The organism is Geodermatophilus sp. DSM 44513 (assembly GCF_032460525.1).
In the GTDB taxonomy this organism is placed as follows: domain Bacteria; phylum Actinomycetota; class Actinomycetes; order Mycobacteriales; family Geodermatophilaceae; genus Geodermatophilus.
This window is the reverse complement of record NZ_CP135963.1, coordinates 1,827,957-2,748,494: the sequence shown is the minus strand read 5'-3', so window position 1 is coordinate 2,748,494 and position 920,538 is coordinate 1,827,957. Positions and strand designations below refer to the sequence as shown.

866 protein-coding genes, 7 tRNA genes, 3 rRNA genes, 9 pseudogenes and 5 riboswitches (2 of these 890 running past the window's edge) are annotated in these 920,538 nt (G+C 75.8%); of the genes and pseudogenes, 416 read left to right on the top strand and 469 right to left on the bottom strand.

The features are described 5' to 3' along the window. Positions 1–348 carry the 5' portion of a TetR/AcrR family transcriptional regulator gene (locus RTG05_RS13260; protein WP_166529043.1) on the bottom strand. It extends 207 nt beyond the left edge of the window, so the window shows 348 of its 555 coding nt (coding positions 1–348); its start codon is at positions 346–348; its stop codon lies off the left edge, out of view. Between the two features lie 88 nt (positions 349–436). On the opposite strand from RTG05_RS13260, the gene RTG05_RS13255 reads away from it, so the two are divergent. Further along, on the top strand, positions 437–1,387 hold the full coding sequence (locus tag RTG05_RS13255; RefSeq protein ID WP_315911863.1) for an NADP-dependent oxidoreductase: 951 nt from the start codon (positions 437–439) through the stop codon (positions 1,385–1,387). A 9-nt stretch (positions 1,388–1,396) separates the two neighbouring features. Here the strand turns inward: RTG05_RS13255 and RTG05_RS13250 are convergent, their stop codons facing one another. After that, a complete protein-coding gene (locus RTG05_RS13250; RefSeq protein WP_315911862.1) occupies positions 1,397–3,232 on the bottom strand; it encodes a glycoside hydrolase family 15 protein in 1,836 nt (611 codons plus the stop codon). A 232-nt stretch (positions 3,233–3,464) separates the two neighbouring features. After that, complete coding sequence (locus RTG05_RS13245; RefSeq protein ID WP_166529041.1) at positions 3,465–3,725, bottom strand: hypothetical protein; 261 nt, start codon at positions 3,723–3,725, stop codon at positions 3,465–3,467. Positions 3,726–4,095: 370 nt separating this feature from the next. Here RTG05_RS13245 and serA point away from each other — a divergent pair, with 370 nt between their 5' ends. Further along, positions 4,096–5,292: a phosphoglycerate dehydrogenase gene (serA, locus tag RTG05_RS13240; RefSeq protein WP_166529040.1), complete on the top strand. Its 1,197-nt coding sequence runs from the start codon at positions 4,096–4,098 to the stop codon at positions 5,290–5,292. A 232-nt stretch (positions 5,293–5,524) separates the two neighbouring features. Here serA and RTG05_RS13235 read toward each other — a convergent pair whose 3' ends face one another. The 4 genes from RTG05_RS13235 to RTG05_RS13220 all read right to left on the bottom strand — a co-directional run bounded on the left by RTG05_RS13235 (position 5,525) and on the right by RTG05_RS13220 (position 9,928). Further along, positions 5,525–6,061 (bottom strand): ATP-binding protein, encoded by a 537-nt coding sequence (locus tag RTG05_RS13235; protein ID WP_166529039.1) that lies wholly within the window; start codon positions 6,059–6,061, stop codon positions 5,525–5,527. Between the two features lie 52 nt (positions 6,062–6,113). After that, positions 6,114–7,181 (bottom strand): DNA polymerase domain-containing protein, encoded by a 1,068-nt coding sequence (locus RTG05_RS13230; RefSeq protein ID WP_166529038.1) that lies wholly within the window; start codon positions 7,179–7,181, stop codon positions 6,114–6,116. 48 nt (positions 7,182–7,229) lie between these two features. Then, a complete protein-coding gene (locus tag RTG05_RS13225) occupies positions 7,230–8,792 on the bottom strand; it encodes an alpha/beta hydrolase (RefSeq protein WP_166529037.1) in 1,563 nt (520 codons plus the stop codon). Positions 8,793–8,857: 65 nt separating this feature from the next. Further along, positions 8,858–9,928 (bottom strand): ATP-dependent DNA ligase, encoded by a 1,071-nt coding sequence (locus tag RTG05_RS13220; protein WP_166529036.1) that lies wholly within the window; start codon positions 9,926–9,928, stop codon positions 8,858–8,860. Between the two features lie 87 nt (positions 9,929–10,015). Here RTG05_RS13220 and RTG05_RS13215 point away from each other — a divergent pair, with 87 nt between their 5' ends. Then, positions 10,016–10,249: a type II toxin-antitoxin system Phd/YefM family antitoxin gene (locus tag RTG05_RS13215; protein ID WP_166529035.1), complete on the top strand. Its 234-nt coding sequence runs from the start codon at positions 10,016–10,018 to the stop codon at positions 10,247–10,249. Beyond that, positions 10,246–10,632, top strand: a complete 387-nt coding sequence (locus RTG05_RS13210; RefSeq protein WP_166529034.1) for a type II toxin-antitoxin system VapC family toxin — start codon at positions 10,246–10,248, stop codon at positions 10,630–10,632. The genes RTG05_RS13215 and RTG05_RS13210 overlap by 4 nt, the downstream gene beginning before the upstream one ends. Here the strand turns inward: RTG05_RS13210 and RTG05_RS13205 are convergent. Genes RTG05_RS13205 through treZ form a run of 3 tightly spaced genes read right to left on the bottom strand, consistent with a single transcriptional unit; the run spans position 10,602 to position 14,064 of the window. Further along, complete coding sequence (locus RTG05_RS13205; protein WP_208104936.1) at positions 10,602–11,531, bottom strand: GrpB family protein; 930 nt, start codon at positions 11,529–11,531, stop codon at positions 10,602–10,604. The two genes, RTG05_RS13210 and RTG05_RS13205, sit on opposite strands and share 31 nt — an antisense overlap. A 41-nt stretch (positions 11,532–11,572) precedes the next feature. Then, positions 11,573–12,307 (bottom strand): dihydrofolate reductase family protein, encoded by a 735-nt coding sequence (locus RTG05_RS13200; protein WP_166529033.1) that lies wholly within the window; start codon positions 12,305–12,307, stop codon positions 11,573–11,575. A 2-nt stretch (positions 12,308–12,309) separates the two neighbouring features. After that, entirely contained in the window at positions 12,310–14,064 is a 1,755-nt protein-coding gene (gene treZ, locus RTG05_RS13195; RefSeq protein WP_166529032.1) for a malto-oligosyltrehalose trehalohydrolase, read from the bottom strand. A gap of 173 nt (positions 14,065–14,237) precedes the next feature. Between treZ and RTG05_RS13190 the strand changes: the two genes are divergently transcribed. From RTG05_RS13190 to RTG05_RS13180, 3 genes are read left to right on the top strand one after another with little or no spacing between them, the layout of a single operon-like run. After that, complete coding sequence (locus tag RTG05_RS13190) at positions 14,238–15,272, top strand: efflux RND transporter periplasmic adaptor subunit (RefSeq protein ID WP_166529031.1); 1,035 nt, start codon at positions 14,238–14,240, stop codon at positions 15,270–15,272. Then, positions 15,269–15,988 carry an ABC transporter ATP-binding protein gene (locus RTG05_RS13185; protein WP_166529030.1) on the top strand — a complete coding sequence of 240 codons (720 nt, stop codon included), beginning with the start codon at positions 15,269–15,271 and terminating at the stop codon, positions 15,986–15,988. The genes RTG05_RS13190 and RTG05_RS13185 overlap by 4 nt, the downstream gene beginning before the upstream one ends. Continuing rightward, a complete protein-coding gene (locus RTG05_RS13180; RefSeq protein WP_166529029.1) occupies positions 15,985–17,217 on the top strand; it encodes an ABC transporter permease in 1,233 nt (410 codons plus the stop codon). The genes RTG05_RS13185 and RTG05_RS13180 overlap by 4 nt, the downstream gene beginning before the upstream one ends. A gap of 146 nt (positions 17,218–17,363) precedes the next feature. Here the strand turns inward: RTG05_RS13180 and RTG05_RS13175 are convergent, their stop codons facing one another. From RTG05_RS13175 to glgX, 3 genes are all read right to left on the bottom strand, one after another. Next, positions 17,364–17,924, bottom strand: coding sequence for a transglycosylase family protein (locus tag RTG05_RS13175; protein WP_315911861.1), 561 nt, complete (start codon positions 17,922–17,924; stop codon positions 17,364–17,366). 26 nt (positions 17,925–17,950) lie between these two features. Further along, a riboswitch (cyclic di-AMP (ydaO/yuaA leader) is annotated at positions 17,951–18,116 on the bottom strand. Positions 18,117–18,678: 562 nt separating this feature from the next. Next, entirely contained in the window at positions 18,679–21,021 is a 2,343-nt protein-coding gene (treY, locus tag RTG05_RS13170) for a malto-oligosyltrehalose synthase (RefSeq protein WP_166529027.1), read from the bottom strand. 11 nt (positions 21,022–21,032) lie between these two features. After that, on the bottom strand, positions 21,033–23,147 hold the full coding sequence (gene glgX / locus RTG05_RS13165; protein WP_166529026.1) for a glycogen debranching protein GlgX: 2,115 nt from the start codon (positions 23,145–23,147) through the stop codon (positions 21,033–21,035). A gap of 467 nt (positions 23,148–23,614) precedes the next feature. Between glgX and uvrB the strand changes: the two genes are divergently transcribed. From uvrB to RTG05_RS13105, 12 genes are all read left to right on the top strand, one after another. Further along, a complete protein-coding gene (uvrB, locus tag RTG05_RS13160) occupies positions 23,615–25,735 on the top strand; it encodes an excinuclease ABC subunit UvrB (RefSeq protein WP_166529025.1) in 2,121 nt (706 codons plus the stop codon). Positions 25,736–26,128: 393 nt separating this feature from the next. Continuing rightward, positions 26,129–26,998 (top strand): TerC family protein, encoded by an 870-nt coding sequence (locus tag RTG05_RS13155; protein ID WP_315911860.1) that lies wholly within the window; start codon positions 26,129–26,131, stop codon positions 26,996–26,998. Continuing rightward, entirely contained in the window at positions 26,995–27,327 is a 333-nt protein-coding gene (locus RTG05_RS13150) for a hypothetical protein (RefSeq protein WP_315911859.1), read from the top strand. The genes RTG05_RS13155 and RTG05_RS13150 overlap by 4 nt, the downstream gene beginning before the upstream one ends. Before the next feature lie 335 nt (positions 27,328–27,662). Further along, positions 27,663–28,772: a TerC family protein gene (locus RTG05_RS13145; RefSeq protein WP_166529024.1), complete on the top strand. Its 1,110-nt coding sequence runs from the start codon at positions 27,663–27,665 to the stop codon at positions 28,770–28,772. 75 nt (positions 28,773–28,847) lie between these two features. Further along, positions 28,848–30,785, top strand: coding sequence for a S9 family peptidase (locus RTG05_RS13140; RefSeq protein ID WP_166529023.1), 1,938 nt, complete (start codon positions 28,848–28,850; stop codon positions 30,783–30,785). Positions 30,786–30,935: 150 nt separating this feature from the next. After that, entirely contained in the window at positions 30,936–31,505 is a 570-nt protein-coding gene (locus RTG05_RS13135; RefSeq protein WP_166529022.1) for a hypothetical protein, read from the top strand. A gap of 46 nt (positions 31,506–31,551) precedes the next feature. Then, positions 31,552–32,802, top strand: a complete 1,251-nt coding sequence (locus tag RTG05_RS13130; RefSeq protein WP_166529021.1) for an alpha-hydroxy acid oxidase — start codon at positions 31,552–31,554, stop codon at positions 32,800–32,802. A gap of 9 nt (positions 32,803–32,811) precedes the next feature. Then, entirely contained in the window at positions 32,812–33,825 is a 1,014-nt protein-coding gene (locus tag RTG05_RS13125; protein WP_166529020.1) for an acetamidase/formamidase family protein, read from the top strand. Between the two features lie 16 nt (positions 33,826–33,841). After that, the gene (locus RTG05_RS13120) at positions 33,842–34,603 is read left to right on the top strand and encodes an SDR family NAD(P)-dependent oxidoreductase (protein WP_166529019.1); all 762 of its coding nucleotides are present in this window, start codon (positions 33,842–33,844) and stop codon (positions 34,601–34,603) included. An 11-nt stretch (positions 34,604–34,614) separates the two neighbouring features. Further along, the gene (locus tag RTG05_RS13115; protein ID WP_166529018.1) at positions 34,615–34,893 is read left to right on the top strand and encodes a hypothetical protein; all 279 of its coding nucleotides are present in this window, start codon (positions 34,615–34,617) and stop codon (positions 34,891–34,893) included. Positions 34,894–34,959: 66 nt separating this feature from the next. Then, the gene (locus RTG05_RS13110; protein WP_166529017.1) at positions 34,960–35,901 is read left to right on the top strand and encodes an NAD(P)H-binding protein; all 942 of its coding nucleotides are present in this window, start codon (positions 34,960–34,962) and stop codon (positions 35,899–35,901) included. Continuing rightward, positions 35,898–36,659 carry a CPBP family intramembrane glutamic endopeptidase gene (locus tag RTG05_RS13105; RefSeq protein ID WP_166529016.1) on the top strand — a complete coding sequence of 254 codons (762 nt, stop codon included), beginning with the start codon at positions 35,898–35,900 and terminating at the stop codon, positions 36,657–36,659. Before RTG05_RS13110 ends, RTG05_RS13105 begins: the two co-directional genes overlap by 4 nt. A 36-nt stretch (positions 36,660–36,695) precedes the next feature. On the opposite strand, the gene RTG05_RS13100 is transcribed toward RTG05_RS13105, so the two are convergent. Beyond that, positions 36,696–37,352 carry an MBL fold metallo-hydrolase gene (locus tag RTG05_RS13100; RefSeq protein ID WP_166529015.1) on the bottom strand — a complete coding sequence of 219 codons (657 nt, stop codon included), beginning with the start codon at positions 37,350–37,352 and terminating at the stop codon, positions 36,696–36,698. Positions 37,353–37,401: 49 nt separating this feature from the next. On the opposite strand from RTG05_RS13100, the gene RTG05_RS13095 reads away from it, so the two are divergent. The 14 genes from RTG05_RS13095 (at position 37,402) to RTG05_RS13030 (ending at position 54,695) form a co-directional block, all read left to right on the top strand. Then, positions 37,402–38,862, top strand: coding sequence for an amidase (locus tag RTG05_RS13095; protein WP_166529014.1), 1,461 nt, complete (start codon positions 37,402–37,404; stop codon positions 38,860–38,862). A gap of 136 nt (positions 38,863–38,998) precedes the next feature. Continuing rightward, the gene (uvrA, locus tag RTG05_RS13090) at positions 38,999–41,890 is read left to right on the top strand and encodes an excinuclease ABC subunit UvrA (protein ID WP_166529013.1); all 2,892 of its coding nucleotides are present in this window, start codon (positions 38,999–39,001) and stop codon (positions 41,888–41,890) included. Between the two features lie 148 nt (positions 41,891–42,038). Beyond that, entirely contained in the window at positions 42,039–42,329 is a 291-nt protein-coding gene (locus tag RTG05_RS13085; RefSeq protein ID WP_166529012.1) for a hypothetical protein, read from the top strand. 47 nt (positions 42,330–42,376) lie between these two features. Continuing rightward, complete coding sequence (locus tag RTG05_RS13080) at positions 42,377–43,609, top strand: saccharopine dehydrogenase family protein (protein WP_166529011.1); 1,233 nt, start codon at positions 42,377–42,379, stop codon at positions 43,607–43,609. Between the two features lie 63 nt (positions 43,610–43,672). Beyond that, a complete protein-coding gene (uvrC, locus tag RTG05_RS13075) occupies positions 43,673–45,727 on the top strand; it encodes an excinuclease ABC subunit UvrC (RefSeq protein ID WP_166529010.1) in 2,055 nt (684 codons plus the stop codon). Between the two features lie 52 nt (positions 45,728–45,779). Further along, positions 45,780–46,745, top strand: coding sequence for an RNase adapter RapZ (gene rapZ, locus RTG05_RS13070; protein WP_315911858.1), 966 nt, complete (start codon positions 45,780–45,782; stop codon positions 46,743–46,745). After that, positions 46,745–47,827, top strand: coding sequence for a gluconeogenesis factor YvcK family protein (yvcK, locus tag RTG05_RS13065; RefSeq protein WP_166529009.1), 1,083 nt, complete (start codon positions 46,745–46,747; stop codon positions 47,825–47,827). The genes rapZ and yvcK overlap by 1 nt, the downstream gene beginning before the upstream one ends. A gap of 27 nt (positions 47,828–47,854) precedes the next feature. Next, positions 47,855–48,832, top strand: a complete 978-nt coding sequence (whiA, locus tag RTG05_RS13060) for a DNA-binding protein WhiA (protein WP_166529008.1) — start codon at positions 47,855–47,857, stop codon at positions 48,830–48,832. 235 nt (positions 48,833–49,067) lie between these two features. After that, positions 49,068–50,075 (top strand): type I glyceraldehyde-3-phosphate dehydrogenase, encoded by a 1,008-nt coding sequence (gene gap, locus RTG05_RS13055; RefSeq protein WP_166529007.1) that lies wholly within the window; start codon positions 49,068–49,070, stop codon positions 50,073–50,075. A gap of 7 nt (positions 50,076–50,082) precedes the next feature. Continuing rightward, on the top strand, positions 50,083–51,300 hold the full coding sequence (locus RTG05_RS13050; RefSeq protein WP_166529006.1) for a phosphoglycerate kinase: 1,218 nt from the start codon (positions 50,083–50,085) through the stop codon (positions 51,298–51,300). Between the two features lies 1 nt (position 51,301). Beyond that, positions 51,302–52,129, top strand: coding sequence for a triose-phosphate isomerase (gene tpiA / locus RTG05_RS13045; RefSeq protein WP_166529005.1), 828 nt, complete (start codon positions 51,302–51,304; stop codon positions 52,127–52,129). 30 nt (positions 52,130–52,159) lie between these two features. After that, positions 52,160–53,935, top strand: coding sequence for an ABC transporter substrate-binding protein (locus RTG05_RS13040; protein WP_166529004.1), 1,776 nt, complete (start codon positions 52,160–52,162; stop codon positions 53,933–53,935). Positions 53,936–54,003: 68 nt separating this feature from the next. Continuing rightward, positions 54,004–54,237 carry a preprotein translocase subunit SecG gene (secG, locus tag RTG05_RS13035; RefSeq protein WP_166529003.1) on the top strand — a complete coding sequence of 78 codons (234 nt, stop codon included), beginning with the start codon at positions 54,004–54,006 and terminating at the stop codon, positions 54,235–54,237. Between the two features lie 116 nt (positions 54,238–54,353). After that, positions 54,354–54,695 carry an RNA polymerase-binding protein RbpA gene (locus tag RTG05_RS13030; protein ID WP_166529002.1) on the top strand — a complete coding sequence of 114 codons (342 nt, stop codon included), beginning with the start codon at positions 54,354–54,356 and terminating at the stop codon, positions 54,693–54,695. A gap of 28 nt (positions 54,696–54,723) precedes the next feature. Here RTG05_RS13030 and pgl read toward each other — a convergent pair whose 3' ends face one another. The 5 genes from pgl to tkt form a co-directional block, all read right to left on the bottom strand. Then, positions 54,724–55,545: a 6-phosphogluconolactonase gene (gene pgl / locus RTG05_RS13025; protein WP_315911857.1), complete on the bottom strand. Its 822-nt coding sequence runs from the start codon at positions 55,543–55,545 to the stop codon at positions 54,724–54,726. Further along, complete coding sequence (locus RTG05_RS13020; protein WP_166529001.1) at positions 55,542–56,639, bottom strand: glucose-6-phosphate dehydrogenase assembly protein OpcA; 1,098 nt, start codon at positions 56,637–56,639, stop codon at positions 55,542–55,544. Before RTG05_RS13020 ends, pgl begins: the two co-directional genes overlap by 4 nt. A gap of 49 nt (positions 56,640–56,688) precedes the next feature. Beyond that, a complete protein-coding gene (gene zwf, locus RTG05_RS13015) occupies positions 56,689–58,206 on the bottom strand; it encodes a glucose-6-phosphate dehydrogenase (RefSeq protein WP_166529000.1) in 1,518 nt (505 codons plus the stop codon). Positions 58,207–58,294: 88 nt separating this feature from the next. Further along, positions 58,295–59,401 (bottom strand): transaldolase, encoded by a 1,107-nt coding sequence (tal, locus tag RTG05_RS13010; protein ID WP_166528999.1) that lies wholly within the window; start codon positions 59,399–59,401, stop codon positions 58,295–58,297. A gap of 87 nt (positions 59,402–59,488) precedes the next feature. Beyond that, positions 59,489–61,702: a transketolase gene (gene tkt, locus RTG05_RS13005; protein WP_166528998.1), complete on the bottom strand. Its 2,214-nt coding sequence runs from the start codon at positions 61,700–61,702 to the stop codon at positions 59,489–59,491. 365 nt (positions 61,703–62,067) lie between these two features. Between tkt and RTG05_RS13000 the strand changes: the two genes are divergently transcribed. Further along, a complete protein-coding gene (locus tag RTG05_RS13000; RefSeq protein ID WP_208104935.1) occupies positions 62,068–62,982 on the top strand; it encodes a heme o synthase in 915 nt (304 codons plus the stop codon). Between the two features lie 390 nt (positions 62,983–63,372). Here the strand turns inward: RTG05_RS13000 and RTG05_RS12995 are convergent, their stop codons facing one another. Then, a complete protein-coding gene (locus RTG05_RS12995) occupies positions 63,373–64,302 on the bottom strand; it encodes a COX15/CtaA family protein (protein ID WP_166528996.1) in 930 nt (309 codons plus the stop codon). 208 nt (positions 64,303–64,510) lie between these two features. On the opposite strand from RTG05_RS12995, the gene RTG05_RS12990 reads away from it, so the two are divergent. From RTG05_RS12990 to RTG05_RS12955, 8 genes are read left to right on the top strand one after another with little or no spacing between them, the layout of a single operon-like run. Beyond that, complete coding sequence (locus tag RTG05_RS12990; RefSeq protein WP_315911856.1) at positions 64,511–65,359, top strand: helix-turn-helix transcriptional regulator; 849 nt, start codon at positions 64,511–64,513, stop codon at positions 65,357–65,359. Continuing rightward, on the top strand, positions 65,356–66,798 hold the full coding sequence (gene sufB, locus RTG05_RS12985) for a Fe-S cluster assembly protein SufB (RefSeq protein ID WP_166528995.1): 1,443 nt from the start codon (positions 65,356–65,358) through the stop codon (positions 66,796–66,798). Before RTG05_RS12990 ends, sufB begins: the two co-directional genes overlap by 4 nt. Beyond that, entirely contained in the window at positions 66,798–68,108 is a 1,311-nt protein-coding gene (gene sufD, locus RTG05_RS12980; RefSeq protein WP_166528994.1) for a Fe-S cluster assembly protein SufD, read from the top strand. Before sufB ends, sufD begins: the two co-directional genes overlap by 1 nt. Positions 68,109–68,111: 3 nt before the next feature. Next, complete coding sequence (locus RTG05_RS12975; protein WP_166528993.1) at positions 68,112–68,465, top strand: non-heme iron oxygenase ferredoxin subunit; 354 nt, start codon at positions 68,112–68,114, stop codon at positions 68,463–68,465. A gap of 24 nt (positions 68,466–68,489) precedes the next feature. Beyond that, entirely contained in the window at positions 68,490–69,263 is a 774-nt protein-coding gene (gene sufC, locus RTG05_RS12970) for a Fe-S cluster assembly ATPase SufC (RefSeq protein ID WP_166528992.1), read from the top strand. Further along, entirely contained in the window at positions 69,260–70,573 is a 1,314-nt protein-coding gene (locus RTG05_RS12965; RefSeq protein ID WP_166528991.1) for a cysteine desulfurase, read from the top strand. The genes sufC and RTG05_RS12965 overlap by 4 nt, the downstream gene beginning before the upstream one ends. 10 nt (positions 70,574–70,583) lie before the next feature. Beyond that, positions 70,584–71,081 (top strand): Fe-S cluster assembly sulfur transfer protein SufU, encoded by a 498-nt coding sequence (gene sufU / locus RTG05_RS12960; RefSeq protein ID WP_166528990.1) that lies wholly within the window; start codon positions 70,584–70,586, stop codon positions 71,079–71,081. Beyond that, positions 71,078–71,479: a metal-sulfur cluster assembly factor gene (locus RTG05_RS12955; RefSeq protein WP_166528989.1), complete on the top strand. Its 402-nt coding sequence runs from the start codon at positions 71,078–71,080 to the stop codon at positions 71,477–71,479. The genes sufU and RTG05_RS12955 overlap by 4 nt, the downstream gene beginning before the upstream one ends. Before the next feature lie 149 nt (positions 71,480–71,628). Here RTG05_RS12955 and RTG05_RS12950 read toward each other — a convergent pair whose 3' ends face one another. Continuing rightward, positions 71,629–73,407, bottom strand: coding sequence for an SCO7613 C-terminal domain-containing membrane protein (locus RTG05_RS12950; RefSeq protein WP_166528988.1), 1,779 nt, complete (start codon positions 73,405–73,407; stop codon positions 71,629–71,631). A gap of 84 nt (positions 73,408–73,491) precedes the next feature. Beyond that, the gene (locus tag RTG05_RS12945) at positions 73,492–75,654 is read right to left on the bottom strand and encodes a DUF2157 domain-containing protein (RefSeq protein ID WP_166528987.1); all 2,163 of its coding nucleotides are present in this window, start codon (positions 75,652–75,654) and stop codon (positions 73,492–73,494) included. Positions 75,655–75,781: 127 nt separating this feature from the next. Here RTG05_RS12945 and RTG05_RS12940 point away from each other — a divergent pair, with 127 nt between their 5' ends. The 6 genes from RTG05_RS12940 to RTG05_RS12915 all read left to right on the top strand — a co-directional run bounded on the left by RTG05_RS12940 (position 75,782) and on the right by RTG05_RS12915 (position 81,590). Continuing rightward, complete coding sequence (locus RTG05_RS12940; RefSeq protein ID WP_166528986.1) at positions 75,782–77,383, top strand: ABC-F family ATP-binding cassette domain-containing protein; 1,602 nt, start codon at positions 75,782–75,784, stop codon at positions 77,381–77,383. Positions 77,384–77,426: 43 nt separating this feature from the next. Then, a complete protein-coding gene (locus RTG05_RS12935) occupies positions 77,427–77,843 on the top strand; it encodes an MmcQ/YjbR family DNA-binding protein (RefSeq protein ID WP_166528985.1) in 417 nt (138 codons plus the stop codon). A 182-nt stretch (positions 77,844–78,025) separates the two neighbouring features. Further along, the gene (locus RTG05_RS12930; protein ID WP_012948197.1) at positions 78,026–78,253 is read left to right on the top strand and encodes a helix-turn-helix domain-containing protein; all 228 of its coding nucleotides are present in this window, start codon (positions 78,026–78,028) and stop codon (positions 78,251–78,253) included. A 74-nt stretch (positions 78,254–78,327) separates the two neighbouring features. Continuing rightward, the gene (locus RTG05_RS12925) at positions 78,328–79,077 is read left to right on the top strand and encodes an enoyl-CoA hydratase/isomerase family protein (RefSeq protein WP_166528984.1); all 750 of its coding nucleotides are present in this window, start codon (positions 78,328–78,330) and stop codon (positions 79,075–79,077) included. Between the two features lie 115 nt (positions 79,078–79,192). After that, a complete protein-coding gene (locus RTG05_RS12920; protein WP_315911855.1) occupies positions 79,193–81,085 on the top strand; it encodes an ABC transporter ATP-binding protein in 1,893 nt (630 codons plus the stop codon). Between the two features lie 43 nt (positions 81,086–81,128). After that, entirely contained in the window at positions 81,129–81,590 is a 462-nt protein-coding gene (locus tag RTG05_RS12915; RefSeq protein WP_166528982.1) for an SgcJ/EcaC family oxidoreductase, read from the top strand. Between the two features lie 88 nt (positions 81,591–81,678). Here the strand turns inward: RTG05_RS12915 and RTG05_RS12910 are convergent, their stop codons facing one another. From RTG05_RS12910 to RTG05_RS12895, 4 genes are all read right to left on the bottom strand, one after another. Next, positions 81,679–81,993, bottom strand: a complete 315-nt coding sequence (locus tag RTG05_RS12910) for a DMT family transporter (RefSeq protein WP_166528981.1) — start codon at positions 81,991–81,993, stop codon at positions 81,679–81,681. A gap of 12 nt (positions 81,994–82,005) precedes the next feature. Next, positions 82,006–82,071, bottom strand: a riboswitch (guanidine-III (ykkC-III) riboswitch). 29 nt (positions 82,072–82,100) lie between these two features. Further along, positions 82,101–82,829 (bottom strand): sirohydrochlorin chelatase, encoded by a 729-nt coding sequence (locus RTG05_RS12905; protein ID WP_315911854.1) that lies wholly within the window; start codon positions 82,827–82,829, stop codon positions 82,101–82,103. After that, positions 82,826–83,587, bottom strand: a complete 762-nt coding sequence (locus RTG05_RS12900) for an SDR family oxidoreductase (protein ID WP_166528980.1) — start codon at positions 83,585–83,587, stop codon at positions 82,826–82,828. Before RTG05_RS12900 ends, RTG05_RS12905 begins: the two co-directional genes overlap by 4 nt. 3 nt (positions 83,588–83,590) lie before the next feature. Further along, on the bottom strand, positions 83,591–86,446 hold the full coding sequence (locus RTG05_RS12895) for an aconitate hydratase (protein WP_166528979.1): 2,856 nt from the start codon (positions 86,444–86,446) through the stop codon (positions 83,591–83,593). Positions 86,447–86,625: 179 nt separating this feature from the next. On the opposite strand from RTG05_RS12895, the gene RTG05_RS12890 reads away from it, so the two are divergent. The 8 genes and pseudogenes from RTG05_RS12890 to RTG05_RS12855 all read left to right on the top strand — a co-directional run bounded on the left by RTG05_RS12890 (position 86,626) and on the right by RTG05_RS12855 (position 94,734). Beyond that, positions 86,626–87,360 (top strand): SIR2 family NAD-dependent protein deacylase, encoded by a 735-nt coding sequence (locus RTG05_RS12890; protein WP_166528978.1) that lies wholly within the window; start codon positions 86,626–86,628, stop codon positions 87,358–87,360. Continuing rightward, positions 87,357–87,668 carry a hypothetical protein gene (locus RTG05_RS12885; protein WP_166528977.1) on the top strand — a complete coding sequence of 104 codons (312 nt, stop codon included), beginning with the start codon at positions 87,357–87,359 and terminating at the stop codon, positions 87,666–87,668. Before RTG05_RS12890 ends, RTG05_RS12885 begins: the two co-directional genes overlap by 4 nt. Further along, positions 87,665–88,087 (top strand): DUF1772 domain-containing protein, encoded by a 423-nt coding sequence (locus tag RTG05_RS12880; RefSeq protein ID WP_166528976.1) that lies wholly within the window; start codon positions 87,665–87,667, stop codon positions 88,085–88,087. The genes RTG05_RS12885 and RTG05_RS12880 overlap by 4 nt, the downstream gene beginning before the upstream one ends. Positions 88,088–88,183: 96 nt before the next feature. Beyond that, complete coding sequence (locus RTG05_RS12875; protein ID WP_166528975.1) at positions 88,184–89,716, top strand: long-chain-fatty-acid--CoA ligase; 1,533 nt, start codon at positions 88,184–88,186, stop codon at positions 89,714–89,716. A 170-nt stretch (positions 89,717–89,886) separates the two neighbouring features. Then, positions 89,887–91,164, top strand: coding sequence for a C40 family peptidase (locus tag RTG05_RS12870; RefSeq protein ID WP_166528974.1), 1,278 nt, complete (start codon positions 89,887–89,889; stop codon positions 91,162–91,164). 290 nt (positions 91,165–91,454) lie between these two features. Then, positions 91,455–92,459, top strand: a pseudogene (locus RTG05_RS12865) (AAA family ATPase); the annotation flags it as partial. Positions 92,460–92,773: 314 nt separating this feature from the next. After that, positions 92,774–93,781, top strand: a complete 1,008-nt coding sequence (locus RTG05_RS12860) for a DUF58 domain-containing protein (RefSeq protein ID WP_166528972.1) — start codon at positions 92,774–92,776, stop codon at positions 93,779–93,781. Further along, positions 93,778–94,734 (top strand): VWA domain-containing protein, encoded by a 957-nt coding sequence (locus tag RTG05_RS12855; RefSeq protein ID WP_166528971.1) that lies wholly within the window; start codon positions 93,778–93,780, stop codon positions 94,732–94,734. The genes RTG05_RS12860 and RTG05_RS12855 overlap by 4 nt, the downstream gene beginning before the upstream one ends. Positions 94,735–94,777: 43 nt before the next feature. Here RTG05_RS12855 and RTG05_RS12850 read toward each other — a convergent pair whose 3' ends face one another. Then, entirely contained in the window at positions 94,778–95,749 is a 972-nt protein-coding gene (locus RTG05_RS12850) for a quinone oxidoreductase family protein (protein WP_166528970.1), read from the bottom strand. Between the two features lie 10 nt (positions 95,750–95,759). After that, entirely contained in the window at positions 95,760–96,383 is a 624-nt protein-coding gene (locus tag RTG05_RS12845) for a CGNR zinc finger domain-containing protein (RefSeq protein ID WP_208104934.1), read from the bottom strand. 190 nt (positions 96,384–96,573) lie between these two features. Here RTG05_RS12845 and RTG05_RS12840 point away from each other — a divergent pair, with 190 nt between their 5' ends. Continuing rightward, the gene (locus RTG05_RS12840) at positions 96,574–97,545 is read left to right on the top strand and encodes an EamA family transporter (RefSeq protein WP_166528969.1); all 972 of its coding nucleotides are present in this window, start codon (positions 96,574–96,576) and stop codon (positions 97,543–97,545) included. On the opposite strand, the gene RTG05_RS12835 is transcribed toward RTG05_RS12840, so the two are convergent. From RTG05_RS12835 to RTG05_RS12820, 4 genes are all read right to left on the bottom strand, one after another. Beyond that, positions 97,546–98,229, bottom strand: a complete 684-nt coding sequence (locus RTG05_RS12835) for an NRDE family protein (protein ID WP_166528968.1) — start codon at positions 98,227–98,229, stop codon at positions 97,546–97,548. Positions 98,230–98,260: 31 nt separating this feature from the next. Next, complete coding sequence (locus RTG05_RS12830) at positions 98,261–98,926, bottom strand: GNAT family N-acetyltransferase (RefSeq protein ID WP_166528967.1); 666 nt, start codon at positions 98,924–98,926, stop codon at positions 98,261–98,263. A 283-nt stretch (positions 98,927–99,209) separates the two neighbouring features. Beyond that, the gene (locus RTG05_RS12825) at positions 99,210–100,592 is read right to left on the bottom strand and encodes an FGGY-family carbohydrate kinase (protein ID WP_166528966.1); all 1,383 of its coding nucleotides are present in this window, start codon (positions 100,590–100,592) and stop codon (positions 99,210–99,212) included. Beyond that, positions 100,589–101,560: a 1-phosphofructokinase family hexose kinase gene (locus RTG05_RS12820; protein ID WP_166528965.1), complete on the bottom strand. Its 972-nt coding sequence runs from the start codon at positions 101,558–101,560 to the stop codon at positions 100,589–100,591. Before RTG05_RS12820 ends, RTG05_RS12825 begins: the two co-directional genes overlap by 4 nt. 203 nt (positions 101,561–101,763) lie before the next feature. On the opposite strand from RTG05_RS12820, the gene RTG05_RS12815 reads away from it, so the two are divergent. Continuing rightward, complete coding sequence (locus tag RTG05_RS12815) at positions 101,764–102,597, top strand: class II fructose-bisphosphate aldolase (protein WP_166528964.1); 834 nt, start codon at positions 101,764–101,766, stop codon at positions 102,595–102,597. Between the two features lie 4 nt (positions 102,598–102,601). On the opposite strand, the gene RTG05_RS12810 is transcribed toward RTG05_RS12815, so the two are convergent. Then, complete coding sequence (locus RTG05_RS12810; protein WP_166528963.1) at positions 102,602–103,855, bottom strand: AGE family epimerase/isomerase; 1,254 nt, start codon at positions 103,853–103,855, stop codon at positions 102,602–102,604. A 246-nt stretch (positions 103,856–104,101) separates the two neighbouring features. Here RTG05_RS12810 and RTG05_RS12805 point away from each other — a divergent pair, with 246 nt between their 5' ends. From RTG05_RS12805 to RTG05_RS12770, 8 genes are all read left to right on the top strand, one after another. Continuing rightward, entirely contained in the window at positions 104,102–105,226 is a 1,125-nt protein-coding gene (locus RTG05_RS12805) for a LacI family DNA-binding transcriptional regulator (protein ID WP_166528962.1), read from the top strand. Then, positions 105,223–105,981: an ATP-binding cassette domain-containing protein gene (locus RTG05_RS12800; RefSeq protein ID WP_166528961.1), complete on the top strand. Its 759-nt coding sequence runs from the start codon at positions 105,223–105,225 to the stop codon at positions 105,979–105,981. The genes RTG05_RS12805 and RTG05_RS12800 overlap by 4 nt, the downstream gene beginning before the upstream one ends. After that, a complete protein-coding gene (locus RTG05_RS12795) occupies positions 105,978–107,078 on the top strand; it encodes an ABC transporter permease (protein WP_166528960.1) in 1,101 nt (366 codons plus the stop codon). Before RTG05_RS12800 ends, RTG05_RS12795 begins: the two co-directional genes overlap by 4 nt. Next, positions 107,075–108,064 carry an ABC transporter substrate-binding protein gene (locus RTG05_RS12790; protein WP_166528959.1) on the top strand — a complete coding sequence of 330 codons (990 nt, stop codon included), beginning with the start codon at positions 107,075–107,077 and terminating at the stop codon, positions 108,062–108,064. The genes RTG05_RS12795 and RTG05_RS12790 overlap by 4 nt, the downstream gene beginning before the upstream one ends. A 361-nt stretch (positions 108,065–108,425) precedes the next feature. Beyond that, positions 108,426–109,154, top strand: coding sequence for an SDR family oxidoreductase (locus tag RTG05_RS12785; protein ID WP_166528958.1), 729 nt, complete (start codon positions 108,426–108,428; stop codon positions 109,152–109,154). Between the two features lie 376 nt (positions 109,155–109,530). Further along, positions 109,531–111,015 (top strand): mannitol dehydrogenase family protein, encoded by a 1,485-nt coding sequence (locus RTG05_RS12780; RefSeq protein ID WP_166528957.1) that lies wholly within the window; start codon positions 109,531–109,533, stop codon positions 111,013–111,015. 411 nt (positions 111,016–111,426) lie between these two features. Next, on the top strand, positions 111,427–111,945 hold the full coding sequence (locus RTG05_RS12775) for a hemerythrin domain-containing protein (protein WP_166528956.1): 519 nt from the start codon (positions 111,427–111,429) through the stop codon (positions 111,943–111,945). A 181-nt stretch (positions 111,946–112,126) separates the two neighbouring features. Then, the gene (locus RTG05_RS12770; protein ID WP_166528955.1) at positions 112,127–112,432 is read left to right on the top strand and encodes a muconolactone Delta-isomerase family protein; all 306 of its coding nucleotides are present in this window, start codon (positions 112,127–112,129) and stop codon (positions 112,430–112,432) included. Between the two features lie 70 nt (positions 112,433–112,502). Here the strand turns inward: RTG05_RS12770 and RTG05_RS12765 are convergent, their stop codons facing one another. Beyond that, positions 112,503–113,057, bottom strand: a complete 555-nt coding sequence (locus RTG05_RS12765; RefSeq protein WP_166528954.1) for a hypothetical protein — start codon at positions 113,055–113,057, stop codon at positions 112,503–112,505. A 76-nt stretch (positions 113,058–113,133) separates the two neighbouring features. On the opposite strand from RTG05_RS12765, the gene RTG05_RS12760 reads away from it, so the two are divergent. After that, entirely contained in the window at positions 113,134–113,490 is a 357-nt protein-coding gene (locus RTG05_RS12760) for an ester cyclase (protein ID WP_166528953.1), read from the top strand. 12 nt (positions 113,491–113,502) lie between these two features. Here the strand turns inward: RTG05_RS12760 and RTG05_RS12755 are convergent, their stop codons facing one another. The 4 genes from RTG05_RS12755 to RTG05_RS12740 form a co-directional block, all read right to left on the bottom strand. Continuing rightward, entirely contained in the window at positions 113,503–114,168 is a 666-nt protein-coding gene (locus tag RTG05_RS12755) for an SDR family NAD(P)-dependent oxidoreductase (RefSeq protein WP_166528952.1), read from the bottom strand. 54 nt (positions 114,169–114,222) lie between these two features. Beyond that, complete coding sequence (locus RTG05_RS12750) at positions 114,223–114,867, bottom strand: NADPH-dependent F420 reductase (protein ID WP_166528951.1); 645 nt, start codon at positions 114,865–114,867, stop codon at positions 114,223–114,225. Positions 114,868–114,917: 50 nt separating this feature from the next. Further along, entirely contained in the window at positions 114,918–115,964 is a 1,047-nt protein-coding gene (locus RTG05_RS12745; RefSeq protein ID WP_315911853.1) for a DUF2332 domain-containing protein, read from the bottom strand. A gap of 77 nt (positions 115,965–116,041) precedes the next feature. Beyond that, the gene (locus tag RTG05_RS12740) at positions 116,042–117,448 is read right to left on the bottom strand and encodes an MFS transporter (protein ID WP_166528949.1); all 1,407 of its coding nucleotides are present in this window, start codon (positions 117,446–117,448) and stop codon (positions 116,042–116,044) included. A 254-nt stretch (positions 117,449–117,702) separates the two neighbouring features. Between RTG05_RS12740 and RTG05_RS12735 the strand changes: the two genes are divergently transcribed. Next, entirely contained in the window at positions 117,703–118,275 is a 573-nt protein-coding gene (locus tag RTG05_RS12735) for a P-loop nucleotide/nucleoside kinase family protein (protein WP_166528948.1), read from the top strand. A 154-nt stretch (positions 118,276–118,429) separates the two neighbouring features. Here RTG05_RS12735 and RTG05_RS12730 read toward each other — a convergent pair whose 3' ends face one another. Both RTG05_RS12730 and RTG05_RS12725 read right to left on the bottom strand, forming a co-directional pair. Then, complete coding sequence (locus RTG05_RS12730; protein ID WP_315911852.1) at positions 118,430–118,942, bottom strand: GNAT family N-acetyltransferase; 513 nt, start codon at positions 118,940–118,942, stop codon at positions 118,430–118,432. A gap of 182 nt (positions 118,943–119,124) precedes the next feature. Continuing rightward, positions 119,125–119,328: a zinc-ribbon domain-containing protein gene (locus RTG05_RS12725; protein ID WP_166528947.1), complete on the bottom strand. Its 204-nt coding sequence runs from the start codon at positions 119,326–119,328 to the stop codon at positions 119,125–119,127. 59 nt (positions 119,329–119,387) lie between these two features. Here RTG05_RS12725 and RTG05_RS12720 point away from each other — a divergent pair, with 59 nt between their 5' ends. Both RTG05_RS12720 and RTG05_RS12715 read left to right on the top strand, forming a co-directional pair. Continuing rightward, positions 119,388–120,629, top strand: coding sequence for a 3-deoxy-7-phosphoheptulonate synthase (locus tag RTG05_RS12720; protein WP_166528946.1), 1,242 nt, complete (start codon positions 119,388–119,390; stop codon positions 120,627–120,629). Beyond that, positions 120,626–121,648 (top strand): zinc-binding dehydrogenase, encoded by a 1,023-nt coding sequence (locus tag RTG05_RS12715; RefSeq protein WP_315911851.1) that lies wholly within the window; start codon positions 120,626–120,628, stop codon positions 121,646–121,648. Before RTG05_RS12720 ends, RTG05_RS12715 begins: the two co-directional genes overlap by 4 nt. A 50-nt stretch (positions 121,649–121,698) precedes the next feature. Here RTG05_RS12715 and RTG05_RS12710 read toward each other — a convergent pair whose 3' ends face one another. Next, complete coding sequence (locus RTG05_RS12710) at positions 121,699–123,372, bottom strand: glycoside hydrolase family 13 protein (RefSeq protein ID WP_166528945.1); 1,674 nt, start codon at positions 123,370–123,372, stop codon at positions 121,699–121,701. 273 nt (positions 123,373–123,645) lie between these two features. Here RTG05_RS12710 and RTG05_RS12705 point away from each other — a divergent pair, with 273 nt between their 5' ends. From RTG05_RS12705 to RTG05_RS12685, 5 genes are all read left to right on the top strand, one after another. Beyond that, positions 123,646–124,602, top strand: a complete 957-nt coding sequence (locus RTG05_RS12705) for an alcohol dehydrogenase catalytic domain-containing protein (protein ID WP_208104932.1) — start codon at positions 123,646–123,648, stop codon at positions 124,600–124,602. A gap of 118 nt (positions 124,603–124,720) precedes the next feature. Beyond that, a complete protein-coding gene (gene fabG, locus RTG05_RS12700; protein ID WP_166528944.1) occupies positions 124,721–125,437 on the top strand; it encodes a 3-oxoacyl-ACP reductase FabG in 717 nt (238 codons plus the stop codon). After that, positions 125,437–126,207 carry an enoyl-ACP reductase FabI gene (gene fabI, locus RTG05_RS12695; protein ID WP_315911850.1) on the top strand — a complete coding sequence of 257 codons (771 nt, stop codon included), beginning with the start codon at positions 125,437–125,439 and terminating at the stop codon, positions 126,205–126,207. The genes fabG (RTG05_RS12700) and fabI overlap by 1 nt, the downstream gene beginning before the upstream one ends. Before the next feature lie 51 nt (positions 126,208–126,258). After that, positions 126,259–127,401, top strand: a complete 1,143-nt coding sequence (locus RTG05_RS12690) for a ferrochelatase (protein WP_166528943.1) — start codon at positions 126,259–126,261, stop codon at positions 127,399–127,401. Between the two features lie 80 nt (positions 127,402–127,481). Beyond that, positions 127,482–127,919: a GNAT family N-acetyltransferase gene (locus RTG05_RS12685; protein ID WP_208104931.1), complete on the top strand. Its 438-nt coding sequence runs from the start codon at positions 127,482–127,484 to the stop codon at positions 127,917–127,919. Between the two features lie 32 nt (positions 127,920–127,951). On the opposite strand, the gene RTG05_RS12680 is transcribed toward RTG05_RS12685, so the two are convergent. Continuing rightward, positions 127,952–128,734, bottom strand: a complete 783-nt coding sequence (locus RTG05_RS12680; RefSeq protein WP_166528941.1) for an alpha/beta fold hydrolase — start codon at positions 128,732–128,734, stop codon at positions 127,952–127,954. 14 nt (positions 128,735–128,748) lie between these two features. Then, positions 128,749–129,486, bottom strand: coding sequence for an Rv1486c family protein (locus RTG05_RS12675; RefSeq protein ID WP_166528940.1), 738 nt, complete (start codon positions 129,484–129,486; stop codon positions 128,749–128,751). Between the two features lie 72 nt (positions 129,487–129,558). Between RTG05_RS12675 and RTG05_RS12670 the strand changes: the two genes are divergently transcribed. Both RTG05_RS12670 and RTG05_RS12665 read left to right on the top strand, forming a co-directional pair. After that, positions 129,559–130,002, top strand: a complete 444-nt coding sequence (locus RTG05_RS12670) for an NfeD family protein (RefSeq protein WP_166528939.1) — start codon at positions 129,559–129,561, stop codon at positions 130,000–130,002. A 96-nt stretch (positions 130,003–130,098) separates the two neighbouring features. Continuing rightward, positions 130,099–131,307: an SPFH domain-containing protein gene (locus tag RTG05_RS12665; protein ID WP_166528938.1), complete on the top strand. Its 1,209-nt coding sequence runs from the start codon at positions 130,099–130,101 to the stop codon at positions 131,305–131,307. 179 nt (positions 131,308–131,486) lie between these two features. Here RTG05_RS12665 and RTG05_RS12660 read toward each other — a convergent pair whose 3' ends face one another. Together RTG05_RS12660 and RTG05_RS12655 are read right to left on the bottom strand one after the other, a co-directional pair. After that, positions 131,487–132,581: an RNA polymerase sigma factor SigF gene (locus tag RTG05_RS12660; protein ID WP_208104930.1), complete on the bottom strand. Its 1,095-nt coding sequence runs from the start codon at positions 132,579–132,581 to the stop codon at positions 131,487–131,489. Continuing rightward, a complete protein-coding gene (locus RTG05_RS12655) occupies positions 132,578–133,075 on the bottom strand; it encodes an ATP-binding protein (RefSeq protein ID WP_166528937.1) in 498 nt (165 codons plus the stop codon). Before RTG05_RS12655 ends, RTG05_RS12660 begins: the two co-directional genes overlap by 4 nt. A 278-nt stretch (positions 133,076–133,353) precedes the next feature. Here RTG05_RS12655 and RTG05_RS12650 point away from each other — a divergent pair, with 278 nt between their 5' ends. Together RTG05_RS12650 and RTG05_RS12645 are read left to right on the top strand one after the other, a co-directional pair. Next, positions 133,354–135,168, top strand: coding sequence for a SpoIIE family protein phosphatase (locus RTG05_RS12650; protein WP_315911849.1), 1,815 nt, complete (start codon positions 133,354–133,356; stop codon positions 135,166–135,168). A gap of 59 nt (positions 135,169–135,227) precedes the next feature. Beyond that, positions 135,228–136,247 carry a DNA topoisomerase IB gene (locus tag RTG05_RS12645; RefSeq protein ID WP_315911848.1) on the top strand — a complete coding sequence of 340 codons (1,020 nt, stop codon included), beginning with the start codon at positions 135,228–135,230 and terminating at the stop codon, positions 136,245–136,247. 102 nt (positions 136,248–136,349) lie between these two features. Here the strand turns inward: RTG05_RS12645 and RTG05_RS12640 are convergent, their stop codons facing one another. Beyond that, the gene (locus RTG05_RS12640) at positions 136,350–136,748 is read right to left on the bottom strand and encodes an STAS domain-containing protein (protein WP_166528934.1); all 399 of its coding nucleotides are present in this window, start codon (positions 136,746–136,748) and stop codon (positions 136,350–136,352) included. 307 nt (positions 136,749–137,055) lie between these two features. Continuing rightward, complete coding sequence (locus RTG05_RS12635; RefSeq protein WP_166528933.1) at positions 137,056–137,475, bottom strand: hypothetical protein; 420 nt, start codon at positions 137,473–137,475, stop codon at positions 137,056–137,058. Positions 137,476–137,644: 169 nt separating this feature from the next. On the opposite strand from RTG05_RS12635, the gene RTG05_RS12630 reads away from it, so the two are divergent. The 7 genes from RTG05_RS12630 to RTG05_RS12600 all read left to right on the top strand — a co-directional run bounded on the left by RTG05_RS12630 (position 137,645) and on the right by RTG05_RS12600 (position 144,633). After that, positions 137,645–138,208: a DUF1360 domain-containing protein gene (locus tag RTG05_RS12630; protein ID WP_166528932.1), complete on the top strand. Its 564-nt coding sequence runs from the start codon at positions 137,645–137,647 to the stop codon at positions 138,206–138,208. A gap of 129 nt (positions 138,209–138,337) precedes the next feature. Then, the gene (locus RTG05_RS12625; RefSeq protein ID WP_315911847.1) at positions 138,338–139,384 is read left to right on the top strand and encodes a non-homologous end joining protein Ku; all 1,047 of its coding nucleotides are present in this window, start codon (positions 138,338–138,340) and stop codon (positions 139,382–139,384) included. Positions 139,385–139,448: 64 nt separating this feature from the next. Further along, positions 139,449–140,387, top strand: a complete 939-nt coding sequence (gene ligD, locus RTG05_RS12620; RefSeq protein WP_208105060.1) for a non-homologous end-joining DNA ligase — start codon at positions 139,449–139,451, stop codon at positions 140,385–140,387. Positions 140,388–140,412: 25 nt separating this feature from the next. After that, complete coding sequence (ligD, locus tag RTG05_RS12615; RefSeq protein WP_166528930.1) at positions 140,413–141,333, top strand: non-homologous end-joining DNA ligase; 921 nt, start codon at positions 140,413–140,415, stop codon at positions 141,331–141,333. 110 nt (positions 141,334–141,443) lie between these two features. After that, entirely contained in the window at positions 141,444–142,343 is a 900-nt protein-coding gene (gene purU / locus RTG05_RS12610) for a formyltetrahydrofolate deformylase (protein ID WP_315911846.1), read from the top strand. A gap of 155 nt (positions 142,344–142,498) precedes the next feature. Next, positions 142,499–142,972: a Fur family transcriptional regulator gene (locus tag RTG05_RS12605; protein ID WP_166528929.1), complete on the top strand. Its 474-nt coding sequence runs from the start codon at positions 142,499–142,501 to the stop codon at positions 142,970–142,972. Continuing rightward, the gene (locus RTG05_RS12600; protein ID WP_166528928.1) at positions 142,969–144,633 is read left to right on the top strand and encodes a catalase; all 1,665 of its coding nucleotides are present in this window, start codon (positions 142,969–142,971) and stop codon (positions 144,631–144,633) included. The genes RTG05_RS12605 and RTG05_RS12600 overlap by 4 nt, the downstream gene beginning before the upstream one ends. Before the next feature lie 101 nt (positions 144,634–144,734). Here the strand turns inward: RTG05_RS12600 and RTG05_RS12595 are convergent, their stop codons facing one another. Further along, entirely contained in the window at positions 144,735–145,772 is a 1,038-nt protein-coding gene (locus tag RTG05_RS12595) for an alpha/beta fold hydrolase (protein ID WP_166528927.1), read from the bottom strand. Positions 145,773–145,843: 71 nt separating this feature from the next. Next, a complete protein-coding gene (locus tag RTG05_RS12590) occupies positions 145,844–146,254 on the bottom strand; it encodes a MarR family winged helix-turn-helix transcriptional regulator (RefSeq protein ID WP_166528926.1) in 411 nt (136 codons plus the stop codon). A 137-nt stretch (positions 146,255–146,391) separates the two neighbouring features. On the opposite strand from RTG05_RS12590, the gene RTG05_RS12585 reads away from it, so the two are divergent. From RTG05_RS12585 to RTG05_RS12570, 4 genes are all read left to right on the top strand, one after another. Continuing rightward, positions 146,392–147,447 (top strand): substrate-binding domain-containing protein, encoded by a 1,056-nt coding sequence (locus RTG05_RS12585; RefSeq protein WP_166528925.1) that lies wholly within the window; start codon positions 146,392–146,394, stop codon positions 147,445–147,447. Positions 147,448–147,526: 79 nt separating this feature from the next. Further along, positions 147,527–147,856, top strand: a complete 330-nt coding sequence (locus tag RTG05_RS12580) for an FmdB family zinc ribbon protein (RefSeq protein WP_166528924.1) — start codon at positions 147,527–147,529, stop codon at positions 147,854–147,856. 45 nt (positions 147,857–147,901) lie between these two features. Beyond that, positions 147,902–149,149, top strand: coding sequence for a formamidase (gene fmdA / locus RTG05_RS12575; protein ID WP_166528923.1), 1,248 nt, complete (start codon positions 147,902–147,904; stop codon positions 149,147–149,149). Positions 149,150–149,248: 99 nt separating this feature from the next. Continuing rightward, a complete protein-coding gene (locus RTG05_RS12570; RefSeq protein ID WP_166528922.1) occupies positions 149,249–150,547 on the top strand; it encodes an MFS transporter in 1,299 nt (432 codons plus the stop codon). 140 nt (positions 150,548–150,687) lie between these two features. On the opposite strand, the gene RTG05_RS12565 is transcribed toward RTG05_RS12570, so the two are convergent. Continuing rightward, positions 150,688–151,626, bottom strand: coding sequence for a proteasome assembly chaperone family protein (locus RTG05_RS12565; RefSeq protein ID WP_166528921.1), 939 nt, complete (start codon positions 151,624–151,626; stop codon positions 150,688–150,690). A 69-nt stretch (positions 151,627–151,695) separates the two neighbouring features. Continuing rightward, the gene (locus tag RTG05_RS12560; RefSeq protein ID WP_315911845.1) at positions 151,696–153,057 is read right to left on the bottom strand and encodes an AI-2E family transporter; all 1,362 of its coding nucleotides are present in this window, start codon (positions 153,055–153,057) and stop codon (positions 151,696–151,698) included. 77 nt (positions 153,058–153,134) lie between these two features. On the opposite strand from RTG05_RS12560, the gene RTG05_RS12555 reads away from it, so the two are divergent. The 9 genes from RTG05_RS12555 (at position 153,135) to RTG05_RS12515 (ending at position 159,390) form a co-directional block, all read left to right on the top strand. After that, positions 153,135–153,602 carry a PPOX class F420-dependent oxidoreductase gene (locus tag RTG05_RS12555; RefSeq protein WP_166528920.1) on the top strand — a complete coding sequence of 156 codons (468 nt, stop codon included), beginning with the start codon at positions 153,135–153,137 and terminating at the stop codon, positions 153,600–153,602. A gap of 38 nt (positions 153,603–153,640) precedes the next feature. Further along, the gene (locus RTG05_RS12550; protein ID WP_166528919.1) at positions 153,641–154,210 is read left to right on the top strand and encodes a hypothetical protein; all 570 of its coding nucleotides are present in this window, start codon (positions 153,641–153,643) and stop codon (positions 154,208–154,210) included. A 106-nt stretch (positions 154,211–154,316) separates the two neighbouring features. Further along, positions 154,317–154,859, top strand: a complete 543-nt coding sequence (locus tag RTG05_RS12545) for a hypothetical protein (RefSeq protein ID WP_166528918.1) — start codon at positions 154,317–154,319, stop codon at positions 154,857–154,859. Positions 154,860–154,908: 49 nt separating this feature from the next. Further along, the gene (locus RTG05_RS12540) at positions 154,909–155,322 is read left to right on the top strand and encodes an ankyrin repeat domain-containing protein (RefSeq protein WP_315911844.1); all 414 of its coding nucleotides are present in this window, start codon (positions 154,909–154,911) and stop codon (positions 155,320–155,322) included. A 177-nt stretch (positions 155,323–155,499) separates the two neighbouring features. After that, positions 155,500–156,768, top strand: coding sequence for an AI-2E family transporter (locus RTG05_RS12535; protein ID WP_315911843.1), 1,269 nt, complete (start codon positions 155,500–155,502; stop codon positions 156,766–156,768). Between the two features lie 87 nt (positions 156,769–156,855). Then, positions 156,856–157,119: a DUF8836 family protein gene (locus tag RTG05_RS12530; protein ID WP_166528916.1), complete on the top strand. Its 264-nt coding sequence runs from the start codon at positions 156,856–156,858 to the stop codon at positions 157,117–157,119. 197 nt (positions 157,120–157,316) lie between these two features. Then, on the top strand, positions 157,317–157,736 hold the full coding sequence (locus RTG05_RS12525; RefSeq protein WP_166528915.1) for a DUF350 domain-containing protein: 420 nt from the start codon (positions 157,317–157,319) through the stop codon (positions 157,734–157,736). A gap of 99 nt (positions 157,737–157,835) precedes the next feature. Beyond that, complete coding sequence (gene fabG / locus RTG05_RS12520; protein ID WP_166528914.1) at positions 157,836–158,606, top strand: 3-oxoacyl-ACP reductase FabG; 771 nt, start codon at positions 157,836–157,838, stop codon at positions 158,604–158,606. A 115-nt stretch (positions 158,607–158,721) separates the two neighbouring features. Continuing rightward, on the top strand, positions 158,722–159,390 hold the full coding sequence (locus RTG05_RS12515; RefSeq protein WP_315911842.1) for an SGNH/GDSL hydrolase family protein: 669 nt from the start codon (positions 158,722–158,724) through the stop codon (positions 159,388–159,390). Positions 159,391–159,469: 79 nt separating this feature from the next. Here RTG05_RS12515 and RTG05_RS12510 read toward each other — a convergent pair whose 3' ends face one another. Beyond that, the gene (locus tag RTG05_RS12510; RefSeq protein ID WP_166528913.1) at positions 159,470–161,293 is read right to left on the bottom strand and encodes a flavin-containing monooxygenase; all 1,824 of its coding nucleotides are present in this window, start codon (positions 161,291–161,293) and stop codon (positions 159,470–159,472) included. A gap of 130 nt (positions 161,294–161,423) precedes the next feature. On the opposite strand from RTG05_RS12510, the gene RTG05_RS12505 reads away from it, so the two are divergent. After that, complete coding sequence (locus RTG05_RS12505) at positions 161,424–162,692, top strand: GAF domain-containing protein (RefSeq protein ID WP_166528912.1); 1,269 nt, start codon at positions 161,424–161,426, stop codon at positions 162,690–162,692. 72 nt (positions 162,693–162,764) lie between these two features. On the opposite strand, the gene RTG05_RS12500 is transcribed toward RTG05_RS12505, so the two are convergent. Beyond that, entirely contained in the window at positions 162,765–164,060 is a 1,296-nt protein-coding gene (locus RTG05_RS12500; RefSeq protein WP_166528911.1) for a hydroxyacid-oxoacid transhydrogenase, read from the bottom strand. A 105-nt stretch (positions 164,061–164,165) separates the two neighbouring features. After that, on the bottom strand, positions 164,166–164,567 hold the full coding sequence (locus tag RTG05_RS12495; protein WP_166528910.1) for a cupin domain-containing protein: 402 nt from the start codon (positions 164,565–164,567) through the stop codon (positions 164,166–164,168). Between the two features lie 218 nt (positions 164,568–164,785). On the opposite strand from RTG05_RS12495, the gene RTG05_RS12490 reads away from it, so the two are divergent. The 4 genes from RTG05_RS12490 to RTG05_RS12475 all read left to right on the top strand — a co-directional run bounded on the left by RTG05_RS12490 (position 164,786) and on the right by RTG05_RS12475 (position 170,651). Beyond that, positions 164,786–166,117, top strand: coding sequence for an MFS transporter (locus RTG05_RS12490; RefSeq protein WP_166528909.1), 1,332 nt, complete (start codon positions 164,786–164,788; stop codon positions 166,115–166,117). Between the two features lie 81 nt (positions 166,118–166,198). After that, positions 166,199–167,749, top strand: coding sequence for a gluconokinase (locus tag RTG05_RS12485; protein WP_166528908.1), 1,551 nt, complete (start codon positions 166,199–166,201; stop codon positions 167,747–167,749). Positions 167,750–167,772: 23 nt separating this feature from the next. Beyond that, positions 167,773–169,230 carry a GntP family permease gene (locus RTG05_RS12480; RefSeq protein WP_166528907.1) on the top strand — a complete coding sequence of 486 codons (1,458 nt, stop codon included), beginning with the start codon at positions 167,773–167,775 and terminating at the stop codon, positions 169,228–169,230. Positions 169,231–169,399: 169 nt separating this feature from the next. Next, positions 169,400–169,559, top strand: a riboswitch (cyclic di-AMP (ydaO/yuaA leader). A gap of 216 nt (positions 169,560–169,775) precedes the next feature. After that, positions 169,776–170,651, top strand: coding sequence for an aggregation-promoting factor C-terminal-like domain-containing protein (locus tag RTG05_RS12475; protein WP_166528906.1), 876 nt, complete (start codon positions 169,776–169,778; stop codon positions 170,649–170,651). Positions 170,652–170,669: 18 nt separating this feature from the next. Here RTG05_RS12475 and RTG05_RS12470 read toward each other — a convergent pair whose 3' ends face one another. Beyond that, entirely contained in the window at positions 170,670–171,002 is a 333-nt protein-coding gene (locus tag RTG05_RS12470) for a YnfA family protein (protein ID WP_166528905.1), read from the bottom strand. 59 nt (positions 171,003–171,061) lie between these two features. Between RTG05_RS12470 and RTG05_RS12465 the strand changes: the two genes are divergently transcribed. Beyond that, entirely contained in the window at positions 171,062–171,706 is a 645-nt protein-coding gene (locus RTG05_RS12465; RefSeq protein WP_166528904.1) for a class I SAM-dependent methyltransferase, read from the top strand. On the opposite strand, the gene RTG05_RS12460 is transcribed toward RTG05_RS12465, so the two are convergent. Beyond that, entirely contained in the window at positions 171,643–172,068 is a 426-nt protein-coding gene (locus tag RTG05_RS12460; protein ID WP_166528903.1) for a DUF2784 domain-containing protein, read from the bottom strand. The two genes, RTG05_RS12465 and RTG05_RS12460, sit on opposite strands and share 64 nt — an antisense overlap. Before the next feature lie 93 nt (positions 172,069–172,161). On the opposite strand from RTG05_RS12460, the gene RTG05_RS12455 reads away from it, so the two are divergent. Next, a complete protein-coding gene (locus RTG05_RS12455) occupies positions 172,162–172,596 on the top strand; it encodes a hypothetical protein (RefSeq protein WP_166528902.1) in 435 nt (144 codons plus the stop codon). A 20-nt stretch (positions 172,597–172,616) separates the two neighbouring features. On the opposite strand, the gene RTG05_RS12450 is transcribed toward RTG05_RS12455, so the two are convergent. Beyond that, positions 172,617–173,000: a VOC family protein gene (locus tag RTG05_RS12450; protein ID WP_166528901.1), complete on the bottom strand. Its 384-nt coding sequence runs from the start codon at positions 172,998–173,000 to the stop codon at positions 172,617–172,619. A gap of 18 nt (positions 173,001–173,018) precedes the next feature. Here RTG05_RS12450 and RTG05_RS12445 point away from each other — a divergent pair, with 18 nt between their 5' ends. Together RTG05_RS12445 and RTG05_RS12440 are read left to right on the top strand one after the other, a co-directional pair. After that, positions 173,019–173,768: a pentapeptide repeat-containing protein gene (locus RTG05_RS12445; RefSeq protein ID WP_315911841.1), complete on the top strand. Its 750-nt coding sequence runs from the start codon at positions 173,019–173,021 to the stop codon at positions 173,766–173,768. Beyond that, on the top strand, positions 173,765–174,304 hold the full coding sequence (locus RTG05_RS12440) for a GXWXG domain-containing protein (protein ID WP_166528900.1): 540 nt from the start codon (positions 173,765–173,767) through the stop codon (positions 174,302–174,304). The genes RTG05_RS12445 and RTG05_RS12440 overlap by 4 nt, the downstream gene beginning before the upstream one ends. Here RTG05_RS12440 and RTG05_RS12435 read toward each other — a convergent pair. Genes RTG05_RS12435 through RTG05_RS12425 form a run of 3 tightly spaced genes read right to left on the bottom strand, consistent with a single transcriptional unit; the run spans position 174,301 to position 177,792 of the window. Then, on the bottom strand, positions 174,301–174,732 hold the full coding sequence (locus RTG05_RS12435) for a hypothetical protein (protein WP_166528899.1): 432 nt from the start codon (positions 174,730–174,732) through the stop codon (positions 174,301–174,303). The genes RTG05_RS12440 and RTG05_RS12435 overlap by 4 nt on opposite strands. 39 nt (positions 174,733–174,771) lie before the next feature. Continuing rightward, positions 174,772–176,178 (bottom strand): Re/Si-specific NAD(P)(+) transhydrogenase subunit beta, encoded by a 1,407-nt coding sequence (gene pntB, locus RTG05_RS12430; protein WP_166528898.1) that lies wholly within the window; start codon positions 176,176–176,178, stop codon positions 174,772–174,774. A 3-nt stretch (positions 176,179–176,181) separates the two neighbouring features. Then, positions 176,182–177,792 carry a Re/Si-specific NAD(P)(+) transhydrogenase subunit alpha gene (locus RTG05_RS12425; RefSeq protein ID WP_166528897.1) on the bottom strand — a complete coding sequence of 537 codons (1,611 nt, stop codon included), beginning with the start codon at positions 177,790–177,792 and terminating at the stop codon, positions 176,182–176,184. Between the two features lie 275 nt (positions 177,793–178,067). Here RTG05_RS12425 and RTG05_RS12420 point away from each other — a divergent pair, with 275 nt between their 5' ends. Together RTG05_RS12420 and RTG05_RS12415 are read left to right on the top strand one after the other, a co-directional pair. Further along, entirely contained in the window at positions 178,068–180,131 is a 2,064-nt protein-coding gene (locus RTG05_RS12420; RefSeq protein ID WP_166528896.1) for a putative bifunctional diguanylate cyclase/phosphodiesterase, read from the top strand. A 29-nt stretch (positions 180,132–180,160) separates the two neighbouring features. Further along, on the top strand, positions 180,161–180,979 hold the full coding sequence (locus tag RTG05_RS12415) for an HDOD domain-containing protein (RefSeq protein WP_315911840.1): 819 nt from the start codon (positions 180,161–180,163) through the stop codon (positions 180,977–180,979). 97 nt (positions 180,980–181,076) lie between these two features. Here the strand turns inward: RTG05_RS12415 and RTG05_RS12410 are convergent, their stop codons facing one another. Both RTG05_RS12410 and RTG05_RS12405 read right to left on the bottom strand, forming a co-directional pair. Next, entirely contained in the window at positions 181,077–182,228 is a 1,152-nt protein-coding gene (locus RTG05_RS12410) for an acyl-CoA dehydrogenase family protein (RefSeq protein WP_166528894.1), read from the bottom strand. Positions 182,229–182,235: 7 nt separating this feature from the next. Further along, on the bottom strand, positions 182,236–183,411 hold the full coding sequence (locus tag RTG05_RS12405) for an acyl-CoA dehydrogenase family protein (RefSeq protein ID WP_166528893.1): 1,176 nt from the start codon (positions 183,409–183,411) through the stop codon (positions 182,236–182,238). Between the two features lie 146 nt (positions 183,412–183,557). On the opposite strand from RTG05_RS12405, the gene RTG05_RS12400 reads away from it, so the two are divergent. The 3 genes from RTG05_RS12400 (at position 183,558) to RTG05_RS12390 (ending at position 185,163) form a co-directional block, all read left to right on the top strand. Beyond that, on the top strand, positions 183,558–183,944 hold the full coding sequence (locus tag RTG05_RS12400; protein ID WP_166528892.1) for a TFIIB-type zinc ribbon-containing protein: 387 nt from the start codon (positions 183,558–183,560) through the stop codon (positions 183,942–183,944). Between the two features lie 26 nt (positions 183,945–183,970). Next, the gene (locus RTG05_RS12395) at positions 183,971–184,789 is read left to right on the top strand and encodes a hypothetical protein (RefSeq protein WP_166528891.1); all 819 of its coding nucleotides are present in this window, start codon (positions 183,971–183,973) and stop codon (positions 184,787–184,789) included. Between the two features lie 74 nt (positions 184,790–184,863). Then, on the top strand, positions 184,864–185,163 hold the full coding sequence (locus tag RTG05_RS12390; protein WP_166528890.1) for a hypothetical protein: 300 nt from the start codon (positions 184,864–184,866) through the stop codon (positions 185,161–185,163). Between the two features lie 72 nt (positions 185,164–185,235). Here the strand turns inward: RTG05_RS12390 and RTG05_RS12385 are convergent, their stop codons facing one another. Both RTG05_RS12385 and RTG05_RS12380 read right to left on the bottom strand, forming a co-directional pair. Continuing rightward, the gene (locus RTG05_RS12385; RefSeq protein ID WP_166528889.1) at positions 185,236–186,405 is read right to left on the bottom strand and encodes a 4-hydroxybenzoate 3-monooxygenase; all 1,170 of its coding nucleotides are present in this window, start codon (positions 186,403–186,405) and stop codon (positions 185,236–185,238) included. Between the two features lie 51 nt (positions 186,406–186,456). Then, positions 186,457–187,233 carry an IclR family transcriptional regulator gene (locus RTG05_RS12380; protein WP_166528888.1) on the bottom strand — a complete coding sequence of 259 codons (777 nt, stop codon included), beginning with the start codon at positions 187,231–187,233 and terminating at the stop codon, positions 186,457–186,459. Positions 187,234–187,306: 73 nt separating this feature from the next. Here RTG05_RS12380 and pcaH point away from each other — a divergent pair, with 73 nt between their 5' ends. From pcaH to pcaC, 5 genes are all read left to right on the top strand, one after another. Next, on the top strand, positions 187,307–188,053 hold the full coding sequence (pcaH, locus tag RTG05_RS12375; RefSeq protein WP_166528887.1) for a protocatechuate 3,4-dioxygenase subunit beta: 747 nt from the start codon (positions 187,307–187,309) through the stop codon (positions 188,051–188,053). Between the two features lie 80 nt (positions 188,054–188,133). Further along, a complete protein-coding gene (gene pcaG, locus RTG05_RS12370; RefSeq protein ID WP_166528886.1) occupies positions 188,134–188,796 on the top strand; it encodes a protocatechuate 3,4-dioxygenase subunit alpha in 663 nt (220 codons plus the stop codon). Further along, positions 188,793–190,118 (top strand): lyase family protein, encoded by a 1,326-nt coding sequence (locus RTG05_RS12365; RefSeq protein WP_166528885.1) that lies wholly within the window; start codon positions 188,793–188,795, stop codon positions 190,116–190,118. Before pcaG ends, RTG05_RS12365 begins: the two co-directional genes overlap by 4 nt. Beyond that, complete coding sequence (pcaD, locus tag RTG05_RS12360) at positions 190,115–190,894, top strand: 3-oxoadipate enol-lactonase (RefSeq protein WP_166528884.1); 780 nt, start codon at positions 190,115–190,117, stop codon at positions 190,892–190,894. Before RTG05_RS12365 ends, pcaD begins: the two co-directional genes overlap by 4 nt. Next, positions 190,894–191,280 carry a 4-carboxymuconolactone decarboxylase gene (gene pcaC / locus RTG05_RS12355; RefSeq protein ID WP_166528883.1) on the top strand — a complete coding sequence of 129 codons (387 nt, stop codon included), beginning with the start codon at positions 190,894–190,896 and terminating at the stop codon, positions 191,278–191,280. The genes pcaD and pcaC overlap by 1 nt, the downstream gene beginning before the upstream one ends. 69 nt (positions 191,281–191,349) lie before the next feature. Here the strand turns inward: pcaC and pgi are convergent, their stop codons facing one another. Beyond that, the gene (gene pgi, locus RTG05_RS12350) at positions 191,350–192,996 is read right to left on the bottom strand and encodes a glucose-6-phosphate isomerase (RefSeq protein WP_166528882.1); all 1,647 of its coding nucleotides are present in this window, start codon (positions 192,994–192,996) and stop codon (positions 191,350–191,352) included. A gap of 68 nt (positions 192,997–193,064) precedes the next feature. Here pgi and RTG05_RS12345 point away from each other — a divergent pair, with 68 nt between their 5' ends. After that, complete coding sequence (locus RTG05_RS12345) at positions 193,065–194,525, top strand: benzaldehyde dehydrogenase (RefSeq protein WP_166528881.1); 1,461 nt, start codon at positions 193,065–193,067, stop codon at positions 194,523–194,525. Positions 194,526–194,576: 51 nt separating this feature from the next. On the opposite strand, the gene RTG05_RS12340 is transcribed toward RTG05_RS12345, so the two are convergent. From RTG05_RS12340 to RTG05_RS12320, 5 genes are read right to left on the bottom strand one after another with little or no spacing between them, the layout of a single operon-like run. Continuing rightward, positions 194,577–195,797, bottom strand: coding sequence for an MFS transporter (locus tag RTG05_RS12340; RefSeq protein WP_166528880.1), 1,221 nt, complete (start codon positions 195,795–195,797; stop codon positions 194,577–194,579). Then, positions 195,794–196,630 carry a 5-oxoprolinase subunit C family protein gene (locus RTG05_RS12335; protein WP_166528879.1) on the bottom strand — a complete coding sequence of 279 codons (837 nt, stop codon included), beginning with the start codon at positions 196,628–196,630 and terminating at the stop codon, positions 195,794–195,796. The genes RTG05_RS12340 and RTG05_RS12335 overlap by 4 nt, the downstream gene beginning before the upstream one ends. Continuing rightward, positions 196,630–197,241, bottom strand: coding sequence for a 5-oxoprolinase subunit B family protein (locus tag RTG05_RS12330; protein ID WP_166528878.1), 612 nt, complete (start codon positions 197,239–197,241; stop codon positions 196,630–196,632). Before RTG05_RS12330 ends, RTG05_RS12335 begins: the two co-directional genes overlap by 1 nt. After that, entirely contained in the window at positions 197,241–198,014 is a 774-nt protein-coding gene (locus RTG05_RS12325) for a LamB/YcsF family protein (RefSeq protein ID WP_166528877.1), read from the bottom strand. The genes RTG05_RS12330 and RTG05_RS12325 overlap by 1 nt, the downstream gene beginning before the upstream one ends. A 14-nt stretch (positions 198,015–198,028) precedes the next feature. Next, positions 198,029–199,288, bottom strand: a complete 1,260-nt coding sequence (locus RTG05_RS12320) for an NRAMP family divalent metal transporter (RefSeq protein WP_315911839.1) — start codon at positions 199,286–199,288, stop codon at positions 198,029–198,031. A gap of 155 nt (positions 199,289–199,443) precedes the next feature. On the opposite strand from RTG05_RS12320, the gene RTG05_RS12315 reads away from it, so the two are divergent. Both RTG05_RS12315 and RTG05_RS12310 read left to right on the top strand, forming a co-directional pair. Further along, entirely contained in the window at positions 199,444–200,220 is a 777-nt protein-coding gene (locus tag RTG05_RS12315) for a GntR family transcriptional regulator (protein ID WP_166528875.1), read from the top strand. Next, positions 200,217–201,008: a putative hydro-lyase gene (locus tag RTG05_RS12310; protein WP_166528874.1), complete on the top strand. Its 792-nt coding sequence runs from the start codon at positions 200,217–200,219 to the stop codon at positions 201,006–201,008. Before RTG05_RS12315 ends, RTG05_RS12310 begins: the two co-directional genes overlap by 4 nt. Positions 201,009–201,098: 90 nt before the next feature. On the opposite strand, the gene argG is transcribed toward RTG05_RS12310, so the two are convergent. The 3 genes from argG to RTG05_RS12295 are packed head-to-tail and all read right to left on the bottom strand — an operon-like array spanning position 201,099 to position 204,071. Next, a complete protein-coding gene (argG, locus tag RTG05_RS12305; RefSeq protein WP_166528873.1) occupies positions 201,099–202,547 on the bottom strand; it encodes an argininosuccinate synthase in 1,449 nt (482 codons plus the stop codon). Positions 202,548–202,596: 49 nt separating this feature from the next. Next, positions 202,597–203,127, bottom strand: a complete 531-nt coding sequence (locus tag RTG05_RS12300; RefSeq protein ID WP_166528872.1) for a dihydrofolate reductase family protein — start codon at positions 203,125–203,127, stop codon at positions 202,597–202,599. Beyond that, entirely contained in the window at positions 203,124–204,071 is a 948-nt protein-coding gene (locus RTG05_RS12295; RefSeq protein ID WP_166528871.1) for a helix-turn-helix domain-containing protein, read from the bottom strand. Before RTG05_RS12295 ends, RTG05_RS12300 begins: the two co-directional genes overlap by 4 nt. 121 nt (positions 204,072–204,192) lie before the next feature. Between RTG05_RS12295 and RTG05_RS12290 the strand changes: the two genes are divergently transcribed. The 5 genes from RTG05_RS12290 to RTG05_RS12270 are packed head-to-tail and all read left to right on the top strand — an operon-like array spanning position 204,193 to position 209,592. Next, complete coding sequence (locus RTG05_RS12290) at positions 204,193–206,637, top strand: molybdopterin oxidoreductase family protein (RefSeq protein ID WP_166528870.1); 2,445 nt, start codon at positions 204,193–204,195, stop codon at positions 206,635–206,637. After that, complete coding sequence (locus tag RTG05_RS12285) at positions 206,634–207,140, top strand: hypothetical protein (protein WP_166528869.1); 507 nt, start codon at positions 206,634–206,636, stop codon at positions 207,138–207,140. Before RTG05_RS12290 ends, RTG05_RS12285 begins: the two co-directional genes overlap by 4 nt. Beyond that, a complete protein-coding gene (locus RTG05_RS12280) occupies positions 207,137–207,811 on the top strand; it encodes a GPR1/FUN34/YaaH family transporter (RefSeq protein ID WP_166528868.1) in 675 nt (224 codons plus the stop codon). Before RTG05_RS12285 ends, RTG05_RS12280 begins: the two co-directional genes overlap by 4 nt. A 24-nt stretch (positions 207,812–207,835) precedes the next feature. Further along, positions 207,836–209,047: a cation:proton antiporter domain-containing protein gene (locus RTG05_RS12275; RefSeq protein ID WP_166528867.1), complete on the top strand. Its 1,212-nt coding sequence runs from the start codon at positions 207,836–207,838 to the stop codon at positions 209,045–209,047. A 2-nt stretch (positions 209,048–209,049) separates the two neighbouring features. Next, positions 209,050–209,592 (top strand): DUF421 domain-containing protein, encoded by a 543-nt coding sequence (locus RTG05_RS12270; protein ID WP_166528866.1) that lies wholly within the window; start codon positions 209,050–209,052, stop codon positions 209,590–209,592. Between the two features lie 12 nt (positions 209,593–209,604). Here RTG05_RS12270 and RTG05_RS12265 read toward each other — a convergent pair whose 3' ends face one another. Genes RTG05_RS12265 through RTG05_RS12230 form a run of 8 tightly spaced genes read right to left on the bottom strand, consistent with a single transcriptional unit; the run spans position 209,605 to position 217,858 of the window. Then, a complete protein-coding gene (locus RTG05_RS12265; protein ID WP_166529707.1) occupies positions 209,605–211,005 on the bottom strand; it encodes an NADH-quinone oxidoreductase subunit N in 1,401 nt (466 codons plus the stop codon). Between the two features lie 2 nt (positions 211,006–211,007). Next, on the bottom strand, positions 211,008–212,492 hold the full coding sequence (locus RTG05_RS12260; RefSeq protein WP_166528865.1) for a complex I subunit 4 family protein: 1,485 nt from the start codon (positions 212,490–212,492) through the stop codon (positions 211,008–211,010). Between the two features lie 2 nt (positions 212,493–212,494). After that, positions 212,495–214,528: a proton-conducting transporter transmembrane domain-containing protein gene (locus RTG05_RS12255; RefSeq protein WP_166528864.1), complete on the bottom strand. Its 2,034-nt coding sequence runs from the start codon at positions 214,526–214,528 to the stop codon at positions 212,495–212,497. Beyond that, positions 214,525–214,827 carry an NADH-quinone oxidoreductase subunit NuoK gene (gene nuoK, locus RTG05_RS12250; RefSeq protein WP_166528863.1) on the bottom strand — a complete coding sequence of 101 codons (303 nt, stop codon included), beginning with the start codon at positions 214,825–214,827 and terminating at the stop codon, positions 214,525–214,527. The genes RTG05_RS12255 and nuoK overlap by 4 nt, the downstream gene beginning before the upstream one ends. Next, on the bottom strand, positions 214,824–215,411 hold the full coding sequence (locus RTG05_RS12245) for an NADH-quinone oxidoreductase subunit J family protein (protein ID WP_166528862.1): 588 nt from the start codon (positions 215,409–215,411) through the stop codon (positions 214,824–214,826). The genes nuoK and RTG05_RS12245 overlap by 4 nt, the downstream gene beginning before the upstream one ends. A gap of 1 nt (position 215,412) precedes the next feature. Beyond that, positions 215,413–216,354 carry a complex I subunit 1 family protein gene (locus RTG05_RS12240; protein WP_166528861.1) on the bottom strand — a complete coding sequence of 314 codons (942 nt, stop codon included), beginning with the start codon at positions 216,352–216,354 and terminating at the stop codon, positions 215,413–215,415. After that, on the bottom strand, positions 216,351–217,523 hold the full coding sequence (locus RTG05_RS12235) for a hypothetical protein (protein WP_166528860.1): 1,173 nt from the start codon (positions 217,521–217,523) through the stop codon (positions 216,351–216,353). The genes RTG05_RS12240 and RTG05_RS12235 overlap by 4 nt, the downstream gene beginning before the upstream one ends. Further along, on the bottom strand, positions 217,514–217,858 hold the full coding sequence (locus RTG05_RS12230) for an NADH-quinone oxidoreductase subunit A (protein WP_315911838.1): 345 nt from the start codon (positions 217,856–217,858) through the stop codon (positions 217,514–217,516). Before RTG05_RS12230 ends, RTG05_RS12235 begins: the two co-directional genes overlap by 10 nt. A 628-nt stretch (positions 217,859–218,486) precedes the next feature. Here RTG05_RS12230 and mbhE point away from each other — a divergent pair. The 9 genes and pseudogenes from mbhE (at position 218,487) to RTG05_RS12185 (ending at position 225,728) form a co-directional block, all read left to right on the top strand. Further along, the gene (gene mbhE, locus RTG05_RS12225; RefSeq protein ID WP_315911837.1) at positions 218,487–220,844 is read left to right on the top strand and encodes a hydrogen gas-evolving membrane-bound hydrogenase subunit E; all 2,358 of its coding nucleotides are present in this window, start codon (positions 218,487–218,489) and stop codon (positions 220,842–220,844) included. After that, positions 220,841–221,365 (top strand): MnhB domain-containing protein, encoded by a 525-nt coding sequence (locus tag RTG05_RS12220; RefSeq protein ID WP_166528858.1) that lies wholly within the window; start codon positions 220,841–220,843, stop codon positions 221,363–221,365. Before mbhE ends, RTG05_RS12220 begins: the two co-directional genes overlap by 4 nt. Beyond that, positions 221,362–221,751, top strand: a complete 390-nt coding sequence (locus tag RTG05_RS12215; RefSeq protein WP_166528857.1) for an NADH-quinone oxidoreductase subunit K — start codon at positions 221,362–221,364, stop codon at positions 221,749–221,751. Before RTG05_RS12220 ends, RTG05_RS12215 begins: the two co-directional genes overlap by 4 nt. Further along, positions 221,748–223,283, top strand: coding sequence for a Na+/H+ antiporter subunit D (locus RTG05_RS12210; protein WP_166528856.1), 1,536 nt, complete (start codon positions 221,748–221,750; stop codon positions 223,281–223,283). The genes RTG05_RS12215 and RTG05_RS12210 overlap by 4 nt, the downstream gene beginning before the upstream one ends. Next, the gene (locus RTG05_RS12205; RefSeq protein WP_166528855.1) at positions 223,280–223,801 is read left to right on the top strand and encodes a Na+/H+ antiporter subunit E; all 522 of its coding nucleotides are present in this window, start codon (positions 223,280–223,282) and stop codon (positions 223,799–223,801) included. The genes RTG05_RS12210 and RTG05_RS12205 overlap by 4 nt, the downstream gene beginning before the upstream one ends. After that, a complete protein-coding gene (locus tag RTG05_RS12200) occupies positions 223,798–224,058 on the top strand; it encodes an MrpF/PhaF family protein (RefSeq protein WP_166528854.1) in 261 nt (86 codons plus the stop codon). The genes RTG05_RS12205 and RTG05_RS12200 overlap by 4 nt, the downstream gene beginning before the upstream one ends. Beyond that, the gene (mnhG, locus tag RTG05_RS12195) at positions 224,055–224,396 is read left to right on the top strand and encodes a monovalent cation/H(+) antiporter subunit G (RefSeq protein ID WP_166528853.1); all 342 of its coding nucleotides are present in this window, start codon (positions 224,055–224,057) and stop codon (positions 224,394–224,396) included. Before RTG05_RS12200 ends, mnhG begins: the two co-directional genes overlap by 4 nt. Positions 224,397–224,507: 111 nt before the next feature. Continuing rightward, positions 224,508–224,759 (top strand): annotated as a pseudogene (locus RTG05_RS12190) (molybdopterin cofactor-binding domain-containing protein); the annotation flags it as partial. A 3-nt stretch (positions 224,760–224,762) separates the two neighbouring features. Next, positions 224,763–225,728, top strand: a complete 966-nt coding sequence (locus RTG05_RS12185) for a molybdopterin cofactor-binding domain-containing protein (protein ID WP_315912578.1) — start codon at positions 224,763–224,765, stop codon at positions 225,726–225,728. A 13-nt stretch (positions 225,729–225,741) separates the two neighbouring features. Here the strand turns inward: RTG05_RS12185 and RTG05_RS12180 are convergent, their stop codons facing one another. Then, positions 225,742–226,590 (bottom strand): maleate cis-trans isomerase family protein, encoded by an 849-nt coding sequence (locus RTG05_RS12180; RefSeq protein ID WP_166528852.1) that lies wholly within the window; start codon positions 226,588–226,590, stop codon positions 225,742–225,744. 171 nt (positions 226,591–226,761) lie between these two features. Between RTG05_RS12180 and RTG05_RS12175 the strand changes: the two genes are divergently transcribed. Continuing rightward, positions 226,762–228,378, top strand: coding sequence for a phosphodiester glycosidase family protein (locus tag RTG05_RS12175; protein ID WP_208104928.1), 1,617 nt, complete (start codon positions 226,762–226,764; stop codon positions 228,376–228,378). A gap of 64 nt (positions 228,379–228,442) precedes the next feature. On the opposite strand, the gene RTG05_RS12170 is transcribed toward RTG05_RS12175, so the two are convergent. From RTG05_RS12170 to RTG05_RS12155, 4 genes are all read right to left on the bottom strand, one after another. After that, positions 228,443–228,856, bottom strand: coding sequence for a TIGR03618 family F420-dependent PPOX class oxidoreductase (locus tag RTG05_RS12170; RefSeq protein ID WP_166528851.1), 414 nt, complete (start codon positions 228,854–228,856; stop codon positions 228,443–228,445). Positions 228,857–228,971: 115 nt separating this feature from the next. Then, complete coding sequence (locus tag RTG05_RS12165) at positions 228,972–229,322, bottom strand: hypothetical protein (RefSeq protein WP_166528850.1); 351 nt, start codon at positions 229,320–229,322, stop codon at positions 228,972–228,974. Between the two features lie 59 nt (positions 229,323–229,381). Then, a complete protein-coding gene (locus RTG05_RS12160; RefSeq protein ID WP_166528849.1) occupies positions 229,382–230,890 on the bottom strand; it encodes an HNH endonuclease signature motif containing protein in 1,509 nt (502 codons plus the stop codon). A 107-nt stretch (positions 230,891–230,997) separates the two neighbouring features. Further along, positions 230,998–231,654, bottom strand: coding sequence for a LysR family substrate-binding domain-containing protein (locus RTG05_RS12155; protein WP_208104927.1), 657 nt, complete (start codon positions 231,652–231,654; stop codon positions 230,998–231,000). Between the two features lie 47 nt (positions 231,655–231,701). Between RTG05_RS12155 and RTG05_RS12150 the strand changes: the two genes are divergently transcribed. Continuing rightward, entirely contained in the window at positions 231,702–232,148 is a 447-nt protein-coding gene (locus RTG05_RS12150; protein ID WP_166528847.1) for a nuclear transport factor 2 family protein, read from the top strand. After that, entirely contained in the window at positions 232,145–233,092 is a 948-nt protein-coding gene (locus RTG05_RS12145; protein WP_166528846.1) for an alpha/beta hydrolase, read from the top strand. Before RTG05_RS12150 ends, RTG05_RS12145 begins: the two co-directional genes overlap by 4 nt. Positions 233,093–233,111: 19 nt before the next feature. Here RTG05_RS12145 and RTG05_RS12140 read toward each other — a convergent pair whose 3' ends face one another. From RTG05_RS12140 to RTG05_RS12125, 4 genes are all read right to left on the bottom strand, one after another. Further along, positions 233,112–233,777, bottom strand: coding sequence for a class I SAM-dependent methyltransferase (locus RTG05_RS12140; protein WP_166528845.1), 666 nt, complete (start codon positions 233,775–233,777; stop codon positions 233,112–233,114). Positions 233,778–233,779: 2 nt separating this feature from the next. After that, positions 233,780–234,451 carry a haloacid dehalogenase type II gene (locus RTG05_RS12135; RefSeq protein ID WP_208104926.1) on the bottom strand — a complete coding sequence of 224 codons (672 nt, stop codon included), beginning with the start codon at positions 234,449–234,451 and terminating at the stop codon, positions 233,780–233,782. 29 nt (positions 234,452–234,480) lie between these two features. Next, positions 234,481–235,140: a phosphoribosyltransferase gene (locus tag RTG05_RS12130; protein ID WP_166528843.1), complete on the bottom strand. Its 660-nt coding sequence runs from the start codon at positions 235,138–235,140 to the stop codon at positions 234,481–234,483. 77 nt (positions 235,141–235,217) lie between these two features. Then, positions 235,218–236,429, bottom strand: coding sequence for a zinc-dependent alcohol dehydrogenase (locus RTG05_RS12125; RefSeq protein ID WP_166528842.1), 1,212 nt, complete (start codon positions 236,427–236,429; stop codon positions 235,218–235,220). 117 nt (positions 236,430–236,546) lie between these two features. On the opposite strand from RTG05_RS12125, the gene RTG05_RS12120 reads away from it, so the two are divergent. The 4 genes from RTG05_RS12120 (at position 236,547) to RTG05_RS12105 (ending at position 239,380) form a co-directional block, all read left to right on the top strand. After that, entirely contained in the window at positions 236,547–237,653 is a 1,107-nt protein-coding gene (locus tag RTG05_RS12120; RefSeq protein WP_166528841.1) for a zinc-dependent alcohol dehydrogenase, read from the top strand. Between the two features lie 74 nt (positions 237,654–237,727). Beyond that, complete coding sequence (locus tag RTG05_RS12115) at positions 237,728–238,159, top strand: hypothetical protein (protein ID WP_166528840.1); 432 nt, start codon at positions 237,728–237,730, stop codon at positions 238,157–238,159. A gap of 93 nt (positions 238,160–238,252) precedes the next feature. Beyond that, a complete protein-coding gene (locus RTG05_RS12110) occupies positions 238,253–238,783 on the top strand; it encodes a vitamin K epoxide reductase family protein (RefSeq protein WP_166528839.1) in 531 nt (176 codons plus the stop codon). A 75-nt stretch (positions 238,784–238,858) separates the two neighbouring features. After that, entirely contained in the window at positions 238,859–239,380 is a 522-nt protein-coding gene (locus tag RTG05_RS12105; RefSeq protein WP_166528838.1) for a DinB family protein, read from the top strand. Positions 239,381–239,385: 5 nt separating this feature from the next. Here the strand turns inward: RTG05_RS12105 and RTG05_RS12100 are convergent, their stop codons facing one another. Further along, positions 239,386–241,185 carry a glycosyltransferase gene (locus tag RTG05_RS12100; protein WP_166528837.1) on the bottom strand — a complete coding sequence of 600 codons (1,800 nt, stop codon included), beginning with the start codon at positions 241,183–241,185 and terminating at the stop codon, positions 239,386–239,388. Beyond that, entirely contained in the window at positions 241,182–242,381 is a 1,200-nt protein-coding gene (locus tag RTG05_RS12095) for a glycosyltransferase (RefSeq protein WP_166528836.1), read from the bottom strand. Before RTG05_RS12095 ends, RTG05_RS12100 begins: the two co-directional genes overlap by 4 nt. Before the next feature lie 90 nt (positions 242,382–242,471). On the opposite strand from RTG05_RS12095, the gene RTG05_RS12090 reads away from it, so the two are divergent. The 5 genes from RTG05_RS12090 to RTG05_RS12070 all read left to right on the top strand — a co-directional run bounded on the left by RTG05_RS12090 (position 242,472) and on the right by RTG05_RS12070 (position 247,428). Then, a complete protein-coding gene (locus RTG05_RS12090; RefSeq protein ID WP_315911836.1) occupies positions 242,472–243,527 on the top strand; it encodes a glycosyltransferase family 9 protein in 1,056 nt (351 codons plus the stop codon). A gap of 5 nt (positions 243,528–243,532) precedes the next feature. Continuing rightward, positions 243,533–244,633, top strand: a complete 1,101-nt coding sequence (locus RTG05_RS12085) for a glycosyltransferase family 4 protein (protein ID WP_315911835.1) — start codon at positions 243,533–243,535, stop codon at positions 244,631–244,633. 15 nt (positions 244,634–244,648) lie between these two features. Next, positions 244,649–246,070, top strand: coding sequence for an NADP-dependent succinic semialdehyde dehydrogenase (locus RTG05_RS12080; protein WP_166528833.1), 1,422 nt, complete (start codon positions 244,649–244,651; stop codon positions 246,068–246,070). Continuing rightward, positions 246,067–246,999: an NADP-dependent oxidoreductase gene (locus tag RTG05_RS12075; protein WP_208104925.1), complete on the top strand. Its 933-nt coding sequence runs from the start codon at positions 246,067–246,069 to the stop codon at positions 246,997–246,999. The genes RTG05_RS12080 and RTG05_RS12075 overlap by 4 nt, the downstream gene beginning before the upstream one ends. A gap of 162 nt (positions 247,000–247,161) precedes the next feature. Then, positions 247,162–247,428: a hypothetical protein gene (locus tag RTG05_RS12070; RefSeq protein ID WP_166528832.1), complete on the top strand. Its 267-nt coding sequence runs from the start codon at positions 247,162–247,164 to the stop codon at positions 247,426–247,428. An 886-nt stretch (positions 247,429–248,314) separates the two neighbouring features. Here RTG05_RS12070 and RTG05_RS12065 read toward each other — a convergent pair. The 3 genes from RTG05_RS12065 to pdxY all read right to left on the bottom strand — a co-directional run bounded on the left by RTG05_RS12065 (position 248,315) and on the right by pdxY (position 251,310). After that, on the bottom strand, positions 248,315–248,680 hold the full coding sequence (locus tag RTG05_RS12065) for a hypothetical protein (RefSeq protein WP_166528831.1): 366 nt from the start codon (positions 248,678–248,680) through the stop codon (positions 248,315–248,317). A 176-nt stretch (positions 248,681–248,856) separates the two neighbouring features. Next, positions 248,857–250,314, bottom strand: coding sequence for an amino acid permease (locus tag RTG05_RS12060; protein ID WP_166528830.1), 1,458 nt, complete (start codon positions 250,312–250,314; stop codon positions 248,857–248,859). A gap of 144 nt (positions 250,315–250,458) precedes the next feature. Then, entirely contained in the window at positions 250,459–251,310 is an 852-nt protein-coding gene (pdxY, locus tag RTG05_RS12055; protein WP_166528829.1) for a pyridoxal kinase PdxY, read from the bottom strand. 38 nt (positions 251,311–251,348) lie between these two features. On the opposite strand from pdxY, the gene RTG05_RS12050 reads away from it, so the two are divergent. Beyond that, positions 251,349–252,536, top strand: a complete 1,188-nt coding sequence (locus RTG05_RS12050; protein ID WP_166528828.1) for a cysteine--tRNA ligase — start codon at positions 251,349–251,351, stop codon at positions 252,534–252,536. Between the two features lie 403 nt (positions 252,537–252,939). On the opposite strand, the gene RTG05_RS12045 is transcribed toward RTG05_RS12050, so the two are convergent. Next, positions 252,940–253,542: a TVP38/TMEM64 family protein gene (locus tag RTG05_RS12045; RefSeq protein WP_166528827.1), complete on the bottom strand. Its 603-nt coding sequence runs from the start codon at positions 253,540–253,542 to the stop codon at positions 252,940–252,942. Between the two features lie 188 nt (positions 253,543–253,730). Here RTG05_RS12045 and RTG05_RS12040 point away from each other — a divergent pair, with 188 nt between their 5' ends. The 5 genes from RTG05_RS12040 (at position 253,731) to RTG05_RS12020 (ending at position 260,093) form a co-directional block, all read left to right on the top strand. After that, positions 253,731–254,273, top strand: coding sequence for a GNAT family N-acetyltransferase (locus RTG05_RS12040; RefSeq protein WP_315911833.1), 543 nt, complete (start codon positions 253,731–253,733; stop codon positions 254,271–254,273). Positions 254,274–254,400: 127 nt separating this feature from the next. Continuing rightward, the gene (gene icmF, locus RTG05_RS12035; protein ID WP_166528826.1) at positions 254,401–257,634 is read left to right on the top strand and encodes a fused isobutyryl-CoA mutase/GTPase IcmF; all 3,234 of its coding nucleotides are present in this window, start codon (positions 254,401–254,403) and stop codon (positions 257,632–257,634) included. Beyond that, complete coding sequence (locus tag RTG05_RS12030) at positions 257,634–258,434, top strand: helical backbone metal receptor (RefSeq protein ID WP_166528825.1); 801 nt, start codon at positions 257,634–257,636, stop codon at positions 258,432–258,434. Before icmF ends, RTG05_RS12030 begins: the two co-directional genes overlap by 1 nt. A gap of 122 nt (positions 258,435–258,556) precedes the next feature. Continuing rightward, positions 258,557–259,681 (top strand): NDMA-dependent alcohol dehydrogenase, encoded by a 1,125-nt coding sequence (locus tag RTG05_RS12025; RefSeq protein WP_166528824.1) that lies wholly within the window; start codon positions 258,557–258,559, stop codon positions 259,679–259,681. Positions 259,682–259,724: 43 nt separating this feature from the next. Beyond that, a complete protein-coding gene (locus RTG05_RS12020; protein WP_315911832.1) occupies positions 259,725–260,093 on the top strand; it encodes a hypothetical protein in 369 nt (122 codons plus the stop codon). Between the two features lie 18 nt (positions 260,094–260,111). Here RTG05_RS12020 and RTG05_RS12015 read toward each other — a convergent pair whose 3' ends face one another. After that, positions 260,112–260,567 (bottom strand): MaoC family dehydratase, encoded by a 456-nt coding sequence (locus tag RTG05_RS12015; RefSeq protein WP_166528823.1) that lies wholly within the window; start codon positions 260,565–260,567, stop codon positions 260,112–260,114. A gap of 131 nt (positions 260,568–260,698) precedes the next feature. Here RTG05_RS12015 and RTG05_RS12010 point away from each other — a divergent pair, with 131 nt between their 5' ends. The 10 genes from RTG05_RS12010 (at position 260,699) to RTG05_RS11965 (ending at position 271,008) form a co-directional block, all read left to right on the top strand. Next, entirely contained in the window at positions 260,699–261,853 is a 1,155-nt protein-coding gene (locus RTG05_RS12010) for a CaiB/BaiF CoA transferase family protein (RefSeq protein ID WP_315911831.1), read from the top strand. Positions 261,854–261,862: 9 nt separating this feature from the next. Beyond that, positions 261,863–262,624 (top strand): crotonase/enoyl-CoA hydratase family protein, encoded by a 762-nt coding sequence (locus RTG05_RS12005; RefSeq protein ID WP_315911830.1) that lies wholly within the window; start codon positions 261,863–261,865, stop codon positions 262,622–262,624. A gap of 76 nt (positions 262,625–262,700) precedes the next feature. Next, positions 262,701–263,300 carry a YceI family protein gene (locus RTG05_RS12000; protein ID WP_166528822.1) on the top strand — a complete coding sequence of 200 codons (600 nt, stop codon included), beginning with the start codon at positions 262,701–262,703 and terminating at the stop codon, positions 263,298–263,300. Positions 263,301–263,492: 192 nt separating this feature from the next. Then, positions 263,493–265,145 carry a SpoIIE family protein phosphatase gene (locus RTG05_RS11995; protein ID WP_315911829.1) on the top strand — a complete coding sequence of 551 codons (1,653 nt, stop codon included), beginning with the start codon at positions 263,493–263,495 and terminating at the stop codon, positions 265,143–265,145. Positions 265,146–265,184: 39 nt separating this feature from the next. Continuing rightward, a complete protein-coding gene (locus tag RTG05_RS11990; RefSeq protein ID WP_315911828.1) occupies positions 265,185–265,976 on the top strand; it encodes a cyclase family protein in 792 nt (263 codons plus the stop codon). Next, positions 265,973–267,637: a thiamine pyrophosphate-binding protein gene (locus tag RTG05_RS11985; RefSeq protein WP_166528821.1), complete on the top strand. Its 1,665-nt coding sequence runs from the start codon at positions 265,973–265,975 to the stop codon at positions 267,635–267,637. The genes RTG05_RS11990 and RTG05_RS11985 overlap by 4 nt, the downstream gene beginning before the upstream one ends. A 167-nt stretch (positions 267,638–267,804) precedes the next feature. Further along, the gene (locus RTG05_RS11980) at positions 267,805–269,091 is read left to right on the top strand and encodes a S8 family serine peptidase (protein ID WP_166528820.1); all 1,287 of its coding nucleotides are present in this window, start codon (positions 267,805–267,807) and stop codon (positions 269,089–269,091) included. A 110-nt stretch (positions 269,092–269,201) separates the two neighbouring features. Continuing rightward, positions 269,202–269,435 carry a hypothetical protein gene (locus tag RTG05_RS11975; protein ID WP_166528819.1) on the top strand — a complete coding sequence of 78 codons (234 nt, stop codon included), beginning with the start codon at positions 269,202–269,204 and terminating at the stop codon, positions 269,433–269,435. A gap of 26 nt (positions 269,436–269,461) precedes the next feature. After that, positions 269,462–270,259: an NAD(P)-dependent oxidoreductase gene (locus RTG05_RS11970; RefSeq protein WP_166528818.1), complete on the top strand. Its 798-nt coding sequence runs from the start codon at positions 269,462–269,464 to the stop codon at positions 270,257–270,259. Between the two features lie 41 nt (positions 270,260–270,300). Beyond that, positions 270,301–271,008 (top strand): dienelactone hydrolase family protein, encoded by a 708-nt coding sequence (locus tag RTG05_RS11965; protein ID WP_166528817.1) that lies wholly within the window; start codon positions 270,301–270,303, stop codon positions 271,006–271,008. A 41-nt stretch (positions 271,009–271,049) separates the two neighbouring features. On the opposite strand, the gene RTG05_RS11960 is transcribed toward RTG05_RS11965, so the two are convergent. After that, a complete protein-coding gene (locus RTG05_RS11960) occupies positions 271,050–272,912 on the bottom strand; it encodes a sugar phosphate isomerase/epimerase and 4-hydroxyphenylpyruvate domain-containing protein (RefSeq protein ID WP_166528816.1) in 1,863 nt (620 codons plus the stop codon). Further along, positions 272,902–273,780 carry a shikimate dehydrogenase gene (locus RTG05_RS11955; protein WP_166528815.1) on the bottom strand — a complete coding sequence of 293 codons (879 nt, stop codon included), beginning with the start codon at positions 273,778–273,780 and terminating at the stop codon, positions 272,902–272,904. Before RTG05_RS11955 ends, RTG05_RS11960 begins: the two co-directional genes overlap by 11 nt. 215 nt (positions 273,781–273,995) lie before the next feature. Here RTG05_RS11955 and RTG05_RS11950 point away from each other — a divergent pair, with 215 nt between their 5' ends. Both RTG05_RS11950 and RTG05_RS11945 read left to right on the top strand, forming a co-directional pair. Further along, entirely contained in the window at positions 273,996–275,387 is a 1,392-nt protein-coding gene (locus tag RTG05_RS11950) for an MFS transporter (RefSeq protein WP_166528814.1), read from the top strand. 84 nt (positions 275,388–275,471) lie between these two features. After that, positions 275,472–276,161, top strand: a complete 690-nt coding sequence (locus RTG05_RS11945) for a TetR/AcrR family transcriptional regulator (protein WP_315911827.1) — start codon at positions 275,472–275,474, stop codon at positions 276,159–276,161. A gap of 174 nt (positions 276,162–276,335) precedes the next feature. Here the strand turns inward: RTG05_RS11945 and RTG05_RS11940 are convergent, their stop codons facing one another. Then, positions 276,336–276,683, bottom strand: coding sequence for a UBP-type zinc finger domain-containing protein (locus RTG05_RS11940; protein ID WP_315911826.1), 348 nt, complete (start codon positions 276,681–276,683; stop codon positions 276,336–276,338). A 108-nt stretch (positions 276,684–276,791) separates the two neighbouring features. Here RTG05_RS11940 and RTG05_RS11935 point away from each other — a divergent pair, with 108 nt between their 5' ends. The 4 genes from RTG05_RS11935 to RTG05_RS11920 all read left to right on the top strand — a co-directional run bounded on the left by RTG05_RS11935 (position 276,792) and on the right by RTG05_RS11920 (position 282,277). Beyond that, entirely contained in the window at positions 276,792–277,160 is a 369-nt protein-coding gene (locus RTG05_RS11935; protein ID WP_166528813.1) for a thioredoxin family protein, read from the top strand. A 118-nt stretch (positions 277,161–277,278) separates the two neighbouring features. Further along, a complete protein-coding gene (locus RTG05_RS11930) occupies positions 277,279–278,937 on the top strand; it encodes an FAD-dependent oxidoreductase (RefSeq protein ID WP_166528812.1) in 1,659 nt (552 codons plus the stop codon). Then, positions 278,934–280,367 carry an ATP-binding protein gene (locus RTG05_RS11925; RefSeq protein WP_166528811.1) on the top strand — a complete coding sequence of 478 codons (1,434 nt, stop codon included), beginning with the start codon at positions 278,934–278,936 and terminating at the stop codon, positions 280,365–280,367. The genes RTG05_RS11930 and RTG05_RS11925 overlap by 4 nt, the downstream gene beginning before the upstream one ends. Positions 280,368–280,783: 416 nt before the next feature. Next, entirely contained in the window at positions 280,784–282,277 is a 1,494-nt protein-coding gene (locus tag RTG05_RS11920; RefSeq protein WP_166528810.1) for an MFS transporter, read from the top strand. Between the two features lie 69 nt (positions 282,278–282,346). Here RTG05_RS11920 and RTG05_RS11915 read toward each other — a convergent pair whose 3' ends face one another. Beyond that, positions 282,347–283,783 carry a cation:dicarboxylate symporter family transporter gene (locus RTG05_RS11915; protein WP_166528809.1) on the bottom strand — a complete coding sequence of 479 codons (1,437 nt, stop codon included), beginning with the start codon at positions 283,781–283,783 and terminating at the stop codon, positions 282,347–282,349. 130 nt (positions 283,784–283,913) lie between these two features. Here RTG05_RS11915 and RTG05_RS11910 point away from each other — a divergent pair, with 130 nt between their 5' ends. Continuing rightward, complete coding sequence (locus RTG05_RS11910) at positions 283,914–285,536, top strand: sensor histidine kinase (protein WP_166528808.1); 1,623 nt, start codon at positions 283,914–283,916, stop codon at positions 285,534–285,536. Continuing rightward, positions 285,533–286,204 carry a response regulator gene (locus tag RTG05_RS11905; RefSeq protein WP_166528807.1) on the top strand — a complete coding sequence of 224 codons (672 nt, stop codon included), beginning with the start codon at positions 285,533–285,535 and terminating at the stop codon, positions 286,202–286,204. Before RTG05_RS11910 ends, RTG05_RS11905 begins: the two co-directional genes overlap by 4 nt. Before the next feature lie 18 nt (positions 286,205–286,222). Here the strand turns inward: RTG05_RS11905 and RTG05_RS11900 are convergent, their stop codons facing one another. The 4 genes from RTG05_RS11900 to RTG05_RS11885 all read right to left on the bottom strand — a co-directional run bounded on the left by RTG05_RS11900 (position 286,223) and on the right by RTG05_RS11885 (position 288,910). Then, positions 286,223–286,831: a hypothetical protein gene (locus tag RTG05_RS11900; protein ID WP_166528806.1), complete on the bottom strand. Its 609-nt coding sequence runs from the start codon at positions 286,829–286,831 to the stop codon at positions 286,223–286,225. 213 nt (positions 286,832–287,044) lie between these two features. Continuing rightward, positions 287,045–287,476, bottom strand: a complete 432-nt coding sequence (locus tag RTG05_RS11895) for a VanZ family protein (protein WP_166528805.1) — start codon at positions 287,474–287,476, stop codon at positions 287,045–287,047. Between the two features lie 147 nt (positions 287,477–287,623). Beyond that, the gene (locus RTG05_RS11890; protein WP_166528804.1) at positions 287,624–288,487 is read right to left on the bottom strand and encodes an alpha/beta fold hydrolase; all 864 of its coding nucleotides are present in this window, start codon (positions 288,485–288,487) and stop codon (positions 287,624–287,626) included. A gap of 15 nt (positions 288,488–288,502) precedes the next feature. After that, the gene (locus RTG05_RS11885) at positions 288,503–288,910 is read right to left on the bottom strand and encodes a hypothetical protein (protein WP_166528803.1); all 408 of its coding nucleotides are present in this window, start codon (positions 288,908–288,910) and stop codon (positions 288,503–288,505) included. Between the two features lie 138 nt (positions 288,911–289,048). Between RTG05_RS11885 and RTG05_RS11880 the strand changes: the two genes are divergently transcribed. Together RTG05_RS11880 and RTG05_RS11875 are read left to right on the top strand one after the other, a co-directional pair. Then, positions 289,049–290,014, top strand: coding sequence for a LysR family transcriptional regulator (locus tag RTG05_RS11880; RefSeq protein ID WP_166528802.1), 966 nt, complete (start codon positions 289,049–289,051; stop codon positions 290,012–290,014). A gap of 103 nt (positions 290,015–290,117) precedes the next feature. After that, on the top strand, positions 290,118–291,209 hold the full coding sequence (locus tag RTG05_RS11875) for a DUF3616 domain-containing protein (RefSeq protein ID WP_166528801.1): 1,092 nt from the start codon (positions 290,118–290,120) through the stop codon (positions 291,207–291,209). Positions 291,210–291,212: 3 nt separating this feature from the next. On the opposite strand, the gene RTG05_RS11870 is transcribed toward RTG05_RS11875, so the two are convergent. After that, complete coding sequence (locus tag RTG05_RS11870; RefSeq protein WP_315911825.1) at positions 291,213–292,820, bottom strand: hypothetical protein; 1,608 nt, start codon at positions 292,818–292,820, stop codon at positions 291,213–291,215. Between the two features lie 54 nt (positions 292,821–292,874). On the opposite strand from RTG05_RS11870, the gene mug reads away from it, so the two are divergent. After that, positions 292,875–293,384, top strand: a complete 510-nt coding sequence (gene mug / locus RTG05_RS11865) for a G/U mismatch-specific DNA glycosylase (RefSeq protein WP_166529698.1) — start codon at positions 292,875–292,877, stop codon at positions 293,382–293,384. Positions 293,385–293,391: 7 nt separating this feature from the next. Here mug and RTG05_RS11860 read toward each other — a convergent pair whose 3' ends face one another. The 3 genes from RTG05_RS11860 to RTG05_RS11850 all read right to left on the bottom strand — a co-directional run bounded on the left by RTG05_RS11860 (position 293,392) and on the right by RTG05_RS11850 (position 294,615). Next, entirely contained in the window at positions 293,392–293,712 is a 321-nt protein-coding gene (locus RTG05_RS11860) for an AzlD domain-containing protein (protein ID WP_166528799.1), read from the bottom strand. Beyond that, positions 293,709–294,377, bottom strand: coding sequence for an AzlC family ABC transporter permease (locus RTG05_RS11855; protein ID WP_315911824.1), 669 nt, complete (start codon positions 294,375–294,377; stop codon positions 293,709–293,711). Before RTG05_RS11855 ends, RTG05_RS11860 begins: the two co-directional genes overlap by 4 nt. A 94-nt stretch (positions 294,378–294,471) precedes the next feature. After that, the gene (locus tag RTG05_RS11850; protein ID WP_166528798.1) at positions 294,472–294,615 is read right to left on the bottom strand and encodes a hypothetical protein; all 144 of its coding nucleotides are present in this window, start codon (positions 294,613–294,615) and stop codon (positions 294,472–294,474) included. Positions 294,616–294,692: 77 nt separating this feature from the next. Here RTG05_RS11850 and RTG05_RS11845 point away from each other — a divergent pair, with 77 nt between their 5' ends. Beyond that, positions 294,693–296,069: an FAD-dependent oxidoreductase gene (locus tag RTG05_RS11845; RefSeq protein WP_166528797.1), complete on the top strand. Its 1,377-nt coding sequence runs from the start codon at positions 294,693–294,695 to the stop codon at positions 296,067–296,069. Positions 296,070–296,239: 170 nt separating this feature from the next. On the opposite strand, the gene RTG05_RS11840 is transcribed toward RTG05_RS11845, so the two are convergent. From RTG05_RS11840 to RTG05_RS11830, 3 genes and pseudogenes are all read right to left on the bottom strand, one after another. Beyond that, complete coding sequence (locus RTG05_RS11840; RefSeq protein WP_208105051.1) at positions 296,240–296,431, bottom strand: cold-shock protein; 192 nt, start codon at positions 296,429–296,431, stop codon at positions 296,240–296,242. Between the two features lie 198 nt (positions 296,432–296,629). Beyond that, a pseudogene (locus tag RTG05_RS11835) lies at positions 296,630–296,812 on the bottom strand (cold-shock protein); the annotation flags it as partial. A gap of 144 nt (positions 296,813–296,956) precedes the next feature. Further along, positions 296,957–297,157 (bottom strand): annotated as a pseudogene (locus RTG05_RS11830) (cold-shock protein); the annotation flags it as partial. Between the two features lie 245 nt (positions 297,158–297,402). On the opposite strand from RTG05_RS11830, the gene RTG05_RS11825 reads away from it, so the two are divergent. After that, the gene (locus RTG05_RS11825) at positions 297,403–297,990 is read left to right on the top strand and encodes a hypothetical protein (protein ID WP_166528795.1); all 588 of its coding nucleotides are present in this window, start codon (positions 297,403–297,405) and stop codon (positions 297,988–297,990) included. Between the two features lie 55 nt (positions 297,991–298,045). Here the strand turns inward: RTG05_RS11825 and RTG05_RS11820 are convergent, their stop codons facing one another. Further along, the gene (locus RTG05_RS11820) at positions 298,046–298,315 is read right to left on the bottom strand and encodes a YciI-like protein (protein WP_166528794.1); all 270 of its coding nucleotides are present in this window, start codon (positions 298,313–298,315) and stop codon (positions 298,046–298,048) included. 25 nt (positions 298,316–298,340) lie between these two features. Then, positions 298,341–298,826, bottom strand: coding sequence for a heme-degrading domain-containing protein (locus RTG05_RS11815; RefSeq protein WP_166528793.1), 486 nt, complete (start codon positions 298,824–298,826; stop codon positions 298,341–298,343). A gap of 64 nt (positions 298,827–298,890) precedes the next feature. Here RTG05_RS11815 and RTG05_RS11810 point away from each other — a divergent pair, with 64 nt between their 5' ends. The 6 genes from RTG05_RS11810 to RTG05_RS11785 all read left to right on the top strand — a co-directional run bounded on the left by RTG05_RS11810 (position 298,891) and on the right by RTG05_RS11785 (position 303,544). Beyond that, positions 298,891–299,883, top strand: a complete 993-nt coding sequence (locus tag RTG05_RS11810) for a YihY/virulence factor BrkB family protein (RefSeq protein WP_166528792.1) — start codon at positions 298,891–298,893, stop codon at positions 299,881–299,883. Positions 299,884–299,982: 99 nt separating this feature from the next. Beyond that, complete coding sequence (locus RTG05_RS11805) at positions 299,983–300,960, top strand: ATP-binding cassette domain-containing protein (RefSeq protein WP_166528791.1); 978 nt, start codon at positions 299,983–299,985, stop codon at positions 300,958–300,960. Then, on the top strand, positions 300,957–301,790 hold the full coding sequence (locus RTG05_RS11800; RefSeq protein WP_166528790.1) for an ABC transporter permease: 834 nt from the start codon (positions 300,957–300,959) through the stop codon (positions 301,788–301,790). Before RTG05_RS11805 ends, RTG05_RS11800 begins: the two co-directional genes overlap by 4 nt. 84 nt (positions 301,791–301,874) lie before the next feature. Further along, complete coding sequence (locus RTG05_RS11795) at positions 301,875–302,042, top strand: hypothetical protein (protein WP_315911823.1); 168 nt, start codon at positions 301,875–301,877, stop codon at positions 302,040–302,042. Positions 302,043–302,086: 44 nt separating this feature from the next. Next, entirely contained in the window at positions 302,087–302,977 is an 891-nt protein-coding gene (locus tag RTG05_RS11790; RefSeq protein WP_166528789.1) for an alpha/beta fold hydrolase, read from the top strand. Between the two features lie 159 nt (positions 302,978–303,136). Beyond that, positions 303,137–303,544 carry a GNAT family N-acetyltransferase gene (locus RTG05_RS11785; RefSeq protein ID WP_208104922.1) on the top strand — a complete coding sequence of 136 codons (408 nt, stop codon included), beginning with the start codon at positions 303,137–303,139 and terminating at the stop codon, positions 303,542–303,544. A 7-nt stretch (positions 303,545–303,551) separates the two neighbouring features. Here the strand turns inward: RTG05_RS11785 and RTG05_RS11780 are convergent, their stop codons facing one another. Further along, positions 303,552–303,725, bottom strand: coding sequence for a DUF6186 family protein (locus tag RTG05_RS11780; protein WP_315911822.1), 174 nt, complete (start codon positions 303,723–303,725; stop codon positions 303,552–303,554). An 11-nt stretch (positions 303,726–303,736) separates the two neighbouring features. After that, a complete protein-coding gene (locus RTG05_RS11775) occupies positions 303,737–304,126 on the bottom strand; it encodes a hypothetical protein (RefSeq protein WP_166528788.1) in 390 nt (129 codons plus the stop codon). A gap of 2 nt (positions 304,127–304,128) precedes the next feature. Here RTG05_RS11775 and RTG05_RS11770 point away from each other — a divergent pair, with 2 nt between their 5' ends. Further along, entirely contained in the window at positions 304,129–304,839 is a 711-nt protein-coding gene (locus tag RTG05_RS11770; RefSeq protein ID WP_315911821.1) for a CPBP family glutamic-type intramembrane protease, read from the top strand. Between the two features lie 78 nt (positions 304,840–304,917). Next, complete coding sequence (locus RTG05_RS11765) at positions 304,918–306,780, top strand: DUF7846 domain-containing protein (protein ID WP_166528787.1); 1,863 nt, start codon at positions 304,918–304,920, stop codon at positions 306,778–306,780. Positions 306,781–307,156: 376 nt separating this feature from the next. Here RTG05_RS11765 and RTG05_RS11760 read toward each other — a convergent pair whose 3' ends face one another. From RTG05_RS11760 to RTG05_RS11750, 3 genes are read right to left on the bottom strand one after another with little or no spacing between them, the layout of a single operon-like run. Beyond that, a complete protein-coding gene (locus tag RTG05_RS11760) occupies positions 307,157–307,672 on the bottom strand; it encodes a hypothetical protein (RefSeq protein WP_166528786.1) in 516 nt (171 codons plus the stop codon). A gap of 4 nt (positions 307,673–307,676) precedes the next feature. Then, entirely contained in the window at positions 307,677–308,558 is an 882-nt protein-coding gene (locus RTG05_RS11755) for a polysaccharide deacetylase family protein (protein ID WP_166528785.1), read from the bottom strand. Beyond that, complete coding sequence (locus tag RTG05_RS11750; RefSeq protein ID WP_315911820.1) at positions 308,555–309,538, bottom strand: asparaginase; 984 nt, start codon at positions 309,536–309,538, stop codon at positions 308,555–308,557. The genes RTG05_RS11755 and RTG05_RS11750 overlap by 4 nt, the downstream gene beginning before the upstream one ends. Positions 309,539–309,685: 147 nt before the next feature. Here RTG05_RS11750 and RTG05_RS11745 point away from each other — a divergent pair, with 147 nt between their 5' ends. Then, a complete protein-coding gene (locus tag RTG05_RS11745) occupies positions 309,686–311,251 on the top strand; it encodes an acyl--CoA ligase family protein (RefSeq protein ID WP_166528784.1) in 1,566 nt (521 codons plus the stop codon). Positions 311,252–311,264: 13 nt separating this feature from the next. Here RTG05_RS11745 and RTG05_RS11740 read toward each other — a convergent pair whose 3' ends face one another. The 6 genes from RTG05_RS11740 to RTG05_RS11720 form a co-directional block, all read right to left on the bottom strand. After that, positions 311,265–311,858 carry a nitrile hydratase subunit alpha gene (locus RTG05_RS11740; RefSeq protein WP_166528783.1) on the bottom strand — a complete coding sequence of 198 codons (594 nt, stop codon included), beginning with the start codon at positions 311,856–311,858 and terminating at the stop codon, positions 311,265–311,267. Next, the gene (locus RTG05_RS22380) at positions 311,855–312,160 is read right to left on the bottom strand and encodes an SH3-like domain-containing protein (RefSeq protein ID WP_166525609.1); all 306 of its coding nucleotides are present in this window, start codon (positions 312,158–312,160) and stop codon (positions 311,855–311,857) included. Before RTG05_RS22380 ends, RTG05_RS11740 begins: the two co-directional genes overlap by 4 nt. Next, a complete protein-coding gene (locus RTG05_RS22375) occupies positions 312,153–312,455 on the bottom strand; it encodes an SH3-like domain-containing protein (protein WP_166528782.1) in 303 nt (100 codons plus the stop codon). Before RTG05_RS22375 ends, RTG05_RS22380 begins: the two co-directional genes overlap by 8 nt. 45 nt (positions 312,456–312,500) lie before the next feature. Then, positions 312,501–314,078, bottom strand: coding sequence for a DUF6297 family protein (locus RTG05_RS11730; RefSeq protein WP_315911819.1), 1,578 nt, complete (start codon positions 314,076–314,078; stop codon positions 312,501–312,503). An 18-nt stretch (positions 314,079–314,096) separates the two neighbouring features. Beyond that, a complete protein-coding gene (locus RTG05_RS11725; RefSeq protein WP_166528780.1) occupies positions 314,097–314,795 on the bottom strand; it encodes an ABC transporter ATP-binding protein in 699 nt (232 codons plus the stop codon). A gap of 85 nt (positions 314,796–314,880) precedes the next feature. Beyond that, positions 314,881–317,463, bottom strand: a complete 2,583-nt coding sequence (locus tag RTG05_RS11720; RefSeq protein ID WP_315911818.1) for a DHA2 family efflux MFS transporter permease subunit — start codon at positions 317,461–317,463, stop codon at positions 314,881–314,883. A gap of 188 nt (positions 317,464–317,651) precedes the next feature. On the opposite strand from RTG05_RS11720, the gene RTG05_RS11715 reads away from it, so the two are divergent. Then, complete coding sequence (locus RTG05_RS11715; RefSeq protein WP_166528779.1) at positions 317,652–318,680, top strand: LLM class flavin-dependent oxidoreductase; 1,029 nt, start codon at positions 317,652–317,654, stop codon at positions 318,678–318,680. 46 nt (positions 318,681–318,726) lie between these two features. On the opposite strand, the gene RTG05_RS11710 is transcribed toward RTG05_RS11715, so the two are convergent. Continuing rightward, the gene (locus RTG05_RS11710; protein WP_166528778.1) at positions 318,727–319,353 is read right to left on the bottom strand and encodes a maltokinase N-terminal cap-like domain-containing protein; all 627 of its coding nucleotides are present in this window, start codon (positions 319,351–319,353) and stop codon (positions 318,727–318,729) included. Between the two features lie 128 nt (positions 319,354–319,481). Here RTG05_RS11710 and RTG05_RS11705 point away from each other — a divergent pair, with 128 nt between their 5' ends. Then, positions 319,482–319,757: a putative quinol monooxygenase gene (locus RTG05_RS11705; protein WP_166528777.1), complete on the top strand. Its 276-nt coding sequence runs from the start codon at positions 319,482–319,484 to the stop codon at positions 319,755–319,757. Next, positions 319,757–320,176 (top strand): cupin domain-containing protein, encoded by a 420-nt coding sequence (locus tag RTG05_RS11700; protein WP_166528776.1) that lies wholly within the window; start codon positions 319,757–319,759, stop codon positions 320,174–320,176. Before RTG05_RS11705 ends, RTG05_RS11700 begins: the two co-directional genes overlap by 1 nt. Here the strand turns inward: RTG05_RS11700 and RTG05_RS11695 are convergent. The 3 genes from RTG05_RS11695 to RTG05_RS11685 are packed head-to-tail and all read right to left on the bottom strand — an operon-like array spanning position 320,173 to position 324,655. Then, entirely contained in the window at positions 320,173–321,735 is a 1,563-nt protein-coding gene (locus tag RTG05_RS11695) for an AbgT family transporter (RefSeq protein WP_166528775.1), read from the bottom strand. The two genes, RTG05_RS11700 and RTG05_RS11695, sit on opposite strands and share 4 nt — an antisense overlap. After that, the gene (locus RTG05_RS11690) at positions 321,732–323,078 is read right to left on the bottom strand and encodes a M20 family metallopeptidase (protein ID WP_166528774.1); all 1,347 of its coding nucleotides are present in this window, start codon (positions 323,076–323,078) and stop codon (positions 321,732–321,734) included. The genes RTG05_RS11695 and RTG05_RS11690 overlap by 4 nt, the downstream gene beginning before the upstream one ends. Before the next feature lie 44 nt (positions 323,079–323,122). Then, positions 323,123–324,655, bottom strand: coding sequence for an ATP-dependent DNA ligase (locus RTG05_RS11685; RefSeq protein WP_315911817.1), 1,533 nt, complete (start codon positions 324,653–324,655; stop codon positions 323,123–323,125). A 234-nt stretch (positions 324,656–324,889) separates the two neighbouring features. Between RTG05_RS11685 and betT the strand changes: the two genes are divergently transcribed. Then, positions 324,890–326,971: a choline BCCT transporter BetT gene (gene betT / locus RTG05_RS11680; RefSeq protein WP_166528773.1), complete on the top strand. Its 2,082-nt coding sequence runs from the start codon at positions 324,890–324,892 to the stop codon at positions 326,969–326,971. Positions 326,972–327,088: 117 nt separating this feature from the next. Here betT and dhaM read toward each other — a convergent pair whose 3' ends face one another. The 3 genes from dhaM to dhaK are packed head-to-tail and all read right to left on the bottom strand — an operon-like array spanning position 327,089 to position 329,134. Next, the gene (gene dhaM / locus RTG05_RS11675; RefSeq protein WP_166528772.1) at positions 327,089–327,499 is read right to left on the bottom strand and encodes a dihydroxyacetone kinase phosphoryl donor subunit DhaM; all 411 of its coding nucleotides are present in this window, start codon (positions 327,497–327,499) and stop codon (positions 327,089–327,091) included. A gap of 4 nt (positions 327,500–327,503) precedes the next feature. Further along, positions 327,504–328,130, bottom strand: a complete 627-nt coding sequence (gene dhaL / locus RTG05_RS11670; RefSeq protein WP_315911816.1) for a dihydroxyacetone kinase subunit DhaL — start codon at positions 328,128–328,130, stop codon at positions 327,504–327,506. Positions 328,131–328,132: 2 nt separating this feature from the next. After that, positions 328,133–329,134, bottom strand: coding sequence for a dihydroxyacetone kinase subunit DhaK (dhaK, locus tag RTG05_RS11665; protein WP_166528771.1), 1,002 nt, complete (start codon positions 329,132–329,134; stop codon positions 328,133–328,135). A gap of 286 nt (positions 329,135–329,420) precedes the next feature. On the opposite strand from dhaK, the gene RTG05_RS11660 reads away from it, so the two are divergent. After that, complete coding sequence (locus RTG05_RS11660) at positions 329,421–331,661, top strand: HNH endonuclease signature motif containing protein (RefSeq protein ID WP_166528770.1); 2,241 nt, start codon at positions 329,421–329,423, stop codon at positions 331,659–331,661. Between the two features lie 57 nt (positions 331,662–331,718). Here RTG05_RS11660 and RTG05_RS11655 read toward each other — a convergent pair whose 3' ends face one another. The 9 genes from RTG05_RS11655 to RTG05_RS11615 form a co-directional block, all read right to left on the bottom strand. Further along, positions 331,719–332,327 (bottom strand): copper chaperone PCu(A)C domain-containing protein, encoded by a 609-nt coding sequence (locus tag RTG05_RS11655; protein ID WP_166528769.1) that lies wholly within the window; start codon positions 332,325–332,327, stop codon positions 331,719–331,721. A 44-nt stretch (positions 332,328–332,371) separates the two neighbouring features. Then, positions 332,372–332,866: a hypothetical protein gene (locus tag RTG05_RS11650; protein WP_166528768.1), complete on the bottom strand. Its 495-nt coding sequence runs from the start codon at positions 332,864–332,866 to the stop codon at positions 332,372–332,374. 184 nt (positions 332,867–333,050) lie between these two features. After that, complete coding sequence (locus RTG05_RS11645; RefSeq protein ID WP_166528767.1) at positions 333,051–333,644, bottom strand: metallophosphoesterase; 594 nt, start codon at positions 333,642–333,644, stop codon at positions 333,051–333,053. A 271-nt stretch (positions 333,645–333,915) separates the two neighbouring features. Continuing rightward, a complete protein-coding gene (locus RTG05_RS11640) occupies positions 333,916–334,908 on the bottom strand; it encodes an alpha/beta fold hydrolase (protein ID WP_315911815.1) in 993 nt (330 codons plus the stop codon). Further along, on the bottom strand, positions 334,905–336,380 hold the full coding sequence (locus RTG05_RS11635; protein WP_166528765.1) for a phosphatase PAP2 family protein: 1,476 nt from the start codon (positions 336,378–336,380) through the stop codon (positions 334,905–334,907). Before RTG05_RS11635 ends, RTG05_RS11640 begins: the two co-directional genes overlap by 4 nt. Positions 336,381–336,400: 20 nt before the next feature. Continuing rightward, on the bottom strand, positions 336,401–337,099 hold the full coding sequence (locus RTG05_RS11630; RefSeq protein ID WP_166528764.1) for a GerMN domain-containing protein: 699 nt from the start codon (positions 337,097–337,099) through the stop codon (positions 336,401–336,403). Then, positions 337,096–338,559, bottom strand: coding sequence for a sensor histidine kinase (locus RTG05_RS11625; protein ID WP_166528763.1), 1,464 nt, complete (start codon positions 338,557–338,559; stop codon positions 337,096–337,098). Before RTG05_RS11625 ends, RTG05_RS11630 begins: the two co-directional genes overlap by 4 nt. After that, complete coding sequence (locus RTG05_RS11620) at positions 338,556–339,233, bottom strand: response regulator (protein WP_166528762.1); 678 nt, start codon at positions 339,231–339,233, stop codon at positions 338,556–338,558. The genes RTG05_RS11625 and RTG05_RS11620 overlap by 4 nt, the downstream gene beginning before the upstream one ends. 12 nt (positions 339,234–339,245) lie before the next feature. Beyond that, positions 339,246–340,025 carry a sporulation protein gene (locus RTG05_RS11615; RefSeq protein WP_166528761.1) on the bottom strand — a complete coding sequence of 260 codons (780 nt, stop codon included), beginning with the start codon at positions 340,023–340,025 and terminating at the stop codon, positions 339,246–339,248. 148 nt (positions 340,026–340,173) lie between these two features. Here RTG05_RS11615 and RTG05_RS11610 point away from each other — a divergent pair, with 148 nt between their 5' ends. Next, the gene (locus RTG05_RS11610; RefSeq protein WP_166528760.1) at positions 340,174–341,364 is read left to right on the top strand and encodes a site-2 protease family protein; all 1,191 of its coding nucleotides are present in this window, start codon (positions 340,174–340,176) and stop codon (positions 341,362–341,364) included. Here RTG05_RS11610 and RTG05_RS11605 read toward each other — a convergent pair. Then, positions 341,304–342,212, bottom strand: coding sequence for an SDR family NAD(P)-dependent oxidoreductase (locus RTG05_RS11605; protein ID WP_166528759.1), 909 nt, complete (start codon positions 342,210–342,212; stop codon positions 341,304–341,306). The genes RTG05_RS11610 and RTG05_RS11605 overlap by 61 nt on opposite strands. Further along, positions 342,209–343,705 (bottom strand): flavin-containing monooxygenase, encoded by a 1,497-nt coding sequence (locus RTG05_RS11600; protein WP_166528758.1) that lies wholly within the window; start codon positions 343,703–343,705, stop codon positions 342,209–342,211. Before RTG05_RS11600 ends, RTG05_RS11605 begins: the two co-directional genes overlap by 4 nt. 104 nt (positions 343,706–343,809) lie before the next feature. Here RTG05_RS11600 and RTG05_RS11595 point away from each other — a divergent pair, with 104 nt between their 5' ends. After that, positions 343,810–345,018: a PucR family transcriptional regulator gene (locus RTG05_RS11595; protein ID WP_315911814.1), complete on the top strand. Its 1,209-nt coding sequence runs from the start codon at positions 343,810–343,812 to the stop codon at positions 345,016–345,018. A gap of 76 nt (positions 345,019–345,094) precedes the next feature. Here the strand turns inward: RTG05_RS11595 and RTG05_RS11590 are convergent, their stop codons facing one another. The 3 genes from RTG05_RS11590 to RTG05_RS11580 form a co-directional block, all read right to left on the bottom strand. Further along, complete coding sequence (locus RTG05_RS11590) at positions 345,095–345,547, bottom strand: hypothetical protein (RefSeq protein ID WP_166528756.1); 453 nt, start codon at positions 345,545–345,547, stop codon at positions 345,095–345,097. 78 nt (positions 345,548–345,625) lie between these two features. Next, positions 345,626–346,363 (bottom strand): LmeA family phospholipid-binding protein, encoded by a 738-nt coding sequence (locus RTG05_RS11585; RefSeq protein ID WP_166528755.1) that lies wholly within the window; start codon positions 346,361–346,363, stop codon positions 345,626–345,628. Further along, positions 346,360–348,684, bottom strand: coding sequence for an MMPL family transporter (locus RTG05_RS11580; protein WP_315911813.1), 2,325 nt, complete (start codon positions 348,682–348,684; stop codon positions 346,360–346,362). The genes RTG05_RS11585 and RTG05_RS11580 overlap by 4 nt, the downstream gene beginning before the upstream one ends. Before the next feature lie 91 nt (positions 348,685–348,775). Between RTG05_RS11580 and RTG05_RS11575 the strand changes: the two genes are divergently transcribed. Beyond that, positions 348,776–349,255, top strand: a complete 480-nt coding sequence (locus tag RTG05_RS11575; RefSeq protein ID WP_166528754.1) for a hypothetical protein — start codon at positions 348,776–348,778, stop codon at positions 349,253–349,255. A gap of 64 nt (positions 349,256–349,319) precedes the next feature. Here RTG05_RS11575 and RTG05_RS11570 read toward each other — a convergent pair whose 3' ends face one another. The 3 genes from RTG05_RS11570 to RTG05_RS11560 form a co-directional block, all read right to left on the bottom strand. Beyond that, positions 349,320–350,288, bottom strand: a complete 969-nt coding sequence (locus tag RTG05_RS11570) for an NADPH:quinone oxidoreductase family protein (protein ID WP_166528753.1) — start codon at positions 350,286–350,288, stop codon at positions 349,320–349,322. Positions 350,289–350,392: 104 nt separating this feature from the next. After that, a complete protein-coding gene (locus tag RTG05_RS11565) occupies positions 350,393–351,370 on the bottom strand; it encodes a ribokinase (RefSeq protein ID WP_166528752.1) in 978 nt (325 codons plus the stop codon). A gap of 22 nt (positions 351,371–351,392) precedes the next feature. Continuing rightward, a complete protein-coding gene (locus tag RTG05_RS11560) occupies positions 351,393–351,941 on the bottom strand; it encodes a DNA-directed RNA polymerase subunit alpha C-terminal domain-containing protein (RefSeq protein ID WP_166528751.1) in 549 nt (182 codons plus the stop codon). Positions 351,942–352,056: 115 nt separating this feature from the next. Here RTG05_RS11560 and RTG05_RS11555 point away from each other — a divergent pair, with 115 nt between their 5' ends. Together RTG05_RS11555 and RTG05_RS11550 are read left to right on the top strand one after the other, a co-directional pair. Beyond that, a complete protein-coding gene (locus tag RTG05_RS11555) occupies positions 352,057–352,905 on the top strand; it encodes an alpha/beta hydrolase (RefSeq protein WP_166528750.1) in 849 nt (282 codons plus the stop codon). Between the two features lie 363 nt (positions 352,906–353,268). Beyond that, the gene (locus RTG05_RS11550; RefSeq protein ID WP_315911812.1) at positions 353,269–354,585 is read left to right on the top strand and encodes a LysM peptidoglycan-binding domain-containing protein; all 1,317 of its coding nucleotides are present in this window, start codon (positions 353,269–353,271) and stop codon (positions 354,583–354,585) included. Positions 354,586–354,606: 21 nt separating this feature from the next. Here the strand turns inward: RTG05_RS11550 and RTG05_RS11545 are convergent, their stop codons facing one another. Beyond that, positions 354,607–354,759, bottom strand: a complete 153-nt coding sequence (locus RTG05_RS11545) for a hypothetical protein (RefSeq protein ID WP_166528749.1) — start codon at positions 354,757–354,759, stop codon at positions 354,607–354,609. A 296-nt stretch (positions 354,760–355,055) separates the two neighbouring features. Continuing rightward, a riboswitch (cyclic di-AMP (ydaO/yuaA leader) is annotated at positions 355,056–355,206 on the top strand. A 283-nt stretch (positions 355,207–355,489) separates the two neighbouring features. Between RTG05_RS11545 and RTG05_RS11540 the strand changes: the two genes are divergently transcribed. Genes RTG05_RS11540 through RTG05_RS11525 form a run of 4 tightly spaced genes read left to right on the top strand, consistent with a single transcriptional unit; the run spans position 355,490 to position 358,024 of the window. Beyond that, the gene (locus RTG05_RS11540) at positions 355,490–356,392 is read left to right on the top strand and encodes a VldE C-terminal domain-containing protein (protein ID WP_315911811.1); all 903 of its coding nucleotides are present in this window, start codon (positions 355,490–355,492) and stop codon (positions 356,390–356,392) included. Between the two features lie 58 nt (positions 356,393–356,450). Continuing rightward, positions 356,451–357,077: a class I SAM-dependent methyltransferase gene (locus RTG05_RS11535; RefSeq protein ID WP_166528748.1), complete on the top strand. Its 627-nt coding sequence runs from the start codon at positions 356,451–356,453 to the stop codon at positions 357,075–357,077. Next, complete coding sequence (locus tag RTG05_RS11530) at positions 357,074–357,640, top strand: hypothetical protein (RefSeq protein WP_166528747.1); 567 nt, start codon at positions 357,074–357,076, stop codon at positions 357,638–357,640. The genes RTG05_RS11535 and RTG05_RS11530 overlap by 4 nt, the downstream gene beginning before the upstream one ends. Positions 357,641–357,646: 6 nt before the next feature. Further along, positions 357,647–358,024, top strand: coding sequence for a hypothetical protein (locus tag RTG05_RS11525; protein WP_166528746.1), 378 nt, complete (start codon positions 357,647–357,649; stop codon positions 358,022–358,024). A 12-nt stretch (positions 358,025–358,036) separates the two neighbouring features. Here RTG05_RS11525 and RTG05_RS11520 read toward each other — a convergent pair whose 3' ends face one another. Continuing rightward, the gene (locus RTG05_RS11520) at positions 358,037–359,641 is read right to left on the bottom strand and encodes an acyl-CoA synthetase (RefSeq protein WP_315911810.1); all 1,605 of its coding nucleotides are present in this window, start codon (positions 359,639–359,641) and stop codon (positions 358,037–358,039) included. Between the two features lie 75 nt (positions 359,642–359,716). After that, positions 359,717–360,637, bottom strand: coding sequence for an alpha/beta fold hydrolase (locus tag RTG05_RS11515; protein WP_166528745.1), 921 nt, complete (start codon positions 360,635–360,637; stop codon positions 359,717–359,719). A gap of 157 nt (positions 360,638–360,794) precedes the next feature. Here RTG05_RS11515 and RTG05_RS11510 point away from each other — a divergent pair, with 157 nt between their 5' ends. Both RTG05_RS11510 and RTG05_RS11505 read left to right on the top strand, forming a co-directional pair. Then, the gene (locus RTG05_RS11510; protein ID WP_166528744.1) at positions 360,795–362,498 is read left to right on the top strand and encodes an AMP-binding protein; all 1,704 of its coding nucleotides are present in this window, start codon (positions 360,795–360,797) and stop codon (positions 362,496–362,498) included. 17 nt (positions 362,499–362,515) lie between these two features. Beyond that, complete coding sequence (locus RTG05_RS11505; protein ID WP_166528743.1) at positions 362,516–363,655, top strand: acyl-CoA dehydrogenase family protein; 1,140 nt, start codon at positions 362,516–362,518, stop codon at positions 363,653–363,655. On the opposite strand, the gene RTG05_RS11500 is transcribed toward RTG05_RS11505, so the two are convergent. After that, positions 363,633–365,324, bottom strand: coding sequence for a CocE/NonD family hydrolase (locus tag RTG05_RS11500; protein ID WP_208104918.1), 1,692 nt, complete (start codon positions 365,322–365,324; stop codon positions 363,633–363,635). The genes RTG05_RS11505 and RTG05_RS11500 overlap by 23 nt on opposite strands. A 228-nt stretch (positions 365,325–365,552) precedes the next feature. Between RTG05_RS11500 and RTG05_RS11495 the strand changes: the two genes are divergently transcribed. From RTG05_RS11495 to phaZ, 3 genes are read left to right on the top strand one after another with little or no spacing between them, the layout of a single operon-like run. Further along, a complete protein-coding gene (locus tag RTG05_RS11495) occupies positions 365,553–367,247 on the top strand; it encodes a PHA/PHB synthase family protein (protein WP_166528742.1) in 1,695 nt (564 codons plus the stop codon). Positions 367,248–367,275: 28 nt separating this feature from the next. Then, positions 367,276–368,538 (top strand): acyl-CoA dehydrogenase family protein, encoded by a 1,263-nt coding sequence (locus tag RTG05_RS11490; RefSeq protein ID WP_315911809.1) that lies wholly within the window; start codon positions 367,276–367,278, stop codon positions 368,536–368,538. Then, entirely contained in the window at positions 368,535–369,371 is an 837-nt protein-coding gene (phaZ, locus tag RTG05_RS11485; RefSeq protein WP_166528741.1) for a poly(3-hydroxyalkanoate) depolymerase, read from the top strand. The genes RTG05_RS11490 and phaZ overlap by 4 nt, the downstream gene beginning before the upstream one ends. On the opposite strand, the gene RTG05_RS11480 is transcribed toward phaZ, so the two are convergent. The 4 genes from RTG05_RS11480 to RTG05_RS11465 are packed head-to-tail and all read right to left on the bottom strand — an operon-like array spanning position 369,361 to position 372,912. After that, positions 369,361–369,750 (bottom strand): universal stress protein, encoded by a 390-nt coding sequence (locus RTG05_RS11480; RefSeq protein ID WP_166528740.1) that lies wholly within the window; start codon positions 369,748–369,750, stop codon positions 369,361–369,363. The two genes, phaZ and RTG05_RS11480, sit on opposite strands and share 11 nt — an antisense overlap. Continuing rightward, complete coding sequence (locus tag RTG05_RS11475) at positions 369,747–371,276, bottom strand: tripartite tricarboxylate transporter permease (protein WP_166528739.1); 1,530 nt, start codon at positions 371,274–371,276, stop codon at positions 369,747–369,749. Before RTG05_RS11475 ends, RTG05_RS11480 begins: the two co-directional genes overlap by 4 nt. A gap of 20 nt (positions 371,277–371,296) precedes the next feature. Next, the gene (locus RTG05_RS11470; protein WP_315911808.1) at positions 371,297–371,905 is read right to left on the bottom strand and encodes a tripartite tricarboxylate transporter TctB family protein; all 609 of its coding nucleotides are present in this window, start codon (positions 371,903–371,905) and stop codon (positions 371,297–371,299) included. After that, complete coding sequence (locus tag RTG05_RS11465; RefSeq protein WP_166528737.1) at positions 371,902–372,912, bottom strand: tripartite tricarboxylate transporter substrate binding protein; 1,011 nt, start codon at positions 372,910–372,912, stop codon at positions 371,902–371,904. Before RTG05_RS11465 ends, RTG05_RS11470 begins: the two co-directional genes overlap by 4 nt. A gap of 142 nt (positions 372,913–373,054) precedes the next feature. On the opposite strand from RTG05_RS11465, the gene RTG05_RS11460 reads away from it, so the two are divergent. The 5 genes from RTG05_RS11460 to RTG05_RS11440 all read left to right on the top strand — a co-directional run bounded on the left by RTG05_RS11460 (position 373,055) and on the right by RTG05_RS11440 (position 379,111). After that, positions 373,055–373,948, top strand: coding sequence for a LysR substrate-binding domain-containing protein (locus RTG05_RS11460; protein ID WP_166528736.1), 894 nt, complete (start codon positions 373,055–373,057; stop codon positions 373,946–373,948). Positions 373,949–374,079: 131 nt separating this feature from the next. Further along, positions 374,080–374,994, top strand: a complete 915-nt coding sequence (gene kdgD / locus RTG05_RS11455; RefSeq protein ID WP_166528735.1) for a 5-dehydro-4-deoxyglucarate dehydratase — start codon at positions 374,080–374,082, stop codon at positions 374,992–374,994. A 29-nt stretch (positions 374,995–375,023) separates the two neighbouring features. Continuing rightward, positions 375,024–376,352: an enolase C-terminal domain-like protein gene (locus tag RTG05_RS11450; RefSeq protein ID WP_166528734.1), complete on the top strand. Its 1,329-nt coding sequence runs from the start codon at positions 375,024–375,026 to the stop codon at positions 376,350–376,352. Positions 376,353–376,374: 22 nt separating this feature from the next. Further along, on the top strand, positions 376,375–377,541 hold the full coding sequence (locus RTG05_RS11445; protein ID WP_166528733.1) for an L-talarate/galactarate dehydratase: 1,167 nt from the start codon (positions 376,375–376,377) through the stop codon (positions 377,539–377,541). Positions 377,542–377,599: 58 nt separating this feature from the next. Beyond that, complete coding sequence (locus RTG05_RS11440; protein ID WP_166528732.1) at positions 377,600–379,111, top strand: aldehyde dehydrogenase (NADP(+)); 1,512 nt, start codon at positions 377,600–377,602, stop codon at positions 379,109–379,111. A 288-nt stretch (positions 379,112–379,399) separates the two neighbouring features. On the opposite strand, the gene RTG05_RS11435 is transcribed toward RTG05_RS11440, so the two are convergent. Both RTG05_RS11435 and RTG05_RS11430 read right to left on the bottom strand, forming a co-directional pair. Next, complete coding sequence (locus RTG05_RS11435) at positions 379,400–379,969, bottom strand: GrpB family protein (RefSeq protein WP_315911807.1); 570 nt, start codon at positions 379,967–379,969, stop codon at positions 379,400–379,402. A 747-nt stretch (positions 379,970–380,716) separates the two neighbouring features. Then, positions 380,717–380,968, bottom strand: a complete 252-nt coding sequence (locus tag RTG05_RS11430; protein ID WP_208105048.1) for a WhiB family transcriptional regulator — start codon at positions 380,966–380,968, stop codon at positions 380,717–380,719. A 578-nt stretch (positions 380,969–381,546) separates the two neighbouring features. Between RTG05_RS11430 and RTG05_RS11425 the strand changes: the two genes are divergently transcribed. The 4 genes from RTG05_RS11425 to RTG05_RS11410 all read left to right on the top strand — a co-directional run bounded on the left by RTG05_RS11425 (position 381,547) and on the right by RTG05_RS11410 (position 390,825). Next, positions 381,547–382,362, top strand: a complete 816-nt coding sequence (locus RTG05_RS11425; protein ID WP_166528731.1) for a 3-oxoacyl-ACP reductase family protein — start codon at positions 381,547–381,549, stop codon at positions 382,360–382,362. Positions 382,363–382,406: 44 nt separating this feature from the next. Then, positions 382,407–387,968 (top strand): ATP-binding protein, encoded by a 5,562-nt coding sequence (locus RTG05_RS11420; RefSeq protein WP_315911806.1) that lies wholly within the window; start codon positions 382,407–382,409, stop codon positions 387,966–387,968. After that, positions 387,965–389,923, top strand: a complete 1,959-nt coding sequence (locus RTG05_RS11415) for a 3-oxoacyl-ACP synthase III family protein (RefSeq protein ID WP_208104917.1) — start codon at positions 387,965–387,967, stop codon at positions 389,921–389,923. The genes RTG05_RS11420 and RTG05_RS11415 overlap by 4 nt, the downstream gene beginning before the upstream one ends. Before the next feature lie 68 nt (positions 389,924–389,991). Then, positions 389,992–390,825 carry an alpha/beta fold hydrolase gene (locus tag RTG05_RS11410; protein WP_315911805.1) on the top strand — a complete coding sequence of 278 codons (834 nt, stop codon included), beginning with the start codon at positions 389,992–389,994 and terminating at the stop codon, positions 390,823–390,825. Between the two features lie 11 nt (positions 390,826–390,836). Here RTG05_RS11410 and RTG05_RS11405 read toward each other — a convergent pair whose 3' ends face one another. The 14 genes from RTG05_RS11405 to RTG05_RS11340 all read right to left on the bottom strand — a co-directional run bounded on the left by RTG05_RS11405 (position 390,837) and on the right by RTG05_RS11340 (position 406,188). Next, a complete protein-coding gene (locus tag RTG05_RS11405) occupies positions 390,837–392,183 on the bottom strand; it encodes a glutamine synthetase family protein (RefSeq protein ID WP_166528730.1) in 1,347 nt (448 codons plus the stop codon). Continuing rightward, positions 392,180–393,967: an IucA/IucC family protein gene (locus tag RTG05_RS11400; protein WP_166528729.1), complete on the bottom strand. Its 1,788-nt coding sequence runs from the start codon at positions 393,965–393,967 to the stop codon at positions 392,180–392,182. The genes RTG05_RS11405 and RTG05_RS11400 overlap by 4 nt, the downstream gene beginning before the upstream one ends. Beyond that, entirely contained in the window at positions 393,951–395,150 is a 1,200-nt protein-coding gene (locus tag RTG05_RS11395) for an MFS transporter (RefSeq protein ID WP_166528728.1), read from the bottom strand. The genes RTG05_RS11400 and RTG05_RS11395 overlap by 17 nt, the downstream gene beginning before the upstream one ends. Continuing rightward, on the bottom strand, positions 395,147–396,442 hold the full coding sequence (locus tag RTG05_RS11390) for a lysine N(6)-hydroxylase/L-ornithine N(5)-oxygenase family protein (RefSeq protein WP_166528727.1): 1,296 nt from the start codon (positions 396,440–396,442) through the stop codon (positions 395,147–395,149). The genes RTG05_RS11395 and RTG05_RS11390 overlap by 4 nt, the downstream gene beginning before the upstream one ends. Further along, on the bottom strand, positions 396,439–398,142 hold the full coding sequence (locus tag RTG05_RS11385; RefSeq protein ID WP_208104916.1) for an IucA/IucC family protein: 1,704 nt from the start codon (positions 398,140–398,142) through the stop codon (positions 396,439–396,441). Before RTG05_RS11385 ends, RTG05_RS11390 begins: the two co-directional genes overlap by 4 nt. After that, on the bottom strand, positions 398,139–399,545 hold the full coding sequence (locus RTG05_RS11380; protein WP_166528726.1) for a pyridoxal phosphate-dependent decarboxylase family protein: 1,407 nt from the start codon (positions 399,543–399,545) through the stop codon (positions 398,139–398,141). Before RTG05_RS11380 ends, RTG05_RS11385 begins: the two co-directional genes overlap by 4 nt. After that, the gene (locus RTG05_RS11375) at positions 399,542–400,942 is read right to left on the bottom strand and encodes a diaminobutyrate--2-oxoglutarate transaminase family protein (protein WP_315911804.1); all 1,401 of its coding nucleotides are present in this window, start codon (positions 400,940–400,942) and stop codon (positions 399,542–399,544) included. Before RTG05_RS11375 ends, RTG05_RS11380 begins: the two co-directional genes overlap by 4 nt. Further along, positions 400,939–402,252, bottom strand: a complete 1,314-nt coding sequence (locus RTG05_RS11370; protein ID WP_166528725.1) for an alanine racemase — start codon at positions 402,250–402,252, stop codon at positions 400,939–400,941. Before RTG05_RS11370 ends, RTG05_RS11375 begins: the two co-directional genes overlap by 4 nt. Before the next feature lie 108 nt (positions 402,253–402,360). Further along, entirely contained in the window at positions 402,361–403,314 is a 954-nt protein-coding gene (locus RTG05_RS11365) for an ABC transporter substrate-binding protein (protein ID WP_315911803.1), read from the bottom strand. 357 nt (positions 403,315–403,671) lie between these two features. Continuing rightward, positions 403,672–404,850, bottom strand: coding sequence for an MFS transporter (locus tag RTG05_RS11360; protein ID WP_166528724.1), 1,179 nt, complete (start codon positions 404,848–404,850; stop codon positions 403,672–403,674). Between the two features lie 44 nt (positions 404,851–404,894). Further along, the gene (locus RTG05_RS11355) at positions 404,895–405,131 is read right to left on the bottom strand and encodes a hypothetical protein (protein ID WP_166528723.1); all 237 of its coding nucleotides are present in this window, start codon (positions 405,129–405,131) and stop codon (positions 404,895–404,897) included. Between the two features lie 25 nt (positions 405,132–405,156). After that, positions 405,157–405,492 carry a hypothetical protein gene (locus RTG05_RS11350; protein WP_315911802.1) on the bottom strand — a complete coding sequence of 112 codons (336 nt, stop codon included), beginning with the start codon at positions 405,490–405,492 and terminating at the stop codon, positions 405,157–405,159. A gap of 240 nt (positions 405,493–405,732) precedes the next feature. Further along, entirely contained in the window at positions 405,733–405,987 is a 255-nt protein-coding gene (locus RTG05_RS11345; protein ID WP_166529684.1) for an OsmC family protein, read from the bottom strand. Further along, positions 405,988–406,188 carry a hypothetical protein gene (locus RTG05_RS11340; RefSeq protein ID WP_166528720.1) on the bottom strand — a complete coding sequence of 67 codons (201 nt, stop codon included), beginning with the start codon at positions 406,186–406,188 and terminating at the stop codon, positions 405,988–405,990. A gap of 102 nt (positions 406,189–406,290) precedes the next feature. Here RTG05_RS11340 and RTG05_RS11335 point away from each other — a divergent pair, with 102 nt between their 5' ends. From RTG05_RS11335 to RTG05_RS11320, 4 genes and pseudogenes are all read left to right on the top strand, one after another. Further along, a complete protein-coding gene (locus RTG05_RS11335) occupies positions 406,291–407,685 on the top strand; it encodes a thioredoxin family protein (protein ID WP_315911801.1) in 1,395 nt (464 codons plus the stop codon). Beyond that, positions 407,682–408,242: pseudogene (locus RTG05_RS11330) on the top strand (UGSC family (seleno)protein). The gene RTG05_RS11335 and the pseudogene RTG05_RS11330 overlap by 4 nt, the downstream one beginning before the upstream one ends. Continuing rightward, positions 408,239–409,429 carry an FAD-dependent oxidoreductase gene (locus tag RTG05_RS11325; RefSeq protein WP_166528717.1) on the top strand — a complete coding sequence of 397 codons (1,191 nt, stop codon included), beginning with the start codon at positions 408,239–408,241 and terminating at the stop codon, positions 409,427–409,429. Before RTG05_RS11330 ends, RTG05_RS11325 begins: the two are co-directional and overlap by 4 nt. A gap of 256 nt (positions 409,430–409,685) precedes the next feature. Beyond that, entirely contained in the window at positions 409,686–410,423 is a 738-nt protein-coding gene (locus RTG05_RS11320) for an HpcH/HpaI aldolase family protein (protein ID WP_166528716.1), read from the top strand. A gap of 7 nt (positions 410,424–410,430) precedes the next feature. Here the strand turns inward: RTG05_RS11320 and RTG05_RS11315 are convergent, their stop codons facing one another. Continuing rightward, positions 410,431–411,840, bottom strand: a complete 1,410-nt coding sequence (locus tag RTG05_RS11315; protein ID WP_166528715.1) for a cytochrome P450 — start codon at positions 411,838–411,840, stop codon at positions 410,431–410,433. Positions 411,841–412,327: 487 nt separating this feature from the next. Between RTG05_RS11315 and RTG05_RS11310 the strand changes: the two genes are divergently transcribed. Beyond that, positions 412,328–414,337, top strand: coding sequence for a DEAD/DEAH box helicase (locus RTG05_RS11310; protein ID WP_315911800.1), 2,010 nt, complete (start codon positions 412,328–412,330; stop codon positions 414,335–414,337). A gap of 28 nt (positions 414,338–414,365) precedes the next feature. Here RTG05_RS11310 and RTG05_RS11305 read toward each other — a convergent pair whose 3' ends face one another. The 4 genes from RTG05_RS11305 to RTG05_RS11290 form a co-directional block, all read right to left on the bottom strand. Next, positions 414,366–415,142, bottom strand: coding sequence for an SDR family NAD(P)-dependent oxidoreductase (locus tag RTG05_RS11305; RefSeq protein ID WP_166528714.1), 777 nt, complete (start codon positions 415,140–415,142; stop codon positions 414,366–414,368). 19 nt (positions 415,143–415,161) lie between these two features. Next, positions 415,162–415,806, bottom strand: a complete 645-nt coding sequence (locus RTG05_RS11300; protein WP_166528713.1) for a LysE family translocator — start codon at positions 415,804–415,806, stop codon at positions 415,162–415,164. Positions 415,807–415,916: 110 nt separating this feature from the next. Further along, a complete protein-coding gene (locus RTG05_RS11295; RefSeq protein WP_166528712.1) occupies positions 415,917–416,816 on the bottom strand; it encodes a DMT family transporter in 900 nt (299 codons plus the stop codon). A gap of 53 nt (positions 416,817–416,869) precedes the next feature. Beyond that, complete coding sequence (locus RTG05_RS11290) at positions 416,870–417,505, bottom strand: hypothetical protein (RefSeq protein WP_166528711.1); 636 nt, start codon at positions 417,503–417,505, stop codon at positions 416,870–416,872. A 220-nt stretch (positions 417,506–417,725) separates the two neighbouring features. Between RTG05_RS11290 and RTG05_RS11285 the strand changes: the two genes are divergently transcribed. Then, positions 417,726–418,085, top strand: coding sequence for an agenet domain-containing protein (locus RTG05_RS11285; RefSeq protein ID WP_166528710.1), 360 nt, complete (start codon positions 417,726–417,728; stop codon positions 418,083–418,085). 43 nt (positions 418,086–418,128) lie between these two features. On the opposite strand, the gene RTG05_RS11280 is transcribed toward RTG05_RS11285, so the two are convergent. Together RTG05_RS11280 and RTG05_RS11275 are read right to left on the bottom strand one after the other, a co-directional pair. Next, positions 418,129–419,487 carry a circularly permuted type 2 ATP-grasp protein gene (locus tag RTG05_RS11280; RefSeq protein ID WP_166528709.1) on the bottom strand — a complete coding sequence of 453 codons (1,359 nt, stop codon included), beginning with the start codon at positions 419,485–419,487 and terminating at the stop codon, positions 418,129–418,131. Further along, positions 419,484–420,368, bottom strand: coding sequence for an ATP-grasp domain-containing protein (locus RTG05_RS11275; protein ID WP_166528708.1), 885 nt, complete (start codon positions 420,366–420,368; stop codon positions 419,484–419,486). The genes RTG05_RS11280 and RTG05_RS11275 overlap by 4 nt, the downstream gene beginning before the upstream one ends. A gap of 109 nt (positions 420,369–420,477) precedes the next feature. Between RTG05_RS11275 and RTG05_RS22370 the strand changes: the two are divergent. Then, positions 420,478–421,494 (top strand): annotated as a pseudogene (locus RTG05_RS22370) (hypothetical protein); the annotation flags it as partial. 977 nt (positions 421,495–422,471) lie between these two features. Here the strand turns inward: RTG05_RS22370 and RTG05_RS11270 are convergent. Continuing rightward, a complete protein-coding gene (locus RTG05_RS11270; RefSeq protein WP_315911799.1) occupies positions 422,472–423,941 on the bottom strand; it encodes an MFS transporter in 1,470 nt (489 codons plus the stop codon). Between the two features lie 99 nt (positions 423,942–424,040). Here RTG05_RS11270 and RTG05_RS11265 point away from each other — a divergent pair, with 99 nt between their 5' ends. Next, the gene (locus RTG05_RS11265; protein ID WP_315911798.1) at positions 424,041–424,910 is read left to right on the top strand and encodes a patatin-like phospholipase family protein; all 870 of its coding nucleotides are present in this window, start codon (positions 424,041–424,043) and stop codon (positions 424,908–424,910) included. Between the two features lies 1 nt (position 424,911). Then, on the top strand, positions 424,912–425,970 hold the full coding sequence (locus tag RTG05_RS11260) for a lysophospholipid acyltransferase family protein (protein WP_166528704.1): 1,059 nt from the start codon (positions 424,912–424,914) through the stop codon (positions 425,968–425,970). Between the two features lie 58 nt (positions 425,971–426,028). On the opposite strand, the gene RTG05_RS11255 is transcribed toward RTG05_RS11260, so the two are convergent. Both RTG05_RS11255 and RTG05_RS11250 read right to left on the bottom strand, forming a co-directional pair. Continuing rightward, a complete protein-coding gene (locus tag RTG05_RS11255) occupies positions 426,029–426,508 on the bottom strand; it encodes a universal stress protein (protein WP_166528703.1) in 480 nt (159 codons plus the stop codon). 1 nt (position 426,509) lies between these two features. Beyond that, entirely contained in the window at positions 426,510–427,934 is a 1,425-nt protein-coding gene (locus RTG05_RS11250; RefSeq protein WP_166528702.1) for an APC family permease, read from the bottom strand. 164 nt (positions 427,935–428,098) lie between these two features. On the opposite strand from RTG05_RS11250, the gene RTG05_RS11245 reads away from it, so the two are divergent. Beyond that, on the top strand, positions 428,099–428,419 hold the full coding sequence (locus RTG05_RS11245) for a helix-turn-helix transcriptional regulator (RefSeq protein ID WP_166528701.1): 321 nt from the start codon (positions 428,099–428,101) through the stop codon (positions 428,417–428,419). Between the two features lie 27 nt (positions 428,420–428,446). Here the strand turns inward: RTG05_RS11245 and RTG05_RS11240 are convergent, their stop codons facing one another. The 7 genes from RTG05_RS11240 to RTG05_RS11210 all read right to left on the bottom strand — a co-directional run bounded on the left by RTG05_RS11240 (position 428,447) and on the right by RTG05_RS11210 (position 437,629). Beyond that, positions 428,447–429,073, bottom strand: coding sequence for a copper chaperone PCu(A)C domain-containing protein (locus tag RTG05_RS11240; RefSeq protein WP_166528700.1), 627 nt, complete (start codon positions 429,071–429,073; stop codon positions 428,447–428,449). Positions 429,074–429,131: 58 nt separating this feature from the next. Continuing rightward, positions 429,132–431,795, bottom strand: a complete 2,664-nt coding sequence (locus RTG05_RS11235; RefSeq protein WP_315912577.1) for a cation-translocating P-type ATPase — start codon at positions 431,793–431,795, stop codon at positions 429,132–429,134. Positions 431,796–432,205: 410 nt separating this feature from the next. Next, the gene (locus tag RTG05_RS11230; RefSeq protein WP_166528699.1) at positions 432,206–433,546 is read right to left on the bottom strand and encodes an acyltransferase family protein; all 1,341 of its coding nucleotides are present in this window, start codon (positions 433,544–433,546) and stop codon (positions 432,206–432,208) included. 40 nt (positions 433,547–433,586) lie between these two features. Beyond that, complete coding sequence (locus tag RTG05_RS11225; protein ID WP_166528698.1) at positions 433,587–434,471, bottom strand: bile acid:sodium symporter; 885 nt, start codon at positions 434,469–434,471, stop codon at positions 433,587–433,589. Positions 434,472–434,476: 5 nt separating this feature from the next. Beyond that, complete coding sequence (locus RTG05_RS11220) at positions 434,477–436,174, bottom strand: long-chain-fatty-acid--CoA ligase (RefSeq protein ID WP_315912554.1); 1,698 nt, start codon at positions 436,172–436,174, stop codon at positions 434,477–434,479. Between the two features lie 97 nt (positions 436,175–436,271). Then, on the bottom strand, positions 436,272–436,403 hold the full coding sequence (locus RTG05_RS11215; RefSeq protein WP_315912553.1) for a hypothetical protein: 132 nt from the start codon (positions 436,401–436,403) through the stop codon (positions 436,272–436,274). Continuing rightward, positions 436,400–437,629 (bottom strand): MFS transporter, encoded by a 1,230-nt coding sequence (locus RTG05_RS11210; RefSeq protein ID WP_166528697.1) that lies wholly within the window; start codon positions 437,627–437,629, stop codon positions 436,400–436,402. Before RTG05_RS11210 ends, RTG05_RS11215 begins: the two co-directional genes overlap by 4 nt. A 59-nt stretch (positions 437,630–437,688) precedes the next feature. Between RTG05_RS11210 and RTG05_RS11205 the strand changes: the two genes are divergently transcribed. Continuing rightward, a complete protein-coding gene (locus tag RTG05_RS11205; RefSeq protein WP_208104910.1) occupies positions 437,689–438,291 on the top strand; it encodes a TetR/AcrR family transcriptional regulator in 603 nt (200 codons plus the stop codon). A gap of 25 nt (positions 438,292–438,316) precedes the next feature. On the opposite strand, the gene heR is transcribed toward RTG05_RS11205, so the two are convergent. From heR to RTG05_RS11150, 11 genes are all read right to left on the bottom strand, one after another. Next, a complete protein-coding gene (gene heR / locus RTG05_RS11200) occupies positions 438,317–439,108 on the bottom strand; it encodes a heliorhodopsin HeR (RefSeq protein WP_166528695.1) in 792 nt (263 codons plus the stop codon). Further along, the gene (locus tag RTG05_RS11195; protein ID WP_166528694.1) at positions 439,105–440,532 is read right to left on the bottom strand and encodes a V-type ATP synthase subunit B; all 1,428 of its coding nucleotides are present in this window, start codon (positions 440,530–440,532) and stop codon (positions 439,105–439,107) included. Before RTG05_RS11195 ends, heR begins: the two co-directional genes overlap by 4 nt. After that, positions 440,529–442,340 carry a V-type ATP synthase subunit A gene (locus RTG05_RS11190; RefSeq protein ID WP_166528693.1) on the bottom strand — a complete coding sequence of 604 codons (1,812 nt, stop codon included), beginning with the start codon at positions 442,338–442,340 and terminating at the stop codon, positions 440,529–440,531. Before RTG05_RS11190 ends, RTG05_RS11195 begins: the two co-directional genes overlap by 4 nt. 1 nt (position 442,341) lies before the next feature. Then, positions 442,342–442,728: a V-type ATP synthase subunit F gene (locus RTG05_RS11185; RefSeq protein ID WP_166528692.1), complete on the bottom strand. Its 387-nt coding sequence runs from the start codon at positions 442,726–442,728 to the stop codon at positions 442,342–442,344. Continuing rightward, positions 442,725–443,768: a V-type ATPase subunit gene (locus RTG05_RS11180; RefSeq protein WP_166528691.1), complete on the bottom strand. Its 1,044-nt coding sequence runs from the start codon at positions 443,766–443,768 to the stop codon at positions 442,725–442,727. The genes RTG05_RS11185 and RTG05_RS11180 overlap by 4 nt, the downstream gene beginning before the upstream one ends. Next, the gene (locus RTG05_RS11175) at positions 443,765–444,382 is read right to left on the bottom strand and encodes a V-type ATP synthase subunit E family protein (RefSeq protein ID WP_166528690.1); all 618 of its coding nucleotides are present in this window, start codon (positions 444,380–444,382) and stop codon (positions 443,765–443,767) included. The genes RTG05_RS11180 and RTG05_RS11175 overlap by 4 nt, the downstream gene beginning before the upstream one ends. Before the next feature lies 1 nt (position 444,383). Further along, positions 444,384–444,605, bottom strand: a complete 222-nt coding sequence (locus RTG05_RS11170; protein WP_166528689.1) for an ATP synthase subunit C-like protein — start codon at positions 444,603–444,605, stop codon at positions 444,384–444,386. A gap of 31 nt (positions 444,606–444,636) precedes the next feature. Next, the gene (locus RTG05_RS11165) at positions 444,637–446,691 is read right to left on the bottom strand and encodes a V-type ATP synthase subunit I (protein WP_315912551.1); all 2,055 of its coding nucleotides are present in this window, start codon (positions 446,689–446,691) and stop codon (positions 444,637–444,639) included. A gap of 2 nt (positions 446,692–446,693) precedes the next feature. Beyond that, positions 446,694–447,041: a hypothetical protein gene (locus tag RTG05_RS11160; RefSeq protein WP_315912550.1), complete on the bottom strand. Its 348-nt coding sequence runs from the start codon at positions 447,039–447,041 to the stop codon at positions 446,694–446,696. Beyond that, a complete protein-coding gene (locus RTG05_RS11155) occupies positions 447,038–447,721 on the bottom strand; it encodes a V-type ATP synthase subunit D (protein ID WP_166528687.1) in 684 nt (227 codons plus the stop codon). The genes RTG05_RS11160 and RTG05_RS11155 overlap by 4 nt, the downstream gene beginning before the upstream one ends. An 84-nt stretch (positions 447,722–447,805) precedes the next feature. Continuing rightward, the gene (locus RTG05_RS11150; protein ID WP_166528686.1) at positions 447,806–448,180 is read right to left on the bottom strand and encodes a MarR family winged helix-turn-helix transcriptional regulator; all 375 of its coding nucleotides are present in this window, start codon (positions 448,178–448,180) and stop codon (positions 447,806–447,808) included. A gap of 371 nt (positions 448,181–448,551) precedes the next feature. Between RTG05_RS11150 and RTG05_RS11145 the strand changes: the two genes are divergently transcribed. The 4 genes from RTG05_RS11145 to RTG05_RS11130 all read left to right on the top strand — a co-directional run bounded on the left by RTG05_RS11145 (position 448,552) and on the right by RTG05_RS11130 (position 452,102). Then, positions 448,552–449,286 carry a GreA/GreB family elongation factor gene (locus RTG05_RS11145; protein ID WP_166528685.1) on the top strand — a complete coding sequence of 245 codons (735 nt, stop codon included), beginning with the start codon at positions 448,552–448,554 and terminating at the stop codon, positions 449,284–449,286. 90 nt (positions 449,287–449,376) lie between these two features. Next, positions 449,377–450,285 (top strand): NAD-dependent epimerase/dehydratase family protein, encoded by a 909-nt coding sequence (locus RTG05_RS11140; protein WP_166528684.1) that lies wholly within the window; start codon positions 449,377–449,379, stop codon positions 450,283–450,285. A gap of 138 nt (positions 450,286–450,423) precedes the next feature. Continuing rightward, on the top strand, positions 450,424–450,939 hold the full coding sequence (locus tag RTG05_RS11135; protein WP_166528683.1) for a MarR family winged helix-turn-helix transcriptional regulator: 516 nt from the start codon (positions 450,424–450,426) through the stop codon (positions 450,937–450,939). Further along, a complete protein-coding gene (locus tag RTG05_RS11130) occupies positions 450,936–452,102 on the top strand; it encodes an MFS transporter (RefSeq protein WP_166528682.1) in 1,167 nt (388 codons plus the stop codon). The genes RTG05_RS11135 and RTG05_RS11130 overlap by 4 nt, the downstream gene beginning before the upstream one ends. Positions 452,103–452,277: 175 nt before the next feature. Here RTG05_RS11130 and RTG05_RS11125 read toward each other — a convergent pair whose 3' ends face one another. Beyond that, on the bottom strand, positions 452,278–453,123 hold the full coding sequence (locus RTG05_RS11125) for an NAD-dependent epimerase/dehydratase family protein (RefSeq protein WP_166528681.1): 846 nt from the start codon (positions 453,121–453,123) through the stop codon (positions 452,278–452,280). 256 nt (positions 453,124–453,379) lie between these two features. After that, positions 453,380–454,444: an alkene reductase gene (locus RTG05_RS11120; RefSeq protein ID WP_166528680.1), complete on the bottom strand. Its 1,065-nt coding sequence runs from the start codon at positions 454,442–454,444 to the stop codon at positions 453,380–453,382. 466 nt (positions 454,445–454,910) lie between these two features. Here RTG05_RS11120 and RTG05_RS11115 point away from each other — a divergent pair, with 466 nt between their 5' ends. Genes RTG05_RS11115 through RTG05_RS11090 form a run of 6 tightly spaced genes read left to right on the top strand, consistent with a single transcriptional unit; the run spans position 454,911 to position 462,738 of the window. Next, positions 454,911–456,263 carry a purine-cytosine permease family protein gene (locus tag RTG05_RS11115; protein WP_166528679.1) on the top strand — a complete coding sequence of 451 codons (1,353 nt, stop codon included), beginning with the start codon at positions 454,911–454,913 and terminating at the stop codon, positions 456,261–456,263. Between the two features lie 31 nt (positions 456,264–456,294). Next, positions 456,295–457,845, top strand: coding sequence for a hydantoinase/oxoprolinase N-terminal domain-containing protein (locus RTG05_RS11110; RefSeq protein WP_166528678.1), 1,551 nt, complete (start codon positions 456,295–456,297; stop codon positions 457,843–457,845). Positions 457,846–457,847: 2 nt separating this feature from the next. Continuing rightward, the gene (locus RTG05_RS11105; RefSeq protein ID WP_208104908.1) at positions 457,848–458,930 is read left to right on the top strand and encodes an S-methyl thiohydantoin desulfurase family protein; all 1,083 of its coding nucleotides are present in this window, start codon (positions 457,848–457,850) and stop codon (positions 458,928–458,930) included. Further along, positions 458,927–460,051, top strand: a complete 1,125-nt coding sequence (locus tag RTG05_RS11100; protein WP_166528677.1) for an S-methyl thiohydantoin desulfurase family protein — start codon at positions 458,927–458,929, stop codon at positions 460,049–460,051. Before RTG05_RS11105 ends, RTG05_RS11100 begins: the two co-directional genes overlap by 4 nt. A 33-nt stretch (positions 460,052–460,084) precedes the next feature. After that, a complete protein-coding gene (locus RTG05_RS11095; protein ID WP_166528676.1) occupies positions 460,085–461,161 on the top strand; it encodes a DUF917 domain-containing protein in 1,077 nt (358 codons plus the stop codon). Further along, entirely contained in the window at positions 461,158–462,738 is a 1,581-nt protein-coding gene (locus RTG05_RS11090) for a PucR family transcriptional regulator (protein WP_208104907.1), read from the top strand. The genes RTG05_RS11095 and RTG05_RS11090 overlap by 4 nt, the downstream gene beginning before the upstream one ends. Before the next feature lie 107 nt (positions 462,739–462,845). On the opposite strand, the gene RTG05_RS11085 is transcribed toward RTG05_RS11090, so the two are convergent. Together RTG05_RS11085 and RTG05_RS11080 are read right to left on the bottom strand one after the other, a co-directional pair. Further along, positions 462,846–462,930, bottom strand: a tRNA-Leu gene (locus RTG05_RS11085). Positions 462,931–462,981: 51 nt separating this feature from the next. Continuing rightward, complete coding sequence (locus tag RTG05_RS11080; protein ID WP_166528675.1) at positions 462,982–463,998, bottom strand: GGDEF domain-containing protein; 1,017 nt, start codon at positions 463,996–463,998, stop codon at positions 462,982–462,984. A gap of 124 nt (positions 463,999–464,122) precedes the next feature. On the opposite strand from RTG05_RS11080, the gene RTG05_RS11075 reads away from it, so the two are divergent. Next, positions 464,123–465,442, top strand: a complete 1,320-nt coding sequence (locus RTG05_RS11075; RefSeq protein ID WP_166528674.1) for a M20/M25/M40 family metallo-hydrolase — start codon at positions 464,123–464,125, stop codon at positions 465,440–465,442. 38 nt (positions 465,443–465,480) lie between these two features. Beyond that, positions 465,481–466,284: an SDR family oxidoreductase gene (locus tag RTG05_RS11070; protein WP_166528673.1), complete on the top strand. Its 804-nt coding sequence runs from the start codon at positions 465,481–465,483 to the stop codon at positions 466,282–466,284. 3 nt (positions 466,285–466,287) lie between these two features. On the opposite strand, the gene RTG05_RS11065 is transcribed toward RTG05_RS11070, so the two are convergent. Together RTG05_RS11065 and RTG05_RS11060 are read right to left on the bottom strand one after the other, a co-directional pair. Then, on the bottom strand, positions 466,288–466,857 hold the full coding sequence (locus RTG05_RS11065) for a class I SAM-dependent methyltransferase (protein ID WP_166528672.1): 570 nt from the start codon (positions 466,855–466,857) through the stop codon (positions 466,288–466,290). 82 nt (positions 466,858–466,939) lie between these two features. After that, positions 466,940–467,146 (bottom strand): DUF5703 family protein, encoded by a 207-nt coding sequence (locus RTG05_RS11060; protein WP_166528671.1) that lies wholly within the window; start codon positions 467,144–467,146, stop codon positions 466,940–466,942. A 144-nt stretch (positions 467,147–467,290) separates the two neighbouring features. Between RTG05_RS11060 and RTG05_RS11055 the strand changes: the two genes are divergently transcribed. Together RTG05_RS11055 and RTG05_RS11050 are read left to right on the top strand one after the other, a co-directional pair. Then, the gene (locus RTG05_RS11055) at positions 467,291–467,557 is read left to right on the top strand and encodes an Rv3202a family protein (RefSeq protein ID WP_166528670.1); all 267 of its coding nucleotides are present in this window, start codon (positions 467,291–467,293) and stop codon (positions 467,555–467,557) included. 89 nt (positions 467,558–467,646) lie between these two features. After that, positions 467,647–468,396 carry a DUF2470 domain-containing protein gene (locus tag RTG05_RS11050; protein WP_166528669.1) on the top strand — a complete coding sequence of 250 codons (750 nt, stop codon included), beginning with the start codon at positions 467,647–467,649 and terminating at the stop codon, positions 468,394–468,396. Between the two features lie 33 nt (positions 468,397–468,429). Here RTG05_RS11050 and RTG05_RS11045 read toward each other — a convergent pair whose 3' ends face one another. Next, complete coding sequence (locus tag RTG05_RS11045; protein WP_166528668.1) at positions 468,430–470,367, bottom strand: AAA family ATPase; 1,938 nt, start codon at positions 470,365–470,367, stop codon at positions 468,430–468,432. Further along, on the bottom strand, positions 470,364–471,344 hold the full coding sequence (locus tag RTG05_RS11040; protein ID WP_166528667.1) for an aldo/keto reductase: 981 nt from the start codon (positions 471,342–471,344) through the stop codon (positions 470,364–470,366). The genes RTG05_RS11045 and RTG05_RS11040 overlap by 4 nt, the downstream gene beginning before the upstream one ends. Positions 471,345–471,513: 169 nt before the next feature. Here RTG05_RS11040 and RTG05_RS11035 point away from each other — a divergent pair, with 169 nt between their 5' ends. From RTG05_RS11035 to RTG05_RS11005, 7 genes are all read left to right on the top strand, one after another. Continuing rightward, entirely contained in the window at positions 471,514–472,347 is an 834-nt protein-coding gene (locus tag RTG05_RS11035) for an undecaprenyl-diphosphate phosphatase (RefSeq protein ID WP_166528666.1), read from the top strand. A 283-nt stretch (positions 472,348–472,630) separates the two neighbouring features. Continuing rightward, the gene (locus tag RTG05_RS11030) at positions 472,631–473,332 is read left to right on the top strand and encodes a histidine phosphatase family protein (RefSeq protein ID WP_166528665.1); all 702 of its coding nucleotides are present in this window, start codon (positions 472,631–472,633) and stop codon (positions 473,330–473,332) included. A 49-nt stretch (positions 473,333–473,381) separates the two neighbouring features. Further along, complete coding sequence (locus RTG05_RS11025; protein WP_166528664.1) at positions 473,382–473,933, top strand: DUF3090 family protein; 552 nt, start codon at positions 473,382–473,384, stop codon at positions 473,931–473,933. Between the two features lie 29 nt (positions 473,934–473,962). Beyond that, the gene (locus RTG05_RS11020) at positions 473,963–474,697 is read left to right on the top strand and encodes an SCO1664 family protein (RefSeq protein ID WP_208104906.1); all 735 of its coding nucleotides are present in this window, start codon (positions 473,963–473,965) and stop codon (positions 474,695–474,697) included. A 49-nt stretch (positions 474,698–474,746) separates the two neighbouring features. Then, positions 474,747–475,133 carry a VOC family protein gene (locus RTG05_RS11015; RefSeq protein ID WP_166528662.1) on the top strand — a complete coding sequence of 129 codons (387 nt, stop codon included), beginning with the start codon at positions 474,747–474,749 and terminating at the stop codon, positions 475,131–475,133. Positions 475,134–475,331: 198 nt separating this feature from the next. Next, positions 475,332–476,618: a cysteine--1-D-myo-inosityl 2-amino-2-deoxy-alpha-D-glucopyranoside ligase gene (gene mshC / locus RTG05_RS11010; protein WP_166528661.1), complete on the top strand. Its 1,287-nt coding sequence runs from the start codon at positions 475,332–475,334 to the stop codon at positions 476,616–476,618. Next, positions 476,618–477,652 (top strand): HD domain-containing protein, encoded by a 1,035-nt coding sequence (locus RTG05_RS11005; protein ID WP_166528660.1) that lies wholly within the window; start codon positions 476,618–476,620, stop codon positions 477,650–477,652. Before mshC ends, RTG05_RS11005 begins: the two co-directional genes overlap by 1 nt. Positions 477,653–477,854: 202 nt before the next feature. Here RTG05_RS11005 and RTG05_RS11000 read toward each other — a convergent pair whose 3' ends face one another. After that, positions 477,855–478,715 carry a PAC2 family protein gene (locus RTG05_RS11000; RefSeq protein WP_166528659.1) on the bottom strand — a complete coding sequence of 287 codons (861 nt, stop codon included), beginning with the start codon at positions 478,713–478,715 and terminating at the stop codon, positions 477,855–477,857. Between the two features lie 115 nt (positions 478,716–478,830). On the opposite strand from RTG05_RS11000, the gene metH reads away from it, so the two are divergent. The 3 genes from metH (at position 478,831) to RTG05_RS10985 (ending at position 484,584) form a co-directional block, all read left to right on the top strand. Beyond that, positions 478,831–482,640: a methionine synthase gene (metH, locus tag RTG05_RS10995; RefSeq protein ID WP_166528658.1), complete on the top strand. Its 3,810-nt coding sequence runs from the start codon at positions 478,831–478,833 to the stop codon at positions 482,638–482,640. Positions 482,641–482,830: 190 nt separating this feature from the next. Next, a complete protein-coding gene (locus RTG05_RS10990) occupies positions 482,831–483,811 on the top strand; it encodes a patatin-like phospholipase family protein (RefSeq protein WP_166528657.1) in 981 nt (326 codons plus the stop codon). Between the two features lie 53 nt (positions 483,812–483,864). Then, positions 483,865–484,584 (top strand): HAD family hydrolase, encoded by a 720-nt coding sequence (locus RTG05_RS10985; RefSeq protein ID WP_315912548.1) that lies wholly within the window; start codon positions 483,865–483,867, stop codon positions 484,582–484,584. A gap of 74 nt (positions 484,585–484,658) precedes the next feature. On the opposite strand, the gene RTG05_RS10980 is transcribed toward RTG05_RS10985, so the two are convergent. After that, complete coding sequence (locus tag RTG05_RS10980) at positions 484,659–485,663, bottom strand: RecB family exonuclease (protein ID WP_166528655.1); 1,005 nt, start codon at positions 485,661–485,663, stop codon at positions 484,659–484,661. A gap of 81 nt (positions 485,664–485,744) precedes the next feature. Here RTG05_RS10980 and RTG05_RS10975 point away from each other — a divergent pair, with 81 nt between their 5' ends. The 7 genes from RTG05_RS10975 (at position 485,745) to prcA (ending at position 493,012) form a co-directional block, all read left to right on the top strand. Next, a complete protein-coding gene (locus tag RTG05_RS10975; protein ID WP_315912547.1) occupies positions 485,745–486,629 on the top strand; it encodes a tRNA (adenine-N1)-methyltransferase in 885 nt (294 codons plus the stop codon). A 148-nt stretch (positions 486,630–486,777) separates the two neighbouring features. After that, complete coding sequence (gene arc / locus RTG05_RS10970) at positions 486,778–488,559, top strand: proteasome ATPase (RefSeq protein ID WP_166528654.1); 1,782 nt, start codon at positions 486,778–486,780, stop codon at positions 488,557–488,559. A 192-nt stretch (positions 488,560–488,751) separates the two neighbouring features. Next, complete coding sequence (gene dop, locus RTG05_RS10965) at positions 488,752–490,257, top strand: depupylase/deamidase Dop (RefSeq protein ID WP_166528653.1); 1,506 nt, start codon at positions 488,752–488,754, stop codon at positions 490,255–490,257. A gap of 83 nt (positions 490,258–490,340) precedes the next feature. Further along, positions 490,341–490,550, top strand: coding sequence for a ubiquitin-like protein Pup (locus tag RTG05_RS10960; protein WP_166528652.1), 210 nt, complete (start codon positions 490,341–490,343; stop codon positions 490,548–490,550). 425 nt (positions 490,551–490,975) lie between these two features. Next, positions 490,976–491,251 (top strand): endonuclease VII domain-containing protein, encoded by a 276-nt coding sequence (locus RTG05_RS22365; protein WP_396349631.1) that lies wholly within the window; start codon positions 490,976–490,978, stop codon positions 491,249–491,251. Between the two features lie 88 nt (positions 491,252–491,339). Next, entirely contained in the window at positions 491,340–492,182 is an 843-nt protein-coding gene (prcB, locus tag RTG05_RS10950; protein WP_166528650.1) for a proteasome subunit beta, read from the top strand. Between the two features lie 5 nt (positions 492,183–492,187). Then, the gene (gene prcA / locus RTG05_RS10945) at positions 492,188–493,012 is read left to right on the top strand and encodes a proteasome subunit alpha (protein WP_166528649.1); all 825 of its coding nucleotides are present in this window, start codon (positions 492,188–492,190) and stop codon (positions 493,010–493,012) included. Between the two features lie 46 nt (positions 493,013–493,058). Here the strand turns inward: prcA and RTG05_RS10940 are convergent, their stop codons facing one another. Then, the gene (locus RTG05_RS10940) at positions 493,059–494,300 is read right to left on the bottom strand and encodes an FAD-binding domain-containing protein (protein ID WP_166528648.1); all 1,242 of its coding nucleotides are present in this window, start codon (positions 494,298–494,300) and stop codon (positions 493,059–493,061) included. Positions 494,301–494,407: 107 nt separating this feature from the next. Here RTG05_RS10940 and pafA point away from each other — a divergent pair, with 107 nt between their 5' ends. Beyond that, the gene (gene pafA / locus RTG05_RS10935; RefSeq protein ID WP_166528647.1) at positions 494,408–495,766 is read left to right on the top strand and encodes a Pup--protein ligase; all 1,359 of its coding nucleotides are present in this window, start codon (positions 494,408–494,410) and stop codon (positions 495,764–495,766) included. A 161-nt stretch (positions 495,767–495,927) separates the two neighbouring features. On the opposite strand, the gene RTG05_RS10930 is transcribed toward pafA, so the two are convergent. After that, positions 495,928–497,028 carry a DUF3866 family protein gene (locus RTG05_RS10930; RefSeq protein WP_166528646.1) on the bottom strand — a complete coding sequence of 367 codons (1,101 nt, stop codon included), beginning with the start codon at positions 497,026–497,028 and terminating at the stop codon, positions 495,928–495,930. A 73-nt stretch (positions 497,029–497,101) separates the two neighbouring features. On the opposite strand from RTG05_RS10930, the gene RTG05_RS10925 reads away from it, so the two are divergent. From RTG05_RS10925 to RTG05_RS10895, 7 genes are all read left to right on the top strand, one after another. Beyond that, positions 497,102–498,100: a helix-turn-helix transcriptional regulator gene (locus RTG05_RS10925; RefSeq protein WP_166528645.1), complete on the top strand. Its 999-nt coding sequence runs from the start codon at positions 497,102–497,104 to the stop codon at positions 498,098–498,100. Then, a complete protein-coding gene (locus tag RTG05_RS10920) occupies positions 498,097–499,086 on the top strand; it encodes a helix-turn-helix transcriptional regulator (protein WP_208104905.1) in 990 nt (329 codons plus the stop codon). The genes RTG05_RS10925 and RTG05_RS10920 overlap by 4 nt, the downstream gene beginning before the upstream one ends. Positions 499,087–499,096: 10 nt before the next feature. Next, complete coding sequence (locus RTG05_RS10915; protein WP_166528644.1) at positions 499,097–499,291, top strand: hypothetical protein; 195 nt, start codon at positions 499,097–499,099, stop codon at positions 499,289–499,291. Positions 499,292–499,367: 76 nt separating this feature from the next. Further along, a complete protein-coding gene (tatA, locus tag RTG05_RS10910) occupies positions 499,368–499,694 on the top strand; it encodes a Sec-independent protein translocase subunit TatA (RefSeq protein ID WP_166528643.1) in 327 nt (108 codons plus the stop codon). 19 nt (positions 499,695–499,713) lie between these two features. Beyond that, on the top strand, positions 499,714–500,679 hold the full coding sequence (gene tatC, locus RTG05_RS10905; RefSeq protein WP_315912546.1) for a twin-arginine translocase subunit TatC: 966 nt from the start codon (positions 499,714–499,716) through the stop codon (positions 500,677–500,679). Between the two features lie 236 nt (positions 500,680–500,915). Beyond that, the gene (locus tag RTG05_RS10900; protein ID WP_166528642.1) at positions 500,916–503,777 is read left to right on the top strand and encodes a DEAD/DEAH box helicase; all 2,862 of its coding nucleotides are present in this window, start codon (positions 500,916–500,918) and stop codon (positions 503,775–503,777) included. A gap of 370 nt (positions 503,778–504,147) precedes the next feature. Then, positions 504,148–504,408 (top strand): DUF4333 domain-containing protein, encoded by a 261-nt coding sequence (locus RTG05_RS10895; protein ID WP_315912545.1) that lies wholly within the window; start codon positions 504,148–504,150, stop codon positions 504,406–504,408. Positions 504,409–504,469: 61 nt separating this feature from the next. On the opposite strand, the gene RTG05_RS10890 is transcribed toward RTG05_RS10895, so the two are convergent. Next, positions 504,470–505,387, bottom strand: a complete 918-nt coding sequence (locus RTG05_RS10890; protein WP_166529677.1) for a 5'-3' exonuclease — start codon at positions 505,385–505,387, stop codon at positions 504,470–504,472. Between the two features lie 68 nt (positions 505,388–505,455). Here RTG05_RS10890 and RTG05_RS10885 point away from each other — a divergent pair, with 68 nt between their 5' ends. Genes RTG05_RS10885 through RTG05_RS10875 form a run of 3 tightly spaced genes read left to right on the top strand, consistent with a single transcriptional unit; the run spans position 505,456 to position 508,222 of the window. Next, a complete protein-coding gene (locus tag RTG05_RS10885; protein ID WP_315912544.1) occupies positions 505,456–506,613 on the top strand; it encodes a M24 family metallopeptidase in 1,158 nt (385 codons plus the stop codon). Continuing rightward, positions 506,588–507,067, top strand: a complete 480-nt coding sequence (locus tag RTG05_RS10880) for an Lrp/AsnC family transcriptional regulator (protein ID WP_166528640.1) — start codon at positions 506,588–506,590, stop codon at positions 507,065–507,067. The genes RTG05_RS10885 and RTG05_RS10880 overlap by 26 nt, the downstream gene beginning before the upstream one ends. 33 nt (positions 507,068–507,100) lie before the next feature. Further along, positions 507,101–508,222: an Rv2578c family radical SAM protein gene (locus RTG05_RS10875; protein ID WP_315912543.1), complete on the top strand. Its 1,122-nt coding sequence runs from the start codon at positions 507,101–507,103 to the stop codon at positions 508,220–508,222. A 90-nt stretch (positions 508,223–508,312) separates the two neighbouring features. Here RTG05_RS10875 and RTG05_RS10870 read toward each other — a convergent pair whose 3' ends face one another. Continuing rightward, positions 508,313–509,170 carry a hypothetical protein gene (locus RTG05_RS10870; protein ID WP_166528639.1) on the bottom strand — a complete coding sequence of 286 codons (858 nt, stop codon included), beginning with the start codon at positions 509,168–509,170 and terminating at the stop codon, positions 508,313–508,315. 145 nt (positions 509,171–509,315) lie between these two features. On the opposite strand from RTG05_RS10870, the gene RTG05_RS10865 reads away from it, so the two are divergent. Continuing rightward, positions 509,316–510,461 carry a glutamate--cysteine ligase gene (locus RTG05_RS10865; RefSeq protein WP_315912542.1) on the top strand — a complete coding sequence of 382 codons (1,146 nt, stop codon included), beginning with the start codon at positions 509,316–509,318 and terminating at the stop codon, positions 510,459–510,461. 35 nt (positions 510,462–510,496) lie between these two features. After that, positions 510,497–511,357 carry a lysophospholipid acyltransferase family protein gene (locus RTG05_RS10860; protein WP_166528638.1) on the top strand — a complete coding sequence of 287 codons (861 nt, stop codon included), beginning with the start codon at positions 510,497–510,499 and terminating at the stop codon, positions 511,355–511,357. Here the strand turns inward: RTG05_RS10860 and RTG05_RS10855 are convergent. Next, on the bottom strand, positions 511,354–511,884 hold the full coding sequence (locus tag RTG05_RS10855; protein ID WP_166528637.1) for a GNAT family N-acetyltransferase: 531 nt from the start codon (positions 511,882–511,884) through the stop codon (positions 511,354–511,356). The two genes, RTG05_RS10860 and RTG05_RS10855, sit on opposite strands and share 4 nt — an antisense overlap. Before the next feature lie 128 nt (positions 511,885–512,012). Here RTG05_RS10855 and RTG05_RS10850 point away from each other — a divergent pair, with 128 nt between their 5' ends. From RTG05_RS10850 to RTG05_RS10835, 4 genes are all read left to right on the top strand, one after another. Continuing rightward, positions 512,013–513,533, top strand: a complete 1,521-nt coding sequence (locus tag RTG05_RS10850; protein ID WP_166528636.1) for an amidohydrolase — start codon at positions 512,013–512,015, stop codon at positions 513,531–513,533. A gap of 163 nt (positions 513,534–513,696) precedes the next feature. Beyond that, a complete protein-coding gene (gene lnt / locus RTG05_RS10845; RefSeq protein WP_315912541.1) occupies positions 513,697–515,295 on the top strand; it encodes an apolipoprotein N-acyltransferase in 1,599 nt (532 codons plus the stop codon). Continuing rightward, positions 515,292–516,083 (top strand): polyprenol monophosphomannose synthase, encoded by a 792-nt coding sequence (locus tag RTG05_RS10840; RefSeq protein WP_166528634.1) that lies wholly within the window; start codon positions 515,292–515,294, stop codon positions 516,081–516,083. The genes lnt and RTG05_RS10840 overlap by 4 nt, the downstream gene beginning before the upstream one ends. A 44-nt stretch (positions 516,084–516,127) precedes the next feature. Further along, a complete protein-coding gene (locus tag RTG05_RS10835) occupies positions 516,128–516,658 on the top strand; it encodes an FxsA family protein (protein WP_166528633.1) in 531 nt (176 codons plus the stop codon). A 71-nt stretch (positions 516,659–516,729) separates the two neighbouring features. On the opposite strand, the gene RTG05_RS10830 is transcribed toward RTG05_RS10835, so the two are convergent. From RTG05_RS10830 to RTG05_RS10815, 4 genes are all read right to left on the bottom strand, one after another. Continuing rightward, entirely contained in the window at positions 516,730–517,074 is a 345-nt protein-coding gene (locus RTG05_RS10830; protein WP_012948772.1) for an RNA polymerase-binding protein RbpA, read from the bottom strand. Between the two features lie 205 nt (positions 517,075–517,279). Next, positions 517,280–517,999, bottom strand: a complete 720-nt coding sequence (locus tag RTG05_RS10825) for a thymidine kinase (protein ID WP_166528632.1) — start codon at positions 517,997–517,999, stop codon at positions 517,280–517,282. Then, positions 517,996–519,348, bottom strand: coding sequence for an MFS transporter (locus RTG05_RS10820; protein ID WP_166528631.1), 1,353 nt, complete (start codon positions 519,346–519,348; stop codon positions 517,996–517,998). The genes RTG05_RS10825 and RTG05_RS10820 overlap by 4 nt, the downstream gene beginning before the upstream one ends. Positions 519,349–519,417: 69 nt before the next feature. Further along, positions 519,418–520,203 (bottom strand): glycerophosphodiester phosphodiesterase family protein, encoded by a 786-nt coding sequence (locus tag RTG05_RS10815; protein WP_166528630.1) that lies wholly within the window; start codon positions 520,201–520,203, stop codon positions 519,418–519,420. A gap of 135 nt (positions 520,204–520,338) precedes the next feature. On the opposite strand from RTG05_RS10815, the gene RTG05_RS10810 reads away from it, so the two are divergent. Continuing rightward, positions 520,339–520,746, top strand: a complete 408-nt coding sequence (locus RTG05_RS10810) for a hypothetical protein (protein WP_315912540.1) — start codon at positions 520,339–520,341, stop codon at positions 520,744–520,746. 40 nt (positions 520,747–520,786) lie between these two features. Here RTG05_RS10810 and RTG05_RS10805 read toward each other — a convergent pair whose 3' ends face one another. The 3 genes from RTG05_RS10805 to RTG05_RS10795 all read right to left on the bottom strand — a co-directional run bounded on the left by RTG05_RS10805 (position 520,787) and on the right by RTG05_RS10795 (position 523,137). Then, a complete protein-coding gene (locus tag RTG05_RS10805) occupies positions 520,787–521,029 on the bottom strand; it encodes a hypothetical protein (protein WP_166528629.1) in 243 nt (80 codons plus the stop codon). A 690-nt stretch (positions 521,030–521,719) separates the two neighbouring features. Further along, positions 521,720–521,965: a type II toxin-antitoxin system Phd/YefM family antitoxin gene (locus RTG05_RS10800; protein WP_166528628.1), complete on the bottom strand. Its 246-nt coding sequence runs from the start codon at positions 521,963–521,965 to the stop codon at positions 521,720–521,722. Positions 521,966–522,501: 536 nt separating this feature from the next. After that, positions 522,502–523,137, bottom strand: a complete 636-nt coding sequence (locus RTG05_RS10795; protein WP_166528627.1) for a LysE family translocator — start codon at positions 523,135–523,137, stop codon at positions 522,502–522,504. Between the two features lie 572 nt (positions 523,138–523,709). On the opposite strand from RTG05_RS10795, the gene RTG05_RS10790 reads away from it, so the two are divergent. Further along, positions 523,710–524,414 carry a M50 family metallopeptidase gene (locus tag RTG05_RS10790; protein ID WP_166528626.1) on the top strand — a complete coding sequence of 235 codons (705 nt, stop codon included), beginning with the start codon at positions 523,710–523,712 and terminating at the stop codon, positions 524,412–524,414. A 7-nt stretch (positions 524,415–524,421) separates the two neighbouring features. Here RTG05_RS10790 and RTG05_RS10785 read toward each other — a convergent pair whose 3' ends face one another. Together RTG05_RS10785 and RTG05_RS10780 are read right to left on the bottom strand one after the other, a co-directional pair. Next, positions 524,422–526,782, bottom strand: a complete 2,361-nt coding sequence (locus tag RTG05_RS10785) for a glycoside hydrolase family 65 protein (RefSeq protein WP_166528625.1) — start codon at positions 526,780–526,782, stop codon at positions 524,422–524,424. Beyond that, positions 526,779–527,510, bottom strand: coding sequence for a beta-phosphoglucomutase family hydrolase (locus tag RTG05_RS10780; protein WP_166528624.1), 732 nt, complete (start codon positions 527,508–527,510; stop codon positions 526,779–526,781). Before RTG05_RS10780 ends, RTG05_RS10785 begins: the two co-directional genes overlap by 4 nt. Before the next feature lie 233 nt (positions 527,511–527,743). On the opposite strand from RTG05_RS10780, the gene RTG05_RS10775 reads away from it, so the two are divergent. Together RTG05_RS10775 and RTG05_RS10770 are read left to right on the top strand one after the other, a co-directional pair. Further along, positions 527,744–528,280, top strand: coding sequence for a YbhB/YbcL family Raf kinase inhibitor-like protein (locus RTG05_RS10775; protein ID WP_166528623.1), 537 nt, complete (start codon positions 527,744–527,746; stop codon positions 528,278–528,280). A 111-nt stretch (positions 528,281–528,391) separates the two neighbouring features. Continuing rightward, on the top strand, positions 528,392–529,291 hold the full coding sequence (locus RTG05_RS10770) for a serine hydrolase family protein (RefSeq protein WP_166528622.1): 900 nt from the start codon (positions 528,392–528,394) through the stop codon (positions 529,289–529,291). Between the two features lie 7 nt (positions 529,292–529,298). Here the strand turns inward: RTG05_RS10770 and RTG05_RS10765 are convergent, their stop codons facing one another. Further along, positions 529,299–530,117, bottom strand: a complete 819-nt coding sequence (locus RTG05_RS10765) for a GNAT family N-acetyltransferase (protein WP_166528621.1) — start codon at positions 530,115–530,117, stop codon at positions 529,299–529,301. A gap of 122 nt (positions 530,118–530,239) precedes the next feature. Here RTG05_RS10765 and coaA point away from each other — a divergent pair, with 122 nt between their 5' ends. Beyond that, positions 530,240–531,202 carry a type I pantothenate kinase gene (gene coaA, locus RTG05_RS10760; protein ID WP_166528620.1) on the top strand — a complete coding sequence of 321 codons (963 nt, stop codon included), beginning with the start codon at positions 530,240–530,242 and terminating at the stop codon, positions 531,200–531,202. Between the two features lie 150 nt (positions 531,203–531,352). Here the strand turns inward: coaA and gcvP are convergent, their stop codons facing one another. The 12 genes from gcvP to RTG05_RS10700 form a co-directional block, all read right to left on the bottom strand. Beyond that, positions 531,353–534,349, bottom strand: coding sequence for an aminomethyl-transferring glycine dehydrogenase (gene gcvP, locus RTG05_RS10755; protein ID WP_166528619.1), 2,997 nt, complete (start codon positions 534,347–534,349; stop codon positions 531,353–531,355). 218 nt (positions 534,350–534,567) lie between these two features. After that, the gene (locus RTG05_RS10750) at positions 534,568–535,089 is read right to left on the bottom strand and encodes a MerR family transcriptional regulator (RefSeq protein WP_315912576.1); all 522 of its coding nucleotides are present in this window, start codon (positions 535,087–535,089) and stop codon (positions 534,568–534,570) included. Between the two features lie 362 nt (positions 535,090–535,451). Further along, positions 535,452–535,943: a bifunctional nuclease family protein gene (locus RTG05_RS10745; protein WP_166528617.1), complete on the bottom strand. Its 492-nt coding sequence runs from the start codon at positions 535,941–535,943 to the stop codon at positions 535,452–535,454. Positions 535,944–536,062: 119 nt separating this feature from the next. After that, positions 536,063–536,785, bottom strand: a complete 723-nt coding sequence (locus tag RTG05_RS10740) for a transcriptional regulator FtsR (RefSeq protein ID WP_166528616.1) — start codon at positions 536,783–536,785, stop codon at positions 536,063–536,065. Between the two features lie 49 nt (positions 536,786–536,834). Continuing rightward, positions 536,835–537,347, bottom strand: a complete 513-nt coding sequence (locus RTG05_RS10735; RefSeq protein ID WP_089304313.1) for an oxoglutarate dehydrogenase inhibitor Odhl — start codon at positions 537,345–537,347, stop codon at positions 536,835–536,837. A gap of 275 nt (positions 537,348–537,622) precedes the next feature. Beyond that, a complete protein-coding gene (gene gcvH / locus RTG05_RS10730) occupies positions 537,623–538,036 on the bottom strand; it encodes a glycine cleavage system protein GcvH (RefSeq protein WP_166528615.1) in 414 nt (137 codons plus the stop codon). 45 nt (positions 538,037–538,081) lie between these two features. Then, positions 538,082–538,942, bottom strand: a complete 861-nt coding sequence (locus tag RTG05_RS10725; protein WP_315912539.1) for a DUF881 domain-containing protein — start codon at positions 538,940–538,942, stop codon at positions 538,082–538,084. Next, complete coding sequence (locus RTG05_RS10720) at positions 538,939–539,271, bottom strand: small basic family protein (RefSeq protein ID WP_166528614.1); 333 nt, start codon at positions 539,269–539,271, stop codon at positions 538,939–538,941. The genes RTG05_RS10725 and RTG05_RS10720 overlap by 4 nt, the downstream gene beginning before the upstream one ends. Positions 539,272–539,274: 3 nt before the next feature. Continuing rightward, on the bottom strand, positions 539,275–540,237 hold the full coding sequence (locus tag RTG05_RS10715; protein WP_315912538.1) for a DUF881 domain-containing protein: 963 nt from the start codon (positions 540,235–540,237) through the stop codon (positions 539,275–539,277). Next, complete coding sequence (locus RTG05_RS10710; RefSeq protein WP_166528612.1) at positions 540,234–540,893, bottom strand: cardiolipin synthase ClsA; 660 nt, start codon at positions 540,891–540,893, stop codon at positions 540,234–540,236. The genes RTG05_RS10715 and RTG05_RS10710 overlap by 4 nt, the downstream gene beginning before the upstream one ends. 146 nt (positions 540,894–541,039) lie before the next feature. Continuing rightward, positions 541,040–543,115, bottom strand: a complete 2,076-nt coding sequence (locus RTG05_RS10705; RefSeq protein ID WP_166528611.1) for an elongation factor G-like protein EF-G2 — start codon at positions 543,113–543,115, stop codon at positions 541,040–541,042. A 5-nt stretch (positions 543,116–543,120) separates the two neighbouring features. Then, positions 543,121–543,318 (bottom strand): DUF1918 domain-containing protein, encoded by a 198-nt coding sequence (locus tag RTG05_RS10700; protein ID WP_166528610.1) that lies wholly within the window; start codon positions 543,316–543,318, stop codon positions 543,121–543,123. Positions 543,319–543,420: 102 nt separating this feature from the next. Here RTG05_RS10700 and RTG05_RS10695 point away from each other — a divergent pair, with 102 nt between their 5' ends. Both RTG05_RS10695 and RTG05_RS10690 read left to right on the top strand, forming a co-directional pair. Then, on the top strand, positions 543,421–543,624 hold the full coding sequence (locus RTG05_RS10695; RefSeq protein WP_166528609.1) for a hypothetical protein: 204 nt from the start codon (positions 543,421–543,423) through the stop codon (positions 543,622–543,624). Positions 543,625–543,809: 185 nt separating this feature from the next. Then, entirely contained in the window at positions 543,810–544,511 is a 702-nt protein-coding gene (locus RTG05_RS10690; protein ID WP_166528608.1) for an SDR family NAD(P)-dependent oxidoreductase, read from the top strand. Positions 544,512–544,551: 40 nt separating this feature from the next. On the opposite strand, the gene RTG05_RS10685 is transcribed toward RTG05_RS10690, so the two are convergent. Then, the gene (locus RTG05_RS10685; RefSeq protein WP_315912537.1) at positions 544,552–545,289 is read right to left on the bottom strand and encodes a class F sortase; all 738 of its coding nucleotides are present in this window, start codon (positions 545,287–545,289) and stop codon (positions 544,552–544,554) included. A gap of 121 nt (positions 545,290–545,410) precedes the next feature. Next, positions 545,411–546,178, bottom strand: a complete 768-nt coding sequence (locus tag RTG05_RS10680; RefSeq protein WP_166528607.1) for a GVDTG sorting domain-containing protein — start codon at positions 546,176–546,178, stop codon at positions 545,411–545,413. A gap of 348 nt (positions 546,179–546,526) precedes the next feature. Between RTG05_RS10680 and RTG05_RS10675 the strand changes: the two genes are divergently transcribed. From RTG05_RS10675 to RTG05_RS10635, 9 genes are all read left to right on the top strand, one after another. Further along, on the top strand, positions 546,527–547,117 hold the full coding sequence (locus RTG05_RS10675; RefSeq protein WP_166528606.1) for a copper resistance CopC family protein: 591 nt from the start codon (positions 546,527–546,529) through the stop codon (positions 547,115–547,117). Continuing rightward, positions 547,114–548,502, top strand: a complete 1,389-nt coding sequence (locus tag RTG05_RS10670) for a CopD family protein (RefSeq protein WP_315912536.1) — start codon at positions 547,114–547,116, stop codon at positions 548,500–548,502. The genes RTG05_RS10675 and RTG05_RS10670 overlap by 4 nt, the downstream gene beginning before the upstream one ends. A gap of 285 nt (positions 548,503–548,787) precedes the next feature. Continuing rightward, complete coding sequence (locus RTG05_RS10665) at positions 548,788–549,813, top strand: 3-oxoacyl-ACP synthase III (protein ID WP_166528604.1); 1,026 nt, start codon at positions 548,788–548,790, stop codon at positions 549,811–549,813. After that, the gene (locus RTG05_RS10660) at positions 549,810–552,389 is read left to right on the top strand and encodes an alpha/beta fold hydrolase (protein ID WP_315912535.1); all 2,580 of its coding nucleotides are present in this window, start codon (positions 549,810–549,812) and stop codon (positions 552,387–552,389) included. The genes RTG05_RS10665 and RTG05_RS10660 overlap by 4 nt, the downstream gene beginning before the upstream one ends. Beyond that, positions 552,386–553,369 (top strand): NAD-dependent epimerase/dehydratase family protein, encoded by a 984-nt coding sequence (locus RTG05_RS10655; protein ID WP_315912534.1) that lies wholly within the window; start codon positions 552,386–552,388, stop codon positions 553,367–553,369. Before RTG05_RS10660 ends, RTG05_RS10655 begins: the two co-directional genes overlap by 4 nt. A 134-nt stretch (positions 553,370–553,503) precedes the next feature. After that, entirely contained in the window at positions 553,504–554,094 is a 591-nt protein-coding gene (locus tag RTG05_RS10650) for an Rv1733c family protein (protein WP_166528603.1), read from the top strand. A 133-nt stretch (positions 554,095–554,227) separates the two neighbouring features. Continuing rightward, positions 554,228–554,992: an MBL fold metallo-hydrolase gene (locus RTG05_RS10645; RefSeq protein ID WP_166528602.1), complete on the top strand. Its 765-nt coding sequence runs from the start codon at positions 554,228–554,230 to the stop codon at positions 554,990–554,992. Between the two features lie 65 nt (positions 554,993–555,057). After that, positions 555,058–556,509: an amino acid permease gene (locus RTG05_RS10640; RefSeq protein ID WP_166528601.1), complete on the top strand. Its 1,452-nt coding sequence runs from the start codon at positions 555,058–555,060 to the stop codon at positions 556,507–556,509. A 94-nt stretch (positions 556,510–556,603) separates the two neighbouring features. After that, positions 556,604–556,987, top strand: a complete 384-nt coding sequence (locus RTG05_RS10635; protein WP_166528600.1) for a PGPGW domain-containing protein — start codon at positions 556,604–556,606, stop codon at positions 556,985–556,987. A 9-nt stretch (positions 556,988–556,996) separates the two neighbouring features. Here the strand turns inward: RTG05_RS10635 and RTG05_RS10630 are convergent, their stop codons facing one another. Further along, positions 556,997–557,437, bottom strand: a complete 441-nt coding sequence (locus RTG05_RS10630; protein ID WP_315912533.1) for a hypothetical protein — start codon at positions 557,435–557,437, stop codon at positions 556,997–556,999. 111 nt (positions 557,438–557,548) lie between these two features. On the opposite strand from RTG05_RS10630, the gene RTG05_RS10625 reads away from it, so the two are divergent. Together RTG05_RS10625 and RTG05_RS10620 are read left to right on the top strand one after the other, a co-directional pair. Continuing rightward, a complete protein-coding gene (locus RTG05_RS10625; RefSeq protein ID WP_315912532.1) occupies positions 557,549–559,078 on the top strand; it encodes a CoA-acylating methylmalonate-semialdehyde dehydrogenase in 1,530 nt (509 codons plus the stop codon). A 114-nt stretch (positions 559,079–559,192) separates the two neighbouring features. Beyond that, positions 559,193–559,366: a hypothetical protein gene (locus tag RTG05_RS10620; protein WP_166528598.1), complete on the top strand. Its 174-nt coding sequence runs from the start codon at positions 559,193–559,195 to the stop codon at positions 559,364–559,366. A gap of 45 nt (positions 559,367–559,411) precedes the next feature. On the opposite strand, the gene RTG05_RS10615 is transcribed toward RTG05_RS10620, so the two are convergent. The 6 genes and pseudogenes from RTG05_RS10615 to RTG05_RS10590 form a co-directional block, all read right to left on the bottom strand. Next, entirely contained in the window at positions 559,412–560,734 is a 1,323-nt protein-coding gene (locus RTG05_RS10615; RefSeq protein WP_166528597.1) for an ATP-dependent 6-phosphofructokinase, read from the bottom strand. A 64-nt stretch (positions 560,735–560,798) separates the two neighbouring features. After that, positions 560,799–561,965, bottom strand: a complete 1,167-nt coding sequence (locus RTG05_RS10610; RefSeq protein WP_166528596.1) for an FAD-dependent oxidoreductase — start codon at positions 561,963–561,965, stop codon at positions 560,799–560,801. Continuing rightward, positions 561,962–562,207, bottom strand: a complete 246-nt coding sequence (locus RTG05_RS10605) for a helix-turn-helix domain-containing protein (RefSeq protein WP_166528595.1) — start codon at positions 562,205–562,207, stop codon at positions 561,962–561,964. Before RTG05_RS10605 ends, RTG05_RS10610 begins: the two co-directional genes overlap by 4 nt. After that, positions 562,207–562,701, bottom strand: a complete 495-nt coding sequence (locus RTG05_RS10600) for a DUF2975 domain-containing protein (RefSeq protein WP_166528594.1) — start codon at positions 562,699–562,701, stop codon at positions 562,207–562,209. Before RTG05_RS10600 ends, RTG05_RS10605 begins: the two co-directional genes overlap by 1 nt. A gap of 89 nt (positions 562,702–562,790) precedes the next feature. Continuing rightward, positions 562,791–564,220 (bottom strand): annotated as a pseudogene (locus RTG05_RS10595) (aldehyde dehydrogenase family protein). Positions 564,221–564,288: 68 nt separating this feature from the next. Next, entirely contained in the window at positions 564,289–565,032 is a 744-nt protein-coding gene (locus RTG05_RS10590) for a TVP38/TMEM64 family protein (protein WP_315912531.1), read from the bottom strand. Between the two features lie 104 nt (positions 565,033–565,136). Between RTG05_RS10590 and RTG05_RS10585 the strand changes: the two genes are divergently transcribed. The 7 genes from RTG05_RS10585 to RTG05_RS10555 all read left to right on the top strand — a co-directional run bounded on the left by RTG05_RS10585 (position 565,137) and on the right by RTG05_RS10555 (position 570,416). After that, complete coding sequence (locus RTG05_RS10585) at positions 565,137–565,649, top strand: serine hydrolase (RefSeq protein WP_166528593.1); 513 nt, start codon at positions 565,137–565,139, stop codon at positions 565,647–565,649. A 120-nt stretch (positions 565,650–565,769) separates the two neighbouring features. After that, entirely contained in the window at positions 565,770–565,958 is a 189-nt protein-coding gene (locus RTG05_RS10580) for a hypothetical protein (RefSeq protein WP_166528592.1), read from the top strand. 259 nt (positions 565,959–566,217) lie between these two features. Beyond that, positions 566,218–567,258 carry an NAD(P)-dependent alcohol dehydrogenase gene (locus RTG05_RS10575; RefSeq protein ID WP_166528591.1) on the top strand — a complete coding sequence of 347 codons (1,041 nt, stop codon included), beginning with the start codon at positions 566,218–566,220 and terminating at the stop codon, positions 567,256–567,258. Between the two features lie 157 nt (positions 567,259–567,415). Continuing rightward, positions 567,416–569,653, top strand: coding sequence for a malate synthase G (locus tag RTG05_RS10570; protein WP_208104904.1), 2,238 nt, complete (start codon positions 567,416–567,418; stop codon positions 569,651–569,653). Between the two features lie 114 nt (positions 569,654–569,767). Next, entirely contained in the window at positions 569,768–570,151 is a 384-nt protein-coding gene (locus tag RTG05_RS10565) for a hypothetical protein (protein ID WP_166528590.1), read from the top strand. Beyond that, positions 570,148–570,294, top strand: a complete 147-nt coding sequence (locus RTG05_RS10560) for a hypothetical protein (protein WP_166528589.1) — start codon at positions 570,148–570,150, stop codon at positions 570,292–570,294. Before RTG05_RS10565 ends, RTG05_RS10560 begins: the two co-directional genes overlap by 4 nt. Beyond that, positions 570,273–570,416, top strand: a complete 144-nt coding sequence (locus RTG05_RS10555; protein ID WP_166528588.1) for a winged helix-turn-helix domain-containing protein — start codon at positions 570,273–570,275, stop codon at positions 570,414–570,416. The genes RTG05_RS10560 and RTG05_RS10555 overlap by 22 nt, the downstream gene beginning before the upstream one ends. A 128-nt stretch (positions 570,417–570,544) precedes the next feature. Here RTG05_RS10555 and RTG05_RS10550 read toward each other — a convergent pair whose 3' ends face one another. The 4 genes from RTG05_RS10550 to RTG05_RS10535 all read right to left on the bottom strand — a co-directional run bounded on the left by RTG05_RS10550 (position 570,545) and on the right by RTG05_RS10535 (position 574,716). Further along, positions 570,545–572,920 (bottom strand): heavy metal translocating P-type ATPase, encoded by a 2,376-nt coding sequence (locus RTG05_RS10550; protein WP_315912530.1) that lies wholly within the window; start codon positions 572,918–572,920, stop codon positions 570,545–570,547. Positions 572,921–572,962: 42 nt separating this feature from the next. Next, the gene (locus RTG05_RS10545) at positions 572,963–573,985 is read right to left on the bottom strand and encodes a DUF8832 domain-containing protein (protein WP_166528587.1); all 1,023 of its coding nucleotides are present in this window, start codon (positions 573,983–573,985) and stop codon (positions 572,963–572,965) included. 91 nt (positions 573,986–574,076) lie between these two features. Next, on the bottom strand, positions 574,077–574,286 hold the full coding sequence (locus RTG05_RS10540) for a heavy-metal-associated domain-containing protein (RefSeq protein ID WP_166528586.1): 210 nt from the start codon (positions 574,284–574,286) through the stop codon (positions 574,077–574,079). Between the two features lie 124 nt (positions 574,287–574,410). Beyond that, positions 574,411–574,716: a metal-sensitive transcriptional regulator gene (locus RTG05_RS10535; RefSeq protein WP_166528585.1), complete on the bottom strand. Its 306-nt coding sequence runs from the start codon at positions 574,714–574,716 to the stop codon at positions 574,411–574,413. A 966-nt stretch (positions 574,717–575,682) separates the two neighbouring features. Between RTG05_RS10535 and RTG05_RS10530 the strand changes: the two genes are divergently transcribed. Together RTG05_RS10530 and RTG05_RS10525 are read left to right on the top strand one after the other, a co-directional pair. Continuing rightward, the gene (locus RTG05_RS10530) at positions 575,683–576,810 is read left to right on the top strand and encodes a PLP-dependent cysteine synthase family protein (protein WP_315912528.1); all 1,128 of its coding nucleotides are present in this window, start codon (positions 575,683–575,685) and stop codon (positions 576,808–576,810) included. After that, positions 576,807–578,087, top strand: coding sequence for an MFS transporter (locus RTG05_RS10525; protein ID WP_315912527.1), 1,281 nt, complete (start codon positions 576,807–576,809; stop codon positions 578,085–578,087). The genes RTG05_RS10530 and RTG05_RS10525 overlap by 4 nt, the downstream gene beginning before the upstream one ends. Positions 578,088–578,136: 49 nt before the next feature. Here RTG05_RS10525 and RTG05_RS10520 read toward each other — a convergent pair whose 3' ends face one another. Both RTG05_RS10520 and RTG05_RS10515 read right to left on the bottom strand, forming a co-directional pair. After that, complete coding sequence (locus tag RTG05_RS10520) at positions 578,137–578,817, bottom strand: class F sortase (RefSeq protein ID WP_166528583.1); 681 nt, start codon at positions 578,815–578,817, stop codon at positions 578,137–578,139. Between the two features lie 17 nt (positions 578,818–578,834). Then, positions 578,835–579,629: a DUF305 domain-containing protein gene (locus tag RTG05_RS10515; protein ID WP_166528582.1), complete on the bottom strand. Its 795-nt coding sequence runs from the start codon at positions 579,627–579,629 to the stop codon at positions 578,835–578,837. 250 nt (positions 579,630–579,879) lie between these two features. Between RTG05_RS10515 and RTG05_RS10510 the strand changes: the two genes are divergently transcribed. Then, positions 579,880–580,608 carry an enoyl-CoA hydratase/isomerase family protein gene (locus tag RTG05_RS10510; RefSeq protein WP_166528581.1) on the top strand — a complete coding sequence of 243 codons (729 nt, stop codon included), beginning with the start codon at positions 579,880–579,882 and terminating at the stop codon, positions 580,606–580,608. A 219-nt stretch (positions 580,609–580,827) separates the two neighbouring features. Continuing rightward, positions 580,828–581,994, top strand: coding sequence for a mandelate racemase/muconate lactonizing enzyme family protein (locus RTG05_RS10505; RefSeq protein WP_166528580.1), 1,167 nt, complete (start codon positions 580,828–580,830; stop codon positions 581,992–581,994). A gap of 57 nt (positions 581,995–582,051) precedes the next feature. Here RTG05_RS10505 and RTG05_RS10500 read toward each other — a convergent pair whose 3' ends face one another. Continuing rightward, on the bottom strand, positions 582,052–583,308 hold the full coding sequence (locus RTG05_RS10500) for a serine hydrolase domain-containing protein (RefSeq protein ID WP_166528579.1): 1,257 nt from the start codon (positions 583,306–583,308) through the stop codon (positions 582,052–582,054). A gap of 229 nt (positions 583,309–583,537) precedes the next feature. Between RTG05_RS10500 and RTG05_RS10495 the strand changes: the two genes are divergently transcribed. Continuing rightward, complete coding sequence (locus RTG05_RS10495; protein WP_315912526.1) at positions 583,538–584,527, top strand: anti-sigma factor RsbA family regulatory protein; 990 nt, start codon at positions 583,538–583,540, stop codon at positions 584,525–584,527. Between the two features lie 9 nt (positions 584,528–584,536). On the opposite strand, the gene RTG05_RS10490 is transcribed toward RTG05_RS10495, so the two are convergent. The 3 genes from RTG05_RS10490 to RTG05_RS10480 form a co-directional block, all read right to left on the bottom strand. Further along, on the bottom strand, positions 584,537–586,669 hold the full coding sequence (locus RTG05_RS10490) for a SpoIIE family protein phosphatase (RefSeq protein ID WP_166528577.1): 2,133 nt from the start codon (positions 586,667–586,669) through the stop codon (positions 584,537–584,539). Between the two features lie 372 nt (positions 586,670–587,041). Beyond that, complete coding sequence (locus RTG05_RS10485; RefSeq protein WP_208104903.1) at positions 587,042–588,322, bottom strand: RNA polymerase sigma factor; 1,281 nt, start codon at positions 588,320–588,322, stop codon at positions 587,042–587,044. A 35-nt stretch (positions 588,323–588,357) separates the two neighbouring features. Then, positions 588,358–588,717 carry a YciI family protein gene (locus tag RTG05_RS10480; RefSeq protein ID WP_166528576.1) on the bottom strand — a complete coding sequence of 120 codons (360 nt, stop codon included), beginning with the start codon at positions 588,715–588,717 and terminating at the stop codon, positions 588,358–588,360. A gap of 1,205 nt (positions 588,718–589,922) precedes the next feature. On the opposite strand from RTG05_RS10480, the gene RTG05_RS10475 reads away from it, so the two are divergent. Next, positions 589,923–591,002, top strand: coding sequence for a S1C family serine protease (locus RTG05_RS10475; protein ID WP_315912525.1), 1,080 nt, complete (start codon positions 589,923–589,925; stop codon positions 591,000–591,002). Between the two features lie 248 nt (positions 591,003–591,250). Here the strand turns inward: RTG05_RS10475 and RTG05_RS10470 are convergent, their stop codons facing one another. Beyond that, complete coding sequence (locus RTG05_RS10470; RefSeq protein ID WP_208104902.1) at positions 591,251–591,916, bottom strand: permease; 666 nt, start codon at positions 591,914–591,916, stop codon at positions 591,251–591,253. 788 nt (positions 591,917–592,704) lie between these two features. On the opposite strand from RTG05_RS10470, the gene RTG05_RS10465 reads away from it, so the two are divergent. The 7 genes from RTG05_RS10465 (at position 592,705) to RTG05_RS10435 (ending at position 599,844) form a co-directional block, all read left to right on the top strand. Beyond that, positions 592,705–593,295, top strand: a complete 591-nt coding sequence (locus tag RTG05_RS10465; RefSeq protein WP_166528574.1) for a superoxide dismutase family protein — start codon at positions 592,705–592,707, stop codon at positions 593,293–593,295. A 98-nt stretch (positions 593,296–593,393) separates the two neighbouring features. Then, the gene (locus tag RTG05_RS10460) at positions 593,394–593,576 is read left to right on the top strand and encodes a hypothetical protein (RefSeq protein ID WP_166528573.1); all 183 of its coding nucleotides are present in this window, start codon (positions 593,394–593,396) and stop codon (positions 593,574–593,576) included. 261 nt (positions 593,577–593,837) lie between these two features. Further along, entirely contained in the window at positions 593,838–594,461 is a 624-nt protein-coding gene (locus RTG05_RS10455; RefSeq protein WP_166528572.1) for a copper chaperone PCu(A)C domain-containing protein, read from the top strand. A 626-nt stretch (positions 594,462–595,087) separates the two neighbouring features. Beyond that, positions 595,088–596,554, top strand: coding sequence for a sensor histidine kinase (locus RTG05_RS10450; protein ID WP_166528571.1), 1,467 nt, complete (start codon positions 595,088–595,090; stop codon positions 596,552–596,554). Between the two features lie 107 nt (positions 596,555–596,661). Then, positions 596,662–597,225 (top strand): GerMN domain-containing protein, encoded by a 564-nt coding sequence (locus RTG05_RS10445; protein ID WP_166528570.1) that lies wholly within the window; start codon positions 596,662–596,664, stop codon positions 597,223–597,225. Between the two features lie 404 nt (positions 597,226–597,629). Further along, positions 597,630–598,223, top strand: coding sequence for a GerMN domain-containing protein (locus RTG05_RS10440; protein WP_166528569.1), 594 nt, complete (start codon positions 597,630–597,632; stop codon positions 598,221–598,223). Positions 598,224–598,707: 484 nt separating this feature from the next. Next, positions 598,708–599,844, top strand: a complete 1,137-nt coding sequence (locus RTG05_RS10435) for an AI-2E family transporter (RefSeq protein WP_166528568.1) — start codon at positions 598,708–598,710, stop codon at positions 599,842–599,844. A 100-nt stretch (positions 599,845–599,944) separates the two neighbouring features. Here the strand turns inward: RTG05_RS10435 and RTG05_RS10430 are convergent, their stop codons facing one another. Beyond that, complete coding sequence (locus RTG05_RS10430) at positions 599,945–600,511, bottom strand: hypothetical protein (protein ID WP_166528567.1); 567 nt, start codon at positions 600,509–600,511, stop codon at positions 599,945–599,947. 658 nt (positions 600,512–601,169) lie between these two features. Here RTG05_RS10430 and RTG05_RS10425 point away from each other — a divergent pair. Further along, positions 601,170–601,685 carry a hypothetical protein gene (locus RTG05_RS10425; protein ID WP_166528566.1) on the top strand — a complete coding sequence of 172 codons (516 nt, stop codon included), beginning with the start codon at positions 601,170–601,172 and terminating at the stop codon, positions 601,683–601,685. Between the two features lie 244 nt (positions 601,686–601,929). Here RTG05_RS10425 and RTG05_RS10420 read toward each other — a convergent pair whose 3' ends face one another. Both RTG05_RS10420 and RTG05_RS10415 read right to left on the bottom strand, forming a co-directional pair. Next, positions 601,930–603,168: a sensor histidine kinase gene (locus RTG05_RS10420; protein ID WP_166528565.1), complete on the bottom strand. Its 1,239-nt coding sequence runs from the start codon at positions 603,166–603,168 to the stop codon at positions 601,930–601,932. 371 nt (positions 603,169–603,539) lie between these two features. Next, complete coding sequence (locus RTG05_RS10415; RefSeq protein ID WP_166528564.1) at positions 603,540–603,869, bottom strand: hypothetical protein; 330 nt, start codon at positions 603,867–603,869, stop codon at positions 603,540–603,542. A gap of 438 nt (positions 603,870–604,307) precedes the next feature. On the opposite strand from RTG05_RS10415, the gene RTG05_RS10410 reads away from it, so the two are divergent. The 8 genes from RTG05_RS10410 (at position 604,308) to RTG05_RS10375 (ending at position 611,158) form a co-directional block, all read left to right on the top strand. Next, entirely contained in the window at positions 604,308–606,392 is a 2,085-nt protein-coding gene (locus tag RTG05_RS10410) for a PEP/pyruvate-binding domain-containing protein (protein ID WP_166528563.1), read from the top strand. Further along, on the top strand, positions 606,389–606,934 hold the full coding sequence (locus tag RTG05_RS10405; RefSeq protein ID WP_166528562.1) for a hypothetical protein: 546 nt from the start codon (positions 606,389–606,391) through the stop codon (positions 606,932–606,934). Before RTG05_RS10410 ends, RTG05_RS10405 begins: the two co-directional genes overlap by 4 nt. Continuing rightward, on the top strand, positions 606,931–607,341 hold the full coding sequence (locus RTG05_RS10400) for a hypothetical protein (RefSeq protein WP_166528561.1): 411 nt from the start codon (positions 606,931–606,933) through the stop codon (positions 607,339–607,341). The genes RTG05_RS10405 and RTG05_RS10400 overlap by 4 nt, the downstream gene beginning before the upstream one ends. 81 nt (positions 607,342–607,422) lie before the next feature. Further along, on the top strand, positions 607,423–608,391 hold the full coding sequence (locus tag RTG05_RS10395) for a metallophosphoesterase family protein (protein ID WP_166528560.1): 969 nt from the start codon (positions 607,423–607,425) through the stop codon (positions 608,389–608,391). Then, positions 608,388–608,864 (top strand): hypothetical protein, encoded by a 477-nt coding sequence (locus RTG05_RS10390; protein ID WP_166528559.1) that lies wholly within the window; start codon positions 608,388–608,390, stop codon positions 608,862–608,864. Before RTG05_RS10395 ends, RTG05_RS10390 begins: the two co-directional genes overlap by 4 nt. A 385-nt stretch (positions 608,865–609,249) precedes the next feature. Beyond that, positions 609,250–609,927 carry a response regulator gene (locus RTG05_RS10385; protein ID WP_166528558.1) on the top strand — a complete coding sequence of 226 codons (678 nt, stop codon included), beginning with the start codon at positions 609,250–609,252 and terminating at the stop codon, positions 609,925–609,927. A gap of 104 nt (positions 609,928–610,031) precedes the next feature. Then, complete coding sequence (locus RTG05_RS10380; RefSeq protein ID WP_166528557.1) at positions 610,032–610,280, top strand: hypothetical protein; 249 nt, start codon at positions 610,032–610,034, stop codon at positions 610,278–610,280. Continuing rightward, entirely contained in the window at positions 610,277–611,158 is an 882-nt protein-coding gene (locus RTG05_RS10375) for a metallophosphoesterase (protein ID WP_166528556.1), read from the top strand. Before RTG05_RS10380 ends, RTG05_RS10375 begins: the two co-directional genes overlap by 4 nt. Here the strand turns inward: RTG05_RS10375 and RTG05_RS10370 are convergent, their stop codons facing one another. Beyond that, positions 611,159–612,124 carry a mechanosensitive ion channel family protein gene (locus RTG05_RS10370; RefSeq protein ID WP_166528555.1) on the bottom strand — a complete coding sequence of 322 codons (966 nt, stop codon included), beginning with the start codon at positions 612,122–612,124 and terminating at the stop codon, positions 611,159–611,161. 167 nt (positions 612,125–612,291) lie between these two features. Here RTG05_RS10370 and RTG05_RS10365 point away from each other — a divergent pair, with 167 nt between their 5' ends. From RTG05_RS10365 to RTG05_RS10350, 4 genes are all read left to right on the top strand, one after another. Beyond that, positions 612,292–612,804: a hypothetical protein gene (locus RTG05_RS10365; RefSeq protein ID WP_166528554.1), complete on the top strand. Its 513-nt coding sequence runs from the start codon at positions 612,292–612,294 to the stop codon at positions 612,802–612,804. Further along, positions 612,801–613,709 (top strand): alpha/beta fold hydrolase, encoded by a 909-nt coding sequence (locus tag RTG05_RS10360; protein ID WP_166528553.1) that lies wholly within the window; start codon positions 612,801–612,803, stop codon positions 613,707–613,709. The genes RTG05_RS10365 and RTG05_RS10360 overlap by 4 nt, the downstream gene beginning before the upstream one ends. Beyond that, positions 613,709–615,124 (top strand): metallophosphoesterase, encoded by a 1,416-nt coding sequence (locus tag RTG05_RS10355; protein WP_166528552.1) that lies wholly within the window; start codon positions 613,709–613,711, stop codon positions 615,122–615,124. Before RTG05_RS10360 ends, RTG05_RS10355 begins: the two co-directional genes overlap by 1 nt. A 574-nt stretch (positions 615,125–615,698) precedes the next feature. Then, on the top strand, positions 615,699–616,049 hold the full coding sequence (locus RTG05_RS10350) for a hypothetical protein (protein ID WP_166528551.1): 351 nt from the start codon (positions 615,699–615,701) through the stop codon (positions 616,047–616,049). 142 nt (positions 616,050–616,191) lie between these two features. Here the strand turns inward: RTG05_RS10350 and RTG05_RS10345 are convergent, their stop codons facing one another. The 8 genes and pseudogenes from RTG05_RS10345 to RTG05_RS10310 form a co-directional block, all read right to left on the bottom strand. After that, complete coding sequence (locus RTG05_RS10345; protein WP_208104901.1) at positions 616,192–617,805, bottom strand: molybdopterin-dependent oxidoreductase; 1,614 nt, start codon at positions 617,803–617,805, stop codon at positions 616,192–616,194. Between the two features lie 1,276 nt (positions 617,806–619,081). Then, entirely contained in the window at positions 619,082–619,267 is a 186-nt protein-coding gene (locus tag RTG05_RS10340; RefSeq protein ID WP_315912523.1) for a hypothetical protein, read from the bottom strand. Positions 619,268–619,306: 39 nt separating this feature from the next. Then, positions 619,307–619,414 (bottom strand): annotated as a pseudogene (locus RTG05_RS10335) (ATP-binding cassette domain-containing protein); the annotation flags it as partial. A gap of 342 nt (positions 619,415–619,756) precedes the next feature. Continuing rightward, positions 619,757–620,767 carry an ABC transporter substrate-binding protein gene (locus RTG05_RS10330; protein WP_315912575.1) on the bottom strand — a complete coding sequence of 337 codons (1,011 nt, stop codon included), beginning with the start codon at positions 620,765–620,767 and terminating at the stop codon, positions 619,757–619,759. After that, on the bottom strand, positions 620,767–621,309 hold the full coding sequence (locus RTG05_RS10325) for an ABC transporter substrate-binding protein (protein ID WP_166528549.1): 543 nt from the start codon (positions 621,307–621,309) through the stop codon (positions 620,767–620,769). Before RTG05_RS10325 ends, RTG05_RS10330 begins: the two co-directional genes overlap by 1 nt. A gap of 14 nt (positions 621,310–621,323) precedes the next feature. Then, positions 621,324–622,388: an ABC transporter substrate-binding protein gene (locus RTG05_RS10320; RefSeq protein ID WP_166528548.1), complete on the bottom strand. Its 1,065-nt coding sequence runs from the start codon at positions 622,386–622,388 to the stop codon at positions 621,324–621,326. Positions 622,389–622,422: 34 nt separating this feature from the next. After that, positions 622,423–623,463, bottom strand: coding sequence for an ABC transporter substrate-binding protein (locus tag RTG05_RS10315; RefSeq protein ID WP_166528547.1), 1,041 nt, complete (start codon positions 623,461–623,463; stop codon positions 622,423–622,425). A 123-nt stretch (positions 623,464–623,586) separates the two neighbouring features. After that, complete coding sequence (locus RTG05_RS10310) at positions 623,587–624,387, bottom strand: siderophore-interacting protein (RefSeq protein ID WP_166528546.1); 801 nt, start codon at positions 624,385–624,387, stop codon at positions 623,587–623,589. Between the two features lie 264 nt (positions 624,388–624,651). Here RTG05_RS10310 and RTG05_RS10305 point away from each other — a divergent pair, with 264 nt between their 5' ends. Together RTG05_RS10305 and RTG05_RS10300 are read left to right on the top strand one after the other, a co-directional pair. Continuing rightward, positions 624,652–626,316, top strand: a complete 1,665-nt coding sequence (locus RTG05_RS10305; protein ID WP_166528545.1) for an ABC transporter transmembrane domain-containing protein — start codon at positions 624,652–624,654, stop codon at positions 626,314–626,316. Continuing rightward, entirely contained in the window at positions 626,313–628,118 is a 1,806-nt protein-coding gene (locus RTG05_RS10300; protein ID WP_166528544.1) for an ABC transporter ATP-binding protein, read from the top strand. The genes RTG05_RS10305 and RTG05_RS10300 overlap by 4 nt, the downstream gene beginning before the upstream one ends. Positions 628,119–628,439: 321 nt before the next feature. On the opposite strand, the gene RTG05_RS10295 is transcribed toward RTG05_RS10300, so the two are convergent. The 5 genes from RTG05_RS10295 to RTG05_RS10275 all read right to left on the bottom strand — a co-directional run bounded on the left by RTG05_RS10295 (position 628,440) and on the right by RTG05_RS10275 (position 633,171). Continuing rightward, positions 628,440–629,123, bottom strand: coding sequence for a hypothetical protein (locus RTG05_RS10295; protein ID WP_166528543.1), 684 nt, complete (start codon positions 629,121–629,123; stop codon positions 628,440–628,442). A gap of 17 nt (positions 629,124–629,140) precedes the next feature. Then, positions 629,141–629,998, bottom strand: a complete 858-nt coding sequence (locus RTG05_RS10290) for an ABC transporter ATP-binding protein (RefSeq protein WP_166528542.1) — start codon at positions 629,996–629,998, stop codon at positions 629,141–629,143. Beyond that, positions 629,995–630,936 carry an ABC transporter substrate-binding protein gene (locus tag RTG05_RS10285; RefSeq protein ID WP_166528541.1) on the bottom strand — a complete coding sequence of 314 codons (942 nt, stop codon included), beginning with the start codon at positions 630,934–630,936 and terminating at the stop codon, positions 629,995–629,997. Before RTG05_RS10285 ends, RTG05_RS10290 begins: the two co-directional genes overlap by 4 nt. Before the next feature lie 68 nt (positions 630,937–631,004). Beyond that, positions 631,005–632,090: a FecCD family ABC transporter permease gene (locus RTG05_RS10280; protein ID WP_208104900.1), complete on the bottom strand. Its 1,086-nt coding sequence runs from the start codon at positions 632,088–632,090 to the stop codon at positions 631,005–631,007. 13 nt (positions 632,091–632,103) lie between these two features. Next, positions 632,104–633,171 (bottom strand): FecCD family ABC transporter permease, encoded by a 1,068-nt coding sequence (locus RTG05_RS10275; RefSeq protein WP_315912522.1) that lies wholly within the window; start codon positions 633,169–633,171, stop codon positions 632,104–632,106. 473 nt (positions 633,172–633,644) lie between these two features. Here RTG05_RS10275 and RTG05_RS10270 point away from each other — a divergent pair, with 473 nt between their 5' ends. The 3 genes from RTG05_RS10270 to RTG05_RS10260 all read left to right on the top strand — a co-directional run bounded on the left by RTG05_RS10270 (position 633,645) and on the right by RTG05_RS10260 (position 634,734). Continuing rightward, complete coding sequence (locus tag RTG05_RS10270) at positions 633,645–633,974, top strand: nucleoside phosphorylase-I family protein (protein ID WP_315912521.1); 330 nt, start codon at positions 633,645–633,647, stop codon at positions 633,972–633,974. Between the two features lie 124 nt (positions 633,975–634,098). Further along, positions 634,099–634,311: a phosphorylase family protein gene (locus RTG05_RS10265; protein ID WP_315912520.1), complete on the top strand. Its 213-nt coding sequence runs from the start codon at positions 634,099–634,101 to the stop codon at positions 634,309–634,311. A 207-nt stretch (positions 634,312–634,518) separates the two neighbouring features. Further along, positions 634,519–634,734, top strand: coding sequence for an oxidoreductase dimerization domain-containing protein (locus RTG05_RS10260; protein ID WP_315912519.1), 216 nt, complete (start codon positions 634,519–634,521; stop codon positions 634,732–634,734). 72 nt (positions 634,735–634,806) lie between these two features. Here the strand turns inward: RTG05_RS10260 and RTG05_RS10255 are convergent, their stop codons facing one another. Continuing rightward, positions 634,807–635,601: a DUF427 domain-containing protein gene (locus tag RTG05_RS10255; RefSeq protein WP_166528539.1), complete on the bottom strand. Its 795-nt coding sequence runs from the start codon at positions 635,599–635,601 to the stop codon at positions 634,807–634,809. A 238-nt stretch (positions 635,602–635,839) separates the two neighbouring features. On the opposite strand from RTG05_RS10255, the gene RTG05_RS10250 reads away from it, so the two are divergent. From RTG05_RS10250 to RTG05_RS10225, 6 genes are all read left to right on the top strand, one after another. Then, positions 635,840–636,094, top strand: coding sequence for a hypothetical protein (locus RTG05_RS10250; RefSeq protein WP_208104898.1), 255 nt, complete (start codon positions 635,840–635,842; stop codon positions 636,092–636,094). Positions 636,095–636,169: 75 nt separating this feature from the next. Further along, positions 636,170–636,282, top strand: a riboswitch (TPP riboswitch). Further along, positions 636,272–637,711 (top strand): sodium:solute symporter family transporter, encoded by a 1,440-nt coding sequence (locus tag RTG05_RS10245; RefSeq protein WP_208104897.1) that lies wholly within the window; start codon positions 636,272–636,274, stop codon positions 637,709–637,711. (Overlaps the previous riboswitch by 11 nt.) Further along, on the top strand, positions 637,708–638,883 hold the full coding sequence (locus tag RTG05_RS10240; RefSeq protein ID WP_208104896.1) for a LuxE/PaaK family acyltransferase: 1,176 nt from the start codon (positions 637,708–637,710) through the stop codon (positions 638,881–638,883). Before RTG05_RS10245 ends, RTG05_RS10240 begins: the two co-directional genes overlap by 4 nt. Further along, on the top strand, positions 638,880–640,412 hold the full coding sequence (locus RTG05_RS10235; RefSeq protein ID WP_166528537.1) for an acyl-CoA reductase: 1,533 nt from the start codon (positions 638,880–638,882) through the stop codon (positions 640,410–640,412). The genes RTG05_RS10240 and RTG05_RS10235 overlap by 4 nt, the downstream gene beginning before the upstream one ends. After that, positions 640,409–641,212 (top strand): SDR family oxidoreductase, encoded by an 804-nt coding sequence (locus RTG05_RS10230; protein WP_208104895.1) that lies wholly within the window; start codon positions 640,409–640,411, stop codon positions 641,210–641,212. The genes RTG05_RS10235 and RTG05_RS10230 overlap by 4 nt, the downstream gene beginning before the upstream one ends. A 120-nt stretch (positions 641,213–641,332) precedes the next feature. Further along, positions 641,333–641,632: a hypothetical protein gene (locus tag RTG05_RS10225; protein ID WP_166528536.1), complete on the top strand. Its 300-nt coding sequence runs from the start codon at positions 641,333–641,335 to the stop codon at positions 641,630–641,632. Between the two features lie 156 nt (positions 641,633–641,788). Here the strand turns inward: RTG05_RS10225 and RTG05_RS10220 are convergent, their stop codons facing one another. From RTG05_RS10220 to RTG05_RS10195, 6 genes are read right to left on the bottom strand one after another with little or no spacing between them, the layout of a single operon-like run. Further along, on the bottom strand, positions 641,789–642,493 hold the full coding sequence (locus tag RTG05_RS10220; RefSeq protein ID WP_166528535.1) for a class I SAM-dependent methyltransferase: 705 nt from the start codon (positions 642,491–642,493) through the stop codon (positions 641,789–641,791). After that, the gene (locus RTG05_RS10215; RefSeq protein ID WP_166528534.1) at positions 642,493–643,755 is read right to left on the bottom strand and encodes an MFS transporter; all 1,263 of its coding nucleotides are present in this window, start codon (positions 643,753–643,755) and stop codon (positions 642,493–642,495) included. Before RTG05_RS10215 ends, RTG05_RS10220 begins: the two co-directional genes overlap by 1 nt. Further along, complete coding sequence (locus RTG05_RS10210) at positions 643,752–644,999, bottom strand: ATP-grasp domain-containing protein (protein WP_208104893.1); 1,248 nt, start codon at positions 644,997–644,999, stop codon at positions 643,752–643,754. The genes RTG05_RS10215 and RTG05_RS10210 overlap by 4 nt, the downstream gene beginning before the upstream one ends. Then, positions 644,990–646,222 (bottom strand): aminotransferase class V-fold PLP-dependent enzyme, encoded by a 1,233-nt coding sequence (locus RTG05_RS10205; protein ID WP_166528533.1) that lies wholly within the window; start codon positions 646,220–646,222, stop codon positions 644,990–644,992. Before RTG05_RS10205 ends, RTG05_RS10210 begins: the two co-directional genes overlap by 10 nt. Then, complete coding sequence (locus RTG05_RS10200) at positions 646,222–647,547, bottom strand: pyridoxal-phosphate dependent enzyme (RefSeq protein WP_166528532.1); 1,326 nt, start codon at positions 647,545–647,547, stop codon at positions 646,222–646,224. Before RTG05_RS10200 ends, RTG05_RS10205 begins: the two co-directional genes overlap by 1 nt. Beyond that, positions 647,544–648,941, bottom strand: a complete 1,398-nt coding sequence (locus RTG05_RS10195; RefSeq protein ID WP_208104892.1) for an alanine racemase — start codon at positions 648,939–648,941, stop codon at positions 647,544–647,546. Before RTG05_RS10195 ends, RTG05_RS10200 begins: the two co-directional genes overlap by 4 nt. Before the next feature lie 324 nt (positions 648,942–649,265). On the opposite strand from RTG05_RS10195, the gene RTG05_RS10190 reads away from it, so the two are divergent. The 7 genes from RTG05_RS10190 to RTG05_RS10160 all read left to right on the top strand — a co-directional run bounded on the left by RTG05_RS10190 (position 649,266) and on the right by RTG05_RS10160 (position 656,188). Further along, a complete protein-coding gene (locus tag RTG05_RS10190) occupies positions 649,266–650,387 on the top strand; it encodes an ABC transporter substrate-binding protein (protein ID WP_166528530.1) in 1,122 nt (373 codons plus the stop codon). A gap of 35 nt (positions 650,388–650,422) precedes the next feature. Next, positions 650,423–651,463: a FecCD family ABC transporter permease gene (locus RTG05_RS10185; protein WP_208104891.1), complete on the top strand. Its 1,041-nt coding sequence runs from the start codon at positions 650,423–650,425 to the stop codon at positions 651,461–651,463. A gap of 2 nt (positions 651,464–651,465) precedes the next feature. Further along, positions 651,466–652,323: an ABC transporter ATP-binding protein gene (locus tag RTG05_RS10180; RefSeq protein WP_166528528.1), complete on the top strand. Its 858-nt coding sequence runs from the start codon at positions 651,466–651,468 to the stop codon at positions 652,321–652,323. A 494-nt stretch (positions 652,324–652,817) separates the two neighbouring features. Then, the gene (locus RTG05_RS10175; protein ID WP_315912518.1) at positions 652,818–652,958 is read left to right on the top strand and encodes a hypothetical protein; all 141 of its coding nucleotides are present in this window, start codon (positions 652,818–652,820) and stop codon (positions 652,956–652,958) included. 271 nt (positions 652,959–653,229) lie between these two features. Further along, positions 653,230–654,405 (top strand): tyrosine-type recombinase/integrase, encoded by a 1,176-nt coding sequence (locus RTG05_RS10170; RefSeq protein WP_166526591.1) that lies wholly within the window; start codon positions 653,230–653,232, stop codon positions 654,403–654,405. Continuing rightward, the gene (locus RTG05_RS10165; RefSeq protein ID WP_166526592.1) at positions 654,402–654,743 is read left to right on the top strand and encodes a helix-turn-helix domain-containing protein; all 342 of its coding nucleotides are present in this window, start codon (positions 654,402–654,404) and stop codon (positions 654,741–654,743) included. Before RTG05_RS10170 ends, RTG05_RS10165 begins: the two co-directional genes overlap by 4 nt. Continuing rightward, entirely contained in the window at positions 654,740–656,188 is a 1,449-nt protein-coding gene (locus tag RTG05_RS10160; RefSeq protein WP_166526593.1) for a hypothetical protein, read from the top strand. Before RTG05_RS10165 ends, RTG05_RS10160 begins: the two co-directional genes overlap by 4 nt. A gap of 1,239 nt (positions 656,189–657,427) precedes the next feature. On the opposite strand, the gene RTG05_RS22360 is transcribed toward RTG05_RS10160, so the two are convergent. Together RTG05_RS22360 and RTG05_RS10155 are read right to left on the bottom strand one after the other, a co-directional pair. After that, positions 657,428–657,814, bottom strand: coding sequence for a DUF5615 family PIN-like protein (locus RTG05_RS22360; protein WP_396349630.1), 387 nt, complete (start codon positions 657,812–657,814; stop codon positions 657,428–657,430). Beyond that, on the bottom strand, positions 657,783–658,019 hold the full coding sequence (locus RTG05_RS10155) for a DUF433 domain-containing protein (protein ID WP_166528525.1): 237 nt from the start codon (positions 658,017–658,019) through the stop codon (positions 657,783–657,785). The genes RTG05_RS22360 and RTG05_RS10155 overlap by 32 nt, the downstream gene beginning before the upstream one ends. A 372-nt stretch (positions 658,020–658,391) precedes the next feature. Between RTG05_RS10155 and RTG05_RS10150 the strand changes: the two genes are divergently transcribed. Both RTG05_RS10150 and RTG05_RS10145 read left to right on the top strand, forming a co-directional pair. Next, positions 658,392–658,703, top strand: coding sequence for a helix-turn-helix domain-containing protein (locus RTG05_RS10150; RefSeq protein WP_166528524.1), 312 nt, complete (start codon positions 658,392–658,394; stop codon positions 658,701–658,703). A 183-nt stretch (positions 658,704–658,886) separates the two neighbouring features. Continuing rightward, on the top strand, positions 658,887–659,954 hold the full coding sequence (locus RTG05_RS10145) for a tyrosine-type recombinase/integrase (RefSeq protein WP_208104890.1): 1,068 nt from the start codon (positions 658,887–658,889) through the stop codon (positions 659,952–659,954). A gap of 104 nt (positions 659,955–660,058) precedes the next feature. Here RTG05_RS10145 and RTG05_RS10140 read toward each other — a convergent pair. After that, positions 660,059–660,132: transfer RNA gene (locus RTG05_RS10140), tRNA-Pro, on the bottom strand. 76 nt (positions 660,133–660,208) lie between these two features. Beyond that, the gene (locus tag RTG05_RS10135; RefSeq protein WP_166528522.1) at positions 660,209–661,084 is read right to left on the bottom strand and encodes an alpha/beta fold hydrolase; all 876 of its coding nucleotides are present in this window, start codon (positions 661,082–661,084) and stop codon (positions 660,209–660,211) included. 80 nt (positions 661,085–661,164) lie between these two features. Between RTG05_RS10135 and RTG05_RS10130 the strand changes: the two are divergent. Further along, positions 661,165–662,139: pseudogene (locus tag RTG05_RS10130) on the top strand (dihydroxy-acid dehydratase); the annotation flags it as partial. A 71-nt stretch (positions 662,140–662,210) separates the two neighbouring features. Continuing rightward, complete coding sequence (locus RTG05_RS10125; RefSeq protein WP_315912574.1) at positions 662,211–662,852, top strand: IlvD/Edd family dehydratase; 642 nt, start codon at positions 662,211–662,213, stop codon at positions 662,850–662,852. Positions 662,853–662,871: 19 nt separating this feature from the next. On the opposite strand, the gene der is transcribed toward RTG05_RS10125, so the two are convergent. The 5 genes from der to xylA form a co-directional block, all read right to left on the bottom strand. Continuing rightward, positions 662,872–664,218, bottom strand: coding sequence for a ribosome biogenesis GTPase Der (der, locus tag RTG05_RS10120; protein WP_166528521.1), 1,347 nt, complete (start codon positions 664,216–664,218; stop codon positions 662,872–662,874). Continuing rightward, on the bottom strand, positions 664,215–664,946 hold the full coding sequence (cmk, locus tag RTG05_RS10115; protein ID WP_208104887.1) for a (d)CMP kinase: 732 nt from the start codon (positions 664,944–664,946) through the stop codon (positions 664,215–664,217). The genes der and cmk overlap by 4 nt, the downstream gene beginning before the upstream one ends. Before the next feature lie 74 nt (positions 664,947–665,020). Beyond that, positions 665,021–665,383 (bottom strand): chorismate mutase, encoded by a 363-nt coding sequence (aroH, locus tag RTG05_RS10110; RefSeq protein ID WP_166528520.1) that lies wholly within the window; start codon positions 665,381–665,383, stop codon positions 665,021–665,023. Positions 665,384–665,602: 219 nt separating this feature from the next. Further along, positions 665,603–667,003: a xylulokinase gene (xylB, locus tag RTG05_RS10105; protein ID WP_166529656.1), complete on the bottom strand. Its 1,401-nt coding sequence runs from the start codon at positions 667,001–667,003 to the stop codon at positions 665,603–665,605. Beyond that, complete coding sequence (gene xylA / locus RTG05_RS10100) at positions 667,003–668,187, bottom strand: xylose isomerase (protein WP_166528519.1); 1,185 nt, start codon at positions 668,185–668,187, stop codon at positions 667,003–667,005. Before xylA ends, xylB begins: the two co-directional genes overlap by 1 nt. 67 nt (positions 668,188–668,254) lie before the next feature. On the opposite strand from xylA, the gene RTG05_RS10095 reads away from it, so the two are divergent. Beyond that, on the top strand, positions 668,255–669,430 hold the full coding sequence (locus tag RTG05_RS10095; RefSeq protein WP_166528518.1) for an ROK family protein: 1,176 nt from the start codon (positions 668,255–668,257) through the stop codon (positions 669,428–669,430). On the opposite strand, the gene RTG05_RS10090 is transcribed toward RTG05_RS10095, so the two are convergent. Next, a complete protein-coding gene (locus tag RTG05_RS10090; RefSeq protein ID WP_166528517.1) occupies positions 669,427–670,233 on the bottom strand; it encodes a pseudouridine synthase in 807 nt (268 codons plus the stop codon). The genes RTG05_RS10095 and RTG05_RS10090 overlap by 4 nt on opposite strands. A gap of 132 nt (positions 670,234–670,365) precedes the next feature. Here RTG05_RS10090 and RTG05_RS10085 point away from each other — a divergent pair, with 132 nt between their 5' ends. Beyond that, positions 670,366–670,821, top strand: coding sequence for a hypothetical protein (locus RTG05_RS10085; RefSeq protein WP_166528516.1), 456 nt, complete (start codon positions 670,366–670,368; stop codon positions 670,819–670,821). A gap of 10 nt (positions 670,822–670,831) precedes the next feature. Here the strand turns inward: RTG05_RS10085 and scpB are convergent, their stop codons facing one another. The 7 genes from scpB to RTG05_RS10050 all read right to left on the bottom strand — a co-directional run bounded on the left by scpB (position 670,832) and on the right by RTG05_RS10050 (position 676,870). Beyond that, positions 670,832–671,668 carry an SMC-Scp complex subunit ScpB gene (gene scpB, locus RTG05_RS10080; protein WP_166528515.1) on the bottom strand — a complete coding sequence of 279 codons (837 nt, stop codon included), beginning with the start codon at positions 671,666–671,668 and terminating at the stop codon, positions 670,832–670,834. Then, the gene (locus RTG05_RS10075; RefSeq protein WP_166528514.1) at positions 671,665–672,465 is read right to left on the bottom strand and encodes a segregation and condensation protein A; all 801 of its coding nucleotides are present in this window, start codon (positions 672,463–672,465) and stop codon (positions 671,665–671,667) included. Before RTG05_RS10075 ends, scpB begins: the two co-directional genes overlap by 4 nt. A gap of 139 nt (positions 672,466–672,604) precedes the next feature. Further along, positions 672,605–673,090 (bottom strand): hypothetical protein, encoded by a 486-nt coding sequence (locus tag RTG05_RS10070; RefSeq protein WP_208104886.1) that lies wholly within the window; start codon positions 673,088–673,090, stop codon positions 672,605–672,607. After that, complete coding sequence (locus tag RTG05_RS10065) at positions 673,087–673,995, bottom strand: ParA family protein (protein WP_315912517.1); 909 nt, start codon at positions 673,993–673,995, stop codon at positions 673,087–673,089. The genes RTG05_RS10070 and RTG05_RS10065 overlap by 4 nt, the downstream gene beginning before the upstream one ends. A gap of 212 nt (positions 673,996–674,207) precedes the next feature. After that, entirely contained in the window at positions 674,208–675,146 is a 939-nt protein-coding gene (locus RTG05_RS10060; protein ID WP_208104885.1) for a site-specific tyrosine recombinase XerD, read from the bottom strand. A gap of 26 nt (positions 675,147–675,172) precedes the next feature. Next, entirely contained in the window at positions 675,173–676,288 is a 1,116-nt protein-coding gene (gene ald / locus RTG05_RS10055; RefSeq protein ID WP_166528513.1) for an alanine dehydrogenase, read from the bottom strand. A gap of 162 nt (positions 676,289–676,450) precedes the next feature. Beyond that, positions 676,451–676,870: a GlcG/HbpS family heme-binding protein gene (locus RTG05_RS10050; protein ID WP_166528512.1), complete on the bottom strand. Its 420-nt coding sequence runs from the start codon at positions 676,868–676,870 to the stop codon at positions 676,451–676,453. Between the two features lie 97 nt (positions 676,871–676,967). Between RTG05_RS10050 and RTG05_RS10045 the strand changes: the two genes are divergently transcribed. Both RTG05_RS10045 and RTG05_RS10040 read left to right on the top strand, forming a co-directional pair. Continuing rightward, positions 676,968–677,567, top strand: coding sequence for a hypothetical protein (locus tag RTG05_RS10045; protein WP_166528511.1), 600 nt, complete (start codon positions 676,968–676,970; stop codon positions 677,565–677,567). Positions 677,568–677,669: 102 nt separating this feature from the next. After that, positions 677,670–678,269 carry a hypothetical protein gene (locus RTG05_RS10040; RefSeq protein WP_166528510.1) on the top strand — a complete coding sequence of 200 codons (600 nt, stop codon included), beginning with the start codon at positions 677,670–677,672 and terminating at the stop codon, positions 678,267–678,269. A 39-nt stretch (positions 678,270–678,308) separates the two neighbouring features. On the opposite strand, the gene RTG05_RS10035 is transcribed toward RTG05_RS10040, so the two are convergent. The 8 genes from RTG05_RS10035 to steA are packed head-to-tail and all read right to left on the bottom strand — an operon-like array spanning position 678,309 to position 688,792. Continuing rightward, a complete protein-coding gene (locus RTG05_RS10035; RefSeq protein ID WP_166528509.1) occupies positions 678,309–678,908 on the bottom strand; it encodes an NUDIX domain-containing protein in 600 nt (199 codons plus the stop codon). Positions 678,909–678,910: 2 nt separating this feature from the next. Next, positions 678,911–680,602, bottom strand: coding sequence for a CTP synthase (locus RTG05_RS10030; RefSeq protein WP_166529653.1), 1,692 nt, complete (start codon positions 680,600–680,602; stop codon positions 678,911–678,913). Positions 680,603–680,624: 22 nt separating this feature from the next. After that, positions 680,625–682,973, bottom strand: a complete 2,349-nt coding sequence (locus RTG05_RS10025) for a hypothetical protein (RefSeq protein ID WP_315912515.1) — start codon at positions 682,971–682,973, stop codon at positions 680,625–680,627. Then, on the bottom strand, positions 682,970–684,097 hold the full coding sequence (locus tag RTG05_RS10020) for a glycosyltransferase family 4 protein (RefSeq protein ID WP_166528508.1): 1,128 nt from the start codon (positions 684,095–684,097) through the stop codon (positions 682,970–682,972). The genes RTG05_RS10025 and RTG05_RS10020 overlap by 4 nt, the downstream gene beginning before the upstream one ends. Further along, the gene (gene murJ / locus RTG05_RS10015) at positions 684,090–685,715 is read right to left on the bottom strand and encodes a murein biosynthesis integral membrane protein MurJ (RefSeq protein WP_166528507.1); all 1,626 of its coding nucleotides are present in this window, start codon (positions 685,713–685,715) and stop codon (positions 684,090–684,092) included. The genes RTG05_RS10020 and murJ overlap by 8 nt, the downstream gene beginning before the upstream one ends. Before the next feature lie 58 nt (positions 685,716–685,773). Then, positions 685,774–686,583 (bottom strand): hypothetical protein, encoded by an 810-nt coding sequence (locus tag RTG05_RS10010; protein ID WP_166528506.1) that lies wholly within the window; start codon positions 686,581–686,583, stop codon positions 685,774–685,776. A 35-nt stretch (positions 686,584–686,618) separates the two neighbouring features. Beyond that, a complete protein-coding gene (locus RTG05_RS10005) occupies positions 686,619–687,608 on the bottom strand; it encodes a copper transporter (protein WP_166528505.1) in 990 nt (329 codons plus the stop codon). Next, positions 687,605–688,792, bottom strand: coding sequence for a putative cytokinetic ring protein SteA (gene steA / locus RTG05_RS10000; RefSeq protein WP_166529652.1), 1,188 nt, complete (start codon positions 688,790–688,792; stop codon positions 687,605–687,607). The genes RTG05_RS10005 and steA overlap by 4 nt, the downstream gene beginning before the upstream one ends. 165 nt (positions 688,793–688,957) lie before the next feature. Between steA and RTG05_RS09995 the strand changes: the two genes are divergently transcribed. Next, complete coding sequence (locus RTG05_RS09995) at positions 688,958–689,887, top strand: TetR/AcrR family transcriptional regulator (protein ID WP_166528504.1); 930 nt, start codon at positions 688,958–688,960, stop codon at positions 689,885–689,887. 115 nt (positions 689,888–690,002) lie between these two features. Here RTG05_RS09995 and RTG05_RS09990 read toward each other — a convergent pair whose 3' ends face one another. From RTG05_RS09990 to RTG05_RS09970, 5 genes are all read right to left on the bottom strand, one after another. Next, positions 690,003–690,719, bottom strand: coding sequence for a class I SAM-dependent methyltransferase (locus tag RTG05_RS09990; protein ID WP_166528503.1), 717 nt, complete (start codon positions 690,717–690,719; stop codon positions 690,003–690,005). Between the two features lie 118 nt (positions 690,720–690,837). Then, on the bottom strand, positions 690,838–692,682 hold the full coding sequence (gene recN, locus RTG05_RS09985) for a DNA repair protein RecN (RefSeq protein WP_315912514.1): 1,845 nt from the start codon (positions 692,680–692,682) through the stop codon (positions 690,838–690,840). After that, positions 692,657–693,703, bottom strand: a complete 1,047-nt coding sequence (locus tag RTG05_RS09980; RefSeq protein ID WP_166528502.1) for an NAD kinase — start codon at positions 693,701–693,703, stop codon at positions 692,657–692,659. The genes recN and RTG05_RS09980 overlap by 26 nt, the downstream gene beginning before the upstream one ends. Positions 693,704–693,842: 139 nt before the next feature. Further along, entirely contained in the window at positions 693,843–694,640 is a 798-nt protein-coding gene (locus RTG05_RS09975) for a TlyA family RNA methyltransferase (protein ID WP_166528501.1), read from the bottom strand. Then, positions 694,640–694,846, bottom strand: a complete 207-nt coding sequence (locus RTG05_RS09970; protein ID WP_166528500.1) for a hypothetical protein — start codon at positions 694,844–694,846, stop codon at positions 694,640–694,642. Before RTG05_RS09970 ends, RTG05_RS09975 begins: the two co-directional genes overlap by 1 nt. A gap of 198 nt (positions 694,847–695,044) precedes the next feature. Here RTG05_RS09970 and RTG05_RS09965 point away from each other — a divergent pair, with 198 nt between their 5' ends. After that, on the top strand, positions 695,045–695,362 hold the full coding sequence (locus tag RTG05_RS09965; RefSeq protein ID WP_315912513.1) for an alkyl sulfatase C-terminal domain-containing protein: 318 nt from the start codon (positions 695,045–695,047) through the stop codon (positions 695,360–695,362). Positions 695,363–695,384: 22 nt separating this feature from the next. On the opposite strand, the gene RTG05_RS09960 is transcribed toward RTG05_RS09965, so the two are convergent. Continuing rightward, the gene (locus RTG05_RS09960) at positions 695,385–696,458 is read right to left on the bottom strand and encodes an HAD-IIA family hydrolase (protein WP_315912512.1); all 1,074 of its coding nucleotides are present in this window, start codon (positions 696,456–696,458) and stop codon (positions 695,385–695,387) included. Continuing rightward, complete coding sequence (locus RTG05_RS09955; RefSeq protein ID WP_208104884.1) at positions 696,455–696,850, bottom strand: tetratricopeptide repeat protein; 396 nt, start codon at positions 696,848–696,850, stop codon at positions 696,455–696,457. Before RTG05_RS09955 ends, RTG05_RS09960 begins: the two co-directional genes overlap by 4 nt. A gap of 99 nt (positions 696,851–696,949) precedes the next feature. Between RTG05_RS09955 and RTG05_RS09950 the strand changes: the two genes are divergently transcribed. After that, complete coding sequence (locus tag RTG05_RS09950) at positions 696,950–698,266, top strand: DUF1015 domain-containing protein (RefSeq protein ID WP_315912511.1); 1,317 nt, start codon at positions 696,950–696,952, stop codon at positions 698,264–698,266. Between the two features lie 8 nt (positions 698,267–698,274). On the opposite strand, the gene RTG05_RS09945 is transcribed toward RTG05_RS09950, so the two are convergent. The 15 genes from RTG05_RS09945 to RTG05_RS09875 all read right to left on the bottom strand — a co-directional run bounded on the left by RTG05_RS09945 (position 698,275) and on the right by RTG05_RS09875 (position 717,809). Then, on the bottom strand, positions 698,275–698,631 hold the full coding sequence (locus tag RTG05_RS09945; RefSeq protein ID WP_166528497.1) for a single-stranded DNA-binding protein: 357 nt from the start codon (positions 698,629–698,631) through the stop codon (positions 698,275–698,277). A 99-nt stretch (positions 698,632–698,730) separates the two neighbouring features. After that, the gene (locus RTG05_RS09940) at positions 698,731–699,630 is read right to left on the bottom strand and encodes a tetratricopeptide repeat protein (protein WP_166528496.1); all 900 of its coding nucleotides are present in this window, start codon (positions 699,628–699,630) and stop codon (positions 698,731–698,733) included. Positions 699,631–700,668: 1,038 nt separating this feature from the next. Then, a 5S ribosomal RNA gene (gene rrf / locus RTG05_RS09935) occupies positions 700,669–700,785 on the bottom strand. Positions 700,786–700,931: 146 nt separating this feature from the next. Then, positions 700,932–704,078, bottom strand: a 23S ribosomal RNA gene (locus RTG05_RS09930). 544 nt (positions 704,079–704,622) lie between these two features. Then, positions 704,623–706,143 (bottom strand): 16S ribosomal RNA (locus tag RTG05_RS09925). Together the 16S, 23S and 5S rRNA genes form the textbook arrangement of a ribosomal RNA operon. 469 nt (positions 706,144–706,612) lie before the next feature. Beyond that, a complete protein-coding gene (gene tyrS / locus RTG05_RS09920) occupies positions 706,613–707,896 on the bottom strand; it encodes a tyrosine--tRNA ligase (RefSeq protein ID WP_166528495.1) in 1,284 nt (427 codons plus the stop codon). Positions 707,897–707,960: 64 nt separating this feature from the next. Next, the gene (locus RTG05_RS09915) at positions 707,961–708,566 is read right to left on the bottom strand and encodes a DNA-3-methyladenine glycosylase (protein ID WP_315912573.1); all 606 of its coding nucleotides are present in this window, start codon (positions 708,564–708,566) and stop codon (positions 707,961–707,963) included. 35 nt (positions 708,567–708,601) lie between these two features. Beyond that, positions 708,602–710,080, bottom strand: a complete 1,479-nt coding sequence (gene argH, locus RTG05_RS09910) for an argininosuccinate lyase (protein WP_166528494.1) — start codon at positions 710,078–710,080, stop codon at positions 708,602–708,604. 7 nt (positions 710,081–710,087) lie between these two features. Continuing rightward, complete coding sequence (locus tag RTG05_RS09905; RefSeq protein ID WP_315912510.1) at positions 710,088–710,624, bottom strand: arginine repressor; 537 nt, start codon at positions 710,622–710,624, stop codon at positions 710,088–710,090. A gap of 43 nt (positions 710,625–710,667) precedes the next feature. Next, positions 710,668–711,612, bottom strand: coding sequence for an ornithine carbamoyltransferase (gene argF / locus RTG05_RS09900; protein WP_166528492.1), 945 nt, complete (start codon positions 711,610–711,612; stop codon positions 710,668–710,670). After that, the gene (locus RTG05_RS09895; protein WP_166528491.1) at positions 711,609–712,790 is read right to left on the bottom strand and encodes an acetylornithine transaminase; all 1,182 of its coding nucleotides are present in this window, start codon (positions 712,788–712,790) and stop codon (positions 711,609–711,611) included. Before RTG05_RS09895 ends, argF begins: the two co-directional genes overlap by 4 nt. Next, positions 712,787–713,803: an acetylglutamate kinase gene (argB, locus tag RTG05_RS09890; RefSeq protein WP_208104883.1), complete on the bottom strand. Its 1,017-nt coding sequence runs from the start codon at positions 713,801–713,803 to the stop codon at positions 712,787–712,789. Before argB ends, RTG05_RS09895 begins: the two co-directional genes overlap by 4 nt. After that, complete coding sequence (gene argJ / locus RTG05_RS09885) at positions 713,800–714,966, bottom strand: bifunctional glutamate N-acetyltransferase/amino-acid acetyltransferase ArgJ (RefSeq protein WP_166528490.1); 1,167 nt, start codon at positions 714,964–714,966, stop codon at positions 713,800–713,802. Before argJ ends, argB begins: the two co-directional genes overlap by 4 nt. A 55-nt stretch (positions 714,967–715,021) precedes the next feature. Next, complete coding sequence (argC, locus tag RTG05_RS09880; RefSeq protein ID WP_315912509.1) at positions 715,022–716,077, bottom strand: N-acetyl-gamma-glutamyl-phosphate reductase; 1,056 nt, start codon at positions 716,075–716,077, stop codon at positions 715,022–715,024. A gap of 64 nt (positions 716,078–716,141) precedes the next feature. Beyond that, positions 716,142–717,809: a SpoIIE family protein phosphatase gene (locus RTG05_RS09875; protein WP_166528488.1), complete on the bottom strand. Its 1,668-nt coding sequence runs from the start codon at positions 717,807–717,809 to the stop codon at positions 716,142–716,144. Between the two features lie 130 nt (positions 717,810–717,939). On the opposite strand from RTG05_RS09875, the gene RTG05_RS09870 reads away from it, so the two are divergent. Further along, positions 717,940–718,821 (top strand): diacylglycerol/lipid kinase family protein, encoded by an 882-nt coding sequence (locus RTG05_RS09870; protein WP_208105039.1) that lies wholly within the window; start codon positions 717,940–717,942, stop codon positions 718,819–718,821. A gap of 6 nt (positions 718,822–718,827) precedes the next feature. Here RTG05_RS09870 and RTG05_RS09865 read toward each other — a convergent pair whose 3' ends face one another. From RTG05_RS09865 to RTG05_RS09855, 3 genes are read right to left on the bottom strand one after another with little or no spacing between them, the layout of a single operon-like run. Next, positions 718,828–719,634 carry an SDR family NAD(P)-dependent oxidoreductase gene (locus tag RTG05_RS09865; protein WP_166528487.1) on the bottom strand — a complete coding sequence of 269 codons (807 nt, stop codon included), beginning with the start codon at positions 719,632–719,634 and terminating at the stop codon, positions 718,828–718,830. After that, complete coding sequence (gene pheT, locus RTG05_RS09860) at positions 719,627–722,098, bottom strand: phenylalanine--tRNA ligase subunit beta (RefSeq protein WP_166528486.1); 2,472 nt, start codon at positions 722,096–722,098, stop codon at positions 719,627–719,629. The genes RTG05_RS09865 and pheT overlap by 8 nt, the downstream gene beginning before the upstream one ends. Then, positions 722,099–723,166: a phenylalanine--tRNA ligase subunit alpha gene (locus tag RTG05_RS09855; protein WP_315912508.1), complete on the bottom strand. Its 1,068-nt coding sequence runs from the start codon at positions 723,164–723,166 to the stop codon at positions 722,099–722,101. It abuts the gene before it with no gap. Between the two features lie 127 nt (positions 723,167–723,293). Between RTG05_RS09855 and RTG05_RS09850 the strand changes: the two genes are divergently transcribed. Beyond that, the gene (locus tag RTG05_RS09850; protein ID WP_166528485.1) at positions 723,294–725,579 is read left to right on the top strand and encodes a diguanylate cyclase domain-containing protein; all 2,286 of its coding nucleotides are present in this window, start codon (positions 723,294–723,296) and stop codon (positions 725,577–725,579) included. 94 nt (positions 725,580–725,673) lie between these two features. On the opposite strand, the gene RTG05_RS09845 is transcribed toward RTG05_RS09850, so the two are convergent. From RTG05_RS09845 to RTG05_RS09825, 5 genes are all read right to left on the bottom strand, one after another. Further along, positions 725,674–726,468, bottom strand: a complete 795-nt coding sequence (locus tag RTG05_RS09845; protein WP_166528484.1) for a TrmH family RNA methyltransferase — start codon at positions 726,466–726,468, stop codon at positions 725,674–725,676. A 226-nt stretch (positions 726,469–726,694) separates the two neighbouring features. After that, positions 726,695–727,081: a 50S ribosomal protein L20 gene (gene rplT, locus RTG05_RS09840; RefSeq protein ID WP_166528483.1), complete on the bottom strand. Its 387-nt coding sequence runs from the start codon at positions 727,079–727,081 to the stop codon at positions 726,695–726,697. Between the two features lie 30 nt (positions 727,082–727,111). Further along, positions 727,112–727,306 carry a 50S ribosomal protein L35 gene (rpmI, locus tag RTG05_RS09835; protein WP_166528482.1) on the bottom strand — a complete coding sequence of 65 codons (195 nt, stop codon included), beginning with the start codon at positions 727,304–727,306 and terminating at the stop codon, positions 727,112–727,114. Positions 727,307–727,412: 106 nt separating this feature from the next. Then, positions 727,413–727,979, bottom strand: coding sequence for a translation initiation factor IF-3 (gene infC, locus RTG05_RS09830; protein WP_315912572.1), 567 nt, complete (start codon positions 727,977–727,979; stop codon positions 727,413–727,415). Positions 727,980–728,386: 407 nt separating this feature from the next. Further along, positions 728,387–728,881: a PH domain-containing protein gene (locus tag RTG05_RS09825; protein WP_166528481.1), complete on the bottom strand. Its 495-nt coding sequence runs from the start codon at positions 728,879–728,881 to the stop codon at positions 728,387–728,389. 85 nt (positions 728,882–728,966) lie between these two features. Here RTG05_RS09825 and RTG05_RS09820 point away from each other — a divergent pair, with 85 nt between their 5' ends. Together RTG05_RS09820 and RTG05_RS09815 are read left to right on the top strand one after the other, a co-directional pair. Continuing rightward, positions 728,967–730,079, top strand: a complete 1,113-nt coding sequence (locus RTG05_RS09820) for a uroporphyrinogen-III synthase (RefSeq protein WP_315912507.1) — start codon at positions 728,967–728,969, stop codon at positions 730,077–730,079. A 79-nt stretch (positions 730,080–730,158) separates the two neighbouring features. After that, positions 730,159–730,956, top strand: coding sequence for a hypothetical protein (locus tag RTG05_RS09815; RefSeq protein WP_166528479.1), 798 nt, complete (start codon positions 730,159–730,161; stop codon positions 730,954–730,956). Between the two features lie 41 nt (positions 730,957–730,997). On the opposite strand, the gene RTG05_RS09810 is transcribed toward RTG05_RS09815, so the two are convergent. Further along, complete coding sequence (locus RTG05_RS09810) at positions 730,998–731,675, bottom strand: class I SAM-dependent methyltransferase (RefSeq protein ID WP_315912506.1); 678 nt, start codon at positions 731,673–731,675, stop codon at positions 730,998–731,000. Between the two features lie 68 nt (positions 731,676–731,743). Here RTG05_RS09810 and RTG05_RS09805 point away from each other — a divergent pair, with 68 nt between their 5' ends. The 4 genes from RTG05_RS09805 to RTG05_RS09790 all read left to right on the top strand — a co-directional run bounded on the left by RTG05_RS09805 (position 731,744) and on the right by RTG05_RS09790 (position 733,682). Further along, a complete protein-coding gene (locus RTG05_RS09805; RefSeq protein ID WP_166528478.1) occupies positions 731,744–732,325 on the top strand; it encodes a helix-turn-helix domain-containing protein in 582 nt (193 codons plus the stop codon). 44 nt (positions 732,326–732,369) lie between these two features. Continuing rightward, entirely contained in the window at positions 732,370–732,702 is a 333-nt protein-coding gene (locus RTG05_RS09800) for a hypothetical protein (RefSeq protein ID WP_166528477.1), read from the top strand. A gap of 119 nt (positions 732,703–732,821) precedes the next feature. Beyond that, positions 732,822–733,460: a GNAT family N-acetyltransferase gene (locus RTG05_RS09795; RefSeq protein WP_315912505.1), complete on the top strand. Its 639-nt coding sequence runs from the start codon at positions 732,822–732,824 to the stop codon at positions 733,458–733,460. Between the two features lie 51 nt (positions 733,461–733,511). Further along, positions 733,512–733,682, top strand: coding sequence for a hypothetical protein (locus RTG05_RS09790; RefSeq protein ID WP_166528476.1), 171 nt, complete (start codon positions 733,512–733,514; stop codon positions 733,680–733,682). 43 nt (positions 733,683–733,725) lie between these two features. On the opposite strand, the gene arfB is transcribed toward RTG05_RS09790, so the two are convergent. Together arfB and yidD are read right to left on the bottom strand one after the other, a co-directional pair. After that, positions 733,726–734,166, bottom strand: a complete 441-nt coding sequence (arfB, locus tag RTG05_RS09785) for an alternative ribosome rescue aminoacyl-tRNA hydrolase ArfB (RefSeq protein WP_166528475.1) — start codon at positions 734,164–734,166, stop codon at positions 733,726–733,728. 23 nt (positions 734,167–734,189) lie between these two features. Beyond that, a complete protein-coding gene (gene yidD, locus RTG05_RS09780) occupies positions 734,190–734,684 on the bottom strand; it encodes a membrane protein insertion efficiency factor YidD (RefSeq protein WP_208104882.1) in 495 nt (164 codons plus the stop codon). 60 nt (positions 734,685–734,744) lie between these two features. Here yidD and mmuM point away from each other — a divergent pair, with 60 nt between their 5' ends. After that, positions 734,745–735,632: a homocysteine S-methyltransferase gene (mmuM, locus tag RTG05_RS09775; RefSeq protein ID WP_166528474.1), complete on the top strand. Its 888-nt coding sequence runs from the start codon at positions 734,745–734,747 to the stop codon at positions 735,630–735,632. A gap of 105 nt (positions 735,633–735,737) precedes the next feature. On the opposite strand, the gene RTG05_RS09770 is transcribed toward mmuM, so the two are convergent. Continuing rightward, positions 735,738–736,595: an SDR family oxidoreductase gene (locus RTG05_RS09770; protein WP_315912504.1), complete on the bottom strand. Its 858-nt coding sequence runs from the start codon at positions 736,593–736,595 to the stop codon at positions 735,738–735,740. A 137-nt stretch (positions 736,596–736,732) separates the two neighbouring features. Here RTG05_RS09770 and RTG05_RS09765 point away from each other — a divergent pair, with 137 nt between their 5' ends. The 6 genes from RTG05_RS09765 (at position 736,733) to RTG05_RS09740 (ending at position 743,339) form a co-directional block, all read left to right on the top strand. Next, positions 736,733–739,285 (top strand): DEAD/DEAH box helicase, encoded by a 2,553-nt coding sequence (locus RTG05_RS09765; protein WP_166528473.1) that lies wholly within the window; start codon positions 736,733–736,735, stop codon positions 739,283–739,285. A gap of 186 nt (positions 739,286–739,471) precedes the next feature. Then, the gene (locus RTG05_RS09760) at positions 739,472–740,167 is read left to right on the top strand and encodes a hypothetical protein (RefSeq protein ID WP_166528472.1); all 696 of its coding nucleotides are present in this window, start codon (positions 739,472–739,474) and stop codon (positions 740,165–740,167) included. A 91-nt stretch (positions 740,168–740,258) separates the two neighbouring features. Next, positions 740,259–740,927 (top strand): GGDEF domain-containing protein, encoded by a 669-nt coding sequence (locus tag RTG05_RS09755; protein ID WP_166528471.1) that lies wholly within the window; start codon positions 740,259–740,261, stop codon positions 740,925–740,927. 64 nt (positions 740,928–740,991) lie between these two features. Then, a complete protein-coding gene (locus tag RTG05_RS09750) occupies positions 740,992–741,771 on the top strand; it encodes a sulfite exporter TauE/SafE family protein (RefSeq protein ID WP_166528470.1) in 780 nt (259 codons plus the stop codon). Positions 741,772–741,828: 57 nt separating this feature from the next. After that, positions 741,829–742,575 (top strand): hypothetical protein, encoded by a 747-nt coding sequence (locus RTG05_RS09745; protein ID WP_166528469.1) that lies wholly within the window; start codon positions 741,829–741,831, stop codon positions 742,573–742,575. After that, positions 742,572–743,339, top strand: a complete 768-nt coding sequence (locus tag RTG05_RS09740) for a sulfite exporter TauE/SafE family protein (RefSeq protein ID WP_166528468.1) — start codon at positions 742,572–742,574, stop codon at positions 743,337–743,339. The genes RTG05_RS09745 and RTG05_RS09740 overlap by 4 nt, the downstream gene beginning before the upstream one ends. 29 nt (positions 743,340–743,368) lie before the next feature. Here RTG05_RS09740 and RTG05_RS09735 read toward each other — a convergent pair whose 3' ends face one another. From RTG05_RS09735 to RTG05_RS09720, 4 genes are all read right to left on the bottom strand, one after another. Further along, entirely contained in the window at positions 743,369–744,085 is a 717-nt protein-coding gene (locus RTG05_RS09735; protein ID WP_315912503.1) for a hypothetical protein, read from the bottom strand. A gap of 290 nt (positions 744,086–744,375) precedes the next feature. Continuing rightward, the gene (locus RTG05_RS09730) at positions 744,376–746,049 is read right to left on the bottom strand and encodes an alpha-amylase family protein (RefSeq protein WP_166528466.1); all 1,674 of its coding nucleotides are present in this window, start codon (positions 746,047–746,049) and stop codon (positions 744,376–744,378) included. Positions 746,050–746,058: 9 nt separating this feature from the next. Beyond that, complete coding sequence (locus RTG05_RS09725; protein ID WP_166528465.1) at positions 746,059–746,592, bottom strand: GNAT family N-acetyltransferase; 534 nt, start codon at positions 746,590–746,592, stop codon at positions 746,059–746,061. After that, positions 746,589–747,638 carry a TIGR03885 family FMN-dependent LLM class oxidoreductase gene (locus tag RTG05_RS09720; RefSeq protein ID WP_166528464.1) on the bottom strand — a complete coding sequence of 350 codons (1,050 nt, stop codon included), beginning with the start codon at positions 747,636–747,638 and terminating at the stop codon, positions 746,589–746,591. The genes RTG05_RS09725 and RTG05_RS09720 overlap by 4 nt, the downstream gene beginning before the upstream one ends. A 1,102-nt stretch (positions 747,639–748,740) precedes the next feature. On the opposite strand from RTG05_RS09720, the gene RTG05_RS09715 reads away from it, so the two are divergent. Together RTG05_RS09715 and RTG05_RS09710 are read left to right on the top strand one after the other, a co-directional pair. Next, the gene (locus tag RTG05_RS09715; protein WP_166528463.1) at positions 748,741–749,043 is read left to right on the top strand and encodes a hypothetical protein; all 303 of its coding nucleotides are present in this window, start codon (positions 748,741–748,743) and stop codon (positions 749,041–749,043) included. Positions 749,044–749,139: 96 nt separating this feature from the next. Then, positions 749,140–749,565, top strand: coding sequence for a hypothetical protein (locus RTG05_RS09710; RefSeq protein WP_166528462.1), 426 nt, complete (start codon positions 749,140–749,142; stop codon positions 749,563–749,565). A gap of 781 nt (positions 749,566–750,346) precedes the next feature. Here the strand turns inward: RTG05_RS09710 and RTG05_RS09705 are convergent. The 10 genes from RTG05_RS09705 to RTG05_RS09660 all read right to left on the bottom strand — a co-directional run bounded on the left by RTG05_RS09705 (position 750,347) and on the right by RTG05_RS09660 (position 762,529). After that, on the bottom strand, positions 750,347–750,892 hold the full coding sequence (locus tag RTG05_RS09705) for a DUF6221 family protein (protein WP_166528461.1): 546 nt from the start codon (positions 750,890–750,892) through the stop codon (positions 750,347–750,349). Between the two features lie 1,057 nt (positions 750,893–751,949). After that, positions 751,950–753,557 (bottom strand): HNH endonuclease signature motif containing protein, encoded by a 1,608-nt coding sequence (locus RTG05_RS09700; RefSeq protein WP_166528460.1) that lies wholly within the window; start codon positions 753,555–753,557, stop codon positions 751,950–751,952. A 191-nt stretch (positions 753,558–753,748) separates the two neighbouring features. Then, the gene (locus RTG05_RS09695) at positions 753,749–755,416 is read right to left on the bottom strand and encodes a putative bifunctional diguanylate cyclase/phosphodiesterase (RefSeq protein ID WP_166528459.1); all 1,668 of its coding nucleotides are present in this window, start codon (positions 755,414–755,416) and stop codon (positions 753,749–753,751) included. Positions 755,417–755,458: 42 nt separating this feature from the next. After that, the gene (locus RTG05_RS09690) at positions 755,459–756,448 is read right to left on the bottom strand and encodes a tripartite tricarboxylate transporter substrate binding protein (protein ID WP_166528458.1); all 990 of its coding nucleotides are present in this window, start codon (positions 756,446–756,448) and stop codon (positions 755,459–755,461) included. Between the two features lie 13 nt (positions 756,449–756,461). Next, positions 756,462–757,127, bottom strand: a complete 666-nt coding sequence (locus RTG05_RS09685; protein WP_166528457.1) for a 3-oxoacid CoA-transferase subunit B — start codon at positions 757,125–757,127, stop codon at positions 756,462–756,464. Then, positions 757,124–757,789, bottom strand: coding sequence for a 3-oxoacid CoA-transferase subunit A (locus RTG05_RS09680; protein WP_166528456.1), 666 nt, complete (start codon positions 757,787–757,789; stop codon positions 757,124–757,126). The genes RTG05_RS09685 and RTG05_RS09680 overlap by 4 nt, the downstream gene beginning before the upstream one ends. After that, complete coding sequence (locus RTG05_RS09675) at positions 757,786–759,489, bottom strand: thiamine pyrophosphate-binding protein (protein WP_166528455.1); 1,704 nt, start codon at positions 759,487–759,489, stop codon at positions 757,786–757,788. The genes RTG05_RS09680 and RTG05_RS09675 overlap by 4 nt, the downstream gene beginning before the upstream one ends. Further along, the gene (locus tag RTG05_RS09670) at positions 759,473–760,441 is read right to left on the bottom strand and encodes a tripartite tricarboxylate transporter substrate binding protein (protein WP_166528454.1); all 969 of its coding nucleotides are present in this window, start codon (positions 760,439–760,441) and stop codon (positions 759,473–759,475) included. Before RTG05_RS09670 ends, RTG05_RS09675 begins: the two co-directional genes overlap by 17 nt. Then, a complete protein-coding gene (locus RTG05_RS09665; RefSeq protein ID WP_166528453.1) occupies positions 760,438–762,027 on the bottom strand; it encodes a tripartite tricarboxylate transporter permease in 1,590 nt (529 codons plus the stop codon). The genes RTG05_RS09670 and RTG05_RS09665 overlap by 4 nt, the downstream gene beginning before the upstream one ends. A 1-nt stretch (position 762,028) precedes the next feature. Next, entirely contained in the window at positions 762,029–762,529 is a 501-nt protein-coding gene (locus tag RTG05_RS09660) for a tripartite tricarboxylate transporter TctB family protein (protein ID WP_166528452.1), read from the bottom strand. Between the two features lie 122 nt (positions 762,530–762,651). On the opposite strand from RTG05_RS09660, the gene RTG05_RS09655 reads away from it, so the two are divergent. Beyond that, positions 762,652–763,566 carry a LysR substrate-binding domain-containing protein gene (locus RTG05_RS09655; protein ID WP_166528451.1) on the top strand — a complete coding sequence of 305 codons (915 nt, stop codon included), beginning with the start codon at positions 762,652–762,654 and terminating at the stop codon, positions 763,564–763,566. Between the two features lie 6 nt (positions 763,567–763,572). Here RTG05_RS09655 and RTG05_RS09650 read toward each other — a convergent pair whose 3' ends face one another. Next, the gene (locus RTG05_RS09650; RefSeq protein ID WP_315912502.1) at positions 763,573–764,562 is read right to left on the bottom strand and encodes a tripartite tricarboxylate transporter substrate binding protein; all 990 of its coding nucleotides are present in this window, start codon (positions 764,560–764,562) and stop codon (positions 763,573–763,575) included. 195 nt (positions 764,563–764,757) lie between these two features. Here RTG05_RS09650 and malQ point away from each other — a divergent pair, with 195 nt between their 5' ends. Further along, positions 764,758–766,647, top strand: a complete 1,890-nt coding sequence (malQ, locus tag RTG05_RS09645; protein WP_166528450.1) for a 4-alpha-glucanotransferase — start codon at positions 764,758–764,760, stop codon at positions 766,645–766,647. A gap of 25 nt (positions 766,648–766,672) precedes the next feature. On the opposite strand, the gene RTG05_RS09640 is transcribed toward malQ, so the two are convergent. Then, positions 766,673–768,505 (bottom strand): ExeM/NucH family extracellular endonuclease, encoded by a 1,833-nt coding sequence (locus RTG05_RS09640; protein ID WP_315912501.1) that lies wholly within the window; start codon positions 768,503–768,505, stop codon positions 766,673–766,675. A 180-nt stretch (positions 768,506–768,685) separates the two neighbouring features. Between RTG05_RS09640 and RTG05_RS09635 the strand changes: the two genes are divergently transcribed. The 5 genes from RTG05_RS09635 to RTG05_RS09615 all read left to right on the top strand — a co-directional run bounded on the left by RTG05_RS09635 (position 768,686) and on the right by RTG05_RS09615 (position 771,438). Continuing rightward, on the top strand, positions 768,686–769,000 hold the full coding sequence (locus RTG05_RS09635) for a hypothetical protein (RefSeq protein ID WP_315912500.1): 315 nt from the start codon (positions 768,686–768,688) through the stop codon (positions 768,998–769,000). Between the two features lie 71 nt (positions 769,001–769,071). Beyond that, the gene (locus RTG05_RS09630) at positions 769,072–769,272 is read left to right on the top strand and encodes a hypothetical protein (RefSeq protein ID WP_166528448.1); all 201 of its coding nucleotides are present in this window, start codon (positions 769,072–769,074) and stop codon (positions 769,270–769,272) included. Between the two features lie 6 nt (positions 769,273–769,278). Then, a complete protein-coding gene (locus RTG05_RS09625; protein ID WP_166528447.1) occupies positions 769,279–769,719 on the top strand; it encodes a hypothetical protein in 441 nt (146 codons plus the stop codon). Then, positions 769,707–770,507, top strand: a complete 801-nt coding sequence (locus RTG05_RS09620) for a DUF998 domain-containing protein (RefSeq protein ID WP_166528446.1) — start codon at positions 769,707–769,709, stop codon at positions 770,505–770,507. Before RTG05_RS09625 ends, RTG05_RS09620 begins: the two co-directional genes overlap by 13 nt. A 55-nt stretch (positions 770,508–770,562) precedes the next feature. Further along, positions 770,563–771,438, top strand: coding sequence for a universal stress protein (locus RTG05_RS09615; RefSeq protein ID WP_166528445.1), 876 nt, complete (start codon positions 770,563–770,565; stop codon positions 771,436–771,438). Between the two features lie 69 nt (positions 771,439–771,507). Here RTG05_RS09615 and RTG05_RS09610 read toward each other — a convergent pair whose 3' ends face one another. Next, complete coding sequence (locus RTG05_RS09610; protein WP_166528444.1) at positions 771,508–772,398, bottom strand: DMT family transporter; 891 nt, start codon at positions 772,396–772,398, stop codon at positions 771,508–771,510. Positions 772,399–772,486: 88 nt separating this feature from the next. After that, positions 772,487–773,233 (bottom strand): SDR family oxidoreductase, encoded by a 747-nt coding sequence (locus RTG05_RS09605; RefSeq protein WP_166528443.1) that lies wholly within the window; start codon positions 773,231–773,233, stop codon positions 772,487–772,489. A gap of 47 nt (positions 773,234–773,280) precedes the next feature. Between RTG05_RS09605 and pip the strand changes: the two genes are divergently transcribed. Next, positions 773,281–774,225 carry a prolyl aminopeptidase gene (gene pip / locus RTG05_RS09600; RefSeq protein WP_315912499.1) on the top strand — a complete coding sequence of 315 codons (945 nt, stop codon included), beginning with the start codon at positions 773,281–773,283 and terminating at the stop codon, positions 774,223–774,225. Between the two features lie 51 nt (positions 774,226–774,276). Then, positions 774,277–775,896, top strand: a complete 1,620-nt coding sequence (locus tag RTG05_RS09595; protein WP_315912498.1) for a helix-turn-helix domain-containing protein — start codon at positions 774,277–774,279, stop codon at positions 775,894–775,896. Positions 775,897–775,956: 60 nt separating this feature from the next. Here RTG05_RS09595 and RTG05_RS09590 read toward each other — a convergent pair whose 3' ends face one another. The 3 genes from RTG05_RS09590 to RTG05_RS09580 all read right to left on the bottom strand — a co-directional run bounded on the left by RTG05_RS09590 (position 775,957) and on the right by RTG05_RS09580 (position 779,489). After that, complete coding sequence (locus RTG05_RS09590; protein ID WP_166528442.1) at positions 775,957–776,715, bottom strand: SDR family NAD(P)-dependent oxidoreductase; 759 nt, start codon at positions 776,713–776,715, stop codon at positions 775,957–775,959. Positions 776,716–776,795: 80 nt separating this feature from the next. After that, positions 776,796–777,539, bottom strand: coding sequence for a DUF5995 family protein (locus RTG05_RS09585; protein ID WP_166528441.1), 744 nt, complete (start codon positions 777,537–777,539; stop codon positions 776,796–776,798). 6 nt (positions 777,540–777,545) lie between these two features. After that, entirely contained in the window at positions 777,546–779,489 is a 1,944-nt protein-coding gene (locus RTG05_RS09580) for a helix-turn-helix domain-containing protein (protein ID WP_315912497.1), read from the bottom strand. 276 nt (positions 779,490–779,765) lie between these two features. Between RTG05_RS09580 and RTG05_RS09575 the strand changes: the two genes are divergently transcribed. Then, positions 779,766–780,773 carry an oxamate carbamoyltransferase subunit AllH family protein gene (locus RTG05_RS09575; RefSeq protein ID WP_315912496.1) on the top strand — a complete coding sequence of 336 codons (1,008 nt, stop codon included), beginning with the start codon at positions 779,766–779,768 and terminating at the stop codon, positions 780,771–780,773. 173 nt (positions 780,774–780,946) lie between these two features. Here the strand turns inward: RTG05_RS09575 and hisG are convergent, their stop codons facing one another. The 7 genes from hisG to rpe form a co-directional block, all read right to left on the bottom strand. Then, on the bottom strand, positions 780,947–781,813 hold the full coding sequence (gene hisG / locus RTG05_RS09570) for an ATP phosphoribosyltransferase (protein ID WP_166528440.1): 867 nt from the start codon (positions 781,811–781,813) through the stop codon (positions 780,947–780,949). A gap of 88 nt (positions 781,814–781,901) precedes the next feature. Beyond that, positions 781,902–782,165: a phosphoribosyl-ATP diphosphatase gene (locus tag RTG05_RS09565; protein ID WP_166528439.1), complete on the bottom strand. Its 264-nt coding sequence runs from the start codon at positions 782,163–782,165 to the stop codon at positions 781,902–781,904. Next, on the bottom strand, positions 782,162–782,686 hold the full coding sequence (ribH, locus tag RTG05_RS09560; protein WP_166528438.1) for a 6,7-dimethyl-8-ribityllumazine synthase: 525 nt from the start codon (positions 782,684–782,686) through the stop codon (positions 782,162–782,164). The genes RTG05_RS09565 and ribH overlap by 4 nt, the downstream gene beginning before the upstream one ends. After that, positions 782,683–783,987, bottom strand: coding sequence for a bifunctional 3,4-dihydroxy-2-butanone-4-phosphate synthase/GTP cyclohydrolase II (locus RTG05_RS09555; RefSeq protein ID WP_166528437.1), 1,305 nt, complete (start codon positions 783,985–783,987; stop codon positions 782,683–782,685). Before RTG05_RS09555 ends, ribH begins: the two co-directional genes overlap by 4 nt. Then, the gene (locus RTG05_RS09550; RefSeq protein ID WP_166528436.1) at positions 783,984–784,619 is read right to left on the bottom strand and encodes a riboflavin synthase; all 636 of its coding nucleotides are present in this window, start codon (positions 784,617–784,619) and stop codon (positions 783,984–783,986) included. The genes RTG05_RS09555 and RTG05_RS09550 overlap by 4 nt, the downstream gene beginning before the upstream one ends. Before the next feature lie 2 nt (positions 784,620–784,621). After that, positions 784,622–785,698: a bifunctional diaminohydroxyphosphoribosylaminopyrimidine deaminase/5-amino-6-(5-phosphoribosylamino)uracil reductase RibD gene (gene ribD / locus RTG05_RS09545; protein ID WP_315912495.1), complete on the bottom strand. Its 1,077-nt coding sequence runs from the start codon at positions 785,696–785,698 to the stop codon at positions 784,622–784,624. Beyond that, on the bottom strand, positions 785,695–786,369 hold the full coding sequence (rpe, locus tag RTG05_RS09540; RefSeq protein ID WP_208104881.1) for a ribulose-phosphate 3-epimerase: 675 nt from the start codon (positions 786,367–786,369) through the stop codon (positions 785,695–785,697). The genes ribD and rpe overlap by 4 nt, the downstream gene beginning before the upstream one ends. Before the next feature lie 89 nt (positions 786,370–786,458). Between rpe and RTG05_RS09535 the strand changes: the two genes are divergently transcribed. After that, positions 786,459–787,097 carry a GPP34 family phosphoprotein gene (locus RTG05_RS09535; protein ID WP_166528435.1) on the top strand — a complete coding sequence of 213 codons (639 nt, stop codon included), beginning with the start codon at positions 786,459–786,461 and terminating at the stop codon, positions 787,095–787,097. A 47-nt stretch (positions 787,098–787,144) separates the two neighbouring features. Here the strand turns inward: RTG05_RS09535 and RTG05_RS09530 are convergent, their stop codons facing one another. From RTG05_RS09530 to def, 3 genes are read right to left on the bottom strand one after another with little or no spacing between them, the layout of a single operon-like run. Then, positions 787,145–788,530: an RsmB/NOP family class I SAM-dependent RNA methyltransferase gene (locus RTG05_RS09530; RefSeq protein ID WP_208104880.1), complete on the bottom strand. Its 1,386-nt coding sequence runs from the start codon at positions 788,528–788,530 to the stop codon at positions 787,145–787,147. After that, entirely contained in the window at positions 788,527–789,510 is a 984-nt protein-coding gene (fmt, locus tag RTG05_RS09525; RefSeq protein ID WP_315912494.1) for a methionyl-tRNA formyltransferase, read from the bottom strand. The genes RTG05_RS09530 and fmt overlap by 4 nt, the downstream gene beginning before the upstream one ends. Further along, entirely contained in the window at positions 789,459–789,992 is a 534-nt protein-coding gene (gene def / locus RTG05_RS09520; RefSeq protein ID WP_166528434.1) for a peptide deformylase, read from the bottom strand. Before def ends, fmt begins: the two co-directional genes overlap by 52 nt. Before the next feature lie 75 nt (positions 789,993–790,067). Here def and RTG05_RS09515 point away from each other — a divergent pair, with 75 nt between their 5' ends. Next, positions 790,068–790,562 carry a hypothetical protein gene (locus RTG05_RS09515; protein ID WP_166528433.1) on the top strand — a complete coding sequence of 165 codons (495 nt, stop codon included), beginning with the start codon at positions 790,068–790,070 and terminating at the stop codon, positions 790,560–790,562. Positions 790,563–790,667: 105 nt separating this feature from the next. Here RTG05_RS09515 and RTG05_RS09510 read toward each other — a convergent pair whose 3' ends face one another. From RTG05_RS09510 to pyrR, 15 genes are all read right to left on the bottom strand, one after another. Then, complete coding sequence (locus RTG05_RS09510) at positions 790,668–791,384, bottom strand: hypothetical protein (protein WP_166528432.1); 717 nt, start codon at positions 791,382–791,384, stop codon at positions 790,668–790,670. Positions 791,385–791,546: 162 nt separating this feature from the next. Continuing rightward, the gene (locus RTG05_RS09505; RefSeq protein ID WP_166528431.1) at positions 791,547–793,502 is read right to left on the bottom strand and encodes a primosomal protein N'; all 1,956 of its coding nucleotides are present in this window, start codon (positions 793,500–793,502) and stop codon (positions 791,547–791,549) included. A 106-nt stretch (positions 793,503–793,608) separates the two neighbouring features. Then, complete coding sequence (gene metK / locus RTG05_RS09500; RefSeq protein WP_166528430.1) at positions 793,609–794,805, bottom strand: methionine adenosyltransferase; 1,197 nt, start codon at positions 794,803–794,805, stop codon at positions 793,609–793,611. A gap of 125 nt (positions 794,806–794,930) precedes the next feature. After that, on the bottom strand, positions 794,931–796,160 hold the full coding sequence (gene coaBC, locus RTG05_RS09495; protein ID WP_166528429.1) for a bifunctional phosphopantothenoylcysteine decarboxylase/phosphopantothenate--cysteine ligase CoaBC: 1,230 nt from the start codon (positions 796,158–796,160) through the stop codon (positions 794,931–794,933). Positions 796,161–796,253: 93 nt separating this feature from the next. Beyond that, positions 796,254–796,517: a DNA-directed RNA polymerase subunit omega gene (gene rpoZ / locus RTG05_RS09490; protein ID WP_012949163.1), complete on the bottom strand. Its 264-nt coding sequence runs from the start codon at positions 796,515–796,517 to the stop codon at positions 796,254–796,256. Positions 796,518–796,603: 86 nt separating this feature from the next. Then, positions 796,604–797,179 carry a guanylate kinase gene (gene gmk, locus RTG05_RS09485; protein ID WP_166528428.1) on the bottom strand — a complete coding sequence of 192 codons (576 nt, stop codon included), beginning with the start codon at positions 797,177–797,179 and terminating at the stop codon, positions 796,604–796,606. Between the two features lie 37 nt (positions 797,180–797,216). After that, entirely contained in the window at positions 797,217–797,567 is a 351-nt protein-coding gene (gene mihF, locus RTG05_RS09480) for an integration host factor, actinobacterial type (RefSeq protein WP_166528427.1), read from the bottom strand. Between the two features lie 333 nt (positions 797,568–797,900). After that, positions 797,901–798,176 (bottom strand): hypothetical protein, encoded by a 276-nt coding sequence (locus tag RTG05_RS09475; protein ID WP_166528426.1) that lies wholly within the window; start codon positions 798,174–798,176, stop codon positions 797,901–797,903. Then, positions 798,173–798,985 carry an orotidine-5'-phosphate decarboxylase gene (pyrF, locus tag RTG05_RS09470; RefSeq protein ID WP_166528425.1) on the bottom strand — a complete coding sequence of 271 codons (813 nt, stop codon included), beginning with the start codon at positions 798,983–798,985 and terminating at the stop codon, positions 798,173–798,175. The genes RTG05_RS09475 and pyrF overlap by 4 nt, the downstream gene beginning before the upstream one ends. Further along, positions 798,982–800,325: a beta/alpha barrel domain-containing protein gene (locus RTG05_RS09465; RefSeq protein WP_315912493.1), complete on the bottom strand. Its 1,344-nt coding sequence runs from the start codon at positions 800,323–800,325 to the stop codon at positions 798,982–798,984. The genes pyrF and RTG05_RS09465 overlap by 4 nt, the downstream gene beginning before the upstream one ends. Before the next feature lie 35 nt (positions 800,326–800,360). Next, the gene (carB, locus tag RTG05_RS09460) at positions 800,361–803,675 is read right to left on the bottom strand and encodes a carbamoyl-phosphate synthase large subunit (RefSeq protein WP_166528424.1); all 3,315 of its coding nucleotides are present in this window, start codon (positions 803,673–803,675) and stop codon (positions 800,361–800,363) included. Position 803,676: 1 nt separating this feature from the next. After that, a complete protein-coding gene (gene carA, locus RTG05_RS09455) occupies positions 803,677–804,840 on the bottom strand; it encodes a glutamine-hydrolyzing carbamoyl-phosphate synthase small subunit (protein ID WP_166528423.1) in 1,164 nt (387 codons plus the stop codon). After that, positions 804,837–806,123, bottom strand: a complete 1,287-nt coding sequence (locus RTG05_RS09450) for a dihydroorotase (protein WP_166528422.1) — start codon at positions 806,121–806,123, stop codon at positions 804,837–804,839. Before RTG05_RS09450 ends, carA begins: the two co-directional genes overlap by 4 nt. Next, the gene (locus RTG05_RS09445; RefSeq protein WP_166528421.1) at positions 806,120–807,040 is read right to left on the bottom strand and encodes an aspartate carbamoyltransferase catalytic subunit; all 921 of its coding nucleotides are present in this window, start codon (positions 807,038–807,040) and stop codon (positions 806,120–806,122) included. The genes RTG05_RS09450 and RTG05_RS09445 overlap by 4 nt, the downstream gene beginning before the upstream one ends. Next, positions 807,037–807,621: a bifunctional pyr operon transcriptional regulator/uracil phosphoribosyltransferase PyrR gene (gene pyrR / locus RTG05_RS09440; RefSeq protein WP_166528420.1), complete on the bottom strand. Its 585-nt coding sequence runs from the start codon at positions 807,619–807,621 to the stop codon at positions 807,037–807,039. Before pyrR ends, RTG05_RS09445 begins: the two co-directional genes overlap by 4 nt. Before the next feature lie 227 nt (positions 807,622–807,848). Here pyrR and RTG05_RS09435 point away from each other — a divergent pair, with 227 nt between their 5' ends. Further along, positions 807,849–808,403, top strand: a complete 555-nt coding sequence (locus tag RTG05_RS09435) for a transcriptional regulator BldD (RefSeq protein ID WP_166528419.1) — start codon at positions 807,849–807,851, stop codon at positions 808,401–808,403. Positions 808,404–808,560: 157 nt separating this feature from the next. Here the strand turns inward: RTG05_RS09435 and nusB are convergent, their stop codons facing one another. From nusB to RTG05_RS09360, 15 genes are all read right to left on the bottom strand, one after another. After that, positions 808,561–808,968: a transcription antitermination factor NusB gene (gene nusB, locus RTG05_RS09430; RefSeq protein ID WP_166528418.1), complete on the bottom strand. Its 408-nt coding sequence runs from the start codon at positions 808,966–808,968 to the stop codon at positions 808,561–808,563. A 17-nt stretch (positions 808,969–808,985) separates the two neighbouring features. Then, positions 808,986–809,546, bottom strand: a complete 561-nt coding sequence (gene efp / locus RTG05_RS09425) for an elongation factor P (RefSeq protein WP_166528417.1) — start codon at positions 809,544–809,546, stop codon at positions 808,986–808,988. Then, positions 809,547–810,647, bottom strand: coding sequence for a M24 family metallopeptidase (locus tag RTG05_RS09420; protein WP_166528416.1), 1,101 nt, complete (start codon positions 810,645–810,647; stop codon positions 809,547–809,549). A gap of 76 nt (positions 810,648–810,723) precedes the next feature. Next, complete coding sequence (gene aroQ, locus RTG05_RS09415) at positions 810,724–811,170, bottom strand: type II 3-dehydroquinate dehydratase (protein ID WP_166528415.1); 447 nt, start codon at positions 811,168–811,170, stop codon at positions 810,724–810,726. Positions 811,171–811,186: 16 nt separating this feature from the next. Continuing rightward, positions 811,187–812,248: a 3-dehydroquinate synthase gene (gene aroB / locus RTG05_RS09410; protein WP_315912491.1), complete on the bottom strand. Its 1,062-nt coding sequence runs from the start codon at positions 812,246–812,248 to the stop codon at positions 811,187–811,189. A gap of 5 nt (positions 812,249–812,253) precedes the next feature. Then, positions 812,254–812,796, bottom strand: coding sequence for a shikimate kinase (locus tag RTG05_RS09405; RefSeq protein WP_315912489.1), 543 nt, complete (start codon positions 812,794–812,796; stop codon positions 812,254–812,256). Then, the gene (gene aroC, locus RTG05_RS09400) at positions 812,793–813,971 is read right to left on the bottom strand and encodes a chorismate synthase (RefSeq protein ID WP_166528413.1); all 1,179 of its coding nucleotides are present in this window, start codon (positions 813,969–813,971) and stop codon (positions 812,793–812,795) included. Before aroC ends, RTG05_RS09405 begins: the two co-directional genes overlap by 4 nt. Positions 813,972–814,118: 147 nt before the next feature. Continuing rightward, a complete protein-coding gene (locus RTG05_RS09395) occupies positions 814,119–814,787 on the bottom strand; it encodes a prepilin peptidase (protein WP_166528412.1) in 669 nt (222 codons plus the stop codon). Between the two features lie 5 nt (positions 814,788–814,792). Next, positions 814,793–815,611, bottom strand: a complete 819-nt coding sequence (locus tag RTG05_RS09390; RefSeq protein WP_315912488.1) for a shikimate dehydrogenase — start codon at positions 815,609–815,611, stop codon at positions 814,793–814,795. Between the two features lie 22 nt (positions 815,612–815,633). Next, complete coding sequence (gene mltG / locus RTG05_RS09385; RefSeq protein ID WP_315912487.1) at positions 815,634–817,289, bottom strand: endolytic transglycosylase MltG; 1,656 nt, start codon at positions 817,287–817,289, stop codon at positions 815,634–815,636. Positions 817,290–817,356: 67 nt separating this feature from the next. Next, the gene (gene ruvX / locus RTG05_RS09380; protein WP_315912485.1) at positions 817,357–817,908 is read right to left on the bottom strand and encodes a Holliday junction resolvase RuvX; all 552 of its coding nucleotides are present in this window, start codon (positions 817,906–817,908) and stop codon (positions 817,357–817,359) included. Between the two features lie 137 nt (positions 817,909–818,045). Next, the gene (gene alaS, locus RTG05_RS09375) at positions 818,046–820,730 is read right to left on the bottom strand and encodes an alanine--tRNA ligase (protein WP_315912484.1); all 2,685 of its coding nucleotides are present in this window, start codon (positions 820,728–820,730) and stop codon (positions 818,046–818,048) included. A gap of 60 nt (positions 820,731–820,790) precedes the next feature. Further along, a complete protein-coding gene (locus RTG05_RS09370) occupies positions 820,791–821,072 on the bottom strand; it encodes a hypothetical protein (protein ID WP_166528411.1) in 282 nt (93 codons plus the stop codon). Next, positions 821,072–821,497, bottom strand: a complete 426-nt coding sequence (locus RTG05_RS09365) for a DUF948 domain-containing protein (protein WP_166528410.1) — start codon at positions 821,495–821,497, stop codon at positions 821,072–821,074. The genes RTG05_RS09370 and RTG05_RS09365 overlap by 1 nt, the downstream gene beginning before the upstream one ends. Before the next feature lie 170 nt (positions 821,498–821,667). Further along, positions 821,668–822,999, bottom strand: coding sequence for a replication-associated recombination protein A (locus RTG05_RS09360; protein WP_208104878.1), 1,332 nt, complete (start codon positions 822,997–822,999; stop codon positions 821,668–821,670). A gap of 158 nt (positions 823,000–823,157) precedes the next feature. On the opposite strand from RTG05_RS09360, the gene RTG05_RS09355 reads away from it, so the two are divergent. Genes RTG05_RS09355 through RTG05_RS09340 form a run of 4 tightly spaced genes read left to right on the top strand, consistent with a single transcriptional unit; the run spans position 823,158 to position 826,758 of the window. Then, positions 823,158–823,700 (top strand): hemophore-related protein, encoded by a 543-nt coding sequence (locus RTG05_RS09355; protein WP_166528409.1) that lies wholly within the window; start codon positions 823,158–823,160, stop codon positions 823,698–823,700. A gap of 43 nt (positions 823,701–823,743) precedes the next feature. After that, the gene (locus RTG05_RS09350; RefSeq protein ID WP_208104877.1) at positions 823,744–824,448 is read left to right on the top strand and encodes a response regulator transcription factor; all 705 of its coding nucleotides are present in this window, start codon (positions 823,744–823,746) and stop codon (positions 824,446–824,448) included. A 49-nt stretch (positions 824,449–824,497) separates the two neighbouring features. Further along, positions 824,498–825,925 (top strand): sensor histidine kinase, encoded by a 1,428-nt coding sequence (locus RTG05_RS09345; protein ID WP_315912483.1) that lies wholly within the window; start codon positions 824,498–824,500, stop codon positions 825,923–825,925. Then, positions 825,898–826,758: an aldo/keto reductase gene (locus tag RTG05_RS09340; protein WP_166528407.1), complete on the top strand. Its 861-nt coding sequence runs from the start codon at positions 825,898–825,900 to the stop codon at positions 826,756–826,758. Before RTG05_RS09345 ends, RTG05_RS09340 begins: the two co-directional genes overlap by 28 nt. A 95-nt stretch (positions 826,759–826,853) precedes the next feature. On the opposite strand, the gene RTG05_RS09335 is transcribed toward RTG05_RS09340, so the two are convergent. Continuing rightward, positions 826,854–827,936 carry an IS30 family transposase gene (locus RTG05_RS09335; RefSeq protein WP_396349644.1) on the bottom strand — a complete coding sequence of 361 codons (1,083 nt, stop codon included), beginning with the start codon at positions 827,934–827,936 and terminating at the stop codon, positions 826,854–826,856. A gap of 178 nt (positions 827,937–828,114) precedes the next feature. On the opposite strand from RTG05_RS09335, the gene RTG05_RS09330 reads away from it, so the two are divergent. Then, positions 828,115–828,987 (top strand): DUF559 domain-containing protein, encoded by an 873-nt coding sequence (locus RTG05_RS09330; protein ID WP_315912481.1) that lies wholly within the window; start codon positions 828,115–828,117, stop codon positions 828,985–828,987. A gap of 194 nt (positions 828,988–829,181) precedes the next feature. Continuing rightward, positions 829,182–830,504 (top strand): O-antigen ligase family protein, encoded by a 1,323-nt coding sequence (locus tag RTG05_RS09325; RefSeq protein ID WP_315912480.1) that lies wholly within the window; start codon positions 829,182–829,184, stop codon positions 830,502–830,504. 45 nt (positions 830,505–830,549) lie between these two features. Here the strand turns inward: RTG05_RS09325 and aspS are convergent, their stop codons facing one another. The 4 genes from aspS to RTG05_RS09305 all read right to left on the bottom strand — a co-directional run bounded on the left by aspS (position 830,550) and on the right by RTG05_RS09305 (position 835,394). Next, a complete protein-coding gene (aspS, locus tag RTG05_RS09320; RefSeq protein WP_166528404.1) occupies positions 830,550–832,325 on the bottom strand; it encodes an aspartate--tRNA ligase in 1,776 nt (591 codons plus the stop codon). Between the two features lie 51 nt (positions 832,326–832,376). After that, positions 832,377–833,363, bottom strand: coding sequence for an aldo/keto reductase (locus tag RTG05_RS09315; RefSeq protein WP_315912478.1), 987 nt, complete (start codon positions 833,361–833,363; stop codon positions 832,377–832,379). An 85-nt stretch (positions 833,364–833,448) separates the two neighbouring features. Beyond that, on the bottom strand, positions 833,449–834,711 hold the full coding sequence (hisS, locus tag RTG05_RS09310; protein WP_166528403.1) for a histidine--tRNA ligase: 1,263 nt from the start codon (positions 834,709–834,711) through the stop codon (positions 833,449–833,451). Then, positions 834,708–835,394 carry an MBL fold metallo-hydrolase gene (locus tag RTG05_RS09305; protein ID WP_166528402.1) on the bottom strand — a complete coding sequence of 229 codons (687 nt, stop codon included), beginning with the start codon at positions 835,392–835,394 and terminating at the stop codon, positions 834,708–834,710. Before RTG05_RS09305 ends, hisS begins: the two co-directional genes overlap by 4 nt. Positions 835,395–835,537: 143 nt before the next feature. On the opposite strand from RTG05_RS09305, the gene RTG05_RS09300 reads away from it, so the two are divergent. Genes RTG05_RS09300 through RTG05_RS09290 form a run of 3 tightly spaced genes read left to right on the top strand, consistent with a single transcriptional unit; the run spans position 835,538 to position 837,701 of the window. After that, on the top strand, positions 835,538–836,374 hold the full coding sequence (locus RTG05_RS09300; RefSeq protein WP_166528401.1) for a peptidylprolyl isomerase: 837 nt from the start codon (positions 835,538–835,540) through the stop codon (positions 836,372–836,374). Further along, positions 836,371–837,048 carry a peptidylprolyl isomerase gene (locus RTG05_RS09295; RefSeq protein ID WP_166528400.1) on the top strand — a complete coding sequence of 226 codons (678 nt, stop codon included), beginning with the start codon at positions 836,371–836,373 and terminating at the stop codon, positions 837,046–837,048. The genes RTG05_RS09300 and RTG05_RS09295 overlap by 4 nt, the downstream gene beginning before the upstream one ends. After that, entirely contained in the window at positions 837,048–837,701 is a 654-nt protein-coding gene (locus tag RTG05_RS09290) for a methyltransferase domain-containing protein (protein ID WP_166528399.1), read from the top strand. The genes RTG05_RS09295 and RTG05_RS09290 overlap by 1 nt, the downstream gene beginning before the upstream one ends. On the opposite strand, the gene RTG05_RS09285 is transcribed toward RTG05_RS09290, so the two are convergent. The 9 genes from RTG05_RS09285 to ruvC all read right to left on the bottom strand — a co-directional run bounded on the left by RTG05_RS09285 (position 837,673) and on the right by ruvC (position 848,020). Beyond that, positions 837,673–838,701 (bottom strand): acyl-CoA dehydrogenase family protein, encoded by a 1,029-nt coding sequence (locus RTG05_RS09285; RefSeq protein WP_166528398.1) that lies wholly within the window; start codon positions 838,699–838,701, stop codon positions 837,673–837,675. The genes RTG05_RS09290 and RTG05_RS09285 overlap by 29 nt on opposite strands. A 184-nt stretch (positions 838,702–838,885) precedes the next feature. Beyond that, the gene (locus tag RTG05_RS09280) at positions 838,886–841,375 is read right to left on the bottom strand and encodes a RelA/SpoT family protein (protein WP_166528397.1); all 2,490 of its coding nucleotides are present in this window, start codon (positions 841,373–841,375) and stop codon (positions 838,886–838,888) included. A gap of 89 nt (positions 841,376–841,464) precedes the next feature. After that, positions 841,465–842,058, bottom strand: coding sequence for an adenine phosphoribosyltransferase (locus RTG05_RS09275; protein WP_166528396.1), 594 nt, complete (start codon positions 842,056–842,058; stop codon positions 841,465–841,467). Continuing rightward, positions 842,055–843,479 carry a protein translocase subunit SecF gene (secF, locus tag RTG05_RS09270; RefSeq protein ID WP_315912476.1) on the bottom strand — a complete coding sequence of 475 codons (1,425 nt, stop codon included), beginning with the start codon at positions 843,477–843,479 and terminating at the stop codon, positions 842,055–842,057. The genes RTG05_RS09275 and secF overlap by 4 nt, the downstream gene beginning before the upstream one ends. Then, entirely contained in the window at positions 843,476–845,155 is a 1,680-nt protein-coding gene (secD, locus tag RTG05_RS09265; protein ID WP_166528395.1) for a protein translocase subunit SecD, read from the bottom strand. The genes secF and secD overlap by 4 nt, the downstream gene beginning before the upstream one ends. A 14-nt stretch (positions 845,156–845,169) precedes the next feature. Then, a complete protein-coding gene (gene yajC, locus RTG05_RS09260) occupies positions 845,170–845,514 on the bottom strand; it encodes a preprotein translocase subunit YajC (RefSeq protein ID WP_166528394.1) in 345 nt (114 codons plus the stop codon). Between the two features lie 153 nt (positions 845,515–845,667). Continuing rightward, complete coding sequence (gene ruvB / locus RTG05_RS09255; RefSeq protein WP_396349643.1) at positions 845,668–846,798, bottom strand: Holliday junction branch migration DNA helicase RuvB; 1,131 nt, start codon at positions 846,796–846,798, stop codon at positions 845,668–845,670. A gap of 20 nt (positions 846,799–846,818) precedes the next feature. Then, on the bottom strand, positions 846,819–847,457 hold the full coding sequence (ruvA, locus tag RTG05_RS09250) for a Holliday junction branch migration protein RuvA (RefSeq protein WP_166528392.1): 639 nt from the start codon (positions 847,455–847,457) through the stop codon (positions 846,819–846,821). Continuing rightward, positions 847,454–848,020 carry a crossover junction endodeoxyribonuclease RuvC gene (gene ruvC / locus RTG05_RS09245; RefSeq protein ID WP_166528391.1) on the bottom strand — a complete coding sequence of 189 codons (567 nt, stop codon included), beginning with the start codon at positions 848,018–848,020 and terminating at the stop codon, positions 847,454–847,456. The genes ruvA and ruvC overlap by 4 nt, the downstream gene beginning before the upstream one ends. A gap of 251 nt (positions 848,021–848,271) precedes the next feature. On the opposite strand from ruvC, the gene RTG05_RS09240 reads away from it, so the two are divergent. Next, positions 848,272–849,264 (top strand): IS481 family transposase, encoded by a 993-nt coding sequence (locus RTG05_RS09240; RefSeq protein ID WP_166529209.1) that lies wholly within the window; start codon positions 848,272–848,274, stop codon positions 849,262–849,264. Here RTG05_RS09240 and RTG05_RS09235 read toward each other — a convergent pair. The 12 genes from RTG05_RS09235 to RTG05_RS09180 form a co-directional block, all read right to left on the bottom strand. Next, positions 849,261–850,013: a YebC/PmpR family DNA-binding transcriptional regulator gene (locus RTG05_RS09235; RefSeq protein WP_166528390.1), complete on the bottom strand. Its 753-nt coding sequence runs from the start codon at positions 850,011–850,013 to the stop codon at positions 849,261–849,263. The genes RTG05_RS09240 and RTG05_RS09235 overlap by 4 nt on opposite strands. Next, complete coding sequence (pdxT, locus tag RTG05_RS09230) at positions 850,010–850,678, bottom strand: pyridoxal 5'-phosphate synthase glutaminase subunit PdxT (RefSeq protein WP_166528389.1); 669 nt, start codon at positions 850,676–850,678, stop codon at positions 850,010–850,012. The genes RTG05_RS09235 and pdxT overlap by 4 nt, the downstream gene beginning before the upstream one ends. 25 nt (positions 850,679–850,703) lie before the next feature. Beyond that, on the bottom strand, positions 850,704–851,816 hold the full coding sequence (locus RTG05_RS09225) for a heparan-alpha-glucosaminide N-acetyltransferase domain-containing protein (protein ID WP_166528388.1): 1,113 nt from the start codon (positions 851,814–851,816) through the stop codon (positions 850,704–850,706). After that, a complete protein-coding gene (pdxS, locus tag RTG05_RS09220) occupies positions 851,813–852,730 on the bottom strand; it encodes a pyridoxal 5'-phosphate synthase lyase subunit PdxS (RefSeq protein ID WP_166528387.1) in 918 nt (305 codons plus the stop codon). Before pdxS ends, RTG05_RS09225 begins: the two co-directional genes overlap by 4 nt. A gap of 60 nt (positions 852,731–852,790) precedes the next feature. Then, a complete protein-coding gene (locus RTG05_RS09215; protein WP_166528386.1) occupies positions 852,791–853,342 on the bottom strand; it encodes a LemA family protein in 552 nt (183 codons plus the stop codon). Between the two features lie 11 nt (positions 853,343–853,353). After that, complete coding sequence (locus RTG05_RS09210) at positions 853,354–854,574, bottom strand: glycosyltransferase family 4 protein (protein ID WP_166528385.1); 1,221 nt, start codon at positions 854,572–854,574, stop codon at positions 853,354–853,356. Next, a complete protein-coding gene (locus tag RTG05_RS09205) occupies positions 854,574–855,545 on the bottom strand; it encodes a phosphatidylinositol mannoside acyltransferase (RefSeq protein WP_166528384.1) in 972 nt (323 codons plus the stop codon). Before RTG05_RS09205 ends, RTG05_RS09210 begins: the two co-directional genes overlap by 1 nt. 52 nt (positions 855,546–855,597) lie before the next feature. Further along, the gene (gene pgsA / locus RTG05_RS09200) at positions 855,598–856,251 is read right to left on the bottom strand and encodes a phosphatidylinositol phosphate synthase (RefSeq protein ID WP_166528383.1); all 654 of its coding nucleotides are present in this window, start codon (positions 856,249–856,251) and stop codon (positions 855,598–855,600) included. A gap of 1 nt (position 856,252) precedes the next feature. Next, entirely contained in the window at positions 856,253–856,831 is a 579-nt protein-coding gene (locus tag RTG05_RS09195) for an HIT family protein (RefSeq protein WP_315912473.1), read from the bottom strand. Then, positions 856,828–858,894: a threonine--tRNA ligase gene (gene thrS, locus RTG05_RS09190; protein WP_166528382.1), complete on the bottom strand. Its 2,067-nt coding sequence runs from the start codon at positions 858,892–858,894 to the stop codon at positions 856,828–856,830. Before thrS ends, RTG05_RS09195 begins: the two co-directional genes overlap by 4 nt. A gap of 79 nt (positions 858,895–858,973) precedes the next feature. Continuing rightward, complete coding sequence (locus RTG05_RS09185; protein WP_166528381.1) at positions 858,974–859,537, bottom strand: MOSC N-terminal beta barrel domain-containing protein; 564 nt, start codon at positions 859,535–859,537, stop codon at positions 858,974–858,976. Then, positions 859,534–859,974: an HNH endonuclease gene (locus tag RTG05_RS09180; RefSeq protein ID WP_315912472.1), complete on the bottom strand. Its 441-nt coding sequence runs from the start codon at positions 859,972–859,974 to the stop codon at positions 859,534–859,536. Before RTG05_RS09180 ends, RTG05_RS09185 begins: the two co-directional genes overlap by 4 nt. 155 nt (positions 859,975–860,129) lie before the next feature. Between RTG05_RS09180 and RTG05_RS09175 the strand changes: the two genes are divergently transcribed. Next, complete coding sequence (locus RTG05_RS09175; RefSeq protein ID WP_166528379.1) at positions 860,130–860,687, top strand: dihydrofolate reductase family protein; 558 nt, start codon at positions 860,130–860,132, stop codon at positions 860,685–860,687. A gap of 58 nt (positions 860,688–860,745) precedes the next feature. Here RTG05_RS09175 and RTG05_RS09170 read toward each other — a convergent pair. The 4 genes from RTG05_RS09170 to RTG05_RS09155 all read right to left on the bottom strand — a co-directional run bounded on the left by RTG05_RS09170 (position 860,746) and on the right by RTG05_RS09155 (position 862,865). After that, positions 860,746–860,817, bottom strand: a tRNA-Val gene (locus tag RTG05_RS09170). 25 nt (positions 860,818–860,842) lie between these two features. Continuing rightward, positions 860,843–861,313 carry a TIGR02611 family protein gene (locus tag RTG05_RS09165; protein ID WP_208104876.1) on the bottom strand — a complete coding sequence of 157 codons (471 nt, stop codon included), beginning with the start codon at positions 861,311–861,313 and terminating at the stop codon, positions 860,843–860,845. A gap of 14 nt (positions 861,314–861,327) precedes the next feature. Beyond that, positions 861,328–862,218: an anti-sigma factor gene (locus RTG05_RS09160; RefSeq protein WP_166528378.1), complete on the bottom strand. Its 891-nt coding sequence runs from the start codon at positions 862,216–862,218 to the stop codon at positions 861,328–861,330. Continuing rightward, complete coding sequence (locus RTG05_RS09155; RefSeq protein ID WP_166529623.1) at positions 862,215–862,865, bottom strand: sigma-70 family RNA polymerase sigma factor; 651 nt, start codon at positions 862,863–862,865, stop codon at positions 862,215–862,217. Before RTG05_RS09155 ends, RTG05_RS09160 begins: the two co-directional genes overlap by 4 nt. Positions 862,866–863,006: 141 nt before the next feature. On the opposite strand from RTG05_RS09155, the gene RTG05_RS09150 reads away from it, so the two are divergent. The 4 genes from RTG05_RS09150 (at position 863,007) to RTG05_RS09135 (ending at position 863,817) form a co-directional block, all read left to right on the top strand. Continuing rightward, the gene (locus tag RTG05_RS09150) at positions 863,007–863,450 is read left to right on the top strand and encodes an SsgA family sporulation/cell division regulator (protein WP_166528377.1); all 444 of its coding nucleotides are present in this window, start codon (positions 863,007–863,009) and stop codon (positions 863,448–863,450) included. 66 nt (positions 863,451–863,516) lie between these two features. Beyond that, positions 863,517–863,588: transfer RNA gene (locus RTG05_RS09145), tRNA-Gly, on the top strand. A gap of 40 nt (positions 863,589–863,628) precedes the next feature. Continuing rightward, a tRNA-Cys gene (locus RTG05_RS09140) sits at positions 863,629–863,699 on the top strand. Between the two features lie 46 nt (positions 863,700–863,745). Beyond that, positions 863,746–863,817, top strand: a tRNA-Val gene (locus RTG05_RS09135). A 61-nt stretch (positions 863,818–863,878) separates the two neighbouring features. On the opposite strand, the gene RTG05_RS09130 is transcribed toward RTG05_RS09135, so the two are convergent. Both RTG05_RS09130 and coaE read right to left on the bottom strand, forming a co-directional pair. Then, the gene (locus tag RTG05_RS09130) at positions 863,879–864,136 is read right to left on the bottom strand and encodes a hypothetical protein (RefSeq protein ID WP_166528376.1); all 258 of its coding nucleotides are present in this window, start codon (positions 864,134–864,136) and stop codon (positions 863,879–863,881) included. Between the two features lie 15 nt (positions 864,137–864,151). Beyond that, positions 864,152–864,748, bottom strand: a complete 597-nt coding sequence (gene coaE, locus RTG05_RS09125) for a dephospho-CoA kinase (RefSeq protein ID WP_166528375.1) — start codon at positions 864,746–864,748, stop codon at positions 864,152–864,154. A gap of 144 nt (positions 864,749–864,892) precedes the next feature. Between coaE and RTG05_RS09120 the strand changes: the two genes are divergently transcribed. Beyond that, positions 864,893–865,165, top strand: a complete 273-nt coding sequence (locus tag RTG05_RS09120; RefSeq protein WP_166528374.1) for a hypothetical protein — start codon at positions 864,893–864,895, stop codon at positions 865,163–865,165. Positions 865,166–865,299: 134 nt separating this feature from the next. Here the strand turns inward: RTG05_RS09120 and rpsA are convergent, their stop codons facing one another. Beyond that, a complete protein-coding gene (rpsA, locus tag RTG05_RS09115) occupies positions 865,300–866,766 on the bottom strand; it encodes a 30S ribosomal protein S1 (RefSeq protein WP_166528373.1) in 1,467 nt (488 codons plus the stop codon). 213 nt (positions 866,767–866,979) lie between these two features. On the opposite strand from rpsA, the gene RTG05_RS09110 reads away from it, so the two are divergent. Continuing rightward, positions 866,980–867,822, top strand: a complete 843-nt coding sequence (locus RTG05_RS09110; protein ID WP_166528372.1) for a class I SAM-dependent methyltransferase — start codon at positions 866,980–866,982, stop codon at positions 867,820–867,822. Between the two features lie 66 nt (positions 867,823–867,888). Here the strand turns inward: RTG05_RS09110 and RTG05_RS09105 are convergent, their stop codons facing one another. Both RTG05_RS09105 and polA read right to left on the bottom strand, forming a co-directional pair. Beyond that, entirely contained in the window at positions 867,889–868,422 is a 534-nt protein-coding gene (locus tag RTG05_RS09105) for a GNAT family N-acetyltransferase (RefSeq protein ID WP_166528371.1), read from the bottom strand. Between the two features lie 55 nt (positions 868,423–868,477). After that, positions 868,478–871,219, bottom strand: a complete 2,742-nt coding sequence (polA, locus tag RTG05_RS09100; RefSeq protein ID WP_166528370.1) for a DNA polymerase I — start codon at positions 871,217–871,219, stop codon at positions 868,478–868,480. Positions 871,220–871,301: 82 nt separating this feature from the next. Between polA and RTG05_RS09095 the strand changes: the two genes are divergently transcribed. Further along, positions 871,302–871,706, top strand: coding sequence for a PaaI family thioesterase (locus RTG05_RS09095; protein ID WP_166528369.1), 405 nt, complete (start codon positions 871,302–871,304; stop codon positions 871,704–871,706). Here the strand turns inward: RTG05_RS09095 and RTG05_RS09090 are convergent. Beyond that, positions 871,703–872,347 carry a GNAT family N-acetyltransferase gene (locus RTG05_RS09090; protein ID WP_315912468.1) on the bottom strand — a complete coding sequence of 215 codons (645 nt, stop codon included), beginning with the start codon at positions 872,345–872,347 and terminating at the stop codon, positions 871,703–871,705. The genes RTG05_RS09095 and RTG05_RS09090 overlap by 4 nt on opposite strands. 269 nt (positions 872,348–872,616) lie before the next feature. Here RTG05_RS09090 and RTG05_RS09085 point away from each other — a divergent pair, with 269 nt between their 5' ends. Genes RTG05_RS09085 through RTG05_RS09070 form a run of 4 tightly spaced genes read left to right on the top strand, consistent with a single transcriptional unit; the run spans position 872,617 to position 876,753 of the window. Continuing rightward, a complete protein-coding gene (locus RTG05_RS09085) occupies positions 872,617–873,888 on the top strand; it encodes a branched-chain amino acid ABC transporter permease (protein ID WP_208104875.1) in 1,272 nt (423 codons plus the stop codon). 3 nt (positions 873,889–873,891) lie between these two features. Further along, positions 873,892–874,890 carry a branched-chain amino acid ABC transporter permease gene (locus RTG05_RS09080; protein ID WP_166528367.1) on the top strand — a complete coding sequence of 333 codons (999 nt, stop codon included), beginning with the start codon at positions 873,892–873,894 and terminating at the stop codon, positions 874,888–874,890. Then, entirely contained in the window at positions 874,880–875,905 is a 1,026-nt protein-coding gene (locus RTG05_RS09075) for an ABC transporter ATP-binding protein (RefSeq protein ID WP_166528366.1), read from the top strand. The genes RTG05_RS09080 and RTG05_RS09075 overlap by 11 nt, the downstream gene beginning before the upstream one ends. After that, positions 875,902–876,753 (top strand): ABC transporter ATP-binding protein, encoded by an 852-nt coding sequence (locus RTG05_RS09070; RefSeq protein WP_208104874.1) that lies wholly within the window; start codon positions 875,902–875,904, stop codon positions 876,751–876,753. Before RTG05_RS09075 ends, RTG05_RS09070 begins: the two co-directional genes overlap by 4 nt. Positions 876,754–877,020: 267 nt before the next feature. On the opposite strand, the gene RTG05_RS09065 is transcribed toward RTG05_RS09070, so the two are convergent. Both RTG05_RS09065 and RTG05_RS09060 read right to left on the bottom strand, forming a co-directional pair. Next, complete coding sequence (locus RTG05_RS09065) at positions 877,021–878,364, bottom strand: ABC transporter substrate-binding protein (protein ID WP_166528365.1); 1,344 nt, start codon at positions 878,362–878,364, stop codon at positions 877,021–877,023. 162 nt (positions 878,365–878,526) lie between these two features. Further along, complete coding sequence (locus RTG05_RS09060; protein WP_166528364.1) at positions 878,527–879,129, bottom strand: ANTAR domain-containing response regulator; 603 nt, start codon at positions 879,127–879,129, stop codon at positions 878,527–878,529. Positions 879,130–879,213: 84 nt separating this feature from the next. Between RTG05_RS09060 and RTG05_RS09055 the strand changes: the two genes are divergently transcribed. From RTG05_RS09055 to RTG05_RS09045, 3 genes are all read left to right on the top strand, one after another. Further along, positions 879,214–879,287: transfer RNA gene (locus RTG05_RS09055), tRNA-Leu, on the top strand. Positions 879,288–879,312: 25 nt separating this feature from the next. Further along, positions 879,313–879,735 (top strand): VOC family protein, encoded by a 423-nt coding sequence (locus tag RTG05_RS09050; RefSeq protein ID WP_166528363.1) that lies wholly within the window; start codon positions 879,313–879,315, stop codon positions 879,733–879,735. A gap of 48 nt (positions 879,736–879,783) precedes the next feature. Then, positions 879,784–881,511 carry a pyridoxal-dependent decarboxylase gene (locus RTG05_RS09045; protein WP_315912466.1) on the top strand — a complete coding sequence of 576 codons (1,728 nt, stop codon included), beginning with the start codon at positions 879,784–879,786 and terminating at the stop codon, positions 881,509–881,511. A gap of 1 nt (position 881,512) precedes the next feature. On the opposite strand, the gene RTG05_RS09040 is transcribed toward RTG05_RS09045, so the two are convergent. From RTG05_RS09040 to RTG05_RS08965, 16 genes are all read right to left on the bottom strand, one after another. Continuing rightward, positions 881,513–882,391: an acyl-CoA thioesterase gene (locus RTG05_RS09040; RefSeq protein WP_315912465.1), complete on the bottom strand. Its 879-nt coding sequence runs from the start codon at positions 882,389–882,391 to the stop codon at positions 881,513–881,515. Continuing rightward, a complete protein-coding gene (gene pyk / locus RTG05_RS09035; protein WP_166528362.1) occupies positions 882,388–883,803 on the bottom strand; it encodes a pyruvate kinase in 1,416 nt (471 codons plus the stop codon). The genes RTG05_RS09040 and pyk overlap by 4 nt, the downstream gene beginning before the upstream one ends. An 89-nt stretch (positions 883,804–883,892) precedes the next feature. Beyond that, entirely contained in the window at positions 883,893–885,383 is a 1,491-nt protein-coding gene (locus tag RTG05_RS09030; protein WP_166528361.1) for a glutamate synthase subunit beta, read from the bottom strand. Then, positions 885,376–890,064: a glutamate synthase large subunit gene (gltB, locus tag RTG05_RS09025; protein WP_315912464.1), complete on the bottom strand. Its 4,689-nt coding sequence runs from the start codon at positions 890,062–890,064 to the stop codon at positions 885,376–885,378. Before gltB ends, RTG05_RS09030 begins: the two co-directional genes overlap by 8 nt. Before the next feature lie 319 nt (positions 890,065–890,383). After that, a complete protein-coding gene (lgt, locus tag RTG05_RS09020; protein WP_315912463.1) occupies positions 890,384–891,370 on the bottom strand; it encodes a prolipoprotein diacylglyceryl transferase in 987 nt (328 codons plus the stop codon). Next, positions 891,367–892,167 carry a tryptophan synthase subunit alpha gene (gene trpA / locus RTG05_RS09015; protein WP_166528359.1) on the bottom strand — a complete coding sequence of 267 codons (801 nt, stop codon included), beginning with the start codon at positions 892,165–892,167 and terminating at the stop codon, positions 891,367–891,369. Before trpA ends, lgt begins: the two co-directional genes overlap by 4 nt. Next, positions 892,164–893,555: a tryptophan synthase subunit beta gene (gene trpB / locus RTG05_RS09010; protein ID WP_166528358.1), complete on the bottom strand. Its 1,392-nt coding sequence runs from the start codon at positions 893,553–893,555 to the stop codon at positions 892,164–892,166. Before trpB ends, trpA begins: the two co-directional genes overlap by 4 nt. Positions 893,556–893,735: 180 nt before the next feature. Further along, positions 893,736–894,545 carry an indole-3-glycerol phosphate synthase TrpC gene (gene trpC / locus RTG05_RS09005; RefSeq protein ID WP_208104873.1) on the bottom strand — a complete coding sequence of 270 codons (810 nt, stop codon included), beginning with the start codon at positions 894,543–894,545 and terminating at the stop codon, positions 893,736–893,738. A gap of 176 nt (positions 894,546–894,721) precedes the next feature. Then, positions 894,722–895,333, bottom strand: coding sequence for a Trp biosynthesis-associated membrane protein (locus RTG05_RS09000; protein WP_166528356.1), 612 nt, complete (start codon positions 895,331–895,333; stop codon positions 894,722–894,724). Next, positions 895,330–896,820: an anthranilate synthase component I gene (locus RTG05_RS08995; protein WP_166528355.1), complete on the bottom strand. Its 1,491-nt coding sequence runs from the start codon at positions 896,818–896,820 to the stop codon at positions 895,330–895,332. Before RTG05_RS08995 ends, RTG05_RS09000 begins: the two co-directional genes overlap by 4 nt. Continuing rightward, positions 896,807–897,181 (bottom strand): phosphoribosyl-AMP cyclohydrolase, encoded by a 375-nt coding sequence (gene hisI, locus RTG05_RS08990; protein ID WP_166528354.1) that lies wholly within the window; start codon positions 897,179–897,181, stop codon positions 896,807–896,809. Before hisI ends, RTG05_RS08995 begins: the two co-directional genes overlap by 14 nt. 35 nt (positions 897,182–897,216) lie before the next feature. Then, positions 897,217–897,855 carry a hypothetical protein gene (locus RTG05_RS08985; RefSeq protein WP_166528353.1) on the bottom strand — a complete coding sequence of 213 codons (639 nt, stop codon included), beginning with the start codon at positions 897,853–897,855 and terminating at the stop codon, positions 897,217–897,219. 79 nt (positions 897,856–897,934) lie between these two features. After that, the gene (locus tag RTG05_RS08980; protein WP_166528352.1) at positions 897,935–899,587 is read right to left on the bottom strand and encodes an FAD-binding dehydrogenase; all 1,653 of its coding nucleotides are present in this window, start codon (positions 899,585–899,587) and stop codon (positions 897,935–897,937) included. A 76-nt stretch (positions 899,588–899,663) separates the two neighbouring features. Continuing rightward, entirely contained in the window at positions 899,664–900,107 is a 444-nt protein-coding gene (locus RTG05_RS08975) for a hypothetical protein (RefSeq protein ID WP_166528351.1), read from the bottom strand. Positions 900,108–900,248: 141 nt separating this feature from the next. After that, positions 900,249–902,078, bottom strand: a complete 1,830-nt coding sequence (locus tag RTG05_RS08970) for an ABC transporter ATP-binding protein (protein ID WP_208104872.1) — start codon at positions 902,076–902,078, stop codon at positions 900,249–900,251. Continuing rightward, a complete protein-coding gene (locus tag RTG05_RS08965; protein ID WP_315912459.1) occupies positions 902,075–903,850 on the bottom strand; it encodes an ABC transporter ATP-binding protein in 1,776 nt (591 codons plus the stop codon). The genes RTG05_RS08970 and RTG05_RS08965 overlap by 4 nt, the downstream gene beginning before the upstream one ends. A gap of 102 nt (positions 903,851–903,952) precedes the next feature. On the opposite strand from RTG05_RS08965, the gene RTG05_RS08960 reads away from it, so the two are divergent. After that, positions 903,953–904,576 (top strand): TIGR03085 family metal-binding protein, encoded by a 624-nt coding sequence (locus RTG05_RS08960; RefSeq protein WP_166528350.1) that lies wholly within the window; start codon positions 903,953–903,955, stop codon positions 904,574–904,576. A 31-nt stretch (positions 904,577–904,607) separates the two neighbouring features. Here RTG05_RS08960 and hisF read toward each other — a convergent pair whose 3' ends face one another. The 4 genes from hisF to RTG05_RS08940 are packed head-to-tail and all read right to left on the bottom strand — an operon-like array spanning position 904,608 to position 907,399. Further along, entirely contained in the window at positions 904,608–905,402 is a 795-nt protein-coding gene (gene hisF / locus RTG05_RS08955; protein WP_166528349.1) for an imidazole glycerol phosphate synthase subunit HisF, read from the bottom strand. After that, positions 905,399–905,791: a RidA family protein gene (locus RTG05_RS08950; RefSeq protein ID WP_166528348.1), complete on the bottom strand. Its 393-nt coding sequence runs from the start codon at positions 905,789–905,791 to the stop codon at positions 905,399–905,401. Before RTG05_RS08950 ends, hisF begins: the two co-directional genes overlap by 4 nt. After that, positions 905,788–906,522, bottom strand: a complete 735-nt coding sequence (priA, locus tag RTG05_RS08945) for a bifunctional 1-(5-phosphoribosyl)-5-((5-phosphoribosylamino)methylideneamino)imidazole-4-carboxamide isomerase/phosphoribosylanthranilate isomerase PriA (RefSeq protein ID WP_166528347.1) — start codon at positions 906,520–906,522, stop codon at positions 905,788–905,790. The genes RTG05_RS08950 and priA overlap by 4 nt, the downstream gene beginning before the upstream one ends. Positions 906,523–906,532: 10 nt before the next feature. Continuing rightward, positions 906,533–907,399, bottom strand: a complete 867-nt coding sequence (locus RTG05_RS08940) for a helix-turn-helix domain-containing protein (RefSeq protein WP_166528346.1) — start codon at positions 907,397–907,399, stop codon at positions 906,533–906,535. 38 nt (positions 907,400–907,437) lie between these two features. On the opposite strand from RTG05_RS08940, the gene RTG05_RS08935 reads away from it, so the two are divergent. The 5 genes from RTG05_RS08935 to RTG05_RS08915 all read left to right on the top strand — a co-directional run bounded on the left by RTG05_RS08935 (position 907,438) and on the right by RTG05_RS08915 (position 911,263). Next, positions 907,438–907,986, top strand: a complete 549-nt coding sequence (locus RTG05_RS08935; protein ID WP_166528345.1) for a TIGR03086 family metal-binding protein — start codon at positions 907,438–907,440, stop codon at positions 907,984–907,986. A gap of 115 nt (positions 907,987–908,101) precedes the next feature. Then, positions 908,102–908,713 carry a nitroreductase family protein gene (locus RTG05_RS08930; RefSeq protein WP_166528344.1) on the top strand — a complete coding sequence of 204 codons (612 nt, stop codon included), beginning with the start codon at positions 908,102–908,104 and terminating at the stop codon, positions 908,711–908,713. Next, positions 908,710–909,441 (top strand): sulfite exporter TauE/SafE family protein, encoded by a 732-nt coding sequence (locus RTG05_RS08925; RefSeq protein WP_166528343.1) that lies wholly within the window; start codon positions 908,710–908,712, stop codon positions 909,439–909,441. Before RTG05_RS08930 ends, RTG05_RS08925 begins: the two co-directional genes overlap by 4 nt. Before the next feature lie 9 nt (positions 909,442–909,450). Beyond that, positions 909,451–910,206 (top strand): SDR family NAD(P)-dependent oxidoreductase, encoded by a 756-nt coding sequence (locus RTG05_RS08920; RefSeq protein ID WP_315912458.1) that lies wholly within the window; start codon positions 909,451–909,453, stop codon positions 910,204–910,206. 16 nt (positions 910,207–910,222) lie between these two features. Next, a complete protein-coding gene (locus RTG05_RS08915) occupies positions 910,223–911,263 on the top strand; it encodes a molybdopterin-dependent oxidoreductase (RefSeq protein ID WP_315912457.1) in 1,041 nt (346 codons plus the stop codon). 8 nt (positions 911,264–911,271) lie between these two features. On the opposite strand, the gene RTG05_RS08910 is transcribed toward RTG05_RS08915, so the two are convergent. Continuing rightward, positions 911,272–911,709: a hypothetical protein gene (locus RTG05_RS08910; protein WP_166528341.1), complete on the bottom strand. Its 438-nt coding sequence runs from the start codon at positions 911,707–911,709 to the stop codon at positions 911,272–911,274. Positions 911,710–911,735: 26 nt separating this feature from the next. Beyond that, positions 911,736–912,374, bottom strand: coding sequence for an imidazole glycerol phosphate synthase subunit HisH (hisH, locus tag RTG05_RS08905; protein ID WP_166528340.1), 639 nt, complete (start codon positions 912,372–912,374; stop codon positions 911,736–911,738). A gap of 75 nt (positions 912,375–912,449) precedes the next feature. Between hisH and RTG05_RS08900 the strand changes: the two genes are divergently transcribed. Further along, entirely contained in the window at positions 912,450–912,683 is a 234-nt protein-coding gene (locus tag RTG05_RS08900) for a hypothetical protein (protein WP_166528339.1), read from the top strand. 246 nt (positions 912,684–912,929) lie between these two features. Beyond that, on the top strand, positions 912,930–914,186 hold the full coding sequence (locus RTG05_RS08895; RefSeq protein WP_166528338.1) for an HNH endonuclease signature motif containing protein: 1,257 nt from the start codon (positions 912,930–912,932) through the stop codon (positions 914,184–914,186). A 98-nt stretch (positions 914,187–914,284) separates the two neighbouring features. Here the strand turns inward: RTG05_RS08895 and RTG05_RS08890 are convergent, their stop codons facing one another. The 5 genes from RTG05_RS08890 to hisD form a co-directional block, all read right to left on the bottom strand. Further along, positions 914,285–914,875, bottom strand: coding sequence for a nucleotidyltransferase family protein (locus tag RTG05_RS08890; RefSeq protein WP_166528337.1), 591 nt, complete (start codon positions 914,873–914,875; stop codon positions 914,285–914,287). Beyond that, positions 914,872–915,048 carry a hypothetical protein gene (locus tag RTG05_RS08885; RefSeq protein WP_166528336.1) on the bottom strand — a complete coding sequence of 59 codons (177 nt, stop codon included), beginning with the start codon at positions 915,046–915,048 and terminating at the stop codon, positions 914,872–914,874. Before RTG05_RS08885 ends, RTG05_RS08890 begins: the two co-directional genes overlap by 4 nt. Positions 915,049–915,123: 75 nt before the next feature. Next, on the bottom strand, positions 915,124–915,720 hold the full coding sequence (hisB, locus tag RTG05_RS08880; protein ID WP_166528335.1) for an imidazoleglycerol-phosphate dehydratase HisB: 597 nt from the start codon (positions 915,718–915,720) through the stop codon (positions 915,124–915,126). Then, a complete protein-coding gene (locus tag RTG05_RS08875) occupies positions 915,717–916,850 on the bottom strand; it encodes a histidinol-phosphate transaminase (protein ID WP_166528334.1) in 1,134 nt (377 codons plus the stop codon). Before RTG05_RS08875 ends, hisB begins: the two co-directional genes overlap by 4 nt. After that, complete coding sequence (gene hisD, locus RTG05_RS08870; protein WP_166528333.1) at positions 916,847–918,151, bottom strand: histidinol dehydrogenase; 1,305 nt, start codon at positions 918,149–918,151, stop codon at positions 916,847–916,849. Before hisD ends, RTG05_RS08875 begins: the two co-directional genes overlap by 4 nt. 109 nt (positions 918,152–918,260) lie before the next feature. On the opposite strand from hisD, the gene RTG05_RS08865 reads away from it, so the two are divergent. Continuing rightward, positions 918,261–919,073: an LON peptidase substrate-binding domain-containing protein gene (locus RTG05_RS08865; RefSeq protein ID WP_166528332.1), complete on the top strand. Its 813-nt coding sequence runs from the start codon at positions 918,261–918,263 to the stop codon at positions 919,071–919,073. On the opposite strand, the gene RTG05_RS08860 is transcribed toward RTG05_RS08865, so the two are convergent. Continuing rightward, a complete protein-coding gene (locus tag RTG05_RS08860; protein WP_166528331.1) occupies positions 919,066–919,728 on the bottom strand; it encodes a DUF2567 domain-containing protein in 663 nt (220 codons plus the stop codon). The genes RTG05_RS08865 and RTG05_RS08860 overlap by 8 nt on opposite strands. A gap of 88 nt (positions 919,729–919,816) precedes the next feature. Next, positions 919,817–920,538 carry the 3' portion of a DNA polymerase III subunit alpha gene (dnaE, locus tag RTG05_RS08855; RefSeq protein ID WP_315912456.1) on the bottom strand. 2,851 nt of this gene lie beyond the right edge of the window, so the window shows 722 of its 3,573 coding nt (coding positions 2,852–3,573); its start codon lies beyond the right edge, outside the window — the gene reads right to left on this strand; its stop codon occupies positions 919,817–919,819.

Sequence of the window (920,538 nt, the reverse complement as noted above, 5' to 3'; positions counted from 1 at the left end):
CGCCGCGCCGGCGTCGGGGCCGGCCGGGGCGCTGCGCACCACGTGCGCCAGCGCGGCGTCGGCGACCTGCACCCGGGCGAACTCGCGGACGGTGGCCCGCAGCGCCCACGCGGGGTCCTCGTCGCCGGCGGTCGCGGCCAGCCGGTCGGCGGTGTCGGCCAGCCGGTCGGCGACCAGCGCGGCCAGCAGCGCGGCCCGGTCGGGGAAGTGGCGGTACAGCGTGCCGATGCCCACGCCGGCGCGCGCCGCGACGGCCTCCAGGCCCACGCCCGGGCCCGACCGGGCGACCAGGTCGCGGGCGGCCTCGAGCAGCCGCCGACGGTTGCGCAGGGCGTCGCTGCGGGGCACCGCGGTTCCCTCCTTGACGAAACGGAGGCACCCTCCGATCATCGGTCGTGTCCGGAGGGTACCTCCGGTAGGACTCGGGGAGGAGACGATGGAAGAGGTCGTGCGCGCGGTCGGGTTCCGCCGGTTCGGCGGTCCGGAGGTCATCGAGGAGCTCGAGCTGCCGGTCCGGCGGCCGGGACCCGGCGAGGTGCGGGTGACGGTGCGGGCCGCCGGGCTCAACCCGACCGACCTGAAGGTGCCCGGCGGAGCCCTGGACGGGGTGGTGCCGCACCGGTTCCCGGTGGTGCTCGGCTGGGACCTCGCCGGCGTGGTCGACGCGACCGGGGAGGGCACCGGGTGGGCGCCGGGGGAGGAGGTGGTCGGCTTCGTGCGGTCCACGCCGATCGCCACCGGGGCGCTGGCGGAGTCCGCCGTCGTCCCGGCGGGGGTGCTCGCCCGCGCGCCGGCCGGGGTCGAGCCGGTCCGGGCGGCGGCGCTGCCCCTGGCCGGGCTCATGGCCGACCAGCTGGTGGAGGCGCTGGGCGGACGGGCCGGCGGGGCGGTGCTCGTGCTCGGCGCCGGTGGCGGGGTGGGTGTGTTCGTCACCCAGCTGCTGACGCGCCGGGGGGCCACGGTGGTCGGGGTGGACGCCGCCGACCGGCACGCGCGGCTGCGCGAGCACGGCGCCGCGGTCGCCCTCGACCGGGACCGCCCCCTGGCCGGGGAGCTGGCCGGGGTGCTCCCCGCGGGGCGGGTGGACGCGGTGGTCGACCTGGTCGGCGGCCCGGCGCTGGCCGCGGCGGGCGCGGTGCTGGCGCCGGGCGGCGCGGTGGTGTCCAGCGTGCAGCCCCCGCAGGCGGTGCTGGGGCCCGGGGCCGGCGGCTCGTTCGTCGTGGTCGAGCCCGACGGGCGGCGGCTGGACCGCCTGGCCCGCGACGTCGAGGCCGGCCGGCTGCGGATCCCGCCGGTGGACGTCGTCCCCTTCGCCGACGCGGTGCCGGCGGTGCGCGGCCTGGGCCGCCCGGGCCACGGGTGGAAGACGGTGGTGGCGGTCCGCTGAGCGCGCCGGTCAGTCCGGCCGCCGACCGCGCTGCGCCTGGTCGATGGCCCACGCCGCGTTCACCAGGCCGATGTGGCTGAACGCCTGCGGCAGGTTGCCCAGCAGCTCCCCGGTGCCCGGGTCGACCTCCTCGGCGAGCAGCCCGAGGTCGCTGGCGAAGGCCGCCGCCCGCTCGAACACCGCCCGGGCGCGGTCCACCTGCCCGGTCAGCGCGAGCGCCTGGGCCAGCCAGAAGGTGCACAGCAGGAAGGTGCCCTCGTCCCCGGGCAGGCCGTCGACGCCGTCCCCGGTGCGGTAGCGGTAGACCAGCCCGCGGTCGTCGGTCAGCCGCTCGGCGACGGCGTCGATCGTGGCCAGCACCCGCGGGTCGTCGGCGGGCAGGAACCCCACGATGGGCAGCACCAGCACCGAGGCGTCCAGCGCGGTGGACCCGAAGGACTGGGTGAACGCGCCGGCCCGCTCGTCCCACCCCTGCTCCAGGACGGCGTCGGAAATCTCCCCGCGTGCCTTCACCCAGTCCTCGACCCGGTCCTCCCAGCCCAACCGGGGGGCCAGCGTGATCGCCCGGTCCAGCGCGACCCAGCACATGACCTTGGAGTAGACGAAGTGCCGCGGCTGCCCGCGCACCTCCCAGATGCCCTGGTCGGGGTCCCGCCAGCGGGCGGCGGCGGTGTCGGCGCAGGCGGCGAGGAAGCCGCGGGTCTCCTCGTCGAGGTCGGGCAGCTGGTCGGCCAGCCGGGCGGCGGCGCCCAGCAGCTCCCCGTAGACGTCGACCTGCCGCTGGTCCCAGGCGCCGTTGCCCACCCGCACCGGCCGGCTGTCGCGCCACCCCCGCAGGTGGCCCAGGGCGCGCTCGGACAGGTCGTGCTCCCCGCCGACGCCGAACACGATCTGCAGGGAGGTGGCCGGGCCGATGCCCCCGGCCCCCGCGGTCGTCATGAAGGAGAAGAAGTCCGCCGCCTCGTCCGGGCAGGCGGCGACCCACAGCGCCTCCATCGTGAAGCTCGCGTCCCGCACCCAGGTGTAGCGGTAGTCCCAGTTCCGCTCGCCCCTGACGGCCTCCGGCAGCGAGGTGGTGCCCGCGGCGACGATCGCCCCGCTGGGCTGGTAGGACAGCCCCTGCAGCACCCGGCCGCTGAGCTGCACCAGGTCCGCCCACGGCCCGGTGTAGGTCTGGTGCAGGTCCGACCAGGACTCCCACGCCGCCAGGGTGCGGTCGAGCAGTCCGGCCAGCCGCGGCTGGGTCCACACGTGCGCCGGGACGGCGCTGCCCAGCGTGCTGCGCTGCAGCCCGAGGTGGACGACGTCCCCCGCCCGCAGGCGCAGCCGGGCCCGGGCCCGCCCGTCGGCCAGCACGACCTGGCCGGGCAGCGTGAGGACCAGCCAGTCCGCCCCGCCCCGCGCGGCGACCCCGCCCTCCACGCGGGACAGCAGCGGCACGACCAGCCCGTACTCCGGCCGCGGCCGGTAGTCGACCAGCACGTCGACCTCCCCGGAGGTGCAGGCCAGCCGGCGCACCAGGACGTGGGGGACGTCGACGCCCAGCCGGTGCCCCTGGTCGTCCGGGCCCAGGCCCAGCGCGTCGGTGAGCACCACCTCGCCGTCCGCCGTCCGGAAGGTCGTCTCCAGGGCGAGCGAGCGCCCGGCGTAGCGGCGGGTCGACGTCCACGGCGCCTCCGGCGCCACCGACCAGTGGCCGGCGTCGTCGTCCAGGAGCGCGGCGAACACCGCCGGCCCGTCGAAGCGCGGGAAGCACAGCCAGACGACGGACCCGGCGCGGTCGACCAGCGCGCAGGAGTGCCGGTCGGAGAGGAAGGCGTGGTCGGCGATCGCGGTGGAGCTCACGGGTCCTCCCGGGGGTCGGCGGTCCTGCTGCAGTACCACCGGGGGACCCGCCGTTACGCGGGGCGCCCGGTCAGTCGAGCTCGGCTGACCGTGTCGCCGGCGAGCCCGAGCAGCGGCGCGCCGGCCACGTGCGCCCACCACGCGATCGCCCGCGGCCGCGCCGAGCGGGCGGCGCTCCGTCAGCGTCGTCGCGGGCGGTCGCGCCCCGTCGTCCGACGGGGGCCGCCGCCCGTCACACCCGCGTCGCGGGTCCCGGTGTCCCGGGCGACACGAGGGGGACGTCGGCCGGCGGCGGCGTGTCCGCGTCGGCACCGTCCCGGGGGACCGGGAGGGTGGGGGTGCGGGTGACGGCGGCCGGTGACGGACCGGCGTACCGCGCGGCCCACCCGCCGGCGATGCCGCGGGGCGCCCAGCGGTGTGTCCCGGGGTGCACCCGCAGTGCGACGGCGACGGCCCACAGGCCCAGGGCCAACCAGATGGGGAACTCGGACACGCGGACCACTCCCTCGTCCACCGGCCGCCGGGACCGGCGGCCGATCGGTGACCACGACACTGCTCTGCAAATCAGGAAACGCACTTCCTGCGCTCGGTGTTCCCGATCCGCGGCCGACCGGGGTCACGGCGCGACCGGGTGGCCGGTGGGCCGGCGAGGTGCGGGCTGGTGCCGGGCAGCTGGTCGGACCCCGCCGGTACACCGTCCTGGCGGGCATGCCAGCGTGGACGCCGACGTGACGCCGGAGTGACCCCGTCGGGGGACGGGTCGTCCCGACACGGCCCTCCACCCGGGGTCGCCGGCGCCACCCACGTCGTCCGGGCCGACGCCGGCCCGGCCGGCCACCGTGACCCGAAGGGACCCGTCCGACATGCCCCGAGCCCTGCTGCTGGAGAACGTCGACCCGGTGGCGGTGCAGCTGCTGTCCGCGGCCGGCTACGAGGTCGAGTCGGTGCGGGGTGCACTCGACGAGGACGACCTGGACGCCGCGCTGGACGGCGTCCGGGTGCTGGGCATCCGGTCGAAGACGCAGGTGAGCGCCGCGGTCCTGCAGCGGCACCCGGCGCTGGCGGCGGTGGGCGCCTTCTGCATCGGCACCAACCAGGTCGACCTCGCCGGGGCGGCCGCGGCCGGGGTGGCGGTGTTCAACGCGCCGTACTCCAACACCCGCAGCGTGGTCGAGCTGGCGATCGCGGAGATCATCAGCCTGGCCCGGCGGCTGATGGACCGGGACCGCGCGCTGCACGCCGGGGTGTGGGACAAGTCGGCGACCGGGAGCCACGAGATCCGGGGGCGGACGCTGGGCATCGTCGGCTACGGCAACATCGGCAGCCAGCTGTCGGTGCTGGCCGAGGCCCTGGGCATGCGGGTGCTGTTCCACGACCTGGAGGACAAGCTCGCCCTGGGCAACGCCCAGGCCTGCGGCAGCCTGGAGGAGCTGCTGGAGCGCGCGGAGACCGTGACGCTGCACGTCGACGGGCGCGCCGGCAACGCCGGGCTGTTCGGCGCCGAGCAGTTCGCCCGGATGCGCCCGCGCAGCCTGTTCCTCAACCTCTCCCGCGGGTTCGTCGTCGACCACGAGGCGCTGCGCGAGCACGTCCTGAGCGGCCACATCGCCGGCGCGGCGGTCGACGTGTTCCCCGACGAGCCCCGCGAGCAGGGCGACGAGTTCTCCTCCGTGCTGCGCGGACTGCCCAACGTCATCCTCACCCCGCACATCGGCGGGTCGACCCAGGAGGCGCAGTACGACATCGGCCGCTTCGTCGCCGGCAAGCTCGTCGACTACACCCGCACCGGGACGACCACGCTGAGCGTGAACCTGCCCGCGGTGGCCCTGCACGGCTCCTCGGCGGCGCGGTTCGCGCTGCTGCACCGCAACGTGCCCGGCGTGCTGGCCCGGGCCGATGCGCTGGTCGGCGAGCACGGGCTCAACGTGGACGGCCAGGTGCTGGCCACCCGCGGCGAGCTCGGCTACGTCGTCACCGACGTCAACGCCCCCCTGCCGCCGGCCCTGCTGGTCGCGCTCGAGGCGCTGCCCGAGACCGTCCGCCTGACGACCTTCCCCTGACGTCTCCGAGGACGCCCGTCGTCCTGGGGGCGCGGTGGAGTCCCCGTCACCCATCGTCTGACCGCGGTACCCGACACCGGGGTGACGTGTGCCGGAGATGCCCCCCGGGGGGCGCCACGTCCCGCTGCGGATCCTCCGATGGGACGGGTTGACCTTCGGCCGGAGCGTGGTGGTGTGTCCGACGAGGGCCGGGTCGTCGTCACCAGCGAGGTCACCCCCTGAGGTCCTGGCGTCAGGAGACCGATGGCGGCCAGCGGTGCCTGCGCCAGGCGGTCCAGTCCGCGAACCCTGCCGGCGGGTCGTCGATCGGTTCACTGCCGTCGAGTTCCCCGGGCGTCGGGACGCTGAAGGCGGCGGCCCACGTCCCGAGTTCCTCGTCGGAGACGTGCCACGTGGAGTGCGGCTCCTCGGCCTGGCGCTGGTCGAGTCGTCTCCGCTGTTCGGCCGGCTCGAGTGCGAGGTAGCGCATCTCGACCGCCACACCGAGGTCGGCGGCCGCTCGCCGCAGGGCGGAGCGCTCGTCCCTGCTCCACAGGCCGAAGTCGACGACGACGTCGATGCCCAGTTCGAGGGCGCGCAGCCCGATGTCGATGAGCCGCCCCTCGATCACGTCGGAGGCCGACGACGGGTTCGCGAGCCCGTAGAGGGCCTTCACCCACTCGTCCTTCGTGAGACGGAGGGCCTGCTCCTCGACCTCCACACGCCGTGCCTCTGTGGTCTTCCCCGTGCCGGGCAGGCCCACGGTCAGGAACAGCGTCGGTCGCGTCATCAGCCCTCCAGGTCCGAGCGGCCAGCCGGGGGACGCCGGCAGGTCGAGCTGGTCAGGCGCCCTCGCCGGCTGGACGGCGGGCGCGGCTGGGCTGGACGCGCATCGGCTCGCCCGGCATCTTCGGGTAGTCCGGCGGGTAGGGCAGGTCGCCCAGGCCGGCGTCCCGGGTCTGGCGCTCGGCCAGCTCCAGCAGCGGCTCGATGCCGAACGCGTGGTCGGACAGGCCCGCGTGCTTGTCGCCGACCTCGCGGAACCGCGCCGGCATGGTGAGCACGTCGAAGTCCGTCGGGTGCACGTCGGGCAGCTCGTCCCAGTCGACCGGCGCGGACACCGGCGCGTGCGGCCGGGGCCGGATGGAGTACGCGGAGGCGATGGTGCGGTCCCGGGCCATCTGGTTGTAGTCGATGAAGATCTTCTCGCCGCGTTCCTCCTTCCACCACGACATGGTCACCCGGTCGGGGATCCGCCGTTCCAGCTCCCGGCCGAAGGCGATCACCGCGCGACGCACCTCGGGGAAGGTCCAGCGCGGCTGGATGGGCACGTAGACGTGCACCCCGCGTCCGCCGGAGGTCTTCGGCCAGCCCCGCATGCCGAACTCGGCGAGCAGCTCGCGCACGTGCGGCGCGACCCACACGGCGTCGGAGAAGTCGGTGCCCGGCTGCGGGTCGAGGTCGATGCGGATCTGGTCGGGCTGCTCGACGTCGGCCTTGGACACCGGCCACGGGTGGAAGGTCAGCGTGCCCAGGTTCGCGCACCAGGCGACGACGGCGACGGAGTCCGGCGCGATCTCGTCGGCCGTCCGCCCGCTGGGGAAGGTGATGTGCGCCGTCGGCACCCAGTCGGGCGCGTTCTTGGGCACCCGCTTCTGGTAGAAGGCGTCGCCGGTGTTGTCCAACCGGGTCGACAGCCGCGCGCCCTCGAACACCCCGCCCGGCCAGCGCTCCAGCGTCGTGGGCCGGTCGCGCAGCGCGTGCAGGATCCCGCCGCCGACGGCGATGAAGTACTCGACGACGTCGATCTTGCGGATCCCGCGTTCGGCGAAGTACGGCTTCTCCGGGCTGGAGACGCGCACCTCGTGCCCGTCGACCTGCAGCAGGACGGCGTCCTTGGCCGCCGCCATCACCGGCTGGACCCCGCGGGAGTGATCACCCGGCGCACCCTAGGGCGGTCAGGCCGGGCACGTCAGCCCGTCCTGCGGCACGGCCAACTCGATCAGGTAGGTGTTGACCGCCGCGGTGACGCACTCGGTCTTCGGGTAGGCGGTGTGCCCCCGGCCCTCCCAGGTCAGCAGGACGCCGGAGGTGAGGTCCTCGGCCATGTCCACCGCACCGGACAGTGGGGTCACCGGGTCGCCGGCGTTGCCGATGACGAGCACCGGCGCCGAGCCCTCGGCGTCCCGCTCCGGGACCGGGGTCCGCTCGGCCTCCCACACCGTGCAGGTGTGCAGCCCCACGGCCGAGCCGGCACCGAACAGCGGGTAGCGCTGCCCCCACTCGGCGGCCAGGGTGCGGACCTCCTCCTCCGGCACCGCCGTCGCCGGGTCGGTGTCCGCGCAGGTGATGGCCAGGTTGGCGTCGACCAGGTTGGTGTAGGAGCCGTCCGGGAGCCGGCCGGACAGGGGGTCGGCCAGCGCGAACAGGCCCTGGGAGTCGCCGTCGCGGGCGGCGGTGAGGGCCTGGGTGAGCTGGGGCCAGGTGCTGGTGTCGTACTGCGCGGCCAGGACGGCGTACAGCACCACGCCCGGGGTGGCCTGGCGGGTCTCGCCGGGCAGCGCGCTGGGGATCGGGGCGGTCGCGGCCCGGGCCAGCAGCTCCTCGAGGGCGCGGCGCGGCTCGGGGCCGAGCGGGCACCCCGAGACCAGGGCGACGCAGTCGGCCGCGTAGGCGTCGAAGCTGGCCTCCAGCGCGGCGGCCTGCGCCTCGGCCTCGCCGCGCGGGTCGTCGTCGGGGTCGACGGCGGCGTCGAGCACCAGGGCCCGCACCCGGTCGGGGAACAGCTCGGCGTAGGTGGAGCCCAGCGTGGTGCCGTAGGAGTAGCCGAGGTAGGTCAGCTGCTCGTCACCCAGTGACTGGCGCAGCAGGTCCATGTCGCGGGCGGTGTCCACGGTGCTGAAGGTGCCCAGCGCCTCGCCGTACTCCTCGGCGCAGCCCGCGGCGACCTCCCGGGTCAGCGCGAACGCCTCGTCCACCTGCTCGGGGGTGGTCGGCCGCGGCTCGGCGGCGATGACGCGGTCCTTGAGCTCGGCCGGGACGCACTCGACCGGCGTCGAGGCGCCCACGCCGCGCGGGTCGAAGCCGACCACGTCGAAGCGGCGCAGCACGTCCTCGGGCAGCGAGAGCGCCAGCCCGACACCGGCGTCGGCGCCGGAGCCGCCCGGCCCGCCGGGGTTGACCAGCAGCGAGCCGACGCGGTCGGTCTGCCCGGCCAGCCGCGCCCGCACCAGGAACAGCGGCAGCGTCTCGCCCTGCGGCTCGTCGTAGCTGATCGGCACCTCGGTGCGGCCGCACTCGAAGGCCAGGTCCCGCTCGCTGCCCGGGGCACCGGCCACGAACTGGGAGATCTCCGCGTCGCAGTCGCGCCAGGCGATCTCCGCGGCCACCGGCTCGGCCGGTGCCGAGGAGGCCGGGGCGGACGACGCGGCCGTCGTGTCCTCCGTCGCGGGGGAGGTGCAGCCGGCGACGGCGACGAGCAGGCCGGAGGCGGCGGCGAGCAGACCGCGGGACAGGCGCATGGGTCACGAGGGTATGAGTCGCACCGGGGCGGTGCAGGCACTCACCCGGTCAGGTGACGGAGCCCTCAACCGGCGAGGACCTCCGCCAGGTCGTAGCGCACCGGCACCTCCAGCTGGTCGTAGGTGCAGCTGCGCGCCTCCCGGTCCGGGCGCCAGCGCAGGAAGTGGCCGGTGTGCCGCAGCCGCCGTCCCTCCAGCTGGTCGTACTTCACCTCGACCACCAGCTCCGGGCGCAGCGGCACCCAGGACAGGTCCTTCTTGGCGTTCCAGCGGCTCTGCGCGCCCGGCATCCGGTGCTCCCCGTCGGCCTGCAGCTCCGCGTTGGCCCACTCCCGCCAGGGGTGGGTCTCCAGCGCCTCGGCGCGGTAGGGCGCCAGCTCCTCGACCAGCTCGGCGCGGCGGGCCATCGGGAAGGACGCCGCGACGCCGATGTGCTGCAGGTCCCCGGAGTCGTCGTACAGCCCCAGCAGCAGCGAGCCGACCACCGGCCCGCTCTTGTGCCAGCGGAAGCCGGCGACCACGCAGTCCGCCGTCCGCACGTGCTTGACCTTGGTCATCAGCCGCTGATCGGGGCCGTAGGGCAGGTCGGCGGCCTTGGCCACGATGCCGTCCAGCCCGGCGCCCTCGAACTGCTCGAACCAGCGCCGCGCGGTGTCCGGGTCCCGGGTGATCGCGGTGAGGTGCACCGAGTCCGTGCCGGTCACGACCTGCTCCAGCCGGGCCCGCCGCTGCGCGAACGGCGTCTCCAGCAGCGACTCGTCGCCGAGGGCCAGCAGGTCGAAGGCGACGAAGGACGCCGGCGTCTGCTCGGCGAGCAGGTCGATCCGCGACTTCGCGGGGTGGATGCGCTGCAGCAGCGACTCGAAGTGCAGCCGGTCGTCCCGGGGGACGACGATCTCGCCGTCGACCACGCACCGCTCGGGCAGCGCGGCCTTGACCGCCTCGACCACCTCGGGGAAGTAGCGGGTGAGCGGGCGCTCGTTGCGGCTGCCCAGCTCCACCTCGTCGCCGTCCCGGAAGACGACGCAGCGGAAGCCGTCCCACTTCGGCTCGTAGTAGGTGCCCTCGGCGACCGGCACCGTGGTCACGGCCTTGGCCAGCATCGGCTTCACCGGCGGCAGCAGCGGCAGGTCCATGCGCGCAGTGAAGCAGCCGCGGACGACGACCGGGGCGCACCGGCCACGACCGTCCCCAGGTCGAGGTCCTTGAGTAGACTAAGTCACATGACCAGGTCCGTCGGTGTGCACGAGGCGAAGACGCACCTGTCCCGGCTGCTCGAGCAGGTGGCGGCAGGGGAGGAGGTCGAGATCACCAACCGCGGGAAGGTGGTCGCCCGGCTGGTGGGTCCGGCGCGACGGGTGCCCCACTTCGACTTCGACCGCGGCAACGTGTGGATCGCCGACGACTTCGACGACCTGCCCGAGGACCTGCAGCGGGCGTTCGAGGGCGAGGAGTGAAGGTCCTCCTCGACACCCACGTCGTCGTCTGGGCCAGCCACCAGTCGGCCCGGCTGGGTACGGCCAGGCAACTGGTCCTCGATGCCGACCAGCGGTTGCTCTCCGCGGTGTGCGTCTGGGAGCTGGCGATCGAGCAGGGCCTCGGCAAGCTGCGGCTCAGGTCGGACGTCCGCACCTGGAGCCGGCGGGTGACCAGCGAGCTCGCACTCGACCTCCTGCCGGTCAGCGCGGAGCACGCTGCGGCGGTGGAGCACCTGCCCGACGTCCACCGCGACCCGTTCGACCGGCTCCTCGTCGCGCAGGCCGTGGCCGAGGGAGCCGTGCTGCTCACCGCGGACCGCCGGCTGCTCGGCTACGGCGACGCCGTCCGGCTGGTGGGCTGACCCGCGCCCCGATCGAGCGGCCAGGGGTCGTCGGCGCCGCCGGCCCAGGTGTCGGTGTGCGGGTGGACGCCGGCCAGCCAGGCCCCCTTGTCACGGGTGTAGTCGTCGTAGTCGCGGGCGTCGGCGTGCGCGGCCGCTGCCCGGCGCTTGACCTGCTCGTAGTCCCGCCGCAGCTGAGGGTCGGCGCGCAGCCGGTCGCGGAAGCGGACCACGCGGCGGCCGAACGGCGAGCCGGTCAGCCGCACGTGCAGGATCGCCGGGCGCACCGGGTCCGGCGCGACGAGCAGCCGCTTGGCGAACACCTCGGCCGATGCCGTGTCGTGGCCGGCGGGCAGGTCGCGGTGGACGCCCGGCGAGTCGGGCCGGGCCCCCGAGGCCGGCACCCAGCCCAGCGGGGCGAGCGCCGCGGCGAGCCAGGCGACGTCGGGCAGCCGGTCGACGGTCAGCTGCAGGTCCAGGAAGGGCTTGGCGGCCAGGCCGGGCACCGCGGTCGACCCGACGTGGTCGACCCGCCGCAGGCCCAGCCGGTCGGCCGGGTCCGCGGCGGCCAGCGCCGCGCACAGGGCACCGCCGCGCCGGTCGGCGACCGCGACCCAGCCGGGGTCGTGGGGGAGCAGCCGGGGCGGGGTGGGCACGTCCGGGCTGGTCGACACCAGGGACTGCGCCCACGGGGCCAGCCGGGTCCGGTACAGCTCGGTTGCCGCGGCGGCCGCGCCGGCCGGGTCCGGGGCGACGAGGACGGCGTCGGCCGGCACCTCCGGCCCACCGACCCGGACGACGCCCACGGTGAGTGCCACCGGCCCGGTGGCGGCGGGCCGGACGTCGACCCCGTGCCCCCGCAACGCGTCGGTCACCGCGTCGGCGTGGTCCCCGACCCCGACCACCCCGACCCGCAGCACCGGCCCAGCCTGGCACGAGCCGGCCGCCGCGCCGGGTCCGGCTACCGGTCGACCGCGTACCGGGTGAACAGCACGCCGTCCTCCTCCAGCAGCTGGACCAGACGGGGGCGCACGACGTCGGCGAGCGCCCCGGCGAGCAGCCGGTCGGGACTGCCGACGAGGGCGGGGGCCAGCGTGAGGTCCAGCTCGTCGACCACCCCGGCCGCCAGTGCCGCGGACAGCAGCGCCGGTCCGCCCTCGCACAGCACCTGTTCCAGCCCGCGCTCGGCCAGGGCGTCCAGCGCGGCGGGCAGGTCCACGTCGTCGTCCCCGCAGACGAGCACGCCCACCCCGGCGGCCGCCAGCGCCGCCCGCCGGTCGGGGTCGGCGGCCGCGCAGGTGACCAGCAGCGTCGAGGGGACGGCGAGCCGCCCGTCCGGAGCCAGCGACGCCCGGCGGGACACCACCGCGACCGGGGCTGACGCCGGCCGGTCCAGCACCGTCCGCAGCCCGGCGACCGACGGGTCGGCGTCCACCGGCCGGTAGCCCTCCGCGGCCGCGGTGCCGTGCCCGACCAGCACCACGTCGGCCAGCGCCCGCAGCGTGCGGAACACCCGCCGGTCACCCGGCGAGCCCAGGCCGCCGCTGCGCCCGCCGACGGTGACCGACCCGTCGAGGGCGGTGACGAAGTCGACCCGCAGCGACCGCCCGGGCGGCAGCCGGTAGGCCTCGACCAGACCGGTGTCGTCCAGGTCGGCGGTGCCCTCCCCGCCCACCCCGGGCAGCAGCCGCCGCACGGTCAGGACACGGTCAGCACGGCCGCGCTCTCCGCGGGCAGGGTCACCGTGGCGCCCTCGACGGACGGGACCTCCCCGGTGGCGAACAGGACCTCGCCGGCCGGGCGGTCCAGGTCGATCTCGTGCGGCCGGTCGGACAGGTTCGCCACCACCCGCAGGGCGCCGCGGTGCACCACCAGCCAGCGGTCGGCGTCGTCCCAGGCCACCTGCACCGCGGCCAGGTCGGGGTCGACCAGGTCGGGGTGCGCCCGGCGCAGCGCGAGCAGGGCCCGGTGGACGCCGAGCAGCCCCGCGTGCGGCTCCTTGCCCAGCTCCGCCCAGTCCAGCTTCGAGCGCCGGAAGGTCTCCGGGTCCTGCGGGTCGGGCACCTCGTCGGCGTCCCACCCGTGCTCGGCGAACTCGCCCTTGCGGCCCTCGGCGGTGGCCCTCCCGATCTCCGGGTCGGTGTGGCTGGTGAAGAACTGCCACGGCGTCGCGGCGCCCCACTCCTCGCCCATGAACAGCATCGGGGTGAACGGGCTGGTCAGCACCAGCGTCGCGCCGACTGCGAGCAGGCCGGGGGACAGCGACGCGGAGATGCGGTCACCGATCGCCCGGTTGCCGATCTGGTCGTGGTCCTGCAGGTAGCCGACGAACTTCCAGCCGGGCAGCAGCGCGGTGTCCACCGGCCGGCCGTGGTGCCGGCGGCGGAAGCTGGACCACGCGCCGTCGTGGAAGAAGGCGCCGGTCAGCGTCTTGGCCACCGCGCCGATCCCGGCCTCGGCGAAGTCGCGGTAGTAGCCCTGCCCCTCACCGGTCAGCGTGGCGTGCAGCGCGTGGTGGAAGTCGTCGCTCCACTGGGCGTGGATGCCGGTGCCGTGCGCCACCCGCGGGGTGACCATGCGCGGGTCGTTGAGGTCGCTCTCCGCGATCAGCGTCAGCGGCCGGCCGACGGCGACTGACAGCCGGTCGACCTCCTGGGCCATCTCCTCCAGCACGTGGGTGGCCCGCTCGTCGACCAGCGCGTGCACGGCGTCCAGCCGCAGCCCGTCGACGTGCATGTCGCGCAGCCACATCAGCGCGTTGTCGATGACGTAGCGGCGCACCTCGTCGGAGTCCGGGCCGGACAGGTTCACCGAGCTGCCCCAGGTGTTCGCGCCACCCTCGGCGAAGACCGGCATGAACAGCGGCAGGTAGTTCCCCGACGGGCCCAGGTGGTTGTAGACGACGTCCTGGATGACGCCCAGGCCACGCTGGTGGCAGGCGTCGACGAAGCGCTGGTAGGCCGCCGGGCCGCCGTAGGTCTCCTGCACCGTGTACCAGAGGACGCCGTCGTAGCCCCAGTTGTGCGTGCCGTCGAAGCCGTTGACCGGCAACAGCTCGACGAAGTCCACGCCGAGCTCGACCAGGTGGTCCAGCTTCTCGACCGCCGCGTCCAGCGTCCCCTCGGAGGTGAACGTGCCGACGTGCAGCTCGTAGACCACCCCGCCGGCCAGCGGGCGGCCGGTCCAGGCGCGGTCGCCCCACGCGTAGGACGCCGGGTCGTGGCGGCGGGAGGGCCCGTGCACGCCCTCCGGCTGGCGGCGCGACCGCGGGTCGGGGTACGGCTTGTCGTCGTCCCCGAGCAGGAAGGCGTAGTCGGCCTCGGGGCCGGCCTCGACCTCGGCGCGCCACCAGCCGCCGTCGTCCCGGCGCATGTCGTGCACCGAGCCGTCGACCTGCAGCCGGACCCGTTCCGGGATGGGCGCCCAGACGGCGAACTCGACGGCAGCGGACATGCAGGGGCCTCCAGGGATCCGACGGGGTGTCCCGGGGGAGATGCCCGCGCCGGAGGCCGCCAACCGCGCGTGTCCGGCGTGCCGCGCGCCACTCGGTATCCGGTGCGACGCGGTGCCGTTACCGTGCGCTGCGATCGGGGCGCCGGGGGTGCCCCACCACCCCGGGGAGCGCCATGGGCACCGTCCGCACCGTCGTCCTGCCGGTGCTCCGGCTGCTGGTGTGGGCCGTGATCGCCGCCGCCCTGGTGGTGCTGGCCTTCCGCGGGGGCGGTGGGGAGACCGCGTCGGTGTCCGGTGCCGCACCCCCGGTCGACCTCTCCTCCCCGGTCGTCCCCGTCGCGCGCGGGACGGTCGCCAACACCGTCACCGTGCAGGGCACGGTGGTCGCCGACGCCGCGGTGCCGGTCCGGGCGACGAAGGCCGGCACGGTCCGCCGGGTGCTGGCCGAGCCCGGCGACGTGGTGGCCGAGGGCGACGCGGTGCTCGAGGTCCGCTGGGAGGAGGAGCGCGCGCCGGTCACCGGCACCGACGCCGAGGGCAACCCGACGAGCACGCCGCGGGAGCCGCTGGTGCGGACGGCGACCGTCCCCGCGCCCGCGGCCGGCACCGTCGGCGCCGTCGACGTGCTGGTCGACCAGCTCGTCGCGGTCGGCGACCGGGTGGCGACGGTCTCCCCGGGGACGCTGTCGGTCACCGCGACGCTCACCCAGGACGACCAGTTCCGGCTGCTCGCCCCGCCGTCCACCGCGGAGGTCGAGGTGAAAGGCGGGCCGGCGCCCTTCCCGTGCACCGGGCTGACGCTGGGCGCGCCGGTCGCCGCGCCGGACCCGGCCGACGACCCGGCCGCCGCCGTCGCCGACCCGGCCGCTCCGGGCACGGGGCAGGCCGGCACCACCGCCCGCTGCCGCGTGCCGGCCGGCACCACCGTCTTCGCCGGCATGGCCGCCACGGTGGTCGTCGACGCCGGCCTCGCCGAGGACGTGCTGGTCGTCCCGGTGACCGCGGTGCAGGGCTCGGTGCAGCAGGGCAACGTGTGGGTGGTCGGCCCCGACGGCGCGCAGCAGGAGCGGGCGGTCGTCCTGGGGCTCACCGACGGCGAGCAGGTGGAGGTCCGCGAGGGTCTGGCCGAGGGCGACGAGGTGCTGCTGTTCGTGCCGGTGCCGGACGACACCGTCGAGCAGCCCGGGATGGCCGGGCCCTACGGATGAGCGCGCTGCTGTCGCTGCGCGGGATCAGCCGCGAGGTCGGACTGCCCGACGGCGGGGTGCTGCCGATCCTGACCGGGGTGGACCTGGAGGTGGCCGCCGGCGAGCACGTCGCGATCGTGGGCCGCTCCGGGTCGGGCAAGTCGACCCTGCTCAACCTCCTCGGCCTGCTGGACACCCCGACCGGCGGGGAGTACCTGCTCGACGGGGAGCCGACCGACCGGTTGCGCGCCCGCCGCCGGGCCCGGCTGCGCGGTGAGGTGTTCGGCTTCGTCTTCCAGCAGTTCAACCTGCTGCCGCGGCGCACCGCCGAGGAGAACGTCGCCGCCCCGCTGCTCTACGCCCGCGGCCGCGACGTCCTGCACCGGCGCCGCACGGCGCGGGCGGTGCTGGACCGGGTGGGGCTGGGCGCCCGCACCGACATGGTCCCCGAGCGGCTGTCCGGCGGCGAGCAGCAGCGGGTGGCCATCGCCCGGGCGCTGGTGCGCTCGCCGCGGGTGGTGCTGGCCGACGAGCCGACCGGTGCCCTCGACGTGGAGACCGGCGCCCAGGTGATGGCGCTGCTGGCCGAGTCCGCCGCGGCGGGCGGCGCCGCGCTGGTCACGATCACCCACGACCTGAACGTCGCCCGGCTGGCCGACCGTCGCTACCGGCTGGACGCCGGGCGGCTGACCCCGCTGGCCGAGGCGACCGCGCCGGCCGGGGAGGTCGTCGCGTGACCCCGCTGCTGGCCACGCTCGCCGAGGCGTGGAGCGAGGTGCGGGTGCACAAGGCCCGTGTGGTGCTCTCCCTGGTCGGCGTCTTCCTCGCCGTCTTCGCCATGACCACGGTGACCGCGCTGGGCCTCATCGTCGCCCAGGTGCAGCAGGAGCAGGGCGAGCGCTACGGCGGCCGGTCGGCGACGATCGCCGTCACCGCCTACGACCCGCAGACCGGGATGCCGCCGGACGCCGCCGAGTGGGACACCGCCGTCGCCGACCTCACCGAGCGCTACGGGATCACCGGGACGGCGAGCGTCGCCTACGAGGAGACCCGCTTCCGGCTGCCCGGGGGCACGCAGGCCGTGCAGACCCAGCGCGTCTCGCCGTCCTACGGTCCGCTGCACCGCATCGAGCCGGTCGAGGGCCGCTGGCTGCGCGAGGGCGACCGGCAGAGCCTGGCGCCGGCCGTCGTCGTCAACGAGGCGTTCCTGGCCGCGCTCGGCGTCCCGGACCTGTCCACCCGCCCGACCGTCGTCATCGGCGGGTCCCGCCCGGTGACGGCGGCGATCGTCGGCGTGGTCCGCGAGGGGTACGGCGAGGAGCTCCTGGCCTACCGGGTGGACCGCTCCGCCGGCCCGTGGGACGCGCCGGCCCGGGGTGCTGCCGACCCGACCGACCCGTCGGCCGCCTACTACGGGCCGGCGACGCTGGAGCTGTGGGTGCCGCCCGAGCAGGCCGACGAGGTGATGTCGGTGGTGTCCAACGACCTCGGCCTGGCGCTGGGCGTCCAGGTGGACGCCTACCGGCAGGACTCCGAGGGGCTGGAGGAGACCCTGGCCCTGCTGCGGCTGGCCATCCGCGGCGCGGGCACCGTGGTGCTCGTCCTCGGCGGGCTCGGCGTGCTCAACATCGGGCTGGTGACCGTGCGCCAGCGGATCCGGGAGATCGGCGTGCGGCGCAGCTTCGGTGCCACCTCGTCGCGGATCTTCTCCGCGATCATGCTGGAGAGCGTCTGCGCCACGTTCCTGGCCGGGCTCGCGGCGGTGGCGCTGTCGGTCGTGCTGGTCCGCAGCCTGCCGCTGGAGTCGCTGCTCAACGGCGGGATCCCGCTGGCCGACACCCCCGGCTTCCCGGTCGCCGCTGCGGTGGAGGGGCTGGTAGCGGCCACCACGGTCGGCGCGCTGGCCGGCCTGCTGCCCGCGGTGATCGCCGTCCGCGCCAAGGTCATCGACGCCATCCGCTTCTGACAGGACCCCGTCCTCCCCGCCCTTCGCAGGCTCAGGGCGGGCCCCTGGACGGGGCCGTTCCAGCACCTCGCCTTATCACGGCGCCGTGACCGCCGGATGGGCTCCGGAGCCGGTCACGGCGCCGTGATCGGCGCCTCAGGGGCAGGTCACGGCAGCTGCAGGACCTGACCCACCTGGATCACGTGCGGGCTGGCGAGCTGGTCGTCGTTGGCCGCGTACAGGGCCTGCCAGCCGCCGGCCACACCCTGCTGCCCGGCGATCCGGCCGAGCGTGTCACCGGAGACGACGGTGTACGTCGCGCCGCCGGTGGCCGGGGCTGCCGGCGCGGGAGCCGGGGCGGCCGCGGGCGCCGCACCCGCCTCGGGCACCGAGGGGTTCAGCGCCTTGCCGCAGTTCGGCCAGGCGCCGGGGCCCTGGACGTCGAGCGTGCGCTCGGCGACGGCGATCTGCTGGTCCTTGGTCGCCAGGTGGGCGTTCGAGGCGTAGTCGTGCCCACCGAAGGCGGCCCACGTGCTGGCGCTGAACTGCAGCCCGCCGTAGTAGCCGTTGCCGGTGTTGATGGCCCAGTTGCCGCTGGACTCGCACTGGGCGACGGCGTCCCAGTCGTTCGCGGCGGCGGCCGAGGCCGGGCCGGTGAGGACGCCGACGGTGACGGCCGCCGCCCCGGTGAGGACGACGGCGCCGCGGCGCAGGGCGCGTGCGGGCACGCGGGAAGAGGACGTGCGCATGGGGGACTCCCGATCCGCCGCCTGCGAGGTGAGCTGTCGGGTTCGGAGCGATCGGTGCCCCGGCCGTGCGTGCACGGCTTCACCCCGAGGCGCGCGACCGGTGCGGCCGGGCGCCGAGATGGGTCCCCCACCCCCGTCCTGGCTGTGCAGGAGGTACGGCGGCCGACGGACGGGGTTCGGCGGATCGGCTCCGGCACCCGGACTCTGATCCCGGGTGCGGCAACAAGGTAACGGCCGGATCACGCGAGGTCACCCCGCGTCCCAGGGGCAACGGGGGTGACCGTAGCCGGTCACCGGACCGGCCGGGGAGGGAACCGCAGGTCACGTCACCGCGGGCGGGGTGTCACCCGTGCCGCCGTGACGTCCGTCTCACGGTGACCGGGCTGCCGCGGGTCGTCGGTCCCGATCGGGGGGGACGGCACGCGACGGGAGCCGCGGGGCGCCCGAGCGGTCGGACCGACGGCCCGTCGGCCCCGGGCGGGGGTCCCGGCGTCCTCCCCGACGGGCTCGTGCTCTGCCCACCACCATGGGCAGAGCACGAGACAGCGGCCGACCAGAGGTGCGGAAGCTCGTGCTCTGCCCACCACGGTGGGCAGAGCACGAGCTTCCGCCGGGGGAGGAGTGCCGGCCCGGCTCGTCCGCGCGTTCCCGCGGACCCGCGGAGGGCTGCCCGGCGGCGACCGGCGTGCAACGGCCGGCGCCCGGCCGACCGGGGCACGCCCGGCCGGCCGGCTCAGTCCCGCACGAGCAGGGCGACCGGCAGCTGCTCGAGCACGGCGGCCACCGGCAGCCCGGCGGCGTCGGAGACGTGCCGGCGGCCGGTGAGCAGGTCGCGCCAGGCCCCGGTGGGCAGCTGCAGCGCCGTGTCGCTCCACCCGGCGATCGACAGGCCCACCGGGAGCCTTGTCGCCACGGGCACCACGCCGCCGCGGTCGTAGGCGACCACGTGGTCGGCCGCGAGCCCGGACGCCGCCACCGGCTCGTAGCCGGCGAACCACTCGGGGTGCTCCCGGCGGGCCCGCAGCACCCGGGACACCACCAGCAGCTTGGCCGCACCGGTCTCGTCGACGCCCGGGACCTCCCCGCCGTCCAGCCGGGCCAGCAGCCCGCGACGCTGCTCGTAGTCCACCGGACGCCGGTTGTCCGGGTCGACCAGCGAGAGGTCCCACAGCTCGGTGCCCTGGTAGACGTCGGGGACGCCGGGCATGGTCAGCTGCAGCATCTTCTGGGCCAGCGAGTTGGACCGGCCGGCCGGCGTGATGCGGGCGACGAACCGCTCGATCTCGGCGTTCGTCCGCTCGTCGTCGTAGGCCGCGTCGACCATCTCGAACAGCGCGGTCTCGAACTCCTCGTCGACGTCGGTCCAGGTCGTCGACGTCCCCGCCTCGCGGGCCGCCTTCTCCGCGTAGGCGTGCGCCCGCTCGCGCGACAGCGGCCACGCGCCGACGAGGTTCTGCCACACCAGGTGCGCCAGCGGCCGGTCGGGCAGCGGGTGGCGGGTCAGCAGCCCGCGGACCAGCTCGGCCCACTCCGCGGCGAGCTCGGCGAGCACCGCCAGCCGGGCCCGGACGTCCTCGCTGCGCTTGGTGTCGTGGGTGGACAGCGCGGTCATCGACGCCGCCCGGCGCTCCGCACGGCGCTGCTGCGCCTCGTGGAACTCCTCGACGGTGCTGCCGAACCGGGAGGGGTCACCGCCGACCTCGTTGAGCGCGACGAAGCGCGCCCACCGGTAGTAGGCGCTGTCCTCGACGCCCTTGGCCATCACCGGGCCGCTGGTCTGCTCGAAGCGGGTGGCCGCCTCGGTGCCGGCCTGGGACAGCACCGGGTGCAGCGCGTCGAGCGCGGCGGTGAGGTCGGGACGGCGCTCCCGCACCGCGGCGACGGTGGCGTCCAGGTGCTCGCGGCCGTCGGGCAGGTAGGAGCGGTAGACCGGGAAGGACGCCAGCAGCTCGGCCAGCGCCTCCAGCTGCTCCTCACCGGAGACACCCGGCAGCTCGCCGATGACCCGGACCAGGCGGGCCAGCTCAGAGCCGAGGATCCCGTCGGTCACCTCGCGCTTGCTGCTCCGCACCAGCTCCGCGTAGTCCACCGGGGCGCCGGAGACCTCGGTGTCCAGCGCGCTCAGCCGGGCCTCGCCGGCCGGGTCCACGAGCACCTGGTCGACCTCGGCCAGCGCGTCGTAGCCCGTCGTCCCGGCGGCCCGCCACGACTCCGGCAGGTCCTCGCCGGGCTCCAGGATCTTCTCCACCACGGTCCACCGGCCACCGGAGGCCTCGGCCAGCCGGTCGAGGTAGCCCCTGGGGTCGGCCAGGCCGTCGGGGTGGTCGATCCGCAGCCCGTCGACGGCGCCCTGCGCGACCAGGTCCAGCACCAGCCGGTGGGTGGCCTCGAAGACCGCCGGGTCCTCCGCGCGCAGCCCGGCGAGGGTGTTGATCGCGAAGAACCGCCGGTAGTTGAGGTCCCGGTCGGCGCGGCGCCAGTCGACCAGCTCGTAGTGCTGCCGGTCGTGCACCTCCTGCGGGGTGCCCTCGCCGGTGCCGGGCGCGATGGGGAACCGGTTGTCGTAGTAGCGGAGCTCGCCGTCCACCACCTCGAGCTTCTGCACGTCGTCGGCCGACCCGAGCACCGGGACGCGCACCCGGCCGCCGAAGTCCCAGTCGACGTCGAAGGCGGCCGCGTGCGCGCTGTCCCGGCCGTGCTGCAGCACGTCCCACCACCACGGCGCCTCGGCCGGGTCGGCGATCCCCATGTGGTTGGGCACCAGGTCCAGCACCAGGCCCAGGCCCTGCTCGTGCAGCGCGGCGACCAGCCGGTCGAAGCCGGCCTGCCCGCCGCGCGGCTCGTCGACGTGCGCGTGGTCGACGGTGTCGTAGCCGTGCGTGCTGCCCGCCGCCGACCGCAGCAGCGGAGAGGTGTAGGCGTGGCTGACGCCCAGGTCGGCCAGGTAGCCGGCCAGGGCGGCCGCGTCGTCGAGGGTGAAGTCGGCGGTGACCTGCAGCCGGTAGGTCCCGGTCGGGACGTCGCGGCGCCGGTCCAGGCTCAGCGGCTCCGACCCGGTGGCGGACGGCGCGCTCACGGACGGCCCGCTCACGAGCGGCGGGGCGCGCTGAGGACGACCATGGACCGGTCGGCCAGGGTCAGCGTCTCGCCGGCCTTGAGCTCCCGCGGCTCGACCTCGCCCATCTCGGCGGTGTCGAGGACGACGGTCCAGCTGCCCGCGTACTCGTCCGAGGGCAGGTGGAACTCGATCGGTTCGTGGTGGGCGTTGAACGCCAGGTAGAAGTGGTCGTCCAGCACCTCCTCGCCGCGCTCGTCCGTGGACCGGATGCCGTGGCCGTTGAGGTACATGGCCACCGACTTGGCGAAGCCGGCGTCCCAGTCGTCCTCGCCCATCAGGTCCCCGGCCGGGGTCAGCCAGGCGACGTCCTGCACCGGGTCGCCCTCGCCGCGGCGCACCGGGCGGCCGTGGAAGAACCGGCGGCGGCGGAAGGTCGGGTGCTCCGCGCGCAGCCGGGTCACCGCCTTGGTGAACTGCAGCAGGCCCTCGTCGACCTCGTCCCAGTGCACCCAGGTCAGCGGTGAGTCCTGGCAGTAGCCGTTGTTGTTGCCCTGCTGGGTGCGGCCCAGCTCGTCGCCGTGCAGCAGCATGGGCACGCCCTGGCTGAGCATCAGCGTGGCCAGGAAGTTGCGCCGCTGCCGGGCGCGCAGGGTGAGCACCGCCGGGTCGGTGGTGTCGCCCTCGACGCCGCAGTTCCAGCTGCGGTTGTGGCTCTCCCCGTCGTTGTTGTCCTCGCCGTTGGCTTCGTTGTGCTTCTCGTTGTAAGAGACCAGGTCGTCGAGGGTGAACCCGTCGTGCGCCGTGACGAAGTTGATGCTGGCCATGGGGCGGCGGCCGGAGTGCTGGTACAGGTCGGCCGAGCCGGTGATCCGGCTGGCGAACTCCCCGATGGTGGACGGCTCGCCGCGCCAGTAGTCGCGGACGGTGTCGCGGTACTTGCCGTTCCACTCCGTCCACAGCGCGGGGAAGTTGCCGACCTGGTAGCCGCCGTCACCGACGTCCCACGGCTCGGCGATGAGCTTGACCTGGCTGACGATCGGGTCCTGGTGCACGAGGTCGAAGAACGCCGACAGCCGGTCGACCTCGTGGAACTGGCGGGCCAGGGTGGAGGCCAGGTCGAAGCGGAAGCCGTCGACGTGCATCTCGGTCACCCAGTAGCGCAGCGAGTCCATGATCAGCTGCAGGGACTGCGGGGTGCGGACGTTGAGCGAGTTCCCGGTGCCCGTGGTGTCCATGTAGTACTGCTCGTCGCCCTCGACCAGCCGGTAGTAGGACCGGTTGTCGATGCCCTTGAACGACAGCGTGGGGCCCAGGTGGTTGCCCTCGGCGGTGTGGTTGTAGACCACGTCGAGGATGACCTCGATGCCGGCCTCGTGCAGGGTCCGGACCATGCCCTTGAACTCCTGCACCTGCATGCCGTTGTCGGTGTTGCTGGCGTACTCGTCGTGCGGCGCGAAGAAGCCGATCGTGTTGTAGCCCCAGTAGTTGCGCAGGCCCTTCTGCAGCAGCGTGTCGTCCTGCACGAACTGGTGCACCGGCATGAGCTCGATGGCGGTGGTGCCGAGCTCCTGCAGGTAGGTGACGACCGCCGGGTGGGCGAGGCCCGCGTAGGTGCCGCGCAGCTCCTCCGGGACGTCGGGGTGGGTCATCGTCAGGCCCTTGACGTGGGCCTCGTAGATGACGGTCTTGTGGTATGGCGTCCTCGGGGGGCGGTCCACGCCCCAGTCGAAGTAGGGGTTGACGACGATGGACTTCGGCATGTGCGGCGCCGAGTCCTCGTCGTTGCGCTCCTTGGTCTGGAAGTCGTAGCCGAACACCGACGGGTCCCAGTCGATCTGCCCGTCGATGGCCTTGGCGTAGGGGTCCAGCAGCAGCTTGTTCGGGTTGCAGCGCAGACCCTGGGACGGGTCGTAGGGACCGTGCACGCGGTAGCCGTAGCGCTGCCCGGGCTGCACACCCGGCAGGAAGGCGTGCCAGACGTGGCCGTCCATCTCCGGCAGCACGATGCGGGTCTCGACCCCGGCGGCGTCGAACAGGCACAGCTCGACCCGCTCCGCGACCTCGCTGAAGATCGCGAAGTTGGTGCCGGTGCCGTCGTAGGTGGCCCCGAGGGGATAGGCGGTGCCGGGCCACACCATGTTCATGCGAGGTCCTCCTGCTCGGCGCCCCCGGCTGGCCGGGGGCCGGTGGCCTCCCGCCGCGGGGCGCGGGCCGGGAGGTCGGTGGGCGTGGTCGTCCGGCCGGTCGTGCCCGGGCGCGCCGCCGTCCAACCCTCCGCCGGCCGGGCGCCGCGGAGACCCAGCTCACCGCGGACGGGGTGGCGGAGGGGGGCGACGACACCCCCCGCGGGCGTCGCCGCGGGGGGTGTCGTGCGCAGGGCGGGGCGGTGACGCCGGGACCGACCTCGTCCGGGGCCCGCTGACCCCGGGTGGCGCTGGCCCCGGCGGGGACCGCTCCTGCGACGGAGGACGCTAGGCGGCTCCCCGGACGGGTGCAAGCACCGCCCCCGCGGCCCGCCCGCACCACCGGTCGGGCCGTCCCGCCCGTCCCGCGCGTCACCCCGCGGGCCAGCGGCACCGTCCTGTCGGTGCCCGGTCGTACCGTCGTCGGCGTGCGCACGACCACCGACCTCCGGCCCACCCGCGGGCGCTTCCGCGTCGTCAGCGAGTTCCAGCCCTCCGGCGACCAGCCGACCGCGATCGCGGCGCTGGCCGAACGGGTCAGGTCCGGTGCCACCGACACCGTCCTGCTCGGCGCGACGGGCACCGGCAAGTCGGCGACCACGGCCTGGCTGATCGAGCAGGTGCAGCGGCCGACGCTGGTGATGGCCCCGAACAAGACGCTGGCCGCGCAGCTGGCCAACGAGTTCCGGGAGCTGCTGCCCGACGCCGCGGTCGAGTACTTCGTGTCCTACTACGACTACTACCAGCCCGAGGCCTACGTCCCGCAGACCGACACCTACATCGAGAAGGACTCCTCGGTCAACGAGGAGGTCGAGCGGCTGCGGCACTCGGCCACCAACAGCCTGCTCACCCGGCGCGACGTCGTCGTCGTCTCCACCGTCTCCTGCATCTACGGCCTGGGGACGCCGGAGGAGTACGTCGAGCGGGCGCTGAAGATCAAGGTGGGCGAGGAGCGCGAGCGAGACGAGCTGCTGCGCACCCTGGTCACCGAGCAGTACACCCGCAACGACCTGTCGTTCTCCCGCGGCACCTTCCGGGTGCGGGGCGACACCATCGAGGTCTTCCCGGTCTACGAGGAGCTCGCCTGCCGGATCGAGATGTTCGGCGACGAGGTGGAGCGGCTGTACTACCTGCACCCGCTCACCGGTGAGGTGGTCCGCGAGGTCGACGAGCTGTTCGTCTTCCCGGCCACCCACTACGTCGCCGGTCCCGAGCGGATGGAGCGCGCGATCGCCACCATCGAGGCCGAGCTCGAGCAGCGGCTGGCCGAGCTGGAGCGGCAGGGCAAGCTGCTGGAGGCCCAGCGGCTGCGCATGCGCACCACCTACGACATCGAGATGATGCGCCAGGTCGGGTTCTGCTCCGGCATCGAGAACTACTCGCGGCACATCGACGGCCGGGCGCCCGGCAGCGCCGGCGCCTGCCTCATCGACTACTTCCCCGACGACTTCCTGCTGGTCGTCGACGAGTCGCACGTGACCGTGCCGCAGATCGGCGGCATGTACGAGGGCGACATGAGCCGCAAGCGCACGCTGGTGGAGCACGGCTTCCGGCTGCCCTCGGCCATGGACAACCGCCCGCTCAAGTGGGAGGAGTTCACCGACCGGATCGGCCAGACCGTCTACCTGTCGGCCACCCCGGGGGACTACGAGCTCGGCCGCGTCCAGGGCGAGGTCGTCGAGCAGGTCATCCGCCCCACCGGCCTGGTCGACCCGGAGGTGGTCGTCAAGCCGACCAAGGGCCAGATCGACGACCTGGTGCACGAGATCCGGGTCAGGGTCGAGCGGGACGAACGCATCCTGGTCACCACGCTGACCAAGAAGATGTCCGAGGACCTCACCGACTACCTGCTCGAGCTGGGCATCAAGGTGCGCTACCTGCACTCCGAGGTGGACACGCTGCGTCGGGTGGAGCTGCTGCGCGAGCTGCGCCAGGGCGAGTACGACGTGCTGGTCGGCATCAACCTGCTGCGCGAGGGGCTCGACCTGCCCGAGGTGTCCCTGGTGGCGATCCTCGACGCCGACAAGGAGGGGTTCCTCCGGTCGAGCAAGTCGCTCATCCAGACCATCGGCCGCGCCGCGCGCAACGTCTCCGGCCAGGTGCACATGTACGCGGACACGATCACCCCGTCGATGGCGCAGGCGATCGAGGAGACCAACCGGCGCCGGGAGAAGCAGCTGGCCTACAACCGCGAGCACGGCATCGACCCGCAGCCCCTGCGCAAGAAGATCGTCGACATCCTCGACGGCATCTACCGCGCGGCCGAGGAGACCGAGACCGCCACCGAGCTGCTGGGCGGGTCGGGTCGGCAGCAGTCCCGCGGCAAGGCGCCGGTCCCGGGGCTGTCGTCCAAGGCCGCGCGGGGCAAGGCCGGCGGCATCGACACCCAGGGTCTGCCCCGCGCCGAGCTGGCCGACCTGATCACGCAGATGAACGACCAGATGCTGGCCGCCGCCCGGGAGCTGCAGTTCGAGGTGGCCGCCCGGCTGCGCGACGAGCTCACCGAGCTGAAGAAGGAGCTGCGCCAGCTCGACGCCGCCCACGCCTAGCGGCCACGTCCGGAGGTCCCCCGAGGCGGACGTGGTCCTCCCTCCGTCCCCCCACGCCGCGGCACGGGTCCCGGGAGGGGCGCTCGTCCCGGTCCGTCACCGGGCCGGGCGGGGGGTGACGTCTGGGTGAACTCGCGCGTGTCCGGGGAACACCCGGCGCTCCGGTAGCGTCTGATGGTGCAGTGACCGCACGACGGCGGCCCCACGCGAGTGGGCCGGCGTCCGCGGTCGGTGTTCGTGGAGGGGAGTATCCCCCCGCGGCGGTGTCGTCAGTACGGGGTCCTGGTGGGCCCCCGGCCCCGTCGGCTCCCTCGTCGCCGGGGGAGTGGGAGAGACCTCCGGTCAACCGAGCGGTGCCCGTGCGCACCGTCCGAGTCTCCGGAGGTACCTGCTGTGGACGTGCCCTTCTGGGTGTGGGCGCTGACGATCGGCGCCATCGTCGGGATGCTGGTGTTCGACTTCGTCGGCCACGTGCGCACCCCCCACGCACCGACGCTGCGTGAGTCGGCCACCTGGTCGGCGGTCTACGTCGGCATCGCGCTCGTGTTCGGCCTGCTGGTGCTGTGGTTCTCCGGCGGCCAGTACGCCGGTGAGTACTTCGCCGGCTACATCACCGAGAAGAGCCTCTCGGTGGACAACCTCTTCGTCTTCGTCCTGATCATGGCCAGCTTCGCGGTTCCCCGGGAGCTGCAGCAGAAGGTGCTGCTGTTCGGCATCGCCTTCGCGCTGGCGCTGCGGACGGTGTTCATCGTCATCGGCGCCGCCGCGATCGAGCAGTTCAGCTGGATCTTCTACGTGTTCGGCGGCTTCCTCATCTGGACCGCCGTGGCGCAGGCCCGCAGCGGCGGCCACTCGCACGACGAGGAGTTCAAGGAGAACAGCGTCCTGCGGCTGGCCCGCCGGGTCCTGCCGACCACGCAGGACTACCACTCCGACCGGATGGTCACCACGATCGACGGCAAGCGGCACATCACCCCGCTGGCCATCGCGCTGCTGGCCATCGCCAGCGCCGACATCCTGTTCGCCGTCGACTCCATCCCGGCGATCTTCGGGCTGACCGAGGAGACCTACCTGGTCTTCACCGCCAACGCGTTCGCGCTGCTCGGGCTGCGCCAGCTGTTCTTCCTCATCGACGGTCTGCTCGACCGGCTGGTCTACCTGTCCTACGGCCTGGCCGTGATCCTCGGCTTCATCGGCGTCAAGCTGCTCATCCACGCCCTGCACGAGACGAGCTGCCGTTCATCAACGGCGGGGAACACGTGACCGTCGTCCCCGAGGTGCCGACCTGGCTGTCCCTGACGGTCATCCTGGCCACCCTGGTGGTCACGACGGTGGCCAGCCTGGTCAAGGACCGCCGCGACCGGGCGCGCGGCGTGGTGCCGCCGACCGGGGCGGGGGACCAGGCCGCCGGCCGCGAGGGCCTGGTGGCCATGGGCCCCGGTGACCACGACCGGCACGCCACCGGCCCGGACGAGGCGCCCTCCTCGCCGCACGATGCCGCCGTCACCGACGCCACCGGTCCGGACGCCGGGCGCGGTGCTGCCGTCCCCGACGACGGGCACCTGCCCAGCGGTTCCCGGCACCGCGGCTGACCCCACCGCGCCGTCCGACACCGGGCCGTCCCGCAGCCGCGGGGCGGCCCGGTGCCGTGTCCACGGACGGCGCGGACCGGCGCCGGCCCGGGCGGCTCCCGGCACCTCGAATCGAGGACACCCGCCGGAGCCGGTACGGTGGGCGCCACGACCCGGACGACAGCCAGCGACGGCTGCTCCGCACCGGGGGAGCACGGTGGAGGGGAGTATCCCCCCGCGGCAGCGTCGTCATCACGAGGTCCCATGGCCTCCGGTGCTGCCGGTCGCCGGCCCTGGCCGGCGGTGGGAGAGACCTCCGGCGCTGACGACTGCCAGTCCCCGGAGGACACGACCGCATGGAGCTACCCGCCTGGTTCGAGGTCGCGACGTTCGTGGGGCTGACCGTCCTGCTGCTCGCCGACCTCGCCATCGTCGTGCGCCGTCCGCACGAGCCCTCGATGAAGGAGGCGACCCTCTGGGTCAGCTTCTACGTCGGTCTCGCCCTGCTCTTCGGCCTGGTGATCCTCGGCCTCACCAACGGGCAGTACGCGACGGAGTTCTACGCCGGCTGGCTCACCGAGTACTCGCTGTCGGTGGACAACCTCTTCGTGTTCGTGATCATCATGGCCCGCTTCCGGGTGCCGCGGCACCTGCAGCAGGAGGTCCTGATGGTCGGCATCATCATCGCCCTGCTCCTGCGCGGCCTGTTCATCCTCGCCGGCGCGGCGCTGATCGAGCGGTTCACCTGGGTCTTCTACATCTTCGGTGCGTTCCTGGTGTACACGGCCATCAACCTGGTCCGGCACCGCGGCGACGACGAGGAGTTCGAGGAGAACGCCCTCATCCGCCAGATGCGCCGGGTGCTGCCCATCACCTCGGACTTCCAGGGCAGCAAGATCCGGGTCACGGAGAACGGCAAGAAGTTCTTCACCCCGATGATCGTGGTGTTCCTGGCCCTGGCCACGACCGACCTGGTGTTCGCCCTCGACAGCATCCCGGCCATCTTCGGGCTGACCCGCGAGCCGTTCATCGTGTTCACCGCGAACGTCTTCGCTCTGATGGGCCTGCGGCAGCTGTACTTCCTGCTCGGTGGTCTGCTCAAGCGGCTGGTGTACCTGTCGATCGGGCTGGCCGTGGTCCTCGCCTTCATCGGCGTGAAGCTCATCCTCGAGGCCCTGCACGAGAACACGCTGCCGTTCATCAACGGCGGCGAGCACATCGACGCGGTGCCGACCATCCCGATCTGGCTGTCGCTGACCGTCATCCTCGGCGTCCTGCTCATCGCCACGGCCGCCAGCCTGCTCAAGACCCGCGGCATGGTCGTCGAGCGCGACGAGCCCGTGGTGGAGCCCGAGCAGGCCGAGCGGATCCCCTCCCGCGGGCCGGAGGCGCTCGCCGAGGCCGAGCCGCGGCTCGCCGAGCAGGCCGACGAGCGCACGGCCGGGGAGGACACCCGCCGCCGCTGAGCCCGCTGCCCCGGGGCGCCCGTCGAACGGGCACCCCGGGGACGGTGCCGGACGACCGCGCGCGCCCTGCGGACCATGCGCCCCGACGACGTCGCCCTGCTGCGCACCCCCGGCGTCCCCACGGTCTCCCCGGACGGGCGCATGGCCGTCGTGGCCGCCACCCGCGCCGACCTCGGCGGCGACACCGACCGCAGCCTGCTGTGGGCCGTGCCCACCGACGGGTCCGCCCCGGCCCGCCCGCTGACCACCGGGGTCCGGGACACCGACCCGGCGTTCTCCCCGGACGGCCGCTGGCTGGCCTACCGCGCCGCCGACCCGGGCGGCCGCCCCCAGCTGCACCTGCTGCCGACCGCCGGCGGCGCCCCCCGGCGGCTCACCGCGCACCCCCTCGGCGCGGGCCGACCGGCGTGGTCCCCGGACTCCCGCCGGCTCGCCTACACCGCCCGGGTGCCCGAGGCGGACCGCTCCGGGGCCGACCGCGCCGCCCAGCCGCCGTGGCTGGTCAGCACCCTGCGCTGGCAGGCCGAGGACGTCGGGGTGGCCACCGACCGGCGCCGCCACGTCTTCGTCCTCGACCTGCCGCCCGACGGGGAGGGCGACGCAGCGCCGCCGCCTCCTCGGCAGGTCACCGACGGCGACGCCGACGACGCCGACGTCACCTGGAGCCCGGACGGCGCCGAGCTGGCGTTCGTCTCCGCCCGGCACGCCCGCGCCGACCGCGACCGGGTGCACGACGTCTACGCCGTCCCCACGGCCGGCGGCCCGCTGCGCCGGGTCACCGACGGCCGCGCCGAGTGCTCGCGGCCCGCCTACGACCCCGCGGGTCGCTGGATCTGGCTGACCGCCCGGCTCGGGCTCGGGCCCGAGGGGCTGGACGCCGCCGGGCGCGGGGCCACCCTCTGCCGCGTGCCGGCCACGGGCGGGGCACCAGAACCGGTGCTCGACCCGGCCGGCACCGACCGCGGCGACACCACCCCGGCGACCGTGCTGGCCGGGGGAGCCGCCCTCCTCGGCGTGCAGCGGCGCGGAGCCGTGGAGCTGCTCCGCGTGCCGTCGGACGGCGGGCCGGCGGAGGTCCTGGTCGACGGGCCGTTCACCGTGCACGGGGTGGCCGCGGCCGGGAGGGTCGTCGTCGCCACCGTGGGACACGACCGGTCGGCCGGGGAGCTGATCGCGGTCACCCCGGGCCGGCGGCGGCTGCTCACCGGCTTCGGCCGCGCGCTGGGTGCCACCGGGCGCCTGCACCGCGGCACCGAGCGGGTCGTCCCGGTCGCGGGGGGCGGCGACGTGCACGGGTGGGTGACCGCACCGGACGGTCCCGGCCCGCACCCGGTGCTGCTGGTGCTGCACGACGGGCCGCACCGGCAGGACGGCTGGTCGCTGTCGGTGGACACCCAGGCGCTGGTGTCCGCGGGCTACGCCGTCCTCCGGTGCAACCCGCGCGGCTCCTCCGGCTACGGGCAGGTGCACGCCCGGGCGGTGCTCGGCGCCGGGGGCGCCGCGGACGCCGACGACGCCGTCGCCCTCCTGGACGCCGTCCTGGCCGACCCGGCCCTCGATGCCGGACGCGTCGGGGTGGCGGGCACCGGGTACGGCGGCTGGCTGGCCGGGGTGCTCACCGGCCGGACGACGCGCTTCGCCGCCGCGGTCGTGGAGGGCGCGTTCACCGACTGGTGGGCGCCGGACCAGGTCCTCGGGACCGACCCGCCCACCGGTGCCGGCGTCCGCACGCCGACGCTCGTGGTGCACGGCGACGAGGACCGCCGGTTCCCGGCCGAGCAGGGTCTGCGGCGCTACACCGACCTCCGGCGCCGCGGCGTCCCGGCCGAGTTGCTGCTGTTCCCCGGCGAGGGCGCCGACGTCGGCGGCACCGGTCGGCCGCGGCACCGGCAGGCGCGGCTGGAGCACCTGCTGCGCTGGTGGGCGCGGTGGCTGCCGGTCGGGGACCCGCCGGGTGGGCACGCCGACCGCGGCCGGGAGCCGGTGACCGTGCGGGCGACCCGGCTGGACTGAGAGGTCGGCCCCGGACCGGACCTGCGGTGTGGACGCCGGAGCCGCGCTGCAGCGGGGCTGCCGCGCCCACGTGGCGGCTCCGCTGCGGCCCGGTCGCGGGCCGTGCCGCGCTGGCCCATGATCACCGGCGGGGGAGGAGAGGAGCCGTCCGTGTCCCCGTCCCCGTCCCCGGACCGGCCGACCGGCCGTCCGCGCTCCCTCCTGACGCGCGTGCCGCTGCGGTGGCGGCGGCTCGCCCTCCTCGGCGCGCTGACCGGCTCCTCCCTCGTGGGCTACGCGACCGTGCTGGTCCTGTTCGCGCTCGTCCGCGCCGACCCGGTGTCCTGGACCGACGGGCTGCCCACCCTGCTCGGGTCGTTCGTCGGCAGCGCTGCGGTCGTCTGGGGGAAGCGGCGCCCGATCAGCGGGACGGTGACCCGCGGCGGCCTGGAGGACGCCGTGCGCCGCGGCCGGCTGCCCGCCGACGCGGACGCCGGCCTCTGGCTGCGGGTGCTGCGCGGCGAGCTCGACGACCTCCGCGCCCGGCGGACGGCGGGTGTGGCGACCGCCGTCCTGCTCCTCGCCTGCGGCCTGGGGTTGGCGCTGGCCGCCGACCCGGCCTGGGCAGGGCTGCTCGTGGCCGCCGGTGCCCTGGCCTGCGCGGGCGGGGTCGCCTGGGCGGGCCGCCACCGGGAGCGGCGGATCCGCCGGCTGCTGGACCGGCCGCCTGCTGCACCGTGACCGCCGGGCTGGGAGGGTGGTGGACCCGAGCCCGAGGAGGTCCGCCGTGGTCGAGCGCCGCCTGCCCCGCTGGTCCGAGCTGCGCGAGCTGGTGCACACCCGCCGCCCCACCTGGGACGCGACCGACCGCCGGCTGGCCGCCGCCCCCTCCGTCGCCGACCTGCGCGAGATCGCCCGGCGCCGCGCGCCGCGCGCCGTCTTCGACTACACCGACGGCGCCGCCGGCAGCGAGCTCAGCCTGCGCCGCGCCCGGGAGGCGTTCGCCCGGGTGGAGTTCCGGCCGAGCGTGCTGCGCGACGTGTCCAAGGTGGACACCTCCACCACCGTGCTCGGCCGGCCGTCGTCGCTGCCGCTGGTCTTCGCGCCGACCGGCTTCACCCGGCTCATGCACACCGAAGGCGAGTCCGCGGTCGGGCGGGTCGCCGAGCGGGTGGGCATCCCGTACGCGCTGTCCACCATGGGGACGACCACCATCGAGGCGCTCGCCGCGGCGGCCCCCGGGGCCCGCCGGTGGTTCCAGCTCTACCTGTGGCGCGACCGCGAGGCCAGCGCGGCGCTGGTCGAGCGGGCCGCCCGCGCCGGCTACGAGGCGCTGGTGCTCACCGTGGACACCCCGGTCGCCGGACCGCGGCTGCGCGACGTCCGCAACGGGTTCACCATCCCGCCGGCGCTGACCCTGCGCACGGTCGCCAACGCCGCCGTCCACCCGCGCTGGTGGGTCGACCTGCTCACCACCCCGCCGCTGGAGTTCGCCTCGCTGCGCTCCTGGGGCGGGACGGTCGCCGAGCTGGCCGACCGGGTCTTCGAGCCGGCCGCCACGCTCGCCGACCTCGCGGAACTGCGGGAGACCTGGCGCGGCGCGCTGGTCGTCAAGGGCGTGCAGACGGCGGAGGACGCCCGCGCGGTCGTGGACGCCGGCGCGGACGCCGTCGTGGTGTCCAACCACGGCGGCCGCCAGCTGGACCGGGCCCCCACGCCGCTGGAGGAGCTGCCCGCGGTCGTCGACGCCGTGGGCGACCGCGCCGAGGTGTACCTCGACGGCGGCATCCTCGACGGGGCCGACGTCGTCGCCGCGGTCGCGCTCGGTGCCCGCGCCTGCCTGGTCGGGCGCGCCTACCTCTACGGGCTGATGGCCGGCGGCGAGCGCGGCGTCCAGCGGGTCGCCGACATCCTGGCCGCGGACGTCACCCGCACGATGCAGCTGCTCGGCGTGCCCTCGGTCGCGGAGCTGACGCCCGACCGGGTGCGGCTGCGCGGCGGTGACGTGGCGTTGCCGACCGGAGCGGCGCGTCCCTAGGGTGCGCCCATGGACGTCGTCGAGGTCACCCCCACGGCCGAGCAGTACGCCTACACCTTCGGCGGCGTCGCGCCGCTCATGCGCGTCACCCCCGGGACGGCGCTGCGGGTGTGGTCCGACGACGCGTTCGGCGGCGTGCTGCAGAAGACCTCCGACCTGTCCAGCGAGAAGGTCGACCTGCGCTTCGTGAACCCGCAGACCGGCCCCTTCTACGTGGAGGGCGCCGAGCCCGGGGACACCCTGGCCCTGCACTTCGTCGCGATGGAGCCGGCCCGGGACTGGGGCGCCTCGGCCGCCATCCCGTTCTTCGGCGGGCTCACCAGCACCGCGGTGACCGCGACCCTGCAGGAGGCGCTGCCGGACACCACCTGGATCTACGAGCTCGACCGCGCGGCCAACACGGTCACCTTCGCCGCCCGGCACAGCGACCTGGAGATCGCGCTGCCTGTGGAGCCGATGCTCGGCACGGTCGGCGTCGCGCCGATGGGTGGGGAAGTGCGCAGCTCGCTGGTCCCCGAGCGGTTCGGCGGCAACATGGACACCCCGCAGATGCGCCCGGGCACCACCTGCTACCTCGGCGTCAACGTCGAGGGCGCGCTGTTCTCCGTCGGCGACGGCCACTACCGGCAGGGCGAGGGGGAGGCCTGCGGCACCGCCGTCGAGGGCGCCATGACCACCACGCTCATCGTCGAGCTCGTCAAGGGCGGTACCGCCGGCGCAGCACCCGCCTGGCCGCGGCTCGAGGACGACGCGCACTGGATGACCGTCGGGTCCAGCCGCCCGCTGGAGGACGCCTGGCGGATCGCCTCCACGGAGCTGGTGCGCTGGTTCCGCGACCTGCACGGGCTGTACCCGATGGACGCCTACCAGCTGCTGTCCCAGACGGTGCAGGCGCCGATCGCCAACGTCGTCGACGCGAACTACAGCTCCGTGGTGAAGGCGCCCAAGGCGCTGCTGCCCCGGGCGTCGGCGTACGGCGGCCTGCACGACGACCTCCGCCGCCGCGCGGCCACCCTCCGCTGAGACGGGAGACACCCCGATGGACCTGCAGCTCACCGGCGCCCGCGTGCTCGTCACCGGCGGCACCCGTGGCATCGGCCGCGCCATCGTCGAGGCCTTCGTCGACGAGGGCGCCGTCGTGGAGTTCTGCGCCCGGGACGCCGCCGAGATCGCCGCGACCGAGGCGGCGATCGCGGAGCGGGGCGGCGAGGCGACCGGCGTCCGGCTGGACGTCCGGGACGGGCCGGCGCTGACCGGCTGGGTCGAGGCCGCGGCCGGCCGGCTCGGTGGCCTGGACGCCGTCGTCGCCAACGTGAGCGCGCTGGCCGCCGGGCCGGGGGAGGAGAACTGGTACGCCTCCTTCGAGGTGGACCTGATGGGCACCGTCCGGCTGGCCACCGCGGCGCTGCCGCACCTGGAGGCCAGCGGGAAGGGCTCGATCGTGGCGATCTCCAGCGTGTCCGGGCGCGAGGCCGACTTCGCCGCCGGTCCGTACGGCACCATGAAGACCGCCATCGTCGGCTACGTGTCCGGCCTGGCCCTCCAGCTGGCCGGGCGCGGGGTGCGGGCCAACGTCGTCTCCCCGGGCAACACCTACTTCGCCGGCGGCTTCTGGAACCAGGTCGAGCAGGGCCAGCCGGAGTTGTTCGCCGACTCCCTCGCCCTGAACCCGACCGGCCGGATGGGCACGGCGGAGGAGATGGCGCGGGCCGTGGTCTTCCTGTCCAGCCCCGTGTCCAGCTTCACCACCGGCACCAACCTCGTCGTCGACGGCGCGCTCACCCGCGGCATCCAGCTCTAGGAGGGTCCGCCATGTCCATCGTCTACCCCGTGCAGGCCGACGAGCCCGAACCGGAGGACGGCACCGAGCCGGACTTCGCCGAGCTCGCCGCCGACCTGTCCGACACCTGGTTGGTCGAGGTCGCGCTCGGCGAGGACGGCGACGACGCGTGCTTCGGCCCGCTGTCCGCCCGCGCCGCCTGGGACCTCGCCATCGGCATCGACGCCCGGCGACCGGAGTGGACGGTGTCCGTCGTCCCGCTGCACGTGGCCGGCACGCCCGACGAGCTGGTCGCGCTCTTCGAGGACTGACCACCCGGGCGTCCGCGCCGCGCCGCCGGCGGGGTTCCGGTCGGGGACACCGGGTACCCCGCCCCCGTGCGACTCCTCGTCACCGGCGCGTCCGGGTTCGTGGGCAGCCGGCTCGCGCCGGCCCTGGTGAAGGCGGGCCACGACGTGCGCGCCATGACCCGCCGGCCCGACGCCTACACGGGCGCCGGGACGCCGGTGGCCGGCGACGTCACCGACGAGGCCTCGCTGCGGCGCGCCCTGGACGGCTGCACGGCCGCCTACTACCTGGTGCACTCCCTCGGGGACGCCGACTTCCAGCGCAAGGACGCCGAGGCCGCGCGCACCTTCGCCCGCGCCGCCGCCGACGCCGGGCTGCAGCGGATCGTGTACCTGGGCGGCCTGGGCCGCGACCGCGACGACCTGTCCCCGCACCTGCGCAGCCGCCGCGAGGTGGAGCGGCTGCTCGGCTCCACCGGCGTCCCGGTCACGACCCTGCGCGCCGGCATCATCGTCGGGCACGGCGGCGTCTCCTGGGAGATCACCCGCCAGCTCGTGGCGCACCTGCCGGCCATGGTGACCCCGCGCTGGGTGCACACCCGCACGCAGCCGATCGCCGTCGCCGACGTCGTCCGCTACCTGGCCGGCGTCCTCGAGGCGCCCGACGCCGCGGGCCGGGTGTTCGAGGTCGGTGGCCCCGAGGTGCTCAGCTACCTGCAGATGCTCACCCGGGTCGCCGACATCCAGGGCCGGCACCTGTTCGTCATCCCGGTGCCGCTGCTGACCCCGAGCCTGTCCTCGCAGTGGCTGGCCCTGGTCACCGACGTGGACAGGACCACCGGCCGCTCGCTGGTCGACTCGATGATCAACGAGGTGGTCGTCACCGACGACGCGATCCGCACCGTCGTGCCGTTCGAGCCGATGGACTACGACGAGATGGTGCTGGCGGCGCTGGGCGAGCGGGCGGCCGCCCGCCGGCGCGCGGCCCGCGCCCGCCGCGCCGGTCTGCTCGCCCGCGGCGCCCGCTCGTGACCCGGCGGGGCGGCGGCCTGCTGGCCCGGGCGGCCGGCCGGCTGCCGCACTGGCTGGTCGAGCCGGTGCCGCGCGACCACCGGGAGACCGACGAGGCCTTCCGCCGCCGCCGCAGGGTGACCGCGGGGGTGGCGCTGGCGGGTGCCGGGCTGCTCGGCGTCTCGCTGTCGACGAGGCCGGGCTCCCCGGCGTTCTACGGCTTCACGATGGCCGTCGCGGGCACCTGGGTCGCCGGTGGCCTGGCCTCGGGTCCGTTGCACCTGGGCTGGATGGCCACCCCCGACCGCCAGCTGCGCCGCCCCGTGGTGACGCCGGTGGTCACCGGCGCCGGCGCCTTCGCCGCCTTCTACGGCGCGGCCCTGGTGGCCCGGCGGATCCCCGTCCTCGACCAGGCCATCACCCGGGTGATGCGCTACGCGCACCAGGGCTCGACCCCCCTGGTGGCGACGACCGCGCTGCTCAACGGCGTCGCCGAGGAGGTCTTCTTCCGCGGCGCCCTGTACGCCGCCATCGGCGTCGACCGCCCGGTGGTCACCTCGACCGCGGTCTACGGCCTGGCCACGGCGGCCACCCGCAACCCGGCGCTGCTGCTCGCCTCCCTGGTCATGGGCGCGCTGTTCGGGGTGCAGCGGCGGGTCACCGGCGGCATCCAGGCCCCCGTCCTCACCCACGTCACCTGGTCGGCGCTGATGCTGCGCTACCTGCCGCCGCTGTTCGCCGACCAGGCGGACGTGCACGACCCGCGCCCCGCGGCCTGAGGCGCACCGGCTGGGTGACCGGCACGGACCGGCCGCTCACCAGCCGCGGGCGCGCCACTCCGCGAGGTGCGGGCGCTCGGCGCCCAGCGTGGTGTCCCTCCCGTGGCCGGGGTACACCCACGTGTCGTCGGGCAGCGCGCCGAACAGCCGCTCCTCGACGTCGTCGACCAGGCTGGTGAAGTCCTCCGGCGACCACGTCTTCCCCACGCCGCCCGGGAAGAGGCTGTCGCCGGTGAACACGTGCGTGCCCGCGCCCTCGGGCCCGCGCCAGACCAGCGCGATGCTGCCCGGGGTGTGCCCGCGCAGGTGCACCACCTCCAGGGTCTGCCGGCCCACCCGCACCGTGTCGCCGTGGTCCACCGGCCGCTGCACCGGGACGGGCAGGTCACCGGCGTCCGCCGGGTGCGCGACGGTGACCGCGCCGGTGGCCCGCACCACCTCGGGCAGGGCGCGGTGGTGGTCCCAGTGCCCGTGGGTGGTGACCACGGTGTGCACGTCGGCGTCACCGATGAGCGCGCGCAGCGCCTCGGGCTCGGCGGCGGCGTCGACCAACAGCGCCTCGCCGGTGCCCGGGTCGCGCAGCAGGTAGGCGTTGTTGGCCATCTCGCTGACCGCCAGCTTGCTGATCACCAGCCCCGGCAGCTCCCGGACGTCGGCCGGCCCGCCCACCTCGACGTCGCCCGTGTAGCCCATCCCAGCCTCCCGGTCGGAGAGTGTCGGCGGCCGCCGATACGGTCCGGGCATGGACGCTAGCGGAGGTCTGCGGGTCGGCGCCGGACCGGACGGGACCGGCCCCGCCGGTCCGGTCACGGCGGGCGTCGTCGGCCGGCCGGCCACCGAACTGGCGGCCCGGGTGCGCTCCGGCGAGCTGACCGCGGTCGAGGTCGTCCGCGCGCACCTGGCCCACCTCGACGAGGTCGAGCCGCGGGTCGGCGCCTTCCGCGTGGTGCGCCGGGAGGCCGCCCTGGCCGAGGCGCACGCCGTCGACACCGCGCTCACCCGCTTCGCGATGCCGCTGGCCGGGGTGCCGGTCGCGGTGAAGGACAACGTCGCCGTCGCCGGGGAGGTGCGCACCGACGGGGTGGCGGCCCGCACCGGGCCGGCGGAGCGGCGCGACCACGCGGTCGTCACCCGCCTGCGCCGGGCCGGTGCCGTCGTCGTCGGCGTCACCCGGGTGCCCGAGCTGTGCCTCTACGCCGCCACCGACGGGCCCGGCACCGTCACCCGCAACCCCTGGGACACCGCCCGCTCACCGGCCGGCAGCTCCGGCGGGAGCGCCGCGGCGGTCGCCTCCGGCGCGGTCCCGCTCGCCCACGGCAACGACGGCATGGGGTCGCTGCGCCTGCCGGCGGCCGCGTGCGGGCTGGTCACCCTCAAGCCCGGCCGGGGCGTGGTGCCCGGCGGCCTGGGCGCCGACGACTGGTCGGGCATGGCGGTCAACGGCGCCCTGGCCACCACGGTGGCCGACCTGGCCGTGGCCCATGCGGTCCTGGCGGGGGAGCAGCCGGCCCCGCTCGAGGGGCCCGGCCGGCCGCTGCGCGTCGCCGTCTCCACCCGCTCACCCGTCCCCGGCGCGCGCGTGGACGGGCCGGCCCGCGCGGCGGTCGAGGCGGTGGTCGCCGCCCTCGTCGCCGCCGGGCACACCGTCGTCCACCGGGACCCGCCGATCCCCGTCGGCGCGGCGGGCGGGGCGCTGGCCCGCTGGATGGCCGCCGCCGCCGACGACGCCGCGGACCTCGGGGTCCCGCTCGCCGACCTGCAGCCGCGCAGCCGCACCCACGCCCGCGTCGGGCGGGCGGTGCGGGCCGCGCGCCTGGTCCGGCCGGCCACCGCGGAGCGGTTCCGCGCGCAGGTGACCGCCTTCTTCGCCGAGGCGGCCCTCGACGTGCTGCTCACGCCCGTGACGACCGGCCCGCCGCTGCCCGCGCGGCCCTGGCACGAGCGATCCTTCCTGGCCAACGTGACGGCCAACGCGCGCTGGGCGCCGTGGACGGCGGCCTGGAACCTGGCCGGCCTGCCGGCCCTCGTTCTACCCGCCGGTACCCGGCCCACCGGGCAGCCGCTGGCCGTCCAGCTGGTCGGTCCCCCGGGGGCGGAGGGGCGACTACTCTGGACCGCCGGGGAGCTGGAGCGTCTGTCGCCCTGGCGTCGTCACGCGCCCGTCTTCGACCCCGCCGGAGCGTCGTCCCCGGCTCCCGCCTGAGCACCTCGGTCCGCGACGACGTCGCCGTCGTCACGGACTGCGCGCGGGCAGTGACGGCGTTGCCCCCCTCGACCCCCCGACACCCCACTGCGGGCCCGGAGCGACCGGCCGGCCCAACCGACCGACAGGGAACACATTGGACCGTCTCGTCGTCCGCGGCGCCCGAGAGCACAACCTCAAGGACGTCCACCTCGACCTGCCCCGCGACGCGCTGATCGTCTTCACCGGGCTGTCCGGGTCGGGCAAGTCCAGCCTGGCCTTCGACACGATCTTCGCCGAGGGGCAGCGCCGCTACGTCGAGTCGCTGTCGGCCTACGCCCGCCAGTTCCTCGGGCAGATGGACAAGCCCGACGTCGACTTCATCGAGGGCCTCTCGCCGGCGGTCTCGATCGACCAGAAGTCGACCAACCGCAACCCGCGGTCGACGGTCGGCACGATCACCGAGGTCTACGACTACCTCCGGCTGCTCTACGCCCGCGCCGGGCAGCCGCACTGCCCCAACTGCGGCAAGCCGATCTCCCGGCAGACCCCGCAGCAGATCGTCGACCAGGTGCTGGCCATGGAGGAGGGCACCCGCTTCCAGGTGCTCGCCCCCGTCGTCCGGGCCCGCAAGGGCGAGTACGTCGACCTGTTCAGCTCGCTGCAGACCCAGGGCTTCGCCCGCGTCCGCGTCGACGGCGTGGTCCACCAGCTGACCGAGCCGCCGACGCTGAAGAAGCAGGAGAAGCACACGATCGAGGTGATCGTCGACCGGCTCACCGTCAAGGAGAGCGCCAAGCGGCGGCTCACCGACTCGGTGGAGACCGCGCTCGGCCTGGCCGGTGGCCTCGTCGTCCTGGACTTCGTCGACCTCCCCGAGGGCGACACCCAGCGCGAGCGCACCTTCTCCGAGCACCTGGCCTGCGTGGACGACGGGCTGTCCTTCGAGGCGCTGGAGCCACGGTCGTTCTCCTTCAACTCGCCGTTCGGGGCCTGCCCGGAGTGCACCGGCATCGGCACCCGCAAGGAGGTCGACCCCGAGCTGGTGGTCCCCGACCCGGGGCGGAGCCTGGCGCAGGGCGCGATCGCCCCGTGGGCGACGTCGATGAGCAACGAGTACTTCACCCGGCTGCTCACCGGCCTGTCCCAGCAGATCGGCTTCTCCATGGACGACCCGTGGGAGCGGCTGCCGGCCAAGGTGCAGAAGGCCGTGCTGCACGGCTCGCCGGACCAGGTGCACGTCCGCTACAAGAACCGCTACGGCCGTGAGCGCAGCTACTACGCCGCCTTCGAGGGCGTGCTGCCGTTCATCGAGCGGCGGCACGAGGACACCGACAGCGAGTTCATGCGGGACAAGTACGAGGGCTACATGCGCGACGTGCCCTGCCCGGTCTGCCACGGCACCCGGCTCAAGCCGGAGATCCTCGCCGTCAAGCTCGGCGGCCGCTCCATCGCCGAGGTCACCGGGCTGTCCATCGGCGACGCGGCGCAGTGGCTGGGCGCCCTGGAGCTCGGCGAGCGCGAGCGGGCCATCGCCGACCGGGTGCTCCGGGAGATCCAGGCGCGGCTGTCCTTCCTCGTCGACGTCGGCCTGGACTACCTGTCCATGGACCGGCCCGCGGCCACCCTGGCCGGCGGCGAGGCCCAGCGGATCCGGCTGGCCACCCAGATCGGCTCCGGGCTGGTCGGCGTCCTCTACGTGCTCGACGAGCCCTCCATCGGGCTGCACCAGCGGGACAACACCCGGCTGATCGAGACCCTCGTGCGGCTGCGCGACATGGGCAACACGCTCATCGTCGTCGAGCACGACGAGGACACCATCAAGGTCGCCGACTGGGTGGTCGACATCGGCCCCGGCGCGGGCGAGCACGGCGGCGAGGTCGTCGTCAGCGGTACCGTCGCCGACCTGCTGGCCAGCGAGCGGTCGCTGACGGGTGCGTACCTGTCCGGGCGCCGGCAGATCGCCGTCCCGCAGGTGCGCCGCCAGCCCACGCCCGGCCGCGAGCTGGTCGTCAAGGGCGCCCGGGAGCACAACCTCAAGGGCGTCGACGTGACGTTCCCGCTGGGCTGCCTGGTGGGCGTCACCGGGGTGTCCGGGTCGGGCAAGTCCAGCCTGGTCAACGACATCCTCTACACCACCCTGGCCAACCAGCTCAACCGCGCCCGGATGGTGCCCGGCCGGCACCGCACCGTCACCGGCCTGGAGCACCTGGACAAGGTGGTGCACGTCGACCAGTCGCCGATCGGGCGCACCCCGCGGTCCAACCCGGCCACCTACACCGGGGTCTGGGACCAGGTGCGCAAGCTGTTCGCGCAGACGTCGGAGGCCAAGATCCGCGGCTACCAGCCCGGCCGGTTCTCCTTCAACGTCAAGGGCGGCCGCTGCGAGGCCTGCTCCGGTGACGGCACGCTGAAGATCGAGATGAACTTCCTGCCCGACGTGTACGTGCCCTGCGAGGTGTGCAAGGGCGCCCGGTTCAACCGGGAGACCCTCGAGGTGCACTACAAGGGCAAGACGGTCGCCGAGGTCCTCGACATGCCCATCGAGGAGGCCGCCGACTTCTTCGCCGCCATCCCGGGCATCTCCCGGTACCTGCGCACGCTCACCGAGGTCGGGCTGGGCTACGTCCGGCTCGGCCAGCCGGCCACCACGCTGTCCGGCGGCGAGGCCCAGCGCGTCAAGCTGGCCAGCGAGCTGCAGAAGCGGTCCAACGGCCGCAGCATCTACGTCCTCGACGAGCCCACCACCGGGCTGCACTTCGAGGACATCCGCAAGCTGCTCATCGTGCTGCAGGGCCTGGTCGACAAGGGCAACTCGGTGCTCGTCATCGAGCACAACCTGGACGTCATCAAGAGCTGCGACTGGCTCATCGACATGGGCCCCGAGGGCGGGTTCCGCGGCGGCACGGTCGTGGCCGAGGGCCCGCCGGAGTTCCTCGCCACGGTCACGGAGAGCCACACCGGCCGCTACCTGGCACCGCTGCTCGACCCGGACGCCGTCGCCGCCGCCGCGGCGCCGAAGAAGCGGGCCCGCCGCCGGGCCAGCTGAGGCGGTGCGGGCCGGGCTCCTCCGTCCGGGGGGCCCGGCCACCACCGGACGACGGCGGGCTTGAGTCCGCGCCGCACCGCCCCCTACCCTCCGTGTGATCGACGTCACGCCCTGCCCGGGGCGCGAGGTCGCGACGGAGGAGACGCCGGTGACCGCCCTCACGCCCGACTGCGACCCCGACCTGAGCCGTCCCCGCTCGGTGGCGCGCCCGCCGGGGCGCCGGGTGCGGTCCACGGCCGTCCTGCTCGCCCTGGTGGCGCTCGCGGTGCTGGCCGCCGGGAGCGACTCGGTGCCCACCGCCGCGGTCGTCCTCACCGGCGGGGTGGGGCTGGCGTCCGCCCTCGTGCTGACCGTGCGGGTCGCCCGGTTCACCCGCCGGGCCGGCGCGGTGCTCGCGCCCTGGACGGCGGCGGTGCGCCGGTCGCGTCCGGCCGGCTGACCCGCGCGGGACGGGCGGCGGGCGCCGGCCGGGGCGAGGATGGTGCGGTGGACGGTCCCGCACGCACCCACGACCTGGTCGTCTACGGCGCCACCGGCTTCGTCGGCCGGCTGGTCGCCGCCCACCTGGCCTCGGTCGCTCCCGCCGGCCTGCGGGTCGCGCTGGCCGGGCGCTCCCACGACCGGCTGGAGCGGGCCCGCGCCGAGCTGCCGGCCGCCGCCCGCGACTGGCCGCTGGTCACCGCGGACGCCACCGACGAGGCGTCGCTGGCCGTGCTGGCCGGCGCGACGCGCGTGCTGGCCACGACCGTCGGCCCCTACGCCCGCCACGGCCTGCCCGTCGTCGAGGCCTGTGCCCGGGCCGGCACCCACTACGCCGACCTCACCGGCGAAATGCTGTTCGTCCGCCGGGCGATCGACCGCACCGACCCCGTCGCCCGGGACACCGGCGCCCGCATCGTGCACGCCTGCGGCTACGACTCCGTCCCCTCCGACCTGGCCGTGCTGCTGCTCGCCGAGCGGGCCCGGGCGGACGGCGCCGGCGGGCTGGGCGAGGTGCGGCTGGTCGCCACGGCCCGCGGCGGTTTCAGCGGCGGGACCGTCGACTCCGCCCGCGCCCAGTTCGAGGAGGTCGGCCGCGACCCGGCGGCCCGCCGGCTGGTCGGGGACCCGTTCTCCCTCAGCCCCGACCGCGACGCCGAACCGGACACCCCCCAGCCGCGGGACGCCGCCCCGCCGTCCCGCACGCCCGACGGCCGGTGGACGGCGCCGTTCGTCATGGCGCCGTTCAACACCCGGGTGGTGCGGCGCAGCAACGCCCTGCAGGACTGGGCCTACGGCCGCGGCCTGCGCTACGGCGAGCTCCAGGGCTGCGGCCGCGGCCCGGCCGGGGCGGTGGCGGCGGTCGCCCTGACCGCCGGGCTGGCCGGCTTCGTCGGCGCGATGGCCCTGCCGCCGGCACGCGCGGTGCTCGACCGGGTGCTGCCCGCGCCGGGCACCGGCCCGGACGAGCGGACCCGCGCCCGCGGCTGGTTCCGCTCGGTGGTGGACGCGACCACCGAGGGCGGGCGGCGGTACCGCGCCACCGTGGCGGGCCGGGGCGACCCCGGATACGCGGCGACCGCCGTGATGATCGGCGAGACGGCCCTCGCGCTGGCCGTCGACGGCGACCGGCTGCCCGCGCGGGCCGGCTCGCTCACCCCGGCCACCGCGCTCGGCGCCGTGCTGGCCGACCGGCTGCGCGCCGCCGGGCACACCTACGAGGTCGCCGAGCAGGGGTAGCCCGAAGCACACCGGTGTCATCCCGGCGGCGGACCGTCGCTCCCCGCACCTAACCTGGGGCACGTGCCCGACCCGTCCACCTACCGCCCCGCGGTCGGCAGCATCCCGGAGTCCCCGGGGGTGTACCGCTTCCGCGACCCCAACGGCCGGGTCGTCTACGTCGGCAAGGCCAAGAGCCTCCGGCAGCGGCTGAACAGCTACTTCGCCGACGTCGCGGGCCTGCACCCGCGGACCCGGCAGATGGTGACGACGGCGGCCAGCGTCGAGTGGACCGTCGTCGGCACCGAGGTCGAGGCCCTCCAGCTCGAGTACAACTGGATCAAGGAGTACGACCCGCGGTTCAACGTCCGCTACCGGGACGACAAGAGCTACCCCTCGCTGGCCGTCACGCTGAACGAGGAGTACCCGCGGCTGCAGGTGATGCGCGGGCCGAAGAAGAAGGGCGTCCGCTACTTCGGCCCCTACGCGCACGCCTGGGCCATCCGCGAGACGCTGGACACCCTCACCCGCGTCTTCCCGGCCCGCACCTGCTCCACCGGCGTCTTCAAGCGCGCCGGGCAGATCGGCCGGCCCTGCCTGCTCGGCTACATCGGCAAGTGCGCCGCCCCCTGCGTCGGCCGGGTCTCCGCCGAGGAGCACCGGGAGATCGTCGACGGCTTCTGCGACTTCATGGCCGGGCGCACCGAGCAGATGGTGCGCCGGCTGGAGCGGGAGATGGCGCGGGCCGCCGAGGCGATGGAGTACGAGCGGGCCGCCCGGCTGCGCGACGACCTCGGCGCGCTGCGGCGGGCGCTGGAGAAGCAGGCCGTCGTCCTCGGCGACGGCACCGACGCCGACGTCGTCGCCTTCGCGCAGGACGAGCTGGAGGCCTCCGTGCAGGTCTTCCACGTCCGCGGCGGGCGGGTGCGCGGGCAGCGCGGCTGGATCGTGGACAAGGTCGAGGAGGTCAGCACCGGCGAGCTCGTCGAGCAGTTCCTGCTCCAGGTCTACGGCGGCGTCGACGAGGCCACCGGCGTCGGCGAGGCCGGGGAGGCGGTGCCCCGCGAGGTGCTCGTCCCCGAGCTGCCCGACGACGCCGACGTCTACGAGGAGCTGCTCACCGAGCTGCGCGGCAGCCGGGTGAGCCTGCGGGTGCCCCAGCGCGGCGACAAGCGCGCGCTCATGGAGACCGTCGAGCGCAACGCCAAGGAGGCCTTCGCCCGGCACCGGGTCAAGCGGTCCAGCGACCTCACCGCCCGGTCCCTGGCGCTGGCCGAGCTGCAGGAGGCCCTCGAGCTGCCCGACGCGCCGCTGCGCATCGAGTGCATCGACGTCTCGCACGTGCAGCAGACCAACGTGGTGGCCAGCATGGTCGTGTTCGAGGACGGGCTGGCCAAGCGGTCGGACTACCGCCGGTTCTCCGTGCAGCACGGCACCGACGACACCGCGGCGATGGCGGAGGTGGTGCGCCGCCGGTTCGCCCGCCACCTCAAGGAGGAGGCCGACCGCCGGGACGAGCAGGGGGTCGCGGCCGAGGAGGGCCGGCCGCGCCGGTTCGCCTACCCGCCCAACCTGCTGGTGGTCGACGGCGGCGCCCCGCAGGTCGCCGCCGCCGCGCGGTCGCTGGACGAGCTGGGCGTCGTCGACGTCGCCGTGTGCGGGCTGGCCAAGCGGATGGAGGAGGTGTGGCTGCCCGGCGAGAGCGACCCGGTCGTGCTGCCGCGCACCTCCGAGGCGCTGTACCTGCTGCAGCGGATCCGGGACGAGGCCCACCGGTTCGCGATCACCTACCACCGGCAGAAGCGCTCCACGAGCATGCTGGTCTCCCTGTTGGACGACGTCCCCGGCCTCGGGGAGACGCGGCGGAAGGCGCTGATGAAGGAGTTCGGGTCCCTCAAGCGGCTGCGGGCCGCGACCGTCGAGGAGCTGACCGCCGTCCCCGGCATCGGCCGCCGGACGGCGGAGGCGGTGCTGGCCGCCGTCGCCCAGCCGGAGGCGGGACCGGCCGGCCCGGCCGACGGCGTGGCAGCGGGGGAGGACGCCGTCGGGACGACGACGGCGCCCGCCGGCCCGGCCGAGCGCGGCACCCCGCGCAGCGGGACGGGCGCGACCGCCGAGGTCGGCCGGGTGGCGTCGTGAGCGGCTCCGTGACCTCGCCGGCTGCGCCGGCCGGGAGCGAACGGGGAGCATCGTGAGCGAGCAGGCCCCCGACACCGCACACCTGGACACGCCCCCCGGCGCGCCGGGTCACCCGCACGGCGACGCCCCGCCGCCGCTGGACCCGTCCGGCACCGAGACCGCGCCGCTGGACGTCGTGGTGGTCACCGGGCTGTCCGGCGCCGGCAAGAACACCGCCGGGCGGGTGATGGAGGACCTGGGCTGGTACGTCGTCGACAACCTGCCGCCGGCGCTGCTGCTGCCGATGGTCGAGCTGGGCGCGCGGGGGGACGTGCGCCGGTTCGCCGCCGTCGTCGACGTGCGCAGCCGGGCGTTCTCCAGCGACCTGCAGGAGGCCATCCGGGTGCTGGCCGAGGCCGGCCACCGCCCCCGGGTGGTCTACGTGCACGCCCGCGACGAGGTGCTGGTCCGCCGCTACGAGTCCAACCGCCGCGAGCACCCCCTGCAGGACGGCGGCACGCTCACCGACGGCATCACCGCCGAGCGGGCGCTGCTGACCGGCATCGCCGGCGACGCCGACCTGTGGGTGGACACCAGCGACCTCAACGTCCACCAGCTGCGGGCCACGCTGGAGAACGCCTTCGCCCGCGAGGGCCGGACCCCGCCGCTGACCGCCACGGTGCTCAGCTTCGGCTTCAAGTACGGCCTGCCGCTGGACGCCGACCTGGTCGTCGACGCCCGCTTCCTGCCCAACCCGCACTGGCTGCCCGAACTGCGCCCCCACTCCGGGCAGGACCCGGACGTGCGCGACTACGTCCTCGGCCAGGACGACGCCCGGCCGTTCCTGGACCGCTACACCGACGTGCTGCGGCTGCTCATCCCCGGTTACCGGCGCGAGGGCAAGCGCTACCTGACCCTCGCCGTGGGCTGCACCGGCGGCAAGCACCGCAGCGTGGCCATCGCCGAGGAGTTCGCCCGCCGGCTGTGCGCCGACGGCGTCGACGCCACCGTGCAGCACCGCGACCTGGGCCGCGAGTAGTGGGCGCACCCGCACCCGTCCCTGCCGCCGGGGCGAACGGAGCCCGGCCGCCGCGCGTCGTCGCCTTCGGCGGCGGCCACGGGCTGGCCGCCGCGCTGGGCGCCTGGCGCCGGATCACGCCGGACCTGACCGCGGTGGTCACCGTGGCCGACGACGGCGGGTCCTCCGGGCGGATCCGCCGGGAGATGCCGGTCCTGCCGCCGGGTGACCTGCGGATGGCGCTCAGCGCGCTGGCCGGCGACGCCACGGACACCCGGCAGATGGCCGCCCTGCTGCAGCACCGGCTGGGCGGCAGCGGGGTGCTCGCCGGCCACCCGGTGGGCAACCTGGTGCTCACCGGTCTCACCGAGCTGCACGGGGGCGACTGCGTGCGCGCGCTGGACGACCTGTGCCGGCTGCTGGGCGCCCGCGGGCGGGTGCTGCCGATGGCCGACGTCCCCCTGGACCTGGTGGCCACGGTGGAGAGCACCGACCCCGACGACCCGGCGCGCACCCGCAGGATCCGCGGTCAGGTGGCGATCGCCGCGACCCCCGGCCGGGTGCGCGACATCCTGGTGTCCCCGGACGACCCGCCGGTGCACCCCGCCGTGCTCGACGCGATCGCAGCCGCCGACGTCGTCTCCCTCGGCCCGGGCTCCTGGTACACCTCGGTGCTGCCGCACCTGCTCGTACCCCGGCTGCGGGCCGCGCTGGAGGCCAGCAGCGCCCGGGTGGTCGTCGTGCTCAACCTCGAGCCGCAACCGGGGGAGACCGACGGCTTCTCCCCGGAGGAGCACCTGACCGTGCTGCAGAGCCACCTCGGTGGAGTGGCGTTGCACACGGTGATCGCGGATGCAGGATCGGTGGTTGACCGCTGTGGTCTCCTGTCAGCGGTACGGGAGTGCGGTGCCGAGCTCGTGCTGGCCCCGGTCGCCGAGGACGGCGGCGCGCCACGGCACGACCCGGCCCGCCTGGCCGCCGCCCTGCAGGAGGCGCTCGGCACGGCACGGGGCATGACGGGCGCGGAACGGGTACCGCAACGTCTCGTACCGGATGCGCAACGCAGGCGCGACGAAGGGAACACCGCACATGGGGCTTGCTGAGCCCGGGGGAACGTGGGGGTGGACGGCATGGCGATGACGGCCATGGTCAAGGACGAGCTGTCGCGGGTGGAGTGCAGCAAGACCTCCGAGCGCAAGGCGGAGGTCACCGCGCTGCTGCGGTTCAGCGGCGGCCTGCACATCGTCGGCGGGCGGGTGGTCATCGAGGCCGAGCTGGACACCGGCTCGGTGGCCCGCCGGCTGCGGCGCGACATCAGCGAGGTGTACGGCTACACCAGCGGCGTGAGCGTGCTGGCCGGCGGCAACATCCGCCGCGGCGTGCGCTACCTGGTCCGCATCGCCAAGCACGGCGAGGGCCTGGCCCGCCAGACCGGGCTGGTCGACCAGCGCGGCCGGCCGGTGCGCGGGCTGCCGCCGTCGGTGGTCAGCGGCGGCATCAACGACGCCGAGGCAGCCTGGCGCGGCGCCTTCCTGGCGCACGGCTCGCTGACCGAGCCCGGCCGCTCCTCCTCCCTGGAGGTGACCTGCCCCGGCCCGGAGGCCGCGATGGCGCTGGTCGGCGCGGCCCGCCGGCTCGGCATCGCGGCCAAGGCCCGCGAGGTGCGCGGCGCCGACCGGGTGGTGGTGCGCGACGGCGACGCCATCAGCGCGCTGCTCACCCGGATGGGTGCCCACGACGCGGTGATGGCCTGGGAGGAGCGGCGGATGCGCCGCGAGGTCCGCGCCACCGCCAACCGGCTGGCCAACTTCGACGACGCCAACCTGCGCCGCTCGGCGCGCGCCGCGGTGGCCGCCAGCGCCCGCGTGGAGCGGGCCATGGAGATCCTCGACGGCGACGCCCCGGAGCACCTGCTGATCGCCGGCCGGCTGCGGCTGGAGCACGGGCAGGCGTCGCTGGAGGAGCTCGGCCAGCGCGCGGACCCGCCGATGACCAAGGACGCCGTCGCCGGCCGGATCCGCCGGCTGCTGGCCATGGCCGACAAGCGCGCCAAGGACCTCGGCGTCCCGGACACCGAGTCCGTGGTCACCGACGACATGCTCACCTGAAGGGCCACCTCGCCCCCCGCGCCTCGCACGCTCGTCGCGGGCCCCTGCGTGGTGGCCGTTCCAACACGTCACCACGTTCGGCGCGGGCCCGTGCGAGGTGGCCGTTCCAGCACGTGACCGGGCCCGACGTCCGGGAGCCGTGCGCGGCCGTGACCGATAGGGTCGGCGGGGAGCGAGGCCGCGCGCCGCGCGCGGCCCCCGAGCGACGACGTCGCCGTGATCATGGGAGGTCTGCATGACCGTACGCGTGGGCATCAACGGGTTCGGCCGGATCGGGCGGAACTTCTGGCGGGCCGCCGCGGCCAGTGGCAAGGACGTCGAGATCGTGGCGGTCAACGACCTGACCAGCCCGGAGGTCCTCGCCCACCTGCTCAAGTACGACAGCGTGCTGGGCGTGCTGGCCGAGGAGATCAAGGCCTCGCCGGAGGGCATCGAGATCGGCGGGCAGACCGTGAAGGTGCTCTCCGAGCGCGACCCGGCGGCGCTGCCCTGGGGCGACCTGGGTGTCGACGTCGTCGTGGAGTCCACCGGCTTCTTCACCAAGGCCGACGACGCCCGCAAGCACGTGGACGCCGGCGGCGCCAAGAAGGTGATCATCTCCGCGCCGGCCACCGGTGACGACCTGACGATCGTCATGGGCGTCAACGACGACCGCTACGACGGCTCGCAGACGATCATCAGCAACGCGTCGTGCACCACCAACTGCCTGGCCCCGCTGGCCAAGGTGCTGCACGACGCGTTCGGCATCGAGCGCGGCCTGATGACCACGATCCACGCCTACACCGCCGACCAGAACCTGCAGGACGGCCCGCACAAGGACCTGCGCCGCGCCCGCGCCGCCGCGCTGAACATGGTGCCCACCTCCACCGGCGCGGCCAAGGCGATCGGCCTGGTCCTGCCGGAGCTGCAGGGCAAGCTCGACGGCTACGCGATGCGCGTGCCGGTGCCCACCGGGTCGGCCACCGACCTCACCGTCCAGCTCTCCCGCGAGGCGTCGGCCGCCGACGTCGACGCCGCCTACCGGGAGGCCGCCGGCTCCGGTCGGCTGGCCGGCGTCCTCACCTACACCGACGCCCCGATCGTCTCCTCCGACATCGTCACCGACCCGGCGAGCTGCATCTACGACGCCAAGCTGACCAAGGTCTTCGGCCCGATGACCAAGGTGCTCGGCTGGTACGACAACGAGTGGGGCTACTCCAACCGGCTCGTCGACTCCGTCGAGCTCGTCGGCCGCTCGCTGTAGCCCCGGGATGCGCACCCTCGACGACCTGCTCGCCGAGGGCGTCTCGGGCCGGCGCGTGCTCCTGCGCGCCGACCTGAACGTCCCGCTGGACAAGGCCACCCGGGAGATCACCGACGACGGCCGGATCCGCGCCAGCCTGCCCACCCTGCAGGCGCTGCGCGACGCCGGGGCCCGCGTCGTGGTCGCCGCCCACCTCGGCCGGCCCAAGGGCGCCCCGGACCCGCAGTTCTCCCTCGCCCCGGTCGCCGCGCGGCTCGCCGAGCTGCTCGGCGTCGACGTGCCCCTGGCGGCGGACGTCGCCGGCGAGGACGCGCGGGCCCGGGCCGGCCGGCTCGGCGACGGCGACGTCCTGCTGCTGGAGAACGTCCGCTTCGAGGCCGCCGAGACGGCCGAGGACGACGCCGAGCGGGGCGCGCTGGCCGACCGGCTGGCCGCGCTGGCCGACGCCTTCGTCGACGACGCCTTCGGTGCGGTGCACCGGAGGCACGCCTCGGTGTACGACGTGGCGCTGCGGCTGCCGCACGTCGCCGGCCGGCTGGTCGCCCAGGAACTGGACGTGCTCACCCGGCTCACCACCGACCCCGAGCGGCCCTACGTCGTGGTGCTGGGCGGGTCGAAGGTCAGCGACAAGCTGGCCGTGATCGAGGCGCTGCTGCCCAAGGTCGACCGGCTGCTGGTCGGCGGCGGGATGTGCTTCACCTTCCTGGCCGCCCAGGGCCACGGCGTCGGGACGTCGCTGCTGGAGGCCGACCAGGTGGACACCTGCCGCCGCCTGCTCGCCGACGCCGGCGACCGGATCGTGCTGCCGCTGGACGTCGTGTGCGCGCCGGAGTTCAGCGCACAGGCGCCGACGACGACGGTCGCGGTCGACGCCATCCCCGACGGCCAGATGGGCCTCGACGTCGGCCCGCGCACGGTGGAGGCCTTCGGCCGCGAGCTCGGCGGGGCCCGCACCGTGTTCTGGAACGGCCCGATGGGCGTCTTCGAGCTCGCCCCGTTCCAGGCCGGCACCCGCGGGGTGGCCGCGGCGGTGGCCGCGGTCGACGGGCTGTCCGTCGTCGGCGGTGGGGACTCCGCGGCCGCGGTGCGCCAGCTGGGTCTCGACGAGTCCGCCTACGGCCACATCAGCACCGGCGGCGGCGCGTCGCTGGAGTACCTCGAGGGCCGGGAGCTGCCCGGCCTCGCGGTGCTGGCCGACCGAGCGACGACGGACCGAGGAGACTGACGTGGCACGCAGGGGCACCCCGGTCCGCCGGGAGGGACGCCGTCCGCTGATCGCGGGCAACTGGAAGATGAACCTCACCCACCTCGAGGCGATCGGCATGGTGCAGAAGCTCGCCTTCAGCCTCCGGGAGCCCGAGCTGGAGGCGGCCGAGGTGGTCGTCCTGCCGCCGTTCACCGCGCTGCGCAGCGTGCAGACGCTGGTGGCCGGCGACAAGCTGGAGGTCGGCTACGGCGCGCAGGACGTCTCGGTCGAGGACTCCGGCGCCTACACCGGGGAGGTCAGCGGCGCGATGCTCGCGGCGCTGGCCTGCCGCTACGCCGTCGTCGGGCACTCCGAGCGGCGGGCGCTGCACGCCGAGGACGACGCGGTGGTGGCCGGCAAGGTGCGCAGCTGCCTGCGGCACGGCCTGGTGCCCATCCTGTGCGTGGGGGAGGGGCTGGAGGTCCGCCGGGCCGGGCAGCACGTCGCGTACTGCACCGCGCAGCTGGACGCCGCCCTGGAGGGGCTGACCGCCGAGCAGCTGACCGAGCCCGGTGGGGGGACTGGGCTCGTCATCGCCTACGAGCCGGTGTGGGCGATCGGCACCGGCGAGGTGGCCACCCCCGAGGACGCGCAGGAGGTGTGCGGTGCCCTGCGGTCACGGCTCGCCGAGCGTTTCGGCGCGGAGACGGCCGGGATCGTCCGTATCCTCTACGGCGGGTCGGTGAAGGCCGCCAACACGGCCGGGATCCTGGCCGGGCCGGACGTCGACGGTGCCCTCGTCGGCGGCGCCAGCCTGGACGCCGACGAGTTCACGCAGATCTGTCGGACAGCCGCCGACGTCGGCTGACCGCCGCGGGGGCGGCGGGGAGCGGGTGGGGTGGACAGCACGGTGCCGCGGGGCCGCGCCGGGGTGCGCGGCCGGATCGCCGCCGTCGCCGCCGCCGCACTGCTGGTCGTCGGGACGGCGGTCAGCTGCGCCGGCGCCGGTGAGGACGCCGCCGTGCTCCCCGTCGTCGGCGACGGCCCGGACGCCGGTGTCAGCGGCGTCCGGGCGCCGTCCGACGCGGCCGGCGGCACGCTGCGGGTGGTGACCGGCGAGGTGGACAGCCTCGACCCGCAGCGCTCCTACCTGCCCGGGGTGTGGAACCTCATGCGGCTCTACACCCGCACGCTGGTCAGCTACTCCTCCGAGCCCGGCCGCACCGGCGAGCTGGTGCCCGACCTCGCCACCGACCTGGGCAGCACCCCCGACGGCGGGGCCACCTGGACCTTCACGCTCCGCGAGGGCGTCCGCTTCGAGACCGGGCAGCCGATCACCTCGCGGGACGTCAAGTACGGCATCGAGCGGTCCTTCGCCTCCGACGTCGTCGTCGGCGGCCCCACCCGGGTCGTCGAGCTGCTCGACGACCCGGCCGACCCCTACGCCGGCCCGTGGCAGGACGAGACCCCCGGCCGGCTGGGCCTGGCCTCGGTGGACACCCCCGACGACCGCACCATCACCTTCCGGCTGCGCTCGCCGCAGCCGGACTTCCCCTACGTCATGGCGCTGCCCTCCAGCGGCCCGGTCCCGATCGACCTGGACACCGGTGCCGACTACGGCCTGGACCCGGTGTCCTCCGGTCCCTACGCGGTCGCCACCCGGGACGACGTCACCGGCATCGTGCTGGAGCGCAACCCGCAGTGGGACCCGGCCACCGACGGCGTCCGGACCGCGCTGCCCGACCGGGTCGTGGTCCGCACCGGGCTGACCGGGCTGCAGCGCGACCAGGCGCTGCTGGCCGGGTCCGCCGACGTCGACGTCTCCGGCACCGGCATCCAGGCGCCGACGACGGCCCGGCTCGGGCAGGACGGCGGCGCGGAGGTGCCGCTGACCGACCGGGTCGACGAGGTCGCCGGCTCCGTCGTCCGGCTGCTCGCGCTGCCCACCGACGTCGCCCCGTTCGACGACGCGTCCTGCCGGGCGGCGGTCGCCGCGGCCGTGGACCGGGCCGCCGTGCAGGAGGCGCTGGGTGGCCCCACCGAGGCCGTGCCCACCGCCCGGCTGTGGCCGCAGGGCGTCGAGGGCGGGCCGGACGGGGCGGACCCGGGCCCGGACGTGGCCGCGGCCGAGGCGGCGCTGGCCGCGTGCGGGCGGCCGGAGGGCTTCCGCACCGTGCTGGCCACCGCGGACGGGCCGAACAGCGTGGCCGTCGCCGAGCGGGTCGCCGGGCAGCTGGCGGCCGTCGGCGTCGAGGTGGAGGTGCGTCCCCTGGACGCGGCCAGCTTCTACGCCACCGAGGTCGGCAACCCCGACCGCGTCCGGGACAACGGGATCGGCATGGTGCTGGCCAGCTGGACCGCCGACGTCCCCACGCCCGGCTCCTTCCTCGTGCCACTGGTCGACGGCCGGTCGATCAGCGCCGTGGGCAACACCAACTTCGCGCGGCTGGCCGACCCCGCCGTCGACGCGCTGATCGACGCCGCCCGCACGGCGCCGGACCCCGAGGCCGCCCGCACCGCCTGGCGCGAGGTGGCGACGGCGGCCACGGCGACGGGGGCCTACGTGCCGCTGGCGGAGTCCCGGGTGCAGCTGCTGGCCGGCCAGCGGCTGCGCAACGGCGTGGTGATGGGTCCCTACACCGGCTACGACCTGGCGACCGCCGGGGTCCGCTGAGCCGATCCGGCACCGGCCGCCGAGCCGGGCTCCCCGGGGGGCGGACGCCCGTCGGTTACCCTCGGCCCATGGTCGAGGTGTCCCTCAACGTGTTGCTGGTGCTCACCAGCCTGCTCCTCGTGGTGCTGATCCTGCTGCACCGCGGCAAGGGCGGGGGCCTGTCCTCGATGTTCGGCGGCGCGGTCTCCTCGCAGCTGTCCGGGTCCTCCGTGGTGGAGAAGAACCTCAACCGGCTCACCGTCTTCATCGGCCTGGTCTGGACCGTCTGCATCATCGGCCTGGGCATCCTGCTCAAGGTCTAGCCAGCACGGACTCCCGCCCGAGCGGGACCAAAGTCCTCTGCAGCGGCCTCACCAGGCCATAGACTGCTCCGGCGGCCGCTCCGGCCGCGGCACCGCAGGACGCACAGGGGGCACTCGTGGCTGGTGGGAACGCGATCCGGGGCACGCGGGTGGGCGCGGGCCCGATGGGTGAGGCCGAACGCGGCGAGGCGGCACCCCGCCGGCGGATCCCCTTCTGGTGCGCCTCGGGTCACGAGACGCAGGTGTCCTTCGCCTCCGAGGCCGACGTGCCCGAGCTGTGGGACTGCCCGCGCTGCGGCCTGCCCGCCGGCCAGGACCAGGCGGCGCCGCCCCCGGCCCCGCGCACCGAGCCCTACAAGACGCACCTGGCCTACGTCCGCGAACGGCGCAGCGACGCCGACGGCGACGCGCTGCTCGAGGAGGCGCTGGCCAAGCTGCGGAGCCGCCGCGGCGCCTAGCCGGACACGGCTCCGGGCGCCGATCGGCTCAGGCCGGCGGGTCCAGCTCGCCGGCCGCGTCGGCGTCCAGCAGCCAGCGGGTCGCCCGGCGGCCGTGCACACCGGCCGCGGGCAGCTCCTCGGGCGTGACCTGGCCACCCAGCGCCCGCGCCACGGCCGGGGCCTTCGCCGCGCCACTGGCCAGCAGCCAGACCTCCTCGGCGGCGTTGACGGCGGACAGGCCGAGGCTCACCCGGGTCGGCGGGGGCTTGGGGCAGTCGCGCACCGCGAACACCGGGCGCTGGTCGGACACCGCCGGCGTCCCCGGGAACACCGACGCGACGTGCCCCTCGGGGCCCACGCCCAGCAGCAGCACGTCGATGCGGGGGACCGGCCCGCTGTCGGCCGCCGCGGCCAGCTGGTCGGCGTACCAGGCCGCGGCGTCCTCGGGCTCGGCGAACCCGGCGTCCGAGGCAGGCAGCGCGTGCACCCGCTCCGCCGGGACGCCGGCCGGGTCGAGCAGCGCCCGCCGGGCGCCCAGCTCGTTGCGGTCGCCGTCGGCGGCGGGCACCCAGCGGTCGTCGCCCCACCACACGTCGACCGCGGTCCAGTCCACCCGCTCGCGGGCCGGCTCGCGCACCAGGTCGGCCACCCGCTCGAGGACGGCGGTGCCGATGCCACCCCCGGTGAGCACCACCGACGCCGTCCCGTGCACCGCCTGCGCCGCGGCGAGCCGGGCGACCAGCGCCGCGGCCACCGCGCGGGCCAGCCGGTCGGCGTCCGGCTCGACGACGACGTCGGGCCGTTGGCCCTCCTGCAGGGGCCCGCCGTGAGCGTGCGAGCGGTGGGGGGCAGGAGGGTCCTTTATCACGGGGTGGCCTCCGCGCTGTTGCGCTCCCCGTGCTCGGCCACCTCGTCGGCGCCGACGGAGTCCGCGGGCACCGTGGGCAGCGGCTCGCCGGGCCCGCCGGTGGCCTCCGCGGGGTCCAGCCACTCGTACTCCCGCGCCGCCGCCCGCTCGGCCAGGTCGGGGACGCCGGTCGTGGACCCGAGCGCCTCGGCGTACGGCTCGTCGGGGTCCAGCCGGCGCAGCTCCTCACCGACCAGGTCCCCGAGCGCCCGGTCGGGCAGGGCCACGGTCGCATCCGGCCGGTAGGGCTGGCTGATGACCGCCCCGCCGCGCCGGTCGGCGGTCACCCGCACCTGCTCGTCCTGGTCCAGTTCCAGCGCCACGGCCGCGACGCCGCTGGGGCCGGGGCGCCGCTCACCGGACTCCACCGGGACGTCCACGCCGCAGCGCGCGGTCAGCCAGCCGGCCAGCAGCAGTGCGGTGGCGTGTCCCGGGTCGCCCTCGACCCGCCCGCCGAGCACCCGCACCGACTCGCCCCGGCGGCCGGACACCGAGTCCACCGTCGAGGTGAGCGTTGCCCGCCACGGCGTGCTGCGCGTCCACGCCAGGTCGGTGTCCCCGGGGGCGTAGTCCTCGGCGCGGGCGCACAGCGCGGCGAGCTGGTCGCCGGCCAGCGAGCTGTCGGTGATCCGCCGGTCGGCGATCACCGCGAGCGCGTCGGTGGCCAGCCGGTCCGGCGGCGTGCCGTGGAACCAGGTCACCACCGGGGCGTCGGCGGCCAGCAGCGGCAGCACCACCGACTCGGCGTGCAGCGCCAGCCGCCCGTACATCCGCATGACCACGGCCTCACCGGGGCCCAACCGCCCGCCGATGAGCACCTCGGCGTCCAGCCGGGGCGCCGGCGCCTCGATCTGCCGGCGGATGACGATCAGCAGCCGGCACGGGTGCTGCTCGGCGGCGGCGGTCGCGGCCTCCTCCGCCTCGGCCACCCGGTCCTCGTCGGCCACGACGACCAGCGTCAGGGCCACGCCGGACAGCACCGCGCCGCCGGTGCGCCGCTGGGCGGCCAGCTCCTTGACCACGGCCGAGCCGGTGGTGTCCCACAGCGTCGTCATCGGGTCGTCTCCTCGCGAGCGGTGCGGTCGTGGCTGTCCCGGGGGTCGCTCACGGGCGCCGCCACCGGCGGCCCTCGGCGGCGAGCATCTCGTCGGCCGCGCGCGGGCCCCACTCGCCGGCCCGGTAGGGCTGCGGCGTCGTCCCGGCCCAGAACTCCTCCAGCGGGTCGATCACCGCCCAGGACGCCTCGACCTCCGCGTTGCGCGGGAACAGGGTGGCGTCGCCGAGCAGCACGTCGAGCAGCAGCCGCTCGTAGGCCTCGGGGCTGGCCTCGGTGAACTGCTCGCCGTAGAGGAAGTCCATCGCGACGTCGCGGACCTCCATCACGCTCCCCGGCACCTTCGACCCGAACTTCAGGGTCATCCCCTCGTCGGGCTGCACCCGGATGACCAGCTGGTTGTTGCCCAGCTCCTCGGTGTCGGTGTCGGCGAAGGGCAGGTGCGGCGCGCGCTTGAAGACCAGCGCGATCTCGGTCACCCGCCGTGGCAACCGCTTGCCGGCGCGCAGGTAGAACGGCACGCCGGCCCACCGCCGGGTCTCCACGCCCAGCCGGACGGCGGCGTAGGTCTCGGTGGTCGAGTGCGGGTCGACGCCGTCCTCCTGCCGGTAGCCGGTGGCCCGCTGCCCGGCCAGCCAGCCCTGCTCGTACTGCCCGCGGACGGCGAAGGCGGACAGGTCCTCCGGCAGGGACACCGCGCGCAGCACCTTGAGCTTCTCGGTGCGGATCTCCTCCGCGGAGAACTCGACCGGCTCCTCCATCGCGGTGAGCGCCAGCAGCTGCAGCAGGTGGTTCTGCAGCACGTCGCGGGCCGCCCCGGTCTGCTCGTAGAACTGCGCCCGCCCGCCGATCCCGACGTCCTCGGCCATGGTGATCTGCACCGAGTCGACGTGGTGGCCGTTCCACAGCGGCTCGAACAGCGAGTTGGCGAACCGCAGCGCCATCAGGTTCTGGACGGTCTCCTTGCCCAGGTAGTGGTCGATGCGGAACACGTCCTCGGCGGTGAACACCGAGTCGACCAGCTCGTTGAGCGCCCGGCTGGAGGCCAGGTCGGTGCCGAACGGCTTCTCCACCACCACCCGGCGCCAGCGGCCGGGGGTGCTGTCGGCCATGCCGGTGCGCTGCATCTGCTTGAGCACCACCGGGAACATCGCCGGCGGGATGGACAGGTAGAACGCCGCGTTGCCCCCGATGCCGTGGCTGCCCTCCAGCTCCCCGAGCGTGGCGGCGAGGGCGTCGAAGGCGTTGTCGTCGTCGAAGGACCCCTGCACGAAGCGGACGCTGCCGGCCAGCCGCTCCCACACCTCCTCCCGCCACGGGGTGCGGGCGGCCTTGCGGGCGGCCTCGCGGGCGAGCTCTGCGAAGTCCTCGTCGCCCCAGTCGCGGCGGGCGAACCCCAGGAGCGCGAAGTTCGTCGGCAGCAGGCCACGGTTGGCCAGGTCGTAGACGGCCGGCAGGAGCTTCTTGCGGGCGAGGTCCCCGGTGATGCCGAAGACGACGAGGGCGCAGGGCTCCGGCACGCGGGGCAGCCGCCGGTCCCGCGGGTCCCGCAGCGGATTGGTGATCAAGGATCCATCCTGGGTGAGGTGCTGGAACGGCCCTCCTGCAGGGGCCCACCGCGAGCCTGCGAGCGGTGGGGGCAGGAGGGTCCTTCGACTATTTCTTGTCCTCCAGCTCCGAACGCACGGAGGCGGTGAGCTCGTCCCACGAGTCGACGAACTTCTGCACGCCCTCGTCCTCGATCGTCCGGAACACGTCGTCCATGTCCACGCCGGCCTCGGCGATCGACCGCATCACCGCGGCGGCCTCCTCGTAGGTCTTCTGCACCGGCGTGCCCGGGGCGCCGTGGTCGGCGTAGGCCATGAGCGTCTTCTCCGGCATGGTGTTGACCGTGCCGGGGGCGATCAGCTCGCTGACGTAGAGGGTGTCGGGGTAGTCGGGGTTCTTCACCCCGGTCGAGGCCCACAGCGGCCGCTGCGGCCGGGCGCCGCGGGCCTCCAGGGCCTTCCACCGGTCGGAGGAGAAGACCTCCTCGTAGGCCTGGTAGGCCAGCTGGGCGTTGGCTAGCGCGGCCTTGCCCTTGAGCTGCGGGTCGGCGCCGGCGGCGTCCAACCGCTTGTCGATCTCGGTGTCCACCCGGGAGACGAAGAACGACGCCACCGAGGCGATGCCGGACAGGTCGGCGCCGTCGTCCTCGGCCAGCCGCTGTTCCAGCCCGGCCAGGTAGGCGTCCATGACCGCCCGGTAGCGCTCGAGGCTGAAGATGAGGGTGACGTTGACACTGATGCCGCGGGCCAGGGAGGTGGTGATCGCCGCCAGCCCCTCCTCGGTGGCCGGGATCTTGATGAACAGGTTCGGCCGGTCGACCAGCCACCACAGGTGCGCGGCCTCCGCGGCGGTGGCGTCGGTGTCGTGCGCCAGGCCCGGCGCGACCTCCAGCGACACCCGGCCGTCACCCGGCTGGCGCTGGGCGACCGGGGCGAGCAGGTCGCAGGCGTCCCGGACGTCGGCGGCGGTGATGGTGCGCAGCGCCTCCTCGACGCTCACCTTGCGCACGGCCATCGCGTGCAGCTGGTCGTCGTAGGAGTCCGACCCGCTGATCGCCGCGGCGAAGATGGTCGGGTTGGTGGTGACGCCGACGACGGAGTGCTCGTCGACCAGTGACTGCAGGTTCCCGCTGCGGATGCGGTCGCGGGAGAGGTCGTCGAGCCAGACGGCGACCCCGGCCGACGACAGCTCGGCCAGCTTCTCGTTCTGTGCCATGTCCGTGCCTTTCCTAGTGAGAGAAAGGACCCCCTTGCCCCCCACCGCTCGCACGCTCGCGGCGGGACCCTGCAAGGGAGCCGCGGGCTACATGTCGCCGGTCGGGTGGGGGAGGCCTCCGGTGGCTGCAACCGGGCCGGCGGGGACGGCGTTCCCCGCCCGGGCGGCCTCCAGGGACTCGCGGGCGGCCGCGACGACGGCCTCGTCGGTCAGGCCGAACCGCTCGTAGAGGACGGAGTAGGCGGCGCTGGCCCCGTAGTGGGTGAGCCCGACGATGCGGCCGGCGTCGCCGACGAACTCCCGCCAGCCCATGGGCACACCGGCCTCGACGCTGACCCGCGCCCGCACCGACGGCGGCAGCACCTCGTCCTTGTAGGCCTGGTCCTGGTCGGCGAACCACTCCACGCACGGCACGGAGACCACCCGGGTCGGGACGCCGTCGGCCTCCAGCCGCTCCCGGGCGGCGACGGCGATCTGCACCTCCGAGCCGGTGCCGAGCAGGATCACCTGCGGCTCGCCGTTGGAGGCGTCGGCCAGCACGTAGGCGCCGCGGGCCACCCCCTCGGCGGAGCCCATCTGGGCGCGGTCGAACACCGGCAGGTTCTGCCGGGACAGCAGCAGGCCGGCCGGGCGGTCGTTGTTCTCCAGCACCGTGCGCCAGGCGACGGCGACCTCGTTGGCGTCGGCCGGGCGGACGACGTCCAGCCCGGGGATGGCCCGCAGCGCGGCGAAGTGCTCGATCGGCTGGTGGGTCGGGCCGTCCTCGCCCAGGCCGATGGAGTCGTGCGTCCACACGTAGGTGACCGGCAGCTGCATGAGCGCGGCCAGCCGCACCGCCCCGCGCATGTAGTCGGAGAAGGTGAGGAAGGTGCCGCCGTAGACGCGGGTGCCACCGTGCAGGGCGATCCCGTTCATGATCGCGCCCATGGCGTGCTCGCGGACGCCGAAGTGCAGCGTGCGCCCGTACGGGCCGCCGGACCACATCTTGGTCTGCCGGTCGGCCGGCAGGAACGACGGTTCGCCCTTGACCGCGGTGTTGTTGCTCTCCGCGAGGTCGGCTGACCCGCCCCAGAGCTCGGGCAGCACCGGGTAGAGGGCGCTGAGCACCTCGCCGGAGGCCTTGCGGGTGGCCACGCCCTTGGGGTCGGCGTCCCAGCTCGGCAGCCCGTCGGCGAAGTCCTCGGGCAGCGAGCGGGTGCGCATCCGCTCCAGCAGCGCGGCGGCGTCCGGGTTCTCCCGCTGCCAGGCGGCGAAGCGCCCGTCCCACTCGCCGCGGACCCGGCGGCCCTCGTCCACCACCGAGCGGGCGTGGGCCAGCACCTCGTCGTCGACGGCGAAGGTGCGCTCGGGGTCGAAGCCGAGGACCTCCTTGGTGGCCCGCACCTCGTCCTCGCCGAGCGCGGAGCCGTGCGAGGCGCCGGTGTTCTGCTTGGTCGGCGCCGGCCAGGCGATGACCGTGCGCAGCACGACGATCGAGGGCCGGCCGGTCTCGGCCCTCGCCGCGGCGAAGGCGGCGTCGACCGCGGCGAGGTCCTCGCCGTCGTCGACGTGCTGCACGTGCCAGCCGTAGGCCTCGTAGCGCTTGCCGACGTCCTCGGTGAAGGCGACGGTCGTGTCGTCCTCGATGGAGATCCGGTTGGCGTCGTAGACGAGCACCAGGTTGCCCAGCCGCTGCGTGCCGGCCAGGGAGGACGCCTCGCCGCTGACACCCTCCTCGAGGTCGCCGTCGGAGGCGAAGCACCAGACGGTGTGGTCGAACAGGCTCTCGCCCTCGGGGGCGTCGGGGTCGAACAGGCCGCGCTCGCGGCGGGCGGCCATGGCCATCCCGACGGCGTTGCCCACGCCCTGTCCCAGCGGGCCGGTCGTCGTCTCCACGCCGGGGGTGTGGTTGACCTCGGGGTGGCCCGGGGTCTTCGACCCCCACGTGCGCAGCGCCCGCAGGTCCTCCAGCTCCAGGCCGTAACCGGACAGGTAGAGCTGCACGTACAGGGTGAGGCTGGAGTGCCCCATGGACAGCACGAAGCGGTCCCGGCCGACCCAGTTGGGGTCGCTGGGGTCGTGGCGCAGCCACCTGTGGAACAGCAGGTAGGCGGTCGGGGCCATGCTCATCGCCGTCCCCGGGTGGCCGTTGCCCACCTCCTGGACGGCGTCCATCGCCAGCACGCGGGCGGTATCGATGGCCCGGCGGTCGAGCTCCCCGAAGCCCTCGGGCAGCGTCGGGTGCGGCTGGCGCGGGTCGCCGGTGGGGGCGTCGCTGGCGGCCTCGGCCGGCGCCTCGGACGCGGTGCTCTGGGTTCCCATGTGTGTCCTGCTCCCTCGGTCGGCCTACGGGTCCCGCCCGGGTGCGACCTCGCCGGGTCCGGGTGGACGGCGGTGCCTGCTGCCGGCGACCGGCGCCGGTGCCGGTCACGGCCGGGTGCCCCGCACCGGGACGCGCCGTCGTCAACCCCGGCCCTACCCGGTGCGGGTGCGGCCCCAACGTGATCGACGCCAGTCTTGCGCACGGGGAGACCCTGGTCATGCCCAGCGGGGACGGGGCCGGTCGCGGGATACAGTGGCGTCGTTCTCCCGTCCCCGGTCGAAAGGGACCCCGTGCTGTCGCCGTCCCCGGTGGAGCTGTGCCCGGTGGTGCCCTGCCTGCGTGCCGACCGGTCGACGACCGCCCGGTGACGACGCTCTCCGACCGCCCGGCCGTCCGGGCCCGCCGCCTGTCGGCCACGGTGCGGGCCTACGTGGCACTGACCAAGCCCCGGCTCGTCGAGCTGCTGCTGGTCACCACGGTGCCGGCGATGATGCTGGCGGCCGGGGGCTGGCCCTCCTGGCGGCTGATGCTGGCCACCCTGGTCGGGGGCACGCTGGCCGCCGGGGCCTCCAACACGATCAACTGCTGGTACGACCGCGACATCGACCGGCTGATGCAGCGCACCCGGAACCGGCCGCTGCCGACGGGCGTGATGGGCGCGGGCGCCGCCCTCGCCTTCGGCGTCGCGCTGGCCTGCGCCTCGCTGGTCGTCCTGTGGTTCGAGACCACCCCGCTGGCCACGGCGCTGGCCGGGGCGGCCATCGTGGCCTACTCGGTGCTGTACACGATGGTGCTCAAGCGGCGCACCCGGCACAACACCGTCTTCGGCGGGCTGCCCGGCGCCACCCCGGTGCTCATCGGCTGGGCCGCGGTCACCGGCTCGCTGGCCTGGCCGGCCCTGGTGTTCTTCGGCATCGTCTTCTGCTGGCAGATGCCGCACTTCTGGGCGCTGGCGATGCGGTTCCGCGAGGACTACGCGCGGGCCGGGGTGCCGATGCTGTCGGTGGTGGCCGGCCCGGTCGAGGTGGGCCGCCAGTCGCTGGCCTGGGCGTACGGGACGCTCGCCGTCTCGCTCGTGCTCGCGCCGGTGACGGCCGGGCTCGGCTGGGTCTACACCGTGCCCGCCGTGGCGCTGGGCGCGTGGTTCATCCGGGAGGCCCACCTGTGGCTGGCCCGGCTGCGCGCCGGTCGCGACGACCGCCCGATGCGGCTGTTCCACGTCTCCATCACCTACATGACCCTGCTGTCGATCGCGATCATCGTCGACGTCCTCGTCTGAGGCCCGCCCCACGGTGGAGTGCGCCGGTGGGGGTCTCCCGTTACGCGGCCGAGCGTGTGCGTCCACGCCCCGGTGCGCGCGGGGGGACCGGGCGCCGGCACCCACGCCCGGCACCTCGCCGGCCCCGGACGCGGCCGGCCGGAGCCTGTCGCCGTGACGACGCGGGTCGGCTTCGCCGTCGTGGCCGTGCCGGGCCACGCCACCCCGGCGCCGGGCAGCAGGTGGAGCTGGACCGGGAGGCCGGGGAGCAGGACGGGTACGCGCACCCGGCGACGCGGGTGTGGCCGGTCGGACGGGAGCCGGTGGACCGGCCCGTGGAGCCGCCGTCCGCCGCCTGCACCAGCCGGCTCGTCCGCACGCCCGACGACGGGGAGCCGCGCTGGACGGAGGTCAGCGTGCGGCGGAGGCGGGGACCTGCGGGGCGTCCAGCGGGAGGTCCGACGCCGGCCCGCGGACCGACCAGACCAACCGGGCGGTGTAGGCGGTCACCAGCACCGCGCCGAGCATGTGCAGCAGCACCAGCGCGATCGGCAGGTCGGTGAAGTACTGCACGAACCCCACCAGGCCCTGGGCGAGCTGCACGACCAGCAGGTCGCGGGCGGCCCGGGTCACCCGGCCCGGGGCGTCGGTGGCGTGCAGCGCCAGGAGCAGGGCGACGGTCAGCCCGAGCAGCAGGAACACCGCGTCGGCGTGCAACTGGCTGACCAGCTCCACGTCGAAGCCCATCCGTTCGCCGGTCGGGACGTCGTCGGCGTCGACGTCCCCGCTGTGCGGCCCACTGCCGGTGACCAGCGTGCCGATCACCAGGACGGCGGCGGTGACCGCGGCGATCCCGGACACCAGCAGGCCCAGCGGACGCCGCAGCAGCGGCCGGCCCACGCCGGGCTCGCGGGAGCGCAGCCAGAGCACCGTGGACAGCGCGACGAGCACGGTGGACACCAGGAAGTGCGCGGCCACCGTCCACGGGTTGAGGCCGGTGAGCACGGTGACCCCGCCGAGCAGCGCCTGCGCCGGGATGCCCAGGAAGGTGAGCACCGCGAGCGGGCGCAGGTCACGGCGGGAGGAGCGCCACACCGCGACGACCGTGGCGACGGCGACCGCGGCGAGGACGAAGGTCAGCAGCCGGTTGCCGAACTCGATGGCGCCGTGGCCGGCCAGCTCGGGGGTGGCCACGAAGCTCTCGGTGGTGCACCGCGGCCAGGTCGGGCACCCCAGACCCGAGCCGGTCAGCCGGACGGCACCGCCGGTGACGACGATCGCGCCGTTGGCGACGGCGTTGGCCAGGGCGAGCCGTGAGACGACGGTGGGGGAGACCGGCACGCCCCGATGTTAGGTGCTCAGGCGCCCGGCCCCGAGGTCGAGACGGTGATCCGCGCCCCGTCCGCCGGACCGCGCTTGGGCCGCCGACGAGCCGGGGCGTGGTGTCGCTCACACCGACCCGCGGGGGAGGTGCGCCGCACCGCCCGTGCCGTCCCCGGCTTAGGTTCGCCTTCCTTGCGCACGCCGCGGAATAGGCAACACTCGTGTTGTGGAAAGCGGTGCGGTGCAGGTCGGCGGGGGCGCAGGCGTCCCGGTCCGGGCACTGCCGACCGCCGACGACGGCCGCACCCGGCACCGGGTCGCCGCCCTGCTGCTCGAGCACGGTCCGCAGACCGCGGCCGGGCTCGCCGGGCGGCTGGGCGTCTCGCCGACCGCGGTCCGCCGCCACCTCGACGCGCTGGTCGCCACCGGCCGGGTCGAGGAGCGGCACGCGCCGGGTGCCCCGCGCGGGCGGGGCCGCCCGGCCCGGCTGTTCCACCTCACCGACGCCGGCCGCTCGGCCTTCCCGCACGCCTACGACGACCTGGCGCTCACCGCGCTGCGCTTCGTGGCCGCCTCAGGCGGCGCGGAGGCGGTGCGGCAGGTGGCCGAGGCGCAGCTCGCCGGGCTGGAGCAGCGCTGCTCCACCGCGGTCGAGGCCGCCCCCGGTGACCGCGCCCTGGCCCGGGCGACCGCCCTCGCCGGGGCGCTCACCGCCGAGGGCTACGCTGCCTCGGCCTCGGCGATCTCCGGTGGCGGCCAGCTGTGCCAGCACCACTGCCCGGTCGCGCACGTGGCCGCGGAGTTCCCGCAGCTGTGCGAGGCCGAGACGGCGCTCATCGGCCGGCTCGTCGGTACGCACGTGCAGCGGCTGGCCACCATCGCGCACGGCGACGGGGTGTGCACCACGCACATCCCCGGGCCGGTCAGCCGCGCCGTCCCAGTTCACACGAGCGCGGGGAACACGACGCACCCCGCACGCCCTGTACCCGGTGAGCGAGCGGCGGCCGCGCGCGAGCGCACCGCACCGTCCACCAGCAGCACCCCCACGAACGCCCGGGAGAGGACGCCCGCATGACCAGCACGCAGCAGCCGGTGACCAGCACGCCGCTGACCCAGGACGAGCAGATCGAGCAGCTCGGCCGCTACCAGTACGGCTGGGCGGACGCCGACGTCGCCGGTGCGTCGGCCCGCCGCGGCGTGGACGAGGACGTCGTCCGGGACATCTCGGCACGCAAGAGCGAGCCCGAGTGGATGCTCGAGCGGCGGCTCAAGGCGCTCAAGCTGTTCGGCCGCAAGCCCATGCCCGACTGGGGCTCGGACCTGTCCGGCATCGACTTCCAGAACATCAAGTACTTCGTGCGCTCCACCGAGAAGCAGGCCACCTCGTGGGAGGAGCTGCCCGAGGACATCAAGAACACCTACGACCGGCTGGGCATCCCCGAGGCGGAGAAGCAGCGGCTCGTCGCCGGTGTGGCCGCCCAGTACGAGTCCGAGGTCGTCTACCACCAGATCCGCGAGGACCTCGAGGAGCAGGGTGTCCTGTTCCTCGACACCGACACCGCACTCAAGGAGCACGAGGACCTGTTCCGCGAGTACTTCGGCTCGGTCATCCCCTCCGGGGACAACAAGTTCGCCGCGCTGAACACCGCGGTGTGGTCCGGCGGCTCGTTCATCTACGTGCCGAAGGGCGTGCACGTGGAGATCCCGCTGCAGGCCTACTTCCGGATCAACACCGAGAACATGGGCCAGTTCGAGCGGACGCTGATCATCGTCGACGAGGGCGCCTACGTGCACTACGTCGAGGGCTGCACCGCGCCGATCTACAAGTCGGACTCGCTGCACTCCGCGGTCGTCGAGATCATCGTCAAGAAGAACGCGCGCTGCCGGTACACGACCATCCAGAACTGGTCGAACAACGTCTACAACCTGGTCACCAAGCGGGCGATCGCCCACGAGGGCGCGACCATGGAGTGGGTCGACGGCAACCTGGGCTCCAAGGTCACCATGAAGTACCCGGCGGTCTGGATGACCGGTGAGCACGCCAAGGGCGAGGTGCTCTCCATCGCCTTCGCCGGCGAGGGCCAGCACCAGGACGCCGGCGCCAAGATGGTGCACGCCGCGCCGCACACGTCCTCGACCATCGTCAGCAAGTCGGTGGCCCGGGGCGGCGGGCGCACGTCCTACCGCGGCCTGGTCCAGGTCGACGAGGGCGCGTACGGCTCGAAGTCCACCGTCAAGTGCGACGCGCTGCTGGTCGACACCATCAGCCGCTCGGACACCTACCCCTACGTCGACGTCCGCGAGGACGACGTCGCGATGGGCCACGAGGCGACCGTCTCGCGGGTCAGCGACGACCAGCTCTTCTACCTGATGAGCCGGGGCCTGTCCGAGGACGAGGCGATGGCCATGGTGGTCCGCGGGTTCGTCGAGCCGATCGCCCGCGAGCTGCCGATGGAGTACGCCCTCGAGCTCAACCGCCTGATCGAGCTGCAGATGGAAGGTGCCGTCGGCTGATGACCGAGCCGAACACCACGAACCTCACCACGGAGTCGACCGCCCTCGCCGGCGAGCTGTTCGGCGAGGGGGTCGGCACCCAGGCCGGCCCGCCGACCACCCCGGCGTCCGGCACCGGCACCGCCGGCCAGGCCGCCCCCGGCGCGCACTCGCACGGGGGCACGGCACCCACCGGGTCGCCGGCCGAGCGGTTCACCTCGACCGACCCGGACGCCTTCGGGGTGCCCACCGGCCGCGAGGAGGACTGGCGCTTCACCCCGATGCGCCGGATCCGCCCGCTGCTGGACGGCGCCGTCTCCGGTGCCCGCCCGCAGTGGGACACCGACCTGCCCGGCGGGGTCGAGCTGACCCGCGTGGAGGCCGGCGACCCGCTGCTCAAGGGCCTGCCCGACCCGGTCGACCGGCTGGCCGCCCTCGCCCGGCGCAACAGCGGCGGCGCCGACGTCGTCCGCGTGCCGGCCGAGGCCCAGCTGGACCGCCCGGTCACCCTGCGGCTGTCGGGCACCGGCTCGGACGAGGTCGTCTGGGGCCAGCTGGTCGTCGAGGTCGGCGCGTTCGCCCGGGCGACCGTCGTGCTCGACCACTCGGGGCTGGCCCGGTACGCCGGTGGGGTCGCCGTGCTGGTCGGGGACGGCGCGCAGGTGACCGTCGTGTCGGTGCAGGACTGGGCTCCGGGCGCGGTGCACGGCGGGCAGTACGACACCGTCGTGGGCCGTGACGCCACCGTCACCCAGGTCGTGGTCACCCTCGGCGGTGACGTGGTGCGGCTGGTCAGCAACGTGCAGTACGCCGGCCCCGGCGGGACGGCGGAGCTGTTCGGCGTCTACTTCTCCGACGAGACCCAGCACCAGGAGCACCGGCTGTGGGTCGACCACGCGGTGCCCAACTGCACCAGCAACGTGCTCTACAAGGGCGCGCTGCAGGGCGAGGGTGCGCGCACGGTGTGGATCGGCGACGTCCGCATCCGCCCGGCGGCGACCGGCACCGACACCTACGAGCTCAACCGCAACCTGGTGCTCACCGACGGCGCCCGCGCCGACTCGGTGCCCAACCTGGAGATCGAGACCGGCGAGATCGTCGGCGCCGGCCACGCCAGCGCGACCGGCCGGTTCGACGACGAGCAGCTGTTCTACCTCTGCTCGCGCGGCATCGACGCCGAGACCGCCCGCCGTCTGGTGGTGCGCGGCTTCTTCGCCGACGTCGTCCAGCGGATCGGCGTGAACGCGCTGCAGGACCGGCTGATGCGCTCCATCGAGACCCGCCTCGGCGCGCTGCCCGACCTGGACCACCAGCCGGTCGAGGTGGCCTGAGCCATGGCCTTCGAGCGGGTCTGCGCGCTGTCGGAGGTGCCGGAGAACGGCGCCCTGCGGGTCGAGCTGGCCGACCTCGACGTGGCGGTCGTCCGGTACGAGGGCGACGTCTACGCCATCCAGGACGTCTGCTCGCACGCCGAGGTCCCGCTGTCCGAGGGCGACGTCGAGGAGTTCGACGGCGCCCCCACCATCGAGTGCTGGCTGCACGGGTCGTGCTTCGACCTGCGCACCGGCGAGCCCACCAACCTGCCGGCCACCGAGCCGGTCGACGTCTACCCGGTCCGCGTGGAGGGGGAGGACGTGCTCGTCGACACCGAGAGCGACGGCCGCCTCCCGCTGGCGTCCGGTAGCTGAAGCGACTGAGGAGCGAGAAGAGAAGTGTCCGTCCTGGAGATCCGCGACCTGCACGTGAGCGTGGGGGAGGGTGACGACGCCAAGGAGATCCTCAAGGGCGTCGACCTGACCGTTCGCTCCGGTGAGACCCACGCGATCATGGGGCCGAACGGGTCGGGCAAGTCGACCCTGGCCTACTCGATCGCCGGCCACCCCAAGTACACGATCACCGGCGGCACGGTGACCCTCGACGGCGAGGACGTGCTCGCCATGAGCGTCGACGAGCGGGCCCGTGCCGGCCTGTTCCTCGCCATGCAGTACCCGGTCGAGGTCCCCGGCGTCTCGGTGTCGAACTTCCTGCGCACCGCCGCCACCGCCATCAAGGGCGAGGCGCCGAAGCTGCGCACCTGGGTCAAGGACGTCAAGAGCGAGATGGACCTGCTCGAGATGGACTCCGCCTTCGCCGAGCGCAACGTCAACGAGGGCTTCTCCGGTGGCGAGAAGAAGCGCCACGAGATCCTGCAGATGCGGCTGCTCAAGCCGGCCATCGCGATCCTCGACGAGACCGACTCCGGCCTGGACGTCGACGCGCTGCGGGTGGTCTCCGAGGGCGTCAACCGGGCCCGCTCCGAGAGCGAGGTGGGCGTCCTGCTCATCACGCACTACACGCGGATCCTGCGCTACATCACCCCGGACTTCGTGCACGTGTTCGTCGGCGGCCGGATCGCCGAGGAGGGCGGCCCGGAGCTGGCGGAGAAGCTGGAGAACGAGGGCTACGCCGCGTACGGCAAGGGCACCCAGGAGGTCGCGTCCGCATGACCCAGACCGTCTCGCGTCCCGGTGCCGGGGCGCAGCAGGTGCCCCTGCCCCTGGACGTCGAGGCGATCCGGGCGGACTTCCCGATCCTGTCGCGCACCGTCCGCGACGGGAAGCGGCTGGTCTACCTCGACTCCGGGGCCACCTCGCAGAAGCCGCGCTCGGTGCTGGACGCCGAGCGGGACTTCTACGAGACCTGCAACGCCGCCCCGCACCGCGGCGCCCACCAGCTCGCCGAGGAGGCCACCGCCCGCTACGAGGGGGCCCGCGCCACCGTCGCCGGCTTCCTGGGCGCGCCGGCCGAGGAGATCGTCTTCACCCGCAACAGCACCGAGGCGATCAACCTGGTCGCCTACGCGCTGTCCAACGCCGCGACGGCCAAGGAGCCGGCCTTCCGCCGGTACGCCGTCGGCCAGGGTGACGAGATCGTGGTCACCGAGATGGAGCACCACGCCAACCTGGTGCCCTGGCAGCAGCTGTGCGAGCGGACCGGCGCCACCCTGCGCTGGTTGGGGCTGACCGACGACGGCCGCCTCGACCTCACCGACCTGGACACCGTGGTGAACGAGCGCACCCGGCTGGTGGCGGTCACCCAGCAGTCGAACATCCTGGGCACGATCAACCCGCTGGACCGCATCGTGGCCCGCGCGCACGAGGTCGGCGCCCTGGTGCTGGTCGACGGCGCGCAGTCGGTGCCCCACCAGCCGGTCGACGTGACCGCCCTCGGCGCGGACTTCCTGGTGTTCTCCGGGCACAAGATGCTCGGGCCCACCGGCGTCGGCGTGCTGTGGGGCCGCTACGAGGTGCTGGACGCGCTGCCGCCGTTCCTCACCGGCGGCTCCATGATCGAGGTGGTGCGCATGGAGGGCAGCACCTTCATGCCGCCGCCGCAGCGCTTCGAGGCCGGCGTCCCGATGGCCGCGCAGGTGGTCGGCCTGGGCGCCGCGGTGGAGTACCTGCAGCGCCTGGGCATGGCCGACGTGCAGGCGCACGAGGAGGCGCTCACCGGCTACGCGCTGGCCCGGCTCGCGGAGATCCCCGGGGTCACCGTGATCGGCCCGCCGGACACCGTCGCCCGCGGCGGTGCGGTCTCCTTCACCGTGGAGGGCATCCACCCGCACGACGTCGGCCAGGTGCTCGACGACCTCGGCGTCGAGGTGCGGGTCGGGCACCACTGCGCCTGGCCGGTGGTGCGCCGCTACGGCGTCCCGGCCACGACGCGGGCCACCTTCTACGTGCACACCGGCTACGACGACGTCGACGCGCTGGTCGACGGAATCAGGTCGGCCCAGAAGTTCTTCGGAACGGTGTGAGGCGCGTCTGATGCAGCTCCAGTCGATGTACCAGGAGATCATCCTGGACCACTACCGCAACCCGCACGGCCGCGGTCTGCGCGAGCCGTTCCAGGCCGAGGTGCACCACGTCAACCCCACCTGCGGGGACGAGGTGACCCTGCGGGTGCACCTGGACGGCGACACCATCGCCGACGTGTCCTACGAGGGCATGGGCTGCTCGATCAGCCAGGCGTCGGTGTCGGCCATGTACGAGCTCGTCGTCGGCCGGCCGGTGACCGACGCGCTGGCCACCGGCGAGCACTTCGTGACCCTGATGCAGAGCAAGGGCGACCCCGCGGTCGCCGAGAAGCTGGAGGACGAGCTGGAGGACGCCGTCGCGTTCGCCGGCGTGTCCAAGTACCCGGCCCGGATCAAGTGCGCGCTGATGAGCTGGATGGCCCTCAAGGACGCGTCCGCTCGCGCCCTGTCGGCCACCGCTGCGCCAGCCACCCGCCCCACCGCCCCCGCCGGAGGAGAGAAGGCATGAGCGAGACCACCGAGAACGCCACCCCCGCGACCGACGGCGCCCCGGGCGACCTGCCGGCCTACAAGTCGGCGCTGCTCGAGGACCTCGAGGAGGCCATGCGCGACGTCGTCGACCCCGAGCTGGGCGTCAACGTCGTCGACCTCGGCCTGGTGTACGGCATCGACGTCGTGGACAGCGACGCCAGTCAGGTGGCGGTCATCGACATGACCCTGACCTCGGCGGCCTGCCCGCTGACCGACGTCATCGAGGACCAGGCCCGCCAGGCGCTGGCCGGCGGCCCCGGCCCGGGCCTGGTGGACGACATCCGGATCAACTGGGTGTGGATGCCGCCGTGGGGCCCGGACAAGATCACCGACGACGGCCGCGAGCAGCTGAGGGCCCTCGGCTTCCGCGTCTAGCAGGACCCTGCTGCCCCCCGCGCCTCGCGAGCTCGGCGCAGGCCCCTGCAGCAGGGCCGTTCCAGCACATCCCGCGATCATGGAGTCCGGGAAGCGACACGCCGCCACCCACCGGCCGGTCGCTTCCCGGACTCCATGATCGCCTTCGGTCACCTCATCTCGGCCAGGCGGGCGCCGAAGCCGGCCACCGGGTGGCGCTCCCGCCGGGCGCCGACGGCGAGCAGCACGACGCCCACGCCGAGGGCCCCGGCGACCGGCAGGGGCAGCGCGACCAGGGCCAGGCCGAGAGCCAGCGCGACCGCCGTCCCGGCCGCGACCAGCAGCGGTGCGCGCACCGCCCGCCACGCCGCCGTGCCCATCACCGCCCCGGCGGCCAGCAGCACCAGCACCGGCCGGGTGCTACCGGGCGCGACCACGGCCGCCACCACCGACGGCACGGCGGCGACCACCAGGCCCGGACCCCACGCCGGCCAGGACGGCCCGCCGGCCAGCCGCGGCCCGGCGGCCAGGAGCAGCCCGAGCGCCGCAGGCAGCGACCAGGCCTCGACCGTCGACCAGCCGGCCAGGGCCGCGGTCGTCCAGGCGGCCAGGACCAGCTGGACGGCACCGGCGCGCCAGGCGGGGCTGCCCTCGGGCTCGGCCTCCGGGACGCGGGTGTGCCAGACGTGCCAGCCCCACGCTGAGGACAGCAGCCCCTGCCCGGCCAGCTGCACCGCCAGCGCGCCGCGGTCGCGGGTGAGGACCAGCAGCACCACGGCCAGGCCCGCACACACCGCCCCGGTGACGACGGTGGCCCGCCGGGTGTCGCGGTCCAGCGCCAGCCCCGCGCCCAGGGACGCCGCGTAGAGCAGGCCCAGGCAGCCGGCCGCCGCGCCCACGGGGAGCAGCCCGGTCGCAGCGGCCACCAGCGCGGCGCCGGCCAGGCAGCCGACCGCCGAGGGCACGGCCACCGGCCGGTCGTCCCGCCGCACCGCCGCGACCAGCACGCACGGCAGTGCGGTGAGCAGCAGCAGCAGGACCAGCTCGACCCACCGCCGTCCGGCGACCAGCTGACCCACGCTGAGCGCGACCAGCGTGCCGCCGGCCGCGAGGGCGGCCGGCAGGAGCAGGCCGCGCACCCACCCGGTGAGCAGCGCCGCGGAGACGGCGGCCAGCAGCACCCCGGTGTACCCGGCCAGCAGCACCGCGCCCGGCCCCGGCTCGCCCAGCGCCCCGCCGAGGGTCGCCCCGGACACCGTCCCGGCCAGCACCGGGACGGCGCGCGGCGGCCCGAGCAGCGGCTCGAGGCAGCGCACCTGGCGGGCGGCGACCAGCTCGAGGGCGACCGCGACGGTCAGCGCGGCCGCCGCCCAGCGGGCGGGTGCGCTCGCGCTCCACGCCGTCGCCACCGCGCCCAGGACCCCGGCCACCCACCACGGCGCGGTGGTGACCAGTGCGACCCGGGCGACCGGCCGCCGGGCGCCGATCGCGACACCCAGCCCGACCAGCGCCACCGTGAGCAGCCAGGCCGTGCGCGCGGCGCCGTCCTCCACCCCGGGCAGCAGCCGGACCGCGGCCAGCTGACCGGCCAGCCACGCGGCCAGCGGCCAGGTCATTGGGCGGGGCAGCAGCCGGGCTAGGGCCAGGAAGGCCGCGGCCAGCACCAGCGGCGGGACGACCGAGCCGCGCAGCAGCGACGTGTCGGTGTCGGTGGCCAGCACGGCCAGCGCCACCGCGGCGGCGGCCAGGGTCTCCTCGGTGGCGCGCAGCCGGGCGCGTGACCCCCAGGCCGAGGCCCCGGCGGCGGCGGCGGCCAGGGCGAGCAGCAGCAGCCGCGCCGACCCGTCGCCGGACAGCGCGGCCGCCGTCCCGCCGGCGCTGACCACGAGCACCGCCCCGACGACGAGCAGCAGCTGCGGCGGGCGGGCCGAGTCGACCCCAGTCCCCATCCCGCGTCCCCCTCCCGGGCCCTGCGTGCGACCGGTCCACGGTAGGGGCCGGCCGCGAGCGGGCGCCCGGCGGTGAGCCGCGGCTCAGCGCATCTGGGCGACCCAGGCGACCGCCTCGCGGGCCTGCTGGCGGCGCCGCTCGTAGGTCGCGCCGACGGCCAGCAGGAGCAGGCCGGCGCAGGCCAGGCCCACCCACCGCGGCACCTGGCCGGCGTAGGGGGTGAGCTCGTCCAGGACGACGAAGGCCAGCACGCCGGCGCCCAGCACGAACGGCGCCTGCCGGTGGCGCAGCGCGCCGAGGACGGTCAGCCCCGCGGCCGCCGCGACCACCAGGAGCAGCCGGACGGCGGAGAACTCGGCGACCAGCACCAGCGCGGACGGTGCCAGCGCCAGGCCGACCGCCGGCCCCTCCGCCTCCCAGGACCGGACGCCGGCGCGCAGCGCCGGCAGTGCCAGGACCAGCAGCCCGAGGGCGGCCGGCAAGGTGTAGGCCTCCGGCGTCTCCACCGCGGCGCCGGCCGTGGCCACCCAGCTGGCGACCACCAGGTCGGCGACGGCGGCGACCGCGACCGGCCGACGGCGGGACACCACCGCGTAGCAGCCGGCGGCCACGCCGGCGATCCCCAGCTGCAGCGCCACCTGCCCCCACGCGCCGGTGTCCGCCGTCGACCCCGACCCGGCCAGCGCGATGACGGCGGCGGCCGTGGCCGCCCCGGTCTCCTCCGGGGTGCCGAGCCGGACGGTGGCCACGGCGAAGCCGGCCGCGGCGACTAGCGCGACGAGCAGCCCGGCGACGGCGGCGGACAGCCACCCCTCCTCCGCGGCCAGCAGCGCGGCCGCGGCCGGGCACACCAGGGCGACGACCACCGCCTGCGGCCGGAGGGCGGTCAGCCGGACGGCGGCCAGCGCGGCGGGCAGGATGCCGGCGAGGACCACCAGGCCGAGCACGCCGGCGCGGTCGTCGCCCGCGAGCAGCGCGCCGGCGACCGCGGTGAGCACCGCGCCACCGGCGGTCAGCGCGACCACCGCCACCCGCCGCGGGACGGTGAGCACCGCGGCGGTCAGCAGCGCGAGGCCCAGCCCGGCGGCCGTGACCCACCCGGGTAGGCCGGCGCGGGCCAGCGCGCCGGTGAGCGCGAACGCGGTCACCGTGGCACCCGTACCGGCCAGCGGGGCGGCGGCGGGCAGCCGGGACGCCAACCGCGCGTCCCGCCGCAGCTGGAGGCCGACCGCCGTCGTGGCCGCCAGCAGGGCCGTGACGGTCCAGGCGTCGACCGCCGTCCCCACCCAGGCGAGCAGCACGCCGGCGAGCGCGGCCCACCCGGCCCACAGGCCCGCCAGCACCCCGGCCACCGGGACCAGTCCGCGGCGCAGCCGCAGCAGGAGCACGACGTCGAGCAGGGCGGTCCCGAGGGCGGCGGCGACCCCGGCCGCGCCGCTGGCCGCGCCGCCGGCGGTGACCTCGGCGACCAGGAGCAGCGGGACCGGCTGCACGGCGAGCAGGGCGGCCAGCGGCCAGGTGACCGTGCTGCGGGTCAGCCGGCCGAGGCCCAGGCCGACCGCCACGACGACGCTGCAGGACAACGCCGTCCACGGCCGGGCCGGCACGCCGTCGAGCCCCCACAGGCCCAGCGCGTACGCCGCGGCCAGGTCGACGACGAGCAGCGCCGCACCCGCGGCGGCCAGTGCCTCCTCGGTGGCCCGCAGCCCGCGGCGCGCCGCCCAGGCCGACACCCCGCACGCCGTCGCGGTGACCGCGGCCATGACCGCGGACTGGAAGACCAGGCCCAGGCGGGTCCAGGCCACCGCGACGAAGGTGATGGCCGCGGCCACCAGGGTCAGCGCGCCCAGCGCGAGGAGCACCTGCTCCGGGCTGACCCGGCGCCGGGGGGCCCGCACGGTGTAGCGCTCGTCGATCGACGGCCGGACGGGTGCCGGTGCCGGTGCCGGCGCCGGCGGGGGTGCGGGCGCGGCGACCCGGCGGACGGGCGCGGCCGGCGGGGCCGCGGGTGCCGGGGGAGGTGCCGGCGCGGGCGCCTCCTCCGCCGCCGTCCGCAGCACGACCAGCAGCCGGTCGCGGTCGCGGGTCAGCTCCTCGATCGTGGCGCCGATGCGGGCCACCACCCGGGCCGCCTCGCCGACGGCGGGCAGGCCGCAGGACGGGCACGGCGCCGGCCCGGAGCCGGCGGCGGGCCGGCCGCACACCGGGCAGGACGGGCGCCAGGACGGACCGGACGGCGAGGTCATGGCCGTGATCGTCGCCGGTCGGGGCGCCGGGCGGGAGCCGTCTTCCCCCGTCTGTGGACAGCGGTGCCGCCGACGTCACCGTGGAATGCGGTCGGCCGCGGGCGCCGGAGCGCCTACCCTGGGGTCAGTGATCACGACGACCGGCCTCGAGCTGCGCGCCGGGGCCCGCGTCCTCATCAGCGACGCCACCCTCCGCGTGCAGCCCGGCGACCGCATCGGCCTCGTCGGCCGCAACGGCGCCGGCAAGACCACGACGCTGACCACGCTGGCCGGCGAGCGGCTGCCGCACGCCGGCTCGGTGGAGGTCACCGGCGAGATCGGCTACCTGCCGCAGGACCCGCGCAGCGGCGACCTGGACATCTCCGCCAGCGACCGCGTGCTCTCCGGCCGCGGGCTGGACGTCCTGCGGGCGCAGATGACCAAGGCGCAGGTGGCGATGGCCGAGCCCGCCGACGACGCCGAGCGGGACCGGGCCGTGCGCCGCTACGGCCGGCTGGAGGACCAGTTCGCCGCCCTCGGCGGGTACGCCGCGGAGAGCGAGGCCGCACGCATCTGCACGGCCCTGGGCCTGCCCGACCGGGTGCTCGGCCAGCCGCTGCGCACCCTGTCCGGCGGGCAGCGGCGGCGCGTGGAGCTGGCCCGCATCCTGTTCTCCGACGCCGAGACGCTGCTGCTCGACGAGCCGACCAACCACCTGGACGCCGACTCGATCACCTGGCTGCGGAGCTTCCTGTCCGCCCACAGGGGCGGGCTCATCGTCATCAGCCACGACGTCGAGCTGCTGGACGCCGTCGTCAACAAGGTCTGGCACCTGGACGCCAACCGGGCCACCGTGGACGTCTACAACCTCGGCTGGAAGCCCTACCTGGCGCAGCGGGAGACCGACGAGCGGCGGCGCAAGCAGGAGCGGGCCAACACCGAGCGCAAAATCGACGCCCTCACCTCGCAGGCGGACCGGATGCGCGCCAAGGCCACCAAGGCCAGGGCCGCGCAGAGCATGGACAAGCGCGCCCAGCGCCTCGCGGCCGGCCTCGAGGACGTCCGCGTGCAGGACCGGGTGGCCAAGCTGCGCTTCCCCACGCCGGCCGCCTGCGGGAAGACGCCGCTCACCGCGGAGGGCCTGTCCAAGAGCTACGGCTCCCTCGAGGTGTTCACCGACGTCGACCTCGCCGTCGACCGGGGCACGCGGGTCGTCGTCCTCGGGCTCAACGGGGCCGGGAAGACCACGCTGCTGCGCATGCTGGCCGGCACCGAGACCCCCGACACCGGCGAGGTCAAGGCCGGCCACGGGCTGCGGATCGGCTACTACGCGCAGGAGCACGAGACCCTCGACCTGGACCGCTCGCTGCTGGAGGTCATGCGGTCGGCCGCCCCGCAGAGCACCGACACCGAGCTGCGGCGCATCCTCGGCGCGTTCCTGTTCTCCGGCGACACGGTCGACCAGCGGGCCGGCACGCTGTCCGGCGGCGAGAAGACCCGGCTGGCCATGGCCACGCTGGTCGTCTCCGGCGCCAACGTGCTGCTGCTCGACGAGCCGACCAACAACCTCGACCCGGCCAGCCGGGAACAGGTGCTGCAGGCCCTGCGCACCTACGGCGGGGCCATCGTGCTGGTCACCCACGACGAGGGCGCGGTGCGCGCGCTGGACCCCGACAAGGTCATCCTGCTGCCCGACGGCACCGAGGACACCTGGAGCGAGGACCTCGCCGACCTGGTCGAGCTGGCGTAGCGGCACCCCGCCCGGGGTGCCGGACGCGTGGTGAGGTGTCCCGGTGGCGAGCTGGGACGACGTGCGCAGCATCGCGCTGGGCCTGCCCGGCGCCGTCGAGGACGACAACGGGCGGACCCGGTCCTGGCGGGTCGGGGGCCGGGCGTTCGCCTGGGAGCGCGTCCTGCGCCGCGGCGAGCGCGAGCTGCTCGGCGACCGGGCGCCGCCGGGCCCGGCGCTGGGTGTGCGCACCACGGACACCGACGTGGTCGAGGCACTCGTCTCCGCCCGGCCGCGGCTGTTCTCCACCGTCGCGGGCTACGGCGTGCACCCGATGGTGCTCGTGCACGTCGAGCGGGCCTCCGTGGAGGACCTCGAGGAGGTGCTCACCGACGCCTGGTGGTGCCGCGCCCCGCGACGGCTGCGGGAGGAGCTGCGCGGCTGGGGACCGGGCCCGGCGGACCCGTACCAGCCCCTGTGACACAGATCATCCGCTTGCGGTGGAGTCGCTCCAGTCACGTTGCGATCTCGCCTGGCCGTCATCGCCCGAACGGGTGATCATCGACGGTGTGGGACGCCGAGGTCAGCGGGGCCCGGCGCCGACGCAGACGAGCAGCCCCGGCGGGCCACGGGTCCGCGGCCGGCTGCTGACGGAGGGGAGTCATGGCCGACTCGAGCACCGCGGATCTCGGCAAGGGCAAGCGCATCACCGGGGGCGACCGCACGTCGCTGGCCGATGAGCTGCGCAAGCGCTACGACGGTGGGGAGAGCATCCGGTCGCTCGCGTCGTCGACCAACCGGTCCTACGGCTTCGTGCACCGGTTGCTGTCGGAGTCCGGCGCCAGCCTGCGCAGCCGCGGCGGGGCCAACCGCAACAGCAAGAAGAGTTGAGCGAGCCCTCGAGCTCGACCGGGCACGGAGCACCTCGGGGCACGCGGTCGACCGAGGCCGACCGGCACGGGTGGGTGAGGACGGCGCGGGACGGCGCCGTCCTCACCGTCACCCTCGACCGGCCCGACCAGCTCAACGCCCAGACACCGGACACCTGGGCAGCACTCGCCGCGGTCGGCGGCGGCCTGGACGACGGCGTCCGGGTGGTCGTGGTCCGCGGCGAGGGCCGCGCGTTCTCCGCGGGCCTGGACCGCACGCTGTTCACCCTCGACCCCGGCACCCCCGGGGGTCTCGGTGAGCTGGGCCGGCTGCCGGCCGCCGAGCTGCAGGAGCGCATCCGGCGCTACCAGGCCGGGTTCCGGTGGCTGAGGGCGCCGGGGATCGTGTCGGTCGCCGCGGTGCAGGGGCACGCCATCGGTGCCGGCGCGCAGCTGGCCCTGGCCTGCGACCTGCGGGTGCTCACCGAGGACGCCACCCTGCGGCTGCCCGAGGTGGGCCTGGGGCTGGTGCCCGACCTCACCGGCACCAGCACGCTGGTGGAACTCGTCGGCTACTCCCGGGCCCTGGAGCTGTGCCTGACCGGTCGGGCCGTCGGCGCGGCCGAGGCGCAGGCGGTCGGGCTGGCCAACACCGTCGTCCCGGCGGCCGGGCTGGACGGGGCCGTGGCCGCGCTGGTCACCGCGCTGACCGCGGCGCCGGTGGAGGCGAGCCGGGAGACCGCGGCACTGGTCCGCTCCGCCGTCCGCAACGACCCGGAGACCCAGGACGCCGCCGAGCGGGCGGCGCAGGCCCGCCGGCTGGCGGAGCTGGCCGGCCAGGGCTGAACCGGCGGGGGCCGGGCCGGCAGGGGCAGTCCGGTCGGGGGTTCGGCGCAGGCCAGTCGCGGAACAGCCCACCCGGCGGGGGTGTTGGCGGGTCGGGAGAGGGGGTGGCATGGACATGAGCGGTCCGATGACCTCCATGGCGGCGATGCGGTCCTTCCGCCGGGACCCGTCGGTCACCGCACGCAGGCTGCCCAAGGGCACCGTCCGGCGCATCCTGGCCATCGCCCGGCCCTACCGGCGCGACCTGACCTGGTTCCTGCTGCTCGTCGTCGGCTCCTCGCTCATCGGCGTGCTCACCCCGCTGCTGGCCGGCCGGATCGTCAACCGGATCGCCGGCCTGGAGGGCACGGCGGCCGACATCGTCCGCATCGCGCTGCTCATCGCCGGCCTGGCCGTCATCGACGCGGGCATCTCCCTGGCCACCCGCTGGTTCTCCGCCCGCATCGGCGAGGGGGTCATCTACGACCTGCGCAGCCGGGTGTTCGAGCACGTGCAGCGGATGCCGGTCGCGTTCTTCACCCGCACCCAGACCGGCGCGCTGGTCAGCCGGCTGAACAACGACGTCATCGGCGCCCAGCAGGCCTTCACCTCCACGCTGTCCGGGGTGCTGTCCAACGTCATCGGCCTGGTGCTCACCGCCGGCGTGATGTTCACGTTGTCCTGGCAGATCACCGCGCTGTCCCTGGTGCTCGTGCCGCTGTTCGTGCTGCCCGCGCGGCGGATCGGCCGGCGGCTGCAGGAGATCACCCGGGAGTCCTACGGGCTGAACGCGTCGATGAACGCCACCATGACCGAGCGGTTCAACGTGGCCGGGGCGCTGCTGGTCAAGCTGTTCGGCCGGCCCGAGGCCGAGGCCGGGGCGTTCCGGAGCCGGGCGGCCCGGGTCCGGGACATCGGCGTCCTGTCGGCCATGTACGGGCGCACCTTCTTCACCGCGCTCACCCTGGTGGCCGCGCTGGCCACCGCGCTGGTCTACGGCATGGGCGGGTGGCTGGCCTTCACCGGCTCGCTGAGCCCCGGGGACGTCGTGGCGCTGGCGCTGCTGCTGTCCCGGCTGTACGGGCCGCTCACCGCCCTGGCCAACGTCCGGGTCGACGTGATGAGCGCGATGGTCAGCTTCGACCGCGTCTTCGAGGTGCTCGACCTCACACCGATGATCCGCGAGGAGCCCGGCGCCGTCCCGGTCCCGGCCGGTGACCGCTCGATCGAGTTCGACTCGGTCTCCTTCAGCTACCCGTCGGCCGCCGACGTCTCGCTGCCGTCCCTGGAGGACGTGTCGCTGCCCGAGCACGGCGGGCCGGTCGACGTCCTGCACGACGTCTCCTTCCGCGTGGAGCCCGGCCAGCTCGTCGCGCTGGTCGGCCACTCCGGGGCGGGCAAGTCGACGATCGCGGCCCTGGTGCCACGGCTGTACGACGTGACCGGCGGCGCCGTGCGGGTGGGCGGGCTCGACGTGCGGCAGGCCACCCTGGCCTCCCTGCGCGACACGATCGGCGTGGTCAGCCAGGACGCCCACCTGTTCCACGACACCATCCGCGCCAACCTGCTCTACGTCCGGCCCGAGGCGACCGAGGAGGAGCTCTGGGCGGCGCTGTCCGGTGCCCGCATCGGCGCCCTGGTGCGCGCCCTGCCCGACGGGCTGGACACCGTGGTCGGCGACCGCGGCCACCGGCTGTCCGGCGGGGAGAAGCAGCGGCTGGCGATCGCCCGGGTGCTGCTCAAGGCGCCGGCGATCGTCATCCTCGACGAGGCCACCGCGCACCTGGACAGCGAGTCGGAGGTGGCCGTGCAGCACGCGCTGGACACCGCCCTGACCGGCCGGACGTCGCTTGTCATCGCCCACCGGCTGTCCACCATCCGCAGTGCCGACCAGATCCTCGTCATCGACGGCGGTCGCATCGCGGAGTCGGGCACGCACGAGGAGTTGCTGGCGCTCGACGGGCGGTACGCCGACCTGTACCGGACCCAGTTCAGCGTCGGGGAGGGGCGGCGGGTGGGCGCCGCGTGACCACTACCGTTCCTCCCGAGCCCGCAACGCAGGAGGAGCCAGCGTGACGTCCGCGCACCCGAACGACGCCCAGATCCGGGCGCTGTACGCCCAGTTCCTCGACGGGTGGAACCGGCGCAGCGGCGCGGCGGTGGCTGCCGGGTTCGCCGACGACGGGGACATCGTCGGGTACGACGGCAGCCACCACCACGGCCGGCTGTCCATCGCCGCCCACCTGCGCCAGGTGTTCGGCAGCCAGCCCACCCAGACCTACGTGGGCGTGGTCCGCACCGTGCGGCCGCTGGCCACCGACGTCGCGGTGCTCATGGCCCACGCCGGGATGATCCCGCCCGGGGGCAACGACCTCGACCCGCGGCTGCACACGGTGCACACCATGGTCGCCGTCGAGGAGGACGGGCGCTGGCGGATCGCGCTGCTGCAGTCCACGCCCGCTGCGTGGCTGCAGCACCCGGCGGCCCGCGAGGCCCTCACCCAGGAGCTGCGGGGCCTGCTCACCCCGCAGTGACGGGTTGCGCGGTCGGTACAGCGGCTGGATTGGCCCTCCTGCCCTCCGCCGCGAGCGTGCGAGTGGCGGGGGGCAGGAGGGTCCTCCTTCAGTGGAGGACCTTGAGGCCGATCACGCAGCCGACGATCCCGGCGAGCAGCAGCACCTTCACCGCGGACACCGCCTCCTCGCCGGTCACCATGGCGATCAGCACGGTCAGCACGGCGCCGATGCCGACCCACACCGCGTAGGAGGTCCCGACCGGCAGCTCGCGCATGGCGTAGGCCAGCCCCGCCATGCTGAGCGCCAGGCTGATGCCGAAGACCACCGTCGGCGTGAGGCGGCTGAACCCCTCGGAGCGGCCGAGCGCGGTGGCCCACACCGCCTCCAGCACACCGGACAGGACGAGGACGAACCAGGACACGGAGACCCTCCAGGAGCGCCGTTTTGTCGCTGTCCGGGTACGGCACCGCTCGTCCGGGGGCCGGGAGGTGGGCCCGGCCTCGATGGTCCCAGAAACGGTCCAGGGTGTCAGGCGGACCAGGCGGTAACCGCGGCGTCGTAGCGGTCGAGCAGCACCGCGGCGATCCGCTCGTCGGGCAGCAGCGGCGCGGTGACCGCGTCGGCGCCGGCCCCGCCCAGCTTGTCGTGGAAGTGACCCGGCGCCAGCAGGTAGGCGGCCAGCACCACCCGGCGGGCGCCGGCGGCCCGGGCGGCGGCGACGGCGTCGGGCACCGGCGGCTGCGCGGCCGAGCCGTACCCGGTGGTCACCGGCCCGGCCCAGCGCTCCTGCAGGGCGGCCGCGGTGGCGTCGACGTCGGCGACCGAGCGGGGGTCGCTGGAGCCCGCGGCGGCGAGCACCACGGCCGTGGCCGGGTCGGCGGGGTCGGCACCGGAGGCGACCAGCCGGTCGTGCAGCACGGCGACCAGTCGCGGGTCCGGGCCCAGCGGCCGGGCGGCCCGGGCGGCGTCGTGCTCGCGCACGGCCGTCGCGATGTCGACGTGCACGTGGTAGCCGCCGGACAGCAGCAGCGGGACGACGACCGCGGGGCGTCCGTCACCGGCCAGCCCGGCGACGACGTCGGCGACCGTCGGCGGCTGCACGTCGACGAAGGCCGCGGTCGTGGTCAGGCCCGGACGCAGCCGGCGGGCGCCCAGCGCGAGCTCGGCGACCAGCCGGCGGCCGGTGGGGTTGCGGGTGCCGTGCGCGCAGGCGACCAGCACGGGGTCGGGGGCCGGGGGAGTGGGCAGGGCGGTCACGGGGTCCTCAGCTGGCCGCCGTCGACGGCGACGGTCGTGCCGGTGACGTAGGAGGCGGCGGGGGAGAGCAGGAAGGCGGCGACCCGGCCGAACTCCGCGGGGTCGCCGACCCGGGCCAGCGGGATGCCGGCCTCCGCGGCGGCGCGGGCCGCCGCCGGGTCGCCGGAGTCGGCCTCGCCCTGGACGACCGCCTCGGTGGCGAAGGTGCCCGGCAGCAGCCCGACGACCCGGACGCCGCGCGGGGCCAGCTCGTCGGCGAGCTGCTTGGCGGTCATGGCGAGGCCGGGGCGCAGGCCGTTGGAGACGGCGAGGTCGGGCAGCGGGGACCGTGCGGAGGTGGACAGCACGAAGCAGATCGCCGCGCCGTCGCCCAGGTGCGGCGCGAGGGCGCGGACCAGCCGCAGCGGGCCGAGCAGCACGCCCTCCACGCCGTCGCGCCAGTCCGGCTCGGCCGTGCCCAGCACGCTGCCCGTCGCCGGGCCGGGCACGCTTACCAGCAGGCCGTCCACCCGGCCCAGCCGCTCCCGGGCGGCCGCGACCAGCCGCTCCGCGGCGTCGGGGTCGGTGAGGTCGGCGGCCAGGCCCTGTGCCGCCGGCGCCCCGCCGAGGGCGGCGACGGCGGCGTCCACGTGCCCGGGGGTGCGCGAGCTCACCAGCACCCGCGCCCCGTCGTCGACGAGGGCCCGGGCGGCCGCGTGGCCCAGCCCCCGGCTCGCGCCGGTGAGCAGGTAGCCGCGACCGCCCAGGCCCAGGTCCACCCGTCAGCCGCGCAGCGAGCGCAGCACGTACTGCATGATGCCGCCGTTGCGGTAGTAGCCCGCCTCGCCGGGGGTGTCGATCCGGACGGTGGCGTCGAACTCCACGTCCCCGGCCCGCACCTTCACCGTCTTGGGGGTGCGCCCCTCGTTCAGCTCGGTGATCCCGGTGATGGTGAACTCCTCCTCGCCGGTCAGGCCGAGGGACTCCCGGTCCTGGCCGGCCGGGAACTGCAGCGGCAGCACGCCCATGCCGATGAGGTTGGAGCGGTGGATCCGCTCGTAGCTCTCGGCGATGACCGCCCGGACGCCGAGCAGCGCCGTCCCCTTGGCCGCCCAGTCCCGCGAGGAGCCCGAGCCGTACTCCTTGCCGGCCAGCACGACCAGCGGGACGCCCGCCTCGGCGTAGGCGACCGACGCGTCGTAGATCGTCGTCGTCTCGCCGGTGAGGTGGTTCTTGGTGACCCCGCCCTCGGTGCCCGGGACCAGCAGGTTGCGCAGGCGGATGTTGGCGAAGGTGCCGCGGATCATCACCTCGTGGTTGCCGCGCCGGGAGCCGTAGGAGTTGAAGTCTCGCCGCTCCACGCCGTGCTCGCGCAGGTACGCGCCCGCCGGGCTGTCGGCCTTGATGGACCCCGCGGGGGAGATGTGGTCGGTGGTGACCGAGTCGCCGAGCACGGCGAGGGTGCGGGCCCCGCTGATGTCCTGCACCGGGGCCGGCTCGGCCGGCATCCCCTCGAAGTACGGGGGACGGCGCACGTAGGTGCTCTCCGGGTCCCAGGCGAAGGTGTCCCCGGTCGGGGTGGGCAGGTCCTGCCACTGCTGGGTGCCGGCGAACACGTCGGCGTAGTCCTTGCTGAACATCTCCGCGGAGACGGCGGAGTCGATGACCCGCTGCACCTCCTGGGGGGAGGGCCAGATGTCGTGCAGGAAGACGTCGTTGCCGTCCTCGTCCTGGCCCAGCGGGTCGTTGTTCAGGTCGACGTCCATGGACCCGGCCAGCGCGTAGGCGATGACCAGCGGCGGGGACGCCAGGTAGTTCATCTTGACGTCGGGGTTGATCCGGCCCTCGAAGTTGCGGTTGCCCGACAGCACCGAGACCACGGCGAGGTCGGCCTCGATGACCGCGTCGGACACCGGCTGCGGCAGCGGGCCGGAGTTGCCGATGCACGTGGTGCAGCCGTAGCCGACCAGGTAGAAGCCGAGCTTCTCCAGGTACGGGGTGAGCTCGGCCTTCTCGTAGTAGTCCATGACGACCTTCGACCCGGGGGCCAGCGTCGTCTTCACCCACGGCTTGGTGGTCAGACCGCGCTCGACGGCGTTCCTGGCGAGCAGCGCCGCGCCGATCATCACCTGCGGGTTGGAGGTGTTGGTGCAGGAGGTGATCGCGGCGATGACCACGTGCCCGTGGTCGACGAAGGTCTCCGTGCCGTCCTCCATCACCACCCGGGTGGGCTTGGAGGGACGGTCGGGCACCCGGTCGGGGACGACGGTGTGCGGGGCGCCGGCGGCGCCGTTGCCGTTCTCGGCACCGGGCGCGGAGGTGGCCGGGTCCGACGCGGGGAAGGACTCGGCCGAGGCCTCGTCGACGGCGGACTCCACCCCGTAGGGCTGCCGGTTGGCCGGGACGCCGGGCTTGCGGTCCTCGCCGCCGGTCTCGTCGTCGGTGACGTAGTCGCCCAGGGCGGCGCGGAACGCGGTCTTGGCGTCGGTGATGGCGACCCGGTCCTGCGGGCGCTTGGGGCCGGCGATGGACGGCACGACGGTGGCGAGGTCGAGCTCCAGGTACTCGGAGAAGGCGATCTCCCGCGACGGGTCGTGCCAGAGGCCCTGCTCCTTGGCGTAGGCCTCGACCAGCGCCACCTGCTCGGCCGGGCGGCCGGTGAGCTGCAGGTAGGTGATCGTCTCCTCGTCGATGGGGAACATCGCCGCGGTGGAGCCGAACTCGGGGCTCATGTTGCCGATCGTGGCGCGGTTGGCCAGCGGCACCGCGGAGACGCCCTCGCCGTAGAACTCGACGAACTTCCCGACCACGCCGTGCCGCCGCAGCATCTCGGTGATGGTGAGCACCAGGTCGGTCGCCGTCGCGCCGTCGGGCAGCTGGCCGGTGAGCTTGAAGCCGACCACCCGCGGGATGAGCATCGACACCGGCTGGCCGAGCATGGCGGCCTCGGCCTCGATGCCGCCGACGCCCCAGCCCAGCACGCCCAGGCCGTTGACCATCGTGGTGTGCGAGTCGGTGCCCACGCAGGTGTCCGGGTAGGCGACGACCCGGTCGCCCTCGGGGCGGGGGAACACCACGCGGGCCAGGTGCTCGATGTTGACCTGGTGCACGATGCCGGTGCCCGGGGGGACCACCTTGAAGTCGCTGAAGGCGCCCTGGCCCCAGCGCAGGAACTGGTAGCGCTCCCCGTTGCGCTCGTACTCGATCTCGACGTTGCGCTCGAAGGACTCCGGCGTGCCGAACACATCGGCGATGACGGAGTGGTCGATGACCAGCTCGGCCGGGGCCAGCGGGTTGATCTTCTGCGGGTCGCCGCCGATCTCGGCCATCGCCTCGCGCATGGTGGCCAGGTCGACGATGCAGGGGACGCCGGTGAAGTCCTGCATGACCACGCGGGCCGGGGAGAACTGGATCTCCTGGTCCGGCTCCGCGGACGGGTCCCAGCCGGCCAGCGCGCGGACGTGGTCGGCGGTGACGTTCGCGCCGTCCTCGGTGCGCAGCAGGTTCTCCAGGAGGACCTTGAGGCTGAAGGGCAGCTCGTCCGCGCCCTCCACCGCGTCGAGCCGGTAGATGTCGTAGTCGGTGCCGTCGACGCTCAGCGTCGCCCTCGCACCGAAGCTGTCCTTGCTGGCTGCCACGTCTGCGCCCACCCCTCGCTGGTCCTGCTGCGTCTGTCTCGCTGCTTGCCACCCTGCATCATCCCAGGGACGCGCCAGCCGACGGAGGTGAGGCGACCCTTCTCTCCCGGCGGGTCGGCCCGACGGTGAGCCCGGACGGTCGCCGGGACGGCGGCGCGCGGAGCTCCTACCGTGGGGCCGTGCAGGTCCCGGGCTGGCTGACCGACGCCGGGCGGGTCACCGTCCTGACCGGCGCGGGTGTGTCCACCGACAGCGGCATCCCCGACTACCGGGGGCCCCAGGGCCTGTGGACCCGGGACCCGGACGCCGAGAAGCTGGTCACGCTGTCCTACTACGTCGCCGACCCCGACGTCCGCCGCCGGGCCTGGCTGATGCGCCGGGACACCGCTCCGGACGCGCGGCCCAACGCCGCGCACCGGGCGCTGGTCGAGCTGGAGCGGCAGGGCCGGCTGCGGGCGCTGCTCACCCAGAACGTCGACGGCCTGCACCAGGCGGCCGGCTCCTCGGCGGAGCTGGTGGTCGAGCTGCACGGCACGGTGCACGCCGTCGAGTGCCTGTCCTGCCGCGAGCGGACGACGATGGCCGAGGCGCTGGCCCGGGTGGACGCCGGGGAGCCCGACCCCGCCTGCCGGGTGTGCGGCGGCGTCCTCAAGTCCGCGACGGTCAGCTTCGGGCAGGCCCTGGACCCCGCGGTGGTCGAGGCGGCGGCGGAGGCGGCGACCGACTGCGACGTCCTCCTCGCCGTCGGCACCTCGCTGACCGTGCACCCGGCGGCCGGCCTCGTCGACCTGGCCGCGCGGGCCGGCGCGCGGGTCGTCGTCGTCAACGCCCAGCCGACGCCCTACGACGACCTGGCCGACCTCGTCGTCCGCGAGCCGATCGGGACGTCGCTGCCCCGGCTGGTGGCCCGGTGAGCCGGGCGGCCCTGCTGGCGCGCTACCGGCAGCTGGTGCTCGACGAGCTGCCGCGCCGCGCCCGGCAGGGGCGCTGGGTGGTCACCGCCGACCACTGCTTCGGCCGGATCGTGCTCGACCACGCCGTCGGCGGCCGCTGGTACGACGTGCTCGACCGCCGCCGGTCACCGGCCTTCGCCCAGCTGGACGACGACCGGCTGGCCGCCGCGGTGGCGCTCGCGGAGCGGATCGCCGCCGAGGGCGACCCGCTGCTGCGCGAGCTGGACGCGCAGAGCCTCACCTGGCGCGCCAAGCCGGCCAAGCGGTGACCCTGCTGGCGGTGCACCTGGCGCTGACCGCGGCCTACGCCGGGTTCCAGTGGACCGTGCGCGCGCTGGTCTACCCGCAGTTCGCGCTGGTCCCGCCCGGCGCGTTCACCGCCTACGAGCGCCGCCACCAGCAGCGCATCTCGTGGGTGGTGGGGCCGCTGTTCGCCGGGCAGGGCGTCACCACGCTGTGGCTGCTCGCCGCCCGGCCCGCCGGCACGCCGCTGCTCCCGGTGCTGGCCGGGGCGGCCTGCCTGGCCGTCGTCCTGGGAGCCACCGCGCTCGGCGCCGTCCCGCTGCACCGCCGGCTGGGGGACGGGTGGGACGGCGGCGCGCACCAGCGGCTGCTGCGGGTGGACACCCTGCGGGCGGTCGCGGCCACCGCGGGGACGGCCGCCGCGCTGTGGCTGGTGCTCGGCTGATCCGGGGGACGCCGGGCCGCGGCCGGCCGCTACCGTGACGGGCGCCACGTCGAGCGGCTGACCTCGGAGGTCGGCCCGAGGACCCGGGAGCCCACGATGCGCGTCCCCCTGACCACCCGTGACTTCCTCGACCGCGCCGAGCTGGTCTACGGCGACCGGGTCGGCATCGTCGACGAGCCGAACCAGCCCGCGCCCTCGCTCGGGGAGGTCACCTACCGGGAGGTCGCCCGCCGCGGCCGCGCGCTGCAGGCCGGCCTGGACGCCCTCGGCGTGGGGGAGGGCGAGCGGATCGCCGTCGTCAGCCACAACGCCGGCCGGCTGCTGGAGTGCCTGCTGGCCCTGCCGTCGTCCGGGCGGGTCGTCGTCCCGGTGAACTTCCGGCTGTCCACCGAGGAGGTCGAGTACATCGTCGGGCACAGCGGCGCCCGGGTGCTGATGGTCGACCCGGAGCTGGAGCCGGCCCTCAAGCGGGTGGAGGCCGAGCACCGGTTCACCATCGGCGAGGAGTACGAGCAGCTGCTGCGCTACGACACCGAGCCGGTGCCGTGGTCCGAGCCGGACGAGGACGCCACCGCCACGATCAACTACACCAGCGGGACGACGGCGCGGCCCAAGGGCGTGCAGATGACGCACCGCAACGAGTGGGTCAACGCGGTCACCTTCGGCATGCACATGCAGGTGAGCGACCGCGACGTCTACCTGCACACGCTGCCGATGTTCCACTGCAACGGCTGGGGGCTGCCCTACACGACGGCCGGGCTGGGCGCCCGCCAGGTGGTCATCCGCAAGATCGACGGCGCGGAGATCCTGCGCCGCGTCGAGCAGCACGGCGTCACCGTGATGGCCGGGGCCCCGGCGGTCTGGAACGCCGTCCTGGACGCCGCGGCCGAGTGGGACGGCGAGGTCCCCGGCCGCGACCGGGTCCGCATCATCGTGGCCGGCGCGCCGCCGCCGTCGAAGACGATCGCGCGGGTCGAGGCCGAGCTCGGCTGGCAGTTCAACCAGATCTACGGGCTCACCGAGACCGCCCCGCTGCTCACCGTCAACCGCCCGCGCGCCGAGTACGACGACCTGGACCCGCAGGAGCGCGCCCGGCGGCTGTCCCGGGCCGGCGTCCCCGCGCTCGGGACCCAGGTGCGGACCAGTGACTCCGGCGAGGTCCTGGTGCGCGGCAACACGGTGCTGGCCGGCTACTGGCAGAACCCCGACGCCTCCGCCGAGGCGCTGGAGGGCGGCTGGTTCCACACCGGGGACGGCGGCACGGTCGACGACGGCGGCTACCTCACCATCTCCGACCGCAAGAAGGACGTGATCATCACCGGCGGGGAGAACGTCTCCTCGATCGAGGTGGAGGACGCCGTCTTCAGCCACCCGGCGGTCGCGGAGGTGGCGGTCATCGGCGTCCCCGACGAGAAGTGGGGCGAGATGGTCACCGCGCTGGTCGTGGTGGCCGAGGGCCAGCAGGTCACCGCCGAGGAGGTCGTCGCCCACTGCCGGGCCCGGATCGCCGGGTACAAGGTGCCCAAGCGGGTCGAGTTCCGCGACGAGCTGGCCCGCACCGCCACCGGGAAGATCCAGAAGTTCAAGCTGCGCGAGTCCTTCTGGGCCGACGCCGACCGCCGGATCTGATCAAGGACCCTCCTGCCCCCCGCCAGCTCGCGGCGGGCCCCTGCAGGAGGGCCGCCCGGCTGCGTCGCCGTCCCCTGATCGGGTGAGCCCCCGCTCAAGGCCCGCCCCGACCCCGTCGATCCGGCACCGGAGTGCGCCTCCGGGCGCCGGGTCGACGAGAGGTCGGGGACGTGCGCGGGACGGACGGGCGGGACGGTCGCCGCGGCAGTGGGTGGCGGGCGCGTGGGGCCGGGACGGCGGTGGCCGCCCTCGTCGTCGCCGGCCTGCTCCCGGAGCCGGCGCTGGCCGCCCCGGGCGACACCCCGATGGCCGGGGCGCAGGACGAGCGGGACGCCGCGGCCGCCCGGGTGGCCGAGATCGGCGTGCGGCTCGCGCAGGCCCAGGAGCGGGTGGACGCCGCGCGGCACGGCGCACAGATCGCCCTGCAGGAGTACGAGGTGCGCCGGGCCGCCCAGCAGCAGGCCCGGGCGACCGCCGACGCCGCCGCCGCGGCCGCCGGACGGGCCGCCGCCGAGCTGGCCCGCGGCCGGGAGCAGATGGCCGCCTTCGCACGGTCGAGCTACATGCAGGGCAGCGCGGCGCCCGGTGCGGCCGCGCTCGTCAGCGCCCAGGGTCCCGCCCAGCTGGTGGAGCGGGCCGCGCTGCTGGACGCCGCCGGCAGCCACCGGGTCGACGTCCTCACCGCGCTGACCGCCCTCGAGGAGCAGGCCTCCGCTGCCTCCCACGCCGCGCGGGTCGCGGTGCAGGCCGCCGACGAGGCCGAGGCCGTGGCCGCCGGGTCGCTGGCCGACGCGCAGTCCCTGGAGGTCTCCGCGCGGGCCCAGGCCGCCGCACTGGTCGACCAGCGCCGGGTGCTGCAGCTGGAGCTGGCCGGGGCGGAAGTGCTGCTGCTCGGCGCCGAGGGCGAGCAGGCCGCGGCCGCCGCCCGGGCCGTCGCCGCCGTGGCAGCGCTGGCCACGGTCCCGGGGCCCGGGCCGTCCGCCGGTGCTGGGTCGCCGACCGGCACCCGGACCACGGCCGGGGCACCGCTGGCGTCGGCGGTGGCCACCGCCGTCGCGGCGGCGGAGAGCCAGCACGGGCTGTCCTACAGCTGGGGCGGTGGGGACAGCGCCGGCCCCTCGTACGGCATCCCGCCGGACACCGACGTCTACGGCTTCGACTGCTCGGGTCTGACCGAGTACGCCTACGCGCGGGCCGGCATCCGGATCGGGGGCACCAGCCGCGAGCAGTTCTGGCGCTTCCGGCACCAGACGGTGGCCGCCGGTGACCTGCGTCCCGGCGACCTGGTGTTCTGGGGTGAGACCGCCGACCACACGTCGATCTACCACGTGGCGCTCTACCTCGGCGGCGGGCGGGTGGTCCATGCGCCGCAGAGCGGTGACGTGGTGCGCACCTCGGCGATGTGGTTCGGCACCGACTACTACGGCGCCGTGCGCCCGACGGGCTGAGCAGACCGGAGTCAGGGCGTCGGGCAGCCACGGGGGGAGCTGCCCGACGCAGGTGCGAGGCTAGCAGTCGGCGGGGGCCGCGGGCAGGTGTCGCCCCACGACCGGCGGACAGGCCGCGTCTCCCACGCCCCGTGACCGGTCGGCTCGCGTGCGTGTGCGCCCAGCTGCCGTCCAGGTCCGTGTAGGACACTGGCCGGGACGGGCACCGTCGTCCGTCGCCGGCCTCTCAGCACCCCCCGGAGCCAGCCCGCCGGGCCCGAGGCCGCGGACCGGCACGACCAGGGAGTTCCGTGAGCAGCGCCGCCAGCACCTCGCTCGAGCAGTCCGCCGGGCAGCCGGTCCCGCCCTCGGCCGACGCCGCCCGGCTGGAGCGGGTGCTGTTCGAGATCAAGCGGGTGATCGTCGGCCAGGACCGCCTGGTCGAGCGGATGCTGGTCGCCCTGCTGGCGCGCGGGCACGTGCTGCTGGAGGGGGTCCCCGGCGTGGCGAAGACCCTCGCCGTCGAGACGCTGGCCACCGTCGTCGGTGGGCGCTTCACCCGCCTGCAGTTCACCCCCGACCTGGTGCCGGCCGACATCATCGGCACCCGCATCTACAAGGCCGGGCAGGACGCCTTCGAGACCGAGCTGGGCCCGGTCTTCGCCAACTTCGTGCTCACCGACGAGATCAACCGCGCCCCGGCCAAGGTCCAGTCGGCGCTGCTGGAGGTCATGGCCGAGCGGCAGGTCTCCATCGGCGGGGTGACCCACCCGCTGCCGGACCCCTTCCTCGTGCTGGCCACCCAGAACCCCATCGAGTCCGAGGGCGTCTACCCGCTGCCCGAGGCCCAGCGCGACCGCTTCCTCATGAAGGTGCTCGTCGACTACCCAAGCCCGGAGGAGGAGCGGGAGATCATCTACCGGATGGGCGCGAACCCGCCGGTCGCCGGGAGGGTGCTGGGCGCCGAGGACCTGGTGCGCATGCAGCGCACGGCGTCGGAGGTGTTCGTGCACCACGCGCTGGTGGACTACGTCGTGCGGCTGGTGGTGGCCACCCGCGCCCCGCGCGAGCACGGCATGGAGGACGTCGCCTCCTGGGTTTCCTACGGCGCCAGCCCGCGGGCCTCCCTCGGGCTCATCGCCGCCGGGCGGGCACTGGCGCTGGTCCGCGGCCGGGACTACGTGCTGCCGCAGGACGTCCTCGACGTGACCGCGGACGTGCTGCGGCACCGGCTGGTGCTGTCCTACGACGCGCTGGCCGACGGCGTGCCGGCCGACCACGTGGTCAAGCGCATCCTGCAGACCGTGCCCCTGCCCCAGGTGGCCCCCCGCCAGCGTTCGGGCGGCTCGGGACCGGGGACCCCCGGCGGGCCGACGGTCCCGCCCGCCCCGCCGTTCGGCGGTCCCTTCGGCGGCCCCCAGTTCGGCCCGCCCGCCGGCGCCCCGGGCCAGCAGTACGGCCCCTTCGGTCCCGGGCAGCCCGGTCCGTACGGGCCGCCCCAGCCCGGCCCGTACGGGCCGCCGCAGCCTGGCCCGTACGGCCCACCACAGCCCGGCCCGGGCCCGTCCGGCCCACCGCAGGCCCGCCCCGACGGGCCCGCGGACGGCGACGGCCGCGGGCGCACGCCGGCGTGATCCTGCGTCGCCGCTCCGGCGGGGCCGCGGTCCCGGACCGGACCGCACCCGCCCCGGGCGCGGAGGCCGCCGGCACGCCGCCGCACGTGGGCGAGGGCCCCTCCGACGTGCTGCTGCAGCGGCTGGAGCTCACCGTGCGCCGCCGGCTCGACGGCCTGCTGCAGGGCGACCACCTCGGGCTGGTGCCCGGCTCGGGCAGCGAGGCCGGCGACTCGCGCAGCTACCACCCGGGGGACGACGTCCGGCGGATGGACTGGCCGGTGACCGCCCGCACGCAGGTGCCGCACGTGCGCGAGACGATCGCCGACCGCGAGCTGGAGACCTGGGCGGTGGTCGACCTGTCGGCCAGCCTGGACTTCGGGACCGCGAACTGCACCAAGCGCGACCTGGCCATCGCCGGGCTGGCCGCGGTCAGCCACCTCACCGTCCGCGGCGGCAACCGGCTGGGCGCCGTCGTCACCACCGGCGAGCGGGTCGACCGGTACCCGGCCACGGCCGGCCGGCTGGCGGTCGACCGGCTGCTGCGCGGGGTCGTGGCGACCCCGCGGGCCGCGGGTGGGCGCCGGGGCGACCTGGCCGCCGCCCTGGAGTCGCTGCGCCGGCCGCCGCGCCGCCGGGGCATGGTCGTCGTCGTGTCCGACTTCCTCGGCTCGGACGCCGGGGGTGCCCCGGACTGGGAGCGCCCGCTGCGGGGTCTGCGGGCCCGGCACGAGCTGCTGGCCATCGAGGTCGTCGACCCGCGGGAGCTGGAGCTGCCCGACGTCGGGCTGCTCACCGTGGTCGACCCCGAGTCCGGCCAGACCCTCGAGGTGCCCACCGGCGACGCCGCGTTCCGCGCCCGGTTCGCCGAGGGCGCCGCCGCCCAGCGGCGGGCGATCGCGGTCGCGCTGCGCCGGGCGGGCGCCGGGCACCTGCAGCTGCGCACCGACCGCGACTGGCTCATGGACGTGGTCCGCTTCGTCGCCGACCGGCGGCGGGCCGGCTCCGGAGGGGCGTCCCGATGACCTTCCAGGCCCCGTGGTGGCTGCTCGGCCTGCTGGCCGTGGTCGCGCTGGTGGCGCTGTACGTGGTGCTGCAGCTGCGGCGGGCGGCCTACGCGGCCCGCTTCACCAACGTCGCGCTGCTGGGCACGCTGGTGCCCCGGCGGCCCGGGTGGCGCCGGCACCTGGCCTTCGGGCTGGTGGCGCTGGCGCTGGCCGCGCTGGTCGTCTCGCTGGCCGTGCCCAGCACCGAGGTGCGGGTGCCGCGGGAGCGGGCCACGGTCATCATGACCGTCGACGTGTCGCTGTCCATGCAGGCCACCGACATCGCACCCAGCCGGTTCCAGGCGATGCAGGTGGCGGCCAAGGAGTTCGTCGACGCGCTGCCCGAGCAGATCAACCTGGGCCTGGTGTCCTTCGCCGGGACGGCGACCACGGTGGTCACCCCGACGACCGACCGCGGTCAGGTGCGCACCGCGATCGACAACCTCGAGCTGGCCGAGTCGACGGCGATCGGCGAGGCGGTGTTCACCTCGCTGACCGCGATCGAGAACTTCCAGGCCTCGTTGGACGCCGAGGGCGACGAGGTGCCGCCGGCGCGGGTGGTGCTGCTCTCCGACGGCTACAACACCGTGGGCCGTCCCGACACCCAGGCGATCGACGCGGCCCTGGACGCCGGCGTCCCGGTCTCCACGATCGCCTTCGGCACCGACTACGGGACCCTCGACCTCGACGGCGAGCGGGTGCCGGTCCCGGTGGACCGCGCGACGCTGGAGAACATCGCCGAGCAGACCGGTGGCAGCTACAGCCAGGCGGTCAGCGCCGACGAGCTCGAACAGGCCTACTCCGACCTCGGCAGCCAGATCGGCTACACCACCGAGGCGCGCGACGTCAGCTACTGGTTCGTCCGCGGCGGGGTGCTGCTGGCGCTGCTCGGCGTCGTCCTCAGCCTGCTCTGGACCAACCGCCTGCTGTGAGTGGAGTGCCACGGGCGAGGTCTCCTCGCCCGTGGCACTCCGCTCACCTGGCGGGGTCGAGGACGAGCTTGCCGGTGGTGCGGCGGGCCAGCAGGTCCTGGTGGGCCTCGCGGACGGCGGTCATCGGGTAGCGCCCGCCGACCACCGGGCGCAGCGCGCCGTCGGCGACCAGGGGCAGCAGCTCGGCCATGGCGTCGTCCAGCATCGCCGGGCGGGCCATGCAGTGCGCCAGCCAGAAGCCCACGATCGCGCGGCTCCGCTGCAGCAGCATCCCCGGCGCGACGGGGCCGGTCTCCTGGCGGGCGGCCATCCCGTAGGTGACCACCCGGCCGAACGGGGCCAGCGCGGCCACCGAGCCGGCGAAGACGTCGCCGCCGGTCATCTCCAGGACGACGTCGACCGGCCGGCCGCCGTTGGCCTCCCGCAGCGCGGCGGTGAAGGTCTTCGGGTCGCCGTCGGCCAGGGCGGGGTCGACCGCGACGTCGGCGCCGAGCTGCTCGGCCAGCGCCCGCTTCTCCGGGCTGGACGCGGTGGCGATCACCCGGCCGGCACCCCAGCGGCGGGCCAGCTGGACGGCCAGGGACCCGACGCCGCCGGCTCCGGCGATGACGACCACGGTCTCCCCGGCGGTCAGGTGCGCGCTGGTGCGCAGCAGGTGGTAGGCCGTGGCACCCTGCAGGACGACGGCCAGCGCCTGCTCGTCGCCCACCCCGTCGGGCACCTGCCAGGTCAGCCGCGGGTGCGCGGCGACGCGCTGGGCGTAGCCGCCGCCGTCGAGCAGACCGACCACCCGCGGGCCGCCGCCGGCCGACGTCCCCACGAACTCCGCGCCCGGCACCAGCGGCAGCTGCTGGGGGGCCAGGTAGCTGTCCTCGGTCTGGTGGGTGTCGGCGTAGTTGACGCCGGCGGTGGAGACGTCGAACAGCTGCTGACCGTCGGCGGGGACGGGGTCGGGCAGGTCGACGACGTCGAGGACCTCGGGGCCGCCGAAGCGGGTGATCTGGACGGCTCGCATGCCCGTCAGGCTAGGTGGCCCGTGGCGCGGGCTGCCGTCCCGTACCGAGCCGGCCGGTTCCGTCGCCGCGCCGCGGACGGGCGGCCGCGGGACGTCGCTCGTCCCGGTGGCGCGCGCGGAACGTGGCGGTCTTGGCGCGGTTGCCGCAGCTGGCCATCTCGCACCACCGGCGCGACCTGTTGCGCGAGGCGTCGACGAAGACCCACCCGCAGTCGGCACCGCGGCAGGCCTTGACCCGCGACCACGCGGGCCCGGCGGAGGCCCGCAGCAGCGCCACGAGGACGACGGCGGCGACGTCCGCGGCCAGGTCCCCGTCGCCCTGCGGCACCAGGGACACCCGGCCGCCGGACAGGTCCGGACGCAGCGCCAGGCCCGCGACGGGCCCGCGCGCGTCGCCGATGGGCACCTCGGGGCCGTCCCGAGGCCCGTCGGCGCCGTTGTGCCGGGCCGCCGCCTCCCGCACCGCGCGACGCAGGTCCCGCAGCGCCGCCCGTGTGGTCTCCGAGGACGCCGTGCCGCCGACGGGCCCGCGCAGGCCTGCCCACCAGCTCGCCAGGGCCGCGGGGTCGGCCATTTCGTCGGCGCCCTCGTGCCCGGTGTTCGCCAGGGCCGTGAGCAGTTCCTCGTCGCTCACCACCGGCCACGCCCACCCCTCATGCAACCAGTGTAAGCCGATGACTGGTTGACACACGGGGCAACCGTCGTCAGGCTCTGACCGGTTGCACCACCTGCTCGGGTGGTGGCCGCGGCGGAGGGAACCCGGTGTCCCACCTCGTCGACGGGCCGGAGCCCGCCGGGCGGCGTCCGAGCGGTCCGGCACCCCGGTGATCGCCGCGGGCGTGGTCCTGGCGGTCCTGGCGAGCGTCGCGTACGGGCTCAGCGACGTCCTCAGCGGAGCCGTGGTGCGCCGGCACGCGACCGCGTCGCTGGCCCTGTGGGCTCAGGTCACCGGTCTGGTCGTGCTCGCGGTGGCGGCGGCGGTCCGGCAGCCCGCGCTGTCCGCACCCGGCCTGGCCTGGGGAGCCGGCGCCGGGGCGGTCGGGGCCCTCGGCCTGCTCGCCTTCTACACCGCGCTGCAGCGCGGCCGCACGTCCGTGGTCGCCCCGGTGGCCGGCGCCGGTGTCGTGCTCCCGGTGCTGGTCGGGGTCCTCGGCGGGGACGCGCTCGGTTGGCGGTCCGGGCTGGGGGTGGCGCTGGCCGTCACCGGCGTCCTGGTGGTCGCCGCCGCGCCGGACGAGGACGAGGCGCCCGCGGACCCCGTCGTCCGGGCGGCCCGGCCGGTGCCCGGCCGGACCCAGCCCGTCCCCGTGTACGACGGGTGCGTGCCGCCCGCCCGGGCCGGGGACGGCCGCGCCTCGGTGGCACTGGCCGCGCTGGCGGCCCTGGCGTTCGGCCTGTTCTTCGTCGTCCTCGAGCAGGCGACCGGGCGCGCGGTCGTGCCCGGGGCCGGCCAGCAACCGCTCGACGTCGCGCTGGTCGTGGCCCTCGCCGTGCAGGCCGGGGCGCTGGTGGTGACGCTCCTGGCCGCCACCCGGCACACCCGCGCCTGCCTGCGGCCGGAGCGCTCGCTGGTGGTCCCGGCCACCCTCGTCGGGCTGGTCGACGTCGGCGCGGACGTGCTGGTCACCCTCGCCGTCGACCGGGGGCCGCTGGCCGTCGTCGGGCCGCTGGCCTCCCTCGACCCGGTCGTCGCGGTCCTCGTCGCCACCCTGGTGCTGCGCGAACGCCTCCGGCTGCTGCCCGGCCTCGGTGTCCTCGGCGCGCTGGGCGGCATCGTGCTCGTCGCGACCGGCTGATCAGCCGACCGACAGGGAGTGCCACGGGCCGAGCCACGGCCGGCGGCTGTGCTCCAGGTCCAGCCGGCCCGGCCGGGCCTCGATGAGCTCGCCGAAGACGGTCGCGAAGACCACGCCGTCCTGCTCGTGCCGGACCACCAGGGCCCCCGGGTCGTCGCGCGGGGGCCCGCTCTGCACCAGCCCGCGCCAGCCGTCGGGGTAGCCGGCCGCGGTGAACAGCGGCAGGAACGTCTCGGCCTTGCGGTCCTCGGGGCCGCCGGAGGTGACCATCCAGGTGCCCTCCGGGTGGTCGGTGCGCACCGTGCGCTCGCCGTCGCAGTCCCAGGTGGTCAGTCCGTCCGGCGCGGCCAGCACGAGCAGGAAGCTCGCCAGGCCCTCGGTGCGCACCGCCGCGGACCACTCCGCGCCGTGCTCGGCGGCCAACAGCGGCAGCACACCGCGGCTGGGCGCCCCCGGCTCCGCGGTCGGCCTCTGCGGCCGGTTGAGCACCAGCGCGGTGACGCCGGTGCCGACGTGCGTGGCGCACCAGGTGCCGCCCGCGACGCGGTCCCGGCCGCCGACCAGGTCCAGGTGCCCGGGCCACCACCGGCCGGGGTCGTCGAACTCCCGGCCGACGAGCTCGTCCCTCAGGGCGAGGATGCGCGCGGGCGCGCCCGGGGCCCACCGCACCACGACCGTGCACACGCCGCCATGGTCCCAGCGCCAGCGGGAGCGCTCACTCGTCCCTCGGGGCCAGCCGCCTGGTGAACAGGACCAGGTCGTCGCCCTCGGTCCACCAGTCCGGGACGTGTGCGACCCGGTCGTAGCCGCACCGGTCGTAGAACGCGCGGGTGCTGGCGTACTGCCCGGTGCCCGAGGTCCGGACGGCCAGCAGGCGAGCGCCCCGGCCGGACAGGTCGGCCTCCACCTGCCGTACGAGTGCCAGCCCGCTCCCGCGGCCCTGCTCTGTCGGGTGCACCGCGATCATGGTGAGGTCCCAGACGCGGTCGGTGGCCTCCTCGGGCCGGTAGTAGACGACCGCCGTCAGCGGCACCGGGCCGGATGGGTCCCCGGGGTCGTCGACGAGGCAGGTCGGGCCGTCGACGCCCTTCGGTCCGGGTGTCCGGGTGAGCGGCCCGAGCACGTCGTCGAGGAAGGGGGTCTCCTCGGCGGTGAACATGCCGGCCGCGACGACGAGGTCGCGCACCGCGGGGAGGTCGCCGTCGCGCAGGGGCCTGAGCACGGCGGTCAGCGTGGGCCCCCTGGGCTGGTGGGGCAACGCAGTTCCGGCGACCGCGCGCCAGAAGCCGCGTGCTGCTCGCAGATCGCTCACCGGGGTCGCCGTGGAGAAGCCGCTGTCGATCACGTGATCGGTGATCGTCACCAGGGTCGTGCCAGGCACGTCTGGAGTGCAGGTCGGGCTGGGGGCCACGGCCTCCCGACAGCTGCCAGGGCCTCGAGCGGATCGTCGTACCCGCCCATCGAGACAGCGTGCGAGCGCACGTCGAACAGCTGCTGACCGTCAGCGGGGACCGGGACGTCGAGGCTCTCGGGGCCACCGACGCGGGTGGTTCGCACGACAGGCACGCCGGCGTGCCGGGTCGCGGGACCGCGAGGTGTGTCGTGTGCCGGTTCCCTCGTGTCGAGACGCGGGGCGCCTCCGGTCGAGGGTGGCTCCGACGACCTCACCCGAGGGCGCGGACGTACTCCTGCCGGCGTTCCGGTGACAGCTCTGGACCCGGACGGCGGAGGGCCGGCGGGGGCAGCCGACCGGTGACCGCGCGGACGGCCAGGTGGGCCGCGCCCAGCGCCGTGGACTCCTGTGCGTCGACGAACGCAGCGGCGCCCTCGCCGATCGCCGCGCGGATCTCCCGCCACGTGGCCGACTCCGCCGGCCGGCCGGCCAGCAACCGCTGGGCGACGGCCCGGCCGGCCGCCCGGCTGAGGTCCCGCGTCACCTCGCGCGACGCCACCGCGGTGGTCTCCATGAGGGCGCGGAGCAGGGTCGCCGGGGTCACGTCGAGTGGCACGCCGTCCAGGGTCAGCCGGCGATCAGGGGAGATGCGCCCCCGCACGCCCCGGCTGCCCACCGGTTCGCCACCGATCAGGTCGTCCAGGGCGGCGGACGGGTCCAGGCCCAGCAGCCCCGTCCAGGTGAGGTACAGCGACCCCGACGGCAGTGCCGCGTGCAGGTAGTACAGGCCGTCGGTCACGAAGCAGCCCACCTCGCTGCCCGCGGTCGCGGCCGGGTCGAGGGAGTCGGTGACCAGCAGGTGGGCCTCGGAGGTGCCGGCGGAGACGAACAGGTCACCGGGGGAGCGGGCGCCGGCGGCGAGCGCCCCGCAGAAGTGGTCGTGCCCACCGGTGACCAGCGGGATGCCGGGCGCGACGCCGAGCGCTGCGGCGGGGGCGTTGCCCAGCTCGCCGACCACCGTGCCCGAGGGCACCAGGCGCGGGAGGGCGAGGTGGCCCATGCCCACCACGTCGAGGGCCTCGGGGCGCCACGACCGGGTGGGGGCGTCGAACAGGCCCGTGCGGGATGCGTGGGAGTGGTCCATCACGAGGTCCCCGGGGCCCAGGGAGGAGAGCAGCCAGCTCCCCAGGTCGGTCAGCGTCGCGGCCGCGCGGGCCGCGACCGGCCGGCTGCGCGCCCACCAGGCGAGCACGTGGACGGTGTACTCGGGGTGCCGCAGGCCGGTGACCGGGGCCCGGCGGTCCAGCTCGGACGCGTGCTCCCGGGCCGGCGCGTGGCCGACGCCGGAGAACCAGGTGGGCACGTCGCCGACCGGCCTCCCCGCCGCGTCGAGCATCACGGCCTCCTCGCCCACCGAGGTCACGGCGATGCCGCCCACCCCGGCGCGGGGCCCGGGGCCGGCGTCTGCGAGTGCCCGCCGGGCGACCCCGACGGCGACCTCGCGGATCGCCGTCGGGGAGTGGACGGCGGTGCCGCCGTCCTCGCCCTGCGGCGTCGGGGCGGTGGCCGCGGCGAGGACGGTGCCGCCGTCCGGCTCCAGGAGCACGGCCTTGGTGCGGGTGGTGCCGACGTCGATGCCCAGGAACGTGGTCACGCGTGCACGCCGGGGACGGCGGTGGCGACGGCGGCGGCCCGCAGCTCGAGGACCTCGTCGCGTCCGCTGAGGTCGGGCTCCAGCCGCCGGGCGTTGGCCGCTCCGGCTGCGGCACCGGTGCGCAGCGCCGTCGCGAGGTCCTCACCCTGCGCGAGCGAGGTGACGAAGCCGGCCAGCATCAGGTCGCCGGAGCCGGTCGCGTTGACCACCTGCACGGGCGGGCTGGTGACGTCCCAGCCCTCCCCGGCCGACCGGTAGCACAGGCCGGCGGCACCCCGGGTGACGACGACCGCGCCGGCCCCGGCCGACAGGGCACGCGCCATGAGCGTCTCCAGGTCGGCGTCCTGCCCGGCACCGGTCAGCCCGCCGTCGGCCCGCAGCTCCTCCTCGTTGACCTTGAGCACGTCGGGGCCCGAGCGCATCGCGTGGCCCAGCCCCGGCCCGGAGGTGTCGACGAGGGTGCGGACGTGGTGCCCGCGCAGCGCGGTCACGCAGCGCGCGTAGAGGTCGACCGGGGCGCCGCGCGGCAGGCTGCCGGTGCACACGACCAGGTCGCCGGGGCGGACCGCGGCCAGCAGTCCCTCGACCAGGGCGTCGACCTCGCCGACCGCCACCTCCGGGCCGGGTTCGTTGACCACGGTGGAGTCGCCGGTGGCGCGGTCCACGATCACCGTGTTCACCCGGGTCTCACCGGCGATCGGCACGTGCCGGTCGTCGATGCCCAGCTCGCGGCAGCCGGCCGAGACCTGTCGGCCCACGGACCCGCCGACGAAGCCGTGCAGTGCAGCGCGGCCGCCCAGTCGCACCGTGCCGCGGGCCACGATCATGCCCTTGCCACCCGGCCGGCTGACCACCTCGACGGCGCGGTGCACCTCGCCCACCACCAGGCGCGGGACCACCTGCAGCCGGTCCTGTGCGGGGTTGGGGCCGACGACGTGGACCGTCGGGCCTGCGGGCGGTTCGGTCACGTGTCTCCTCCTGGGCCTGGCGGCGCTGCGGGCGGACGGCGGGGCGGGCTGCACCGGGGGGCTGCTACGTTCCCGGCCGTGCGCCGGGGCCCGGACGGCCGGGTCCGCCGGGGCGGCCTCCCGACGCCGCGCAGGGCCCTCCCTGTGGCCCCCGAGCCCGTTCCGGACGCTCCCGGCGGGACCGCCGAACCGAGGAGCGCACCGTGGCACGCGCAGCACTGACCGACGTCCTGACCGCGGCGCAGCAGGCGCACGGCGGCGTCGGGGCCTTCAACGTCGTCCAGCTCGAGCACGCCGAGGCGATCGTCGCGGGGGCCGAGCGGGCGGGTCGGCCCACCGTGCTGCAGGTCAGCGAGAACGCCGTCCGCTACCACGGGGCGCTGACGCCGGTGGGCCGCGCGATGCTGGAGATCGCCGACGCCGCCGATGTCCCGGTGGTGGTCCACCTGGACCACGCCACCGATGTCGCGCTCGTCGAGCAGGCCCTGGCGCTGGGGTTCACCTCGGTGATGTTCGACGGCTCCACCCTGCCGGTCGAGGAGAACCTCGCCACCACGCGGGGCGTCGTCGAGCAGGCGCACGACCGCGGGGCCTCCGTCGAGGCCGAGATCGGCGAGATCGGCGGCAAGGACGGCGTCCACGCGCCCGGGGTGCGGACCCGGCCGGAGGACGCCGCCCGGTTCGTCGCGGAGACCGGCATCGACGCGGTGGCCGTGGCAGTCGGCAGCTCGCACGCGATGACGACGCGCACCGCGCGGCTGGACCTGGACCTGGTCAGGGCCATCCGCGACGCCGTGCCGGTGCCGCTGGTGCTGCACGGTTCCTCCGGCGTCCCGGACGACCACCTGCGCCAGGCGGTGCAGGCCGGCATGACGAAGATCAACATCTCCACGCACCTGAACGGCACCTTCACCCGCGCGGTGCGCGAGCAGCTCCTCGCCGACCCCGCGCTCGTCGACCCCCGCACGTACCTGGGTGCGGCCCGGACGGCGACCGCGCTGGAGGTCGAGCGGCTGGTCCGGCTGCTGGCCGGCTGACGGCTCAGGCCGCACCGAGCTGCTGCCGCAGGGCCGCGGCCAGCACCGGCGCCAGGGGGAGCTGGGGGAGCAGCGTCGCCTGGTAGGCGTGGTAGACGTCCGGCTTGCCCGTCCAGACGGCGTCGGCGTCACCCACGGGCAGCTCGTGCACCCAGCTGCCCCGGTCCCGGTCGGTGAACCGGGTGACGGCCTCGTCCCAGAACGTGCGGTACCAGTGCTCGTAGCCGGGATCGCCGGTGCGTCGGACGAGGGCGGCCGCCGCACCGATGGCCTCGGTGAGCACCCAGTGCAGCCGGGAGGCGACGACCGGCCGGTCCGCCCAGTCCAGCGTGTAGACGAAGCCGGGCTGCCCGTCGGGCGCCCAGCCGACGTCGACGGCGGCGTCGAACAGGCTCCGCGCGTCGGGCAGCAGCCAGTCGGGTGCTCCGGCACCGAGCGCGGCCTCCAGGTGCAGGAGCAGCCGCGACCACTCCAGCCAGTGCCCGGGCGTGGAGCCGTACGGCCGGAACTTGTCGTTCCTCCGGTCGGCGTTGTAGTCCGGCAGCGGCCGCCACTCGGTGTCGAAGTGCTCGGGCAGCCGCCAGCCGTTCTCGCGGGCCGCCGTGTGCACCAGCCGCTCGGCGATGCTCGTGGCGCGGGCGAGCCACCGGTCGTCGCCGGTCACGGCTGCGACGGTGAGGAAGGCCTCCACCGTGTGCATGTTGCTGTTGGCGCCGCGGTAGGCCTCCAGCTCCGACCACGTGCGGTCCCAGCTCTCGACCGAGCGGCCCTCGTCGTCCCGCCAGAAGTGCTGCTCCACCACGGCGAGCGCTCCCTGCAGCAGGTCCTCGGCGCCCGGCCGCCCGGCCGCGGTGGCGCTGGCCGCGGCGAGCACGACGAAGGCGTGGTCGTAGGCGGACTTGTCCGTGGCGGCGGGCGCGCCGTCGGGGGTCAGGGAGGAGAACCAGCCGCCGTGCTCGGCGTCCCGGAAGGGACCGCCCAGGGCGGCCAGCCCGGAGTCGACCAGCGGCCCGGCACCGGGCCGCCCGCGCAGGTGGGCCAGCGCGAAGACGTGCGTCATGCGCGCGGTGATCCACAGCTGGGGCACCTGCTCTGCGTCGGGACGGCCGTCGTCGTCGAGCCAGGCGAACCCGGTCGGCGCACCGCCGGCGGCTGCGGCGAAGTCGAGCAGCCGGTCTCCCTCGCCGTCCAGCCAGGCACGGTGGCTCGGCAGCGAGGTCCAGGAGCCGGACTGCGGAGAGTCACCGGTCGTCGGCATGGGTTCTCCTCTGGGGTGGCCGATCAGGCTCGCCGGCGGGGTGGGTGTGGGGACAGTAACCCCCGGCAACGACTTGGTCTCGGCTGTGCGTCACCGGCTTGACATCGATGACAAGTCCGCTGTTGCATGACGCAGGTCACCTGATGACCGCCATCACACCCCCAGAGGTGCTCGCCGTGCCCGTCCCCGCCTCGACCGCGCACCCGCTGGGCGTCGTGCCGTCGGACGTGGTCCTGGGGGGTAGTCGTGCGTGAGCGCGTCACGTTGCGTGACGTCGCCCGCATCGCAGCGGTCAGCGCGAAGACGGTCTCCCGCGTCGTCAACGGGGACGCGCACGTCACCCCCGGCACCCGGGCCAGGGTGCAGCAGGCGATCGCCGAGCTGGGCTTCCAGCCCAACCTGGTGGCCCGCTCGCTGCGCGTCGGCCGTGCCGACGTCGTGGGACTGGTCGTCGAGAGCCTCGCCGACCCGTTCTTCGCCCGGCTCACCAGCGCTGTCGAGCAGGCCGCCTACGAGCGGGGCCTGGCGGTGATGGTCTCCAGCGTCGGCAACCAGGAACCGGAGCGGGAGTCGGTGATCGTGGAGAGCTTGCTCGTCCGCCAGGTCGCCGGTCTCATCGTCGCGCCGATGGCCCAGAGCCACGCCTACCTCGCCGGACCCGGCCGGCGAACGCCGATCGTGTTCGTGGACCGGCTCCCGGAGGGGCTGGTCAGCGATGCCGTGCTGGTCGACGACCTCGCCGCCGCTGAGACGGCGACCCGTCACCTGCTCGACCACGGCCACCGCCGGGTCGCCTTCCTCGGGTCGGAGCTGCGGAACCCGACGACCAGGCTGCGCCTGGCCGGTTACCGCCGGGCGCTCGCCGCGCAGGGGCTGGCCGACGACGAGTCCCTCGTCGCCGTGGGCGCCGGGACGGTCGCAGAGGCCCGCGCGGCGGCCGAGCAGCTGCTGGCCGCGCCGCAGCCGCCGACAGCGATCTTCTCCTCCAACATGCGGTGCTCGCTGGGACTGGTGCCGCTGCTCCACGGCCACGGGCGCACCGACGTGGCGGTGGTCAGCTTCGACGACTTCGCGATGGCCGACTCGCTCGTCCCGGCGGTGACGGTCCTGGACCACGACCCCGAGGTCATCGGCCGCGTCGCCGCCGAGCGGCTGTTCCGCCGGCTCGACGACCCCGACGCCCCCGCGGAGACGGTGATGGTGCCGGTCGGCCTGGTGGCGCGGGGCTCCGGGGAGCTCCGGCCGCACGGCCACGAGGTGGTCGCCGCGCACGACGGACTGAAGGACGAGTTGCAGGACATGGTGCGCCACGGAGGAGAAGGGAGGGCGTCGACCATGACGTCGCCGCACGCACAGGAGGGGGCGCGGTGACCCCGGCGCTCGAGGCCAGAGGCCTCCGGCGCGAGTTCGGGCACGTCCGTGCCCTCGACGGCGCCGACTTCGACATCGACCCCGGTGAGGTGGTCGCCCTCATCGGCGACAACGGTGCCGGGAAGAGCACACTGGTCAAGGCGCTGTCGGGTTCGCTCGCGGTCGACTCGGGCGAGTTGTACAGCAACGGGAAGCGCGTCACGATCGACAGCCCCGCCGCGGCCCGCGCGCTGGGCATCGAGACCGTCTACCAGGACCTCGCGCTCGCCCCGCACCTGGACCCGGTGCAGAACATGTACCTCGGGCGGGAGGTCATGCGACCCGGCCTGCTCGGCAAGCTCGGGTTCATGGACCACGTCGAGATGAGGGAGAAGACCCAGCGGGCGTTCTCCGACCTCGGGGCGACCGTGCGGGACTACGCCGCGCCCGTCGGCGCGATGTCCGGTGGCCAACGGCAGCAGATCGCCGTCGCACGCGCCGCCGCGTGGGCCAGTCGGGTCATCTTCCTCGACGAGCCCACCGCGGCCCTCGGTGTGGTGCAGACCCGCAACGTGCTGGACCTGATCCGGCGGGTGCGTGACCGCGGCATCGCCGTCGTCCTGATCAGCCACTCGATGCCGCACGTGATCGAGGTGGCCGATCGCATCCAGGTGCTGCGCCTCGGCCGCCGGGTGGCCACCTACGACGCCAAGCAGACCTCGATGGAGGAGCTGGTGGGAGCCATGACCGGGGCGATCAACCAGGAGGCGGCGTGACCACCGCGACGGAGCCGGACCGGGACGCCGCACCGGTCGAGGAGGAGAAGCCGAAGACCACGCTGCAGCGCCTCCTGGGCGCCCAGGCGTTCCAGATCCTGGGTGTGCTGCTCATCCTCATCGTGCTGTTCAGCCTCGCCGAACCGGACGCGTTCCTGTCGGTGAACAACTTCCGCAACGTGGTCGTCAACGTCTCGATCCTGGCGATCATCGGCGTCGGGATGACGTTCGTCATCGTCACCGGAGGCATCGATCTCTCCGTCGGCAGCGTGCTGGTCTTCAGCGGCGTGGTCGCGGCCAAGGTCATGGAGGCCCTGGGTGGCCAGGGTGTCGGCGTGTCGATCGTCGGCGCCCTGGTCGCGTGCGGCGCGGGCACGCTGTGGGGTCTGTTCAACGGCGTGGTCGTCGCGCGCCTGAAGGTGCCCCCGCTGATCGTCACCCTCGGGACTCTCGGCATGGCGCTGGGCGCCGCGCAGATCCTGACCGGCGGCATCGACCTGCGGGGCGCCCCCACCGTGCTGACCGACACGATCGGCTTCGGCCGGCTGTTCGGTCAGATCCCCTACCTGTCGCTCATCGCGCTGGCGGTCGTGGTGGTCGGCGCGGTGGTCCTGCACCGCACCCGGTTCGGCCGCTACACGTACGCCGTCGGCTCGAACGGCGAGGCGGCGCGGCGGGTCGGCGTCAAGGCGGACCGGCACCTGATCCTCGTGTACACGCTGGCCGGCTCCTGCGCGGGCCTCGCCGGGATCCTGAACCTCGCCTTCTTCTCGTCGACCACGATCGCCGGGCAGTCGAACACCGCGCTCAACGTCATCGCCGGTGTCGTCATCGGTGGCACGAGCCTCTTCGGCGGCATCGGCACGATCGCCGGCACGGTGATCGGTCTCTTCATCCCCGCCGTCCTGCAGAACGGCTTCGTGATCATGGGCGTCCAGCCCTTCTGGCAGCAGGTCGTCGTCGGCGCGTTCCTCATCGCCGCGGTCTACGTCGACCAGGTGCGCCGCGCCGCGGCGAGCCGCGGGGCGAGCGCCCGCCGTTCCTCGTTCTCCCGATTCTCCCGCCCACGAGGGGCACGTCGAAAGGAAGCACAGTGAACAGAGGCACCACTGCCCGGATCGCCGCCATCTCGGCGCTCGCCCTCGTCCTCGCCGCCTGTGGCGGGGACGACGCCGACGGCGGCTCAGCCGGCGGGGGCGGCGGGGGCTCGGAGGCCTACGAGGTGGCATTCGTCCAGGGCGTCGCCGGTGACGAGTTCTACATCACCATGGAGTGCGGCATCCAGGAGGCGGCCGAGGAGCTCGGCGTCGAGGTCAGCACCCAGGGTCCCCAGCAGTTCGACCCCGCCCTGCAGACGCCGATCGTCGACAGCGTCGTGGCCGGTTCCCCGGACGGGCTGCTCATCGCGCCGACCGACGTGACCGGGATGTACCGCCCGATCAAGGTGGCGGCGGACGCGGGGATCACCGTCGGCCTGGTCGACACCACCTTGGAGGACCCCTCCATGGCGGTCACTCAGGTGGCCTCGGACAACGAGGGCGGTGGGGCCGCGGCCTTCCAGGCCATCCAGGAGGCGAACCCGGACGGTGGCAAGGTCCTCATCGTCGGCCACGAGCCAGGCATCAGCACCAACGAGGCGCGGATCAAGGGCTTCCTCGACGCCCTGGCCGAGGATCCCAAGTTCACCGCCCTGCCGACGCAGTACGCGCAGAACGAGGTCGCCGAGGGTGCCCGGATCGTGACCTCGACGCTCCAGTCGGACCCCGACCTCATCGGCATCTTCGGCACCAACCTCTTCGCCGCGGAAGGTGCCGCCACCGGGCTGCGTCAGGCCGGTGCTGAGGAGCAGGTGACCGTCGTCGGCTTCGACGCCGGCCCGGCCCAGGTCGAGGCGCTGGAGAACGGCACCGTGCAGGCCCTCGTGGCCCAGCAGCCGGCCGAGATCGGCCGGCAGGGCCTCGAGCAGGTCGTCGCCTCGCTGAACGGTGAGGAGCCCGAGGCCGAGATCCAGACCGGCTTCACGATCCTCACGCAGGAGAACCTGGCCGACAACCAGGACGCGGTCTACCGCTCCAGCTGCTGACCCGCGACGACGCACGACGCCCCGTCCCTCCCCCGAGGGGTGGGGCGTCGGCGCGTGCAGGTCACCCCGGGACGCCCGGTCGACCAGCTGCTCCGGCGTCGCGTGGACGACCGGCGGGGGACCCGTGCCGGGCGGGGCCTGCTCGTGCACCGTCCACGTCCTCCCGGTCCTGCGGCCGCTGGAGCCCGGGACGGCCGCAGCGGAGGACGGTGGAGACGGGGCGGCGTCGTCGTCGACGCGCGGCGCGGCCGACCACGTCACCGGTGACATGGTCGACCGCGTGTGATTGCATCGCCCTGGCGGACCGGCGCTCCTGCGGCGGTGCACGGTGCACCGGCACCTGCTGAGGAGACGCGTTCCCATGACGGACTTCGACGGCCGTACCGTGCTGGTCACGGGGGCCACCGGCGGCATCGGCGGAGCCACGGTGCGCCGGCTGAAGGCTGCTGGTGCCGACGTCATCGCCAGCGGCCGATCGGTGGGATCGCTCGAACGGCTCGCCGCCGAGACCGGGGCCCGCCCCCTCGCGTTCGACCTGACCTCCGAGGACAGCGTCCGCTCGGCGGTCGAGGGGGTGGACCTGTGGGGCGTGGTGAACTGCGGCGGCTTCGGCGGGGAGATCGCCTCCCCGATGGAGACCGACATCGACGTCTTCGACAAGGTCATCAGCACCAACGCCCGTGGCGCGCTGCTGGTCACGAAGTACGCGTCGGCGTCGATGATCCGGCTGGGCCGGGGCGGTGCCATCGTGAACGTGTCCAGCCAGGCGAGCCTCGTGGCGCTGCACGGCCACATCTCCTACGGGTCCTCGAAGGCGGCACTGGACAACATCACCCGCGTCTCGGCCCTCGAGCTGGGCAAGCACGGGATCCGGGTCAACAGCGTGAACCCGACCGTGGTGATGACCGAGATGTCGGCGTGGTACTGGGGGCGGCCTGACATCGAGGGGCCCTTCCTCGACCAGATGCCGCTCGGCCGGTGGGCGACGGAGGAGGAGATCGCCGCGCCGATCGTGTTCCTCCTCAGCGACGACGCCTCCATGATCTCCGGCGTCTCCCTGCCCATCGACGGCGGCTACACCGCCCGCTGACCCGTGCCCGCCGGACCGCCTCAGGGGGGCCGCAGCGCCCTGTCGACGATGCGGGACGTCGCGTTCGCCCAGGTCGGCGCCGGGACGGCCTCCCGGGGCTCCACGAGGTCGCCACGCGCGCGGACACTGCCGGCCTGGGCTCGAGCGGGTGGTCGATCGCCTCGCGGCGCCCGACCGGCGTCTTCGCCGGCACACGGTGTTCTCCATCCGCCTGGTGGAGCGTCGTTCGTGCCGGTCACCGGCCGGTGCATCGACCTTGTTCCGTCCTCGTCACCGGAGACGGGGACCAGCGTCCGGGAGGCGGCGAGCGCCGCACCGGCGGACGGCGGCACCGGTTCCCTCAGCCTCCACCGTCCGTCACCGAGGAGTCCCCGCCATGACCACCACCCCACTCAGCGAGTCGACCCTGCCCGCACTGCCCGAGGCGGTGCAGGGGCCGGGCTACGACCGTGCCCTGGTCGGCAGCGGCGTCGTCCACCTGGGCGTGGGTGGTTTCCACCGGTCGCACCAAGCGGTCTACTTCGACCGGCTGCTGAGCCTCGGGCACGCCGACTGGGGGATCACCGGTGTCGGGGTGCTCGCCGCCGACCGCCCCCTGCACATGGCGCTACGCGCCCAGGACGGGCTCTACACGGTGGTCCTGAAGAGCGCGGACGGGTCCATCGAGCCGTCCGTGGTGGGCTCGTTGGTCCGGCTCCTGCTGGTGGACGACGATCCCGAGGCGGTGCTGGCGGCGATGGCTGCGCCGGCCACCCGGTTGGTCAGCATGACCATCACCGAGGGCGGCTACAGCACGGACAAGTCCACCGGCCGGTTCCGGTTGGACGACGCGCTGGCCGCCGACCTCACCGGCCCCCGCCCGCGAACCGCGTTCGGTCTGCTCTCCGAGGCGCTGCACCGACGGCGCACGACCGGGACGCCGCCGTTCACCGTCGTCTCCTGCGACAACGTGGAGGGCAACGGCGACCTGACCCGCCAGACGCTGCTGGAGTTCATCCGGTTGCAGGAGGCGCACGCCGATGACGGGCTGGCCGACTGGATCGTCACCTCCGGCGCCTTCCCGAACTCGATGGTCGACCGGATCACCCCGGCCACCACCGACGGGGACCGCCAGCGGCTGACGGCCGAGACCGGCCTGGCCGACCGGTGGCCGGTGGTGGCCGAGCCGTACCTGCAGTGGGTGCTGGAGGACCGGTTCAGCGACGCCCGCCCGCCGCTGGCCGAGGTCGGTGTCCAGATCGTCGAGGACGTGCGCCCGTACGAGCTGATGAAGCTGCGCCTGCTCAACGCCAGCCACCAGGTGATGTCCTACCTCGGGTACCTGGCCGGGTACCGCCGGGTCGACGAGGTGGTGGCCGACCCGCTGTTCGGAGCACTGATCGAGCGGTACATGCGGCTCGAGGCCACGCCGACCCTCCCACCGGTGCCGGACACCGACCTCGCCGAGTACCGGCGCAGCCTCCTGGAGCGCTTCGCCAACCCGGCAGTGAGCGACACCCTGCTGCGCAACTGCGCCGAGGGATCCGAGCGGATCGCCACCTTCGTGCTGCCGGTGATCCGGGAGCAGCTCGCCGCCGGCGGCCCGTGCGACCTCGCGGTGCTCGCCGTGGCCGCCTGGGCCCGGTACGCCGCGGGCACCGACGAGGACGGCCAGCCGATCCCCGTGGTGGACGCCCGACTGGACCGTCTCGCCCCGCTGCTGCGCGGCCCCGATGGCGACCCGCTGGTGGTGCTCGCGCTCGAGGAGGTCTTCGGCGACCTCCGGGCGGACGAGCGCTTCCGGCAGGCCTACGCGCGGGCGGCCGAGCTGCTGCACCGGCTGGGTGCCCGACAGGCCGTGGCGCAGCTCCTCGGCCCGTGACCGCGGGCCGCCGCCCACGGTCGGGCCACGTCTCCGTCACGACGGGGACCGGTGGGTGTCGGCGGGGTCGACGCCCGCGGTGGTGGCGTCGACCACCTGCTGGCCGTCGGCGGGGAGGGGCGGCGACGACGGCATGGACTCGGGCCGCCGAAGCGGGTGGTCTGCACGGCACGCGTGCAGGCGAGGTCATCGCCGGTGGCCGGCCCTGTCTCTTCGGCACCGACTGTGCCCGCCGAGGTGGCTCCCCGTCGGGATGGCCCCGTTCGACGCAGGGCTCGTCCGCGGAGGGCTCGGCTGCCCGGGACCTCCCGCGGTCCGAGCCCCGTCCACCCGGCAGCCCGCGGGGAGGGTCGAGTGGTCGAGCGCCTGCTCCCTCCGCCTACCTCCCCTCGGCGCGGGTAGGTGTCCGGCATGTCCGACTTTGAGATCACCGCCCTCGTCCTGGCCGAGCACGAGGTCTTCCGGCGGGAGTTCGCACGGCTCGAGGACCTGTCCGACCAGGAACTCGCCGCCGCGTGGGAGGCGCTGCACGCCAGGCTGGAGGTGCACGCCGTCGCCGAGGAACAGCTGTTCTACCCGCTGCTCGCCCAGGAGGCGGAGGGGGAGCAGGAGACGGCGGAGGGCGTGCACGACCACAACGAGATCCGGCACGCCGCGGCCGCCGTCGAGGAGCACGAGGTCGGCAGCGAGGACTGGTGGGAGGCGGTGCGCGCCGTGCGGCAGGTCAACGCCGACCACATGAGCGAGGAGGAGACGGACTTCTTCCCCCCGTTCAAGGAGGCCGTCGACGACGAGCAGCGCGAGGCCCTCGGGATGCGCTGGTTGGCGTTCCACGACGAGCACGAGCAGGCCGAGGGGCTGTCCGGCGCGGACGCGGAGGTGGCCGAGGTGGTCGCGACCGAGGTGCCGGAGGGCGACCCGTCCCGCTGACCACGCCGGGCGGTCACGGCAGCGCGTCCGGCCGGACACCGGTCGCCGCCCCCCACGAGCGCGCGGGCCCGGCGGGTGTCTCGATCCGACGCTTGTCCTGCGGGCGGGGCGCGGGCACGCTGTCGGCCATCCCGACGGCAGCGGCGTCGGCTCGGGCGCCGCTCGGACCCCTGGAGCCCTGATGCTGTTCCACGTCAGCTTCCGCGTCGAGCACACCCGGCTGGGCCGCGACGAGTTCTGGGACGAGTGGGAGCGGGAGACGCAGGCGGCGCTCGGCGCGCTCGAGACCGGGGTCATCAAGAGCCTGTACAAGGTCGCCGGTCAGCGCCGGGTCATCGGCATCGTGGAGGTCGAGTCGCACGACCAACTCGACCAGATCGTCATGGGCGCCCTGCCGATGAGCCACCACCTGACCCTCGAGGAGGTCCTCCCGGTCCGGGAGTACGCGGCCTTCGCCGAGGACGTGGGCAGGCGCTGGCAGTCCTAGCCTCCGGCCGGAGACGTCGAACAGCTGCTGGCCGTGGGCACCGCCTCCGCCGACAGGGGTGACCGGCCGGTCACCGCAAGGTGTCGAGGTAGGCGCCGACGACCGGGGCCGCCTGCATCGTGAGCGCCGGCGGCACGGGCCAGCGCCTGCCCGCGACCACCAGCGTCGTGGGCTCGCCGGGGAGCACGGTCGCCGGCACCTGCACCGGTGCGGTGGCCCACCGCCGGTCGTCGCCGTGGACGGCGACGGGCAGGGGCGGTTCCCCGCCCAGGGAGAGCGCGAGGGTCCCCGTGCTCTCCCCGAGGTCCGTGGGCCACCACCCGGAGACCTGCGAGCCGACGTCGCTCCGTTCGGTCGCGCCCCGCAGGAGCACCCACGCCAGGTGGCTCCCCGGCCGCCCGGACGGGTCCGCCACGGGCACCCGGAGCAGCGCGAGTGCCGAGCGCCACTCGACGTCGACCCGCGAGCCGGGGCCGAGCCGGACCGACGCCGGGGACGAGGCGCCGCCCAGGCGCGGCCGCGTCGGCTGCGCCAGACCGGTCGGCTCCAGGACCAGCGGCCACGCCCGATGGATGTCGCCCCACGGCCGGTCCCGCCACGGCAGAGGGCCCCCGCTGGACTGCACGGGCCGACCCTAGGACCGGCCCGGCACGCGGTGACCAGGGCTTGCGCGGCGGGCGTCGGTCGGGTGGTCTCGCGGCATGACCTCGACGTCGACCCGGGACCTGTACCGACGGTGGCTGGACGAGCTCTGGGCCGGTCAGCCGGGTGCGGCCGCGCAACTGGTCGGTCCGGACTTCGTGGGGCACTGGCCGGACCGCGACGTCCACGGGCCCGACGGACTGGCGGCCGTCGTCGCCGAGACCCGGTCACTGTTCACCGAGATCACCTTCGAGCTGACGGTGGGCCCGATCGTCGACGGCGACCTGGTCGCCGCGCGCTGGTCCGGCCGGGGGGTCACCCCGCGGGGCAGCACGTCCTTCGCCGGCAACGACGTCCTGCGCGTGGCGGGCGGCCGGTTCGTCGAGTACTGGCCGGCCTCGTCGGCCGGCTCCTGACCGCGGGTCCGGTCAGGCGTCCAGGTCCTCGGCGAGGCGGCGGAACCCGTCGCGCCCGGTGTGCATCGCCCACAGCGTGTCGGCGAGCACGGCGGGGTCCTTGCGGGGGTGTCCCGGTGTGATCGCGCCGGGGATGACCAGCTGCCCGACGTGCACGCCCTCGGCTGCGAGGGCCTCGTGCAGCAGTTGTCCGTAGGCCGACTCGCCGGCGAAGGCGATCGAGGTGCCGGCGACCCGCGGGTTCGGGCGGGCGGCGCTGCCGCCGTTGACGAGCAGCACGGTGCCGCGACCCAGGGCCCGCATGCCCGGCAGCACCCGGGTCACGGCGGTGACCGGGCCGTGCACGGAGAACTCCAGCGCGGCGGCCAGGTCCTCCGGGGTGGTGTCGAGCACCGGGCGCAGCGACCCCGGTGACGGGATGGGGCTGTACTGCAGCACCTCGACCGGTCCGAGGGTCTCGGCGACGCGGTCGAGGGCGGTCGACAGCGCGCCGCGGTCGCGGACGTCCGCGGCGAACCCGCGGGCGGTGAGGCCCTCGGCGCCCAGGTCGCCGGCCAGTGCGTCGACGCGCTCCTGGCTGCGGGACAGCAGGGCGACGTCGAAGCCCTCGCGGCCGAAGCGGCGGGCGACCGCGGCGCCGAGGCCGCGGCCGGCGCCCACGATGGCGATGGTGGTCACGGGGTCTCCTCGTCGGTGGTCCGGCGCCGGGCGTCGGTGTCGGCGGGGCCGGGCTCAGGCCTGCGGGGTGGGGCCGGCGTCGGCCAGGGCCCGGCGGAGCTGATCGGCGTCCAGGCGCACGTCGTAGGCCGGGGTGCCCGGCTGGAACCGCCGTCCCTCGGGCAGCGGCCCCGCGTCGACGACGTCGAAGCCGAACTGGTCGATCAGCTCGGCCACCGTGGTCTTGGCGGTGGCGTCGTCGCCGGCGATGGGCAGCGCCCGACGGCCCGCGGTGCCGGCCGGCCCGCCGTGAGTGGCCAGGTGCTCGGACCAGATGGTGTTGAAGGCCTTGACCACGCGGGACCCCGGCAGGTGCCCGGCCAGCAGCTCGCTCGAGGTGGTGCTGCCGTCGTCGAGCTCGGCGATCCGGCCGTCCCGGTCCGGGTAGTAGTTGCCCGTGTCGACCACGACCGTGCCGGCCAGCTCCGCCACCGGCACGTCCCGGTAGGCGCGCAGCGGGATGGTGACCACGACGAGGTCGCCCCGGGCGGCCACCTCGGGCGGCGTGGCCGCCGACGCCCCGGGCCCGAGCCGCCCGACGAGGCCGGCCAGGGTCTCCGGGCCGCGCGAGTTGCTCAGCACCACCTGGTGGCCCGCGTCGACGGCCAGGCGGGCCAGCGTGCCGCCGATGTCGCCCGCACCGATGAACCCGATGAGCATGCCGGCTCAACCGCCCCCGACCGGGCGCTGTTCCGGACCGACCTGACCGGTCACCGGGGCTCGGCCAGCCACGCCAGCAGCCGCCCCTTCGACCAGCACCGGCCGACGGCCTCGGCGGGTGCGCCCGACCCGTCGAGCACCGTCAGGCCGAGGGTGCTGTGCCCGGAGGCGGGTCGGTCGCCCAGCGTCGGCACCCCCGGCGCCACCCCGACGCCCTCCGCGGACACCCACGCCACCGGCCGGGTGGCCGCCACCTCGTGCAGCCGCTGCAGGAAGCGCGGCCGGCTCCCGACCGGCAGGCGCGCCAGCGCCCACGTCGTGGTGACGACGGGCAGGGCGTCCGCGGGCACGCGGGCGACGGCGTCGGGCAGCAGCTCGACGACGTCCCCGCGCAGCAGCAGCAGAGGTGTGGTCGCGGCCAGCGCCATCTCCGCGTCGAGGCGGGCGTGCCGCTCCGGCCGGTCCGGCGGCAGGCAGGCGCGCAACCACCGGGCGTCGTCCGCGTCGGTCACGTCGAGCGGGTCGCGGTCGACGCCGATCCGGGCGACGACCCGGGGCACCGGACGGTCGGGGACGGGCCGGTTCCCCACGAGGGTGCAGGAGAACTGCACCGGGGACGACGGGTCGCCCCGCGGGCGCCCGCCGTCGTACGTGACGCCGACGCGGTCCACGAGGAGGTCCAGCCCGGCCGAACAGCCGACGTCGACGAGCCCGACCGCCGTCGCGCCCACCCGGTGCGCGGCCTCGGCGACGGCCGGGTACAGCACGGCGCAGCGCCCGGTCTCGTCGCTGCGCACCCGCCGGCGGGCGGCGAGGGTCGTCACCGCGTCGGTCGTGCGCAGCAGCGTGTCCACCGCCGCGCGCGCGGCGGCGTCGGCGTCCCCCGCGGCGTGGGCGGCAGCGAGCGCCGGTGCGCGTCCGGAGAGGGCGAGGTCGTGCAGTGCGGCGAGGACCACCCCAGGGTGCCGGGTGCGCGCCGGCAGCACCCCGAGGGCGCGCAGCACGTCCGGGGCCGCGCTCAGCGCGACGGCGACGTGCGCCCACAGCGGCGAGGCGGCCGCGTCGGCGTCGGCGAAGCGCCGGTACGCCCTGGCCACGTCGTCTGCTGTGGTCGACTGCCCGGAGCGGAGCCCGGCGGCGCGAGCAGCGGCGGCCGGCGGGGTGCCGTCGCTCGTCATGTGCCGGTACCTCGTCCGGGTCGCGCGGGGACACCGGGGCGCACTCGGTCGGCGCGGCGGAGGAACAGGACGGCGGCGACGGCCCCGGCCAGGGTCCCGGCGGCGAGGAAGGCGGCGACGTACCCGGTCACCCGCCCCTCGACGCCCACGGCCGCGGCCACGGCCACCAGGACCGCGACCCCGAGGGCGGTCCCGACCTGTGCGGCGGTGTTGACCGCGCCGGAGGCGACGCCCTGCCGGTCGTGCGGCAGCGCCAGGGTGGCGGCCGACGTGGAGGTGACCGCCGCCCAGGACAGGCCCAAGCCGGCGAGGGCGACCGCGCCGGCCAGCCCGGCGACCGACCTCGCCGCCGTCGCACCGGCCAGGGCCAGCATCGCGACGGCGACCGTCCCCAGCCCGGCGGACATGCCCAGGGCCGCCGGGCGGCGCAGCCACCAGCCCCCGGTCGCCGAGCCGGCGACCACCGCCAGGGAGAAGGGCAGCAGGACCAGACCGCTCGCGCGCGGGTCGAGGTCCAGGCTGCGCGCGGCCACCAGGGCCACGAGCGTGCCCGACGCGGCGGTGGTCGCCGTGTTGACGAAGGCCACGCCGTTGGCGGTCATGAAGGCACCGTTGGTCAGTTCGGACCAGGCGATCAGGGGAGCGCTGCCGCGCCGCTGCAGGACCACGAACGCGCCCAGCAGCAGGCACCCGGCGACGACCGCGAGCACCGGCGGTACCGGAGCCGCCCTCGGATCCCCCACCAGGCCGGCGCCCCACACCAGCAGCACCAGGCCGGCGGTGGCCGTGAGCGACCCGGGGACGTCCAGTCCACGACGACCGGCCCGTGGGGGGTCCGCCGGCACCAGCCACCACAGGGCGGCGAGCACTGCAGCGGACACACCCGCGAGCAGCCAGAACACCGCCCGCCAGCCCGCAGCGGCCACCAGCAGGCCGCCGAGGCCGAAGCCGAGCGCCCCGCCGCCGGCGGCGGAGGCGGTCCACGCGCTGACGGCGACCCGCCGCAGCCGGTCGGTGGGGAACGCCGACGTCAGCAGCGACAGCGCGGCCGGTGTCACGATCGCACCGCCCAGGCCCTGCACCGCCCGCCCGGCCAGCAGGACCGTGCCGCTGGTGGCGGTCGCACAGAGCACGGCGCCGACCAGGGTGACTCCCAGCCCGGCGGCCAGCACGGTGCGTCGCTCGACCAGGTCCGCCACCCGCCCGGCGGTCAGCAGCAGACCCCCGTAGAGGACGGCGTACAGGCTGACCACCAGCTGCAGCCGGGCATCGCGCAGCCCCAGGTCCGCGCCCACCACCGGCAGCGCCACGATCACCACCGTGACGCCCAGGACCTCCAGCGCCTGGGCGGTGCAGAGCGTCGCCATCGACCCGAACGCCCGCCAGGACACCGTGTCCGGCACCTGGCTCGTCCCTGGTCCCACCCGGTGTCGTCCCACCGCGGCATCGTCGCCGACGCCCCTGACAGCCCACGGCGCGACCACGCGTCCGGACCGGTGGGTGGACGAGACGGGCCGCGACCGGTCCGCACCTGCACCCCGGGTGGGCGGCCTGCGCGTTCCGTCCGGTCGCGGACGGCACGCCCGGGCCGGCGCCCGACGGGGACGGCGGATCCGTGGCACTGTCGCGAACGGCGGTCGTCTCCGGAGGAGGACCAGTGGCTGTCGCTGGTGGACGGGTGGTGCTGCTCAACGGCCTGCCGGCGTCGGGCAAGTCCGTTGCCGCACGGTGGATCGCCGATCGCAACCCGGGGAGCCTGTGCCTGGACATCGACACGCTGCGCACGTTCCTCGGCGACTGGCGGTCGGACTTCCGGCGGGCCGGGGAGTGGGTGCGTCCGCTGGCTCTGGCACTGCTGGCCACCCACGCTCGCAGCGGTGGCACGGTTCTCGTCCCGCAGCTGTTCACGGCCCCCGACGAGGTGCAGCTCTTCCGGGACGAGGCCGTCCGGGCCGGTGCGACCTTCGACCACGTCCTGCTGCTGGTCGAGCCGGACGTGGCCTACGAGCGGCTCGTCGCGCGGGCTGCGGCCAGCGGGCCGGGCAGCGTCGAGTCGACGATCCTGTCCCTGGTCGACCGCGACGGCGGGCCGGAGGACCTGCGCGGGATGCACGAGCGCATGACCGCCGCGTTCTCCGCTGACCCGGGTGTGACCACCGTCGACACGCGGGACGTCGACCGGGACACGCTCGCCTCCTACCTGGCCGCACGCCTGGGCGCCACCGCCTGACGACCGGTCAGCCGGCGCAGGGGCCCCGTTGGTTCCCTCGCCACGTCCCCGGCACCTGACGACACGACCGCAGCCGCCGCCCCGCCTGCACCGTCCCCCCGGTCCCCGAGCCCGACGGGGACCGACTCGCGACGGTCCCACCGCCCTGTGCCGGCTACCCGAGGGGTCGCGGGTCGGTGCGCAGGATCGACATCAGCACCGCGTCGTGGCGCTGTCCCTCCCACAGCAGCGCGCCCCGCAGCCGGCCCTCCTCGCGGAACCCGCACTTCGTGTACACCCGGTGCGCCCGCGGGTTGTGGTCGTAGACCTCCAGGCTCAGCCGGTACAGCCCCACCGTGTCCAGGGCGTGGGCGACGACCATGCGGGTGATCTCCGTGCCGTGACCACGGCCGAGCACCCCCGGCCCGGACAGCGCGATGCGGTAGCTCGCGCTCTCGTTGACCGGGTCGAGATCGGTGATCACGGCCTCGCCGAGGAACGCGCCGTCGGTGGTGCGGATGGCCGCCCAGTCGACGCGGTCGCGCTGGTCGCCGCGAGTGGCGAGCCAGGTGGCGGCCTGGTCCCGGGTGAACTCGGCGTGGGTACCGGTCAGCCGCCTGCCCTCGGCATCACCGAGGAACGCCCAGTAGGGGTCCAGCACCGCAGGACCCAGCGGTTCGAGGCGCACGTGCTCACCGCTCAGCACGGGCTTCAGACGGAGCACGTCGTCGGCCACCACGCCGCAGTCAAGCACGTGGGCCGTCTCGACCGGCCGGTCGGATCGCGCGGGCGGGGGTGCCGCCTGCGGCACGTGCAGGGACCACCGGGAGGGGCCGGTCCAGCGGCGGCCGTGCCCCGCCCGGGTCGGGGTCAGACCTCGACGGTGGTGCCGCAGATGCCGCACACCTCGTACTGCCGGCGTCCCCAGCGGGCGACCGGCACGAAGAACACGGTGAACTGCCGGAACCGGCGCACCCGGGCCCACTGCGTGGTGTTGCCGCAGCGCGGGCAGGTGCGGACCTCCCCGGGGCCCAGGTCCTGCTGCTTGGTGCCGAAGCCGAAGAGGAGGAACACGCCGGCGAGCGTAGGGGCCGCCCCTCCGGTGCGCCGCCGGGACGGTGGAGGATGGGGCCATGGCGGCTGACCCGGTGCTGGACGTGGCGACGCGGATCGCCGACTCCCTGCTGGAGGTGCAGACGCGGGTCAACGGGCAGATCGACGCCACGCTGGCCGAGCTGCTGCCCGCCGTCCGGGAGCGACTGGGCGTCGAGCAGACCGACGACGTGGACCTCGGCGACCTGGTGAACACCCGGATCACCGGGCTCAGCGTGGTCGTCACGCCGGCCGCGGTCGCGACCGTCGTCCCCCTGCCGGCCGCCTCGGTCGCCACGACGCGGGCGGCGCGCCGGGCGACGGCCGACGTCGTGGCCGGCCGCGACGACCGGCTGGCCGTGATCGCCGGCCCCTGCTCCATCCACGACCCGGCCGCGGCGCTGGAGTACGCCGCCTTCCTCGCCCGGATGCGCGAGCGGCACGGTGCGGACCTGGAGATCCTCATGCGGACCTACACGGAGAAGCCGCGGACCGAGGTGGACTGGAAGGGTTTCGCCTACGACCCGTTCCTCGACGGGTCCAGCCGGATCAGCGTCGGCCTCGTGGCCACCCGGGTGCTCATGTGCCGGATCACCGCCCTGGGCGTGCCGGTGGCCGCCGAGCCGCTCAACGCCCTGACGCCGCAGTACGTCAACGGGCTGGTCACCTACAACGGCGTCGGCGCGCGCAACGTCACCGACCAGACCGCCCGCGAGCGGGTGTCGGGGTTCTCGTCGGTCGTCGGCTTCAAGAACTCACCGGAGGGCAGCACCGACTCGGCGATCTCCGCCGTGCTGACCGCCCGGGCCCCGCACGAGTTCCTCGGCGTCGACCACCACGGGGTCAGCGCCCAGCTGTCGACCACCGGCAACGACACCGCCCACGTCATCCTGCGCGGCGCCGCCGACGGCCCCAACTACTCCGCCGCGCACGTCGCCGACACGAAGCGGCGGCTGGCCGCCCGCGGCCTGCCCGAGGTGGTCGTCGTCGACGCCTCCCACGGCAACAGCCGCAAGGACCACCGGCGCCAGATCGAGGTGGTGCGCGACCTGGCCGGGCAGGTCGCCGGCGGCGAGCAGGCGATCCGCGGCGTCATGGTCGAGAGCAACCTCGTCGAGGGCCGCCAGGACCTCGACCGGCGCGACCCCGGGGCGCTGGAGTACGGCAGGAGCGTCACCGACGCCTGCATCGACCTGGACACGACCGAGGTGGTGCTGGCCGAGCTGGCCGAGGCCGCCCGCGCCCGCCGCCGCGCCGGCGCCCGTCCCGCGGTGCACCGGTGACCGACGCGGGCCCCGCGCCGGCGCGGCCGGACCGCCCCGGCGGGGCCGGCATGTGGGCGCAGCGGCTGGTCGCCCCGCAGCAGCTGGAGCAGGTCGAGGTCCCGGCCCCGCGGGAGGCCGCGCTGGGCCCCGGCGAGGTGCTGGTGGCGCTGGGCGCCGGCGGCATCTGCGGCAGCGACCTGCCGTTCTTCCGCGGCGGGTTGTCCCCGGACGCGCCCGCGGACGCCCGCGAGTTCGGTACCCCGGGGTTCCCCATGCACGAGGTCGCCGGCACGGCCGTGGCCTCCCGGCACCCCGACATCGGCGTGGGCGACGCCGTGGTCGGCTGGGCGCCGCGCTTCGACGGCCTCGCCGAGCTCGTCGTCTGCGACGGCGACGGGCTGCACGCCCACGACCGCCGGCTGCCGGCGCGGACCGCGGTCCTGCTGCAGCCGCTCGCCTGCGTCCTGTACGCGATGGAGCAGGTCCGTCCGGTCGCCGGCCGCTCGGTCGCCGTGATCGGCCAGGGCCCCATCGGGCTGCTGTTCGCACACGTCGCCAAGGCCGCCGGGGCCACGCGCGTCGTGGGCGTCGACCGGGTCGACCGCTCGGGGACGGCGGCCGCGTTCGGCGTCGACGACCCGGTGCGGGCGGCCAGCGACCTGTGGGCGACCTCGCTGACCGACGCCGAGCGCCCGGACCTCGTCGTCGAGGCCGCCGGGCACCAGACGGCCACGCTCACCCACGCGGTGCAGGCGGTGGCCCCCGGCGGGGAGGTCTTCTACTTCGGCGTGCCCGACGAGCTGGTCTACCCGCTGCCCATGCGGCTGATGCTGCGCAAGAACCTGACGCTGCGCTGCGGCGTGACCTGGGAGCGGCGGCGGGTGCTGGCCCGGGCCGAGGAGTACCTGGGCGCGCACCCGGAGCTGGCCGAGTGCTACGTCAGCCACGTCTTCCCCGCGGACGACGCCCAGTCCGCCTACGAGCACGCGGCCCACCCCGCTCCCGGACAGGTCAAGGTCGTCGTCGCGGCGTCGTGAACCCGGCTGCCCGTGCCGGGGGGTCGACCCCCCGGCACGGGCGCCCGGCGTCAGGCCCGGTCCGCCCGCAGCCAGACGGTGGTGTCCGGCGGCAGGGTCCCCTCGCCCAGGGGCCCGCTGGCGAGCAGGACCTCCCCGGCAGGGAGGTCGACGGCGGCGTCGGAGAAGTTGGTGACGCTCTCCCAGCCGGTCGACCGGCGCAGGTGCAGGACGTGGGTGACCGCGACCGGCCCGGCGTCACGCCACTGCAGCGTCTCGTCGGCCTGCAGCTCCCGCCGCAGCCGCAGGGCCGCCCGGTAGAGCTCCAGCGTCGAGCCCTCCACGCCGTCCTGGGCGGCAGCCGACAGCTCCCCGAACCACGCCGGCTGGGGCAGCCACGCGGTGCCGTCCCCGAAGCCGAACGACGCGCCCTCCCGGGTCCAGGGCAGCGGCACCCGGCAGCCGTCCCGGCCCTTCTGCGCGTGCCCGGTGCGCTCCCAGATCGGGTCCTGCAGCACCTCGGCGGGCAGGTCGGCGACCTCGGGCAGCCCCAGCTCCTCGCCCTGGTACAGGTAGGCCGAGCCGGGCAGCGCCAGCATGAGCATGGTCGCGGCCCGCGCCCGGCGCAGCCCCTGCTCGTCGTCCGGTGCCGGCTCGGTGCCCCCGGTGAGCAGCCAGCGGTCCAGGTCGGTGCCGGTGGGCAGCGCGTAGCGCGACCGGTGCCGGACGACGTCGTGGTTGGACAGCACCCAGGTCGCCGAGGCACCGGCCGCCGTCGCGGCGGACAGCGCGGCGTCGATCTCCACCCGGAACTGCTCGGCCGACCACGGCGAGACCAGGAACTCGAAGTCGAACGCCTGGCCCAGCTCGTCGGGCCGGGCGTAGAGGACCCGGCGGCTGGTGGTCACCCACGCCTCGGCCACCGCCGACCGCGGCGGGTCGTAGGAGTCCAGCACCTTCCGCCACTCGCGGAAGACCTCGTGCACCTCCTCGCGGTCGAACAGCGGGTGGCTGCCGTCCAGCGGCAGCTCGGTGCGCGAGTCGGGGTGCACGCCGCCGTAGTCGCGCAGCGGCTCGGACAGGTCCTTGGTCAGCGCGTGGGCGACGTCGACGCGGAAGCCGTCGACGCCGCGGTCGGACCAGAACCGCAAGGTGCGCAGGAAGTCCTCGCGCACCTCCTGGTTGCTCCAGTCGAAGTCGGGCTGCTCGCGGGCGAACAGGTGCAGGTACCACTGGCCGTCGGGCACGCGGGTCCAGGCCGGGCCCCCGAAGTGGCTCATCCAGTCCGACGGCGGCTCGCTGCCGTCGGGGCCCCTGCCGTCGCGGAACACGTAGCGGTCGCGGGCCGGCGAGCCCGGCGGGGCGGCCAACGCCTCGCGGAACCAGGCGTGCCGGTCGGAGCTGTGGTTGGGCACGATGTCGACCACGACCCGGATGCCGAGCTCGTGGGCCCCGGCGATCAGCTCGTCGACGTCGGCCAGCGTGCCCAGGCGCGGGTCCACGTCGCGGTGGTCGTCGACGTCGTAGCCGCCGTCGGCCAGCGCCGAGGGGTAGAAGGGGCTCAGCCAGACGGCGTCCACGCCCAGCCGGTGCAGGTGGGGCAGCCGCTCGGTCACGCCGCGGACGTCGCCCAGGCCGTCGCCGTCGAGGTCGCGGAAGCTGCGCGGGTAGACCTGGTAGACGACGGCCTGGCGCCACCAGTCCGCGGACTGCGGGCGGCCGGTGGGGGAGGCGATCGGGGGCACGGGGCTCCTCGGGAGGTTCGGGGGGAGGGGTGTCGGGGACGGACCCGTGGGCCCGCCCGGAGCGCACGGCGGCGTCCGTCGTCCCTCCGCGGTGGGAGGCGCGGTCGGCACCTGCGGACGTGCGGCACGCAGGCGACGACGTCGTGGCCGGTGCGCGCACCGGACCGGTCCGGCAGCACGAGCCTACGGTCCGCCGGCGGGCCGCGGACGCCGGGCGACCGGGCCGGCCGCCACCCGGTGGGGCGCGGCCGGGCGCCCCGGGGGAGGAGCGCCGTGCGCGCCGTGCAGCTGTCGGGACCGGGGAGCGACGTCGAGCTGGTGGAGCGGGAGGTCCCGCAGCCGGGGCCCTGGCAGGTGCTGGTCCGCACCGCCGCCTGCGGGGTGTGCCACAGCGACGCCATGGCCGCCGGTGGCATGGCCAGCGGCTACCCCCGGGTGCCGGGGCACGAGGTGGCGGGCACCGTGGCAGCGGTCGGGGAGGGCGTGTCGCACTGGCGGGTCGGGCAGCGGGTCGGCATCGGCTGGTTCGGCGGGGCCTGCTTCGCCTGCCGGCCGTGCCGCGAGGGCGACGTCATCTCCTGCACCGAGGGCCGGGTCACGGGTCCGACGGCCGACGGCGGCTACGCCGACCACGTGCTCGCCCCCGCCGACGCCCTCGCCGCCGTCCCCGACGAGCTGACCGACGCCGAGGCCGCGCCGCTGATGTGCGCCGGCGTCACCTGCTACCACGGCCTGCGGGAGAGCGGGGCCCGGGCCGGCGACCTGGTCGCCGTGATCGGCCTGGGCGGGCTGGGACACCTCGGCGTCCAGTTCGCCGCGCGGATGGGCTTCGAGGTCGTGGCCGTGGCCCGCGGCGGCGAGAAGGGCGAGTTCGCCCGGCAGCTGGGCGCCCACCACCACGTCGACAGCACTACCGCCGACGTGGCGGCCGAGCTGACCCGCCTGGGCGGGGCACGGACGGTGCTGTCCACCGTCACCGACGCGGCCCCGCCACCGCCGCCGTCGGCGGCCTGCGCTCCCGCGGCCGGCTGGTCGTCGTCGGGGTGCCCCAGGAGCCGCTGCAGATCGGCGCGGTCGACCTCGTCCTGGCCAGCCGGCTGGTGGCCGGGCACGCCTCCGGGACGGCGGAGGACAGCGAGGACACGCTGCGCTTCGCGGCCCGGTCCGGGGTGCGCCCGGTGGTGGAGACCCGGCCGCTGGAGGAGGCCCGACCGGCGTTCGACCGGATGATGGCCGGCGAGGCCCGCTTCCGGATGGTGCTGGAGGCCTGACCGTCACCGGGTGTCCCCCGGGGCGACCGGCTAGGTTCGTCCACTGTCCGTCTCGGCTGACAGGGGAGTGGCACGCGGTGGGTGGGTCCAGCGGCAGGTCGGTGCTCGTGACCGGCGGGAACCGGGGCATCGGGCTGGCCGTCGCCCGCGCGTTCGCCGAGCAGGGCGACGCGGTGGCGGTCACGCACCGTGGCAGCGGTGCCCCCGAGGGGCTCTTCGGCGTGCACTGCGACGTCACCGACGCCGCCGCCGTCGACCGCGCGTTCACCGAGGTCGAGGCGCACCAGGGTCCGGTCGAGGTGCTGGTGAGCAACGCCGGCATCACCCGCGACGGGCTGCTGATGCGGATGAGGGAGGAGGACTTCACCGACGTCCTCGACGCCAACCTCACCGCCGCCTACCGGGTGTCCAAGCGGGCCGCGGCCCGGATGGTTCGTGCCCGGCGCGGCCGGATGGTCTTCGTCTCCTCGGTGGTCGGCCTGCTCGGGTCGGCGGGGCAGGCGAACTACGCGGCTTCCAAGGCCGGGCTGGTCGGCCTGGCCCGCTCCATCGCCCGCGAGCTCGGCAGCCGGGGCATCACGGCCAACGTGGTCGCGCCCGGCTTCGTCGAGACCGACATGACCGCCGCGCTGCCCGAGGAGCGGCAGCAGGCGATCCTCGGGCAGGTGCCGCTGGCGCGCTACGCGTCGGCCGACGAGGTCGCCGGCGTGGTGCGCTTCCTGGCCGGCGACGCGGCCGGCTACATCACCGGGGCGGTCGTCCCGGTCGACGGCGGACTGGGGATGGGGCACTGATGGGGATCCTCGACGGCAAGCGGGTGCTGGTCACCGGGGTGCTCACCGAGGCCTCCATCGGCTACGCCACCGCCCGGCTGGCCCAGGAGCAGGGCGCCACGGTGGTGCTGTCCAACTTCGGCCGGGCCCTGTCGCTGTGCCAGCGGATCGCCAAGCGGCTGCCGCAGGAGGCCCCGGTGGTCGAGCTGGACGTCACCGACACCACGCACCTCGCGACCCTGGCCGACCGGCTGTGCGAGCAGGGCCTCGACTCCCTCGACGGCGTCGTGCACTCCATCGGGTTCGCGCCGCAGGAGGCGATGGGGGAGGGGTTCCCGGAGGTCGCCTGGGAGCACGCGGCGACGGCGTTCCAGGTGTCGACCTGGTCGATGGCCGCGCTCACCCAGGCGTGCCGGCCGCTGTTCGGCGAGCGGGCGTCGGTGGTCGGGCTGACCTTCGACGCGACCGTCGCCTGGCCGGTGTACGGCTGGATGGGTGCGGCCAAGGCGGCGCTGGAGTCGACGGCCCGCTACCTCGCGCGGGAGCTGGGGCCCGAGGGTGTGCGGGTCAACCTGGTCGCCGCGGGGCCGCTGCGCAGCATGGCGATGAGGTCCATCCCCGGCAGCGGGCAGTTCGAGGAGGCGTGGGAGGCCCGCGCGCCACTGGGCTGGTCGGTCACCGACACCGAGCCGGCCGGCAAGGCCGTCGTCGCGCTGCTGTCGGACTGGTTCCCGGCGACGACCGGCGAGATCGTGCACGTCGACGGGGGCTTCCACGCGGTGGGGGTGTGACCCTCCCGCGGTCGGCCGCATCCGCGCGCGGACTGGGGTAGAAGAGAGGGCGTGCCCCTCGAGACCGACGTCGACATCACCCCTCCCGGCCAGCGTCCCGACCAGGACCCGTCACTGGCCACCCGCAACAACGGCGGGACGACGCCGTCCGCCGACCCGGCGCCGCCCGGCCGGCGCGAGGCCCTGCTGGTGCTCGGCTTCGGCGGCCCGCAGGGCCCCGACGACGTGATGCCGTTCCTGGAGAACGTCACCCGGGGCCGCGGCATCCCCCGCGAGCGGCTGCTCGACGTCGCCGAGCACTACCAGCACTTCGGTGGGATCAGCCCGATCAACGAGCAGAACCGGGCGCTGGTCGCGGCGGTGGAGAAGGAGCTCGCCGCCGCCGGCACCGATCTACCGGTCTACTGGGGCAACCGCAACTGGGCGCCCTACGTCGAGCACGTCTGGGCGCAGATGGCCGACGACGGCGTCGAGCACGTCTACGTCTTCCCCACCTCGGGGTTCGCCTCCTGGTCGGGCTGTCGGCAGTACCACGAGGACGTCGCCCGGGCCCGCTCGGTGCTCACCGGCGCGGCCCCCGGTGGCGGGCCGACCGCGGAGAAGCTGCCGCACTACGGCGACCACCCGGGGTTCGTGCAGGCCAACGCCGAGGCGCTCGCGGCCGCGCTGGCGCAGCTGCCCGACGACGTCCGCGACACCGCCCGGCTGGTGGCGACCGCGCACAGCATCCCCGACACCATGGCCGCCGTCGCCGGGCCGACCGGCGGCGCCTACCAGGAGGAGCTGCGCCGCTCGGCGCGCCTGGTCGTGGACGCGGTGGCGCCGGGCCGGGAGTTCGACCTGGTGTGGCAGTCGCGCAGCGGGCCGCCCTCGGTGCCGTGGCTGGAGCCCGACGTCAACGACCACCTGCGGGCGCTCGCGGCCGACGGCGTGCCGGCGGTGGTGCTGTTCCCGATCGGCTTCGTCAGCGACCACGTCGAGGTCGTCTGGGACCTGGACAACGAGGCGCGGGAGACCGCCGGCGAGCTCGGCATGACCTTCGTCCGCTCGGGCACCGCGGGCACCCACCCGGCGTTCGTGGCGATGGTGCGCGAGCTGGTCGAGGAGCGCCGCACCGGGACGCCGCCGCGGCTGGGCACCAACTGCCCGGCGCACTGCTGCTTCGTCGCACCGCGGCCCCGCCCCACCCCCTGATGGAGGACCCCCTCGCCCCCCACCGCTCGCAGGCTCGCGGCGGGCCCCTGCGAGGGGGCCGACCGGCGGTCGTGACGGCGGTGACCGTGCGGGACCCCGGGGTGCTCGACCTGGTCGACGCGCTGACCGCGGAGCTCGCCGAGGGCGGGTACACCGCCGAGGAGACCTTCGGCTACACCCCTGAGCAGCTGGAGCGCTCGGCGGTGCACCTGGTCGGTGCGCGGGTGGGCGGGGAGCTGGTGGGCATCGGCGGCCTCGAGCTGCAGGACGCCGGCACCGCCGAGCTCAAGCGCTTCTACGTGCGGCCGGCCCATCGCGGCACCGGCGTGGCCGACGCGCTGCTCGGTGCGCTGCTGGACCACGCGGCGCGCTCCCGGGTGGGTGTGGTCCGGCTGGAGACCGGCGACGCCCAGCACGCGGCGCTGGCGTTCTACCGCCGGCACGGCTTCACCGAGGTGCCGCGGTTCGGCCCCTACGTCGCCAGCGCGACGTCGGTGTGCCTGCAGCGCACCCTCTGACACCCGGTCCACCCGGTGCGTGCCGGCGCCGGTCAGCCGGCGGGCCCGAGCACGTCCCGCACGGCGGCGGCCACCGCCTCCGGGGCCTCGGACGGGATCTGGTGCCCGGCTCCGTCGACGACGACGGTGCGCGACCGGCCGGACAGGGCGGCCAGCCGCTCCTGACCGGCCGTCCACGCCGCACCGGCGCCCTCGCCCCGCACCAGCACCACGAGCGGCAGGTCCGGAGCCAACGCCGTCACCGACCGCGCCGCCTGCTCGACGTCGGCGAGGTCCAGCCCCTCGCCGGCCATCTCCACGTCGTCCAGGTCCGACGCGCCGGTGCCCGTCACCAGGCCGACGGAGGGGTCGAGCGCGTCGACGAGCACCAGGCCGGCGACGCGGTCGGGGTGCCGGTCGGCGTGGACGCGCGCCAGGTAGCCGCCGAAGGAGTGCGCCACCAGGACCACCGGACCCCCGCCCGCGGTGTGGTCGACGACGGCCTGCAGCTCCGCGTCGAGCTCGTCCGCGCCCCGGCCCGGCACCTCCGGGGCCGGGCTGTCACCGGTGCCCGGGCGGTCGTAGCGGCAGACCCGCGCGCTGCCGGCCAGCGCCCGCTCGACCTCGACCAGCTGCGCCGAACTGGCGTCGTCGCCGATGCCGTGCAGCAGCAGCACCGCGGGACCGTCGCCGGCGCACCACACCTGCTGCGACCCCGTCGGCGTGCGCACCTCGGTGGCCACCTCCCCGGGCACGGGGTCGGCCCCGCCGCCGCAGGCGGCCAGCACGAGGCCGCACGACGCGAGGACGGCGCACCACCGGCGGCGCGACGTCACCGGGGCACGGCGTCTCACCGGGGGACGGCGTTGTAGGCGGCGGTGACCGCCTCGCGGACGGCGTCGGCCAGGGGCCGCAGCGCCTCGTCCCGGGCGGCGGCCTGCCGGTGGGTGACCGCGCCGCCGGGAGCGTCGGTGAGCGCCAGGTCCAGCACCCGGTGCAGCCGCCGGGCTCGCGCCAGCAGGGCCACCGCCACCGGGTCGGTGTCCGGCGGCAGCCGGGGCGCCTGCGCCGTCCCCCCGAGCCCGGCCAGCAGCGCCGGCACCTCGGGGTGCCACCGCGCCAGGTCCAGCCCGGCCAGGGTGCGCGCCGCGTCGCCGACCGCCACGTCGAGGGAGCCGGCGAGCGCGCGCAGCGACCCCTCCACCGGCGGCGGCGCCGGGGCGGCCCCCGTCAGGTCGACCGCGGCCCACTGGACCACCTCCGGCCCCAGCGGCTCGGGCACCAGCGCCAGCCGCTCGCCGACGGCGGCCTGCCCCGCTCCCAGGGCGAGCTCGGCCAGGCCGGGCACGCGCGGCAGGCCGCGGACGTCGCCGGGGACCGGCAGCACCAGCCGGACGCGGCGCTCGCCGGTGCCGCGCAGCGCGCTCAGCGCCCAGCCGAGGGGCACGGCCTCCTCGGTCCCCGGCAGCCCGACCACCCGGTGGGCGGTGTCGCCGGTGATGGCGTCGAGGGCGTCGTCGTAGGAGGTGCGGCCGGTGAGCCAGGCGGTCGACCAGACCGCGAACCGGCCGGCGGGGACGTCGAGCACCGGGCGAGGTTATCCGTGTCCCGCGGCCGGCGAGCCGGCCGCACGCCGGTCCCGGTCTGGGAGGATGACGTCGTGGACGAGTGGGTGCTGTGGCTCATCGCCTCGGGCCTGTTCGCCGCCGGGGAGCTGGCCAGCGGCGACCTGTTCCTGCTGATGCTCGCCGGTGGGGCGCTCGGCGGTGTCGGTGTCGCGTTGCTGGGCGGCTCGGTGGCGCTGCAGCTGGTCGCGTTCGTCGTCGTGGCCGCCCTGCTGGTGGCGGTGGTCCGCCCGCTGGCCGCCCGCCACCTGACCGAGCGGACCCCGGAGCAGCTCGACGGCGTCGCCGCGCTGGTCGGCCGCACGGCGCGGGTCACCCGGGAGATCGACGGGCACGGCGGTCGGATCCGCGTGGGCGCCGACGAGTGGACCGCGCGCAGCCAGTACGGCGGGGAGCGGTTCCCGGTCGGCGCGACCGTGCGGATCATGCAGGTGGACGGCGCCACCGCGGTCGTCGGGGACGCCCTCGAGCTGGAGTGACCCTGCGCGCACGGGTGATCCCGTGCGGCGCCGTGGCCGGAACGTGACCCGGCGAGGGCAGGATCCCGGGGAGGACCACCAGGAAGGAGCGTTCCCGTGACGCCCGCACTGATCGCCCTCATCGTCGTCGCCCTGCTGGTCGTCGTCGTCCTCGCCAAGAGCGTGACGATCGTGCCGCAGGCCCAGGCCAAGGTCGTCGAGCGGCTGGGCCGCTACAGCCGCACCCTCTCCCCGGGGCTGTCGCTGCTGGTGCCCTTCGTCGACCGGGTGCGGGCCACGATCGACCTGCGCGAGCAGGTCATCTCCTTCCCGCCGCAGCCGGTGATCACCTCGGACAACCTGCAGGTCGGCATCGACACCGTCGTCTACTTCCAGGTCACCGACCCGCGGCTGGCCGTCTACGGCATCGCGAACTACATCACCGGCATGGAGCAGCTGACCACCACCACGCTGCGCAACGTCGTCGGCGGGCTCAACCTGGAGGGCGCGCTCACCGGCCGCGACGGCATCAACAGCCAGCTGCGCGAGGTGCTCGACGGCACCACCGGCCCGTGGGGGCTGCGGGTGGCCCGCGTGGAGATCAAGGCGATCGACCCGCCGCCGTCCATCCGCGACTCGATGGAGAAGCAGATGCGCGCCGACCGCGACAAGCGGGCGATCATCCTGACCGCCGAGGGTGCCCGGCAGTCGGCGATCACCACCGCCGAGGGGCAGAAGGCCTCGGCGATCCTGTCCGCGGAGGGCAAGAAGCAGGCGGCGATCCTGGAGGCGGAGGCCGAGCGGCAGAGCCGCATCCTGCGCGCCGAGGGCGAGCGGGCGGCGCTGTTCCTGCAGGCGCAGGGGCAGGCCAAGTCGATCGAGACGGTGTTCCAGGCCATCCACGACGGCAAGCCCGACCAGGGGCTGCTGGCCTACCAGTACCTGCAGACGCTGCCGCAGATCGCCCAGGGCGACGCGAACAAGATGTGGATCGTGCCCAGCGAGTTCAGCAAGGCGCTGGAGGGGCTGGCCAAGCTGGGCGGTGCCGACGGCGACGGGCGCTCCTGGATGGACGTCGACCCCTCGCGGGACGGCACGGCCCGGCCGACCGCGGAGATGGACACCTCCGGCTGGTTCGAGTCCGCGCTGCCCCGGGCCGCCGACCAGCCCGAGGCGCGCATCGAGCTGTCCAGCATCACCGACACCGCGCCGGCCGTCCCGACGCCCGAGGTCCCCGACACCACGGCCCTGGCCCGCACCGCCGAGCAGGAGGTCGCCGCGCCGGCGCCCGGGCAGCAGGACCAGGCCGGGTCGCCGCGCCCCTGACGGCGGCACCCGGCCGGGGACGGGGCCCGGCCGGGGTGGCTCGGTCGCGGGGGCCCTCCATCCGACCGGGACACGGGCCGGCCCCCTGCAGGGGCCCGCCACGAGCGTGCGAGTGGTGGGGGGCACCGAGGTCCTTACGGGCACCTGGTGGCGGTGCGGTCCGGTAGGACCGCAGTGTTCTAGTCCTTCAGCAGGCCCTCGCGGAGCTTGGCCAGCGTCTGGCTGAGCAGCCGGGACACGTGCATCTGGGAGATGCCGATGTCCGCGGCGATCTGCGACTGCGTCATGTTGCCGAAGAACCGCAGGATGAGGATCCGGCGCTCACGGGCCGGGATGGTGGCCAGCAGCGGCTGCAGGGACTCGCGGTACTCCACGCCCTCGAGCGCGGCGTCCTCCTCGCCCAGGGTGGCGGCGAGGGTGGGGGAGTCGTCCTCACCGGAGAGCCGCTCGTCCAGCGAGCTGCTGCGGTAGGCGTTGGCGACGGCCAGCCCCTCGAGCACCTCTGCGCGCGGGATGCCCAGGTGCTCGGCCAGCTCCGACGGCGTCGGGGCGCGGCCGTTCTTCTGCGCCAGCTCGCCGACGGCGGCGTTGAGCGACAGGTGCAGCTCCTGCAGCCGCCGCGGGACGCGCACCGACCAGCCCTGGTCGCGGAAGTGCCGCTTGATCTCGCCGGTGATCGTCGGGACGGCGAAGGAGAGGAACTCCACGCCGCGGTTCGGGTCGAACCGGTCGATGGCCGCGATGAGCCCGAGCGTGCCGACCTGCAGCAGGTCGTCGAAGGGCTCGCCGCGGTTGCTGAACCGCCGGGCGAAGTGCCGGACCAGCGGCAGGTGCTCCTCCACGAGGACCTCGCGCAGCCGCTCGCGGCGCGGGTCGTCCTTCTCCAGGCCGGCCAGCTCGGCGAACAGCGGGGCGGTGCGCTCGGCCCGGCGCCGGTTCTCCGAGACCGGCGCGGCGCCCGGCGTCCCGCCGTCGGCCGCGTCGCCGTCAGCCGGGTCGGCGTCCGCCGTCTCGCTGTCGGCCGTCTCGCCGTCGGTCGCTGCGTCGTCGGCCGTCTCGTCGTCGCCGGTCCCGTCCGGGCCGTCGGCGGTGGCGCGCCCGAGCGGTGCGCCGGCGTCCGGGGCGGGGACGGTCTCGCTGCGCGGGTCGGGGACCACGACGGGTACCCCCTCGGACGCGACCTCCCCCTCTCCGCGGCGGCCGGCCGCGAACTCGTCGTCGCGCAGGGTGTCCTCCTCGACGGTCTGGGGTTCCGGGGATGCCGCCCCGGTCACCGCGCGACCGAGATGCTCTGGCCCGAGTCCCCGAGCATCTGGTCGGGGTGCTGTCCCGGGAGGTACTTGTCCATGGAGATGACCGCGACGGCCGAGCCGCCGCCGTCCCCGGCCGGGACCGTCGCCTGGGTCGCGGGGCCGGCCTCCACCTTGTCGACCAGGGTGTGCAGCACCGCCCAGCCGAAGCCGTCGCGGGGGACGTCGGTGCCCTCCGCGGTCGAGACCCAGGCGTCGATGTGCAGACCGGCGCGGGTGGTCTCGAACACGACGGTCAGCCGGCGGTTCTCGTCGACGATCGCGGCCAGGGTCGCGCAGGCCTCGTCCACGGCCAGCCGGAGGTCCTCGACCGCGTCGAGGTCGTAGTCCATCCGCATCGCCAGGTCACCGGCCATGGCCCGCACGGCGGGCAGCTGGGTGGGGGTGGTGGGCACCCGCAGTTCCAGTCGCTCGGCGCGCCGCCCGTCCCGCGCGAGGGCACCCCTCGAGTCCACCATCCGTCGTCCGCTCCTCGTCCTCACCTGGTGTGCCGGCCCGGTGTCCCAGCCCGGTTGCCGCGCTCCGGTTCCAGGAGGCCCGGCCGCGGGTCCGCGTCCATCCTGCCCGACCCGTGTGCGTCGCCGTCCGCGGCGCCGTGGGCCGACGGCCCGAGGAGCCGTGGTACCCGGGCGCGCGGGCCGGTCAAACCCCAGGTCACACGGCCGATCGCCCCGGTTGCAGGCCACGGGGGGCTGCGGTTCGCTGGCCCGAGATGAACGTCAGTCAGCAGAGACCGGTGTCCGGGCCGGCCGCGGTCGACGACGCAGCGCTCGTCGCCGCGATGGAGGCCGCCCCGGCGGCCATCTGGTGCCTGGCCGGACCCGACCTGGAACCCATCTGGGCCAACGCGCGTGCCCGCGGCGTCGGGACGGCGCCCGGCGACGTCGCCGCGGCCGCCGGGATCGGGGTCGGGGAGCTGACCGGGGCGGTCGCCCGCGGCGGGGACGCCGAGACCGTGCACGGTGAGCCGGGGCCCGACGGCCGGTCGCCGACCGTCGTGCTCCAGCCGCTGCAGGTGCAGGGGCGGCCCGGCGTGCTGCTGGTCGTCCAGGGGGCCCCCGCCGAGCCGGGGGCCGCCTCCGCGGCCGGGGACGTCGTCGACCAGGTGCAGCTCTCGCTGCTGCCGCCCGCGCTGCCGCTGCTGCCGGACGTGCGCCTGTCCGGCGGCTACCACCGCGCCAGCTCCGTGCAGGCCGCCGGCGGCGACTGGTACGACGCCGTCCCGCTCGGCCGCGGCCGGGTCGCGCTGGTCGTCGGCGACGCCGTCGGCCACGGGGTGCCCGCCGCCGGGGCGATGAGCCGGCTGCGCGGCGCCATGCGCTCGGTGGCGCTGCGCGACCCCTCCCCGACGGCGGTCGTCTCGGCGCTGGACGCGTTCGCCGGGCAGATGGACGACGTCGAGGGCGCCTCGGTCTTCTACGGGGTGCTCGAGGCTGCCACCGGCCGGCTGACCTACGCCGCCGCCGGTCACCCGGCCCCGCTGCTGGTGCGCGCGGACGGCAGCGCGGACTTCCTCCCGCTGACACCCCGCCCGCCGCTGGGCAGCCTGCCCGGCGCACCCACCGTGGCCGCCGACGCGCAGCTGCCGCAGGGGGCCACCCTCGTGCTGTTCTCCGACGGCGCCGTGGCCACCTCCGGGTCGTCGTCGGCGGAGGGGCTGGACCGGCTGGCCGCGGTGTCGCGCACCGCGCTGGCCGCGCCGGGCGCCCTGGACGGCGACGCGTCGGGGGAGCTGGCCGCCGCCATCCTGACGGGGCTCGTGGACGCCGGGGAGCGCCCCGACGACATCGCCGTCCTCGTCGCGCACCGCCGCGCCGAGGGAACCGAGCCGCTGGACCTCGACCTGCCCGCCGTCCCGGCCGCGCTGCCGTCGGTGCGCCGGCACCTGGGCGCGTGGCTGTCCGGGCTGGGCATGGGCGAGCAGGACCGGGTGGGGGTCATGGTCGCGGTGGGCGAGGCGGCGGCCAACGCCGCCGAGCACGCCTACCGGGGCACCGAGCCCGGGCGGATGCAGGTGACCGCGGCGGTCGACGTGGACGGCCAGCTGACGGTCACGGTGCGCGACCAGGGCCGGTGGCGCCCGCCGGACCGGGACCCGGGCGACCGTGGCCGCGGGCTGCTGATCATGCGGCAGCTCGTCGACGGGGTGGTGCTGCAGGGCGAGCGCGGCACGACGGTCACGCTGAGCGTGCGGCTGCGGCGGCGCCCGGAGGACGACGACCGGCGCCGCGGGAGCACCAGTGCCGCCGACGTCGTCGTCGACCGCAGTGCCGAGCGGCCGGTGGTGCGCGCCGCCGGTCCGGTGGACACCTCCGGTGCCGAGCAGATGCGCATCCGGCTGCTCGAGGCCAGCCACGGCGGCACCGGCCGGGTCGAGCTGGACCTGGCCGCGGTCACCCTGTTCAGCAGTGCCGCGGTGCGGGTCGTCCTGGCCGTGGCGCGGATCGCCGGCGACGAGGGCTGGCGCCTGGTGGTGCACGCCCCGGCGGGTGGCGTGACCCGGCACGTGCTGGAGATCAGCGGGCTGGACGGGCTGGTCGAGCTGCGCTGACGGGCGAACCGCCGTCGTCCCGCGTTTGCCGGACGGCGGTGGTGCCCATCCCCGTGGGTGTGAGACTCCGCCGCAGCGACGTGCACGGCCCCGGCTACCGACGCCGGCGCGTCGGGCGGGGCTTCGCCTACTACGACGTCGACGGCTCGCTGATCCGCGACGAGCGGCTGGACCGCCTCCGGTCGCTGGTCATCCCGCCGGCGTGGAAGGACGTCTGGATCTGCCCGTGGCCGGGCGGGCACATCCAGGCCACCGGGGTGGACGCCGCCGGGCGGCGGCAGTACCGCTACCACGACGCCTGGCGCGCCAAGCGGGACGCCGAGAAGCACGAGCGCGTGCTGGAGATCGCCCAGCAGCTGCCCGACGTCCGCGACGCCATCGTCGAGGCGCTGTCCGGTGCGGGGCTGACCCGCGAGCGGGTGCTGGCCGCCTCCGTCCGGCTGCTGGACCTGGGCGCGTTCCGCGTCGGCAGCGAGCAGTACGCCGAGGAGAACGGCACGTTCGGCCTGGCCACGCTGCGCCGGGAGCACGTGCGGGTCCGGGGCGAGCAGGTCTTCTTCTCCTTCACCGCGAAGGGCAACAAGGACCGGGAGGTGGAGCTCGTCGACCGGCCGACCGCCCTGGTCGTCCGCGAGCTGCTGCAGCGCCCCGCGGAGACCGGGGAGGACCTGCTCGGCTACTGGGTCGAGGAGCCCGGGGGCGGGCGCGGCTGGCACGACGTCACGAGCACCGAGGTGAACGCCTACCTCAAGGAGGTCAGCGGGGCGGAGATCACCGCCAAGGACTTCCGGACCTGGAACGCCACCGTGCAGATGGCCGCCGTCCTGGCGCAGGAGGCGCCGCCGCGGTCGAAGACGGCGCGCAAGCGGGTGATCAGCGCGGCCTACCGGACCGTCTCGGAGCAACTGGGCAACACCCCGGCGGTGTGCAAGGCCAGCTACGTCGACCCGCGGGTGGTCGACCGCTTCGAGCACGGCGAGACCATCGCCGCCGCTCTGACCGAGGCCCAGGGTGCCGAGGGGGACCGGGAGGTGCAGCGCACGCTGGAGCAGGCGGTCTGCCGGTTGCTCAGCGCCTGAGGACGGCGAGGGGCCCCGCCGCGGCGGGGCCCCTCGCCGTGCCCGGCCCCGTCCGGAGGCTCGTCCCGAGCCTGCGAGGGATGAGGAGGACGGGGTCCTCCTTCAGCGGGTGCTGCCGTCGACGATCGTGAACAGGTCGATCAGGCCGGTGACCTCCAGCGGGCGGGTGACCGCGCGGGTGGTGGCCACCAGGCGCAGCTCGACGTCGCGGGAACGGGCGGACTTCTGCGTCTCGACGAGCACGGCCAGGCCGGCCGACCCCAGGAACTGCACGCCCGCCAGGTCGATGACCAGAGCGGAGGGCTGCTGCTCCAGCTGGGCGTCGAGGGAGGAGCGGAGCACCGGAGCGGTGAACGTGTCCACTTCGCCGACGACCGTCACCGTGACCACGCCGTCCTCACCGGTGGAGGTCGACAGCGTGATCACGTCGTCGAAGGGTGCCTCCGTGCCCTCGGTCGACACGTCGGGCTGCCCCTCGGCAGGTAGGTCGGATGTGGTCACGGGCGGAACTCCTCTCAGCGGCAGTACCCGGCGGCACGACCGCCCGGTGAATCTACCGCTGCGCGGCCCCCCGGATGTCGTGGCCCCCGGACACGCGCGTCTGCGAACGTGTCCGATCCCGGTGCTCCCGGGTCGGCCGCGGCTGCCTGCTCAACCGCACAGACAACGTAGACACGCGGACGCGGACGCGCCAACCCGCCTGGAGTGACACCACCGTCGCGGGTGGGCGACCTCGACGTCGGGGCCGGCCGCTCACGACGGCTCCCCGGCCGCGGCGCCGGCCCAGCGGGTCGACGGTCCGCACCGCTCAGTCGACGGCGTGGATCGCGGACTCCTCGGGGCCCTGACCGCCGGCCGCGGGGTCCAGGCTCGCCTCGACGTCGTCGGCGGTGCGGTTCGTGCCGGAGTCGGTGTCGGGGGTGGTGGAGTGGTCCTGCTCGAGCTGCCCGATGCCGCGGGCGGGGTCCTCGGCGGGGCGGACGTCGGGCTGGTCGTCGGGGACCTCGCGGTCCAGCCGCCCGGTCAGCGACTCGCCCTCGGACTGCTCCAGCGCCGTGGTGCCGAAGTCCAGGCTGGCGCTGGAGTCGGGGTCCTCGCCGGGGACGGGCGCGAACTGCGGGTCCTCCGCACCGGCCATCGTGGGGGAGTCGTCCTGGGCGACCTCGGGGAGGCCCTCGTCCTCGGGGAAGACGTCACGGGCGGTCTGGCCTTCGGTGGGCTGGCTCACGGGGTGTCCTCCTGGTGCACGGTGCGGCGGGGTGGCCCCGCGGGACGCGGCCCGGTCGGCCGCGGACTGGGTGTGCGCCTACCCGGTCGCCCGGCCGCCATGCGTGGGCTCCACCCGGTGCCGAGGCGCTCCCGCATGGCACCGGGGGAGGTGGGGTAGCGCGGCGGGCATGGCCGTCGCAGACGAGGTACAGCGGATAACTTCTCCCGTCCGCCGCTGGGCGCAGGCCCAGCAGCGGGCGTACACGCGTGGTGAGGACCGGCCGCTCGGCGGCTTCCTCGGCGCCATGGGCGTGTACAGCGGCGTGGTGGCCGCCGGTGCGGTCGCGGTGCGCGCGTCGGGCCGCCCCCTGCCCGAGCGGATCCCGCTGGGTGATGCGGTCCTGCTGACCGTCGCCACCTTCCGGCTGGCCCGCCGGATCGCGAAGGACCCGGTGACCAGCCCGCTGCGGGCGCCGTTCGCCACCTTCGGCGGCGCGTCGGGGGAGGCGGAGCTCGCCGAGGAGGTCCGCGAGCACGGCGGCTGGAAGCACGCCGTCGGCGAGCTGGTCACCTGCCCGTTCTGCCTGGCGCAGTGGGTGGGGACGGCGTTCGTCTTCTCCTACGTCGCCGCCCCGAACGCCACCCGCCTGGCGGCGCTGACGATGACGGCGGTCGCGGGCTCGGACGTCCTGCAGTTCGCCTACGACGCGATCCAGGACGACGTCACCGGAGGCGGCGAGGGCGAGGGCTGACCCCTCGGTCGGGGGAGGGCCGCGGCCGCAGACCCGTCACCACGCCCCCCGCGCGCCTATCCTGGTGATCTTGGCCGCCCGTCTTCCCCGCCCGCGGTCGCGGTCCCGAGTCTCGGACAGGAGCACGGCATGCGGTCGATCTGGCGCGGGGCGGTCTCCTTCGGCCTGGTCAGCATCGGCGTGAAGCTGTACACGGCCACCGAGGACCACGACATCCGGTTCAACCAGGTGCACGCCACCGACGGCGGGCGCATCAAGTACCGGCGGGTGTGCTCGATCGACGGCGAGGAGGTCGAGTACGCCGAGATCGCCAAGGGCTACGAGCTCCCCGACGGCCAGCTCGTGGTGCTCACCGACGAGGACTTCGAGGACCTCCCGCTGGCCTCGCGGCGGGAGATCGAGGTGCTGCAGTTCGTCGACCAGGACGAGATCGACCCGATCCAGTACGAGAAGACCTACTACCTGGAGCCCGACGCCTCGGCGACCCGCCCGTACGTGCTGCTGCGCGACGCGCTGGCGAACGCCGGCCGGGTGGCCATCACCAAGATCTCCATCCGCTCCCGGGAGTCGCTGGCGGCGCTGCGGGTGAAGGACGGCGTGATGGTGCTGCACACCATGCGCTGGCCCGACGAGATCCGCCGCCCCGACTTCGCGTTCCTCGACGAGGACGTCGCCGTGCGGCCGCAGGAGCTGCAGATGGCCGAGGCGCTGATCGGTTCCATGACCGGCGAGTTCGACCCGACGGAGTTCACCGACGACTACCGCGAGGCGATGGCCGCCCTGCTGGAGGCCAAGCAGAGCGGCGGTGAGGTGCAGCCGCTGCCGGAGACGGCGGACTCCGGCGCCGCCGTCGTCGACCTGATGAGCGCGCTGCGCCGCAGCGTGGAGGCCGCCCGCGGCGGCGCGCCGGCCGAGGAGGCGCCGGCCCGGCGGGCACCGGCGAAGAAGGCGACCGCCCCGAGGAAGGGCGCGCCGGCCCGCCGGACCCCGGCGGAGGAGCCTGCAGCGGCGCGCACAACGGCACCCAAGGCAGCGGCGAAGAGGACGACGGCGGGCAAGACGGCGGGCAGGAAGGCGGCGGGCGGGAAGGCGACGGAGGGGACGGCGGGGGAGACCTCGGCGGAGGGGGCCACCGCCGGCGCGCCGCGGGCCAAGCGGGCCCGCCGCACCGCCTGAGGTGCCCGCCCGGGGTGGCCGGCAGGGGGACGGCGACGCGTCCACCGGACCGCCCGTCGCGCCCATGCTGGCCACCCCGGGCGAGCTGCCACCGCCCGCGCACGACGGCGACTGGGGCTACGAGTTCAAGTGGGACGGCGTCCGGGCGGTCGCCGTCGTGGCCGCTGGGAGCCTGACGCTGTGGGCACGCAGCGGCACGGAGACGACCATCCGTTATCCCGAACTGCAACGGGTACCGGCAGCGCTCGCCGCGCACGACGCCGTCGTCGACGGGGAGGTGGTCGCCCTGGACGCCCGCGGCCGCCCGGACTTCGGCACGCTGCAGGGGCGGATGCACCGCACCGGCCCGGAGGTCGCCCGGATGGCCGCGGACGCCCCGGTCACCTTCCTGGTCTTCGACCTGCTGGCCTGGGACGGCCAGAGCCTGCTGGCGCTGCCGTACGCCCGGCGCCGGGAGCGGCTGGAGGCCCTCGGCGTCGCCGGCGGGCGGTGGGTGCCCACGCCGTGGTTCCGTGGCGGCGGGGCCGCGGTGCTGGCCGCCAGCCGGGACAACGGGCTGGAGGGCGTGGTCGCCAAGCGGCTGGATTCGCCCTACCGCCCCGGGGTGCGCGGTCCGGAGTGGCGCAAGGTCAAGAACGTCCGGACGCAGGCGGTCGTCGTCGGCGGCTGGCGACCCGGGCAGGGCCGGCGGGCCGGGGGAGTGGGGTCGCTGCTGGTCGGCGTGCACGACGACGCCGGCCGGCTGGTCTACGCCGGGCACGTGGGCACCGGCTTCACCGCCGCGGCCCTGCGGGAGCTTGAGCCGCTGTTCGCGGCGCGCCGCACGCCCCCGTTCACCGACGCGTTGCCGCGGGAGGTCACCCGCGACGCGCACTGGGTCGAACCCCGGCTGGTGGGGGAGGTGGCGTTCGCCGGGTGGACCGCCGACGGGCGGCTGCGGCACCCGGCGTGGCGCGGGCTGCGCGACGACCTGGGCCCGGAGGACGTGGTCGAGGAGTGGTGACCGCCGACCGGGTACTGGTACGGCCGTGAGCCGGCAGCTGGTGCGGGTCGAGGGGCGGCAGCTGCACGTCTCGAACCTGGAGAAGGTGCTCTTCCCCGAGGTCTCCTTCACCAAGGCCCAGGTCATCGACTACTACGTGCGCATCGCGCCGGTGCTGCTGCCGCACCTGTCCGGTCGGCCGGTCACGTTCACCCGCTGGCCCGACGGCGTGGAGGGGCAGGCGTTCTTCGAGAAGAACAGCGCCCGGCACGCCCCCGACTGGGTGCGGAAGGTGACGGTCCCCAGCCCGGGCAGCTCGCGGGGCCGGGAGACCCTCGACATGGTCGTCCTGGAGACCGTCGCCGACCTGGCCTGGGCGGCCAACCTGGCCGCCCTCGAACTGCACGTGCCGCAGTGGCAGGTCGGCAGCCGGCTGCAGCCGGCGCTGCCCGACCTGCTGGTGCTCGACCTGGACCCCGGGCCGGACGCCGGGATCCTGGAGTGCTGCGAGGTCGCCGAGCGGCTGCGCGACCAGCTGGTGGCCGATGGTCTGGACCCGGTGGTGAAGACGTCGGGCTCCAAGGGGATGCAGGTGTACGCGCCGATCCGGGTGGCCGACCGCGAGCACCCCAGCCGGTACGCCCGGGCGCTGGCCCAGCAGCTGTCCGGCGAGACACCCGACCGGGTCGTGTGGCGCATGGAGAAGGTGCTGCGGCCGGGCAAGGTGCTCGTCGACTGGAGCCAGAACAACCCGGCCAAGACGACCGTCGCCCCGTACTCGCTGCGGGCCTGCCCGGACGCGCCGGTGTCCGCGCCGATCGGCTGGGACGAGGTGGAGGCGGTGCTCGACGGGGCCGACCCCGGCTCGCTGCGGTTCCGGACCGACGAGGTGCTGGCGCGCGTCGAGGAGTACGGCGACCTCTTCGACGTCGCCGGCGCCCGGCGGGCCACCCTGCCGCCCGCCTGAGGAGGACCCCCTCCTCCCCACTCTTCGTCATCCGGCCTCGCCCGGAGGCTCAGCCCGAGCTTGCGAGGGGTGAGAGGGGCGAGGTCCTTCTACTGGCATCCTCGACAGCCGTGTCCGCCACCGCTGCACCGTCCCCGCCCGGCCTGCCCGACGACCGGCTGGCCGACGTCGGCCGGCTGGTCGTGCGCTGCCCCGACCGGCCGGGCATCGTCGCCGTCCTCAGCGGCCTGATGGCCGACGTCGGGGCCAACATCACCGACTCCCAGCAGCACTCCTCGGACCCGGTGGGCGGCACCTTCACGCTGCGGCTGGAGTTCTTCCTCGCCGACCTGGCCGCCCGCCGCCACCAGCTGGAGGGCGCGCTGGCGCTGCTGGCCCAGCAGTGGCAGTTCACCTGGCGGCTCACCGAGGCCACGCACCGGCAGCGGGTCGCGGTGTTCGTGTCGAAGACGGACCACGTGCTGCAGGAGCTGCTCTACCGGGTGCGCGCCGGCGACCTGCGGGCGGAGATCGCCGCCGTCGTCTCCAACCACCCCGACCTCGAGCCCGTGGCCCGCGGCGCCGGCGTCCCGTTCCACCACGTGCCGGTGACCCCGGAGACCAAGGCCGACGCCGAGGCGCGGGCGCTGGAGCTGGTCGGGGACGTCGACCTGGTGGTGCTCGCCCGGTACATGCAGATCGTCTCGGCCGACTTCTGCGCCCGGTTCCCGGAGCGGCTGATCAACATCCACCACAGCTTCCTGCCGGCCTTCGTCGGCGCGAACCCCTACCGCGCCGCGCACGACCGCGGCGTGAAGCTCATCGGCGCCACCGCGCACTACGTGACCCCGGACCTGGACGCCGGGCCGATCATCGAGCAGGAGGTCGCCCGCGTCGACCACCGCGCGACCGTGGAGGACATGCGCCGCATCGGCCGCTACGTCGAACGGCAGGTGCTCGCCCAGGCCGTCACCTGGCACGTCGAGGACCGCGTCATCGTGGACGGCGAGCGCACCATCGTCTTCGCCTAGCGTCTCCGGCCCCCGTGCAGGGGCCCGCCGCGAGCGTGCGAGCGGTGGGGGCACGGGGCGGCCCCATCCGGAGGCTCGCCCCGAGCGTGCGAGGGGTGAGGGGGACGGGGTCCTTGATTTGACTCAATCAAGGAAAGGGCGTTCCCTGGACTCCGATGGAGACGACCTGGCAGCACCGGCTGCGTTCGGCGGGGCTGCGCGTCACGCGGCCCCGGCTGGCGGTGCTGCAGGTGCTCGCCGGGCGTCCGCACGCGGACGTGGACACCATCGTCACCGCGGCCCGCGCCCTGCACCCGACGGTCTCGCCGCAGGCGGTCTACGGGGTCCTGGAGGCGCTGGTCGCCGGTGGCCTGGCCCGCCGGATCGAGCCCGCCGGTGCGCCGGCGCTGTTCGAGCTGCGGGTCGGCGACAACCACCACCACCTGGTCTGCCGCTCGTGCGGCGCGGTCGCGGACGTCGACTGCGCCGTCGGGGCGGCCCCGTGCCTGACGCCGTCGGACACGGCGGGTTTCGTCGTCGACGAGGCGGAGGTCGTCTTCTGGGGTCTGTGCCGCGCCTGCCGGGTAGGGACACCGGGAGTGACCACCCAGGTACTCCCGCACGACGATCGAGGAGGAGAACACGCATGACCGACGTCGCATCGCAGGGTCCGGCGGCCAGCGAGGCCGACCGCGCCGTCCTGACCAACCGTCAGGGCCACCCGGTCTACGACAACCAGAACTCCCGGACGGTCGGTGCCCGTGGCCCGGCCACGCTGGAGAACTACCAGTTCCTCGAGAAGATCAGCCACTTCGACCGGGAGCGCATCCCGGAGCGGGTCGTGCACGCCCGCGGCTTCGTGGCCTACGGCGAGTTCGAGGCCACCGGGACGTGGGGCGACGAGCCCATCGAGCGCTACACCCGGGCCAAGCTGTTCAACACGCCGGGCAAGAAGACCGACCTGGCCATCCGCTTCTCCACGGTCATCGGTGGCCGGGACTCCTCCGAGGCGGCGCGCGACCCGCGCGGCTTCGCGGTGAAGTTCTACACCGAGGACGGCAACTGGGACATCGTCGGCAACAACCTGGCGGTCTTCTTCATCCGCGACGCCATCAAGTTCCCCGACGTCATCCACTCCCTCAAGCCCGACCCGATCACCTTCCGCCAGGAGCCGGCCCGGATCTTCGACTTCATGTCGCAGACGCCGGAGGCCATGCACATGCTGGTCAACCTGTTCAGCCCGCGCGGCATCCCGGCGGACTACCGGCACATGCAGGGCTTCGGCGTGAACACCTACAAGTGGGTCAACGCCCAGGGCGAGACCGTCCTGGTCAAGTACCACTGGCTGCCCCGGCAGGGCGTCAAGAGCCTCACCGAGGCCGACGCCGCGGTGATCCAGGGCGGCGACCTCGGGCACGCCTCGAAGGACCTCTACGAGGCCATCGAGCGCGGCGACTTCCCGCAGTGGGACCTCTACGTCCAGGTGATGAGCGACGACGAGCACCCCGAGCTGGACTTCGACCCGCTGGACGACACCAAGGTGTGGCCGGAGAACGACTTCGAGCCCAAGCTGGTCGGGACGATGACGCTGAACCGCAACGTCGGCGACCACCACAACGAGAACGAGCAGAGCGCCTTCGGCACCGGCGTGCTGGTCGACGGGCTGGACTTCTCCGACGACAAGATGCTGGTCGGCCGGACGTTCTCCTACTCCGACGCCCAGCGCTACCGGGTCGGGGCGAACTACCTGCAGCTGCCGGTGAACTCCGCCAAGAACGCCCGGGTGGCCACGAACCAGCGCGGTGGCCAGATGTCCTACGGCGTGGACCTCGGGGCCGGGCAGAACCCGCACGTCAACTACGAGCCGTCGATCACCGGCGGCCTGCGCGAGGGCCAGTACCCCACGCACGACGAGCAGGGCCCGCTAATCGCCGGCCGGCTGACCCGCAAGCGGATCCCCCGGACCGACGACTACACCCAGGCCGGGCAGCGCTACCAGCTCATGGAGCAGTGGGAGAAGGACGACCTGGTCGCCAACCTCGTCGAGCTCATCGGACAGGCCGCCCGGCCGGTCCAGGAGCGGATGGTGTGGCACTTCCTCATGTGCGACGACGAGCTCGGTGCCCGCGTCGGCGAGGGCCTGGGCATCAGCGCCGACGACGTCCGTGGCCTGGAGCCGCTGCAGTCGCAGACCCTGTCGGAGGCCGAGCTGCAGCGGGCGGCCAACCTCGGCAAGAACGGCCCGCGCGACGTCACCGGCCTGACGATGACGCACACGGTGCCCAACGAGCGGGTCGTCCTGGCCGGCTAGGAACAGGACTCCCTGCCCCTGCAGGGGGCCGTTCCAGTCCTCACCGAGCGGCGGGCCGCGACCGGGATCCCCGGTCGCGGCCCGTTCCGCTGTCCGGGCGGTCAGACCGGGCGGGCCAGCAGCTCCTCCAGCGCAGCGTCGACGAACGCGTTGTCCGCCGGGTTGAGGCCCAGGCCGCCGAAGTGCCCCCAGGTGGTGTCGATGACCCGCACCTCGCCCTGCGGGATGAACTGCGCGGCCCACTGCTCGTCCTCGGGCGGGAAGTAGAGGTCCGTCCGCGCGGGCATGGCCACCACCGGGCAGCGGATGGAGCGCAGCGCCGCCTCGGTGTCCCCGTCGAAGCCCGGCGTGCGGCCGACGTCGCCGTGCTCCCAGGTCCACAGCATGGCCAGCAGGTTGTTCGGGTCGCGGTCGGGGTCCAGCCAGAACCCCTCCCAGAACCCGACCAGGAAGTCCTCCAGCGAGGAGAAGCCCATGCCGCGGTACTCCCGGCCCCAGTAGAACGCCTGGGACAGCCCCCACCCGGCGTAGATCCGGGCGAAGGCCCGCAGGCCGGCGGTGGGGCGGGCGTCCGGGGCGTACTCGCCGCCGCGGAACGCGGGGTCCAGGGTGAGGGCGGCGCGCAGGCTCTTGATGAAGACCTGGTTGTGCTCGCTGGTCCGGCTGGAGCCGACGATGGGCGCGGCCCGCTTGACCATCTCCGGGTGGCTGACCGCCCACTGGTAGGTCTGCCCGGCGCCCATCGAGGAGCCCAGCACCAGCTCGACGCTCTCGATGCCCCACTTCCCGGTGAGCAGCCGGTGCTGGGCCTCCACCTGGTCGTGGAAGGTCACCCGCGGGAAGTGCGGCCCGTCGAACGGCGGCGGGGTGGTGCTCGGCGAGCTGGACAGGCCGTTGTTCAGCTGGTTGGGGACGACGACGAAGTACCGGTCGGGGTCGCAGGCCAGGCCCGGGCCGATCGACCACTCGTTGGCGTCGTGCCAGGCGCTGAACCAGGTGGGGTGCACGATCACGTTGGAGCGGTCCTCGGCCAGCGTCCCGTACGTCTTGTAGGCCAGCTGCGCGCCGCGCAGCGTCCCGCCGCTCTGCAGGGGCAGGTCACCGAGGTCGAACAGCTCCGCGTCGGTCGGTCGGGGCACGGCAGTCCCTTCCACGTGGAAGTGTCGGGTGCAGCCTGCTCGCCGGTCTGCCGGCGGCGCAACCCGGGCGGTCAGCCGGTGGCCAGCCGCTCCAGCAGCCGGCGCAGGGTGGCGGCCTCCCGGGCCGACAGTGCGGCCAGTCCGTCCCGCTCGGCGTCGGCGATACGCGGGGCCAGCGACCGGCACAGCGCCCGGCCCCGCTCGGCGGCGTGCACGAGCACCCGCCGCCGGTCGGCCGCGTCGACGTTGCGGTAGACCAGCGAGCGCTCCACCAGCCGGTCCACGACGCGCGTCGCGGTCGGGGCGGGGATCCGCGTGCGGGTGGACAGGTCGCTCATCGACAGCGGGCCCTCGTCGAGGGTCCGCAGCACCCGCCACTGGTCCAGCGTCAGGTCGCAGGACGCGAGGATCTCCTGCACCCGCCCGGCCAGCCCGGTGGCGACCTGCCGCAGCAGGTCGACGTGCGGGGTGTCCGGCGGCATGGGGTCGTCCTCTGAGCGGCGGGATCGGGCGGCGGGCGCCCTTCCCATCGGAGGGGCGGGTCAGCAGAGTGGTCTCGGCGCCCCGATCCTCGCAGAGGCGGCGGGGCGCGCCACTGCGTCCCACCCGAGGGGGGTCGATGCACCGACCGGCCAACGTCACCCGCATCGCGCTGGTCGTCCCGCTGCAGGGGCCGGCGGGGATCTTCGGTCCCTCGTGCGAGGCGGTCGCCGCGACCGCCGTCCGGGCGGTCAACGACACCGGCGTGCTCGGCCGGGAGGTGGCCGTGGAGGTGGTCGACGGGGGTGCCGACCCCGAGCGGGTCGGCGCGGCCGTCGGGCGGCTGGTCGACGAGGGCCGTGTCGACGCGGTCACCGGCTGGCACATCTCCGCCGTCCGGCACGCCGTGGCGCCGGTGACCGCCGGTCGCGTGCCCTACGTCTACACGTCGCTGTACGAGGGCGGGGAGGAGCGGCCGGGCGTGTTCTGCTCGGGTGAGACGCCGGCCCGCCAGATCGCCCCGGCGCTGCGCTGGCTGCGCGACGTGTGCGGCGTGCGCCGGTGGTTCGTCGTGGGCGACGACTACGTGTGGCCCCGCGTCTCGGTCGCGGTCACCCGGGAGTTCGCCCGCGAGCTGGACCTGCGGCTCAGCGGCACCGCCTACGTGCCGCTGGGCACCGCCGACTACGGCGACGTCGTCGAGCGCGTCGCGCGCAGCGACGCCCAGGGGGTGCTGCTCTACCTCGTCGGCCAGGACGCGGTGGCGTTCAACCGGGCGTTCGCCGCGCGCGGGCTGCAGGAGGACCTGGTCCGCTTCACCCCGCTCATGGAGGAGAACATGCTCCTGGCCAGCGGGGCCGAGGCGACCGGCAACCTGTTCGTCTGCGCGGCCTGGTTCCGCTCGCTGGCCACCCCGTCGGCGCTGGACCTCACCGGCGCCTACGCCGACCAGCACGGCCCGGACGCCCCGCCGCTGAACAACGCCGCCGAGTCCTGCTACGAGGGGCTGCTGGCGCTGGCGGCCCTGGCGCGGCGGGCCGGCACCCTGGACGTCGCCCGGATGGCGGCGGTGGCCGACGGGGTGGGCTGGGACGGCCCCCGCGGCCCGGTCGCCTTCGCCGGCAACCAGCTCCGGCAGCGGGTGCACCTTGCGGTGGCCGACGGCTACGACTTCGACGTCCTCGCGGAGCTGTAGGCCGCCGCCGGGTTGCGCCGGCCGTCGCAGGCCGGGACAGTCCTCCCACCGAAGCTTCCACGTGGAAGGAACCGCGGCCATGGCGACGTACGTGTTCCGCTGCCCGGACGACGCGGAGTTCGAGGTGGTCGTGCCCATGACCGCGGTCCGCCCGACCCACCCGTGCCCGGCCTGCCGGGCGGACTCCGCGCGGGTGTACACGGCCCCAACGCTGTCCACGACGCCCGCCGCGCTGTCCCGCGCCGCGGCCGCCGCCGACGCCAGCGCCGAGACGCCGCAGGTGGTCCGCTCCCTGCCGGCGGGCGCCCCACGCCCCCGCGGCCGGCGATGGAGCCCGGTCACCGGGGCCGCCCCGGTGACCGCCGCCCGGCGCCCGGCCGGCCCGCACCAGCCCCTGCCCACCTGGTGACCGGCGGGGAGCGCCGCTCCCCGTCCCCGAGCGAGAGGAACCGCCGTGCCCGACGTCGTCTTCAGCGTCGACCAGAGCAGGTCCATGCGCGACCAGGCCGTCCCCGGCCACAACCGGTGGCACCCGGACATCCCGCCGGCGGTCACCGTCCGGCCGGGGCAGGACATCCGGGTGGAGTGCCGGGAGTGGACCGACGGGCAGATCCTGAACAACGACTCGGCCAACGACGTCCGCGACGTCGACCTGTCCCACGCGCACATGCTGTCCGGGCCGATCGCGGTGGAGGGCGCCGAGCCCGGTGACCTGTTGGTCGTCGACATCCTCGACCTCGGGCCGGTGCCGCAGACCCAGGGTCCCAACTGCGGGGAGGGCTGGGGGTACTCCGGCATCTTCGCCAAGGTCAACGGCGGCGGGTTCCTCACCGACTACTACCCCGACGCCTACAAGGCGATCTGGGACTTCCGCGGGCAGACCTGCACCTCCCGCCACGTGCCCGGGGTGCAGTACACCGGCATCACCCACCCCGGCCTGTTCGGCACCGCCCCGTCGGCGGACCTGCTGGCCCGCTGGAACGCCCGGGAGCGCGCGCTCATCGCCACCGACCCGGACCGGGTGCCGGCCCTCGCGCTGCCGCCACTGCCGGACAACGTGCTGGCCGGCACGGCCACCGGCGACCTGCTCGAGGCGATCGGCCGGGACGGCGCCCGTACCGTGCCGGCGCGGGAGAACGGCGGCAACCACGACATCAAGAACCTCACGCGCGGCAGCCGGGTCTTCTACCCGGTCTGGGTCGACGGCGCGCTGCTCTCCGGCGGCGACCTGCACTTCAGCCAGGGCGACGGCGAGATCAACTTCTGCGGCGCCATCGAGATGGGCGGCTTCATCGACTTCCACGTCGACCTGATCAAGGGCGGCATGGAGACCTACGGCGTCACCACCAACCCGATCTTCATGCCCGGCCGGGTGGAGCCGCGCTACTCGGAGTTCCTCACGTTCATCGGCGTCTCCGTCGACCACCGCGACGACACCAACGCCTACCTGGACGCCACGCTGGCCTACCGCAACGCCTGCCTGAACGCCATCCGCTACCTGGAGAAGTGGGGTTACACCGGCGAGCAGGCCTACCTCATCCTCGGCACCTCGCCGATCGAGGGCCGCATCGGCGGGGTGGTCGACATCCCCAACGCCTGCTGCTCGGTGTTCCTGCCCACGGAGATCTTCGACGAGGACATCCGCCCCGGCGGGCAGGGACCGCAGCGCCGCGACCGCGGGCAGGTCTGCGTCACCTCCTGAGTGCGCGGCGCTTCCACTGACCGGGAGGTCGGGCTGGGAGGAGTGGCCCGGGTCACCTAGCGTCCTGCGCGGGTCCGCACCGTCGCGTCAGGAGGCACCATGAGCACCGCACCGCCGTCCCCGGCCGCCGCGACGGGGACACGGGCGCGCGCCGCCGAGTGGGTCGCGCCGCTGTGCTGGGTCGCCGTCCTGCTCGACGGCTTCGACCTCGTCGTCGTCGGCACGGTCATCCCCACGCTGCGCACGCCGGAGGAGTGGGGGCTGTCCGGCAGCGGGGCGACCGCGGTCATCACCGTCGGGCTGCTCGGCATGATGGTCGGCGCGCTGACCATCGGCACCCTCACCGACGTGGTCGGCCGCCGGAGGGCGCTGATCGGCGCCGTCGCCGCGTTCTCGCTGCTCACCCTGCTGTGCGCCTTCGCGCCCAACGCCGCGGTCTTCGGTGTGCTGCGGTTCCTCGCCGGCATCGGCCTGGGCGGCTGCCTGCCGACGGCGATCGCGATGGTCAACGAGTTCAGCCGCAGCGGGCGCAGCGGCCGGGCGACCACCACGATCATGACCGGCTACCACGTGGGCGCGGTCGCCACCGCCGCCCTGGCGATCGTCGTCATCCCCACCCTGGGCTGGCGGGCGATGTTCGTCATCGGCGCCCTGCCGGCGCTGGTGCTGGTGCCGCTGATGGTGCGCCACCTGCCGGAGTCGGCCGGCTACCTGCTGGCGCAGGGCCGGTGCGCGGAGGCCGAGGAGGTGGCCCGCCGGCACGGGCTGACCCTGGACGACGCCCCCGTGCCGGCCGGCGAGGAGGGCGCCACGGGTGCGGCGGCCACCGTGCGCACGCTGTTCACCGCCGGCCGGCTGCGCAACACCGTGGCGGTCGGCGTCACCTCGTTCATGGGCCTGCTGCTGGTCTACGGCCTGAACAACTGGCTGCCGACGATCATGCGCGAGGCCGGCTACGACCTCGGCTCCTCGCTGGCGTTCCTGCTGGTGCTCAACGTGGGCGCGATCGTCGGACTGCTGGTCGCCGGCACGGTCGCCGACCGGGTCGGCGCACGCACCGCGGGGATGGCCTGGTTCGCCTCCGGCGCGCTGTTCCTGGCGCTGCTGTCCGTCCGGCTGCCCACCGCCGGGCTGTACGCCATGTGCTTCCTCACCGGCTGCTTCGTCTTCAGCGCCCAGGTGCTCGTCTACGCCTTCGTCAGCGCCCACCACCCGCCGCAGGTCCGCGCGACCGCGCTGGGCTGGTCGGCCGGGGCAGGGCGGATCGGCGCCATCGTCGGCCCGGTGGTCACCGGGGCACTGGTCACCGCCGGGGTGGCCTTCCCCTGGGGCTTCTACGTCTTCGCCGTGGTGGGCGTCCTCGGCGCGATCGGGATGAGCACCACCCGGACGCGCTGAGCGTCACCCGCGCCGTCCGCCCGCCAGTCGAGGCCCCGTCCGGAGGCTCGCCGCGAGCTCGCGAGTGGTGCGAGGGACGGCGGCCCCGTCCCGGGTCCCGCCCCGAGCCTGCGAGGGGTGGGGAGGACGGGGTCCTTGCGTCAGTCCCCGCGGCGGCGTTCCTGCTCGGCGAGGAACCGCTCGAACTCCGCCCCGAGCTCGTCGCCGCTGGGCACCTCGCCGACGTCGCCGAGCAGGTCGCTGCCCGCGCGCGCGGCGGTGAACTGGTCGAACTGCTGCTCCAGCGCGGCCACCACCGCGGTGTTCTCCGGCGACCGGGCGATCTGCTCGTCGACCTCGGCGCGGTGCGCCTCCGCGGCCTCCCGCAGCGCCTCGGTCGGCAGCTGCAGCCCGGTCAGCCCGGACAGGTGCTCCAGCAGGGTCAGCGAGGCGGCGGGGAAGGTCGCCTGGGTCAGGTAGTGCGGCACGTGCGCGGCCACCCCGCACGCGTCCACGCCGGCCTCGCCCAGCCGCAGCTCCAGCAGCGCGGCGATGCTGCCGGGCACCCGGATCTCACCCCAGTAGACCGGGTACTCGGCGATCAGCGGGCGACGCGTCGCGTGCGCCGTCACCGTGACCGGACGGGTGTGCGGCACCGGCATCGGGATGGCCTGCAGCGCCACGACCGTGCCGACGCCGAAGCGCTGGACCAGCCCGCGGACGGCGGTCACGAACGCCTCCCAGGCGAAGTCCGGCTCCGCGCCGTGCAGCAGCAGGAACGGCCGCCCGCCGTCGTCCTCCAGGGCGTACAGGGTGATCTCCGGCGCGGCGAAGGACTCGTAGCGGTCGCCGTTGAAGGTGATCCGCGGCCGGTGCGCGCGGTAGTCGACCAGGCCGTCGACGTCGAAGCGGGCGACCACCCGGTGCGGCAGCTCGCGCAGCAGGTGGGCGCCGGCCAGCGCCCCCGCGGACGCCGCGTCGAACTCACCGGCCAGGTCGTGCACCAGGACCAGCCGGGGGCCGTCGTCCCCGGCCGCGCGGGCCAGGAACGGCTCGGCCTCGGGGAGCAGCTCGACGAGCTCCTCCGGTCGCTGCGCCACGGTGGTGCCTCCCTCGTCCCGGACTCGCCGACTACAGCCCCGCCCGCGGCGGGCGCATTCCCCGCCGCCTCAGGCGGGTGGGCGGGCCGGCCCGTCGTCCGCCGCGCCGGTCGCGGTCTCCCCGTCCTCGTCCCCCGGGACGTCCCGGTGCCCGGGGGTGGCGACCCGCTCCCGGACGACGGTCGCGCCGGTCTCGTCCCCGGTGACCTGCACCCGGGTGCCGTCGTCGGCGATCTCCGGTGTCCGCCCGTCGAGCTCGTCGCGCAGGTACCGGTAGACGACGGCGATCAGCGCGGCCACCGGGACGCCGAGGAAGGTGCCCAGGATGCCGTACAGGCTGCCGCCGAGGGTGACCGCCAGGATGACCACGGCCGCGTGCAGGTTCAGCCCCCGGCCCTGCAGGATCGGCTGCAGCACGTTGCCCTCGACCTGCTGCACCACCAGCACGATCACCAGCACGATGAGCGCGGTCTGCCAGCCGTTGCTGACCAGCGCGACGATCACGGCGAAGAAGCCCGCGACGAAGGCACCGATGATCGGGATGAACGCCCCGAAGAAGGTCAGCACGGCCAGCGGCAGCACCAGCGGGACGCCGAGGATCCACAGCCCCAGGCCGATGAAGAAGGCGTCGATGAAGCCCACCAGGGCCTGCTGGCGGATGAACTCCGACAGCGTGCTCCAGGTCTTGTAGGACAGCGCTCCGACGTGCGGGGCGACCTTCGGGCCTGTCTGCGCGGCCAGCCAGGGCAGCCAGCGGGGGCCGTCCTTGAGGAAGAAGAAGACCAGCACCAGGGCGAGCACCAGGTTGAGCAGCAGGCCGCCGACGGCCGTCGCGCCGGTGAGCGCGTAGCCGGCGATGTTCTGCGCGTTGCCCTGGATGGTGTTGATGACCTGGTCGACCGCGTTCCCAATCTGGTCCTCGCCCAGGTTGAGCGGCGGCCCGCTCACCCACTCCTGGACGTCCTGCAGCCCGGCGGTGGCCGCGTCGGCCAGCTCCTCGGCCTGGTCGGCGACCTGCGGGACGATCCAGGAGAACAGCCCCACGATGACCGCCAGGAAGCCCAGCAGCACCACGAGCGCGGCCAGCGCGGCGGGCAGGCCCGCCCGGCGCAGCAGCCGGGTGGGCGGCCACAGCACGGTCGCGAACAGCAAGGCCAGGATGACCGGCAGCAGGACGGGCCACAGCATCCCCAGGACCCAGCCGACCACCACCAGCCCGGCTGCGATGACCAGCAGCTGCGCCGAGGCGATGGCCAGTGCCCGGACGCCCTTCTGCAGCCGGGGCCCGCGCTCCGCACTGGGTGCCGGGCTGGAGGTCGCCGCGGCGGTCGGGATGCTGGCGAAGCTGGGGGTCCGCGCGCTCGCGGTGGGCAGCTCGCCGGGCGGCTCGGTGGACGACGCGCCCGCGCCGGAGGGCAGGCGGGGCCTCATGCGACTGGTCACAGTCGTCATCACTACCCCCTCCGGGGGTCCGACGATCATGCACTGGCCGTCGTAACGTCCCGCACATGCCGAGAACCGCGACCGCTGAGCGGGTCGACCGCGCCGCCCTCGAGGACTTCCTCCGTCCCCGCCACCGGGCGGTGCTGCTCACCCGCCGCAGCGGGGGCGGCGTGCAGCTGTCCCCGGTCAGCTGCGGGCTGGACGAGCGGGGCCGGGTGGTCGTCTCCACGTACCCGCAGCGGGCCAAGGCGGTCAACGCCCGGCGGGACCCGGCGGTCTCCCTGTGCGTGCTGTCCGACGACTTCGACGGCCCGTGGGTGCAGGTCGACGGGACCGCCGAGGTGCTCGACCTGCCCGAGGCGCTCGAGCCGCTGGTCGACTACTACCGGGCCATCAGCGGCGAGCACCCCGACTGGGAGGAGTACCGCGCGGCGATGACCCGGCAGGGCAAGTCGCTGCTGCGCGTCACCGTCGAGCGCTGGGGCCCGATCGCCACCGGGGGCTTCCCCCCGGAGCTCGCCGACAAGCCCTGAGGCTTGCCCCGGCCCGGCACAGCGGGCACGCTCCCGCGGTGCCCTTCGTGCTCAGCGTCGCCCGGCACGGCGCCCGCCCCGGCCCGGACCGGGTCGGTGGCGTGCTGCGGCGGCTCGCGGACGACGTCCCCGCGGCGCCGGCCACCGAGCGGACGGCGGGCGAGGAGCTCGAGGGGGTCCTGACCGACCCCGCCGTCGTCGTCGACGTCGTCCTGCGGCTGGTGCGCGAGGGCGCCCGCAGCATCGGCGTGGGGGCCGGGCCACTGCCGGACGGCGCCCGCGGCGGGCCGGCGCACCTGCACGCGCGGCGCGCCCTGGAGGCGGCCGGGCAGCGCGGCGTCCGGCTGGCCGTGCGCGGCGCCGTCCTGCCCGACGCCGCCGACGCGCAGGCGGTGCTCAGCGCGCTGGCCGTGGTGGTGCAGCGCCGCAGCGCCCCGGCGTGGGAGGCGGTCGCGCTGGTCGGCGCCGGGCGGACCCAGGCCTCCGCCGCGGCCACCCTGGGCATCTCCCGCCAGGCGGTGGGCCAGCGGCTGGCCGCCGGGCTGTGGGAGCTGGAGCGCGAGCTGCGCCCCACCGCGGTTCGGCTGCTCGAGCGCGCGGCCGGGTGACCCGCGGCACCGGATCCGCCTCCGGGCACCGGCAGCCGTCGCGCGGTGATCACCCGGCGGGGGAGAATGCGTTCCGCATCTGCGCCGTCCGTCCCTGGGAGGACCCGTGTCCGAGTCGACCACCACCGGCGGTGTCCGCAATGCCGACCTGCTCGCCGTGTACTGCAACGACCACCTGGCCGCCTCCGTCGGGGGGATCGAGCTGGTCGGCCGGATGATCGGGGTGCACCGCGGCACCGCGTACGAGCCGCCGCTGCACCAGCTGCGCGCGGAGCTGCACGAGGAGAACGACGCGCTGACCGCGTTCCTGCACACCCTCGGTCTCCCGGTGCGGCACTACAAGCAGCTGCTGCTGTGGGTGGGGGAGAAGGTCACCCGCGCCAAGCTCAACGGGCGGGTGTTCAGCCGCTCGCCGCTCAGCGACGTGGTGGAGTTCGAGTTCCTCGCCTCCGCCGTCCGGGCCAAGCGCAGCGGCTTCGAGACGCTGCGCGCGATCGCCGAGGTGGAGGACCGGCTCGACGAGGCGCTGCTGGACCGGCTCATCGAGCAGGCCGACCGCCAGCACGCCTGGCTGACCGGCGCGCGGCGCGAGGTCGCCGCGCGCACCTTCGGCGGCCGGGTCGACGCGGCCGAGGAGGCGGCGGACTGAGGCCCGGCGCCGTCCCCGCCGGCCGTGCCGACCTCCTAGGCTCGACGCCGTGACCGGACAGCAGGGCAGCGGTGGGATCGACCCGGGCGTCATCGAGCTGGCCGGTCGGGTCTTCGACCTGGCGCGCGCCGGGGCCACCGAGCAGCTCGCCGCCTACCTCGACGCCGGCGTACCGGTCGACCTGACCAACGACAAGGGCGACACGCTGCTGCTCCTCGCCGCCTACCACGGGCACCCCGACACCGTCACCGCCCTGCTGGACCGCGGTGCCGACCCCGGCCGGGTCAACGACCGGGGGCAGACGGCCCTGGCTGCGGCGGTGTTCAGGCAGTCCGGGGACGCCGTGCTCGCGCTGCTGCGCGCCGGTGCCGACCCGGACGCCGGCGGCCCGACCGCGCGGGAGACCGCGGTGTTCTTCGACCTGCCGGCCATGGGCGCACTGCTGGACGGTGCGCGTTCCTGATCCGGCCGGCCCGGCGTGCCAGGGTGGCACCCGGCGGACCCGGCGTCCCGCGGAGGAGGGCCCATGACCGGTGAGCACGCGTCCCCGACCGGCCTGCGCCGTCCCGGTCCCGCGGCCTGAGACGGGGCGACCGTGGCCGTGCAGCGAGGTGTCCCGCCGTCCAGGGCCGGCGGTCCGGTGACCACCGGGTCCACCGCCCTGCCGCCGGCCGTCGCCGCCGAGGTGCAGGGTTCCGCGCTCGAGGCGCGGGCCGCCGCGGACGCCGGTGCCGCGCCCGAGCCGCCGCCGGAGTCCGGCCCCGGTCCGGCGACCGGCGGCATGCCGCGCTGGATGGTGCTGCTGATCGGCGCGGCCACCGCCACGATCGCGATCGCCGGGGTGCGCTCGATCGCCTGGCTGGTCGGCCCGGTGCTGCTCGCCCTCGTCGTCGTGGTCGCGCTCGCCCCGGTGCAGCGCTTCCTGCAGCGGCACGGCTGGCCGCGGTGGGCCAGCACCACGGTGCTGCTCCTGGTGGTGTGCACCGTGCTGCTCGGCTTCGTCAGCCTGCTCGTGGTGTCGGTCGCCCAGTTCGCCGCGCTGCTGCCGGCCTACGCGGGGGAGGCCGAGGCGCTGGTCGCCTCGGTCGTCGACGACCTCAACGACCGCGGCATCGTCTCCGGCCAGCTCTCCGACCTCGTCGCCCAGTTCGACTACGGCCAGCTCGTCGGCGTCGCGACCGGGGTGCTCGCCGGGGCCACCGACACCGCCTCCACGCTGGTGCTGCTGCTGGCGGCCCTGGTGTTCCTGTCCATCGAGTCCGGCGGGTTCGGCCGGCGGCTGGCGCTGGTCGCCGCCGACCGCCCGCACCTGCCGATCGCCCTGGGGCTGTTCGCCCGCGGCACCCGCAGCTACCTGTGGGTCAGCACCGTCTTCGGTGCCGTCGTCGCGGTCGGGGACACGGTGGCGCTGGCGATCATCGGCATCCCGCTGCCGGTGGTGTGGGGGCTGCTGTCCTTCATCACCAACTACGTGCCCAACATCGGGTTCGTCCTCGGCCTGGTGCCCCCTGCGATCCTCGCCCTGCTCGACGGCGGGTGGAGCGACTTCTGGACCGTCGTCGCCGTCTACGCGCTGCTCAACTTCGTCGTCCAGACGCTGATCCAGCCGCGCTTCGTCGGGGACTCGGTGGGCCTGTCGATGACGGTCACCTTCGTCGCGCTGCTGTTCTGGGGCTGGGTGCTCGGCGCGCTCGGTGCGCTGCTGGCCATCCCGCTGACCCTGCTGCTCAAGGCGCTGCTCGTGGACGTCGACCCGCGCGGGCAGTGGCTGGACGCGCTGCTGCGCGAGGAGCCCCGGGCCCCCCGGACCAGCCGCGCCCGGCAGCGCGCGCACGCCCGGCGGGCGGCCCTGGCCTCGGTCCGGGCGCTGCACGTGCCGCGGCCGCACCGACGCCCGCCGGAGGAGTGAACGCGCAGGTCAGGGCGGAATGTCGGACCCCTGGAGGACGTTGTCACCACGTCGGGCACCTCGCCCGGCGCGACGTCGGGAGGCGGCATGAAGGGCGATCGGGTCGAGGTCGTGATCGACGCGGGCGGCAGCACGCGCACCTACGAGATCGAGGCCACGCGGGCCGGCCGGCGGGTGGACGTGCGCCACGGCCGCGGGCTCGTGGAGGTCACCGAGACCACCCGCGGGGGCACCACCGTGCGCACCGCGCGGTTCATGGCCGGTCGGGTCCTCGCGCTGGTGGAGCACCCGGCGCCGCGGCCGGCGCTGGAGGACGACGCGGACGTGACGCCGCTGCGCCAGAGCGCCTGAGGGAGGACCCTCCTGCCCCCACCGCTCGCAGGCTCGGGGCGGGCCCCTGCAGGAGGGCCGCCGCCACCGAGGGCGCGGGCCGGGGGACCCGGTCGGGTGAGGTGGCACCGGCCCCGCACGCCGGGGCCGGTCGCGGGGCCCGGGTGCGGTAGACACGTGCGGCGTCCGCCCGTCCCGCGTCCCCCGGAGGTCCTCCTGTGCTGGCCAGCATCGGTTACGCCGTCGCCTACACCGGGGTCGGCATCGTGCTGCTGACCCTCGGCTTCCTCGCTCTCGACCTGCTCACCCCCGGCCACCTCGGCCGGCACATCCACGAGCAGCGGTCGATCAGCGCCGGCGTCGTCCTGGCGGCCGGGTTCCTCGCCCAGGGGCTGGTCATCTTCGCCGCGATCTGGACGAACGCCACCAGCGGGTTCGGCGAGGCGCTGCTGTACACGGTGGTGTTCGGCGTGCTGGGCGTGCTGCTGCAGGCGGTGGCGTTCGTCGTGCTCGACCTGGTCACCCCCGGCAAGCTCGGCAACCACGTCACCGAGGTCGGCTTCCACCCGGCCAGCCTGGTGCTCGCCGCCGTCCAGCTGGCCGTCGCGGGCATCGTCGTGGCCAGCATCTGGCCGTGACGCGCCGCGTCGGGGCTACCCGCGGGTAGCCCCGCGGTGGCCGCCCGTACCGTGTCGGTCAGCGCACCGCGGACGGTGCAGATGCGGAGAGGACGACACATGACCGAGTCGAACAGCACCGGCCCCCGCGTGGCCATCGTCACCGGGGCCGCCCGTGGCATCGGCGCGGCCGTCGCCCGCCGGCTGGCCCAGGACGGGTTCGCCGTGGGCGTGCTGGACCTGGACGAGGCCGCGGGCAAGGCGACCGTGGAGGCCATCGAGGCCGCCGGCGGCCGCGCGCTCGCGCTGGGCGCGGACGTCAGCGACGCCGAGCAGGTCGAGGCCGCGGTCGCCCGGGTCGCCGCCGAGCTGGGCGCCCCGACGGTGCTGGTCAACAACGCCGGCGTCATCCGCGACAACATGCTGTTCAAGATGACCGAGGTCGACTGGGACGTCGTCATGAACGTGCACCTGCGCGGCGCCTTCCTGATGACCCGCGCGGTGCAGAAGCACATGATCGACGCCCGCTGGGGCCGGATCGTCAACCTGTCCAGCACCTCGGCGCTGGGCAACCGCGGCCAGGCCAACTACGCGACGGCCAAGGCCGGCCTGCAGGGCTTCACCAAGACGCTGGCCATCGAGCTCGGCAAGTTCGGCGTCACCGCCAACGCGATCGCCCCGGGCTTCATCCAGACCGAGATGACCAAGGCCACCGCCGACCGGATGGGCGTGGCGTTCGAGGACTTCATCACCTACGCCGCCAAGGAGATCCCGGTGCAGCGCGTCGGCCAGCCCGAGGACATCGCGCACCTGGCCTCGTTCTTCGTCAGCGAGGGTGCCGGCTTCGTCTCCGGCCAGGTCGTCTACGCCGCGGGCGGCCCCCGCGCCTGACCCGCCCCACCGAGGGTGTGCACCGAGGCCCCGTTCCCCCGCCGGGAACGGGGCCTCGGCGCACCCGCTCCCGCCCGGGCATGGCGGTGCGTGCGGCGCTGTTCCACCTGGCGTGTTGAAGGACCCTCCTGCCCCCCACCACTCGCAGGCTCGCGGCGGGCCCCTGCACGAGGGCCTGCGGCTCGTCCTGCTCGGTGACTCCCTCGCCCACGGGTCCGGTGCCGCCGGGCCCCGGGACGCCCTCGGCCCACGGCTGGCCGCGGCCCTGACCGGCGCCGGCTACGACGTCGAGCTGTCCGTGCTCGCCGTCCCCGGGGCCGTGTCCCGCGACCTCGCCGCCCAGGTCCGCCGCGCCGCGCCGCTGGAGCCGGACCTCGCCGTGGTGCTCGTCGGCGCCAACGACCTGGCCCGGCTGGTGCCCCCGGCGCAAGCGGCCGCAGCGCTGGGGTCGGCGCTGCAGGAGCTGCGCGCGGCCGGCACCGACGTGGTCGTCGTCCCCGCCCCGGACATGTCCACCGTGCCCTGGGTGCCGCCGGCGCTGCGGCCCCTGGTGCAGGCCGCCTCGGTCCAGCTGCAGCGGGCGCAGGCGGCCGTCGCCCGCTCCGCCGGTGCCATGGTGGCCGCCGTCTCCGACGCCGTCACCGCCGCGTTCGGCACCGACCCGGCGCTGTTCTCCGCCGACCGCTTCCACCCGTCGTCGGCCGGCTACGCGCACATCGCGCAGGCGCTGACGCCGTACGTGGTGGCAGCCGCCCACGCCCGCCGGGACGGCGCCGCGGCCTGACGGAGGACCCCTCTGCCCCCCACCGCTCGCAGGCTCGCGGCGGGGCCCTGCACAGGGGCCGCCCCGCAGGAGGGCGGGGTCAGGCCGTGTGGTGCACCTCCTGCAGCCGGTACACCGGGGTGGGGATCCCCTCGTAGCGGGCCTTGAGCTGCAGCGCCAGGTACAGCGAGTAGTGCCGCGACTGGTGCAGGTTGCCGCCGTGGAACCACAGCCCGGGCTGCTGGGTCGGCTTCCACATGTTGCGCTGCTCGCCCTCCCACGGGCCCGGGTCCTTGGTGGTGTCCGAGCCCAGGCCCCACACCTTGCCCACCCTGTCGGCGACCTCCTGGCTGATCAGGTCCGCCGCCCAGCCGTTCATCGACCCGTAGCCGGTGGCGTAGACGACCAGGTCGGCGGGCAGCTCGGTGCCGTCGGCCAGGACGACGGCGTCCTCGGTCAGGTGGTCGACCTGCCCGTGCGCCAGCTTGACGTCGCCGTTGGCCACCAGGTCGGCGGCACCCACGTCGATGTAGTAGCCCGAGCCGCGGCGCAGGTACTTCATGAACAGCCCGGAGCCGTCGTCGCCCCAGTCCAGCCGGAAGCCGGCGTCCTCCATCCGGCGGTAGAAGTCCGCGTCGCGCTCCTTCATCTGCTGGTACAGCGGGATCTGGAACTCGTGCATGATCCGGTAGGGGATGGAGGCGAAGACCAGGTCGGCCTTCTCGGTGGTGACGCCGTCGGCGACGGCCTGCTCGCTGTAGAGGGCGCCCAGGCCGATCTCCATGAGCGAGTCGCTCCGCACGATGTGCGTCGAGGTGCGCTGCACCATCGTCACGTCGGCGCCGACCTCCCAGAGCGCCCCGCAGATGTCGAAGGCGGAGTTGTTGCTGCCGACCACCACGACCCTCTTGCCGGCGTAGCCGTCCGGGCCGGGGTGCTGCGAGGAGTGCTGCTGCTCGCCGCGGAAGACGTCCTGGCCGGGCAGCGAGGGGTGGTTGGGCTTGCCGGACATGCCGGTGGCCAGCACCAGCTGCTTCGGGCGCAGGGTCATCGGCTGCCCGTCGCGGTCGACCTCGACGGTCCACTCCTGGGCCTGTTCGTCGTAGGACGCCGAGCGCACCGCGGTGCTGCCCCAGTAGGGGATCTCCATGACGGTCACGTAGAACTCGAGCCAGTCGCCGATCTTGTCCTTGGGGGCGAACACCGGCCAGTTGTCCGGGAACTTCAGGTAGGGCAGGTGGTCGTACCAGACCGGGTCGTGCAGGCACAGCGACTTGTACCGGCTGCGCCACTGGTCGCCGGGCCGGGGCAGCTTGTCGACGACGAGGGCCGGGACGCCGAGCTGGCGCAGCCGGGCGCCGAGCGCGATGCCGCCCTGCCCGCCGCCGACCACGAGCACCTCGGGTTGGGTGGTGACCCCGAGACCGGCCTCCTCCTGCTCGCGCCGCTCGCGCCAGGTGAGCCGCTCCCGGTTCGCACCGTGCTCGGCGCCCATCGGCCGGCGTTCCCCCAGCGGCTCCTCGTGGCCCTTCAGCTCGTAGAGGGTGGTCAGCAGGGTGAACGCCCTCGTGCCCCCCTCGGTCAGCCGCAGGTGTCCGCGGCCGCGGCCGACGGCGGTCTCGAACTCGATCCAGGCGCTGATGACGCCGTCGTCCTCGGTGGGCTCCTCGCTGGCGCGCAGGCCGGTCGGGTCGGTGCGGTCGAGGGTCTCGCCGAGCAGGTCGCGCACGCCGTCGGGGCACTCGACGGTGGTGATGTTCCAGGTGAAGGCGACCAGGTCCCGCCAGAAGCTGGTGGCGGCGAACATGCCGGCCGCCCGGTCGACGTCGCGGGCGGTGAGCGCGGCCTGGAAGTCGGTCAGCCAGGCGGCGGTGCGCTCGGCAGGGGAGCCGGTGGTGTCCGGCCGGTCGATGGTCTGCGTCACGGGGGAGTGCCTCCTGCGTCGTCACGACTCCGGTCGCCGCCAGCAGACCCGCCCGGCCCGGGCAGGGGGAGCGTTGCAGGGGGTTGCAGCGCCTATGGTCGTGGTGCAGGTCACACGGGAGGAGCTGCCGATGACCACTGCCCAGAGCGCCCTGCCCTCCGGGGTCGACCCGCTGGTGCACACCCGGCTGCTCGCCCGGGTGCGCGCCGCCGCCCTGACCGGTGGCACCCCGCCGGCGTCGCCGCGGCCGGTGATCGGCGCGTCCTGGCGGCGGCTGCGCGGGTGCGGCCTGGACCCCTCGCGGACGCCGGACGTCGCGCCGCTGGACGGGCCGGAGCTGGAGCGCCGGCGGGCGGAGAGCGGCCTGGCCCCGCTGCTGCCGCTGCTGCGCGAGCGGCTGCTGCCGGTGGCCCGGGACGCCGGGCAGGTGCTCGTGGTGGCCGACGCCGGCTCCCGGGTGCTGTGGCGCGAGGGCGGTGCCGGGGTGTGCCGGCGGGCCGACCGGCTGGGTTTCGTCGAGGGATCGGCGTGGGACGAGGACGTCGTCGGCACCAACGCCATCGGCACCAGCGTCGTGGTGCGCGCGTCGCTGCAGGTGCACGCCGCCGAGCACTACGCCGAGGGCCACCAGCCCTGGACCTGCGCCGCCGCGCCGCTGCGCGACCCGGTCACCGGCCGGGTGCTGGGGGTGGTCGACCTGTCCGGCCCGGCCTCCACCGTGCACCCGAGCACGATCGCCCTGGTCGACGCGGTCGCCGCGCTGGCCGGCCACGAGCTGTCCCGCGTCCACGTGCGGCACGTCGAGCGGCTGCGGACGCTGGCCGCGCCGCTGCTGGCCCGCCTCGGCGGCCCGGCGCTGGTCGTCGGCGTCGACGGGTGCACCGCCGCCGCGGCCGGCCTCGCGGCCCCCGACCGCGTCCTGCTGCCCGAGCAGCTGCACCCCGGTGCAGCCTGGGTGCCGGCGCTCGGCCACTGCACCGTGGAACCGCTCCCCGGCGGCTGGCTGCTGCGCCCGCAGCGCCCCGCGGACGACGACCGGCCCGCCGCACTGGTGCTCGACCTCACCGGCCCCCGCCCGCGGGCGCAGGTGACCGGGCCCAGCGGCAGCTGGACGGCGTCCCTGAGCCTGCGGCACGCCGAGATCCTGCTCGCCCTCACCGGGCAGCCGGCCGGGCGCTCGGCGGCCGCACTGGCCGGCGACCTCTTCGGCGACCCGACGCGGACCGTCACCGTGCGCGCCGAGGTCTCCCGGCTGCGCCGCACGCTCGGGTCGGTGCTCCTGACCCAGCCCTACCGGGTCGACGAGGACGTCGACGTGCAGGTGCTGCTGCCCACGCCGGTCGCCTGGCTGCTCCCGGCCTCGACCGCGCCGCTGGTCGAGCGCCTGCGCCGCTCGTGATGGAAGGACCTCCCTGCCCCCCACCGCTCGCAGGCTCGCGTCGGGACCCTGCAGGGAGGCCGTTCCAGCACCTCACCAGAGGGACAGCGAGCGGGTGTAGATGCCGGCGACGTCGTCCTCGGTGACGTCCCGGGGGGCGGTGGCCAGCAGCCGCTGCTGCTTCATCGTGCCCTCGACCAGGTCGGGGACGTCGCCCTCGTCGTAGCCCACCGCGCCGATGCCGCCCGGGATGCCGATGTCGCGCATCAGCGCGGTCAGCACCGACGGGAGGAACTCCGCGGGGTCCCCGGTCTGCTCGGCCTGCGGGTCCAGCAGCCGGGCGGCGCGCAGGTGCCGGCCGGGGTCGGCGTCGAAGGTGAACCGGAAGGCCTCCGGCGCGGTCAGCGCCACCGACATCCCATGCGGGATCATCGGCTCGTCGGCCGGGTAGCCGTCGGGGTGGAACCCCTTGACCCGCCCGGCGATCGGGTAGGCGTTCGCGTGCGGGATGTGCACGCCGGCGTTGCCGAAGCCCAGCCCGGCGAAGGTCGCGGCCATCGCCATCTCCGCGCGGGCCGCCTCGTCGGAGCCGTCGCGGACCGACCGCCGGAAGGACCCGGCCAGCAGCGACATCGCCTTCTCCGACCACATGTCGCCGATCGGGTTGGAGCCGTTGTAGGGCACCCGCTGCTCGGGCCGCTTGCGCTCGTAGGTGGTGTAGGGCCGGGCGGTGTAGCTCTCCAGCGCGTGGCAGAGGATGTCCATCCCCGCCGCCGCGGTGACCCCGGCCGGCTGGGTGCGGGTCAGCACCGGGTCGACGACGGCGAGCGTGGGCCGCAGCCGGACGTGGCTGATGCCGGCCTTCACCTTCAGCGACAGCACGTCGAGCACGCAGACGGTGGTGCTCTCCGCGCCGGTGCCGGTCGTGGTCGGGACGGCGACCAGCGGGTTGAGCGGGTTGACCGGCGCGCGGCCCCCGCCGACCGGCGCGTTGACGTAGTCCATCAGCTCACCGGGGTTGGTGGTGAGCAGGTTGACCGCCTTGGCGGTGTCGATGCTCGACCCGCCGCCGACCGCGACGATCGCGTCCCACGGGCCGTGCTCGCGTGCCCAGTCGACGGCGGCCTGCATGCTCTCGTCGGTCGGCTCCACCCGGGCGCCGTCGTAGACGTACGCCTCGATGCCGAACCCGGTCATCTGGTCGGCCACTCGCTGCGGGTGGCCGGTGGCGGCCACGCCCGGGTCGGTGACCACGAGCACGCGCCGCGCGCCGGTCTGCGCCAGGTCGTGGCCGATCTCGTCGGAGGCGCCGGGCCCGAACTTCAGCTGGGGCGCGCCGTAGGTGAAGACGCTCTCGGGGTTCGCGGGGGTGTAGCTGGACGCTGCCATGGGGGTGGCCCCTCCTCGATCGACGCTGGCCGGGTCGGGTGCTGCGCCTGGAGTCTCCCGGAGTGGATCCGTCCGCGTCAGGCCGACGGATCCACCCCGGTCGGCTCACTCGGTCGGCGGCTCGTCCTTGCCGGACTCCTCGGCCTCGTCGGCCTCCTCCTTGGTCCGGTGCACCGCGCCGTCGGCGTGCTCCGGGGGGCCGTAGACGGTGTAGAGGACCAGCGGGTTCGGGCCGGTGTTGACGAAGTTGTGCTTCGCGCCGGCCGGGACGACGACCAGGTCGCCCTGCGCCACGGCCTTCTTCGACCCGTCGATGCGCGCCTCGCCGGTGCCGCTGACGAAGGTGAGGATCTGGTCGATGTCCTCGTGCACCTCCTCGCCGATCTCGCCGTCCGGCGGGATGGTCATGACGACCAGCTGGGTGTTCTTGCCGGTCCACAGCACACGGCGGAAGTCGGCGTACTTCTCCGCCTCCGTGGCGATGGTGTAGTGGATGACGGACGCCATCGTGGGCTCCTCTCCTCGGTCGGGCACGGGTCCGTGCGGCCGCGGCCCTGGCAGGCCCGGCGGACGACGTCCCTCCTGCCCGCGGTCCGCGCCGGTCATGCCTGGTCGCACCGCACCCGGCCGCCCACGTCCGGGACCGGCCCGGGCCGCGTCCGGTGGTGACCGATCTCACCGGCGGACCGGGAACGATCGGCGGCGGGCGTGACGATGTGCCTGGGGTGAGCACGCCGACCGCCACCCGCCCGACGGCCCGGACCTACGCCGTGTGGCTCGTGGCGCTGGCCGCCTACACGGTCGCGGTCTTCCACCGCGCCTCCCTCGGCGTCGCCGGGGTGGCCGCCCAGGAGCGCTTCGACGCCGGGGCCTCGGCGATCTCGCTGTTCCTCGTCGTGCAGCTGGTCGTCTACGCCGCCATGCAGGTGCCGGTGGGCGTGGCGCTGGACCGGTTCGGCTCCCGGCGGCTGGTCCTCGCCGGCGCCCTCACCATGGCCGCCGGGCAGGCCGCCCTGGCGCTGGCCGGTGACGTGCCGACGGCGATCGCGGCGCGGGTGCTCGTCGGTGCCGGTGACGCGATGACCTTCGTCAGCGTGCTGCGGGTGGTCGGCTTCTGGTTCCCCGGCCCCACGGTGCCGCTGGTCACCCAGCTCACCGGCATCCTCGGCCAGTTCGGGCAGATCGTCGCGGCCTACCCCCTGGTCACGCTGCTGCAGTGGGCGTCCTGGGAGTCCACCTTCCTCGGCGCGGCCGCGGTGAGCCTGCTGGTCGCCGTCCTGGTGGCCGTGGCGCTGCGCGACGCACCCCCGGGCACCGTGCTGGCCCCGCCGGTCGGGCTCGCCGAGGTGCGCCGCGGCCTGGCGCTGACCTGGCAGGAGTCGGGCACCCGGATCGGTCTCTACACCCACCTGGTCACCCAGTTCTCCGGCACCGTCTTCGCCCTGCTGTGGGGCTACCCCTTCCTGGTGCTCGGCCAGGGTCTCGCCCCGGCGACCGCGGCCGGCCTGCTCACCCTGCTGGTGCTCGTCGGCATCGGCGTCGGCCCGCTGCTGGGCCGGCTGTGCGGGCGCTGGCCGCTGCGCCGCTCGGACCTGGTCTTCGGCATCCTCGGCGCGACCGTCGTGGCGTGGACGGTCGTGTTGCTGTGGCCGGGCCGCGCGCCGCTGTGGCTGCTGGTGGCGCTGGTCGTCGTCCTGGGCACCAACGGGCCCGGCTCGATGATCGGGTTCGACTACGCCCGCACCTGGAACCCCGCCGAGCGGCAGGGCAGCGCGACCGGGGTGGTCAACGTCGGCGGCTTCGTCGCCTCCCTGCTCACCGTGCTGGCCGTGGGCGCGGTGCTCGACGTGCTCACCCCCGGCTCCTCGACCGACTACCCGCTGGACGCCTTCCGCGCCGCGTTCGCCGTCCAGTACGTGTTCTGGGCGGTCGGCCTGGTCGGCGTGCTGCGCCACCGCCGCGAGCTGCGCGCGCGGCTGGCCCGCGACGGCGTCGTCCTCGCCCCCCTCGGGGTCGCCGTGGGCGCCCGGCTGCGCGGCCGGTCCGCCTACCGCTGAGCGCGCACCCCGGCGCACGCCGGGCGGCGGGTCGACCGGCTAGCGTCGGGGCCCACCGCAGGGACCGGGCCGGAGGTGCACGTGGACGTCGTCGTCGGACTGGACTCCGGGACGACGGCGACCAAGGCGGTCACCGCGGGCGTGCAGGCCCGGGTGCGCGACCTGGTCAGCGTCGGCTACCCGCTGCTGGTGCCCGCGCCCGGCCGGGCCGAGCTGGACGCCGGCCGCCTGCAGCAGGCCGCGGTGGAGGCGCTCACGGCGATCACCGCGCTGGCCCGCGACCGCGGCGACCGCGTCGTCGGGATCAGCCTCAGTGCCGCCATGCACGGCCTGGCGCCGATGGGCGGCGACGGCGCCCCGCTGGGCCCGGTGCTCACCTGGGCCGACGCGCGGGCCGCGGAGTGGGCCGACGCCCTGGTGGCCGACGGGCGCGCGTCGGGGCTGCACGCCCGGACCGGCACCCCGGTGCACGCCATGTCGCCGCTGGTCAAGCTGTCCTGGCTGCGCGCGCAGGACCCGGACCGGGTCGCGTCCACCCCGCGCTGGGGCGGGGTCAAGGAGCTCGTCCTCGCCGCGCTGTGCGGCGGCCCGCCGGTGGTCGACCGGTCGATCGCCTCGGCCACCGGCCTCTACGACGTGCACGCCGGCCGCTGGGACGACGAGGCGCTGGGCATCGCCGGGGTGCGGGCCGGCCAGCTCGGCGAGGTGCTGCCCACGACCGCCGTGCTGCCCGGGCTGCGCCCGGAGGTGGCCGCGGCCACGGGCCTGCCGGCGGGCACCCCCGTCGTCATCGGGGCCGCCGACGGCGTGCTGGCCAACCTCGGCATCGGCGCGGTGCGCCCGGAGGTCGCCGCGGTGTCGCTGGGCACCAGCGGGGCCATGCGGGTCGTCGTCCCTACGCCCACGGTGGACCCCGGCCGCCGGCTGTTCTGCTACGCGCTCACCGACGAGCACTGGGTGGTCGGGGGAGCGGTGAACAACGGCGGCTCGGTGGTGCGCTGGGCCTCCTCCGCGCTGGCCGCCGGACCGGGACACCCCGAACCGCAGGGCGAGCAGGCCGACGAGCTCGACGCCCGGCTGCTGGCCGAGGCCGCCGCGGTGCCCGCGGGCAGCGCCGGGCTGCTGTGCCTGCCCTACCTGCTGGGGGAGCGGGCGCCGTGGTGGCGCTCGGGCCTGCGCGGGGCCTACATCGGGCTGCGCCGCGAGCACCGCCGCCCGCACCTGGTGCGCGCCGCCGTCGAGGGGGTGTGCCAGCAGCTGGCGCTGGTCCGCGACGCGTTCGCCGCCACCGGCCTGCCGGTGGGCGAGGTGCGGGCCACCGGCGGTGCGGTCGCCTCCCCGCTGTGGGTGGCCACCCTGGCCGCCGCCCTCGACCTGCCGGTGCGGGTCGCGGACTCCCCGGAGGGCACCGGCCTGGGCGCCTGCCTGCTCGGCCTGCACGCGCTGGGGGCGCTGCCGGACCTGGACGCCGCGACGGCGCTGGTCGCGGTGCACGACCCGGTGGAGCCCGACCCCGCCGACGCCGCGGTCTACCGGGAGCTGCGACCGCTGGTGGAGCGCTCGACCGAGGCGCTGACCGGCGTCCTCACCGCCCTGGACTCCGCGGACGACAGTCCGACCACCCCCGTCTGACCCCGACCCGCCTGGAGGAAGCCGTGCCCGAGGTCGAACCGGCGCTGGGAGCCGGCCCGCTGCTGCTCATCGCGGCGGCCGCGGTCGGCGTCCTGCTGTTCCTGATCATGAAGCTGAAGCTGCACGCGTTCCTGGCGCTGGTGCTGGTCAGCCTGCTGGTGGCGCTGGCCACCCGGATCCCGCTCGAGGACGTGGTCAGCACGCTGACCTCCGGCTTCGGGTCGACACTGGCCAGCGTCGCGCTGCTGGTCGGGCTCGGCGCGATGCTCGGCCGGCTGCTGGAGCACAGCGGCGGGGCGCAGGTGCTCGCCGACAGCCTGATCGGCCGGTTCGGCGAGCAGCGCGCGCCGCTGGCCCTCGGCGTGGCCGCGCTGCTGTTCGGCTTCCCGATCTTCTTCGACGCCGGCCTCGTGGTGTTCCTGCCGATCCTGTTCACCGTCGCCGCCCGGCTCGGTGGCTCGCTGCTGACCTACGGCCTCCCGGTGGCCGGCGCCTTCGCCGTCATGCACGCCTTCGTGCCCCCGCACCCCGGCCCGGTCGCCGCCGCCGAGCTGATCGGCGCCGACATCGGCCTGGTCCTGGTCTTCGGGCTGCTCGTCGGGCTGCCCACCTGGTACCTCGGCGGCTACCTGTTCGGCCTGTGGGCCGGCCGCCGCTACGACGTCGCGGTGCCGGACATCCTGAGCGAGGCCAAGCCGCTGGACGACACCCCCGACCCCTCGGTCGAGGGCACCTCCCCGGGCGTGGCCGCAGGCGCCGGAGGGCGGACCGGCACGGCCACCCGCCCGGCCCCGCCCCGCTTCGGCACCGTCGTCGGCATCCTGCTGCTGCCGCTCGTGCTGATCTTCCTCAACACCGGGCTGACCACGCTGGCCACCGCCGGCGCGCTGGAGGAGACCTCGCTGCTGGTGCGCACCGGCCAGCTGCTCGGCGCCACCCCGGTCGCCCTGCTGGTCACCGTGCTCGTGGCGATGGTCGTCCTCGGCGTGCGCCGGGGGGAGAGCGCCGGGCAGGTCGAGTCCATCGTGAACAGCGCCCTGGGCCCGGTGTGCGCGATCATCCTCATCACCGGCGCCGGCGGCATGTTCGGCGGCGTGCTGCGGGCCAGCGGCATCGGGACGGCGCTGGCCGACGTCCTCGGCGACATCGGGCTGCCGGTCATCGTCGCGGCGTTCGTCATCTCGGTGCTGCTGCGGGTGGCCCAGGGGTCGGCGACGGTGGCGCTGACCACCGCGGCCGGGCTCATGGCCCCGGTCGTGGAGGCGACCGAGGGGCTCTCCTCGGTCGACCTCGCGCTCATCGTCATCGCCATCGCCGGTGGCGCGACCGTGCTCTCGCACGTCAACGACTCCGGGTTCTGGCTGGTCAGCCGGTTCTTCCGGATGGACGAGAAGACGACGCTCAAGACCTGGACGGTGATGGAGACCCTGCTGGGCACCATCGGCTTCCTCATCGCCCTGGTGCTGAGCCTGTTCCTGTGAGCGCCCCCGGCCCGGGACGTCCCGGTGCCGCGCCGCAGCTCCCGCAGGGCGGCCGACGCTGCGAGGTTCCTCACGGGACGGCTGGGGTCCGCGGGATTGTCACGGTCGGGTGACGCCCCTTACGGTGGCTCCCGTCCGGTCGGTCGTGTCCTCCCCGTCGGGGGAGCCCGGTCGGACGCCGCCGAGTCGCATCCGTCCCGCGGACGCGAGCCGGGGACCCACCGCACGTCTGGGGTGAATCCCGCCCGCGCGCACCCCGCGCGAGCCGGTAGGGCTGCTTCCCGCCCGAACCCGTCAGCTGACCCGGTAGGCGGCATCCGGAAGGAACGGAGCACTCCGCATGTCCCGCCCACGGGCCCTCGCGGTCCGCCGGTGCACCCGGCCGCACGCACCCCGCGTCCCCTCCCCGGCCTGCTGACCGGCACCTGACCGCGCTCGCCGGCAGACACCTCCGCCGGCGGCCCCGTGCACCGCCGCCCCCGGCCGCCCTCCCCGACGGGAGGAGCGGCCCCCGCGCGCCCTCTCGCCCCGGAGCTCCCTCCCCGATGGACACCCAGCACCTCCCGGCCGTCCCGGCCGACCAGCCCGCCACCCGTGCCGCCCGCCGCCGCTCGCGGCCGCCCGGCCGGCGCCCGGCCGTCCTGCTGGCCACCGCCGCCGCGGGCGCCGTCGTCGTCCACACCCTGCTCGGCGGCCCGCCGGCGGCCGAGGCGGAGCGCCCGGCCGAGACGGTCACCGCCTCGGTGAGCGTCGCCGAGCAGCTGGGCATCACCGCCGAGGCCGCGCAGCGGCCGCTGACCGCCCCGGCGCCCCCCGAGCTGGCCCCGCTGGAGGACCTCGCCGCCTCCCGCAGCGACCGCGCGGCCGCCGAGGCGCAGGCCGCGCAGGTCCAAGCCGCGGCCGAGCAGGCCGAGCGGGACCGCCTGGCCGCGGAGCAGGCCGCCGCGGAGAGGGCGGCCGCGGAGGCCGCCGCCCGGGAGGCCGCCGAGCGGGCTGCCGCCGAGGCCGCCGCCGAGGCCGCTGCCCGTGAGGAGGCCGCCGCCGCGGAGCGCGAGGCCGCCGAGCGTGAGGAGGCCACCCCCGCCGCGGCCGCCCCCGCCGCCGCGCCGAAGAGCTCCTCGTCCGCCGCGCCCAAGGGCTCCTTCAAGGAGTACGCGCTGGCGCAGGTCGGCAGCGCCGAGCAGTTCTCCTGCCTGGAGGAGCTGTGGGGCAAGGAGAGCGGCTGGAACCCCAATGCGCAGAACCCCACCAGCACCGCCTACGGCATCCCGCAGTTCCTCGACTCGACCTGGAAGAGCACCGGCATCGCCAAGACGTCGGACGGCTACCGACAGATCGACGCCGGCCTGGTCTACATCGAGAACCGCTACGGCAGCCCGTGCGGCGCCTGGTCGCACTCGCAGGCCAAGGGCTGGTACTGAGCAGGCCGGTCCAGCGCGTCAGCCGCGCGGGGCGTACATGATCAGGGCCACGCCGGCCAGGCAGACCAGGGCGCCGGCGACGTCGAAGCGGTCGGGTCGGTAGCCGTCCAGCACCACGCCCCAGGCCAGGCTGCCGGCGACGAACACCCCGCCGTAGGCGGCCAGGACCCGGCCGAACGCGGCGTCCGGCTGCAGGGTGGCGACGAACCCGTAGGCCCCGAGCGCCACCACGCCCAGGCCGATCCACAGCCAGCCGCGGTGTTCCCGGACGCCCTGCCAGACCAGCCAGGCACCGCCGATCTCCAGCAGGGCGGCGGCGAGGAAGAGGACGACGGAGCGGGCGACCAGCACGGCCGCATGCTCCCAGGCGGGTCGGCGTCCGGGTGCCGGAGCGTGGTGGACTGCCCGGCGTGACCGTGCGCCCCGTCCCGTCCGGCTTCGTGCGCGCGCACACCCAGGTCCGCCGGCCCTCGCTGGTGCCGGAGGTGCGGCTGCACGTCGCCGACGACGTCGTCGCGCTGTGGGAGGCCATGGAGGCCGCCGACGGCGGCGCGGGGGAGGCGCCGCCGTTCTGGGCCGCCGCCTGGCCCGGCGGCCAGGCGCTGGCCCGGTACGTGCTGGACACCCCGGCGGCGGTCGCCGGTCGGGCCGTCCTCGACCTGGGCTCGGGCAGCGGGCTGGTGGCGCTGGCCGCCCGCCTCGCCGGCGCCCGGTCGGTGCTGGCCAGCGACGTCGACCCGTTCAGCCGCACCGCGGTGGGCGTCAACGCCGGCCTCAACGGCGTGGCGGGGATCAGCGTCACCGGCGACGTCCTCGGCCGGGACCCGGTGGGCGCGGACGTCGTCCTGGCCGGCGACGTCTGCTACGACCGGGAGATGACCGAGCGGGTGCTGCCGTTCCTGGACCGGGCGCGGGCCCGCGGCTGCGCGGTGTACGTCGGCGACCCGGGCCGCCCCTACCTCCCGCACGACCGCTTGGAGGCGGTCGCGGTCTACGACGTCCCGGAGACCGAGGGCCCCGGCCCCCGGCGGACGACGGTCTGGCGGCTGCCCTGAGCGGAGCGGCCGCGGGCGGCACGGAGGGCCAGCAGGCCGTAGCCGACCAGGTTGGGCGCCAGCGCGACGGTGTAGATGCCGGCCTGGACGGCGGGGGCGGCCACGTCCAGGCCGAGCGGGCCGACGACGTGGTGGCCCAGGAAGCCGCCGGTGTAGGGCCCGGCACCGGCCCGCTCGCGCAGCGCCAGCTCCAGCTCGGTCAGCGGGCAGGGCGCGCCGGCCAGGTGCACCGCGAGGATCGCGGCGGACACCGGCGCGTGCAGCAGCAGCACCCGCGGCCGGCGCAGCGCGACCAGCGCGCCCGTGACCATGAGGACGACGGCGAGCGCGTGCACTCCCGCGACCAGGTGCGCCCACAGCACACCCCCAGGGTGGCACGCCCGACCCGTCCGGGCGGCCGCCCGCCGGCCGGCGGCCTCTCGCGCGCGGGAGTCCACGGGGGCGAGGATGGGCCCATGAGTGAGCAGGACCCCGCCGGCGCGGACCCCGGCCCGGGCAGCCGGGTGGGCCGGTCGGTGGAGGACTTCGTCGGCCAGCTGCGTGCCTTCAGCGACCGGGCGCGCGGCCTCGCCGCCGGCGCGGCCGGCGCCGTGCCGGTGTCGTTGCCGCGGCTGCCCTCGCCGCCCGGCGCGATGTCGGCCGCGCAGCTGCGCGCCATCGACCGGGCGGTGCGCAGCCAGCGGCAGCAGATCGCGGCGATGACCGCCCAGCTGCAGGCCTTCGACGAGCAGCTGGCCGTCTTCGAGCGGATCCTCGACCCGCTGGTGGAGTGGAGTGCCACCTGGGCGCGGCTGGAGGAGTCGGTGGCCGACCTGGTGCGCCGCCCCGGCGACCCCGACGGCCGCCCGCCGGCGGGCCCGCCCGGGACGCCGCCGTCCGGCACCGCCTGAGGGAGGACCGCCCGCGGCGGTCAGCGCTGGTCGCGGCGCAGCGGGTGGTCCGCGGGCACCTGCACCAGCACGATGCGGACGCCCTCGGGGTCGGCGACCCAGGCCTCGACCAGGCCCCACGGCTCGGTCCGCGGGCCGCGCAGCACCGCCGCCCCGGCCGCGGCCAGCCGGTCGACCTCGGCGGCCACGTCCCGCACCTGGACCCACAGCGCCATCCCGCGGGGTGGCTCGTCGCCGGGCCCGGAGACCTCCAGCAGGCCGTTGCCGAGGAAGAACACCACCCCCGGGTGCTCCGGCGGGCCGAACTCGCGGTGCACGGCCAGCCCCAGCACGTCGCGGTAGAAGGCCTGCGACCGCGCCGGGTCGACCGGGCGCAGCAGCACCCGGCTGCTCAGCACGTCCACCCGGCATCATGGGCCGTCGTGACCGCCGCCGCTGACGACCGCCGCCGGCTGCGGGCCGACTGTGCCTCCTGCGCGGGGTTGTGCTGCGTCGCGCCGGCGTTCGCCGCCTCGGCGGACTTCGCGGTCGACAAGCCGGCCGGGGTGGCCTGCCGGCACCTGCAGCGGGACTCCCGCTGCGGCATCCACGGCGAGCTGCGCGAGCGCGGGTTCCCCGGGTGCACGGTCTTCGACTGCTTCGGGGCCGGCCAGCAGAAGGACCCCCCGCCCCCCACCGCTCGCACGCTCGCAGCGGGCCCCTGCGGGCGGCCGGCGGCGTTCGGCGTGCAGCGGCTGCTGCACGAGCTGCTCTGGTACCTCGCCGAGGCCCTCGCCCTGGACGCCGCCGCGCCGCTGCACCGCGAGCTCGGCGCCCTCCGGGAGCGCGCCGGACGGCTCACCGCAGCGGCGCCCGCGGAGCTCGCCGCCGTCGACACCACCGTCCTGCAGGCCGAGGCCGGCGCGCTGCTGGGCTCGGTCAGCGAGCTGGCCCGCTCCGGCCTGCGGCCGCGCGGCCGGGACCGGCGCGGCGCCGACCTGGTCGCGGCCGACCTGCGGCGCCGGCCCCCCGCAGGGGCCCGCCGCGAGCGTGCGAGCGGTGGGGGGCGGGGGGTCCTTCGTCTGGCCGGGGCGCTGTTCCTCACCCGGCGCCAGGTCGCCGCCGCCCGCGGCGACGCCGCCACGGTCCTGCCCGACGGCCTGGAGCACCCGGCGCGCTGGGAGGCCACGTGACCGACGCCGAGCGGTGGGTGCAGCGGCACCGCGGCGGGGCGGCAGCGGCCGACGTCCTCGCGTTCGCCGACCGGCTGCCCGGGGTGACCGTGGCGGTGCTGACCGGCCGCTGGCGGGGTGCCGAGCTGCCCACCGGCCACCCCCTGGACGGGCTGCTCACCGCCCACGGCTGGTGGGGCAAGGAGGTCCTCGACGCCGACACCGTGCACCCGCTGCTGTTCCCCGACCGGTCCGGCCGGCCGCGCCCGGTCGACCCGACGCTCGCCCCGCTCGCCCTGCTGCACCGCCGTCCCGGGCCGGCCCGCAGCCGACCGGCCCGGCTGGCGTTCGCCGTCGCGCGCCCGCTGCTCACCACCCGCCGCCCCGCCGCCCGGCTGTGGCCGGTGGTGCACCGCGGCGTGCCCACGACCGCGCTGGTCTACGACCGGCTGCCGGTCGTCGACGTCTTCCGGCAGGTCACCCCGGACCTGCTGCTCGGGCTCATGGACGCCCGCGGCCGGCCGGACCGCTTCGCCTTCCTGCTCGAGCGGACCTAGCCGCCCGGCTCGTCCGGCCGCGGGCGGCGGCGCAGCAGGCCGGTCACCGAGCCGACCCGGTCGGTGGCCTGCCGCAGCCCGTGCACCAGCGGCAGCAGGTCCTCCGCGACGGTGCGCAGCGTCTCGGGCACGGTGTCGACCACCGGGTCGTCGAGCACCCGCCCGACGCGCTCCAGGCCGGGCCGCAGCGCCCGCACCGGCTCCTCCAGCTCCTCGACCAGGCCCTCCAGCCGCTCGGCGGTCCGCTGGGCGGACGCGACGGTCTCGGTGGCCACCCGGGTGGCCGCGATCAGCTCCCGGACGGCGGTGTTCAGCTCGGCCATGGTGCGGGGCAGCTGGGCCAGCGCCTCGGTCTGCTCGCGCAGGACGTCGACCAGGTCGGACAGCCCCGGGATGCGGGGCAGGCCCAGGCCGCGGAAGGGGTCCACCGGCCAACCGTGGGGGACGGCGGCCGCCCCCGCAACCGGCTACAGCGCCTTGAGGATGTCCTCCACCCGGACGCGGGCGTCCCCGAAGAGCATGCGGGTGTTCTCCCGGAAGAACAGCGGGTTCTGCACGCCGGCGTAGCCGGTGCTCATCGACCGCTTGAACACCACGACGTGCTCGGCCTCCCACACCTGCAGCACCGGCATGCCGGCGATCGGGCTGCCCGGGTCCTCCAGCGCGGCCGGGTTGACCGTGTCGTTGGCGCCGATGACCAGCACGACGTCGGTCTTGGCCAGGTCGTCGTTGATCTCGTCCATCTCCAGGACGACGTCGTAGGGGACCTTCGCCTCGGCCAGCAGCACGTTCATGTGCCCGGGCAGCCGGCCGGCGACCGGGTGGATGCCGAACCGCACCTCGATGCCCTTCTCGGTGAGCGTGCGGGTCAGCTCGGCGACCGGGTACTGCGCGTGGGCCACCGCCATCCCGTACCCGGGGGTGATCACCACCGACCGCGCGTCGCGCAGCAGCTCGGCGACCTCCTCGGCGGTGGTCTCGGTGTGCACGCCGTCCTCGGTGCCGGAGGCGGTGCTGCCCTCGTTGCCGAAGCCGCCGGCGATGACCGACAGGAAGGAGCGGTTCATCGCCCGGCACATGATCCAGGACAGGTAGGCACCGGAGGAGCCGACCAGGGCGCCGGTGATGATGAGCAGGTCGTTGTCCAGCAGGAAGCCCGACGCGGCCGCGGCCCAGCCCGAGTAGCTGTTGAGCATGGACACGACGACCGGCATGTCGCCGCCGCCGATGGAGGCGACCAGGTGCCAGCCCAGCGCCAGGGCCAGCGCGGTCACCGCGAGCAGCAGGCCGAGGGACGGCGTGGCGACGAAGGCGACGGTGAGCGCGGCGAAGGCGACCAGCGCGCCCAGGTTGAGCCAGGTGCGCCCGGGCAGCATCAGCGGGTTGCTCTTGATCCGGGCGGACAGCTTGAGGAAGGCGACGACCGAGCCGGTGAGGGTGACCGCGCCGATGAAGACGCCGATCGCCACCTCGGCGGAGTGGATGCCGAGCAGCTCGGCGGGCACCTCCTCCTGCTCGCCCGGGCGGGCCTCCACCGACAGGTAGCCGTTCCACCCGACCAGGACCGCGGCCAGGCCGACGAAGCTGTGCAGCAGGGCGATCAGCTCGGGCATGCCGGTCATCTCGACGCTGCGGGCCCGCCACAGCCCGATCGCGGCCCCGCCGGCCATGGCCACGACGATCAGCCCGACGGCGGCGGCCGAGATGCTCTGCGCGGCCAGCCCGACGGTGGCGGCCAGGGCGACCGCCATGCCGGCGATCCCGGCGGCGTTGCCGGACTTCGCCGTCTCGTGGCGGGACAGGCCGGCCAAGCTGAGGACGAACAGCAGCGCGGCGACGACGTAGGCGGCGGCCGCGGCGGACGTGGTGGTCACCGGTCAGCGCTCCCTGCTCGTGACGGGGGTGGCGCTGAGGGCCGGGGTGGCGCGGGCCGGGCCGCGGGTGAACATGGCGAGCATACGGCGGGTCACCGCGAAGCCGCCGAATACGTTGATGCTGGCGACCAGGACGGCGATCGTGGCCAGCACCGTCACCACGGCGCTGGTGTGGCCGACCTGCAGCAGGGCGCCGACCACGATGATCCCGGAGATCGCGTTGGTGACGCTCATCAGCGGCGTGTGCAGCGCGTGGTGCACGTTGCCGATGACGTAGAAGCCCACGACGACGGCCAGCGCGAACACCGTCAGGTTGCCGATCAGCTGGCTCGGCGAGGCGGCGGCCAGCAGGAACAGCAGCAGCGCCGCGACGCCCACGACGGCCGCGGTGCGGGTGGGGGAGCGCGGTTCCCGGACGGCCGGCGTCGCGGCGGGGCGGGGCGCCGGTGCGGCCGAGGCCCCGGGGGCCGGCGCCGCGGACACCTGCACCGGTGGGGGTGGCCAGAGCAGCTCGCCGTCGCGCACCACGGTCATCGAGCGCTGCACGACGTCGTCCAGGTCGAGCACCAGCCGGCCGTCCTTGCCGGGGGTGAGCAGGGTGACCAGGTTGACCAGGTTGGTGCCGAACAGCTGCGAGGCCTGCCCGGGCAGCCGGGCGGGCAGGTCGGTGTAGCCGATGATCGTGACCCCGTTCGGGGTGCGGACCACCTGGTCGGGCACCGAGCCGGCCACGTTGCCGCCCTGCGCGGCGGCCATGTCCAGCACCACGCTGCCCGGGCTCATCGAGGCCACCATCTCCTCGGTGATCAGCCGCGGCGCCGGGCGGCCGGGGATCAGCGCGGTGGTGATCACGATGTCGACCTCCCGCACCTGCTGGGCGTACATCACCGCCGCCCGGGCGTTGAAGTCCTCGCTGGTCACCGACGCGTAGCCGGTCCCGCCGCCGGCGGCCTGCTCCTCCTCGCCGGCGGGCACGCCGACGTACTGGCCGCCCATCGAGGCGATCTGCTCGGCGACCTCGGGGCGGACGTCGGTGGCGCGGACGACGGCGCCCAGGCTGCTGGCCGCCCCGATCGCGGCCAGCCCGGCGACGCCGGCGCCGACGACGAGCACGGTCGCCGGGGGCACCTTGCCGGCCGCGGTCACCTGGCCGGTGAAGGAGCGGCCGAAGGCGTGCGCGGCCTCGATGACCGCCCGGTAGCCGGCGATGTTGGCCATCGAGGACAGCACGTCCAGCGACTGGGCGCGGGAGATGCGCGGCACGGCGTCCATGGCCAGCGCGGTGACCGGCCGGGCGGCGAGCGCGGCCAGCAGGTCGGCGTCCAGTGCCGGCGCCAGGGTGCTGACCAGCACCGCGCCCTCCCGCAGCAGGCCGACCTCCTCGACGGTCGGCCGGGCCACGTGCAGCACCAGGTCCGCACCCCACGCCTGCGCGCGGGTGCCCAGCCGGGCGCCGGCCTCGAGGTAGGCGTCGTCGGGGAGGCTGGCGCCCGCCCCGGCGCCGGTCTCCACCAGCACCTCGTGGCCGAGCGCGGCCAGCCGGCGCACGGTGGCCGGTGTCGCCGCCACGCGGGTCTCGCCGGGCCGGGTCTCCCTGGGCACTCCGATGAGCACGTGCGGTCCCTCCTGCGCGGGTCGGGGGGACGGCGGGCGCGGGGCACCCCGCAGCGCTCCGCCGTCCCCGCGGAGTGTGCCGTGCGGCGGGCCGGATGGGAACGCTCACCCTCCGCAGTGCCGGTGGCGGCCGGCCCCGCGACCGGGCCTGCGGCGCCACCCGGGCGGGTGAGGGCCGGCGTCGCCGACTGGAGGTGCACCCCGGGGTGGCGTACTCCTCTGGAGGACGGACGACCGGCACGGGTGCCGGGCGCCGCCACGTGGGGGGAGGGTGGATGACCGCGACGAGCGCGACCGCCGAGTCGTCGGTGCCGCCCGAGGTCGTCTCCTCGGTCTTCTACGGGGCCGCGGTGAGCGACACCCTCGTATTCCTCGTCGCCGAGCTGGTCGGCGGCACCCCGCGGATCGCCTGGGGCAACGAGGGCGCCACCCGGCTGCTCGGCTACGGGCTGGCCGACCTGCGCGCGCTGCCGGTCTCCGCCCTGGTGCCCACGCTGCGCGGCGGTGAGGTCCGGCTGCTGCTGCGCCGGGAGCGCACCGCCTGGATGACCCTGCCGGTGCGCACGGCCAGCGGCGCGCTCGTCGAGGTCCGGGTGACCTGCACGCCGTCGCCGGGCGGGCGCACCTGGACGCTGCGGCTGGTGCCGGTCGACCACGACTCCGAGCGGGCCCTGCGGGCCACCGCGGACGCCCACGAGCAGCGCTTCACCACGCTGACCGAGCGCTCCCCGGTGCCCACGCTGCTGTCGGAGCAGGGCATGCGGCTGGCCCACGTCAACGACGCCTTCTGCACCCTGGTGGGGCTGCCGGCCGAGCAGTTGCTGGGCACCGGCTGGATGGCCTCGGTGCACCCCGAGGACCTCGACGGCGTCATCGAGCAGGTGGTCGCCGTCCTCGGCGGGGGCGACGGGGAGACCACGGCGCGGCTGGTCCGCACCGACGGCACCGAGCGCACGACGGTCATCCGGTTCGCCCACCTGGTCACCCCCGGCGTCGGCGCCGGCTTCGTCGGCACCATCGAGGACGTCACCGAGCGGCTGGCCTTCGAGGCGCGGCTGGCCCACCAGGCCAGCCACGACCCGCTCACCGGGCTGCCCAACCGCACCCTGCTCGCCGGGCACGTGGCCCAGCGGTTCCGGCCGGGCACCGGCGGGCTGGCCGTGCTGTTCCTCGACCTGGACGACTTCAAGGTCGTCAACGACTCCCTCGGCCACGCCGCCGGCGACGAGCTGCTCGTCGAGGTCGCCACCCGGCTGCGTGCCACGGTGCGCCCCGGCGACCTGGTCGCCCGCTTCGGTGGTGACGAGTTCGTGGTGGTCTGCGAGGGCGTGGACCAGCCGGAGGCGGTGGCCCTGGCCGAGCGGATCTCCGCCGCCCTCGCCCGGCCGGTGCCCCTGGGCGGGGTGGACGTCCGCCCGCACGCCAGCGTCGGGGTGACCGTGCAGACCGCCGAACACGGCGACGCCGAGGAGCTCATCCGCGACTGCGACATCGCGATGTACCAGGCCAAGGCGGGCGGCAAGGGTCAGATCACCGTGCTGGACCAGCGGGCCCGCGACCGGGCGCGGGACGAGCTGCGGCTGGTGGCCGAGCTGCGCGAGGCCATCGAGCGGCGTGAGATCACCCTGCTGTACCAGCCGATCCTGCGCGCCGACGACCGCACCCCGGTGGCCGTGGAGTCGCTGGCGCGCTGGCACCACCCCGAGCGCGGGCCGGTCAGCCCGGGGGTGTTCGTCGCCCTGGCCGAGCAGAGCGGCCTGATCGGCGCGCTGGGCCTGCTGGTGCTCGACCTGACCTGCCGGCAGCTGGCCGAGTGGGACCGGCTGCTGGGCGCGGCCGCTCCGCAGCGGGCCAGCGTCAACGTCTCGGCGCTGCAGCTGGACGGCCGGCTGCACGGCGCCGTCGTCACCGCGCTCGAGCGGCACGGGCTGGCGCCGACCCGGCTGTCCATCGAGATCACCGAGTCGGCGCTGGCGAGGGACCCGGCATCAGCCCGCGCGGTGCTCACCCAGCTGCGCGACCTGGGCGTCTCGCTGTCCATCGACGACTTCGGCACCGGCTACTCCTCGCTGGCCCACCTGCGCCGCCTGCCGGTGGACTGCCTCAAGGTGGACCGCTCCTTCGTCGCCGAGCTGGCCGACGGGCACGCCGAGATCGCCACGGCGGTCATCGCGCTGGCCCGGAGCCTCGACCTGACGACCGTCGCCGAGGGCGTGGAGACCGAGGAGCAGGCCACCCGGCTCGCGGAGCTCGGCGTGGGCCACCTGCAGGGCTTCGACCTGGCCCGGCCGATGACCGGCGCCGCCACGGCCGCCTGGTACGCCGCGCGCGCCCGATGACCGTCCCCCTCCGACCCCTGGGAGCGCCCGTGCCCGCGACCCTGGCCGCCGCGCCGTCCTTCGACCTCGACCGGGTGCTGGCCAGCATCGACACGATGGCCGCGCAGGCACCGGTCGCCGCCCAGCTGGTGTCGATCGCCGACGCCGAGGACACCGACGCGCGCACGCTGGCCCGGGTGCTCGCCTCCGACGTCGCGCTGGCGGGGCGGGTGATGAAGCTGGCCAACTCCGCCTACTTCGGCATGCGCGGGCGGGTCACCTCGCTGCAGTTCGCGGTCACCGTCGTCGGCTTCACCACCGTGCGGACGATGGCCACCGTCGCGCTGACCGGTCTGGACGACGAGTCGCGGCTGCCGGAGGGGTTCTGGTCGATGAGCACCTGCGTGGCGCTCGGCTCGGCCGCGCTGGCCCCGCGCTTCGGCGAGCGCCCGCAGGACGCGCTGTGCCTGGGGCTGCTGGCCCCGCTCGGCGCCGCGCTGCTGTTCCACGACGACGAGGACGGCTACGGCGAGCTGTGCGCCGCCGAGCCGACCGCGGCCGGGCGGCGGGTCGCCGAGGTGCGCCGCTACGGCGTGCACGCGCTGCGGCTCACCGCGGTCGCCCTGGAGCAGTGGGGCTTCCCGCCGAGCATGCTGCTCCCGCTGACCGCGGTCGACGACCCCGCCAGCGAGGACGGCGCGCTGCTGCGCGCGGCCCTGGAGGTCGCCGCCCGGCTGACCGTCGAGGACCACGTGCCGGTGCCGGTGGAGGAGCTCACCTGCGGACGGCTCGGGGAGGACGCCGTCCCACCGGTGCTCGAGCGGGTGCGCACCGAGGCCGAGGAGCTGCGCCTGGCGATGCTCGGCTGAAGAAGGACCCCCCGGCCCCCCACCGCTCGCAGGCTCGCGGCGGGCCCCTGCCGGGGGGCCACCTGCGCCTGCGAGCGGCGGGAGGACCAGACCCGGTTCAGCGGGTGTAGGGCGCCCCGAGCGGGTCGACCGTGTCGTGGGCGTCGACGTCGGCGGCCAGCCGGGACAGCGCCCACTCCCCGTCGCCGAGCAGGTGGTCGATCGCGGTGAGCCGGCTGGTGTGGTGCCCGATGGAGTACTCCGCGGTCACCCCGATCCCGCCGTGCAGCTGGATCACCTCCTTGCCGATGTGCCGGCCGGCGCGGCTGGTCTGCAGCCGGGCGCGGTCGGCCGCGGCGACGACGTCCCCGCCGGCGTCCTGCACCATCGAGGCCCACAGCGCGGTGCTGCGGGCCAGCTCCAGCGACACGTACATGTCCGCGGCGCGGAAGGTGAGCGCCTGGAACCGGTTGAGTGTCACGCCGAACTGCTTGCGGGTCTTGAGGTAGTCCGCGGTGGTGCGCAGTGCGGTGTCCATCGAGCCGATGGCCTCGTGGGCGTAGGCGATGCGCGCCTGCGCCAGCACCTGCTCGACCTGCGCCGTCCGGTCGGCCGCGCTCTCGCCGAGCAGCTCGGCGGGGGTGCCGTCGAGCCGGACGTGCGCCGCGCGGCCGCCGTCGTGGGTGCGGTAGCCGGTGCGGGTGAGGCCGGCGGCGTCCCCGCGGACGAGGAACAGCGAGGTGCCGCCGTCGACCACCGCCGAGACCACCAGCACGTCGGCGCGGGCGCCGTTGAGGACCGGCTCCTTGACGCCGGACAGCGTCCAGGAGTCGCCGTCCCGCGTGGCGGTGACGGCCACGGCCGACGGGCTCCAGCGGGTGCCCGGCTCGGCGTGCGCGACGGCGGCCAGCGTGGTGCCCTCGGCGATGCCGCCGAGGACCTCGGCCCGCTGCTCGTCGGTGCCGGCGGCGGCGACCAGCCCGCCGGCCAGCACGACCGCCTCGACGAACGGCTCGGGTGCCAGCACCCGGCCGATCTCCTCGGCGACGACGGCCACCTCGATCGGGCCGGCGCCCATGCCGCCGTGCTCCTCGGCGAAGGGCAGGCCCAGCAGGCCCATCTCCGCCATCCGCGCCCACGTCTTCTCGTCGAAGCCGGGGTCGGTGCCGGTCACCCGGCGGCGGTGCTCGGCATCGCCGTAGGCGCGCTCCAGCAGGCCGCGGACGGCCTCCCGCAGGTCGTGCTGCTCGCTGTCGAAGGTGAAGTCCACGGTTGCCTCACAGCCCCAGGATCGTGCCGGCGATGATGGTGCGCTGCACCTCGTTGGAGCCTCCGTAGATGGAGACCTTGCGGTAGTTCAGGTACTCCGGCGTGGCCACCCGGGCCCAGTCGGGGACCGCGGAGCCACCGTCGGCGAACGACGACACCGACAGCGGGCCGGCGATGTCGACGACCAGCTCGGTGGCGGCCTGCTGCAGCTCCGAGCCGCGCAGCTTGAGCACCGAGGACGCCGGGTGCGGCTTGCCGTCGGTGGAGTGCGCGACGACCCGGAGCGCGGTGAGCTCCAGGGCCAGCAGCTCGTTCTCCAGCTCGGCGATGCGGGCGGCCATCCGCGGCTCGGCGGCCAGCGGGCGGCCGTCGACGGTGACCTCGCGGGCGTACGCCTTGGCCTGCGACAGCAGCCGCTTGGTGGCGCCGATGCGGGCGATGCCGACGCGCTCGTTGCCGAGCAGGAACTTCGCGTAGTCCCAGCCGCGGTTCTCCTCGCCGACGAGGTTCTCGGCGGGGACGCGGACGTCCTCGAAGAAGACCTCGTTGACCTCGTGCCCGCCGTCGATGAGCTCGATCGGGCGCAGCGTGACCCCGGGGGAGTCCATCGGGAAGACCAGCATCGAGATGCCGCGCTGCTTCTTCTCCGCCGTCGGGTCGGTGCGCACCAGGCAGAAGATCCAGTCGGCGTGCTGGCCCAGCGTCGTCCACGTCTTCTGGCCGTTGACGACCCAGTCGTCGCCGTCGCGGACGGCGGTGGTGCGCAGGCTGGCCAGGTCGGAGCCGGCGTCGGGCTCGGAGAAGCCCTGGCACCACCAGATGTCGATGTTGGCCGTCGCGGGGAGGAAGCGCTCCTTCTGCTCCTGGCTGCCGAACGCGGCGATGACCGGGCCGATCATGCTGGCGTTGAACGGCAGCGGCTCGGGCACGCAGGCCAGCTGCATCTCCTCGCGCCAGATGTGCATCTGCAACGGGGTCCAGCCGCGGCCGCCCCACTCCACCGGCCAGTGCGGCACGGCCAGCCCGGCGGCGTTGAGCGTCCGCATGGACTCGACCAGCTGCTCCTTGGTCAGGTCCCGGCGGGCCGCGACGGTGTCGCGGATCTCCTGCGGTACCTGCGTGGTGAAGAACGTCCGCATCTCCTCCCGGAAGGACGCCAGCTCCGGGGACAGTTGCAACCGCATCGGGCCTCTCTCCTGACGGCGGGGCAGCCGCCGTCTCGCAGGGTGTGCACCCGACGATCCCACACGAGCTACCGGCGGGTAACCCTCGGGGCGGACGGGCTCCCCGTCGGTGGGAACGGGCGGACGCAGCCACCCGTTGCCCGGCCATGGAGCTGACCTGTCCCAAGTGCCACGGCACGATGCGCACCTACGAGCGCAACGGGGTGCACGTCGACCAGTGCACCGAGTGCCGCGGCATCTTCCTCGACCGCGGGGAGCTGGAGCGGCTGATCGACGCCGAGGACGCCTGGCACGGCGGCGGCCGGCCGGCCGGGGCGGCGTCCTCCGCCTCCGGGACGGCGCCGGCCGGGTACGGCGGCCCGGGTCACGGGTCGGGCTCCGGTCACGGGTCGGCCGGGGGGTACGGCGCGGGCGGGCTGGGTGCCGTCGTCGGCGAGGTGCTCAGCCAGGTGCAGAAGAAGCAGCAGCACTCCTCCGGGTACGGGCACTCCGGCAAGCGCAAGCAGTCCTTCCTGGGTGAGCTGTTCGGCTGAACCGCGCACGGGGCACGCAGGGTGTCGTGTTCGACGTCGACTGGATGGGCCGGCTGGGCCGCGAGGTGCTCCGCGAGCGGCTGCCCGCCCTCGTCGCCGAGACGTGCGCCTGGAGCGTGGGCCTGTCCGACCGGCCGCACCACGAGCGGCGCCGCGGCCGGCTGACCGAGACCGGCGGGACGATCGGCGACCGCATCGCCCGCGGGCAGCCGGTGTCCGGCGAGGAGGACGGCCGGCTCGACCTCGGCGACGCCCGCCCGGGCAGCTTCCGCGACGTGCTCAACGCGGTGGACGCCGGCGGCGTGCTGTTCGCCGACCGGTTCGACCGCGAGGTGCTCGAGCCCTTCGTGCTGGCCACCTGCGTGCTGGCCGCGGAGCGGGCCCGGGCGACCCGGCCGGCGGAGTGGGCCGAGCTGCTCGACGACCTCGGGGAGGACGGCAGCGACCTGCCGGGTGTCGTCCGCGCGGGGGAGTGGGAGGCCGCGCTGCACACCGAGGCCGAGCACCTGGTGCTGGCCGCGCTGGCCGACCAGCCCCTGCTGGCGGTCGAGGCCGAGGGGCTGCCCCTGTCGCTGGTGCGGGCGGCCGAGGCGCTGGCCCGCGACGCCGCCCCGCCCCCGCCCGCACCCGCCGAGGACCCGGCCGCCTCCGGCGCGGTCTTCCTGGCCCGGGCCGCGGTCGCCGGCCTGGACCGGCCGGTGCCGCCGGCGCAGGCCGACCGGGTGCTCGCCGCGCTGCTGGCCGAGGGCATCGAGCCCGACGAGCTGCCCGCCGTCCTGCCGCACCTGCCGCTGGCGCCGGGCACCGCCGACGCCGTCCTCACCCTCCTGGACGCCGGCCGCTGAGCGCCCGCAGGTCCGGTCCGTCACGATGGACGGCGGGGGGCCCGGGCGCCGGGTCCCCGCGGACGGAGGACGCGATGACCGGACAGCAGCCGATCGAGCCGGACGCGATCCTCGGGCGGGACGGGTCCGCCGTCCCGCGGGGTGCCGGCGGCGTGCCGCAGCCGCTGCCGCCGCTGCTCCCCGCGCTGGCCCGGGTGGCCCTGGCCGGGCCGCTGCTCGCCGCCTCGGCGGTGGCACTCACCGCGGCCGCCGCCGTCACCGCCATCGAGCTGGCCACCCGGGTGAGCCGGCCGCGGTCCGGTGCCGTGGGGCCGCTGCTCCCCGGCGGTCTCCAGGTCACCATCACCCGGATCGAGATCCGCTTCCCGTCCTGACTGCGGAGGCCTTCCGCGCGCGGAAGGCCACGACCCGGAGGCCTTCCGCGCGCGGAAGGCCACGAGACGCCGCTACAGGTCCAGCGGCAGGCCGGTGTAGTTCTCGGCCAGCTCGCGAGCGGCGGGCTCCGAGGAGCACACCCGGCGCAGCTGGGACAGCTGCAGCTCGGCGTCGAACTCGTCGCCGGCGGTGTGCAGCATCGAGGTCATCCACCACGAGAAGTGGGTGCACCGCCACACCCGGGCCAGCGCCCGGTCGGAGTAGGTGTCGGCCAGGTCGGTCTCCTTGTCCTGCAGCAGCCGGACCAGCGCCTGGGCGAGCAGGGTGACGTCGGCGACGGCCAGGTTGAGACCCTTGGCGCCGGTCGGCGGCACGATGTGCGCGGCGTCGCCGGCGAGGAACAGCCGGCCGCGGCGCATCGGGGCGCTGACGAAGGAGCGCATCGGCAGCACCGACTTCTCCGTCACCGGCCCGCGGTTGACCGACCAGCCGTCCAGGGCCATCCGGCTGTCGAGGGCGTCCCAGATCCGCTCGTCGGACCAGTCCTCGACCCGCTCGGCCGGGTCGACCTGCAGGTAGAGCCGCGACACCGACGGCGAGCGCATCGAGTACAGCGCGAACCCCTCGGGGTGCCAGGCGTAGACCAGCTCGTCGGTGGCGGGGGCGGCGTCGGCCAGGATGCCCAGCCACGCGTAGGGGTAGGTGCGCTGCCACACCCGCCCGCCGGCGGCCTGCACCAGCGCGCGCGAGGGGCCGTGGAAGCCGTCGGTGCCGGCGACCGCGTCGCACTCGAGCACCTGCGGGACGCCGTCGGCGTCGGTGAACCGGATGCGGGGGGAGTCGGTGTCGACGTCCTCCGGGTTCACGTCGGACACCTCGAACAGCAGCGGCGGGCCGCCGTCCAGCTGCGCGCTGATGAGGTCCTTGACCACCTCGGTCTGCCCGTAGACCCACACCGTGCGCCCGCACAGCGACGGGAAGTCCAGCGTGTGGCGCACCCCCGGGTACTGCAGGTGGATGCCGGAGTGCTCCAGCCCCTCGCGGCGCAGCCGGTCCCCGAGACCGGCGGCGGTCAGCGTGTCGACCGTGTGCTGCTCCAGCACGCCGGCGCGGATCCGGGCCTGCACGTAGTCCCGCGACCGGTTCTCCAGGACGACGGAGTCGATGCCCCGCAGCGCGAGCAGCCGCGACAGCAGCAGGCCGGCCGGGCCGGCGCCGATGATCCCCACCTGAGTGCGCACGGGTGCGAGTGTGACCGCCGCTACGCCGGGAGGGGAACCGGACGCTCCCGCTCAGCGGAAGGACTGCACCCGGGACAGCTCCCGCCCGATGCCCCGCGCGGCGACCTCCAGCACCGGGACCAGCCGCAGCAGGTCCCGCCGGTGGCTGGGGACGACGATGCCGAGGGCCGCCACGACCGCCGGGCCGGTCGCCCGCTCGGCGCGCACCGGGACGGCGACGGACAGCGTGCCCAGCGACATCTCCTCGGCGGTGCGGGCGTACCCGCGGCGGCGGGCCTCGGCGAGCTCCCGCCGCAGCCGCCCGGGGTCGACGACGGTGTGCCGGGTGGCGCGGGCGGGGGCCCGCAGGACGGCGTCCACCACGTCCTCGGGTGCGGCGGCCAGCAGCACCTTGCCCACCCCGGTGGCGTGCAGCGGCAGCCGGCTGCCCACCTGGCTGACCACCGGCACCGACTCGCGGCCGGAGATCCGCTCCACGTACAGCGCCGAGCGGTCCTCGCGGACGGCGAGGTGCACGGTGTCGCGGGTGGCGGTGTGCACGTCGAGCAGGAACGGCGCGGCCAGCTGGCGCAGCTCGAGCTGGACGGGGGCGAGCAGCCCGAGGTCCCACAGCCGGCGGCCGATCTCGTAGCGGCCGTCCGGACGGCGGGTCAGCGCCCCCCAGGCGGTGAGCTCGGCGAGCAGCCGGTGGGCCGTGGTCAGCGGCAGCGCGGCGCGCTCGGCGATCTCGGACAGCGACAGCCGGGGGGCACGGGCGTCGAAGGCGCCGAGGACGGCCAGCGCGCGGGAGGTGACCGACCGCCCGGGCGTGCTGCTGCGACCGGCCACGGCACCTCCGCCCTTCCGCCCACCGGAAGCGGACGCTTGGGGACCGTACCCCCCGGGCCGTACGTTGCCCGCCATGACCGGCATCACATCGCACCGCGGGCTCGTCCTGCCGCGGTACCTGCGCGAACCGGCCGGACGACGGACGCCCGTCGGCTCGCCCGACTACCGGAGCACCGGGCTGCGCGCGCCGCTGCGGACGCCGGTCGACCTGCCGCACCGGCTCACCGAGGTGACCGGCCCGGTGCTGGGTGAGGACCGGGTCCGGCCGGAGGACGCCGACCTGACGCTGCGCGGCGGCGGCGAGGCGGTCGGCCAGCGGATCCTGGTGTACGGCCGGGTCCTGGACAGCGACGGCCGCCCGGTGCCCGACGCGCTGGTCGAGGTGTGGCAGGCCAACGCGGCCGGCCGCTACCGGCACGTCGGCGACAGCTTCCCCGCGCCCCTGGACCCGCACTTCGACGGGCTGGGCCGGGTGGTCACCGACAGCCTGGGCCGCTACGAGTTCCTGACGATCAAGCCGGGCGCCTACCCGTGGGGCAACCACCACAACGCCTGGCGGCCGGCGCACATCCACTTCAGCCTGTTCGGCCGGGCCTTCACCCAGCGGCTGGTCACCCAGATGTACTTCCCGGACGACCCGCTGTTCGGCCAGGACCCGATCTTCGCCGCCATCCCCGCGGCCGCGCGGCACCGGGCGGTCAGCCGGTTCTCCCTGGAGCGCACGCAGGCGGACTGGGCGCTGGCCTTCGAGTGGGACGTCGTGCTGCGCGGCACCGACCAGACGCCGTTCGAGGCCGACGACGACGGGGACGTGGCGTGACGACAGCCGAGGGAGCATCGCAGGGAGCGCCAGCGACCGAGGAGCGGACCGAGGCGCGGAGTCGCGCGGGAGGACGTGGCATGAGTCGACCGATCGTGGACCCGCTGGAGGTCCCCGACGCCACGGGGCCGTACCGGCCGCGGTCGGGCCGGCGCGGCTCCGGCTTCCTCACCGAGCCGTTCCGGCTGGGGCCGACCCCGAGCGCCACGGTGGGCCCCTACCTGGCGATCGGCCTGACCTGGCCGGACGGCGCCTGGGCCGCCGCCGAGGGCACCCCGGGCGGCACCTGGGTCCGCGGCCGGGTGCTCGACGGCGCCGGCGACCTCGTCCCCGACGCGATGGTGGAGACCTGGCAGGCCGACCCGGACGGCCGCTTCCCCTCCCCGGAGGACCCGCGTGGCCCGTCGTCGCACCCCGGCTTCCGCGGGTACGCACGGGTGCAGACGGTGCACCCGCCGGGAGAGTTCGCGGTCTTCACCCTCAAGCCCGGGCGGGTGCCCGATGGGGAGGGCGGCCTGCAGGCGCCGCACGTCGACGTGTCGGTCTTCGCCCGCGGCCTGCTCGACCGCGTGGTCACCCGTATCTACTTCGCCGACGAGGCCGCGGCCAACGCCGAGGACGCCGTCCTGCGGGGGCTGACCGACGAACAGCGGCGCACCCTGCTCGCCGAGCCGACCGGGGACGGCTACCGCTTCGACGTGCACCTGCAGGGCGACCGGGAGACGGTGTTCTTCGCGGTATGAGCCTGTTCGACGGGACCTTCGCCCGCGGCGGGGCCGCGGCCGCCGTCTCCGACGACGCCTGGGCGCGGGCGCTGCTGGCCGTGGAGGCCGCGCTGGCCCGCGCCGCGGCCCGGTTGGGGCTGGTGCCGGCCGACGCCGCCGACGCGGTCACCGCCGCCTGCGCGCACCCGGAGCGGCTGGACCTGGCCGCCGTGGCCGCGCGGGCCGCGGACGCCGGCAACCCGGTGCCCGCGCTGGTGCGGGTGCTGCTGGACGCGGTGGGGGCGCGCGGCGCGGCCGCCGTGCACGTCGGGGCGACCAGCCAGGACGTGCTGGACACCGCCCTGGTGCTGCTGGCGCGGGACGCCGTGGCGGCGCTCGATGCCGACCTGGCCGCGGCCGCCGAGCTCGCCGCGGCCCTCGCCCGCACCCACCGGGACGACGTGGTCGCCGGACGCACGCTGATGCAGCAGGCGCTGCCCACGACGTTCGGGCTCAAGGCCGCCGGCTGGCTGGCCGGGCTGGACGGCGCGAGGCTGCGGCTGGCCGAGGCGGTCGCCACGCTGCCGGTGCAGTACGGCGGCGCGGTGGGCACCCTGGCGGCGTCCGGCGGCTCGGGGGTGGCGCTGCGGGCGGCGCTGGCCGACGAGCTGGGGCTGGCCACCACCGCCGTCGGGTGGTCCACCGTCCGGCTGCCGGTCGCCGACCTGGCCGGTGCGCTGGGTGCCGCCGCCGGGGTGGTCGCCACCGTGGCCGTCGACGTCGTCCTGCTCGCCCAGACCGAGGTGGCCGAGGTCGCGGAGGTGGCGGAGGGCCGCGGCGGGTCCTCGGCGATGCCGCACAAGCGCAACCCGGTGGCCGCGATCTCCGCCCGGGCCTGCGCCCGCCGCGCGCCGGGGCTGGTGGCCACCCTGCTGGCGGCGATGGAGCAGGAGCACGAGCGGGGCGCCGGGGCGTGGCAGAGCGAGTGGCCGACGCTGACCGGGCTGCTCGGCACCGTGGGGTCGGCGGCGTCCTGGCTGGCCGAGAGCCTGCGCGGGCTGCGACCGGACACCGCCCGGATGGCCGCCACCGCCGCGGCCGCCGCCGAGGGCCCGCTTGCCGGCGCGCTGGCCGAGGCGCTGACGCCGTCCCTCGGGAAGGGAGCAGCGCACGACGCGGCGGCCGCCGCCGTCCGCGAGGCCCGCGACGCGGGGCGCCCGCTGGCCGAGCTGGTCGCCGCGCGCACCGACGTCGACGTGCGCGCGGTGCTCGCCGCCGGTAGACCCGACGTCGGGGAGGCCGGCGCCCAGGTGGACGCCGCCCTGGCCGAGCACGCCGCACTCGTGGAGGGACGTCAGTGACAGCCGTCGAGGTGTCGTACACCGAGGACGGGCCGGCCGACGCGCCGGTCGTCGTCCTGTCCAACTCCCTGGGCGCGACGCGCGGGATGTGGGACCCCCAGGTGCCCGCGCTGGCCGAGCGCTACCGGGTGGTCACCTACGACACCCGCGGCCACGGGGCGTCGCCGTCCCCGGCCGGGCCGTACGGCCTCGACGACCTGGTGGACGACCTGGTCGCGCTGCTCGACCGGCTCGGCGCGCGGCGCGCGCACGTGGTGGGGCTGTCGCTGGGCGGGATGACCGCGCTGCGGCTGGCCGCCCGGGAACCGGACCGGGTGGACCGGCTGGTCGCCATGGCCACCTCGGCGAAGCCGGACCCGCAGGGCTTCCTGGACCGGGCCGCCGCCGTGCGCGCCGACGGCACCGCGAGCATCGCACCGGCCGTGGTCGCCCGGTGGCTGACGCCGCAGTACGCCGCCGGGCACCCCGAGCTGGTCGCCCGGCTGGAGGGCATGGTCGCGGCGGCGGACGACGAGGGCTACGCGCTGTGCGCCGAGGTGGTGGCCGCCGTCGACCTGCGGGCCGACCTCGGCCGGATCACCGCGCCGACGCTCGTGGTGTCCGGCGCGGAGGACCCTGCGCTGCCCCCGCCCCACCAGCAGGCCATCGTCGACGGCATCGCCGGCGCCGCACTGGTGTCGGTGAGCCCGGGTGCGCACCTGCCGAACCTGGAGCAGCCGCTGGAGGTCACCGGGGCGCTGCTCGGCCACCTGGACGCCGCCGGCGAGCACGCCTGATGGACGACCGGGAGCGCCGGGAGGCCGGCACGGCCACCCGCCGCGAGGTGCTCGGTGACGCCTGGGTGGACCGCGCGGTCGCCGGCACCACACCGTTCACCGCCGACTTCCAGGACTTCATCACCCGGGTGGCCTGGGGGGACGTGTGGCAGCGGCCGGGGCTGTCCCGCCGGGACCGCAGCCTGATGACGTTGTCGATCACCGTCGCGCTGCGGCACTGGGACGAGTTCGCGCTGCACGTGCGGGCGGCGCGGAACAACGGGCTGACCGACGCGGAGATCGCCGAGGTGCTCCAGCACGCCGCGGTCTACGCCGGCGTCCCGGCGGCCAACCACGCGTTCAAGGTCGCCGGTCCGATCCTCGAGGAGCTGCGCGGCGGGAGGTGACGGACGGTCGGCCCTCCTGCAGGGACCCGCCGCGAGCTCGCGAGTGGTGGGGGGCAGGAGGGTCCTTCTTCAGGCCGGGCGGCCGCTGCCCTCCCGCAGCAGCCGCACCAGCGCGTCGGTCGAGGAGTCGGCGTCGTACTCCGGCGCGGCCTCGCTCTGCAGCTTCGGCGCGAGCTGGTTGGCCATGACCTTGCCCAGCTCCACGCCCCACTGGTCGAAGGAGTTGATGCCCCACACCACGCCCTGGGTGAAGACCCGGTGCTCGTAGGCGGCGACCAGCTGGCCGAGGACCGACGGCGTCAGCTTCGGCGCCACGAGGACGTTCGACGGGCGGTTGCCCGGCATCACCCGGTGCGGCACCACCGCCTCCGCCGTCCCCTCGGCGGCCACCTCTTCCGCGGTGCGGCCGAAGGCCAGGGCCCGCGGCTGGGCCAGGAAGTTGGCCAGGAGCAGGTCGTGCATGCCGTCCAGGCCGCGGTCGCGGGCGAGGTCGTTGGGCTGGGCGAAGCCGACGAAGTCCGCCGGCACGAGCACCGTGCCCTGGTGCAGCAGCTGGTAGAACGCGTGCTGGCCGTTGGTGCCCGGCTCGCCCCACACGACCTCGCCGGTCGCGACGTCGACCGGGGCGCCGTCGACCCGCACCGACTTGCCGTTGGACTCCATGCACAGCTGCTGCAGGTAGGCGGGGAAGCGGGCGAGGTACTGGGAGTAGGGCAGCACCGCCTGGCTCTGCGCGCCGAAGAGGTCGACGTACCAGACCGAGATCAGCCCCAGCAGCGCCGGCAGGTTCTCCTCGTACGGGGCGGTGCGGAAGTGCTCGTCCATGGTGTGGAACCCGTCGAGCATCTCCCGGTACCGCTCCGGGCCGATCGCCACCATCAGGGAGAGCCCGACGGCGGAGGTGAAGGAGTACCGGCCGCCCACCCAGTCCCAGAAGCCGAACATGTTGGCGGTGTCGATGCCGAACTCCGCCACCTTGCCGGCGTTGGTGGAGACGGCGACGAAGTGCCTCGCGACGGCGTCGGGGTCACCGCCCAGGCCCTCGACCAGCCAGCGGCGGGCCTCCCGGGCGTTGGTCAGCGTCTCCTGGGTGGTGAAGGTCTTGGACACGACGACGAACAGCGTGCTGGCCGGGTCCAGGTCGCGGGTGGCCTCGGCCAGGTCGGTCGGGTCCACGTTGGAGACGAACCGGAAGGTCAGCGACCGGTCGGAGGAGTCGCGCAGCGCCTGGTGGGCCATGGCCGGGCCGAGGTCCGAGCCGCCGATGCCGATGTTGACCACCGTGCGGATCCGCTGGCCGGTGTGCCCGGTCCACGCCCCGCCGCGCACCCGGTCGGCGACGTCCGCCATCCGGTCGAGCACCTCGTGCACGTCGCGCCGCACGTCCTGGCCGTCGACGTCCAGGCCGCTCCTGCGGGGGTCGCGGAGCGCGACGTGCAGGACGGCGCGGTCCTCGGTGGTGTTGACGTGCTCGCCGCGGAACACCGCCTCGGTGCGCTCGCGCAGCCCGGCCCGCTCGGCCAGCGCCGCGAGCAGCCGGACCGTCTCGCGGGTGAGCCGGTTCTTGGAGTAGTCCAGGTACAGGTCGCCGGCGGTGACCACGAGGTCGGTGCCGCGCCGGGGGTCCTCGGCGAACAGGTCCCGGAGGTGGCGGTCGCCCACCTGCCGGTGGTGCTCGACGAGTGCCTGCCACTCCGCGCTGTCCCTGACGCCCATGCGCCTAGCCTGCCGAAGGACCCCGCCCGGGGCGAACCCGGGCGCCCGACACGGACCAGGGGAGTGGCATGGCACTGCTGGACGACGGCGCGTGGCACGGCCGGGTGTGGACCGGCGCCTGGACGGAGGGCTCGGGCGGCACCTACGACGTCGTCGAGCCGGCGACCGGGGACGTCGTCGGCGCGGTCGGCCGGGCCACGCCCGAGGACGTCGCCGCCGCCGCGGACCGGGCCGTCGGGGCGCAGCGGGCCTGGGCGGCGCTGCCGTTCGAGGACCGCGCCCGGGTGCTGCGCCGGGCCGGCGCGGTGCTGGAGGCCAACGCCGAGGAGATCCGGGGCTGGCTGGCCCGGGAGACCGGCGCGATCCAGCCGTTCGGCGACTTCCAGGTGCACACCACCGCGGCCGAGTGCTACGAGGCGTCGGCGCTGCCCAGCCACCCCTACGGGGAGCTGCTGCGCACCGGGGCGCCCCGGCTGTCCTTCGCCCGCCGGGTGCCGGCCGGCGTCGTCGGGGTCATCGCGCCGTTCAACGTGCCGACCATCCTCGCCATCCGCGCGGTGGCACCGGCGCTGGCGCTGGGCAACGCCGTCGTCCTCAAGCCCGACCCGCGCACCGCGGTGTCCGGCGGGGTGCTCTTCGCCCGGGTCTTCGAGGAGGCCGGGCTGCCGGCCGGCGTCCTGCAGGTGCTGCCCGGCGGGGCGGACGTCGGGGAGGCGCTGGTGACCGCCCCGCCCGTGCGGGTGATCGCCTTCACCGGGTCGACCACGGCGGGCCGCGCGGTCGGGGCGCTGGCCGGCCAGCACCTCAAGCGGGCGCACCTGGAGCTCGGCGGCAACTCCGCGCTGATCGTGCTGCCCGACGTCGACGTGACCGCAGCGGCGTCGGTGGGCGCGTGGGGGACGTTCGCCCACCAGGGCCAGATCTGCATGGCCACGTCGCGGCACCTGGTGCACGAGTCGATCGCCGAGGAGTACACCGCCGTCCTCACCGAGAAGGTCGCGCACCTGCCGGTGGGCGACCCGTTCCGCGAGCAGGTGGCCCTGGGCCCGCTGATCGACGCCGGCCAGCGCGACCGGGTGCACCGGCTGGTCACCGCGAGCGTGGACGGCGGGGCGACGCTGCGCACCGGCGGCACCTACGAGGAGCTGTTCTACCGGCCCACCGTGCTCGGCGACGTGCCGGTCGAGGCGCCGGCGTACCGCGAGGAGGTCTTCGGCCCGGTCGCCCCGGTGACGCCGTTCGGCAGCCTGGACCAGGTGGTGGAGCTGGCCCGCGGCACCGAGTACGGGCTGGCCCTGGGCATCCTCACCCGCGACGTGTACGCCGGTCTGCAGCTGGCCGAGCGCATCCCGTCGGGCCTGGTGCACGTCAACGACCAGACGGTCAACGACGAGGCCGTGGCCCCCTTCGGCGGGGTGGGCGCCTCGGGCACCGGCTCCCGGCACGGCGGCCCACAGGCCAACATCGAGGCGTTCACCGAGACCCAGTGGGTGACCCTGCGCGGCGACCTGCCCGCCTACCCGTTCTGACCCGACCGAGCGTGTGCGCCCGGGCCCCGTTCCTGACCCGCGACCGGGGCCTCAGCGCACCCGCTCCGGGCGGCGGGCCTCGGTGACCTGGCGCGGCCGGGCGGCGGCCAGGCCGGCGGCGAACTGGGCGGCCTGCAGCACCAGCAGCAGCACCAGCCCGGGCCGCCAGCCACCGACGGTGTCGTACAGCAGCCCGACGGCCAGCGGCCCGGTCGCGGCCAGCAGGTACCCGGCGCTCTGCGCGGCCGCGGACAGCCGGCCGGTCTGCGCCACGTCGCGGGTGCGCACCAGCACCAGCGTCATGGCCAGCGGGAACGCCGCCCCGGTGCCCAGCCCCCACAGCAGCGCCCACACCGCGGGCGCGGCGGCCGGGGCGAGCAGCAGGCCGGCGATGGCGACGGTCGACGGCACGCCCACGCCGACGATCCACCCGGCCTGGCCGGCCCGCCGCGCGGCCAGGGGAGGGACGAGCAGTGCGCACGGGACGCCGAGCGCGGCGGCCGCGGCGACCAGCCCGCCCGCGGTCACCGGGGCCACCCCGGCCTCGGTCTCCAGGACGTCGGCCAGCCAGCTGAGCATCGTGTAGAAGGACAGCGCCTGCAGGCCGAAGAACAGCGTCACCGCCAGCGCGACCCGGTCGCGCAGGACGGCGGCCACCGGCGGCCGGGCGACCGCGGCGCCGGGTGCGACCGGGCGGCGTCGGGCGAGCAGCGCCATCGCGGCGACGGCCACCAGCACGGGGGCGAGCCACAGCGTCAGCCCGGTGCGCGCGCTGCCGGTCGCGGTCGCCAGCGGCTGGGCCAGCCCCGCCCCCAGGCTGGCCGACGCCCCCATCGACGCCACCGCGGCCCCGACCGCCGCGGCGCTGCGGTCCCCGTACTCGGCGCGGGCCGCGGCCGGCACCAGCACGTTGGCCACCGCGATGCCGGCGGTCAGCAGCGCCGTCCCGGAGTAGAGGCCTGCCACACCGGCCGGGCGCAGGGTGATCCCGACGGCGAGGGCGAGCACCCCGGCGAGGACGGCGCGGTGCACGCCCAGCCGCGCGGCCAGCGCCGGGGCGGCGGGGGAGACGAGGCCGAAGAGGACCAGCGGCACCGAGGTGAGCGCGGCCAGCGCCGCGCGCGGTACCGACAGCTCCGCGGACAGCTCGGTCAGCACCGGTCCCGCGCCGGTGAACGGGCCGCGCAGGCACAGCGCGACCAGGACGAGGACGGCGGCCGGGACCAGCGCTGCCCACCGCGGCCGGGACCGGCCGGCGCGGGGCGCGGTCACCGGGCGGCGGCGCGGAACCGCAGCGTCTGGCCCGGGCGCAGCTGGCCGCAGCAGTCGACGTCGTCGTCGGCCACGTAGCCGATCACCGGGTAGCCGCCGGTCACCGGGGGGTCGGCGAGGAACAGCACCGGCTGCCCGGACGGCGGCACCTGCAGGGCGCCGCGCACCATGCCCTCGCTGGGCAGCTCCCCGGTGCGCGAGCGCTCCAGCGGGACGCCGGCCAGCCGCAGCCCGATCCGGTTGCTCTCGCCGGTCACCTCCCACGCGGTGCCGGTCAGCGCGGCGGGGTCGGCGAACCAGTCGGCGCGCGGGCCGGGCAGCACCCGCACGGTCACCTCACCGCCCGGCGGGTCGGGCACCGGCGCGACGTCCACCCCGGGCACCGGCCCGGCCGCGGACCCCACCGGCAGCACGGCGCCGGCGAGGAGCACCGGCGGGCCCAGCCCGGACAGCAGGTCGGTGGAGCGGCTGCCCAGCACCGGCTCGACGGCGACCCCGCCGCGGACGGCGACGTAGGTGCGCAGCCCGGCGTCGGGCCGGCCCAGGCGCAGCTCGCGCCCGGCGCGCAGGGTCAGCGGGGCGTTGTGCACCGCGGAGCAGCGGGCCCCGGTCGTGGTCACCACCAGGTCCGCGTCGGCGCGCAGCACCAGTCCGCCGAGGGTGGCCTCCAGCACGGCGGCGTCCGGGGCGTTGCCCACCAGCCGGTTGGCCAGCGCGGCCGCGGCCCGGTCGCAGGCCCCGGAGCGGCCGATGCCCAGCGCGCCCTGCCCGGGCCGGCCGCGGTCCTGCACGGTGGTCAGCGGTCCGGGGGCGAGCACGGTGAGGGTGCGCATCAGCCGGCCTCGGTGAACCGCACCCGCACCCCCGGGCGCAGCAGCGCGGCGGGGTCGCGGTCGACGTCGAACACGGGCACGTCGGTGCGCCCGATCAGCTGCCACCCGCCGGGGGACTCCCGCGGGTACACGCCGCCGAACCCCCCGGCCAGCGCCACCGACCCGGGCGGCACCCGCGTGCGCGGGGAGGGCCGACGCGGCACGTCCCACGGCTCGCCGTCCGGGACCAGGTAGCCGAAGCCGGGGGCGAACCCGCAGAACGCCACCGTCCACTCCGTGCCGGTGTGCCGGCGCACCACCTCGGCGGTGTCCACGCCGAGGAGTGCTGCCACGTCGGCGAGGTCCTCCCCGTCGTAGACGACGGGCAGGTCGACGGTCTCCCCGCCGCCCTGCCGCGCGGGGCGGGGCGTCGTCCGCCGCACCGCCTGCTCGACGGCGTCGAGGCCGGTCACCGCGGGGTCGGTGACCAGCAGCACGGTGCGCGCCGCCGGGACGACGTCCACGACGCCCTCGATCGGCTCGGCGGCGAGCGCGGCGTACAGGCCGAGGACGTCGTCGAGGCCGTCGAGCTCGACCAGCAGTGCGGTGGAGCCGCTGGGCAGGACGCGCATCAGGGGGCGGACGGCGCGGCGAACGGGGCGAGGTCGACCCCGGCGGCGGTGAGCGCCTCGCGCACCCGGGCGGCGATGGCCACCGCGCCCGGGGTGTCGCCGTGCACGCAGATCGACCCCGGCGTCAGCCGCAGCAGCCCGCCCTCGACGTCGGTGACCGGCTCGCCGGTGGCCATGGCCACGCAGCGCCGGGCGATCTCCTCGGCGTCGTGCAGCACCGCGCCGGGCAGCCGCCGGGAGACCAGGGTGCCCTGCGGGGTGTACTCGCGGTCGGCGAAGGCCTCGGCCACCGTGGTCAGGCCCGCCTCCTCGGCCAGCCGCAGCCACGCCGACCCGGGCAGGCCCAGGACCGGGAGGTCCCGGTCGTAGGCGACGACGGCCGCCACGACCGCGGCCGCCTGCTCCTCGTGGGTGACGATGGCGTTGTAGAGCGCGCCGTGCGGCTTGACGTAGCGCACCCGCGAGCCGGCCACCCGCGCGAACGCCTCCAGCGCGCCGAGCTGGTAGAGCACGTCGGCGGTCAGCTCGGCCGGTTCCACGTCGATGAAGCGGCGGCCGAAGCCGGCCAGGTCGCGGTAGCCCACCTGGGCGCCGATGGCCACGCCGGCCTCGACGGCCCGCGCGCACACCCGCCGCATGATCGACGGGTCGCTGGCGTGGAAGCCGCAGGCCACGTTGGCGCTGGTGACGATGCCCAGCAGCGCGTCGTCGTCCCCGAGCTGCCACTGCCCGAAGCCCTCGCCGAGGTCGGAGTTGAGGTCCACACCGGTCATGGCGCCAGCCTGCCTCACCCGAAGAGGGCGATGACCGGCTGCACCGAGCGCGCGGCCAGGTAGAGGGTCAGCAGCCAGGCCGCCCAGCCGACGGCGAGCAGCCAGCGGGGGTACCGGTAGCCGTTCAGCAGGTCGGTGCGCCGGGTGGCCACCCACAGCAGGACGGCGATGCCGATCGGCAGCAGCAGCCCGTTGAACGCCCCGGCGAAGACCAGCAGCGTGGTCGGGGCGGCCCCGATGAGCAGGAAGGCCAGCGTGGTGACCGCGATGAAGCCGACGACCAGCAGCGTGCGGGTGCGGTCGCTGGTGGCCGTCCGGGAGGTGATGAAGGAGACCGAGGTGTAGGAGGCGCCGATGACGCTGGTGATGGCGGCGGCCCACAGCACCACGCCGAAGACCCGCAGCCCGACCTCGCCGGCGGCGGACTGGAACGCGGTGGCCGCCTGGTTCTCCGTGCCCAGGTCCGCGCCGCCGGCCACCACGCCGAGGATGGCGAGGAACAGCACGACCCGCATGACGCCGGTGATGACGATGCCGGTGACCGAGCCCCGGGTGATGTCGCGGACGTGCTCGGTGCCGGTGATGCCGGAGTCCAGCAGTCGGTGGGCACCGGCGTAGACGATGTAGCCGCCGATCGTCCCGCCGACCAGCGTGGTGATCGCCAGGAAGGAGACGTCCTCGGGGAGGACGACGTTGCGCAGCGCCTGCCCCACCGGCGGCCCCGAGGTGACCGCGATGTAGGTGGTCAGGACGATCATCAGCAGGCCGAGGACGACCACGATCCGGTCGACGGCGACCCCGGCCCTGCGGCTGAGGAAGATGCCGATGGCGACGACCGCGGAGACGGCGCCGCCGATCCTCGGGTCCAGCCCCAGCATCGCGTCGGTGCCCAGGCCCGCGCCGGCCACGTTGCCGATGTTGAACACCAGCCCGCCGACGAGCAGGAACGCGGCCATCACCCAGCCCAGGCCGGGGGCGACCAGGTTGCCCAGCTCCTGGGCGCGCCGGCCGCTCACGCCGATCACCCGCCACACGTTCAGCTGCAGCGCGATGTCGATGACGATCGAGACGGCGATGGCGAAGGCGAAGGCGGCGCCCAGCTGCACGGTGAACGTCGTCGTCTGGGTGATGAAGCCCGGGCCGATGGCCGAGGTGGCCATGAGGAACATCGCGCCGAGCAGGGTGGAGCGGGTGCTCGCCGCCATCCGGCCGGAGGCCGCCCCGGGCGGTGGGGCGGCGGGGGCGGTGCCGGCGCTGCTGGGGTCGGTGGCCATGGCGGGTGCTCCCGGGAGGTGAGGTCGGCGGACCGGCCGTGGCGGTGCGGACGGCCCGGGGTCCCTGGCCGGACAACCTAGGGAGTCGTCGGACGATCCGACAAGGGGATCGGCGGACTGTTCACACGGGCCCTGCGGGTGGGCAGGATGGGGGCATGCTCCACGGGGACCCGGCAGCTCCCTCCGGCGCGGACGGTGCCGCCGGCGCCGACGCCGGGTGGCTGCGCGCCGTGGCCGACGAGGTGCGCGCCTTCGACCGCTCCAGCACCGCCGAGCGGGTGGCCGACCTGCTGCGCCGCCGGGTCATCGAGGGCGACCTGCCCCCGGGCCGCCGGCTGTCGGAGGAGCAGCTCGTCGACGTCCTGCACGTCTCGCGCACCACGCTGCGGGAGGCCTTCCGGCTGCTCACCCACGAGGGGCTGCTGGTGCACCGGCTGCACCGCGGGGTGTTCGTGCCCGAGCTCGACGAGGAGGAGTTAGTCGACCTCTACCGGCTGCGCCGCACGATCGAGTGCGACGTCGTCCGGCGGCTCGGCCGGCTGGACCCGGTGCGGCTGCGCCCGCTGCACGACGACGTCGCCGCCGCCGAGGACGCCGCCCGGCGCGGTGACTGGGGTGCCGTCGGCACGGCCAACATGCGCTTCCACCAGCACCTGGTCGCGCTCGCCGGCAGCCGGCGCATCGACGAGACGGCGGCCCGGCTGCTCGCCGAGGTGCGGCTGGCGTTCTCGGCGGTGGGGTCCCCGCAGCGGCTGCACGAGCCCTACGTCAGCCGCAACCGGGGGATCCTGGAGCTGCTCGTCGACGGGGAGTCCGAGCGCGCGGCCAAGGAGCTCGAGGACTACCTGCAGGACTCCGAGGCCGAGCTGCTGGCGGCCCTGCGCGACCGGCCCGGCGACCGGCCCGGTGACCGACCGAGGAGGACCCCGTGACCACCACCCTGACCCCCGCCGCCGACCCTGCGACCGCCCGCGCCCACCACCGCGCCGGGCTGGCCGCCCCGTCCTCGGGCTGGGCACCGGGCTACACCCAGGCCAACCTCGTCGTCCTGCCGCAGGACTGGGCCTACGACATGCTGCTGTTCGCCCAGCGCAACCCGCAGCCGGTGCCGCTGCTGGACGTCACCGACGCCGGGTCGCCGGCCACCGCGCTGGCGCCGGGGGCAGACCTGCGCACCGACCTGCCGCGCTACCGCGTGTGGCGGGACGGCGAGCTCGTCGACGAGCCCACCGACGTCGTCGACCTGTGGCGGCCGGACCTGGTCGCCTTCCTGATCGGCTGCAGCTTCAGCTTCGAGACCGCGCTGCTGGACGCCGGCGTGCCGGTGCGCAACATCGAGCAGGGCCGCAACGTGTCGATGTACCGCACCGACCGCGCCTGCCGCCCCGCGGGCCGGCTGTCCGGGCCGCTGGTGGTGTCGATGCGCCCGGTGCCCGGTGCGCTGGTGCCCACCGCGGTGCAGGTGACCGCCCGGATGCCGCAGGTGCACGGGGCGCCGGTGCACGTCGGCGCGCCGGAGGCCCTCGGCATCCCCGACCTGGGGGCGCCGGACTTCGGCGACCCGGTGGTGCCCGCCGACGGCGACGTCCCGGTGTTCTGGGCCTGCGGGGTCACCCCGCAGGCGGCCCTGATGGCCTCGCGCCCGCCGTTCGCGATCACCCACGCGCCGGGGCACATGTTCGTCACCGACGTCCCCGACGCCATCTACCGCGCCCTCTGAACACCGGCGAGATCGGCTGGTGACGTACTGGAACGGCCCCGCTGCAGGGGCCCGCGCCGAGCGTGCGAGGCGTGGGGGGCAGCGGGGTCCTCAGTCCGTGCCGGACTCCATCGCGGCGCGGTCGAGCAGCTCCTCGACGCCGGAGACCGCCCCGCGGGAGGCGATGACCTGCGCGCCGCCGGAGTCCATGGCGCCGATCAGCCCGGTCGAGGCGGCCTGGGCGGCGCCGATCAGCCGCGGGTGCCCGCTGCCGACCATGCCGAGGGCCGCGTACTGCTCCAGCTTCGCGCGGGAGTCGGCGATGTCCAGGTTGCGCATGGTCAACTGGCCGATCCGGTCCGAGGGGCCGAAGGCGGAGTCCTCGGTGCGCTCCATCGACAGTTTGTCCGGGTGGTAGCTGAACGCCGGGCCGGAGGTGTCGAGGATCGAGTAGTCCTCCCCGCGCCGCAGCCGCAGGGTGACCTCGCCGGTGACCGCGGTGCCGACCCAGCGCTGCAGCGCCTCCCGCAGCATCAGCGCCTGCGGGTCCAGCCAGCGGCCCTCGTACATCAGCCGGCCCAGCCGGCGGCCCTCGCTGTGGTAGGTGGCCAGCGTGTCCTCGTTGTGGATGGCGTTGACCAGCCGCTCGTAGGCGACGTGCAGCAGCGCCATGCCCGGCGCCTCGTAGACGCCCCGGCTCTTGGCCTCGATGACCCGGTTCTCGATCTGGTCGGACATCCCGAGGCCGTGCCGGCCGCCGACCGCGTTGGCCGCCAGCACCAGGTCGACGGCGCTGTCGAAGGTCTTCCCGTCGATGGACACCGGCCGGCCCTGCTCGAAGCCGACGGTCACGTCTTCGGGCTCGATCTCCACGGCCGGGTCCCAGAACCGCACGCCCATGATCGGGGTGACCAGCTCGATGCCGGCGTCCAGGTGCTCCAGCGCCTTGGCCTCGTGGGTGGCCCCCCAGATGTTGGCGTCGGTGGAGTAGGCCTTCTCGGTGCTGTCCCGGTAGGGCAGGCCGTGGGCGACCAGCCACTCCGACATCTCCCGGCGCCCGCCGAGCTCGGTGACGAAGTCGGCGTCCAGCCACGGCTTGTAGACCCGCAGCGAGGGGTTGGCCAGCAGCCCGTACCGGTAGAACCGCTCGATGTCGTTGCCCTTGAAGGTGGAGCCGTCGCCCCAGATCTGCACGTCGTCCTCGAGCATGGCGCGCACCAGCAGGGTGCCGGTGACCGCCCGGCCCAGCGGGGTGGTGTTGAAGTAGCTGCGCCCACCGGAGCGGACGTGGAAGGCTCCGCAGGTCAGCGCGGCCAGGCCCTCCTCGACCAGCGCCGCGCGGGCGTCGACCAACCGGGCGACCTCGGCCCCGTAGGCCTTCGCCCGGCCGGGCACCGAGTCGATGTCGGGCTCGTCGTACTGGCCGATGTCGGCGGTGTAGGTGCAGGGCACCGCGCCCTTGTCCCGCATCCAGGCGACCGCGACCGAGGTGTCCAGCCCGCCGGAGAAGGCGATCCCGACGCGCTCGCCGACGGGCAGGGACGTGAGCACCTTGGACATGCGAGGAAGTATGCACGCCTGTGCATGGTCATGCGTGGGCGGGTGGGGGTCAGCCGCGGACGACGTCGTAGCGGACGGCGACGAACTCGCCGTTGACCGCGTGGTCCGTCCGCGCGAGCTCCAGCCGCCGCGGCAGCAGCGGCGCCCCGCCGCCGAGGGTCACCGGCGCGATCGACACCACCACCTCGTCGAGCAGGCCCCGGTCGGCGAACTGCCCGGCCAGGTCGCCCCCACCCACGACCCACACGTCGCGCCCGCCGGCCGCGGCCACCATCTCGGCGTGCACGTCGGCGACCGCCGCCCGGGTGAACCGGACGTCGGCGCCCGGCGGCGCGGTCAGCTCCCGGTGGGTGAACACCCACGCCGGCACGGTGTAGGCCCACGAGCCCGGGTCGTGCGCCCGCACCCACTCGTAGGTCGTCGCGCCCATCGCGAGCGCGCCGACCCGCTGCTCGAAGGCCCGGTAGCCGAACGGGCCGTCGTGGTCGGTCTCCCGCGAGAGCAGCCAGTCCAGCGAGTCGTGCTCGTCGGCGATGAACCCGTCCAGGCTGGTGGCGGTGTAGTAGACGGTGCGGGTCACTTCTCTCTCCTCGTCAGCCACTCGATGGGGTCCCCGGTGTCGACGGCCACGCCGGCGTCCCGGAGCAGGGCGCGCACCAGCAGCCGCCGGTGCGCGGAGAACGTGAGCACGTGGGCGAGCACGCTGCCCAGCACGAAGGTCTCCGGCGGCTCGCACAGCGCGTCGACCAGCCGGTCGCCCCACGCGCCGCGGCGGGCGACGTCGCGGACGGCGGCCAGCCAGCGCGGCGCCACGGCGTCGTGCCGGGCCAGCAGGGCGGCCGGGTCGTCGGCGCCGCGGGCCGGGTGCCCGGCGCCCTCGATCGAGGCCAGCCACACCTCCTTGGTCCACACCAGCGCGTCGAGCACCGCGGCCACCGACCCCTCCGGGCCGTCCCAGGGCAGCACGCTGTGCCCCGGCAGCCGCACCCGGCGGTACTCGCCGTCCGGCAGGCCCGCGGCGGCCTCGAGCAGCGCGCGGGTGTCCTCGACGTCGTGGTGCACCAGCAGCGCGGTGACCTGGTCCGGCTCGCCCCGTCCGGGCGGCTCGGCCACCCACAGCGAGGTCGGCGGGTGGAAGTGCACGCCGTTGGGTGCGGGCAGCCAGTGCGCGTCCCGGGTCCGCGGGCCGTCGTCCGGCGAGCCGGGGGAGCGGCCGTAGGCGCGGGCGAAGGCGCGGGCGAAGCCCTCGACCGACTCGTACCCCGAGCCGAACGCCACCTCGGTGACGCTCGCCCCCTCCCGCAGCTGCCACGCCGCCCGCTCCAGCAGCACCCTCCGGCGCAGCGCGACCGGTGGTTCCCCGGCGCCCCGGCTCACCTGCCGGGCGAAGTGCCAGGGGCTGGCGTACGCGTCGCCGGCCATGGCACCCAGCGTGCGGTTGTCCTCGTCCAGGACGGCGTCCAGCAGCTCGCGCAGGCGGTCCCGCCCGGGGAGGGGGTCGGTCTCGGGGGTGCGGTCGGCCACGGACCGATCCTGGCCGGGGACGGCGGTGCGGCGCCCGACCGTTCTTGCCCTCCCGCCGGTGTCATCGTCCCGTCACGTGCGCGGGGTTCGGGACGCCGCGGGCAGCGGGTAACGCCCGGTCATGCCACGCATCGACCGCATCGCCGAGCCGTGGGGGACCCGCACCCCGTACGGACCAGGGGAGACCTGGCCCACCCGGGTCGACCAGTACCTCGCCGACGGGCTGACCGAGGAGGACGTCGACCGCTGGGTGCAGTCGGCGACGATCCTGCACAGCAACGGCGACGGGCTGGACATCGCGGTCAAGGACGAGCGGATCGTGGGGGTCCGCGGCCGCGCCGTGGACCGGGTCAACCACGGCCGCCTCGGCCCCAAGGACCTGTTCGGCTGGCAGGCCAACAACTCCCCGGACCGGCTCACCACACCGCTGATCCGGCGCGGCGGCGAGCTGGTGGAGACCGACTGGGACACCGCGATGGACGCCGTGGTCGGGCGCACGCGGGAGCTGCTGGACGAGCAGGGCCCCAGCGCGATCGGCTTCTACACCACCGGGCAGCTCTTCCTGGAGGAGTACTACACCCTCGGCCTGATCGCGCACGGCGGCATCGGCACCGTGCACACCGACGGCAACACCCGGCTGTGCACCGCCACCGCGGCCGCCGCGCTCAAGGAGTCCTTCGGCAGCGACGGGCAGCCCGGCTCCTACACCGACGTCGACTCCGCGGACGTCATCGCCCTGTTCGGGCACAACGTGGCCGAGACCCAGACCGTGCTGTGGACCCGCGTCCTCGACCGGCTGGCCGGGACCGACCCGCCGCGCGTCCTCTGCGTCGACCCGCGGCTGACCCCCGTGGCCCGGGAGGCCACCGTGCACCTCGCGCCCCGGCCCGGCACCAATGTGATGCTGGTCAACGCGCTGCTGCACGAGGTGGTCGCCAACGGCTGGGTCGACGAGGACTACGTGCGCGAGCACGCGGTCGGCTTCGAGGAACTGCGCGCCATGGTCGCGGAGTACACCCCCGAGCGGGCCGCGGAGGTCTGCGACGTGCCCGCCGCGCAGATCCGCGAGGCGGCCCGCCTGCTGGGGACGGCGCAGCGGCTGCTGTCCACCGTGCTGCAGGGCTTCTACCAGTCCCACCAGGCCACCGCCGCGGCCGTCTCGGTGAACAACCTGCACATCGTGCGCGGCATGCTCGGCCGGCCGGGCTGCGGCGTGCTGCAGATGAACGGCCAGCCGACCGCGCAGAACACCCGGGAGTGCGGCGCCGACGGCGACCTGCCGGGCTTCCGCAACTGGACCAACGAGGCGCACGTCCGCGACCTCGCGCGGATCTGGAACATCGACCCGGCGCGGCTGCCGCACTTCACCCCGCCGACGCACGTCATGCAGCAGCTGCGGTACATGGAGGAGGGCTCGATCCGCTTCCTGTACGTCACCGCGACCAACCCGGCGGTGTCGCTGCCCGAGCTGGCGCGCGTCCGGTCGATCCTCACCCAGGAGCGGCTGTTCCTCGTCGTCCAGGACATCTTCCTGACCGAGACCGCGCAGCTGGCCGACGTCGTCCTGCCCGCGGCCACGTGGGGGGAGAAGACCGGCACCTTCACCAACGTCGACCGCACGGTGCACCTGTCGGAGAAGGCCGTCGACCCGCCCGGCGAGGCCCGGTCGGACCTCGACATCCTGCTCGACTACGCCCGCCGGCTGGACCTGCGCGACCAGGACGGCGCCCCGCTGGTGGGGTGGAGCGACCCCGAGGGCGCCTTCGAGGCGTGGAAGGAGTGCAGCCGCGGCCGGCCCTGCGACTACACCGGGCTGAGCTACGCGAAGCTGCGCGGCGGCAGCGGCATCCAGTGGCCGTGCACCGACGAGCACCCCGACGGCACCGAGCGGCTCTACGCCGACGGGCGGTTCTGGGCGCAGCCGGAGTACTGCGAGGCCTACGGTCGCGACCTGGTCACCGGCGCACCGCTGTCGGAGACCGAGTACCGGGCGCTCAACCCCGACGGCAAGGCGGTCCTCAGGGCCGCCGAGTACCTGCCGCCGCACGAGCAGCCGCGCGCGGACTTCCCGTTCGCCCTCATCACCGGCCGCACGCTGTACCACTTCCACACCCGCACCAAGACCGGCCGCGCCCCCCAGCTGCAGGCCGCCGCACCCGAGGTGTGGGTGGAGGTCTCGCCGGCCGACGCCGCGGCCGGCGGGTACGGCGAGGGCGACCTGGTGGAGGTGGCCAGCCCGCGCGGGCGGGTGCGCGCGCGGGTGCGGGTCAGCGGCATCCGGCCGGGGGTGCTGTTCCTGCCCTTCCACTACGGCTGGTGGGACGACCCGGACGCCGACCACGGCAGCGCGGCCAACGAGCTGACCCCCACCGACTGGGACCCGTGCTCCAAGCAGCCTGTCTTCAAGACCGCCGCCGCCCGCCTCACGCTGGTCGCCGGCGGCGGGGGCGAGCCGTCGTCGGCGCCGACCACCACCGGCTCGCGGCCGGTCACGGTGGACCTGCCCCCGACCGCGGGCGGCGCGGCCGCCGAGGCCGGGGAGACCCTCGGTGGGGGTGCCCGGTGAGCCGCCCGGGAACCGATCGGCTCGCGCTGGCCGTCGCACAGGTGCACCACTCGGCGACCCGGGTGGGCCGGCTGCTGCTCGACCTGGCCGAGCGGCACCGCGGTGACCACGAGGTCCACCACGTCTGCCACGACCTGGTCACCTGGTCGCGGGAGCACGTGGCCGGCCTGGCCCGCGCCGGGCGCGACCACGGCCTCGACCTGGCCGCCGACCTGCCCGACGCCGGGGACGGCGGCCGCCCCGGTGGGGCCCGCGACAGCGGGCCGATCGGGGACGCCGACGCGCCGGGGCTGGTGCTGCTGGCCGACCTGCGGCTGCTCTACCTGGAGGCCTCGGGCGCGTCGCTGGACTGGGAGGTGCTCGCGCAGAGCGCCCAGGGGCTGGTGGACCGCGAGCTGCTGGCGCTGGCCACGCGTTGCCACCCGCAGGCGCTGCGGGTGGTCCGGTTCGCCAACGCCAGGCTCAAGGAGTCCGCACCGCAGGCGCTGGCCGCCCCGCGGTGAGCGCCGACCCGGGCGCCCCGGCCACCCGCGTCGTCCTGCGGCCGCTGGCCACCCCGCTGCCGCTGGGCTTCCTCGCGCTGGCGATGGCGACCACGACGTTCAGCGCGGTGCAGCTGGACTGGGTCCCGGCCGACCAGGGCCGCGTCGCGGCGCTGGTCGCGGTGGCCGCCACCGCGCCGCTGCAGCTCACCGCGGCGGTGGTCGGCTTCCTGACCCGCGACCCGGTGGCGGCCACCGGCATGGGGGTGCTGGCCGGGACGTGGACGGTCGCCGGGCTGACCACGCTCACCTCCCCGCCGGGGACGGCCAGCCCCGGCCTGGGCGTGCTGCTGCTGGTCTCCGGGGTGGCCATGCTGGTGCCCGCGGTCGCGGCCGCACCGGCCAAGCTGGCGCCGGCCGCGGTCATGGGCACCGCCGCCACCCGCTTCGCGGTCACCGGGGTCGCCGAGCTCACCGGCTCGCCCGCCTGGCAGGCCGCCGCCGGGTGGGTCGGGCTGGCGCTGGCCGCGGTCGCGGTCTACGCCGCCCTGGCCCTGGAACTGGAGGGCACCACCGGACGCACCGTGCTGCCGGTCGGCCGGCGCGGGCCCGGGCGGGCGGCCGTGGACGGGCGGGGCCCGCTGGACCCGCGGGAGCTCGCCCGCGAGGCCGGCGTCCGCCCGCAGCTGTGACCGGCCGGCCGGGAGGGGACTGACGTGCTGGTCGACGTCCTGCTGGTCGTCGCCGGCGCCCTCGGCCTGCTCGTGGCGGCGCTGTCGGAGCGGCTGCGCCGCCTGCCGGTGTCCGAGCCGGTGCTGGGCCTGGCCGTGGGGGTGCTGCTCGGGCCGGAGCTGTTCGGGGTGCTCGCCCCACCGCCGCTGACCGAGGACACCACCTGGCTGCACACGGTCACCCGGCTGCTGCTGGCCGTCTCGGTGATGGCGGTGGCGCTGCGCTACCCGGTCGGGCGGGCGCGGGCCCAGTGGCGGCCGGTGCTGCTCCTGCTGGCGGTCGTGATGCCGGCGATGGCCCTGGTGACCGCCGGGCTGGCCGCCTGGACCCTCGGCGTGGGCCTCGGTGCCGCCGCGCTGCTGGGCGCCGCGCTGTGCCCCACCGACCCGGTGCTCGCCTCCAGCGTGGTCACCGGGACCCCGGCCGAGCAGGACCTGCCCGACCGGGACCGGCAGCTGCTGTCCCTGGAGTCCGGCGCCAACGACGGCCTCGCCCTGCCGCTCGTGCTGCTCGCCGTGGCGATCGCGGGCGCCGGCGGCGTCCCCGCCGCGCTGGCCGAGTCGCTGTGGCAGGTCGCGGGCGCCGTCCTGCTGGGCGTGGCCGCCGGGTGGCTGGGGGCGCGGGCGCTGCGCGCCGGTGAGGAGCACGGGTCGACCGACCCGGCACCGCGGCTGCTGTTCACCGCCGTCCTGGCACTGGCCGTGCTGGGGGCGGCCGGGTTGCTGCACGTCGACGGGATCCTCGCGGTCTTCGTCGCCGGGCTGGCCTTCAACGCCGCGGCGACCGGACCGGACCGCACCGACGACCTGCCCATCGACGAGGCGGTGAACCGGTTCCTGGTCCTGCCGCTGTTCGTCGGCCTGGGCCTCGTGCTGCCGTGGGCCGCCTGGGGCGAGCTGGGCTGGCGTGGGGTCGCCCTCGTCGTCGGCGTCCTGCTGCTCCGGCGGCTGCCGGTGCTGTGGCTGCTGCGCCGACCCCTGGGGCTCGGCCGGCCCGACGCGGTCTACCTGGGCTGGTTCGGGCCGATCGGGGTGTCCGCGCTGTTCTACCTGGCGCTGGAGGCCGAGCGGCTCGGGGTCGACCCGGTCGTGCTGGCGGCGGGCAGCCTGGTGGTGGCCGCCAGCACCGTGGTGCACGGCACGAGCGCGGCACCCGGCCGGGTGCTGTACCGCCGAGTGACGACAGGACGGAGCTGACCGTGTGGTTCGACTCGTGGTCCGACGTGGGCCGCATCCTCGCCGTGGGCGCCGCCGCCTACCTGACCCTGGTCGTCGTGCTGCGGCTGTCCGGCAAGCGCACGCTGGCCAAGCTCAACGCCTTCGACCTCGTCGTCACGGTGGCGCTGGGGTCCACGCTGGCGACCATCCTGCTCAGCAGCGACGTGTCGTGGGCCGAGGGCGCGACGGCGCTGGCGCTGCTGGCGGCGCTGCAGTTCGCGGTCGCCTCGGTCACCGTCCGGTGGCCGGCCGCGCGGACGGCGGCCACCGCCCGGCCGACCCTGCTGCTGCGGGACGGCGCCGTCCTGCCGACGGCGCTGCGCGAGCAGCGGGTGACGGTCGACGAGGTGCGGCAGGCCGTGCGGGCCACCGGTTCCGGTGACCTGTCGTCGATCGCCGCGGTGGTGCTGGAGACCGACGGCTCGCTGAGCGTCATCCCGCGGGAGAAGGCCGGGAACCGCTCGGCGCTCGAGGGCGTGCGGGCGGCGGAGGGCCTGGGGCGGGAGCCTCGGACGGGGGCCTGAGCGCGCGGGCGGTCAGCGGGCGAGGGTCCCCTCGACCAGGGGAGACACGGCGCCCAGACCCACCCCGAGCGCGAGCACGCAGGCCGCGGCCAGCACGGCCGCCACGGCGGCGAACGGGCGCGGGCGCTGCGGCTGCGCGCCCTGCTCCGGCCGCTGGAACACCGGCGCGAGCCAGCGCAGGTAGTAGACGAGGCTGACCACGGTGTTGACCGCCGCGACCACCACCAGCCAGGCCAGGCCGCCGTCCCAGGCCGCGGTGAAGGTGGTCAGCTTGCCGGCGAAGACGGCGGTGGGCGGCGTGCCCACCAGGCTGAGCAGGGCCACGACCAGCGCCCCGGCCAGCCACGGCGAGGAGGCCGCGAGGCCGCGGGAGTCCTCGACGGTGCGCCGTCCGGGCGTGGCGGCGACCACGGCGAAGGCGGCGAGGTTGGTGACCGCGTAGCCGCCGAGGTAGACCAGCAGCGAGGGCAGCGCGTCGGCGCTGCGGCCGGCCACCGCGACCGGGAGGAGCAGGTAGCCGACCTGGCTGACCGTCGACCACCCCAGCAGCCGGCGCACGTCGGTCTGCGCGAGGGCGGCGAGGTTGCCCACCGTCATGGTCGCCGCGGCGAGGACCGCCACCAGCAGCGGTGCGTCCACGGTGTCCGGGACGACGGGGACCAGGCGGAAGACGGCGAGCAGGGCACCGAGCTTGGGCACGGTGCTGAGGAAGGCCGCGACCGGCGTGCCGGCGGCCTGGGTCGCGTCGGGCACCCAGAAGTGCCCCGGCACGCCCCCGGCCTCGAACATCAGCCCGCCGACGACGGCGAGCACCCCGAAGGCCACGGCCGCGGGCGGGGCCTCCGCCAGCCCGGTGGCGAGGCCGGGGTAGGCGGTGGTGCCGCCGACGCCGGACAGCACCGTGACGCCGAGCACCAGCACGATGCCGAACAGCGCGCCGAGCAGGTAGGTCTTCATCGCCGCCTCGGCCGCCCCCGGCGAGCGCAGCACGCCGACCAGCCCGTAGATCGGGATGCTGCCGAGCAGGAAGGCGACCAGCAGCACCAGCAGGTCGCTGGCCCCGCCCAGGACCACCGCACCGAGCGCGGACAGCAGCAGCAGCGCGTGGGTCTCGCTCTCCCGCGGGGTGCCGGCCAGCTCGTCCACGCCCAGGCCGACGACCAGCAGGGTGGCGGCCACCACGACCAGCCGCAGCACGTTCGTGCCGGTGTCGACGGCGTAGTTGCCCATCATCGCCGGCTGCGGCGGGTCGCCCAGGACGGCGGCCGTGGCGACCCCGGCACCCAGCAGGGCCGCGACGGCGACCAGCCGAGCGACCCACTGCCGCTGCCGCGGGAGGAACGAGCCGGCCAGCAGGGTGGCGACCGCGCCGACGACCAGGCAGATCTCCGGCAGCAGCGCCAGCGGGCGCATCGTCACCGGCTGACCAGGTCGACCACGGCGGCCGAGCCCGGGGTGATCAGGTCCAGCAGCGGCCACGGCACGACGCCGATGAGCAGGGCGAGCACCAGCAGGCCGCCGACCGGCGCCGCCTCGCGGACGCGCAGGTCGGGGAAGTCGACCGACCGTCCGCCGGTCGGCCCGGTCAGCAGCCGCTGGATCGCCCGCAGGAACAACGCGGCGGTGATCAGGATGCCCGGTAGCGCCACCGCCACGGCGGCCGCGGTGCCGATCGCGCCGGCGAAGACCTGGAACTCGGCGACGAAGCCGCTGAACCCGGGCAGCCCCAGCGAGGCGAACGCGCCGATCGCGAACAGCGCGGCGAAGCGCGGGGCGGGCGCGGCCAGGCCGCCGTACTCGGCCATCTCGTAGCTGCCGCGGCGGTCCTGCAGCACCCCGGCGAGCAGGAACAGCGCCCCGGTGATCAGGCCGTGGCTGACCATCTGGGTCACCGCCCCGGTGACGGCCACCTCCCGCGCGGCGGCGTCCCCGGCCAGCCCGGCTGCGCCCACCCCGAGGACGACGTAGCCCATGTGGTTGACCGAGGTGTAGGCGATCATCCGCTTGACGTCGGTCTGGGCGAGCGCGACCAGGGCTCCGTAGAGGACCGAGACGACGCCGATGGTGATGACCACCCAGGCCCAGGCCCGCCAGGCGCCGGGCAACATCGGCATGGCGATCCGGACGAACCCGTAGGTGCCCAGCTTGAGCAGCACCGCGGCGAGCACGGCCGAGCCGATGGCCGGGGCGTCGGTGTGTGCCGGCGGCAGCCAGGTGTGGAACGGCACGGTCGGCGTCTTGACGGCCAGCCCGAGCAGGATCGCGCCCAGCACCAGCCCCCCGACCACCGGGTCGTCGGCCAGCGGCGCGGCGGCGACCAGCTCCGGGATGTCGAAGGTGTTCGGCTCGGCGGCGAGGTACAGGCCGATGAAGCCCAGCAGCAGCGCCAGACTGCCGAGGAAGGTGTAGAGGAAGAACTTCAGCGCCGACCGGCCGGCGTCCCCGTGGCCCCAGCCGGCGATCACGGCGTACATGCCCACGATGGACAGGTCGAAGAAGAGGAAGAACAGGATGAGGTCCTGGGCGACGAACACGCCCAGGCACACCGACTGCAGGAAGCAGAACAGCGCCGCCTGCACCCGGGGGCGGCGCTGCTCGCGCAGGGCGTAGACGGCGCAGGCGCAGAAGACGACCGCGGTCAGCGCGAGCAGCGGCAGCGACAGCCCGTCGACCCCCACGTGGTAGCTGCTGCCGACCGACGGGATCCAGCGCGCCCGCTCCTCGAACGCCAGCCCGCCCGCCGGCGGGGTCTCGTAGGCGGCGACCGCCGCGCCGACCAGGCCCAGCTCGGCGACCGTCACCGCCAGCCACGCCCACCGCGCGACGCGGTCGGGGACGCCGGTCGACGCCGCCAGGACGGCCGCGGCGGCCAGCGGGAGGAACACGATCAGGCTGAGCACACTCACCTCGCGACGAGCAGGAGGAGCCCCAGCGCGGCGGCGAACACCACGGAGGCCTGGACGTAGTAGTGGTGCAGCTGGCCGGTCTGGGTGCGGCGGGCCAGGCCGCCGAGGCCGCGGGTGGCCGCGGCCAGGCCCTGCACGGCGCCGTCGAAGCCGGTGTCGCCGACCTCCGCGGTGAGCCGCGCCGCCCGCAGGGTGCCGGGGGCGGTCGCGTCCACGGCGCGGTCCAGGACGGCGTCGTCCGCGCGGGCTGCGGCGCCGGCCAGCGCGAGGACACCGGCGCCTGCCGCGCCGGCCGCCCGGTCCAGGACGGCGTCGTCCGCGCGGGCACCGGCGCCGGCCAGCGCGAGGACACCGGCGCCCGCCGCGTCGACCGCCCGGTCCAGCACCCGGTCGTCGAAGCGGGCCAGCGCCCCGGCCAGGCGCAGCACCGGCCGCACCACCAGCGCCTGCGTCGCCTCACCCAGGCCGAGCCAGCGGGCCGCCCAGCGCGGCTCGGGCAGCGGCCGGCGCGCTCCGCCCGGCACCCCGGCCAGGAAGACGGCCAGGACCACGGCGACGGCCAGCACGGCGGAGACGACCAGCTCGGCGGCGCCCGGCCGCGGGGCGCCGGTCTCGCCGAGGGCGGCCCGCAGCGCGCCGCCCACCGGTGGCCAGACCAGCAGGCCGAGGACGGCGGCACCGGCGGCGAGGACGAGGAGCGGCCCCTGCTGCAGCCGGTGCACCCGCCGGGTGCCGCGCTGCTCGGTGTCGTACCCCCGCGCCGCGTCGGCCGGCGGCTCGCGCCAGACGGTCCACAGCACCTTCGCGGCGTAGGCGGCCGACAGCGCGGCGGCGGCCAGCCCGACGGCGTACAGCGCCGGGGACCGCTCCCGCGCCGCGGCCAGGACGTCGTCCTTGGTCGCCCACAGCGACAGCGGGGCGACGCCGGCCAGCGACAGCGCGCCCACGGTGGCGCACGCCCCGACCACCGGGTACCGCCGGGCGGCCCCGCGCAGCGCCGGCAGCTGCCGGGTGCCCAGCGCGGTCAGCCAGGCCCCGGCGGCCAGGAACAGCAGCGCCTTGGTCGCGGCGTGCGCGACCAGGTGGGCCACCCCGCCCGACACGCTGGCCACCCCGGCGGCCAGCACGACGAAGCCCAGCTGCGCGGAGGTGGAGGCGGCCAGCAGCTGCTTGAGGTCGCGCTGGGCGACCGCGACCGCGCCCATCAGCAGCGCGGTGAGCGCGCCGAGCCACGCGGTGGTGGTCGCCGCCCAGCCGGTGGCGGCCAGCAGCGGGTGCGTCCGCAGCAGCAGGTAGCCGCCCATGGCCACCATCGCCGCGGAGTGCAGCAGGGCGCTGACCGGGCTGGGGCCCTCCATCGCGCGGGACAGCCAGAACGAGAAGGGCAGCTGCGCGGCCTTGCCCAGCGCCGCGACGAGCACGCCGGCGGCGACGACGTCCCGCCACGGCGCGGCCGCGGCGGGCAGGTCGGCCAGCGCCAGCCCGGCGCCGCCGGCCAGCGCCGCGCCGGCGGCCAGGTACAGGCCGAGGTCGGCCGCGCGGGTGGTGAGGAAGGCGGTGGTGCCGGCAGCGACCCGGCCGGGGTCGCGCCAGGAGTGGCCGATCAGCGCGAACGAGGTCGCGCCCATCACCTCCCAGGCGAACAGCAGTGCCGGCAGCGTCGTGGCGGTGACGGTGACGGCGACCGCGGCGGCGAACAGCAGCAGCAGGCCGGCGAACCGGGCCGGTCGCTCCTCGACGTCGGCCGCGGCGAACAGCAGCACCAGCAGCGTGACCGCGGCCACCGCGGGCAGCACCACCGCGGACAGCGCGTCGACGCCCAGCCCGAACCCCGCGGCGGGCAGGAACCGGACCGACGTCGCCGGCCGCAGCCCGGCGACCGCGACCGCGGCGGCCAGCACCAGCGCCGCCGTCCCGACCGAGACCACCCACGCGGCGCGGTCCGCCCGCCGCCCGGCCAGGCACAGCGCCGTCCCGGCGGCGGCCGGCAGGCCCACCACCGTCCACAGCAGCAGGGTCGCCCCGGTCACCGGGACAGGTCCGCGGCCGTGTCGGTCGTGTCCGCGTCCCGCGAGCGGTGCAGCAGCGTGGCGACGGCGAAGCCCATGGCCATCTCCACCGTCATGGCGGTGATCACCACCAGGACGAGCACCTGCCCGTCGGGGGCGGGGGAGAGGAACCACCAGAAGCCGGCCGCGGCCAGGATGACGGCGTTGAGCATCAGCTCCAGGCCCATCATCACCATGACGACCACCTGCTGGGAGATCGCGCCGTACAGGCCCACGCTGAACAGGGCCGCGGCGACCAGCAGCACCGTCTCCAGCGTCACCGCGGCGCCCCGTCCGCCGGGTCCGCCGCCGTGCGCTCCATGGCCCCCGCCGGCGCGGGCCGGCCGCGCAGGTCGTCGCCGAACCGGTCGTAGCGGCCGCGGGGGACGGCCAGCACGATCGCCGCGACGATCGTGGCGAAGAGGACCGGGCTGACGGTCATCATCACCAGCATCTTCGACTCCATGACCGCCTCGCCCAGGGCGACGGTGAGGTCGGCCGCGGGGGCGCCCCGCCGGGCCGGCCAGGGCACCAGCAGCGCGCCGGCGGCCAGCAGGAGGAACGTGCCGCCGGCGACGGTCAGGGCCATGCGCTTGCCGTGGGTCATGCTCATCGGCATGAGCGCGGGGTTCATCCCCATGAACATGATCATGTAGATGCCCATGATGGCCATCTCCATGGTCATCATCAGCACGGTGATGACGCCGAGGAACTGCAGGTCGACCAGCAGCAGGGCCAGGCCGACGGCGATGAAGGACACGGCCAGGGCGTAGGTGGCCCGGGCCATCGAGTCCACCGTGAAGACGGCGACCCCGGCAGCGACGGCGATCCCGCCGAGCACCCAGAACACCACGTCGACGAGCACCTCAGCCCCTCCCCAGCACGACGACGGACACCACGAGCAGCTGCACCAGCACCAGGGGCAGGACGACGAGCCACGCGGCCGGCGCGATCCGGTCCGGGCGCAGCGTGGGCAGGTGCCGGCGGGCCACCACGAACGCGGCCAGCAGCGCGGCGGTCTTCCCGACGGACCACAGCCAGGCCGGCAGCAGCGGGCCGGAGCCGCCGCCCAGGAACAGGGCGACCCCGAACGCCGCACCGGCGGTGAGCAGCGCCCACCGGCCGGCCTGCAGCAGCCACCGGTCGACGCCGGAGGTCTCGGTGAGGACGCCGCCGGCGACGTCGGTCCCGACCGGTGCGCCGAGCGGCCCCCAGGCGGCGAAGCCGGCGACCGCGACGCAGTAGACGACGAAGGCCACCGGCATCCAGACGGCGAACCACAGCCCCTGCTGGGCGGCGACGACGTCGCCCACCCGCAGGCTCCCCGCCGCCACCGCCGGCGCGGTGAGCGCGAACATCAGCGGCAGCTCGTAGGACAGCGCCTGGCCGAGGAACCGGTAGCCGCCGACGAGGGAGTGGGCGCTGTTCGGGCCCCAGCCGGCCAGCCAGACCAGCGCCCAGACGAGCACGTCCATGGCGTTGAACCACACGATGCCCACCGGGAGGTCGGACAGCGTCCAGCTGCCCAGGGGCACCACCACGGTCTTCAGCAGCGCGGTGACCAGCAGGCCGGCGACCGCGACCTGCCACAGCAGCCGGTCGGCGGCCACCGTCGTGCGCCGCCGCTGGCGCAGCAGCCGTGCGGTCTCCGCCCAGGGCACGCCGGCCCCCGCGCGCCACGAGCGACCCTCGGCCCGGCCGGCGACGGCGCCGTCGAGGGCCGCCGCGGCGCCGGCGAGGGCCAGCAGCAGCACCGCGGCGACCGGCGTCCAGACCGCGGGGACCTGGGTGACGTCGACCGGGCTCACGGCACGACCGCCGGGCTCGGGTCGAGGTCGAGGCTGGCGACGGTCAGCCGCAGGGCGCCGAGCTCGAGGCCGCGCAGCAGGGAGGGGAGCGCGGCCAGCGGGACGGACGGTGCGTCGGTGGCGTCGCGGGCGCCGGCGAGCAGCCCGACCAGCCGGTCGTGTACATCGCCGACGGCCCGGGGGTCGATCCCCAGCGCGGTGCAGGTGCCGGCGTCGACCGCCCCGGTCCCGCGCAGCGACCAGCGCAGCAGCCGCGACCGGCCCACCCGGCGGGCGAGCCGGTCCAGCCGCGCCGCGACGTCCGGGCCGGCACCGTCGGCGAGCAGGTCGTCCCGCAGCCGGGCCGCCTCGGTGGCCGCCGCTGCCCAGCCGGCCAGGGTCAGCAGCTGAGCGGCACGGTCCAGCCGGTCCACCGGCGTCCCGGACGCCGACCGGCCCGGTGCCGCACCGTCGGCGGGCCCGAGCACCTCCGGTCGCACGTCGGTCACGACGTCGCCGGACAGCGTGCAGTGCAGCAGCAGCCCGGCCGGCCAGCAGGGCAGCACCGGGCCCAGCGGGACGTGCAGGACGTCGAGGTCCAGGCCGTCCCGGTCACCCGTACCGCCCTCGGCGAGCGGGATGCCCCCGGGCGCCATGTCGCTCTCCATGTCCATGTCGCCGTGGTCCATGTCGCCGTGGTCGCCGTGGTCCGTGTCGCCGTGGTCGCCGTGGTCCGTGTCGCTGCCGTCCGGGTCCTCCCCGTGGGGGTCCTCCCCGTGGGGGTCCTCGGCGTCGGGTTCCTCGGCGTCCGGGTCCTCGTCCGGGAGCGTGCCCATCACCGGGTCGGCCGGCCGGCCGGCGGCGTCCCCGCGCTGCCGGTCACCGTCCAGCAGCTCGGTGACCGCCTGGTCCAGGGCCGCGCCGGCCGCGGACGCGACCACTGCGGTCACGCGGGCCCGCGGCCCGGGCAGCTGGTCCCACACCAGGTCGACGGCCCGGGACAGCCGCCGGCCGGGCGGGCCGCAGACGACCAGCACGTCGGCGTCGGCGGGGGACAGGGCCGCCCGCCAGCCGCGCTCCCGGAGCAGGCGCTCGACGGCGTAGCGGGTGACCTCCCAGCCCGGCACGGTCACCACGAGCGCCGCGACCCGGCCGGCCGCGGCGGTGGCCAGCCGGCGGTTCAGGTCCACCGCAGGGCCCCCTCGCGCCAGGCCCACACGACGCCGCCCATCAGCACGGCGAGGAAGGCGAACATCTCGACGACCGCCGAGACGCCGACGCGGGCCACCACCGTGGCCCACGGGTACATGTAGAGCATCTCCACGTCGAAGGCCAGGAACAGCAGGGTGAGCGGGTAGTAGCGCGCGTGGAAGCGGGACAGCGCGTGCTCCCGCGGCCGCCACCCGGACTGGAACGGCAGCGAGGGGACCGCCGTGGGGGCCACCGCGGTCGACCGGTGCACCAGCACGGCCACGGCCGCACCGCCCAGGCCGAGCAGCGCCATGAGGGCAGCAGCGAGGAGCACGGGCACGCACCTCCGGTCGGTCCTGCGGGCACGGGCGTGGTCGGCGGGCGGTCGGCCTGGGCTGGCGGCCCAGACACCCGGACGACTGTACGGATGACGCGGGCGTCGGTGACCCAGGTCGTCCTCGCGGACCGGCGGCCGACCGGCGCGTCGGCGCTCGGACGGGGCGGACGGCCGGCTGTCGTCCTGGGGGTCGTCCGGCGACCCCGGGCGGCCGCTCCACGGCCGTCCACCCCTTACCCGGTCCGGTCGGGCTCACCCCTCGCTGCGGGGCCGTCGCTGCCCGCGCCCCGCGGCCCGCGCCTGCAGTCCGTCACCGGATCGTCATCTCCGGACCACCCTCACCGGTCGCGTCGCCTCGGGGGTCGCCGTAGGTTCGGGTCAGCCGGTCGCCGTTCCAGCCCCGAGCGGTCCCGCACCGGCTGTCCCGGTCCACGGCCCGGGTGGACGACGGCGCACCGCCGTCCGGGGAGTGACGTGACCCAGCTGGCGCCGCAGCCGACCGTCCTGCGCCGGGCCGGACGGGTGAGGTCGCGGGCGGTCGGGCACCGGGGGGCCGTGTGAGGGACCGAGGGGCCGCCTGGCGCGGGAACGGACGGTCCGGCGCGACGCCGGGCCGCCGACGCCTGTGATCGCCCTCCTCACCGCCCACCTGCTGCTCGCCGTGGGCGCCGCCGCCCTCGCCCCCCGCCTCGGCTCCCGGGCACTCGCCGTGGGTGCACTGGCCCCGGCCGCGTCGTTCGGCTGGCTGGTCGCCGTCGCGCCGGACGTCCTGGCCGGCCGCCCCGCGGAGGCGTCGCTCAGCTGGGCGCCGGCCCTGGGCCTGGAGGTGCCGCTGCGGCTGGACGGCCTGTCGCTGCTGCTCGGCCTCGTCGTGACCGGGGTCGGGACGCTCGTGCTGTCCTACGGCGTCCGCTACTTCGCCGACCGCCGGGACGGGATGGCGCGGACGGCCGGCGTGCTGGTGTTCTTCGCCGGCGCCATGCTCGCGCTCGTCCTCGCCGACGACGTGCTGGCCCTGTACGTGGCCTGGGAGCTGACCACCGTCTGCTCGTTCCTGCTGATCGGCGACGGGGGGCCCGACCGGGAGCACCGGACGGCGGCGGTCCGGGCGCTGCTGGTCACCACCGGTGCCGGCTTCGCGCTGCTGGCCGGCCTGCTGCTGCTCGGGGACGCGGCCGGCACCTACCGCCTGTCCGCGATCGTGGCGTCGCCACCGACCGGGACGCAGGCCGCGGCCGCCGCCGTCCTCGTGCTGGTCGGCGCGTTCGCCAAGTCCGCCCAGGCGCCGCTGCACCCCTGGCTGCCGGCGGCCATGGTGGCCCCGACCCCGGTCAGCGCCTACCTGCACGCCGCGGCGATGGTGAAGGCCGGCGTCTACCTGGTGGCCCGGCTCGCCCCGGCGCTGGCCGAGGTGCTGCCGTGGCGGCCGGTCGTGCTCGTCGTCGGCGTGGTCACGATGCTGCTGGGGGGCTGGCGCGCGCTGGCCCAGACCGACCTCAAGCGGCTGCTGGCCTACGGCACCATCGCCCAGCTGGGCTTCCTCGTCGTGCTGCTGGGCGCGGGCACCCGCACCGCGGCCCTGGCCGGCGCCGGGATGCTGCTGGCGCACGCGGCGTTCAAGGCGACGCTGTTCTGCGTGGTCGGCGTCATCGACCACGAGGCCGGCACGAGGGACCTCCGTGCGCTCAGCGGGGTCGGCCGGCGGGCGCCGGCCCTCGCCGCGGTCGCCGGGCTGGCCTGCCTGTCCATGGCCGGGCTGCCGCCGACGCTGGGCTACCTGGGCAAGGAGGCCGCCTTCGAGGCGTTCCTGGAGCCGGGGGCCGGGCACGGCTGGGTGCTGGCCGGCATCGTCGCGGGGTCGGTGCTGACCGTGGCGTACACCGCACGCTTCCTGTGGGGGGCCTTCGCCGACCGGCCGGGCGTCGAGCAGCCGATGGCGCACCGCCCGTCGCCGGGGCTGGTCGTCCCGGCGGCGGTGCTGGCCGTCGCCGGTGTCGTCGGCGGGCTCCTGCCGTCCGCGGTCGACGCGCTGGCCGCCGGGTACGCCGACGGCTACACCGGTCCGGACCACCACCTGGCCCTCTGGCACGGCCTCGGGCCGGCGCTGGCGCTGTCGGTCCTCACGCTGGTGGGCGGGGTGGCCGTGCACCTGGCCCGCGACCGGGTCGACGCGGCGCGCCGCGCGCTGCCCGCGCTGCCGGACGCCGAGCGCGGTCAGGACCGGCTGGCCGGCTGGCTGATCGCCGCGGCCGGGGTGCTCACCCGGCGGACCCAGGTCGGCTCGCTGCCGGGCTACCTGCTCGCGGTCCTGCTCGTCGTCTCCCTCGGCCCGGGCGGCGTGCTGCTCGTGCAGTCCGGCGTCCCGGACCGGTTCCGGCCGTGGGACGTGCCGGCCCAGGCCGTGGTCGGCGCCGCCGTCGTGGCCGGCGCGGCCGGCGTGGTGCTCATCCGGCGCCGGCTGACCGCCGTCCTGGTCCTGTCCGCCGTCGGCTACCTGGTCGCGCTGCTGTTCCTCGTCCACGGGGCGCCGGACCTCGCGCTCACCCAGCTGCTCGTCGAGACGCTGACCCTGCTGGTCTTCGTGCTGGTGATCCGGCGGATGCCGGCGGAGGTGCGCCGGCCGCCGCAGCCGCTGTGGGCGCTGCGCGCCGTCGCCGCCCTGCTCGTGGGGGCCTTCGCCACCCTGGCCACGCTCACCGCCTCGGCCCGGCACGTGCGGTCCCGCTCGGTCGAGGGCTACTTCGCCCAGGCACCGGCCGAGGGCGGCCCCAACGTGGTCAACGTGATCATCAGCGAGTTCCGGGCGCTGGACACCCTCGGGGAGGTCACCGTGCTGACCATCGCCGCGTCCGGGGTGGCCAGCCTCGTGCTGGTGACCAGCCGGCTGCGCGGCACGCCCCGCGCCGGCGCCCCGCCGCCGGGTGCCCCGCGAGAGGCCGAGGCAGCCCGGCAGGAGCCCGAGCAGGAGAGGGAGACGGCGTGACCGACGCACACCGGTGGCCGGCGGCGGCGCCCGGCGAGCGGCTGCTCCCGGCCGCGGAGCACCAGGACCCCGCCGAGCGGTCCCTGCTGTTGGAGGGCCTGGCCCGGGTGCTGCACCCCGGCATCCTGGTGGTCGCCGTGTACCTGCTCGTGGTGGGCCTGCACCACCCCGGCGGCGGCTTCATCGCGGGCCTGGTCGCCGGCCTCGGGCTGGTGCTGCGCCGGCTGGCCGGCGGGCCGCGCGAGCTGGCGGCGGCCAGCCCGCTGCCGGCCGGCCTGGTGCTCGGGACCGGGCTGCTGCTCGTCTCCGGGTACGCCCTGACGGGGGTGGTGCTCACCGACGAGCTGCTGGCCGGCGCGGTGTGGCACGGCGAGGTCTGGCTGCTCGGCCCGGTCGAGGTGCCGTCCTCGCTGGTCTTCGAGTCGGGGACCGCCCTGGTCGTCGTCGGGCTCACCGCCGACGTGCTGCGGGTGCTCGGCGCCGGCGAGCCCTCCGACGAGGACGCCGAGGGGGTCGCGTGAGCACGGGCAACGTGACGCTGTCCCTGGTCGTCGGGGCGCTGTTCGCCGGGGGCGCCTACCTGCTGCTGCAGCGCAGCCTGCTGCGCGTCGTCCTGGGCTTCGTGCTGATCGGGCACGGGGCCAACCTGGTGCTGCTCGTTGCCGGCGGCCCGGCGGGCCCGGCGCCCGTGGTGGGCGAGGTGGCGCCGCGCGAGGCGGCGGACCCCCTCCCACAGGCCCTGGCCGTCACCGCCGTCGTCATCACCCTCGCGGTGACCGCGCTGCTGCTCGCCCTCGCCGACCGCAGCGTGACGCTGCACGGGGACGACGACGTCCCCGACGCGGTGGAGGACGCCCTCGCCGGGGACGGCGGGGACCGGCAGCCCCCGGTCGAGGAGACCCGGTGAGCGCCACCCTGCTGGTGTCCACGCCGGTGGCGCTGCCGCTCCTCGGCGCGGCGCTCTCGCTGCTGCTGAGCCCCCGGCCCACCGCCCAGCGGGTCCTCGGCCTGGCCGTCCTCGTCGCCGTCCTGGTCGACGCCGCCGTGCTGCTCGCCGTCGTCGACACCTCGGGACGGCAGGTGCTCCAGGCCGGCGGGCACGCGCCACCGCTGGGCATCACCCTGGTCGCGGACCGCTTCGCCGCGCTGGCGCTGCTCGTCGCGGTGGTGGTGTGCCTGGCCGTCCTGCTCTACGCCATCGGGCAGGGCAGCGCGGAGCGGCGGATCGAGAACGTGCCGTCGGTGTTCCACCCGGCCTACCTCGTCCTGGTCGCCGGCATCTCGCTGGTGCTGGTCACCGGCGACCTGTTCACCCTGTTCGTCGGCCTCGAGGTCATGCTCATGGCCAGCTACGTGCTGACCACGCTGGGGCCCACGTCGGAGCGGGTGCGGGCCGGCATGGTGTACGTGAGCTCCAGCCTCACGGCCACGCTGCTGCTGCTCACCACGATCGGGCTGGTCTACGCCGTCACCGGCACCCTGAACCTGGCCCAGCTGGCCGCCGCCGTGCCCGCGCTGGACCCGGGTCTGCGCCAGTTCCTCGGGCTCCTGCTGCTCACCGTCCTGGGCGTCAAGGCCGCCGTGGTGCCGCTGCACTGGTGGCTGCCCGACAGCTACCCGGCCGCGCCGGCCCCGGTGACTGCGGTGTTCGCGGCCCTGCTGACCAAGGTCGCCGTGTTCGCGATCGTGCGCACCCAGACGCTGCTGTTCCCCCGGGACGAGCCGTGGGCGGTGCTGCTCGCGCTGGCCGCGGCGACGATGCTGGTGGGCGTCCTCGGCGCGCTAGTGCAGGAGGACCTCAACCGGGTGCTCTCCTTCGTGCTCGTCTCGCACATCGGGTTCATGCTGTTCGGCCTGGCCGTGTCGTCGGTCGCCGGGCTCACCGGGACGATCCTGTACTTCGTCCACCACGTCACGGTGCAGTCGGCGCTGTTCCTGACCGCCGGCCTGGCCGAGCGGGAGCGCTCCGGGACGGCGCTGGCGCAGCTGGGCGGGCTGGCCCGCAGCGCGCCGCTGGTCGCCGTCCTGTTCCTCGTGCCGGCGCTGAGCATCGGCGGCATCCCCCCGCTGGCCGGCTTCATCGGGAAGCTGGCACTGCTGCAGGCCGCGGTGGGCGACGGGACGGCGGCGGTGCTGGCCGTCGCGGCGGTCGCGCTGCTCACCAGCCTGCTTACGCTGGCCGCCGTGGCCCGGGTGTGGGCGCGCGCCTTCTGGGGGGAGCCACCGGGGGAGGAGCGGCGCGGCGGCGTCGGGGCGGCGACGGCGACCCGCCGCGCGGGCGGGCTCATGACCGCGGCCGCCGTCCTCGCGGTGGTGGCCGGCCTGACCCTCGCCGCCGCCGCCGGCCCGCTGTCGGCCTACGCCGGCCGGGCCGCGGCCGACCTCGCGGACCGCGCGGGCTACCGGGCGGCCGTGCTCGGCGAGGAGGCGCAGCCGTGACCGGCCGCGTCCTGACCACCGGCTGGCTGCTGGTCGTCTGGGTGCTGCTGTGGGGCAGCCTGTCGCCGGCGGTGCTGCTGTCCGGGCTGCTGGTCGCGCCCCTGTGCCTGGCGGCCTGCCGGCTGCCGGCCCTCGGCACGCGGTCGCGACCGCGGGCCCTGGCCTCGCTGCGCGCGCTGGGGCGCTTCGCGGTGGACCAGCTGACGTCCACGGTGGACGTGGCCCGGGCGGTGCTGCGCCGCGGACCGGCCGCCCGCTCGGCCGTCCTGGCGGTGCGGCTGCCCGAGCGGTCGGTGCCGCCGTCGGACCTGCTCGTGGCCACGATCGCCAACCGGTTGTCCCTGACCCCGGCGACGCTCACCGTCGACGTCGACCGGCCCTCCGGCACCCTCCTCGTCTACGTCCTCGACGTCGACGAGGCCGGCCTCGAGGACGCCCGGCGGGACGTCGCCCGGACGGTGGACGAGGTGCTGGGAGCCGCCGGGCACACCGGGTCGCGCCCGGGGGTCCGCCCGTGACCGCGGTCCTGACCGTCACCGCCGGGTTGCTGCTGGTCGCCGGGGTGCTCGTCCTGATCCGGCTGTTCCGGGGCCCCACCGTGTACGACCGGCTGGTCGCCCTCGACGTGCTCACCCTCGTCGTGCTGGGCGGCATCCTGGTCGAGGCCCTGTGGCGGGACCGGATCGCGGACGTCGTCCTGCTGGCCGTGGTCACGCTGGTGGCCTTCCTCAGCACGATGTCGGTGCTGCGGTTCGACGTCGAGGACCAGCGGTGACCGGCCAGGAGGTGCTCGCGTCGGTCCTGCTGCTCGGTGGTGCGCTGCTCGCCGTCCTCGCCGCGCTGGGGCTGCTGCGGCTGCCCGACGTCGGCGCGCGGCTGCAGGCGGCGACGCTGCTGCAGCTGCCCGGCCTGGTGGCCCTCGTGGCCGGGGCCGCGGTGCTGGTGCCCACCGCCGACTCCTGGAAGCTGGTCCTGGTCGTGGCGTTCCAGGCGGTGACCGCGCCGGTGCTCAGCCACCTGATCGGGCGTGCCGCGCACCGGGCCGGCGTCGGCGAGCCGCTGGTCCGCGACGAGCTGGGTGCCCGGGGGGACCGGTCCGGGGAGGAGGCGTGAGGGGCCGGTGCGCCCGCCCAGCCGGGGAACCGGCGGCCCGGCCCGTCGGTCACCCGCAGCCGGGCCCGTCCTCGGCCGGGCGGGCGATCGGCTCCTCCCGCCGACCGCACCGGCGCGCTGCAGGCCATCGCCCTCGACGTGGTCGAGCAGACCTCCAGGGTCAAGGAGTTCGCCGAGCAGACCGGCGTGCCCACCCGGGTCCTGTACGCCGCACCGAACCGGCGCACCACGCACCGGCTGGCCGCCCTGGACGTGCCGGTCAACTCCTGGATGCGCGCGCCGGGGGAGTGCCCGGGCATGTTCGGCCCCGAGGTGGCGATGGACGAGCTCGCCGAGGCCCTCGGCATCGACCCGGTCGAGCTGCGCGTGCGCAACGAGCCCGACGTCGACCCGGAGAGCGGCCGGCCGTGGTCCAGCCAGCACCTGGTGGAGTGCCTGCGCGAGGGCGCGCGGCGCTTCGGCTGGGCCGACCGCCCCCCGGCGGGGCACCGCGAAGGCGACTGGCTGGTCGGCACCGGCGTCGCCAGCTCGATCTACCCGGTCCACCGGATGGCGCCGTCGACGGCGCGGATCCGGTTCACCGGCGGCCGCTACGTCGCCGACCCCGGCGCCGCGGACCTGGGCACCGGCGCGTGGACGGTGCTCCCGCAGATCGCCGCCGACGCCCTCGACGTGCCGGTGGAGGACGTCGAGGTGCGCATCGGCGACACCGACCTCCCCGTCGCCTCCGTCGCGGGCGGCTCGTCGGGCACCAACACCTGGGGCTCGGCCCTCGTCGTCGCGGCCGGCGCGTTCCGGGAGGAGTTCGGCGCCACCCCCGACGACGGCGACGAGGTCTCCGGCGACGTCGACCAGGCCGCCACGGACGACGAGCACGCCGCGTACGCCTTCGGCGCGCAGTTCGTCGAGGCGCGGGTGCACGCCGACACCGGGGAGGTCCGGGTGCCGCGGCTGCTCGGGGTGTTCGACGCCGGCCGGATCGTCAACCCCCGCACCGCGCGGTCGCAGTTCATCGGCGGGATGACCATGGGGCTGTCCATGGCCCTGCACGAGAACAGCGTCTGGGACCCGCGGATCGGCCAGGTCGCCAACCACGACCTCGCCGAGTACCACATCGCGGTCAACGCCGACGTCGGCGACGTGCAGGCGCACTGGCTGGGCATCTCCGACCCGTACGCCAACGCCATGGGCAGCAAGGGCATCGGCGAGATCGGCATCGTCGGCACCGCCGCCGCGGTAGCCAACGCCGTGCACCGGGCCACCGGCGTCCGCGTGCGGGACCTGCCGGTGACCCTCGACAAGCTGCTGCCCGGCCTGCCCGAGCCGTCCTGACCGGGGCTGCGGGCTACTGGGCCGCGGCGGGGTAGGGCTCGGGCAGCGGCGGGGCGGGTGCGGGCCCGGCGTCCACCGGCTCGGGGGCCGGCCGCGGCGCCGGCGCCATCCGCACCTCACCGGACAGCAGCCGGCCGGCGCCCGGGACGACCGGCTCCAGGCCCAGCTCGGTGAGGATCGTGAACACCGTCGCGGTCGCCGCCGACAGCACCGGCAGGCCGGCGGCGTCCTCGACCGGCTGGACGGCGGCCAGCGAGGGCATCTGCACGCACGCCGAGAGCACCAGGGCGTCGGCGTCACCGACGTCGACCCGGCGCCAGTGCTCGCGCAGGTCCTCGGGGTCCAGCGCGGCGACGGCGAGGTTGTCCGACACCTCCAGGCTCAGCGCGTCGCACACCTCCACCCCGGCGTCCTCGACGTAGTCGGCGACCAGCCGGGTCAGCGGCTTCATGTACGGGGTGACCATGGCGACCTTGCGCGCCCCCATCGCGTCCAGCGCGCGCAGCAGCGCCCCGGCGCTGGACACGACGGGGACGTCGAGGCCCTCGCCCTGCAGCACGCCGCTGATCTGCGCCTCCGCCGAGCGGTGGTAGCCCGTCCCCTGCGCCATGATCGCCACCAGGCAAGCCGAGGCGACGACGTCGGGGCGGGCGTCGGCGAGCTCCAGCGAGGCGCGCTCGGTCTGCGCGTTCATCCGCACCAGCTCCTCCGGCGTCACGTGCTTCATGCGCATCCGGCTGGAGTGGAACGTGAACCGCTCGCCGGGCACCACCTGCTCGCGGGCGTGCAGCATCCGCGGCAGCTCGGTCTCCATGGTCAGGTTCGAGCTCGGCACGATCATGCCGACGCGGTGGTCGTGCACGGGGGCCTCCCTGGGGGTCGGGACGACGGGGTACCCGCCGGGCCGCCGTCCCACCCGCCCGGTGCCGGACGGTGACGGCGTCCCGCGCGGCGGGCGGGTTCCCCTGCCCCGCGCCCGGCGTTCACCCGGTGGCCACTCGGGGGCGTCCCGGCGGCCCTAGCGTCCGCGCCCGTGACCTCGACGCCCCTGCGGCGTGCCGCCCTGGTGGGCACCTCGGTGCTCGTCCTGACCGGCACCTGCACCCTGCCCGCGCCCGCCGCCTCCGCCCCGGTGCCCGCCCCGGAGGCGCTGCCCCTGGGCGCGCCCGGGCTGGCCGAGACCCGCACCACCACGACCCTGCAGCCGGGGGTGACGCTGACCCGGGTCGTCCGCGGCGCGCCCGACCCGGCGCTGCACTGGGTGGTCGAGGTGGCGGTCCCCTCCGCGCCGACCAGCCCGGACCCGGCCGCCGCGCCGCGGGCGGTGCAGGACGAGGCCGCCGCGCGGGCGCACGCGGCCACGCTCGCCGCGGCCGGCCTGCCCGCGGAGGTGCAGCCGGTGCAGCAGCCGGAGCTGGCCGACGTCCCCGGCGGCACGATCGGGTACCGGGTGCGGCTGACCGAGCGGTTCGCCACCCAGCAGGCCGCCGACGACGCGGTGGCCCGGCTGGCCGCGGCGGGGTCGGCCGGGCGGTCCTGGTACACCGGCTGGGACGGCGGCACGGCGGCAGGCGGGCCGTGGACGGTCGACGTAGTCACCGTGGACCCGGCCCGGTTCGACGGCGAGGTGCGTGCCACCTACGGCCCGGACCTGGAGCGCCGCGAGCCGACCACCGGGCTGGCCGCGCTCGCGGACGCCTCGGTCGCGGTCAACGGCGGGTTCTTCGTGTTCGACCCGCAGGCCGGGGCCGAGGGCGACCCGGCCGGGGTCGGCGTCTACGACGGGTCGCTGGAGAGCGAGCCGGTCGGCGCCCGCCCGGCGCTGGTCGTCGACGAGGGGACCGGCGAGGCGGACGTGGACCGCCCCCGCTGGCGGGGCGAGCTGGTCTCTGCCGAGCTGCTGCTCACCCTGGACGGCACCAACCGGGTGCCCGGTCTGGTCCGCAACTGCGGCGGCACGGTCGACGACGCGCCGACCTGGCAGCCGCGGCACGACGTCACCTGCACCGACGACGCCGAACTGGTCGCGTTCACGCCGGCCTTCGGCGCGACCACCCCGGCCGGCGAGGGCACCGAGGTGGTGCTCGACGACGACGTGGTCGTCGAGGTGCGGGCCGGCCGCGGGGTGGCGCTGGCCGAGGGGCAGACCTCGGTGCAGGGCACCGGGGTGTACGGCGAGGCGCTGGCCACGCTGGACGCCGGCGAGCGGGTCGACGTCCGCGCCGCGCTGGTCGACCGGGACGGCATGCGGCTGGACGTCGCCGACCGGACCGTGGTCAACGGCGGGCCGGAACTGGTCCGCGACGGCCGGGAGCACGTGACCCTGGCCCGCGACGGCATGGTGCACCCGGGCAACCCGTCGTTCCAGTACGGGTGGGCGCTGCAGCGCAACCCGCGCACCTTCGCCGGTGTGGACGCCGACGGCCGGCTGCTGCTGGTCGTCGCGGACGGCCGGCAGGTCGACCACCTGGGCCTGTCGGTGCCGGAGACCGCCGCGGTGGCCCGCGCCCTGGGCATGGTCGAGGCGGTGAACCTGGACGGCGGCGGGTCGACCACCCTCGCCGTCGACGGGCAGCTGGCCTCCAGCCCGTCGGACACCGCCGGCGAGCGCCCGGTCGGCGACGCGGTCGTGGTGACCGCCGGCGGGTGACCCTGGCCTCCGTGCAGGGGCCCGCCGCGAGCTCGCGAGCGGTGGGGGGCAGGGAGGTCCTTCTTCAGCCGGCGATGGTCTGGCGTTCCGGCTCGATGTAGAGGCTGACCCGCTCGGAAGAGATGTTCTCGGCCGGGTAGGGCCGGTTCTCGTACTTCTGGGACAGCTCGTCGATCTGCGCGCGGGCCCGCTCACCGGTCTCGGTGCGCACGACGTGGCCGCGCACCTCGGCGTACCGGTAGGGGTTGGCCTCGTCGCGGATGGCCAGGGTGACCCGCGGGTCGCGCTCGACGTCCTTGTACTTCTGCCGGTGCACCTCGGTGTTCACGAACAGCGCGCCGTCCTCGACGCCCACCCAGATGTACTGGGTCTGGATGCGGCCGCTGGGCAGCAGCGTGCTGATCGCGGCGAAGTTGCGGCCCTCGGCCAGCTCGCGGGTGACCGGGTGCAGCTCGGGTCCGTCCTGGGTGTCAGCCATGGCCGGGTCTGTACCCGCTCCATCGACCGCCACGCGGGTGCGGCCGCCGCCCTGTCGGCCGGTCGGCCCGGGACGCGGCCACGCCGTGGTCACCCGACAGGCGGGACGAGGCCCGTCAACCGGGTGTCCTGACGGTCACGAGGAAGTCCCCGCTGGCCGGCGTGACGACGGCGCCGGTCCAGGGGTCCTCCAGGTGGCCGTCGTCGTCCTCGTCGAGGCCCCGCAGCGCTCGCCCGCTCGGGACACGCAGGATCGGCAGGACGGTCGCTCCGTCGCGCACCTGGATCTCGGTCACCCGTCCCTGGACCCGCACCTCGGGGTCGACGTGGTGGTGAGTCTCCGTGAGACGGCTCCGGCCGTGCGGATCCGACCAGCGGGTGCAGCCCAGGTCGACGACCCGGTCGCGCTCGATGGCCGGGCCACAGCAGGCGTGCTCCCAGCCACCCACCTCCACGATCACGTCCACCGCGCGAACGTAGGCCGTCTGACGAGTCGGACGAACGACCTCGACGCGGAGAGCAGGCGCTAGAACGGCGGCGGCTCGTCGTCGGCCGTCGACAGGGGCTCCCGTCCTGCAGGCTCCTCCCCGGGTGTCTCGGCAGTCCGTGGTCTCGGTGGCCGCAGTCCGGGTGGCCTCGTGGTGCGGGTGACGCCGGACGGGGTGGTGACGTGCAGGGTGCCGTCGGCCAGCATGACGAAGGTCCAGCCGCGGGCGTGGGTCTTGAGCCGGTGGTGGCTCCGGCACAGGCAGCAGAGGTTGGCGCAGTCGGTGGGGCCGCCGCCGGCGTGCGGGACGACGTGGTCGCGATCGGCCCAGGCGGCCCGCTGGCCGCAGTTGGGGAACCGGCAGCCGCGGTCGCGGGTGGTCACGAAGGCGGTCTGCGCTGCGGTGGGGGTGTAGGCGTCGGTCGCCGGCGGCCGCCCGAGCACCGCGCAGCCGCACTGTCCGCCGGGGTGGGTGGGGCAGCCGCGGCGGGCGGCCCGGCGCAGCCGGTTCGGGTCGGCGGTGGCCAGCAGCCGCCCACTCTGGTCGGTGAGGGCAAAGGTGAGCGACCCGCCGGGTGGGGCCTGCAGGCCCAGCGCGCCGGCGCGGTGCAGCAGGTCGCGCAGGTGGCCGGCGGTGATGGGCAGCCCGTCCACCGACCCGGGGGTGTTCGTGCGGCCCTCGACGGCGTCGAGGGTGGCGGTGACGGTGACGTGCGCGGTGGCCGCCGGGAGACCGGAGTCGGCGGGGCGGCGCAGCAGCAGCGAGCAGATCTCGGTGCGCAGCTGCCCGATCGGCCGGGTGTCGCCGTCGGCCTTGGCCATCTGGGCGAGCTGGTCGACCAGGTCGTAGGCCTCGGCGGCCTCGTCGGCGGGCAGCTCGGCAGCGAAGGTGGCCATGCCCTCCAGGTGGGAGGGCCAGGTGCGCACGTCGGCCTGCCGCTGCGCCTCCTCGCGGCGGGCGTCGACGGCGTCGGCGTCCAGCTCGATGAGCAGCTCGGTGGCGCGGGCGCGCAGCCGCCGCATCGACAGCCCGGCGGCCTCGGGCAGCAACCGGACCTCCAGCTGACCGGCGATCCCCCCGTGGATGTGCTGGCAGGCCTCGGCGAGCACCTTCGCGCGCGCCTCGTCGAGCACCCCGGCGGACATGGCGGCCAGGGTGGCCGGCAGCCGTTCCCGCCACACCGCGGCCCGGGTGGCCAGGTGTGCGGCGGTGCCGCGGCCACAGTTCAGGATCACCGCCAGTTCGGCGGTGAAGAACTCACTGACCCCGGGCAGCTCGCCGTCCGGCGCCCACGACCCGGTACTCGCGCCGGGGTGCCCGGGTGGGGGGTCCAGGGTGTCGGGGGTGTCGTCGGCCAGGGCCATCACCAGCTGCGCCTCGTAGGCGGCGGTCTTGGCCCGCTGCGCGCGCACCCGGGCCAGCTCGGCGGCCTTCTGCTCCCGGGACAGCAACGACACCGGCAGCCGCGGCAGGTCCACCGGCCGGGCGACCGCCCAGTCGATCAGCACGCCCTCCGCGGACGAGACCTGCCCGGCGACCAACTCCACGCCCCGAACCTACGGACCGGGTACGACAGTTCCACCCGTCTGATCAGGGCGGACACCCCTCGGGGCGCCGTCCGGCCACCCCACGGCGAGTCCCCGGCTCGTGACCCTCACCGCGCGACCGGGACTCCGTCCGATCGCGCGGCGCCGGTGCAGGCCCGCACGAAGCTCGCCGTGACGGGGCGGTCGTCGTCGCGGCGCCAGGCGACGGCCAGCCGGCTGGGGGCCAGCCCGGTGACCGGCCGGGTGACCACGCCGGAGTGCCGGTAGATCTCCGCGTTGCCGGCGCTGAGCAGCGCCACCCCCGCCCCGCCCGCGACCGCCTCGAACGTCTCCTCGCCGGTGGTCACGACGCCGCCGACCACCGGGGGCCGGCCGCCGCGGGCGTCGACGGCGAGCCAGAAGTCGCGCAGCGCACCGGCGCTGTCGGGCAGCGCGAGGAACGGCTCGCCGAGCAGGTCGGCGAAGGCGACCTCGGCCCGGCCGGCGAGCGGGTGGTCGCGGGGCAGGGCGACGTGGCGGGGCTCGCTGGCCAGCTCGGTCCAGGCGAGGCGCCGGGGGTCGGCGAGCGGCAGCCACAGCACCGCGACGTCGGCGGTGGCGTCGGCCAGGCCCGCCGACGGGTCGCTCCACGGGACCTGCCGCAGCTGCAGCCGCCAGCCGGGGTTGTCCGTCCGGAACCGCTCGGCGGCCGCGGCGAGCAGCCCGCGGGCGACGGCGGTGGCGAAGCCCACGGTGAGCACGGCCGCGTCGGCGGCCGCGGCCACGGCGACGTCACGCTCGGCCTGCGCCCACCGGCTCAGCCCTGGAGGAGATGGACGTCGACGCCGCCCTGCGGTGCTTCGCCGAGGACGGGACGCAGGAGATGCCATTCGCCCCGCCCGGCTTCCCCGACCGGCTGGACGGGATGGCCGCGCTGCGCCGCCAGTACGGCGGCCTGCCCGAGGCCTACGCCGACATGCGCTTCGACGTCTCCGCCGTGCGCCCGATGGCCGACCCGGAGTGGGTGCTGCTGGAGTACCGCGGCCGCATCACGCAGCGGGACAGCTCCCGCTACGACAACGGCTACGCCGGACTGTTCCACGTCGTCGACGGCGCCATCGTGCTGTTCCGCGAGTACTTCGACCCGCTGGTCCTGCAGCGGGCGTTCGGCGGGGACCGGCTCGCCGCCGCCTTCACCCTGCCCACCACCGACCCGCCCGCCACCGACCCGCCCGCCACCGACCCTCCCGCCACCGACCCTCCCGGAGGAGACAGATGAGCAGCCCGGCCCACACCCGCGACGAGGCCCGCCGCCGCGCCGACGGCGTCACCGCCGAGGCCGTGGTCTTCCCCGCCGCCGGCACACCGCTGGCCGGGGTCCTCTACCGGCCCGGCGACGCGACCGGGCCGCTGCCCGGCGTCGTGGTGACCGGCACCTGGACCAGCGTGCGCGAGCAGATGGCCGACCGGTACGCCGCTCGCCTGGCCGCCCGCGGGTACGCCACGCTGGCCTTCGACCACACCGGCTACGGCGCCAGCGGCGGCGCGCTGCGGGACTACGAGTCCCCGGCGCTCAAGGCCCGCGACATCTCCGCGGCGGTCGGCTTCCTCGCCCAGCGCCCGGACGCGGTCGACGCCGCCCGGCTGGCCGCGCTGGGGGTGTGCGCCTCGGCCGGCTACACCGCCAGCAACGCCGTGGCCGACCCCCGGGTGCGCGCCCTGGCCCTGGTCGCGCCCTGGCTGCACGACGCGGACGTCGTGGCGGAGGCCTACGGCGGCCCGGACGGCGTCGCCGAGCGGATGCGCGCCGCCGCGCTGGCCCGCAGCCGGTACGAGGCCACCGGCGACCCGGGTGACGTCGAGTACGTGCCGGCCGTGGGCGCCGGCGACCCGCTCGCGGCCATGCCGTTCGACCTGGACTTCTACCAGGACCCGCAGCGCGGCGGGGTGCCCGCCTGGCCCAACCGGTTCGCCGTCATGGCCTGGCCCGGCTGGCTCACCTACGACCCGGTCGCCCTGGCCCCCCGGGTCCGCCAGCCCGTCCTGGTCGTGCACAGCGAGCAGGGGGCCATCCCCGCCGGTGCCCATCGCTTCGCCGACGCCCTCCCCGCCCCGGCGACCGTGGAGTGGCGGGACGGCACCCAGTTCGACTTCTACGACGGCGACACCCACGTCGACGACGCCGTCGACCGGGCCGCGGCGCACTTCGCCGCGCACCTCTGACCGGTGCGGTGACCCGGCGTCACCGTCCCGGTCCTCTGCGCTCCCCGGTCGCCCGGCGGGCGGTGATCCACAGGAAGGACACCGTCCTGCCGTCCCCCTCGTCCTCCGCGACGGTCTCCCATCCCTCGACCTCCAGTCCGGCCGCCTCGACGGCCTGCCGGGTCGCCTCCGGGCCGATGCCGCCGAAGAACATGGGGACGCCGAGCCAGTCCTCCTGTCTGCCGTCACCGGCGACGACGGGGGCACTGGTGAGCAGGATGCCGCCGGGGCGCAGCCACGACGCGATGGACGCGAACAGGTGCGCGTGCTCGGCAGCCGGGACGTGCCCGAGCGCGTAGAAGGACGCGACGGCGTCCACGCTGCCCGGGCGCAGCGCGAGCCGGGTCATGTCGGCCTGGACGAGCGCCGCCGTGGGGGCGGCGCTGCGGGCCAGTCGCAGCTGCCCCAGCGAGCCGTCGACCCCGACGACCCGGTGGTGTCCGGCCAGCACCCGGGTGGCCGGCTCCCCGGACCCGCACCCCAGGTCGACCACGACGCTGCCCGGCCCGAGCCGGTCGAGCAGGGTCTGCACGAAGTGCAGCCGCACGGCGTTGTCCCTGGACCCGTCGCGGTAGCGGGGACCGATGCGGTCGTAGCCCGCCCGGACCAGCGCGAACGCCTCCGGCGTACCAGCGGGCCAGGACACCCTCAGACCAGCCGGTCGACCAGGTCGGGGAGTGCCGCGACGGTGTGCGTCGGCGCGGTGAGGTGGGCCGGGTAGGGCGCGCCGGTGCGGTCGACGTACGCGGTGGCCATGCCGGCGCGGGCGGCGCCGTCGAGGTCCCACGGGTGGACGGCGACCAGCAGCGTGTCCGACAGGTCGACCCCGCAGGTGTCGGCGGCGTGCGCGTACGCGGCGTGGGCGGGCTTCCACGCCCCGGCGTCCTCCACCGACAGCAGCCGCTCGAAGCGGTCCCGGATGCCGGCGCGGGTGAGCAGCCCCTCGGCCACCCGCGCTGCCCCGTTGCTCAGCGTCACCAGCCGGAAGCCGGCCTCGTGCAGGGCACGGACGCCGGCCACGACGTCGGGGTGCGTGCCGAGCTCGCCGAAGCCCTGCACCACGTGCTCGATCGCCGCGTCGGTGTCCCGCGTCAGGTCCAGGCCGCTGAACAGCGTCCGCAGCACGCCGGTCGCGATCGCCGCGAACGGCTGCTGCGACCCCGCGGCGGTGAGCGCGAAGCCGTCCCGGAGCACGGAGCTGAACCACAGCGCCGCGAGGTGCTCCGGTGCCCCGACGTCGGCGAAGCGCCGGGCCAGCGGCGTCATGTCGGACAGCGTCTCGTTGACGTCGAACACGATCACGGGGAGTCGGTCGGCCACGGGTCCTCCTGGGTCGGCGCGGGCCGCGATCATCCCCCGGGCGAGCGGGCCAGCGCCGCGCGGACCTCGTCGTCGGTGGTGGCGCGGAAGTCGGCGTACCCCTGGCCGACGGCGCGGAACGGCGTCGGCGTCCACAGGCACACCACGTCGTCCACCTCGGCGGCGAGCCGGGCGCAGGCGCTCGGTGCCCCGACCGGGGCGGCGACGGTCACCCGGGCCGGGCCCTGCCGGCGGACCGCGGCGACCGCGGCTCGCATGGTCGAGCCGGTGGCCAGGCCGTCGTCCACCAGCAGGACCGGCCGCCCGGCCGGGAACGCCGCCGGGCGGCCCTGCCGGTAGGCGGCCTCCCGGCGGCGCAGCTCGGCGAGCTCGCGCTCCCGGACGCCGTCGAAGGCCGCGCCGTCCACGTCGGCCCGGCCGAGCACGCGCTCCTCGCGCACGGTCTCCACCTCGCCGTCCACGGCGGCGATCGCCCCCATGGCCAGCTCCGGGCGGCCGGGCGCGGCCACCTTGCGGACGACGACCAGGTCCAGCGCGGCACCCAGCGCGCGGGCCACCTCCGCGGCGACCACCACCCCGCCGCGGGGCAGGCCGAGCACCAGCAGGTCCGGCGCGGCGTGCCCGGCCAGCCGGGCGGCCAGGGCCCGGCCGGCCGCGGTCCGGTCGGCGAACGGCGGGGGAGCGGACACGGACCCTCCTCGGCGCGGTGGACCGGGCCGACCCGTCGAGGCCCGGGCACGAACCTGGCACGCCGCGGCCGCAGCGGTCAGGACGGGTCGAGGACCACCTTCGTCCAGCCGGACTCGCGCCGGTCGAACGTCTCGTAGGCGTCCAGCACCGAGGGCAGGTCGCCGACCTGGGTGAGCACCGTGGACGGGTCGACCGCGCCGGTGCGCACCAGGGTGAGCAGCTCGGGGACGTAGCGGCGGTGGTTGCAGTTGCCCATCTTCACGGTGAGGTTCTTGTTCATGGCCGCCCCGATGGGGAAGCTCGTCGCCTGCGGCGGGTAGACGCCGATGATGCCGATCGTGCCGGCCTTGGCCACGGTCTCCACGGCCCACTGCAGCGCCTGGCTCGGCGCGTCGCCGGCCACCCAGGTGCCGTCCTGCGGGTTCTGCTCGGGGGCGACCTGCCCGCGCTCGGCCTCGAACTGCCCCGCCTGCTGCTCGGCGGCCTCCGCGGCGGGGCCGCTCCGCGGCCGCTGCGCGTCGACGCCCACGGCCTCGATGACCCGGTCCACGCCGGTGCCGCCGGTGAGCTCCTGGACGACGGCGACCGGGTCCTCGGCGGTGAAGTCGACGGCCTCCGCTCCCCGGGCGCGGGCCTGCTCCAGCCTGCTGGCGACACCGTCGACCACCAGGACCCGGCCGGCGCCCTGCTGGAAGGCGCTGGTCACGGCGAACTGGCCGACCGGCCCGGCGCCGAGCACCAGCACGGTGTCGCCGGTGCCGACCTCCGCCAGCCGGGCGCCGAACCAGGCGGTCGGGTAGATGTCGGACAGCATGATCGCCGCGTCGTCGCCGACCTCCTCGGGCAGCCACACCGGGCCCACGTTGGCGTACGGGATGCGGGCGTACTGGGCCTGCAGGCCGTCGACCGGGCCGGTGGTCTGCGGGCCGCCGAAGAAGCAGGTGCCGGCCGCCGGGCCGTTGGGGTTGGCGTTGTCGCACTGCGCGTAGTAGCCGGCCCGGCAGTAGGAGCAGTACCCGCAGCCGACGGTCGAGGGGATGACGACCCGGTCGCCGGGGCGCAGGTTCCGCACCCCGGGGCCGGTCTCGCGGACGACGCCGACGGCCTCGTGGCCGAGGACGGTGCCCTCGACCATGCCGGCCATCGTGCCGCGCACGAAGTGCAGGTCGGTGCCGCAGATGGCGCTCGCGGTGATCTCCACGATCGCGTCGGTCGGGTCCTGGATGGTCGGGTCGGGGACGTCGTCGAGCCGGATGTCGCCGACGCCGTGCCACACGACTGCCTTCACGGGATGCCTCCTCGCACGGGGTCAGGAGGTCGTGCCCTACCCGGTGGCGGACGTCCCATCCACCGGCCGGTGCCCACCGAGCGGTTGTGCGGCGACCGTCCCGGGCACCGGCCCGGCATGCCGACGAGGAGCAGCCGCACCGTCCGCACGATCGGGGTGCTCGCGCCGGGGGAGCCCGCCGTCCTGGACGCCGAGGAGCCCGAGCCCGGCCCCGGCCAGGCCTGGGTGCAGACGGAGTGGAGCGGGGTCAGCGCCGGTACCGAGGTGGCGATCGTCCGCGGCACCGACCCGCACCACGTGCTGCACTGGGACCCCGAGCTGCGCTCCTTCGACGACGCCGGGCCGCCCGCCGCCTACCCGGTGACCGGGCTGGGCTACATGGAGGTCGGCCGGGTCACCGAGAGCCGCACCGCCTCCCTCGCCGAGGGCGCGCTGGTGGCCATGGCCTACGGGCACCGCACCGGCACCTGCGCCGACCCCTCGGCCCGGCCGGTGATCGGGGTGCCCGACGACCTCGACCCGCTGCTCGGGGTCTACCTGGCCCAGATGGGGCCGATCTGCGTGAACGGCCTGCTGCACGCGGCGGCCTCCGCCGCCGGCCCTGCGGCCGGTGTCGACGCCGGGGTGCGCGACCGGCACGTGCTGGTCACCGGCGCCGGGGTCGTCGGGCTGCTGACCGCGCTGCTGGCCGTGCAGCACGGTGCCGCGGACGTCGTCGTCGCCGAGCCCTCAGCCGAGCGCCGCGCGGTCGCCGAGGTGCTGGGCCTGGCCACCCTCCGGGACGACGGCACGGCCTGGCGCGCGGTCAAGGAGCGGTGGCGGCACGGGCCGGGGGACGCCGGCGCCGACGTCGTCCTGCAGTGCCGGGGGCACGACACCGCGCTGGCCACCGCGCTCAAGGCGCTGCGCCCGCAGGGCACCGTCGTCGACCTGGGCTTCTACCAGGCCGGTGCCGAGGCGGTGCGGCTCGGCGAGGAGTTCCACCACAACGGCCTGGCGGTGGTCTGCGCCCAGATCAGCCGGGTGCCCCGCGGCATGGCCGGCAGCTGGCCGCGGACGGCGCTGGCGCAGGTCACCCTCGACCTGCTGCGGGCGCGGGGGGCGGAGATCCGCCGGCACGTGGTCACCGACGTCCTGCCGTTCGACGACGGGCCGCGGCTGCTGGCCGACCTCGCCGGCCGCCGGCTGGCCGCCCCGCCGCTGCAGGCCGTGCTGCGCTTCTGACCCCGGCTCCTCCGTCGGGGCCTTGCCCCGTGACCCACGGTGGCGGACCCTGGTCACACCGCCATGGACGCCGGGTGGACCGGGCTGCCGCGGCGGCACGGGAGTGGGTCGTCATGGGGTGGGCGATCGTCAGCGTCCTCGGCTTCGCGCTCGTGACCGGCGTGGTCATCGGGCTGGCGCGCAGCAGCACCGCCCGGTGGGAGCGCGACCACCGGGCCGCCCGGGCCGCGGTCCGGGAGCACGAGCAGGCGGGGCTGCGGGCGCGGGCGGCGGCACTGGTCGCCCAGCGGGTGCCGCACCCGCACCCCGCCCACCTGCCGCACGTGCACCTGCCGCCGTGGGTCGCCGAGCGGGTCGCCCACACGTGGGCGGCGCTGCACCGGCCGCACCCCCGCCTGCCGGACCTCCACCTGCCGCACCCCCACCTGCCGGGCCTCCGCCTGCCCCGCCCGACCCGGTGGCGGCGGCACACGACGACGCGCGACGACGAGCGGTCCACGCCCTGACCCCGGGCCGGCGTCCCGGTGCCGCCGGGTCGCCGGGTTCGGGCCGGTCGTGCGCGGGCACAGCCTGCGCACCGACGTCCCGAGGAGAGGCCCGTGACCGACCCGCGCTACGGGGGCGCGAGCCCCAGCCCGTCGCAGCTGTCCCGCTACCTGCGCACCGCCTCGGACCCCGTCCTGCGGCGGCGCCGCTGGATCGTGGGCCTGTCGCTGCTCGGTGCGGGCATCGGCCAGGTCGTCGGGGCCTACCAGACCGGGATCCTGCGGCACCTGCCCGACCCACCGGTCGGCCCGTTCGACAGCGACCGCGTGGACGCCTCCGACTACGCCTACCGGCGCGCCGCCAGCCCGGACGGGCTGATCATGGTGCTCACCTACGCGGTCACCGCCTGGCTGGCCGGCGCCGGCGGGCAGGACCGCGCCCGCCACCGGCCGGTGCTGCCCCTGCTGATGACCGCCAAGGTCGCCGCCGACGTGGTCACCGACCTGGCGCTGGCCCGCGAGGAGTGGCGGGACAACCGGGCGCTGTGCGCGTGGTGCCAGGGCGCGACCGCGGCGTCCGTCGCCTCCCTCGCGCTCGCGCTGCCGGAGGCCCGCCGCGCGTGGCAGCACCTGCGCGCCGCCTGACCCCGCCCGTCGCAGGGCGGCCGGCGCCCGGTGCGACAGACTCCGCCAGGGCAGCACCGGACGAGGAGGTGGACGGTGACGCCCGAGGACACCCGCACCCAGGCCCCGCTGACCGGGGACGAGGGCACGCTGCTCACCGGCTTCCTGGAGTACCAGCGGCAGACGCTGGCCTGGAAGTGCGCGGGGCTCACGCCGCAACAGCTGGCCACCCGCGCCGTCCCGACCTCCGACCTGACCCTGCTGGGCGTGGTCCGCCACCTCGCCGCGGTGGAGACCGGCTGGCTGGTCGGCTTCGGCGGGCTGCCGTACGACAGCTGGCCCGACGTGGTCCGGGACCGCGACGAACAGTTCCGCGTCGACCCGGCCACCGTCACGCAGGACGACGTCGACGCGGCGTGGGCGACCTGGCGAGCGGTGGCGGACGCGGTCGGCACCGTCGTCGCCCGGCTCCCGCCGGACACGGTGGACCGGCCGTGGCGCCGGGACGACGAGTGCTCGCTGCGCTGGATCCTGCTGCACCTGGTCGAGGAGTACGCCCGGCACAACGGCCACGCCGACCTGCTCCGCGAGGCCATCGACGGGGCCACGGGGGAGTAGCCGCCTCAGCGGGCGACCGCGTGGAACAGCTCGACCAGGCGGTCGGCGTGCGCGTCGAAGGTGTGCTGCTCCCGGACGGCCAGCGCCGCCGCGGCGCCCCGCCGTGACGCCAGCTCCCCGGCCAACACCTCGGGGACGTCCTCCGCCGACCGGTAGAGCAGGCCGGTGCCGTCGCGGCGCAGCACCCGCTCCACCGACACCAGCGACCCGGGGTTGGCCTGCTGCAGCACCGGCAGCCCGGCGGCCAGGTACACCGGCAGCCGCGCGGGGGAGTTGAGGTCGTCCCACGTCGCCCGCCGCAGGTCGCCACCGTTGGCGCTGTCGAAGCGGTGCAGCCAGCCGGCGTCGTAGCGCGACAGCACCCCCACCCACTCCTCCGGACCCACCGCGGGGTGCACGTGCACGAACCCCGGCGCGGCGGCCAGCGCGGCGTCCAGCCAGCCGGTCCAGGACCCCGTCGGCCCGGGCGCCCGCTTCTGCCCGTGCAGGTGCACGTGCACTCCGCGGCGGGCCAGCGCCAGCACGAGGTCCAGGTCCAGCCCGGCGGGCCGGCCGGCGACGACGGTGTGCGGCTGCCCGTCGCGGTCGGACAGCTTCGCCGACAGCGGCGCGTCCAGCCAGTCGCGCTTGGGCAGGTCGCCGTCGAGCACGCCGAGCCGGTCGGGGTCGACCCGGCCGGCCAGCGCGAGGGCGAACCAGTCGTGCTCCTCCTCGGTGGCGAACAGGGACGCCGATGCCCGGGTCACCAGGTCGGCCAGCAGCGGCCACTCACCGCGGACGACGCTGCGCTGCGGGGCCTCCTTGAACGTCCACACGAACGGCAGCTCCGGGAACGCCGACCGCACCGCGTGCGCCAGCGGGACCGCGCGCCAGTTCAGCTGCGCCCATATCACGTCCGGCGCCAGCTCCCGGACGCCGGCGCGCCAGTCGTCGCCGGGCAGGTCCGGCACGTGGCCGAACGGCAGCGGCCCGACGGTGGCGTCGCCCAGCCCGTCGGTCGTCCACAGGCCGGTGAGCCGGTGCCCGCGCTCGGCCAGCGCCAGCACCCGCTCGGGGTTGAACGCCAGCTCGCCGACCACGAGCACCCGCAGCCCGTCCGGCGACGGCGGGTACGCCCGCGACCGGAACCGGGCGTAGCGGGCCACCTCGTCGACGTCCCCGCCGTCGGAGGAGGCGAAGCGCAGCGGCTCGCGCACCCGGTAGCGGCTGCGGAAGACGTTCAGCCCGCCGTCCCGCGACTCGCGCAGCGCCGCCGAGCGCTGCGCCGGGTGCCGGGTCCAGGTGCAGGTGACCCGGCCGGTGTCCGCCGTCCGCCCGCCCAGCCGGTCCCACATCAGCCGGCCGAGGTCGTCGGTCTCCAGCTCCGCCCGCTCGGTCCACCGCTCGGCGGTGACCCGGTGGGCGACCTGCACCAGCTGCGCGTAGCCGGTGTCCGACGGCTCCGCCAGCCCCGACCGGGCCAGGACGACGGCCGGGTCGACCAGGCAGCCGAGCAGCGCGGCGAGGTGGTCTGGCGACCACACGTCGTCGGCGGGGAGGTAGGCGACCAGCGGGGTGCCCAGCGCGTCCAGGCCGGTGTTGAGGGTCGCGCCCAGGCCGCGGTTGTCCGCCCAGCGCACCGGCCGCACCCGCGGGTCGGGCAGCGCGGCGAGCACCGCGGCGACCGCCGACGGGTCCGGCGAGCCGTCGTCGAGCACCAGCGCCGTCCAGTCGCCCCAGGTCTGGGCGAGCAGCGACTCCAGCGCGCGGGGCAGGAAGGCGGCCTGGTCGTGCACCGGCAGCAGCACGCCGACGGCGGCGCTCACGCGGCCACCTCGACCGGCGCCTCCCCCCGCACCCGCGCGTAGACGGCGGCCACCCGGGCGGCCAGCGCCGGCCAGGCGTAGTCGGCGGCGCGGGCCCGCGCACCGGCCGCCAGCCGGGCGCGCAGGACGGGGTCGGCGGCCAGCCGGTCCAGCGCGGCGGCCAGCGCGGCGACGTCCCCGGGCGGCACGAGCAGGCCGGTCTCCCCGTCGCGCACCACCTCGGGGATGCCGCCGACGTCGCTGGCCACCACCGGCAGGCCCGAGGCCAGCGCCTCGGTGAGCACCGAGCCCATCTCCTCGTAGTCCGAGGGCAGCACCAGCACGTCCAGCGCCGCCAGCACGGCCGGGACGGCGGTGTGCTCGACGAAGCCGGTGAGGTGCACCCGCGGCAGCCCGGCGGCCAGCGCGTGCACCCGCGCGCGGTCCGGCCCGTCGCCGACCACGACGAGGGTCGCCGGCTCGCGCATCCGCCCGAACGCCTCGACCAGCCGGTCGGCCCGCTTCTGCGGGGCCAGCCGGCCGACGTAGCCGATCCGCGGCCGGCCGGCACCGGGCAGGACGTCGGCGTGCCCGGCGGCGGCGAACAGCGCCGGGTCGAACCCCGACGGGATGGTGGCGACCCGCGCCGCCGGGACGCCGTCCCCGCGCAGCGCCGCCGCCGTCCGGGCGGTGAGCACGACGACCGCGTCGGCCGCGCGCAGCGCCGAGCGCTCGACGGCCCCGCCCAGTGCCCGCAGCAGCCGGGTGCGCACGCCCCGCCCGCGCAGCGTGTGCCCGACGCTGCAGTGCACGGTCACCACCAGGGGGCAGCCGTGCCGCCGGGCGGCCAGCCGGGCGAGCAGCAGGGTCGCGACGTCCTCGCCCTGGTGGGCGTGCACCACGTCGACCGGCCGGACCCGTCGCCGCAGGACGACGCGCAGCGCGTCCAGGGCCCACAGCTGGCGCAGCGCCGGGACCGGGAGCCCGGTGCGGTGCACGACGGCCGCCCCGCCCAGCGGCGTCCTGCCACGCCGGCCGGCCAGCCGGGAGGTGACCACCGTCTGCGCCAGCCCCTGGTCGTCCAGGCAGCGGGTCAGCGTGGCGGTGTGGTTCTGCATCCCGCCGATCGGGTCGTAGCGCGCGGTCCGCCCGTCGACGCCCGAGCCGGTCGGGGCCGGCTCGAAGACGCTGCACAGCCGCAGCACGTGGACGGGCACGCGGACCTCCGGGTGGAGTGACTCGAACGACCTGGGCGGACCGCAGTGAAACAGAGTTACGGACGGTCCGCGCCCGGGAAGGGGGCGCGGGTGACCGGCCCCCTCCTGGACCCCTCCGTGCGCCGGGTGGCGCTCGTCCGGCTGCGCGTGGGCCTCGGTGACCTGCTGTGCTCCGGTCCCGCGCTGCGCCGGCTGCGCGCCGCCCGCCCCGACCTGCACGTCACGCTGGTCACCTACGGCGAGATGGCGCCGGTCGTGGACCGGCTGGGCGGGGTCGACGAGCTGCTGCCCTTCCCCGGCGCCGAGGGCATCCCCGAGCGGACGCCGGACCCCGCCGGGTGGGCACCGTTCGTGGCCGCGGCCGTCGAGCGTCGGTTCGACCTGGCGCTGCAGGTCTACGGCGACCGGCCGGTGGCCAACCGGGTGACCGCGGCGCTCGGGGCCCGGCTGGTCGGCGGGTTCGCCCCGACCGGCTGGGAGCCACCGGCGGGAGCCGAGCACCTGCACCTGCGCTACCCGCTGCACCTGCACGAGGCGCAGCGGCACCTGGCGCTGCTCACCCACCTCGGCCTGCCGGAGGGCGACCCCCCGCCGATGCACTTCCCGGTCGGCGCCGACGACGAGGCCGCCCAGGCCGCGCTGCTGGCCCGGCACGGCCTGGTGCCCGGCCGGTACGCCGTCCTGCACCCGGGCGCCTCGGCGGCCACCCGGCGCTGGCCCGCCGAGCGGTACGCCGCCGTCGGCGACGCGCTGGCCGCCGACGGGCTGGCCGTCGTGGTCACCGGCGTCCCCGGCGAGCGGGACGTCGCCGCCGCCGTGGTGGCCGCCATGCAGGCCCCGGCCGTCGACCTCACCGGTGCCACCGGCCTGGGCGGGCTGGCCGCGCTGCTGCGCGACGCGGCGGTGCTGGTCGGCAACGACACCGGGTCGGCGCACCTGGCCGCCGCGGTCGGCGCGCGCAGCGTCACGGTGTTCCTGCCCGGCGAGCCGGTCCGCTGGGCGCACGGCGGGCCGCGGCACCGGGCGCTCGCTGCCGACGTGCCCTGTGCCCCGTGCCCGCACCTGGTCTGCCCCATCGACTTCCGCTGCGCGGACTCGGTGCGCCCGGCCGACGTGCTGGCCGCGGCCCGCGAGCTCGTCCCGTGAGGCGGGTGACCTTCGTCGCCGACTCCGACGCGTGGGGCGGCGCCGAGGTCCACCTCACCCACCACCTGCGGCGGGCCGCGGGACTGGGCTGGACGGCGTCCCTCGTAGCCGCCGAGCCGGTGGCCGCCCGGCTGGCCCCCGTCGTCCCGCCGGCCGGCGGCCTCGCGGTGGTCCCGGTGGCCCGGCACGCCGCCGGGGCGCCCGCCGTGCGCGCCGCGCTGGCCGCCTCCCGGCCCGACGTGGTGGCCGTCAACCTGGTCGACCCGGCGTCCAACGCGGCCGTCGTGGAGGCCGCGCTGGCCGTGGCGCCGGCGGTCGGCACGCTGCACCTGGGCGGCGACACCGGCCGGCCGGGCCTGGCCGCGCTGTACACCCGGCTGGCCGCGGTGCTCACCCCGTCGTCGGACATCGCCGCGCGGGTGTCCGCGGACCTCGGGCTGCCCGCCGGGCAGGTGCGCGTCGTCCCCAACGGCGTCGACGTCCCCTCGGACCCGGCCGGGCCGGCCGGGCACCGGGTGCCGCGGGTCGGGGCGCTCGGGCGGCTCACCGCGCAGAAGGGGTTCGACGTGCTGCTCGAGGCGGTGGGGCGGCTGGTCGCTGCCGGCACCCCGCTGGCGCTGGTGGTCGGCGGCGAGGGACGCGACGGTGCCGCGCTGCGCGCGGCCGCGGCGGGGCTGCCGGTCACCTTCACCGGCTTCGTCGAGGACGTCCGCGGCTTCCTCGCCGCGCTGGACGTGTTCGTGGTGTCCTCGCGCGTCGAGGCCGGACCGCTGGTGCTGCTGGAGGCCATGGCCGAGGGGCTGCCCTGCGTGTCCACCGACGTGGGGGACGTCGCGGTGCGGCTCGGCGGGGACGTCGTCGTCGTCCCGACGGAGGACGCCGGCGCGCTGGCCGCGGCGCTGGGCGGCCTGCTCGCCGACCCCGCGCGCCGGGCGGACCTCGCCCGGCGGGCCCGGGCGCGGGCGGTCGCCGACCTGGACGCGGACCTGATGGTGCGCCGGACGTTCGCCGTCCTGGCCCGCGCCGCGGGTGTGCCCGCGGGCGGCGCGGGGAAGGGCCCGGGGCGAGACAGTCGACGCGCGGGGCACCGCGGTCCCGCGACCTGAGAGAGGACGGCGCCCATGGCCATCGCCACGATCAACCCCGCCACCGGCGAGACGCTGCGCACCTTCGACCCGCTGTCGGAGGAGGCGGTGCAGGAGCGCCTGGCCCGCGCGGCGGCCGCGTTCGACGGCTACCGGCTGACCACCGCCGCGCAGCGCGCCGGGTGGCTGCGCAGTGCCGCGGACGTGCTGGAGGGCGACACCAAGGCCGTCGCGGAGCTGATGACCACCGAGATGGGCAAGACGTTGTCCGCCGCGCAGGCCGAGGTGGGCAAGTGCGTCAAGGCGCTGCGGTTCTACGCCGAGCACGGTGAGGCGATGCTGCAGCCGCGGCCGGCGGACGCCGAGGCGGTCGGTGCGGTGGAGGCCTACGTGGTGCACCAGCCGATCGGGGTGGTGCTGGCGGTGATGCCGTGGAACTTCCCGATGTGGCAGGCGATGCGCTTCGCCGCGCCGGCGCTGATGGCCGGCAACGTCGGCCTGCTCAAGCACGCCAGCAACGTGCCGCAGACCGCGCTGTACCTGGAGGAGCTGTTCAGCAAGGCCGGCTTCCCCGCCGACGTCTTCCAGACCCTCCTCATCGGGTCGGGGCAGGTGGAGGCGGTGCTGCGCGACGACCGGGTGGCCGCGGCCACGCTGACCGGGTCGAACGCCGCGGGGCAGGCGGTGGCCCGGACCGCCGGGGACGTGATCAAGAAGACGGTGCTGGAGCTGGGTGGCTCCGACCCGTTCATCGTGATGCCGTCGGCGGACCTGGACCGGGCCGCGGAGGTGGCCGTGACCGCGCGCTGCCAGAACAACGGGCAGTCCTGCATCGCGGCCAAGCGGTTCTTCGTGCACGCCGAGGTGGCCGAGGAGTTCACCCGGCTGTTCGCCGAGAAGCTGGCCGCCCTGCCGGTGGGTGACCCGATGGACGACGACACCAAGGTGGGTCCGCTGGCCACGGAGTCCGGCCGGGAGGACGTGGAGCGCTTCGTCGCCGACGCGGTGGACAAGGGGGCCACCGTGGTCACCGGGGGGAAGCGGGTGGACCGGCCCGGCTGGTTCTACGAGCCGACGCTGGTGACCGACGTGACCCCGGAGATGGAGCTGTGGACCGACGAGGTGTTCGGCCCGGTGGCCGCGCTGCGCGTCGTCGCCGACCTCGACGAGGCCATCGCGCTGGCCAACGAGCACGTCTACGGCCTGGGCTCCAACCTGTGGAGCGAGGACTCCGGCGAACGGCTGCGGTTCATCCGCGACATCCAGTCCGGCATGGCGTTCGTCAACGGGATGACCACCAGCTACCCGGAGCTGCCCTTCGGCGGGGTCAAGCAGTCCGGCTACGGCCGGGAGCTGACCGAGCTGGGCATGTACGAGTTCATGAACGCCAAGACGGTGTGGATCGGCCCGCCCGGCAGCCGGCAGGACGAGGGCGACACCGCCACCGCCTCGGAGTGAGCCGCGTCGTCCTGGCCCGTGCCTACGGCGGGCCGGAGGTGCTCACCGTCGTCGACGAGCCGGTGGGCGAGCCCGGCCCGGGGCAGGCGCGGGTGGCCGTGCGCGCCGCCGGGGTGAACCCGGCGGACTGGAAGAGCTACACCGGCGCCTTCGGTACCGACCCCGCGCAGCTGCCCCGGCGGCTCGGGTTCGAGGTGGCCGGCGTGGTCACCGCGGCCGGGTCGGACGCCGGCGTCTCCGTCGGTGACGAGGTCGTGGGGTTCCGGGTCAGCGGCGGCTACGTCGACGAGCTCGTCGTCCCCGCCTCGGCGCTGCTGCCCAAGCCCACGTCCCTGGCGTGGGAGCCGGCGGCCGGGCTGCTGCTGGCCGGCGCCACCGCGGTGCACCTGCTGACCGCGACCGGCGTGGGCGAGGGCGACACCGTGCTCGTGCACGGTGCCGCCGGCGGGGTCGGGCTCATGGCGGTGCAGCTCGCGGTGCTGCGTGGCGCCCGCGTCGTGGGCACCGTCGGCGGCGACGGCGCGGACCTGGTCACCCGGTTCGGCGGCGAGCCGGTGCGCTACGGCGACGGGCTGGCCGACCGGGTGCGCGCACTCGCCCCGGACGGCGTGGCCGCCGCGGTCGACTGCGTGGGCACCGACGAGGCCGTGGACGTCTCCCTGGAGCTGGTCGCCGACCGGGGGCGCATCGCCACGATCGCTGCCTTCGACCGGGCCGCCGCCGACGGCATCCGCGCGCTGGGCGGCGGCCCGGGCGCCGACCCGGGAACCGAGCTCCGGGACGCTGCCCGCGCGAAGCTGCTCGACCTGGCCGGGTCCGGCCGGCTCGAGGTCGTCGTCGCCGGCGTCTTCCCCTTGGCCGACGTCGCCGAGGCGCACCGGCGGGGGATGGCCGGGCACACCCACGGCAAGCTGGTGCTCGTCCCCTAGGACCGTGGCCGGACAGGTCGTGCACGCGGCGAGGCGGCTGACCGCTGGAGGCCTCCGCGCACGCCAGGAGTGGCGGCAGGCAGCGACCGTGCCCCCTGTGCAGGACCGACCCTCGTGCGAGGGTGTCGCGTGGATGCGGGCCGGGCGATGGGGGGCTGCAGCGTGACTCTCGGTGACGAGGTGTTCGGGGGCGGCTCGATCCCGCCCTCGACGAAGTACGTCGTCACGTGGATCGGTATGGGGCTCAGCGTGCTCGTGGCCGTGTGCGCGTGGTTCGTCCCTGCGGAGGACCTCGCGGTCCCGGCGGGGAGATGGCTGATCAGCCTGCTCGGGCTGGTGCTGTTCACGTTCGCCCTGTGCGGCAACCGCTACTTCCGCAGGCGGATGGACGACGAGGGGCGGGCGCAGGAGTCCTCCACCCCGCGCTGAGCGGACCTGGAGGTGGCTCGAGGAGAGCCTGCGGCCCTCGCCCTCCATCGCCACCTCCGTCGGTCGTGGAGGCGGGCACGGCGGAGCGCCGGCCCGACCACCGATCAGTGGGCGAGCTGTGGGCACGGACGCTCCGGCACCTCCGACGGAGTCGCTGGAGGATTGGTGCGGGCACGCGGTCGGCGGGCGGCCGGACCGGACCCGTGTCCCGTCATGGGCTGCTCAGGGCGGGCGGGACAGGCGCCGGCGCTACCGTGCCGCCGTGCTCCAGGACCTCTCCGGCGACCAGTGGGGCGCCGTCGACGGAGGCCAGTTGAGCGCTCCGACCGGCGTCACCTACAGCCGCCGGACGACTCGCATGAAGCGACAGGAAGCCGCGTTCCTCGTGGAGTCCGGTTGCCCAGTGGTCACCTGGTGGCCCGGCGGGTTGCCCGAGAGGACGCGGGTCGTCTGGCACGACGGAGCAGACGCGAGAGCCGCGTGGGAGAGCGCCCGAGCCCAGGTCACCAGTGACCGTCCGCGTCCACCCCGCGGTGGATCCGTCGTCACTGCCGGGCGCTGGGAGTCACCCGACGGCGACGCCCTGGTCGTCCTCACCTGGCACCACTGACCGCGCCCGGCGGTACCGACCCGCGTCGGAGCGCGGCTCTGTGTCCCGTGGTAGGCCGTCGCAGAGGAACGTCGACTCCGACGACGCCGCAGGATGCGTTCGGGCCACCAGGACGGGGCCGCCATGGCTCAGCGGTCGGCCGACCTCGCTCCGTCGCAACAGCTCTGGCTGGGCAGTGAGGCGTTTCCGCGGGAACGTCCCGGCCGGCACGGCTGACACTCGTGGGTGTGCTCACCGATGGTCTCGTCCGGGCACCTGCGACGGGCTCGGACGTCGTCAGACCCCTCGAGAGCCTCCGTCCGATCCACTCGGCCGCCCGAGGCGCACCGCGTTGACCCCCACGGCCAGGCCGACGCAGGCGGCGTACCACCACTGCTGCCCCAGGACGAGCACGACCAGCGCGACGACGCCGAGGCCGAGGGCGATGAGCAGCCGGCGGACCGAGCCGGCTCCTGAGCGGTCCCGGTGATGGGCCCAGAAGAGCACCGCGAAGAAGCCAGAGGAGATGCCGACCGACAAGGGCAGGGAGCCGCCGTCCCAGGCGGCCAGGCCCAGACCCACGGCGGCCACGACGGTGAACAAGGCTGCCAGGACGAGGAACAGCTCGTCCGGTCGCTGCTCGGCCCCCCGTTGCATGGTCACGGCCGGCACGGTAGCCAGCGGTGCGCAGCTCCGACCGGCGACGAGGCCCGCGGCGCCGGGTGAGCGTGCGCAGCACACCCGCCGTCCCGAGCAGGACGCCGCCCAGGACGGCCGCCGGCCACGTCCCCAGGAGGTACACGCCCACCCCGACGGCCGCCGCGATCGGCGAGCGGACCCTAGCCGCCGACCAGCTCGTCGCGGCGCAGCCGGGAGTGCCGGTAGCCGTAGCCCGCGTAGACGACCAGCCCCAGCGCCAACCAGGCCAGGAAGCGCAGCCAGGTCTCGATGCTCAGGTTGGCCATGAGGTAGAGGCAGGCCAGCGCTGACAGCACGGGGACGACCGGGGAGAACGGCACGCGGAACGGGCGGTGCAGCTCCGGCCGGGTGCGGCGCAGCACGACGACGGCGACCGAGACCAGCAGGAAGGCGAACAGCGTCCCGATGCTCACCAGGTCGGCCAGCGCGCCCAGCGGCACGAACGTCGCCATGACCAGCACCAGGACGGCGAACAGCAGGGTGACCCGCGCCGGGGTGCCGGTGCGCGGGCTGACCCGGGCCACCGACTGCGGCAGCAGGCCGTCGCGGCCCATGGCGAAGCCGATCCGCCCCACGGTGATCAGGTCGACCAGGATCACCGAGGTCAGCCCGGCCACCGCGGCCAGGGAGACCAGCACGGCCGCCCAGCCCAGCCCCACCTGGTCGAAGGCGTCGGCGATCGGGGCGCCCGGGTCGATCCGGTCGTAGGGGACCATCCCGACCACCACCAGCGAGACGCCGACGTAGAGCACGGTGGCCAGCCCCAGGGTGCCGAACAGGCCCAGCGGCAGGTCACGACCGGGCCGGCGGGTCTCCTCCCCGAGGTTGGCCACGGCCTCGAAGCCGGTGTAGGAGAAGAACACGACCGCCGCCGCGGTGAGCACCCCGCCGACGCCGAACACGACCGGGTCCAGCCCGAGGACGGCCTGGATGAGCGGCTGGGCCAGCCCGCTGTCGCCGTCCTCGGCCGGCCGGCCCGGCGGGACGAACGGGGTGAGGTTGGCGCCGCGGACGAACCACGCCCCGGCCGCGACGACGAAGACGCAGACGGCGACCTTGACCACCACGAGCAGCGCGGTGACCCGGGCGGACTCGCGGATGCCCAGCACCGCGACGGCGGTCAGCAGCACCACGACCAGCGCGGCGCCCACGTTGACCGTCGCCTGCTCGCCGAACAGCGAGGGAGGGAGGTCCAGCAGGTTGCCCACGTAGCCCGACCAGCCGCGGGCGACCACCGCCGCACCGAGGGCGAACTCCAGGAACAGGTCCCAGCCGATCACCCAGGCGACCAGCTCACCGGCGGTCACGTAGGCGTAGGAGTAGGCACTGCCGGCCGTCGGGGCCGAGGAGGCCAGCTCGGCGTAGCAGAGGGCGGCCAGCAGGGCGACCACACCGGCGATGGCGAAGGAGACCACCACCGCCGGGCCCGCGGTGTCACGGGCGGCGGTGCCGGTGAGGGTGAATATGCCGGTGCCGATCACCACGCCGATGCCGAAGCCGACCAGGTGCCGGGCGGTCAGCCGCTTGCGGAGGGAGCCGACCCCGTCGGTGGCATCGTCACCGAGGCGCTCGACCGGTTTCGTACGGAACAGTTGCACCCGACCCATGCTGGTCGCGGCAGCACCGGCCCGCCCGGCGGCCGACGCAGGTCACACCGTCCTGGCTCACCGCCGCGGGTCCTGGCTCACCGCCGACCGTGAGCCAGGACCCGGCACGACCAGCTCAGCTGGTCATCGGGGGCGTCACACCTCTTCGACGGGGAAGGTGCGGCTGGGTGCCACGACCTCCTCCTGGGCGGCGACCAGCACGATCTCCCGCGACCCGGCGCGCTCGGTGGCGGCCAGCAGTCCGTGCACCGAGGCCGCCGCGGCAGCCAGCGCGGTGCCGGCGTCCCGCGATGCCAGCCAGTGGGCGAGGAACAGCGCGGCGATCGCGTCACCGGCGCCGTTGACCGCGACGTCCAGCCGCGGGGTGCGCACCCGGACGTGCCGGCCGCCCTCGGAGGCCAACAGGTCCACGGCGTCCGCGGGGGTGTCCTCGGTGTCCAGCGAGGTGGTGAGCACCACCCGCGGGCCCAGCGCCTGGACGGCGGCGACGGCGTCCTTCACGTCGGGCAGCGTCTTCGTCGTCGTCCCGGCCAGGAGGTCGAGCTCGAAGTGGTTGGGGGTGACCAGGTCGGCGGCGGGCACGGCGACCTCGCGCATGAACTCCGGGATGCCGGGGCGGACGAACACGCCGCGGCCGACGTCGCCGATCACCGGGTCGCAGCAGTACACCGCCGCCGGGTTGGCCCGGCGCACCCGCTGCGCGGTCGCCACGACGGCGTGGCCGATGTCGGCCGAGCCGAGGTACCCGGACAGGACGGCGTCGCAGCCGCCCAGCACGCCGCGGTCGGCGATGCCGTCGACGACCTCCTCGATCGCCTGGCCGTCGAACACCCGCCCCCGCCACTCGCCGTAGCCGGTGTGGTTTGAGAACTGCACGGTGTGCACCGGCCACACCTCGATGCCCAGGCGCTGCAGCGGGAAGACGGCCGAGGAGTTGCCGACGTGGCCGTAGGCGACGTGCGACTGGACGGAGAGGACGGCGACCATGCCGGAACGGTCGCACAGCCGCCCGGCAGGATGGGGCCATGGCCCTGCACCCCGCCCGCTCCTCCGGTGTCGTCGGCACCGCCGACCGCACGCCCGAGCCGGTCGAGGTGCGCACCGCCGACCTGCGGCTGGCCGGTCGCCCGCTGCCGGTCACCAGCCCCGCCCGCGTGTACGTCTGCGGCATCACGCCCTACGACGTGACCCACCTGGGCCACGCGGCGACGTTCGTGTGGGCCGACGTCCTGGGGTCGGTGCTGCGGATGGCCGGGGCCGAGGTGGTCACCAGCCGCAACGTCACCGACGTGGACGACGTGCTGACCCGGGCCGCCGACGAACGCGGCCGGAACTTCGACGAGTTCGCGCTCGCCCAGGAGTTCTCCTTCGAGCAGGACATGCGGGCCCTCGGCGTCCGGCCGCCGACGCACGCGCCGCGCGCCCGGCACCACGTGACGCACGTCCAGCAGCTGGCGGTGGCCCTGCTGCGTGCTGGCCGGGCCTACGAGCGGGAGGGGCACGTCTTCTCCCGCGGCGACGGGGTGGTCGCCGCCTCCGGGTTGACGGAGGAGCGGGCGCGGGCGCTGGCCGTGGAGTTCGGCGACCTCGCCGGTGAGGACCCCGCCGAGCCGTTGCGCGACCACCCGTTCGACGTGCCGGTGTGGCGGCCCTCCGGGGAGCGCGACCCCGCCTGGCCCTCGCCCTGGGGCTGGGGCCGGCCGGGCTGGCACGCCGAGTGCGCGGCCATGGCGACCGCGACCCTCGGCCGCGGCATCGACGTCCTGGTGGGCGGCGCCGACCTCGCCTTCCCGCACCACGCGCACCAGGCGGCGATGGCCGAGGCGGCGTCGGGGGTGGCGCCGTTCGCCCGCAGCCGGGTGCACGTCGGGTCGGTGTCGCAGGACGGCGCGAAGATGGCCAAGTCGACCGGGAACCTCACGCTGGTGTCCGACCTGCTGCGGGACACCACCGGGCCGGTGCTGCGGCTGCTGGTGCTCGACCGGCCGTGGTCACAGCCGTGGGAGTACCGCCCGGAGCTGCTCGAGGCGGCCGGCACGCGGCTGGACGCGCTGTACGCCGCCGCCGGCCGGCCCGGCTCCTCCCGGGCGGCCGGGAGCGCGGTGGCCGACCGGTTGCTGGACGACCTCGACGTCCCGGGCGCCCTGGAGGTCGCCCTCACCGACGGCGGGGACGCCGCCCGCCAGCTGGTCCGGGTGCTGGCCCTGGGTTGACCTCCGGGTCGGACACCCGGAGCGGGTGCGCCCACGCCCCGCTACCGCGGTCGGGACGGGGCGTCCGCGCACACGCTCCGAGCCGCTCCGGCCGGGCCACTGCCGGCCTCGCCGCTCCGGCTGGGCCGCCGCCGGCCGAGCCGCTGGAAGAGCGGCCCCCGGGCGTCAGGCGGCGCGCAGTACGGCAGGTGCGGCAGCCGGTGGCGCCGCCGGCCGGGCCGGGACGCTCCAGCGCATCTCCAGGTGCCGGTGACCGGCATGGTCGACGACGGGGACCCACCGGGCCTGCGGACAGCTGCTCGTACGCACCTCATACACCTCTCGTTAACCTTCTGTTCACCATAGTGACAGCGGTCGGTCGCCGGCGCTCGTCGTGCGCCCGATCTCGCTCGAAGGGGGAGGGTCAGAACCAGCTGATGAGGGAGGCGCCGACGGCCACGTGCAGCACCGAGCCCGGCACCACCCCGACCAGGGTGCCCAGCACGGCCGGGGCCCAGCGGATGCTGGACAGCCCGGCGGCGTAGCTGACGATCCAGAACGGCACCGGGCTGACCCGGGCGAGCGCGACGGCGAGGAACCCGCGGTGCCGGAACAGCCGGTCGGCCCGGGCCAGCCGCCGGCCGGCGAACCGCGCGACGGCGTCGCGGCCGAGGTGGCGGCCCAGCGCGAACCCGGCCGTGCCGCCGAGCCAGCCGGCGCCCACGGCGACCGCCAGCCCCGCGGGGAACCCGGCCGCGGCACCCAGCAGGATCGCCAGCGCCGTCCGCGGGACCGGCGTCAGGTGCGCCGCGGACGCCACCAGCACGACGGCGGTCCAGCCCAGCGGTCCCGCGCCGTCCAGCCAGCCCCGCAGCGCCGGCACCCCGGGCCGGTCCACCGTCAGCGCCACCACGGCTGCGGCGGCGATCAGCAGGCCGAGGAGGGCCAGCCGCAGCCACACCCGGCGCCCGGCAGGAGCCTCCGGCGAGTCCACCGGCTCCACCGGCCCGGCCGGCTCTACCGGCACGGCCGGCGGGGTCCGGGGCAGGGGCGCACGGCTCCACGCTACGGCGACACCGTGGCCGCGCACCCCGGCGTCCCGCGGTCCGGCGCCCGGCCCGTCCGGGTGGTGTCCGCCGCCCGTGCGGGGGACACCGGTCACCAGGTCGGTGGTCCCGGCCGCGCCGGTGTCACCGGACCGGGTTGGATGGCGGCGTGGGCACCGGTCGGCTGGTCAGGGACGCAACGATCGGGGACGCGGCCCGCTGCGCGGAGGTCTACGCCCCCTACGTCCGCGACACGGTGATCTCCTTCGAGCTGGAGCCGCCCACCGCGGCCGAGGTGGCCGGGCGCATCGAGGCCGCCCTGGCCACGCACGCCTGGCTGGTCGTCGAGGACGCGGGCCGGGTCGTCGGCTACGCCTACGGCAGCACCTTCAACGCCCGCGGCGGCTACCGCTGGTCGACGTCGGTCAGCGTCTACACCGAGCCGGGCCTGCAGCGCACCGGCGCCGGTCGGGCTCTCTACACCGCGCTGTTCCAGCGGCTGGCCGCGCGCGGCTACCGGACCGCGCTGGCCGGGGTCGCGCTGCCCAACGCGGCCAGCGCCGGCCTGCACCTGGCGATGGGGTTCGAGCCGGTCGGCACCTACCGCCGGGTGGCCTGGAAGCTCGGCCGCTGGCACGACGTCACCTGGTACCAGCGGCCGCTCGGGGACCACGCGGACGACGAGGGCGGCCCCCCGGCGCTCCCGCACTGAGCCCTGTCCACGCGCGTGGGACGGGCCCTGGCCACGCGCGTGGACAGCGCGGCCGGGCCGGGAGATACTAGGACGTCCTACTAGATCGGCGCGGCGGCGGCGCCGGCGTCCGACCCCCGGGAGCGGCATGCCGTCCGACCTGTACGTCCCCACCCACCCGGTCCGGTTCGTGACCGCGGCCAGCCTGTTCGACGGGCACGACGCGGCGATCAACGTGATGCGCCGGCTGCTGCAGAGCCAGGGCGCCGAGGTGGTGCACCTGGGCCACGACCGCAGCGTCGACAGCGTCGTGCGGGCGGCGCTGGAGGAGGACGTGCAGGGGGTGGCCATCTCCTCCTACCAGGGTGGGCACGTCGAGTACTTCGGCTACCTGGTCGAGCGCCTCGCCGAGGCCGGCGCCGGGCACGTCAAGGTGTTCGGCGGTGGCGGCGGGGTGATCGTGCCCGAGGAGATCGCGCTGCTGCGCGCCAAGGGCGTGCGCATCTTCAGCCCCGAGGACGGCCAGCGCCTGGGTCTACCCGGGATGATCAACGAGCTGGTCCGCGAGTGCGACGTCGACCTGACCACCAGCGGTCCGGACGTCGACGCGCTGCTCACCGGCGACCCCGCCGCGCTGGCCCGCGCGATCACCGTGCTCGAGTCCGGCCGCGACGACGCCCTCGCCGCCCGGGTGCGCGAGGCGGCCACCGGCCGGACGGTGCCGGTGCTCGGCATCACCGGCACCGGCGGGTCGGGCAAGTCCTCGCTGACCGACGAGCTGCTGCGCCGGCTGCGGCTGGACCAGGAGGACAAGCTCCGGGTCGCCGTCCTGGCCATCGACCCCACCCGGCGCCGCGGCGGCGGCGCGCTGCTCGGCGACCGCATCCGGATGAACGCCCTGGAGACCGGGGAGGGCAGCCACACCTTCTTCCGCTCGCTGGCCACCCGCTCGGCCGGCGCGGAGGTGCCGCAGCACCTCGACGACGTGCTGTGCGCGGTGAAGGCGGCCGGGTTCGACCTGGTGGTCGTGGAGACGCCGGGCATCGGGCAGGGCGACGCCGGCATCGTGCCGTTCAGCGACGTCGCGCTGTACGTGATGACGCCGGAGTTCGGCGCCGCGTCGCAGCTGGAGAAGATCGACATGCTCGACTTCGCCGACGTCGTGGCGATCAACAAGTACGAGCGGCGCGGGGCCGAGGACGCCCGCCGCGACGTCGCCCGCCAGCTGGTGCGCAACCGCGAGGCCTTCGGGCAGCCGTGGGAGCAGATGCCGGTCTTCGGCACCAGCGCCGCCCGGTTCGACGACGACGGCGTGACCGCGCTCTACCAGCACCTGCTCGGCCTGCTGGTCGAGGCGGGGCTGCCCGCGGGCTCCGGCGTCCTGCCGCGGGTCGACGTCCGGGCCTCCTCGGGGCTGACCAGCGTCGTCCCCGCGCAGCGGTCGCGGTACCTGGCCGAGATCGCCGAGGCGGTGCGCGGCCACCACACCCGGACCGAGGCCCAGGCGGCGGTGGTCCGCCGCCGCCAGCACCTGCGCACCGCCGCCGAGGTCCTGGAGGGGGACGCCGCCGTGGCCGCGCGGGCCGCGGCGGACGCCGCCGACCGCGAGCTGCTGCCCGAGGTGCGCGACCTGCTCGAGGAGTGGCCGGCCCGGGTGCAGGCCTACTCCGGGGAGGAGTACGTCTACACCGTCCGTGGCAAGGAGGTCCGCACTCCGCTGACCCGCGAGACGCTGTCGGGCAACCAGGTGCGCCGGGTGTCGCTGCCGCGCACCCAGGACGAGGCCGAGCTGCTGCGCTTCCTGCGCCGGGAGAACCTGCCCGGGGCCTATCCGTTCACCGCCGGCGTCTTCCCGTTCAAGCGGACCGGTGAGGCCCCGGCGCGGATGTTCGCCGGCGAGGGCGACGCCTTCCGCACCAACCGCCGCTTCCAGATGCTGTCCGCCGGCAACACGGCCACCCGGCTGTCGACGGCGTTCGACTCGGTCACCCTCTACGGCCGCGACCCCGACCCGCGCCCCGACGTCTACGGCAAGGTCGGCACCTCCGGGGTCTCCATCGCCACGCTCGACGACATGCAGGTGCTCTACGGCGGCTTCGACCTGTGCGACCCGACCACCTCGGTGTCGATGACCATCAACGGCCCCGCCCCGGCCGTCCTGGCGATGTTCCTCAACACCGCGATCGACCAGCGGCTGGAGCGCTTCCGCGCCGAGGAGGGCCGCGAGCCCGACGCGGCGGAGGCCGAGGAGATCCGGGCGTTCGTGCTGTCCACCGCGCGCGGCACCGTGCAGGCCGACATCCTCAAGGAGGACCAGGGCCAGAACACCTGCATCTTCTCCACCGAGTTCGCGCTGCGCTGCATGGCCGACATCCAGCAGTGGTTCATCGAGCACCGGGTGCGCAACTTCTACTCGGTGTCGATCTCCGGGTACCACATCGCCGAGGCCGGGGCGAACCCGATCAGCCAGCTCGCCTTCACCCTGGCCAACGGCTTCACCTACGTGGAGGCCTACCTGGCCCGCGGCATGGCCATCGACGACTTCGCGCCCAACCTGTCCTTCTTCTTCTCCAACGGCATGGACGCCGAGTACTCCGTCATCGGCCGGGTCGCCCGCCGCATCTGGGCGGTCGCCATGCGGGAGCGCTACGGCGCGGGCGCCCGCTCGCAGCAGCTGAAGTACCACGTGCAGACGTCGGGCCGGTCGCTGCACGCGCAGGAGATGGACTTCAACGACATCCGCACCACGCTGCAGGCCCTGTGCGCCGTCTACGACAACGCCAACAGCCTGCACACCAACGCCTACGACGAGGCGGTGACGACCCCGTCGGAGCACTCCGTGCGCCGCGCGCTGGCCATCCAGATGATCATCGACCGCGAGTGGGGGCTGGCCGGCAACGAGAACCCGCTGCAGGGCTCTTTCGTGGTCGAGGAGCTCACCGACCTGGTCGAGGAGGCGGTGCTGGCCGAGTTCGACCGGATCGCCGAGCGCGGCGGCGTCCTCGGTGCCATGGAGACCGGCTACCAGCGCGGGAAGATCCAGGACGAGTCGATGCTCTACGAGCACCGCAAGCACGACGGCAGCCTGCCCATCGTCGGTGTCAACACCTTCCTGGACCCGCACGCCGGCGAGACGCCGCCCAAGCCGGTGGAGCTCGCCCGGGCCACCGAGGCGGAGAAGCAGTCCCAGCTGCAGCGGCTCGCGGACTTCCACGCCCGGCACGCCGAGGAGGCGCCGGCCGCGCTGGCCGAGCTGCAGCGGGCGGCGACGCAGGGCGGCAACGTCTTCGCCGCGCTGATGGACGCCGTCCGGGTCTGCTCGCTCGGGCAGATCTCCGACGCCTTCTTCGAGGTGGGCGGCCAGTACCGGCGCAACGTCTGATGGCCGCCCCCCCGTCCGACGGTCGCCAATGTCGCGACAAAGGCGCCGTCGACGACCTGGGGCACCCGGTCGAGCTGCCGGCGCCGCCGCGGCGGGTGGTCTCGCTGGTGCCCTCGCTGACCGAGGCGCTCGCGGTCACCGTGCCCGAGCGGCTGGTCGGGGCCACCGACTGGTGCACCCACCCGGCCGGCCTCGACGTCGCGCGGGTCCGGGGCACCAAGAACCCCGACCGGGCCGCGATCGCCGCGCTGCAGCCGGACCTCGTGGTGTGCAACCGGGAGGAGAACCGCCGGTTGGACGTCGACCGGCTGCGCGCGGCCGGCACCCCGGTGTGGGTGACCGTCATCGAGTCCGTGGACGAGGCGCTGGCCTCGATGCGCCGGCTGTTCGGCGAGGTCCTCGACGTCGGGACGCCGGACTGGCTGGCCGAGGCCGCCGCGGTGTGGGCACAGCCCCCGCCCCCGACCGGGCTGCGGGTCGCCGTGCCGGTCTGGCGCGACCCGTGGATGGTCGTCGGCGCGCGCACCTTCACCGGCGACGTGCTGGCCCGCCTCGGGCTGGTCAACGTCTTCGCCGACGCCGCCGACCGGTACCCGAAGGTGGACCCCACCGACGTCGTGGCCGCCGGCCCCGACGTCGTCGTGCTCCCCGACGAGCCCTACCTGTTCACCGCCGACGACGGCCCCGAGGCCTTCCCCGCCGGCCTGCGGACGGCGCTGGTGTCCGGCCGGGACCTCACCTGGTACGGCCCCTCGCTCGGCCCGGCCCGGCGGCGACTACTGGCCGCGATCAACCCCTGACGCGACGCGCGGCAACGCGAACCAGCAGGTCAGGACGTGCAGCAAACTCACAGGTACGTCACTAGCCTCCGGTCCCGGTGTCACCGGCAGCCGAGCCGGGGACCGCGACGGACGGAGCGGCCGTGAAGACACGCAGTGCAGTACTCCACACCCAGCCCGGCCGGTACGAGGTGACCGAGGTCGACCTCGACGGACCCCGCGAGGGCGAACTGCTCGTCGAGATGGCCGCCGTCGGGCTGTGCCACACCGACGACCACGACGTCCCGCCGGGCAGTGCCCCGCCCCTGCGGCTGCCCTGGGCCGGGGGCCACGAGGGCGCCGGCGTCGTCGTGGGCGTCGGGCCGCACACCCCCGGCTGGGCCGAGGGCGACCACGTGGTGCTCAGCTTCGTCGCGGTCTGCGGACGGTGCCGGATGTGCTCCACCGGTCGGCAGAACCTCTGCGACCTCGGGGCGCGGCTGTTCAGTGGCGCCCGGATCGAGGACCCGACCAGCTTCCGGATGTCCTACCAGGGCAAGCCGGTGGGCCAGGCCTACGGCCTGTCCGCGCTGAGCGAGCACACCGTCGTCGACGCCCGGTCCGCGGTGAAGATCGACCCGGGCGTGCCGCTGGACAAGGCCGCGCTGGTGGGCTGCGGCGTCCCGACCGGGTGGGGGTCGGTCACCAAGATGTCCGACGCCCGGGACGGCGACGTGGTCATCGTCATGGGCGTCGGCGGGATCGGCATCAACAGCGTGCAGGCCGCCCGGGCCATCGGCGCCCGCGCCGTCATCGCCGTCGACCCGGTCGAGTTCAAGCAGAAGACCGCCCTCGACCTCGGGGCCACGCACGCCGCCGGGACGATGGCCGAGGCCACCGAGCTCGCCCGCTCCCTGACCAACGGCCAGGGCGCCGACGCGACCATCGTGGCGGTCGGCGTCGTCACCGGCGACCACGTCGGCGAGGCGGTCAACTCCATCCGCAAGGCCGGCACCGTCGTCCTCACCGGGACGGGGAGCATGCGCCACGGGGGCGGCATCCCGGTCAACCACACCATGTTCACCGTGTTCCAGAAGCGGCTGCAGGGTGCGCTGTTCGGCGGCTGCAACCCCCGGTGGGACATCCCCCAGCTGCTCGCCCAGTACACGGCCGGCACGCTCAAGCTCGACGAGCTCGTCACCCGGACCTACACGCTGGACCAGGTCGCCGAGGGCTTCGACGACATGAAGGCCGGCCGCAACATCCGGGGGCTCGTCGTCTTCCGGTGAGCGCCGCGTTGACGGTGCGGGGTGGGGCGGCCACGCTGTGCAGATGACGGTGCTGCCCCTCCCCGACCGCGGACGGTGGGTGTGGGACGCCCGCGACCGGACCCGCGCGGTCCGGGTGTCCACCCACGGCACGGCCGGCCTGCTCAACCTGAGCCTGTGGCGGGACGACGTGTGCGTGGGCACGGTCAAGCTGCGGCCGGACGAGGCCGCCGAGCTGGTGGGCGCCCTCACCGAGGGCCTGGCGCGGCTCACCGGGCCCCCGGCACCGGACGCCGCCCGGCTGGCCGCCGTCGAGGACCGGCTGGCCGGGCTGGAGGCCCGGCTGCACACACCGCCCGCCCGGCGGGCGGTCGACGACGCCCGGGCCGCCGCGGCCGCGCTGGTCGGGCGGCTGCTGCGCCGCCTGGGCTGAGCCCGCCCCCGGGCAGGCTCAGCCGGCGGGGCGGCGGAGGACCAGGTTCATCGCCGTCATGCTGAGCACCGCGGTGCCGTCCTGGCGGACCAGCTCGATGCCGGTGCGCACCAGACCCCGGTCGGGCTTCGACCGCGACGGCACGGCGTCGGCGACGGTGGTCCGCAGCGTGAGCTCGTCGCCGGGGCGCACCGGGGCCCGCCAGCGCAGCTCGTCGATGCCCGGCGAGCCCAGGCTGGAGACGGGGGAGAGGTACTCGTCGGCCAGCAGCCGCATCATCAGCGCGCAGGTGTGCCACCCGCTGGCGATCAGCCCGCCGAACGGGCCGGCCGCCGCGGCCTGCGCGTCGACGTGGAACGGCTGCGGGTCGAACCGGCGGCCGAAGTCGACGACGTCGTCCTCGGTCACCCGCAGCGGGCCGTGCTCGGCGGTCGTCCCGGGCACGTAGTCCTCGAACCAGCGGTCCTCGCTCATGGGCTGCGACCCTACGGCCGGCCGGTCCGGGGGCCGACGGTGTGCGCCGGGGCCCGGTCCCCGTCGAACGACCGGGGCCCCGGCGCACACCGTCGCGGCGAGCGGGTGGGCCCGGCGCTACGGTCGGCCCCGTGCTGCCGCCCACCGGCCCCCTGGCGGGGACCCGCGTCGTCGAGCTGGCCGGGCTCGGGCCGGCGCCCTACGCGTGCCTGTTGCTGGCCGAGCTGGGTGCCGACGTCGTCCGGGTGGACCGCCCCGGCGGTGGCACGCTGCTGCTGCCGCCCGAGCAGGACGCGCTGGGCCGCAGCCGCCCGTCGGTCGCCGTCGACCTGAAGAGCCCGGCCGGCCGGGACGTCGTCCTGCGGCTGGTGGAGTCCGCCGACGTGCTGGTCGAGGGGCTGCGCCCGGGCGTCACCGAGCGGCTCGGCGTCGGGCCGGACGCCTGCCTGGCCCGCAACCCGCGGCTGGTCTACGCGCGGATGACCGGCTGGGGGCAGGACGGCCCGCTGGCCGGCCGGGCCGGGCACGACATCAACTACCTGGGGCTCACCGGTGCCCTGCACGCCATCGGCACGGCGGAGACCCCGGTGCCGCCGCTGAACATCGGCGCCGACTTCGGCGGGGGGGCGGTGTTCCTCGTCGTCGGCGTGCTGGCCGCCCTGCTGGAGCGGCAGGGCAGCGGGGTCGGCCAGGTGGTCGACGCGGCCATGGTGGACGGCGCCAGCTCCCTGGTCACGATGGTGTACGGCCTGCTCGGTGCCGGCCGCTGGACCGACCGGCGCGCGGCCAACCTGCTCGACGGGGCGGCGCCGTTCTACGGCACCTACGCCTGCGCCGACGGCCGGCACGTCGCCGTGGGCGCCATCGAGCCGCAGTTCCACGCCCAGCTGCTCGCCGGCCTGGACCTCGACGCCGACGGGCACGGCGACCAGCTCGACGTCGCCCGCTGGCCGGAGCAGCGGGCGCGGATCGCCGCCCGCTTCGCCACCCGCAGCCGCGACGAGTGGACCGAGGCGTTCGCCGGCACCGACGCCTGCGTCAGCCCGGTCCTCGGGCTCACCGAGGCCCCCCAGCACCCGCACCTGGCCGCCCGGGGCACCTTCACCGACCGCGGCGGGCACCCCGAGCCGGCGCCGGCGCCGCGCTTCTCGCGCACCCCGGGTGCGGTCCGCGGCGAGCCGCGCACCCCCGGCCAGGACACCCGCGCGGCGCTGGCCGCGTGGGGCTTCGACGAGGACGAGGTGGCCGGCCTGCTGGCCGCCGGCGCCGTCGTCCAGGCGGACTGAGGAGGTCGGGTGGACGAGGTGCGGGTCGAGCGGCGGGACGCCGTCCAGGTGATCACCATCGACCGGCCGCAGGCGCGCAACGCCCTGACCCGCGCCGTCGCGGAGGCGATGGCCGCGGCGGTCGACGAGCTCGACGCCGACGACGACCTCGCGGTCGGCGTGCTCACCGGGGCGGGGGGCACCTTCTCCGCCGGCATGGACCTCAAGGCGTTCCTGCGCGGGGAGTCCCCGGCCATCGAGGGCCGCGGGCTGGGCGGCATCACCCGCACCCCGCCGCGCAAGCCGCTGGTCGCCGCGGTCGAGGGCTGGGCGCTGGCCGGCGGCTTCGAGCTGGTGCTCGCCTGCGACCTCGTCGTGGCCGCCGAGACCGCCCGCTTCGGCGTGCCGGAGGTCAAGCGCTCGCTAGTGGCCGCCGCCGGGGGCGCGCTGCTGCTGCCGCACCGCGTCCCGGCCAACGTGGCGATGGAGATGCTGCTGACCGGCGACCCGATCGACGCCCGGCGGGCCGCGGAGATCGGGCTGGTCAACCGGCTCACTCCCGAAGGCGGCGCGCTGGACGGCGCCCTCGCCCTGGCCGCGACCGTCGCGGCCAACGGGCCGCTGGCCCTGGCCGCGACCAAGGCGGTGGTCCGCGGCAGCGCCGACTGGGGCCCCACCGAGGGCTGGGACCGGCAGGCCCAGCTCGTGGCCCCGGTGTTCGCCAGCGAGGACGCCCGGGAGGGGGCGGCGGCCTTCGCCGAGAAGCGGCCGCCGGTCTGGCGGGGCCGCTGAGCCGGCGGGACCCTGGCGGGTCCGGTCCCGGCGGATCCGTCAGGATGGGCGCGGACCCTGGGGGAGGAGGCCCACCGTGGGCAAGCACCGGGCACCTGACGCGGACCCCACCGACTTCGACGCGGCCACCATCGCGCTCGACGACGTCACCGGGGACTACGAGGTCGACGCCGCGCACACCCGCATCGGCATCCGGGCCCGCCACGCCATGGTGACCACCGTGCGCGGGTCGTTCGGTGAGTTCTCCGGCACCGCGCACCTCGACGTCGCCGACCCGCCGGCCAGCTCGGTGCAGCTGCGCATCGCCGCGGCCAGCATCGACACCGGCGTGCCCGACCGGGACGCGCACCTGCGCTCCGCGGACTTCCTCGACGTCGAGGGCCACCCCGAGATCGTGTTCCGCTCCACCGACGTGGAGCAGGTGGACCCGCAGACCTACGCGGTCACCGGCGACCTCACCATCCGCGACACCACCCGCCCGGTGTCGGTCGACTTCACGCTGACCGGCTCGGCCCGGGACCCGTTCGGCGCCCTGCGGGTCGGCTTCGAGGGGGCGCTGGCCATCCGGCGCAGCGACTGGGGCCTGACCTGGAACACGCCGCTGGACACCGGCGGGGTGCTGGTCAGCGACCGCATCCAGATCGAGTTCGACGTCTCCGCCGTCCGGGTCACCTGAAAGAGGACCACCCTTCCCCCCAGGAAGGACCTCCCTGCCCCCCCACCACTCGCAGGCTCGCGGCGGGGCCCTGCAGGAAGGCCACGTGGGCTCGACGCGGGCCCCTGAAGGGTGGCCGCACGTGCCCCACCGGGGGCGTACCCTCCTCCCGGCGACAACGCAGGTTGCACCGGACCGGAGGCGCAGGACGACGTGACGGATGCGGCAGTGCCCGCGGCGCTCGTCACCGCGCCGGCGGCCACCCGGCAGCCGGCGGTCGCGGTCTTCGACGGCGACTGGACGCTGGTGTCGGTCGACCAGGCCACGGCCGACCTGCTCGGCCGCCGCCACGAGGAGCTGGCCGGGCGCAACATCTGGATCGCGCTGCCCGAGCTGGCCGGCACGATCTTCCACAGCTTCCTGCTGCACGCGCGCAGCGCCGGTGGCCGGGTGACCTGGCGGGGCTTCTACCCGCCGGTGAGCGCCTGGATCGACGCCACGGCGCAGCGGGACGGCGACGCGCTGCACGTGTGGCTGCGGCGCAGCGCCGGCCCGGTACCCGACGGCCCCGGTGACCCGGTCGCCGACGTGGCCGAGTACGACCGGCTGCGGTTCCTCGCCGAGGTCAGCGAGGCCATGTCCAGCACCCTGGACCCCGCCCAGTCGGTGGCCACGCTCGCCGAGCTGGTGGTGCCCCGGCTGGCCGACTGGTCGATGGTCAGCGTGCTCGGGGAGGACGGCGCGCCGGTCGCGGAGGGCCGGGCGCACCGCGACCCGGCCGGGCGGGCCGACCTCGACTTCTACCTGGACAACCGCACCCGGGGGGCCGCGGAGGACAACCCGCTGGTGACCGCGCTGCTCACCGGCGAGCCGATCCACCTGCCCACCATCGACCCGGCGATCGTCGAGCCCAGCCTCGGCGGGCGGCCCGAGCTGCGGGCGGCCTGGGAGCGGCTGGGCGCGGGCTCCATGACCGTCGTCCCGCTGCGGGCGCGCACCGAGACCATCGGCGTCATCGCCCTGGTCAACGGCGTCGACCGCCCCCAGCACGGCGAAATGGAGATCGCCACCGCGGTGGAGGTCGCCCGCCGCGCCGCGCTGGCCATCGACAACGCCCGGCTCTACGACCGGCAGCTGGCCGTCGCGGAGACCCTGCAGCGCAGCCTGCTGACCCCGCCGCCGCAGCCCGACGACCTGGAGATCGCCGTCCGCTACCTGCCGGCGTCGAGCAGCCTGCACGTGGGCGGTGACTGGTACGACGCCTTCCAGCAGCCCGACGGCGCGACGCTGCTGGTCATCGGCGACGTCGTCGGCCACAACGTGGACGCCGCGGCCGCCATGGGCCAGGTGCGCAGCATCCTGCGCGGCATCGCCTACGACCGGCAGGAGGAGCCGGCGCAGGTGCTCACCCGGGTCGACGCCGCGCTCACCGGCCTGCGCATCGGCACCCTGGCCACCGCGCTGATCGCCCGCATCGAGCAGCCCGCCGAGCTGACCGGCAGCGGACGGCGGCTGCTGCGCTGGTCGTCGGCCGGCCACCTGCCGCCGCTGCTGCTGCACGCCGACGGCCGGGTGGACCTGCTGTCGGCCGAGCCGCAGACCCTGCTGGGGGCGGAGTCCACCCGGCCGCGCACCGACTCCGTCGTGCGGATCGGCGCCGGCGACACCCTGCTGTTCCACACCGACGGGCTGGTCGAGCAGGGCCGCACCGGCATCGACGAGGGCACCGAGCGGCTGGTGGCCGCCGTCCGCGAGCTCGGCCCGGTCCCGCCGGACCGGCTGTGCGACGCGCTCATCGAGCGGATCGTCGGCAACCACCCGGAGGACGACGTCGCCGTCGTCGCCGTCCGCTGCGGGGCGCAGTAGCGCGTGCGGCATGCTCTCCGGGCCGCACCCTGCGACCCCGTGGAGGCCCTCCCGATGTCCGCCCTGTCCGCGTTCGCCGCCGCGCTGGCCGGCGGGGGCATCGAGGTCGTCGACCTCACCGCCCCGCTGTCGGCGCAGACCCCGGTCATCGCCCTGCCGCCGCAGTTCGCGCAGACCGCGCGCTTCGAGCTGGAGGAGCTCAGCCGGTACGACGACCGCGGCCCGGCCTGGTACTGGAACAACTTCCGCACCGGGGAGCACACCGGCACGCACTTCGACGCGCCCAACCACTGGGTCACCGGCGCCGGCGGGGAGGACGTCGCATCCGTCCCGGCGGCCCGGCTGGTCGCGCCGGCCGCCGTCCTCGACTTCTCCGCCGAGGCCGCGGCCGACCCCGACTTCCTGCTGGAGGTCGACCACGTGCGCGCCTGGGAGGCCGAGCACGGTCCGCTACCCACCGGCGGCTGGCTGCTGTACCGCACCGGCTGGGACGCCCGCAGCGCCTCGCAGGAGGACTTCCTCAACGCCGACGACACCGGCCCGCACACCCCCGGCGTCTCCCCGGAGTGCGCGCGCTGGCTGGCCGAGGAGGCACCGGTGCTCGGCCTGGGCGTGGAGACCGTCGGGACCGACGCCGGCGCCGCGCACTCCTTCGACCCGCCGTTCCCCTGCCACGCCGGGCTCATGGGCAGCGGGAAGTACGGGCTGACCCAGCTGCAGAACCTGGCGCTGCTGCCACCGACCGGCGCGGTGCTGGTGGCCGCGCCGCTGCCGATCGTCTCCGGCTCGGGGTCCCCGGCGCGGGTGCTGGCCCTGGTCGAGCGCGGGTGACGCGGCCGGGGGCGGGCGGGGGACAGGGCGGCACGGTCGCCGAGGCGGTGGGGACGGCGCTGGCCGACTGGGGCGTGGACACCGCGTTCGGCGTCGTCGGGTCGGGCAACTTCCTGGTGACCAACGCGATGGTCGCCGCCGGGGCGCGGTTCGTGGCCGCCCGCCACGAAGGCGGGGCCGCGACCATGGCCGACGCGCACGCGCGGGTGACCGGCCGGCCCACCGCGCTGACGCTGCACCAGGGCTGCGGGCTGACCAACGCGCTGACCGGCATCACCGAGGCGGCCAAGAGCCGCACCCCGCTGGTGGTGCTCGCCGCCGAGGCGGGCTCGCCGCTGTCCAACTTCGCCGTCGACCAGTCCGCCCTGGCCGCCGCCGTGGGCGCGGTGCCGATGCGGGTCGCCTCGGCCGCCGGGGCGCTGGACACGGTCGCCGCCGCCGTGGGCACCGCCGTCTCCGGACGGCGCACCGTGCTGGTCAACCTGCCGCTGGACGTGCAGGCCCAGGAGCTCACCACCCCGGCCGCGCTCCCGCCGCTGCCCGCGCCCGCCCCGGTCCCGCCCGACGCGGAGGCGGTGGAGCGGCTGGCGGCCGCGCTGCGCGCCGCCCGGCGCCCGGTGTTCGTGGCCGGCCGGGGGGCCCGCGGCGCGCGGGCGGAGCTGGCGGCGCTGGCCGAGCGGTGCGGCGCGCTGCTGGCCACCTCGGCGGTGGTGCGCGGCCTGTTCGCCGGTCACCCGTGGTCGGTGGGCGTGTCCGGCGGCTTCGCCTCCCCGCTGGCCGCCGAGCTGATCGGCGGTGCGGACCTGGTGGTCGGCTGGGGCTGCGCGCTGAACATGTGGACGATGCGGCACGGCCGGCTCATCGCCGAGGGCGCCGTCGTCGCGCAGGTCGACGACGACCCGGCCGCCGTCGGCGCGCACCGCCCGGTCGCCGTCGGCGTGGTCGGGGACGTCGGGCTGACCGCGGCGGCCGTCGAGGCCGCGCTCGGCGGTCCCGCCGTCCCCGGTTACCGCTCCGGGGAGGTGCGGACGGCGATCGCCCAGCGGGGGCGCTGGCGGGACGTGCCGTTCACCCCCGCCGCCGTCCCGGGCCGGATCGACCCGCGCACGCTGACCATCGGGCTGGACGACCTGCTGCCGGCCGAGCGGGTGGTCGCGGTCGACTCGGGCAACTTCATGGGCTACCCGAGCGCGTTCCTCGACGTCCCCGACGAGGCCGGGTCCTGCTTCACCCAGGCCTTCCAGTCCGTCGGCCTGGGGCTGGCCACGGCGATCGGCGCGGCGCTGGCCCGGCCGGACCGGCTGCCGGTCGCGGCACTCGGCGACGGCGGCGCGCTGATGGGGGCCGCGGAGCTGGAGACCGTGGTGCGGCTGGGCCTGCCGATGGTGGTCGTGGTCTACGACGACGCCGCGTACGGCGCCGAGGTGCACCACTTCGGCCCGCACGGGCACCCGCTGGACACAGTGCGCTTCCCGGAGACCGACTTCGCCTCGATCGCCCGCGGCCACGGGTTCACCGCGGTCACGGTGCGGGCGCCCGGGGACCTCGCGGGGGTGGCCTCCTGGGTGGCCGGCCCGCGCAGCACGCCGCTGCTCGTGGACGCCAAGGTGGCCGCCGAGGAGCCGTCGTGGTGGCTGGCGGAGGCCTTCCGCGGCCACTGAAGAAGGACCTCCCTGCCCCCCACCGCTCGCGAGCTCGCGGCGGGCCCCTGCGGGGAGGCCGTTCCAGCCCGCCGCTGGCTGCCGAGGGGGCGGAGGAGGTCGCACCGGGTCACGATGGCTCTCGTGCCGGGCTCCCGCCCGGTGCCCCACCGGACGAGGAGGCAGCCGTGATCGGACGACCGACGCCCGGAGCGCGACCCGGCCGCGACCGGGCCGGCGCACTGCCGCCGGCCGCGACGACCGGTCGCTCGGTGGTGGTCTTCGCCGACCCCGCCGAGGACACCGCGGCCGCGATGCGCCGGATCGCGGGGCTGTCCGACGTCGCGGACTCCCGCGACGTCGAGCCCGGCGACGTCGACGCGGGCCGGCTGCGCGACGCCGAGGCAGTCGTCTTCCCCGGTCTCGGGCTGGCCGTGGCCACCGTGGACCCGCAGCGGCTGGCCGGCGACGCGGCGGTGCTCGCGGTCACCCCGGAGCTGGTGCACCACGTGCTGCCGGAGGTCCCCGAGGGCTACCTGGCCGGTTACCGGGACGCCGTCGCCGACCTCACCGGGCGCCTGCTCGGGGCGGCCGCGGCCCCGGCGCCGACCGCGCCGCTGTACGCCGACACCCCGCAGCACACCTGGGGGCTGCAGGCCACCGAGGCCGCCACCTCGCCGCGCACCGGGCGCGGCATCCGGGTCGCGGTGCTCGACACCGGGGTCGACCTGGCCCACCCCGACCTCGCCGGGCGCGCGCTCACGGCGACGTCGTTCGTCCCGGGCGAGTCCGCGCAGGACGGGCACGGGCACGGCACGCACTGCGTGGGCACGGCCTGCGGGCCGCGCGTCCTGGACGGCGCCCGCGGCTACGGCGTCGCCCCGGAGACGGAGGTGTTCGTCGGCAAGGTGCTCAGCGACGAGGGGTCGGGCACCGACGCGGAGATCCTCGCCGGCATCGCCTGGGCGGTGCGCAACGGCTGCCAGGTGGTCTCCATGTCACTCGGCGCGGACACCCCGGAGCCCAGCCCCGCCTACACCGCCGCCGGCCGGCGGGCCCTGGAGCAGGGGTCGCTCATCGTCGCCGCGGCGGGCAACAACGCCGACCGCCGCTCCGGGCAGGTCGGCTTCGTCGGGGCGCCGGCGAACAGCCCGGACATCATGGCCGTCGGCGCGCTGGACGCCGCCCTCGAGGTCGCCTGGTTCTCCGCCCGCAGCACCGCCGTCGCCGGCGGGCAGGTCGACCTGGCCGCGCCCGGCGTGGACGTCTACTCCTCGTGGCCGCTGCCGGACCGCTACAACACGATCAGCGGGACCAGCATGGCCACGCCGCACGTCGCCGGGCTGGCCGCGCTCTGGGCCGAGCAGACCGGCCTGCGCGGGCGGGACCTGTGGTGGGCGCTGGACCGGGCCGCCCGGCGGCTGCCGCTCCCGTCGGTGGACGTCGGCGCCGGGCTGCCGCTCGCGCCGCGGTGACGCGACGTCGTCCGGCGCGACGTCGTCCGGCGGGGGCGGCGTCACCCGCGGGGGCGGCGTCCGCGGGAGCACCGCCCCCGCGGCGGCCCGACCGCGGCTACGGTGCGCCGGTGACCGCCGTGATCGTGACCGTCGACGACGCGCACCTGGCCGACCTGGGCGCGGTCGCCGCGTCCCTGCGCGAGCGCGGGATGCAGGTCGACCAGGTGCTCACCGAGATCGGCGTCATCTCCGGCCGGCTGCCCGCCGGCCGGCCGCTGGCCGAGCTGCGGGTCACCGGGGTGGCCGCCGTGGAGGAGGCCCGCCGGGTGCGGCTGCCGCCCCCGGACGCGCCGGTCCAGTAGCCGGCGCCGGGGGAGGAGGGGGGACCGTGGACCGACCGCCGGCGTTCGCGCTGCTCGGGCTCGGCGAGGCGGGGTCGGAGATCGCCCGCGACCTGGTGGCCGCCGGGGCCGACGTCCGGGGCTACGACCCGCGGGTGGCCGCCGTCCCCGGTGTGCAGCCGCGGGACGGCGAGGCCGCCGCGGTCGCCGACGCGGACGTGGTGCTCAGCGTCAACAGCGCCGCCGACGCGCCCGTCGCGCTGCGCTCCGCACTGCCGGCCCTGCGCCCGGGCACCGTGTGGGCCGACCTGAACACCGCGGCGCCGGGCGTCAAGCGGGACCTGGCCGCGACCCTGACCGGGCGGGGCGTGCCGGTGGCCGACGTGGCCCTGCTGTCGACGGTCCCCGGCAAGGGGCTGCGGACCCCGATGCTGGTCTCCGGCGACGGCGCCCCCGGCTACGCGCGGGCGCTGGCCGGCCTCGGCGTCATCGTCGACGTCCTGGACGGCCCGCCCGGCGCGGCCATCTCCCGCAAGCTGCTGCGCAGCGTCTTCTGGAAGGGCGTGGCCGCCGCCGTCGTCGAGGCGGTGGAGGGGGCCGAGGCCGCCGGTGTCGCCGACTGGCTGCGCGCCGACATCGGCGCGGAGCTGGACCGGTTCGCCGCCGCCGACGTCGACGCGTTCGTCACCGGGTCCCACCGGCACGCCCGCCGGCGGTCCGCCGAGATGGCGGCGGCCGCCGAGCAGCTGCGTGACCTCGGCGTGCCGCCGCGCGTCGCCGAGGCCGCCGCCGACCAGCTCGCCGCCCTCGCCGACCGACCTGCCGGTCCGCGGCGCGCTGGGTAGCGTCCGGGACCTGCCCCCGCCCGACGACGACGGAGCCGCCCGTGCCCGCGACGACCATCCCCGGCGGCGCCAGCGCCCCGCAGCTGCGCGCCCACCTCGCCGTCCCCCCGGTGGGGGAGGGCCCGTGGCCCGGCGTGGTGGTCGTGCACGAGGCCTTCGGGCTGACCGACGACACCCGCCAGCAGGCCGACCGGCTGGCCGCCGCCGGCTACCTGGCGCTGGCCCCCGACCTGTTCAGCGCCGGCGGCGCCGCGCGCTGCCTGAAGCGCACCTTCGGTGACCTGCTGCGGCAGGAGGGCACCGCGTTCGGCGACCTGGAGGCCGCCCGCACCTGGCTGGCCGGCCGGCCGGACTGCACCGGCCGGGTCGGCGTCCTGGGGTTCTGCATGGGCGGCGGCTTCGCGCTGCTCGGCGCCACCCGCGGCTTCGACGTCTCGGCGCCCAACTACGGGCTGGTACCGGAGAACGCCGAGGAGGTGCTGGCCGGCGCCTGCCCGGTCGTGGCCAGCTACGGCCGCCGCGACCGGGCCTTCCGCGGGGCGGCGCAGCGGCTGGAGACCCTGCTGACCGACCAGGGCGTGCCGCACGACGTGCGCGAGTACCCCGACGCGGGGCACTCCTTCATGAACCGGCACAACACCGGCCCGTTCGCCGTCCTGGAGCGGGTGGGCGGGTTCAGCTACCACCACCCCTCCGCCGAGGACGCCTGGGCGCGCATCTTGCGCTTCTTCCACACCCACCTGCGGTAGTGGAGGCAGGCAGCGCAGGATCCCTGCGCTGCCCGCCTCCACTACCGCGCGGCCGCCTGGCGACGGCGGCGGTGCGCGGCCATCCGCACCGGGGCGTCGGCGGTGCCGTAGCCGTCGTAGCCGCCCAGCCGCTGCACCACCTCGAAGAACACCCGGTCGCCGAGCACCTCGGTGGCCAGGTGCAGGTAGCCGCCGTGGGCGTCCTCCTCGTACATGAGCCCGTGCTCGCGGACGGCGGCCAGCACGTCCGCGGGCAGGTCCAGGCGGGCCTCCAGGTCGTCGGCGTAGTTGACCGGCAGCGCCAGCAGCGGCGCCCCGGCGTCGCGCAGGGCCCGGGCGGTGGCCACGAGGTCCGCGGTGGCCAGCGCCACGTACTGCGGCTCGGGCACGCCCGGGGCCCAGCCGCCGCGGCGCAGCGTGGCGGCCGACAGCGCCAGGCGCACCGACCGGCCGGGGTCGGTGACCGCGCGGGTGCGCACCAGCCCGAACGGCGCGGCGGCCTCGGTCACCTCCTGCGGCTCCAGGCCGAGGACGGCGCGGTAGAACAGCCCGGCCTCGTCGAAGGAGTCGAACGGCTGGGTCAGCCCGACGTGGTCGACGCCGGTGATGCCGGCCCCGGTCCCGGGCCGCTCGCCGGTGGGCAGGAAGTCCGCCGGCCACCCGTCGGGGACCGTGCGGGTGAAGAACACCTCGGTGCCGTCGGGCGCCTCGACCGCGGACAGCTCGGCCTCGGCCGTCCCGCGCGTGCGGGGGAGGACCGTCGCGCTCATCGCCTCCGCGCGCGCGGCGGAGCGGCCCGGGTCGGCGCTCTCCAGGCCCAGGGCGGCGACCGAGGCGACGCCGGCCGCGGCCGGGCGGACGACGGACGCGTTGACCAGCACCCGGGCGCGGCGCGCCGGGTCGGCCCCCTGCTCCCACAGCTGCACCGGCTTGGAGCGGTGCTGGCCGGTGTGCGCGAAGCCGAGGGCGGCCAGCACCTGCGCCGCCCGCGGTCCGGAGACCCCGTCGACCGCGAGCTCGGTGAACGACCAGCCGGACAGCGCCGGCGCGGCCGGCGGCGGGGTCGGTCCGGTGCCCGGGGAACGCAGCGCCAGGGCCTCCTCCAGCCACTGCAGCGAGCGCATCGCGTCGACCGCCGTCCGGGCCGGGTCGGCCTGCCGGTAGACGTCGTTGAACACCTCCAGCGACAGCGGCCCGGCGTACCCGGTGGCGAGCACCGCGGCGAGGAAGGCGAGCAGGTCGAAGGCGCCCTGGCCGGGGAAGAGCCGGTGGTGGCGGCTCCACTGCAGCACGTCCATCGCCAGGCGGGGTGCGTCGGCCAGCTGCAGGGAGAACAGCCTCTCCCCGGGGACGTCGGCGAAGCCGGCCGGGTCCCCGCCGCGGGAGAGCACGTGGAAGCTGTCCAGGCACAGGCCCAGAGCCGGGGAGTCCGCGCGGCGGACGGCGTCCCACGACCGCTCCCAGGTCGAGACGTGCCGGCCCCAGGCCAGCGCCTCGTAGGCGATCCGCGACCCGCGCGCACCGGCGCGCGCGGCGGCCGTGGCCAGTTGGCCGGCCAGCTGGTCGGGGTCGGAGACGGCGTCCGGGGCGACCGAGGAGCAGACCAGCACGGTGTCGGTGCCGAGCGCGGCCATCACGTCGAGCTTGCGGTCCAGGCGGTGCAGGTTGCGGGCGAAGCGGGCCGGGTCGGTGGAGTCCAGGTCGCGGAAGGGCTGGTAGAGGTCCACCGACAGGCCGAGGTCGGTGCACCGGGCGGCCAGCTCGTCCGGCGTCCAGGGGGAGGCGACCAGGTCGGGCTCGAAGACCTCGATGCCGTCGAACCCGGCGGCGGCGGCCGCGGCCACCTTGTCCTCGAGCGTGCCGGACAGGCAGACCGTGGCGATCGCTCGGCGCCTAGGAGACACGGGCGCCGGAGACCAGCTCGGTGAAGTGGGCCAGCATCCGCCCGGCGTCGGGCTCCACGCCGGTGAACAGCCGGAAGGAGTCGACGGCCTGGAACACCGCCATGCCGCCGCCGTCGAGCACCCGGCAGCCGCGTTCGCGGGCGGTGCGCACCAGCGCGGTCCGCAGCGGCCGGTAGACGATGTCGGCGACCCACAGCTCCGGGCGCAGCAGGGCGGCGTCCAGCGGCAGGCCGGGGTGGGCGGCCATGCCGGTGGGGGTGGCGTGCACCAGCCCGTCGGCGCCGGCCAGGGCCGCGGGCAGCCCCGCGAGGTCGCCGCCGTCGGCGCGGCCGACCCCGAACCGCGCGGCCAGCGACCCGGCCAGCGCGGCGGCCCGCTGCCCGTCCACGTCCAGGACGGTGAGCCGCGTGGCACCCAGGGTGAGCAGTGCGTGGGCGACCGCGGCGCCGGCGCCGCCGGCCCCGAGCAGCACCACGCGGTCCAGCGCCGCCTCGGGCAGGCCGCGGTCGAAGGCCCGGGCGAAGCCGGACCAGTCGGTGTTGTGCCCGACCGCCCGCCCGCCGCGCAGCACGACGGTGTTCACCGCGCCCAGGGCCGCCGCGTCGGGGGAGAGCTCGTCGAGGTGACCGAGGACCAGCTGCTTGCACGGGTGGGTCACGTTGAGCCCGTCGTAGCCGGCCAGCCGGGCGGCGGCCAGGACCTCGCCGACCGCCGACGCCGGGCGGGCCAGGACGTCGAGGTCCAGCCGCCGGTAGAGGTAGCGCAGCCCCAGCTCGTCGGCCTCGCGCTCGTGCAGCGGCGGGCTCAGCGACGGGCCGATGCCGCTGCCGACCAGGCCGACGAGGAATTTCTGCGCGTCGTCCGTCACTCGGACCGCCCCCTGTGTACCAGTTGGTGAGTTGGTGTGCAGCAGACCACGGCCGGGGGATCGGCGCCAGCGTCGGCGACGACTCCGGGACGGGGTCTTGTGCTCTCCGCCACGCTAATGTACCAAGTAGTTCATTGCGGTCGTGGGACTCGTCACGGGCCGCGCCAGCACCGCCGTCCCCGCGCCGACCGGCGCACCCCGCCCCTGGAGGACCGATGCGCGACGCAGTGGTCGAGCCCCCCGGCTCGCACGAGCCCAGCCAGTTCGAGAAGACGCCCAGGAAGGCCGCGGCCAGCGGCTGGATGGGCAGCGCGCTGGAGTACTACGACTTCTTCATCTACGCCCAGGCCGCCGCCCTGGTCTTCCCGACGATCTTCTTCCCGGACACCGACCCGCAGATCGGGGTCATCGTCTCGCTGGCCACCTTCGGCGTCGGCTACGTCGCCCGCCCGATCGGCGCCTTCGTGCTGGGCCACTGGGGGGACACCCGCGGGCGCAAGAACGTTCTGGTGCTGTGCATGCTGCTGATGGGCGTGTCCACGTTCCTCGTCGCCCTGCTGCCCACCTACCAGCAGGTGGGCCTGCTGGCCCCGGCCCTGCTGGTGGTGCTGCGGCTGGTGCAGGGCTTCGCCGTGGGCGGGGAGATCTCCGGCGCCAGCGCGATGATCGTCGAGCACGCCCCCTTCGGCCGGCGCGGCTACTACGCCAGCTACACCCTGCAGGGGGTGCAGGCCGGGCAGATCCTGGCCGCCGCGGTCTTCCTGCCGCTGGCCTCCCTCCTGCCCGACGCGCAGTTCGAGTCGTGGGGCTGGCGCATCCCGTTCCTGCTGTCCGCGCTCGTGGTGCTCGCCGGCATCGTCATCCGGCGCCGCGTCGACGAGACCCCGGCCTTCCAGGAGGAGGCCGTGCACGGTGAGGTGCCCAAGGCCCCGATCGTCCAGGCGGTCCGGGAGAGCGGGCCGGACATGCTGCGGGTGATCTGCATGGCGCTGATGAACGCCGTCCCGGTGGCCACCACCGTCTTCGGCGCCACCTACGCCACCAGCGAGGCCTACGGCATCGAGTTCGACACCGCGACCTACCTGTGGATCTCCGTGGTCGGCAACGCGGTCGCCGTCCTGCTGATCCCCTTCGTCGGCGACCTGTCCGACCGCATCGGCCGGCGGCCCTGCATCATCGCCGGCGCACTGGGCTCCACGCTGCTGTCCTTCGCCTACCTCTACGCGATCAGCCAGGGCTCGGTGGTCGGGGCCTTCGCCCTCGCCATCCTCATGTGGGGCGTGGTCTACCAGGGCTACAACGCGGTCTTCCCGGCCTTCTACCAGGAGCTCTTCCCCACCCGGACCCGGGTGACCGCCTTCGCGGTCTCGCAGAACCTGGGCACGATGATCACCGCGTTCCTGCCCACGCTGTACGCGATCGTGGCCCCGGGCGACGCCAACGTGCCGCTGATCGTCGGCAGCATCACCTTCGGCATCGGGGTCGTCGCGGCGACGGCGGCCTGGTCGGCCCGGGAGACCCACCGGGTGCACCTGGACGACCTGGGCCGCGACGACGCCCCGGTGGTGCCGCGCGAGGAGTACGAGCGCATCCGCACCTCGGCGTGAGGCAGCGAGGTGGCCGGGCCGACGTCGTGTCGGCCCGGCCACCTACGCTCGCAGGCCCCAGACCGCACCGGGAGGACCACCGCCGTGCCGCCGTCCGCCGTCCAGCCACTGCCCGACGACGACGGGGCGGCCGGTTCCGTCCGTCCCCTGCCGCGCTCGCGCGACGCCGAGCGCACCCGCGCCGAGATCCTGGACGTGGCCACCAGCGAGTTCGCCGACCGGGGCTACGCCGGGGCCCGCGTCGACGAGATCGCCGCCAAGACCAGCACCACCAAGCGGATGATCTACTACTACTTCGGCGGCAAGGAGCAGCTCTACGTCGCCGTCCTGGAGCGGGCCTACAGCCGCATCCGCGACCTCGAGCAGCGGCTCGACGTCGAGCACCTGGACCCGGTGGAGGCGATCCGCGCCCTGGCCGGGCTCACCTTCGACCACCACGAGGCCCACCCGGACTTCATCCGGCTGGTGAGCATCGAGAACATCCACCGCGCCGAGCACGTCGCCAGGTCCGACCGCCTGTCCAACCTCAACACCCGCGCCCTGGACGTCCTCGGGCGCATCCTCGCCCGCGGACGCGAGGCCGGCGTCTTCCGGGACGACCTCGAGGCGCTGGACGTGCACCAGGTGATCAGCGGCTTCTGCATCTACCGCACGGCCAACCGCTACACCTGGCGGGCGCTGTTCGGCCGGGACATGCTCGACCCCGCCCTCCGCGACCACCAGCGCCGGATGCTCTGCGACCTCGTCGTCGCCCACCTCACCACCCGCCGCTGAAGGACCCCGCTGGCCCCACCGCAGTGTGGTGACCTTCTGGAGCGGCCCCGTCGCAGGGCCCCTCCGCGAGTGTGGTGACGTGCTGGAACGGCCCCGTCGCAGGGCCCCGCGCCCGGCCCTCCTGCAGGGTCCCGCCGCGAGCTTGCGAGTGGCGGGGGGCAGGAGGGTCCTTCGTCAGTGCAGCTGCGCGATCCAGTCGGCGGGCACCCGGCCACGCGGGCCGGGGGCGGGCTGCTCGCGCGGCCGGTGCTCCGGGGGCGCCAGTTCCGGGCCGTCCAGGGGCTCCTCGCGGGCGAAGTCCCAGAACCAGGTCTCGCCGGGCTCGAAGCTGCGCATCACCGGGTGCCCGGCCTCGGCCGCGTGCCGGCGGGCGTGCTTCGCGGGCGAGGAGTCGCAGCAGCCGACGTGCCCGCACCGGGCGCACCGGCGCAGGTGGAACCACCACCCGCCGGTGGCGTCGCACTCCACGCAGCCGGTCCCGCTGGGCGGGACCGAGGGGTCGATCGCGGTGCGGACGTCCACGGCGGTCTCCTCCGGTCCGGGGTGCCCACGGTAGGCGTGCCGACGGCGTCCGGGAAGCCGTCCGCGGGCGGGCCGGGCACACTCGGTGCCCGGGGGGAAGGAGACGGCATGGGCACCGACGGGCTCTCCGGCCGGGACTTCGCGGCGGTGACGGCCGCGGCGGGCATCGTGCTGGTCGACTTCCGCGACGAGGCCTCCGGCTCCAGCCGCGCGTTCGCCACGGTCTTCGACGCGGCGGCGCGGCGGCACCCCGACCTGCGCTTCGCCCGCGTCGACGTGCGCGCCGAGCCCGACCTGGCCGCGGCCGTCGGGGTGCAGCGGGCGCCGAGCCTGATGGTCTTCCGCGACGGCGTGCCGGTGTTCGCCGAGCCGGGCTGGCTGCCGGCGGACTCCGTGGAGCTGCTCATCGCCACGGTCCGCGAGCTGGACATGACCGCGGTGCGCGAGACCTTCCCGGAGCCGGTCCGCCGCCGCTGAGCGGCCGTCGAGGCCGTCGCCCGGGGCCGCGCAGGGGCTACCGTGGACGGCGGCCGGCGACCACGCCGTCCTCCCCGCACACCGACCGGTCCGCCCGGTGGGCCGGCCAGGAGGCGTCATGGCCCGACCCGTCCTGCTCACCGTCGACGACGACCCCGGGGTCTCCCGGGCCGTCGCCCGTGACCTGCGCCGTCAGTACGGGGAGCGGTACCGCGTGCTGCGCGCCGGCTCCGGTGCCGAGGCCCTGGAGGCGCTGCGCGAGCTGAAGCTGCGCGGGGACCCGGTGGCGGTGCTGTTGGCCGACCACCGGATGCCGGAGATGACCGGCGTGGAGTTCCTCGAGCGCGCGATGGACCTCGTCCCGCGGGCCCGCCGCGCGCTGCTGACCGCGTACGCCGACACCGACGCCGCGATCGCGGCCATCAACGACGTCGACGTCGACGCCTATCTGCTCAAGCCGTGGGACCCGCCGGAGGAGAAGCTCTACCCCCGCGTCGACGAGATGCTGCGGACCTGGCACGACACCCCGGACCCGGAGGTCGCGGGCGTCAAGCTGGTCGGCCACCGCTGGTCGGCGCCGTCCTTCCGGGCCCGCACCCTGCTGGCCCGCAACGCCGTCCCGTTCACCGCGTACAGCGTCGACGAGCCCGAGGGGCAGCGGGTGCTCGCCGCGGCCGGCGCGGGGCCGGACGACGTCCCGGTGGTCGTCACCGCCGACGGGCAGGTGCTGCGGCACCCGGGCGAGGCCGAGCTCGCGGCCGCCGTGGGGCTCGGGGTCGACCCGCAGGAGGAGTTCTACGACCTGGTCGTGGTCGGCGGGGGGCCGGCCGGGCTGGGCGCCGCGGTGTACGGCACGTCCGAGGGGCTGCGCACGGTGCTCGTGGAACGCGAGGCCACCGGCGGGCAGGCCGGGCAGAGCAGCCGGATCGAGAACTACCTGGGCTTCCCGGGGGGCGTCTCCGGCGCGGACCTGGCCGAGCGGGCCCGCCGGCAGGCGGTCAAGTTCGGCACCGAGCTGCTGCTCACCCGGGACGTGGTCGCCCTGGAGGCGCACGGCCCCAAGCGCGTGTTGCGCCTGGACGACGGGCGCAGCGTCGCCGCGCGCGCCGTCGTGCTGGCCACCGGCGTCTCCTACCGCAGCCTCGGCGTTCCCGGCTGCGACGACCTGACCGGGCGCGGCGTGTACTACGGCTCGGCCACCACCGAGGCCGCCGACTGCGCCGACCGGGACGTCTACGTCGTCGGCGGCGCCAACTCCGCCGGGCAGGCGGCGGTGTTCTTCGCCCGCTACGCCCGCTCGGTGACCCTGCTGGTGCGCGGCCCGTCGCTGGAGGCGTCGATGTCGCACTACCTCATCGAGCAGATCGCGCAGATCCCGTCGATCCGCGTGCGCACCTGCAGCACCGTGGTCGGGGTCCAGGGCGACGGGCACCTGGAGGCGATCACCGTGCAGGACGCGCAGAGCGGGGAGCGGGAGACGCTGCCGGCCAGCCACCTGTTCGTCTTCATCGGGGGCGCCCCGCGCACCGACTGGCTCGACGGCGCCGTGGTCCGCGACGCGCGCGGCTTCATCCCCACCGGGCCCGCCCTGGTGCACGACGGCCGGCGCCCGCCGGGCTGGTCGCTGGACCGCGACCCCTACTTCCTCGAGACCAGCGTGCCGGGGGTCTTCGTGGCCGGGGACGTGCGCGCGGACTCGGTGAAGCGGGTCGCCTCGGCCGTCGGCGAGGGCGCCATGGCCGTCACGCTGGTGCACCGCTACCTGGAGGAACGGTGACCACCGCGGCGCAGCGGCTGTCGGCGGCGGAGCTGCGGGAGCTGTTCCTCTTCGCCGACCTCGACGAGGAGCAGCTGGCCTGGGTCGCCGCGCACGCCGACGTCGTGTCCTACCCGGCCGGGGCGGCGGTGTCGGTGGAGGGGGAGCCGGCCCGCTGCTTCTCGGTGCTGCTCGACGGCACGCTGCGGATGTCCCGGCTGGTGGGCGGCGCGGAGGTCGAGACGGTGCGGACGTCCCACCGCGGCGTCTACTCCGGTGCGGTGCAGTTCTACATGGGCGACCGGCTCGAGCAGCGCTACCCGACGTCGGTGCACGCGGTGACCGACTGCCGCTTCCTGCAGCTGCCGGCGGCCGAGTTCGCCGAGGTCTTCCGCCGCTGGTACCCGATGGCGGTGCACCTGCTGGAGGGGATGTTCCTCGGCCAGCGCAACGCCGCGGAGCTGGTCGCCCAGCGGGAGCGGCTGCTGGCACTGGGCAAGCTGACCGCCGGCCTCACCCACGAGCTGAACAACCCCGCGGCCGCCGCGACGCGGGCCGCCGCCGCGCTGCGGGAGCGCTTCGCCGGCATGCGGCACAAGCTGGCGCTGCTGTCGGAGGGCCGCCTCGACGGCGCGGTGCTGCGGTCGCTCACCGGGCTGCAGGAGGAGCTGGTCGCCCGGGTGGGCCGCGCCCCGGAGCTGTCGGCGCTGGAGCGCGGCGACCGCGAGGACGCCCTCGGCGACTGGCTGGACGAGCGGGACGTCAGCGGCGCCTGGGACCTCGCCGGGGTGTTCGTCGGGGCGGGCCTGGACACCGAGGACCTCCAGCGGGTCGCCGACACCGTGGAGCCCGCGGCGCTGGAACCCGCACTGCGCTGGCTGGCCTACGCGGTGGAGACCGAGTCGCTGCTGGCCGAGATCACCGACAGCACCGGGCGGATCTCCGGCCTGGTCGACGCCGCCCGCCAGTACTCCCAGCTCGACCGCGCCCCGCACCAGCCCACCGACCTGCACGCCGGGCTGGACGCCACGCTGGTCATGCTCGCCGCGCGCACGCCGCCCGACGTGCGGGTGGTCAAGGACTACGACCGGTCGCTGCCGCCGGTGCCCGGCTACCCCGGCGAGCTCAACCAGGTGTGGACCAACCTCATCGTCAACGCCCTCGACGCCATGGGGGACACCGGGACGCTCACCCTGCGCACCGCCCGGGACGGCGAGCAGGCGCTGGTGGAGGTGGCCGACACGGGCCCGGGCATCCCCGAGGAGCTGCGGCAGCGGGTCTTCGAGCCGTTCTTCACCACCAAGCCGGTCGGCCAGGGCACCGGCCTGGGGCTGGACGTCTCCTACCGCGTCGTGGTGACCCGGCACGGCGGTGACCTGCGGGTGCGATCGCAGCCCGGCGACACCCGCTTCCAGGTGCGCCTGCCGCTGACCGAGCCGCCCGCGGCCTGACGTCGCGGCGCGCGGCCCTCCGCCGCCGTCCCCCCGTGATCATCGGCAGGTGGTCGGGCGACTCGCCGGCGCGGGCAGCCACCCGCCGATGGTCACGGGGGAGGAGGACGGCGCGGCGCCCCGGTCGGCCCGCGGCCCGAGCGGCGGCGCGAGAGGCGCCCCTGCGGCCGGACCGGCGGTCCGATGGGCACCGAGGCCGCGGAGCCGCCGCCGGAGCCGCGCTGCAGGGCTGCTGCGGCGGTCGCACGGCGGCTCCCATGGGGCGACTGTGGCGGTCGCACGACGCCTCTCGCCGGTGATCACGGCGGCTCTCGTGCGGCGCGCCGGTCGCCCTGCAGCCCCGCCCGGTCCGGCGGAGGATCGCGGGGGACGGCGACGCGCACCCCGGCGCCTGCCCCAGCACCCCGGAGGCGCCCGTGACGGCCCGGCCCGACCTCGACCGGACCGCCGGGGAGGAGGCCTACGAGCCGGACCCGCGGCGCTGGCACGCCCTGTGGGTGACCCTCGTCGCGGGCTTCATGAGCCTGCTGGACGTCAGCATCGTGTCGGTCGCCCTGCCCACGCTGCAGCGCGACCTGGGCGCCTCGCCCGCGGCGGTGCAGTGGGTGGTCTCCGGGTACGCGCTCACGTTCGCGCTGATGCTGGTCCCCGCCGGCCGGCTCGGTGACGCCCTGGGCCGGCGCCGGATGTTCCTCATCGGGATGGCCGCCTTCGTGCTGTGCAGCGCCGCCGCCGGGGCGGCGCCGTCCGTGGGCCTGCTCATCGCCGCCCGGCTGGCGCAGGGTCTGGCCGCCGGCGTGCTCGCCCCGCAGAACTCCGGGCTGATCCAGCAGCTGTTCCGCGGCGGCGAGCGCGGCCGGGCCTTCGGCGCGTTCGGCGCCGTGGTCGGGATCTCCACCGCGGTGGGCCCGGTCCTCGGCGGGCTGCTGCTGCAGGTGGCCGACTGGCGGTGGATCTTCTGGGTCAACGTGCCGATCGGCGTGGTCGCGTTCGTGCTCGCCTGGCGGCTGCTGCCGCGCAGCGGCTCCGGCCGGCGCGGGGGGATCGACGGCGGCGGGGTGCTGCTGCTGGGCGCCGGGTCGCTGGCCCTGCTGCTGCCGCTGGTGCAGGCGGAGTCCGGCGGGCTGACCCGGCTGTGGTGGCTGTTCCCGGCCGGCGCGCTGGTGCTGGTCGCCTTCGTCGCCTGGGAGCAGTGGGAGGTGCGCCGCGGCCGCGACCCGGTGTTCGACCCGCGGCTGGTGACCCAGACCCGCGGCTACGGCCTGGGCGCGGCGCTGGGCACCGTCTACTTCGTGGGGTTCAGCGGCATCTGGCTGGTCTTCGCGCTGTTCTTCCAGACCGGCCTGGGGCTCACCCCGCTGCAGTCCGGGCTGGCCGTGACCCCGTTCGCCCTCGGCTCGGCGGTCGCCGCGGTGGTCGCCGGTCGGGTGGTGGAGCGCGTCGGGCGGCTGCTCACCGTGCTGGGCCTGCTCGGCGTGCTGGCCGGGCTGGGCGCCACCGTCGCCGTCCTGCTGCTCGTGCCGCCCGACGCCGTCCCGTGGGCCGTGGCGCCGGCGCTGCTGGTGGGCGGGCTGGGCGGCGGGTTCGTCATCTCCCCGAACATCACGATGACGCTGCGCGACATCCCGGTGCGGATGGCCGGGGCGGCCGGCGGCGGGCTGCAGACCGCGCAGCGCTTCGGGGCCACCATCGGGACGGCGGCACTGCCGGGCCTGTTCTACGTCGTCCTCGCCTCGACCGGGCAGGACTACCCGCTCGCCGCGGCCGCCGGGCTGGGCGTGGCCCTGGTCGGCATCGCCGGCGCGCTCGCGCTGGCCGTCGTCGACCTGCGCCGCACCCGCCGGGAGGAGGCCGCCGAGCGGGAGGCCGACGACCACGACGACCGGCACTGGCACGCCGTCCACTCCTGAGCCTCCGACGCGACGCGGCCGCACACCCCCCGTGGAGGTGTGCGGCCGCGCCGGGTCGGGGGCGGGTGCTCAGCGCAGCGCGGCCTCGGCCAGCCGGCGCTGCTCGGCCTCGGCGTCCCGCTGGCCGGGGCCGGCGTTCGTCGCCGAGGACGGCAGGTCGGCGTCCGGGGAGGCGCCGCCGTGGTCGTCGAGCATCGTGGTCTCGTCGAACGGGCTGTCGCCGGACAGCGCAGCGGTCAGCTGCCCGCGGTCCAGCTCCTTGGTCCAGGTGGCGATCAGCACGGTGGCGACGGCGTTGCCGGCGAAGTTGGTCACCGCGCGCGCCTCGGACATGAACCGGTCGATGCCGACGATCAGGCCGACGCCGTCGAGCAGGTCGGGGCGGTGCGCCGACAGCCCGCCGGCCAGCGTGGCCAGGCCGGCGCCGGTGACCCCGGCCGCACCCTTCGAGGCGATGATCATGAAGGCCAGCAGGCCGATCTGCTCGCCGACGCTCAGCGGGTCGCCGAGGGCCTCGGCGATGAACAGCGAGGCCATCGTCAGGTAGATGGCGGTGCCGTCGAGGTTGAAGGAGTACCCGGTCGGGACGACGATCCCGGCGACCGGCTGGCTGACCCCGGCGTGCTCCATCTTGGCGATCAGGCGGGGCAGCGCGGTCTCCGACGACGAGGTGGAGACGATCAGCAGGAACTCCCGGCCCAGGTACCGCAGCAGCGAGAACACGTTGACCCCGGCGACCAGGCGCAGCAGCAGGCCCAGGAACACCAGCACGAACACCGCGCAGGTGGCGTAGAAGCCCAGCATGATCACCGCGAGGCTGGTCAGGGCGTCCACGCCGGTCTCGCCCACAACCGCGGCGATCGCCCCGAAGGCGCCGATCGGGGCCACCCACATGACCATCGCCAGGATGCGGAAGACCAACTTCTGGAAGTGCCCGATGCCGCGCAGGAGCGGCTCGCCGCCGCGGCCCATGGCCTGGATGGCGAAGCCGGTCAGCAGCGCGACCAGCAGCGCCTGCAGCACCGAGCCCTCGGTCAGCGCGGAGACCAGCGTGGTCGGGATCAGGCCCAGCAGGAAGTCCGTCGTCCCCCCGGACTCCTCGGCGTCCCCGGCCAGCTCGGCGCCCTCGCCGCGCAGCTCCTCGGACAGCTGCAGCCCCTCGCCCGGGCTGAGCACGTTGCCCACGACCAGGCCGATCGCCAGCGCGACGGTGGACATGAGCAGGAAGTAGCCCATCGCCAGGCCGCCGATCCGGCCGACCTTGGCCGCCTGCCGGATGGCGCCGATGCCCAGCACGATGGTGCAGAAGATGACCGGCGCGATCAGCATCTTGATCAGCGCGACGAACGCGGTGCCCAGCCACTTGAGCGAGACGGCGAACTCGGGGAACGCGAAGCCCACCCCGATGCCGCCGAGCACCGCGGCGATGACCGCGATGTACAGCCAGTGCGTGCGGTCCCGCCGCGTCGCGGGAGGTGGCTGTTCGGCGACCGTGCCTGAGGCCATGAGAGCTCCTGGGGAGTCCGAGGGGGGAGGGGCGCCGCCCGTCCCGGGCCGGCACGTCCACGGTGCGGGTCGCGGGTGACCGCGGTCACGCATTCGTTCATTGCGTACACGGACGCGGCACACTGCGGGCGTGCCCGCCCTGCTCCCGCGCCGCCGCGGCGAGGCGAGCCTGGCCCGGCGGCTGCTGCTGCTCCAGGCGCTGGTCGTGGGCGCCGTCGTGCTGACCGCGACCGCCGAGGCCTACCGGGACGCCCGGGCGTCGGTCGAGACGGCGGCGGAGGAGCGGACCACGGCGATCGTCGAGTCGATCGCGGACTCCCCGCTGGTCGTGCAGGCGGTGACCGGCCCGGACCCGACCGCGGTGCTGCAGCCCTACGTGGAGGCGGTGCGCGCCGACACCGGCACGTCGTTCATCACCGTGCTGGCCCCCGACCGCACCCGCTTCACCCACCCCGACCCGGCGCAGATCGGCCGGCCCTACATCGGCACGGTGGAGCCGGCGCTGGCCGGGGACACCTTCACCGAGACCTACACCGGCACGCTGGGCCCGTCGGTCCGGGCGACCGGCCCGGTGCGGGACGGCGACGGGGACGTCGTCGCGCTGGTCTCCGCCGGGGTCACCGTCGAGGAGATCGGCGAGGACCTCGCCGCCGCCGTCCCCGGGATCGCCGGCGCCGGCGCGGTGGCCCTCGGCGTTGGGGCGCTGGGCAGCGTGGCGCTGTCCCGGCGGCTGCGGCGGCAGACCCACGGGCTGTCCCCGGCGCAGCTGGCGCGGATGGTCGACTACCACCACGCCGTGCTGCGCGCCGTCCGCGAGGGCCTGCTCCTGGTGGACGACGAGGGCCGGGTGCAACTGGTCAACGACGAGGCGCGCCGGCTGCTCGGGCTCACCGGCGACCCCACCGGCCGGCACGTCGCCGAGCTGGGCCTGCCGTCGGGGCTCACCGCCGCGCTCGCCCAGCAGCGGACCGCCGTCGACGAGGTGCACGTGACCGGCACCCGGGTGCTGGTGGTCAACCAGGCGCCGCCGCGGCCGGGCGGCCGCGCGGCAGGCGCGGTGGTCACGCTGCGGGACCACACCGAGCTGCAGGCGCTGACCGGTGAGCTGCACGGCATCCGGGCGTTCGCCGAGTCGCTGCGCGCCCAGGCGCACGAGGCGGCCAACCGGCTGCACACCACGGTCTCCCTGGTGGAGCTCGGCCGCACCGAGGAGGCGATCGACTTCGCCACCGCCCAGCTGGCGTCGGCCCAGCGGCTCACCGACCGGGTGGTGGACGCCGTCGGCGACCCGGTGCTGGCCGCGCTGCTGCTGGGCAAGGCGGCGACCGCGCACGAGCGCGGCGTGCTGCTGGAGGTCGACCCGGCGACCGCGGTGGGGGAGACCGGCATCCCCGGCGGCGACCTGGTCACCGTCGTTGGCAACCTGCTGGACAACGCGATCGACGCCGCCCTGGCCGGCGACCCGCCGCGGGAGGTCCAGGTCGCCGCGGAGGTCTGCGGCGGGCGGCTGGAGGTCCGCGTCGAGGACACCGGGCCCGGGGTGCGCGAGGAGGACCTGCCGCACCTGTTCGAGCGCGGCTGGAGCACCAAGGACACCGGCGAGGCGCCGTCCGGGCTCGGCCGCGGGCTGGGCCTGGCGCTGGTCGCCTCGACCGTCGCGCGGCACGGCGGCACGCTGACCGTCCGGCCCGGTCCCGGCGCGCTGTTCACCGTCGCCCTGCCGGTGGTCTCCCCCGTCGGGACGGCGCGGTGATCCGCGTGCTGGTCGTCGAGGACGAGCCGGTCGCCGCCGAGGCGCACCGCGCCTACGTCGACCGGACGCCGGGCTTCGCCACCGCGGCGGTCGCCGGCACCGGCGCGGCCGCCCTCGACGCGCTGTCGCGGGTGCCGGTCGACCTGGTGCTGCTGGACATGAACCTGCCCGACGCGCACGGCATCGACCTGTGCCGGCGCATCCGCGGCGCCGGCGCGGCCGTCGACGTCCTCGCCGTCACCTCCGCCCGGGAGCTGACGGTCGTGCGGGCGGCGGCCGCGCACGGCGTCGTCGGCTACCTGCTCAAGCCGTTCACCTACCCCGCGCTGCGCGACCGGCTGGCCGCCTACGCCGAGTACCGGTCGCGGTCGCGGGAGCCCGGCGACGCCGCCGGGCAGGACGACGTGGACCGGGTGCTCGGCGCGATGCGCCCGACCCGGCCCGCGCCGCTGCCCAAGGGCATGGGCCGGGAGACCCTGGACGCCGTCGTCGCCGCCGTCCGGGCCGCCGGGGAGGGGCTGTCGGCCGCGGAGACCGCCGAGCTGATCGGCGCCTCGCGGATCACCGCCCGCCGCTACCTGGAGTACCTCGCCGACGCCGGCCTGGTCGACCGGGCCCCGCGCTACGGCGGCACCGGCCGCCCGGAGCTGGAGTACCGCTGGCGCTGACCGGACGGCTCCCGGTGCCTACGAGATGCCGTCGCCGACGGTCGGTGCACCGCCCATCGCCCCCGCCGCAGCGATTCCGACGGCGAGGGGGACGACGCCCAGGACGGCGGTGGTCCACAGCGTGCCGAGGATCCCGTCCAGCGACAGTGCCGGGGAGAGCAGTGCCCAGGACAGGGCGAACAGCGGCACGGTGACGACCCCGGTGCCGAGTGCAGCCGACCACCGAGCCTGTCCGCGACTGGCGAACAGCGCCCCGGCGAGGACGGCGGGGAGGAAGGTGAAGAGCCAGTGGAAGACGGGGATCACCGCACCGAACGCGATCGTCGACAGGGCCGCCGCGTAGAGGGCGTTCCACACCAGCGCCGCCGCGGCGATCAGCAGGAGGGCCAGCCACAGCCAGGTCCGGACGTCCCCCCGGCGCAGGGGCTCCACCGATCCGGTGAGCCGCACCGCGGTGCCGACGCAGCCCACGGCGGTCGCGAGCACGACCACCCCGAGGGAGACGGGCACGTCGGCGAGCAGCCACGCCGAAGCCCCTGCCCACCGCGGCCGTGGCCACGGCAGTGAGCCGAGCAGTGTCGCGCCCAGCGCCAGGACCCCCGCGGCCACCATCGGCGCCCGTGGCACGCGGGGTCCCCGCGGCGGTACGCGCGGGGCCGGATCCACGAGCGCCACTGTCCCTGCCTGCCCCCAGGACGGGAGGTCCCTTCCCCCGGACGGGTGACCGCACCCGGCGGCTCCTCCGCCTGGCAGCGCGCCGAGTACGAGGACCGATCCCGCGGGAGCGCCGTCGAGGTCCGGAGTCCGAGGACGTTCCCGCGGAGACGCCTCGCGGGCGCCTCAGCAGAGCCGGGTGGTCCCCCGCTGCGCGAGACGGGCGGCCAGCGCCACCGCCGACCCGGCGACCACCGCGCCGGTCGCGTTGAGCGCGGCGTCGACGGGGGAGACCACCCGCCCCAGGGGTAGCGCCCACTGCAGCAGCTCGATGGCGGCCCCGGCGGCCAGCGCGAGCGGGAGCAGGCGGGCCGGGGTGCCCAGCGCGGGCCACCGGAGGACGGCGAGGCCGGCCAGCGGCGCGAGCAGCACCAGGTTGCCGACCAGCTGCAGCAGCGTGGTCCCGGAGTCCAGCCCGGTCGCGTACCAGCGCAGCTCGGTCAGCGGCGCCCCCCACGCCCACCCCGACCCGCCGGCCGGGGTGAGGGTCAGCCAGACCACCGCGAGCACGGCGAGCAGCAGGGCGGCGTCCAGGGGTCGGCGGGCGTCGGCGTCCATGCCCCCACGGTGCCGCGGCTGCCCGAGCGGAGCCTGCGAGGCGGCTGGACGTCGGCTGGCGGCGGCTGCCGGCCGACGCCTGGAGCACCCGTGCTGATCCGGTGGGGCGGCTGAACCCCTCTCCCCACCGGATCGGGGGAGAGGGGTTCAGCCGGACGTCGCCGCCTTGGCGTCGCGCAGCGTCTCGAGCGCCTGGATGAGGTAGCGGCGGAAGGTGGCGTGGTTCTCGCTCATGGGGAAGTGCCCGATCTCGGGCATGGCGATGAACGTGCCGTTCTTGATCTCACCGGCGGTGCGGGCGCTGTCCTCGGGCGTCGTGAGGTAGTCGTACTCCCCGGTCAGCATCACCACCGGACACCGGTCGCCGTCGATCTCCCCGAGCCGGCCCCGCAGGTCGTGGTCGACCGAGTAGAAGTACAGGTCACCCTTGAAGGCCTCCGAGCCCTGCGAGTAGTAGAACCACGTCTTCCAGCGGTCGGCCTCGGGGGACTGCGGCGCCATCAGGTCCCACACCCCGCTCGCGCAGACCTGCGCTGCGTTCGCGTGCGGGTGCTGCCACCAGTCGAGGTAGAAGCCGGGGGAGTAGTCGGCGCCCTCCACCGACAGGACGCCGGCGAACCGATCGGGACGGCGCAGGGCGAGCTGCAGTGCGACGTTCCCGCCGAAGGAGGAACCCATGAAGATCGGGTCCTCGAGCTCCAGGGCATCGCAGAGGGCGACGATGAAGTTGACGTAGTGGTCGGCGGTGAGCTGGTACTCCTCCTTCCACCACTCGATGTTCTCCGGCGGGTCGGACTTGCCGTGTCGGGGCAGGTCGTAGGCGATGACCCGGTGCTTCGCGGTAATCTCGTCGTCCTCCAGCAGGCCGCGCCACTGGTGGTTGTGGCAGCCGGCGGTGTGCTGGCACACCAGGGGCTGTCCGCTGCCGTTCTCCAGGTAGAAGACCTTGTACTCCAGGCCGTCGACCTCGAGCGTCACGTAGTGACCGGTGACCGGGGAGATCCTGCTCATGGCTGTTCGTCCTCCTCAGACGGGGGCGCCGACGACGCGCAACAGTTCGATCTGGCGGGTGATGCAGCGCAGGTTCTGCATGAGGACGAGCACCTGACCCTCCAGGCGCATGTCCCGCTGGAAGCTGGCCGCCCAGATGCCGTGGAACATCGGGGCGGGCACGGGCTCACCGAAACCACGCCACGTCTCCACGCCGGCCCGGATGGCGAAGTCGTAGGGCACGTCGAGCGGACCGGGGTCCACCGTGACGTCGGTGACCCGGCCGGACTGCACCTGCACCACGTAGCTGCGCTCGTCGGCGTCGAGCAGCCACGAGCAGGTGAAGTACCTGCCGTGGGCCCGGATCTCGGGGTCGGCGTTGCTGGCCTCGGCGAAGGCCTCGGCCCACGCCTGTGCCGACGGCGCTCGGGTCGCTGCGGTCATCGTCGTACTCCTCTCCGAGCCGGGTGTGACGACCGCCATGACAGCGGTGCGGGGCGGAGGCGTCCAATACCTGTCGGCTCCCCGTCGATAGCCGCCGACTATTGGTGTGACGGCGACCACGACTCCTAGGCTGGACGGGTGACGGACGCGCCGGAGATCCGCGTCCTGCGCTACTTCGTCGCGGTGGCAGAGGAGCTCCACTTCGGCCGGGCGGCCGTACGACTGCACATCAGCCAGCCCTCGCTGAGCGTGCAGATCCGCAAGCTCGAGCACACCCTCGGCGCGCGGCTGCTGGCGCGCACCAGCCGCCACGTCGAGCTGACCCCGGCGGGCGTGGTGCTCCTGGAGGAGGCGCACCGGCTGCTGGCCGGCGTCGAGCGCCTGACCGCCGCGACGCGCAGAGCGGCCGACGGCGCGGCGGGCAGTCTGGTCGTCGGCTTCCAGGCCAACGCGGCAGCGGAGCTGACCCCGAAGATCCTCGCGGCGTTCCAGGCCCGCTGTCCCCGGGTGCAGGTGGAGATGCGCTCGCACGACTTCGCCGATCCCTACGTCGGACTGTCCACCGGCAGCGTCGACGTGGCGTTCGTCCGTCCACCCATCGTGGTGCAGAGCTGGCTGTCGATGGAGACGCTGTTCGTCGAGCCGCGCGTGCTGGTGACCTCGACCGACTCGCCGCTCGCCGCCCGCGGCCGCATCACCGTCGCGGACGTCGTCGACGAGCCGTTCGTCGGCCGCCGGGCCCCGGACTACTGGCGGGACTTCTGGCTCGCCGTCGACACCCGTGGCTCGCACACGGTCCGGCTGGGGGCGGAGGTGGCCGGCGTGGACGAGTGCTTCGAGGCCATCCTGTCCCGGCGGGGCGTGGCCTTCACGCAGGCCTCCACCCAGCGCTTCTACGACCGGCCCGGACTGGCCTTCGTGCCGGTCGACGGGTTGCCGCCGTCCGCGGTGGCGATCGCCTGGCGCAACGACATGGACGCGCAGCCGGTGCGGGACTTCGTCGACACCACGCGGGCGCTCGCCGCGCTGGACCTCGTCCCGTCGTCCTCCCCGGCGGCCGGTGCCGCCCTGGCGGCGACGACCATCGCGGCCGTCGCCCGCTGACCGGGCGACGCCGCGGCGTCCGGCCTCCGCACACCGCGTCCAGGGGGTGGGTCGCCTGGACGCCTCTGGGAACGCGCGGCGCCGCCGTGCCAGGCTGGCGGCCGTGACGGTGGAGCGGACGGTGCGGCTGCACTTCGGGGACACGGCGCGGGCGGCCGGGACGCACACCAACCTCTCGGCGGTCCGCAGCGACGGCCCGGTGCTGTGGGTGGCCGGCGACGAGACGGCGACCATCGAGCGCCTGGTCGCCGACGACCCCGCCGCGCCGGCGGAGTACCGCGACCACACCACGTTCCGGCTCGCCGACCTCGTCGACCTGCCCGGCTCGGGGGACGACGAGGAGGAGGCCGACATCGAGGGCCTGGCCCGCGACGGGTCGTTCCTGTGGGCGGTGGGCTCGCACAGCCTGCGCCGCCGCCGGGTCAAGGACAAGCACGACGACCGGCAGGCGCTGCGCCGGCTGGCCCGGGTGAGCGGCCAGCCGAACCGGCAGGTCCTGCTGCGCATCCCGGTCCGGGACGTCGACGGGCTGCCCACACCGGTGGCGGAGTCCGTCGTCGACGGCGTCCGCAGCCGCGCCGCGGTGTTCGGCACCACCGGCCCGGACCTGCGCGACCTGCTGGCCGACGACGAGCTGCTCGGCCCCTTCCTGCCCATCCCCGGCAAGGACAACGGGCTGGACGTCGAGGGCATCGCGGTGGCCGGCCGGCGGGTGTTCCTGGGTTTGCGCGGACCGGTGCTGCGCGGCTGGGCCGTCGTCCTCCAGGTACAGCCCGAGAGCGACCCGCACGCGCCCGGGCGATTGCGGCTGCGGCCGTTCCCCGACGGCCGCCCGTACCGCACGTTCGCGCTGCGCATGCGCGGCCTGGGCGTGCGCGACCTGTGCCCGCAGGGCGAGGACCTGCTCGTGCTCGCCGGCCCGACCATGGACCTCGACGGCCCGGTGCACCTGTACCGGTGGCACGGGGGGATGGCCGGCGACCCGCCGCGGGTCGTCCGCGGCGAGCGGCTCACCCGCGAGCTCGACCTCCCCTACGGCGAGGGCGACGACCACGCGGAGGGCATCGGCCTGCTGGGCCCGCCGGAGGACCCCCGGCTGCTGGTCGTCTACGACAGCCCCGCGCCCGACCGGCTGGCCCCGGACGGCGCGGTGACCGCCGACGTGCTCCGGCTGCCCGGGCCGGCGCGCAGCTGACCCTCAGCCCACCTCGCCGGAGCCGTAGTCGCCGAACGTCTCGGTGGCGACCGCGCTGACCGGCACCTCGGCCAGGGCCACGCCGGCCGCGTCCAGGGTGCGCACGTCGCGCGCCCCGGGCGGCAGCAGCACCGTGCCGCCGCCGTCGGGCAGGGGCACGGTGGCCAGCACGCCGCCGCGCTCGTCCAGCACCGCGGCGGCGGTGGCCGGCGCCGGGGCGGTGACCACCAGCCACCGGCCCTCCGCGGACGGCTCGGCCTCCGGGGAGGACAGGTCGCACACCCGCGCCACCACCAGGCCGGCCACGTCGGTCGTCCCCGGCGGCGTGGACACCCCGCAACCGACCGTGCGCCCGGCGCTCCCGGTGCCGAGCTGCCCGGCCCGCGTCGTGACGACCAGACCGCCGCCGGGGCTGCGCCCGACGACGACGGCGACGCTGCCCGCCACCTCGGGCATGGGCAGCGTCCCGGACCACAGCAGCTGCGGCTCCAGCGCGGCCGGCTCCGCGCCGAGGGGGACGGCGATCGCGGTCAGCGCCTCGGTCACCAGCCGGTCGGCGGGGCGGACGGCGGCCGGCCGCAGCGGCTCCAGCGGCGGCACCGCGGCGGGGCCGGCCGGGAGGTCGGGCGCGGCCACCGCGGCCCGGTACACCGGCGTGCCCGCCCGCAGCACCCGGACGCTGGTGCCGGCGCCGGCCGCGGTGGTCGGGACGGTGGTGACCGCGAGGCCGCCGTCGGAGGGGACGGGGTCGTAGGTGCGCCCGACCGTGCCGCGCGGGCCGACCTGCAGCCGCGGGGAGACCTGCACCTCGTCGCCGGGGGCGGTGACCACCACGAGGCTCGCGGACCCGGGCCCGCCGACGAGCAGGGCCGCCGGCCGGTGCGGGCCCAGGGTCTGCGGCACGTACGGGCGCAGCCGGTCGACCGGGGTGCCGGCCGGGCCGGTGAGCCACACGCCGCGCATGTCGCCCTCGACCGTGCCGGCGAGCAGGACCACCCGGCCGTGCGGGGTGTCGGTGGCGAGGACGACCTGGCGTTCGGCCACCGGCGGCGCGGTGAGCGCACCCCAGTCGGCGCGCCGGGCGGCCTCGACGAACGCCGCGTCCCCGGCCAGCGAGCCGCGGGGAGGTCCGGTGAGCACCGCCACCTCGGCCGGCCGGTCCGGCGCGACGGCGGCGGTCGGCGCGGACGGCGGCCCGTCGGGCACCCGCGGCACGACCAGGGCGACGGCGGCGAGCGCGACCAGCGCGGCCCCGGCCAGGCCCCCGGTGCGCAGCCGGCGCCGCCGGCGGGCCCGCGCGAGGGCGTCGGTGGCGGCTGCGTCGGCGTCCAGCCGCCAGCCGGCCGCCGGGACGTGGACCGGGGAGGTGCGGTCGTCGAGGGACCCCAGCACCTGCCCGCCGCGGCCGGCGGCGTCGTGCAGCGCGTCGGCGGCGGTGACCGCGGGGTCGGCGCCGCGCCGTCCCCAGGACAGCCGGGCGCGGGCCAGGGCGTGCTGGACGGCGTCCTCGGCCCGGTCGGGGTCGCCGGTCAGCCGCAGGGCCTCGGCGAGCAGCCGGTCGCGCTCGGCGGCGACGAAGCGGCGGAAGGCCGCGTCGGCGCCGTCGGTCATGCCGGCCAGTGTGCGCCGGGCACCGCGACCGGCGCCGGAGCTACCCTCGCGCGGGTGCCGGGCAAGCCGCTGCGTGACGTGATCGCCCCGGGTCTGGACGTGCTGTTCTGCGGCATCAACCCGTCGCTGACGTCGGCCGCCCGCGGGCACCACTTCGCCCGGCCGGGCAACCGGTTCTGGCCGGCGATCCACCTGGCCGGCTTCACGCCCCGGCGGCTGGCGCCCGAGGAGGACCGCGAGCTGCTGACCCACGGCCTGGGGGTGACCAACCTGGCCGACCGTCCGACCCGCACCGCCGCCGAGCTGACCGCCGAGGAGCTGCGGGAGGGCGCCGCCGCGCTCGACGCCCTGGTGACGCGGTACCGGCCGCGGGTGCTCGCCGTCCTCGGGGTCACCGCCTACCGCGCCGGCTTCGGCCGGCCCCGGGCGGTGCTCGGCCGCCAGGAGGAACGGGTCGGCGGCGCGCGGACCTGGGTGGTGCCCAACCCCAGCGGGCTCAACGCCCACTACCAGCTGCCCGACCTCGCCCGCGTCTACCGGCAGCTGCGGGAGGAGCCGCCGTAGCGCCGGGTCAGGCCACGCCGGCGGCGCGCAGGCCCGCCGTCACCACCACCGCGGCGAGGACGGCGACCAGCACCGGCGCCCGGCGCCACAGCAGCAGCCCGGCGACGGCGACGCCCGCGGTGTCCGCGCCGACGGCCGGCCGGTCGCCGTCGGCCAGCGCGGTGGTCACGACCAGCGCGGCCAGCAGGGCCGCGGACAGCAGCACCACCACCCGCACGACCGGTGCCGGCAGGGCCCGGTCGCCAGTGGCCGCCGGCCCCACGCCGCGGATCAGCGCGGTGCCCAGCGCGCACAGCACCACCAGCGCCCACACGGTCGCGGCGCTCACCGGCCGGCCCGCAGCCCGACCAGCGCCGCGGCGGTCGCGGCGAGCACCGGCAGGCCCGGCGGGGACACCGGCACCAGCGCCAGCGCGATCACCGCTCCGGCGAGGGCCACCCCGAACCGCAGCCGGTCGCGCACCTCGGCGACCAGGATGGCGAGGAAGAAGACGGGGAAGACGGCGTCCAGGCCGAGGGCCCGGCTGTCCAGCCCGGGCACGAACACGCCGACGGCGGTGCCGAGCACCCAGGCGACGTACTGGGTGCCGGAGTGGCCGAACAGGTAGCGGCGGTCGAACCGGCCGTCGCCGCGGGAGGCCATCGCCCAGGCGGAGTCCACGGTCGCCTGCCCCTCCAGGGCGCGGCGCAGCCGGCTGCCGCGCAGCGAGGGCCCCAGCGCGAAGCCCATGGGCAGGAAGCGCGAGCTGACCAGCGCCGCGGCGCCCACGGCGGCGGCGATCCCGCCGCCGGCCGCGGCGATGCCCACCGCGGCGAACTGCGCCGAGCCGGAGTACACCACCGCCGACATCACCACCGCGGCGACCGCCGGCACGCCGAGGTCGACGGCGACCACCCCGAACGACACGGCGAGCACGAAGGTCGCCGCCGCGTACGGCGTGCCGTCGCGCACCCCCTCGCGCCACCCCCGGTCGGCCTCCGTCGACCCCGCCACGCCCACCTCCGCCCGCCGTCCGGTCCGCCGCCGGCCCAGGACGCCGGGGCACCGGCGACCCTGCCAGGCGGCGCGGCGGGGAGGACCGGGAGGGCTACACCGGCTGGGGGCCGGACGGCGGCGGCGCGGTCGGGTCGGCCGGGCCGGGCACCGGGTACGGGGCCGGCTCCGGCGGCGGCACCGGGTCCACGGGGGACGGCGTGGGCGACGGCGGGCCGGGAGGGGGTGGCACGGTCATGCGCCGACGCTAGACCCCGGGCCGGCCGGGGGCCGCGGGCGAGCGCCCGCGGCCGCGACGACCTACCGTCCCGGGACGTGGGCAGACGCGTGGTCGTGATCGGTGGGGACGCCGCGGGCGGGAGTGCCGCGTCGCAGGCGAGGAAGCGGCAGCCGGACCTCGACGTGGTGATGTTCGAGCGGGGCCGGGCGACGTCGTACTCCGCGTGCGGCATCCCGTTCTGGATCAGCGGCGCCGTCGACTCCGAGGCCGACCTGATCGCCCGGACGCCCGAGCAGCACCGCGCCAACGGCATCGACGTGCGGATGCGCACCGAGGTCACCGGCATCGACCTCGACCGCCGCGTCGTGCACTGGCGCGGTCTCGAGGACGGCGGCAGCGGGGTCGAGCCGTTCGACGAGCTGGTGTACGGCACGGGCAGCGTGCCCATGCGCCCGCCGGTGCCCGGCATCGACGCGGCGGGGGTGTACGGCGTCCAGACGCTGGACGACGGCGCGGCGCTGCGGGCCGAGCTGGAGGACGGCGACGTGCAGCGGGTGGTCGTCGTCGGCGGCGGCTACATCGGCCTGGAGATCGCCGAGGCCTGCCGGGTGCGCGGGCTGGACGTCACCGTCGTCGACATGTCGGCCACCCCCGTCGGCACCTTCGACCCCGACGTGGGGCAGCACATCGCCGACGCGGTCCGCCGGGAGGGCATCGAGCTGGTGCTCTCCGACGCGGTCGCGGCGGTGGAGACCGACGCCTCCGGCCGGGCCCGCGCGGTGGTCACCGCCAGCGGCCGGGAGCTGCCCGCGGACCTCGTCGTGCTCGGCCTGGGGGTGCGGCCGGCCGTGCGGCTGGCGCAGGAGGCCGGCATCCCGCTGGGCACCTCCGGGGGCATCGCGGTCGACACCCGGATGCGCACCCAGGTGGAGGGCGTGTGGGCCGCCGGGGACTGCGTCGAGTCGGTGCACCGGCTGTCCGGGCAGCGGGTCGTGGTGGCCCTCGGCACGCACGCCAACAAGCAGGGCCGGGTGGCCGGGATCAACATCGGCGGCGGCTACGCCACGTTCCCCGGCGTCATCGGCACCGCCATCACCCGCATCTGCGAGCTGGAGGCGGCCCGCACCGGGCTGTCCACCGCCGAGGCGGAGGCGGCCGGGTTCCAGTTCGTCACCGCCGTCGTCGACTCGACCACCAAGGCCGGCTACTTCCCGGGCGCCCAGCCGATCCGGCTGAAGATGATCGCCGAGCGGCGCAGCGGCCGGCTGCTGGGCGCCCAGGTCGTCGGCAAGGAGGCCGCGGCCAAGCGGGTGGACGCGCTGGCCATCTGCATCTGGAACGAGATGGGCGTGGACGAGATCCTGTCCCTCGACCTGTCCTACGCGCCGCCGTTCGCGCCGGTCTGGGACCCGGTGCTCATCGCCGCCCGCAAGGCCTTCGAGGCCGTGGAGGCCGACGTCCGGACGCTGTGACCGGCCGGGGTCTCGCGTCTCCGCGCGTGATCATCGGCGGGTGGCGGCTCGACACGCCGAACCGGGCAGCCACCCGCCGATGGTCGACCGCCGGGCCGCACCGGCCCGCCGGCACCGCGCCGGGCCCGCCGGCACCGCACACCAGCGGTGCCGGCGGGCCCGGTCGTGGGTCAGGCGGGGTCGACCCGGTCGGCCTGCGGGCCCCGCTGCCCCTCGCTGGCCGCGAAGTCCACCCGCTGGCCCTCGTCGAGGCTGCGGTAGCCGCCACGGTCGGAGATCGCCGAGTAGTGCACGAACACGTCGGGGCCGCCGTCGTCGGGCTCGATGAACCCGAAGCCCTTCTCGGCGTTGAACCACTTCACCGTGCCGTTGGCCTGACCGCCGCCGGAGGGACGGCGTCCGCCGCCACCGCGCGGCCCGGCGTCCCGACCGCCGCCACCGCGCGGCCCGGCGTCCCGGTACCCGCCGCCGCTGCGCTCGCGCGGTCCACCGGCGTCCCGGTACCCGCCACCCCGCGGGCCGGCGTCCCGACCGCCGCCGCCACCGCCGCGGCCGGCCGCCCGCACGTCCTCGGCCTGCGGGCCGCGCTGGCCCTGGGTGAGGTCGAACTCGACCTGCTGGCCCTCCTCCAGGCTGCGGTAGCCGCCGTGGTCGGCGATCGCGGAGAAGTGCACGAACACGTCCGGCCCGCCGTCGTCGGGCGTGATGAACCCGAAGCCCTTCCCGTCGTCGAACCAGGACACCGTCCCGGTGCTGCGCCCGCCGCGCGACGGCGGCCGGCCCCGGTCGCCGTCGCGCCCGCGACCCCCGTCGCGGTCGCCGTCGCGCCCGCGGCCGCCCTCCCGGCCGTACCCGGCGTCCGGGCGCCGCGGGGCACCCCCGCCCAGCGGCCGCACCGAGTCCGCCTGCGGCCCGCGCTGCCCCTCGCTCGCCTCGAACTCCACCGTCTGGCCCTCGTCCAGGCTGCGGAACCCGCCGTCGTCGGCGATCGCGGAGAAGTGCACGAAGACGTCGCGCCCCCCGTCGTCGGGTGCGATGAACCCGAAGCCCTTCTCGGCGTTGAACCACTTCACCGTGCCCTGCGGCATCCACGTGCTCCTGCTGCTCGTCGCCGGCGGGTCGGTCCCACCGGCCGTCCTCCGGCCACCCTCCCCCCTCGGGGGCGCGGCCGCGCCCACCAGCGTCCCCCACCCGCGGCGCGCGTGGGCGGGCACCCGGCGGGCGACCGGCCGGACCGGACGCGCCGGGCGCCGGACGGCGTGTCCCGTTACCCGCGCGCGACGGGGGGTAGGGGCGGCCTCCGAGACGGCACGGTCGACCGGTGGAGGACCCGATGAGCAGCAACAGCGACGACCACGTGGTGGCCCAGGCGGTGCACGACCTCGGCTCGGCCCTCTGGTTCGGCGGCGCGGTGATGGGCATCGCCGGCGTCAACAAGTCCGGCGCGGACCTGACGCAGGGGATCGACCGCATCCGGGTGGCCGGCTCGGCCTGGCAGCGCTTCCAGCCCGCCCAGGTCGGCGGCATCGCGGCCACCCTGCTCGCCGGGCTGCGGCTGACGCAGGTCGGCGGCCGCCGGCTGGCCCTGCAGGAGGGCTTCGCCCGGGTCGGCGCCGTCAAGGCCGGGCTGGCCGTGGCCGGCGCCGCGGCGACCGGCTACGCCGCCTACAGCGGCAGCCGGATCGCCCGGCTGGCCGAGGAGGCGCAGCGGCGCGGGGAGACCGTGGAGGTGCAGGACGCCACGCTGCCCACCGACCGCACCCCGGCGGAGATCCGCACGTGGCAGGCCAGGCAGCGGGTGACGCAGTTCCTCGTCCCGGCGCTGGCCGGCGCCAACATCGTCTGCAACGCCTGGCTGGTGCAGTCCTACCGGCCGGTCGCCACGGCCAAGGGCGTGCTGGGCCGGTTGCTGCCGGGCTGACCGCCACGTCCCCTGCGGCCGTTCCCGCGCGGGAGGCTGCGGGGCGCTGCTGGCCTCAGCTGATGACCACGTTCCACGGCCGGATCGTCCACGACGTCACCAGGCCGTGGACGACGTACGGGTCGGCCTCGGCGAACCGCTGGACCATCTCGCGCGGCGCCGTCCACACCAGCAGCGCGCGGTCGTAGGGGTCGGGCAGGGCGCCGGCGAGCAGCAGCTCGCCGCGCTCGTGCGCGGCGCGGGCGAGGGCCAGGTGGTCGCCGCGGAGGGCCTCCCGGCGCTGCAGGTAGTCGTCGGCCAGGGCGTACTCGAGGACGAGGTGCACGCCGCCACTGTGGCAGGGGCTGCCCTCAGCGGCGCAGGTGCGCCCGCAGCGCCGCGACGACCATCCGGTGGTCGGCCAGCTGCGGCAGCCCGGAGACGACGACGGCGCCGACCGGGCCCACGGAGCGGACGACGACCGGGACGGCCCCGCCGTGGGCGGCGTAGCGGGCGGGGTCCAGCCCGAACTCCGCCTCGAACGTGGTGCCCCGCTCGATCGAGGCCTGCCGCACGTACAGGCTGCTGTGCCCGAAGCGGTCGACGACGCGGGTCTTGCGCCGGATCCAGGCGTCGTTGTCTGGGCTGGTGCCGGGCAGGGCGGCGTGGAAGAGCTGGTGGCCGTGCCGGGTGACGTCGACGGTGACCGCGGCGCCGTCCCGCCGGGCGGCGGCCACCAGCGCCGAGCCGATGTCCCAGGCGTCGTCGTTGGTGAAGCCGTCGAGGACCAGCTCCGCCTCCTCGGTGGCGAGCTGGGCCACGGAGGGCATCTCCCCCGGCAGGCTGGGATCGGTCATGCTGCCCTTCCTACCGGGCCGGGTACCCGGGCACCGGGCGGGGCGGACGGCGACGGGGTGGACCATGAGGTGGACCGAGCGGCTCGACCGCTTCCAGCGCCGGCACCCGGCGGCGGGGTTCCCGATCGCGGTCGTCTACAAGTACCTGGACGACGACGGCCACTTCCTCGCCGCGCTGATCACCTACTACGGCTTCCTCGCGCTGTTCCCGACGCTGCTGCTGCTGGCCACCGTGCTGGGCCTGCTGCTGGCCGGGGACCCGCAGCTGCAGCAGCAGCTGCTGGACTCCGCGCTGGGGGAGTTCCCGGTGATCGGGCCGCAGCTGGCCCGCCCGGAGGGCCTGGGCGGCGGGGCCACCGGGATCGTGGTCGGCGGGCTAGTCGCCCTCTACGGGGCCACCGGGCTGGGCCAGGCGATGCAGCACGCGATGAACAACATCTGGGCGGTGCCCCGGCACAGCCGGCCGGACCCGGTCACCTCCCGCGGCCGCAGCCTGCTGCTGCTGTTCACCCTCGGTCTGCTGCTGCTCGCCAGCACGGTGCTCTCCGCGGTCGGCACGGGTGTCGCGGCCTACGGCGGCAGCTCCACCGGCTGGTTCCAGGTGCTGGTCATCGCCGCCTCGGTGGCCGCCAACGCCGCGGTGTTCGTGCTGGGGTTCCGCATCACCACCGCCCGCCGGCTCACCACCCGCCAGGTGCTCCCGGGCGCGCTCACCGCCGCGGTGCTCTGGCAGCTGCTGCAGTCCTTCGGCGGGGTCTACGTGGCCCGGGTGGTCGCCAACGCCAGCGCCGTGGACGCCGTCTTCGCCCTGGTGCTCGGCCTCATCGCGTTCGTCTACCTGGCCGCCACGGCGCTGGTGCTGTGCGTGGAGATCGACGCCGTGCGCGTCGACCGGCTCTACCCGAGGGCGCTGCTCACCCCCTTCGTCGACCACACCGACCTGACCGAGGGCGACGAGCGGGTGTTCACCGACGCGGCACGGGCCCAGCGCGCGGTGAAGCACCAGGAGATCGACGTGCGCTTCGGGACGGGGGACGACGCGACGCCGCGGCCGTGATCCCGGAGGAAAACCGGTGGCGGGCCGATGAGCCCGGCGCGCACAGTCCGTCGTAGGGGTGGAGGACGCTGCGCCGCACCACCACGTGAGGGAGTCGGGATGACGTCAGGGAGCACGCTGGCCATCGAGGCGACCGGCCTGGCCAAGTCCTACGGCGCGACCCGCGCCGTGGCCGGGGTCGACCTCGCCGTCCCCGCGGGCGCCATCTACGGCGTCCTGGGTCCCAACGGCGCCGGGAAGACGACGACCATCCGCATGCTGGCCACGATCGTCCCGCCCGACGCCGGCACCGCCCGGGTGCTCGGCCACGACGTCGTCACCGAGGCCGACGCCGTCCGCGGGCTGGTCAGCCTCACCGGCCAGCTCGCCTCGGTCGACGAGGAGCTGACCGGCCGGGAGAACCTGGTGCTCATCGGCCGGCTGCTCGGGCACCGCCGGGCCGCCGCGCGCGCCCGGGCCGACGAGCTGCTCGAGGCCTTCGGCATCGCCGGCGCCGCGGGGAAGCTGGCCAAGCACTACTCCGGCGGCATGCGCCGGCGGCTGGACATCGCCGCGAGCATCGTCGTCACGCCGCAGCTGGCCTTCCTCGACGAGCCGACGACCGGGCTGGACCCGCGCTCGCGCAACCAGGTGTGGGAGATCGTCCGGGCGCTGGTGGCCGAGGGGACGACGGTGCTGCTGTGCACCCAGTACCTGGAGGAGGCCGACCAGCTCGCCGACGGCATCGTGGTCATCGACCGCGGCCGGGTGATCGCCGAGGGCACCCCGGGCCAGCTCAAGGCCTCGGTCGGCACCGGGGCGCTGCACGTGCGGCTGCTGGACCCGGCCCGCCGCCCGGAGGCCGCGCGGCTCCTGGAGGCCGTCGTCGGCACGGTGACTCGGGAGCCGGACCCGGCCGCCCTGTCGGTGGCGTGCAGCGACGCCGACCGCGCGGCGACCGCGGTCGGCGAGCTCGGGCGGGCCGGCATCGGCCTGGCCGACTTCTCCCTGGACCAGCCCAGCCTGGACGAGGTGTTCCTGTCCCTCACCGGCCACCCCGCCGAGGAGTCCGCCCCGACCCTGGAGCAGGCGTCATGACCGCCACCGCACCCGCGACCGACACCGACACGGCCGCCGTCCGCCGGGCCATCGCCTCGACGGCGCGCCCACCGCGCCCCGGCCCGCTGTCCACGGCGCTCACCTTCGGCTGGCGCGGCATGCTCAAGGTCAAGCACGTGCCCGAGCAGCTCATCGACGTCACGATCACGCCGGTGCTGTTCGTGCTGATGTTCACCTACCTGTTCGGCGGTGCACTGGCCGGTTCGACCGACGCCTACCTGCAGTACCTGCTGCCCGGGATCCTGGTCCAGTCGGTGGTGTTCACGACCGTCTACTCCGGCGTCGCGCTCAACACCGACCTCACCAAGGGCGTCGTCGACCGGTTCCGGTCGCTGCCGATCTGGCGGCCGGCGCCGCTGCTCGGGGCGCTGCTCGGCGACAGCGTCCGGTACGTGATCGCCGGCACGGTGATCCTGGTGTTCGGCGTGGTGCTGGGCTACCGGCCGCAGGGCGGGGCGGTCGGCGCCGTGGCGGCGCTCGCGCTGGTCGTCGTCTTCTCCTTCGGGCTGTCCTGGGTGTACTCCGCGGTCGGCCTGGTGCTGCGCTCGCCCAGCGCGGTCCTCAACGGCGGGTTCATGGTGCTGTTCCCGCTGACCTTCCTGTCCAACGTCTTCGTCGACCCGGCCACGCTGCCCGGGCCGCTGCGTGCCTTCGTCGACGTCAACCCGATCTCCGTGCTGACCACCGCAGCCCGCTCGCTCATGGCCGGCACGCCCGACGGCACCGCGATCACCGTCTCCCTGGCCGTGGCGGCGGGGCTGGCCGCGGTGTTCCTGCCGGTCACCACGCGCCTGTACCGCAGCCGCTGAGCGTCCGGGAGGCCGCCCGGGGCCGGTGGTGGGACGCTGCTCGTACGCCGCCGCCGGGCGGGCGCGGACAGGAGGTCGGACACGGTGCACGCTCCGCGCGACGAGTCCGGTGACCACGGCTACGACGAGGTGCACGCCGACCTGGCCGCGGCCACCCCGCCGCCCGCGGGGGCCGCACCCCCGCCAGAGCCGGCCGGTGGGGACGGCGCCACCGGCGGTGACCTCGGCTACGACGAGGCGCACGACTTCTGACGGCGGCCGGGTGCGGTGGCCCGGGGGCGGGGTAGCGGGCGGTCATGCCGGAGCAGCCAGGTCACCCAGCGTCCGCCGGACCCCGCGACGGGGAGCTGCGGCTGCCGGACGGGCGGACCCTGGCCTGGGCCGAGTACGGGGACCCCGCCGGGCGGCCGGTGCTCGGCTGTCACGGCTCGCCGAGCTCGCGCCTGGAGCGCCACGTCGAGGACCCGGCGGACTACGCCCGCTGGGGCGTGCGCCTCGTGGTGCCCGACCGGCCGGGCTTCGGCCGCTCGGACCCGCAGCCGGGCCGGCGGGTGACCGACTGGCCCCGCGACGTCGCCCGGCTGGTCGACTCCCTGGGGATCGGGGAGTTCGCCGTCCTCAGCCTGTCCGGCGGCGCGGCCTACGCGCTTGCCTGCGCGCACGCCTTCGACACCCGGGTGGTCGGGGTCGGCGTCCTCGGCGGGGCGCCACCGCCGGACGTCCCGTGGGCCTGGCCGGGGTGGCTGCCCAAGCGGATGCGGGCGGTGGCGCACCGGCCCTCCCCGGTGGCCTCGCTGCTGCGCCCGGTGTTCGCCCCGGCCGCGCGGCGCCCGGAGGCGATCCCGGGCTACCTGCAGACCCGGCTCGCCGCGGCCGACCGGCGGGTGCTCGGCCGGCCCGGCGTCCGGCGCGTCCTGGTCGACATGTTCACCGAGGCCCTGCGCAACGGCACCGCCCCGGTGGCGGAGGACCGGGCGCTGCTGTTCCGCCCCTGGGGGTTCCCGCTGGCCGAGGTGCGCCAGCAGGTGCACCTCTGGCACGGCACGCAGGACTGGCAGGTGCCGGTGGCGCTGGGCCGGGTGCTGGCCGCGATGCTGCCCCGCTGCACGCCGCACTGGCTGCCCGGCGAGGGTCACTTCGCCGTCTTCGACCACGCCGCGGAGGTCCACGCGGCGCTGCGGCCCTGACCGGCGGGGGCGAGGTCCTCCTGGCGACCGGGCGGCTGGTGCTGCGGGCGGTCACCCCGGCCGACGTCGACGACCTGGTCGCCCTGGACGCCGACCCCGAGGTCACCCGGTACCTCACCGGCGGGCGCCCGACCCCCCCGGTGGACCGTCGAGGAGGAGGTGCTGCCGCGGCTGCTCCACCGGCACCCGGCCACGGGGCGGCCCGGGTACTGGGCGGCGGAGGACCGTGGCACTGGCCGCTTCCTCGGCTGGTTCGCGTTCCGGCCGCTGGACGACGGCGGCGCCGAGGTCGAGCTCGGCTACCGGCTGCGCCGCGCGGCGTGGGGGAGGGGCCTGGCCACCGAGGGTGCGCGGGCGCTGGTCGACGACGGCTTCGCCGGCCCGCTCCTGCAGCGGGTGTGCGCGAGCACGATGACCGTCAACGCGGCGTCCCGGCGGGTGCTGGAGAGGACCGGCCTGCGGCTGGTGCGCACGGTGCACCTGCCCTGGCCGGAGGTGATCGACGGCTCCGAGCACGGGGACGTCGAGTACGCGCTCACCCGGGCGGAGTGGGCCGCGCGGCGGTGACCGGGCGTCAGCGCGCCAGGAAGTGCACGCCGAGCCACACCCAGGCGAGCAGCACGACCACCCGGCCCGGCGTCGTCCGCAGGACCGCGCCGAGGGTCTCCGCCGCCGTGGCCGGCCCGGCGCCGCGGCGGGCGGCGGCCTCCAGCACCAGCGCGGTGACCAGCAGCACGCCGAAGCCCACGGCGGCGGCGGTCAGGAGGGCCGCCGCGGACGGGTGACCAGCCAGGCCCCGGCCGCCAGCCACCCCAGGGTCGCGGCGCCGCGCGCGAGCGGGGAGGCCAGCACCGGGTCGGCCAGGTCGCTGAGCGTCGGCAGGCCGGCGTCGGCCAGGGTGACCAGCTCCCACGCCAGGGCCGCCGCCAGCCAGCCGAGCCACGGGAGCCCGCGCCGGCCGACCGGCGGGGCGCCCGCACCGGCCCGCCGGGCCAGTCCGACGCCGGTCACGGCGGCACCGGCGGCGGTGACGGCGAGCAGCGCGCCCGCGGAGAGCTCACCGGCGACCGCGACGACGGCGACCACGGCGGCGCAGCCGAGGGCGGCCACGACCCAGGTGATCCGGCGTCGTCCCCGGGAAGACCCCACCCGTGCATGCTGACGCAGCCGACCACCGCCGGGTGCTGGTCCTCACCGCGGCCCTGCTGCCGGTGCTGCTCGCCTGGAACAACCTGCTCGTGCACCGGCTGCCCGGCCGGCCGGGGTCCTACGTCGTGGCCAACGTGGCGGCGGCCGCCGTGCTGCTCGCGGCGGCCCGGGCGAGCGGGCTGTCCTGGGCCGAGCTGGGCCTGGCCCGCCGCCGGCTGGCGGCCGGCGCCCGCTGGGGCGGGGCCTGCGCGGCCGTGGTCGCGGCGGGCTACGCGACGGCGCTCGCGGTACCGGCCCTCCGGCCGCTGCTCGCCGACGGCCGGGTGGCCCGCCTCGACGGGGCCGAGCTCGCCGTCGCCGCGCTCGTCCGGATCCCGCTGGGCACCGTGCTGTGGGAGGAGGTCGCCTTCCGCGCGGTGCTGCTGGCCGCGCTGGCCCGCCTGCTGCCGCGCGCCGCCGCGATCGGGGTGTCCGCGGCGGTGTTCGGACTGTGGCACGTGCGGCCCACGCTCGGCGCGCTGGCGGCCAACGACCTGGCCGATGGTCCGGCGGCGCGCGCCGTCGCCGTCCTGCTCGCCTGCTTGGCCACCGCGGCCGCCGGTGTGCTGTTCGCCGTGCTGCGGGAGCGCAGCGGCAGCCTGCTCGCCCCCGCCCTGCTGCACCTGGCCACGAACACGCTGGGCCTGCTGGTGGCGGCCGCCGCACACGACTGAGCGGCCCCCTCGCAGGGGCCCGCGGCGAGCCTGCGAGCTGCGGGGGGCGAGGAGGTCCTTCTCCTAGACTCGGCACCGATGACGACGGGGAGGTGGCGGGCGGCGCTCGCCGTCCTGGCCCTGCTCGCCGGCGCGGCGGCCGTGCTGACCAACGCGGCCCTGTTCCCGCTCTACTCGCTCAACCGCGACGACTCGGTCTACGTGGCCATGGCCGAGCTGCTGCAGACCGGCGCGGTCACCCTGCCCGCCGAGGCCGACGCCTTCCGGCCGTGGGCCTCGGCGGTCGTGGGCGACCGGGTGGTGCTCAAGTACACACCGCCGTGGCCGGCGGTCATCGCGGCCGCCGACCTGCTCACCGGTTCCCCGCGCGCGGCGCTGGCGCTCAGCGCCGCCGCGGCCGCGGTGCTGGTCGCGCTGCTGGCCGCCGAGGTGCTGCGCGACCGGGTCGCCGCGGTCACCGCCGGTGGGCTGTTCGCCCTCTCCCCGGTCGTCTTGGTGCAGAGCGGCACCTACCTGCCCTACCTGCCGGCCCTGGTGCCGGGGCTGGGTGCTGCGCTGCTGCTGCTGTCCGGGGCGCGGCTGGGCTCGACGCCGCGGCTGGTCGCAGCCGGCGTCGTCGCCGCGGTCGCCGCCTTCGCCCGGCCCTTCGACGCGCTGCTGACCGTGGCGCCGTTCGGGCTGGCCGTCCTGCTGGGCCGCGAGCGGGGCGGGCTGTCCCGGTCGGGGCTCGTGCTCCGGGTCGCCGCCGGCGCGCTGCCGGTGCTGGCCCTGACGCTGGTCTACAACGCGACGGTGGTCGGGGGCGCGTTCCGGCTGCCGTTCACCGTCACCGGCCCGCAGGACACCTTCGGCTTCGGCGAGCGCGGCGTCTTCCCACAGCACACCTCCCCGTTCACCCCGGCCGACGCCGCGGCCGGCCTGCTGGCCAACCTGCGCGGGACGCCCGGCTGGGTGGCCGGCGGGCTGGTGCTCCTCGCGCTGGCCGTCCTCGGCCTGGCCCGGACGGACGGCGCCGCCCGACGGCCGCTCGCGGCGCTGGCCGTCGTCGTGCCGCTGGGCTACCTGCCGTTCTGGGGGCCGTGGGCGATGGGCACCCAGTGGGAGGGCCTGGCGCTGTTCGGGCCCTTCTACTGGCTGCCGGTCGTCGTCCCGCTGGTCGTGTTCGGCGCGGCGGGCCTGGTGCAGGTGGCGCGCCGGCGCCGGCCGGTCGCCGTCCTCCTCGTGGTGGCGATGGCCGGGCTCACCGCGCTCGCCGTGCCCGGTCCGGTGGCCGGTCACCGGGCGGTGACCGAGGACTTCCGCGCGGTGCAGCGGGTGGTCGAGGACGCCGATCTGGACGACGCGGTGCTGTTCCTGCCGCGGCGCGGCGACCTCGGGTTCCTCAGCGACACGCCGTTCCTGCAGAACGACCCGTCGCTGCGCCAGCCGGTGCTCTACGCCGCCGAGCGCGGCGCGGCCGACCTCGAGGTGGCCGCCCGCTTCCCGGAGCGGTCCCTGCACCGGCTGGCGGAGGACGACGAGGCCCCACCGGTCGTGGAGCCGCTGCGGGTGGACGCCGGTGAGCAGGTCACCCTGCGGCTGCGGGTGACCGTCCCCGCCGGCGCGTCGTCGGCGGTCGCGTACCTGCGGACGGGGGACCGCACGTACGAGACCCCGCTGGACGGCTCCGGCGAGGTGGTCTGGACGGTGGCCGCACCCGGCGCGGCGGCCGGCCCCGGCGCGGTCGTCCCGGCCGACGACGGCGTGCTCGCCGTCGGCCTGACCGTGCGCGCGCCGGGGGACGACGGCCCCGGCGACCGCTGGGAGCGGCGCGTCGTGCACCGCACCGTGGACGGCGGCGCGCGGGTGGAGCTGCTGCGACCGGGGCAGGCCTGGGCGCAGGTGGACGGCGGCGACTGGGCGCCCGACGCGGTGGGCAGCCCGGTCGAGGAACTCCCCTGACCGTCCCGGAGCGGCCCACTCACGGACAGCTGCGAGGACGTTCCCGCGGGAACGTCAGGCCACGGGTCGAGGCGTTCGGAGCAGCAGGTGAGTGGACCTGGCGAGCGGCCGAACGGTGTGCGCCGAGGCCCGGTTTCCCGCTCGAGCGCAGGTCCTCAGCGCACACTCCCCCGGGAGGAGGTGGCCCTGAAGCCGCCTTCGGGGCGAGCCGGGGGTGGTGGCGTCCCCGAGCGGCCATTCCCGCGGACACGGAGGAGACTCGACCAGACGAGCCCTGACACCGGGAGTGAGCACCGCCCGCCCGGAACGGCGTGGTCGACGGTCTCGGCGGTGCGGTCGCCGCCGCTGGCGCTGGTGCCGGCCCACGCAGTCGTCCTCACGGCGGGGCAGGCGGGGCGTCGTCCTCAGGGCCGGCGGCGAAGGTCAGCAGGGCGGCCAGCGCGGCGGCCGGGTCCGGCCCGCGGACGCCGACCCGCGCCCGGTCCGGGGCGGACGCGGCCCGCGCCGTGCCGTCCGGTGCGAACTCCACCAGCCCGCCGGGGAGCTCGGCCGCGGTGACCGCGCCGGCCCGCGCGGCGGCGGCCAGCCAGACGGTCGCCGCCTGCGGGTCCCAGCCGGCCGGCACGGGGGCGCGGGCCCACCGTCGTCCCTCCGGTGCCGGCGCCGCCGGCCGGGCGGCCGCCCACAGCTCGCCGAGCGAGCCGACCGGGTGGGCCCGGCCGGTCGGCGTGGCCAGCAGGTAGCCCCCGCGCCAGGGCGTGACCCGCAGCCGCCGCCCGGTCAGCAGCCGGCCGGCGGCCGCGGCCCGGGCGGCCCGCTGCGCCGGACCGGCGCCGGCCAGCACGTCCTCCCACGGCGGGGCGGTGCGGCCGGTGCCGCAGGCGCCGCACACCGGGTCAGGCCGGGCGGGGCGAGCGGCGCAGGAAGTCCTGCGCGATCTCGTCGAACGTCGCCCAGCGCACGCCGTCGTGGCGGTTGATGTGCGCGATGAGCCGCTCGAGCATGAGGAGCACCTGCGGGCGGCCGGCGACGTCGGGGTGGATGGTCATGGTGAACACCGCGTAGTCCTGCTCGCGGTACACCCAGTCGAACTGGTCGCGCCACATCTCCTCGAGCTGCCGCGGGTTGACGAAGCCGTGGCTGTTCGGGCTGGCCTTGACGAACATCATCGGCGGCAGGTCGTCGAGGTACCAGTTCGCCGGGATCTCCACCAGCTCGGTCTCCCGGCCGCGCACCAGCGGCTGCATCCAGGTGTCGGCCGGCTGCGAGTAGTCGATCTTCGTCCAGCTGTCGCCCACGCGGACGTAGTACGGCTCGAAGTCGCGGTGCATGAGCGAGTGGTCGTAGGTGATGCCCCGTTCGAGGAGCAGCTCGTTGGTGACGGTGGAGAACTCCCACCACGGCGCGACGTAGCCGGTGGGGCGGCGGCCGGCGCGCGCCCCGATCAGGTCGATGCAGCGGTCGAGCACCGCGGACTCCTGCTCGCGGCTCATCGCGATGGGGTTCTCGTGGCTGTAGCCGTGCACGCCGATCTCGTGGCCGGCGGCCACGCAGGCGTCGAACTGCTCGGGGAACGTCTCGATCGAGTGCCCCGGCCAGAAGAAGGTCTGGGTGATCCCCTCGCGGCGGAACAGCTCCAGGATCCGCGGCACGCCCACCTCGCCGGCGAACACGCCGCGGGAGACGTCGTCGGGGGAGTCCTCCCCGCCGTAGGACCCCAGCCAGCCGGCGACGGCGTCGATGTCGACGCCGAAGGACACGAAGACCTCCTTGGTCACGCCCGTTCTCCTCCCGGGTCGAGGTGGCCGGCCAGGACACCGGCCGGGTCGTGCGGGTCCACCGCGAGCGCGGCGGACAGCAGCAGCCGCCCCTGCCAGGGGCTCAGGTCGCCGCCGAACAGGGCGCCGTCGCGGGCCAGGCTCGCCCCGCCGCCGGCGTAGAGCGGCGCGACCGGACCGGCGGGCACCCGCGAGCAGACCAGCACCGGGGTGCCACCGGCGACCAGCTCGGCGGCGGCCGCGGCCACCGGCGGTGGGACGTTGCCCACCCCGAGGGCCTCCAGCACGACGCCGGCCGCACCGGCGGCGACCGCGGCGCGCAGCAGGGCGTCGTCCGCGCCCTGGTGGCAGGCGACGACGTCGACGCGGGGGAGGGCCGCGCCCAGGTCCAGCGGCAGGGCGGGCGACCGCGGGGGGCGGGCCAGGGGGCGGACGGCGCCCGCGGCGACCCGCAGCACCGGTCCGCGGCCGGGCGCGTCGAAGGCCGCGCTGCGCAGCGTGTCCACCTTGCGCACCCCGCGGGCGGCGAACGCCAGGCCGTCGAAGGCCAGCAGCACGCCGAGGCCGCGGGCCGCGGGGTCGGCGGCCACCCGCAGCGCGTCGGCCAGGTTGGCCGGCCCGTCAGGGGCCGGGGCGTCGAACGGCCGCTGGGCGCCGGTGAACACCACCGGTCGGTCGTCGTCGTGCACCAGGTCGGCGAGGAGGGCCGACTCCTCCATCGTGTCGGTGCCGTGGGTGACGACGACGCCGTCCACACCGTCGGCCAGCTGCTCGCGCACCGCGCGGACCAGCGCGCGCACGTCGGCCTCGGTGAGCGCGAAGCTCGGCACCGTGGTCAGGTCGCTGACGGTGACCTCGATCCCCGGCAGCGCCCCGGCCGTGGCCAGCAGCTCCGCCGCCGGCGTGGTGGCCGACAGCCCGCCGTCGGTGCGCCGGCTGGCGATCGTGCCGCCGGTGGCGAGCAGGTGCACCCGTGCCACGACCCCTCCTCCCACCTCGCGTGGACCACAGGTGACCACGGCCCCGGGGACGGCGCACCTCCGCGACCGCTCCCACCGAGCGGCGGCGGGGGCGGGTGCCGACAATCCACTCCCGGAGCAACCGCTCCCGTGCCCTGAGGAGACCCGATGGCGTCGTTCGGCCCCGTCCCGCTGACCCCGACCGCCTTCCTCGAGCGCTCCGCGCGGGTGTTCCCCGACCGCACCGCCCTGGTCGACGGCGACCGGCGGCACACCTACCGCGAGTTCGCCGACCGCTCCCGTCGGTTGGCCGGTGCGCTGGCCGCCCGGGGTGTCTCCCCGGGGGACCGGGTGGCCGCGCTGTGCGCGAACGGCGCCACCATGCTCGAGGCGCACAACGGCGTGCCGTGGGCCGGGGCGGTCCTGGTCCCGCTCAACACCCGGCTGTCCGCCGGGGAGCTGGAGTACGTCCTGCGGCACTCCGGTGCCGCCGTCCTGCTCGCGGACGCCGTGTTCGCGGCGACCGCCACCGAGGTCGCCGCCGCGGTGGGCATCCCGGTGGTGCTGGCCGGCGGCGAGGACGCGGAGTACGAGCAGCTGCTGGCCGCCGCGGAGCCCCTCGCGCTGCCGTGCGCCGACGAGGACGGGCTGCTGGCGCTCAACTACACCTCCGGCACCACGGGCCGGCCCAAGGGCGTGATGTACAGCCACCGGGGTGCCCACCTGCAGGCACTGGCGATGGCGCTGCACACCGGGCTGGGCCCGACCAGCCGGTACCTGTGGACGCTGCCGATGTTCCACTGCGACGGCTGGTGCTTCCCGTGGGCGGTGTCGGCCGCCGGCGCCACGCACGTGTGCCTGCCCAAGGTGGACCCGGCCCGCATCTGGTCGCTGCTGCGCACCGAGGGCATCACCCACTTCAGCGCGGCGCCCACCGTGCTCACCATGATCGCCAGCGCCGAGGAGGCGCAGGCCGGCCCGCTGTCGCCGCGGGTGGCGGTGCAGACCGGTGGCGCGCCGCCCACGCCCACCCTGCTGGCCCGCATGTCGGGGCTGGCCATGGACGTCACCCACCTGTACGGGCTGACCGAGACCTACGGGCCGGTCGCGGTCAACCAGTGGCACCCCGAGTGGGACGAGCTGCCCGCCGAGCGGCAGGCCGAGCTCAAGGCCCGCCAGGGCGTGGGCAACATCGTCGCCCAACCGCTGCGGGTGGTCACCGACGACGGCGCCGACGTCCCCGCCGACGGCGCGACGATCGGGGAGATCGTCGCCCGCGGCAACGACGTCATGCTCGGCTACTACCGGGACGAGGAGGCGACCGCGGCGGCCACGCTGCCCGCGCCGGACGGCGGGCCCGGCTGGTTCCGCACCGGGGACCTCGCCGTCGTGCACCCCGACGGCTACCTGGAGATCCGCGACCGCAGCAAGGACATCATCATCTCCGGCGGCGAGAACATCTCCTCCGTCGAGGTGGAACGGGCCCTGGACGCCCACCCCGCCGTGCTGGAGTCGGCCGTGGTCGCCGAGCCGCACGAGAAGTGGGGGGAGGTGCCGGTCGCCCACGTCACGCTGCGGCCCGGGGCGGAGGTCGGCGACGCGGACCTGGCGGCGTTCGTGCGCTCGCGGCTGGCGGCGTTCAAGGTGCCCAAGCGGTTCGTCTACGGCGAGCTGCCCAAGACCTCCACCGGCAAGGTGCAGAAGAACGAGCTGCGGACCCGCCCGGCCGGCTGACCGACGCGCGCGGTCAGACGGCGGCGGTGCCGATCAGGCCCTTGCGGGTCACCAGGGCGGCCAGCTGCTCCTCGGACATCCCGTCGGTGCCCTCGGGCCGGCGGGGGACCACCACGTACCGCGACTCGGCGCTGGCGTCCCACACGCTGATGCGCACGTCGGCGGGCAGCTCCAGGCCGAACTCCGCCAGCACCCCGCGCGGGTCCCGGACGACCCGGGAGCGGTAGGCCTCGCTCTTGTACCAGGCCGGGGAGGGCCCCAGCAGCGCGATCGGGTAGCAGGAGCACAGCGTGCAGACGACGACGTTGTGCTCCTGCTCGGTGTTGGCGACCACCTTCAGCCGCTGCTCCTGCAGGCCGCCGGCCATCGTGAGGCCCACCTCCCTGATCGCCGCATTGGCGTCGGTGAGCAGCCGGTCGCGGAAGCCGTCGTCCACCCACGCCCGGGCGGCGATCCGCGCGCCGTTGGCCGGGGAGCCCCCGGCGAGGAACTCGTCGATGCGGCGGTCGATCTCCCCGGCGTCCACGAGGCCGCGCGCCTCCAGCAACGCCTCGACGTGCCGCACCCGCTCCGAGATCGCCGAGCTGCCGTGGTGCTGTCCGCTCACGGTGTCCCTCCCTGCTGTCCGGGTGGCTGGTGGTCTGCGGGCTCCAGGTAGTCCTCCCAGAGCTCCACGGTCACGGCGTGGTCGCCGTCGCCGAACAGGTCCGCCGCGGCGAACCGCACGTGGTAGACGGCCTGCCTCGTGCCCGCCCGGCCGCGGGCCCGGTCGTCGGCGAGGGGGTGGTGCCCGGCCAGCTCCACCACCTGCCCCACGGCGCCGCGGGCGTACCGCGGCAGCCGGGTGTGCCACACCGGGTCCGCGGTGCTGGTGCGCACCGCGTCGCCGGGCGCGAAGCGGTCAGGCACCGGCCAGCTCCTCCGGCGTGGCCAGTTCCTCCGGCGTGGCCACGCCCTTCTCGGCCAGCAGCGTGGTGATGGCCGTGAACCACTTCTCGTAGTAGGAGCTGGCGAGGTAGCGCTCCGGCGGCATCCGCTCGATGGCGTCGCGGAACTCGTCGAGGTTGTAGACGCCGCGGCGGATGAGGGCGGCATTGAGGGCCAGCACGTGGGCCTCCCAGTCGGCGTGGAAGGCCGGCTCGTCCGGCTCCTCCACGATCGCCGGGAACCCCACCATGCCGCCGACGTCGTTGATCCGGCTCACCCCGCGATCCTGTCCCCTCGCGGCCGTCCGGTCCAGCGGGCCCGCTCAGCCCGCGGGTCGACGCCCGCCCAGGTGCGCCAGGACCGCCGCGGCCAGCAGCAGCGACCAGCCGGCCTGGACGGCGGCCAGCAGCGGCGTCGGGCCCCCGGTCACCAGCGCGACCAGCACCGGCAGGCTGCCGAGCACCCCGACGTCCACCCCCTGCACCAGGCCGGCGCCGGCGCCGGCGGGCACCACGCCCATCGGGGTGGAGACCACCGGCCCGGCCCAGTCCACCTCCGGGCGGTACGCCCCGCGCAGCGCCGCGGCCGCCCACGCCGGCGCCACCGCCAGGCCCAGCAGTGCCCAGGTGCCGGCCGTCCCGGTGCCGGCGCCGAGCAGCAGCGCGCTCAGCGGGCACACCACGGCGGTGACCGCCAGCGGCAGCACGGCCCGGCTGCGGATGACGGCCGCGGCCGACAGGGCGTGGGACCGGTCCACCTCCGGGGCCGCGTACGCCTCCCGGGCCGGGCGGCCCGCGGCGGTGGCCGCCAGGCACCACCCGACCAGGCAGCCGGCCCACACCGCCGGCGGCAGCGCGCCGAGGCCCTCGGTCCGGCCGACGACCACGGGGACGGCGACCGCGACGGCGAGCTGGCCCAGCTGCCACCGGCCGCGGGTCAGGACGGCGAGGTCACCGGCCACCACCGCCTGCCAGGGCCGGCGCACCCGGCGGAAGCGCCGGCTGCGCCGCGGCGGTGCGTCCCGGCCGGCCAGCGCCCGGCCCAGCTGCCGGGTGTCCAGCCACACCAGCGAGCTGCCGGCGGCGCCGGCCATGACGCCGTGGGCCAGCAGCGTCCCGGCGTCCAGCCGGCCCAGGCCGCGGTCCGCCCGCACGAGCAGCACCAGCGCCGCGACCGCCGCCACCGCGAGCGCCCACCCCGGCGGGGCCGTGCCCACCGGGAGGTCGAGCCGCCCACCGCCCACCGCGGCGAGCGTGCCCGCGACCGCGGGGAGCACCGCCGCGGCGGCGGCCACCGCGCCGGCCGTCCCAGCCACCGCCCCCGGGCCGCGGCGCCGCACCGGCGGCGGCCCGGTGCCGAGGGCGGCCCGGCGGCGGGTCTGCAGCAGCGCGGTGCCGCCGACCGCCGCGCCGGCCAGCGACCCGGCCCAGCCCATCCCCTGCAGGACCGCCCCCGGGGTGGGGGACGACGTGCTGCCCAGTGTCAGGGGCAGGGTCAGCAGCGCGGCGGCGGCGACGACCACGGCGGTGAGCCGCAGCGGTTCCGCGCGCAGCAGGGAGCGCCGGTCGGCCGGCAGCGGCAGCCACCACGCGGCGACCGCGGGGGTGGCGCTCACCGGCCCGAGCCGGGCCAGGACGACGACGGTGCCGGCTGCGGCGAGCACGCCCAGCGCGGTCGCGGCGAGCGCCGCGGACAGCGACGGCGCGGTCACCGGCGCCCCCGCCAGGGCGATCTCCTCGCGCAGCGACACCAGGCCGCTGCCCGCGACCGCGACACCGGTCGCCGCGGTGACCAGCACGCCCCACGCGTCGCCGATCCGGGCGGCCAGCGTGGTCCGTGCCCGCGCCGCGGTCGCCCGGCGGGTCAGCCGGCGCACCGCGGCGCCGTCCAGCGGCGTCACCGCGGGGGACACCACGGCTCAGAGCCCGGGGATCCGGGCGGCGGCCTCGGCGGGAGCCAGCAGCCGGCAGGCGTCGTCGTCCACCACCAGAACCTCGTCGGCGACCGACCCGACCACCTCGGCGTCGTGGCTGGCGAACAGCACGGCCGTGCCGGCGTCCCGCAGCGCCGCCAGCCGGGAGGCCAGCCGGACGCGCATGCCGGCGTCCAGGCGGCGCTCGGGCTCGTCCAGGACCAGCAGCCGGGCCGGGCGGACGAAGGCGCCGGCCAGCGCGAGTCGCCGCCGCTGCCCCGACGACAGTGCCGAGGGCAGCGCGTCGGCCCGCTCACCGAGCCCGAACGCCACCACCTCGGCGTCCACGGCCTCCGCGGCCGCGGCCACGCCGTGCCCGAGCGCGGCCAGCAGCAGGTGCTCGCGGCCGGTGAGCGAGGCGAAGAAGGCGTCGTCGTCCAGCACGGCGGCGACGTCGCGGCGGAACCCGGCCGACCGCTCGTCGACCGGGGCGCCGTCGAAGGTCACCGTCCCGGCCAGCGGCTCCAGCAGCCCGACCAGCGTGCGCAGCAGCGTGGACTTGCCCGACCCGTTGGGCCCGACGACGGCCAGGGCCCGGCCGGCGGTCAGGCAGACGTCGACGGGGGCGCACACCGGTGTCTCGCCGTACCCGACGGCGAGGTCCTCGGCGACGAGCAGGTCGAGCGAGCCGGTCGAGTTCCGCATGGCCGGTCCACCGTAGTGCCGTCGCGATCCGGCGCAGCACGACCCCGGGACCGTGTCCGCGCACCGACCACGACCGGGTGACCGGTCAGGGGGTGACGGTGCCGGTCACGGTGGCTCCCGCGGTGGGCGTCGGGTCGGCGGTGCCGGTCGGTTCGGCGGTGGGGGTCGGTTCCAGGGACGGTGCCGCGCTGGTCGTCGGCGTGGCGCTGGTCGTCGGCGTGGTGCTGGTCGTCGGTACCGCGGTGGGGGACGGGGTGGCGCTGGGTGTCGGCGTGGTGCTGGTCGCGGGCACGGGGGTGGGGGACGGGGTGGCGCTCGGCGTCGCGCTCGGGGTCGGGGTGGGCGTCGGCGTCGGCGTCGGGGTCGGGGTCGGGGTCGGGGTGGGTGTCGGGGTCGGGGTGGGTGCCGGCGTCGGGGTGGGTGTGGGCGCCGGCGTCGAGGTGGGTGTGGGCGCCGGCGTCGAGGGGGCCGCGGTGGTGGCCTGGGCGGCCGCGGCGCTCGAGGGCGCCGGAGCGGGAGCACCGGACGGGCCGGCCGCGGAGGCGGTGGACCCGGCCGTCGGGGTGGCGCTGCCCGGCACAGCGGCGGTCGTCCCGGGGGCCTGCCCGGGGCTGCCGCCGGCCGGGGTCGGGGTCGGGGGCGCGACCCCGACGGAGGTCGGCGTCGGACCCACGGTCGGTGCCGGGGGCCTCGCCACCGCGGCGCCGGACCGGGCCGCCGTCGGCTGCGGCGACGGGCCGGGCGCAGGGTCCTCCGGGACCGGCGGTGGCGCGGTGTCCTCCTCCGCCGGGGAGGCCGGACCGGGCGGGGCGGCACCCGGGGCCGCCGCCACCCCGGCGCCGGCCGCGAGCGCGCCCGCCCCTCCGGGTGCCGGGGCGAACGGGTCGAGCACGATCCCGCCGAGCCCCAGGAGGACCCCGAGGACGGCGACGGCGACCACCAGGCGCGCCCGCAGCGGGAGCCCCGGCCGGGGGCGGACCACCGGTGTCCGGACGGTGGGCGCGGGCGTGGCGGTGGCCGGGGTGCCGGCCGCGCGGGCGGCGTTCCGGCGGGCCTGGATGCCGGACTCGGTGGACAGGGTCAGCTGCGGCAGGAACAGGAAGACGACGGCGCCCACCGCCGTCACCGCGGCGACGACGAGCAGCACCAGGTCGACCGAGCCGGCGAAACCGGTCCGGAACGGCTGGGCGACCGCGGCGGGCAGCTGCTGCACGAACGAGGTGTCGGAGAGGTCGGAGCCGACCCCGTCCAGCGGAGCCAGCCGGGGCGCCAGGGCCGGGTCGGCGCGGACGGCGTCGCGAACCGCGCCGTCCACCTCGCCGGGCAGTCGGCTGAACAGCAGGGCGAGGAAGGCGGCCGTGCCCGCGGTGGCGCCGATCTGGCGGGCGAAGGCCACCGACGACGTCGCCACGCCCATCTCGGCCGGCGGGACGGCGGCCTGCACCGCCACCACGACCGGCTGGAACGTGCAGCCGACGCCCATCCCGAACAGCACCAGGAACGGCACGAGCACCCCGTAGGGCGTGTCCGGGCCCACCACCAGCGACAGGCCCAGCATCGCCACCGTCATCAGCGCCACGCCGACCAGCGGGAACGGCCGGTAGCGACCGGTCCGCGAGATCACGATGCCCGACCGCGCCGCCCCGGCCATGATCCCGACGACCAGCGGCAGCATCTGCAGCCCGGCGAGGGTCGCGCTGGAGCCGTGCACGATCTGCAGGTACTGGGGCACCAGCAGCAGGCCGCCGAACATGCCGGCCCCGAGGACGACGCTGCCGAGGGCGGTGACGGTGAAGCTGCGCACGCCGAACAGCCGCAGCGGGAGCAGCGCGTCGTCCCCGTGGGCCCGCTCCGCGCGCACGAACAGGGCCAGCCCGGCGGCGGCGAGCCCGTAGCAGGCCAGCGCGGCCGGCGAGGTCCAGCCCCACCCGCGGCCCTGCTCGGCGACGACCAGCAGCGGCACCACGCAGGTGGCCAGCGCGAGAGCGCCCGGCCAGTCGATGCGGTGCTCGCGCCGCTCGTGCGGCAGGCGCAGCACCCGGTGGACGACGGCGAACGCGAGCGCGCCCAGCGGGAGGTTCACCAGGAAGATCCAGCGCCACCCGTCGACGCCCAGCAGCGACGTCTGGCCGGCGAGGAAGCCGCCGAGGACGGGGCCCAGCACGCTGGAGCTGCCCCAGACGGCCATCGTGTAGCCCTGGTACCGCGCGCGTTCCCGCGGCGGGACCATGTCGCCGATGATCGCCAGCGCCAGTGACATCAGCCCGCCGGCACCCACGCCCTGCACCGCGCGGTAGGCGGCCAGCTCGTACATCGACCCGGCGGTGCCGCACAGCACCGAGCCGACGACGAACACGGTGATCGCGAACAGGTACCACGGCCGCCGTCCGTGCAGGTCGGAGAGCTTGCCGTACAGCGGGGTGGAGATCGTCGAGGTGACGAGGAAGGCCGTGGTCACCCACGCCTGCAGGGTGAAGCCGTCCAGGTCGTCGGCGATGGTGCGGGTCGCGGTCGCCACGACCGTCTGGTCCAGGGCGGCGAGGAACATGGCCACCATCAGCCCGGCCATGACGGTCAGGATCTGCCGGTGGGTGAAGGCGCCGTCCTCGGCGAGGGTGACGCCGGCACCCGGCGCGGTCGGGTCGGGCTGGTGGGGTGGGCGCGGCATGCGGGCTCCAGACGCAGGTCGGAGGCAGATGGTGCCGGGGACCCGCGGCGGCGCGGTCGGTGGTGGACGGCGGCCCGGCGGGGGAGCGCGTGCCGTGACCGTGGGGTCGCCGCCACGCTCGGGCGGGTGAGGGGCCGGGATCTGGTTCACTGGTGGTTGAACGCGCAACCGATTTGAGGAGGACAGCCGTGCACGTCGGTGTGGACAGCTTCGTCGCGGCGGTGACCGACCCCACGACCGGACGGCGGATCGGCCCCGAGGAGCGCATGGCGCACCTGCTGGAGGAGATCGCTCTCGCCGACCGGGTCGGGCTGTACTCCTTCGGCATCGGTGAGCACCACCGCGCGGAGTACTACGACTCGGCGCCGCCGGTGATCCTCGGCGCCGCGGCCGCGCGCACCGAGCGCATCCGGTTGGGCAGCGCGGTCACCGTGCTGTCCGCCGCCGACCCGGTCCGGGTGTTCCAGCAGTTCGCCACCCTGGACCTGGTCTCCGGCGGCCGGGTCGACCTGGTGGTGGGCCGCGGCTCGTTCACCGAGGCGTTCCCGCTGTTCGGCCTGGACCTCGCCGACTACGACGAGCTGTTCGAGGAGAAGCTGGACCTGCTGCTGCGGTTGCGGGAGTCCGAGCGGGTCACCTGGTCCGGCCGGCACCGTCCGGCGCTGCGCGGGCAGGGCGTGTACCCCCGGCCGCTGCAGGACCCGTTGCCGGTGTGGGTGGGCGTCGGCGGGACGCCGCAGTCCTTCGTCCGAGCCGGGTTGCTCGGCCTGCCGCTCATGGTGGCGATCATCGGCGGGGAGCCGCGCCGGTTCGCCCCGCTGGTCGACCTCTACCGGCGGGCCGGGGCCCAGGCCGGCCACGCGCCGGAGCGGCTGCAGGTGGGGCTGCACGTCTTCGGGTTCGTCGCGGAGAGCACGCAGGCCGCGGCCGACACGATCTACCCCGGGTGGCACGAGATGTTCGCGTCGATCTCCCGGGAGCGCGGCTTCGCCACGCCCACGCGGGCGCAGTTCGACGCGACCAGCGGGCCGGACGGCGCGTTCTTCATGGGCGACCCGGACACCGTGGCCGAGAAGCTGGTGCGGGTCTCCGCCCAGCTGGGCGGGGTCGACCGGATCTCCCTGCAGATGACCAACCCGCGGCTGGCGCACGACGACCTGCTGCGCGGCATCGAGCTGCTGGGCACCGAGGTCGCCCCGCGGGTGGCCGGCGTCTGACGACGACCGCTCCGGCGGGACACCGCAGCCCCCGAGGGGCGCGGGGTCAGGCCACCGGGGACGGCTGGACTCGGCGCGCCGTGGCCAGCAGCACCGGCCGGTCCTGCCCGGCCCAGGTGCCGGCGAGTGCCGCTGCGCCGTCGGCGGTCGCCGCCGGGTCCAGCACCCGGCGCACGACCAGCTCCAGCCCGCCGGTGCGGACGGTCGTCGCGTCGGCGGAGTCGGTGACCGTGAGGTCGCCGAGCGGCCCGGCGTCCCCGGCGACGCCGGAGCCGCCCACCCGGGCGGTCGGCTCGCGCCGCTCCTGCCTGCCGTCGGTGACGACCAGCTCCTCGGCCTGCGGGGCACCGGTCAACGCCGCGGCCACGTACACCGGGTCGCCGCAGGCGTCGTAGACCCAGCGCCGGCCGAGCACGGAGTGCTCCAGGGTGCCGACCAGGTGCGCCGCCTGCGCCGGCGCCGGGGCGCCCCGGTAGGTCAGCGGCACGTGCAGCAGCACCCCGCCGGCGCGCAGCACGAACGTCTCGACGCCGACCTCGCCGGCCGGGTCGTCGAACCGGTAGGCGCCGACCTGCTCCAGCGCCGCCGCGACCCCCCATGGGCGACCGGGCACCCACCCGGCGAGCAGCTCCAGCTTGGACGGTCGCAGCTCGGCCCGGTGGATGATCGCCATGCACCGACGCTAGGCCGGTGGTGCTCGTTCCACCACCGTGCGGCGACCGTCCGGTCAGGGGGCGCCGCCGGTCGAGAGGAGACGCCGATGCCCACCCCACCGACGAGCGCCGGGACCTGCTGACCGTCATGGCGCACATGCGCGCCGAGCCGGGACAGGAGGACCGGCTGCGGGAGGCCCTGACCGCGCTGGTCGAGCCGACCAGCGAGGAGGAGGGATACGTCGACTACGACCTGCCCGAGTCGGTCGAGGAGCCGGGGCTGCTCTTCTACGAGAACTGGGAGACCGCGGCGCACCTCGACGCGCACCTGCAGACCCCGCACCTGGTGGAGTTCGCCGGACGGCTGGAGGAGCTGCTCGACGAGCAGGGCCTGACCATCACCCGGCTGCGCCGGATCGCCTGATGGCCGACTCCCTCGACGTGCGGGTCGTCGGCCCCGAGGAGCGCGACCCGGGGACGGCGCAGACGCCGGGTCTGCAGCGGTTCGCGGCGGTCTCCTTCGGCACCACCGGCTCGCAGCACACGTGGATGGGCTACGCCGTCCTGGAGCCGGGCGGCAGGACCGGCGTGCACCACCACGGCGAGTCCGAGACGGCGATCTGCGTGGTCAGCGGGGTGACCCGGTGGTGGGTGGGCGACCGGCTGGACGACGTCCGCGAGGCCCGGGCCGGGGACTTCGTGTTCATCCCGCCGGGCATCGTGCACTGGGAGCAGAACGCCGGCGACACCGAGCCGGTGGAGATGGTCGTCGCGCGCAGCACGCAGGAGGCGATCGTCGTCCCGGTGACCGGGCACCCGCACGCCCCCGGGCACGCGGACTAGAGCCGGGCGTACTGGCCGGGGCCGAAGGGCAGGTCGAGGAAGAACCACACGGCCAGCACGCCCGCCCAGGCCAGCCAGAAGCAGACGGTGAACGGCAGGAACCGGGAGATCAGGGTGCCGAACCCGGCGGCCGGCTCGTACCGGCGCAGCATGGCCAGGACGATGACCAGGTAGGGGTTGAGCGGGGTGAGGATCTGGGTGGCGGAGTCGCCGATCCGGAACGCCGCCTGGGTGAACCCGGGCTCGTAGCCCAGCAGCGCGAACAGGGGCACGAAGACCGCGCCCATGATCGTCCACATCGACGACCCGGACACGATGAACAGGTTGAGCAGCGAGCACAGCAGGACGAAGGCGAGGATGGCGCCGAAGCCGGTGAAGTCCAGCGAGGTCAGCCCCGCGGCGCCGGTGACCGCCAGCCAGGTGCCCACCCCCGACCAGTTGAACAGCGCGATGAACTGGCCCAGGACGAAGGCCAGCACGATGAAGGAGGACATGTCCTTGACCGCGTCGGCCATCGCGCGGGGCACGTCCCGGACCCGGCGGAAGGTGCCGGTCACCCGCCCGTAGACCAGCCCGGGCACGGTCAGCAGCGCCACCACGATGAACACGACGGAGTCCAGCAGCGGGGACTCCGGCAGGTACCCGCCGTCGGCGTTGCGCAGCGGCGCGCCCGGCGGCAGGGCCAGCAGCAGCGCGACGGCGGTCAGCAGCGCGGCGACGCCGGCCAGGCGCAGGCCGCGGCGGGCCGTGTCGTCCAGGGTGAGGTCCGCGACGTCCTCCACCGCGCCGAGGGTGTCGCCGTCCTCGCTCTCGCTCTGCTGGCGCGGCACGCCCAGGCGCTGCAGCCGGGGCTCGAGCACCCGCGTGATCAGCAGCCCGCACACCACGGTGAGCACCAGCGAGCTGGCGATGTTGAAGTACCAGTTCGACACCGGGGTGACCGGCGTGCCCGGGTCGGGCAGCGAGCCGGTCACCGCGGAGGTGATCCCGGCGAACAGCGCGTCCAGGCTGGTGACCACCATCGACGTCGAGTAGCCCGCCCCGGCCGCGGCGAAGGCGCCGAGCAGGCCCGCGACGGGGTGCCGGCCGGCCGCGGCGAAGACCATCGCGGCCAGCGGCGGCAGCACGATCATCACCGAGTCGGCCATGACGCTGCCGACGGTGCCGACCAGCGCGACCGCGTAGGGCAGCGCCCAGGACGGCCAGCCGGAGAACGACCGCTTGATCAGCGCCGACAGCAGGCCGCTGCTCTGCGCGATGCCCACCGCCAGCAGGATCACCACGACGGTGCCCAGCGGCGGGAAGCCGACGAAGTTGTCCACCAGCGTGGTGGTCAGCCAGCGCAGCCCCTCCACGGTGAACAAGCCCCGGACGACGGTCGGCTCGTCGGCGCCCTCCACCTGTGCCTGCACCCCGGCCAGCGCCATCCCGGTGGAGACGACGGCGAGCACCGTGAACAGGCCCACGAACAGCACGAACGGCTCGGGGATCCTGTTGCCCACCCGCTCGATGCCGCCCAGCACGCGGTCGGTGCGGGTGCGGCTGCCCGTGTCGGTCACCCCAGGACCCCCGCCAGGTCGAGCACCCCGCCGGCGGCCTCGAACTCCGCCCGGGCCGCCGCCAGCACGGCCGGGTCGCACAGCACGTCCAGCGCGGTCAGCGCCAGGCCCACCGCGCCGTCCAGCACCGCGGCGTCCCCGGCCGGCGAGGCCGCCGCGGCGGCGAACTGCGTGGTGTGCAGGGAGACGTCCGGGTCGGCGATGGCGATCATCGGGTGGATCGCGGGCACCCGGACGCTGACGTTGCCCAGGTCGGTGGAGCCAGCCAGCGACGCCGGCGTCACCCCCGGTGGCAGCGCGGTGCGCCCGCGCCGCTCCTGGTGGCGCGTCCAGCGGGCGGCGAGCTCCAGGTTGGCCCGGACCGGGAGGTAGGCCGGCTGCTCGTCCCAGTGCAGCTCATACCCGCAGCCGGTCATCGCGGCGGCGGCCACCGCGATCGCCTCCACCCGGGAGCAGAGGTCGGCGAGGGTCTCCGGCGTCGCCGAGCGCACGTAGTACAGCGCCGAGGCCGTCTCCGGGACGACGTTCGGCCGCTGCCCGCCGTCGGTGATCACCCCGTGCACCCGGTCGGTGTCGGGGACGTGCTGGCGCAGCATCGCCACCCCCTGGTAGCCGGCCACCACCGCGTCCAGGGCGTTGCGGCCCATGAACGGCTGCGCCGAGGCGTGCGCGGCGATGCCGGTGTAGGTCACCTGCAGCTGGCGGCGGCCCAGGAAGGGCTGCACCGCGGCGTCGTAGGTGAACGGGTGCAGCATCACCACGGCGTCCACGCCGTCGAGGGCGCCGTCGCGGGCCATCAGCTCCTTGCCGCCGCCACCCTCCTCCGCCGGGGTGCCGAGCAGCAGCACCGTGCCGGGCACCCCGCCGGCGGACAGCACGGCGTGCAGCCCGAGGAAGGCCCCGACGGCCGAGGCGCAGATGACGTTGTGCCCGCAGCCGTGCCCGATGCCCGGCAGCGCGTCGTACTCCGCGAGCACGGCCACGGTCGGCCCACCGCTGCCGGTGCGCGCCCGCAGCGCGGTGTCCAGGCCGTGCACCCCCACCTCGGCCTCGACCCCGTGCCGGCCCAGCAGGTCGGCGACGGCCCGCACCGAGCGGTGCTCCTCGTAGCCCACCTCGGGGTGGGCGTGCAGGTCCCGGCTGAGCGCCAGCAGGTCGTCCGCGGCCGCCTCGACCGCCTGCTCGGCACGGTCCAGCACCTCCCCCGGTGCGCCGTCGTGCGGGGAGGACAGCGGCTCGGCGGTCGCGGCTGCCCGGTCCGTCGCCGCCCGCAGCTGCTCCAGGTGGTGCGGGTCGGCCGGGCGGGGGGTCCGGTGGTCGCCGTCGGCAGCCTGCTCGGTCATGGGTCGTGTCTACTCCCGCCGGGGTGCGGGCGCAGCGGCTCCGCTCAGCCGCCGGCGAGCAGCGCCCGGACGGCGTCGAGGGTGTCGGCGTCGGCCGCCGTCCGGTCCGGGCGGTAGCGCAGCACCCGGGCGAAGCGCAGCGCCAGGCCACCGGGGTAGCGGGGGCTGCGCTGGGCGCCGTCCAGGGCCACCTCCACGACCAGCTCCGGCCGCAGCTGCACGCCCCACTCGGGCCGCTCGCGGGCCAGCGCCGGGAAGGTGGCGGTCTGCCAGTCCAGCAGCTCGTCGGTCATCCCCTTGAACGTCTTGCCGACCATCACCGGCTCGCCGCCGTCGGGGTCCCGCGCGCCGAGGTGGATGTTGGACAGCTTCCCGGCCCGCCGGCCGTACCCCCACTCCGCGCCGAGCACGACCAGGTCCAGGGTGTGCACCGGCTTGACCTTCTGCCACGCCCGCCCGCGCCGGCCCGCGGCGTAGGCCGAGCCGAGCGCCTTGACCACGACGCCCTCGTGGCCGGTGCCGAGCGCCTCGTCCAGCACGTCGGCGGCCTGCTCCGGCGTCGGCCGGCGCACGCCGGGCATCCGCAGCGCGGCGTGCTGCTCGCCGGCGAGCAGGCCGGCGAGCGCGTCGAGGCGGGCGGCCAGCGGCTCGTCGAGCAGGTCGGCGCCGTCGAGGTGCAGCAGGTCGAAGAAGAACGGGCTGAGCAGGACGTCGGCGTCACCCGCGGTGGTGCCGAAGCGGCTCATCGTGTCCTGGAAGGCGCGCGGGCGGCCGTCGTCGTCCAGGGCGAGGGTCTCCCCGTCGAGGACGGCGGTGCGGCACGGCAGCGACCGCACCAGCGCGACCACCTCGGGCACCCCGTGGGTGACCTCGCGCAGCGTGCGGGTCCAGACGCGGACGGCGTCGCCGTCGCGGTGCACCTGGATGCGGGCGCCGTCGAGCTTGTGCTCCACCGTGACCTCGGCGCCCAGGTCGGCCAGCGCGGCGTCCAGCGAGGAGCCCGGGCTGGCCAGCATCGGGCGCACCGGCCGGCCGACCCGCAGCCGCACCGCCGCCAGGGCCGGGACACCGCCGGCCAGCGCGGTCGTGGCGGTGGCCGGCAGGCTGCCGGACAGCATGAACGCTCGCCGCACGGCGGCGGCCGGGACGTCGGCGGCGGCAGCGGTCGCGTCCAGGACGACGCCCTCCAGCGCCCCCTGCCGCAGCTCGCCGGTCAGCAGCCGGACCAGGAACCGCTGCTCGTCGGCGGTGGCCGCGGCGAACAGCTCCCCGAGCAGCGCCTCCCGACGGGCCGCCGACCCGGTGCCGGTCGTGCCGGCCAGCCCGGTGAGCGCGGAGTCGACGTCACCGACGGCCAGCCGCGGCTCCCCGGCCGGGTCGGTCGCCAGCCGGGTGAGCGTGCGCCAGCCGACGCCGACCCGGCCCTGCAGGGTGTCGCCGGCCAGCCAGGCGGTCACCGCGGGCACCTCGTCGTCCCCCGCGCGGCGCAGCAGCCCGGCGATCGCCGCGGCCTTGGCCGTGCGCGAGCGGGTGGCCGCGACCTCGGCGGAGGCGGCGACGACGTCGGCGAGCAGCACGGCACCATGATCGCAGCCGGGTCCGACGGTCAGCGGCGGAACGGGGATCAGCGGCGACCCCGGCGTCCAGGCGGTGCCCGGTCCAGCCCTGACGTGCCCCTGTTGGCCCGGTCGCCGTTCGTCGGGAGAGGATGCCGACCGGTCCTCGGTGACGAGCGGTGCACGTCCTCGACGCCCGGACGCCGTCCGCCGACCACCCGCCCGTGCCGCACGACCTGCCCCTGGAGTCCTCCCATGAGTGAACGAACGGCCTCCCCGGAGGCCACCACCGAGCCCGAGCCGCCGACCCGGATCAAGGGCCCGGTCTTCTACGGTGCGGCGACCGGTGTGGTGGCGATCGCGCTCTGGGCGATGGTGTCCCCGGCTGCCGCCGGGGACACCATCGGCGCGCTGGTGGGCTGGATGTCGCAGTGGTTCGGCTGGTTCTACATCCTGTTCGCGACCGCCGTCCTGGTGTTCGTGCTGTTCCTGGGCGTCTCCCGCTACGGCACGACCAAGCTGGGGCCGGAGCACTCCGCCCCGGAGTACAGCACCTTCGCCTGGGCGGCCATGCTCTTCGCCGCCGGTATCGGCACCGACCTGATGTTCTTCGCGGTCGCCGAGCCGGTGACGCAGTACCTCGCTCCGCCGGTCGGCGAGGGGGAGACCGTGGCAGCGGCGCGCGAGGCGACCGTCTGGACGCTCTTCCACTACGGCATCACCGGGTGGGGGATGTACGCCCTGATGGGGATGGCGCTGGCCTACGCCGCCTACCGCCGGAACCTGCCGCTGGCGATCCGGTCGGCGCTCTACCCCGTCTTCGGCAAGCGGATCCACGGCGCCCTCGGGCACGGCGTCGACCTCGCCGCGATCCTGGGCACGATCTTCGGGGTGGCCACGTCGCTGGGCATCGGCGTCGTCCAGCTCAACTTCGGCCTGAGCGTGCTCTTCGGCATCCCCGAGGGGCGTGCGGCGCAGATCGGGCTGATCGTCCTGGCCGTCGGAGCGGCCACGGTGTCGGCCGTGAGCGGCATCGACCGGGGGATCAAGCGGCTCTCGCAGCTGAACGTCCTGCTGGCCGTCGGCCTGGCCCTCTTCGTCCTCGTGGCCGGGAGGACGACCTTCCTGCTCGACGCGCTCGTCCTCAACGTCGGGGACTTCGTCAGCACCTTCCCGAGCCTGACGATGCAGACCTTCGCCTTCGACCGCCCCGTCGAGTGGCTGAACGCCTGGACGTTGTTCTTCTGGGCCTGGTGGACCGCGTGGGCGGCCTTCGTCGGCCTGTTCCTCGCCCGCATCTCCCGGGGGCGGACGATCCGCCAGTTCGTGGCCGGGACGATGCTCATCCCGTTCAGCTACATCGTCATGTGGATCTCGATCTTCGGGAACAGCGCCATCGACCGGGTGCGCAGCGGGGACGCAGCCTTCGGGGAGCTGGCCGCGAACACCCCTGAGCAGGGCTTCTACACCCTCCTCATGGACTACCCGGCCTTCCCGTTCATCGGCGCGGTCGCCACCTTCGTCGGCCTGCTCTTCTACGTCACCTCGGCCGACTCCGGCGCCCTGGTGATGGCCAACCTGTCGTCCCACCTGGCCAGGCCGAAGGACGACGCCGGCGCGGGCCTGCGCATCTTCTGGGCAGTGGCGACCGGACTGCTCACCGCCGCGATGCTCGTCGTGGGCGGCGTCCCCGCCCTGCAGAACGCCACGATCATCATGGGACTGCCGTTCGCGTTCGTGATGGTGCTGGTCATGGTCGGCCTCCACCGGGCCCTGCGGCTGGAGTCGCTCCGGGCGTCCGGTCCCCTGCCGGCCCTCCCCGGACTGTCGAGCCGGGTGCTCGCCGCCCCTGCGGGCGGGCGCCGACCGTCGGGGCGGCGCGTCCGGCGGAGGCGGGCCATGGCGTTCGCCGGTGAGAACTCGGCCGAGGACTACCTCGAGGAGGTGGCGGTGCCCGCGCTCCGGGAGGTCGCCGGCGAGTTGTGCGGCCAGGGCATCGACGCCCAGGTGCGACGGTCGGCCGGCGCGCTGGACGGGTCGTCCACCGAGCTCACGGCGGACCTCGGGAGCGAGCACCCGTTCCACTACCGGCTCCGCATGCGGGCCCTACCGGTCCTCGGTCACGGGGGTCGGACCCGCGCGCACGGGGACACCTACCCGCGGTTGCAGGTCCAGGTGGGGGAGGGAGCGCTGGGCCACGACGTCATGGGCTACACCCACTCACAGTTGATCGACGACGTCCTGGACCACTACGAGCGGCACCTCGAGCTCCTCCGGCTCCAGGAGCCGACCCCCGCCGTCCGTCGGTCGAGCGCCGAGGGGCCCACCCGCGACTGAAGGAGGATCTCCCTGCCCCCGTGAAGGACCTCCCTGCCCCCCACCGCTCGCACGCTCGCGGCGGGCCCCTGCAGGAAGGCCGTAGCCGCTCGGGGTGGGCCCCTGCAGGAAGGCCGTTCAGCCGGACAGGTGGGCCTGCTTGGGGGCCAGGCCGCGCAGCGCCTCGGCGGCGACCCGGTCGCGGTCCGCTCCCGCCGCCGCGGTGACCGCGGCACCGACCAGCCCCTCGACCAGCGGTGCGGGGGAGAGGACGACCCGCTCGCGGACGTCGTCGTCCAGCAGCTCCAGCGCGGTCTCGGCGGACAGCACCGCGCTGCCGAGGTCCATCAGCACGACGACGCCGTCCCCGCTGTCGGCCGCGGTCACCGCGTCGGCGATCGCGGTGGCGTCGGTGCCCAGGCCACCGTCGACGTCGCCGGCCGCGACCTCGATCGACTGCTCCCGGCCGGGCAGCATGCCGCGGGCGAGCTCGACCGCGGCATCGGCCAGCGCGCGGCTGTGCGAGACGACCACCAGCCCGACGGGCACGCCGTCAGCCCCTGCCGGCCAGCGCGGTGGCGGCAGCCTCGACCAGCAGCGTCACCGACGCCGCACCGGGGTCGACGTGGCCGGCGCTGCGCTCGCCGAGGTAGCTGGCCCGGCCCTTGCGGGCGACCAGCGGCGCGGTGGCGTCCCGCCCGGCGGCCGCCGCCTGCGCGGCCGCGCCCAGCGCCTCCTCCAGCGGCTTGCCGGCGGTGAGCGCCTCGTCGAGGGCGTCGCACGCCGGGCCGAGCGCGTCGAGCATCGTCTTGTCCCCGCGCTCGGCCTTGCCGCGGGCCACCACGCCGTCGTACCCGGCCCGCACCGCCTTCGCCAGTGCGGCGCCGTCCGGGCCGTCCAGGGCGCCGGCCGCGCGCAGGAAGAAGGTGCCGTAGAGCGGGCCGCTGGCGCCGCCGACGGTCTTGATCAGTGTGGTCGCGGTGGTCTTCAGGACCGCCGCCGGCTCGCCGGCCGACTGGGCCTCCAGGGCGGCGACGGCGGCGGTCATCCCGCGGTCGAGGTTGGCGCCGTGGTCGGCGTCCCCGATGGCGGAGTCCAGCCGGGTGAGCTCGTCGCGCCGCTCGTGCACGAGGCGGGCGAACTCCCGCACCCAGGCGGTGAGCGCCTCGGCGTCCACCACGGTCAGACGCCCCAGCGCAGCGCGGGGGTGCGGACGGGGGCGTCCCACAGCCGGAGCATCTCGTCGTCGGCCTTGACCAGGGTGACCGAGCAGCCGGCCATGTCCAGGCTGGTCATGTAGGACCCGACGAGGTTGCGGGCCACGCCCACGCCGGCCTTCTCCAGGACGGCGACCACCTCGGCGTACACCAGGTAGAGCTCGATCAGCGGGGTGCCGCCCATGCCGTTGACGAAGGCGATCACACCGTCGCCGCCGGTCATGTCCAGGTCGGCGAGCACCGGTTCCAGGAGCATCTCGGCGACCTCCCGGGCCGGCGCCAGCGGCACCCGGCGCCGGCCGGGCTCGCCGTGGATGCCGATGCCGATCTCCATCTCGTCGTCCGGCAGGTCGAACGTCGGGCGGCCCGCCGCGGGCACGGTGCAGGAGGTCAGCGCCATGCCCATGCTGCGGCCGGCCGCGTTCACCCGCCGAGCGACCTCGGCGACCTCGGCCAGCGGGCGGCCCTCCTCGGCGGCGGCGCCGGCCAGCTTCTCCACCAGCACGGTGACGCCGACGCCGCGCCGTCCGGCGGTGTAGAGGCTGTCCTGCACGGCGACGTCGTCGTCGGTCACCACCGCGACGACCTCGGTGTCGGTCTCGGCGGCCACCAGCTCCGCGGCCATCTCGAAGTTCATGACGTCGCCGGTGTAGTTCTTCACGATGTGCAGCACCCCGGCGCCGCCGTCGACGCCGCGGGTCGCGGCCGCCACCTGGTCGGGCACCGGCGAGGTGAACACCTCCCCGGCACACGCGGCGTCGAGCATGCCCATCCCGACGAAGCCGCCGTGCATGGGCTCGTGCCCGGACCCGCCGCCGGAGACGAGGCCGACCTTGCCCTGCCGGGGTGCGTCGGCGCGGAACACCACGCGGTTCTCGTGGTCGACCCGGAGCTCCGGGTGGGCCGCGGCCATGCCGCGCAGCGCGTCCGCGACGACGTCCGCGGGGTCGTTGATCAACTTCTTCACACTGGCTCCTGACCTCGGCGTGCCCGGTGACGGGGGTCACTGGTCAGGAGGCTAGGAGGGGTCCGCCGCCGCACACAAGCGCGGTCGGAGCGCTGCCGCCCGCGGCTGTGCGAGCCGGGTGCCGCCCTGCCGTCCGGGTGGGCCAGTAGGTCCGGAGCGGCCTGCCCGCCGTCGTCCGTGCGGTAGCGCGGTCGCCTGCCGGAGGTGGCTGGTCGCGGATCCTCTCAGCGTCCTGAACTGCACTTTCGTCTTGCTCCGGTCGTTGCCGGGGATTATGATCGAACACGTGTCCGACACTGTGCCGCCCCGCAGCGAGGGTCTGGCTGCGCCGGCGGTGGGGTGGGCGTCGGGTGCGTTGGGTGTGGTGCAGGCCGCCGATCGAGAGATCGCCCGGCAGGTGGCGGTGCGGGCGCGGGCGGTGGCGGAGTTCGCCGCGTCGCGGCCGGCGTCGGTCGACCGGGCGCAGGGTGTGCCGGGGGCGATGTCGGCTGATCGGTGGGCGGGCCGGGCGGAGGTGCTGCGGCCGGTCAGTGAGTGGGCCACCGCGGAGCTGGCGGTCGCGCTGAACCTGACCCAGCCGGCGGCGGAGGCGTTGCTGGCCGAGTCGTTGACGGTGGTGCACCGGTTGCCGGGCACGCTGGTCGCGCTGGAGGCCGGCGTGCTGCACCGCGGGCACCTGTGGCACCTGGTGGACAAGGTCGCTCCGATCGGCGACGACGTGCTGCGCGGGCAGGTGGAGGCGGAGCTGCTGGACTGGGTGGGCCGGCGGCGGCAGGTGACCACCCCGGCGCAGCTGGGGGCCCGGGCGCGGGTGGTGGTGGCCCGCCGGGACGCGGCGGCGGTGGCGCGGCGGTTGGCCGCGGCGCTGACCGAGCGGGGGGTGTACCTGCGGGCCGAGCGGGCCGAGGGGATGGCGTGTGTGTCGGTGGTGTGCACGGTGGCGGAGGCGCGGGCGCTGCACGCCGCACTACTGGCGTGTGCCGACGCGCTGACCGACGACCCGGACGCCGACAGTGTGGGCGCCGACGACCCGGACACCGGCGGCGGGGACGCCGCGGGGGCGGTCGCCGACGACCCGGACACCGGCAGCGGGGACGCCGCGGGGGCGGTCAGCGGTCCGCCGCGCACGCGGGGGCACAAGGCGGTGGATGCGCTGCTGGACCTGGTGCTGCGCCCGGGGGAGTCCGATGTGCCGCCGGTGCGGGTGTTGCTGCACGTGGTCGCGTCGGTGGCCACGCTGCTGGGTGGGGACGCCCCGGGTGAGGTGGACGGGGAGCCGGTGCCGGCGGAGATGGCCCGCCAGCTGGCGCGTGCCTTTGCCGGCCTGCACCCGGTCGCCGGTGACACCCCCGACGCGGCCACCACTACCGGCGACGCCGCCGTCGCTACCGCGGCCGCCGACGACGTGACTGCCGACGCCGTGACTGCCGGAGCCGTGAGCGCTGCCGGCGCCGGTGTCCTGGCGCCCGCGGCCGGGTGGGCCGGTGCGGACCCGGTGGACGTGGAGGGTGGGCCGATCGAGCGGGCCGAGGCCGAGCTCGACGCCGACGACTTCGACCGGTGGCTGGCCCAGCTGGTCGCCGAGGCGTTCGGGGACGCCCCGGCACCGGGTGAGCCCGGTTGGTCACCCGGCGCCCCACCCGAGCCGGAGCCACCCGGGCCGGAGCCACCCGAGGCGGAGCCACCCGGTGTCGGGGATCGCAGGTGCGGGGGAGGGGACCTCCGGGGGTGGGACGCCGGTCGTGCACTCGACCACCACGACGCCACGGCAAGCGTGACCACCGACGGTGTGCCCGGCGGTGGGTGGTGGGCGGCGGCGGACCGGGCGTTGGACGACGCCGGTGCCGCGGTGCACGCCGCCGGCCTGGCCCTCGCCCACGCCGACCGGACGGTGGGCACCGCCCTGCGCGCCCACGCCGCCGTGGAGACCGACTGGGCCGCGGGCCCGGCCGGGCGGGTGAACGCCGCCCACGACACCCTGGGCGCGCTGGCCGCCGCCACCGACACCCAACGGGCCGAGCTGGCCGCGCTGCTGGCGGCCACCAGCGGCGGCGGACTGGCCGACCGGCCCCGCATCGTGCTCACCGACGCGGTCACCGGCGCCCTGCGCGCCCTGACCGACCTGCCCGGCCTGCGCCGCGCCGCCCACTGCGACCGCCCCGCCTGCCGACGGCGACCGGACACCTGCGGGCACGACCTCACCGCCCGCCCCGGCCTGGGCCCACCCGCGCCCACCGACGGCTACACCCCCGGCGCGGCACTGGACCGCTGGGTGCGCGCCCGCGACCGCCGCTGCCGCTTCCCCGGCTGCCGCCGCCCCGTGCCCGCCGGCGGGGAGCTGGACCACCACCGCCCGCACGCCGACGGCGGGCACACCTGCGCGGCCAACCTGGCCGGCTACTGCACCACCGACCACCGCGGCAAGCACCAGGCACCCGGCTGGACCCACACCCTGCACCCCGACGGCACCCTCACCGTCACCACCCCCACCGGCCTGACCGCGGTCACCACACCACCGCCGTACTGACCGGGGGACTCGTCGAGTTGCCGGGCACGGGAGGACGAGGAGCCCGCGGTGTGTCGCTCAGCCCGTCGGTGAGGGCAGGGAGATGGGGTCGGGTCGCACCTCGGGGTCCTCGTTCGGGAAGTCGAACGGCGTGCCCGGGTCCTCCTCGGCGGAGACCATGACGTCGACCGTCACCTCCCCGGCCTCGGCGAAGGTGAACGTGACCGGGATGGACTGCGACGAGCCCAGCTCCCGGCCCAGGTCCTGCAGCGTCACGACCGGCGGGCCCTGCGCGCCGACGTAGAGGTTGCCGTCCGGGTCGACGGTCAGGGGCAGCCCGCCGCCGCCCTCGGTCTGCACGTCCACGCCGGCGAAGTCGGGACCGGACACGTCGGTCAGCACGACCGGGTCGGTGCCGGTGTTGGTGACGGCCACGTACAGCCGTGCGTCCTCGCCGGCCTCGTAGACGCCGTCCCGCGGGGAGGCCAGCTGCACCTGCTGGAGGCCGAGGTCGTCGTCGACCCGGACGTCCGGGCCGACCGCGCCGCCGTCGACCTCCGCGCCAGGGTCCTCTGCGGGCGCGGCCTCCTGCAGCGCGGTGTCGCTGCACGCGGTGAGCAGCAGCGCCGCGCCGGCGGCGGCCAGCGTCCGGCGGGCGGGGGAGCGAATCGTCCTGCGGGGGGTCATCGGGGCCTCCTGGGGTGCGGTCGGGCGGGGGAGCGGCGCCGGCGTCAGGGCGCGGGTGCGAGCACCTCGGCGGGGAGGAACGGCTGGCCGTCCCACTCCGCGAGCTGCTCCGGCCCCACGTCGAGGGCGAGCTCCTCGGCCACGGCCCGGGCCTCGAGGGAGACGTCCGGCGTGGCGGCGACGACTAGGGGTGTGCCGGGCTGCGGCTCGACGTCCCCGGCCTCCTCGGTGGCCACCACGAGCACCGGGCCCACCTCCCCGCCGTCGGGGGAGGAGACGGTGAACACCCGCGGCGACACCACCTCGACGACCTCGGCCAGCAGGGTCACCTCGATCCCGTCGTAGGCCGGCAGGTCCTCGTGGAAGCCGGCGTCCAGGGCGCCGGTGTGGGGGTCGTCGAGGTCGTCCTCCCCGCGGATGTCGGGCACCTCGACCGGGCTGTCCGGTGCCGTCGCCGCGTCGTCCTGGGCGCAGCCGGCCAGCGCCAGGACGGCGGCCAGCGTGGTCCCGGCCAGCGGCCGGCGGCGGTGTGCGCGCACGACGGGTCCCACCCTCCTCCGGGCGGACTGGACCCGGCCCGCTCCGGATCTCCTGCCCGCGACACCGGGGCCGACCCGCCGCCGGACGGTTCGTCACGGGACCGTCATCTCGCCGCCCGCGCGGGGTAGGAACCCGTCGAGGTGGTGGGCCTGCCGCCACTCCGGGTCACCTCGCCCGACGGGGTCAACCGCCCGGCACGAGCTCGAAGAAGGCGACCTGCGGCGGCGCGTTGACCCGGATGGGGGCGACGCTGAAGCCGATGCCGCAGGTGACGAACAGGCGGTTGCCCGGGGCGCCGTACCCCTCGGGCGCCCACCCGTCGGCGACGATCCGCTCCTCGCTGGTCAGGGCGAGGTAGGCCCAGTCCGGGGTCCCGGGCAACGCCACCTGCCCGCAGTGGGTGTGCCCGGCGACCGTGAGAGGGGCGGTCCCGGCCGGGAACTCGTCGAACACCGTCGGGTTGTGCATCAGCACCACCCGCGGCGCGTCGTCCGGGACGCCGGCCAGCGCCTCGTCGACGTCGGCCAGGCCGGGGGTCTCCGGCCCGACGCCGACGACGTACAGGTCGCCGCCCAGCCCGGGCACGGTCACCGCCTCGTTCCGCAGCACCGGGACCCCGGCGTCCTCCAGCGCGGTGCTGAGCTCGTCGGCGGCGTCGACGGCGTGGTCGTGGTTGCCCAGGACGGCGTAGGTCGGGATGCCGGAGTCGAGCACCGGCCGCAGCAGCTCCAGCAGCGTGTCGACCTGGGTCTCCACGCCCGGGTCGGTGCTGTACACGAAGTCCCCGCCCAGCAGACGACGTCCGGTCCGGCGGCCACGATGGTCTCCACTGCGGTGCGCACCATGCCCTCGTTGGCGAACCACATGCCGATCTGCAGGTCGCTGACGACGGCGACCTCGGTGCCGGCCAGCTCCACACCGAGCCCGGGCACGGCGACCTCGGCACGCTCCTCGTCCAGGATGAAACGCGGCTCGACGAACACCCCGTAGATCACCAGGAGGACGAGCAGCACGCCCAGTGCTGCCGCGACCCGGACGAGCCAGCGCCTCACGAGGTCCTCCGTCCGGGGGCGGTCCGGCACCGGTCCACCAGGTCCAGCAGCGCCGGCGTGACGGCGCCGGGGTGGGTCAGCGGCACCAGGTGCCCGGCGCCGGGCACGAGTTCCAACCGGGCCAGCGGGCCGAGCCGCCGCGCCAGGCGCTCGGCGGCGGTGGGCGGGATGGTGGCGTCGTCGGTGCCGGCCAGCACCAGCACCGGCACGCCGCGCAGCGCGTCGAGCACGCCGCGCCGGTCGTAGCGCGCCAGCCCGGGCAGGTGCGCCGTCAGCACCGCGGTCGGCGTGTGCTCCCAGGAGCCGGTCATCCGGCGGACGGCGTCCCGTGGCGGGTCGCCGGCGAACAGCCGGCGGCGCAGCAGCCGGCGCACCGGCCCGGTGCGGACGGGGTGCAGCGCGTCCACCAGCGGGGAGACCAGCCACCCGGCCCAGGCGGCGGCGCGCGCCAGTGCCGTCCGCAGGGGGGCCCGCCCGCCGGTGCCGGCCACGGCCAGCGGACCGGCCAGGGTGGACAGCAGCCCGACGCCGGTCACCCGCGTCCCGAACAGCTCCGGCCGGGAGCCCGCCAGCGCGAGCACGGCCATGCCGCCCATCGAGTGCCCGACCAGCACCACCGGCCCGGGCCCGGCGCACCGGTCGAGGACGAGCCCCAGGTCGCCGGCCAGGTGCTGCAGGTTGCCCCGGGGCCGGCCGGCCCACCCGCTGCGCCCGTGCCCGCGCAGGTCGAAGCGCACCACCCGCGCGTGCTCGCGCAGCACGGCCCACTGCCGGTGCCACATCCCCGACCGCGCCGCGAGGCCGTGCACCAGGACGACGGTCACCGGCGCGTCCGGGGGGCCGGCGACCTCGACGTGCAGGGGCACCCCGTCGTCGGTGCGCAGGCCGGCGGGGTCCCCGGGCTGTGCCCGCGCGGCGCGCCGGGCCGCCCACAGCCGCAGCGCGAGCGCCCCGCCGAGGACGGCGGCCCCCGCCAGCAGCGCGCTCACCGGACGCCCGCCGTCCCGGCGCGCACGCCCCGTCCCGGCGCGGGGAGCAGCCACCGCGCGCAGGCGCACACCCAGACGCCCCCGAGCGCCGCCCCGGCCAGCACGTCGGTGGGGTGGTGCGCTGCGACGTAGACCCGCGAGGCGCCGATCGCCACGACCAGCAGCAGCGGGACGGCGAGGACCGGCCACCGCCGCGGCGCCCGGGCGTACACCACCACCAGCGCGGCCAGCGCGCCGTACAGGGCGGCCGCGGCCGCCGCGTGCCCCGACGGCCAGCTCGCCGCGCTGGGCAGCCCGCTGGTCAGGTCGGCGACGGCGGGCCGGGCCCGCGACACCACCTGGGAGCTCAGCGAGTAGAGGGCCACCTCGCCGAGCAGGGTGACCACCACGAAGACCACCGGGCGCCAGCTCGCCGCGACCGCCAGTCCCAGCACGGCCAGCGCCAGCCCCGCGGCGATGACGGTGCGGGTGCCCGACAGCGTGCTGACCGTCTCCATCACCGTCGTCAGCGCGGGGCTGCGGAGGTCGGCGGCCCACCGGACGGCCGACCGGTCCGAGCGGCCGATCCACGTGTCGGTGAGCACCGCGGTCACCAGCAGCCCGAGGACGCTGAGCGCGGCGAACAGGCCGGCGGCGACGGCCACCAGCCGCAGCGCCGCCGTCCGGCCCCCGGTCGGCACCGGGCCGGCGGCCGGTGCCAGGTGCACCGCCTCGGCGGGCGGCACGTCGAGCGGGTCCAGCGGCTCCTCGACCGACCCGGCCCGGTCGTGCTGCCAGCCCCGGAACGCCGCCGCGGTCACCGCCAGCCACCCGGCGCCCAGCGCCCACCCGGCGAGCACGTCGGAGACGAAGTGGACGCCGAGCGCCAGCCGGGTGAGCCCCACGAGGACCACCAGCAGTGCCGTCGCCGCCACCAGCCACGGCCGGGCGCGGCGGCGGACCGACGGCAGGGCGACCAGGAGCAGCGCGCCGTACACGACGACCGCCGTCATGGCGTGCCCACTGGGGAAGCTCGCGTTCGACGGCGTCTCGACGACGGGGGAGGCGACCACCGGCCGGGCCCGGTCGACGACGGCCTTGGCCACCGGACCGAGGACGGCCAGCCCGATCCCGGTGGTGGCCACGAACGCCGCCAGCCGCCGCTGCCCCCGGACGAGGAGGAACACCGTGGCCAGCACCATCACGAGCACGGCGGCGCCGGTGCCGCCCAGGTCGGTGACCCCCTGCAGCACCGACACCAGCAGCGGGGAGCCGCTGACCTCCTCGTTGAGCCCTGCGGCCACCTCCCCGTCCAGCGAGCCGAGCGGCGACCAGGAGCGCTGCACGAGCAGCCAGAGCAGCAGGAAGGGCACGGCGCCGGCCAGCAGCGCGACCCAGCCGAGCAGCGCGCGCAGCCCGAACCGACCCACCCCGGTGGCGTCCGTCCGTGCCGCGCCGGGGGGCGGCGTGCGCACTCCGGTGTCCCGTGTCATCGGGAGGGGGGTACCCGCGATCAGCGGGCAGTGAGGCGACGGCGCTTTGCGGTCCCGTGACACCACCGCCGCGGCGGTCGCCGGCCGGGGGTGGACGGCGCGGTGCTGCCCGGCGTCGGTGCCGCCGGGGGCTCGGACGGCGGAGCGCCCGGGGTCGGCGCAGGCGGCGGGGGCTCGTCGGCCGCCACCGACGCGTAGTCGTCCCGGTCGACCGGCCCGGCGGTCAGGCCGTCGTCGGTGGGCACCTCCACGGGCGCGCCCTCGGCGGTGACCCGCACTGCCTGCACGCCGGGGAACCCGGTCACCGTGAACACCACCTGGGCGGTGGCCAGCAGCTGGTCGTCGCCGGCGACCTCGGTGAACTCACGGGTGACCTCGACGGTGACCACCGGCTCGGCGGGGGTGGGGCGGCCGGGTGCCAGGCCCTGCGGTACGAGCGCGGTGCGCAGCCCGTCCACCGCCTCGGCGCGGGTCGGCCCGCCCGCCAGGGCGTCCAGCGCGGCGCCGATGTCGGCGCGCCCGGTGACCCGCTCGGCCGCCTCCAGCCGCGCGCCCCGGACGAACCAGACGGTCACCCGGGGGCCGTCGGGTGCGGCGCCGGACTCCGGTGCCGGTGCCGGCGCCGGCGGGATGGGAACCGGTTCCGGCGCGTCCTGGGGGCCCACCCCGCACGCGGCCAGCGCCAGCAGCACGGGCAGCAGGGAGGCCGGCCGCCTCACGGTCGCCCGCCGGCCGGGTCGACCGCGGGCAGCCGGACGACGAACCGCGCGCCGCCGCCGGGGGCGTCGGTGACGGTCACGCTGCCGCCCATCAGCTGCACGTGCCGGCTCACCAGGGCCAGGCCCAGCCCGCTGCCGTCGGAGCTGGCCCGGGTGCTGCGGCTGCCGCGGGCGAACCGCTCGAACACCACGCCGCGCTCCTCCTCCGGGACACCGGGGCCGGCGTCGTCGACCAGGACGCACGCGTGCGGCCCGGCGCGCTCCACGGTGACCGCGGTCAGGCCCCCGCCGTGGGTGTCGGCGTTGTCCACCAGGTTGCGCAGCACCCGCTCCAGGCGGCGCTTGTCCGCCCGCACGACCACGTCGGCGGCCGCGGCGGCCACGGTGGGCCGCGTGCTCCCCCCGCCCGCGGCCGCGCGGCGGGCCAGGGTCTGACCCACCAGCGCGGCCAGGCGGACGTCCTCGACGACCAGGTCGGGGTCGCCGGCGTCGGTGCGGGAGATCTCCAGCAGGTCGGCGACCAGCCGCTCCAGGTCGCGCACCTCCGAGCGCAGCAGCGCCAGGCCCTCCCGGCCGTCGGGGTCCAGCCGGTCGGCGTGCGCCTCGACCAGGGAGACCGCGGCGAGCACGGTGGTCAGCGGGCTGCGCAGCTCGTGGCTGACGTCCGCGGCGAACCGGGCGTCGGCGCGGACCCGCTGCTCCAGCGCCGCCGCGGTGGCGTTGAACGACGCGGCGATCGGCGCCAGCGACGGGTCGCCGCGCGGGTCGATGCGGGCGCCGAGGTCCCCACCGGCGATGGCGGCCGCGGCGGCCGAGATGCGCTCCAGCGGCCGCAGCGCCGGCCGGGTGACCCACCAGCCCACGGCGGCCGCGAGCGGGGCGGCGGCCAGCACCGACGAGGTCAGCACCACCCCGAGGACGCGCACGGTGTCGTCGAGTTCGTGCAGCGGGAAGACCTCGAAGTAGGCGTCCTGCAGCCCGGGCAGCGGCAGGCCCACGGCCAGGTAGGGGTCCCCGTCGACGGCGATGCGCTGGCGGGACGGCTCACCCCGGGCGACGGCGGTGCGCAGCGCCTCGGGCAGCTCCTCGCGGCCGATCCGCAGCGAGGTGGTGCTCCACTCGCCGTCGTCGGCGAGCAGCGAGACCGAGCCGGTCTCCCGCGGCAGCTGGGAGAGCAGCTCCGCGGGCAGGAACCCCTCGGCGGACAGCCCGCGCTGCACCTGGGCGGCGTTGGCGACCGCCTGGGCGAGCGTGACGTTCTGCCGGGTGTACAGCAGGTACTGGGTGGCGGAGACCCAGACGCCGACGGCGAGCGCGGTGGTCAGCGCGACCGCGACGGCGGTGAGCGCCAGCGTCGCCCGGCCGCGCAGCGAGGGCGGCCAGGGAGCGCGGCGCCGCCGGAGGGTGCCGCCGGCCGGGCCGTCGGCGGGCGGCGGGGCCACGACGGCCGTCGGGCTCACCCCGGCAGCCGGTAGCCCATGCCGCGCACCGTCGTCACGATCGCGGGGTCCGCGGGGTCGGCCTCGACCTTGGTGCGCAGCCGGCGCACGTGCACGTCGACCAGCCGGGAGTCGCCGAAGTAGTCGTAGCCCCAGACCCGCTCGAGCAGCTCCTCGCGGCTGAGCACCCGGCCGCGCTCGGCGGCCAGCTCGACCAGCAGCCGGAACTCCGTCCGGGTCAGCGGCACGACCTCCCCGCGCCGGGTGACCACCCCGTCGGCCGGCGCGATCACCAGGTCGCCGACGACGACGCGCGGGCGGGCGCCGGGGGACCGCGTGCGGCGGGCCAGGGCGCGGATGCGGGCGGAGAGCTCCTCGGCGACGGACGGCTTGGTGACGTAGTCGTCGGCACCGGCCTCCAGGCCCGCGACGACGTCGCGGCTGTCGGCCCGGGCGGTCACCATGATCACCGGGGTGGCGGACACGCGGCGGATCTCCCGGCACACGTCGAAGCCGTCCCGGCCCGGGAGCACCAGGTCCAGCAGCACGACGTCGTAGGGCCGCTCCGCGAGCCGGGCCAGGCCCTCCTCGCCCGAGCCGGCCTCGGCCACCTCCAGGCCCTCCCGGCGCAGGGACAGGGAGACGACGCGCCGGATGCGCTCGTCGTCCTCGATGAACAGCACGGAGCGGGGCATGCGCAGCCGGGTCTACAGCCAGCCGCGGCGGGCGCCGAGCTGCCGGACGGCGGCGTCCAGCTGCGCGGCCACCGCGCGGACGTCGGTGTCGGTGTGGGCCAGCCGCAGCCGGCCGCCGACGTCGCGGCCCTCGCTGAGCAGCCCGCCGCGCCGGTCGACCTCCAGGACGACGTCCACGCCGTGCGGGTCGGCGAGGAAGGTGACCTCCAGCTCCCGCACCCGGCCGCGCAGGCCGGGCGGCGGGGCGAACTCGACCTCCTGGTAGAACGGCAGCTCGCTGCCCCGGATGCGGCCCTTCTCCACGTCCGCGCCGCGGAAGGCGAAGCCCAGGCCGTCCAGGGCCTGCAGCACGGTCCGCTGCACCGGCAGCGGCAGCACGGTCACCGGGTCCAGGTCGCCGGGGTCGACCGACCCGGGGACGTCCAGGCGGGTGCGCAGGCCCACCCGCATGCCGCGCAGGTGCCAGCCGTCGATCGCGGTCACCGGGCACTGCCAGGGCACCGGCAGCCGGAACGGCAGGGCGTGCCGGGCGCCGGGCTCCACCCGCGCGGCGCCGGCGACCGCGACCGTGCCGAAGGTGACCTCCTCACGCCAGGAGGAGTCCCCGCTCTCCACCTCGACGGTGGCCTGCAGCGCGACCCGGACCTCCGTGACGTCCTGGGCGACGGTCCCGCCGGTGACGTGCACGGTGCCGGTGACCGCGCCGCCCGGGGTCGTGTCCGGCCGGTCCAGCACGGTCTCGACGGTGGCGCCGCCGGAGCCCAGGCGCGCCATGATGCCGCGGAAGGCCATCGGTCCTCCTGTTCGCAGGGTCGGTGCCCGCAGCCTGGCACGGCCGCCGAGCACGTGTCACCGGCCCATCGGCCGGGCACCCCGCCGCGGGAGACCCCTGCCGCCGGAGACCCCCGGCCGACCCGGGGACCCGTCCGCGAGGAGCACCGTGAGAGAGACCTTCGGCCTGGGCCGGATCGCCGGCATCCGCGTCGGCGTGAACGCCAGCGTGCTGGTGATCGTGGCGATCATCGCCGGGGGACTGGCGTTCGGCCGGTTCCCGCTCGTGCTGCCCGGCCGCGGGGCGGCGGCGTACCTGACCGCCGCCGTGGCCGCCGCGGTGGCCTTCCTCGCCTCGCTGCTGGCCCACGAGCTGGCGCACGCGCTGGTGGCCCGGCGCAACGGCGTCGAGGTGGAGGGCATCACCCTGTGGCTGCTCGGCGGCGTGGCCCGCCTGCGTGGCGGGGCCCGCACGCCGGGGGCGGAGTTCCGCATCGCCGGCGTCGGCCCGCTCACCAGCCTGGTCCTCGGCGTCGCGTTCGGCACCGCCGCGCTGCTCGCCCGGCTGGTCGGGGCCGACGGCCTGCCGGTCGCCGTCCTGGACTACCTCGCCGGGATCAACGTGGCGCTGGCCCTGTTCAACCTCGTCCCGGCCGCGCCGCTGGACGGCGGGCGGCTGCTGCGCGCGCTGCTGTGGCGGCTGCGCGGCGACGCCTGGTCCTCCGCGGTGACCGCGGCCCGCGCCGGGCGGCTGTTCGGCTTCGCGCTGATCGCGCTGGGCTTCCTGCAGCTGGTCACCGGCCGCGGCTTCGGCGGGCTGTGGCTGGCCCTGGTCGGGCTGTTCGTGGTCAACGCCGCGACGGCCGAGGAGCAGCACGCGCAGGTGTCCGGCCGGCTGGGCGGGCTGCCGGTGGGCGCGGTCATGAGCAGCCCGGCGCTGGTCGCCGACCCCGACCGGACGGTGGAGACCTTCCTGCACGAGGTGGCCCTGGTGCGGCGGTTCAGCACCTACCCGCTGGTCGACGCCACGGGCGCGCTGGTCGGCCTGGTGACGCTCAACCGGCTGCGTTCGGTGCCACCCGCGGCCCGGGCCACGACCCGGCTGCAGGACGTCGCCTGCCCGCCGGCCGAGGTCCCGGTCGCCGCGCCCGGCGAGCCGCTGACCGAGCTGCTGCCGCGGCTGGCCGGCTGCAGTGACGGCCGGGCGGTCGTCGTCGACGGCGGCCGGGTGGTCGGCGTGGTGTCACCGAGCGACGTGGCCCGCACCCTGCAGCTGGCCGACCTCGCCGCCTTCGACCGCTACCCGTCGGCGGGCGGCGGCGCCGACGTCGCCCGCGTGCCGGACGCCGGCCGGCCCTGAGCGGTCCGGCCGGCGAACCGCCGCTCGGCGCGGGCGGCCAGCACCGGGTACAGCCGCGGCGCCAGCCGGACGAGCAGGTCGGCGACCCGCGCGTCGGTGCCGACCAGGATCCGCGGGCGGCCGGCCTCCACCCCGTCCACCACGATCCGGGCGGCCTGCTCGGCCGGCATCCGCAGCAGCTTCTCGGTGTACAGGCGGGTGCGGGCCTCCTCGTCCGGGGTGACCTCCCGGCCCGACGCCCGCGCGTGCTCCAGCGCCGCCGTCGCGATGTTCGTGCGCACGCCGCCGGGGTGCACCACGCTGACCCGCACCGGGTGCCCGGCGGCCAGCAGCTCCGCGCGCAGGCTCTCGGTGAACCCGCGGACGGCGAACTTGCTGGTGCAGTACGCGGTCATCCGGCCCTGGCCGAGGATCCCGTTGAGGCTGGACACGTTGACCACGTGCCCGTCCCCGGAGGCGACCAGGTGCGGCAGGAACGCCTTGGTGCCGTGGAGGACGCCGAACAGGTTGACCGACAGGACGCGGTCGTACTCGGCCCACTCGGTCTCCAGCACCGCGCCGCCACCGGCCACCCCGGCGTTGTTGTAGACCTGGTGGACGACGCCGAAGTGCCCGGCCACCGTCTCCGCGTACGCCTCGACCGCGGCCCGGTCGGCCACGTCCAGGCGGGCGCTGTGCGGCTGCGCACGCAGTGCCCGGGTGCGGTCGGCGGTCCCGGCCAGGCCGGCCTCGTCGACGTCGGACAGCGCGACGCGCGCCCCGCGCCGGGCCAGCTCCAGGGCCAGCGCCCGGCCGATGCCGGAGCCGGCGCCGGTGACGACGGCGACCTTGCCGCGGACGCCGCTCACGCGGTCACCGTCGCCGCGGTGGCGGCGCGCGACAGGTGCAGCTCCGGGTCGGTGACGCTGCCGGCGCGCAGCAGCTCCACGTCGGTGGCGTAGCTCGTCGAGGTCAGCCACGGCACCCGGTCGCCCTGGCGGGGCAGCTGGTCGACCGCCCGCTGCACGTAGCCGGCGGCGAAGTCCAGCAGCGGGCGGGTCGGCATGTCCGGGTCGCTCGGCCGGGGCACCGCGACGTCCTGCCCGTGCGCGTCCAGGTGCGCCAGCAGCCGGCAGAAGTGCTCGCAGAGCAGCCCGATCTTCAGCGTCCAGGAGGAGTTGGTGTAGCCGATGGCCAGCACCAGGTTGGGGACGCCGGACAGCATCATCCCCTTGTAGGCGACCGTGTCGGGCAGGTGCACCGGCTGCCCGTCCACGGTCAGCGCGATGCCGCCGATGGCCTGCACGTTCAGCCCGGTGGCGGTCACGACCAGGTCGGCCTCGAGCTCGCGGCCGGAGACCAGCCGCACCCCGGTCTCGGTGAACGTCTCGATCCGGTCGGTGACCACCTCGGCCGTCCCGTTGCGGATGGCACGGAACAGGTCGCCGTCGGGGACGGCGCACAGCCGCTGGTCCCAGGGGTCGTAGGGCGGGTTGAAGTGCACGTCGACCGGATAGCCGGCGGGCAGCTGCTTGCTCGTGACCCAGCGGATCAGCTTCCGCGCCGCCCGGGGGTGCTTCTGGCAGAACCGCCAGATGCCGGTGCCGCGGGCGATGTTCTTGCGGCGGGTGAGGGCGAACCCGCGCTCCTCGCCGAACAGGGCGGTCAGCTTCTGCGCGAGCACGTCGGTGCGCGGCACCGGCATCACGTAGGACGGCGTCCGCTGCAGCATCGTCACGTGCGCGGCCGTCTCGGCCAGCGCGGGCACCAGGGTGACCGCGGTGGCGCCGCTGCCGATCACCAGCACCCGCCTGCCCGCGTACTGCAGGTCCTCCGGCCAGGCCTGGGGGTGCACGACCGGGCCACCGAAGCGCTCCCGGCCGGGGAAGACCGGCGTGAAGCCCTCGTCGTAGCGGTAGTAGCCGCCGGCGCAGAACAGCCAGCCCGCCGACAGCTGCAGCCGCTGCCCGGTGTCGGTGCGTTCGACGTCGACCAGCCAGCGGGCCTCCGGCGTGGACCAGGCGGCCGACAGCACCCGGTGGGAGTAGCGGATCCGCTCGTCCAGGCCGTTCTCGGTGATCGTCTCGCGGAGGTAGGCGAGGATCCGCGGCGCGTCGGCGATGGACTGCTCGTCGCGCCAGGGCTTGAACTCGTAACCGAACGTGTGCAGGTCGGAGTCCGACCGGATGCCGGGGTAGCGGAACAGGTCCCAGGTGCCGCCGGACGCCGTGCGCGCCTCCAGGATCGCGAAGCTCTTCTGCGGCGGCTCGGTGGTCAGGTACCGCCCGGCGCCGATGCCGGAGATCCCGGCCCCGACGACCAGCACGTCGAGGTGCTCGACCGGCGTGTGCGGAGTGGTCACCTCCGCGACTGTCCCCGGTCCGCGCCGCGTTGCGCCAGCGCGGACGGCACCAGGATGCTGCCCGGGTGGTGCACGGTGCTGCAGGCGACGTCCGCTGGCCCGAGGTGTCCCCGCGGACCCGGGAGCTGTTCCGGCGGGGGGCGGAGGCCGAGCTGGACCCCCGGGACGACTGGGTGGAGGAGCTGCACGCCGCCGCCCTCGGCGGGCCGCGGATGCGCCCGGTCGCCGAGGACCCGGTGCTCGCCGCGGCGACCCGGCGGGTCACCCTGGCCGACCTGCTGCACTGGGCGGCGGCCAACGTGCAGCACCCCGGTCAGCGGGTGCCGGCCAACACCGGGCCGGAGTCGCTGGAGGCGGCGCGCGACCTGGTGCGCCGCGGCCTGGACGAGTCCGCGCTGGACGCCTACCGCGCCGCCCAGGGGGTGGCCTGGCGGCGGTGGATGCGGATCTGCTTCGACCTGACGCCCGACCCCGCCGAGCTGCGCGCCCTGCTGGACGTCTCGGCGCTGTCCATCGCCACCTTCATCGAGGACACGGTGGCCGCGGTGTCGAGGCGGATGGCCGCCGAGCGGGCCGAGCTGACCCGCGGCGTGCACGCCGAGCGCCGGGCCGCGGTCACCCTGCTCCTGGAGGGCGCCCCCATCGGGCGGGCCCGCGCCGAGGCGCAGCTGGGGTACCGGCTGTCCGGCCCGCACACCGCCGCGGTGGTGTGGAGCGGCCCGGGCACGGCGTCCGGGCAGCTGGAGGCCGCCGCGGAGGCCGTCGTCCGGACCGCCGGCGCCACGCACCGGCTCACCGTCGTCGCCAGCGCGGCCGCGCTGTGGCTGTGGCTGCCCGTGGCGAGCGCGCCGCACCCCGGGCGGCTGGCCGCGTCCCTGGCCGGGCACCCCGACGTCCGGGTGGCCGTGGGCCGCCCCGGCCGGGACGTCGACGGCTTCCGGCGCAGCCACCTCGACGCCGCGACCACCCAGCGGATGCTGGCCCGGCTCACCTCGCCGCAGCAGGTGGCCCGCCTCGAGGACGTGCAGCTGGTCGCGCTGCTCACCCGCGACCCGGCGTCCGCCGAGGAGTTCCTCGCCGACACCCTGGGGGGCCTGCTGCACGCCGACGCGGACACGCGGGCGACCGTGCTCGCCCACGTGCGGGAGCTGGGCAGCACCTCGCGCACCGCCGCGCGGCTGCACACCCACCGCAACACGGTGCTGCGCCGGCTGGCCCGCGCTGACGAGCTGCTGCCCCGCCCGCTGGCCGAACACGCCGTCGACGTGGCCGCGGCGCTGGAGGTGCTGCGCTGGCGCGGCACGGCGAGCTGACGTGACGTCGCCGGGTGGCCTCGCTGCAGGGGCCCGCCGCGAGCGCGCGAGCGGTGGGGGGCAGCGAGGTCCTCTCTCAGCCCAGGCTGGCCGTCATGGTCACGGCGTCCTCGGTGACGGTCGTGCACTCGACGGTCAGCGGGCCGGCCGCGACGCTCTCGCCCTGGCTGCAGGCGAGCTCCTGGCCGCCGACGGAGATGCTGGCCCGGCCGTCCGCGACTGTGCCCAGGGTGATCGGCGTCCCCAGGACGTCGACCTGCGCGCCGTCCCCGGTCAGGGTCACCTCGCAGGAGGTGCCGGAGCAGTTGACGCCGGCGTCCGTGCCGCCGTCGGTCCCGGGAGCCGCGGCGGTGTCCTCCGCCCCGGCGGTCGCGGTGGGGTCGGCGGTGTCCTCCGCGGGGGCGGACTCGGTCGCGGTGGTCTCCGGGGCGGCGATCTCGTCGGCGGTGCTCCCGCAGCCGGCCAGCAGCAGCCCCGCGGCGAAGACCCCGGCGGCGATGCGGCGGGTGGGGGTGGTCTGTGTTCCCATGTCCCGTCGGTAGGCGGGCCGGCCGCCGCCCATGCCGCGGGCGGCGGATCGTCACGCGCTCGTCATGCGGCCGCCCGGTCAGGAGCTGAGGACGACGCCGTCCCCGGAGGACCGGACGGCCAGGCCGTCCGGTCGCACCGCGACGTCGACGCCGCGGCCCTCGAACAGCAGCGGGTCCAGGGGCACCGGGACGGTGAACCGCTGCCGCACCAGCAGCTCGTCGACGCCCTCGAGCGGGGCGGCGGTGTCCAGCCGCGCGGGTTCCAGCAGCAGCGCGCCGTCCTCGGCGGTGACGTCCACCAGGGCGGAGACCGGCCGGACCGCACCGCCCACGTCGACGCTGCCGGAGAGGCGCAGCTGCCCCTCCCCGGCCGGCTCGGCGTCGAGGAGGCGGCCGGTGAAGCGCAGGTAGCGGTCGAGGTCGTCGTAGGTGAGCAGGGCCTCCTCGGCGGACCGCTGCACGTACACGCCGCCGGTGGCGCCGTCGAGCAGGTCGGAGAAGGACAGGTACACGCCGCCGAGGTCGGCCGACAGGCCGCGCAGCCGCACCGGACCGGACGACACCACGTCGAGGTCGACCGAGACGTCGTCGTAGCGGCCCCGCAGGGCCTGCAGCAGCACCGGCCCGCCGCCCACGTCCACCTCCGGAGGCTCCAGGACGCCGGTCCGCTCCTGCACGGTGCGGGCCAGCACGGACTCCGCGCCGATGCGGGCGAGCCGGTCGGCTCCCCACAGCAGCAGCGCGGTCCCCAGGACGACGACCACCGCCAGGACGGCTGTCGGCCAGCGGCCGGCGGGGGCCGCGTCGGGGCTCACGGCGGCCCGCCCGCCCCCACCGCGGTGCGCGGCGGTGCCTCGGTGCGCCGCCGCTCGGACTCCTCGGCCAGCAGCCCGCGCTGTTCCTCGGCCCCCGGACGGTCGTCGGTGGTCCGGATCCGCCGGCCGGGCCAGCCCCCGGCGCGGCCGAGGAGGGTGAGCGCCGCGGGGGTGAGGACCGGCCGGACGAGGAAGGTGTCGACGAGCAGGCCGACGGCCATGGTGAACGCGATCTGCCGGAAGGTGGACAGCGGGATGATCGCGACCATGGCGAAGGTGGCGGCCAGGATCACGCCGGCGGCGCTGATCGCCCGGGCGGTGGCGGGCATGGCGACGGCGATGGCCCGGGCCAGCGGGTGGCGGGCGGCCTGGTCCCAGATCGCGCCGACGGCGAAGACGTTGTAGTCCGCGCCGAGGGCCAGCAGCAGGACCGCGGTGGCGAACGGCACGTAGAACGTCAGGCCCGGCTCACCGAGCAGGCCCTGGAAGACGAACACCGTCAGGCCCAGGGTGGCCGCGACCGACAGGGCGCTGAGCGCGAGCAGCGCCACCGGCGCCAGCAGCGCGCGCAGGAACAGCACGAGGATGAGCAGCTCGACCAGCAGCACCGCGACCAGCGTGCGCTGCAGCTCGTCGCGGGTGATCCGGTCCAGCTCGCTGGCGATCGCGGTCTGGCCGGTCACCCCGACGGTGACGTCCTCGACGCCGGCCCGGGCGACCAGCTCGTCCAGGTCCTCCTGCAGCGCCCGCAGGTCCGCGACGGCGGTCGCCGCCAGCGGGTCGCTGTCGAGGACGACGACGAACCGGGCGGCGTCCCCGTCCCGCGAGAAGACGATGCCGTACTCCTCCGGCAGCGGGTTCTGGGCCGGCCCGAGCACCGCCGCCACCCCGGGCCGGGCGGCCAGCAGCTCCTGCAGCCGCGTCAGCGCGTCCCGCTGCGCGGCGACGTCGGCACCCTCGAGCAGCACCTCGGTCGGCGCGGTGATGCCGCGCACGCCGGTGTCCTCGAGGACCTGCGCGCCGCGCTGCACCGGGTCGTCGCCGGGCAGCGCGCCGGAGAAGGACACCCCCAGTCGCATGTCGGCGAGGGGGACCACCGCCGGCACCAGCACGGCGACGCCCAGCACCAGCCCGGCGACGGCTCCCCGCCGGCCGGCGAGCACCCGCGCCAGCCAGCGCGTCCCGCGCCCGGCGCTCTCGTCCAGGGCCCGCCCGCCGCGGACCCGGGACGGCGCGAACAGCCACGGGCCCAGGACGGCCAGCACGGCGGGCACGAGGGTGAGCGACACCAGCAGGCCGACCACCACGGTCAGCGCCAGGGCCGGCCCGAACGCGCGGAACAGGGCGAAGTCGGCGATCAGCAGGGCCGCCGTGCCGGCGGCCACGGTCACCCCGGCGACCGCCACGATCGGGCCCTCCGTGAGCACCACCCGGCGGGCCGCCTCGTGCCGGTGCAGGCCCCGGTCCAGGTGCCGCCGGAAGCCGGAGAAGAACAGCACGCAGTAGTCGGTGATCACCCCGATGAGCAGTGCCGCGGTCAGCGGGCGCAGCTGCTCGGGCAGCGCGAAGCCCAGTGCGCCGGCGGCGACGGCCAGCACCTGCACCGCCACGAGGTAGCCCAGTCCGGCGACGAACAGGACGACGACGGGCGCGACGACCGAGCGGAAGGTGAGGCCGACCACGACCGCGATGAGCACGAGGGTGGCCACCTCGAACAGCAGCAGCCGGGACTCCAGGTACTCGGCCTGGGCGACGCGGGCCGGTGTGAGCCCGGTGACGTGGGTCTCCAGCGAGGCCTGGTTGTCGAAGTGGCTGGCGTACTGGCGGCCCAGCGCGGTGGCCTCCGCCAGTGACGTCCCCCGGGTCACGTACAGGTAGGTGACCGCGGTGTCGGGCGTCGAGGTGGGGATGGGCACCGCCGCGACCACCTGCTCGCCGGTCGGCGACACGCCGCCGTCCAGGGTGGCCTGGGTGTGCGCGAGGGCCCACAGGGCGACGTCGGCCCGGGTGAGCGGGTCCAGCCCCTCCGGGTCGTGCACGACGACCGTGGTCTCGGAGAGCACCGGCACCTGGAACAGCTGCAGGCTGCGCTGCTGGACGGCCACCGCCTCGCTGTCCGGGGGCAGCAGCCCGCCGACGTCGTCCGCGCCGCCCCCGCCGCCGGGGACCGGCAGCAGGACCGCCGCCACCGCCAGTGCGAGCCACCCGGCCAGGACCACCCACCGTCCGGCCACCACCGCCGTCCGGGCGAGCCGGCCCGCAGCACGGAGGGCGGCCGCCGGGGCACGGACCAGCGCACCCCCTCGGCGCCGTCTGGACAAGGCGGCCTCCTGCTCGGCCCGGTCTCGTGCGTACCGATGTGTGCGGAGGGTACGTCCGCCCCCACCGGACCGCCGGGTGGGAGGACGACCGATGACACGAGCCGATCCCGGGGAGCCGGGGGACCGGCCGGACCGCGGCTGGCAGCGCTGGCTGGCCACGGGGACCTTCGTCGTCGGCCTGGTCTGCGGCGTGCTGCTGCTCGGGCTGCTGGGCCAGGACCCGCCCGCGCCGACGGCGCAGGAGCCGACGGCGCCCCCGACGGCCGCACCGGCCGGCCCGGAGGCGCCGATCGGCGGCGTCGAGCTGAACACGGCGTGCCTGCGGGCGATCAACGCCGCTCAGGACATCGCCTCGACCGCCGACGACCTGGGCGCCGCCGCGGCGGCGCTGGACGCCGCCCGGCTCGACGAGGTGGTCCGCCGGCTGCAGCCGCTGCAGCAGCGTCTCCAGGAAAGCACGGCCCAGTGCGAGGCGACCGGGGCGCTGCCCACCGAGAGCGTCGCCCCGACCGGGGAGGCCGTGCCCAGCGAGGGAGCCGCGCCGACCGAGGACGCCTCGCCCACCGACTGACCGCCCGTGCGGGTGGCCCCACTGCAGGGTCCCGCCGCGAGCCAGCGAGCAGCGGGGTCCTCCTTCAGCGGACCCGCAGCAGCACCTTGCCGGTGGCGCGGCGCTCGTCGAGCTCGGTGACCGCGGCGGCCGCGTCGGCGAGGTCGTGCACCGACCCGAGCACCGGGTCCAGCGCGCCGCGCTCCAGCAGCGGCGCCAGCTCGCGCCACTGCTCCTGCACGTAGCCGGGCTCGCCGGTCCAGAAGGCGCCCCAGCCCACCCCGACCACCGAGACGTTGTTCAGCAGCAGCCGGTTGACCCTGACCGTGGGGATCTCCCCGCCGGTGAAGCCCAGCACCAGCAGCCGTCCCTCGCGGGCCAGGCTGCGCAGCGAGTCGGTGAACCGGTCGCCGCCGACCGGGTCGGCGACGACGTCCACGCCGCGCCCCCCGGTGAGCTCCTTGACCCGCGGCAGGAACCCGTCGGCGAGCACCACCTCGTCGGCGCCGGCGGCCCGCGCCGCCGCGCCCTTGGCCTCGTCGGACACCACGGCGAGCACCCGCGCCCCGTAGGCCTTGGCCAGCTGGGTGCCCGCCGTGCCCAGGCCGCCGGCCGCGCCGTGCACCAGCACCGTCTCCCCGGCCTGCAGCCGGCCGCGGCGGGCCAGCGCGAAGTGCATGGTCAGGTAGTTCATCGGCAGCGCCGCACCCTGCTCGAAGGAGACGGCGTCGGGCAGCGGGAAGACGACGCCGGGGTCCACGGCCACCACCTCGGCGAACCCGCCGACGCCGGGGAAGGCCGCCACCCGCTGGCCGGGCCGCAGGCCGCTGCCCTCCGGGGCGCTGCGCACCGTCCCGGCCACCTCGCTGCCCGGCACGAACGGCAGCTCCGGCTTGAGCTGGTACTGCCCGCGGCTGAGCAGCACCTCGGGGAAGGTGACGCCGGCGACGTGCACGTCGACCAGCACCTCGCCGTCGGCCCCCGCGGGTGCGGGGACGTCGACGACGGAGATGGCCGAGGGGCCGTCGAGGGTGGCGATCTGGGCGGCGCGCACGGGACCTCCTGCACGGGGGGACGACGACCGCGCGAGCTTGTCAGAGGCCGGGACCGCCGTCGCGCCGGGTCCGCGGGCAGCGTGCTGCTCAGGCCCCCAGCTGCTCAGGACCCCCGGAGCTCCCCGAGCGTCGGGTAGGACGGCTGGGCGCCCCGCCGCCGGACCGCGTGCGTGCCGACGGCGACGGCCGTGCCGGCCGCGGCCACCAGGTCCACCCCGGCCGCCAGCTGCGCCGCCGTCGCGCCCACGAACGCGTCACCGGCACCGGTCGTGTCGACCACCTCCGCCGCTGCGGCCGGCAGGTGCGCCGGGCCGGGGGCGCCCCCGCCTGGGTGCACGACGGCGCCCGCGCCGCCCACCGTGACGACGACGGAGCGCGCGCCCGCCGCGACCAGCCGGGTGGCGAGTGCCGAGGCCAGGGCGACCACGTCCCGGTCCGGCGGGGGCTCCTCGCCGCCGAGGAGCCGCAGCGCGGCACCCGCCTCGTGCTCGTTGACCACCAGCGGGTGCGCGGTCCGGACGACGTCGGGGTCCAGCGGGACCGCCGGGGCGAGGTTGAGGACCACCCGGGCCCCGGCGGCGTCGGCGGCCCGGGCCACGGCCTCGGTGGTCGCGCGGGGCAGCTCGCCCTGCAGCACCAGCACCGTGTCCGGGCCGAGCGGGGGCAGGCGCGCCACGACGTCCGGGCCCACCGCGGCGTTGGCGCCCGGCACGACCACGATGGTGTTCTCGCCGTCGGCCGCCACCGTCACGACGGCCAGCCCGGTCGGCCCGGGGACCGCGGCCACGGCCGTCAGGTCGACCCCGGCCGCGCGCAGCTCCACCAGGGCGGCCTCGGCGTTCGGGTCGGATCCGACGGCCCCCACGAGGGCCACCCGGGCACCCAGGCGCGCCGCCGCCACCGCCTGGTTGGCCCCCTTGCCGCCGGGCAGCACCGCCCCGCCGTCGCCGAGGACCGTCTCACCCGGGGCCGGGTGCCGCTGCACGGTGACGACCAGGTCGGCGTTCACCGACCCGACGACGACCACCCGTCCCCCGGTGCGAGGACCGGCGTCGCCGGGCGGGGAGGGGGCCGGGCTCACCGGGGACGCGGACGTGCGGCCGTCAGGCGCCGAGCAGCTGCCGCAGCCGGCGGGCGGGCGGGCCGACGACGCGCAGCGTCAGCCGCAGCGGCAGGGTCACCACGACCGACCCCACCCGGACGCCGAGACGCCACAGGTCCGCGTAGTCCGGGGGCCGGGGCGTGGTGGTGGGCGTCGTCGGAGCCGGCGGTTCCGTGGCCCGCGGTGCCGCGGGCGGCGGCGGCGTCGCCGGGACGATCAGGTCGACCGTCGTCCGGCGGCGGGGGTCGCGCAGCGACGCGAAGGAGGGGATGGCCGGCGCGGCGGGGGACTCCCGCTCCTCCGGCGACGGTGACCGCGACGGTGCCGGTGCGGCGTGCAGCCGGCCGGGCGGCTCGGGGACGACGCGCCGGATCGCGGCCACGCTGCCCGGGCCCAGCCCGTCCACCGCGGTCAGCTCCGCCCGGGTCAGGGTGGCCAGCTGGGCGGTCGTGGTGATCCCGGCCCGGGTCAGTGCGGTCACCGCGCGGGTGGGCAGGCCCAGCTCGGTGATGGTCCCCGCGGGCCCGGTCCCCGGCGACGTGGTCGGCATGGCGTCCAACCTAGGGCGCCTCGCCGGAGGGCACCGGCCCGGGCCCCTGCTGCAGGATGCCCACGCACCCCGTACCCCGCACCCCGCACCCCGCACCCGACCCCGAGGACCGCCGATGACCGCCGCCCGTCCCCAGCCCGTGCACGCCGAGGGCACGCTGTCCTCCGGCCAGTACCACCAGGCGTGGACGGTCACCGACCCCGTGGGCGCCGTCGTCCTGGTGCACGGCGCCCACGAGCACAGCGGCCGGTACGCACACGTCGCCGAGCGGCTGGCCGCGGCCGGGTACGCGGTGCACGCCGCCGACCACCCCGGGCACGGCCGCTCGCCGGGCCGCCGGGGTGACATCGGCAGCATGGCCGCCACCGTCGCCGGCGTCGCGGAGCTGGTGCGGCACGCGGGGGAGCAGCACCCCGGCGTCCCGCTGTTCGTCTACGGGCACAGCCTGGGCGGGCTGGTCGCCCTGCAGTACCTGACCGGGACGCCGGACGCCCGCGTCGCCGGTGCGGTGCTGTCCGCGCCGGCGCTGGACACCAGCGCCGCGAGCCCCCTCCAGCGCGCCGTGGCGCCGCTGCTGTCCCGCCTGCTGCCCGGCGCCGGGGTGCTGCAGCTGGACGCCGAGGCGGTCAGCCGGGACCCGGAGGTGGTGCGCGCCTACCGCACCGACCCGCTCAACCACACCGGCAAGATGGTCGCCCGCACCGGCGCGGAGCTCATGGCCACCGCGTTGGCCGTGCCCGGCCGGCTGCCCGCGCTGACCCTGCCGCTGCTCGTGCTGCACGGCACCGCCGACCGCCTGGTGCCGCCGGCCGCCAGCGAGGTCGTGCGGGCACACGCCGGCTCACCGGACCTCACGGTGCACACCTACGACGGCCTCTTCCACGAGCCGCACAACGAGCCCGAGCGCGACCGCGTCCTGGCCGACGTCGTCGCCTGGCTGGACGCGCACCGCGTCCGGAGGTGACGATCGACCCGTGGGGCGGGTGTGACGGACGGGACGGACGGAACGGTCCGACACGCCGCAGTGACCTGCGACCCGCCGTCCCGGGCGGAGAAAGTGACCTGGGTCACGGCGACAGTTCACATCACTGCACGTAGCGTTTTGTGTGCGCTCAGCTAAACAGGAGAGCGCGGCGCCGGATCCGCCAAACCCTGCCCACCGGCTGCCACCCACTTCCCAGGGCAGGGGTGGGGGACCCACGACCACGGCGCGCTGCACACCCGGCACGGCCGGGCGCGGCCGCCTCGGGGTGGAGCCGCGGAGAGCGGCCGGGCACCGATCGCCCGAACCCGACAGCTCACCTCGCCGGCGGAGATCGGAGACCCCATGCCCAAGCACTGCGCGCCCCGCTACGTCCGCACCCGGCAGGTCCTCGCCAAGGCGCCCGTCGCCGCCGGCGCCACCGTCGTCGGGATCGGCGTCCTCGGCGCACCGGCCCAGGCCGCCGTCACCCACGACTGGACCGGTGTGGCCCAGTGCGAGTCCGGCGGCGACTGGGACATCAACACCGGCAACGGCTACTACGGCGGACTGCAGTTCAGCCCGTCCACCTGGGCGGCCTTCGGGGGGACGGCGTTCGCCCCGCGCGCGGACCTGGCCACCCCCGCCCAGCAGATCGAGATCGCCGAGAAGGTCCTCGTCGGCCAGGGCATCGGCGCGTGGCCGACCTGCGGGAAGCGGCTGACCGACGGCACCACCCCGGCCGCCGCCACCGGGGCCGCCGCCGCCGGGGCCGCCGCCGCCGGGGCTGCCGCCGCCGGGGCTGCCGCCGCCGGGGCTGCCGCCGCCGGGGCGCCGGCCCCCGATTCCGTGGCCACCGACGAGGCCCCGGCCGCCACCACCGAGGGTGCCGACGCCGCCGACCACACCGTCGCGCGCGGCGACACCCTGGCGGGCATCGCCGCCGCCCACGGCCAGTCGTGGCGGGAGCTCTACCAGCGCAACGCGGCGGTCATCGGCGCCGACCCCGACCGCATCCGCCCGGGCCAGGTGCTGCGCACCGCCGGGTCCGCCGACGCGGCGGACACCGGTGGGCGGCACGCCTCCGGTGGCCGGCACGCCGCCGGCGGCTGGCGCGACGCCGGGACCGGCACCGGCCAGTGGCGCAGCACCGGGACGTCCGCCGTGGCCCCTGCCGCGGCCACCACCTCGACCGCTGCCACCGCCGTGACCCCGGCGGTCGGGGCGGCGCCGGCCCCGGTCGTCCAGGCGGCCGCCCCCGCGGTGCAGGCGGCGCCGACCCCGGCCGCCACCCCGGCCGCCACCCCGGCCGCCACGGCCACCGCGATCATCACCAACAGCGCCGGCCCGGTCCGGCCGCAGGTGCAGGCCGCCGCCGACCGGGTGGTCAGCGAGGTGCGCGGGGCCAGCCTGATCACCATCGGCGGCACGCGGGCCAGCGCGACCGACCCGAACGGCCACCCGGCCGGGCTGGCCCTGGACTACATGGTCGGCTCCGACGCCGCCCTCGGGGACGCGATCGTCGCCTTCCACCTCGAGCACTGGGAGGAGCTCGGCGTGGACTACGTCATCTGGCAGCAGCGGATCCTGACCTCGCCGACCGGTGCCTGGAAGGCGATGGCCGACCGCGGCAGCGCGACGGCCAACCACATGGACCACCCGCACGTGAACTACCGGGGCTGACCTCCCCGGCCCGGGGTGTGGTCAGAGCAGCCGGTCGAGGTCGTCGGGGCCCGGGCCGGTGCCGCCGGAGTCCGGCAGTGGCGAGGTCTCGGGCAGGTCCTCCCCGGGCGGCTCGGGCTCGACCGGCCCCTCGGCGTACAGGGTGTCCGGGTCCCGCGGGTCCATCTCGGTCATGGGTGGGGGGTGCCCGCCGCGGGCCCCGGGAACCGCCGGCCACGGCACCGGCCGGACCGCACGGACACCGGTTGCGGGACCGACCGGTCCGCCGCATGCTCTCCCCGGGCGGGGCCCTGGGAGGGACCCGGGTGCAGCCCCGCCCGCCAACTCCCGTCGCCCGCGCCGCCCGCCGTCCCCGGCGGTGCCGCGACGTGTCCTGCACCACGGTCGGCCCGCGGCCGATTGTCACGGCCGGGTCACGGCCCTATGGTGTCCGCGTCCGGTCGGTCGTCACCTCTGCACCACGCAGGCCCGAGCGGACGCCGCCGAGTCGCCCACCGGGCGAGCCGGGGACCCACCGCAGCACTGGGGTGAATCCGCTCCTGGACGCACGTCCGGGAGCCGTAGGGCCACTTCCCGCCCGAACCCGTCAGCTAACCCGGTAGGCGGCCACCGGAAGAACGGAGAGCCGCCGGATGGCGTGCCGCTGCCCTGCTCCACCCCGCCGGCCGCGCTCCCGGGTGCCCGCCCGCACCTGACCCCCGCCCGACCGCACGCCGCCGTCCGCGCCCCGGCGTCCCGCCGCCCCGGGTCCGAGCACCCCCGCTCGACCGGCACCGAGCCGTCTCCCCCCGGTGGTCCCCGGCGTCCCCGCACGGCCGCGGTCGGCCCTGCCCGCACCCCCTCCGCGGCGCCCGTGCGCCCGCACGGTCCCGCCGCGCCCCGACCCCGGAGAACCCGCACCCCCATGGACCGACCCACCCCGTCCCGAGGCCGCGCTGCCCGCCGCCTCCGCCTGCCCGCTCCCGTCCGCCGTCCGGCCGTCTACCTGGGGGTGGCCACGGCCGGCGCCGTCCTGGTCGGCGTCGTCGTCGGTGCCGAGCCGGCCGCCCAGGCCGAGGCCGTCCGGCCCGCCCCGGCGGAGACGGTCAGCGTCGCCCGGGCGCTGGGGCTGACCGGTGCTCCCGCACCCGTCGACGCGGTGCAGGAGCTGCAGCCGCTGCAGGACCTGGCCGCCAGCCGCAGCAGCCGCGAGGCCGCCCAGACCGCCGCCCAGCAGGCCCAGGCCGCCGCCGACCAGGCCGAGCTGGCCCGGCGGGAGGCCGAGGCCCGCGCGGCCGCCGAGGCCGTGGCTGCCGCGGAGGCCGCCGCCCGCGCCGCCGCCGAGGCCGCTGCCGCCGAGGCCGCCGCCGCGGAGGCCGCTGCCGCCGAGGCCGCCGCGCCGAGCCGGGCGGCGACGCCGTCCGCGGCGACGACGGCCCCGGCGGCACCGGCCGCGGCCGGTGCGGTCGCGAGGATCACCAACAACGCCGGGCCGGTGAAGCCCGTCGTCCAGGCGGCGGCGAACGCGGTCGTCAGCAACGTGCCCGGCGCCGCCGGGATCACCCTGGGCGGCACCCGGGCCAGCGCCGCCGACCCGGGCGGGCACCCCTCGGGCCTGGCGCTGGACTACATGGTCGGCTCGAACTCCGCCCTCGGGGACGCGATCGTGGCCTACCACGTCGCGCACTGGGAGGAGCTCGGCGTGGACTACCTCATCTGGGAGCAGCGGATGCTGTCCTCGCCGTCCGGCTCCTGGAAGGCGATGGCCGACCGTGGCAGCGCCACCGCCAACCACATGGACCACCCGCACGTGAACTACCGGGGCTGAGCCGCCCGGTCCCCGGCCGGCCTGGTTATCGCGGGTCCGGCCGGGGCAGGAGGGCACCGTGCCGAGCAGCCGTCCCGTCCCGCCGACCCTCGTCGACGCCAACCGGCTGTGGGTCGACTCCCGTGTCCGCGCGCTGGTGCAGCGCCGCGTCGAGGCGCCCGTCCTGCTCCGGCTGGGCGGGCCTGTCCCCGGGGGTCGGGTGCTGGAGCTGGGCACCGGGCGCCGCGGCACCGGCCTGCGCCTGGCGCTGGAGGTCTTCGGCGCCGCGCACGCCGACGGCGTGGAGCGGTACCCGGCCAGTGTCGCGGCCTGCCGGGCGGCGGTGCGCGACCTGGGCGCGCGGGTCGACGTGCGGGAGGGCGACGCCACCGCGCTGACCCTGCCGACGGCGTCCTACGACGCGGTGTTCGCCCACCACGTGCTGCACCACACCCCGGCCTGGCGCGACGTCGTCCGGGAGGCCGCCCGGCTGCTGCGCCCGGGCGGGCGGTTCTACTCGTGCGAGATGACGGCCCGCTTCGTGGACAGCCGGCCGCTGCGGGCGGTGTCCCACCACCCCGCCGACGGCGACCGGCCGACCCCGGACGGCCTCGCGGACGCCTGCCGGGCCGCCGGGCTGGGCGTCACCGGCCAGGAGACCCGGCTGGCCGGCTGCTGGACGGCGCTGGTCGCGACCCGGCCGTGAGCGCCGGCTCCCCGCCGGCCGCGACCGTCCGCACCGCGCTGGGGCTGCTGCGCCGGCACGCCGGCCCGGCCTACCTGGCCGCGCTGGCCGCCACGCTGGTCAACACCGTGCCCGACGTGGCCCGCCAGGTGCTGGTGCTGGACGACCCGCGGCTGGGCGCCGCGCTCGCCGTCGACGCCGTGGGGTTCGCGACCGGCCTGGTCGCCCAGCTGTGGGTGACCGGCGTCGTGGCCGCGCTGGCCGCCGGCGGGGGAGCGTCCTGGTCCGGCGCGCTGCGGCGCGGCACCGCCCTGGCGGTGCGGGCGCTGCGCGCGGCACCGGCCGCGGTGGCCGTGGGCGTGGTGCTCGGCGGGACGGTGTCCGCGCTGCTGACCCTGCCCGCCTCGGTGGCCGCCCTCGGCCCGGACGGGGTGCTCGGGCCGCTGGGCTCGCCGGGTGCCGGCGCCTTCACCGTCGCGACCGTCAGCGACGTGGTGGCCAGCGTCGTCACCCTGCCGTTCCTGGCATCGGTGCTGGTCGTCGCGGGCGGCGACCGGTTCACGGCGCGCCCCGGCGGGCAGTGACCGGCCATGACCAGCGAGTGGGACGTCACCCGCAAGACCGTCGGGACGCTGTCGATCTGGGTCGGGACCGCGGCGCTGTGCGCCCCGCGGGCGCTGCCCCGGCTGCTCGGGGCCGCGGAGGAGGGGACGCGGACCGACGTCCTGCTGCCGCTGCTGGTGCGCCTGACCGCGGCGCGCAACATCGCCATGGGCGCGGCGCTGCTGGTCACCCCGGCGCCCCAGGCCCGCCGCACCACCGAGGTGACGCTGCTGCTCACCGCGCTGGACGCCGCGGCGGTGCTCCTGGCCCGCCGCGGCCGCGAGGTGGCGCCACGCAGCGCGGTCACCTCGCTCGTGGTGCTCGGCACCGCCGCGGCCGGCGCCGTCCGCTGGCACCGCCGTTGAGGACCGGTCCGGTCAGTCGGCCGGCCGGTCGGCCAGGTCGGCGAAGGTGGTGCGCAGCTCGCGCTTGAGGATCTTGCCGCTGGCGTTCTTGGGCAGCCCGTCGACGACGGCGACGTAGCGCGGCGTCTTGTAGCCGGCCAGCCGCTCCCGGCAGAAGCCGACCAGCTCGTCGGGGTCCAGCCGCTGCCCGTCCCGGGGGACGACGACGGCGGCGACCGCCTCGATCCACCGGGGGTGCGGGATGCCGAAGACGGCGGTCTCCGCGACCGCCGGGTGCTGGTAGAGCACCTCCTCCACCTCGCGGCTGGCCACGTTCTCCCCGCCGGTCTTGATCACGTCCTTCTTGCGGTCGACCACGGTGATGTAGCCGTCCTCGTCCATCACACCCAGGTCGCCGCTGTGGAACCAGCCGCCGCGGAAGGCCTCCGCGGTCTTCTCCGGGTCGTTCCAGTAGCCGACGGTGGCGTGCGGGCTGCGGTGCACGATCTCGCCCTCGACGCCGGGGCCGACCGGGCGGCCCTCGTCGTCGACCAGGCGGGTCTGGCTGTTCAGCGCCGGGGTGCCGGCCGAGCCGGGCTTGCGCAGCTGGTCCTCCGGGGAGAGCACCAGGGCCAGCGCGGACATCTCGGTCTGCCCGTAGCAGTTGAACAGCGCCATCCCGGGCAGCCGCCGGCGGAGCTCCTGCACGGTGGCCACCGGCATGATCGACGCGCCGTAGTAGCCCTTGGCCAGCGAGGAGAGGTCCCGGCGGTCGAAGTCGGGGTGCCGCAGCAGGCCGATCCACACCGTCGGGGGGCAGAACAGGCTGGTGATCCGCTCCCGCTCCACGGTCGCCAGCACGGTGGCCGGGTCCGGCCCGTCCAGCACCACGTTGGTGCCGCCCAGGTACAGGTTGGGCACCAGGAACACGTGCTGGGCAGCGACGTGGAACAGCGGCAGCGCGTGCAGGGCGACGTCGTCGGCGGCGTACCGGCCGTCGACGATGCAGCTGACGTACTGGGTGACCAGGCTGCGGCTGGTCATCATCACGCCCTTGGGCCGGGACTCGGTGCCGCTGGTGTACATCAGCTGCAGCACGTCGTCGTCGGCGACGTCCACCTGCGGCGGTGCGGCGTCCGGGTGCGCCGCCCAGGTCTCGTAGGCCTCCCAGCCGTCGGGCCCGCCGTCCGGCCCGCCGCCCAGGACCCCCCGGACGACGACGGCCTCCTCCCGCCCCGCCAGCCGCAGCGCCTCCTGCGCCACCGGCACCAGCGCGGCCTCCGCGACCACGCCGGCCGCCCCGCAGTGCTCGAGGACGTAGGCCACCTCGCCCGCGGTCAGCATGAAGTTGACCGGGACGGCGACGGCGCCCAGCCGGGCCAGGGCGAAGGTGAGCACGACGTACCCGTCGTCGTTGTGCGACAGCAGGGCCACCCGGTCACCGCGCGCCACCCCGCGCGCGGTCAGCGCGTTGGCGGTCCGGTCCACGGCCGCGTCCAGTTCGGCGTACGTGTGCGAGCGGTCGCGGAAGCGCAGCGCCGTGCGGTCGGGCACGCGCGCCGCGGAGCGCCGCAGCAGGTCGCCGAGGGCGTGCCCGCGGGCCCGGGCGATGGTGGAGGTCAGTGCGTCGTCGAACACGGGTCGCTCCTGGTGCGGCGGGACGTGAGCCGGCGCACACCGTAGTGCGCCCCGGCCCTCGCCGGCGGTGGCGCGCTACGGCCCGCGCCGCACGCCCTCACGCCTGCGCGGCCCCCGCCCGTCGCCGGCCAGCTCGTCCTCCTGCCGCCGCAGGAACGTCTCGACCAGCGCGCAGCCCGCGTCCGGGTCCTCGAAGAGGAACAGGTGCCCGCCGTCGACCATCCGCAGCTGGGCGTGCGGCAGCGCCGCCGCCATGATCCGGGCGTTGCGCGGCGGCGCGAGCGGGTCCCGCCGCGCGCCGATGACCAGGGTGGGGTGCTGCACCCGGTCCAGCCACCAGCGGCTGGACCAGCCGGAGATGGCGTACAGCTGCTGGGTGTAGCCGAGCAGGCTCGGCGGGCGGCGCAGCCGCGCCTGGCCGTGCGCGGAGTCGGCGGCCACCCGCGGGTCGCTGCCGAACAGCAGCGGGGCGGTCAGGCGCAGGTAGCGGCGGGAGTAGTACCGCGTGGGGGAGGCCATCAGCGCCAGCACCCAGGGCGCCGGAGGCTGCCCGCCCAGGCCCGGGGTGGTCGCGGCGAGCACCAGGTTGCGCACCCGCGAGGGCGCCTGGTGGGCCACCTGCTGGGCCAGCGCGCCGCCCCAGGAGTAGCCGAGGACGTCGACCCGCACGTGTCCCAGCGCGTCGAGCACCCCGGTCACCAGCCGCCCGTAGCCCGACATCCGCAGCCCGCTGCGCAGCGCCGGTGACCCGCCGGTGCCCGGGACGTCGAGCATGACCACCTGCCGGCCCGGCAGCCGGCGCACCGCCGGCTCCCACATCTCGATGTTGGCGCCGATGCCGTTGAGCAGCAGCAGCGGCGGGCCCTCGCCGGCCACCCCCACCCGCACGCTGGCCGCCCCGACCCGCACCCGGGAGTACACCGGCGGCCAGGACCCGGCGGCCGGCGACACCGGGTGCGCCGCCGCCCCGTCCGCGTCGACGCCGTCCCCGGTCACGGAGCGGACCATACGTCGGCACCCCGGGGGACGCCCACCGGTCTGACCTGCACGGGAGGGGTGCCTGGCGCCCGGTCACCCCTCCGGGGCACAGTGGCGGGGGTCACGGTCGGCGCCACCCCCGCCCGCGCCGGGCCCGCGAGGGAGGGAGTGCCCCATGGACGTCACCGAGGCCTACCGGGCGGCCCGGGACCAGCTGCTGGCGCTGCGCGGCGACCACGCCCGGGCGGTCGCGGAGTTCCGCTGGCCGCAGCTGGGGGAGCGGTTCAACTGGGCGGTCGACTGGTTCGACGCCGTCGCGCGGGACGACGACCGCCCCGCGCTCGTCGTCGTGGGGGCGGACGGGACGACGACCCGGCGGACCTTCGCCGAGATGACCCGCGCGTCGGACCGGCTGGCCGCCTGGCTGGCCGGCCGGGGCGTGCGCCGGGGCGACCCGGTGCTGCTCATGCTGGGCAACCAGGTGGAGCTGTGGGAGTCGATGCTGGCGGTGATGAAGCTCGGCGCGGTGATCATGCCGACCACCACCGCGCTCGGCCCCGCCGACCTGGCCGACCGGATCACCCGCGCCGGCGCCCGCCACGTCGTCTGCAACGCCGCGGACGTCGCGAAGTTCGACGGGGTGCCCGGCGACTGGACCCGGATCAGCGTCGGCCAGGCCGACGGGTGGGCCGACCTGCGCGCCGCCGCCGACCTCGAGGCCGTGCCGGTGGAGCACCCGGGCACCGCGCCCGGCGACCCGCTGCTGCTGTACTTCACCTCCGGCACCACCTCGCGCCCGAAGCTGGTGGAGCACACCCAGGTCTCCTACCCGGTCGGGCACCTGTCGACGGTGTACTGGCTGGGCCTGCAGCCCGGCGACGTCCACCTCAACATCTCCTCGCCCGGCTGGGCCAAGCACGCGTGGTCCTGCTTCTTCGCCCCGTGGACCGCCCAGGCGACGGTGCTGGTCCACGACTACCGCCGCTTCGACGCCGTTGTGCTGCTGCGGCTGCTGCGCGACCAGGCGGTCACCAGCTTCTGCGCGCCGCCCACGGTGTGGCGGATGCTGATCAACGCCGACCTGTCCGCCGGGCCGGGCACGCTGCGGGAGGTCCTGGCGGCCGGCGAGCCGCTCAACCCGGAGGTCATCGAGCAGGTGCGCCGCGCCTGGGGGCTGACCGTCCGCGACGGCTACGGGCAGACCGAGACCACCGCCCAGGTCGGCAACACGCCCGGCTCCCGGGTGGTGCCCGGGTCGATGGGCCGCCCGCTGCCCGGGGTGCCGGTGGTGCTGGTCGACCCGGTCGGCGGCCGGCCGGTCGAGGGGCCGGGCGAGGGCGAGATCTGCCTGGACCTCGCCGGGCACCCGCTCCCGCTGATGACCGGCTACCAGGGCGACCCCGCGCGGGACGCCGAGGCCAAGGCCGGCGGCTACTACCACACCGGGGACGTCGCCAGCGTCGACGCCGACGGCTGGATCACCTACATCGGCCGCACCGACGACGTGTTCAAGGCCAGCGACTACAAGATCAGCCCGTTCGAGCTGGAGTCGGTGCTCATCGAGCACCCCGCGGTCGCCGAGGCCGCCGTCGTCCCGGCGCCGGACCCGCTGCGGCTCGCGGTGCCCAAGGCCTATGTCACGCTGGTGGCCGGGCACGAGGCCACGGAGGAGACCGCGCTGTCCATCCTGCGGCACGCCCGCGCGCACCTGAACCCCTACCAGCGGGTGCGTCGGCTGGAGTTCGCCGAGCTGCCCAAGACCGTCTCGGGGAAGATCCGGCGGGTCGAGCTGCGGGCCCGCGAGGAGCAGCTGGCCGCGGCCGGCGCCCGCCCCGGCGTGGAGTGGCGCGACGACCAGTTCCCCGAGCTCACGACCTGACCCAGGAGGCACCTGCCGTGACCGTCGACCGCCTGCTGCCCACCGAGGAGGCGCAGGACCTGCTGGCCCTCGCCCGCGACGTGGCGGACAAGGAGCTGGCCCCCCGCGTCGACGAGCACGAGCGCGCCGAGACCTACCCGGAGGGTCTGTTCGCCACCCTCGGTGAGCTGGGGCTGCTCGGCCTGCCCTACCCCGAAGAGCTGGGCGGGGGCGGGCAGCCCTACGAGGTGTACCTGCAGGTGCTGGAGGAGTTCGGCGCCCGGTGGGCGGCGGTGGCGGTCGCGGTGTCGGTGCACGGGCTGGCCTGCCACCCGCTGGCCGCCTTCGGCACCGAGGCGCAGAAGGAGCGCTGGCTGCCGGCGATGCTGGCCGGCGAGCTGGTCGGCGGGTACTCGCTGTCCGAGCCGCAGGCCGGGTCCGACGCCGCCGCCCTGGCCTGCCGGGCCGAGCGCACCGAGGGCGGCTACCGGGTGACCGGCACCAAGTCCTGGATCACCCACGCCGGGAAGGCCGACTTCTACGCGCTGTTCGCCCGCACCGGCGAGGGCTCCCGCGGCATCTCCTGCTTCCTGGCCCCCGGGCAGGTCGAGGGGCTGGCCTTCGGCCGGCCCGAGGACAAGATGGGCCTGCACGCCATCCCCACCGCGATGGCCACCTGGGACGGCGCGCTGCTGGAGGCCGACCGGCTGCTGGGCGCGGAGGGCCAGGGGCTGTGCATCGCGTTCTCCGCGCTGGACTCCGGCCGCCTCGGCATCGCCGCGGTCGCCGTCGGGCTGGCCCAGGCGGCGCTGGACACCGCCGTGGACTACGCCCACGAGCGCAGCACCTTCGGCCGCCGGATCATCGACCACCAGGGGCTGGGCTTCCTGCTCGCCGACATGGCCGCCGCCGTCGACACCGCCCGGGCCACCTACCTGGACGCCGCCCGCCGCCGCGACGCCGGGCGCCCCTACGGCCGGCAGGCCAGCGTGGCCAAGCTGGTCGCCACCGACGCGGCGATGCGGGTGACCACCGACGCCGTCCAGGTGCTCGGCGGCTACGGCTACACCCGGGACTTCCCGGTCGAGCGGTACATGCGCGAGGCCAAGGTCATGCAGATCTTCGAGGGCACCAACCAGATCCAGCGCCTGGTGATCAGCCGGTCGCTGGCCCGCTGAGGTCCGGCGACAGCACGGGCAGCACCAGCCGCGAGGGGTGCGCGGCGTCGCAGGACACCTCGAACCGGCAGGGCCGCCCGGTCCTGGCGGTGCCCAGCGGCTCGCCGGTGCCGGGGTTGCGGGCGAAGCGGGGGAACGCCCCGCCGGCCACCTGCACCCGCAGCCGGTGCCCGGCGCGCACCCGGTAGGCGGTCGGGAACAGCTCCACGTCGACGGCGAGCACGCCGTCGTCCCCGACCGTGACGTCGCCGGCCGGCACCGTGCGCGGGTCCAGCCGGCGGATGCCGTCGACGACGTTGCGGGACACGCCCCGGGCGTCGACGTCGCACAGCCGCACGAACACGTCCGCGTGCGGGAGCTCCGTGCGGACGTGGACGACGGCACGCACCGGGCCGACCACGTCGAGGTCGGCGGGCAGCGGCGGCCCGGTGAAGACCAGCACGTCCGCGCGGCGCTCGACCGCGCGGTTGTCCGCCTGCCCGCCCGGCGGCTGCAGCAGCGGCCCGCCGACGGTCGGCGTCGGGTCGGCCGGGTCGTAGGTGAAGACGGCCGGTGCCGGGTCGCCGGTCTCGGCGTCGGCGGTGAGCCGGCCGCCGGCGCGCAGGTGGTGGGCGACCGGCCGGCTGCCCGGCGGTGGCCAGGTGTCGGCCGCCAGCCAGGTGCCGGCCTGCTGCAGGAACAGCCGCACCGGCGGTCCGGCCGGCGCCGGTCCGCCGCGCAGGTGGTGGTGCAGCCACGCGGCGTCGGTGCGCAGGACCGTCGCGACCTCCGCGGGCGCGGCGTGCAGCCAGGGTCCCACGGTGACCCGGGCCGGCACCCCGGCGGCGTGCAGCCGGGCGACGTCGGCCAGCTGGCCCGCGGCGAACAGGTCCCACCAGCCGGTGACCATGCTGACCGGCGGCATGCCGGCGAGGTCCGCGCCGTCGTGGTCGGCGACGTCCCAGAAGCGGTCGCCGGGGCCGGCGTGGGTGACGAAGTCCCGCCAGAACGGCACCGGGGCGCCGACCGCGGCGGTGTCGGCGGCCTGCAGCGGCAGCCGGCGCAGCGCCCGCGCGATCCGCGCCCGCCGCCGCGGGCCGGGCACCGTGGCCAGCGGGCCGCCGGCCTCCTGGCGGCCGATCTGGGCCGACCAGGTGAGCGCGTTGCGCAGCAGCGGGGCCCCGTGGTCGTAGAACGCGGTGGTGACCCGCGCCGCGGTGACGTGCGGGGAGACACAGACCAGTGGGGGGTCGGCGTAGGGCGCCACCGCCCACTGGGTGTGCCCGAAGTAGCTGGCGCCGGTCATGGCGACCCGGCCGTCGCACCAGGGCTGCGTGCGCAGCCAGGACACGGTGGCCAGTCCGTCGTCCCGTTCGGTGGTGAACGGGCGGAAGTGCCCGCCGGACCCGAAGGTCCCGCGGGTGGACTGCACGAACAGCTGGAACCCGCGCCGGGCCAGCGGGGCGGCGAACAGCCGGCCGACCAACCCCGCCCGCCCGTAAGGCAGCCGCACGAGGACGACGGGCAGCGGGCCGGCGGCCCGCCGCGGGGCGTAGCGGTCGCCGAGCAGGTCGACCCCGTCCGGCATCGGCACGGCGAGGTCGCGCTGCACCGTGTACGGCGTCGCGCGCAACGGCAGCCCCAGCACCGCGTCGGCGAGCAGCCCGCCCAGCCCGGCCCGCACGGTCACGCCCGCCCCCTCCGTCCGCGGCGCCGGTGACCCGGGCCGCTCCCGACGCTGCCGCACCGGGCGCCGTCCCGCCCGGTGACCGACCAGACGGGTGGTGTCGCCCCGGAGCTCCGGTGCCCGGGGCGCATGGCCGCCGCCGACGGGGGCATGATGCGGACGGCACCCGGTGCCCAGCGCGCCGGGCGGGAGGTCATCGAGGAGCGACACCGTTCCCGGAGGGAGCTGGCCATGACATCGGTCGAGGACTCGCGCGAGGTGGGCGGGGCCGCCGCGCCGCTGGACCTGCTGCTCACCCAGGCGGCCACCAGCACGGTGCGCCGGTTCTCCCCGGGCAGGCCGGGGCTGCGCTTCCTGAGCGGGCTGGCCCGCCGCCCGGACCGGGTGGCCGCGCGGGCCCGGTCGCTGGCCGGGCAGCTGGCGCAGATCGCCGTCGGCACCTGCGACCTGGCCCCCTCCAGCCGGGACAAGCGCTTCGCCGACCCGGCGTGGAAGGAGAACCCGGTGCTGCGCCGGCTGGTGCAGGCCTACCTGGCCACCGGGGAGACCGCGCTGGGGCTGCTGCACGACGTCCCGCTGGAGTGGGCCGACGCCGAGCGGGTCCGCTTCGCCGGCACCAACCTCGTCGACGCCCTGGCGCCGAGCAACAACCCGCTGATCAGCCCGGTCGCGTGGAAGGCCTTCATCGACACCGCCGGCGCCAACGTCGTCCGGGGCCCGCGCAACCTGGTGCGCGACCTGGCCAGCACCCCGCGGGTGCCGACCATGGTCGACCCGGACGCCTTCGAGGTCGGCCGCGACCTCGCCGTCACCCCCGGCTCGGTGGTGCTGCGGACGCCGGTGTTCGAGCTCATCCAGTACCGGCCGACGACGCCGACCGTGCGCAGCGTGCCGGTGCTCGTCGCGCCGCCGACGATCAACAAGTACTACGTGCTCGACCTCGCCCCCGGGCGCAGCATGGTCGAGCACCTGGTCGGCCAGGGCCAGCAGGTGTTCATGATCTCCTGGCGCAACCCCGACGCCCGGCACCGCGACTGGGGCTTCGACACCTACGCCACCGCCATCATCGAGGCGATCGACGCGGCCGCGGAGATCACCGGGCAGGACGCCGTCCACCTGATGGGCGTGTGCTCCGGCGGCATCCTGTCGGCGATGACGGCCGCCGTGCTGGCCGCCACCGGCCGCCAGGAGAAGCTGGCCAGCCTCAGCCTGCTGGTCACCGTGCTGGACCAGACCAGGGCCGGCCTGCTCGGCGCCTCGATCGACGAGGACGCCGCCGCGCAGGCGGTGGCCGCCTCCCAGCGCCAGGGCTACCTGGACGGGCGCAAGCTGGCCGAGGTGTTCGCCTGGCTGCGGCCCAACGACCTGATCTGGAACTACTGGATCAACAACTACCTGCAGGGCAAGCGGCCGCCGAAGTTCGACATCCTGTTCTGGAACTCCGACACCACCCGGATGGCCGCCCGGCTGCACGCGGACTTCGTGGGCATGACCTCGCGCAACGCGCTCACCCACCCCGGGGCGGTGACGGTGCTGGGCACCGAGGTCGACCTGGCCCAGGTCACCCTGGACTCCTACGTGCTGGCCGGCTCCGCGGACCACATCTGCCCGTGGCAGTCCTGCTACCGCAGCAGCCAGCTGCTCGGCGGCAAGGTGCGCTTCGTGCAGTCGACCAACGGGCACATCGCCGCGCTGGTCAACCCGCCGGGCAACCCGAAGTCCAGCTACCGGGTCACCGACGACAACGCCGTCCCGGCCGAGGACTGGACCGACACCGCCCGCACCGAGAAGGGCTCCTGGTGGCCGGACCACGCCGCCTGGCTGGGCGAGCGCTCCGGGCCGGACAAGCCCGCGCCCGAGGAGCTGGGCAGCCCCCGGTTCCGCGTCCGCGAGGCCGCGCCGGGCAGCTACGTGCGGGACTCGTGAACCGGCACCGGACGCAGGGGGGACGGACGTGACACTCACCGAGGGCAGCAGGGACACCCGCGCCGAGGGCGCCCGTGACACCGCCGCGGCGGGCAGCAGGAACCCGCTGGCCGACGGCATCGGCCACGCCCTGTCGACCGACTACTTCCTGCTGCGCGAGGACCTCTCGCGCGAGCAGATGGACTTCCTGCTGCGCACCCGCGCCTTCGTCGAGGACGAGGTGCTGCCGGTGATCAACGACTACTGGGAGCGCGCGGAGTTCCCCCGGGAGCTGGCCCGCAAGCTGGGCGCCGCAGGGCTGGTCGGTGACGGCATCGAGGGCTACGGCTGCCCGCCGATGGACGCGCTGTCCGCCGGGCTGGTGCACATGGAGCTCAACCGCGGCGACGGCAGCCTGGGCACCTTCCTGGGCGTGCAGGCGGGGCTGGCGATGAAGTCGATCGCCATGCTCGGCTCGGAGGAGCAGAAGCAGCGCTGGCTGCCCGCCATGGCCCGCTGCGACGCGCTGGGCGCCTTCGCGCTCACCGAGCCCGACCACGGGTCGGACTCCATCGCCCTGGAGACCACCGCCCGCCGCGACGGGGACTCCTGGGTGCTGGACGGGTCGAAGAAGTGGATCGGCAACGGCAGCATCGCCGACGTCGTCGTCGTCTGGGCCCGCGACACCGAGGACGGCCAGGTCAAGGGCTTCCTCGTGGAACAGGGGACGCCGGGCTACCGGGCGCGGCGGATGGAGGGCAAGGGGTCGCTGCGGGCCGTGTGGCAGGCCGAGATCGAGCTCGAGGGCGTGCGCGTCCCGGCCGAGAACCGGCTGCCCGGGGGGCAGAGCTTCAAGGACACCGGCGCGGTGCTGGCCACCACCCGCGGCTCCTGCGCCTGGATGGCCCTGGGCCACGCCGTCGCCGGGTACGAGGCCGCGCTGACCTACGCCGGGCGCCGCAAGCAGTTCGGCCGGCCGCTGGTGGAGTTCCAGCTCATCCAGCAGCGGCTGGTCGCCATGCTGGCCAAGGTGACCGCCATGCAGCTGTACTGCCGACGGCTGGCAGACCTGGCCATGGCCGACCGGATCGCCCCGACGCTGGCGGGCCTCGCCAAGGCGCACAACACCGGCACCGCCCGGGAGGTGCTGGCCGAGGCCCGCGACCTGCTCGGCGGCAACGGCATCCTGCTGGACTTCCACGTCATCCGGCACATGGCCGACATCGAGTCGATCCACACCTTCGAGGGCACCGAGACCATCCAGACCCTCATCGTCGGCCGGGACATCACCGGCGCGAGCGCCTTCACGTGAGCCGGTCCGCCCCGGTCGAGGTCCGCACCGTCGACCTGGGGGAGGTGCGGCTGCGGACGTCGGTCCGCGGCACCGGCCGCCCGCTGCTGTTGGTCACCGGCCTGGGCGCCAGCCTGGAGCTGGCCGAGCCCTTCGAGCGGGAGCTGGTCGCCCGCGGGCGGCAGGTGGTCAGCTTCGACGCGCCCGGCATCGGCGGCTCCACCCCCTACCGCAGCCCGCGGCGGATGCCGGGCCTGGTGCGGACGGTCACCCGGCTGCTGGACGCCCTCGGGCTGGCCCGGGTCGACGTGTTCGGCGTCTCCCTGGGCGGCGTGGTGGCCCAGCAGCTGGCCCGCCAGGCGCCGGACCGGGTGGGCGGCCTGGTGCTCGCGGCCACCGCGCCGGGGCTGGGCGGGCTGCCCGGGACGCCCGCGGCCCTGCTGCGGCTGGCGACGCCGCGCCGCCACCGCGACCCGGAGCACTACCTGCGCATCGCCGGGGACGTCTACGGCGGGATGGCCCGCACCGATCCGCGCCGGCTGCTGCGGTCGTCGGTGGACCAGCTGCGCGCGCCGTCGGCGATCGGCTACGCCGGCCAGCTCTACGCGGTCGCCGGCTGGAGCAGCCTGCCGTGGCTGCACGCCCTCCGCCAGCCCACGCTGGTCCTCGCCGGCGACGACGACCCGATCGTGCCGCTGGTCAACGGGCGGATCCTCGCCTGGCGCATCCCGGACGCGACGCTGCATGTCGTCCGGGGCGGCGGGCACCTGTTCATCCTCGAGCGCCCGGCGCAGATCGCCGAGCTGGTCACCGCGTTCCTCGACCGGGAGACGGCCGGCGCGCTCAGGGCTTGACGGCCAGCACCGGGCGGTCGGCGTCGAGCAGGATCCGCTGCGCGGTGCTGCCCATGAGCAGCTTGCCGACCGGTGAACGGCGGCGCAGCCCGATGACGATCACCGACGCGCCCAGCTCACCGGCCACCCGCACCACCGCGTCGGCGGTGTCGCCGGTGTGCGCCTCCTGGTGCACCTCGAGGGCGACGCCGGCGGCCGCGGCCCGTTCGGTGAGCGCCCGGACGACGTCCTCCCCGGCCAGGGCGGTGCTCACCGGCGCTCCCTCGCGCGGCGTGTTGAGCAGCACCAGCCGCTCCCGACGGCGGGCCGCCTCGTCGACGGCCGCGGCGTAGGCCGCGTCCCCCTCGGGCGTGGGGACGTAGGCGACCAGGACTGTCACACGGGCTCCTTGCTCTGGGCGGACGGGGCCCCACTGCGGTCGCTGGACCGCCGCCGGGGGAGGGCGGCCCGGAGCACGGGGTACAGGGCCACCACGAGGAAGAGTACGAGCAGCGTCCCGGAGATGGGCCGGGTGAAGAAGCCGGTCGGGTCGCCGGCGAACAGCAGCAGCGAGCGGCGCAGCGAGTCCTCCAGCAGGGCGCCGAGGACGAAGGCGAGCACCAGCGGCCCGGGGTCGAAGCCCAGCTTCTTCATCAGGTAGCCGAGGGCGCCGAAGACGACGACCAGCCCGATGTCGAAGACGTCGTTGTTCACCGTGTAGACCCCGATCAGCGTGATCAGCACGGTGATCGGCGCGAGGATCGTGGCCCGCACCCGCAGGATCCGCACGAACAGCCCCACCAGCGGGATGCTCATGACCAGCAGCAGGACGTTGCCGACGTACATCGAGTTGACCACGCCCCAGAACAGCTCGGGGTCCTGGCTGACCAGCTGGGGGCCGGGGCTCACGCCCTGGATGAGCAGCGCGCCGAAGATGACCGCCATCGTGGCGTTGGCCGGGATGCCGAGGGTCAGCAGCGGGATGAACGACGACGTCGCCGCGGCGTTGTTGGCCGACTCCGGCGCCGCGACGCCCTCGACGGCGCCCCGGCCGAACCGCTCGGGGGTCGCCGACCGGCGCTTCTCCACGGCGTAGGACGCCAGCGAGGCCAGCGTCGCGCCGCCGCCGGGGAGGATGCCCAGGACGAAGCCGAGCACCGAGCCGCGGCCGATGGCGCCCGAGGACCGGCGCAGGTCCGCGCGGGACGGCCAGACGTTGGCGACCGTGGCCGGCGCGTGCACCGTCCGGTGCCGTTCCTCCAGGTTGTAGAGGATCTCGCCGAGGCCGAACAGGCCCATCGCGATCGGCACGAAGTCCAGGCCGTCGGCGAGGGACAGGTTGTCGAAGGTGAACCGCTCGGCGCCGGTGAAGCCGTCGCGGCCGACGGTGGCCAGCAGCAGGCCGACGCAGGCGGCGACGACGGCCTTGAGCCGGTCGCCGCTGCTGACCGTGGCGACCAGCAGGATGCCCAGCAGGGCCAGCGCCGTGTACTCCGGCGGGCCGAAGTCCAGGGCGAAGCCGGCGACCAGCGGGGCGACCACGGAGAGGGCGACGATCGAGACGGTGCCGCCGATGAACGAGCCGATCGCGGCGATGCCCAGCGCGGTGCCGGCCCGGCCGTCGCGGGCCATGGCGTGGCCGTCGAAGACGGTGACCACCGAGGACGCCTCGCCGGGCAGCCGCAGCAGCACCGAGGTGATGGTGCCGCCGTACTGGGCGCCGTAGAAGATGCCGGCCAGCATGATGACCGCGGTCACCGGCTCGATGCCGATGGTGATCGGCAGCAGGATCGCGATGGTCGCCGCCGGGCCCAGGCCCGGGAGGACGCCGACCAGCATGCCGATGACGACGCCGATCAGGCAGTACAGCAGGTTGGTCGGCTCGAGGACGACGGTGAAGCCGTCGAGCACGGGGGCCAGGTCCATGGCGCGGTCAGCGCCCCTTCCTAGAACAGGTGCGGGATGGGGACGGACAGGGCCGCGACGAAGACCAGGTAGAAGGCGACCACCACGGCCAGGCTCGTGACGATCGAGGTGCGCCAGCCCTCGTGGCCCAGGAAGCGCAACCAGGTGAGGGTGAGCAGCGCGGCGGGGATCTCGAAGCCGATCACCGGCAGGACGAGGACGAAGACGACCATGGTCGCCAGGCCCGCGAGCACCAGCCAGCTGGTGGCGGTGAAGCGCTCCGCGTCGTCCGTGCGCCGGGCGACGGCCAGCAGGGCCACGCCCAGGACGACGACCACGGCGCTGACCAGGAGCGGCCAGGTGCCCGCCGCCGGGGCCGCCGCGCTGCCCACGTCGAGCCCGAGCGAGCCGGTCACGGCGGCCACCCCGAGGAGGACCACGGCGGCGGCGACCACCAGGTTGCCGAGCGTCCCGGTGGCCGGTGGGCGGCCCTCGTGCTCCTCGGCCTGGACCCGGTGGACGGCCTCCTCGAGGTCGAAGCCGCCGGGCGGGCCCTCGGCGGGCACCGGGCGGGCGCCGGCGGGGGAGGCCCCGGCAGCCGTGCGGCCGCCGGTGTCCCCCGGGCCGTGGGCCCCGGAGGGGGAGCTCACTGCTCCGAGCCGAGGTCGATGGAGTACTCCTCCAGGACGCTGCGGTACTCCTCGAGGTTCGACGTCCAGGTGGTGCGGACCTCCTCGCCGTCGACCTCGTAGGGGGTGAGCTGGTTGTCCTCGTTGAACTGCTGGTAGGCCTCCGACTCGAAGGCCGTCCGGAACGCCTCCTGCAGCGTCTGCACGACGTCGTCCGGCGTGCCCTGCGGGGCGAAGACCGCGCGGGACTGCTGCACCGGCACGTCGTAGCCGGCCTCGATCGCGGTCGGGGTGTCGGGCAGGTAGCTCGGCCGCTCCTCGGCGAAGGTCACGATCGGGGTCAGCTCACCGGCCTCGATCTGCTCGATGGCCTCGCCCAGCTGGATGGAGCCGACGTCGACCTGGCCACCGAGCACCGCGGTGAGGGTCGGTGAGCCGCCGTCGAAGGGCACGGCGGTGGCGTCGATGCCCGCCTGGGCGAACAGCAGTTCCTGAGACAGCTGGCTGCCGGTGCCGACACCGGTCGTCCCGAAGGTGACCGGGCGGCCGGCGGCGGCGAGGTCCTCGACCGTGGCGAAGCCCGAGGACGGCGCGGTGACCAGCACGTAGTCGTCCAGGCTCAGGCCGCTGACGATCTCGTAGTCGGCGATGTCGGGCGCCTCGCCCTCGCCCACGGCCAGCGGGGTGATGTAGGCCAGGCTGCCGTTGTAGACCATCAGGGTGTGCCCGTCGGGCTCCGCGTTCGCCAGCTCCTGGGCGGCCAGCGCCCCGTTGGCGCCGGGCCGGTTCTCCACCGTCACGGGGACGCCGAGGTCGTCGGAGGCGCCCTCGGCCAGGGCGCGGGCGATGAGGTCGGTGCTGCCGCCCGGGTCCTGGCCGACGAGGACGGTGATCGGCTCCTCGCCGGGGAACTCGCCCTCGGCGGCCGCGCCGCCGCCGACGTTGCCGCCGCAGGCCGCCAGCGAGAGGGCCAGGGCCAGGCCGGAGCCGGCCGTCGCCCACCGGCGTGCGCGAGTGGAGGTGGTCATGGGAGGTCTCCTCGGAGGAGCAGCCGGGGCCGGGCCGCGGGCAGTGTGAGTGGCGTCACGGACGCCTGGTCGTCGGCGAGCCTAGGAACGGGCGCTCATGCCTGTCCACGACCATTGAGGCATTGATTGATACCTTTCCGGCATGGCGTTCACGCTGGAGCAACTGCGCGGCTTCGTCGCCGTCGCCGACGAGCTGCACTTCGGCCGGGCGGCGGCGCGGCTGAGGATGACCCAGCCGCCGCTGAGCCGGCAGATCCAGAAGCTGGAGCGGGTCGTCGGCGCCCAGTTGCTCGAGCGGGACAACCGCCGGGTCACCCTCACCACCGCCGGCCAGGTGTTCCTCGTCGAGGCCCGCCGGCTGCTCGGCCTGGCCGATTCGGCCCCCGAGCTGGCGCGCCGGGTGTCGTCGGGGGCCAGCGGTGTGGTCCGCATCGGGTTCACCGCCGCGTCGGCCTACGGGGTGCTGGGGGAGCTGCTCAACGACCTGGCCCGGGACCTGCCCGGCGTCGACGTCGACCTCGCCGAGATGGTGACCCGCGAGCAGGTCGCCGGGTTGCTCAACGAGGACCTGGACCTCGGGCTGGCCCGGCCGCCCTTCGACGAGGAGGCCTTCGGGCACCGGCTGCTGCACCGCGAGGCGCTGCTCGTGGCCGCCCCGGAGGGGCACCGCCTGCTGGAGCTGGGCCGGCCGGCCACCGCCGCCGACCTCGCCACGGTGCCGGTGGTCATGCACTCCCCGACCCGGGCGAAGTACTTCTACGACCTGGTGGCCGGCGTCGCCCCGGTCGCCGCGGAGAACACCGTGCTCACCGTGAGCCAGGTGCTGACCATGCTGTGGCTGGTGGCGGCCGGCCGGGGCGTGGCCTTCGTGCCGGCGTCGGCGGCGCGGCTGCCGATCGCGGGCGTGGGCTTCGTCCGGCTGGAGACGCCGGTGGCCGAGCCGGTGGAGCTGCACCTGCTCTGGGCGAGGGGTTCGAAGAACCCCGCGCTGTGGCGTGCGCTCGCGGTGCTCGGCGGAGACTCCGGCGGTACGTGATACCCGCGGGGCATCGCATGATGCGGAACAGCTCTTGGACACGCATCGTTCGCGGTTCCTACGGTGGCCGCGACCACAGCCCGCGCCGCCGGACGCCTCCGGCGCGGACCCGTCGGACCCAAGGACGCCCCGTGACGCTGCTGCCCCCCGATGCCCTCGCCGACCGGTTGAGGTCCGGCCTGCTCTCCTTCCCGGTGACCCACTTCGACGCCGAGCTGCAGTTCGACGAGCCGCGGTACCGCGAGCACCTGGCCTGGCAGGCGGGGTTCGACGTCGCCGGGCTGTTCGCCGCCGGTGGGACCGGGGAGGGCTTCTCCCTGACCCCGGCGGAGATCGACCGGGTGGTCCGCGTCGCCGTCGACGAGGTGGCCGGCCGGGTACCGGTGGTCGCGCCGGCCACCGGGGGCACCGCCGTCGCCGTCGCCCAGGCCCGGGCCGCCCGGGACGCCGGCGCCTCGGGGCTGCTGCTGTTCCCGCCCTACCTCACCGAGGCCAGCCAGCGCGGCCTGGTCGAGCACGTCAGCGCGGTCTGCGACGCCACCGACCTCGGCGTCATCGTCTACAGCCGGGCCAACGCGGTGCTCACCGACGTCACCGTGGCCAAGGTCGCCGACCGCAACCCCACGCTGATCGGCCTCAAGGACGGCGTGGGCGACATCGAGCAGATGACCCGTACCTACGCCCGCGTGGGCGAGCGGCTCGTCTACGTCGGCGGCCTGCCCACCGCGGAGACGTTCGCGCTGCCGCTGCTGCAGCTGGGCGTGAGCACCTACTCCTCAGCGCTGTACAACTTCCTGCCGGAGTTCGCGCTGCGGTTCTACGCCGCCGTGCGTGCCCAGGACCACGGGGCGGTGTACTCGATGCTCAACGACTTCGTCATCCCCTACCTCGACATCCGCGACCGGGCCAAGGGCTATGCGGTCTCCATCGTCAAGGCCGGTCTCACCGCCGTGGGGCGCGACGGCGGCCGGGTGCGCCCGCCGCTGTCGGACCTCACCGAGGCCGAGCTCGCCGAGCTCACCGCGCTGGTCGACAAGGTCTCCTGACCCCCCGCTCCGGACCCGAGAGGACGGCTGTGACCCGCACCCCCACCGTGGCCCGCGTCGAGGTGGTGCCCGTCGCCGGGCACGACAGCATGCTGCTCAACCTCAGCGGCGCGCACGGCCCCTTCTTCACCCGCAACATCGCGGTCGTCACCGACTCCGCGGGCCGTACCGGGGTGGGGGAGGTGCCCGGCGGCGAGGCGATCCGGCGCACCATCACCGACGCCGGCGAGCTGCTCACCGGGCAGCCGGTCGCCCGGTACGGGTCGCTGCTGCGCTCGGTCGCGGCCACCTTCGCCGACCGGGATGCCGGCGGCCGCGGGCTGCAGACCTTCGACCTGCGCACGACGATCCACGCGGTGACCGCGCTGGAGTCCGCGCTGCTGGACCTGCTCGGCCAGCACCTCGGCGTGCCGGTGGCCGAGCTGCTGGGGGAGGGGCAGCAGCGCGACAGCGTGCCGGTGCTCGGCTACCTCTTCTACGTCGGCGACCGGCACGCCACCGACCTGCCCTACCTCACCGAGCCGGACCCGGCCGACGACTGGGCGCGGCTGCGCCGGGAGCCCGCGCTCACCCCGGAGGCGGTCGTCGCGCTGGCCGAGGCCGCGCAGGCCCGCTACGGGTTCACCGACTTCAAGCTCAAGGGCGGCGTGCTGGCCGGGGCCGAGGAGGTCGCCGCCGTCCGAGCCCTGGCCCAGCGCTTCCCCGAGGCGCGGATCACCCTGGACCCCAACGGCGGCTGGCTGCTCACCGAGGCCGTCGACCTGTGCCGCGACCTGCACGGGGTGCTCGCCTACGCCGAGGACCCGGTCGGCGCCGAGGGCGGCTACTCCGGCCGCGAGGTGATGGCCGAGTTCCGCCGGGCCACCGGGCTGCCCACGGCCACCAACATGGTCGCGACCGACTGGCGGCAGATGGCTCACGCCGTCCGGACCAACGCGGTCGACATCCCGCTCGCGGACCCGCACTTCTGGACGATGCGCGGCTCGGTGCGGGTCGCCCAGCTGTGCTCAGACTTCGGGCTGACCTGGGGCTCGCACTCCAACAACCACTTCGACGTCTCCCTGGCCATGGCCACCCAGGTCGGCGCCGCCGCCCCCGGGGCGATCACCGCCCTGGACACGCACTGGATCTGGCAGGACGGGCAGGCGCTCACCCGCTCGCCGCTGCAGATCCGCGACGGCGCCATCGCCGTCCCCACCACCCCGGGCCTGGGCGTGGAGCTGGACCGTGACGCACTCGCCGCCGCGCACGAGCTGTACCTCGAGCACGGCCTCGGCGCCCGGGACGACGCGGTGGCGATGCAGCACCTGTTGCCCGGCTGGCAGTTCGACCCCAAGCGCCCCGCCCTCGTCCGCTGACCCCCTGACCCCGGAGACCGCCGTGACCCTCGTGCAGGACGTCCGCCCCAGCCCGCCCGCCGTCCTCGACCGGATCGAGTCGGTGACCCTGTCCTCGGTCACCCTGCCGCTGCCGCACGCGATCAGCGACGCCAAGGTGTTCACCGGCCGCCAGCGGCCGATGACCGAGGTCGCGTTCCTGTTCGCCGAGGTCACCACCGAGGGCGGGCACGAGGGCGTCGGGTTCTCCTACTCCAAGCGGGCCGGCGGGCCGGCCCAGTTCGCCCACGCGACGGAGGTCGCGCCGGACCTCATCGGCGAGGACCCCAGCGACATCGGCCGGCTGTGGACCAGGCTGGTCTGGGCCGGCGCCTCCGTCGGCCGCAGCGGCGCCGCCACCCAGGCCATCGCCGCCATCGACGTCGCACTGTGGGACCTCAAGGCCAAGCGGGCCGGCCTGCCGCTGGCCAAGCTGCTGGGGGCGCACCGGGACTCGGTGCGCTGCTACAACACCTCCGGCGGCTTCCTGCACGAGTCGGTCGAGCAGGTCTGCGACAACGCCACGCGGACGCTGGAGTCCGGCGTCGGCGGCATCAAGGTCAAGGTGGGCCTGCCGGACACGGCGGAGGACCTGCGCCGGGTGCGCGCCGTCCGCGAGCACCTCGGCGACGGCGTGCCGCTCATGGTGGACGCCAACCAGCAGTGGGACCGGCCGACCGCCATGCGGGTCGGCCGCCGGCTGGAGGAGTTCGACCTGTTCTGGATCGAGGAGCCGCTGGACGCCCACGACACCGAGGGGCACGCTCAGCTCGCCCGCTCGCTGGACACCGCGATCGCCTCCGGGGAGATGCTCACCAGCGTCGCCGAGCACGCCGAGCTGATCCGGCACGGCGCGGTCGACGTCCTGCAGCCCGACGCCCCCCGCGTCGGGGGCATCACCCAGTTCCTGCGGCTGGCCACCCTCGCCGAGGTGGCGCACCTGCAGCTCGCCCCGCACTTCGCCATGGAGATCCACCTGCACCTGGCCGCCGCCTACCCGATCGAGCCGTGGGTGGAGCACTTCGACTGGCTGTACCCGCTGTTCGAGGAGCGCCTGGAGACCCGCGGCGGCCGCATGTACGTCCCCGACCGGCCCGGCCTGGGCGTCACGCTGAGCGAGCAGGCCCGCGCCTGGACGGTCGACCGCGTCACCGTCGGCGCCGTCCGCTGACCCGCCCGTCCCGACCTTCATCGCGATATTGGCCGACCACGAAGGAGCACGTCCCCGCATGTCCGACGTCGTCAGCACCGACCCCCGCACCGGCGAGGCCGTCGAGGTGGTCGCCCGCGAGACCACCACCGCCGAGGTGGACCGGCTGTGCGCGGCCGCGCTCACCGCGGCCCCCGGCCTGGACGCGCTCGGCCGCGCCGGGCGGGCGGCGCTGCTGCGCGCCCTGGCCGACGCGCTGGAGGCCCACCGCGCCGACGTGGTGGCCCTCGCCGACCGGGAGACCGCGCTGGGCGCCACCCGGCTGGGCGGCGAGCTCACCCGCACCGGCTACCAGCTGCGGCTGTTCGCCGAGGTGCTGGAGGAGGGCAGCTACCTGGAGGCGGCCATCGACCGGCCCGGGGACACCCCGATGGGCCCGCGGCCGGACCTGCGCCGGATGCTCGTGCCGATCGGCCCGGTCGCCGTCTTCGGCGCGAGCAACTTCCCGCTGGCCTTCTCCGTGCCCGGTGGCGACACCGCCTCCGCGCTCGCCGCCGGCTGCCCGGTGGTCGTCAAGGCGCACGGCTCGCACCCGGCGACCTCGCAGTCGGTCTTCGACCTGCTGGACGCCGCCGCGCGCGAGGCCGGGGCGCCCGACGGCACCCTGGGCATCGTGCACGGGCTGCAGGCCGGCGCCGACCTGGTCGCCCACCCCGCGATCCGCGCCGTCGGCTTCACCGGGTCGGTCACCGGCGGCCGCGCACTGCTGGAGGTCATCGAGCGCCGCCCGGACCCGGTGCCGTTCTTCGGCGAGCTGTCCAGCCTCAACCCCGTCGTGGTCACGCCGGCGGCCGCGGCCGAGCGGGCCGGCGAGCTCGCCGCCGGGCTGGTCGGCTCGTTCACCCTCGGCGGCGGCCAGTTCTGCACCAAGCCGGGGCTGGCGTTCGTGCCGGCCGGCCCCGACGGCGACGCCGTGGTCGACGCGATGGCCGAGGCGGTGCGCGACACGGCCGCGCCGGTGCTGCTCAACGAGGGCATCGCCGCCTCCTACGGGCGGATCTCCGACGGTCTGGCCGACGCGCCCGGCGTGCAGGAGGTCGCCCGCGGTGGGGACCCGTCGGGGCGGGGCTTCGAGGCGGTGTCGCGACTGCTGCAGACCCGGGCCGGCGACCTGCCCGCCGAGGTCACCGAGGAGTGCTTCGGGCCGGTGGCGGTGGTGGCCCGCTACGCCGGTGAGGCCGAGCTGTTCGCCGCGCTGGGGAGGATGCCGTCGTCCCTGACCGCCACCGTGCTGCGCGGGACCGGGGAGACCGAGCTGCCCCTGGCCGTCTCCCAGGAGCTGCGCACCCGTGCCGGGCGGCTGGTCTACGACGCCTACCCGACCGGTGTGGCGGTCTCCTGGGCGCAGCACCACGGCGGGCCGTGGCCGTCGACGAACTCCCAGCACACCTCGGTGGGGACGACGGCGATCCGGCGCTTCCTGCGCCCGGTGACCTGGCAGGGGGCGCCGCAGGAGGTCCTCCCGCCGGAGCTCACCGACGACTTCGGTGGCATCCCGCGGCGCGTCGACGGCGTCCTGCGGCTGCCGTGACGCCGCGCCCTGGGTGCCGACACCGACCGGCACCGGCTGTGCGCGCTGAGCCGGACGGGGCGACGTGGCGCGCGGGTCGAGCCGCCCCTCTGGGCCGCCTCGTCGACGGCCGCGGCGTGGGCCGCGCCCTCCTCGGGCGTGGGGACGCAGGCGACCAGGACCGTCCCACGGGTCCCTCGGGGTCGGTGGCGGCGGCCGGGACGAACGGCGCAGCGCGACCAGGACGGAGACGACCAGACGTGTCCCGGAGATCGGGTGGGTGGGGGACCGTGCCCGGCGGCACGCTGCTCAGGTGCCGGCGTCCGGCCGCTCGACGACCGTCGTCCATGGCCGGCGCCCACGTCGCACGGCGTCGATGAAGCCTCGTTTCGCGGCTGTGTAGGCCTCCCGGTCGCCGGTGTGCTCGGCCGCCAGCTGCCTCTTGAGGTCGGCGTACTGACGCACCAGTCCGGGGTCCTGGCGCAGGGCGTCGCGGAACGTCAGTTGCTGGGCCCACCGCTCGCTGTCCGGGGCCATCAGGTGGAGGTGGGCCGCGCGGGTGTCGTTGACGACGTGGACCAGGAATCGGCGCCACGGCCGGGCGTCCAGTTCGGGCGGGACGAGGCGCCATTCCTCGCCGAGGGCCTCGACCACCAGGGGCGCGCAGTCGAGGTCGGCGACCGCGGCCTGCAGGTCCAGGATCGGCTTGGCCGCGAGGCCGGGCACGGCGGTCGACCCGACGTGCTCCACCGGGGCGACCAGCCAGGCGGCGAGCGCTGCGTCCAGGTCCCGGCAGGCCTGCTCACCGCGCCGTTGCCACTCCGGGTCGGCCGGGTGGATCTCCACGCGCTCGGTCGCCCACGCGGGCCAGTCCGCCACACCACGGATCGTCCCTGATCGGGCCGACCGGTGCGGCTGTGGTGGGCGGGACGGGTGCGTCGCCGGTGCCGGCCCTCGCTGTGGCTCGCGCTGCACCGGTCGTCCTGCAGCCGCTGCGCCCCGGTCCGCTGCCTGTACCGGCCACGTGGTCCTCCGGGCCGGTCGCGCCGGAGTTCCGGGGCGTGCTGCACCACGGCCGGGCGTCGTCGCCAGCCACCGTGGTGCACCGGCTCGGCGCGTCGGTGGCGGAGCAGGACTCCAGCTGTCAGGTCCTCGACGACGACGCGACGGACCGAGCGCCGGCGGCGTCCGTGCCGGGGGGCGTTTCCGCGGGAACGCCCCCGACCCGACCACGTCCCCGCGGGCAACGCCAGGGCACCCGGTGCCGTTCGTCAGGGAGGTCAGGGAGGCGCCGTCGCGGTCGCACGCGGCTGGGCGGTGCCCGCCGGCGCCGTCGCCGTACGGGCCCACCGCAGGGACGAGGGACGCCGCGTCCGCTGGCGCCACGTGTCCTGCCCGGGACCGCCGACCCGGTCTGCCCGCCGCCCGGCGGGGCCACGACCGGTGGCCGCGGCCCGCGTGCGACGGGCCGGGATGACCGCCGCGGGTCCCCGGCGGTGGGTGCGGTGACGGGGCGTTCCCCGGGGGACGGGCCTGCGTGAGGGACGGGGCCGACCGCCCCGACGGCGCGCGGGCTCCCGGGGCGCCCCGACCGGGGAGCCCGGCGCACGGCGCCGACTCGAGCGGTCAGGCGCTGATGCGGCCGCTGCGCTGCTGCAGGCGCAGCCGGCGCCGCTCCCGCTCGGACAGGCCGCCCCAGATGCCGAAGCGCTCGTCGTTGGCGAGGGCGAACTCGAGGCACTCCGCCCGGACGGCGCAGCCGCTGCAGACGCGCTTGGCGTCGCGGGTCGAGCCGCCCTTCTCCGGGAAGAACGCCTCCGGGTCGGTCTCCGCGCAGAGCGCGTCCAGGCGCCACGAGGCGTCGCCGACGGGGGACAGGTCCGTCCACGGCGAGGCGTCGTGGCCGGTGGCCGGGGAGTGGTCGCTGACCAGGGCCAGGTGGGGGCGGGCGAAGACGGACACGCGGAGCTCCTCGGGGAGGGGGAGGGTCGTACCACCCGTGACGGACCGGTACGAACTGGTTGCTGGAGGTGACGTTACGGAGGTGGCCGCCTGCCGCGCACTGGCACAAGGTGAGGGGAATGCGGGTCGTCTCTTGGCGTCATCTGTCCTCGCCGGGGCCGCCCCGGCGCGTCACCGTCCGGCGCTGGTGGGCGCAGCCGCGGGGACGCCGTCCGGGCCCGCCGCGCAGGCGGCCGACCGGTCGCCGTGGGCGGTGCCGTCCCACCCGTCGGGACGCGTGCCGGCGGTCCTCCGGTGGCCGGTGGCGGCGCGCGGAGGGCCGATCGTCGGCGACCCGGAACGGCCCGTAGCGGACGGTCCCGTTCTCTTGTTGCCGTGCCGCTCCCGGCCCACCATGCTGCCCGTACCCGATGCCGGAGCGAGGTGGCCTGGTCGTCGACCCGGCTCCGGTCCAGCGATGACGTGCACTCTCCCCAGTGCCGAGGAGGCCCCCGGTGACAGCCACCCAGACCCGCACCAACAGGATCGGCGACAAGCTCTCGGGCCGGGTCGCCTTCGTGACCGGCGGGACCCGGGGGATCGGGGCCGCGATCTGCCGCAGCTTCGCCGCCCAGGGGGCCGACGTCGCGGCCGGCTACAGCGGCAACACCGAGCGTGCGGAGATGTTCGCCCAGGACTTCGCCGGGGCGTACCCGGAGAGCCACATGACGGTGCACCGCGGCGACATCGCCAACCCCGAGGACTGCCGGCGCACCGTCGCGGAGGTCATCGAGCAGCACGGCCGACTCGACATCCTGGTCAACAACGCCGGCATCACCGCCGACCGCACCGTGCTGAAGATGACCGACGACGACTGGCGCCGGGTCATCGACGTCAACCTCTCCGGCGCCTTCTACCTCTCCCAGGCCTCGCTCAAGCACATGCTCGAGCGGGGCACCGGCCGGATCGTCATGATCTCCTCGGTCATCGGGGAGATGGGCGGCATCGGCCAGTCCAACTACTCCTCGGCCAAGGCCGGGCTGCTCGGCCTCACCAAGACCCTCGCCCGCGAGGCCGCGATGCAGGTGCAGCGGTCGGGCAAGACCGACGGGCTGGGCATCACCGTCAACGCCGTGACGCCGGGCTACACCGCCACCGAGATGCTCGAGACCGTCCCGGAGAAGGTGCTCGACGGCCTCCGGGCCAAGACCCCCATCGGCCGGCTCGGCGAGCCCGAGGAGGTCGCCCGCGTCGTGCACTTCCTCGCCGCGGACGCCTCCGGCTACATCACCGGCCAGGTGTGGGGCGTCAACGGCGGCCTGGACATGTAGCCGGCGCGCCCCCCCAGCGACCCACCGACGTCAGGAGAGCCCGGGTGTTCGACCGCATCGCCGTCGTGAACCGTGGGGAGCCGGCCCTCCGGCTGGTCCGTGCGGTCCGGGAGCTCAACGCCGAGCACGGCACCCGCACCCGGGTCGTGGCGCTGCACACCGAGGAGGAGCGCCGGGCGACGTTCGTGCGCGCCGCGGACGAGTCCGTCGTCCTGCGCTCCGACGGCGCGGCCAGCCCCTACCTCGACCATGCCGAGCTGGCCCGCGCCCTGCGCGCCAGCGGCGCCGACGCGGCCTGGGTCGGCTGGGGGTTCGTCGCCGAGGACCCGGCCTTCGCCGAGCTGTGCGCCGACCTCGGCGTGACCTTCATCGGGCCGCCGCCGGAGGCCATGCGGCTGCTCGGCGCCAAGATCGAGGCCAAGGTGCTCGCGGAGAAGACCGGCGTCCCGGTCGCCCCGTGGAGCCACGGCCCGGTGGAGGACGCCGAGGACGGCCGGCGCCACGCGGCGGCCATCGGCTACCCGCTCATCGTCAAGTCCCGCAGCGGTGGCGGCGGGCGCGGCATCCGCGTGGTGCGCTCCGAGGCCGAGCTCGACGAGGCGCTGGCCCGCACCCGCACCGAGGCCGAGCGCACGTTCGGTGACCCGGTCGTGTTCATGGAGCGGCTGGTCGAGGGCGGCCGGCACGTCGAGGTCCAGGTCATCGCCGACCAGCACGGCACCGTGTGGGCACCGGGCGTGCGGGACTGCTCGGTGCAGCGGCGCAACCAGAAGGTGCTGGAGGAGTCCGCCTCGCCCGCGCTGAGCGCCGAGCAGGACGCCTCGCTGCGCGCCTCGGCCACCGCGCTGGTCTCCGCCGCCGGGTACGTCGGCGCGGGCACCGTGGAGTTCCTCTACCAGCCGGCCGAGCAGCTGTTCACCTTCCTGGAGGTCAACACCCGGCTGCAGGTGGAGCACCCGGTCACCGAGGAGACCACCGGGCTGGACCTGGTCAAGCTGCAGCTGCACGTCGCCGCCGGCGGCCGGCTGGAGGGCGAGCCGCCGCCGGCCGTCGGGCACGCCGTGGAGGCCCGGCTCACCGCCGAGGACGCCGAGGCCGGCTTCGCCCCCGCCCCCGGCCGGGTGGAGCTGATGCGGCTGCCCGCCGGGCCCGGCGTGCGCGTCGACACCGGCATCGGCGTCGGCGACGTCATCCCGCCGCAGTACGACTCGATGGTCGCCAAGGTGGTCACCTGGGGCCGGGACCGCCCGGAGGCCCTCGCCCGGCTGCGCTGCGCGCTGCGGGAGACCACCGTGGTGCTGTCCGGCGGCACCACCACCAAGTCCTTCCTGCTGGACCTGCTGGACCGGCCCGAGGTGTTCGAGGGCACCGCCGACACCGCGTGGCTGGACCGCGCCGGCACCGGCGCCGTCCGTCCGACGGAGAACGCCTGGGTGGCGATGGTGCAGGTCGCCGTCGACCTGGCCGAGGCCGAGGTCGAGCAGGAGCGGCTCGCCTTCCTCGCGTCCGCGCGCGGCGGGCGCCCCCGCGCCCCGCACGAGGTGGGCCGCACCGTGGAGCTCGGCATGCGCGGGCAGGTGTACCGGCTGACCGTCGCCACCGTCGACCGCGACCGGTACCGCGTCGGCCTGGACGGCCGGGAGGTCGACGTCGAGGTCGACCGGCTCAGCCGGCTGGAGAGCCGGCTGACCGCCGGCGGACGGCGGTACTCCGTGGTCGCCGCCGAGGCCCCCGGCTCCACCCTGGTCGAGGTGGACGGCGAGACGCACCGGGTGTCCCGGGACGTCGGCGGGGTGGTGCGCGCGCCCGCGCCGGCCGTGGTCGTCGCCGTCCGCGTCGCGCCCGGGGACGAGGTGGCGGCCGGCCAGCCGGTCGCCGTGCTGGAGAGCATGAAGATGGAGACGGCCGTGCGGGCGCCGTTCGCCGGCCGGGTGCGCGAGGTGCGGGCCGCCGTCAACAGCCAGGTCGACGCCGGCGCCGCGCTGCTCGCGCTGGACCGGGCCGGCGGCGACGTCGAGGAGGCCGCGGGCGAGCGAGTGGCGCTGCCCGGTGAGGACCGCGCGCCCGACGACGACCCGCGGACGCGCGCGCTCGCCCGGCTGGCCGCGCTGCGGGCGCTGGTCACCGGCTACGACGTCAGCGGCCGGCACGCCCGGCAGCTGGTCGCCGAGTACGCCGCCGCCCGCGAGGAGCTGCCCGTCGACGACGCCGACCTGCTGGCCGCCGAGCTGGAGGTGCTGGTCACCTTCGCCGACGTCGCCGAGCTGTCCCGCAACCGGCCGGCCAGCGAGGAGGAGGAGGCCGACAGCCAGGTCCACAGCCCGCGGGAGCACTTCCACGCCTACCTGCACTCCCTCGACGCCGAGCGGGAGGGGCTGCCGGAGGCGTTCCGCGCCCGGCTGCGCCGGGTGCTGGCCCACTACGGCGTGCACGACCTGGAGCCGGACCCGGCGCTGGACGGCACGGGGCCCGGCGCGGCGCTCACCGAGGCCGTGCACCGGGTGTTCCTCGCCCAGCAGCGGGTCGGGGAGCAGCTGCCCGCGGTGTCGGGGCTGCTGGACCGCTGGCTGGCCGACGACCGCCCGCCGGAGGGCCCGGCCACCGCCGAGGTCGCCGAGGTGCTCGACCGGCTGGTCGTGGCCACCCAGCTGCGCCACCCGGCCCTCGGGGACCTGGCCCGCGCCGTCCGCTACCGCTGGTTCGAGGAGCCGGTCCTGCTCCAGGAGCGCCGGCGGGTGCTCGAGGACGCGCGGCGGCTGCTCGGCGAGCTCGACGAGGCCGCCGCCCGCGGCGACACCGCGGAGTCCATCCGGCGGATCGAGGCGCTCGTCGCCAGCCCCGAGCCGCTGGTGCGGCTGCTGGCCGAGCGGTTCGGCCGCTCGACCACCGCCCCGGACCCGGTGCTGGAGGTGCTCACCCGCCGCTACTACCGCAGCCGCGACCTGGAGGGCGTGCACGCCACCCTGTTGGACGGGGACACCTGCGTCACCGCGGAGTACGACCTGGCCGGCGCCCGGCTGCACCTGGTCGCGCTGATGACCGAGGCGCCGCGGCTGTCCCGGGCGCTCAGCGAGCTGGCTGGCGCGCTGGCCGGGGTCGCCGACCCCACCCAGGTGGTCGTCGACCTGTACGTCGACTGGCCCGACCGCCCGGCCGACACCGACGCGCTGTCCGAGCGGCTGCGCGCCGTGCTGGCCGGCGTCCCGGCGCTGCGGACCGGCCGGCGGGTGACGGTCACCGTGTGCACCCGGGACGGCGGCGTCGAGACGCTCACCTACCGGCCGTCGGAGGACGAGGGCCTGGCCGAGGAGCGGGTCATCCGCGGGCTGCACCCGCTCACCGCGCAGCGGTTCCAGATCTGGCGGCTCAAGGAGTTCGACGGCGAGCGGCTGCCGTCGGCCGAGGACACCTACCTGCTGCACGTCCGGGCGCGGGAGAACCCGAACGACGAGCGGTTCGTGGCCATGGCCGAGGTCCGCGACCTGACCCCGGTGCGCGACGAGCACGGCGAGGTCACCGGCTTCCCGACCATCGAGCGCCAGCTCACCGCCTGCCTGGACAGCCTGCGCCGGGCGCAGGCCCAGCGGCGGGCGCAGGGCCGCTCGGCGCGGCCGCTGGAGCACAACCGGGTGCACCTCTACGCCTGGCCGTCGATCGAGGTGCCGCTGCAGCAGGTGGCTGCGTTCGCCCGGACGTCGGCGCCGCTCACCGTGGGCGCCGGCCTGGACCAGATCGTGCTGCTGGCCCGGCTGCAGGAGGCCGACGGCCGCCCTCCGCGCGACGTGGCCCTGCGGTTCTCCTACCGCCCCGGCTCCGGCGTGCGCATGGAGGTCACCGACCGGCCCACGCAGCCGATGCGCCCGCTGGACGACTACACCGCGAAGGTGCTCAGCTCCCGGGCCCGCGGCTACCCCTACCCCTACGAGCTGGCCCCGCTGCTGGCCGGCCCGGACGGCTCCTTCGTCGAGCACGACCTGGACGCCGACGGCCGGCTCGTCCCGGTGCAGCGCCCGCCGGGGCAGAACCGGGCGGGGATCGTCGCCGGCCTGGTCACCACGCCCACCGAGCGCTACCCCGAGGGCATGACCCGGGTGGCGCTGTTCGGCGACCCGACCAAGGCCCTGGGCACCGTCGCGGAGCCCGAGTGCGCCCGGGTGGTCGCCGCGCTGGACCTCGCCGAGGAGCACGGCATCCCGGTGGAGTGGTTCGCGCTGTCCTCCGGTGCCCGGATCTCCATGGACAGCGGCACCGAGAACATGGACTGGGTGTCCCGGGCGCTGCGCCGGATCATCGAGTACACCCAGGCCGGCGGGGAGGTCAACGTCGTCGTCACCGGCATCAACGTCGGCGCCCAGCCGTACTGGAACGCCGAGGCCACGATGCTCATGCACACCCGGGGCATCCTGGTCATGACGCCGGACAGCGCGATGGTGCTCACCGGCAAGCACTCCCTGGACTACTCCGGCGGGGTGTCCGCGGAGGACAACTTCGGCATCGGCGGCTACGACCGCGTCATGGGCCCCAACGGCCAGGCGCAGTACTGGGCGCCGGACCTCAGCGGCGCCTTGGACGTGCTGTTCCGCCACTACGACCACGCCTACCGGGCCCCCGGCGAGCGCTTCCCCCGCCCGGCGGCCACCACCGACCCCCGCGACCGCGACGTCCGCGACCACCCGCACACCCACCCGGACAGCGAGTTCACCCGCGTCGGCGACGTCTTCTCCGCCGAGCGGAACCCCGAGCGCAAGAAGGCCTTCGACATCCGCACCGTCATGCGCGCGGTGACCGACCAGGACCACCCGGTGCTCGAGCGGTGGGCCGGCATGGCCGACGCCGACACCGCCGTCGTCCTGGACGCCCACCTCGGCGGGCACCCGGTCACCGTGCTCGGCGTGGAGTCCCGGCCGATCCCGCGGCGCGGCAGCCACCCCGCCGACGGGCCCGACCAGTTCACCGCGGGCACGCTGTTCCCCCGCTCGTCGTGGAAGACCGCGCGGGCGATCAACGCCGCCAGCGGCAACCGCCCGCTGGTCGTGCTGGCCAACCTGTCCGGTTTCGACGGGTCCCCGGAGTCGCTGCGCAAGTGGCAGCTGGAGTACGGCGCGGAGATCGGCCGGGCCATCACCAACTTCGACGGCCCGATCGTGTTCTGCGTGGTGTCCCGCTACCACGGCGGCGCCTTCGTGGTGTTCTCCGGCGTCCTCAACGACAACATGGAGGTCCTCGCCGTCGAGGGCTCCTACGCGTCGGTCATCGGCGGGGCCCCGGCCGCCGCGGTGGTCTTCGCCCGCGAGGTCGACAAGCGCACCGGCGCCGACCCGCGGGTGCGCGAGCTGGAGGCACAGGTCGCCGCGGCCGACGGCGCCGGCCAGGGCCGGCTGCGCGCGCAGCTGGCCGGCGTCCGCAGCACCGTCCGGTCGGAGAAGCTCGGCGAGGTGGCCGCCGAGTTCGAGGCCGTGCACGACATCGAGCGGGCCCGGCGCACCGGCTCCGTGCACGCGATCATCCCCGCCGCCGAACTGCGCCCCCGTCTCATCGCCGCCGTCGAGCGGGGGATGGCACGCGTGCCCGACACCCGACCACCGGCCAGGGAGGACCTCCTGTGAACGCCTTCGTCCTGAACCAGCACGGCCGCATGGTGTTCCCCTCGAACATCATCCCGGAGCTGGACTTCTCCACCATGGAGACCCTCGAGCAGCTCGACAGCGTCATCCGCCGGGACTTCGAGACCAAGGCCCCCAGCGGCACGGAGATCCTCGAGCGGGTCCGCACCGGGGGCTACGCCAGCCGCTACGACCTGATGCGGGACATGGCGCTCAACCTGTTCTGGGCCAACCGCTTCTCCATCACCATGTACGAGAAGCGGCCCACCCGCTGGGGCGACCTGCCGCGCAGCCGCTCCGACGTGTTCCTGCCCGTGCTGGAGCCGTGGGAGGACGGCGAGGCCAAGGTCAGCGGCGTGCAGCAGGCCTACCCGCAGCTGCCGTCGCGCTGGGAGAGCCCGTGCGAGGACCGGGTGTTCGACGTCCTGTTCGACGTGTTCGCCAACCGCCGCCACCACGCCTCCACGCTGCCGGCCGTCAAGCCCACGGTCGCGGAGTTCCTCGAGCAGCCCGGCAACCTTACCTTCCGGCTGCCCGACTACGACCCGGACTACCCGGTGTACGACTACGACGACATCCTCGACGTCGACGAGGACGTGCCCGAGCTGACCGCCCTGCACCGCTGGGCGATGGTGCTGCACAACCAGTACCCGTGGGAGCGCTCGAAGGTGGAGCTGGCCGCGGCCGGTGAGATCAAGGACGACGACTGGGTGGTCGCCTTCCACCCGCGGGACAGGGAGGTGCGGGCCTTCCTGCGCCGGCTGCGCACGCAGGCCCCGCCGCGGCAGGCCCCCACCGCCCGGGAGTCCCGCCCGCCGGTGCGGCCCTACCCGGCGGTCGACGTGCGCCAGCGGTTCGCCGTGCTGCCCCGGCTGGAGGCGCTGGCCGCGGTGCACGGCGACCAGGCCTGCAGCAACGAGGACCTGATCCGCAACACCGCCTACAACTGGTCCCCGATGAGCGCCGAGGAGATCAGCAGCAAGACCGGCATCGAGCAGCGCCGGTACAGCTCGCTGCCGCTGGAGGAGCTGGCCCTGCAGGCGGCCGAGGCGGCACTGGCCAAGGCCGGCCGGGAGCCGGAGGAGATCGGCGCGGTGCTGGTGGCCACCTGCACCAGCTCCCGGCTGATCCCCTCGCTGGCCACCTACCTGTGCGGGCAGCTCGGCATGCACCAGGTCTACGCCGCCTACGACATCATCGCCGCCTGCGCGGGCATGCCCTACGGCGTCGCGGAGGCCACCCGGCTGCTGCAGGAGGTGGAGCGGCCGGTGCTGGTGGTCTGCGTGGAGAAGTTCTCCGACAAGATCGGCAACGTCCGGACGTCCCGGATGATCTTCGGGGACGGCGCGGCGGGGCTGGTGGTCGGCCCGGCCCCGGAGGGCACCGGCACCGACTTCGACGTGCTGAAGACCTACGCCAGCGGCCCGGCCAGCGAGGTCAACTCGATCCTGTGGCCCAACCCGGAGTTCGACAACAACATCACCGTGTTCGGCCCGCAGGTGAAGGCGCTGGCCGGCCGCTACCTCAGCCAGATGATCGAGGAGATCTCCGCGCTGCCGCACCCCGACGGCGTCGAGGGCTCGCTGCTGGACAGCGTCGAGCTGATCGTGCCGCACCAGGCGAACAAGACGATGGTCATCGGCCTGGCCGAGCGGGCCGGGCTGTCGGCCGACCAGCTGTACTTCAACATCGAGCAGGTCGGCAACACCTCCTCGGCGAGCATCCCGCTGGCCATCCACGACGCGGTGCGCGACGGCGTCATCGACGCGCCGGTGCGGGTCTTCGCGCCCGGGTTCGGGGCCGGCGCGGTGGCCGGCTACGCGGTGATGCGGGTCGACCCGGCCGTCGTCGCCGTGCAGACCGCGTCGGTGCCGCAGGACGCCGGGACGACGCCGGCCGTGCGGGAGCCGAACGGCTCAGCGCAGGACTCCGCCGGGGTGCAGGAGGCCTTCGGCTGACGGCGGACCCCCCGGCCGGGCCCCGGCGGGGAGGCCACACCACGGTCCGCGGTGCGGACGGCACGCGGTTGCGCGCCTGGTGCAACGACGGCAGCGGGCCGGCGGTCCTGCTGTGCAACGGTCTGGGCGCGCCGGCCGCGGCCTGGCCGCAGGTCACCGGGCGGGACAGCGGCTTTCGGGTGGTCAGCTGGGACCACCGCGGCCTGAGCGGCTCCGAGCGGCCGGCCGACCCCGCCCGGGTGCGGGTGGAGGACCACGCCGCGGACGCCCGCGCCGTCCTCGACGCCTTCGACCTGCCCTCGGCGGCGGTCGTCGGCTGGTCGCTGGGCGTCAACGTGGCCTTCGAGCTGGCGCTGGAGCAGCCCGGCCGGGTGCGCGCTGTGCTCGCCGTCGCCGGCGTCCCCGGGGGCAGCTCGACGTCGGTGTTCGGGCCCTACGGGGTGCCGCGACGGTGGCGGCCGGCCGCGGGGCGGCTGGGCAGCGCGCTGCTGCCGGCGGTCGGGCCGCTGCTGCCGGTGCTCCTCGCCGGCCTGCCGCCCTGGCAGCGGCTGGCGTCGCTGCCGGCGCTGCTCGGCCCGGCCCGCGAGGCCGCCCACCCGGGCCCGCTGGTGGAGGTGCTGCGGGAGTTCGCCCGGCACGACTGGGGCTGGTACCGGCACCTGGCGCTGGCCGTCGCCGAGCACGCCCCGCTCGACCTGGCGCCGGTGCGCTGCCCGGTGACCTTCGTGGCGGGCAGCCACGACACCCTGGTCGACGTCGCCGACGTGCGGGCGGCGGCGCGGGCGGTGGCTGGTGCCCGGCTGCGCGTGCTGGCCGGCACCCACTTCGTGCCGCTGCAGTACCCGCAGGTGATGGCCGCCGAGCTGCGCGCGCTGCTGGCCCGCGCGCCCGGCGCCGGCTGACCCCGGCCGGGTCAGCGGCGCTCGAAGCCGCGGGCCCGCTCCCACTCCGAGACCGTCCCCGCGTAGCCGGCCTCCTCCGCGCGGGCGGCCGCGACCAGGGCGTCGACCACCGCGTCGCCCAGGCCCTTGCGGGCGACCGCGCTGCCGTCGAGTGCGTCGGCGGCCTCCCCGAGGGACGCCGGCAGCGCGGCTGCGCCCGGCCCGGGTGCCCCGCGCACCGGTGCCGGCAGCGGCGGGTCCTCCTCGATGCCGTGCCGGGCGGCCAGCAGCACCCCGGCCAGCGCCAGGTAGGGGTCGGCGTCCCCGCCGGGCACCCGGTGCTCCAGGCGCAGCGAGGCGCCCGAGCCGACCAGCCGCAGCGCGGCCAGCCGGTTGTCCGGGCCCCAGGCGACCGAGGTGGGCGCGAACGCGCCCGGCCGCAGCCGCTTGTAGGCGTTGACCGTGGGCGCGAACAGCAGGGTCAGCTCGCGCAGGCAGGCGAGCTGCCCGGCCAGCACCCGGCGCAGCAGCGCGGACTCCCCGTGCGCGCCGTCCCCGGCCAGCACCGGCGTGCCGTCGGCGCCGCGCAGGCTGACGTGCAGGTGGCAGGAGTTGCCCTCCGCGTCGTCGTACTTGGGCATGAAGGTCAGCGCCATGCCCTCCTGCGCGGCGACCTGCCGGGCGGCGGTGCGGTAGAAGGCGGCCGCGTCGGCGGCGGCCAGGGCCCGGTCGTAGCGGAACACGATCTCGTACTGGCCGGGCGCGCACTCCCCGCGCGCGGACTCCAGCACCAGCCCGGCCGCCGCGGTCTCCCGGCGCAGCCGGCGGGTGAGCGCGTCCATCCGCTCCAGCCCGACCAGCGCGTAGTCCACCCCGGTGCGGGTGGCCGGGGTGAGCCGCGCCCAGCCGGCCGCGTGCGCCTGCGCGTAGGACTCGGTGAACACCCGGAACTCCAGCTCCACCCCGGCGTAGGGCACCAGCCCGTGCCCGGCCAGCGCCTCCACCTGCGCGCGCAGCACCTGCCGCGGCGCGACCTGCACCGGGCCGCCGTCGGGGTGGCGGGCGTCGGCCAGCACCAGGACCGTGCCGGGGTCCCAGGGCAGCGGGCGCAGCGTGGCGAGGTCCGGGGCCAGCACCATGTCGCCGAACCCGGTGCCCTCCGGGTCCAGCTCGCCCGACCGCGCGGTGACCGCCATGTCGACGTCGGTGGTGAGCAGGTAGGTGCACGCGCCGAAGCCGTCGGTCACGGTGCTGTCCAGGAAGTGCCGGGCGGACAGCCGGGTGCCCTGCAGCCGGCCGGCCAGGTCGGGCAGCGCGAGCACCACCTCCTCGACGCGGCCGGCGTCGACGTCGGCGCGCAGCCGCTGCAGCGCGGTCACGCCGGGACCCCGGCGGGGACGGCGGGGACGGCGGCCACCGGGTCGGGCGCCACGGGGTTGGGCACGCAGCCGTGCACGACGTCGGGGGCGGCGTCGCGCTCGGCGCGGTCGTGGAACCCGCCGCCGGTGAGGTGCTCGCGGTTGAGCGCGATCCGCTCGACCTCCGGGGCCAGCAGGCCCAGGGCGTCGAACTCCGCGGCGAGGTCGGGGTGGGCCGCCCGCCAGCCGAGCAGCGCGTCGCGCACCAGGGCCCAGAACCCGCCCTCCGGGACGCCGAGGTGCTCCTCGGCGACGCCGGCGAGGAAGCGGAAGTGCCCGGCCAGGACGGCGCTGGTGATGCTGTGCGCCATCTCCGCGGCCGGCCAGCGCACCAGCACCGCGTCGGCCCGCTCGGACAGCCCCGGGTAGTGGCGGCCGGGCAGCAGCGTGACGTCCTCGGCGAAGTCCTTGACCAGCACCCGCACCGGCACGTCGCCGTCGTCGTACACGACCACGGTGTTCTCCCCGTGCGGGCAGAAGGCGACCCCGTGCCGGGTCAGGCACAGCAGCAGGCCGGGCAGCAGCGCGTCGCACAGCCGGGTCAGCCACTCCCGCGGCGGCAGGCCGGAGCGGTCCACCAGCTCGGCGAGCAGCGCCCGGCCGGCGGGGTCGACGTGCAGCAGCGCGGCCAGCGACCGGGCCCGCTCGCGCGGGCGCAGGTGGGCGGCGACCGGCTCGCGCCACACCGCGCCGAGCAGCTCCCGGTAGCGGTAGGGCACGTCGTCGACCTCGTCGAACAGGTCGTGGGCGACGACCACGCTGGCCACCTCCCCGAGCAGGCCCAGCCCGGTGGCCCGCAGCTCGGGGTCGCCGGCCGGCAGGGTGGCCAGCCAGGCGCTGACGTCGGGGGCGGCCGCGGTGGCCCGCGTCCCGAGCCCCCGCCAGACCAGGGTGTTGCGCACCAGCAGCGGGGTCTTCACGTCCCGCCGTCCGGGGGCGACCAGGGTGCGCACCGAGGCGACCGGGCGGTAGTCCGCCGGTCCCTCGCCGAGCGGCACCAGCCGCCGGTCGGCCAGGTGGGCGGCGAACAGGGTGCGCACCACGGTGTCGTCCTGGTAGGGGTGCACGGGCAGCCACACGTAGTCGCCCGGGTCGGCGACCCGGGCGGCCAGCGCCGCCGCGAGACCGGCGCGGGTGGCCGGGTCCAGCTCCTCGGCCAGCAGCCGTCCGGCGTCCAGCCCCGGGACGGCGGAGAAGGCGGCGACCGACCGGTGCGCGGCGTACCAGCGCAGCCGCACGGTGCCGCGGGACTCCGGGGCGTACCGGTCCAGGTCCGCGGCGTCGAAACCCAGCCGGCCCTTGTTGAGCACCAGCACGGGGTGACCGGTGAGGTGCTGCTCGAGCTCGGCGTGGGGCAGGTCGGCCAGCGCCGCGGCCGGGAGGCCGTCGGCCAGCAGCCGGGCCTCGGCGGCGTGCGTGGCGGTCAGCTCGCGCACCACCTCGGCGGTGGTCGGGCCGTCCAGGCCGAGCACCGCGCGGGCGTCGAGCAGCAGCCGCACCGGGTCGACCGCCGGCCGGTCGCCGCGCAGCACGCTGCCGGGGTCCACCCGCCAGGTGCCGAAGCCGCCGCGGCGGGCGCGGAACCGGTGCACCGGCGCGCCGGGCAGCTCCAGGCGCCAGCGGTCCGGGCCGTCGGGGACCGGGGTGAGCAGCTCCTCGTAGGACAGCTCGGCCAGCGCCTTGGCCACCAGCCGGCGGCCGGCGTCGGTCCAGGCCGGGTCGGTCGGGTCAGCGGGCGGGTGCATCCAGGACCTCCGGGAGGGGGGTGGGCGGGGGAGCGGCGTCCTCGCGGGCCAGCGGGGACACCAGGGCGGCGGCGGCCAGCAGGGCCGCGGCGGCGACCAGCGGCCCGGGCAGCGCGACGGCCACGGTGGCCGTGGCCAGCAGCGGGGCGGCCAGCAGGGCGCCGGAGCGGGCGGTCTCCACGGCGGTGAAGCCCGGCCCGGCGGTGCCGACGGCGGCGAAGACCCGCAGGTCCACCGCGACGACCAGCAGCCCGAGCCCGGCGCCGAGGACGACCCGGCCGGCGGCCAGCGCGGCCGGGCCCGCCGCGGCGGCCAGCGCCTGCAGTGCCAGCCCGCCGGCGGCCAGCGCGGCGGCGGCCGGCAGCAGCCCGCCGCCCAGCCGCCGGGCCAGCGGGCGGGCCGCCGGCAGCACCGCGAGCGCGGCCAGGGCGGGCAGCAGGAACAGCACGGCGGCCGCGGTCAGCGAGCCCCCGCCGCGCAGCACCAGCTCGGTGAAGAACGGCCGGGGGACGGCGGTGCCGAGGTCGGCCAGCACGGCCAGCGCGGCGACCGCGACCAGCGCCCGGGCCGGCAGCCACCGGCGGACGGCGTCCCGCGCCGGCCCGGGCCCCTCCGCCGGCACCGGGACGGGCCGTCGGGCGACCACCCGCCACACCGCGGCGGCCAGCAGCAGGTCGGCGACGGCGAAGGCGGCCAGCCCCAGCCGGGGCTGGGGCAGCGCGACCACGCCGGCGCCGACCAGCGTGGCGAGCACCGCGGCGGCGTGGAAGACCGCGGCGTAGACCATCACCCCGGACAGCCGGTCGCCGTCGCGGCCGCGGGCGGCGACGGCGACCAGCGCCGGGTAGGCCAGCACCATGGAGCTGCCGGTGGCCACCACGCCGGCCGACAGCGCGGTGAACACCGCCAGCGACGGCGCCAGCGCCAGCCCGAGGTCGAGGACCGCCGAGCCCAGCAGCCCGGCCACCAGCAGGTGCGGCAGCGGCCACCGGCGGGCGGCCAGGCCCCACAGCGGCAGGGCGGCCAGCCCGGCCACCCGGCACACGGTGAGGTAGGTGCCGGTGGCGGCGAGGTCCTCGACGCCGAACAGGGTGCGCAGCAGCAGCGGCCAGTACGGGGTCAGCGCGGTCTCGGCGACCAGCTGCAGCGCGACGACCGCGGCCAGGACGACCCGGGCCCTCACGGTGCGCCGAAGGTGGTGAACGCCCCCTGCTGCGGGACGTCGACCAGCGGCCGGCCGGTGACGGCGGACAGGATCGTGGCCGCCCGCCAGGCACCCAGGCCCAGGTCCGGTGCCCCGACCCCGTGGGTGTGCGTCTCGGCGTTCTGCACGAACAGCCCGCCGGGGCAGCGCAGGGCCACCCGGTGGTCGGCGTCCACCCGGTAGCGGCCGTGCTCGTCGGGGTCCAGCAGCGGCAGCAGCGGGTCCAGCAGCGCCGGGCGCCGGGCGGCGTAGCCGGTGGCCAGCACCACGGCGTCGGTGGCCACCGTGAAGGTGCGGTCCTGCTGCACCTGCCGGCACTCCAGGACGTGGCCGTCACCCTCGGCGCGGGCGGACTCCACCGCGACGGCCGGCTGCAGCACCGCGTCCACGCCCCGGCCGCCCACGGTGCGCTCGTAGAGCAGGTCGTAGACCTCGGCGATGGTGGCGGCGCTGATGCCCTTGTACAGCTGCCACTGGGCCGGCAGCAGCGCCTCCCGGGCCGGCTGGGGCAGGCCGTGGAAGTAGCCGGTGTAGTCGGGGGTGAAGTGCTCCAGGCCGAGCTTGGAGTACTCCATGGGCGCGAACGCCGGCGTGCGGGTGAGCCAGCGCAGCGCCGTCCCGGTCTGCGGCTGGGCGCGCAGCAGGTCCAGGAAGACCTCCGCGCCGGACTGCCCGGACCCCACCACGGTCACCGAGCCGGCCTCCAGCAGCGCCGGACGGGCGTCGAGGTACTGCCCGGCGTGCACCACCCGCTTGCCGAGCAGGTCGGTGAACGCCGCCGGCACGACCGGCTCGGTGCCCACCCCGAGGACGACGGCGCGGGCGCGGACGGTGCTGCGCCGCGAGGTGGCGGTGTCGGTGACCGTGGCGACGAAGGCCCCGCCGTCGGGTGCACCGCCGTCCCAGGTCAGCGCCTCCACCCGCCGGCCGAACCGGCAGCTGGGCAGCGACTCCGCGACCCAGCGCAGGTAGTCGTCGTACTCCGCGCGCGGCACCTGGAACCGCTCGGCGAGGTAGAAGCGGAACAGCCGGCCCCGCGCGCGCAGGTAGCACAGGTAGGACCACGGGCTGGTCGGGTCCACCAGGGTGACCAGGTCGGCCAGGAAGGGCACCTGCAGCGTGGCGCCCTCCAGCAGCAGCCCCGGGTGCCAGGACATCGCCGGGCGCTGGTCGAGGAAGACGGCGTCGAGGTCGTCGACGCCGTCGGCGAGCGCGGCCAGCGACAGGCCGAAGGGGCCCAGGCCGATGCCGAGCAGGTCGTGGGTCCTCACGGGTGCACCTCGCGCAGCGGGTTGGGGACCGGGACGTACACCGACTGGGCGGCGACCGGGCCGGCCAGCTCGTCGCGGCCCTCGACCCCGGTGAGCAGGTTGGCCTTGACCGGCAGCCGGTCGGCGGTGAGCAGCAGCTCGGCGGCCGGGGACGGGTCGGGGCCGGCCAGGTGCTCGCGCAGCACGCCCGCGAGCACGCCGAGCAGGTCCCGCTCGTCGGCCAGGCCGGCGCCGGCCAGCGCCGCCGCGCAGCCGAGCAGGTTGTTGACGCCCAGGTAGTACACGACCCGGTCGGTGACCAGCGCGTCGTCGAAGACCAGCCCGGCGTCCCCGGTGACCCCCGGCAGCAGCGCCTCCAGCCCGGAGGCCCGGGAGGCCGCGGCGTACCAGCCCTGGTTGTCGCGGTACCAGCCGCGGTCGGGCAGCCCGTCGCCGTCCAGCCCGACCAGCACGTTCTGCAGGTGGGCCTCCAGGCCGATGCCCCAGCGGCCGTGCAGCCACAGCAGCGGCGAGGCGACGGCGTGCAGCCAGCGCCGGAACCACAGCGCGGCGGCGCGGGGCACCGGCAGGCCGGTCCGGGCGGCGAGCGCGTGCACCAGGTCGGCGGCCGGCGGGTGCCCCCGGTCGGGGCGGGCGTCGACCAGCGCCCCGGCGCAGGCCACCCGGTCGGTGGCGCCGAACGGCTGGTCGCGGACCACGGTGTCCAGGCCGACCGGCCCGTCCGGGCCGTCGACCCCCACCCAGGCGGGGTCGCGGACGACGGCGAACCGCGGGTGCGCCGCGGCCAGCGCGGCGCCGAGGCCGGCGTCGACCAGCCCGGCGGTGCGCACGCCGAGCAGCAGCTCGCCGCGCAGGTTCTCCCGCCGGCTGTTGGTGACCCGCAGCCCCAGGCTGAGCTTGAGCATCACCGGCGCGTCGGGGCGGGCGACGGTGCGCAGCGAGGAGGTGGCCCACCACGGGGGCCCGGCCGGGCCCAGGTCGACCAGGTCGCCGCGCGCCAGCAGGGCCGCCGCGCCGGGGTGGGCGGCCAGCCGGGCGGCCTGCCACGGGTGGGCCGGGACCGGGACGCACCCCGGGGGCACGGCCAGGTCCCCGGCCAGCTCCCGCAGCAGGGCGGGGACGTCGCGGTCCGCACTGCCGGTGGCCACCACACCGGGCCGGGCGGCGAACCAGTGCAGCGGGAAGCGGCCCCGGGCCTCGGGCGCGTAGGTGGCGTCCTCGGCGTCGGGCAGGCCGTCGCGGCTCTTGGTCATCGGGTGCCAGGGGTGCCCGGCCAGCAGGCCCTGCTCGGCGGCCAGCCACGGTGGCAGGCCGGCCGGCGGGTCGGGGTCGGCGGCGCGCCGCAGCGCGTACCGCGCGGCCCGCTCGGCGGACTCGCCGATCCGGGCCCGGGCGTCCGCGGCCCGGTCCTCCGGCAGGCCGGCGCGGGCGGCGGCCTCGGCGGTGAGCCGGCCGGCGACGGCGGCCACGTCCAGCGGGGTGCCGTCGGGGTCGGTGACCGCGGCGAGGTCGTGGTGCCCGCTGGGGGAGCGGCGGGCGACGTCGACGACCAGGGCCCGGCCGGTGGCCGGCAGGTCCACCCGCAGCGGCCCGGGCCCGGGCACCGGGGTGCCGGTCTCCCGCAGCCAGCAGCGCACCAGCACGTCGAGGGCGCCGGTCCGGGCCCGGTCGGCCGGCGACAGCACGGCGGGCGCGGTCACGCGGCGGCCTCCTCGGCGGCGCCCGCGGCGAGCACCAGGTCCAGCAGCGCGTCCACGTCGGCCGGGGTGGCCGCCGGGTTGAGCAGGGTGAGCTTGAGGTGCACCCGGCCGTCCAGCTCGGTGCGCCCCACCACCGCGCGCCCCTCGCGCAGCAGCCGGCGGCGCAGCGCGGCGTTGAGCGCGTCGCCACCACGGTGGCGGAACACCACGGTGCTCAGCGTGGGCGCCGCCGCCAGCTCCAGCCGCGGTTCGGCCCGCACCCGGGCGGCGGCGTGCACGGCCAGGTCGCAGCAGGTGTCGACCAGCGCGCCGAGCCCGGCCCGGCCGAGGGCGCGCAGGGTGACCGCGATCTTCAGCGCGTCCGCGCGGCGGGTGGTGCGCAGCGAGCGGCCGAGCAGGCTGGTGTAGCCGGCGGCCTCGTCGTCGGCCGGGTTGAGGTAGGCCGCCCGCCGGGCCAGCGGCGCGAAAGCGGCCGGGTCCCGGGTCAGCAGCACCCCGGCGGCGGCGGGCTGCCAGCCGAACTTGTGCAGGTCGAGGGTGACGCTGTCGGCCGCGCCGAGGCCGGCCAGCAGGTGCCGGCGCCGGTCGCTGAACAGCAGGCCCCCGCCGTACGCGGCGTCCACGTGCAGCCACCCGCCGTGCGCGCGCACCGCCGCGGCCACGGCGGGCAGCGGGTCGATCGTCCCGAGGTCGGTGGTGCCGGCCGTGGCCACCACCACCGCGCGCTCGCCGGCCGGCGCCGCGCGCAGCAGGGCGGCCAGCGCGCCGGGGTCCACCGCCCGGCCGGCGTCCGGCGGCACGGCGACGACCGGCGGCAGGCCCAGCAGGTGCGCCGCCCGCTCCACGGAGAAGTGCGCGGCCGCGCCGGCGTACAGCCGGACCGGCCCGGGGACGGCGTCGCGCGCCAGCAGCAGCGCGGTGTAGGTCGACCCCGTCCCGCCGGTGGTCAGCACCCCGCCGCCGCCGGGCAGGCCGGCGAGGGCGGCCAGCGCGGCGACCACCCGCTCCTCGAGCACGGTGGCCGCCGGTGCTTGGTCCCAGCTGTCCAGCGACTGGTTGAGCGCGCTGGCGGCCAGGTCGGCGGCGACCGCGACCGGCAGCGGCGGGCAGTGCAGGTGGGCGGCGCACAGCGGGTCGGCCGGGTCGGCGGCGCCCGCCGCCAGCGCGGTGACCAGGCCGGTCAGGGCGGCCTGCTCACCGGTGCCGACCGGGGGCAGCACCCCGCCGGCCAGCGCGGCGTCCACGTCGGCGGCCACCCGGTCGGGGTCGCCGGCGGGCACCGGGCCGCCGCGCGCCGCCCGCCCGGCGGCCAGCGCGTCGAGGGACAGCGCCACGAGCTCGGCCAGCTCGTCGGAGCCGCGCGGCCCGGCGGGCGCGGTCCGCCCGGGGACGACGGCGGTCACGAGCGGTGCTCCCGCTCGGCGGCGGTGAGGGCGGCGTCGAGGCGGTCGAGGACCGCGCCGGCCTCCTCGTCGGTCATCACCAGCGGCGGCAGCAGCCGCAGCACGCTGTCGTGCCGCCCGCCGAGCTCCACGATCAGCCCGCGGCGCAGGGCCTCGGCCCGGACGGCCACGGCCAGCCCCGGGGCCGCCGGCCGGGCGCCGCAACGGTCGGGCTCCGCGCCCGGCTCGACCAGCTCCACGCCGATCATCAGCCCGCGGCCGCGCACCTCGCCGATCGAGGGGTGGTCGCCGGCCAGCGCCGCCAGCCCGGCGCGCAGCCGGCGGCCGAGCTCCTCGGCCCGCTCGGGCAGCCGCTCGGCGAGCACGTGCCGCAGGGTGGCCGCACCGGCGGCCATCGCCAGGGTGGTGCCGCGGAAGGTGCCGGTGTGCGCGCCGGGCGCCCAGGTGTCCAGGTGCTCGGCGTACACGACGACGGCCAGCGGCAGGCTGCCGCCGATCGCCTTGGACAGCACCATGACGTCCGGCTCGACCCCGGCGGCGTCGACCGCCCACATGGTGCCGGTGCGGCCCACGCCGGTCTGCACCTCGTCGACGACCAGCGGGATGCCGCGCTCGGCGGTGACCCGGCGCATCTCCCGCAACCAGGGCAGCGGCGCCGGGACCACGCCGCCCTCGCCCTGCAGCGCCTCCAGGATCATCGCCGCGGGCGGCACCACCCCGCCGTTGGGGTCGTCCAGCAGCCGCTCGACGTAGCGCGCGGACACCTCGCCGGTGGCGTCGCCGAGGCCGAACGGGCAGCGGTAGGCGTGCGGGTAGGGCAGCCGGACCGCCTCGGCGGCCACCCCGGTCATCGGCTCCTTGACCGCGACCCCGCCGGAGGCGGCCAGCGCCCCGGCGGTCATCCCGTGGTAGGCCCCGGTGAAGGCCGCCACCCCGGCGCGGCCGGTGGCCGTGCGGGTCAGCTTGAGCGCCGCCTCGACGGCGTCGGTGCCGGCCGGCCCGCAGAAGTGCACCCGCCCGCGGGCGGCCAGCCCGGGGGGCAGCGCGGCGAACAGCGCGTCGGTGAACTCGTCCTTCTCCGGGGTGGCGATGTCCAGGGCGTGCCAGGGCGCCCCGCGCTCGATGACCCGCTGCACCGCCTCGACGACCACCGGGTGGTTGTGGCCGAGCGCCAGCGTGCCGGCGCCGGACAGGCAGTCCAGGTAGCGGCGGCCGTCCGCGCCGGTCACGGTCATGCCGCGGGCGTGCACGGGCACGATGCGGAAGGTGCGGGCGTAGGTGCGGGCGGCGGACTCGCGGGCCGCCTGCCGGGCCAGCACGCCGGCGGGGTCGGGTGCCGGCGCGGTGTGGTCGAGGGCGGTGTGGTCGAGGGCGGTGTGGTCCAGGGCGGTGCTCACGGGACGACCTCCAGGGCCGGGACGGGGACGGGCGGGGCGGGGCGGACGCCGGTCACCGGGGCGGCGACGACGTCCCGGGTGGCCGGGGGGTGGCCGAGGAAGGCCTGCAGCGCGAACTCCCAGCCGTAGGCGCCGGCGCGGGGGAACACCACCAGGTCGCCGGCGCGCACCCGGTCGACGACGACGTCGCGGGCCAGGACGTCCTCGGGGGTGCACAGCTCCCCGGCGACGGTGACCGCGGTGCCGCGCAGCTCCGGGCGCGGCAGGCCGGGCGGCCAGTCCTCGACGGGGAGCACGGTGAGCGGGAGGGGGAAGTCCTCGGTGCCGGGCAGGGCGAAGCCGCCGATGCCGCCGCGCACCAGGACGTACGCCGTCCCGGAGGAGCGCTTCACGTCGACGACCTCGGCGGCGTACCAGCCGCAGTCGGCGACCAGCCAGCGGCCGGGCTCCAGGGCGACCTGCACGCCGGCCGGGGGCGTGAGCCGGTGCAGCTCCTCGCCGAGCGCGTCGACGTCCAGCGGCGCCTCCCCGCCGTAGGCGACGCCCAGGCCGCCACCGACGTCGACCCAGCGCAGGTCCACCCGGTGCTCCCGGGCGGTGCGGGCCGCCCAGTCCAGGCACCAGGCCACGTAGGCGGCGTGCGCGCGGGCGTCGCGGTTGCCGCAGACGGCGTGCACGTGGAAGCCGGCGACGTCCAGCCCCGGCAGGGAGCGGGCCAGCGCGAGGACCGCGGGGACGTCGGCCTCCGGGACGCCGAACGGCGCCGCCCGCCCGCCCATGGTCAAGGTGCCGCGCACCGCGACCGCGGCGGGGTTGACCCGCAGGCCCACCCGCACCGTCTCCCCGCGGGCGACGGCCAGCGCGGACAGCCGGGCCAGCTCCAGGGGGCTCTCGGCGTGCAGCACCTCGGTGCCGGCGTCCAGCAGCGCGGCGAGCAGGGCGGTGGTCTTCGCCGGCCCGGCGGCCACCAGCCGCGGCGGGCGGCCGGCGGCGAGCAGGGCGGCCCGCCCGGCGGCCGCCTCGGCCGCGGAGGCGACCTCGAAGCCGTCCACGCCGCCGGGCCCGGCCAGCGCGGCGAGCACCTCGGGACAGCCGTTGGCCTTCGCCGCGTAGAACAGCGCGGCCCACGGGGGGAGCGCGGCGCGCAGCGACCGGGCGCGGTCGGCGGCGACCCGCGGGTCGTAGACGTAGCCGCTGACGGTGGCCGTGCGCGCGCGGGCGTGCAGCAGGTCGCGGACGGCGCCGGGGAGGACGGTCGGGGAGAGGGCGTGCGCGCAGCCGCTGGCGGCGGCCGAGGGCGGGAGGAGCACGGGTGCCTCCGGGTCTCGGTCAGGCGGGGTGGGGTGCGCCGGGCGCGGGGCGGCTCCCGGCGCGGCCGGGGCCGCGCCGGGGGAGCCGCCCGGCGGCCGCGGGTCCGCTCAGAGGCAGGAGCCGTCGGCCAGCAGCGTCTCGACGTCGGCCAGGACGGTCTCCGCGCCGATCAGGCCGATCCCGAGCATCCACTCGTCGTCGTCCACCTCGAAGGCGCAGTCCGGGACGGCCTCGAGGAAGTCCCAGACGGCGGTGACGCCGGCCTGCGTGGTGGCCGCCGGGTCGCCGTAGGCGGTGGAGAAGACCACGTCGGCGTCGGCCTGGTCGATCTGCTCGGCGCTCACGTAGGCCATGGAGTACTCGTCGTAGGCCAGCTCCGGCAGGCCGAACCCGACGTCGGTGAGCACGCTGCCGGAGAAGGTCTCCGGTCCGTAGATCCGCGTCTCGTCGGGCAGGAAGCGCACGATCGACGCCGTGGCGCCCTCCGCGCCCACGGTCTGGCCGACCTCGTCGGCGCGCGCGTCGTACCCGGCCAGCGCCTCCTCGCCGTCGGCGGCGCGGCCGAGGGCGTCGGCGGTGGTGCTGAACATCGCCCGCCAGCCCTCGGTGTAGTCGGTGAAGACGGTGGGGGCGATCTCGCTGAGCTGGTCGTAGATCTGCTCGTGCCGCACGCTGGAGGACAGGATGAGGTCGGGGTCCAGCGCGGCGATGGCCTCCAGCTCGGGCTCCTCGATGGTGCCGACGAGCTCGATGCCCTGGGTGCGGTCGCCGAGGTACTCCGGCAGCCCGGTGGACACGTCGGACTGCACCGAGCCGACCGGGGTGATGCCCAGCGACAGCGCGGTGTCCAGGTGCGGGGTGTCCAGGGTGACCACCCGCTGCGGGTCGGCGGGCACCTCCGTCGTCCCCTGGACGTGGGTGACCGAGCGGGTCTCCGGGGCGGTGGTCTCCTGGGCGGCGGCCGTCGAGGTGTCGTCGGCGGGGGTGCCGCAGGCGGACAGGGCCATCGCGGGGAGGGCCGCCGCGGCGAGGACGGCGGTGGTGAGCGGGCGCAGGCGCACGGGGGGTCCTTCCGGCACGGGGCGGGCAGCCGGGGACCCGGCCGCCCGCCCGATCGTCTTAGGGCAGCCTCACCTAAGCAGATCGTCCGGACCGGGGCACCGGCCGGGGTGCGCCCGGTGTCAGTCGGGGACGCGGTCCCGGACGTAGCTGCCGGGGGCCGGCTCCAGCGGCGGGTGCGCCGCGCTGCCGAGGTGCTCCGGTGCGGGCACCTCCTCCCCGGAGTGCCCGACCGCCCACTCCGACCACGGCTCCCACCAGCTGCCGGAGGGCTTCGCGCGACACCGGCCGGGGCTGGGTGGGCGTGGCCAGCAGCCCGCGGGCCGTGCCGCGCGGGGAGGGCAGGCCGGGTGCCCCCGTCAGCCGCCGGTGCGGGGGCGCAGCTCCCGCCACAGCCAGGCGGCCAGCGCGACCGGCACGGCGACGAACCCGGCCAGCGCCGGGACGGCGCCGACGACCGACCCGAGCCAGGCCAGCAGCAGCGGGGTGCCGAAGCCGGTGTAGGCGAACGCGTAGAACGCGCTGTTCATCGCCCCCCGGGCCGACGGTGGCGCCAGCCGGGCGGTGAGGGCGAGCCCGGCGGCCAGGCACAGCCCGCCGCCGGCGCCCAGCACGAGCGTGGCCGGGAGCAGCAGCGGCTCCGCGCCCAGGACCACCGCGGCCACCCCGGTCGCCAGGCCGAGCGCGCCGAGCACCATGCCCAGCGGCGCCGCGCCGCGTGCCGCCCGGCGGCCCAGGCGCGCGGTCACCGCGCTGGCCGCCAGGGCCAGTCCGGCGATCAGCCCGGCGTAGGCCACCCCGACCCCGGCCGGGACCACGAGCAGCGGCAGCAGGGTCGCCGCGACGGCGGGGAAGGCGAACACGCCGACGGCGGTGGGCGCCAGCACCGCCCAGAACGGCCGCCGCGCCTCCGGCGGCAGGCCCAGCGCCATGAGCCGGCCGCGGCGCCTGCCCTGCACGGTCTCCGGGACGGTCAGCAGCGCCCCGACCCCCACGACGAGGACGGCGACGTGCACGAGGTAGGGCAGCGTCGTCGGCCCCGGGCCGTACTGGGCCAGCACCCCGCTCATCGCCGGGGCGACGGCGAACCCCAGCGACGTCGACACCGCGCCGCGGGTGGCCGCCGACTGCTGCCCGCCGGGCCCGGCCAGCTCCTGCAGCCATGCGTTGGCCACGGAGAACACCACCCCGGACACCACGCCCTGCAGCAGCCGGCCGGTGAACAGCAGGGGGAGGCTGCCGGCGGCGGGGAGGAACAGCAGCGAGACCAGGCCGGCGAGCACCGCGAACGGCAGCACGAGGGACCGCCGGCCGAACCGGTCGGACAGCCCGCCGGACACGCTCAGCGCGGCGATCAGGCCGAGGGCGTAGCAGCCGAAGACGGCGGTCAGGTCGGCGGCGGACAGGTCCAGGGTCCGCCGGTAGACCAGCAGCAGCGGGGTGGGCACGTTGGTGCCCAGGGCCACGGTGAACAGCCCGAACGTGAGGGCGTCCAGCCGGCGCCGGGTGTCCTCGCGCGGCAGCGTGGCGTCCGGCACCCGCCGGACGCTACCGGCTGCCCCGTGGGGTCACTGGCCCGCGCTCACCACCGCAGGGGGTCGGTCAGCCGGGACTGGGCGGTGCGGCAGACCCGGCAGTTGCCCCAGGTGACCAGGGACAGCGGTGTGGTGGGGGAGCCGCACTCCGGGCAGTCGACGGACTCACCGCCCCGGGTGCGGGCCTCGGCGAGCACGCGGGTGCGCTCCTCGTGGACGGTCGCGTCGCCCCGGCAGGGGCAGCCCAGGTGGGCCTCGGCGCAGCGGGCGCGTCGGGTGGTCATGGGACTCCTCCGGGCGGGGTGCCGGTCAGCGGCCGCGGCGGCTGACCCGCAGGACCGTGCCGTCGGCGGCGGTCAGCACGACCAGCGTGCCGCGGCGGACGTGGGTGCGCGAGGGGGTGTCCGCGTCGGGGGTGACGTCGTCGGGCGCGTCCAGGCAGCGCCGGACGTCGGCGTCGCTGATCCGCGCGCCGGCCGCCGCCGCCCGGGCGCCGCGGGTCATGCGCAGCGCCGGGGCCGGACCGCTGCGCGGCGCCGCGGCGCCGGGGCGCGGCGCGACGGCGGCCGTGTCGTCCCCGGGGTCGTCGGCCGGGTCGTACCCGGTGGGCGGCGGGGCGAGGAAGGTGAGAGCGGGAGCGCTCATGCGGGGGGTTCCCAACGGGGACGGGCGGGGGCCGGAGCCGCTCCGCGGTCGTGGGCGCCGGGTCGGCGCCGGGACCCGGGCGGGCGGCGCTGCCGTCGGCGCCGGGTCGGTGGTGCGGGCACCGGACGGTCCCGCAGCGCCGACGCTACGCGCCCCGGGCCGCCGGGGCGGGCGCACCCACCCGTCCGGGGCAGCGCACCGGGCGCGGTTCCGGCCCCGGCGCCGACTCCCGGACGGCGGTCAGCCGAGCCGGGTGGTGATCTCGATCGACCCCCGGAGGCTGCGCGCCACCGGGCACCCGTCCGCGTGCACGGCGAGCACCCGCTGCACCTTCTCCGCGTCCTCGTCGGCGACCTCCAGGCCGGTGTAGGTCACCGCGATCCGCTTGACCACCAGGACCCGCCCCTCGAGCTCCACCTCACCGCGCGCGTGCCCCACCAGACCGGTGGGGTCGATCCGCCGGGCCGTCAGGGCCCCGGCGAACGTCCCGGTCAGCTAACCGAGCGCGGCGCCGACCAGGTGGTCGATCGTGCTGGCGTGGCTGGGGGCCGAGCCCGGCTCCATGCCGTAGTGCTCGGCGATGGCCCCGTGCATGCCGTACACGGTCGGCTGCTCCTCGCCGGGCAGGTACGCCGCGCGCAGCGGCCCACCCAGGCGCTCGACGCGGACCTCGGACACGTACGCGATCTCGGACACTCGCCCTCCGCTCTCGTGGATCGTCGGGGTGGGCATGCCCCGCGCCCGCCCCGGGCAACCGCGCATGGGCCGGTGCGCCGGCGGGGGGCTAGGGTCCGGGTCGTGCAGCTGCCGGACGGGCTGGTCGCCGTCGTCAAGCGGGACTGCCCGACGTGCGTGCTGGTCGAGCCGGTGCTCCGCGAGCTCGGCGCCGCGGTGTGGTGCCAGGACGACCCCGCCTGGTTCGACGGCGACGACACCTCCCTGGAGCTGTCCTGGTCACTCGGCGTGGAGACGGTGCCGACCCTGCTGCGGGTGGCCGGCGGCCGGGAGACCGCGCGCACGGTCGGCTGGAGCCGGGAGCGCTGGGCGGAGCTGACCGGTGTGCCCGGGCTGGGCGCGGGGCTGCCCGAGCACCGGCCCGGCTGCGGGTCGCTGTCGGTGGACCCGTCCCGCGCCGACGCGCTGGAGGCCCGCCACGGCGGCCGGCTGGCCAGCCGGCGGGTGCAGCTGGCCGAGCTGGAGGACGAGCACGAGGCGCTGTTCGACCGCGGCTGGACCGACGGGCTGCCGGTCGTCCCCCCGACCCCGGAGCGGGTGGTGCGCATGCTGCGCGGCACGTCGCGCGACCCGGGTGAGGTGGTCGCCGTCGTCCCGCCGGACCTGGTGCCGTGCACCGTGGAGAAGGTCGCGGTCAACGCGGTGCTGGCCGGCTGCCGGCCCGAGCACCTGCCGGTCGTGCTGGCCGCGGTGGAGGCGGCCTGCGCCGAGGAGTTCGCGCTGCACGGGCTGCTGGCCACCACCTACTTCGCCGGCCCCGTCGTCGTGGTGAACGGGCCGGTCGCCCGGCGGATCGGGATGAACAGCGGCGTCAACGCCCTCGGCCAGGGCAACCGGGCCAACGCCACCATCGGCCGGGCGCTGCAGCTGGTGGTGCGCAACGTCGGCGGCGGGCGACCCGGCGAGGTGGACCGCGCCACCCTCGGCAACCCGGGCAAGTACACGTTCTGCTTCGCCGAGCGCGAGGAGGACAGCCCCTTCGCGCCGCTGGCCGCCGACCGCGGGGTGCCCGGCGACGCGGTCACCGTGGTCGCCGGCTCCGGTGTGCAGCCGGTGGTCGACCAGCTCAGCCGGGACCCGGAGTCCCTGGCCCGCACCTTCGCCGCCTGCCTGCGGGTCAACGCCCACCCCAAGCTGCCGATGGCCTTCGACGCGCTGCTCGTGGTCTCCCCGGAGCACGGCCGGGTGCTGCGGGAGGCCGGCTGGGACCGCGCCCGGCTGCTGACCGAGCTGGACGGGCTGCTGCGGCTGCCGGCCGGCGAGCTGGTGCGGGGGGCCGGCGGCATGGCCGAGGGCCTGCCGCCCGGGGTCGGCGACGGCGGCGTGCCGAAGTTCCGGCCCGGGGGCCTGCTGGTGGCCCACGCCGGTGGTGACGCCGGCCTGTTCAGTGCGATCGTCGGCGGGTGGGTCGCCGGGGAGACCGGGAGCGTCCCGGTGACACGGGAGGTGCGGGTGTGACCACGGTCCTCGATCCGACCGGCGAGCGGCAGCCGCCGGAGCGCGCGCCACTGCCGCGCCCGCCGTCGCTGCGGGGGCGCACCGTGGGCCTGCTGGACATCGGCAAGGCCCGCGGCGACGTCGTCCTGGACCGGCTAGCCGAGCTGCTCGCCGCGGACGGCGCCACCGTGCTGCGCTACCGCAAGCCGACCTTCGCCCGGGTCGCGCCGCTGGACCTGCGGCAGCGGATCACCGAGCAGTGCGAGGTGGTCGTCGAGGCGCTGGCCGACTAGGGCTCCTGCACGTCGTGCAGTGTGCACGACATCGCCGACCTGGAGCGCCGCGGCGTGGTGGGGGTCTTCCTCGCCAGCGAGGCGTTCGCCGAGGCCGCCCGCGTGCAGGGCGCCGCGCTGGGCTTCCCGGCCCCGCACGTGCTGGTGCCGCACCCGGTGCAGGACCGCACGGACGCCGAGCTGCGGGCGGTCGCCGAGCGGGTGCACCCCGCGGTGGTGGCCGCGGTGACCGCCGCGCCACCCGGTGCGACAGGGGAGGACCGGAGGGGGAGGACGGCGGGATGAGGCGAGCGCTGGTCGTCGGCGGCGGGGTGGCCGGGCCGGTGGCGGCCATGGCGCTGCAGCGGGCGGGGATCGAGGCGACCGTGCACGAGATGCGGCCGGCCGCGGTCGACGACGTCGGCGCGTGGCTGGGCGTGCAGGTCAACGGCCTGGACGCGCTGCGGGCGATCGGCGCCGAGCAGGCGGTCCGCGACGTGGGCTTCCCGACGCCGGTCATCGAGTTCCGCAGCGGGACCGGCCGGGTGCTCGGCGAGCTGTCGGCGACCGGCCCGCCCCCGGCCCGCACGGTCGGGTTGTCCCTGCGGCGCGCCGACCTGTACCGGGCGCTGCACGAGGAGGCCCTGCGGCGCGGCCTGGACCTCCGCTACGGCGCCCGGCTGGTCGACGTGCACGACACCGGGGACGGCGTGACCGCGGTGTTCGCCGACGGCAGCACCGACACCGCCGACGTGCTCGTCGGCGCCGACGGCGTCCGCTCCGCCGTCCGCGGGCTGGTGGACCCCGCCGCCCCGCCGCCCCGCTTCGTCCCGGTGCTCAACACCGCCGGCGTCTCCGAGCACGTGCCGCCCGGCGCCGAGGTCGGCCGGCTGACCATGGTCTTCGGCCGGCGGGCCTTCTTCGGTTACCTGCGCGCGCCGTCGGGCGGCACCTGGTGGTTCGCCAACCCGCCGGTGTCCCGGGAGCCGGCGCCGGCCGAGGTCGCCGGGATCTCCGACGCCGAGTGGCGCCGCCGCCTGCACGAGCTCCACCGCGACGACCGGTCCCCGGCGGTGGCCCTGGTCGAGGCCACCCCCGGCCCGCTGCGCGGCTGGGCGACCCACGACGTGCCCCGCGTGGCGCGCTGGCACCGCGGGCGCACGGTGCTCATCGGGGACGCGGTGCACGCCACCTCGCCGGCCTCCGGTCAGGGGTCCTCCCTGGCCATCGAGGACGCCGTCGTCCTCGCCCGCTGCCTGCGCGACCTGCCGGTGCCGGAGGCGTTCACGGCGTTCGAGCGGCTGCGCCGGGCGCGGGTCGAGCGGGTCGTCGCCCAGGGTTTCGGGGTGAGCAGCGCCAAGTCGCCCCCGCCGGTCGGCCGGGTGGTCCGCGACCTGGTGATGCCGGTGCTGCTGCGCCGCGGGCGCGACCCGCAGTCCTGGGTCCGCGCGCACCACGTCGACTGGGACGCCCCCGTGACCGGGGCGGCCTGAGGTCCACCGTCCGCCCGGCGGCGCCAGCCGCAGCTCCGGGCCGCGCGGGACGCACACGTAGCAGAGTCGGTCGGCGGGGTCGTAGGTGTCCACCGCTCGCTCCCGTGGCTGCGTCGTCGACAGGGTCCTGTCCCCCAGGGCGCCGGCGGGCGCCCCCTGACACCGGTCCGGCGCGGTGCCCGGGCCGCTGCGGCAGGATGGCCGGTGCGGCCGCCGGTCGGTGCCCGCGACGCCCAGGCGGGAGGCGGGGACGGCGATGGGTACGCCTGTGGAGACCAGCGAGAGCGGGCTGCGGCGGCGGTGGGCGGCGGGCGAGCCGTGCCACGGCCTGTGGAGCCAGCTGCCGGGAGCGGTCGTCGGCGAGGTCCTGGCCGGGACCGGCGCGGACTTCGTCGTCGTCGACCTGCAGCACGGCGCCGCGGCCGAGGCCGACCTGCCGGGCATCGCCGCCGCGGTCACCGCGGGGGGGTCGGTGCCGCTGGTGCGCACCCGCAGCCCGCTGTTCCCCGACGTCGGCCGGCCCCTGGACCTCGGCGCCCGCGGCGTCGTCGTGCCCAACGTGCGCGACGCCGCGCACGCCCGCGAGGTGGTCGCCGCCGCCCGGTACGCCCCGGCCGGCGGCCGGTCGATCGGGCGGCTGTCCGGCGGGGCCGGCGAGCCCCTGGTGGTGGTGATGGTGGAGACCGCCAGCGCGCTCGACGACCTGGACGCCGTGCTCGCCGTGGAGGGCCTGGACGGCGTGTACGTCGGCCCCGGCGACCTGTCGCTGGCCCTGCAGCTCACCGGCCCGGAGCGCCGGGCGGAGCTGCGCGGCGTGCTGTCCTCGGTCATCGCCCGCGCCGTCGCCGCCGGGGTGCCGGTCGGGGTGCACGCCTACAGCGGCGAGGAGGCGGCCGGCTACGTCGCCGAGGGCGCCACCATCGCCACGGTCGCCGTCGACACCGTCTGCCTGCGCGAGGCCGCGGCCCGGCACCTGGGCGCCGCCCGGGGCTGAGCCGGCGTCAGGCCGGGCCGGTGCCGGCCGGCTCCCGGCCGGGCACGGGGCGGGTGTGCCGGGACGCGGGCCGGAGGACGACGGGCAGCGACCGGTGGCCGCGCAGGATCACCGTGCCGCGGCGCTGCCCGGGCCCGGCGGGGGCCAGGTCGGGGAAGCGCTCGAACAGCGCCTGCAGTGCCACCTCGCCCTCCATCCGTGCCAGTGCGGCGCCGAGGCAGAAGTGGATGCCGCTCGCGAAGGCGAGGTGCTCGCGGGCGTTGCGGCGGGTGACGTCGAAGACGTGCGGGTCGGGGAAGACCCGCGGGTCCCGGTTGGCGGCGGCGAGCAGCAGGACCAGCCACTCGCCCTCGGCCACCGGCACCCCATGCACCGTGGTGTCCCGCCGGGCCCGGCGGCCGGTCCGCTGCACCGGCGGGTCGACCCGGAGCACCTCGTCGACCGCGTTCGGCCACAGCGACGGGTCCGCGGCGAGCAGCCGCCGCTGGTCCGGGTGGGCGAACAGCAGGGCCGCGCCGTTGCCGATGAGGTTGACGGTGGTCTCGAAGCCGGCGCCGAGGACCAGCGCGGCCGTGGCCCGCAGCTCCGGCTCGGTGAGGCCGGCGCCGTCGTCGTCGACCTCGGTGACCAGCCGGGACAGCAGGTCCGCACCCGGGTCGCGGCGCAGCCGCCGCAGGTGCCCGCGCCACCAGGCGTCCAGCTCGACCAGGGTCGCCTCGACGTCGCGGTGGGTGGCCCAGTCCAGGCCCAGGTCCAGGACCGGCGCGGCGCGGTCGCCCCACTCCAGGAACTGCTCGCGCATCTCGACCGGGACGCCGAGCACCTCGGAGACGACCGTGACCGGCAGCAGGTCCGCGTAGCCGGCGGCCAGGTCGACCCGCCCGCCGTTGGCGGCGGCCTGCCGCTCCAGGCCGTCGAGCAGCTCGTCGGCGACCTCGCGGGTGCGCGCGCGCAGCGCGGCGACCGCCCGGGCGCTGAACGCCCGGCTGACCAGCCGGCGGTAGCGGGTGTGGTCGGGCGGGTCGACGGCGACCATCGACGGCGGGTCCACCGGGCTCACCCCCGGCCGGGGGCCGGCCAGCCGCAGCGCCAGCCGCAGCACCGGGGGCAGCCGATCGGCGCGGGCCCCGCCGATCTGGCCGAAGTCCTCGCTGCGCAGCACGTCGGTGCACACGTCGTGGTGCACGCTGACCCGGGCCAGGGCCCCGTCTGTGAGGGGGGCCGGCGTCCGCAGGCGCTCGTAGTGCGGGTACGGGTCGGCCCGGACGGCCGGGTCGGCCAGCACCTGCGCGTCCGGGTTGCCCGCGCGGGCGCGGACCCGGATCCCCACCCGCACCACGGCGTGCGTCGCCGCCCAGCGGACCGCGCTGCGCCCCTGCTGCTCCACGGCCCCCGCCCGCCCCGCCTGCACTGGCATCGCGCCCCCTCGTCCCCCTGCGCCGGCGACCCCGTCCTCCCGCGACCCCATCCTCCCGCGACCGTGTCGCCGGGGAGAAGCGGTGGTCGGTGGGGAATGATGGGCGGGCACGCGCGTTGTCAGGGGGCAGGCACCGATCACCGGGACACGCCCCGCCGTCCGACCACGCCCCTCGCCGTGTCGAGGGCCGGAGGTCCACCGGGGCGCCCGGGTCCGGAGCGACGGACCTCGGGCACCGTACGACGGTCCGCCGTCCGTGGCACCGGGTCGCACCGCCCGGGTGTCCCGCGGACCGTGCGACGTGCTGCCGTGGCCACCGTGGCCGGGCACCGCAGAGGAGGAGTCCGTGGCTCGACCGGGCCGGCGCCAGCCGGGCGCCCGCCGCAGCACCCCGCGCGACCAGCGACGGGTCGGCCGATGACGGGACGTCGTCTCGCTGCTGACCAGCACCGCCCGCGAGGTCGAGGCGGCCGTCCGCCGTGGCCGCGTGACGTCCGACGTGCGCACCACCTTCCAGGCCGTCGCGCTGCTGCTGCGGGAGGAGCGGGCACGCGTCCGCGCGGAGGCGGGCGGTGAGGGGCAGCGGGCCGAGCAGCTCAAGCGGCTGGACGGCATCGCGACCGTCCTCGCGACGACCGCCGTCCGCGACGCCGGGCTGCTGGCACTGCTCGCCGACGACGCCGTCGTCTCCGACGCCGCCCGGTCGCGCCGCCGCGAGCTGCTGCGCGAGCTCGGCATCGAACCCGCACCCGAGGAGGCCGCCCCGGCGACCCCGGAGGCCGCACCGGCCGGCACCGGACGGCGGGTCGTGCCGCAGTCGGTGGTCTCCCGTCAGCTGGCCAACCCCTTCCTCGCTCCGGACTTCTCCGCCGCCCCGCAGCGCGCGCCGCGGCCGCGCCGGCTGGCCGGCTGGGAGCTGATCGGCCCGCTGCTGAGCTCCTTCGAGCGCGCCGGCGGGGGAGCCCCGGCGTGCACCGCGCTGCCCTTCCCGACGGCCCGGTTCACCCCCGCGGGCCTGGAGCTCATGCCGCACCAGGGCCAGCTGGTGGCCGCGGCCGCGGCCGGCCACCGCACCTTCCTGCTCGCCGACGAGCCGGGCCTGGGCAAGACCGCGCAGGCGCTGCTCGCCGCGGAGGCGGCCGACGCCTACCCGCTGCTCGTCGTGGTGCCCAACGTGGTCAAGACCAACTGGGCCCGGGAGGCGGCGCGCTGGACGCCGCACCGCGCGGCCACCGTCGTGCAGGGCGACGGCGAGACCGTCGACGGGTTCGCCGACGTCGTCGTCGTCAACTACGAGGTGCTCGACCGGCACGCCAGCTGGCTGGGTGACCTCGGCTTCCGCGGCATGGTGGTGGACGAGGCGCACTTCATCAAGAACCGGTCGTCGCAGCGCTCGCAGCACGTGCTGGCCCTGGCCGACCGCCTGCGGTCCCGCACCCCCCGGCCGCTGCTCATGGCGCTGACCGGGACCCCGCTGATCAACGACGTGGAGGACTTCCGGGCGATCTGGCAGTTCCTCGGCTGGATCGACGCCAGCACGCCCCTCGGTGAGCTGATGGACGCGCTGGAGGACACCGGGCTGACCCCCGCGGACCCCGGCTTCTCCGCCGCCGCGCGCCGGTGCGTCATCGACCTCGGCGTCGTGCGCCGCCGCAAGGTCGACGTCGCCGCCGACATCCCCGCGCGGCGCATCGCCGACCTCCCCGTCGAGCTGGACGGGCCGGTCGGCCGGTCGATCCGGGCGGCCGAGCGCGACCTCGCCCGCCGGATGGTGGCGCGGTACGAGACCGCGCTGGCCACCCGGTCCGGCCCGGACCCCGACGGCGGCATCGACGCCGAGCTCGTCCGCCGGGTGGTCCGCTCGGAGCTCAAGGACGCGAGCACCGCGCAGTCCGGCGAGAACGTGTTCAGCATGATGCGCCGCATCGGCCTGGCGAAGGCTGACCTGGCCGCGGACTACGCCGCCCAGCTGGCCCGCAGCGCCGGCAAGGTGGTCTTCTTCGCCAAGCACGTGGACGTGATGGACGCCGCCGAGGCCGCGTTCACCCGGCAGGGGGTGCGGTTCTCCTCCATCCGCGGCGACCAGACACCGCGGGTGCGCCAGGCCAACGTGGACGCCTTCGTGCAGGACCCCGGCGTCGCGGTCGCGGTGTGCTCGCTGACCGCGGCCGGCGTGGGGCTCAACCTGCAGGTCGCCTCCAACGTCGTGCTGGCCGAGCTGTCCTGGACCGACGCGGAGCAGACCCAGGCCATCGACCGCAGCCACCGCATCGGGCAGACCGAGCCGGTCACCGCCTGGCGCATCATCGCCGCGCAGACCATCGACGCCCGCATCGCCGAGCTCGTCGAGAGCAAGGCGGGGCTCGCCGCGCGGGCGCTGGACGGGTCCGACGAGGAGGTCGGCGGGACCGCCGACGTGCGGGTCGAGGCGCTGGTGGCGCTGCTGACCGACGCGCTGCGGGCCGAGCCGGGACACGGGGCCGCCGCGGCGTCCTGACCGCCGGTCCCCGCTCGTTCCTCCCCGCTCAGGTCTCCTCGGGGTCGGCGCCGCGGGCGGCGCGGCCGCCGTCGACGGGCAGCACGGCGCCGCTGACGAAGCCGGCCGCGTCGGACAGCAGGTGGGCCACCACGTCGGCGACCTCCTCGGGGCGCCCCACCCGTCCGAGCGGGTGCAGCTCGGCCATCCGGTCCGCGGTGCGTGCGGCCGCCCGCGGACCCTGCCGGTGCAGGTGCGCCCGGTACCGCTCCGTGTCGACCGACCCGAGGGCGACGGCGTTGCAGCGGATCCCGGCGTGCCCGTGGTCGACCGCGACCGCCCGGGTGAGCCCCTCGGTGGCGGCCTTGGCGGTCACGTACGGCAGGGCACCGCGCACCGCCCGCTGCGCCTGGTGACTGGAGACGTTGACGATCGAGCCGCCGGTCCCGGCCGCCAGGAAGCGGCGGACGGCGGTCGCGCAGCCCACCACCGCGGGCGCCAGGTTGGCCACCACGAGGTCCAGCACCTCACCCGGCTCGGCGGTGTGCAGAGCGGCGTCCCGGAAGACCGCGGCGTTGTTCACCCACCCCGCCAGCGGGCCCATCGCCTCGGCCCGGTCGGCGGCCTGCGCGGCGACCGCCGGATCGGCGGCGTCCCCGGTCACCGCGGCCAGCCGCCCGGCCACCGGGTGGGCCGCCACCCAGTCGACCGCCGCCGGGTCGAACTCGACCACCACGACCGCGTCGCCGTCGGCCAGCAGCCGCTCGGCGACCGCCCGGCCGACCCCCCGGCCTCCGCCGGTCACCACGTGGGACCGTCGCGTCACCGCCCCCACCCCGGCCGGATCAGACCGGCAGCGGACGGGACCGGTCGGTGGCCAGCCGCAGCGCCAGGGCGGCGAGCACGGCGCCCATCAGGTACCGCTGCACGCGCACCCAGGTCGGCCGGCTGGCCAGGAAGCCGGCCAGCGTGCCGGCGAAGACGACGATCAGCGCGTTGACGGTGAGGGCGACGGCGATCTGCGTGGCGCCCAGGAGCAGGCTCTGCACGGCCACCGAACCCTGAGCGGGATCGATGAACTGCGGCAGCAGGCTCACGTACAGCACGGCGATCTTGGGGTTGAGCAGGTTCGTCACCAGGCCCATGGCGAACAGACGGCGCGCAGGGTCCACCGGCAGCTGCCCGACCGCGAAGACCGAGGTCCCGCCGGGGCGCACGGCCTGCCACGCCAGGAACAGCAGGTAGGCGGCACCGGCGAGCTTGAGCACCGTGTACGCGGTGGGCACGGCGGTGAAGACCGCTGCCAGGCCCGTGGCCGCCGCGGCCAGGTAGACCCCGAAGCCGGCGGCCACGCCCAGCAGGGAGACCAGCCCGGCCCGGCGGCCCTGCGTGATCGACCGGGAGACCAGGTAGAGCATGTTCGGGCCCGGGGTGAGCACCAGTCCCAGCGCGACGGCGGCGATGCCGAGCACCGCCGAGGTGGTGACCACCAGACGTCCGCCTCCTCCCCGCCGGGCGTGGCGGACCCGCGGTCCGCCGCAGCACTCCTCCACCAGGGTGATCACCGTAGCGCCGTCGTCCTGCGGCGCGAGGGGTGCGCTCAGCGCGCCCGCGGTGGCGCCACCACCAGGGCGACGCCCAGCGCGGTCACGCCGATCCCGACGAAGGACAGCCCGCTCACCCGCTCGCCGAAGAGCAGGTAGGCCTCGACGGCGGTGGCCACCGGGACGAGGTAGTAGAGGCTGGAGACGCCGGCGGCCGTACCGCGGCGGAGCAGCAGGAGCAGCAGCAGGACCGCGCCGATGGACAGCACGAGCACCAGCCAGACGAACGCGGCGACGAACTCCCCGGTCCACCGGATCGTCACGTCCTCGGTGGCCAGCGCCACGGCCAGCAGCACGGCCGCCGCCGCGGCGTACTGCACCGCCGTCCCCCAGACCAGCGGGATGGCGTCGCCGTGCCGCTTCTGGTGGACGGTGCCGGCCGTCCCCGAGGCCAGCGCCACCAGGCAGGCGAGCACGCCGGCCGCCGGGAGCGGCCCGGCCGGGCCGGCGGCGACGACGCCCGGGCCGACGACCAGGACGACGCCGGCCACGCCGAGGGCGAGGCCGAGCCACTGGCGCCGGCTGGGGTGCTCGCCCAGCACCCGGGCGGCGAGGACGGCGGTGAGCACCGGCTGCAGGCTCACCACGACCGCGGCCACGCCGGCCGGCACGCCCAGCGAGATGCCGTAGAAGACCCCGCCCAGGTACCCGCCGTGCAGCAGCAGCCCGACGACCGAGGCGTGGCCGTACTGCGAGCGGGCGGCCATGGCGGCCGAGTGCAGCGCGACGGCGAGGACCCCGAGCAGGGCCGCGGCGACGCCGAGCCGCAGGGCCAGGAAGGTGAACGGCTCGGCGTAGGGCAGGCCGTACTTGGCGCCCACGAACCCGGTGCTCCACAGCAGCACGAACAGCGCCGGCCCGCCGAGCGTCTGGACCCGAGAGGTCGTCCCCGTCACCGGGTGAGTCTCCCTCCCCCCGGGCCCGCCTCCCGGTCGCCGCCCGGTACGCGTCAGCGGCGGGCGGCCGTCCAGGGCCGAGTGGCGGCGACCGCGAGCAGCAGCGGGACGACGCCGAGGACGGCGGTCACCCGCACCGTGTCCGGTACGCCGGCCAGGGCGCCGGACAGGCCGTCGGGGGAGCCCGAGGAGGTCAGCAGCGCCCAGCCGAGGGCGAACAGCGGCAGGGTGACCACGGCGGTGCCCAGCGCGCCGCGCAGCAGGGCCCGGGCGCCGGCCCGGCGCAGCTGCAGCCCGACGACCAGCGCCGGGACGAGGGTGAACAGCCAGTGGAACACCGGGATGACCGGGCCGTCGTCGGTGGACAGGGCCGCGGAGAACACCGCGTTCCAGCCCAGCGCGAACACCGACGCCAGCACCAGCAGCCACCAGGTGGCCGCCGCCCACGCGGGCAGCGTGGCCGGGCGCACCAGCACGGTCGCGGCCGCCAGGGACACCAGCGCCGTCCCGGCGACCACCAGCAGCGTGGCCGGCGGCACGTCGGCGACCTGCCAGCCCGACAGCGTCCGCTCGGGAGCCGGCCAGCCGAGGGCCCCGACCGTGGCGGCGGCACCGGTCAGCAGCGCTGCGACGGCCGCGATCCCGACCGGCCCGGTCGCCGCCGGGGGAGTCCGCGTGTCGCTGCTCACCGCGCGTCGTCGGGGGAGGAGCGGCAGGTCATGGGCCAGACGGTAGGAGCCCGGCCTGGCGGCGTCGTCCACCCCGGGGACGAGCCGCGTGTCCGACCCGGGTCGACGCCGGGGCGGGTCAGGGCGTCCCCCGTGGTAGGTGAGAGGGGGAGTCTCGTTTCTCGGTCCGGACGGGCGTGTCCTCCGACCGGCGGGTGCGCGGCTCCCTAGCGTCAGGGCCGTGCCGTCAGACGAGACCGCCCGCATCCCCTCCTCCTCTCGCCGCGACGAGGTGGAGGTCCGGCACGAGGGGAGCTGGCGGCGTGCCGTCGTCCTGAGCGTCCACCCCGACGGGGCGAACGTCCTGGTCAGGTTCACCGGGGACGGGGGACGGCGCACCGTGTGGGCGCCCGCGGGCGACGTGCGGCTGGTGGTGCCGACCGCGGCCGAGGCCGTGGGCAGCACCCCCGCCCGCCCGGACCCGGGCCCCGGCCGGCACCGGGCGGTGCCGGTGGCCGACGGCCCCGACCCGGTCGTCGACGGGCACACCCGGCGTCTGCCGCTGCGGGCGGTCGCGGTGCCGCCGCCGCGGGAGCGGTAGCGGCCGGTCACCGAAGCCGTCCGGCGGACGCAGGCAGGCCGGCTCAGCCGACCACCCAGGTGTCCTTGCCGCCACCGCCCTGCGAGGCGTTGACGACCAGCTCGCCCTCGGTCAGGGACACCCGGGTGAAGCCGCCGGGCAGCACGACCGTCTCGTCACCGGCGCAGAACGCGTACGGCCGGTGGTCGACGTGCCGGGGCACGAGCGCGCCGTCGACGACCGTGGGGTGGGTCGACAGCGCCACGGGCTCCTGGGCGATCCACTCCCCGGGGGCGGCCAGCACGGCGGCGCGGGCGCGCTCGAGCGCCGCGGCGTCCGCCCGCGGGCCGATGAGCACCCCGTGGCCGCCCGAGCCGGACCGCGGCTTGAGCACCAGCTCGGCCAGCCGCTCGAGCGCGGCCCGGCACTGCGCCGGCTCGCCGAGGTCGTAGGCGGGCACCGAGCGCAGCTGCGGTTCCTCGCCGAGAAAGAAGCGGACCAGGTCCTCCACGTAGGGGAAGGTGCGCTTGTCGTCGGCGACGCCGGTGCCGAAGGCGTTCACCACGGTCACCGTCCCGGCACGCAGGGGCCCCAGCAGCAGCTCGCCCAGCTCGTTGGGCCGACCGTCGTCGTCGGTCAGCCGCTCCTCGCTGGTGCGCCGCCACAGCAGGTCCACGCGGCGCCCGTCGGGCAGCACCAGCGCGTCGCCGCGGGCGGCCAGCTGCGCGGGCAGCACCACCGGCGCGTCGACCATCTCCCCGAACCGGTCGATCTCCCAGGCCACCGCGCTGCGCGGCCCGTCCCCGAGCACGGCCACCACCGGGTCGGGCACGTCGGTGGCCGCGGCCAGCATCCGCCGCACCGCCGCGACGGCGGCCTCCCGCACCGGCGCTGGTCCCGGTCGCACGTCGAGCAGTGGCGCGACCAGGTCCCGCGCGGCCAGGGCGTAGGCCAGCAGCGACGGCGTCCGCACGTTGTCCTCCAGGACGACGAGCTCTCCGTCGGCGCCGCGGACGACGTCGGGCCCGGCCATGCCGATCCAGCGCCGCGGGGTGGGCAGGCCCGGGGTCAGGTAGCGGTTGGTGTCGAGCACCGCGGCCGGGACCACGCCGGCGCGGACGGCCTCGCGCGGCCCGTGCGCGTCGGCGACGAAGGCCTCCAGCGCCCGCAACCGCTGGGTGAGGCCGGCGGCCAGCCGCGCCCACTCGGCACGGTGCAGCACCCGCGGCACCGGGTCGACCGTGAAGAGGTGGGACTCCTCAGCGGGCCCGTGCCGCAGGCCGAGGTCCGCGGCCGCGCGCGCGACGTCCGCGGCCAGTGCCCGCGGGCCGTACGCGCGGACGGCGGCCAGCGCGGCCGCCGCGTGGTCCCGGTCGCTGCCGTCGGGCAGCAGCGCCTCGTCGAGGCTCGGCTCGGGGCTCACGCCGCCGCCGAGCGCGCCGCGGCCGCCCGCTCGGCGGCGGTCAGGGCGGCGCGGGCCACCCACCGCGCCTGCTGCGGGTCGGTGACGTCGAAGCCGAAGGGCGCGTTGGCCTCCAGCGCCAGCAGCCGGCCGCCCGGCTCGACCAGCACGTCGACGCCCATCAGCCCGCCGCCGAGGGCGGCGACCGTGCGCTGCGCCAGCTGCGCCATCGCCGGCGGCGCCTCGTACACCCGCGGGTAGACCGTGCCGTGGGTGACCAGCGCGCCTTCGGCCCGGGACTTCTCGTAGACCAGGGAGGTGGCGGCCGGGGTGGCGAAGACCCGCGCGCACGCCGGCTCGGCGATCCACTCCTGCAGCAGCGCCGCGCCGCGCCGGTGCCCGCCGGCGGCCTCGGCGGCGCGCCAGGCCGCGTCGACGGCGTGCGCGGCGTCGAGGTCACCGACCAGCTCGATGTAGCGCGCGCCGTCGCCGAGCGCGGGCTTGAGCACCATCCGCCGTCCCGGCAGCGGCCACTCCGTCAGCCGGGCGAGGTCCCACGCGGCCGGTTGCGGCACGCCGGCGGCCGCCCACACGGCGTGGGTCACCAGCTTGTCGGCGGAGGCGACCAGCGAGGCGACCGGGTTGAGCAGCGGCACGCCGGCGGCCTCCAGCAGCACGGCCAGGGCGAAGGTCGGCGCGTAGCCGACCACCTCCTCGACCAGCACGTGGGCGATCGCCAGGTCGTAGCGGCCCCGTGGCGGACCGGACACCGGCCAGTCGGCCGGCACCCGGGCCAGCCGCTCGACCTCCGCACCCTGCTCCTCCAGCGCCCGCACCCAGGCGGCCGCGTAGCCGGCGTCCTCGTACCAGTCCACGTCGGTGATCACCAGCAGCACGCGCACGCCGTCCCTGTGCCCGCCGGCCGGGCCTCCCGAACCACCGGCCCGCCGCGGCACGGACGCACCACCGGTGACACCCGGAGGACACCTGCCGGCCCTACCGTTCACGCGCATGACCCCGCTGGTGCCGGCCCGCCCCGGGGACGGGGACGGGGACGCCGGGCGGTCGGCGACGGCACGCCGGCGGCGCTACACCGCCGAGCTGGCCGCAGCACTGCCCCCGAGCGACCCCTTCGCGGCGTGGCTGGCCGCCGGCGGGGGCCTGGCGCCGGACTTCGCCCGCCTCCCCGCGCGCACGGGTCTGTGGTCGCCGGTCGAGGGCCTCCCCGGAGCCGGCGGGTGGCCGGCGCGCCGCGCGCTGCTGCGCGCCCGCTGGCGCCGGTGGCTGACCGGGGCACCCCCGCCCGCGCCCCGCCGCACGCCCGTCCGGGTGCGGCGGGTGCACACGGCCGGCGGCGTGCAGGTCCGCGACCTCGTCGTCGGCGACGGCTGGTCGCTGCGCGCGCGGCTGCTGCTGCCCGTGCCGGAGGCCGGCGTCCGCCGCGACGTGCCGGTCTACCTGCTGCAGTCCAGCCACGGGCCCTGGGCGGAGGCGGCGGTGGCCCGGGGGTGGGGCGCCTGCCTGGTCTCGGCCGCGGACGGCGACGACGACACCGAGGCCGTCGAGCGGGCGCACCCCTCGGTCGTCGCCGGCCGGCTGGCCTGGCGGGCGTGGGCGCTGTCCCGGGTCCTCGACGCCCTGGCCGACCAGCCCGGGGTCGACCCCCGCCGGGTGCTGGTCGGCGGGCACAGCCGCAACGGCAAGACCGCGCTGCTGGCCGCCGCCTCCGACGACCGCTTCGCCGGCGTCGTCTCCAGCTCCAGCGGCGTGCTCGGGGCCATCCCCGCGCGGCTGTGCACCGACCGGCACTTCGGCGAGGGGGTGGAGCTGCTCACCCGGCACTACCCCGGCTGGTACTCCCCGCGGCTGCGCTGGTTCGCCGGGCGGGAGCACCGGCTGCCCACCGACGCCCACGAGCTGCTGGCGCTGGCCGCACCCCGGCCGGTCCTCGTGTCGGTGGCGGTCGAGGACCCGGTCGAGCGCGTCCCGGCCGCCCGGGCCGCCGTCGACGCGGCGCGGGAGGCCTTCGCCCTGCTGGGCCGCCCGGACGCCCTCGAGCTGGTGCTGCGCCCGGGCGGACACCGGGCCGACGAGGCGGCGGTGGCCGCCCAGCTGGACTGGGCGCAGGCACGGCTCGGCGGACCGCCCCGTCGCCCCGGGCGCGCCCCGGTGGCGCCGTCCCCGGTCCCGTGGCCGGCCGACCGGGTGCGCCCGGGACCGCGGCCCGTGCGGGGGGCCGCGCTGCGTGCCGCCGTCCGCGCGGCCCTGGGCCCGGCCCGGCGGACCACCGGCGGACCGGCGGTGCCGGGCGAGGACCCCCTGCGGACCCCGGACGGCGTGCCGGTCACCCTGCTGCGCCCGCCGGACGGCGGCCGCGGCCGCGGGCTGGTGGTCTGGCTCGGCCCGCCGTGTGCCGCGACCGGGTGGCGGGCCGGCTACGAGCAGGCCGAGCCGCTGCCGGCGCTGCTGACCGCGGCCGGCTGGGCGGTCGCCTGCCACGACCCGGTCGGCGCCGGCCCGCGGCACGGTGAGCGCCCCGCGCCGGGCTCCTCCCCGCTGGGCTGGATGACCGCCGACGCGGCCGCCGTGGCCACCGTCGCGGCGGCGGCCACCGGGCACGACCGGGTCTGGGTCGCCGCCTACGGCACCGGGGCGCTGGTCGCGCTGCACCTGCTCGCCCTGGGCGCCGGGCCGGGGGACGTGCCGGTGGCCGGTGCGGTGCTGGCCGCCCCCAGCTGCGGGGAGCCGCTGCTGCGGGCCCGACCCGGGTACACCCTGGCCGACCTGCTCGCCGCGACGGCCCACCGCCCGACGGTCGTGCTGGACCCCGCCTGGGACCCCGAGGCGCCGCCCGGCGCGGTGGCCGCCGCCTGCCGGGCCGCCGGCGTCCCCCGGGTGCCGCTGGCCGACTGGCACCGGCTCTCCGGCGTCACCCGGGCGGCGATGCGGGACTGGCTGGACGTGCACGCCGGCGCCCGGCAGCCGGGCGACGTGCCCCGTCCCCGTCAGCCGGTGCGGGCCGTCCGCACCGCCCACACCCCGGCCACGAGGGTCGCCACGGCGGGCAGCACGGCGAGCACGGCCAGCGCGGCGGCCGTCCCGGTGAGCGCCCCCACCCCGGCGACGGCCGCGGTCCCGACACCGCCGCCGAGCAGGAACAGCAGCGTCGCCGCGCCGAGCGCCACCCCCCGGTCGGCGGCCGGGACCGCCGCGCCGACGACCTCGACCAGGGCCGGCTGCCCCAGGCTGAACGCGGCCGACACCACGCCGACCGCGACGGCGAGCAGCGCGGGGATCCCGACGGCGGCCCCCACGGCGGCGTCGAGCAGCGCGAACACCGTCAGGGCGGAGGCCAGCGCCAGCGTGCGCACCGCACCGGCCCGGGCCAGGAGCCGCCCGGCGTAGCGGGAGGCGAACAGGCCGACCGCGGCCGCCGGCACCAGGCTGGCCCCGGTGAGCAGCGGCGACCAGCCGCGGGCGGTGAGCACCTCGGGCACGGCCAGGAGCAGCCCGAACCACCCCGCCGGGACGACGGCCGCGCAGCCGGCGGCCGTCACCGCGGCACGCGAGGTGACCACCCGGCGCGGCAGGAACCCCAGCGGGGTCCGGGCCAGGTGCACCGCCGCCGCCGGGCCGGCCACCGCGAGCAGCGCCGCCCCGACGACGGCGACGGTCACCCCGGCCGCCGGGGACTGCACGAGCAGCACCAGCCCCGCGGCGCAGGCGGTGACCAGCACCGCCCCGAGGACGTCGATCGGCCCCCCGCGGCCGCGCCGGCCGGCTGCGGGGGCGATCAGCGGGAGCAGGAGCAGGCCGACGGCCGGCAGCACCAGGACGGCGCGCCAGCCTCCCCAGGTCTGCAGCAGGCCCCCGGCGAAGGGCCCCAGCGCGCCACCGGCGGCGGCCACCCCGGCCACCCGGGTGAGCGCCGCCGCCCGCACCTCGCCGGTGTACCGCGCGCTGAGCAGGGCGGTCGCCAGGACCGGCACCGCGCCGGCACCGGCGCCCTGCAGCATCCGGCCGACCAGCAGGACCGGCAGGCTGGGGGCCAGCGCACCGAGCACGGCACCGCCGGCCATGAGGCCCACCCCCGCCACCAGCGGCCACCGGACACCGGCCAGGTCGGCCAGCCGGCCGTAGACCGCGGTGGTGACCGCCAGCGCCAGCACGTAGACGCTGAGCACCCACGCCGTCGCGCTCGCCGGCACGTCGAGACCGGTGCCGAGCCCGGGCAGCGCCACGGCCGCGGCCGAGGAGCCGCTGCCGGCCAGGGCGAACAGGCCGCCCAGCGCCAGGGCCAGCCGTGGCGCCGTCCGCGCCGGCACCTGGGCCGTGGCACCGGCCGGTGGCGCGACGGGGCGGCACGGTGCGCCGGCAGCGGTCCCGGCCAGCCGGGCGGCCTGCTCGCTGTACCCGTCCGGACCGGGTGCCGGCGCGGTGGCGGGGCGCTCGCGCGGCGAGCGGGGGCCGTCCACCCGGGCAGCATGACAGTGGCCCCGCCCGTCCCTGCCCCCGCCCCCGGGCCTCCGCTCGGTGCCGCCGTCCCGCGCTGCCGCGGGTGGCACGATGCCGGCATGGCACCGCCGCCGGCACCGGCCGCCCGGGGCGGGACGGCGTTCGTCCTCGGTGGCGGGGGAGTCCTCGGCGCGGCCGAGGTCGGCATGCTGCAGGCGCTGGTCGAGCACGGCGTGCGGCCCGACCTCGTCGTGGGGACGTCGGTGGGGGCGATCAACGGCGCGTTCGTCGCCGCCGACCCGACACCGGGCGCGGTGGACCGGCTGCGCGCCCTCTGGGAGGACCTGGCCGCCGCCGGCGTCTTCGCCGGGTCCGTGCTGTCCCGGGTGGGCACCCTCGTGCGGACCCGCACCCACCTCCACCCGCGCGAGCCGCTGCGGGACCTGCTCGCCGCGCACCTGCCGGTGGCGACCTTCGCCGAGCTGCCCGTCCCGTTCCAGTGCGTGGCGGCCAGCATCGAGCGGGCCGCCGAACGCTGGTTCACCGACGGCCCGCTGGTCGACGCGGTGCTCGCCTCCTCCGCCGTCCCGGGGCTGCTGCCGCCGGTCGAGCTGGACGGCGAGCACCACCTCGACGGGGGGCTGGTGCACAGCATCCCGGTCGGCCGCGCGGTCGCGCTCGGCGCCGACACGGTGTACGTGCTGCACGTCGGGCGGATCGACCGTCCCCTGCGCCCGCCGACCCGGCCGTGGGAGGTCGCGACCGTCGCCTTCGAGATCGCCCGCCGGCACCGGTTCGCCGCCGACCTGGCCGCGCTGCCGCCGGGGGTCACCGTGCACGTGCTGCCGGCGGGCGACCCGGCTCCCCCCGGGGCGGGCAACCTGCGCTACCGCGACTTCTCCGGCGTGCCCGCCCGCATCGAGCAGGCGCACGCCGCGGCCCGCGGCTACCTCGACGGTGTCCGCGCGTCGCGGGACGGGGGAGCCTGAGGTGCTCCCGCCCCGCGGCGTCCGCCGGGTCACCGGCCCGCTGCTGCTCGGGGTGCTGGTGGCCGCGGTCGTCCTGCTGCCCGTGCTCGTCGTCGTGGCGGTGGTGGTCTCGGTGTGGCTGCCCGGGCGCTGGCGTGCGCTGCGGCTGCTGGCCTTCGCGCTCGTGTACCTCGCGCTGGAGGTCACCGCGCAGGTGGCCGCGGCCGCGCTGTGGCTGCTCAGCGGGTGCGGTCGCCGGCTGGGCACCCCGGCGTTCCAGGCGGCCCACTACACCGTCCTGCGGCTGGTCCTCGACGCCCTGATGCGGGCGGCGCGGCGGCTGTTCGCGCTGCGGCTGGTCACCGACGGCGAGTCCTGGTCACCCCTGGACGACGGGGTGCCCGGCTCGACGAACGCCATGGTCGTGCTGTCCCGCCACGCCGGCCCCGGTGACTCGCTGCTGCTCGTGCACACGCTGATGGACCGCGACCACCTGCGCCGGCCGCGCATCGTGCTCAAGGACGTGCTGCAGCTCGACCCCCTGATCGACGTCCACCTCAACCGGCTGCCCAACCACTTCGTCTCCGCCGGCCCGGGCGCGGGGGACAGGTCCGAGGCGGCGATCGCGGAGCTGGCCCGCGGCCTGGGCGAGGAGGACGCGCTGCTGCTCTTCCCCGAGGGGGCCAACTTCACCCCGCAGCGCCGGGTGCGGGCCATCCAGCGGCTCCGCGACCGGGGGCTGGGGTCGGCCGTCCGCCGGGCCGAGGCGATGCGCCGGGTGCTGCCACCGCGGCCGGGCGGGGTCGTGGCGGCCCTGACCGCGGCCCCGCACGCGGACGTCGTGTTCGTCGCGCACACCGGACTGGAGCACCTGAGCACGGTCGGGGACCTGTGGCGCGGCCTGCCCATGGACAAGACCCTGCACCTGCGCTGGTGGTTCGTCCCCGCCGCGGAGGTCCCCCGGGGGGAGGCGCAGCTGACCGAGTGGCTCTACCGGTGGTGGGCGACGATCGACGCCTGGGTCACGACCACCTCGGTGGCGTCACCACCGGCCGGTGGGGGCCCGACCGCGGCGCGGTGAGGCCCCCCCCCCGCGCGCACCCGTGGGCGGACGTCGGCGGTGCCCGGACGGCGCGGGGTCAGGCGTCCCGCCGCTCGGTCCTCCTCGTCCGGGGTGCGGGGCGCACGACGAGGACCGGGCACGGCGCGTAGTGCTGGACGCGCTGGGCGGTGCTGCCGATGAGGATCGCGTCGCTGATCCCGCGACCCCCGGCCGCCACCACGACCAGGCCGGCGTCGCGCTCCTGCGCCGCCTCGATGATCTCGGCGGCCGGCGACCCGCTGCGGATCTGCGTGTCCACCCGGGGTCCCCAGCCGTCGAAGACGGCCGCGACGGCGTCGACGGCGCGCTGCGCCGCCTCCGTGAAGCTGCCGGTCCACTGGCCGGCCCCGCGCTGCTCGGCGTCGGAGATCTCGTCGGCGAAGGCGACCGAGGCCAGCGGCCGGAGGACCGCGACCACCGAGATCCCGGTGATCTTGTGCGGGTCCGCGAAGGACGTCAGGTGGTGGGCCGCGGCCAGCGACTGCGGCGACCCGTCGGTCGCGACGACGACGTGCACCTCAGACCTCCGTCCGTGTGGCGGCCGGATCGCCGCGCCTGGCGCCCGCGGGACGGTTCCGCGAGCCGACCGTGTACTCGATGAGGAACAGCACCACGCCGATGGCGATCAGGCCCGCGCACCACACCAGCGACCACGGGTCGTCGTAGACGGCGAACCCGAGGATGGCCAGGTTGCCGACCAGCCCGACGACCAGCAGCGGGGTGTTGGCCCGGTAGGTGCGCTCGTCCTCGTCCTGCCCGCGCAGCTTGAGGCAGGCGACGATGACCAGGGCGTAGATGGCCAGCAGCAGGACGACGGTGACCAGGGCGAGCTCGTTGACCAGGTCGATGCCACCGGCGCTGACCACGAGGCTGCCGGCGACCAGCAGGGCCGCGACCACCGCTCCGCTGAACAGCAGCCCGACCCACGGGCTGCGGCGGGTGGCGTGGATCCGGGCGAAGACGCCGGGGACGACGTCCTCCTTGGCCATGCCGTAGAGGATCCGCGGCTGGGTGACGATGGTGACCAGCGTGGTGTTGGTGATCGCGATCAGCGCGATGACCGAGAACAGCGTGGTCATGACGTCGGTGGAGAAGGGCAGGATGCCCTGCCGGACGACCTCCAGCAGGGCCGCGTCGGAGTCCGCGAGCACGTCGGTGGGCACGGTGAGGGCGGCGGCCATGGAGACCAGCACGTACACGAGTCCCGCGACGACCATGCCGCCGACGAGCGACCGCGGGAAGGCGCGGTGCGGCTCGATCGTCTCCTCCGCGACGTTGGCCGTGTTCTCGAAGCCGGTCATCGCGAAGAAGGAGAAGGCGATGCCGGCGAGGACGGCCAGCGCCGGGTTGCCCGAGACGCTGATGTCGGCCAGCACGCCGAAGTCGGCGTCGCCCTGCACGACGTACCAGACGCCGATCACCATGATGATCAGCAAGCCGGCGACCTCGACGAAGGTCATCAGCATGTTCATGACCACCGACTCGGTGATGCCGATGAAGTTGACGACCACCAGGGCCAGCAGGAAGACCAGCGACACCAGCAGCGCGGGCGGACCGGCCCACAGCGTGGCGAAGTAGGAGGCGAAGCCGGTCGCCAGCGAACCGGTCGCGGCGAAGCTGGCCGACAGGAAGGACACCGTGACCAGGAAGGTCAGCGCGGTGCTGCCGAAGGCCTTCTTGACGTAGAGGGCGGCGCCGGCGGCCTGGGGGTACTTGGTGACGAGCTCGGCGTAGGCGGCCCCGGTGATGGCCGCGACGGTGACCCCGAGGGCGAACGCGATCCAGAACGCCCCGCCGACGGCGGCCGCGACCAGGCCGATCAGGACGTAGATCCCGGAGCCGAGGACGTCACCGAGCGTGTAGAAGAACAGCTGCCTCCCGGTGATGGACCTCCGGAGACCGCTGTCCTCGTCGCCGACTGTGCTGGTGCTGGTCTCGGCCACGGGGTTCCCGTCTCGGCGTCGAGGGCGAGCTTCTGACGTCGTTCACGGAATCGCCACGGACACGTGGTTGTCAATTCGGGCCGACGCGTCCGGGCCGGGGTACCACGTGCCCCGGACGGGTCGGCGGAGTGGCCATCCGCGCGATCACCCGTACTCTGCTTCGCATGAACGGTCTCTCCACGGGGTGGACGTTCCTGTCCAACCACGGCCACGTGCTCGTCAGCCTCGCCCTGGACCCCGAGGTCCGCATGCGCGACGTCGCCGCACGGGTGGGCATCACCGAGCGCGCGGTGCAGATGATCGTCGCCGACCTCGAGCGGGCCGGCTACGTCGTCCGGGAGCGCGTGGGCCGGCGCAACCACTACGTGGTGGTCGGCAACAGCCGCTTCCGGCACCCGCTGGAGCAGCACGTGCGGATCGGTGACTTCCTGCGGCTCGTGCAGGCCGGAGCCGACCACGACGCCGACGCCTCCGCCGCCCGGTGAGCGGGACCGCCCCCCGGCCCCGGCCGGTCAGGGCTCCGTCCGGGGCGGTCCACCCCCTGCGGCGGCCGGCGGACCCGGCCGGCCGGCTCCGTCCTCCGCGTGGAAGTCGAAGGCCGGCCCGCGCGGGACGAGCCCGGGTGCCGGTGCGGTGATCGCCGGGACCGTCGCCGTCCCGGCGCGGGCGAAGGTCAGGGTCACCGCCAGCGACTGCGCCGCGTCGAGGGGCCGGGTGAGCCCGGTGAGCACGACGGGTGGCGTGTCGGTGCCCACCAGGACCGCCTCGCCGGCCGGGACGGGGAGGTCCACGGTCGGCGCCGTCGCCGGAGCCGGCCCCAGCAGCGCGCGGGTGCCGTCGGGGGGTGTGGCGGCCGGGGACGCGGCGCCGAGCCCGGCGGCGGCGAAGTCCGGACCGCTGACCCCGACCAGCCGGTCGTCGGTCCGCCCGGTGTTGACGACGGCCATGGTCAGCGGCACCGGGTCGCCCGGTGCGTGGACGCCGTCGGGCGGGTGGGCGAGCTGGACCGCGCGGACGGCGATCCCGCCCACCTGGCCCTGCCCGCCGGTGCGGTCGCGGTCCTGCGTGGCGGTCTGGGTGACCTGACCGGCCCCGCACGCCCCGAGCACCAGCGGGGCCAGCAGCAGCAGGGCGATCACGGCCGGACGACGTCGCCGGCCGGGACGGGTGCCGGTCGCGAGCGTGCCCACGGCGCCCTCACCGCCGTCCGGTGAGGCGGCGGGCGAGCTTGACCGCCTCCTCGACCACGAGGACGGTGGCGGACACCGCGGCGCAGGTCAGCCACTGGCCGAGGGTGAGCGCGGTGGTGTCGAAGAGCTCCTGCAGCAGCGGGACCTGCACGACGAGCACCTGCAGCAGCACGACCACCGCGAACGACGTCCACAGCCAGCGGTTGGTGAACAGGTGCCCGGTGAACACCGTCTCGGTCTCGGCGCGGGCGTTGAGCGCGTTGAAGAACTGGAAGAGCACGAACGTGGTGAACGCCATCGTGGCCGCCACGGCGGCGCCGTGGGCCTCCTCGGCCAGGGCGAGGACCGACAGCGTGCCGGCCGCCATGACCACGCCGGCCCGGGACATCCGGAACAGCCGGGTCCGGTTGAGGATGCGCTCGCTGGGCCGCCGCGGCGGGGCGTCCATCAGCCCGGGGCGGGCCGGGTCGACACCGAGGGCCATCGCCGGCGGACCGTCCATGATGATGTTGACCCACAGCACCTGGATGGCGGTCAGCGGCGCGGCCAGGCCGGCCACGGAGGCGCCGAGGAAGGACAGGATCGCGCCGATGTTGGTGGACAGCTGGAAGCGGACGAACTTCACCACGTTGTCGTAGATCGACCGCCCCTCCCGCACCGAGGCGACGATGGTGGCGAAGTCGTCGTCGGTGAGGATCATGTCGCCGGCCTCCTTGGTCACCTCCGTGCCGGTGATCCCCATGGCCACGCCCATGTGCGCCGCGCGCAGCGCCGCGGCGTCGTTGACGCCGTCCCCGGTCATGGCCACCACGTGGCCGCGGGACGTGAGCGCGGAGACGATGGCGACCTTGTGCTCGGGTGCGACGCGGGCGAAGACGCCGATGTCCTCGACCCGCGCCGCCAGCTCCTCCCGGCCCATGCGGTCCAGCTCCGCGCCGGTGACCACCGCGCCGCGGATGCCGAGCTCGCGGGCGATCGCGGCGGCGGTGTCCCGGTGGTCCCCCGTGATCATCTTGACCGACACGCCGGCGCGGTGGGCCAGGGCGATGGCGTCCCCGGCCTGCGGACGGGGCGGGTCGGCGATGCCGACCAGCCCGAGCAGGGTCAGCCCGGTCAGCCGGCCGGCGAGCTCGTCGGCGTCGGCGGGCAGGTCGTCGGCGAGGGTGGTGGCCGCGGCGAGCACCCGCAGCCCGCGCGAGGCCAGGGTGGAGACCTCTGCGGCGAGCGCCGCCCGGCCGGCGTCGTCCAGCTCCCGCACGCCGTCGGCGGTCAGCACGGCGGCGCTGCGCGCCAGCAGCACGTCGGGCGCACCCTTGACGTACACCCGGGCGCGGCCGTCCTCGTCGTGCACCGTCGCCATGAACTTGCGGGCGCTGTCGAAGGGCAGCTCCGCGACCCGCGGGCGGGCCGCCCGCAGCGCCGGCGCGGCGAGGCCGGCCTTGGCCGCCGCGACCACGAGGGCGCCCTCGGTGGGGTCACCGACGATGCCCGGGCGCTGCCCTCCACCGGGGGAGAGGGTGGCGTCGCTGCACAGCGCCAGCGGCTCGAGCAGCAGGCCGGCGTCGGTGGCCGGCCGGCCGGTGTCCTCGTCGACCAGCGTGCCCGACGGCGCGTAGCCCTCCCCGTCCACGCGCACCCGGCGCCCGGCGTAGACCAGCGCGCGGGCGGTCATCTGGTTGAGGGTCAGCGTCCCGGTCTTGTCGCTGCAGACCACGGTGGCGGCGCCCAGCGTCTCCACCGACGCGAGCCGCTTGACGATGGCGCCGCGGCGGGCCATCCGCGCCACGCCGAGCGCGAGGGTGAGCGCCAGGACGGCGGGCAGGCCCTCGGGGACCGTGGCCACCGCGAGCGCCACCGCCGAGAGCGCCAGCTCGCCGACGGACTCACCGCGGGCGAGCGCGACGGCGGCGTAGGCGGTGATCGCGACGCCACCGATGGCCGCGATCCGCTTGCCCACCGAGTCCAGCTGGACCTGCAGCGGCGTCTCGGGTTCCTCGCCGCGCTGCAGCAGCTCGGCGATGGCACCGACCTCGGTGCGCATGCCGGTGGCGGTGACGACCAGCTCCGCCCGGCCGCGGGTCAGCGTGGTGTTCATGTAGGCCATCCCGCTGCGCTCGGCCAGCGGGACCCGCTCGCCCGGCGCGGCGCCGACCGCCGAGGTGTCCTTGGCCACCGGCTGGGACTCCCCGGTCAGCGCCGACTCGTCGACCTCGACGGACTCGGCGACCAGCAGCCGGCCGTCGGCGGGCACCCGGTCGCCGGCCTCCAGCAGCACCACGTCGCCGGGGACCAGCTCGGCGGCGTCGACGACGCGCGCCTCGCCCTGCCGGCGGACGCGCGCGGTGGGCACCAGCATGTCGCGCAGCGCGGCCAGGCTGCGCTCGGCCTTGTTCTCCTGGACGAAGCCGATCGTGGCGTTGACCAGCAGGACGACGAGGATGACGACGGTGTCCTTCAGGTCCCCGACCAGGCCGGCGAGGACGGCCGCGCCGAGCAGGATGAGGATCAGCAGGCTGCGGAACTGGTCGAGGAAGCGCAGCCAGGCCGGCCGGCGGGCTCGTTCGGCCAGCCGGTTCTCCCCGTGCTCGGCCCGCCGGTGGGCGACCTCGGCGTCGTCCAGCCCACGGGCCGGGTCGACGTCCAGGGACTCCGCCACGGCGGTCGTGGGCAGCAGGTACGGGTCGGCAGCTCCGTGCCGGGCGCACCGAGGGTCCTGCCGGCGGGGGGTGACTGGGTCATCGGGACACCTCTCGTCCTGGGCGGGGGTGCACCTGCCGCGGGACCTCGCCCGTGCTCGGTGCGAACGGGTGGTCCTCGGCCGGCCGTGGCCCCGGGAGGTCGGTCCGGCCGGGACCGGGTCGGGGGGTGCGCCGTCGTGCCGCCGGCCGTGCCGCGGCGGCGGCCCGGCCGGCCACTCCGCGGGGCGCCCAGCAGCGGGTGCGCGGGTGCACCCGGAGGACGATGGCCCCGCCCCACAGCAGCAGGGCCAGCCACGGGACCAGGTCTGACACGGTGACCACCCCCTCCGGGTCCGGTCACCCGGGCCGGTGACCGGTCCCGTTCAGAATAGCGCAACCCGTGTTACGAAAACAACTTCGCATGCAGGCGCGCACGGCAGGCCAGGTGCACCACCGCCAGCCCGCCGCCGTACAGCAGTGCGGTGCCGGCCAGGACGGCGGGTCGGGTGACGTCGTCGACCCCGGCGGCGGTGAGCAGGGCCAGGCCGGCGCAGGTCGCCCCGACCCCGAGCGCCGCCGCCCCGGTCCGGACCGGCGTGGCCCGGGCCGCGGGCCGTGCGGCGGGCCGGCGTCCGGAGGGCCGCTCGAACCCGCCCACGGTGAGCACGACGACCAGCAGCACCACCGCGCAGGTGAGGACCCAGACCGGGCGGAGGGCGAACCAGCCGGCGGTCAGCGGCTCCGGCTGCGGCAGGACGCCGGTGAGGTACAGCGCCGGTGCGGCGACCAGCACCGGGACGAGGTGCCACAGGTAGACGGTCAGGACGGTCCCGTTGACCGCGGCGGTCGCCGTCCACACCGCGGGCCGGCGGGCCAGCCGCCCCAGCGGGCCGTGCAGCAGCAGCGCCGCCCCCGTCTGGGCCACGCCGTGGGCCAGCAGGGCCAGGGTGGGCGGCGCGGTGTTCTGGAACTCCTGGCCGGGGACGCCCAGCATGCTCAGCGGGTAGGGGCCCAGGGCGACCAGTCCGACGGCGGCCAGCCCGCCGCCGGCCAGCAGGACCGCCGGTGTGGAGCGCCGGCGCAGCAGCGTGCCCGCCCGCCAGGCCACGCCGAGCGCGTAGAGGCAGGCCCACACGAGCAGGGCGTTGGCCGCGCCGGCGCCCGGGACGCCGGTGGCCAGCCGCAGTGCGTCGGAGGCGGCGACCGCGAGCGCCAGGACCAGGGGCACCCGCAGCCCCCAGCGGTCGTGCGCGGCCACGAGCAGCGGGGTGGTGGCCACGACGGCGACGTAGACGGCGAGGAACCACAGCGGGACGGCCACCAGCCACGCCGCGGTGGCGACCAGGTCGGCGTCGGCGACCAGCCGGCCGAGCGCGGTGCCGGTGAGGACCGCGGCCAGGAAGAGCGTCGTCGGCCGCAGCAGGCGGTGCAGCCGGTCGGCCAGCCAGCCCAGCGGCGGGCGGCCGCGGGCGCGGGCCGACTGCCAGGACGCCGTGCCCGCGTACCCGCCGACCAGGAAGAACAGCGGCACGACCTGCAGGAGCCAGGACAGCCACTGCGCCGGCGGCCACAGGCCGAGCCCGTTGGTGCCGGTCAGCCCGCCGTCGCGGACGACGACGACCACGGCCGTCCAGTGCCCGACGACCACGGTGAGGACCGCCGCGGCCCGCAGCAGGTCGACCACCCGGTCGCGGCTGTCGGGGGTCTGCTCGACCAGCGTGCGGATCGACGGGGCCCGGGTCACGGCCGGCCACCTCCGGGCGTCCCCCGGCGGGGGCGGGGGGTCACAGCAGCTCGGGGATCCGCTGCTGCGCGCGGTCGTGGGCCCGGCGGAAGCCGATCGTCACGACCGTCGCGGTGAGCACCACGAACAGCGAGTAGAGCGCCGGCAGCAACAGCACCTCCTGCTCGAGGGCGCCGGTGAACGACAGCAGCACGATGGTGATCGCCAGCGGCCCGTTGACGATGCCGATCTCCAGGGCCAGCGTGCGCCGGTCGGGCACCCGCAGGCCCAGCACCCGCGCGTAGCCGTACGCGGCGGCCATGCCCAGCAGCGGCAGCCCGATGGCCCCGGCGTAGACCTGCCAGGGGGACTGGACCAGCAGCTGCCAGTTGCGCGGCACCCAGGTGACCATCAGCAGCACGATGAACAGCACCCCGAGCACGCTGCCGACGAGCTCCAGGGTCGCCCCGAGGTTGGCGGTGCGCCGGCGGACCCACAGGCCGAGCAGCACCGGGAGGACGAGCAGCACCAGGCTGGCCACCACGGTGCCCGTGGGGACCGCGATGTCCTCGGCCAGGGCGCCGCCGTAGAGCAGCAGCACCAGCGGGGTGAGCACGGTGGCGGTGAGCGTGGTGGCGATGGTGACGACCACGCTGAGCGCCAGGTTGGCCCGGGCGAAGTAGGTGTAGAGGTTCGACGTCGTCCCGCCCGGCATGCAGCCGACGATCAGCAGGCCGATCGCCTGGGCCGGGGGGAGGTCCAGCAGCCGGGCCAGCGCGAAGGCGGTCAGCGGCATGATGCCGAACTGGCCGACCACCGCGAGGAGAAGGGCGCGGGGGCGGCGCACCTCGTCGCCCAGGTCGCGGGGCGTCATCGCCGCGCCCATGCCCAGCATCACCACCGCCAGGATGGCGGTGAGCACGGCCTGCTCGAACGGCCCGACCACCGCGCTCAGCCCCCCGCCTGCGGAGCCGGCGCCGGGGGGGCGGCCTGCGGAGCCGGCGCCGGGTGGGCGGCCTGCGCCGCCCGGACGTCCTTGCGCAGGACCTTCCCGATCGGCGACTTGGGCAGGTCGTCGGTGAACACGACGTCCCGGGGGACCTTGTAGGCGGCCAGCCGCTGCGCCGCCCAGGCCCGCACCTGCTCGGCGGTCAGTGCCGGGTCGGTGCGGACGACGACCGCGCGCACCCGCTCCCCGGACCCGTCGGCCGGCACGCCGACGACCGCGGCCTCCCGGATGCCGGGGTGCGCGGTGAGCACCTCCTCCACCTCGCTCGGGTAGACGTTGAAGCCGCTCACCAGGACCAGGTCCTTGGTCCGGTCCACCAGCCGCACGTAGCCGTCCGCGTCGACGACCGCCACGTCGCCGGTGCGCAGCTCGCCGTCCCGCAGCACCGCCGCCGTCTCCTCCGGACGGCGCCAGTAGCCGGCCATCACCTGCGGTCCGCGGGCGCGCAGCTCGCCGGGTTCACCGGCCGGCACCGTCCGCCCGGAGTCGTCGGTGCAGCGCAGCACCGTGCCCGGCACGGGCAGGCCCACCGTGCCCGCGCGCGCCCGCCCGTCCAGCGGGTTGAAGGTCAGCACCGGGGACGCCTCGGTCAGCCCGTACCCCTCGACCACCGGGACGCCGGTGACCTGCTCCCAGCGCTGCGCGACCGACCCGTGCAGGGCCATGCCGCCGGCGACCGCGGCGCGCAGCTGCGCCGGCGGGTGCTCGGTGAACCAGCGCTCCCGGCACAGGCCGTCGAAGAGGGTGTTCACCCCGGTGATCCAGGTGACCGGGTGGTTCTCCAGCGCCCGCTTCAGGTTGCCCAGCGGCCGCGGGGACGGGATGAGGACGTCGTGCGCGCCCCGGCGGTAGAAGCCCAGCAGGTTCACCGTGAAGGCGAAGACGTGGTACAGCGGCAGCGCGGTGAGCACCGTCTCCCGTCCCGGGCGCACCGCGTCGCCGACGGACGCCAGCACCTGCTCGACGTTGGCCAGCAGGGCGCCGTGGGTCAGCACCGCCCCCTTGCTCACCCCGGTCGTGCCGCCGGTGTACTGCAGGGCGGCGAGGTCGCCCGGGCGCAGGTCGTGCCAGTAGCGCCGCGCGTCGCCGTCCCCGAGGTGGGCCGCGCCCCGGCCGAGCGCGTCGGCCAGCGTCGTGGCCGGGAAGGCGACCGCCGGCAGCGAGCGGTCCCAGTACCGCTGGACCAGCCGGACGATGCCGGCGACGTAGCCGGGGAAGAACTCGGTCACCCGCACCAGGACGACGGGCGGGTCGCCCAGCGCCGGCAGCGCGGGGGCCAGCCGGTCGGCGAAGAGGTCCACCACGACGACGGCGGCCACCCCGGCGTCGGCGTACTGCCGCTGCAGCTCCGGCGTGGTGTAGAGCGGGTTGGTGTTCACCAGCACGCAGCCGGCCTTGAGGACGCCGAAGGCCACCACCGGGTAGGCCAGGCAGTTGGGCACCTGCACCGCCACCCGGTCACCCGGGGCCAGGCCGAGCTCCTCGCGCAGGAAGGCCGCGAAGCAGTCGGCGGCCCGGTCGACGGCGGCGAAGGACAGGCTGCCGTTCATGCCGTTGGGCAAGCAGGCGGTGAACGCCGTCGCCGTGGCGTGCTCCGCGGCGGCCGCGGTCAGCATCTCCGGCAGGCTGTCGAACGGCACGACCGGGGGAGGGTCGGATCCGGCGGCCGGCGGGTCGCCCGGCCCGGCGGCCCGCCTCCGGGCGGTGTCCTCCACACGCTCATTCATAAGAAGATCATCACACGAAACACATCTCGTGTGAAAGGGAGTCGGACACGGTCACCAGCTCGCCCACCCGGGCCGCGTGGTGCGCGGCCGTCGCCGCGCCGATGCCGCCGGTGGCGCCCACGAGGACCGTGCGGCCGGTCACCGGGACCGCTCCGCCCGGGCGACCGCCGGGCCGGCCGTCGCGGCCGGGACCGCGCGCACCCCGTCCGGCGCGGTGCGGCCGCGGCGCAGCAGGGGCCAGGCGGCCAGGGACACCAGGACGACGGCGACCGCCGTCCCGAGGAACAGCAGCAGGGGGCCGCCCAGCGCGTAGACCGCGCCCGAGGCGGCCGCCACGGCCGTCGCGGCGACCAGCCCGGCGGCGCGGGCCAGCCCCTGGCCGGAGCCGGCCCGGGACGGGTCCACCGCCTGGGCCATGGTGGCGACCGCGCCGACGAGGGCCAGCGCCTGCACCGTCGACTCCGCCACCCCGGCGACGGTGGCGACCCACGGGTCGGTCACGACGGCGTAGAGCGCGATGAACGGCACGAGGACGGCGGTGCCCCGGGTGAACGCGACCGGTCCGCCGACCCGGTCGGCGAGCCGGCCCGCCGGTGCGGCCACCACCATGAAGGGCAGCGCGAAGAGCAGGTAGGACAGGCCGATGAGCAGCGGGTCGGCGCCCAGGTCGGCCAGGTACCGCGGCCAGATGGCGTCGTAGGCGCCGACCGGCACCATCACCGCGACCGCGAGCAGCACCGCGCCCAGCACCCGCCGGTGGCGCAGCAGGTCGAAGGCCAGCGCCGGGGGGCGGTGCCCCGGGGCGGGGCGCTGCTCGCCACCCAGGAGAACGCCGACGACGACCGCCGTGACCGCGCTGACCGCGGCCGCGCCGGCGAACACCGTGCCGGGCTCGGTCCAGCGCAGCGCGACCGCCGCGAGCATCGGGCCCACGGCCAGGCCGCCGAGTTCGGCCGTGCTCAGCCGCCCCAGGGCCTCACCGGACCGCTCGGGCGCCCGCCGGATCAGCAGCCCCGCCGCGGCCGGTGAGAACAGCCCGAGACCCGCTCCGCCGAGGGCCCGGGCGGCGACCAGCTGCCAGGCCTCGGCGGCCACCGCCGACCAGGCCAGGGAGGCGGCCACGAGCAGCGCCGCGACGACGGCCATGGACCGGCCGTGCCCCCGGTCGGCCTGCGGGGCGAGGGTCAGTTCGACGACCAGTGCGGCGAGGAACCCGGCCGCCGCGACCAGCCCCAGGGCCGCCGTCGACAGCCCCAGCCGATCCTGCAGCGCGGGGAACAGCGGGAAGACCACCATGCTGCCGCCGGCGACCACGACCATCCCGGCGTAGGCGCCGGTGGCCGCCCGGCGTGAAGTCGTTGTCCGCATGGACAACAGGCTACCGCGGTGTTGTCCACATGGACAACAGCAGGCGCTACCCTCGTCCCGTGGCCGAACGCAGATCCCCGGAGGACCGCCGCGAGCAGCTGCTGGACGCGGCGCTGGCCCTCATCGCGCGCAAGGGCTTCGCCGCGGTCACCCTGCGCGACGTGGCCGCGGAGGTCGGCGTGGCGCACGGCCTGCTCCGGCACTACTTCCCCTCGCGCGGGGCGCTGCTCGCCGCCGCCTTCGACCGGGCGGCCGGTGAGGAGCTCGACGAGCTGGCGGGCGCCGACCTCGGCGACCCGCTGGCCCGGCTGGTCGAGGTGTGCCGGGGCACCGACGAGCAGCACTACCTGCTGTGGGTGGACGCCTGGGCGGAGGCGCCGAGGGACCCGGAGCTGGCGGGCACGCTGGTCCACCACCACCGCGCGTGCGAGGACCACACCCGCCGGGTGATCGAGGCCGGCGTCCGCGCCGGGCTGCTCGACGTCCCCGACCCGGCGGAGGCCGCCCGCGCGCTCACCGCGCTGGTCGACGGCCTCGCCGTCCAGCTGCACGCGTTGCACGTCCTCGACCGCGCGCAGCACGACCGGCTGGCCGCCGCCGGGGCCGAGGCGCTGCTGGGCCTGCCCGCCGGCGCGTTGGGCGCCCGGGCCACACCGGTCTGACCGCGGTGCCGCGGCGGCGTCGGGATCAGGTGGCCAGCGACCCGGCGAAGACCTGCCAGGCCAGCGCGCTCTTGGCGACCAGGCTGAGCACCAGGTAGGCCCGCTCGCCGTAGGCGTAGCTGCGCCACGGGCCGATCGCCCGGTACTGCAGCCACTGGTTGACCGCGAAGCTCGCGAAGAACACGAACAGCGAGCCGAAGATCCCGTAGACGAAGCCGGGGATCTGCTCGGCGCCGAGGATGTTGGCGGTGATCGCCACCCAGGGCGCCGCTCCGGCGACGCAGCCGAACCAGAACGGCAGCATCGTCGTCCGCGTCCGCCCGGGCGGGTTCACCCGCTCCTGCACCCAGCCGAACAGGATCATCGCGACGTTGGCGCCGGCGATGCCGATCAGCGCGCTGAGCCCGGTGATCCCGGTGTAGGCGGCGATCAGCAGCACCATGACCGTCGAGCTGACCGAGTACTCCAGCCAGCGGAACCGGTTGATGCCCCGCCGCAGGTCGTCCTCGTAGCGCCGGCGCGCCACCGTGGCGGTGACCAGGTGGTCGACCGCGGCGAGGGCGAGGAAGACCGCGATCGCCGCCCCCACGCCGACGTCGACCAGCGGCTCCGGCGCCGGCACCGGAGCCCCGGGTGGACCGGCCGGGAAGGACGACGTCACGGTGATCGCGAAGCCGCTCGCCAGCACCAGCACCGCGGCGGCCTGCGCCGCGTGCAGCACGGTCAGCGCCAGGTTCCAGCGCTGAAGCCCGGCCAGCCGCGCGTCGTCCACCCCCGTGGCGACGGCGGCGGGCCGGTCCAGCGCGGTGCCGCTCATGCCGGCGACGGGCGGTACCGCTCCCGCAGCGTCGCCGGGATGCGGGTCAGCTCGTCGTCCGGGAACGGCGCGAGCAGCCGCCAGGCGGTGTCCAGTGTCTCGGCGATGCTGCGCCGCCCCCCGCCCTGGCCGACGAACTCCCGCTCGAACGCCGCGGAGAAGGCGAGGAAGCGGCGGTCGTCGTCGGCCAGCGCCCCCTCCCCGACGATCGACAGCAGCCGGCGCACCTCCATGCCCCGAGCGTGGCAGGCGTACAGCTGGTCGGCGACCGCGCGGTGGTCCTCCCGCGTCCTCCCGGCCCCGATGCCGGCGTTCATCAGCCGCGACAGCGAGGGCAGCACGTCGATCGGTGGGGAGACCCCGGTGCGGTTCAGCTCCCGGGACAGCACCACCTGGCCCTCGGTGATGTAGCCGGTCAGGTCGGGCACCGGGTGGCTGATGTCGTCGTCGGGCATGGACAGGATGGGCAGCTGGGTCACCGAGCCCGGCCGCCCGCGCACCCGGCCGGCGCGCTCGTAGAGGGTGGCGAGGTCGGTGTAGGTGTAGCCGGGGTAGCCGCGCCGGCCGGGCAGCTCCTCGCGGGCCGCGGAGATCTCCCGCAGCGCCTCGCAGTAGCTGGTCATGTCGGTGAGCACCACCAGCACGTGCAGCCCGTGCTCGTAGGCCAGGTGCTCGGCGATGGTCAGCCCCACCCGGGGGGTGAGGATGCGCTCCACGGTCGGGTCCTCGGCGAGGTTGAGCAGCAGCACCGAGTGCTCCAGCGCGCCGCTGGCCGCCAGCCGCTCGGTGAAGAAGTCCGCGGTGCGCCGGGTGACGCCCATGGCGGCGAACACGACCGCGAAGCCGGCCCCGTCGTCGCCGGGCACCCGCGCCTCGGTGGCGATGCGGGCGGCCAGCTCGTCGGCGGGCAGCCCGTAGCCGGAGAACACCGGCAGCTTCTGACCCCGGACCAGGGTCAGCAGCCCGTCTATCGCCGAGACGCCGGTCTCGATGAACTCGTCGGGGTGGTCGCGGGCCACCGGGTTCAGCGGCAGGCCGTTGACGTCGCGCTCGTCCTCGGCGACCGGTTCGGGCCCGCCGTCGCGGGGCCGGCCGGCGCCGTCGAGGACCCGGCCGAGCAGGTCGCGGCCGACGCCGGTGCGCGCCGGCCGGCCCCGGGAGAGCACGGTGGTGCCCTCCCGGCCGATGCCGGCCGTGCCCGCGAACACCTGCACGACCGCCCGGGAGCCGTCGACCTCGAGCACCTGCCCTCGGCGGGTGACCGGGGCGCCGAGGGCGCCTCCGCCGGTCTCGACCTGGACGAACTCGCCGTAGGCGAGGTCGTCGGCGCTGTCGATGACCAGCAGCGGGCCGGCGACCCGGTCCACCGCGGTGTGCCCGACGGTGTAGAGCGGCTCGGTGGTCGTCGTCGGGGTGGTGGTCATCGCACTCCCTCCAGGGCGGCACGCACCCGCGCGGCCAGCGCGGGCGCCTGGGCGGTCGCCTGCTCGGCGTCCCACTGCTTCATGCCGGCCAGCTCGCCGAGCACCGGCGCGGTCACCAGCGCCGAGGGCGGGGCGCCGCGGGCCAGCGCCGCGGTCATGGCCGCGTGCGTCTCCGACAGCACCCGCAGCATGGCCACCGACTTCGCCGGCGGGCTGCTGGCGTCGCGCTCGTCGAAGGAGGACTGCTGCAGGAAGGCCTCGCGCAGCAGCCGCCCGGTGCGCAGCACCACCCGCTGCTCGGGGGCCAGCGCCTCCACCCCCAGCAGCTGGACGACGTCCTGCAGCGCGCCCTCCTGCTGCAGCAGCGCCAGTGCCCAGGACCGCAGCGCCGACCAGTCCGGCGCCACCTCGGCGTCGAACCAGCCGGTGACGTCGTACTGGGTGAAGCTGCGGGTCCAGTTCACCGCCGGGTAGTGCCGCTGCCGGGCCAGCGCGGTGTCCAGGCCCCAGAAGGCCCCGGCCAGCCGCAGGCTGTTCTGCGTGATCGGCTCGGAGAAGTCGCCGCCGGCGGGGGACACCGCGCCGATCACGGTGACCGAGCCGGTGCGGTCGCCGTCCCCGGTGCCCTCGCCGAGGCAGACCACCCGGCCGGAGCGCTCGTAGAAGCCGGCCAGCCGGGAGGCCAGGTAGGCCGGGTAGCCGTCCTCGGCGGGGATCTCCTCCAGCCGGGTGGACACCTCGCGCAGTGCCTCGCCCCACCGGCTGGTGCTGTCGGCCATCAGCGCGACGTCGTGGCCCTGGTCGCGGAAGTACTCGGCGTAGGTGATGCCCAGGTAGATGCTGGCCTCCCGGGCGGCGACCGGCATGTTGCTGGTGTTGGCCACCAGCACGGTGCGCTGCACCAGCGGCGCGCCGGTGCGCGGGTCGACCAGCTCGGGGAACTCCTGCAGCACCTCGGTGAGCTCGTTGCCGCGCTCGCCGCAGCCGACGTAGACGACGACGTCGGCTGCGGCGTGCTTGGCCAGCGCCTGCTCGGTCATCGTCTTCCCGGTGCCGAAACCGCCCGGGATGATCGCACTGCCCCCGGCGGCGACCGGGAACAGGACGTCGAGCACCCGCTGGCCGGTCACCAGCGGCCGGTCCAGCGGCAGCCGGGCGCGCACCGGCCGGGGCTCGCGCACCGGCCAGCGCCGCAGCATCGCCACCGGCTCGCCGTCGACGGCGACGACCGGGTCGGTGACGGTGGCCGGCCCCGGGTGGACGGCGGTGACGGTCCCGCGCACGTCCGGCGGCACCAGCACGCGGTGCTCCAGCGCGGGCGTCTCGGCCACGGTGCCCAGCACGTCGCCGGGGCCGACCCGCTGGCCGACGGCGACCGCGGGGCGGAAGTCCCAGCGCCGGGTGCGGTCCAGCCGGGGCGGGTCCGCGCCTCGGGCCACGAAGGGCCGGGCCACGCCGCCGTCCGGCGTGCTGCCGGCCAGGACGGTCAGCGGGCGGCCGGTGCCGTCGACGATGCTGCCCAGCAGCCCGGGGCCGAGCTCGGCGAGCAGCGGCGCGCCGGTGTCCACGACCGGGTCGCCCACCCGCAGGCCGGTGGTGTCCTCGAACACCTGGATGGTGACCCGGTCGCCCTCGATGCGGATGACCTCCCCGGGCAGGCCGTCGGCGCCGACCCGCACCACGTCGAACAGCCGGGTGCCGGGCAGCCCGACGGCGGTGACCACCGGGCCGGCGATCCGGGCCAGGCGGCCGGTGGCGGCGTCGCCGAGAGAGGTGCCCGTCGGGGCCGGGGCGGTGTCGGAGCTCATGTCAGGTCTCCTCCGGGGTGAAGGTGATCTCGTAGCCGACGGACCGGGCCAGCAGCTCCTGCACCCGGGACCGCCGGGCGGCGGCGGCCGCGTCCTCCTCCGCGGGCAGGGGCACGACCAGGGGGACGGTGCGGGCGGCCCACTCCGCACGGACGCCGGCCGGCAGGGCCGCCCACAGCCGCTCGGCGACCGCGATCACGCCGCCGGACCCGGCGGCGACCTCGGCCTCGACCAGCCGCCGGGCGGCGGCCGGGTCGTCGACGGCGACCGTGCGGGTGCCGGCGAGCCGGAACCCGGCCGCGGTGTCCGGCGGCGCGAGCACCAGCAGGTCGGCCGGCCACTCCTCCGGGGCGGGGGGCACCGTGCCCACCGGCCCGCCCGCGTTCACGCCGCCACCCCCACCGGCTCGCGCGCCGCGGGGTCGGCCGGGCGCAACCGCGGCCCGGCGGCCAGGGTGACCAGCTCGCGCAGCTGGCGCGCCTCCTCCTCCACGGCGGCGACGTAGCCCAGCGGGACCGCGACGCCGAGCGGGTCGCCGGTCCGCCAGCCGGCGGCCGCCGCGGCGAGCCGGCGCTGCTCGAGCGTGCGCGCCAGGCCCGGCAGGTCCCCGGTGCCGAGGGCCCGGGCGAGGTCCGCCCGCCAGGCGGCGGGCGCGGCGGCCCCCGGGTCGCCGCCCGCGGCCACGGCCAGCAGCACCCGCTCCGGGACGGTGCCCGGGAGGAGCAGCTGTGCCCGCACGGCGCCCGGGTCGGCGGTGCCCGCCCGCGCCAGCCGCAGGGCGGTGAGCAGGTTGGCGGCGTCGCGCTCGGCGGCGAGGAAGGCGCGCAGCGGGGCGGCCGGGCGGCCGACGGCGGCCAGCAGCCGGTCGGCCCGGGCGGTGGCGGCCCGGGCCACGGTCAGCTCCAGCTCGGCGAGGTCGCCGTGCAGCAGGTACCGCTCCCACGCCCGCCGGGCGGCCGCCGCGGTCTCCGGGTCCGGCAGCCGGGCGGCGGCCAGCCGGTGCACCACCGCCTCGGCCTCCTCGGCCACCACGTGCCGCGCGCCGGCCGGGGTCAGGGCCCCCACGCAGTGCAGGGCCGGGAGCACGTCGTCGTCGGGCAGGTCGTGGGCCGCGCCGCGCAGCAGGGTGAGGGTGTCGGCCAGGTCGTAGCGCGCCAGCAGCACACCGACGACCTCGGCCGCCTCGCCGCGGTAGACCGTGCGCACCCCGCGCAGCGCCTCCCGCCGGCGCTCCTCGACCGCCCGCAGCAGCGCCGGCCGGTCCACCGGCCCGGACCCGAGGAGGGGCCCGTACGCGGTGGCGCGCAGGTCGGCCGCCAGGCCCGCCCGGTCCCGCTCGGCGAGCCGGGCGAGCTGCCCGGCGTCGAGCAGGGCGGTCCGGCGGGCGCGCAGCCGGGTGTTGCCCGTGACCAGGTCCGGCCGGCTCACGGCCGCACCGCCGGGCCGCCGTCCCCGGTGCCCGCGGCCTGCGCCCAGCGGGCCGCCGCCCCGGCCCGCCAGGCGGGCCAGGCCGACCGCAGCCGGGTCTCCAGGGTGTCGTCGACGAACCGGCCCGCGCCGTCGGCCACCACGCAGCCGCCCCAGGTGTCCAGGTCGGCGCGCACCGGCGGCGACCCGCCGTCCCGCTGCGACAGCTCCCGGCCGGCCAGGTCGGCGTCACGCCGGTCGACGTGCACCACCACCGCAGCGGGCAGTGCGGCGAGGGCCTCCGCCAGGCACGCGGCCAGCACCGCGTCGTGGCCGGCGGAGTCCCGCAGTCCCGCGAGCCGGGCCTCGGTGCGGTCGAGCACCTCCCGCAGCGCCTCCTCGCGGGCCTCGCGCCACTCGGCGGCGACCTCCGCCCGGGCCCGGGCCAGCAGCCGGGCGGCGGCCCGGCGGCCCTCCGCCTCCGCCTCGGCCAGCGCCCCGGCCCGCAGCGCGTCGGCGGCCGACCGCGCCTCGGCGGCGATCCGGCGGGCCTCCTCCTCGGCCTGCCGCCGGGCCTGCTCGAGCTCGGCGGCGGCCTCCTCGTCGAGGGCGGTCAGCAGGTCGGTCAGGCCCACGTCAACCGCCCAGCAGCAGGATGATCATGGCCGCGACGGCGAAGCCGAGGATCACCGTCGTCTCGGGCAGGGCCACGAAGAGGATGGCGCGGCCGGTCAGCTCCGGCTTCTCGGCGATGGCGCCCATCGCCGCGGCACCGATCCGGGCCTGGGCGATGCCCGCGGCGAGCGCGGCCAGGCCCACGGCGAGACCGGCACCGATGGCGAGCAGTCCGAGTTCCATGGCAGGTGTCCTCCTGTCGGTCGGGTGGGGGTCAGGACCGGGCTGGTTCGGGTAGGACCCCGGTCCCCGGCTCGGTGGCCGCCTGCGCCGGCACGGTCGCGGGTCCCGCGACCTCGGCCGGGACGACGGTGGGCGGCGCCATCGCCGCGGCGGCCGGCAGACCGGCGCCCAGCGGGGCGAAGGCGCGCCCGCCGCCCTCGTAGAACGTGCCGAAGAACTCCACGTAGTGCAGCCGCAGCGCCTGCACCATGGGGCTGAAGGCAGCCAGGGCCAGGTTCAGCGCGTGGAAGAAGACCGCGATCACCAGGCCGAGGAGCAGCGGCGCCTGACGGGCCAGCTCGTTGGCCACGACCGCCAGGTACACCGAGGCCAGGCCCACGGCGGCCAGCCGCAAGTAGGACAGCACGTTGCCGATGGCGCCGATGACCTCCAGCGGCCCGAGCAGCGCGCCCAGCGCCCCGTGCACCACCGAGGTGAGCACGATGCCCACCACCACGGCGGCCACCGCCGGGGGGACCGCGCCGCCGGGCAGGGCCTGGACCGCGACGCCGGCGAGGGCGAACAGGCCGCAGAGCACCAGCAGGGTGCCGAGTCGCTCCGCGACGTGGCCGCCGTGCCGCTCGCGGACCGCCGTCCACAGCCCGAGCAGCAGTCCCAGGACGACGTGGGCCACGCCGACGCCGAGCACGAACAGCAGCAGCGGGGTCAGCGCGTCCGGCCCGCCCCGGTAGAACCACAGCGCCGGCATCCCGAGGGCGTAGCGGCCGAGGTCGCCGAACAGCTCCCCGTACAGGGCGCCGAAGACCACCGACCAGGCGCCTCCGGCGACCAGGATGCGCCCGGCGTCGTCGGCGACCTGGCTGCGGCGGCCCCAGCGCCGCCGGGCCCACCAGCCGATCGCGACCAGGAGCACCCCGTAGCCGACGTCGCCGACCATGATGCCGAACAGCAGCGGCAGTACCACGGCCATCAGCCCGGTCGGGTCCAGCCCACCCTGTCCCGGCCAGGACAGGAAGCCGACCAGCCGCTCGAAGGGCCGGAACAGCCGGCTGTTGCGCAGCAGCGTCGGTGGGGTGCCGACGCGCTCGCGGGCGCGCACCTCGGCGACCACGACCGGGCGGTCCAGGCCGGTGAGCGCGTCGGCGACCGCGGTGACGTGGGCCCGCGGCGTCCAGGCCCGCAGCGCGAAGGTGCGCTCGCCGAGGTCGGCGTGTGCCGCGGCCGCCCGTCGTTCGGCCCGGGCGGCGAGCACGCCGCGGGCCAGCCGCAGCGCCGGCACGGCAGGCGCCAGGGCCTCGCGCACCGCGGCCTCGGCCTGGGCCAGCTCACCGGGCAGTGCCGCCAGCCGGGCCTGCATCGTGGTGACCGTCGAGGCCAGCGACCGGTGCGCGTAGGCCTCCGGCATGGTGACCCGGGCGATGCGGTCGCGCCCCAGCAGGGCCTCCACGTCGGCCGCGGCGGCGCTGGGCACGATGAGCAGGCAGCTGACCGAGCCGCCGTCGACCGCGGCGGTGACCAGCAGGAACCTGTCCCCGAGTGCGTCGGTCAGCTGGTCGCGCAGCTCGCCGGCGACCCGCCCCTCCGGGTCGTCGAGCACCAGGGCGATCGTGGTCAGGTGCAGGTCGGCCAGCTCGGCGTCGGACAGCTCGGCCAGCTCGGGCACCAGGGGCAGCAGTGCGGCGAGTGAGGCGGCGCTGCGGGGCAGCGCGTCGCCCTCGGCGCGCAGCTGCTCCAGCCGGGTCAGCAACCCGTCGGTCCGGTCCTCCTGCTGCCGGACGATCTCGGCGAGGGCGGAGGTGGGCGGCTCGGGCGTCCCCGGCGGGGGCAGCTGCGGGGTCGGGTCGTCAGGGGCGGCCAGCTCCAGCAGCCGCTCGACCCGGGCCAGCAGGTCGGCCACCTCGCGGAGCTCCGGACCGGGTCCCCCGGCGGGCGGGTCGCCGGCCGGTGCGGGCGCGGGCGCGCCACCGGCCGGAGGGGTGTCCGCACCGGCCACCTCCACCGCGCGCAGCTGCTGCAGCCGGCGCAGCACCTCGTCGAGCTGCTCGCGGTGGCCCAGCAGCTCGAGCTGGGTCATGGGCACCAGCACGGTCAGCCCTCCCTGGTGCCGCGCGCCCAGGCGGGGGGACGCGTGGGCGCGACCACGGCCAGCAGGTCCTCGACGTCGGCGTCCAGCCGGGCGGCGGCCTCGGCCCGCAGCCGCTGCGCGCGCCGGGTTCCGGCGGCCCGCAGCTCGGCCGCCCGGCGTCCGGCGTCCTCGACCAGTGCGGCGACGCGGCGGCGGGCCAGCTCGCGCGCCTCGACGGTCGCGGCCTCGGCCAGCTGGCGGGCCTCCGCGGTGGCGCGGTCGACCACGGCGCGGGAGGAGCGGGCGGCGGCCAGCCGCTGCCCGATCTCGTGCTCCAGCTCGCGGACGGCGCGCAGTGACTCGGTGCTCACCGGGTGCTCCCTGGGGTGGACGGGGTGGGGACGGGGTGGGTCGCCCGGGCGGTGGCGCGGCGCCGGGCCCGGGCGCGGGCGCGCTTGAGCCGTGCGGTCTCCTCGCGCTCGCGCTCGTCGAGGGCGAGGGCGATCCGCCGGGCCTCGCTGCGCAGCCGGGGGATGACGACGTGCTCCAGGCCGTTGACCCGGCGGGTGGTGCTGGCGATCTCCTCGGCCAGCCGCCGGACGGTGAGCTCCAGCGCGGCCAGGTCGAGCAGGTCCTGGACCTCCTGCTCGTAGGCGTCGGCGGCGGCGTCGACGTGCGGGTCGACCAGGGTGGTCGCGTAGCCCCGCGCGGCCGGGTCGCGGCGCACCGGCGCGTGCTCGGCGTCGACGACGACGACACCGGCCACCGAGGAGCTGGTCAGCCGCACGCCCACCCGGCCGGTGGCGGCGAAGGACGCGGACGCCACCGCCTCGGTGCCCAGCTCGGCGCGGGCCCGGTCCAGCCGGGCGTGGGCCCGGGCGGCGGTGCGGGACAGTTCCTCCAGCCGCACCAGCAGGGCGGTGCTGCGTGCCTGGAAGGCGCGGACGAGGGCGGCGCGCTTGTCCTGGAGGAGGTCTCGGCCCTGGACCGCCAGGGTGGCCCGACGGCGGCGGGCGAGCAGCTCGCTGCGGGTGGGGGTCGGTGCGTCCACGCGTCCTCCCTGGGCGTCGGTGGGGGACCGGCGTCCGCGCTCTCTTGGACGTAGCACGACAATGCACGAAGTTTGCTTCGCTTGTCAAGCCGTGTCGACGGTGTCCGCGGTCACTGTCCCGAAGGCGGCGAGGAACTGCCGGACGCTGCGCACCCCGTGGCCGGTCCCCAGCACTGCGGACTCCGGGTGGACGGTGTAGCGGTTGCGCCGGCCGACCCGGGTGCGGTGCAGGTGGCCGGCGTCCTCGAGGTCCTGGAGCAGGGTGAGGGCCGCGCGCGGCGTCACGCCGATCACCGCGGCGAGGTCCGGGATGCGCGCGTCGGGCTGGCGGGCCACGGCCAGCAGCATCTGCGCGTGGTGGGTGAGCAGGGTCCACGGCCGGGACCGTCCCGGCCGGGCTGCGCCGCGCCCGGCAGCAGCCGTCGGGGTCGGGTCGGCGACGGGGGGGTCGATCCGCATGTCCACCACCTCGGCGGGACGCCCCCGGCTCCGGTCGGATCGCCAGAAGCGCACCTTGTTGCGCGAGAACTGTTTCGCTATTCTGGGCCTGTCGACGCCGATGCGGAAGGTGGGGACAGCGATGAGCTACCAGTGTCCGTTGTGCGGTCTCCGGTTCGGGCAGCGCACCGTGCTGGAGTACCACGTGCGTGAGGACCACCGGCCGCGCCGGGCCCGGACCCCCGCACCGACGCCTGTGCCCGAGCCGGCACAGGACGCGCCCACCCCCCTGGTCGCACCGTGAGCGCCGCCGCGGTCGCCGCCTTCCTCCGGGACGCGCCCTCCGACTGCCGGTCGCCCGGGTGGCGGCCCGGCGCGCCCGCCACCGGGCCGTGCCCCTCGTCCTGCTGGTGGCCCTGCCGCACCGCGGTGTTCCCCGGGACCGCCCGTCCGACCCCCTGCCGCGGCACCTGCTCGACGAGGCCGCCGCCATCGCCGCCCGGGTGCGGCCGGCGCTGGAGGAGATCGGGGCGACGGGCTCGACCGCCATCGCCCTCCACCGGGATGCCGTGGACCCCGGCGTCCGTCGGCGCCGGGCGGTCCAGGCGGCCGTCCGGGCTGCGGACCGGCTCGGGGCCGCGCTGGTGACCGAGGTCGGCATCGGAGTCGACCGCGACCACCCGGTGCTCACCCCGGACGGCGCCGCGCTGCTGGAGCGCCGGCTGGCCGACTGCCGGGCGCAGCTGGCCGCCCTGCCCCCGGACGGGTTGTTCGACGCCCGGGTGCACCTGGACAGCGAGGTCGCGGCGCTCCGGGTGGTGCTGCGCTCGGCCGAGGTGCTGCCCGTCGACCGCGACGTCCACTGGGTGGAGGTCGGCTGCCGGGTGCGCATCGGCACCCCTGAGGGCCCCGAGACCGTGCGTGTCGTCCACCCCACCGAGGCCGCGCTGGACGCCGAGCGCATCTCGGTGGCCGGCCCGCTGGCCCAGGCCCTGCTGGGGCGGGCTCCCGGTGAGTCCGCCGTGGTGAGCGCCCCGCGGGGGCGTTACCGCGTCGAGGTGCTCGCCGTCGACCCGGGCCTGCCGGCCCCGGGTCCGCTGCCCGCACGGGAGGCGGTGGCGCCCTGAGCGGGACCCCGGCCGGTCGGGTCCGGGCCGAGGTCGCCACGACGTCCTCCACGGGGGCGTCGTCGTCCGGTCGCTGGCAGGGTGGGCGGCATGGCCGAGGACACCCCCGTCGTCGTGGTGACCGGTGCGAACGGACTGGTGGGCGCCGCGGTGTGCCGGGCGCTCGTCGCGCGGTCGGCGCGAGTGCGCGCCATCGTCCGCCGCGCGGGCAGCGCGCCCGCACTCGACGGGGTCACCGAGCACGTCGGTGACCCCACCGACGCGGACCTCGCGCGGGCGGTGACCCGGGACGCCGACGCGGTCGTCACGACGGTCCACCCGATGGGCTCGCCGCGGGAGGTGCAGCACCGGGTGGGCGTCGAGGGCACGCCGGTCCTCGCCCGGGCGGCCCGGGACGCCGGGGTGGCCCGGCTGGTGCACCTGTCCACGGCCGGGGTCTACGACCGCTCGGCCGGCGTCGGGGACGTCGCCGAGGACGGCGCGCTGCTGCCCGAGGGCAGCGGTGACCACCCCGACACCAAGAACGCCACCGACGCCGCGCTGGCGCAGGTCACCGGGCTCACGACCGTGCTGGTCCGGCCGCCGGCGATCCTGGGCGCCGGCGACACGTCGATCTGGAACACGCTGCGACCGCGGGAGATCCGCGACGGGGAGCGCCGGGTCAACCCGCTGAAGAGCTTCGCCTGGGTGCACGTCGAGGACCTCGCGGCCCTGGTGGCGGACGTCGCCACCGGCGCCGTCGCGACCGCCGACGACCCGCGGCGGGGCCCCGTGGCCGGTGGGACGACCCCGGTGATCGTCGCGGGCGAGCCCGCGACGTGGCGGGACTACCTGGGCACGGTGACCGACGCGCTGGGCGTCGCGCCGGAGTGGACCGACGAGCCGGCCTGGACCGGGCGGCTGCTCAGCGACCGGGCGCGCGGGTGGGGCTGGACGCCGCAGGTGGGCCTGGCGCAGGCCATGGACGAGCTGCGGCGTGGCCTGCTGGCGCGCTCCTGACAGACCGGTGTCCTACGGGTGGGGCGTGTGGCGCCAGCATGCCCGCGACCGCCGGACGTCGCGCCTCCGCCGAGTCGACCGGGACCGCCATGTGCCAGGCCAACTGACTGAGTCAGTCAACCGCGATAGGATCAGCGGGTGGGTGCGGACCGCTTGGCGAACCTGGTGGGCGTGGTGGCGCTCGCGGTGGTGGATCGGGTGCGCGAGGCGACCGAGGAGGCCTGTGCGGCCGGTGGCGCCGCTGCGGCCGCGTTGGTACACCTGCAGGCGAACCCCGGCGAGTCCGTGGGCGGGCTGTCGGCCGCCGTCGGTGTCGGGGGTTCTGGCGGTGTGCGACTGGTCGATCGGCTGGTGGAGCAGGGGCTGGTCCGGCGGGTGGTCGGTCCTGGCGGCCGCGCGGTGACGGTGCGGCTCACCGAGGAGGGTGCCCGCACCGCCGACCGGGTCCGGGTCGCCCGCCAGGAGGCGATCGGCTCGGTGCTGGACGGCCTGGACGAGGCCGGTCGGCAGGAGCTGGAGGAGCTGCTCGGCGCGCTGACGGCCTCGGTGTCCGGGCGGGGCGTGCAGTCCCACCGGGCCTGCCGGCTGTGTGACCGCGCCGCCTGCCGGCAGCCTCCGGGCTGTCCGCTGGAGAAACCCGGGACGTCGGCGTGACCGCCGTCGGCCGTCCGGTGCACCGGCCCGCTGCCTGGGCCGTGGTGGCCTCCGGTCTGGCGGTCGTCGCCGTCGCCTTCGGGCTGTCCCGGTACGGCTATGGGCTGTTGCTGCCGCAGATGCGCGACTCCCTGGGCCTGGATCTGGCAGCCCTGGGCGTCATCGGGGCCGGCTCCTACGCCAGCTACCTGGTCGCCTCGCTGGCCGTGTCGCGGCTGGTGGCGCGGTGCGGGCTGCGCTGGACCGTCGTCCTCGGTGGTGCGGCGGCGACCGGCGGCATGCTGCTGTGCGCTGCGGCGACCGGCCCGGTGTCGCTGGGTGCGGGCATCGCCCTGGCCGGCGTCAGCTCGGCGCTGGTCTGGCCGCCCTACATCGCCGCCGTCCAGACCCACCTCGCCGCCGGGCGGCGGCCGGGCGCGCACGGTCTCATCAACTCCGGCACCGGCTACGGCGTGGCCGTGGCCGGTCCGTTGAGCCTGCTGGCGGGCAGTTCCTGGCGGACGGTGTGGATCGTCTTCGCCGTCCTGGCCGCGGCGGTGACCGCCTGGTGCGCCCTCGTGCTCGGCCCGCACCGCCCGCTCGTCGACACCGATGACGCCAGCGCCCGGCTGTGGCCCGTGGCGGCCCGACAGGGCCCCCGGCTGCTCACCACCGCGGTCCTGCTCGGACTCGTGGGGGGCTGTTACTGGACCTTCGGCGTGCAGGCGGCCACCGCAGCCGCTCCCGTCGGCAGCTCCAGCGGCGCGGTGTTCCAGCTGGTGGTCGGCCTCAGCGGCGTTGCCGGCGGCGCCGTCGGAGCCCTCCTCAGCCGCGCGACGCTACCCCGGCTCCTCGGACTGGCGGCGCTGGCACTCGGCGCCGCCTGCCTGCTGCTCACCACCGGACGCGGATGGCTGGTCCTGCCGTCCGCCGCGTTCTACGGCGCTGCCTTCATCGCCGCGATCGGCCTGCTGGTCATCTGGAACACCCGACTGGTGCCCGACGCTGCGGCCACCGGCCTGGCCACCGCCATGCTCGCCATGGGAGCCGGCCTCGTCATCGGACCACCCCTCGCCGGCGCGGCCGCCGACACCTGGGGCACCGACGCCGTCTTCCTCGCCTGCGTCCCGCTGAGCATCGCCGTCGCCGCCCTCTCCCGCGATCCCCGCACCACGCCGGCCTGAGGACCGACGAGGCCACCGCGGACCAGCGACGGAGGCTGCACTCCACTGCGACCCGGACCCGCGCCTGACCGTGGTCGGGAGGAGGCCGCGGCGGAGATCGGCATCCACTGCCGCGCTCAGCCGGTCAGGAGCCTCGGTCCTCGCAGCCGGCCGGCCCCGTCGTGCCCGTCGGCGGTCAGCGCCACGAGTGCTCGGGTTGGTAACCGAGGACGCGGCGTGCCTTGTCGATCGACAGCAGCGTCTCGTGCTGACCGAGCGGTCGGGTGACCGGCACGTCGGGGAACTCGGCGGCGAGGAGGTCCGCGGTCGGCCGGGCCATCACGGTGTCGGCGTTGGCGATGATGAAGACGTCCGCGCCCGGCACGTCGTGGTCCAGGGCGCGGCGCACCGCCTGCGCGCCGTCGCGGGCGTCGATGTAGCCCCACAGGTTCCAGCGCCGCAGTCGGGGGTCGGCGTCGTAGCCGGGGAACTGCGCGTAGTCCCCGGGGTCCATGACGTTGCTGAAGCGCAGCCCGGTCATCGTCAGGTCGGGGTGCCAGCGGCACAGCTGCCGGGCCAGCTCCTCCTCCAGCGTCTTGACCAGCGAGTAGGTGCTGTTCGGCCGGGGGGCGTACTCCTCGTCGACCGGCACGTAGGGCGGCGGCTCGTCGAACGGCAGGCCCAGCACGGTCTCGCTCGACGCCCAGACGACCCTGCGCACCCCGGCCCGCAGGGCAGCGGCGTAGGCGTTGTAGGACGCCGTCACGTTGTTGGCGAAGATCGCCGCGTTCGGCACGAGACCGGGCGCCGGGACGGCGGCCAGGTGCACCAGGGCGTCGACGCCGGAGTGCCGGTCGTCGATCCCGCTGAGCGCCTCGACCGCCTGCCCGAAGTCGGTGAGGTCGACGACCGAGGAGACGACGTCACCCCGCGGGGACGGCACCCGGTCGAGGGCGACCACGTCCCAGCCGTGGGCGAGGAGGTCGGTGACCACCGCCCGCCCGAGCTTGCCGCTGCTGCCGGTGACCGCCACCCGCGCCATGAGGCCTCCCCGTCGATCGGTGTCCAGGTGCCAGCTTGGTGCACCCGGCGACCGGCCACCCCCCGGGGTGGCCGGTCGCTCCGCCCGGGTGGCGTCCTCGCTGCAGACGGGACCCGGGGAGGGCGGGGTGGGTGGCGGGGCGTCCACGGCGGGAGCGGGGGCCGTGCACCGGACAGCACGACAGTGCCCGCGCCTACCCCCGCTCCGGCCCTCGGTCGGACCGAGAGTCCGCCGTGGGCTGGAAGCTGCCGACCCCCTAGGCGGACAGCCGCGGGTAGTCGGTGTAGCCCTCGGCGCCGCCGCCGTAGAACAGGTCCTGGCGCTGCTCGTTGAGCGGGGCGCCGACGCGCAGCCGCTCGACCAGGTCGGGGTTGGCGAGGAAGTCGCGCCCGATGGCGAACAGGTCGCCGTGACCGCTGTCGACGGCGTGCTGGGCGGCCTCAAGCGTCGAGGCGCCGGTGAAGCCCGTCGAGGCGATGACCACGCCGGTGAACTGCTTGGCGATGGCCTCGCCGAAGGACGTCTCCGGACCCTCGGTGATGTGCAGGTAGGCCAGGCGGAGCGGGTCCAGGCCCTCGACCAGCGCGGCGTAGGTGGCCTCGGTCTCGGTCTCGGCGATGTCGTTGAAGACGCCACCGGGGGAGACCCGGATGCCGACGCGCTCCGCGCCGATCGCCTCGGCGACGGCCGTCGCGACCTCGACGACGAACCGGGCCCGGTTCGCGGGCGAGCCGCCGTACGCGTCGGTGCGGACGTTGGTGTTGTCGGCGAGGAACTGGTGCAGCAGGTAGCCGTTGGCGGCGTGCAGCTCGACCCCGTCGAGCCCGGCCTCGCGGGCGCGCCGGGCGGCGTCGACGAACTCGCCGACGACACCGGGCAGCTCGTCGGTGGCGAGCTCGCGCGGCTCCTCGAACGGCTGCATGCCCTCGGGCGTGAACACCTCGCCGGCGGTGGTGACCGGCGACGGCGCGACGCTGCGCTGCCCGGTGATCGAGGTGTGCCCGATCCGCCCGGCGTGCATCAGCTGGGCGAAGACGACGCCGCCACGGGCGTGCACGGCGTCGGCGACCAGGCGCCAGCCGGCGACCTGGGCGTCGGTGTGCAGGCCCGGGGTGTTCGGGTAGCCCTGGCCGACGGCGGAGGGCTGGGTGCCCTCGGTGATGATCAGGCCGGCGCCGGCGCGCTGCGCGTAGTACTCGGCGTTCAGCGCGGTGGGGGCGGTGCCCTCCCCGGCGCGGTTGCGGGTCATGGGGGCCATGACGAAGCGGTTCTGCAGGGTGAACGGGCCGAGCTGGTAGGGCGCGAACAGGTCGGTGCTCAAGACGGGTCCCTCCGTGGTGGTTGTACTCGCAACCACCTGTAAGTCGGGGACCGGCCGGATCCTTCCGTCGCACGGCGTCCGGGCGCGGCGGGGGGTGGGGCTCGGCGCCCTGCCGGCGCCCCGGGCGTCGGGCAGCCGGCTACCGGCGGCGGCTGTCACACCGGGAGGACGTCGTCATGGGACGGGCGCTCACGAGCCTGGCCGGTGCGGGCACCGCGCGGGATGGCGGTCCAGCACCACGACCGGTGTCCGAGGGGCGACAGGCTTCACTCGCACACGGCTGAAGACGAGTGCCCACGGCTGGCACGTGACGCGCAGGTGACGAGCATGTCCGGACGACGGCCCCAACACCCCGTGGAGTGTGCACCGTCCACAGCGACGGCCGACCCGACGGGGCCGTCTGCACAGTGCGTCCGTCCCGGGGCCGCTTCTACTCTCCGGCATCCCGTTCCCCCGGAGGACTCCCATGGTTGCTGTCGGCACGGACGACTTCGCGCTCGCCCGGGTCCCGCGCGAGGCCCGCTACTCATGGCCGTCGGTCGCGGTGCAGCGCTTCGGGCAGGTCTCGGCGCTGAGCCAGTTCCTGCTGGGCTCGGCGCTGGGGTTCGGGATGGGCTTCTGGGAGGCCTTCTGGGCGCTGACCCTGGGCGCGGTCATCCTCGAGATCGTCGCGATCTTCGTCGGCATCATGGGGTGCCGCGAGGGGATGCAGACCTCCTTGCTCACCCGGTGGACCGGCTTCGGGCACGGCGGTTCGTCCCTCGTCGGACTGGCCATCGGGATCAGCCTCATCGGCTGGTTCGGCATCCAGTCCGCGGTGTCCGCTGCTGGCCTCGTCTCGCTGGTCGGCGGACTCCCCGTCTGGGGGTGGTCGCTCGTCTTCGGCCTCGCCGTCACCATGGTGGTGCTGTGGGGCTTCGGCTCGATGCAGTGGGTCGCCTACATCACCGTGCCGGCGTTCCTCGTGCTCGTCGGCTGGTCGATCGTCTCCACGCTGGTCGACCACGATCTCGGCACGCTGATCGCCTCGCCTGCCCCCGGGCCGCAACTGTCCCTGATGGAGGGCACCACGCTGGTGGCCGGCGGGTTCATCGTCGGCGCCGTCATCACCCCCGACATGACCCGCTTCAACCGTTCCTCCGCCGACGTGGTGAAGCAGACCGTCGTGGGCATCACCTTGGGGGAGTACGTCATCGGGCTGTCCGGCGTCCTGCTGGCCCACGCCGTCCAGTCCGCCGACATCATCACCATCGTCACGTCGTCCGTCGGCTGGATCGGGACGCTGGTGATCATCCTCGGCACCCTGAAGATCAACGACTGGAACCTGTACAGCTCTGGCCTCGGGATCGTGAACTTCGTGGGCACGGTCTTCGGCAAGCGCGTCAACCGCGCGGCGGTGACCCTGGCGGTCGGCGTCGTGGGCAGCGTGCTGGCCGCCGGAGGCATCCTGGAGCGGTTCACCGACTTCCTCATCCTGCTCGGCGTCGCATTCCCGCCGATCGCCGGGATCATGGTCGCCGAGTACTTCGTCGTCCGGCGGTGGCGGAATGTGCTGGACGCGACCCGGGAGCGGGGTGCCGTCCCGGACGAGGCGCCGACCTGGGTCCCGGCGACGCTGGTGATCTGGCTGGCGTCCGCCCTCATCGGCCACTTCGTCACCTGGGGGCTGCCGTCGGTCAACTCCCTCGTGGTGGCCTTCGCCCTGTACGTCGTGGCCGGCAAGATCGGCCTGATCCGCGGCGTCGGGATCACCCGGACCCAGGACCTGCAGCAGCAGCCGTCGCCCGCCCCGGTCGCCGAGCCGACAGCCACCTCGTGATCCCCGTACCGCAAGACACATAAGGAGCGCCGTGCGCATCGGCATCGACGTCGGAGGCACCAACACCGACGCAGTCCTCATGCAGGGCTCCACCGTCCTGGCCGCGGTGAAGGAGGCGACCAGCGACGACGTCACCTCGGGCATCGTGGGCGCCCTCGACGGCCTCCAGGCACAGCGGGGATTCGACCCCGCCGACGTCCAGGCCGTGATGATCGGGACGACGCACTTCATCAATGCCCTCGTGGAGGGACGCCGGCTGGCCCCGACCGCGGCCCTGCGCCTCGGCCTGCCCGCCACCGCCTCGCTGCCACCGCTGGTCGACTGGCCGGCGCGGATGGTCGAGGCGGTCAAGGGTCGGTCCTACCTCGCCCACGGCGGCCACGAGTTCGACGGCCGGCACATCTCGGCACTCGACGAGGACGAGCTGCGCCGCGCCGCCGCGGACATGAGCGCACACGGGGTCCGCAGCGTCGCCATCTCCTCGGTGTTCTCCCCGGTGAACACCGAGTTCGAGCAGCGTGCCTCCGAGATCGTGGCCGAGGAGCTCGGCGGGGGTGTGGCGATCTCGCTGTCGCACGAGATCGGGCGCATCGGGCTGCTGGAACGCGAGAACGCAACGATCATCAACGCGGCCCTGCGTGAGCTGGCCACGGGCATCGTCGAGGGGCTGGCGAAGTCGGTGAACGGGCACGGGATCACCGCGCCGATCTACCTCAGCCAGAACGACGGCACCCTCATGGACGTCGACTTCGCCCGGCGGTACCCGGTGGCGACCTTCGCCTCCGGGCCGACGAACTCCATGCGCGGCGCGGCGGTGCTCTCCGGCCTCGACAGCTGCGCGGTGGTCGACGTCGGGGGCACGACCAGTGATGTGGGCATCCTGACCAACGGCTTCCCCCGGGAGGCGACCACCGAGGTCGTCGTCGCCGGCATCCGCACCAACTTCCGGATGCCAGACGTGCTCAGCGTCGGCATCGGCGGCGGCAGCCTGGTCCGCGAGGGCGGCGGGATCACCGTGGGCCCGGACTCGGTGGGCCACCGGCTCACCCAGGAGGCGCTGGTGTTCGGCGGCCGCACCCTGACCGCGACCGACGTGGTGGTCGCGGCTGGCCGCGCGGCCATCGGGGACCCGGACCTCGTCCGGTCGATCGATCCCGACCTGGCCCGCCGGGCCCTGGAGCGGATCGCCGCGGACGTCGCCGACGTCATCGAGCGGATGCGGACCTCCGCCGAGCCGCTGCCCGTGGTGGCTGTGGGCGGTGGCTCGATCCTGCTGCCCGACGAGCTGCCGGGCATGGGCGCCCTCCACCGGCCCGAGAACTTCGCCGTCGCCAACGCGATCGGCGCGGCCATCGCCCAGGTGGGCGGCGAGGTGGACCGCATCTACGCGATCGAGCCCGGGCGCCGCGACGCCGCGGTGGACGAGGCCCGGCAGGAGGCCGTGGACCGTGCGGTGGCCGCCGGCGCCGAGCCGCACTCGGTCGCCGTCGTCGAGTTCGACGAGGTGCCGATCCCGTACCTGCCCGGCAACGCCACACGCATCCGGTGCAAGGCGGTCGGCGACCTGCTGATGGGAGCCTGACGATGCGCACGATCACCGCTGACGACCTCGCCGACCTCGCGCGCGGGGCGGCCGTCCTGGGCACCGGCGGCGGCGGGGACCCGCACGTGGGTCGGCTGCTCGCCGAGGCGGCCCTGCGCGAGCACGGCCCGGTGACGCTGGTGGGCGTCGATGAGGTCCCCGATGACGCCGTCGTCCTGCCCGTCGCGATGATGGGCGCGCCGACGGTGATGGTGGAGAAGCTGCCCTCGGTCGACCAGGTCGGATCAGCGGTCCGGGCCCTGGCCCGCTACCTCGGGCGCACACCGACCCACCTCGCCTGCATCGAGGCGGGCGGGGTCAACTCGACCATCCCGTTCGTCGCCGCCGCCCAACTGGGACTGCCGCTGGTGGACGGCGACGGCATGGGCCGCGCCTTCCCGGAGCTGCAGATGGTGCTGCCGACCCTCGCCGGTGTCGCCGCCACCCCCATGGCGATCGTCGACGAGAAGGGCAACCGGGGGGTGCTCGAGACCGTGGACAACAACTGGGCCGAGCGGCTGGCGCGGACGGCGACCATCGACATGGGCTGCTCCAGCATCATCTCGCTCTACGCGATGAGCGGCGTGCAGCTGCGCGGGGGTTGGGTGGCCGGCACGCTCTCGCTGTGCGACCGGATCGGCCGCACCATCCGGGAGGCGCGGGCCGCACACGATGACCCGGTCGCCGCGGTGGCTGGTGTCCTGGGTGCCCGGGTGCTGCACACGGGCAAGGTCGTCGACGTGGCCCGCCGCACGGCCACCGGCTTCGCCCGTGGGGAGGGGACGGTCGAGGGGCTCGGCGAGGACGTCGGGCACCGGGTGGTCCTGCACTTCCAGAACGAGCACCTGATCGCCGAGCGCGACGGGGGCATCGAGGCGACCACCCCGGACCTGATCATCGTCCTGGAGAGCGACACCGGGGAGCCGATCACCACCGAGGGCCTGCGCTTCGGCCAGCGGGTCAGCGTGCTGGCCGCGCCCTGCGACCCGCGCTGGCACACCGAGGGCGGGCTGGAACTGGTCGGTCCCCGCTACTTCGGCTACGACACCGAACCGGTGCGGGCGGTGCGCGAGGCGGTGGCATGAGCTGGAAGCTGAGCTCCGACCAACTCCCCGACCTGGCCCGCGGCGCGGCGCTGCTCGGCACCGGGGGCGGCGGTGACCCGTTCATCGGCCGGCTGCTGGTCGAGCGCGCCATGGCCGAGACCGGTCCGGTCACCGTGCTCGACCCGGAGGAGGTCGATGACGACGCGCTGGTGATCCCGACCGCGCAGATGGGCGCCCCCACCGTGGTGGTGGAGAAGATCCCCCGTGGGACCGAGCCGGTCGCCGCGTTGCGCGCCCTCGAGCGGCACCTCGGTCGCCGGGCCCAGGCCACGATGCCCATCGAGTGCGGCGGGATCAACTCGATGATCCCGCTGCTCGTCGCCGCCCGGACCGGACTGCCGGTGGTCGACGCCGACGGTATGGGCCGGGCCTTCCCGGAGCTCCAGATGGAGACCTTCTCCGTCTACGGCGTCGCCGGCTCGCCCCTGGCGATCGCGGGCGAGAACGACGAGACCGCGATCATCGACACCGGCGCCGACAACCGCCGGATGGAGTCCTTCGCCCGAGCGCTGACCATCCGGCTCGGCGGCGTCGGCCACATCGCCGAGTACGCGATGAGCGGTGCCGACGTGAAGCGGACCGCGGTGCCGCGCACCATCTCGCTCGCCCTCTCGCTCGGTACCGCGATCCGCGAGGCCCGCGCGGCCCACCACGACGCGGTGGAGGCGCTGCGCACGGCCCTGCGGCCGACCCTCTACAGCCACCTGAGGGTGCTCTTCCGGGGCAAGGTCGTCGACGTGGAACGGCGCACCGTGGAGGGCTTCGCGCGGGGGCGGGTGCGGTTCGCCGCCTCTGGCGGGGACTCCTCCATGGACGTCGAGTTCCAGAACGAGAACCTGGTCGCGACCGTCGACGGCGACGTCCGCTGCCTCGTCCCGGACCTCATCGTGGTGCTGGAGGCGGACACCGCCGAGCCGATCACCACCGAGGGGCTGCGGTACGGGCAGCGGGTGACGGTCGTCGGCATCTCCACCCCCGACCTGATGCGCACGCCGGAGGCGCTGGCCACGTTCGGCCCGGCAGCGTTCGGCATCCGACACCGGTTCGCGCCCGTGGAGGCCACGCCGGAGGACGCCGTCCCTGCCGCTCCCCGCGGCTGACCTGCGCCGACGCCGGGCTGGCACGATCGCCTCATGCCGTGGTCCCCGGGGCTGAGCAGGATCGACGCGGCCGACGTCGCCGCGTTGACCCGGGGCGTGTCCCTGCTCGGTTCCGGCGGGGGAGGGGACGCGGCGACGTTCGCCCACGTCCTGCGCCGCCGGCTGAGGAGCGCGCCGCTGGAGGTCCGGGACCCCGGTGAGCTCGGCGACGCCCTGGTCGTGCCGGTCGGAGTGGTCGGCGCCACGCGGCTCTTCGGCGAGAAGCTGCCCGAGGGCACGGAGTTCGTCATGGCTGTCGGAGCGCTGATCCGGTGGACGGGGGCGCGCCCGGCTGCGGTCATGAGCCTGGAGGTCGGCGGGCTCAACGGGTTGAGCGGTCCTGTGGCCGCGCTGGACCTCGGCCTGCCGTTCGTCGACGCCGACCTGATGGGCCGGGCGATGCCGCGGCTCGACCAGTTCACCTGGGCCGCCTGCGGGCAGCCGGTGACACCGTGCGCGATGCGCGAGCCGGGTGGGCCGACGCTGCTCGTGGACGGCGCCGACGCATCCGGTCTCGAGCGGAGCGCCCGTGCCCTGCTCGCCGAGTCCGGCGGCTGGGCGGCGCTCGCGCTGCCCCCGATCCCGGCGTCCCTGGTGCGGGAGCGTTGCGTGACCGGCGGCCTCGCCCGGGCCTGCGACCTCGGCCGCGTGGCCCTCGACCTGGGGTCGGGCACGCGACCGGAGGCGCTGGCCGGTGCGCTGGGCAGCCGGTTGCTGGCCTCCGGCCGGGTGCTGGACGTCGGTCGGCACGCGGCGTCGGGCGGGTTCGGCCGGGGCAGCGTGACCGTCGTCGACGGCGAGGACTCCGCCGTGGTGCGGCTGGAGGCGGAGAACGAGTACCTCCTGGCGCTCCGCGACGGTGAACCGGTCGCGACCTGCCCGGACCTGCTGTGCGTGGTGGACCGGCGCACCGGCGTCCCGCTGGCGGTCGACGAGGTCCGCCCGGGCAACGAGGTGCTCGTGCTCGCCCTTCCGGGTCCCTCCTGGTGGCCGGAGCGGGGCCGGTTGGACCGGGTCGGGCCGCGGGCCTTCGGCATCGACGCCGAGCCGATCCTGATCGGGCAGCCGTGAGCCCGCCAGCGGGGGAGGCGACCCTGACCGCGGTCCTGCACGTGCCCGAGTGGACGGGCGTGCGGGTGCTGGCCGGCCTGACCGACGATGCCGGCGCGCGGCAACTCACCGGTGTGGTCATCGTGCCGGCCGCGGAGGTGCCCGAGGCCGCCATCGCCGGGCGGCTGCTGGTGGTCCTGCACGAGGTCGACCGGACCGACTGGCGGCTGGATGTACTGGTCCGCCGGGCCCGGGCCGCGGGAGTGGCCGCCCTGGTGCTACCCGGGACGGAGCCGGTGGGCTGGGCGACGGCGGCGCTGGCCGACCGGGTGGGCCTGCCGGTCCTCGGGAGCCCGGCGCCGCTGGAGGCCGGTCTGGCCGCACGTCGTCTGCTCGGTCGCACCGGTGAGGTGCAGGCACGGCAGGTGCTGCGGACGGTGGCCGCGTGCCGGCGCGCAGGGCGAACCGTCGAGGACCTGGCCCGGGAGGTCACCCGAGTCCTGCGCCGACCGGTGGCACTACTGGACCGCAGCGGGCACGTGACCGTCGGGGACGTGCCCGGTGCCGACCGCGCCGCCCTGGCCGCGGCGCTCGGGAGCCGCAACCCGGCGGAGGACGCCCGGCTGCCCCTTCCGTCGGGGGTCGTGGTCCTTGCTGCGCCGGTCGTGGTGCCGGGGGGCGAGACGGCGGCCTGGGCCGCGGCGACTCTCCCCGAGGCGCCCGCCGCAGAGGAGGCTGCGGTCGCGGCAGCGCTCGCGGTCGCGGCCGTCGGCTTCGGGCACCGCCTGGCGGTCCGCCGCCTCACCTCGGAGCGGGACGCCCGTAGCCGGACGTCCCTGCTGGGTGAGCTGCTCAATGCCGGGGGCGCGGCCAGCGCGGCGACCCGGCGCCGCGCGGTGGCGGCGGGGTGGCCGCTGGAAGGGTGGCACACCGCCGTCCGCATCGCCGCCCAGCGTGAAGTGGACACCGTCGGCCTGCGCGGCGAGGTCGTCGCGGCGCTGGCGGCCCAGGACGTCCGCGCGGTCGTCGTCGAGTCGGGTGACGGCTGGTCGGCCTGGACGACGACGACGCACGAGCCCGGCGCCGCCGACGTCCAGGCGCACTCCGCGAAGCTGCGCCGCTCGCAGCGGGACCTCGCGGTGGTCGTGGAGACGCAGGTGGGTGTGGGACGGCCGCACCCCGGCCTGGCTGGCCTGACCCGGAGCCTCGCCGAGGCCGCGGACGCCTGCCGGCTCGCCGCGAGCCGCCCCCACACCGGCCGGTTCGTGCAGGTGGACCAGCTGGGGCTCGCCCAGCTGCTGCTGGCCTGGACCCGGACCGACACCTTCCAGCCCGCGGCGCGGTCGCTCCTGCAGCCGCTGGAGGACCAGCCTGGGGACCTGCTGCACACCCTCGGCGTCTACCTCGACGCGGAGTCCTCGGTGGCCGAGACGGCCGCCGTGCTCGGCGTCCACCGCAACACCGTCGCTGGCCGGATGGCCCGCATCCAGCAGCTGCTCGCCGTCGACCTCGCCGACGCCGAGCAGCGGCTGGCCCTGCACCTGGCCTGCCGCACCATGGGCGTGGCGGCCGACCGGGAGGCGCCGCAGGACGGCTGAGTGCGCTCGGGTTGGATCTGGTCTCCAGGGGTCGAGGCGCGCCGCAAGCTCCCGGTGCCCGATGACGACCGGACCCCACAGCTGTGACGCCGTGGAGGTCGACTCGGTGTCCGAGGGGGGACTTGAACCCCCACGCCCGATAAAGGGCACTAGCACCTCAAGCTAGCGCGTCTGCCATTCCGCCACCCGGACGAGTGCGCGCCCACACTACCCGACCACCCCTGCCGGTCCCGGCACCCCCGGTCAGGCCGGCGCGACCGCGACGCGGCCCCGCCCGGCCCGCTTGGCGTCGTAGAGGGCGGCGTCCGCGGCGGTGTAGAGGCCGTGCACCTCGCCGGCCGGCGCGGGCAGGTGCGCCACCCCGACGCTGATCGACACCGGCAGCCGGGTGCCGTCGGGCAGGGTCAGCGGAGCCGACCGGACGGCGTCGAGCAGGGCCCCGGCCCGCCGTGCGGCGACGTCGGCGCTGCAGCTGCGCAGCAGCACGGCCAGCTCGTCACCGCCGAGACGGGAGAGCACCGCGTCGTGGTCGCGCACCTGCTCGCGCAGCACCGCGGTCAGGTGCACCAGCACCTCGTCGCCCACCGGGTGCCCGTGCACGTCGTTGATGGTCTTGAACGCGTCGACGTCGATGAGCACCAGCGCCGTCCCCGGGCCGGCCGGCGCGCTGCGCAGCGCCTCGGTGAACACCCGCCGGTTGACCAGGCCGGTCAGCGCGTCCACCCCCGCCTGCTCCCGCAGCGCGGCGACCAGCCGGGCCTGCCGGTCGGCCGCCCGGTGCAGCACCACCGCCAGCACGACGAGCACCGCCCCGGAGAACACCAGGTCGGTGAGCGCCTGCTCCACCGGCAGCAGCAGCAGCACCGTCCCGGCGTCGGCCGCCAGCGCCGCACCGGTCACCAGCACCACCCCGCCACCGTGCAGGTGGGACGCCGCCCACAGCACCGGGAAGGTGAGGAAGGCGAACGCGGCCGCCGACGTGTCGTCGGTGAGCACCCGCAGCAGGCAGACCAGCAGCACGCCGCCCAGCGCGGTGACCGCCCCGCCGCCCAGCCGGTCCAGCCGTCCCGGCGGCACCCCGTGGTGCACCGCGGCCGCGGCGGCCAGCAGCAGCACGACGGTCCAGGACACGGCCTGGGTCGCGGGACCCGACCCCGGGGCCTCGACCACCGTCCACGCGGCGACCGCCACCGAGCTGAACAGCAGGATCAGCACCGCGCTGCGGGCAGCCGCCAGCGGGTCCCGGGACCTGACGGTCATGGGCAGCAGACCTCCGGTGTGGCCGACCGGGCCGCCACGCCGCGCCCCGGTCCGCGGGGGAGGATGGCACACCACCGCCCCGCCCGGCCAGGTCCAGGACGGACCTGCCGCCTACGCTCCCCAGGTGGAGACCACCCCGCTGCGCCAGGCCCAGGACGAGGTCGCGGAGCTGCTGAGCGACCTGATCCGGATCGACACGACCAACACCGGTGACACCGCCACCGGCAAGGGCGAGCGGGCGGCGGCGGAGTGGGTCGCCGGCAAGCTCGACGAGGTGGGCATCGACTCGGTCATCCACGAGTCCGAGCGGGGGCGGGCCAGCCTGGTCGCCCGCATCCCCGGGCAGGACCGCAGCCGGCCGGGGCTGCTCGTCCACGGCCACCTCGACGTCGTCCCCGCCGACCCGGCCGAGTGGAGCGTGCACCCGTTCTCCGGCGAGGAGCGCGACGGCTTCATCTGGGGCCGGGGCGCGGTGGACATGAAGGACATGGACGCGATGACCCTCGCGCTCGTCCGCGACTGGGCGCGCACCGGCGTGCAGCCGCCGCGCGACGTCGTCCTGGCGTTCGTCGCAGACGAGGAGGCCGGCGGGAGGCTCGGCGCCAAGTACGTCGTGCAGGAGCACCCCGACCTGTTCGAGGGCTGCACCGAGGCGATCAGCGAGGTCGGCGGGTTCAGCATCACCGTCCGCGACGACCTGCGCCTCTACCTCGTGCAGACCGCGGAGAAGGGCCTGGCCTGGATGCGGCTCACCGCCAGCGGGAAGCCCGGCCACGGCTCGTTCGTGCACGACGACAACGCCGTCACCCGGCTGTGCCAGGCCGTGGCCCGGCTGGGGGAGGCGCGGCTGCCGACGACGCTGACCCCGCCGATGCGCCAGTTCCTCGCCGCCGTCGAGGACGCCTACGGCATCGAGATCGACCCCGACGAGCCGGAGCAGGCCCTGGCCCGGCTGGGCAGCATCAGCCGGATGATCGGCGCGGCCCTGCGCAACACGGTCAACCCGACGATGGTGCAGGCCGGCTACAAGGCCAACGTCATCCCCGGCACCGCCAGCGCCACCGTCGACGGCCGCTTCCTGCACGGGCACGAGGAGGAGTTCGACCGCCAGCTGGCCGGCCTCATCGGCGAGGGCGTGCAGCGCGAGTGGCTGGTGCACGACCAGGCCGTGGAGACGACGTTCGACGGCCCCCTGGTCGACGCGATGGTCGCCGCGCTCAAGGCCGAGGACGACGGCGCCCGCCCGGTGCCGTTCACCATGAGCGGCGGCACCGACGCCAAGAGCTTCGAGCGCCTGGGCATGCGCTGCTTCGGCTTCTCCCCGCTGCGGCTGCCGGCGGACCTGGACTTCGCCTCGCTGTTCCACGGCATCGACGAGCGGGTGCCGGTGGAGTCCCTGCGCTTCGGCATCCGCGTGCTGGACCGGTTCCTGCGCGCCTGCTGAGCGCGCCCGCGGCGCAGCGGCCGTGGTCTGATGCAGCGGTGACCGCGCCCGCCCCCCGCCCCGGTTCCGTCGCCCTGGTCACCGGGGGGACCGGCGGCTTCGGCCGCGCCCTCGCCGCCAAGCTGCTCGCCGGGGACGTCCGGGTCGTGCTGGCCGACCTCGACGGCGACCGCGCGCGGGCCACCGCGGCCGACCTCGGCGCGGAGTTCGAGGCCCTCGACGTCACCGACCGCGCGGCCAACGCCGCCGTCATGGAGCGGGTCGAGGCCCGGCACGGCCGGCTGGACGCCGCCTACCTCAACGCGGGCATCTCCGCGGCCAAGAGCGAGGACGAGGTCGACCTCGACGAGTTCCTGCACGTGGTCGACGTCGACCTGTTCGGCGTGGTCTACGGCGCGCTCGCGGCGCGCCCGGCGATCCGGCGGGCCGGCGGCGGCGCCATCGTCGTCACGGCGTCCCTGGCCGGGCTGTCACCGATGGCCACCGACCCCGGCTACAGCGTCGCCAAGGGCGGGGCGATCGCGTTCGTGCGCTCGATGGCCCCCCGCCTGGCCCGCGAGGGGACGACGATCAGCGCGATCTGCCCCGGGTTCGCCGACACCGCGATCATCGACCGGATCCGCGACCAGTTCACCCAGGCCGGCTTCCCGGTGCTCACCGCCGAGGAGGTCGCCGACGCGATGGTCGCCGCCTGGACCTCGGGGGAGCCGGGCGCGGCCTACGTCGTCCAGCCGGGGGTGGGCACCGTGCCCTACCGGTTCAAGGGCGTGCCGGCCGCGCGGACGCAGAGCGGGGAGACCGCCGTCGTCCCGGAGGCGCTGCGGCCACCGTCGATGCGGTGACCGTCAGACCGGATCGGCGCGGCAGGCGTACACGAACGCCGGGGGCACGTTCCACGGGGTGATCGTCTGCTGCACCGACGCGAAGCGGCGGCGCAGCTCGCCCCGGACGAACGGCGAGTACTGCAGCACCAGGAGCACCCCGCCAGGCGCGAGGGCGGCCGGGAGCAGGTCCAGCACCCGGCGGCGCAGCCCGGCGTCGAACGAGGTGAACGGCAGCACGCAGACCAGCACGTCGGCGCGCTCGTCGCCCAGGTGGGCGGCGAGGTTCTCCGCGGAGTCGCAGACGACGGTCAGCCTCGGGTCGTCGTACCGGCCCGCGAGCAGCGCGGCCAGGTCCGGGTCGATCTCCAGCGACACCAACCGGGCGCCCGGGCCCAGCCGGGCGAGGACCTCCCCGGTCTGCACGCCGGTGCCCGCGCCCAGCTCCACCACCAGGCCGGCGCGCCCCAGGTCGGCGAGGTCGAGCATGTCTCGGACCGCCCAGCGCGAGGTGGGCAGCACCGCCCCCACCTGCCGGGGGTGGGCCACGAAGGCGCGCAGGAAGCGGAACCGGTCGCTCAGGGTGTCTCGCACGTCGTCCTCCCCGGCCCTCCGGGGAGCGGCTGGCCGCGACGACCCTGGCACGCCGGGAGCCCGCCGTCGACCGCGCCGGGCCTCAGATGTGCGGTCCGGGCAGGTAGGACAGCCGGGCCCGGCGGCGCAGGACCACCTTGCGGGTGCCGTCGGCGTGCAGCTGGAGCCGGGCCAGCTCCCAGCCGCCGGTGTCGGCCTGCAGGCTCAGCATGGTCGCCGCCGCGGACCGGGACGTGCCCGGCGGGATCCGCAGCGGCGCGAACTCGTACTCCCCGGCGACGGCCTCCATCCGACCGATTGTGCACGCCAGGGGCCCGCCGGTCACGCGACCGCCCCCGACCGGGGCCCCCGCCGACCATGCGACCCGGGGCGGCAGGATCGGGCCGCACGACCGAACCCGACGACGACCGACCCCGACGACACGGAGGACGACGTGACCGCCCCCGGCAACGACGTGCCCGACGCCGACCACGCCGAGCAGCAGGCCGCCCTGGACCCGCCGGCCGTCGCCTCCGCCGGCGAGGCCACCCCGCCGGCGGGCGAGGTGCCCGAGGCCGACGCGCTGGAGCAGCAGCTGGCCGCCCGGCCCGGGGAGGCCGGCGGCCCGCGGGGTCCGGTCGGGGACCGGGAGGCCGACCCCGCCGACGTGCTGGAGCAGCAGGCCGACGTCCCCGTCGACGAGGACGACGCCCCGCTGTAGCCCCGCGCCCCCGGTCGACGGCTTCCGCGTGCCCGCCGGTCAGGTTAGGCTCACCTAACAGGACCGGACGTCGACCCCGAGGGAGCCCCGTGACGACGAGCCCTGCCGCGCCTCCGCTCCGGGCCGAGCCGGCCGAGCGCGCCCGCACCGTCGGCAGCCGGGCGTCGGCCGCGCTGCGCGTCCGCGGCCTGGACGCCGGACGGCCCCTGGCGTCGGCGACCACCGCGGCGGGCGCCACCTTCGTGCTGGTGCCCACCGGCGGCGAGGTGGACGCCGCACTGGCCGGCCGCGCAGACCTCACCGCCGTCCTCCTGGTCAGCGACCGGGCGCCGGTGCCGCTGCGCGACCCGGTGCGGGCCACGCTGTGGCTGTCCGGCTGGCTCACCCGGGTGCACCCGTCCGCAGTGCGCGCCGCCGTCCTGGACGTCGCCGCCGTCCGCCCGGTGGGCGCGCTGCTCGACGTCGGCCGCGGGGCCACCCTGCTGCGCCTGGACGTGGCCGAGGTGGTGCTGCGCGAGGGTTCTCGCTGCACCGAGGTCGACCCGCGGGCCTACGCGGAGGCATCTCCCGACCCGCTGGCCGCCGTCGAGGCGACGGTGCTGCAGCACCTGGACCGCACCCACCCCGAGGTGCTCGACCTGCTGCGCGGCCGCATCCCGGCCGGCGAGCTCGGCCCGCGCGACGTCGTCCGCCCGCTGGGCCTGGACCGGCTGGGCTACCGGCTGCGCATCGAGCGCCCCACCGGCCACCGCGACCTGCGGGTGCCCTTCCCGCGGCCGCTCACCTGCCCGGGCCAGCTGGCGGCCGCCACCCGCCGGCTGGTCTGCGCCGCCCGGTGACCCGTTCGCCAATATCGCGATATTGGCTCCGGGTCAGCCCCGGTCCTCGGCGAGCAGGCGGGCCAGGCGGGTGCGCCGCGGGCGGACGTCGACCTGACTCACCGCGCGGGCCAGCGCCGCGCCGCTGGCGTGCACGACCGACAGGTGCCGCTGCGCACGAGTCAGCGCGGTGTAGACCAGCGGGCGGGACAGCATCCCGCCGGCCTCCGGCGGCAGGACGACGACCACACCGGGCCACTCCGAGCCCTGCGCGCGGTGCACGGTGATCGCCCAGCCGTGCCGCAGGTCGCCCATCGCCGACCCGCTGACCGTCACCGGCCCGGAGGCGAAGTCGACGTCCAGGCTGCCGTCGCCGGTGCCGGTGACCACGCCGGTCTCCCCGTTGGCGAAGCCGATCGGCTCCAGGTCCAGGTGGTTGGCCGTGGCCACCACCCGGTCGCCGACGTCGAAGCCCCACACCGTGCCGTCGCCGGGGTTGAGCCGGGCCTTGAGCGCCTTGTTCAGCTCGATGGTGCCGGCCGGGCCGCGGTGCACCGGCGTCACCACCTGCACGGTGGCCGGGTCGATGCCCAGCGCCCGCGGGATGGAGTCGGTCACCAGCTGCACCACCCGCTTGGCCGCCTCCGCGCTGCCCGACGCCGGGACGACGACGACCTCGCGGTCGGGGGAGTCCACCGGTGGCAGCTGCCCGGCCCGGACGGCGTTGGCCAGCCGCGCGATCGCCCCGCCCTCGGCCTGCCGGTAGAGGGTGGTCAGCTCGGTGACCGGCACGGCGCCGGAGTCGATCAGGTCGCCGAGCACGTGTCCGGGGCCGATCGAGGGCAGCTGCGCCGGGTCGCCGACCAGCAGCAGGTGGGTGCCGTCCGGGCAGGCCTCCAGCAGCGCCGCGGTGAGCTCGACGTCGAGCATGGAGGCCTCGTCGACCACGACGACGTCGGCGTCCAGCGGCCACTCCTCGTTCCGGGCGAACCCGCCGGAGGTGCCCTGGGCGCCGAGCAGCCGGTGCACGGTGACCGCCGGGTGGTCGGTCAGCTCCTCCAGCCGCTTGGCCGCCCGGCCGGTGGGGGCGGCCAGCGCCACGTCGGTGCCCTTGGTGCGCAGCAGTGCGACGACCGCGGCGACGGTGCGGCTCTTGCCGGTGCCCGGCCCGCCGGTCAGAAGCGAGACGCCGGCGCCGAGCACCTGGGCCACCGCCTGCTTCTGCGCGTCGTCCAGCCCCTTGGCCACGCTGCGGACGGCGGCGGGGTCGGCGATCCGCTCGGCGGTGGCGGCCAGCCGGGCCACGTTCTCTGCGACCGCCTCCTCGGCCATCCCGTAGCGGGCCAGCGAGAGGGTGCGCAGCGCGGGGTCCGGTTCCGGGGGCTCGGTGTCGGAGGACCCGTCCTCCTCCGGCTCCGGCGGTTCGTGCTCCAGGACCTCGCCGGACTCCACCGCCGCCACGATCGCCGCGGCCGGGTCGGCGACCTGCTCGGCGCGCAGCGCCGCGACCACCAGGTCGACGGGCAGCACGGTGTGCCCGTCGCGGGTGGCCGTCCGCAGCGTGTGCGCGACGACGGCCCGCCCGCGCCGGGTGTCCTGCCGGTCCGCGCCGGGCAGCACGGCGATGGCCAGCCGGTCGGCGTCGCCGAGGGTGACCCCGGTGAGGCCGAGCAGCGCCCACGGGTCGTCGCGCAGCCGGCGGGCGGCGTCGTTGCCCAGGGCGTCGGCGGCGGTCGAGGCGAGCTTCGCGTCCAGGCCGGCGCCGACCAGCAGCCCCACGACCTCGTAGGTGGGCGCGGCGGCCAGGAAGCCGGAGAACAGCCGTTCGGCGCGCTGGCGGCCCACCCGCGGGAGCTTCAGGAGCCGGTCGGCGGTGACGTCGTCGGGGGAGGTGATGCCCGCGGCGGGCAGCTCGGCGGCGGCCCGCCTGCCCAGTCCGGGCCACAGGCCGGCGGCGCAGAAGGCGGCGAAGACCGGGTCGGGGGCACTCACCGGTCGTACCGCCGCTCGGGGTAGCCGGAGCACGGCGCCGAGACGTCCTCCAGCGCGGTGCGGATCGCGGCCGGCAGCCGCACCACCTCCGCGTCCAGGGAGGTCTGCAGCTGCGCGGCGGTGCGCGCCCCGACCACGGCGGCGGTGACCCCCGGCCGGTCGCGCACCCAGGCCAGCGCCACCGCCAGCGGGGTGGTGCCCAGCCCGTCGGCGGCGGTGACCACGGACTCCACGATCCGGTCGGCGGTGGCCGAGCGCAGCCCGTCCAGGAAGGCCTGCCACTGCGGGGAGGCGCCCCGGGAGTCCTCCGGCGGGCCCTGCCGGTACTTGCCGGTGAGCAGCCCGCGGCCCAGCGGGGACCAGGCCAGCACGCCCACCCCCAGCGCCTCGGCGGCCGGCACCACCTCGCGCTCGACGCCGCGCTGCAGCAGCGAGTACTCCACCTGGGTGCTCGTCACCGGCACCCGGCCCGGCCAGGCCCGCTGCCAGGTGACGGCCTGGGCGGTCTGCCAGCCGGTGTAGTTGCTCAGGCCCACGTAGCGCACCCGGCCGGAGGAGACGGCGGCGTCACAGGCGGCGAGGGTCTCCTCCAGCGGCGTGGCGTCGTCCCAGCTGTGCAGCTGCCAGAGGTCCACGTGGTCGGTGCCCAGCCGCTCCAGGGAGGCGTCCAGCGCGGCGAGCAGGTGCCCGCGGGAGGCGCCGCGGCCCATCGGCCCGTGCCCGGTGCGCCCGACGGCCTTGGTGGCGACCAGCACGTCCGAGCGGGGGACGACGTCGGCCAGCAGCCGGCCCAGGGTGCGCTCGCTGTCCCCGTCGCAGTAGACGTCGGCGGTGTCGACCAGCGTGCCGCCGGCGTCGACGAACGCGGTCAGCTGCACCGCGGCGTCGTCCTCGTCGGTGTCCCGCCCCCAGGTCATGGTGCCCAGGGCCAGCCGGGAGACGACCAGCCCGCTGCGCCCGAGTGCGCGTTGTTCCACGGGAGGCCAACCTACCGGCGGGTCGGGGTGCGGGCCGGGGACCGCGGTGGGTGCCTGCGTGCCGCGCCCGGGGGTCCGGACGGGCGCGCCTAGGGTGGCCTCCCGTGCTCCCGCTGCCCGCCCGCGCCCCCCGCCCCGCACGCCCCGGCCGACGGGGGCGCAGCGGCCGATGAGCTGGCTGGAGGCCGTCGTCCTGGGGCTGGTGCAGGGGCTCACGGAGTTCCTGCCGATCTCCTCCAGCGCGCACCTGCGGGTCGTGGGGGAGGCGTTCGGCTGGGGCGACCCGGGGGCGGCGTTCACCGCGATCACCCAGATCGGCACCGAGGCCGCGGTGCTGCTCTACTTCCGCCGGGAGATCGGCCGGATCCTCACCGCGTGGGTGCGCTCGCTGACCGACCGCGCGGCGCGGCGCGACCCCGACGCCCGGATGGGCTGGCTGATCATCGTGGGCACCCTGCCGATCGGCGTCCTGGGGCTGCTGTTCCAGGACAGCATCGAGACCACCTTCCGCGACCTGCGGGTCGTGGCCGTCGCGCTGGTCGCCTTCTCGGTGGTCCTCTACTGGGCCGACCGGGTGGGCCGCAAGCAGCGCGAGCTGGACCAGCTGACCGTCGGGCACGGCATCGCCTTCGGGTTCGCCCAGGCCATGGCGCTGGTCCCCGGCGTCTCCCGCTCCGGCGGCACCATCACCATGGGCCTGTTCCTCGGCTACTCGCGGGCGGCCGCGGCCCGGTACTCCTTCCTGCTCGCCGTCCCCGCCGTCCTGGCCTCGGGCTTCTTCCAGGTCTACGAGGCGCTGACCGGGGGCGTGGCCGGGGAGTCGGTGTCCTGGGGGCCGACCATCCTGGCCACCGTGCTGGCCTTCGGCGTCGGCCTGGCGGTGATCGCCTGGCTACTGCGTTACCTGGACCGCGGCAGCTTCACGCCGTTCGTGGTCTACCGGGTGGTGCTGGGCCTGCTGCTGCTCGCCCTCGTCGGCGCCGGGGTCCTCGCGCCGCAGTAGCCGGCCCTCACCGGCGGTGCGCCGCCCGCTCGACGTGGTCGCCGATCGCCGCGGCGACCTCGGCCGCGTCCAGGACCGGCACCGTGTGGTGGCTGGCCCGCGGGAGCTCCACCACCGTGGCGTCGGGCAGCAGCGCGCGTGCCCGCCGAGCGACCCGACGCGGGTGGTGGGCGCGGCTGCGGCCGGCGACGTTGCCCTGGGCCCACGGTGACCGCCTCCTGCCGGAGCCCGCGCCGAGCGCGCGAGGCGCGGGCGGAGGGGGGGCCTTCTAGGCTCGGACGTCGTGACCACCGTCCTCCTCCTGCGGCACGGCCGGACGACGGCCAACGCCGGCGGCGTCCTGGCCGGCTGGACCCCCGGCGTGCAGCTCGACGAGACCGGCGAGAGGCAGGCGCGGGCGGTGGGGGAGCGGCTGGCGCCGGTGCCGCTGGCCGCCGTCGTGAGCAGCCCGCTGGAGCGCTGCCGGCAGACCGCCGCCGCCGTGCTGGCCGGCCGGGACCTCGAGCCCGCCACCGACGACCGGCTCGGCGAGGCCCGCTACGGCGACTGGACCAACCGGCCGATCAAGGAGCTGGCCAAGGACCCGCTGTGGAAGGTGGTGCAGCAGCACCCCTCGGCCGCGGTCTTCCCCGGCCCCGAGGGCGAGGGGCTGGCCCAGACCCAGGCCCGCGCCGTGGCCGCCGTCCGGGAGTGGAACGCCCGGCTGGGCCCGGACGCCGTCTGGCTGGCGTGCAGCCACGGTGACGTGATCAAGGCGGTCCTCGCCGACGCGCTGGGCCTGCACCTGGACCAGTTCCAACGGATCGTCGTCGACCCCGCCTCGGTGTCGGTCGTCACCTACACCGACACCCGGCCGTTCGTGGTGCGGATGAACGACACCGGTGGGGACGTCGCCCCGCTCGTCCCCCCGAAGAAGCGGCCGCGGCGCCGGCGGGGACGGGACTCCGACGCGGTGGTCGGCGGCGGTGCGGGCGCCGGCGTCTGACCTCGCGTCGCCGGGGCGCCGGGCGGGTCGGCCCGCGTAACCTGGGCGCGTGCCCCGCCAGGTCTTCCTCTTCGAGCGCCCGTCCCGGTTCGTCGCCGGCACGGTGGGCCAGCCCGGCGACCGCACCTTCTACCTGCAGGCCGCCGACGCCGCGGGCCGGGTGGTCAGCGTGGCGCTGGAGAAGGCCCAGGTGCAGGTGCTCGCCGACCGGATGAGCGAGCTGCTCGACGAGGTCGCCAACCGCCCCAACACCGTCGTCCCGCCGGACGCCGAGGTCGACGACCTGGAGCCGCTGGCCGCCCCGGTCGACGAGGAGTTCCGGGTCGCGGCGATGGGGCTGGCGTGGGACGGCGACGCGCAGGCCGTCGTGGTGGAGGCCGTGGCCGCCGGCGAGGAGCCGGTGGAGGAGGACGTGATCCTCTCCGACAGCGACGAGGGCCCCGACGCGCTGCGGGTGACCATCACCCCGGCCGCCGCCCGTGCCTTCGTCGTCCGCGCCCGCCGGGTGGTGGCCGCCGGCCGGCCGGCCTGCCCGCTGTGCTCCCTCCCGCTGGACCCGGCCGGGCACGTGTGCCCGCGGCAGAACGGCTACCGCCGCTGACCGGCACCGGCCCGGCGAGCGGGCGGCCCGTGCAGCCGGACCTGCGCCCGCCGGCCGACGACGCCGAGGCGTTCCTCCTGCTGCGCGAGGGGGAGATCGACCTCGAGGGCCGGATGCTCGACGCCTCCAACGTCACCCTGGTCGGGGCGGTGCAGTGCGGCGAGCTGGTCGCCGAGTGCGTCTACAAGCCGGTCGCCGGCGAGCGCCCGCTGTGGGACTTCCCCGACGGCACCCTCGCCGGCCGCGAGGTGTCCGCGGCGCTGGTCAGCGAGGCCACCGGCTGGCGGGTCGTGCCGCCCACCGTGCTGCGCGAGGGTCCCTTCGGCCCGGGCATGGTGCAGCTGTGGATCGACGGCGACCCCGACGTCGACCTCGCGGCGTTCGTGCGCTCGGACCATCCGGGGCTGCGGCGGATGGCCGTGTTCGACGCGGTGGTCAACAACGCCGACCGCAAGGGCGGGCACATCATCCCGACCTCGGCGGGTCACGTGTACGGCGTCGACCACGGCATCTGCTTCTCGGTGGACCCCAAGCTGCGCACCCTGCTGTGGCGCTGGGCCGGCAAGCCGCTCACCGCCGAGGCCGTCGAGGTGCTGGAGCGGCTCACCGGCGACCTCCTCGGTGACCTCGGCGAGCAGCTGCACGAGCACCTGACCCGCCGCGAGGTGCGCCGCACCCAGCAGCGGGTGGCCGACCTGCTGCGCACCGGCCGGCACCCGCAGCCCAGCGGCGAGTGGCCCGCGCTGCCCTGGCCGCCGTTCTGAGTGGTCCGTCGTCCTACCGGACGACACCGTCCCCGGCTAGGTTGCCGCCGTGCCGCACCGCAGCCGCCTGGCCGTCCTGATGCTCGACCTGCCGCCGGAGGTGCACGACGCCGGGCGGACGTTCTGGTCGGCCGCGACCGGGCACCGGGTGGAACCGGACCGGTTGGACGACGACTGGTCCTCCCTCGGCGCCTTCGCCGGGGGGTTCCACCTGGAGGTGCAGCGCACCGGGCGCGGGACGCCGCCGCGGTGGCACGTCGACGTGGAGACCGACGACGTCGACGCCGAGGTGGCCCGGCTGGTGGCGCTCGGGGCCACGCCGCTGCAGGACATGGGCGGCTTCTGGCAGATGCGCGACCCCGCCGGGCTGGTGTTCGACGTCGTCGGCGTGCAGACCGGCGAGGACTTCGACCGGCACGCCACCACCTGGCCCTGAGAGAGGACCACCCTTCCCCCCCACGCCTCGCACGCTCGCCGCGGGCCCCTGGAGGACGGCCGTTCCAGGCCGTCCCGCCGGGCACGCCCGCCAACCGCCGATGACCACGGCGCCGGCGCGGGCGCGCCCTCCGTCCGGGAGTCCACCGGCGGGGACGGGCCGGCCGGGTGCGTGGGCACCCGCCTCTAGGCTCGGTCCGTGCTCGCCTGGCCCGCTCCGCTCCTGCCGACCCTCCCGGGCCCCGGCCCGGTCCTGCGGCTGCACGACACCGCCCGGGGGGAGGTCGTCGACACCCGGCCGGGTCCGGTGGCGCGGATGTACGTCTGCGGGATCACCCCCTACGACGCCACCCACCTCGGCCACGCGGCCACCTACCTGGCCTTCGACCTGGTCAACCGGGTGTGGCGGGACGCCGGTCACGCCGTCCACTACGTGCAGAACGTCACCGACGTCGACGACCCGCTGCTGGAGCGGGCGGAGCGCGACGGCGAGGACTGGGTCGTGCTCGGCATGCGGGAGACGGCGCTGTTCCGGGAGGACATGACGGCGCTCCGGGTGCTGCCGCCGGACGACTACGTCGGCGCGGTCGAGTCGGTACCGCGGATCGTCGCCCACGTGGAGACACTGCTCGACGAGGGCCTGGCCTACGTCCTGGACGACGGCACCGGCGACGTCTACCACGACATCGCCCAGGCCCCCGGCTTCGGCAGCGAGTCCCGCTACGACGAGGCCACCATGCTGCGGCTGTCCGCCGAGCGCGGCGGCGACCCCGACCGCCCCGGCAAGCGCAACCGGCTGGACCCGGCGCTGTGGCGCGGCCGGCGGCCGGGGGAGCCGTCCTGGCCCGGGCCGCGCGGCATCCAGGGGCGCCCCGGCTGGCACATCGAGTGCGCCACGATCGCGCTGGAGACCATCGGCGCCGGCTTCGACGTCCAGGGCGGGGGCAGCGACCTGGTCTTCCCCCACCACGAGTTCTCCGCCGTGCACGCCGAGGCGCTGTCGTCCTCGGCGACCGGGGTGAAGCAGCCCTTCGCCCGGGCCTACGTGCACGCGGCGATGATCGGCCTGGACGGCGAGAAGATGAGCAAGAGCCGCGGCAACCTGGTCTTCGTGTCCAAGCTGCGCGGCGAGGGCGTGGACCCGATGGCGATCCGGCTGGCGCTGCTGGCCGGGCACTACCGCACCGACCGGACCTGGACGGCGCAGCTGCTGGCCGACGCCGAGCGGCGGCTGGACACCTGGCGCCGCGCCGTGGCCCGCGACGCCGGCGCCCCGGCGGCCCCGGTGCTGCAGGGCCTGCGCGAGCGGCTCGCCGACGACCTGGACACCCCCGCGGCGATCGCCCTGGTCGACGCCTGGGCCGCCCGCACGCTGGCCGCCGGCACCGGCGCCGACGGCGAGGCCGACGACGGCGCCCCGACGGTGGTCGCCGACGCGGTCGACGCCCTGCTCGGCGTGACCGTGGACGCGGGCACCCGGCGCTGATGGGCAGCGGGGGCTTCTCCCTGGTCGACCGGGCCGCCCGGGAGCGCGCGGAGGCCGCCCTCGCCCCGGCCGCGACCCGCTCGACGGCGTCCCGCGGCCGCGCCGTCGCCGAGCCCGAGGACCCGCTGCGCACCGCCTTCGAGCGCGACCGCGACCGCATCCTGCACGCCAAGGCGTTCCGCCGGCTCAAGCACAAGACCCAGGTCTTCCTCAACCCCGACGGCGACCACTTCGTCACCCGGCTGACCCACACGCTGCAGGTCACCCAGGTGGCCCGGTCGCTGGCCTGCGCGCTGGGCCTGAACGAGACCCTCGCCGAGGCGGTCGCGCTGGGCCACGACCTGGGGCACTCGCCGTTCGGCCACATCGGCGAGGACGCGCTGGGGCCCTACGTGCCCGGCGGCTGGCACCACGCCGCGCAGGGCGTGCGGATCGTCGAGGTGCTCGAACACCTCAACCTGACGTGGGAGGTGCGCGACGGCATCCGCGCGCACAGCTGGAAGATCACCCCGCCGCCGGCCACCCGCGAGGCGGAGTGCGTGCGCTACGCCGACCGGATCGGCTACCTGTCCCACGACGCGCTGGACGCCGTCCGCGCCGGCGTGCTGCGGGTTGCCGACCTCCCGGCGCGGGCCCGGGCGCTGTTCGGCGACCCGGGCAGCCGGATGGTGGGCGCGATGATCGACGCCGTCGTCGAGGGCTCGCTGGCCGACGGCGGAGCGGTGGTCATGGCCCCCGAGCCGCTGGCGGCCATGCACGAGCTGCGGGCCTTCATGTTCCAGCGGGTGTACGTCTCGGAGACCGCGGCGGGGCAGAAGCAGCTGGCCATCGACGTGACCCGCCGGCTGGTCGACCACCACCTGACGCACCCCGAGCTCATCCCGCCCACCTACCGGGACACCGCGGCCGACCCGGTCACCCAGGTCGTCGACTACGTGTCCGGGATGACCGACCGCTTCGCGCTGGCCACCCACGACCGGCTGTTCGGCGCGGACGCGACCGCCCGGATGCGCCCGCTGCTGCGCAGCCGCTGAGTCCAGTCCCGGTCCCGGTCCCCGTACGCCCCGGGTCTCGACCGTTATCCCTAACTCACGCGGCTCCTAGGTGGCCCTTCGCACGCGAAAGGCCGTGCGAGCCAAGCACCGATCAAGAGAAGGACCGCGTCGCAGGGGTCCGCCGCGAGCCCGGAGGGGTGGGGGGCGACGGGGTCCTGTCACTCTGCCGCCGCCCTCTGGGTCAGCTTGTGCCGCCGCGGCGGCGGAGGTAGCGCTCGAACTCGCGGGCGATCTGGTCGCCGTCGGCCTCGGACAGGTCGGTCTCGGTGGCCCGCTCCTCCAGGGAGCGCACGTACTCCACGACCTCGGCGTCCTCGTTGGCCATCTCGTCGACGGTCTTCACCCACTCGTCGGCCTGCCGCGGCAGCTCGCCGAGCGGCACGGTGAGCTCCAGGACCTCCTCGACCCGCCGCAGCAGCGCCACGGTCGCCCGGGGCGACGGCGGCTGGGAGACGTAGTGCGGGACGGCGGCCCAGAAGCTGATCGCCGGGAGCCCAGCCTGCACGCAGGCGTCCTGGAAGACGCCGAGGATGCCGGTGGGCCCCTCGTAGCTGGAGGTCTGCAGGCCCCAGTGCTCGGCGGACTCCGGGTCGTAGGCCGAGCCGCTGACCGGGGTGGGCCGGGTGTGCGGGGTGTCGGCCAGCAGCGCGCCGAGGCCGATGACGGTGCCCACCTCGAGCTCGTGGCACAGCTCGATGAGCTCCTGGCAGAACCCGCGCCAGCGCATGTTCGGCTCGATGCCGCGGATGAGCACCACGTCGCGCTCGGAGCCCGGCGGGCGGGCCACGGAGATGCGCGTGGTGGGCCACTCGATGCGCCGGCTCAACCCGCCGACGAGGGAGACGGTGGGCCGGTTGACCTGGAAGTCGTAGTAGTCCTCGGGGTCCAGCGCGGCGAGCGGGGTGGCGTCCCACGTCAGCTCGAGGTGCTCCAGCGCCCCGGTGGCCGCGTCCCCGGCGTCGTTCCAGCCCTCGAAGGCGACGACCACCACCGGGTCGGTCAGCCGGGGCAGGTCCTCAGGGGTGGACTTCGGGTCGATCACCCCTGCGAGCCTACGTCGGTCACCCGCCCGCGCCCGGCCGGTCGGCCCGACGGCGCGACCGGCGTCCCCCACGCGTGCGACCGGTGCACCACGCACGGGCGGCTACCCTGGCTCGGTGTCGTCCCGCACCCCGTCGCCCGCCCTCCGACCGGACGCGACCGCGGACCTCACGGCCCTGCTGCGGCAGCGGATCCTGGTCCTCGACGGGGCCATGGGGACGGCGATCCAGCGGGACCGCCCCGACGAGGCCGGCTACCGCGGCGAGCGCTTCGCCGACTGGCCCAGCGACGTCCAGGGAAACAACGACCTGCTCGTCCTGACCGCGCCGGAGCTGGTCGCCGGCATCCACCGCGAGTACCTCGACGCCGGCGCGGACGTCATCGAGACCAACACCTTCAACGCCACCGCCATCTCGCTGCGCGACTACGGCATGTCCGACCTCGCCCACGAGATCAACGTGGCCGCCGCCCGGCTGGCCCGCCGGGAGGCCGACGCGGCCACCGCCCGGACGCCGGACCGACCGCGCTACGTCGCCGGCGCGCTGGGCCCGACCAGCCGGACGGCGTCCATCTCCCCGGACGTCAACGACCCCGGCGCCCGCAACGTCACCTTCGACGAGCTCGCCGAGGCCTACCTGGAGCAGGCCGACGGGCTGGTCGACGGCGGGGTCGACCTGCTGCTCGTCGAGACGGTCTTCGACACGCTCAACGCCAAGGCGGCGCTGTTCGCCCTGGAGACGCTGTTCGAGCAGCGCGGCCGGCGCTGGCCGGTGATGGTCTCCGGCACGATCACCGACGCCTCCGGCCGCACCCTGTCGGGACAGACCACCGAGGCCTTCTGGAACTCCGTGCGGCACGCGCGCCCGCTGATGGTCGGGCTGAACTGCGCGCTGGGTGCCGCGGAGATGCGGCCCTACCTGGCCGAGCTGTCGCGGGTCGCCGACACGTTCGTCTCCTGCTACCCCAACGCCGGGCTGCCCAACGCGTTCGGCGAGTACGACGAGTCCCCGGAGGAGACCGCGGCCGTCCTCGCCGAGTTCGCCGCGGCCGGGTTCGTCAACCTGGTCGGCGGCTGCTGCGGGACGACGCCGGCGCACGTCGCGGCGATCGCCGGCGTCGTGGAGGGCCGCGCCCCGCGCACCCCGCCCACCACACGGCCGGCGCTGCGGCTGTCCGGCCTGGAGCCGCTGACCGTCGACGCGGACTCGCTGTTCGTCAACGTCGGCGAGCGCACCAACATCACCGGCTCAGCCCGCTTCCGCCGGCTGATCCGCGAGGGCGACTACCCGACCGCGCTGGCCGTCGCCCGCCAGCAGGTGGAGTCCGGCGCGCAGGTCATCGACGTCAACATGGACGAGGGGATGATCGACGGCGTCGCGGCCATGGACCGCTTCCTCAAGCTGGTCGCCGCCGAACCCGACATCTGCCGCGTCCCGGTGATGGTCGACTCCTCCAAGTGGGAGGTCATCGAGGCCGGCCTCAAGTGCGTGCAGGGCAAGTCGATCGTCAACTCCATCTCGTTGAAGAACGGCGAGCAGGAGTTCGTCGAGCAGGCCCGGCTGTGCCGCAAGCACGGCGCCGCGGTCGTCGTCATGGCCTTCGACGAGCAGGGCCAGGCCGACACCCTCGCCCGCCGCCAGGAGATCTGCCGGCGGGCCTACGACGTCCTGGTCGACCAGGTCGGCTTCCCGGCCGAGGACGTGATCTTCGACCCCAACGTGTTCGCCGTCGCCACCGGCATCGAGGAGCACGCCCGCTACGGGCTGGACTTCATCGAGGCCACCCGCTGGATCAAGCAGGCCCTGCCGCACGCGCTGGTGTCCGGCGGCGTGTCCAACGTGTCGTTCTCCTTCCGCGGCAACAACCGCGTGCGCGAGGCGATCCACGCGGTGTTCCTCTACCACGCGGTCCGCGCCGGCATGGACATGGGCATCGTCAACGCCGGGGCGCTGGAGGTCTACGACGAGGTCCCCGCCGACCTGCGCGAGCGGATCGAGGACGTCGTCCTGGCGCGGCGGCCCGACGCCACCGAGCGGCTCCTGGAGGTCGCCGGTGACTACGCCGCCACCGGCGCGGCGCAGGAGGCGGCCGGCGAGGAGTGGCGGACGCTGCCGGTCGGGGAGCGGATCACCCACGCGCTGGTGAAGGGCATCGACGAGTTCGTCGAGGCCGACACCGAGGAGCTGCGGCAGGAGATCGCCGGGCGCGGCGGCCGGCCGATCGAGGTCATCGAGGGCCCGCTCATGGGCGGGATGAACGTCGTCGGCGACCTGTTCGGCCAGGGCAAGATGTTCCTGCCGCAGGTGGTGAAGTCCGCCCGCGTGATGAAGAAGGCCGTCGCCCACCTCGTCCCCTACATCGAGGCGGAGAAGCAGCCCGGGGACGCCGAGCGCAGCAACGGGCGCGTCGTCATGGCCACCGTGAAGGGCGACGTCCACGACATCGGCAAGAACATCGTCGGCGTCGTCCTGCAGTGCAACAACTACGACGTCGTCGACCTCGGCGTCATGGTGCCGGCGCAGAAGGTGCTGGACGCGGCCAAGGCCGAGGGGGCCGACGTCATCGGCCTGTCCGGGCTGATCACCCCGTCGCTGGACGAGATGAGCAACCTGGCCGCGGAGATGGAGCGGCAGGGCTTCGACATCCCGCTGCTCATCGGCGGGGCGACGACGTCGCGCGCGCACACCGCGGTCAAGGTCGCCCCGCGCTACCACGGCCCGGTCATCTGGGTGAAGGACGCCTCCCGCTCGGTGCCGGTCGTGGCCGCGCTGCTGTCCAACGAGCAGCGGCCGAAGCTGCTCGCCGACGTGCAGACCGAGTACGCCGGGCTGCGGGAGCGGCACGCCGCCCGCCAGGACACCCGCCCGCTGCTCTCCCTGGCCGACGCCCGGGACGCCGCGCCGGCCCTGGACTGGTCGGATTACACGCCGCCGCGGCCCCGGATGCTGCTGCAGCAGGCGCGCGACCTGTGCACCGGGCCGGACTGCGACCACCGGCACGGCGCGGCCACCCAGTTCACCCGCGTGTTCGACGACTACCCGCTGGAGGAGCTGCGCGGGTACGTCGACTGGCAGCCGTTCTTCAACGCCTGGGAGATGCGCGGCCGGTTCCCCGACATCCTGCACAACCCGGCGACCGGCGAGGCCGCGCGCCGGCTGTACGCCGACGCGCAGGAGATGCTCGACCGGGTCGTCGGCGAGCGCTGGCTGCAGGCCAAGGGCGTGTTCGGCCTGTTCCCGGCCGCGCGGGTGGACGGCGAGGACATCCGCGTCTACACCGACGAGTCGCGCACCGCCGTCCGGACGACGCTGCACCAGCTGCGCCAGCAGACCCGCGGCCGCGACGGCTCGCCGCGGAAGTCCCTGGCCGACCTCGTGGCGCCGGAGGAGAGCGGGCTGCGTGACCACGTCGGCGCGTTCGCCGTCACCGCGGGCCTGGGCTCCGCCGAGCGGGTCGCCGCCTTCAAGGCCGCCCACGACGACTACGCCGCGATCATGCTCGAGGCGCTGGCCGACCGGCTCGCCGAGGCGTTCGCCGAGCGGCTGCACCAGCGGGTGCGCACCGAGTTCTGGGGCTACGCCCCCGACGAGCGCCTCGACGGCGAGGCCCTGATCGCCGAGCGGTACGTCGGCATCCGCCCGGCCCCGGGCTACCCGGCCTGCCCGGAGCACACCGAGAAGCGCACCATCTGGGAGCTGCTCGACGTGGAGGCCACCACCGGCATCACGCTCACCGAGAGCATGGCCATGTGGCCCGGCGCCGCCGTCAGCGGGCTGTACTTCTCCCACCCGCAGTCGCGGTACTTCGTGCTGGGCCGGCTGGGCCGCGACCAGGTCGAGGACTACGCGCGGCGCAAGGGCTGGACGCTGGCCGAGGCGGAGCGGTGGCTGTCGCCGAACCTGGGGTACCGCACCGACGACGAGTGAAGGACCCCGGTGCCCCCCACCGCTCGCACGCTCGCGGCGGGCCCCTGCACCGGGGCCGGTTCCAGCACGTCACCACGCTCGGCGCGGGTCCCTGAAGGGTGGCCGTTCCAGCACGTCGCCGGGGCCGTTCCGGCACCTCGTCGGCCGGTGCTCCGTTCACCGGGGGTTCAGCACCTGGCAAGCTGGGCTGGTGCTCCCGCGGACCCACGTCGTGCTCGGCGGCGGTGCCGCGATGGGGGCCTTCCAGGCCGGCGGCCTGCTGGCCCTGCTGGAGGCGGGCGTGCCCGTCGACGCGCTGCACGGCAGCTCCGTCGGGGCGGTCAACGCCGCCTTCCTCGCCGTCCGCCCCGACCGCGAGCGCGCCGCGGAGCTGACCCGGCTGTGGGGCGACCCGCTGATGACCCGGGTGCTGCGGCCGGGCTGGCCCGCTCGGGCTCGCGGCCTGGCCCGCTCGCTGCGCCCCGGCGGCGCCCTGCTCGACGACCGGCCGCTGCGCCGGCTGGTCACCCGGCACGTGCCGGTCCCCGACCTCGCCGCCCTGGCCGTGCCGGTGACGGTCACCACGACCTGTCTGGACTGCGGCACCGCCCACCGGCACGAGGCCGGCGACGTCGCGGACACCCTCGCGGCCAGCTGCGCGCTGCCCGGGCTGTTCCGCACCGTCGTGCTGCCCGACGGCCACCGGCACGTCGACGGCGGCATCGTCGACGGCGTGCCGATCGCCTCGGCGCTGCAGGCGGCCGGGCCGGGGGACCGGGTGCTGGTGCTCGACTGCGGCCTGGCGCCGGTGACCGGGCCGATCGACGTCTGCGCGGCCGCCTCCGACGTGCTGCCCGCCCAGGCCTGCGGGGTGCCGGTCGCGGTGGGCCGCACCCGGTACGTCCCGCCGGTCGAGGGCGGCGTCGGGGCGCTGGACGCCGTCCTGCAGGCCTTCACCGTCGCGCGCGCCGTGGCCAACCGGGCGGCCGTGCGCGATGCCCTGGCCGACCCGCGGGTGCACGTCGTCCCGCACGTGGCGGACGCGTGGGCCGCCGGGCTGCTGGACAGCCTTCCCCTCGGTCCGCGCGACGTGAGCCGCGCCGACGACCTGGTGCGGGCGGGGCGTGAGGTCACCCGGCAGTGGCTGGAGGCCCGCCCCGAGCTGGTGCCGGCCGCGGTCTCCAGGGGCTGAGGGCCCGCGGGCCGCCTCGGGGTGACGGCGGCCACCGGGGCACCATGGCGGTGGTGAGCCTCGACGTGCGACCCCGCTGCCTGCTGCAGGCCGTCCTGTTCGACATGGACGGCACGCTGGTGGAGACCGAGCAGCACTGGGGCGCGGCGCTGTTCGCCCTCGCCCGCCGACTCGGCGGGGAGATGTCGGCCGCGGCGCGGGAGCAGACGGTCGGCACGAGCATGCGGACGTCGATGGGCGTGCTGTACGCCGACCTGGGTCTCACCCGCACCGAGGCCGAGCTGGTCGCGGACTCCCGGTGGGTCGAGGACGCCGTCGCCGAGATGCTGGCCGGCCCGCTGGACTGGCGCCCGGGTGCCCGGGAGCTGCTCACCGAGGCCCGGGACGCCGCGCTGCCCACGGCGCTGGTGACCACCACGCCGCGGCGGCTGACCGACCTCGTGCTGGCCGAGGTCGAACGCGACCTGGGCGCCCTCCCCTTCGACGTCACCGTCTGCGGCGACGAGGTGCCCGCCCGCAAGCCCGACCCGGCGCCCTACCGGCAGGCGGTGACGGCCCTCGGGGTGGACGCCGCCGGGTGCGTGGCGCTCGAGGACTCGCTGGTCGGTGCCACGGCGGGGCTGGCCGCGGGCCTGGCGGTGCTGGGCGTCCCGTCCCTGCAGCCGCTCCCGGAGCTGCCCGGCCTGGTGCGCCGGGACACCCTGGCCGGCGTGCGGCTGGCCGACCTCGCCAGCCTGCTCACTGCGCGCGCCGAGGCGGACGCCCGGGCCTGACCACCCGGCCTGCGGCCCCGTCGCAGGCGCCCGCCGCGAGCGGGCGAGTGGTGGGGGGCGACGGGGTCCTCCTCTCAGTCGCGCTCGACGACCGGCAGGGTCGCCCACCCGGCGGCGGCCGCGGCCTCCGCGGGGAACGGTGGGGGCGTGCCGCCGAAGGACGGGCACAGCGCCTGGTGGTCGCACCAGCCGCACAGCCGGGTGCGGTTGGGCCGGAAGTCCCCGGTCGCCACCGCCCGCTCGATGGCGGCCCAGATGGCCTGCAGGGTGCGCTCGAAGCGGACCAGCTCGGCCTCGTCGGGGGAGTAGGTCAGCGCGTCGCCGTTGCCGAGGTAGAGCAGCTTGAGCTGGCTGGCCACCACGCCGCGGGTGCGCCAGAGCACCAGTGCGTAGAACTTCATCTGGAACAGGGCCTTGCCCTCGAACGCCTCGCGCGGCACCGACCCGGTCTTGTAGTCGACCACCCGCAGCGCTCCGTTGCGCGCCACGTCGAGGCGGTCGACGTACCCGCGCAGCAGCAGCCCGTCGGGCAGCGTGACCTCGACCAGCTCCTCGCGGCCCTGCGGCTCGATGCGGGACGGGTCCTCCAGGGAGAAGTAGGTCTGCACCAGCTCCCCGGCCGAGGCCAGCCACGCGTCCAGGGAGGGGACCTCGGGCGGGGCGGCCTCCGCTGCGGGCGCGGCGGGCGTGGCCTGCACGGTGACGCCGTCGGACGGGCTCTCGGGTGCGGTGAAGAGGGCGGCGACCTCCGGGTCGGCGCTCAGCTCCTCCCACGCCGGGGCGACCAGCTCCCGCGCCGCCTCCACCGTGCGCTGGCGCGCCGGGAGGTCGTAGAGCCGCTCGAGCACCGTGTGCACCAGCGTGCCGCGCACCGCCGCGGCGCTCTTGCGCTCGGGCAGCCGGTCGATGGTGCGGAACCGGTACAGCAGCGGACAGGTCTTGAAGTCCGCCGCCCGGCTCGGCGACAACGAGGGGCGGCGCGGGGCTCGCTCCCCGTCCGTGCCGGAGGTGTCGACGGGGGCACCCGGGGTGGGGGCCGCCGGGCCCGCGGACTGCCCGGAGAGCATCGCCGTCGTCATGTGCCCGAGGTTAGGTGCGGGCACCGACGATTCCGAGAGCGCACGCCGGACGACGCGGGCCGCTCCGTACGCTGGCCGCCCGTGGACGACCAGCAGCACACTGCCGAGACGACCCCCGACCCGCCCGCGACCGCGGGGCCGGTGGCGGGTGCCTTCGTCGCCGGCGACCGGGTGCAGCTCACCGACCCCAAGGGCCGGCTGCACACCGTCGTCCTCACCCCGGGCAGGCAGTTCCACACGCACCGCGGCGCGATCGAGCACGACGACCTCATCGGTGCCCCCGAGGGGTCCGTCGTCCACTCCACGGCCAACACCGGGTACCTGGCGTTCCGGCCGCTGCTGGCCGACTTCGTGCTCTCCATGCCCCGCGGCGCCCAGGTCATCTACCCCAAGGACGCCGCGCAGGTCGTCGGCTCCGGCGACATCGGCCCGGGGATGCGGGTGCTCGAGGCCGGCGCCGGGTCCGGGGCGCTGACCTGCTCGCTGCTGCGTGCGGTGGGGGAGCACGGCAGCGTCACCAGCTACGAGCGGCGGGAGGACTTCGCCGACGTCGCCCGCGCCAACGTGGCGGCCTTCTTCGGCGAGGTCCCGGCCACCTGGTCGCTGCGGTTGGGCGACCTCGACCAGCACCCGGCCACCGAGGTCGTGGACCGGGTGGTGCTGGACATGCTCGAACCGTGGGCGGTGCTGCCCACCGTGGCCGCCGCGCTGCGCCCCGGGGGCGTGCTGGTCGGCTACGTGGCCACCACCACCCAGCTGTCCACCTACGTCGAGGCGCTGCGGGCCCAGGGTGTCTGGACCGAGCCGTACGCCTGGGAGACCCTGCTGCGGCCCTGGCACGCCGTCGGTCTCGCCGTCCGCCCCGAGCACCGGATGGTCGCCCACACCGCCTTCCTGGTCACCGCGCGGCGGCTGGCGGAGGGCACGGTCGCGCCCATGCGGCAGCGCCGGGCGCAGAAGCACTGAGGCCCGGTCCGGTCCCACCGCGGGGGCCCGTGCCGGGGCGGCGGGGCGGGGGGAGCAACGGGGTGCTCCCACCGCGAGCCCCCGGCGGGGCGTCGCCCGGCGTGTATAGATTTGCGTCCTGGCTCTCCCGATGTGACGGAGGTGCGCGATGGGCCCCGGTCTTGGCAATGGTCCCGACGAGTTCAGGGCGCGGCGCGAGCGTGACGCGACCGCGCTGCTCAGTCAGATCTCCTACCTGGAGGAGGAGATCGGCCTGCTGCGCCGCAAGGTGGCCGACAGCCCCCGCCACCTGCGGCTGCTCGAGGAGCGGCTGGCGGAGGCGGAGGGCCGGGCGGCCTTCCTGTCCGAGCGCAACGACAAGCTCGCCACCACGCTGCGCGACGCGCGTGACCAGCTGGTCGCGCTCAAGGAGGAGGTGGACCGGCTCGGCCAGCCCCCGTCGGGCTACGGCGTCTTCCTGACCCGGCACGAGGACGGCACGGTCGACGTCTTCACCGGCGGCCGCAAGCTGCGCGTCTCGGTCTCCCCGGCGGTGGAGGCCGACGGCCTCCAGCGCGGCCAGGAGGTCATGCTCAACGAGGCGATGAACGTCGTCGAGGCGTGCGGTTTCGAGCGCGCCGGGGACGTCGTGATGCTCAAGGAGCTCCTCGAGCCGATCGAGGGCGAGGCGCGTCGGGCGCTGGTCATCGGGCACACCGACGAGGAGCGCGTCGTCCATCTCGCCGAGTCCCTGGCCGACTCCCCGCTGCGCAGCGGTGACTCGCTGCTGCTGGAGACCCGCTCGGGCTACGCCTACGAGCGGATCCCCAAGAGCGAGGTCGAGGAGCTGGTCCTCGAGGAGGTCCCCGACATCGACTACACCGACATCGGTGGCCTGTCCCGCCAGATCGAGCAGATCCGCGACGCCGTCGAACTGCCGTTCCTGCACGCCGACCTGTTCCGCGAGTACGAGCTGCGCCCGCCCAAGGGCATCCTGCTGTACGGCCCGCCCGGCTGCGGCAAGACGCTGATCGCCAAGGCGGTGGCCAACTCGCTGGCCAAGAAGGTGTCCGCGGTGAAGGGGGAGGGGCAGGCGAAGTCCTACTTCCTCAACATCAAGGGCCCCGAGCTGCTCAACAAGTACGTCGGGGAGACCGAGCGGCACATCCGGCTGGTGTTCCAGCGGGCCCGGGAGAAGGCGAGCGAGGGCACACCGGTCATCGTCTTCTTCGACGAGATGGACTCGATCTTCCGCACCCGCGGCTCCGGGGTGTCCTCCGACGTGGAGAGCACAATCGTCCCGCAGCTGCTCAGCGAGATCGACGGCGTGGAGGGGCTGGAGAACGTCATCGTCATCGGCGCCTCCAACCGCGAGGACATGATCGACCCGGCGATCCTGCGGCCCGGCCGGCTGGATGTGAAGATCAAGATCGAGCGGCCGGACGCGGAGGCCGCCCGCGACATCTTCAGCAAGTACCTGACCACCACGCTGCCGCTGCACCCCGACGACCTCGCCGAGCACGGCCGCAGCCGCGAGGCCACCGTCGCCGGCATGATCCAGCGCACCGTCGAGCGGATGTACACCGAGAGCGAGGAGAACCGCTTCCTCGAGGTGACCTACGCCAACGGCGACAAGGAGGTCCTGTACTTCAAGGACTTCAACTCCGGCGCCATGCTGCAGAACATCGTCGACCGCGCCAAGAAGATGGCCATCAAGGAGAAGCTGGAGACCGGCGCCGGTGGTCTGCGCGTCGGTCACCTGATGCAGGCCTGCGTCGACGAGTTCAAGGAGAACGAGGACCTGCCCAACACCACCAACCCCGACGACTGGGCGCGCATCTCGGGGAAGAAGGGCGAGCGGATCGTCTACATCCGCACGCTCATCAGTGGCAAGGGCACCGAGAGCGGCCGGGCGATCGACACCGCGACCAACACCGGCCAGTACCTGTAACGACAGCACGCCGTCCGACGGCCCGGTCCCTCCGCGGGGGCCGGGCCGTCGGCGTTCCCGGTCCGGACCTGCCGATCGGCCCTGCTGCAGCGACCCGCGCCGAGCGGAGGTGACGTGCTGGAACGGCCCCGTCCCGGGACCCACCCGAGCCTGCGAGCGCCGCGGGCAGCAGGGTCCTTCTAGGGTTGGCGCATGAGCGTCAGGCGGGTCATGGGCACCGAGGTCGAGTACGGCATCTCGGTGCCCGGGCAGCCGACGGCGAACCCGACGACGCTGTCCAGCCAGGTGGTGAACGCCTGGGCGGTCGCCGAGGCGCCGACGCCGCGCCGGCCGCGGTGGGACTTCGAGGAGGAGTCCCCGCTGCGCGACGCCCGCGGCTTCGACCTCTCCCCGGCCCAGGCGCTGGACCACAACGACCTGGACGAGGACTCGGGGATGGCCAACGTCATCCTCACCAACGGGGCGCGGCTCTACGTCGACCACGCGCACCCGGAGTACTCCACGCCGGAGGTCACCAACCCGCGGGACGTCGTCCTGTGGGACAAGGCCGGTGAGCGGGTGATGGCCGAGGCCGCCCGGCGCGCCGCGCGCGTCCCCGGCACCCAGCCCATCCAGCTCTACAAGAACAACACCGACGGCAAGGGCGCCTCCTACGGGTCCCACGAGAACTACCTGATGGACCGGCGCACGCCCTTCCTGGACATCATCCGCGGGCTCATCCCGTTCTTCGCCACCCGCCAGGTGTTCGCCGGCTCCGGGCGGGTGGGCATCGGCACCGAGAGCCGCACGCAGGGCTTCCAGCTGTCCCAGCGCGCGGACTTCTTCGAGGTCGAGGTGGGGCTGGAGACCACGCTCAAGCGGCCGATCATCAACACCCGCGACGAGCCGCACGCCGACGCCGACAAGTACCGGCGGCTGCACGTGATCATCGGTGACGCCAACCTCGCCGAGCTGTCCACCTACCTGAAGGTCGGGACGACGGCGCTGGTGCTGGACATGGTCGAGGCGCGCACCCTCACCCGCGACCTGTCGCTGGAGGAGTCGGTCGCCGAGCTGCAGGCGGTCAGCCACGACCCCTCCCTCACCCACCGGGTGCGGCTGCGCGACGGGCGCCGGATGACCGCCCTGGAGGTGCAGCAGGCCTACCTGGAGATGGCCCAGCGGCACGTCGACCGGCGGGGGGACGGCGACCCGCAGACCGCCGACGTGCTGCGGCTGTGGGCCGAGGTGCTCGAGGACCTCGCCGCGGACCCGATGCGCTGCGCGGACCGGTTGGACTGGCCGGCCAAGCTGCGGCTGCTGGAGGGCTACCGCTCCCGCGACGACCTGGCCTGGGGGGACTCCCGGCTGCGCCTGGTCGACCTGCAGTACTCCGACGTCCGGCCGGAGAAGGGGCTCTACCACCGGCTGGTGTCCCGCGGCTCGATGCAGCGGCTGCTCACCGACGAGGAGGTGGCGGGCGCGGTGCTGAGCCCGCCGTCGGACACCCGGGCCTTCTTCCGCGGCGAGTGCCTGCGCCGCTACCCCGCCCAGGTGGCGGCCGCGTCGTGGGACTCGGTGGTCTTCGACCTCGGCCGGGAGAACCTGGTGCGCATCCCGACGATGGAGCCCCTGCGCGGGACCCGCGACCACGTGGGCGAGCTGTTCGAGACGACGTCCTCGGCTCAGGAGCTGGTGGACACCATAACGGGTGGCTGACCCGGTCGGTCGGCCCCCCGGCGTCGCACCCCGCGGGTAGCTTCAGCAGCAGGCACCAGCTACCACCTGCACCGGGAGGACCCATGGCCACGAGGGACAGCGGCGGTCAGCAGCGCGCCACGCGCAGCCGCGAGGAGACCGAGGAGGCCCAGGCGTCCGTCGACGCCGAGGTCGCCGAGCGGCACAAGGAGGTCACCGAGGACCTCGACTCCATCCTCGACGAGATCGACGAGGTCCTCGAGGAGAATTCTGAAGAATTCGTCAGGTCGTATGTGCAAAAAGGGGGCCAATGACCATTTCGGGCCACCATTAACGCGAGACGAGAATGGATTTTGAGAAGTACTGCCCGGATTGTGGTACAAATCGTCCAGTCCAGGAATTCACCAAGGACAAGCGACGTCGAGATGGATTGGCCTTCTACTGCCGTGAGCACGGTCGTCAGAGGCTCAGGGAGTCCAAGGCGCGGCGGAAGGGGCCTCCGACTCGTCGATACCCGCTGGGGCGCGACGTCCCGGAAGGGTGCAAGTGGTGCCCTGACTGCAACACCGTCAAGCCGCTTGACGATTTTCCGAGAACACGCGCCTCGGTCTCCGGCCGACATTCGTACTGCAAGCCGTGTCACAACCGCCGCGGCAAGCTGTCCAAGGACAAGGTCGGGGGGTCGCGGACCTACCACCTGAGGCGGCGGTACGGCATCACGGCTGCGGAGGCCGACGGGATGCTCGCCGCGGAGGGCGGGCTGTGCGCCATCTGCAAGACGGCTCCGGCGGCGCACGTCGACCACGACCACGCCACCGGTGCTGTCCGGGCGCTGCTCTGCTTCGGGTGCAACGGAGGGCTGGGCCAGTTCAAGGACAACCCGACGTTCCTGCATGCAGCCGCCTACTACGTCGCCCTCCACACCGCCCGGCAGGAGATCGCGGCGGGGCTGGCCGCCGCGGGCGCGGGACCGGGCGCGAGGAGCCCGTCCGGGACCCCGCCGGTAGGGTCGTGACGACGTCCTGACCGGGCCCGCGAGGGTCCTCGGCGGGGCGTCGGACCGAGCGAGGCCGCCACGACCCGGCGGCGGGAGAGGCGGATGGGTGAGCGAGACGTCAGCTGGCCGGAGCGGGTTCCCGCCCGCCTACCTGGACCGGGTGGGGTCCTCCTTCACCGACTTCCTAGCGACGACCAGTCCCGAGCTGCTGCCCAGCCGGCGTCCGGTGCCGCAGCTGCCGGTCGGTGAGCTGGCCCCGCACGGCACCACGATCGTCGCGGTCACCTACGACGGCGGCGTCCTCATGGGCGGTGACCGGCGGGCCACCATGGGCAACCTGATCTCCCAGCGCGACATCGAGAAGGTCTACCCGGCCGACGCCTACAGCGTCATCGGCATCGCCGGGGCCGCGGGGATCGCCATCGAGATGGTCCGGCTCTACCAGGTCGAGCTCGAGCACTACGAGAAGATCGAGGGCCTCACCCTCTCCCTCGACGGCAAGGCCAACCGGCTGGCCCAGATGATCCGCGGCAACCTGGGTGCGGCGCTGCAGGGCCTGGCCGTCGTCCCGCTGTTCGCCGGCTTCGACCTCGATGCCGCGCCGGGCACCGGCCCGGGCCGCATCTTCAGCTACGACGTCACCGGCGGGAACTACGAGGAGCGCGGCTACTCCGGGGTGGGCTCGGGCTCGCTGTTCGCCCGCAACTCGCTGAAGAAGACCTGGCGGCCCGGCCTGGACGCCGCCGCCGCCACCCGCACCGTCGTCGAGGCGCTCTACGACGCCGCGGACGACGACTCCGCCAGCGGCATGCCCGACCCCGTGCGCCGGCTGTACCCGATCGTCTACCGCGTCGACGCCCAGGGCGCCGTCCGGCTCCCCGACGACGAGGTCGCCGCCGTCGCGCAGACCATCATCGACGAGCGGTCCGCCGCCGAGGGGCAGGGCTGATCGCGATGACCATGCCGTACTACGCCTCGCCCGAGCAGGTCATGCGCGACCGCTCGGAGTACGCCCGCAAGGGCATCTCCCGCGGCCGCAGCGTCGCCGTCGTCACCAGCGCCGACGGGGTGCTGTTCATCGCCGAGAACCCCAGCTCCACGCTGCACAAGGTCGGCGAGCTCTACGACCGCATCGGCTTCGCCGCCGTGGGCCGCTACAGCGAGTTCGAGAGCCTGCGGGTGGCCGGCGTCCGGCTGGCCGACGTCCGCGGCTACAGCTACAACCGCCGCGACGTCACCGGCCGGGTGATCGCCAACGCCTACGCGCAGACCCTCGGTGAGATCTTCACCCAGCAGACCAAGCCCTTCGAAGTCGAGCTGTGCGTCGCGGAGGTGGGAGAGACCCCGGAGTCCGACCAGCTCTACCGGCTGACCTTCGACGGCTCCGTGGTCGACGAGCCGGACTTCATCGTCATGGGCGGTCAGGCCGAGGCGGTCAGCGCCAACCTGCGCGAGCACTTCCTGCCCGGCATGGGCCTGGGCGAGGCGCTGGGGGTCGGCGTCCAGGCGCTGTCCGCCGTCAGCCCGGCGACCGCGGGCAACGGCTCCCCGGGCCTGCTGTCCGCCGAGCAGCTGGAGGTCGCCGTCCTGGACCGGCGGCGCGCCAAGCGGGCCTTCCGGCGGATCACCGGCGCCGCACTGCGCTCGATGCTGGAGCGGTCCGACGACGTCGCGGTCGTCACCGGCGAGGAGCCGCACACCGCCGCGCAGGCGCCGAGCGTGCCCCAGCCGGGCACCCCGGCCGGGCTCGGCGAGCCGGACGTGCCGGGCGCGGACTGACCGCACCGACCCACCGGGGGACCGGCGCGGGCCGGTCCCCCTGACCTCAGCGCGGCACCGCGCGGCCGGCGTCCCGCCGCCAGGAGCTGAACGAGCTCACCGACGTCGTCCCGGGCCGCACCAGCCACGGCCACGGGTGCACCTCGGCGACGTCGACGCCGGCGGCCCGCTGCCCCCACCCGGGCACCGGCGTCCACGTGGCGGCCAGCCGCCGGCCGGCCAGCTCACCGGTGACCGAGCCGCGCCGGACCTCCACCGGCCGGTGCGCGGCCAGCTCGCCCAGGGTCTCGGCGAGGAAGACCAGCCGTTTGCCCGACAGCCGCAGCCGCGCGAGCAGCGGCTCGTCGAACACGAACACCACCGGGCGCGTCGCGTCGGCGGCCAGCGCGGGGTCCTCCTCGCCGAGGGACTCCGCGGTCAGCCACACCAGCTCGCCCTCACCGGTGCCCTCGACCACCGACGGCCCGGCCGGCACCGGAGCGCGGCCGAGGTCCGGCCCGTCCACCCGCCGGCCGGATGAGGCGTCCGGCCACTGCTCGATCGGGCACGCCCGCCGCAGCGCGCACCCGGCGCACAGCTCCGGCGCCCGCTTCTCCACCTGCCACCGGCTGAAGCCGTAGGGCTTGCCACTGCCGGTGCCCACCGTCCACTGCCAGCCCAGCCCGTTGGCCGCCCGCGACCCGTCCAGCAGGTGCCGGTAGGTCTCCGCCTCGCCGTCGCGCCAGTCCGCCCCGGCCCGCACGGCCCACTGCGAGGCCAGCCACATGCGCGTCTGGTTGACCAGCCACCCGTCGCGGTGCAGCTCCTCGACCACGGTCGACACGCAGTTCATCCGCTCCGGCCACGGCTCGTCGTCCCAGCGCGCCGCGGGTGGCTGGTCGAAGCGCAGGTGGTCGCGCAGGCCCCGGCCGACCCGCGCGTACAGGTGCCGCGCGTACTCCTGCCAGAGCAGCTCGTCGCGGTACTTGGTGCGGTCGCGCGGCGGGGCGCCGGCCACGGCCTCCCACACCCGCGGCAGGGGCAGCAGGCCGTGCCGCACGTACGGCGACACCCGGCTCGCGCCGCGCCGCCGGACCGGCAGCACCGTGCTGCGGTCGCGGGCGTAGCCGGTGATGTCGAGGGCGGCCAGCACGGCGTCGGCCGCCGACTGCCCGCCGCGGGCCACGCCGGGCGCGACGCCGTCCGGGCCCTCCAGGGTCAGGTCCCCGAGGTGGGTGGCCACCCACGCGGCGGCGTCGGCGGGTGTCGCACCCTCGGCGGGGGAAGGGGGCGCGGGGAGCAGGGGCACGACACCACTGTGCCCGGAGGCTGCGACAGGACGCGCGTCCGGACCACGGACCCGACCCGCGCCGCGCGCGGCACGCTGATGTCGGTCGCGGCGCCTAGGCTCGGGACGTGGAGCGACGCATCTTCGGCATCGAGACCGAGTACGGCGTGACGTGCACCTTCCGCGGCCAGCGCCGGCTGTCCCCGGACGAGGTCGCGCGCTACCTGTTCCGCCGCGTGGTGTCGTGGGGGCGCAGCTCCAACGTCTTCCTGCGCAACGGCTCGCGCCTGTACCTCGACGTCGGCAGCCACCCGGAGTACGCCACCGCCGAGTGCGACGACCTCACCGAGCTCGTCGTCCATGACAAGGCCGGGGAGCGCATCCTCGAGGGCCTGGTGGTCGACGCCGAGCAGCGGCTGGCCGAGGAGGGCGTCACCGGCGACATCTACCTGTTCAAGAACAACACCGACTCCGCCGGCAACAGCTACGGCTGCCACGAGAACTACCTGGTGGGCCGGCACGGGGAGTTCAGCCGGCTGGCCGACGTGCTCATCCCGTTCCTGGTCAGCCGGCAGATCGTGGTCGGCGCGGGCAAGGTGCTGCAGACCCCGCGCGGGGCGATCTACTGCATCAGCCAGCGCGCCGAGCACATCTGGGAGGGCGTCTCCTCGGCGACCACCCGCTCCCGGCCGATCATCAACACCCGCGACGAGCCGCACGCCGACGCCGAGCGCTACCGGCGGCTGCACGTCATCGTCGGCGACTCGAACATGAACGAGACGACGACGCTGCTCAAGGTCGCCGTCACCGACCTGGTGCTGCGGATGATCGAGGCCGGCGTCCCCATCCGGGACATGACGCTGGAGAACCCGATCCGCGCCATCCGCGAGATCAGCCACGACATGACCGGACGCCGGCGGGTGCGGCTGGCCAACGGCAAGGAGATGTCGGCGCTGGAGATCCAGTCGGAGTACCACTCCCGCGCCGCGGAGTTCGTCGACCGCGAGGGCTTCGGCCCGGTGCACCGGCAGATGCTCGAGCTGTGGGGGCGGGTGCTCAAGGCCGTCGACACCGGCGACCTGTCGCTGATCGACCGGGAGATCGACTGGGCCACCAAGTACCAGCTCATCGAGCGCTACCGGGCCAAGCGGGACCTGCCGATGAGCCACCCGCGGATCGCCCAGATGGACCTCGCCTACCACGACATCAGCCGCACCCGCGGGCTGTACTACCTCCTCGAGCGCAACAACCAGGTCGACCGCGTCGCCCACGAGCCGCGGGTGTTCGAGGCCAAGAACGTGCCCCCGCAGACCACCCGCGCCCGGCTGCGCGGGGAGTTCATCCGCAAGGCGCAGGAGAAGCGCCGCGACTTCACCGTCGACTGGGTGCACCTCAAGCTCAACGACCAGGCGCAGCGCACCGTGCTGTGCAAGGACCCGTTCAAGGCCGTCGACGAGCGCGTGGACAAGCTCATCGCCTCGATGTGACATACCCGAGTGGGCCCCGGAGGGGTCCGCGACGGGTGCGTCGGAGGCATCACGCGCGTCTGTCGGCGTCGGTGCAGGGGCCCGCGCCGAGCGTGCGAGGCGTGGGGGGCACCGAGGTCCTTCCGGGTACCTGGCCGCGGTGTCGGCCGGTAGGCCGACGATCAGTCCAGCGGCACCTGGAGGGCGGCGTAGCGGCCGGCGGCGGCGGCGGCCAGGAAGTAGGCGCGCTCCTCGGGGAAGCTGCGGCCCATCGTCGACAGCGGCACCGGTGACAGCCCGAGGGCCTCGTCGAGCCCGGCGACGTCCATCCACACCACCCGGTTGCGCTCCGGCTGCCCGGCGAGGTCCTCCTCCACCTGGCTGCCCAGCTCCGAGCCCAGCCCGCGCGGCGCCACCAGCGTCACCCCGCCCAGGGCCACCCGGCCGAAGGCGGTCAGCGAGTGGTGGGACACCCCGCGGTGCCGCGGCCGCGGGTCGGCGTCGGAGATGCGCAGCGCCCCCACCGGCTCCCCGCCGAGCACGGTCACCGCGTTGCACGCCTCCCCGGCGGCCACCCCGGAGAAGCCCCACGGGGTCCCGGTGCCCAGGTTGCCGGGCCCCTGGCTGACGATGGCGACGTCGGCGCCGAGCACGTGCCGGGCGGCGAGCAGCCCGGTGTGCAGGGTGACCGCCTCCAGGTCACCGCCGAAGGCCTGGCCCACGGTCACCACGCCGGCCAGCGAGGGCGCCAGCGCGGACAGCGCCCGGGAGAAGCCGGCGACCAGCGCGCCGCCGTCGGTCATGACGTAGGCGACCTTGAGGTCCGGGTCGGTGGCCAGGATGCCGATCAGTGCGGCCGGCAGCGCCGAGTGCAGGTCGGCGACCACGACCGGCATCCCGGCGACGTCCTCGGCGTCGGCGATCGTGCGGTGGTGCTCGGTGTCCTGCTCGTCGACGCCCTGCACGCTCACCTGCAGCGGCGTGTACCGGGCCTTGACCAGGTGGCCCGGGCCGGTGGGGTCCGGGGGCAGCCGGTCGGGGACGGCGACGACGAGCGCGTACCCGCCGGTGCCCAGGCCCTGCGCCCACGCGGTGGTGTTGAGCAGCACCGTGTCGCCCACCTCCGGGACGCCCACCAGCGAGGGGTGCGCCAGCGCCGGCACCTCGCCGTCGCCGGGCACCTCGGCGGTGAGCTCCTGCGCGTCCCGCCAGGCCCGCCCCAGCGCCGTCACCGTGCCCCGCCGCCACCGGATCCGCTGTCCTGTCGCCCCTGGTCCCCCCACGCGGGGCAGCCTATGCAGGGCCCCGCCCCGCCGCAGGTACGCCGGGAGGGGGCGGGTCCCTAGGCTGGGGCGCGTGGCGGCGAAGCGGGCGGAGCGGCTGGTGAACCTGGTCTTCGCCCTGCTCGGCACCCGCCAGTACGTGACGGCGGCGCGGATCCGCGCCACGGTGCCCGGCTACGAGCCCGACGACGGCACCGCCCGCGCCGACGAGGCCTTCAAGCGCATGTTCGAGCGGGACAAGGCCGAGTTGCGCGAGATGGGCGTGCCGCTGGAGACCGGCCGCACCAGCGTCTTCGACACCGAGGACGGCTACCGCATCGCCCGCGCCGACTACGAGCTGCCCGAGATCACCCTGACCGGCGAGGAGGCCGCCGCGGTGGGCCTGGCGCTGCGGCTGTGGGAGTCCGCCCAGCTGGCCGGCGCCGCGCAGAGCGCGCTGGTGAAGCTCAAGGCCGCCGGGGTGGACGTCGACACCTCCCGCGCGATCCCGCTGCGGCCGCGGCTGGACTCCGACGAGCCGGCCTTCGAGCCCTGCTACGCCGCGGCCCGCGACCGCCGGGAGCTGCACTTCGACTACCGCCGTCCCGACGAGGACGTCGCCGCCCGCCGCCGGGTGCAGCCCTGGGGCGTCGTCGCCTGGCACGGTCGCTGGTACCTCGGGGGCCTCGACCTGGACCGGGGGGCGCCGCGGGTGTTCCGGCTCTCGCGCGTGCTCGGGACCCCGCGGGCGTCCGGCCCGGCCGGCGCGTTCGAGCCGCCGCCGGACGTCGACCTGGCGGCCATGGTCGCCGGGCAGGCCCGCGGGGAGGAGCAGCTCGTCGTCGTGCGGGTCCGCCCCGGAGCCGCCGTCGGCCTGCGCCGGCACGCCGTCCCGCTGGGGGCGGCCGACGACGGCGACGACCGGCTGCAGCTGCGCACCACCGAGCCGGCGCGGCTGGCCGGCGAGATCGCCTCCTACGGCGCCGACGTCGTCGTCGAGGCCCCGGAGGCGGTCCGCGAGGCGGTCGTGGAGCGGCTCACCCGCCTGGCGGCGATGTCACCGGGCGAGCGGGCGCCGGAGGGGGCGGCGTGAGCGCGCCCACGACCACCGAGCGGATGACCCGGCTGCTGTCGCTGGTGCCCTACCTCACCGCCCGCCCCGAGGGGGTGCCGCTGGCCGAGGTGGCCCGCGACTTCGCCGTCCCGGAGCGGCAGCTGCGCCGCGACCTGGAGCTGCTGTGGATGTGCGGGCTGCCCGGCTACGGGCCCGGTGACCTCATCGACCTGGCCTTCGAGGGCGACCGGGTCCGCGTCACCTCCACCGCCGGACTGGTGCGCCCGCTGCGGCTGACCACCGACGAGGCGGTGGCCCTCGTCGTCGCGCTGCGCGCCCTGCTCGCGCTGCCCGGCCTGGCCGAGCGGGAGGCGGTCGGGAGCGCGCTGGCCAAGGTGTCCGCCGTCGCCGGGCACGCCGCGGAGCAGGTGACGCCGGTGGCGCTGTCGGTCGACGCGCGCGAGCAGGCGCTGGCCGTCGTCCGCGAGGGCCTGGAGCGCCGCCGGGCGCTGCACCTGCACTACTACGTGCCCACCCGCGACGAGCGCACCGAGCGCACCGTCGACCCGCTGCGGCTGCACCTGGTGGACGGCCGCTGGTACCTGGAGGCCTGGTCGCGCGAGGTCGCCGCCGTCCGGCTCTTCCGGCTGGACCGGATCGACGACGTCCGAGTGCTCGACGAGCCGTCGGCGCCGCCGCCGGGGCTGCACCTGCGCGACGTCGACGCCGGGCTGTACCAGCCCGAGCCGGGCTCGCCGGTCGTGCGCCTGCGGCTGTCGCGGACCGCGCGCTGGGTGGCCGAGTACTACCCGGTCGAGGACGTGCGGGAGACCGGGGACGGCGGCCTGCGGGTCGCCGTCCGCACCGCCGACATGGCCTGGGCCCGCCGGCTGGTGGCCTCCCTCGGCGGGGCGGCGACCGTCGAGGAGCCCGCCGGGCTGGCCGCGGCCGTGGCCGCCGACGCGCGGGCGGCGCTCACCCGCTATCCAGCTGCCGGACAACCCCCGTCCACCTCGGCGCACTAGGGTCGCGACCGTGCTGCTGCCCGTCGTGTGGACCGTCGTCGCCCTGCTGGCCGTCGTCGTGCTCGGCTCGCTGGCGTACGGGGTCGCGGGCGCCGCCGGCCGGCTGCGCCGGGAGGTCGCGGCGTTCGAGCGGGAGGTCCGGCCCCTGCTCACCGAGGCCCAGGCCACCGCCGCCCGCGCCGCGCAGGTGCAGCAGCCCTCCTGACCTGCCCCGTTCCGGGGGCGGCAGGAGCGCTCCCGGGACGTAGCATCGACGTCGCCACCCATCTACGGAGGACGCCATGGCCGGACTCGGCCCGCTGGAGATCGGCCTGATCATCCTGGCCATCCTGCTGCTCTTCGGCTACAAGAAGCTCCCCGACGCCTCGCGCTCGCTGGGCCGCTCGCTGCGCATCTTCAAGGGCGAGATGAAGGGCATGAAGGACGACGACGTCCGCACCCGGGACGCCGCCAAGACCTCCCCGGTGCGCGGCGAGGTGCTGCCGCCGGTGACCGCCGCCGACCGCGAGCGGGAGGCCCTCGACGCCGAGGCGCGCGCCGCGGAGGCCCGGGCCGCCGAGCTGCGCGCCCGCGCCACCCAGGCCGGCCCGGCCGACAGCACCCGCTGACGCCGCTCCCGGCAGCACCGTGAGCGACAGCACCCCGAGGGGCGTCGCCCGCCGGGGCCGGCGCCGGCGCCGGCCGCCCCGCGACGACGCCGGCACGATGACGCTGGTCGCGCACCTCACCGAGCTGCGCAACCGCCTGGCCAAGGCGCTCCTGGCGCTGCTGCTGGCCACCGCCGTCGCCTTCTGGTGGTACGAGAACGGGCTGGGCGAGTTCCTCCGGGCGCCGTACTGCGAGCTGCCGTCCCACCTCCGGTACACCGAGGGCAGCACGCAGGAGTGCGGCCTGCTGGTCACCGACGTCTTCGGCGGCGTCTTCATCCGGATCAAGGTCAGCTTCCTGGTCGGCGTCGTGCTGTCCGCTCCCGTCTGGCTCTACCAGCTGTGGGCGTTCATCACCCCGGGGCTCAAGCGCAACGAGAAGCGCTACGGCGTCGGCTTCGTGGCCGCCTCGACGTCCCTGTTCCTCCTCGGCGCGGCCCTGGCCTACGTCTCGCTGTCCGCGGGCCTGGAGCTGCTGCTCGGGCTGGCCGGCAGCGGGGTGGTGATCGCGCTGACCGCGCAGGACTACATCGGCTTCATGCTGTCGCTGCTGGTGGCCTTCGGGGTGAGCTTCGAGCTGCCACTGGTGGCCGTGGCGCTCAACCTGGTCGGCGTCGTCTCCTACGAGGCCCTGCGTGGCGCCCGGCGGTGGATCTTCTTCCTCACCGTGGTCTTCGCCGCCTTCGTCACCCCCACCCAGGACCCGTTCACCATGCTGGCCATGGCCGGGCCGATGATCGTGCTCTTCGAGCTGGCCATCCAGGTGGCCCGGTTCGTCGACCGGCGTCGGGCCAAGCGGGACGCCGCCGCGCACTTCCACGAGCTGGAGGACGACGCCGCCTCCCCGCTGGACGCGGCACCGTCGGAGCTGGACGTGACCCCGACGGCGCAGGGCGACCTGCAGCCCGCGGACGACGCACCGCGGCTGGGGTCCGGCGGGCGCTGAGCCCGGCCGCAGGCACCCGCCGCCCGTCGCCCCGGCCGCCCGCGCTGCCCGGCGACGACCGTCCGGGCTCACCGCCGCGGGTCCTGGTTCACCGCCGGCAGTGAGCCAGGACCTCCGATGACCAGCTGAGCTGGTCATCGGGGAGTCCGCTTATCCCCGTACTGCCGTTATCCCCAACAAGCGTCCGCTTCTCACCGGAACGCGCCGGACGGCGGCGACGCGCCTAACGTGGAGGCATGTCCAGCCCCGCTGAGCGCTACGCGGCTGCCCGGCGGCGGAGCGCCCACCCCGCGCTGGCCGACTTCACCGGCGAGCTCGGCTTCTCCCTCGACCCGTTCCAGGTGCAGGCCTGCGAGGCCCTCGACCGGGGTTCCGGCGTCCTGGTCTGCGCCCCGACCGGCGCCGGCAAGACCGTGGTGGGGGAGTTCGCCGTGCACAAGGCCCTGGCCGAGGGGCGCAAGGCGTTCTACACCACCCCGATCAAGGCGCTGTCCAACCAGAAGTACAACGACCTCGTCGACCGCTACGGCGAGGCGCGGGTCGGGCTGCTCACCGGGGACAACGCCATCAACGGCGACGCGCCGGTGGTGGTGATGACCACCGAGGTGCTGCGCAACATGCTCTACGCGGACTCCCCGGCGATCGACGGCCTGGGCTACGTCGTCATGGACGAGGTGCACTACCTGGCCGACCGGTTCCGCGGCGCGGTCTGGGAGGAGGTGATCATCCACCTCCCGGCCTCGGTGACCCTGGTGTCGCTGTCGGCGACGGTGAGCAACGCCGAGGAGTTCGCCGACTGGCTGGTCACCGTCCGCGGCTCCACCGAGGTCGTGGTCAGCGAGGTCCGGCCGATCCCGCTGTGGCAGCACATGCTGGTCGGCAACCGGGTGTTCGACCTGTTCAGCCTGCGCCCCGCCGCGCACGCCGCCGAGCAGGGCGACACCCCTCGCGGGCAGTCCACCCGGGAGCGCGGCGCCAGCGTCGTGGACCCCGAGCTGGTGCGCTACGTGCGCGAGTACGAGCGGCGGATCGACTCCTGGGGCGGCGGTGGGAACGGCGGCTCCCGTCGCGACCGGGGCGACTGGCACAAGCCGCGGTACCGGCCCCCGGCGCGCCCCGACGTCATCGAGCGGCTGGACCGCGACGGCCTGCTGCCGGCGATCACCTTCGTGTTCAGCCGCAACGGCTGCGACGCCGCCGTCGACCAGTGCCTGCGGGCCGGGCTGCGGCTCACCGACGAGCACGAGCGCGCGGAGATCGCCGCGATCGTCGACGAGCGCACCGGCTCGCTGCCGGACGAGGACCTGCACGTCCTCGGCTTCTGGGAGTGGCGCGAGGGCCTGCTGGCCGGGATCGCCGCGCACCACGCCGGCCTGGTGCCGGCGTTCAAGGAGGCCGTCGAGGAGTGCTTCGTCCGCGGCCTGGTGAAGGCCGTCTTCGCCACCGAGACCCTCGCGCTGGGCATCAACATGCCGGCGCGCACCGTCGTCCTGGAGCGGCTGGTCAAGTGGAACGGCGAGGCACACGTCGACGTCACGCCGGGGGAGTACACCCAGCTCACCGGCCGGGCCGGCCGGCGCGGCATCGACGTGGAGGGGCACGCCGTCGTCGTCTGGGCGCCGGGCACCGACCCGGCGGTGGTCGCCGGGCTGGCCAGCACCCGCACCTACCCGCTGCGGTCGAGCTTCCGGCCGAGCTACAACATGGCCGTCAACCTGGTCAGCTCGTTCGGCCGGGCCCGCGCGCGGGAGCTGCTGGCCTCCTCCTTCGCCCAGTTCCAGGCCGACCGCTCGGTCGTCGGGCTGGCCCGCGCCGCGGCGCGGCACGAGCAGGACGCGGTGCGCTGGGCCGCCGAGCTGCAGTCCGCCGGCGGCGACGTCGCCGGGTACGCGCGGCTGCGCCAGGAGATCGCCGACCGGGAGAAGGAGCTGTCCCGGGACTCCGCGGCCAAGCGCCGGCTGGAGGCCTCCGACGCGCTGGCCGCGCTGCGTCCCGGGGACGTCATCCGGGTGCCATCGGGACGCCGCCAGGGGCTGGCCGTCGTCCTGGACCCCGGGGTGAGCGACCTGAGCGAGCCGCGCCCGCTGGTGCTCACCGAGGACAAGTGGGCCGGCCGGCTGGGCGCCGTCGACTTCCCGACGCCGGTGTCCGCGCTGACCCGGGTGCGGGTGCCGAGGAACTTCAACCACCGCAGCCCGCACGCCCGCCGCGACCTCGCCGCGACGCTGCGCAGCGCCCGGGTGGACAACGACCTGGGCGCCCGGCGGGTCCGGCACCGCTCCGCGGCCGCCGACGACCCGGTGCTGCACGACCTGCGGCAGGCGCTGCGGGCCCACCCGGTGCACACCCTGCCCGACCGGGAGGAGCGGGTGCGCGCGGCCGAGCGCTGGCTGCGCGCCACCCGGGAGGCCGAGGCGACCCACCGGCGGATGGCCGAGCGCACCGGCTCGCTGACCCGCCAGTTCGACCGCACCTGCGACGTCCTCGAGGAGCTGGGCTACCTGGTGCCCGACCCCGCGGCGCCGCCGGTGGCCGAGGGCGGCGACCCGGTGGACCACGAGGTCGCCGACGAGTCCCCGGTGGCCACCGCCGACGGCCGGCGGCTGGCACGCATCTGGTCGGAGGCCGACCTGCTGGTCGCCGAGTGCCTGCGCGCGGGGGTGTGGCGCGGGCTGACCCCCGCGGAGCTCGCCGCCGCGGTGTCCACGGTGGTCTTCGAGGCGCGGCGGGAGACGCCCGGCCAGCCCGCGGTGCCCAGCGGCCGCGCGGGGCAGGCCATCGCGGAGATGCGGCGGATCCGCTCCCGGCTGCAGGACGTCGAGCTCGACCACGGCGTCCCGGCCACCCGCGACCTGGACCTCGGGTTCGCCTGGGCGGCCTACCGCTGGACCGACGGGCAGAGCCTGGACCGGGTGCTGGCCGGCGCCGAGCAGGCCGGCACGGAGCTGTCCGGCGGGGACTTCGTGCGCTGGGCCCGCCAGCTGCTGGACGTGCTCGACCAGCTGGCCAAGGTGGCGGACCAGCCGGTGGCGTCCACCGCCCGGACGGCGGTGCAGCGGGTGCGGCGCGGCGTGGTCGCCGTCGCGGTGGGCGGCTGAGGCCCGTGGCACCATCGGCGCGGCGGCGGAGGCCTGCGGACCCTCGACGGGAGCGACGATGACCCACCCCCCGCACGGCGGGCCCCCGCCCGGTGAGCCCGGCCCGCCCGGTGCCCAGCCGCCCCCGTGGCCGGCGCCGCCGTGGGGCCAGCAGCCCGGTCCCTGGGGGCCGCCGGCGCCGGGCCCGTACGGCCACCCCGGTCCCGGCCAGCCGCCGTACGCGCAGCCGCAGTACGCGCCGCCGTACGCCCAGCCTCCATACCCGCAGCAGCCCCCCGGACAGCCCTGGGGCGCCCAGCCGCCGCCGGTCCCGCCGGCCGGCCCGGGCCGCTCGCGCCGCAGCCTGGTCGCCGGCATCGCCGTGCCGGCGGTGCTGCTGCTGGTCGCCGTCGTGGCCGCCCGGCTGCTCGGTGACACCGTGCTGGACACCGGCGCGGTCGAGGAGGCCGTGGCCGAGCAGTTCGAGCGGCGGGAGGGGGTGGCGGTGGAACTGACCTGCGACGACGAGATGCAGGTCGAGCAGGGCGCGGCCTACGAGTGCACCGGCACCACCGCCGCCGACGAGGCCGTCACGCTGCGCATCGTCATCGCCGACGAGGCCACCGCCGCCTACACGTGGGAGGAGGTGTGAGAGAGGACCCCCTCCCTCTCGGCCCTCGCACGCTCGGGCCGAGCCTCCGGAGGGGGCCGGGTCAGGCGAGCGCGTCGGCCGGCCAGCCCAGCGCGGCCCCCAGCCGGCGCAGCGAGGAACCGATGCCGTGCGCGGCGGCCAGCGCGGCCAGCGCGCCGGGGTCGGCCGGGCGCCGGGGGAGCGCGCCGTCGACCGCCGGCAGGTCGACGTCGCGGGCCACGGCGACGACCACCGGGGCGGCGTCGAGGTAGTCCGCCCCCTCGTGCAGCCGCCTGAGCACCGCGGCGGTCAGGGGCGGCCTCGGGACGACGGTGCGCGCGGCGGCCGCCCGGACGCCGGCCAGGTCACCGAACGCGGTGACCAGCGCGGCGGCGGTCTTGGCGCCGATGCCGGCCACGCCGGGCAGGCCGTCGCTGGGGTCCCCGCGGAGCACCGCGAAGTCGGCGTAGCCGCGGCCGGGGATGCCGTACCTCGCCGCCACCGCCGCCTCGTCGACCACCTCGATGTCGCCGATGCCGCGGGCGGTGTAGAGCACCCGCACGCCGCGCTCGTCGTCCACCAGCTGGAACAGGTCGCGGTCGCCGGTGACCACGTCGACCGGGCCGCGGGCGCGGGTGGCCAGCGTGCCGATCACGTCGTCGGCCTCGTAGCCGGGCGCGCCGACCCGCGCGAGGCCGGCCGCGGCGAGCACCTCGACCAGCACCGGCACCTGCGGGCCGAGCTCGTCGGGTGTCTCCTCCCCGCCCTCGGGGGACAGCCGGTGCGCCTTGTAGGACGGCAGCGCCTGCACGCGGAAGGCCGGCCGCCAGTCGTCGTCCCAGCAGGCGACCAGCCGGTCCGGGGCGTGCGCGGTGACCAGCCGGGCGGTCATGTCCAGGAAGCCGCGGACGGCGTTGACCGGGCGCCCGTCGGGGGAGGTCACGCTGGTGGGGACGCCGTGGAACGCGCGGAAGTAGAGGCTCGCGGCGTCCAGCAGCATCGTGGTCACGACCCGGGACGGTAACGACCCGGCGCCCGGGCTCCCAGCCCCTGGTTACGCTGCGCAGCGTGTCCACCCCGACCGCCGCTCCGACCGCCGCTGGGCCGCTGGTGACCCCCGACCGCCTGCACGCCGCGCGCGACCTGGCCGCCGCGACGGGGGTCGACCTGCTCGTCACGACCCCGGGCTCGGACCTGCGCTACCTGTGCGGTTACGACGCGCACGCCATGGAGCGGCTCACCGCGCTGGTGGTGCCCCGGCAGGGCGAGCCGTTCCTCGTCGTCCCCCGGCTGGAGGCACCGATGGTGCAGGCCAGCCCGGCCGGCGCGCTCGGCCTGGAGGTGCTGGCCTGGGACGAGACCGACGACCCGTTCGCGGCCCTGGCGCGGGCGGCCACCGGTCGGCTGGGCGCGGGGCCGGCGCGGGTCGCCGTCGGGGACCGCACCTGGGCGCTGCACGCCCTCGGCGTGGCCGGCGCGCTGCCCGGGGCGCGCCTGGAGCTGGCCGGCCCGGTGCTCGACCGGCTGCGGATGGTGAAGACGCCGGCGGAGGTCGCCGAGCTCACCGCCGCCGGCGCGGCCATCGACCGGGTGCACGCCCGGATGGCCGACTGGCTGCGGGTGGGCCGCACCGAGGCCGAGGTCGGCGCGGACATCGCCGCGGCGATCCTCGCCGAGGGGCACGTGGCGGTGGACTTCACGATCGTCGGGTCCGGGCCCAACGGCGCCAGCCCGCACCACGAGCTGTCCGGCCGGGTGGTCCAGGCCGGCGACGTCGTGGTGGTCGACATCGGCGGGCAGACGGCCACCGGCTACCGGTCGGACTGCACCCGGACCTACGCGGTCGGCCGCGACCCGGGTGCGGAGGTCGCCGAGTGGTACGCCGTCCTGCAGCAGGCGCAGGCGGCCTCCACCGCCGCCGTCCGCCCCAGGGTGACCGCCGAGCAGGTGGACGCCGCCGCGCGCGAGGTGATCGCCGCCGCCGGGTGGGGGGAGTACTTCATCCACCGCACCGGGCACGGGATCGGCCTGGACACCCACGAGGCGCCCTACATCGTCGCCGGCAACGACCTGCCGCTGGAGGCGGGCATGACGTTCTCCGTGGAGCCCGGCATCTACCTGCAGGGGCGCTGCGGGGCCCGCATCGAGGACATCGTCGTCTGCACCGACGAGGGCGTCACCGCGCTCAACGGGGGACCGCGTGAGCTCGTCGTCCTCCCCGGCTGACCCGGCGCACGGGCCGCTCGGGGACGTCGACCGCACGCTGCTGTCCGCGCTGGCCCGCGACGGGCGGGCCAGCTACACCGAGCTGGCCGAGCGGGTGGGCCTGTCGGTGTCCGCGGTGCACCAGCGGGTGCGCCGGCTGGAGCAGCGGGGGCTGATCACCGGGTACCACGCCGAGGTCGACGCCCGGGCGCTGGGCCTCGGGCTGACCGCGTTCGTGGCGATCACGCCGACCGACGCCACCTCCCCCGACGACGCGCCGGCCCTGCTGCAGCACCTGCCGGAGATCGAGGCCTGCCACTCGGTGGCCGGGGTGGAGAGCTACCTGCTCAAGGTCCGGACGTCGTCCCCGGACGCGCTGGAGGCGCTGCTGCGGACGATCCGCCAGACCGCCGACGTCACGACCCGCACCACGGTGGTGCTGTCCACCTCCTACGAGGACCGGCCCCCGCTGTAGACCGGCTGGACACCTGCTCGAACGTGTGTTCGGATGGCCGGCATGCGGTGGGACGCACAGCGGCTGGACGCCGACGACCCGGGGACGCTGCCCGGGATGCCGTCGGTGCGCGGGCTGCTGCGCAGCGTCCAGGTGCCGGAGTTCCCCGGGCTGACCTTCCACGAGGTGCGCAGCCGCAGCGCGCTCAACGAGGTGCCCGGCGACTCCCCGATGCCGTTCCGCTGGACCATCAACCCCTACCGGGGATGCAGTCACTCCTGTGTCTACTGCTTCGCCCGGGGCACCCACGAGTGGCTGGAGCTGGACACCGGCCGGGACTTCGACACCCAGGTCGTCGTCAAGACCAACCTCGCCGAGGTGCTGCGCCGGGAGCTGGCCCGGCCGTCGTGGCGGCGCGAGCACGTGGCCCTGGGGACCAACACCGACCCCTACCAGCGGGCGGAGGGGCGCTACCGGCTGATGCCCGGCGTCGTCTCCGCGCTGGCCGGCTCCGGCACGCCGTTCTCGATCCTGACCAAGGGCACCCTGCTGCGGCGCGACCTGCCGCTGCTGGCCGCCGCGGCCCGCGACGTCCCCGTCGGCCTGGGGGTGTCGCTGGCGATCCGGGACGACGAGCTGCACGCCTCGCTCGAGCCCGGCGTGCCCGGCCCGCGGTCCCGGCTGGAGCTGGTGCGGGCGATCACCGACGCGGGCCTGCCGTGCGGGGTCTTCCTCGCCCCGGTGCTGCCCGGGCTCACCGACGGGCTGGCCGACCTCGACGCCACCCTGCGGGACATCGCGGCAGCCGGCGCCACCGGGGTCACCGTCGTCCCGCTGCACCTGCGCCCCGGAGCCCGCGAGTGGTTCTCCGCCTGGCTGGCCCGCGAGCACCCGCAGCTCGTCCCGCGCTACCGCCAGCTCTACCGGCGCGGGGCGGTCGTGGCGCCGGAGTACCGCAGCTGGCTCTCCGACCGGGTCGCCCCGCTGCTGGCCCGCCACGGCCTGGACCGGCAGGCCGGGGGAGCGGCCCGCGGCACCGGCGGGGCACCGGCCGGCATCCCCGGCGACGGGGACAGCGACTTCCCGGCCGGCAGCCTGCCGGACGCGGCCCCCTCGCCGTCCCGGCGTCCGCGACCGGTGACGCCGTCCACCGGCGAGCAGCTCACGCTGCTCTGAGCCGGCCCCGGTATTACCGTTATCCCCAACACACGCGACACCTCAGACGGAAGACGGGACAAGCAACGACGGGGAGAGACAGCCGGGGGATCAGGCCCGGCGACCGACGGCCGCCCGCGCGGCACGGGCGGTGCTCCGCTTGGCGCGGACGGCGCCGCGGGGGGCGACCGGCTCGGCGCCTGCGGCCAGGGCCAGCCGGCGGTAGGAGTCGTAGGAGAGCGTGAGGTACTGCACGGCGAGCGCCTCGGCCTCCTCGCGGCGCGACGGGGGAGCGGTCAGCCGCAGGTGCTGGCCGGTGCGCACGGCGTGCTTGGCGAAGGTGACCTGCAGCGCCTGGCTGGACAGCTGGGCGCCGACCGCGGAGGCCGGGCCGGGGCCGCGGCGCAGGGCGGGCAGCACCCACGGGCTGTCGGCGAGGGCGGGGAACCGGGCGCGGCAGTCCTCCCAGGCGTGCCAGGCGGTGAGCGCGCCGGGCACCGACCACTCGCCGTCGTCGGTGCGGACGACGACCCGCCGTGCGGTGGGGTGCACCTGGTCGCGGCGCAGGGTGCGGAACTGGCCCACGGTCGCCGGCCAGCCCAGGGCCAGCGCGCACCACGCCACGGTGCGCAGGTGCTCGGGGTCCTCGCTGCGGACCGAGGACAGCGGTCGCAGCTCCAGGGTGGGCGGGTCGGGCTCCGGCGTCCGCACCGTCGCCAGCGCGATGCCGCCGTAGCGGGCCACCTTGCTGTAGAGGGCGACGGTGGCCGGCTTCCAGCCGCGCGCTGCCGCGACCGGGTCCAGGCCCTCCTCGGCGAGCGCGTCGGGCCCCATGCCGACCTCGAGGGCGGCGTCCACCAGCCGGCGCCACTGCGCCTCGTAGCCCGGGGGGACGGGGAGGCGCTGCCAGGCGCGCTCCGGTGGCGGGGCCGGCATGGCGGGCAGGGGCGGCGTCCAGCGGGCGACCATGCCCGACACACTACCGTTATGCCCAACAATTTTGTTGATATACGCGGAGGGAAAACAAGACAACGACAGGAAAAGCTAGGCGACGACCGACCCGATGGTGGACGTCGGCGCGCGGTGCCCCCGCCCGGTCGCGATGCTGATCACCGTGCGGACGGTGGGTGTGGAGGAGGAACTGCTGGTCGTCGACGACGCGGGGCGCCCGGTGCCCCTGGGCCCGGCCGCACTCGAGGTGGCGGCCGGCCGCGGCGAGGGGGAGACCGTGGCCGCGCACGACCGCGTCGAGCTGGCGGACGACGCGGGCGGCGGCGACCCGGCGGGCCGGCTGGTGCCCGAGCTCAAGGCCCAGCAGCTGGAGTTCGGCACCCGCGTCTGCACGGCGCTGGACGACGTCGCCGCCGACCTGCGGCACTGGCGGGGCCGGGCGGACGCCGCGGCCCGGAGCGTGGGGGCCCGGGTGGCGGCGCTGGCCAGCTCCCCGGTGCGGGTGGAGCCGCTGGACACCCCGGGACGGCGGTACGCGCGGATGGCCGACACCTTCGGGCTCACCGCGGCCGACCAGCTCACCTGCGGGTGCCACGTGCACGTCTCGGTGCAGGACGACGAGGAGGGCGTGGCGGTGCTCGACCGGATCCGCGTCTGGCTGCCGGTGCTGACCGCGCTGACCGCCAACTCGCCGTTCTGGCTGGGGGAGGACAGCGGCCACGCCAGCTACCGCGCCCAGGCGTGGGGCCGCTGGCCGTCGTCGGGCCCCACCGGGCTGTTCGGCGACGCGGCCGGCTACCACCGGGTGGTCGCGGACCTCCTGGCCACGGAGACGATCGTGGACGCCGGGATGCTGTACTTCGACGCCCGGCTGTCCGAACGCTGGCCCACGGTGGAGGTGCGGGTCGCCGACGTCGCGTTGCACGCCGGGGACGCGGTCACCCTCGCCGGCCTGGTGCGCGGGCTGGTGGAGACGGCGGCGGGGGAGTGGCGGGCGGGCAGGCCGGCGCCGGCCGTCCGCAGCGAGGTGGTGCGCATGGCCGGCTGGCGGGCCAGCCGCTCCGGTCTCACCGGCGACCTCGTGCACCCCGCCACCGGGCGGCCCGCGCCGGCGGCCGTGGTGGTGCGGGCGCTGCTGGAGCACGTGCGGCCCGCGCTGGCCCGCGCCGGGGACGAGCGGAGGGTGGCCGACGGCGTCGCCACCGTGCTGCACCGGGGCACCGGCGCGGACCTGCAGCGGCGGGTGTTCGCCGACACCGGTGACCTGACCGCGGTGGTCCGCGCCTCGGTCGAGGCGACCCACGGCTGAGCGAGCACCCGCGGCCGGCGGGCTACTGTCCCGCCATGGACACCGCCCGCTGGCGCGACGTCGTCCGCCGGGACCTCTTCGGCCGCCGTCCGGACCCCCGCGACCGCGCCTACCGCACGGTCATCCGGCTGGTGCTCGTCGCCTTCCGGCTGCTGGGCTTCCGCTTCGACGTCCGGGGCAGCGAGCACGTTCCCGCGGCGGGCGGTGCGGTGGTCTGCAGCAACCACGTCAGCTACCTGGACTTCACCTTCCTCGGGCTGGCCGCGCTGCCGCGGCAGCGGCTGGTGCGGTTCATGGCCAAGGAGTCGGTGTTCCGCCACGGCGTGTCCGGGCCGCTGATGCGGGCGATGCACCACATCCCGGTCGACCGCCGGGCGGGGGCGGCGGCGTTCGACCTCGCCGTCCGCGCGCTCAAGGACGGCGAGGTGGTCGGTGTCTTCCCGGAGGCGACGATCAGCAGCAGCTTCCAGGTCAAGGACCTCAAGGCCGGCGCGGCGCGCATGGCGATCTCCGCCGGCGTGCCGGTGCTGCCCGCGGCGGTGTGGGGTGGGCAGCGGGTGTTCACCAAGCACCACCCGCTGGAGCTGCGGCGCGGCGTGGCGGTCACCGTCGTCCTGGGCGAGCCGATCCACCCCGAGCCGGGGGAGGAGCCTCGCCAACTGCTGCAGCGCATCCGCACGGCGATGGAGGCCCTCGTCGACTCCGCCCAGCGCACCTACCCGCAGCAGCCGGCCGGCCCGGAGGACCGGTGGTGGCAGCCGGTGCACCTGGGCGGCACCGCACCCACGCTGGAGGAGGCCGCGCGGCTGGACTCCGGCGACGTCCGCGGCACCCGCCCGCGGACCAGCCCGCTGGGCCGGGTCCGGGCCCTGGTGCGCCGCCCCCCGACCCGCTAGTCCACCACCGGCGGGGCGAGCAGGCGGAAGGCGTCCAGCTCCACGTCGTACCAGCGCCGCACCCGGCCCAGCGGCGTCATCCCCAGCCGGGCGCACACGGCCGCCGAGGCGGTGTTCCCGGGCCGGACGACGGCGTAGACCTCCGGCAGGCCCGCGGTGAAGGCCCGGTCGACCACGGCCCGGGCCGCCTCGGTGGCGTAGCCGCGACCCCAGCTGTCCGGGTGCAGGTGCCAGCCGACCTCCACCTCGCCCACCCCGCCGGGCAGCGGCTTCAGCAGCGCCGTGCCGGCCACCGTCCCGCGCCCGGCGACCTCCACGGCCCACACGCCGGCGCGGCCGTCGGCCCGGCCCACAGCGCGCCAGCGGGCGAGCAGCTCCAGCGGCGGCACCGACGGCGGGCCGCCCAGCCAGCGGGTGACCTCCGCGCGGCCGTAGAGGTCCAGCAGGCGGGCCAGGTCCACCCGGCGGGTCGTCCAGGGGCGCAGCCGCAGCCGGGCGGTGCGCAGCTCCGCGCCGTCGGGCCCCACGCCGTCCTGCCTACCGCCCTGGGCCCGCGGCGGCCACCGGACGCCGCACCCCAGCGACCGGCCGCGGCCGGGGCCGTGGTGTCCTCGTCCCGGGGTGCGGCCCGCGCCCGGGGACGGAGGGACGGGACGTGACGGACAGCCTGCTGGTCACCCACGTGACGGTGGGCGACCGCGCCGGCCGCGCGCTGCTGGTGCGGGACGGCGCGATCGCCTGGCTCGGTGACGCCACCGACGCACCGGCCGCCGACCGGCGGGTCGCGGGCGAGGGCGCGCTGCTCACCCCGGCGTTCGTCGACGCCCACGTGCACGCCACCGCGACCGGCCTGGCGCTGACCGGTCTCGACCTCCACTCGAGCCTGAGCCTCTCCGACGCCGTGGCGAAGGTGCGGGCGCACGCCGCCGCGGCACCGTCGGGGACCCTGCTGGGCACCGGCTGGGACGAGACCGGCTGGCCGGAGGGCCGCGGCCTCACCCGGCACGACGTGGACGCCGTCGTCGGGGACCGGCCGGCCTACCTGGCGCGGGTCGACGTGCACTCCGCCACGGTCTCCACGGCCCTGCTGGAGCGGGTCCCGGGCATCGGCGGGCTCCCCGGGTTCGACCCGGACGGGCAGCTGCGGCTGGACGCCCACCACGCCGCCCGGCAGGCCGCCTACGGCGCGGTGGACGACGGGCAGCGCCGCGCCGCGCAGCGGGCGACGCGGGACACCGCCGTCGCCCTGGGCATCGGCAGCCTGCACGAGATGGCCGGCCCGGAGGTCTCCGGCGCCGACGACCTCGCCGGCCTGCTGGCCCTCGCCGCCGCCGAGCCCGGGCCCCGGGTGCTCGGCTGGTGGGGCGAGCTCGCCGAGCGCGGTGGGCTGGACGTGGTGCGCGAGCTGGGCCTGGCCGGCGCCGGGGGCGACCTGTTCTGCGACGGCGCGCTCGGCTCGCACACCGCGGCGCTGCACCGGGCCTACAGCGACCGACCGGGGACCACCGGGCACCTGCGCTTCGACACGGCGTCCCTGGTCGACCACGTGCGGGCCTGCACCCGCGCCGGCGTGCAGGCCGGGTTCCACGTCATCGGGGACGCCGCCGTCGACCAGGTGCTCGCCGCCGTCGGCGCGGTCGTCGAGGAGCTGGGCGCGGCCGCGGTGCGCGCGTGCCGGCACCGCCTGGAACACCTGGAGATGGTCGGCCCCGACGTGGTCGGGCGGATGCGGGACTGGGCGATGGTGGCCAGCGTGCAGCCGGCCTTCGACGCCACCTGGGGCGGGGACGCCGGCATGTACGCCGAGCGGCTCGGTGTCGACCGGGCGCTGGCCACCAACCCGTTCGCCGAGCTGGCCGACGCCGGGGTGGCCCTGGCCCTGGGCAGCGACGCCCCGGTCACCCCGCTGGACCCGTGGGGCGCGGTGCACGCCGCGGTCGACCACCACGCGCCGGCCTCGGGGCTGCGACCGTTCGACGCGTTCGACGCCGCCACCCACGGCGGCTGGCACGCCGCCCGCGCCGAGCACCCGCAGGGGCCGCTGGCCGTCGGGGCGCCGGCGGACCTGGCGCTGTGGGCGACGGGGGAGACGCTCTCGGCCGTCCTCGCCGGACGGGCTCGGCCGGCCTGCCGCGGGCTGCTGGTCGGCGGCCGCCCGGTTCACGACCTGAGCTGACCGTCCCTGCACGGTCGGTACAGCCGCTGTAGGTGGCGCGAACGGGTGGCCACACCCGGCCTTCCGCGCGCGGAAGGCCGGGCCCGGGGACCGGGGTGGGATGCTGAAGGAAGGTCAGCTGCCGGGGTGGTCCCCGGACGCACGGGAGCACGGGGAGGCGCGGGTGCCGACAGCGTCACCGACCGGCACCCTGCCGCGGCCTCCCGGCCCGGCGCCCGCGCGGGCTCCCCGTGGGCGGTGGCCGCGGCGCACCGCACTGGCCGCCGCCGCGGGGCTGCTGCTCCTGCTGAGCTTCCCCGGGTGGTCCCTGTGGTGGCTGGCGCCGCTGGGCCCCGCCGCGCTGGCACTCGCCGTCTCCGGGCAGCGCGCCCGGGCCGGCGCCTGGCTGGGGCTGGTCTGCGGGCTGGTGTGGTTCGTGCCGCTGCTGTCGTGGAGCGGGATCTTCGTCGGCGCGCTGCCGTGGCTGGCGCTGGCCGGCGCCCAGGCGGTGTTCCTGGCCCTGCTCGGCGCGGCGACCGCCGCGACGTCCCGGCTGCCGCTGTGGCCGCTGTGGGCGGCGGCGCTGTGGGTGGCCCAGGAGGCGCTGCGCGGCCGCGTCCCGTTCGGCGGCTTCCCGTGGGGCCGGGTGGGCTTCAGCCAGACCGAGGGCCCGTTCCTGGCGTTCGCCGCGTACGGCGGGGTGCCCCTCGTCGGCTTCGCCGTCGCGCTCACCGGCACGCTGCTCGCCGCTGCCGTCCTGTCGTCGACCCGCGGCGGACGGCGGGGTGCCGCGCTCGCGCTGGCCGGCGCGCTGGCCGTCCCGGCGCTCGGCGGGCTGGCCTGGCTGCCGCTGCCCGGCTCCTCGCTCACCGCGGGCGGGCCGACCCGGACGGTGGCCGTGGTGCAGGGCGACGTCCCGCAGCCGGGCCTGGAGTTCAACGCCCGCCGCCGGGCGGTGCTGGACAACCACGTCGAGCAGACGGTGGCGCTGGCCGAGGCGGTCGCCGCCGGCGAGCAGCCGCAGCCGGACCTGGTGGTCTGGCCGGAGAACAGCTCCGACATCGACCCCTACCGCAACGCCGACGCCGCCGCGCGGATCGACACCGCCGCCCGGGCGATCGGCGCGCCGGTCCTGGTCGGTGCGGTGGTCGGCGGGCCGGGGGAGTACGTCAGCAACACCGCGATCGTCTGGGACCCCGAGACCGGGCCGGGGGACACCTACGTCAAGCGGCACCCGGTCCCGTTCGCCGAGTACATCCCGCACCGCGACTTCTTCCGGCTGTTCAGCGACAAGGTCGACCTGGTGCGGCGGGACTTCGCCGCCGGCGACGAGGTGGGGCTGCTGGAGCTGGGCGGGGCGCGGGTCGCCGACGTCATCTGCTTCGAGGTCGTCTACGACGGCCTGGTGCGCGACGGCGTCCGGGCCGGCGCCGGGATGATCGTCGTGCAGACCAACAACGCCACCTTCGGCTACTCCGCCGAGAGCGAGCAGCAGGTCGCCGCCGCCCGGGTGCGGGCGGTGGAGTTCGGCCGCTCGGTCGCCCTGGCCTCCACCAGCGGCATCTCGGCGGTCATCGCCCCCGACGGCTCGCTGGCCGCCGCCTCGGGGCTGTTCGAGCCCGCGGTGTTCGTCGAGGAGATCGCCCAGCGGGACGGCACCACCCCCGCCGAGCGGCTGGGTGCCGGCCCGGAGTGGCTGCTGTCGGCCCTGGGTGCCGGCGCGCTGCTCGCGGTGCTGCTGCCGGGCCTGCGCCGCCGGCGGGATCGCGGGGGAGCGGTGTGAGCGGCCCGCGGGTGCTGGTCGTCGTCCCCACCTACGACGAGGTGGAGAACATCGAGCCCATCCTGGAGCGGCTGCACGTCAGCGTCCCGGACGCGCACGCCCTCGTGGTGGACGACGGCTCCCCGGACGGCACCGGGGAGCTCGCCGACAAGCTGGCCGCCCTCGACCCCCGGGTGCACGTGCTGCGGCGGACGGTGAAGACCGGGCTGGGCCCCGCCTACGTCGCCGGTTTCCGCTGGGGCCGGGAGCGCGGCTACGACGTCCTGGTGGAGATGGACGCCGACGGCTCGCACCACCCCGAGCAGCTGCCCGACCTGCTCGCCGCCCTGACCGACGCGGACCTGGTGCTGGGCTCGCGCTACGTGCCCGGCGGCGCGGTGGAGGACTGGCCGGTGCACCGGCTGCTGCTGTCCCGGGCCGGGAACACCTGGACGCGGTGGTCGCTGCGGCTGCCGCTGGCCGACGCCACCGGGGGCTTCCGTGCGGTGCGCGGCGAGCTGGTCGACCGGCTGCCCTTCGACGACGTGGCCAGCCAGGGCTACTGCTTCCAGGTCGACTGGGCCTGGCGGGCGGTCCGGGCGGGGGCCCGGGTGGTCGAGGTGCCCATCACGTTCACCGAGCGCGCGTACGGGCGGAGCAAGATGAGCCGCTCGATCGTTCAAGAGGCGTTGGTACGGGTCACCTGGTGGGGCCTGCAGGACCGGCTGGCCGACCGGCTGCCGGGCCGGGTCCGCCGCCCCGTGCCCGGACGGGTCCGCGACGGCGGGCGGTCGACACGGGTCCGGTAGGCGGACGCGGGGGCCGCCGGCCGGGGCGGGGGAGAGGGAGAGCCGTGGGACACCGCGTGCGCGTGCTGGCCGCCCTGTGGGTCGTGGCCGAGGTCGTCGTCTTCGTGCTGGTGGCCTCCTGGATCGGCGTGGGGTGGACGCTGCTCGCCGCCCTCGCCACGACCGCCCTGGGCTGGACGCTGCTGGCCCGGCAGGGCACCCGGGCGCTGGCCGAGCTGCGCGAGCGCGCCCGGGAGCGCCGTGCGCCCGGACGGGCACTGGGCGACGCCGGGCTGATCGCCGCCGGCGGGCTGCTCATGGTGCTGCCGGGCTTCGTCGGCGACGTCGTGGGCCTGCTGTGCCTGCTGCCCCCGACGCGGTTCCTCGTGCGCGCGCTGCTGGTCCGGGCGGTGACGTCGCGGCTGCCCGTCGAGCTGCGCGGCCCGGTCCGGGTGCGCAGCGCCCGCGCGGAGGGGGCCGGGTACTCGGGGCGCCCGTCCGGGTCGGGGTCGCACGCCTCCGGGCTCGGGCGGCCGCTGGTCATCGAGGGCGAGGTGCTGCGGGAGGGACCGGTCCGCGACGACCGGGTCGGCTGACACCCGGCCCGAGACGGCGAACGGCCCCGGTGGGGAGTCCCACCGGGGCCGTCCTGCGTCGTGCGGTCCGTTCAGCTGGCGCGGGTCCGCCGGCCGCGCAGCACCTCGAGACGCTCGGCCAGGACCTCCTCGAGGTCCTCCACCGAGCGGCGCTCCAGCAGCATGTCCCAGTGCGTCCGCGGCGGCTTGACCTTTTTGGGGGCCGGCTCGGTGCCGCCGACCAGCTTCGCGGCCGCTCCGTCGAACTTGCACTCCCAGGTGTCGGGGAGCTCCGCGTCGTCCGCGAAGGGCACGGTGAACAGGTGACCCGAGGGGCACCGGTACTCCGCGTACTGCCGCTCGATGGGGGCGGTGTTCCGCTCGGTCTCGTAGCTCACGCTGCCCAGTCGGCTGCCCCGCAGGGAACGCTCGCCCATGGCACACCGTCCTCTCGTGCTGGTGGTGTCGGTCCGGACTCACCGTCGCAGCAGGTCACTACCCACTGAGCGGAGGGGATCACGAGGACCAACGACAGAGTTCGCGGAGAGATTCCGCGGATCCGGTCCCGAATCATCGCATGGGGTGGTATGCCGACCGTCGACCACCCCCCGACGGGGGAGGAGTGGGCCGCCCGCCGCGGCCTCAGGGCAGGGCGAGCTGCCCGGGGCCGGCCGGGTTGGGGCCGAGCTGGCCCTGCACGTGGTGGCGGCGGCACAGCACCTGGTAGTGCACCTCGGCGTCCCGGTCGTCCGGCGCCGGGGTGGGGGAGGTGTCGGCCACGACGACCGTCCGGCCCTCGCGCACCACCTCCCCGGCCACCACCCGGGCGTTGAGCAGACCCGGCAGGCCGCACCAGCACAGCACCTCGACCTGGATGCGCTGGACGTCGTCGGCGACCTCCAGCAGCCGCTGGGTGCCGGGGAACAGCCGGGTGCGGAAGTCGGTGGTCAGCCCGAAGGCGTAGACGTCGACGTGCGACTCGTCGACGAGCTCGGCCAGCTGGTCGACCTGCCCGGGTTCGAGGAACTGCGCCTCGTCGACGATCAGGTAGTCGACCCGGTCGCCCGCGGCCCACGAGTCGCGGACCAGCAGCCGCAGGTCGGTGCCGGCGCCCACCTCCAGCGCCTCGCGGCACAGCCCGACGCGGGAGCTGATCCGCGGCTGCGCGGAGCGGTCGCCCTGGGTGAGCAGCAACCCGTGCCGTCCCTGCCGGGCCTGGTTGTGGTCCACCTGCAGGGCCAGCGTGGACTTCCCGCAGTCCATCGGCCCGTGGAAGAACCGCAGGTGCGCCGGCGCCGGGTGGCGGCGGCGGTCGCCGGCGGCAGGGACGGCTGCCGGCAGCGGCTCGGTGGCCGCGCTCACAGCCGCTCCGGCGGGGTGTTCCCGGCGGCGAGCACGGCGCGGCGGACGGGCAGCGCGGCCAGCGCGGCGAAGCCGGCCACGAAGAAGACCACCAGGCTGACGATGGCCAGCCGGTAGGAGCCGGTGAGCTGGTAGGTCAGCCCGAACGCCAGCGGGCCCAGCCAGCTGGTGCCGCGGTCGCTGATCTCGTAGAAGCCGTAGTACTCCGCCTCCTTGCCGGCCGGGATCAGGTGGCTGAACAGCGACCGGGACAGCGCCTGGGTGCCGCCCTGCACCAGCCCGATGACGGCGGCCAGCGCGTAGAACTGCCCGACCGCGCCGGCCTGCAGCCAGAAGGCGGCGAGCAGCACGCCGATCCAGGCGAGCAGCGCGCCGAGGACGACCCGCTTGGCGCCGTAGCGGGCGGCCAGCCGGCCCAGTCCGAGGGCGCCGGCGATGGCCACCACCTGCACCATGAGGATCGCGCCGGTGAGCACCGACTGCTCCAGGCCCAGCTCCTCGACGGCGTAGGTGGCCGACAGCGAGATCACGGTCTGGACGCCGTCGTTGTAGAGCAGGTAGGCGCCGAGGAACCACAGGGTCAGCGGGAAGGCCCGCATCTCGCGCATCGTCGTCGCCAGCTGGCGGAACCCGCTGCGCGGGCGCCCGGCGGCCCCGCGCACCGGCCGGTCGCGCAGCCGGGAGACGGTGAAGACGGTGAACGCCCCCCACCACAGGCCGGCGGTGGCCAGGCAGATCCGCACCGCCTCCCCGGTGGTCAGGCCCAGGGACGGTGCGGCGAGCACCAGGCCCAGGTGGACGGCGAGCAGCAGCGCCCCGCCGACGTAGCCGAATGCCCACCCGCGGCTGGACACCGCGTCGCGCTCCTCGGGGCCGGCCAGGTCGGGCAGCCAGGAATAGTAGACGACGGTGGCCGCCCCGAAGCTGATGTTGGCCACGACGAACAACACCGCGCCGAGGAGGTAGCGGCCGTCGGCGACGAAGAACAGCCCGGTCGTGGCCAGCGCGCCCAGGGTGGCGAAGCCGGCCAGCAGCAGGCGCTTGCGCCCGGTGCGGTCGGCGACCGCACCGGTCAGCGGCAGCACCAGCACCTGCAGCAGCACCGACGCGGACAGCACGTAGGAGAACCAGCTGCCCGGGGGGATCCCCAGCCCGAGCAGGCCCAGCCGCCCGTCGGGCCCGGCCGCGTCCTCGGCCACCGCAGTCAGGTACGGGCCGAGGAAGACGGTGGTGACGCTGGTGTTGAACACCGACATCGCCCAGTCGTAGGAGTACCAGCCGAAGCGCTCCCGGCGCAGCGCCGGGTCGGCGGGGGGCGGCGGGTGCCCGGTGGTGGCGGCGGTCGTCACGGCCGCAGGGTGTCAGCAGGGGGAGGGGCCGTCCAGCAGGTGTTGGTCACGCCGGGATGTCGCCGCCGGTCACGCGGCCGGTCGTCCCGTCCACTGCCCGCGGCGCTGCAGCAGGGCGCGCAGCATGGCGGGCCGGTCGGTCATGACGCCGTCGACACCGAGGTCCAGCACCCGCGTCGCCTCCTCCTCGGTGTCGACGGTCCACACGTGCACCTGCAGGCCCTGGGCGTGCGCCGCGGCGATGAACCGCTCGTCGACCAGCGCCCGGCCGCCGAGCTGCAGCGGCACCTGCGCGCAGCCGGCCGGGATGCGCACCAGCCCGGCGGCGCGGGGGGAGTAGGAGGACAGCCGCAGCGCGGCCACGCCCCGCGGGCCCAGCGAGGTGCACACCCCGGGGCCGAACACCCGTCGCGCCGCGGCGACCCGGGCGTCGGAGAAGGACGCCACGCAGATGCGGTCGGCCACCCCGAGCCGGCGGACCGTGCGCGCCAGGGGCGCCACCACGCCGGGTGCCTTGACGTCGAGGTTGAAGCGGACGTCGGCCCAGGCGCCGAGCAGGTCCTCCAGGCGGAGCACCGGCTCACGCCCGCCGATGCGGGCCCCGGACAGCTGCGCCCAGGTCAGCTGGTCCACCCGGCCGGTGCGGTCGGTGACCCGGTCCAGGACGGCGTCGTGGAAGACGACCGGGACGCCGTCGGCGGTCACCCGGACGTCGGTCTCCAGGTACCGGTAGCCCATGGCCACGCACGCCTCGAAGGCCGGCAGGGAGTTCTCCAGGTGCTCGATGGCCCCGCCCCGGTGGGCCATCGCCAGGGGCGTGGGCCCGTCGAGGAACGCGTACCGTGCCGGGACCACGACGACACGCTAACGCCGCAGGTCCGCGGGCCGACCAGGGCCCGCAGCCCCCGCTCCGGTGCGCGTGGGGCCCCGGGGGCACCGGACGCGGCGTGTCCTGCGGTCCTGTCGGTGCCGGCGTCTACGGTGCGCACCGTGGCACAGCGAGACGGGGTCCGGACGATCCACGCGGAGGCCCGACCCGGGACGCCGCCGGCCCGCGACGGCGAGCGCCGCTGCGGCTGGTGTCGCCGGGTGCTGCCCGAGCAGGGCTCGGTGGGGCGGCCGCGGCAGTACTGCGGGCAGGCCTGCCGGCAGCGCGCCTACGAGCAGCGGGCCGCGACGACCCGGGCCGGGTTGTCCGGTGACGTCGTGCTGGTCACCCGCGCTGAGCTCGACGGTCTGCAGGACCGGCTGTACCAGCTGCGCTGCGCCATCGAGGACGTGCAGACCGTGCTCGGCGAGCGGCACACCAAGGCGGAGCTGGAGCGGTCGCTGCAGGAGCTGGTGCGCTCCACCGGACGGCTCGACCGGCTCTGGGTCTCCGAGCGCGCCGCCGGCTGAGCGACGCACCCGGCGGCGCACCGATCGGCCGGTGGGTGCGTCAGTTGTCGGCGTCGTCGTTGCCGTTGCCCTGCTCGACACCGTCCTCCTGGTCGTTGTTGTCCGGCAGGTTGTCCCGCGACGGGTCGTTCTCGTCGTTGTTCTCGGTGTTGGGAGCCGTCCCGTCGGTGGTGCCGTCGCTCTGCTCACCGCTGCCGGCAGCCGAGCAGGCGGTCATCGTCGCGCCACCTCCGAACAGCGCCAGGGCGGTCACGAGCGCGGCGATCGGGCGTCGGAGTTGCATGCTCCGACCCTAAGCAGCAGCCGTGCCGTGTGCCCGTCGAGATGTGGCGACCCTCCCGGTATAACGTCACTGTGACGTAAATCGGCAGGTGTCGGCGGGTCCGGGGGAGCATGGCCCCGGGTGGTCTGTCAGCGCCGGCGACGGATTCATCGACAGTGAGCCGGTCGCAGGTCGGTCGGGGTCCGTGGCCGCGACCGCGCCGCCGCCGACGACAGTCGGCCGCACCGACGGCGTCCGGTCGCGGTGCCCGGTCGCGGTGCCCGGCGGATTGCCGTCCAGGACCAGCCCGGCGTCTCCCGACCGGTCGCCGAGAGCGCCGGCAGGATGACCGGTCAGTGTGACGGATCGCCGTGCCGACACGTCACCACGTCGGCGGGTCGGCGTGACATCAGGACGACAACTCGGTAGGCCTCGGACTCTTGTCGGCGCCTCTGGACGACTTAAGCCGATAATGCACATTATGTCAGGTAGTGGAGAGCGGGACCGCTCCTCCGTCAGCCGAGGATCCGCACGTGGCGCACTGCCTGGGCGATGAGTATCCGGTCGAACGGGTCGCCGTGGTGGCGTGGCAGGGCGCCGGCGGCCAGACCGTCCTCGACGGTCGCCGGCGGTCCCTCGACGCCGTGCCGTCGAGTTCGCGCTCGAGCCCGTCCGAGAGGGTGAGCAGGATGTGGGTGTCCAGCAACGACGTCACGGGCTGACGTCGCCGTGGAAGGCGGCGATCAGCTCCTCGGGCGTGTCATCGAAGTCGTCGGCGATCCGCACCTGCCCCCGCCATGAGCCCGGGGTCCGCGGCGCGGTCCGGCTGGTCACCGGGACCAGCCGGACCACCGGCTTGCCGGCCCGGGCGATCACGACGTCCTCCCCCGCCTCGACGGCGTCGAGGAGTCGGGAGAGGTGCGTCTTCGCCTCGTGGACGTTGACGGTCGTCGACACGTGACGAGCGTAGGACTGAGTCGGGCTCGGCCAACCTGTCGCGCCCGAGGGTCGCCACCCTGTCCGGGGTTCCGTCACGTGACGATCCCGCCCGGCGGACGTGGGCCGCGAGCGGGAGCTCGCCACCGGCGAACGGCGTCCGGCGAGAAGAGCCCAGGTGCTCAGGCACGGCGACGCACGACGGCAACCAGCACTCCCGCCACCGCCGTGAGCAGCAGAGGGTGCAGGAAGCCGAACACCTCGAAGCCCGAGTCCCACCCGGTTGACCGGTACCGCGCGACGCAGACGGCGGCCGCGACGAACTGGGGCCACCAGGACGGACACCGCCACGGACAGCACCAGCACGCCCAAGACGCCGATCTCCCCCGGCACGCCGCGGTCCGGTGCCGCGGGTGGTCCTGGCTCGGTGCCCCGGGGCACCGTCACTCCTGTCGGGTGGCGAACGGTGGGGGCCGCACCGAGGTACGTCATCCGGCCCGGCCGTGGAGCCGCAGGACAGGAGTGCGCCGACTCCCCCACCGCCCCCCCCCCCCGACTCAGCGACTGGAGACGGCCACCCGCAGCCCGAGCGCGACGAGCACCGTCCCGCTGACCGCCTCGAGCCGCCGGCGGATCCGCGGATGCCGGAACCAGTCGCCGGCCCGCGCGACACCGGCGGCGAGCGCCAGGTAGAGCCCGGTCTCCAGGGTGACCTGCAGCAGGCCCAGCAGCGCGGTGGTCGTGAAGACCGGCCCATCAGCCGGCACGAACTGCGGGTAGAACGCGATCATGAACACCGCGGCCTTGGGGTTGGCCAGCTGCACCACCAAGCCCTCCCCGAACGCCGACCACCAGCCGTGCCGGGCCATCGGCGCCGGGGTGGGGACCTCTCCCCCGCGGTCCCGCCAGGCCGCGCGCCAGGCCCGGACGCCGAGGACCAGCAGCACGGCCGCGCCCACCACCCGCAGCACCAGGTAGGCGACCTCCGAGGCGGCGACCAGCGCGGCGAAGCCGGCTCCCGCGAACAACGCCCACACGTAGAGACCGGCCTCCAGACCCAGCACGGTCGGGACGGCGGCCGGCAGCCCGCGCAGGGCGGCCCGCCGGATGATCAGGGCCATCGCGGGCCCGGGAGAGGCCGAGATGAGCAGCACGGCCAGCACGAAGGCCGGCAGCGAGGAGATCACGTCCATGCCGGCATGGTGGCCCGCGCTCCCCTGTCCGGTCGACGGTGTTTTTCGTTGACGTCGCCGTCGTCTGTGCTCGTGCAAAGTTTAATAGCATTTGTGTTCGGGATAACGGATACGACGTCCTGTGAACCGATCGGGTGCGCCTGAGCTCTGCACATCGGCAGCCGCAGGCGGCCGGCTGACCGGGGACACGACTCCGGGATGGTGGCGGCTGGGCCCACCCGCCGGTGCGGGGTGCAGTCTGCTGCTCGAGCCCCACTCCCCCGGCCGGCGCAGGCCGGTGAGCGGGACGCCGGCGCGTGCGGCGCTGCGACGAGGTCGGTCGGGGCCGCCTCCCTCGCGGCCGGGAGGCCGGTCGCCCACCGGCGTGAGCGGCACCGCAGCGGCGGCCGGCGTCCGTGGCGGGCCGGCGGCGCCCCGAGTCGGGTCGCCGTCCTCTCGACCCTGGGCCACTCCCCCGTGTTGTTGCGTGGGGGTGTTCTTGGTCAAGCCGATTGTCAATATCGTTGGGGATAACGGACGTAAGGGGGCGTCACGAGCCAGGTGTCCCCAACCGGCTGGGGTTGACTGCGCGCGTGGACCTCGTCGCGCAGCTCTGGGACCGGGTCACCACCCCGCTCCCCCAGCTGTCGACGGCAGTGCTGCTCGGCGCACTGGTCGCCGCGGCCGTCGTCGTCGGCTCCCCCGCCCTGTGGCGGCCGGCCCGCACCGTGGTGACCATCGCCCACGAGGGCGCGCACGGGCTGGTGGCCCTGGCCGCGGGACGGCGGCTGGCCGGCATCCGGCTGCACTCGGACACCTCCGGGCTCACCGTGTCCGCCGGCCGCCCCACCGGCATCGGCATGGTGCTGACCTGCGCCGCTGGCTATCCCGGCCCGGCGCTGTTCGGTCTGGGGGCCGCCGCGCTGCTGGCCGCCGGGCACGCCGCGCTCCTGCTGTGGGCGCTGCTGGCCCTGCTCGCGCTGCTGCTGGTGCAGATCCGCAACTGGTACGGGCTGTGGGCGGTGCTGGCCACCGGCGCCGTCGTCCTCGCCGTGACGGGGTGGCTGCCGCCGGCCGGGCAGGCCGCGTTCGCCGCCGCGGTCACCTGGTTCCTGCTGCTGGCTGCACCGAAGACGGTGCTCGAGCTGCAGCGGGCCCGCCGCCGGCGGGCCGCCCCGGACTCCGACGCCGACCAGCTGGCCCGCCTCACCCGACTGCCCGCCGTGCTGTGGGTCGGGGTCTTCCTGCTCGTCGACGTCGGCGCGCTGCTGCTCGGTGGTTGGTGGGTCCTCGGCTGAGGCCGGCCTAGCCGCGGCCGCGCCGGCGGGGCGCCACGCCGGGCGGCTGGTGCACCTGGGTCACCTCGGGCGCGGGCGGGATGTCCGCGGCGACCTCCTGCTCGCCCACCGTCAGCCGCCGGCCGTGGTGGTGGACGTCGAGCGGCTCGCCCTCGCTCAGCCGGTAGGTGGCCCGGGTCGGCGTCACGGTGACCACCAGCAGCCGCCCCAGGTAGTTGAGCCGGAAGCGCAGCCGGCTGATCCGCTCGGGCAGCCGCGGGGCGAACGTGAGCTGCCCGTCGTGGTCGCGCATGCCGCCGAACCCGGCGACGGCGACCGTCCAGCCGCCGGCCAGCGAGGCAAGGTGCAGGCCGTGCCCGGAGTTGCCGTGCAGGTTCTGCAGGTCGGTCAGCGTGGCCTCGCCCCAGTAGTCGTAGGCCAGTGCCAGGTGCCCGGTCTCGGCGGCCACCACCGCCTGCTGGGTCGCCGACAGCGAGGAGTCGCGCACCGTCCGCGCCTCGTAGTAGGCGAAGTCGGCGGCCTTCTCCTCCGGGGTGAAGGCGTCCCCGCGCAGGTGCAGGGCCATCACCAGGTCGGCCTGCTTGATCACCTGCTTGCGGTAGATGTCGAAGTACGGGTAGTGCAGCAGCAGCGGGTAGCAGTCCGGCGGCGTGCTGGCGAAGTCCCACTCCTCGTGGTGGGTGAAGGCGTCGGACTGCATGTGCACCCCGCGCCGGGTGTCGTAGGGCACCGCCATGAGCGCCGCCGCCCGCTCCCACAGGGACAGCTCGTCCTCGGCGACGTCCAGCCGGCCGGCGACGTCGGGCTGCCGGTGCACCGCGGCGATCGCCTCGCGCAGGTTCCGCTGCGCCATGAGGTTGGTGTAGACGTTGTTGTCCACCACCGCGGTGTACTCGTCCGGGCCGGTGACGCCGTCGATGCGGAAGCCGTGCTCGTCGTCGAAGTGCCCGAGCGACGCCCACAGTCGGGCGGTCTCGATCAGCAGCTCGGCGCCGTGGTCGCGGTCGAACGCCTCGTCGCCGGTGGCGTGCCAGTACCGGACGACGGCGTCGGCGATGTCGGCGTTGATGTGGAAGGCCGCCGTCCCGGCCGGCCAGTACCCCGAGGTCTCCTCGCCGCGGATGGTGCGCCACGGGAAGGCCGCACCGGCCAGCCCCAGCACGCGGGCCCGCTCCCGGGCCAGCTCCAGGGTGGAGTGCCGCCAGCGCAGCGCGTCGCGGGCGGCCACCGGCGCAATGTAGGTGAGCACCGGGAGCACGTAGGTCTCGGTGTCCCAGAAGGTGTGCCCGTCGTAGCCGGGGCCGGTGAGCCCCTTGGCCGGGATGGGCTGGCGCTCGGCCCGCAGCCCGGCCTGCAGCAGGTGGAACATGCCCACCCGCACCGCCTGCTGCAGCTCCTCGTCGCCCTCGATCTCCACGTCGGCGTGCTGCCAGTGCTGGTCGAGGACCTCGCGCTGCTCGCGCACCAGCCGCTCGAGGCCGGCCAGCTTGGCGGTGGCCAGCGCCCCCTCGACCTGGTCGCGCAGCGCCGCCGCCGAGCGCCGCGACGACCAGCCGTAGGCCAGGTACTTGACGAGTCGGACCGAGGAGCCCTGCGGCAGCCGGGCGGCGAGGGTGAAGCGGGCGAGGTCGTCGGTGGCCTCGATGTCGGTGGTCGAGGTGTCGGGCACCTCCACCACGTGGTCCATCCCGGCGGCCATGCGCAGCCGGGAGCGCCGGGTGCGGTGCACCAGCACGGCGCGCTGGCCGCGGGCCACGGCCATCTCCCCGGCCAGCGGACGGTCCAGCGCGGCCGACGCCCGCGGGTCGTCGGTGCCGGTGTTGTCGACCGGCTCGTTGGCCAGCAGGTCCGACTGCAGCGCGATGTAGAGGTCGCCCTGCCCGTCGGTGCACTCGACGGTGTACTCGATCGCGGCGATCGAGCGGCGGCGCAGCGACACCATCCGGGTGCTGGTCACGCTGACCACCCGGCCGTTGGGCGAGCGCCACTCGGTGTGCCGGCGCAGCAGCCCGCGGCGCAGGTCCAGGGTGCGCCGGTGCTCGACGACCTCGCCGTAGTCCAGGTCCAGCGGGGTGTCACCGACCAGGAGCCGCACCAGCTTGCCGTCGGTCACGTTGACGACGGTCTGCCCCTGCTCGGGGAAGCCGTAGCCGGCCTCGGCGTAGGGCAGCGGCCGCTCCTCGAAGAAGCCGTTGAGGTAGGTGCCCGGGACGACGACCGGCTCGCCCTCCTCGAACGAGCCGCGCATCCCGATGTGCCCGTTGGACAGCGCGAACACCGACTCGTGGACGGCGAGCGAGGCGTGGTCCAGCCCGGTCTCTGTCAGCGCCCACGGCTCGACCGGGAAGTCCGGCCGGCCCTCCGTCACGGCTCCTCGTCCAGCAGCTCGGCGAGGTCCTGCACGACGACGTCCGCGCCGGAGGCCGCCAGCTCCGCGGCCTGCCCGACGCGGTCGACGCCGACGACGTGGCCGAACCCGCCGGCCCGACCGGCGGCCACCCCGGCCAGGGCGTCCTCGAAGACCACCGCCTCCTCCGGCGGCACACCCAGCGCCCGGGCGCCGGCCAGGAAGGTGTCGGGTGCCGGCTTGCCGCGCAGCCCCTGGGCGGCGGCGACCTCGCCGTCCACGCGGGCGTCGATGAGGTCGGCGAAACCGCCGGCGGCGATGACCTGCGCCCCGTTGCGGGAGGCGGTGACCACCGCCGTGGCCAGGCCGGCGTCCTTGACCGCGCGCAGGTAGCGCACCGAGCCGGGGTAGACCTCGACGCCGTGCTCGGCGAGCTCGGCGTGCACCAGCTGGTTCTTGCGGGTGCCGACACCGTGCACCGTGGCGGCGTCGGGCGGGTCGTCCGGCGTGCCCTCCGGCAGCGTGATCCCCCGGCTGGCGAGGAAGTCGCGGACGCCGTCGAGCCGCGGCTTGCCGTCGACGGAGCGGTTGTAGTCCTCCTGCGTGAACTCCCCGGCGGCCGGGTCGACGCGGGCCAGCACCTCGTCGAAGGTGCGCTTCCAGGCGGCCATGTGCACCGTCGCCGTCCGGGTCAGGACGCCGTCGAGGTCGAACAGGCACGCGCGGGTGTTGCCGGGGAGACCGAGCACGGCTGCGACGCTACCGGCGCCGGTCCACCCCCGCCGCGCCGGGAATCCGCAGTTCACCGACCCGCGGCCTCGTGCGGAGGCGCGCTGCCGGCCCGGTCCGGGGGCTCGTCCCGAGCCCGCGGGGGGCGAGGGGGACCGGGTCCTCTCACGGTGAGGGGTACGGGGTCCCTTCTCTAGGGTCGGACGCAGGGACGCGCCGTCCCTGCACACCCGACCCGCGAGGAGAGCACGCCATGGCCGACCGCCCGACGCCGCCCAGCCCCTACGACTTCCTGCCGCAGGTGCCGGGCTTCGAGCTGACCAGCACCGACGTCACCGACGGGGCGCCGCTGCAGGCGCCCCAGGTGAGCGGTGTCATGGGCGCCGGTGGGCAGGACCGCTCGCCGCAGCTGTCCTGGTCGGGCTTCCCGGAGGCCACCCGCAGCTTCGCGGTCACCGTCTTCGACCCCGACGCGCCCACCCACAGCGGCTTCTGGCACTGGGCGGTCGCCGACCTCCCGGTCTCGGTGACCGAGCTGCCCGCCGGGGCCTCCGACGGCGGCCTGCCCGAGGGCGCGGTGCAGCTGCGCAACGACGCCGGCTTCGCCGGGTACGTCGGCGCGGCGCCCCCGGCCGGCCACGGGCCGCACCGGTACCTCGTCACGGTGCACGCCGTCGACGTCGACCGGCTCGAGGTGACCCCCGACGCCTCGCCGGCCTACCTCGGCTTCCAGCTGTTCAGCCACACCCTGGCCCGGGCGGTGCTGGTCGGCACGTACGAGCAGCGCTGAACCCCCCGTTCCGTCACCGGGCGGTGACGGAACGGGCGCACTCGGCGTACGACACACGGTGTCACCCTGGCGGGTCAGGTCCCCGTCACCTGCCCGGCGGACGATGACGGCATGTCCACCGGCCGGGCACTGCCGCGCGCCCCGCGCGTCCTCCCGCCGGTCGCAGCACCCCTCGTGCTGCCCGTCGTGCTCCTCGCCCTGGTGCTCTCCGGCCTGCTCGCCCCGCGGGCCGCGGCCGCCCAGGAGGGCACCCCTCCGTCGGCCGTCGTCCCGTCGGTGACCGCCGCCTACGGGGACGTCGGCACGCTGGCGGTCGTGGTCGCCCGGCAGCAGGAACGCCTCGCGGGCCTGTCCATCCGCGCCGCCGAGGCGGCCAGCGCCCGGATGCTGGCCACCCGGGCGAGCAGCGAGCTGGCCGACCGGCCGTTCCCGACCGCCTCCATGGTCAAGCTCTACCTCGCCGAGGACGTGCTGCACCGCGCCCGCACCGGTGCCGTGACGCTCACCGACCGGGACCGCGCGCAGCTGGAGGTGATGATCCGCAGCTCCGACGACCCGGCCGCCTCCGACCTCTGGGTGCGCTTCGACGGTGCGCGGGCCGTGCGCGACGTCGCCGCCCGCTACGGGCTGGCCGGTACCGACCCGCCGCGCCGGTGGGGGCAGTGGGGTGAGACGACCACGACCGCGAACGACCTCGCCTGGTTCCTGATCCGCCTGCCGGTCGTGGCCCACCCCGACGACGCCGCGGCCCTGCTGGGCTGGATGGGCACGGCCACCCCGATCGCCTCCGACGGCTTCGACCAGGAGTTCGGCGTGTTCGGCACCCTGCCCGAACCCGCGGTCAAGCAGGGCTGGATGTGCTGCCTGTCCGGCCAGCGGCACCTGCACTCGGTGGGCGTCGTCGACGACCGGGTGGTCGTGCTGCTCAGCGAGGTGCGCTCCTCGGTCGGCTGGGCCGACGCCGCGGCCGCCCTGGACGCCGCCGCGGCCGCGGTGCCCACCGGGCTCTGAGCCCAGCTCAGGGCCCGCCGGACAGGTCGGCCAGGCCCACCGTCGCCAGCCGGGCGAACCCGGTCCGCTCGTAGACCCGGGCGACGTCGTCGTCCCCGGCCACCAGGAACACCAGCTCGGCGGTCTCTCGGGCGTGCGCGGTCAGCGCCGAGGCCAGCCCCGCGCCCAGCCCGCGGCCGCGCAGCCGCGGCAGGGTGGCCACGCCGGCGATCTCGGTGACCTCGACCCCCTCGACGTCGACCGGGTGGTGGGTGCCGACCGCGACCGGCGCGCCGCCCTCCACCGCGACCATCATGACGGTGCGGCCGGTGGCGATCCGCTCGCGCAGCACCGCCGTCCGCAGTGAGCCGGGGGTCGTGCCGACGGCCGGCACGACCGCCGTGTCGCCGGCCTCCTGGTACGGGCCGGGGTGGGCGAACGCGATCGACGCCAGCTGCTCGTAGCGCGGCAGCTGCGGGTCGTCGGCACCGACCAGGTACAGCCGGACGCCGGAGGGCAGCAGCAGCTCGACCGGGTCCGCGGCCACCAGCAGCGGCGCGGAGTCCACGACGAGCCCCGCGGCCCGGACGGCGGCCTCCGCCGTCGGCGAGTCCTCGCACACCCACTCCACCGCCACCGGCAGCCCCGCGGCCTCCTGCAGCGCCGCGGCCGCGCGGACGTCGTCGGCGGTGACCCGCTCCCCCGGCCGGGGCCGGGCCGGGTAGGGCCAGGTGGGGCTGCCGACGGGCACGTCCAGGCCGCCCGCGGTCTCCACCCGCACGTCGGGCAGCGGCGCCGCGGCGAAGTACCGCTCGACGCGGTGGAGCAGCCCGGGGGGCAGGGACACACGCGCACCCTAGACGCCGGCGCCCCCCGTGGCCGCCGCCGCGGCCCGCCGCCCGCCTCCGCCACCCGGCCGGAGGCGGCCGCGGGACCGGACGGCACGATGTGCCCCGTGACGGCACTGGGATGGGCGGCGTGACCGCAGCGGCACGGCCCCAGGTGTCGCCCTACGCGGTCTTCGACCGGAACTCGTGGCGGGCGCTGGCGGCGGGCACCTCCCTCCCCCTGGACGCCGCCGAGCTGGCCTCGCTGGCCAGCCTGGGCGACCGCATCGACCTCGACGAGGTCACCACGGTGTACCTGCCCCTGGCCGGGCTGCTGCGGCTGCACGTGGAGGCCAGCCGGCGGCTGTGGGCGGCCCGCAGCGAGTTCCTCGGCGACGCCACCGCCAAGGTGCCCTACGTCATCGCCGTCGCCGGCAGCGTCGCCGTCGGCAAGAGCACCACCTCCCGGCTGCTGCAGACCCTGCTCGCCGCCGGCCCCGGCCACCCGCGGGTCGACCTGGTCACCACCGACGGGTTCCTGCTGCCCAACGCCGAGCTGGAGGCCCGCGGGCTGCTCGGCCGCAAGGGCTTCCCCGAGAGCTACGACCGGCGGGCGCTGCTGCGCTTCCTCGCCGAGGTGAAGTCCGGCCGCGGCGAGGTCAGCGCCCCGCTCTACGACCACCAGGCCTACGACGTCGTCCGCGACGGGCGGCAGGTCGTCGACCGGCCGGACATCCTCGTGCTGGAGGGGCTCAACGTGCTGCAGGCCGGCCGCTCGGCCGACGGCCGCGCCCCGGAGGTCTTCCTGTCGGACTTCTTCGACTTCTCCGTCTACGTCGACGCCCCGGAGTCCGACATCCGGCGGTGGTACGTCGAGCGGTTCCTCGCCCTGCGCCGCACCGCCTTCGCCGACAGCAGCGCCTACTTCCACCGGTTCGCCGGACTCACCGACGAGCAGGCCCGCGACACCGCGCTGGACATCTGGGCGGCGGTCAACGGACCCAACCTGCGCGACAACATCGCCCCCACCCGGTCCCGCGCCCGGCTGGTGCTGCAGAAGGCCGCCGACCACGAGGTCCGGCGGGTGCTGCTGCGCAAGATCTGACCCGGGGCCCTCCCCCGGTCACCGCTGTTCCCCTGGTGGCGTTTCGGTGAGGTTTGTTCGGGATAACGGTAGTACGGCGCTGATGCGGGACCACCCGGCCGAGGGTCGGCCGGGTGGTCCCCGGGACGCCGCGGGCGCGGCGCCGCCGCGTCAGGCCGGGGCGCCCGCGGGGACGGCGTCCATGGTCGTGCCCAGGTCGTCCGGCGCGCCCTCGGCGCGGTCCGGCTCGTGCGCGACCGGGCCGGGGGCCGGCTCCGGCTCGGCGAACGCCTCCAGCGGCGGGCAGGAGCAGACCAGGTTGCGGTCGCCGTAGGCCTGGTCGATCCGGCGCACCGGGGCGAGGTAGCCGCGGCCGCGCAGGCCGGGCACCGGGTACACCGCGGTCTCCCGCGGGTAGGGCCGGCCCCACTCCCCCGCCACCATGGCCAGCGTGTGCGGCGCGTTGCGCAGCGGGTTGTCGGTGCGGTCGTACTCCCCGGTGGCGACCTTCTCGATCTCCCCGCGGATGGCGACCATCGCGTCGACGAAGCGGTCCAGCTCCGCCTGGTCCTCGCTCTCGGTCGGCTCGACCATCAGCGTGCCGGCGACCGGGAAGCTCATCGTCGGGGCGTGGAAGCCGTAGTCGACCAGCCGCTTGGCGATGTCGTCGTTGGTGATCCCGGTGGCCTTGGTGAGCGGCCGGATGTCGAGGATGCACTCGTGCGCGACCAGCCCGTCGGCGCCGGTGTAGAGCACCGGGTAGTGCTCGCGCAGCCGGGCGGCCACGTAGTTGGCCGCCAGGATGGCGTGCTCGGTGGCCCGGGTGAGCCCGTCGGGGCCCATCAGCCGCACGTAGGCCCAGGAGATCGGCAGGATGCCCGCCGACCCCCAGGGCGCCGCCGACACCGCCGGCCCCTGCCCGCCGGTGTCCACCAGTGGGTGGCCGGGGAGGAAGGGCACCAGGTGCTCGGCGACGCCGATCGGCCCGACGCCGGGGCCGCCGCCGCCGTGCGGGATGCAGAAGGTCTTGTGCAGGTTCAGGTGGCTGACGTCGGAACCGAACCGGCCCGGGCGGGCCAGGCCGACCAGCGCGTTGAGGTTGGCGCCGTCGACGTAGACCTGCCCACCGGCGTCGTGCACCGCGGCGCAGATGTCGCGTACCTGGGCCTCGAACACCCCGTGCGTCGACGGGTAGGTGATCATGATCGCGGCCAGCCGGTCGGCGTGCTGCCCGACCTTGGTGTGCAGGTCGGCGACGTCGACGTTGCCCGCCTCGTCGCAGGCCACGACGACGACCCGCATGCCGGCCATCACCGCGCTGGCGGCGTTGGTGCCGTGCGCCGAGGAGGGGATGAGGCAGACGTCGCGGTGCGCCTCACCGCGGCTGTGGTGGTAGCCGCGGATGGCCATCAGCCCGGCGAACTCGCCCTGCGAGCCGGCGTTGGGCTGCACGCTGACCGCGGCGTACCCGGTGACCTCGGCCAGCGCGGTGCACAGCTCGTCGATCAGCTGCCGGTAGCCGCGGGCCTGCTCGGCGGGCGCGAAGGGGTGCAGGTGGGCGAACTCCGGCCAGGTGACCGCGGCCATCTCCACCGCGGAGTTCAGCTTCATCGTGCACGAGCCCAGCGGGATCATCGTGCGGTCCAGCGCCAGGTCCTTGTCCGCGAGCCGGCGCAGGTAGCGCAGCAGCGCGGTCTCCGAGCGGTGCGCGGAGAACACCGGGTGGGTGAGGAACGGGGTGCGGCGGCGCAGCTCGGGCGGCAGGGCGTCCACTCCGGCGTCGTCGAGCACCGCGTCGTCCGGCGTGACGCCGAAGGACGCGGCGACCAGCCGCAGCGTGCCGACCGTGGTCGTCTCGTCGCAGGCCACGGCCACGGTGTCGGCGTCCACCAGCCGCAGGTTGACCCGCCGCTGCGCCGCGGCGGCGACCACCTCGGTGGCCCGGCCGGGGACGCGGGCCTGCACGGTGTCGAAGAACCGGTCGTGGACGACGTCCACGCCGCCGGCGCGCAGCCAGCCGGCCAGCGTCTGGGCGCTGCGGTGCACGCGGGCGGCGATCGCGGTGAGGCCCTCCGCGCCGTGGTGGACGGCGTAGGCGCCGGCCATCACGGCGAGCAGCACCTGGGCGGTGCAGATGTTGCTGGTCGCCTTCTCCCGGCGGATGTGCTGCTCGCGGGTCTGCAGCGCCAGCCGGTAGGCGACGTCGCCGTCGGCGTCCACCGAGACGCCGACCAGCCGGCCGGGCAGCTGGCGGGCCAGGCCCTCGCGCACCGACAGGTAGCCGGCGTGCGGCCCGCCGTACCCCATGGGGACGCCGAAGCGCTGGGTGGTGCCGCAGGCCACGTCGGCGCCCCACTCCCCCGGCGCCTCGAGCAGCGTCAGCGCGAGCAGGTCGGCGGCGACGACGACCGCGGCGCCGGCCTCGTGCGCGGCGGCGGCCAGCGCCCGGTGGTCGCGGACGGCGCCGCTGGCGCCCGGGTGGGACAGAAGCACGCCGAACGCCCCGGCGTCCGGCAGGTCGGTGGGCCAGCCGGCGGACAGGTCGGCGACGTGCAGGCCGATGCCCAGTGGCTCGGCGCGGGTGCGCAGCACGGCGAGGGTCTGCGGCAGGGTGTCGGCGTCGACGACGAACACCGCGTCCGCCTTCGCCCGCCCGGCCCGGCGGAGCAGGGTCATCGCCTCGGCCGCGGCGGTGGCCTCGTCGAGCATGGAGGCGCCGGCGACGGGCAACCCGGTCAGGTCGGCGACCATCGTCTGGAAGTTGATCAGCGCCTCCAGCCGGCCCTGGCTGATCTCGGGCTGGTAGGGCGTGTAGGCGGTGTACCAGGAGGGGTTCTCCAGGATGGTGCGCTGGATGACCGCCGGGGTGACCGTGCCGGAGTAGCCCAGCCCGATCATCGAGGTGAACACCTCGTTGGCGCCGGCGCGCTCGCGCAGCTGGCGCAGCACCGTGGACTCGTCGGCGGCCGGGGGCAGGTCCAGGGCGCTGCGGTCGCGGACCGCCTCGGGCACGCAGGCGTCGACCAGCGACTCCAGCGACGGGTGCCCGACGGCGGCGAGCATCGCCTGCGTCTGGTCCGGTCGCGGGCCGATGTGCCGGGCGGTGAAGGACCCGGCGGGGTCCAGCGCGGCGAGTGCGGGCAGGGGCTCAGGAGCTCGGTCCGCCATTACGCGGACGGTACCAGCGCTCCGTCCCTCCGACCGGGGGCCCGCAGGGTCCCCGCGAGGAGGGACGGGACGAGAGCCGAAGACGCTGGGACAGGAGCCGCCTGCGAGGGTCGGCTTCCGGCGCGGGAGCCGGAGGCTCCCCGGCGGAGGACGACGGATGGGCTCAGCGCGAGCCGGGGATGGACCTTGGCCGCGGTCGGAGCCCGGAGGGCGACCAGCTACACAGCCGCGCGGCGGCGGCGGCGCAGGGACAGCTCGTCGTCCGTGGCGTGCAGCGGGGCGCCGTCGACGCGCTCGGCGGGCAGCTCGGCGAGCTCGCCGGTCAGCTCGCGCAGCGCGCCGGACACGGCGATGCCGAACACGCCCTGGCCGCCGGCGAGCAGGTCGACGACCTCCTCGGCGGAGGTGCACTCGTACACCGTGGCGCCGTCGGACAGGAGGGTGACGTTGGCGAGGTCCTTGGTGCCGCGGTTGCGCAGGTGGTCGACGGCCTTGCGGATGTTCTGCAGCGAGACGCCGGTGTCCAGCAGCCGCTTGACGACCTTGAGCACCAGGATGTCGCGGAAGGAGTAGAGCCGCTGGGTGCCCGAGCCGGTGGCGCTGCGCACGGAGGGGGCGACCAGGCCGGTGCGGGCCCAGTAGTCCAGTTGACGGTAGGTGATGCCGGCAGCGGCACACGCCGTCGGGCCGCGGTACCCGACGAGGTCGCTGTCGACCTCGTCGTAGGACTGCGCGCCCACGGCAGCGTCGCTGAAGAGCTGACCCTGGGAGCCCTTGCTCTGGTCGCTCACGTCAGCGTCCTCCTCTGCTCCCGCAGCACTCGCCGCGGTCCCCCGCGGTGGGACGCCGAGCTCGGGTCACTGCAGGCGGGCTGCCGTGTCGTGTGCCGGGACTTCCACCGCTGTTGTTCGCCGACCGTAAGCCGGGCCCTGGGGTGGGTCAACTGAGGCGGGCGGCGTGTCGCAGCACTCCCCCATCGGGGGGGTATCGGCGTGCTGCGCCGGCGGCTTGACCCGGAGGCGCCGGGGAGCGGACCCACGCGACCCGGGCGCACCCGCCGTCACAGCGGCCCCACCGGCCCCGGGCCGGGAGGGCGCTCGGGTCAGGAGGGGTTGCCGCCGGAGCCCGAGCCCGCGCCGAAGTCCTCGGGGGAGATCTGGTCGAGGAACTCGCGGAACTTCTCGACCTCGTCCTCCTGCTCGTCGGGGATCTCGATGCCGACCTCGTCGAGCAGGGCCTCGGCGCCGAAGATCGGCGCCCCGGTGCGGACGGCGAGGGCGACGGCGTCCGACGGGCGGGCGCTGACCACCCGCTCGTCGCCGAACACCAGCTCGGCGATGTAGATGCCGTCGCGCATCTCGGTGATGTTGACCGCCTCCAGGGTCGCGCCGAGCGCCGTGACCACCTCGCGCAGCAGGTCGTGGGTCATCGGCCGGGCGGGGCGCACGCCCTGCTGCTCGAAGGCGATGGCCGCCGCCTCGACGGCGCCGATCCAGATGGGCAGGTACCGCTCCCCCTGGGTCTCCTTGAGCAGCAGGATGGGCTGGTTCCCGGGCAGCTCGACCCGGACGCCGACGACTCTGAGCTCCTGCACGGTGGGACTCCCTCAGCTGCGGCCCGGGACGGGCGGTGGATCGGTGCGGGCGGCTGGTGGACGCGGTCGGCGACGGGGCCGTGGACTCGGGGCCCGACCGGGTCCACGGTACGCCGCGGTCAGGGGCGCAGGAGGTCGCGCAGGCGCGCCTCCAGCAGCGCGCCGTGCAGCTGGGCGGACAGCGTGCTGAGCTCCCGCAGCTTCTCCGCGGCGCGGCTGCGGGTCTCCTCCGAGCGGGCCCGCAGCACCGGTGCGACCAGCTGCTCGACCAGCCCGGCCTCCCGCTCGGCGCCGTTCTGGTAGACGCGCAGGTGCCGCGGCTCGATGCCGTGCCGGGCCAGGCCGGCGGCGGCCCGGGCGATCGGCAGGTCGGCGGCGGGGTGCCGGCCGTCGGCGTCGGTGGCGAGCAGCCCGAACTGCACGCAGTCGGCCAGCTGACCGGGCTCCAGCCCCGCCGCCCGGGCGAACTGCTCGGGGGTCAGGGCGCCGGCGTCGCCGTCGGCCGGCGGCGGTGCGGCCGGCGGCGTGCCGCCGGGCAGCGGCTCACCCCGGTCGAGCGCGGCCAGGTGATCCTTGATGACCCGCAGCGGGAGGTACTGGTCGCGTTGGGCGGCCAGCACGTAGCGCAGCCGGGCCACGTCCGCGGAGGAGAACTTGCGGTACCCCGACGGCGTCCGCTGGGGGTGCACGAGGTCCTCGGACTCCAGGTAGCGGATCTTGCTGATCGACACGTCCGGGAAGTCCTCGCGCAGCACGGTCAGCACCTCGCCGATGGTCAGCCGCGGCGCGTGCCGGCCCCCGGGGTCCCCGGGCCCGTCGGTGCGCGAGGGCACCGCGCTCACGCCGCCGTCCGTGCCGTCCGCACCGGCCCTGACCCCCGTGCGCGCCGGCTCACGCGCCGGCGGGCTCGCCGGTGCGCGGGCCGGTCAGGTAGACGAGGCGGAACTTGCCGATCTGCACCTCGTCGCCGCCGGCCAGGGTGGCCACGTCGACCGGCTCGCGGTTGACGTAGGTGCCGTTGAGGCTGCCGACGTCGTGCACCGAGTAGCCGCCGCCCTCGCGGTGGAACTCCACGTGCCGGCGGCTGACCGTGACGTCGTCGAGGAAGATGTCGCTGTCGGGGTGTCGTCCGGCGGTGGTGACGTCCTGGTCGAGCAGGAAGCGACTGCCGGCGTTGGGCCCGCGCTTGACGACCAGCAGGGCCGAGCCCGCGGGCAGCGACTCCACCGCGCCGGCGTGTGCGTCGGCCTCGGTCACCTCCGGGGTCTCCGCGGAGTCCTCACCGCCCACCTTGGGGATGACGCTGGTGGACTCGCCGATCCGCTCCTGGGACAGCGCCGCGCCGCACTGCGCGCAGAAGCGACTGCCCTCGGGGTTGTTGTGGCCACAACGAGTGCAGTGCACGTCTGTCTCCTCGGGTGCAGGGGTGGCCCCGCCGCGGACGGGGGTCCGGCTGCGGGCGGCCGCCGGACGGCGGGCCGGACGGCTCGTCGCGGGTCGGTCGCCGCGCGGTGCACGGCGGGCCGTGGGTCATGGAACCAGTCGGCCGACCCGAGGGTCAACCGGACGTACAGGGTGAGGCTCCGCGGTCGTCCGGCGGACTCGGCGGCGTCCCGGCGGGTGAGCATAGTGACCCCGCAGGAGGCGGCAGCGGCCCCCGCCGGACGCCGCGCCGCAGGTCAGCCGGCGTCGACCAGGGCCTGGTAGGCAGCGGCGTCCAGCAGGTCCTGGGTGGGGTCGCCACCGTCGCCGGTCACGGTGATCTCGACCAGCCAGCCGGCGCCGTAGGGGTCGCCGTTGATGGTCTCCGGCGCGTCGGTGAGCGCCTCGTTGACCGCGGCCACCACGCCGGCGACCGGGGCGTAGACGTCGGACACCGACTTGGTCGACTCCACCTCGCCGATGGGGTTGCCGGGTGCGACCTCCGCGCCCACCTCGGGCAGCTGCACGAAGACGATGTCGCCGAGCGCGTCCTGGGCGTGGTCGGTGATGCCGACCCGCACGACGGGGCCCCCGCCCGGCTGCGCGCCCTCACCCACCAGCAGGGCCCACTCGTGCTGCTCGGTGTAGCGGCGGTCGTCGGGCGTGCTCATGCGGCGTCGTCTCCCGGGGGGTGGGTGGTGTCGGCCGGTGCGGCGTCAGTCGCCGTCGCCGGTGTCGGGCGCAGCGTATTGAGGCCGGTCCAGCTGCCGCAACGCGTCCACGAGGACGACCGGGGCCTGCACGATGTCCACGCTGCCGCCCTGCCGGCCGATCCGGTCGACGACGCCGCCCGGGATGGCCATCGCCGTCGCCAGGTCCTGCGGGGAGCCGATCACCCGGAACTCGTAGGGGCTCTGCACCTCGACGCCGTCCACGCGCAGCTGCCCGGGATCGCCGGTGACCGCCGTGGACACCCCCACGCGGACGTCGTCGATCTGCATCGTCTCCGCGCCGGCGCCGCGCAGCTCCTGGACGGCGTCCAGCAGGTCGGCGACGCGCACCCGGCCCTCCGGGTCGCGGACGGTCATCACCAGCCCCGGCCCCTGGGCGGCGACGGTGCCGTTGAGGATGCCCAGCGCCTCGGCCCGCTCCCGCGTCTCGGCCAGCGCCGCCTCCGACCGGCCGTCGTCGCTGGCCAGCTCGCGCAGCCGGGACCGCTGGTCGGCGATCTCCTCCCGCAGCCGGTCCTCGCGGGCGTCGAGGGTGTCCAGGATGCGCACGAGGTCCTCCTCCCGCAGCGTCGAGTAGTCCTCGCCGGTCCCCGTGGTGCGCACCTGCACGGCGAAGGCGAAGCCGAGCAGCAGGGTGAGGACGCCGATCAGCGCGGCGGCCAGCGGGTCGCGGCGACGGCGCCGCCGCGCGGGGGGCTCCTCCGCGGCGGGCGGGTCCGCGGCCGCGGGGGTGCCGGGGTCCGGGGCAGGGGTGCCGGCGGCAGAGGGGTCCGGCGCGTCGTCCCCCGGGTGGACCTCGCCGGCGGCGGGCTGCTCGGCGCCGGGCCCCGGGTGCTGCCCGGTCACGCCCGGAACACGTGTCGGCGGATGGCCGCGGCGTTGCCGAAGATGCGGATGCCGAGGACGACGACGACCGCCGTGGACAGCTGCGCGCCGACACCCAGCTGGTCGCCGAGGAACACCACGAGGGCGGCGACGACCACGTTGGAGACGAAGGAGATGACGAACACCTTGGCGTCGAAGATCCCGTCCAGCCGGGCGCGGAAGCCGCCGAAGACCGCGTCGAGGGCGGCGACGACGGCGATGGGCAGGTAGGGCTGCAACCACAGCGGCACGGTGGGCTCGAGCAGCAGGCCGAGCGCGATGCCCAGGGCCAGACCGATGATCGGGATCACGGCTCAGCCCCCCGGGGCGGGCACGGCGCCGGCGGGTGCCGTCGCGGCCGGGGCCGGGCCGCCGGGGGCGGCGGCGCCGGAGGGTGACGCGGACGCCGGCGTGGCGGTCCGGAGCTCGGGCGGGCTCGCGGGGGGCAGGGACAGCTCGTCCTCCTGGGCGAACTCGAAGCGCAGTCCGAAGGACTCCGAGATGGCGGCGAGGGCGCCGACCTCCGGGCTGGTCAGGAAGCGCTCGCGCAGCGTCTCGGGGTCGCCGACCGCGCTGACCAGGTAGGGGTTGGTGACCGGCCGGAAGTCGACGAGCACCGCCTCGCCGGCGAAGCGGATCGCCGAGGTGGGGCCCAGCCGCTGGCCGTTGACGGCGACCGCCTCGGCCCCGGCGGCCCACAGTGCGTTGACCACCAGTTGCAGGTCGCCGTCGCGGACCAGGCCGCGCGGGTCGGGCTCCGCCGTCCCCCCGACCGGGTCGGCGTCGGCGTCGGGCTCGGCGTCGGCGAGGGTGACCAGCAGCCCCGGGCCGGACACGGCCACCACCCCGGCGGCGGCCTCGGCGGCGTCGAGCCGGTCCAGCGCCCGCGTACCGACGGCGCTGGCGGCCAGCGCGTCGTCCCGGGCGGCGGTGAGCTCCGCGCGGGCCGCCGCGAGGTCCGCGACCAGCCCGTCGGTGACCTCGGAATCCTGCTCGATGTCCCGGACGAGGGCCGCGCGCACCTGCTCGCGGCCCTGGGCGCCGGCCGCGGCCTGGTCGTAGGTGACCGCGGCGAGCAGGCCGGCGAGGACCATCACGCCGGCGACGGCGAGCTGCCCGCCGCGCCGCGGGGACGGGCCGGGGTCCGCGCCCCCGGCGCGCGCCGCCCGGTCGCGGGCGGCCGCGGCGTAGGCCGGGTCGAGGGTCTCGGCCAGCACCTGGTCCAGCAGCGAGGCCCCCAGCGAGCGCGGCCCTCCCCCGCGCGGCACCGTCGTCACCGGCCGGCCCGCTCCGCGCGCAGGATCGCGACGGCCTGCACGACGTACAGGACGCCGGCCAGGACGTAGAGCGCCCCGCCCCAGATGGCGAAGGCGTAGCCGACCGGGGCGACCACGGCGACCACCGGCCCCTCGCCGTCGGCCAGCAGCAGCAGCGGGAAGGCGTAGAGCAGGCCGAAGGTGGCCGCCTTGCCCAGGTAGTGCACCTGCAGCGGCGGCCACCCGTGGGCGCGCAGCGCCAGCAGGGCCAGGCCGAGCACCAGCTCGCGGCCGAGCAGGACGGCGACCACCCACAGCGGGACGACGTCGCGCAGCACGAAGGCCACCAGGGTGGCGACGATGTAGAGCCGGTCGGCGGCCGGGTCGAGCAGCGCGCCGAGCCGGCTGGACTGGCCGAAGGCCCGGGCCAGCATGCCGTCGAGCCAGTCGGTGGCTCCGGCGACCATGAGCACCAGGACGGCCCAGCCGTCGGCCTGCGGGCCCAGCAGCAGCCACAGGAACAGCGGGACGCCGAGCAGCCGCAGCACCGACAGGGCGTTGGGCAGCGTCCAGACCCGGTCGGGCAACTCGTTGCGGTCGGCGGTGACCGACGCGCGGACCCCGCCCGCCCCCGGCCGGGCCGAGGCGGCGGCCGACGGCCCGTTGGACGACGTCACGACACCTCCGCACCCGCTGGACACCCCTCCTGAGGCTAGTGTCCCGGCCCGGCGCCACCGCCGTCCCCTGCCGTGATCATCGGCGGGTGGTCGCCCGACACGCCGGCCGGAGGAGCCACTCGCCGGTGGTCACGGCCGGCGGGCCGCTATGCGGGGACGGCGGCCAGCGACGCCGGCGCCGGCTCGTGGCCCAGCGGCCGCCGGGTGAAGGACCCGGTGCCGTGGGACACCGAGCGCAGCGCCCCGGCGTAGCCGAGCAGCTCCACCTCGGGCACCTCGGCGTGCACCGTCGTCCGGTCCCGCTCGGGGTCGGCCTCGCTGCCGGTGACCCGCGCCCGGCGTCCGGACAGGTCGCTCATCACCGCGCCGACGTACTCCCCCGGGACCACCACGGCCACCGCGCACCACGGCTCGAGCACCCGCGTGCCGGCCGCGGCGGCGGCCTCGCGGACGGCGAGCGCGCCGGCGGCCTGGAAGGCGGCGTCGGAGGAGTCCACCGAGTGCGCCTTGCCGTCGACGAGGGTGAAGCGGGCGTCGACCAGGGGCCGGTCTCCGGTGACGCCCCGGGCCGCCTGCGCGCGGATGCCCTTCTCCACGCTGCCGTGGTACTGACCGGGCACGGTGCCCCCGACGATGCGCTGGTCGAACGCGATGCCCGAGCCCGGCTCCCCCGGCTCGGCCTCGACGACCACGACGGCGTACTGGCCGTGCCCGCCGGACTGCTTGACCAGCCGGCCGGTCACCCGCGCCGGCCCCGCGAGGGTCTCCACCAGGGGCACCCGCACCGGCACCGTGGTCACCGCGACGCCGTGCCGGGTGCGCAGCCGCTCGAGCAGCACCTCGGCGTGCGCGTCGCCGACGCACCACAGCAGCAGCTGCCCGGTGTCCGGCCGGCGCTCCAGCCGGACGGTGGGGTCCTCGGCGACCAGCCGGGACAGCGCGGTGGCCAGCCGGTCCTCGTCGGCCCGGGACGCCGCCTCGAGCGCCACCGGCAGCTGCGGGGTGGGCAGGTCCCAGGGCGGGACCAGCCGCGGGTCCGACGGCGAGGACAGGGTGTCCCCGGTCTCGGCGGTGGTCAGCCGGGCCACGGCGCACACGTCCCCGGCCGGGCAGGCGGCGACCGGGCGCAGCACCGGGCCCAGCGGGGAGGACACCGCGCCGATCCGCTCGTCGGTGTCGTGGTCGGGGTGCCCGCGGTCGGCCAGGCCGTGCCCGGAGACGTGCACGGGGGTGTCCGGGCGCAGCGTCCCGGAGAAGACCCGCACCAGCGAGACCCGGCCCACGTAGGGGTCGGTGGTCGTCTTGACCACCTCGGCGACCAGCGGGCCGTCGGGGTCGCAGGACAGCGGCGGCGCCGGCGACCCGTCGGGCCGGGTGACCGGCGGGCAGCCGTGCTCCACCGGGCACGGGAAGGCCGCGACCAGCAGGTCGAGCAGCTCGGGCACACCGACCCCGGTCAGCGGGGCCACGCACAGCACCGGGTGGAAGTGCCCGCGGGCCACCGCGGTCTCCAGGTCCGCGACCAGGTCGGCGACGGAGAGCTCCTCGCCGCCAAGATAGCGGTCCATGAGGGTCTCGTCCTCGCTCTCGCCGATGATCCCCTCGATCAGCTCGGCGCGGAGCCGGTCGGCGTCTGCGTCGTCGGTCTCCGGGTGCGGCTCCAGCAGCGACACCACCCCGGTGACCGCGCCGTCCGGGCCGCGCCGGACCAGCTGCAGCGGCGCCACGCCGTCGCCGAGCGCCGTGCGGCAGGAGCGGACGGCGTCCTCGACGTCCGCGCGCGGGCGGTCCAGCTGGGTGACCACGACCGCGCGCGGCACGCCGACCGCGGCGCACTCCTCCCACAGCTGCACCGTGGTGGCGTCGACCCCGGCGACCGCGGAGACGACGAACAGCGCGGCGTCGGCCGCCCGCAGCCCGGCCCGCAGCTCGCCGACGAAGTCCGGCGAACCGGGGGTGTCCAGCAGCGTGATGCGGTGCCCGGCGTGCTCGACGGTGGCCACGCCGAGGGACACCGAGCGCTGCTGGCGGACCTCCACCTCCTCGCTGTCCAGGCAGGTGGTGCCGTCCTCGACCCGGCCGGCGCGGGCCAGGGCGCCGGTGGCGACCAGCAGCGCCTCGGCGAGGGTGGTCTTCCCCGCGGCCGCGTGGCCCACCAGCGCCACGTTGCGCACCTGCGCGGCCGGCCGCGGGGCGGGTGCGGCGACGGTCTCCCTGCCCATGCCGCTCAGCCGTTCGCCGGCTCGGGGACCACGGTGCAGGTCCCGGCCGGCACGAACACCCCGGTGTGCCCGTCGGCGTCCCACCGGACGACGTAGGGCGGCCCGCCGCGCTCCCCGCGCACCTCCAGCACCCGGCCGGTGCGCTCCGGTTCCCCCTGGTGGGTGGACCGGACGACGATCCGGTCCCCGACGCGTGCCTCCACGACGACCTCCTGACCCACTCCGCTGCTGTGTCTCAGGTCACAGCCTGCTCCTCGGCGCGGGGGCCGATCAAGGGGCCTCGGGGCGGCGTCCATGCTGGGGACGTGACCGCTCCCGAGTACGCCGCCGGCCGCGACCAGGAAAGCGGGACCGCCCACGCCGTCCCGCGCGAGGCCGCCGACGGGCCGCCGCCGTGGGTGGCCGTCTGCGGCACCCCGGTCGGGGTGGTCCAGGGCAGCTGGGCCGGGCGGCGCGGCCTGGGCTCGGCCGACCGCTGCGCGGAGTGCGCCACCCGGGCACCGGCCTGAGGCGGGCGGCGGTTCCCCGGTCGTCGCCGTCTGCACTGAACGTCCGACGACGTGAATTGTTGGGCATAACGGTAGCAGCTGGCGAGTGCGCCAACACCCGCTGGCGCCCGACGGGGGTACCGGGCCACGGTGGGCGCCGTGGAGGAGGTGGGCCGGGTGCCGTGCACGACGTCGGGTGGGCTGCGGTGAGCGCCCCGGGCGAGGGCAGTGTCGCCGTGGTGACCGGTGCCGACCGGGGCATCGGGCGGGAGGTGGTGCGCGTCCTGGCCGCGCGCGGGGTGCGCACCGTGCTCGGCTCGCGGGACGAGGAGCGGGGGCGGGCGGCCGCCCGCGGCCTGGTGGGCGACGTGGTGGTCCGCCGGCTGGACGTCACCGTCCAGGACGACGTCGACGCCCTGGCAGCGGAGCTGCGGGCCGGCCCCGGCCGGCTCGACGTCCTGGTGAACAACGCCGGCGTGCACTACGACGCCGGGCAGTCCGCGGTGACCGCGGACCTGCGGGTGGTCCGGGAGGCCCTGGAGACCAACGTCGTGGGCGCGTGGCGGACGGCGGTCGCGCTGGCCCCGCTGGTGCCCCGCGGCGGGCGGATCGTCAACGTGTCCAGCGGCGCGGGCTCCTTCGGTGAGACCGGCGGGGCCGGGGGCGCCCCGGCGTACTCGGTGTCGAAGGCCGCGCTGGACATGCTCACCGTCAAGCTGGCCGCCGACCTGGCCGGCCGCGGCGTCCTGGTCAACGCGGTCTGCCCGGGCTGGGTGGCCACCGACATGGGCGGCCCCGGCGGGCGGCCGGTGGCCGAGGGGGCGGCGAGCGTGCTGTACGCCGTCGACCTGCCCGACGACGGGCCCACCGGCACCCTCACCCGGGACGGGCACCCGATCCCCTGGTGAGCGTCCCGGCGTCCGTCGGCGGCGGCGTGAGCGCCCGGCGTCAGGCCCGCCGGGTGTCGACCAGCGAGGCGAAGGCGATCACGTTGTCCTCGTAGCTGCCCGCACCGGCGTCGAAGGCCCCGCCGCAGGTGATCAGCCGCAGCTCGGCGGCATCGGTGTTGCCGTAGACCGCGATGGTCGGGAAGTCGTCCTTGCGGTGCCGCTCGACGCGGTCGACGGCGAACACCGCGACCGAGCCGTCCTCCCGGGCGACGGTGACCTCGTCACCGGGCTGCAGCGCGCCGAGGTCGAAGAACACCCCGGGGCCCCACTCGGCGGAGTCGACGTGGCCGAGGACCACCGCCGGGCCCACCGCACCGGGCGCCGGGCCGCGCTCGTACCACCCGGCCCGGTCGTCGGGGGCCAGCGGCGGCACCTGCACGGTGCCGTCACCGCTGACGCCCAGGCGCAGCAGGTCGCTGCGGACGTCGATGGCCGGGATCTCCAGCGACACGGGGGCGGCGACCGGCTCCGCCGGGACGGGGGCCGCCGGCACGGGGGCCGCCGGCACGGGGGCCGCCTGGGAGGGGGCGGCCGGCGCCGGGACCGCGTCCGGGGTCACGGTGTCGCCCGCGGGGTCCGGGGTCGCGGCGTCGGCAGCAGCGGCCGCCGGGGGCTGCGGGGCCCGCTGCTGCCCGGTCGCCGCGACGACGAGGGCCACGGCGGCCACGGCGGCGAGCACCAGGGCCAGCGCGGCCCAGGCACGCGCACCGGGTCGGCGGGGTGGGCGGTCGGTCACGGGGCCTCCGGGGATGGGTACGGCGGGGTCAGGGCCGTGCGGGCGCGGCGGGGTCGGGACTGTCGGGACGGCGCCCGCGTCGCGCGGGGGTGCGGGACCCCCGCGCGACGCGGCGTGCCGGTCAGGCCTGGTCGGCCTGACGACGGCGGTAGGCGAGGGCGCCGGCCGCGGCCGCACCGGCCAGGGCGAGGGCGCCGACGCCGATCGCGGCCTGCTGCTCGGTCCCGGCGGTGCCGCCCGCACCGGTCTCCGCGCCACCGGCCGGCGTGGTGCCCATCTGCGCCAGCTCGAGGGCGCCGCACGCGGCCGGGGCGGTGGCCTCCATCGGCAGCGACGGGTCGAGGTCGCTCTTGACGTCACCGTCGTAGGTGCCGCTGCCGTCCTTGTCGACGCCGTGCAGGACCAGCACCGCGGTGCCCGAAGCGAAGGCCTGCTGGACGTCCTCGGTGATGTCGAAGGTCCGCTCGTAGCTGACCGTGCCGTCGTCGGCGGTCGGGAACCGGTCGACGGCCAGGCCGCTGTCCGGGCTGGTGTCGCCCTCGGTGGTCAGCGAGGTGCCGATCGCACCGTAGGCCGGCGCGCCCTCGGAGGTGCTCAGGAAGCCGTCGCCGTCCTTGTCGTCGGCGTCGGTCGGGCAGGTGCCCTGCGCACCGATGTGGAAGTGCTGGGCGTGCGGGGCGCCCGCCAGCAGGCCGGACGCCTCGATCACGACCGTCGCCTGGTCACCGGACAGGGTGACCATGCCGGTGCCGGAGACGCCGGACTGGTTCAGGGCGCCCAGGTCGGCCTGGTAGCTGCCGTCGTGGGCGGCGAGCGCCGGGGACATGGTCAGCAGCGGGAAGGCGGCCGCCGCGATGGCGACGGTCGGGATTGCGAGTGCCTTGCGCACGATGGGCTCCTCAGGGGTCGGGACGACCGACGTCTCCGTGACGACGGCTCGGTGGTGCACGGCCGGCGCGTCCTCGCGCCGGCCGCCGTCCGAGTCCCGCGGGACCCGGCAGCACGGGCGGCTCCCCCGGCCGGCGTCTGCACGCCGGCCTCCGCACCGTCCCGATGGACGTTCGGCGGCACCGCCCCGACCGGTTCACCGCCCGGCCCGGTCGACACGATCGGGTGGCCGACCCCGCGTGCCGGCGGACGGCGTCCCCGCTGGTCACCGGGCCGGGCGGCGTCCCCGCGCGGCGGGCGGGCCGTCGGCTGCGACAACCGGGACGGCGGCGGCGCGCGAACGCAGGTCATGTCGCGACGACGCCCCGGCGCCCCCGGCCCGGCCGCCCGGACAGCGGTGGTGCTGGCCGCCGCCGTGCTCACCCTGCTGGGCACCGGCACGCCGGCCGCCCGGGCGCACGACCGGCTGGTCGCCACGGTGCCGGCCGCCGACGCGACGGTGCCCGTGCCGCCGGCGCAGGTGGAGCTGGAGTTCAGCGCCCCGGTGCAGGCGCTGGGCGCCCAGGTGGTCGTCACCGGGCCGGACGGCGCCGCGGTGTCCCGGGGTGCGCCGCAGGTGCGCGGCGCCACGGTGGTCCAGCCGCTGGCGGTCGACCCGGCCGGCGGGCTGCACGCCGTCGCCTGGCGGGTGACCTCCTCCGACGGGCACCCGCTGTCGGGCACCCTCGCCTTCACCGTGGCCCCGGCCCCCGCGGTCGCCGGCGCCGGCGCGGACACCCCCGCGGTCGCGGCCGCGCCGGTCCCGGCACCGTCGCCGGGGCCGTCGCCGGGGTCGTCGCCGGGGTCGTCGCCCGGGTCGGGGTGGCTGGTGCCGGCCGCGGCCGGCGTGGTCGTCGTGGCGGCCACGCTGGTCCTGCTGCGCTCCCGGCGCCGGGCGTGAGCGCCGTGCCGGGGACGCTCACCGCCGAGCCGCCGCTGCCGGCCGGCGCGGCGCGGCCGCCGTCGGCCGTGCCGACGGTCGTGGCGGCCGGCGCCGGGCTCCTCGGGGTGCTGGTGCTGGCCCTCGTGCTCGGCGGCGGCCGCCCGGCGCAACCCGTGCCCGGGCTGGGGCAGGCCGGTCCGCTGGTCGCCTGGGGGCTGCCCGCGGCCACCCTGCTGGGGCGGGTCGCGGCCGTCGGCACGGTGGGGTCGCTGCTGTTCGCCGCCGTGCTGCTCCCCGGCCACGGCGGCGGGCTCCCCGCGGCGTCGCGCCGCGCGGCGCGGGCCGCCGCGCTGTGGGCGCCGCTCTGGGCCGTCGCGGCCGCGGCCGCCGCGCTGCTCACCCTGGCCGACGTGCTCGGCACCCCGCCCACCACGGTGCCGGCGTCGGCCGTGGGGGTCTTCCTCACCGACCTGCCCGCGGGACGGGCCGCGGCGGTGACCGTCGGCGCGGCCGGCCTGGTGGCCGTGCTGGCGCGGCGGTGCACCGGTGCGCTGCCCGCCGCGCTGCTGCTCGCCGTCGCGGTGTCCGGGCTGGTGGTCCCGGCCGTCCTGACCGGCCACTCCGCGGCGGCCGCGGACCACGTGCCGGCGGTGACCGCCCTGGCCGTGCACGTGGTGGCGGCGACCGCATGGGTCGGGGGCCTGCTCGCCCTGCTGCTGCACGGCCGGTCCGGAGCGGACGCCGCGACCGCCACGGGCCGCTTCAGCACCCTGGCGCTGGCCTGCTTCCTGGCCACCGGGCTGTCCGGCCTGGTGGCCGCCTGGCTGGTCCTGGACCGGACCACCTCGCCCGGCACCGTCCTGGGCAGCGGCTACGGCGGGCTGCTGCTGGCCAAGACGGCGGCCCTGGTGGCCCTCGGCGTCCTGGGCCGGGCGCACCGGCGGCGCACGCTGCCCCGGCTGCGCAGCGGGCAGCCGGGTGCCTTCCGGCGGCTGGCCGCCGTCGAGGTCGCCGTCATGCTGGCCACGGTCGCGCTGGCCGTGGCGCTGGCGGCCTCCCCTCCCCCGGCGGCGGACCCCGCTCCCGCGGCCCCCGCCGCCGCGCCCGCCCCGGCGGCCGCGGCGCCGGCGGGGATGGCCGGCCACGACCACGGCGACCTGTCGGTGGGCGTGCTGGTCGACCCGGCGCGGTTCCACGTCGCGGGCCCCGTCGCCGCGGGTGCGCGGGTCACCGTGCACAACCCGACGGACGCCGAGGTCACGCTCACCGCGGCGGACGGCTCCTTCGACGTCGTCGTCCCCCCGCGCAGCCTGCTGGCCTTCCCGGCACCGCAGGAGCCGGGCAGCTACCCGTTCACCAGCCGGCACGCGACCGCCTTCGGGGACGTGCTCGTCGTCCGCTGACCCGTGGCCGGGCGCCGCCGGCAGGGACGGGGACCGGGCGCGGTACGCGGTCGTCACACCGCGGTGGGACGCTCGTGCGGCAGGAACACCGACCCGCAGCCCGTCGTTGCCCCGGCGACGTGCACCCGACCGGCTCTCCGCCCCCGGCGGACCGCCACCGCTGCGCGCCGGGTACCGGGGCCGTGGGCGGGGTACCCGTCCCCGACGGCCCGCCCCACCGACGACGCACCCGACGACGCAGCACCGGCACGACAGACGACTCCCTCCGAGGACTGATACGAGCAGATGAGCGGTAACGCCACGCACCGGTTCACCAACACGGCGGTCCTGGCCGTGCAGACGGCCGACGCCACCCGGGTGGTGACCTCCGACGCGTTCGACGAGGCCCTCGCCGACACCTACCGGCGGGTGCGGCTGCGGCCGGGCCTGCTGGAGCGGCTGGCCGGCATCCGCGAGCGCCGCTGGTGGGCCGAGGGCGTCACCTTCGTCGACGGCGCGGCCACCGCCGGCGCCAAGGCCATCAGCGAGAGCGGCGTGGACCCGGCGGCCATCGGCCTGATGGTCAACACCTCGGTGAGCCGCCGGCACCTGGAGCCCTCGACCGCCGTCGAGGTGCACCACGCGCTGGGCCTGCCCCGCTCCTGCCAGAACTTCGACGTCACGAACGCCTGCCTGGGCTTCGTCAACGGCATGGAGCTGGCCGCCGCGATGATCGACTCCGGGATGGTGGAGTACGCCCTCATCGTCAACGGGGAGGACTCCCGCCCGGTGCAGGAGCGCACCGTCGAGCGGCTCAACGGCCCGGACACCACGTCCAAGGACGTGCTCGCCCAGTTCGCCACCCTGACCCTGGGCTCCGGTGCGGCCGCCATGGTGCTCGGCCGCGCGGACCGGCACCCCGAGGGCCACCGCCTGGTCGGGTCGGCCAGCCGCGCCGGCAGCGAGCACCACGAGCTGTGCATCGGCGACAACGACCTCATGCGCACCGACCTCAAGGGCCTGCTCGACGCCGGGCTGAACCTCGCCGCGGACCTGTGGACCGGCTCGTCGGCGGACTTCGGCTGGGCCGCCGGCATGGACCGCTACGTCGTCCACCAGGTGTCCAAGGTGCACACCCAGGCGATGTGCGAGCGGTTCGCCATCGACCCGGCACGGGTGCCCACGACCTTCCCCACCCGCGGCAACCTCGGTCCGGCGTCGGTGCCGTTCACGCTGGCCGACCGGCAGGACTCCCTCGTCGACGGCGACCGGGTGCTGCTCATGGGCATCGGCTCGGGCCTGAACGCCTCCTTCCTCGAGATCGCCTGGTGAGGGCGGCCGACGCGGCGATCGTCCCGACCGCCCTCCCCGGGCTGGACCCCTCCTGGTCCCGCACGGTGCGGGTCCGCGACAGCGAGGGCGTCGAGCACTGCTGGCACCTCCTCGACAACGGGGTCCGCGACCCGGTGGGCACGCTGCTGTGCGTGCACGGCAACCCCACCTGGTCCTACCTGTGGCGCCGGCTGGTGGCCGCCGCGCCGCCGGGCTGGCGGGTGGTCGCCCCTGACCAGCTCGGCATGGGCTTCTCCGACCGCCCGGCCGGTCCGCGGTCGCTGGCGCAGCGGGTGGCCGACCTCGGCGACCTGACCGCCGCGCTGGGCGTCACCGGCCCGGTGGTCACCGTCGGGCACGACTGGGGCGGGGTCATCTCCCTGGGCTGGGCGCTGGCGCACCGCGCGCAGCTGCGCGGCGTCGTCCTGACCAACACCGCCGTCGCCATGCCGCCGGGCGACCTGGGCCCGGCGCTGATCCGGCTGGCCAACGCCCCCGGGGTGCGCGCGGCGGTCACCGTCGGCACCCCGGTGTTCGTCCGGGCCACCACGGCGCTGTCCCGCCCGGCGCTGCCCCCCGGGGTCCGGGACGCCTTCGCCGCTCCCTACCGGTCGCCGGCGCGGCGGCACGCCGTCGGGGACTTCGTGGCCGACATCCCCTTCGCCCCCGACCACCCCTCCCGGCCGGTGCAGGAGGCGATCGCCGAGGGAGTGCGCACCCTCGACGTCCCGGCGCTGCTGCTGTGGGGCCCGCGCGACCCGGTCTTCGGCGAGCGCTACCTGACCGACCTGCGCCGCCGGCTGCCGCAGGCCCGGCTGCACCGCTACGAGGGCGCCTCCCACCTGCTGCCCGAGGACGCGCCCGGGTACGCCGGCGCGGTCGCCCAGTGGGTGGCCGACCTCGACGCCGGGCACGACACAGGACACGCCTCGGTGGCGGCCCGGCCGGCCGGGGACGCCGGGCGCCGGCTGTGGTCGGCCCTGGACCGGCGCGCGGACGACGCGACGCCTGCCGTGGTCGAGGTCGGCGGCGCCACGGTCAGCTGGTCGCGACTGGCCCGCCGGGTGGGCGACCTGGCCGCCGGGCTCGCGGCGTCCGGGGTCCGCCCCGGGCACCGGGTGGCGCTGCTCGTGGAGCCCTCGGCCGACCTCACCGCCGCGGTGTACGCGCTCTGGCGCGCCGGCGCCGTGGTCGTCGTCGCGGACAAGGGCCTGGGCCTGGCCGGCATGCGCCGCGCCCTGCGCAGCGCGGCCGTCGACCACGTCGTCGGCAGCGCGCGCGGGCTGGCCGCGGCGCGGCTGATGGGGCTGCCCGGCACCCGGGTCGCCGCCGGGCACCTGACCCCGGCCGCGCGGCGGGTGCTGCGGGCCGGGCACACCCTGGCCGGGCTGGAGGTCCTCGGCCGGACGTCGCCCGCGCCGGCCGAGCCGCCGGTGGACACCGACTGCGCCGTGCTGTTCACCTCCGGGGCGACCGGCCCGGCCAAGGGCGTCGTCTACACCCACCGCCAGGCCGCCGCCCAGCTGGACCTGGTGGCCGCCACCTACCGCCTGGCCGACACCGACCGGCTGGTGGCCGCGTTCGCGCCGTTCGCCATCCTCGGCCCGGGCCTGGGCATCGGCTCGGCGGTGCCCGACGTCGACGTCACCGCCCCGGGGTCGCTGACCGCCACCGCGCTGGCCGACGCCGTGGCCGCCGTCGACGCCACGGTGGTGTTCGCCTCGCCGGCGGCGCTGCGGCGGGTCGCGGCCACCGCCGCGGACCTCGGTGACGACCGGCGGGCCGCGCTCGGCCGGGTCCGGCTGCTGATGTCGGCCGGGGCACCGGTCCCGGCCGCCCTGCTGCGCGGGCTGCGGGAGGTGCTGCCTCACGCCGCGGCGCACACGCCCTACGGGATGACCGAGGCCCTCCCGGTCACCGACGTGTCGCTGGCGCAGATCGAGGCCGCCGGCGACGGCGACGGCGTCTGCGTGGGCCGGCCGCTGCCCGGTGTCGACGTCCGGGTCAGCCCGCTGTCCCCGGCCGGCGCGGCCGACGGCCCGCTCACCGACGCCCCCGGCACGACCGGCGAGGTGTGCGTGCGGGCCGCGCACGTCAAGGACCGCTACGACGCGGTGTGGGTGCTGGAGCGCGCCGCGTCCCGGGACCCGGGCTGGCACCGCACCGGCGACGTCGGGCACCTGGACGCCGAGGGTCGGCTGTGGGTCGAGGGCCGCCTGCCGCACGTCGTCACCACCGCCGCCGGCCCGGTCACCCCCGTCGGCGTCGAGCAGCGGGTGGAGCGGGTGCCCGGCGTCACCGCCGCCGCGGCCGTCGGCGTGGGCCCGGCCGGCGCGCAGGTCCTCGTGGTGGTCGTCGTCCCGGCCGACGGGGCGGCGGCCGGCCGCCGCCCGGACCGGCTGCGGCTGGCCGGCACGGACCTCGCCGACGCGGTGCGCGCCGCCGCCGGCACGGAGGTCGCCGCGGTGCTCCTCGCCGGGCGGCTGCCGGTGGACGTCCGCCACCAGTCGAAGGTGGACCGCGCCGAGGTCGCCCGCCGGGCCGCCGCGCTGCTGGCCGGCGCCCGCCGGCCGTGAGGGTGCTGGTCACCGGGGCGAGCGGGATGCTCGGCCGGGCCACCGCCGGCGCGCTGCTCGACCGCGGCGACGAGGTCACCGTGCTACAGCGCCGGACGGCCGGCCTGCCGTGCCGGGAGGTGCTCGGCGACGTCGCCGACCCGGCCGTCGTGCGGCGTGCCGCCCGCGGGCAGGACGCCGTGCTGCACCTGGCCGCGAAGGTCGACGTCACCGGGCCGTGGGCGGAGTACGCCTCGGCCAACATCGCCGGCACCCGCGCCGTGGTGGAGGCCTGCCGCGCCGGGGGCGTAGGCCGGCTGGTGCACGTCTCCTCCCCGTCGGTGGCGCACGCCGGCACCGCGCTGGTGGGGGTCGGTGCCGGGCCGGCCGACCCGGACCGCGCCCGCGGGCGCTACTCCCGCTCCAAGGCCGTGGCCGAGCTGGACGCGCTCGCCGCGGACTCCCCCGCCCTGGCCGTGCTCGCCGTCCGCCCCCACCTGGTGTGGGGCCCGGGCGACGCCCAGCTGGTCGGGCGAATCGTGGCGCGGGCGCGCGCCGGGCGGCTGCCGGTCATCGGCTCGGGCGCGGCGCTGATCGACACCACCTACGTCGACGACGCCGCGAGCGCCCTGGTGGCCGCCGTGGACGCCTGCGGGCCGGTGCACGGGGAGGCCCTGGTGGTGTCCAACGGGCAACCGCGCCCGGTGGCGGAGGTGCTGCACCGGCTGTGCCGGGCCGCGGGGGTGCCCGGGCCGCGCGGCCGGGCGCCGTTCGCCGCGGCGTACGCGGCCGGTGCCGCGGTGGAGGCGGTGTGGGCGGTGTCCCGCCGGCGGTCGACCCCGCCGATGACCCGGTTCCTGGCCGAGCAGCTGGCCACCGCGCACTGGTTCGACCAGCGCCGGACCCGCGCGGCCCTGGGGTGGGCGCCGCGGGTGGGCCTGGACGAGGGGTTCGCCCGGCTGCGCGCGTGGTCCGCGGCCGCGGCGCCGGCCGCGGCCTGAGCGCACGCGGCCGGACGGCGGCTCCCGCCCCCACCTGCCACGATGGGCCCGGCGGCGGACCCGCACCCCTTCCCGACCACGGGTGCCCGGGTGCACGCTGCAGGGGTCCGCGCGGACGACGAGGAGGCGGTGCCGTGGCGCCCTCCGGTCCGCTCGCCCGCCGTCTCCGCCGGCTCACCCTCGGCTCCGGACCGCTGAAGCGCGGCGTCGACACCGCGGAGTGCGTGTCCCGGCTGCTCGTGCTGCTGGTCGTGCTGCTGTCCGTGCCGGTCGCGCTCGCCGTGGGCACCGCGGTCCGGTCCGACCTCGACGCCCGGGCCCGGGCGCAGGCCGAGGAGCGCACCCGGGTGACCGCCGTCGCGACCGCCGACGCGGTGGCCCCGCGGGAGGCCCCGCCGCGGCTGCGCGTCCCCGTCCCGGCGCGGTGGACCTCCCCCGCCGGGGAGCCGGTGACCGGTGCCGTCCCCGCCTCCCCGGCCACCCGCGCCGGGGACACCCTGACGCTGTGGACCACCGCCGAGGGCCGCCGCACCGACGAGCCGATGACGTCCGCGGAGGTCCGGCGCAGCACGCTGGTCCTGGTCGGCGTCGGGTGGGGCGGCACCCTGAGCGCCGTCGTCCTCCTGCACGCCGCGCTGTGCCGGCTGCTGGAGCGCCGGAGGGACCGGTACTGGACGCGCGGGTGGGCCCGGGTCGAGCCCACCTGGAGCCGCCGCGTCCCCTGACCGCCCGGGGTGGTCCCTGTCCCTGCTGGTTGCTGTGTGAGGGATAACGGTCGAGCCAGGCCGGGAGGCGGGCAGGCGGCGCTCCTGGCAGACTGCCCGGCGCACAGCCGCCGCCGACCCCGTGAGGTGCCGAGTGACCGACGCCGCCGACGAGCAGGTGCCCGTGCGCGTCCTCGGCGGGCCGACCGTGCTGATCGGCTACGGCGGGCTGCGCGTGCTCACCGACCCGACCTTCGACGGCCCGGGCGAGTACCCGCTCGGCGGGGGCCGGGTGCTCACCAAGACCGCCCCGCCGGCCGCCGGCCCGGCCGACCTCGGTGCGCTGGACGTGGTGCTGCTCTCCCACGACCAGCACCCGGACAACCTCGACACCTCCGGCCGCGCCCTGCTCGCCGACGTCCCCGTCGTGCTGACCACCCGCAGCGCCGCCGCGCGCCTGGGCGGCGGCGTCCGCGGGCTGGCCCCCTGGGAGTCGGTGCAGCTGCCCCGGCCGGACGGTGGCCCGGTGACCGTGACGGCGACGCCGGCCCGGCACGGGCCGGAGGGCTGCGAGCCGGTCACCGGGGAGGTCGTCGGCTTCCTGCTCACCGCCGAGGGCCTGCCGACCGTGCACGTCAGCGGGGACAACGCCGCGCTGGACGTCGTCCGGGAGATCGCCGGGCGGGCCGGGCCGGTGGACACCGCGCTGCTGTTCGCCGGTGCCGCCCGCACCGCGCTGTTCGACGGCGCGCTGCTCACCGTCGACGGCGCGGGGGCCGCGGAGGCCGCCGCGCTGCTCGGCGCCCGCCGCGTCGTGGTCGCCCACTGCGACAGCTGGGCGCACTTCAGCGAGGGCCGCGACGAGGTCGTCGCCGCCTTCACCGCCGCCGGGCTCGCCGACCGCCTGCAGCCGGCCTGAGCCGCCGTCCCCCGGGACGGGCCGTCGACGGCGCGCCAGGGGGCCACCACTCCCGAGGGGACAGCATGAGCGATCGGGCCCGGCACTCCGTCCTGCGGCGCATGCCGGTCGAGCAGGTGGGCGAGGACGACGCGGGCGGCGGGGCGGGCACGCTGGCCAAGAGCCTGGGCCTGTGGCAGCTGACCGCCATCGGCGTCGGCGGCATCATCGGCGTCGGCATCTTCTCCCTCGCCGGGCTGGTCGCCGCCGGGGACGAGGAGAACCCCGGCGTGGGGCCGGCCGTGCTCATCGCCTTCCTCGTCGCCGGCCTGGCGTCGGCGGCCGCGGCGCTGTCCTACGCGGAGTTCGCCGGGATGGTCCCGCGTGCGGGCTCCGCCTACACCTACGGCTACGTGGCCCTCGGCGAGGTCGTCGCGTGGTTCATCGGCTGGGACCTGCTGCTGGAGTACATCGCCATCGTCGCCGTGGTGGCGATCGGCATCTCCGGCTACCTGGCGGCGTTCCTCGACGGCTTCGGCGTGACCCTGCCCGCCGCGCTCACCGCGTCGGCCGAGGAGGGCGGGGTGGTCAACGTGCCCGCCGTCGTCATCTGCCTGCTGGTCACCGTCATCCTCAGCCGCGGGACCCGCACCTTCGGCCGCTTCGAGCTGGTGGCCGTGGCGGTCAAGATCGCGCTGATCCTGTTCATCATCGGCCTGGGCGTCTTCTACGTCGACACCGGGAACTACGACCCGTTCCTGCCCGCAGGCTTCGGCCCGGTGCTCACCGGCGCGGCCACCGTCTTCTTCGCGGTGTTCGGCTACGACGCCATGAGCACCGCGGCCGAGGAGGCCGAGGACGGCAGGCGGCACATGCCCCGGGCGATCGTCCTGTCCCTGGTCGTCGCGATGGTGCTCTACGTGGCGGCCACGCTGGTGCTCACCGGCATGCAGGACTACCGGGAGATCGACCCGACCGCCGGCTTCGCCTCGGCCTTCACCAGCGTCGGCCTGCCGGTGGTCGCCGGCGTCATCTCGGTGTTCGCCGTGCTGTCCATCCTCACCGTCATGCTGACCTTCCTGCTCGGGGTCACCCGGGTGTGGTTCGCCATGAGCCGCGACGGCCTGCTGCCCCGGTGGTTCGCCGGGGTGGACCGCAACGGCACCCCGCAGCGGGTCACCTGGATCGCCGGCATCGGCGCGGCCCTGCTCGCCGGCGTCTTCCCGATCCGCGCCGTGGCGGACCTGACGAACATCGGCATCCTGTCGGCGTTCGTCGTCGTGTGCCTGGCGGTCATCCTGTTCCGCTACACCCGGCCCGACGCCCCCCGCTCCTTCCGGCTGCCGCTCATGCCGGTGGTCCCCGCGTTCGGCGTCCTCTGCTCGCTGTTCCTGATGGTGCAGCTGCCGTGGGAGACCTGGGCGCGCTTCGGCGCCTGGCTGGTCATCGGGCTGGTCGTCTACGTCGCCTACGGCCGCCGCCACTCCCTGCTCAACCCGGACAGCCCGCACCACCGGCGGCCGACCGCCACCCCCTGACCGGGGAGGTGGACGGCGGGCTCGCCGGCGGGGCAGCCTGGCGGTACCGGCCGCGTGCTCGGCGGCCGGCACCGACGCCGTGGAGGACCCCTCGATGCGACAGACGGTCGTCGCCGTGCTCGGCGGGCTGCTGACCCTGGCCGGGATCGCGCTGCTGGTGCTGCCCGGGCCCGGCTTCGTGCTGGTCGCCGCCGGCCTGGCGGTGCTGTCCACCCAGTTCGCCTGGGCGCGCCGGCCGCTGGACTACGCCAAGGACAAGGCGCGCGAGGGCATCGAGGAGGTGGCCCGCAGCCCCTGGCGGGCGGTCGGCGCCGTGCTGTGCGCCGCGGTGCTCGTCGGCCTGGGGATCGCCGCGCTGGCCGGGGTGGACCTGCCCCTGGTCAACGCCTTCAGCGCGGTGCTGCTCGTGGTCAGCGGCGTCTTCCTGCTCGGCACCGTCGGCTACGCCCGCCTGCGGGGCGCCGGCGGGGTGCGCTGACCGGCGGGCTCACGCCGGGTCGAACCAGGTCACCTCCTCCGGGGTGGCGGTGAACGGGTTGGCCCACTCCGAGGCCGCGCCGGTGATCGGCTGGGCGTCGGTCACCACGGTGAACGGCGTGCCCGGGTAGACGGCGAGCACCCGGGTGGACGACGACAGCTCCTCGGTGTGCTCCAGCAGCTCGCCGCGGCGCAGCCGCTGCGTCGTCCGCGACCCGCGCAGCTCCTCCCCCACCGCGGCCACCCAGGCCACGCCGTCGGCGGTGAACGCGATCGCCTGCACGCGCCGGGCCCGCGGCGCCGGCTCGCACCCGGCGAACTCGGCCAGGGCGTCGTAGAGCCGCTCGGCCTGCTCGTCGTCCCCGGCGCGCGGGAGGAAGAAGGCAGCCATGCCGGCCATCCTCGCCGCCGCCACCGACACCGCGACCGCCACCGCCACCGCGACCGCCACCGACGCCGCGCCGCCCCGGCCGGCATCGGCTTCGATGGGGCCACGACCCGCGCGTCCGACCGGCCGCGCCGCACAGTCCGTGCCCCGCGTGCCGTTCCAGGAGGCCCCACCGTGACGCTCACCACGACCCCCAGCACGACCCCCAGCACGACCCCGCACATCCCGCACTGGATCGACGGCGCCCGCCGCGAGGGCGCCAGCGGCCGCACCGGGGAGGTGACCGACCCCGCGACCGGCGAGGTCACCGGCCACGTCGCGCTGGCCGGCGTCGAGGAGGTCGACGCCGCGGTCGCCTCGGCGGCAGCCGCCTTCCTCGCCTGGCGGGACACCTCGCTGGCCCGGCGGACCGCGATGCTGTTCCGCTTCCGCGAGCTGCTCAACGCCCGCAAGCCCGAGCTGGCCGCGATCATCACCGCCGAGCACGGCAAGGTCCTCGACGACGCCCTCGGCGAGGTCTCCCGCGGCCAGGAGGTCGTCGAGTACGCCTGCGGCGTGCCCTCGCTGGTCCGCGGCGGGTTCACCGAGAACGCCTCCACCGGCGTCGACGTGCACTCCGTGCGCCAGCCGCTGGGCCCGGTGGCGGTGATCAGCCCGTTCAACTTCCCGGCGATGGTCCCGATGTGGTTCTTCCCGATCGCCATCGCCACCGGCAACACCGTCGTCCTCAAGCCCAGCGAGCAGGACCCCTCGGCCGCGGTCTGGCTGGCCGAGCTGTGGGCCGAGGCCGGCCTGCCCGACGGCGTCTTCACCGTCGTCCAGGGCGACCGGGTCGCCGTCGACCGGCTCCTGGAGCACCCCGACGTCAGGGCCGTCTCCTTCGTCGGCTCCACCGCCGTCGCCCGGCACGTCTACGAGACCGGCACCCGGCACGGCAAGCGCGTGCAGGCCCTCGGCGGGGCGAAGAACCACATGGTCGTGCTGCCCGACGCCGACCTGGACCTCGCCGCCGACGCGGCGGTGAACGCCGGGTTCGGGTCCGCCGGGGAGCGGTGCATGGCGATCAGCGCGGTGGTCGCCGTCGGCGGCATCGGCGACGACCTGGTCGCCCGCATCGCCGGGCGCACCGCCACGCTGCGCACCGGCGACGGCCGCAAGGGCTGCGACATGGGCCCGCTGATCAGCCGGCGGCACCGCGACCGGGTGGCCTCCTACGTCGACGCCGGCGAGCTGCAGGGCGCCGACGTCGTCGTCGACGGCCGGCAGGTGACCCCCGACGGCGCCGAGGACGGCTTCTGGCTCGGCCCCACCCTGCTGGACCGGGTGGCGCCGGACATGAGCGTCTACACCGACGAGGTCTTCGGCCCGGTGCTGTCGGTGCTGCGGGTGGACACCTACGAGCAGGCCGTCGCGCTGGTCAACGCCAACGAGTACGGCAACGGCACCGCGGTCTTCACCAACGACGGCGGTGCCGCACGGCGCTTCCAGCACGAGGTGGAGGTCGGGATGATCGGCGTCAACGTGCCCATCCCCGTCCCCATGGCCTACTACTCCTTCGGCGGGTGGAAGAACTCGCTGTTCGGCGACTCGCACGCCCACGGCGCCGACGGCGTGCACTTCTACACCCGCGGCAAGGTGATCACCTCCCGCTGGCTGGACCCCAGCCACGGCGGCCTGGACCTCGGCTTCCCCCGGAACGGCTGATCGAGGACCCCACTGCCCCCCACCGCTCGCACGCTCGCGGCGGGCCCCTGCAGCGGGGCCACCCGGCATCGTCCCCTCCGGGCAGGCGCCACCCCGGCGTGCCAGGCTCCGGGGATGGCCTTCGAGCTGCACCGCGCCGACGGGGAAGTCATCCGCTACGACGAGGGCGCCCGCTTCAGCTTCACCGCGACCGGTCACCTCGTCGTCTACGACGCCCGGGGCAACAAGACGCTGTTCAGCCACCACAGCTGGGACCGGATCGAGGAGCCGGTGCCGCCGCCGCGCTGACGGTGTCCCTGCCCCCGGTGGTGGCGGGGGCTCAGCGGCGAGGGCTCACTCGAAGCGCACCGGCTGCCCGGTGGCCTCCAGCACCGACAGCCACAGGTCGCCCATCGGGTCGACGTGGTTGCGGCGGCTGACCGCCAGCGGCATCGGCATGTGCACGAACCGGCGCCGCCGCCGCGCCACGATCACCTCGGTGCGCCCGGCCATCGCCGCGTGCACGGCGGCGTGGGCCAGGCGCAGGCAGTAGGCGCTGTCGAACGGGTTGGCCGGGACGCTGCGGATGGCGTAGCTGGGGTCGAAGTAGCGGACGTTGGTCTCGGTGCCGTGGGCGTCGAAGTGCTCGACGACCAGCCGGCGCAGCAGCCGGCCGATGTCGCCGAAGCGGACGTTGCCGGACGCGTCCCGGCCGGGCTCCTCGCCCTCGATGTGCTCCTGGCCGGCGCCCTCGGCGACGACCACGACGGCGTGCCCGCGGTCCTCGACGCGGCGGCGCAGGTGCTCCAGGAACCCGCGCTCCCCGTCGAGGGCGAAGGGCACCTCGGGGATGAGCACGTAGTCGGCGTCGTCCTTCGCCAGGGTGGAGTAACAGGCGATGAACCCCGAGTGCCGGCCCATCAGCTTGACCAGCCCGATGCCGCCGGGGGCCGAGCGGGCCTCGACACTGGCCGCGTGGATGCTCTTGGTGGCCTCGGCCATCGCGGTCTGGAAGCCGAAGCTCTGGTCGATGTAGGGGATGTCGTTGTCGATCGTCTTGGGGATGCCGACGACGGCGATCTTCAGGCCCCGCTCGCCGATGACGCGGACGACGTCCATGGCCCCGCGGATGGTGCCGTCGCCGCCGATGACGAACAGGATGTTGATGCCCAGGCGCTCCAGCGCGTCGACCACCTCCTCGGCGTCCTGCTCGCCGCGGGAGGTGCCGAGGATGGTGCCGCCCTCGTCGTCGATGTCCATCACGACCTCCGGGTCGAGGTCGAGGACGTCCTCCCCGTAGCGCGGGATGAAGCCGCGGTAGCCGTTGCGGAACCCGACGATGCGGCGCACCCCGTAGTGGCGGGACAGCTCCAGCACCAGCCCGCGGATGACGTCGTTGAGGCCGGGGCACAGCCCCCCGCAGGTGACGATGCCGACCCGGGTCTTGGCCGGGTCGAAGTAGATCTGCTTGCGGGGTCCCCCGGGCTCCAGGCTGGGCAGCTGGTCGATCGGCAGGCCCCGGCTGCCGATCATGGAGATCGTGTCGTCGAAGAGGATCCGGTCCTCCTCGACCACCGAGTGCTGGGTGGTCTCCCGCTCGCCGAGCCGGGCGGCCAGCGGTGAGTCGATCCGGCAGGGTCCGAGGGTCCGGACGGCGAGGTCCTCGTGGCTGACCATGCCCGGAACGCTGCCACACCCGGCCCGGCCGGACACCGGCCCCCCGGCCCGGTGGCGGACGGCGTCACGGCACGGCCGCGGCCGTCCGTCCGGGGTGGCGCTCGGGCTCGGGGAAGGACCGGTCGCCGAACAGGACGCGGCGGGCCGCGGCCCGGCCGGGCGGCGTGCGCAGGACGCTGAAGGCCGCGGTCGCCGCCGCCGGGGTGCGCACCTGGGCCAGCCCGCGGCGCAGGGCGAGCCGGCCCCGGAAGCGGGCGCGCAGCGCCGCGCCGTCGTAGTGGGCCAGCGGGTCGGGCCGTCCGGCGCGCAGCGCGTCGTCCAGCACCTCGGCGGCGAGCCCGGACAGCCGCAGGCAGGGGTCCAGGCCGCCGGCGGTGAGCGGGGAGACCGCGCCGGCGGCGTCGCCGACGAGCAGTCCGTGGCTGCCGCCGATGCGGCGCAGCAGCCCGCCGACCGGGATCGGGCCGCCGCGCCGCTCGACGTCCGCCGGCCGGTCCAGCCCGGACAGCCCGGGGGCCGACGCGCTGAACCGGTCGAGGGCGGCGCGCAGGCCGTGCGGGTAGCGGTCGGCGTACCCGGCCACCCCGACGTGCGCGTGCCGCCCGTCGTCGACCACCCAGGCCAGGTAGCCCGGCGCCAGCGAGGGGTCCAGGACGCAGTGGAACGCCGGCGTCCGGTCCCCGGGGGCGACCGGGAACACCTCCTCGGCGCCGACCAGCAGGTGCCGGTTGCGGTCCAGGCCGAGGTCGCGGGCGACCCGCGAGCGTGCCCCGTCGGCGCCGACGACGTAGCGCGCCCGGACCACTCCCGGCCCGTCCGGCCCGACCAGCAGCCAGCCACCGTCGTCGCACCGGCCGGCACAGCGGGTGCCCAGCGCCAGGCGCACGCCGGCGTCGGCAGCGGTGCGGGCCGCCGCGAGGTACAGCGGCGCCATGTCGCCCACCCGGTACTCGTCACGGTCGCTGTCCAGGGTCACCGGGCGGCGCAGCCCCGGCGGGTGGAGCACCACGCGCCGGATCGGCGGCCCGAGCAGCTCCGGGGGCAGCGGGAAGTCGTCGAGCGTCTTGCGCACGAAGATCCCCGTGGTGCGGACGGCACCGCCGAGCGTGCGGCGCCGCTCGGCCAGCAGTACCTCGTGACCGTGCCGGGCGAGCAGCGTGGCGGTGTGCAGCCCGGCCAGCCCGGCCCCGACGACCAGGACGTCGACCCGCCCGCTGCCGGCGTCGGTCACTGCTGGGCCCCGCGCACGGCCTGCGGGGCGTCCTGGTCGTCGGGGACCCACTCGAGCAGGTCGCCGGGCTGGCAGTCCAGCACCCGGCACATCGCCTCCAGCGTGCTGAAGCGGACCGCCTTGGCGCGGCCGTTCTTCAGCACCGCCACGTTCGCCGGCGTGAGGCCGACCCGCTCGGCGAACTCGCCCACGCCCATCTTGCGCCGGGCCAGCTCCACGTCGATGCGCACCACGATCGGCATCAGATGACCGCCTCGAGGTCGGTCTGCAGGCTGGTGGCCTGCCGCAGCAGCGCCCGCATCACCACCATGAGCAGCCCCACCACGGCGCCGACCAGCAGCAGCACCAGCAGCAGCACCGGCAGCGCGGCGCCGTCGCTCACCTCGTCGATGACGAAGTAGTAGGCGCCGACGAGGGTGCCCAGGAGCATCACCCACCCGGCGGCCATCGCGGCCACGATGGCGTCCACCCAGGGCAGGGCGTCCGCGCTGAAGATGCGGTCGCGGGTGACCAGGGTGAGCAGCTGCCAGGTGCACACGACCACGACCTGGACGCACACCAGCGCCAGGGCGGAGACGGTGAGCATCGTCCACCGCACCACCGACTGCTCCAGGGACGGGTCGGTCAGGTCCGGCACCATCGCGGGCACCGCCCACAGCTGGGCGGCGACCAGGGCCAGGAGGACCACCACGAGGAGGAACCGGAGCGGGCCGACGGCCCGGCGCACTGTCTGCATGCGTCGACCGTCGCGTGATACCCATCGACAGTCAACAGGTATCCATCACAGTTCGGCAGACCTCACCCTGGCAGGTGGTGCCCACCGGGTCAGATCGGGAACTCCACCCCCTGGGCCAGCGGCAGCTCGCCGGAGTAGTTGACGGTGTTGGTGGCCCGGCGCATGTACCCGCGCCAGGCGTCCGAGCCGGACTCCCGGCCCCCGCCGGTCTGCTTCTCCCCGCCGAACGCCCCGCCGATCTCGGCCCCCGAGGTGCCGATGTTGACGTTGGCGATGCCGCAGTCGGAGCCGTCGGCGGCCAGGAACCGCTCGGCCTCGGCCTGGTCGGAGGTGAAGATGCTCGACGACAGGCCCTGCGGCACGTCGTTGTTCAGCGCGATCGCCTCCTCCAGCGTCCGGTAGGGCATGACGTAGAGCACCGGCGCGAACGTCTCCCGCCGGACGACGTCGGTCTGGCCGGGCATCCGCACGATCGCCGGCTCGACGTAGAAGGCGTCCGGTGCCTCCTCGGCCAGCCGGCGCCCGCCGCCGACGACGAGCTCGCCGCCCTGCTCCTGCGCGGCGGCCAGCGCGTCCTGCATGGCGGTGAACGCGCCGCCGTGGACCAGCGGGCCGACCAGGGTCCCCGACTCGGTGGGCGAGCCGATGGGCAGCCGCCGGTAGGCCTCGACCAGGCGGTCGGTGAGCGCGTCGACCACGTCCGCGTGCGCGATGACCCGCCGCATGGTGGTGCACCGCTGCCCGGCGGTGCCCGCGGCGGAGAAGACGACGCCGCGGGTGGTGAGGTCCAGGTCGGCCGACGGCGTCACGATGGCGGCGTTGTTGCCGCCGAGCTCCAGCAGCGCGCGGCCGAACCGGTCGGCGACCCGCGGGCCGACCGTCCGCCCCATCCGGGTCGACCCGGTGGCGCTCAGCAGGGCCACCCCGGGGAGGCGACGAGGGCCTCCCCGACGTCGGCGCCGCCGAGCAGCACCTGGCCCAGCGCCGCCGGGGCGCCGGTGTCGGCGACCGCCCGGTCGAGCAGCGCGGTGCAGGCCACCGCGGTCAGCGGGGTGAGCTCGGAGGGCTTCCACACCACCGGGTCGCCGCAGACCAGCGCGATGGCGGCGTTCCACGACCAGACCGCCACCGGGAAGTTGAACGCGCTGATCACCCCGACCACGCCGAGGGGGTGCCAGGTCTCGGTGAGCCGGTGGCCGGGCCGCTCGGAGCTGATCGTCCGCCCGTACAGCTGGCGGGACAGGCCGACGGCGAACTCGCAGACGTCGACCATCTCCTGCACCTCGCCGCGGGCCTCCGACGCGGTCTTGCCGACCTCCAGGGTGACCAGGGTGGCCAGGTCGTCGGCGTGCGCGCGCAGCAGCTCGCCGAGGCGGCGCACCACCCCGCCGCGCACCGGGGCGGGCACGGTGCGCCAGGTGGAGAAGGCCTCGCCGGCGCGGGCGACGGCGGTCTCGACGTCGGCGGCGGTGTGCCGCCGCAGCGACAGCAGCGGCCGGCCGTTGACCGGGGAGGTCACCGGGCAGTCCCCGGCCAGCGCGTCCAGGTCGACGCCGCAGCGGGCGGCGGCGTCGCGGGCGCGGCGGCTCAGCTCGTCGGCGGTGGGGATGGGCACGGGGACTCCTCACGTCGGGGGTTCGGGGGTCGGCGCAGCCGCCGCGCCGCGGCGGCGCCCCCGGCGCTGAGCGCGACCAGGGCCAGGACGGCCAGGACGAACGGCCACGACCCCGGGGACGAGCCGTGGGCACCGAGGGTGACGAAGGCGACCGTGCCGGGGACGATGCCCAGGGCGGTGCCGGCCAGGTAGTCGCGGAACCGGACGGCGGTCAGCCCGGCCAGGTAGTTGACCGCGGTGAAGGGCAGCACCGGCACCAGGCGCACGGCCAGCACCGCCGGCAGGCCGCGGCGGCCGAGCAGCGCGTCGAGCCGGGCCACGCGGCTGCCGGTGAGGCGCTCCACGGTGTCGCGGCCCAGGGCCCGCGCCAGCGCGAACGCGGCCACGGCCCCCAGCAGCGCGCCGGCCAGCACGACCGCGACCCCCGTCAGGAGCCCGAACAGCACGCCGGCCGCGGCGCTGAGCACCGTCTTCGGCAGCGGGGTGAGGGTGACCGCGGCGTACAGCAAGGCGAACGCGAGAGGGCCCGCCGGCCCGAGACCGGCGACGCCGGCCCGCAGCCGGGCGACGTCGGGCAGCCCCACGGCGGCGGCGACCACGGCCACCAGCCCGACGGCGAGCACCAGCAGCGCGGGCCGGACCCACCCGGCGGGCCGCCGTGACCGGCGGACGGGCGGTCCCCCGGTGCCCTCCGTGACGCCGGCGGGGGTGGCCATGTCGAGGATCATCCCCGTCGCGGGCCCGGCGGGTGCACGCGGCGCCCCTGGCACAGTCGGTCGATCGTCGAGGAGCGAGGCGCCTGGTCGGCGCGGGCACCACCGTGCGCGCGGCGGCCGAGGCCGCCGTCCGCCACAGCGACGACACCGCCACCGACGTGCTGCTCGACCTGCTCGGGGGCCCGCAGGCACTCGACGCCGCGCCGGAGACGATCGGCGACGACGTCACCCGGGTCGACCGCACCGAGCCCACGCTCGACGACACCGTCCCCGGCGACCCCCGGGACACCAGCACGCCGCGGGGCCTCGCCGGTGACCTGCGCGCGCGTCCTCGGCGGCGCGCTGGCAGCCGAGGACCGCGACCTCCCGTCGGGTGGCTGACCACGACGACCACCGGTGACGCACGGGTGTGGGCCGGGGTGCCCGCGGGGTGGGTGGTCGGGGAGGAGTCCGGCGCCGCCGCGTACGGCACCCGCAACGACACCGCCGTCGTCCGGCCGCCGCGACGGGCCCCGATCGTGGTGGCCGTGCTCTCCGACCGCGACGAGCCGGACGCCGGGCACGACGACGCCCTCGTCGCCGAGGCCACCCGCGCCGTCGTCGCGGCGCTGAGCTGATCCCCCGGGCGCGGCGCCCCCGCCGGGTCGGCGGTCCTCGCCGGGGGCCGCCGGGCACCCGCCGGACCGGACCGGGCACCCGCCGCCCCCGCGTGCCCCGACGGCGACTACGGTCCGCCCATGCCGCTGATCCTGCACTGGGGCGGCCCACGGCACGCCGAGGTCGACGAGGTACCCGCCGAGTCGCTGGCCTCCTCGATCCTGGTCTACGAGGGGCCCCGCTGGTACGGCGTCTACCGGCGCTTCGAGCCCGTGCGGCTGCAGGAGACCCCCCACGGTCCGGCCGAGGTCTGGGTGGTGCGCGAGTAGCCCACCGGCACGGGCACCTCGGGTGCCCGACGGCACGGGTGAGGAGCCGCCGCGCCCGGCGGTGCCCGACGGCGGGAGTGCGGGCGGGTCCGCCGACCGGGAAGCCGCGGGCGTCGGCGCGGGTTGTCCACGGTCCGAGGGCGGGGTCGACCACGCCGTCGTGCACCCGCGCCCACCCCGTCGCCGACGCTCAGCGCCGCTGCCCGCCCTCGACCGACCTGGAACCGCCCCCCACCACTGGACGAGGAGCACCTCCCGCATGCGCGTCAACGCCTACGCCGCCCCCGCCGCCGGCCGCCCCCTGGCGCCCACCACCGTCGAGCGCCGGGACGTCGGCCCGGACGACGTCCTCATCGAGATCGAGTACGCCGGCATCTGCCACTCCGACATCCACACCGTCAACGGCGACTGGGGCCCGCAGCCCTTCCCCGTCGTCCCCGGTCACGAGATCGTCGGCGTGGTCGCCGAGGTCGGCGCCGGCGTCACCACCCACCGCGTCGGTGACCGCGTCGGCGTGGGCTGCATGGTCGGCTCCTGCCGCCGGTGCGCCAACTGCCGCAACGGCGACGAGCAGTACTGCGTCGAAGGCATGGTCGCCACCTACGCCGGCACCGACCGCGACGGCACCACGACCCAGGGCGGTTACTCCACCCACGTCGTCGTCGACGCCCACTTCGTGCTCGCGGTGCCCGACACCCTCGACCCGGCGGCCGCCGCGCCGCTGCTGTGCGCCGGCATCACCACCTACGCCCCGCTGCGCCGCTGGGGTGCCGGCCCGGGCCGGCGGGTGGCCGTCGTCGGCCTCGGCGGGCTGGGCCACCTGGCCGTCAAGATCGCCGCCGCGATGGGGGCCGAGGTGACCGTGCTCAGCCAGTCGCTGAAGAAGCAGGAGGACGGCCTGAGGCTCGGTGCGCAGCACTACCACGCCACCAGCGACCCGGACACGTTCACCCAGCTGGCCGGCACGTTCGACCTGGTCCTCAACACCGTCAGCGCGCCGATCGACGTCGACGCCTACCTCTCGCTGCTGGCGGTCGACGGCGCCCTGGTGAACGTCGGCGCCCCCGCCGAGCCGCTGGCCGTCGACGTGTTCTCGCTGCTGACCAACCGGCGCACCTTCGCCGGGTCGATGATCGGCGGCATCGCCGAGACCCAGGAGGTGCTCGACTTCTGCGCCGAGCACGGCATCGGCGCCGACGTCGAGGTCATCGCCGCCGACCGGGTCAACGACGCCTACGAGCGCGTGCTGGCCTCCGACGTCCGCTACCGGTTCGTGATCGACACCGCGACCCTGCGGTGACCTCCGGGGGTCGGGCGCGCCTCCCGGCCCCCACCGCGTCGGAGCGCCGACGCCGGACGCGGCACGATGCACCTACCGCACGGCCTGTGCGCTCCTGGCAGCAGCCGCTGAACGGTCGAGAACGGGACGCACCGTCCCGGGGAATGGAGATGCGAGCGTGGACACCGAGACAGACGTGACCGGCACCGGTGGACTGCAGGTCGACCCCGACCTGCGCGACTTCGTGGCCGAGGAGCTGGTGGCCGGCCTGGACCTGACGCCGGCGCGGTTCTGGGCCGTCGTCGCCGACCTGCAGGAGCGGTTCGGCGGGCGGGTGGAGCAGCTGCTGCGCCGCCGCGACGAGCTGCAGCAGCAGGTCGACGACTGGCACCGCGAGCACGGCACCGGTGACGTCGAGGCGCTGGAGGCCTTCCTCACCGAGATCGGCTACCTGCTGCCGGTGGAGGAGCCCACGGTCCGGGTGACCCGGGTGGACCGGGAGATCGCCGAGGTGCCCGGCCCGCAGCTGGTGGTGCCGGCGACCGTGCCGCGGTACGCCCTCAACGCCGCGAACGCCCGCTGGGGCTCGCTCTACGACGCGCTCTACGGCACCGACGCGCTGCCCCTGGACCACGAGCTGGAGCCCGGCTACGACGAGCGCCGCGGCGCGCAGGTCATCGCGGAGGCCGACCGCCTGCTGGACCAGTTCTTCCCGCTGGCCGAGGGCAGCCACGCCGACGTCGTCGCCTACCGGGTGCCGTCGGCCGGTGAGCTGGCCGTCGACACCGCGTCCGGGACGACCGGCCTGGCCGACCCGGCGCAGTTCGCCGGGCACCGGGCCGGGGACGGCGACCGCCCGGCCGCGGTGCTGCTGCGCCGCCACGGGCTGCACCTGGAGCTGACCATCGACCCCTCGACCCGGGTGGGCACCCAGCACCACGCCGGGGTGTCCGACGCCCTGCTGGAGTCCGCGGTCAGCACCATCGTCGACCTGGAGGACTCCGTCGCCACCGTGGACGGCCCGGACAAGGTCGGCGCCTACCGGTCCTGGCTGGGCCTGCGGACCGGGGAGCTGACCGCCTCCTTCGGCAAGGGCGGGCGCACCGTGACCCGCGAGGTGCACGGCGACCGCACCTACGTCGGCACCGACGGCGGCGAGCTGACCCTGCCCGGCCGCTCGCTGCTGCTCGTGCGCAACGTGGGCCACCACATGCGCCTGGACGCCGTCCGGACGGCCGACGGCGAGCCCATCCTCGAGGAGGTCCTCGACGCGCTGGTCTCCGCGACCGCGGCACTGCAGGAGCTGCGCGGCAACGCCCGGTACTCCAACACCCGGACCGGCAGCGTCTACATCGTCAAGCCCAAGATGCACGGCCCCGACGAGGTGTCGCTGTCGGTGGAGCTCCTCGCCGCGGTGGAGGAGGCGCTGGGCATGGAGCCCACGACGCTCAAGATCGGCATCATGGACGAGGAGAAGCGGACCTCGATCAACCTGGAGGCCTGCATCGCCCGCGCCGCGGATCGGGTCATCTTCGTCAACACCGGCTTCCTGGACCGCACCGGCGACGAGATCCACACCGACTTCGAGGCCGGGCCGGTGGTCCGCAAGGACGACCAGCGGTCGCAGACGTGGCTGAAGACCTACGAGGACCGCAACGTCGACGTGGCCCTGCGGGCCGGCTTCGCCGGGCAGGCGCAGATCGGCAAGGGCATGTGGGCCAAGCCCGCCGCGATGCGCGAGATGCTCGACACCAAGGGCGGTCACCCGCGGGCCGGGGCGAACACCGCCTGGGTGCCCTCGCCGACCGCGGCCACGCTGCACGCGCTGCACTACCTGGAGACCGACGTCCTCGCCGTCCAGGAGGAGATCAAGAAGCGCCCGCTGGCCGACCGGCGCGGCCTGCTCGTGCCGCCGGTCCTGCCCGACGCGGGCACCGGCCTGTCCGAGGAGGACAAGCGGCACGAGCTGGAGACCAACGCGCAGTCCATCCTGGGTTACGTCGTGCGCTGGGTGGGGCTGGGGATCGGCTGCTCCACCGTCCCGACCCTGGAGGGCGTCGGCCTGATGGAGGACCGCGCGACGCTGCGCATCTCCAGCCAGCAGATCGCCAACTGGCTGCACCACGGGCTGGTCACCGACGGCCAGGTGCGCGAGACCTTCGCCCGGATGGCCGAGGTGGTCGACGGGCAGAACGCCGACGAGCCGGGGTACGCACCGATGTGCGCCGACCTGGACGGCAGCCCGTCGTTCCAGGCCGCGCTGGACCTGGTGTTCTCTGGCCGGCGGGAGCCCAACGGCTACACCGAGCGGGCGCTGACCACGTGGCGTCAGAAGGCCAAGGCCACCGACGGCGGCGAGGAGTCGGGGACGCGCGCGGCCGTGCTCGAGGACGAGGCGCCGAGCCCGGCGTCCTGAGCCGGTCCGGCACCGGCCTGCCCGGCCGCCGGGAGCCCCCGGCGGCCGGGCGGCAACGGGTGGACCCGGCTCCATGGTGTACGGCGGCGTACGGTGCCGCCGGGAGGGGTCGGCATGGAGTCCGAGGACGCGGGACGCACGGCGGCCCAGCGCGCTGCGGCGGCCGGCCGCCGCAGCGACGAGCTCGCCGAGCGGCTCGCCCGGCTGAGCGCCGGCGAGCGGCCGGACACCGAGAGCGTGCGGGATGCCCGGGCGCAGGCCGAGGCCGCCGCCGAGCACGCCCGGGAGTCGGCGGAGCGCGCACGCCTGGGCCACCAGCGCGCGGCCCGCGTGCACGAGCGGACGGCCCAGGCGCACGAGGCGGCCGCGCGGGCCGGCGTCGGCGACGTGGTGGCCCACCGCAGCCGGGCGGAGGACCACCCGCTCCGCGGCCGGCGAGGACCGGGAGGCCGCCGAGGAGGACGCCGACCGAGCCTGGCACGAGGAGGTGCCCGGTGACCCCGCCTGAGCCCGGACCGGGGCTGCCGCCGGCGACGTCGGTCGACGAGGTCATGGCGCTGCTGGCCGACCTGGACGTCCGCGACGAGGACCTGCAGGTCGTCTCCGAGGAACCGCCGGCGTGCTGCAGCAGGCCGGGGTGATCCGCTACACCCGCGGCCGCATCTCCGTCCTCGACGTCGACGCGCTCACCGACGCGGCCTGCGACTGCTACGACGTCGTGCAGGCCGAGTACCGGCACCTCAACGCGGCCCCCGAGCACTGAGCAGACCCGAGGACCGAGCACCCCGGAGGACAGAGCACCCGGGGACCGGGCGCTGCCGCAGTCGTCGGCGCTCCCGGCGTCCTCCCGAGGGCGCCGGGGGGCGCCGGCCCCGGCGCGGGACGTGGTGCTCAGCTGCCGGCGGTGCTGCTGGCGGACAGCGCGCCGTCCGCGGCCCTCGCCGGCTCGCCGGCCCGGCCCACGCCGGCCCCACCGTCGGTGCGGTCGGAGGCCAGGGACCGGAAGCGACGCAGCCGCAGGCTGTTGGACACGACGAACACCGAGGAGAACGCCATGGCCGCGCCGGCGAGCATCGGGTTGAGCAGCCCGGCGGCGGCCAGCGGCAGGGCGGCCACGTTGTAGGCGAAGGCCCAGAACAGGTTGCCCTTGATGGTGCCCAGCGTCCTCCGGGACAGCCGGATGGCGTCGGCGGCGGCGCGCAGGTCACCGCGCACGAGGGTGAGGTCGCTGGCCTCGATGGCGACGTCGGTACCGGTGCCCATGGCCAGGCCGAGGTCGGCCTGGGCCAGCGCGGCGGCGTCGTTGACGCCGTCGCCGACCATGGCCACGACCCTCCCCTCGGTCTGCAGCCGGCGGACGACGTCGACCTTGTCCTGCGGCAGCACCTCGGCGATCACCTCGTCGATGCCCACCTGGCGGGCCACCGACCGGGCGACGGTCTCGTTGTCCCCGGTGAGCAGCACCGGGGTCAGGCCCAGGCCGCGCAGCTGCCGGATGGCCTCGGCGGAGGTCGCCTTGACCGCGTCGGCGACGACCAGGACGCCGCGGGCGGCGCCGTCCCAGCCGACGGCCACGGCGGTCCGGCCCTCGGCCTCGGCGGCGGCCATCGCCCGCTCCAGGTCGGCGGGCAGCCGCAGGGACCACTCGGCCAGCAGCCGGGTGCGCCCGACGAGCACCGCGTGCCCGTCGACCACGCCCTGCACGCCGAGGCCCTCGACGTTGGTGAAGCCCTCCACCGCGGGCAGCGTGCCGACCCGCTCGGTGGCGCCCCTGGCGATGGCCTGGGCGATCGGGTGCTCGGAGGCGTCCTCCAGCGCGCCGGCCAGCCGCAGCACCTGCTCGGCGTCCTCGCCGGCGGCCGGGACGACGTCGAGCAGCGTCATCCTCCCGGTGGTGACGGTGCCGGTCTTGTCCAGCAGGACGGTGTCGACGCGACGGGTGTTCTCCAGCACCTCCGGGCCCTTGATCAGGATGCCCAGCTGCGCGCCGCGGCCGGTGCCGACCATGAGCGCGGTCGGCGTGGCCAGACCCAGCGCGCAGGGGCAGGCGATGATCAGCACCGCGACCGCGGCGGTGAACGCCGCGGCCAGGCCGCCGCCGGTGCCCAGCCAGAAGCCGAGCGTCGCGACGGCCAGGGCGATGACGATCGGCACGAAGACCCCGGACACCCGGTCGGCCAGCCGCTGCACCTCGGCCTTGCCGTTCTGGGCGTCCTCGACCAGCCGGGCCATCTGGGCCAGCTGGGTGTCCGAACCGACGCGGGTGGCGCGCACCACGAGCCGGCCGCCGGCGTTGACGGTGGCACCGACGACGGTGTCGCCGGGGCCGACCTCCACCGGCACGGACTCGCCGGTGAGCATCGAGGCGTCCACCGCCGAGGAACCCTCGACGACGACGCCGTCGGTGGCGATCTTCTCCCCCGGGCGGACGACGAACTCGTCGCCGACGGCCAGCCGGTCGACCGGGATGCGCTCCTCCCGGCCGCCGCGCAGCACCGAGACCTCCTTGGCCCCCAGCTCCAGCAGCGCGCGCAGGGCGGCGCCGGCGCGGCGCTTGGACCGGGCCTCGAAGTACCGCCCGGCCAGGATGAACGTGGTCACCCCCGCGGCGGCCTCCAGGTAGATGTTCGCGCGGCCGTCGGTGCGGGCGATGGTCAGCTCGAACGGGTGGGTCATCCCCGGCACGCCGGCGGTGCCGAGGAACAGCGCGTACACCGACCAGGCCAGGGCGGCCAGCGTGCCCAGGGAGACGAGCGTGTCCATCGTCGAGGTGCCGTGGCGCAGGTTGGTCCAGGCCGCCCGGTGGAACGGCCAGGCCCCCCAGACGACCACGGGCGCGGCCAGGGTGAGCGACAGCCACTGCCAGTAGGTGAACTGGAAGGCGGGGACCATCGCCATCGCGATCACCGGCACGGTGAGCACGGTGGAGACGAGCAGCCGCTGCCGCAGCGGCCGCACGGTGTCGTCCTCCTGCGGCTCGCCGGGCGCCCCGGCGTCGCCGGCCGGCCGGGGCGGCTCGGGCAGCCGGGCGGTGTAGCCGGCCTTCTCCACCGCGGCGACCAGCTCGTCGGGGGCGACCTCCCCGGTGTAGGTGACCTTCGCCTTCTCCGTGGCGTAGTTGACCGTGGCGGTGACGCCGTCGAGCTTGTTCAGCCGCTTCTCGATCCGCATCGCGCACGAGGCGCAGGTCATGCCGCCGATCGTCAGCTCGACCTGCCCCCCGCCGGCCGGAGCCGGTGGAGTGGTGCTCTCCGTCGCGGAGCTCATCGTTTTTCTCCTCGGGAGGGGGTGTTCAGGATGGGGACGGCGTCAGCCGTGGGTGTGGCCGTCGTCGGTGTGCCCGGCGCCGTCCGTGGTGGTGGTGCCGGTCGGGGGCTCGGTGCTGCCGCCGTCGGCGACCGTCCCGGCGCGGGCCGTGAACTCGGCGGTGCGCACCACGTCGCCGTGCTGGAAGTCCAGGAACAGCCGGTAGTCACCGGCCGAGGGCGCGGTGGCGTAGAAGGTCACGTCCGGGCCCGGCTCCGTGGTGCCGTCGCCGGGCTCACCGGCGGGGTGCACGTGCAGGTAGGCCAAGTCGCCGGCGCGCAGCGCCACCAGGTGGCCGTAGGCGGCCAGGTACGGCTGCAGGTCGGTGACCGGCTGCCCGTCCCGGCTGACCGACAGGGTCAGCTCGGACTCCTGCCCGGGCTCGAGCCGACCGTCCAGGGTGACGGTGTACCCGTCGACCTCCGCGACGGTGGCGGGCTCCGGCAGGGGGCCGGGGGCGTACTGGCCGGCCACGTCCACGTCGGCGCCCAGGGTGAGCGCCGGGTCGTCCCCGGCGGGGTCGAAGTCGGCGAACACCCGCCAGCTACCGGGGGTGAGCTCCAGCGGGGTGCTCCAGGTGCCGTCGGCGGCCAGCTCGGGGTGCACGTGCTGGAAGCCGGCGGTGTCCCGGCGCACGGCGATCAGGTGCAGGTCCTCGTCGTGGGAGGTGTCGTAGGCGGTCACCGGTTGCCCGTCGGGGCCGAGCACCCGGAAGGAGAGGGGGGTCGCCGGGCCGGCGGCGAGCTGTGCGGCGTCGAGGTCGAGGGCGTAGCCGTCGCGGGCCACCACCAGCCCACCGGGCAGCTCCTCGGCCGCGTCGGCGGTGGGGGTGCCGCCCGCGGGGACCGACGTGGTGCCGTGCGCACCGCCGTGGCCGTCGCCGGCGCCCGTGTCCGTACCGGCGCCCGTGTCGTGGGGCTCCTGCACCGGGCCGATCGGCCCGACGGCGTTGCCGACCCCGGCGGCCGCGCCGAAGACGGCGACCAGGCCGAGGGCGAAGGCGCCCAGCTTGGTGGGGGTGTTCATGGCGTGGTCCCTCCCTGCCGGCGGCGCCCGTGGGCGCCGGGGTGTCGCCCTCCCCGCGCCGGTGCGGCGCGGGGAGGGCGGAGTGCGTCGGTTACCGGCCGGCCACGGAGTAGCCGGCCTCCTCGACGGCCGCGGTGATCGCGGCGTCGTCGATCTCGGAGTCGCTGGTGACGGTCAGGCCGCCGGTGGTCAGGTCCACGTCGACGTCGGTGACGCCGGGCACCTGGGTGACCTCCTCGGTGACCGAGCTGACGCAGTGGCCGCAGGTCATGCCGACGACGGTGTAGCTGGACGTGCTCATCTCGGGTGGGTCCTCTCGATCATCCGTGCGGGGGTGGGTGGTGTCGGTGCGCGGTGCCGTCCCGTCCGGGGCGGCCGCCGCGCTGCGTGCGGGAGGGCTGACGACCCTCCCCGCGCGCCGTGGATCAGGAGCGCACCAGGCGGGCGATGGCCTCGGAGGCCTCGCGGAGCTTCTCGTCGGCCTCCCGGCCACCGGCCTGGGCGGCCTGGACGACGCAGTGCCCCATGTGCTCGTCCATCAGGCCGAGGGCCACCGACTGCAGCGCCCGGGTCATCGCCGAGATCTGGGTGAGGATGTCGATGCAGTACTTCTCCTCCTCCACCATGCGCTGCAGCCCGCGGGCCTGCCCCTCGATGCGGCGCAGCCGCTTGAGGTAGTCGTCCTTGCGGTGGATGTAGCCGTGCTGGCCGGCCTGCTGGGCGCTCTCCACGTCGTCTCCTCCTGCGGGTGCTTCCTGTCCGGCCAACACATTACCCCCCAATGGTATTTCTGCCAGCCCGTCGCCGACACCGTACCCCCCTGACGTACCAACCCACCATCGTCCGGCTCGCCCACTCCTCGGCCACCTCGTGCCGACAGGTGGGTCACACCACGGTTTCGTTGCGTGTCCATGCGGTTACCACCGTTCATGCGTCCTGCGGTCGAGCAATGGAGCAGTGGGACACGCAGCTCAGGTCGGGGGTCGGGGGATGCGCGGATCCGCGCGGCGGGCTCTCGTCCTGTGGCCGGTGGTCCTGGTCGTCCTCGTGTCCCTGTGCTCGTCAGGGTCCGATCCGCACGACGTCCCTCGAGACGCCCACGGTGTGGTGCTGGTGACCTCCCACAACGCCGACCCGGCGTCGACCGCCAGGGACCAGCACGGTCCGACGTCTCCGCCCGGAGCACGGGGTCCCCACGTACAGGCATCGGTCGACACCGGTCACCACGTCGGGACGCACGGTTCATGTGTCGAGGCAGGTCTCCTGCCGAGGACCGGCTCGCTCGCCACCGGCACGACCGCCCATCCCCCGGCCGGCTCCCTCGTCCTGTCCACCGGAGCGACCCCACCGACCGCACTGGCGAGCACTGATCCCACACCCGGAGGCCCCGAGCGGGCAGCACCCCCCGGTCCCCAACGCCTGTTGCTGCACTGCCTGTCCCTGACCTGAGGCTGCCGCGCTGACCTCGCCGGCTGCCTCGCCGTCGCGTCCCGGAGGTCCCTCGAGTGGGCCGCACACCCGCCCGCTGCCCGCTCGGCCACAGAGCCGCGTCCGGTCCGCCCCCGGACCGGCGTGGTGACGCCTGCCATCGGCGCACCTCCCGGGGTCCTCGCGCGAGGGGTCGTGTCCCGTACCGACTCCCACGGAAAGCGACGTCCATGTCCTCCCGATCCACCTCCGCGTCGACTCGGTCCGACGTGTCCGCGTTCGACTCGGCACTCACCTCCCTGCACTCGGCGTCAGCCGTCCCGGCTCCACCACCGCAGGCCAGCCACCGACTGCCGACTCTCGTCGGCAACACCCCCGTGCTGTGGATCCCCACACCCGCGGACCCCGCCGGACGGGGCTTCTGGGCCAAGCTCGAGGGCGCCAACCCGGGAGGGATCAAGGACCGCCCCGCCCTGCACATGATGACCTCCGCCCGGGCCCGCGGGGCCCTGCGCGAGGGCGGGATGGTGATCGAGTCGACCAGCGGCACCCTCGGTCTCGGGCTCACACTCGCCGGCCTCGCGCTGTCCCACCCGGTGACCCTGGTCGCCGATCCCGGCCTGGAGCCCTCGGTACGCCGACTGTTGGCCTCCCGGGGCGCCCGCGTCGAGCTGGTCGACGAACCGCACCCCACGGGCGGCTGGCAGGAGGCCCGTCGGCAGCGGGTCGCCCAGCTGCGCGCCGAGCACCCAGGCTCGTGGTCCCCGAACCAGTACGACAACCCCGACAACGTCGCCGCGTACACCCCGCTCGGGCTGGAGCTGGCCGCCCAACTCGGGCGCATCGACGTGCTGGTCTGCAGCGTGGGCACCGGCGGGCACTCGGCCGGCACCTACCGGACCCTGCGGCCGCTGTTCCCGAACCTGCGCCTGGTCGGCGTGGACACCGTCGGGTCGACCATCTTCGGCCAGCCGGCGCGGACCCGGCTCATGCGCGGTCTGGGGTCGAGCATCCACCCGCGCAACGTCGCCTACGACGCGTTCTCCGAGGTCCACTGGGTGGCGCCGCACGAAGCGGTGTGGACGGCCCGCGCCCTCGCCCGGTCCCACTACGCGTCCGGGGGCTGGAGCGTGGGCGCGGTGGGGCTGGTCGCCGGGTGGGTGGCCCGCACCTCGCCGCCGGGGACGCGGATCGCCGCGGTCTTCTGCGACGGGCCCCAGCGGTACCTCGAGACTGTGTACGACGACGGCTACTGCGCCGAGCACGACCTGCTCGACCGCCCGCCCGCGACCGACCCGGAGCAGATCGAGCACTCCTCCGCGCGCGAGGTGACCTCGTGGACGCGCTGCACGACGGTGGTCGACCCGACCGACCCGTCAGCAGGAGCGCACGAGTGAGGGGCCTCGCGGGCCAAGTCCGCTCCTTCGACCGCAGCGTCCAGCTGCTGATGGCCAACCAGTTCACCATCAACCTCGGCTTCTACATGCTCATGCCGTTCCTCGCCCAGTACCTGGCGGGGACCCTCGGCCTGGCCGCCTGGGCGGTGGGCCTGGTCCTGGGCGTGCGCAACTTCAGCCAGCAGGGCATGTTCCTGGTCGGCGGGGCCCTGGCCGACCGGCTGGGCTACAAGCCGCTCATCGTCGCGGGCTGCACCCTGCGCACCGTCGGGTTCGGCGTCCTGGCGGCCGTGGAGTCCCTGCCGGCCCTGGTCGTCGCCCTGGCGGCCACGGGCTTCGCCGGCGCGCTGTTCAACCCGGCCGTCCGGGCGTACCTCGCCGAGGACGCCGGGGAGCGTCGGGTGGAGGCGTTCGCGCTGTTCAACGTCTTCTACCAGGCCGGCATCCTGCTCGGCCCGCTGCTGGGTCTGGCGCTGACCTGGGTGGACTTCCGGCTCACCTGCCTGGTGTCGGCCGCCGTGTTCGCCGTGCTTACCGTGCTGCAGGTGCGCGCGCTCCCGGCCCGTGGCGCGACCGGTGAGGCCGCCCCGGGGCTGGACCGGTCGCTGTGGGGGCAGGCGCGCGTCGTGCTCGGCAACCGGGCGTTCCTCCTGTTCGCCGCCGCGATGACCGGCTCCTACGTGCTCTCCTTCCAGGTGTACCTGGCCCTACCCCTCGAGGTGCGCCGCCTGGGCGGGGACGGGGGCGTCAGCACCATCGGGGTGGGCCTGCTGTTCGCCGCGTCGGGCCTGGTCACCATCGTCGGCCAGACCCGGGTGACCGCCTGGTGCCGGCGCCGGCTGTCCGCGCCGGCGGCGGTGCGCGTCGGCCTGGTGGTGATGGGGACGGCGTTCGTGCCGCTGCTGGCAGCGACCGCCGTGCCGGTGCCGGAGGGCGCCACCGGACGCGCGGTGCTGGCGGTGGCGCCGGCGCTGGCCGCGGCGGTGCTGCTCGCGGTGGGCACCATGGTCGCCTTCCCGTTCGAGATGGACACCATCGTCGCCCTCGCTGGCGGTCGGTGGGTGGCCACCCACTACGGGCTGTACAACACCGTCGTCGGGGTGGGCATCACCGTCGGCAACCTGGTCACCGGTGCCGTCCTCGACGCAGCCCGAGCGGCCCAGCTCTCGGCCCTGCCCTGGGCGGTCCTGGTCCTGCTGGGCCTGGTCAGCGCAGCCGCAGTACGTGCCCTGGACCGAGGGGGCCGGCTGACCGCGGCGACGCCGACCCCCGCATGAGCCGGGACCGGCCGTCCCCACAGGGCAGGAGGACGCAGGGGACGGTCGGTCATGCGGGGCGGGTGTCGGTCAGGGACGCGTGGACGACGACGTTGTCGAGGTAGCTGCGTGACCGGTCGTCGAAGGCACCACCACAGGTGACCAGCCGCAGGGCCGCGTGCGCCGTGTCGCCGTAGACGTCGGCCGTCGGGAAGCTCGTCTTGGGGTGGCTCTCGACCCGCTCGACGGTGAAGACCGCGGCGGTGCCGTCCGACCGGGTCACCTCGACGGTGTCCCCGGGGACGAGTGTGCCGAGCCCGAAGAAGACCCCCGGCCCGTGCTCGGCGGAGTCGACGTGCCCGAGGACGACGGCCGGGCCGACCTCCCCCGGCGTGGGCGAGTGGCGGTACCACCCTGCCGGGGCGTCGGCGTCCAGCGGCGGGACCTCGACCGTGCCGTCGGGGTGCAGCCCGAGCTGCAGGAGGTCCGACGTCACGCCGATCGCCGGGATCTCCAGCCGCACCGGGACGGCGGCAGGCAGCGGGGGCACCGGCTGCGCGGGGGCCGCCCCGCCCCGCGCGACGGCGGTGAGGGGGGCATGGGGCGCCGTCGCCGCCACGACCGGCGGCCGAGGTGCACCACCGCCCGCGCCGACCCCGGAGAGGACGAGGGCGACACCGGCCAGGACGAGCAGCACGGCCAGCCCGGCCACCGAGGGCCGGACCGTGCCGTGCTGCTCGTCCCCGGGCATGCGGCGAGGGCTCGCCGTCAGCTCTCGGCGGCGGGGCGGCGACGGAGCGCGACCACCCCGGTGGCCAGACCGATGGCGGCCAGGCCGCCGCCTGCGGCGATGAGCGTCACGTCGACGGAGTCCCCGGCGGTGCTGCCACCACCGGTCTCGGCCGCCCCGACGGGCACCTGCGTCACCTGGCCGCCCACCTGCTCGCGCAGCCGGTTCATCGTCGACAGCTGCTCCAGCTGCCCGTCGTGGATCTGCTGCTCGATCGCCCGGGCCTGGTCACTGGTGGCGCCGGGCAGCGCCGTGTCGGCCATCATGACCGCCGACACGTGGTGACTGCTGAAGGTGTCCAGCCACTTCGCGTCGAACGCCACGCCGCTCAGGCTGCGCAGCTCGGCCATCTCCTGCTCGGTGGAGGTCATCAGGGGCTCCTCCGTCTGGTGCGGAGCCGACCCCGACGCCGCGACGGCCTCCAGGACGGGGAGCTGCGACTGCTGCGACTGCTGCGCGGCCTGGGCGACCTCCCGGACCCCGGGGGTGGCGGCCTTCTCGATCGCCATCCGGGTCATCTCGATGCCCGTCCGGTGGTGCGGGACCATCATCGTGGCGAACCGGACGTCGGTGGGGCTGGCGTCCTGCACCGGCGCGGCCGCGCCCGACGCAGGCGACGACGACGGTGCCGGGGTCTCGTGGCTGTCGGCCGCTGCGTGCGGCAGCGCCCCGCCACCGATCAGCAGGCCCGTCCACGCAGCGGCGCCGACCGTCGCCACGGTCAGCCGGTGCGCGCGCCGCACCGGGGTCGAGCGGGTGGGGTACGAGGACACAGATCACTCCTGGGGGTCTGCGGCGGGCTGGGCCATCGCGCAGCCGCACGCGGGAGGCCGCTGCTCGGCCGCGACGCCCGCATACCCGTACGGATGTCGTCGATGGCACGCGACACGGTCGTCCACGAGGCTCGTCGCGGGTCGTCACTGCCCGCTGTCGCCACGACGCGAGGTCGTGGAGCTCGATGGCTGGCTGACCGGTCGGCCTCCTCCGACGACCGCCGCACCCCGGCGCGTGGATGATGGCCCGGTGCTGACCACCGAGAACCGGGGGGACGTCGCCGTCCTGCGCATCGAGCACGGTCGGGTCGGCGCCCTCGACGTGGAGCTGCTGGACGCCCTCACCGAGGCCGTGACCGCGACCGACCGGGCCGTGGTCGTCACCGGCAGCGGGTCGTCCTTCTCCGCCGGGGTGGACCTGCGCCGGGTCCTCGACGGCGGCCGGCCGTACACCGAGGAGCTCCTGGCGGCGCTGTCCCGCACGTTCCGCGCCGTGTTCGACCACCCGCGGCCGACGGTCGCGGCGGTCAACGGGCACGCCATCGCCGGCGGCTGCGTGCTGGCCCTGGCCTGCGACCTGCGGCTGATGTCGGGCGGACGGATGGGCCTGACCGAGCTGGCGGTCGGCGTCCCCTTCCCGACGTCCGCCCTGGAGATCGTCCGGCACGCGCTGGGCCCGCGTGCCGGCCGGGTGCTCCTCGGCGCGCAGGCCGGGGACCGCGAGCAGGCGCTCGCCCTCGGGATGGTCGACGAACTCACCGAGCCCGGCGGGCTGCTCCCCCGGGCGGTCGCGCTGGCCACGGAGCAGGCGTCCCGGTCGCCGGCGTCCTACCGGCTGGCCAAGGCCCAGCTCCACCGTCCCGCGAACGCCGCGATCGAGGCGACCACCGGTGGGGACGCGGCCGTCCTCGCGGGCTGGACCTCCGACGACACCCGGTCGCGGATCGGGGCCGCACTCGCGGCGCTGGCCCGGCGCTGAGGGCGAGCCCCACGCCCGAGGGCGCCGCAGCGGCGCTGCACGCGTCTCGCCTGCTCCCATCGAGACGTCCCTGCCGGTCCGGGGACGGGAGGCCGGACCCGGCCGGGTCCTGCCCGTGGGCCGGTCCTCGCGGGGCCGCCGTCGTCGTCCCTACGGTGTGCTCACGTCTCGTGCTCACGAGGTGCGCGCCCCCACTCGCCCCACGGAAGGGAAGTCTCGATGAGGATCGTCTCCGTGCACGAGGGCGTCGTCCCGATCAGCTCGTCCATCCGCAACGCCTGGATCGACTTCAGCGCGATGGAGAGCTCGATCGTGGCGGTGGTCTCCGACGTCGTGCGCGACGGCGAGCCGGTGGTCGGGTACGGGTTCAACTCCAACGGCCGCTACAGCGCCGGGGAGATCATCCGGCGGAGGGTCGTGCCGCGGCTGCTCGACGCGGACCCGGAGTCGCTGCTCGCCGAGGACGGCCAGCTGGACCCCACCCGCGCCTGGGACGTGGTGATGACCAACGAGAAGCCGGGCGGGCACGGCGAGCGCTCGGTCGCGGTCGGCGTGGTGGACATGGCGCTGTTCGACCTCGCCGCCAAGGTCGCCGGTCAACCGCTGTACCGGTGGCTGTCCGACCGCCACGGCGACGGCGAGCCCGACGAGGAGGTCTTCGTCTACGCCGCGGGCGGCTACTACGCGCCCGGCAAGACCCTGGGCGACCTGCAGGACGAGATGCGGCGCTTCCTCGACCAGGGGTACCGCGTGGTCAAGATGAAGATCGGCGGCGCGGACCTCCCCGAGGACCTGCAGCGGATCGAGGCCGTCCTGGAGGTGCTCGACGGTGACGGCTCGCGCCTGGCCGTCGACGTCAACGGCCGGTTCGACCTCGACACCGCACTCCGCTACGGGGAGGCCATCGAGCCCTACGGTCTGTTCTGGTACGAGGAGGTCGGCGACCCGCTGGACTACCGGCTCAACGCGGTGCTGGCCGAGCGGTACCGCGGCCCGATCGCGACCGGCGAGAACCTGTTCTCGCTGCAGGACGCCCGCAACCTCATCCGCTACGGCGGCATGCGTCCCGACCGCGACTACGTCCAGGTCGACCCGGCCCTGAGCTACGGCCTGACGGAGTACCTGCGGATCCAAGAGATGCTCGCCCAGCACGGGTGGTCCTCGCGGCGCTGCATCCCGCACGGCGGGCACCAGTTCTCCCTGCACATCGCCGCGGCCCTGCACCTGGGCGGCAACGAGTCCTACCCCGGCGAGTTCCAGCCCACCGGGGGCTTCGCCGACGACGCGGTCGTGGCGGACAGCCGCGTCGGGCTCACCGAGATCCCCGGGATCGGCTTCGAGGGCAAGGCCGCCTTCCACGAGGTGCTCCGGGCCCTGCACACCTGACGCGCCGCGGCCGACCCGGCTGCAGCCGACGGGGACCGCCGCCGCCCGGGCCCGCCGTCAGTCCTCGATCGACTGGTACACGACCGCCCGGAAGTCGGCCTCGGGCAGGTCGAAGCCGACCATGTGCTGGGTCAGCAGTACGCCGACGAGCTCCTCGACCGGGTCGACCCAGTAGTAGGTCTTCGCCGCACCGGCCCAGCCGAACTCCCCGGGGGAGCCGGCCAGTGCGCTCTGGCCGATGTCCATGGCCACGCGGGAGCCCAGGCCGAACCCGTAGCCGAGCGCCGGTACGCCGGCGAGGGCGTACGGGCGCAGGGCCGGTGCGAGGTGGTTGGTGTGCATCAGCTCGAGCGTCTTGCGGCCGAGGATGCGCGTGCCGTCCTCCGCCTTGCCCGTGAGCAGCATGGTCGCGAAGCGCAGGTAGTCCGACCCGGTCCCGAAGAGGCCGAGGCCGCCGCGCTGGAAGACGTCGGGGGCGTCGCTGGGGTAGGTCGGCTCCACGTCGCGGCGGCCCAAGTCGCCGGCGGCGAACGCGCCCGCCAGGGCGCTGAAGGTCATGTCCTGGGCGATGATGTCCGGCAGGCCGTACATGGCGGACAGCCGGCCGCGCGCGGACTCCGGCACACCGAAGGCCGTGTCGGTCATCCCGAGCGGTGCGAAGAGGCGCTCCTGGAGGAAGTCCCCCAGCCGCTGGCCCGAGATGACCTCGATCAGGCGTGCCGTGACGTCGGTGCCCAGGCTGTAGTGCCACATCGTCCCGGGCGCGAAGGCGAGCGGGATCGTGGCGAGCTCGTCGACGAGCTGCTCCAGCGTGCGCGTCGGGTCGTGCATGAGCCGCTTGGCGCGGTACTGCTCCGCGACCGGGAAGTCCTCGAGGAAGTCGTAGGTCAGCCCGCTCGTGTGGCTCATCACGTCGCGGATCTGCATCGGGCGCAGCGGTGACTGGTCCTCCAGCGTCCCGCCCGGACCGGCGATCTTCGTCGCCCCGAACGCCGGGATCCACTTCGCCACCGGGTCGACGAGCCGGAACCTGCCCTCCTCGAACAGCGTCATCAGCGCCGTGCAGACGATCGGCTTGGTCATCGAGTACAAGCGGTAGATCGTGTCCTCCGCCAGGGGCACCTCGGCTTCCCGGTCCTGCCAGCCGATCCGCCCCGCGTGCACGAGCCGGCCGCGGCGCGACACGAGCGTCGTGAAGCCCGGGTAGCCGCGCTCGTCGACGTACTCCTGCAGCGCGGGCGCGATGCGCTCGAGGCGCCGGGCGCTCATCCCCACCGACTCCGGAGACGTGAGCTGGGCGTCGACCTGGGTCATCCGGAGGCTCCTTCGATCGGGACGGGCGCCGACCATAGCGGCTGGGTGTCCGGCGGTCGCCCGGAGCGCGGGCACCCCGTGCTCGTCCGTGCGCGGCGAGGTCGGAGAGGGCCGCGTCGACCCCGGCAGCGGGCGTGGGTCGACCTGTGTGGGGTACACAGGCGGGGAACGCCGTCGCGTGCGCGTCGGCTCTCGGTGCAGCTGCCGGTACGACGGGGAGACAGCCACGGTGCACGGCGAGGACACGGAGCGACCGCACGACGGCGGGGACTCCGCCACCGGCGGGGGCGGCTCGCCGGGCTACCGGCACGACGCCCTGGTCTACGACGACGTCGACCAGCTCACCGCCATCGCCGCGCCGTGGCTGCTCGAGGGGCTCGCCGCCGGGGACGCCGCGCTCATCGCCGCCGGGCCGGCGACCACCGGGCCGCTGCGCGAGGCCGTCGGGCGCGACCCGCGGGTGGTCGTCGTCGAGCGGCACACCCTCTACCGGGCCCGCACCCCCAGCGCGATCACCGCGTTCCGCCGGTTCGCCGAGGAACACGCCGCACCCGGCCGCCGGCTGCGGGTCGTCGGGGAGACCGACTACGGCACCACGGCCGCCGACTGGCGGGAGTGGCAGGCCTACGAGTCGGTGATCAACGCCGCCCTGGCCCGCTGGCCGCTGTGGGGCCTGTGCGTGTTCGACGCCGCGCTGCCGGCGCCCATCCTGGACTCGGTCCGGCGGACCCACCCGCAGCTGGTCACCGCCGCCGGGCGGACGGTCAACGCCGACTTCCTCGATCCGGCCACCTACCTGCGCACGCTGCCGGTGCCCGACGACCCGCTGGAGGCCACCGAGCCGGCCCTGGACGACGACGTCAGCGACCACACCCGCCTCCGCCACGCCGTGCGCGGCCTGCTGGGCACCGTCGACGGGCCGGACGACGTGCTCGAGGACTTCCTCATGGCGGTCGACGAGATGACCTCCAACGCCGTGCGGCACGGGTCGCTGCCCGCGGGCCTGCGGCTGTGGACCGCGCCGGGCCGGCTGGTGGCCACCATCCGCGACTCCGGGTCCGGCCTCGACGACCCCTTCGCCGGCTACGGGCCCGCGCACGGGGACGACCTCTCCCACGGGGGCATGGGCCTGTGGTTGGCCCGGCAGCTGTGCGACCACGTCGCCATCCGGCGCGGCGCCGACGGTGTCAGTGTCCGGCTGAGCACCAGCTGGAGCTGACGGTCCCCGTCAGTCCGCGGGCACGTCCGGCGGCACCCGGCCGGGGCCGGCCCCGGGCGGGCGGGGCCGGTCCTGCGGGTGCAGCTGGATCGCGATGAGCGCGACGTCGTCACCCGGGTTGGTCGGCAGCATCCGCGCGAGCACCTCGTCGCACAGGTCGTCGAGGTCGCGACCGGCCACCTCGCCGAGGACGGTCTGCAGCCGGTGCAGGCCGTGGTCGATGTCCTCGACCCGGTTCTCCACCAGACCGTCGGTGTAGAGCAGCACCACGCCGTCCGGCGGCAGGCTCACCTCGGCCTCCCGGCGCGGCCCGGCGCGGCGGACGCCGAGCAGCCGGTCCGGGCGGCCGCCGTCGAGGACGGTCACCCGCCCGTCGGGGGAGACCACCATCGGCGGCGGGTGCCCGGCGTTCGACCAGCGCAGCCGGGCCAGCCCGCTCGCCCGCTCGGCGTCGGTCTGCTCCAGGCGGGCCACCACCGCGGTCGCCAGGATCCCCGACTGCAGCGTCTGCAGGACCTGCTCGGCCTCGGTGAGGACCGCCGCCGGCCCGGCGTGGCCGCGGGCGGCCAGCGTCCGCACGATGGTGCGGGCCTGGCCCATCGCGGCGGCGGCCTGCACGTCGTGACCGACGACGTCCCCGATGACCAGCACCGTGGCACCCGAGGGCTGCAGGAACGCGTCGTACCAGTCGCCGCCGACCTCGGCCGCCTGGGCCGCCGGCACGTAGCGCACGACGACCTGCCCGTGCTCGGGCTGCGGCGGCGGGGTGAGCAGGGACCGCTGGAAGCCCTCGGCCAGGTCGCGCTGCTGCCGGTAGAGGCGGGCGTTGTCCAGCACCAGACCCGCGCGGGTGGCGACGTGCCGGGCGGTGAGGAGGTCCTCCGGGGTGAAGGGGCCGCGGTCGGCGCCGTTGGCCAGGGTGAGCATCCCGACCGGGCCGGTGCGCCCGGGCAGCGGCAGCACCACGATGGCCTCCGGGGCCAGGGTGGTGACCATGTCGTGCAGCGGTCCGGGCGGCAGCACGCGCCGTACCTCGGCCGCGGCGTCGCGGGCCACCAGCTGCACCTGCCCGCCGCGCACGGCGCGCAGGATGAGCGCGTCGTCGGTGAGCGCGGCCAGCCGCGCCTGGGCGTAGGCCTCGACCACCGGCCGCAGCGCCGGGTCGACGTGCCAGGTCGCGGTGGTGCGCAGCCCGCGGCGCGTCCCGGCCGCGCGGTCGTCGTCGATGAGGGTGACGATGGCGAGGTCGGCGACGGCGGGCAGCACCATCCGCGCGAGCCGGCCGATGGCCTCCTCGGCGTCCAGGGTGCCCACCAGCTCCTCGGTGATCCGGTTGAGCAGCCCCTCCCGCGCCGCGGCCCGCTCGGCCTGCTGCTGGACGGCGCGCCGGGCGGAGACGTCCAGGAAGTACAACGCCAGCCCGTCGGGGGTGGGCGTGGCGCGCACCTCGACCCAGATGTCGAGCGGCGCGGGGTAGTAGGCGTCGAAGACGACCGGCCGCCCGGTCCCGGCCGCGCGCCGGAAGTTCACCTCGAACTCGCTGTCGACCGCCTCGGGGAACCGCTCCCAGATGTCGCGGCCCAGCAGGTCCTCGCGCGGGGCACCGATGATCCGCTCGGCCTCGGCGTTGACGTGGGTGATCACCCAGTCGCGGTCCAGCGTGGCGAAGCCGACGGCCATGCCCTCGATCAGCTGCGCGACGCGCTCCTGGCCGGCCCGCCGCTCGGTGATGTCCCAGGCCGCACCCAGCAGGCGGACGGTCGCGCCCTGCTCGCTCCCCAGCGCCCGCCCGCGGGCGGCCACCCACCGCAGCCCCCCGTCCGGGAGCCGGACGCGGTACTCGGTGGCGAAGTCGCCACGGGTGTCGATGGCCTGCTGCAGCAGGCCGGTGATCCGGGGCAGGTCCGCGGGGTGCAACCGACGGCGGAACGCCTCGATGGTGCCCTCGAAGTCGGCCGGCGTGTACCCGAACATCTCGATCAGCCGGTCGTCCCAGCTCAGGCCGCCGGTGGTCAGGTCCCAGTCGAAGGTGCCCACGCCGGCGGCGGTGATCGCCAGGTCCAGCAGGGCACGCCGGGCGTCCGCGGGATCGTCGACGACGTCGGGCAACGGCTCGGCGCTGCTCGTGCCCTCGGCGCTCATCCGGTCCCGTCCCCCGTCAGCCAGCTCGGCTCGCCCGATGGTGCCGGGCTCCCCATTGTGGACGACCCGGCCCGCGGGCACCGCGCGGAACGACCCCGGGGTGCACCGCCGCGTGCGGGCAGCACACGAGGCGGACCGTCCGGTGCCTGAGGGGTGACGGCAACGTCGCTGGCGGGTCGTCGGCCGTCACCGGACAGGGCCCGCCACGAGCTGGGCTCGTGCGAGAGGCGGGCCGGCCCGTCCAGCCGACCCGCCTCTGACCTGCGGTCCCACTGTCGGGCCGACGGGACGTGGACCTGCGACCCCTGCCAGGGGCGCGACGCGGGAGCCCCGGGCGAGGCCTCGGAGCGGTGACCGCCGAGCCCGCCGTCCTCAGCCGGGCGCGGGCTCGGCGCCGGCGGCGCGGCTGACCTCGGCCAGGCGCTGCTCCAGGAAGGCGCGCTCCGCGGCGTTCGCGGTGAGCTCCATCGCGCGCCGGTACGACTGAGCCGCGCCGGCGGCGTCGCCGAGGCGGCGCAGCAGGTCGGCGCGGGTGGCGGGGAGGTAGGGGTAGTCGGCGAGCCGGGGATCGGTCGCCAGCTCGTCGAGGAGCGGCAGGGCGGCGGCCGGACCGTCGGCGAACGCCACGGCGGCGGCCCGGTTGAGCGCGACCACCGGGGTGTTCCACACCGCCAGCAACCGGTCGTAGAGGTGCACGACGCGCGGCCAGTCGGTCTGCTCCAGGGACGGCGCCATCGCGTGCACGCCGGCGATCGCCGCCTGCAGGGTGAACCGCCCCGGTGGGCCGGACGCCAGGGCCCCGGCCGTCACCGTGAGCCCCTCCAGGATCGCGCGCTGGTCCCAGCGCGTCCGGTCCTGGTCGGCGAGCAGGAGCAGCCGGCCCTGCTCGTCGGTCCGGGTGGCCCGGCGCGCGTCGGTGAGGAGCAGCAGGCCCAGCAGGCCGCGGGTCTCGGCCTGCTCGGGGAGCAGCGCGGCGAGGGTGCGCGCGAGGTGCAGGGCCCGGTCGCAGAGCTCCTCACGGACGAGCGCGTCCCCCTCGCCGGCCGTGTGGCCGGTGCTGAAGAGCAGGTGGACGGCGGTGAGCACGCTGTCCAGGCGCTCGGGCAGCTCCGCCCGGCCCGGAACCCGGTAGGGGATCCGCGCTTCGGTGATCTTCTTCTTGGCCCGGGTGATCCGTGCCGCCATCGTCGGCTCGGACACCAGGAAGGCCCGGGCGACGTCGGGCGTGGGAACGCCGCAGACCAGGCGCAGGGTGAGGGCGACGCGGGCCTCGGGGGCGAGGGTGGGGTGGCAGCAGGTGAACACCAGCCGGAGCCGGTCGTCCGGCACCGCGGCGTCGGGCCCGTCCGGGTCGGCCGGGTCGTGCGGATCGACGGTCGCCGGCTCCACGAGCAGCGGGAGCTTGCGCCGGAGGGTGACCTCGCGACGCAACCGGTCCAGCGCCTGGTTCCGCGCCGCCGTGGTCAGCCACGCGCCGGGCCGCTCCGGGACGCCGTCCCGGGTCCAGGCCTGCAGCGCGCTGACGTACGCCTCCTGCGCGCACTCCTCCGCGAGGTCCAGGTCACCCGCGACGCGCACCGTGGCGGACAGCACGAAGGCCCACTCGGAGCGGTGGGCCTGCGCCAGCGCGGCAGCGACCGCGTCCGCCTGCACGGCGGACGCGGTCGGCTGGGCGTCGCGGGGAGCGGTCAGAACGGGTTCGCCTGCGTCGGGTCCACGACCGGGCGGACCTCGACGCCGCCGAAGGGGGCCGGGCACAGCTTGGCGATCTCGACGGCGTGGTCGAGGTCGCGCGCCTCGACGACGTAGAAGCCGCCGAGGGCCTCCTTGGTCTCGACGAACGGGCCGTCCGTCACGGTGTTGCCACCCCTGATCGAGGTGGCCGACGTCGTGGCCGCGAGCGCCGCCCCGCTGTCCATGGACCCGCCGAGCTCGAAGACCCCCTTGACGAACGAGCTGTGCGCGTCGATCACCGCGCCCCACGCCTCGGGCGACATGTTCGCGTAGCCAGCCGGGTCGTCGTAGATGAGGATCGCGTACTTGGCCATGGAGCTGCCTCCTGCACTGGGTCGCGGGCCGGCCTGTCCGGCTCCGTCATCAGTGACGACGAACACCCTGCCGCCGGATCGACAGCCAGGCCTGGATTTCCTCCAAGATCTTCCCGGCGCCGCCGCCGCCGTGCGTGCCGGAGTCCGCTCCGCGTGCTGACGTGCACTCCAGCGGCCCCACCTGACGCTCCGCCTCGCCGCGGAGCGGCGCGACGGGATGCCGCCCGCCGACGCCCAGGTGGCTGCTGCTCGGGGCGCCGGCGGCACTGTTGCCGGGTCGGACTGCCCGCGCCGGCGCGTCACCTGGTCACGCCCCGAGACCAGCCCAGCAGAGGCACCTGCCGCCGCCGGTGCGACGGTGGCTCCCCGACCGTGAGCACTCGAGCCCCGCTGCGACGCCCCCAGCGAGGTGATGGACCAGCCCGCACGTCAGCCGGCATGGTCACGACCACCGCGAAGCAACACGCGACGAGCTGCACAACGCCCTGGAACGCGATCCTCCCCATCGCTCCGGCCTCGACCTGTCCTCCGCGGACGCCAGTCCGCCCCGACCAGCGCAGGACGCGGTGAGAGGTGGATCAACACCAGCGGCCGGAGGACACTCCGGTTCTCCTCCAGCCGGTCCCCGCATCGTCGCGAGCGCAGCCGGACGTGCCGAAGCCGAGCCCTCAGTCCCGGGAGCCGGGCGATGCCGATGAGACCGCCGTCGAACGCGCCGCGCCGGCGACGACATCGCCCACCACGACCTCACGCCAGGAGAGCGACGGGAAGTCGTCCGCTGTCCCATCGGCCGAGGAAGCTCGACACGGGACATCGCCGCCCGACACGGCACGACGAAGCGCACCGTCTCCCGTCGGCGTGCACCCTCCGGCGCGGCAGGATCCTCGGGCTGCGAGCCGTGACGTCCAGCGATCTCCCAGCGACCGTCCAGTGAGCCGTCAGTCCTCCGACGCACCGTCGAGATGTCGCGGCGGACGGCCGCACGGATCGAGGACTGGAGAGCAGTGACTTCCTACGGACCCCCGCGTGCCCCCGGCGGCCACCCACAGCCGGTCGCATCCGACCTCCGCCGGACGACCTCGCCTCACCCGCTGTGGTACCCGGCAACAGGGCACTCCCGGAGCACGCCGCCTCCCGCGTGGGGACCGGTACCGGCCGGAGCAACGAGCCACCCCGGGCCACCCCGCTCGACCGGACGCCTCCGGATGGGGGTCGCCGGTCTGCTCGCCGGCGCCTTCATCGGCGCCGGCACCGGTGCCGGGGCGGCCGTCCTCCTCGACGACGCCAGCGGGGCGGCGACCGGGGCGAGCAGCACGCAGAGCGTGGTGGTCGAGGACCCGGAGACGGCGACCGCGGTGAGCACGGCTGCTGCCACGGCCAGCCCGAGCGTGGTCACCGTCTACGTCACCACCTCCGCAGGTGCCGGCAGCGGCTCGGGCGTCGTCCTGACCGAGGACGGCTACGTGCTGACCAACGACCACGTGGTCGCCGCCGGCGGTGGTGGCCCAGCCGACGTCCAGGTACGCACCGCCGACGGAACGCTGTACGAGGCCACCGTCGTCGGCACCGAACCGTCCGTGGACCTCGCCGTCCTGCGCCTGTCCGGTGCGGGCGACCTGACCCCGGCGACCTTCGCGAACTCGGCCCAGGTGCGGGTGGGTGACCTCGCCGTGGCCATCGGCGCACCGCTCGGGCTGTCCGACACGGTCACCAACGGGATCGTCAGCGCCCTCCACCGGCCGGTGACCGCCGGCGGGGGCGGCGGCGAGGCAACCGTCATCGACGCCCTGCAGACCGACGCCGCGATCAACCCGGGCAACTCCGGTGGCGCCCTGGTCGACGCCGCCGGTGAGGTGATCGGCATCAACACCGCCATCGCCACCGTGCCCGCCGGCCCGGGCGGACAGGCCTCCGGCGGCAACATCGGAGTCGGCTTCGCCATCCCCAGCAACACCGCGCAGCGCATCGCCGGGGAGATCATCGCCGACGGCTCGGCCAGCACGGCGTTGTTGGGCGTCAACGTCCAGACCGCCGCCGCCGACGGCAACCCCACCATCGGCACGGGCGCCGAGATCGTCCAGGTGCAACCTGGCAGCTCGGGCGCCGATGCTGGCCTGCAGGCCGGGGATGTGGTCACCGCCATCGGCGACCGCCCCGTCACCACCTCGACGGAGTTGACCGCCGCAGTGCGCGGCACGGCGCCCGGCAGCGAGGTCACCCTCGACGTCGAGCGTGGGGACACGACCAACGAGGTCGAGGTCACCCTCGGCGGCACCACGACCTGACGGGCTGGACCTCCGGGCACGTCGAGGCGGGGGCCGGCGCACACGTGCACCGGCCCCCGCCTCGACATCTGTCGTGCGGTTCAGCGAGGGGCTCGCTCCGGTCGAGGACGCATCCCGGCGGACCGGTTCCGCTCCGCACGTCGACGACGCCTCCCCGCGCGAGGAGGCGGACCAGTTCGGGCGACTCACGCATCAGCGCGCGTTCGATCTCCCCGAGCCGGTGCCGTTCGGCGTGCCGTGCGCGACCCTCACCGGACGCCCGTCCGGTCGGCCTCGGGCTCCTTGCCGGGCCACGTCTTGGCGCCGAGCACCCCGCCGATGGCCGCGGCGACGACCGACAGGCCGAGACCGAGCACCGCCCAGCTGGCGCCCGAGCGTGCCACGTCGGCGGCCTGACCGGCCGCGACGTCCGGGACGTCGGCCTGCTGGATGCTCGCGACGTCGGTGAGCGCGCCGGCCAGCGAGCCGAAGAGGGCACCGCCACCGAAGAGCGTCAGGAAGACCAGCGTCACCACGGTGAGCGCCCACACGAGGATCCCGTGCAGGAGGCCCTCGCTGAGACCCCGCCACAGGGCGGTGGCGCTCGCCGTCAGGCCGCCGAGGAACAGGGCGACCAGCCCGTTGACCCCACTGATCCAGTCGGCGTTGTTCCCTCCTGCGCCAGGGCCGACGTCCCACCACCCCACCGCCAGCGTCGCCAGCTGGAGCAGGAGGAACGTCGGGACGGCGACGACCAGCCCGGCCCACACCGGCCCCCACCGGACTCGGTCCCGCCGCGCCGGTGGCGTCCACGGTGTGGAGCCGTCCGGCTCCACACCGGCGGCCCGGGTCGCCCCCTCGGTGGTCACCAGCGGCCGCTCGTCCGCGACGTTGCCGTGGAAGGTGGTCTCGGTCTGTGTGCGACTCTCCGTCATGTCCGTCGTTCCTCTCCTGTGGTACGCGATCTGCAGGGCGATGAGCGATCGACGTCGGCGGTGAACAGGGCGCCGATGCGCGGTGCGGCCCGATGGCCACGGGCAGGCGGCCGTCGGCGGACGGCAACTCCTGGAGCCGTCCTGGCATGACGCCGCCTGGCGATCCGGTGGTCCTGATCCCGGGCCGCCGCCCCGGGGGTGTCGGAAGACGTCCTCCTGTGCGCGTCCGCGCCAGTGCGACCTCCGCCCGTTCCCACGCGCTGCTGCATGGATCCCGGGACGACGTGGCCCTACCCCGCCGACCGACGCCCGGAGGGCGGATCGGCGAGCTGTCACGAGACCGCAACACATCCCGACGGCTCTGTCGCCCGCGGCCTCGGCCACCACCGGTGCCGCTCTGTCGGTCGACGCCGGCTCCACCGGCCGACCTGGTACGGGGAGCTGGACACGTCGTCGTGCCGGGTGGCCCGCCGGCCACCCGGTCGGTCCAGGACTCGACCGACTGCCCGTACCCGCCCGCTCGGCTGAGACGACCACGTCCCGCTCGACCATCTGCGGACTCCGAGGTCCGACGTGCTCCGACGAGGTCGGAGACGTCGCCGCGGTGCTCGGCTCCCGAGACCTCCGACCGGGAGCCCGGGCTGGACGGCGGGAGCTGCTCCGTACCCGTCGTCCTGAGGGCCGGGCCCGTTACGACTGCGTGACACCTGGTCCTGTCGGCGTAGGTCGGCACCGCGACGCGGGCATGGGCTCAGACGACCGTCCGCCTCCTCGAGAGGAACTGCGCCATGCACCGCACGCTGCTGCCGGCAGCCGCCGTCCTGCTCGCCCTGACCGCCTGCGCGGCCGACGACGGCGAGCAGTTGCGCGAGGACCTGGCCGCGGTGACGGCGGCGGAGGCAGCGCCGCGGGTACCCGACAGCGGAGAGGGCGAGGGACCCGAGGAGGAGCAGGACGACCGGGCGGTGCTGGAGCCGGCGGAGGTCCCCACCGACCTGGTCGACCCCGAGGGCAGCGTGATCGGCACGGCCTACCTGCGCGACGAGCAACGGGGCACCGAGGTCGAGGTCGAGGTCATGGGCATGACCCCCGGGTTCCACGGGGTGGGGCTCTACGACGTCGGGGCATGCGACGCAGCCGGCGCGCCGGCCGAGGCGTTCTCCTCCGTCGGCGAGCTGCTCACCCCCCTCCCCCCGGTCCTGGTCCTGGACAACGGCGTCGGGGTCACCACCGCGCTGGTCGACTCGGCCCCCGTCGTGGAGGAGCTGCTCGTGGGCAACGGGACGGCCGTGGTCATCGGCGACGCCGCAGTCGACCTCGCCGCCGCGCAGGCTCCTCCGGTCGGTTCCCGCATGGCCTGCGCCGCCTTCACAGGCTGAGCCGTGCGAGCTGACCCGCCAGGGACCCCGGGTGGACCGGACCGGTCACCGTGCTCGGACGGTGCACGGACCCGGCGGACACTCCGAGGGGGAGCTCCGTGCAGATCGACCGCAGCCACGTGGTCCAGACGCTGCGCGCCGGCGGCCGCGATGACCAGGCCCGCCGCGCCCAGGAGGTGCTCGACGTGCTCGTCGACAACGTCCGGGACGCCGACCAGCTCCGCGATCTCGGCATCGACCCGGACAGCCGCGCACAGGGCGGCGGCCTCGCCCTGCGCTGACCATCGCCCTCGTCGAGTGCGGGGTGTGCGTGGCAGTTCACACCCGCGAGAAGGCCCCGAGACCGGTACCCCCACGACACCCACCACCGCGGGCGAGCCTCTCCGGTCACCCCCCGAACCGTCCCGGGATGACACCTCGGCGACGACGCCACGCGGTGCGACATCCCGTTCCCACCGCGACCCACGGATCCCGGCCGTCGCCGCACGGCCCCCGTCGAGCAGCCCGGACCGACGCCTACAGAGCGCACCCCAGGAGCGCAGATGACCGCCCACCCGATGTCACCGCCGCCACGCTCCCGCCGGCTGGCCGCCGCCCTCGTCGGCGCCACCCTCGTGCTCGGGGCCTGTGGCGAGGACGAGGACAACCCACTGCAGGACGACGAAGTCGAGGTACAGGGTGGCGCGGTCGGCCCTGACGTCATGGTCAACGACGACCTCGAGCTGCTGCAGGTCCAGCTGGCGTACCCCCTCGACGGCACGTACGAGGAGGGCGAGGCCGCCCGCCTGTTCTTCGCGGTGAGCAACACCGGCAGCGAGCCGGCCACGATCACCGACATCAGCGGTCCGGACTTCTCCGGCGTCCAGGTGGAGAAGACCGACGGCCAGGGCCTGCCGTTGCAGGTCGACGCCGACGACAACCTCTACGTCGGCGCCGAGGGCCCGCCGGACGTGACCCTGCTCGACCTCGACCGGTCCCTGCGCTCCTCGCAGTCGATCCCGGTCACCTTCACCTTCGCCGAGGCCGGAGAGATCACCGTCGACGCCATGGTCTCCGCGGAGGAGGACCCGGCCGTTCCACCGTTCGACTTCCCAGACGACGACCCCGACCAGGACCCCACCGACGACGACTCCCCGGCACCCAGCCCGACCTCCCCCACCGGGTGACCCGGGTCTGTGGGACGACGCCGGAGCCGCGACCGTCGATGGTGGCCAGGCACCGCCAGCGGTCGGTGAGCGGATGACGCCTCCGCCGGCACGGTCCGGCGGTCGACCGCGGCTGCCTGCCCTGCGGGACCCAGCCGTGGGCGCCGACGGGGGACGACAGCGAGGACGGGAGACGACATGCGCAGGACGGGACGGCCGCTGTCCGGTGCGGTGCTGGCCGTGGGGCTCGGGCTGACCGGCTGGAGTGACGCCGAGACCGCGAGCACCGACCCGGCGCCGACCGGGTGTGGAGACGTCGGCTCCCCCGACGGCTCTCACGAACGCGCCCCGCGCGTCCGACGTGCCGCCGTCCTCCGCCGCGGCCTCAGCGACTGCCTCCTGCTGGCCACCTGGGCATCGGTGCAGCACGGAGCACGCCACGAGCGGTGGTGCACCGTGGTCCGGGTGGGCGGACTCGACCCTGTGGTCCGGCCCGTGCTCGTCACCCGGGCGCCCCGCGGACCCGTCGCCGGGTGCGTCCGGCCGGCTCCGCTGCGCGCGAGGACCGGGGAGGTGGACGCCCTCCCGCACCTCGACGTCCCGCCCGGGACGACCACGGCGCGGCGCAGGGGACACCGCGTTCCCGGATGACCGCCACCCGGTCCCGCCGGGAGCCGTTCCGCCCGGCAGACGCACAGCCCGACGTCGGCGCGGCGCTCCCCCGCTCACCCCGGGCCCCGCTGCCCCGGACTCTCCGTGGGCGAGCCACCCTCGCCTTCACCGTGGTGACCGTGGTGGTGTGCGGTGTCCTCACGGTCGCCGTCTGGGTCGCGGTCTCGCAGTACCTGCTCCTGCAGCGCGAACGGACCACGCTGCTCCAGACCACCGACAACGCCGCGCAGGTGGAGCGTGCGCTGACCACGGAGGGCCTGCCCGTCCCCCAGGTGCTCGCCCAGCTCCCGCGCGAGTCCGGATCCGTCTCGCTGTTCGTGGACGACGGCGCCTGGCAGACGACGTCCCTGCTCCTCGGCCGGGACGACGTCCCCACCGAGCTGGCCGAGACCGTGCTGGGCGGCACCCCCGCGCGGCAGCGGATCGCGGTGGAGGGCACCACGGTGATGGCCGTCGGTATCCCGTTCCCCGGCGCGGACCGGGCCTACTTCGAGGTCTTCCCGCTGACGGAGCTGGACCGCACGTACCGCGTCCTGAGCACGGTGCTCGCCCTGGCGATCGCCGGTCTGGTGCCTCTGCTGCTCGTCATCGGCTGGTGGGTGACCGGCCCGGCGCTCCGTCCCCTCCACCGGGTCGCGGCGGCGGCCGAGGCGATCGCCGGTGGTGACCTCTCCGCCCGCATCGACCCCCGGGGGGATCCCTCGCTCGTCCCCATCGCGTCGTCCTTCAACCGGACGGCGGCCGCGCTGGAGACACGGGTGCGCGCGGACGCGCGCTTCGCGGCCGACGTGAGCCACGAGCTGCGCAGCCCGCTGACGGCGATGATGGGCGCGGTGGACCTGGTGGAGGGCGCCGCCGACGGGCTGGCCCCCGACGGCCGGGAGGCCCTGACGCTGCTGCGTGACGAGGTGCTGCGCTTCGAGCGCCTCGTCGCCGACCTCCTGGAGATTTCCCGCGCCGACGCGGGCAGCGCCGACCTCGCCGTCGAAGAGGTCCGTCTCGCCGCCCTGGTCCGCGAGGCCCTGACACGGCGACGGCTGGCGGGACGACCGACCGCGCGGCTCGAGGTCCCGGCGGAGGCCGCTGAGGTGGTCATCCGGGCGGACAAGCGCCGGCTCGAGCGCGTGCTGAACAACCTGATGGACAACGCCGACGCGCACGGCGGGGGCCTGACCGGCATCACCGTCACGTGCAGCGGGGACACCGCGTGCGTCCTGGTGGACGACGACGGTCCGGGGATCCCACCGGCGGAGCGGAACAGGGTCCTCGAACGGTTCGCCCGGGGCAGCGGCAGCACGCGCACCCGGACCGAGGGAGCGGGGCTCGGCCTGGCTCTCGTGGCCCGGCACGTGCAGGCGATGGGCGGGACGGTGACCGTCCACGACAGCCCGTCGGGCGGCGCTCGGTTCGTCGTCGGGCTGCCGTTGCACCCGGTGCCGTGACCGGCGCACGGGGCGGGCGGCGGCTCCTGCCGGCCGCGTCTGCCGGGCTGCTCCTGTCCCTGCTCCTCGCAGGGTGCGGGGTTGGTCCGCAGGACCGGCCGGAGCCGGTGACGACCGCGGCCCGGACACCGACGGGGACCGGCATCGACGCGCGCTCCAGCGGCCCACGGCTGACCGTCTACTTCGTGCGGGGTGCCGTCCTGGCCCCGGTCGAACGGCCCGCCGGTGCGGCCACCACCGCCGCAGCACTGGAGCACCTGGTGTCCGGGCCGACGCCGAGGGAGGCGGACGGCGGCATCCGGACGGCGCTCCCCCCGGAGGTCATCGAGGTCGACGAGGACCTCCCCGAGGGTCTGACCACCGTCTCGGTGACCCGTGGGTTCACCGGGCTCGCCGGCGGCGACCAGCTCCTCGCCGTGGCCCAGGTGGTCTGGACGCTCACCGAGTTCCCCAGGGTCACCGAGGTCCGCTTCGTGGTGGAGGACCAACCGGTCGAGGTGCCGGCCGACGACGGCCTGACCGACCAGCCGGTCGACCGCGACGACTACCGGTCGTGGCCCCGGCGGAGCCGACGCCGACCACACCGCCCCCCGGCGGTGCGGACGGAGTGGGACCGGCCACCAGTTCGCCACCGCGGTGACGCGACCACGCGCCGACCTCCGCTGGCGTGACCACGGCTGGACGGGGCCCGTCCGCGTCACAGGAGCGTCACGCCCGCTCGGGCCGCTGTGACAGGTCCATGGCGGTGTACCCCACACCCGTTCCCCGGGCAGCCACACCGGGGCACACCGGTGGGCGCCCACACCGTCGTTCCCGGACGGCGGTCCCGTACAGCCCGCCACAGCCGGAGGACCCGATGGCGGACCGTCCGCGCACCACCGCATCGCGCGTCCTGCTCCACCGCGACCGCACCGCCCGCGAGCAGGTGGACCCCGCTGCCAGAGAGTGCGGTCCCCGGCGTCGGGCTCCCGGCGGCGTGGGGATCCGCGCGATCTCCCGGCTCCTGGCGCTGCTCCTGGTGGCCGTGGTGGCCGGATGCGGTCTCCGGGCCGGCGGGCCGGTCCAGGAGGTCGCCGTGCCGAGTGTCCCGCCCGGACCGGCCGATGCCGGCCCTCGGCCGGGGTGGCGCGAGGTCGCCGTCTTCTTCGTGCGGGACGTGCGCCTCGAGGCGGTCCCCCGCCAGGTCGCGGAGTGGCGGCCGCAGACGGCGGTGGACCTCCTGCTGGCGGGTCCGACGCAGGCCGAGGTGGTGTCGGGCCTGCGCACCGCACTGGGTCCGCAGGACGTGGCGGTGCTGTCCGGACCCGACGGGAGCGGGACCGCCGTCGTGGCGGTCAGCCGGGAGTTCGCCGGCCTGGGCGGCGGCAACCAGCTGCTGGCCGTGGCCCAGCTGGTGTGGACGGTGACCCAGTTCCCCGAGGTCGACCGGGTGCGCGTCAGCCTGGACGGCGTACTCCTGGAGGTACCGACGGACCGGGGGCTGACCGACCGACCGGTGAGCCGGGCCGACTACGGGTCGGTCGCCTCGCGTCCGGTCGAGGTCGCCCCTCCGTCGCCGATGACGCCGGCGCCGGCGCCGGCGCCGGACCCTCCTCCGACCGATCCACCGGGCCGGATGACCGGGTCCGTCCCCCGCGGGACCGGCGATCCCGCTTCCCCACCGCCATGACCGCGAGCAGACGGGGAGATCCTGGTGCCGGACCTGCTCCACCGATGCTGCTGGACGGCTACGGGGCCAGGCACGTGACCGGGCAGCCGAGGGGCGGGTGTCACCAGCGCGTCACAACCGTCCGTCGAGGATGACGATCCTCTGACGCCCGGGCGGCCAACCGGTCGGCAGCTCCCGGGCCGGGCACACCGCCGGCACAGTCGGGACGCGGACCTGGCCGCCGTGCCGTCCCAGGACGCGCCGGGTCCGCCCCGTCCACCCGTCGGGCGCGCCCCGACCGACCCGCGGATGTGCAGCGATGAGTCAGTGGACCGACCCGGCCCCGGAGCAGGGACCCGTGCGGCGACCGCCGGCACACCCACGCGCTCCAGGCGGGGAGGGCGCGGCTCCGGACGGCGTGGCCGGCAGGGCAGCCGACGCACCGGCCAGGACCGGCGCCCCTCCCCCGGCACACCTGGCGCACCGCGACGTGCCGTCCTGGGCCGTGCGGACCCTGCTCACCGGTGCCGCGCTACTGGCGTTCGCCGCCGTGGGGTGGCTGCTGTTCTGGTTCCTCCTCCTGGTCCCGCTGGTCACCGTGACCGCCGCCGTGGCGCTGCTGCTCGCCGCCCTGGTCCATCCGGTGGCGCGGCTGCTGCACCGGCTGGGGACGCCGCAGGCGCTGGCTGCCCTCCTGTCGGTGCTCCTCCTCCTCACGGTGCTCGGCGGCGTCGGTTCCCTGGTGGGCTTCCGCGTCACCGCGAGGCTCGGCGACCTGACCGCGCCGCTGGCCGCCGGCATCGACCGGATCCGGGTGTGGCTGATCGAGGGGCCGCTGGGGCTGGATCCGCAACAGGTCACCGGCATCCGCAACGCGGCGGTGGACCAGCTCTACCAGCTGGCGCCCGCGCCGTCGGCCGTGGCGCAGATGGCCCTGTCCGTGCTGGCCGCGGTGGTCCTCGCCGTCTTCCTGCTCTTCTTCATGCTCAAGGACGGCGCGCGGATGTGGGCCTGGGCGGTGTCCTGGGTGCCCGACCGGCGGCGTGCGCAGGTCGACGGGGCCGGGCACGCCGCGTGGGAGGTGCTGTCCCTGTACGTGCGCGGGGTCACCGTGGTGGCCCTGATCGACGCGGTGGGCATCGGGATCGGCCTGTTCCTCCTCGGCGTGCCGCTGTGGGTCTCCCTGACCCTGCTCACCTTCGTCGGCGCCTTCGTCCCGCTCATCGGGGCCACGGTCAGCGGCGCCGTCGCCGTGCTCGTCACCCTGGTGACCAACGGCCCCACCGACGCGGTCATCGTGCTCGTCATCGTCCTGGTGGTGCAGCAGGTCGAGGGCAACCTGCTGCAGCCGCTCATCGTCGGGCGCACCCTGCACCTGCACCCCGTGGCCGTTCTCGTCGCGGTCACCGCCGGCACCCTGCTGTGGGGGCTGGCCGGGGCCCTGCTGGCCACACCGTCCATGGCCGTCGCGTACCGGGTCGCCGACCACCTGCGCACGCACCCTCCCGCGTCCGTGGAACGGTCCGATGCGGCGCCGGGGGCCGTGCCGGCCGACCGTCCGGACCTGGTTGCGGCCTCCGGCGCCACCCCCGTCGGAGCCGTCGACGACGTCTGGCCGCCACACCCGCACCGTCCCGCCTGACCGACGGCCTCGAGGGCACCCGCACGCGACGGCGCCCCGCCGCCGGCACACGGTCCTGGGGACCGGGCCGGCCGCGAGGCGCCGCGGACCGTGGGGCCGATCAGTTCCCGGTCTGCTCCTGCAGCACCTCCACGCGGTCGGCAGCCATGGCGACCTCGCCGTCGAACGTGTCGAAGAAGACGTCCGGGTCGTCGAACAGCTCGTCGGCAGCGATGCCGAAGTCCTGCTCGAAGGTGTCCCGCTGGACCTGTACCACTGTGCCGGACACCCGGACGACGTCATCGGTCTCCAGCTGGGCCGGCGGGCTGGCACTGACCACGGCGATCGGCTCACCGGTCTCGTTGCCGATCCGGAAGGCGCTGCCGACGTCGCTGCTGGTGATCACCTCGGACACCGCCGCGCTCACCGTGGCGTCCTGACCGATCAGGGACTGGGCGTCGTCGAAGACGCCGGCCTCGTCCTCGACGACGCCGGCCTCGCCCTCGGCAGTCGGGTCGACCGACGCGCCGGCATCCGCCGGCGCGTCCTCCAGGACGCCGACGCGCTCCTCGAGCGCACCCAGGTCGTCCTCGATGCCCTGCAGGTCCTCGGTGGTGACACCCCCGGCCTCCGGGCCGGCCGAGTCGCCACAGGCGGCCAGACCGCCCATGCCGATGGCCGCTGCCACGACAGCGGTGGCGGTACGGCTGGCCCGTCGCGTGCCCCGGGACGTCAAGCGCCGACTCGTGCTCATGGTCACTCCTCTGCTCGATCGCGGGCTGTCTCGCGCAGCGCCGCTCGTTCTCTGACGCCGTCTGCGTGCCCGGCCCCAGCGTGGGGACGCTGACCGAGGTGGTTCCGACACCGTTCCGCAAGGCCCGCGCAACACACCCGGAGGACCTGTCATCTGATCGGCGGTCCGCCGTGGGAACCCGTGTCGGGGGCCACCGTCGAGGGGGTCCGCGCTGCGCGCAGCGGCGGCTCGCGGGCTCCTCCGTGGTGACCGTGACCTCCGGCGTGCGGTCGGCCGGCTCGCGGTCGACGACGTGGTCGTCGGTCATGGTCGCGCCGGTGGCGGGAGAGTCCTGCGCAGGCGTGACCACGCGGTCGGAGCCCGGCGCCCGGTGGTGGAGGCGGAACGGGAGAGCAGGAACACCGGCCGCGCGCTCGACGGCCTCAGCGGTCCGGTGGTCATGCAGCCGTCATGCTCTGCGTCGCTCCCGGCGCTCTCGGGTGTCAGCTGGGTGACGAAGGTGCCCGTGGGTGGCTGCGCCGCCGGCCCCGCGGAGACGGTGGGGAGGACCTGACCGACACCGGGGACTCCCCGGCGCACCGAGAGGACGCCCATGCGCTCCACCCCGACCCCTCGCTCCCGCACCGCCCGGGCCACCGTGGCGACCGTTGCGGCGTTCGCAACCGTGGGGCTGGCCGCCTGCGGCGACACCGCCGGCGACGAGGCCGGCGCCGACGTCGAGGAGGTCACCGAGGACGACGCGGCGGCCGCCGGCCCCTACGACGGCGCCTACGACAGCGCCTTCTACGGAGACGTCACCTCCTACGTCGACGAGCAGGTCACCCTCTCCGCCGACGTCAACGAGGTGATCACCCCCGAGGCGTTCACCATCGCCGGCGCCGACGACACCACCGTCGAGCCGCTGTTGGTGGTCGGCGCGACGGGCGACGACCAGCTCTCCCCCGAGACCACCGTCGAGGTGACCGGCACCGTCATGGAGGGCTTCACCGTCACCGACGTCGAGCAGGACCTCGGCATCGACCTCGACGACGCGCTGTTCGAGGAGTACGCCGACGAGAACTACGTCGTCGCCGACAGCGTCGAGGTGCTCCAGAACGCACAGGGCTGACGCCACTGCCGTCCGGCCGGGGCCGCGTCCCGGCCGGACGGTCGGCGCAGCTCCGGATCACGAACCGTGGTCGAGGTCCCGGACGAGCTCCGGGGCGGTGAGTCCTCCCGGACCGGAGCCGAGCTCGTGCTGCTCACGGCGCCCCGCGTCGACGGCGGAGGCGGGACCCGACAGGCTGTCCACGGGTGACGGTGCACTGCCACCGGACGTGGTGGCCGCCGTCTGCGGCGTCGCCGGCGCTGCTCTACTCGGCGTCGACCCGGAGCTGTCGATCGGCGGTCGAGGCGATCGGGACGGGTGAGCTGGCCGTGGGCAACGCCAGGACGAAGCGTGCGCCACCGCCGGGGCGGTCCTCGACGATGAGGTCACCACCGGCCAGACGGGCATGGAGCCGGCTCAATGCCAGACCCAGGTGGCTGCCCTCGCGGACGTCCGCGGGGACCGGGGAGTTCACGAGGCGGGTGAAGATGCCCTCCCGTCGCTCGACCGGCACCCCGGGGCCGGCGTCCTCGACGGCCACCCAGGCCACCACCTCCGCGCCGGAGACCCGGAGTGCGGTCGCACCGTCGGCGTGCCGCTCGGCGTGGTCCAGCAGGTTGGCCAGGATGCGGCGCAACCGCAGCGGGTGGATCCGGACCACCACCGACTCGGCGTCGGGGCCGTGGAGCACCGGCACCGGGCGGCGGTGCAGATCCGCCGCCGCCCGGACCACGGGCAGCAGTGCGGTGGCGCGGGTGGAGGGGAGTTCGGCGCGGACGAGCTCCACCAACTCGGTCAGGAGGTGCTGCTGCCGGTGCAGCTCGTCGCCGAGCAGGTCCAGCGCCTCCCGACCGGTCGGGTCGAGCTGGTCGCGCTGGCTGGCCAGGTGGTCCTGGCCCGACAGCGCCACGGTCATCCCCGAGCGCAGGTCGTGGACCAGCAGCCCGAGCACGGACTCGACCTGCGCCACCCGGTCGGCCGCACGCTCCCGCTCGGTGGCGGAGATGAGCGCCAGCGTGGCCTGGCCGAGCAGCACCGAGGCGACCGTCCGGGCAGCGGGGGTGAACGCGGCCGCCTCCGACGAGCAGATGTTGAGCGAACCGGTCATCCGGGATCCTGCGGGCATCGGCAGGGGCATGGGCAGCGACAGCGTGCTCCCCACCCGCAGCACCTGGGCGCGGGAGGCGTACCGGGGCCAGCGGCGCTCGACCGCCGTGTCCTCGACCAGGACCGGGTCGCCGTCTCGAGCTGCGGTCAGGCAGGGCCCCTCCCCGGCCTCGTCCTGGACCTCGTCGAGTTGCCGGGCCACCGGTCCGCTGGCCGCCAGGGTGATCAACCGATCGCCGACGAGGACCGTGACGGACGTCTGTTCGGCGCCGGGCACCAGCGACGCGGTCAGTGACACGACGCGGGCCAGGGCACCGGCGCGGGTCCGCTCCCCGCCCATCTGCTGGGCGGCCTCGACCAACGCCGCCGGGGTCAGGAGCCCCTCGACTTCGGACATGACCCGAGTCCTCGACCTCCCTGCAGCGCGCGATCCTCGCGAACGGACCCGGACGCAGCCCGCACCGGGCCGGCCGTCTGCTGGCGGGCCCCGCTCAGCCGTCGCCGACCGCGTGGTCACCGACCCTGGAGCCTCGCTTCGACCCAGCACCGACAGTAGGTCCAGCCGGGGTGCGCTGGGCACCGTGGCCTCCCGGATCCCGGTGCCACCTGAGAGGCCCGTCGTTCCGTGTGCGTACGCCTACTCCGGGACAGGGCCGGGAGGGTCACCCGCCGCGAGTCCGAGGTGCTCCGGCCAACGGGTCGACCGCTGTCCAGCGCGCACGACGCCGTGGGCGGTCGACAGCTCCACCACGTCCCGAGCGGCCCGGGTCAGTGTTCCGTCCGGCGGCCGGACCTCTCGCAGGAGAGCACCACGGCCACGGGGCCCACGACGAACAGCGCGGCGCGGCAGAGGGCAGCCACCAGCGGCCCCCACCCGGGGCCGGCGCCGGCGGACAGCACGGTGGCGCCGACGGCACCGCAGGCAGTCGCCGTCGCCGTGAGGACGAGACCTCGGATGGCGCGTCGATCGGCCACCTCGTCGGTCGGTGCCTCCGTGTCCGCCGGGCGGCCGCGGCCGTCGGCGGCCATCAGCGTCGCTCCCCGGGTGGCGAGCACGGCACAGAGCACGAACAGGGCGCCGGCGACGACCCACTGCATGATCCCCTCCGCCTCGGCTCGTGGGCGCTGCGGCCGCGGGCCGGCCGCAGCGGACCGGGCCCCGACGTGTGGGGCCGCGGTCGGGTACCGCCCACCCGTCATGGCCCCCGGTCACTGGCGGCAACCCGGGCCACCGATCGACGTCACGGAGCTGTCACGCCACCCCGGCCCTGCATGACGAGGCCGTGTCAGGCCGGTGCACCGCGACCCGTCCACGGTGACCGCCGCGGCAGCGGACAGCGAGGGCGCCGCTGCCGGCGGTCGGATGGGCCCCGGTCGAGTCCGGGCGGAGCTGCGCGTGGCGCGGTGGGGCACAGGGCAGCGGAGGTCCTCCCGGGGCACCGTCGGGTGTTGCGGTCCCGTGACGGTTCCGGGTCGAAACCGCCACGAGGGGCGACCGGCGCGCATCCGCGGGACCCGACCGGGCAACCAGGAGACGTGCAACCGCTGCCGTCCGCGGACCCGGGAGGTCCGCCGCTCGCCGCCGACCGCCCGTGCGTCCTCTGGCTGGACGACGAGCGGGCGGCCGACCACGAGGTGGCCGGCGCGAAGGCAGCCGCGCTGGTCACCGCCTCCCGCGCGGGACTCCCCGTGGTGCCCGGCTTCGTGATCACCACCGAGGCGGTCGAGGCGATCGCCGCTGGGGCCTCCCTGCCGCCCGAGGTGCTGGATGCCTGGCGGACGCTGACCCGGGACGACTCGCGGCCGCTCGTGGTGCGCAGCAGCTCCACGGTCGAGGACCTCGGGACCTCGTCGATGGCCGGCCGGTTCGAGTCGGTGGTGGGCGTCCACGGCCTCGATGGTCTCCGGCGAGCGGTCGACCTGGTCATCGCCTCCCGTGGACGCGCCGCAACCGGGTCGGACGTCCTGACCGGGAGGGAGCCGCTGGCCGTCCTCGTGCAGCCGCTGCTGGCGGCGCGCTGCGGCGGCGTGCTGTTCGGCATCGACCCGGTGTCGGGGCGGGAGGACCGGCTGGTGGCCGCCGCCGTGCGGGGCGGCCCGGACCGGCTGGTCAGCGGGGAGGTCGACGGCAGCCGCTACGAGCTGGAGCGTTCCGGCCGGCTGGTCGAGGCGACCCGCGGCGAGGGCGGCGCACGGCTGGGCCGGCGGCACCTGAGGGAGCTGGCCGGCCTGGCGGCGCGGACGGCGGAGGTCTTCGGCGGCCCGCAGGACGTGGAGTGGGCCCACGACGAGGGCGGGCGGCTGCGGCTGCTGCAGAGCCGGCCCGTGACCGCCGAGCGCCGCGGCCGCCCCCGGGGTCCGGTGCTCGGCCCCGGTCCGGTGGCCGAGACCTTCCCCGCTCCCCTGCAGCCGCTGGAGGCCGACCTGTGGGTCGAGCCGCTGCGGACCGCGCTCGGCCGGGCGCTGCTGCTCGCCGGCGCGGCCTCCGCCGCCGATGTCGAGGCCTCTCCGCTGATCACCGTGCTCGACGGCCGGGCGGCGGTCGACCTCGACCTGCTGGAGCCCCGGCACCGGTCGCCCACGGCGCGCGAGTGGCTGGACCCGCGCCCTCGGCTGCGGCGCCTGCACACCTCGTGGCGGGTGGGCCGGCTGCGCTCGGCGCTGCCGTCACTGGCCCGCGACGTGCTGGCCGCCGCGGACACCGCGCTGGCCGGGGTCCCGCCGCTGGACGACCTCGACGAGCGTCGGCTGGTCGCCGTCCTGCACCGGCTGCGGCCCGCGCTGCTGTCGGTGCACGCCCACGAACTGCTCGTCGGCCTGCTGGCCGACCCCGGCGTGCCGCGGGCCACCGGCACCGGCACCGCCCTGGAGGTGCTGGCCCGCGCCCGTGCGGCCGGCCGGTCCGACGCCGAGACCGTCGCCGCCCAGCCGGTGGTCCTGGCGCTCGCCCCGCCCGGGGTGCGGGCGGCCCCCTCGCTGCCCGCGGACGTCGCCGTCCCGGCGACCGGGCCCGGGGCCGACGACCGGCCGGCGACGGACGCGGACGACCCGGGCCTGCTGCGCGAGGCGCTGCGGCTGCGGGTCCGTTGGCTGCAGGAGGTGGGGGCCCGCGCCGCCTGGACCCTCGGTGGACGCCTCGCGGCGGACGGTCGGCTGGCACGGGCGGAGGAGGTCGGCGGTCTGCGGCTGGCCGACCTCGCCGCGCTGGTCGACGACCCGACCGCCGTCGCGTCGCCCCGGCCGGTCGTCCCCGGAGACCCGCTGCCGGCCCGCTTCCGGATGAGCGACACCGGCCGGCCCGTGCCGGTCGGCGGCGGAGCGGGAGCGACCGGCGCCGGTGGCGGGACCGGGAGCGGCCCGGTGCACCACGGCGACGACCCGCCCGCCGGTGCGGTGCTCGTCGTCCGGACGCTGGACCCGGCGCTGGCGCCGGTGCTGCCGCGGCTGGCCGGCCTGGTCGCCGAGACCGGCAGCGTGCTGGCGCACCTGGCGATCCTGGCCCGCGAGGCCGGCGTCCCGACGGTGGTCGGCGCCGCCGGGGCGCTCGAGCGGTTCGCACCGGGCACGGTCGTCCGGGTGGACGGGACGACCGGCGAGGTCGAGGAGCAGGACGGCGCATGAGGACGCTGAGCTGGATCACCGGGATCGTCGCCCTGGTCGCCTCGGGCGCGTACCTGGTCGTCTACGTCTACCGCTGGGAGTGGCACCGCGCCCTGCTCGTCGGCGTGCTGTTCCTCGCCGGCCTGGTGGGGGTCTGCACCGCCCTGGTGCTCCGCCGGCTGGCCGGCCTGGAACAACGCGTCGGGACGGCGCGGGACCGGCCCTCCCCCGACCCGCTGGACCGGCTGCGGGCGGCACCGGTCGACGTGCGTCCGTTCCCCTGGTTGCGGCCCGAGGCGTTCGACCGGACGTCGGTCTTCATCCCGATCCTGCTCGGGGGCGGGGTCCTGGTGTCGGGAGCGGCGTGGCTGGTGGAGCGGCTGGCCGGCGCGTCGGCGCGCAGCGGCGTCGAGGAGGAGCTGGCCCGCCAGTTGCGGGACGTCGCCTTCCCCGCCGGCCGGCTCGTGCCCACCGAGGGCGAGGTGCTCGCCGGGGACGGCCGCGCCGACGACCCGGCGCTGCGCGTGCTGCTCGGGCCCTCCGGGCACGGGGCGGCGGGATGAGGCGGGGACTGCTGGCGCTGCTGGCCGCGGTGGTCGTCGTCCCCGGGATGCTGCTGCTGCGGGCCGAGCTGATGACCGTCGAGGTCGAGCAGCCCGAGGGGTCCTACACCGACGTCGTCGTCGCCGCGTACGTCCGGGGGGAGGACCCCGGGGTGCGGGAGGAGATGGTGCGCGGCCTGGTGAGCACCTGCCGGCTGCTGGTCAACGCCGACGTCGTGGCGGAGTCCTTCCGCACGGTCGAGCCGGGGGTGTTCGCCTTCCGGCTGCGGCCGGGGATCGACGAGTTCGACCGGCGGGAGCTGCGCGGTTGCCTGTCGGACCTGCGGGTGCAGCACCTGCGGGCCGACGTGCGCGTGCTGGAGACCGCGACACCGGCCGACCCCGAGCGCGCCCGCGCCGCGGCATGAGCGGGAGGCCCGCCGGAACACCGGCGGCCAGGCGGCGTTCCACCTGGGGACGGCGCCCAGTTCCCGGAGGTCCTCTCGGTCGTGCCCCCGCTCAACCGCAGACAGCTGCTCGCCGCCGGCCTCGGTGCGGTCGGCACCCTCGCCGCCGGAGGTGGGCTGACCGGCCAGCTGTGGCCGCTGCTCGGCCGGGAGGACCTGCTGCCCGGTGCCGAGACCCGGCTGACCCTGCCCGCGCGAGCGTGGCCGCAGGCCGCCGACCGGCTGACCTTCGCCGCGGTGGGCGACACCGGCAGCGGCGGGCGGCAGGCCATGGCGGTGGCCGAGCGCATGGCCCGTGGCTACCGGCAGTCGCCCTACGGCCTGGTCACGCACCTGGGCGACCTCTGCTACTACGGCCGGGTGGAGGACCGCTTCGACGACGTCTTCGTCCGCCCGATGCGCCCGCTGATCGACGCCGGCGTCCGCTTCGAGCTCGCCATCGGCAACCACGACGGGGCCCTGCACCACAGCGACGAGAGCCTGGCCGAGATCGACGCCGAGCTGCGGCTGCTGGGCACCCCGGCCCGCACCTACACGACCAGCCACGGCCCGGTGGACTTCTTCTACCTCGACTCCAGTGCCCCGGGGCTGCTGGGCGAGGAGTCGTCGGCCCAGCTGGAGTGGCTCGACGACGCCCTGGCCAGCTCGGTCAACCAGTGGAAGGTCGTCTGCATGCACCACCCGGTGTACTCGGCCGGCTCGCACGGGCCGACGCCGGGAGCGGAGGACGTGCTGGCCCCCGTCTTCGCCCGGCGCGCCGTCGACCTGGTCCTCACCGGGCACGACCACCACTACGAGCGGACCCGCCCCGTCGAGGGAGTCACCCACGTGGTCAGCGGCGGCGGCTGCAAGACCACCCCGGTGGGCCGCAGCCGGCACACCGTGGCCGCCGCGTCGGCGCTGCAGTACCTGCACGTCGACGTCGTCGGTGACCGGCTCACGGGTCGCTCGGTGCGGGCCGACGGGATCGTCCTCGACCGGTTCGAGCTCCGGGCCCGGGAGGGACGGTGACGGTGGGCACCGGAACGGCGGGCGCGGTGGCCGCCGGCGGGTACGCCGCGGCGGTCGGAGGCCTGCTCGTCGCGCCGGCGCTCGTGGTCTCCTCGGCCGGCGACCGGGGTGGCGTGTCCGGGGCCGGCACCGCCGACGTCGTCGCGGTCAGCGCCGCCGTCGCGGGAGTCGCCGCCGTCCTCGCCTGGCGCCGGGCGTACGCCGATGACGCGGCTCTGCCCCTGGTCGGCCGGTGGAGTGCGGCGCTGGCGGCGCTGGGGGTCCTGGCCCCGCTGGCCGCCGCGCTGCCGGCACTCGCCCTGCGCACCGCCGCCTGGCTTCCCGCGGAGGCAGCGACCCGCCCGTGGACCACCCCCGCCGTGTGGGGCGCGAGCCTGGGGCTCGCCGTCCTCGGCTGGGTGGGCGTGCACCGGGCGGTCCGCCGGTGGCTGACCCCTGCGGCGCACGACCGCCGGTCACGCGCAGGTCGTTGAGCCAGGGCCGCCGCCGACGAAGTCGTCCGACCTCGGGTGGGTGTTCCTCGGTGCTCCGACGACCCGCGGAGAGGCCATCCGTCATCCATGCGTCAGGTCAGCTCAGCCGTCGATCGCGACCGCGGCGCTCGGGCGTCGTGGATCGGCGGGACGCCGAGTCGATGTGACGAGGGTGTGACAGCCGGCAGGCCGACCCGGCCACACACCGGCACGGCTCTCTACCCTGCCGAGGTGGGGTCGCGAGGAGCCAGCCACCCCGCGCCGCCGCACCGCGGCTCATGGCGTGGTGGAGTCCGTGACCGGCGTGGGTCCCGGCCACAGCAGTGGTCAGGGACCTCCCGGCCCGGGATCGCCGCACCTGGGCCCGATCCGGAGAGGAGCTCCCGTGGCACGCTCGGTGCTGGTCATCGAGGACGACGACCGCATCCGCCGGATCGTCTCGATCACCCTCCAGCGCGAGGGCCTGGAGGTCATCGAGGCGGGCTCCGGTGAGGAGGGCCTGGCCCGACTCGCCGAACGGTCCTTCGACATCATCCTGCTCGACCTCATGCTGCCCGGCCGGGACGGCTTCGACGTCTGCCGGGAGATCCGCCGCGTGTCCGCCACCCCGGTGATCATGGTGACCGCCCGCGCGGACAGCCACGACGTGGTTGCGGGCCTGGAAGCCGGGGCTGACGACTACGTCACCAAGCCCTTCGTCGCCAAGGAACTCTCCGCCCGCATCCGCGCACTGGCCCGCCGCACCCGCGCGACTGGCGTCCGGCCACGGGTCAGCGTCGGCGACCTGGAGATCGCCCCGCAGGACGGTGTGGTGACCCGCGACGGCGTGGTCGTGCCGCTGACGAAGACCGAGTTCAAGCTGCTGGTCGAGCTGGCCGCCGAGCGCGGCCGGGTGCTCAGCCGCGAGGAGCTGCTCGAGCGGGTGTGGGGCTACGACTACTTCGGCGACTCCCGCCTGGTCGACGTCCACGTGCGCCGGCTGCGCAAGAAGGTCGAGATCGACCCGGCCAACCCGACCGTGGTGGTGACGGTGCGCGGCATGGGTTACCGCCTGCCCGAGTGAGGCCGACACGGTCCCGCACCGGGGCCCCGCCGCCACGGGAGTCGTCACGGGACCGCACGGGACCCCACGGTCGAGCCTGCGGGGCCGGGGTAGCCGTGTCCGCTGTGAGGAGCCACGTCCACGACCGGGCTGCCGGCGTCGACACCGCCGGGATCGGCCGGTTCGGGCTGCGGGCTCTGTCGGCAGCCGCCGTGGAGCGACCCGCCCGGCTGATCGGCCCGACGGCCCGGCTCGTGCTCGTCCCCGGCGCCGGGCACGTGGTCACCCTGACCCACGCCACGGCCGTCGACGCCCCCCTGCGGGGCCTGCTGGCCAGGACCCGGCCGGCGCCCCAGGAACGGAGGACCCCGTGAAGCGCTGGCTGGCCCGGGTCGGCATCGCCCTCGGGGTCCTGCTCGTGCTGCTGCTGGGCTACGGCGTGCTGGTCGAGCCGCGGCTGGTCCTGGACGAGGAACGCGCCGAGGTCCCGATCCCGCAGCTGGGCGAGGAGCTGGCCGGCACCGAGGTCGGGGTGGTCAGCGACTTCCAGCTGGGCATGTGGTTCGCCAACACCGGCATGGTGGCGCGCGCGGTGGAGACGCTGGTCGCCGCCGAGCCCGACGCCGTCCTGCTCGGTGGCGACTTCCTGTACAGCACCGACCCGAGCGTCGACACCCAGATCGACACGCTGCTCGACCTCCTCGACCCGCTGCTGGACTCCGGGATCCCGGCCTACGCCGTCCTCGGCAACCACGACCACGCCGTCGGCGCGGCCGAGGAGCTCACCACCGCACTGGAGGACGCCGGGATCCCCGTGCTGGTCAACGAGGTGGCCGCCGTTCCCGGTCCGGTCGAGGACCCGGCGCGGCAGCTGCACGTCGTGGGGATCGGCGCCGAGACGGCCGGGCGGGCGGACGTCGACGCGGCGCTGGCCGGCCTGCCCGAGGACGCGCCGCGGGTGGTGCTCACGCACAACCCGACGGTCTTCGACCGGCTGCCGGCCGGCAGCGCGCCGCTCACCCTGGCCGGGCACACCCACTGCGGACAGGTGACCCTGCCGGGCAGCCCGCGCTGGTCGTACCTGGCGCTCACCGCCGAGGAACGGATGGTCGCCGACGGGTGGGCGCCGGAGGGCTTCGGCGCCGAGGGGAACCGGCTGTTCGTCACCTGCGGCATCGGGTTCAGCCTCGCCCCGGTCCGCATCAACGCCCCGCCGCAGGTCGCGTTCTTCGAGCTGCAGCCGGGCGGCTGATCACGCGGGCCGGCCGGCGTCGGGCCTGACCCGCAGCGGCGGCAGTCCGACCACCTCGAAGGTGGCCGAGGCCAGGCCGATGCCGGCGGCGTCCAGCTCGGCGAGCACCTCCCGGGACATCGCGTCCTTGACGTCGCGAACGCCGTACACGCCGGTCAGGAACCGGACGGTGAGCTCCAGCCAGTTGTCGGTCAGCCGCCAGTACACCCGCGGCTCCAGGTCGGCGCCGCGCACGAAGTAGCGGTGCTGCATCCGCTCCAGGGCTGCGGTCGGCATCTCGTCGGCGGCGACGGTGTGCCGCCGGGCGGCGGCCAGCAGGATCTGCTCGGCGCGCTCCCGGTCGTCGGTGTACTTGACCGGCAGGGTCAGCTCCTCCCACAGGTAGGGGAAGTCGCGGGTGTAGTTGTAGACCGCCTCGTCGAAGACCTTGTCGTTGGTGACCGTGACGACCCGCCCCGTGTACTGCCGGCTGCGCACCCACTGCGCCGGATCGGCGGGCTGCACGGCCGGCGGCTGACCCATCTCCATGATCGTGGTGCGGATGAACCCGAGGGCGATCACGTCGCCGCGCACGCCGCCCATGGTGATCCGGTCGCCGACGTTGAAGGTGTCCCCGCGCAGGATCACCACGTAGCCGGCGAACGCGGTGATCACCTTCTGCAGGGCGAAGGCCAGGCCCGCGGTGACCAACCCGATGCCGGTCGCCAGCCGGGCCGGGTCGTCGAACCAGATGGACAGCACCCCCAGCAGCAGCAGGACGGCGACGACCAGGTTGATCCCCTGTCGGGTCCAGAAGCGGGCACGTTCGTTGTGCAGTCCGCGCAGCACCAGGCGGGACAGCCCGCGGGCCATCCACCGCAGCAACAGCAGCGCGAACACCAGCGCCGCCGTGAGCAGCAGCTTGAGCCCGTTCTCCTCGGTCAGGAACAGCAGCCGGATCTCCTGGCCGAAGACCTCGATCGTCATGCCCGCCAGTCTGCCCAGGAGCGCTGCGCTCCACGGAGGGCGCGACACCAGGGGATGACGGTCCTGTGACGAAGTCGCCCGGCGGCAGGTCCGCTCGGGGATGCCGGGCAGGAGGGGTGCGTGATCGGACCGGCACCCGGCCCGACCGGTCGAAAGGAGATCCCGTCATGTCTGCCTACCGTCATCGGCCGCTGGCCAGGAGCACGCTGGCCGCCGCCCTGGCGCTGGTCGGTGCCGGTCTGTCGGGCTGTTCGGTGACGGAGGAGGAGGCGGAGGAACCGACCAGCCCCGTCGAGGTGCCCGACCTCCGGGGTGAGGACGACCTGCAGGACCCCTACACCGGCGTGCTCGATGCGGACGTGGCCGAGGACCTGGACGCCTACACGGGCATCGAGGTCACCCTGCTCGCCGAGGTGGCCGAGACCATCTCCCCGGGGGCCTTCACCGTGACCTCCCCCCAGGGGGAGGAGTTCGACCCGGTGCTCGTCGTCGCCGCCGAGGACGCCGAGGACACCGAGCCCGCGGCCGGGGACCAGCTGTACATGGCGGCGACGCCGGTCGACGGTTTCGACGCGGAGGTCGTGGTCGACGAACTGGGCCTGGACGTCGCCCCCGAGCAGCTCGCGGCCTGGGCCGACGAGGTGTTCCTCGTCGCCACCGTGCTGGAGCCGGCGCCGTGAGCGACCTCGCCTCGCCGGACACACCAGTCGGCACCCTGTCGAACGACGTCCGCTCCTTCGACGGCACCCGGCTGGCACTGAGGACGTGGGGTCCGCCGGACGCGCCGGTCGTCGTCCTCGTGCACGGGCTCGGGCTGTCGACCGGCTCCTGGGGTGACGTACCCGAGTCGCTGGCCGACCGGCACCGGGTGGTCGGCTACGACCTGCGCGGGCACGCGGACAGCGGCGACGCCCGCTCCGGCGGCTACGACCTGGAGGCCCACGCCCGCGACCTGGCCGCCGTGCTCGGTGCCTGCCTCCCCGCCGGCCGGCGGGCGGTGGTGGCCGGCCACAGCCTGGGTGGCGGGATCATCCTGGCCGCCGCCGCCCTGGCCGGCACCGGGCGCATCGCCGGGGTCGTCTTCGCCGGCTCGGGTGGCTCGGGGGTGACCGCGCCGGGCCTGCCCGCCCGCGGCCTGCCCCGGCCGGTGCAGGACGCGCTGCAGGAGGGCTGGTTCCGGGTCCTGCGGACCACGGCCCTGATCGGCCGGCGGCTACGCCCGGTGCAGGCGGTGTCCGACCGGCTGGTCCGCCGGGCGGCCTTCACCGACGACGCCCCCGAGGACGCGGTGGCCCGGGTGCGCGACAGCTTCCTGACCACCCGGCCCCTGGCGCTCGCCGGCACCACCCTGGCCAGCGTCAGCCACGACGGCACCGAGCTGGCCCCCCACCTCGACGTCCCCACCCTGGTGCTGCACGGCGAGGACGACCCGGAGGTGCCGCCCGACGACCTCCGCGAGCTCATGGCCGCGCTCCCCGACGGCGAGGTGGTGCAGCTGCCCGGCGCCGGGCACATGCTGCCGCTGCTGCACCCCGACGTCGTCGCCGAGCACATCGCCCGCTGGGTGACCAGGACCCGCGGCTGATGCGGCCCCGGACGCACTTCGAGCCGTTCGTCCACCTGGTCGACGTCGGTCCCGACCGGGTGCTGGTCGCCTGGGGCGGCTTCTGGTTCCGCTGCGACGACCCGGGCGGCCGCTGGCGGGTCCTCGCCGACGGGGACCTCGACGAGGTGGATCCCGGTCGCACGGCCGGCATCGGCGCGAGTTCGGCACCCTACGGCCGTGCGGAGGTCGAGGTGCTCGACGCCGTGGGTCAGGTGGTGGGCCGGGCCCGGACCGCCGATGTCAACCACGTCTGGGTCACGGGCCTGTCCCCGGACACCGCCTACTCCTACCGCATCACCGTCGACGGCTGCCCGTGGGACGAGGGCGAGCGCTGGGACTGGGGGCCGGTGAGCCGGGGTGGGCTGGACCTGAGGCCTGCGGGCCGGTCCTACACCCTGGCCTTCCGCACCCACCCGGCGCCGGACCGGTCGACTCCGCTGGACTTCGCCGTCCTCGGCGACTTCGGCGTCGGGGTGGTGGCCGACACCGAGGCCGGCCGGCGGCAGCGGCGGATCGCCGAGGTGCTCGAGCGGGTCGCCGACTCACCGGGCGTCCGGCTGGTGCTCACCGTCGGGGACAACGTCTACGCCACCCCCGGCCGGCGGGGTTCGGAGGGGAGCGGGGCCTCCGACTGTGACTGGTACGGCAGCTTCTACCAGCCCTACCGCTACGTCCTGGCCCGGGTGCCGGTCTACCCGACGGTGGGCAACCACGACACCGCGGACGAGGAGTCCAGTGACGACCGGACGCAGATCCGGGACAACTTCCACACCGACGCCCGGTTCACCCCCGAGGTCGCCGGGTCGCGGGCCTCGGTGGACCCGGGCATGTTCTACCGGCTGGCCTTCGGCGCCGACGTGGAGTTCGTCTGCCTCGACACCTCCCTGTCCCGTGACCTGCCCACCGAGCACTTCTTCGAGCACCCCCGGCACCAGCGGTTCCTCCACGAGACCCTGACGGATGCCGCCGGGCCGCGGTGGCGCATCCCCTTCTCCCACCACCCCGTCTACTGCGCCGGGCCGCACCACGCCAACACCGCCGCGATGATCGAGCACCTCGTGCCGGTGTTCCGGCGGGCCGGGGTGCGGGTGGCCTTCGCCGGGCACGAGCACAACTTCCAGGTCGCCCGCGTCAACGGCATCGACTACGTCGTCTCCGGCGCCGGGGGCCAGGTGCGCGAGGAGCGCCCGGCCGGGTTCGCCGCGGCCGGCACCCTGGCCTGGTCCGGGCAGGCCCACCTGCTGCTGGCCCGCATCGACGGGACGGCGATGGCGCTCACACCGGTCGCCGCGGTCGGCCGGAACGGCGAGCTGGAGCCCGTGACGCCCCGGAGACCGGACGGGCGCCTCGTCGAGGTGCCGCTCACGGTGGAACTGGACCGACGGTGGAGGTGAGCGTGGCACGCGGCTCCCGTCGTACCGGCTGACGTCGTCGGTCACGCCACCGTCACGTCCCCCGGCCCGAGCACGCGGAGGTGTGACGACCCGCTGACGAGTCCAGCCGGACGTGGTCCCCGTGCGGGCACCCGGCCCACCGTGGAGTCGCGACCGGTCCGGACCCCCGCCGGGCCGGTCGCCCGGTCCACGGACGACCGTAAGGCGGGCAGCGTGGCCGACACCGACACCCGGAGAGCCGGTGGGTACAGCACCCGCGGCCAGCGGTCCACACCGCTCACGGCGCCCACGGGTTCGACGGTCTCCGGTCGCCTCCCGTGGGAACGGTGACGTGCCGCACCACCACCGAGTTGCTCAGCCCCCCCACCCACGGGCGCCGACCGGGGACATGGTCGTCGGTGCTGTGTTGCAGACGCCTTACGTCTCGCTGTCGAGTGGGAGGCAGGTCAGCTGGCGAGGCCTGGTGCGGGGAAGAGGGAGGTGCCCGGGCACGACCGCCCGGATCGAGGGTGTCTCGCCGAGACGCCGATCCGGGACATCCCCTCCGAGCTCACGTCTCCGAACGGAGAGCGCCATGACCCGTCCTCCCGACCGGCTCACGTCCGACATCGATGCCCAGCTCCGCGTGTGCTCCTCCGCCAGACGGGCCGCCCAGGTCGAGCTCGCCGAGATCAGACGACGCCAGGCAGAACTCGCCGAGCTCGAGGTGCAGCTCCTCGTTGCCATCGAGGTGCGCTGCCGTCGCGCTGACCGGCTCCTCGACGAGCGGTTGCACGCCGTCACCGACGCCGCCGACCCCTCACGGGACACCGCCACAGCCGACGAGCCGCGGCCGCTCCGGGCGGATGCGGCCGCGAGGACCCCAGGGCCTCTGGAGGTGCTGGAGGTGCCGGGACGGAGCTGGGCGGTGTGGCCGCACTGGTGAGTCGGCCGCTCCGGGGTGGCTGCCCGGGACCGTGGTGGGCGAGCACCACCCCGTGGCGCGGTCACGGCATCGACCTGCGGCCCACCCGAGGGGCGTGCCGGGGACGGTGACGGATCCCTGTCGGCGACGAACCGACGTCCGCTCAGCCCTCGACCGCGACCTCGACGACCGGGTAGCCGGAGGCGCCGTCGGGAGCGACCGGGGTGCGCTCGTCGGTCTGGACCTCGCCGAGTCCGTCGGTGGCCCGTGCGGTGATCGCGTGCCGGCCCGGTGTCGCGTCCCACGGCAGGTACCACTGCCGCCAGCAGTCGACGTCGAGGCGCTCGGCCAGTCGCGCTGACTGCCAGGGGCCGTCGTCGATGCGCACCTCGACACCCTCGATCCCGCGCGTGGGCGCCCAGGCGACACCGGCGATCGGCTGCCGCCCGGCCGCGACGGTGCCGCCGGGCCGGGGGACGTCGATCCGGGCCTGGGTCTTGATCGGCCCCTCCCGTGCCCAGCCGCGCGGGATCCAGTAGCCCTCGACGTCCCAGTCGGTGAGTTCGATCGCCGAGAGCCACTTGGTCGCGGAGACGTAGCCGTACAGGCCGGGGACGACCAGTCGTGCAGGGAACCCGTGCTCGGCCGGGAGCGGCTCGCCGTTCATGGCGACGGCGACCATCGCCTCTTCCAGGTCCAGGGCGCTGAGGACGGGGAACCCCGCCGTGAAGCCGTCGACGGACCGGCCGACGAGCTGGGTCGCGCCCTCCTGCAGCCCGGCGCGATCGAGGAGGGTCCGCAGCGGCACCCCCTGCCAGCGGGCGTTGCCGACCAGGTCACCACCCACCTCGTTGGAGACGCAGACCAGGGTGATGTCGGCCTCGACGTGCGGCAGCTCCATGAGCTCGGCGTAGGTCAGGGTGAACGGCTCGTCGACCATCCCCCGCACCTCGAGCCGCCAGCCGTCGGGTTCCACCACCGGGACCCGCAGCGCGGTGTCGATCCGGTAGAACTCCTCGTTCGGTGTGAACAGCGGGGTCAGGCCGGGGACCTCGAGGTCCGCGCCCGGTGGTACCGGCCCGGCCTGCCGGGCCGGTACCGGGAGCCGGATGGCTGCGCGCAGCCGACCCAACGCCTCGCGCCCGGAGAGCAGGGACCCGCCGACCCCGGCCAGGACGGCGAGCGCGGTCGTGGCGCCGGCCAGCGCGAGGAAGCGACGCCGGTCCGCCGGCGGTCCCGCACCCGGCCGGACCGTGCTCCCTCCGGGGGCTGTGGCCGGTGCGGTGGGCGTGTCCGGCGACGTCGTGGCCGCGCCGGCCGGCCGGTCCGCCCGCGCCGCGCGGAGCAGCAGGAGGAGCACGCCGACACCGACCGCAGCCCCGGCCGCGCCGACGAGCACGGCGCCGGGGACCGTGGTGCGGGAGTCGGCGAGAGCGGCCGCGACACCGACGGCGGCGAAGGCGGCGAACCCCGCGGCTGCCGGGAGGAACCTGCGCCGGGCGAGCACGCCGAGTGCTGCGCCGAGCAGGGCGGAGACCAGCAGGATTCCGCCGACGAGGACCGGCTTGTCGGCACGGCCGAGCGTCGCGATGGCCGCCCGTTCGAGCCAGCCCGGGACGCCGTCGACGACCGCGTCCCCGACGGCGATGACCAACGACGGCGCACGCTCGAACACACCGGCGAGGAACTCCGCCGTGCCCAGCGCCGCGGCCACGGCCGCGACGCCGGCGATCGCTCCGGTACCGCGGCGCACCGGGGCGGGGCCGGCGTCTCGCAACTGCGACTGCTCTCCTGTGCGCGTCACACGGGATGCCGTGTCCGGCGGCAGCCGCCGGGACACGAGCGGCGTCGCAAAGACGCACCATCGTCATGCGAGCACAGGTCACCGCACCGCACCCGCGCCGACGGCGCACCGATGTCCCGCCCGGTGTCCGGGCTCCCTCACCGGCTCCGAGACGACTGCTCACGCGACCCGGCAGCTCTCGGGGCCGACGGTGAGGTCACGTCAGGTGGGCCGGCCGGAGAAGACCTCGCCGCCGTACCCGGGCTTGCCGGGGAAGCGCGGCTCTCCCCGAGCTGGGCGCGGGCGTACGAGACGCCGACCCCGGCCGGCAACGGCCCCAGCGGTGGCGATCGACGGTCAGGCCCAGCTGGCCACCTGGGCCGCCGCCCGCCGCCTGCGCTCCCCCGCACCCAGCTGCCGTGGTGCCACCTGCGTCAGCGGGGCCGAGTACCACTCCCTGCAGGACCCCACCGGCCACACGCAGGTCGGCACCAGCGGCTGGGCGAACGGGCAGGGATGGCTGTTGCTGTGCTCCGACCGCGTTGCTGTACCGGTGGCCGTACGCACGAAGGAGGCGGGCCGGCCTCCTCGGCCGACCCGCCTCTGACCTGCGGTCTCGCTGTCGGGCTGACAGGATTTGAACCTGCGACCCCTTGACCCCCAGCCGTCGGCGGCAGGTCCGCCGAGGTCCGCTCGCAGCCATCTGCGCAGCTCAGGTGTTGTACGCGACCGGAACGGACTGCGGCGGACCACTGCGGATCGGGACCAATGGTGGTCAGAACGGTGGTCACGCAGCACCGTTCGGGAGGACGTACGCCGACAGCCGTGACCTCCTGCTCTCGACCTGTCCGTCCCGGCGGCGTGGCCCCTCCCCCGTGGGTCGTGACCGACCGCTCCCCGCATCGAGCGCCGATGGATCGTCACACTGCCCCGGAGTCACCTGTGCAGTCCAGGAAGCCGCGCCGTCATTCGGCCCCCGCGGACGATCCCGGACGGCATCGTGAGGCGACCTCTGTGGCACGAGGGACAGCCAGGGGCGCCGTGGCGGTCGCCGACGCGAGCTCACACGGCATCCAGTGCTCGGCGAGCAGTTCGTCCCCACGGGACGATCGGCAGAGCACGCGCCGACGCACCCACCGGGTCGTTCCTCCTCCCTCGTCGACGACGTCGACACGGTGATCGTCGTCGACGTCGCCCGCCGCCGACGTGCGCGTCGCTCCGGCCACCGGTCGCCGTGTTGCCGCCGAGGCAGGGCTCCTGCCGTCGGCGGTCAGCCGTGTCCGATGCCCCGCCCCGAGGTCGCGTCCGTCAGTGGGTGGTGCGCGGTGTGGCGGAGCTCCTGCACGGTGCCGTCGGCGACCCGCAGCACGCGGTCGGCGCGGGAGGCGGTCTCCGGCCGGTGCGCCACCACAACCACGGTGCGGCCCGCCCCGAGGCTGCGCAGGCCGGCGGCCACCAGCTCCTCGGTGACCGGGTCGACGTCGGCGGTGGCCTCGTCGAGGACGAGGACATCGGGGTCGGCGAGCGCCGCTCGGGCCAGCGCGACCAGCTGCCGCTCGCCGGCGGACAGGTCTGCGCCGCGGTCGGCGACCGGGGTGTGCAGGCCGGCCGGCAGGGAGGCCCGCCAGGGTCACCCCGCCCCGTCCTCCCCCGCGGGGGGACCCTGGCGGGCCAGCACGGTCTCCCGGGTGGGTACCCGCCACACCACCACGGCGGCCCCGGCCGCGCAGGCCACGGCCACCGCCACCTGGCCTGGGCCGGCTGGTCCGGGACTACCGCGCCGGGTTGGGCATGCCCCGCAGGGCGGTGGTCACGGGGATGCTCACGTCGGCCGCCGCTGCCCGCCGCCACGGGCGGCGACAGGGTGACGGCCGGTGGCGTCGTCCGGCGCCGGTGGCGGGGGTCGGTCGGGGACGGCGAGCACGGAGCGCTCCTCGGGACGGGTTCAGGCGAGCGTGGCGTAGGTGCGGTCGAGCAGGTCCAGGCAGGCCCCGGCCGCGTAGACCGACCCGTAGTTGGTGCGGAAGTCCGACTCCACCACCCGGCCGGCGGCCACGGCGGGCAGCTGCTGCCACAGCGGGGAGGCATCCAGCAGGCTGCGCTCGTCCGGCGTGTTGGTGATCAGCACGATCGCGTCGGCGCCGGCCAGCTCGCTGGTGCGCTCGGCGGAGAACCCGTCGCCGGTGAACGCCTCGCCGCCCTCCTCGAGGAACGGCAGGTGGGTGCCGCCCAGGTCGGCCAGCGTGTTGGCCTGCAGGTAGAAACCGTCGGTGGCCGACGAGTAGAACGTGCCCTCCTGGTACTGGACGACGGCCAGCACGGCGCTGTCGATGCGGTCGGCGTGCCGCTGCTGGATCTCGGCCCTGCGCCGGTCGTACTCGCCCAGCGGCCCGGACAGCTGCTCCTCACGGCGCAGCGCGGCAGCGATCGACTCCAGTTCCGGTCGCCACGGGCCGTCCCCTCCGACGGGGACCAGCGGGGCCAGGGTGCGGATCCGGTCGAGCAGCTCTTCGATGTTGCTGTCCCGGGTGAGGATCAGGTCCGGTGTCAGCGTCGCGATGAGCTCCAGGTCCGGTTCGGTCTGCTCGATGACCTCGACGCCGGTGAGGTCGACCGGCACGAACGGCGCCGGCTGCCTGTCGTCCCCCAGCGCGTTGGAGCCGACGGCGATCGGCGTGAGGCCGAGCGCCAGCGCCGTCTCCAGGTCCCGGCGACCTTCCCAGCCGACGACGCGCTGCGGCTCGCGGGGCACCTGGAAGGACCCGAACCGGTTGTCGACGGTGACCGTGTCGCCCTCGGCGGGTGCCTGCTCGCCGGCCACCGGGGTAGCGCCGCCGCAGCCGGCGAGCACCCAGGTCAGACCTACGGCGCCGACGCCCTGGATGAACCGGCGGCGGGTCACATCGTCGGAGAGGGGCATGGGGGCCGGCGGGAGGCAGCGGTCGAGGACGGTCATCAGCACGGGATGGGCTCCTTGTCGTCGTCGTCGTCGGCGGTCCAGGTCAGGGCGCCGCGGTGGAGCAGCTCCGTGGGCGCGATCTGGGACAGCCGGTCGTAGCTTTCGGTGTGGTTCACATCGGTGCCGACGACCACCTCCGGGGCGGCGCCGGCGACGGCCTCCAGGTCGGGTTCGTAGCCCGCCCCGAACCGGGGCACAGCGGTGAGGTCGAGGTCCGCGGGCAGCAGGTCGGCGACGCCCTCCCGCCACGCGTCGTGCTTGGCATCCACCGCCACCGGGGCCAGGTCCAGGGCGATCAGGCCGAACTCCAGCGTGCCGTCCAGCGCGACCACCCGCTGCGGGTCGACCGGCACCTCGGTGGTGCCGGCGGTGTGCTCCACCGTGCGGGTCCGCCGACCGGTCGGTCCGCCGACATCGCCGCCGCCGCAGGCGGCGAGGAACCCAGCGACGGTGAGCAGGCCGGCTCCCTTGAGCAGGTCGCGGCGGGTGGCGTCGTCGGCCGGTGGGGTGGACGCAGGCGGGGCGAGCAGCGTGGGCATCGGTACTCCTCGGGTCAGACCAGGTCGGTGCGCAGCTCGCGGCCGACGAGCTGGTCGCGCAGGTACTCGGCCACCGCGGTGTAGTTGAGGTAGTGGGTGCCGACCAGGTTGTCGGGGACGGCGACGACCTGGCCGGCGCGGACGGCGGCCAGGCCGCCGTAGAGGGGCAGCGCCTCGACGTCCGGGTCCTCGAACGTGCTGACCATCAGCAGGTCGGCGTCGAACTCCGGCAGCCGCTCGACGCTGATGTCGCCGAGGAACTGCCCGTTGGCCGCGGCCTGCTGCACCAGCGGCGTCCAGGACACGCCCAGCGAAGTCAGGATGTTGTTGCCGGCGTTGATCTGCGGCCCGCCCGCGGCGACGTACCCGGCGTCGGCGCCGTAGAAGAACAGCGAGGACGCGGTGACGTCGGCCCACCGGTCGCCGAGCACGGCGCGCAGCTCCCCGAGGGCCTCCTCGTACCGGGCGCGCTGCTCGGCGGCGGCCTGCTCGGCCTCCGGGGTGCCGAGCAGCTCAACCACCTTGGCCGTCACCGTCTCGACCGGCTGGAAGACGTCGAAGCCGACCACCGGGGCCAGCTGCTCCAGGCGCTGCACCACCTCCGGTTCCAGGCTCACCTGCCCGTCGGCGGCCTGGTGCACGATCAAGTCGGGGCGCAGCGTGGCGATCTTCTTCACGTCGGGCTCGCTGTACTCACCGACCGTCTCGATGCCGGCCGCGTTGAAGTAGCGGGTGATCGCCAGCTCCAGCCCCCCGTCGCGGGTGGCGATGCCGACCACCGGCCCGCCGAGGGCGAGCACCAGGCCGCCGGCGTTGCGGCCGTGGGTGGCGACGATGCGCTGCGGGCGCACGGGGATATCGACGTCCCGCCCGGCGTCGTCGGTGTAGCCGCGGGTACCGCCGTCGCCGGCGGCCGGCGTGGTCTCCCCGCTCCCCGAGCCGCCGCAGGCGGCGAGGACACCGGCCACGGTGAGCAGGCCGGCACCCCGGAGCAGGTCGCGGCGGGTGACCTGGTCGACGAGCAGGTCGGCCGGCGGCAGGAAGCCGGGCGGGGACGGCGGAAGCAGCAGGGTGGGCACGGCGATCACTCCTCGGCAGGGGCAGGGGCGGGGCTCAGGCCGGCCGCAGCCGGTCGACCACCCGGCCCAGCTCAGGCGCGATGCTCCGGACGCCGGCGACGCCGAGCAGCACGAAGTTGTCCCCGACGGCGACCCGGCCGGCGCGGACCGCCGGGAGGCCGGCGTACAGGGGGTTGGCGCGCAGGCCCGCGAGCACCCCGGCGTCGAAGTCACCCTCCTCGCGGGCCAGCACGACCAGCACGTCACCCCGCAGCTCACCGAGGCGCTCGGCCGACAGCTCGATCCGGCCGAAGCCGCGGTCGACAGCGGGCGCGTCCAGGGCGGCTGCCGGGTCGAGACCGACGCTGGCGAGCAGGGCGCCCGCGGTCGAGTCGGCGGTGAACAGGTAGAAGCTCTGGTCGTCAATCGGACGCACCACCGAGGCGGTGGAGACCCCCGGGAGGGCGCGGGTCGACGCCAGGTCGGCCAGCTCGGCGTCCAGTTCGGCCAGCAGCTCGTCGGCCCGCCGTTCCCGGCCGAGCGACCGGGCAACCGCGCGCAGCTCGTCGCGGTAGGAAGTGCTCGTCCCCGGCCGCGCATAGCTCGTGGTGGGGGCGATGGCGGCCAGCGGGTCGCGACCGACGGCGTCCACCGCGCTCTCCGAGCCGATCAGCAGGTCGGCGGCCAGCGCGACCAGCGATTCCAGGTCGAGCTCGACCTGCGGCAGCGGGTCGACCTCGGCCGCGCCGTACTCGTAGAGCGAGGGGTGGAAGGCGACGTCCGGGCCGAAGAAGCCCGCGGCGAAGGTGCCGGCCGCCACGGGCACCACGCCCAGGTCGAGCAGGTAGGCCAACGTGTTGTGCTCCAGGGCCACGACGCGCTGTGGCGTAGCCCCCTCCCCCGCGGCGCCGGAGCCGCCGGACGCCGATCGCTGCTCCCCCTGGCCGGCGGACGAGCCGCCGCAGGCGGTCAGCAACGCGCCCAGCCCGAGGACGCCTGCTCCCCGGAGCAGGTCGCGGCGGGTGGCCTGGTCGACGAGGAGGTCGGCCGGCGGCAGGAAACAGGGTGGGGACGGCGGGGCGAGCAGGGCGGGCACGCGGGTCCTTCCGGTGGTCGGGTCAGCGGACGTCGCGGGCGGCGATGACCCCGGCCTCGACCTCGTCGAGGAGCCGGTGGGCGACGCCGGCCGGCGCGGTGGCCGGTCGCGGTGGACGGGCCATCAGGCGACGTCCCGTTCGACCTCAGCGGTCCAGGCTGCCTTGACCTGCCGCCAGGCCTCGTCGGTCATCGTGCGCCGCCAGTACGGGGAGCAGGACAGGTCCGCGCGGGTGGCGCCGCGCTCGGTGAGCAGGTGCCGGCGGACCTCGCGCACCTCGCCGGCCTCGCCGTGCACGAACGCCTGCAGTCGTCCGCGCCAGGCCGGCAGCGCGCGGACGGCGGCGGGGAGCAGGTCGGCATCCTGTGGTGTGCCGGAGCGGTGCAACCAGACAAGGTCCAGCGCGCCGGACGAGGGCAGCGGGATCTCGTGCTCGGGTCCGTCGACGACGACGCGGACGACGACCGGCGCCCCGGCGGGCACGGCCTCCAGCGAGGCGGCGATGGCCGGCAGCGCCGACTCGTCGCCGGCCAGCAGGTGCCAGTCGGCGGCCGGGTCGGGCCGGTAGCCGCCGCCGGGCCCGGTGAACACCAACACGTCACCCGGCCGCGCGTTCGCCGCCCACGGCCCGCCGACGCCGGCGTCGCCGTGGACGACGACGTCCAGGGTGAGCAGCCGCCGGTCGGCATCCCAGGACCGGACGGTGTACCGGCGGCGAGCCGGCCACTCCCCCCGCGGCCGGCCGGCGGTCACCTCGGCGACGTCGAACGGGGCGGCGTACGGCGCACCGGCCGGCGGGATCGCCACGTTGACGTAGGCGTCGGTGCAGCCGTCGCAGGTAAAGCCGGCCAGCCCGTCACCACCCAGGACCACGCGGACCATCCCGGGCGTCAGCCGTTCGGTGGTGACGACGCGTCCGTGCACGGGGGACCTCCGGTCAGGGTGGGACGGGTGACGGGACAAACTTAGGGCAGCCTTACCTATGTGGTCAACGGACGGTAGCCTCAGCCGGCGGCTGGGACGACCGGGGGACGGGCCGCCGGCCCGCGCATCGCACCGGCACCCCGCCGCCTGCCGCGGGTCGAGCGCCCGCTGCCCGCGCCGCTGACCGGGCCGGCGCTGCTGCGCTGGACCGCGGCCGCCCACCGCTGGGTCATCGCCCTCGGCGCGGGAGCCGCCCTGCTGTGGATGGGGTCGCTGGCCGCGCTGCCGGTGCTGCTCGGCCGGGCCGTCGACGCCGGCGTCACCAGCGGGGACCTGCGCGCGCTGCTCCCTTGGCTGGCCGGGATCGCCCTCGCCGGCGCGGTCCAGGCCGGCGCGGGCGCGGTCCGGCACTGGCTGGCCTGCCGGCTGTTCAGCGACACCGAGCGGCTGGTCACCGAGCGCGTCGCCGACCGGCTGCTGCGCCCCGACGGCGGCGTGGTCGACCGGCGCTCCTCCGGCGAGCTGATCAGCCACGCCGAGGCCGACGCCGTCCGGATCGCCGCGGCCATGGACGTGCTGCTACGCGGCAGCGCCTCGGTCGTGGTCTTCGCCGGCGTCGCCGCGGTGCTGCTGGGCACCTCGGTGCCGCTCGGCCTGGTCGTCGTGCTCGGCCTGGTGCCCGCGCTGCTGGCGATGGTGCCGCTGTGGCGACCGCTGGAGCAGCGCGCGGCCGCCGAGCAGGACCGGCTGTCCGACGCCGCGGCCACCGCCGCCGACACCGTCGCCGGCGTGCGGGTGCTGCGCGGGTTCGGCGGCGAGGCCGCGGCGCTGCGCCGGTTCACCGCCCGGGTCGCCGCGGTGCGCGGCGCGGCGGTCGACGTCGCCCGGCTCGACGCGGTCTGGGAGGCGCTGCGCATCGTGGTGCCCGGCGCGCTGGTCGCCGTCCTGGTGTGGATCGGTGGGCAGCAGGTGCTCACCGGCTCGCTCACCGCCGGCCAGCTGGTGACCGCCTTCGGGCTGGCCACCTTCCTCGTCGAGCCGATCGCCACGTTCGGCGAGCTCGGCCGCAAGTGGGCGCGCGCCGCGGCTGCGGCCGCCCGGCTGGCCCGCACCCTCGACCTGCCGCCCGCCCTCGACCGCACCGCTGTCGACCGCCCCGCCGGCGCGCGGGCTCCGGCCGAGGGACCCGCTCGTGGCGGGTTGCGGCTGGCCGGGGTGGCCGTCGCCGGTGCCGGCCGCGAGCTGCTCGATGGGTTGGACCTCGAGGTTGCGCCCGGCGAGCACGTGGGCGTCGTCGTCACCGACCCCGCGGCGGCCGCGGCCCTGCTGGACGTGCTGGCCGCGCACCGTGACCCCGACGCCGGCCGGGTGCTGCTCGACGGGTGCGACGCCGCGCAGCTGCCCCCGGAGGCCGTCCGCGCGCGGCTGCTGGTTGCCGAGCACGACGCCGTCCTGTTCGCCGGCACCCTGCGGCACAACCTCGCCCTCGCCGGCCCTGCCGGCGGTGCCACCGACGACGCCGCGCTGCGCCGGGTGCTGGGCGACGCCGCCGCCGAGGACGTCGTCGACCGGATCGGTCTGGACGGCGAGGTGACCGCCGCCGGCCGCTCGCTGTCGGGCGGTCAGCGGCAGCGGGTCGCACTGGCCCGCGCGCTGCTGGCCGACCCGCCGGTGCTCGTGCTGGCCGAGCCCACCAGCGCCGTCGACGCGCACACCGAGCAGCAGGTGGTGGCCGGCCTGGTGCGGGCACGGGCCGGGCGCACCACGGTGGCGCTCACCACCAGCCCCGCCCTGCTGGCCGCGACCGACCGGGTGCTGCTCGTCGAGGACGGGCGGGTCACCGCCGAGGGCCCGCACGCGGACCTGCTGGCCGCCGCGCCCGCCTACCGCGACCTGGTCGACCCGGCCGCCGAGGTGGCCGGCCGGTGAGCGCTCCCCCGACCGCCCCCGGACCGCAGGCCCCGGAACCGGCCGCTCACCCGCTGCCGGTCGCCGACGGCCCCCGCACCCGCGCCGCCGCCGGCCGGCTGCTCCGCCCCCACCGCGGGGCGCTGGGCGTGGCGACCGTCGTCCTCGTGGCCGCCACCGGGGTCACCCTGGCCGGCCCGGCGCTGCTCGGCCGCATCGTCGACGCGGCGGTCGCCGGGCGGGGCGAGCTGCTCGGGCCGCTGGCCGCGGCGTTCCTCGCGGCCACCGTGGCCGGCGCGGCGCTGTCCTGGTGGGGCACGGTGCGCATGGCCACCGCCGCCGAGCGGGTGCTCGCCGACCTGCGCCGGCACACCCTCACCCGGGCGCTGCAGGTGCCGCTGTCCACGCTGGAGCGGGCCGGCACCGGCGACCTGGTCAGCCGGGTCACCGCCGACGTCGCCGTGCTGAGCAGCACGGTGCGCACGGCCGGACCGTCGTCCGTGCTCGCCACCCTGGAGATCGCGCTGACCCTGGGCGCCCTGGCCCTGCTGTCACCGCCGCTGCTGCCCGCGGTGCTGGCCGGCGCGCCGGTCGTCGTCCTCGGGGGCCGCTGGTACGCCCGGCACGCACCGGCCCGCTACCGCGAGGAGCGGGCGCGGGTCGGCCGGCTGATGGGCGGGCTGCACGAGTCGGCCGCCGGGCTGCGCACCGTGCTGGCCTTCCGCCGCTCGGCCGCGCAGCGGGTCCGCATCGGCGCGGACGCCGACGCCGTCTACGACGCGGCCATGTCCACCGCCCGGGCGCGCAACGTGCTTCGCCCGGCGGTGACCGCCGGGCAGGTCGTCGCCCTGGTCACCACGCTGGCGCTGGGGACGGTGCTGGTCGGCCGGGACGCCGCCACCGTCGGGGTGGTCACCGCGGCCGCGCTCTACCAGATCCGGCTGCTGGACCCGGTCGGCACGCTGCTGGAGCTGCTCGACGAGCTGCAGTCGGCCTCCGCCGCGCTGCGCCGGCTGGTCGGCATCGAGGACGCCGCCGTCCCGCCGGGGCCGGCCGCGGGCACACCGGCCGGCTCCGCGATCCTCGTGGAGGGCGTGCGGTTCGGCTACGCCGGCGGTCCGGAGGTGCTGCACGGGGTCGACCTCGCCGTCGCGCCGGGCGAGCGGCTGGCCGTGGTCGGCCCCAGCGGGGCGGGCAAGACGACGCTGGGCGCGCTGGTCGCCGGCGTGCACCGACCCGACGCCGGCCGGGTGCTCGTCGGCGGCGTGCCGGTGACCGACCTGGGAAACGCGCTGCCGGCCACCGTCGTCCTGGTCACCCAGGAGACCCACGTCTTCCGCGGCACGCTCGTCGAGGACCTGCGGCTGGCCGCCCCGGACGCCGGCGACGCCGACCTGGACCGGGCGCTGGCCGCGGTCGGCGCGTCGGGCTGGGTGGCCGCCCTGCCGGCCGGGCCGGCCACCCGCATCGGGGACGGCGGCCTGCGGCTGTCACCCACCCAGGCCCAGCAGGTGGCGCTGGCCCGGCTGCTGCTGCGCGACCCGCGGGTGGTCGTCCTCGACGAGGCCACCGCCGCGCTGGACCCCACCGCCGCCCGCGGCCTGGAGCGCGCGCTGGAGGCGGCGCTGCGCGGGCGCACCGTGCTGGCGGTCAGCCACCGGCTCGACGTGGCCGCCGGCGCCGACCGGATCGCCGTGGTCGAGGACGGCCGCGTGACCGAGGTCGGCAGCCACACCGAGCTGCTCGCCGCCGGCGGCGGCTACGCCGAGCTGTGGCACGCCTGGCACGGCGCCCGCGGCGGCCCGGCCAGTCGCCGAGGGTGACCACGACGACGTGGGTCACCCTCGATGCCCTGGGACCTCCATCCACGGGGCACGTCACCCGGGTCGCCGTAGACGGGCAAGGTCGCATGGTGCTGCCGCAACGGCTGCGGCGTCGCCTCATCACCGCACCCGGCGAGGTCCTCCTGAGGGAGACCGCCTACGGGGTGCCGCTCACTCCCGTGGCCGAGGAAGGTGCGGTCGAGGACGCTCCCGATGGTTGGCCGGCCGCGACTCACCCCTCACGGCGCGGTCTGTCCAGCCGGTGCGACGCTCGCCGTCGGATCGCCGGCGGGGCGGCCACGGGTGCGGGCGGACCTGGCGTCACAGCGTCGAGGCCTCAGCGAACTCCGGCGTCCCCCCGGGCAGCACGCGGGAGGCTGCGGCCTGCACCGCCGCGCGTCCGGCGGGGCCCGGGTCCTCGCCGTGCCACACGCCGCAGTCCAGCCCGTCGACGAAGGCGCCCAGCAGGTTGCGCCGGGCCAGCCGGGCGCCCGGACGGTACCAGCGCAGGAAGGCGTCGGCGTGCGCGCGCACCTGCCGCCGCAGCAGCGCGGACAGCTCCTCCTCGCTCGCGACCACGGTGGCCGAGGGGTGGTCCGCGGCGGCGTCCCCGGGCAGGCACCAGAACCGATCGTCGAGCAGGACGACGCCGTCGGCCCAGGACTCGGCCGGGTGCTGCCGGAAGGCGAGTGAGCCGGCGTCCACCCGGGGCACGCGGCGGGCGGCGGCGAACAGCCGCCCGCCCACGGTACCGGGCAGCTCGGCGTACCAGCCGAGCACGTGAGCCGCGGCCGCGCGCGGGTCGCTGCGGCGGTGCTCGGCCGCCTGGTGGGCGGCCGCCGCCCGCTCCCAGGCGGTGACGAAGGCGGCGTCGACGTCGGCGCAGCGCACCCAGTCCTCGTCGGGCCGGCCCGGGACCAGGCGCCAGCTGACCCACTCGTCGTCGGCGTCGATGGCCGCCAGCGTGCCGGCCAGCGGGGCGTCGACGAGCACGCCACCGGGCACCGTCGCCCTCCTGGTCGTCACCGGCGCCCGACAGCGGCGGCCGGCCGGGCGGCGGGCGCCGGGGTGGGCCGCGGTCGGGCCGGGAGGGTGCGCCGACGGCGGCCGACCGGCACCACCAGCGGCGTGCCGGTGACCGGGTCGTCGATGACGGTGGCCTGCAGGCCGAACACCTCGCGGACGACGTCGGCGGTGATGACCTCGCGCGGCGGGCCCTGCGCCGCGATCCGCCCCGCGGACATGGCCACGACGTGGGAGGCGTAGCGGCAGGCCTTGTTGAGGTCGTGCAGCACCATCACGATCGTGCGGCCCTGCGTCTCGTTGAGCTCGGCCAGCAGGTCCAGCAGCTCCACCTGGTGGGCCAGGTCGAGGTAGGTGGTCGGCTCGTCGAGGAGCAGGATCGGGGTGTCCTGGGCGAGCGCCATCGCCAGCCAGGCCCGCTGGCGCTGGCCGCCGGAGAGCTCGTCGACCGGGCGGTGCCGCAGGCCGGCGGTGTCGGTGAGGGCCAGCGCCTGTTCAACGGCCCACTCGTCCTCCGCCGTCCACTGCTGGAACCAGCGGTGGTGCGGGAACCGGCCGCGGCCGACCAGGTCCTCCACGGTCAGCCCGTCCGGGGCGCTGGCGCTCTGCGGCAACAGACCCAGCCGGACGGCGACCTGCCGGGTCGGCATCCGGGTGATCGCCTGCCCGTCCAGGTAGACCACCCCATGGCGCGGCTTGAGCAGCCGCGCCAGTGCCCGCAGCAGGGTGGACTTGCCGCAGGCGTTGGGCCCGCAGATGACGGTGACCTGTCCCTCGGGGATCGCCACCGACAGGTCGCGCACCACCGGGTCGCCGTCGTAGGCCAGCTGCAGGTGCTCGGCGCGCAGGTCGGTCATGACGCGGGCCCTTCCTCGCCGGTGGCGTCGAGGAGGGCCTGCAGGAGCAGCTCCGCCGCGACGTACGTGCCGCCGTTGTAGACCGGCTGGGGCAACTCGACCACCCGGCCGTCCCGGACGGCCGGGATGTTCGTCCACAGGGGGCCGGCCTGGAGCTCGGCGATGCTGCTCGGCCCGCCCTCGGCCTGGGTCGTGGTCACCAACAGGTCGCCGGTGGCCACCTCGAGCTGCTCGTTGCTGTACTCGATGACGCTCTCCTGGGCCTGCTCGGCGGGAGCGTCCCCGGTGTCGACGCGGTAGCCGGCCTCGGCCGCCACCGAGCCGCCGAAGCCGCCGAGCACGTCGAGGCGGAACTGCCCGGGCCCCGAGCCCCGGAGGAAGGTCACCACCGTCTCGCCGGCCGAGGCCGGCACCTGCTCGAGCAGCCGCGTGTAGCGCTCCCGGACCTCCCCGGCCCGCTCCTCGGCGCCGACCGCGGCGACGGTCTGGTCGAAGGCGTTCGCCCAGTCGGCGTTGGTCGGCCGGGACACGACCACGGTCGGGGCGATCTCGGTGAAGGTGGCGTACTGGTCCAGCGCGAACTCCTCGATGAGGATCAGGTCGGGGGCCAGCCCGGCCAACCGCTCGACGTCGGTCTCCTCGGCCCCGACCTCCTCGATCCGGGCGGGGTCGACGCCGGGGATGAGGCCGGCGTCGGCGTAGGGGGCCAGCCACTCCGCCACGTCGGTGGGACCGGCCAGCGGCTGCACCCCGACCGACGCGAGGTGGCCGGCCAGGACCTCGCTGGTCGTGGCCACCCGCTCGGGCGCGAGGGGCACCTCGGTGGACCCGCCGGCGTGCTCGACGGTGCGGGTCTGCCGGCCGGCGTCCGCGGTGTCCTGGGGATCGGCGGTGTCGGCGCCGCAGGCCGCGAGCGCGCAGCCGAGCACGGCCGCCACGGCGGCACGGGCGAGCGTCCGACGGGGGGGCTGCCTGGTGAGGGGTGGGGGGAGCACGGTGGGGCCTCTCAGCTGAGTCGGTTGCTGCGGTACAGCAGGAACAGGAAGTACGGGGCGCCGACGGCGGCGGTGACCAGCCCGGCCGGCAGGCTGACGGCGGCGAAGGCGTGCTGGGCGACCAGGTCGGAGGCGGCGAGCAGCAGCGCACCGACAGACGCGGAGAGCAGCAGCACCCCGCCGGTGAGCGGGCCGGCGAGCATGCGGGCGATGTGCGGGGCGATGAGGGCGACGAAGCCGATGGGCCCCGCGACCGCCACCGCGGTCGCCGCCAGGCCGGCTCCGACGGTGATCAGCGCCGCCCGGGCCGGCTCGGCGCGCACGCCGAGGCTGCGCGCGGTGTCGTCGCCCAGCTGCAGCGCGGTGAGGTGGCGGGTGAGCCAGAAGGCCGGGGGCAGCAGCACGCCCAGCCCGACCACCAGCACCGTGACGTCGCGCCAGTCGGCGCCGTAGAGGGTGCCGGTGGTCCACAGCACCGCCGGGGCGATCTCCTCGACCGGGTAGCGGACCAGGATCAGGGTGGTCAGGCTGCCCAGCACCGCGTTGACGCCGATGCCCACCAGCACCAGCCGGCTGCCGCTGATGCCCCGGCGCCAGGTGAAGGCGTACACGGCGAACGCGGTGACCAGCGCGCCGGCGAACGCCCCGGCCGGCAGCAGCAGCGCCGAGCCGGTGACCACGATCAGGTAGACGGCCACCAGCGAGGCGCCGGCGTTGACCCCGATGACGTCCGGGGCGACCAGCGGGTTGCGCACCAGCCCCTGGAACACCGCCCCGCTCGCGGCCAGCGCAGCGCCGGCCAGCAGCGCCGCCAGCACCCGCGGCAGGCGCAGCGTGCGGACGACGAAGTCGTGCGCCGGGTCGGCGGTGCCGACGCCGAACGTGCTGGCCAGCACGTCCGACAGCGGTACCGGGAACTCCCCCAGCGTCATCGTCCAGGCCGCCGCCGCCAGGGCCAGCGCGGCGACGACCGCGCCGAGGGCCGCGGTGCGCACGCTCAGCCGCGCCGACACCGGCACCCGCCGGCTGCGGACGGTCAGCCGGCGAGGTCCGGCGTCCGGCCGCGGCCGGGCGTGCTCGACGGGTGGGGTGGCCACGGGGCGGCGTCCGCTACAGGCCGGCCAGCTTGCGCCGGCGGGCGAGATGGATGCGGAACGGGGCGCCGACGATCGCGGTGACGATCCCGGCCTGCAGCTCCGCGGGGCGGGCCACGACGCGGCCGACGACGTCGGCGGCGATGAGCAGCACGGGGCCGAGCACGGCCGCGTAGGGCACCAGCCAGCGGTGGTCGGGTCCGACCAGCGCGCGGGCGACGTGCGGCACCGCCAGGCCGACGAAGCCGATCGGCCCGGCCGCGGCCACCGCGCCCCCGGCCAGCAGCACCACCAGGACGGCGCAACCGGCCCGCACCAGCGCCGTCCGCTGGCCCAGCGAGCGGGACACGTCCTCGCCCAGGGCGAGCGCGTTGAGCTGCCGGGTCAGCAGCAGCCCGACCACCGTACCGCCGACCAGGAACGGACTGACCTGCCAGAACACCCCCAGGTCGCGCCCCGCCAGCGACCCGGCCAGCCAGAACCGCACCTCGTCGAGGGTCCGCTCGTTGAAAACCAGCACCCCCGACGTCCAGGAGCCCAGCAGCGAGGTCACCACGACGCCGGCCAGCGCCAGCTTGACCGGGCTCGGGCCGGTCCGCCCCACCGAGCCGATGCCGTACACCAGCACCGTGGTGACCGCCGCCCCGGCGAAGGCGAACCACACGTACATCGACGGGCTCACCACGCCGAGCAGGAAGACCGCGGTCACGATGGCGAAGGCGGCGCCGGCGTTGACACCCAGGATGTCCGGCCCGGCCAGCGGGTTGCGGGTGACCGCCTGCATGACCGCGCCGGCCACCGCCAGCGCCGCCCCGACGCCGAGGCCGATCAGCGTGCGCGGCAGCCGCAGCGAGGTGACGATCAGGTGCTCGTTGGAGCCATCGAAATCGGTGAACGCCCGCCACACCGTCTGCGCGGACAGCTCCACCGAGCCGACCCGCAGGCTGAGCAGACACACGCCCAGCAGCAGCACCAGCAACAGCACCAGGCCCCCCGCACGGGAGCCCGCGCGGCAGAGGAGCCCGCGGCGGCGGTCCCCCCCGTCCGGGCGCACGGCCGCCGGGCGGGCGACGAGCACCGCCATCAGTGCCCGGACCGGGGGCGATCGCGGGACATCCAGCCTCGCATGAGGTGAGGCTTGCCTAACCTGTTGCGCCGTGTCAAATCCTCCCCGTCAGCGGCCGCAGCCAGGGGGGTCGACCGTCCGCGGGGACCGGTGCTGATCGCCAACCGCCGCGGAACCCTCCGGTCGTCCCCGACCGTCCTCGGGCCCACCCGCGACAAGAAGCGCGCCCGGAGCACCCGATCACGTGGCGTGTCCCCGGCCACGCGCGCTCCGGAGGCCATGGGTGGGCGCCGGGTGTGGTCGTCAGGCGACCAGCACGGCGCTGGGACGGTCGTGCCGTCGACCGGCGTGGAACCACTTCCCAGGTCGGCACCTAGCGTGGCGGCTGTGCCGGGCCGACACCTCCACGTCCCGCAGACGCCCTCCGCCTCGCCGACCGGGCCGCCGAGCAGCTCGAGGACGCCCTCGGGAGTGACCACGACGTCGCCATCGTGATGGGTTCGGGCTGGGCACCCGCTGCCGGGACCTTCGGCGAGGCGGCCTCCTCGGTGGCGATCGGCGACCTCGCCGGCTTCAGCGCTCCGACCGCGCTCGGGCACGGCGGACAGATCCGGTCGGTGCGGGTCGGTGAGCGCAAGGTGCTGCTCTTCCTGGGGCGTACGCACCTCTACGAGGGTCGCGGCGTGGAACCGGTCGTGCACGGAGTGCGGACGGCACCCACGGCCGGCGTACGCACCGTCGTGCTGACCAACGCCGCAGGCGGCTGCGTCCCGACCACCGGGTGGGACAGGTCGTCCTCATCGCCGACCACCTGGACCTGACCGCGCTGTACTCCCCGCGGCTGCGCGCCCTGGCCCGCGAGCTCGACCCGTCGCTGACCGAGGGCGTCTACGCCGCGCTGCCGGGACCGCACTTCGAGACCCCGAGATCCGCATGCTGCGCACGATGGGCGCCGACCTGGTCGGCATGTCCACCGCACTGGAGGCGATCGCGGCCCGCGCCGCCGGGCTGGAGGTGGTCGGCCTGTCGCTGGTCACCAACGCCGCAGCCGGTGTCACGGGCGAGCCGCTGGACGCCGGCGAGGTCGTCTCCGCCGGCAGAGCCGCGGCCAGCGGTCTCGGCAGCCTCCTCGTGCGGCTGCTGGAGCGGCTGCCCTGAGCGGCCGTGCCGTCGCCAAGGCCCTCCTGGGCCGTCGCGTCACGGGCTGCGGGTGCGGTCGTCGGACCGGTCTGCGCGGCTCGGGTGGCCGGCGTCGGCTCCGGCCGACCGCCCCGGCTGGCCGCGCTCATCGGGCGCCGCCCGTCGTCTGGGTCTCCCGGCGGAGCACGAGCACCCGGTGCTCAGCAGTCAGGGGAGGGCCAGGGTGTGCACGCCACCGCCCAGCTGGTCATCGACGCTGACAGCCGCCTGCTCGTCGGTGCGACGTTCGTCGGCCCTGGGGTCGGCGAGCTGCTGCACGCGGCCACCATCGCGATCGTCGGCCAGGTGCCCGTCGACACCCGCTGGCACGCGGTACCGGAGTTCCCGACCCTCAGCGAGGTTTGGCTGCGCCTGCTCGAGCAGGAGCGCGGCGTGTCCTGACCGACCGGGCCGGGCCGACCTCGGGCGTCGCGGACCCGCTGCAGAGCTGCCTCGGCTCGCCCGACCGGCGGCTCAGGTGGTGACCGCGACTTCCACGCCGTCCCCGTGGAAGGACCGGTGTCCCGCGATCGGCAGCGCCTCCGGCAGCGGCTCGCGGTAGCACCACACGACGTCGTCGTACCGGTGCCCGTCGACCACGACGTGCTCGTAGGTGGCCACGCCCTTGTACGCGCAGACCGTCGTCGTGGCACTCGGCTCCAGCACGCCGGGCCGGACGTCGGACCCCGGCACGTACCAGCGCACCGGCAGGCCGGTCTCGACCACGGCGAACGGGCTGCCGGTCTCGGCGACCACCTGCCCGCCCACGCGGACCACCACGTGCCGGGACGAGCGGCGGACGTCGACCCGGTGGAACGGGTCGCGCGGGTGGCCGATCTGCACGTCGTCCTCGACCAGCCAGGTGTCCAGGGCCTCGAAGGGGAAGGAGACCAGGCCGGCCAGCGGCGGGCAGCCCTCCACCGGGTCGGGGTAGGACCACGCCGCGTCGGCCACGCGCCGGCCGTCGACCGCCAGGTGCCAGTACACGGCCTCGCCCTTGAACGGGCAGGTGGTGCGGGTGTCGCTCGGCTCCAAGACGCCCGGTGCCACGTGAGCCTCTGGCAGGTACCAGCGTGGCAGCAGCCCCGTCTCGTGCAGCATCACCGCGCCGGTTGTGTCCACCACCGTCTCCCCGCCGAGGATGCCCCGGATGCGCTCCTGCACGGGGTGGAGGAACAGCGCGTGCGCGGGCGCGACCGACCACAGGTCGGCGTTCAGCTGCCCCGCCGACGGCCGCGCGAGCGGCCCGGTGCCTAGGGTCAGCGACACGGTCCCTCTCCTCTCCTGCTCGGGCGCCGGCTCACCGGACCCGGCTCAGCCGGCCGGTCGCGACGTCCAGGACGACGCCGCGCACGCCAGCCTCCCCCGGGACGAGGGGGCTGTCCAGGCTCCGCCGCCGTTGCCCGGGGGGTGCGGCCGGGCGACGGGACGGAGCCGGACCTGGCGGGCCCGCCGGCAGTCGGTCGGCGTCTAGCGACGACACGGCCAGACCCCATCCGGTGTCGTGGTGGCTGCCGGGCTCGGCACGCTGAACCACACCGGACTGACCGTCGAGGCGCTGCGCGCCCGCGGCCTGGAACCCGCCGGCCTGGTCGTCGGATCCTGGCCGGCCGAGCCGGGCATGGCCGAGCGCTGCAACCTCGCGGACCTGCCACGGGTGGGCGTCCCGCTGCTCGGGTCGGTCCCGGCCGGAGCCGGCCGGCTGCCCCCGGAGCACTTCCGCGCCGCCGCCGGCGGGTGGCTCCCCTCCCCCGCGTGGTGACCGCTGATCGGTCGCCCGCCGGCGCGGCAGGCGCCCTCCGCCCGGTGCGACCGCGCGGTGCCTGGGTAGTGTTAGTCCTGCAGACACGGGAGCTCGGGCGGACCGGGCTGAGAGGGCGGCTGGACGCGTCGCCGACCGCAGGAACCTGACCGGGTAATGCCGGCGGAGGGACTCGACGTGGTGGGCACCGCCCTGACCGCGGTGGCCGTGGCCGCCGTGCTGCTGTTGTTCGCCGGCGTGGGCCTCGGGGTCGGCCGCGACCGGGACCTGGAGGAGTTCGCCGTCGCCCGGGGCACCCAGGGCGGCGGCGCCCTCGGGCTGTCCTTCTTCGCCTCCGGCGTCGGCGCGTGGGTGTTGTTCGCGCCGCCGGAGGTGGGCGCCTCGGTGGGCCTGGCTGGAGTGGTGGGCTACGCGGTGGCCATCACCCTGCCCCTGCTGGCGCTGGTGCTGCTCGGCCGCCGCCTGCGGGCGCTGCTCCCCCGCGGGCACAACCTCGTGGAGTTCGTGCGGCTGCGCCTCGGACGCGTCATGCACGCGTACGTGCTGGGCATCTCCCTGGGGTACATGCTCGTCGCGCTGGCCGCGGAGTTGACCGCCATCGGGGCGGTGCTGGGGCGCCTGTCCGGCCTGGACCCGCGGGTGGGCGTGGTCGCCGTCGCCGCGGTCACCACGCTGTACACCGCCCACGGGGGACTGCGGGCCTCCATCCGCACCGACGCGTGGCAGGGCTGGCTGCTCCTGCTGCTGCTCGGCGTGGTCGGTATCGCCGTCGTCCGCGCGCTGCCGGACTCGGGGCCCCAGGACGCCGGGCGGCTGCTCGCCGTCGACGGCGCGGGGCTGGAGGGGGCGGCTACCCTGGTCGTCGCCGTCCTGGCCACCAGCCTGTTCCACAACGGTTACTGGCAGCGGGTGTGGTCCGCGCGCGACGAGCGGGCCCTGACCCGCGGGGCGCTGCTGGGTGCCGCGATGCGCGTCCTCGTGGTGCTGCCCGCGGGGGTGGTCGGCCTGCTGGCCGCGGCCTCGGCGGTGGACCTCGGCAACCCGCCGGTGCCCTTCTTCGCGCTGCTGGCCGGGGCCGAGCAGTGGGTGCTGGTCGTCGTCCTGGTCTTCACGGTGGCCCTGGTGACCTCCACCGTCGACACGCTGCAGGGCGGTCTCGCCGCGGCCGTGGTCACCGAGGCGCCGCGGTGGGGGCTGCGCGGCGCCCGGCTGCTCGTGGTGCTGCTCACCGTGGTGCCGGCACTCGTGGCCTTCCAGGGAATCTCGGTGCTCCGGCTGTTCCTGGTCGCCGACCTGCTGTGCGCGGCGACGATCGCGCCGGCCTTCCTCGGGCTGTGGCGCCGCACCACCCCGGCCGCCGCGGTCGCCGGAGCCGTGGCCGGCCTCCTCGGCGCCCTGGCGCACGGTCTGGTCGCCGGCGGGTCCCTCGCCGCCGCGGTCGACGTCGCCACGTTCGCCGACGGCCTGTCGCTGCCGCCCTTCGCCGCGGCCCTGGCGGCGTCCACCGCGGTGACGGTGCTGGTCTCCCTCCTCGGCCGGCGCAGCACCGACCTGCGGGAACTCCCGCGCCGGGTCCGGCCGCTGGACGGGCCCGTGGACGAGCGGGTGGCCCGGTGAACGGCCGGTCCCCCACGGTCCCCGAGCTCGGTGAGCTGGACCGGCGGCTGCTCGCCTGGATCGAGGCGTCGGCGCAGACCCGGGACGACGGCGGCCCGACGCAGGCCCAGGAGGCGGAGTTCGACCGGCTCGCACTGGACCTGTTCGCCGACCAGTACGAGCGCAACCGCCCCTACCGGCGCTACTGCCGGGCGCGCGGCGCAGAGCCCGGGCAGGTGCGCGGCTGGCGGGAGATCCCGCCGGTGCCGCTGAGCGCCTTCCGGGAGCTGACGCTGTCGTGCGCACCACCGGAGCAGGCTGCGGCGGTGTTCACGACCAGCGGCAGCACCGACCCGGGCCGGCGGGGGCGCAACCACCACCCGCACCTGCACCTGTACGACGCCTCGCTGCGCACCGGCTTCCGGCAGTGGTTCCTGCCGGACCGGGCGCAGTTGCGGCTGCTGGTCCTCAACCCGCCGCCGGAGCAGCAGCCGCACTCCTCACTGGCGTACTTCCTGCAGCGACTGGTCGACTCCTTCGGTGCCGCCGGCAGCGGCACCTTCGTCGGCGCCGAGGGGCTGGACCTCGACGGGCTCCTCGCCGCCCTGGCGGCGGCCGAGCGCGACGGCGTCCCGGTGGGGCTGCTGGGGACCTCCTTCGCCTACGTGCACCTGCTCGACGCGCTGGAGGCGGCAGGCACCGCGTTCCGGCTGCCGCCCGGCAGCCGGGTGCTGGACACCGGCGGTTTCAAGGGCCGGTCCCGGGAGGTCCCGGCCGAGGCGCTGCGGACGGCACTCGGCCAGCGGCTGGGCGTCCCGGACGCGTGGTGCGTCAACTACTACGGGATGACCGAGATCAGCACCCAGTACTACGACACGTCCCTGCGGCGGGCGTGGCTCGGGCGGGACCCGGCACCACGGGTCAAGGCCGTGCCGCCGTGGGCCCGCGTGCAGGCGGTGGATGCCGGCACCGGCCGGCCGGTGCCGCCGGGGCAGCGCGGGTTGCTGGTGCACCACGACCTGGCCAACCGCGGTTCGGTCCTGGCCGTCCTGGCCGAGGACGTCGGTCACCTCGCGGAGGGCGGCCCGGCAGGCGGGTTCGTGCTGCTGGGCCGGGCGCAGGGCAGCGCGGCCCGGGGGTGCTCGCTCGCCCTGGACGAGCTGCTCGCGGCGAACGAGGGAGGCCGGTCGTGACCCTGCTGGACCCGCGGGCGCTCGAGGGGGCGGAGCCGGTCGAGGCGGTGGACGCCTGCTTCCTGCCGCAGCTGGACGACGCCGAGCTGGCCGCGCTGGAGTGGACGACGCGCCGCGTGGGCGACGTGCCGCTGCGCGGGCCGGTGGTGACGCCGGCGCTCGTCGAGGTGCTGTGCGAGCGGCTGCTGCGGGCCCAGGCCGAGGTGCTGGCCGACCGCCCGGTGATGGAAGTGCTGGAGACGGTGGGCCGCGTGGTGGCCCGCTGGTCCGACCCCGACCTGCCACAGCGCCGCACCGCCGAGCAGCTGCTGCCGCGGATCACCGGGTACGCCCCGGACATGGTCCGCCGCGGGTTGAGGGACCACCTGAGGACCTTCCGCCGGGACCGGCTGCTGCGCTTCCTCGCCCAGGACTTCGACAACCCGCTGGTGCTCGACGGCTTCCAGCCCAACCGGGCGGGGGGCCTCTCCCGGGCCTACGGGCCCCGGCTGACCACCCAGGTCTTCGCCGGCAACGTGCCCGGCCTGCCCGCCTGGAACCTGGTCTGCGCCCTCCTCGTCAAGTCCGCGACGCTCGGCAAGTCCGCCGGCGCCGAGCCGCTGTTCCCCGTGCTGTTCGCCCAGACCGTCGCCGAGGAGGACCCGGGGCTGGGACGGTGCCTGGCCGTCGTCCACTGGCCCGGCGGGGCCGAGGACGTCGAGCAGGCCGCCTTCGCCCGCTCCGACGCGGTCACGGCCACCGCCGGCCTGCGGGCCACCGAGAGCCTGGCCCGGCGGGTGCCGGTGGGCGTGCCGTTCGTGCCCTACGGGCACAAGGTCAGCTTCGCCGTCGTCGGCTCCGAGGCGCTGGCGTTGACCCGCTACGCCGAGACGGCCCGCCGCGTCGCCCGCGACGTGTCCCAGTACGACCAGCAGGGCTGCCTGTCCCCGCACGTGGTGTTCGTCGAGCGCGGCGGAGCCGTCGACCCACGGGCCTTCGCCGCGGCCCTGGCCGCGGAGATGGACCGCTACGAGCAGGCCCGGCCCCGGGCCCGGCTGAGGCTGGAGGAGGACGCGGCCGTGACCGCGGTCCGCGCCCAGTACGAGCTCCGCTCCTACGACGACCCGGGGGTGCAGGTCATCGCCAGCAGCCCGGGTACGGCGTGGACGGTGGTGGTCGAGGAGCGGCCCGAGCGGTTCGCGCCCTCACCGCTGAACCGGGTGGTGCGCGTGCACCCGGTCGACGCCCTCGAGGACGTCGTCCCGCTGCTGCTGCCGCTGCGCCACCACCTGCAGACCGCCGGCGTCGCGTGCGCACCCGAGCGGCTGGACGCCTGGGCGTCGCTGCTCGGCCGGTGCGGCGTGGACCGGGTCTGCGCCGTCGGGCAGATGCCCCAGCCGGCCGCCGGGTGGCACCACGACGGCCGGGGCAGCCTCGCCGCCCTGGTCCGGTGGACCGACGTCGAGGGCGCCGCGGAGACCGAGGTGGAGCGGTACGACCCGGAGTGGACCCGGCCCTCGCACCCTCCGGACGCCGGCGGACGGCGGTGAGCCCGCCACCGCACGGCGGGCTGGGCCGCAGTGACCTGCTGCGCGACCGGGTCGCGCTGGTGACCGGCGCCAGCCGGGGCATCGGCGCCGTGATCGCCCGGGCGCTCGCCGCGCACGGCGCCGCCGTCGCGGTCAACTACCTGCGCGACGCCACCTCGGCCGCAGCCGTGGTGGCCCACATCCAGGCCGCCGGGGGGCGGGCGCACGCCGTCCAGGCCGACGTCACCGACCCCGACGCCGTCCAGGCCGCGGTCCGCGAGGTGGAGGACCGCTTCGGGCCCGCGGACGTCGTCGTGAACAACGCCCTGCGCGGCTACACCTTCGACCTCCTCGCCCGGCGGACGGTGTGGCAGACGTCGTGGCCGGACCACCAGCGCCAGCTGGAGGGCAGCCTGGGCGGCGCGGTCAACGTCTGCCGGGCGACGCTGCCCGGCCTGCAGGCCCGCGGCGGTGGCCGGGTCGTCAACGTGGTCACCGACCTCGTTGAACGGCCCAGCGTCCCCTATCACGACTACACGACCGCCAAGGCCGCGCTGCTGGGCTACTCGCGCACCCTGGCCGCCGAGCTCGGACCGTTCGGGATCACCGTCAACTGCGTCGCACCGGGCATGGTGCACCCCACCGACGCCAGCCGGACGGCGACCGACGAGCAGCGCGACGCCCTAGAACAGGCGGCACCGCTGCGGCGCCTGGCCACACCGGACGACGTCGCGGGGGCCGTCCTCTACTTCGCCAGCAGCTGGGCGGCCTTCGTCACCGGCGCCTGCCTGTTCGTCGACGGCGGCCTGGTCATGCGGTGACGTCGCCGGCCACAGCGCCCGACCGTAAAGCTTCTCCTCGACCACGAGCCGGATGGCGACGGCCCGTCCCCCTGTCCGGGGTAACGCCGAGATGCGTACCGATCTCGAAGAGGAGCGGCCATGACCGCGACGGAGCATCAGACCCATCCCGAACACGCCCACGTCCATGCACCGGACTGCGGCCACGGGGCGGTCGGGCACGATGGGCACGTCGATCACCTGCACGACGGACACCTGCACCATGCGCACGACGGCCACATCGACGAGTGCACCGGCCAGGTGCACGCCGTCGACGGGGCACACGACCACGAGCACGCGGACAGCTGTGGCCATGCCAAGGTGCAGCACGAGGACCACGTCGACTACGTGCACGGGGCACATCGCCACGCGCCACGCGGCGACCATTACGACGAGCACTGACTTCCAGCGCTCGGGGCCGGACGCTCGCTTGGGCCGGGCCGGTGCCCGTGGCTCGGCTCCTGGGTACGGGGAGTAGCGCTCGGGGGCAACACCGGCTTGCGTCAGCGTCGGCGCCAGTCCCGGGCAGGTGTGGTGGGCGACCCGAGGGGAGCCGCCTCAGTGCGGTCGCCGTGCAGCTATCACCGCGCTGCGGCCGTCACGCCAGATCGCCTCGACCTCGACGAACCTGGCTGCGGTCAGCGCCTCAGCGTGGTCCTGCACCGTCAGCCGGTTGTCGCCGTTGACGGCGGGCGCCGACCTACGGAGAGTGAAGGCCTCGGCCAGCTCTGGCGCGTCGGCTGCCGACCGCCACCACGAGTGCCACGGCTCCAGGTGGGCGGGATCGTGCGGCGTGCGGTCGGGCGGGCCGAAGTGGTCCGCGTTCGCCATCAGCCCGCCGGGGCGGAGCAGGCGGTGGACGTCGGCGTAGATGCTGCGCAGTTGCTGGAGCGAGGGGTAGTGCAGGGCCGTGGAGGAGACGGCGGCGGCGACGCCGGCCGGTATGGTCGAGGACCATCCGGGTGCGCCGACGACCTCTTCGACGAACTCCACGCGGTCCCCGCACCAGGAACGCCCGATCGCGACCAGCACCGGATCGCACTCGAAGGCCAGCACCCGCGAGCCGGGGACTCCGTCGGCCACCCGTGCTGCCAGGGAGCCGGGGCCGGCGCCCAGATCGAGCACGACGGGGGCGCGGTCCCCCGCCGTCGCACGACGGACAAGGTCCACGATGACAGCGAAGCGCTCCTCCCTGCGGTGGGCGTAGCGCTCCTGCTGCGCGTCCCAGCGCTCGACCCAGCCCGCGGCGAGTTCCTGCTCCATCAGGCCACCACCTCGGGCACCGGGGCGGTGGCCGGCCGACGCACGCGCAAGCCTGGGGCCAGCAGCAGCGCGAGTCCGGTCGAGACGGCCGCGAGCAGGAATCCGCCCTCGGCGCCGAGCCGGCCGTCGACGACCACGCCGGCGACCGCGGATCCGAGCGCCGCGATGCCCATCGAGGTCGTCGTGAGCCACGTGTACGCCTCGGTGCGCATCGACTCATCGGTCAGCTCCGCCACGAGGCCGGCCATCACCGCCAGCGCTGGGGCGATCACCCCGCCGGTCACGAACAGCGCGGCGCCGAGCGCCCCTGTGCCCGGCGCCAACACCCAGACCAGGTATCCGCCGGTGAGTCCGGCCAGGAGGACGATGTACTGCCGCACCAGCCCGGCCCGCAGACGGAGAGCCCCGAAGACGATACCGGCGACGGCGCTGCCCAGGCTCCACACGGCGATGAGCACGCCTGTCGCCGTGCTCCCAGCGTGGCCGTGGGCCTGTTCGGCGTAGGCTGCGATTGCCACCGGGGCGACTCCGAATGCGAACATGACGCCTGCGGCGGTGCCGAGGAGCAGCCCGAAACGCTCCGCCCGCAACGGACCGAGACCGCGGGTCGGTGGCCGGCCGGCGACCGGACGTACCGAGCGCATGCCCCTACCCCACGCCACCCACAGCGTGCCCACCAGCGTGCAGGCAGTGGCGACGAGCAGGGCTGCCGTCGGGCCGGCGGTTCGACTCTCGGGCACGATCACGCCGGTGGTGAGCGCGGCGATGCTGAGCAGCAGCGGCCCGACCACGAAGGCCAGCTCGAACAGCGCCGATTCGGCGGCCATGGCGGTGCGCTGCAGGTCGGCGCGGCCGCTGTCCGGTGAGGTCAGCACCGACCAGGTGGCGCGCAGCGCGGCTGACATCGGTGGGAAGGACGCGCCGCTGGCAGCACCGAGGACCAGCAACCAGCCCAGGCCGACGTCGGCTCGCACCGTCAGCAGCAGGGCGAGCTGGGTGGTGACGTAACCCGCCGCACACCACGGGAGCACCCGGCTGACCGCGAACCGGTCAGCGAGACGGCCCACGATGGGGGCCGCGACCGCAGTCAAGAGGGCGATCGCGGCAGTGACCGCCGCCGCGTCGGCGTAGTTGCCGCGGACGTGCCGGATGAGCAGCAGCCAGGCGATCACCGTGACGCCCTGACCCACGCGGGCCACGACGCCGCCGACCAGCAGCGTCGGTGCGCCCGGCACCCGCCAGAGCCGGGAGTAGTGCCTCATCGGGTGTCCGCCAGCTCGTAGAAGCCGCACCCGTCGAGGTGGTGCACGGTCAGCAGGTCCCGTTCGAGCACCGACTCGATGGGGTGAGCCAGGCCGATCATCAGCGGTTCGGTCGTGTCGTCGACGGTGACCTGTAGACGTCCGCCGGGGCCGACGATGGTCACCACGTTGTGGTGGCTGTCCAGTGCCTGCACCTCCGCCAGACGGGGGTAGGAGCGGAGTGTTCCGGCCACCGGAGAGGTGAGGAAGCACATGGCGACGTGCCGCTGCGGTCGCAGCGGCTCGTCGTGGCGGTCGAGGAAGGTGTCGGGGTCGATGGCGGCGAGCACGGCCCAGTCGATCTGCGAGGAGCCGTTGGCCAGCGCCGCGTAGTAGGCGGTGTCGGCGCCGGAGAGCCGTGCGCCGAGCTCGACGAGGCACGGCCCGTCCGGGGTCAGCATGATCTCCAGGTGCACTGGCCCGTACCTGATCTCCATCGCGTCGAGGATGCCGGCGGCGTAGGAGGTCAGCGCCGACCAGGCCGGGGCGCTGGGCGGGACGGACACCGCCGCGCTCACCCGGTCGCTGACGCCGTTGGCCGACAGCTTCGTGTAGCGCCACACGTCGGTCACCCGGTGGCGGCCCCGGTAGCTGACGGTGTTGACGACGTACTCGGTGCCGTGGAGGAACTCCTGGGCGACCACGCCCTCGTTGCGGACGGAGAAGATGTTCACCGCGTCGCGGATTGCGCGGTAGGCGCGCACGGAGTCCTCCGGGCGGTCGCAGAAGTGCACGCCGTCGTTGCCGGCGCTCCGGACCGGCTTGACGACCGCGCGACCGCCGATCTCGGCGTGCCATGCCCGCAGCTTCTCCTCGTCGTCGACGAGGATCTGGCGCGCCGCGCGCAGCCCCGCCCGTCGGGCCGCCTCCACCTGGGCGAACTTGTTGCGCCGCGCGGCGCTGGTACGGGTGCCGTTGCCGGGGAGGCCGAGCTGTTCGGCCAAGCGGTCGGCCAGCTCGACGCCGCACTCGCCCCCGGCGAGCACCGCGATCGGCGCGTAGGGGGCGAGTTCCCTCGCCGGGTCCTCGCAGCTGAGATCAGCGAGGAACACCTCGGCGACCACCGCCGGGGCGAGCCCGGGACGGTAGACGCGGGGCACCTCGGGGGTGCTCTGGACGCGCACGACGTCGTGGCCGGCCTCCCGGAAGGCTCGCGCGTACCGCAGGGTGGGTCCGTACACGTCGGTGATGGCGACTACTGCCACGGGCGCTTCTCCTCCAAGACCCTGAGTTGGTCGAGGAGACCGGAGATCTCCTCGGGCGAGGTGTAGGCGTGAGTGCTGACCCGCACCGACGGCAGGCGGTCCCTACCGGCCTGGCAGTGGTGGTCCGCGCGCACCAGGTGGCCCTGGGACTCGAGGTAGAAACCGAGATCGCCGGCGGGCAGGTGACGGTGCCGGAACGTCACGATGCCCTGGCGGCGCTGAACGTCGGAGTCCCTGCGAAGGCTGGCTTGACAGCCCAGCACGTCGATCGACGGCAGGTCGGCGAGCCCATCGGTGAGCACCGCCCCGAGTCCGGTGGTCCACCGGTCAATCCGCGCGGGGTCGGCCTCGGCGAGCCAGGTCAGGGCGGCGCCCAGGCTGACGATGCCCGCGGTGTTCGCGCTGCCGGCCCAGCCGGCCAGCTCGAAGCGGGGCGTCCGACGGTTGCCCGCCCACAGGACGCCGACGCCGGGCAGCGCCATCGCCTTGTGCCCTGAGAAGGCCAGGAAGTCGACGTCGAGCGCCGCCAGGTCCACGGGGAGGTGGCCGACGCTCTGGGCCGCGTCCAGGCAGATGACGACGTCCTCGCCCGCGACGCGGCGGACCCGGTGGACGTTCATGTTCACCCCGTACACGTGGTGGACGTGGGTGACCGCGACGAACCGCAGGCGCGGACCGATCAGGGCGGCCAGGGCGGCGGTGTCGTAGTCGCCGGAGGTCTCGTACGGCATCGCGTGCGCTATCACGCTGATCCCGCGCCGCGCCAGGTCGCGGACGACGTCGTGCCACGGGACCGCGTTCGCCGAGTGGTCGCCGCCCGGAACGACGATCTCGTCACCGGTCCGGAGGGCGCTGGCGAGCCAGTCGGTCGCCACCCGGCGCAGCGCTTCGGTCGCGCCACCGACGAAGTGCACCGAGGACTCCTGCGGGCCAGGGTCGCCGAGGAAGTGCTTGACCTGCTCGCGGACCTGCTCGATCAGTCGCGTCGTCCGGTTGGCCCAGGGATAGGAGCCGCGTCCGGCGTTGGCATTCGTCGTGGTCAGGTAGTCGATGACGGCATCGAGGACCGCCCGCGGTTTCTGGCTGGTCGCCGAGGAGTCCAGGTAGGCCGCCGGGGAGTTGACGATCTGCGGAAACTGCGCCCGCACCCGGTGATGCCACGCCAGCAGCTCGGGCGCGGCGCCAGAAAGACTCGACGGTCGGGCGGTGTCGGTGGCGGCCATCAGTTCCGCTCCAGCGCCTGACCCGCGTCCCGCCACGCAACGATGCCCCCGTCGAGGCTGCGCGCGTCGGGGTGGCCGAGACCGGTCAGGACCGCGGCCCATCGTCGGGACTGCTCACCGACCGGGCAGGCCAGGAGCACCGGTCGGGTCCGAGGAAAGGGCAGACCGCCACGGACCAGGTCGGCGAACAGCTCGTCGGGGACGTTGACCGCGCCCGCGATGTGGCTGGTGGAGTACGCGAAGCCTCCTCGCAGGTCGACGACCAACGGGCCGGCGTCGGCGATCCACGCGGCCGCCTGCGCCGGGTCGAGGGTTCGCGCGGCCGCGACCTGCTCAGCCGTGGCGGTCACCCGTGGGCCGCTCCGGTCGCCGAGGAGTTCGGGTCGCCGTGCCCGGAAGTAGCTCATGTAGCTCTCCACCCGGTCGCAGACCACGAAGACGGCGGTGCGGCGCTCGCCGGCGCCGTCGGCCTCCAGCTGGTCGTCGACCTTGCGGAGGTGCCGGGTGGCGCCGTGGTAGGCGGCTCCCCCGGTGGGCCCGGCGAGCAGGCCGCACCGGCGCACGAGCTCGAGGGTGCCGTCGATCGCCTCGTCCGCGCTGACCGCCTCGATCTCGTCGTAGATCTCCGGGTCGAAGAGTCCGACCTCGTGCACCTCGTCGATGTTGCGGATGCCCGGCACGAAGTCCGACTTCTGCGCGACCAGCCCGATGACGCGGATGTCGGGGCGCGCGGCCCTCAGGACCTGGGCGATCCCGGTCGAGGAGCCAGCGGTGCCGACGCAGGCGATGAAGTAGTCCGGCGCGTTCCCGTCCAGGTCGCGCAGGATCTCCGGGCCGGTCGTCTCGACGTGGGCCTGGGTGTTGCGCGGGTTGTAGTACTGGTCGGTGTGCAGGTATGACGGGTCGCTGCCCACCTGCTGGTGGATCATGGTCAGCGGGTCGTCGACGTTGGTGGGATCCAGACACTCGGCCTGGCCAGGAAGCTCCTCGATCTCGGCTCCGATGAGGTGCAGCAGGTCCTTGACCTCGGGCACCTTCATGCGGTTGGTGACCGAGCGGAAACGGACCCCGTGCATGCCGGCGATGACCGCGAGCGCTTTCGCCGTGTTGCCGCTGGACAGCTCGATCACCGTGCGGCCCTCGCGCCCGGCGTCCTCGATCGTGGCGCGGACCATCGACCAGGCGGCGCGGTCTTTGACCGACCCGAACGGGTTGAGCATCTCCAGCTTGGCGTAGAGGTCGACATGCCGCAGCCGGTGGACCGACGGGTCGATGCGGAGCAGCGGGGTGTTGCCGATCGCGTCGGTGATGCTGTCGTACCTCACCGGTCCTCCTCTCGAATGGACGTACCGGCCGCTCCCGGGGGCGCCGACCGGTCGAGGGGCCAGTACTCCTCGTCGAGCGCCCACCGCGAGGCGTCCGCAGAGGCCGCCACCTTCCGGGCGATCGGCTGGGACAGAGCGTGGTCGGCGGAGAAGTCCATGAAGTAGCCCGCCGTGTTGACGAACGCGAGCACATCGCCGGCACGGGGCATCGACCGGAAGTGGATCTCCCGCCGGGAGACGAAGTCGGCCTCCAGGCACAAGTTCCCGATGACGAACCCGCGGCCGGGCTCCCGTGGGCCGCCGTGACCGGGCAGCACGACCGGGTCCATCAGGACGCCGTGCTCCTCGAGGCTGACGTCGGAGTGGTTCAGGTCAACGCGGACGAAGACCCGCCCCTCCCCTGTCGGTCGGGTCTCCAGTACCCGGCACAGCACCAGTCCGCTCTGGTCGACCAGCGCGCGACCGGGCTCGAGGAAGAGCCGGGTCATCGTCTCGCTGAGCAGGTCGGCGAACCGCTGCCGGAAGGCTGGCGAGCGCTGGTCGAGCAGGTCGGCGACGTAGGCCGGGCCAGCCGAGGGCCGGTGCGCCGGATACAGACCCAGTGATCCCTTGAGCCGCCCGTTCTCCGCGCGCAGGCCGTAGCCGTGTCCCCGCCAGGTCACTGGTGACCGGTGGCCGAGCACCGCGCGGGTCAGCCCCGAGGTGTAGTCCTCCCACTGCCGCGCGTCGCGCAGGTAGTTGACCCCGAACCCGCCGCCGATGTCGATGACGTCGGCCGGATGGCCTGCCATCTGGAAGCGCCGCAGCAGCCGGAACGACCCGTCCAGCGCGGCGACCTTCTCCGCCATGCCCACGGTGTCGAGGTGGTAGGCAACGCCGCGGAGCTCGAGTCTGTCGCGGCACCGGTCGAGCACTCCGTGGCAGGCGTCCGCCTGGTCCTCCCGCATCCCGAATCGCGAGACCCGTGAACGCACCGACCCCCCGGAGTCGAAGGCCGAGAACCGCAGCAGCACCGGGAGCTTGCCCCGGCCGATGTCGGCGCTGGCCAGCGCCGCAAGCTCCGCCAGCGAGTCGACGTTGACCAGCACGCCCAGCTGCGCGCAGAGCCACAGCAGCTCCGGTGTCTTGGGGCCGGTGACCATGATCCGCTCCGGCGCGAAGCCGCATCCGAGCGCGTGCTCGAGCTCGCCGACCGAGGCGACGTCGATGCGCGCCGTGCTGTCTGCGAGTCGTCGCACGAAGGCGGTCGACCGGTTGGCCTTGTGCGCGTAGTACACCTCGGCATCGATCCGGCGCTCGGCGGCGACGGTCTGGAAGGCGGCGAGGTTGTCGGCGACCTGGTCGGGCAGCACGACGGCCAGCGGGCTGCCGAAACTCCTCAGCCAGCCGCTCAACGTGGCTCGCTCCCGCAGGATCCGCGAGAGCGCTGCACCGATGACGGGGTCCAGGTAGAGCGGCTGGTCCGCGCTGACCGGCCGGTCGTCGGCCGGCGGAGGCTCCGGGCGCGACGGGTCAGCGAGAGACCGCGGCGGGACTTCGGCGGCGGTGGTGGTCATGAGCGTTCCCCCATGCCTTGTGTTGAGAATGATTTTCGTTAACATCCGACACCACGCACGGTCCGGTGGTCAACCGCCCACCCGTAATCGCTGCGACCGCGTCGTCCGGTGTCCCCTGCCGGCGGCGCCGCACCGCCCCGTCCCACTCGAGAAAGAGCTGTCATGCCTCCGCTCCGCCCAACGGCGCCGATCGCCGTGCTCGGCGCCGTCGTCCTCTCCGCCTGCGGCACGCCGTCGGTCCCGACGTCAGCGGCCGAGGAAGCGCCCGCGACCGTCCAGATCACCGACGACTTCGACCGGGTCGTGGAGGTGCCCACCGGTCCCGACCGAGTCGCCGTCATGGAGTGGGAGGGCCTGGTCAGCAAGACGCTGGCGATCCTGGGCGAGGACAACACGATCGTGGCCGTCGACCCGGCGACCAAGGACGACCCCACCCGCCAGGTCATGGTCGACGGCATCGCCGACGCCGTCGAGGTGGGCTCAGCCTGGAGCGGCATCAACTACGAGGAGCTCGCCTCCCTCGACACCGACGTGGTGTTCCTGGAGGCATGGGTGGCCAGCGACGAGGATCGGACCCTGCACGAGGAGGCCGTGCAGACCATCGAGGACCTCGGCATCCCCGTGGTCGTCTTCCTCTCCCCCTCGAACTTCGACGAGCCGAGCATGGACACGGCGTACTCGATCGTCGACACCGTGGGCACCGTGTACGAGCGCAGCTCCGACACCGATCGCATCGTCGAGAACCTGCGCAGTGGGATCGACGAGGTACTCACCAGGATCCCGGACGACGCCCCGGCACCCAGCGTGGCCCTCTTCGCCACCACCGCCTACCTGATGGGCGAGAAGAGCCTGCAGTCCCACCTGTTCTCGACACTGCTGGGCGCTCGCAACGTGGCCGGGCCAGGCACCTTCGTGCCGATCTCCGAGGAGCAACTCCTCGCCCACGACCCCGACGTGCTCGTCGTCATCGGCCACGAGGGCTACCTGAGCACGCAGGAGGTCTACGCCGGCGCAAACATAGGGCTGGACTGGAACAAGCTGCGTGACCTTCGGGCGATCCGGGACCAGAGGGTGACCGCGCTGGGCTACGACGAGTGGCGGGCGACCCTGGAGACGCCGGTGGCCCTGATGAAGGTGGGTGCCGCCCTCTACCCCGACGCCTTCGCCGACGTCGACCTGGCCGCCTGGGAGCAGGAGTTCTACCAGGGCGCCTTCGGCCTCGATGCCGACGCGGCCGCCGAGGCCATCGAAGGCCAGCGGTACCGCGCCGACCTGGGGTCCTGATGCAGGGAGCGTCGGTCGCGCCGGCGCGAGACGACGTGGCCGCGCCGCCCGGGGACGCTCTCCGGGCGGCGCTGGCCGCCACGTGGCGACGGCGACTGGCCATCGTTCTCTCCGCCGCCGCCGCGGCCGTGACCCTGATCGTGTCGGTGTGCGTCGGCGCCTACTGGATCCCGCTGGCCGACGTCGCCACCGTGCTCGGCGCAGGCCTCGGGTTGCCCCTGCAGGTCGTCTCGACCCAGACGACGGTCATCTGGGACATCCGGCTGCCGCGCACGCTCCTCGCTGCCGCCGTCGGTGCTGCCCTCGCGGTGAGCGGCGGGGTGTTCCAGAGCACCTTCCGCAACCCGCTGGTCGAGCCCTACATCCTCGGCGTCTCGGCGGGCGCGGCCTGCGGCGCAGGCCTCGCGGTCCTCTTCCCGGTCCCCTTCTCCGTCCAGCTGTCGGCGTTCGTCTTCGGCGCGATCGCCGTCAGCGCCACGACGCTCCTGGCCCGCAACCGAGGCTCGACAATCGCCCTGGTCCTGTCGGGGGTGATCGTGGGCGCCTTCTTCATGTCGGTCTTTGCGATGTTCCAGTACCTGGGCACCGACGCCCAGCTGCGCCGGTTGGTGTTCTGGGTGCTGGGCGGCTTCTACACCTCCCGGTGGGAAGACGTCGTCCTGGTCACCCCACTGGTCGCGGTCGGCGTACTGCTGACCTGGGCCTACTCGTGGCGGCTCAACCTGCTGACCCTCGGCGACCAGGAGTGCCGGTCGCTCGGCGTGGACCCGGCGGTGACGAGACGAGTGTTGATCGTGGTGGCGACGGCCCTGACCGCGCTGGCCGTCTCGGTGGCTGGCATCGTGGCCTGGATCGGGCTGCTCATCCCGCACGCCGCCCGGATGATCGCCGGCGCCGACAACCGGGCCGTCATTCCCGTGTCGGCATTCCTCGGCGCGACCTTCCTCATGATCTGCGACGACCTCGCCCGCACCCTGCACTCCGGCGAACTGCCGATCGGCGTGGTCACCGCCGCCCTCGGCACGCCGTTTCTCGTGGCCCTGCTGCGCCGCCGCGGCACCGGCTGGGGGATCTGATCGTGCTCGAGATCAAGGACCTGTCCACCCGACTCGGCGGCGTCACCGTCCTCGACGGCGTCAGCCTCGAGGTGGCCCAGGGCCGCCTCGCCGTTCTGTTCGGCCCCAACGGTGCAGGCAAGTCGACACTGTTTCGCTGCATCGTCGGGGTCCAGCGACACCGCGGCCTGGTCACCGTGGACGGGGAGTCACTGGCCCGGTGGGACGCCCGGCGGCTCGCCCGGACCATCGCCTACGTCCCCCAAGAGCACGCACCGTCCTTCTCCTTCCTCGTCCGGGACGTCGTGCTCATGGGTCGCAACCCGCAGCGCGGCGGCGTGTTCGGCCCGACCCCGGCGGACGTCGCAGCCTCCCTCGACGCACTCGACCGGCTCGGCCTCACCCACCTGGCCGCCCGCTCCTACCTCACTCTCAGCGGCGGGCAGCGACAGCTGGTGCTCATCGCCCGGGCACTGGCTCAGGGTGCTCGCTTCCTCCTGCTGGACGAGCCCACCGCCAGCCTGGACTTTGGCAACCAGTTGCTGGTGTGGTCCACCATTCGGCGCCTGGTCGACGAGGGCTGCGGAGCCCTGGTCTGCACCCACGACCCGAACCACGCCCTGTGGTTCGCCGACGATGCGGCCGCACTCGGCCGGGACGGCCGCATGCTCGACAGCGGACTGGTGGGGGACGTCATCGACGCGCGCCGGGTGCAGCAGCTCTATGCCTGCGACGCCGTGCTGGGCATGGTCGACGGCCGCCCCGTCGTCGTGCCCGGGGCCGGGGCCGGGGCCGATGGTCCACACCACGACACCGGACCGTCGACGCAGCCTGTGTCTGATCCGCCGCTGAATGCCGTCCCGACGATGGACCGGACCTGAGAGAAGCCGAAGCGCAAGCAGCGATCCCGTCGTCAGCGCGCGGTCGGAACCCGCCAGCCGCGAGGTCGGGTCTGCTCTGTCCACATGGCCGCGTAGCGGCCTCGTGGTGACGGCTAACAGGAGGATCGCCAGCCGAATGGTGACATGGGAACCAGCGGCATCCTGAGTACCGGGCCCGACGGCGAACGCGCGAACAGCAACGCCGCAAGCGCCAGCAGCGATCGCCGGAGGAAGGACCCCGTCCGGGCCAGCCCAGTCCTGCGGCGGACGGGCCCGAACGACGCACCCCGCGACGACTACGTGCGGATGGTGCAGCGGACCGATCACCCCGCGCAGCCGCGGTCCGATCCCGAAGTGGTGTTCGGCCACCTGCCGGCACCGGGCCTGGGAGCAGAGCCGCGCGGCGACCTCCGACCGGACGGCAGTGCCGGTGCTGAAGCGGCAGGTTGAGATCCGTGTACCCCCTCGAGCCAAACCGTCGGGACTGGCCAAGGTTGCTCGGCGAGCTCGCCGGTCAACTGGAGGACGGCCGCGTCTACGACCGGGACCGTCCCGCCCTCGGCCGGGCACCGGACTCGGTGCCGCGGTCCTACCGGCGGCGGGCCCGCTGGAGCGGCGCGCCCGACCTGCCCTGAGTGCCCTGAGACGGACCGGCGGCTCTGCTCCAGTAGGGCACCGGCGTCGACGGTAGACAGCACCGGAGACTCCAAGATCACCAGGCATCACACCTCATGCACCGTGGGCTCAAAGGCCGCATATCGACGGAAAGTTGACACTTCGGGCGTCAGCTGGGCGCCTTCTCGTCAGGTGGTCACCCTCCGGTGCGTCGCTGACCTGAGGTGGGACCGGTCGCCGCTACGTTGATGCGACATTGTCGCGTTTCCGTTGACAGCTGGGGGCTCCGGGTTGGCGAAGGTCCCTGGCTCGGCCGGGCTGGTGCTGGTCGACGGAGTCGTCCATCTGGACGAGGCGGCCGCCGTGTTCGAGGCGATGCTCACCGGCTGGGCCAGACAGCAGAAGTCACGGATGCTGGCCGATGCGACGGTGGAGCCGCGGCTATCGCTGCTGCGCCGGTTCACCGAGTTCACCGAGGGCTACCCGTGGGCGTGGACGGCGGCGGACGTGGAGGACTTCACCGCCTCGCTCACCTCCGGTGAACAGCGGCTGGCGCCGGCCACGATCCGCGGTTACCACCTGACGCTGCGGATGTTCTGCGACTACCTGACCGACGCCCGCTACGAGTGGCCGCGCCAGTGCCGCGACCGGTTCGGTCAGGTGCCCACCCAGGTGTGTCACGAGTGGAACACCGTTGCGCACCTGACGGACTACGAGGGCCGGCCGGGCCGGCGCCCGCTGGCCTATGACGAGCTGCAGCAGCTGTTCGACCACCTCGACTCCCGGGTCGAGGCGATCGCCGGCTCCGGTCGCAAGGGCGCGCTGGCCGCGCTGCGCGACGCGCAGATGATCAAGACTTGCTACGCGTTCGGGTTGCGCCGCAACGAGCTGTGCCGCCTCGACGTGGCCGACCTGCGGCCGAACCCGCACGTGCCCGACTGGGGTAGCTACGGGTCGGTGCATGTGCGCTACGGCAAGGCGATCCGTGGCGGCGTCCCGCGCCGGCGCACCGTGCTGGCGGTGCCGGAGTTCGACTGGGCGATCGCCGGGCTGCGGCAGTGGACCGAGCAGGCCCGCCCGATCCTGCGGCCGGCCGATCATCCGGCGCTGTGGGTCACCGAGCGGCTGACCCGGGTCTCGACCAAGCACCTGGACAAGCGGTTCGCGGCGCTGCGCGCCGAGGCCGGGCTGCCGGCGGAGCTGACCCTGCACTGCCTGCGCCACTCCTACGTCACGCACCTGATCGAGTTCGGCTACCCGGAGCGGTTCGTCCAAGAGCAGGTCGGACACGCCTACGCCTCGACCACGGCGATCTACACCTCGGTCAGCAACGACTTCAAGAACCAGACGCTGCGCGCGGCGCTGGCCCGGGTCTACACGCCACCACCGGCGGCCACCGAGACGACCACGACGACGAAGACGGCGACGCCGATGAGGACGACGACCGGGACGGAGGCAGCCCGATGACCCGCCGAGTGGAAATGCGCTGGCACCTGCGGCAGGTGATGGCCGGCCGCGGCATCTTCCAGACCAGCGAGCTGGTGCCGCTGCTGGCCGACCGCGGAGTGCACCTGACCCGGCAGTACGTGCACAAGCTGGTCACCACCCCGCCGCAGCGGGTCAACGTCGACCTGCTCGCCGCGCTCTGCGACATCCTCGACTGCCAGCCCAGCGACCTGCTCGAGCCCGTCGTCAAGCAAGCCGAGCGGACCAAGACCGGCACCGACACAGCGAAGGAGGGGCTGGGCATCGGAGAACTGCGCCCGATCCGGGCCACCGTCCGCCGTCCCCGCGAGGACCGGTGACCCGCGGCTGGTCGACGACGACCTGCGGGCAGTGCGGCCAGCTACGCCCCTGTCACCGCAAGATCCTCGAGCAGTGGATCTGCCAGACCTGCGTGCTGCGCTTCCGCCGCGCCCCGGCGTCCTGCCCGGGCTGCGGTGGGCTGAAGGTGTTGGCCTTCTATGACGCCGGCCGCCGCCCGGCCTGCGCCGACTGCACCGGCCACGACCCGGTCTACGCCTGCCCGGCCTGCGGCCGCGAGGACAGCCCGTTCGGCCGGCACTGCGGGCCCTGCACGCTGCGCCAGCAGCTGACCGAGCTGCTCACCGACCCCAGCGGAGGGATCCACCCGCAGCTGCAACCGGTCTTCGACGCGCTGATGGCCGCGCCACGGCCGCAGACCACGCTCTACTGGCTGACCCGCGCCTCCAGCCGCCCGGACATCCTGCGCGACATGGCCCGCGGCGAGCTGGAGATCTCCCACGCCGCCTTCGAGACGCTGCCCTCCAGCCGCGCAGTCGACTACGTGCGCGACCTGCTCGCCGCCCTCGGCGTCATCCCGCCCTACCAGCTCGCCGTCGAACGCATCGTCCCGTGGCTGCGCGAGCTCCTCGCCGACCAGCCCAAAGCCAACGCCGACCTGATCGACCGATTCGCCCGCTGGCAGCTGCTGCGCCGGCTACGGCTACTCGCCGAGCGCGACCGGGTCACCCGCGGCGGAGTACAGCACGCCCGCGAAGCCGTCCTCGGCGCCACCCGGTTCCTGCACTGGCTCGACGAACACGACACCACCCTCGCCACCGCCACCCAGGCCCAGCTCGATGACTACCTGGTCCGTCACCCCGGCCGCGGCCAAAGCCTCAAGACGTTCCTGGACTGGACCCAGCGCAGCGGGCTGAGCCCCCAGCGGGCCATCCCCATGCCGGAACGGGCGCTGCCGCAGGTCACCCTCTCCGACCAGCACCGCTGGCAGCAGGTCGAGCGACTGCTGCACGACGACGACATCCGCCTCTACGTGCGCATCGGCGGCCTGTTCCTGCTGCTGTTCGCCCAGCCGCTCTCCCGGATCTGCCGCATGCGGCCCGAACAGATCACCACCGAGCCCGGCGGAGCCGTGAGCGTCACCTTCGACGAAGTCCCCATCCAGCTGCCAGACCCGCTCGACCGGCTCGTGCTCGACCAGCTGGCCCGCCGCGGCCAGGCCTCCTACGCCAGCCGCCCCGACCGCTGGCTGTTCCCCGGCGGCCTGCCCGGCAAGCACCTGGTCACCGAGAACATCCGCTCCCAACTCGTCGCGCTCGGCATCCAACCCTCCGCCGCCCGCAAGGCGGCGATGCTCGACCTCGCCGCCCGGATGCCGGTGCCGATCCTCGCCGAGCTGCTCGGTCTCTCCCCCAACACCGCCACCCGCTGGGCCACCCTCGCCGCCCGCGACTGGAGCCAGTACGCCGCCATGCGGCGGGCCTGACACCCCGATCTCGGAGAGCAATAGGGGGCGGTTCCAATATGCGCCTCCACCGATAACGAATGCGTGGTGACGGGTTACCGGAGGACCGCCTGCAGACTCAGGACATGGGAACCAGCGGCACCCCCGAGTACCGGGCCCGACGGCGGGCGCGGGAGCAACGACACCGCCAGCAACGCCAGCACGCCCCGGTGGAACGCCCCGTCCGGACCGGGCCGACCTGGCGGCGGGCGGGCCGGAACGACGCGCCGCCGCGACGACCTGCGGATGGTGCGGCGGACCGATCACGCCGCGCAGCCGGGGCCCGATCCCCAAGTGGTGCTCGGCCACCTGCCGGCACAGAGCCTGGGAACAGAGCCGTGCAACGACTTCCGGCCGTACGGCAGTGCAGGTGGTCGAGCGGCGGGTCGAGTCCGCGTCCGCCTCGAGCCGACCCGCCGGGATTGGCCGAGGTTGCTCCGTGACCTCGCCGATCAACTCGATGACGGCCGCGTCTACGACCGCGACCTGCCCGCCCTCGCCCGGGCACTGGACCCGGTCCTGCGGTCCTACCGGCGGCGGGCCCGTTGGGGCGGCGCACCCGACCTCCCCTGAGCGCGCGGAGGCGGAGCTCCCCCATTGCTCCTGTGGGGCACTGGCGTCGACGGTGGCTCCGGCACAGTTGTCGGGGGGGGGGGCGGGAAACGAACAGGGGTGACGTAGCTGACCGGGGAGGTGACGACCCGAGCGGCCGACGTCACCCCGACCGGCGCGCCACTGTCCCTCGTTGGCCATGTGACTCCCCGGCCCTGCTGGACGGCGGGGCCCGTCTGGCCGAGCAGCGCCCCCCAACCAGCCGGCGCCCCCGATCCGGCGCGAGGGGTAGCGCGCCTAGCTGATGCCCGCGCGGCATGACGTCCGGCAGCTGGCCGCACCTGTGTCACCCCGTCGCCGGTTACTCGTTGCAACGGATTGCGCAGTCCTGGATGCACCAGGTGTGTCGGTTCGTGATCTTGGACGATTGGGTTAGCGGAACCGCGGCCGAAGGCGGGGATCGAGTACGCAGCCAAGGGTTGACGGTGCGGCGCTGCGGAGGGCCAGTGGCGGGTCCTCGGATTGCGCAGCCGTGGAGGCGGCTTGCCGAGGAGTGTCATGACTCCCTGAACGCGGACGAGTTCGAGATCCCCGACCCGTCGATGCCACCACGGGCTCGTGGATGCCGGACACCGTCTGCCCGATCCCAGAACGAGCCCCGGTCTGCCGCTATGGGAGATGGCGGATACGCAGCAGGCCGGGCTGCGCGACGGTGACCGTGCCGGTTAGCGTGGTCAGGTTGTGACCGGCAACCACCTCCGAGGGCGCAGCGGCCACGGTCGGTGGCGACTGATCGGATGCCCGCAGTACGAGGATTCCGGCGTGGCTACCCGGCGGGTAGGCGCGGATGTCGCCCAGTCCCCGATCCAACGTGATCAACAGTCGTCCGGTGGCGGCCGCAGCGGCCACGACCTGCGGATCAGTGCACCTGCGAGGTCGTCGTCGACGACGATGTCGACCTCGTGTCCGGCGGCGGTGAGAACTGGGCGGGCTGAACGAAGGATGTTTTCGTCGAGTTCGACCCTCACTCGGGGCCCGGCGGGACCAGTTCCTCACGGATCAGCAGCCCCCCGTACGCGGCAGCGGCCTGCACTGCTTCGGAGGTCAGGGTCGGGTACTCCTCGACGATCTGTGCGGGACCCATCCCGGCGGCGAGGCAGTCGAGCACCACGCTGACCGGCACTCGGGTGCCGGCGATCACCGCCTGGCCGCTCAGCACGGCCGGATCGGTGGTGATCAACCTCAACCGGTCGGAATTCATGCGCCCGGTGTGCCCGGGCCGCCAACCCCAGCCCAGCACGCCGAACCCTCGACCGTGCGGACCTCGTCGAGCCGGACCCTCCATGCCTGCGCTGCGACCGGTGACCGCCCGATCACCTGCGCTCGCATGACACCGCCCGATCCCCTCGACGTACCGGAGGAAGACCGGAGACACACCAGAGCCCGCCGGGAGGACGAGGGACTCGAAGGACGCCGCCCCTCGGTGATCGAGGCCCTGGACTGCAGGAGAACCGGAGAAGAACAGGAACTTCGCCGTGCAGTGTCACCAATCGGCCGGAAATGGCGCCTTCTCCAGATGAGCTGACGCGCCGAACGCCGGCGCACGAGGCCGGACCGACGAGGAGGGCGACACATGGGCGACGCGCAGGGACCTCGGGAGCCGGTGTCCAGCGACCCGCTGCTGCTCACACCCGAGGAGGCCGCCGAGGTTCTCCGCGTCGGCCGCACCACGATCTACGCCCTCATGAAGGCAGGCGGCCTGCGCTCGGTGCACATCGGCCGCAGCTGCCGGATTCCCCGCGCCGAGCTTGAGCGCTACGTGCAGCACCTGCAGGCTCCCCCACCGCCTCAGCCGGCCCGGACGCACTCTCGACGCAGGAGGACGGGCCCGGATCAGGACAGGCTCTTCGACGTTGTCCACAGTCGGCGGCCGGAACGGCCCTGAGCTGTGGATCCGCGACGGCCCACGTCGGCCCGACCGCAGACACTCGTCGCCTGGTGACGGCGAGAGGGGGCGGTGGTGAGTCCACGGACGCCGCGGAGCGGGTCCTCGGCGAAGCGTCGCGGCAACAGGGAGGGCTCCACGCCGCGACGCCGTCCGGACGGGCGCTGGCAGATCAACCTCCGGGTGACCGACGACCTCGGAGTAGCCACCCGTCACACCGTCTACGGCGACACCCCCCAAGAGGCGCGTGACAAGGCGGCCGCGATCCGACGGAGGGTGGCGGACGGGCAGCCCGCCCGAGACCGCAGACAGACGGTCGCGGCCTTTGCTCAGCACTGGATCGACACCACGCTGCAGGCCTCCGAGCGCAAGCAGACGACCAAGGTCATGTACGCCGGCGTCGCCCGGACGCACATCCTCCCCAGCCCGATCGGGCGCCTGACCCTGGACAGGGTCCGGCCGTCCCACGTCGAGGGCTGGGTGGTGGAGCTCCGCGGCAAGGGCCTGGCCGAGTCGACCGTCCGCTCGGCGTACACGATCCTCCGCGCCGTGCTGGACACCGCCGTCCGCGACGGTGCGCTGGCGTCCAATCCGGCGGCGGTCATCCGGCGGCCGAAGGTGACCAGCAGGGAGGCCGCCCACCTGACCACTGCCCAGGTCGCCGACCTCCTGCGTGCGGCTGAGGACACCCGCTACGCGCCGCTCTTCGCGTTGCTCGTGCACACCGGCCTGCGCCGCGGTGAGGCGCTGGCGCTCAGGTGGGCGGACGTCGACCTGGAGAAGGGCCTCCTACGCGTGCGCGGCACGCTGGCGCGCGTCCAGGGACGCCTGGTGGTCACCGAGCCGAAGACGGCGAGGTCCAAGCGCTCCGTCCCGCTCTCCGCACCGGCCGAGCGACTGCTCCGCGACGTGCGTGCCACCCAGGACAGCGAGCGGCACCGCGCCGGCTCGGTCTGGCAGCAGACCGGGTTCGTGTTCACCACTGTGACCGGCGAGCCCTGCGACCCACGCAACGCCCTGCGAGCACTCAAGGTCGCCGCCGAGAAGGCCCAGCTCCCGCACGTCGGGCTGCACACCCTCCGGCACTCGGCGGCCAGCGTGATGCTCATCTCCGGCGTCCCGCTCAAGGTGGTGTCCGAGATCCTCGGCCACTCGTCGATCGCCATCACCGGCGACGTCTACGGGCACGTCGCGCCCGACGTCTCGCGCGGCGCGATGGACGTCCTCGGCGCGGCTTTCGCTGGCGAGTGAGGGTGGCCTAACGGTGGTCACAATGGTGGTCAAACCCCTCAGCAACGAGTCAGGGGCCGGTCCGGATCTCTCCGGACACGGCCCCTGAGCTGCGTTTTCCGCTGTCGGGCTGACAGGATTTGAACCTGCGACCCCTTGACCCCCAGTCAAGTGCGCTACCAAGCTGCGCTACAGCCCGAGCGCCGGGCGGCGTGCACCGCCCGATCGCTGCAGGCGCCAGGCTACCGCACCCCCCGGCCGGCCCCGGCCGGTGGTCAGCCGCCCGCCACGGCCGGGGTCCGGTCGGCGGCCAGCACCTCCCGCAGCCGCGCGGCGAAGGCCTCCGGCTCCCCGGTCATCCCGTACTCCCCGCCGAGGAAGCCGCCGTGGTCGCCGGGGAACACCGCCGGGGCGCTGCCCAGCCGCTCGGCCAGCGCCAGCCCGCAGCGGTGCGCCAACTCCCCGGCCGACCCGGCACCGACCGCGACGACCACCCGCGTGGACGCCGCCCGCAGCGCGTCGAGGTCGTGCTCGTGGTGCGTGCAGGTGAGCAGGTTGTGCCCGAGCAGGGCGTCGTCCCGGGAGCCGTCGTCCCCGGCCGGCAGCCCGAACGCGGCCGGGTCGGGCGCGGGCCCCAGGTCGGCGGGCACCGGCCCGCGGTGCCCGACCAGCCGGATGAAGCCCGCCATGCCGGCACCGAAGCCGCGGTCGACGTAGGCCGCGTGCACCGCCCGGGTGGCGGCCAGCGCCGCCTCCCGGTCGGGCAGCAGCTGCAGCGCCGGCGGCTCGTGCGCCACCAGGGTGCGCACCTGGTCGGGACGGCGGGCGACGAGCACGAGGGCGTTCACCGCTCCCCCGCTGCTGCCGAACACGTCGACCGGGCCGGCGTCCAGGCTGGCGATCAGCCGGGACAGGTCGTCCGCGTGCTCCTCCGGCGTCGTCTCGGTGGCGCCGTCGGTGCGCCGGCTGCGCTCCACGCCGCGCGGGTCGACGGTGACCACGGTGCGGTCGGGGACGTGGCCGGCCAGCGTGCCGAAGCCGGCCGCGCCCATCGGGGAGCCGACGAGCAGCAGCGGCGGCTCCGTGGCCGAGGTGCCGGGACGGACGTCGTAGGTGAGGACGGCGCCGGGGGTCTGCAGGGTGTGCGTCATGCGGGGTGGACCGCCGCCGGCCGCCGGACTCATCGGTGGGCGGACCGGCGCGTCACCCGCCCGTCCAGCAGAGTGGGCGCATGAGCCAGGACGCGCCCCGCGGCGTGGCCCGCAACACGTCGTCCTACGGGGACGCCGGCTTCAGCCGGTACCTGCGCGCGGCCTTCCTCGCCGGGGCCGGCTACGACGCCGACGACCTGTCCCGCCCGTTCGTCGGCATCGCCGACCTCGGCTCGGACTACAACCCCTGCCACCGGCTGATGCCCGCCCTCGTCGAGCAGGTCAAGCGCGGCGTGCTCGAGGCCGGCGGGCTGCCGTTCGTGTTCCCCACGATCAGCCTGCACGAGAGCTTCGCGGCCCCCACCATGCTCTACCGCAACCTCCTGGCCATGGAGACCGAGGAGATGGTCCGCGCCCAGCCGATGGACGCCGTCGTGCTGCTCGGCGGGTGCGACAAGACCGTGCCGGCCCAGCTCATGGCCGCCGCCTCCTCGGAGGTGCCGGTGGTCGTGGACGTCGTCGGCTCGATGACGTCCGGCTCCTTCGAGGGCGAGCGGCTCGGCGCCTGCACGGACTGCCGGCGCTTCTGGGCCCGGCACCGCAGCGGCGAGCTGGACGAGGGCCGGATCCGGGCGGTCGAGTCCGCGCTGGTCACCACCGCGGGCACCTGCATGGTGATGGGCACCGCCTCGACCATGGCGGCCATGGCCGAGACGCTGGGGATGATGCTGCCCGGCGGCGCCACGCCCCCGGCCCCGTCCGGTGACCGGCTGCGCCACGGCACCCTCAGCGGGCGGCGCGCCGTCGCCCTCGCCCGCGACCCGCTGCTGCCGCGCGAGGTCATGACGCGTGCGGCGTTCGAGAACGCGCTGGTCGTGCTGGCGGCGACGGGCGGCTCGACCAACGCGGTCGTCCACCTGCTCGCGGTGGCCCGGCGGGCCGGCGTGGACCTCACGCTGGACGACTTCGACCGCGTCTCCCGCGACACGCCCCTGCTGCTGGACCTCAAGCCCTCCGGGTCGCAGTACATGGAGGACCTGCACCACGCCGGCGGCGTCCCCGCGCTGCTCAAGGTGCTGGAGAGCCGCCTGGACCTCGACCACGTCGGGGTCCAGGCGGGACGTCGCTGGGCGAGCACCTCGCGTCGGTCCCTCCACCCGGCGCCTGGCAGACGGTCGTCCGCACCCTCGACGACCCGCTCGGACCCCCCGGCGCCCTGGCCGTCCTCCGGGGGTCGCTGGCGCCCGACGGTGCGGTGATCAAGGCCTCCGCCGCCACCCCCGGCCTGCTGCAGCACCGGGGCCCGGCGCTGGTGTTCGACTCCCCCGAGGACGCCGCGCGGCGCCTGGACGACCCCGACCTGGAGGTGACCGCCGACCACGTCCTGGTCATGCGCAACGCCGGCCCGATCGCGGCGGGCATGCCGGAGGCCGGGTCGCTGCCCATCCCCCGCAGGCTCGCCGAGGCCGGGGTCCGGGACATGGTCCGCGTCTCCGACGCCCGGATGAGCGGCACGTCCTACGGCACCGTCGTCCTGCACTGCTGCCCGGAGAGCGCCGCGGGCGGACCGCTCGCCCTGGTCCGGGACGGCGACCTCGTCGAGCTCGACGTACCCGGACGGCGGATCGACCTGCTGGTGGACGCCGAGGAGCTGGAGCGCAGGCGCGCTGACCTGCCGCCGTTCGCCGTCCCGCCCCGGGGCTGGCGGCACCTGTACGCCACCACGGTGCTGCCCGCGTCGCAGGGCGCCGACCTGGACTTCCTGTAGCCGGCCCGCCCCGCGGCGGTCAGCGCCTGGGCTTCTCGGTCCCCCGCCCCTCGCGGACCTTCACCGAGATCTCGATCGGCGTCCCGGAGAAGTCCCACCGCTCCCGGATCTTGCGCTCCAGGAACCGCCGGTAGCCGGCCTCGAGGAACCCGGTGGAGAACACCACGAACCGGGGCGGGCGGACGTCGGCCTGCGTCACGTACTTGACCTTCGGGGCGCGCCCGCCCCGGGCCGGCGGCGGCGTCTCCTGCACCAGCTGGCGGACGTAGGCGTTCAGCTCCGCCGTCGGCACGCGCGCCTCCCAGGAGGCCAGCGCCTCGCGCAGGTGCTGGGCCAGCTTGTCCACGCCGCGGCCGGTCAGCGCCGAGATGTTGACCCGCGCGGCCCACCTCACCCGGGCCAGGTCGCGCTCGACCTCGCGCTCCAACTGCAGGCGGCGGTCCTCGTCGAGGGTGTCCCACTTGTTGAACGCGATGACCAGCGCGCGGCCGGCCTCGACCACCTGGGTGATCACCCGCTGGTCCTGCTCGCTGACCACCTCGTCGGCGGCCAGCAGGACGACGGCGACCTCGGCGGCCTGGATGGCGGCCTCGGTACGCAGGCTGGCGTAGTACTCCATGCCGCTGGCGTTGTTCACCCTGCGGCGCAGCCCCGCGGTGTCGACGAACCGCCACTCCTCGCCGCCCAGGGTCACGATCGAGTCGACCGGGTCGACGGTGGTGCCGGCGCGCGCGTCCACGACCGAGCGCTCCTCGCGGGCCACCCGGTTGATCAGGCTGGACTTGCCGACGTTCGGCCGCCCGACCAGCGCCACCCGCCGCGGGCCGCCCGCCTCGTCCTCCTGCTCCCGCGGCGCCTCGGGCAGCGCGTCCAGGATCAGGTCCAGCAGGTCACCGCTGGCCCGTCCGTGCAGCGCGCTCACCGGCTGCGGCTCCCCGAGACCGAGTGACCACAGCTCCGAGGCGTTGGCCTCGCTGCGCTCGTCGTCGACCTTGTTGGCCACCGGGATCACCGGGCGGTCGCTGCGGCGCAGGATCCGCGCGGCGGCCAGGTCGGTGTCGGTCGCGCCGACCTGGCTGTCGACGACGAACACGATGACGTCGGCGGTCTTCATCGCGTACTCGGCCTGGCGGGTGATCGAGGCACCCAGGCCGCTGGCCTTGGGGTCCCAGCCGCCGGTGTCGACGACGGTGAACCGCTTGCCGTTCCACAGCGCCTCGTAGGCGATCCGGTCACGGGTGACGCCCGGGGTGTCCTGGACGACGGCGGCCCGGCGGCCCAGGAAGCGGTTGACCAGGGTGGACTTGCCGACGTTGGGCCGCCCGACGACGGCCACCACCGGCAGCGGCCCGGTCTGCTCGCTCACCGCGCGGCCCCCACCGTCGACAGCGCCAGCTCGACCACCCGGTCGACGACGCCCTCGCGGTCCAGGTGGGTGCTGTCGACGACCACGGCGTCCTCCGCGGGACGCAGCGGGCTGTCCGCGCGGCTGCTGTCGTACTCGTCGCGGCGGCGCAGGTCGGCGGCCAGCTCGGCCACCTCCGCCGGGTCGGTGGTGCCCAGCTGGGCGGCCCGCCGCTCGGCGCGGGCCTCGGGCGCCGCGGTCAGGTACACCTTCAGCGTCGCCTCGGGCAGCACGACGGTGCCGATGTCGCGGCCCTCGACGACGACCGCGTCGGCCGACGCCACCAGCGCGCGCTGCTGGTCGACCAGCCGGCGGCGCACCGAGGGCACCGCGGAGACCGCCGACACCGCGCGGGTGACCTCCGCGCTGCGGATGCGCACGGCGACGTCCACGCCGTCCACCTCCACCAGCTCGGTCTGCGCCTGCGTCCCGACCTCGATGTGCGCCGCGGCGACCACGGCGGCGACGGCCTCGGCGTCCTCCGGGTCCACCCCGGCGTCCAGCACCGCGACGGTCGCCGCGCGGTACATCGCCCCGGTGTCCAGGTAGGCCGCGCCCAGCCGGGTGGCCGCCTCACGGGCGACGCTGGACTTGCCCGTCCCCGACGGGCCGTCCAGGGCCACCTGCCCCACGAAGTCGCTCACTGTGCGATCGCTGCGCACAGTGGTGTCCGCTCGTCCCTCGCTCATGACGGACTCCTCGCTGACGCTCGTCGGCCGCACTCGCGACGCTGCTGTGCCCACCCGTGAGCTCGCGAGCTCGCTCACTGGGCGATGTCCCGCCGCAGCGCCGTCGCCCCGCGCAGGTACACGTGCTGCACCTCGGCGCGCGGCCGGTCGGTCTCCACGTGCGCCATCAGCCGCAGCACCCGCGGCAGCGCGTGCGGGACGCCGATCTCGGTGGCGCACATCAGCGGGACGTCGCCGAAGCCCAGCTCGCGGGCGGCCAGCGCGGGGAACTCCGAGACCAGGTCGGGGGTGGCGGTGAACAGGATGCTGATGACGTCGTCGTGCTCCAGCCGGTTGCGCTCCATCACCGCGCTGACCAGTTCGCGGGTCGCGTCGAGGACCTGCTCCCGCTCGTCGGCGTCGACCTGCGTCGCACCCCGGATGGCTCGGACGGCCACTGCACTCTCCTCGATCGCTGCGGGCCCACGGGTCGCCGTGGCCCTCGGTCGAGTCTAGGTATGCCCCGCCACCCGGCCCGCCCGGCGTCGTCCACCGGCCTCCCGGCGGCCTCCCGCGCGCGGAAGGCCGTCCCGGGGCGAGGCGACGCGGCCTTCCGCGCGCGGAAGTCCGCTGGGGGCAGGGTGCGGCGAGCTTCCGCGCGCGGGAGGCTGGCCCGGTCAGCGCGGGCGGGGGGCGGTGAGGTCGCGGACCTCGGCGTAGCGCTCGCGCACCCGCGGCACCGGGTCGGCCTCGTACCGCTCGGTGCCCGGCCGCTCCCACTCCGGCGGGGTGTCACCGCCGGCCAGCACCCAGGCCGCCTGCCGGGCCGCGCCGTCGGCCACGTACTCCCCCGGCGGCGGTGCGAGCACCGGCACCCCGAGGACGGCAGGGGCGATCCGCCGCAGCGCCTCCGACCGGGCACCCCCGCCGACGAGCAGCACCCGCCGGACCGCGGTACCGGTGGCGGCGACGGCGTCCAGCCCGTCGGCCAGCCCGCACAGCAGCCCCTCCACCGCGGCGCGGGCCAGGTGCGCGGGCTCCGCGGTGGCCAGCGTCAGACCGTGCAGGGCGCCGGTGGACTCCGGGCGGTCCGGCGTCCGCTCGCCCTCCAGGTAGGGCACCAGCACCAGCCCGCCGGCTCCGGGCGGGGCGGACAGCGCCAGCCGGGACAGCCCGTCGAGGTCCACCCCGAGCAGCCGGGCGGTCGCGTCGAGCACACGGGCAGCGTTGAGGGTGGCGACCAGCGGCAGGAACCGGCCGGTGGCGTCGGCGAACCCCGCGACGGTGCCGGACGGGTCGGCGGCCGGGGTGGTGGAGACGATCGACACGACGCCGGAGGTGCCGACCGAGCAGACGACGTCGCCGGGCTCGGCGGCCAGGCCCAGCGCCGCGGCGGCGTTGTCGCCGGTCCCCGGGCCCAGTACCACCCCGTCCGGCGTCGACCCGGCGCGCTCGGCCGGGCCGAGCACCCGCGGGACCAGCGCGGCGGAGCCGAGGGCGCGCTCCAGCAGGTCGGCCCGGTACTCCCCCGTCGCCGCGGACCAGTAGCCGGTGCCGCTGGCGTCGCCGCGGTCGGTGACCAGCGCCTCGGCACCGGGCGAGCCGGCCAGCCGCCAGGTCAGCCAGTCGTGCGGCAGGCAGACCGCGGCGGTGCGGGCGGCGTTGCCCGGTTCGTGCTCGGCCAGCCAGCGCAGCTTGGTCACCGTGAAGGAGGCCACCGGCACCACGCCCACCGCGTCGGCCCAGGCCTGCCCGCCGCCGAGCTCGGCGGTGAGGTCCCGGGCCGCGCCGGCCGAGCGGGTGTCGTTCCACAGCAGCGCGTCGCGGACCACCGCGCCGGCGTCGTCCAGGCACACCATGCCGTGCTGCTGGCCGCCCACGGCGAGCGCCGCGACGTCGTCCAGCCCGCCGGCCTGCGCCAGCGCCCGCTGCAGCGCGGACTCCCAGGCGGCCGGGTCGATCTCGGTGCCGTCCGGGTGCGGCGCCCGGCCCTCGCGCACCAGCGCGCCGGTCCGGGCGTCGCGGACGACGACCTTGCAGGCCTGCGTCGAGGAGTCGACCCCCGCGACCAGGAGCATCACCGGGCGCCGATCAGGTGCTCCACCGCCAGCTGGGCCAGCCGCACCTGCCCGCCCGGACGGCGGCCGGCGGCCTCGGCGTCGAACTCCTCGAACGCCGAGGGGTCGGCGAGCAGGTCCGCGGCGGTCTCCCCGTCGGCCAGCGTGGGCCGCGCCAGCTCCGGCACCCGGGCGGCGGCCAGCGCCTCGGCGACCTCCGGGTCGGCCCGGAAGGCCGCCGCCCGCTCGCGCAGCAGCAGGTAGGTGCGCATGTTGGCCGCCGCGGAGGTCCACACCCCGTCGAGGTCCTCGGTGCGCAGCGGCTTGTAGTCGAAGTGCCGCGGGCCGTCGTAGGCCGGGCCGCCGTCCGGGCCGCCGTGCTCGAGCAGGTCGACGGTGGCGAAGGCGCTGAGCAGGTCGCCGTGGCCGAACACCAGGTCCTGGTCGTACTTCGGCCCGTGCTGGCCGTTGAGGTCGATGTGGAACAGCTTGCCCTGCCACAGCGCCTGGGCGATGCCGTGCGTGAAGTTGAGCCCGGCCATCTGCTCGTGTCCCACCTCGGGGTTCAGGCCGACCAGGTCGGCGTGCTCGAGGGTGGAGATGAAGCCGAGGGCGTGCCCGATGGTGGGCAGGAAGATGTCGCCGCGCGGCTCGTTCGGCTTGGGCTCCAGGGCGAACCGCAGGCCGTAGCCGCGCTCCTCGCTGTACTGCGCCAGGGTGTCGATGCCCTCGCGGTAGCGGTCCAGCGCCGCCCGCAGGTCCTTGGCGGAGTCGACCTCGGCGCCCTCGCGGCCGCCCCACAGCACGTAGGTGCGCGCGCCGAGCTCCGCGGCGAGGTCCATGTTGCGCATGACCTTGCGCAGCGCGTACCGGCGGACGTCGCGGTCGTTGGCGGTGAGGGCGCCCTCCTTGAACACCGGGTGGGTGAACAGGTTGGTGGTGGCCATGGGGACGACCAGACCGGTCTCCTCCAGCGCCGCCCTGAACCGCTCGACGTGCCTGCTCCGGTCGGCGTCACCGCTGCCGGGCGGGACGAGGTCGTCGTCGTGGAAGGTCACGCCGGAGGCGCCCAGCTCGGCCAGCCGGTGCACGCTCTCGACCGGGTCCAGGCCTGCGCGGGTGGCGTCGCCGAAGGGGTCACGGGCCGGCCAGCCGACCGTCCACAGACCGAAGGTGAACGGGACGTCGCGGGGCTCTGCGGTCATAAGGGTGTCCCTCCATCGGGTTTGTTCTTCCATGGAACATAACCGGCCGGCCCACTAGCCTCAAGGGGTGACGCCGACCCCAGCGGCGCGGCAGTCGACGCTGCGCAGCAGCAACCTCGCGCTCGTGCTGCGCACCGTCTGCGCCCACGGCCCGCTGTCCCGCGCCGACGTCGCCGCCCGCACCGGGACCACGCGGGCGACCGCGGCCCGGCTGGTCGACGAGCTGGTCGCGGGCGGGCTGCTCGACGAGGGCGAGCGCCTGGCCCCGCCCCGGCGCGGGCGCCCGGCGACGCCGCTGCTGCCCGGCGCGCGCGTCGGGGCGCTGGGCCTGCAGGTGGACGCCGGTCTGCTCGCCGCCCGCGTGCTCGACCTGCGCGGCCGGGTGGTCGCCGAGCACGTCGAGGACGACGACCTGGTCGGCAGCGACCCGGCGGGCACGCTGGACCGGCTGGGCGCCCTGGCCGCCGGCCTGCTGGCCGGCCTGCCCGCGGGGCTCCGGCTGGCCGGCGCGGGCCTGGCGCTGCCCGGTCTGGTGGACGGCGACCTGCTGCTGCGGGCGCCGAACCTCGGCTGGACCGACGTCCCCGCGCCGGACCTGCTGGCCGCGCACCTGCCCGCCGGGCTGCGTCCGGTGCTCGGCAACGAGGCCGACCTGGCCGCGCGGACGGTGGCCGACGCCGCGCCCGGCCGGCCCGGCCGGACGCGGGACTTCCTGTACCTGTCCGGGCAGATCGGCATCGGCGGCGCGGCCGTGCTGGGCGGGCGGGTGCTGACCGGCAGCGCCGGGTGGGCCGGCGAGGTGGGGCACGTGTGCGTCGACCCCGCCGGGCCGGCCTGCCGGTGCGGCTCCACCGGCTGCCTGGAGCAGTACGCCGGACGGCACGCGCTGCTCAGCGCCGCCGGGCTGGCCCCGGACACCCCGCTCGCCGAGGTCGTGGCCCGGGCCGGGGAGCCGCGCGTGCGCCGGGCCCTCGACGCCGCGGCCGACGCGCTGGGGGTGGCGCTGGCCGGGGTGCTCAACGTGCTCGACCTGCCGGTCGTCGTCCTCACCGGGCACCTGGCCGCGCTCGCCGACGTGCTGCGCCCCCGGCTGGAGGAGCTGCTGTGCACGCGGGTGCTCTCGGCGCGCTGGCGCCGTCCGGCCGTCCTCGCCGTGCCCGGGGCACCGGCCGCGGGGGCCACGGGCGCGGCGCTGCAGGCGATGGACGGCGTCCTGGCCGACCCCGCCCGCCGGCTGGGCTAGAGCCCGACGGTGTCCTCCAGGGCGCCGAGCTCGGCGCGGGTGAGCCGGCGGATCGAGCCGCTGCGCATCCGCTCCAGCTTCACCGGCCCGACGGCGGTGCGGGTCAGCCGGGACACCGGCAGGCCGACGGAGGCCAGCAGCCGCCGCACGATGTGCTTGCGCCCCTCGTGCAGCACGACCTCGACCACCGACTGGCCGGCGTGGGTGTCCACGAGGCGGAAGGAGTCGACCTTCACCGGGCCGTCGTCCAACTGCACGCCGGCCCGCAGCCGGCGGCCCAGGTCGCGGGGCACCGAGCCGGACACCTGCGCCAGGTAGGTCTTCTTGACCTCGTAGGAGGGGTGGGCCAGCCGGTGGGCCAGCTCGCCGTCGTTGGTGACCAGCAGCAGGCCCTCGGTGTCCTGGTCCAGCCGGCCGACGTGCACCAGGCCGGGAGCCAGGTCGCCGACCATGTCGCCGACCGTCGGGCGGTTGCGGTCGTCGCTCATCGCGGTGATGACGCCGGTGGGTTTGTTCAGCGCGTAGGTCACCTTGTCGTCGCGCAGCTCGATGCGGCTGCCATCGACGGCGATCCGGTCGCGCAGCGGGTCGACCCGCATGCCCTGCACGGTCACGACCGCGCCGTTCACGCTGATCCGCCCCTGGTCGACCATGTTCTCCACGACCCGGCGCGAGCCGACCCCGGCGCGGGCGAGCACCTTCTGCAGCCGCTCCCCCTCCTCGGCGGCCTCGGTGCGCGCGCGGTCGGCGGGGTGGGGAGGGGCCAGCTCCAGGTCGGCGTCGTCGTACGGGGCGGTGTCCATCGCCGTCCAGTCTCCCACCCGGCACCCCCGCCGCTGTCCGCCCGCGTCCCGCACCCGTCGGCGCACCCCCGATCGGGCGGACCTCGGCGTCCGGCCCGCTCCCCGGGCCCGCCGTCGGGTAGGGCTGTCGTCGTGGCGGACGACGAGGGAGCGGCAGCCCGGCGGCGGCGACCGGAGCCGGCCGACCCGGCCACGCTGCGGGCGTGGCGGCGCACCGGCCTGGTGCTCGGCACCCCGGGCGCGCTGCTGGTGGTCGCCGCCGTGGTCACCGGCTCGCTCGGCGGGGGCTCCACGGCGGCCGGGCTGTCCGCCGTCGGCGCCCTGGCCGCGGCCGCGGCCGTGGTGTTCCTGCAGCGGGTGTGGTCCGAGCCGCGGCACCCCAGGACGCGGTTCACCGTCGTCGGGGAGCGGGCGGCGCGCGCGTTCTGGGCGCTGTGGGGCCTCGGCGTGCTGCTCAACGCCGTCCGCATCGTCCTCGGCGTGCCCGCGCTGGTCCCCCTCCAGGCCGGGGTCGGCCTGCTGCTGCTGGCCGCGCTCGTCGTCGTGCTGGTCACCGCCGCCCGCGTGCCCGCCGTCGCGGGGGACTGAGCAGCCCGGTTCAGGCGTCGGGGTGGTCGAGCAGGGTGGACGGGTCGGGCAGCAGCGGGCCCAGCTCGGGCAGCTCGTCGAGGCTCTCCAGGCCCAGCCGCTCCAGGAACAGCGACGTCGTGACGTACAGCCGACCGCCGCTGTCGGGGTCGGTGCCGACCTCGCGGACCAGCCCGCGGCCCAGCAGCGTGCGCATGACGCCGTCCACCGCGACGCCGCGGATGGCCGCCACCCGGGCGCGGGTCACCGGCTGGCGGTAGGCGATGACGGCCAGGGTCTCCAGCGAGGCCTGGGTGAGCCGGGCGCGCTGCCCCTCGGCGAGGTGGCGCTCGACGACGTCGGCGTACTGCTCGCGGGTGTACAGCCGCCAGCCCTCCCCCACCCGGCGCAGCGTGATGCCCGCGCCGCGCTCGTCGTAGCCGGCGGCCAGCTCGGTCAGCGCGGCGCGCACCTGCGGCAGCTCGCAGCGCAGCACGGCGGCCAGCGTGACCTCGTCGACCGCGGTGTCGGCGACGAAGAGCAGGGCCTCCAGCCCGCCGCGCAGCGCGGCCGGGTCCACCGGCGGCGACGGCTCGGCGGGCGGCTGGGCGGGCGACTCCACGGGCGGCCCGGGCGACGGTTTAGAGACGACGAGCAGCGGCGCCAGCTCCGGCAGTGGTTCCGGCTCCGCGACCGGGGCCGGTTCGGCCACCTCCGCCGGGCGCTCGCCCACCCGGGCGGCCAGCTCCGCGGCGACGGCGTCCCAGGTGGCCGGGTCGGCGCCGTCGCGGGCCCCGGCCTGCGCGCGGGTGGCGGCCAGCTCCTGCGCCAGCGCGTCCCAGGAGACCGGTGGCCGCTCGTCGCTCACGCGGCCTGCTCGGCGTCGGCCGGGCCGGGGCCGGCGCCACCGGTCCAGCGCACGTGCAGCTCGCCCAGGGGGGTGAGCTGCTCGAAGACGACGCGCTGCTGGCGGTAGAGCTCCAGCAGGGCGAGGAACCGGGCGATCACCTCGCGGGTGTGCCCGCAGTCGGCGGTCAGCGCGCGGAAGCTCGCCGTCCCGGCGCCGGAGAGCCGGTCGCTCACCAGGACCAGCTGCTCGGCCACGCTCACCGGCGGCGCGTGCAGGTGGGCCACGCCGACCGTCGGCGGTACCCGGGGGGTCAGCGCGCGGGCGGCCAGGGCGGCCAGCTGCTCGGGGGTGATTCCGAGCAGCACCTCGGGCAGCCACTCGGCGAAGCGCGGCTCGAGCGCGGCGTCGCGGGGGTGACGGCGGGCGGCGGTGGTCTCGCGCTCGCGCAGGAAGGCGGCCGCCCGCTTGTAGGCGCGGTACTGCAGCAGCCGGGCGAACAGCAGGTCACGGGCCTCCAGCAGCTCGAGGTCCTCGTCGTCCTCCACCTCGGCGGCGGGCAGCAGCCGGGCGGCCTTGAGGTCCAGCAGCGTGGCGGCGACGACGAGGAACTCGCTGGCCTGGTCGAGGTCGAGCTCGTCGCCCAGCGCCCGCAGGTGGGCGATGAAGTCGTCGGTGACCGTCGACAGCGCGATCTCGGTGACGTCCAGCCGGTGCCGGGCGATCAGCTGCAGCAGCAGGTCGAACGGCCCCTCGAAGTTGGCCAGCCGGACGGTGAAGCGCCCGGCGCCGGCCTGCGGGGTCTCCGGCGCGGTCACACCGTCAGCCTAGGAGCGGTCACCGACAGTGCCCGGCACCCCGCCCTCGTGCCGTGATCATCGGCGGGTGGCTGCTCGACACGCCGGCGGGGACGACCGGTCGCCGATGGTCACGGCAGCGGGGTCACGGTCGCGGCCGTCACTTCCGCAGCCGGTGCACCAGCACCGAGTCCTCGCCGCGCTCGGCGAGGTCGGCCAGCAGCACCGTGATCGCCTCGCGGACGATCCGGCCGCGGTCGGCGGCCACGCCGTGCTGGCCGCGCAGCGTCAGCCGCGCGCTCTCCAGGGCCAGCAGCTCGTCGGCGGAGATGTAGACGGTGATCTTCTCGTCGTGCCGGACCCGCTCGGTGCGCTGGGCGCGGCCGCGGCGGGCCGGACCGGGGACCGCCGCCGGCGGCGGGGTGCGGAAGCCGCCCAGCGGGTCGGCGTCACCGGCCCCGCCGGGCACGAGGGTCAGCGGCGCCGTCGGCTCCGGGGCGTCCTCGTTCCGGCGGTGGCCGCCGCGCAGCGCCGGGGAGTTGACCGTGGCGCTGATGCTGGGCAGCTCGGTGACCTCCGGCTCCGGCTGGGCGTCGGTGCGGCGGAACAGCTCGGCCGCACCCGGCAGGACGGGACGCCGTGTCACAGCGAGAGGACCTCCTTGGCCAGGTCGCGGTAGGCCGACGCACCGGAGGACGTCGGCGCCCAGGTGGTGATCGGCTGGCCGGCGACCGTGGTCTCGGGGAAGCGCACGGTCCGCTGGATGACGGTGCGGAACACGGTGTCGCCGAAGGCCTCGACGACCCGGCTGAACACCTCGCGGCAGTGCACGGTGCGCGCGTCGTACATCGTGGCGAGGATCCCGGAGATCTCCAGGTCGGGGTTGAGCCGCTCCTTGACCTTCTCGATGGTGTCGACCAACAGGGCCACCCCGCGCAGCGAGAAGAACTCGCACTCCAGCGGGATGACCACGCCCTGCGCGGCGGTCAGCGCGTTGACCGTCAGCAGGCCGAGGGAGGGCTGGCAGTCGATGAGGACGTAGTCGTACTCCTCGCGGACGTCGGCGAGCACCCGTAGCAGCGTCTGCTCCCGGGCCACCTCGCTGACCAGCTGGACCTCCGCCGCGGACAGGTCGATGTTGCTCGGCACCAGGTCCAGGCCGGGGATGTCGGTGGGCACCCGCACGTCGCGCAGCGAGGTGCGCCGCTCCATGAGGGCGTTGTAGATGGTCCGGTCCAGGTTCTGCGCCGGGACGCCGAGGCCGACCGACAGCGCGCCCTGCGGGTCCAGGTCGATGAGCAGCACCTTGCGGCCGTACTCGACCAGCGCGGCACCCAGGTTGATCGTCGACGTGGTCTTGCCGACGCCGCCCTTCTGGTTGCACATCGCGACGACCCGCGCGGGGCCGTGCCGGGTCAGCGGCTTGGGGTCGGGCAGCTTGCGCATGCGCGCGCGGGCCGGGTCCAGCCGCGGGGCAGCAGCACCCATCTCGGGCTCGGGGTCGGTCGGGAGCGCGAAGGCCTGACCGGCCGCGTCCCCTCGGATCGCCATCGCTGTCGTGTCCTCCACCTCGTGCCCGTCCCGGCCGGAGCGCCGGTGCGTCAGCCGATCTGCCGCGCGGGGTGCACCGACGGTAGGGAGACGACCACCGGCGGCCGAGGAGGCACGCCGGAAACGTGTCGACTTGGCGACGTCTGACAACACAGGCGTCACATCAAGCCGAGACCACTGGCACGACACGCCATGAGATCTGCGACCGACTGTCAGGTCAGCGCGCGGGGATGGCTGCTGGCGTACACCTCACGCAGCCGGTCGACGGTGACCAGGGTGTAGACCTGGGTGGTGGTCACCGAGGCGTGACCGAGCAGCTCCTGGACGACGCGGACGTCGGCCCCGCCGTCGAGCAGGTGGGTGGCGAAGGAGTGCCGCAGCGTGTGCGGCGAGACGCTCCGCGCCAGGTCGCCGTCCACCCCGCCGGCCCGCGCGGCCGCCGCCCGCAGGATCGACCAGGCGCTCTGCCGGGACAGCGTCCCGCCGCGGGCGTTGAGGAACAGCGCGCCGCCGCGCACGCCCGTGCGGCCCGCGGCGGCCAGCGCCGGCCGGGCACGCACCAGGTACTCCTCGACCGCGCGCAGCGCGAAGGACCCGACCGGCACGATCCGCTGCTTGCCGCCCTTGCCGGCCAGCCGCACCACCGACTGGCCGCGGTCGAGGTCGTCGACGGCCAGCCCGACCGCCTCGGAGATGCGCGCCCCGGTGCCGTACAGCACCTCGAGCAGGGCCCGGTCGCGCAGCCCGCGCGGGCCCTCCAGCGTGCCCGCGGCCTCGATCAGCGCGACCACCGACTGCACCGGGATCGCCTTGGGCAGCCGGCGCGCCGGCGACGGCGGGCGCACCTCGGCGGCGACGTCGTCGGGCACCAGGCCGTCGAGCAGCGCGAAGCGGTGCAGCCCGCGGACGGCGACCACCGCGCGCGCCGCCGAGGTGGGCGACAGCGGCGGGTGGTCCTCGTCGCCCTGCCGCAACGCCGCGAGGAAGCCGGCGACGTCGGACTCGGCGACCTCGCCCAGCCCGCGCACGCCGGCCGCGTCGAGGAACTGCGCGTAGCGGCGCAGGTCGCGGCGGTAGGAGGTGATGGTGTTGGCGGCCAGGCCGCGCTCGACGGTGAGGTGGTCGAGGTAGCCGGAGACCGCCCGCGCCACGTCGCCGGCGGTGGGGGTGGCGGTGGTCAGGGCAGCACCTCCGCCAGCGCGACGGCGGCCATCCCGTGCGCCTCGGCGACCTCGGGCAGCACCACCTGACCGGCCACCACGTTGACCCCGTGGGCGAGTGCGGGGTCGGCGTGCACGGCGTCGGCGGTGCCCCGGCCGGCCAACGCCATGACGTAGGGCAGCGTCACGTTGGTGAGCGCGTGCGTGGAGGTGTTGGGCACCGCGCCGGGCATGTTGGCCACGCAGTAGAAGACCGACTCGTGCACCCGGAAGGTCGGGTCGTCGTGCGTCGTGGGCCGGCTGTCCTCGAAGCAGCCGCCCTGGTCCACGGCGATGTCGACCAGCACCGACCCCGGCTTCATCCGCTTGACCAGGTCGTTGCTCACCAGGGTGGGCGCCTTGGCACCGGGGACCAGCACCGCGCCGATGACCAGGTCGGCGTCCAGGACGGCCCGCTCCACCTCGTAGGCGTTGGAGGTCACCGTCTGCAGGTGCCCGCGGTAGACGGTGTCCGCGGCGCGCAGCTTGTCGACGTCGCGGTCCAGCACGACGACCTCGGCCTGCATGCCCAGGGCGATGGTGGCCGCACTCATGCCCGACACCCCGGCCCCGATGACGACGACCTTGGCCGCGTACACCCCGGAGACACCGCCGAGCAGCACCCCGCGCCCGCCGTGCGCCCGCTCCAGGCTGTGCGCCCCGACCTGCGGCGCCATGCGGCCGGCGACCTCGCTCATCGGGGCCAGCAGGGGCAGCGCGCCGCGGGCGGTCTGCACCGTCTCGTAGGCGATCGCGGTGGTGCCGGAGGCGACCAGGGCGTCGGTGCACTCCCGGGACGCGGCCAGGTGCAGGTAGGTGAACAGCGTCTGCCCGGCCCGCAGCCGGGGGTACTCCTCGGCGACCGGCTCCTTGACCTTGAGCAGCAGGTCGGCGTCGGCCCACACGTCGTCGGCGTCGGCCACGATGGTGGCCCCGGCGGCGGTGTAGTCGGCGTCCGGGATGGACGAGCCCTCCCCCGCCCCCCGCTCGACGAGCACCGTGTGCCCGGCCCGCGCCAGCTCGGTCACCCCCGCAGGGGTGAGCGCCACCCGGTACTCCCGGTTCTTGACCTCTCGGGGAACCCCGACCCGCATCGCCGACACTCCTGGTCCCGGTGGCGCGGCCCGAGGGTGACGGGCGTCCCACCGTCTCGTGGGCGCACCCGATCGGGGCGCGCCTCGCGCGGAGTGTAAGCAGCGGCGGACGCTGCGGACGGCCCGGCGTGCCGGGCCCACCCTCCGGGGGTGGGCCCTCCCTCAGCCGGCCGCGGTCGCGTACCCGCAGGCGGTGACGGCGGCGGCGCACACGTCCTCGTCCTGCTGGCCGGTGCCGCCGCTGGCGCCCAGTGCCCCGACCAGCCGCCCGTCCGCGTAGACCGGCACGGCGCCGGGCTGCGGCGTGAAGCGGCCGGCGGTCATCGCGGTCAGCGCGGTGGAGAAGTTGGGCAGGCTGTCCATCTTGGCCTTCTGCCCGGCGCTGGGCATGCCGTAGGCCGCCGCGGTCCAGGCCTTGCCCTGGGCGACGTCGGTGGAGATCCACGGGGCGCCGTCGGTGCGCAGCAGGGCCACGAGGTGGCCGGCGGGGTCCATGACGGCGAAGGACATGGGCACGCCGACGCGGGCGCACTCGTCGCGGGCGGCGGTCAGCAGGGCCTGGGCCTGCTCGGAGGTCAGCACGGGCCCACCCTGCCAGCACCGCCGGGTGCTCCGCCTGCGGGGCGCCGTCCCGGGGCGGAGGGTGGGCGGGTCAGCCGCCTGCGCAGGAGGAGTGCCCGTGGCCCTGTACGCCCCGTCCCCGGCCGTGCGCGCCCGCCAGCTGGCCGCCGACCTCGGGCTGGTCGCCTGGCTGGTGCTCTGGGTGGTCGTGGCCCGCACGGTGCACGGCGCGGTGCTGGCCCTGGCCGGGCCCGGCCGCGCGGTCGAGGACCTGGGCGCCTCGGTGGCCGGCAGCATGTCCTCGGCCGCGGAGGTGGCCGAGGACGTGCCGGTCGTCGGCGACGAGCTGGCCGCGCCGTTCGCCGCGCTCGGCTCGGCCGGCGGGTCGGTGGGCGGGGCGGGCCAGGCCGCGGTGGACGCCGTCGGCACGCTGGCCACGGTGCTCGCCGTCGTCCTGGTGCTGCTGCCGGTGGGCTGGGCGCTGCTGCGCTGGCTGCCGTGGCGGCTGGGCTGGGTGCGGGCCGCCGGGGCCGCCGGGCGGCTGGCCGCGGCCGACCCGGGCGTGCTGGCGGCGCGGGCGCTGGCCACCGCCCCGCTGTCCCGGCTGGCCGCCCTGCCGCCGGGCACCGCGGACGCCTGGCGGGCCGGCGACCCGGCCGCGACGCGGGCGCTGGCGGCCGTGGAGCTGGAACGGCTGGGGCTGTCCGGTTGGGGTTGAGGGGACGGCTGTGGCTGCCGATGTCCGGGGAGGACACCGGGGAGGCAGGGCGTGGGACGGCGGGCAGCACGGCGGGGACGCGGGACCGGCACGGTCGCCGCGGTGGCCGCGGTCGGCCTGATCGCGCTGAGCGGCCCGGTCACCGAGGTCGCCGCGACGCTCACCGCCACCCGGACGGCGCTGCCCGCGGTCCCCGCACCGGCGGCAGCGGTGCCCGGCCCGGTGCGCGTGCTCGCCGTCGCGCCCGCGGCGCCGGTCGCCGTCCCCCCGGTGGACGGCGTCGACATCCCCCGTCCCCGGCCGATCGAGGTCGCGGTGCGGCCCGGCGTCCCCCGCGGCGTCGCGCTGGAGCTGACGGTGCCCGAGGCGCCGTGCGGCGGCTACGGCAACCCGCGGCGGATCGTCCCGGGAGTGCTGCCCGGCGTGGCGTCGGCGACGGTGAGCTGGCAGGCCGACGGGCGCGCCGAGGTGCAGCAGTACCGGGTGCAGGCGGTCGCTCAGCGGCTGGTCAGCGGGCCGCAGCCCGACCCGCCGGTGCAGCTGGCCGCCCAGCCCGAGGACTGCGTGCCGGTCACCGTCGCCTTCGCCGGGCTCACCCCCGGCGACCCCTACGTGTTCTGGCTGGAGGAGGAGGTGCGCGGCGTCGACGGCGTGCTGCGCTGGGTGCAGGTGGGCACCTCCGACGCCGTCGTCATCTCCTGACGTCCGACGCGGACCGCCATTGTCGCGACAAAGGCGGACCTACCCCGCGTCGGCGGGGCGCAGGGTGGCGCCGGTCGCGCGGGCGTGTGCGGCGCCCAGCACGCCGATGACCGCCGAGGAGTTGCGGATCCCCCCGGCGAACACCCGCTGCACGGCCTCGTCCAGCGGCACCCGCTCCACGGTCATGTCCAGCTCCTCGTGCTCCACGACGAAGCCCTCTGGGAGGTCGACGGCGATGAGCCCCTCGGCGAGGTAGACGAGCACCTGCTCGGTGCAGAAGCCCGGGGTGCTGTAGCTGGTGGCCAGCAGCGACCAGCGCTCGGCAGCCAGCCCCGCCTCCTCGGCCAGCTCCCGCCGCGCGGTGGCCAGAGGGGCCTCGCCGTCGGCGTCGCGCAGGCCGGCGGGCAGCTCCCACAGGTAGCCGCGCACCGGGTGCCGGTACTGGCGGACCAGCACGATGCGGCCCTCGTCGTCCACCGCGGCGACGGCCACCGCGCCGATGTGCCGCACCACCTCGCGGACGCTGTCCCCGCCGCCGGGCATGGCCACGGTGTCCTTGACCAGGGTGGTGATCCGGCCCTCGTGCACGACCTCGGTGCCCAGCACCTCGTACTCGCCGGGCCGGGCGGGCTCCACCACGGTCAGATCCCGACCTTCTCGGCCTCGTCGAGCGGCACGGGCAGCCGCGCGGACTCCGAGAAGTCGATCGCGGCCTGCACGAAGGCGGCGAACAGCGGGTGCGGCCGGGTCGGGCGGCTCTTGAGCTCCGGGTGCGCCTGGGTGCCGACGAAGAAGGGGTGCACCTCGCGGGGCAGCTCGGCGAACTCGACCAGCAGCCCGTCCGGGGAGGTGCCGGAGAAGACCAGCCCGGCCTCGCCGATCCGGTCGCGGTAGGCGTTGGCCACCTCGTAGCGGTGCCGGTGCCGCTCGGTGATCTCCGTCGCGCCGTAGGCCTGGGCGACGACCGACCCGCGCAGCAGCGTGGCCGGGTAGCTGCCCAGCCGCATGGTGCCGCCCATGTCGCCGCGCCCGGCGACCACGTCCACCTGGCTGGCCATCGTGGCGATGACCGCGTCGGGGGTGTCGGGGTCGAACTCCGCGGAGTTGGCCCCGGTCAGCCCGGCCAGGTTGCGCGCGGCCTCGATGACCATGCACTGGAGGCCCAGGCACAGCCCCAGCAGGGGGACGCCGTTGACGCGGGCGTGGCGGACGGCGCCGAGCTTGCCCTCGATGCCGCGCACCCCGAACCCGCCGGGCACGCAGATGCCGTCGACCCCGGCCAGCGCCCGTTCGGCGCCCTCGGGCGTCTGGCAGTCGTCCGACGGCACCCAGCGGATCTGCACCCGGCTGCGGTGGGCGAACCCGCCGGCCCGCAGCGCCTCGGTGACCGACAGGTAGGCGTCGGGCAGGTCGATGTACTTGCCGACCAGCGCGATGGTGACCGTCTGCCTCGGCGCGTGCACCCGGTCGAGCAGGTCCCCCCACACGGTCCAGTCGACGTCCCGGAAGGGCAGGCCCAGCCGGCGGACGACGTAGGCGTCCAGGCCCTCGCGGTGCAGCACCTTGGGGATGTCGTAGATCGACGGCGCGTCCGGGCAGGAGATGACGCCCTCGGCGTCCACGTCGCACATCAGGCTGATCTTGCGCTTGAGGCCGGTGCCGATCTCCCGGTCCGACCGGCAGACCACCGCGTCGGGCTGGATGCCGATGTTGCGCAGCGCGGCCACCGAGTGCTGGGTCGGCTTGGTCTTCAGCTCCCCGGACGGCGCGATGTAGGGCACCAGGGAGATGTGCAGGAAGAAGCAGTTGCCCCGCCCGATCTCGTGGCGAACCTGGCGGGCGGCCTCCAGGAAGGGCAGCGACTCGATGTCGCCGACGGTGCCGCCGACCTCGGTGATGACCACGTCGACGCGGTCGGGCCCCTGCGCCGCGGCGAGGATGCGCGCCTTGATCTCGTTGGTGATGTGCGGGATGACCTGCACGGTGTCGCCCAGGTACTCCCCGCGCCGCTCCTTGGCGATCACTTCGGAGTACACCTGGCCGGTGGTCACGTTGGACCGGCCGCTCAGGTCGGTGTCCAGGAACCGCTCGTAGTGCCCGACGTCGAGGTCGGTCTCGGCGCCGTCCTCGGTGACGAAGACCTCGCCGTGCTGGAACGGGTTCATCGTCCCGGGGTCGACGTTGAGGTAGGGGTCCAGCTTCTGCATCGTGACCCGCAGGCCGCGGCCGGTCAGCAGGGCGCCCAGGGAGCTCGCCGTCAGGCCCTTGCCGAGGGAGGACACGACCCCGCCGGTGACGAAGACGAACTTCGTCGGCTGGGAGTTGTGGAGCAGGCCCCGTGCTCCGTAGTCGTCGTCACGCGTGCCATGCGGTCGATCCACGGGAGACGACCGTAACACGGTCGCCGCCCTCCCCCGGCCGGGCACCGGGCGCAGCACCGCCGGCCCCGGCGGCGCGGCGCGGGCCGGTGGCCAGCCCCACCAGCAGCGGCACCAGCAGCGCCGCCGCCGCCGCCGGCACCGCCACGCCGGAGTCGTTGGCCGCCGCCCCGAGGGCGAGGCTGGCCGCGGTGGCCAGCAGCCCGGCGCGCAGCACGGCGCGGTCGGCGGGCGCCAGCAGGTCGTCCCGGCCGCGCAGCAGCCCGGGCCCGCGCAGCCGGGCCGGCAGCCGGCCGGCCAGACGCCCCCGGCCCGGGCGGACCAGCCAGACGGCGGCGACCAGGGCGACCGGCAGCAGCCAGGCCAGCGGGCTGCCGAGCAGGATGTCCACGTTGGCCTGCGCCTTGCGGCTGACCACCGTCCACGCCTGGCCGGTGAGCAGCTGTTCGACGAACCGGCCCAGGTGGCTGCGCTGCTCGGCCGGGCGCAGCCAGTCCACGAACGCCAGCGCGCCCACGGCGCCGCCGGCCAGCACCAGCACCGCACCCATCCGCGCCACCGTCACCCGGGTGCCGGTGAGCAGCATGGCCAGCAGCACGAACCCGGGCAGCGCGGCGAGCACGCCGCCGAAGTCGCGGCCCAGCGCCGGCGTCCCGACGACCAGGACGGTGAACACCCCGGCGCCCAGCACCACCGCGGCGGTGACCGCCCGGGCCCGGCCGGCCGGTGCCCGCCGGACCGCCGCGGTGGCGACCGCGGCGGTCACCAGCAGCGCCCCGACGGCCAGCAGCCCGGAGCTGAGGTTGCCGTACCCGGTGAACCGCCCGGCCACGACCGCGTCGTAGCCGAGCAGGCCGTCCAGCTCCAGGTGCGAGCCGGTGAGCACGTCGCCGACCAGCGTGGCCAGGGTGACCGCCAGGACGACCAGCGGCGGACCGAGCGGGGAGCGGCGCCACGGGCCCCCGGCGGCCAGCGCGGTGACCGCCAGCGCGGCGAGCAGCACGCTGCCGGCGAGCGCGGCGCGCGGCGCGGCGGCCCGCTCCCAGGGCAGCAGGCCGGCCAGGTACGTGGCCACCGGCACCGCGGCCGCTGCCAGCGCCAGCGGGTGCAGCGCACGCCACCGCCCGGCCCGCCCGCCGCGGACGGCGAGCAGCCCGAGGCCGACGACGACGGCGTCCAGCAGCACCAGCCCCCAGAAGAAGACGCCGGTGCTGCGGTGGTGGACCGTGGCGGCGGTGTCCGCCCGCCGCAGCTCGGCCACGGCCTCGGGCAGCGGCGGGCGCTGCCCCTCGGCCCGCAGCGCCTGCCCGTTCACCGTCGCCGGGCGGTCCAGGCCCAGGGCGGCCAGCACGGTGGGGGCGACGTCGATGAGCTGCACGTAGGGCGCCCGGCCGGTGCTCGCCGAGGTCAGCCACCGCGGGCCGGTGAGGCCCGGGCCCGCGGCGATGCCGACGTGCAGCTGCGGCCGGCCGTCGCCCACCTCCGACACGCCGGTGACCAGCAGCAGCGTCTCCCCCGGCGCGGCGGCCACGGCGTCGGCCAGGCGGCCCACGGCGGCGTCGACGGCGGCCAGCGCGAGCGCACGGGAGCGGGGGTCGGTGCCGGTGTCGCTGGTCTGCAGGTCCGGCTCGCCGGCGTCGCTGAGGTCGTCCAGGCCGACCAGCACCAGCGGGCAACCGCCGAGCAGCGAGCCTGCGTCGGCGGGCAGCTGCTCGCTGCGGGCCAGGGGCACACCGGGGGCGGCGACGGCCAGCGCCGGCGCCCGGCCGGCGACGGTGGCGCACCCCACCGCCTCGCCCAGCGCCGCCGGGTCGGCGCCGAACCGGGCGCTGGCGGGGTCGTCGGCGACGGCGGCGACCGCGCCCTGCGGATCGGCCAGCCCGGTGGCGGCCAGCCGCTCCTGCAGGCCGCAGTGCGACAGGGCCGGGCCGGCCGGCGGGGCGGGCGCGGGGGCGTCGTCCGGCGGGGGCACGCCCGGGGGCTGCCCGGGCAGCGGGACGGTGGGCAGCGGCACCGGCGGGGCCGACTCCTCCGGCGCCGGGAAGCGGGCCCGGTTCCCGGCGCCCAGGGTCACCCAGCCGTCCAGGACGCAGGTGGTCGAGCGGGCCGCCCGCACCGAGACCGCGCCGATCGGGGAGTCCTCGGCCAGCGCCCACAGCCGCGGGGTGGCCTGCGGGTCGACGTCGTCCCACACCAGGCCGGGGACGCCGACGACGACCACGCGGTCCGCCGTCGGCCCGGCCGGCGCCGCACCGGCCGGCGCGGCGGTCAGGACGGCGGCCAGCACCGCGAGGACCGCCAGCAGCAGCGCCGCGGGCCGGCTCACCGCGGGTCGCCGAGCAGCTCGCGGTAGAGGGCGACCAGCTGGCGGGCGGTGGCCGCGTCGTCCGGCCAGGTGGCCGCCTGCGCGCTGCCGGCCGCGGCCAGCGCCGCCGCCCGGGCGGGGTCGGCCAGCAGCGCGGCCACCGCGTCGGCCAGCGCGGCGGGGTCCCCGGGCGGCACCAGCTCGGCGCCGTCGCCGAGCAGCCCGGGCAGCCCGCCGGTGCGGGTGGCCACCAGCGGCGTGCCGGCGCGCAGCGCCTCCTGGGCGGTCAGCGAGCGGGCCTCCCAGCGCGAGGGCAGCACCGCGACGTCGGCGGCGGCGAGCAGGTCGGCGACGTCGCCGCGCCGGCCCAGCAGCACCACCGGCAGCCGCTCGGCGGCGATGCGGGCGGCCAGCTCGCCGTGCAGCGGCCCGTCGCCGGCGACGGCGACCAGCGGCGGGCGCGGTCCGGCCGCCCAGCGCGCGGCCGCGTCGAGCAGCACGTCGTAGCCCTTCTGCGGGTGCAGCCGGCCGACGGCGAGCACCAGCGGCCGCCCGTCGGCCAGGCCGAGGTCGGCCCGCACCCGCGCCGCGGGCCGGGTGGGGGCGGGCAGCGGCGGGGCGGAGACGGGCGCGACCCGCACGTCCCGGGCGCCCTGCCGCCACGCGTTCTCGGCCAGGTCGCCCGACGCGGCCAGGACGACGTCGGCGCCGCGGACGGTGGCCCGCTCGGCCAGGGCCAGCAGCCGGCGGCGTGCGCCCCGGCCCCCGGGCACCGGGTTGTGCAGGGTGAGCACCAGCGGCCGGGCCCGGTCGCCCAGCCGGCGGGCGACGGCGGCGACCAGCCCGGCCCGCAGCCCGTGGGCGTGCACCAGGTCGGCGTCCGCGGTGGCCCGGCGCAGCGCCGCCACGGCACGGGTGTCGGCGGCCGGCGCCAGGCCGGCGGAGATCGGCACGGGGGCGAAGGCGGCCCCGGCGGCGGTGAAGCCGAACAGCTCCTCGGTGGCCCGCGGCCCGCACACCCGGACGGCGGCCCCGGCCGCGCCCAGCGCCGGGAGCACCGCGCGCACGTGCGTGCCCACCCCCCCGGTGCTGGTGGCCAGGACCTCGGCCACCCGGCGGCCGTGCAGCGGGAGCCGGTCAGCCACCGTGCACCTCCTGGGGTTCGCTCCGCCGCAGCCCGCGCACCGCCTCCTGCAGGGGGCGGCGCGCCGTGCCCATCATGACCGCGGCGGCCACCCCCGCCGCGGCGGCCGCGGCCAGCGCGCCGGCGCCGAGCGTGGCCGGCAGGCCGCCCTGCGGCACCGGGTCGGCGCCGAGGGCACCGGCGACGGCCAGCCCGGCCGCGGCGGCCGGCACGGCGGCGGCCAGCGCGGGCAGCCCGGTGCGGGCCACCCCCGCCAGCCCGGCCGGGCCGGTGACCCGGGCGGTGACGGCCAGCAGCGCCAGGCCGGCGACGGTCACCCCGGCGCTGTGCCCGGCGGCCAGCGCGGCCGCGCGGTCGGCGGCGGGCAGCACCGCGGCCAGCACGACGTCCGCGGCCACCGCCAGCAGCCAGCCGCCGAGCACGCAGGCCGTCGGCGCCCGCCACAGGCCGCGGGCGTACAGCGCGCGGGTGAGCACGGCCACCAGGCCGTAGCCGGGCAGCCCGGGGGCGAAGGCGGCGATCGCGTCCCGCAGCGCGCCGACGACCCCGGCCGGCTGCCCGGTGAGGAACACCCCGGCCATCGGCCCGGCCACGGCCACCAGCACGGCGGCGGCCAGCGTGCAGCCGACCGTCACGAGCACCACCACCGGCGCCAGCACCCGGCGGAACCCGGCCTCGTCGCCGGCGGCGACCCGCTCGGCCAGCCCCGGGTGGGCGGAGGTGGCCAGCGGCACCGCCAGCGCGGCCCACGGCAGCAGGAAGACGGTCAGCCCGGCGGTGTAGACCACCTGGGTGCCGTCGGGGGCGCCGGCGCTGGCCAGCCGGATGGCCACCACGGCCAGCAGCTGCTGCCCGGCCAGGGTCAGGACGCCGGCCGCCGCGAGCCGGCGCACCCGCGGCGCCACCCCGACCGGGAAGCGCAGCGCCGGGCGCAGGCCCAGGCCGAGCCGGCGCACCGGCGGCAGCAGGCCCAGCGCCAGCGCGGCCACGCCCAGCGTCGTCCCGACCGACAGCACCAGCTCCGCCGGGGTGCTGAGCCCGTCGGCCGTCCGGCTGCCGCCGACCGCGGCGAAGGCCAGGTAGGCGCCGGCGACCACGACGCTGGACAGCAGCGGCGCCAGCGCCGGGGCGGCGAACCGGCGGTGGGCCTGCAGGACGCCGGTGAGCACCACGCCGATGCCGTAGAGCACGACCTGGGGCGCGAACACCACCAGGAAGCGGGCAGCCAACTCCACCTCGGCCGGGTCCCCGGTGCCCAGCAGCAGCCGGGCCACCGGCCCGGCGCCGAGCGCGAGCGCTCCCGCGAGCGGGGTGAGCACCAGCAGGCTCCAGCCGAGCAGCGCCGACGCGGTGGCCCGCACCTGCTCGCGGTCGCCGGCCGCGATGCCCCCGGCCAGCATCGGCACGACCAGGCCGGCCAGCGCGCCGCCGGCGACCACCTCGAAGACGATGTTCGGGACGGCGTTGGCCGCCACGTAGGTGTCGCCGGTGCTGTCGGCGCCCACGGCGTTGGTGAACACCAGCGTGCGGCCGAAGCCGGCCAGCCGGGCCAGCACGGTGAGGACGGCGATCAGTGCGGCGGCGCCGGCGACCCCCCGGACGAGGCGTGCCCCGGTCACCGCGGCGCCCCGGCGGCGTGCTCCCGGTGCGCGCCGCCGTCCCCGCCCCGTGCCCCGCTCACCGGACGCGGCGGCCGAGCCGGTCCAGCTCGCGCAGCCCCGGCGTGGCCTCGATGACCCGGGTGAAGCTGACCCGCTCGCTGGCCAGGGTGAGCGCCACGACCACCGCCAGTGCCGTCGCCCGCGCCGGGCGGCCGGGCACGGCGGCCAGCCGCAGCCCGAGCAGCGCGCCGGCGGCGTTGGCGCCGCAGTCCCCCAGCATCACCCGCTCGGCGAGGTCGGCCGGCAGCACCGCCAGCGCCGCGCCCAGCGGGCCGGCCACCAGCGGGCCGGCGGGGCCGCCGAGCCCGGCCGCGGCGGCCAGGACGACGGCCTTGGCCGCCCGGCCGGGGCGCAGGTCCAGCAGGTTGACCAGGTTCGCGGTGCCGGCGACCAGCCCGGTGGCGAGCACCGCGTCGGCGGGGCGGCTGCCGTGCCCGGCGGACACCGCCGCGGCCGCGGCGGCGGCGCCGATGCCGGCGACCTTCACCGCGCCGGCGGAGACCCGCCCGGCGCGCAGCGCGCGCAGGTGCCCGGCCAGGCCCTTGTCGCGCGCCTGCTCGGGGCGCGCGCCGGCCAGGTCGTCGTAGCCGCCGACCAGGCCGGACACCGCACCGGCCAGCGCCGCGGCCGCCCGGGTGCCGGCCGGGGCGCCGGCCACCGCGGCCGCCGTCGCCGCGACCGCCAGGGCCGGCCCGCCGAGCAGGCTGACCGGCCGCCCCGCGTGGTTGGTGCGCCGCCACCGCGCGCCGGCCGGGCGGGCGTCCAGCACCGCGGCCGCGGCCAGCCCGAGCCGGGCCGCCGCCGCCCCGGCCAGGGCCAGCGGCACCCGGCTGCGCGCTCCGCCGCCCGGCTGCCGGGCCCTCACGGGGTGGTGGCGGGGACCGGCGGCACCGGCTGGGTGTCCTCACCGCTGCCGTAGGCGCCCGAGGTGCCCTCGCTCTCCCGCCCGAGGGCGAGCACCGCGCTGACCCGGCCGGCGGCGGAGTCCACGTCGTCCACGGTGGACACCGCGGCGGAGTCCTCCGGGTCGGCGCGCAGCACGCCGACCAGCCCGGTCTCGCCGGCCGAGGCCGCGTCCCCGGCGACGACCGCGCCGGACCCGGCGGCGTCCAGCGCGAGGGTGAGGTCGACGAGGGTGTCGGTGCGCTGCGCGGCGTCCTCCGCGGCGTCCTCCGCGGCATCCTGCGCGGCGTCCTCCGCGGTGGGCACCCCGGCGGTCAGCACGACCGCGAAGTCGGCGGGGGTGACCCCGGTGGACTCCACGTCCAGCACGTCCAGGGCCCGCAGGCCCGCCAGCACGGTGGACACCGCGGCGGTGTCGGGGACCGCGGCGCCGGGGGCGGCCGGACGCAGGAGCACCTGGGCCAGCAGCGACCCGACCAGCTGCCCGGTGTCGTCGGTCTCCGGCAGGACCACCCCGGTGGGCAGGCCCGGTCCGGTGACGTAGCTCTGCACCTCCGCGGCGGTGGCCGGGTCGCTGTAGCCCGGCTGCAGGCGGATGGTGCCCGACACCGTCCCCCCGGCCTGCCCGACCAGGGTCTGGACCTCCTCCACGGTCTCGGCGGGGACCTCCTCGCCGGTGGCGACCAGCAGCACGCTGCGGCCGGCCAGGGCGCCGGCGACCAGCGTCGGGGCGACCGCGGCGGCGAAGGCGTCGCCGGTGTCCACCCGGGCCTGCAGCTCCTCCGTCTGGGCCTCCAGCTCCCGCTTGTCCTCGGCGAGCGCGGCCACCTCCCCCTCCAGGCTCTCCAGGATCGGCGCGTTGAGCGCGGTGGTGCCGATGACGATCCCCAGCGCCACGGCCAGGAAGACCGCGATCAGCGAGACCAGGTGGTAGCGGAAGTCGATCACGAGAAGAGGTTCTCCAACCAGAACACGAAGCTGCTCCACTGGTCGACCAGCAGGTCGAGGTAGACGCGGCCGGCCGCGGACACCGCCAGCGCCGAGCCGATGGCCACGAAGGCGGCCAGCACCAGGACGACCAGCGTCAGTGTGGAGATGCGGCTGCGGTAGAGCCGGCTCACGCCCTTGGCGTCGACGAGCTTGCCGCCCAGGCGCAGCCGGGTGAGGAAGGTGGACGCCATCCCGCCGCGGCCCTTGTCCAGGAACTCCACCAGGGTGGCGTGGGTGCCGACGGCGACGATGAGCGTGGCGCCCTTCTCGTCGGCGAGCAGCATCGCGATGTCCTCGCTGGTGGCCGCGGCGGGGAAGGTGATCGCCGCGACCCCGAGGTCCTGCACGCGGGCCAGGCCCGGGGCGCGCCCGTCGGCGTAGGCGTGCACGACGACCTCGGCGCCGCAGCGCAGCACGTCGTCGCTCACCGAGTCCATGTCCCCGACGATCATGTCCGGGCGGTAGCCGGCCTCGACGAGCGCGTCGGCGCCGCCGTCGACGCCGATGAGCACCGGGCGGTAGTCCCGGATGTAGGAGCGCAGCGCCTGCAGGTCCTCCTTGTAGTCGTAGCCGCGGACGACGACCAGCACGTGCCGGCCCTCGATCCGGGTGGCCACGTCCGGGACGCCGACGCCGTCGAGCAGCAGCGCCCGCTCCCGCCGCATGTACTCCATCGTGTTGGTGGCGAAGGCCTCCAGCTGCACCGACAGCCCCGCCCGCGCCTCGGCCATCGCCCCGGCGACGGACTCCGGGGTCTGCTCGGTGCCCTCGGCGAGCACGGTGCCGTCCTCGGCCAGCAGCCGGTTGCCGTCGACGCGGACCGTCGTCCCCTCCCGGACCGCCGACAGCACCTCCTTGCCGACACCGTCGACCAGCGGGATGCCGGCGGCCACCAGGATCTCCGGGCCCAGGTTGGGGTAGCGGCCCGACGTGCTGGGCGCGGCGTTGACCACCGCGGCCGCGCCGCAGGCGACCAGGGAGTCGGCGCTGACCCGGTCGATGTCGACGTGGTCGATGACCGCGACGTCGCCGGGGCGCAGCCGCTTGGTGAGGTCCTTGGTGCGGCGGTCCACGCGCACCGTGCCGGCCACGCCGGGGGCCGCCTCGGGCGCCCGGCCGCGGCGGAGGGAGCCGATGCGCATGGCCTGCACTCTCCCACGGTGACCGGGACGCCCCGGCCTGCGACGCGCCTCGGCGACATACCAGTCACGGAGGGTGTTCGACACCACGGAGACCACGACACGCCGGGCGCGCCTGCCCCACCCGCCCCGCCGGAGGCCCCCGGCGGGCTGGCTAGCGTGGGGAGGGTGACTCCTGGCGCGCGTGCCGTCGGCCGGACCGATCCCGACGACGACGTGGCCGGCGAGCCGCACGAGGCGGTCCTGCGGCAGCTGCCGACGCCGGACCCCCCGGCCGGGCCGGCGCTCCCGGACGACGGTGTCCCGGAGGCCGGCTCCGCGGGCGGCGGCCTCCCCGCCGGCAGCGTGCCCGGGAGCAGCGCGGGAGACGGCGGTGCGCCGCCACTGCCGGGCACCACGAGCCCGGCCGCTCCCCCGGCCGCCGCCGAGACCGACCCGCGGAGCCGTCGTGGGCGGCGGGCGCTGCGCGGACCGGGCCTGCGCGAGCGGCGTCGGCAGCAGACCCGCGCGGCGATCATCGAGGCGGCCGCCGAGCTGTTCGCCGAGCGCGGCTTCGACGCGGTCAGCGTCGTGGAGATCGCCCAGCGGGCCGGGGTGGTGGAGAAGACGGTGTTCAACCACTTCCCGGTCAAGGAGGGGCTGGTCTTCGAGGCCGACCCGCCGGTGCGCGCGGCGCTGCTGGAGACGGTGCGCACCCGACCGGCCGGGGAGTCGGTGACCGCGGCCGCCGGCACCTTCGTCGTCCGGGCCATGAGCGGGCTGGGCGCCCCGGAGGCCGCCGCGGGCGTGGCGGAGATGGCCGGGGTCATCCGCGGCAGCCGCACCCTGCAGGTGCGCGAGCGGGAGATCCTCGGCGAGCTGACCACCGCGCTGGCCGCGCTGGTCGCCGAGGAGACCGGTGCCGAGCCCGGGGACCTGGCGCCCTGGCTGGCCGCGCAGGCGGTGCTCGGCCTGTACGCCGCGCTCCTGGAGCTCGCGCGCGACCGGGTGCTGGCCGGCGTCTCCGGCCCGGCGCTGTCCGCCGAGCTGCTGGCCCGCGGCGAGCGCGGGCTGGCGCTGCTGCAGTTCGGCCTGGCCGGCTACGCCAAGCGGAGGTGAGGGGCGAGGCGGCCCGCGCCCCGATGATCAGCTGACCTGGTCGTTGCCGGTCCTGACTCACTGCCGGCCGTGAGCCAGGACCCGCAACGGTGAGCCCGGACGCGGTCGGGGGCGGTCAGGCCGGGAGCTGCAGGGCGTTGAGCAGCTGGGTGGCGCGGTCGCCGGGGATGTCGGGCTCCTGGGTGAACAGGGCGACGGCGACCATGTACTCGTCCTCACCGGCCCAGCCGCGGCCCTCGGCGCACAACCGGCGGATGTGCTCGCGCACCTTGGGCTCGCTGCTGTACTCGCCGTAGTCCAGGCCCATGGCCAGGAAGTTCGCGACCCGGTAGCCGAGGTCCTCGGCGGTCCGGACGGTCCCGCCCGGGTCGGCGTAGCTGGGCACGGCGGTGACCACGTTGCGGTAGCCGGCCTTGAGCAGCTGCAGCACCAGGTCGTTGCCGTACACCCCGCCCCACAGCTCGGGCATGCGGATGTCGCGGTCCGGCGCCGGGATGTACGGCGGGTTGGCGATCACCGTGGACACCGGCCGGCTGCCCGCCGAGTCCGCCCGGTCGAAGAAGTCGCCGAACTCCACGGTGTAGCGGTCGGCCACCCCGCGGGCGGCGATGTTCGCCCGGGCGTGCTCCACCGAGGGGGCGCTGATGTCGAAGCTGCGCACCCGCAGGTCGGGCAGGCCGGCCACGACGTCGGCGATCGCGGTGGCGTCACCGGTGCCGAGCTCGACGATCCCCTCGTCGGCCCACCCCAGCTGCTCGCGGTACTGCCGGAGCAGCATGCAGACGCTGAAGCCGTAGTGCGCCGACTCGTCGACGGCGGAGAAGCAGCTCACCGGGCGGTACCGCCCCGCAGGCGGGGGGCGGCGGGCGCGGCGGTGGTGCGACGTCGGTGGGGCACGATCCGGCTCTACCCCTCCGATCCGGACTCCACGCCTGGCGGTGTGGACCCCGTCACCCGCGGGCGGTCGCAGCCACCGCGAGCAGCTCGCGCGCGTGCGCCTGCCCGGTGTCGCTGTCGGCCAGCCCGGACAGCATGCGGGCCAGCTCGCGCACCCGATCCTCGCCGTCGACGGCACGGATGTCGGTGGCGGTCACACCGGCCCCGGTGTCCGGGGATTTGTCGACGACCAGGTGGGTGTCGGCGAACGCCGCGACCTGGGCCAGGTGGGTGACGACGACGACCTGGTGGCGCCGCGCCAGTCGGGCCAGCCGCCGGCCGATCTCCCCGGCGGCCTGCCCGCCGACGCCGGCGTCGACCTCGTCGAAGACCATGACCGGCACCGGGTCGGCGCCGGCGAAGACCACCTCGATGGCCAGCATCACCCGCGACAGCTCACCGCCGGAGGCGCCCTTGTGCACCGGCCGCGGCGGGGCGCCGGGGTGGGCGGCCATGAGCAGCGCCACCTCGTCGACGCCCTCGGGGCCGGGCGCCCCCGGGTCGCTGTCGATCGAGAAGGCGACGCGCGCGCTCTGCATCGCCAGGCCGGCGAGCTCCGCGCCCACCTCGGCGGCGAACCCGTCGGCGGCCGCCCGCCGCCCGGCGGACACCTGCGCCCCCAGGTCGTCCACCTCGGCGCGGGCGGCGTCCCGGGCGGCGGCCAGCGCCTCGAGCGCCTCGTCGGAGACGTCGAGCTCACCCAGGCGCCGGCGCGCGTCCTCGGCCCAGCCCAGGACTCCGGCCACGCCCTCGCCCACGTCGGCGTACCTGCGCACCAGCGCGGTGATCGCCGCCCGGCGGTCCAGCACCTCGGCCAGCCGCGCGGGGTCGGCGTCCAGGTCGGAGACGTAGGTGGCCAGTTGCCCGGCGACGTCGGAGACCACGGCCACGGCGTCGGCGAGGTCCTGGGCGAGCATCACCAGGGTGGGGTCGTCGGAGGCGGCCAGCACCCGCTCGGCGATGGCCAGCGCGGCGCCGGCGTCCTGCGGCAGGTCCTCGCCGAGGTCGCCGGTGACGTCGCCGGCGAGGGCCACCCGCGCCTCGTCGGCGGCGGCGCGCAGCGCGTCGGCGTCGCTGAGCCGCCGCGCCTGGGTGTCCAGCTCCTCGTCCTCGCCGGGCTGCGGGGCCACCGCCTCGATCTCCGCCAGCCCGTGCCGCAGCACGTCGGCGGCCTGGGCGAGCTCCCGGGCCCGGCTGCGGCGGCGGTCGAGGTCGCCGGCCAGCTGCCGCCACCGGGCGTGCGCCTCGCGGTAGCGGTCCAGCAGGGCCAGGTGCGCCGCGCCGGCGTAGCGGTCCAGGGCCCGGCGCTGCTCGGCCGGGCGGGACAGCCGCAGCTGGTCGCTCTGCCCGTGCACGGCCAGCAGGTCCTCGGCCAGCTCGGCCACGACGCCGACCGGGACGCTGCGCCCACCCAGGTGCGCCCGCGAGCGGCCCTCGGCGCTGACGGTGCGGGCCAGGATGAGCGCGCCGTCGTCGTCGGGGTCCGCGCCGGCCTCGGCGGCCCGCTGCCAGACCGGGGAGTCGGCGGGCAGGGCCAGGCGCCCCTCGACGCCGGCCTTGCCGTTGGCGCGCACCCGGCCGGGGTCGGCGCGGCCGCCGAACAGCAGGGTCAGCCCGGTGACGACCATCGTCTTGCCGGCGCCGGTCTCGCCGGTCACCACGGTCAGCCCGTCGCCGAGCTCGAGGGTGACGTCGTCGATGGCGCCCAGGCCGCGGATCCGCAGCTCGGTGAGCCGGCCCAGTGGCAGGGCGGGCGGGGCGGCGAGCCCGTCACCGGCCGCCGGTGGGGCGTCCGTCGCCGCCGGCTCCGCCGCGCGGACCGGCCGCCGGGCCTCACGCGTCGTGGTCCGTGCCGCCATCCCGGCCACCCTCCCCTCCGTCGCCGTGGACGTCGCCGCGGACGTAGTCGCGGGCCAGCACGTTGCGGCCGGCGCCGATCTCGCGGCCCGGGTCGGCCCGGCGGGCCTCCCGGAAGCCGCGCACCGGCAGGCCGAACTTCGCCACCAGCCGGTCGCCGAAGGTCGCGGCGTGCACCCGGGCGATCCGCACCGGGCGGGCGGCCCGGCGGACGTCGACCCGCCCGCCCGCGGGCACGTCCACGGCGCGCCGGCCGTCGGCGGACACGCGCGCGCGGTTGCCGTCGGCCGGGATGGCCACGGTGAGCACCGAGTCCGGCGAGGTGACCAGCGGCCGGGCGAACAACGCGTGGGCGTTGGTCGGCACGACGAGCAACGCCTCCACGTCGGGCCACACGACCGGACCGCCGGCCGAGAAGGCGTAGGCGGTGGACCCGGTGGGGGTGGCGCACAGGATGCCGTCGCAGCCGAAGCTGGTCAGCGGCCGCCCGTCGATGGCCACGACGACGTCCAGGACGCGGGATCGCTCGGCCTTCTCCACCGACGCCTCGTTGAGCGCCCAGGTGCCGCCGACGACGGCGCCGGTGTCGTCGAGGACGTCGACCTCGATGGCCAGCCGCTTCTCCACGGAGTACTCGCAGCGCTCGATGGCGGTGAGGGTCTCCTCGACCGCCTCGGGCTCGGTCTCGGCGAGGAAGCCGACCCGGCCGAGGTTGACGCCCATCAGGGCGGCGTTGCTGTAGCGGGCGAGCTCGGCGGCGCGCAGGAAGGTGCCGTCGCCGCCGAACACCATGACGATCTCCGCGCCGCGGGCGGCCTCGGCGTCGGCGGGGACGACCTGGGCGCCCTCGATGCCGAGCGCGACGGCCTCGTCCTCGAGCAGCCGCACGGTGATACCGGCGCGCGCCAGCCGGGCGGCGGAGCTGCGGGCGAGCTGCACGATGTCCTCGCGGCCGGTGTGCACGGCGAGCAGCACGTGTCGGCCGCCGCTGGGCGCCCACACGGCCGGGCTGACCTCTGTCACGCTTCCTCCTCGCCGGCGCCGGCCGGTCGGGTGCCCTGCGGCACGTGCTCCTGGGTGACGTCGTCCCTCGGTGACCTCGCGGCCGCGGTCCAGGGTCCTCCTCCGGTGTGCCGGCGGGCCGACCGGTCCGGAGCACCCCTCACGCCGGGCCCTCCTCGACGGCGAGGCGCACGTCCTCCTCCCGCGGCGGCCCGGCGTCGCGGCGCAGCCGGAGGAAGAACTCCACGTTGCCGGCCGGTCCGGGCAGCGGGCTGGCCACCACGCCCGCGGTCCCCCACCCGAGCTCGGCCGCCGCCCGGGCCACCTGCAGGACGGCGTCGCCGCGGTGCGCGGGGTCGCGGACCACGCCGCCGGCGCCGAGCCGCTCGCGGCCGACCTCGAACTGCGGCTTGACCATGGGCAGCAGGTCCGCCGGGTCGGTCGCGCAGGCGGTGAGCGCCGGCAGCACCAGCCGCAGGGAGATGAAGGACAGGTCGGCGACGACGAGGTCCACCGGACCCGCGACCTGCTCGGGCGTCAGCGTGCGGACGTTGGTCCGCTCGAGCACCCGCACCCGCTCGTCGGTGCGCAGCGACCAGGCCAGCTCGCCGTAGCCGACGTCGACGGCGACGACCTCCCGGGCTCCGCGGTGCAGCAGCACCTCGGTGAAGCCGCCGGTGGAGGCGCCGGCGTCCAGGGCCCGGCGTCCCTCGACCGGCACACCCAGGGCGTCCAGCGCGCCGATCAGCTTGTGCGCGCCGCGGGACACCCAGCTGGGCCGGTCGGGGTCGGTGCGCACGACGACGGGGGTGTCGGCGCCCACGCCGGTGGACGGCTTGCTCGCGGCCTGTCCGGAGACGGCGACCCGCCCCTCGGCGATGAGGGCGACGGCGTGCTCGCGCGAGCGGGCCAGCCCCCGCCGCACGAGCTCGGCGTCCAGCCGGCTGCGGCGGACCATCACAGCCGGTCGATCGTGCCGAGCTCGCGGTGCAGCCGGGCGTGCTCGGCCTCGAAGACGGCGACGTGCTCGGTGACCGGCCGCCGGTCGAGGTCGGCGAATGCGGCACCGGTGTCCCGCGCCGGCCGATCGGCGTCCGCCGTCACCCGGCCGCGGCCGGGGCCGGGTCGCGGCGGCCCCGGGACCGGTCGGGTCGGCTCGCTCATGACTGACCTCTCGGCTGGTGGCGGCGTGCCGGCGGGACGTCGGGGCCGTGCTCGGGGTGCCGCCCGGTGCGGTCCCCCCGGTCCGCGAGGGTACCGGCCGGGGCCGACGCGCACGGGCCGCCGGCGGGCGCTAGCGTTCGGCGGCCCGGTCCGGCCAACCCTCGGAGGCGTGCCCGCGTGGCGACGATGGAGCAGTGCATGACCGCCCTGGACGGCATCCTCGGGGACCTGGCGGCCAAGCCGGCGGCACGGGACCTGGACCGCAGCCTGTCCTGCCGGCTGACCGACCTCGGGCAGACCGTCCGCGGCCGGCTGGCGCGGGGCGTGGTGCAGGACCTGCGTGCCGAGCCGGACGGGTCCTCCCAGGACCAGGCCGACATCCGGTTCACCATGGCCAGCGACGACCTCGTCGCCCTGACCGAGGGCCGGCTGTCCCTCGGCCCGGCGTGGGCGTCGGGGCGGGTGAAGCTGGAGGCGGGCTTCCGGGACCTGCTCCGGCTGCGCACGCTGCTCTGACGGCGGCCCCGCTCCGGCCACCTCAGCCGCCCAGCCCCCACCGTCCGAGGGCGGCCGCGGCGGCCTCGTCGGCGGCAGTGACCTGCGCCGGCGCCCCGGCGCCGGGCTGGCCGGCCCAGTGCGCCACGCACAGCGCGCGCAACCCGTCGAGCCCGTCGGCACCCTCCGCCGCCCCGGTGGCGTCCCGGCCCAGCCGGAGCCGGCCGCCGTCGGCGCGGACCACCCACTCCCCGCACCGCCACGTCCCGGCCTCGGCGACCACCGGCGGGTGTCCGGTGAGCAGCCCGCCGGCGTCCGGGGCCAGCAGGTCGGGCCGGCGCCGGGGGCCGGCGGCCAGCAGGGTGGCCGGATCGGTGACGCCGCTGAGGACCAGCAGGGTCGCCGCGGCCGCCCGCCGCCCGCCCTCGACGTCGGTGTCCAGCCGGTCGCCGACGACCAGCGGCCGCCGGGCCGCGGTGCGCCGCAGGCACTCCGCGTGCATCGCCGGGTCGGGCTTGCCGGTGACGAGCGGGGGCCGCCCGGTGACGCCGCTGACCACGCCCACCAGCGCACCGTTGCCCGGCAGCGGACCGCGCGCCGAGGGGATGGTCGCGTCGGCGTTGGTGGCCACGTGCTCGGCGCCGCCCCGGACCGCCACCACCGCCTCGGCCAGCTCGGTCCAGCCCACGTCGCGGCCGTAGCCCTGCACCACCGCCCGCGGTCCGTCCTCGGCGCGGGACACCACGGTCAGGCCGGCCGCCCGGAGGGCCGCGGCCACCCCCGGTCCGCCGACCGGCAGCACCCGGGCGCCGGCCCCGAGCCGCTGGGCGACCACCGTGGCCGCCGCCTGGGAGCTGGTGATCACGTCGGTGGGCGCTGCGGGGACGGCGAGGTCGGTGAGGTGCGCGGCGACCTCCTCCGGCGTGCGGGAGGCGTTGTTGGTGACGAAGCCCAGCCGCATGCCCGCCGCCCGTGCGGCCGCCAGGGCCCCGGGGACGCCGGGTACCGCCTCGGGGCCGACGTAGACCACGCCGTCGAGGTCGAGCAGCGCCACGTCGTACACCCGGCACGGCGCGACGGCGGTACCGCCGGCCAGCGGCACCTGCGGGGTGGTCACGAGGGCTCCTCCCCGCGCCGGGCACGGACCCCGCGCAGCGCCCGGGAGTAGTGACCGAGGTCCGGGCGCATCGCCACGGCCAGGGCCAGGTGTTCGGCGGCGAGGTCGAGGTCGCCGGCCCGGCTGGCCGCCAGGCCCAAGCCGAACTGGGCGTAGTCGTCGGCCGGGTTGCCGGCGGTCAGCTCGCGGAAGGTGTGCACGGCCTCGGCGTAGCGGCCGGCGTCGTACTGCGCCCGCGCCAGCGCCTCCAGCAGGCTGCGCGATCCGGGCTCGGCCGCGGCGGCGCGGGCGAGGAGGGTGGCGGCGGCCGCGGGGTCCCGGTTGGCCAGCAGCTGCAGCCCCCGCTGGTACCAGTCGTAGACGTCGCCGTCGGGGACCCCCGTCTCGTCCACCGCCACCCCCTCGATGCTCCTGCGGCCCGGCACCGTCGTGGTCGCGCCGGTCCGGGGACCGCCACCCCCTCCGGGCGCAGCGCTCCTACGATCCCCGTCGTGCCCTCGTCCCCGGCGGACCCCCCCGACCCGACAGCTGCGACCGGGTTGCGGGTCCGACCCTTCCGCGCCCTGACCTACCGGCGCCGGGACCCCGGCACCCTGGCCCGGGTCAGCTCGCCAGCCTACGACCTGGTGACCCCGGAGGGCCGCGACCGCCTGAGCGCCGCCGACCCGCACAACATCGTGCGCCTCATCCTGCCGGGCGTCGCCGGCGGGGCCGGCGGACCGGGGGCCGGTGATGCCGGCGGACCGGGGGACGGCGCGCTGCACCGCTCGGTGTCCGGGGCCGCCACGACCCTGCGGGACTGGGAGCGGGCGGGGGTGCTCGAGCGGGACGCCGAGCCCGCGCTGTGGGTCTACGCCCTGCGACCGGCCGGCGGTGCCCCGGAGACGGTCGGCTGGCTGGGCGCGGTGGGTCTGCCGCCGGCGGGCTCGCGGGAGGTGCTGCCGCACGAGGACACGTTCCCCGCGGCCGTGGAGGGACGCCGGGCGCTGCTGGAGGCCACCGCGACCGACCTGGAGCCGATCGTCCTGGCACACGACCCGCACCCCGACGTGCCGGCCCTGACCGCGGCGGGCCGTCGGGGCGCCCCCACGCTGGAGCTCACCGACGCCGACGGCGTCCGGCACGCCCTGTGGCGGGTGTCCGACCCGGGCCTCACCGGGCGGGTGGCCGCCGCGCTCGCGGGCACCGGCGCGGTGATCGCCGACGGCCACCACCGCTTCGCCGCGGCCCGGGCCCACGGGGCGCGCGAGATCCTGGCGCTGCTCACCCCGATGGGACCGGGCGGGCTCCGGGTGGACCCCATCCACCGGGTGGTGCCCGAGCTGGCGTTCGACGAGGCGGTCGCCGCGGCCGCGGGCGGCTTCCGCGCGACCGTGCTGCCGGTCGCGGCCGACGGCGCCGCACAGGAGGCCGAGCGCTGGCTGGCCGACCCGGGGCAGACCGGTGTGCTGGTGAGCGACGGCTCCCGGCTGGTGCGCCTGGACGCCCCCTCCGCCCAGGTCACGGGCGCCGTCCCCCCGGAGGCCCCGGCGGCCTGGCGGGGGCTGGACGTCGTGCTGGTGCACCACGGCCTGGTGCGGCGGCTGTGGGGCCGCGCCGACGACCCCGCCGGCGTGCTGGTCGCCCACGGCGTGGCCGCCGCCCTGGACGGTGCCCTGGCCCACCGGGGCGTGGCGCTGCTGCTGCGGGCGCCGTCGCCGGCCGACGTGGCCGCCGTGGCCCGCGCGGGCGCCCGCATGCCGCGCAAGTCGACGCTGTTCGTGCCCAAGCCGCGGACCGGCCTGGTGCTGCGGCACCACGGGGACTGACCCGGCGGTCACGCCGTGCGCGCGTCGGACCCGGCCGACCGCGGCACCTTCCGCCCGCGCCGGCAGTTGACCTCGGCCACCGACGCGGTGCCGGTGCCGGTGCGCCAGAACCGGCGCTGCAGCGCCCCCTCGACCTCCACGACGTCCCCGGCCTGCCAGGCCGCGATCCGGCGCTGCAGGGCGCGGTCGTAGGTGATGCACGGGAGCACGTCGACCGACTGCCCGCGCGCCCGCGGCTCGGGCCGGCGCACCACCAGGCGGAAGCTGACCAGCGTGTCCCCGCTGGGCAGCGTCCGCAGCTCGGCGGGGGCGGACAGCCGCCCGCGGAGCACCACGTCGTTCCGGTCGATCACAGCCACGCTCATGACGGCAGCCTCACCGTCGCCCCGGCTCCGGACCAGGCCCGACGCCGGTCTGTGGACCGGGCCGGCGGGTGTGGACGGCGCGCCGGCCGCTGTCGGCGGTCAGTGCACGGTGCCGTCCCCGTCCGCGGCAGCCCCGGCCGGGCCCGCGTCCGGCGCCTCCTCGTCGGCGGCGTCTTCCTCGGCGGCGTCCTCACCGAGCAGCTCGGCGACCTCGGCCTCGACGTCCTCGGTGAGGTCGTAGTCGTCCGGCGCCGCGCCGTCGGGGTCCGGCTGCCCGGCCTCGTCGCCGGGCAGGTCGTCGCCGGGCAGGTCGTCGCCGGGCAGGTCGTCGACCGCGCTGCCGTCGACCGCGCTGCCGCCGACCGCGCTGCCGCCGACCGGCACCTCCTCCTCGGAGAACTCGACGTCGGACTCCTCCGGGGTGTGCACACCGACCGCCGCGTGCCACGCCTCGGCGAGTTCCTCCTCGCCGTCCGCCGCCAGCAGGTCGGCGTAGGCGGTCGCGACGCGCAGCCGCCCGGGATCGGTCAGGTCGACCGAGTCCGGCCGCGGACGGCCCCCCAGGAGCGCCTCCAGCACGAGGCGGGCAGCGGGCAGCTCGCCGAGGTCGGCGCGTGCACCAGCCTCGACCAGGCGGAGCTCCACGGTCTCCTCGGCGTCCGGCTGCGCGGCCAGCGCCTCGCGCACGAGGCGCAGTGCCACCTCGGGCCGCCCCAGGGCGCGCTCGCAGTCGGCCAGCACCGCGCGGTAGCCGTCGTCGCCGCTCATCCGGCGGTAGGCGCGCAGCTCGCGGGCCGCCTCGGCGTAGTCGCCGGCGTGGTAGGCGGCCACGCCGACCGCCTCCCGGACCACGGCGACGCGCGACGCGCGGTCGCGGGCGGCCCGGGCGTGGGCCAGAGCCTCCTCGGGCTGGTCGTCGACGAGCGTGCCGGCCACCACCAGGTGCCCGGCGACCCGCTCGGCGTTGCGGCTGTCCAGGGCGCGCAGCGCGGCCCGCACCGAGCGGTCCAGGTCGCGGGGGTCCGCCCACTCCGGGATCTCCGGTCCCGCCGGGACGGGCGGGGTGCGCTCCCGGTCACCGGCGGCCGGACGGACGCCCCCGGGCCGCCCGCGGCGGTCGTCGGTGGGACGGCGGTCCCGCCAGTCGCCCCGCGGTCCGTCCGGGCGCCCCTGGTGGGGCTGGTACCCCGACCGCGGACCGCCGGATCGCTGCGGCGGCCCCTCCCGCCGCTGGCCCGCACCGTCGGGACGCTCGCCGCGGGGTCGGTCACGCCCGCCGGCGGGCCGCTCCCCGGCCGGCCGTCGGTCCGCCCAGGCGCCGCGGGCGGGGCGCTCACGCTCGGGGTGGCGGTCCGGCCGCGCCGGACGGTCGTCCCGGCCCCCGCCACCCTGGGGGCGGCGGTCCCGCCACTCGGCACGCCCGCCGCCGGCCCGGTCCCCCTGCGGACGGCGGTCCCGCCACTCCGGACGCCCGGCCCCCGACCGGTCCTCCTGCGGACGGCGCTCCTGCCACCCCCTGCGCGGTGCGGCCGATCCCCCACCGGGGGCACCGGTCCGGTCCTCCCGATCGCGGCCGGGCTGAGGACGCCGCTCCTGCCACCCCGGACGGGCGCTGGAGGTGGAGTCGCCGTCGCGCTGCGGACGCCGGTCCTGGGACGAGGCACCCTGACCGCGCCCGCGCTCACCGCCTTCCGGGCGACGGCGAGGCCGCTCCGCGTCGGGCCGCCGTTCCTGCCCGTCGCCCCTGGGCGAGCCCTCGGTCCGGCCGCCGGAGGGACGGCGCCCCTGCCACGCCGGCTGCCCTCGGCCGGCAGCACCGGCACGCGACCCCGCGCCGGCCCCCGGACGGCCCTGTCCCGAGGCGCCGCGACCTCCCCGCGGTGCCTGTCCGCCGGAACCGCCGGCGCCTCGTCGCGGTGATGTCATGGGACTCTGCGCACCTCGGGGTGAGTGCAGCGCCGAGAGCGCTGCGGATGTGTTCAGGACATGCGAAACGGGGGTCAGAGCTGTGCTCTGACCCCCGTTCCGGGAGGAGTTGTCCGGCGGCGTCCTACTCTCCCACCCCGTCTCCGGGGCAGTACCATCGGCGCTGAGAGGCTTAGCTTCCGGGTTCGGAATGGGTCCGGGCGTTTCCCTCTCGCCATGGCCGCCGTAACACTGCGAACGCGACCGGCACCCACCCTGCTTCCTCGGGTGGGGGGTCGTGCGTTCAGAACCGCACAGTGGACGCGTTGTCTTCATCGTGGCTCGCCGTCGTGACGACCACGGGCCCCGCTGGTGTCGGGGGGTGTGGTGGTCGTGTGGTCAAGCCCTCGGCCTGTTAGTACCGGTCAGCTCCACACCTCACGGTGCTCCCACTTCCGGCCTATCAACCCGCTGGTCTGAGCGGGGGCCTTACCCCATTGACTGGGTGAGAGACCTCATCTCGAAGCGAGCTTCCCGCTTAGATGCTTTCAGCGGTTATCCCTGCCGAACGTAGCCAACCAGCCGTGCACCTGGCGGTACAACTGGCACACCAGAGGTTCGTCCGTCCCGGTCCTCTCGTACTAGGGACAGCTCTTCTCAAGTCTCTTACGCGCGCGGCGGATAGGGACCGAACTGTCTCACGACGTTCTAAACCCAGCTCGCGTACCGCTTTAATGGGCGAACAGCCCAACCCTTGGGACCTACTCCAGCCCCAGGATGCGACGAGCCGACATCGAGGTGCCAAACCATCCCGTCGATATGGACTCTTGGGGAAGATCAGCCTGTTATCCCCGGGGTACCTTTTATCCGTTGAGCGACACCGCTTCCACCTGCCGGTGCCGGGTCACTAGTCCCAGCTTTCGCTCCTGCTCGACCCGTCGGTCTCACAGTCAAGCCCCCTTGTGCACTTGCACTCGACACCTGATTGCCAACCAGGCTGAGGGGACCTTTGGGCGCCTCCGTTACCCTTTGGGAGGCAACCGCCCCAGTTAAACTACCCACCTGACACTGTTCCTGATCCGGATCACGGACCCAGGTTAGACATCCAATTCGACCAGAGTGGTATTTCAACGGCGACTCCACCGACACTGGCGTGCCGGCTTCCCAGTCTCCCACCTATCCTACACAAACCGAACCGAACACCAATATCAAGCTGTAGTGAAGGTCCCGGGGTCTTTCCGTCCTGCCGCGCGTAACGAGCATCTTTACTCGTAGTGCAATTTCGCCGAGCCTGTGGTTGAGACAGCTGAGAAGTCGTTACGCCATTCGTGCAGGTCGGAACTTACCCGACAAGGAATTTCGCTACCTTAGGATGGTTATAGTTACCACCGCCGTTTACTGGCGCTTGAGTTCTGAGCTTCGCACACTTGCGTGCACTGACCCGTCCCCTTAACGTTCCAGCACCGGGCAGGCGTCAGTCCGTATACATCGTCTTACGACTTCGCACGGACCTGTGTTTTTAGTAAACAGTCGCTTCTCACTGGTCTCTGCGGCCGCCCACCGCTGCCCACCGCTTGGGTGTTCACAGCAGACGGCCCCCCTTCTCCCGAAGTTACGGGGGCATTTTGCCGAGTTCCTTAACCACAGTTCGCTCGATCGCCTCGGTATTCTCTACCTGACCACCTGAGTTGGTTTGGGGTACGGGCCGCTCGGAACTCGCTAGAGGCTTTTCTCGGCAGCATAGGATCATCGAATTCACCGCAATCGGCTATGCGTCAGGCCTCACCCTGCATGGGGGGCGGATTTACCTACCCCCCGGGCCACACCCTTGCACCGGTACCACCACTCACCGGCTACGACTACCTTCCTGCGTCACCCCATCGCTTACCTACTACCACTCCGGGCCCCACACTCCCCACCGGCGCTCCAAAGAACACCAGCGGTTCGGGTGGTTAGCATCGGTGGCCTCAGCATGGGCGTTCCTTCGCGGGTACGGGAATATCAACCCGTTGTCCATCGACTACGCCTGTCGGCCTCGCCTTAGGTCCCGACTCACCCTGGGCGGATTAGCCTGGCCCAGGAACCCTTGGTCTTCCGGCGGGGGAGGTTCTCACTCCCCTCTCGCTACTCATGCCTGCATTCTCACTCGCGTGGCGTCCACGGCTGGATCACTCCGCCGCTTCCCCCGCCACACGACGCTCCCCTACCCACCCCACCACCTGGCCGCCACCCCGCAGGGCAACGACAGGCTGACGATGGAGTGCCACGGCTTCGGCGGTGTGCTTGAGCCCCGCTACATTGTCGGCGCGGAACCACTTGACCAGTGAGCTATTACGCACTCTTTCAAGGGTGGCTGCTTCTAAGCCAACCTCCTGGTTGTCTCTGCGATCCCACATCCTTTTCCACTTAGCACACGCTTAGGGGCCTTAGCCGATGATCTGGGCTGTTTCCCTCTCGACTACGAACCTTATCGCCCGCAGTCTCACTGCCACGCTCTCACTTACCGGCATTCGGAGTTTGGTTGACGTCAGTAACCTTGTGGGGCCCATCGGCCATCCAGTGCTCTACCTCCGGCAAGAAACACGCGACGCTGCACCTAAATGCATTTCGGGGAGAACCAGCTATCACCGAGTTTGATTGGCCTTTCACCCCTACCCACAGCTCATCCCCCAGGTTTTCAACCCTGGTGGGTTCGGTCCTCCACGCGGTCTTACCCGCGCTTCAACCTGGCCATGGGTAGATCACTCGGCTTCGGGTCTAGGACACGCGACTGATCGTCCATACGGACACGCCCTGTTCGGACTCGCTTTCGCTACGGCTACCCCCCACGGGTTAACCTCGCCACGCACCACTAACTCGCAGGCTCATTCTTCAAAAGGCACGCAATCACCGCCGCACCGAAGTGCGATTCACGGCTCTCACGGCTTGTAGGCACACGGTTTCAGGTACTGTTTCACTCCCCTCCCGGGGTACTTTTCACCTTTCCCTCACGGTACTCGTCCGCTATCGGTCACCAGGGAGTATTCAGGCTTAGCGGGTGGTCCCGCCAGATTCACACCGAATTCCACGGGCTCGGTGCTACTCGGGAACACGTCACAAGGAGGACCAGTGCTTTCGCCTACGGGGCTCTCACCCTCTCCGGCGACCCCTTCCAGAGGCCTTCGGCTAACACGCAGTCTTTCTCACTCCTCCACGTACCGGCAGATACGCACGGACGGTCCCACGACCCCGCTCCCACAACCCCTGCCGGGTATCACATGGAAACGGTTTAGCCTCATCCGCTTTCGCTCGCCACTACTCACGGAATCACGGTTGTTTTCTCTTCCTGTGGGTACTGAGATGTTTCACTTCCCCACGTTCCCTCCACACGCCCTATACATTCAGGCGCAGGTCACACCACATGACTGGTGCGGGGTTCCCCCATTCGGACATCCTCGGATCAACGCTCGGTTGGCAGCTCCCCGAGGCTTATCGCAGCCTCCTACGTCCTTCATCGGCTCCTGGTGCCCAGGCATCCACCGTGTGCCCTCAACAACTTGGCCACACAAACCACAACACACCCCACACCCGGCCTCCGGTGTGAACCGGACGACCACGCGCGGGGCACCTACAAACCAGATAAAGATGCTCGCGTCCACTGTGCAGTTCTCAACGAACGACCGGCCACCACCCGACTCGCCCCCGCCAGACCCCACCCCACCCGGCGTGCACGCGACGAACGCGAGCACACCGGACACGACAGGCGGTACGAGGACCCGGACGGCCCCGACACGAGAGAACACACCTCAGCCCCGGCCAGCCAACCACACACGACGCGCGTGCACCGGCGGCTACCGGGGATCCGAGGTCCGCTCCCTCAGGACCCAACAGCGTGCCTACGACCACCTGCTGCACCACGGCCCCGTTCCTCACGCCCCACGCAGGAGGCGTCGTACCAGGGGCCGGCCACAACCGGCATCGAACTGGTCAGCGTTCCACCCTCGAGCACCACCCCAGGAACACCCCACCCCCCACAGGCGGGGGGCCGTCGCGTCCTGGGCGCGGCTCTGGACCACCAGCACGAGTCTGGCGGCCAGTGCTCCTTAGAAAGGAGGTGATCCAGCCGCACCTTCCGGTACGGCTACCTTGTTACGACTTCGTCCCAATCGCCGATCCCGCCTTCGACGGCTCCCTCCACGAGGGTTGGGCCACCGGCTTCGGGCGTTACCGACTTTCGTGACGTGACGGGCGGTGTGTACAAGGCCCGGGAACGTATTCACCGCAGCGTTGCTGATCTGCGATTACTAGCGACTCCAACTTCATGGGGTCGAGTTGCAGACCCCAATCCGAACTGAGACCGGCTTTTTGGGATTCGCTCCACCTCACGGTATCGCAGCCCTTTGTACCGGCCATTGTAGCATGTTTGCAGCCCTAGACATAAGGGGCATGATGATTTGACGTCATCCCCACCTTCCTCCGAGTTGACCCCGGCAGTCTCCCATGAGTCCCCGGCATTATCCGCTGGCAACATGGAACGAGGGTTGCGCTCGTTGCGGGACTTAACCCAACATCTCACGACACGAGCTGACGACAACCATGCACCACCTGTGCACGGCCCTTACGGACCCCGCATCTCTGCGAGATTTCCGTGCATGTCAAGCCTAGGTAAGGTTCTTCGCGTTGCATCGAATTAAGCAACATGCTCCGCCGCTTGTGCGGGCCCCCGTCAATTCCTTTGAGTTTTAGCCTTGCGGCCGTACTCCCCAGGCGGGGCGCTTAATGCGTTAGCTGCGGCACGGAGACCGTGGAATGGCCCCCACACCTAGCGCCCAACGTTTACGGCGTGGACTACCAGGGTATCTAATCCTGTTCGCTCCCCACGCTTTCGCTCCTCAGCGTCAGTTGTTGCCCAGAGACCCGCCTTCGCCACCGGTGTTCCTCCTGATATCTGCGCATTTCACCGCTACACCAGGAATTCCAGTCTCCCCTGCAACACTCGAGTCTGCCCGTATCGACTGCAGGCCCGGAGTTGAGCTCCGGGTTTTCACAGCCGACGCGACAGACCGCCTACGAGCTCTTTACGCCCAATAATTCCGGACAACGCTTGCACCCTACGTATTACCGCGGCTGCTGGCACGTAGTTGGCCGGTGCTTCTTCTGCAGGTACCGTCACTTCCGCTTCGTCCCTGCTGAAAGAGGTTTACAACCCGAAGGCCGTCATCCCCCACGCGGCGTCGCTGCGTCAGGCTTCCGCCCATTGCGCAATATTCCCCACTGCTGCCTCCCGTAGGAGTCTGGGCCGTGTCTCAGTCCCAGTGTGGCCGGTCACCCTCTCAGGCCGGCTACCCGTCGTCGCCTTGGTAGGCCACTACCCCACCAACAAGCTGATAGGCCGCGGGCCCATCCCCAGCCGGACGAATCCTTTCCACCACCAGACCATGCGGCCAGCGGTCACATCCGGTATTAGCCCCAATTTCTTGGAGTTATCCCAGAGCCAGGGGCAGGTTACCCACGTGTTACTCACCCGTTCGCCACTGATCACCCACCGAAGCAGGATCACCGTTCGACTTGCATGTGTTAAGCACGCCGCCAGCGTTCGTCCTGAGCCAGGATCAAACTCTCCGTAGATGTTCGAACCCCGGCCGAGAACCGAGAACTGGACGCTCTCGATCAATCAACCAAAGGAACCCACAAAGGGGTTAATTACTTGGCACTGACTTTCGGCACGCTGTTGAGTTCTCAAGGAGCGGACGCTCACGACACCGGGCCGGGTGGGCCTTCGATCGCGGCGGCTGTTCCACGTTACGCCGTCTCCCGTGTCCGTCAAGCTGCGGGTCGGGGACCCACGCTCGGCGTTCCGGAGGGGCGGCACCAGCGGGACGGTGTGCCCGGGAGGACTCCCGGGACCAGCGAGGCCGCTGGGCTGGTGGCGCCTGGTCCAACCCGCGGGGCGGTGACCGTGGTCCCGTTCCCCGCGCCGGTCTCGCCGGGCGCAGGAGAGAAGTTACGTGGGTGTCGTCCGGGGTGTCAAACGACCGCAGCGTGACGCCCGACACCGGGCTGCAACAGCCCGGTCACCCGCCGTTCACGTTCCGGGTCACCGGTCCGTGCCGCGGTGCACGCCGGCGATCGAGCGCTTCCCGCGGCGGAGCACCAGCCACCCACCCGGCAGCCAGTCGGCCTCCCCCGGCACGGTCTCGGCGTCGGTGACCCGCCGGTTGTTGAGGTAGGCGCCGCCCTCCCGCACGGTGCGGCGGGCCTCCGACAGGCTGGCGACCAGCCCGGTCTGCTGCAGCAGGGCGGCGACGGTCGGCGTCCCCCCGTCCACGGTGACGCTGCCCGCCTCGCGCAGGGCGGCGCCCAGGGTCTCCGCGCCCAGGGCGGACAGTTCGTCGCGGCCGAACAGCGCCCGGCCGGCGGCCTCGGCCTGGCGGAGCTCCTCCTCGCCGTGCACCAAGCGGGTCAGCTCCTCGGCCAGCGCGCGCTGCGCGGCCCGGGCGGCCGGGCGTGCCTCGGACTCGGCGACCAGCGCCGCGACCTCCTCGGCCGGGCGCTCGGAGTACAGCGGCAGCCAGGCGCGCGCGTCGTCGTCCTCCGCGTTCAGCCAGAACTGGAAGAAGGCGTACGGAGAGGTGAGCGAGGGGTCAAGCCAGACCGCGCCGCCCTCGCTCTTGCCGAACTTGGTCCCGTCGGACCTCGTCACCAGCGGGGTGGACAGCGCGTGCACCGTCGCCCCCTCGGTGCGGCGGACCAGGTCGATGCCGGCGGTGAGGTTGCCCCACTGGTCCGAGCCGCCGGTCTGCAGCGTGACGCCGTGCCGCCGGAACAGCTCGCGGTAGTCGTTGGCCTGCAGGAGCTGGTAGCTGAACTCGGTGTAGCTGATGCCGGCCTCGGAGTTCAGCCGGGCGGCGACGGCCTCCTTGGCCAGCATCCGGCCCACCCGGAAGTGCTTGCCCAGGTCGCGCAGCAGGTCGATGGCCGACAGGGGTGCGGTCCACTCCAGGTTGTCCACGTACACCGGGGCAGCCAGGCCGTGCCGCTGCGCGGGCACCTCGAGGAAGGGCGCGACCTGGGTGCGGATCCGGTCCACCCACTCCGCGACGGTGTCGCGGTCGTTGAGCTGGCGCTCCGCCGTGGGCCGGGGGTCGCCGATCAGGCCGGTGGCCCCGCCGACCAGGACGACGGGTCGGTGCCCGGCCCGCTGCAGTGCCCGGAGCACCGTGAACTGCAGCAGGTGGCCGACGTGCAGGCTGGGCGCGGTGGGGTCGAAGCCGGCGTAGTAGGTGACCGGTCCGGCGGCCAGGGCGGCGCGCAGGGCCGCCTCGTCGGTGCTCTGGGCGATCAGCCCGCGGCGGTGCAGCTCGTCGATCACGTCGGTCACGGATCCATCCTCGCTGGCGCTCGTCGGCCCCGTTCCCGGGGTGCCGTGTCCTGCGCGAGGTCGGTCACGGCCGACCGTCCTGGCCGGCGGGGCGGCGGCGGCGTCCGCCCGGACGGAAGGCGCTCACCGACGTGGCACCGGTCGCCCAGAACCGCCAGGACAGCTCGGTGGCCACGCTGATGCCGACCCGCGGTCCCGCCGACACGTCGGCGGGCGGGTCGCCGCGGTGCAGCCGCACGGGGGACGCCGGGTCGAGCAGGTCGGCGTCCCGGTCGGCGGGGCCGATGGCGAGGGCCTGGGTGAGCCGGGCCGGCCCGCGAGCCAGATCGCGGCCGGTGCGGGCGGCGGGACGGCGGGCGGTGGCCAGCTCCTCCCCCACCACGACGTCCCCGGCGCGCAGCAGCACCGCCGAGCCCTCCCCCGCCGCGCCGACGACGACGTTGGCGCACCAGTGCACGCCGTAGCTGAAGTACACGTAGAGCCGCCCGGGCGGGCCGAACATGACCGCCGCCCGAGGGGTCGGCCCGCGGTGGGAGTGCGCCGCCGGGTCGGTGCCGTCGCCGGCGTAGGCCTCCACCTCGGTGAGCCGCAGCGCCACCCGCCCGTCCGGGCGGTCGGTGACCAGCCAGCAGCCGAGCAGGGTGGGCGCCACGGCGTCCGGCGGCCCCAGCAGCTCGCCGGGGGTGAGCAGCGGGCCGGGGTCGCTCAGAGCGCCGCCGCCACGGGGGAGGACGCCGCCCAGCCGGCGTGCTCGCGGGCCAGCGCGGACAGCGACGCCAGCTGCTCGGCGACCCGCTCGGGCGCCGTCCCCCCGCGGGCCCGGCGGGCCGCCAGGGCGCCGCGCACCGACAGCACCGACCGGACGTCGGGGGTGAGCTCCGGGGCGACCTCGGCGAGCTGGGCGTCGGAGAGCTCGTGCAGCTCCAGACCCCGGGACTCGCAGGCGGCCACCATCGCGCCGCTGATCTCGTGGGCCGACCGGAACGGCACGCCCTGGCGGACCAGCCACTCGGCGACGTCGGTGGCCAGCGCGAAGCCCTGCGGCGCGGCGGCCTCCAGGACCTCGGGGCGCAGGGTGAGGGTGGCGACCATCCCGGTGACGGCGGGCAGCAGCAGCAGCAGCTGGCCCATGGAGTCGAAGACCGGCTCCTTGTCCTCCTGCAGGTCCCGGTCGTAGGCCAGCGGCAGGCCCTTGAGCACGGTGAGCAGGGCGGTGAGGTTGCCGACGAACCGGCCGGACTTGCCGCGGGCCAGCTCGGCGATGTCGGGGTTCTTCTTCTGCGGCATGATCGAGGACCCGGTGGCCCAGGCGTCGTCGAGGACGGCCCAGCCGAACTCCGTCGACGTCCAGAGCACGACCTCCTCCCCCAGCCGGGACAGGTGCACGCCGGCCAGCGCCGCGGCGAAGCAGAACTCGGCGGCGAAGTCCCGGTCGCTGACCCCGTCGATGGAGTTGTCCGACGCGCGGTCGAAGCCGAGCTCCGCGGCGACGGCGTCGGGGTCCAGCGGCAGCGACGAGCCGGCCAGCGCGCCGGAGCCGTACGGGCTGACGGCGGTGCGCCGGTCCCAGTCGCGCAGCCGGTCGACGTCCCGGGCGAAGGCGTGCGCGTGGGCGAGCAGCTGGTGGGCGAGCAGCACCGGCTGCGCGTGCTGCAGGTGCGTCATGCCCGGTGCGGGGACGTCGCGGTACCGGTCGGCCAGGCCGACGAGCGCGGCCTCCAGCGCGGCCAGCTCGCCGACCAGCGCGCGGACCGTGTGCCGCAGGTACAGCCGCAGGTCGGTGGCGATCTGGTCGTTGCGGCTGCGGCCGGCCCGCAGCTTGCCGCCGAGGGCGCCGAGCTTGCCGGTGAGGCCGCGTTCGAGGGCCTCGTGCACGTCCTCGTCGGACTCGACCGCGGTGAAGGTGCCGGCGGCGACCTCGGCGGACAGCTCGGTGAGGGCGGCGACCATCCGGTCGAGCTCGTCGTCGGTGAGCAGCCCGGCCCGGTGCAGCACGCGGGCGTGCGCCCGGGAGCCGGCCAGGTCGTAGGGGGCCAGCGCCCAGTCGAAGGAGGTGGACCGGGACAGCGCGGTCAGCGCGTCCGACGGCCCGCCGCCGAACCGCCCGCCCCAGAGGCGGGTCGAGGAGGCGGGTGCGGCGGCGGGGGGCACGGCGGACGGCACGGCGGGGTCGGCCGGGCTCACGGGTGGCTCAACTCTCTTCCAGGTCCTTCTTCAGCTCGGGGTAGGCCGCGGGCACGCGCCGGGACAGCGCGCGCAGCCGGTCGGCCAGGGCGGGTCCGCCGTCGGGCTCGCGGGAGACGACCAGCAGAGTGTCGTCCCCGGCGATCGTGCCCAGGACGTCGGGGAGGCCGACCTTGTCCAGCGCGGAGGCGAGGAACTGCGCCGCGCCGGGCGGGGTGCGCAGCACGGCCAGGTTGGCGCTGCCCTCGACGGAGGTCAGCAGGTCGGCCAGCAGGCGGGTGAGCCGGGCGGGTGCGGCCTGCGCGGGCCGCAGCGGGGCGTTCTCCGGGGGGAGCACGTAGGACGCCGGGGCGCCGTCGGAGCCGCGCATCTTGACCGCGCCGAGCTCCTCCAGGTCCCGGGAGAGGGTGGCCTGGGTGACCTCGATGCCGGAGGCCGCCAGCAGCGCGGCCAGCTGGGTCTGCGACGTGACCGGCCGGCCCTCGACGAGCTCGCGGATGCGCGCCTGGCGCGCCGAGCGGGTGGGGGTGGACGTCATCGCCACCCGCCGGGTCGTCGCCGCGGGGGTCGTCGGCGCGCGGGGCCGGTCAGGACCGCTCCAGGAGCCACGTCAGCACCGCCTTCTGCGCGTGCAGCCGGTTCTCCGCCTCGTCCCAGACCGCGCTCTGCGGCCCGTCGACCACCGACCCGGCGATCTCCTGGCCGCGGTAGGCCGGCAGGCAGTGCAGGACGACGGCGTCCTCGGCGGCCCGGGCGAGCGCGTCCTCGTCCAGGGCGTAGGGCCGGAACGGCGCGACGCGGGCGCCGCCCTCGTCCTCCTGCCCCATCGACACCCAGGTGTCGGTGGCCAGGACGTCGGCGCCGTCGGCGGCGGCCGCCGGGTCGGCGGTCCAGGACACCGAGCCGCCGGTCTCCGCCGCGATCGCCGCGGCCCGCTCCAGGACGGCGGGGTCTGGCCGGTACGCCTCGGGCGAGCCGACGCGCACGTGCATCCCGGCCGTGGCGCAGCCGAGCAGGTAGGAGTGCGCCATGTTGTTGGCGCCGTCGCCGAGGTAGCTCAGCGAGCGGCCGGCCAGCGACCCCCGGCGCTCGGCGACGGTCTGCAGGTCGGCGAGGACCTGGCAGGGGTGGAAGCCGTCGGTGAGCGCGTTGACCACCGGCACCCGGCTGACCGAGGCCATGGCCTCGAGGCGCTGCTGGCCGGAGGTGCGCCACACGATGGCGGCGGTCTGCCGGTCCAGCACCCGGGTGGTGTCCTCGACCGGCTCGCCGCGGCCGAGCTGGCTGGTGCCGGCGTCGATGACCAGCGGGGAGCCGCCGAGCTCGGCGACGCCCACGGCGAAGCTCACCCGGGTGCGGGTCGACGGCTTGTCGAACAGCACCGCCACCGTCCGCGGCACGCCGTTGGCGGCGCGCAGCGGGGTCGGGGCGGCGTCGGTGTGCCGGGTGCGCTTGAGCTCGGCGGCCAGCGCGAGCACCTCGGCCTGCTCGGCCGGGGCCAGGTCGTCGTCGCGCAGCAGGTGGCGGGTCACTGCTGCAGGGCGGTGTCGAGGGCGGCCGGGAGGGCGGCCAGGAAGGTGTCGACCTGGGCGTCGGTGACCACCAGGGACGGCGCCAGCCGGAGCACGCCCGGGGCGACGGCGTTGGTGAAGAAGCCGGCCTCGCGCAGCAGGGCCTCGAGCGCCCCGGCGACCGGCGCGGTGAGCACGACGCCGAGCAGGGCGCCCTTCCCCCGGACGCCGCTCACGGCCGGGTGCCCCAGGCCCTCGATGCCGGCGCTGAACCGGTGCTCGAGCTCCTTGGCCCGTTCCAGCAGCCCCTCGTCGCGGATCGTGTCGAGGACGGCGAGCGCGGCCGCGGCGGCGATCGGGTTGCCCCCGAACGTCGACCCGTGCGCGCCGGCCGTCATCAGCTCGGCCGCCTCACCGAAGGTCAGCACCGCGCCCAGCGGCAACCCGCCACCGACCGACTTGGCCAGCGTCACCACGTCCGGGGCCAACCCGTCGGCCTGGTGGGCGAACCACGACCCGGTCCGACCGATCCCGGTCTGCACCTCGTCCAGCGCGAACAACGCCCCCGCGTCCCGCGCGGCGGCCTGCGCGGCGGCCAGGTAGCCCGGCGGCGCCGGCAGCACCCCGCCCTCCCCCAGCACCGGCTCCAGCAACACCATCGCCGTGTCCTCCGACACCACCGCGGCCAGCGCGCCGGCGTCCCCGTAGGGCACGTGGGTGACCCCGCCGGGCAGCGGCGCGAACGCCGCGGCCTTGCCCGGCTGCCCGGTCAACGCCAGCGCCCCCATCGTCCGCCCGTGGAAGGACCCCTCCGCGGTCACCACCTGCGTGCGCCCGGTCAACCGGGACAGCTTGAACGCGGCCTCGTTGGCCTCCGCCCCGGAGTTGCAGAAGAACACCCGCCCCGACCGGCCGGCCAGCTCCACCAACCGCTCCGCCAGCGCCACCCCCGGCTCGTGCACCGCCAGGTTGGACACGTGGCCGAGGGTGGCCGCCTGCCGGGTGATCGCCTCGACCACCTTCGGGTGGGCGTGCCCGAGGATCGTCGTGGCGATGCCGCCGAGCAGGTCGGTGTACTCGCGGCCGTCGACGTCCCACACGGTCGCGCCCGCGCCACGGGCCAGCGCCACCGGCGGGGTCTTGTAGTTCGCCATCATCACCGCCGACCAGCGGGCCGACAGCTCCTCGGTGCGGGTCATGCCGGCTCCTCCCCGGTCGTCGTGCGGGCCGGGACCACCATGGTCCCGGTACCCTCGGTCGTGAACATCTCCAGCAGCAGGGCGTGCGGGGTGCGGCCGTCCACGACGGTCGCCCGCGTCACCCCGCCCTCGACCGCCCGCAGGCAGGCGGCCATCTTCGGGACCATCCCGGAGTCCAGGCCGGGCAGGATCTCGGCCAGCTCGGCGGCGTCGATCTGCTGCACCAGCGAGTCCCGGTCGGGCCAGTCGGCGTAGAGCCCCTCGACGTCGGTGAGGACGACGAGCTTGACCGCGCCCAGCGCCACCGCCAGGGCCGCGGCCGCGGTGTCGGCGTTGACGTTGTGCACCACGCCGTGGGCGTCCGGGGCCACGCTCGCCACGACCGGGATGTGCCCGGCCGCCAGCAGCGCCCGCACCGGGGTGGGGTCGACCGCGACGACGTCGCCGACCAGGCCGACGTCGACCTCCTCGCCGTCCACCACCGCGGTGGTGCGCTGGGCGGTGAACAGGCCGCCGTCCTCCCCGGACAGGTGCACGGCCATCGGGTCGTGCTGGTTGACCAGCCCGACGATGTCCGGTCCGACCTGGCCGGTGAGCACCATGCGGACGACGTCGATGGTCTCCGGCGTGGTGACCCGCAGCCCGCCGCGGAACTCGCTGGCGATGCCGAGGCGGCCGAGCATGTCGGTGATCTGCGGGCCGCCGCCGTGGACGACCACCGGCAGGATGCCGCAGGTCCGCAGGAACACCATGTCCTCGGCGAACGCCCGCCGGCACGCCTCGTCGACCATCGCGTGCCCGCCGTACTTGACCACCACGACACGGGAGTGGAACTCCTTGAGCCACGGCAGCGCCCCGGTGAGGACGGCGACCTTGCGGGCGTCGCCCTCCGGGTCGTGGGTGCGCATGACCCGCGTGCTGCCGATCCGCCGGCGGACGGCGGGCACCTCGGGCGGGACCTCGTCGACGGGCACGTCCGGCGGGCTGGGGTCCTGGGCCGTCCTGCCGGTCACGTCGAGTACGCCGAGTTCTCGTGCACGTAGGCGATCGACAGGTCGTTGGTCCAGATCGTCGCCTGCTCGCCGCCCGCGCCGAGGTCGACGTCGATGCCGATCGCCCGGCCGGTGAGGTCGACGCCCTCCCGCGGGTCGCCGATCGCGCCGCCCCGGCAGACGGTGACCCCGTTGATGGTCACGTCGACCCGGTCGGGCTCGAACACGGCGTCGGTGGTGCCGATGGCGGCCAGCACCCGCCCCCAGTTGGGGTCGTTGCCGAACAGCGCGGTCTTGAGCAGGTTGTTGCGCGCGCAGGCCCGCCCGGCGGTCAGCGCGTCCGCCACGCTCGCGGCGCCCCGGACGGTGATCGCGATGTCCTTGGTGGAGCCCTCGGCGTCGCTCAGCAGCTGCATGGCCAGGTCGGTGCACGCCGCGGTCAGCGCCTCGGCGACCTCCTCGGCGCCGGGCGTGACCCCGGCGGCGCCGTTGGCCAGCACGACCACGGTGTCGTTGGTGGACAGGCAGCCGTCGGAGTCCACCCGCTCGACGGAGACGCTCGTCGCCCGCTCCAGCGCGGCCTGCAGGGTCGCCGCGTCCACCGCGGCGTCGGTGGTGAGGACGACGAGCATGGTGGCCAGGCTGGGCGCGAGCATGCCGGCGCCCTTGGCCATGCCGCCGACCGTCCAGCCGTCCCGGACCTGCACGGTGGTCTTCGGGACGCTGTCGGTGGTCATGATCGCCCGCGCCGCGTCCGGCCCGCCGTCGGCCGCGAGCCCGGCCACCGCCGCCGTCACGCCGGCGGTGAGGCGGTCCATCGGCAGCCGGACGCCGATCAGCCCGGTGGAGCACACGGCGACGTCGACCGCGCCGACGTCCACCCCGGCCGCACCGAGCGCGGCGGCGGCGTGCTCGGCGGTCGCGTGGGTGTCCTGGAAGCCCTCGGCGCCGGTGCAGGCGTTGGCGCCGCCGGAGTTGAGGACGACGGCCCGCGCCCGGCCGGTGGCGACCACCTGGCGGGTCCACTGCACCGGCGCGGCCGGGAAGCGGTTGGTGGTGAAGACGGCGGCCGCGGCGTCGTGCGGGCCGTCGTTGACGACCAGGGCGACGTCGGGGGCGCCGGAGCTCTTCAGGCCGGCGGCGACCCCGGCGGCCCGGAAGCCCTGCGGGGCGGTGACGCTCACTGCAGGGTCCCCGCGGAGACGTGCAGCGCCAGCGGAGCGTCGCCGTGGGGTGGGATCACGGGGCGACCCCGACCAGGGGCAGGCCGGTGGTCTCGGGCAGGCCCAGGGCCAGGTTGGCGCACTGCACCGCCGCCCCGCCGGTGCCCTTGGTGAGGTTGTCCACCGCCGCGACGACCACGAGCCGGCCGGCGTCGGGGTCCACCGCCACCTGCAGCACGACGGTGTTGGCCCCCAGCACCTGCCCCGTCGTGGGCCACTGACCCTCCGGCAGCAGGTGCACGAACGGCTCGTCGCCGTAGGCCTTCTCGAACACCGCCCGCACCGCCCCGGCATCCACCCCAGCCGCCAGCCGGGCCGAGCAGGTCGCCAGGATCCCCCGGCTCATCGGCACCAGCACCGGGGTGAAACTCACCCCGACCGGCCCGCCGGCGGCCTGGGACAGGGTCTGCACCATCTCCGGGGTGTGCCGGTGCACCCCGCCCACCCCGTAGGCGCTCACCGACCCCATCACCTCACTGCCCAGCAGGTGCGCAGCCGCCTTCTTCCCCGCACCAGAGGTACCGGTGGCCGCGACCACCACCACGTCGGGCTCGACCAACCCGGCCGCCAGCGCCGGCGCCATCGCCAGGGTCACCGAGGTGGGGTAGCAGCCGGGCACCGCGATCCGCCGCGCCCCGACCAGCCGCTCCCGCTGACCAGGCAGCTCCGGCAACCCGTAGGGCCAGGTCCCAGGGTGCGGCGTGCCGGCGTGCCCGCCGCCGTACCACCGCGCCCACGCCGCCGGGTCGTCCAACCGGTGATCGGCTCCGCAGTCGACCACCAGCGTGTCCTCCGGGAGCTGCGCAGCGATCCCCGCGGACTCCCCGTGCGGCAACGCCAGCACCACCACGTCGTAGCCGGCCAGGTCCCCCGCCCCGCTGGGACGCACCTCCATGTCCGCGAACGGCAACAGGTGCGGGGCCACCTCCCCCAGCCGCCGCCCGGCACTGCTGTTGGCGTGCACCCCGGCCAGCCGCAGGGCCGGGTGCCCGGCCAGCAACCGGCACACCTCACCCCCGGCGTACCCGGTGGCGCCGGTGACCCCGACCGTCCACGTCCGTTGACCGCTCACGATGCATGACCATACACGCTCGTGCATGATCGCTCATCACCGGGGTGTCCCCGCGGCGGCGGGGTCAGCCGGAGACGCGCAGCACCAGGAGGGCGACGTCGTCCTCGGACCCGGCGGCCAGGCGGTCCAGCAGGGCGTCGCACAGCCGGTCGGGGGCCAGGCCGTGCAGGTCGGCGGCGACCGAGCGCAGCCGCGCGCTGCCGTCGTCGAGGTCCTGGTCCCGGCGCTCGACCAGGCCGTCGGTGTACAGGACGACCGTCGTCCCGGGGGCGAGGGTGACCTCGTGGTCGGTCCGGGCCCGATCCGGGGCCACGCCCAGCAGGAGCTCCGGTGCGCGGACGAGGAACTCCGCCGAGCCGTCGGGGTGCAGCAGCAGCGGGGGCGGGTGCCCGGCGTTGGACCAGCGCAGCCGGACCGCCCCAGGCACCGGACCGTCCAGCACGGCCTCCGCCTGGCACAGCACCGCGGTGGCCAGGGTGTCGACCCGCAACCGGTGGAGGGCACGGTCGAGGGCGGCCAGCACCCCGGCGGGCGTGGCGTCCACGGTGACGCTGACGCCCCGCAGCACGTTGCGCACCTGCGCCATGGCGACCGCCGCCGTCCGGTCGTGGCCGGCCACGTCCCCGACGACCAGGGTGGTGCACCCGTCGCCGGCCGGGAAGGCGTCGTACCAGTCCCCGCCGACCCGCGCGGCCCGCGCCGCCGGGCGGTACCGGGCGGCCATCTGCAGCGACTCCGGGCGGGGCAGGGGCGTGAGCAGGCTGTGCTGCAGCGCCTCACCGAGCCGGCGGACCTCCCGCGTCGCCTCCTGCTCGGCGGAGTGCGCGCGCAACCGGTCCAGCGCCTGCGCGGTCAGGGCCGCGAGCGCCTGGAGCAGGGCGCGGTCGGCCGTGCGCCACGGGTGCGGACCGGTGAACACCACGGCCAGCGAGCCGATCGTCCGTCCGTGCGAGGTCAGCGGCACCACGCCCGCCCCCTCGGTGCGGGCCCGGACGTAGCTGGCGCGCGCCCCCGGGAAGCGGTCGAGGGCCTCGGCGCGGTCGGTCAGGAAGACCGCCTCGCCGCCCGTGGCGACCCGCACGATCGGCAGCGGGGCGTCGACCGGCAGCTCCGCGACCTCGGCGCGCAGACCCGCGTCGAAGAAGGCGGTCGCCAGCGTCCGCACCCGCGCGGCCCCGGGCTCGGCCAGGCACAGCACCGCGCCGGCCGCGCCGAGCACCGACGCACCGTCCCCGGAGACCACGCCCAGCACGTCGTCCTCGGACCGGGCGTCGGCCAGCCGCTGGGCGACGGCGATGAGCGCGCCGAGCCGTCCGGCGTCCACCACGGCCGCCCGCTCCAGGGTGACGTCGCGGAAGTACCAGGCCCAGCCGATGTAGTCCCCGCACCCGTCGCGCAGCGCGGCCCCGTAGCGGTCCAGGACCCGGCCGTCGCGCAGCAGCAGCTCGTCGCGGGCCGCGCCCGAGGCGGTGCCGTACAGCTCGTGCACGCGGGCGAGGAAGGCGTCCGGGTCCACCAGCTTGTCCAGCACCGAGGCCAGGGCCGCCTCGTCGGAGCCGGAGGCCACGACCTCGGCGGGGATGGGCCAGATCTCGGCGAACCTCCGGTTGGAGGTGACCATGCGGCCGTCCGCGGACACCACGACCATCCCGTCCAGGCCGCCCTCCACGGCGGCCCGGAGCAGCGCCAGCTCGGTCCGGTCGGGGACCGCCGGTCCCGGCTGGTCGTCCATCGCCTCCACGCCCCCGGGCCGACGCGTGCAGCGAGCCCACCACCGATGTCTCGCCGGAGAATCTACGGCGTGACCGGCGCCGCCGCGTCGGCGCGCGTGCGCGGGACGGCGCGGGGGCATGACCGGTGCCGTGAGTCCGTACGACCGGGTCGTGATCGTCTTCAACCCGCACAGCACCGGCGACGCACCACGCGCCGCCGAGGAGCTGCACGCCGAGCTGACCCGGCGGCTGCCGGACGTGCCGGTGGAGCTGTGCCCCACCCGGTACGCCGGGCACGCCCGGGACCTGGCGCGGGAGGCCGCCGCCACCGGGCGCCCGCTGCTGGTCTCGGTGAGCGGCGACGGCGGCTACAACGAGGTGGTCGACGGCGTGCTGCAGGCCGGGGACACCGGCGCGGTGTGCGCGGTGCAGGCCGCCGGCAACGCCAACGACCACCGCCGGACGACGCGGGAGCGGCCGCTGGCCGACGCGATCGTGGCCGGCGACGTCCGGCGCATCGACCTGCTCCGGCTGACCGTCGGCAGCGGCGATGCCGCGTCCACCCGGTACGCGCACTCCTACATCGGGGTCGGCCTGACCCCGGTCGTCGCCGTCGACCTGGAGGAGGGCGGCAAGGGCTCGTGGCGGGAGGTCGTCACCACCGTGCGGTCCTTCGCCCGGTTCCGGCCGTTCCCGATCCGGCTGGAGGACGGCCGCCGGCGCACCGTCGACAGCCTGGTGTTCGCCAACATCGACCAGATGGCCAAGTACGCCACGCTCAGCGAGGGCGGCCGCCCCGACGACGGCCGGTTCGAGGTCGTCACCCAGCAGCGCACCGGCAAGCTCCGGGTGCTGGGCACGCTGCTGCGGGCGGTGACCCGGGGGCTGGGCCCGCAGCCGAGCGTCACCCACTACGGGTTCACGCCGCTGAGCCCGATGCCGCTGCAGCTGGACGGCGAGCTCGTCGAGCTGGAGCCCGGCACACCGGTGGCCGTCGACATCGCGCCGCGGGCGCTGGCCACGGTGCTCTGAGGCCGGTCAGCCCAGCGGGTCGCCGTCCCCGTAGGGCCGCAGGCGCAGCTGCCGGGCGTCGCCGTCCGGGGTGGTGTCCCGCAGCACGGCGGGGTCGTCGGCGCCGGCGCGCAGGAACCGGCCGGACCAGTGGTCGAGCTCGCCGGCCGCGATCGCGGCCACCAGCTCCACGACCCGCTCCGGCGGCGTCCAGTCGGTGTGCCCGCGCCACATCGGCATGGCGCGGGTCATCGGGGTGTCGACGACGCCGGGGGCCACGTCGAAGGTGCGCACGTCCAGGCCCTCCAGGGCGCCGGCCAGGGCCTCGGTCACCCGCATGAGGCCGGTCTTGGCCACCGAGTAGGCCGAGTACTCCGGGCGGGCGCGGGTGCCCATGCCGCTGGCGAGGGAGACCACCCGGCCGCGGTTGCGCAGCACCATCCACGGGACGACGGCGCGGCTGAGCAGGAAGGCGCCGCGGACGTGGCTCTCCACGACCGACCACCACTGGTCCGGGTCGGCCTCCCACAGCGGTTCCTCGGCCGCGTCGATCAGCCCCGCGTTGTTGACCAGCAGGTCGACCGGGCCCAGCTCCTCGCGCACCCGGCCGACGGCCTCCTCGACGGCGGCCCGGTGGGTGACGTCGGCGGGCACGGCCAGCGTGCGGGCGCCGGTCGCGGCGGCGACCTCCGCCATGGCCGCGGCCAGCCGCTCGCCGCCCCGGGCGAGGCCGGCCACCGCCATGCCGCGGGCGGCCAGCCCCTCGGCCAGGTGCCGCCCGATGCCCGTGGACGCGCCGGTGACCAGCGCGACGGAACCCGACAGGCTAGGCACGGAGCTCGGCCCCCAGCGCCTGCTCGACGTGCGCCACCACCCGCTGCCGCAGCTCCGCGGCCTCCTCGCCGGACAGCGTGCGGTCCGGGGCGCGCAGGGTCAGCGACCACGCCAGGGACCGGCGGCCCGCGCCGACCTGCGGGCCGGTGTAGACGTCGAACAGCGCGACCGCCTCCAGCAGGTCGCCGCCGGCCTCGCGGACCGCCGCCTCGACGTCGGCGGCCGGCACGTCCTCGGGCAGGACGAAGGCGAGGTCGACGAAGACGGGGGGGAAGGCCGACAGGTGCGGCCCGACCGGCACCGCCGCGGGCGGCAGCGCGTCGACGTCCAGCTCCATCGCCGCGGTGCGCGCCGGCAGGTCCAGCGCGGCGCACACCCGCGGGTGCAGCTCGCCGGCGTGCCCCACGACCCGCCCGCCGGCGACGAGCTCCGCGCAGCGGCCGGGGTGCCACGGCGCCCGCTCCCCCGACCGCACGGTGAGCTGCACCCCGGCGGCCTCGGCCACCCGGCGGGCGGCCTGCACGGCGTCGGCCCACACCGCCGGGCGGCCCGGGCCCCACCAGCCGCGCGGCTCGCGGTGCCCGGCCAGGGCCACGGCCACGTGCCACGGCTGCTCCGGCACCGCGCCGAGCAGCGCGGCCAGGGTCGCGTCGTCCGGGCGCCGGTCCACGCCGGGCAGCGGCGCCGGTGCGCGCTCCCCGCCGGGGAACACCGCGCCGTGCTCGAACAGCGCCACGTCCCGGACGCCGCGGGACAGGTTGCGGGCCAGCGCGGCGAGCAGGCCGGGCAGCAGCGTGGTGCGCAGCGCCGGCTCCTCCTCCGACAGCGGGTTGCGCACCAGCAGGACCTGCCGGCGCGGGTCGTCGCCGGGCAGGCCGAGCGCGTCGAGGGCCGCCGTCCCGACGAACGGGAAGGACGGCGCCTCCACGTGGCCGGACTCGGCCAGCGCGCGGCCGATCGCCCGCCGGCGGCGCTGGCGCTCGGTCAGGCCGCGGCCGGGCGGGGCGGTGGGCAGCACGGAGGGGACGTCGTCGTAACCGGCGAGGCGGACGACCTCCTCGACCAGGTCGGCGGGGTCGGTGAGGTCCGGGCGCCAGGACGGCGGGGTGACGTGCAGCGGGCTCTCGCCGTCGACCGCGCAGCCGACGGCGGCCAGCAGCGCGGTGACCCGCTCGGCCGGGTGGGGGACGCCGGCGACGCGGCCGGGCAGCGCGGGGTCCAGCGCGATCACCGGGCGGGGGCCGCGGGTGTCGACGTCGACCGGCGCGCCGACGACCCGGGCGCCGCCGTACTCGGCCAGCAGTGCGGCGGCGCGGGCCAGCGCGGCGGTGGTCATCTCCGGGTCGACGCCGCGCTCGAAGCGCTTGGCGGCCTCGCTGGGCAGCCGGTGCCGGCGGGCGGTGCGGGCCACGCCGGTCGGCTCCCAGTGCGCGGCCTCCAGCAGCACCGCCGACGTCGCGTCGCCGATCTCGGTGGACGCGCCGCCCATGACCGCGGCCAGCCCGATCGGCCCGGAGTCGTCGGTGATCAGCAGGTCGTCCGAGGCCAGCGCGCGGTCGGCGCCGTCCAGGGTGGTCAACCGCTCGCCCTCCCGCGCCCGGCGGACGACGATCGGCCCCCGCACCCGGTCGCGGTCGAAGGCGTGCATCGGCTGGCCGAGTTCGAGCATCACGTAGTTGGTGACGTCGACGGCCAGGGAGATGCTGCGGACGCCGGACTGCGCCAGCCGCCGGCGCAGCCACCACGGGCTGGGCGCGGTGGGGTCCAGGCCCTCCAGCGCGACCATCGAGAACCGGTCGCAGCGGCCGGCGTCCTCGACGGTGACCGCCCAGGCCGGCTCCCCGGACCCGGCCGGCGCGGCCAGGTCGCCCGGGTCGCGCCACGGCACGCCCAGGCCGGTGCCCGTCTCGCGGGCGATGCCGCGCAGGGACAGGCAGTAGCCGCGGTCGGGGGTGATCGCCAGCTCGATCACGACGTCGTCCAGGCCGACGACGGGGCGGGCGTCGGCGCCGGGCTCGACCCCCTCGCCGAGCACCCCGTCCCCCAGCACGAGGATGCCGGCGTGGTCCTCACCGACCCCCAGCTCGCGGGCCGAGCAGATCATCCCGTCGGAGACGTGGTCGTAGGTCCGCCGCGCGGCGATGGCGAACCCGCCGGGCAGCACCGCGCCGGGCAGCGCGACCACCACGGCGTCGCCGACGGCGAAGTTCTGCGCGCCGCAGACGATGCCCCGCGGCTCGGGTTCCCCCACGTCGACACGGCAGTACCGGATGGGCTTCTTGAAGCCGGTGAGCTCCTCGATGCCGAGCACCCGGCCGACGACCAGCGGGCCGGCGACCTCGGCCGGCCGGTGCACCTCCTCGACCTCCAGGCCCAGGCGCACGAAGGTGGCGTCGAGCTCCTCGACCGTCGTGCCGGCGGGGACGTCGACGTGCTCGGCCAGCCAGCCGATGGGGACCCGCATCTACAGCTCCACTCCGAACGCCGTCGTGAACCGGGTGTCGCCCTCGGCGAAGTACCGCATGTCGCCGACCGCGGAGCGGAACTGCAGGGCCCGCTCGATGCCCATGCCGAAGGCGAAACCGGAGTACTCCTGCGGGTCGACGCCACAGGCGACGAGCACCCGCGGGTTGACCATCCCGCAGCCGCCCCACTCCACCCAGCGCGGGCCGTCGCGGTGCTCGGGGAACCACACGTCGAACTCCGCCGACGGCTCGGTGAACGGGAAGTACGACGGCCGCCAGCGGGTGACCGCCTCGGCGCCGAACAGCGAGCGGGACAGGTGGTCCAGCGTGCCGCGCAGGTGCGCCATGGTCAGCCCCCGGTCGACCGCCAGCCCCTCGACCTGGTGGAACACCGGCAGGTGCGTCGCGTCCAGCTCGTCGGTGCGGTACACCCGGCCGGGCGCCACGACGTAGACCGGCGGCGTGCGGGACAGCAGGGTGCGCGCCTGCACCGGGCTGGTGTGGGTGCGCAGCACCAGACCGGAGTCCTCGGGCGCCACGAAGAAGGTGTCCATCATCGTGCGCGCCGGGTGGTCGCGGCCGATGTTGAGCGCGTCGAAGTTCAGCCACTCGGCCTCGAGCTCGGGGCCCTCGGCGACCTCGTAGCCCATCCCGACGAAGACGTCCCCGATCCGCTCCATGAGCGTGGTGATCGGGTGCCGCGCGCCCCGGGGGGCGCGGTCCCACGGCAGGGTGACGTCGACCCGCTCCTCGGCCAGCACCCGGGCGTCCCGCTCGGCCACCAGCTCCGCCCGGCGGGCCTCGAAGGCCTCGGTGACCGCCACGCGGGCGGCGTTGACCCGCTTGCCGGCGTCGGCCCGGGCGGCCGGCGGCAGCGCGCCGAGCTCGCGGCGGGCCAGCAGCACCGGCGCGCGGTCACCCAGGTGGGCCGGGCGGACGGCGGCCAGCGCGTCGAGGTCACCGGCCGCGGCGAACGCGCGCCGTGCCTCGGCGACAGCGGCGTCGAGGGCCTCGGGGGCCAGGGCGGCGACCTGCTTGGGGTCGTAGGGGTCGTTGGCGCCGGACACGGGAGGCCATTCTGCCCGGGACCCCCGCGGGGTCGCCGCCGGGTTTCGGCGGCCCGCCGGTCCCCCGATCGGGGGGTGCCCGGCGGGTGACCGCTCAACGCGGGCGGAGAGCGTCCGATGAGTAGGCGTGACCCTCACTCCAGCCGCTCCCGCGACGACGATCGACGACGTCCTGCGCGACGGGGCGGTGCGCAGCGTCTTCCAGCCCATCGTCGAGCTCGACACCGGTCGGGTGGTCGCCTACGAGGCCCTCGCCCGTGGTCCGCAGGGCCCCCTGGAGCGCCCCGACCAGCTCTTCGCCGCCGCCCGCGCGGCCGGCCGGCTGGCCGAGCTGGACGCCGCCTGCCGCACCGCCGCGCTCACCGGCGCCTTCGAGGCCGGCCTGGCCGCGCCGCTCACCCTGTTCGTCAACGTCGAGCCCGAGGTGCTCGACAGCGCGCCGATGGAGGACCTGCTGGCCATCGCCCAGACCGCCCCGGGCGGGTTGCGCGTGGTCCTGGAGATCACCGAGCGCGCGCTGGCCACCCGGCCGGCGGAGCTGCTGCGGACCGTCGAGCGGGTGCGCGCGGTCGGCTGGGGCGTGGCCGTGGACGACGTGGGCGCCGAGGCGATGTCCCTGGCGTTCATGCCGCTGCTGCGCCCCGACGTCATCAAGCTGGACCTGCGTCTGGTGCAGGAGCGCCCGGGCCCGGTGATCGCCCAGATCATGAACGCGGTCAACGCGCACGCCGAGCGCACCGGCGCCGTCGTGCTGGCCGAGGGCATCGAGGACGAGGCCCACCTGGCCACCGCCCGCGCGCTCGGCGCCACCCTGGGCCAGGGCTGGTTCTTCGGCCGCCCGGCCGCCGCGCCGGTCGAGGGTGCGGTCACCGGGGCGCTGGTGCTGCCCTCGCAGCTGCCCCAGACCCTCGACCGCGACGCCGACGTCTCCCCCTTCTCCTGCCTGCCGATCGACGTCCCGGTGCGCCAGGCGCCCAAGGCCCTGCTCATCGAGCTGTCCAAGCAGCTGGAGCGGGAGGCCATGCGGCTGGGCCGCACGTCGGTGGTGGCCGCCACCTTCCAGGAGGCGCGGCACTTCACCCCGGCGACCACGCTGCGCTACCGCGACCTGGTCGAGCGCACCGGCTTCGTCTGTGCGATCGGCGAGGACCTGCCGGTGGAGCCCCTGCCCGGCCTGCGCGGCGCGACCCTGCGCGCGGAGGACCCGGTGCGTGGCGAGTGGGACGTCACCGTGCTGGGCCCGCACTTCTCCGCCGCGCTGCTCGCCCGCGACCTGGGCGACGACGGCCCCGACGCCAAGCGCCGGTTTGCCTACGCCCTGACCTACGACCGCGACACCGTCATCCGGGCGACCGTGGCGCTGCTGGCCCGGGTCACCCCGCGCACCGAGGAGCTGCCCCCGTCGGTACCCCGGCCGGACGGCGGCGCGGCGTCCGAGGGCGTCGTCGTGCCCGCGGCCGAGCGCTTCGACGCCGGCGTGCTGCTCGCCGCGACCGGCGACACGCTGGTGCACGGCGCGCTGGCCGCGACCCCCACCGGCGTCACGATCGTCGACATCCGGCGACCCGACCAGCCGCTGGTCTACGTCAACCCGGCCTTCGAGCGGCTCGCCGGGCTGTCGCGCTCGGAGCTGCTGGGCCGCAACTGCCGCTTCATGCAGACCCCGGACACCGACCCGACCGCGATCGCCGCCGTCCGCCGCGCCCTGGACGCCGGCGAGGAGTGCCGGGTGACGATGCTCAACTACCGCGGCCCGGAGAAGACGCCGTGGTGGAACGAGCTGCACCTGGCCCCGGTGCTCGGCCACGACGGCACGGTGACGCACTACATCGGCAGCCAGGTCGACGTCACCGCCCGCGTGGAGGCCGAGCGCGCCCTGGTGCAGGAGCGCGACCGCACCCGCACCTACCTGGCCCGCATCGAGGAGCTGGCCTACACCGACTCCCTCACCGGACTGCCCAACCGGCGCCGGCTCGGCGAGCAGGTGGACACCGCGATCTGGAACGCCCGGGCTCGCGACGAGGCGGTGGCCCTGCTCTTCGTGGACCTCGTCGGCTTCAAGGGCGTCAACGACCGGTTCGGCCACGCGGTCGGCGACGACCTGCTGGTCGCGGTCGCCGAGCGGCTGCGCAGCCGGCTGCGGCGCGGCGACCTGCTGGCCCGCCTGGGCGGGGACGAGTTCCTGGTGGCGCTCACCGGGCTGGCGGGGGACACCGGGGACGCCGAGGCCCGCCGCATCGCCGACGAGCTGGCCGCGGTGGTCGCCGCGCCGGTGCAGCTGCGCGGGCAGGAGTGCACCGTGCAGGCGAGCATCGGCGTCAGCGTGTGGCCCGGGGACGGCGCGGACTTCCCGGCGCTGCTGCACTCGGCGGACATGCGGATGTACGCGACGCGGAGCGCCCGGCACGCCTGACGGAGGACCCCGGCCGCCGGCGGCGGGCTCTCGCGGCGGCCCCGCTGCAGGGGCCCGCCGCGAGCCTGCGAGCGGCGGGGGGCAGCGGGGTCCTTCACCAGCGTTGTGCGAGCTGGGTGGCGTAGAGGCAGATCGCCGCGGCCGCGGCCAGGTTCAGGCTCTCGGCCCGCCCCCGCATCGGGATGCGCACGCGGGCGTCGGCCAGCGCGGCGAGGTCGGCGGGCAGGCCGCGGGCCTCGTTGCCGAACAGCCACACCACCGGCCCGGCCAGCTGCCCGCCCAGCTCGTCCAGCGCGGCCTCCCCCGCGCCGTCGGCGGCCAGCACCGTGCCACCGGCGGCCCGCAGCCGGGGCAGCAGCGCGTCCAGCGGCGCGCCGCGGACGACGTCGACGTGGAACAGGCTGCCGGCGCTGGCGCGCACCGCCTTGCCGCCGTAGGGGTCCGCCGAGCCGGCGCCGAACACCACCGCGCCCGCGCCACAGGCGTCCGCGGTGCGCAGCACGGTGCCGGCGTTGCCCGGGTCGGCCAGCCCGGCCAGCGCCACGGTCAGCCGGGGCGGGCGGCCCACCAGGACGTCGGCGGGCACGTCGCGCAGCGCGCAGACGGCGACCAGGCCCTGCGGGGTGACCGTCTCCGACAGGGTCGCCGCCGCCCGCTCGGTGACCGTGCGGACCGGGACCGCGACGCTCGCCAGCAGGTCCCGGTGGGCCGCGGCGGCCGCCTCGGTGGCGAACACCTCGCGCACCCCGGCCGGCTCGGCCAGCGCCTCGGCGACGGCCTGGCGCCCCTCGGCCAGGAACAGCCCGGCGGCGTCCCGCCCGGCGCGGCGGGTCAGCCTGCGCGCCGCGGCGACCCGCGCCGAGCGCTCGGTGAGAACCTCCCCGGTCACCGTTGCGTCGTCCTCCTCTGCGACGAGATCGGCGATCTCGCGCGGTTGGTGACCCGGGAGCGTGCGAGATCGCCGATCTCGCCGGGTGGGGGCGCCTGCCCACACGCCGACGCCGCCGGCGCGGGTCCGCAGACCCGCCCCGACGGCGCCGGTGACGTGGTGGAACTGTCCCTCCTGCAGGGGCCCGCCACGAGCCTGCGAGTGGTGGGGGGAGGAGGGTCCTTCTTCAGGCGGCCTGCTCGCCACCGGCCGGTGCGGCGGCCACGGCCGCGCGGGCCGTCTCCACCAGTGTGGCGAAGGCGGCCGGCTCGTTGACGGCCAACTCGGCCAGGACGCGACGGTCCAGCTCGATGCCGGCCAGCTTGAGGCCCTGCATGAACCGGTTGTAGGTCATGTCGTTCTGGCGGGCCGCGGCGTTGATGCGGGTGATCCACAGCTTGCGGAAGTCACCCTTGCGCACCTTGCGGTCGCGGTACTGGTAGGTCGCCGAGTGGAGGACCTGCTCCTTGGCCTTGCGGTACAGGCGGGACCGCTGGCCCCGGTAGCCGCTGGCCGCCTCGAGTACCGTCCGCCGCTTCTTCTGGGCGTTGACCGCCCGCTTCACACGTGCCACGGAAGGGCTCCTTGTCGTCTAAGGGGGTTCTCAGAGCCCCAGCAGCTTCTTGAGGTTCTTGGTGTCGGCCGGGGAGATGACCTGGTCGGAGTCCAGCCGGCGCTTGCGACGCGAGGACTTGTGCTCGAACTTGTGCTGGTTGTTGGCCTGCTCGCGCATGAGCTTGCCGCTGCCCGTGACCCGCACGCGCTTGGCCGTCCCCTTGTGCGTCTTCTGCTTCGGCATGTCCTCGTCCTCGTTCGTCGTGTGTCCGGGCCGTGCGGCGGCCCGGGGGCCACCGGCTGGTCCGGTGGTGCGGTGCTCGGCCTCCTGCGGGGGCAGGGGACCCTGCTCAGGCCTGCGGGCCCTGGTTCTCCGCGGCCCGCTCGGCCTTCGCCTGGCGGCGGGCGCCGTCGGTGGCGGCCTGGTTCCGGTGCGGGGCGATCACCATGACCATGTTGCGGCCGTCCTGCTTGGGGTTGGACTCGACGACCCCGAGCTCGGAGACGTCGGCGGCCAGCCGCTGCAGCAGCCGGTAACCCATCTCCGGCCGGGACTGCTCGCGGCCGCGGAACATCACGGTGATCTTGACCTTGTCGCCGCCCCGGAGGAAGCGCTCGACGTGGCCCTTCTTGGTCTCGTAGTCGTGCGGGTCGATCTTCAGGCGCAGCCGCATCTCCTTGATGACGGTGAGCGCCTGGTTCCGCCGGGCCTCGCGGGCCTTCTGGGCGGACTCGTACTTGAACTTCCCGTAGTCCATGAGCTTGCAGACCGGCGGCCGGGCCATGGGGGCGACCTCGACGAGGTCGAGCTCGGAGTCCTGCGCCAGTCGCAGTGCTTCGCCGATCGACACGATGCCGACCTGCTCGCCCTCGGGACCGACCAGGCGGACCTCGGGGACGCGGATACGGTCGTTGATGCGGGGCTCGGTGATGGCCTCTCCTCTGCTTCTGCATGGGGAGGGCCCGCTGGGTCACCGGACGCCGACGTGCGGAGGGCCCCACGAGCGGCTGCTCGCGGGGCCCACTCGCCGGGGTGCACGGGCCCGGGGGCTCGTGCACGCCGCGACCCCGGCCGGGGGCCGGGGTCGCGATCCGGGGACCTGGACGCCTCGACGACGCCAGGTGGGAGCGGGCTCCTCTTGGTCGAGCGGCCCGGGGCGGGGCCGCTCAGTGGTTCACGCGCCTCGTGTAGCGGGGAGGCTCCTCCATGTTACCGCGTCCCCGGCGGCGCGGTCAGCCACCCCGGCGAGGCGCTGGAACGGCCCCGTCGCAGGGTCCCGCGCCGAGCGTCAGCGAGGTGTGGGGGGCGACGGGGTCCTTCTCTTCAGTCGTCGTAGAGCAGCGGCGGGCGGGGTGGGGGCGGCGGCTCGGCCGCGCGGGCCGCGGCCAGCAGTGCCCGCAGGCCCTCGACGGCGTCGACGGCGCGGTCGCCGTCGGCCCCCTGGATGGCCAGCACGGCGAACTCGTCGTCGTTGGTCAGCTGCAGCGTCGCCCAGCGGAAGCGCCGGTCGAAGCGGACCGCCCGCACCGCCGTCCACGGCAGGGCGCGCTCCCCGGCCAGGTTGCGCACCCGGATGCCGGTGAGGTCGGCGTCCACCCGCGGGCGGCCCAGGGCCAGCAGGCCCGCGCCCAGCACCAGCCCGAGGCCGACGAGGGCGACCTGGTCGGCGGTGGTGAAGCGGGCGACACCGGTGGCGTTGTCCTGCAGCGTCACCCCGACGTAGGTCAGGACGCCGGCGACGACCAGGGCGGCCGCCGCGCACAGCAGCCGCCACCGGCGGGGGACGGCGGAGACGGCGGGCGGGGCGGCGGGCGGCACGGTCCCATCGTCCCAGGCCGGGGACCGGCCGGGACGCACCGCGGCGCCGTGCACCATGGTCCTGCGCCGTCGACGAGGGGGAACCGTGACCGACGTCCTGCCCGAGACCCCGCCCGGGACCGGGCCACCGCCGCCCCTGGCCGGGTACACCGTGGCGGTGACCGCGGAGCGGCGGGCCGGTGAGCTGGTCACGCTGCTGGCCCGCCGGGGCGCCCGGGTGGTGCACGCGCCGGCCATCCGCGTCGTGCCGCTGGCCGACGACGCCGAGCTGGTGGCCGCGACCCGGGAGGTCCTGGCCCGGCCGGTGGACCTGGCGGTGGCGACCACCGGCGTCGGCTTCCGCGGCTGGCTGGCCGCCGCGGAGGCGTGGGACCTGCCGCTGGTCGAGCACCTGCGCTCGGCGCGGGTGCTCGCCCGCGGCCCCAAGGCGCGCGGGGCCATCCGCGGGAGCGGGCTGGTGGACGCCTGGTCGCCGGCCTCGGAGTCCTCGGCCGAGGTGCTCGAGCACCTGCTGTCCGGCGCGGAGGGTCCGCTGGCGGGGCGACGGGTCGCCGTCCAGCTGCACGGGGACCCGCTGGCCGACGTCGTCGCGGCGCTGCGCGCGGCCGGCGCGGAGGTGGTGACCGTGCCGGTGTACCGCTGGGTGCCGCCGGAGGACGTCGCCCCGCTGCGCCGGCTGGTCGCCTTGGTGGTCGCCGGCGCGGTCGACGCGGTCACCTTCACCAGCGCGCCGGCCGCGGCGAGCCTGCTGTCGGTGGCCGAGGAAGAGGGCCGGCACGCCGAGCTGGTCGCCGCGCTCACCGGCGGCGTGCTGCCGGTGGCCGTGGGCTCGGTGACCGCCGCGCCGCTGGTCGCCGCCGGCATCGCCGCGGTGCAGCCCGAGCGCGCCCGGCTGGGCGCCCTGGCCCGCGAGGTCGTCGCCCGGCTGCCGGAGCGCGACCCGGTGCTGCGGGTGGCCGGGCGGGAGCTGCAGGTCCGGGGGCACGCCGCGGTGCTCGACGGCGACGTGGTGCAGCTGGACCCCGGCCCGATGGCGGTCCTGCGGGCGCTGGCCGCCGTCCCGGGCGCCGTCGTCCCCGTGGCCGACCTCGGCGGGGACGGGGACGACGTCGGGACGGCGGTGGCCCGGCTGCAGGACGCGCTCGGCCCGGGTGTGGTGGAGGCGGTCGCGGGGCGCGGTGCCCGCCTGGCGGTCTGACAGCCGCGCCGACCCCCGCGGGGTGAGCCGCCGGCCACCGGCGTGCGCACCGGCCCGGCCAGCGGCGAGGATCGTCGGTGTGACCGTCACCGAGGACCCCGCCGCTGCCGGCCGTGCGCTGCTCGAGACCGGCGCCGCGGTCGCGGGGACCATGAGCCGCAGCGCCGCGGCGGTGGTCTACCCCGGGGCGGACCGGGCCGCGGTGCAGCTGCCCGACCGACTGGCGGGCTGCCTGCGCGCGGCGGCCGACGAGGCGGCGCAGGTCGCCGTCCCGCGCGAGCGGGCCCGCGCCGGGGCGGTGCTGGCCTTCGCCGTCGAGCACGGGGTGGCCCTCGACCGCGGCGGGCGCCCGGTCCGCGACGACGGGTTCTTCACCGCCCGTGCCGGCGGGCGCTCGGCGGCCGACGCCGTGGCCGAGGCGGTCGTGTCCGCCGCCCGCGGGTCGCACGAGGAGCGGCGGGTGCGCCACCTCGGGTACCTGCTGGCCGAGGTCGCCTGCTCCCCCGACCTGGACGCCGCGGTGGTGGACCGGGCGCTGGCCCTGGCCGCCGGGCTGACCTGGCGGCAGCTGGTGCTGCTGGCCGGCGTCGGCCGCCGCGACCGGTCCCCGCTGCCGATGACCCCACTGGCCGACGACCCGCGCGGCTGGACGGCGTGGGGCGCCCGGGAGGACCTCACCGACCTGCAGCGCGCCGGCCTGCTGGACCCGCCGCCGGCCCGGCCGCGGCCGGGTGGCGCGGCACTGCCCCGGCTGCGCCCGGCCGACCTGCGGCTGACCCGCCGCGGCGTGCTGGTGCACCGGCTGCTGGCGCTGGGCTTCGTCCGGGACGCCGACGTCACCGCCGCGCTGGCCGAGCTGGCACCCCCCGGCTCCTGAACCCGGGCCCGACGGTGGGCGCGGGGACCCGGCCGGCCGGGCTACCGCGCTGGTGACCGCCGCGCGACCAGCACGGTGTCCGGGGCCGGGTTGCCCGTCCGGACCGCGGCCTCCGGGCCCCGCTCCCGGGTCTCGGTGACGACGCCCTCCCACCCCGCCGGGTCCAGCACCGCCGCGACGTCCTCCGCGCGGTGGAGGACGTCCGGGTCGTGGGCGTGGTGGTGTCCGTGCCCCTCCGCCTCGCCCAGCAGGTGGCCGACCACCAGCAGGGTGCCGCCCGGTGCGACGGCGGCCGCCAGCCGCCGGAACACGCCCGCGCGGTCCGACCAGCGCGCGTGCAGGTAGTGGGCCGTCACCAGGTCGAAGCGCCCCTCGGCGGGCACCCACCGGTCCAGGTCGGCGTGCACCCACTCGACCCGGTCCGCCAGGCCCCGCGCACGCGCAGCCGCCGCCGCCCGCTCGAGCGCGACCGGCGAGAAGTCCACCGCCGTCACCCGCCAGCCGCGCTCGGCCAGCCAGAGGGCGTCGCCTCCCTCGCCGCAGCCGGCGTCCAGCGCCCTGCCGGGCGGCAGCTCGGCCGCCTCCGTCACGAGCTGCCGGTTGGCGCGGCCGCTCCACACCGCCGGCGTGGACCGGTACAGCTCGTCATAGGACTCGCGGTCCGTGGCGCCCAGACCGCCGCGCCCCGCCACCGCCCCACCGTCACATCGCTCGTCCACGTCGGCCACTGTCGGCCCCGGGGGACCGCGATGGCAAGGACACTTGCCCGAGTGGCAAACTCACGGAGGTGACCGATGACGACGTCGTGCAGAACGTGGGCCCCCGGCTGCGTGCGCTGCGCGGCGAGCGGCAGCGCACGCTGGCCGAGGTCGCCCAGGACACCGGCATCTCCATCAGCACGCTCTCGCGGCTGGAGTCCGGTGGGCGGCGGCCGACCCTCGAGCTGCTGCTGCCGCTGGCCCGCACGTACGGCGTGGCCCTCGACGACCTGGTCGACACCGCGGCCCCGGCCGACCCGAGGGTGCACGGCCACCCGATCGACCTGGACGGGATGACGATGGTCCCGCTGACCCGGCAGTCCGGCAGCGGGCTGCAGGCCTACAAGCAGCTGTTCCCGCCGCGGTGGCGGGTCGGCAACAGCGAGCAGAAGGTCCACGAGGGCTACGAGTGGCTCTACGTCCTCTCCGGGCGGATCCGGCTGCTGCTCGGCCCGCGCGACTTCGTCCTCGGCCCCGGCGAGGTGGTCGAGTTCGACACCCGGGTGCCGCACGCCTTCTCCAACCCGTTCCCCGAGCCGGCGGAGACCCTGATCCTCGTGGGCCCGCAGGGCGAGCGGATGCACGTGCGCGCCCGCCCCGCCGGCGGCTGACCCGCCCAGTGACGGTCTCGGGCACCGACCGGGACACTGTCCGGATGCCGACGTCCCAGGTCAGCCCGAGCTGGCTGCGCGCGTGGAGCGTCCACGCCCTGGTCGTCCTGGGGATGACGACCCTCTCGGTGTTCGCCCTGCTGACCGCGGACGGCGTGCCGATCGGGCTCGGGGTCCTCCTCCTCCCCCTCCTGTTGGTGGGACTGCCCTGGTCCTGGCCGGCACTCACCGCGACTGTCTGGCTCGACCAACTGCCCATCGCCCTGTGGTGGGTGGCGCTGTTCGGTCCGGCGGTGCTCAACGTGGTCCTGCACGGCGCCCTGCTGGTCGCGGTGGCGACGCTGCGCCGGCGGCGCGGCCGTCCGCGACAGCACTGAGCCGTCGACACCCGAGGTGGCTACACGCGCGCGGGTCGCCGGCTCGCCGCGCCGAACTCGGGTCCGGGGCCGCCCGCCGCTGACGGTGGCGGTCGCCGGGCCTGCCTAGGCTGACCGTCGTGGCCGACCGCGTGATGACCGTGCACCTCGGCCGCCCGTCGGTCCGCGCCGCCGAGCCCCGCGACGTGCCGCGGGTGGCCGCCACGCTCACCCTGGTGCAGGCCACCTCCCGCTGGGCCCGCTGGGCGCTGCCGGACGACGGCCGGGTGCAGCGCCTGACCCGGCTGGCCGAGCTCGACGCCGGGCACCGCGCGGTGTCCACCGGCAGCGGGTGGGTCACCGAGGACGTCACCGCCGTCGCCGCCTGGGTGCCCCCGGACGGCGCCCCCGGCACCCGGCCCCTGCCGCAGGACGTGCGCACCGCACTGGAGCGGGAGCTGCCGCACGTGCACGGGACGCGCTGGGACGCCGTCCGCCGCACCCGGGACCTGGTCGACGCCGCCCGCCCGGCCGGCCCGCACTGGTGGCTGGCGCACCTGGGCACCCGGCCCAGCAGCCGGCGTCTCGGCTACGGCACCGCGCTGCTGCAGCCGGCGCTGGCGCACTGCGACACGACCGGGCTGCCCGCCGCCGCGGTGGTGTCCACGTGGGCGGCGATGCGGTTCCTGCGGCGGGTGGGCTTCGAGGTCGACCGGGAGCTGCCGTCGGCGGACGGCGCGCTGCCGCAGTGGCTGCTGGTGCGCCCGCCGGCGTCCTGACGGCGGACCGCTCGGTCCCCGTCCGGGCGGGCGCACTGGTTGACTGCCGGGATGGTGTCGCCACTCCCCGAGCCGGACCCGATCATCGACCCGACCGAGCCGGTGCCGGACGACCCGGGCGAGCTGCTCCCCGACGCCCCGGAGCCGCTGCCCCCCGCGCCGGTCGAGCCGACCCCCGACGACCCCGGAGGTGACCCCGGCGGCGTGCCCGAGCCGGCCTGACCGTCCAGCCGCCCGCGCCAGCGCGGACCCCTGCGGCGGGGCGTCAGTCCCAGGTGCGGCGCTGCTTCTTCAGCTCGCCCCGCTGCTTCTTGGCCTGGATCCGCCGCTCCTGCGACCCCCGCGTCGGGCGGGTGCGCCGCCGCGAGGCCGGCGGTGGGGCCAGCGCCGCGCGCAGCACCGCGGCCAGCCGCTCCCGGGCGGCCTGCCGGTTGCGCAGCTGCTGGCGGTGCTCGCTGGCGGTCACGGTCAGCACGCCGTCCACCAGCCGGCTGGCCAGCCGCTCGGCCAGCCGCTGCCGCTGGGGGTCGGAGAGCCCCGGCAGCGCGAGCGGCGCGACCGACAGCTCGACCCGCGAGTCCGCGGTGTTCACCCCCTGCCCGCCGGGACCCGACGAGCGGGAGAACCGCCAGCCCAGCGCCGCCGCGGGCACGACCAGGGACCCGGTGACCGGCAGGTCCCCGCTGGCGTCGTCGACGGTCGGCACCCGGCCAGTGTCGCCGAGGGAGCTCAGGCGGCGGCCGGCACCGGGTCGGTGCCCCCGGCCGCGCCGGGCCGGCAGCGGACCAGGCGGCGCACGGTCAACCAGCTGCCGCGGCGCGCGCCGTGCTCCTGCAGCGCCGCCACGGCGTAGGTCGAGCAGGTCGGCGAGTACCGGCAGGACGGCGGGCGCCGCGGGCTGACCTCCCGCTGGTAGACCCGGACGGCCGCGACCAGCCGGTCCCGCAGCCGGGTACCGCGCGCGCCGGTGCCGGCGCCGTGCACGTGGCGCACCGTCGTCGGCACGAGGAACAGCCCGTCCACGCTGCAGCCGACGGCGTTGGCCAGGCAGCACCCGGTGTTGAGGAACAGCAGGTCGCGCAGGCAGGAGCCGTCGCGGTCGTGCCGGCGCGGCCGGTACCCGTAGCCGGGGCCGTAGCGGCGGCCGTAGCCGTAGCCGGGCCCGTACCGCGGTCCGCGGCGCCGGCGCCGCGGGTTCCAGCCGCTGCTCCATGTGAAGACCACGACCGGATCCTCCGCGCCGGCCGCGCGCGCCGCAGGGCGGGGGCGAGCACGATCGGGTCCGTGCCGGACGTCCCCCTCGCCACCGCGCTGGCCGCCGGCCCGCTGCTGCTCGACGGCGGCCTGGCCACCGAGCTGGAGGCGCAGGGGCACGACCTGTCCTCCGCGCTGTGGTCGGCCCGGCTGCTGCACGAGGACCCGGAGGCGGTCGTGGCCGCGCACGCCGCCTTCGCCGCCGCGGGCGCCCAGGTGGCCACGACGGCCAGCTACCAGGTGTCGGTGGGGCGGCTGGGCGCCGCGGAGGCCCGGCGGCTCACCGTCCGCTCGGTGCACCTGGCCGAGCGCGGGGCGCCGCAGGCGTGGGTCGCCGGGTCGGTCGGCCCCTACGGGGCGGCCCTGGCCGACGGGTCGGAGTACACCGGCGACTACGCCGACGAGGTGGGGGTGGCCGCGCTGCGGGAGTGGCACCGACCCCGGATGCAGTGGCTGGCCGAGGCCGGCGCCGACGTCCTGGCCTGCGAGACGGTGCCCGCGGCCGCCGAGGCCGAGGCGCTGCTCGAGGAGGCCGACGGCCTCGGCCTGCCGGTGTGGCTGTCGCTCACCACGGTCGTGGACGGCGACGGCGTGGTGCGCAGCCGCCGCGGCGAGCCCGCGGCCGAGGTGTTCGCCATGGCCCGCGGCGTGGAGGCGGTGCTCGCCGTCGGCGTCAACTGCACCGACCCCGCCGGGGTGCCCGCCGCCGTGGCCGCGGCCGCGGCGGCGGGCAAGCCGGTGGTCGCCTACCCCAACAGCGGCGAGCGCTGGGACGCCGCCGGACGCCGCTGGACCGGCACCCCCGGCCTGTCCCCGGACGCGGCACGCCGGTGGCTGGACGCCGGCGTGCGTGGCCTCGGCGGCTGTTGCCGGGTGGGCCCGGCGTCGATCGCCGCGCTGGCCGACGCGCTCACGTGACCGATCCGCCGGCCACCCGCGCGTCGTGGTGCCCGACCTCGCGCCGCAGCACGAGGTCGGGCACCACGGGACGACGGTCTCCGGCCGGGCGACGGTCTCCGGACGTCAGAGGATGGGCTTGCCGCCAGTGACCGCGACCCGGGCGCCGGAGACGTAGGACGCCTCGTCGCCGGCCAGCATCACGTACACCGGCGCGAGCTCGGCCGGCTGCGCGGCCCGGCCCATCGGCACCTGCTCCCCGAAGCTCGCCACCTGCTCCTCGGGCATGGTCGCCGGGATCAGCGGCGTCCACACCGGGCCGGGGGCGACGCTGTTGGCCCGGATGCCCTTGTCGACCAGCATCTGGGCCAGGGACGCGGTGAAGTTGGCGATGCCGGCCTTGGTCATCGCGTAGGCGATGAGGTTCGGGCGCGGGCTGTCGGAGTTGACCGACGACGAGTTGATGATCGACGCGCCGGGCGGCATGTGCGGCACGGCGTCCTTGCACAGGGTGAACATCGCCGAGAGGTTCAGCGCCAGCGTGTGGTCCCACTCCTCGTCGGAGACCTCCTCGATGGAGTCGTGGCTCATCTGGAACGCGGCGTTGTTGACCAGGACGTCGACCCGACCGAACTCCTCGACCGCCCGGGGGACCACGGTCTTGGCGTGCGCGCGGTCGGCCAGGTCGCCGGGCACCAGCACGCACCGGCGGCCGGCCTCCTCGACGTACCGGGCGGTGTCCTCCGCGTCCTCGTGCTCGTTGAGGTAGGAGATGAGGACGTCGGCGCCCTCCCGAGCGAACGCGATCGCGACCGCCCGGCCGATGCCGCTGTCGCCGCCGGTGATGACCGCGGCCTTGCCGGCCAGGCGGCCGGAGCCGTGGTAGGTCTCCTCGCCGTGGTCGGGCTTGGGGTCCATCTGCGCCAGGGTGCCGGGGACGTCCTGCTGCTGGGCGGGCTGGGACTCGGGGCGGGGCTCGGACACGGGTCCTCCTGCGGGTGCGGGTGCGGCGTGGCGGTGCGCCTCGGCTCGGCGGCGCGCTCGCCCTACCCCCGCCGCCGGGCGCGGAACCCGGGCGTCCGCCGGGAAGAGCCGGCCCGTCGGGCACGCTGTCCCCCACGATGACCACCCCGACGACCGCCGCACCCCTGCTCGACGACCCGCGCGACCTCTCCGCCCTGCGCGCGGCCGGCGCCGACCCCGACGAGCTGTTCAGCACCTTCGCCGCGTGGGCGGAGGGGAACGGCACGGTGCTCTACCCGCACCAGGAGGAGGCGCTGATCGAGCTGGTCAGCGGCGCCCACGTCGTCCTGTCCACCCCGACCGGCTCGGGCAAGTCGCTGGTGGCCACCGGCGCCCAGTACGCCGCCCTGGCGCAGGGACGGCGCAGCTGGTACACCGCGCCGATCAAGGCGCTGGTCAGCGAGAAGTTCTTCGCCCTGTGCGGGGTGTTCGGCGCGGAGAACGTCGGCATGCTCACCGGCGACGCGGCGGTCAACCGGGACGCCCCGGTGATCGCCTGCACCGCCGAGGTACTGGCCAACGTCGCGCTGCGCGAGGGCGCGGACGCCGACGTCGGCCTGGTGGTCATGGACGAGTTCCACTTCTACGGCGACCCCGACCGCGGCTGGGCCTGGCAGGTGCCGCTGCTGGAGCTGCCCCGCGCGCAGTTCCTGCTGATGAGCGCCACGCTCGGCGACACCGGCTGGCTGCGCGAGGACCTCACCCGCCGCACCGGCCGGCCCACCGCGCTGGTGGCCTCCGCAGATCGCCCGGTGCCGCTGCACCACTGGTACGCGACCACGCCGGTGCACGAGACCATCCAGGAGCTGCTGGACACCCGGCAGGCGCCGGTCTACGTCGTGCACTTCACCCAGGCCGCGGCGCTGGAGCGGGCGCAGGCCCTGATGAGCGTCAACGTGTGCACCAGGGAGGAGAAGGCCGCGATCGCCGACCTGATCGGCGGCTTCCGGTTCACCACCTCCTTCGGCACGACGCTGTCGCGGCTGGTCCGCCACGGCATCGGCGTGCACCACGCCGGGATGCTGCCCAAGTACCGGCGGCTGGTGGAGCAGCTGGCCCAGGCCGGGCTGCTCAAGGTCATCTGCGGCACCGACACCCTCGGCGTCGGCATCAACGTGCCGATCCGCACCGTGCTGTTCTCCGCGCTGTCCAAGTACGACGGCACCCGCACCCGGCTGCTGTCCGCCCGCGAGTTCCACCAGATCGCCGGGCGGGCCGGGCGCGCCGGCTACGACACCGCCGGCACCGTCGTCGTGCAGGCGCCGGAGCACGAGGTGGAGAACCTCAAGCAGTTCGCCAAGGTCGCCGACGACCCGAAGAAGCGCCGCAAGCTGGTGCGCCGCAAGGCGCCCGAGGGCATGGTGCCGTGGTCGGAGGCCACCATGCGGCGGCTGGTGGACGCCGATCCCGAGCCGCTGACCAGCCACTTCCGGGTGTCGACGGCGATGCTGCTCGACGTGGTCGACCGCCCCGGCGACCCGTTCGTCGCGATGCGCCGGCTCCTGACGGACAACCACGAGCCCCGGAAGCGGCAGCTGCGGCACGTCCGCGAGGCGATCGGCATCGCCCGCTCGCTGCTGCAGGCCGGCGTGCTCGAACGCCTCCCCGAACCCGAGCCGGACGGGCGCCGCTACGACCTCAAGATCGACCTGCCGCCGGACTTCGCGCTCAACCAGCCGCTGTCGACCTTCGCGCTGGCCGCCATCGACCTGCTCGACCCCGACTCCGACACGTACGCCCTGGACGTGGTGTCGGTGATCGAGGCGACCCTCGACGACCCGCGGCAGATCCTGGCCGCACAGCTGAACAAGGCCCGGGGCGAGGCCGTGGCGCAGATGAAGGCCGAGGGCATCGAGTACGAGGAGCGCATGGAGCTGCTCGAGGAGATCACTCACCCGAAGCCGCTGGCCGAGCTGCTGGAGCACGCGTTCGAGGTCTACACCCGGTCCAACCCGTGGGCCCGGGACGCGCACCTGTCGCCGAAGTCCGTCGTCCGGGACGTGTGGGAGAACGCCTACACCTTCCGCGAGCTGGTGCACGCCTACGGCCTGACCCGCGCGGAGGGGGCGGTGCTGCGCTACCTCTCCGACGCCTACAAGGCGCTGCGCTCCGGCGTCCCGGCGTCCGCGCGCACCGAGGAGGTCACCGACCTCGTCGAGTGGCTCGGCGAGCTCGTCCGCCAGGTCGACTCCAGCCTGCTCGACGAGTGGGAGCAGCTGACCAGCGCCGACCAGCCCCTGGACGCCCCGGTCGCCGTGCCGGTGCGCCCCCGGCCGCTCACCGGCAACGAGCGCGCGTTCACCGCGATGGTCCGCAACCAGCTGTTCCGTCGGGTGGACCTGTGGGCCCGCCGTCGCTGGTACGACCTCGGCGAGCTCGACCGCGGCTCCGGGTGGGACGCCGACCGCTGGGGCGAGGTCGTGCAGGCCTACTTCGCCGAGCACGACGAGGTGGGCACCGGCGCCGACGCCCGCGGGCCCGCGCTGCTCCTCTGGGACCGGGACGAGCCGGGCGTCTGGCGGGTGCGGCAGATCGTCGACGACCCCGCGGGCCACCACGACTGGGGGTTCGACGTCGAGGTCGACCTCGAGGCCTCCGACGACGAGGGTGCGGTGGTGCTGCGCCTGGTGGAGGCCGGCCGCCGCGACTGAGGGAGGACCTGTCCACCCCGGGCGGGTGGCGCAACTCCCGGTGCCCCCTGTGCCGGGCGCGGCCTCGCGCCGATGCCCTCGGTGCGACGGGTGCACCGCCCGCCGGCGGCGACGGGGGACGGCATGGGCTGGGTACGGGCGGGGACGTCGAGACGGTGGTCGCGACCGGCCCGCACGGACGACGTGGTGGAGCAGACCCGGTCGCTGTTCTTCCTGTGCTCGCTGGCCTCCCTGCCGCTGACCGTCCCGGTGGCCGTGGCCGGCGAGGGGCGGCAGCCGCTGCTGGCGCTGGCCGCCGCCGCGGTCCTGGTGTGCTCGTGGACCCGCCGTCACCGCTCGCGCCGCGCGCCGGTGGTCCTCGACGCGGTCGACGTGCTCGCGGTCACCGCCTTCGCCACCGCGGCCAGCGTGCCGGCCGTCGTCTTCGGGATCATCTTCACGTCGCTGTGGTACCGGGCCGTCTACGGCGGCGCCGCGCAGTGGACGGCGTACTGCGCGGGGGTGGTCCTGTCCCCGGTCGCGGCCGTCCTGCTGTGGCCGCACCTGCCCGGTCGCGAGGACGCCGCCATCGACGCCGGGGGCACCCTCGGCGCGCTGCCGGTGATCGTGCTGAGCATGGTCGTCGCCCGGCACCTGGCCTCCGGTCAGGTCGCCCGCGAGCGCGCCCGGCGGCGGGATGCAGCACTCACCGCCCTGAGCACCCGGCTGCTCGGCCTGACCGACCGGGACCGGATCGTCGAGCTCGGCTGGGCCGCGGCGGCCGCCCTGTGCGCGGCGACGCCCGGGTTGCGCGTCCTGGTCGTCGTCGGGGACGGCGACCGGTGGCGGGTCACCGGCTCGGCCGGGGCGTTCCACCGCGTGCCGGCGACCCTGCCGGGCTGACCCCGGCAGGCCGCCGGACGCCCCCGGTCCGGTCGTCGACCGGGAGACCGTCGCCGCCCTGGACGCCGCGGCGGGCGCCCGCGGGGACTGGGTGGCGCTGCCGGTCCCCGGCACGACCGGCGCGGTCGTGGTCGTCGGTGCCCCGGCCGGCGAGCTGGCCGAGGTGGTGACCGCCGTCCGCTCCACGGTCAACCAGGTCGCCCTCGCCCTGGAGGTGAGCGCGGCGCACCGGGACCTGGAACGGCGCGCCCGCACCGACCCGCTCACCGGACTGGCCAACAGCGCGGCCTTCCGCACGGCCCTGGACGGGCAGCTGCGCGACGGCGACCCCGGCTGGCTGCTGCTGGTCGACCTCGACGACTTCAAGGCGGTCAACGACCGGCTCGGCCACCTGGCCGGCGACCAGCTGCTGACCCGGCTCGCCGGGCGGCTGGCCGGCGTGGTCCGGGCCGGCGACCTGTGCGCCCGGCTGGGCGGTGACGAGTTCGCCGTCCTGCTGCGCGGCGCCGGCGAGGAGCAGGCCCGGACCGTCGGGCAGCGCGTCGTCGACCTGGTGTCCCGGCCGGTGCGGTTGGAGGAGGGCACGGCGCGCGTCGGGGCGAGCGTGGGGCTGACCGCCGTGCGCTCCGGCGACGCGGCCCGCGACGTCGTCCGCCGGGCCGACGGGGCCATGTACGCGGCCAAGCACGCGGGGAAGGACCGGGTGGAGGTCGACACGACGGCCCCACAGCCGCCCGGCCGGGGGCTGGTCACCACCTGAGCGGTCCGCCCGGGGGGCGGCCGGGCCCGGGAGGGCGGCGTGACACGCTGGGCGCGATGAGGGCATGACCGGGCTGGAGATGGCCGCCGTCGCCGCGGCGGGGCTGGCCGCCGGAGCCATTAACGCCGTCGTCGGCTCGGGCACGCTGGTGACCTTCCCCGTGCTGCTCGCCGTCGGCCTGCCGCCGGTGACCGCGACGATCAGCAACTCCCTGGGCCTGGTGCCGGGCAACCTGGCCGGGTCGCTGGGCTACCGCCGCGAGCTGGCCGGCCAGCGGGGGCTGCTGCTGCGGCTGCTGCCGGCCTCGGTGCTCGGCGCGCTGACCGGCGCCTTCCTGCTGCTGACCCTGCCGGCGAGCAGCTTCGAGGCGATCGTCCCGACCCTGGTCGGGCTGGCCGTCGTCCTGGTCGCCGTCCAGCCGCTGGTGCAGCGCCTCCTGGCCCGGCGGCGGCCGGCCGACGCCCCGCCGGTGCGGATCGGCGGGGCCCGGCTGGCCGCGCTGTTCGCCGGCGCCTACGCCACCGGCAGCTACGGCGGCTACTTCGCGGCCAGCCAGGGCGTGCTGCAGATCGGCGTGTTCGGGCTGCTGATGCGGGAGTCCCTGCAGCGGCTCAACGCGATCAAGAACGTGCTCACCCTCGCCGTGAACGGCGTCGCCGCCGCGGCCTACGTCGTCGTGGCCACCGACCGGGTCGACTGGCTGGCCGCGACGCTGGTCGCGGCCGGGTCCCTGGTGGGCGGGTACGCCGGCGCCCGCGTCGGCCGCCGGCTGCACCCCACCGTGCTGCGGGTGGCGATCGTCGTGCTCGGCTGCGTGGCCATCGCGGTGCTCCTGGCCCGCTGACCCGTCCTCGGACGAGCCCGTGTCGAAGCCCGCCGCGCGGCGCGGCAAGCTTGACCCATGACCGGTGGTGCAGCAGAACGCTTCGACACGACCCTCGCCTCCTCCCCCGCCCACCTGGACGGGCCGGAGCTCCTGCCCTCGCGGCTGGCCCGCGCCTGCGCGCTGGCGCTGGCCGTGGACGGTGCCGGGCTGAGCCTGCACGTGGGCGTGCTGCGGACACCGGTCGGTGCCAGCGACCCGGAGACCGCGCACGCCGAGCGCCTGCAGTTCACCGTCGGGGACGGTCCCTGCCTGCGCGCGCAGGACACCGGCTCGACGATCGTCTTCTCCATGGAGGACATCGCCCGGAACTGGCCGCAGCTGTGGGGGTCGCTGCTGGAGGAGACGCCGTTCCGCGGCGTGCTGTCGGTGCCGCTGCCCGCGCCGATGGGACCGCTGGTGGTGCTGGACCTGTACGCGCGCGACCCCCGCACACTGGCCGCGCTGGACCGCGACGACGTCCAGGCCGTGGCGCGGGCGACCGCCGAGGAGCTGTCGGTCAGCGTGACCGGGTCGGAGTTCCCCGACGACGGCAGCAACTGGCTCGACGGGCCGGACGCGCGCCGGCGGGCCAACGTGTGGCAGGCCATGGGGCTGGTCGGCATCGCCTTCCGCCTCGACGCCGCCGACGCGATCGCCACGATGCGCGCCTCGGCGATCAGCTCGGCGCGGGTGGTGGACGACGTCGCCGAGGACATCCTCGTCGGCCGGCTCGTGCCGGCCGACCTCAAGGCCGCCCCGTCCCCGGACGACGACGCCGGGTGACGGTGCTGCAGTCCGCCTCCCTCGTGCTGGCCGGGGTCGGCGCGGGGCTGGTCGGCAGCGTGGCGGGACTGGCCTCGCTGGTGAGCTACCCGGCGCTGCTGGCCACCGGCCTGCCGCCGGTCGCGGCCAACGTGACCAACACCGTGGCGCTGGTGCTGGGCGGGGTGGGTTCGGCCAGCGCGTCCGGGCCGGAGCTGCGCCACCAGGGGCGGCGGCTGCTGTGGCTGTCCGCCGGTGGGGTGCTGGGCGGCGCGGCGGGCGCGGCGCTGCTGCTGCTCACCCCGTCGGGGGCCTTCGAGCGGATCGTGCCGTGGCTGATCGCGGCCGCCTCGCTGGCGCTGCTGGTGCAGCGCCCCCCGCGGGAGCTGGCCGAGTTCGGTGCCGCGGCGCACGCCGGCCACCGGGACCCGTGGTGGCTGCCGGTGGTCACCTTGGCCGTGGCCGTGTACGGCGGCTACTTCGGTGCCGCGGCCGGCGTGCTGCTGCTGGCGGTCTACCTGCTGTCCACCGGCGAGGGCCTGGCGCGGGGCAACGCCATGCGCACCGTGGTGCTGCTGGCGGCGAACCTGACCGCCGCGGTCGCCTTCGTGCTGCTCACCCCGGTGGCCTGGTCGGCGGCGCTGCCGCTGGCCGTCGGCCTGTTCGCCGGGGGGCGGCTGGGCCCGCGGGTGGTGCGCCGCGCGCCGCAGACCGCGCTGCGCCGGCTGATCGCCGTCGCCGGGCTCGGCCTGGCCGTGCACCTGGGCGTGCAGGCCCACGGCTGAGCGCCGGCCGGGGCGTGCCCCGGCCGAACTCAGGCGACGTAGGCGGCCAGGAAGAGCACGAACGAGCTGGCCAGCAGCAGCAGCCGGGCCGGGGTGAGGCCGTTGATCAGGTTGGCCGTCGCCTCCACCCAGGCCGGCCGGATGCCGGCCTCCCGCGCGCCCCGGCGCACCAGGCGCACCTCGTCGGCCAGCAGGGCCCCGGCGGCCCCGAGCATGCCGAGCCCGACGGTGAGGAACACCAGCGCCAGGCGCTCGCGGAAGTCGTCGGCCACCCCGCCGAGGAGCAGGGTGACGAGCAGGCCGGTGAGCAGCCCGGCCACCGCACCGGCGACGGGTGCCCACGGGCCCATCCGGGTCAGCGGGGACACCGTGCGCGGGCCCAGCCGGGGCCGGCGGACGACCGGACCGGTCGGGTCCGTCCCCTCCGGCACCGGGAGGCCACCGGGGGCCGGCCCGTCGGCCCGGGGCGGTGCGGGTGCGCTGCCGACCGGGATCGGCCCGGTCGCCGTCATCGGCGGCACGGGACCGGACGACGCCGCGGCGGCCGCGGGGGGCGGGGCGTCCGGCGGCACCGCAGCGGAGGGCGCCGGCCCGGACGGCGCCGCACCGGAGTGCACGGCACCCGACGGGGTCGCGCCGGACGGCGTGGCACCGGAGGGAGTGGCACCGGACGGGGTCGCCCCGGCCGGCGGGGCCGCGGGCAGGTCGGTGGTCACGGGGGACGGGGTGCGGGGTGCCTCGGACATCACCGTGCACGCTAGGGGGCGGAGCCGGTGGCCTCCTGCGTGGGTGGCGGTGTCGCGGACCCGCCGCGTCCGGGCCACGCGCCGACGGCGGTTCGCAACGGACGGCGACCGACCGGCTGACCTGCGTCCCGGGCACCGGCCGGTCCCCGGGGCCCGTGGCGACGTGCTGGAACCGGCCCCCTCGCAGGCGCCCGCCGTGAGCGGTCACGGCCTCCCTGCAGGGGCCCGCCGCGAGCTGGCGAGCGGTGGGGGGCAGGGAGGTCCTTCACGGGGGGCGAGGGGGTCCTCCTTCAGACCAGCCGGCGGCTGTCCGGCCCGACCACGCGCAGCCAGCGGTACCCGTAGCCGTCCAGGGTCAGCTCGGCCCGCCCGTCGTCGTCCACCGGGGTCCCGCCGGCCTCCAGCAGGTCGACCAGCCGGTGCCCGGCGTCGCACCCCTCGAGGGTCACCGGCACCGTGCGCGGCTCCGGGCCGAGGTTGTGCAGGGCGACCAGCGCGCCGTCGTCCCAGCTGCACAGGTGGGCCAGCACCTCCCGGTGCGGCTGGGCGAGCACGGCGAACCGGCCCCATCCGAGCTCCGGTGACTCCCGGCGTCGCCGGATGAGCAGCTTGACGAACGACAGCAGCGAGCCGGGGTCGTGCCGCTGGTCGGCGACGTTGACGAACTCCGGCGCGAACCCGCCGTCGACCACCGGCCCGGGCAGGGCGGCGGGGTCCTCGACGGGAGAGAAGCCGCCGTGCCGGCCGGCGGTCCACTGCATCGGCGTGCGGACGGCGAAGCGGCCCTCGGCGTCCAGGTCCTCCCCCATGCCGATCTCCTCGCCGTAGAACAGCACGGGGGTACCCGGCAGGCTGAACAGCAGGCTGTAGACCATGCGCACCCGACGCGGGTCGCCGGCCAGCATCGGCGGCAGCCGGCGGCGCAGGCCGCGGCCGTAGACCTGCATGCGCTCCTCGGGGCCGAACGCGGCGAACACCTCGGCGCGCTCGTCGTCGGTGAGCTTGTCCAGCGTCAGCTCGTCGTGGTTGCGGACGAAGGTGGCCCACTGCGAGTCCGGGTTCAGCGCAGGGCGGCCCTCCAGCGCGGTGACCAGCGGCCCGGCGTCGGCCCGCGCCATCGCCAGGTAGAGCGCCTGCATGCCGACGAAGTCGAACTGCATGGTCAGCTCGTCGCCGTCGGTGCCGCCGAAGAAGTCCAGCTGCTGGTCGTAGGGCAGGTTGACCTCCCCGAGCAGGACGCCGTCCCCGGTGCGCCGGCCGACCACCGAGCGCAGGGCGCGCAGGTAGGCGTGCGGGTCCGGGAGGGCACCGCCGTCGGCGCCGGCGGTCTCCAGGAAGAACGGGACGGCGTCGACGCGGAAGCCGGACAGGCCCAGCTGGAGCCAGAAGCCCATGATCTTGGCGATCTCGTCCCGGACCCGCGGGTTGGTCACGTCGAGGTCGGGCTGCTCCTTGTAGAACCGGTGCAGGTACCACTCCCCCGTCGGCTCCGACAGCGTCCAGGTGCTGTCCTCCTGGTCGGGGAAGACGACCTGGTCGGAGGTGTCCGGCGGCGGGTCGGACCGCCAGACGTAGAAGTCGCGGAACGGGGAGTCCTTGGACTCCTCGGCCGAGCGGAACCAGGGGTGCTGCCGCGAGGTGTGGTTGACCACCAGGTCGGCGATGACCCGCATGCCGCGGTCGTTGGCGGTGCGGATGACCTCGACCAGGTCGCCGTGGGTGCCCAGCCGCGGGTTGACGCCGTAGAAGTCGGTGATGTCGTAGCCGTCGTCGCGCTCGGCGGTCGGGTAGAAGGGCATCAGCCACAGGCAGGTGACGCCGAGGTCGGCCAGGTGGTCGATGCGCTGGGCCAGCCCGACGAGGTCGCCGCACCCGTCGCCGTCCCAGTCCAGGTAGGTCTCGACGTCCAGGCAGTAGACGACGGCGTTCTTCCACCACAGGTCGGCCGTGTCGGTGATCCGCATCCGTCGTCCCTACCGCATCCCGGGCCCGTCCAGCAGCTGGAACAGCAGGTGGTCCTGCCACCGCCCGGCGATGCACAGGTAGCCCGGGGCCACGCCGATCGGGGTGAACCCGTTCCTGCGCAGCACCGTCTGCGAGGCGGCGTTGTGCAGCAGGGTGCCGGCCTGCAGCCGGTGCAGGCCGGCGTCGCCGAAGGCCCAGCGGGCGGTCGCGGCGACCGCAGCGGTGGCGACGCCGCGGCCGGTGACGTGGTGGGAGACCCAGTAGCCGAGGTCGCCGGAGCGGAACGCCCCGCGGACGACGTTGTTGACGGTGACCTGCCCGACCACCTCGCCGTCCAGGAGGACGACCCCGGGCAGGACGCCACCGAGCTCGTACAGGTCCAGCAGCCGGTCGGTGTTCACCCGCTGCCCCTGCTCGGTCCAGTACTCGGGTGCACGCACCGGGTCCCAGGGGGCGAGGTGGTCGCGGTTGGCGACCAGCAGGGCGGTCAGCGGGGCGACGTCGCCGGGAGCGACGAGGCGGACGGTGACGCCCGCGCTCACGGGAGGACGGCGGGCTGCGGCCGCTGGTCGGGACGGGGCGGCGGCGTCTCCCCGGGCGGGTCGAGGGCCACCGCCGGTGCGGGGCGGGTGACGCCCAGCTGCGGCAGCACGTGCTCCCCGAAGGCGTCGAGGAAGGGCCGCTGCTCCTTGCCGACGTGGTGCAGGTAGATCTCCTCGAACCCCAGGTCGGCGTACTCCGCCAGCCAGGCCGCGTGCTGCCCGAGGTCGGAGCTGACCCGCACCGCGCCCTCGACGGCCTCCTGCGGCACGTGCTGGCTGGCCTGCTCGAAGGCCTCGGGGCCGTCGATGTCCCAGCACAGCGGCGGCGGGAAGGTGTTGGTGTGCCACTGCTCGTAGGCGATGGCCGCCGCCCGGTCCGGGTCGGGGTCCCAGCACAGGTGCACCTGCAGGGCCAGCCGGCCGCGGCCACCGGCGGCGCGGTAGGCGCCGGTCAGCTCGCGCAGCCGGTCGTGCGGCTGGTTGATGGTGATGAAGCCGTCGGCCCAGTCGGCGTGCCGCCGCGCCGTGGGCACGCTCATCACCGGCCCGATGAGGGCCGGCTGCTGCTCGGGCAGCGACCAGATCCGCGCCCGCTCGACGTCGACCAGTCCGCGGTGGGTGACCTCCTCGCCGGCCAGCAGGGCGCGGATGACGTCGACGCACTCGCGCAGCCGGGCGTCCCGGATGCGCTTGGGCGGCCAGGGGTCCGCGGTGATCCGCTCGTTCATCACCTGGCCGCTGCCCAGCGCCATCCAGAAGCGCCCGGGGAACATCGCCGCCAGGGTCGCAGCGCCCTGGGCGATGACCGCCGGGTGGTAGCGCTGCCCCGGGGCGTTGACCACGCCGAAGGGCAGGCTCGTGGTGGCCAGCGCGGCGCCCAGCCAGGACCAGGCGAAGCCGGAGTGCCCCTGGGCGTGGTTCCAGGGCGCGAAGTGGTCGGAGCACATCGCCGCGGTGAAGCCCACCTCCTCGGCGTGCTGCACGGCCCGCAGGAGGTCGGCGGGGTGCACCTGCTCGTGCGAGTTGTGGAACCCGATCACCGTCATGGCCGGGCCCCTACCCCGCCGCCGCGCCCGCTACCTGCGGCGACCACGTCCGGGCCGCGCATGGGTCCCCGAGTCGCCCGCACGGCGAGCCGGTCGGTGACCCTGCGCGGTACACCACGAGACCGTCGTCGCTGTCGGAGTGCGTGGCCAGTGACGGATCATGCGCCCATGACCGACGACTCACGGGCACCCGACCTGGTGGGGCTCCACCCGGACGAGGCCGCCCGGCGCTGCTGGGAGCGGGGGCTGGAGCCCGACGTCGAGAACTCTGACCTGGTGTCGTCGTACTGGGGCCACGGACAGCCGTGGTGCGTGGCAGAGCAGGTGCCAGGACCCGGCCAACGGATGTCGTCGCCCACGATCACGATCCGTGTGAGCTTGCGCGATCGACCGGACACTGTGGGCATTCAGCAGCCCCGCCGCTCCTGACCGACCGACCGCCCTTCGCAGGAGCCGCTGAACGGTCCCTGAACGACCAACTCGAGAACACTCCGACTCGCGGCATCACATCGGTCGTCACCAACGCCGCCCGCCCCTGGCTCGGATGACGTACCCGATCCCCGAGCCGAGACCGATGAAGCACTGAACTCCCGCGAGCCACCGCCCCCTGGAGTCATCTGCGAGGAGCCACTGCGCGACGGCAAGAGCCGCCAGCGTCAGCCAGATGACGGCGATGGCGTAGAACCAGCGATTAGACCTCAAGCGCACTTCAGGTGCGTCGGCATGCCGCGAACCCGCACCCGACGTGTCCATGCCCAGACCATGGGGAGGGCGCGGCTCGCAGTCCCTCTCACCGTGTCCCCGCCACCCGGTGAAGCGACATGGTCCAGTAGAAGCTGTTCGAGGCCGCCACCACGGCGAGCCGGTTCGTGTCCCTGAGCGGCCCATTTGGGGACACGAGACTCAGCCGCCCGGCGACCGCGTTGTCGCGCCTTTCGAGTGGTTCTCGCGAGACCATGCCGCCACGGCGGCCAGCCCGTTCTACGGTCCTGCCGAAGCTGTCGATGTGCCGTTGGGTGGAGCCATGCCGCGTACGCCGAGGGTGGGGCGCTTTGGGATGTCTGTCGGGACGGCGCTCCTCCTATGGGCGACCTTCGCGGTCATGGTGGCGCTGACTCCGCCAGATGCGGGCGCGAACATCGGCGCGGGAATGGTGGGGTTGGTCGCGGATGCCGTGACCATCGCGGCCGCCCTACACATCGTCCTGTCCGCTAGGTCCGCCGCGGCTCGGCTCACCGGTGCGCTGACGGTCCTGCTGGTGGTCCTGTGGGTCGTCCTGTCCATCAGCGATGCGCTGGGAAGGACAGGTCTCATTGCCTTCGGCGCAAGTGCCATCGCCTGTCTAGTTGTTGCCGGACTGCTGGCCGGTCGCGAAGAGGGCAAGTCCGCCAGCGGCGCGCGTTGACCAGCGTCCGCCCAACCGGGATGTGTCCCCAAGCGGCCCACTACGGGACACATGGACAACGCTTTCAAGCGTGTGCGCCCTCGTTATCGTGGCCGCATGAGCGACGAGGCGTTGCTGGTCGCGCTCCTGTGGCCACTCGCCCGCGGCAGTGCTCGGGAAACGGGGGCTTGGTGGGGTCTCCGGTTGGTCGGTCCAGAGCGCATCGAGCGACTGCCTCACGACGGACGACGACGAGGCCTGCGTGACCTACGCGGCCGCCGCTGGCGCGGTCTCGTTCGGGACAGCGAGGCCGACGTTGTCCGTGACCTGGAGGAGTTGGGTTGGACGCTCATCGAGCGGCGGCCTCCCGGCGATCACGTGGCCGTCTTGGTCTTCTCCAAGCCCGACGCCGAGACGAAGGCGGACCAGTGGGTTCCGAATCGGCCCGCCAGCCCCATCCCGCGGCTGGCGAAGCGGCTGATCGTGCGGAGGCTGGAAAGCCAGAAGGCCGCCCCTTCAGGGACCTGGCCGCATGGCCCATAGCGGCCCATTGAGGGCGACGCCGCAGGTTCCTGCTTTAACGAGGCGCACCTCTGCGCGTCGAGCGAGAAGTGTCGGAAGTCCGCCCTAGCTTGACTGCGTGATCACATCAAACCCGTTCGGTGTCGGAGCCGGCGGCGAGAGCCGCTCGCGGCGGGCTGGTCGCTGTGCTTGATGCGGGTTGGCCTACGAGTACGAATGGTGGCCGGGTTCCCCCGCGCAGCGGAACTGCGCGGACTGTCTCGAACATGATTGCATTTCCGCCGGGACCGAGGACTCACAAACGCTGGCGCTGCTTCGGGACCACGAGCCCCGAATCAGGAAGTACGCCGACCACGCGGCGAAACGTGCAACGGAGTACGAGACCCAGGCCAAGAAGGCGAAGGCAGACGGGGCGAGGCAGGCCGCAGTACGCTCAGTCAGCGCGACCTGTACCGGCAGTTGTTAGCTGAGGTCTACAGCCTCCACAGCGAGGCACGTGGCCAGTGCAAGGCATGCAGATCCAGGTATCCCTGCTCAACCGTGAAGGTGCTGGAGAACGGACCGCGAGGAGCTGGCGATGCCATCATCTGGGCCGCGTCACGGCGAGATAGCGTCACCGACCCCGGCTGGGACTGACGGACGGCGAACTCGTCAGCTGTCTCGGAGCAACCCACTTGAGGAGACTTTTCAACAGCACGAACGCGGCCTCGGGCACTGCGTCGACGGCCGCCCAGCTGGCCCCAATCTTTCGCCACGACGGTTCAGCGTGTCGTCCGCTGCCTCTATTGCTGTGTGCGCCCGCTCAGAACTGCCATTCATCGCGGAAGTCGGGATGACCGATGTAAGGCCTGGCCAGGACGCGCAGCACCCACCTGAGCTGCTCGAGCTCGACGTCGACACTTGGGGCGTCGGGTCCTTCTTCGTCCAGGTAATCGTCTCTGAGGTACTGATAGTGCTCGACAATCGTTCGCTTCGCCTCGCAGTCGCTGAGCACCCGTGCCGGCTCCCAACGCACTATGTGCTCACCGTCCTGCGGGAGGATCGTGGCACCGTAGCGGCCGTTGTAGCCACCAGGGTCGACCACGTTGTGTGAGGGCCCGAAGATGCCGTCACCCGAGGAATCAGGCACGAAGCTCCAGGGTCCCGATTGTGCGGCGACGGCGATTGCCTCGTCTTCAGCGATGCGCAGTAATAAGAACTCGTCCAACGACGATGGTTTGGCGGCCTCATCAGCAAGGCGTGCGCGCTCGGCAGCTGCTAGTTCACGGGCGAGCGCCTCACTGCGCTCGTTGAGGGCCGCGATCTGCTGTTGCAGCAGCTGGATCTGCACTTCGTGCTCGCTCGCCACAAGGTCATCCTGCCGCCTCACTGACTGCCGGTGTCTTCTGGCTGCATCTGGCCCCTTCAAGACGATCATGTTCGGACGGCGACTGCGCCTGAAGCGGCCCGCAGTAGCGGGCGCTTCCGAGCTCCGCCGTTCTCTCTGAGCAGCGTCCTCAAGCGGCCCACTTAGGGACACCCGTCGCGACCCTGGTCGGTCCGGAGTCGATTGCATGGTGGTGGTTTGCTCGCCCCAGGAGCCATAGACTCATCACGCAGATTCCGCTTTCCTTCGGCGGCTACTGGCGAATCCTTCGCGCAGCCGCGAATCCGAACGCGATAGTTGCGAGAGTGCCGAGCGCAATGTACCACCAGTCTAGGTCCAGGAGGAACGCCGCGAACAGTAAAAGGATTCCTACACATGCACCAATCAATAGTCCTCTCACGCTATGTGAATACACGGGCACCAGCTGATCGTTGGACGTTCACTGTGACCTCACTTGCCCTCCTTCTTAGCCCTCATGGTCCGCTTGAGCAGGAGCCCCACACTTAGCCCTACTGCTAGACCGAATACCCCGGTGAACGACGCGACCACACGGGCGCCCAAGGGTATCCCGGTTACCAACCACGAACCGATTGCGATCGCCAAACCCAGGATGCCGGCTGCCCACATGGCAACATAGCGCGCCTTCAAGGAAGGGTAGTTCGGATCCTCACGAGCAAGGTCCGCCTTCATCCTCTGAAACCAAGCGGGAGGCATGTTCAGCTCCGTCTGCGTATGAGCGGATTGAGTCGGATTAAAGCGGCGCCCACGACGCCCAGCACCAGCCCCAGCAGGGCTGCTGCGACCAAGAACACGACCGCAAACACTCGCCGACGGCGACGGTTCGCCACGAACCTGCCGACGCCTCCGGCCGCTCTTGGCGGCGAAGGTCGCTCGCGCTCCATGTCCGCACCCTCTCCAGTCGCACTGGCAATCGCCACAGGACCAGGAAGAAGCCAGCCTCACGAGTGATCCGGCCCTTGCCTGCTGTCCCTAAGGCCGCCTTCAGGGATGGGTGCTGTCCTGAGCCGGTGGGCCGGCTCTAGAACGGTGGTGGGTCGTCGGTGGGATCGAGTGCCTGTGGGGGTGCGCCGGGTGGGCGGGTGAGGACGCGGGCGGTGGTGAGCTGCATGCCCGGCGGACGGGTGGTGCGCTGGACGCCGCTGGGTGCGGTGACGGTGAGGACGCCGTCGGCGGTCATCGCGTAGGTCCAGCCGGGGGCGTGGGTCTTGAGCCGGTGGTGGCGCCGGCACAGGCAGCACAGGTTGGCGCAGTCGGTGGGGCCGTCGTCGGCGTGCGGGAGGACGTGGTCGACGTCGGCCCAGCCGGCGCGGTTGTCGCAGCCAGGGTGGCGGCAGGTGCGATCGCGGGTGGTGACCAGCCGCCGCTGGGCGTCGGTCGGGCGGTAGGCGCTGGTGGCGGCCGGCCGGTCGATCACCGCGCAGCCGCAGTCCGCACCGGGATGGTCGCGGCAGCCTCGGGCCGCCTGTCGCAGCTCGTGGAGGGTGGCCACCGCCGCGAGGGCGCCGTCGTCGGTGAAGGACACGGTGAGGCTGCCGCCGGGTGGGGTGCGCAGGCCGATGGCGTCGAGGTCGGCCAGCAGGTCGCGCACGTGGGCGGCGGTGATCGGGGTGCCAGCCACCGCCCCGGTCGGCTCGGCCACGCTGCCCGGTGGTTGGAAGGCACGCGGCAGCGGTGCGCCGGAGTCGAGGAACCGCTGGGGGGTGAGCGCGGCCAGCGGCACCTGGACGTCCAGGTGGACGGTCACCGGGTCCGGTGCGGCCCAGGGGCGCAGGATGAGGTCGGCAACGATGCCGGAGCGCAGCAGGCCGATGGGCCGGTCGTCCCCGGCCCGCTTGGCCTGCCAGGCCAGACCGTCGATCCGGGCCTGGCAGGCGGCCGCGGTCTCGTCGGCCATCCCGGCGACCAGCTCGCTGACCCCGTCGCCGAGTGGGCGGCGGCGCACGGTGACCGCCCGGTGCGCCTGGTCGCGTCGCCGGTCCGACGCGGCGGCGTCGCGGGCGGCCAGTTCGTCGCGCACACGGGCCTTGAGCATCCGGATCGACAGCGACGCGGCGACCGGGAGCACGGCGGCCTCGACCGCGGACACGATCGCGGGGTCCGTGCCGGTCACGGGCGCGCCGAGTTCGGCGGCCAGGGTGCGGGCGCGGGGCCAGTCCAGCCGGCCGCCGGCCAGCTCGGCCAGGGTGGCGGGCAGCGACCCGGTGAGGGTGAGTGCCTGCTCGGTGAGCGTGGTGGCGGTGGCCCGCCCGCAGTTCAGCGTCATGGCCAGCTCGTCGGGGAAGAACTCGCTCACCCCGTCGAGCACCCCTGAGCCGGCCGCCACGCCGCCGCCCACCGGCCGGTCACCGGTGTCCGTGGCGGCCGTCGCGGCACCGGGCCAGCAGGGCCGCTGATCCCAGGACACGGGCCGATCGGCAGCGAAGGCGGCCACCAGCTCGGCCTTGTATGCGGCCAACTGGGACTCCAACGCCTGCACCCGCTGCAGCTCGGCGGCCTTCTCCGCCGCCGTGCGGGCGTACACCGGCGGCAGCTCGCCCAGCGGCGGGGCACCAGTCGGTGACGGACCGGTGGGCAGCGTCAGGTCGGCCACCGTCAGGCCGACACCGAGACCACCACCCGGGAACATGCCCACAACCTAGGTGGGGGGTCTGACACTTTCCCGCCTCTGACCAGCGAAGATGAGAGTTGTCGTCGGGTGGGCGACCTGCGCGGACGGCAGTCGATCATGAGGTCGGCGCAGCCGACACACGCGGACCCAGCCGTACGCGGGCACCCGGAGCCCGTGCTGATCGCGCCGGCGCGCGGCCGGTGGCGACGTCAGGCCGGGGCGACGGTGCCGGTGCCCTCGGTGGCCGTGCCGGCCCGGTCGAGCAGCAGCAGCTCGGCGTCGGTGTGCTCCAGGGGTGCAGCGAACAGGTAGCCCTGCGCGAGGGCGACCCGCCCGTCGCGCAGCCGGCTGCGCTGACGCTCCTGCTCGATGCCCTCGGCGACGATCTCCAGGTCGAGGGTGTGCCCGAGGTCGATCAGCCCGCGCAGGATGGCCGGCATCGTCTCGGCGTCGTCGATGGTGCTCACGAAGGAACGGTCGATCTTGAGGATGTCGACGGCGAACTGGCGCAGGTGCGACAGCGAGGAGTAGCCGGTGCCGAAGTCGTCGAGGGCCACCCGCACGCCCAGGCCGCGGAGTTCGTGCAGCCGCTCGGCGGCCAGCGCCGGGTCGCGCACCAGCACCGACTCGGTCAGCTCCAGGACCAGTGCCGACGCCGGCAGCCCGCTGGCGGACAGCGCCGTCCGGACGTCGTCGAGCAGGCCCGGCGAGCCGAGCTGGGACGGCGAGACGTTGACCGCCATCGACAGGTCGGCCGCGGCGGGGTGGTCGCGGCGCCAGGCGGCCGCGGACGCGCACGCGCGGGCGATGACCCACCGGCCGATGTCGGGGACCAGCCCGATCTCCTCCGCGACCGGCAGGAACCGCTCCGGCAGCACGACGCCGAGGACCGGGTGGTGCCAGCGCAGCAGCGCCTCGAAGCCGGTGACCCGCTCGGTGCGCAGGTCCACGACCGGTTGGTAGACCAGCCGGAACTGGTCGGCGGCCAGCGCCACCCACAGGTCGGCCTCCAGCTGCCGGCGCTCCGCGGCGGCCGAGCGCATCTGCGGGTTGAACACCACGAAGCGGCCACGGCCGGCGCCCTTGGCCCAGTACATGGCGGCGTCGGCGTCGCGCAGCAGGGAGGAGGCCGTGGCCGTCACGTCCCCGGTGGCGATGCCGATGCTGGCCGAGACGGTGACCCGCTGCCCGCCCAACTCGACCGGCACGGCGAGCGCGGCCAGCACTCGCTCGGCGATGCGGATGGCCTCCTCGACGCCCGGTGAGCGCTCCACGAGGATGGCGAACTCGTCGCCGCCGAGCCGGGCGAGGGTGTCCTCGGTGCGGACGGCGGACTGCAGCAGCCCGCCCACCTCGCGGATGAGCCGGTCCCCCGAGGCGTGCCCGAGGCTGTCGTTGACGGCCTTGAAGCCGTCGAGGTCGAGGAAGACGACCGCCACCTCGCCGCCGCTGCGGGCGGTGCGGCGCAGCGCGAGCTCCAGCCGGTCGGTGAACAGCGCCCGGTTGGCCAGCCCGGTGAGCACGTCGGAGAAGGCGAGCGTGGCGAGGTCGGCCTCGGTGCGCCGCACCCGGCGGGCGGCGCACGCGGCGGCGACGGCGGCCGCGGTGCCGCTGAGCAGCACCTCCACGAGCAGCTGCTCGCGGTCGCCGGCCGCGAGGTGGGGCACGGCCAGGTGGGCGGCGACGAGCACCGCCGCCAGGACCGCGGAGAGCCCCGCGATCCACAGGCCGCGGGCCGCGGGCCCTGCCGGTGCGTCGTCCACTGCTGGCCTTCCGTCGGAGAGCACGTCCCCGTCGGTCTCGGCGGCTCCGGTCGGCCGCTTGAGCCGCGCCGCGCGGGCCCCACCCGCAGGGGTGACCCCCCCGCTCGTCAGCACGCCGACGACGGTGCACCCTCCGGCCGGTGGAGGGTCAACCGATCATCCGCCGAGCAGCGGCTCGTACACCTCCTGCGTGCGGTCGAGGACCTCCTGCAGCTCGTCGGCGCCGCGGAACTCCCCGGTGATGTACTCCTCCCCGACCTGCTGGACGACGGCCGGGTCGTCGTGGGCGGTGCGCAGCGCGTCCTCCAGCACGGTGACCACCTCCTCGGGCAGGCCCGCCGGGCCGGCCAGCCCGAAGGTGGACCCGGACAGGGTGAGCTCGGGGAACCCGGCCTCGGCCAGCGTGGGCGTGTCCGGCAGCCAGGGCAGCCGCTCCTCGCTGGACACCGCCAGCGGCCGGAACTGCCCGGCGTCGATGTTCTCGGTGACGTCGGAGGAGGCGTTGATGAGGACGGCGTCGACGTTGCCGCCGAGCAGCGCCGTGGTCATCTCCGCGTTGCCGTCGAAGGGCACCGGGGTGACCTCGACGCCGTAGTCCCCCGCCAGCCGCTGCAGCTCGATGCCCTGCGGGGTGGAGGCGCCCGGTACGGCGACGGTGAGCTCGCCCGGCCGCTGCTCGGCGGCGGCCACGAAGTCCTCGACCGTGGCGAACTCGGAGTCCGCGCCGACCGCGAGCACCGACGGCACCTCGGACATGACCCCGATCGGCGTGATGTCGTCCTTGGTGTAGCCGACCTCGTTGGCCAGCGGGGTGAGCACCATCGTCCCGGCGGTCACCAGCGACAGGGTGTACCCGTCCGGCTCGGCCGCGATGAGCTCCTGGGTGGCGATGGCCCCCGACCCACCGGGCAGGTTCTCCACCACGACGGGCTGGCCCAGCTGCTCCTCCAGGGAGGCGCCGTAGGCGCGGGCGGTCAGGTCGGTCGGGCCGCCGGCGGCGTAGGGCACGAGCAGCCGGATCTCCCGGGTCGGGTAGTCGGCCGGGGCCGCGGCCGTCCCGCCGTCCCCACCACCGCCCTGTTCCGCGCAGGCGGTGAGCAGGCCGAGCACGGTGAGGACGGCGAGGGTGCGGGCGGGACGGGGCATCGGGACCTCCAGGTCAGTCGGGCCGGACGACGGTCAGGTCGGTCGCGAAGGTCAGCCGGGCGCCGGTGACCGCCTGCAGCGCCTCGGGGGTGACCCCGGGAGCGACCTCCCGGACGACGAACCCCGCGGGACCGACGTCGAGGACGGCGAGGTCGGTGTAGACCCGGTCGACGACGGCCGCGGCGGTGAGCGGGTAGGTGCAGCGGTCCAGCAGCTTCGGGCGGCCGTCGCGGGTGGTGTGCGTGGTCACGACGAGCACCCGCCGGGCGCCGACGGCCAGGTCCATCGCCCCGCCCACGGCGGGGGGCAGCGCGGCCTCGTCGGTCGCCCAGTTGGCCAGGTCGCCGTTCTCGGCCACCTGGAAGGCGCCCAGCACGGACACGTCGATGTGCCCGCCGCGCATCATCACGAAGGCGTCGGTGTGGTGGCAGAACGCCCCGCCGGGCAGCAGGGTCACCGGCTGCTTGCCGGCGTTGATCAGCTCCCAGTCCTCCTCGCCGGGGGCCGGGGCCGGTCCCATCCCGAGGACGCCGTTCTCGCTGTGGTAGACGATCTCCTTGTCCGGGCCCACCACGTCGGCCACCAGGGTCGGCATGCCGATCCCCAGGTTGACGTAGGAGCCGTCGGGGATGTCGCGAGCCACCCGGCGGGCCACCTCGACCGGCGACAGCCCGCTCACGGGGCCACCCGCACGACGCGGTCGACGAAGATGCCCGGCGTCACCACGGCCTCGGGGTCCAGCGCGCCCAGCTCGACGAACTCCCGCACCTGCACCACGGTGAGCGCCGCCGCCGTGGCCATCGTCGGGCCGAAGTTGCGCGCCGCGGTGCGGTACACGAGGTTGCCCCAGCGGTCGGCGCGGTCGGCCTTGACGAGCGCCACGTCGGCGGGCAGCGGCCGCTCGAACACCTGCCGGCGGCCGTCGAGCACGCGCACCTCCTTGCCCTCGGCGAGCAGCGAGTCCGCACCGGTCGGGGTGAAGAAGCCGCCCAGGCCCGCCCCGGCCGCGCGCATCCGCTCGCTGAGCGTGCCCTGCGGCACCAGCTCGAGCTCGATCTCCCCGGCCCGCCAGAACTGCTCGAACCACACCGATCCGGCCGAGCGCGGGTAGGAGCAGATGATCCGGCGCACCCGCCGCTCGCGGATCAGCGCCGCGACGTCGCTCTCCCCGCTGCCGGCGTTGTTGGTCACCACGGTGAGGTCGCGGGCGCCCTGCTCCAGCAGCGCGTGCACCAGCTCCACCGGGACGCCGGAGTTGCCGAACCCCCCGACCAGCACGGTGGCGCCGTCGGCGATGCCGGCGACCGCATCGGCCAGGGTGGCCACCCGCTTGTCGATCACGGTGCCGCCTGCCGGCGCCGGTACCAGCGGGGCGAGGTGGACGGCGGCGGGGTGAGCGCGGCGCGGACCACCAGCACGTCCGGGCCCGCCGTGTCCCCCGCCATGCTGTCCGCCAGGGCCGCGGCGAAGTCCGGCCCGAACCCGTCCACGGAGCGGGCGGGGACGCCGAAGGAGCGGGCGAGGGCGACGAAGTCCGGGGTGGTCAGGTCCACGCCGCGGGTGGGGACGCCGGCCTGCACCTGGTCGAAGCGCAGCATCCCGTAACCGCCGTCGTCGACGACCACGGTGGTGACCGGCAGCCGCTCCTGGGCGAGGGTGGCCAGCTCGCCGCAGGCGAACAGGAACCCGCCGTCCCCGATCAGGACCAGGGCGCGGCCGCGGCCCGCGAGCGCGGCCCCGATCGCGGCCGGGAAGGCGTAGCCGAGCGTCCCCCAGCCCAGCGGGAAGGCCAGCCGGCGGGGCCCGGGCACGCGGGCGAAGCCCGCCGCCCAGTAGCCGGCGATGCACATGTCGGCGAGCAGCACCCCGGTGCGGTCGGCCACCGCGTCGAGCGCGTCGAGCAGCCCCTGCGCCTGCGGCTCGTCGGTGCGCACCACCGCGCGCACCTCGTCGGCCACCCGGTCGAGGGTGCCGCGCAGCGCCGGCAGCCCGTCGCGCTGCGGCAGGCCGGGCAGCAGCGCGGTCAGCGCGGCGGTGACGTCGCCGGTGACGGTGGCGTCGGCCGGGTGGTTCTTGCCCGCGTCGGCGGGGTCGACGTTGACGGCGAGCAGGACCGGTGGCTGCGGCATCGCCCAGTTCTGCGTGTTCGTCCCGTCCAGGTCGCTGCCCAGGGAGACCACCAGGTCCGCCTCGTCCCACAGCCGGCCGACGGCGGGGACGTGCGGCGGGCCGGGCACCAGGCAGGGGTGGTCGGGCGGCAGCACGCCGCGGCCGCCGAAGGTGGTGACCACGGGGGCCGCCAGCCGCTGCGCGAGCTCACCGACCAGCTGCCCCGCGCCGGAGCGCAGCGCCCCGCCGCCGGCCCACACCAGCGGGCGGCGGGCGGCGGCCAGCAGCTCCCGGGCGCGCGCGAGCTCGCCGGCGTCCAGGGGCGCGTCGGGCACCGGCCGCACCGCCGCGCGGGCCGGGGCGTCGGCCGGGGCGCCGAGCAGGTCCGTCGGCACGCCGAGGTAGACCGGGCCGGTGGACGGGCGCAGCGCGGCCGCGCCGGCCCGGACGGTGTCGGCGTACAGGTCGCCCGCCCCCGCGGTCACCACGGTGGTCTTGGTGACCGGCGCGAACATCGCCGCCTGGTCGCGGGTCTCGTGCAGGACGCCGCGGTGCACCCCGGGGCGCCGCAGCGCCGACGGGATGTCGGTCGCGACGACGAGCACCGGCGCGCCGGAGGCCATCGCCTCGCCGGTGGCGCCCAGCGTGTTGGCCGCCCCCGGGCCGGTGGTGACCACGGCGACGCCCAGCCGCCCGGTGGCCCGCGCGTAGCCGTCGGCGGCGTAGACGGCCGCCTGCTCGTGCCGCACCCCCACGACCCGCAGCCCGGCGTCCGCGGCGGCCTCCCAGACGGCGAGGTTGTGCACCCCCGGCAGCCCGAACACGGTCTGCACGCCCAGGTCCTGCCACGCGGCGACCAGGGCGTCCGCGCCCGTGACCGGGCGGGCTCCCGCGTCGGCCCCAGCCCGTGGTGCCTCAGTCGCCGACGACATCGCGGAAGGTCTCCTCGGTCTCGGTGAACAGGTCGGCGAGCTCGGCGCTGCCGAGGAACTCCTCGGGCACGTAGCGGGCGTCCAGGGCCTCGACGACGGCGGCGTCCTCCGCGGCGCTGCGCAGGGCGTCCTCGAGGGTCGTGACCACCTCCTCCGGCGTGCCCGCGGGGGCGATCAGCCCGAAGGTGGTGGTGCTCTGGGTCAGCTCCGGGTAGCCGGCCTCGACGAACGTGGGCGCGTCGACGTAGTCCAGCGGCTCCTCGGTGCCGACGGCCAGCACCCGCAGCTGGCCGCCCTCGACGGCCGGCAGCACGTCCTGCGACAGGTTCATGAACCCGGCGGTGACGTTGCCGCCGAGCAGCGCCGTCTGCACCTCCGCGTTGCCGTCGAAGGGCACCACGGTCAGCGGCACGTCGTAGAGCTCGGTGATCCGCCGGGTCTCCGCGGCGTGCGTGTTGGTGGCGCCGGGCGTCCCGACGCTGACCGCCTGCGGGTCCGTGCGGGCCGCCGCGAACAGCGCCTCCAGGTCCGGGTACGGGGAGTCGGCCGGGACGACGATGCCCGAGGGCACCCGGGTGACCACGCCGACCGGCTGGAGGTCCTCGCGGGTGTAGCCGACGTCGTTGGTCAGGTAGTTGAGCACCGCCGTCGGCAGCGCGGTCATGGACAGCGTGTGGCCGTCCGGCTGCGCGCCGACCAGCTCGACGTAGGCGGTGGCGCCCGAGGCCCCGGGCAGGTTCTCCACCACGACCGGCTGGCCGAGCTCCCCCTCCAGGTGCGCGCCGAGCGCCCGCGCCGCGATGTCGGTCGGGCCGCCGGCGGCGTAGGGCACGATCAACCGGATCTCCTCCGAGGGGTACTCGGCGGCGGCGACGGTGGCGCTGTCCTGCGCGCACCCGGTGAGGGCGGCGGCGGTGACCAGCAGGGCGGCGAGCGGGCGCAGGGGTCTCATCGTTCTCCGGGTGCAGAGGGGACGTCGGTGTCGGCGGTGCGGCGCGGTTCGGGGGCCGGCTCGGGAGCGGGGCCGGTCTCGCCCTCGGGGTCGACGTGCCGGAAGGCGGCGCGCCGGCGGCGGGCGGTGACCAGGCTGACGACGACGACCAGCGCCATGACGGCGAGCAGGCCGCCGGACAGCGGGCGGGTGACGAAGACGTCCAGGCTGCCGCCGGAGATCAGCATCGACTGGCGGAACGCCCGCTCCATGATCTCGCCGAGCACGAAGGCGAGGACCAGCGGGCCGGGCTCGAAGCCGGTCTTCTTCATCAGCCAGCCGATGAGGCCGAAGACCAGCACGACCCACATGTCGAACGAGTCGTTGTTGATCGAGAAGACGCCGGCCATGGTGACCAGCAGGGCGAAGGCGGCGAGGATGCCCGCCCGCACCCGGAGCAGCTGCACGAAGACCCCGACCAGCGGGATGTTGAGGGCCAGCAGCATCAGGTTGCCGATGAACATCGAGGCGATGACGCCCCAGAAGATCTCCGGCTCGTCGCTGATCAGCTGCGGCCCGGGAACGATCCCCTGCCCCAGCAGCGCACCGAAGATCAGCGCCAGCACCACGTTGGCCGGGATGCCGAGGGTCAGCAGCGGGATGAACGCCGAGGTGGAGGAGGCGTTGTTCGCCGTCTCGGGCCCGGCGACGCCCTCGATGGCGCCCTTGCCGAACCGGGTGGGGTCCTGGGCGCGGCGCTTCTCCATCGCGTAGGAGGCCAGCGAGGAGATGACCCCGCCGCCGCCGGGCAGCACGCCGATGACGAAGCCGAGCACCGAGCCGCGGGCGATGGCGCCGGAGGAGTCCCGGAAGTCCCGGCGGGTGGGCCAGATGTCCTTGATCCGCTGGGTGACCGCCTGCACCTTCTCGGTGCGCTCCAGGCTGTGCAGGATCTCCCCGACCCCGAACAGGCCCATCGCGACCGCGACGAAGTCCACCCCGTCGAGGAGCTCGACCGAGCCGAGGGTGAACCGGGCGGTGCCGGTGATCGGGTCCTGCCCCACGGTGGCCAGCAGCAGGCCGACGGCGGCCATGGCCAGGCTCTTCAACGGGCTGCCGCTGCCGAGGTAGGTGACCAGCAGGATGCCCAGCGCAGTCAGCGCGACGTACTCCGGCGGGCCGACGGAGACCGCCAGGTCGGCCAGCGGCGGGGCGAGCAGGACGAGGCCGAGCACCGACACGGTGCCGCCGACGAACGAGCCGACCGCGGCGATGCCCAGCGCCGGGCCGGCCCGGCCCTGCCGCGCCATCTGGTAGCCATCGAAGGTGGTGACCACCGAGGCCGCCTCGCCGGGCAGCCGCAGCAGCACCGAGGTGATCGTGCCGCCGTACATCGAGCCGTAGTAGATGCCGGCCAGCAGGATCACCGCCGTCACCGGCTCGATGGAGTAGGTCAGCGGCAGCAGCAGCGCGATCGTCGCCGTCGGGCCCAGCCCGGGCAGCACGCCGATGACGGTGCCGATGAGCACGCCGGCGAAGACGTAGAGCAGGTTGACCGGGTCCAGGGCGACGGAGAAGCCCTGGAGGATGCCGTCGGTGATCCCCACGTCACCCGCCCAGCAGCTGGTCGACCGGGCCGGCCGGGAACGGCACACCGAGGGCGACGACGAAGACCAGGTGCAGCACCAGTGCGCCGGCGAGGGCCAGGACCAGGGACGTCCGCCAGGACTCACCGGCCAGCCAGCGCAGCCAGGCGAAGAGCAGCAGGGCCGCCGGGACGACGAAGCCGATGGTCTGGAACAGGACGACGAACAGCGCCAGGCCGGCGAGGCCCGCGACGATCCGCGCCGTCCCGGCCGTCCAGGGCTCGTAGTCCTCGGCCGGGTCGAGGAACAGCAGCGCGGCGGCGGTGCCGGTCAGCAGCGCGGCCACGACCAGCGGCCACAGGCCCGGGCCGGGGGCGGTGAGCTCCCCGAAGCCCATGTCCCTGGCCGTGAGCAGGGCCACCACCCCCAGTGCCAGGAGCAGCAGCGGGGCGACCCGGCGCAGCTGGGAGCGGACCGGCCGGGGGTGCCGTGCCGGCGCCGGTGCTGGCGTGGACGTGGACATGGGCTCCTCGTCGGGTCACGGGCAGGGCGGGTGTGACGCCCGACACTAGAGGGCGGCATTGTGCATGGTCCAATAACGAATCCAGGCACCGTTGATGCATCTGACGCATGGATGGAGGTCCCGTGGAGCTGCGGCACCTGCGCGCCTTCACCGCCGTCGCCGACGAGCTGCACTTCGGCCGGGCGGCCCGCCGGCTGCACGTCGCCCAGCCGGCCCTGAGCCAGCAGGTCAAGCAGCTGGAGTCCGACGTCGGGGCGGTGCTGCTGGAGCGGACCACCCGGCAGGTGCGGCTGACCAGCGCCGGCGCGGTGTTCCTCGAGCACGCCCACCGGGTGCTGCGTGAGGCCGAGCGGGCCCGCGAGGCGGTGCTGGTGACCGAGCGGGGCGAGCGCGGGGAGCTGCGCGTCGGGGTCACCGGCGTCATCACCTGGCGGCTGCTGCCCCGGATGGCGCGGGCCTACCGGCGGCGCTACCCGCAGGTGCGGCTGGAGCTGCGGCCGTCGGTGTTCAGCGCCGCGCAGGTCAGCGCCCTGATCGACGGCGAGATCGACGTGGGCTTCCTGCGCGCCCCGGTGCCCGCCGGCCCGCTGGCCAGCCGGGTGATCCTCAACGAGTCCCTGACGGCGGTGCTGCCCCTGGACCACCCGCTGGCCGGCGCGCCCGAGGTCGACCTGGTCGACCTGTGCGACGACGCGTTCGTCAGCTACGTCTCCATGCAGGGCTCGGCACTGCGCGACGCTGCGGTGCACGCCTGCTTCTCGGCCGGCTTCACGCCGCGGGTGGTCCAGGAGGCGCCGGACACGCACACCGTGGTCGCGCTGGTCGGCGCCGCGGTGGGCGTGGCGCTGATGCCGGCGTCGGCGGAGACCCTGCAGATCGAGGGCGTGGTGTTCCGGCCGATCGCCGGCGGGGTGGACGTGCGGGTGCCGATCGCGCTGGCCTGGCGGCAGGGCGACCCCTCGCCGGTGCTCGCCGGGTTCCTGGCCACGGCCGAGGAGGTCCTGCCCGGCCCCGGAGCGGGGCCGGGCGGGACCTGACGGCGGCTACTCCTGCAGCAGGGGGCCGTAGACCGCGACGATCTCGTCGATGCGCGCCTGGAACGCCTCCCGGCCGATGAACTCGTCGGGCACGTACTGGTCCCCGAGGGCCTCGATGACCTCCGGCTTCTCCAGGCAGGCCGCGACGCCGTCCTCCAGGGTCTGCAGCACCTCGTCGGGTGTGCCCGCGGGGGCGGCCAGCCCGAAGACCGACACGCTGTTGGTGAGCTCCGGGTAGCCGAGCTCGGCCAGCGTCGGCACGTCGGGCAGGTAGTCGACGCGCTCCTCCGGGCTGATCGCCAGCGGCACGAACTGGCCGGCCTCGATGTTGGTCAGCACGTCGCGGGAGGCGTTGATGAACACCGCGTCGACGTTCCCGCCCAGCAGCGCGGTGGTCATCTCGGCGTTGCCGCTGAACGGCACGAGGGACAGCTCCACGCCGTACTCCTCGGCCAGCCGACGCAGCTCCATCGCCTGCGACGTCGTCGCGCCGGGCACCCCGACGTCCACCTGACCGGCGTTCTGCTGCGCCTCGGCGAACAGCGCCCGCGCGTCGGGGAACCGCGACCCCTGCCCCACGGCGAGCACCGAGGGGATCTCGGTGACCGCGGCGATCGGCACGTAGTCCTCGTTGGTGTAGCCGACGTCCTCGCCCTGCAGCGGGTTGGTCGCCGAGGCCGGGACGGCGATCAGCGACAGGCTGTAGCCGTCGTTGCCGCCCTGGATCATCGCCTGCATGCCGAGTGCCCCGGAGGCGCCCTCCCGGTTCTCGGCCACCACGGTCACGCCGAGGTCCTCGGCCAGGCAGTCACCGGTGGTGCGCGCGGCCAGGTCGGTGGGCCCACCGGGCGCGTAGGGCACGTAGAGGGTGATGTCCTCGGTCGGGTACTGCTCGGCGGCCGCACCCCCCTCCTCGGCCTCGTCGGCCACGCAGCCGGTGAGCAGCACGGCGGTCACCGCGGCGAGGGCGGGCAGGGTCGGGCGGGGGGATCTCACGCAGGCCTCCACGGGTACGCGTACGGGGCGGCGGGCGCCGCCGCTGCGGAGCCTGCTGTGCGCCCCGGCGGATGTCACCCCGGAGCGCGAACCGTCACGCACCTGTGACCACCGGCACGCCGGGCCGGACGACGGAGAGCGGCACCACGTCCGGCCTGCCGTGTGGGCGGCGGGGAGGGTGGGGAGTATCGGGGCGTGACCCGCTCTCCCAGCACCGACGAGTGGGGCATCGACGCCACCTGGCTCGACGCCCTCGACGAGGAACACCAGGTCTCCGAGGCCACCATCGGGCGGCTGCGCGAGGTGATCGGCACCCCGCCGGCCGACCTCGAGCACCGCGCCCCCATCGTGGCCCGCCCCGGCGACGTGCTGGAGGTCGACCAGGCCGAGGTGACCTGCGAGGACGGGTCCACCAGACACGTCGACGGCGAGCTGCCCGACGACTTCCCGCTCGGCTACCACTGGCTGCAGGAACCCGGGGGCCCGCGCCGCCGGCTGATCGTCTCCCCCGGCCGGTGCTGGGTGCCCGAGGACCGCGCCTGGGGCTGGGCCGTGCAGCTCTACGCCACCCGCAGCCGCGGCAGCTGGGGCATCGGCGACCTCGCCGACCTGCGCGCCGTCCGGGAGATGGCCGCCGGCCAGGGCGCCGGCTTCGTCCTGATCAACCCCCTGCACGCCGTCGCACCCACCCCGCAGCAGGAGGCCAGCCCCTACCTGCCGGCCACCCGGCGCTTCCGCAACCCGGTCTACCTGCGGGTCGAGGAGGTGTCCGGCGCGGGTGCGGTCGACGTCGGGTCCGACGCCGGCCGGGCGCTGTCCGAGGGCGGCCTGGTCGACCGCGACGCCATCTGGGCGCGCAAGCGCGAGGTGCTGCAGCGGGTCTTCGACGCCACCGGCGACCACGACCCGGCCTTCCCCGACTGGTGGTGGCACCAGGGCCAGCCGCTGCAGGACTGGGCCACCTGGTGCGCGCTGGCCGACGTGCACGGCCCGGACTGGCAGACCTGGCCCGAGGAGCTGCGCGACCCGCAGGGCGACGCCGTCGCCGCGTTCGTCGCCGGCCACGAGCAGGAGGTGGCCTTCCACGCCTGGCTGCAGTGGTGCCTGTCCCGGCAGCTGGAGCGGGCGACGCAGGGCATGACCGTCATCCAGGACCTGCCGATCGGCGTGGCCGGCGGCGGGGCCGACGCCTGGACCTGGCAGGACGTGCTGGCCCAGGGCGCCGGCGTCGGCGCCCCGCCGGACGCGTTCAACTCTCAGGGCCAGGACTGGGGCTCCCCGCCGCTGGTCCCCTGGCAGCTGCGCGCCGCGGACTACGCGCCGTTCGTCGAGTCCATCCGGGCCACCATGGCCGGCGCCGGGGGCCTGCGCATCGACCACGTCATGGGCCTGTTCCGGCTGTGGTGGGTGCCGGCGGGCGAGAGCGCCGCCGAGGGCGCCTACGTGCGCTACCCGGCCGAGGACCTGCTCGACATCGTCGCGCTGGAGAGCTCCCGCGCGCAGGCCGTCGTCGTCGGTGAGGACCTGGGCACGGTGGAGGATGGCGTCCGCGAGGCGCTGGCCGAGCACGGCATCCTCAGCTACCGGCTGCTGTGGTTCGAGGACGACGACCCCGCCGAGTGGCCGGAGACGGCGATGGCCGCGATCAGCACCCACGACCTGCCCACCGTCGCCGGGCTGTGGACCGGCGCGGACCTCGCCGAGCAGCGGGAGCACGGCACCGGCACCGACGAGGAGCTCGAGCGCGGCCGCGGCTCGCTGCTGGAGAAGGTGCCCGGCCTGCCGGAGGACGCCGACCCCGAGGCGGCCGTCCGGCACGCGCACGAGCTGCTGGCCCGGGCGCCGTCGCTGCTCCTGTCGGCCACCCTGGACGACGCCGTGGGCGAGCGCCGCCGCCCGAACATGCCCGGCACCACCGACCGGCCCAACTGGTCGCTGCCGCTGCCGGTGCCGGTGGAGGACCTGGCCGCCCACCCGCTGGTGCAGGAGGTCGCCCGCACCCTCGCCGACGGGGTGGCCCGGACCGCCGACCCGGAGGAGGACGCCATCGGCGAGCAGCCCGGCGGGGAGTCCGGCCCGGCCTGAGGCCGTCCGGCGCGGCCCCGGTGGGCTACCCCTCGCCGCCCTGCAGGTCCACGCCCACCACGATCGGGTCGTGGTCGCTGGAGCGGTAGGGGTCGGGGGCGTACAGGGCCGGGTCGCCGGTGTACTCGTAGGCGCGGGACTCCACCGAGTTGACGTTCCAGTGCACGACCCCGGTGACCTTCGCGGTCAGCTCGGCGGTGGCCAGCGCGTGGTCCAGCGACCCGGACAGGCCGGCGAACACGTAGCTGTACCGGCCCGGGTCGAACCGCTCGCCGAGGTCGGTGTACCCGGCGGCGCGCAGCTCCTCGATCGGGTCCTCCCGGGTGTAGGCGTTGAAGTCCCCCATGAGCACCACGTCCGGCTCGGTCGCGCGCAGCCCCGCGGTGAAGGCCGCCAGCGACTGGGCCTGCCGCACCCGGTCGCCGTTCCAGGCACCCTGCCCGTCCCCGTCGTCCACGTTGTCGCCGGTCGGCTCCCCGGGGCTCTTGGACTTGAGGTGGTTGGCCACCACGGTGAAGGCGTCGCCGTCCTTGCTGAACGTCTGCGCGATCGGCTCGCGGGCGTTGTCGAAGGCCGCCTCGTCGACCAGGCCGACCGGGTCGCCGACCGGGGTGACGACGTCGTTCCGGTAGACGACCGCGTTGCGGATGACGTCGCGGTCGACGGCGTAGAGCTCCTGGGGCAGCGGCACGGAGCTCCAGACGTCGGCGCCCTCGGCCGCGTTGAGCCGGCCCACCAGCTCGGCCAGCGCGGTGTCGGCGTCGCCGGGGGTCAGGCCGGTGGAGTCGGTGTCCTCGACCTCCATCAGGGTGACGACGTCGGCACCCAGGCCCCGGATGGCCGACACCGTCTTGCCGGCCTGCTCCTCGAACTCCGCCGCGGTCGTGGCCCCGCGCCCGGGCGCGCCGCGGGTGAGGAAGTAGTTGAGCACGTTGAACGCCGCGAGCCGCACGTCCCCGCCCACCTCCCCGGGCTCGGCCGGCCGGGTGTCCTGCGGGGCGAAGACGCCCTCGGCGGTGCCGTCGGCGGGCTGCAGCCGCCACGCGTCGAAGCCGTAGCCGAGCACCAGGGGCTCGGTGAACGCCAGCCCGTCGCCCACCCGGACGGGGGTCTGCGGGGACAGGTACGGGCGGTCCGTGAGGCTCGTCGCGGCGGTGGTGGCGTCGTCGAGGACGATGCGCCGCAGGGTGTTCTCGGCGGCCACCGCCTGCGCCTCCGGGCCCGGGCGGGCCACCTCGGTCGGCTGGACCAGCACACCGCCCTCGGAGAGGGTCAGCTCGCCGTACCGGGTCAGGCCGAACACGTCGCTGACGGTGAGGGGGTCGACCGGCTCGACCAGCACGCCCTCCAGCCGCTCGCGGGCCGCGTCGTCGGCGGGCAGGTCCAGCGGGGTCGCCGCCGGCAGGTCCTCGGCCGTGCCCTCGGCGCAGACGGCGACGACGGCGTCGACGCCGACCTGGGTCTGCCCGAAGCGCTCCTCCGCCGTACCGGTCACCGCGACGGTGTCGCCGAGGTCGACGGCGGCGCCGGGGCTGTGGACGAACACGCCGTCGGAGGTGGCGTCCTCGCCGTCGCCGTCGGCGTCCTGCAGGGAGAAGCCGTCCAGCCCGGGCAGGTCGGCGACGACGACGCCGCGCACGGTGACCTGCCGCCCGGCCAGCGGGGTGGCTGTGCCGTCGCCCTGGACCGCGCCGATCTCGGCGGTGGCCGGCGCGGCACAGCCGGCCGCCTCCCCCGGGGAGGCGACCGGGGCGGCCGTGCAGGAGGTGGTCAGGCCGGCGACGGCCAGGGACGCCGCGGTGACGCCCACGGCGGCGCGGGCCACCGGGCGACCGGACCGGCCGGGTGCGGAGAACACGGGGTGGACCTCCAGGGGGAGCGCCGACGCACGACGACGGCACATCGGTGACCGCCGGTGGTGGGCCGATGACGTACCGGGTACCCGTCCACCGGACGGCTCACGCCTGCCGACCACCGTGCCTCCACCCTCCGACCGTCCAGGTCGAACACGCGTTCGACCTCGTGTCACACTCTGCCGGTGGCTGGCGGCATGCACCCCGGGCGGTGGTCCGGCGGCACGCTCGGGGAGCGGGCGCAGCGGTCCGGCGCGGACCCGCCGCAGCCGCCGCCGTCGGCCCCCGCCGGCACCGGGCCGCACCCGGTCGGCAGCCGTGGCCGGCACTGCTGGGTGCACGACCCGCCCGGCGCCCCCGGCGTGTGGCCCGGGCTGCTCGTGGAGTGGCGGCAGGCCGACGGCGGCTGGCACGGCCGGGTCAGCTACGCCGTCGCCGGCCCGCAGGGCGTGGTGCTCGTGGAGGCGTGGGTGCCCGCGGCCCTCCTGGAGCAGCGCTGAGCACCGGTTACCACCGCCGTCGGGTGGCTATGGCCCCTGCCGAGGCACCCCGACGACGGAGGAGAGACCCCGTGAGCCAGCCCGACCGCCCTGACCTCGACGACGTCATCGACCCCACCGAGTCCGCGCCCCGCGACCGGCAGGCGCACGCCGGCGGCCACGACCGCCCGAACGACGACGCGCTGCAGCACCGCACCGAGCAGGAGCGGCAGATGGTGGACGCCGACGACGCCGACCCCGCCGGCGCCGAACCGCACCCCGCCACCGACTGAGGACCGGTGGCCCGCCTGGGGCCGGAGGACGTCGCCTGCTGGGTGCTCAAGTCCACCCGGCCGCCGGAGCTGATCGACCCCGACTGGCCGGCCGGCGGCACCCGGGAGCTCACCCGCTGCGTCCGGCGCTCCTACCGGCTGGACCTGGTGCGGCCCGGACAGCCCTGCCTGCTGTGGGTCAGCGGCCGCGCCGACCCGGGCGTGCACGCGCTCGGTGAGGTGACCGGCGAGGTCGGGGAGCGCGACGACGGCCCCGTCCTCGGCGTGCGGCTGACCCGGCTGCCCTCCCCCGTCGCCCGGGCCGACCTGCTGGCCGACCCGGCGGTACACGACGCCGAGGTGCTCCGCTCGCCGATCGGCAGCAACCCCTCCTGGCTGTCGGTGCCGCAGTACGCCGCCGTCCTCGCCCACCTGCCGCCCGGTGCGCTGGGACCATGGACCGTGTGACACCCACCCGCCACCGCTGGGGCGCACTCGCCTGGCTGCTGACCCTGCAGTTCTTCGTCGTCGAGACCGTCGCCCAGCTGCTCGGCGGCGGCACGCACGACCGCGCGGACGACGTCATCAGCGAGCTCGGCGCCTCCGACGCCGCGGCGCCGCTGCTCATGAACGCCTCCTTCGTCGTCCAGGGGCTGCTCATCGGCGCCGGCGCGGTCCTGCTGCGCCCGGCGCTGGCCGGTCGCGGCGGGCGGCTGGCCTCGACCTTCCTGACCGCCGCCGCGGTCGGGGTGGTCCTGGTCGGGCTGTTCCCGCTGGACGGGCAGGAGGACCTGCACCAGGCCGGCGCCGGGCTGCACCTCGTCGGGGGCGGGCTGGCGCTGCTGGCGATGGCCTACGCCGTCCGGCCGCGCTCGGAGGCCCTCGGCACGGTGCTGGCGGTGCTCGGCCTGCTGAGCACGGCGATGACGGTCTTCTTCGCCCTCGCGGTCACCTCGCTGCTGGGCGAGGGCGGCACCGAGCGGGCCGCGGCCTACCCGATCCCGGTCGGGCTGGCGGTCGCCGGCGCCGGGCTGTGGTGGCTCGGCCGGCGTCCGGAGGCCCCCCGCGGGCCGTCCCGGGGCGAGCTGCGCGCCCGGGAGCGCGCCGAGCAGGCCCGGCGCGACCGCGAGCGGGACGCCGCCCTGCAGGCCGCGTCCGCGCCGCCACGCTCCACCCGGGCACAGGCCGACCCGCTGGACGCCGACGACGACCTCGACCCCGAGGACCCCTGGGCGCGCACCCGCCGCCGCGACTGAACGACCGGGTCCGCAGGCCCTCCCGGGACGCGCGCCGGCGGAGGACGATGCCGCCATGACCGCACCTGACACCGGTGTCCGGAGCCTGCGCGTCCTGGTCGGCTACGACGGTTCACCCAGCGCGGTGAACGCGATCGAGGCGGCCGCCGTGCTCCTGCCCTCGGTCACCGCCTCGATCCTGCACCTGTGGGAGCCGCCGTTCACCTCCCCCGAGCTGCGGCACCGCGTCTTCGACCGGGCCGCCAACCCCGAGGCCCTCGGCCGGCTCATCGAGAGCGAGGGCCGCGCGGAGGCCGAGCGCCTCACCGGCAACGGCGCGAAGCTGGCCCGCGCCGCCGGGTGGGCGGCCGAGCCACTGGTCAAGCGCACCTTCGGCGGGGACGGCTACCAGTTCGCCCGCACCGCCGAGGAGCTCGACGCCGACCTCGTGGTCGTCGGCTCCCGGGGCCTCGGCGGCATGCGGGCCTCGATCGGCAGCGTGTCCGAGCTGGTGGTCCCCGCCAGCCCGGTGCCGGTGCTCGTCGTCCCGTACCCGATGACCACCGTCGAGTGGGCCGCCGCGGAGTCCGGGCCGGTGGTGGTGGGCACCGACGGCTCGCCGCCCGCCCGGCGGGCGCTCGCCGCGGCCACCGAGCTGTTCGCGCACCGGCGGCGGCTGGTGGTGGCCGTCGAGGAGCCGGGCGTCTCCCCCGCCCCGGCCGGCGTCGAGGGCGCCGAGCTGGTCACCGTGCCGTGCACCGGGCGGGCCGGCCGGCCGCGGGCGACGGCGACCACGCTGGCCGAGGAGGCCACCCGCCGCGGCGCCGCGGTCCTCGTCGTCGGCAGCCGCGGGCGGGGCGGTGCCCGGGAGACGCTGGTCGGGCACGTGGCCCGCGCGCTGCTGCACTGCGCGCACCGCCCGGTGCTCGTCGTCCCTTCCCGCGCCGGCTGAGCCGCTGACCGGAGGCCCACAGCGCAGGTTTCCTGCGCTGTGGGCCTCCGGTCGGCCCCAGATCGGGGGTCAGGCCGGGGTGCGCACCCGCTCGCGCCGGCGGGACAGCGCCACGCCGGCCAGGCAGACGGCGCCGCCGAGGACGGCGAGAGCGGGCGGCACCTCGCCGAGCAGCAGCCAGCCCATCAGCACCACCAGCGGCGGGACGAGGTAGGTGGTGACCCCCAGCCGCCCGGCGTCGGTCCGCGCCAGCGCGTACGCCCAGGTGCTGAAGGCCAGCGCGGTCGGCACCACGCCCAGGTAGACCAGACCGGCGACCGACCCGGCCGGCGCCGCGCCGAGCTCGGTCACCAGCGCCGCGGCCCACGGCAGGCAGCACAGCGCGCCGACCGCGCACGCGACGGCGGTGACCTGCAGCGGCGGCAGGCGGCGCAGCACCGGCTTCTGCGCCACGACGCCGACGGCGTAGGTGGCGGCGGCGGCCAGGCAGAGCAGCACGCCCACGACGTCGGTGCCGGCCCCGCGGGTGGCCAGGCCGATGAGCAGCACCCCGCCGAAGGCCACCGCCAGGCCGGTGACCAGCCACCGCGGGAAGCCCTCGCCCAGCCACAGCCCGGCGAGGACGGCGATGAGGATGGGCCCGACGTTGACCAGCATGGCCGTCGTCCCGGCGTCCAGGTGCCGCTCGGCTGCGTTCAGGGCCACGTTGTAGACGCCGAACCAGCCGACCCCGCAGACGGCGAGCAGCGCCCACTCGCGGCCGGTGGGCGCCACCCACGGCGTCCGGGCCAGGACCAGCAGCACGGCCAGCACCGCGGTGCCCACCAGCAGCCGGCCCAGGGCGAACGGGCCCGGGGAGAGGTCGGCGCCCACCGCGCGGATGGCGACGAACGCCGACGCCCAGGCCAGCACGGTGAACGCGACCGCGGCGAGCAGGGGGACGGTGGAGCGGCTGGGCACGCGCCGACCCTAGGTCGGCCCCGGACCGGTCACCGGCGGCTCCCGGACGTCGTCCTCCCTGCTGCGGAAGGCGGCAGGACTGCTGCGGTCAGGAGCGCAGGTGCTCGGCGTAGGTGCGCCGTCCGCGCGGGCCCCGGGTGGGCAGCGCGGCGCCGTCGCGGACCGCGGCGGACAGCCGGCCGGGCACCGGGGTGGCCACCACCCGGGTGCCCGGCTCGCGGGCGGCCACCCAGGCGCGGGCGGCGTCGGCAGCGGTCAGCTCCTGAGGCCCGCCGTACTCCACGACGTCTCCGGCGGGGAGCCCGGCGGCCACCTGCGCGGTGTGGACGGCGGCCTCGTCGACGTCGACCGGCTGCACCCGCCAGCCCATCGGCACCGGCAGGACCGGGCCGCGACGGGCGGTGGCCAGCAGCTCGTCGACGAAGTCGTGGAACTGGGTGATCCGCAGCAGCGTCACCGGCAGCCCGGAGGCCAGCAGCACCTGCTCGGCGGCGAACTTGGCGCGGTAGTAGCCGTAGGGGACGCGGTCGACGCCGACGATCGACACGTACACCAGGTGCCGCAGCCGGTCCCGCCCGACCGCCTGCACCAGCCGCCGGGTGCCGGCGACGTCGGCCTGCCAGGGGTCGCCGCGCGGGTCGCTGGCCGCGTGCACGACCACCTCCGCCCCGGCCAGTGCGTGGCGCAGGTCGCGGCCGGTCGCCAGGTCGCCGCGCACCCCGCCGGGGCCGGTGCCCCGCCGCGACATCTGCCGCACCCGGTGGCCGCCGTCCTGCAGCTGCGCGGCCACCCGACGGCCCAGCCGACCGGTCCCACCCGTCACGAGCACGTCCATGGGACGGCAGTGTGGCCCCGCGCACCCGCCCGGCGCAGGATGCGGTCGTGGGTGTCCACCCGGAGAGCGCCGTGCTGCAGTCCGGTCTGCTCGACGTCGGGCACGGCCACGCCGTCCACTGGGAGGTCCGCGGGGCCCGGGACGGTCGGCCCGCGGTCGTCGTCCACGGCGGCCCGGGAGCGCCCTCGGCCGGCATGGCGCGGCTGCTCGACCCGGACGTGTGGCGGGTCGTCGTCATCCACCAGCGCAACTGCGGCCGCAGCACCCCGTCGGCGGCCGACCCCACCACCGACCTGTCCGGCAACACCACGGCCACGCTGGTCGCGGACATGGAGGCGGTGCGCGAGCTGCTCGGCATCGACCGGTGGACGGTGGTCGGGGCCTCCTGGGGCACCACGCTCGGGCTGGCCTACGCCGAGACCCACCCGGGGCGGGTGGCCGGGATGGTCCTGCTCGCGGTGACCACGACCACCCGGCGGGAGGTCGAGTGGGTCACCCGGGACGTGGGCCGCATCTGGCCGGAGGCCTGGGCCCGCTTCCGCGACGGCGTGCCGGAGGCCGACCGCGACGGCGACCTGGCCGCCGCCTACGCCCGGCTGGTGTCCTCCCCCGACCCTCGCGTCCGCGAGGACGCCGCCCGCGACTGGTGCGCCTGGGAGGACGTGCACGTCTCCCTGGACCCGCACTGGCGGCCCAACCGGAGGTTCGCCGACCCGCACGCCCGGCTGGAGCTCACCCGGCTGGTCACCCACTACTGGTCGAACGCGGCGTTCCTCCCCGACGGGCAGCTGCTGCGCGACGTCGGCCGGCTCGCCGGCACCCCGGCGACGTTGATCACCGGCCGGTACGACGTGAGCGGTCCACCCGACGTCGCCTGGGAGCTGCACCGCGCCTGGCCCGGCAGCGAGCTGGTCGTCGTCGAGGGCGGCGGCCACGGCACCGCCGCCGGTCCGGCGCTGGACGCCGCCCTGGCCCGCCTCGCCGTCGACTGAGCGCCGCCCGGACACGCGCGGCATCTCACATGCGAGATACCGTGTGCCCTCGTGACGGCCCCTTCCCCGCCCACGCCCACCACCGAGGCCCCCGCGCCGGACGCCGGCACCCCGGCGCACGAGTCCAGCGCCGGCAACCCCGCGCACGAGTCCAGCGCCATGCACCGCGTCGGGAAACTCGTCCGCGACGCCCGCCGGCACCGCGGACTGACCCAGCAGCAGCTCGCCGAGCGGCTGGGCACCAGCCAGAGCGCCGTCGCCCGCATCGAGCAGGGCGGCCAGAACCTCACCCTGGAGCTGCTCGGCCGGCTGTCCGAGGCCCTGGAGCGCGAGCTGTTCCGCGTCGGCCCGGCCGGGCCCACCCACCTGCGGGTGACCGGTGGCGTGCCGCTGCGCGGCAGCGTCACCGTCAAGTCCTCCAAGAACGCCGCGGTGGCCCTGCTGTGCGCCGCGCTGCTCAACCGCGGGCGCACGACGCTGCGCAACGTGGCCCGCATCGTCGAGGTCGACCGCATCCTCGACGTGCTGCGCTCGATCGGCGTGTCCGCGACCTGGGACGGCGCCGGCCGCGACCTCACCCTCGTCGTCCCCGACTCACTCGACCTGGCCGGCATCGACGCCGACGCCGCCCGCCGCACCCGCAGCATCATCATGTTCCTCGGCCCGCTGCTGCACCGGGCGCCGGTCTTCGACCTGCCCTACGCCGGCGGCTGCGACCTGGGCACCCGCACCGTCGAGCCGCACATGATCGCGCTGCGGCCCTTCGGCCTGGAGGTGGAGGCCCGCGGCGGCCGCTACTCCGCGCGGGTCACCGCGCCGGCCACCGCCGACCGCACCATCGTGCTCACCGAGCGGGGCGACACCGTCACCGAGAACGCGCTGCTGGCCGCGGCCCGCACCGACGGGACGACGACCATCCGCAACGCCAGCTCCAACTACATGGTCCAGGACCTGTGCCTGTACCTGCAGCTGCTCGGCGTCGGCGTCGAGGGGCTGGGCACCACCACCCTCGTCGTCCGCGGCCGGCCGGTCATCGAGGCCGACGTCGACTACACGATCAGCGAGGACCCGGTCGAGGCGATGAGCCTGCTGACCGCCGGCATCGTCACCGACTCGGAGCTGACCGTGTGCCGGGCGCCGATCGAGTTCCTCGAGATCGAGCTGGCCACCCTCGCCGAGATGGGGCTGCGCTACACGCTGTCCCCGGAGTACCGGGCCGACAACGGGCACACCCGGCTGGTCGACGTCACGATCTCCCCGTCGGAGCTCAAGGCGCCGATCGACAAGGTCCACCCGATGCCGTTCCCGGGCCTGAACATCGACAACCTGCCCTTCTTCGCCGTCATCGCGGCCGCGGCCACCGGCTCGACGCTGATCCACGACTGGGTGTACGACAACCGGGCAATCCACCTGTCCGACCTCACCCGGCTCGGCGCCGACGTCCGGCTGCTGGACCCGCACCGGGTGCTGGTGAGCGGCCCGACGCACTGGTCGAGCGCCGAGGTCGTCTGCCCGCCGGCGCTGCGCCCGGCGGTGTGCATCCTGCTGGCGATGCTCGCGGCCAAGGGGACGTCGGTGCTGCGCAACGTCGACATCATCGCCCGCGGCTACGAGCAGCTCTACGAGCGGCTGGTGGAGATGGGCGCCCGCATCGAGGTCTTCCACGACTGAACGGCCCCCTGCAGGGTCCCGCCGCGAGCGTGCGAGTGGCGGGGGGCAGGGGGTCCTCTCTCAGCGCTCCTGGTCGGTGGGGCGCACCAGGATCTCGTTGACCGCGACGTGCGGCGGCTGGGTGACCACGTAGACGACGGCCCGGGCGACGTCCTCGGCCTGCAGCGGCCGCATGCTCGCGTGCATCCGCTCCGAGGCCGCCTTGGCCTCCGGCTGGGTGATGTGCGAGGTCAGCTCGGTGGTGACCGCGCCGGGCTCGACCAGCGAGACCCGCACGCCGGTCGTCGTCACCTCCTGGCGCAGTGACTCGCTGAAGGCGTTCACCGCCCACTTGCTGGCGTTGTAGACCCCGGCGCCCTTCCGGGCGGTCCGGCCGGCGACGCTGGAGACGTTGACGACGTCGCCGGACCCCTGCTCGACCATGCCGTCGATCGCGGCGGCGGTCATGTACATCAGGCCGAGCACGTTGGTGGACACCATCCGCCGCCAGTCCTCGGTGTCGGCGCCCACGATGGTGCCGAGCAGCATCACCCCGGCGTTGTTGACCAGGACGTCCAGGCCGCCGAGCTCGTCCCGGGTGCGGGCGACGGCGTCCCGGCAGGCCGCCTCGTCGGTGACGTCGAGGTCCAGTGCCAGCACCCGCGCGCCGTCGCCGGTCAGCTCAGCCGCCAGCCCGTCCAGCCGGTCGCGGCGGCGGGCCCCGATGGCGACGGCCGCGCCGGCCCCGGCCAGGGCGATCGCGGTCGCCTCCCCGATCCCCGACGAGGCGCCGGTGACCAGCGCGACCTTCCCGGACAGCGGACGGGCACCCTCGGTCATGCGTCTCCTCCTCGCGCGGCCACCCGGTGCGGCCGTCACCCCAGCCTGGCCGATGCCCGGGCCCGCGGCAGTGCGGGGACTCAGTCCGGGGGCAGCAGGACGCCGAAGCCACGGACGGCCAGTCGCACCAGCACCGGCCCGGGGCGCAGCAGGTCGTCGACCCGGGCCGCGGAGAGCTCCTCCAGGTCGGCCAGCCGGCTCGCGTACGCCTCCGGTCCGCGGCGGCGAGCGAGGTCCAGGCGTGCGGCGTTGGCCCACACCCTGCGCCGGGACTCGCGGAGGAACACCCGGCTGGCGGCGCGGTTGACCGGCGCCAGCGTCCGGTCCAGCCGGGTCCGCCGCCCCCCGGCCCGGTGCAGCTCGCCGTCCTCGGCGGCGACCCGGGAGGCCAGCACCCGGTCGATGCGCTCGTGGTCGCGGCGGCGCAGGTCCCAGGCGGCCGGGTCGTCGAACTCCGCCGGGGGGATCACCCGCACCAGGGACTGCGGCAGGTCGTAGTTGATGTGCGCGTTCATGCCGAGCAGCACGTGCGCCTCCGGCGGGAGCTCCGCCCGCGCGCCGAGGGCCAGCTGCCACGGCCGCGGGGCGGACGCCGGGTCGCGCCGGTGGGCGGCGAGCGCGTCGAGGTAGAGGTCGGCGAAGTCGACGTCCCACTCCTCGACCCACGCCGGGTCCTCGAAGGCGCCCGCGTCGATCGCCGCACCGACGGCCACGGTGGTGCGGAGGTACACGCCGTGGAAGAAGCGGGCGGGGTCGCCGTCGGCCTCCAGCGCGGCCAGCCCCTCCTCCATGCGGGCCACCAGCGCGGCGACACTCCTGCCCACGACCGCCTAGACCAGTGCGTCGAGGCCGTCGTCCGGCGGCAGCGTCAGCCCGACGTCCACCGGCGGGCGGTGCGGCTGGTCCAGGCCGCGCATCCGCGCCGCGTGCAGGGCCAGCAGCAGGTTCAGCCGCAGCGTCGGGTCGGTGGTGAAGGGCCCGAGCAGCCGTTCCAGCTTGCCGATGCGGTAGCGCATCGTGTTGTAGTGGAAGTGCAGCCGGCGGGCGGACTCCGCGACGTTGAGGTTGGTCTCCAGCAGCACCCGCAGGGTCTCCCGCAGGTCGGCGGAGTCGGCGTCGGAGGCGTCGGCGAGGGTGCCGAGCACCTCGTCGACGTAGGTGCGCAGCTCGGTGCTGTCCGGGATGAGCGACAGCAGCCGGAACACCCCGAGCTGGTCGAAGTGGGTGACCGCCTGGGTCCCGTGGATCTCCTGGCCGACGCCGAGGGCCCGGGAGGCCTGCTGGTGGGCCTCGCCGAGCGCGGCCAGCGAGCCGGCCGGGCGGCCGATGCCAGTGCCCAGCACCCGCCCGACGCGGCGCACCCGCGCGTTGACCCGCCCGGTCACCGCGCCCACCAGCGAGGTGACCTCCTCCGGCGTCCGCCCGTCCAGGGGCAGCAGGGTGACGATCTCGGTGGACAGCCCGGCCACCGCGGCGCCGGAGACCTCGGTCTCCAGGGCCGCCCGCCAGCCGTCGGCCAGCCGGTCGAGGACGTCGAGGGCGCGGGTGGGGTCGGCCTGCGGGTCGGCGGCGGTCTCCGTGGCGGTCACCAGGACGGCGACCGGGCCGTCCAGCCGCCAGCCGAAGGACCGGGTCTGGGCCAGCGCCCGCTCGGTGTGCCGCAGCGCCCCGGCCACCAGCCGGCGGACCAGGTCGCCCTGGAAGCGCAGCTCCACCGAGTGCACGGCCTGCTGGCGGATGACCGACAGCGCCGAGACCACCGCGGCCCGCTCCAGCACCGCACCGGCGCCGACCAGCATCGGCCCGCTGCGGTGGACGGCGACCAGCCAGCCGTGCCGCTGGTCGCCGGCCATCACCGGGGCGACCGCGTACTCCCCCACCCCGCCGGGCAGCTCGTGGTGGCCGGGGACGAGCAGGATGCCGTCGGCCGGGGAGAGGTCGGCGTCGGCGAGCACGTCGGCGGGGGTGACCACGGTCTGGTCGGCGCGCAGGCCCGACAGCCGGCGGGAGGGCGCCATCATGGCCATCTCGTCCTCGGCCTCGGCGTCCAGCAGCCACAGCCAGTCGCTGATCTCCGCGACGTCGGCCGACGGCCCGGCGCTGGTGACGATCTCCCGGTCCGGACCCAGGCCGAGGACGGCGACGCCGTCGAGGGAGACGGCCAGTTGCTCGGTGACCTCCGACAGCCCGCCGCCGCTGAGCGCGACGTCGATGAACTGGTCGTGCATGCGGTTGGAGAGGGCCAGCGCCTCGCTCTGCCGGTCGACGACGGCACCGAGCACCTCGGAGACGACCTCGCCCATCCGCAGGTCGGCCGGCAGGGACAGCACCGGCAGCCCGCGGCGGTCGGCCTCGGCGAGCACCTCGGCGGGGACCTGCGGGGGCCCCTCGGTGCGGCGGTGGGCCAGCGCCGCGGTGCCCATGGAGTCCAGCCGCTCCACGAGGGCGCGGTAGTTGGCCGGGTCGGCCGGGGGCAGCCGGGCGCCGAGCACGACCAGGACGTCGGGGCCCGCGACCGCCAGCGGGTCTGCGGGGTCGTCGACCACCACGTGGCGGACGACCCGGTCCAGGCCACCGCTGCCGGCCAGCACCTCCGTGCCCGCCAGCGCGGGCAGGCGCAGCGCCTCGGCCAGGGTCAGGCCCATGCGCTCCTGCCAGGTGGGCCGTGCGCCGCGGCTCTCGGTCACCGGTGCCTCCGCTGCGGACAGGTGACGCCGGGACGAGGTGCCCTCACCCAGCGTGGGGACGACGAGGGAGGCTTCACCCTGGGTCACGCCACCCACCCTCTCAGTTGTTGTTGCCCACGACCAGATGGCGGACCCCTGTCAGCAGTGCCCGCACCAGGCACCCCATTCTTGGCGACATCCGCCATACGTGGGCGTGCGACGCGCCGCATAGGTTCGAGACCCGGTCGCACTCCGCCCGGTGGATGGTAGGCCGGTTCCCTCCCGAGGGTGCCGTCCGACCTCCCCAGCGGGTGGACCGCGGCCGGGCGGGGGGTTCTCGAGCCGACGGGCGCCTCCCGTGCTCCCCAGGGTGAAGAGGTCGCCATGCGCACCATCGACGAGACCGCCGGGTCGGGCGGGGGCCGCCCCGGGGCCCGGACGTCCCCGGGCGCCCACGCCACGCGGTCCGGACTGCCCACCATCCCCCTGCCGCGCGAGTCGGCCCAGGCCACCGCGCGCACCGCTCCCCTCGCCCGTGCCGCGTCCGCCGTGCCCGCCGCGGCGAGCACCGGGGTCGCCGACCTCCTGCGCGGCCCGGTCCGCCCGGCGCGCGTGCTGCTCAGCGTGCCCGCCGCGGTCTACCTGCACGTGCCCACCGACCGCGGTGGCGACGTGGTCGGCGTGCTGACCAACGACGCCGCCCGCCTGCCCCTGGCCTGCGTGCTCTTCCGGCCCAGCAACGGCCGCCCGCTGGTCGCCCTGCCGCCGGACGCCGCGGCCGAGGTCGGGGGTGGGCGGATCGTCGTCGGCGACCTCGCCGTCAGCGCCGCCGCCTGGTGGGACCCGCGCCCCCGACTGCCGAGCCCACGACCGGCCCTGCTGCCCGAGGGGGTGCGCCTGCTGCGCAACGCCCTCTACGGCGAGGGGGTCCCGCACAGCGCGTTCACCCTGCCCGGCCTCCCGGCCGGCCCCGGGGGCCCGCTGGCCGCGCTGCGCGGCGCCGTCCGGAGGGCCGACCTGGACGCCGCCCTGCGCACCGCCACCCGGCTCATCGGCCTGGGCCCGGGGCTCACCCCGGCCGGGGACGACGTCATGGCCGGGACGATGGCCGGCCTGGTGCTGCTGGGCCACCCGTCGGCCGGGCGCTTCGCCACCGCGGTCTGCGCGCTGGCCGCCGGCCGGACCACCGAGCTGTCGCGGGCACTGCTGCGGCACGCGGCGGCCGGGCGGGTCAGCGCGGAGTACGCCGCGGTGCTGCACGGGCTGGTCGGCGAGCGGCCGCTGGCCCCGGCCATCGCCGGGCTGCTGGCCACCGGCGCCACCAGTGGCCGGGCCATGGCGCTGGGCCTGTGCACCGCGATCGACCTGGTGGACCGCACCACCCGCCGCTGAGCCCGCCGCCCGGGTGACTCCCACGCGGAGGTCATCCCGGTCCGGCGGGCAGGCTCAGCGCCGTTCGGCCTCGGTGCAGGGGCCCGCGCCGAGCCTGCGAGGCGTGGGGGGCACCGAGGTCCTTCCGGTCACCTGGCCGCGGTGTCGGCCGGTAGGCCGACAGTGTCACCGGATCAGAGCCGGCAGGCGTGGATGCTGGTGACGAGGATGGCGCGGGCGCCGAGCTCCCACAGCTCGTCCATCACCCGGTTGGTGTCGGTCTGGGCGACCATCGCGCGCACCGCCGACCAGCCCGGCGTCTGCAGCGGGCTCACCGTGGGGCCCTCCAGGCCCGGCGTGAGCGCGGTCGCCTTCTCCAGCAGCTCGTTGGGGCAGTCGTAGTCGAGCATCACGTACTGCCGGGCGACCAGGACACCACGCAGCCGGCGGCGCAGCTGGGCGACGGCCGGGATCTCCTCCGCGCCGGCCCGCCGCACCAGGATCGCCTCGCTGGTGAGCACCGACTCGCCGATGATCTGCAGCCCGGCCGCGCGCAGCGTCGTCCCGGTCTCCACCACGTCGCAGACGGCGTCGGCGACGCCGAGCCGGCAGGCGGTCTCCACCGCGCCGTCGAGCTTGACCACCGAGGCGCGGATGGCGCGCTCGTCGAGGTGGCGCTGCAGCAGCACCGGGTAGGCGGTGGCGATCCGCTTGCCGGCCAGCTGCTCGACGCCGTCGATGCCGGACCCCACCGGGGCGGCGAAGCGGAAGGAGCTGCGGCCGAAGCCCAGCGGCATCACCTCCACCGCGGCCGCCCCCTCGTCGTCGGCCGGAGCGGTCTCCAGCAGCATGTCCCGCCCGGTGATGCCGACGTCCAGGGTGCCGGCGGCGACGTAGACGGCGATGTCGCGGGGTCGCAGGTAGAAGAACTCGGTGTCGTTGTCCGGGTCGTAGACGGCGAGGTCCTTGGTGCTGCGCCGCTGCCGGTAGCCGCTCTCGGTGAGCATCTCGGCGGCCGGCTCGCTCAGGACCCCCTTGTTGGGCACGGCGATGCGCAGCACGGGATGGGCTCCTTCGGTAGGTGGATGGAACGGCCCTCGCGCAGGGTCCCGCGGCGCGCGGAGCGTGCCGTGGGGGCGCGAGGGTCCTTCACAGGTGGGTGTAGACGTCGTCGAGCGTCAGGCCGCGGGCCAGCATGAGCACCTGCACCCGGTAGAGCAGCTGGCTGATCTCCTCGGCGGTGCGCTCGGGGCCCTCGTGCTCGGCGGCCATCCAGGACTCGGCGGCCTCCTCGACCACCTTCTTGCCCGCGGCGTGCACGCCGTCGCGGACGGCGGTGACCGTCCCGGACGCCGGGTCACCGGCGGCGACCTTGGCCGACAGCTCGGCGAACAGCTCGTCGAAGGTCTTCACGCGCGGCTCCCCTCGGCCGGCCGGACGGTGAACCCGGTGGGCCGGCCGGGGCCGCGCAGCCCGCGCAGGGTCAGCGCGGTGGCCAGGGCGGCGGTGGTCGCCTCCCAGCCCTTGTCCTCCGCCGAGCCGGGCAACCCGGCCCGCTCGCGCGCCTGCTCCTCGGTGTCGCAGGTGAGGACGCCGTTGCCGACGGGGGTGGCCGCGTCGAGGGCCACCCGGGTGAGCCCGGCGGTGACCGCGTCGCAGACGTACTCGAAGTGCGGCGTCCCCCCGCGGATGACCACGCCGAGCGCGACGACGGCGTCGTGCCGCTCGGTGAGCGCCTGGGCGACCACCGGCAGCTCGACCGCCCCGGGCACCCGGACGACGGTGGGCGCGGGCACGCCGCTGGCGAGGGCCGCGGCGACCGCGCGGTCCAGCAGCGCACCGGTGAGCTCCGCGTGCCAGGTGGTGGCCACGATGCCCAGCGTCAGGCCGGCGGCGTCCACCGCCGCGGCCTCGGGGGCTCCCCGCCCGCTCATACCGGCTGCTCGTCCTGGCGCAGCGGCACGTCGGTGCCGGGCACGGTGCCGATCGCGTCCTCGAGGCTGGCCGACGGCTCGATGATGTCCAGCAGGTGGCCCATCCGGTCGCGCTTGGTGCGCAGGTAGGCCAGGTTCTCCGCGGTGACGTGGCTGGGCAGCGGCACCCGGCCGGTCACCTTGAGCCCGTAGCCCTCCAGGCCGGCGCGCTTGGCCGGGTTGTTGGTGAGCAGCCGCATCGTGTGCACGCCGAGGTCGACGAGGATCTGCGCGCCGGTGCCGTAGTCGCGGGCGTCGGCGGGCAGGCCCAGGTCGAGGTTGGCGTCGACGGTGTCCACGCCGGCGTCCTGCAGCTGGTAGGCCTGCAGCTTGTGCAGCAGGCCGATGCCGCGGCCCTCGTGGCCCCGGATGTAGAGCACGATGCCGCGGCCCTCCTGGGCGACCGCGGCCAGCGCCGCCTGCAGCTGCGGGCCGCAGTCGCAGCGCAGCGAGCCGAAGACGTCGCCGGTGAGGCACTCGGAGTGCACGCGCACCAGCACGTCCTCGCCGTCGCCGATGTCGCCGTAGACGAACGCGACGTGCTCCCGCTCGTCGTAGGAGCTGCGGTACCCGACCGCGGTGAAGGTGCCCGGGGCCAGCGGCACGGTCGCCTCCGCCTCCCGCTCGACCAGCTTGTCAAAGCGCTTGCGGTAGGCGATCAGGTCGGCGATGGAGATCAGGCACAGGTCGTGCTCGTCGGCGAAGACGCGCAGCTCCTCGCCGCGGGCCATGCCGGTCGGGTCCTTCTCGCTGACCAGCTCGCACAGCGTGCCGGAGGGGCGCAGCCCGGCGAGGACGGCGAGGTCGACGGCGGCCTCGGTGTGGCCGGGCCGGCGCAGCACGCCGCCGTCCTTGGCCCGCAGCGGCACGATGTGCCCGGGCCGGGCCAGGTCGGTGGCGTCGGTGTCGGACGAGGCGAGCAGCCGGATGGTGTGCGCCCGGTCGGCGGCGGAGATGCCGGTGGTCACGCCCTCCCGGGCGTCGACGGTGACGGTGTAGGCGGTGCCGCGGCGGTCCTGGTTGACCCGGAACATCGGCGGGAGGTCCAGCCGGTCGGCGTCGGCCTCGGTGACGGCCACGCAGATGTAGCCGGAGGTGTAGCGGACCGTGAACGCGACCAGCTCCGGCGTCGCCAGCTCCGAGGCGAAGATCAGGTCGCCCTCGTTCTCGCGGTCCTCGTCGTCGATCACGACCACGGGCCGGCCGCTCTTGATCGCGGCGATGGCGTCCTCGACGGTGTCCAAGCGGACGGGGGCGCTCACCGGCGGGCCTCCAGCAGGCGCTCCACGTACTTGGCGATGACGTCGACCTCCAGGTTGACCGGGCTGCCGGGAGGGACGGCACCCAGCGTGGTCTCGCGCAGGGTGGTGGGGATGAGGCTGACCTCGAACCACGGCTCGGCGTCGGCTGTGCCGGCGCCCTCGCCACCCGTCCCGATGTCACTGACAGCGCTCACGGTGAGCGAGACGCCGTCCAGGGTGATGGAGCCCTTCTCGACGACGTAGCGCGCCAGCTCCGGCGGCAGCGCGATCCGCACGACCTCCCACTGGTCGCCGGGGGTGCGGGTGAGCACGGTGCCCACGCCGTCGACGTGGCCCTGCACCAGGTGCCCGCCGAGGCGGGTCTGCGGGGTCACCGCGCGCTCCAGGTTGACCGGGTCACCGGGGCCCAGCGCGCCGATGCTGCTGCGGCGCAGGGTCTCGGCCATCACGTCGGTCGTCCACTCCTCGCCGTCGGCACTGGTCACGGTCAGGCAGACGCCGTTGACGGCGATCGAGTCGCCCAGTGCCACGCCCTCCAGCGCCGTGCGGGCCCGGATGCGCAGCCGGGCTGAGTCCTGCTGCTCCTCGCGGGCGAGCAGGACGCCGACCTCCTCGACGATGCCGGTGAACACGATCAACTCCCTCCGGTCGCGTCGCGGTCCTCCGCGGTGCGCCCGTCCCCAGTGTGCCGGGTGGGCCGCAGGCGGATCTCCACGTCCCCGCCCAGGTGGGTGAGGCCGCTGACCGTCAGGCTCAGCGCCGCGCCGATCCCGGAGATTCCCAGGTCGCCGACCAGGGGCGCGCCGGCGCCGAGCAGCTTGGGGGCCAGGTGCACGACGGCCTCGTCGACCAGCCCGTCGCGCAGGAAGGCCGCGGCCAGCGTGGGGCCGCCCTCCAGCAGCACACGGCGGACGTCGCGGGCGAACAGCTCGTCCAGCAGCGCCCGCGGCGTCGCCGCGGTGCTGACCAGGGTGGGGGCGGCGCCGTCGTGCACCCGCGCCGTGGCCGGCACCCGGCCGCGGCGGTCGAGGACCACCCGCAGCGGCTGGCGGTCGGCGTCCCGGCCGTCGGCGTCGCGGACGGTGAGCTGCGGGTCGTCGGCCAGCGCGGTCCCCGACCCGACGACGACGGCGTCGCAGGTGGCCCTCAGCCGGTGGACGGCGGCCCGCGCCTCCGGGCCGGTGACCCAGCGGCTGCTGCCGTCGGCGGCGGCGACCCGCCCGTCGAGGGTGCCGGCCACCTTCCACACCACCTGCGGGCGGTGCTCGCGGACACCGGTGAGCCAGGGGCCCAGCGCGCCCTCGGCGGCCTGCGCCTCCTCGACACCGAGCACGACGTCGACGCCGGCCGCGCGCAGCCGCTGTGCCCCTCCCCCGGCCAGCCGGGTCGGTTCGGGGACGGCGACCACCACGCGGGCGACCCCGGCGGCCAGCAGCGCGTCCGCGCACGGGCCGGTGCGGCCGGTGTGCGCGCACGGCTCGAGGGTGACCACCGCCGTCCCGCCGCGGGCCCGCTCGCCGGCCTGTGCGAGTGCCCGGACCTCCGCATGCGGGCCGCCGGGCGGGGCGGTCGCGCCCTCTCCCACCGGCGTCCCGTCAGGGGCCAGGACCACCGCGCCCACCGCCGGGTTCGGGCTGGTGGTGCCCAGAATGCTCCAGCCCAGCTCGCGGGCGCGGGCCATGGCGGCGAGCTCGGCCGCGGAGACGCTCACCCGGGCCGCGCCGCGGTCGCCCGGGCGCGCAGGGCGGCGATCGCCCGGGCGGGGTCGTCGGCGCCGTAGACGGCCGAGCCCGCGACGAAGACGTCGGCGCCGGCCTCGGCGGCCTGCTCGATGGTGTCGGCGTTGATCCCGCCGTCCACCTCGACCAGCAGGGTGAGGTGACCGGTGTCGGCCAGCTCCCGCGCGCGGCGCACCTTGGGCAGCGTCTCGGCGATGAACTCCTGGCCGCCGAAGCCGGGCTCGACGGTCATGACCAGCAGGGTGTCGAACTCGGTGAGGACGTCGAGGTAGGGCTCGAGGTCGGTGCCCGGCTTGAGTGCCAGGCCGGCCAGCGACCCGGCGGCGCGCAGGTCGCGGGCCAGCGCGCGCGGGTCGCCGCTGCAGGCCTCGGCGTGCACGGTGACGTTGTGCGCGCCGGCCTCGGCGTAGCCCGGCGCCCAGCGCTCGGGGGCCTCGACCATCAGGTGGCAGTCCAGCGGCACGGGGCTCTGCGCCCGCACCGCCTGCATCACCGGCAGGCCGAAGGTCAGGTTCGGCACGAAGTGCGCGTCCATGACGTCGAAGTGCAGCCAGTCGGCCTCGGCCACCCGCTGCGCCTCCTCGCCCAGCCGGGCGAAGTCCGCCGACAGGAGGCTGGGGGCGATCAGCGGGCGGCGGGGCACGTCCGCGGATTCTAGGTCCGTGCCGAGCGGCGTCACCCGACCGTGGTCGGTGCCCGTGACCGGCGGTCCTGAGCTCCTACGCTGCCGGCGTGGACGAGACGGTCGCGGACGGCGTCGACCTGACCGGCGGCATCGCCGCCCGACTGGCGTCCCGGTGCCTGGACCGCAGGGGCCGGCTGCGGGACTTCGACCTGTGGGACGACGCCGCGCGGGGTGCCCTGCTCGTCGACCTGGTCCGGGCTGAGCGGCTCGTGCACGGCGACGACAGCGTGACGGTGGACGGCACACCGACCGGCTTCGGCCCGGCCGACCGGCTGCTGGCAGCGATGGTGGCCGAGCCGGGGCGCTCGCTGGACGACTGGATGGCCGTGGGTCCGGTCGGCATGCCGGACGTGGCCGGAGCCCTCGTCGACTCGGGCCGGTGGACCGTGCGCCGACGGCTGCTCACCCGCCGCTTCGCGGACGTCTCCGCCGCGTCAGCGGCCGACCGGGCACGGGACCCGCACCGGCCGGACGGGACGTGGACGCCGGAGACCGCCACCGTCGTCGTCCTCGGGCTGGCGTGCGGCGCGTACGGCCGGCCGGAACCGATCGTCGAGGCGGAGCTCGCGCCCACCGGGCCGCTGCGGTGGGTCTGCGAGGCGGTCACCACGCACCTCGAGCGGGCACACCGGGCCAACCTGCGCTCCGCCGGTGCCGCCGACGGCGGGTCCGTCCCCTACCACTGACCGGCGCGCCGGTCCCCGCTCATGGCCGGTGTGCGCGGTGGACGGGCTCAGCGGCTGCGGCGGAGCAGCGCCATGAACATCGCGTCGGTGCCGTGCCGGTGCGGCCACAGCTGCCCGTGGTCCCCGCGCGCGATGCCCGGCACCTCGGGGAACAGCGGCGCGACCGGCAGCACCTCGACGTCGTCCCGGCCGGCCGCGGCGCCGACCACGGCGACGGTCTCGTCGGTGTGCGGCGAGCAGGTCACGTAGGCGACCACGCCGCCGGGGCGCACTGAGGCCAGCGCGCCGTCCAGCAGCGCCGCCTGCAGTGCCGCGAGCGGGGCGACGTCCTCCGGGGTCCGCCGCCACCGCACCTCGGGACGGCGGCGCAGCGCCCCCAGGCCGGTGCACGGCGCGTCCAGCAGCACGCGGTCGAAGGAGCCCGCCGGCCACGGCGGCGTCCGGCCGTCGGCGACGACCACCTCGACGTCGGCCTCCTCGCGCAGCGCCTGCCGGACCAGGTCGGCCCGGTGCGCCGCCCGGTCGGCAGCGGTGATCCGCACCCCCGCCGGCCGGACGGCGGCCAGCAGCCCGGTCTTGCCGCCGGGGCCGGCGCAGACGTCCAGCCATGCGCCGTCCGGGCCCTCAAGCGGGGCGCGGGCCAGCAGCAGCGCCGCCAGCTGGCTGCCCTCGTCCTGCACCGCGGCCCGGCCGTCGCGCACCGACGGCACGCGCGCCGGGTCCCCGCCGCCGAGCCGGACGGCGTACGGCGACCACGGCCCCGGCTGCCCGCCGGACTCGGCCACCAGCTGCTCGCGCGGCACCCGGCGGGCGACCAGGTGCACCTCGGGGGCGCCGCCGTCGGCGAGCAGCGCGGGCTCCAGCTCGGCGGCGTCCGGGCCCAGCGCGTCCCGCCACGCCTCGATCACCCACTGCGGGTGGTCGGTGGCCAGGGCCAGCCGCTGGTCGCCGTCCCCGCCGAGCCGTTCGACCCAGGCCGCCCGGTCCCCGCCGGCGGCGACCTTGCGCAGCACCGCGTTCACCAGCCCGGAGGGACCGGTGCCGACGATCGCCCGGGTGAGCGCCACGGTGGTGTCCACGGCGGCGTGCGCGGGCACGCGGAGGTCCAGCAGCTGGTAGGCGCCCAGCCGCAGCAGGTCCAGCACCCGCGGGTCCAGCTCGGCCAGCGGCCGGGACACCAGGGTGCCGAGCACCGCGTCGAGGGTGCCGGTGGCGCGCAGCGCACCGTAGGCCAGCTGGGTGGCGAAGGCGGCGTCGCGCCCACCGAGGTCGGCGGCCCGCTCGCGCAGCAGCTGAGGCAGCAGCAGGTTGGCGTAGGCGGCCCGGCTCGTGACGCCGTCCAGGACGTCATAGGCGGTCAGCCGGGCGCCGTCCAGGGTGGACCGGTGCCGGCGGGACGGCGGCCGGCGGCCGCCGCGGCGCGGGGCGCTCACCGGACCTCGCCGAGCCGCTCGCCCGGCGCGGGGCGCGCCCCGCGGGCCCAGTCGGGGGCGGGCAGCACGCGCTTGCCGGCCGGTTGCACCTCGCCGAGCCGGACGGCGCCGCGGCCGGTGCCCACGAGGACGCCGGTGGGCCCGACGGACAGCTCGCCCGGCGCCAGGCCGAGGGAGGAGGGCAGCGGCTCGACCGGGCCCAGCCGCAGCCGCTCGCCGCGCCACGTCGTCCACGCACCCGGTGCCGGGGTGGTCCCGCGGACCCGGCGGTCGACCACGTGGGCGGGCAGCGACCAGTCCACGCGGGCGTCGGCCGGCTCCAGCCGCGGCGCCAGGCTCACGCCCTCGGCCGGCTGCGGCCGGGGCTCCAGGGTGCCGTCGGCGATGCCGTCCAGGGTGCTCACCAGCAGCCGGGCGCCGCTCACCGCGAGCCGGGCCAGCAGGTCCCCGGCGGTGTCCCGGGGCCCGATCGGCTCGGTGACCAGGCCGTACACCGGGCCGGTGTCCAGGCCCTCCTCGAGCTGGAAGGTGCAGGCGCCGGTGACCTCGTCGCCGGCCATGACCGCGTGCTGCACCGGCGCGGCGCCGCGCCAGGCCGGCAGCAGCGAGAAGTGCAGGTTGACCCAGCCGAACCGCGGCACCGCCAGCGCCGCGGCCGGGACGAGGGCGCCGTAGGCCACCACGGGCGCGCAGTCGACGGCGAGGTCGGCCAGTCGGGCGAGGAACTCCGGGTCCCGTGGCGAGCGGGGCGTGAGCACCGGCACGCCGGCGGCGTCGGCGCGCTCGGCGACCGGTGACCGGCTGACCCGCCGGCCGCGGCCGGAGCGCGCGTCGGGCCGGGTCAGCACGGCCACCACCTCGTGGCCGGAGGCCAGCAGCAGTTCCAGGGAGGGGACGGCGACCTGCGGCGTCCCCGCGAAGAGCAGCCTCAGTGGGGACTCACCTCGACGCGCGGCACCCAGGCACCGGCGCCGACCCACTCCGCCTCGCCGATCGCGGCCAGCGCGGCGGCGCGCGCCTCGGCGTCCAGCCGGTCGACGAACAGCACGCCGTCGAGGTGGTCGACCTCGTGCTGCACCGCGCGGGCCAGCAGGTGCGAGCCCTCGACGCGCAGCGGCTCCCCGTGCAGGTCGACGCCGGTGGCGGCGACGTACAGGTGCCGGCGGCAGTCGAAGGTGTACCCGGGGATGGACAGGCAGCCCTCCGGGCCCTCCTCGGTCTCCTCCCCCACCAGCGCCACCTCCGGGTTGACCAGGTGGCCGACCTCCCCGTCGACGAACCAGGTGAACACCCGCAGGCCGACGCCGATCTGCGGGGCGGCTAGGCCGGCACCCCCCGCGGCGAACATGGTGTCGGTGAGGTCGGCGACCAGCCGGCGCAGCTCGAGGTCGAAGTCGACGACCGGGGCGGCCGGGGTGCGCAGCACCGGGTCGCCCATCAGCCGGATCGGGGTCACGCTCACCGGACGATCCTAGGAGCACCCTCCGCGACCCCTGTTCGTGCGGCGCCGGGCGGGGTGACCTGGCTACCGTGAGGCATGGCCTCAGCCACGTCGCACCGGGTCCGAGCGGTCGCCAGCGCCGTCCTCGACGGCCTCGTGGTCGGGAGCGCGGAGGCGGCCATGGAGCTGCCTGCCCGCTCGTGGGCCCGCGCCCGCGTCTACGCCGGGATCCTCACGGCCGTGGCAGGGGTAACCGTCTGGCGCGAGCTGCCCACGCTGCGTCGGGCGCTGCGGGGGCTGCCCCCGCTCCCCGACGAGCCCCACGACCAGACCGCCCGGCTCGCCCAGGCGGTGGTGACCACCGGCTGGGGCCTGCTGGCCACGGCGGCCGACGGTCCGGTCAGCCGGGCGCTGCGCCGCCGTGGCCACGCCCACCCCCACCTGCTGCTCGGGGTCGGGGTGGGCGTGGCCACGGCCCTGTCGACCGCACCGGTGTGGTGGCGCCGGGCGCAGGCCCGGATCGCCCAGGACCGGTCCACCGCCGGGCTGGACGACGAGCTGGCCGAGCTGCTGGAGCAGATGCGGGACTGAACGGCACCGGCCGGGCCCGCGGTTGCGGACCCGGCCCGTGCCGGCCTCCCTGCAGGGTCCCGGGCCGAGCCTGCGAGGCCCGGGACCCTGCAGGGAGGTCCTCTTTCAGGCGGAGAGGCGGACGGCGGACTTGGCCGCGGTCAGGTGCGCCCCCTGCTCGGCCAGCTGGGCGGCGCCCTCGGCCTCGTCGACACCGGCCTGCCCGGGGAAGGTCGCGTCGTGGGTGACCACGGTGCCCTCGAAGTCCACCAGGTCCCCCTCCTGCACCTGGTAGGGCGACTCGCCGGCCTCGCCGGTCAGCTCGACCCACACCCGCTCGGTCTCCGACGTGCCGAGCCAGAACCCCTCGTCGGCCGGCACCGACAGCACCCGGGCGCCCGTCGCGGTCACCGGCCGGCCGGCCAGACCGCCCAGGGCCGTGGCCGCGTCCGCGCCGGCGGCCAGCGGCAACACCGGCTGCCCGTCGTCGGTGAGGACCGGACCGCCGGCGGCGTCCGACGGGGCCGCCGAGCCCGGGGACGACGGGGTGCTCGACGAGCCGGCCGAGGACCCGGCGGAGGACCCCGCGGAGGAGGACGGGGCCGCCGACGACGAGCTCGCCGCCGCGCTGCCCTGGGACGTCCGTGCGGCAGGGTCCGGGCCGGCCTGCGGGTCGGTGCCGCTGCACTGGCTCAGCAGCAGGGCCAGGACGACCAGTGCGGCCACCAGCAGCGCGCCGACCAGCAGGCCCCGGCGTCGTCCGCCGCCGCCGGTGTCGCCACCCACGGGCGTGGCCCCGCGCTGCTGGCCGGGGCCGGTCGACGGCGTGCGCGACTCACTCACTCAGGTGCTCCTCGGGATCAGCTCGTCCGCGCGGCGCCTCGGGCGGTGCCCCGGCGTCCCCTCGCGGGCCCCCGACCGGGGGCCGGGCACGTCTACCCGCGGCTGCTTACGCCGTAAACGCGGTGTGCGACGTCGCCCTCGTCACAGCGACCCCAGGCTGCGTCACACCAGGTCGAGGGGGTCCAGCTGCACGCGGACGTGCTCGCGCGTTTTCTTCGCGCTGCGCACGCCCTGCACCTGCGCCAGCGCGTGCGCCAGCGCCGCGCCCTCCCCGCGCGGCACCCGCACCAGGTACCGCTCCCGGTCCCCGTCCTGACCGGGCCGCGGCGGTTCGGGCACCGGGCCCAGCACGTCGGCGGCGGCCGGCAGCCGCGCGGCCTGCAGGAACTCCGCCAGCGCCGGTGGCGTCCCGGACAGCGCTGCCATCCGCGTGGCCGGGGGGAATCCGAGCTCGCGGCGGTCGGCCAGCTCGCGGGCGGCCAGCCACCCCGGGTCCCAGCGCACCAGGGCCTGGACGACGGCGTGCGCGGCGTCGGCGGCGACCACCACCTGGCCGCCGGCCGAGGCGGGGCGGACCAGCGCCGCGGCGTTCACCCAGCGGCGCAGCGTCTCCTCCCCCGCCCGCAGGTCGGCGCGCCCCAGCAGCGCCCAGGAGTCCAGCAGCAGCGCCGCGCCGTACCCGCCCTCGGCGACCGGCTCGGCGCCGGGGGTGGCGACGACCAGCGCCGGGCCGGGGGGCACCTCCGCCAGCACCCCCGTGCCGCGGCCGGACACCCGTACCGCGGCTCCGGGGAAGGCCCGCCCGAGCTCCTCCGCGGTGCGTGCCGACCCGACGACGGAGGCGCGCAGCTTCGTGCCGTGGCAGGAGGGGCAGTCGAAGGTGGCCGCGGGCCGGGCGCACCACCGGCAGGCCGGCACCCGCGACCCGCCGGGGCCCGGCGCCGCCGCGATGCCCAGGGGCCCGGCGCAGGCCGCGCAGCGGGCCGGTGCCCGGCAGCGGTCGCAGGCCAGCCCGGGCGCGTAGCCCGCCCGCGGCACCTGCACGAGCACCGGCGCGCCGGCGGCCAGGGCCTCCCGGGCGACGCGGTGGGTCAGGCTGGGCAGCCGGGCGGTGCGGGCGGCCGGGTCGCGGGCCAGCTCGGCGTCCGCGCCGAGGGCCTGCACCCGGGGGGCCGCGGCCCGCAGGGTGGCCCGGTCGGCGACCAGCTCGCGGGCCCAGCCGCTGTCGACCAGCAGCTGCGCCTCGGCGGTGCGCGCGGTGGCCGCCACGACGGCCGCGCAGGAGGCGAGGTGGGCGCGGTGCACCAGCACGTCGCGGGCGTGCGCGTAGGGGGCGCGCGGCTCGGCGTGCAGGTCGTCGCCGTCGTCCCAGATGGCCACCAGGCCGAGGTCCGCGACCGGCGCGTAGACCGCGGCGCGGGTGCCGAGCACCACCTTCGCGGTGCCGCGGGCGGCGTCCAGGAAGCGCCGGTAGCGGGCGTCGGGGGCGGCGTCGGCGCGCAGCACGACGACCGAGCCCGCCGGCAGCCGGGCCTGTGCGGCGGCGGCCAGCCGGTCGAGGTCGCGCCCGTCGGGGGTCACGACCAGGGCGCCGCGGCCACCGGACAGCGCCGCCCGGCACAGCTCCGCCAGCCGGGCCGGCCAGTCCTCCCCGGGCAGCGCGGTCCACACCGCGCGGGCCGGGCGGCCCTCGGCGACGGCGGTCAGCAGCGCCGGGCCGGTCGGGTACCGGGCGAAGCCGGCCGGGTCCGGTGGCTCCGGCGGCGGGGGCGGCTCGGCCGGCGGGCGCTTCTCCGCGGCGGCCCGGCGGGGTGGCACGGCCAGCCGCAGCACGTCGGTGACGGTGCCGCCCCAGCGCTCGGCCACCGCGCGGGCCAGCGCGAGGACCTCGGGGGTGAGCACCGGCTCACCGGAGACCACCTTGGCCAGCGGCGCCAGCCGCCCGCCGTGCTCGGTGTCCTCGCCCAGCTCGACGACGAAGCCGTCGACCAGCTGCCCGGCGAAGCGCACCCGCACCCGGCAGCCGGCGCGGACGTCGTCGACCATGGTGTCCGGCACCGCGTAGTCGAAGGTCCGGTCCAGGTGCGCCAGGGGCACGTCGACGACGACCCGGGCCACACGTGGGTGGCCCGGGTCGCCGGGAGGCGGTGCTGACGTCAGGGGGTCTCCGTTCGGGGCGGGCGGTCCCCGCAGTCTCCTCGCCGGGTACGACGCTGCGGCTGCGCTAGACCCCGGCGGCCGAGCGCAGCGCGTCCACCCGGTCCAGGCGCTCCCAGGGCAGCTCGACGTCGGTGCGGCCGAAGTGGCCGTAGGCGGCGGTCGGGGCGTAGATGGGGCGCAGCAGGTCCAGGTCGCGCACGATCGCGCCGGGGCGCAGGTCGAACACCGAGCCGATCGCCTTCTCCAGCTCCTCGTCGCCGACCGAGCCGGTGCCGAAGGTCTCCACGAACAGCCCGACCGGGTGCGCCGCGCCGATCGCGTAGGCCACCTGCACCTCGCAGCGACGGGCCAGCCCGGCGGCGACGACGTTCTTGGCCACCCAGCGCATGGCGTAGGCGCCGGAGCGGTCGACCTTGGAGGGGTCCTTGCCGGAGAAGGCCCCGCCGCCGTGGCGGGCCATGCCGCCGTAGGTGTCGACGATGATCTTGCGGCCGGTCAGCCCGGCGTCCCCCATGGGGCCGCCGATGACGAACTTGCCGGTCGGGTTGACCAGCAGCCGGTAGCCGTCCGTGGGCAGGCCGAGGGCGGCGAGCTCGGGCTCGACGACCAGCTCCTGGACGTCGGGGGTGAGCAGGGTCTCGATGGAGATGTCCTCGGCGTGCTGGGAGGAGACGACCACCGTGTCGACCGCGACCGGCCGGTCGTCCTCGTAGACGACGGTGACCTGCGTCTTGCCGTCGGGGCGCAGGTAGGGCACCGAGCCGTCCTTGCGGACCGCGGACAGCCGGCGGGACAGCCGGTGGGCCAGCGCGATGGGCAGCGGCATGAGCTCGGGGGTCTCGTCGGTCGCGTAGCCGAACATCAGGCCCTGGTCGCCGGCGCCCTGGCGCTCGATGTCGTCCTCCGCAGTGCCCGCGGTGCGCGCCTCGTAGGCGGTGTCGACGCCCTGGGCGATGTCCGGGGACTGCGCGCCGATGGAGACGCTGACCCCGCAGGAGGCGCCGTCGAAGCCCTTGCGGGAGGAGTCGTAACCGATGCCGAGGACGGTCCGGCGCACGATGTCGGCGATGTCGACGTAGCCGGCGGTGGTCACCTCACCGGCGATGTGCACCTGGCCGGTGGTGATCATCGTCTCCACCGCCACCCGGCTGCGCGGGTCCTGCGCCAGCATCGCGTCGAGGATCGAGTCGCTGATCTGGTCGGCGATCTTGTCCGGGTGCCCCTCGGTCACCGACTCGGACGTGAAGAGGCGGCGTGACACGGGGTACTCCCTGGGGTCGGGGACGGCGGGGTGGACACCCGGGCGTGGGCGTCCCGTCGGGTGCACGTTACCGGCGGCCCCCGACGCGCGGGCGGACGGCGGCCGACACCTCAGGGGCGCCCGGCTCAGCCCAGGCGGGGGCGGACGACGTCCCAGATGCCGGCGGCGACGGCGTCCTTGCTGCCCTCGGGCAGCTCGGTGGCGCTGCCGTCGGCGGCCAGGACGACGGCGGCGTTGTCGGCCCGGCCGAACACCCGGCCCTGCGAGACGTCGTTGACCACGAGCAGGTCGCAGCCCTTGCGGGCGAGCTTGGCCCGGGCGTGGGTGAGCACGTCGGCGTCGTCGTCCCCGGTCTCGGCGGCGAAGCCGACCACCAGCTGGCCGGGCGGCCGCTTCGTGACGAGTTCGGCGAGCACGTCGGGGTTGCGCACCAGCGGGACGGCGGCCGGCTCGGTGGCGCTGTCCTTCTTCAGCTTGGTGGCGGCGACGGCGGCCGGGCGGAAGTCGGCGACCGCGGCGGCCATCACGACGACGTCGGCTGCGTCCTCGCCCCGCCCGCCCGACGCCTCGGCGAGCACCGCCGTCCGCAGCTCCTCGGCGCTGCCCACCGGGACCATGCGGACGCCGAACGGCGCCGGCTGCTCCACGTTGGCCGCCACCAGGACCACCTCAGCGCCCCGGGCGGCGGCGACCCGGGCCAGCGCCCAGCCCTGCCGGCCGGAGGAGCGGTTGCCGAGGTAGCGGACCGGGTCCAGCGGCTCGCGGGTGCCGCCGGCGCTGACGACGACGCGCCGGCCGGCGAGGTCGGCGGTCAGCGCGGCCGGGCAGGCGGCGAGCACGACGGAGGCCAGCGCGGCGATGTCGCCGGGCTCGGGCAGCCGGCCGGGCCCGGAGTCCGGGCCGGTGAGCCGGCCGACCGCGGGCGGCAGGACGAGCGCGCCGCGGCGGCGCAGCGTGGCGACGTTGTCCTGGGTGGCCGGGTGCCGCCACATCTCGGTGTGCATGGCCGGGGCGAACAGCACCGGGCAGTGCGCGGTGAGCAGCGTGGCGGTGAGCAGGTCGTCGGCGCGGCCGGCGGCGGCGCGGGCGAGCAGGTCCGCGGTGGCCGGGGCGACGACGACGAGGTCGGCGGTCTGCCCGATGCGGACGTGGGCGACCTCGTCGACGTCGCTCCAGACGTCGGTGGTGACCGGGTGGCCCGACAGCGCCTCGAAGGTCGCCGCACCCACGAAGTGCAGGGCGGCCTGCGTCGGGACGACGCGGACCTCGTGCCCGGACTCGGTGAACGCGCGCACCAGCAGCGCGGCCTTGTACGCGGCCACGCCCCCAGCGACGCCCAGCACGATCCGGCTCACTCAGTCATCGTCCTGTGCCAGGGGCCTGGAGGCGGCCCTCGTGCAGGGCCCCGCCGCGAGCTCGCGAGCGGTGGGGGGCACGGGGGTCCTCTTTCAGTTCTCGCCGGCGGTGTGGGTGAGCAGGCCCTCGTTGATCTCGCGCAGCGCGATGGACAGCGGCTTCTCCTGCGGAGCGGTGTCGACCAGCGGGCCGACGTACTCCAGCAGGCCCTCCGACAGCTGGCTGTAGTAGGCGTTGATCTGGCGGGCGCGCTTGGCGGCGAAGATCACCAGGCCGTACTTGCTGCTGGTGCGCTCGAGCAGCTCGTCGATCGGCGGGTTGGTGATGCCCTCGGGGGCGGGTGCGACTCCGGACACGGGCGGGCGTGCTCCTCAGATCGGTTCGGCGGGCGGCGGTGCGGCGGCCCACAGCTCGGGCGCGCCGCCGTCCCAGGGGACCCGGGTCAGGGCGCAGTCAGCAATCGTACCAACTCGTCGGCGGCCCGGGACACGTCGTCGTTGACCACCACCACGTCGAACTCGCCGGCGGCGTCCAGCTCGGCCTGGGCGATGGCCAGCCGCCGCTCCTGCACGGCCGGGGGCTCCGAGCCGCGGCCGGCCAGCCGGCTCTGCAGCTCGGCCCACGACGGCGGGGCGAGGAAGACCAGCTGGGCGTCGGCGTCACGCGCCCGGACCTGCCGGGCACCCTGCAGCTCGATCTCCAGCAGGGCCGGGGCCCCGGCGGCGAGCCGCTCGCGGACGGGGGCCACCGGGGTGCCGTAGCGGTTGCCGGCGTACTCGGCCCACTCCAGCAGGCCGTCCTCGGCGATCAGTCGGTCGAACTCGGCGTCGGAGACGAAGTGGTAGTGCACCCCGTCGACCTCACCGGGCCGGGGCCGGCGGGTGGTGGCCGACACCGAGACCCACACGTCGGGGTACCGGTGCCGGACCTCCGCCACGACCGTGCCCTTGCCGACACCGGAGGGGCCGGAGAGCACGGTCAGCCGTGCTGGTGCGGGCTCGTGGGGAGCAGGTGCCACGCGTCGTCCTCGACCTCCGGGTGCCAGGTCCTGCGGGTCAGCCCTCGACGGGGACCTGCTCGGGGACGACCTCCTCGCCGCCGAACTCCGTCTCGAGGGCCCTGCGCTGGTTGGCACCCAGACCGCGCACCCGGCGGGTCGGGGAGATCTCGAGCCGCTCCATGATCTTCGCAGCCCGCGCCTTGCCGACTCCGGGCAGGGACTCCAGCACCGCGGAGACGCGCATCTTGCCGATCACCTCGTCGGTGTCACCCTGCTTGAGGACGTCACCGACCGTCGCGCCCTTGCTCTTGAGCCGCTCGCGCAACTCGGCGCGGGCCTTGCGGGCGGCCGCGGCCTTCTCCAACGCCGCAGCACGCTGTTCCGGGGAGAGGTCAGGGAGGGGCATGGTGCGACCCAATCTGTCGTCGCCGGCCTCGGGACCGGCCGGCGGGGGCTCGGGCTGTGTCGGCGTCAGGACTCACTGCTGAGCCTGGCGGCCAACCTAGCTCCCGCTGTATGCGCAGGTCACGCCCCACTGAACCCCCCGTCCCCGACATTCCGTGAGGTGTCGGTGACGCTGGGTCGGTCAACATGGTCACCGTATGTCATCTCTGCAGGTCAGCCCGGGTGGTGGCCGTCTCGGGCAGCGGACGATCACGGGCCGGTACGGCCGTTCCGACACGCCGACGCGGGACCGAAGTCCCTGGTCGGCGGCCGGACCGGCCGGTTCCGGACGTGCTCACGGTCCGCGCCGGCCCAGCACCCAGCCCCCCAGGCCGGCGAGCAGGAGCGCACCGGTGACCGCGAGCGCCAGCCCGGTGAGGTGCACCCGCGTCCAGACGACCGCGTCGTCGAACGCCAGCGTCAGCGTGCTGGTGTACGCCTGGGCGGCCGGCGGCTGGGAACGGCCCCCGGACACCACCTGCTCGACGCCGTCCGCCCCGGCGACGAGGACGCCGCCGACCGCCACGAGCAGCAGGCCGAGCGCGGCGAGCAGCGCCGGCCCCCGCCTCACCGGGCGAGCTCCGCGGCCCACCGCCCGGCGGCGGCACGCAGCGCCGCCGGGTCCGGGCCGGCGGCGAGCACGTCGCGGGAGACGGTCGGGACGACGGCGGTCCCGCGGTCGAACAACCGGCGCAGGTCGGCGACCGACCCGCCCTGGGCGCCGAGCCCGGGGGCGAGCACCGGGCCGCCGAGGCCGGTCAGGTCGACGTCGAGCGCGGCCAGCGTGGCGCCGACGACGACGCCGAAGGAGCCGGAGCGGTCGTCGGCGTTCCAGCCGCGGACGGTGTCGACGACGACCTGGGCGACCGAGCGCTCCCCCACGCGGGCGTGCTGCAGCGTGCCGGCGTCCGGGTTGGAGGTGCGGGCCAGCACGAACAGCCCGCCGCCGTGCGCCCGGGCGGTGTCGACGGCCGGCTGCAGCGCGCCGGGCCCCAGGTAGGGGCTCACGGTCAGGGCGTCGGCGGCCATCGGGTGCCCGGGGCGCAGCACGTCGGCGTAGGCGTCCATCGTCGAGCCGATGTCGCCGCGTTTGGCGTCCAGCAGCACCAGCGCTCCGGCGGCGCGGGCGCGGGCCACGCCGCCCTCCAGCACGGCCAGGCCCCGCGAGCCGTGCCGCTCGTAGAAGGCCAGCTGCGGCTTGAGGACGGCGACCGTACCGGCCAGGGCGTCGACGACGGCGTCCGTGAAGCGGGCCAACCCCCCGGGGTCGTCGGGCAGGCCCCAGTGCGCCAGCAGGGACGCGTGCGGGTCGATGCCCACGCACAGCGGCCCGCGGGCGGCGACGGCGTCGGTCAGCCGCCGCCCGAAGGGCACCGTCACGCGACCGCCCGGGACAGGCTCTCGCCGAGGGCGGCGGCGCAGTCGCGGGCCAGGTACGGGGAGGCGAAGGCCCCGGAGGCCGACTGCACGGCGTCCGCACCGGCCTCCCACAGCGCGGCGAACGACGCCGGGTCGGTGACCCCGCCCATCGCCAGGACGTCGAAGGTCCACCCGCCGGCCGCACGCAGCGCGACCAGCCGGCGGGTGAGGTCCAGCGCCGAGTCGCGTGCGGCGGCGCCGGACAGCCCGGCCAGCGCGCGGCCGGGGAAGGTGGGCTCGCCGTCGCTGCGCACCACCCGGCTCTGCAGCGTGTTGATCCCGGCCACGCCGTCCACGAGAGGGGCCAGGCGCGGCACCAGCGCGGCCAGGCGCGCCTCGTCGAGCCAGGAGAGCTTGGCGACCAGGCCGGTGCGGTCGTCCAGCGCGCGACGCGCGCCCTCGACGACGGCGACGGTCGCGTCGGCGTCCAGGCACAGCGGCGGCTCGACGCCCGTGGCAGAGCGGCTCAGCGTGTTGGGGCAGGACAGGTTCAGCTCCACGACGGTCGCGCCGGCCTCCTGGGCCAGGCGGGCGGCGTGCGCGAAGTCCTCGACCAGGGCCGGGCCGTCCCCCTCCCCCATGACGCTGACCAGCAGCAGCTGGTCGTCGTCCAGCACGGTGAGGGACCGCTCGAGGTCGGCCATCCACTCCTCCGGTGCCCGGGAGGGGACTCCGAAGGAGTTGACCGTGCTGACCTCCGGCGAGCCCGGCGGCACCCAGTCCCACGGGTCGGAGGTGACCGTGCCGGCCGCGCCCGGCGGGAGGCTCGCCGTCTCCCGGGGCGCGAACGTCCAGTTGGGCTGGGCGTTGGCCGGGTGCGCCCGGCTGCGCACGGTCTTGTAGGTGAGCACGCTGTAGCCGTTGGCGGCGTTGTGGGCGACCCACCGCTCGTCGCCGTTGAGCACGCAGGCGGGGATGCCGATCGGGAAGCCCACCTCGCGGCCGAGCACCCGCCAGCGCCGCCTCCCCGCGGCCGGGCGCGCGGGCAGCCGGGGGCCCAGCGGCCGGCCGAGGTTGTCCCGGTAGGAGCCGAGGACGTCGTAGGCCGGCGTGCTCGCCCCCGCGTCGGCGAGCAGCTGCGCGCAGCCGGCGAAGGTGGCCACCCGGGTGAGCAGCGGCAGGTCGTCGTCCCCCGCCTCGCCGGCGGCCAGCCGGGCGGCCAGCCCGCGGGCCGCGGTGGCCAGCGCGTCGAGCTCGGCCTGCGGGGGCCGGGCGAAGCGGGTCACCCCCGCGAGGAACGCCTCGGGCAGCCCGTCGACCAGCCTCCGGGCGACCAGCTCCTCCCGCACCCGCCCGACCACGCCCCCTCCTCCGCCAAAATCGCGATATTGGCGGTTCACCGGCGGGCCTGCGCCTGCGCCCGGGCCTCGGCCAGTGCGGCGTGCACCTCCTGCAGGCTGCGGACGCCGATGTCCCCGCGGCGCAGCGCCTCGATGCCCTGCACCGCGGCGGCCAGGCCGGGCACGGTGGTGATGCAGGGGATGTCGGTGGCCACGGCGGCGGTGCGGATCTCGTAGCCGTCCAGCCGCGGCCCGCTGTTGCCCGGGGAGCCGAACGGGGTGTTGACGACCATGTCGACGTCACCGGCGAGGATCCGCTCGACGCAGTTGCCCGGCCCGGCGCTGTACTTGCCGACCACCTCGCAGGCCACCCCGTTGCGGCGCAGCACCTGCGCGGTGCCCGCGGTGGCCAGCACCCGGAAGCCGAGGTCGGCCAGCCGCTTGACCGGGAAGATCGCCGAGCGCTTGTCCCGGTTGGCCAGCGAGACGAACACGGTGCCCTCGGTGGGCAGCGACCCGTAGGCGGCGGCCTGGGACTTGGCGAACGCCGGGCCGAAGTCGGCGTCCAGGCCCATCACCTCGCCGGTGGACTTCATCTCCGGGGACAGCACCGTGTCCACGCCGTGGCCCTCGACGGTGCGGAAGCGGTGGAAGGGCAGCACCGCCTCCTTGACCGCGATCGGCATGTCCGCGGGCAGGTCCGCGCCGTCGCCGCTGGGCGGCAGCACCCCGGCCTCCCGCAGCTCGGCGACCGTCTCGCCCACCGCGATCCGCGCCGCGGCCTTGGCCAGCTGCACCGCGGTCGCCTTGGACACGAACGGCACGGTGCGGCTGGCCCGCGGGTTGGCCTCGATGACGTAGAGGACGTCGTCCTTGAGCGCGTACTGCACGTTGACCAGCCCGCGCACGCCGATCCGCGCGGCCAGCAGCTCGGTGGCCGCCCGGATGCGGCCGACGTCGTCGGTGCCCAGCGTGATCGGCGGCAGGGCGCACGCGGAGTCACCGGAGTGGATGCCGGCCTCCTCGATGTGCTCCATGACGCCGCCGAGGAACAGCTCGGTGCCGTCGTAGAGCGCGTCGACGTCGATCTCGACGGCGTCCTCCAGGAACCGGTCGACCAGCACCGGGTGCGCCGGGCTCACGTCGGTGGCCTTGGCGATGTAGGCCTCCAGCGTGGCGTCGTCGTAGACGATCTCCATGCCGCGCCCGCCGAGCACGTAGGAGGGCCGCACCAGCACCGGGTAGCCGATCCCCGCGGCGATGGCCCGCGCCTCGGCGAAGGTCGTCGCCGTCCCGTGCGTGGGAGCCAGCAGGCCGGTGTCGGCCAGCACCCGGGAGAACGCGCCACGGTCCTCGGCGGCGTCGATGGCCTCCGGCAGGGTGCCCAACACCGGGACGCCGGCGTCCTTGAGCCGCTGCGCCAGCGCCAGCGGGGTCTGCCCGCCGAGGGTGCAGATGACCCCGGCGACCGGGCCGGCGGCGCGCTCGGCCTCCACCACCTCCAGGACGTCCTCGAGGGTGAGCGGCTCGAAGTACAGCCGGTCGGCGGTGTCGTAGTCGGTGGAGACGGTCTCGGGGTTGCAGTTGACCATCACCGCCTCGTAGCCGGCGTCCTGCAGCGCCTGGACGGCGTGCACGCAGGAGTAGTCGAACTCGATGCCCTGGCCGATCCGGTTGGGCCCCGACCCCAGGATCAGCACGGCCGGCCGCTCCCGGGGCGCCACCTCGTCCTCCTCGTCGTAGGAGGAGTAGTGGTACGGGGTGCGGGCGGCGAACTCCGCGGCGCAGGTGTCGACGGTCTTGTAGACCGGCCGGATGCCCAGGCGGCGGCGCAGCGTGCGGACGCCGTCCTCCCCGGCCAGCTCGGGGCGCAGCGCGGCGATCTGCCGGTCGCTCACCCCGTACCGCTTGGCCCGCCGCAGCAGGTCCGGCGTGAGCGCGGGGGCCGCCCGGACCTCGTCGCCGAGCTCGGAGACCAGGGCGATCTGGTCGACGAACCACGGGTCGAAGCCGCTGGCAGCCGCGACGTCCTCGACCGTCGCGCCGGCGGACAGCGCCTGCTCGGCGAGGACGAGGCGGCCGTCGACCGGCGTGCGCAGCGCCTCGAGCAGCTCCGCGGCCGGGCGGGGGTCGGGGACGCCGGTCCAGAAGCCGGCCACCCGTGTCTCGGTGGACCGCATCGCCTTGCCCAGCGCCTCGGGGAAGTTGCGGCCCATCGCCATGACCTCGCCGACGCTCTTCATCGTCGTGGTCAGCCGCGGGTCCGCGCCCGGGAACTTCTCGAAGGCGAACCGCGGGATCTTCACCACCACGTAGTCCAGCGTCGGCTCGAAGGCCGCGGGGGTGACGCCGGTGATGTCGTTGGTGATCTCGTCCAGGGTGTAGCCGATGGCCAGCTTCGCGGCGATCTTGGCGATCGGGAAGCCGGTGGCCTTGGACGCCAGCGCGCTGGACCGGGAGACCCGCGGGTTCATCTCGATCACGACCAGCCGGCCGGTGGTGGGCTCCACGGCGAACTGGATGTTGCAGCCGCCGGTGTCCACGCCGACCGCGCGCAGCACCGCAATGCCGACGTCGCGCATCCGCTGGTACTCGACGTCGGTGAGGGTCATCGCCGGGGCGACGGTGACCGAGTCGCCGGTGTGCACGCCCATGGCGTCGACGTTCTCGATGGAGCACACGACGACCACGTTGTCGCTGCGGTCGCGCATCAGCTCCAGCTCGAACTCCTTCCAGCCGAGCACCGACTCCTCGACCAGCACGGTGTGCACCGGGGAGTCGGCCAGACCGTGGGCGGCCATCCGGCGCAGCATCGGCTCGTCGGTGGCGATGCCCGAGCCCAGCCCGCCCATGGTGAAGCTGGGCCGGATGACGACGGGGTAGCCCACCTCGGCGGCGGTCTCCAGCGCGTCGGCGACGCTGGCGCACACCCGGGAGCGGGGGGCGTCGGCGCCGACGGAGCGGACGATGTCCTTGAACAGCTGCCGGTCCTCGCCGCGGTTGATCGCGTCGACGTCGGCGCCGATGAGCCGCACGCCGTAGCGCTCCAGCGTGCCGTTCTCGTACAGGCCGATGGCGATGTTCAGCGCGGTCTGCCCGCCGAGGGTGGCCAGCAGCGCGTCGGGGCGCTCCCGGGCGATGACCTTCTCGACGAACTCCGCGGTCAGCGGCTCGACGTAGGTGGCGTCGGCGACCTCGGGGTCGGTCATGATCGTCGCCGGGTTGCTGTTGACCAGGCTGACCCGCAGCCCCTCGGCCTTGAGCACCCGGCAGGCCTGGGTGCCGGAGTAGTCGAACTCGGCGGCCTGGCCGATGAGGATCGGCCCGGAGCCGATCACCATCACGTGCGCGATGTCGTCCCGCCGGGGCACCTCAGGCCTCCTTCTCTGCCGTGCTGTGCCCCACGACCGGAGGCGGGCTGACGGCGTCGCCGGAGCGGGCGGACGCCATGAGGTCGACGAACCGGCCGAACAGCGGGGCGGCGTCGTGCGGGCCGGCCGCGGACTCCGGGTGGAACTGCACGCTGAACGCCGGGGCGTCCAGCAGCCGCAGCCCCTCGACGACGTCGTCGTTGAGGCCCACGTGGCTGACCTCGACCGGCCCGTACGGCGTGTCGGTCGGCCGGTCCAGCGGGGCGTCGACGGCGAAGCCGTGGTTGTGGCTGGTCACCCGCACGGTGCCGCTGACCCGGTCGAGGACGGGCTGGTTGAGCCCGCGGTGGCCGAAGCGCAGCTTGTAGGTGCCCAGCCCCAGGGCCCGGCCGAGGATCTGGTTGCCGAAGCAGATGCCGAACAGCGGGCGGCGGGCGTCCAGCACGCCGCGCACCGCCGCCACCGCGTAGTCGGCGGCCGCCGGGTCGCCGGGGCCGTTGGAGACGAAGACGCCGTCCGGGCCGGCGGCGAGCAGGTCCTCCGCGGTGGCCGTGGCGGGCAGCACGTGGGTCTCCACCCCGAGGGCGGCCAGGTGCCGCGGGGTGGCGGTCTTGATGCCGAGGTCCAGCGCGGCGACGGTGAACCGCCGCTCCCCCACCGCCGGGACGACGTAGGGCTCGGTCGTGGTCACTGCGGGCGCGAGGTCGGCCCCGGTCATGCCCTCGGCGGACTGCACCCGGGCCAGCAGCTCCTCGCCCGTGAGCTCGGTGGAGATCCCGGCCCGCATCGCCCCGCGGTCGCGCAGGTGGCGGGTCAGCGCCCGGGTGTCGATCCCGCTGATGCCGACGACGCCCTGCGCGGCCAGCTCGCCGTCCAGGCTGCCGGTGGCCCGCCAGTTCGCCGGGCGCCGGGCCGGGTCGCGGACGACGAAGCCGGCCACCCAGATGCGGCGGCTCTCGTCGTCCTCGCCGTTGACCCCGGTGTTGCCGATGTGCGGCGCGGTCATCACCACGATCTGGGCGGCGTAGCTGGGGTCGGTCAGCGTCTCCTGGTAACCGGTCATCCCGGTGGCGAACACCGCCTCGCCCAGCGTCGTCCCCATCGCGCCGTACGCCTCGCCGCGGAACGTGCGCCCGTCCTCCAGGACGAGGATCGCCCCGCTCACCGCTGGGCCTTGCCGTCGAGCACCGTGGGGACACCTCTCAGGAACGTGTGGACGACGCGGCCGGGCAGCTCCCGGCCGGCGTAGGGACTGTTGCGGCTGCGGCTGGCCAGCGCGGCCGGGTCGACGACGGCGCGCGTGCCCGGGTCCAGCAGCAGCAGGGTGGCCGGCTCGCCCACGGCCAGCGGCCGGCCGTGCGTCTCCAGCCGGCCGATCGCGGCCGGGCGCGCCGACATCCGGTCGGCGACGCCGCGCCAGTCGAGCAGCCCGGTCTGCACCATCGTCTCGACCACCACCGACAGGGCCTGCTCCAGCCCGAGCATCCCCGGGCGGGCGCTGGCCCACTCGCTCTCCTTGTCCTCCACCGCGTGCGGCGCGTGGTCGGTGGCGACGGCGTCGATGACGCCCTCGGCGAGCCCCTGGCGCAGGGCCGCGACATCGGCGTCCGTCCGGAGCGGCGGGTTGACCTTGAACACCGGGTCGTAGCCCTCGGCCCACTCGTCGGTGAGCAGCAGGTGGTGCGGGGTCACCTCGGCGGTGACCTGGACGCCACGCGACTTCGCCCAGCGCAGGATCTCCACCGAGCCCGCGGTGGAGACGTGGCAGACGTGCAGCCGCGCGCCGACGTGCCCGGCCAGCAGCACGTCACGGGCGATGATCGCCTCCTCGGCGGCGGCCGGCCAGCCGGTGAGGCCCAGCCGCGCGGAGCGGTCGCCCTCGTGCATCTGCGCGCCCACGGTGAGCCGCGGCTCCTCGGCGTGCTGGGCGACGACGCCGTCCAGCGCCTTGACGTACTCCAGCGCGCGGCGCATCAGCGCCGGGTCGGCGACGCACTGCCCGTCGTCGGAGAAGACCCGCACCCGGGCGGCGGAGTCGGCCATCGCGCCGAGCTCGGCCAGCCGCTGCCCCGCGAGCCCCACGGTCACCGCGCCCACCGGGACGACGTCGACCAGGCCGGCCTCCTGGCCCAGCCGCCACACCTGCTCGACGACGCCGGCGGTGTCGGCGACCGGGTCGGTGTTGGCCATGGCGTGCACCGCGGTGTACCCGCCGAGCGCGGCCGCGCGGCTGCCGGTCTCCACGGTCTCGGCGTCCTCCCGGCCGGGCTCGCGCAGGTGGGTGTGCAGGTCGACCAGGCCGGGCAGCGCGACGAGCCCGGCGGCCTCGACCACGTCGGCGCCGGGCGCCGACAGGGACCCCGCGATCGCGGTGATCCGGCCGTCCTCGACCAGGACGTCGGCGGCGGCCTCCCCGTACGGGCGGGCGCCCCTGATCAGCACCGTCACGCGGGTGCACCTCCCAGCAGCAGGTAGAGCACGGCCATGCGCACGGAGACCCCGTTGCCGACCTGCTCGACGATCGTGGAGCGGACGGAGTCGGCCACCTCGGCGGCGATCTCCATCCCGCGGTTCATCGGGCCCGGGTGCATGACGATCGCGTCGTCGCCGAGGGCCGCCACGCGCCGGGCGTCCAGGCCGTAGCGGCGGCTGTACTCCCGGGCGCTGGGGAAGTACGAGGCGGCCATCCGCTCGGCCTGCACCCGCAGCACCATCACCACGTCGGCCTTGGGCAGGACGGCGTCCAGGTCGTAGGAGACCTCCGCCGGCCAGCTGCCCACCCCCACGGGCAGCAGCGTGGGCGGGGCGACCAGGGTGACCTCGGCGCCCAGGGTGTGCAGCAGCCGCACGTTGGAGCGGGCCACCCGGCTGTGCAGCACGTCGCCGACGACCGCGACCCGCACGCCCTCCAGCCGGCCCAGCCGGTGCCGGATCGTGTAGGCGTCCAGCAGCGCCTGGGTGGGGTGCTCGTGGGTGCCGTCGCCGGCGTTGACCACGCTACCCCGCACCCAGTGCGCCAGCCGGTGCGGGGCGCCGGAGGCGGAGTGCCGGACGACGATGGCGTCGGAGCCCATCGCCTCCAGCGTCAGGGCGGTGTCCTTGAGGCTCTCGCCCTTGGACACGCTGCTGCCCTTGGCGGAGAAGTTGATGACGTCGGCGCTCAACCGCTTGGCGGCCAGCTCGAAGGAGATCCGGGTGCGGGTGGAGTCCTCGTAGAAGAGGTTGACCACGGTCCGGCCGCGCAGCGTGGGCAGCTTCTTGACCTCGCGGCCGGCCAGCGCGGCGTCGATCTGCGCGGCGGTGTCCAGCACCAGCGTCGCGTCGGCGCGGTCCAGGTCGGCCGCCTCCAGCAGGTGGCGCCTCACCGGTCGCCCCCGGTCACCAGGACGGCGTCCTCGCCGTCGGTCTCGGTCAGGTGCACCCGCACCTGCTGGCTGTGCGACGTCGGCAGGTTCTTGCCCACGTAGTCCGCGCGGATCGGCAGCTCCCGGTGCCCGCGGTCGACCAGCACCGCCAGCTGCACCGCCCGCGGGCGGCCCAGGTCGCGCAGCGCGTCCAGCGCGGCCCGGACCGAGCGGCCGGAGTACAGGACGTCGTCCACCAGCACGACCAGCCGGCCGTCGATGCCGCCCTCGGGCAGCACGGTGGCCTCCAGCGCGCGGACGCCGCGGGTGCGCAGGTCGTCGCGGTAGAGGGTGATGTCGACGGTGCCCACGTCGACGGGGGTGCCGGAGAAGGCCTCGATGCGGGCGGCCAGCCGGCGGGCCAGCGGGGCGCCGCGGGTGGGGATGCCGACGAGGACGACGTCGGCACCCGCGCACTTCTCGATGACCTGGTGGGCCATCCGGTCGACCACGCGGGCGACGTCGGCGGCGGAGAGCACCGCGGGCGGCGTGGCGGGCGGCGACGCGGGGTCGCCGTGGGCAGGGGCGGGCGAGCGGGCCATGCGGCCTCCTTCCCCGCCTCACGGGACGGGTCGTTAAAGGAGTGGTCGGACCGGGACCGGGGCCGACCGTACTGCACCCGCCCGTGTGACCCGCGCCGCGCCGGTGAGGGGACACGCCCGGGGGGGCCGGGTGACCCGGAGGGGTGTCCCCGTGTCGCCGCACCGGCGCGACCAGTACGCTCCGTGACGACAGCACCTCCACGACGACGGACAGTGAGCAGGAAGCGATGAGCACCGACTACTCACGGGCCCTCGGTGCCCGGCTCCGCGCCATCCGCAACCAGCAGGGGCTCTCCCTCCAGGGAGTCGAGGACAAGTCCCACGGCCGCTGGAAGGCAGTGGTCGTGGGTTCCTACGAGCGCGGCGACCGCGCGGTGACCGTGCAGCGGCTCTCCGAGCTCGCCGTCTTCTACGGGGTACCGGTCTCCGAGCTGCTGCCCGACCCGCGGCCGAGCTCCGCGGTCACCTCGACGACGAAGATCGTGCTCAACCTGGAGTCGCTGGGCTCGCTGCCCGCCGACGAGGCCGGCCCGCTGGCCCGCTACGCCTCCACGATCCAGGCCCAGCGGCACGACTACAACGGCAAGGTGCTCTCCATCCGGGCCGAGGACCTCAAGTCGCTGGCGATCATCTACGACATGAGCCCCGACGAGCTGACCAGCCGGCTCATCGAGTGGGGGGTGCTCTCCCCCGGCATGGAGAGCGTCGTCGGCTTCGGCGGCAGCGAGGACGACGACGAGGAGATCAACCCCAACTGGGAGCGCCGCCGCGCCCCGCGGTGAAGCAATGACATCGTCGGCCTACCCGGCCGTCCGCGGCCAGGAGCCGTCCCCGACCTGCACGGAGCCCATCCGGCCGCTCGTCGGGGACCCTCCGGGCCCCGCTCCTCACGGCCCCCTGCGATCAAGTCTCGGCCGGTGGGCCGACCCATCGCACAGCTCAGCCGGTCGGGACCTCGGCGTCCAGGACCGCGCCCAGCACACCGTTGACGTAGGCCGGTGAGTCGTCGGTGGACAGGGTGCGGGCCAGCTCCACGGCCTCGTCGATGACCACCGGGTCGGGCACGTCGTCGACCCACAGCAGCTCGAACACCGCCATCCGCAGGATGGCGCGGTCGACGTCGGGCAGCCGCTGCAACGACCAGCCGCGGGCGTGCCGGTCGATGAGCTCGTCGATGCGGTCGGCGTGCCCGGCGACGCCCTCGACCAGCCGGACGGCGTGCTCGGGGATGGGCGGGGACGCCTGCGCCACCCGCTCGGCGAGCAGCTCGAGCGCGTCGCTGCCGCGGACGTCGGCCTCGTAGAGGACGTCGACGGCGCGCTTGCGTGCCTTGGACCGTGCGGCCACCTGCGGCTACCGCGTCCCTAGTTGACGCGGCCGAGGTACCGGCCGTCGCGGGTGTCGACCTTGAGCCGGTCGCCGGTGTTGACGAACAGCGGGACCTGGATCTGCGCGCCGGTCTCCAGCGTGGCCGGCTTGGTGCCGCCGGTGGAGCGGTCGCCCTGCAGGCCCGGGTCGGTGTGCTCCACGACGAGCTCCAGCGTCACCGGGAGCTCCACGTACAGCGGGACGCCCTCGTGCACGGCGACGGTGGCCTCGGTGTTCTCCAGCAGGTAGTCCGCGCCGGAGCCGACGGTCTCGGCCGGCACCGGGATCTGGTCGAAGGTGTCGCCGTCCATGAAGACGAAGTCGGTGCCGTCCTTGTACAGGTAGGTCATGTTCCGCTTGTCGACGGTGGCGGTGTCGACCTTGGTGCCGGCGTTGAAGGTCTTGTCCACGACCTTGCCCGAGAGCACGTTCTTCAGCGTGGTGCGGACGAACGCGCCGCCCTTGCCGGGCTTGACGTGCTGGAACTCGGTGACGGTCCACAGCTGGCCGTCGAGGTTGAGGACCAGGCCGTTCTTGAGGTCGTTGGTGGTAGCCATCTAGAGGACCAGCAGTTCCTTGCTCGTGAGGGTCAACAACTCGGGCTCGTCGTCCGTGACGATCAGCGTGTCCTCGATGCGGACACCGCCGTGGCCGGGCAGGTAGACGCCCGGCTCCACGGTGACGGCCATGCCGGCGCTGAGCCTACCCGCGCCCTGCTGGCCGATGCCCGGCGCCTCGTGGATCTGCAGTCCCACACCGTGGCCCAAGCCGTGGGTGAAGTGCCCGGCGTGGCCGGCCTGCGCGATGACGTCGCGGGCCGCCGCGTCGACGGCGACCACGTCGGCGCCGACCGCCAGCGCGGCCCGGCCCGCGGCCTGCGCCGCGGCGACCAGCTCGTAGACCTCCCGCTGCCAGTCCGAGACCGCCCCGAGGACGACGGTGCGGGTCATGTCGGAGTGGTAGCCGTCGACGGTCGCGCCGAAGTCCAGCTTGAGCAGGTCACCGCCGCGCAGCTCGGTGGCGTCGGGCCGGTGGTGCGGGATGGCGGAGTTGGCGCCGGTGGCCACGATCGTCTCGAAGGACGGGGCCTGCGCACCCATGGTCAGCATCCGGGCGTCCAGCTCGCGGCCGACCTGCAGCTCGGTGCGCCCGGGCCGCAGCGCCCCCTCGGCGGCCAGCTCGGCGAGCGCGGCGTCGGCGACTGCGCAAGCCCGGCGCAGGGCGTCGACCTCGTCGTCGTCCTTCACCGCGCGCAGCGCCTCGACGGCGCACCGCACGCTGGTCAGCTCCGGCACCGTGCCGCCGGCGGCGGCGTCGGTGAGCACCGACTGCAGCGCGTGCAGCCCGTCGACGGTGAGGGAGTGGCTCTCGTAGCCGATCCGCCCCGCGCCGCCGCGCACGGCCGCCCGGGCCAGGGCGGGGACGGTGCCGCGGTCGACCAGCAGCTCGACGTCGGGCACCTGCGTGCCGGCCTGGGTGGTGTAGCGGCCGTCGGTGCCGAACAGGTCGGCGCCGTCCACCCGGAGCAGCAGCGCGCCGTTGGAGCCGGTGAAACCGGTCAGGTAGCGCACGTTGAGCAGCTCGGTCACCAGGACGGCGTCCATCCCCCGCTCCGCCGCCGTCGCCCGCAGCCGCTCCCGCCGGTCGGCGTACCTCACTCCGCCTCCTCTTCGGCTCCGCGGTCGCTCCGCTCCTCGCTCGCAGACCTCGCTGCGATGCTCACTCCCTGTCGCCTCACGACGCCCCCTCGTCGGCTCCGCGGTCGGCCAGCCACCGCAGCGCCAGCACGTAGCCCTGCACGCCGAGCCCGGCGATCACCCCGTCGGCGACCGCGGAGACGTAGGAGTGGTGCCGGAACGCCTCGCGCCGGTGGATGTTGCTGATGTGCACCTCGACCAGCGGGGCGGTCAGCATCGCCAGCGCGTCGCGCAGCACCACCGAGGTGTGCGACCAGCCGGCCGGGTTGAGCACCACGGGGTCGCCGGCGTCGGCCGCGGCGTGCACCCAGTGCAGCAGCTCGCCCTCGTCGTCGGTCTGCCGGACCTGCACCTGCAGGCCCAGCTCGCCCGCGGCGGCGGTGACCAGGTCGACCAGCTCCGCGTACGTCGTCGTCCCGTACCTCTCCGGCTCCCGCGTGCCCAGCCGGCCGAGGTTGGCGCCGTTGAGCACCTGGACGGTCACATCTGCACCTGGGTGGTCATGCCGCCTCCGAGACCGCGGCCCACGCCGCGTCGAGCCAGGCCGGATCGGGGTCGGTGAGGATGGTCGGGTTGCCGATGCCGTCGAGGACGACGAACCGCAGCGCCCCGGACGAGGCCTTCTTCTTGTCCCGCCGCATGACCGCCTGGATGCGGTCCCAGTCGCCGGCGTAGCGGGTGGGCAGGCCCATGGTGGCGATCAGCCGGGAGTGGCGCTCGACCTCCCCACGGCTGAGCAGCCCGGCCCGGCCGGCGAGGTGGGCGGCGAACACCAGCCCGACGGCGACCGCCTCGCCGTGCCGCCAGCCGAAGTCCTCGACCCGCTCGACGGCGTGGCCCAGGGTGTGCCCGTAGTTGAGGAACTCGCGCACGCCGGTGTCGTGCAGGTCCGCCCCCACCGCGGCGGCCTTGACCTGCACCGCCCGCTCGATGAGCTCGTCGGTGTCCCGGCGGCCGGTGGGGTCGAGCTCGAGCAGGTCCAGGACGGCGCCGTCGGCGATGAAGCCGCACTTGACGACCTCGGCCAGCCCGGACCGGTACTCCGCCTCCGGCAGGCCGGCGAGGACGTCGGTGTCGGCGATCACGGCCACCGGCGGGTGGAAGGCACCGACCAGGTTCTTGCCCGCGCCGGTGTTGATGCCGGTCTTGCCGCCCACCGCGGCGTCCACCATGCCCAGCAGGCTGGTCGGCACCTGCACCACCCGCACCCCGCGGTTCCAGGTCGCCGCGACGAAGCCGGCGAGGTCGGTCACCGCGCCGCCGCCGACCCCGACGACCACGTCGGAGCGGGTCAGCCCGAGCCGGCCCAGCTCCTCCCACAGGCCCGCGGCGACCTCGGCGGTCTTGGCCGCCTCCCCGTCGGGGACGACCAGGGCCTCGGCGGCGACCCCGGCGGTCTGCAGCGTCTCCACCACCGCGCCGGCCTGCCCGGCCAGCGGCGCGGCGTGCACGACGACGGCACGGGCCGCGCCGGCGAGGACGGTGGTGGTCAGGGCCCCCAGCTCGTGCCGGGCGCCGGGCCCGATGACGACGTCGTAGGGACGCGGACCCGGGACGGTCACCCGCCTCACGGCGCGGCCTGCACGGGCAGGGCGGCGGCGACCTCGTCGACGACCTCGCCGGGCGCGCGGCCGCCGGTGGGCACGGTCAGCGTGGCGACCTCGGCGTACAGCGGGGCGCGGGCGGCCAGCAGCACCCGCAGGGTGGCCCGCGGGTTCAGGCCGAGCACCGGGCGGCTGCGGCCCAGCCCGACCCGCTCGGCGGCCGAGGCGAGGTCCACGTCGAGCCAGACCACGGTGCCCCCGGCGCGGGTGTAGCCGGCCAGTCGCTCCCGGGTCGCGGCGCTGAGCACCGCCCCGCCGCCCAGGGCGAGCACGCCGTCGTGCTCGGTGAGGGCCGCCGCCACGGCCCGTTCCTCCAGCGCGCGGAAGTGCGGCTCGCCGAGGTCGACGAACAGGTCGGCCACCCGCTGCCCGGTGGTGGCCTCGACGTCGGCGTCGGTGTCGCGGAGGAGCAGCCCGAGCCGGGCGGCCAGCGCGGTGCCGACGGTGGTCTTGCCCGACGACGGCGGCCCGACCAGGACCACCACCGGGCGGCGGGTCGCGCTCACCGGACCCCGAGCGCGTCGAGGTAGCCGCGGGCGTTGCGGCGGGTCTCGGCGACGGAGTCCCCGCCGAACTTCTCCAGCGCGGCGTCGGCCAGCACCAGCGCGACCATGGCCTCCATGACCACGCTGCCGCGCGGCACCGCGCAGGCGTCGCTGCGCTGGTTGATCGCCACGGCCGCCTCCCCGGTGGCCACGTCGACGGTGGCCAGCGCCCGGGGCACGGTGGAGATCGGCTTCATGGCGGCGCGCACCCGCAGCACCTCGCCGTTGGTCATCCCGCCCTCGATGCCGCCGGCGCGGTCGGTGACCCGGCGCAGCCGGCCGTCGGCAGTGACGATCTCGTCGTGGGCGACCGAGCCGCGGCGCCGGGCGGTGGCCAGCCCGTCACCGACCTCCACGGCCTTGACCGACTGCACGCCCATGAGCGCGCCGGCCAGCCGGGAGTCCAGCCGGCGGTCCCAGTGCACGTGGCTGCCCAGGCCCGGCGGCAGGCCGTGCACGACCACCTCGACCACGCCGCCGAGGGTGTCGCCGTTCTTCCGGGCGTCGTCGACCTCGGCGACCATGGCCTCACTGGTCGCCGGGTCGGCGCAGCGCACCGGGTCCTCGTCGATCCGCGGGTTGTCCTGCGGGCCGGGCACCACGCCGTCGGGGACGGCGACCGGGCCGATGCCGACCACGTGGCTGACCACGTCGACGTCCAGCGCCTGGCGGAGGAAGGCCCGGGCGACCGCGCCGAGGGCCACCCGGGCGGCGGTCTCCCGGGCGCTGGCCCGCTCCAACACCGGGCGGGCGTCGTCAAAGCCGTACTTCTGCATGCCGGCGAGGTCGGCGTGCCCGGGCCGCGGGCGGGTCAGCGGGGCGTTGCGCGCCTGACCGGCCAGCACCTCGGCGTCGACCGGGTCGGCGGACATGACCGTCTGCCACTTCGGCCACTCGGTGTTGCCCACCTGCACCGCGATCGGCCCGCCCATCGTGACGCCGTGCCGGATCCCGCCGGTGAGGGAGACGGCGTCCTGCTCGAAGGACATCCGGGCGCCGCGGCCGTGGCCGAGGCGGCGGCGGGAGAGGTCGACGTCGAGGTCGGAGGTCTGCACCCGGACGCCGGCGGGCAGGCCCTCGAGGATGGCGGTGAGCTGCTGGCCGTGCGACTCACCGGCGGTCAGCCAGCGCAACATGCCGCCAGTGTGCCAGTTGGAGGACCCCCGTCCTCCCCGCCCCTCGCAGGCTCGGGGCGGGCCCCGGGAAGGGGGCCGTTCCCGCACCTCACCAGGCTCGGGGTGGCCCTGGGGAGCAGGCCGTTCGGGGCGTCCCCGGGGGCACGGTCAGGGGAGCGGGCCGGCCAGGGCCAGGGCCAGGGCGGCGCCCACCAGCAGCGGTGGCCCGAACGGCAGCGCGGTGCGCCAGCCGGCCCGCCCGGCGGCGATCAGCGTCAGCGAGGCGACCGCGCCGGTCAGCAGGCCGAGGAACACCCCGGCCAGCAGCGCGCCCCAGCCGACCCAGCCCAGCACCAGGCCGAGCAGGCCGAGCAGCTTCACGTCGCCGAACCCGAGCCCCTGCGGGGACAGCAGCGCGGTGAGCGCGGCCGCGGCGAACGCGGCGGTGCCGGCCAGGACGGCGCGCAGCAGAGCCGGCCAGGTGCCGAGCGCGGCCGCGTCCACGAGCAGGGCCGCGGTCACCGCCGCGCACGCCGGGACGGTCACCCGGTCGGGCAGCCGGTGCACGGCGAGGTCGACCGCGCCCAGCACCACACCGGCGACCCCGGCCCAGGCCAGCGCGACGGTGCCCGGACGCAGGCCGCCGACCAGCAGTGCCCCGGCGAGGGCGGCCGCGACGAGGACGGTGGTGAGCACCGTGCGCCGTGGGCCGGCTCCGGCGACGTCGTCGCGTCGGGCCAGCCGCACGGACACCCGCGCCAGCCAGGGGCCGAGGACGAGCGCGCCGGCGAGGGCGAGGGCGGCGACCGCGCCGGCCGGGAGGTCCGCCGGGGGCACGCCGGTCAGCGGACGCCGGCGGCGGCGTCCAGCGCGCCGCGCATGGCCGCGAGCGGTGCCGCGTGCCCGGTCATCAGCTCCACCTGGGCGGTGGCCTGCCAGAACAGCACCTCCAGGCCGCCCACGACGGTGCCGCCGGCCGCCGTGACGGCGGTCGCCAGCGGCGTCGGCCACGGGTCGTACAGCACGTCGAGCACCGTCTGGCCCGCCGTCCACGCCAGCCGGGCCACGGCCTCCTGGCCGCCGACCGGGACGGTGCTCACCACGACCTCGGCATCGACGACCGCCCTGTCGACGGCGGTGCTGGCCAGCGACACCACCGACGCCGGGACGCCGAGGGTGGCGAGCACCCGCAGCAGGTCCCCGGCGCGGGCCGGCTCGCGGACGACGACGTCGACGCTCCGCGCGCCCAGCGAGGCGAGCGCCACGGCCGCGGCCGCCGCCGTCCCCCCGGCACCGATGATCGCGCCTCGGTCCACACCGGTGACCCCGGCCTCCTGCAGGGCGGTGCCGACGCCGAGGACGTCGGTGTTGTCCGCCCGCCAGCCGGCGTCGGTGCGCACCAGCGTGTTGGCCGCGTGCAGCAGCCGCGGCAGCGGTGCCACCTCGTCGGCGACGTCCACCGCGGCCTGCTTGCACGGCATGGTCACCGAGAAGCCGCGCCACTCCGCACCGAGCCCGGCGAGCAGCACCGGCAGGTCCGGGGCCCCCACGTCCAGGGCGTCGTAGGTCCAGTCGGTGAGGCCCAGCGCGGTGTAGGCGGCCCGGTGCAGCAGCGGGGACAGCGAGTGCCCGACCGGCCGGCCGAGGACGGCGGCCCTCACCGCCCACCCCTGCGGCCGGTCCTCACCCGCCGGGCTGCTCGCGCAGCCACTGCTGGAACAGCAGCACGTTCTGCTGGTGCTCCTCCGCGGTGCGCGCGAAGCGGGTCTCGCCGGTGTCGGGGTCGACGACGACGAAGAACCGCCAGTCCCCCTCGGCCGGGTCGAGCACCGCCGCGATGGCCTGCTCGCCGGGGTTGGCGATCGGGCCGGGCGGCAGCCCGGGATAGAGGTAGGTGTTGTACGGCGAGGGGTTGGCGCGGTCCTCGGGTGTCGTGGTGATGCCGGACTTGCCGGTGGCGTAGTTGACCGTGGTGTCCAGCTGCAACGCCATGCCGTCGGCGAGCCGGTTCTCCAGCACGCGGGCCACCCGGGCCATGTCCTCGGCCGAGGCGGCCTCGGCCTGCACGATGCTGGCCTTGGTGAGCACGGTTCGGCGGTCGGCCTCGGGCACCTGCAGCCCGTCGAGGGCCTGGTCGGCGCGGGCCACCATGGCGCCGAGCACGTCGGCGGGGGTGTCGCCGGGCTCGACCTCGTAGGTCGCCGGGAACAGCAGGCCCTCGAGCTGCCCGCCGGCGTAGGCCGGCAGGCCGAGCGCGGCGGGGTCGGCCGCCGCGGCCTGCAGGTCGGCCAGGGGCGTGCCGGTCTCGTCGGCGACCAGCTGCAGGGTGGCCGCCACGGTGAGCCCCTCGCGCACGGTGACCCGGGTGACCTGGCGGGCGGCGGGGTCCAGCAGCAGGTCCAGGGCGGCCTCGCCGCTCATCTGCGAGCGCAGCGCGTAGACCCCGGGCTGGATGCCGGTGGCGGCGGGCTGGGTCTCGGCGGCCTCGACGAAGGGGCCGGCGGAGGCGATGACGTCCTCGGCGACGAGCGTGCGGGCGATGTCGCTGAGCGTGTCGCCGGAGTCGACGCGCACCTCGACGGCACCGCTGCCCTGGCCGGTGTAGTCCGGGCTGGCCGGGTTGACCAGGCCGAGGAGCGCCCGGCCGCCGAGGACGATGCCGCCGATGACGCCGGCGAGGACGAGCAGGGTGAGCAGGACGGCGAGTGGGCGGCGCCGGCGCCGCGGTCGGACGGAGCCGCCGGGGGGGTCGCCGGGGCCACCGCCCAGGTCGTCGTGGAGGTGGTCGTGGTGCCGGTCGCGTCCGCGGTCGGCGCCACCGGAGGCGCCGAGCACCTCCAGCCCGCCGGTGGCGTCCTCGTCGTCCCAGCCGTGCGGGTCGCCGTGGTGCGGGTCGCCGTGGTGTGGGTCGTTGTCGTGCGGGTCGCCGCCGGCGTGGGGACGCCCGCCGTGCGGGTCGGTGCCGACCGGGCCGGGGACGGCGGGGACCTCGGGGACACCCACCGTGGCGTCGTCGTCGTGCGGGTCCTGGTGCTCGTCGGTCCGGCGGGACAGCTTCGACCAGGGCCCGGAGGGGCGCGGCGGCAGGTCCGGCAGCGGTTCCGAGGGGTGCGGCGGTCGCTGCCGCGCGGGGTCCCCGGCCTGGGCGACGGGGCCGGGCAGCGGCCCGGTCACGCCGGGGTCGGGCCGCCGGCGGCGCGGCGTGGGCGCCGGCGCCCAGGCGTCCTCACCGGGCGGGCGACTGGGCATCGAGGCCAGCCAGGCGGCGCTGGGCACGCCACCGGGGGCCTCCGGCGCGGTGTGCCGACCCCGCCGGCCGGGCGGGGTCGGGTTGCTCACGCCGCCTCCTCGCCGACGTCCACGGCTCGTGGCACCGGCACGCCCCCGCGCCGGCCGGCGGGGCCCGTCACGGGCGCTCCCGCTGGGCGTCCAGATAGGCCTGGAGCACGACCACCGCCGCGGCCTGGTCGATCACCCCACGCTGCTGTCGGCTGTCCAGGCCGTTGGCCCGGAGGGAGCTGGCTGCGCTCACGGTGGAGAGCCTCTCGTCGACGAGGTGGACGGGGACCGGGTCGATGCGCCCGGCGAGCGCCCGAGAGTAGGCACGGGCCTCCTTGGCCGAGGCGCCCGACGCACCCGAGAGGTGCCTCGGCTCCCCCACGATCACCTCTGTCACCTCGTGTTCGGCCACGAGGGCGGCGATGCGGTCCAGGTCGGACTCGTCCCGGGCCCGCTGCACCGTCTCCAGCGGGCTGGCGAGGGTGCCGGTGGGGTCGGACAGCGCCACGCCGACGCGCACGCTGCCGACGTCGACCCCCAGTCGGCGGCCCTGCCGCCGGGGCCGGGGCGGGATCGGCAGGCCACCGGCCAGCCCGCCGGACAGGTCGATCTGGGCGGTCTCGTGCCGCACCGGGGGCAGGGCGCCGCGCAGGTCGATCTGCTCGGTGCGGTGGTGCACCGGTTCCCGCTGCGGCTGCGGACGGCTCTCTGGTTGGGCCCGGCGGTGGGGCCGCGCGGGCGGGACGGCCGGGCGCCCCTGCATGGGGCGCTCGCCCGCCGGTCCGGTCTGGTCGGGGTGCTGGTCGGGCACTCCGCTCACCTCCCTGCGGCGGTCGCGACCGCCTGTTCGCCGGCCGCCAGGGCCGCTGGGATGCCCGCGGGGTCGGTGCCGCCCCCCTGGGCCACGTCTGGCCTGCCGCCGCCGCGTCCACCGACCGGCGGCGCGGCCGCCCGCAGCACGTCGCTGGCGGACAGCCCGCGCTCCTGGGCGACCGGGTTGAGGGCCGCCACGAGGGCCACCTTGCCCCCCGACTCGGACGCGAGCAAGACCACGGCCGGCCGGTCGCCGGGCAACCGCCCCCGGACGTCGAGGGCCAGGGTGCGCAGGTCCCCGCCACCCAGGCCACCCGGCGCGCCGGTGACCAGGGCGACCCCGCCGACGTCGCGGGCCCCGGCGGCGAGCTCCCCGGCCGCGGCCACGGCCTGCTGGGCGCGCAGCTCGGCGAGCTCCTTGTCGACGTCGCGCAGCCGGGCGAGCATGCCGCTGACCCGCTCGAGGACGTCGTCGGTGGGGGTGCGGAGCAGCTCGCCGAGCTGGCGGACCAGGTCGCGCTCGCGGGCCAGGTACCGGAAGCCCTCCAGGCCGACGACGGCCTCCACCCGGCGCGAGCCGGAGCCGACCGAGGACTCCCCGGTCAGCGCCAGCGTGCCGATCTGGGCGCTGCCGGCCACGTGCGTGCCGCCGCACAGCTCCCGGGACCAGGGCCCGCCGATCTCCACGACGCGGACCTGCTCGCCGTAGGTCTCGCCGAACAGCGCCAGCGCGCCGATCGCCTGGGCCTCGGGCAGCGTCATGTAGCTGGCCCGCACGCGGTGGTCGGCGCGGACGGCGGCGTTGGCGACGTCCTCGATGTCGTGCCGCTGCTGGGGGGTGAGCGCGCCCTGCCAGGCGAAGTCCAGCCGCAGGTAGCCGGGCCGGTTGTAGGAGCCGGACTGGAGCGCCTGCGGCCCGAGCACCTGGCGCAGCGCGGCGTGCACCACGTGGGTGCCCGAGTGCGCCTGGCAGGCCGACAGCCGCCACTCCCGGTCGACCTCGGCGACCAGCGGCACCCCCTCGGCCAGCTCCCCCTCCAGCACCCGCACCTGGTGGGCGACCAGGCCCCGGACCGGGCGCTGCACGTCGAGCACCTCGGCCCGCCCGCCGTCCCAGACCAGGTGCCCGGCGTCGGCGACCTGCCCGCCGGACTCGGCGTAGAACGGCGTGCGGTCCAGCACCACCCGGGTGACCTGGCCGGGACCGGCCGGCGCGCCGGGGCCGTCGTCCTCGGCGGTCAGCTCCGAGACCAGGCCGAGGACGCGGGAGTCGGTGCGCAGCGTGTCGTAGGCCCGCCAGTCGGTGGGGCCGTGGTCGGCCAGCAGCCGGCGGTAGGCCAGGACGTCGACCGACCCGGTGCGCTTGGCGCGCGCGTCGGCGCGGGCCCGGTCGCGCTGCTGCTGCATGAGCGCGCGGAAGCCGGCCTCGTCGACGCCCACCCCCTGCTCGGCGGCCATCTCCAGGGTCACGTCGATCGGGAAGCCGTAGGTGTCGTGCAGCGCGAACGCCTGCTCGCCGGACAGCGCCGGCGTCCCGGCGGCCCTGGCCGCCCGCACCGCGGTGTCGAACAGCGCCGTCCCGGAGGTCAGCGTGCGGCGGAAGGCCTCCTCTTCGGCGTAGGCCACGGCGGAGATGCGCGCGAAGTCCGTCTCCAGCTCCGGGTAGCTGGCCTTCATCGCGTCCCTGGACACCGGCAGCAGCTCCGGCAGGCTGGCCTGCTCGACGCCGAGCAGCCGCATCGAGCGGACGGCGCGGCGCAACAGCCGGCGCAGGATGTAGCCGCGGCCCTCGTTGCCGGGCGTGACGCCGTCGCCGATGAGCATCAGCCCGCTGCGCACGTGGTCGGCGACCACCCGCAGCCGGACGTCGGAGTCGTGGTCGGCGCCGTACCGGACACCGGCGAGCTCGGCGGCGCGGCGCAGCACCGGCGCCACCTCGTCGATCTCGTACATGTTGTCGACGCCCTGCAGCAGGAAGGCCACCCGCTCCAGGCCCAGGCCGGTGTCGATGTTCTTCTTCGGCAGCTCACCGAGGATCGGGAAGTCCTTGCCCTCCCCCGCTCCCCGCTCGTACTGCATGAAGACCAGGTTCCAGATCTCCAGGTAGCGGTCGCCGGTCGGATCGGCCTCCGGACCACCTCCGGGGCCGTAGTCCGGCCCGCGGTCGTAGTGGATCTCCGAGCAGGGCCCGGCCGGGCCGGGGGCGCCGGTGGACCAGTAGTTGTCCTCCATGCCGCGCCGCTGGATGCGCTCCGCCGGGACGTAGGCCCGCCAGGCGTCGAAGGCCTCGTCGTCGTCGAGGTAGACGGTGGGCCAGATCCGTTCGGGATCCAGGCCCAGCCCGCCGTCCTGCACCCGCTTGGTGACCAACTCCCAGGCGAACTGGATCGCCTCGGCCTTGAAGTAGTCGCCGAAGGAGAAGTTGCCGTTCATCTGGAAGAACGTGCCGTGGCGGGTGGTCTTGCCCACCTCCTCGATGTCGAGGGTGCGCACGCACTTCTGCACGCTGGCCGCCCGCGGGTAGGGCGCGGGCTCCCGGCCGGTCAGGTAGGGGATGAACGGCACCATGCCGGCCACGGTGAACAGCAGGGACGGGTCCGGGGAGACCAGCGAGGCACTCGGGACGACGGTGTGCCCGCGGGCGGCGAAGTGCTCCAGGAAGCGGCGGCGGATCTCGGCGGTCTGCATGTCCTACTCGCGGTCGGGGAGGCTCGGGTCGTCTGGTGTGGCGTCGTCCCCCGAGGGGGGTCAGCCGCCGGTGGCGCTGTGCCGGCCGGGCAGCGGGACCGGGGCGGCCTCGGGCAGCGGGGCGTCCAGGCCGGTGCCGGCCCGCAGCTCCACCTCCCGCTCGGCCATCGCGGCGCGCACGTCGGCGCCGAAGTCGCCGATGGCCTCGGCCAGGTCGCGCAGGCCCTCGGCGATCGAGCCGCCGATGCCGGCGGGGGTGATCCGCTCGGCGGCCGCGGTCAGCTTGCGGACGACGAGGGCGCCGATGGTGATGCCCATGGCCAGCCAGAACAGCCGGCGCATCAGGCGGCCCGCCGGGCGGTGCGGCGCGCGCGGCGCTCGGCCTTGTCCCGGGCGGCGGCGTCGGCGATCGCCTGGCCCTCGCGCTTCTTGCGGGCCGCGCTGCGCACGCCGTAGCTGAACGCGGCCACCTTGATCAGCGGGCTGCCCAGGGTGGCCGCCACGACGCTGGTCAGGGCGGCGACGTTGCTGGAGACGTTCGCGGCGTTGCCGGTGATGTCGTCGACCCGCTCCAGGTTGCTGTTGACGTGCGCCACCGTCGTGGAGGCCTGGCTGAGGATCGGGCCGCTCTGCTCCCGCGCCTGCCGGATGGTCAGGGTCGCCTCGTCCAGCGTGCGACCCAGCTTGAGGATCGGGACGGCGACCAGCGCCACCAGCAGCACCAGCGCCAGCGCTGCGATCAGTCCGGCCCACTCTCCTGCGGACACCCGGTCCTCCTGGTTGCTCGACTGTGTTGACCCGACGGCCCGCGCCGTCTGCGGCGGCGCGGCCGTCACCCGGCGTCCGTGGGCGCTCCGCCGGTCGCCGCCGGCGGGCGTCGGCCCGGCGGGGTCACAGTAGTCGGGGCCCCCGGCAGCCGTCCGTGCCCCGCCGGGGCTCACCGCCTGCGTCGGACGATCGCGCGCAGCTTCGCCAGCCGGGCGCCGATCGTGGCCTCCGCGCCCCGGCCGGTGGGCCGGTAGTAGTCCCGCCCGACCAGGGCGTCGGGCGGGTACTGCTGCGGCACGATCCCCTCGGGGGAGTCGTGCGGGTAGGCGTAGGTGCCGCCGTGCCCGAGCTGCCTGGCACCGGCGTAGTGGGCGTCGCGCAGGCCGGGCGGCACCGGGCCGGCCCGCCCGGCGCGGACGTCGGCCACGGACTCGCCGATCGCCACGGTGACCGCGTTCGACTTCGGCGCGGTGGCCAGGTGGACGACGGCCTGCGCCAGGGGGAAGTGGCCCGCGGGCATGCCGATGAAGGCGACCGCGTCGGCGGCGGCCACCGCGGTCTGCAGCGCCGTCGGGTCGGCCATGCCGACGTCCTCGCTGGCGGCGATGACCAGGCGGCGGGCGATGAAGCGCGGGTCCTCCCCGGCCTCGACCATGCGCGCCAGGTAGTGCAGCGCGGCGTCGACGTCGCTGCCGCGGATGGACTTGATCAGCGCGCTGGCGACGTCGTAGTGCTGGTCGCCGGACCGGTCGTAGCGCACTGCGGCCTGGGCCACCGCCGTCTCCAGGGTGGCCAGGTTCAGCACGTCGCCGCCGGCCGCCCGCGCCGCCCCGGCGCCGGACTCCAGCGCGGTCAGCGCCTTGCGCGCGTCGCCGCCGGCGATGCGCACGAGGTGCTCTTCGGCCTCGGCGGTGAGGGTGACCGCACCGGCCAGGCCGCGGTCGCTGGTCAGCGCGCGGTGCAGCACGGCGCGGACGTCGTCGTCGTCCAGCGGCTGCAGCGCCAGCACCAGGGAGCGGGACAGCAGCGGGCTCACCACGGAGAAGTACGGGTTCTCGGTGGTGGCGGCGACCAGGCTGACGATCCGGTCCTCGACCGCCGAGAGCAGGCTGTCCTGCTGGGTCTTGGAGAACCGGTGCACCTCGTCGATGAACAGCACGGTGCGCCGGCCGCCGTACGTCAGCTCCCGCCTGGCGCCCGCGATGACCGCGCGGACCTCCTTGACCCCGGAGTCGAGGGCGGAGAGCTGGACGAACTGGCGCGCGGTGGCCAGGGAGACGACGTGCGCGAGCGTGGTCTTGCCGGTGCCCGGCGGGCCGTAGAGGACCAGCGACATGGGCTCGTCGGCCTCCACCAGCCGGCGCAGCGGTGCCCGGGGCCCCAGCAGGTGGGTCTGGCCGACGACCTCGTCCAGCGAGCGGGGCCGCATCCGCACCGCCAGCGGCGCCCCCGGGTCGACGGTGCCGCCGTCCGCCACCGGCTCGTCGAACAGCGAACTCACGGGTACCGACGCTACCCGCGCGGCACGACGGCCCCGGTCGGCGAGGACGGCGGGGTCGGCCCGGCCCTCAGGATCTCCTCATGATCGCCTGAGAGTCCCCGCACACCGGGTCCCCAGGCTGCGAGGTGTCCTGAACACCTCGTCCACCGGAGGACCCCATGCCCATCAGCACCCTCTCCGCCCTGGCCGGCGCGGGCCTGACCGCCGTGCTGGCGATCGGCGTCCCCGCCACGGCCGCCGCCGGCACCGGGGCGGCCGGCACCGGTCACGTCCCGGCGACCTGCCCCTGGCTCGACGACCGGCGGGCCGCCGTCGACCTCCTGCTCGACCACCCCGAGGTCGCCGCCGTCCTCCAGGAGCTGCGGCACCTGCCGGCCACGGAGCGGTCCGCGCAGTGGGCCGCGTACCTCGAGGAGCACCCCGACGTCTCCGCCGCCGTCGAGGAGCTGCGCGCGGAGGTCCGGGAGGACGTGCTCCGCTGGGACGGCACCCGGTCCGGCGTCGTCCGCCGGGTCGTCGACGCGCTGGCCGGCCACCCCGAGCTCGCCGCCCTGCTCGAGGAGCTCCGCGACACGCCGGTGGGCGAGCGCCGGCAGCTGGTGCGCGAGCACGCGGCCGAGCACCCCGAGGTGCGGGCCGAGCTGCGGGATCTCGCCCGGGCGGCGCACCTGCACCGCGCGGCGTGCCGGCCCGGCGGCTGAGCACGGGCCCGCACGCGCCGCCCCAGCCGCGATCATCGGCACCGTGGACCCCGAGCCGCCGCCGGACGTCCTCGTCGTCGACGACGACGAGGACATCCGGGTCTCCCTGGACCGCGGCCTGCGCCTGTCCGGTTTCCGGGTGCGGCTCGCGGCGGACGGCGAGGCCGCGCTGCGCGCCGTCGAGGACCGCGCGCCCGACTGCATCGTGCTCGACGTCGGCCTGCCCGGGCGGGACGGCATCCGGGTGGTCGACACGCTGCGGCGGCGGGGCGTGCCCACCCCGGTGTGCATGCTCAGCGCCCGCACGAGCGTCGACGACCGGGTGACCGGCCTGGCCGCCGGCGCCGACGACTACCTGGTCAAGCCGTTCGCGCTCACCGAGCTGGTGGCCCGCCTGCGCGCGCTGCTGCGCCGGGTGCCCGCCGCGCCGTCCGGGGGGCTGAGCGTCGGGCCGCTGGTCGTCGACCCGGCCCGGCGCACGGCCTCGGTGGCGGGCGTCCCGGTGGAGCTCACCCGCCGCGAGTTCGACCTGGCCGAGACGCTCGCGCGCAACGCCGGCCTGGTCCTGAGCCGCGAACGGCTCCTGGAGCTGGTCTGGGGGTACGACTTCGCCGTCGACACCAACGTGGTCGACGTCTTCGTCAGCCAGCTGCGGCGCAAGCTGGAGGCCGGCGGGACCCCGCGGCTGGTGCACACCGTCCGCGGGATCGGGTTCCGGCTCGAGGCACCGGCCGGTCCCGGTGGGTGACCGGCCGGCCGGTCGCCGGCGCCCGGGGACCCGGTCGCTGCGCAGTCGGGTGGCGCTCGCGGCCGCCGTGGGTGCGGTCGTGGTCGCGCTGGTGGTGGCGGCCGTGGTGACCACGCTGCTCGGCCGCCGCGAGGTGGCCGCGCTCGACCGGCGCCTGGACCTGGTGGCCGAGGCGGTGGGGGGCCGGCTGGCCGGCCCCGGCGCCGGCACCGCGCTCGAGGCCGAGCTGCGGCCGGCCGCGGTGCGCGCGCTCGCCGACGGTCTGGTCCTCACGGTCCGGCCGGCCGACGGCGGCGTCCGCACCGCCGGGCCGGCTGCCGCGGCGCCGGCACTGCCACCGACGTCCGGGAGCGTCGTCGTGGACGGCCGGGACTACCGGGTGCGGACCGTGGCGCTGCCGGCCGGCGGCGTGCTGACCGTCGGGTTCGCGCGGGACGCGACCGACCGCACGCTCGCCGGGTTCCGCCGGGCGGCGGCGCTGCTGACGGCACTGGCCGCCACGGCCGCGGCCGGGCTGGGCTGGCTGCTGGCCGGTCCGGCGACCCGGCCGCTGCGGCTGCTGCGGCACCGGACGGCCGCCCTCGGACCCGCTCCCACGCAAGCCGAGCGGGCGGCCCTGGCCGACGGGCCGGTGGGGCGGACCGCCGAGACCGCCGACCTGGTCGAGGCGGTGCAGCACCTGCTCGACCGCGTCGAGCGGGCCCGGGCCGAGGAGGCCCGGGCGCTGCAGGCCGCGCGGGACTTCGCCGCCGCCGCCGGGCACGAGCTGCGCACGCCGCTGACCGCGATGCGGACCGACCTGGAGGTGCTGGCCGGCCACCCCGACCTGCCCGCGGACCAGCGCGCCGAGGTGCTCGCCGAGCTGCGCGGCAGCCAGGCCCGGCTGGAGGAGACGCTGATCGCGCTGTCGCACCTGGCCGCCGGCGAGCTGGCCGGGGGGCGGGACCGCGCGCCGGTCGAGCTCACCGACCTCGCCGCGCAGGCGGTGGCCGCCGCCCGCCGCTCCGCCCCGCCCGGCGTGACCGTCGACGTGCGCCTGCCGGCCGGCGAGGTCACCGTCCCCGGCTGGACCGCCGGTCTGCGGCTCGCCGTGGACAACCTGCTCGCCAACGCCCTGCGGCACGCCGGCGGCAGCCGCGTCGAGCTCTCCGTCGTCGCCGGGCCCGACCGGGTGCGGCTCGTGGTGGACGACGACGGTGCGGGGCTGCCGCCCGACGAGCGGGAGCAGGTGTTCGCCCGCTTCCACCGGGGGCGGGCGGCGACCGCCCCCGGCTCCGGCCTGGGCCTGGCGCTGGTCGCTCAGCAGGCGGGCCTGCACGGCGGGCGCGCCTGGCTCGAGGAGGGCCCCCTGGGCGGGTCCCGGGCCGTGCTGGAGCTGCCCGGCGGCCACCCCGTCGACGGACCGTGGCCGCACGGTTGCGCGGCCGCGGGCGGGGCACGACAGACCCCGTGCAGCAGCGACGCATCGGAGACCTGACCGTCAGCGCCATCGGCCTGGGGGCGATGCCCCTGTCGACCAAGGAGGACCGCCCCGCGCCGGACGAAGCCCACGCGGTGGTGCACGCCGCCCTGGACGCCGGCGTGACGCTCATCGACACCGCCGACGCATACGCGCTCGACGAGTCGGAGTTCGGCCACAACGAGGAGCTGGTCGCCGCGGCCCTGGCCTCCTACGGCGGGGACACCTCCTCGGTGCTGGTGGCCACCAAGGGCGGGCACACCCGGCGCGGCACCGACTGGGAGCTCGACGGCTCCCCCGGCTACCTGCGGACGGCGTGCGAGGCGTCGCTGCGGCGCCTCGGCGTCGACGCGATCGGCCTCTACCAGTACCACCGCCCCGACCCCGCGACGCCGTGGGAGGAGTCGATGGGCGCGCTGCGGCAGCTCGTCGACGACGGGCTGGTGCAGCGGGCGGGCATCTCCAACGCCGACGTGGCGCAGATCGACGTCGCCCGCTCGATCGTGGGCCCGGCGCTGGTGAGCGTGCAGAACCAGTTCTCGCCGGGGTGGCGCTCCTCGGCCGGTGAGCTCGCGCACTGCGCCGGGCACGGGCTGGCGTTCATCCCGTGGAGCCCGTTCGGCGGGGTGTCGTCGGCGGGGTCGCTGGGCTCGGCCGCGCCGGCGTTCGCCCGGGTCGCCGACGAGCTGGGCGTGTCGGTGTACCGGGTCACGCTGGCCTGGCACCTGGCGCAGGCCGACGTCGTCGTCCCGATCCCGGGGGCGTCGCGGGCGGCGTCGATCCAGGACTCCGCGGCCGCGACCGGCGTCGAGCTGACCCCGGAGCAGCTGGCCCGCCTCGACGCCGCCTGAGGGCCCCACGCCACCCTGCCGCCTCCCTGCGGCCTCCCTGCGGCCTCCCTGCGGCCGTGATCATCCGCAGGTGGCTGTCCCCGTCTGCGGCGCCTTCAAGCGGCTGTTGCAACGAGGAGCTCGTTGAGCTTCTCGGCGGGAGTGTGCCAGCCGAGGGTTTCGCGGGGGCGGCCGTTGAGTTCGGCGGCGACGTCGTCGAGGGCCTCTTGGGTCCAGGTGCGCAAGTCGGTGGTCGAGCGGGGGAAGTACTGGCGGAGCAAGCCGTTGGTGTTCTCGTTGCTGCCGCGCTGCCAGGGTGAGTGCGGGTCGCAGAAGAACACCGGGCAGCCGGTGGCCACAGTGAAGCCGGCGTGGCCGGCCAGCTCCGGGCCCAGGTCCCAGGCCAGCGAGCGCAGCAGGTGTTGCGGGAGGCGCTGGGCGAGGGTGGACAGGACGTCGATGACGGCCTCGGAGGCGCGGCCGCCGGGGAGCGCGCCGAGCATCACGTAGCGGGTGGAGCGCTCCACGAGGGTGACGATCGCCGAAGCGCCGCGCGCGCCGATGACCAGGTCACCTTCCCAGTGGCCGGGCACGGCCCGGTCGGCGGCCTCGGCGGGGCGGGCGGAGAGGTGGAACTGCGGGGTGGCCCAGGCCCGCGCCGAGCGCACCGCCCCACCGGGTATCCGGCGCGCGCGGCGATGGGCGCGTCCGGAGCGCAGCGCCACCTGGTCGGCCAGCTCGGCGCGCAGGCTGCCCCGGCCTTGGACGTAGATGGCCTGGTAGATCGTCTCGTGCGACACGGCCCAGCCTGCCGCGCCCGGATGCTCCCGGGGCAGGCCGTGGGCGATCTGGCGCGGTGAGTGCCGTTGCCGCAGCCGCTGGAGCACCTCCGCCCGCAGGGCCGTGCCCGGTCCCAGCTTGGCCGGCTTGGGCCGCCGCGCCCGGGCGGCTGCCCGTTCCTGAGCGCGGCCGGCCAGATAGCCCCACCGGTACAGCCCGCCCCGCCCGGCCGGGCGGGCCGTGCTGCGTCCGGCCGGGTTCTTGTGACCATGCCGATAGGAGTGGTTGCGCTGCAGCTCCCGCCACACCGTCGACCGATGCCGGCCGGTCAACACTGCGATCTGCGGGATCTCCTGGCCCGCTCGCCACAGCGCCTCGATCTGCAGGCGCTCACCTACGTCCAACCGACGTCCCGGCATCCGGCCATCACCACCACCATCGAAGGGGCGTTGCAACAACCGAATGACTACACCTGCGTGTCGGGCAGCCACCTGCCGATGATCACGGCGGTGCGCGGGCCCTCCACACCCAGCCCGCCCGTCCATAGATCCCCGCCGGGACGGGGCGGGTGCCCGCCGGTCACCCAGGGTCGGCCGGGTGTCCCTGCCCGAGACGTACACCGTCACCTCGGCCCGCGCCGCTGGGCTCACCCGCGCCCAGCTGCGGGGTCCCCGCTTCCTCCGGCTGGCCCACGACCTCTACGCGCTCCTGGACGACGCGGTCGACGAGGTGGAGCGGCTCGCGGTGCTGGCCTCCGTCCTCCCCGCGGACGCCGCGTTCGCCCACGGCACCGCGGCCGCCGTGCTGGGTGCCCACCTCGACCTCCCCCGGCGGCCGCACGTCGTCCTGACGCCGCGGCGGGTGCTGCCCCAGCGCGCCGAGCTGGTCGTGCACGCCCGCCGGCTCGCCGCCGAGGACGTCGTCCGGCACCGAGGGCTGCGACTGACCTCCGGGCCGCAGACGTTCCTCGACCTGGCTGCCGGGCTGCCCGCGCACGAGCTGGTCGCGGTCGGCGACGCTCTGATGCGCGCCGGTCACCTGCCGGCCGCCGATCTGGGGCGGCGACTGGACCGGGCCGACCGCGTACGCGGCGTCGTCCGGGCGCGGGCGTGCGCGCCGCTGCTGTCCCCGCGGTCGATGTCCCGGCCGGAGAGCCTGGTGCGGTACTGGCTGCTGACCAGCGACCTGCCCGACCCGCAGCCGCAGGTCGAGGTGCGGGACCGGGAGGGCCGGGTCGTGGCCCACGGGGACCTCGGCTACGCGCAGTGGCGGGTGCTGCTGGAGTACGAGGGCCGGCAGCACGCGGATCGGGAGCAGTTCGGCAGGGACGTCGACCGGTACTCCCTGATGGCGGCCGACGGCTGGTCGGTGCTCCGCTTCGCCGCGCGCCACGCGGAGTCGCCCACGGTCGTCGTCGACCGCACCCGCCGGACCCTGCGCAGCCGGGGCTGGCGCCCCGGCGCGGGTTGAGCGTCGGCGGGTGGTGGTCCGACACGCCGACGCGGGCAGCCACCCGCCGATGATCACGGCCGGCCGGCGTGCAGTGGCCGCGCCCGAGGTCGACGGCGCACCGTCCGCGACGGCACACCGGTGCCGGCCCGACAGCACGCTCCCCTCGCCCGCTGTTGGCCGGGAGGACACCCGGGTCCGTGACCGTCGGGCGGGTGAGTCCCCGCGCCTCCGTCACCTCCTCCGGTCTGGTGCTGGCCGCGCTGGCCGTCGCGGTGCTGCTGGTCGACGCGGCGGCCGGCGTGCTGCCCGCCGACGGCCTGGTCGCCTGGCTGACCGCCGGACGGCTGGTCGTCGCCGCGGGCCTGCTGGGCCTGCTCGTGGCCGGGACCCGCTGGCGCGACCTGCGCACCCGGCTCGACGTGCCGATCGTCCTGCTAGTGCTCGCCGCCACCGCCACGACGGTGCTCGGGCAGCACCCGTCCGCCCCGCTGCGGGCCCTCCTGACCCTGGTCGCCACCTACTACCTGGTGGTCGGGCTGCTCCGCCGGGAGCCGGGTGCGGTGCGGGGGGTGGCGCTGGCCGCGCTGGCCGGCCTGGTGCTGGTCGCCGTCACCGCCCTCGGGCAGCTCGACGACGGCCTGGCACCGTTCGGCTGCCGGACGGCGGCCTTCGCCGACGCGCCCTGCGGACCGTCGACGTGGCCCCGGACCACGGGCACCTTCGCCAACCCCAACGTGATGGCGGCCTTCGTGCTGCTCGTCGCCCCGTTGGCGGTGCTGACCCTCGACGGGCTGCGCGAGCGCGCCGGCCGGGCGGTGGTCGTGGCGCTGGTCGGCGTCGGCTACCTGGGCCTGGTGACCTCGGCGTCCCGGGCCGCGGTGCTGGGCGCCGCGCTGGGCGCGGTGGTCCTCGTGGCGGCCCGTGCCGTGGGGCGCCGGCGCGGGGGCCGGGCGGTCCTCGCCGCGCCGGTGCTCGCGCTGGCCGCCCTGGCCGCGGTCTTCGCCCTCGGGTCGGCGGTCGCGGCGTCGGTGCAGGTGCGCAACCTGGCCTGGCAGCCGGCCCTGGCCGTGGCCGCCGAGCACCCGCTGCTGGGCGTCGGCCTGGGCCGGGCCGGTGACGCCGTCAACGCCGCGGGCGACGGGCCGCTGGAGTACGCGCACGCCCACAACCTGTGGCTGAACTGGCTGGTGGAGACCGGCGTGCCCGGCCTGCTGGCCATCGGCCTGCTCACCGTCGCGGCCGTGGTCACCGGTGCGGCCGCCGCCCGTCGGGGCGACCCGGTCAGCACCGCGGCCCTGGTCGCCCTCGTCGGCGTCCTGGTGATGAGCACCGCCGACCACCCCGCCAACAACAGCCGCGTCGCCCTCGCGCTGTGGCTGGTGCTCGCCGTCCTCGCCGCCCGCGCGCCGGCCGGCTGGCGGTCCCGGCCGGCGGACGGGGCGGTGCAGACGCGGGAGACGGAGGACGCCGCCCGGGTGTCGACCATCGGCGGGTGGCGGCCCGACACGCCGGTGGGGGCAGCCACCCGCCGATGATCACGGCGGGAGGGGGCACGGCCGGGTGGGACGGACGGCCGACGCTCAGCCGGTGGGGTCGGTCGGCCCCGGGGCGCCCGGCTGGCCGGGCAGTGCCGGCTCCTCGGGCTTGGCGTCGATGCCGGCCTCCGCGCGCTGCGCGTCGGTGATCGGCGTCGGCGCGCCGGTCAGCGGGTCGAAGCCGGCACCGGTCTTGGGGAAGCCGATGACCTCGCGGATGGAGTCCACCCCGGCCAGCAGCGCGCACAGCCGGTCCCAGCCCAGCGCCGCGCCGGCGTGCGGCGGCGGGCCGTAGGCGAAGGCCTCCAGGAAGAAGCCGAACCGCTCGCGGGCCTCCTCCCGGCTCATCCCCAGGGTCTGGAACACCCGCTCCTGCAGCTCGGCGTCGGCGATCCGGACCGAGCCGCTCATGCACTCGCTGCCGTTGACCACCAGGTCGTAGGCGTCGGACAGCGCACCGGCCCGGTCCTCGGCGAACCGGTCCAGCCACTCGGGCGTGGGCGAGGTGAACGGGTGGTGCATGAACGTCCAGTCGCCGTCCTCGGTCTGCTCGAACATCGGGAAGTCGACGACGAACAGGAACGACCAGGTGCCGGGGGTGATCAGCTCCAGCCGGCGGGCGATCTCGTTGCGGGCCGCCCCGAGCAGCTCCTGCGCGGTGCGGCGGGTGCCGGCGGCGAAGAAGACGCAGTCCCCCGGGCGCGCACCGACCGCGTCGACCAGGCCCGCGCGCTCGGCCTCGGAGATGTTCTTGGCCACCGGCCCGCCGAGCGTGCCGTCCTCGGCGACGGTCACGTAGGCCAGGCCCTTGGCGCCGCGCGACCGCGCCCAGTCCTGCCAGGCGTCGAACGCCCGCCGCGGCTGCGCGCCGCCGCCGGGCATGACCACCGCGCCGACGTAGGGCGACTGGAAGACGCGGAACGGGGTGCCGGCGAAGTAGGACGTCAGCTCGGTGAGCTCCAGGCCGAAGCGCAGGTCCGGCTTGTCCGACCCGAACCGGTCCATCGCCTCGCGGTAGGTCATCCGCGGGATCTCCGGCACTGCGTACCCGGCCAGCTCCGCCCACAGCGCGCGGACGACGTCCTCGGCGACGGCGAGGACGTCGTCGCGCTCGACGAAGCTCATCTCGAAGTCCAGCTGGGTGAACTCCGGCTGGCGGTCGGCGCGGAAGTCCTCGTCGCGGAAGCAGCGGGCGATCTGGTAGTAGCGCTCCAGGCCGCCGATCATCAGCAGCTGCTTGAACAGCTGCGGGGACTGCGGCAGCGCGTACCACTTCCCCGGCTGCAGCCGCACCGGGACGACGAAGTCGCGGGCGCCCTCGGGCGTGGAGCGGGTGAGCGTCGGGGTCTCGACCTCGACGAAGCCGTGCTGCGCCATGACCCCGCGGGCGACCCGGTTGACCTCCGACCGCAGCCGCAGCGCCCGGGCGGGGCCCTGCCGGCGCAGGTCCAGGTAGCGGTACCGGTAGCGGACGTCGTCGGAGGCCGGCTGGTCGGTCTCGATCGGGAAGGGCAGCGGCGCGGACGGCGCGAGCACCCGCAGCTCGGTCGCGGCCACCTCGACCTCGCCGGTGGGCAGCTCGGGGTTCTCGTTGCCCTCGGGTCGCCGGCGCACCTCCCCGGTGACCAGCACGCAGAACTCGTTGCGCAGCGCGTGCGCCTCCTCCTCGCGGACGACGACCTGCACGTAGCCGGAGGCGTCGCGCAGGTCGACGAAGACCACGCCGCCGTGGTCGCGGCGGCGGGCGACCCAGCCGGCGAGGGTGACGGGGGAACCGGCGTCGGACGCGCGCAGCGTGCCGGCGTCGTGGGTGCGGAGCACGGGATGTTGCCTTCCGGGGTGGTGGGTGGGCGCCGACGCAGCGGGTGGGGACTACCAGCGGTCGTGGACGTGCGCGCGGACTTGCTCGTCGTAGACCCGCTCGAGGTCGGCCAGCTGGGTGTCGGTCAGCGGCGGCAGGGCGGCCGCCGCGACGTTGCCGCGGACCTGCTCGACGGTGCGGGCGCCGGGGATGACCGACGTGACGCCGGGCTGGTCGATCACCCAGCGCAGCGCGAACGCCGCGGTCGGGGCGTCCCCGGCGATCTCGGCGACCTCGCGCGCGGCGGCCAGGCCGACGTCGAACGGCACCCCGGAGAAGGTCTCCCCGACGTCGAAGGCCTCGCCGTTGCGGTTGAAGTTCCGGTGGTCGTCGGCGGCGAAGGTGGTCGTCTCGTCGTACTTGCCGGTCAGCAGCCCGCTGGCCAGCGGCACCCGGGCGAGGACGCCGACCTGCGCCTGCACCGCCGCGGGCAGCAGCTCCTCCAGCGGCTTGCGCCGGAAGACGTTGAGGATGACCTGCAGCGACTGCACGCCCGGCCGCTGCAGGGCGCGCAGCCCCTCGGCGACCGTCTCCACCGACACCCCGTAGGCGGCGATCGCGCCGTCGGCGACGAGTGCGTCCAGGGCGTCGTAGACCCGGTCGTCGTCGTAGGTCGCCGGCGGCGGGCAGTGCAGCTGGACCAGGTCCAGGGTGTCCACGCCGAGGTTGCGGCGGGAGCGGTCCACCCAGGCGCGCAGGTTCTCCGGGGTGTACTGCTCCGCGGTGAACGGGTCGGCGCGGCGGCCGGCCTTGGTCGCCACGAACGGCCGCTCCGCCCGCGGCGCGAGCGCCTTGCGGATGCGCTCCTCCGAGCGCCCGTCGCCGTAGACGTCGGCGGTGTCGAGCAGGGTCACCCCGGCGTCCAGCGCCGCGTCGAGGACGGCGGCGGCCGCGTCGTCGTCGACGTCCCCCCAGTCCGCGCCCAGCTGCCAGGTGCCCAGGCCGACGACGCTGACGTCGGCCCCCGTCCGGCCCAGCGGCCGCTGCTGCATGCTCATCGTTCGACTCCGCCCTCGTTCCGCTCCTCGGTCGCTGGCGCTCCCTGCGATGCTCGCTCGGGCGTCGTTCTCACGGTCGAAGAGGTCACCGCTCCACACTCGCACGCACCGTCTCGAACAGCTCCCCCACGGGGACCGGGCGCTGCTCCCCGGTGCGCATGTCCTTGACCTGGCCGACGCCCTCGGCCAGGTCCCGCTCGCCGATGACGACCAGGTGCGAGGCGCCCGACCGGTCGGCGGCCTTCATCGCGCCCTTGAGCCCGCGGCCGCCGTAGACGGTGTCGGCGGCGACGCCGGCCTGCCGCAGCTGACCGACCAGGCGGACGGCGAGCCGCCGGGCCTCGGCGCCCAGCGGGACGACGAACGCCTGCACGCCGGCCGCGGCACCCACGTCGAGGCCCTCGGCCTGCACCGCCAGCAGGGTGCGGTCGACGCCGACTGCGTAGCCGATGCCGGAGACGTCGGGGCCGCCGAGCGCCGCGGACAGCCCGTCGTAGCGCCCGCCGCCGCCGATCGCCGACTGCGCGCCCAGCCCGGAGTGCACGAACTCGAAGGTGGTCTTGGTGTAGTAGTCCAGCCCGCGCACCAGCCGGGGCGCCTCGGTCCAGGTCACGCCGAGGTCGGTGAGGTGCTGGCGGACGGCGTCGTAGTGCGCCCGGGTGGAGTCCGACAGGTGGTCGACCATCAGCGGGGCGTCGTCCAGCTGGGCCTGCACCTCGGGCCGCTTGTCGTCCAGCACCCGCAGCGGGTTGATCGCCGCCCGCCGGCGGGTGTCCTCGTCCAGGTCCAGCTTGTCCAGGTACGCCACCAGCAGCTCGCGGTACTGCGGCCGGCAGGTGGCGTCGCCCAGCGAGGTCAGCAGCAGCTCGAAGTCGGTGAGCCCCAGGTCGCGGAAACACTGCACGCCCAGCGCCACCACCTCGGCGTCCAGCGCCGGGTCGTCGACGCCGAGGGCCTCCATGTCGACCTGGGTGAAGTGCCGGTAGCGGCCGGCCTGCGGGCGCTCGTAGCGGAACGCCTGACCGACCGTCCACAGCTTCACCGGCAGCGCGCCGGCGTGCAGCCGGTGCTCGATGAACGCCCGCATCAGCCCGGCGGTGAGCTCCGGGCGTAGGGTGAGCGACCGGCCGCCGCGGTCGGCGAAGGTGTACATCTCCTTGGTCACGACGTCGGTGGACTCCCCGACCCCGCGGGAGAAGACGGCGGTCTCCTCGAACACCGGCGTCTCGACGTAGCCGTACCCGGCCCGCCGCAGCGGCGCGGTGAGCGTCTCGCGGACGGCGAGGAACCGCTCGGAGGCCGGCGGCAGGACGTCGAAGGTGCCCTTCGGGGCGGTGAGACCGGTCACAGCCCCCGGCCCCTCGGGGCCGCCGCCCCGGCCTGAGCCAGGTACGGGTTGGTGGCCCGCTCCCGGCCGACCGTCGTGGCCGGCCCGTGCCCGGGCAGCACCACCGTCTCGTCGTCCAGCGGCAGGACGACGTCGCGCAGCGAGCGCAGCATGTCCTCCCACGACCCGCCGGGCAGGTCCACCCGGCCGACCGAGCCCGCGAACAGCACGTCACCGGCCAGCAGGCCCGGTGCGTCCCCTAGGTCCAGGGAGAACACGACGGAGCCCTGCGTGTGCCCCGGCGCGTGCCGCACCGTCAGCTCGACCCCGGCCAGGGACAGGACGGCGCCGTCCTCCAGCGGCAGGACCTCCGCGGGGTCGGGCAGCGCCACCCCGGTGATCAGCGGCGCCAGCTGCGGGCCGTGCCAGCGGGCCGGGTCGGCGAGCATGCCGGCGTCACGCGGGTGCAGGTAGGCGGGGATGTCGTAGCCGTCGCACACCGGCAGCACCGAGAAGGTGTGGTCGAGGTGGCCGTGGGTGAGGACGACGGCCACCGGCTTCAGCCCGTCCGCGGCCAGCAGCCGGGCCAGGGGCTCGACGGCGTCCATCCCGGGGTCGACGACCACGCACTCCTGCCGGGGCCCGGGAGCGACGGCGTAGCAGTTGGTGCCGAAGGCGCCGGCCGGGAAGGAGCGGATGAGCACCCGTGCAGGTTACGCGGGCCCCCGGTGCCGCCCCGGACGCGCTGACAGGGAACGGTCAGGGCCGCCACCTAGACTCGGCAGGCCGACCGGCGGGGCCCTGACCGACCCCCGCAGCACCCGTCCCCCGCGGAGGAGTCCCACCCGTGCCGAGCAACAAGCAGCGCCGAGAGGCCGCCCAGCGGCGGCTGCAGCGCCAACTCGAGCGCCGTGCCGAGCTGGCCCGCCGGCGTCGCCGCAACGTGCTGATCGGGGTCAGCGCGGCGGTCGCGGTGCTCGTGGTCAGCGTCGTCCTGCTGGTCACCGGCATCGGCGGGGAGGACACCGACAGCGCCGCCGCGGAGCCCTCGGCCACGCCCTCGGCCGCTCCGGCGGAGCCCACCCCCGGCGTGGTCGACGGCGCTGACGGCAGCTGCGACTGGGCGCCGGCCGACACCGCCGCCAACCCGAACCTGCAGGCCGACACCGGCACCCCGCCGGTCGAGGTGACGCCGACCGGCACCACCGAGGTCGACATCACCACCAACCTGGGCCCGATCGGCCTCACGCTGGACAACGCCGGCGCCCCGTGCGCGGTGGCGAGCATGGTGTACCTGGCCGGGCAGGGTTACTACGACGACACGGTGTGCCACCGCCAGACCGACTCCGCGGGCCTGCAGGTGCTGCAGTGCGGCGACCCGAGCGGCACCGGCGCCGGCGGCCCGGCCTACGAGTTCCCCACCCAGGTCACCGGCGACGAGACCTACCCGCGCGGCACGGTGGCGATGGCCAACAGCGGCCAGGGCTTCGACGGCAGCCAGTTCTTCCTGGTCTGGGGCGACAGCCAGCTGCCGCCGTCCTACACGGTGCTCGGCACCATCGACGAGGCCGGGCTGGCCACCCTGGACACCGTCGCGGCCAACGGCAACGACGGCAGCAACGGCGCGGGTGACGGCGCGCCCACCCAGGAGGTCCGGATCCAGACGCTGACGGTCGCCGCGTGAGCCGTCGGCCGCGCGCTGCGGCCGGGCTGGCTGGGGCGTTGTTCGCGCTGGCGGCCTGCTCCGGGGGCGAGCCGGCCGGCTCGTCCACCGCGGACGGGACGGCGACCTGCGCCTGGGGCGAGGCCGAGCCCGGCAACCCGTACCTCGTCGAGGTGGACCCGCCGGCGGAGGAGGTGCCCGCCGAGGGCACCACCGACCTGCTGGTGACCACGAACCTGGGCGAGCTCACCGTGACCCTGGACCGGGCGGCCACCCCGTGCGCCGCCGCCAGCCTGGCCCACCTCGCCGGTCAGGGCTTCTTCGACGACTCGCCCTGCCACCGGCAGGTCGACGGCGAGGGGCTCAAGGTGCTGCAGTGCGGCGACCCGACCGGCACCGGCGCGGGCGGGCCCACCTACACCTCCCCGACCGAGGTGACCGGTGAGGAGACCTACCCCCGCGGCACCGTGGCGATGGCCAACAGCGGCCGGGGCGTGGACGGCAGCCAGTTCTTCCTCGTGTGGGGAGACAGCCGGCTGCCCCCGGACTACACCGTCGTCGGCACCGTCGACGAGGCCGGGCTGGCCGTGCTCGACGAGGTGGCCGAGGGCGGCAACGACGGCTCGCTGGAGCCCAGCCCCGGCGGCGGCGCCCCGACCGTGCCGGTGACCGTGGAGTCGGCCACCATCGGGTGATGGACCCCGCCGACCGCTACGCCGGCTTCCCGCCGGGCTTCTTCGACCGCGCCGACGACACCCCCGACCAGGTCTTCTACGGCCCGGTCCGGCTGGTCACGCACATCGACGACCGGGCGATCGCCGCGGTGGGCGCCCTGTACGCCGAGCTGGGCATCAACGGGTCCGCGCCGGCGCCGCGCCGGGTGCTGGACCTGATGAGCTCGTGGGTGTCGCACTTCTCCACCCCGCCGGCGGAGCTGGTGGTGCTCGGCATGAACGCCGAGGAGCTGGCGGCCAACACCGCGGCCACCCAGCGGCTGGTGCACGACCTCAACACCGACCCGCGGGTGCCGCTGCCCGACGCCGACGTGGACGCGGCCGTCTGCTGCGTGTCGATCGACTACCTCACCCGCCCGATCGAGGTGCTCACCGACGTCGGGCGGGTGCTGCGGCCCGGCGGCGCGCTGGCGATCACCTACTCCAACCGGTGCTTCCCCACCAAGGCCGTGCGCGGCTGGCTGGCCACCGACGACGAGCAGCACGGCCTGGTGGTCGCCGAGCTGGTCCGCCGCACCGGGCTGTTCGACGAGCCGCGGGTGGCGCTGCGGACCCCGCCGGGCCGCGGCGACCCGCTCTACGCGGTCACCGCCACCCGGCTGCCGACGGGCTGACCGGGGCCCCGACGCCGGCGCCGAACCGGGCCAGCAGCTCGGCCCGGATCGCCGGGCGGGAGCCGAAGACCAGCAGGAACGCCGCCTCGCGCAGCGTCCGCCCGGCGACGTCCCCGGTGCGGACGGCCCGGCTGCCGGTGGCCACGACCAGCGCGCCGGCCGCGCGGTGGGCCAGCGCGGCGGCCTCGGCGCGAGCGGCCGGCAGCTCGGCCGGGCCGGCCGCGTCCAGCCGGGCGCGCGCCGCGGCCAGCTCGCCGTCCAGCGGGGAGGCACCGACCAGCCGGGTGCAGCGCAGCACCAGCCCGAGGGCCAGCGAGCCGTTGAGCCGCAGGCCCGCGGCGTCACCGGCCAGCAGCCCGGCCAGCGGAGCCGCGTGCACCAGGCGCCCGGCGGGCACCCGGTGCCCGGTCAGCCGCAGCTCGACCGTGGCGCTGGCCGCGACGGCGAGCATCGGCTGCGGGGTCGCGGCCAGGGTCGGTCCGTCCCGGGCGTCGAGCAGCGTGAACAGCACCTCCTCGCCGTCCCGCGCGGCCACCATCAACAGGTCGACCAGGCCCCACCCGGTCACCCAGGGCACCGCGCCGTCGAGCACCAGCTCGGCGCCGTCCCGGTGCACCCGCACCGCCGGCGGGCCGGGGCGCAGCGCCGCCTGCAGGGCGATCCCGGCGCGGACCCGGCCGGCGCACAGGTCGGCGAGGTGGGCGGCGCGCAGCTCCGGCGGACCGGCCGCGGCCAGCCGGCCGACGACGCCCAGGTGCTGCAGCCAGACGAAGGTGGTCGCCAGGTCACCGGCGGCGAGCTCCTCGACCACGGCGGCCACCGTGTCGCGGTCGGCGTCCAGCCCCCCGGCGTCCGCCGGGCCGGTGAGCCCGTACAGCCCCGCGGCGGCCAGCGCGTCGAGGTGCGCCCGGGGGACGGCGCCGTCGGCCTCCACCGCCGCGGCCGCCGGCGCGAGCAGGTCGGCGGCCAGCCGGCGGGCGGCGGTGCGGACGTCGGTCACCCCGCCATCGTGCCCCGCCGGAGAACCCCTGGTGCCCCTGGTCGGCGGACACCGGCGGGTCCGGCCCGACCCGTCACCCGACCGGCCGGCCCCCGCGGCGTGGTGCCCGACCCCACCCCACAGCGCGAGGTCGGGCACCACGGAGCGAGGGCGGGGTCCGGTGGGTCCTCCGGCGGCGTGGGCCTCAGGCGGTGACGCGCTCGACGTCGAAGACGCCCTCGACGTTGCGCACCGTCTGCAGCACCGCACCCAGGTGCGCGGGGTCGGCCAGCTCAAAGGTGAACCGGCTGATCGCCACCCGGTCCCGGCTGGTCTGCACCGACGCGGACAGGATGTTCACCCGCTCGTCGGCCAGCGCCCGGGTGACGTCGGACAGCAGCCGGTGCCGGTCCAGGGCCTCCACCTGGATGGCCACCAGGAACACCGACCCGGGCTGGCTGGCCCACTCGACCTCGACCAGCCGCTCGGGCTTGCGCTCGAGGTCGGCGGCGTTGGTGCAGTCGGTGCGGTGCACGCTCACCCCGCCCCCGCGGGTGACGAAGCCGAGGACGGCGTCCCCGGGCACCGGGGTGCAGCACTTGGCGAGCTTGGCCCACACGTCGGTCATGCCGTGCACCACGATGCCCGGGTCGCCGCCGGCGGCCCGCCGGTGCACCGGGCGGCGCATCGGGATGGTGGTCTCGGCGATGTCCTCGACCGCGCCCTCGGTGCCGCCCAGGGCCGCGATGAGCTTGTCCACGACCGAGGAGGCGGAGATCTGGTTCTCCCCCACCGCGGCGTACAGCGCGGTGACGTCGGCGTGGCGCAGGTCCTTGGCCAGGGTGGACAGCGCCTCCCCGCCCATCAGCCGCTGCAGCGGCAGGCCCGCCTTGCGCATGGCCCGGGTGAGCGCCTCCTTGCCGGCCTCGACGGCGTCCTCGCGGCGCTCCTTGGTGAACCACTGCCGGATCTTGGTCCGCGCGCGGGAGGAGCCGACGAAGCTCAACCAGTCCTGCGAGGGACCGGCGGTCGGCGACTTGGAGGTGAACACCTCGACGACGTCGCCGTTGCCGAGGGTGCTGTCCAGGCTGACCAGCGTGCCGTTGACCCGCGCGCCGATGCAGCGGTGCCCGACCTCGGTGTGCACCGCGTAGGCGAAGTCGACCGGGGTGGCGCCGCCGGGCAGGCTGACCACGTCGCCCTTGGGCGTGAAGACGAAGACCTCCTGCGGGCCGAGGTCGTAGCGCAGGGTCTCCAGGAACTCCCCGGGCTCCTGCGCCTCACGCTGCCAGTCCAGCAGCTGGCGCAACCACAGCATGTCGTCCGGCGAGCCGGTCTTCGCGCCGCGGTCCCCCGGGGCGGGGCGGCCGCCGGCCCGCGCCTTCTCCTTGTACTTCCAGTGCGCGGCGATGCCGTACTCGGCGGTGCGGTGCATGTCGTGCGTGCGGATCTGCAGCTCCACCGGCTTGCCCTGCGGGCCGATCACGGTCGTGTGCAGCGACTGGTACATGTTGAACTTCGGCATCGCGACGAAGTCCTTGAAGCGGCCGGGCACCGGCTGCCAGTGCGCGTGCATGATGCCCAGCGCGGCGTAGCAGTCGCGGACGGAGTCGACCAGGATGCGGATGCCGACCAGGTCCCAGATGTCGGTGAAGTCCCGGCCGCGGACGATCATCTTCTGGTAGATCGAGTAGTAGTGCTTGGGCCGGCCGGTGACGACGGCGGCGATGCCGGCGGTCTTGAGCTGGTCGGTGACCGCGGCGGCGACCTCGGCCAGGTAGGTGTCCCGCGACGGCGCCCGCTCGGCGACCAGCCGCACGATCTCGTCGTAGCGCTTGGGGTACAGCGTGGCGAACGCGAGGTCCTCGAGCTCCCACTTGATGGTGTTCATGCCCAGCCGGTGGGCCAGCGGGGCGAGGATCTCCAGCGTCTCGCGGGCCTTCTTCTCCTGCTTCTCCGGCGGGAGGAAGCGCAGCGTGCGCATGTTGTGCAGCCGGTCGGCCAGCTTGATGACCAGCACCCGCGGGTCGCGGGCCATCGCCACGATCATCTTGCGGATGGTCTCGGCCTGCGCGGCGTCGCCGAGCTTGACCCGGTCGATCTTGGTGACGCCGTCGACCAGGTGGGCCACCTCGGGCCCGAAGGCCTCGGTGATCGAGTCCAGCGTCTGCCCGGTGTCCTCGACCGTGTCGTGCAGCAGGGCCGCGACCAGGGTGGTGGTGTCCATGCCCAGCCCGGCCAGCACGGTGGCCACCGCCAGCGGGTGGGTGATGTAGGGGTCGCCGCTCTTGCGCTTCTGCGCGGCGTGCGCCGCCTCGGCGACGTCGTACGCGCGCTGCAGCAGCGCCAGGTCGGCCTTGGGGTGGCTCTGCCGGTGCAGCACGGCCAGCGGCTCGAGCACCGGGCGCACCACCGGCGTGCGCTGCGCGGCGGCGATGCGCAGGGCCAGCCGGTCGCGCACCCGTCGCCGGGGTACGCCGGCGGGGTCCTGCTCGCCGGGTGGCTCGGAACCCACGTCGTCCGGACGGCGGACCGCGGGGCGGCTCGGCAGCGGCGGGCGCCCGGTCGCCACGGACGCCTCCTCGACGGGCGGCACGGTGTCCCCGGCGGGGAGGGCCGGGGCCGTCTCCCCCGCCGGCAGCGCGGGGACGCCGGAGCGCGCGGCGGCCACGCCGGTGACGGCGTCGGGGCCCATGGCGACTCCTGCCCGAGGTGGGTCGGTGACCTCCCCCATGCTAGCCGGGAACGCCCTGGTCCCGGCCCCATCGGGGGGTCGTCTACCTCTCAGGTGGTCCACAGCGCGTGCACCGTGTGCGGGGCCAGCCGCTGCCGCCCGCCGAGGTCGACCAACTCCACGACCACCGACACCGCCACCACGACCCCACCGAGGCCCTCGACCAGCGACACGCTGGCGGCCAGGGTGCCGCCGGTGGCCAGGACGTCGTCCACCACCAGCACCCGCTGTCCGGGGGTGATGGAGTCGGTGTGCACCTCGAGGGTCGCGTTGCCGTACTCCAGCGCGTAGTCCGCCGAGCGCCGCTCGCGGGGCAGCTTGCCGGCCTTGCGGACCGGCACCACGCCGACCCCGGCGCCCAGCGCGACCGCGGCGGCCAGCAGGAACCCGCGGGCCTCGACGCCGACCACGACGTCGAACCCGGGGCCTGCGGTACCCGCCGTGGCCAGCGCCGCCGCGCGCGGGTCGACCAGCGAGGCGGCCGCCAGCCCCTCCACCATGCGGCGGAAGGCCGGTCCGTCGGCGAACACCGGGGTCAGGTCGCGGAACACGACGCCGGGCTGCGGGAAGTCGGGGACCTCGACGGTGAGGGAGGCGATCAGCTCGTCGAGCGGCGGGCTGCCCGCGGCGGCGCCGACGCTCACCGGCGCTTCCGGCCGCCCGAGCGGCCGCCGCCCGGCTGCTGCGGGCGCGCGCCGGGCCGCGGTGCGGCGGTCGCCCCACTGCGGGTGGCGCGGGCCGGCTGCGGGCCGTCGGGCTCGCGGCGCACCGACTCCGGGGACTCCACGACCACGTCGGCCTGCACCGGGCCCAGGTCGGCCTCCCGCTCGGCGAGGGCCACCCCGGTCGCGCGGCGGGGGGCGGCGCGGCCCCGGCGGGCGCTGGCCACCGGGCCGGCACCGGCCGGGCGGCCGCTGGCCTGCCGGGCCTGCGAGGACCGGCGGGCCAGCACCCGGCGGCGCAGCGCCTGCACCTCCGGCTCGCGCTCCTTGAGGTCCGCGACGATCGGGGTGGCCAGGAAGATCGAGGAGTAGGCGCCCGCGGCCAGCCCGACGAACAGCACCAGCGCCAGGTCCTTGAGCGTCCCGACGCCGAGCAGCCCGGCGCCGACGAACAGCAGGCCGGCCACCGGCAGCAGCGCGATCACCGAGGTGTTGATCGAGCGCATGAGCGTCTGGTTGACCGCCAGGTTCGCCGCCTCGCCCCACGTCATCCGCGCCGTCCGGTCCAGGTCGCGGACGTTCTCGTCGACCTTGTCGAAGACGACGACGGTGTCGTAGAGGGAGAAGCCGAGGATGGTGAGGAACCCGATGACCGTCGAGGGGCTCACCTCGAAGCCGACCAGCGCGTAGACACCGGCGGTGAGCACGATGTCGTGCAGCAGGGCCGCGATCGCGCCGATCGCCATCTTCGGCTGGAAGCGGACGGCGAGGAAGAGCACCACCGCCACGAGGAAGACCGCGAGGGCCACCAGCGCCTGGCGGGTGATGTCCTGGCCCCACTCGGGGCTGACCGACTCGGGGCTGACCTGGCCGGGGTCGACGCCGGCGGCGCCGGCGACGGCGTCGACCACCGCGCGCTCGGTGTCGTTGTCCAGCGCGCCGGTGCGCAGCAGCAGCGTGTCGCCGCCGACGACCTGGGCCGAGGCGACGTCGGCGCCGGCGTCCTCCGCGGCGTCCTGCACCTGCTCGAGCTGCGTGGCGTCCCCGGGCAGCCGCAGGCTGTTGCCGCCGGCGAAGTCGATGCCGAAGTTGAAGCCCCGGACCACCATCGCCAGCACGCACAGCAGCAGCACCACGGCCGTGACCCGGTAGATCAGCCGGCTGCGCCCGACGACGTCCAGCCCGGCCTCGCCGTTGTACAGCCGGTGCGCCAGCGAGGCGCGGTGCTGCGGGCGGGGGGTGTCGGGCCGGCCGGCGCGGGGCAGGCCGGCCGCGGCGAGCGCGGCGTCGTCCGCGGCCGCGGCGGCGTCGTCGGTCACCGCGGCCCCGTCGGCGGCAGCCTCGTCGGCGTCGGTGCCGACCGGCAGGTCGCCGTCGTCGGGGCGGGGGTCACGGCCGGTCATGCGGGGCTCCTGTCCTGCGCGGTGCGGCCGGCGCCGGCCGCGACCAGCTCGCGGTCCGCGGTCCTGCTGCGGCCGGCGGCCGGGCGCGGCCGGTCCAGGCTGCCGCCGAGGCCGGAGACGCGGCTGCTGCTGAAGACGCGGTAGCGGGCCAGCACCGCCATCAGCGGGTGGGTGAAGAGGAAGACGACGACCAGGTCGAGCACCGTGGACATGCCCAGGGTGAACGCGAAGCCCTTGACGTCGCCGATGGCCAGCACGTAGAGGATGGCCGCGGCCAGGAAGCTGACCGCGTCGGCGGACAGGATCGTGCGCCGGGCGCGCACCCACGCCCGGGGCACCGCCGAGCGCAGGCTGCGGCCCTCCCGGATCTCGTCCTTGAGCCGCTCGAAGTACACGACGAAGGAGTCCGCGGTGATGCCGAGGGACACGATGAACCCGGCGATGCCTGCGAGGCTCAGCGTGAAGCCGATCTCGCGGCCCAGCACGACGAGGACGGCGTAGACGACCACCGCCGACAGCACCAGGCTGGCGATCATCACCAGCCCCAGCAGCCGGTAGTAGAGCAGCGCGTAGACGAACACCAGGGCGACACCGATGCCGCCGGCGATCAGGCCGGCCTGCAGCTGCTGGGCGCCGAGCTCGGTGGTGATCGTCTGGGCGGTGGCCTGGGTGAAGGTCAGCGGCAGCGCGCCGTAGCGGAGCTGGTTGGCCAGCTCCTCGGCGCTCTCCTGGTCGAAGGAACCGGTGATCGTCGTGGGGTTGCTGGTGATCGCGCCCTGGATGGTCGGCGCGGAGATGACCCGGCCGTCCAGGGTGAAGGCGACGTTGGCGCCGACGTTGGCCGCGGTGTAGGCGGCCCAGTCGGCCTCCGCCTGGTTCTGGAAGTCCAGCAGCACGACCCACTCGCCGGTGGCCGGCTCGGTGCCGGCGTTCGCGTCGGCGACCTGGGTGCCCTCGATGATCGCCGGCCCCAGCAGGTACTTGGCCGTGCCGTCCTCGGTGCACGCGGCGATGAAGCTCTCCGGCAGCGCCACCTCGGGGCTGGTGTCCCCCGGGTCGCAGGTCAGCGTGGCGTACGCCGCCGCCGCCTCCTCCTGGGTGGCCGGCGCGTCGCCCGGCTGCGGGACCGCGGGGTCGGCGGCGCCGTCGGCGGGCGCGGCCGGGTCGGTCGGCGCGGCGGGGTCGGTGGGGGCCTCGGCCGCCGGGTCCTCCGCCGCCGGGTCCTCCGCGGCCGGGTCCTCCGCGGCCGGGTCCTCCGCCGCCGGGTCCTCCGCGGCCGGGTCCTCCGCCGGCGGGGCGGCCGGTTCGGGGCCGGCGACCACCGGGCGGAAGCGCAACTGCGCGGTGGCGCCGAGCTCGCGGGCCTGCTCGCCGTCCTCCCCCGGGACGGAGATGACGATGTTGTCGTCGCCCTCGGTGACCACCTCGGCCTCGGCGACACCGAGCCCGTTCACCCGCTGCTCGATGATCTGGCGGGCCAGCTCGAGCTCGGCGGGGTCCGGCGGCTGGCCGGTCGGGGTGGCGGCGGTCAGGGTGACCGTCGTGCCGCCGCGCAGGTCCAGGCCCAGCTGCGGGGTGCGGGTGTCGCCGGTGAGGAAGACCAGGCCGTAGAGGACGGCGACGACGAGCAGGAAGGCGCCGAAGTACCGGCGCGCGGGGAGGGTGTGTCGGGCCACGGGAGGGGCGCCGGTCAGCGGGCGCGGTCGGCCGGGCCGCCGTCGGTCGGGCCGGTCGCGTCGTCCCGGCCGAGGGGGGTCCCGTCGGCCGCGCCGGTCACCACCGGCGTGCGGACCTCGAGGACGGCCTGTCGGGCGAAGGTGACGACCACGCCGGGGGCGACCTCCAGGTCGACAGTGCCCTCGTCGAGGCGCGCGACGGTGCCGTGCAGGCCGGCCGTCGTCATGACCGGGGTGCCCGGGGTCAGTGACTCCTGCAGCGCCCGCTGCCGCTCCTGGAGCTTCTTGCGCTGCCGCGCCGGGAGGACGATGAGCAGCACGAAGGCCAGCAGCATGATGAGGAGCAAGGACAGGTCCACGACAGGTGTGCCTCTCTACCGCGCCGTACCGGCCGCGGTGCTGCGGCCCGGGACGGGGCCGCTCGGGTGCGTCGACTGCGGCGCGGGGCTCTCCGGGCGACCGGGCGGACGCACGCGGGCGAGCCGGACGGGTGCGCGCCGGCGTCCCGGAGTCTAGGCGTCGAAGAGGGTCCCTGACGACGGACCCGGGGCCGGTGGGTCGGGTGGGACGCGACCGAGGACGCCGCCGCCGCGCGGCACCGGCACACCGAGGTGCGCCCAGGCCGCCTCGGTGGCGACCCGGCCGCGCGGGGTCCGGGCCAGCAGGCCGGCGCGCACGAGGAACGGCTCGCACACCTCCTCGACCGTGTGCGGCTCCTCCCCCACGGCGACCGCGAGGGTGGCCACGCCGACCGGCCCGCCGCTGAAGCGCACGACCAGCGCCTCCAGCACCGCGCGGTCCAGCCGGTCCAGGCCCAGGTGGTCGACGTCGTAGAGCACCAGCGCCGCCTCCGCGACCGCCCGGGTGACCCGCCCGTCGGCGCGCACCTCGGCGTAGTCGCGGACCCGGCGCAGCAGCCGGTTGGCGATCCGCGGGGTGCCGCGGGAGCGGCCGGCGATCTCCGCGGAGCCCTCGGCGGTCAGCTCGACGCCGAGCAGCGCGGCGCTGCGGGCCAGCACCTGCTCCAGCTCCGCCGGCTCGTAGAACTCCATCTGCCCGACGAAGCCGAACCGGTCGCGCAGCGGCCCGGTGAGCAGGCCGGCGCGGGTGGTGGCGCCGACGAGGGTGAAGGGGTTGATCTCCAGCGGGATCGCGGTGGCGCCCGGGCCCTTGCCGACGACGACGTCGACCCGGAAGTCCTCCATCGCCATGTAGAGGAGCTCCTCGGCGGGGCGGGCGATCCGGTGGATCTCGTCGATGAAGAGCACGTCGCCGGGCGCGAGGTTGGACAGCATCGCGGCCAGGTCGCCGGAGCGCTCGATGGCCGGGCCGCTGGTGATCTTCACCGCCGTCCCGAGCTCGGAGCCGATGATCAGCGCCAGGCTGGTCTTGCCCAGCCCCGGCGGACCGGAGAGCAGCACGTGGTCCGGGGGCCGGCCGCGCCGCTTGGCACCCTCGAGCACGAGGTCCAGCTGGCGGGCGACCTTGGGCTGGCCGATGAACTCCGCCAGCGAGTGCGGCCGCAGCGCGGACTCGACCACCCGCTCCTCGTCGCCGGCCCGCGGGTCGACGGCCGCGTCGGGGAACCGGCCGGCCCCGGCTGCGCCGGCGGTACGCCCGGGTCCCGCGTCGGCCGCGGACAGCCCCCGGTCGAACGGCCCGCTCACGACCGGCCCAGCAGCCGCAGGGCCTGGCGCAGCAGGACGGCGACCTCGACCGCGCCGGTGGCGGCCACCTGCTCCTCGGCCAGCGGGACGAGCTCGGCGACGGCCGCGTCGGCCTCCCGGCCCGACCAGCCCAGACCCACCAGCGCCGCGGCCAGCTGGTCGCGCCACGGCGCCACCGGGGCCACCGCCGGCAGCCCGGCAGGCGCGCCGCCGTCCAGCGCGGTGTCGGTGCTGGTGACACCCAGCCGGTCGCGCAGCTCCAGGACCAGCCGCTCGGCGCCCTTCCGGCCGATGCCCGGGACCTGCATGAGCGCCTTGACGTCGGCCGTCGACACCGCCCGGCGCACCTCGCGCGGCGGGTGGATGGCCAGCACCGCCTGGGCCAGCCGGGGGCCCACGCCGTTGGCGGTCTGCAGCAGCTCGAACAGCTGGCGCTCGTCGTCGTCGGCGAAGCCGTACAGGGTGAGGGAGTCCTCCCGCACCACCAGGCTGGTGGCCAGCCGCGCGTTCTCGCCCACCTGCAGCCGGGCGATCGTGCCCGGCGTGCAGTGCACGGACAGGCCGACACCCCCGACCTCGACCACGGCGCCGTCCGGGGAGACCGCGGCCACCCGGCCGTGCACCGAGGCGATCACCGGGACACCCCCGTCCAGCGCGGCAGGGTCGTGGACCGCACCGGCGCGCCGATGCCGCCGGCCAGCGCGGCGACCCGCAGCCGCTGCTGCGCCGGCCCGCGCCAGGCGTGGCAGACCGCCAGCGCCAGCGCGTCGGCGGCGTCGGCCGGCTTGGGCGGGGACGCCAGCCCCAGCACCCGGGTGACCATGAGGGTGACCTGCTCCTTGTCCGCGCGGCCGCTGCCGGAGATGGCGGCCTTGACCTCGCTCGGCGTGTGCCAGGCGACCGGCCGGTCGGCCTGCGCGGCGGCCAGCGCGGCCACGCCCGCCGCCTGCGCCGTCCCGGTGGCGGTGCCCTTGTTGTTCTGGGTGAAGACCCGCTCGATCGCCACGACGTCGGGCCGGTGTTCGCGCAGCAGCGCGGTCACCCCGGTGTGCAGCTCCAGCAGTCGCAGCTCCAGGTCCAGCTCCGCGGCGGTGCGCAGCACGCCCACGCCCACGGCGACCGGCCGCGCGCCGGGGCGCCCGTCGACCACCCCCCACCCGCACCGGGTGAGGCCCGGGTCGATGCCGAGCACCCGCATGGAGGAGCCTCCCGCCGTCAGCCGAACTGGTGTTCGACCACGCTAGTCGCCGCGAACGACGGGACCGCGCGACACGCCCTGACCGCCATCATCGCGACAAAGGCGGCCGGACGGCCTAGCTGTACTGACCAGAGACGTTGGTCGAGGGCATGTGATCACGGGATCTGACTGACTGATCTTGTGGAGGGAGGACCTCCGGACGTGGAGTGGAGCTGCTGAAGGCACCCACCCACACAAACCCGGAGGTCCTCGTGGCCCACGCTAATGCCGCTCTGACTCCACGCCAGCGTCTGCGCCTGGCCCGCGCGGTGGTGGAGGACGACTGGACGGTCTCCTACGCCGCCGCGGTGTTCCAGGTCGCCTATCCGACGGCGAAGCGCTGGGTGGAGCGCTACCGCCAGGCCGGGCCGGCCGGCATGGCCGACCGCAGCTCCCGCCCGCACCGCAGCCCCCGGCGCACGCCGCGACCGCTGGTCCGGCGGATCGTGCACCTGCGCTGGCGGCACCGGCTCGGGCCGGTGGAGATCGGCGCCCGGCTGCGGGTACCGGCCTCCACGGTCTACGCGGTGTTGCGCCGCTGCCGGCTCAACCGCCTGTCCCACATCGACCGGCGCACCGGCGAGCGCGTCCGCCGCTACGAGCACGAGCGGCCCGGCTCGCTACTGCACGTCGACGTCAAGAAGCTGGGCAACATCCCCGACGGCGGCGGCTGGCGCTACGTCGGCCGCGCCCAGGGCGGCAAGAACCGGGCAGCAACCCCGGGCAAGCCCCGCAGCAAGCGCCGCGAACCGCTGCTGGGCACCGCGTTCGTGCACACCGTGCTCGACGACCACAGCCGGGTCGCCTACGCCGAGATCCACGACGACGAGACCGCCGCCACCGCCATCGGCGTGCTGCGCCGCGCGGTGGCCTGGTTCGCCGCCCGCGCCGTCACCGCCGAGCGGGTGCTGAGCGACAACGGCTCGGCCTACCGCTCCCACGCCTGGCGCGACGCCTGCCTCGAGCTCGGCATCACGCCCAAGCGGACCCGGCCCTACCGGCCACAGACCAACGGCAAGATCGAACGCTTCCACCGCACCATGGCCGACGGCTGGGCCTTCCGCCGGATGTTCCTCAGCGAACTCGCCCGCCGCCAGGCCCTGCCCGGCTGGCTGCACGAGTACAACCATCACCGGCCCCACACCGCGATCGGACGCCGCCCACCGATCACGCGACTGACCAACCTGTCTGGGCAGTACACCTAGCTGACGCGGTCGAGGACCTCGTCGGGGACGTCGTAGTTGGCGTAGACGTTCTGCACGTCGTCGCAGTCCTCGAGGGCGTCGATCAGCCGGAACACCTTGCCGGCGGCGTCCTCGTCCAGCTGCACCGACACGCTGGGCACGAAGCCGGCGTCGGCGGAGTCGTAGTCGATGCCGGCGTCCTGCAGCGCGGTGCGCACCGCCACCAGGTCGGTGGGCTCGCAGACCACCTCGAGGGTGTCGCCGAGGTCGCGCACCTCCTCGGCACCGGCGTCCAGCACGGCCACGAGCACGGTGTCCTCGTCGACGCCGCCGGCCTTGGGCACCACGACGACGCCCTTGCGGGAGAACAGGTAGGACACCGAGCCGGGGTCGGCCATCGACCCGCCGTTGCGGGTCATCGCGGTGCGCACCTCCATGGCCGACCGGTTCTTGTTGTCGGTCAGGCACTCGATGAGGACGGCGACACCACCGGCCGCGTAGCCCTCGTAGGTGATCGTCTGGTAGTCGACGCCACCGGCCTCGAGCCCGGCCCCGCGCTTGACCGCACGGTCGATGTTGTCGTTGGGCACCGAGCTCTTCTTCGCCTTCTGGATGGCGTCGAACAGCGTCGGGTTGCCCGCCGGGTCCCCGCCGCCGGTGCGGGCGGACACCTCGATGGTCTTGATCAGCTTGGCGAAGAGCTTGCCCCGCTTCGCGTCGATCCCGGCCTTCTTGTGCTTCGTCGTCGCCCACTTGGAGTGGCCACTCACGAGCTCGGTCCTCCCTCGTCCTCGGCGGCCTCGTCCTGGTCACCGCCGGCCTGCTCGGCCAGGTGACGGCGGACGACGTCGACGAACAGCGCGTGCACCCGGCTGTCCCCGGTCAGTTCGGGGTGGAAGCTGGTGGCCACCAGGCTGCCCTGGCGGACCGCGACGATCCTACCGTCGGCCGCCCCGCCGACGACCCGGCCCAGCACCTCCACGCCCTCCCCCGCCTGCTCCACCCACGGCGCCCGGATGAAGACCGCGTGCACCGGACCGCCGGCCACGCCGTCGATCTCGACCTGGGCCTCGAAGGAGTCGACCTGGCGGCCGAAGGCGTTGCGGCGCACCGTGACGTCCAACCCGCCCACGGTGACCTGGTCGGCCGGGGCGTCCAGCAGCCGGTCGGCCAGCACGATCATCCCGGCGCAGGAGCCGTAGACCGGCAACCCCCCGGCGACCGCGGCCCGCAGCGGCTCGAGCAGGCCGAAGCGGGCGGCCAGCTTGCCCATGGTGGTCGACTCCCCGCCCGGGACGACGAGCCCGTCGACGGCGGCCAGCTCCCCGGGCCGGCGGACCGTGATCGCCTTGGCACCGAGCGCGGACAGCGTCGCCAGGTGCTCGCGGACGTCGCCCTGCAGGGCCAGCACGCCGATCACGGGGGTCCGGGACACGGGGGACCAGGCTACGTGTCCCTGCTCAGTGCCCGGCCGTGCGCCGCGAGCTCCAGGTCAGCAGCCGTTCCAGCGGGCCGCGGCCCAGCAGCAGCCGCCATCCCGTGGCCAGCAGCACGGCGGCGAGGGTGAACCGGGCCCAGCGCCCCCAGTCGTCCGCGGAGTCGACCGCCAGCACCCGGAGGGCGACGATCTGCCCGCTGTAGACCGACAGCGCCAGCGCGCCCACCGACGCCAGCGGGTACAGCAGCCGGGGTGCGGCGTCCGCGGCGACCAGGCACAGGCCGATGACGGCGACCGCGACCCCGCCGGAGCCGACCACCTCGAACGTCGTCGAGCTGTGCGGCTCGGCGCCGGCGAACCAGGCGGCCCGCCACGGGCCGGCCTCCCCGAACCCGGTCTCGATGCCGGCCAGCTCCTCCCCCGGCGCGAGCTGCCGCGTGCTCACCCACCCGCCCAGGTAGCCGACCGCCGCGGCCGCCGCGCCGCCGGCGACCAGGCCGGCGCGGACCCTGGCCGCGCGCAGGTCCAGCCGGCCCACCGCCAGCCCGGTGAGCACGAACGCCAGCCACACCGCTGCCGGGTAGTAGCCGGTGAACAGCAGGAACGCGAACGCGTTGCCGTCCTCGTCGCGGGCGGTGGCGTAGCGGCCGACCCAGAGGGTGAGCGGCGGACCGGCCAGCGCGACCAGGCCTGCGGCGGCCAGCAGCCGGCGCGGGGTCCAGCGCAGGAACGGCAGCGCGAGCACGAACAGCACCGCGTAGACGCCGAGGATGATCGCGACGAAGGTGTCCAGCAGCTCCAGGACGCCGCCGATGGCGAAGACCCACGCCGCCCGGACCAGGACGCGGGTGCGCGCGCGGGGCAGCTCGTCGCCGGACGCCGGTGTCCGGCCGCCGGACAGCAGCGCGATCGAGACGCCGGCCAGCGTGGCGAACAGGATCGACGGCCGGCCGTCGGCCAGCGCCCGCCAGGTGTCCGGCGCCCAGCCCAGCCGGTCGGTGTCGCCCAGGTGGGCGCCGAACATGCCCAGGACGGCCAGGCCGCGGGCGACGTCCAGGCCGCCGATCCGCCGTCCGCCGGCGGTGTCGTCCTCCGGGCGGGGGACCGCCCGGAGGTCGTCCCGCCGGGTGGTCACCAGCCGCGGGTGGCGTACCGCTCGCTGTCGGGGAGCGCGGCCACGTTGATGCCCACCATCGGCTCGCCGAGCCCGCGGGACACCTTGGCGATGACGTCCGGGTCGTCGTGGAAGGTGGTGGCCTGCACGATGGCCGCGGCCCGCTGGGCCGGGTCGCCGGACTTGAAGATGCCCGAGCCGACGAAGACGCCCTCGGCGCCGAGCTGCATCATCATCGCGGCGTCGGCCGGGGTGGCGATGCCGCCCGCGGTGAACAGCACGACCGGCAGCTCCCCGGTGCGGGCGACCTCCGCGACGAGGTCGGCCGGTGCCCGCAGCTCCTTGGCCGCGACGAACAGCTCGGTCGCGTCCAGCGTGCCCAGCCGCCTGATGCCCGCGCGGATCGCGCGCATGTGCCGGGTCGCCTCGACGACGTTGCCGGTGCCGGCCTCGCCCTTGGAGCGGATCATGGCCGCGCCCTCGGCGATCCGCCGCAGCGCCTCGCCCAGGTCGGTCGCGCCGCAGACGAAGGGCACGGTGAAGTCGCTCTTGACGATGTGGTGGGCCTCGTCGGCCGGGGTGAGCACCTCGGACTCGTCGATGTAGTCCACCCCGAGGCTCTGCAGCACCTGGGCCTCGACGAAGTGCCCGATGCGGGCCTTGGCCATGACCGGGATGGAGACCGCGTCGATGATGCCCTGCACCATGTCGGGGTCGCTCATCCGCGCGATGCCGCCCTGGGCCCGGATGTCGGCGGGCACCCGCTCCAGCGCCATGACCGCGACCGCGCCGGCGTCCTCGGCGATCCGCGCCTGCTCGGGGGTGACGACGTCCATGATGACGCCGCCCTTGAGCTGCTCGGCCATGCCGCGCTTCACGGCCTCGGTCCCGGTGGTGCCGGTGGTGGTCGGGTCGGTCGCGCTGTGCTCGGTCACAGGAGATGCTGCCACGGGGACTGCCTCGGTCTCGGACGTCGGGGTGGGACGCCTGCGATGCTAAGACCGTCCGCGGCCGCCCCCGGCGGCGCTGCCGGTGACCTCGCGCAGGTCGTCCTCGATGTCGAAGAAGCGGGGCAGCGGCCGGGCGGCGTGCAGCCGGAGCAGGCCGGGCAGCCGGCGGGTGCGCAGGGCGACGGTGTCGCGCACGGCGTCGTTGTAGAAGCGGCGCGCCAGGCCGACCCGCATCGCGGTCTCGGCGAGGTCCGCGCGCAGGGCGGCGGGCAGCTCCGGCAGGTCGCCGGTCAGCTCGCGCAGCTCGCGGCCCAGGGCGTTCTCGGCCAGCTCGCGGTCACCCGAGCGCGGGGACCGGACCTCCCGCACGCACGCCGCCAGCCGGGCGGCCCGCTCCTCCCCCACCGCGGCGACGTGGTCGCGGCACAGCAGCTCGGCCAGGGCGGCCCGCCGGTGCAGCTGGGCGTCCAGCGCCGCGCGGGCCCGCTCGACCCGCGCCTCCAGGCGGCCCAGCCGGGTCAGCGTCCAGGCCACCCAGGCGGCCAGCAGGACGACGACGACCGCGGCGGTGAGCAGCAGCCAGGCGTCGGGAGTCACGACGGGTCACGCTAGCCCTGCACCCACCGCCGCAGGGCCGACCGGGGCGGGGACTCACCCGGTACGGGGGGCAGGCCGGGCAGGTCGGCGTCGTCGTCGGAGGCGGTGACCTGCCCGCCGCCGGGCAGGACGACGGTCTCGTAGACGGCGAGCACCCGGCGGGCCACCACCGACCAGTCGTAGTCGGCGGCCACCCGGCGCCCGGTGTCGGACAACTGCGCCCGGCGCTGCGGGTCGGCCAGCAGCTCGGACAGGGCGCGGGCCAGGTCGCGGGGGTCGCCGCGGCGCACCAGCACCCCCGCGGCGCCGTCGCGCAGCACCGCGGCGAAGGAGTCCAGGTCGCTGGCGACGATCGGCGCCCCGGCCGCCAGCGCCTCGATCAGCACGATCCCGAAGGACTCCCCCAGCAGGTTGGGTGCGCAGTACACGTCCACCGACCGCAGGAAGGCGGCCTTGTCGGCCTCGCTGAGCTCACCGAGCAGCGACACGTGCGCCACGAGGTCCCCGCCGAGCAGCTCACGGACGGCGTCGGGGTCACCGCGGCCGGCGATGAGCAGCTGCGCGCCCGGGTGGGAGCGGACGACGGTGCGCATCGCCTCCAGCAGCACCGGAAGCCCCTTGCGCGGCTCGTCGTAGCGGCCGAGGAAGCCGACGGTGGGCCCGTCGACGCCGCGGGTGCGGCCGGGCAGCGAGGGTCCGTCGGCGAACGCCGCGACGTGCACCCCGTTGGGGATGATCACCGCGTCGCCGCCGAGGTGCTCGACCTGCACGCGGCGGGCGGAGTCCGACACCGCGATGCGCCCGGAGATCTTCTCCAGCCACGGGCGCAGCGCCGGGCCCAGGGCGGCCAGGGCGCGCGACCGGACGGTGGCGGCGTGGAAGGTGGCCACGATCGGGCCGGTGGCGATGACGCAGACGAGCAGGGACACCGACGGCGACGAGGGCTCGTGCACGTGGACGACGTCGAAGTGCCCCTCGCGCAGCCAGCGGCGCACCCGCGCGGCGGTGACCGGGCCCAGCTGCACGCTGCCCATCGAGCCGTTGTACGGGACGGGCACCGTGCGACCGGCGTAGGTGAACCACCGGTCGGGAAGCGCCTCCTCCTGCTCGGCCGGGGCCAGCACCTCCACATGGTGCCCCATCCCGCGCAGGGTCTCGGCCAGGTCGCGCACGTGGTAGGCGACCCCCCCGGGCACGTCCCACTGGTAGGGGCAGACCAGCCCGATCCGCATCAGGGCCGCCGCCGCTGGTCGGGCGGGGCGTCGGGCGGGACGTCGTCCCAGACGCGGCCGAGCACGTGCCAGTCCTCGGGGTGCTCGGCGATGCCCGCGGTGAGGGCGTCGGCCACGCCCTGCATCGCGCCCGCGACCCGGTCGCGCAGCCGGCCGGGCCCGTCGACCGGGACCTCGGGGTGCACGACGTGCCGCCAGCCGGTCGGGGTGAAGTGCGACACCGCCGGGTGCAGCGCGGCCCCGGTCTGCGCGGCCAGCACCGCGGGCCCCCCGGGCATGGTGGTGCGGCGGCCGAACAGGTCCACCGGGACCCCGCCGCTGCCCAGGTCGCGGTCGACCAGCAGGCACACCGAGCCGCCGGCGTCCAGCCACTCGCGCAGCACCGCCGACCCGGGGCGCGGCCCGCCGGTCAGCGGGACGACCCGCATGCCGAGGGTCTCCCGGTAGGCGACGAAGCGGCGGTAGAGCGACTCCGGGCGCAGCCGCTCGGCGACGGTCGTGAACGGGCCGCCGAGCCAGTCGACCAGCCAGACGCCCGCGGCGTCCCAGTTGCCGCTGTGCGGCAGGGCGACGACCAGTCCCCGCCCCTGGTCGCGCGCGGCCTCCAGGTGCTCGCGGCCGGCCAGCTCGGTGCCGGCGAGGACCCGCTGCACGCCCAGCCGCGGCAGCCGGAAGGCCTCCTGCCAGTAGCGGGCGTAGGAGCGCACGCCGCGCACGGTGAGTTCGTCGAGGGCCGCCTCGTCCAGCCGGCCGCCGGTGGCGACGCGGAGGTTGGCGCGCAGCTGGCGCACGCCCCGTCCCCCGCGCGCGGCGACCCAGCGGCCCGCGGCGTCGGACGCGCCGCGGGCCACCGGCTCCGGCAGCGCCTGGACGACGCCCCAGCCGGCGGCGTAGCCGAGGTCGGTGAGCCGCGCGGTGGCGCGGGCCCGCAGCCCCGGCGTCCCGGCCGCTGCCGCGGGGCCGTCGGTCACGGCAGGCCGCTCATGGCAGGAGGCTCACGGCAGGAGGCTCACGGCAGGAGGCTCACGGCACGAGGCCCTGGGTGGGTGGTGGGGAGGGCGGGGTGGACAGCGACCGACCGCGGGCCTGCCGGTGCACCTCCACGAACCGCTGGGCGACGGTGACCGCGCTGCCGGCGGTGAGCAGCCACAGCGCCACGTGCAGCGCGTACGGGATGCCCAGGCCGAGGAACCCGGTGCCGACCAGCACCAGGATGAGCCGCTCGGTGCGCTCCACGACGCCGACGTCGCAGGTCAGCCCCATGCCCTCGGCGCGGGCCTTGACGTAGGAGGTGAGCACCCCGAGCACCAGGCACAGCAGCGCCAGCAGCACGATCAACCGGTTGGCGCCCGCCCCGGAGAACCACCAGACCAGCGCACCGAAGATGGCCGCGTCGGCCGCGCGGTCGCCGGTGGAGTCCAGCACCGCGCCGAACACCGAGCCGCCCCCGCGGGCCCGGGCCAGCGCGCCGTCGAGCATGTCCAGCAGCACGAACACGGTGACGGTGAACGCGCCCCAGAACAGCTGCCCGGTGGCGATCAGCCCGACCGCGCCGCCGATCGCGCCCAGCGTGCCGACCAGGGTGACCGCGTCGGGGGTCACCCCGGCGCGGGCCAGCCGGGCCACCACCGGTGCCCAGAACCGGCCCACCGCCGCGCGGGCGCCTGCGCCGAGCACGTCAGGCCCCCGGGGCCGGCCGGCCGTCCGGCCAGTGCTCGGCCAGCAGCGCCCGCGTCTCGCGCAGCACCTGGGGCAGCACCCGGGTCAGCCCGATGACCGGCATGAAGTTGGTGTCCCCGCCCCACCGGGGCACCGCGTGCTGGTGCAGGTGGTCGGCGATGCCCGCGCCGGCGACCGCCCCCTGGTTCATGCCGATGTTGAACCCGTGCGCCCCGGACACCGCGCGCACCACCCGCATCGCCGTCTGGGTGTACTCCCCCAGCTCGGCGACCTCGGCGGGGGTGAGGTCGGTGTAGTCCGGCACGTGCCGGTAGGGCACCACCATCATGTGGCCGGCGTTGTACGGGTACAGGTTCAGCACCGCGAACACCGTCTCGCCGCGCGCCACGACGAGCCCGTCCTCGTCGCTCATCGCCGGGATGAGGCAGAACGGGCAGTCGTGGTCGCCGGTGGGCTTGTTCTCGCCGCGGATGTAGGCCATCCGGTACGGCGTCCACAGGTGCTCGAAGACGGCGGCGGGCCCCCCGTCGTCGCTGGGGACGGCGACCCGAAAGGCCTCCTCCGACCCGGTGCTCACCCGGCCGCCTCCCCACCCGGGACGACGGCCTCGGCGGTCGGGTCGGCGTTGGTCCGGCCGGCCACCCAGTCCGCGACCGCGGCCACGGCCCGGTCCACCGGCACGCCGTTGTGCTGGCTGCCGTCGCGGAAGCGGAAGGACACCGCGCGGGCTTGCGCGTCGGTGGCCCCGGCGATGAGCACGAAGGGCACCTTCTGCTTGCTCGCGGTGCGGATCTTCTTCTGCATCCGGTCGTCGGAGTCGTCGACCTCGACGCGGATGCCGCGCGCCCGCAGCTGCCGCGCGACGTCGGCCAGGTACGGCACCTGCTCGTCGGTCACCGGGATGCCGACCACCTGCACCGGTGCCAGCCAGGCGGGGAAGGCGCCGGCGTAGTGCTCGGTGAGCACGCCGAAGAACCGCTCGATGGAGCCGAACTTCGCCGAGTGGATCATCACCGGCTGGGCGCGGCCGCCGTCGGCGGAGGTGTACTCCAGGCCGAACCGCGCGGGCTGGTTGAAGTCGTACTGGATGGTCGACATCTGCCAGGTACGGCCGATGGCGTCGCGGGCCTGCACCGAGATCTTCGGGCCGTAGAACGCCGCGCCACCCGGGTCGGGCACGAGTTCGAGGCCGGTCTCCTTCGCGGCGTCCTCGAGGACGGCGGTGGCCACCGCCCACTCCTCGTCCGAGCCGATGAACTTCGCGGCCTTCTCCGGGTCGTCGCCCTTGGTGGAGAGCTCGAGGTAGTAGTCGTCCATCCCGAAGTCGCGCAGCAGGCCGAGCACGAAGGACAGCAGGTGCCGGATCTCGCCGGGCGCCTGCTCCGGGGTGACGTAGCTGTGCGAGTCGTCCTGGGCGAACCCGCGCACCCGGGTGAGCCCGTGCACGACGCCAGACTTCTCGTACCGGTACACCGATCCGAACTCGAAGTAGCGCAGCGGCAGGTCCCGGTAGGACCGCCCGCGCGAGGAGTAGATCAGGTTGTGCATCGGGCAGTTCATGGCCTTGAGGTAGTACTTGGCGTTGTCCATCTCGAGGGCCGGGAACATCGTGTCCTCGTAGTAGGGCAGGTGCCCGGAGGTCTCGAACAGCCCGCCCTTGGCCACGTGCGGGGTGCCGACGTAGTCGAAGCCCTCCTCGATGTGCCGGCGGCGGACGTAGTCCTCCATCTCCCGCTTGACCACGCCGCCCTTGGCGTGGAAGACGGGCAGGCCCGAGCCGATCTCGTCGGGGAAGCTGAACAGGTCCAGCTCCGCGCCCAGCCGCCGGTGGTCGCGGCGCTCGGCCTCGGCGAGCTGCTCCAGGTGTGCCTTGTGGGCGTCCTTGCTCTCCCACGCGGTGCCGTAGACCCGCTGCAGCTGCGGGTTCTTCTCGCTGCCGCGCCAGTAGGCGGCCGCGGACCGGGTGAGGCTGAACGCGGGGATGCCGCTGGTGCGCGGCAGGTGCGGGCCGCGGCACAGGTCGGTCCAGACCCGCTCGCCGGTGCGGGCGTCGAGGTTGTCGTACATGGTCAGCTGCGCGCCGCCGACCTCCACGTCGGCGCCCTCGGTGTCCTCGACGGCCCCCTCCTGCCCGGCGCCGCCCTTGAGGCCGATCAGCTCCAGCTTGTACGGCTCGTGCGCGAGCTCCGCCCGCGCGTCGTCGTCGCCGATCTCGCGGCGGGCGAAGCGCTGCCCGGCGCGGACGATCTCGGTCATCCGCTTCTCGAGGGCCGCCAGGTCCTCGGGCGTGAACGCCCGCTCGGGGTCGAAGTCGTAGTAGAAGCCGTTCTCCACCGGCGGGCCGATGCCCAGCCGGGTGCCGGGGAAGAGGTCCTGCACCGCCTGGGCGAGCACGTGGGCGGTCGAGTGGCGGATCACCGCACGGCCCTCGGGGCTGGCGGCGGGCACCGGCTCGACCTCGGCGTCGGTCTCCGGGGCCCAGGCGAGGTCCCGCAGGTCACCGGTGGCCAGGTCGCGGACGACCACCGCGCCGTCGGGGCCCTTGAGCGGGGTGCCGGCCGCCTTGAGCGCGTCCTGGGCCGTCGTCCCGGCCGGCACCCGGATCGGGCTGGGGTCGACGGGGTCGGGCGCGGCTGACACGGGGGGGACTCCTGCGGTTCGACGGTCGGGCTCTCTGAGCCTAGTGCGCGCGGCGTGCTCCCCCGGGACGCCGGCCGACTCAGCCCGGCAGCACCTCGACGCGGTCACCGGCGCGCACCGTGCCGGGCCGGCGCACCTCGGCGTACACCCCGAGACAGTGCTTCGGGGTGCGGGTCACGGCGACCTCGACCTCGCCGATGCGCACCGTGCGCCCCACCCAGCCGCGCTCGTCCTCGCCCTCGGGCAGGTCCAGCAGCAGGTTGGCGCGCGGGTCGTCGGCGGAGCACCCCTCGGGGACGTCGCCCTCGGCGGCGCGGGCCACGGCCGCCCGGCTGACCAGGTGCACCGCGGCGGCGTCCACCTGCGGCGCGGCGGCGCGCTCGAGGCGGACCGGGCGGCCCAGCACCTGCGTCAGGGTGACCGTGTCGGCCTCGTCGTCGCCCGTGGCGGCCACCGCGGCCATCTGCGGGGTGGCCTTCACCGTCACCCGCTCGCCGGTCGTCGCGTCGACGACGGTCCACGCGCGGTCCCCGACCAGGCCCGCCGGCCCCACCTCGGCCTCCCGCACGGTCCGGCCGGCGAGGCTCTTCACCGGGTAGACGCTCACCTGCACGAGGCTGCCCGCGACACTGGTGCCGGTCACGAGGCGACCGTACGTCCCTCCGGTGCCGGCCGCCGCCGGCGCAACCGGCGCCGCTGGGCGTCCAGGTAGGGCCGCGCCCGGCGCTGGCCGCCGTCGCGGTCGATGGCCGCCTGCAGCGCGTCCAGCGCGCGGGCCAGCCGGTCGGCGTCGGGCCGCCAGCCGCGCCGCTCGCACTCCTCCAGCCAGTCCACCGGCGCGCGGTGCCCGCGCTCGGCGTTGCAACGCCGGCAGGCGGCGACCTCGTTGGCCAGCCAGGACGGCCCGCCCTTGAGCCGGGGGACGACGTGCTCGGTGGTCGGCGGGACCAGGCCGCCGAGCACCCGACGGCACCAGATGCAGGTGTCGCCGTCGCGCTCGATCGCCTCGGTCAGCCGGTCGGCGCGCCCCGGCTGGCGGGACCGGGCCGGCACGGGCGGGGCGGCGGGGCGGCGGGACATCTCCTCCATGGTCCCCCTCCGCGGCGCGCTGCGCCGCCCCCGGACCGATCGGCGCGCTGCGCACCGATGAGGATCGCTGTCGCGCCGGGTCTGTCCCGGTGAGGCCGACCACCGGCCCCGCGGCGGCGCCGCGGCACAGACAGGAGGCAGGGCACATGGGCGCGATCAGGGTGCACGAGTTCACCACCGTCGACGGGGTCGTCGACGCCCCGGTGTGGACGATGGACTACGGGTTCCCCGACGACCTGGCGGCGTCCATCGGGGCGCTCACCGCCCCTGCGCAAGGCATCCTGCTGGGGCGGACGACCTTCGAGGCGTTCGGGCCGGCCTGGTCGACGCGCACCGTCGAGGACGACGAGGGGGCGCCGTTCTTCAACGACACGCAGAAGTACGTCGTCTCCTCGACGCTGACCGACGCCGAGGGCGTGTGGCGGAACTCCACGGTGCTGGGCGGGTACGACGCCGACCGCATCCGGGAGCTGAAGGCCGACCGCGACCTCTACGTCAGCGGCAGCGCGACGCTGGTGCGGGCCCTGCTCGCCGACGGCCTGGTCAACGAGCTGCACCTCTACGTCTACCCGCTCGCCGTCGGCAGCGGCACCCGGCTGTTCCCCGACGGTGCGCCACGCACGGCGATGTCCCTGCTCGGCGCGGACAGCCTGAGCAACGGGGTGGTGCACCTGACCTACGGGCCGGCGGGCACCGCCGGCTGAGAGACCGCCGGACGTGCGGGAGGCCCGGGTCGGATGCGACCCGGGCCTCCCGTGTGCGTGGGCGATACTGGGTTCGAACCAGTGACCTCTTCGGTGTGAACGAAGCGCTCTACCACTGAGCCAATCGCCCGTGCGGCAGCCATTCTGCCAGACGCTCAGCGCCAGAGCGGGACCCACCCCGGCACCCAGTCCGGGACGCCGGTGAGGTGCAGCACGACCACCAGGGCGCCGTAGACGAAGGCCGCCGTGGCCAGCGCGACGGCGACCCGCACCCACGCCGGTTGCCGGCCCAGCCACTCGGTCCAGGCCCGGACGCGCCGCCGGGTGTAGTCCAGCAGTCGCTCGGCCCAGGCGAACTCCGTGGACAGCAGGAAGAGCCCGGCGATCACAGTGAGCCAGCCCGGGCCGGGCAGCGGGATGGTGACCAGCCCGACGGCCACCACCAGACCGCCGACGACCCCCAGCACCAGGCGGTAGGTGTGCTCCAGGGGACGCCGGGCGCCCAGCCACCGCCGCCAGCGCGTGTGCCCGACCCGTTCCCGCAGGCTGCGGTGCCCGTCCTCGGCGTGGGGTCGCCGCGGGGAGGGGGCGGGGTGACCGGGCCGCTCCCGCTCCGGCCGGGCCACCGTCTCCGGACCGCTCAGCTCGGGACCTCCCCCTGCGCGACGACGACGGTCGGCTCCGACGGAGCCTCGCGGCCGGGCTCGAGGCTGACCGCGTAGCCGGTGTAGGCGTCCGGCCCGGCCGTCCCGGAGCCTACGGTCTCCAGCGCCGGCTGCGCCGACGTCACGTCGAACGTGTCCAGCGGGACGGGCGTGCCCGAACCGGAGATCCCCCAGGCCACGTAGGTCTGCTCCTGGGAGTCGTTGGGCGCTAGCCCGTGGGAGACCAGCTGCACCTGGTCGTCGCGGGTGACCACCGTGGCGACCGTGACGCCGTCCGACGACAGCGGCGTGAGGGTCGCCTCGCCGGGGGTCAGCAGGGTCTCCACCAGCTGCGCCTGCTCGGCGGCGACGGCCCGCGCGTCGTCCCGGGCCGAGCTGAGCACCACGTTCCACGTGCCCAGGGCCAGGACGGCGGCGACCCCCGCGGCGACCAGCGCACTGGGCAGCACCCGGCGCCAGCTGGAGCGGGGGTCGGCTGCGCCCAGCGGGAACGGCGCCCGGTGCGCACCGGACCACCCGGCGTCCGGCCCGCGCACGACGGCCGGGGGGTCCTGGGCGGCGGGTGCCGCAGGCCGCACCGTCCGGTCGGCGTCCGGGCCGCGCGAGGAGGACTGCTCGGTCTCCTCCACGGCCGCCCGCAGCCGCTCGCGCAACCGCTCCGGAGGAGCGACCGGGGGCAGGTCCTCGGCCAGGGCACCCATGACGTCGACGGTCTCGGCCACCGTCTGGCGGCACCGGTGGCAGGTGGGCAGGTGCGCGGCGAACAGCTCCTCGTCCTCGGGCTCCAGCGCGTGCAGCGCCCAGCCGACGGCGAGCTCGTCGAAGACGTCGTGCGCGCGGCGCCGCGGGTCCAGGGGCGCGCTCACCGGCTCGTCCCGTCGGCCGGTGCGGACCCCCCGAGGGCCCCGCTCCGGGCGGCGCCGGCGGCGTCGCCGAGCTCCTCACGCAGCCGGCGCATCCCGGCGAGCATGCGCGTCTTGACCGTGCCCAGCGGCGTGCTGGTCAACGCCGCGACCTCCCGTTGGGTGTACCCGCCGTAGTAGGCGAGGGTGAGCGCCTCGCGCTGGGCCGCCGGCAGCGAGCCCAGCGCACCGCGCACCTGCTCGGACACCACGCGACTCCACGCGTCGTCCTCGACGTCCCCCGTGGCCGTCGGGGCCGACAGCGCCAGCTCGTCCTCCGCGCGGGCCTGCCGGCGGCGCTGGGACTCCTCGCGCCGGACGGCGTCCACGGCCTTGTGGTGCACCATGGCCATCAGCCACGAGGAGAACGAGCCGCGCGCGGCGTCGAAGGCCCCGGGGTCGCGCCAGACGCTGAGGAACACGTCCTGCACGACGTCCTCGGCGAGGACCTCGTCGGCGAGGATGCGCCGGGCCAAGGTGAAGGCCGGGCGGCTGTAGCGGTCGTAGAGCTCGTCGACGGCGGTCCGGTCGCCCGCGCGGATGCGCAGGACGAGGTCGGCGCCCGCAGGCCCGTCCCCGACACGCCGTGCCAGACTGCTCACGAGCCCCATCGTCACACGCGGTCTTCGCAACAGGAGCCCGGTGTGGTTCAGGTGGGCGGTTCAGGTGTGACCGGAAGGGGCACCTAGCGGTGCGAGACGCCCGCAGGTCCTCGGGCGTCACCGCGATCAGGGAAGGTCGTCGTCCACGCCATGATCAACCGCGCCACGCCCGGGTACACCTGTCCGACGACGTTGCACCTGGTCGGACCGCAGTCGTGGACCGAGGTCCCTGCGCTGCTCGGCTACGAGGTCACCGACCCGTTCGCGGTGCGGATCACCTTCGGCGACGACGCCGAGGAGGACGGCATCTCCTGGCTGGTGGGCCGCGACCTGCTGCAGGCCGGCCTGGACCGGCCCGCCGGCGAGGGCGACGTGCGGCTGTGGCCGTCCCGGACGTCGGGCGACGTCCTGTTCCTGCACCTGCGCGCCCCCTCCGGCGAGGCGCTGTTCGAGGTCTCCCGGGGCACCGTCGCCGGTTTCCTGCAGCTGACCGCCAGCGTCGTGCCCTTCGGCGAGGAGGCCTCGGTGCTCGAGGTGGACGGCGAGCTGGCCGCGCTCCTGTCCAACGGCGGTGCGGACCCGACGGCTCGCTGAGGACCCGGGGACCCCCCGCGAGGCCCCCCTCGGGGTCGGGTATGGTTCTCCCTGCACGACAGCAACGCGGACGTGGCTCAGTGGTAGAGCATCACCTTGCCAAGGTGAGGGTCGCGGGTTCGAATCCCGTCGTCCGCTCGGGACCCGGGCGCTGGTCGCGAGACCGGCGCCCGTGTGCGGTGGAGTGGCCGAGAGGCGAGGCAACGGCCTGCAAAGCCGTCTACACGGGTTCAAATCCCGTCTCCACCTCGGCTCCGCCGGGTGCGGTGGAGCGGACCGGCCGACCGGCCGGATCGGGCGATTGGCTCAGTGGTAGAGCGCTACCTTGACACGGTAGAGGTCACTGGTTCGAACCCAGTATCGCCCACAGCAGACGAGGCCCGGGTCCGGTGGACCCGGGCCTCGCGCCGTCCCGGGGCCTCCTCCGCTCATACCGGCCCGTCGGCCTGCAGCGCCTCCACCCGGGCGGCCGCCTCGTACGCCTGCCGCCGGTGCAGCACGGTCGCCACGGCGTACGCCAGGGCCAGGACCGTCCAGGTGACCTGCTGCCACAGCTCGTCCCCCGTGAGCCACTGCAGCGTGGCCAGAGCCACCCACAGGACCGCCAGGCCCGTGTGGATCTGCGCGGTCCCCCGCAACCGGTCCGCCTCCCGGCGGGCCTGGCGGAGGGCAGGGTCGGTCGGCACGCGGCGAGTGTGCGCTCACCCCAGGGCGGGGGCCACCCGCTCGGCCCAGAACCGCTCGACCTGGGCCTCGAGGTCCTCGACGGTGCCACTGTTGTCCAGCACCACGTCGGCCACGGCGCGGCGCTGCTCGTCGGTGGCCTGGGCGGCGATGCGCGCCCGGGCGTCCTCCTCGGACAGACCCCGGGCGACCAGCCGCCGCACCCGGGTGTCCTGGTCGGCCTCGACGACCAGCACCAGGTCGTAGGACGCCGCCTGCCCGGTCTCGACCAGCAGCGGCACGTCCTGCACCACCACGGCGTCCGGCGGTGCCGCGGCGACCAGCTCCGCGGCGCGCGTCCGCACCAGCGGGTGCACGATGCCGTCGAGCCGGCGGCGGGCCGCCGGGTCGGCGAACACGACCGCGGCCAGCGCCGGCCGGTCCAGCGCCCCCTCGGGCGTGAGCACGTCCGGCCCGAACGCGCTGACCACGGCGGCCAGACCGGAGGTGCCCGGCTCGACGACCTCGCGGGCGATCCGGTCGGCGTCGACGACGCGTGCCCCGCGGGCGGCCAGCAGCCCGGCCACGGTGCTCTTGCCCGATCCGATCCCGCCGGTCAGCCCGATCCGCAGCACGCACGGACAGTAGCCAGCAGCCGGTCCGGTCGTCACGGACGGATAACGCCGGCCCGCCCCCTCCGGCGCGTCGCTCCCGTCACACGAGCCCCATGGGCAACTCTGCACCCGGCGATCTCCCCCGCCCAGAGAGGCAGAACCGACATGTCCCGTCCCGCACCCGCCGCTCCCCCGTCGACGCCCGCCGCCGCCCGGCGCGGCCCCGGTCGGCACCGGCTCGAGCGCCCGGCCGGCGTGCGCTGCACGGAACTGCCCATGGTGCGTGAGCGGCTGGCGCGCAACCGCGCGGACCGTCCCCGCAGCGCCGTCGTGCGCTGGCTGGCCGCGACCGCCCCGGCCGGCCGGCACAGCTGGCAGTTCCTCGCCGCCGCCGGCGGCCGGCCCCGCGCCGCCTTCGCCATCATCCTCAGCCTGTAACAGCGGGCGCGGCCCACGACGGAGGCCCGGGACCACGTGGTCCCGGGCCTCCGTCGTTGGTGAGGTGGTGGAACGGCCCTCCGCAGGGGCCCGCCGCGAGCTCGCGAGCGGTGGGGGGCGGAGGGGTCCTTCGACTACTCGCCGCCGGCCAGCTTGGCCCGCAGCGCCGCGAGCGCCTCGTCGCTGGCGAGGGTCCCGCCGGAGGAGGTGTCGGTCGCCTCGACCTCGCCGCCGCTGGAGTAGTTGCCCCCCGCGGCCGCCTCGGCGTCGGCCTCGCGGGCCGCGGCGATCTGCTTGCGGTGCGCCTCGAAGCGGGCCTGGGCCTCGGCGTACTGCCGCTCCCACGTCTCGCGGGCCTCGTCGAAGCCCTCGAGCCACTCCCCGGTCTCCGGGTCGAAGCCCTCGGGGTAGATGTAGTTGCCCTGCTCGTCGTAGGACGCGGCCATGCCGTAGGCGGCGGGGTCGAACTGCTCCTCGTCGCCGACGACGCCCTCGTTGGCCTGCTTGAGCGACAGCGAGATCCGCCGGCGGTCCAGGTCGATGTCGATGACCTTGACCAGGATCTCGTCGCCGACCTGCACGACCTGCTCCGGGATCTCCACGTGGCGCTCGGCCAGCTCGGAGATGTGCACCAGGCCCTCGATGCCCTCGTCGACGCGGACGAACGCACCGAAGGGCACCAGCTTGGTGACCTTGCCGGGCACGACCTGGCCGATCTGGTGGGTCCGGGCGAACTGGCGCCACGGGTCCTCCTGCGTGGCCTTCAGCGACAGCGAGACCCGCTCGCGGTCCAGGTCGACGTCGAGCACCTCGACGGTGACCTCCTGGCCGACCTCCACGACCTCCGACGGGTGGTCGATGTGCTTCCAGGACAGCTCGGAGACGTGCACCAGGCCGTCGACGCCGCCGAGGTCCACGAAGGCGCCGAAGTTGACGATGGAGGACACGACGCCGGTGCGCACCTGGCCCTTGGCGAGCTTGTTGAGGAACTCGCTGCGGACCTCGGACTGCGTCTGCTCCAGCCACTGCCGACGGGACAGGACGACGTTGTTGCGGTTCTTGTCCAGCTCGATGATCTTGGCCTCGAGCTCGCGGCCCACGTAGGGCTGCAGGTCGCGGACGCGGCGCATCTCGACCAGTGAGGCGGGGAGGAACCCGCGCAGGCCGATGTCGAGGATCAGACCGCCCTTGACGACCTCGATGACGGTGCCGGTGACGACCTCGTCGGCTTCCTTCTTCGCCTCGATCGTGCCCCAGGCGCGCTCGTACTGGGCGCGCTTCTTGGACAGGATCAGGCGGCCTTCCTTGTCCTCCTTCTGGAGGACGAGGGCTTCCACCTCGTCGCCGACGCTGACGACCTCGTTGGGGTCGACGTCGTGCTTGATGGACAGCTCGCGCGAGGGGATGACGCCCTCGGTCTTGTAGCCGATGTCCAGCAGCACCTCGTCGCGGTCGACCTTGACGATGACTCCCTCGACGATGTCTCCGTCGTTGAAGTACTTGATCGTCTGGTCGATGGCCGCGAGGAAGTCCTCCGCGGTGCCGATGTCGTTGACGGCGACCTGGGGGGTGCTGTTCGGACGGACCTGGGTGGAGGTCATGTGGTCGAGTGCTCCGGACGGGGGGTGCGTAGGGACGGGACGCCCCGCTGCCACGGGAGGCGCGGGGGCGGGGAGAGCCGGTGGGCGCCGAACCCCGGTGGGGGACGACACGGACAGACCTCTGGCGCCCTCCCATGGTACGGAGCCGGGGACGGCCGGGTCCACCTGGGTTCGCGGCGGTCGGGCGCGGCGGCGTGTCACGATCGGCGTGTCATGGACACCCCGGCCGCCCTCCCCCTGGACGGCGACGGCTACCCGGCCCCCAGCGGGGTGCTCCGCCGGCCGGCCGGCGCGGCGGAGTCCGCCCGCGCCAACCGCCGCTGGTGGGACGCCGCGGCGCCGGCCTACCTCGCCGAGCACGGCGCGGACCTCGGCGACGTGGACTTCCTGTGGGGTCCCGAGGGGCTGCGCGAGGCCGATGCACACCTGCTCGGCGACGTCGCCGGCCGCCGGGTGCTCGAGGTGGGGTGCGGGTCCGCGCCGTGCGCCCGGTGGCTGCGCCGGGCCGGCGCCGAGGTGGTCGCGCTGGACCTGTCGGCCGGGATGCTGGCCCGGGCCGCGGAGCTGGGCCGCACCACCGGCCTGGCCGTGCCGCTGCTGCAGGCCGACGCCGGCGCGCTGCCGCTGGCCGGCGCGGCGTTCGACGTCGTGTGCTCGGCGTTCGGCGGGCTGCCGTTCGTCGCCGACGTCGAGGGGGTGCTGGCCGAGGTGGCCCGCGTGCTGCGCCCGGGCGGGCGGTTCGTGGCGTCGGTGAACCACCCGTTCCGCTGGCCGCTGCCGGACTCCCCCGACCCCGCGGACCTGCGGGTCACCTCCTCCTACTTCGACCGGACGCCGTACGTGGAGACCGACGAGCACGGCGGCACGGTCTACGTCGAGCACCACCGCACGGTCGGTGACTGGGTGCGCGCCGTCGTCGCCGCCGGGCTCGTCCTGACCGACCTGCTGGAGCCGGAGTGGACGCCGGGGCGCACGCAGGAGTGGGGGCAGTGGTCCCCGGCTCGCGGGGCCCTGGTCCCCGGCACGCTGGTCCTCGTCTGCACCCGGCCCGGCTGAGCGCCCGGACGGCCCCGGTGCAGGGCCCCGCGCTGGGCGTGCGAGGCGCGGGGGCACCGGGGGCCTTCACCAGACGTCGCCGTCCCGCCAGTCGCAGGTGAGGCTCCCGTCGAGGTCGAGGGTCACCGGGCCGGGGAGCACGAACACCCCGCCGTCGTCCTCCGGTGTGCGCAGCGGACCGGCCGGACCGAGCACGGACGTCGGCCCACGCCAGGGCAGCCAGCCGCGGGCGGCGTACAGGGCGGCGCCGTCGTCGCTGGCGCTCAGCGCACCGAGGTCGTAGGCGTCCCGGACGACGTCCTCCAGTGCGGCCACGACCGCCGAGGTGACGCCCCGGCGCCGGTGTGCGGGGGCCACGGCGACCGCCTCGACGTAGCCGGTGCGCAGCTCGCGGCCGCCGTGCAGCAGCCGGCGCGGGACGACTGCGCCGTGCCCGACCAGCCCGCCGTCCTGCCACGCCAGGGCGTGCAGCCCGCCGAGGGCGTGCTGCCAGTCGCTGTCCCCGAAGTCGCCGGCGAACGCCTCGTCCACCAGCCGCCGGACGACGGCGAGGGCCCCGGGCCGCAGGGACGCGGTGGGCACCAGCTCGACGCGGACCACGCCGGCATCCTGTCACCCGACCCTCTACCTCAGGTCGAGCTGCAGGGACTCCGGTTCAGTGTGCGGCTTCGTCCCAGGTCCGGCCGAAGCCGACGGAGACCTCCAGCGGCACCGACAGCTGGGCGGCACCGGCCATCTCCCGGCGCACCAGGGCCTCCAGCGCCTCCCGCTCCCCCGGTGCCACCTCGAGCACGAGCTCGTCGTGCACCTGCAGCAGCATCCGCGAGGACAGGCCGTCGGCGGCGATGGCCTGCTCCACGCGCAGCATGGCGACCTTGATGACGTCGGCCGCGGACCCCTGGATGGGGGCGTTGAGCGCCATCCGCTCGGCCATCTGCCGGCGCTGCCCGTTGTCGCTGGTCAGGTCCGGCAGGTAGCGGCGGCGGCCCAGCGTCGTCTCGGTGTAGCCGGTCTGCCGGGCGTGGTCGACGACGCCGTCGAGGTACTCGCGGATGCCGCCGAAGCGCTCGAAGTAGGCGTGCATCTGCTCGCGCGCCTCCTCCACCGAGATGCGCAGCTGGGCGGACAGCCCGTAGGCGGAGAGGCCGTAGGCCAGGCCGTAGCTCATCGCCTTGATCCGGCGGCGCATCTCGGGGTCGACGTCCTCGATCGGGATGTCGTAGGCCCGGGAGGCGACGAAGGAGTGCAGGTCCTCCCCCGAGGTGAACGCCTCGATGAGGCCGGCGTCGCCGGAGAGGTGCGCCATGATGCGCATCTCGATCTGGCTGTAGTCCGCCGTCATCAGCGACTCGTGGCCGGTACCGACGACGAACGCTCGCCGGATGCGGCGGCCCTCCGCGGTGCGGATCGGGATGTTCTGCAGGTTGGGGTCGGTCGAGGACAGCCGGCCGGTGGCCGCGATGGTCTGCTGGAACGTGGTGTGGATGCGGCCGGCGTCGTCGACCATCGGGATGAGGCCGTCGATGACGGTGCGCAGCCGGGTGACGTCCCGGTGGCGCAGCAGGTGCTCCAGGAACGGGTGGCCGGTCTGGGCCAGCAGCCCGGTCAGCGCCTCGGCGTCCGTCGTGTAGCCGGACTTGATCCGCTTCGTCTTGGGCAGGCCGAGCTCGTCGAACAGCACCGCCTGCAGCTGCTTGGGCGAGCCGAGGTTCACCTCGCGGCCGATGACGGCGTAGGCCTCCGCGGCCGCGGCGGCCACCCCGTCGGCGAACTCGCGCTGCAGCTCGCGCAGCGCGTCCAGGTCCGTGGCGATGCCGCGCTGCTCCATGCGGGCCAGCACGAACGTCAGCGGCAGCTCCATCCCGCCGAGCAGGGCGTCCCCGCCGCGCTGCCCGAGCACGGACTCCAGCGCGTCGGACAGGTCGTTGACGGCCACGGCCTTGAGGACGTCGGCGTGCGCGGCCTCGCGGGCGAGGTCGGCCTCCGACGGGCCCAGCCCGTCGAGGGTCAGCTGCGGCTCCTCGGCGGCGGAGTCCTTGAGCTCACGGCGCAGGTAGCGGACGGCGAGGTCACCGAGGTCGAAGGAGCGCTGCCCGGGCAGGGCCAGGTAGGCGGCCAGCGCGGTGTCGCTGACCACGCCGGCGAGGTCCCAGCCGCGCGCCCAGATCGCCAGCAGCGGGCCCTTCACCTCGTGCACGACCTTGTGCGCGCCCGGGTCGGCCAGCCACGCGGCGAGCGCCTGCTCGTCGGCGACGTCCAGGTCCGGACCCAGGTCGACGAACGTGGCGGCGTCGTCGCCGGCGGCCAGCGCGATGCCGGTCAGCTCACCGGTGCCCCGGCCCCAGCTGCCGCGGAAGACGACGCCGGTGCGGCTGGTGCGCGCGTGCCGGTCCAGCCAGGCACCCAGCCCGCCGGCGGGCACGTCGTCCTCGGTGACGTCGAAACCCCCCTCGGCCTCCGGCTCGGCGCTGGTCAGGGTGGCGAACAGCCGGTCGCGCAGCACCCGGAACTGCAGGTTGTCGAAGAGGGTGTGCACCTCGTTGCGGTCCCACGGCCGGGCGGCGAGGTCGGCCGGGCCGACCTGCAGCGGCACCGCGCGGTCCAGCTCGGTCAGCCGCCGGTTCTGCAGCACCGAGGACAGGTGCTCGCGCAGCTTCTCGCCGACCTTGCCCTTGACGGTGTCCACCCGGTCGACCAGCTCGTCGAGGGAGCCGTACTCGCGGACCCACTTGGCCGCCGTCTTCTCCCCCACGCTCGGGATGCTCGGCAGGTTGTCGCTGGGGTCGCCGCGCAACGCCGCGAAGTCGGGGTACTGCGTCGGCGACAGGCCGTACTTGGCCTGCACCTCCTCCGGGGTGAACCGGGTGAGGTCGGAGACGCCCTTGCGCGGGTACAGCACGGTGACGTGGTCGTTCACCAGCTGCAGCGCGTCGCGGTCGCCGGTGCAGATGAGCACGTCCATGCCCAGCTCGACGGCCTGCACGGTGAGGGTGGCGATGACGTCGTCGGCCTCGAAGCCCTCGGCGGTGACCACCGGGACGTGCAGCGCGGCGAGCACCTCCTGGATGAGGCTGACCTGGCCGCGGAAGTCGGTGGGGCTCTCGGTGCGGTTGGCCTTGTACTCCGCGTAGATCTCGTTGCGGAAGGTCGTGCGCCCCACGTCGAAGGCGACGGCCAGGTGGCTGGGCTGCTCGTCGCGCAGCACGTTGATGAGCATCGAGGTGAAGCCGTAGACGGCGTTGGTCGGCTGCCCCGTCGTCGTGGAGAAGTTCTCCACCGGCAGGGCGAAGAAGGCGCGGTAGGCCAGGGAGTGCCCGTCGAGCAGCAGCAGCCGCGGCCGGGCCCCGTCGGCGGGGGCGGCGGGGCGGGACGCGGGGGCGGAGACCGGAGCGGACATCGCCGCCGATGGTAAGGGCGCCCACCGACGGCCCCGGGCGCGTGGACCGCGCCGGTCCGGCCGGGCTGGTTACCGTGCCGGGGTGACCGCCGACCGCCCCGCCTGGCTCGACGCCGGGCAGATGAGCCCGCTGGACGACAAGCTCGGCATCCGGATCACCGACCACGACCCCGACCACGTGGTCGCGACCATGCCCGTCGAGGGCAACCAGCAGCCGTTCGGGCTGCTGCACGGCGGGGCCACCTGCTCGCTGGTGGAGACCGTCGGCTCCTGGGCCGCGGCGCTGGGCGCCGGTCCGGGCCGGCAGGCCGTCGGCGTGGAGCTCAACGTCAGCTACCTGCGGGCGGCGACCGAGGGCGTCGTCACCGCCGTCGCGACGCCGGTGCGCCGGGGCCGGACCCTGGCCACCTTCACCATCGAGGTCACCGACGAGCAGGGCCGGGTGACCGCGACCGCCCGGCTGACCTGCATGCTCCTGGCGACCTAGCCCTCGACGGCGTCCAGCAGGGCCGCCGCTGGCACCGGCGGGCGGCGGCGCACCGGTGGGCGGCGCGGTGCGGGCACGGTCCCCCCGCCGCGCTGCCAGGCCGCCAGCGTGCGGGCGAGGGTCTCCCGGGGCACGATCCGCCGGGTGGTGAGGGGCGCGAAGCCCATCCGCGCGAAGAACCGCTGCCGCTCGGCCTCGTGCCCGCCCACGGCCCCGACGACGTGCGCCGCCCCGACCTCGGACGCGTGCGCCACGGCGGCGGCCAGCAGCGCCGCGCCGGCCCCGCACCGGCGGTGGTCGCGGTGCACGACGAGGTTGTCCACCGTCAGCTGCGGGACGCCGAGGACCACCGACAGCGGGTCGACGCCGAGGACGGCCAGGCCGACCACCAGCTCGCGCCCGCTCGCCCCGCCGTCCGGGGCGTTGGGCCCGGGCAGGACGGCGAGCACCACCCGGTGCGCGGGGTCGGCGAGCAGGCGGCGGAAACCGGCCGCGGCCGCGGCGCCCGGCGTCTGCCCGGTCAGCACGCCCTCGGCGTGGGCCTCCGCCCGGTGCTGGCGCACCAGGGCGAGCACCGCGGGCAGGTCGGCGGGACGGGCGTCGCGCGTCGTGACGCGGGACCGGGAACCGGGAACGGACACGGGGCCTCCTGGACGGTGACCCGAGACTGCACCCGCCGCCACCGGCGGCCACGTCGGCGCGCCGCCTCGGGACGGGTGTGACGGGTGCGGCGTGTCCCGGACGGGTAACGGCTCGCCGCGAGGTGAACAGCAGGCGACAGAGCTGGGCTACCGTCCCCCCTCGTGCGCAGAGGCAGGGAGGCGGAGTGACGAACACGGCAGACCGTGTGCCGGGGCCCGGGGGACGGGGTGGACGGGCACGGACCGGGCGGCCGGCGGCCGGGGGCCCGGTGCTGCTCCGCCTGCTGCTGCTCGGCGTCCTCGGGGGTCTCGCGCTGCTGCTCGTCCCTGGCGTCGCCTCGGCCCAGACGGAGCCGGCCACGGCCACCGAGCAGGTGTCGGGCACCCTGCGGACCAACGTCGTCGGCCCGGTCGAGGGCGTCGAGGTGGTCGTCACCACGGCCGACGGCGACGCCGTCGACACCGTGGAGACCGACGACGAGGGCCGCTGGGCGGTGCCACTGCCCGGGCCAGGCCAGTACACGGTCACCATCGACGCCGAGGACCTGCCCGAGGGCGTGGTGCTCACCGGCGAGGACAACCGCACGGTCACCGTCGACGCGAACCGCAACCAGGGCGTGATCATCGCGCTCAGCGACGGCAGCCGGGAGGGCGGCGGTGGCACCGTCCGCTGGGTGCAGTTGCTCGTCGAGGGCCTGCGCTTCGGGCTGCTCATCGCCATGGCGGCCGTGGGCCTGTCACTGATCTTCGGCACCACCGGGTTGACCAACTTCGCGCACGGCGAGCTGGTCACCATCGGGGCCATCGCCGCGTGGTTCATCAACGTCGAGGGCGGGGTGCCGCTGATCCCGGCCGCGCTGATGGCCATGGTGATCGGCGCCGGCGTCGGGGCGCTGAACGAGCTGGCGATCTGGCGGCCGCTGCGCCGGCGCGGCACCGGCCTGGTCGCCGCGCTGGTCATCTCCATCGGCCTGTCGCTGCTGCTGCGCTACCTCTACCAGATCATCTTCGGCGGGGGCTCGGAGGCCTACGCGGACTACCGGGGCCAGCGGGCGGTCGACTACGGCCCGTTCACGATGACCGACACCGACCTGGCCTCGATCGTCGTCGCGCTGGCCGTGCTGCTGCTCATCGCGGTCATGCTGCAGCGGACGACGATCGGCAAGGCGATGCGCGCGGTCGCCGACAACCGCGACCTCGCGGCGTCCTCCGGCATCAACGTCAACCGGGTGATCCTGGTCGTCTGGATGATGGGCGGGGCGCTGGCCGCCCTGGGCGGCATCCTGCTCGGGCTGTCCGACGAGGTGCAGTGGGACATGGGCTTCCGGCTGCTGCTGTTGATGTTCGCCGGGGTCACCCTCGGCGGGCTCGGCACGGCCTACGGGGCCCTGGTGGGCAGCATCGTGGTGGGGGTCTTCGTGCAGATGTCGACGCTGGTCATCCCCAACGACGTCAAGTACGTCGGCGGGCTGCTGCTGCTGATCGTCATCCTGATCGTGCGGCCGCAGGGCATCCTCGGCAGCCGGGTGCGGGTGGGCTGAGCCGTGGGTGAACTCATCGACGCCCTGGCCGTCGCGCTCAAGGCCGGGCTGGGCTTCCAGGCGATCTTCCTGGCGCTGCTGGCCATCGGCATCAACGTGCAGTTCGGCTACACCGGGCTGCTGAACTTCGGCCAGATCGCCTTCGCCATGCTCGGCGGGTACGGCATCGCCATCTCGGTGAGCCAGTGGGGGCTGCCGTTCTGGGTCGGCGTCCTGGTCGGGCTGGGTGCCGCCGTCGTCCTGGCCCTGCTGCTGGGGCTGCCCACACTCCGGCTGCGCGCGGACTACCTGGCCATCGCCACCATCGCCGCCGCGGAGGGCCTGCGGCTGCTGTTCCGGTCCGTGTCGGCGACCCCGGTCACCAACGGCACCCGCGGGCTGGCCGGCTTCAACGGCGACTTCGTCGCCCTGGCGCCCTGGGACACCGCCCGCCAGTACCCGGTCCTCGGCACCCGGTGGAGCGGCGGGGAACTGTGGGTCACCGCGGTCGGCTGGACGTTCGTGGCCCTGTCCTGCCTGCTGGTGTGGCTGCTGGTGCGCAGCCCGTGGGGTCGGGTGGTCAAGTCCGTCCGCGAGGACGAGGACGCCGTCCGCGCCCTCGGCAAGAACGTCTACCTGTACAAGATGCAGGCGCTGGTGCTCGGTGGGGTGCTCGGCGCCCTCGGCGGCATGGTCTACGCCCTCGGCACCGCGTCGGCCAACCCCGACCAGTACCAGAACGCCAACACCTTCCTGGCCTACGCCGCCCTGATCCTCGGCGGGGCCGCGCGCGTGCTCGGCCCGGTCGTCGGCGCGATGCTGATGTACTTCATCATCCAGTTCGCCGACACCGGCCTGCGTACGCTGATCGACAACGGGGTCATCCCCGAGGGCCTGCTCTCGGCGACCGACGTCGCGCAGATCCGGTTCGTGCTCATCGGGCTCGGGCTCATGCTGCTGCTGGTCTTCCGGCCGCAGGGCATCTTCGGTGACCGACGAGAGGTGATGCTCGATGCCCGCTGACAGTCAGCCCTCCGGAGCCCACGCGGCGTCGCTGTCGCCCGGGCTCCCCGGTGCCGACCGCGCCCCTCGCCGGCTGGCGCAGACCGCGCTGCGCGACGTCCCGTGGGAGGTCGGGGTGGCCAAGCCCGACCCGGCGATCGTGGTGGACGGGGTCACCCGCACCTTCGGCGGCCTCACCGCCGTGGCGGTGGACCACCTGGAGGTCCAGCGGGGTGGCATCACCGGCCTGATCGGGCCGAACGGAGCCGGGAAGACGACGCTGTTCAACCTGCTCACCGGTTTCGACCAGCCCAACACCGGCACCTGGACCTTCGACGGGCAGCCGCTGGGCAAGCTGGCGCCGCACCAGGTGGCCCGGCTGGGCGTCGTGCGGACCTTCCAGCTCACCAAGGCGCTGTCCCGGCTCACCGTGCTGCAGAACATGCTGCTCGGCGCCCAGGGTCAGCGCGGGGAGAGCTTCTGGCGGGCCCTGGTGCCGGGCACGTGGCGCCCCCAGGAGCGGTCCAACACCGAGAAGGCGATGGAGCTGCTCACCCGGTTCAAGCTGGACCGCAAGCGGGACGACTTCGCCGGCACGCTGTCCGGTGGGCAGCGCAAGCTGCTGGAGATGGCCCGCGCGCTGATGAGCGACCCGAAGGTCGTCATGCTCGACGAGCCGATGGCCGGGGTGAACCCGGCGCTGACGCAGAGCCTGCTGGGGCACGTCAAGGACCTCCGTGAGGAGGGCATGACGGTCGTCTTCGTCGAGCACGACATGGACGTCGTCCGGGACATCAGCGACTGGGTCGTCGTCATGGCCGCCGGCAGGGTCATCGCCGAGGGTCCGCCGGAGTCGGTCAGCCAGAACCAGGCCGTCGTCGACGCCTACCTGGGCGCGCACCACGACGCGCCGCTCACCGTCGAGGAGGAGGACCGCGTCCTCGCCGAGGCCGAGGCGGCCATCGCCTGCGAGGAGAACGCCGACGGGGACGTCCTGCAGGCGGACGGCACCGGCCCGGAGAGGACCGAGCGATGAGCGACCCGCTGTTCGAGGTCGGCCGGTCCGGCGAGGACGTCACCCGGGCCGACACCGTGGCCTCCGCCGAGCTCTCCCCCGCCGAGAAGGCGGCCACCCGCGAGGAGCACCTGCGCCTGGCCGACGGGGCGCTGGTGCGCGCCGACGACCTGGTCGCCGGCTACCTGCCCGGCGTCAACATCCTCAACGGGTGCGACTTCTACCTCCAGGACGGCGAGCTGGTCGGCATCATCGGCCCCAACGGCGCCGGCAAGTCCACCCTGCTCAAGACCCTGTTCGGCCTCATCCCGGTGCGTTCGGGAGCCGTGACGCTGCGGGGTGAGGACATCACCTCCGCACCCGCCCACCGGCTGGTCTCCCTCGGCGTCGGGTACGTGCCGCAGAACAACAACGTGTTCCCCTCGCTCACCATCGAGGAGAACATGCAGATGGGCGCCTACCTGCGGCCCAAGGTGTTCCGCAGCCGCTTCGACTACGTGGCCGACCTGTTCCCCATGCTCGGCGAGCGCCGCAGGGTCAAGGCCGGCTCGCTGTCCGGCGGTGAGCGGCAGATGGTGGCGATGGGCCGGGCGCTCATGATGGAGCCCTCGGTGCTGCTGCTCGACGAGCCGTCGGCCGGCCTGTCCCCCGCCTACCAGGACGAGGTGTTCATCCGCTGCCGGCGGATCAACGCGACGGGGGTCTCGATCATCATGGTCGAGCAGAACGCCCGCCGCTGCCTGCAGATCTGCGACCGTGGCTACGTGCTGGACCAGGGGCGCAACGCCTACACCGACACCGGCGAGTCGCTGATGACCGACCCCAAGGTCATCGAGCTCTACCTGGGCACCCTGGCCAAGGCGCGCTGAGGGCTCCCCCCTCCCCCGCCGACGGCGCCGGTCCCGCCAGGGGCCGGCGCCGTCGGCGTGCGGCCCGTGCCGGTCGAGGGCACCCGGGCGGCACCAGCCCGACGGTGTGCGCCCGGGCCCCGTCGCGGCCCCGGGAACGGGGCCCGGGCGCCCACCGTCGCCCCGTGGCGGCCGCCGTCCCCCGGGCCGGACACGGCCGTGGCCCGGCACCGCCGACGGTGCCGGGCCACGGGGACCGCGGTGCGCGGCGCCGGGGCGCCGCGGGGGTCAGCGCCGCGGGCCGATGCCCTGCTGGTTGAGCCCCTCGATGATCCGTGCCGACTCCTCGAAGCCAATGACCACGATGGCGTCGGGGTTGAAGTCGGCCATCTGCTGGATCTCGGCGTCGAAGTTGGCCGCCTGCGGGTCGTAGGTCAGCGTCACGATGCTGTCCTCCGCCAGGCCCGCCGAGATCAGGTTCTCCCGGGTGTTGTCCAGCAGCCCGGTGCCGTACGGGTCGTTGAGCGCCATGATCCCGACGGTGTTGTTGCCGTCGTTGATGATCAGGTCGGCCAGCGCCCGGGCCTGCAGCGTGTCCGGCGGGGCGGTGCGGAAGTACAGCCCGTTGTCGTTGTAGTCGGTGAACTGGTCGGAGGTGTTCGCCGGGGAGAACTGCAGGACGCCCGCGCCGGTGATCCGGTCGATCACGGTGAGGCTCACGCCCGAGGACGCCGCGCCGATGATCGCGTTCACGCCCTCCTGCAGCAGCCGGTCGACCGTCTGCGTCGCGGTGTCGGTCGACGCGTCGCCCGAGTCGCCCTCCACCAGGCGGACGTCCTGGCCGAGGACGCCGCCGGCGGCGTTGATGTCCTGCACGGCCAGCCGGGCGCCGGCCACCTCCGGCGGGCCGAGGAAGGCCAGGTTCCCGGTCAGCGGCAGCAGCGTGCCGATCACCAGCTGCTCGCCGGTCGCCCCGGGCGCGGCGTAGGCCGGGCCCTCGTCGGTGGCGGCGTTGGCCGCGTCACCGGCCAGCTGGTACTCGGTGAGGGAGTCGTCGAGCTGGTTGTCCTCGCCGAACTGCAGGATGCCGAAGCTCGCCTCGGCCGGCTCGCCGGCGTCGGTGAAGCTCAGCGGACCGGAGATGCCGTCGTAGTCGACGTTCCCGCCGTTGGTGATGATCTCCAGGCAGCCGGCGTAGTCGGTGCAGGCCTCGCCGCCGAAGGTGATCCCGTTGACGAACTCCTTGAAGACGTTGGCGTCGTTCGTCCCGGCGGCCTGGGCGGCGAGCGCGGTGATGACGACCGCGTCGTAGGTCTCGCCGGCGTAGTTGTAGTCCTGCAGGTTCGGGTCGACCTGCAGGAGCCGGTCCTGGAAGTCGGTGCCCAGCTCGGTCAGCGGCGTGGTGCCCGACATGCCGGCCAGCGAACCCGGCTCGGTGAACGACTCGCCCAGCGCGTTGCCCATGTTGCCGTCGGTGCCGTAGACGTTGACCTGCCGCTCGCCGCCGCCGGTGCTCGCGGCGGTGTCCTCGGCGGCGGTGCCTGCCTCCTCGCCCCCGCCGCCACACGCGGTCAGGACGAGGAGGGCGGCGGCCGAGATCGCGGCGTGGCGCGCGAGGATGCCTGTGCGCATCGAGGAACTCCCACTGTGGTGTCGGTCGTGCGGCCGGCCCGCCCGGGCGGGCGGCCGGTCAGTGGGGGGAAGGTAGCCGCCCGATCCGGGGGGAGAGCAGGGGTCGCCCGGACCGTGATGAGGTCGTGACCTGCCCGATCCCGCCCCGAGACCGGCGGGGGGTCAGCCGCCCGCGGCCGGGTCCGCGGACGTCTGCGGCTGGAGGATGCGCTGCGCGAGCGCCTTCATCGAGGTGCGCTCGTTCATCGCCGTCCGCTGGATCCACCGGAAGGCCTCGGCCTCGGTGAGGCCCTGCTCGCTCATCAGCCGGCCCTTGGCCTGCTCGACGACCTTGCGGGTCTCCAACCGCTCCTCCAGCGTGCGCACCTCGCCGTCGAGAGCGGCCAGCTCGGCGAACCGGCCGCGGGCCACCTCGATCGCCGGCACCAGGTCGTTCTTGGAGAACGGCTTCACCAGGTAGGCCATCGCGCCGGCGTCGCGGGCGCGCTCGACCAGCTCCCGCTGGCTGAACGCGGTGAGCACGATGACCGGGGCGATGCGGGCCGTCGCGATCTGCTCGGCTGCCGACAGTCCGTCGAGCACGGGCATCTGGATGTCCAGGACGACCAGGTCCGGCCGCAGCTCGGTCGCCCGGTCGACGGCCTGCTGCCCGTCGCCGACCTCGGCCACCACGGTGTACCCCTCCTCCTCGAGCATCTCCTTGAGGTCGAGGCGGATGAGCGCCTCGTCCTCGGCGATGAGGACCCGGATCGGCTCGCTGCTCACGCGCGGCAGCCTATCGACGCCGGACCGTCCGCGAGAGCCGGTTAGGCTGACCCCGCCTCACCGGCCACGACGGCCGGCCGGTACGCCCCCGTACCCCAATCGGCAGAGGGAGCGGACTCAAAACCCGCGCAGTGTGCGTTCGAGTCGCACCGGGGGCACCCGCGAGACTGGTTGGCTCGGGGCATGACGTCCGCACAGGGCTACGGACCCGACCGGGCCACCGAGTCCGGCTTCGCCCTCCACCACGTCCTGATCGCGATCCCACCCGGCGCCGAGGACGCCTGCCGCGCCTTCTACGTCGACCTGCTGGGGCTCCTGGAGCTGACGAAGCCGCCGGCCCTCGCCGCGCGCGGCGGGCTGTGGGTGCGCGGCGACGCCCTGGAGATCCACCTCGGCGTCGAAGCCGACTTCCGCCCGGCCCGCAAGGCGCACCCGGGCATCCGCGTCCGCGGTCTGGACGAACTCGCCGCCCGGCTGGCCGCCGCCGGGGTCGAGCTGACCTGGGACACCACCGACTTCCCGGGACACCGCCGCGTCTACGCCTTCGACCCCGTCGGCAACCGCCTGGAGTTCATCGAACGCGACGGGTCGGTGCCGTCCTGGTGACGGCGGACCCCGCGACGGGCCGGCCCGGGACGGCCATACGGTGGCGGTGTGAGCCAGCCCGAGCCGACGCCGTCCGCCCCGCACATGACCCCGGAGCAGTTCCGCCGGCACGGCCACGAGGTCGTCGACTGGATCGCCGACTACTGGACCCGGGTCGACTCCCTCCCGGTCCGCTCCCAGCTCTCCCCCGGCGACGTCCGCGCCGCGCTGCCCGAGGCCCCACCGGAGCGCGGCGAGCCGTTCGACGCCGTGCTGGCCGACCTCGACCGCGTCGTCGTGCCCGGCCTCACCCACTGGCAGCACCCCGGTTTCCTGGCCTACTTCCCGGCCAACACCTCCGGGCCCTCGGTGCTCGGCGACCTGGTGTCGGCGGGCCTGGGCGTGCAGGGCATGTCCTGGGTGACCAGCCCGGCGGCCACCGAGCTCGAGCAGCACGTGCTGGACTGGTTCGCGGGCCTGCTCGGGCTGCCGGAGACCTTCCTGTCGACGGGCACCGGCGGCGGGGTGGTGCAGGACTCCAGCTCCGGGGCCAACCTGGTGGCGCTGCTCGCCGCGCTGCACCGGGCCAGCGGCGGGGGCACCGTGCGCGGCGGCGTCCGGCCCGACGAGTACACCGTCTACGTCTCCGCGGAGACGCACTCGTCGATGGAGAAGGCCGTGCGGATCGCGGGCCTGGGCAGCGACGCCGTCCGCATCGTCGAGGTGGACGGCGACCTGGCCATGCGACCGCAGTCGCTGCGGGCCCGGCTGGAACGGGACGTCGCCCGCGGGTACCGGCCGGTGCTGGTCTGCGCCACGGTCGGCACGACGTCGACCACCGCGGTGGACCCGCTGGCCGAGCTCGGCCCGGTCTGCCGCGACCACGGCGTGTGGCTGCACGTGGACGCCGCCTACGCGGGCGTCAGCGCGGTCGTCCCGGAGCTGCGGGGCCTGCAGGCCGGCGTCGGGTGGGCCGACAGCTACACCACCGACGCGCACAAGTGGCTGCTCACCGGCTTCGACGCGACGCTGTTCTGGGTCGCCGACCGGGCCGCACTCACCGGTGCGCTGGCGATCCTGCCGGAGTACCTGCGCAACGCGGCCACCGACGCCGGCGCGGTCGTGGACTACCGGGACTGGCAGATCGAGCTCGGTCGCCGCTTCCGCGCGCTCAAGCTGTGGTTCGTGCTGCGCTGGTACGGCGCCGAGGGGCTGCGCGCGCACGTCCGCGACGGCGTCGCCCTCGCGCAGGAGCTGGCCGGCTGGGCCCGGGCCGACGACCGCTTCGACGTGGCCGCCCCGCACCCGCTGTCCCTGGTGTGCCTGCGGCCGCGCTGGGCCGAGGGCGTGGACCCCGACGTCGCGACCATGACGCTGCTGGAGCGGCTCAACGACGGCGGGGAGGTGTTCCTCACCCACACCACCGTCCGCGGCCAGGTGGTGCTGCGGGTGGCCGTCGGGGCACCGACGACGACGCGGGCGCACGTCGAGCGGGCCTGGACGCTGCTGCGCGAGGGCCACGACTGGCTGGCCGCGGACTTCGCCGAGTCCGCCGCCGAGCGGGCCCGCGCCCACGCGGAGCGCCGCGCGGCCGCAGCTCGTGCGCACGAGGAGGCCGCCCGCGTCGAGGTGCCCGCCGCGCAGGACGAGACGGCCGCCCAGGCGTCCACCCAGGAGGGCCTGGCGGAGGGCCCGGCGCCGGCCGGGACCGTGGCCGACGCCGGCCGGCCGGAGGCCGACGGCGACGTCCCCGCGGAGGAGGAGGCCGACGCCGCGGTCCGGGGCACCGGCTCGTGAGCTAGCCGCGCAGCGACCGGATGAGACCCTGCTGGGCCACCGTGGCCACGTGCGTGCCGTCGGCCGCCCAGACCTGACCGAAGCACAGCGCCCGGCCGCCGGAGGCCGCGGGGCTGTCGGTCTCGTAGAGGAACCACTCGTCGGCCCGGACCGGTGCGTGGAACCACACCGCGTGGTCCAGGCTGGCGCCGACGTGCTCCCCGCCCCAGCCGCCGCCGATCCGGGCCAGCCCGGCCGAGAGCAGGGTCAGGTCGCTGACGAACGTCAGGGCCGAGCGGTGCACGCGGTCGTCCTCCGGCAGCCGGCCTGCGACGCGCATCCACACGCTCGTCCGGGTGTCCGGCGGCGACTTGGGCGTCCGGTCGAAGGGGTCCTCCAGGAGCCGCTGCTCCACCGCCTGGCTGATGGCCAGTGCCGCCGTGGCCCGCTCCCCGTAGGGGGCGACCACCTCGGTCAGGCTGGGCAGGGTGTCCGGCCGGGGCACCTGCGGCATGGGCAGCGCGTGCTCGACGACCGGGGTCTCCGGCACCGAGGCGTCGGCGGTGAGGGCGAAGACGGCGACGTCCTCGCCGCGACGGCGTTGCCAGGCCACCACCCGGCGGGTGCTGAACGTCCGGCCGTCCCGGATCCGCTCGACGGCGTAGCGGATCTCCTCGTGCGGGTCCCCGGGCCGCAGGAAGTAGGCGTGCAGCGAGTGCACGGCACGCTCCCCGGGGAGGGTGCGCGAGGCGGCCATCAGCGCCTGCCCGGCGACCTGCCCGCCGAAGATGCGCTGCAGCGGTGTCCGCGGCGTCCGGCCGACCCAGAGGTCGATGTCCCGCTCCTCCAGGTCCAGCACCGCCATCAGCGCCGCGGCCTGGCTGGGGCCCTCGACCGTCACGAGTCGGTGCCCACCTCGTGCACCCGGATGAGATTGGTCGAGCCCGGGGTGTTGGGAGGGCTCCCCGCCACGACGACCACCCGGTCGCCCTCCCGCAGCCGGCCGATGGACAGCAGCGAGAAGTCCACCTGACGGACCATGTCGTCGGTGTGCTGGACCGAGGGCACCAGGAAGGTCTCCACCCCCCACGACAGGGCCAGCTGGCTGCGCACCCGACCGTCGACGGTGAAGGCCAGCAGCGGCATCCGGGGGTGCAGCGCGGCCAGCCGGCGGGCGCTGTCGCCGGTCTGGGTGAAGGTGGCCAGGGCCTTGACGTCCAGGGACTCGGCGATGTCACGGGCCGAGCGCACGATCGCCCCGGACCGGGACCGCGACGGCCGGACGAGGTCGGGGGCCCAGGCGCTGTCGCTCTCGACGGCGTCGATGATCCGCTCCATCGTGCGCACCGCGGCGATCGGGAAGCGGCCCACCGAGGTCTCCCCCGACAGCATCACCGCGTCGGCCCCGTCCAGGACGGCGTTGGCGACGTCGGAGGCCTCGGCCCGGGTGGGCCGGGAGTTGGTGATCATCGACTCGAGCATCTGGGTGGCCACGATGACCGGCTTGTTTCGCTCACGGGCGGCCTGCACAGCCCGTTTCTGCACCAGCGGCACCCGCTCCAGCGGCAGCTCCACGCCCAGGTCGCCCCGGGCCACCATGATCCCGTCGAAGGCCTCGACGATCGCCTCGAGGTTCTCCACCGCCTCCGGCTTCTCCAGCTTGGCGATGACCGGGACGAGGATGTCCTCCTGGCGCATGATGTCGCGCACCAGCTCCGCGTCGCGGGGCGAGCGGACGAAGGACAGCGCGACGAAGTCGACGCCCAGGTGCAGGGCGAAGCGGAGGTCCTCGGCGTCCTTCTCCGACAGCGCGGGCACGCTGACGGCCACGCCGGGCAGGGACAGCCCCTTGTTGTTGGACACCTCGCCGCCCTCGACGACCAGGCACCACACGTCCGGGCCCTCGATGCCCACGACCGACAGCGCCAGCTTGCCGTCGTCGACCAGCAGCCGGTCGCCGACCTTGGCGTCGGCGGCCAGGCCCTTGTAGGTCGTGGACACCCGCTCGGCGGTGCCCTCGACGTCGTCCACGGTGATGCAGACCCGGCTGCCGGTCTCCCACTGCACCGGGCCGCCGGTGAAGGTGCCCAGCCGGATCTTGGGTCCCTGCAGGTCGGCGAGGACGGCGACGGCCCGCCCGGTGCGGTCGGAGGCCTCGCGGACCAGGCGGTAGGCGCGCTCGTGGTCGGCGTGCGCCCCGTGGCTGAAGTTCAGCCGGGCGACGTCCATCCCCGACTCGACGAGCGCGGTGACCTGCTCCTGGGAGCCCGTCGCCGGACCGAGCGTGCAGACGATCTTGGCGCGTCGCGACATGCCCCAGACGCTAGTAGAAGGGCCCTCCCGCCCCCCACCGGCTCGCGAGCTCACCGGCGGGCCCCTGCGGGAGAGCCCGTTCCAGACGTCTAGCGCAGGGCGACCGCGGTCGGGGTCACCGGCCGCGGCAGCGTCGTCGAGCCGGTCAGCCAGGCGTCGACCGCACCGGCGGCGGCCCGGCCCTCGGCGATGGCCCACACGATGAGCGACTGGCCGCGGCCGGTGTCGCCGGCGACGAAGACGCCCGGGACGGTGGACATGAACTCCTCGTCGCGGACGATGGTGCCGCGCTGGTCGAGCTCCACGCCGAGGGCCTCGAGCAGGCCGGTGCGCTCGGGCCCGGTGAAGCCCATGGCCAGGAACACCAGGTCGGCGGGCAGCTCGCGCTCGGTGCCCTCCACCTTCTGGAACCGGCCGTCGACCCGCTCCACGTCGTGGATGAGCAGCGCGCGCACGTTGCCGTCCTCGTCGCCCAGGAACCGCTCGGTGTTGACGCTGTAGAGCCGCTCCCCGCCCTCCTCGTGGGCGCTGGAGACGCGCATGACCATCGGGTAGGTCGGCCAGGGGTTGGCGGCGGAGTCCCGCTGGTCCGGCGGCGCCGGCATGATCTCCAGCTGGGTGACCGACAGCGCGCCCTGCCGGTGGGAGGTGCCCAGGCAGTCCGCGCCGGTGTCGCCGCCGCCGATGATCACGACCCGCTTGCCGTGCGCGTCGATCGGCGGGGAGTCCAGCTCGCCGAGCGCCTGCCGGTTGCCGAACGGCAGGTACTCCATGGCCAGGTGGATGCCCCGCAGCTCGCGGCCGGGCGCGGGCAGGTCGCGGCCCTGGGTGGCGCCGACGGCCAGCACGACGGCGTCGTACTCCTCGCGCAGCTGCTCGACGGTGGGGTCGCCGTCCCGGCCGCTGCCGACCTCGACGCCGGTGACGAAGCGGGTGCCCTCGGCGCGCATCTGGTCCAGCCGCCGGTCCAGCACGGCCTTCTCCATCTTGAACTCCGGGATGCCGTAGCGCAGCAGCCCGCCCACCCGGTCGGCCCGCTCCAGCACCGTGACGTCGTGCCCGGCGCGGGTGAGCTGCTGGGCGGCGGCCAGCCCGGCGGGGCCGGAGCCGATGACGGCGACCCGCTTGCCGGTCTGCTGCTGGGCGGGGACCGGCTTGACCAGGTCGCGCTGGAACGCCTGGTCGATGATCTCCCACTCGATCTGCTTGATGGTGACCGGCGACTCCTGCAGGGCGAGCACGCAGGCGCTCTCGCACGGGGCCGGGCACAGCTTCCCGGTGAACTCCGGGAAGTTGTTGGTCGCGTGCAGCCGCTCGATCGCGTCGGTCCAGTCGTCGCGGCGGGCCAGGTCGTTCCACTCCGGGATCAGGTTGCCCAGCGGGCAGCCGTGGTGGCAGAACGGGATGCCGCAGTCCATGCACCGGGCGGCCTGCTGGCGGATGGCCGCCACGGGGAAGACGGCGTCCTCGCCGCTGTCCCGGGAGAGGTAGACGTCCTTCCAGTCCAGGATGCGCACGTCCACCGGGCGGCGCGGCGGCAGCGTCCGGTCGTGCTTGAGGAACCCGGTCGAGTCAGCCACGTGCGGCCTCCATCACAGCTCGGTCGACATCGGTCCCGGCGGCCTCGGCGGTGCGCCGGGCCTCCAGCGCGCGCCGGTAGTCGCGCGGCATGATCACGCTGAACCGCTCGGACCAGCGGCCCCAGTCGGCCAGCAGCGCGGCGGCCACGGGGGACTCGGTGTCCGCGGCGTAGCGCACCAGCACGTCGCGCAGCCACTGCGCGGACTCCCCGTCCAGCGGCTCGACGTCCACCATCTCGGTGTTCACCCGGTGGCGGGCGAGGTCCAGCACGTAGCCGATGCCGCCGGACATCCCCGCGGCGATGTTGCGGCCGGTGGAGCCGAGGACCACCGCGGCCCCGCCGGTCATGTACTCCAGCGCGTGGTCACCGACGCCCTCGACGACGGCCAGCGCACCGGAGTTGCGCACGCAGAACCGCTCGCCGACCCGGCCGCGCAGGAACAGCTCACCCGCGGTGGCGCCGTAGCCGATGACGTTGCCCGCCAGGACGTTGTCCTCGGCGGCGAAGCCGGCCTCCCGGGAGGGACGCACGACGATCCGCCCGCCGGACAGGCCCTTGCCGACGTAGTCGTTCGCGTCGCCGAACAGCCGCATGGTGATGCCCCGCGGCACGAAGGCGCCGAAGGACTGGCCGGCCGACCCGGTGAAGGTCAGGTCGATGGTGCCGTCCGGCAGGCCCGCGCCGCCGAAGCGCCGGGTGACCATCGAGCCCAGCATCGTGCCCACCGTGCGGTTGACGTTGCGCACCGGCAGCTCCAGGCTGACCGGCCGCGCGTCGAGCAGGGCCCCCTCGCACAGCTGGATGAGCGTCTGGTCCAGGGCGACGTCCAGGCCGTGGTCCTGGGTGCGCACCTGGCGCCGCGGCGTCCCCTCGGGCAGCTCGGGCACGACCAGCAGCGGGGAGAGGTCCAGCCCCTGCGCCTTCCAGTGACCGACGGCCCTGCGGGTGTCCAGCAGCTCGGCGTGGCCCACGGCCTCGTCCAGCGTCCGGAAGCCGAGCTCGGCGAGGTACCCGCGGACCTGCTCGGCGAGGAACTCGAAGAAGGTGACCAGGAACTCCGGGCGCCCGGTGAACCGCTTGCGCAGCTCCGGGTTCTGCGTGGCCACGCCGACCGGGCAGGTGTCCAGGTGGCAGACCCGCATCATCACGCAACCGGCCACGATCAGCGGCGCGGTGGCGAAGCCGTACTCCTCGGCCCCGAGCAGCGCGGCGATGACCACGTCGCGGCCGGTCTTCATCTGCCCGTCGGCCTGCACCACGATCCGGTCGCGCAGCCCGTTGGCCAGCAGCGTCTGCTGGGTCTCGGCCAGCCCCAGCTCCCAGGGCGAGCCGGCGTGCTTGAGCGAGGTCAGCGGTGCCGCGCCCGTCCCGCCGTCGTGCCCGGAGATGAGGACGACGTCGGCGTGGGCCTTGCTCACCCCGGCCGCGACCGTGCCGACGCCCACCTCGGCCACCAGCTTCACGTTGATCCGCGCGTCGCTGTTGGCGTTCTTCAGGTCGTGGATGAGCTGCTTGAGGTCCTCGATCGAGTAGATGTCGTGGTGCGGGGGCGGGCTGATCAGCCCGACGCCGGGGGTGGAGTGCCGGGTGCGGGCCACCCACGGGTACACCTTGCCGCCGGGCAGCTGGCCGCCCTCGCCGGGCTTGGCGCCCTGCGCCATCTTGATCTGGATGTCGTCGGCGTTCACCAGGTACTCGCTGGTCACGCCGAACCGCCCGGAGGCCACCTGCTTGATCGAGGAGCGCCGCAGGTCGCCGTTGGGGTCGGGCGCGTAGCGGTCGGGGTCCTCGCCGCCCTCGCCGGTGTTGGACCGGCCGCCGAGCCGGTTCATGGCGATGGCGAGGGTCTCGTGCGCCTCCTGGGAGATCGAGCCGTAGCTCATCGCCCCGGTCTGGAACCGCCGGACGATCTCGCTGACCGGCTCGACCTCCTCGATCGGCACCGGGGGGCGCACGCCGGTGCGCAGGTCGAACAGCCCGCGCAGGGTGGCCGACTCCCGGGACAGCCCGTCCACGGTGTCGGTGTACTTCTGGAACACCTCGAACTGCCGGGACCGGGTGGCGTGCTGCAGCAGGAACACCGTCTCCGGGTTGAACAGGTGCACCTCGCCCTCGCGGCGCCACTGGTACTCCCCGCCGGTCTCCAGCCGCCGGTGGGCGCGCTCGGTGGGGTTCTCCGGGTAGGCACGGCGGTGGCGCATGGCCACCTCCTCGGCGAGGACGTCGATGCCGACGCCGCCGAGGGGTGCCGACGTGCCGGTGAAGTACTCGTCGACGACCTCCTGGGACAGGCCGACCGCCTCGAAGATCTGCGCCATCGTGTAGGAGCCGACGGTGCTGATGCCCATCTTGCTCATGACCTTCAGGACGCCCTTGCCGAGCGCCTTGACCACGTTGCGCACCGCCTGCGCCGGCTGGATGCCGGTCAGCACGCCGTCGCGGATGAGGTCCTCGATGGACTCGAACGCCAGGTAGGGGTTGACCGCGGCCGCGCCGTAGCCGAGCAGCAGCGCGACGTGGTGCACCTCGCGGCAGTCGCCGGACTCGACGACCAGGCCGACCTCCATGCGGGTCTTCTGCCGCACGAGGTGGTGGTGGACGGCGGCGGTCATCAGCAGCGAGGGGATCGGGGCGCGGCTCTCGTCGCAGTCCCGGTCGGACAGCACGATGACCCGGGCGCCGGCGGCGATGGCCTTGCTCACCTTGGTGCGCAGCTGCTCGACCGCCTGGGTGAGCGCCGGCCCGCCACCGGAGACGTCGTAGTGGCCGGTGATCCGGACGGCGGCGTAGCCGGGCAGGTCGCCGTCGTCGTCGATGTGCAGGATCTTGGCCAGCTCGTCGTTGTCGATGACCGGGTAGGGCAGGAACAGCTGACGGCAGGACGCCGGGGTGGCCTGCAGCAGGTTCTGCTCGGGGCCGAAGGTGCGGCCCAGGCTGGTGACCAGCTCCTCGCGGATGGCGTCCAGCGGCGGGTTGGTCACCTGGGCGAACAGCTGCCCGAAGTAGTCGTAGAGCGGCCGGGAGCGGTCCGACAGCGCCGCGACGGGGGTGTCGGTGCCCATCGAGCCGATCGGCTCGGTGCCCGAGGACGCCATCGGGGTGAGCAGGACCCGCAGGTCCTCCTCGGTGTAGCCGAACAGCTGCTGGCGGCGGACGACGGACTCGTGGCTGGGCCGCGCCCGCCGCCGCTCGGGCAGCTGCGGCAGGTGCACCAGGCCGGCGTGCAGCCAGTCGTCGTAGGGGTGCTCGGCGGCCAGGGCGCCCTTGACCTCCTCGTCGGAGACGATCCGCCCGGCGGCGGTGTCGACGAGGAACATCCGGCCCGGCTGCAGCCGGCCCTTGGCGACCACGTCGGCGTCGGGGATGTCCAGCACGCCGACCTCGCTGGCCAGCACGACCAGGTCGTCCCGGGTGTGCCACCAGCGCCCGGGGCGCAGCCCGTTGCGGTCCAGGACGGCGCCGATGAGCGTGCCGTCGGTGAACGCGACCGCGGCCGGCCCGTCCCAGGGCTCCATGATCGAGGCGTGGAACCGGTAGAAGGCCCGGCGGGCCGGGTCCATCTCGTCGTGGTTCTCCCACGCCTCCGGGATCATCATGAGCACCGCGTGCGGCAGCGAGCGGCCGGACAGGTGCAGCAGCTCCAGCACCTCGTCGAAGGTCGCCGAGTCGCTGAAGTCGCTCGCGGTGACCGGGAAGAGGCGCTCCAGGCCCAGCTCGGAGGCGGGGCCGGCGGGGCCGTCGAACAGCGCCGTCTCCAGCTTCGCCTCGCGGGCGCGCATCCGGTTCCGGTTGCCCTTGATGGTGTTGATCTCGCCGTTGTGCGCGATCAGCCGGAACGGGTGGGCCAGCGGCCAGCTGGGGAAGGTGTTGGTGGAGAACCGGCTGTGCACCAGCGCGATCGCCGACGCGTAGCGCTCGTCGCGCAGGTCGGGGAAGAACGCGGGCAGCTGGTCGGTGGTCAGCATGCCCTTGTAGGTGATGGTGCGGCTGGACAGCGAGGCGACGTAGAGGGAGCTGCCGGCCTCGGTGGCGGCCCGCTCGGCCCGCTTGCGCAGCACGAAGGCGCGCCGCTCCAGCCGGGTGACGCCGTGCACGGCGACCCCGCCGCCGAAGGCCCGGGAGTCCGCGCGCGCGCCGATGGTCTCGGCGACGAACAGCTGCGCGAAGTGCGGCATGACCGCCCGCGCGGTGGGGCCGACGTCGGCGCCGTCGGGGTCGACCGGCAGCTCGCGCCAGCCCAGGACGGTCAGGCCCTCCTCGGCGGCGAGGCGGTCGACGTCGGCCAGCCGGGCGGCCCGCTCGGCGTCGTCCACCGGCAGGAAGGCGATGCCGACGGCGTACTCGCCCAGCGGCGGGAGGTCGAAGTCCACCTCGGCGCGCAGCAGCGCGTCGGGCACCTGGGTGAGGATGCCGGCGCCGTCCCCGGAGTTCGGCTCTGACCCGGCCGCGCCCCGGTGGTCGAGGTTGTGCAGCGCCGTGAGCCCGGCGGCCACGATCCGGCGGCTGGGGCGACCCTGCACGTCGGCGACGAGGGCGACGCCGCAGGCGTCCGTGTCGTTGGCCGGGTCGTACAGCCCGGACGCCGGCGGCACGGCCGAGAACGGCACGCCGCGGCGGGGGGCGGGGGTCGGCGCGCCGGGGGCCGGCGAGAGAGCGGCGGGGGCGGTGGGGTCGGACATGACACTCCCGTCGTCGGCACGCCGCCCGGGTCACCGTCGGCGCTGACGGGAGGGGCGGGGGCGGGGGCCCGGCCGGTGGTCTGAGGGCAGAGGAGCGGGGGCACTGCAGGCGGGGAGGCCGCACACGGTCCGGGACCGTCGGCCGACCCGGCGTGGCGAGGCCCCGGGGTGGTGGCCCGGGGCTGTCGTCCGCGGGGCAGCACTGGCCCGGTTCCGACGCGTTGCGGCCCCGCCAGGATCACCGTGGGGCCTTGGCAGAAGGGTACACAGACGACCGACCGATCTCGTGCGGACGGATCGAGCCGGCGGCGCGTCGTCCTCAGGTGTCGGGGTGTCGCCGAACGCCGTCCCCACCAGGGTCTTCGCCGTCGCGCGCCTCGGCCGTGCCCGGGGCCACCGCCGGGGCGGTGTCGCCCTCGTCGGTGGGGCGCGAGCGGGTGTCCGCAGCCACACTCCCCCGGGTGACCACCTCGCGGGGCCGGCCGCGCTGCCAGACCAGGTACGCGACGGCCAGCAGCCCGACGACGACGGAGGTGTAGACGTTGAGCCGGACCCCGCCGATGGTCTCCGCGGGGTCGGTGCGCAGCAGCTCGATCCACAGCCGGCCGGCGCAGTAGAGGGCGACGTAGAGCGCGAAGGCCCGCCCGTGGCTGAGCCGGAAGCGCCGGTCGGCCCAGACCACCACGGCCGCGGCGGCCAGGTTCCACAGCAGCTCGTAGAGGAACGTGGGGTGGAAGGTGCCCAGCACCAGCGGCTGCCCGTCCGGGCCGACGGCGGCCTGCGTGCCGGTCCACTCGTAGACGGTCAGGGCCCACGGCAGGTCGGTGGCGCGGCCGTAGAGCTCGTTGTTGAACCAGTTGCCCAGCCGGCCGATCGCCTGGGCGACGAGCAGCCCGGGGGCCAGCGCGTCGGCGAAGGCCGGCAGCGGGATGCCGCGGCGGCGGCAGGCGATCCAGGCGCCGACCCCGCCGAGGGCGATCGCGCCCCAGATGCCCAGACCGCCCTCCCAGATGGCCAGCGCGCGCAGCGGGTCGCCGCCCTCGCCGAAGTAGGGCCGGGGGCTGCTGAGCACGTGGTAGAGCCGGCCGCCGACGATCCCGAACGGCACCGCCCACACGGCGATGTCCAGGACGTCGCCGGGGGCGCCACCGCGGGCCACCCAGCGGCGCTCGGTGAGCACGGCGGCCGCCACGATGCCGGCGATGATGCACAGCGCGTAGGCGCGCAGCGGCAGCGGGCCCAGCTGCCAGACGCTCTGCGTGGGGCTGGGGAGGGCGGCCCAGACGGTCACGGTGCCGGTGCTCACCGGGCGGCGACCGGGCGGCGGACGCCCGCCGCCAGGTCCGCCGACAGCCGGCGCACCCCGTCGGCGCCCCGGCCCTCGAGCAGTTCGCGGACGTAGGCCGACCCGACGATCACGCCGTCGGCGAAGGCGGCGACCTCGGCGGCCTGGTCCCCGTTCGAGACGCCGAGGCCCACGCAGACGGCGAGGTCCGGCGCCGCGGCCCGGGTGCGGGCGACCAGCTCCTCCGCCGCGTCGCCCACGGTGGCCCGGGTGCCGGTGACGCCCATGGTGGAGGCGGCGTAGACGAAGCCGCGGCAGGCCGCCGTGGTCGCGGCCAGCCGGGCGTCGGTGGACGACGGGGCGACGAGGAAGACCCGGTCGAGGTCGCGGGACTCCGAGGCCGCCAGCCACGGCCCGGCCTCGTCGGGGATCAGGTCGGGGGTGATGGCGCCGGCGCCCCCGGCGGCGGCCAGGTCGGCGGCGAAGCGGTCCACGCCGTAGCGCTCGACCGGGTTCCAGTAGCTCATCACGACCGGCACCGCACCGGCCGCGGCGACCGCCTCGACGGCCTGCAGCACGGCGGGCATGCCGACGCCGGCGCGCACGGCCGGGTCGACGGCCTGCTGGATGACCGGGCCGTCCATCCCCGGGTCGCTGTAGGGGACGCCGATCTCGACGACGTCCGCGCCGCCGTCGACCGCGGCGGCCATGGCCTCGATCGAGCCGGGGACGTCGGGGTAGCCCACCGGCAGGTAGGCGATCAGCGCCGCCCGGCCCTCGGCGCGGGCGGCACCGATGCGGTCGGCGAGCCCACTCACGCCTGGCTCCCGGCGTCGGGCCCGGCGACCGCCTCGCCGTTGGCCACCGCGCCCTCGGTGGGCCGCTGGTCGGTGTCCAGGCCCGGCCCGGGGTCCGCGCCGCGGCCGGCCTCCACCGCCCGCTCGTCCTCGTCGGTCGGGGCGCCGCGCCCGCCCAGGCCGAACCAGGCGCTGGCCGTCTCGACGTCCTTGTCGCCGCGGCCGGAGAGGTTGACCAGCAGGACGGCGTCCGGCCCGAGCTCGCGGCCCAGCGTCAGCGCGCCGGCCAGCGCGTGGGCGGACTCGATGGCCGGGATGATGCCCTCGGTGCGGCACAGCAGCGCGAAGGCCTCCATGGCCTCGGCGTCGGTGACCGGCCGGTACTCCGCCCGGCCGATGTCGTGCAGGTGGGAGTGCTCGGGCCCCACGCCCGGGTAGTCCAGGCCGGCGCTGATCGAGTGCGACTCGACGGTCTGGCCGTTGTCGTCCTGCAGCAGGTAGGAGCGGGCGCCGTGCAGCACCCCCGGCGTCCCACCGGTGATGCTGGCCGCGTGCCGGCCGGTGGCCACGCCGTCGCCCCCGGCCTCCAGGCCGACCAGCCGCACGCCGGCGTCGGGCACGAAGGCGGTGAAGACGCCGATGGCGTTGGAGCCGCCGCCGACGCAGGCCAGCACGGCGTCGGGCAGCCGGCCCTCCCGCTCGAGGAGCTGGGCGCGCGCCTCGTCGCCGATCACCCGCTGGAAGTCGCGGACCATCTCGGGGAAGGGGTGCGGGCCGGCGACGGTGCCGAAGACGTAGTTCGTCGTCTCGACGTTGGTGACCCAGTCGCGGAAGGCCTCGTTGATGGCGTCCTTGAGGGTGCGCGAGCCGGTGGTGACCGGCACGACCTCGGCGCCGAGCAGCCGCATCCGGGCGACGTTGAGCGCCTGGCGGCGGGTGTCCTCCTCGCCCATGTAGACCGTGCAGGACAGCCCCATGAGCGCCGCCGCGGTCGCGGTGGCCACGCCGTGCTGCCCGGCCCCGGTCTCGGCGATGACCCGCTGCTTGCCGATCCGCCGGGTCAGCAGCGCCTGGCCCAGCACGTTGTTGATCTTGTGCGAGCCGGTGTGGTTGAGGTCCTCGCGCTTGAGCCAGATGCGCGCGCCGCCCGCGTGCTCGGCGAACCTGGGCACCTCGGTGATGGGGCTGGGCCGGCCGGTGTAGTCCCGCTGCAGCGCGGCGAACTCGGCGGTGAAGGCCGGGTCGACGCGCATGGCGCGGTAGGCGGCGGTCAGCTCGTCGAGGGCGGCGATCAGCGCCTCGGGCACGAAGCGGCCGCCGAAGACCCCGAAGTGGCCGGTGGCGTCCGGCCAGCTCGGGCGCGTCGGCTCGAGTCGCGGCTCGGGCGGGCGGACGGCGCTGGTGGTCATGCCCCCAGTGTCCCGCGTCTCGCGGTGCAGGTGGTGGAGGGGGTCAGCGCGCCGGGCCGCCGGCTCCGGCTCCGACTCTCGCGCCGTTCCCTGCACTCGGGCGCCGGAGCAGCAGCGCGCAAGAAGGGGCAACGGCGCGGGAGTCGCCGGATCCCGACGGGCCGCCCTCGGCGCCCGGGGTCAGCGGGGGGTGTGCGGGGTGGCCGGGTGCGCCCCGGCGGTCACCAGGTCGGCCACCGCCTGGCGGGCGTCGCCGGCGGTGACCAGGCCCTCGCCGACGAGGACGGCGTCGGCCCCGGCCGCGGCGTAGGAGATCAGGTCGTGCGGCCCGCGGACGCCGGACTCGGCGACCTTGACCACCCCCGACGGCAGCCCCGGCGCGATCCGCTCGAAGGTGGAGCGGTCGACCTGCAGGGTGGTGAGGTCGCGGGCGTTGACGCCGATCACCGCGGCGCCGGCGGCGAGTGCCCGGTCGGCCTCGGCCTCGGTGTGCACCTCCACCAGCGCGGTCATGCCCAGGGACTCCACCCGCTCCAGCAGGCCGACCAGCGCGTTCTGCTCCAGCGCGGCGACGATCAGCAGGACGACGTCGGCGCCGTGCGCGCGCGCCTCGTGCACCTGGTAGCTGGTGACGACGAAGTCCTTGCACAGCACCGGGACGTCGACCGCGGCGCGGACCGCGGCCAGGTCGGCCTGCCCCCCGCCGAAGCGGCGGCGCTCGGTGAGCACGCTGACCACCCGCGCGCCGCCGTCGGCGTACTGCCGGGCCAGCACCGCGGGGTCGGGGATGTCGGCGAGCGCGCCCTTGGACGGGCTCTGCCGCTTGACCTCGGCGATGACGCCGACACCGGGGGCGCGCAGCGCGGCCAGGGCGTCCAGGGGTGGGCGGGCGTCCGCGGCGGCGGCCTTGACCTCCGCCAGGGGGGTGCCGGCCTCGCGGACGGCGAGGTCCGCACGGACGCCGGCGACGATCTCGTCGAGCACGGACACGAGTCCTCCCGCTGCTGCTCGTCCTCCGCCCGCAGGGCCGTGTCGGACCACCTCGGGGCGCGGCCCCGGCCGGGACCCGATCCGTGGACCCACTCTAGAGGCGGCGACCGCCCCACTCCCCGCGGGGGCGACGCCGCCGTCCCCCGGGTGGGTGTGGCGCCGGTGGGCCCGGGTACTCAGCGCTGTTCGGTCCGCTCCTCGGTGGGGTCCTCACCGCGGTCCAGGGCCCGCCAGGCGTCCAGGGCGCGGTCCTCGTCGCTCCGCTCGCGCCGCGGGGCCGGTCCGGTGGCCGCGGGCCGCTCGTGGCGGCGGCCCAGCCCCGGCCAGCCCCGCCCGCGCAGCACGGTCAGCAGGCCGGCCGCGGCCGCCAGCAGCCCGGCGACGACGGCGAGCACCGGCCACGCGGCCTGCACCGAGGCGCTGGTCGTGCTGCCGGGGGTCGCGGCGAGCACCCCCGCGGCCGTGGCGTCCGCGTCGGCGAGCAGGGTGCGCAGGCCCGACCAGCCCAGCACCCCGCCGGCCACGGCGGCCAGCAGGCCGACCAGCACCCGCCCGGTGCCGCGCACGGCGAGCAGCGCGGCGGCCGCGGCCAGCAGCACCAGGCCGCCGGCCGGGACCAGCGGGGCGAGCTCGGAGCCGGTCAGCTGCTCGGTGACCGGCGGCAGGGGCGCCGGGCGGGTGACGGTCGCGGCCAGCCAGGTCTGGCCGCCGGTGGACAGCGCCAGCGCGCCGGCCACCGCCGCACCGGCGACGGCCGCGGGCAGCTCCCGGCGGGACCGCCCGCTCACGGGAGCTCCCGCATCCCCTCCGCCGTCGCGATCGCCGCGAGCACCGCCCGCGCCTTGTGCCGGGTCTCGGCCTCCTCGGTCGCCGGATCGCTGTCGGCGACGATCCCGGCTCCGGCCTGCACGTAGGCCCGGCCCTCGTGCAGCACCGCCGTCCGGATGGCGATGGCCATGTCGAGGTCCCCGCTGGCGTCCACGTAGCCCACCGTCCCGGCGTAGAGCGCCCGCCGGCTGGGCTCCAGCGACTCGATGATCTCCATCGCGCGCGGCTTGGGCGCCCCGGACACCGTGCCGGCGGGGAAGGTCGCGTCGAACACGTCCAGGGCGTCCCACTCGGGCGCGACCTCCCCGGCGACGGTGGACACCAGGTGCATGACGTGGCTGTAGTGCTCCACGCGCATGAAGTCGGGCACCTCGACCGAACCCGGCAGGCACACCCGGCCAAGGTCGTTGCGGGCCAGGTCGACCAGCATCACGTGCTCGGCGCGCTCCTTGGGGTCGGCCAGCAGGCCCTCGGCCAGCCGCACGTCCTCCTCGGGGGTCGCCCCGCGCGGGCGGGTGCCGGCCGGCGGGTGGACGACGGCCGAGCTGCCGGTCACCGTCACCAGCGCCTCCGGCGAGGAGCCGACGACGTCGAACGGCGACTCCCGGCCGGCGAAGCGCAGCAGGTACATGTAGGGCGACGGGTTAGTCGCCCGCAGCACCCGGTAGAGGTCCAGCGCGTCGACGTCGGTGGGCACCTCGAAGCGCTGGGCCAGGACCACCTGGAAGGCGTCGCCGGCCCGGATGTGCTCGCGGACGGTCTCGACCCCGGCCTGGTACTCCCCCGGCGCCATGTTGGAGCGCACCGGCGGCGGCTCGGCGGTGGCGAAGGCGGCCACCCCGGACGGCCCGGCCTCGGTGAGGTCCGCCGCCATGGCGTCCAGCCGGGTCACCGCGTCGTCGTAGTCGCCGGTGAGCGCGTTGGCGATGAGCAGCACCGTGCCGTCGTGGTGGTCCAGCACCGCGAGGTCGGTGACCAGCGCGAGCGCCAGCTCGGGCATGCCGAGGTCGTCGGTGCTGGTCTCCGGCAGCCGTTCCAGCCGCCGGACGACGTCGTAGCCGAGGTAGCCGACCAGCCCGCCGGTCAGCCGGGGTAGGTCCGGGCGGCGCGGGGAGCGCAGCCGGCGGGCCAGGGTGCGGACGGCGGCCAGCGGGTCCCCGGGGAGGTCCTCGGTCAGGCCGGGCAGCGGCTCCCCCAGCCACAGCGCGGCGCCGTCCCGCTCGGTGAGCACCCCGGCGCTGCGCACGCCGACGAAGCTGTACCGGCTCCACTGCTTGCCCTGCTCGGCGGACTCGAGCAGCACCGTGCCAGGCCGGTTGCCGGCCAGCTTGCGGTAGACGCCGACGGCGGTCTCCCCGTCGGCCAGCAGCCGGCGGGTGACCGGGACCACCGGCTGGTCGAGTGCGGCGAACTCCTCCCGGGTGGGGGTGGTCTCACCCAGCCGCACGGGTGACCTCCAGCTCGCGGGAGAAGCAGGAGCGCGCGCCGGTGTGGCAGGCCGGGCCCTCCTGGTCGACCAGCAGCAGCAGCGCGTCGCCGTCGCAGTCCAGCCGGACGTCGCGGACCCACTGCCGGTGCCCGGAGGTCTCCCCCTTGACCCAGTACTCGCGCCGGCTCCGCGACCAGTAGGTGGCCCGCCCGGTGGTCAGGGTGCGGTGCAGTGCCTCGTCGTCCATCCACGCGACCATGAGCACCTCGCCGGTGTCGTGCTGCTGGACGACGGCGGCGACCAGGCCGGCGGGGTCGCGGCGCAGCAGGGCGGCGACGGCGGGGTCCAGGGTGGGCTCGGCGGCGGGGACGGCGGACACCCCCCGATCGTCCCACCCGCGCGCAGCCGGCCCGGTCACCGGTGCGGCGGGCCACTGCCCCCGGCGTCACCGGCGAACCAGGCCCGGGCGGGCCGGCCGACCGACAGCCCCAGCGCCGCCGCCGGCGCAGCGGCCGCGACGAGGACCAGGAGGGCCAGCACGGCCGCGCTGCCGTCGAGCAGCGCCAGCAGGCGCACCGCCCAGTAGGCGGCCAGGGCCAGCTGCAGGCCGGAGGCCGCGACCAGCGACCAGCGCGCGAGGGGACGGCGGGTCGCCAGCGCCAGCACCCCCGCGGTCACCAGGAGCACCACCGAGGCCACCTGCACGACGGCGAGCGTGCCCGCCTCGGCGACCAGCACCGCGGCGCCGGCCGGGAAGCCGGGCTGGCCGACGGCCGCGGAGAGCACCGAGGCCAGCAGCTGCAGGTAGGCGGTGACCAGCGCCACCCCGGCGGCCTGCACGAGCACGAGCACCGCGGCGGCGACCACCTGTCCGGGCCGCCGCGGGCGGGCCGGTGCCGGCGGCCACGGCCCCGACCACGGCGGCGGCTGCGGCGGCCAGGCCCAGGCCGGTGGGTACGGGGTGGGCGCGTAGGGGGCGGTCGGCGGCGGCCCGCTGTAGGGCGCACCCGGCTCGGTCTCCGTGGCCGGGTCCGACCAGGGGCTCGGACTCACAGTGCCGTCCGTTCGACTCCGCGCTCGATCCGCGCCTCGGTCGCCGGCGCTCCCTGCGGTGCTCCCTCGCGCGTCGTCCTCACAGCGCGGCCGCCAGCGCGCGGCCGGCGACCCGGCCGGAGAACAGGCACCCGCCGAGGAAGGTGCCCTCCAGCGACCGGTAGCCGTGCATCCCGCCACCGCCGAAGCCGGCGACCTCGCCGGCGGCGTAGAGCCCGGGGAAGACCTCGCCACCGGGTCGCAGCACCCGCCCCGACAGGTCGGTCTCCAGCCCGCCGAGGGTCTTGCGGGTGATCAGGTTCAGCCGGACGGCGACCAGTGGGCCGGCGGCCGGGTCGAGCAGCCGGTGCGGCGGCGCGACCCGGATCAGCTTGTCGCCCAGGTAGCCGCGGGCGCCGCGGATGGCGGTGACCTGCAGGTCCTTGGTGAACGGGTGCGCCACCTCGCGGTCGCGGGCCACCACCTCGCGCTCGACGTCGCCCAGGTGCAGTTGGGGGGTGCCGCCGGTGACCCGGTTCATGCCGTCGACCAGCTCGGGCAGGGTGCGGGCGACGACGAAGTCCTCGCCGTCGTCCAGGAACCGCTGGACGGGGGCGGCGACGCCGGCCCGGACCCGGCCGAGCAGCAGCCTGAGGTCCCGGCCGGTGAGGTCGGGGTTCTGCTCGGAGCCCGACAGGGCGAACTCCTTCTCCACGATCCTGTGGGTGGCGACGAACCAGGTGTGCTCGTGGCCGGTCTGCCCGATGTGGGCCAGCGTGCCGAGGGTGTCGAAGCCGGGGAACAGCGGCACCGGCAGCCGCTTGCCGGTGGCGTCGAGCCACAGCGACGAGGGCCCGGGCAGGATCCGGATGCCGTGCCGCGCCCAGACCGGCGAGTGGTTGGCGACGCCCTCGGTGTAGTGCCACATCCGGTCGGCGTTGACGACGCTGGCGCCGGTGTCCTGGGCGACCTGCAGCATCCGGCCGTCGACGTGCGCGGGCACCCCCGACAGCAGCCGCCGCGGCGGCGGGCCCAGCCGCGCCGGCCAGTTGCGCCGCACCAGGTCGTGGTCGCCGCCGATGCCCCCGGAGGTGACGACGACGGCCTGCGCGCGCAGCTCGAACTCCCCGACAGCGGTGCGCGAGCTGGCCTCGCCGCGGGCGGCGTCGCTGGGCTCCAGCACCGTGCCGCGGACGCCGGTCACCGCGCCGCCCTCGACCACCAGCTCGTCGACCCGGTGGCGGAACCGCAGCTGCAGCACGCCCCGCTCGGCGGCCGCCCGCACCCGGCGGGCGAACGGCGCGACGATGCCCGGCCCGGTGCCCCAGACGATGTGGAAGCGGGGCACGGAGTTGCCGTGGCCGGTGGCGGTGTAGCCGCCGCGCTCGGCCCAGCCGACCACCGGGAACAGCCCGATGCCCTGCTCGCGCAGCCAGGCCCGCTTCTCCCCCGCCGCGAACTGCAGGTAGGCCTCGGCCCACGCCTTCGGCCAGTGGTCCTCCGGCCGGTCGAAGGTGGCGGTGCCGGCCCAGTCCTGCCGGGCCAGCTCCAGGGAGTCGCGCACCCGCAGCCGGCGCTGCTCCGGGGAGTCCACGAGGAACAGCCCGCCGAAGGACCACCACGCCTGTCCGCCGAGGGACTGCTCGGGCTCCTGGTCCAGCAGCACCACCCGCCTGCCGGCGTCGGCCAGCTCCGCGGCGGCGACCAGCCCGGCCAGCCCCGCCCCCACCACGACGACGTCGGTGTCGCTCACGCAGGGCACGCTAGCCGGTGCGCTGCGTCGAGCGGCCGCGCCCGGGGGGCCGCGTCGTCCGGGCGGGTCCGGGCCGTCAGCGGCCGGGCCGCCCGCGCACCCACCGGCGCACCCGCGGGGTGGCGGCCAGCACGGCGGCGAGCAGCGGGGCGAGCAGGAGCAGCAGCGGCAGGGCCGGGTTCGCGGCCTCCTCGGTCCGGACCGCCGTCCAGACCACCACGCCGGCCAGCACCGCCACCGGGAGGAGGGCGAGCACCGTCGGCAGCCAGCCGCGGCGGGCCAGCAGCCAGATCGCGGCGCAGACCTGCACCACCGGCACCACGAGGAGCAGGATCGCCCACGGGTCGACGCCGGCGTCGGCGGTCACCCCGCCGAGCGCGACCGCGACGACCGCGAGGAAGCCGGTCGGGGCCGCGCCGACGACGCCCAACGCGGCTGACGCCAGCGCTGCCGGCGGTGTGCGGGCGTCCGGCGGGGGCAGGTCGGCCGTCGCCCGGCCGGGGTCGCGGGGTCTGGCCACACCGGCAGGCTAGGGCTCCCACCCCTCCGTCCTCGCATCCCGCGCTCACGGCCGGAACCGCGCTGCAGCCACCGGAGCCGCCCCGCAGCGCGGCTCCGGTGGCTGCACGGCGGCTCCGGTGGCTACGGGACGACGGCGGGGTCAGGCCGTCGGCGCGGGCTCCCCGGCCGAGGAGCGGCGCCAGGAGGCGTGCAGCCGGGCGTAGGGGCCGACGGCGTCCACCAGGTCGGCGTGCGTGCCGCGCTGGACCACCCGGCCGGCGTCGACGACGAGCACCTCGTCGGCCCGCTCAGCGGTGGACAGCCGGTGGGCGATGGTCAGCGTCGTCCGCCCGTCGGTGAGCCGGTCGAGGGCGTGGGTGAGCCGGCGCTCGGTGGCCGGGTCGACGGCGCTGGTGGCCTCGTCGAGCACCAGCAGGTCGGGGTCGGCGACGTAGGCGCGGGCGACGGCGACCAGCTGCCGCTCCCCCGCCGACAGCGACTCCCCGCGCTGGCCGACCCGGGTGGCCACGCCGTCGGGCAGCCCGGCCACCCAGTCGCCCAGGCCCAGCTCCTCCAGGGCGGTGCGCACGTCGCCGTCGGCGATCCCGGGCCGCCCGTAGCGCACGTTCTCGGCGACGGTGGCGTCGAACAGGAAGCCGTCCTGGGGCACCATCACCACCCGCTGGCGCAGCGAGGCGAACGCGACCCGGTCCAGCGGCACCCAGCCGGCGTCGTCGTCGCCGAGCAGCACCCGCCCCTGGGTGGGGTCCATGAGCCGGGTGACCAGCTTGGCGAGGGTCGTCTTGCCCGACCCGGTCTCGCCCACGACCGCCACCCGGCGGCGCGGCGCGATCTCCAGGTCGACGTCCTCCAGGGCGGGACGCGCGCCGGGCGCGTAGCGGAAGGTGACGTGCTCGAAGCGCACCCCGAGCGGCGCGTGCGGCAGCTCCCGGGCGTCCCCGGGGGTGGCGACGGCGGGGTCGCGGACGTCGGGTGCGGTCTCCAGCACGTCCAGCACCCGGCGGAACCCGGCGATGGCGTTCTGCCCCTCGTTGAGCACCTCGGTGGCGACCTGCACCGGCGCGACGAACAGCGTGACGAGGAAGAGGAACGCGACCAGGGTGCCCGGGGTGATGTCGCCGTCCAGGCCGAGCAGGACGCCGGCGACGACCACGGCGACGTTGGCGACGGCGGCGGCGAACTCCCCGCTGACGAAGACCGCGGCGGTGACCCGCTGGGCCCGCACCTGCGCCCGGTAGTGCCGCTGGATGGCGCGGTCCAGGCGGGCGGCGGTGCGCTCGCGGATGCCGTAGGCGCGCACCGTGGGTGCGCCCACGACGGCCTCGGACACCGCGGCCAGCACGTCGCCGACCCGCTCGCGCACGACGCCGTAGGCGACGGCCAGCCGCGCGGCCAGGAACCGGACGGCGGCGGCCAGCGGCACGAAGCAGGCCAGCACGACGAGGGTCAGCTGCCAGGAGTAGACGGACATGACGACGGTGGCCACGACCAGCTGCCCGAGGCTGACCACGCCCAGCACGCCGCCCCACTGCATGAAGGTGGACAGCTGGTCGACGTCGCTGGTGACCCGGGAGACCAGCGAGCCGCGGCGCTGGCCCTGCTGGTGCAGCGCCGACAGGTCGTGCACGTGCCGGAACGCCCGGGTGCGCAGGCCGGCCAGCGCGGTCTCCGTCGTCCGGAACAGCCGCACGTTCATCCGGTACACGGCGACGACGGTCAGCAGCACGACGACCGCGCAGACCAGCACCACGGTGCGGACGAAGTCCGCGTCCGGGCCGCCGGGGCCGGCCAGGCCGCGGTCGATCACCTGCTGGACGGCGATCGGGACGACCACCCGCCCGGCCGTCGCCACCAGCGCGAGGGCGAAGGTGACCGGCAGGCCGCGGCGGAACTCCGGCATCATCGCCAGGCCCCGGCGCAGGGTGGCGAACGCGCCCTCCTCGCGGTGCCCGGCGACCGCCGCGCTCACGCGGCCACCTCCGTCTGCGCGTAGGCGCGCACCAGCGCCACGTAGCCGGGGACCTCCGCCAGCAGCTGCTCGTGGCTGCCGCGGGCCAGCACCCGGCCGCCCTCCAGCCACACGACCTCGTCGGCCAGCGCGATCGTGGCCTGCCGGTAGGCGACCACGACGACGGTGGAGGGCCGCTCCGCGCCGCGCAGCGCGTCGAGGATGCGCGCCTCCACGGCCGGGTCGACCGCGCTGGTGGCGTCGTCGAGCACCAGCAGCCGGGGACGGCGGACCACCGCGCGGGCCAGCGCGATGCGCTGCCGCTGCCCGCCGGACAGCGTGGCGCCGCGCTCGCCCACCCGGGTGTCCAGCCCGTCGGGCAGCCGGCGGACGAAGTCGTCGGCCGCCGCGGTGGCCAGCGCGGCCCACACCTGCTCGTCGGACAGGTCCGCGCCGAGGGTCACGTTGCCGCGCACGGTGTCGTCGAAGAGGAAGGTGCCCTGCGGGACGAACGCCGCCTGGGCGCTGACCTCGCCCTCCCGCAGCGCCCGCAGGTCCACGCCGTCCAGCAGCACCTCGCCGGTGGCCGGGTCGACCAGGCGGACCAGCAGCCCGGCCAGCGTGGACTTGCCCGACCCGGTGGGCCCGACGACGGCGACCGTGCTGCCGGGGGCGACGTCGAAGGTGACGCCGGACAGCGTGGCGCGGGCGGCGCCCTCGAAGCCGTAGTCGACGCCGCGCAGGCCCAGTCCCGCACCCGCGGTCCCGGTGACCGCCGTGTGCGCACCGTGCGGCGTCTCGCCGGTCGCGTCCAGGACCGGCGTGACCCGGTCGAAGCCGGCCAGCGCGCGCGGCAGGTCGGCCAGCACCCAGCCGATGGCTCGGATGGGCAGCGCGAGCAGGGTGAACAGGTAGGCGATGGACACCAGGTCGCCGGCGTCGGTGGCGCCCTCGGCGACGCGGGTGGCGCCGATCAGCAGCACGGCCAGGGTGCCCAGGTTGGGCAGCGCCTCCATCAGCGGGTCGAAGAGCCCACGCACCCGGCCGACGGCGACCAGCCCGTCGCGCAGCTCCTCGGCGCGGGTGGTGAAGCGGCGGGTCTCGACGTCCTCCCGGCCGAGGGTCTTGACGACCAGGGCGGCGTCGAAGCTCTCGTGGGCGATCTCGCTGACCTCGGCGCGCAGCTGCTGGGCCCGCTGCATGCGCGGGCTCATCGCCTGCGAGTAGACGGCGTTGAGCACGAACACCAGCGGGAAGACCACCAGGCCGACGAGGGCCAGCAGCGGGTCGGTGGCCACCAGCGCGGCCACGGTGATGCCGATCATGACGATCGCGCCGCAGGCGAAGGGCAGCGGCGCGACGAAGAACCAGGCCGCCTCGACGTCGGAGTTGGCGTTGGACAGCAGCTGCCCGGTGGGGTGGCGCTGGTGCCAGGACAGCGGCAGCCGCAGGTACTGCCCGGTGACCCGGCGGCGGTACTCGGCCTGCAGCCGGAAGCTCATGACGCCGGCGAACAGCCGCCGGCCGAGGATGCCGAGGATCTTCAGCAGGGCGACGCCCAGGATGGCCGCCGCGGCCACGGCGAGCGCGCCGGCGGAGGTGACGCCGTCCGCGAGCGCCGGGAGGACGACCCGGTCGACGACCTCGCCGAGCACGTAGGCGCTGGCGACGGTCATGGCCCCGTAGAGGCTGCTGGCGACGAGGGCGAGGGTGAACATGCCCGGCTGCTCGACGATCGCGCGCCCGACGTGGCGCATCCCTCGCCGGACGACGGCGTCTCGGCGGGTGGGCACGGCTCTCCTCGTCTCGGTGCAGGCGGTGCCCCTGACGATACTGAGGACGGCTAAGTGATCGCCCACCGTTTCCGGGGACCGCGCGATCGGTAACCCCGGCCGGTGACCTCCTCTTCCCGTCCGCTGGCCGCGCGGGAGCGTGCCGCGCTCGCCGACCTCCTCGACGAGCTCGGCCCGGACGCACCCACCTGCTGCGCGGGCTGGACGACGGCGCACCTGGCCGCACACCTCGTCACCCGCGACCGCCGCCCGGACGCCGCACCCGGGTTCGCCCTGGAGGCCACGCCGGTGGGCCGTCCGCTGGCGGCCTGGTCGCACACGGTGGAGGACCGGCTGCGCACCACCACCGGCTACGCCGACCTCGTCGCCCGGGTGCGCTCCGGCCCGCCGCGCTGGCTGCCGACCTCCTGGCCGCCGGTCGCCGCGCTGGTCGACACCACCGAGTACGCCATCCACCACGAGGACGTCCGGCGCGCGCAGCCCGGCTGGGCGCCGCGGGAGCTGCCGCGGGCGGCGCAGGACCGGTTCTGGCGGGACGCGCTCCTCTTCGGCCGAATGGCCGCCGGCCCCGTGCCCGGCGCGCTGGTGCTGCGCCGCGGGGACGTGCCCGGTGCGGAGCGGCGCTTCGGCACCGGGACGCCGGAGACGGTGGTGACCGGCGAGCCGCTGGAGCTGCTGCTGTGGGCCAGCGGCCGCCGCGACGTCGCCCGGGTCACCGGAGGCTGAGAGCGCAGGTTTCCTGCACTCCGAGCCTCCGTCAGCGCAGGGGGTGGTCGGCCTCCCGCCGCACGGGGACGCCCGCGTCGGCCAGCGCGCCCTTGACCTCGCCGATGCGCAGCTTGCCGAAGTGGAAGACCGTGGCGGCCAGCAGTGCATCGGCGCCCGCGTCGACGGCCGGGGGGAAGTGCGCGGTCTCCCCCGCGCCACCGCTGGCGATGACCGGCACGCTGACCTCGCGGCGCACGCTGCGGATCAGCTCCAGGTCGAAGCCGGCCTCGGTGCCGTCGGCGTCCATGGAGTTGAGCAGCACCTCGCCGACGCCGAGCTCCGCCGCTCGGACCACCCACTCCACGGCGTCCCGCCCGGTGCCGCGGCGCCCGCCGTGCGTGGTGATCTCGAAGCCGGAGTCGCACGCCCCGCCGTCCTGACACCGGCGGGCGTCCAGGGAGAGCACGAGCACCTGGTTGCCGAAGCGGTCGGCGATCTCGGCGATGAGCTCCGGGCGGGCCACGGCGGCGGTGTTGACCGCGACCTTGTCCGCGCCGGCCCGCAGCAGCCGGTCGACGTCCTGTACCGACCGCACGCCGCCGCCGACGGTGAGCGGGATGAACACGCTCTCCGCGGTGCGGCGGACGACGTCGTAGGTGGTCTCCCGGTCCCCGGAGCTGGCGGTGATGTCGAGGAAGGTGAGCTCGTCGGCGCCCTCGGCGTCGTAGACGCGGGCCATCTCCACCGGGTCGCCGGCGTCGCGCAGGTCGACGAAGTTGACGCCCTTGACCACCCGGCCGGCGTCGACGTCCAGGCACGGGATGACGCGCACGGCGAGGCTCACGCCGGGGTCCTGCGGACCGCGTCGGCCTCGACCTCGACCAGCATCGCGGGGTCGATCAGCGCGGCGACCTGCACCATCGAGGTGGCCGGCCGGATGCCGGCGAAGACCTCGCCGTGGGCACGGCCGACCTCCAACCAGCGGGAGATGTCGGTGACGTACAGCCGGGTGCGGACGACGTCGGCGAGGGTGAACCCGGCGCGCTCGAGGGCCCGCTCCACGGTCGCCAGGGCCTGCCGGGTCTGCGCACCGGCGTCCCCGGGGTGGGCGACGGCGCCGTCGACCGTGGCCGTCGTGCCGCTCACCCAGGCCATGTCGCCGTGCACGACGACCCGGCTGTAGCCGACCACCGCCTCCCAGGGCGCGTCGGAGCCGAACCGGACGACGGTCACGCCGACGCCTCGCGGGTGACGGCCAGCGCCTCGGGCAGGGTGAACGCGCCCGCGTAGAGGGCCTTGCCGACGATCGCGCCCTCGACGCCGACCGCGCTCAGCCCGGCCAGCGCGCGGATGTCGTCCAGCGAGCTGACCCCGCCGGAGGCGACGACCGGGCGGGGCGTGGCGGCGCACACCTCGCGCAGCAGGTCGAGGTTGGGCCCGCGCAGCGTGCCATCCTTGGTGATGTCGGTGACCACGTAGCGGGCGCACCCCTCGGCGTCCAGCCGGGCGAGGGTCTCGTAGAGCTCGCCGCCCTCCCGGGTCCAGCCGCGGGCCGCGAGCCGGGTGCCGCGGACGTCGAGGCCGACGGCGATCCGGTCGCCGTGCTCGGCGATGGCCCCGGCGCACCAGTCCGGCGACTCCAGCGCGGCGGTGCCCAGGTTGACCCGGCGGCAGCCGGTGGCCAGCGCGGCGGCCAGCGTCTCGTCGTCCCGGATGCCCCCCGAGAGCTCGACGTCGACGTCCAGCTCGCCGACCACGCGGGCCAGCAGCTCGCGGTTGGAGCCGCGGCCGAAGGCGGCGTCGAGGTCGACCAGGTGCACCCACTCGGCGCCGTCGCGCTGCCACTGCAGGGCGGCGTCCAGCGGGTCGCCGTAGGAGGTCTCGCTGCCGGCCTCCCCCTGCACGAGGCGGACGGCCTGCCCGTCGGCGACGTCGACGGCGGGGAGCAACTGGAGCTTCGGCACGGACCCCAGCCTAGGGAGTGCCCGCACCGGCCCCGGGGGCGTGCCGGGCGGCGAAGCGGCCGGGCGTGGTCCCGGTCACCCGGGCGAAGTCGCGGGTGAGGTGCGCCTGGTCGGCGTAGCCGAGCGCCGCGGCCACCTCGCCGATGCTCGACGGGGAGGCGCGCAGCCGCCCGGCCGCCTCCTGCAGCCGCCGGCGCTGCACGAGCCACTTCGGGGTCAGCCCGAGCCGGCGGGCGGTCAGCCGCTGCAGCGCCCGCTCGGACAGGTCGAACCGCTCGCAGACCTGGGCGACCCGGGTGACCTCGGGGTGCTCCTCGACGAAGGCCACCACCCGGTTGACCAGCTCGCCCTCGGCGTCGACCGGCAGGAGGGGGCGCAGCGCGTCGCCGAACGCGGCCACGGCGGCGGCGTGCGCGGCCGGCGCGTGCGGGTCGGCCGCCATCGCCGCCCGCACCCGGTCGGCGAGTCGCTCCCCGGCGGCGCCCAGCACCTCCGCGACGTCCACGAAGCGGTCGGTGTAGGCGGTCATCGGGCCGCCGGCGAGCAGGCTGCCGGCGGCCGGCGCGCACATCACCCCGACCGCCCAGCCGTCGCCGGTCAGCGTGGTCGTCGACAACCCCGACACGACCCCGTAGAAGCGGGCGTAGTCGACCGAGACCACCACCAGCGCCACCGGGTACTGCAGCACCCGCTGCGGCGCCTCCTGGCCGGGCGGCACCGACCAGACCGGGATCCAGAACCGCCGCAGCAGCCCCTCGAACTCCGCGGAGGCCGGGTACCGGTACATCACGTGCGAGGCGTCGCCCGGCTCCCGCAGGTGGGCGCGCTCGACGGCGTCCCGCGCGGCGCTCTCGGGCCGGGGGCTGTCGGGTTCCATCAAGACCGAGCCTGCCGCACCGCCCTACGGTCCGGCGCGTGGACACGACAGCGACGCAGTACGAGGCCGCGAGCCGGCCGCTCACCGCACTCCTGGACGCCGTGCCGGCCGGCAGGTGGGCGAACCCGTCGCCGTGCGCGGGGTGGTCGGCCGCCGACGTCGTCGGGCACCTGATCGCCACCCAGCGGGACTTCCTGGGGAGCCACGGCGTGGACCTGGGCGGGGCACCCGACGTGGCGGCCGACCCGGCCGCCGCGTGGCGGGCGCACGCAGCCGCGGTGGCCGCGGCGCTGGCCGACGAGTCCGTGCTCGCGCGGCCGTTCGACGGCTTCTTCGGGCCGACCACGGTCGGCACCACGCTCGCGCGGTTCTACGTCTGGGACGTGCTGGTGCACCGGTGGGACGTGGCCCGCGCGGTCGGCGCCGACGACCGGCTCACCGACGAGGAACTGGACCGCGTCGCCTCCGGCGCCGACGGCTTCGGTCCGGCGCTGCACATGGACGGCATCTGCCGGCCCGCGGTGGACCCGCCGGCGGACGCCGACCGGCAGACCCGCGTGCTGGCCCGGCTGGGCCGGACGGCCTGAGAGAGGACCCCCGTGCCCCCCGCCGCTCGCACGCTCGCGACGGGCCCCTGCACGGGGGCCGTCGGGACTCGGGACGGGTCCGAAGGGTCCCGCCCCGGGGTGACAGGGTGGCGGGGTGGAGTTCGCTGACGTCGTCCGCCGGCGGCGCATGGTCCGGGACTACGACCCCGACCGACCGGTGCCGGCCGAGGTCCGCGAGCGGCTGCTGGAGCACGCCATCCGCGCGCCGTCCGCGGGGTTCACCCAGGGCTGGGCGTTCCTCGTCCTGGAGGACCCTGCCGACCGCGAGCTGTTCTGGTCGGTGACCTCACCCGGGGGCGCACCGGACGGCTGGCTCACCCGGATGCGCCGGGCCCCGCTGCTGGTGCTGCCCCTGTCGTCGAAGGCCGCCTACCTGGAGCGGTACGCCGAGCCGGACAAGGGCTGGACCGAGCGGGACCCCGCCGGTGTCGCGGCCCGCTGGCCGGTCCCCTACTGGGACGTCGACGCCGGGATGGCCGCGCTGCTGATGTTGCTGACCGCCGTCGACGAGGGGCTCGGGGCCGCCTTCTCCGGCGTCCCCGGCGAGCGGGTGGACGCGCTGCGCGCGGCGTTCGGCGTCCCGGACACCCACCGCCCGGTCGGCCTGGTCACGGTGGGCTACCCCGGTGCGGACGACCGCCGGTCGCCGTCCCTGCGACGCGGACGCCGGGGTGTCGACGAGGTCGTGCACCGCGGGCGCTGGTGAGCGGCCTGGGGACGGCGCTGCTCGCGGCCGCCGTCCTGCTCGGCGCGCTCACCCAGCGGGCCACCGGCCTGGGGTTCGCGCTGGTGGCCGCCCCGTTCCTCGTCCTGCTGACCGGCCCGGCGATCGGCGTCTCGCTGTCCAACGTGCTGTCCGCGTCGCTGTGCGCGCTGGTGCTGGTCCGCACCGGGCGCCGCACGCTGTGGCGGGAGGTCGCCCTGCTCTCGGTGCCCGCGCTGCTGGCCATCCCGCTGGGCGTCTTCGTCGTGCGCGCCCTCCCGGAGGGGCCGCTGCTGGTCGCCGTGGGCCTGATGTCGGTGGCGGCCGTCGCCGTCGTGGCGGTGGGCCGCCGGCGGGCGCTGATGACCGGCCGTGGGTCGGCGGTGGTCGCCGGTGCGCTGGCCGGGTTCATGAACGTCACCGCCGGGGTCGGCGGGCCGATGGTCACCGCCTACGCGGTGTCCCGGCAGTGGCCGCTGCCGGTGTTCATCCCGACCGCGCAGGCCACCCTGCTGCTGCTCAACGTCGCCTCGCTGGTCGGCAAGGGCCTCCCCCCGCTGGCCACCTCCGTGTGGCTGGTCAGCGGGGTCGCCCTGCTCGTGGGACTGGCAGCCGGGGAGCTGCTGGCCCGGCGGCTGGGCGCGGCGCGGGGCCTGCAGCTGGTGATCGTCGTCGCCCTGGCCGGCGGGGTGGCCACGCTGGTGCGGGGCCTGGTCGCGCTGGCTGGTTGACTGCCGGGCGTGAGCGACTCCCGAGCCGTCCTGGTCACCGGTGGCTCCCGCGGCATCGGCCGGGCCATCGCGCAGGCCTTCGCCGCCGCCGGCGACCGGGTCGCCGTCCACTGGGGCACCTCCCGGGACCGCGCGGAGGCCGTGCTGGCCGAGCTGCCCGGCGACGGGCACGTGCTGGTGCAGGCCGACCTCGCCGACGCCGACGCGGTGGGCGCCATGGTGGACGACGCCGCCGCGGCGCTGGGCGGGCTGTCCGTGCTGGTCAACAACGCCGGGGTGTTCACCGCCCACCCGCCGCTGTCGGTGTCCTACGAGGAGTGGCAGGCGGCGTGGTCGCGGACGCTGGCGGTCAACCTGCTCGGCGCGGCCAACGCCACCTTCCGCGCCGTCCCGCACCTGGTCGCCGCGGGCGGCGGCGCGGTGGTCAACGTCTCCAGCCGGGGTGCCTTCCGCGGTGAGCCGGACACCCCGGCGTACGGCGCGTCCAAGGCCGGGCTGAACGCCTTCGGCCAGTCGATGGCGCTGGTCCTGGCGCCGCACGGCATCTCCGTGGGCACCGTCGCGCCGGGGTTCGTGCAGACCGAGATGGCCCGCGAGGTGCTCGACGGGCCGGGCGGGGACGCCGTCCGCGCGCAGTCGCCCTACGGCCGGGTGGCCCGCCCCGAGGAGGTCGCCTCCGCGGTGCTGTGGCTGGCGTCGCCGGGCGCGCAGTTCTCCACCGGGACGATCATCGACGTCAACGGGGCCTCCTACCTGCGCAGCTGACGGGGACACTCGGGGCGTGGCCGTCCTCCTCCCCCGCCGGGCCGGCCGGCGGACCAACGTGGGGCTGCTCGGCCTGCTGCTGCTCGCCGGTGGCACCGGGGTGCTGGCCTTCGGCGTCGGGTCGCCGGGGCCGGCGCGGGTGGTGGTCGCCGCGCACGGGGCGGCCGGGCTCGGGCTGCTGCTGCTCGTGCCGTGGAAGGCGGTCGTCGTGCGACGCGGCTGGCACCGGCGCCCGGTGGGCGGCGGCGGCGCCGCCCTGGGCGTCGCCACCCTGCTCACCCTGCTCACCGGCGTGCTGCACGCGGTCGGGGTGACCGGGCCGTGGTCGTGGTCGGCCGGGGTCCCGGTGCTGCACCTGCACGTCGCCCTCGGCGTGGCCACCGGCGCGCTGGTCGCCGTCCACGCGTGGAGACGGCGGCAGCGGCCGCGGGCCACCGACCTCGACCGCCGCGGCCTGCTGAGGGCAGGTGCGCTGGTCGCCGGCGCGGCGGCCCTGTGGGGCGCCGGCGAGGGACTGCTGCGGCTGGCCGGCGCGCCGGGTGCGCGGCGGCGGGCCACCGGCTCCTTCGAGCGCGGCACCGACGATCCGGCCGTGATGCCGGTGACCCAGTGGTTCACCGACACCGTGCCCTCCGCCGCCGCCGGGACGGTCGAGCTGGTGGGCGCCGGCCGGCGGGTGCGGGTGCCGGTGGCCGACCTCGACCGCGGGGACACCGTCCGGGCGGTGCTCGACTGCACCGGCGGCTGGTACGCCGCGCAGGACTGGGGCGGCGTCCGCCTCGACCGGCTGCTCGCCGTCCTGGGCCCAGACCTCCCGGCCGACGGCAGCGTCGACGTCGTCTCGGTGACCGGCTTCCGGCGCCGGCTGCCGCTCGCGGACGCCGGCGACCTGCTGCTGGCGACCTCCGCCGCGGGCCGGCCGCTGTCGGCCGGGCACGGGGCGCCGGTGCGGCTGGTGGCACCCGGACGCCGGGGTTTCTGGTGGGTCAAGTGGGTGGCGCGGGTCGAGGTCGTCGACGCACCGTGGTGGCTGCAGCCGCCGTTCCCGCCGCAGTAGCGCGGAGCTCAACCGGCCGGCGGGATGCCCGACCGTCGGGCGATGCGCGCACGCCACGCCGGGTCGATGGCGTCCGCCCCCACCACGTCGAGGTCGTCGGGCGAGTAGATGCCCGCACCGGCCTCGGAGTGCACCACCTGGACGCCGCCGACGGGCAGGAAACCGACCACCTGGGCGTACGGCGTGGTGGTGCCCTCGAGGGTGTCGGAGGTGCTGTGGATGCGCACCAGGTCTCCGAGGTGCACCCACGGTGGTGCCGCCACCAGGGGGGCGGGCGTGGCGTCCTCTCCGGGGAACAGTTCCCGCACAGCTGCGGTGGCCCGTGGCCCCAGCTCGGAGTACCGGACCCCCGTGGCGAGCTCGATGGGGCCGTGGTCACCCTGCGCCGTCAGCCGGAGCGAACGGTCGGGGAGGAACGTCGCCATCAGGTCCACGGTCCTGGGCACGACCACCTCTCCGAGCAGTTGGGCGGTCAGCCCAGCGTGCCGAGCCAGTTGGTGAGCAGCTGGGCGCCGGCGTCCCCGGACTTCTCGGGGTGGAACTGGGTGGCCGACAGCGGCCCGTTCTCCACGCCTGCGACGAAGCGGTCGCCGTGCTCGGCCCAGGTGACCAGCGGCGGGGCGAGCGGCGAGGGAACGCCCTCGGCGCCCAGCGGGAAGTTGCGGACGCCGTAGGAGTGCACGAAGTAGAAGCGCTGACCCTCGAGCCCGTCGAACAGCACCGTCCGCTGCGGCGCCTGCACGGTGTTCCAGCCCATGTGCGGCAGCACCGGGGCCTGCAGCTGCTCGACGGTGCCGGGCCACTCACCACAGCCCTCGGCGTCGTGTCCGTGCTCGACACCGCGCTCGAAGAGGACCTGCATCCCCACGCAGACGCCCAGCACCGGCCGGCCGCCGGCCAACCGCCGGCCGATCACCCGCGGTCCGTCGACCGCCTTGAGCCCCGCCATGCAGGCGGCGAAGGCGCCCACCCCCGGCACGACGAGACCGTCGGCCTCCAGCGCGACCTGCGGGTCCGCGGTCACCGTCACGTCGGCGCCGACCCGGGTCAGCGCGCGCTCGGCCGAGCGGAGGTTGCCCGAGCCGTAGTCGAGGACCGCCACCTTCTTCACGCCTGCCACGGTACGTGCGAGCGATCACGTGCCCGACGGGATTCCCGCAGCTGGGGTGGCGGCCGTCGCACCGCGGTGACCCCGTCGATCGCCCAGGTCCCCGCCGCGCAGGCCGTCCTGCGCGAGGATGGTGCGGTGGAGCGGTACGAGCACCACCCCCTGTCACCGGCCGGCGAGGTGGACCGGTGGGGTGACCTGGCTGCCGGGCTGAGGCACAACCGATCCGGCCGGCGCCGAGCCCTCCGCATGCTGCTCGCCCTCGTCGTGCTCGTCCTCGCCGCGACGGTACTGGTCTTCCTGCTGGCCTGAGCACCTCCTCCGCTGACTCCCGTGCGGCGCCCACGCGTGCCCGTCGCCGTTCCTGCCGCGCACCTGGGCGTCCTGCTCGACGGACGGTCCGCGTCCGCATCGGGGTCGTCGACCGCGCTCGACGGCCGCTCTGCCACGACGGCTCGTGATCTGTGGACAGGTCTCTGAGCTGGGGATTCGTGTTGATCGTGGTCCTCGTCCGCGGTAGACTTCGAACACCTGATCGGGCCGGTGGGAGGGGTGTTCGTGGACGAGCTGCTGGCCTCCGTCGATGCTCTGGCCGCCGAGGACCTGTCGCCGTTGTTCGGTCCGGCGCTGTTGGAGCGGTTGCGCCCGCTGCTGGTCCTGGCCAACCGGATCGACGCCGAGATCGCCCGCACGGTGGCCGAGTGCGACGGCGTCGGTGCCGCCGAGCACGACGGGCTGAAGACCATGGGCTCCTGGTTGCGCGGGCACGGGCACCTGTCGGACTCCGAGGCCGCCCGGGTGGTGCGGGCGGCCCGCGCGCTGACCCATCTGCCGGCGATGGCCGCGGCGTTCGCCGCCGGGGAGGTCACCGCGGAGCAGGCGGCGGTGCTGGGCACCATCGCCGAGCCCCGGATGCTGGCCCTGGCCGCCGACCAGGGCGTCGATGTGGCCGCGTTCGACGAGCTGCTCACCGGCGTCGCCCGTCAGCGTCCGTACGCCGACACCACCCGGGTGGTGCGGCACTACGCCGACCGCCTGGACGCCGACGGCCCCGAGCCCGACCCCACCGAGGGCCGCCGGTTGTCGATCACCCGGCACGCCGACGGGTCGGTGTCGGGGCGGTTCGACCTGGACGCCGTGGGCGGGGAACGGTTCACCACCGCGGTCGAGGCGATCACCCAGGCCGGCCGCTGCGCCGCAGACCAGCGCACCCGCACCCAGCAGCAGGCCGACGCGCTGGTGCAGCTGTCCGACACCGCCCTGGCCACCGGCGCGCTGCCGGTGCTGCGCGGCCACAAGCCGCAGGTCATCGTCACCATCGGCATCGCCGACCTCACCGACGCCGCCACCGGCCCGGGTGCCGGCCGACTGGCCTCCGGGGCGGAGATCTCCGCGACAGCGGCCCGGCGGCTGGCCTGCGACGCCGCGGTCACCCGGGTGGTGCTGCACCCCGACGGGCGGCCGCTGGATCACGGCCGGGACGTGCGACTGTTCCCCGCCCACGTCCGCCGCGCCGCCGAGGTCCGCGACGGCGGCTGCGTCTTCGCCGGCTGCGGGGCCCCCACCTGGTGGTGCGACGTGCACCACCTGATCGCCTGGATCGACGGCGGACCCACCGACCTGGACAACGCCGCACTCCTCTGCGAACGCCACCACACCAAGGTCCACCACGGCTTCCGCGTCCAACGCGACACCGACGGCCGATGGCACACCTGGCGCCCCGACGGCACCCCGATCCGCACCGGCCCGATCGGCGCGGGTCCGAGCAGTACCGGACCAGGCAGCACCCCCCCACCCCTGACCACCGCCGCCTGACCGGGGTCCACCACCACGAGCGAGCTCCGCCGGCACCGAGCCGGCAGCCGACCCGCGCCCATGGGGCAGTGGGTCCGCTGCCGGCTGCCGGGCGGGCGTCAGCGTTGCGGGGCGACGTCCTCCCTCGGCAGCACGGTGAGCTCGGGCCAGACCGTCGACCACCGCGCTGCCTTGGCCTCGTAGACGTGCCGCGGCGCCGGAGTGTGCCGGTTCGGGCGCACGACGAGGGAGAACAGGTCGTCGTAGCCGTACGGGGCGTACACCCGCGGGCGGCCGTCGGCACCCACGGTGACGCCGACGCAGCAGCAGACGGCTGCGAAGCCCTCGATGGCCTCGGTGCAGGTGTGCAGCGGCCGGGTGGGCGCGCCGAAGCGGTCGGCGTACCAGAGGTGCACCCGCGCCTGGTTGCGGACCTCCACCGGCACCGGCAGGTCCCCGAACAGGGCGGCAGCGCGGCGGATGACGGCGTCCTCGGCGTCCCAGGAGGTGTCGTCGTCGACGTAGAACAGGTCGGCGTCGCGCACCCCGGTTCCCGCCGGTCGCCCGGTCAGGTCGTTCCACACCGCCTGGAACAGCACCCCCGCGGTGAGCCACCACTGCTCGATGCCCAGCCCAGGGGCTCGCTGCAGCACCGCGGCCACCGTCGGGTCGGCGAGGACCACGTCGAGGAAGCGGGCCTCGTCGCTCACACCAGGCGGAGCAGGCCGGAGGCCGTCGCCAGCACGGCGGCGACCAGCAGCACGACGGCGAACACGACCTGCGGCCCGGTGCGGCCCTTGGTGTCGTGGTCGGCCCGCCAGATGCTCCAGGCCCCACCGAGCAGGAACCCGCCGAGCACCATCAAGCCCGCGCCGAAGCTCATGCGAGGCACCGAGAGGAGTTCGTGCGCGGCGCCGGAGCGGGGGGCGTGCGAGGCAGCGGAGCGGGGCGCATCGAGCTACAGAGCGCCCTTGGTGGAGGGCACGTCGGTCACCCGCGGGTCGATGGCGACCGCGGCCCGCAGCGCCCGCGCGAGCGCCTTGAACTGGCACTCGACGATGTGGTGGGCGTCCCGACCGGCGTAGAGCACCCGCACGTGCAGGCTGATCCGGGCGTTGAACGCGAAGGACTCCAGGACGTGCCTGGTGAGCGACGTCGGGTAGTCCGGCCCGATCATCGGCGTCATGCCCTCGGGCTCGTCGTGCACGAAGTACGGCCGGCCGGACAGGTCCACGGCGGCCTGGGCGAGCACCTCGTCCATCGGGATGGTGGCGTCGCCGTAGCGGGTGATGCCCCGCTTGTCGCCCAGCGCCTGCGCGAAGGCCTGCCCCAGGGCGATGGCCACGTCCTCCACCGTGTGGTGGGCGTCGATGTGCAGGTCGCCGTCGGCCTGCACGGTGAGGTCGATGCCGCTGTGCCGGGACAGCGAGGTCAGCATGTGGTCGTAGAACCCGACCCCGGTGCTGATCGAGCTGGAGCCGGTGCCGTCGAGGTCCAGCTCGACGACGAGCTTGGTCTCGTTCGTCTGCCGCTCGACGCGTGCAGTGCGGGTCATGACCCCGATCCTCCCAGGTCCAGCTCGCGGGCCACCTCACCCAGCGCGGTGAGGAAGGCGTCGGTCTCCTCCGGCGTGCCCGCGGTGACGCGCAGCCAGCCGGGCAGCCCCACGTCGCGCACCAGGACGTCGTGCGCGAGCAGCGCCTTCCACACGGCCGGAGCGTCGGGGAACCGCCCGAACAGCACGAAGTTGGCGTCGCTGGGCACGCTGGTCAGGCCGAGGGCGGGCAGCGCGGCGACGATCCGGTCCCGCTGCGCCCGGACCGCGTCGACGGTGGCCAACAGCGCACCGGTGTGCGCCAGCGCCGTCCGCGCCGCGGCCTGGGTCAGCGAGGACAGGTGGTAGGGCAGCCGCACCAGCTGCAGCGCGTCGACCACCGCGGGGTCGGCGGCCAGGTAGCCCAGCCGCAGGCCGGCCATCCCGAACGCCTTGCTCATCGTGCGGCTCACCAGCAGCCGGGGGCGGCCGGTCAGCAGGGTCAGCGCGGAGCGGGTGCCGGTGCGGGCGAACTCGGTGTAGGCCTCGTCGACCACCACCACGGCCGCGCGCCCGTCACCGTAGGACGTGGCGTCGTGGATGGCGGTGATCGTCTCCAGCGCGACCGCGGTGCCCGTCGGGTTGTTCGGGCTGGTGACGAAGACGACGTCCGGGCGCACCTCGCGCACCTGCGCGACGGCCTGCGCGGCGTCGATGGTGAAGTCGTCGCGGCGGTGCCCGTCGACCCACGCGGTGCCGGTGCCGGCGGAGATGATCGGGTGCATCGAGTAGGACGGCGTGAAGCCCAGCGCCGTCCGCCCGGCCCCGCCGAAGGCCTGCAGCACCTGCTGCAGCACCTCGTTGGACCCGTTGGCCGCCCACACCTGCCCCGGTGCGACCGGCTCGCCGCCGGTCCGGGTCAGGTAGGCCGCCAGGTCGGTGCGCAGCGCGAGGGCGTCCCGGTCGGGGTAGCGGTTGAGGTCCACGGACGCCTGCCCGAGGGCCGCGCCGAGGTCGGCGAGCAGCTCGGGAGGGAGCGGGTGCGGGTTCTCGTTGGTGTTGAGCCGGTGCCGCACCTGCAGCTGCGGAGCGCCGTAGGGCGTGCGGCCGCGCAGCTCCGGCCGCAGCGGGAGCTCCTCCAGCGAGCTCACGGGCGCTGCCGGGCCCGGACGGCGGCGGCGTGCGCGGGCAGGTCCTCGGCACCGGCGAGGGCGTCCACGTGCCCGGCGACGTCGGCGAGGGCCTGCTCGTCGTACTCGACCAGGTGGATGCCGCGCAGGAAGGACTGCACCGACAGGCCGCTGGAGTGCCGGGCGCAGCCGCCGGTGGGCAGCACGTGGTTGGACCCGGCGATGTAGTCGCCCAGCGACACCGGCGACCAGGCGCCCACGAACACCGCGCCGGCGTTGCGCACCCGCAGCGCCACCGCGCGGGCGTCCCGGGTCTGGATCTCCAGGTGCTCGGCGGCGTAGGCGTCGACCACGCGCAGGCCGGCGTCGACGTCGTCCACCAGGACGATGCCGGACTGGCTGCCGTCCAGCGCCGTGGTGATCCGGTCGGAGTGCTTGGTGGCGGCGACCTGGCCGGGCACCAGGTCCAGGACGGCGTCGGCGAGGGCCTCGCTGTCGGTGACCAGCACCGCGCCGGCCAGCGGGTCGTGCTCGGCCTGGCTGACCAGGTCGGCGGCGACGTGCACCGGGTCGGCGGTGTCGTCGGCGAGGATGGCGACCTCGGTGGGGCCGGCCTCGGAGTCGATGCCGATCAGGCCGCGCAGCAGCCGCTTGGCCGCCGTCACGTAGACGTTGCCCGGGCCGGTGACCAGGTCCACCGGCTCGCAGGAGCCCGCGCCGTAGCCGAAGACGGCGATCGCCTGTGCCCCGCCGACGGCGTACACCTCGCGGACGCCGAGCAGCGCGCAGGCCGCCAGGACGCCGGGGTCGGGCAGGCCACCGTGGTCGCGCTGCGGCGGGGAGGCGACCGCGATCGACTCCACGCCGGCGATCTGGGCGGGGACGACGTTCATGACCACGCTGGACACCAGCGGCGCCAGCCCGCCGGGCACGTAGAGCCCCACCCGGCGCACCGGCAGCCAGCGCTCGGTGACCGAGCCGCCGGGCACGACCTCGGTGGTGACGTCGGTGCGGCGCTGGTCGGCGTGCACCTTCCGCACGCGGGCGATGGACTCCTCGAGCGCGGCGCGCACCGCCGGGTCGATCCCGGCCAGCGCGGCCTCGATCGCGTCGGCCGGGACGGCGAAGTCCTCGGCGTCCACGCCGTCCAGGCGCGCGGTGATCTCCCGGACGGCCTGGGCGCCGCGCACCCGCACGTCCTCGCACAGCGGCCGCACGGTGGCCAGCACCGAGTCGATGTCGGTGGCGGCGCGGGGCAGGAGGCCGGCGAGCTCACGCACCCCGGGCAGGGCGGTTCCACGCAGGTCGATGCGGGCGAGCACGGGACACCTCCGGGGGTGGCGGGGGAACGCCCCAGGGTAGCCGTCCGGCCTCGGGGCCCCGGCGTCCTGGGCGGTCCTCGGACGCCCGTCACCCGTAGGCTCGCACGCCGTGGACGTCATCCCGCTGTTCCCGCTGGGGACGCCGCTGTTCCCCGGGGTGGTCCTGCCGCTGCAGGTCTTCGAGCCGCGCTACCGGCGGCTGGTGCGCGACCTGCTGGAGCAGCCCGAGGGCACCGCCCGCTGCTTCGGCGTGGTCGCCATCCGGCAGGGCTGGGAGGTCGAGCAGGTCGCCCCGGCCGAGGCCCTCTACGACGTCGGCTGCACCGCGCGGCTGCAGAGCGTGCGCCCGCAACCTGACGGCGGGTTCCGCATCGTCACCGTCGGCGGGGACCGCTTCCGGCTGCTGGACCTGCTCGTCGGCGAGGACCCGCCCTACCTGCAGGCCGAGGTCGAGTGGCTGGCCGAGGAGGAGGCGGCCGAGGAGGCCGCCGGAGACCACGAGGGGCTCGCCACCCCGCGCGGCTGGCCGGCCGACGCGGCCGGCGACCTGGCCGCGCACGACGACCTGGTCTCCGCGGTGGCCCGCGGCTCCATGGAGGTGCTGGTGCGGGGGGTGGGCGGCCTGTTCGCCCGCTACGTCGCGGCGGTGACCGCCCTCACCGGCGAGGTCGACGGCGAGGAACCCGACACCGCCGACCTGCTCGACGCCGTCTCCGGGGACCCGCGGGCGCTGTCCTACCTGGTGGCGTCGGCGGCCCTGCTGACCACCGAGGACCGGCAGACCCTGCTCGCCGAGTCCGCCACGCGCCGGCGGCTGCAGACGGAGTCCCGGCTGCTGCGCCGCGAGCTGACCCTGCTGGAGACCGTCGGCGCGGTGCCCGCGCCGATCCAGCGCTTCGCCGGCCCGCGCAGCGTCAATTGACGGACCCGCTGCCCCCCTCCGCTCGCACGCTCGCGGCGGGACCCTGCAGCGGGCCGGCGGCCGGTTCGGGACCGGGTCGGTCGAGGTCCTCGGACGGGGTGAGCAGGGTGGCCACCACGTAGGCCAGGACGGCGAGGAACGGGGCCACCGCGAGCGCCGCCGTGGACGTCAGCCGCAGCGGGGTGATCACCCGGGTGCCGACGTCGGCCAGCTCGGCCGGGGTGGGCCCCGCGCCCAGGACCTGCCCGAGCTGCCAGGCGACGAGGGCGGCCAGCGCGGTCCCGACGGCGACGGCGAGCACGGTGGCCACCCCCCGGCGGCGGCGCAGCCGCCAGGCGACCAGCCCGGCGACCAGCCCGAGGCTGGCCAGCAGGAGGCTGTAGACGGCGTCGTCGGCGATGAGCAGCTCGGTCGGGGGGCGGCCGACGGGGACCGGACCCTCCGCGGTGACCTCGAAGGTCGCCCGTGGCGCCAGCGCCCACCACAGCAGCCCGGCCGGGACCCCGGTGAGCAGCAGCACCCCGGCCAGCACCAGCGAGCCGGGCAGGTCGGCGCGCAGCTCGGCGCGCCCGGCCCACCGCGGCCCGGCACCCCACCGGGCCGGGCGCACGGCCGGCGGCGACCCGGCGGGAGGCGGGCCGGGGGTGGTGTCCACGGACCCAGTCAACCCCGCGAGGCGGCCGGCCTCATCCCGCGACCCTCCTGCCAGGACCCTGCCAGGGCGGGGCAGGAGGGCCTGCGGCTCACAGCAGGGCGACGCTGGTTGGGCCCAGCAGCGCCTTGATGTCGCCCATCAGCGCGGTGCTGGGCCGCACCCGCAGCCCCTGGTCCAGCCGCAGCACGGTCTCCCGGCTGCCGTTGACCAGCTTCAGCTGCACCTCGGTGGTGCCCGGGTGGCTGCCGAGCACCTCGCGCAGCCGCTCCACGACCGGCGGGGTGCAGCGGGCGGCGGCCATCGAGACCAGCACCGGCCCGCGGGCGCCCTCGGTGAGCTCGGGGATGGTGACCTCGGAGCCGAACAGCGAGGGCTGGTCGTCGCGCCGGCTGATCCGGCCCTTGACCACCACGATCTGGTCGCGGACGACCTTCTCCGAGACCTCTGCCCAGGTCTTGGGGAAGAACAGCACCTCGATGCCGGACTCGAGGTCCTCCAGCGTGGCGATCGCCCAGGGCGCGCCCTGCTTGTTCGTGCGCGGGGCGACCGAGGTCAGGATGCCGGCGATGGTGACGGTGGCGCCGTCCTCCACGCCCCCGGCGTTGATCTCCGCGATCGGGGTGTCGGCGTTGGCGGCCAGCACGTGCTCCACGCCGTGCAGCGGGTGGTCGGACACGTACAGGCCGAGCATGTCGCGCTCGAAGACCAGCCGCTCGGACTTCGACCAGTCGGCCATGGGGACGGCGATGTCCAGCGCCCCGCCGAACGGGTCGTCGTCCCCGGCGTCCCCGAAGCTGCCGAACAGGTCGA

Excerpts from the sequence above, each read along its gene's own strand:
- efp (WP_166528417.1), bottom strand. The coding sequence starts at position 809,546 with ATGGCTACCACCAACGACCTCAAGAACGGCCTGGTCCTCAACCTCGAC.
- RTG05_RS09120 (WP_166528374.1), top strand. The coding sequence starts at position 864,893 with ATGTCCCGTCCCGCACCCGCCGCTCCCCCGTCGACGCCCGCCGCCGCC.
- RTG05_RS12405 (WP_166528893.1), bottom strand. The coding sequence starts at position 183,411 with ATGCGGTTGCAACTGTCCCCGGAGCTGGCGTCCTTCCGGGAGGAGATG.
- RTG05_RS10575 (WP_166528591.1), top strand. The coding sequence starts at position 566,218 with ATGCGCGTCAACGCCTACGCCGCCCCCGCCGCCGGCCGCCCCCTGGCG.
- RTG05_RS10480 (WP_166528576.1), bottom strand. The coding sequence starts at position 588,717 with ATGGCCAAGTACGCGATCCTCATCTACGACGACCCGGCTGGCTACGCG.
- RTG05_RS11545 (WP_166528749.1), bottom strand. The coding sequence starts at position 354,759 with ATGACCGAGATGGACCCGCGGGACCCGGACACCCTGTACGCCGAGGGG.
- RTG05_RS10520 (WP_166528583.1), bottom strand. The coding sequence starts at position 578,817 with ATGCCCGGGGACGAGCAGCACGGCACGGTCCGGCCCTCGGTGGCCGGG.
- RTG05_RS10475 (WP_315912525.1), top strand. The coding sequence starts at position 589,923 with ATGGGGGTCGCCGGTCTGCTCGCCGGCGCCTTCATCGGCGCCGGCACC.
- RTG05_RS09715 (WP_166528463.1), top strand. The coding sequence starts at position 748,741 with ATGGTGGCGCTGACTCCGCCAGATGCGGGCGCGAACATCGGCGCGGGA.
- RTG05_RS12850 (WP_166528970.1), bottom strand. The coding sequence starts at position 95,749 with ATGCGAGCCGTCCAGATCACCCGCTTCGGCGGCCCCGAGGTCCTCGAC.
- RTG05_RS11195 (WP_166528694.1), bottom strand. The coding sequence starts at position 440,532 with ATGACCACCACCCCGACGACGACCACCGAGCCGCTCTACACCGTCGGG.
- RTG05_RS13215 (WP_166529035.1), top strand. The coding sequence starts at position 10,016 with ATGACCAGGTCCGTCGGTGTGCACGAGGCGAAGACGCACCTGTCCCGG.
- RTG05_RS09075 (WP_166528366.1), top strand. The coding sequence starts at position 874,880 with ATGCCCGCTGACAGTCAGCCCTCCGGAGCCCACGCGGCGTCGCTGTCG.
- sufB (WP_166528995.1), top strand. The coding sequence starts at position 65,356 with ATGACCAGCACGCAGCAGCCGGTGACCAGCACGCCGCTGACCCAGGAC.
- tkt (WP_166528998.1), bottom strand. The coding sequence starts at position 61,702 with ATGGGAACCCAGAGCACCGCGTCCGAGGCGCCGGCCGAGGCCGCCAGC.
- RTG05_RS11460 (WP_166528736.1), top strand. The coding sequence starts at position 373,055 with ATGGCGTTCACGCTGGAGCAACTGCGCGGCTTCGTCGCCGTCGCCGAC.
- aroC (WP_166528413.1), bottom strand. The coding sequence starts at position 813,971 with ATGTTGCGCTGGCTGACCGCCGGTGAGTCGCACGGCCAGCAGCTCACC.
- RTG05_RS11930 (WP_166528812.1), top strand. The coding sequence starts at position 277,279 with ATGGCCCGACCCGTCCTGCTCACCGTCGACGACGACCCCGGGGTCTCC.
- RTG05_RS10890 (WP_166529677.1), bottom strand. The coding sequence starts at position 505,387 with ATGCTGCTGGACGCCGCGAGCCTCTACTTCCGCGCGTTCCACGGCGTC.
- RTG05_RS10275 (WP_315912522.1), bottom strand. The coding sequence starts at position 633,171 with ATGGCGGTGCTCGTCGCCCGCCCGGCGGCCGTGCGCCCGGACGGGGGG.
- RTG05_RS09790 (WP_166528476.1), top strand. The coding sequence starts at position 733,512 with ATGGTGTCGCCACTCCCCGAGCCGGACCCGATCATCGACCCGACCGAG.
- RTG05_RS10450 (WP_166528571.1), top strand. The coding sequence starts at position 595,088 with ATGACCGCCACCCGGTCCCGCCGGGAGCCGTTCCGCCCGGCAGACGCA.
- RTG05_RS11495 (WP_166528742.1), top strand. The coding sequence starts at position 365,553 with ATGACATCGGTCGAGGACTCGCGCGAGGTGGGCGGGGCCGCCGCGCCG.
- RTG05_RS10470 (WP_208104902.1), bottom strand. The coding sequence starts at position 591,916 with ATGACGGAGAGTCGCACACAGACCGAGACCACCTTCCACGGCAACGTC.
- RTG05_RS11060 (WP_166528671.1), bottom strand. The coding sequence starts at position 467,146 with ATGGAGGCCGTCGCCGGGGAGTACGAGTTCGCGCCGCTGCGGATCCCG.
- RTG05_RS09620 (WP_166528446.1), top strand. The coding sequence starts at position 769,707 with ATGGACCGTGTGACACCCACCCGCCACCGCTGGGGCGCACTCGCCTGG.
- RTG05_RS09150 (WP_166528377.1), top strand. The coding sequence starts at position 863,007 with ATGATCAACCGCGCCACGCCCGGGTACACCTGTCCGACGACGTTGCAC.
- RTG05_RS11475 (WP_166528739.1), bottom strand. The coding sequence starts at position 371,276 with ATGGACCTGGCCCCCGTGCTCGACGGCTTCACCGTCGTCCTCGAGCCG.
- RTG05_RS13115 (WP_166529018.1), top strand. The coding sequence starts at position 34,615 with ATGTCCATCGTCTACCCCGTGCAGGCCGACGAGCCCGAACCGGAGGAC.
- RTG05_RS09945 (WP_166528497.1), bottom strand. The coding sequence starts at position 698,631 with ATGAGCGTGGCTGTGATCGACCGGAACGACGTGGTGCTCCGCGGGCGG.
- RTG05_RS10540 (WP_166528586.1), bottom strand. The coding sequence starts at position 574,286 with ATGAGCACGTCCAGCTACACCGTCGTCGGCATGACCTGCGGCCACTGC.
- RTG05_RS12030 (WP_166528825.1), top strand. The coding sequence starts at position 257,634 with ATGGCCGCCCCCCCGTCCGACGGTCGCCAATGTCGCGACAAAGGCGCC.
- RTG05_RS12265 (WP_166529707.1), bottom strand. The coding sequence starts at position 211,005 with ATGCGCCCGCTGGCGCTGCTGCCGGAGATCTGCCTGGTCGTCGGCGCG.
- RTG05_RS10490 (WP_166528577.1), bottom strand. The coding sequence starts at position 586,669 with ATGAGCGCCGAGGGCACGAGCAGCGCCGAGCCGTTGCCCGACGTCGTC.
- icmF (WP_166528826.1), top strand. The coding sequence starts at position 254,401 with ATGCCGTCCGACCTGTACGTCCCCACCCACCCGGTCCGGTTCGTGACC.
- RTG05_RS09745 (WP_166528469.1), top strand. The coding sequence starts at position 741,829 with ATGACCGGTGGTGCAGCAGAACGCTTCGACACGACCCTCGCCTCCTCC.
- RTG05_RS12320 (WP_315911839.1), bottom strand. The coding sequence starts at position 199,288 with ATGGCCACCGACCCCAGCAGCGCCGGCACCGCCCCCGCCGCCCCACCG.
- RTG05_RS12020 (WP_315911832.1), top strand. The coding sequence starts at position 259,725 with ATGACGGTGCTGCCCCTCCCCGACCGCGGACGGTGGGTGTGGGACGCC.
- RTG05_RS11725 (WP_166528780.1), bottom strand. The coding sequence starts at position 314,795 with ATGCGGAACTCGACCGGCTCGCTCGACCTGCTCGTCGCCGAGGACCTC.
- xylB (WP_166529656.1), bottom strand. The coding sequence starts at position 667,003 with ATGCTCCTGGTCGCGGGGGTCGACTCCTCGACGCAGGCCTGCAAGGTC.
- RTG05_RS10545 (WP_166528587.1), bottom strand. The coding sequence starts at position 573,985 with ATGAACACCCCCACCAAGCTGGGCGCCTTCGCCCTCGGCCTGGTCGCC.
- prcA (WP_166528649.1), top strand. The coding sequence starts at position 492,188 with ATGACCATGCCGTACTACGCCTCGCCCGAGCAGGTCATGCGCGACCGC.
- RTG05_RS11190 (WP_166528693.1), bottom strand. The coding sequence starts at position 442,340 with ATGAGCTCCGACACCGCCCCGGCCCCGACGGGCACCTCTCTCGGCGAC.
- RTG05_RS11935 (WP_166528813.1), top strand. The coding sequence starts at position 276,792 with ATGGGCACCGACGGGCTCTCCGGCCGGGACTTCGCGGCGGTGACGGCC.
- RTG05_RS11810 (WP_166528792.1), top strand. The coding sequence starts at position 298,891 with ATGAGGTGGACCGAGCGGCTCGACCGCTTCCAGCGCCGGCACCCGGCG.
- RTG05_RS12420 (WP_166528896.1), top strand. The coding sequence starts at position 178,068 with ATGACCGCGACGAGCGCGACCGCCGAGTCGTCGGTGCCGCCCGAGGTC.
- steA (WP_166529652.1), bottom strand. The coding sequence starts at position 688,792 with ATGCGCATCGGCTCCCTCCGCCGCGGCCGGGCGCCCGAGGCGGCCCCC.
- RTG05_RS11915 (WP_166528809.1), bottom strand. The coding sequence starts at position 283,783 with ATGGCCTCAGGCACGGTCGCCGAACAGCCACCTCCCGCGACGCGGCGG.
- RTG05_RS12325 (WP_166528877.1), bottom strand. The coding sequence starts at position 198,014 with ATGACCGGTGTGGACCTCAACTCCGACCTCGGCGAGGGCTTCGGGCAG.
- RTG05_RS10225 (WP_166528536.1), top strand. The coding sequence starts at position 641,333 with ATGACCGCGACGGAGCATCAGACCCATCCCGAACACGCCCACGTCCAT.
- RTG05_RS10455 (WP_166528572.1), top strand. The coding sequence starts at position 593,838 with ATGACCGCCCACCCGATGTCACCGCCGCCACGCTCCCGCCGGCTGGCC.
- pgi (WP_166528882.1), bottom strand. The coding sequence starts at position 192,996 with ATGGGCGTCAGGGACAGCGCGGAGTGGCAGGCACTCGTCGAGCACCAC.
- pcaH (WP_166528887.1), top strand. The coding sequence starts at position 187,307 with ATGACCGGCATCACATCGCACCGCGGGCTCGTCCTGCCGCGGTACCTG.
- RTG05_RS13220 (WP_166529036.1), bottom strand. The coding sequence starts at position 9,928 with ATGGACCTGCCGCTGCTGCCGCCGGTGAAGCCGATGCTGGCCAAGGCC.
- RTG05_RS11355 (WP_166528723.1), bottom strand. The coding sequence starts at position 405,131 with ATGACCACCCGACGCGCCCGCTGCGCCGAGGCCCACCTGGGCTGCCCC.
- RTG05_RS09765 (WP_166528473.1), top strand. The coding sequence starts at position 736,733 with ATGACCACCCCGACGACCGCCGCACCCCTGCTCGACGACCCGCGCGAC.
- RTG05_RS08885 (WP_166528336.1), bottom strand. The coding sequence starts at position 915,048 with ATGAGCTTCGGCGCGGGCTTGATGGTGCTCGGCGGGTTCCTGCTCGGT.
- RTG05_RS12875 (WP_166528975.1), top strand. The coding sequence starts at position 88,184 with ATGCGCGTCCCCCTGACCACCCGTGACTTCCTCGACCGCGCCGAGCTG.
- RTG05_RS12475 (WP_166528906.1), top strand. The coding sequence starts at position 169,776 with ATGGACACCCAGCACCTCCCGGCCGTCCCGGCCGACCAGCCCGCCACC.
- RTG05_RS10135 (WP_166528522.1), bottom strand. The coding sequence starts at position 661,084 with ATGACGCACACCCTGCAGACCCCCGGCGCCGTCCTCACCTACGACGTC.
- RTG05_RS12015 (WP_166528823.1), bottom strand. The coding sequence starts at position 260,567 with ATGAGCGAGGACCGCTGGTTCGAGGACTACGTGCCCGGGACGACCGCC.
- RTG05_RS11245 (WP_166528701.1), top strand. The coding sequence starts at position 428,099 with ATGAACGGTCTCTCCACGGGGTGGACGTTCCTGTCCAACCACGGCCAC.
- RTG05_RS11690 (WP_166528774.1), bottom strand. The coding sequence starts at position 323,078 with ATGACCGAGCAGGCTGCCGACGGCGACCACCGGACCCCCCGCCCGGCC.
- fabI (WP_315911850.1), top strand. The coding sequence starts at position 125,437 with ATGGGGATCCTCGACGGCAAGCGGGTGCTGGTCACCGGGGTGCTCACC.
- RTG05_RS09435 (WP_166528419.1), top strand. The coding sequence starts at position 807,849 with ATGAGCACCGACTACTCACGGGCCCTCGGTGCCCGGCTCCGCGCCATC.
- RTG05_RS12950 (WP_166528988.1), bottom strand. The coding sequence starts at position 73,407 with ATGGGGACTGGGGTCGACTCGGCCCGCCCGCCGCAGCTGCTGCTCGTC.
- alaS (WP_315912484.1), bottom strand. The coding sequence starts at position 820,730 with ATGCAGACCGCCGAGATCCGCCGCCGCTTCCTGGAGCACTTCGCCGCC.
- RTG05_RS11710 (WP_166528778.1), bottom strand. The coding sequence starts at position 319,353 with ATGGCGATCATCCACCGGGCCGAGCTGCGACCGTCCAAGCTGGAGCTG.
- RTG05_RS10875 (WP_315912543.1), top strand. The coding sequence starts at position 507,101 with ATGGCCGGCATGCGGTGGGACGCACAGCGGCTGGACGCCGACGACCCG.
- RTG05_RS12170 (WP_166528851.1), bottom strand. The coding sequence starts at position 228,856 with ATGGCTGACACCCAGGACGGACCCGAGCTGCACCCGGTCACCCGCGAG.
- RTG05_RS09110 (WP_166528372.1), top strand. The coding sequence starts at position 866,980 with ATGGACACCCCGGCCGCCCTCCCCCTGGACGGCGACGGCTACCCGGCC.
- RTG05_RS10665 (WP_166528604.1), top strand. The coding sequence starts at position 548,788 with ATGAGCGGTAACGCCACGCACCGGTTCACCAACACGGCGGTCCTGGCC.
- RTG05_RS11765 (WP_166528787.1), top strand. The coding sequence starts at position 304,918 with ATGACGACGGGGAGGTGGCGGGCGGCGCTCGCCGTCCTGGCCCTGCTC.
- RTG05_RS11590 (WP_166528756.1), bottom strand. The coding sequence starts at position 345,547 with ATGGGAACACAGACCACCCCCACCCGCCGCATCGCCGCCGGGGTCTTC.
- RTG05_RS11465 (WP_166528737.1), bottom strand. The coding sequence starts at position 372,912 with ATGACCACCTCCACTCGCGCACGCCGGTGGGCGACGGCCGGCTCCGGC.
- RTG05_RS09290 (WP_166528399.1), top strand. The coding sequence starts at position 837,048 with ATGGACCCCGCCGACCGCTACGCCGGCTTCCCGCCGGGCTTCTTCGAC.
- RTG05_RS13125 (WP_166529020.1), top strand. The coding sequence starts at position 32,812 with ATGGACGTCGTCGAGGTCACCCCCACGGCCGAGCAGTACGCCTACACC.
- RTG05_RS11635 (WP_166528765.1), bottom strand. The coding sequence starts at position 336,380 with ATGACACGGGACACCGGAGTGCGCACGCCGCCCCCCGGCGCGGCACGG.
- serA (WP_166529040.1), top strand. The coding sequence starts at position 4,096 with ATGCCCCGAGCCCTGCTGCTGGAGAACGTCGACCCGGTGGCGGTGCAG.
- RTG05_RS22365 (WP_396349631.1), top strand. The coding sequence starts at position 490,976 with ATGCTCGCCGCGGAGGGCGGGCTGTGCGCCATCTGCAAGACGGCTCCG.
- RTG05_RS12500 (WP_166528911.1), bottom strand. The coding sequence starts at position 164,060 with ATGGCAGCGTCCAGCTACACCCCCGCGAACCCCGAGAGCGTCTTCACC.
- RTG05_RS11890 (WP_166528804.1), bottom strand. The coding sequence starts at position 288,487 with ATGAGCAGGATCTCCCCGGTCACCGGTCACTACGTGACGCTCGAGGTC.
- RTG05_RS10565 (WP_166528590.1), top strand. The coding sequence starts at position 569,768 with ATGGAGTCCGAGGACGCGGGACGCACGGCGGCCCAGCGCGCTGCGGCG.
- RTG05_RS10330 (WP_315912575.1), bottom strand. The coding sequence starts at position 620,767 with ATGACCGTCCTCGACCGCTGCCTCCCGCCGGCCCCCATGCCCCTCTCC.
- RTG05_RS12290 (WP_166528870.1), top strand. The coding sequence starts at position 204,193 with ATGCCACGCATCGACCGCATCGCCGAGCCGTGGGGGACCCGCACCCCG.
- RTG05_RS10400 (WP_166528561.1), top strand. The coding sequence starts at position 606,931 with ATGAGGCGGGGACTGCTGGCGCTGCTGGCCGCGGTGGTCGTCGTCCCC.
- RTG05_RS12775 (WP_166528956.1), top strand. The coding sequence starts at position 111,427 with ATGTCCGACTTTGAGATCACCGCCCTCGTCCTGGCCGAGCACGAGGTC.
- RTG05_RS09735 (WP_315912503.1), bottom strand. The coding sequence starts at position 744,085 with ATGTCCGAGGCACCCCGCACCCCGTCCCCCGTGACCACCGACCTGCCC.
- RTG05_RS10795 (WP_166528627.1), bottom strand. The coding sequence starts at position 523,137 with ATGGACGTGATCTCCTCGCTGCCGGCCTTCGTGCTGGCCGTGCTGCTC.
- RTG05_RS10870 (WP_166528639.1), bottom strand. The coding sequence starts at position 509,170 with ATGGTCGCCCGCTGGACGCCGCCCCTGCCCGCCATGCCGGCCCCGCCA.
- RTG05_RS09895 (WP_166528491.1), bottom strand. The coding sequence starts at position 712,790 with ATGACCCGCACCGAGGAGCTGTCGGCCCGCTGGTCGGCGGTGATGATG.
- RTG05_RS09660 (WP_166528452.1), bottom strand. The coding sequence starts at position 762,529 with ATGTCCACGTCCACGCCAGCACCGGCGCCGGCACGGCACCCCCGGCCG.
- RTG05_RS12560 (WP_315911845.1), bottom strand. The coding sequence starts at position 153,057 with ATGAGGCCCCGCCTGCCCTCCGGCGCGGGCGCGTCGTCCACCGAGCCG.
- RTG05_RS09730 (WP_166528466.1), bottom strand. The coding sequence starts at position 746,049 with ATGCGGATCACCGACACGGCCGACCTGTGGTGGAAGAACGCCGTCGTC.
- RTG05_RS12590 (WP_166528926.1), bottom strand. The coding sequence starts at position 146,254 with ATGCCGCCGGACACCCCGCACGTCGACCTGCTGCGGCAGGTCGCCACC.
- RTG05_RS10150 (WP_166528524.1), top strand. The coding sequence starts at position 658,392 with ATGGGCGACGCGCAGGGACCTCGGGAGCCGGTGTCCAGCGACCCGCTG.
- ribH (WP_166528438.1), bottom strand. The coding sequence starts at position 782,686 with ATGAGCGGGCGGGGAGCCCCCGAGGCCGCGGCGGTGGACGCCGCCGGC.
- RTG05_RS10415 (WP_166528564.1), bottom strand. The coding sequence starts at position 603,869 with ATGCAGTGGGTCGTCGCCGGCGCCCTGTTCGTGCTCTGTGCCGTGCTC.
- RTG05_RS10065 (WP_315912517.1), bottom strand. The coding sequence starts at position 673,995 with ATGGCGATCCGAGGGGACGCGGCCGGTCAGGCCTTCGCGCTCCCGACC.
- RTG05_RS10505 (WP_166528580.1), top strand. The coding sequence starts at position 580,828 with ATGAGGATCGTCTCCGTGCACGAGGGCGTCGTCCCGATCAGCTCGTCC.
- arc (WP_166528654.1), top strand. The coding sequence starts at position 486,778 with ATGGGCCCCGGTCTTGGCAATGGTCCCGACGAGTTCAGGGCGCGGCGC.
- cmk (WP_208104887.1), bottom strand. The coding sequence starts at position 664,946 with ATGAGCGAGGGACGAGCGGACACCACTGTGCGCAGCGATCGCACAGTG.
- RTG05_RS10165 (WP_166526592.1), top strand. The coding sequence starts at position 654,402 with ATGACCCGCCGAGTGGAAATGCGCTGGCACCTGCGGCAGGTGATGGCC.
- betT (WP_166528773.1), top strand. The coding sequence starts at position 324,890 with ATGAGTGAACGAACGGCCTCCCCGGAGGCCACCACCGAGCCCGAGCCG.
- RTG05_RS11950 (WP_166528814.1), top strand. The coding sequence starts at position 273,996 with ATGCGCGACGCAGTGGTCGAGCCCCCCGGCTCGCACGAGCCCAGCCAG.
- RTG05_RS12585 (WP_166528925.1), top strand. The coding sequence starts at position 146,392 with ATGCACCGACCGGCCAACGTCACCCGCATCGCGCTGGTCGTCCCGCTG.
- RTG05_RS11315 (WP_166528715.1), bottom strand. The coding sequence starts at position 411,840 with ATGCCAGTGCAGGCGGGGCGGGCGGGGGCCGTGGAGCAGCAGGGGCGC.
- RTG05_RS12770 (WP_166528955.1), top strand. The coding sequence starts at position 112,127 with ATGCTGTTCCACGTCAGCTTCCGCGTCGAGCACACCCGGCTGGGCCGC.
- RTG05_RS09670 (WP_166528454.1), bottom strand. The coding sequence starts at position 760,441 with ATGAGACCCCTGCGCCCGCTCGCCGCCCTGCTGGTCACCGCCGCCGCC.
- RTG05_RS11705 (WP_166528777.1), top strand. The coding sequence starts at position 319,482 with ATGGCGCACATGCGCGCCGAGCCGGGACAGGAGGACCGGCTGCGGGAG.
- gltB (WP_315912464.1), bottom strand. The coding sequence starts at position 890,064 with ATGTCCGACCCCACCGCCCCCGCCGCTCTCTCGCCGGCCCCCGGCGCG.
- RTG05_RS11805 (WP_166528791.1), top strand. The coding sequence starts at position 299,983 with ATGACGTCAGGGAGCACGCTGGCCATCGAGGCGACCGGCCTGGCCAAG.
- RTG05_RS11700 (WP_166528776.1), top strand. The coding sequence starts at position 319,757 with ATGGCCGACTCCCTCGACGTGCGGGTCGTCGGCCCCGAGGAGCGCGAC.
- RTG05_RS11125 (WP_166528681.1), bottom strand. The coding sequence starts at position 453,123 with ATGGCGCGGGTGGCGGTCACCGGCAGCAGCGGCAAGCTCGGGCGGGCG.
- RTG05_RS11210 (WP_166528697.1), bottom strand. The coding sequence starts at position 437,629 with ATGCGGACAACGACTTCACGCCGGGCGGCCACCGGCGCCTACGCCGGG.
- RTG05_RS12455 (WP_166528902.1), top strand. The coding sequence starts at position 172,162 with ATGAGTGAGCAGGACCCCGCCGGCGCGGACCCCGGCCCGGGCAGCCGG.
- RTG05_RS11170 (WP_166528689.1), bottom strand. The coding sequence starts at position 444,605 with ATGGAACTCGGACTGCTCGCCATCGGTGCCGGTCTCGCCGTGGGCCTG.
- RTG05_RS09065 (WP_166528365.1), bottom strand. The coding sequence starts at position 878,364 with ATGCGCACAGGCATCCTCGCGCGCCACGCCGCGATCTCGGCCGCCGCC.
- RTG05_RS10365 (WP_166528554.1), top strand. The coding sequence starts at position 612,292 with ATGTCTGCCTACCGTCATCGGCCGCTGGCCAGGAGCACGCTGGCCGCC.
- RTG05_RS09590 (WP_166528442.1), bottom strand. The coding sequence starts at position 776,715 with ATGACCGAGGGTGCCCGTCCGCTGTCCGGGAAGGTCGCGCTGGTCACC.
- RTG05_RS09965 (WP_315912513.1), top strand. The coding sequence starts at position 695,045 with ATGACCGCCCTGGACGGCATCCTCGGGGACCTGGCGGCCAAGCCGGCG.
- secG (WP_166529003.1), top strand. The coding sequence starts at position 54,004 with ATGGTCGAGGTGTCCCTCAACGTGTTGCTGGTGCTCACCAGCCTGCTC.
- RTG05_RS09280 (WP_166528397.1), bottom strand. The coding sequence starts at position 841,375 with ATGGGCCCCGACGCCGTCACCGGCGTGGCCGCCGCGCGCTCCGGCGTC.
- xylA (WP_166528519.1), bottom strand. The coding sequence starts at position 668,187 with ATGACCGCAGAGCCCCGCGACGTCCCGTTCACCTTCGGTCTGTGGACG.
- RTG05_RS10705 (WP_166528611.1), bottom strand. The coding sequence starts at position 543,115 with ATGGGCAGGGAGACCGTCGCCGCACCCGCCCCGCGGCCGGCCGCGCAG.
- RTG05_RS12120 (WP_166528841.1), top strand. The coding sequence starts at position 236,547 with ATGCCGACGAGGAGCAGCCGCACCGTCCGCACGATCGGGGTGCTCGCG.
- RTG05_RS10405 (WP_166528562.1), top strand. The coding sequence starts at position 606,389 with ATGAGGACGCTGAGCTGGATCACCGGGATCGTCGCCCTGGTCGCCTCG.
- argG (WP_166528873.1), bottom strand. The coding sequence starts at position 202,547 with ATGTCCAAGGTGCTCACGTCCCTGCCCGTCGGCGAGCGCGTCGGGATC.
- RTG05_RS09875 (WP_166528488.1), bottom strand. The coding sequence starts at position 717,809 with ATGGACGACCAGCCGGGACCGGCGGTCCCCGACCGGACCGAGCTGGCG.
- gap (WP_166529007.1), top strand. The coding sequence starts at position 49,068 with ATGACCGTACGCGTGGGCATCAACGGGTTCGGCCGGATCGGGCGGAAC.
- RTG05_RS10350 (WP_166528551.1), top strand. The coding sequence starts at position 615,699 with ATGACCCGTCCTCCCGACCGGCTCACGTCCGACATCGATGCCCAGCTC.
- pdxY (WP_166528829.1), bottom strand. The coding sequence starts at position 251,310 with ATGGTCGCCGTCCTCTCCGTCCAGTCGCACGTCGCCTACGGCCACGTC.
- RTG05_RS12345 (WP_166528881.1), top strand. The coding sequence starts at position 193,065 with ATGGCACTGCTGGACGACGGCGCGTGGCACGGCCGGGTGTGGACCGGC.
- RTG05_RS13225 (WP_166529037.1), bottom strand. The coding sequence starts at position 8,792 with ATGCGCCTGTCCCGCGGTCTGCTCGCCGCCGCCTCCGGCCTGCTCGTC.
- RTG05_RS13235 (WP_166529039.1), bottom strand. The coding sequence starts at position 6,061 with ATGACGCGACCGACGCTGTTCCTGACCGTGGGCCTGCCCGGCACGGGG.
- RTG05_RS12720 (WP_166528946.1), top strand. The coding sequence starts at position 119,388 with ATGGCGGCTGACCCGGTGCTGGACGTGGCGACGCGGATCGCCGACTCC.
- RTG05_RS09690 (WP_166528458.1), bottom strand. The coding sequence starts at position 756,448 with ATGCCCCGTCCCGCCCGCACCCTCGCCGTCCTCACCGTGCTCGGCCTG.
- RTG05_RS10215 (WP_166528534.1), bottom strand. The coding sequence starts at position 643,755 with ATGAGGCACTACTCCCGGCTCTGGCGGGTGCCGGGCGCACCGACGCTG.
- RTG05_RS12315 (WP_166528875.1), top strand. The coding sequence starts at position 199,444 with ATGCTCCACGGGGACCCGGCAGCTCCCTCCGGCGCGGACGGTGCCGCC.
- rpsA (WP_166528373.1), bottom strand. The coding sequence starts at position 866,766 with ATGACCTCCACCCAGGTCCGTCCGAACAGCACCCCCCAGGTCGCCGTC.
- RTG05_RS12495 (WP_166528910.1), bottom strand. The coding sequence starts at position 164,567 with ATGGCGTCCGTCATCCACTACACCATCGCCACGGAGGCGGAGAAGTAC.
- RTG05_RS12625 (WP_315911847.1), top strand. The coding sequence starts at position 138,338 with ATGCGGTCGATCTGGCGCGGGGCGGTCTCCTTCGGCCTGGTCAGCATC.
- RTG05_RS11035 (WP_166528666.1), top strand. The coding sequence starts at position 471,514 with ATGAGCTGGCTGGAGGCCGTCGTCCTGGGGCTGGTGCAGGGGCTCACG.
- RTG05_RS09335 (WP_396349644.1), bottom strand. The coding sequence starts at position 827,936 with ATGCCGGGACGTCGGTTGGACGTAGGTGAGCGCCTGCAGATCGAGGCG.
- RTG05_RS13120 (WP_166529019.1), top strand. The coding sequence starts at position 33,842 with ATGGACCTGCAGCTCACCGGCGCCCGCGTGCTCGTCACCGGCGGCACC.
- RTG05_RS12505 (WP_166528912.1), top strand. The coding sequence starts at position 161,424 with ATGACCACTGCCCAGAGCGCCCTGCCCTCCGGGGTCGACCCGCTGGTG.
- RTG05_RS13020 (WP_166529001.1), bottom strand. The coding sequence starts at position 56,639 with ATGACGACGCTGTGGGACACCACCGGCTCGGCCGTGGTCAAGGAGCTG.
- RTG05_RS12145 (WP_166528846.1), top strand. The coding sequence starts at position 232,145 with ATGAGCAGCCCGGCCCACACCCGCGACGAGGCCCGCCGCCGCGCCGAC.
- ald (WP_166528513.1), bottom strand. The coding sequence starts at position 676,288 with ATGCGGGTCGGGGTTCCCCGAGAGGTCAAGAACCGGGAGTACCGGGTG.
- RTG05_RS09175 (WP_166528379.1), top strand. The coding sequence starts at position 860,130 with ATGGGCGCGATCAGGGTGCACGAGTTCACCACCGTCGACGGGGTCGTC.
- RTG05_RS09675 (WP_166528455.1), bottom strand. The coding sequence starts at position 759,489 with ATGTCGTCGGCGACTGAGGCACCACGGGCTGGGGCCGACGCGGGAGCC.
- RTG05_RS11540 (WP_315911811.1), top strand. The coding sequence starts at position 355,490 with ATGGACCGACCCACCCCGTCCCGAGGCCGCGCTGCCCGCCGCCTCCGC.
- RTG05_RS09070 (WP_208104874.1), top strand. The coding sequence starts at position 875,902 with ATGAGCGACCCGCTGTTCGAGGTCGGCCGGTCCGGCGAGGACGTCACC.
- RTG05_RS09050 (WP_166528363.1), top strand. The coding sequence starts at position 879,313 with ATGACGTCCGCACAGGGCTACGGACCCGACCGGGCCACCGAGTCCGGC.
- RTG05_RS11560 (WP_166528751.1), bottom strand. The coding sequence starts at position 351,941 with ATGCCGACCACGTCGCCGGGGACCGGGCCCGCGGGGACCATCACCGAG.
- RTG05_RS11885 (WP_166528803.1), bottom strand. The coding sequence starts at position 288,910 with ATGACCGCAGCGACCCGAGCGCCGTCGGCACAGGCGTGGGCCGAGGCC.
- RTG05_RS12555 (WP_166528920.1), top strand. The coding sequence starts at position 153,135 with ATGCCGAGAACCGCGACCGCTGAGCGGGTCGACCGCGCCGCCCTCGAG.
- RTG05_RS10155 (WP_166528525.1), bottom strand. The coding sequence starts at position 658,019 with ATGAATTCCGACCGGTTGAGGTTGATCACCACCGATCCGGCCGTGCTG.
- RTG05_RS11745 (WP_166528784.1), top strand. The coding sequence starts at position 309,686 with ATGGCGTCGTTCGGCCCCGTCCCGCTGACCCCGACCGCCTTCCTCGAG.
- RTG05_RS08940 (WP_166528346.1), bottom strand. The coding sequence starts at position 907,399 with ATGGAACCCGACAGCCCCCGGCCCGAGAGCGCCGCGCGGGACGCCGTC.
- hisB (WP_166528335.1), bottom strand. The coding sequence starts at position 915,720 with ATGACCCGCACTGCACGCGTCGAGCGGCAGACGAACGAGACCAAGCTC.
- RTG05_RS12365 (WP_166528885.1), top strand. The coding sequence starts at position 188,793 with ATGAGCCTGTTCGACGGGACCTTCGCCCGCGGCGGGGCCGCGGCCGCC.
- RTG05_RS10770 (WP_166528622.1), top strand. The coding sequence starts at position 528,392 with ATGTCCACCGGCCGGGCACTGCCGCGCGCCCCGCGCGTCCTCCCGCCG.
- RTG05_RS11150 (WP_166528686.1), bottom strand. The coding sequence starts at position 448,180 with ATGCGGATCGACCCCCCCGTCGCCGACCCGACCCCGACGGCTGCTGCC.
- RTG05_RS12580 (WP_166528924.1), top strand. The coding sequence starts at position 147,527 with ATGGCGACGTACGTGTTCCGCTGCCCGGACGACGCGGAGTTCGAGGTG.
- RTG05_RS10830 (WP_012948772.1), bottom strand. The coding sequence starts at position 517,074 with ATGGGCGAGCGTTCCCTGCGGGGCAGCCGACTGGGCAGCGTGAGCTAC.
- RTG05_RS11105 (WP_208104908.1), top strand. The coding sequence starts at position 457,848 with ATGCGCACGATCACCGCTGACGACCTCGCCGACCTCGCGCGCGGGGCG.
- RTG05_RS12630 (WP_166528932.1), top strand. The coding sequence starts at position 137,645 with ATGGCCGTCGCAGACGAGGTACAGCGGATAACTTCTCCCGTCCGCCGC.
- RTG05_RS11140 (WP_166528684.1), top strand. The coding sequence starts at position 449,377 with ATGGCCGAGGACACCCCCGTCGTCGTGGTGACCGGTGCGAACGGACTG.
- RTG05_RS11320 (WP_166528716.1), top strand. The coding sequence starts at position 409,686 with ATGGGTACGCCTGTGGAGACCAGCGAGAGCGGGCTGCGGCGGCGGTGG.
- RTG05_RS11555 (WP_166528750.1), top strand. The coding sequence starts at position 352,057 with ATGACCGCCGCCCGTCCCCAGCCCGTGCACGCCGAGGGCACGCTGTCC.
- RTG05_RS12955 (WP_166528989.1), top strand. The coding sequence starts at position 71,078 with ATGAGCGAGACCACCGAGAACGCCACCCCCGCGACCGACGGCGCCCCG.
- RTG05_RS10605 (WP_166528595.1), bottom strand. The coding sequence starts at position 562,207 with ATGCCGATCGTGGTGCGCATCGACGTGGAGCTGGCCCGGCGCAAGATG.
- RTG05_RS12400 (WP_166528892.1), top strand. The coding sequence starts at position 183,558 with ATGGAGCTGACCTGTCCCAAGTGCCACGGCACGATGCGCACCTACGAG.
- RTG05_RS10425 (WP_166528566.1), top strand. The coding sequence starts at position 601,170 with ATGCGCTCCACCCCGACCCCTCGCTCCCGCACCGCCCGGGCCACCGTG.
- RTG05_RS12780 (WP_166528957.1), top strand. The coding sequence starts at position 109,531 with ATGACCACCACCCCACTCAGCGAGTCGACCCTGCCCGCACTGCCCGAG.
- RTG05_RS12600 (WP_166528928.1), top strand. The coding sequence starts at position 142,969 with ATGACCGACGTCGCATCGCAGGGTCCGGCGGCCAGCGAGGCCGACCGC.
- RTG05_RS10205 (WP_166528533.1), bottom strand. The coding sequence starts at position 646,222 with ATGGCCGCCACCGACACCGCCCGACCGTCGAGTCTTTCTGGCGCCGCG.
- treZ (WP_166529032.1), bottom strand. The coding sequence starts at position 14,064 with ATGTCCGCTGCCGTCGAGTTCGCCGTCTGGGCGCCCATCCCGGAACGG.
- RTG05_RS13190 (WP_166529031.1), top strand. The coding sequence starts at position 14,238 with ATGGGCACCGTCCGCACCGTCGTCCTGCCGGTGCTCCGGCTGCTGGTG.
- fabG (WP_166528914.1), top strand. The coding sequence starts at position 157,836 with ATGACCGAGTCGAACAGCACCGGCCCCCGCGTGGCCATCGTCACCGGG.
- RTG05_RS09970 (WP_166528500.1), bottom strand. The coding sequence starts at position 694,846 with ATGAGCGAGCCGACCCGACCGGTCCCGGGGCCGCCGCGACCCGGCCCC.
- RTG05_RS12920 (WP_315911855.1), top strand. The coding sequence starts at position 79,193 with ATGAGCGGTCCGATGACCTCCATGGCGGCGATGCGGTCCTTCCGCCGG.
- RTG05_RS09180 (WP_315912472.1), bottom strand. The coding sequence starts at position 859,974 with ATGTCCCGCCGCCCCGCCGCCCCGCCCGTGCCGGCCCGGTCCCGCCAG.
- pcaC (WP_166528883.1), top strand. The coding sequence starts at position 190,894 with ATGGACGACCGGGAGCGCCGGGAGGCCGGCACGGCCACCCGCCGCGAG.
- RTG05_RS09315 (WP_315912478.1), bottom strand. The coding sequence starts at position 833,363 with ATGAGCATGCAGCAGCGGCCGCTGGGCCGGACGGGGGCCGACGTCAGC.
- RTG05_RS11615 (WP_166528761.1), bottom strand. The coding sequence starts at position 340,025 with ATGGCCTTCCGCGGCATCATGGCGCGCCTGGGCTCCGGCGGCGCCACC.
- polA (WP_166528370.1), bottom strand. The coding sequence starts at position 871,219 with ATGTCCGCTCCGGTCTCCGCCCCCGCGTCCCGCCCCGCCGCCCCCGCC.
- RTG05_RS10960 (WP_166528652.1), top strand. The coding sequence starts at position 490,341 with ATGGCCACGAGGGACAGCGGCGGTCAGCAGCGCGCCACGCGCAGCCGC.
- RTG05_RS09750 (WP_166528470.1), top strand. The coding sequence starts at position 740,992 with ATGACCGGGCTGGAGATGGCCGCCGTCGCCGCGGCGGGGCTGGCCGCC.
- RTG05_RS10805 (WP_166528629.1), bottom strand. The coding sequence starts at position 521,029 with ATGCAACTCCGACGCCCGATCGCCGCGCTCGTGACCGCCCTGGCGCTG.
- RTG05_RS11115 (WP_166528679.1), top strand. The coding sequence starts at position 454,911 with ATGGTTGCTGTCGGCACGGACGACTTCGCGCTCGCCCGGGTCCCGCGC.
- RTG05_RS10775 (WP_166528623.1), top strand. The coding sequence starts at position 527,744 with ATGGCCGACCGCCCGACGCCGCCCAGCCCCTACGACTTCCTGCCGCAG.
- ruvC (WP_166528391.1), bottom strand. The coding sequence starts at position 848,020 with ATGCGGGTGCTCGGCATCGACCCGGGCCTCACCCGGTGCGGGTGGGGG.
- RTG05_RS12655 (WP_166528937.1), bottom strand. The coding sequence starts at position 133,075 with ATGGTGGACTCGAGGGGTGCCCTCGCGCGGGACGGGCGGCGCGCCGAG.
- RTG05_RS12570 (WP_166528922.1), top strand. The coding sequence starts at position 149,249 with ATGAGCACCGCACCGCCGTCCCCGGCCGCCGCGACGGGGACACGGGCG.
- RTG05_RS09370 (WP_166528411.1), bottom strand. The coding sequence starts at position 821,072 with ATGCGCCGGCTGTTCTGGCTGGCCATGGGCATCACCATCGGCGCCCTC.
- RTG05_RS10635 (WP_166528600.1), top strand. The coding sequence starts at position 556,604 with ATGCGACAGACGGTCGTCGCCGTGCTCGGCGGGCTGCTGACCCTGGCC.
- RTG05_RS09210 (WP_166528385.1), bottom strand. The coding sequence starts at position 854,574 with ATGCGGATCGGGCTGGTCTGCCCCTACCAGTGGGACGTGCCCGGGGGG.
- RTG05_RS11575 (WP_166528754.1), top strand. The coding sequence starts at position 348,776 with ATGACACGAGCCGATCCCGGGGAGCCGGGGGACCGGCCGGACCGCGGC.
- RTG05_RS09800 (WP_166528477.1), top strand. The coding sequence starts at position 732,370 with ATGCCGACGTCCCAGGTCAGCCCGAGCTGGCTGCGCGCGTGGAGCGTC.
- RTG05_RS13095 (WP_166529014.1), top strand. The coding sequence starts at position 37,402 with ATGGACGCTAGCGGAGGTCTGCGGGTCGGCGCCGGACCGGACGGGACC.
- RTG05_RS12080 (WP_166528833.1), top strand. The coding sequence starts at position 244,649 with ATGGCCATCGCCACGATCAACCCCGCCACCGGCGAGACGCTGCGCACC.
- RTG05_RS09615 (WP_166528445.1), top strand. The coding sequence starts at position 770,563 with ATGACCGCACCTGACACCGGTGTCCGGAGCCTGCGCGTCCTGGTCGGC.
- pyk (WP_166528362.1), bottom strand. The coding sequence starts at position 883,803 with ATGTCGCGACGCGCCAAGATCGTCTGCACGCTCGGTCCGGCGACGGGC.
- coaA (WP_166528620.1), top strand. The coding sequence starts at position 530,240 with ATGGGCGGCGTGACCGCAGCGGCACGGCCCCAGGTGTCGCCCTACGCG.
- RTG05_RS10600 (WP_166528594.1), bottom strand. The coding sequence starts at position 562,701 with ATGCAGACAGTGCGCCGGGCCGTCGGCCCGCTCCGGTTCCTCCTCGTG.
- RTG05_RS12750 (WP_166528951.1), bottom strand. The coding sequence starts at position 114,867 with ATGCTCATCGGGTTCATCGGTGCGGGCGACATCGGCGGCACGCTGGCC.
- tal (WP_166528999.1), bottom strand. The coding sequence starts at position 59,401 with ATGGCACAGAACGAGAAGCTGGCCGAGCTGTCGTCGGCCGGGGTCGCC.
- RTG05_RS10290 (WP_166528542.1), bottom strand. The coding sequence starts at position 629,998 with ATGACCGACCTGCGCGCCGAGCACCTGCAGCTGGCCTACGACGGCGAC.
- RTG05_RS11815 (WP_166528793.1), bottom strand. The coding sequence starts at position 298,826 with ATGACCGATCCCAGCCTGCCGGGGGAGATGCCCTCCGTGGCCCAGCTC.
- RTG05_RS10675 (WP_166528606.1), top strand. The coding sequence starts at position 546,527 with ATGTCGCGACGACGCCCCGGCGCCCCCGGCCCGGCCGCCCGGACAGCG.
- RTG05_RS11620 (WP_166528762.1), bottom strand. The coding sequence starts at position 339,233 with ATGCCCCGCTCCGTGCTGTTCATCGAGGACGACGAGCGCATCCGGCGC.
- pcaG (WP_166528886.1), top strand. The coding sequence starts at position 188,134 with ATGAGTCGACCGATCGTGGACCCGCTGGAGGTCCCCGACGCCACGGGG.
- RTG05_RS12810 (WP_166528963.1), bottom strand. The coding sequence starts at position 103,855 with ATGCCGACGACCGGTGACTCTCCGCAGTCCGGCTCCTGGACCTCGCTG.
- RTG05_RS11325 (WP_166528717.1), top strand. The coding sequence starts at position 408,239 with ATGAGGCGAGCGCTGGTCGTCGGCGGCGGGGTGGCCGGGCCGGTGGCG.
- RTG05_RS11005 (WP_166528660.1), top strand. The coding sequence starts at position 476,618 with ATGGGCAGCGGGGGCTTCTCCCTGGTCGACCGGGCCGCCCGGGAGCGC.
- RTG05_RS11400 (WP_166528729.1), bottom strand. The coding sequence starts at position 393,967 with ATGCACCCGCCCGCTGACCCGACCGACCCGGCCTGGACCGACGCCGGC.
- ligD (WP_208105060.1), top strand. The coding sequence starts at position 139,449 with ATGCTGGCCACCCCGGGCGAGCTGCCACCGCCCGCGCACGACGGCGAC.
- dop (WP_166528653.1), top strand. The coding sequence starts at position 488,752 with ATGAGCGTCAGGCGGGTCATGGGCACCGAGGTCGAGTACGGCATCTCG.
- RTG05_RS13185 (WP_166529030.1), top strand. The coding sequence starts at position 15,269 with ATGAGCGCGCTGCTGTCGCTGCGCGGGATCAGCCGCGAGGTCGGACTG.
- RTG05_RS11525 (WP_166528746.1), top strand. The coding sequence starts at position 357,647 with ATGACCAGCGAGTGGGACGTCACCCGCAAGACCGTCGGGACGCTGTCG.
- sufU (WP_166528990.1), top strand. The coding sequence starts at position 70,584 with ATGCAGCTCCAGTCGATGTACCAGGAGATCATCCTGGACCACTACCGC.
- RTG05_RS12760 (WP_166528953.1), top strand. The coding sequence starts at position 113,134 with ATGACCTCGACGTCGACCCGGGACCTGTACCGACGGTGGCTGGACGAG.
- recN (WP_315912514.1), bottom strand. The coding sequence starts at position 692,682 with ATGGCGGCACGGACCACGACGCGTGAGGCCCGGCGGCCGGTCCGCGCG.
- RTG05_RS10465 (WP_166528574.1), top strand. The coding sequence starts at position 592,705 with ATGCACCGCACGCTGCTGCCGGCAGCCGCCGTCCTGCTCGCCCTGACC.
- RTG05_RS13230 (WP_166529038.1), bottom strand. The coding sequence starts at position 7,181 with ATGGCGGCGGCCAAGGACGCCGTCCTGCTGCAGGTCGACGGGCACGAG.
- RTG05_RS11825 (WP_166528795.1), top strand. The coding sequence starts at position 297,403 with ATGAGCAGCAACAGCGACGACCACGTGGTGGCCCAGGCGGTGCACGAC.
- RTG05_RS11850 (WP_166528798.1), bottom strand. The coding sequence starts at position 294,615 with ATGACCGTGCCACCCCCTCCCGGCCCGCCGTCGCCCACGCCGTCCCCC.
- RTG05_RS10860 (WP_166528638.1), top strand. The coding sequence starts at position 510,497 with ATGGACACCGCCCGCTGGCGCGACGTCGTCCGCCGGGACCTCTTCGGC.
- secF (WP_315912476.1), bottom strand. The coding sequence starts at position 843,479 with ATGACCGGCCGTGACCCCCGCCCCGACGACGGCGACCTGCCGGTCGGC.
- RTG05_RS13050 (WP_166529006.1), top strand. The coding sequence starts at position 50,083 with ATGCGCACCCTCGACGACCTGCTCGCCGAGGGCGTCTCGGGCCGGCGC.
- RTG05_RS12050 (WP_166528828.1), top strand. The coding sequence starts at position 251,349 with ATGGCCCTGCACCCCGCCCGCTCCTCCGGTGTCGTCGGCACCGCCGAC.
- RTG05_RS09155 (WP_166529623.1), bottom strand. The coding sequence starts at position 862,865 with ATGGGGCTCGTGAGCAGTCTGGCACGGCGTGTCGGGGACGGGCCTGCG.
- RTG05_RS13255 (WP_315911863.1), top strand. The coding sequence starts at position 437 with ATGGAAGAGGTCGTGCGCGCGGTCGGGTTCCGCCGGTTCGGCGGTCCG.
- glgX (WP_166529026.1), bottom strand. The coding sequence starts at position 23,147 with ATGAACATGGTGTGGCCCGGCACCGCCTATCCCCTCGGGGCCACCTAC.
- RTG05_RS10190 (WP_166528530.1), top strand. The coding sequence starts at position 649,266 with ATGCCTCCGCTCCGCCCAACGGCGCCGATCGCCGTGCTCGGCGCCGTC.
- sufD (WP_166528994.1), top strand. The coding sequence starts at position 66,798 with ATGACCGAGCCGAACACCACGAACCTCACCACGGAGTCGACCGCCCTC.
- RTG05_RS10220 (WP_166528535.1), bottom strand. The coding sequence starts at position 642,493 with ATGGAGCAGGAACTCGCCGCGGGCTGGGTCGAGCGCTGGGACGCGCAG.
- RTG05_RS12150 (WP_166528847.1), top strand. The coding sequence starts at position 231,702 with ATGGACGTCGACGCCGCCCTGCGGTGCTTCGCCGAGGACGGGACGCAG.
- RTG05_RS10090 (WP_166528517.1), bottom strand. The coding sequence starts at position 670,233 with ATGGACACCGCCCCGTACGACGACGCCGACCTGGAGCTGGCCCCTCCC.
- whiA (WP_166529008.1), top strand. The coding sequence starts at position 47,855 with ATGGCGATGACGGCCATGGTCAAGGACGAGCTGTCGCGGGTGGAGTGC.
- RTG05_RS12930 (WP_012948197.1), top strand. The coding sequence starts at position 78,026 with ATGGCCGACTCGAGCACCGCGGATCTCGGCAAGGGCAAGCGCATCACC.
- RTG05_RS12855 (WP_166528971.1), top strand. The coding sequence starts at position 93,778 with ATGACCTTCCAGGCCCCGTGGTGGCTGCTCGGCCTGCTGGCCGTGGTC.
- RTG05_RS10615 (WP_166528597.1), bottom strand. The coding sequence starts at position 560,734 with ATGGTCAGCCACGAGGACCTCGCCGTCCGGACCCTCGGACCCTGCCGG.
- RTG05_RS12335 (WP_166528879.1), bottom strand. The coding sequence starts at position 196,630 with ATGCGCACCCTCACCGTGCTCGCCCCCGGACCGCTGACCACCGTGCAG.
- tatA (WP_166528643.1), top strand. The coding sequence starts at position 499,368 with ATGGCCGGACTCGGCCCGCTGGAGATCGGCCTGATCATCCTGGCCATC.
- gcvH (WP_166528615.1), bottom strand. The coding sequence starts at position 538,036 with ATGAGCACGCCCGACGACCGCCGCTACACCGAGCAGCACGAGTGGGCC.
- RTG05_RS10370 (WP_166528555.1), bottom strand. The coding sequence starts at position 612,124 with ATGACGATCGAGGTCTTCGGCCAGGAGATCCGGCTGCTGTTCCTGACC.
- RTG05_RS09515 (WP_166528433.1), top strand. The coding sequence starts at position 790,068 with ATGGCCTCAGCCACGTCGCACCGGGTCCGAGCGGTCGCCAGCGCCGTC.
- RTG05_RS11790 (WP_166528789.1), top strand. The coding sequence starts at position 302,087 with ATGCCGGAGCAGCCAGGTCACCCAGCGTCCGCCGGACCCCGCGACGGG.
- RTG05_RS10420 (WP_166528565.1), bottom strand. The coding sequence starts at position 603,168 with ATGTCCGAAGTCGAGGGGCTCCTGACCCCGGCGGCGTTGGTCGAGGCC.
- RTG05_RS11100 (WP_166528677.1), top strand. The coding sequence starts at position 458,927 with ATGAGCTGGAAGCTGAGCTCCGACCAACTCCCCGACCTGGCCCGCGGC.
- gcvP (WP_166528619.1), bottom strand. The coding sequence starts at position 534,349 with ATGGCGGACCGAGCTCCTGAGCCCCTGCCCGCACTCGCCGCGCTGGAC.
- RTG05_RS10550 (WP_315912530.1), bottom strand. The coding sequence starts at position 572,920 with ATGAGCTCCGCGACGGAGAGCACCACTCCACCGGCTCCGGCCGGCGGG.
- RTG05_RS12975 (WP_166528993.1), top strand. The coding sequence starts at position 68,112 with ATGGCCTTCGAGCGGGTCTGCGCGCTGTCGGAGGTGCCGGAGAACGGC.
- heR (WP_166528695.1), bottom strand. The coding sequence starts at position 439,108 with ATGAGCGGCACCGCGCTGGACCGGCCCGCCGCCGTCGCCACGGGGGTG.
- mihF (WP_166528427.1), bottom strand. The coding sequence starts at position 797,567 with ATGCCCCTCCCTGACCTCTCCCCGGAACAGCGTGCTGCGGCGTTGGAG.
- RTG05_RS13145 (WP_166529024.1), top strand. The coding sequence starts at position 27,663 with ATGGAGCTACCCGCCTGGTTCGAGGTCGCGACGTTCGTGGGGCTGACC.
- RTG05_RS11800 (WP_166528790.1), top strand. The coding sequence starts at position 300,957 with ATGACCGCCACCGCACCCGCGACCGACACCGACACGGCCGCCGTCCGC.
- RTG05_RS11510 (WP_166528744.1), top strand. The coding sequence starts at position 360,795 with ATGGACGTCACCGAGGCCTACCGGGCGGCCCGGGACCAGCTGCTGGCG.
- RTG05_RS12785 (WP_166528958.1), top strand. The coding sequence starts at position 108,426 with ATGACGGACTTCGACGGCCGTACCGTGCTGGTCACGGGGGCCACCGGC.
- RTG05_RS09710 (WP_166528462.1), top strand. The coding sequence starts at position 749,140 with ATGAGCGACGAGGCGTTGCTGGTCGCGCTCCTGTGGCCACTCGCCCGC.
- RTG05_RS10900 (WP_166528642.1), top strand. The coding sequence starts at position 500,916 with ATGTCCAGCCCCGCTGAGCGCTACGCGGCTGCCCGGCGGCGGAGCGCC.
- RTG05_RS10590 (WP_315912531.1), bottom strand. The coding sequence starts at position 565,032 with ATGGCCACCCCCGCCGGCGTCACGGAGGGCACCGGGGGACCGCCCGTC.
- RTG05_RS09605 (WP_166528443.1), bottom strand. The coding sequence starts at position 773,233 with ATGGACGTGCTCGTGACGGGTGGGACCGGTCGGCTGGGCCGTCGGGTG.
- RTG05_RS10640 (WP_166528601.1), top strand. The coding sequence starts at position 555,058 with ATGAGCGATCGGGCCCGGCACTCCGTCCTGCGGCGCATGCCGGTCGAG.
- RTG05_RS10265 (WP_315912520.1), top strand. The coding sequence starts at position 634,099 with ATGGGCGCCGACCTGGTCGGCATGTCCACCGCACTGGAGGCGATCGCG.
- trpB (WP_166528358.1), bottom strand. The coding sequence starts at position 893,555 with ATGACCACCAGCGCCGTCCGCCCGCCCGAGCCGCGACTCGAGCCGACG.
- RTG05_RS10305 (WP_166528545.1), top strand. The coding sequence starts at position 624,652 with ATGGGGTCGCTGGCCGCGCTGCCGGTGCTGCTCGGCCGGGCCGTCGAC.
- RTG05_RS13100 (WP_166529015.1), bottom strand. The coding sequence starts at position 37,352 with ATGGGCTACACGGGCGACGTCGAGGTGGGCGGGCCGGCCGACGTCCGG.
- RTG05_RS09575 (WP_315912496.1), top strand. The coding sequence starts at position 779,766 with ATGCGCACCATCGACGAGACCGCCGGGTCGGGCGGGGGCCGCCCCGGG.
- RTG05_RS10980 (WP_166528655.1), bottom strand. The coding sequence starts at position 485,663 with ATGACGACGGCGATGCTCTCCGGGCAGTCCGCGGGCCCGGCGGCCCCC.
- RTG05_RS11080 (WP_166528675.1), bottom strand. The coding sequence starts at position 463,998 with ATGACCGTCAGGTCCCGGGACCCGCTGGCGGCTGCCCGCAGCGCGGTG.
- rpmI (WP_166528482.1), bottom strand. The coding sequence starts at position 727,306 with ATGCCGAAGCAGAAGACGCACAAGGGGACGGCCAAGCGCGTGCGGGTC.
- RTG05_RS13140 (WP_166529023.1), top strand. The coding sequence starts at position 28,848 with ATGCGCCCCGACGACGTCGCCCTGCTGCGCACCCCCGGCGTCCCCACG.
- RTG05_RS12605 (WP_166528929.1), top strand. The coding sequence starts at position 142,499 with ATGGAGACGACCTGGCAGCACCGGCTGCGTTCGGCGGGGCTGCGCGTC.
- RTG05_RS11265 (WP_315911798.1), top strand. The coding sequence starts at position 424,041 with ATGGCACCGCCGCCGGCACCGGCCGCCCGGGGCGGGACGGCGTTCGTC.
- RTG05_RS09975 (WP_166528501.1), bottom strand. The coding sequence starts at position 694,640 with ATGGTCCGCCGCAGCCGGCTGGACGCCGAGCTCGTGCGGCGGGGGCTG.
- RTG05_RS11095 (WP_166528676.1), top strand. The coding sequence starts at position 460,085 with ATGCCGTGGTCCCCGGGGCTGAGCAGGATCGACGCGGCCGACGTCGCC.
- RTG05_RS09700 (WP_166528460.1), bottom strand. The coding sequence starts at position 753,557 with ATGTTCCCGGGTGGTGGTCTCGGTGTCGGCCTGACGGTGGCCGACCTG.
- RTG05_RS11720 (WP_315911818.1), bottom strand. The coding sequence starts at position 317,463 with ATGCCGCGCCCACCCCACCAGCCCGACCCGACCGCGCCGGGTGCCGGC.
- RTG05_RS11440 (WP_166528732.1), top strand. The coding sequence starts at position 377,600 with ATGTCCGACGTCGTCAGCACCGACCCCCGCACCGGCGAGGCCGTCGAG.
- RTG05_RS11550 (WP_315911812.1), top strand. The coding sequence starts at position 353,269 with ATGCCCAAGCACTGCGCGCCCCGCTACGTCCGCACCCGGCAGGTCCTC.
- RTG05_RS12945 (WP_166528987.1), bottom strand. The coding sequence starts at position 75,654 with ATGACCTCGCCGTCCGGTCCGTCCTGGCGCCCGTCCTGCCCGGTGTGC.
- RTG05_RS12530 (WP_166528916.1), top strand. The coding sequence starts at position 156,856 with ATGAAGGGCGATCGGGTCGAGGTCGTGATCGACGCGGGCGGCAGCACG.
- RTG05_RS10325 (WP_166528549.1), bottom strand. The coding sequence starts at position 621,309 with ATGCCCACGCTGCTCGCCCCGCCTGCGTCCACCCCACCGGCCGACGAC.
- RTG05_RS11870 (WP_315911825.1), bottom strand. The coding sequence starts at position 292,820 with ATGACCGACGGCGCCGACGCGGCCTTCCGCCGCTTCGTCGCCGCCGAG.
- RTG05_RS10580 (WP_166528592.1), top strand. The coding sequence starts at position 565,770 with ATGCCGCTGATCCTGCACTGGGGCGGCCCACGGCACGCCGAGGTCGAC.
- RTG05_RS11655 (WP_166528769.1), bottom strand. The coding sequence starts at position 332,327 with ATGACCCCCCGCAGGACGATTCGCTCCCCCGCCCGCCGGACGCTGGCC.
- pheT (WP_166528486.1), bottom strand. The coding sequence starts at position 722,098 with ATGCGGGTCCCCATCGGCTGGCTGGCCGAGCACGTCGACGTCCCCGCC.
- RTG05_RS11350 (WP_315911802.1), bottom strand. The coding sequence starts at position 405,492 with ATGAGCGCTCCCGCTCTCACCTTCCTCGCCCCGCCGCCCACCGGGTAC.
- RTG05_RS12965 (WP_166528991.1), top strand. The coding sequence starts at position 69,260 with ATGACCCAGACCGTCTCGCGTCCCGGTGCCGGGGCGCAGCAGGTGCCC.
- RTG05_RS09355 (WP_166528409.1), top strand. The coding sequence starts at position 823,158 with ATGCCCATCAGCACCCTCTCCGCCCTGGCCGGCGCGGGCCTGACCGCC.
- RTG05_RS09720 (WP_166528464.1), bottom strand. The coding sequence starts at position 747,638 with ATGACGGTGATCGGGTTCCACAACTCGCACGAGCAGGTGCACCCCGCC.
- RTG05_RS10620 (WP_166528598.1), top strand. The coding sequence starts at position 559,193 with ATGGCCTTCGAGCTGCACCGCGCCGACGGGGAAGTCATCCGCTACGAC.
- RTG05_RS12390 (WP_166528890.1), top strand. The coding sequence starts at position 184,864 with ATGACCGGACAGCAGCCGATCGAGCCGGACGCGATCCTCGGGCGGGAC.
- RTG05_RS12330 (WP_166528878.1), bottom strand. The coding sequence starts at position 197,241 with ATGCGCGTCCTGCCCAGCGGCTCCACCGCACTGCTGGTCGAGCTCGAC.
- RTG05_RS10355 (WP_166528552.1), top strand. The coding sequence starts at position 613,709 with ATGCGGCCCCGGACGCACTTCGAGCCGTTCGTCCACCTGGTCGACGTC.
- pyrR (WP_166528420.1), bottom strand. The coding sequence starts at position 807,621 with ATGGCCCGCTCGCCCGCCCCTGCCCACGGCGACCCCGCGTCGCCGCCC.
- RTG05_RS11895 (WP_166528805.1), bottom strand. The coding sequence starts at position 287,476 with ATGGACGCCGACGCCCGCCGACCCCTGGACGCCGCCCTGCTGCTCGCC.
- RTG05_RS10500 (WP_166528579.1), bottom strand. The coding sequence starts at position 583,308 with ATGACCCAGGTCGACGCCCAGCTCACGTCTCCGGAGTCGGTGGGGATG.